The 922746-nt window shown below is 43.6% G+C and carries 823 protein-coding genes, 17 tRNA genes, 1 other RNA gene, 3 pseudogenes, 2 riboswitches and 1 other annotated feature (2 of these 847 only partly in view); of the genes and pseudogenes, 279 read left to right on the top strand and 565 right to left on the bottom strand.

What is annotated here, in order from left to right; translation table 11 throughout:
* The 3 genes from OV592_RS10895 to OV592_RS10885 all read right to left on the bottom strand — a co-directional run.
* On the bottom strand, positions 1 to 865 hold the 5' portion of the coding sequence (locus tag OV592_RS10895) for a cryptochrome/photolyase family protein (protein WP_406611396.1). Its footprint begins 719 nt before the window's first position; only the first 865 of its 1584 coding nucleotides appear in the window; the start codon lies at positions 863 to 865; its stop codon lies off the left edge, out of view.
* Positions 849 to 1016 (bottom strand): DUF2256 domain-containing protein, encoded by a 168-nt coding sequence (locus OV592_RS10890; RefSeq protein WP_406611395.1) that lies wholly within the window; start codon positions 1014 to 1016, stop codon positions 849 to 851. Before OV592_RS10890 ends, OV592_RS10895 begins: the two co-directional genes overlap by 17 nt.
* A 245-nt stretch (positions 1017 to 1261) precedes the next feature.
* Positions 1262 to 4600: an esterase gene (locus tag OV592_RS10885; protein ID WP_406611394.1), complete on the bottom strand. Its 3339-nt coding sequence runs from the start codon at positions 4598 to 4600 to the stop codon at positions 1262 to 1264.
* A 341-nt stretch (positions 4601 to 4941) separates the two neighbouring features.
* Between OV592_RS10885 and OV592_RS10880 the strand changes: the two genes are divergently transcribed.
* Positions 4942 to 7638 carry a hypothetical protein gene (locus OV592_RS10880; RefSeq protein ID WP_406611393.1) on the top strand — a complete coding sequence of 899 codons (2697 nt, stop codon included), beginning with the start codon at positions 4942 to 4944 and terminating at the stop codon, positions 7636 to 7638.
* 65 nt (positions 7639 to 7703) lie between these two features.
* On the opposite strand, the gene OV592_RS10875 is transcribed toward OV592_RS10880, so the two are convergent.
* Positions 7704 to 8537, bottom strand: a complete 834-nt coding sequence (locus tag OV592_RS10875) for a hypothetical protein (RefSeq protein ID WP_406611392.1) — start codon at positions 8535 to 8537, stop codon at positions 7704 to 7706.
* Between the two features lie 329 nt (positions 8538 to 8866).
* Here OV592_RS10875 and OV592_RS10870 point away from each other — a divergent pair, with 329 nt between their 5' ends.
* The 4 genes from OV592_RS10870 (at position 8867) to OV592_RS10855 (ending at position 12642) form a co-directional block, all read left to right on the top strand.
* Positions 8867 to 9754, top strand: coding sequence for a phosphate/phosphite/phosphonate ABC transporter substrate-binding protein (locus tag OV592_RS10870; RefSeq protein ID WP_406611391.1), 888 nt, complete (start codon positions 8867 to 8869; stop codon positions 9752 to 9754).
* Between the two features lie 5 nt (positions 9755 to 9759).
* Positions 9760 to 10560, top strand: a complete 801-nt coding sequence (locus OV592_RS10865; RefSeq protein WP_235836200.1) for a phosphonate ABC transporter ATP-binding protein — start codon at positions 9760 to 9762, stop codon at positions 10558 to 10560.
* Positions 10553 to 11401 (top strand): phosphonate ABC transporter, permease protein PhnE, encoded by an 849-nt coding sequence (gene phnE / locus OV592_RS10860; RefSeq protein WP_406611390.1) that lies wholly within the window; start codon positions 10553 to 10555, stop codon positions 11399 to 11401. The genes OV592_RS10865 and phnE overlap by 8 nt, the downstream gene beginning before the upstream one ends.
* A 65-nt stretch (positions 11402 to 11466) precedes the next feature.
* Positions 11467 to 12642, top strand: coding sequence for an alpha-D-ribose 1-methylphosphonate 5-triphosphate diphosphatase (locus OV592_RS10855; RefSeq protein WP_406611389.1), 1176 nt, complete (start codon positions 11467 to 11469; stop codon positions 12640 to 12642).
* A 166-nt stretch (positions 12643 to 12808) separates the two neighbouring features.
* Here OV592_RS10855 and OV592_RS10850 read toward each other — a convergent pair whose 3' ends face one another.
* Together OV592_RS10850 and OV592_RS10845 are read right to left on the bottom strand one after the other, a co-directional pair.
* A complete protein-coding gene (locus OV592_RS10850; RefSeq protein ID WP_406611388.1) occupies positions 12809 to 13381 on the bottom strand; it encodes a hypothetical protein in 573 nt (190 codons plus the stop codon).
* The gene (locus OV592_RS10845; RefSeq protein ID WP_406611387.1) at positions 13378 to 14331 is read right to left on the bottom strand and encodes a hypothetical protein; all 954 of its coding nucleotides are present in this window, start codon (positions 14329 to 14331) and stop codon (positions 13378 to 13380) included. The genes OV592_RS10850 and OV592_RS10845 overlap by 4 nt, the downstream gene beginning before the upstream one ends.
* A gap of 495 nt (positions 14332 to 14826) precedes the next feature.
* Here OV592_RS10845 and OV592_RS10840 point away from each other — a divergent pair, with 495 nt between their 5' ends.
* Both OV592_RS10840 and OV592_RS10835 read left to right on the top strand, forming a co-directional pair.
* Complete coding sequence (locus OV592_RS10840) at positions 14827 to 15606, top strand: PEP-CTERM sorting domain-containing protein (protein ID WP_406611386.1); 780 nt, start codon at positions 14827 to 14829, stop codon at positions 15604 to 15606.
* A 177-nt stretch (positions 15607 to 15783) separates the two neighbouring features.
* Complete coding sequence (locus OV592_RS10835; protein ID WP_406611385.1) at positions 15784 to 16260, top strand: N-acetyltransferase; 477 nt, start codon at positions 15784 to 15786, stop codon at positions 16258 to 16260.
* A 195-nt stretch (positions 16261 to 16455) separates the two neighbouring features.
* Here the strand turns inward: OV592_RS10835 and OV592_RS10830 are convergent, their stop codons facing one another.
* A complete protein-coding gene (locus tag OV592_RS10830) occupies positions 16456 to 17745 on the bottom strand; it encodes a tyrosine-type recombinase/integrase (protein ID WP_406611384.1) in 1290 nt (429 codons plus the stop codon).
* Between the two features lie 195 nt (positions 17746 to 17940).
* On the opposite strand from OV592_RS10830, the gene OV592_RS10825 reads away from it, so the two are divergent.
* Positions 17941 to 18297: a YibL family ribosome-associated protein gene (locus OV592_RS10825; protein ID WP_016401480.1), complete on the top strand. Its 357-nt coding sequence runs from the start codon at positions 17941 to 17943 to the stop codon at positions 18295 to 18297.
* Positions 18298 to 18338: 41 nt separating this feature from the next.
* On the opposite strand, the gene OV592_RS10820 is transcribed toward OV592_RS10825, so the two are convergent.
* The 4 genes from OV592_RS10820 to OV592_RS10805 are packed head-to-tail and all read right to left on the bottom strand — an operon-like array spanning position 18339 to position 23207.
* Complete coding sequence (locus OV592_RS10820) at positions 18339 to 19931, bottom strand: FG-GAP repeat domain-containing protein (protein ID WP_406611383.1); 1593 nt, start codon at positions 19929 to 19931, stop codon at positions 18339 to 18341.
* Between the two features lie 59 nt (positions 19932 to 19990).
* Positions 19991 to 20542: a YSC84-related protein gene (locus OV592_RS10815; protein WP_406611382.1), complete on the bottom strand. Its 552-nt coding sequence runs from the start codon at positions 20540 to 20542 to the stop codon at positions 19991 to 19993.
* A 26-nt stretch (positions 20543 to 20568) separates the two neighbouring features.
* Positions 20569 to 22143, bottom strand: a complete 1575-nt coding sequence (locus OV592_RS10810; protein WP_406611381.1) for a response regulator — start codon at positions 22141 to 22143, stop codon at positions 20569 to 20571.
* A 29-nt stretch (positions 22144 to 22172) separates the two neighbouring features.
* Complete coding sequence (locus tag OV592_RS10805; protein ID WP_406611380.1) at positions 22173 to 23207, bottom strand: HD-GYP domain-containing protein; 1035 nt, start codon at positions 23205 to 23207, stop codon at positions 22173 to 22175.
* Positions 23208 to 23539: 332 nt separating this feature from the next.
* Between OV592_RS10805 and OV592_RS10800 the strand changes: the two genes are divergently transcribed.
* From OV592_RS10800 to ttcA, 12 genes are all read left to right on the top strand, one after another.
* Entirely contained in the window at positions 23540 to 23662 is a 123-nt protein-coding gene (locus OV592_RS10800; protein ID WP_016401485.1) for a hypothetical protein, read from the top strand.
* Between the two features lie 25 nt (positions 23663 to 23687).
* Positions 23688 to 25121, top strand: a complete 1434-nt coding sequence (gene ccoN / locus OV592_RS10795; protein ID WP_016401486.1) for a cytochrome-c oxidase, cbb3-type subunit I — start codon at positions 23688 to 23690, stop codon at positions 25119 to 25121.
* A 1-nt stretch (position 25122) separates the two neighbouring features.
* Positions 25123 to 25725, top strand: coding sequence for a cytochrome-c oxidase, cbb3-type subunit II (gene ccoO / locus OV592_RS10790; RefSeq protein ID WP_016401487.1), 603 nt, complete (start codon positions 25123 to 25125; stop codon positions 25723 to 25725).
* Between the two features lie 10 nt (positions 25726 to 25735).
* A complete protein-coding gene (locus tag OV592_RS10785; RefSeq protein WP_016401488.1) occupies positions 25736 to 25918 on the top strand; it encodes a cbb3-type cytochrome c oxidase subunit 3 in 183 nt (60 codons plus the stop codon).
* On the top strand, positions 25915 to 26883 hold the full coding sequence (gene ccoP, locus OV592_RS10780; RefSeq protein ID WP_016401489.1) for a cytochrome-c oxidase, cbb3-type subunit III: 969 nt from the start codon (positions 25915 to 25917) through the stop codon (positions 26881 to 26883). The genes OV592_RS10785 and ccoP overlap by 4 nt, the downstream gene beginning before the upstream one ends.
* An 84-nt stretch (positions 26884 to 26967) precedes the next feature.
* Positions 26968 to 27450, top strand: a complete 483-nt coding sequence (locus OV592_RS10775) for a FixH family protein (protein WP_338626380.1) — start codon at positions 26968 to 26970, stop codon at positions 27448 to 27450.
* The gene (locus OV592_RS10770) at positions 27440 to 29827 is read left to right on the top strand and encodes a heavy metal translocating P-type ATPase (protein ID WP_406611379.1); all 2388 of its coding nucleotides are present in this window, start codon (positions 27440 to 27442) and stop codon (positions 29825 to 29827) included. Before OV592_RS10775 ends, OV592_RS10770 begins: the two co-directional genes overlap by 11 nt.
* Positions 29824 to 29997, top strand: a complete 174-nt coding sequence (ccoS, locus tag OV592_RS10765; RefSeq protein ID WP_016401492.1) for a cbb3-type cytochrome oxidase assembly protein CcoS — start codon at positions 29824 to 29826, stop codon at positions 29995 to 29997. Before OV592_RS10770 ends, ccoS begins: the two co-directional genes overlap by 4 nt.
* Complete coding sequence (locus OV592_RS10760) at positions 29981 to 30646, top strand: sulfite exporter TauE/SafE family protein (RefSeq protein ID WP_406611378.1); 666 nt, start codon at positions 29981 to 29983, stop codon at positions 30644 to 30646. Before ccoS ends, OV592_RS10760 begins: the two co-directional genes overlap by 17 nt.
* Positions 30647 to 30714: 68 nt before the next feature.
* On the top strand, positions 30715 to 31461 hold the full coding sequence (locus tag OV592_RS10755) for an FNR family transcription factor (RefSeq protein ID WP_016401494.1): 747 nt from the start codon (positions 30715 to 30717) through the stop codon (positions 31459 to 31461).
* 135 nt (positions 31462 to 31596) lie between these two features.
* Positions 31597 to 32529 carry a universal stress protein UspE gene (gene uspE, locus OV592_RS10750; RefSeq protein WP_406611377.1) on the top strand — a complete coding sequence of 311 codons (933 nt, stop codon included), beginning with the start codon at positions 31597 to 31599 and terminating at the stop codon, positions 32527 to 32529.
* Positions 32530 to 32609: 80 nt separating this feature from the next.
* On the top strand, positions 32610 to 33506 hold the full coding sequence (gene ttcA / locus OV592_RS10745) for a tRNA 2-thiocytidine(32) synthetase TtcA (protein WP_406611376.1): 897 nt from the start codon (positions 32610 to 32612) through the stop codon (positions 33504 to 33506).
* On the opposite strand, the gene OV592_RS10740 is transcribed toward ttcA, so the two are convergent.
* Together OV592_RS10740 and cobB are read right to left on the bottom strand one after the other, a co-directional pair.
* On the bottom strand, positions 33503 to 34261 hold the full coding sequence (locus OV592_RS10740; protein ID WP_406611375.1) for a glucosaminidase domain-containing protein: 759 nt from the start codon (positions 34259 to 34261) through the stop codon (positions 33503 to 33505). The two genes, ttcA and OV592_RS10740, sit on opposite strands and share 4 nt — an antisense overlap.
* Complete coding sequence (cobB, locus tag OV592_RS10735) at positions 34258 to 34977, bottom strand: Sir2 family NAD+-dependent deacetylase (protein WP_406611374.1); 720 nt, start codon at positions 34975 to 34977, stop codon at positions 34258 to 34260. Before cobB ends, OV592_RS10740 begins: the two co-directional genes overlap by 4 nt.
* 516 nt (positions 34978 to 35493) lie before the next feature.
* Here cobB and OV592_RS10730 point away from each other — a divergent pair.
* The 4 genes from OV592_RS10730 (at position 35494) to OV592_RS10715 (ending at position 39652) form a co-directional block, all read left to right on the top strand.
* Entirely contained in the window at positions 35494 to 36519 is a 1026-nt protein-coding gene (locus OV592_RS10730; RefSeq protein WP_016401499.1) for an amino acid ABC transporter substrate-binding protein, read from the top strand.
* A gap of 70 nt (positions 36520 to 36589) precedes the next feature.
* Positions 36590 to 37786 (top strand): amino acid ABC transporter permease, encoded by a 1197-nt coding sequence (locus OV592_RS10725; protein ID WP_406611373.1) that lies wholly within the window; start codon positions 36590 to 36592, stop codon positions 37784 to 37786.
* A gap of 1 nt (position 37787) precedes the next feature.
* Positions 37788 to 38879: an amino acid ABC transporter permease gene (locus OV592_RS10720; RefSeq protein ID WP_406611372.1), complete on the top strand. Its 1092-nt coding sequence runs from the start codon at positions 37788 to 37790 to the stop codon at positions 38877 to 38879.
* Between the two features lie 14 nt (positions 38880 to 38893).
* Positions 38894 to 39652, top strand: coding sequence for an amino acid ABC transporter ATP-binding protein (locus OV592_RS10715; protein WP_016401502.1), 759 nt, complete (start codon positions 38894 to 38896; stop codon positions 39650 to 39652).
* 74 nt (positions 39653 to 39726) lie between these two features.
* Here the strand turns inward: OV592_RS10715 and ihfA are convergent, their stop codons facing one another.
* The 7 genes from ihfA to thrS all read right to left on the bottom strand — a co-directional run bounded on the left by ihfA (position 39727) and on the right by thrS (position 46804).
* Positions 39727 to 40020, bottom strand: a complete 294-nt coding sequence (gene ihfA, locus OV592_RS10710) for an integration host factor subunit alpha (RefSeq protein ID WP_016401503.1) — start codon at positions 40018 to 40020, stop codon at positions 39727 to 39729.
* A gap of 2 nt (positions 40021 to 40022) precedes the next feature.
* Positions 40023 to 42410 (bottom strand): phenylalanine--tRNA ligase subunit beta, encoded by a 2388-nt coding sequence (gene pheT / locus OV592_RS10705; RefSeq protein WP_406611371.1) that lies wholly within the window; start codon positions 42408 to 42410, stop codon positions 40023 to 40025.
* A 12-nt stretch (positions 42411 to 42422) separates the two neighbouring features.
* Positions 42423 to 43403 (bottom strand): phenylalanine--tRNA ligase subunit alpha, encoded by a 981-nt coding sequence (gene pheS, locus OV592_RS10700; protein ID WP_016401505.1) that lies wholly within the window; start codon positions 43401 to 43403, stop codon positions 42423 to 42425.
* Positions 43404 to 43662: 259 nt separating this feature from the next.
* On the bottom strand, positions 43663 to 44016 hold the full coding sequence (gene rplT, locus OV592_RS10695) for a 50S ribosomal protein L20 (protein ID WP_016401506.1): 354 nt from the start codon (positions 44014 to 44016) through the stop codon (positions 43663 to 43665).
* 18 nt (positions 44017 to 44034) lie between these two features.
* Positions 44035 to 44232, bottom strand: coding sequence for a 50S ribosomal protein L35 (gene rpmI / locus OV592_RS10690; protein WP_016401507.1), 198 nt, complete (start codon positions 44230 to 44232; stop codon positions 44035 to 44037).
* 100 nt (positions 44233 to 44332) lie between these two features.
* On the bottom strand, positions 44333 to 44875 hold the full coding sequence (gene infC, locus OV592_RS10685; RefSeq protein WP_084681800.1) for a translation initiation factor IF-3: 543 nt from the start codon (positions 44873 to 44875) through the stop codon (positions 44333 to 44335).
* A 3-nt stretch (positions 44876 to 44878) separates the two neighbouring features.
* Positions 44879 to 46804: a threonine--tRNA ligase gene (gene thrS / locus OV592_RS10680; RefSeq protein ID WP_406611370.1), complete on the bottom strand. Its 1926-nt coding sequence runs from the start codon at positions 46802 to 46804 to the stop codon at positions 44879 to 44881.
* Between the two features lie 206 nt (positions 46805 to 47010).
* Between thrS and OV592_RS10675 the strand changes: the two genes are divergently transcribed.
* Entirely contained in the window at positions 47011 to 47214 is a 204-nt protein-coding gene (locus tag OV592_RS10675; protein ID WP_016401511.1) for a CPXCG motif-containing cysteine-rich protein, read from the top strand.
* Here OV592_RS10675 and OV592_RS10670 read toward each other — a convergent pair.
* The gene (locus OV592_RS10670) at positions 47211 to 47831 is read right to left on the bottom strand and encodes a riboflavin synthase subunit alpha (protein WP_406611369.1); all 621 of its coding nucleotides are present in this window, start codon (positions 47829 to 47831) and stop codon (positions 47211 to 47213) included. The genes OV592_RS10675 and OV592_RS10670 overlap by 4 nt on opposite strands.
* Here OV592_RS10670 and OV592_RS10665 point away from each other — a divergent pair.
* The 4 genes from OV592_RS10665 (at position 47830) to OV592_RS10650 (ending at position 50532) form a co-directional block, all read left to right on the top strand.
* A complete protein-coding gene (locus OV592_RS10665; protein ID WP_051147601.1) occupies positions 47830 to 49227 on the top strand; it encodes an MATE family efflux transporter in 1398 nt (465 codons plus the stop codon). The genes OV592_RS10670 and OV592_RS10665 overlap by 2 nt on opposite strands.
* Positions 49224 to 50216: a DUF3080 family protein gene (locus tag OV592_RS10660; protein WP_406611368.1), complete on the top strand. Its 993-nt coding sequence runs from the start codon at positions 49224 to 49226 to the stop codon at positions 50214 to 50216. The genes OV592_RS10665 and OV592_RS10660 overlap by 4 nt, the downstream gene beginning before the upstream one ends.
* A gap of 148 nt (positions 50217 to 50364) precedes the next feature.
* Positions 50365 to 50441 (top strand) — tRNA-Val (locus OV592_RS10655).
* A 14-nt stretch (positions 50442 to 50455) separates the two neighbouring features.
* A tRNA-Val gene (locus OV592_RS10650) sits at positions 50456 to 50532 on the top strand.
* Positions 50533 to 50561: 29 nt separating this feature from the next.
* On the opposite strand, the gene modC is transcribed toward OV592_RS10650, so the two are convergent.
* From modC to nifL, 10 genes are all read right to left on the bottom strand, one after another.
* Positions 50562 to 51275: a molybdenum ABC transporter ATP-binding protein gene (modC, locus tag OV592_RS10645; protein WP_406611367.1), complete on the bottom strand. Its 714-nt coding sequence runs from the start codon at positions 51273 to 51275 to the stop codon at positions 50562 to 50564.
* Positions 51266 to 51946 carry a molybdate ABC transporter permease subunit gene (gene modB / locus OV592_RS10640; RefSeq protein WP_406611366.1) on the bottom strand — a complete coding sequence of 227 codons (681 nt, stop codon included), beginning with the start codon at positions 51944 to 51946 and terminating at the stop codon, positions 51266 to 51268. Before modB (OV592_RS10640) ends, modC begins: the two co-directional genes overlap by 10 nt.
* A gap of 22 nt (positions 51947 to 51968) precedes the next feature.
* Entirely contained in the window at positions 51969 to 52736 is a 768-nt protein-coding gene (gene modA, locus OV592_RS10635; protein WP_406611365.1) for a molybdate ABC transporter substrate-binding protein, read from the bottom strand.
* 16 nt (positions 52737 to 52752) lie between these two features.
* The gene (locus OV592_RS10630) at positions 52753 to 53589 is read right to left on the bottom strand and encodes a TOBE domain-containing protein (protein WP_406611364.1); all 837 of its coding nucleotides are present in this window, start codon (positions 53587 to 53589) and stop codon (positions 52753 to 52755) included.
* A 259-nt stretch (positions 53590 to 53848) separates the two neighbouring features.
* Positions 53849 to 54475, bottom strand: coding sequence for a nitrogen fixation protein NifQ (locus OV592_RS10625; protein WP_406611363.1), 627 nt, complete (start codon positions 54473 to 54475; stop codon positions 53849 to 53851).
* Positions 54476 to 54483: 8 nt separating this feature from the next.
* Entirely contained in the window at positions 54484 to 54747 is a 264-nt protein-coding gene (locus tag OV592_RS10620; protein ID WP_406611362.1) for a 4Fe-4S dicluster domain-containing protein, read from the bottom strand.
* Positions 54747 to 56063: a nitrogenase cofactor biosynthesis protein NifB gene (gene nifB, locus OV592_RS10615; protein ID WP_406611361.1), complete on the bottom strand. Its 1317-nt coding sequence runs from the start codon at positions 56061 to 56063 to the stop codon at positions 54747 to 54749. The genes OV592_RS10620 and nifB overlap by 1 nt, the downstream gene beginning before the upstream one ends.
* 150 nt (positions 56064 to 56213) lie before the next feature.
* Positions 56214 to 56675: a hypothetical protein gene (locus OV592_RS10610; protein WP_406611360.1), complete on the bottom strand. Its 462-nt coding sequence runs from the start codon at positions 56673 to 56675 to the stop codon at positions 56214 to 56216.
* Positions 56675 to 58222 (bottom strand): nif-specific transcriptional activator NifA, encoded by a 1548-nt coding sequence (nifA, locus tag OV592_RS10605; RefSeq protein WP_406611359.1) that lies wholly within the window; start codon positions 58220 to 58222, stop codon positions 56675 to 56677. The genes OV592_RS10610 and nifA overlap by 1 nt, the downstream gene beginning before the upstream one ends.
* Positions 58222 to 59763, bottom strand: coding sequence for a nitrogen fixation negative regulator NifL (gene nifL / locus OV592_RS10600; protein WP_406611358.1), 1542 nt, complete (start codon positions 59761 to 59763; stop codon positions 58222 to 58224). Before nifL ends, nifA begins: the two co-directional genes overlap by 1 nt.
* A gap of 308 nt (positions 59764 to 60071) precedes the next feature.
* On the opposite strand from nifL, the gene rsxA reads away from it, so the two are divergent.
* The 8 genes from rsxA (at position 60072) to OV592_RS10560 (ending at position 66023) form a co-directional block, all read left to right on the top strand.
* Positions 60072 to 60650 carry an electron transport complex subunit RsxA gene (rsxA, locus tag OV592_RS10595; RefSeq protein ID WP_152784850.1) on the top strand — a complete coding sequence of 193 codons (579 nt, stop codon included), beginning with the start codon at positions 60072 to 60074 and terminating at the stop codon, positions 60648 to 60650.
* A gap of 12 nt (positions 60651 to 60662) precedes the next feature.
* Positions 60663 to 61187 carry an RnfABCDGE type electron transport complex subunit B gene (locus tag OV592_RS10590; RefSeq protein ID WP_338626361.1) on the top strand — a complete coding sequence of 175 codons (525 nt, stop codon included), beginning with the start codon at positions 60663 to 60665 and terminating at the stop codon, positions 61185 to 61187.
* Between the two features lie 9 nt (positions 61188 to 61196).
* Positions 61197 to 62666, top strand: coding sequence for an electron transport complex subunit RsxC (gene rsxC, locus OV592_RS10585; protein ID WP_406611357.1), 1470 nt, complete (start codon positions 61197 to 61199; stop codon positions 62664 to 62666).
* Entirely contained in the window at positions 62666 to 63670 is a 1005-nt protein-coding gene (locus tag OV592_RS10580) for an RnfABCDGE type electron transport complex subunit D (RefSeq protein ID WP_406611356.1), read from the top strand. The genes rsxC and OV592_RS10580 overlap by 1 nt, the downstream gene beginning before the upstream one ends.
* A 2-nt stretch (positions 63671 to 63672) precedes the next feature.
* Positions 63673 to 64287, top strand: a complete 615-nt coding sequence (gene rsxG, locus OV592_RS10575; RefSeq protein WP_338626358.1) for an electron transport complex subunit RsxG — start codon at positions 63673 to 63675, stop codon at positions 64285 to 64287.
* Complete coding sequence (locus OV592_RS10570) at positions 64284 to 64970, top strand: electron transport complex subunit E (RefSeq protein WP_016401531.1); 687 nt, start codon at positions 64284 to 64286, stop codon at positions 64968 to 64970. The genes rsxG and OV592_RS10570 overlap by 4 nt, the downstream gene beginning before the upstream one ends.
* 9 nt (positions 64971 to 64979) lie before the next feature.
* Complete coding sequence (locus tag OV592_RS10565) at positions 64980 to 65246, top strand: RnfH family protein (protein ID WP_406611355.1); 267 nt, start codon at positions 64980 to 64982, stop codon at positions 65244 to 65246.
* Between the two features lie 237 nt (positions 65247 to 65483).
* Positions 65484 to 66023, top strand: a complete 540-nt coding sequence (locus OV592_RS10560; RefSeq protein WP_016401533.1) for a flavodoxin — start codon at positions 65484 to 65486, stop codon at positions 66021 to 66023.
* 51 nt (positions 66024 to 66074) lie between these two features.
* On the opposite strand, the gene OV592_RS10555 is transcribed toward OV592_RS10560, so the two are convergent.
* From OV592_RS10555 to OV592_RS10525, 7 genes are all read right to left on the bottom strand, one after another.
* The gene (locus OV592_RS10555; protein WP_406611354.1) at positions 66075 to 66311 is read right to left on the bottom strand and encodes a hypothetical protein; all 237 of its coding nucleotides are present in this window, start codon (positions 66309 to 66311) and stop codon (positions 66075 to 66077) included.
* A gap of 46 nt (positions 66312 to 66357) precedes the next feature.
* Positions 66358 to 66765 carry a DUF3465 domain-containing protein gene (locus OV592_RS10550; RefSeq protein WP_406611353.1) on the bottom strand — a complete coding sequence of 136 codons (408 nt, stop codon included), beginning with the start codon at positions 66763 to 66765 and terminating at the stop codon, positions 66358 to 66360.
* Between the two features lie 131 nt (positions 66766 to 66896).
* Positions 66897 to 67781 (bottom strand): ethanolamine ammonia-lyase subunit EutC, encoded by an 885-nt coding sequence (eutC, locus tag OV592_RS10545; protein WP_406611352.1) that lies wholly within the window; start codon positions 67779 to 67781, stop codon positions 66897 to 66899.
* Entirely contained in the window at positions 67778 to 69181 is a 1404-nt protein-coding gene (locus OV592_RS10540) for an ethanolamine ammonia-lyase subunit EutB (RefSeq protein ID WP_406611351.1), read from the bottom strand. Before OV592_RS10540 ends, eutC begins: the two co-directional genes overlap by 4 nt.
* Positions 69182 to 69247: 66 nt before the next feature.
* Positions 69248 to 70288, bottom strand: a complete 1041-nt coding sequence (locus OV592_RS10535; RefSeq protein ID WP_152784836.1) for a TRAP transporter substrate-binding protein — start codon at positions 70286 to 70288, stop codon at positions 69248 to 69250.
* Between the two features lie 87 nt (positions 70289 to 70375).
* Complete coding sequence (locus tag OV592_RS10530; RefSeq protein ID WP_406611350.1) at positions 70376 to 71698, bottom strand: TRAP transporter large permease subunit; 1323 nt, start codon at positions 71696 to 71698, stop codon at positions 70376 to 70378.
* On the bottom strand, positions 71695 to 72204 hold the full coding sequence (locus OV592_RS10525) for a TRAP transporter small permease subunit (RefSeq protein ID WP_220721346.1): 510 nt from the start codon (positions 72202 to 72204) through the stop codon (positions 71695 to 71697). The genes OV592_RS10530 and OV592_RS10525 overlap by 4 nt, the downstream gene beginning before the upstream one ends.
* A gap of 405 nt (positions 72205 to 72609) precedes the next feature.
* On the opposite strand from OV592_RS10525, the gene OV592_RS10520 reads away from it, so the two are divergent.
* Positions 72610 to 73569, top strand: a complete 960-nt coding sequence (locus OV592_RS10520; RefSeq protein ID WP_406611349.1) for a helix-turn-helix domain-containing protein — start codon at positions 72610 to 72612, stop codon at positions 73567 to 73569.
* 69 nt (positions 73570 to 73638) lie between these two features.
* Here the strand turns inward: OV592_RS10520 and OV592_RS10515 are convergent, their stop codons facing one another.
* The 8 genes from OV592_RS10515 to OV592_RS10480 form a co-directional block, all read right to left on the bottom strand.
* A complete protein-coding gene (locus tag OV592_RS10515) occupies positions 73639 to 74556 on the bottom strand; it encodes a hypothetical protein (RefSeq protein WP_406611348.1) in 918 nt (305 codons plus the stop codon).
* 98 nt (positions 74557 to 74654) lie between these two features.
* Positions 74655 to 75050, bottom strand: coding sequence for a hypothetical protein (locus tag OV592_RS10510; protein ID WP_406611347.1), 396 nt, complete (start codon positions 75048 to 75050; stop codon positions 74655 to 74657).
* 32 nt (positions 75051 to 75082) lie between these two features.
* A complete protein-coding gene (locus OV592_RS10505) occupies positions 75083 to 75568 on the bottom strand; it encodes a hypothetical protein (protein ID WP_406611346.1) in 486 nt (161 codons plus the stop codon).
* Between the two features lie 643 nt (positions 75569 to 76211).
* Positions 76212 to 76703, bottom strand: coding sequence for a hypothetical protein (locus OV592_RS10500; protein WP_406611345.1), 492 nt, complete (start codon positions 76701 to 76703; stop codon positions 76212 to 76214).
* 92 nt (positions 76704 to 76795) lie between these two features.
* Positions 76796 to 77410 carry an SMI1/KNR4 family protein gene (locus tag OV592_RS10495; RefSeq protein ID WP_406611344.1) on the bottom strand — a complete coding sequence of 205 codons (615 nt, stop codon included), beginning with the start codon at positions 77408 to 77410 and terminating at the stop codon, positions 76796 to 76798.
* 147 nt (positions 77411 to 77557) lie between these two features.
* Entirely contained in the window at positions 77558 to 77824 is a 267-nt protein-coding gene (locus OV592_RS10490) for a hypothetical protein (protein WP_406611426.1), read from the bottom strand.
* 107 nt (positions 77825 to 77931) lie between these two features.
* Positions 77932 to 78408 carry a hypothetical protein gene (locus OV592_RS10485; protein ID WP_406611343.1) on the bottom strand — a complete coding sequence of 159 codons (477 nt, stop codon included), beginning with the start codon at positions 78406 to 78408 and terminating at the stop codon, positions 77932 to 77934.
* A gap of 108 nt (positions 78409 to 78516) precedes the next feature.
* Positions 78517 to 79260, bottom strand: coding sequence for a hypothetical protein (locus OV592_RS10480; protein WP_406611342.1), 744 nt, complete (start codon positions 79258 to 79260; stop codon positions 78517 to 78519).
* A 493-nt stretch (positions 79261 to 79753) separates the two neighbouring features.
* Here OV592_RS10480 and OV592_RS10475 point away from each other — a divergent pair.
* Positions 79754 to 80794 (top strand): annotated as a pseudogene (locus tag OV592_RS10475) (IS110 family transposase).
* 439 nt (positions 80795 to 81233) lie between these two features.
* On the opposite strand, the gene OV592_RS10470 reads toward OV592_RS10475, so the two are convergent.
* The 18 genes from OV592_RS10470 to OV592_RS10385 form a co-directional block, all read right to left on the bottom strand.
* Positions 81234 to 81629, bottom strand: a complete 396-nt coding sequence (locus OV592_RS10470) for a GFA family protein (RefSeq protein ID WP_406611341.1) — start codon at positions 81627 to 81629, stop codon at positions 81234 to 81236.
* Between the two features lie 56 nt (positions 81630 to 81685).
* Positions 81686 to 81901: a hypothetical protein gene (locus tag OV592_RS10465; RefSeq protein WP_152784823.1), complete on the bottom strand. Its 216-nt coding sequence runs from the start codon at positions 81899 to 81901 to the stop codon at positions 81686 to 81688.
* A 115-nt stretch (positions 81902 to 82016) separates the two neighbouring features.
* Positions 82017 to 82274, bottom strand: a complete 258-nt coding sequence (tatB, locus tag OV592_RS10460; RefSeq protein WP_406611340.1) for a Sec-independent protein translocase protein TatB — start codon at positions 82272 to 82274, stop codon at positions 82017 to 82019.
* Between the two features lie 2 nt (positions 82275 to 82276).
* Positions 82277 to 82486, bottom strand: coding sequence for a twin-arginine translocase TatA/TatE family subunit (tatA, locus tag OV592_RS10455; RefSeq protein ID WP_406611339.1), 210 nt, complete (start codon positions 82484 to 82486; stop codon positions 82277 to 82279).
* Positions 82487 to 82554: 68 nt separating this feature from the next.
* Positions 82555 to 84600 carry a PhoX family protein gene (locus OV592_RS10450; RefSeq protein ID WP_406611338.1) on the bottom strand — a complete coding sequence of 682 codons (2046 nt, stop codon included), beginning with the start codon at positions 84598 to 84600 and terminating at the stop codon, positions 82555 to 82557.
* Positions 84601 to 84904: 304 nt separating this feature from the next.
* Positions 84905 to 85747, bottom strand: a complete 843-nt coding sequence (gene nifM / locus OV592_RS10445; protein WP_406611337.1) for a nitrogen fixation protein NifM — start codon at positions 85745 to 85747, stop codon at positions 84905 to 84907.
* Entirely contained in the window at positions 85737 to 86201 is a 465-nt protein-coding gene (locus OV592_RS10440; protein WP_338626335.1) for a nitrogen fixation protein NifZ, read from the bottom strand. The genes nifM and OV592_RS10440 overlap by 11 nt, the downstream gene beginning before the upstream one ends.
* A gap of 16 nt (positions 86202 to 86217) precedes the next feature.
* Positions 86218 to 86502, bottom strand: coding sequence for a nitrogenase-stabilizing/protective protein NifW (locus OV592_RS10435; protein WP_406611336.1), 285 nt, complete (start codon positions 86500 to 86502; stop codon positions 86218 to 86220).
* A gap of 24 nt (positions 86503 to 86526) precedes the next feature.
* The gene (gene nifV / locus OV592_RS10430; protein ID WP_406611335.1) at positions 86527 to 87675 is read right to left on the bottom strand and encodes a homocitrate synthase; all 1149 of its coding nucleotides are present in this window, start codon (positions 87673 to 87675) and stop codon (positions 86527 to 86529) included.
* Positions 87676 to 87698: 23 nt separating this feature from the next.
* Positions 87699 to 88934 carry a cysteine desulfurase NifS gene (nifS, locus tag OV592_RS10425; RefSeq protein ID WP_406611334.1) on the bottom strand — a complete coding sequence of 412 codons (1236 nt, stop codon included), beginning with the start codon at positions 88932 to 88934 and terminating at the stop codon, positions 87699 to 87701.
* An 11-nt stretch (positions 88935 to 88945) separates the two neighbouring features.
* Positions 88946 to 89806 carry a Fe-S cluster assembly protein NifU gene (gene nifU, locus OV592_RS10420; protein ID WP_016401554.1) on the bottom strand — a complete coding sequence of 287 codons (861 nt, stop codon included), beginning with the start codon at positions 89804 to 89806 and terminating at the stop codon, positions 88946 to 88948.
* A 452-nt stretch (positions 89807 to 90258) separates the two neighbouring features.
* A complete protein-coding gene (locus tag OV592_RS10415) occupies positions 90259 to 92274 on the bottom strand; it encodes an RICIN domain-containing protein (RefSeq protein ID WP_406611333.1) in 2016 nt (671 codons plus the stop codon).
* A gap of 350 nt (positions 92275 to 92624) precedes the next feature.
* Entirely contained in the window at positions 92625 to 93062 is a 438-nt protein-coding gene (locus tag OV592_RS10410; protein WP_406611332.1) for a SoxR reducing system RseC family protein, read from the bottom strand.
* 13 nt (positions 93063 to 93075) lie between these two features.
* A complete protein-coding gene (gene fdxB, locus OV592_RS10405; RefSeq protein ID WP_152784799.1) occupies positions 93076 to 93381 on the bottom strand; it encodes a ferredoxin III, nif-specific in 306 nt (101 codons plus the stop codon).
* A gap of 33 nt (positions 93382 to 93414) precedes the next feature.
* On the bottom strand, positions 93415 to 93885 hold the full coding sequence (locus OV592_RS10400; protein WP_406611331.1) for a NifB/NifX family molybdenum-iron cluster-binding protein: 471 nt from the start codon (positions 93883 to 93885) through the stop codon (positions 93415 to 93417).
* 9 nt (positions 93886 to 93894) lie between these two features.
* Positions 93895 to 95280, bottom strand: a complete 1386-nt coding sequence (gene nifN, locus OV592_RS10395) for a nitrogenase iron-molybdenum cofactor biosynthesis protein NifN (RefSeq protein WP_406611330.1) — start codon at positions 95278 to 95280, stop codon at positions 93895 to 93897.
* Position 95281: 1 nt separating this feature from the next.
* Complete coding sequence (gene nifE / locus OV592_RS10390) at positions 95282 to 96679, bottom strand: nitrogenase iron-molybdenum cofactor biosynthesis protein NifE (RefSeq protein ID WP_406611329.1); 1398 nt, start codon at positions 96677 to 96679, stop codon at positions 95282 to 95284.
* Between the two features lie 264 nt (positions 96680 to 96943).
* Entirely contained in the window at positions 96944 to 98032 is a 1089-nt protein-coding gene (locus tag OV592_RS10385; RefSeq protein ID WP_406611328.1) for a diguanylate cyclase, read from the bottom strand.
* Positions 98033 to 98272: 240 nt separating this feature from the next.
* Between OV592_RS10385 and OV592_RS10380 the strand changes: the two genes are divergently transcribed.
* Entirely contained in the window at positions 98273 to 98809 is a 537-nt protein-coding gene (locus OV592_RS10380) for a GNAT family N-acetyltransferase (protein ID WP_406611327.1), read from the top strand.
* Between the two features lie 98 nt (positions 98810 to 98907).
* On the opposite strand, the gene OV592_RS10375 is transcribed toward OV592_RS10380, so the two are convergent.
* Positions 98908 to 99393 (bottom strand): MarR family winged helix-turn-helix transcriptional regulator, encoded by a 486-nt coding sequence (locus OV592_RS10375; RefSeq protein WP_406611326.1) that lies wholly within the window; start codon positions 99391 to 99393, stop codon positions 98908 to 98910.
* 96 nt (positions 99394 to 99489) lie between these two features.
* On the opposite strand from OV592_RS10375, the gene OV592_RS10370 reads away from it, so the two are divergent.
* Positions 99490 to 100689, top strand: a complete 1200-nt coding sequence (locus tag OV592_RS10370; RefSeq protein WP_406611325.1) for a multidrug effflux MFS transporter — start codon at positions 99490 to 99492, stop codon at positions 100687 to 100689.
* Between the two features lie 21 nt (positions 100690 to 100710).
* Here OV592_RS10370 and cowN read toward each other — a convergent pair whose 3' ends face one another.
* The 7 genes from cowN to nifH form a co-directional block, all read right to left on the bottom strand.
* The gene (gene cowN, locus OV592_RS10365) at positions 100711 to 100995 is read right to left on the bottom strand and encodes a N(2)-fixation sustaining protein CowN (RefSeq protein ID WP_406611324.1); all 285 of its coding nucleotides are present in this window, start codon (positions 100993 to 100995) and stop codon (positions 100711 to 100713) included.
* A 71-nt stretch (positions 100996 to 101066) separates the two neighbouring features.
* Positions 101067 to 101507: a hypothetical protein gene (locus tag OV592_RS10360; protein ID WP_406611323.1), complete on the bottom strand. Its 441-nt coding sequence runs from the start codon at positions 101505 to 101507 to the stop codon at positions 101067 to 101069.
* Positions 101495 to 102169 (bottom strand): NifB/NifX family molybdenum-iron cluster-binding protein, encoded by a 675-nt coding sequence (locus tag OV592_RS10355; protein ID WP_406611322.1) that lies wholly within the window; start codon positions 102167 to 102169, stop codon positions 101495 to 101497. The genes OV592_RS10360 and OV592_RS10355 overlap by 13 nt, the downstream gene beginning before the upstream one ends.
* Positions 102170 to 102214: 45 nt before the next feature.
* Positions 102215 to 102427: a putative nitrogen fixation protein NifT gene (gene nifT, locus OV592_RS10350; RefSeq protein WP_406611321.1), complete on the bottom strand. Its 213-nt coding sequence runs from the start codon at positions 102425 to 102427 to the stop codon at positions 102215 to 102217.
* Positions 102428 to 102484: 57 nt separating this feature from the next.
* Complete coding sequence (nifK, locus tag OV592_RS10345) at positions 102485 to 104056, bottom strand: nitrogenase molybdenum-iron protein subunit beta (protein ID WP_338626320.1); 1572 nt, start codon at positions 104054 to 104056, stop codon at positions 102485 to 102487.
* Positions 104057 to 104146: 90 nt separating this feature from the next.
* Positions 104147 to 105592, bottom strand: coding sequence for a nitrogenase molybdenum-iron protein alpha chain (gene nifD / locus OV592_RS10340; protein ID WP_016403297.1), 1446 nt, complete (start codon positions 105590 to 105592; stop codon positions 104147 to 104149).
* A 42-nt stretch (positions 105593 to 105634) separates the two neighbouring features.
* Positions 105635 to 106513 (bottom strand): nitrogenase iron protein, encoded by an 879-nt coding sequence (gene nifH, locus OV592_RS10335; RefSeq protein ID WP_406611320.1) that lies wholly within the window; start codon positions 106511 to 106513, stop codon positions 105635 to 105637.
* Positions 106514 to 106925: 412 nt separating this feature from the next.
* On the opposite strand from nifH, the gene OV592_RS10330 reads away from it, so the two are divergent.
* Genes OV592_RS10330 through OV592_RS10305 form a run of 6 tightly spaced genes read left to right on the top strand, consistent with a single transcriptional unit; the run spans position 106926 to position 122937 of the window.
* Positions 106926 to 116651 (top strand): hypothetical protein, encoded by a 9726-nt coding sequence (locus OV592_RS10330; protein WP_406611319.1) that lies wholly within the window; start codon positions 106926 to 106928, stop codon positions 116649 to 116651.
* Positions 116652 to 116658: 7 nt separating this feature from the next.
* A complete protein-coding gene (locus tag OV592_RS10325) occupies positions 116659 to 118782 on the top strand; it encodes a type I secretion system permease/ATPase (protein ID WP_406611318.1) in 2124 nt (707 codons plus the stop codon).
* Complete coding sequence (locus OV592_RS10320; protein WP_152784771.1) at positions 118775 to 120094, top strand: HlyD family type I secretion periplasmic adaptor subunit; 1320 nt, start codon at positions 118775 to 118777, stop codon at positions 120092 to 120094. The genes OV592_RS10325 and OV592_RS10320 overlap by 8 nt, the downstream gene beginning before the upstream one ends.
* Positions 120095 to 120110: 16 nt before the next feature.
* The gene (locus tag OV592_RS10315; RefSeq protein ID WP_406611317.1) at positions 120111 to 121427 is read left to right on the top strand and encodes a TolC family outer membrane protein; all 1317 of its coding nucleotides are present in this window, start codon (positions 120111 to 120113) and stop codon (positions 121425 to 121427) included.
* Complete coding sequence (locus OV592_RS10310) at positions 121424 to 122029, top strand: OmpA family protein (RefSeq protein WP_406611316.1); 606 nt, start codon at positions 121424 to 121426, stop codon at positions 122027 to 122029. The genes OV592_RS10315 and OV592_RS10310 overlap by 4 nt, the downstream gene beginning before the upstream one ends.
* Positions 122026 to 122937 (top strand): PstS family phosphate ABC transporter substrate-binding protein, encoded by a 912-nt coding sequence (locus tag OV592_RS10305; protein ID WP_406611315.1) that lies wholly within the window; start codon positions 122026 to 122028, stop codon positions 122935 to 122937. Before OV592_RS10310 ends, OV592_RS10305 begins: the two co-directional genes overlap by 4 nt.
* A gap of 88 nt (positions 122938 to 123025) precedes the next feature.
* Here OV592_RS10305 and pfkB read toward each other — a convergent pair whose 3' ends face one another.
* From pfkB to OV592_RS10280, 5 genes are all read right to left on the bottom strand, one after another.
* Positions 123026 to 123943, bottom strand: a complete 918-nt coding sequence (pfkB, locus tag OV592_RS10300; protein WP_338626313.1) for a 1-phosphofructokinase — start codon at positions 123941 to 123943, stop codon at positions 123026 to 123028.
* Positions 123944 to 123952: 9 nt separating this feature from the next.
* Positions 123953 to 125683, bottom strand: coding sequence for an alcohol dehydrogenase catalytic domain-containing protein (locus OV592_RS10295; RefSeq protein WP_406611314.1), 1731 nt, complete (start codon positions 125681 to 125683; stop codon positions 123953 to 123955).
* Positions 125684 to 125715: 32 nt separating this feature from the next.
* Positions 125716 to 128340 carry a phosphoenolpyruvate--protein phosphotransferase gene (gene ptsP, locus OV592_RS10290; protein ID WP_406611313.1) on the bottom strand — a complete coding sequence of 875 codons (2625 nt, stop codon included), beginning with the start codon at positions 128338 to 128340 and terminating at the stop codon, positions 125716 to 125718.
* 132 nt (positions 128341 to 128472) lie between these two features.
* Positions 128473 to 129873 carry a PTS mannitol transporter subunit IICBA gene (locus OV592_RS10285; protein ID WP_338626311.1) on the bottom strand — a complete coding sequence of 467 codons (1401 nt, stop codon included), beginning with the start codon at positions 129871 to 129873 and terminating at the stop codon, positions 128473 to 128475.
* 12 nt (positions 129874 to 129885) lie between these two features.
* Complete coding sequence (locus tag OV592_RS10280; RefSeq protein ID WP_016403309.1) at positions 129886 to 130386, bottom strand: PTS sugar transporter subunit IIA; 501 nt, start codon at positions 130384 to 130386, stop codon at positions 129886 to 129888.
* Between the two features lie 241 nt (positions 130387 to 130627).
* Here OV592_RS10280 and OV592_RS10275 point away from each other — a divergent pair, with 241 nt between their 5' ends.
* Positions 130628 to 131395 (top strand): DeoR family transcriptional regulator, encoded by a 768-nt coding sequence (locus OV592_RS10275; protein WP_406611312.1) that lies wholly within the window; start codon positions 130628 to 130630, stop codon positions 131393 to 131395.
* 45 nt (positions 131396 to 131440) lie between these two features.
* Here OV592_RS10275 and OV592_RS10270 read toward each other — a convergent pair whose 3' ends face one another.
* From OV592_RS10270 to OV592_RS10260, 3 genes are read right to left on the bottom strand one after another with little or no spacing between them, the layout of a single operon-like run.
* A complete protein-coding gene (locus tag OV592_RS10270; protein ID WP_406611311.1) occupies positions 131441 to 134500 on the bottom strand; it encodes an efflux RND transporter permease subunit in 3060 nt (1019 codons plus the stop codon).
* A 2-nt stretch (positions 134501 to 134502) separates the two neighbouring features.
* The gene (locus tag OV592_RS10265; RefSeq protein WP_406611310.1) at positions 134503 to 135567 is read right to left on the bottom strand and encodes an efflux RND transporter periplasmic adaptor subunit; all 1065 of its coding nucleotides are present in this window, start codon (positions 135565 to 135567) and stop codon (positions 134503 to 134505) included.
* A 1-nt stretch (position 135568) separates the two neighbouring features.
* Positions 135569 to 136648, bottom strand: coding sequence for an efflux RND transporter periplasmic adaptor subunit (locus tag OV592_RS10260; protein ID WP_406611309.1), 1080 nt, complete (start codon positions 136646 to 136648; stop codon positions 135569 to 135571).
* A 165-nt stretch (positions 136649 to 136813) separates the two neighbouring features.
* Here OV592_RS10260 and OV592_RS10255 point away from each other — a divergent pair, with 165 nt between their 5' ends.
* Positions 136814 to 137548, top strand: coding sequence for a TetR/AcrR family transcriptional regulator (locus OV592_RS10255; protein WP_221073748.1), 735 nt, complete (start codon positions 136814 to 136816; stop codon positions 137546 to 137548).
* Between the two features lie 11 nt (positions 137549 to 137559).
* Here OV592_RS10255 and OV592_RS10250 read toward each other — a convergent pair whose 3' ends face one another.
* From OV592_RS10250 to OV592_RS10235, 4 genes are all read right to left on the bottom strand, one after another.
* Positions 137560 to 137916 carry a hypothetical protein gene (locus OV592_RS10250; RefSeq protein ID WP_016403316.1) on the bottom strand — a complete coding sequence of 119 codons (357 nt, stop codon included), beginning with the start codon at positions 137914 to 137916 and terminating at the stop codon, positions 137560 to 137562.
* Entirely contained in the window at positions 137917 to 139275 is a 1359-nt protein-coding gene (locus OV592_RS10245) for a voltage-gated chloride channel family protein (RefSeq protein WP_406611308.1), read from the bottom strand.
* A gap of 188 nt (positions 139276 to 139463) precedes the next feature.
* A complete protein-coding gene (gabT, locus tag OV592_RS10240) occupies positions 139464 to 140744 on the bottom strand; it encodes a 4-aminobutyrate--2-oxoglutarate transaminase (RefSeq protein WP_406611307.1) in 1281 nt (426 codons plus the stop codon).
* Positions 140745 to 140759: 15 nt separating this feature from the next.
* Entirely contained in the window at positions 140760 to 142217 is a 1458-nt protein-coding gene (locus tag OV592_RS10235) for an NAD-dependent succinate-semialdehyde dehydrogenase (protein ID WP_406611306.1), read from the bottom strand.
* 102 nt (positions 142218 to 142319) lie between these two features.
* On the opposite strand from OV592_RS10235, the gene OV592_RS10230 reads away from it, so the two are divergent.
* Positions 142320 to 143243: a LysR family transcriptional regulator gene (locus OV592_RS10230; RefSeq protein ID WP_406611304.1), complete on the top strand. Its 924-nt coding sequence runs from the start codon at positions 142320 to 142322 to the stop codon at positions 143241 to 143243.
* 458 nt (positions 143244 to 143701) lie between these two features.
* On the opposite strand, the gene OV592_RS10225 is transcribed toward OV592_RS10230, so the two are convergent.
* Both OV592_RS10225 and cobO read right to left on the bottom strand, forming a co-directional pair.
* A complete protein-coding gene (locus tag OV592_RS10225) occupies positions 143702 to 144985 on the bottom strand; it encodes a serine dehydratase subunit alpha family protein (protein WP_406611303.1) in 1284 nt (427 codons plus the stop codon).
* Between the two features lie 181 nt (positions 144986 to 145166).
* Positions 145167 to 145763, bottom strand: a complete 597-nt coding sequence (gene cobO, locus OV592_RS10220; protein ID WP_406611302.1) for a cob(I)yrinic acid a,c-diamide adenosyltransferase — start codon at positions 145761 to 145763, stop codon at positions 145167 to 145169.
* A gap of 131 nt (positions 145764 to 145894) precedes the next feature.
* Between cobO and OV592_RS10215 the strand changes: the two genes are divergently transcribed.
* Entirely contained in the window at positions 145895 to 147820 is a 1926-nt protein-coding gene (locus OV592_RS10215) for an exoribonuclease II (protein WP_406611301.1), read from the top strand.
* A gap of 66 nt (positions 147821 to 147886) precedes the next feature.
* Here the strand turns inward: OV592_RS10215 and prc are convergent, their stop codons facing one another.
* The 4 genes from prc to OV592_RS10195 all read right to left on the bottom strand — a co-directional run bounded on the left by prc (position 147887) and on the right by OV592_RS10195 (position 151381).
* A complete protein-coding gene (gene prc, locus OV592_RS10210) occupies positions 147887 to 149899 on the bottom strand; it encodes a carboxy terminal-processing peptidase (protein WP_016403325.1) in 2013 nt (670 codons plus the stop codon).
* A gap of 26 nt (positions 149900 to 149925) precedes the next feature.
* Entirely contained in the window at positions 149926 to 150555 is a 630-nt protein-coding gene (proQ, locus tag OV592_RS10205) for an RNA chaperone ProQ (protein ID WP_016403326.1), read from the bottom strand.
* 81 nt (positions 150556 to 150636) lie between these two features.
* Positions 150637 to 151116: a GAF domain-containing protein gene (locus OV592_RS10200; RefSeq protein WP_406611300.1), complete on the bottom strand. Its 480-nt coding sequence runs from the start codon at positions 151114 to 151116 to the stop codon at positions 150637 to 150639.
* A 4-nt stretch (positions 151117 to 151120) separates the two neighbouring features.
* Positions 151121 to 151381, bottom strand: coding sequence for a YebG family protein (locus OV592_RS10195; RefSeq protein ID WP_016403328.1), 261 nt, complete (start codon positions 151379 to 151381; stop codon positions 151121 to 151123).
* Positions 151382 to 151674: 293 nt separating this feature from the next.
* Here OV592_RS10195 and OV592_RS10190 point away from each other — a divergent pair, with 293 nt between their 5' ends.
* Genes OV592_RS10190 through rsmF form a run of 4 tightly spaced genes read left to right on the top strand, consistent with a single transcriptional unit; the run spans position 151675 to position 156737 of the window.
* The gene (locus tag OV592_RS10190) at positions 151675 to 152115 is read left to right on the top strand and encodes a paraquat-inducible protein A (RefSeq protein WP_040307540.1); all 441 of its coding nucleotides are present in this window, start codon (positions 151675 to 151677) and stop codon (positions 152113 to 152115) included.
* 40 nt (positions 152116 to 152155) lie between these two features.
* A complete protein-coding gene (locus OV592_RS10185; protein ID WP_194164191.1) occupies positions 152156 to 152701 on the top strand; it encodes a paraquat-inducible protein A in 546 nt (181 codons plus the stop codon).
* A complete protein-coding gene (locus tag OV592_RS10180) occupies positions 152694 to 155297 on the top strand; it encodes an MlaD family protein (RefSeq protein ID WP_406611299.1) in 2604 nt (867 codons plus the stop codon). The genes OV592_RS10185 and OV592_RS10180 overlap by 8 nt, the downstream gene beginning before the upstream one ends.
* 12 nt (positions 155298 to 155309) lie before the next feature.
* Positions 155310 to 156737 carry a 16S rRNA (cytosine(1407)-C(5))-methyltransferase RsmF gene (rsmF, locus tag OV592_RS10175; protein ID WP_406611298.1) on the top strand — a complete coding sequence of 476 codons (1428 nt, stop codon included), beginning with the start codon at positions 155310 to 155312 and terminating at the stop codon, positions 156735 to 156737.
* A 110-nt stretch (positions 156738 to 156847) separates the two neighbouring features.
* Here the strand turns inward: rsmF and OV592_RS10170 are convergent, their stop codons facing one another.
* The 13 genes from OV592_RS10170 to yceD all read right to left on the bottom strand — a co-directional run bounded on the left by OV592_RS10170 (position 156848) and on the right by yceD (position 167191).
* Complete coding sequence (locus OV592_RS10170) at positions 156848 to 157627, bottom strand: TatD family hydrolase (RefSeq protein WP_338626279.1); 780 nt, start codon at positions 157625 to 157627, stop codon at positions 156848 to 156850.
* A 5-nt stretch (positions 157628 to 157632) separates the two neighbouring features.
* On the bottom strand, positions 157633 to 158556 hold the full coding sequence (locus OV592_RS10165) for a hypothetical protein (RefSeq protein ID WP_406611297.1): 924 nt from the start codon (positions 158554 to 158556) through the stop codon (positions 157633 to 157635).
* Between the two features lie 11 nt (positions 158557 to 158567).
* Positions 158568 to 159197 (bottom strand): dTMP kinase, encoded by a 630-nt coding sequence (gene tmk / locus OV592_RS10160; protein WP_406611296.1) that lies wholly within the window; start codon positions 159195 to 159197, stop codon positions 158568 to 158570.
* Positions 159198 to 159202: 5 nt separating this feature from the next.
* A complete protein-coding gene (gene mltG, locus OV592_RS10155) occupies positions 159203 to 160198 on the bottom strand; it encodes an endolytic transglycosylase MltG (protein WP_406611295.1) in 996 nt (331 codons plus the stop codon).
* Complete coding sequence (gene pabC, locus OV592_RS10150) at positions 160188 to 160979, bottom strand: aminodeoxychorismate lyase (RefSeq protein WP_406611294.1); 792 nt, start codon at positions 160977 to 160979, stop codon at positions 160188 to 160190. Before pabC ends, mltG begins: the two co-directional genes overlap by 11 nt.
* A gap of 73 nt (positions 160980 to 161052) precedes the next feature.
* Positions 161053 to 162297, bottom strand: a complete 1245-nt coding sequence (gene fabF, locus OV592_RS10145; protein ID WP_016403338.1) for a beta-ketoacyl-ACP synthase II — start codon at positions 162295 to 162297, stop codon at positions 161053 to 161055.
* Positions 162298 to 162372: 75 nt separating this feature from the next.
* On the bottom strand, positions 162373 to 162609 hold the full coding sequence (gene acpP, locus OV592_RS10140; RefSeq protein WP_016403339.1) for an acyl carrier protein: 237 nt from the start codon (positions 162607 to 162609) through the stop codon (positions 162373 to 162375).
* A 165-nt stretch (positions 162610 to 162774) separates the two neighbouring features.
* On the bottom strand, positions 162775 to 163509 hold the full coding sequence (gene fabG / locus OV592_RS10135) for a 3-oxoacyl-ACP reductase FabG (RefSeq protein ID WP_016403340.1): 735 nt from the start codon (positions 163507 to 163509) through the stop codon (positions 162775 to 162777).
* A gap of 13 nt (positions 163510 to 163522) precedes the next feature.
* Positions 163523 to 164455: an ACP S-malonyltransferase gene (gene fabD, locus OV592_RS10130; protein ID WP_016403341.1), complete on the bottom strand. Its 933-nt coding sequence runs from the start codon at positions 164453 to 164455 to the stop codon at positions 163523 to 163525.
* 15 nt (positions 164456 to 164470) lie between these two features.
* Positions 164471 to 165430, bottom strand: coding sequence for a beta-ketoacyl-ACP synthase III (locus OV592_RS10125; protein ID WP_016403342.1), 960 nt, complete (start codon positions 165428 to 165430; stop codon positions 164471 to 164473).
* Between the two features lie 7 nt (positions 165431 to 165437).
* Complete coding sequence (plsX, locus tag OV592_RS10120) at positions 165438 to 166463, bottom strand: phosphate acyltransferase PlsX (protein ID WP_406611293.1); 1026 nt, start codon at positions 166461 to 166463, stop codon at positions 165438 to 165440.
* Between the two features lie 11 nt (positions 166464 to 166474).
* Complete coding sequence (rpmF, locus tag OV592_RS10115; RefSeq protein ID WP_016403344.1) at positions 166475 to 166648, bottom strand: 50S ribosomal protein L32; 174 nt, start codon at positions 166646 to 166648, stop codon at positions 166475 to 166477.
* 12 nt (positions 166649 to 166660) lie between these two features.
* Positions 166661 to 167191 (bottom strand): 23S rRNA accumulation protein YceD, encoded by a 531-nt coding sequence (yceD, locus tag OV592_RS10110; protein ID WP_016403345.1) that lies wholly within the window; start codon positions 167189 to 167191, stop codon positions 166661 to 166663.
* Positions 167192 to 167321: 130 nt separating this feature from the next.
* Here yceD and OV592_RS10105 point away from each other — a divergent pair, with 130 nt between their 5' ends.
* The gene (locus OV592_RS10105; protein WP_406611292.1) at positions 167322 to 167906 is read left to right on the top strand and encodes a Maf family protein; all 585 of its coding nucleotides are present in this window, start codon (positions 167322 to 167324) and stop codon (positions 167904 to 167906) included.
* Positions 167907 to 167947: 41 nt separating this feature from the next.
* Here the strand turns inward: OV592_RS10105 and rluC are convergent, their stop codons facing one another.
* Positions 167948 to 168898: a 23S rRNA pseudouridine(955/2504/2580) synthase RluC gene (gene rluC, locus OV592_RS10100; RefSeq protein WP_406611291.1), complete on the bottom strand. Its 951-nt coding sequence runs from the start codon at positions 168896 to 168898 to the stop codon at positions 167948 to 167950.
* 413 nt (positions 168899 to 169311) lie between these two features.
* On the opposite strand from rluC, the gene rne reads away from it, so the two are divergent.
* Positions 169312 to 172257: a ribonuclease E gene (gene rne / locus OV592_RS10095; RefSeq protein WP_406611290.1), complete on the top strand. Its 2946-nt coding sequence runs from the start codon at positions 169312 to 169314 to the stop codon at positions 172255 to 172257.
* Positions 172258 to 172331: 74 nt separating this feature from the next.
* On the opposite strand, the gene OV592_RS10090 is transcribed toward rne, so the two are convergent.
* The 3 genes from OV592_RS10090 to udk all read right to left on the bottom strand — a co-directional run bounded on the left by OV592_RS10090 (position 172332) and on the right by udk (position 175480).
* Positions 172332 to 172805 (bottom strand): low molecular weight protein-tyrosine-phosphatase, encoded by a 474-nt coding sequence (locus OV592_RS10090; RefSeq protein ID WP_249483158.1) that lies wholly within the window; start codon positions 172803 to 172805, stop codon positions 172332 to 172334.
* Between the two features lie 43 nt (positions 172806 to 172848).
* Positions 172849 to 174717 (bottom strand): AsmA family protein, encoded by a 1869-nt coding sequence (locus OV592_RS10085; RefSeq protein ID WP_406611289.1) that lies wholly within the window; start codon positions 174715 to 174717, stop codon positions 172849 to 172851.
* 115 nt (positions 174718 to 174832) lie between these two features.
* Positions 174833 to 175480 carry a uridine kinase gene (udk, locus tag OV592_RS10080; protein WP_016401799.1) on the bottom strand — a complete coding sequence of 216 codons (648 nt, stop codon included), beginning with the start codon at positions 175478 to 175480 and terminating at the stop codon, positions 174833 to 174835.
* 203 nt (positions 175481 to 175683) lie between these two features.
* On the opposite strand from udk, the gene metG reads away from it, so the two are divergent.
* Entirely contained in the window at positions 175684 to 177732 is a 2049-nt protein-coding gene (gene metG, locus OV592_RS10075) for a methionine--tRNA ligase (protein WP_406611288.1), read from the top strand.
* A gap of 35 nt (positions 177733 to 177767) precedes the next feature.
* Here metG and OV592_RS10070 read toward each other — a convergent pair.
* Both OV592_RS10070 and OV592_RS10065 read right to left on the bottom strand, forming a co-directional pair.
* Positions 177768 to 177953: pseudogene (locus OV592_RS10070) on the bottom strand (acylphosphatase); the annotation flags it as partial.
* A gap of 91 nt (positions 177954 to 178044) precedes the next feature.
* Complete coding sequence (locus OV592_RS10065; protein ID WP_152784690.1) at positions 178045 to 178644, bottom strand: GNAT family N-acetyltransferase; 600 nt, start codon at positions 178642 to 178644, stop codon at positions 178045 to 178047.
* Positions 178645 to 178979: 335 nt separating this feature from the next.
* Here OV592_RS10065 and moeA point away from each other — a divergent pair, with 335 nt between their 5' ends.
* Positions 178980 to 180221 carry a molybdopterin molybdotransferase MoeA gene (moeA, locus tag OV592_RS10060; protein ID WP_406611287.1) on the top strand — a complete coding sequence of 414 codons (1242 nt, stop codon included), beginning with the start codon at positions 178980 to 178982 and terminating at the stop codon, positions 180219 to 180221.
* Here moeA and OV592_RS10055 read toward each other — a convergent pair whose 3' ends face one another.
* The 15 genes from OV592_RS10055 to moaA all read right to left on the bottom strand — a co-directional run bounded on the left by OV592_RS10055 (position 180222) and on the right by moaA (position 190671).
* Positions 180222 to 181259, bottom strand: a complete 1038-nt coding sequence (locus tag OV592_RS10055; RefSeq protein WP_406611286.1) for an ATP-binding cassette domain-containing protein — start codon at positions 181257 to 181259, stop codon at positions 180222 to 180224.
* Complete coding sequence (modB, locus tag OV592_RS10050; RefSeq protein WP_406611285.1) at positions 181246 to 181938, bottom strand: molybdate ABC transporter permease subunit; 693 nt, start codon at positions 181936 to 181938, stop codon at positions 181246 to 181248. Before modB (OV592_RS10050) ends, OV592_RS10055 begins: the two co-directional genes overlap by 14 nt.
* Positions 181935 to 182660: a molybdate ABC transporter substrate-binding protein gene (gene modA / locus OV592_RS10045; RefSeq protein WP_406611284.1), complete on the bottom strand. Its 726-nt coding sequence runs from the start codon at positions 182658 to 182660 to the stop codon at positions 181935 to 181937. Before modA (OV592_RS10045) ends, modB (OV592_RS10050) begins: the two co-directional genes overlap by 4 nt.
* On the bottom strand, positions 182654 to 183094 hold the full coding sequence (gene moaE, locus OV592_RS10040; protein WP_406611283.1) for a molybdopterin synthase catalytic subunit MoaE: 441 nt from the start codon (positions 183092 to 183094) through the stop codon (positions 182654 to 182656). Before moaE ends, modA (OV592_RS10045) begins: the two co-directional genes overlap by 7 nt.
* The gene (gene moaD / locus OV592_RS10035) at positions 183095 to 183343 is read right to left on the bottom strand and encodes a molybdopterin converting factor subunit 1 (protein ID WP_406611282.1); all 249 of its coding nucleotides are present in this window, start codon (positions 183341 to 183343) and stop codon (positions 183095 to 183097) included.
* Positions 183344 to 183356: 13 nt separating this feature from the next.
* Complete coding sequence (gene moaC / locus OV592_RS10030) at positions 183357 to 183836, bottom strand: cyclic pyranopterin monophosphate synthase MoaC (RefSeq protein ID WP_406611425.1); 480 nt, start codon at positions 183834 to 183836, stop codon at positions 183357 to 183359.
* Complete coding sequence (gene moaB / locus OV592_RS10025) at positions 183833 to 184351, bottom strand: molybdenum cofactor biosynthesis protein B (RefSeq protein WP_406611281.1); 519 nt, start codon at positions 184349 to 184351, stop codon at positions 183833 to 183835. The genes moaC and moaB overlap by 4 nt, the downstream gene beginning before the upstream one ends.
* Entirely contained in the window at positions 184351 to 184935 is a 585-nt protein-coding gene (locus OV592_RS10020) for a molybdenum cofactor guanylyltransferase (protein WP_406611280.1), read from the bottom strand. Before OV592_RS10020 ends, moaB begins: the two co-directional genes overlap by 1 nt.
* A gap of 77 nt (positions 184936 to 185012) precedes the next feature.
* Complete coding sequence (locus tag OV592_RS10015) at positions 185013 to 185144, bottom strand: TIGR02808 family protein (protein ID WP_016401813.1); 132 nt, start codon at positions 185142 to 185144, stop codon at positions 185013 to 185015.
* Positions 185145 to 185161: 17 nt separating this feature from the next.
* Complete coding sequence (locus OV592_RS10010; RefSeq protein WP_016401814.1) at positions 185162 to 185734, bottom strand: NapC/NirT family cytochrome c; 573 nt, start codon at positions 185732 to 185734, stop codon at positions 185162 to 185164.
* A gap of 26 nt (positions 185735 to 185760) precedes the next feature.
* Positions 185761 to 186210, bottom strand: a complete 450-nt coding sequence (locus OV592_RS10005) for a nitrate reductase cytochrome c-type subunit (RefSeq protein ID WP_406611424.1) — start codon at positions 186208 to 186210, stop codon at positions 185761 to 185763.
* Positions 186211 to 186294: 84 nt separating this feature from the next.
* Complete coding sequence (napA, locus tag OV592_RS10000; RefSeq protein WP_406611279.1) at positions 186295 to 188784, bottom strand: periplasmic nitrate reductase subunit alpha; 2490 nt, start codon at positions 188782 to 188784, stop codon at positions 186295 to 186297.
* Positions 188781 to 189041 carry a chaperone NapD gene (locus OV592_RS09995; protein WP_016401817.1) on the bottom strand — a complete coding sequence of 87 codons (261 nt, stop codon included), beginning with the start codon at positions 189039 to 189041 and terminating at the stop codon, positions 188781 to 188783. Before OV592_RS09995 ends, napA begins: the two co-directional genes overlap by 4 nt.
* Entirely contained in the window at positions 189038 to 189526 is a 489-nt protein-coding gene (gene napF / locus OV592_RS09990; RefSeq protein ID WP_016401818.1) for a ferredoxin-type protein NapF, read from the bottom strand. The genes OV592_RS09995 and napF overlap by 4 nt, the downstream gene beginning before the upstream one ends.
* A 170-nt stretch (positions 189527 to 189696) precedes the next feature.
* On the bottom strand, positions 189697 to 190671 hold the full coding sequence (gene moaA, locus OV592_RS09985) for a GTP 3',8-cyclase MoaA (protein ID WP_406611278.1): 975 nt from the start codon (positions 190669 to 190671) through the stop codon (positions 189697 to 189699).
* Positions 190661 to 190799: riboswitch (molybdenum cofactor riboswitch) on the bottom strand. Its footprint overlaps the gene before it by 11 nt.
* A 98-nt stretch (positions 190800 to 190897) precedes the next feature.
* On the opposite strand from moaA, the gene OV592_RS09980 reads away from it, so the two are divergent.
* The 3 genes from OV592_RS09980 to OV592_RS09970 are packed head-to-tail and all read left to right on the top strand — an operon-like array spanning position 190898 to position 193471.
* Entirely contained in the window at positions 190898 to 192586 is a 1689-nt protein-coding gene (locus OV592_RS09980) for a type IV pili methyl-accepting chemotaxis transducer N-terminal domain-containing protein (protein WP_406611277.1), read from the top strand.
* A 14-nt stretch (positions 192587 to 192600) separates the two neighbouring features.
* Positions 192601 to 193236, top strand: a complete 636-nt coding sequence (narL, locus tag OV592_RS09975; protein ID WP_016401821.1) for a two-component system response regulator NarL — start codon at positions 192601 to 192603, stop codon at positions 193234 to 193236.
* 4 nt (positions 193237 to 193240) lie between these two features.
* On the top strand, positions 193241 to 193471 hold the full coding sequence (locus OV592_RS09970; protein ID WP_040307174.1) for a hypothetical protein: 231 nt from the start codon (positions 193241 to 193243) through the stop codon (positions 193469 to 193471).
* A 26-nt stretch (positions 193472 to 193497) separates the two neighbouring features.
* Here the strand turns inward: OV592_RS09970 and OV592_RS09965 are convergent, their stop codons facing one another.
* A complete protein-coding gene (locus OV592_RS09965) occupies positions 193498 to 195636 on the bottom strand; it encodes a YgiQ family radical SAM protein (protein ID WP_406611276.1) in 2139 nt (712 codons plus the stop codon).
* Between the two features lie 165 nt (positions 195637 to 195801).
* On the opposite strand from OV592_RS09965, the gene OV592_RS09960 reads away from it, so the two are divergent.
* Positions 195802 to 197361: a phospholipase D family protein gene (locus OV592_RS09960; protein ID WP_406611275.1), complete on the top strand. Its 1560-nt coding sequence runs from the start codon at positions 195802 to 195804 to the stop codon at positions 197359 to 197361.
* 5 nt (positions 197362 to 197366) lie between these two features.
* Here OV592_RS09960 and OV592_RS09955 read toward each other — a convergent pair whose 3' ends face one another.
* Positions 197367 to 197849, bottom strand: a complete 483-nt coding sequence (locus OV592_RS09955; RefSeq protein WP_016401824.1) for a peptidylprolyl isomerase — start codon at positions 197847 to 197849, stop codon at positions 197367 to 197369.
* Positions 197850 to 198189: 340 nt separating this feature from the next.
* Positions 198190 to 199464 carry an OFA family MFS transporter gene (locus OV592_RS09950; protein WP_406611274.1) on the bottom strand — a complete coding sequence of 425 codons (1275 nt, stop codon included), beginning with the start codon at positions 199462 to 199464 and terminating at the stop codon, positions 198190 to 198192.
* Positions 199465 to 199996: 532 nt separating this feature from the next.
* On the opposite strand from OV592_RS09950, the gene OV592_RS09945 reads away from it, so the two are divergent.
* Positions 199997 to 200617 (top strand): LysE family translocator, encoded by a 621-nt coding sequence (locus OV592_RS09945; RefSeq protein ID WP_406611273.1) that lies wholly within the window; start codon positions 199997 to 199999, stop codon positions 200615 to 200617.
* A 3-nt stretch (positions 200618 to 200620) separates the two neighbouring features.
* Here the strand turns inward: OV592_RS09945 and OV592_RS09940 are convergent, their stop codons facing one another.
* Positions 200621 to 201811: a BamA/TamA family outer membrane protein gene (locus OV592_RS09940; RefSeq protein WP_406611272.1), complete on the bottom strand. Its 1191-nt coding sequence runs from the start codon at positions 201809 to 201811 to the stop codon at positions 200621 to 200623.
* 325 nt (positions 201812 to 202136) lie between these two features.
* On the opposite strand from OV592_RS09940, the gene OV592_RS09935 reads away from it, so the two are divergent.
* The gene (locus tag OV592_RS09935) at positions 202137 to 202610 is read left to right on the top strand and encodes an SRPBCC family protein (RefSeq protein ID WP_016401828.1); all 474 of its coding nucleotides are present in this window, start codon (positions 202137 to 202139) and stop codon (positions 202608 to 202610) included.
* Between the two features lies 1 nt (position 202611).
* Here OV592_RS09935 and OV592_RS09930 read toward each other — a convergent pair whose 3' ends face one another.
* The 6 genes from OV592_RS09930 to OV592_RS09905 form a co-directional block, all read right to left on the bottom strand.
* The gene (locus OV592_RS09930; RefSeq protein WP_406611271.1) at positions 202612 to 203997 is read right to left on the bottom strand and encodes a phospholipase D-like domain-containing protein; all 1386 of its coding nucleotides are present in this window, start codon (positions 203995 to 203997) and stop codon (positions 202612 to 202614) included.
* Between the two features lie 146 nt (positions 203998 to 204143).
* A complete protein-coding gene (locus OV592_RS09925) occupies positions 204144 to 205772 on the bottom strand; it encodes a hypothetical protein (RefSeq protein ID WP_406611269.1) in 1629 nt (542 codons plus the stop codon).
* Between the two features lie 486 nt (positions 205773 to 206258).
* Positions 206259 to 207266, bottom strand: coding sequence for an FUSC family protein (locus OV592_RS09920; RefSeq protein WP_406611268.1), 1008 nt, complete (start codon positions 207264 to 207266; stop codon positions 206259 to 206261).
* On the bottom strand, positions 207253 to 208134 hold the full coding sequence (locus OV592_RS09915; protein ID WP_406611267.1) for an HlyD family secretion protein: 882 nt from the start codon (positions 208132 to 208134) through the stop codon (positions 207253 to 207255). Before OV592_RS09915 ends, OV592_RS09920 begins: the two co-directional genes overlap by 14 nt.
* A gap of 17 nt (positions 208135 to 208151) precedes the next feature.
* A complete protein-coding gene (locus OV592_RS09910; RefSeq protein ID WP_406611266.1) occupies positions 208152 to 208370 on the bottom strand; it encodes a DUF1656 domain-containing protein in 219 nt (72 codons plus the stop codon).
* Between the two features lie 90 nt (positions 208371 to 208460).
* Positions 208461 to 209789 (bottom strand): serine hydrolase, encoded by a 1329-nt coding sequence (locus tag OV592_RS09905; RefSeq protein WP_406611265.1) that lies wholly within the window; start codon positions 209787 to 209789, stop codon positions 208461 to 208463.
* A gap of 96 nt (positions 209790 to 209885) precedes the next feature.
* Between OV592_RS09905 and OV592_RS09900 the strand changes: the two genes are divergently transcribed.
* Complete coding sequence (locus OV592_RS09900; protein ID WP_406611264.1) at positions 209886 to 210788, top strand: LysR family transcriptional regulator; 903 nt, start codon at positions 209886 to 209888, stop codon at positions 210786 to 210788.
* Positions 210789 to 210864: 76 nt separating this feature from the next.
* On the opposite strand, the gene OV592_RS09895 is transcribed toward OV592_RS09900, so the two are convergent.
* The 6 genes from OV592_RS09895 to OV592_RS09870 all read right to left on the bottom strand — a co-directional run bounded on the left by OV592_RS09895 (position 210865) and on the right by OV592_RS09870 (position 218319).
* A complete protein-coding gene (locus tag OV592_RS09895) occupies positions 210865 to 212037 on the bottom strand; it encodes a patatin-like phospholipase family protein (protein WP_406611263.1) in 1173 nt (390 codons plus the stop codon).
* Positions 212038 to 212047: 10 nt separating this feature from the next.
* The gene (gene pdxY / locus OV592_RS09890; protein WP_406611262.1) at positions 212048 to 212905 is read right to left on the bottom strand and encodes a pyridoxal kinase PdxY; all 858 of its coding nucleotides are present in this window, start codon (positions 212903 to 212905) and stop codon (positions 212048 to 212050) included.
* A 62-nt stretch (positions 212906 to 212967) separates the two neighbouring features.
* Entirely contained in the window at positions 212968 to 214554 is a 1587-nt protein-coding gene (locus tag OV592_RS09885; protein ID WP_406611261.1) for a bifunctional aspartate transaminase/aspartate 4-decarboxylase, read from the bottom strand.
* 492 nt (positions 214555 to 215046) lie between these two features.
* Positions 215047 to 216753, bottom strand: coding sequence for an aspartate-alanine antiporter (gene aspT, locus OV592_RS09880; RefSeq protein ID WP_406611260.1), 1707 nt, complete (start codon positions 216751 to 216753; stop codon positions 215047 to 215049).
* A 341-nt stretch (positions 216754 to 217094) separates the two neighbouring features.
* Positions 217095 to 217182: transfer RNA gene (locus OV592_RS09875), tRNA-Ser, on the bottom strand.
* A 171-nt stretch (positions 217183 to 217353) separates the two neighbouring features.
* Entirely contained in the window at positions 217354 to 218319 is a 966-nt protein-coding gene (locus OV592_RS09870; RefSeq protein WP_406611259.1) for a glucokinase, read from the bottom strand.
* Between the two features lie 328 nt (positions 218320 to 218647).
* Between OV592_RS09870 and OV592_RS09865 the strand changes: the two genes are divergently transcribed.
* Complete coding sequence (locus OV592_RS09865; RefSeq protein ID WP_016401844.1) at positions 218648 to 219496, top strand: MurR/RpiR family transcriptional regulator; 849 nt, start codon at positions 218648 to 218650, stop codon at positions 219494 to 219496.
* A gap of 315 nt (positions 219497 to 219811) precedes the next feature.
* On the opposite strand, the gene OV592_RS09860 is transcribed toward OV592_RS09865, so the two are convergent.
* From OV592_RS09860 to OV592_RS09850, 3 genes are all read right to left on the bottom strand, one after another.
* Complete coding sequence (locus tag OV592_RS09860) at positions 219812 to 222136, bottom strand: acyl-CoA dehydrogenase (RefSeq protein WP_406611258.1); 2325 nt, start codon at positions 222134 to 222136, stop codon at positions 219812 to 219814.
* Positions 222137 to 222176: 40 nt separating this feature from the next.
* A complete protein-coding gene (locus OV592_RS09855; RefSeq protein WP_220721244.1) occupies positions 222177 to 222803 on the bottom strand; it encodes a TetR/AcrR family transcriptional regulator in 627 nt (208 codons plus the stop codon).
* A 247-nt stretch (positions 222804 to 223050) separates the two neighbouring features.
* Positions 223051 to 223653: a hypothetical protein gene (locus OV592_RS09850; RefSeq protein ID WP_406611257.1), complete on the bottom strand. Its 603-nt coding sequence runs from the start codon at positions 223651 to 223653 to the stop codon at positions 223051 to 223053.
* A 496-nt stretch (positions 223654 to 224149) separates the two neighbouring features.
* Here OV592_RS09850 and OV592_RS09845 point away from each other — a divergent pair, with 496 nt between their 5' ends.
* The 4 genes from OV592_RS09845 (at position 224150) to OV592_RS09830 (ending at position 226528) form a co-directional block, all read left to right on the top strand.
* Positions 224150 to 224404, top strand: coding sequence for a DUF2282 domain-containing protein (locus OV592_RS09845; RefSeq protein WP_016401848.1), 255 nt, complete (start codon positions 224150 to 224152; stop codon positions 224402 to 224404).
* A gap of 70 nt (positions 224405 to 224474) precedes the next feature.
* Complete coding sequence (locus OV592_RS09840) at positions 224475 to 225317, top strand: DUF692 family multinuclear iron-containing protein (RefSeq protein ID WP_016401849.1); 843 nt, start codon at positions 224475 to 224477, stop codon at positions 225315 to 225317.
* Complete coding sequence (locus tag OV592_RS09835) at positions 225310 to 226089, top strand: putative DNA-binding domain-containing protein (RefSeq protein ID WP_406611256.1); 780 nt, start codon at positions 225310 to 225312, stop codon at positions 226087 to 226089. The genes OV592_RS09840 and OV592_RS09835 overlap by 8 nt, the downstream gene beginning before the upstream one ends.
* Positions 226073 to 226528, top strand: coding sequence for a DoxX family protein (locus tag OV592_RS09830; RefSeq protein ID WP_221077365.1), 456 nt, complete (start codon positions 226073 to 226075; stop codon positions 226526 to 226528). The genes OV592_RS09835 and OV592_RS09830 overlap by 17 nt, the downstream gene beginning before the upstream one ends.
* 82 nt (positions 226529 to 226610) lie before the next feature.
* Here OV592_RS09830 and OV592_RS09825 read toward each other — a convergent pair whose 3' ends face one another.
* A complete protein-coding gene (locus OV592_RS09825; protein ID WP_406611255.1) occupies positions 226611 to 228137 on the bottom strand; it encodes a fumarate hydratase in 1527 nt (508 codons plus the stop codon).
* Between the two features lie 206 nt (positions 228138 to 228343).
* On the opposite strand from OV592_RS09825, the gene pabB reads away from it, so the two are divergent.
* The 5 genes from pabB (at position 228344) to OV592_RS09800 (ending at position 235496) form a co-directional block, all read left to right on the top strand.
* Positions 228344 to 229714: an aminodeoxychorismate synthase component I gene (gene pabB / locus OV592_RS09820; protein WP_406611254.1), complete on the top strand. Its 1371-nt coding sequence runs from the start codon at positions 228344 to 228346 to the stop codon at positions 229712 to 229714.
* 19 nt (positions 229715 to 229733) lie between these two features.
* Positions 229734 to 230306: a CoA pyrophosphatase gene (locus OV592_RS09815; protein WP_406611253.1), complete on the top strand. Its 573-nt coding sequence runs from the start codon at positions 229734 to 229736 to the stop codon at positions 230304 to 230306.
* Between the two features lie 66 nt (positions 230307 to 230372).
* Positions 230373 to 231731, top strand: coding sequence for an L-serine ammonia-lyase (locus OV592_RS09810; protein ID WP_406611252.1), 1359 nt, complete (start codon positions 230373 to 230375; stop codon positions 231729 to 231731).
* A gap of 419 nt (positions 231732 to 232150) precedes the next feature.
* Complete coding sequence (locus tag OV592_RS09805; RefSeq protein WP_406611251.1) at positions 232151 to 234262, top strand: di-heme-cytochrome C peroxidase; 2112 nt, start codon at positions 232151 to 232153, stop codon at positions 234260 to 234262.
* A gap of 1 nt (position 234263) precedes the next feature.
* Positions 234264 to 235496 (top strand): catalase family protein, encoded by a 1233-nt coding sequence (locus OV592_RS09800; RefSeq protein ID WP_406611250.1) that lies wholly within the window; start codon positions 234264 to 234266, stop codon positions 235494 to 235496.
* Between the two features lie 52 nt (positions 235497 to 235548).
* On the opposite strand, the gene OV592_RS09795 is transcribed toward OV592_RS09800, so the two are convergent.
* The 5 genes from OV592_RS09795 to OV592_RS09775 all read right to left on the bottom strand — a co-directional run bounded on the left by OV592_RS09795 (position 235549) and on the right by OV592_RS09775 (position 243211).
* Positions 235549 to 236658: a DUF1835 domain-containing protein gene (locus tag OV592_RS09795; protein ID WP_406611249.1), complete on the bottom strand. Its 1110-nt coding sequence runs from the start codon at positions 236656 to 236658 to the stop codon at positions 235549 to 235551.
* A 61-nt stretch (positions 236659 to 236719) separates the two neighbouring features.
* A complete protein-coding gene (locus tag OV592_RS09790; protein WP_406611248.1) occupies positions 236720 to 239563 on the bottom strand; it encodes an ABC transporter substrate-binding protein in 2844 nt (947 codons plus the stop codon).
* Positions 239564 to 239583: 20 nt separating this feature from the next.
* Positions 239584 to 240621, bottom strand: a complete 1038-nt coding sequence (locus OV592_RS09785; protein ID WP_406611247.1) for an ABC transporter substrate-binding protein — start codon at positions 240619 to 240621, stop codon at positions 239584 to 239586.
* Entirely contained in the window at positions 240621 to 242468 is a 1848-nt protein-coding gene (locus tag OV592_RS09780; RefSeq protein ID WP_406611423.1) for an SLC13 family permease, read from the bottom strand. Before OV592_RS09780 ends, OV592_RS09785 begins: the two co-directional genes overlap by 1 nt.
* On the bottom strand, positions 242465 to 243211 hold the full coding sequence (locus OV592_RS09775; RefSeq protein ID WP_406611246.1) for a hypothetical protein: 747 nt from the start codon (positions 243209 to 243211) through the stop codon (positions 242465 to 242467). Before OV592_RS09775 ends, OV592_RS09780 begins: the two co-directional genes overlap by 4 nt.
* Positions 243212 to 243552: 341 nt before the next feature.
* Here OV592_RS09775 and OV592_RS09770 point away from each other — a divergent pair, with 341 nt between their 5' ends.
* Positions 243553 to 243957: a GFA family protein gene (locus OV592_RS09770; RefSeq protein WP_406611245.1), complete on the top strand. Its 405-nt coding sequence runs from the start codon at positions 243553 to 243555 to the stop codon at positions 243955 to 243957.
* Here OV592_RS09770 and OV592_RS09765 read toward each other — a convergent pair.
* The 4 genes from OV592_RS09765 to OV592_RS09750 all read right to left on the bottom strand — a co-directional run bounded on the left by OV592_RS09765 (position 243954) and on the right by OV592_RS09750 (position 250446).
* Positions 243954 to 245786, bottom strand: coding sequence for a diguanylate cyclase (locus OV592_RS09765; RefSeq protein WP_406611244.1), 1833 nt, complete (start codon positions 245784 to 245786; stop codon positions 243954 to 243956). The two genes, OV592_RS09770 and OV592_RS09765, sit on opposite strands and share 4 nt — an antisense overlap.
* 327 nt (positions 245787 to 246113) lie before the next feature.
* On the bottom strand, positions 246114 to 247100 hold the full coding sequence (gene cysB / locus OV592_RS09760) for an HTH-type transcriptional regulator CysB (RefSeq protein ID WP_016401866.1): 987 nt from the start codon (positions 247098 to 247100) through the stop codon (positions 246114 to 246116).
* Positions 247101 to 247238: 138 nt separating this feature from the next.
* Positions 247239 to 249737, bottom strand: coding sequence for an ABC transporter permease (locus tag OV592_RS09755; RefSeq protein ID WP_406611243.1), 2499 nt, complete (start codon positions 249735 to 249737; stop codon positions 247239 to 247241).
* A gap of 10 nt (positions 249738 to 249747) precedes the next feature.
* On the bottom strand, positions 249748 to 250446 hold the full coding sequence (locus tag OV592_RS09750; RefSeq protein ID WP_220721233.1) for an ABC transporter ATP-binding protein: 699 nt from the start codon (positions 250444 to 250446) through the stop codon (positions 249748 to 249750).
* A gap of 17 nt (positions 250447 to 250463) precedes the next feature.
* Between OV592_RS09750 and OV592_RS09745 the strand changes: the two genes are divergently transcribed.
* Positions 250464 to 251108 carry an arylesterase gene (locus OV592_RS09745; protein WP_227981203.1) on the top strand — a complete coding sequence of 215 codons (645 nt, stop codon included), beginning with the start codon at positions 250464 to 250466 and terminating at the stop codon, positions 251106 to 251108.
* On the opposite strand, the gene OV592_RS09740 is transcribed toward OV592_RS09745, so the two are convergent.
* The 9 genes from OV592_RS09740 to OV592_RS09700 all read right to left on the bottom strand — a co-directional run bounded on the left by OV592_RS09740 (position 251105) and on the right by OV592_RS09700 (position 266058).
* Complete coding sequence (locus tag OV592_RS09740; RefSeq protein ID WP_406611242.1) at positions 251105 to 251656, bottom strand: cell division protein ZapC domain-containing protein; 552 nt, start codon at positions 251654 to 251656, stop codon at positions 251105 to 251107. The genes OV592_RS09745 and OV592_RS09740 overlap by 4 nt on opposite strands.
* 90 nt (positions 251657 to 251746) lie before the next feature.
* Positions 251747 to 252757: a quinone-dependent dihydroorotate dehydrogenase gene (gene pyrD / locus OV592_RS09735; protein WP_406611241.1), complete on the bottom strand. Its 1011-nt coding sequence runs from the start codon at positions 252755 to 252757 to the stop codon at positions 251747 to 251749.
* Between the two features lie 57 nt (positions 252758 to 252814).
* Positions 252815 to 257647: an NAD-glutamate dehydrogenase gene (locus tag OV592_RS09730; RefSeq protein WP_406611240.1), complete on the bottom strand. Its 4833-nt coding sequence runs from the start codon at positions 257645 to 257647 to the stop codon at positions 252815 to 252817.
* Between the two features lie 159 nt (positions 257648 to 257806).
* On the bottom strand, positions 257807 to 258025 hold the full coding sequence (locus tag OV592_RS09725) for a DUF2835 domain-containing protein (protein WP_016401874.1): 219 nt from the start codon (positions 258023 to 258025) through the stop codon (positions 257807 to 257809).
* 13 nt (positions 258026 to 258038) lie between these two features.
* Entirely contained in the window at positions 258039 to 260663 is a 2625-nt protein-coding gene (pepN, locus tag OV592_RS09720) for an aminopeptidase N (RefSeq protein ID WP_406611239.1), read from the bottom strand.
* Between the two features lie 139 nt (positions 260664 to 260802).
* On the bottom strand, positions 260803 to 262182 hold the full coding sequence (locus OV592_RS09715; protein WP_152780864.1) for a sodium-dependent transporter: 1380 nt from the start codon (positions 262180 to 262182) through the stop codon (positions 260803 to 260805).
* 198 nt (positions 262183 to 262380) lie between these two features.
* Positions 262381 to 263670 (bottom strand): D-alanyl-D-alanine carboxypeptidase/D-alanyl-D-alanine-endopeptidase, encoded by a 1290-nt coding sequence (dacB, locus tag OV592_RS09710; protein WP_406611238.1) that lies wholly within the window; start codon positions 263668 to 263670, stop codon positions 262381 to 262383.
* A gap of 172 nt (positions 263671 to 263842) precedes the next feature.
* Positions 263843 to 265558 carry a DEAD/DEAH box helicase gene (locus tag OV592_RS09705; protein ID WP_040307184.1) on the bottom strand — a complete coding sequence of 572 codons (1716 nt, stop codon included), beginning with the start codon at positions 265556 to 265558 and terminating at the stop codon, positions 263843 to 263845.
* A gap of 161 nt (positions 265559 to 265719) precedes the next feature.
* Entirely contained in the window at positions 265720 to 266058 is a 339-nt protein-coding gene (locus tag OV592_RS09700; RefSeq protein ID WP_040307201.1) for a Grx4 family monothiol glutaredoxin, read from the bottom strand.
* Between the two features lie 212 nt (positions 266059 to 266270).
* On the opposite strand from OV592_RS09700, the gene sodB reads away from it, so the two are divergent.
* Positions 266271 to 266852 (top strand): superoxide dismutase [Fe], encoded by a 582-nt coding sequence (sodB, locus tag OV592_RS09695; RefSeq protein ID WP_016401880.1) that lies wholly within the window; start codon positions 266271 to 266273, stop codon positions 266850 to 266852.
* 325 nt (positions 266853 to 267177) lie between these two features.
* Here sodB and OV592_RS09690 read toward each other — a convergent pair whose 3' ends face one another.
* The 6 genes from OV592_RS09690 to OV592_RS09665 form a co-directional block, all read right to left on the bottom strand.
* Positions 267178 to 267471, bottom strand: coding sequence for a SelT/SelW/SelH family protein (locus OV592_RS09690; RefSeq protein ID WP_406611237.1), 294 nt, complete (start codon positions 267469 to 267471; stop codon positions 267178 to 267180).
* 5 nt (positions 267472 to 267476) lie between these two features.
* Entirely contained in the window at positions 267477 to 271337 is a 3861-nt protein-coding gene (gene hrpA, locus OV592_RS09685) for an ATP-dependent RNA helicase HrpA (RefSeq protein WP_406611236.1), read from the bottom strand.
* A 64-nt stretch (positions 271338 to 271401) separates the two neighbouring features.
* Complete coding sequence (locus tag OV592_RS09680) at positions 271402 to 271821, bottom strand: CBS domain-containing protein (RefSeq protein WP_152780876.1); 420 nt, start codon at positions 271819 to 271821, stop codon at positions 271402 to 271404.
* A 681-nt stretch (positions 271822 to 272502) separates the two neighbouring features.
* Positions 272503 to 273537 (bottom strand): dihydroorotase, encoded by a 1035-nt coding sequence (gene pyrC / locus OV592_RS09675; protein WP_406611235.1) that lies wholly within the window; start codon positions 273535 to 273537, stop codon positions 272503 to 272505.
* A 78-nt stretch (positions 273538 to 273615) separates the two neighbouring features.
* A complete protein-coding gene (locus tag OV592_RS09670) occupies positions 273616 to 278694 on the bottom strand; it encodes a PAS domain S-box protein (RefSeq protein ID WP_406611234.1) in 5079 nt (1692 codons plus the stop codon).
* A 234-nt stretch (positions 278695 to 278928) separates the two neighbouring features.
* Positions 278929 to 279699 carry a dienelactone hydrolase family protein gene (locus tag OV592_RS09665; protein WP_406611233.1) on the bottom strand — a complete coding sequence of 257 codons (771 nt, stop codon included), beginning with the start codon at positions 279697 to 279699 and terminating at the stop codon, positions 278929 to 278931.
* A gap of 255 nt (positions 279700 to 279954) precedes the next feature.
* Between OV592_RS09665 and sbcB the strand changes: the two genes are divergently transcribed.
* A complete protein-coding gene (gene sbcB, locus OV592_RS09660) occupies positions 279955 to 281367 on the top strand; it encodes an exodeoxyribonuclease I (RefSeq protein WP_406611232.1) in 1413 nt (470 codons plus the stop codon).
* 76 nt (positions 281368 to 281443) lie between these two features.
* Complete coding sequence (locus OV592_RS09655; RefSeq protein ID WP_016401889.1) at positions 281444 to 281986, top strand: hypothetical protein; 543 nt, start codon at positions 281444 to 281446, stop codon at positions 281984 to 281986.
* A gap of 14 nt (positions 281987 to 282000) precedes the next feature.
* Here the strand turns inward: OV592_RS09655 and OV592_RS09650 are convergent, their stop codons facing one another.
* A complete protein-coding gene (locus OV592_RS09650) occupies positions 282001 to 283731 on the bottom strand; it encodes a glycoside hydrolase family 36 protein (RefSeq protein ID WP_406611231.1) in 1731 nt (576 codons plus the stop codon).
* A 159-nt stretch (positions 283732 to 283890) separates the two neighbouring features.
* Here OV592_RS09650 and cdd point away from each other — a divergent pair, with 159 nt between their 5' ends.
* The 3 genes from cdd to OV592_RS09635 are packed head-to-tail and all read left to right on the top strand — an operon-like array spanning position 283891 to position 287277.
* On the top strand, positions 283891 to 284736 hold the full coding sequence (gene cdd / locus OV592_RS09645; protein ID WP_406611230.1) for a cytidine deaminase: 846 nt from the start codon (positions 283891 to 283893) through the stop codon (positions 284734 to 284736).
* Between the two features lie 10 nt (positions 284737 to 284746).
* Complete coding sequence (gene purT, locus OV592_RS09640; RefSeq protein WP_406611229.1) at positions 284747 to 285922, top strand: formate-dependent phosphoribosylglycinamide formyltransferase; 1176 nt, start codon at positions 284747 to 284749, stop codon at positions 285920 to 285922.
* 2 nt (positions 285923 to 285924) lie between these two features.
* Positions 285925 to 287277, top strand: a complete 1353-nt coding sequence (locus tag OV592_RS09635; protein WP_406611228.1) for a hypothetical protein — start codon at positions 285925 to 285927, stop codon at positions 287275 to 287277.
* A 28-nt stretch (positions 287278 to 287305) separates the two neighbouring features.
* Here OV592_RS09635 and OV592_RS09630 read toward each other — a convergent pair whose 3' ends face one another.
* The 3 genes from OV592_RS09630 to OV592_RS09620 all read right to left on the bottom strand — a co-directional run bounded on the left by OV592_RS09630 (position 287306) and on the right by OV592_RS09620 (position 288591).
* Positions 287306 to 287497: a bacterioferritin-associated ferredoxin gene (locus OV592_RS09630; protein ID WP_016401894.1), complete on the bottom strand. Its 192-nt coding sequence runs from the start codon at positions 287495 to 287497 to the stop codon at positions 287306 to 287308.
* 71 nt (positions 287498 to 287568) lie between these two features.
* Positions 287569 to 288321, bottom strand: a complete 753-nt coding sequence (locus OV592_RS09625; RefSeq protein ID WP_016401895.1) for a Nif3-like dinuclear metal center hexameric protein — start codon at positions 288319 to 288321, stop codon at positions 287569 to 287571.
* A 66-nt stretch (positions 288322 to 288387) separates the two neighbouring features.
* Positions 288388 to 288591 (bottom strand): DUF2517 family protein, encoded by a 204-nt coding sequence (locus OV592_RS09620; RefSeq protein ID WP_016401896.1) that lies wholly within the window; start codon positions 288589 to 288591, stop codon positions 288388 to 288390.
* 136 nt (positions 288592 to 288727) lie between these two features.
* Here OV592_RS09620 and OV592_RS09615 point away from each other — a divergent pair, with 136 nt between their 5' ends.
* A complete protein-coding gene (locus OV592_RS09615) occupies positions 288728 to 289537 on the top strand; it encodes a DUF1853 family protein (protein WP_406611227.1) in 810 nt (269 codons plus the stop codon).
* Positions 289538 to 289539: 2 nt separating this feature from the next.
* Here the strand turns inward: OV592_RS09615 and fbp are convergent, their stop codons facing one another.
* Complete coding sequence (gene fbp, locus OV592_RS09610) at positions 289540 to 290550, bottom strand: class 1 fructose-bisphosphatase (protein WP_016401898.1); 1011 nt, start codon at positions 290548 to 290550, stop codon at positions 289540 to 289542.
* Positions 290551 to 290771: 221 nt separating this feature from the next.
* Between fbp and imuA the strand changes: the two genes are divergently transcribed.
* The 4 genes from imuA to OV592_RS09590 are packed head-to-tail and all read left to right on the top strand — an operon-like array spanning position 290772 to position 296539.
* On the top strand, positions 290772 to 291398 hold the full coding sequence (gene imuA, locus OV592_RS09605; RefSeq protein ID WP_016401899.1) for a translesion DNA synthesis-associated protein ImuA: 627 nt from the start codon (positions 290772 to 290774) through the stop codon (positions 291396 to 291398).
* 27 nt (positions 291399 to 291425) lie between these two features.
* On the top strand, positions 291426 to 292808 hold the full coding sequence (locus OV592_RS09600) for a Y-family DNA polymerase (RefSeq protein ID WP_406611226.1): 1383 nt from the start codon (positions 291426 to 291428) through the stop codon (positions 292806 to 292808).
* Entirely contained in the window at positions 292808 to 295867 is a 3060-nt protein-coding gene (locus OV592_RS09595; protein WP_406611225.1) for an error-prone DNA polymerase, read from the top strand. Before OV592_RS09600 ends, OV592_RS09595 begins: the two co-directional genes overlap by 1 nt.
* A gap of 36 nt (positions 295868 to 295903) precedes the next feature.
* Positions 295904 to 296539 carry a CDP-alcohol phosphatidyltransferase family protein gene (locus tag OV592_RS09590; protein WP_406611224.1) on the top strand — a complete coding sequence of 212 codons (636 nt, stop codon included), beginning with the start codon at positions 295904 to 295906 and terminating at the stop codon, positions 296537 to 296539.
* Between the two features lie 164 nt (positions 296540 to 296703).
* On the opposite strand, the gene OV592_RS09585 is transcribed toward OV592_RS09590, so the two are convergent.
* The 3 genes from OV592_RS09585 to OV592_RS09575 form a co-directional block, all read right to left on the bottom strand.
* On the bottom strand, positions 296704 to 297474 hold the full coding sequence (locus OV592_RS09585; RefSeq protein WP_406611223.1) for an SDR family NAD(P)-dependent oxidoreductase: 771 nt from the start codon (positions 297472 to 297474) through the stop codon (positions 296704 to 296706).
* Positions 297475 to 297725: 251 nt separating this feature from the next.
* Positions 297726 to 299537, bottom strand: a complete 1812-nt coding sequence (locus tag OV592_RS09580; protein ID WP_406611222.1) for a polysaccharide lyase family 7 protein — start codon at positions 299535 to 299537, stop codon at positions 297726 to 297728.
* Between the two features lie 533 nt (positions 299538 to 300070).
* Complete coding sequence (locus OV592_RS09575) at positions 300071 to 300790, bottom strand: FadR/GntR family transcriptional regulator (RefSeq protein ID WP_221077367.1); 720 nt, start codon at positions 300788 to 300790, stop codon at positions 300071 to 300073.
* 476 nt (positions 300791 to 301266) lie between these two features.
* Between OV592_RS09575 and OV592_RS09570 the strand changes: the two genes are divergently transcribed.
* The 7 genes from OV592_RS09570 (at position 301267) to dmeF (ending at position 312510) form a co-directional block, all read left to right on the top strand.
* Complete coding sequence (locus OV592_RS09570; RefSeq protein WP_406611221.1) at positions 301267 to 303042, top strand: sodium:solute symporter family protein; 1776 nt, start codon at positions 301267 to 301269, stop codon at positions 303040 to 303042.
* A gap of 917 nt (positions 303043 to 303959) precedes the next feature.
* On the top strand, positions 303960 to 305225 hold the full coding sequence (locus tag OV592_RS09565) for a TolC family protein (RefSeq protein WP_406611220.1): 1266 nt from the start codon (positions 303960 to 303962) through the stop codon (positions 305223 to 305225).
* A 12-nt stretch (positions 305226 to 305237) separates the two neighbouring features.
* Positions 305238 to 307031 (top strand): efflux RND transporter periplasmic adaptor subunit, encoded by a 1794-nt coding sequence (locus tag OV592_RS09560; RefSeq protein ID WP_406611219.1) that lies wholly within the window; start codon positions 305238 to 305240, stop codon positions 307029 to 307031.
* Positions 307031 to 310153, top strand: coding sequence for an efflux RND transporter permease subunit (locus OV592_RS09555; protein ID WP_406611218.1), 3123 nt, complete (start codon positions 307031 to 307033; stop codon positions 310151 to 310153). Before OV592_RS09560 ends, OV592_RS09555 begins: the two co-directional genes overlap by 1 nt.
* A 19-nt stretch (positions 310154 to 310172) precedes the next feature.
* Positions 310173 to 310712, top strand: a complete 540-nt coding sequence (locus tag OV592_RS09550) for a copper resistance protein CopA (RefSeq protein WP_406611217.1) — start codon at positions 310173 to 310175, stop codon at positions 310710 to 310712.
* Between the two features lie 73 nt (positions 310713 to 310785).
* Positions 310786 to 311430 carry a cytochrome b/b6 domain-containing protein gene (locus tag OV592_RS09545; RefSeq protein WP_406611216.1) on the top strand — a complete coding sequence of 215 codons (645 nt, stop codon included), beginning with the start codon at positions 310786 to 310788 and terminating at the stop codon, positions 311428 to 311430.
* A 162-nt stretch (positions 311431 to 311592) separates the two neighbouring features.
* Positions 311593 to 312510 (top strand): CDF family Co(II)/Ni(II) efflux transporter DmeF, encoded by a 918-nt coding sequence (gene dmeF, locus OV592_RS09540; RefSeq protein WP_406611215.1) that lies wholly within the window; start codon positions 311593 to 311595, stop codon positions 312508 to 312510.
* A gap of 225 nt (positions 312511 to 312735) precedes the next feature.
* Here dmeF and OV592_RS09535 read toward each other — a convergent pair whose 3' ends face one another.
* The 5 genes from OV592_RS09535 to OV592_RS09515 form a co-directional block, all read right to left on the bottom strand.
* The gene (locus tag OV592_RS09535; RefSeq protein ID WP_406611214.1) at positions 312736 to 313437 is read right to left on the bottom strand and encodes an exonuclease domain-containing protein; all 702 of its coding nucleotides are present in this window, start codon (positions 313435 to 313437) and stop codon (positions 312736 to 312738) included.
* Positions 313438 to 313445: 8 nt separating this feature from the next.
* The gene (locus OV592_RS09530; protein ID WP_406611213.1) at positions 313446 to 315311 is read right to left on the bottom strand and encodes a putative nucleotidyltransferase substrate binding domain-containing protein; all 1866 of its coding nucleotides are present in this window, start codon (positions 315309 to 315311) and stop codon (positions 313446 to 313448) included.
* 114 nt (positions 315312 to 315425) lie between these two features.
* Positions 315426 to 315755 carry a luciferase family protein gene (locus OV592_RS09525; protein WP_406611422.1) on the bottom strand — a complete coding sequence of 110 codons (330 nt, stop codon included), beginning with the start codon at positions 315753 to 315755 and terminating at the stop codon, positions 315426 to 315428.
* A 36-nt stretch (positions 315756 to 315791) separates the two neighbouring features.
* Positions 315792 to 316832 (bottom strand): bifunctional transcriptional activator/DNA repair enzyme AdaA, encoded by a 1041-nt coding sequence (locus tag OV592_RS09520; protein WP_406611212.1) that lies wholly within the window; start codon positions 316830 to 316832, stop codon positions 315792 to 315794.
* A 408-nt stretch (positions 316833 to 317240) separates the two neighbouring features.
* Positions 317241 to 318155 carry a dienelactone hydrolase family protein gene (locus OV592_RS09515; protein WP_406611211.1) on the bottom strand — a complete coding sequence of 305 codons (915 nt, stop codon included), beginning with the start codon at positions 318153 to 318155 and terminating at the stop codon, positions 317241 to 317243.
* Between the two features lie 522 nt (positions 318156 to 318677).
* Here OV592_RS09515 and OV592_RS09510 point away from each other — a divergent pair.
* Positions 318678 to 319607 carry a polysaccharide lyase family 7 protein gene (locus OV592_RS09510; protein WP_406611210.1) on the top strand — a complete coding sequence of 310 codons (930 nt, stop codon included), beginning with the start codon at positions 318678 to 318680 and terminating at the stop codon, positions 319605 to 319607.
* An 83-nt stretch (positions 319608 to 319690) separates the two neighbouring features.
* Here OV592_RS09510 and OV592_RS09505 read toward each other — a convergent pair whose 3' ends face one another.
* Both OV592_RS09505 and OV592_RS09500 read right to left on the bottom strand, forming a co-directional pair.
* Positions 319691 to 320713: a hypothetical protein gene (locus OV592_RS09505; protein ID WP_406611209.1), complete on the bottom strand. Its 1023-nt coding sequence runs from the start codon at positions 320711 to 320713 to the stop codon at positions 319691 to 319693.
* Positions 320714 to 320869: 156 nt separating this feature from the next.
* Entirely contained in the window at positions 320870 to 321385 is a 516-nt protein-coding gene (locus OV592_RS09500; protein WP_406611208.1) for a GNAT family N-acetyltransferase, read from the bottom strand.
* A 150-nt stretch (positions 321386 to 321535) separates the two neighbouring features.
* Here OV592_RS09500 and mepA point away from each other — a divergent pair, with 150 nt between their 5' ends.
* Positions 321536 to 322375: a penicillin-insensitive murein endopeptidase gene (mepA, locus tag OV592_RS09495; protein WP_406611207.1), complete on the top strand. Its 840-nt coding sequence runs from the start codon at positions 321536 to 321538 to the stop codon at positions 322373 to 322375.
* Between the two features lie 73 nt (positions 322376 to 322448).
* On the opposite strand, the gene OV592_RS09490 is transcribed toward mepA, so the two are convergent.
* The 5 genes from OV592_RS09490 to OV592_RS09470 form a co-directional block, all read right to left on the bottom strand.
* Positions 322449 to 324197 (bottom strand): family 31 carbohydrate-binding protein, encoded by a 1749-nt coding sequence (locus OV592_RS09490; RefSeq protein WP_406611206.1) that lies wholly within the window; start codon positions 324195 to 324197, stop codon positions 322449 to 322451.
* A 323-nt stretch (positions 324198 to 324520) separates the two neighbouring features.
* On the bottom strand, positions 324521 to 327553 hold the full coding sequence (locus OV592_RS09485; protein WP_406611205.1) for a di-heme oxidoredictase family protein: 3033 nt from the start codon (positions 327551 to 327553) through the stop codon (positions 324521 to 324523).
* Between the two features lie 101 nt (positions 327554 to 327654).
* Positions 327655 to 331293 carry a di-heme oxidoredictase family protein gene (locus OV592_RS09480; RefSeq protein WP_406611204.1) on the bottom strand — a complete coding sequence of 1213 codons (3639 nt, stop codon included), beginning with the start codon at positions 331291 to 331293 and terminating at the stop codon, positions 327655 to 327657.
* A 653-nt stretch (positions 331294 to 331946) separates the two neighbouring features.
* Positions 331947 to 332744 carry an SDR family NAD(P)-dependent oxidoreductase gene (locus OV592_RS09475; RefSeq protein WP_406611203.1) on the bottom strand — a complete coding sequence of 266 codons (798 nt, stop codon included), beginning with the start codon at positions 332742 to 332744 and terminating at the stop codon, positions 331947 to 331949.
* Positions 332745 to 333137: 393 nt separating this feature from the next.
* Positions 333138 to 334295: an Ldh family oxidoreductase gene (locus OV592_RS09470; RefSeq protein ID WP_406611202.1), complete on the bottom strand. Its 1158-nt coding sequence runs from the start codon at positions 334293 to 334295 to the stop codon at positions 333138 to 333140.
* Positions 334296 to 334596: 301 nt separating this feature from the next.
* Between OV592_RS09470 and OV592_RS09465 the strand changes: the two genes are divergently transcribed.
* Together OV592_RS09465 and OV592_RS09460 are read left to right on the top strand one after the other, a co-directional pair.
* Complete coding sequence (locus OV592_RS09465) at positions 334597 to 336222, top strand: transmembrane adenylate cyclase (RefSeq protein ID WP_406611201.1); 1626 nt, start codon at positions 334597 to 334599, stop codon at positions 336220 to 336222.
* Positions 336223 to 336283: 61 nt separating this feature from the next.
* On the top strand, positions 336284 to 336976 hold the full coding sequence (locus OV592_RS09460) for a pseudouridine synthase (protein ID WP_406611200.1): 693 nt from the start codon (positions 336284 to 336286) through the stop codon (positions 336974 to 336976).
* A 103-nt stretch (positions 336977 to 337079) separates the two neighbouring features.
* Here OV592_RS09460 and OV592_RS09455 read toward each other — a convergent pair whose 3' ends face one another.
* Positions 337080 to 338327 (bottom strand): MFS transporter, encoded by a 1248-nt coding sequence (locus OV592_RS09455; protein ID WP_406611199.1) that lies wholly within the window; start codon positions 338325 to 338327, stop codon positions 337080 to 337082.
* A gap of 53 nt (positions 338328 to 338380) precedes the next feature.
* Positions 338381 to 339541 carry an arginase family protein gene (locus tag OV592_RS09450; RefSeq protein ID WP_016403683.1) on the bottom strand — a complete coding sequence of 387 codons (1161 nt, stop codon included), beginning with the start codon at positions 339539 to 339541 and terminating at the stop codon, positions 338381 to 338383.
* A gap of 423 nt (positions 339542 to 339964) precedes the next feature.
* On the opposite strand from OV592_RS09450, the gene OV592_RS09445 reads away from it, so the two are divergent.
* The 6 genes from OV592_RS09445 (at position 339965) to lepB (ending at position 345299) form a co-directional block, all read left to right on the top strand.
* The gene (locus OV592_RS09445) at positions 339965 to 340891 is read left to right on the top strand and encodes a hypothetical protein (protein ID WP_406611198.1); all 927 of its coding nucleotides are present in this window, start codon (positions 339965 to 339967) and stop codon (positions 340889 to 340891) included.
* 189 nt (positions 340892 to 341080) lie between these two features.
* Positions 341081 to 342409 carry a hypothetical protein gene (locus OV592_RS09440; RefSeq protein ID WP_406611197.1) on the top strand — a complete coding sequence of 443 codons (1329 nt, stop codon included), beginning with the start codon at positions 341081 to 341083 and terminating at the stop codon, positions 342407 to 342409.
* Between the two features lie 50 nt (positions 342410 to 342459).
* Positions 342460 to 342801, top strand: a complete 342-nt coding sequence (locus tag OV592_RS09435) for a hypothetical protein (protein ID WP_406611196.1) — start codon at positions 342460 to 342462, stop codon at positions 342799 to 342801.
* Positions 342802 to 342835: 34 nt separating this feature from the next.
* On the top strand, positions 342836 to 344164 hold the full coding sequence (locus OV592_RS09430) for a hypothetical protein (protein ID WP_406611195.1): 1329 nt from the start codon (positions 342836 to 342838) through the stop codon (positions 344162 to 344164).
* Between the two features lie 50 nt (positions 344165 to 344214).
* Positions 344215 to 344550 carry a hypothetical protein gene (locus tag OV592_RS09425; protein ID WP_406611194.1) on the top strand — a complete coding sequence of 112 codons (336 nt, stop codon included), beginning with the start codon at positions 344215 to 344217 and terminating at the stop codon, positions 344548 to 344550.
* Between the two features lie 86 nt (positions 344551 to 344636).
* Positions 344637 to 345299, top strand: coding sequence for a signal peptidase I (gene lepB, locus OV592_RS09420; protein ID WP_406611193.1), 663 nt, complete (start codon positions 344637 to 344639; stop codon positions 345297 to 345299).
* A 227-nt stretch (positions 345300 to 345526) separates the two neighbouring features.
* Here the strand turns inward: lepB and ffs are convergent.
* An RNA gene (gene ffs, locus OV592_RS09415) (signal recognition particle sRNA small type) lies at positions 345527 to 345623 on the bottom strand.
* A 98-nt stretch (positions 345624 to 345721) separates the two neighbouring features.
* Between ffs and OV592_RS09410 the strand changes: the two genes are divergently transcribed.
* Positions 345722 to 346474, top strand: coding sequence for a DUF547 domain-containing protein (locus OV592_RS09410; RefSeq protein ID WP_406611192.1), 753 nt, complete (start codon positions 345722 to 345724; stop codon positions 346472 to 346474).
* 109 nt (positions 346475 to 346583) lie between these two features.
* Here the strand turns inward: OV592_RS09410 and OV592_RS09405 are convergent, their stop codons facing one another.
* Both OV592_RS09405 and pfkA read right to left on the bottom strand, forming a co-directional pair.
* Positions 346584 to 347144, bottom strand: coding sequence for a hypothetical protein (locus OV592_RS09405; RefSeq protein ID WP_406611191.1), 561 nt, complete (start codon positions 347142 to 347144; stop codon positions 346584 to 346586).
* A 227-nt stretch (positions 347145 to 347371) separates the two neighbouring features.
* Entirely contained in the window at positions 347372 to 348334 is a 963-nt protein-coding gene (gene pfkA / locus OV592_RS09400) for a 6-phosphofructokinase (RefSeq protein WP_016403613.1), read from the bottom strand.
* A gap of 461 nt (positions 348335 to 348795) precedes the next feature.
* On the opposite strand from pfkA, the gene OV592_RS09395 reads away from it, so the two are divergent.
* Positions 348796 to 348948: a hypothetical protein gene (locus tag OV592_RS09395; RefSeq protein WP_016403614.1), complete on the top strand. Its 153-nt coding sequence runs from the start codon at positions 348796 to 348798 to the stop codon at positions 348946 to 348948.
* Positions 348949 to 348999: 51 nt separating this feature from the next.
* On the opposite strand, the gene OV592_RS09390 is transcribed toward OV592_RS09395, so the two are convergent.
* The 9 genes from OV592_RS09390 to sdhC all read right to left on the bottom strand — a co-directional run bounded on the left by OV592_RS09390 (position 349000) and on the right by sdhC (position 360784).
* Entirely contained in the window at positions 349000 to 351087 is a 2088-nt protein-coding gene (locus tag OV592_RS09390) for a hypothetical protein (RefSeq protein WP_406611190.1), read from the bottom strand.
* 216 nt (positions 351088 to 351303) lie between these two features.
* Entirely contained in the window at positions 351304 to 352176 is an 873-nt protein-coding gene (sucD, locus tag OV592_RS09385) for a succinate--CoA ligase subunit alpha (RefSeq protein WP_016403616.1), read from the bottom strand.
* Positions 352176 to 353342 carry an ADP-forming succinate--CoA ligase subunit beta gene (gene sucC / locus OV592_RS09380; protein ID WP_016403617.1) on the bottom strand — a complete coding sequence of 389 codons (1167 nt, stop codon included), beginning with the start codon at positions 353340 to 353342 and terminating at the stop codon, positions 352176 to 352178. Before sucC ends, sucD begins: the two co-directional genes overlap by 1 nt.
* Before the next feature lie 92 nt (positions 353343 to 353434).
* Positions 353435 to 354622, bottom strand: a complete 1188-nt coding sequence (gene odhB / locus OV592_RS09375) for a 2-oxoglutarate dehydrogenase complex dihydrolipoyllysine-residue succinyltransferase (protein ID WP_016403618.1) — start codon at positions 354620 to 354622, stop codon at positions 353435 to 353437.
* 21 nt (positions 354623 to 354643) lie between these two features.
* The gene (gene sucA, locus OV592_RS09370) at positions 354644 to 357445 is read right to left on the bottom strand and encodes a 2-oxoglutarate dehydrogenase E1 component (RefSeq protein WP_406611189.1); all 2802 of its coding nucleotides are present in this window, start codon (positions 357443 to 357445) and stop codon (positions 354644 to 354646) included.
* 124 nt (positions 357446 to 357569) lie between these two features.
* Positions 357570 to 358283, bottom strand: coding sequence for a succinate dehydrogenase iron-sulfur subunit (locus OV592_RS09365; protein ID WP_040307614.1), 714 nt, complete (start codon positions 358281 to 358283; stop codon positions 357570 to 357572).
* A gap of 10 nt (positions 358284 to 358293) precedes the next feature.
* Complete coding sequence (gene sdhA / locus OV592_RS09360) at positions 358294 to 360063, bottom strand: succinate dehydrogenase flavoprotein subunit (RefSeq protein WP_406611188.1); 1770 nt, start codon at positions 360061 to 360063, stop codon at positions 358294 to 358296.
* 5 nt (positions 360064 to 360068) lie between these two features.
* Positions 360069 to 360410: a succinate dehydrogenase, hydrophobic membrane anchor protein gene (sdhD, locus tag OV592_RS09355; RefSeq protein ID WP_016402543.1), complete on the bottom strand. Its 342-nt coding sequence runs from the start codon at positions 360408 to 360410 to the stop codon at positions 360069 to 360071.
* Positions 360404 to 360784, bottom strand: a complete 381-nt coding sequence (sdhC, locus tag OV592_RS09350; RefSeq protein ID WP_406611421.1) for a succinate dehydrogenase cytochrome b556 subunit — start codon at positions 360782 to 360784, stop codon at positions 360404 to 360406. Before sdhC ends, sdhD begins: the two co-directional genes overlap by 7 nt.
* 398 nt (positions 360785 to 361182) lie before the next feature.
* Between sdhC and gltA the strand changes: the two genes are divergently transcribed.
* Positions 361183 to 362454: a citrate synthase gene (gene gltA, locus OV592_RS09345; RefSeq protein ID WP_016402545.1), complete on the top strand. Its 1272-nt coding sequence runs from the start codon at positions 361183 to 361185 to the stop codon at positions 362452 to 362454.
* Positions 362455 to 362524: 70 nt separating this feature from the next.
* Here the strand turns inward: gltA and OV592_RS09340 are convergent, their stop codons facing one another.
* The 6 genes from OV592_RS09340 to OV592_RS09315 are packed head-to-tail and all read right to left on the bottom strand — an operon-like array spanning position 362525 to position 368906.
* Positions 362525 to 363001, bottom strand: coding sequence for a DUF2947 domain-containing protein (locus OV592_RS09340; RefSeq protein ID WP_406611187.1), 477 nt, complete (start codon positions 362999 to 363001; stop codon positions 362525 to 362527).
* A gap of 26 nt (positions 363002 to 363027) precedes the next feature.
* Positions 363028 to 363762, bottom strand: coding sequence for a 3-deoxy-manno-octulosonate cytidylyltransferase (gene kdsB / locus OV592_RS09335; RefSeq protein WP_406611186.1), 735 nt, complete (start codon positions 363760 to 363762; stop codon positions 363028 to 363030).
* Positions 363759 to 363947, bottom strand: a complete 189-nt coding sequence (locus OV592_RS09330; RefSeq protein WP_016402548.1) for a Trm112 family protein — start codon at positions 363945 to 363947, stop codon at positions 363759 to 363761. Before OV592_RS09330 ends, kdsB begins: the two co-directional genes overlap by 4 nt.
* Positions 363937 to 364917, bottom strand: coding sequence for a tetraacyldisaccharide 4'-kinase (lpxK, locus tag OV592_RS09325; protein ID WP_406611185.1), 981 nt, complete (start codon positions 364915 to 364917; stop codon positions 363937 to 363939). Before lpxK ends, OV592_RS09330 begins: the two co-directional genes overlap by 11 nt.
* A 3-nt stretch (positions 364918 to 364920) precedes the next feature.
* Entirely contained in the window at positions 364921 to 366669 is a 1749-nt protein-coding gene (msbA, locus tag OV592_RS09320; RefSeq protein WP_406611184.1) for a lipid A export permease/ATP-binding protein MsbA, read from the bottom strand.
* A gap of 56 nt (positions 366670 to 366725) precedes the next feature.
* The gene (locus OV592_RS09315; protein WP_406611183.1) at positions 366726 to 368906 is read right to left on the bottom strand and encodes a DNA internalization-related competence protein ComEC/Rec2; all 2181 of its coding nucleotides are present in this window, start codon (positions 368904 to 368906) and stop codon (positions 366726 to 366728) included.
* A 68-nt stretch (positions 368907 to 368974) separates the two neighbouring features.
* Between OV592_RS09315 and OV592_RS09310 the strand changes: the two genes are divergently transcribed.
* Positions 368975 to 369478: a DUF2062 domain-containing protein gene (locus tag OV592_RS09310; RefSeq protein WP_016402552.1), complete on the top strand. Its 504-nt coding sequence runs from the start codon at positions 368975 to 368977 to the stop codon at positions 369476 to 369478.
* A 52-nt stretch (positions 369479 to 369530) separates the two neighbouring features.
* Here OV592_RS09310 and lolE read toward each other — a convergent pair whose 3' ends face one another.
* From lolE to OV592_RS09295, 3 genes are read right to left on the bottom strand one after another with little or no spacing between them, the layout of a single operon-like run.
* A complete protein-coding gene (gene lolE, locus OV592_RS09305) occupies positions 369531 to 370769 on the bottom strand; it encodes a lipoprotein-releasing ABC transporter permease subunit LolE (RefSeq protein ID WP_406611182.1) in 1239 nt (412 codons plus the stop codon).
* A 1-nt stretch (position 370770) separates the two neighbouring features.
* Entirely contained in the window at positions 370771 to 371469 is a 699-nt protein-coding gene (lolD, locus tag OV592_RS09300) for a lipoprotein-releasing ABC transporter ATP-binding protein LolD (RefSeq protein WP_016402554.1), read from the bottom strand.
* Positions 371462 to 372646 carry a lipoprotein-releasing ABC transporter permease subunit gene (locus OV592_RS09295; protein WP_406611181.1) on the bottom strand — a complete coding sequence of 395 codons (1185 nt, stop codon included), beginning with the start codon at positions 372644 to 372646 and terminating at the stop codon, positions 371462 to 371464. Before OV592_RS09295 ends, lolD begins: the two co-directional genes overlap by 8 nt.
* A 212-nt stretch (positions 372647 to 372858) precedes the next feature.
* On the opposite strand from OV592_RS09295, the gene OV592_RS09290 reads away from it, so the two are divergent.
* The 4 genes from OV592_RS09290 to OV592_RS09275 are packed head-to-tail and all read left to right on the top strand — an operon-like array spanning position 372859 to position 378504.
* Positions 372859 to 373437 (top strand): hypothetical protein, encoded by a 579-nt coding sequence (locus OV592_RS09290; protein WP_406611180.1) that lies wholly within the window; start codon positions 372859 to 372861, stop codon positions 373435 to 373437.
* 9 nt (positions 373438 to 373446) lie between these two features.
* On the top strand, positions 373447 to 376902 hold the full coding sequence (gene mfd / locus OV592_RS09285; RefSeq protein ID WP_406611179.1) for a transcription-repair coupling factor: 3456 nt from the start codon (positions 373447 to 373449) through the stop codon (positions 376900 to 376902).
* Positions 376886 to 378103, top strand: a complete 1218-nt coding sequence (locus OV592_RS09280) for a CsiV family protein (RefSeq protein ID WP_406611178.1) — start codon at positions 376886 to 376888, stop codon at positions 378101 to 378103. The genes mfd and OV592_RS09280 overlap by 17 nt, the downstream gene beginning before the upstream one ends.
* Positions 378104 to 378111: 8 nt before the next feature.
* Positions 378112 to 378504, top strand: a complete 393-nt coding sequence (locus OV592_RS09275; protein ID WP_406611177.1) for a DUF2919 family protein — start codon at positions 378112 to 378114, stop codon at positions 378502 to 378504.
* Positions 378505 to 378631: 127 nt separating this feature from the next.
* Here OV592_RS09275 and OV592_RS09270 read toward each other — a convergent pair whose 3' ends face one another.
* The 6 genes from OV592_RS09270 to OV592_RS09245 all read right to left on the bottom strand — a co-directional run bounded on the left by OV592_RS09270 (position 378632) and on the right by OV592_RS09245 (position 384210).
* A complete protein-coding gene (locus OV592_RS09270; protein ID WP_406611176.1) occupies positions 378632 to 379927 on the bottom strand; it encodes an NAD(P)/FAD-dependent oxidoreductase in 1296 nt (431 codons plus the stop codon).
* Positions 379928 to 380110: 183 nt separating this feature from the next.
* Positions 380111 to 380659, bottom strand: coding sequence for an alpha/beta hydrolase YcfP (ycfP, locus tag OV592_RS09265; protein WP_338625961.1), 549 nt, complete (start codon positions 380657 to 380659; stop codon positions 380111 to 380113).
* A gap of 44 nt (positions 380660 to 380703) precedes the next feature.
* Entirely contained in the window at positions 380704 to 381735 is a 1032-nt protein-coding gene (gene nagZ, locus OV592_RS09260) for a beta-N-acetylhexosaminidase (RefSeq protein WP_406611175.1), read from the bottom strand.
* Between the two features lie 6 nt (positions 381736 to 381741).
* Entirely contained in the window at positions 381742 to 382332 is a 591-nt protein-coding gene (gene lpoB, locus OV592_RS09255; RefSeq protein WP_040307368.1) for a penicillin-binding protein activator LpoB, read from the bottom strand.
* A 14-nt stretch (positions 382333 to 382346) separates the two neighbouring features.
* Positions 382347 to 382736 carry a YcfL family protein gene (locus OV592_RS09250; protein WP_016402566.1) on the bottom strand — a complete coding sequence of 130 codons (390 nt, stop codon included), beginning with the start codon at positions 382734 to 382736 and terminating at the stop codon, positions 382347 to 382349.
* A 13-nt stretch (positions 382737 to 382749) separates the two neighbouring features.
* Positions 382750 to 384210, bottom strand: a complete 1461-nt coding sequence (locus OV592_RS09245) for a COG3014 family protein (RefSeq protein WP_406611174.1) — start codon at positions 384208 to 384210, stop codon at positions 382750 to 382752.
* Positions 384211 to 384524: 314 nt separating this feature from the next.
* Here OV592_RS09245 and OV592_RS09240 point away from each other — a divergent pair, with 314 nt between their 5' ends.
* Positions 384525 to 386561, top strand: coding sequence for a methyl-accepting chemotaxis protein (locus OV592_RS09240; RefSeq protein ID WP_040307369.1), 2037 nt, complete (start codon positions 384525 to 384527; stop codon positions 386559 to 386561).
* 42 nt (positions 386562 to 386603) lie between these two features.
* Here the strand turns inward: OV592_RS09240 and OV592_RS09235 are convergent, their stop codons facing one another.
* On the bottom strand, positions 386604 to 387476 hold the full coding sequence (locus tag OV592_RS09235) for a 6-carboxytetrahydropterin synthase (RefSeq protein WP_338625950.1): 873 nt from the start codon (positions 387474 to 387476) through the stop codon (positions 386604 to 386606).
* Between the two features lie 116 nt (positions 387477 to 387592).
* On the opposite strand from OV592_RS09235, the gene OV592_RS09230 reads away from it, so the two are divergent.
* Entirely contained in the window at positions 387593 to 388309 is a 717-nt protein-coding gene (locus tag OV592_RS09230) for a PilZ domain-containing protein (RefSeq protein WP_406611173.1), read from the top strand.
* Positions 388310 to 388379: 70 nt separating this feature from the next.
* On the opposite strand, the gene OV592_RS09225 is transcribed toward OV592_RS09230, so the two are convergent.
* The 5 genes from OV592_RS09225 to yejK form a co-directional block, all read right to left on the bottom strand.
* Positions 388380 to 389516 carry an ABC transporter ATP-binding protein gene (locus OV592_RS09225; RefSeq protein WP_016402571.1) on the bottom strand — a complete coding sequence of 379 codons (1137 nt, stop codon included), beginning with the start codon at positions 389514 to 389516 and terminating at the stop codon, positions 388380 to 388382.
* Positions 389517 to 389603: 87 nt separating this feature from the next.
* Positions 389604 to 390494 (bottom strand): maltose ABC transporter permease MalG, encoded by an 891-nt coding sequence (gene malG, locus OV592_RS09220; RefSeq protein WP_016402572.1) that lies wholly within the window; start codon positions 390492 to 390494, stop codon positions 389604 to 389606.
* Between the two features lie 12 nt (positions 390495 to 390506).
* Positions 390507 to 392138, bottom strand: coding sequence for a maltose ABC transporter permease MalF (malF, locus tag OV592_RS09215; RefSeq protein WP_338625945.1), 1632 nt, complete (start codon positions 392136 to 392138; stop codon positions 390507 to 390509).
* Positions 392139 to 392225: 87 nt separating this feature from the next.
* Positions 392226 to 393407, bottom strand: a complete 1182-nt coding sequence (malE, locus tag OV592_RS09210) for a maltose/maltodextrin ABC transporter substrate-binding protein MalE (RefSeq protein WP_220718167.1) — start codon at positions 393405 to 393407, stop codon at positions 392226 to 392228.
* A 285-nt stretch (positions 393408 to 393692) separates the two neighbouring features.
* Positions 393693 to 394697 (bottom strand): nucleoid-associated protein YejK, encoded by a 1005-nt coding sequence (gene yejK, locus OV592_RS09205; RefSeq protein ID WP_338625942.1) that lies wholly within the window; start codon positions 394695 to 394697, stop codon positions 393693 to 393695.
* Between the two features lie 75 nt (positions 394698 to 394772).
* Here yejK and OV592_RS09200 point away from each other — a divergent pair, with 75 nt between their 5' ends.
* The 4 genes from OV592_RS09200 to OV592_RS09185 all read left to right on the top strand — a co-directional run bounded on the left by OV592_RS09200 (position 394773) and on the right by OV592_RS09185 (position 397728).
* Positions 394773 to 394994 (top strand): DUF1414 domain-containing protein, encoded by a 222-nt coding sequence (locus OV592_RS09200; protein ID WP_040307371.1) that lies wholly within the window; start codon positions 394773 to 394775, stop codon positions 394992 to 394994.
* 27 nt (positions 394995 to 395021) lie between these two features.
* Complete coding sequence (locus OV592_RS09195) at positions 395022 to 396836, top strand: DUF3413 domain-containing protein (protein ID WP_406611172.1); 1815 nt, start codon at positions 395022 to 395024, stop codon at positions 396834 to 396836.
* Positions 396837 to 396923: 87 nt separating this feature from the next.
* A tRNA-Pro gene (locus OV592_RS09190) sits at positions 396924 to 397000 on the top strand.
* Between the two features lie 281 nt (positions 397001 to 397281).
* A complete protein-coding gene (locus OV592_RS09185) occupies positions 397282 to 397728 on the top strand; it encodes a copper resistance protein CopD (RefSeq protein ID WP_406611171.1) in 447 nt (148 codons plus the stop codon).
* Here OV592_RS09185 and OV592_RS09180 read toward each other — a convergent pair.
* From OV592_RS09180 to OV592_RS09125, 12 genes are all read right to left on the bottom strand, one after another.
* Positions 397725 to 398918: a hypothetical protein gene (locus OV592_RS09180; RefSeq protein WP_406611170.1), complete on the bottom strand. Its 1194-nt coding sequence runs from the start codon at positions 398916 to 398918 to the stop codon at positions 397725 to 397727. The two genes, OV592_RS09185 and OV592_RS09180, sit on opposite strands and share 4 nt — an antisense overlap.
* A complete protein-coding gene (locus OV592_RS09175) occupies positions 398911 to 399555 on the bottom strand; it encodes an energy transducer TonB (RefSeq protein ID WP_406611169.1) in 645 nt (214 codons plus the stop codon). Before OV592_RS09175 ends, OV592_RS09180 begins: the two co-directional genes overlap by 8 nt.
* Positions 399555 to 399959, bottom strand: a complete 405-nt coding sequence (locus OV592_RS09170; protein WP_220721177.1) for a biopolymer transporter ExbD — start codon at positions 399957 to 399959, stop codon at positions 399555 to 399557. The genes OV592_RS09175 and OV592_RS09170 overlap by 1 nt, the downstream gene beginning before the upstream one ends.
* On the bottom strand, positions 399956 to 400495 hold the full coding sequence (locus tag OV592_RS09165) for a MotA/TolQ/ExbB proton channel family protein (protein WP_152781006.1): 540 nt from the start codon (positions 400493 to 400495) through the stop codon (positions 399956 to 399958). The genes OV592_RS09170 and OV592_RS09165 overlap by 4 nt, the downstream gene beginning before the upstream one ends.
* On the bottom strand, positions 400485 to 401819 hold the full coding sequence (locus OV592_RS09160; protein WP_406611168.1) for a MotA/TolQ/ExbB proton channel family protein: 1335 nt from the start codon (positions 401817 to 401819) through the stop codon (positions 400485 to 400487). The genes OV592_RS09165 and OV592_RS09160 overlap by 11 nt, the downstream gene beginning before the upstream one ends.
* Positions 401816 to 402595 (bottom strand): DUF3450 domain-containing protein, encoded by a 780-nt coding sequence (locus tag OV592_RS09155; protein ID WP_406611167.1) that lies wholly within the window; start codon positions 402593 to 402595, stop codon positions 401816 to 401818. The genes OV592_RS09160 and OV592_RS09155 overlap by 4 nt, the downstream gene beginning before the upstream one ends.
* 99 nt (positions 402596 to 402694) lie before the next feature.
* Positions 402695 to 404665: a Fe(3+)-hydroxamate ABC transporter permease FhuB gene (gene fhuB, locus OV592_RS09150; RefSeq protein ID WP_406611166.1), complete on the bottom strand. Its 1971-nt coding sequence runs from the start codon at positions 404663 to 404665 to the stop codon at positions 402695 to 402697.
* Positions 404662 to 405573 (bottom strand): iron-siderophore ABC transporter substrate-binding protein, encoded by a 912-nt coding sequence (locus tag OV592_RS09145; RefSeq protein ID WP_406611165.1) that lies wholly within the window; start codon positions 405571 to 405573, stop codon positions 404662 to 404664. Before OV592_RS09145 ends, fhuB begins: the two co-directional genes overlap by 4 nt.
* Entirely contained in the window at positions 405564 to 406334 is a 771-nt protein-coding gene (locus tag OV592_RS09140) for an ABC transporter ATP-binding protein (RefSeq protein WP_016402590.1), read from the bottom strand. The genes OV592_RS09145 and OV592_RS09140 overlap by 10 nt, the downstream gene beginning before the upstream one ends.
* A 17-nt stretch (positions 406335 to 406351) precedes the next feature.
* Positions 406352 to 407068, bottom strand: a complete 717-nt coding sequence (locus OV592_RS09135; RefSeq protein ID WP_406611164.1) for a siderophore ferric iron reductase — start codon at positions 407066 to 407068, stop codon at positions 406352 to 406354.
* A gap of 45 nt (positions 407069 to 407113) precedes the next feature.
* Positions 407114 to 409255, bottom strand: coding sequence for a TonB-dependent siderophore receptor (locus OV592_RS09130; protein ID WP_406611163.1), 2142 nt, complete (start codon positions 409253 to 409255; stop codon positions 407114 to 407116).
* A gap of 153 nt (positions 409256 to 409408) precedes the next feature.
* Positions 409409 to 410272 (bottom strand): AraC family transcriptional regulator, encoded by an 864-nt coding sequence (locus OV592_RS09125; RefSeq protein ID WP_406611162.1) that lies wholly within the window; start codon positions 410270 to 410272, stop codon positions 409409 to 409411.
* 412 nt (positions 410273 to 410684) lie between these two features.
* Here OV592_RS09125 and OV592_RS09120 point away from each other — a divergent pair, with 412 nt between their 5' ends.
* The 3 genes from OV592_RS09120 (at position 410685) to OV592_RS09110 (ending at position 413787) form a co-directional block, all read left to right on the top strand.
* Positions 410685 to 411761 (top strand): DUF3179 domain-containing (seleno)protein, encoded by a 1077-nt coding sequence (locus tag OV592_RS09120; RefSeq protein ID WP_406611161.1) that lies wholly within the window; start codon positions 410685 to 410687, stop codon positions 411759 to 411761.
* A 176-nt stretch (positions 411762 to 411937) separates the two neighbouring features.
* A complete protein-coding gene (locus OV592_RS09115) occupies positions 411938 to 412729 on the top strand; it encodes an SDR family NAD(P)-dependent oxidoreductase (RefSeq protein WP_406611160.1) in 792 nt (263 codons plus the stop codon).
* A gap of 53 nt (positions 412730 to 412782) precedes the next feature.
* Complete coding sequence (locus OV592_RS09110) at positions 412783 to 413787, top strand: AraC family transcriptional regulator ligand-binding domain-containing protein (protein ID WP_406611159.1); 1005 nt, start codon at positions 412783 to 412785, stop codon at positions 413785 to 413787.
* 14 nt (positions 413788 to 413801) lie between these two features.
* Here the strand turns inward: OV592_RS09110 and OV592_RS09105 are convergent, their stop codons facing one another.
* The 3 genes from OV592_RS09105 to pdsO form a co-directional block, all read right to left on the bottom strand.
* A complete protein-coding gene (locus OV592_RS09105) occupies positions 413802 to 414422 on the bottom strand; it encodes a class GN sortase (protein WP_152781027.1) in 621 nt (206 codons plus the stop codon).
* 84 nt (positions 414423 to 414506) lie between these two features.
* Positions 414507 to 416690, bottom strand: a complete 2184-nt coding sequence (locus OV592_RS09100) for a marine proteobacterial sortase target protein (protein ID WP_406611158.1) — start codon at positions 416688 to 416690, stop codon at positions 414507 to 414509.
* A gap of 26 nt (positions 416691 to 416716) precedes the next feature.
* The gene (pdsO, locus tag OV592_RS09095; protein WP_406611157.1) at positions 416717 to 417457 is read right to left on the bottom strand and encodes a sortase-associated OmpA-like protein PdsO; all 741 of its coding nucleotides are present in this window, start codon (positions 417455 to 417457) and stop codon (positions 416717 to 416719) included.
* Positions 417458 to 417677: 220 nt separating this feature from the next.
* Between pdsO and pdsR the strand changes: the two genes are divergently transcribed.
* The 4 genes from pdsR to OV592_RS09075 all read left to right on the top strand — a co-directional run bounded on the left by pdsR (position 417678) and on the right by OV592_RS09075 (position 424514).
* A complete protein-coding gene (gene pdsR, locus OV592_RS09090) occupies positions 417678 to 418370 on the top strand; it encodes a proteobacterial dedicated sortase system response regulator (protein ID WP_016402601.1) in 693 nt (230 codons plus the stop codon).
* Complete coding sequence (pdsS, locus tag OV592_RS09085) at positions 418370 to 420532, top strand: proteobacterial dedicated sortase system histidine kinase (protein WP_406611156.1); 2163 nt, start codon at positions 418370 to 418372, stop codon at positions 420530 to 420532. The genes pdsR and pdsS overlap by 1 nt, the downstream gene beginning before the upstream one ends.
* Positions 420533 to 420631: 99 nt before the next feature.
* Complete coding sequence (locus OV592_RS09080) at positions 420632 to 421384, top strand: substrate-binding periplasmic protein (protein ID WP_406611155.1); 753 nt, start codon at positions 420632 to 420634, stop codon at positions 421382 to 421384.
* A gap of 352 nt (positions 421385 to 421736) precedes the next feature.
* Entirely contained in the window at positions 421737 to 424514 is a 2778-nt protein-coding gene (locus tag OV592_RS09075) for an EAL domain-containing protein (RefSeq protein ID WP_406611154.1), read from the top strand.
* 48 nt (positions 424515 to 424562) lie between these two features.
* Here the strand turns inward: OV592_RS09075 and OV592_RS09070 are convergent, their stop codons facing one another.
* From OV592_RS09070 to pspA, 7 genes are all read right to left on the bottom strand, one after another.
* Entirely contained in the window at positions 424563 to 425642 is a 1080-nt protein-coding gene (locus OV592_RS09070; RefSeq protein ID WP_406611153.1) for a DM13 domain-containing protein, read from the bottom strand.
* A gap of 146 nt (positions 425643 to 425788) precedes the next feature.
* Complete coding sequence (locus OV592_RS09065; protein ID WP_406611152.1) at positions 425789 to 426967, bottom strand: cystathionine beta-lyase; 1179 nt, start codon at positions 426965 to 426967, stop codon at positions 425789 to 425791.
* Between the two features lie 119 nt (positions 426968 to 427086).
* Positions 427087 to 428193, bottom strand: a complete 1107-nt coding sequence (gene leuB / locus OV592_RS09060; protein ID WP_016402607.1) for a 3-isopropylmalate dehydrogenase — start codon at positions 428191 to 428193, stop codon at positions 427087 to 427089.
* 260 nt (positions 428194 to 428453) lie between these two features.
* Positions 428454 to 429926: a TyrR/PhhR family helix-turn-helix DNA-binding protein gene (locus OV592_RS09055; RefSeq protein WP_016402608.1), complete on the bottom strand. Its 1473-nt coding sequence runs from the start codon at positions 429924 to 429926 to the stop codon at positions 428454 to 428456.
* A 260-nt stretch (positions 429927 to 430186) separates the two neighbouring features.
* Positions 430187 to 430561, bottom strand: coding sequence for an envelope stress response membrane protein PspC (gene pspC, locus OV592_RS09050; protein ID WP_016402610.1), 375 nt, complete (start codon positions 430559 to 430561; stop codon positions 430187 to 430189).
* Positions 430561 to 430785, bottom strand: a complete 225-nt coding sequence (pspB, locus tag OV592_RS09045) for an envelope stress response membrane protein PspB (RefSeq protein WP_016402611.1) — start codon at positions 430783 to 430785, stop codon at positions 430561 to 430563. Before pspB ends, pspC begins: the two co-directional genes overlap by 1 nt.
* An 8-nt stretch (positions 430786 to 430793) precedes the next feature.
* The gene (gene pspA, locus OV592_RS09040) at positions 430794 to 431462 is read right to left on the bottom strand and encodes a phage shock protein PspA (protein WP_406611151.1); all 669 of its coding nucleotides are present in this window, start codon (positions 431460 to 431462) and stop codon (positions 430794 to 430796) included.
* A gap of 172 nt (positions 431463 to 431634) precedes the next feature.
* On the opposite strand from pspA, the gene pspF reads away from it, so the two are divergent.
* The 6 genes from pspF to OV592_RS09010 all read left to right on the top strand — a co-directional run bounded on the left by pspF (position 431635) and on the right by OV592_RS09010 (position 437908).
* Entirely contained in the window at positions 431635 to 432615 is a 981-nt protein-coding gene (pspF, locus tag OV592_RS09035; protein WP_406611150.1) for a phage shock protein operon transcriptional activator, read from the top strand.
* A 72-nt stretch (positions 432616 to 432687) separates the two neighbouring features.
* A complete protein-coding gene (locus OV592_RS09030) occupies positions 432688 to 434286 on the top strand; it encodes an ABC transporter substrate-binding protein (RefSeq protein ID WP_406611149.1) in 1599 nt (532 codons plus the stop codon).
* Positions 434287 to 434289: 3 nt separating this feature from the next.
* On the top strand, positions 434290 to 435255 hold the full coding sequence (locus tag OV592_RS09025) for an ABC transporter permease subunit (RefSeq protein ID WP_016402615.1): 966 nt from the start codon (positions 434290 to 434292) through the stop codon (positions 435253 to 435255).
* Positions 435242 to 436129: an ABC transporter permease subunit gene (locus tag OV592_RS09020; protein WP_152781047.1), complete on the top strand. Its 888-nt coding sequence runs from the start codon at positions 435242 to 435244 to the stop codon at positions 436127 to 436129. Before OV592_RS09025 ends, OV592_RS09020 begins: the two co-directional genes overlap by 14 nt.
* Positions 436129 to 437136, top strand: a complete 1008-nt coding sequence (locus tag OV592_RS09015) for an oligopeptide/dipeptide ABC transporter ATP-binding protein (protein WP_016402617.1) — start codon at positions 436129 to 436131, stop codon at positions 437134 to 437136. Before OV592_RS09020 ends, OV592_RS09015 begins: the two co-directional genes overlap by 1 nt.
* Positions 437129 to 437908, top strand: a complete 780-nt coding sequence (locus OV592_RS09010) for an ATP-binding cassette domain-containing protein (protein ID WP_016402618.1) — start codon at positions 437129 to 437131, stop codon at positions 437906 to 437908. The genes OV592_RS09015 and OV592_RS09010 overlap by 8 nt, the downstream gene beginning before the upstream one ends.
* Positions 437909 to 437917: 9 nt before the next feature.
* Here the strand turns inward: OV592_RS09010 and OV592_RS09005 are convergent, their stop codons facing one another.
* Positions 437918 to 438781, bottom strand: a complete 864-nt coding sequence (locus tag OV592_RS09005) for a PEP-CTERM/exosortase system-associated acyltransferase (protein ID WP_227981214.1) — start codon at positions 438779 to 438781, stop codon at positions 437918 to 437920.
* 294 nt (positions 438782 to 439075) lie between these two features.
* Here OV592_RS09005 and fabV point away from each other — a divergent pair, with 294 nt between their 5' ends.
* Entirely contained in the window at positions 439076 to 440278 is a 1203-nt protein-coding gene (fabV, locus tag OV592_RS09000) for an enoyl-ACP reductase FabV (protein ID WP_406611148.1), read from the top strand.
* Between the two features lie 52 nt (positions 440279 to 440330).
* Here fabV and OV592_RS08995 read toward each other — a convergent pair whose 3' ends face one another.
* The 6 genes from OV592_RS08995 to OV592_RS08970 form a co-directional block, all read right to left on the bottom strand.
* Complete coding sequence (locus OV592_RS08995; protein WP_016402622.1) at positions 440331 to 440690, bottom strand: DUF2850 domain-containing protein; 360 nt, start codon at positions 440688 to 440690, stop codon at positions 440331 to 440333.
* Positions 440691 to 440758: 68 nt separating this feature from the next.
* A complete protein-coding gene (locus OV592_RS08990) occupies positions 440759 to 442627 on the bottom strand; it encodes a SurA N-terminal domain-containing protein (RefSeq protein WP_338625771.1) in 1869 nt (622 codons plus the stop codon).
* 84 nt (positions 442628 to 442711) lie between these two features.
* Complete coding sequence (gene hupB / locus OV592_RS08985) at positions 442712 to 442984, bottom strand: nucleoid-associated protein HU-beta (RefSeq protein WP_016402624.1); 273 nt, start codon at positions 442982 to 442984, stop codon at positions 442712 to 442714.
* A gap of 212 nt (positions 442985 to 443196) precedes the next feature.
* Positions 443197 to 445545 (bottom strand): endopeptidase La, encoded by a 2349-nt coding sequence (gene lon, locus OV592_RS08980; RefSeq protein WP_406611147.1) that lies wholly within the window; start codon positions 445543 to 445545, stop codon positions 443197 to 443199.
* Between the two features lie 125 nt (positions 445546 to 445670).
* On the bottom strand, positions 445671 to 446192 hold the full coding sequence (gene ruvC, locus OV592_RS08975) for a crossover junction endodeoxyribonuclease RuvC (RefSeq protein ID WP_016402626.1): 522 nt from the start codon (positions 446190 to 446192) through the stop codon (positions 445671 to 445673).
* A gap of 6 nt (positions 446193 to 446198) precedes the next feature.
* Positions 446199 to 446942 (bottom strand): YebC/PmpR family DNA-binding transcriptional regulator, encoded by a 744-nt coding sequence (locus OV592_RS08970; RefSeq protein WP_406611146.1) that lies wholly within the window; start codon positions 446940 to 446942, stop codon positions 446199 to 446201.
* A gap of 395 nt (positions 446943 to 447337) precedes the next feature.
* Between OV592_RS08970 and OV592_RS08965 the strand changes: the two genes are divergently transcribed.
* The 3 genes from OV592_RS08965 (at position 447338) to OV592_RS08955 (ending at position 451514) form a co-directional block, all read left to right on the top strand.
* Entirely contained in the window at positions 447338 to 447802 is a 465-nt protein-coding gene (locus tag OV592_RS08965; protein WP_406611144.1) for a hypothetical protein, read from the top strand.
* Positions 447771 to 448964, top strand: coding sequence for a hypothetical protein (locus tag OV592_RS08960; protein ID WP_406611143.1), 1194 nt, complete (start codon positions 447771 to 447773; stop codon positions 448962 to 448964). The genes OV592_RS08965 and OV592_RS08960 overlap by 32 nt, the downstream gene beginning before the upstream one ends.
* Positions 448965 to 449039: 75 nt before the next feature.
* Complete coding sequence (locus OV592_RS08955) at positions 449040 to 451514, top strand: putative bifunctional diguanylate cyclase/phosphodiesterase (protein ID WP_406611142.1); 2475 nt, start codon at positions 449040 to 449042, stop codon at positions 451512 to 451514.
* Positions 451515 to 451583: 69 nt separating this feature from the next.
* Here OV592_RS08955 and aspS read toward each other — a convergent pair whose 3' ends face one another.
* Positions 451584 to 453344 carry an aspartate--tRNA ligase gene (aspS, locus tag OV592_RS08950; RefSeq protein ID WP_406611141.1) on the bottom strand — a complete coding sequence of 587 codons (1761 nt, stop codon included), beginning with the start codon at positions 453342 to 453344 and terminating at the stop codon, positions 451584 to 451586.
* 247 nt (positions 453345 to 453591) lie between these two features.
* On the opposite strand from aspS, the gene cmoA reads away from it, so the two are divergent.
* A complete protein-coding gene (gene cmoA, locus OV592_RS08945; RefSeq protein WP_338625756.1) occupies positions 453592 to 454320 on the top strand; it encodes a carboxy-S-adenosyl-L-methionine synthase CmoA in 729 nt (242 codons plus the stop codon).
* Between the two features lie 59 nt (positions 454321 to 454379).
* Here cmoA and OV592_RS08940 read toward each other — a convergent pair whose 3' ends face one another.
* Positions 454380 to 454799, bottom strand: coding sequence for an HIT family protein (locus OV592_RS08940; protein ID WP_406611140.1), 420 nt, complete (start codon positions 454797 to 454799; stop codon positions 454380 to 454382).
* A 58-nt stretch (positions 454800 to 454857) separates the two neighbouring features.
* On the bottom strand, positions 454858 to 456297 hold the full coding sequence (locus tag OV592_RS08935; RefSeq protein WP_406611139.1) for a hypothetical protein: 1440 nt from the start codon (positions 456295 to 456297) through the stop codon (positions 454858 to 454860).
* Positions 456298 to 456443: 146 nt separating this feature from the next.
* On the opposite strand from OV592_RS08935, the gene chrA reads away from it, so the two are divergent.
* Positions 456444 to 457610 (top strand): chromate efflux transporter, encoded by a 1167-nt coding sequence (chrA, locus tag OV592_RS08930; RefSeq protein ID WP_406611138.1) that lies wholly within the window; start codon positions 456444 to 456446, stop codon positions 457608 to 457610.
* Between the two features lie 42 nt (positions 457611 to 457652).
* On the opposite strand, the gene OV592_RS08925 is transcribed toward chrA, so the two are convergent.
* Positions 457653 to 459518, bottom strand: a complete 1866-nt coding sequence (locus tag OV592_RS08925; RefSeq protein WP_406611137.1) for a methyl-accepting chemotaxis protein — start codon at positions 459516 to 459518, stop codon at positions 457653 to 457655.
* Between the two features lie 108 nt (positions 459519 to 459626).
* On the opposite strand from OV592_RS08925, the gene OV592_RS08920 reads away from it, so the two are divergent.
* The 5 genes from OV592_RS08920 (at position 459627) to OV592_RS08900 (ending at position 464709) form a co-directional block, all read left to right on the top strand.
* Entirely contained in the window at positions 459627 to 460343 is a 717-nt protein-coding gene (locus tag OV592_RS08920; RefSeq protein WP_406611136.1) for a hypothetical protein, read from the top strand.
* Positions 460344 to 460463: 120 nt separating this feature from the next.
* A complete protein-coding gene (gene cmoB / locus OV592_RS08915; protein WP_016403405.1) occupies positions 460464 to 461438 on the top strand; it encodes a tRNA 5-methoxyuridine(34)/uridine 5-oxyacetic acid(34) synthase CmoB in 975 nt (324 codons plus the stop codon).
* 72 nt (positions 461439 to 461510) lie between these two features.
* Positions 461511 to 462224: an ATP-dependent zinc protease gene (locus OV592_RS08910; protein WP_016403406.1), complete on the top strand. Its 714-nt coding sequence runs from the start codon at positions 461511 to 461513 to the stop codon at positions 462222 to 462224.
* 5 nt (positions 462225 to 462229) lie between these two features.
* Positions 462230 to 463753: an inactive transglutaminase family protein gene (locus OV592_RS08905; RefSeq protein WP_040307570.1), complete on the top strand. Its 1524-nt coding sequence runs from the start codon at positions 462230 to 462232 to the stop codon at positions 463751 to 463753.
* Entirely contained in the window at positions 463753 to 464709 is a 957-nt protein-coding gene (locus OV592_RS08900) for an alpha-L-glutamate ligase-like protein (RefSeq protein ID WP_016403408.1), read from the top strand. Before OV592_RS08905 ends, OV592_RS08900 begins: the two co-directional genes overlap by 1 nt.
* Before the next feature lie 75 nt (positions 464710 to 464784).
* Here the strand turns inward: OV592_RS08900 and purF are convergent, their stop codons facing one another.
* From purF to fabB, 10 genes are all read right to left on the bottom strand, one after another.
* On the bottom strand, positions 464785 to 466308 hold the full coding sequence (gene purF / locus OV592_RS08895; protein WP_016403409.1) for an amidophosphoribosyltransferase: 1524 nt from the start codon (positions 466306 to 466308) through the stop codon (positions 464785 to 464787).
* Between the two features lie 14 nt (positions 466309 to 466322).
* Complete coding sequence (locus tag OV592_RS08890; RefSeq protein WP_016403410.1) at positions 466323 to 466814, bottom strand: CvpA family protein; 492 nt, start codon at positions 466812 to 466814, stop codon at positions 466323 to 466325.
* Positions 466815 to 466891: 77 nt separating this feature from the next.
* Positions 466892 to 467464 (bottom strand): SPOR domain-containing protein, encoded by a 573-nt coding sequence (locus OV592_RS08885; protein ID WP_406611135.1) that lies wholly within the window; start codon positions 467462 to 467464, stop codon positions 466892 to 466894.
* A gap of 2 nt (positions 467465 to 467466) precedes the next feature.
* Positions 467467 to 468738 (bottom strand): bifunctional tetrahydrofolate synthase/dihydrofolate synthase, encoded by a 1272-nt coding sequence (folC, locus tag OV592_RS08880; protein ID WP_406611134.1) that lies wholly within the window; start codon positions 468736 to 468738, stop codon positions 467467 to 467469.
* Position 468739: 1 nt separating this feature from the next.
* Positions 468740 to 469672: an acetyl-CoA carboxylase, carboxyltransferase subunit beta gene (accD, locus tag OV592_RS08875; protein ID WP_152781081.1), complete on the bottom strand. Its 933-nt coding sequence runs from the start codon at positions 469670 to 469672 to the stop codon at positions 468740 to 468742.
* A 134-nt stretch (positions 469673 to 469806) separates the two neighbouring features.
* Positions 469807 to 470595, bottom strand: coding sequence for a tRNA pseudouridine(38-40) synthase TruA (truA, locus tag OV592_RS08870; RefSeq protein ID WP_152781083.1), 789 nt, complete (start codon positions 470593 to 470595; stop codon positions 469807 to 469809).
* Between the two features lie 141 nt (positions 470596 to 470736).
* Complete coding sequence (locus tag OV592_RS08865) at positions 470737 to 473067, bottom strand: FimV/HubP family polar landmark protein (RefSeq protein WP_406611133.1); 2331 nt, start codon at positions 473065 to 473067, stop codon at positions 470737 to 470739.
* Positions 473068 to 473251: 184 nt separating this feature from the next.
* Positions 473252 to 474277, bottom strand: coding sequence for an Asd/ArgC dimerization domain-containing protein (locus tag OV592_RS08860; protein ID WP_406611132.1), 1026 nt, complete (start codon positions 474275 to 474277; stop codon positions 473252 to 473254).
* Complete coding sequence (locus OV592_RS08855) at positions 474277 to 475401, bottom strand: 4-phosphoerythronate dehydrogenase (RefSeq protein WP_406611131.1); 1125 nt, start codon at positions 475399 to 475401, stop codon at positions 474277 to 474279. The genes OV592_RS08860 and OV592_RS08855 overlap by 1 nt, the downstream gene beginning before the upstream one ends.
* Before the next feature lie 112 nt (positions 475402 to 475513).
* Entirely contained in the window at positions 475514 to 476731 is a 1218-nt protein-coding gene (gene fabB, locus OV592_RS08850; RefSeq protein WP_406611130.1) for a beta-ketoacyl-ACP synthase I, read from the bottom strand.
* A gap of 114 nt (positions 476732 to 476845) precedes the next feature.
* On the opposite strand from fabB, the gene mnmC reads away from it, so the two are divergent.
* Positions 476846 to 478888, top strand: a complete 2043-nt coding sequence (gene mnmC / locus OV592_RS08845) for a bifunctional tRNA (5-methylaminomethyl-2-thiouridine)(34)-methyltransferase MnmD/FAD-dependent 5-carboxymethylaminomethyl-2-thiouridine(34) oxidoreductase MnmC (protein WP_406611129.1) — start codon at positions 476846 to 476848, stop codon at positions 478886 to 478888.
* A 66-nt stretch (positions 478889 to 478954) separates the two neighbouring features.
* Here mnmC and OV592_RS08840 read toward each other — a convergent pair whose 3' ends face one another.
* On the bottom strand, positions 478955 to 479527 hold the full coding sequence (locus tag OV592_RS08840; RefSeq protein ID WP_406611128.1) for a DUF922 domain-containing protein: 573 nt from the start codon (positions 479525 to 479527) through the stop codon (positions 478955 to 478957).
* Between the two features lie 289 nt (positions 479528 to 479816).
* On the opposite strand from OV592_RS08840, the gene OV592_RS08835 reads away from it, so the two are divergent.
* Together OV592_RS08835 and OV592_RS08830 are read left to right on the top strand one after the other, a co-directional pair.
* Positions 479817 to 480863, top strand: coding sequence for a response regulator (locus OV592_RS08835; RefSeq protein ID WP_040307574.1), 1047 nt, complete (start codon positions 479817 to 479819; stop codon positions 480861 to 480863).
* Positions 480860 to 481831, top strand: coding sequence for a GGDEF domain-containing protein (locus OV592_RS08830; protein WP_016403422.1), 972 nt, complete (start codon positions 480860 to 480862; stop codon positions 481829 to 481831). The genes OV592_RS08835 and OV592_RS08830 overlap by 4 nt, the downstream gene beginning before the upstream one ends.
* Before the next feature lie 66 nt (positions 481832 to 481897).
* Here OV592_RS08830 and OV592_RS08825 read toward each other — a convergent pair whose 3' ends face one another.
* From OV592_RS08825 to prmB, 5 genes are all read right to left on the bottom strand, one after another.
* A complete protein-coding gene (locus OV592_RS08825; RefSeq protein WP_152781096.1) occupies positions 481898 to 482200 on the bottom strand; it encodes a hypothetical protein in 303 nt (100 codons plus the stop codon).
* Complete coding sequence (locus OV592_RS08820) at positions 482145 to 483320, bottom strand: ATP-NAD kinase family protein (RefSeq protein WP_406611127.1); 1176 nt, start codon at positions 483318 to 483320, stop codon at positions 482145 to 482147. Before OV592_RS08820 ends, OV592_RS08825 begins: the two co-directional genes overlap by 56 nt.
* Positions 483313 to 483825, bottom strand: coding sequence for an elongation factor P hydroxylase (locus OV592_RS08815; protein WP_406611126.1), 513 nt, complete (start codon positions 483823 to 483825; stop codon positions 483313 to 483315). The genes OV592_RS08820 and OV592_RS08815 overlap by 8 nt, the downstream gene beginning before the upstream one ends.
* Positions 483826 to 483905: 80 nt before the next feature.
* Complete coding sequence (gene aroC / locus OV592_RS08810) at positions 483906 to 484994, bottom strand: chorismate synthase (protein WP_406611125.1); 1089 nt, start codon at positions 484992 to 484994, stop codon at positions 483906 to 483908.
* A gap of 11 nt (positions 484995 to 485005) precedes the next feature.
* A complete protein-coding gene (prmB, locus tag OV592_RS08805) occupies positions 485006 to 485929 on the bottom strand; it encodes a 50S ribosomal protein L3 N(5)-glutamine methyltransferase (protein ID WP_016403427.1) in 924 nt (307 codons plus the stop codon).
* 63 nt (positions 485930 to 485992) lie between these two features.
* On the opposite strand from prmB, the gene smrB reads away from it, so the two are divergent.
* A complete protein-coding gene (gene smrB, locus OV592_RS08800) occupies positions 485993 to 486517 on the top strand; it encodes an endonuclease SmrB (protein ID WP_016403428.1) in 525 nt (174 codons plus the stop codon).
* 47 nt (positions 486518 to 486564) lie between these two features.
* Here smrB and OV592_RS08795 read toward each other — a convergent pair whose 3' ends face one another.
* A complete protein-coding gene (locus OV592_RS08795) occupies positions 486565 to 486774 on the bottom strand; it encodes a DUF1107 family protein (protein WP_016403429.1) in 210 nt (69 codons plus the stop codon).
* A 185-nt stretch (positions 486775 to 486959) separates the two neighbouring features.
* Positions 486960 to 487424, bottom strand: a complete 465-nt coding sequence (gene sixA / locus OV592_RS08790) for a phosphohistidine phosphatase SixA (RefSeq protein WP_406611124.1) — start codon at positions 487422 to 487424, stop codon at positions 486960 to 486962.
* A gap of 159 nt (positions 487425 to 487583) precedes the next feature.
* On the opposite strand from sixA, the gene OV592_RS08785 reads away from it, so the two are divergent.
* Positions 487584 to 490370 carry an insulinase family protein gene (locus tag OV592_RS08785; RefSeq protein WP_406611123.1) on the top strand — a complete coding sequence of 929 codons (2787 nt, stop codon included), beginning with the start codon at positions 487584 to 487586 and terminating at the stop codon, positions 490368 to 490370.
* 341 nt (positions 490371 to 490711) lie between these two features.
* Here OV592_RS08785 and fadJ read toward each other — a convergent pair whose 3' ends face one another.
* Together fadJ and fadI are read right to left on the bottom strand one after the other, a co-directional pair.
* Positions 490712 to 492835 (bottom strand): fatty acid oxidation complex subunit alpha FadJ, encoded by a 2124-nt coding sequence (gene fadJ, locus OV592_RS08780; protein WP_406611122.1) that lies wholly within the window; start codon positions 492833 to 492835, stop codon positions 490712 to 490714.
* Positions 492835 to 494142, bottom strand: coding sequence for an acetyl-CoA C-acyltransferase FadI (gene fadI / locus OV592_RS08775; protein ID WP_406611121.1), 1308 nt, complete (start codon positions 494140 to 494142; stop codon positions 492835 to 492837). The genes fadJ and fadI overlap by 1 nt, the downstream gene beginning before the upstream one ends.
* 180 nt (positions 494143 to 494322) lie before the next feature.
* On the opposite strand from fadI, the gene OV592_RS08770 reads away from it, so the two are divergent.
* Genes OV592_RS08770 through OV592_RS08745 form a run of 6 tightly spaced genes read left to right on the top strand, consistent with a single transcriptional unit; the run spans position 494323 to position 501047 of the window.
* Positions 494323 to 495279 (top strand): MoxR family ATPase, encoded by a 957-nt coding sequence (locus OV592_RS08770; RefSeq protein WP_016403435.1) that lies wholly within the window; start codon positions 494323 to 494325, stop codon positions 495277 to 495279.
* Positions 495279 to 496193: a DUF58 domain-containing protein gene (locus tag OV592_RS08765; protein ID WP_406611120.1), complete on the top strand. Its 915-nt coding sequence runs from the start codon at positions 495279 to 495281 to the stop codon at positions 496191 to 496193. The genes OV592_RS08770 and OV592_RS08765 overlap by 1 nt, the downstream gene beginning before the upstream one ends.
* Entirely contained in the window at positions 496186 to 496731 is a 546-nt protein-coding gene (locus OV592_RS08760; protein ID WP_406611119.1) for a DUF4381 domain-containing protein, read from the top strand. Before OV592_RS08765 ends, OV592_RS08760 begins: the two co-directional genes overlap by 8 nt.
* The gene (locus OV592_RS08755; RefSeq protein WP_220721107.1) at positions 496724 to 497728 is read left to right on the top strand and encodes a VWA domain-containing protein; all 1005 of its coding nucleotides are present in this window, start codon (positions 496724 to 496726) and stop codon (positions 497726 to 497728) included. The genes OV592_RS08760 and OV592_RS08755 overlap by 8 nt, the downstream gene beginning before the upstream one ends.
* Positions 497721 to 499457: a VWA domain-containing protein gene (locus OV592_RS08750; protein ID WP_406611118.1), complete on the top strand. Its 1737-nt coding sequence runs from the start codon at positions 497721 to 497723 to the stop codon at positions 499455 to 499457. Before OV592_RS08755 ends, OV592_RS08750 begins: the two co-directional genes overlap by 8 nt.
* A complete protein-coding gene (locus OV592_RS08745) occupies positions 499458 to 501047 on the top strand; it encodes a BatD family protein (RefSeq protein ID WP_406611117.1) in 1590 nt (529 codons plus the stop codon). It begins immediately after the preceding gene.
* A 14-nt stretch (positions 501048 to 501061) separates the two neighbouring features.
* Here OV592_RS08745 and OV592_RS08740 read toward each other — a convergent pair whose 3' ends face one another.
* Positions 501062 to 501346 (bottom strand): DUF406 family protein, encoded by a 285-nt coding sequence (locus OV592_RS08740; protein WP_016403441.1) that lies wholly within the window; start codon positions 501344 to 501346, stop codon positions 501062 to 501064.
* A 153-nt stretch (positions 501347 to 501499) separates the two neighbouring features.
* Here OV592_RS08740 and OV592_RS08735 point away from each other — a divergent pair, with 153 nt between their 5' ends.
* The 4 genes from OV592_RS08735 to OV592_RS08720 all read left to right on the top strand — a co-directional run bounded on the left by OV592_RS08735 (position 501500) and on the right by OV592_RS08720 (position 504821).
* Positions 501500 to 502066 (top strand): sigma-70 family RNA polymerase sigma factor, encoded by a 567-nt coding sequence (locus tag OV592_RS08735; RefSeq protein WP_406611116.1) that lies wholly within the window; start codon positions 501500 to 501502, stop codon positions 502064 to 502066.
* On the top strand, positions 502035 to 502781 hold the full coding sequence (locus tag OV592_RS08730) for a DUF3379 family protein (protein WP_406611115.1): 747 nt from the start codon (positions 502035 to 502037) through the stop codon (positions 502779 to 502781). Before OV592_RS08735 ends, OV592_RS08730 begins: the two co-directional genes overlap by 32 nt.
* 298 nt (positions 502782 to 503079) lie before the next feature.
* Positions 503080 to 504333, top strand: a complete 1254-nt coding sequence (locus tag OV592_RS08725) for an outer membrane protein transport protein (RefSeq protein ID WP_406611114.1) — start codon at positions 503080 to 503082, stop codon at positions 504331 to 504333.
* Between the two features lie 95 nt (positions 504334 to 504428).
* Positions 504429 to 504821 (top strand): MerR family DNA-binding transcriptional regulator, encoded by a 393-nt coding sequence (locus OV592_RS08720; protein WP_016403445.1) that lies wholly within the window; start codon positions 504429 to 504431, stop codon positions 504819 to 504821.
* Here the strand turns inward: OV592_RS08720 and OV592_RS08715 are convergent.
* On the bottom strand, positions 504818 to 505402 hold the full coding sequence (locus OV592_RS08715) for a thymidine kinase (RefSeq protein WP_406611113.1): 585 nt from the start codon (positions 505400 to 505402) through the stop codon (positions 504818 to 504820). The genes OV592_RS08720 and OV592_RS08715 overlap by 4 nt on opposite strands.
* A 19-nt stretch (positions 505403 to 505421) precedes the next feature.
* A complete protein-coding gene (locus OV592_RS08710) occupies positions 505422 to 507002 on the bottom strand; it encodes a Na+/H+ antiporter NhaC family protein (protein WP_406611112.1) in 1581 nt (526 codons plus the stop codon).
* A 57-nt stretch (positions 507003 to 507059) separates the two neighbouring features.
* A riboswitch (Lysine riboswitch) is annotated at positions 507060 to 507230 on the bottom strand.
* A gap of 176 nt (positions 507231 to 507406) precedes the next feature.
* On the opposite strand from OV592_RS08710, the gene OV592_RS08705 reads away from it, so the two are divergent.
* Positions 507407 to 507814 carry an H-NS family nucleoid-associated regulatory protein gene (locus OV592_RS08705; protein WP_016403448.1) on the top strand — a complete coding sequence of 136 codons (408 nt, stop codon included), beginning with the start codon at positions 507407 to 507409 and terminating at the stop codon, positions 507812 to 507814.
* Between the two features lie 54 nt (positions 507815 to 507868).
* On the opposite strand, the gene galE (OV592_RS08700) is transcribed toward OV592_RS08705, so the two are convergent.
* Both galE (OV592_RS08700) and queE read right to left on the bottom strand, forming a co-directional pair.
* Positions 507869 to 508882 (bottom strand): UDP-glucose 4-epimerase GalE, encoded by a 1014-nt coding sequence (galE, locus tag OV592_RS08700; protein WP_406611111.1) that lies wholly within the window; start codon positions 508880 to 508882, stop codon positions 507869 to 507871.
* Between the two features lie 47 nt (positions 508883 to 508929).
* On the bottom strand, positions 508930 to 509607 hold the full coding sequence (gene queE, locus OV592_RS08695; RefSeq protein ID WP_406611110.1) for a 7-carboxy-7-deazaguanine synthase QueE: 678 nt from the start codon (positions 509605 to 509607) through the stop codon (positions 508930 to 508932).
* A gap of 66 nt (positions 509608 to 509673) precedes the next feature.
* Here queE and queC point away from each other — a divergent pair, with 66 nt between their 5' ends.
* Together queC and rrtA are read left to right on the top strand one after the other, a co-directional pair.
* Entirely contained in the window at positions 509674 to 510330 is a 657-nt protein-coding gene (gene queC / locus OV592_RS08690; protein ID WP_406611109.1) for a 7-cyano-7-deazaguanine synthase QueC, read from the top strand.
* 86 nt (positions 510331 to 510416) lie between these two features.
* A complete protein-coding gene (gene rrtA, locus OV592_RS08685) occupies positions 510417 to 510911 on the top strand; it encodes a rhombosortase (RefSeq protein WP_406611108.1) in 495 nt (164 codons plus the stop codon).
* On the opposite strand, the gene pyrF is transcribed toward rrtA, so the two are convergent.
* The 9 genes from pyrF to OV592_RS08640 all read right to left on the bottom strand — a co-directional run bounded on the left by pyrF (position 510900) and on the right by OV592_RS08640 (position 520192).
* A complete protein-coding gene (gene pyrF, locus OV592_RS08680; protein WP_406611107.1) occupies positions 510900 to 511598 on the bottom strand; it encodes an orotidine-5'-phosphate decarboxylase in 699 nt (232 codons plus the stop codon). The genes rrtA and pyrF overlap by 12 nt on opposite strands.
* Positions 511599 to 511603: 5 nt before the next feature.
* Complete coding sequence (gene lapB / locus OV592_RS08675; RefSeq protein WP_338625668.1) at positions 511604 to 512773, bottom strand: lipopolysaccharide assembly protein LapB; 1170 nt, start codon at positions 512771 to 512773, stop codon at positions 511604 to 511606.
* Positions 512773 to 513063, bottom strand: coding sequence for a LapA family protein (locus OV592_RS08670; protein ID WP_016403455.1), 291 nt, complete (start codon positions 513061 to 513063; stop codon positions 512773 to 512775). The genes lapB and OV592_RS08670 overlap by 1 nt, the downstream gene beginning before the upstream one ends.
* A gap of 94 nt (positions 513064 to 513157) precedes the next feature.
* Positions 513158 to 513442, bottom strand: a complete 285-nt coding sequence (locus OV592_RS08665; protein ID WP_016403456.1) for an integration host factor subunit beta — start codon at positions 513440 to 513442, stop codon at positions 513158 to 513160.
* A 112-nt stretch (positions 513443 to 513554) separates the two neighbouring features.
* Complete coding sequence (gene rpsA, locus OV592_RS08660) at positions 513555 to 515228, bottom strand: 30S ribosomal protein S1 (RefSeq protein ID WP_016403457.1); 1674 nt, start codon at positions 515226 to 515228, stop codon at positions 513555 to 513557.
* Positions 515229 to 515332: 104 nt separating this feature from the next.
* A complete protein-coding gene (gene cmk / locus OV592_RS08655) occupies positions 515333 to 516013 on the bottom strand; it encodes a (d)CMP kinase (RefSeq protein WP_406611106.1) in 681 nt (226 codons plus the stop codon).
* A gap of 214 nt (positions 516014 to 516227) precedes the next feature.
* Positions 516228 to 517559, bottom strand: a complete 1332-nt coding sequence (locus tag OV592_RS08650) for a sigma-54-dependent transcriptional regulator (RefSeq protein ID WP_406611105.1) — start codon at positions 517557 to 517559, stop codon at positions 516228 to 516230.
* Between the two features lie 2 nt (positions 517560 to 517561).
* Positions 517562 to 518605, bottom strand: a complete 1044-nt coding sequence (locus OV592_RS08645) for a sensor histidine kinase (protein ID WP_406611104.1) — start codon at positions 518603 to 518605, stop codon at positions 517562 to 517564.
* Between the two features lie 105 nt (positions 518606 to 518710).
* Positions 518711 to 520192, bottom strand: a complete 1482-nt coding sequence (locus tag OV592_RS08640; RefSeq protein ID WP_152781150.1) for a sigma-54 dependent transcriptional regulator — start codon at positions 520190 to 520192, stop codon at positions 518711 to 518713.
* A 326-nt stretch (positions 520193 to 520518) separates the two neighbouring features.
* Between OV592_RS08640 and pseB the strand changes: the two genes are divergently transcribed.
* Genes pseB through OV592_RS08590 form a run of 10 tightly spaced genes read left to right on the top strand, consistent with a single transcriptional unit; the run spans position 520519 to position 529362 of the window.
* Positions 520519 to 521520 (top strand): UDP-N-acetylglucosamine 4,6-dehydratase (inverting), encoded by a 1002-nt coding sequence (gene pseB / locus OV592_RS08635; RefSeq protein ID WP_406611103.1) that lies wholly within the window; start codon positions 520519 to 520521, stop codon positions 521518 to 521520.
* Positions 521517 to 522665, top strand: a complete 1149-nt coding sequence (gene pseC / locus OV592_RS08630; protein WP_406611102.1) for a UDP-4-amino-4,6-dideoxy-N-acetyl-beta-L-altrosamine transaminase — start codon at positions 521517 to 521519, stop codon at positions 522663 to 522665. Before pseB ends, pseC begins: the two co-directional genes overlap by 4 nt.
* Positions 522662 to 523357 carry a pseudaminic acid cytidylyltransferase gene (pseF, locus tag OV592_RS08625; RefSeq protein ID WP_406611101.1) on the top strand — a complete coding sequence of 232 codons (696 nt, stop codon included), beginning with the start codon at positions 522662 to 522664 and terminating at the stop codon, positions 523355 to 523357. Before pseC ends, pseF begins: the two co-directional genes overlap by 4 nt.
* Positions 523358 to 524875, top strand: a complete 1518-nt coding sequence (gene pseG, locus OV592_RS08620; protein ID WP_406611100.1) for a UDP-2,4-diacetamido-2,4,6-trideoxy-beta-L-altropyranose hydrolase — start codon at positions 523358 to 523360, stop codon at positions 524873 to 524875. It abuts the gene before it with no gap.
* Between the two features lie 3 nt (positions 524876 to 524878).
* Entirely contained in the window at positions 524879 to 525925 is a 1047-nt protein-coding gene (gene pseI, locus OV592_RS08615; RefSeq protein WP_406611099.1) for a pseudaminic acid synthase, read from the top strand.
* Between the two features lie 22 nt (positions 525926 to 525947).
* Positions 525948 to 526361 carry a hypothetical protein gene (locus OV592_RS08610; RefSeq protein ID WP_338625647.1) on the top strand — a complete coding sequence of 138 codons (414 nt, stop codon included), beginning with the start codon at positions 525948 to 525950 and terminating at the stop codon, positions 526359 to 526361.
* A 43-nt stretch (positions 526362 to 526404) separates the two neighbouring features.
* Positions 526405 to 527244 (top strand): class I SAM-dependent methyltransferase, encoded by an 840-nt coding sequence (locus OV592_RS08605; protein ID WP_406611098.1) that lies wholly within the window; start codon positions 526405 to 526407, stop codon positions 527242 to 527244.
* Positions 527244 to 528008 (top strand): phytanoyl-CoA dioxygenase family protein, encoded by a 765-nt coding sequence (locus OV592_RS08600; RefSeq protein ID WP_406611097.1) that lies wholly within the window; start codon positions 527244 to 527246, stop codon positions 528006 to 528008. The genes OV592_RS08605 and OV592_RS08600 overlap by 1 nt, the downstream gene beginning before the upstream one ends.
* A 5-nt stretch (positions 528009 to 528013) precedes the next feature.
* A complete protein-coding gene (locus OV592_RS08595; RefSeq protein ID WP_406611096.1) occupies positions 528014 to 528673 on the top strand; it encodes a hypothetical protein in 660 nt (219 codons plus the stop codon).
* Complete coding sequence (locus tag OV592_RS08590) at positions 528670 to 529362, top strand: WbqC family protein (protein ID WP_338625639.1); 693 nt, start codon at positions 528670 to 528672, stop codon at positions 529360 to 529362. Before OV592_RS08595 ends, OV592_RS08590 begins: the two co-directional genes overlap by 4 nt.
* Here the strand turns inward: OV592_RS08590 and rffA are convergent.
* From rffA to OV592_RS08480, 22 genes are all read right to left on the bottom strand, one after another.
* Positions 529319 to 530473: a dTDP-4-amino-4,6-dideoxygalactose transaminase gene (rffA, locus tag OV592_RS08585; protein ID WP_406611095.1), complete on the bottom strand. Its 1155-nt coding sequence runs from the start codon at positions 530471 to 530473 to the stop codon at positions 529319 to 529321. The genes OV592_RS08590 and rffA overlap by 44 nt on opposite strands.
* Complete coding sequence (locus OV592_RS08580) at positions 530470 to 532155, bottom strand: hypothetical protein (RefSeq protein ID WP_406611094.1); 1686 nt, start codon at positions 532153 to 532155, stop codon at positions 530470 to 530472. Before OV592_RS08580 ends, rffA begins: the two co-directional genes overlap by 4 nt.
* Before the next feature lie 60 nt (positions 532156 to 532215).
* Positions 532216 to 535089: a 6-hydroxymethylpterin diphosphokinase MptE-like protein gene (locus tag OV592_RS08575; protein WP_406611093.1), complete on the bottom strand. Its 2874-nt coding sequence runs from the start codon at positions 535087 to 535089 to the stop codon at positions 532216 to 532218.
* Between the two features lie 12 nt (positions 535090 to 535101).
* On the bottom strand, positions 535102 to 535431 hold the full coding sequence (locus OV592_RS08570) for a hypothetical protein (RefSeq protein WP_338625631.1): 330 nt from the start codon (positions 535429 to 535431) through the stop codon (positions 535102 to 535104).
* Positions 535428 to 535835, bottom strand: coding sequence for a flagellar export chaperone FliS (gene fliS / locus OV592_RS08565; RefSeq protein ID WP_406611092.1), 408 nt, complete (start codon positions 535833 to 535835; stop codon positions 535428 to 535430). The genes OV592_RS08570 and fliS overlap by 4 nt, the downstream gene beginning before the upstream one ends.
* A gap of 20 nt (positions 535836 to 535855) precedes the next feature.
* Entirely contained in the window at positions 535856 to 537283 is a 1428-nt protein-coding gene (fliD, locus tag OV592_RS08560) for a flagellar filament capping protein FliD (RefSeq protein WP_406611091.1), read from the bottom strand.
* Between the two features lie 12 nt (positions 537284 to 537295).
* Entirely contained in the window at positions 537296 to 537718 is a 423-nt protein-coding gene (locus OV592_RS08555) for a flagellar protein FlaG (protein WP_406611090.1), read from the bottom strand.
* Between the two features lie 79 nt (positions 537719 to 537797).
* Positions 537798 to 538613, bottom strand: coding sequence for a flagellin (locus tag OV592_RS08550; protein ID WP_338625623.1), 816 nt, complete (start codon positions 538611 to 538613; stop codon positions 537798 to 537800).
* Positions 538614 to 539171: 558 nt separating this feature from the next.
* Complete coding sequence (locus OV592_RS08545) at positions 539172 to 539990, bottom strand: flagellin (protein WP_338625621.1); 819 nt, start codon at positions 539988 to 539990, stop codon at positions 539172 to 539174.
* A gap of 213 nt (positions 539991 to 540203) precedes the next feature.
* Entirely contained in the window at positions 540204 to 541418 is a 1215-nt protein-coding gene (gene flgL / locus OV592_RS08540) for a flagellar hook-associated protein FlgL (RefSeq protein ID WP_406611089.1), read from the bottom strand.
* 6 nt (positions 541419 to 541424) lie between these two features.
* Complete coding sequence (flgK, locus tag OV592_RS08535; protein ID WP_406611088.1) at positions 541425 to 543398, bottom strand: flagellar hook-associated protein FlgK; 1974 nt, start codon at positions 543396 to 543398, stop codon at positions 541425 to 541427.
* Between the two features lie 7 nt (positions 543399 to 543405).
* Positions 543406 to 544410, bottom strand: coding sequence for a flagellar assembly peptidoglycan hydrolase FlgJ (gene flgJ / locus OV592_RS08530; RefSeq protein WP_406611087.1), 1005 nt, complete (start codon positions 544408 to 544410; stop codon positions 543406 to 543408).
* A 7-nt stretch (positions 544411 to 544417) separates the two neighbouring features.
* Positions 544418 to 545518: a flagellar basal body P-ring protein FlgI gene (locus OV592_RS08525; protein WP_406611086.1), complete on the bottom strand. Its 1101-nt coding sequence runs from the start codon at positions 545516 to 545518 to the stop codon at positions 544418 to 544420.
* A 24-nt stretch (positions 545519 to 545542) separates the two neighbouring features.
* Positions 545543 to 546217 (bottom strand): flagellar basal body L-ring protein FlgH, encoded by a 675-nt coding sequence (flgH, locus tag OV592_RS08520; RefSeq protein WP_406611085.1) that lies wholly within the window; start codon positions 546215 to 546217, stop codon positions 545543 to 545545.
* A 26-nt stretch (positions 546218 to 546243) separates the two neighbouring features.
* Positions 546244 to 547032 carry a flagellar basal-body rod protein FlgG gene (gene flgG / locus OV592_RS08515; RefSeq protein ID WP_016402473.1) on the bottom strand — a complete coding sequence of 263 codons (789 nt, stop codon included), beginning with the start codon at positions 547030 to 547032 and terminating at the stop codon, positions 546244 to 546246.
* Between the two features lie 16 nt (positions 547033 to 547048).
* Complete coding sequence (gene flgF / locus OV592_RS08510) at positions 547049 to 547795, bottom strand: flagellar basal-body rod protein FlgF (RefSeq protein WP_016402474.1); 747 nt, start codon at positions 547793 to 547795, stop codon at positions 547049 to 547051.
* A gap of 154 nt (positions 547796 to 547949) precedes the next feature.
* Positions 547950 to 549287, bottom strand: a complete 1338-nt coding sequence (gene flgE, locus OV592_RS08505) for a flagellar hook protein FlgE (RefSeq protein WP_406611084.1) — start codon at positions 549285 to 549287, stop codon at positions 547950 to 547952.
* A 32-nt stretch (positions 549288 to 549319) separates the two neighbouring features.
* Complete coding sequence (locus tag OV592_RS08500; RefSeq protein WP_016402476.1) at positions 549320 to 549991, bottom strand: flagellar hook assembly protein FlgD; 672 nt, start codon at positions 549989 to 549991, stop codon at positions 549320 to 549322.
* Positions 549992 to 550001: 10 nt separating this feature from the next.
* A complete protein-coding gene (gene flgC / locus OV592_RS08495) occupies positions 550002 to 550421 on the bottom strand; it encodes a flagellar basal body rod protein FlgC (protein WP_016402477.1) in 420 nt (139 codons plus the stop codon).
* The gene (flgB, locus tag OV592_RS08490) at positions 550421 to 550819 is read right to left on the bottom strand and encodes a flagellar basal body rod protein FlgB (protein ID WP_152781203.1); all 399 of its coding nucleotides are present in this window, start codon (positions 550817 to 550819) and stop codon (positions 550421 to 550423) included. The genes flgC and flgB overlap by 1 nt, the downstream gene beginning before the upstream one ends.
* A 183-nt stretch (positions 550820 to 551002) precedes the next feature.
* Positions 551003 to 551827, bottom strand: coding sequence for a protein-glutamate O-methyltransferase CheR (locus OV592_RS08485; RefSeq protein WP_016402480.1), 825 nt, complete (start codon positions 551825 to 551827; stop codon positions 551003 to 551005).
* Between the two features lie 12 nt (positions 551828 to 551839).
* Positions 551840 to 552751: a chemotaxis protein CheV gene (locus OV592_RS08480; RefSeq protein WP_016402481.1), complete on the bottom strand. Its 912-nt coding sequence runs from the start codon at positions 552749 to 552751 to the stop codon at positions 551840 to 551842.
* A 168-nt stretch (positions 552752 to 552919) separates the two neighbouring features.
* Between OV592_RS08480 and flgA the strand changes: the two genes are divergently transcribed.
* The 3 genes from flgA to flgN all read left to right on the top strand — a co-directional run bounded on the left by flgA (position 552920) and on the right by flgN (position 554428).
* Positions 552920 to 553600: a flagellar basal body P-ring formation chaperone FlgA gene (gene flgA / locus OV592_RS08475; protein ID WP_152781205.1), complete on the top strand. Its 681-nt coding sequence runs from the start codon at positions 552920 to 552922 to the stop codon at positions 553598 to 553600.
* A gap of 77 nt (positions 553601 to 553677) precedes the next feature.
* Entirely contained in the window at positions 553678 to 554001 is a 324-nt protein-coding gene (gene flgM / locus OV592_RS08470) for a flagellar biosynthesis anti-sigma factor FlgM (RefSeq protein ID WP_016402483.1), read from the top strand.
* A gap of 7 nt (positions 554002 to 554008) precedes the next feature.
* The gene (flgN, locus tag OV592_RS08465) at positions 554009 to 554428 is read left to right on the top strand and encodes a flagellar export chaperone FlgN (RefSeq protein WP_016402484.1); all 420 of its coding nucleotides are present in this window, start codon (positions 554009 to 554011) and stop codon (positions 554426 to 554428) included.
* 200 nt (positions 554429 to 554628) lie between these two features.
* Here the strand turns inward: flgN and OV592_RS08460 are convergent, their stop codons facing one another.
* From OV592_RS08460 to OV592_RS08450, 3 genes are read right to left on the bottom strand one after another with little or no spacing between them, the layout of a single operon-like run.
* Positions 554629 to 555375: a FlgO family outer membrane protein gene (locus tag OV592_RS08460; protein ID WP_016402485.1), complete on the bottom strand. Its 747-nt coding sequence runs from the start codon at positions 555373 to 555375 to the stop codon at positions 554629 to 554631.
* A 58-nt stretch (positions 555376 to 555433) separates the two neighbouring features.
* Positions 555434 to 555910 carry an LPP20 family lipoprotein gene (locus OV592_RS08455; protein WP_016402486.1) on the bottom strand — a complete coding sequence of 159 codons (477 nt, stop codon included), beginning with the start codon at positions 555908 to 555910 and terminating at the stop codon, positions 555434 to 555436.
* Entirely contained in the window at positions 555891 to 556475 is a 585-nt protein-coding gene (locus OV592_RS08450; protein ID WP_152781209.1) for a FlgO family outer membrane protein, read from the bottom strand. Before OV592_RS08450 ends, OV592_RS08455 begins: the two co-directional genes overlap by 20 nt.
* Positions 556476 to 556583: 108 nt before the next feature.
* Between OV592_RS08450 and OV592_RS08445 the strand changes: the two genes are divergently transcribed.
* Both OV592_RS08445 and OV592_RS08440 read left to right on the top strand, forming a co-directional pair.
* Complete coding sequence (locus OV592_RS08445) at positions 556584 to 557726, top strand: flagellar assembly protein T N-terminal domain-containing protein (RefSeq protein ID WP_406611083.1); 1143 nt, start codon at positions 556584 to 556586, stop codon at positions 557724 to 557726.
* A 75-nt stretch (positions 557727 to 557801) separates the two neighbouring features.
* A tRNA-Arg gene (locus tag OV592_RS08440) sits at positions 557802 to 557877 on the top strand.
* 232 nt (positions 557878 to 558109) lie between these two features.
* Here the strand turns inward: OV592_RS08440 and OV592_RS08435 are convergent.
* From OV592_RS08435 to galE (OV592_RS08395), 9 genes are all read right to left on the bottom strand, one after another.
* A complete protein-coding gene (locus tag OV592_RS08435; RefSeq protein ID WP_338625591.1) occupies positions 558110 to 558364 on the bottom strand; it encodes an Arm DNA-binding domain-containing protein in 255 nt (84 codons plus the stop codon).
* Positions 558365 to 558451: 87 nt separating this feature from the next.
* On the bottom strand, positions 558452 to 558739 hold the full coding sequence (locus OV592_RS08430; protein WP_338625589.1) for a hypothetical protein: 288 nt from the start codon (positions 558737 to 558739) through the stop codon (positions 558452 to 558454).
* Positions 558740 to 558759: 20 nt separating this feature from the next.
* Positions 558760 to 558939, bottom strand: a complete 180-nt coding sequence (locus OV592_RS08425; protein WP_406611082.1) for a hypothetical protein — start codon at positions 558937 to 558939, stop codon at positions 558760 to 558762.
* Between the two features lie 25 nt (positions 558940 to 558964).
* A complete protein-coding gene (locus tag OV592_RS08420) occupies positions 558965 to 559120 on the bottom strand; it encodes a hypothetical protein (RefSeq protein ID WP_338625585.1) in 156 nt (51 codons plus the stop codon).
* The gene (locus OV592_RS08415) at positions 559120 to 559494 is read right to left on the bottom strand and encodes a hypothetical protein (protein ID WP_406611081.1); all 375 of its coding nucleotides are present in this window, start codon (positions 559492 to 559494) and stop codon (positions 559120 to 559122) included. The genes OV592_RS08420 and OV592_RS08415 overlap by 1 nt, the downstream gene beginning before the upstream one ends.
* A 1-nt stretch (position 559495) precedes the next feature.
* Positions 559496 to 559891 carry a hypothetical protein gene (locus tag OV592_RS08410; protein ID WP_406611080.1) on the bottom strand — a complete coding sequence of 132 codons (396 nt, stop codon included), beginning with the start codon at positions 559889 to 559891 and terminating at the stop codon, positions 559496 to 559498.
* A gap of 1255 nt (positions 559892 to 561146) precedes the next feature.
* The gene (gene galK / locus OV592_RS08405; RefSeq protein WP_406611079.1) at positions 561147 to 562310 is read right to left on the bottom strand and encodes a galactokinase; all 1164 of its coding nucleotides are present in this window, start codon (positions 562308 to 562310) and stop codon (positions 561147 to 561149) included.
* Between the two features lie 11 nt (positions 562311 to 562321).
* On the bottom strand, positions 562322 to 563383 hold the full coding sequence (locus OV592_RS08400) for a UDP-glucose--hexose-1-phosphate uridylyltransferase (protein ID WP_406611078.1): 1062 nt from the start codon (positions 563381 to 563383) through the stop codon (positions 562322 to 562324).
* Positions 563384 to 563440: 57 nt separating this feature from the next.
* Positions 563441 to 564460 (bottom strand): UDP-glucose 4-epimerase GalE, encoded by a 1020-nt coding sequence (gene galE, locus OV592_RS08395; RefSeq protein WP_338625574.1) that lies wholly within the window; start codon positions 564458 to 564460, stop codon positions 563441 to 563443.
* 617 nt (positions 564461 to 565077) lie between these two features.
* Between galE (OV592_RS08395) and OV592_RS08390 the strand changes: the two genes are divergently transcribed.
* Positions 565078 to 566859: an AMP-dependent synthetase/ligase gene (locus OV592_RS08390; protein WP_406611077.1), complete on the top strand. Its 1782-nt coding sequence runs from the start codon at positions 565078 to 565080 to the stop codon at positions 566857 to 566859.
* A 42-nt stretch (positions 566860 to 566901) separates the two neighbouring features.
* Here OV592_RS08390 and OV592_RS08385 read toward each other — a convergent pair whose 3' ends face one another.
* The 11 genes from OV592_RS08385 to OV592_RS08335 all read right to left on the bottom strand — a co-directional run bounded on the left by OV592_RS08385 (position 566902) and on the right by OV592_RS08335 (position 578537).
* Positions 566902 to 567285 carry an AAA family ATPase gene (locus OV592_RS08385; protein ID WP_406611076.1) on the bottom strand — a complete coding sequence of 128 codons (384 nt, stop codon included), beginning with the start codon at positions 567283 to 567285 and terminating at the stop codon, positions 566902 to 566904.
* Complete coding sequence (locus tag OV592_RS08380; RefSeq protein WP_016402496.1) at positions 567286 to 569184, bottom strand: nucleoside-diphosphate sugar epimerase/dehydratase; 1899 nt, start codon at positions 569182 to 569184, stop codon at positions 567286 to 567288.
* 26 nt (positions 569185 to 569210) lie between these two features.
* Positions 569211 to 570386 (bottom strand): DegT/DnrJ/EryC1/StrS family aminotransferase, encoded by a 1176-nt coding sequence (locus tag OV592_RS08375; RefSeq protein WP_406611075.1) that lies wholly within the window; start codon positions 570384 to 570386, stop codon positions 569211 to 569213.
* Between the two features lie 79 nt (positions 570387 to 570465).
* Positions 570466 to 571086: an acetyltransferase gene (locus tag OV592_RS08370; protein ID WP_406611074.1), complete on the bottom strand. Its 621-nt coding sequence runs from the start codon at positions 571084 to 571086 to the stop codon at positions 570466 to 570468.
* On the bottom strand, positions 571083 to 571694 hold the full coding sequence (locus tag OV592_RS08365; protein WP_406611073.1) for a sugar transferase: 612 nt from the start codon (positions 571692 to 571694) through the stop codon (positions 571083 to 571085). Before OV592_RS08365 ends, OV592_RS08370 begins: the two co-directional genes overlap by 4 nt.
* Positions 571695 to 572831 (bottom strand): glycosyltransferase family 4 protein, encoded by a 1137-nt coding sequence (locus OV592_RS08360; RefSeq protein WP_406611072.1) that lies wholly within the window; start codon positions 572829 to 572831, stop codon positions 571695 to 571697.
* Positions 572828 to 573937 (bottom strand): glycosyltransferase, encoded by a 1110-nt coding sequence (locus OV592_RS08355; protein ID WP_406611071.1) that lies wholly within the window; start codon positions 573935 to 573937, stop codon positions 572828 to 572830. Before OV592_RS08355 ends, OV592_RS08360 begins: the two co-directional genes overlap by 4 nt.
* Positions 573934 to 575013 (bottom strand): glycosyltransferase, encoded by a 1080-nt coding sequence (locus tag OV592_RS08350; protein ID WP_406611070.1) that lies wholly within the window; start codon positions 575011 to 575013, stop codon positions 573934 to 573936. Before OV592_RS08350 ends, OV592_RS08355 begins: the two co-directional genes overlap by 4 nt.
* Positions 575010 to 576149 carry an O-antigen ligase family protein gene (locus OV592_RS08345; RefSeq protein WP_406611069.1) on the bottom strand — a complete coding sequence of 380 codons (1140 nt, stop codon included), beginning with the start codon at positions 576147 to 576149 and terminating at the stop codon, positions 575010 to 575012. Before OV592_RS08345 ends, OV592_RS08350 begins: the two co-directional genes overlap by 4 nt.
* Positions 576149 to 577243, bottom strand: coding sequence for a glycosyltransferase (locus OV592_RS08340; RefSeq protein WP_406611068.1), 1095 nt, complete (start codon positions 577241 to 577243; stop codon positions 576149 to 576151). Before OV592_RS08340 ends, OV592_RS08345 begins: the two co-directional genes overlap by 1 nt.
* The gene (locus OV592_RS08335; protein ID WP_406611067.1) at positions 577236 to 578537 is read right to left on the bottom strand and encodes a lipid II flippase MurJ; all 1302 of its coding nucleotides are present in this window, start codon (positions 578535 to 578537) and stop codon (positions 577236 to 577238) included. Before OV592_RS08335 ends, OV592_RS08340 begins: the two co-directional genes overlap by 8 nt.
* A gap of 281 nt (positions 578538 to 578818) precedes the next feature.
* Here OV592_RS08335 and OV592_RS08330 point away from each other — a divergent pair, with 281 nt between their 5' ends.
* Positions 578819 to 579460, top strand: coding sequence for a glycine zipper family protein (locus OV592_RS08330; protein WP_406611066.1), 642 nt, complete (start codon positions 578819 to 578821; stop codon positions 579458 to 579460).
* 107 nt (positions 579461 to 579567) lie between these two features.
* On the opposite strand, the gene ppiC is transcribed toward OV592_RS08330, so the two are convergent.
* The 4 genes from ppiC to OV592_RS08310 form a co-directional block, all read right to left on the bottom strand.
* Positions 579568 to 579846: a peptidylprolyl isomerase PpiC gene (gene ppiC, locus OV592_RS08325; RefSeq protein ID WP_406611065.1), complete on the bottom strand. Its 279-nt coding sequence runs from the start codon at positions 579844 to 579846 to the stop codon at positions 579568 to 579570.
* A 114-nt stretch (positions 579847 to 579960) separates the two neighbouring features.
* Positions 579961 to 581127, bottom strand: a complete 1167-nt coding sequence (locus OV592_RS08320) for a nucleotide sugar dehydrogenase (RefSeq protein ID WP_406611064.1) — start codon at positions 581125 to 581127, stop codon at positions 579961 to 579963.
* Between the two features lie 397 nt (positions 581128 to 581524).
* Positions 581525 to 581800 carry a sugar nucleotide-binding protein gene (locus OV592_RS08315; protein WP_406611063.1) on the bottom strand — a complete coding sequence of 92 codons (276 nt, stop codon included), beginning with the start codon at positions 581798 to 581800 and terminating at the stop codon, positions 581525 to 581527.
* 215 nt (positions 581801 to 582015) lie between these two features.
* Positions 582016 to 582084 carry a hypothetical protein gene (locus tag OV592_RS08310; protein ID WP_406611420.1) on the bottom strand — a complete coding sequence of 23 codons (69 nt, stop codon included), beginning with the start codon at positions 582082 to 582084 and terminating at the stop codon, positions 582016 to 582018.
* A gap of 403 nt (positions 582085 to 582487) precedes the next feature.
* Here OV592_RS08310 and OV592_RS08305 point away from each other — a divergent pair, with 403 nt between their 5' ends.
* A complete protein-coding gene (locus tag OV592_RS08305; RefSeq protein WP_406611062.1) occupies positions 582488 to 582769 on the top strand; it encodes a hypothetical protein in 282 nt (93 codons plus the stop codon).
* A 25-nt stretch (positions 582770 to 582794) separates the two neighbouring features.
* Positions 582795 to 583100 carry a tyrosine-type recombinase/integrase gene (locus OV592_RS08300; RefSeq protein ID WP_406611419.1) on the top strand — a complete coding sequence of 102 codons (306 nt, stop codon included), beginning with the start codon at positions 582795 to 582797 and terminating at the stop codon, positions 583098 to 583100.
* A gap of 707 nt (positions 583101 to 583807) precedes the next feature.
* On the opposite strand, the gene OV592_RS08295 is transcribed toward OV592_RS08300, so the two are convergent.
* The 82 genes and pseudogenes from OV592_RS08295 to gyrA form a co-directional block, all read right to left on the bottom strand.
* Positions 583808 to 584797, bottom strand: coding sequence for a glycosyltransferase (locus OV592_RS08295; protein ID WP_406611061.1), 990 nt, complete (start codon positions 584795 to 584797; stop codon positions 583808 to 583810).
* A 135-nt stretch (positions 584798 to 584932) separates the two neighbouring features.
* The gene (locus tag OV592_RS08290) at positions 584933 to 586138 is read right to left on the bottom strand and encodes a hypothetical protein (protein ID WP_406611060.1); all 1206 of its coding nucleotides are present in this window, start codon (positions 586136 to 586138) and stop codon (positions 584933 to 584935) included.
* Between the two features lie 13 nt (positions 586139 to 586151).
* Positions 586152 to 586952, bottom strand: a complete 801-nt coding sequence (locus tag OV592_RS08285) for a glycosyltransferase family 2 protein (RefSeq protein ID WP_406611059.1) — start codon at positions 586950 to 586952, stop codon at positions 586152 to 586154.
* A complete protein-coding gene (locus OV592_RS08280) occupies positions 586952 to 587878 on the bottom strand; it encodes an NAD-dependent epimerase/dehydratase family protein (protein ID WP_406611058.1) in 927 nt (308 codons plus the stop codon). Before OV592_RS08280 ends, OV592_RS08285 begins: the two co-directional genes overlap by 1 nt.
* Before the next feature lies 1 nt (position 587879).
* The gene (locus OV592_RS08275) at positions 587880 to 588311 is read right to left on the bottom strand and encodes a dTDP-4-dehydrorhamnose 3,5-epimerase (RefSeq protein ID WP_406611057.1); all 432 of its coding nucleotides are present in this window, start codon (positions 588309 to 588311) and stop codon (positions 587880 to 587882) included.
* Position 588312: 1 nt separating this feature from the next.
* Positions 588313 to 589446: a CDP-glucose 4,6-dehydratase gene (rfbG, locus tag OV592_RS08270; RefSeq protein ID WP_406611056.1), complete on the bottom strand. Its 1134-nt coding sequence runs from the start codon at positions 589444 to 589446 to the stop codon at positions 588313 to 588315.
* The gene (gene rfbF, locus OV592_RS08265) at positions 589418 to 590188 is read right to left on the bottom strand and encodes a glucose-1-phosphate cytidylyltransferase (RefSeq protein ID WP_406611055.1); all 771 of its coding nucleotides are present in this window, start codon (positions 590186 to 590188) and stop codon (positions 589418 to 589420) included. The genes rfbG and rfbF overlap by 29 nt, the downstream gene beginning before the upstream one ends.
* A 7-nt stretch (positions 590189 to 590195) precedes the next feature.
* Positions 590196 to 591305, bottom strand: a complete 1110-nt coding sequence (locus tag OV592_RS08260) for a glycosyltransferase family 4 protein (protein WP_406611054.1) — start codon at positions 591303 to 591305, stop codon at positions 590196 to 590198.
* Positions 591306 to 591364: 59 nt separating this feature from the next.
* A complete protein-coding gene (locus tag OV592_RS08255) occupies positions 591365 to 592555 on the bottom strand; it encodes a hypothetical protein (protein ID WP_406611053.1) in 1191 nt (396 codons plus the stop codon).
* 29 nt (positions 592556 to 592584) lie between these two features.
* Complete coding sequence (locus tag OV592_RS08250) at positions 592585 to 594033, bottom strand: lipopolysaccharide biosynthesis protein (protein WP_406611052.1); 1449 nt, start codon at positions 594031 to 594033, stop codon at positions 592585 to 592587.
* 92 nt (positions 594034 to 594125) lie between these two features.
* Positions 594126 to 594356, bottom strand: a pseudogene (locus OV592_RS08245) (IS5/IS1182 family transposase); the annotation flags it as partial.
* A gap of 110 nt (positions 594357 to 594466) precedes the next feature.
* Complete coding sequence (locus OV592_RS08240) at positions 594467 to 595015, bottom strand: acyltransferase (protein WP_406611051.1); 549 nt, start codon at positions 595013 to 595015, stop codon at positions 594467 to 594469.
* Positions 595016 to 595033: 18 nt separating this feature from the next.
* Positions 595034 to 596146, bottom strand: coding sequence for an N-acetyl sugar amidotransferase (locus OV592_RS08235; protein ID WP_406611050.1), 1113 nt, complete (start codon positions 596144 to 596146; stop codon positions 595034 to 595036).
* Between the two features lie 3 nt (positions 596147 to 596149).
* Positions 596150 to 597421, bottom strand: coding sequence for an N-acetyl sugar amidotransferase (locus OV592_RS08230; protein WP_406611049.1), 1272 nt, complete (start codon positions 597419 to 597421; stop codon positions 596150 to 596152).
* A gap of 12 nt (positions 597422 to 597433) precedes the next feature.
* Entirely contained in the window at positions 597434 to 598243 is an 810-nt protein-coding gene (locus tag OV592_RS08225) for a HisA/HisF-related TIM barrel protein (protein ID WP_406611048.1), read from the bottom strand.
* Positions 598236 to 598880, bottom strand: coding sequence for an imidazole glycerol phosphate synthase subunit HisH (gene hisH, locus OV592_RS08220; protein WP_406611418.1), 645 nt, complete (start codon positions 598878 to 598880; stop codon positions 598236 to 598238). The genes OV592_RS08225 and hisH overlap by 8 nt, the downstream gene beginning before the upstream one ends.
* Positions 598881 to 598902: 22 nt before the next feature.
* A complete protein-coding gene (locus tag OV592_RS08215; RefSeq protein ID WP_406611047.1) occupies positions 598903 to 599673 on the bottom strand; it encodes an oxidoreductase in 771 nt (256 codons plus the stop codon).
* Positions 599670 to 600362, bottom strand: a complete 693-nt coding sequence (locus OV592_RS08210; protein ID WP_406611046.1) for a cytidylyltransferase domain-containing protein — start codon at positions 600360 to 600362, stop codon at positions 599670 to 599672. Before OV592_RS08210 ends, OV592_RS08215 begins: the two co-directional genes overlap by 4 nt.
* Before the next feature lie 23 nt (positions 600363 to 600385).
* Positions 600386 to 601360, bottom strand: coding sequence for a Gfo/Idh/MocA family protein (locus OV592_RS08205; protein ID WP_406611045.1), 975 nt, complete (start codon positions 601358 to 601360; stop codon positions 600386 to 600388).
* Positions 601361 to 602404 carry a nucleotidyltransferase family protein gene (locus tag OV592_RS08200; RefSeq protein WP_406611044.1) on the bottom strand — a complete coding sequence of 348 codons (1044 nt, stop codon included), beginning with the start codon at positions 602402 to 602404 and terminating at the stop codon, positions 601361 to 601363.
* A complete protein-coding gene (locus OV592_RS08195; protein ID WP_406611043.1) occupies positions 602401 to 603057 on the bottom strand; it encodes an acetyltransferase in 657 nt (218 codons plus the stop codon). Before OV592_RS08195 ends, OV592_RS08200 begins: the two co-directional genes overlap by 4 nt.
* Positions 603050 to 604123 carry an N-acetylneuraminate synthase gene (gene neuB, locus OV592_RS08190; protein ID WP_406611042.1) on the bottom strand — a complete coding sequence of 358 codons (1074 nt, stop codon included), beginning with the start codon at positions 604121 to 604123 and terminating at the stop codon, positions 603050 to 603052. The genes OV592_RS08195 and neuB overlap by 8 nt, the downstream gene beginning before the upstream one ends.
* 10 nt (positions 604124 to 604133) lie before the next feature.
* On the bottom strand, positions 604134 to 605306 hold the full coding sequence (neuC, locus tag OV592_RS08185; protein WP_406611041.1) for a UDP-N-acetylglucosamine 2-epimerase: 1173 nt from the start codon (positions 605304 to 605306) through the stop codon (positions 604134 to 604136).
* The gene (locus OV592_RS08180) at positions 605299 to 606465 is read right to left on the bottom strand and encodes a LegC family aminotransferase (RefSeq protein WP_406611040.1); all 1167 of its coding nucleotides are present in this window, start codon (positions 606463 to 606465) and stop codon (positions 605299 to 605301) included. The genes neuC and OV592_RS08180 overlap by 8 nt, the downstream gene beginning before the upstream one ends.
* Positions 606466 to 606478: 13 nt before the next feature.
* On the bottom strand, positions 606479 to 607669 hold the full coding sequence (locus OV592_RS08175; protein WP_406611038.1) for a UDP-N-acetylglucosamine 4,6-dehydratase: 1191 nt from the start codon (positions 607667 to 607669) through the stop codon (positions 606479 to 606481).
* A gap of 183 nt (positions 607670 to 607852) precedes the next feature.
* Positions 607853 to 608974, bottom strand: a complete 1122-nt coding sequence (gene wecA, locus OV592_RS08170) for a UDP-N-acetylglucosamine--undecaprenyl-phosphate N-acetylglucosaminephosphotransferase (RefSeq protein WP_406611037.1) — start codon at positions 608972 to 608974, stop codon at positions 607853 to 607855.
* A 39-nt stretch (positions 608975 to 609013) separates the two neighbouring features.
* Positions 609014 to 609988 (bottom strand): Wzz/FepE/Etk N-terminal domain-containing protein, encoded by a 975-nt coding sequence (locus OV592_RS08165; protein ID WP_406611036.1) that lies wholly within the window; start codon positions 609986 to 609988, stop codon positions 609014 to 609016.
* 57 nt (positions 609989 to 610045) lie between these two features.
* Entirely contained in the window at positions 610046 to 612850 is a 2805-nt protein-coding gene (locus tag OV592_RS08160) for an SLBB domain-containing protein (protein WP_406611034.1), read from the bottom strand.
* Positions 612851 to 613047: 197 nt separating this feature from the next.
* The gene (locus OV592_RS08155) at positions 613048 to 613557 is read right to left on the bottom strand and encodes an outer membrane beta-barrel protein (protein ID WP_406611033.1); all 510 of its coding nucleotides are present in this window, start codon (positions 613555 to 613557) and stop codon (positions 613048 to 613050) included.
* A gap of 262 nt (positions 613558 to 613819) precedes the next feature.
* Complete coding sequence (locus OV592_RS08150; RefSeq protein WP_406611032.1) at positions 613820 to 614779, bottom strand: DHH family phosphoesterase; 960 nt, start codon at positions 614777 to 614779, stop codon at positions 613820 to 613822.
* A 14-nt stretch (positions 614780 to 614793) separates the two neighbouring features.
* Complete coding sequence (cysC, locus tag OV592_RS08145; RefSeq protein ID WP_406611031.1) at positions 614794 to 615402, bottom strand: adenylyl-sulfate kinase; 609 nt, start codon at positions 615400 to 615402, stop codon at positions 614794 to 614796.
* 32 nt (positions 615403 to 615434) lie between these two features.
* Entirely contained in the window at positions 615435 to 617162 is a 1728-nt protein-coding gene (locus tag OV592_RS08140) for an SLC13 family permease (protein ID WP_406611030.1), read from the bottom strand.
* Entirely contained in the window at positions 617162 to 618583 is a 1422-nt protein-coding gene (gene cysN, locus OV592_RS08135; RefSeq protein WP_406611029.1) for a sulfate adenylyltransferase subunit CysN, read from the bottom strand. Before cysN ends, OV592_RS08140 begins: the two co-directional genes overlap by 1 nt.
* Before the next feature lie 102 nt (positions 618584 to 618685).
* Positions 618686 to 619591, bottom strand: a complete 906-nt coding sequence (gene cysD / locus OV592_RS08130; RefSeq protein ID WP_406611028.1) for a sulfate adenylyltransferase subunit CysD — start codon at positions 619589 to 619591, stop codon at positions 618686 to 618688.
* Between the two features lie 249 nt (positions 619592 to 619840).
* The gene (rfbB, locus tag OV592_RS08125) at positions 619841 to 620914 is read right to left on the bottom strand and encodes a dTDP-glucose 4,6-dehydratase (RefSeq protein WP_338625485.1); all 1074 of its coding nucleotides are present in this window, start codon (positions 620912 to 620914) and stop codon (positions 619841 to 619843) included.
* 21 nt (positions 620915 to 620935) lie between these two features.
* Positions 620936 to 621805 carry a glucose-1-phosphate thymidylyltransferase RfbA gene (gene rfbA / locus OV592_RS08120; protein ID WP_406611027.1) on the bottom strand — a complete coding sequence of 290 codons (870 nt, stop codon included), beginning with the start codon at positions 621803 to 621805 and terminating at the stop codon, positions 620936 to 620938.
* Between the two features lie 34 nt (positions 621806 to 621839).
* Positions 621840 to 622841: a response regulator gene (locus OV592_RS08115; protein ID WP_406611026.1), complete on the bottom strand. Its 1002-nt coding sequence runs from the start codon at positions 622839 to 622841 to the stop codon at positions 621840 to 621842.
* Between the two features lie 220 nt (positions 622842 to 623061).
* On the bottom strand, positions 623062 to 623835 hold the full coding sequence (locus OV592_RS08110; protein ID WP_016401678.1) for a VacJ family lipoprotein: 774 nt from the start codon (positions 623833 to 623835) through the stop codon (positions 623062 to 623064).
* 161 nt (positions 623836 to 623996) lie between these two features.
* Positions 623997 to 625268 (bottom strand): c-type cytochrome biogenesis protein CcmI, encoded by a 1272-nt coding sequence (ccmI, locus tag OV592_RS08105; protein WP_406611025.1) that lies wholly within the window; start codon positions 625266 to 625268, stop codon positions 623997 to 623999.
* Entirely contained in the window at positions 625268 to 625738 is a 471-nt protein-coding gene (locus OV592_RS08100; RefSeq protein WP_406611024.1) for a cytochrome c-type biogenesis protein CcmH, read from the bottom strand. Before OV592_RS08100 ends, ccmI begins: the two co-directional genes overlap by 1 nt.
* Before the next feature lie 2 nt (positions 625739 to 625740).
* Entirely contained in the window at positions 625741 to 626271 is a 531-nt protein-coding gene (locus OV592_RS08095) for a DsbE family thiol:disulfide interchange protein (RefSeq protein WP_016401681.1), read from the bottom strand.
* A complete protein-coding gene (locus tag OV592_RS08090) occupies positions 626272 to 628281 on the bottom strand; it encodes a heme lyase CcmF/NrfE family subunit (protein WP_406611023.1) in 2010 nt (669 codons plus the stop codon).
* Positions 628282 to 628292: 11 nt separating this feature from the next.
* Positions 628293 to 628787: a cytochrome c maturation protein CcmE gene (gene ccmE, locus OV592_RS08085; RefSeq protein WP_016401683.1), complete on the bottom strand. Its 495-nt coding sequence runs from the start codon at positions 628785 to 628787 to the stop codon at positions 628293 to 628295.
* Complete coding sequence (gene ccmD / locus OV592_RS08080; RefSeq protein ID WP_016401684.1) at positions 628784 to 628990, bottom strand: heme exporter protein CcmD; 207 nt, start codon at positions 628988 to 628990, stop codon at positions 628784 to 628786. Before ccmD ends, ccmE begins: the two co-directional genes overlap by 4 nt.
* A 4-nt stretch (positions 628991 to 628994) precedes the next feature.
* Positions 628995 to 629747 (bottom strand): heme ABC transporter permease, encoded by a 753-nt coding sequence (locus tag OV592_RS08075; RefSeq protein ID WP_152781302.1) that lies wholly within the window; start codon positions 629745 to 629747, stop codon positions 628995 to 628997.
* Positions 629748 to 629780: 33 nt separating this feature from the next.
* Positions 629781 to 630446 carry a heme exporter protein CcmB gene (gene ccmB, locus OV592_RS08070; RefSeq protein ID WP_016401686.1) on the bottom strand — a complete coding sequence of 222 codons (666 nt, stop codon included), beginning with the start codon at positions 630444 to 630446 and terminating at the stop codon, positions 629781 to 629783.
* Positions 630446 to 631081 carry a cytochrome c biogenesis heme-transporting ATPase CcmA gene (ccmA, locus tag OV592_RS08065; protein WP_406611022.1) on the bottom strand — a complete coding sequence of 212 codons (636 nt, stop codon included), beginning with the start codon at positions 631079 to 631081 and terminating at the stop codon, positions 630446 to 630448. The genes ccmB and ccmA overlap by 1 nt, the downstream gene beginning before the upstream one ends.
* 315 nt (positions 631082 to 631396) lie before the next feature.
* Positions 631397 to 631822 carry a DUF2802 domain-containing protein gene (locus tag OV592_RS08060; RefSeq protein ID WP_016401688.1) on the bottom strand — a complete coding sequence of 142 codons (426 nt, stop codon included), beginning with the start codon at positions 631820 to 631822 and terminating at the stop codon, positions 631397 to 631399.
* On the bottom strand, positions 631823 to 632311 hold the full coding sequence (locus OV592_RS08055) for a chemotaxis protein CheW (protein ID WP_016401689.1): 489 nt from the start codon (positions 632309 to 632311) through the stop codon (positions 631823 to 631825).
* 138 nt (positions 632312 to 632449) lie between these two features.
* Entirely contained in the window at positions 632450 to 633262 is an 813-nt protein-coding gene (locus OV592_RS08050) for a chemotaxis protein CheW (protein WP_406611021.1), read from the bottom strand.
* Positions 633259 to 634044 carry a ParA family protein gene (locus OV592_RS08045; protein ID WP_406611020.1) on the bottom strand — a complete coding sequence of 262 codons (786 nt, stop codon included), beginning with the start codon at positions 634042 to 634044 and terminating at the stop codon, positions 633259 to 633261. The genes OV592_RS08050 and OV592_RS08045 overlap by 4 nt, the downstream gene beginning before the upstream one ends.
* Entirely contained in the window at positions 634044 to 634967 is a 924-nt protein-coding gene (locus OV592_RS08040) for a flagellar motor protein MotB (RefSeq protein WP_406611019.1), read from the bottom strand. Before OV592_RS08040 ends, OV592_RS08045 begins: the two co-directional genes overlap by 1 nt.
* A gap of 1 nt (position 634968) precedes the next feature.
* A complete protein-coding gene (locus tag OV592_RS08035; RefSeq protein ID WP_406611018.1) occupies positions 634969 to 635715 on the bottom strand; it encodes a flagellar motor protein in 747 nt (248 codons plus the stop codon).
* The gene (locus OV592_RS08030; RefSeq protein ID WP_406611017.1) at positions 635708 to 636832 is read right to left on the bottom strand and encodes a chemotaxis response regulator protein-glutamate methylesterase; all 1125 of its coding nucleotides are present in this window, start codon (positions 636830 to 636832) and stop codon (positions 635708 to 635710) included. The genes OV592_RS08035 and OV592_RS08030 overlap by 8 nt, the downstream gene beginning before the upstream one ends.
* 25 nt (positions 636833 to 636857) lie before the next feature.
* Complete coding sequence (locus OV592_RS08025) at positions 636858 to 639011, bottom strand: chemotaxis protein CheA (protein WP_406611016.1); 2154 nt, start codon at positions 639009 to 639011, stop codon at positions 636858 to 636860.
* Between the two features lie 11 nt (positions 639012 to 639022).
* On the bottom strand, positions 639023 to 639763 hold the full coding sequence (locus tag OV592_RS08020) for a protein phosphatase CheZ (protein WP_016401696.1): 741 nt from the start codon (positions 639761 to 639763) through the stop codon (positions 639023 to 639025).
* Positions 639764 to 639776: 13 nt separating this feature from the next.
* The gene (cheY, locus tag OV592_RS08015) at positions 639777 to 640160 is read right to left on the bottom strand and encodes a chemotaxis response regulator CheY (RefSeq protein ID WP_084681816.1); all 384 of its coding nucleotides are present in this window, start codon (positions 640158 to 640160) and stop codon (positions 639777 to 639779) included.
* Positions 640161 to 640287: 127 nt separating this feature from the next.
* The gene (locus OV592_RS08010; RefSeq protein WP_016401698.1) at positions 640288 to 641007 is read right to left on the bottom strand and encodes an RNA polymerase sigma factor FliA; all 720 of its coding nucleotides are present in this window, start codon (positions 641005 to 641007) and stop codon (positions 640288 to 640290) included.
* Positions 641000 to 641893, bottom strand: a complete 894-nt coding sequence (locus OV592_RS08005; protein WP_016401699.1) for a MinD/ParA family protein — start codon at positions 641891 to 641893, stop codon at positions 641000 to 641002. Before OV592_RS08005 ends, OV592_RS08010 begins: the two co-directional genes overlap by 8 nt.
* Positions 641883 to 643310, bottom strand: a complete 1428-nt coding sequence (flhF, locus tag OV592_RS08000; protein WP_406611015.1) for a flagellar biosynthesis protein FlhF — start codon at positions 643308 to 643310, stop codon at positions 641883 to 641885. Before flhF ends, OV592_RS08005 begins: the two co-directional genes overlap by 11 nt.
* Before the next feature lie 37 nt (positions 643311 to 643347).
* Positions 643348 to 645459, bottom strand: coding sequence for a flagellar biosynthesis protein FlhA (gene flhA, locus OV592_RS07995; protein WP_406611014.1), 2112 nt, complete (start codon positions 645457 to 645459; stop codon positions 643348 to 643350).
* 98 nt (positions 645460 to 645557) lie between these two features.
* Positions 645558 to 646685 (bottom strand): flagellar biosynthesis protein FlhB, encoded by a 1128-nt coding sequence (gene flhB / locus OV592_RS07990; RefSeq protein WP_406611013.1) that lies wholly within the window; start codon positions 646683 to 646685, stop codon positions 645558 to 645560.
* Between the two features lie 18 nt (positions 646686 to 646703).
* A complete protein-coding gene (fliR, locus tag OV592_RS07985) occupies positions 646704 to 647483 on the bottom strand; it encodes a flagellar biosynthetic protein FliR (RefSeq protein ID WP_338625446.1) in 780 nt (259 codons plus the stop codon).
* On the bottom strand, positions 647483 to 647752 hold the full coding sequence (locus OV592_RS07980; protein ID WP_338625444.1) for a flagellar biosynthetic protein FliQ: 270 nt from the start codon (positions 647750 to 647752) through the stop codon (positions 647483 to 647485). The genes fliR and OV592_RS07980 overlap by 1 nt, the downstream gene beginning before the upstream one ends.
* Positions 647753 to 647768: 16 nt before the next feature.
* Entirely contained in the window at positions 647769 to 648512 is a 744-nt protein-coding gene (gene fliP, locus OV592_RS07975; protein ID WP_406611012.1) for a flagellar type III secretion system pore protein FliP, read from the bottom strand.
* Positions 648502 to 648906, bottom strand: a complete 405-nt coding sequence (fliO, locus tag OV592_RS07970) for a flagellar biosynthetic protein FliO (protein WP_338625440.1) — start codon at positions 648904 to 648906, stop codon at positions 648502 to 648504. The genes fliP and fliO overlap by 11 nt, the downstream gene beginning before the upstream one ends.
* The gene (fliN, locus tag OV592_RS07965) at positions 648906 to 649277 is read right to left on the bottom strand and encodes a flagellar motor switch protein FliN (RefSeq protein ID WP_016401707.1); all 372 of its coding nucleotides are present in this window, start codon (positions 649275 to 649277) and stop codon (positions 648906 to 648908) included. The genes fliO and fliN overlap by 1 nt, the downstream gene beginning before the upstream one ends.
* 17 nt (positions 649278 to 649294) lie before the next feature.
* Positions 649295 to 650323, bottom strand: a complete 1029-nt coding sequence (fliM, locus tag OV592_RS07960) for a flagellar motor switch protein FliM (RefSeq protein ID WP_406611011.1) — start codon at positions 650321 to 650323, stop codon at positions 649295 to 649297.
* Positions 650324 to 650332: 9 nt separating this feature from the next.
* Entirely contained in the window at positions 650333 to 650842 is a 510-nt protein-coding gene (fliL, locus tag OV592_RS07955) for a flagellar basal body-associated protein FliL (RefSeq protein WP_338625437.1), read from the bottom strand.
* Positions 650843 to 650925: 83 nt separating this feature from the next.
* Entirely contained in the window at positions 650926 to 652998 is a 2073-nt protein-coding gene (locus OV592_RS07950; protein WP_406611010.1) for a flagellar hook-length control protein FliK, read from the bottom strand.
* A gap of 97 nt (positions 652999 to 653095) precedes the next feature.
* Positions 653096 to 653539 (bottom strand): flagellar export protein FliJ, encoded by a 444-nt coding sequence (gene fliJ, locus OV592_RS07945; protein WP_406611009.1) that lies wholly within the window; start codon positions 653537 to 653539, stop codon positions 653096 to 653098.
* A gap of 32 nt (positions 653540 to 653571) precedes the next feature.
* Positions 653572 to 654915 carry a flagellar protein export ATPase FliI gene (fliI, locus tag OV592_RS07940; protein ID WP_016401712.1) on the bottom strand — a complete coding sequence of 448 codons (1344 nt, stop codon included), beginning with the start codon at positions 654913 to 654915 and terminating at the stop codon, positions 653572 to 653574.
* On the bottom strand, positions 654893 to 655954 hold the full coding sequence (locus OV592_RS07935) for a flagellar assembly protein FliH (RefSeq protein WP_406611008.1): 1062 nt from the start codon (positions 655952 to 655954) through the stop codon (positions 654893 to 654895). Before OV592_RS07935 ends, fliI begins: the two co-directional genes overlap by 23 nt.
* Positions 655955 to 655956: 2 nt before the next feature.
* Positions 655957 to 656991 (bottom strand): flagellar motor switch protein FliG, encoded by a 1035-nt coding sequence (gene fliG, locus OV592_RS07930; RefSeq protein WP_040307146.1) that lies wholly within the window; start codon positions 656989 to 656991, stop codon positions 655957 to 655959.
* Positions 656981 to 658675: a flagellar basal-body MS-ring/collar protein FliF gene (gene fliF, locus OV592_RS07925; RefSeq protein WP_152781330.1), complete on the bottom strand. Its 1695-nt coding sequence runs from the start codon at positions 658673 to 658675 to the stop codon at positions 656981 to 656983. The genes fliG and fliF overlap by 11 nt, the downstream gene beginning before the upstream one ends.
* 42 nt (positions 658676 to 658717) lie before the next feature.
* Entirely contained in the window at positions 658718 to 659062 is a 345-nt protein-coding gene (fliE, locus tag OV592_RS07920) for a flagellar hook-basal body complex protein FliE (RefSeq protein ID WP_406611007.1), read from the bottom strand.
* A 72-nt stretch (positions 659063 to 659134) separates the two neighbouring features.
* Entirely contained in the window at positions 659135 to 661348 is a 2214-nt protein-coding gene (locus OV592_RS07915; protein ID WP_406611417.1) for an EAL domain-containing protein, read from the bottom strand.
* 223 nt (positions 661349 to 661571) lie between these two features.
* Positions 661572 to 662798, bottom strand: coding sequence for an EAL and HDOD domain-containing protein (locus OV592_RS07910; RefSeq protein ID WP_406611006.1), 1227 nt, complete (start codon positions 662796 to 662798; stop codon positions 661572 to 661574).
* Between the two features lie 158 nt (positions 662799 to 662956).
* A complete protein-coding gene (gene aroA, locus OV592_RS07905) occupies positions 662957 to 664237 on the bottom strand; it encodes a 3-phosphoshikimate 1-carboxyvinyltransferase (protein ID WP_406611005.1) in 1281 nt (426 codons plus the stop codon).
* Between the two features lie 16 nt (positions 664238 to 664253).
* Positions 664254 to 665363: a histidinol-phosphate transaminase gene (hisC, locus tag OV592_RS07900; protein WP_406611004.1), complete on the bottom strand. Its 1110-nt coding sequence runs from the start codon at positions 665361 to 665363 to the stop codon at positions 664254 to 664256.
* Between the two features lie 9 nt (positions 665364 to 665372).
* On the bottom strand, positions 665373 to 666461 hold the full coding sequence (gene serC, locus OV592_RS07895) for a 3-phosphoserine/phosphohydroxythreonine transaminase (RefSeq protein ID WP_016401722.1): 1089 nt from the start codon (positions 666459 to 666461) through the stop codon (positions 665373 to 665375).
* A 107-nt stretch (positions 666462 to 666568) separates the two neighbouring features.
* Complete coding sequence (gene gyrA, locus OV592_RS07890) at positions 666569 to 669274, bottom strand: DNA topoisomerase (ATP-hydrolyzing) subunit A (RefSeq protein WP_016401723.1); 2706 nt, start codon at positions 669272 to 669274, stop codon at positions 666569 to 666571.
* A 205-nt stretch (positions 669275 to 669479) separates the two neighbouring features.
* On the opposite strand from gyrA, the gene ubiG reads away from it, so the two are divergent.
* The 5 genes from ubiG to yfaE all read left to right on the top strand — a co-directional run bounded on the left by ubiG (position 669480) and on the right by yfaE (position 674920).
* On the top strand, positions 669480 to 670202 hold the full coding sequence (ubiG, locus tag OV592_RS07885) for a bifunctional 2-polyprenyl-6-hydroxyphenol methylase/3-demethylubiquinol 3-O-methyltransferase UbiG (RefSeq protein WP_016401724.1): 723 nt from the start codon (positions 669480 to 669482) through the stop codon (positions 670200 to 670202).
* On the top strand, positions 670202 to 670876 hold the full coding sequence (locus OV592_RS07880; protein WP_406611003.1) for an HAD family hydrolase: 675 nt from the start codon (positions 670202 to 670204) through the stop codon (positions 670874 to 670876). Before ubiG ends, OV592_RS07880 begins: the two co-directional genes overlap by 1 nt.
* A 290-nt stretch (positions 670877 to 671166) precedes the next feature.
* On the top strand, positions 671167 to 673452 hold the full coding sequence (nrdA, locus tag OV592_RS07875) for a class 1a ribonucleoside-diphosphate reductase subunit alpha (RefSeq protein WP_406611002.1): 2286 nt from the start codon (positions 671167 to 671169) through the stop codon (positions 673450 to 673452).
* Positions 673453 to 673502: 50 nt separating this feature from the next.
* Positions 673503 to 674633, top strand: a complete 1131-nt coding sequence (gene nrdB, locus OV592_RS07870; RefSeq protein ID WP_220720956.1) for a class Ia ribonucleoside-diphosphate reductase subunit beta — start codon at positions 673503 to 673505, stop codon at positions 674631 to 674633.
* Positions 674633 to 674920, top strand: coding sequence for a class I ribonucleotide reductase maintenance protein YfaE (gene yfaE, locus OV592_RS07865; protein WP_152781350.1), 288 nt, complete (start codon positions 674633 to 674635; stop codon positions 674918 to 674920). The genes nrdB and yfaE overlap by 1 nt, the downstream gene beginning before the upstream one ends.
* Positions 674921 to 674988: 68 nt before the next feature.
* Here the strand turns inward: yfaE and OV592_RS07860 are convergent, their stop codons facing one another.
* Positions 674989 to 675486, bottom strand: coding sequence for a hypothetical protein (locus OV592_RS07860; RefSeq protein WP_406611001.1), 498 nt, complete (start codon positions 675484 to 675486; stop codon positions 674989 to 674991).
* Between the two features lie 342 nt (positions 675487 to 675828).
* On the opposite strand from OV592_RS07860, the gene OV592_RS07855 reads away from it, so the two are divergent.
* Entirely contained in the window at positions 675829 to 676701 is an 873-nt protein-coding gene (locus OV592_RS07855) for a hypothetical protein (protein ID WP_406611000.1), read from the top strand.
* Between the two features lie 89 nt (positions 676702 to 676790).
* Positions 676791 to 677141 carry a DUF3802 family protein gene (locus OV592_RS07850; RefSeq protein WP_016401730.1) on the top strand — a complete coding sequence of 117 codons (351 nt, stop codon included), beginning with the start codon at positions 676791 to 676793 and terminating at the stop codon, positions 677139 to 677141.
* A gap of 7 nt (positions 677142 to 677148) precedes the next feature.
* Here the strand turns inward: OV592_RS07850 and OV592_RS07845 are convergent, their stop codons facing one another.
* On the bottom strand, positions 677149 to 678072 hold the full coding sequence (locus OV592_RS07845) for a LysR substrate-binding domain-containing protein (RefSeq protein ID WP_406610999.1): 924 nt from the start codon (positions 678070 to 678072) through the stop codon (positions 677149 to 677151).
* 169 nt (positions 678073 to 678241) lie between these two features.
* Here OV592_RS07845 and OV592_RS07840 point away from each other — a divergent pair, with 169 nt between their 5' ends.
* From OV592_RS07840 to OV592_RS07820, 5 genes are all read left to right on the top strand, one after another.
* A complete protein-coding gene (locus tag OV592_RS07840) occupies positions 678242 to 679462 on the top strand; it encodes a pyridoxal phosphate-dependent aminotransferase (protein WP_016401732.1) in 1221 nt (406 codons plus the stop codon).
* A gap of 309 nt (positions 679463 to 679771) precedes the next feature.
* The gene (locus OV592_RS07835) at positions 679772 to 681073 is read left to right on the top strand and encodes an anti-phage deoxyguanosine triphosphatase (RefSeq protein ID WP_406610998.1); all 1302 of its coding nucleotides are present in this window, start codon (positions 679772 to 679774) and stop codon (positions 681071 to 681073) included.
* Between the two features lie 243 nt (positions 681074 to 681316).
* The gene (locus tag OV592_RS07830; RefSeq protein WP_406610997.1) at positions 681317 to 681766 is read left to right on the top strand and encodes a CBS domain-containing protein; all 450 of its coding nucleotides are present in this window, start codon (positions 681317 to 681319) and stop codon (positions 681764 to 681766) included.
* A 422-nt stretch (positions 681767 to 682188) separates the two neighbouring features.
* Complete coding sequence (locus OV592_RS07825; protein WP_406610996.1) at positions 682189 to 683025, top strand: dienelactone hydrolase family protein; 837 nt, start codon at positions 682189 to 682191, stop codon at positions 683023 to 683025.
* Between the two features lie 42 nt (positions 683026 to 683067).
* On the top strand, positions 683068 to 683655 hold the full coding sequence (locus OV592_RS07820) for an ACP phosphodiesterase (RefSeq protein WP_406610995.1): 588 nt from the start codon (positions 683068 to 683070) through the stop codon (positions 683653 to 683655).
* Between the two features lie 165 nt (positions 683656 to 683820).
* On the opposite strand, the gene aceA is transcribed toward OV592_RS07820, so the two are convergent.
* The 5 genes from aceA to OV592_RS07795 all read right to left on the bottom strand — a co-directional run bounded on the left by aceA (position 683821) and on the right by OV592_RS07795 (position 691539).
* On the bottom strand, positions 683821 to 685131 hold the full coding sequence (aceA, locus tag OV592_RS07815; protein WP_016401737.1) for an isocitrate lyase: 1311 nt from the start codon (positions 685129 to 685131) through the stop codon (positions 683821 to 683823).
* A gap of 945 nt (positions 685132 to 686076) precedes the next feature.
* Positions 686077 to 686781 carry a phosphate signaling complex protein PhoU gene (gene phoU, locus OV592_RS07810; protein WP_016401739.1) on the bottom strand — a complete coding sequence of 235 codons (705 nt, stop codon included), beginning with the start codon at positions 686779 to 686781 and terminating at the stop codon, positions 686077 to 686079.
* Between the two features lie 24 nt (positions 686782 to 686805).
* A complete protein-coding gene (gene pstB / locus OV592_RS07805; RefSeq protein WP_016401740.1) occupies positions 686806 to 687624 on the bottom strand; it encodes a phosphate ABC transporter ATP-binding protein PstB in 819 nt (272 codons plus the stop codon).
* A gap of 26 nt (positions 687625 to 687650) precedes the next feature.
* Positions 687651 to 689306, bottom strand: coding sequence for a phosphate ABC transporter permease PstA (gene pstA, locus OV592_RS07800; RefSeq protein WP_406610994.1), 1656 nt, complete (start codon positions 689304 to 689306; stop codon positions 687651 to 687653).
* Between the two features lie 22 nt (positions 689307 to 689328).
* Complete coding sequence (locus tag OV592_RS07795) at positions 689329 to 691539, bottom strand: ABC transporter permease subunit (RefSeq protein ID WP_406610993.1); 2211 nt, start codon at positions 691537 to 691539, stop codon at positions 689329 to 689331.
* A 323-nt stretch (positions 691540 to 691862) separates the two neighbouring features.
* Between OV592_RS07795 and OV592_RS07790 the strand changes: the two genes are divergently transcribed.
* Positions 691863 to 692366 (top strand): glycine cleavage system protein R, encoded by a 504-nt coding sequence (locus OV592_RS07790; protein ID WP_406610992.1) that lies wholly within the window; start codon positions 691863 to 691865, stop codon positions 692364 to 692366.
* A 34-nt stretch (positions 692367 to 692400) separates the two neighbouring features.
* A complete protein-coding gene (gene ppk1 / locus OV592_RS07785) occupies positions 692401 to 694488 on the top strand; it encodes a polyphosphate kinase 1 (protein WP_406610991.1) in 2088 nt (695 codons plus the stop codon).
* A gap of 64 nt (positions 694489 to 694552) precedes the next feature.
* Here ppk1 and OV592_RS07780 read toward each other — a convergent pair whose 3' ends face one another.
* Entirely contained in the window at positions 694553 to 695191 is a 639-nt protein-coding gene (locus OV592_RS07780; protein ID WP_406610990.1) for an HD domain-containing protein, read from the bottom strand.
* A 243-nt stretch (positions 695192 to 695434) separates the two neighbouring features.
* Here OV592_RS07780 and OV592_RS07775 point away from each other — a divergent pair, with 243 nt between their 5' ends.
* The 5 genes from OV592_RS07775 to OV592_RS07755 all read left to right on the top strand — a co-directional run bounded on the left by OV592_RS07775 (position 695435) and on the right by OV592_RS07755 (position 699219).
* Positions 695435 to 696148: a DUF2975 domain-containing protein gene (locus OV592_RS07775; protein ID WP_016401746.1), complete on the top strand. Its 714-nt coding sequence runs from the start codon at positions 695435 to 695437 to the stop codon at positions 696146 to 696148.
* A 12-nt stretch (positions 696149 to 696160) separates the two neighbouring features.
* Positions 696161 to 696379, top strand: coding sequence for a helix-turn-helix transcriptional regulator (locus OV592_RS07770; RefSeq protein WP_016401747.1), 219 nt, complete (start codon positions 696161 to 696163; stop codon positions 696377 to 696379).
* Positions 696380 to 696428: 49 nt separating this feature from the next.
* Positions 696429 to 696929, top strand: a complete 501-nt coding sequence (locus OV592_RS07765; RefSeq protein WP_406610989.1) for a hypothetical protein — start codon at positions 696429 to 696431, stop codon at positions 696927 to 696929.
* 399 nt (positions 696930 to 697328) lie between these two features.
* Entirely contained in the window at positions 697329 to 698138 is an 810-nt protein-coding gene (locus OV592_RS07760; RefSeq protein ID WP_016401749.1) for a glycoside hydrolase family 11 protein, read from the top strand.
* 73 nt (positions 698139 to 698211) lie between these two features.
* Positions 698212 to 699219 (top strand): hypothetical protein, encoded by a 1008-nt coding sequence (locus tag OV592_RS07755; protein WP_406610988.1) that lies wholly within the window; start codon positions 698212 to 698214, stop codon positions 699217 to 699219.
* Positions 699220 to 699225: 6 nt separating this feature from the next.
* Here the strand turns inward: OV592_RS07755 and OV592_RS07750 are convergent, their stop codons facing one another.
* The 3 genes from OV592_RS07750 to OV592_RS07740 form a co-directional block, all read right to left on the bottom strand.
* Positions 699226 to 701340, bottom strand: a complete 2115-nt coding sequence (locus tag OV592_RS07750; protein ID WP_406610987.1) for an alpha-galactosidase — start codon at positions 701338 to 701340, stop codon at positions 699226 to 699228.
* Positions 701341 to 701345: 5 nt separating this feature from the next.
* The gene (locus tag OV592_RS07745; RefSeq protein ID WP_406610986.1) at positions 701346 to 704468 is read right to left on the bottom strand and encodes a beta-galactosidase; all 3123 of its coding nucleotides are present in this window, start codon (positions 704466 to 704468) and stop codon (positions 701346 to 701348) included.
* 239 nt (positions 704469 to 704707) lie between these two features.
* Positions 704708 to 705655 carry a hypothetical protein gene (locus tag OV592_RS07740; protein WP_406610985.1) on the bottom strand — a complete coding sequence of 316 codons (948 nt, stop codon included), beginning with the start codon at positions 705653 to 705655 and terminating at the stop codon, positions 704708 to 704710.
* Between the two features lie 298 nt (positions 705656 to 705953).
* On the opposite strand from OV592_RS07740, the gene OV592_RS07735 reads away from it, so the two are divergent.
* Positions 705954 to 706439, top strand: a complete 486-nt coding sequence (locus tag OV592_RS07735) for a GNAT family N-acetyltransferase (protein ID WP_406610984.1) — start codon at positions 705954 to 705956, stop codon at positions 706437 to 706439.
* Positions 706440 to 706490: 51 nt separating this feature from the next.
* Here OV592_RS07735 and OV592_RS07730 read toward each other — a convergent pair whose 3' ends face one another.
* From OV592_RS07730 to phoB, 7 genes are all read right to left on the bottom strand, one after another.
* Positions 706491 to 707366 carry a Dyp-type peroxidase gene (locus OV592_RS07730; protein ID WP_406610983.1) on the bottom strand — a complete coding sequence of 292 codons (876 nt, stop codon included), beginning with the start codon at positions 707364 to 707366 and terminating at the stop codon, positions 706491 to 706493.
* Positions 707367 to 708341: 975 nt separating this feature from the next.
* Complete coding sequence (locus tag OV592_RS07725; protein WP_406610982.1) at positions 708342 to 708788, bottom strand: tetratricopeptide repeat protein; 447 nt, start codon at positions 708786 to 708788, stop codon at positions 708342 to 708344.
* Between the two features lie 320 nt (positions 708789 to 709108).
* A complete protein-coding gene (locus OV592_RS07720) occupies positions 709109 to 710083 on the bottom strand; it encodes a PstS family phosphate ABC transporter substrate-binding protein (protein ID WP_016401758.1) in 975 nt (324 codons plus the stop codon).
* Positions 710084 to 710329: 246 nt separating this feature from the next.
* Positions 710330 to 711793, bottom strand: coding sequence for a polysaccharide lyase family 7 protein (locus OV592_RS07715; protein ID WP_406610981.1), 1464 nt, complete (start codon positions 711791 to 711793; stop codon positions 710330 to 710332).
* Between the two features lie 172 nt (positions 711794 to 711965).
* Positions 711966 to 713387: a transglycosylase SLT domain-containing protein gene (locus tag OV592_RS07710; protein WP_406610980.1), complete on the bottom strand. Its 1422-nt coding sequence runs from the start codon at positions 713385 to 713387 to the stop codon at positions 711966 to 711968.
* A 158-nt stretch (positions 713388 to 713545) separates the two neighbouring features.
* Positions 713546 to 714844, bottom strand: a complete 1299-nt coding sequence (gene phoR / locus OV592_RS07705; RefSeq protein WP_406610979.1) for a phosphate regulon sensor histidine kinase PhoR — start codon at positions 714842 to 714844, stop codon at positions 713546 to 713548.
* A 6-nt stretch (positions 714845 to 714850) separates the two neighbouring features.
* Entirely contained in the window at positions 714851 to 715543 is a 693-nt protein-coding gene (gene phoB / locus OV592_RS07700) for a phosphate regulon transcriptional regulator PhoB (protein WP_040307168.1), read from the bottom strand.
* A gap of 317 nt (positions 715544 to 715860) precedes the next feature.
* Between phoB and OV592_RS07695 the strand changes: the two genes are divergently transcribed.
* From OV592_RS07695 to OV592_RS07680, 4 genes are all read left to right on the top strand, one after another.
* Entirely contained in the window at positions 715861 to 716742 is an 882-nt protein-coding gene (locus OV592_RS07695) for a mannosyl-3-phosphoglycerate phosphatase (protein WP_016401763.1), read from the top strand.
* A 2-nt stretch (positions 716743 to 716744) separates the two neighbouring features.
* Positions 716745 to 717956: a glycosyl transferase gene (locus OV592_RS07690; RefSeq protein WP_016401764.1), complete on the top strand. Its 1212-nt coding sequence runs from the start codon at positions 716745 to 716747 to the stop codon at positions 717954 to 717956.
* Positions 717957 to 718090: 134 nt separating this feature from the next.
* Entirely contained in the window at positions 718091 to 718216 is a 126-nt protein-coding gene (locus OV592_RS07685) for a hypothetical protein (protein ID WP_406610978.1), read from the top strand.
* A 39-nt stretch (positions 718217 to 718255) separates the two neighbouring features.
* Complete coding sequence (locus OV592_RS07680; protein ID WP_406610977.1) at positions 718256 to 718966, top strand: flagellar brake protein; 711 nt, start codon at positions 718256 to 718258, stop codon at positions 718964 to 718966.
* A gap of 27 nt (positions 718967 to 718993) precedes the next feature.
* On the opposite strand, the gene OV592_RS07675 is transcribed toward OV592_RS07680, so the two are convergent.
* Entirely contained in the window at positions 718994 to 719395 is a 402-nt protein-coding gene (locus tag OV592_RS07675) for a hypothetical protein (protein WP_016401767.1), read from the bottom strand.
* Between the two features lie 118 nt (positions 719396 to 719513).
* On the opposite strand from OV592_RS07675, the gene OV592_RS07670 reads away from it, so the two are divergent.
* On the top strand, positions 719514 to 720296 hold the full coding sequence (locus OV592_RS07670; protein WP_406610976.1) for a hypothetical protein: 783 nt from the start codon (positions 719514 to 719516) through the stop codon (positions 720294 to 720296).
* Here OV592_RS07670 and OV592_RS07665 read toward each other — a convergent pair.
* Complete coding sequence (locus tag OV592_RS07665; RefSeq protein WP_406610975.1) at positions 720293 to 720469, bottom strand: hypothetical protein; 177 nt, start codon at positions 720467 to 720469, stop codon at positions 720293 to 720295. The genes OV592_RS07670 and OV592_RS07665 overlap by 4 nt on opposite strands.
* 50 nt (positions 720470 to 720519) lie before the next feature.
* Between OV592_RS07665 and OV592_RS07660 the strand changes: the two genes are divergently transcribed.
* Positions 720520 to 722643: a methyl-accepting chemotaxis protein gene (locus OV592_RS07660; RefSeq protein WP_406610974.1), complete on the top strand. Its 2124-nt coding sequence runs from the start codon at positions 720520 to 720522 to the stop codon at positions 722641 to 722643.
* Between the two features lie 81 nt (positions 722644 to 722724).
* Here the strand turns inward: OV592_RS07660 and OV592_RS07655 are convergent, their stop codons facing one another.
* Both OV592_RS07655 and OV592_RS07650 read right to left on the bottom strand, forming a co-directional pair.
* The gene (locus OV592_RS07655) at positions 722725 to 723285 is read right to left on the bottom strand and encodes an outer membrane beta-barrel protein (protein WP_016401771.1); all 561 of its coding nucleotides are present in this window, start codon (positions 723283 to 723285) and stop codon (positions 722725 to 722727) included.
* Between the two features lie 264 nt (positions 723286 to 723549).
* Entirely contained in the window at positions 723550 to 725271 is a 1722-nt protein-coding gene (locus tag OV592_RS07650; protein WP_406610973.1) for a sugar phosphorylase, read from the bottom strand.
* Between the two features lie 420 nt (positions 725272 to 725691).
* Between OV592_RS07650 and galU the strand changes: the two genes are divergently transcribed.
* Entirely contained in the window at positions 725692 to 726516 is an 825-nt protein-coding gene (gene galU / locus OV592_RS07645) for a UTP--glucose-1-phosphate uridylyltransferase GalU (protein ID WP_040307170.1), read from the top strand.
* A gap of 21 nt (positions 726517 to 726537) precedes the next feature.
* On the opposite strand, the gene OV592_RS07640 is transcribed toward galU, so the two are convergent.
* The 5 genes from OV592_RS07640 to OV592_RS07620 all read right to left on the bottom strand — a co-directional run bounded on the left by OV592_RS07640 (position 726538) and on the right by OV592_RS07620 (position 729981).
* A complete protein-coding gene (locus OV592_RS07640; RefSeq protein ID WP_016401775.1) occupies positions 726538 to 727029 on the bottom strand; it encodes a GNAT family N-acetyltransferase in 492 nt (163 codons plus the stop codon).
* Between the two features lie 347 nt (positions 727030 to 727376).
* Positions 727377 to 727895, bottom strand: coding sequence for a sigma-70 family RNA polymerase sigma factor (locus OV592_RS07635; protein ID WP_406610972.1), 519 nt, complete (start codon positions 727893 to 727895; stop codon positions 727377 to 727379).
* A gap of 64 nt (positions 727896 to 727959) precedes the next feature.
* Positions 727960 to 728193 carry a thioredoxin family protein gene (locus OV592_RS07630; RefSeq protein WP_406610971.1) on the bottom strand — a complete coding sequence of 78 codons (234 nt, stop codon included), beginning with the start codon at positions 728191 to 728193 and terminating at the stop codon, positions 727960 to 727962.
* Between the two features lie 19 nt (positions 728194 to 728212).
* Complete coding sequence (locus tag OV592_RS07625) at positions 728213 to 729196, bottom strand: permease (protein WP_406610970.1); 984 nt, start codon at positions 729194 to 729196, stop codon at positions 728213 to 728215.
* A gap of 242 nt (positions 729197 to 729438) precedes the next feature.
* Positions 729439 to 729981, bottom strand: coding sequence for a nuclear transport factor 2 family protein (locus OV592_RS07620; RefSeq protein ID WP_406610969.1), 543 nt, complete (start codon positions 729979 to 729981; stop codon positions 729439 to 729441).
* A 133-nt stretch (positions 729982 to 730114) separates the two neighbouring features.
* Here OV592_RS07620 and OV592_RS07615 point away from each other — a divergent pair, with 133 nt between their 5' ends.
* A complete protein-coding gene (locus tag OV592_RS07615; protein ID WP_406610968.1) occupies positions 730115 to 730513 on the top strand; it encodes a winged helix-turn-helix transcriptional regulator in 399 nt (132 codons plus the stop codon).
* A gap of 92 nt (positions 730514 to 730605) precedes the next feature.
* On the opposite strand, the gene OV592_RS07610 is transcribed toward OV592_RS07615, so the two are convergent.
* Positions 730606 to 731586, bottom strand: coding sequence for a hypothetical protein (locus OV592_RS07610; protein ID WP_406610967.1), 981 nt, complete (start codon positions 731584 to 731586; stop codon positions 730606 to 730608).
* Between the two features lie 268 nt (positions 731587 to 731854).
* Positions 731855 to 732181, bottom strand: coding sequence for a hypothetical protein (locus tag OV592_RS07605; protein ID WP_406610966.1), 327 nt, complete (start codon positions 732179 to 732181; stop codon positions 731855 to 731857).
* A 283-nt stretch (positions 732182 to 732464) separates the two neighbouring features.
* On the opposite strand from OV592_RS07605, the gene rdgC reads away from it, so the two are divergent.
* The 8 genes from rdgC (at position 732465) to OV592_RS07565 (ending at position 737973) form a co-directional block, all read left to right on the top strand.
* On the top strand, positions 732465 to 733373 hold the full coding sequence (rdgC, locus tag OV592_RS07600; RefSeq protein WP_016401780.1) for a recombination-associated protein RdgC: 909 nt from the start codon (positions 732465 to 732467) through the stop codon (positions 733371 to 733373).
* Positions 733374 to 733550: 177 nt separating this feature from the next.
* Entirely contained in the window at positions 733551 to 734918 is a 1368-nt protein-coding gene (yegQ, locus tag OV592_RS07595) for a tRNA 5-hydroxyuridine modification protein YegQ (protein ID WP_016401781.1), read from the top strand.
* Positions 734919 to 734920: 2 nt separating this feature from the next.
* Positions 734921 to 735193 (top strand): YfhL family 4Fe-4S dicluster ferredoxin, encoded by a 273-nt coding sequence (locus tag OV592_RS07590; protein ID WP_152781432.1) that lies wholly within the window; start codon positions 734921 to 734923, stop codon positions 735191 to 735193.
* A gap of 318 nt (positions 735194 to 735511) precedes the next feature.
* Positions 735512 to 735835, top strand: coding sequence for a hypothetical protein (locus OV592_RS07585; RefSeq protein WP_406610965.1), 324 nt, complete (start codon positions 735512 to 735514; stop codon positions 735833 to 735835).
* A gap of 140 nt (positions 735836 to 735975) precedes the next feature.
* Positions 735976 to 736440 carry an SseB family protein gene (locus OV592_RS07580; RefSeq protein ID WP_406610964.1) on the top strand — a complete coding sequence of 155 codons (465 nt, stop codon included), beginning with the start codon at positions 735976 to 735978 and terminating at the stop codon, positions 736438 to 736440.
* A 42-nt stretch (positions 736441 to 736482) separates the two neighbouring features.
* Positions 736483 to 736836, top strand: a complete 354-nt coding sequence (locus OV592_RS07575) for a hypothetical protein (protein WP_406610963.1) — start codon at positions 736483 to 736485, stop codon at positions 736834 to 736836.
* A gap of 106 nt (positions 736837 to 736942) precedes the next feature.
* The gene (locus OV592_RS07570; RefSeq protein WP_406610962.1) at positions 736943 to 737407 is read left to right on the top strand and encodes an N-acetyltransferase family protein; all 465 of its coding nucleotides are present in this window, start codon (positions 736943 to 736945) and stop codon (positions 737405 to 737407) included.
* A 104-nt stretch (positions 737408 to 737511) separates the two neighbouring features.
* On the top strand, positions 737512 to 737973 hold the full coding sequence (locus OV592_RS07565; protein WP_406610961.1) for an N-acetyltransferase family protein: 462 nt from the start codon (positions 737512 to 737514) through the stop codon (positions 737971 to 737973).
* Positions 737974 to 738035: 62 nt separating this feature from the next.
* Here OV592_RS07565 and katG read toward each other — a convergent pair whose 3' ends face one another.
* From katG to OV592_RS07550, 3 genes are all read right to left on the bottom strand, one after another.
* Positions 738036 to 740201: a catalase/peroxidase HPI gene (gene katG, locus OV592_RS07560; RefSeq protein WP_406610960.1), complete on the bottom strand. Its 2166-nt coding sequence runs from the start codon at positions 740199 to 740201 to the stop codon at positions 738036 to 738038.
* 530 nt (positions 740202 to 740731) lie between these two features.
* Complete coding sequence (locus OV592_RS07555; protein ID WP_406610959.1) at positions 740732 to 741409, bottom strand: LrgB family protein; 678 nt, start codon at positions 741407 to 741409, stop codon at positions 740732 to 740734.
* The gene (locus OV592_RS07550) at positions 741409 to 741825 is read right to left on the bottom strand and encodes a CidA/LrgA family protein (RefSeq protein ID WP_406610958.1); all 417 of its coding nucleotides are present in this window, start codon (positions 741823 to 741825) and stop codon (positions 741409 to 741411) included. Before OV592_RS07550 ends, OV592_RS07555 begins: the two co-directional genes overlap by 1 nt.
* Positions 741826 to 741917: 92 nt before the next feature.
* Here OV592_RS07550 and OV592_RS07545 point away from each other — a divergent pair, with 92 nt between their 5' ends.
* Complete coding sequence (locus OV592_RS07545; RefSeq protein WP_406610957.1) at positions 741918 to 742928, top strand: 2-hydroxyacid dehydrogenase; 1011 nt, start codon at positions 741918 to 741920, stop codon at positions 742926 to 742928.
* A gap of 91 nt (positions 742929 to 743019) precedes the next feature.
* Here OV592_RS07545 and OV592_RS07540 read toward each other — a convergent pair whose 3' ends face one another.
* Positions 743020 to 743286 carry a hypothetical protein gene (locus OV592_RS07540; RefSeq protein WP_406610956.1) on the bottom strand — a complete coding sequence of 89 codons (267 nt, stop codon included), beginning with the start codon at positions 743284 to 743286 and terminating at the stop codon, positions 743020 to 743022.
* Positions 743287 to 743400: 114 nt separating this feature from the next.
* Positions 743401 to 744297, bottom strand: coding sequence for a LysR family transcriptional regulator (locus OV592_RS07535; RefSeq protein ID WP_406610955.1), 897 nt, complete (start codon positions 744295 to 744297; stop codon positions 743401 to 743403).
* Between the two features lie 122 nt (positions 744298 to 744419).
* Here OV592_RS07535 and OV592_RS07530 point away from each other — a divergent pair, with 122 nt between their 5' ends.
* The 4 genes from OV592_RS07530 to OV592_RS07515 all read left to right on the top strand — a co-directional run bounded on the left by OV592_RS07530 (position 744420) and on the right by OV592_RS07515 (position 748365).
* Complete coding sequence (locus OV592_RS07530) at positions 744420 to 746327, top strand: alkyl/aryl-sulfatase (protein ID WP_406610954.1); 1908 nt, start codon at positions 744420 to 744422, stop codon at positions 746325 to 746327.
* 73 nt (positions 746328 to 746400) lie between these two features.
* Positions 746401 to 746655: a hypothetical protein gene (locus OV592_RS07525; RefSeq protein ID WP_406610953.1), complete on the top strand. Its 255-nt coding sequence runs from the start codon at positions 746401 to 746403 to the stop codon at positions 746653 to 746655.
* A 141-nt stretch (positions 746656 to 746796) separates the two neighbouring features.
* A complete protein-coding gene (locus OV592_RS07520) occupies positions 746797 to 747120 on the top strand; it encodes a DUF6153 family protein (protein WP_406611416.1) in 324 nt (107 codons plus the stop codon).
* 90 nt (positions 747121 to 747210) lie between these two features.
* Positions 747211 to 748365 (top strand): DUF1624 domain-containing protein, encoded by a 1155-nt coding sequence (locus OV592_RS07515; RefSeq protein WP_406610952.1) that lies wholly within the window; start codon positions 747211 to 747213, stop codon positions 748363 to 748365.
* Positions 748366 to 748434: 69 nt separating this feature from the next.
* On the opposite strand, the gene OV592_RS07510 is transcribed toward OV592_RS07515, so the two are convergent.
* The 3 genes from OV592_RS07510 to ushA form a co-directional block, all read right to left on the bottom strand.
* A complete protein-coding gene (locus OV592_RS07510; protein WP_406610951.1) occupies positions 748435 to 748818 on the bottom strand; it encodes an ester cyclase in 384 nt (127 codons plus the stop codon).
* A 57-nt stretch (positions 748819 to 748875) separates the two neighbouring features.
* Positions 748876 to 749241 (bottom strand): cupin domain-containing protein, encoded by a 366-nt coding sequence (locus OV592_RS07505; protein ID WP_338625286.1) that lies wholly within the window; start codon positions 749239 to 749241, stop codon positions 748876 to 748878.
* A 465-nt stretch (positions 749242 to 749706) separates the two neighbouring features.
* The gene (gene ushA / locus OV592_RS07500) at positions 749707 to 751365 is read right to left on the bottom strand and encodes a bifunctional UDP-sugar hydrolase/5'-nucleotidase UshA (protein ID WP_406610950.1); all 1659 of its coding nucleotides are present in this window, start codon (positions 751363 to 751365) and stop codon (positions 749707 to 749709) included.
* A gap of 227 nt (positions 751366 to 751592) precedes the next feature.
* Between ushA and hutW the strand changes: the two genes are divergently transcribed.
* The gene (gene hutW, locus OV592_RS07495; RefSeq protein WP_406610949.1) at positions 751593 to 752957 is read left to right on the top strand and encodes a heme anaerobic degradation radical SAM methyltransferase ChuW/HutW; all 1365 of its coding nucleotides are present in this window, start codon (positions 751593 to 751595) and stop codon (positions 752955 to 752957) included.
* Between the two features lie 78 nt (positions 752958 to 753035).
* Positions 753036 to 754106, top strand: coding sequence for an acyltransferase family protein (locus OV592_RS07490; RefSeq protein WP_406610948.1), 1071 nt, complete (start codon positions 753036 to 753038; stop codon positions 754104 to 754106).
* Here the strand turns inward: OV592_RS07490 and OV592_RS07485 are convergent.
* The 17 genes from OV592_RS07485 to OV592_RS07405 all read right to left on the bottom strand — a co-directional run bounded on the left by OV592_RS07485 (position 754103) and on the right by OV592_RS07405 (position 772376).
* The gene (locus tag OV592_RS07485; RefSeq protein WP_406610947.1) at positions 754103 to 755512 is read right to left on the bottom strand and encodes an O-antigen ligase family protein; all 1410 of its coding nucleotides are present in this window, start codon (positions 755510 to 755512) and stop codon (positions 754103 to 754105) included. The genes OV592_RS07490 and OV592_RS07485 overlap by 4 nt on opposite strands.
* 65 nt (positions 755513 to 755577) lie before the next feature.
* Positions 755578 to 756300: a tyrosine-protein phosphatase gene (locus tag OV592_RS07480; protein WP_406610946.1), complete on the bottom strand. Its 723-nt coding sequence runs from the start codon at positions 756298 to 756300 to the stop codon at positions 755578 to 755580.
* Complete coding sequence (locus OV592_RS07475; RefSeq protein ID WP_406610945.1) at positions 756290 to 756721, bottom strand: VanZ family protein; 432 nt, start codon at positions 756719 to 756721, stop codon at positions 756290 to 756292. Before OV592_RS07475 ends, OV592_RS07480 begins: the two co-directional genes overlap by 11 nt.
* Positions 756699 to 757406, bottom strand: a complete 708-nt coding sequence (locus OV592_RS07470) for a hypothetical protein (protein WP_338625270.1) — start codon at positions 757404 to 757406, stop codon at positions 756699 to 756701. The genes OV592_RS07475 and OV592_RS07470 overlap by 23 nt, the downstream gene beginning before the upstream one ends.
* A gap of 32 nt (positions 757407 to 757438) precedes the next feature.
* Positions 757439 to 758506: a glycosyltransferase family 4 protein gene (locus OV592_RS07465; RefSeq protein ID WP_016402151.1), complete on the bottom strand. Its 1068-nt coding sequence runs from the start codon at positions 758504 to 758506 to the stop codon at positions 757439 to 757441.
* Positions 758503 to 759717 carry a polysaccharide pyruvyl transferase family protein gene (locus tag OV592_RS07460; protein ID WP_406610944.1) on the bottom strand — a complete coding sequence of 405 codons (1215 nt, stop codon included), beginning with the start codon at positions 759715 to 759717 and terminating at the stop codon, positions 758503 to 758505. Before OV592_RS07460 ends, OV592_RS07465 begins: the two co-directional genes overlap by 4 nt.
* Positions 759710 to 760768: a hypothetical protein gene (locus OV592_RS07455; protein ID WP_016402153.1), complete on the bottom strand. Its 1059-nt coding sequence runs from the start codon at positions 760766 to 760768 to the stop codon at positions 759710 to 759712. Before OV592_RS07455 ends, OV592_RS07460 begins: the two co-directional genes overlap by 8 nt.
* Entirely contained in the window at positions 760755 to 761990 is a 1236-nt protein-coding gene (locus OV592_RS07450; RefSeq protein ID WP_406610943.1) for a hypothetical protein, read from the bottom strand. Before OV592_RS07450 ends, OV592_RS07455 begins: the two co-directional genes overlap by 14 nt.
* Positions 761987 to 764206, bottom strand: a complete 2220-nt coding sequence (locus OV592_RS07445) for a polysaccharide biosynthesis tyrosine autokinase (protein WP_338625261.1) — start codon at positions 764204 to 764206, stop codon at positions 761987 to 761989. Before OV592_RS07445 ends, OV592_RS07450 begins: the two co-directional genes overlap by 4 nt.
* A gap of 74 nt (positions 764207 to 764280) precedes the next feature.
* Entirely contained in the window at positions 764281 to 764856 is a 576-nt protein-coding gene (locus OV592_RS07440) for a polysaccharide biosynthesis/export family protein (protein ID WP_406610942.1), read from the bottom strand.
* 23 nt (positions 764857 to 764879) lie between these two features.
* Entirely contained in the window at positions 764880 to 766289 is a 1410-nt protein-coding gene (locus OV592_RS07435) for an undecaprenyl-phosphate glucose phosphotransferase (protein ID WP_016402157.1), read from the bottom strand.
* 496 nt (positions 766290 to 766785) lie between these two features.
* Positions 766786 to 766876, bottom strand: a tRNA-Ser gene (locus OV592_RS07430).
* A gap of 53 nt (positions 766877 to 766929) precedes the next feature.
* Positions 766930 to 767020 (bottom strand) — tRNA-Ser (locus tag OV592_RS07425).
* A gap of 183 nt (positions 767021 to 767203) precedes the next feature.
* Positions 767204 to 768193 carry a Gfo/Idh/MocA family protein gene (locus tag OV592_RS07420; RefSeq protein ID WP_406610941.1) on the bottom strand — a complete coding sequence of 330 codons (990 nt, stop codon included), beginning with the start codon at positions 768191 to 768193 and terminating at the stop codon, positions 767204 to 767206.
* A gap of 157 nt (positions 768194 to 768350) precedes the next feature.
* Complete coding sequence (locus OV592_RS07415; RefSeq protein ID WP_406610940.1) at positions 768351 to 770432, bottom strand: TRAP transporter permease; 2082 nt, start codon at positions 770430 to 770432, stop codon at positions 768351 to 768353.
* Between the two features lie 58 nt (positions 770433 to 770490).
* Positions 770491 to 771495 carry a TAXI family TRAP transporter solute-binding subunit gene (locus OV592_RS07410; protein ID WP_338625252.1) on the bottom strand — a complete coding sequence of 335 codons (1005 nt, stop codon included), beginning with the start codon at positions 771493 to 771495 and terminating at the stop codon, positions 770491 to 770493.
* Positions 771496 to 771656: 161 nt separating this feature from the next.
* Positions 771657 to 772376 carry a substrate-binding periplasmic protein gene (locus tag OV592_RS07405; RefSeq protein WP_406610939.1) on the bottom strand — a complete coding sequence of 240 codons (720 nt, stop codon included), beginning with the start codon at positions 772374 to 772376 and terminating at the stop codon, positions 771657 to 771659.
* A gap of 286 nt (positions 772377 to 772662) precedes the next feature.
* On the opposite strand from OV592_RS07405, the gene OV592_RS07400 reads away from it, so the two are divergent.
* Together OV592_RS07400 and OV592_RS07395 are read left to right on the top strand one after the other, a co-directional pair.
* The gene (locus tag OV592_RS07400) at positions 772663 to 773211 is read left to right on the top strand and encodes a murein L,D-transpeptidase family protein (RefSeq protein ID WP_406610938.1); all 549 of its coding nucleotides are present in this window, start codon (positions 772663 to 772665) and stop codon (positions 773209 to 773211) included.
* Positions 773212 to 773260: 49 nt separating this feature from the next.
* Positions 773261 to 773653, top strand: coding sequence for a hypothetical protein (locus OV592_RS07395; RefSeq protein ID WP_406610937.1), 393 nt, complete (start codon positions 773261 to 773263; stop codon positions 773651 to 773653).
* Here OV592_RS07395 and OV592_RS07390 read toward each other — a convergent pair.
* The 3 genes from OV592_RS07390 to OV592_RS07380 form a co-directional block, all read right to left on the bottom strand.
* Positions 773650 to 775506 carry an ATP-binding protein gene (locus OV592_RS07390; protein ID WP_406610936.1) on the bottom strand — a complete coding sequence of 619 codons (1857 nt, stop codon included), beginning with the start codon at positions 775504 to 775506 and terminating at the stop codon, positions 773650 to 773652. The genes OV592_RS07395 and OV592_RS07390 overlap by 4 nt on opposite strands.
* A gap of 59 nt (positions 775507 to 775565) precedes the next feature.
* On the bottom strand, positions 775566 to 776735 hold the full coding sequence (locus tag OV592_RS07385) for an extracellular solute-binding protein (protein ID WP_406610935.1): 1170 nt from the start codon (positions 776733 to 776735) through the stop codon (positions 775566 to 775568).
* Positions 776736 to 776858: 123 nt separating this feature from the next.
* Positions 776859 to 777347, bottom strand: coding sequence for an SCP2 domain-containing protein (locus tag OV592_RS07380; RefSeq protein WP_406610934.1), 489 nt, complete (start codon positions 777345 to 777347; stop codon positions 776859 to 776861).
* 140 nt (positions 777348 to 777487) lie between these two features.
* Here OV592_RS07380 and OV592_RS07375 point away from each other — a divergent pair, with 140 nt between their 5' ends.
* Together OV592_RS07375 and OV592_RS07370 are read left to right on the top strand one after the other, a co-directional pair.
* A complete protein-coding gene (locus OV592_RS07375) occupies positions 777488 to 778486 on the top strand; it encodes a peptidase U32 family protein (protein ID WP_152781495.1) in 999 nt (332 codons plus the stop codon).
* Between the two features lie 13 nt (positions 778487 to 778499).
* Positions 778500 to 779372, top strand: a complete 873-nt coding sequence (locus OV592_RS07370; RefSeq protein ID WP_016402172.1) for a U32 family peptidase — start codon at positions 778500 to 778502, stop codon at positions 779370 to 779372.
* 19 nt (positions 779373 to 779391) lie between these two features.
* Here the strand turns inward: OV592_RS07370 and nlpI are convergent, their stop codons facing one another.
* From nlpI to hemA, 6 genes are all read right to left on the bottom strand, one after another.
* Positions 779392 to 780261: a lipoprotein NlpI gene (gene nlpI, locus OV592_RS07365; protein ID WP_016402173.1), complete on the bottom strand. Its 870-nt coding sequence runs from the start codon at positions 780259 to 780261 to the stop codon at positions 779392 to 779394.
* Positions 780262 to 780383: 122 nt separating this feature from the next.
* Entirely contained in the window at positions 780384 to 781241 is an 858-nt protein-coding gene (kdsA, locus tag OV592_RS07360) for a 3-deoxy-8-phosphooctulonate synthase (RefSeq protein WP_406610933.1), read from the bottom strand.
* Between the two features lie 10 nt (positions 781242 to 781251).
* Positions 781252 to 782016, bottom strand: a complete 765-nt coding sequence (locus OV592_RS07355; RefSeq protein ID WP_016402175.1) for a SirB1 family protein — start codon at positions 782014 to 782016, stop codon at positions 781252 to 781254.
* A gap of 51 nt (positions 782017 to 782067) precedes the next feature.
* Positions 782068 to 782907 carry a peptide chain release factor N(5)-glutamine methyltransferase gene (gene prmC, locus OV592_RS07350; protein ID WP_406610932.1) on the bottom strand — a complete coding sequence of 280 codons (840 nt, stop codon included), beginning with the start codon at positions 782905 to 782907 and terminating at the stop codon, positions 782068 to 782070.
* A 1-nt stretch (position 782908) separates the two neighbouring features.
* Complete coding sequence (gene prfA / locus OV592_RS07345; RefSeq protein WP_016402177.1) at positions 782909 to 784000, bottom strand: peptide chain release factor 1; 1092 nt, start codon at positions 783998 to 784000, stop codon at positions 782909 to 782911.
* A gap of 68 nt (positions 784001 to 784068) precedes the next feature.
* The gene (gene hemA, locus OV592_RS07340; protein ID WP_152781501.1) at positions 784069 to 785319 is read right to left on the bottom strand and encodes a glutamyl-tRNA reductase; all 1251 of its coding nucleotides are present in this window, start codon (positions 785317 to 785319) and stop codon (positions 784069 to 784071) included.
* A 204-nt stretch (positions 785320 to 785523) separates the two neighbouring features.
* Between hemA and lolB the strand changes: the two genes are divergently transcribed.
* From lolB to OV592_RS07275, 13 genes are all read left to right on the top strand, one after another.
* Entirely contained in the window at positions 785524 to 786117 is a 594-nt protein-coding gene (gene lolB, locus OV592_RS07335) for a lipoprotein insertase outer membrane protein LolB (protein WP_152781503.1), read from the top strand.
* Entirely contained in the window at positions 786098 to 786976 is an 879-nt protein-coding gene (ispE, locus tag OV592_RS07330) for a 4-(cytidine 5'-diphospho)-2-C-methyl-D-erythritol kinase (RefSeq protein WP_406610931.1), read from the top strand. Before lolB ends, ispE begins: the two co-directional genes overlap by 20 nt.
* 68 nt (positions 786977 to 787044) lie before the next feature.
* A complete protein-coding gene (locus tag OV592_RS07325; RefSeq protein ID WP_016402182.1) occupies positions 787045 to 787986 on the top strand; it encodes a ribose-phosphate pyrophosphokinase in 942 nt (313 codons plus the stop codon).
* A 205-nt stretch (positions 787987 to 788191) separates the two neighbouring features.
* On the top strand, positions 788192 to 788815 hold the full coding sequence (locus tag OV592_RS07320) for a 50S ribosomal protein L25/general stress protein Ctc (protein WP_016402183.1): 624 nt from the start codon (positions 788192 to 788194) through the stop codon (positions 788813 to 788815).
* Positions 788815 to 789405, top strand: coding sequence for an aminoacyl-tRNA hydrolase (gene pth / locus OV592_RS07315; protein WP_016402184.1), 591 nt, complete (start codon positions 788815 to 788817; stop codon positions 789403 to 789405). Before OV592_RS07320 ends, pth begins: the two co-directional genes overlap by 1 nt.
* A 25-nt stretch (positions 789406 to 789430) precedes the next feature.
* The gene (gene ychF / locus OV592_RS07310) at positions 789431 to 790522 is read left to right on the top strand and encodes a redox-regulated ATPase YchF (protein WP_406610930.1); all 1092 of its coding nucleotides are present in this window, start codon (positions 789431 to 789433) and stop codon (positions 790520 to 790522) included.
* Positions 790523 to 790919: 397 nt separating this feature from the next.
* Positions 790920 to 790996, top strand: a tRNA-Met gene (locus OV592_RS07305).
* A 35-nt stretch (positions 790997 to 791031) separates the two neighbouring features.
* Positions 791032 to 791116: transfer RNA gene (locus OV592_RS07300), tRNA-Leu, on the top strand.
* Between the two features lie 37 nt (positions 791117 to 791153).
* Positions 791154 to 791228 (top strand) — tRNA-Gln (locus OV592_RS07295).
* Between the two features lie 122 nt (positions 791229 to 791350).
* Positions 791351 to 791425 (top strand) — tRNA-Gln (locus tag OV592_RS07290).
* A gap of 143 nt (positions 791426 to 791568) precedes the next feature.
* Positions 791569 to 791645, top strand: a tRNA-Met gene (locus tag OV592_RS07285).
* Between the two features lie 22 nt (positions 791646 to 791667).
* Positions 791668 to 791752: transfer RNA gene (locus tag OV592_RS07280), tRNA-Leu, on the top strand.
* 38 nt (positions 791753 to 791790) lie between these two features.
* Positions 791791 to 791865, top strand: a tRNA-Gln gene (locus OV592_RS07275).
* A 139-nt stretch (positions 791866 to 792004) separates the two neighbouring features.
* Here the strand turns inward: OV592_RS07275 and OV592_RS07270 are convergent.
* Positions 792005 to 793162 (bottom strand): FAD-dependent monooxygenase, encoded by a 1158-nt coding sequence (locus tag OV592_RS07270; protein ID WP_406610929.1) that lies wholly within the window; start codon positions 793160 to 793162, stop codon positions 792005 to 792007.
* The gene (locus tag OV592_RS07265) at positions 793149 to 793418 is read right to left on the bottom strand and encodes a hypothetical protein (RefSeq protein ID WP_215426421.1); all 270 of its coding nucleotides are present in this window, start codon (positions 793416 to 793418) and stop codon (positions 793149 to 793151) included. The genes OV592_RS07270 and OV592_RS07265 overlap by 14 nt, the downstream gene beginning before the upstream one ends.
* Between OV592_RS07265 and miaB the strand changes: the two genes are divergently transcribed.
* From miaB to lnt, 5 genes are read left to right on the top strand one after another with little or no spacing between them, the layout of a single operon-like run.
* Entirely contained in the window at positions 793380 to 794807 is a 1428-nt protein-coding gene (gene miaB, locus OV592_RS07260) for a tRNA (N6-isopentenyl adenosine(37)-C2)-methylthiotransferase MiaB (RefSeq protein WP_040307283.1), read from the top strand. The genes OV592_RS07265 and miaB overlap by 39 nt on opposite strands.
* 57 nt (positions 794808 to 794864) lie before the next feature.
* Positions 794865 to 795926: a PhoH family protein gene (locus tag OV592_RS07255; RefSeq protein WP_406610928.1), complete on the top strand. Its 1062-nt coding sequence runs from the start codon at positions 794865 to 794867 to the stop codon at positions 795924 to 795926.
* Between the two features lie 2 nt (positions 795927 to 795928).
* Positions 795929 to 796375 carry an rRNA maturation RNase YbeY gene (gene ybeY / locus OV592_RS07250; protein WP_016402190.1) on the top strand — a complete coding sequence of 149 codons (447 nt, stop codon included), beginning with the start codon at positions 795929 to 795931 and terminating at the stop codon, positions 796373 to 796375.
* Between the two features lie 37 nt (positions 796376 to 796412).
* A complete protein-coding gene (gene corC, locus OV592_RS07245) occupies positions 796413 to 797297 on the top strand; it encodes a CNNM family magnesium/cobalt transport protein CorC (protein ID WP_016402191.1) in 885 nt (294 codons plus the stop codon).
* Entirely contained in the window at positions 797298 to 798851 is a 1554-nt protein-coding gene (gene lnt, locus OV592_RS07240) for an apolipoprotein N-acyltransferase (RefSeq protein ID WP_406610927.1), read from the top strand.
* A gap of 206 nt (positions 798852 to 799057) precedes the next feature.
* Here the strand turns inward: lnt and OV592_RS07235 are convergent, their stop codons facing one another.
* On the bottom strand, positions 799058 to 799552 hold the full coding sequence (locus OV592_RS07235) for a hypothetical protein (protein ID WP_016402193.1): 495 nt from the start codon (positions 799550 to 799552) through the stop codon (positions 799058 to 799060).
* A gap of 173 nt (positions 799553 to 799725) precedes the next feature.
* Here OV592_RS07235 and leuS point away from each other — a divergent pair, with 173 nt between their 5' ends.
* From leuS to lipA, 14 genes are all read left to right on the top strand, one after another.
* A complete protein-coding gene (gene leuS / locus OV592_RS07230) occupies positions 799726 to 802305 on the top strand; it encodes a leucine--tRNA ligase (RefSeq protein ID WP_406610926.1) in 2580 nt (859 codons plus the stop codon).
* 45 nt (positions 802306 to 802350) lie between these two features.
* Positions 802351 to 802845 (top strand): LPS assembly lipoprotein LptE, encoded by a 495-nt coding sequence (gene lptE / locus OV592_RS07225; RefSeq protein ID WP_016402195.1) that lies wholly within the window; start codon positions 802351 to 802353, stop codon positions 802843 to 802845.
* Position 802846: 1 nt separating this feature from the next.
* Positions 802847 to 803857: a DNA polymerase III subunit delta gene (gene holA / locus OV592_RS07220; protein WP_406610925.1), complete on the top strand. Its 1011-nt coding sequence runs from the start codon at positions 802847 to 802849 to the stop codon at positions 803855 to 803857.
* The gene (gene nadD, locus OV592_RS07215; RefSeq protein WP_406610924.1) at positions 803850 to 804491 is read left to right on the top strand and encodes a nicotinate-nucleotide adenylyltransferase; all 642 of its coding nucleotides are present in this window, start codon (positions 803850 to 803852) and stop codon (positions 804489 to 804491) included. Before holA ends, nadD begins: the two co-directional genes overlap by 8 nt.
* A 57-nt stretch (positions 804492 to 804548) precedes the next feature.
* Positions 804549 to 804893: a ribosome silencing factor gene (gene rsfS / locus OV592_RS07210; RefSeq protein WP_016402198.1), complete on the top strand. Its 345-nt coding sequence runs from the start codon at positions 804549 to 804551 to the stop codon at positions 804891 to 804893.
* Positions 804890 to 805360, top strand: a complete 471-nt coding sequence (gene rlmH / locus OV592_RS07205) for a 23S rRNA (pseudouridine(1915)-N(3))-methyltransferase RlmH (RefSeq protein WP_016402199.1) — start codon at positions 804890 to 804892, stop codon at positions 805358 to 805360. The genes rsfS and rlmH overlap by 4 nt, the downstream gene beginning before the upstream one ends.
* A gap of 10 nt (positions 805361 to 805370) precedes the next feature.
* Complete coding sequence (gene mrdA / locus OV592_RS07200; RefSeq protein ID WP_040307274.1) at positions 805371 to 807233, top strand: penicillin-binding protein 2; 1863 nt, start codon at positions 805371 to 805373, stop codon at positions 807231 to 807233.
* Between the two features lie 2 nt (positions 807234 to 807235).
* Entirely contained in the window at positions 807236 to 808348 is a 1113-nt protein-coding gene (gene rodA, locus OV592_RS07195; protein WP_016402201.1) for a rod shape-determining protein RodA, read from the top strand.
* 8 nt (positions 808349 to 808356) lie between these two features.
* Positions 808357 to 809334, top strand: coding sequence for a lytic murein transglycosylase B (mltB, locus tag OV592_RS07190; protein WP_406610922.1), 978 nt, complete (start codon positions 808357 to 808359; stop codon positions 809332 to 809334).
* Positions 809324 to 810133: a septal ring lytic transglycosylase RlpA family protein gene (locus tag OV592_RS07185; RefSeq protein ID WP_406610921.1), complete on the top strand. Its 810-nt coding sequence runs from the start codon at positions 809324 to 809326 to the stop codon at positions 810131 to 810133. The genes mltB and OV592_RS07185 overlap by 11 nt, the downstream gene beginning before the upstream one ends.
* A gap of 93 nt (positions 810134 to 810226) precedes the next feature.
* Positions 810227 to 811405 (top strand): serine hydrolase, encoded by a 1179-nt coding sequence (locus tag OV592_RS07180; protein WP_016402204.1) that lies wholly within the window; start codon positions 810227 to 810229, stop codon positions 811403 to 811405.
* 124 nt (positions 811406 to 811529) lie between these two features.
* Positions 811530 to 811808: a DUF493 family protein YbeD gene (gene ybeD, locus OV592_RS07175; RefSeq protein WP_040307275.1), complete on the top strand. Its 279-nt coding sequence runs from the start codon at positions 811530 to 811532 to the stop codon at positions 811806 to 811808.
* A complete protein-coding gene (gene lipB, locus OV592_RS07170) occupies positions 811808 to 812464 on the top strand; it encodes a lipoyl(octanoyl) transferase LipB (RefSeq protein ID WP_406610920.1) in 657 nt (218 codons plus the stop codon). Before ybeD ends, lipB begins: the two co-directional genes overlap by 1 nt.
* A complete protein-coding gene (gene lipA / locus OV592_RS07165; protein WP_406610919.1) occupies positions 812461 to 813429 on the top strand; it encodes a lipoyl synthase in 969 nt (322 codons plus the stop codon). Before lipB ends, lipA begins: the two co-directional genes overlap by 4 nt.
* An 84-nt stretch (positions 813430 to 813513) precedes the next feature.
* Here the strand turns inward: lipA and OV592_RS07160 are convergent, their stop codons facing one another.
* From OV592_RS07160 to OV592_RS07140, 5 genes are all read right to left on the bottom strand, one after another.
* Positions 813514 to 814734 (bottom strand): OmpP1/FadL family transporter, encoded by a 1221-nt coding sequence (locus OV592_RS07160; RefSeq protein ID WP_406610918.1) that lies wholly within the window; start codon positions 814732 to 814734, stop codon positions 813514 to 813516.
* Positions 814735 to 814842: 108 nt separating this feature from the next.
* Complete coding sequence (locus OV592_RS07155) at positions 814843 to 815832, bottom strand: efflux RND transporter periplasmic adaptor subunit (RefSeq protein WP_406610917.1); 990 nt, start codon at positions 815830 to 815832, stop codon at positions 814843 to 814845.
* A gap of 3 nt (positions 815833 to 815835) precedes the next feature.
* Positions 815836 to 816333, bottom strand: a complete 498-nt coding sequence (locus OV592_RS07150) for a magnesium transporter (protein WP_152781536.1) — start codon at positions 816331 to 816333, stop codon at positions 815836 to 815838.
* Between the two features lie 68 nt (positions 816334 to 816401).
* Positions 816402 to 816896 carry a hypothetical protein gene (locus tag OV592_RS07145; RefSeq protein ID WP_152781538.1) on the bottom strand — a complete coding sequence of 165 codons (495 nt, stop codon included), beginning with the start codon at positions 816894 to 816896 and terminating at the stop codon, positions 816402 to 816404.
* A 48-nt stretch (positions 816897 to 816944) separates the two neighbouring features.
* Positions 816945 to 818921 carry an alkyl sulfatase dimerization domain-containing protein gene (locus tag OV592_RS07140; protein WP_406610916.1) on the bottom strand — a complete coding sequence of 659 codons (1977 nt, stop codon included), beginning with the start codon at positions 818919 to 818921 and terminating at the stop codon, positions 816945 to 816947.
* A 151-nt stretch (positions 818922 to 819072) separates the two neighbouring features.
* Here OV592_RS07140 and OV592_RS07135 point away from each other — a divergent pair, with 151 nt between their 5' ends.
* Complete coding sequence (locus tag OV592_RS07135) at positions 819073 to 820002, top strand: LysR family transcriptional regulator (protein ID WP_406610915.1); 930 nt, start codon at positions 819073 to 819075, stop codon at positions 820000 to 820002.
* 105 nt (positions 820003 to 820107) lie between these two features.
* Here the strand turns inward: OV592_RS07135 and OV592_RS07130 are convergent, their stop codons facing one another.
* From OV592_RS07130 to OV592_RS07120, 3 genes are all read right to left on the bottom strand, one after another.
* Positions 820108 to 820350, bottom strand: a complete 243-nt coding sequence (locus OV592_RS07130; protein ID WP_016402214.1) for a hypothetical protein — start codon at positions 820348 to 820350, stop codon at positions 820108 to 820110.
* Positions 820351 to 820459: 109 nt separating this feature from the next.
* The gene (locus OV592_RS07125; RefSeq protein WP_406610914.1) at positions 820460 to 821044 is read right to left on the bottom strand and encodes a PEP-CTERM sorting domain-containing protein; all 585 of its coding nucleotides are present in this window, start codon (positions 821042 to 821044) and stop codon (positions 820460 to 820462) included.
* A 694-nt stretch (positions 821045 to 821738) separates the two neighbouring features.
* Positions 821739 to 823199: a DUF3360 family protein gene (locus tag OV592_RS07120; RefSeq protein WP_406610913.1), complete on the bottom strand. Its 1461-nt coding sequence runs from the start codon at positions 823197 to 823199 to the stop codon at positions 821739 to 821741.
* A gap of 360 nt (positions 823200 to 823559) precedes the next feature.
* On the opposite strand from OV592_RS07120, the gene OV592_RS07115 reads away from it, so the two are divergent.
* Positions 823560 to 826136, top strand: coding sequence for a DUF294 nucleotidyltransferase-like domain-containing protein (locus tag OV592_RS07115; protein ID WP_406610912.1), 2577 nt, complete (start codon positions 823560 to 823562; stop codon positions 826134 to 826136).
* Positions 826137 to 826392: 256 nt separating this feature from the next.
* Positions 826393 to 827739 carry a glycosyl hydrolase family 8 gene (locus OV592_RS07110; RefSeq protein WP_406610911.1) on the top strand — a complete coding sequence of 449 codons (1347 nt, stop codon included), beginning with the start codon at positions 826393 to 826395 and terminating at the stop codon, positions 827737 to 827739.
* Between the two features lie 41 nt (positions 827740 to 827780).
* Here OV592_RS07110 and OV592_RS07105 read toward each other — a convergent pair whose 3' ends face one another.
* Entirely contained in the window at positions 827781 to 829544 is a 1764-nt protein-coding gene (locus tag OV592_RS07105) for a sigma-54-dependent Fis family transcriptional regulator (protein ID WP_406610910.1), read from the bottom strand.
* A gap of 243 nt (positions 829545 to 829787) precedes the next feature.
* On the opposite strand from OV592_RS07105, the gene OV592_RS07100 reads away from it, so the two are divergent.
* Positions 829788 to 831308: an aldehyde dehydrogenase family protein gene (locus tag OV592_RS07100; protein ID WP_221074242.1), complete on the top strand. Its 1521-nt coding sequence runs from the start codon at positions 829788 to 829790 to the stop codon at positions 831306 to 831308.
* Positions 831309 to 831381: 73 nt separating this feature from the next.
* Here OV592_RS07100 and OV592_RS07095 read toward each other — a convergent pair whose 3' ends face one another.
* A complete protein-coding gene (locus tag OV592_RS07095) occupies positions 831382 to 832104 on the bottom strand; it encodes an SDR family oxidoreductase (RefSeq protein ID WP_016402222.1) in 723 nt (240 codons plus the stop codon).
* A 133-nt stretch (positions 832105 to 832237) separates the two neighbouring features.
* Between OV592_RS07095 and OV592_RS07090 the strand changes: the two genes are divergently transcribed.
* Positions 832238 to 833083 (top strand): LysR family transcriptional regulator, encoded by an 846-nt coding sequence (locus OV592_RS07090; RefSeq protein ID WP_406610909.1) that lies wholly within the window; start codon positions 832238 to 832240, stop codon positions 833081 to 833083.
* A 5-nt stretch (positions 833084 to 833088) separates the two neighbouring features.
* On the opposite strand, the gene OV592_RS07085 is transcribed toward OV592_RS07090, so the two are convergent.
* Complete coding sequence (locus OV592_RS07085) at positions 833089 to 835503, bottom strand: glycosyl hydrolase 2 galactose-binding domain-containing protein (RefSeq protein ID WP_406610907.1); 2415 nt, start codon at positions 835501 to 835503, stop codon at positions 833089 to 833091.
* Positions 835504 to 835850: 347 nt separating this feature from the next.
* On the opposite strand from OV592_RS07085, the gene OV592_RS07080 reads away from it, so the two are divergent.
* Positions 835851 to 836384, top strand: coding sequence for a hypothetical protein (locus tag OV592_RS07080; protein ID WP_406610906.1), 534 nt, complete (start codon positions 835851 to 835853; stop codon positions 836382 to 836384).
* Positions 836385 to 836477: 93 nt separating this feature from the next.
* Here OV592_RS07080 and OV592_RS07075 read toward each other — a convergent pair whose 3' ends face one another.
* The 6 genes from OV592_RS07075 to OV592_RS07050 all read right to left on the bottom strand — a co-directional run bounded on the left by OV592_RS07075 (position 836478) and on the right by OV592_RS07050 (position 842640).
* Positions 836478 to 837005 (bottom strand): SixA phosphatase family protein, encoded by a 528-nt coding sequence (locus OV592_RS07075; RefSeq protein ID WP_406610905.1) that lies wholly within the window; start codon positions 837003 to 837005, stop codon positions 836478 to 836480.
* 69 nt (positions 837006 to 837074) lie between these two features.
* Positions 837075 to 838328: a glutamate-5-semialdehyde dehydrogenase gene (locus OV592_RS07070; protein ID WP_406610904.1), complete on the bottom strand. Its 1254-nt coding sequence runs from the start codon at positions 838326 to 838328 to the stop codon at positions 837075 to 837077.
* Between the two features lie 10 nt (positions 838329 to 838338).
* Positions 838339 to 839448 (bottom strand): glutamate 5-kinase, encoded by a 1110-nt coding sequence (gene proB, locus OV592_RS07065; RefSeq protein WP_406610903.1) that lies wholly within the window; start codon positions 839446 to 839448, stop codon positions 838339 to 838341.
* 105 nt (positions 839449 to 839553) lie between these two features.
* Positions 839554 to 839949 (bottom strand): sigma factor-binding protein Crl, encoded by a 396-nt coding sequence (crl, locus tag OV592_RS07060; RefSeq protein WP_016402229.1) that lies wholly within the window; start codon positions 839947 to 839949, stop codon positions 839554 to 839556.
* A 76-nt stretch (positions 839950 to 840025) separates the two neighbouring features.
* Positions 840026 to 841255, bottom strand: a complete 1230-nt coding sequence (locus OV592_RS07055) for an alpha/beta hydrolase (protein ID WP_406610902.1) — start codon at positions 841253 to 841255, stop codon at positions 840026 to 840028.
* A gap of 95 nt (positions 841256 to 841350) precedes the next feature.
* Positions 841351 to 842640 carry an NCS2 family permease gene (locus OV592_RS07050; protein WP_406610901.1) on the bottom strand — a complete coding sequence of 430 codons (1290 nt, stop codon included), beginning with the start codon at positions 842638 to 842640 and terminating at the stop codon, positions 841351 to 841353.
* Between the two features lie 405 nt (positions 842641 to 843045).
* Between OV592_RS07050 and OV592_RS07045 the strand changes: the two genes are divergently transcribed.
* Together OV592_RS07045 and OV592_RS07040 are read left to right on the top strand one after the other, a co-directional pair.
* On the top strand, positions 843046 to 844506 hold the full coding sequence (locus tag OV592_RS07045) for an aminoacyl-histidine dipeptidase (protein ID WP_406610900.1): 1461 nt from the start codon (positions 843046 to 843048) through the stop codon (positions 844504 to 844506).
* A 192-nt stretch (positions 844507 to 844698) separates the two neighbouring features.
* Positions 844699 to 846093, top strand: a complete 1395-nt coding sequence (locus OV592_RS07040; RefSeq protein ID WP_152781572.1) for an SPFH domain-containing protein — start codon at positions 844699 to 844701, stop codon at positions 846091 to 846093.
* Between the two features lie 192 nt (positions 846094 to 846285).
* On the opposite strand, the gene dinB is transcribed toward OV592_RS07040, so the two are convergent.
* The 3 genes from dinB to OV592_RS07025 all read right to left on the bottom strand — a co-directional run bounded on the left by dinB (position 846286) and on the right by OV592_RS07025 (position 849467).
* Positions 846286 to 847380 (bottom strand): DNA polymerase IV, encoded by a 1095-nt coding sequence (gene dinB / locus OV592_RS07035; RefSeq protein WP_406610899.1) that lies wholly within the window; start codon positions 847378 to 847380, stop codon positions 846286 to 846288.
* Between the two features lie 119 nt (positions 847381 to 847499).
* Positions 847500 to 848099, bottom strand: a complete 600-nt coding sequence (locus OV592_RS07030; protein WP_152781574.1) for a peptidoglycan-binding protein — start codon at positions 848097 to 848099, stop codon at positions 847500 to 847502.
* Between the two features lie 54 nt (positions 848100 to 848153).
* Positions 848154 to 849467, bottom strand: coding sequence for a choice-of-anchor L domain-containing protein (locus OV592_RS07025; protein WP_152781576.1), 1314 nt, complete (start codon positions 849465 to 849467; stop codon positions 848154 to 848156).
* A 308-nt stretch (positions 849468 to 849775) separates the two neighbouring features.
* On the opposite strand from OV592_RS07025, the gene OV592_RS07020 reads away from it, so the two are divergent.
* The 3 genes from OV592_RS07020 to OV592_RS07010 all read left to right on the top strand — a co-directional run bounded on the left by OV592_RS07020 (position 849776) and on the right by OV592_RS07010 (position 853268).
* Positions 849776 to 851650 (top strand): MOSC N-terminal beta barrel domain-containing protein, encoded by a 1875-nt coding sequence (locus OV592_RS07020; RefSeq protein ID WP_406610898.1) that lies wholly within the window; start codon positions 849776 to 849778, stop codon positions 851648 to 851650.
* Positions 851651 to 851688: 38 nt separating this feature from the next.
* Complete coding sequence (gloA, locus tag OV592_RS07015) at positions 851689 to 852144, top strand: lactoylglutathione lyase (RefSeq protein ID WP_406610897.1); 456 nt, start codon at positions 851689 to 851691, stop codon at positions 852142 to 852144.
* A 158-nt stretch (positions 852145 to 852302) separates the two neighbouring features.
* A complete protein-coding gene (locus OV592_RS07010) occupies positions 852303 to 853268 on the top strand; it encodes a GGDEF domain-containing protein (RefSeq protein WP_406610896.1) in 966 nt (321 codons plus the stop codon).
* 148 nt (positions 853269 to 853416) lie between these two features.
* Here the strand turns inward: OV592_RS07010 and OV592_RS07005 are convergent, their stop codons facing one another.
* The 16 genes from OV592_RS07005 to OV592_RS06930 form a co-directional block, all read right to left on the bottom strand.
* Positions 853417 to 854055, bottom strand: coding sequence for a sulfite oxidase heme-binding subunit YedZ (locus tag OV592_RS07005; RefSeq protein ID WP_406610895.1), 639 nt, complete (start codon positions 854053 to 854055; stop codon positions 853417 to 853419).
* Between the two features lie 10 nt (positions 854056 to 854065).
* Positions 854066 to 855073, bottom strand: coding sequence for a protein-methionine-sulfoxide reductase catalytic subunit MsrP (gene msrP, locus OV592_RS07000; protein ID WP_016402241.1), 1008 nt, complete (start codon positions 855071 to 855073; stop codon positions 854066 to 854068).
* A gap of 76 nt (positions 855074 to 855149) precedes the next feature.
* A complete protein-coding gene (locus tag OV592_RS06995) occupies positions 855150 to 856457 on the bottom strand; it encodes a CinA family nicotinamide mononucleotide deamidase-related protein (RefSeq protein ID WP_406610894.1) in 1308 nt (435 codons plus the stop codon).
* The gene (gene ltaE / locus OV592_RS06990; RefSeq protein WP_406610893.1) at positions 856444 to 857457 is read right to left on the bottom strand and encodes a low-specificity L-threonine aldolase; all 1014 of its coding nucleotides are present in this window, start codon (positions 857455 to 857457) and stop codon (positions 856444 to 856446) included. The genes OV592_RS06995 and ltaE overlap by 14 nt, the downstream gene beginning before the upstream one ends.
* Entirely contained in the window at positions 857457 to 858290 is an 834-nt protein-coding gene (locus OV592_RS06985; RefSeq protein WP_406610892.1) for an SDR family oxidoreductase, read from the bottom strand. Before OV592_RS06985 ends, ltaE begins: the two co-directional genes overlap by 1 nt.
* 448 nt (positions 858291 to 858738) lie before the next feature.
* Entirely contained in the window at positions 858739 to 859758 is a 1020-nt protein-coding gene (locus OV592_RS06980; protein ID WP_040307276.1) for a LacI family DNA-binding transcriptional regulator, read from the bottom strand.
* 57 nt (positions 859759 to 859815) lie between these two features.
* Positions 859816 to 860106: a hypothetical protein gene (locus tag OV592_RS06975; protein WP_406610891.1), complete on the bottom strand. Its 291-nt coding sequence runs from the start codon at positions 860104 to 860106 to the stop codon at positions 859816 to 859818.
* 140 nt (positions 860107 to 860246) lie between these two features.
* Positions 860247 to 860660: a hypothetical protein gene (locus OV592_RS06970; protein ID WP_406610890.1), complete on the bottom strand. Its 414-nt coding sequence runs from the start codon at positions 860658 to 860660 to the stop codon at positions 860247 to 860249.
* Positions 860661 to 860736: 76 nt separating this feature from the next.
* Positions 860737 to 861195, bottom strand: a complete 459-nt coding sequence (locus OV592_RS06965) for a hypothetical protein (RefSeq protein ID WP_406610889.1) — start codon at positions 861193 to 861195, stop codon at positions 860737 to 860739.
* Positions 861196 to 861241: 46 nt separating this feature from the next.
* The gene (locus OV592_RS06960) at positions 861242 to 861601 is read right to left on the bottom strand and encodes a hypothetical protein (protein ID WP_406610888.1); all 360 of its coding nucleotides are present in this window, start codon (positions 861599 to 861601) and stop codon (positions 861242 to 861244) included.
* Between the two features lie 49 nt (positions 861602 to 861650).
* Positions 861651 to 861956, bottom strand: a complete 306-nt coding sequence (locus OV592_RS06955) for a hypothetical protein (RefSeq protein ID WP_406610887.1) — start codon at positions 861954 to 861956, stop codon at positions 861651 to 861653.
* Positions 861957 to 861966: 10 nt separating this feature from the next.
* Positions 861967 to 862410, bottom strand: a complete 444-nt coding sequence (locus OV592_RS06950) for a hypothetical protein (RefSeq protein ID WP_406610886.1) — start codon at positions 862408 to 862410, stop codon at positions 861967 to 861969.
* Position 862411: 1 nt separating this feature from the next.
* Positions 862412 to 862768, bottom strand: a complete 357-nt coding sequence (locus OV592_RS06945) for a hypothetical protein (RefSeq protein ID WP_406610885.1) — start codon at positions 862766 to 862768, stop codon at positions 862412 to 862414.
* Positions 862769 to 862792: 24 nt separating this feature from the next.
* Positions 862793 to 863098 (bottom strand): hypothetical protein, encoded by a 306-nt coding sequence (locus OV592_RS06940; RefSeq protein WP_406610884.1) that lies wholly within the window; start codon positions 863096 to 863098, stop codon positions 862793 to 862795.
* A 321-nt stretch (positions 863099 to 863419) separates the two neighbouring features.
* Positions 863420 to 863797: a DUF4054 domain-containing protein gene (locus OV592_RS06935; protein WP_406610883.1), complete on the bottom strand. Its 378-nt coding sequence runs from the start codon at positions 863795 to 863797 to the stop codon at positions 863420 to 863422.
* Positions 863798 to 864925: 1128 nt separating this feature from the next.
* Positions 864926 to 866041 carry a tyrosine-type recombinase/integrase gene (locus OV592_RS06930; RefSeq protein WP_406610882.1) on the bottom strand — a complete coding sequence of 372 codons (1116 nt, stop codon included), beginning with the start codon at positions 866039 to 866041 and terminating at the stop codon, positions 864926 to 864928.
* 627 nt (positions 866042 to 866668) lie between these two features.
* On the opposite strand from OV592_RS06930, the gene pdxH reads away from it, so the two are divergent.
* Positions 866669 to 867322: a pyridoxamine 5'-phosphate oxidase gene (gene pdxH, locus OV592_RS06925; RefSeq protein ID WP_016402247.1), complete on the top strand. Its 654-nt coding sequence runs from the start codon at positions 866669 to 866671 to the stop codon at positions 867320 to 867322.
* Here pdxH and OV592_RS06920 read toward each other — a convergent pair.
* From OV592_RS06920 to OV592_RS06895, 6 genes are all read right to left on the bottom strand, one after another.
* Positions 867312 to 869252 carry a transglycosylase SLT domain-containing protein gene (locus OV592_RS06920; RefSeq protein ID WP_152781595.1) on the bottom strand — a complete coding sequence of 647 codons (1941 nt, stop codon included), beginning with the start codon at positions 869250 to 869252 and terminating at the stop codon, positions 867312 to 867314. The two genes, pdxH and OV592_RS06920, sit on opposite strands and share 11 nt — an antisense overlap.
* Positions 869253 to 869288: 36 nt before the next feature.
* Positions 869289 to 870860: an ABC transporter ATP-binding protein gene (locus OV592_RS06915; RefSeq protein WP_227981234.1), complete on the bottom strand. Its 1572-nt coding sequence runs from the start codon at positions 870858 to 870860 to the stop codon at positions 869289 to 869291.
* A 10-nt stretch (positions 870861 to 870870) separates the two neighbouring features.
* Positions 870871 to 871923, bottom strand: a complete 1053-nt coding sequence (locus OV592_RS06910; protein WP_016402250.1) for an ABC transporter permease — start codon at positions 871921 to 871923, stop codon at positions 870871 to 870873.
* A gap of 1 nt (position 871924) precedes the next feature.
* Entirely contained in the window at positions 871925 to 873016 is a 1092-nt protein-coding gene (locus OV592_RS06905; protein WP_406610881.1) for a microcin C ABC transporter permease YejB, read from the bottom strand.
* A 7-nt stretch (positions 873017 to 873023) separates the two neighbouring features.
* A complete protein-coding gene (locus OV592_RS06900; protein ID WP_406610880.1) occupies positions 873024 to 874796 on the bottom strand; it encodes an extracellular solute-binding protein in 1773 nt (590 codons plus the stop codon).
* Positions 874797 to 874890: 94 nt separating this feature from the next.
* Complete coding sequence (locus OV592_RS06895) at positions 874891 to 877110, bottom strand: putative bifunctional diguanylate cyclase/phosphodiesterase (RefSeq protein ID WP_406610879.1); 2220 nt, start codon at positions 877108 to 877110, stop codon at positions 874891 to 874893.
* Between the two features lie 259 nt (positions 877111 to 877369).
* Here OV592_RS06895 and hpf point away from each other — a divergent pair, with 259 nt between their 5' ends.
* Entirely contained in the window at positions 877370 to 877744 is a 375-nt protein-coding gene (gene hpf / locus OV592_RS06890; RefSeq protein WP_016403975.1) for a ribosome hibernation-promoting factor, HPF/YfiA family, read from the top strand.
* Positions 877745 to 877829: 85 nt separating this feature from the next.
* Positions 877830 to 877958: a sequence feature (Phe leader region), on the top strand.
* A gap of 17 nt (positions 877959 to 877975) precedes the next feature.
* Entirely contained in the window at positions 877976 to 879979 is a 2004-nt protein-coding gene (gene aroF / locus OV592_RS06885) for a 3-deoxy-7-phosphoheptulonate synthase (protein WP_016403974.1), read from the top strand.
* Between the two features lie 75 nt (positions 879980 to 880054).
* Here aroF and ffh read toward each other — a convergent pair whose 3' ends face one another.
* Positions 880055 to 881449: a signal recognition particle protein gene (ffh, locus tag OV592_RS06880; protein WP_152781605.1), complete on the bottom strand. Its 1395-nt coding sequence runs from the start codon at positions 881447 to 881449 to the stop codon at positions 880055 to 880057.
* 142 nt (positions 881450 to 881591) lie between these two features.
* Here ffh and OV592_RS06875 point away from each other — a divergent pair, with 142 nt between their 5' ends.
* Together OV592_RS06875 and OV592_RS06870 are read left to right on the top strand one after the other, a co-directional pair.
* Positions 881592 to 882383, top strand: coding sequence for an inner membrane protein YpjD (locus tag OV592_RS06875; RefSeq protein WP_152781607.1), 792 nt, complete (start codon positions 881592 to 881594; stop codon positions 882381 to 882383).
* A gap of 71 nt (positions 882384 to 882454) precedes the next feature.
* Positions 882455 to 883732 (top strand): HlyC/CorC family transporter, encoded by a 1278-nt coding sequence (locus OV592_RS06870; RefSeq protein WP_040307703.1) that lies wholly within the window; start codon positions 882455 to 882457, stop codon positions 883730 to 883732.
* A gap of 65 nt (positions 883733 to 883797) precedes the next feature.
* On the opposite strand, the gene luxS is transcribed toward OV592_RS06870, so the two are convergent.
* From luxS to OV592_RS06840, 6 genes are all read right to left on the bottom strand, one after another.
* Complete coding sequence (gene luxS, locus OV592_RS06865) at positions 883798 to 884307, bottom strand: S-ribosylhomocysteine lyase (protein WP_152781609.1); 510 nt, start codon at positions 884305 to 884307, stop codon at positions 883798 to 883800.
* Positions 884308 to 884359: 52 nt separating this feature from the next.
* The gene (locus OV592_RS06860; protein ID WP_016403968.1) at positions 884360 to 884956 is read right to left on the bottom strand and encodes a hypothetical protein; all 597 of its coding nucleotides are present in this window, start codon (positions 884954 to 884956) and stop codon (positions 884360 to 884362) included.
* Between the two features lie 34 nt (positions 884957 to 884990).
* A complete protein-coding gene (gshA, locus tag OV592_RS06855; protein ID WP_406610878.1) occupies positions 884991 to 886568 on the bottom strand; it encodes a glutamate--cysteine ligase in 1578 nt (525 codons plus the stop codon).
* An 86-nt stretch (positions 886569 to 886654) separates the two neighbouring features.
* Positions 886655 to 889501 carry a M16 family metallopeptidase gene (locus OV592_RS06850; RefSeq protein WP_406610877.1) on the bottom strand — a complete coding sequence of 949 codons (2847 nt, stop codon included), beginning with the start codon at positions 889499 to 889501 and terminating at the stop codon, positions 886655 to 886657.
* A gap of 24 nt (positions 889502 to 889525) precedes the next feature.
* Complete coding sequence (locus OV592_RS06845; protein ID WP_338625092.1) at positions 889526 to 889957, bottom strand: YqaA family protein; 432 nt, start codon at positions 889955 to 889957, stop codon at positions 889526 to 889528.
* Positions 889958 to 889966: 9 nt separating this feature from the next.
* A complete protein-coding gene (locus tag OV592_RS06840) occupies positions 889967 to 890572 on the bottom strand; it encodes a beta-phosphoglucomutase family hydrolase (RefSeq protein WP_406610876.1) in 606 nt (201 codons plus the stop codon).
* Between the two features lie 412 nt (positions 890573 to 890984).
* Here OV592_RS06840 and OV592_RS06835 point away from each other — a divergent pair, with 412 nt between their 5' ends.
* The gene (locus tag OV592_RS06835) at positions 890985 to 891152 is read left to right on the top strand and encodes a hypothetical protein (RefSeq protein WP_016403963.1); all 168 of its coding nucleotides are present in this window, start codon (positions 890985 to 890987) and stop codon (positions 891150 to 891152) included.
* A gap of 52 nt (positions 891153 to 891204) precedes the next feature.
* On the opposite strand, the gene OV592_RS06830 is transcribed toward OV592_RS06835, so the two are convergent.
* From OV592_RS06830 to recA, 11 genes are all read right to left on the bottom strand, one after another.
* On the bottom strand, positions 891205 to 892335 hold the full coding sequence (locus tag OV592_RS06830) for a sodium ion-translocating decarboxylase subunit beta (RefSeq protein ID WP_016403962.1): 1131 nt from the start codon (positions 892333 to 892335) through the stop codon (positions 891205 to 891207).
* Positions 892336 to 892347: 12 nt separating this feature from the next.
* Positions 892348 to 894129, bottom strand: a complete 1782-nt coding sequence (oadA, locus tag OV592_RS06825) for a sodium-extruding oxaloacetate decarboxylase subunit alpha (RefSeq protein ID WP_406610875.1) — start codon at positions 894127 to 894129, stop codon at positions 892348 to 892350.
* Between the two features lie 20 nt (positions 894130 to 894149).
* Complete coding sequence (locus OV592_RS06820) at positions 894150 to 894392, bottom strand: OadG family protein (RefSeq protein ID WP_040307700.1); 243 nt, start codon at positions 894390 to 894392, stop codon at positions 894150 to 894152.
* Between the two features lie 351 nt (positions 894393 to 894743).
* Positions 894744 to 894820, bottom strand: a tRNA-Arg gene (locus OV592_RS06815).
* Between the two features lie 59 nt (positions 894821 to 894879).
* Positions 894880 to 894956 (bottom strand) — tRNA-Arg (locus tag OV592_RS06810).
* Positions 894957 to 894967: 11 nt separating this feature from the next.
* A tRNA-Ser gene (locus OV592_RS06805) sits at positions 894968 to 895060 on the bottom strand.
* A gap of 243 nt (positions 895061 to 895303) precedes the next feature.
* Positions 895304 to 895483: a carbon storage regulator CsrA gene (gene csrA / locus OV592_RS06800; RefSeq protein WP_016402827.1), complete on the bottom strand. Its 180-nt coding sequence runs from the start codon at positions 895481 to 895483 to the stop codon at positions 895304 to 895306.
* A gap of 107 nt (positions 895484 to 895590) precedes the next feature.
* A complete protein-coding gene (locus OV592_RS06795) occupies positions 895591 to 896805 on the bottom strand; it encodes an aspartate kinase (protein ID WP_016402828.1) in 1215 nt (404 codons plus the stop codon).
* A gap of 38 nt (positions 896806 to 896843) precedes the next feature.
* Positions 896844 to 899468 (bottom strand): alanine--tRNA ligase, encoded by a 2625-nt coding sequence (alaS, locus tag OV592_RS06790; RefSeq protein ID WP_406610874.1) that lies wholly within the window; start codon positions 899466 to 899468, stop codon positions 896844 to 896846.
* 142 nt (positions 899469 to 899610) lie between these two features.
* Positions 899611 to 900060, bottom strand: a complete 450-nt coding sequence (locus OV592_RS06785; protein WP_406610873.1) for a regulatory protein RecX — start codon at positions 900058 to 900060, stop codon at positions 899611 to 899613.
* 34 nt (positions 900061 to 900094) lie between these two features.
* Entirely contained in the window at positions 900095 to 901138 is a 1044-nt protein-coding gene (gene recA / locus OV592_RS06780) for a recombinase RecA (protein WP_016402831.1), read from the bottom strand.
* 170 nt (positions 901139 to 901308) lie between these two features.
* On the opposite strand from recA, the gene mutS reads away from it, so the two are divergent.
* Positions 901309 to 903873, top strand: coding sequence for a DNA mismatch repair protein MutS (mutS, locus tag OV592_RS06775; protein ID WP_406610872.1), 2565 nt, complete (start codon positions 901309 to 901311; stop codon positions 903871 to 903873).
* A 69-nt stretch (positions 903874 to 903942) separates the two neighbouring features.
* Here mutS and rpoS read toward each other — a convergent pair whose 3' ends face one another.
* The 14 genes from rpoS to rlmD form a co-directional block, all read right to left on the bottom strand.
* Complete coding sequence (gene rpoS / locus OV592_RS06770; protein WP_016402833.1) at positions 903943 to 904893, bottom strand: RNA polymerase sigma factor RpoS; 951 nt, start codon at positions 904891 to 904893, stop codon at positions 903943 to 903945.
* A 55-nt stretch (positions 904894 to 904948) separates the two neighbouring features.
* Positions 904949 to 905752 (bottom strand): peptidoglycan DD-metalloendopeptidase family protein, encoded by an 804-nt coding sequence (locus tag OV592_RS06765; protein WP_152781628.1) that lies wholly within the window; start codon positions 905750 to 905752, stop codon positions 904949 to 904951.
* Positions 905753 to 905756: 4 nt separating this feature from the next.
* Positions 905757 to 906335 carry a YqaA family protein gene (locus OV592_RS06760; protein ID WP_406610871.1) on the bottom strand — a complete coding sequence of 193 codons (579 nt, stop codon included), beginning with the start codon at positions 906333 to 906335 and terminating at the stop codon, positions 905757 to 905759.
* Positions 906332 to 906973, bottom strand: coding sequence for a protein-L-isoaspartate(D-aspartate) O-methyltransferase (locus tag OV592_RS06755; protein ID WP_406610870.1), 642 nt, complete (start codon positions 906971 to 906973; stop codon positions 906332 to 906334). Before OV592_RS06755 ends, OV592_RS06760 begins: the two co-directional genes overlap by 4 nt.
* Positions 906973 to 907728, bottom strand: coding sequence for a 5'/3'-nucleotidase SurE (gene surE, locus OV592_RS06750; RefSeq protein ID WP_406610869.1), 756 nt, complete (start codon positions 907726 to 907728; stop codon positions 906973 to 906975). The genes OV592_RS06755 and surE overlap by 1 nt, the downstream gene beginning before the upstream one ends.
* A complete protein-coding gene (gene truD / locus OV592_RS06745) occupies positions 907709 to 908764 on the bottom strand; it encodes a tRNA pseudouridine(13) synthase TruD (RefSeq protein WP_406610868.1) in 1056 nt (351 codons plus the stop codon). The genes surE and truD overlap by 20 nt, the downstream gene beginning before the upstream one ends.
* Positions 908761 to 909237 carry a 2-C-methyl-D-erythritol 2,4-cyclodiphosphate synthase gene (gene ispF, locus OV592_RS06740; protein ID WP_256471419.1) on the bottom strand — a complete coding sequence of 159 codons (477 nt, stop codon included), beginning with the start codon at positions 909235 to 909237 and terminating at the stop codon, positions 908761 to 908763. The genes truD and ispF overlap by 4 nt, the downstream gene beginning before the upstream one ends.
* 6 nt (positions 909238 to 909243) lie before the next feature.
* Positions 909244 to 909948 (bottom strand): 2-C-methyl-D-erythritol 4-phosphate cytidylyltransferase, encoded by a 705-nt coding sequence (gene ispD / locus OV592_RS06735; RefSeq protein WP_406610866.1) that lies wholly within the window; start codon positions 909946 to 909948, stop codon positions 909244 to 909246.
* 23 nt (positions 909949 to 909971) lie between these two features.
* Positions 909972 to 910259 carry a cell division protein FtsB gene (gene ftsB / locus OV592_RS06730; RefSeq protein WP_016402841.1) on the bottom strand — a complete coding sequence of 96 codons (288 nt, stop codon included), beginning with the start codon at positions 910257 to 910259 and terminating at the stop codon, positions 909972 to 909974.
* A gap of 136 nt (positions 910260 to 910395) precedes the next feature.
* On the bottom strand, positions 910396 to 911694 hold the full coding sequence (gene eno, locus OV592_RS06725) for a phosphopyruvate hydratase (RefSeq protein WP_016402842.1): 1299 nt from the start codon (positions 911692 to 911694) through the stop codon (positions 910396 to 910398).
* Positions 911695 to 911757: 63 nt separating this feature from the next.
* Complete coding sequence (locus OV592_RS06720; RefSeq protein ID WP_040307427.1) at positions 911758 to 913389, bottom strand: CTP synthase; 1632 nt, start codon at positions 913387 to 913389, stop codon at positions 911758 to 911760.
* Positions 913390 to 913523: 134 nt separating this feature from the next.
* Positions 913524 to 914339: a nucleoside triphosphate pyrophosphohydrolase gene (gene mazG / locus OV592_RS06715; protein WP_406610865.1), complete on the bottom strand. Its 816-nt coding sequence runs from the start codon at positions 914337 to 914339 to the stop codon at positions 913524 to 913526.
* Positions 914340 to 914361: 22 nt separating this feature from the next.
* Positions 914362 to 916581 carry a GTP diphosphokinase gene (relA, locus tag OV592_RS06710; RefSeq protein ID WP_406610863.1) on the bottom strand — a complete coding sequence of 740 codons (2220 nt, stop codon included), beginning with the start codon at positions 916579 to 916581 and terminating at the stop codon, positions 914362 to 914364.
* A 51-nt stretch (positions 916582 to 916632) separates the two neighbouring features.
* Positions 916633 to 917943: a 23S rRNA (uracil(1939)-C(5))-methyltransferase RlmD gene (gene rlmD / locus OV592_RS06705; RefSeq protein WP_406610862.1), complete on the bottom strand. Its 1311-nt coding sequence runs from the start codon at positions 917941 to 917943 to the stop codon at positions 916633 to 916635.
* A gap of 94 nt (positions 917944 to 918037) precedes the next feature.
* On the opposite strand from rlmD, the gene barA reads away from it, so the two are divergent.
* Positions 918038 to 920815: a two-component sensor histidine kinase BarA gene (gene barA / locus OV592_RS06700; RefSeq protein WP_406610861.1), complete on the top strand. Its 2778-nt coding sequence runs from the start codon at positions 918038 to 918040 to the stop codon at positions 920813 to 920815.
* A gap of 77 nt (positions 920816 to 920892) precedes the next feature.
* On the opposite strand, the gene OV592_RS06695 is transcribed toward barA, so the two are convergent.
* The 4 genes in view from OV592_RS06695 to recO are tightly spaced (at most 24 nt apart) and all read right to left on the bottom strand, a layout consistent with a single transcriptional unit that may run on beyond the window.
* On the bottom strand, positions 920893 to 921192 hold the full coding sequence (locus tag OV592_RS06695; protein WP_016402849.1) for a hypothetical protein: 300 nt from the start codon (positions 921190 to 921192) through the stop codon (positions 920893 to 920895).
* Positions 921193 to 921206: 14 nt separating this feature from the next.
* Positions 921207 to 921581, bottom strand: coding sequence for a holo-ACP synthase (acpS, locus tag OV592_RS06690; protein WP_016402850.1), 375 nt, complete (start codon positions 921579 to 921581; stop codon positions 921207 to 921209).
* Positions 921582 to 921584: 3 nt separating this feature from the next.
* Positions 921585 to 922325 carry a pyridoxine 5'-phosphate synthase gene (gene pdxJ, locus OV592_RS06685; RefSeq protein WP_338625040.1) on the bottom strand — a complete coding sequence of 247 codons (741 nt, stop codon included), beginning with the start codon at positions 922323 to 922325 and terminating at the stop codon, positions 921585 to 921587.
* A 24-nt stretch (positions 922326 to 922349) separates the two neighbouring features.
* Positions 922350 to 922746 carry the 3' portion of a DNA repair protein RecO gene (recO, locus tag OV592_RS06680; protein WP_220718531.1) on the bottom strand. It continues 311 nt past the right edge of the window, so only the last 397 of its 708 coding nucleotides appear in the window; its start codon lies beyond the right edge, outside the window; its stop codon occupies positions 922350 to 922352.

The raw sequence follows: 922746 nt of genomic DNA, 5'->3' as shown, positions 1-922746 counted from the left end.
TTAAGGCAAAAGAAATCCGCGAATGGTACAAGCTCCATCCATTATCTTTTCCTAATAGAGACAACTTACCAGTCATTGAGTCTTGGAATTGTCCAAAACGGGGTAAACACTGCTCGCAGAAAAAACTTAGCAATTGTGTTGCTTGTTTTCGGTTAACTGGCCAAAGTAGTTGAGTATCGGAGTGTCCGATTGTATCTATCTTATGTTTATCAATTCTTTCAAGAATACTGGTAACGTCATTTGAAAACAGTAAAGGCGCAGGAACATTAGCTAAATCGTCGGCCTTGAGTTTATTTCGATTATTAGTGTCATAATTCCATTTACCACCAAGCGGTACATCCTTGTCCATCAGAACACCAAAACGAAGTCGCATCTTGCGATAAAAGTTTTCCAAACGATGACTTTTACTCGCTTGAAAATATTTGCCAATTTCCTCATCCGGCAAGTAAAAGTGTTCAGTCCTGTAAGCAGCGAAATTTAACGGTAGAGACTCACTAAAGTTTGCTAGCTGTTCTCTTAACCTATATTCGTCGGGCAGTTGATATTCAAAACGTTGAATACTGTAGCTTTCTATTAAGTGGTCTAGTAGTGCAGGCAAATCTTTAAAGGGCTTGGTATCGTCCAAAGTTAAATGAACGACTTGATGACCAGCGGTCTGCAAAGCAAAGGCAAACTGCTGCATAGCGGCAAAAAAGGCGGCTATCTTTTGTCTATGGTGCACTATATAGCAGGCTTCTTGGTGTAACTCTGCAATTAGGTAGAGCGTTTGCTCATGTTGCTGTTTAAACCAACTATGGCTGGCATTTAGTTGGTCTCCTAATATTAAACGTAAGGTTTTATAGCTTTTTTTAGCCTGTAAAGTCATGGATGTACTCGTTTTTAGTTTGATGTTTGTTGCCAGCACAGCGTTTAGAACAATACTTAACCTGAGCCCAATCGCGTTGCCATTTTTTTCGCCAGCTAAACGAACGCATACATACCGGGCAAACCTTTGGCGGAAGCTGTGACTTATTCATCTATTCGCCCCTATATTGTGCTGCAATTTTAAGCCACTCACCGTAAACACCTTGGTTGTTGAGTCTTAAACACGTGTAAGGTGTAACGAATAAGCCAATAGGAAAGTTCACTCAAACACGCTAAGTGCTTAATTAGGGGTAAGTTGCCTTCTAGTTGATATTAGGAGATGAAGCGCTTGCCCAGTGCATTTGCAAGTTTCATGGGGGAAAGAAAAGCCAGCAGTAGAGCTGCTGGCTAAGGTGGTTTAGTTAAAGGTAAGTTCTATCTTAATAGCAGCTATATCAACCAAATTAGTTGCACTGTCACGCGTATCGGTAAAGGTACTATTGGCATTTAAGTAGCTCATGTTGTAAAAATCGTGCACTGATAAGCTGTAAGTTCCAGCCTCAAGATCCGCAACTAGAGGTGTAGAGTAGACTAATGGTTTAGTGTTATTAACGGTGCGGGCATGTGGCATTTGTACAACGCCTTGCGCAACAATGTCTGCATCGCTATTTGTAATAACCATCCACTTCACCGCATTGGTCACACCTAAGTTAATTGCATTGTGGTCATTGTGATACTTAAGCTGAATATTGTAGTGGCCATTTACAGCAACTTGCAGGTTACTAAGGGCTAAGCTGTCGTTAGTCTTTCCCCATTGGCTTAAATAAGCCTGGGTAATTTCTGTATCAGCTGGGCTTACTTCAACGTTGCTAACCAGCCTAGCGTCATCTACGTTAATCTCTTGGCTTGCTGCGTAACATAGTGGCGCGCTGCGATGCGATACATTGCCAGAGCTGGTAAATATAGCCTCGGCACTATAACAGGCTGCCACACCCTGCTGCGGGGCAACACTATCTTTGTATTCTCCTAAGCCTTGGTTACTGGCTATCATTTCTCCATTTCGGTAAATACGGTAAGTGCTTGCAGCATTGTTTTGATTATCGCTGATCTCCACTGCCAACAAACCATTGTCCAAAAATACCCGATCAATCATTGGCTCTATAGGTGCGAATACTGCTGGGTTTACACTATCTAAAGGCTCAGCGCTAACCATTGTGATATCGCTACTCCCGGTATCAAGATCAGCTAGGTTGATCACGATGTTATTGGTGTCTGCCAATGCGCTCCAATCTATCGTTGTACCCGAGTTTACCCCGTTTAAGCTGACAGTTTGCACAGGGTAATAGCCGCTATCTTGGCTTGCTGTTGGCAAGTTGATTTGAAGATTAATGGTATGGCCACGAAGGGTTAGCCCTTCTAAATTAATGGTACTGCTGTCTGCAAACATATCTCTTCGTAGTTTACTGGTGATAAAGGGTTTAAGGGCTAAACCGTCTACATTAGTATGCACGCCAAATACACCGTCTATTACCATTCCAAGGTATGCCCCAACTGACCAAAGTTGACGGGTAGAGTTAATCACTGGCCCAGACAAACCTGGATTATCGATATCCAATAAGTTGGGTTTTAAGCTTAACCACTCAAGGTTTTCCATGTTCGAAATGTTGAGTGAGGCTGCTCGTATTAAGGTATCGTAAGCGGCGTCAGCAACCGCAACATTATTGGTACTAATTGCTGCCTTTAAGCCATAAGCCGTTACAAATGGCCAAACCGCTCTGTTATGGTAAATCGCGATATTTGGTTGCTGGGGGAAAATGACCGGTGCGCCTAAATCACCATGCGGATAATTGGCCACAACACTTGCAGCACGTGTTTCGTCGGCAATGCCGCTTTCTACAGCTAATGCTTGTCCTAACCAATCAAACTTATATAGCGGCGCAGTATCTTGATGTCCGGCAATAATACTGCTGTACAAGCCTTTATCTGCTAGCCAAAATTCTTGGTTGATAGCAATTTTTAACGCATTGGCCCAAGATTGATACTTTGCTGCTTCTGCGCTGTTTCCTAGCTCGTTCGCTAAAGATTCTGCCAATCGCACGGCTTTATAATGCAACACGTTGGTAGATAAAGCCTTGCTGCTACCCAAGCTAGCGATGTCGTTTATTATCCAACTAGCATAGCTTTGCTCACGCCAATCTAAGAATGATTGCTCGCCTCGGTACAAACCATCTTGCTCATCAAATGCAGCTACTCGGTCATTTTCTAAGGTATTTACTAAGGCCAAATAGGCTTTAGCTACAAAAGTGCTACGGGCATCTCCAGTTAAGTTGTGTAACAGTTTTTCGGCTCCTAAGGCCCAAGCTACTCTATCGGTACTAATAGGCCAACTGCCACCGGTGCCGGTATCTTGGACTATTTGTAATCCTTCATTAGTGCCTCTAGCAAAACTCGGTTTACTAAGTCCTTCACGATAAGGAGAAAGCTTAAACTCTAATGAGTGTTGAACTCGCTGCGGGTCAACTAAAGCTAAACCAAGGTTAGCTGCGTAGGATAAGTCTCGTGTCCAAACATAATGCCATTTAGCACCTGTTTCAAAGCAATCACAGTCAATGGCTTCGCCACCGTTATAGTTGTCGTCCACAATCTCACTAACACTATTTTGAGCTGTCTCGTTGATAGCCAAAGCAAACAGGGCATCAAAGGCAATATTACCTGTACGTGTTTTAGCTTGGTCAGCTAGTTCTTTATAAACAACGTAGTTGTTGCCTGGGTCTCGTAAGTCTTGAGTGGTAGATTGGGCGTATTCTCGTAGCTCATCACTGGCAGTTTTAACCGAGAACTTAGCTTTGCTTGTATCATCATCTAATACATTGTCATAAACCAATTCAGTGCTTAACTCATGGTCTAAATGAGGATCAATCGATACATCACCACTGCCATCGGTTTCGGTAACTGTAAATATCAAAGCAGAGGGTTGGCTTGCATCAATATTAAATTGATAAAAACCGGTTTCGGTTACAAAAAAGCTGCTGTTAGGCCCGCCATCACTAAGGGTATAACTCTCATCTAGCATCGCTACAACCGCGTTATCAGCGTCCAGCACCCATTCACTAGACCAGTCGGCATAGGCAATTTTGAATTCGTGATTACCCGGCGAAATTTGTTTAGTAAGCTGGTACTTATTATCGCCTAAGTACTTAAGTTCATCGTCGCTAGTCCAGCCATTAAAGCCGCCACGCACATAGATCTTTTGTGCTAAAGGTGGAGTATCTTCGCTATAACTAAATACCGGACTGTTTAAATCATCACCTACTTTTAGTACAAAATCGTATATGCCTGCGCTATTTAACACCAAAGCCATATTGGCAGCAGCTTCGCCGGTAACAAGGGGATATTCTGTATCAGCACTAAGTTGAGTAAGCTGATCAATGTCAGCGGTAAAGGTTGTTTCCAAGGTCCAGTTTTCGTCAGCCACTTTAAACTCGTGTACGCCAGCAGCAAACTCTGTGTTGTCTAAACGGTATATGTCGCTGTCATAAACAAGTTGAAATTGCTCTTCAGCTGACCAACCACTAAAACTCCCTTTTAGATACAAGGGCACGGAGTAGGGGGCTAGGCTTACGCAAGCTGTACCTTCCGCGTTTGGCGTTTGAGTATCAGGGCAATTTAACGTTTCGTCATCAGACAAGCAGCCATTCAATATTAATACAGACGCAAGACTTACTAAGCCTTTGCCCATAATTGGTAAAGTCTTCATTCAATTTTCCCACTTTAGCTATTGATTTAATGTCTTTTTTCTAATGAAAAAGTACATGTAAGGTATAAAACCTTAATGATAAGTATATCGATAGAGAGTATGAGGAAAGTGAAGAGCTTCACGATTCCTTGTTGACTCAAAACTCATTTATCTTTTTGTGAAGCTACGGATATCGAGCAACACCTATGGTTAAACTCGACGGATAAGCTGACGATTTAGCCGCACAAGCTCCCTAATCTTGCAAAATATTCAAATACTTAAACACATTAACTGGACTAAACTTATTATTGTTTTTATAAACAGCATTGGTCGAAATAGTCTATTTATCGAAGGGATTCAAAATGACAGATTTAGACATCAACAAAGCGCTTGGCAAGTTAGTAGAGAAAGTTGACCAAGTAGAAGGTATCGTTGTTGAGCAAGGCACCGCCAAAGCTTGGCAAGCATTAGACAAAGGCGCTAAAAAGCTTCTTAGTAAGATTGGTGTTGATGCAGCTGAGCTAAAAAACCTTTTTGCTTTTATCCATCAAGTTTCGGCGGATCCTTCACTAACCTTAGACCTAGAAGAATGGCAAGTCCCCCTTGGCTCTGCGCTATCCATAAAAGGCCGAGTAGGGGGGCACTTAATTATCGACATAGTGCTACCGAGCGATGCTGAACAATATGGCGATTTTAAGCAGCCCAATATGGCCACGGTTGCCATTGACCAGCAGCTGCAAATAGAAAGTGGTGTAAGCATAAACCTGCCAGTTAAATTTCTTAACATTTCTAGTAACGCAGAAGGCCACCTTAAATGGCAGGTAAAAGTAGTTTGTACAGTAGCCCACGATCAAAAACTAATCCGCTTTTTAGGTCGACTAACTAAAGAAGCGCTACCGCTGTTTTCTCTAGAGTCCTTATCTAATGTTATTAATGCGCAGTATTCTAGCCATGCAATTCAGGGCGTAGTTATTCAACAAAGTAGAGCGCTATCTGCCTCCGCCACAGCAACGTTGGGCCATGTTTGGAGTGTATCTGGTAACAACAAATTACTAGATGTAAAAGTTAACGCTAGTGCTGGTGCTTCATTCAAAGCCAGTTACGCGTTTAGCGGAGACTTTAAGTTGGTAATAAAACCGGCTGATATTGGCGTTCAAATAGCACTTTATCAACTAACCAACAGCACCAAACAAGCTGGGCTTAGCTTAGATGCATTAATAGAACTGCATGGCCTAGACAAAGTTGCAGAAACCTACTTAGCAGCGCCGCTAGAGAAACTAGAGGGCGAGGCTGCACAGCTACAAACTTTGTTAGAACGTTTTAAAGAACCTGGCACCTGGTTACTGCAAAATATTGATGAGCATTTTGCTCAAGCAATTAGCAACGAAGATTGGAAAGACATCGCGTTATTGTTGGCCGATGGTGACAGTGATGGATTAGCAAACCAGCTAGGAGCAAGGGTAAAAGATAAGCTGGGGCTAGCCCTAACCACCCAACCGTTAGAGTGGTTGAGCAAACCGGATGAAACCTCGCAAAAAATTAGTGACTACCTACAACAAAATACCTTTCTAACGCCTGCTTTATCAAAGCGCTTAAAACTAAATGATTTACTTACAAAAAACTGCATCAAAGCCAAACAAAAGCTGGTAGACGAAATAGCCGCTATTGCCAATAAATCTCAGGGTAAAGTCGCGCCCTTACTAACCCCGCTTAAACAACTAAAAGAGGCTAAAACAGAGTTAAAAGATCAGTTAAACAACCAACAGTTAGCTTCAACTTTAAATGACTGCGTAACTCGTTGGTTAGAACAATACAACAAAGCACGTACTACCTTTAGCCAAGCCATTAAAAAGGCAGGTGAATTACAATTAGGCTTATCGGTTTACGGCTCTAGTAGTAAAGATAGTGGCAAACAAGCCATGTTAAGTTTTAAGCTAGTAGAAGCCAGCGCTACAGAATGCCAAGATTTGTATCAAGACTTACTTTTAGGCAAACCTATAAATCTAGACTCACTGCTATTAATGGAGCGTAACCAGCAACTTAGTGATTTATCGGGCTGGTTAGTTAGCAGCAGCAAAATCAAAAAAGAAATTGGCCTTAAACTTAACCTAGGAGACAACTTCCAGTTTTCTCAGCAAAGCCTTATAGAGAAAGTTGCCAGTGCCAAAGTAGATCACACCGGTCAGCTACTGGAATTAACTGGCGAAAGCGTAATAAGACACCAATCAAAAACGCTTAAAGAAAGTAGAACTGCTGAGTTTGTAAGTGCATTTGATGTACTCGCAGCCTTAAAGTTTGGCGCCAGCCCCAACATCGGTATTGGTTTAAGCTTTGAAGACAAAGGCGTAATGACCCCAAAAGAAATGGAACAGTTTTTAGCGCCGTTAAGCAATACTGCATTTCCACTAATAGACCAAACAAGTTACTTATTAGCTTTACAGCAATTTAATCTGCTTTACCAAAGCCAGAGCTTGTCTCGTTCAGTCATCGAATGCCAGTTAAATTTAGATGCCAGCGATATCCATGCGCTGGCAGCAGCTAATGAAACTGACATTGAAGCCAGTGCCATCGAGCTACTTTGTAATATGACCTTGTCGGTTAACGAAAGAGGGCAAATAGCCCACGAAAGTAAAATTGCAGAGCAGAGCAAAGCCCAACTAAACGCTTTTCTCGATGCCAGCTTAACCAGTTCTGCGCCAAGCAGTGCGCAATCATCATTTAAACAACTGCAGCAACGTGTAAAAGACATACTGGCTAATGCTCATCGTTTATCAACATTTATTGGTATCTATCGGAAGCTAAGCCAGCAAATAGAAAACCTGCAGACTAACGACACAAAAGCCTATATTAAGCTTGTTAACCAAGCCAATGAGGAACTCATTGCTACCTTGAAGTCATTCATTAAAGTACAAGGTTGGTTTAGCGGTTTGTTTAGCGAAGCGATTCCTAAAACTACAATTATTTTGTTAATTGTAATTGCGAAGTACATAGGCAGGGATGACCCCCTATTAACCCCAGTTATTTCTTACGATAGCAATGGCAAAACCCAAGTGCTTTAGTCATTAAGCCGTGCAAATACGTAAAGAGTGCACGGCTGTTAAATGTAGCAGCCTTAAAACTATGTTCAAGCTCCAAGAAAGCCCTTAATTCGATCGCCAAAGGCGCGATAAACGTCTTTATCTGTCCAATACAAAGTATGGCTCCAAGGTGTATTACCGCTAATGGGGCCGCCGACACTCACGCACTGGTCAATAACAAATTGGTAGCTGGGGCCAAGCTCTTTTAGCGGCCAACCTAGCCAATCATCTCCATCAAAATAGTTTAACCAACTAAACTCGATGCTTGGCTTGGTAAAACACTCTCGTGTTTGTAAACCTCCTAAAAAAAGGGGAATATTGCATCCTGTTGTGAATAGCAGTTTTACTCGGTTCCCCTTTAGGTAGGCTAACTTATCGTCGTCGATGTTTTGTAAAAAGTCGTTGTGATTTTTGTCCCATACCTTGGCATCGTTTCTATTCAGGGCATCCCAAAAGTAGTTAGAAATAACTTGGGCCCCAAGGCTATGGCAAATAATCACTACAGGAACATTGGTGTTAAAACCACATTCGTTCATACCCTTAAAAAAGGCAGCTTGTACGGCTTTTATAATCTCCATGTAATCGTCGGTTTGCCTGCGTCCTGCTACTTCCAAACTTGTAGCATCTGAAAAAGAGTTCATAAAAAACCGTCGACCTAGGTTTGATAAGGTACTAAATCGATTGTGGTAGGTTTGCCAAATATTGTTAATCAATTGGTCTTGTGGCGCTTGTAATGCCGAGTAATATTTTACCCGTTGCAACGACACTTTATTCATTACATCGCTACCAAGATACTCAGTGAGTTTTTCTTCTAAGCCATCGGCAAAGTTAGGTTTTCGTTGTCCCATTCCATGTACGGCTATAACGATAAGCTCTTTCATAACAGTGTCCTTATTAGGTGTATAGAAAGACAAATACGACAAAAGGTTGCTGAAGAAACCATTCAGAAAAGCAGGCCCTTAAAATATTTTAGTTCATTAAACAGCTAATGACATTTTCAACGATAAAGCTATGGTTTTTATCAATATATACAAGCGACTACGCGCAGCCCTTACGTAGTCTACCTATGATGTATTTGCACATTAATTGAGCAATCTAAACGCAATGAATTGGTCATAAATCCATCACCTTACCATCACTAAAGGATAATAATTGTTGGTAACTATCTAATTTACATCCTTCTACTCTATAAAGGTTTTGGTGAACTAAAATGTTAAATTGGATTAAGAAAATAGGCATGGTAGCCGCTTTAGTTCTTGCGTGTGCCTCACAAGCAAATGCAGAAACAGTAAAGCTAGCGGTAACAGATTTAGTAGGTCTTGAAGAGCTTCAGCGTGAATTTGGCGCTTTTAAAGAAACGCTGTCTAAAGCCACAGGTTACAACATCGAGTTTTTACCTGTTACTAACCGTACGGCTGCGGTAGAAGCGTTACGTTTCAATAAAGTCGACTTTGTACTTACCGGCCCAGCCGAATACGTGGTTATGCAAAAACGCTCCAAGGCTAAAATTGTAGCCGGTTTCTCTCGCCCAGATTACTTTGCAGTAATCATTACCATGGCCGACAGCCCATACACTAACGCAGAGTCTCTAAAAGGAACCAAAATTGGTTTAGGTTCGGTGGGTTCTACCTCTAAACACCTTGGTCCTATTCAAGCACTTGCAGATGCCGGCCTAAACCCAGCAAACGACGTTGATGTGATTAATACCAAGGTTCCAGTTTTGTGGGAGTCATTGAAGAAGGGTGACGTAGCGGCAATTGGAATCAACCACTTAAAGTTTATCTCGCTACGTAACAAAGAGATTGAAAAAGGTGGCTTACAACCTGGAGAGTTTCGCGTTGTTGCACGTGGGCCAGATCTACCAAACGACGTATTAATGGCCGGCAGCCATGTAGACGACAAAATGTTAGAAACCATGAAAAAGGCATTTGTTGAACACTCAGAAGAACTAGTAGCCGCAATCTTAACCGGTGAAGACAACCAAAAGTACGCAGGCATGCGCTTTTTAACTGGCATTAAAGACAGTGATTACAACTACGTACGAGCAATGTACGCCACTGCTGGTTACCCAGAATACTCAGACTTTATTGGCGATTAGTCTATATGAGCAATTACGCCGCTGAGCCGACTACACTAGCCGATGCTAGTGTATCGGCAACTTCGCGCCTGCTCCAAGTGAGCGGGCTTACCAAAAGCTTTGATAATAGCAGTACTCCCATTTTTTCTGATGTTAGCTTTTCCATTTTTGCTTCACAGTCGGTTGCGCTTATCGGCTCCAATGGGGCAGGCAAAAGTACCTTATTGCGCTGTTGTTTAAGATTAATCGAACCCGATGCCGGTTCAATTGTGCTTGATGGCGAAACCATAGATAAAAAATCGGGTCGCCACCTAAGTAAAGCCAGAAACAAAGTGGGTTTTGTGTTTCAAAAACACTGTTTGGTGCCTCGCTTGTCTGCGTTAAGTAATGTGCTGCATGGCAACTTAGCCTATAGCCAAGGCCCCAGAAACTGGCTACAAGGCCTAGCTAAACAAGAAGCGCGAGAGCGTGCGATGGATTGCCTTAAGCAAGTTGGTTTAGCTCACCTTGCAAATAAACGCTGTGATCAACTGTCTGGCGGGCAATCTCAACGTGTAGCGGTTGCACGGGCGTTAATGCAGCAACCCTCTATTTTGTTTGCCGACGAACCCACCGCCAGCTTAGATCCACAATCGGCGCAAGAGATTATGGAGTTGTTTAACGGCTTGGTGAAAAACCAAGGCTTAACCTTGTTTTTTGTCTCCCACAATATCGAACACGCGCTTAAATACGCCGACCGAGTTCTTGGTTTGCAAGAGCGAAAGTTGTCATTAGACAGTGCAACCCACACGCAAAGTCTACAAAGTTTGCGAGCATTTTATGGATAAGCAAAAAGAAAATGGCTTAATGAATAACGCAATTAATGGCCAAACTACCTTAGACACGCCGATGCGGTTTGAACGGCCCAGCATAATAACCCAGGTGTTATTTGCTTTATTTGTGCTGTTCTTTCTATGGTCTACCTCCAATGCTGGCTTGTCATTAAGTGAGTTATTGTCCGGCTTACCTAACATGGCAACAATTGGTGGTGAAATGATCCCGCCAGCCACCGATCGCGCATGGCCAATGGCAAATGCCATTTTAGTTACCTTTCAAATGGCTCTTGTAGGTACGGTAATTGGTATCGCGCTTAGTATTCCAATTGCCATTTTGGCAGCGCGTAATGCTTCGCCGCATCCTATTGTGCGCCATGTTACTCGCTCGGTAGTCAGCTTTTTTCGAACAGTTCCAGATCTAGCATGGGCACTGTTTTTTGTCGCCTCGGTAGGCTTAGGCCCATTCGCTGGCACCTTAACCATTATTGTCGACACCATTGGTTTTTGCGCCCGCTTTTTTGCCGAGTCGATGGAAGAAGTAGACCCAGGTCCATCTGAAGCATTAGCGTCTATTGGCGCAAATCCCATCGACCGAATCGCCGTTGTTTTAATACCGGGTGCAATGCCTAGTTTTATAAACATTAGTCTGTTTTCTTTAGAAAAGGCGGTGCGCTCGTCGGTGGTTTTAGGCCTAGTTGGCGCAGGTGGAATAGGCGCCGAGTTAGCGGTATCCATGGAAATGTTTCGCTACGACCAAGCAGCAATGATCGTGTTAATGATTTTTGTACTGGTGTTTGCGGTAGAGCAGTTTTCCTCCTCAACCCGCAATCGACTATTACGCCAAAGTAAATAAATACCTAGCGCCAAGCAAGTAAGTCTTGGCGACCCCAAGTAAATGAATTGAGATAGCAAAAAGTAATGGATGATAAAAACGTAGTAATCGAAAACGTCATGTTGTTAAGTGAACAAGGGTGGAGCGATCCTACCTGTGTATCTATTCAAAATGGAAAGATTAGCGAAATAGGGCAAGTGGCCGCAAATACTCACACCACCCATATCGATGCGCATGGCCAATACATGCTACCCGGCATTATCGATTTACACGGTGACGCCTTTGAACGGCACATTGCGCCTAGAGCAGGAACCCATTTCCCCTTAGAGCTAGCCTTAGCCGCTAACGATGCAAGCCTTGTGGCAAGTGGAATAACCACCTTTTATTACAGCATTACCGATGGTTTTGAGCCAGGTCCACGCAGTCGCGATACGGTGCGCGAGTTACTACAAACACTCGAGACTTTAATGCCTCGCTTTAGCTGCCAAGCGCGCATCCACATTCGCCACGAGAAAGTAAACGTAGAAAAGCACGAAGAGTTAGTTGATTGGATCTTAAGTGGTCGTATTCATTTATTGTCGCTAAATGATCACTTACCGCCACTAAACAACGAACGCAAAATTCAACGTTACCTTGCTGGTATGCGCAGGCGTGTGTCTATGTCGGTAGAAGACATTAATCAGTTTTTGTTAAACCTTCAGCAACATCGAGAATTGGGCGAGCAACAGGCGCAAGCCTTGGCAGAAATGGCAGCCAAGCAAGGCATTTCGCTTGCCTCCCACGATGACGAAACCTTAGAAGAAGTGGCCAAGTCTATTTCTTTAGGCGTCTCTATTGCCGAGTTCCCAATGTCGGAACTAGCCGCTAGAGAGTGTCAAAAAGGGGGAGCGGCGGTGCTAATGGGTTCCCCCAACTTAGTTCGCGGTGGCTCTCACGTAGGGGCGATTAGCGTTAAAGAAGCAATCGAGCATGGCGTGGTAGATATACTGTGTAGCGACTACCACTATCCAAGCCTATTTAGTGCGCCTTTTACTGCAGTAAAAACCAATAACTTGTCCTTGTACAAGGCCTGGAAGTTAGTCAGCGAAAATCCAGCTAAAGCCGCAGGGCTAGGGGATACAAAAGGCAAAATAGAACTAGGCTACGATGCTGACTTTATTCTGCTTAGCGACTTAGATGGCTCACCGTTATCTATTTCCTCCACATGGGTTAAAGGCGCGCGAGTGTTTGCGAAAGCTAACAAACTAATGGGCGTTTGTTAGTAAGCTATTTTTTGATTAATAGAAACTAAAAAGCTCAAGGCCTAGCTTGAGCTTTTTATTATGTAAAGGCGAAAGCTAAGTTCAAAACCACCAATAAAAAGCGCACTACCAAACGGAAAACCAGCCGTAAGAAAGCGTTTAAGCTGTTTAAATAAAAGAGAAGCGGTTAGTTACCGCTTTTCTTCTCTTCCTTCTCTTCTTTCTCAATTTTAGTATCAAGAAATCCGAACCATGAGTCGAGGTTGCTCTTTATCAGTCTTAAAGACTCCAACAAAAGCACTGTAGCTAAAACGCATGTGAATATGCTAAACACCGCTGTATACCACCTATCGTAAAGGCCTATGGTCATTTGTGTTATAGCTGAAGTAATTGAAGCCAATATAGCGTAAAACAGCATGTCGCTTAGCTGCTTTAAAGGACCATAAAGTGATCCCTTGGTCTTATTGCCAGGTACCGTTTTTCTCCAAATTTGACGATACTCTTCACTGTCGTAAACATTCTCTTTCATGTTTACTACGATGAAAGTTTTAAGAGACAATAAGAAGCCGCCAAGCGCTAAAAAACCAGCAAAGATATGCCCTCTAATATTTGTAGCGTAAAACTCATGAAATTTATCAACCTTACAAGCGTATAAGCTTTCAAAAGATGTTGAGTCGCAAAGCATAAAGACTGCGGCAAGGTAACCTATTGCTACAATGGCAATTGATATAATTACACAGCTGAAAAACCTAGCTATCATTGTTGTAGTTCCATCCCAAATACATCTTCATGCTCTTCACTTTCAAACACAGCAATTAAATCGTCAAAAATTTCGTGAGAATAAAAATAGTCAACATCTAATCCATGCAGTTTAGCTGCCAATTTGTCAAAGTCTTCGACACCGAAGCAATCTGGCATATCAAATATTTTGATTGGAATAGATTCTCCGTCATAATCCTCGACAATAACTTTCCCTCGCTTTGGTGCGCCGCCTGCAGTGAATGCAGAAATAGCTTTAGCTATCGAATTCTTAAAGCTTGTGTCACCAAGAAAGGAAAGTTTTTCAATTTTCCGTGAGACAAAACCAGAGAGAGGGGTGGCAGCTCTTACTTCATGGTCTAAATAAGCATATTCGAACTCAAATGACTTAATTTTTCGATATTCTTTCAATATGGCTTCTAAATTTTCTTGCCTGACTAGCGGAGCAAATTTTAACTGACCAGAAAACTGCTTACGTATACGTTGCTTGCGCCCTTCTGTTAACGGGCTGCCTTCAAGAGTAGCTTGAGTTGATATCTCAGCATCACCAAGAGCCTTTTTAAGTTGATGATGATATCTTTTAAGGTACTTACCAAATACATTCATAGAGCAAGATTGGTAATAATGCTGATAAAGTCCAAGTCCGGTGACTTTGTGGATAATTAGGAAATTAAACTCTAATAGCTTGTCGTCGCCCTGAAGATTGTCTACTAGAATTTGAAATCCGCCATTTTCATTGGTGAGGCGGCAAAACTTCTTTTGGTCTTTTACCGTAACAACTAGACCTTTGAAGTAGTCATCATGAGAGTTTGTATCGAAATAGAAACGCCGTTGGTTGCTTTCATTGGCGTCAACAACGCAACCTTCATTTTCAAAAAATGTGAATAACTCCGAAAGGCTCACGCATCCACCATCAACTGAAACGCTAAAACCTAGGCATTTGACTTCCATTCATGATTCCTTACTAACTACTCTTTATCAATTAGTAACTAAATTATCATTCTTAAAGACAAATATCAGCGTTTCGTGAGTAATAACTGAAGTTATATTTGGCTTACTTGATAAAAACGACATTTTTAGTGGTTCGTATGTTGATCGTCCAATCGGGTACTTTTGCTGTTCTCCTGCTATTTAGCCATTTTTGAACGCGCTTATATTGAGGCAAATCAAAAGCTGTGCATATTGCTTTTAGCTGCTCTAGTTTCAAATGTTGGCCGTTAGTTTAAAAGACTTGTTAGAAATCCTCAAAGTTCCTCAACCAGCTTAGTAGAAAAGGGCACTTGCTTGGGTATTGTGTCAGCTTACTTTACAACTCTGCTTAAGGCGTTTTTTAAACAGGCGTGTTTTCATAGCCTTAACTTTTGGTCGTGGTATTGCATCCCGCTTAAAATTGACAATTGTGTCAACTGGTATGTGCCAGTCAATTTTGCATCAAAAGGGAATCGCATGAAATCTATTAAAATGCTGTCTGCATTGGTTTTAATAGCAAGCTCGTTTACTGCAAACGCCACCTTTATTAGTGGAGATTACACCCTGAACAATGGTAAGCAAGTAGCACTGCAAGGGCTAGAATGGATGCCGCTTACTTACTCGCAAAGTTATTCTCGTTTATACGTTGAGGCCGATGGCGGATGGATTGATCGCTTTGGCAATCAATGGCAACAAAATGATTGGCGCTACGCCACTCGTGCCGAAACGGCCACCTTACTTAACTCGTTGTGGGGTGGTAATTACCTTGGTTTTTCTAACGACAATTTTGCGGGTGCAACCTGGTTTATTGACCAACTAGGCGGCCTAGGCATAGATACTACACTTGGCCATAACCGAGTAGATCTTAAATTAACTAACGACGTTTGGCTTAACTATGATGTATCGCAGTTTTTGTTTGGTGAAGATCTAGAGTGTTCGGATGAACTTCGATTAAGCTGCATCGGAGAAGTAGGCATTGCAGATGGATTTTATGATTCTATGGTAACCCGCAATATTCACACAGGATATGGCGTTTACATGCAAGCTTGGACTCCCTTAGGTTATTTTGATGACCTCTCCGGGGTAGATGCAGGCTTAAATAGTAACAACCGGGTTCGCTCTAAAAGCAACAGCAGTTCAATGCTTGGTTCGTTACTGGTAAGGCAACCCCCGATAGCCCAAGTACCAGAGCCAACAACATTGGTATTGCTGGCTTTCGTTTTATTCGGTTTTTGGCTTAAACGCGCTAGTCATTAAGCAAAGGTTATTAGCTAACAGCTAGTTTTAGTCAATTGATTATTGCTGTGTTTTAACTAGCCGCTCATATAGAGCGGCTAGTGTTTCAACAAAGGCTAAACCGTTTTGTCTGCAGTATTTAAAACAACTGGTTTTTATTGGCCTTAAACAGATTACAAACGATAGAAGTGTGTAGAAATGGCTAAAATTAAATTTGTAAGTTTTAACCAGGTAGAACCGGCGGATCTTCTGGCTGTAGTTAATCAGACAGCGTTGAGAACACATCTGGTAGAGCATGATTATTTTGATTCAGCTAGCATCAACCAATGGATGATAGCTAAAGCTAAAACAGATTCGATAGCTGGGTGCCGTGTTCGAGTTGTTAATATAGATGGAGTTATCGCTGGCTGGTGTGGGGTTCAACCAGACGATAACGGCTTTGAAATAGCGATAGTTATTTCTAAAGAGTATTGGGGATTTGGCATATCAATATTCAATTCAATGATGGGTTGGGCCAAAGAGCTTGGGCATAAAGAAGTGGTGTTTCATTTACTAGAAACTCGACCTGAGTATAAGGCGCTGAAAAGAAGGGCCATTAAAGTTCAGAGAACAGAACTTTTAGATCGAAGCTTTACCACATATTTTATATCAGTAGATAAATGGTGTGCAAAGTAACTAGTCCAAGAAGTAATCAATAAACTCTAAATCTCGCAAGAACCGCCAATCTCAATTTGAATGACGTTTACCAATACCAATTTAAAAGGGTTCCTTTATACACGCCCTATTTAACATAATATACATTATGCGCCTTGTGGGTGGGTTTTTAGCAATCCACGAAAGTTTGCCTGTAATGCCGCGTAGAAATAGCAATTACTTTAAGTGATCCAAGGGCTTATGTTCAGCAGATTGATGGCGTTCTACGCGAGATGTGTGCAAATACTGAGACGTTGTATCAATGCTATCGTGGCCGGCATCGGCTTGTACATGTGATAGTGGCCGACCCACTAAATTTATGTCGTGTGATATTCCGGTGTGTCTAATGCTGTGTGGCGTAAGTTGGCGTATCTCGTTAGCGTCTTGCTTAAAGCCGTCTGCTTCGGCGAGCTTAGCGGCTTGTTCAATGAGAATGTAGATTTGCTCTCTTAATTGGCGAATACCGAGATTGGCATTAAGTAATCCGCTATCTCTACCGCGTCCAGCTGCTCGGTGCCTTACAAACAATGGCGTTTTTTCATTGGGTGTTGGCAGCGGCGTTAACTGTAAAAAGCGTCGATAACGTTGTAAGGCATCTAACAATTGCTTAGACACTGCAACGGTTCGCTTTTTCCCACCTTTGCTACGCGGTATATAAAAGCCCCATACGGAGGTTTTAGTATCACGTTTAAACTGTCCCATTATCGGCGAAAAGCCAGGCCTAGCTGCTACTTCAGAAATTCGTAAATAGCAGCTGTACATAAGGCTAACTAAAAACAAAACACGCTCATTATCCTCCGGTGATTGTTTAGCAAGTTGATTAGCGGCGCTCATTACATAAGACCACTGTAAATCACTAAAGGATTTAATGTCTTCTAGATCTTCGCCACTAATAGTGTGTTGGCTGCTAGCTTTAAATCTGCCGTTCTTCATTAAAGCCATGGCTGGGTTACGCTCTGTATATTCTTCATTGATCAGATAGGCATAAAATGAAGATAAAACCGCTAGTTTGGTTTTTAAGGCTTTATCACTTATTTGATATGGCTGCTCAATACCGTCTATTTTCTTGCCTAAAAACGGCCGCCATTGTGGATTTGGCACGCGTTCTTTCAGCTGTTTATCGACAACAAACTGGGCAACATTTCGATAAGCGATTAACTCTAGCGGCGGCTTGCTGCAATAGTCTAAATACTTACTTAGTACCCGTCGTGTCACCATTGATAAGGAGATTTGCTCAACAGTATAAGCCCAGTGTAAAAAACTGGTGAGTTCGCTTCGGTAGGTTTTGTAATTGTTTTCACTATGACGCTGTTCTAACAACCAATCTACTGCGTATTCGTAAACAAATCCGGCATCGCTAACGGCGCTTAAGGTAACTTCTGCCAGATGTTGGTTAACGATAGCATTGCCATCTTCAAGATATTGAATGGAATCGAACAGAGGAATGGCTGGAGGAAGTGTTAGCATGAACTTAGTTAAGCTACTGAATAGTATTGATATTATAACCCTAAATGCAATTGCCGATAAATAGCATTATCGGCATTAAGGCAGTAAATTGTTTACTCTATAAATGTAAAACCTAAGACAAACTTACTGCTATAATAAGCGATTGGCTAACAGGCCTTGAACGATGAATGCTCGATGTGAGCCTTAGGATTTACAATGAATTTAAAAAATGAACTTCAATCAATTCACAACAAATTAGACACGGCAAAACGTAAGTTAGATGCCGCCCACGAACGTGGTGACACTGTGATGATTAATCAGTTCAATACTACGATTACTGCACTTACTAAAAAGCTTAAAAGTGTAAAAGCCCAGCAAACTAAGAAATTAAGTCAACAAGGCGGCGACGTTAAGTCCCTTCCCTTTAGCCGCGTGCTTACAAAAACAGAACAAGCAGATATGGGCAAGTTGAAGAAATCGGTTAAAGGTTTGGTGGTAGTACATCCAATGACAGCCTTAGGCCGTGAAATGGGCATTAAAGAAGTTACTGGATTTGCCCCAAAAGAGTTTTAATTATTTGGGCAAAGTACTAGCTTTGCCCTACTCTTTTAACGCTAATACTTAGCCACTAAGTGTGCTGGAATATGGCCTATAAACTTACCACCTTTATAGATAAGCGTGTAATTGTGATTGGCCACTAAATCTTCATAACGCTCTGTTGTTCCATCACTAAAAGTTATTTCTGCGCTTACCTTGCTCAGCTTTCCTAAAGAAAAAACCAGAGGCAAACCGTCCCACCTTGCCCTTTGTTGATCAATGAGTTTTTCACCTTGGTATATCTTGACTATGGCATCAACCGCATAGGGGTTGGGTTGCTTATAGCGAGGGTAAATATACAGGCTGTTTTGTTGCTTTTGGCCGGTATTTAAGAACACTTGCAGCTGTTGGTTACTCGCCCCACCTATCACAATATCTTGGCGCAAATCGTTGTTTAAATCGGTGATAAATACTGGGTTAGAGTCCCAACCATTGAAGCTTAATACTTGTTTAAACTTGCCTTTCCCATCATTTTCCCACACCTTTCCATACTTTTTACGAGGATTAGAAAGTAGCAAATCTAAATCTCTGTCGTTGTCAAAATCCACTGCAAACACACGCACAAGATAAGGCGCACCGGCATTTAGCATCTTGCTTAGTGGCGAGCTTTGCTTAACAAAACCTTTGTCTGTTTGTAGGTAAACGTCGCCTTTACCTTTACCAGTTGTGATTAAGTCTTGACGCTGATCTCCGTTTAAATCTCCAACAAATATTGGCGTTGCGTATTCTGGTAGCTTGAGGCGTTTATTTGATAAAGAGTAACCTTCCTTAGTGGCTAAAAAATACCAGCCTAGGTGATCACCGCCATAGCCGCCGTGACCAGCGACGATAATGTCACTTTGCTGATCGTTATTGAGATCAATGGGTGTAAGCATAGGGCTTGGTATTGGCGAACGATTTATAAAGTGTTGGTACGTATTAGCTCGAAAAAAACGGTTCTTTTTGTTGTTGGCCTTAAAGTCTTGTTCAATTTGTTGGTATTTAGCGGGCAATAAATGATTGTCACTAGAGCTGTAGTTTTTATCGCGTTGAAATGTTTGTTGATCAGCTTGGTAGTAAAAAGCGCCCTTGCGCCCTGCATCTAAGTCTAAGTAGCCATCTTTATTTATGTCTAACACCGTTTTGGGATAAGACACTGGAGAAAAGGTTTCATTAGGTGAAGCGACTTCGAATTCACCTTGCTTATTCAAGACATAAGGATTCTTTTTCTCATCAGAAAAAGCGGCTATATCAAGCCAACCGTCTCCATCAAAATCAAAAAACCATGGTTTGTCGTCGGCTCCTGGTAGCTTTTGGCTAGTGCTAAGGCTTTTAAATTCGAGAACGCCACTCGGTATTAATTGGTTAACTAATAGCTTACCACCTGGAGTGCCGTGATGAGAGAGGTAGAGATCTACATCGCCATCGTTATCGTAGTCAAAGCCGCCTACTCCCCATGGCCACCAACCATGTGAGCCAAACTCGCCGCCTTGGGCTTTAAGTTCCTGTTTGTGCCATTGTTGGATGAGTACATTGGCGTTAGTAGAAACGGCTTTAAACTCCAAGGCACTGGCGGCCAAACTGGTTACAAATGAAGCTACAACTAAGATAAATGTTACAAGTTGCATCATGCTAAGCCCTTAATAAAAAAGCCAGCTTATCGCTGGCTATTAAAGTGTAGCTGTATTTCTTAGTTTAAATCGCTGTCTTGCCAAAACTTGGTGCCTTTAATAGTGGCTTCAAGTGACAGGCCCGCTTCTGTTAACTGATAGATTTCTACATCACCGATAGCACCTTCCACCTCGGCTGAACCGCCTTTATCTCCAGCTGTTGCGGCGGCATCTGCTTGGGCGCCAAATAGCCATCCGCTTTCTACAAACTTGTCGAAGGCTTCTCGTGTTTTGAAGATCATTAAAGCCCTAAAATCTTTTACACCTAAACCAAAACCTACGCCAGCTTCGCCCATTTTCATATAGGTTTTCTTACCTGATGCATTATCCACTGCGATACCAGTTCCACCGCCAGCTGAAATAACAAACAAATTAACGCCAACGTTACTAAATACAGCATAGCCAACACCGCTTGCCATTTTTGCTGATATATCAGGCTTTTCTTCCTTAAATTTAGCGATAGTCTCGTTAGCCGACTTATCGTATTCAGCACGGTCTTCGGCAACATCGGCAAAACTAACAGTACTAAAAAACAGCAGTGCTGCACTTAAGCTAACTAGTAGGTTTTTCATTGTAGTTCCTCGTTGTTCAAACAAAACTAAATAGAAAGTGGCAATGCCACTGTAATGGTGGTGGTATTGTCTTTATCGCTGGTGCGCATACTTACTTCGCCATTTTGCGCATCGCTAAGCAAACTTACCGAGTAAGTGCCTAAACCTGTGCCAGTATCTTTACCGGACGTGACGTATTTTTCCCAAAAGTTCTCTCTTATCGCCTCGGGCACAGCGCCTACATTCTCTGTAGTGATAAGCACCTGTTGTTGAATGACTTCGATGGATACCGATACTCGACTGCGATTTGGCGCAGCTTCACAGGCATTTTTAAGCAGATTAAAAAATAGAGAGTAACTTAAGGATTCGTCGCCTAAGGCTAATACTTCGTTACCTGGATCTTCTTCTTCAGGCTCTAAGTACATAAGTAGTTGTTTGCTACTAAAAGTTTTCCTGACTACGGTTAACATTTTTTTAAGCATTAAGTGAACAGAAAACGGTTTAGCTTTTAGCTCGAAGCGACCTTGTTCAATTTTATATAACTCGGTTGATAGGTTAATCATGTTGAGCAACTGCATAGACAATTCGTCTATCATCACTGAGCTTTCGTTAATACTAGCAGTTGCCTGACGATCGGTTTTGATTTGCTCCGCTAATGCAACAATACCCGCAATTGGCCCTTTTAAATCGTGCCTTAGCAATTGATCGACACTATTTTTTAGCTTCTCTTTCTCGATAAGATTATCTAAGTCACTTTGTAGATGTTTATGGAGATCGACCGAACGCAGGTGATTGCGTACTCTAAGTTTAAGTAACTCCGGTTGAATAGGCTTTGTGATGTAGTCTATTGCGCCACCTTCAAGCCCTTTTGTCTGGTCGCCTATCTCGGTTAAGGCGGTAACAAAAATAACCGGAATGTGTTGTGAGTTTGGATGTTGACGGAGCTTTTCTAGCACTTCATAGCCATCCATTTCGGGCATCATTACATCCAGTAATATCAGATCTGGTGGCGTCTCAGAGCAACAAATCTCCAAAGCCTTTTTACCGGTCTTAGTCAGTAGCACGCGGTAGTCATCGCGTAATAAGCCGCCTAACAATGTGAGATTTTCTGGCGTATCGTCAACGACTAATACGGTGTTTTGTTTTGATTGGGCTACAGGCGTTGCAGCTACAGGCTCTGGTATGGGTAGTTCTTCGAGTTCGGGCTCCTCGCTATTGGCTAAAGATTGGCGGTTTCTCACATCGCCTTTTGCTGCTTGTTGTAACCTAGACTGCAACAATGCAGTGGTAAAAGGCTTAATAATAAGATCGGTTACGCCTTCGCTTATGGCTTCTGAAACTCTATCGCGCTCAGCTTCTGCGGTAATCATAATAAACGGGATGTGTCGCCATGTTTCTGATTGCCTAACTGTCTTAAGAAACTCGATACCACTCATCACCGGCATATTCCAATCAGACAAAATTAGGTCGACATGCCGTTTTTTCAATACATTTAGCGCTTGCGCGCCGTTTTCTGCTTGTACTACTTGGCCAATGCCGAAGCGACGTAATTGCTCGTAGGTGATTTTTCTTATTGGTGCCATATCGTCTACGATTAGCACTGTGAGTTTGTTGAGTTGCATGTAAAAGCGTATCCTTCGCGGCCAGCCAACTATTCTTCTAAAGACTCTTTAAATCGTTCTTTTACTTCGAGTATTTCGGGAAGTGCTTCTATAAATAATGGAACTAACTTGGGGTCGAAATGAATTCCAGCTTCACTTTCCAAAAGCTCGATGGCCTTTTCTACTGGCCAGGCATTTTTGTATGGGCGTTCGCAAGTGAGTGCGTCAAATACATCAGCGATAGCAACAATTCGCCCTTCAATAGGAATATCTTCTCCAGCAAGCCCATTGGGGTAACCTTTGCCGTTCCATTTTTCGTGGTGGGTTAATGCTACTGTTCTAGCAAGCTCGAGTAATTCTGAACTATCACCCTCGCCGAGAATTTCACCACCAATTACTGCATGACTTTGCATAATTTCCCATTCTTCGGCGTCTAATTTTCCTGGTTTTTGTAATACACGATCGGGAATACCAATTTTGCCTATATCGTGCATGGGTGCAGCATTCATAAGTATGTCTGCATCTCTTTCGCTCATTCCTGCCGCTAAACCAAGAATACGCGAGTAGTAACTCATCCGAATAACGTGCATGCCGGTTTCATTGTCTTTGTACTCTGCGGCTCTACCTAAACGCTGAATGATTTGTAAACGGGTAGTATTAATAACGTCAGTTTGCTCTTTTACCTTTCGGTCTAACTCACGATTTTGATTGTACAAAGCAAGTTGCGTTTTCACCCTTACTTTTACAACCGGTGGGCTTACAGGCTTTGTGATGTAATCAACAGCACCTAGCTCTAGGCCTCTTAGTTCATCAGCGGGGCTTATTTTGGCGGTAACAAAAATAACCGGGATATGGCGAGTGCTTAAATCTTCTTTTAATCGACGGCAAACTTCGAAGCCGTCGATGCCTGGCATCATAATATCTAGCAGTATTAAATCGGGTTTATTGGCTTTAGCAACAATCTTTAATGCCATATCGCCATTGCGTGCCACTTGCAGCTTGTAATCATTTCGCAGAATGCCTGCCAATACGTCGATGTTCTCTGGTGTATCGTCCACAATGAGAACAGTGGCCCTGTTTTCCATAAAATATCCTTGTTTACCAATCCATCGATAAAAATAACTAGTAGTAACTATAGGCTTAAAATCAACAATTTAATAACAATGACGCTTAAAAAACATGCGTTTCATTAGATATACACGAATGTTTAGACTTAAGTCTAATTAGTGCCAACACTGAGCTAAAGCGCATCACAAAATTCTAATGTTACGTAAAGCAGATTTTTGGTTACGCGAATGTAAATTATTGGTTCATAATTGATCTAGATCAATGCGGTTTGTTGATTGGAAAAGATTTGTTAAATATTTAGCGAAGATATGCAAATAACTAGTTTTTCAAACTGTTATTTGATCAGTCGATGAAGTATGATCGCGCCGTTAAGCTACTGGTTGTAGGCTCTATTCGTGCTAAACGTGAAAGTAGTTTAACAATTCGTTTCATGTTGTTGATGCCATTGCATCAAACTCGCTTAAACAAATAATAAATAGCAACGGAAGCATGTATTTATGAACCAAGCAGCTAGCACAGAGACTGATTACAACTACACGGTTGTTCGACAGTTCACTGTAATGACCATTGTTTGGGGTATAGTTGGCATGGGTGTTGGTGTATTAATTGCTGCGCAATTAATTTGGCCTGCACTTAACTTCGATACTCCTTGGCTAACTTATAGCCGGTTACGTCCCCTTCACACAAACGCCGTTATTTTTGCATTTGGTACCAGTGCATTAATGGCTTGTTCTTTCTACGTGGTACAGCGTACTTGTCAAACCCGATTGTTTGGTGGCCCACTCGCCTCCTTCGTATTCTGGGGTTGGAATTTGATTATCGTCTCGGCTGCGATAACACTGCCTATGGGTTTCACTACTTCAAAAGAGTATGCGGAACTAGAATGGCCAATTGGCATAGCAATCGCGATTGTATGGGTGGCTTATGGAATAGTCTTCTTTGGCACCTTGGTCAAAAGAAAAACCTCGCATATCTATGTTGCTAACTGGTTCTTTGGTGCATTCATTATTACCGTTGCTGTATTGCACATTGTTAACAATGCGGCTATTCCGCTAACAATGACTAAGTCGTACTCGATTTACGCCGGTGCTGTAGATGCAATGGTGCAGTGGTGGTACGGCCATAACGCGGTTGGCTTCCTGCTTACTGCTGGCTTCTTGGGTATGATGTACTACTTCGTGCCAAAACAAGCTGGTCGCCCTGTATACAGTTACCGCTTGTCTATTGTTCACTTTTGGGCACTAGTATCTATTTACATTTGGGCCGGTCCTCACCACTTACACTACACTGCATTGCCTGATTGGGCACAGTCTTTAGGTATGGTGATGTCTCTTATCCTATTCGCTCCTTCTTGGGGTGGTATGATCAACGGTATTATGACCTTGTCTGGTGCTTGGCATAAACTTCGTTACGACCCAATTCTACGTTTCCTAATTGTTTCTCTGTCTTTCTATGGTATGTCTACCTTTGAAGGCCCAATGATGGCAATTAAAACGGTTAACGCCTTATCTCACTACACAGACTGGACTGTTGGTCACGTTCACTCTGGTGCTTTAGGTTGGGTTGCTATGGTATCAATCGGTAGTGTTTACCACCTAATACCTGTGCTATTTGGCCAAGGTCGCATGTACAGCACTAAATTAATTAACACCCACTTCTGGCTTGCGACTATTGGTGTAGTTCTTTACATCGTAGCGATGTGGATCTCTGGTGTTATGCAAGGTTTGATGTGGCGTGCGGTAAACGAAGATGGCACCTTAACATATTCATTTGTTGAGTCTCTGCAAGCTTCTTACCCGTTCTACTTTGTTCGCTTTATCGGTGGTGTGTTCTTCTTAACAGGTATGTTTGTTATGGCTTACAACGCATACAAAACCATTACTGCTGAGAAAGGCTCCCTAAAACCAATTGAACACGGACAGGAGGCATAACATGAAGCACGAGTTAATCGAAAAGAATGTTGGTTTACTGGCCATATTCATTGTTATCGCAATTAGTTTTGGTGGTTTAGTACAAATCACCCCACTAATTTTTCAACCTGAAACTACCGAACCGGTAGATGGTTTAGTGCCTTACACTGCTCTAGAAATGGAAGGTCGTGATATTTACATCCGCGAAGGCTGTAGCAACTGTCATAGCCAAATGATTCGTCCATTCCGCGCAGAAACTGAACGTTATGGTCACTACTCGGTAGCTGGCGAAAGTGTTTGGGAACACCCGTTCTTATGGGGTTCTAAGCGTACCGGACCTGATCTAGCACGTGTTGGTCAACGTTATTCTGATGAATGGCATCGAGTGCACCTAATTAATCCACGCGATGTAGTACCTGAGTCAAACATGCCTGGTTTCCCTTGGTTAGAGGAAAACTTAGTAGATAGCTCATTAACAGGTAAGAAACTCGCTCTATTTAAAAACCATTTTGGCGTGCCTTATACCGATGCAGACATCGAAGGTGCAGAAGAAGCCGTTAAAGGCAAAACTGAAATGGAAGCTTTAATAGCCTACTTACAAGTGTTGGGTACAGCATTAAAATAAGGAGTTAGTTATGGACTTTGGTACATTTAGCGGCCTATATACAGCTTTCTTAATGGCGATTTTTGTAGGTATTTTTGCCTGGGCCTACAGTAAAAAACGCAAAAAGGATTTTGCTGAAGCTGCAAACTTGGTTTTTGCCGACGAGCCTGAAACTAGCCCGACAAAGGAATTTGAAGGAGCACAGAAAAAATGAGCACATTTTGGAGCGTGTGGATTACTGTAATAACCTTAGGCAGCATCGCAGGATGTTTCTTGCTGCTAAGGGCATGTAATAAGAACAACACCGGCGTAAAAGAAGGTGAATCAATGGGCCACGAGTTCGACGGAATCGAGGAGTTAAACAACCCTCTTCCGAAGTGGTGGTCTTATATGTTTATTATTACCATTGTTTTCTCGTTGGTTTATTTAGCGGCCTACCCTGGCTTAGGTAACTGGCAAGGTTTCCTTGGTTGGAAGAGCTCAGAAATGGGTATTAAGAGCATTGCAGAAGGTCAAGAGCGTGTAGCTGCTTACGACGGCAATGTTGCCAACCAATACCAAGGTGAACTTGATAAAGCTGATGCTCGATTTGGTGAAGTTTTCCGTCAAGTTGCGTACAACGAGTCTGGCGAATACCGAAGTGTAGAGGAGCTTTCTGAAGATCCAGCGGCGGTTAAAATTGGCCAACGTTTGTATCTACAAAACTGTTCGCAATGTCATGGTTCTTCGGCTCGAGGTGGCAAAGGCTTCCCTAACTTAACTGATGGTGATTGGTTATATGGTGGAAGTGGCGAAGCGATTAAAGCTAGCCTTATGCACGGTCGTCAAGGCCAAATGCCTGGTTGGGAAGCAGTATTAGGTGATGACGGTATTAAAGAAGTTACCGCCTATGTTCTAAGCTTATCTGGCCGTAAGGTTAACGATGTTGATGCCGCCAATGGTAAAAATCGTTTTGCAGTATGTGCAGCTTGTCACGGCGCTGACGGTACCGGTAATCAAACGCTTGGCGCACCTAATTTAACCAATGGTATTTGGTTATACGGTGGTTCACGCCGTGCAGTTGAAGAAACCCTTCGCTACGGCCGTAATGGTGTAATGCCAGCTTGGAAGGATATTCTAGGAGAAGATAAGATCCAGCTTATTTCCGCCTACGTATATCAGCTTTCTAAGAGCGAATAGACTTAAAATTTATAAAAAGCGACGCCTATGCGTCGCTTTTTTTTGTTATATTTAAGCCCCCCTTGTGAATGGAAGTATGCTGTTATGCAACAAGTTTGGTATAAACAATTTTGGCCGTGGTTTTTAATCGCGCTACCGATGGCTGCGGTAGTTGCAAGCCTGTTTACTTTTTATATAGCTGCTACAACCAACAATGACATGGTGGTTGAGTCTTACTACAAAAAAGGTAAAGCAATTAACGCTGACTTGTCGTTAATCGAAAAAGCTGAACAAATGGGGATCAAAGCCGCTGTAGCACCTGCTAATAATGGTTTGGTATTGGATATGGTTCTGCCTGACTCTCTAAAGAACCAACCACTTAAAATTGAACTAGCACATAAAACCCTCGCTAAAAATGACCGCAGTTATGTCGTTACCGCTGATGCAAATGGTCGCTACCGCTTTGGCGATGATTTAAATGAGTCTGGCCGCTGGTTTATTCGAATTAGTCCAATGGATGATTCCTGGAGACTGCAGGAAGAACTACAACTACCGCTTTACAACGCAGAAGAAATCGATGGCAAGTAATCAAGGCCTGTGTTTCCACTGTAACGAAGTAATTCCCAAAGGCGTAAATTTACATGTTTCAATTCTTGGTAGCTCTCAAGCGATGTGTTGCCAAGGTTGTGCTGCCGTTGCGCAAACAATAATTGAAAGTGGCTTAGAAGATTATTATCAACATAGAACCGCTGCCGCCCCAAGTGCTCAAGGTCTTGTACCAGACGCCTTGGTCAAAATGTTGGAGTATGATGACGAAAGCGTTCAGCTAGAGTTTGTAGCACAAAATGAAAACAGCAAGGAAGTTTTACTCTCTATCGAAGGGATCGCCTGTGCCGCTTGTGCTTGGTTAATCGAAAAACAGTTATCGCATATTCCAGGTGTTCAAAAAATCCATGTTAATTCGACTACCCAGCGAGCGACGCTTGTGTGGGATGATAAGCAAGTTAAATTAAGTCAATTACTACAAAGTATTCATAAGCTTGGCTATAACGCCAATCCCTTTCAAACAGATAAACAAGAAGAGATAGATCGAAAGCTATACCGCAGTCATCTACTTAAATTAGGTGTAGCCGGCCTAGCCACCATGCAAGTAATGATGTTTGCTATCGCCCTATATGGTGACTTGTTTGAAGACATGGAGCTTATCTATCGAGATTACTTTCGTTGGGTGAGCCTTATTATGGCAACGCCAGTATTGCTGTTCTCTGCACAGCCGTTTTATTTTGGTGCTTACCGAAGCCTTAAAGCTAAAACGCTCAATATGGATGTACCCGTTTCCATTGCATTATTAGGCGCCTATAGTGCGTCGCTTTATGCCACGATAAACGGCACCGGTGAAGTTTATTTTGAATCGGTTTCCATGTTCACATTTTTGTTATTGCTGGGCCGGCTTCTTGAATTGCGAGCAAGACGCAAGGCCAGCGAAACCAGTTCAAATATGCTTAAGCTAGTGCCTAAGTTAGCCATGCGAATTGATGAGACCGGTCAGCAACAAAAGGTTGCGGCGAGCCAGCTTAAACAATCAGACATTATCGTGATTTTACCCGGCGAAGTAGTACCTGCCGATGGACAAGTTGTGTTTGGTGAGAGTGAATTTGATGAGTCTTCGCTTACCGGCGAATCATTGCCTATCACTAAGAAGCTAGGTGATACGGTTTTTGCCGGTACCATTAACCATGAACAAACCGTTCATTTAGAAGTTGAAGCGGTATCTCAAAACACCTTTATTGCCAATATCATGCGTTTGCAAGAGCAGGCTCAAAGCGAAAAACCTAAGATAGCAACAATAGCCGATAGCGTAGCTCGCTACTTTGTTTTTGGTTTACTGGTGATAGCTGCACTTACCTACACCTACTGGCATTTTCACTCACCCGAAGATGCGTTCTGGGTTACCTTGGCGGTTTTAGTTGCTACTTGTCCCTGCGCCTTATCTTTAGCAACCCCAGCAGCACTTACTGCAGCTACACACAAACTATCAAAAACAGGCTTATTGGTTAAACGTGGACACGTGTTAGAAAGTTTGGCCAAAGTTACGTCTGTTGTATCTGATAAAACGGGAACACTTACCGAGGGCAAGTTACAGATTAAGCAAGTAAACTGCCTTGGCGATGTTAATGAGTTAACAACTCTTAATCTGATTGGTGCTCTAGAAACACAAAGCTCCCATCCTATTGCTAATGCCTTCAGCGAATACCAAGGTTACGCTGCAACTAATATTGAGCACCATACTGGCTTAGGTTTGAGTGGAGAAGTAGACGGTAAAAAGTTGAAACTAGGTAAAGCTTCCTTTTGCGGTCAAGTTGCCGAACCAATAGCCGGAATGCTCGAGTTAGTGTTAATGGTCGAAGATAAGTTGGCTGCTAGAGTTTATCTTTCAGATACCATCAAAAAAGACGCTGTTAGTTTTTCACAGGGGTTAAAGGCGCGAGATATTTCACTTTCTATGTTAACTGGGGATGACTCAGCCCAAGTGGAATATGTTGCAAAACAGTTACATATCACTGACATCGCTAGCGGCGCTTTGCCTCAACAAAAACTCGAAGTAGTTAAAACTAAAACGCAAAACTCCCCCCACCTATTAATGCTTGGTGATGGAGTAAACGACGGTCCAGTTTTGGCCGCCGCACCGCTTTCGGTTGCTATGGGTTTGGGCACCGACATCGCTAAATCTAGTGCTGATGCCGTATTGTTAGGCAGCAAGCTTTCTACTTTGCTCACCGCCATGGATCTTGCCAAAAAGACTAAAAAGATTATTGCTCAAAACCTCGCATGGGCCTTAGGGTATAATGCCTTAATATTGCCCTTAGCAGTGGCTGGAATCGTTACTCCTTATATGGCTGCTATCGGTATGTCATTATCGTCTTTAGCGGTACTCACTAATTCCTTAAGGTTAAACAAGCAATGAGTATTATATTTGTCTTGATCCCCATCGCCCTGATCTTTGTATGTGTAGGAATTGGTATATTTTTTTGGGCTGTTAAAAGCGAACAATTTGAAGATTTAGACCGACAAGGTATCAACATTTTGTTTGATGATAAGAACAAAACCAAACAAGACAATGATCCTACAGACTGATTTTGTAGCAGCCTTTATCACCGGTTTATTAGGCGCCACACACTGCATCGCAATGTGTGGCGGCATCGCATGCATACTAGGTTCTCGTGCTAATAACTCTTCCAATAAACTTTTAGTAAGTATCGGATTTAACCTAGGTCGGATCCTAAGCTACTCTATTGCCGGCGCTATTGTTGCTGGTTCCATACAAGCAATTAGCCAAGTTCATCAATCATTTTATATGCTCGTAGCTTTACAATGGTTCGCAGCAATAATGCTCATTTTACTAGGCATCCACCTTACTCGATGGTGGTCAATTCTCACGCCAGTGGAACAACTTGGCAAAGGCTTGTGGTCAAAGGTGCAGCCTAAAGCAAGTAAGATGTTGTCACTGCAACACCCAGCAGCTAGTTTACCATTAGGCATGTTATGGGGTTGGCTACCTTGCGGTTTGGTTTATTCAACATTAGTACTAAGTGCTAGCCAAGCGCATTGGCTAAACGGAGCGGGCGTGATGTTTAGTTTTGGTTTAGGTACGTTTAGTGTGATGCTGTTAGCTGTATTACTGGGCCAGCAACTAACCAAACTAATGACAAATCGCGTATTACAGGTTTGTTCAGGACTGAGTGTTTTGAGTTTAGGGATCTACCAAGTTGTTACATTGTTGTAGCAATAGATCTAGAAAATTTATTACATAAAGAGTAGAATTGCCTCGAACTCCTATAGCATAGTTTGAGTATGAGCATTAACCCAAAAGCTAGTCAAAGAATCCAAACTGGTGGTTGTGAAATTCACTGCCAAGATTGCAGTATCGCCCAGTTATGTATCCCTTTCTCTCTTAATGAGACAGAGCTAGATCGCTTAGATAGTATTATCGAGCGTAAAAAGCCTATTCAGAAAGGCGAAGAAATATTTGCTGCAGGCGATAAGCTAAAAAGCTTATATGCCATTCGCTCAGGTACAATTAAGTCCTACACCATTACCGAACAAGGTGATGAACAAATTACTGGTTTTCATTTAGCTGGCGACTTAGTTGGCTTTGATGCCATTAATAGCCAAGAACACCCTAGTTTTGCCCAGGCACTTGAAACATCAATGGTATGTGAAATTCCTTTCGACACCATGGATGAATTGTCTGCCACAATGCCTAAGTTACGCCGTCAAATGATGCGCTTAATGAGTAATGAAATTGTTGCAGACCAAGAAATGATTTTGCTACTAAGCAAAAAGAATGCAGAAGAACGTTTAGCTGCCTTTATTTACGGTTTATCACAACGCTTTTCGGAGCGAGGTTTTTCTCCAAGAGAATTTCGTCTGACTATGACTCGTGGTGATATCGGTAATTATTTAGGGCTAACCGTAGAAACCATTTCCCGTTTACTTGGTCGTTTCCAAAAAGCAGATATGATTGCAGTAAAAGGTAAATACATTTCAATCACTGATCGTGATGCACTACGTCAACTAGCTGGTACTAAACAAAGCTAAGTACCTAATAACACTGACCTGATTTACATCAATCTATCGAAAGAAATCTAGGTCAGTGTTAACTATATCTAATTTATTCCTACCAAATTAAGCTAAAGTTAAGTAGCTATTCCAGAAGATTCTAGGAGCTGCTTTATGATTAAGTATCGTAATATTTTAGTGGTCATCGACCCTCTTCACGACACCCAGGCGGCCTTGTCTCGTGCTGTTTTTCTTGCGCAGAAAGAAGACAAAGCAAAAATCAAAGCTCTACTTACTATTTACGACTTTTCTTACGAGATGACATCCATGTTATCTGGAGAAGAGCGCGAAGCTATGCGTTCAGGAGTGATAGAAGAACGTAATGTTTGGCTAAATGAAGTAATAGCTGCAACAAACACTGCTGGGATAGAAATAGAAACCAAAGTAGTTTGGAACAATCGCTTATACGAAAGTGTCATTGAAGAAGTTCTCGACTTTGGTCACGACCTAGTCGTTAAAGCGACACACCCGCACCCTACTTTACAGTCGATTATTTTTACCCCAAACGATTGGCATATTTTGCGTAAGTGCCCCACTCCAGTGTTAATGGTAAAAGAACACGACTGGCCAACCGAAGGCAAAATTGTTGCTGCGATCCATGCAGGAGCAGAAGATGAAGAGCATCACAAATTAAACCAGCGAATTGCTAACGAAGTAAAAGACCTAAGTAAATTGCTAGACGCCAATTTACATGTGGTAACAGCCTATCCTGCAGCACCGGTAAACATAGCGATAGAGCTGCCAGACTTTGATCCACTTAAATACAATAAGAACGTCATGGAGTTTCATAAAACTGCTCTTAACAAATTTGTTGAAGAACAATTTAAGCAAGTGGTCACCACACACCTTGAGGAAGGTTTACCTGACGATGTAATTCCCGAAGTAGCTAACGAAATAGATGCAGAAATTGTTATTTTGGGTACCTCTGGTAGAAGCGGGTTTAGTGCTGCACTTATTGGCAATACAGCAGAACACGTTATTGACCAGCTTGACTGCGACTTACTGGCGCTTAAACCGCAAAATTTTGTCAGTCCTTTTCAAAAATAGATAAAGCTAAACTGACGTTAAACATTGCTTAAGCAAAGCGGGGTTATATAATAGCCCCGCTTTTTTATTGGGAACACACTATGTCAGTTACAGCAAAACAACAATACAACCACAACAAGCTACAAAAGCGAATTCGACGTCATGTTGGACAAGCAATTGCCGACTACAACATGATTGAAGAAGGCGACAAAGTAATGGTTTGTTTATCTGGTGGTAAAGATAGTTATGCAATGCTAGACATACTATTAAACCTACGCGCCCATGCTCCGATAAACTTTGATGTAGTAGCTGTCAATTTAGATCAAAAACAACCAGGTTTTCCCGAGCACATTTTGCCTGAATATCTAAAAGGCTTAGGTGTAGAGTACAAAATCGTAGAAGAAGACACCTATTCAATAGTTAAAGACAAAATACCAGAAGGCAAAACAACTTGCTCACTGTGTTCGCGTTTGCGTAGGGGCATTTTGTATCGAACGGCCTCTGAGCTAGGAGCGACCAAAATCGCCCTAGGCCATCACCGTGACGACATATTAGAAACTTTATTCTTGAATATGTTCCATGGAGGCAAACTTAAAACCATGCCACCGAAGTTGGTTAGCGATGATGGTAAACATGTAGTTATTCGCCCTATGGCTTATTGTAAAGAAAGCGATATGGAAAAATATGCAGAGCTGAAATCTTTTCCAATCATTCCTTGCAACCTTTGTGGCTCCCAAGAAAACCTACAACGCCAAGCGATTAAGCAAATGCTTAACGATTGGGAAAGGCGTTTTCCCGGCCGAATCGAATCGATGTTTAGATCGGTACAAAATGTAGTTCCCTCACACCTACTCGACCATCAACAATTCGACTTTAAATCGATAAATCGAGATAGTGGAATCATTGATGGTGGTGATATTGGCTTTGATGCGCCAGAGTTAGAAGACCAGCCAAGCCAACAAAGCCAAGCTGGTATAGTGCAGGTTGTTGAGCTTTAACCTGCGATAATTGGTGTTCGGGTTGGCCAAATGTTCTGGTTAACCCTCATCATTTGCTGTAACTCTTCTACGTAAGCTTCGCCTCTTTCAGAATAACTGCTCAGTTGAGTAGCTAGTTCCATTGCGTTTAATTCTCCGCTAGAGCGTGCCAGATTTCGTTGTTGCTGGAAGCCTCTGTATGCTGGGTGGCTGTTTAAGTTATTCATATAAACACTTACCGACTCATACACACTATCGAACTTTCTTACTTCGTGGTTAGCCCCATCGTTTCGATTTAAAGGAACTAATCCGCAGCCCTTCTTATAACACCATTGCCCAAATAAGTTATTACCTTCACGAGCAAATCGCGATGTTCCCCAAGCTGATTCATTTGCTGCCTGTGCAAGTACTAAAGCTGGTGGAATGAGATCTACTTTAACTAATAAGTGTTGAATTTGGGATTGTTCATCCAGCGATGGATCAACTCGATAGAGCTCTGTAAGTTGAGTTAGTGTCTGTTTTTGTTTCTTAGAAAGGCTTGAGCCCTTAGCTAATGAAGCAGCTATAGCTTCCACCTCCGAGCGTTGCTGTAATATTTTATTATTGCTTGCTTCAATTAGTGGAGTGATGAAGTCAGTAAAGCTTTGCTTTTTCTGTTGAACATTTTCAATTTCGTGCAGCGGAGGTAAACTTTGTGACTGTGCTTGCTGCTCTGGGGATTGTTCACAAGCAACTAAAAAAACTGCTACCAGTCCCGGTAAAATTATTCTTTTCAATTATTAACTCTTAGTTCTAAAGTGAGTTCACTAAGAAACTCAGGTACTAGTTCGCTGGCAGGGCCGTAATAACGTTCGCCAAATTCGCTTTGCATTTCCGAGGGTTCAAGGTTTAATTCTATAGTGCGCGCATCGTGACTTGCCGCTTCGTGAACAAAACCTCCTGCAGGAAAAACATGACCAGATGTTCCGATCGCCATAAATATATCACAGTGGTTCAGCTGGTGATAAATTCTATCTAAACCAATTGGCATTTCGCCAAACCAAACTACATGAGGTCTAAGTCGAGTCGGAAATTGACAGCAAGTGCACAGCACGTCGCTACCTAAGTCTTCCTTCCACACCGTTGTCTGGTTACTAACTGGGCAACGTGCTTTTAGTAGTTCACCGTGCATATGTAATACATTCTTACTGCCTGCACGTTCATGTAAATCATCGATATTTTGGGTGATAACCAACAGTTCGATGTCTTGGTGTTTTTCAAGTTCTGCTAAAGCAAAGTGGGCTGGATTAGGATGAACATTCCCGTCTTGTAGCTGCTTACGGCGTAGATTATAAAACTGGTCAACAAAATCAGGAGATCGTTGATAAGCTTCTGGTGTTGCTACGTCTTCTACTCGATGCTTTTCCCATAGCCCATCAGAATCTCGAAATGTTTGGATGCCTGACTCAGCAGAAACACCGGCGCCGGTTAAAACAATGACATTTTTTTTCATATTCATCTTCTTTTCTTCAATTTCAGGTAGAAGCTACTATAAATATATAATAAGTCAGCATAAGACCCCATCCTACTTAAGTTGTAACACAGTATTTTAAGCCAATTTGTAACTAAGTGTTAACATACTAGCCAGTAGGAATTTCGACATAAAGTAGAATATCTAGTTTCTCCTTCCATACTACGTTTCAAAATCTAACTTTTGCGACATATCTCGCTTTTAGCACTTTTAAGGTAACTAAATCAGGGAATTATCGCTAGCTGTGCTAATCTTGATCTAGCGCAACAAAAACTTGATAAGCCAAAAACTTAAGCGGCTTGATACTATATTCATTTATATTGAATAGATTTGCGCTAGTGGTCAGTTATTCGGCATTCTACCGCGATTGCGGTGTTACAATAATGTTGACACCCAATATTTGAATGTTTATGTTGTTATTGGCTCAAATTAGCACTCAAGCAAATTTTTCGAGTGATATACCCCACAATAGAAGACAAACTGTACAGGGAAGAAAACATGTTAAAAAACACGCATATTAAAGCCGCAGTTGCTGCTGTTGCTCTAGCATTTGCTGCTAACGCAAGCGCTGCTGAAGGAACGTTAGACAATGTGAAAAGTAAAGGTTTCTTACAATGTGGCGTTAGTACTGGCTTACCAGGTTTCTCAAACCCAGATGCCGACGGCAACTGGCAAGGCCTTGATGTTGACGTATGTCGCGCAGTAGCTGCAGCCGTTTTAGGTGATGCATCTAAAGTTAAATACACTCCCCTTACTGCGAAAGAGCGCTTTACTGCACTTCAATCAGGCGAAATTGATATTCTTTCTCGTAACACTACTTGGACGCTAACACGCGATAGTTCACTAGGTTTGAACTTTGCTGGTGTTAACTATTATGACGGCCAAGGCTTTATGGTAAGTAAAGAGTTGGGTGTTTCTTCAGCTAAAGAATTAGACGGCGCTGCTGTTTGTATTCAATCAGGTACTACTACTGAACTTAACCTAGCGGATTACTTCCGTGAGCACGGCATGAAATACACTCCTGTTGTATTTGATACTTCAGACCAAACCGTTAAAGGTTTTGAAGCAGGCCGTTGTGACGTTCTTACTTCAGACCAATCTCAGCTTTATGCACTACGCATTAAACTAGCTAAGCCAGATAGCGCGATGGTATTGCCAGAAATCATTTCTAAAGAGCCTCTTGGCCCAGTTGTTCGTCAAGGTGACGACCAGTGGCTAAACATTGTTAAGTGGTCTCTATTTGCGATGATCAATGCTGAAGAGTATGGCTTAACTTCGGCTAACGCAGACGACATGCTTAAATCTACTAACCCTAACGTTCGTCGTATCTTAGGTTTAGAAGGTCCTAAAGGTAAAGGCTTAGGTCTAGATGACAAATGGGGCTACAACATTGTTAAGCAAGTAGGTAGCTACGGCGAGTCTTTTGAGAAAAATGTTGGTGCAGGTTCTCCACTAGGTATTGCACGCGGTGTTAATGCCCTTTGGAACGACGGCGGCTTCCAATACGCTCCACCAATTCGTTAATTTCTACCTTATTAGAGCAGGGCTTGCCCTGCTCTCTTCGTTTTAATCCTACATTACTAGGTTACATTATATGGCTGCTCATCCTTCCTCAAAGGATAACTCAGCAAATAGTCTTCGTAAGATCTGGTTTGATCCCAACGTAAGAGCGCTAGTTTTCCAAATTATTGTCGTTATCGGTGTTATTGGCTTCTTCTACTACATCATCAGTAACGCGCTTTTCAACTTAGAACAACGTGGCATTACCACTGGTTTTGGTTTCATGAACCAAACCGCAGGCTTCGGCATTATTCAATCATTAGTCGAATACGATGAAAGCCACACTTTTGGTCGAACTTTCGTTGTTGGACTGTTAAATACAATTTTAATATCGATATTAGGTATCATTTTTGCCACCATCCTTGGGTTTATTATGGGTGTGGCTCGTTTATCTAGTAACTGGTTAATTTCTAAAGTTGCTACGGTTTACATTGAAACCATGCGCAACATTCCTTTGCTACTTCAAATATTTTTCTGGTACTTTGCAGTGCTTCGGGCTTTGCCAAGCCCTCGACAAAGTGCCCATATAGGCGAAGCGGTTTTCCTCAACGTACGTGGTTTATATATGCCAAGTCCGGTGATGGAAGCTGGGTCTAACATAGTGGTATTTGCTTTTATCGCTGCCATTATCGGTTCGATCATTATCGCTAAGTGGGCTAAAAGGCGCCAAATGGCTACTGGCCAACCCTTTCCAGTTTTCTCGGTATCAGTAGGTCTAATTGTATTACTGCCATTACTTACATTTTTTGTAATGGGTATGCCTATTTCTTTAGATTACCCTGCCTTAAAAGGTTTTAACTTCCAAGGTGGTATGGTTGTTATCCCGGAACTTGCAGCTTTGTTAGTTGCTTTAACGACCTATACAGCTGCGTTTATTGCAGAGATTGTTCGTTCAGGCATTTTAGCGGTTAGTAAAGGTCAAAGTGAAGCAGCTGAATCACTCGGTTTAACTCGAACGCAAGCCTTAAAATTGGTGATTATTCCGCAGGCTATGCGAGTAATTATTCCGCCACTCACCAGCCAATATTTAAACCTAACTAAGAACTCATCATTAGCTACTGCCATTGGTTACCCCGATTTGGTCTCAGTGTTCATGGGAACAACTCTTAACCAAACTGGACAAGCTATTGAAGTTATCGCCTTAACTATGGCGGTTTACTTAACTATCAGTATTACAACTTCAATCTTGATGAACATTTATAACAAGAAAATGGCTTTAGTGGAGCGTTAATATGTCAGAGCATCAATTTAAACCTGATTTAGCTCCACCTAACCTAAGCGTAGGCTTTGTGGGTTGGCTAAAGAAAAATTTGTTTTCCTCATGGATAAACAGCTTTTTTACTCTGTTTATTCTTTATCTAATTGTTCCACCACTAGTATCTGCCATTCAATGGGTGTTCTTAGAAGCAGATTGGATAGGAGATAGCCGAGAGGCTTGTACCAGCGATGGCGCATGTTGGGTGTTTGTAGCAGACCGTTTCTCTCAGCTAATTTACGGCTTCTACCCTTCCGCAGAACGCTGGAGAGTAAATATTGTCTTTGTTACTTTCCTGATTCTAATCGCGGCATTGGTATATGAGAAAACACCGCATAAACCCAAAATCGCAATTTTTAGCTTAGTTATCTACCCAGTAATTGTATTTTTCTTGTTACTCGGCGATTCATTTGGCTTACCTAAAGTAGAAACTCACCAATGGGGTGGTTTAATGCTTACTTTGGTATTAGCTATTGTAGGCATTGTAGCGGCCTTACCATTTGGTATTTTATTAGCGCTTGGGCGTCGTTCTCATATGCCGATAGTGCGAAGTTTTTGTACCATCTACATTGAGTTTTGGCGAGCGGTACCTTTAATCACCGTGTTGTTTATGGCCTCTGTAATGTTGCCGCTATTTGTAGGCTCTGAAGTTGATTTTAACAAGTTACTTCGTGCCATGATCGGTATCATCATGTTCCAGTCAGCCTACATGGCCGAAGTTATTCGTGGCGGTCTACAAGCTATACCAAAAGGTCAGTACGAAGCCGGCGAAGCATTAAATTTAACCTATTGGCAGTCGATGGGCTTAATCATCTTGCCTCAGGCTTTGAAGATTACCATTCCTTCGATTGTTAATACCTTTATTGCGCTTTTCAAAGATACTAGTCTGGTATTGGTTATTGGATTATTCGATTTATTGGCTATTGGCCAATCTGCATTAGCAGATCCAGAATGGCTTGGTTTCTCTACAGAAATGTACGTATTTATCGCTTTTGTATTTTGGGTGTTCTGTTTCGGTATGTCTCGCTATTCAATTCATCTTGAGAAGAAACTACACACAGGACATTAATAAGGAAATTTTACATGACATCTAATCAAACAAACCCTGAAGTAGTTATTCAGCTCAAGGGAATGAACAAGTGGTACGGTGAGTTTCACGTACTAAAGGACTTAGATCTTACCGTAGCCAAAGGCGAAAAAATTGTTATTTGCGGCCCTTCTGGTTCGGGCAAATCGACTATGATTCGCTGTATTAACCGCTTAGAAGAGCACCAAAAAGGCGACATTATTGTTAATGGTACTGAGCTACAAAGTGATCTTAAAAGTATTGAAACGGTGAGAAGTGATGTGGGGATGTGTTTCCAACACTTCAATCTATTCCCTCACCTAACCGTTTTGCAAAACTGCTGCTTAGCGCCAATTTGGGTGAAAAAGATCCCTAAGGCAGAAGCAGAAGCCACAGCAATGAAATACTTAGAGCGGGTTAAAATCCCAGAGCAAGCTGATAAGTACCCTGGGCAGCTTTCAGGTGGTCAGCAGCAACGTGTGGCTATCGCTCGAAGCTTATGTATGAATCCATCTATTATGTTGTTTGACGAACCGACTTCGGCACTCGATCCTGAAATGGTTCGTGAAGTACTAGATGTAATGGTTGAACTGGCGAACGAAGGTATGACCATGCTTTGTGTAACTCACGAAATGGGCTTTGCTAAACAAGTCGCAGACCGTGTGATATTCATGGATAGAGGTGAAATCATTGAAGAGAATGAGCCGGTAGAATTCTTTGAAAATCCGCAGTCAGACAGAACGAAACTGTTCTTGAGCCAGATTCTTAATCACTAGAATTTAGTAACTTAAAAAAGTTGAAGTAAAAGAAAAGGAAGCCAACTGGCTTCCTTTTTTATGTCCTAAATATTCTATTTAGGCTCGGCGTTCTCTACCCTACTCTTGAGCTTTTGCCCAGGACGGAAGGTGACTACTCGACGCGCAGAGATGGGGATATCTTCACCCGTTTTCGGATTACGACCAGGGCGTTGATTTTTCTCCCTTAGGTCAAAGTTACCGAAGCCGGAAATTTTGACTTGTTCCCCACTTTCCAAAGCCACCCGTATTTCTTCAAAAAAAGCTTCTACCACTTCTTTAGACTCTCTTTTGCTAAAGCCTAAGTTTTCAAATAAATTTTCTGCCAGGTCAGCTTTAGTTAATGCCATAACTAGTCCCTCAAGGATGCGTCAAACTCTGTACGTAACGCCTCTACAATGGTGTCAACTGTAGCGGCAATCTCTTTTTCTTCAAGGGTACGGCTTTGCTCTTGCAAGGTTAAACTGATAGCAATACTCTGCATATCGTCTGCAATGCCTTTCCCTTTGTATACATCGAATAAGTTTACGCCAACTAATTGATTTCCGCCAACTTTCTTAATGCAATTTAATAAATCGCTAGCTTTTACCTGTTGCGATACCAGTAAAGCAAGGTCGCGACGGTTTGCTGGGAACTTAGAAACTGGCTGGGCATCTGGCAATTTGCGTTGAGTAACGGCGTCTAACACCAATTCGAATACAAATATCTTACCGCTCAAGCCAAAGGCTTTAAGGTGCTGAGGATGCAAAGCACCAAGGTAACCAACCACTTCTCCGTTGCGTAAAATGTTAGCTGCTTGTCCAGGATGTAAGGCTGGGTTTTGAGTAGTTTCAAAGCTAAAAGAATCTGCATCAACAGTTTGCTGAATAAGCGCTTCTACATCACCTTTGATATCGAAGAAATCGAGTTCTCGTTCAGTGGTGTTCCAAGCTTCTTGATTAGCATTTCCACTAATTACACCTGCAAGCATTGGAGTTTGGCTAACACCATTTTCGGCATTTTGGTCAGGAACAAAACGTAAACCCGACTCAAATACTCGAACACGAGATTGCTGGCGCTTTTGGTTGTAAGAAACCGTGTCTAACAATCCAGTCAACAAACTTAAGCGCATTACCGACATTTCTACAGAAATTGGGTGTGGCAATACCATTGTTTCTTGCTGTGGGTGCAACAGTTGTTGACGTTTAGGGTCAACAAAGCTGTAAGTCACTGCTTCTTGGTAGCCGCGGGCACAAAGTAGCTGACGCAACTTAGTTGCTGGCAGTTCAACTTCTTGATGTTGACTCATTTTTAATGAAGCAACTGGAGAAACATTTGGAATGTTGTTGTAACCGTAAATACGAGCAACTTCTTCGATTAGGTCTTCTTCGATGTCCATATCAAAACGATAGCTAGGCGCTGTTGCATCCCAACCTTGTTCTGTTTCAGTTACCGACATACCTAAGCGAGTTAAGATTTCACTAACTTGCTGTTTAGCGAAGTTATAACCGACAACTTTTTCTAAACGCGCGTGGCGTAGAGTAATCGTCTTCGCTTTAGGTAACTTAGTTTGGTCACCTGACTCAACGACAGGGCCAACTTCGCCACCACAAATTTCAACAAGAAGTTGAGTTGCACGCTCAATAGCTTGGTTTTGTAGTTGGTAATCTACGCCTCGCTCATAACGGTGTGATGAGTCTGTATGCAAACCATACTGTCTCGCTCTACCGGTAATTGCCAATTTACTGAAGAAAGCACACTCTAAGAAAATGTCTTGGCTAGTTTCGGTTACGCCAGTTTTCTCGCCACCAAAAATCCCCGCCATTGCAATTGGACCAGTTTGGTCACAAATAGCTAAGGTGTTTTCTTTAAGCTCAACTTCATTACCGTCAAGTAAAACCAGTTTTTCACCATCGTTAGCTAAACGTACATCAATGGAGCCTGTTAGTTTCGCTAAATCAAAGGCATGCATAGGTTGCCCTTGCTCAATTAACACGTAATTGGTGATATCTACAACCGGATCGATTGAGCGAATACCACTGCGACGCAGGCGCTCTTGCATCCATAACGGTGTTGCTGCTTTTACATTTACGCCTTTAATCACACGACCTAAATAACGTGGGCACTGCTCGGTAGCTTCAACATTTACCGTAAACGTATCGTTAATTGTTACTTCAGCGTTTTGCCATTGTGGCTCTGCTACGTCTAACTGATTTAGTACACCAACTTCTCGTGCTAAACCACGTAGGCTTAAACAATCTGCGCGGTTAGGCGTTAAATCTACTTCAATGATTACATCATCTAGCTTTAAGTAGTCACGTAAGTCGGTACCAATAGGTGCATCACTAGGCAATTCCATAATACCGTCAGATTCGTCACTAATGCCCAGTTCGCTGTAAGCGCAAAGCATGCCATGAGAAGGTTGCCCACGTAACTTTGCTTTTTTGATTTTAAAGTCGCCCGGTAACACTGCACCAACAGTTGCAACGGCAACTTTTAGACCTTGTCGGCAGTTTGGAGCGCCACATACAATATCAAGTAACTCTTCAGCGCCAATATTGATTTTGGTAACACGAAGTTTATCTGCATCTGGATGTTGGCCACATTCAACCACTTCGCCAATAACTACACCGTTAAAATCAGCCGCTACTGGCTCTATGCCATCAACTTCCAGGCCGGCCATAGTAATTTGTTCTGCTAACTCGTCGCGAGAATTGCTAGGGTTAACCCACTCTCTTAGCCAGGATTCACTAAATTTCATCTCAATTAACCCTTAATTAAATTGTTTTAAGAAACGTAAATCGTTTTCGAAGAATGAACGTAAATCGTTAACGCCGTAGCGCAACATGGTTAAACGCTCTACACCCATGCCAAAGGCAAAGCCGGTATATTCTTCAGGGTCAATGTTTACTGCACGTAATACATTTGGGTGCACCATGCCGCAACCCAAAACTTCTAACCAACCATTTTTACCTAATACATCCACTTCGGCTGATGTTTCGGTAAACGGGAAATATGAAGGACGAAAACGTACTTGCATGTCTTCTTCAAAGAAGTTTTGCAAGAAGTCGTACAACACACCTTTTAACTCGGTGAAGTTAACGTTTTTATCAACCATCAAGCCTTCAACTTGATGGAACATAGGAGTGTGTGTTTGGTCGTAGTCGTTACGGTATACACGCCCAGGCGATATAATTCTAATTGGTGGTTTTTCCGTTTCCATGGTTCGGATTTGGACACCCGAGGTCTGAGTACGTAGTACCAGATTAGGATTAAAGTAGAACGTATCATGGTCAGCACGCGCTGGGTGGTGCTCAGGAATGTTTAAGGCATCAAAGTTATGGAAACCATCTTCGATCTCCGGGCCAGATTTAACCTGGAAACCCAACTCGCCAAAAAACGTTTGAATACGTTCAATTGTTCGAGTTACTGGGTGTAAACCACCAATTTCGTCGGTACGGCCTGGTAGGGTTACATCAACGGTTTCCGCTGCCAATTTAGCGTTTAATTCTTGCTGAACCAATAATTCGCGCTTTTGATTCAATGCTTCTTGGATAGCTTGTTTAGCTTGGTTAATAAGTTGACCAGCTTGAGGACGCTCTTCAGGCGATAATTTGCCAAGTCCCTGTAGCTGTTTAGTCATTAACCCTTTTTTACCTAGGTATTCTACGCGAACGGTATCGAGTTCGTTAATCGCAGAAGCTGCTTCTATGTGAGTCTTCGCCTGATTGATTAGCGCATCAAGATCTAGCATGATTTCCTCATATTCCACCAAGGGAACGGCTGATTTTTAGTATTTAATAAGACCGGAAATAGTACTTTAATGAGTCGCTGATGGCTAGCGCGGAAGCTTGTTTGCTAAGGATTTTTATAGGAGTTTGTTGGGTATTTGAGCAGACGCCAAAATGTAATGGAAGTTGATGCCATAACTTACAGAGATTAAGGCCAAATTTGTTGAAAGAATGGTAATAAAAAAGGGAGCCTAAGCTCCCTTTTCACAAACTTGATAAAACTTATAAAGCAGCTTTTGCTTTTTCTACCAATACTGTGAATGCTGCTTTATCAAAAACAGCAATATCAGCTAGGATCTTACGATCGATTTCGATAGATGCTTTTTTAAGTCCGTCAATGAAACGGCTGTAAGACAAACCATTTTGACGAGAAGCAGCATTGATACGTGCAATCCATAATTGACGGAATTGACGTTTACGCTGACGACGGTCACGGTAAGCGTATTGACCCGCTTTAATTACCGCTTGGAAGGCTACGCGATAAACACGTGAACGTGCTCCGTAGTAACCTTTGGCTTGTTTTAAGACTTTCTTATGACGTGCACGTGCTTGTACACCGCGTTTAACTCTGGCCATTCTTAATTTCCTCTAAACTTATGCGTACGGCAACATGCGAACAATTGATGCAACATCAGAAGCAGCAATCATACCCTTCGGACGAAGGTGACGTTTTACCTTAGTACGGCGCTTAGTCAGGATGTGACGAAGACCAGCTTGTTTGTATTTAAAACCACCAGAAGCAGTTTTCTTAAAGCGCTTAGCTGCGCCTTTGTTCGATTTCATTTTTGGCATTTACATGCACTCCGCATTGCGAGTTTAACAACATATAACTAAAGGCGAACAAAAACAGCTTACTCGTTAAAGTAAGCTGCTTGTTACTTGGATGCCTTAGTTACTTCTTTTTAGGGCCTAACACCATAACAGCTTGGCGACCTTCCATTTTTGGAAAAGCTTCCACAACTGCTAGTTCTTCTAAATCACCTTTAATGCGATTTAAAAGATCAAAGCCTAAGCTTTGGTGTGCCATTTCACGACCACGGAAACGTAGCGTTACTTTAGCTTTATTACCCTCTTCTAGAAAGCGAACCAGGTTGCGTAGTTTTACCTGATAGTCGCCTTCGTCAGTTCCAGGTCGGAATTTTATTTCCTTAACCTGAATCTGTTTTTGCTTCTTCTTCTGTTCTTTTACAGATTTACTCTTTTCGTAAATGAACTTACCGTAATCCATGACCCGACAAACAGGTGGTTCAGCATTCGGACTAATTTCAACTAAATCAACGCCAGATTCTTCGGCTATGTTTAGCGCTTCATTCAAACTTACAATGCCGATGGACTCGCCATCTAAGCCATTAAGGCGTACTTCTTGAGCTTGAATTTCTTCATTTATCTTATGTGCTCTTGCAGCTTGTTGCTGACCACGTCTTCCGGTTTTTATAATTTATACCTCAATACAATTATTGTCACGATTGGTGATTTCTTGCTTAACTTGCTCAACAAACTTGTCAACTGCAAATCTGCCTAAGTCATCACCCTTACGAGTTCTAACCGCAACCTCATTACTTTCGACTTCTTTATCGCCGACTACTAACAAATAAGGAATACGCTTTAGAGTATGTTCGCGGATTTTAAAGCCTATCTTCTCATTTCTCAAGTCCGCAATGGCTCTAATGCCCTGTTTATTTAATTTTTTTACTACTTGATGGACAAAATCAGCCTGTTTATCAGTAATATTCATAACAACAACCTGGCGAGGAGCTAACCAAGTTGGGAAGAAACCAGAATATTCTTCTGTCAAAATACCAATAAAGCGTTCAAGTGAACCTAAAATGGCGCGGTGAATCATTACCGGTACATGACGTTCATTGTCTTCTCCAACAAATGAAGCAGACAAACGACCTGGCATCGAGAAATCTAACTGAACAGTACCACATTGCCATGCTCTATCTAGGCAGTCGTGAAGAGTGAACTCAATTTTAGGGCCGTAAAACGCACCTTCACCCGGCAAGTAAGAAAACTCGATACCTTTTGATGTTAATGCATCAGCCAAGGCTTTTTCAGATTTATCCCAAGTTTCGTCGTCACCTACTCGCTGTTCTGGACGAGTAGAAAGTTTTACTTCAATTTCTTCAAAGCCGAAGGTTTTGTATGTTTCGTAAACCATGTCGATACACGAAGCTACTTCATCTTGAATTTGGTCTTCAGTACAGAAGATGTGTGCATCATCTTGGGTAAAGCCGCGCACTCGCATCAAACCATGTAAAGAACCAGATGGTTCGTTACGGTGACAAGAACCAAACTCAGCCATGCGCAATGGAAGATCACGGTAAGACTTCAAACCTTGGTTAAATATTTGAATATGACCCGGACAGTTCATTGGCTTAACAGCGTATTCACGGCTTTCTGACTGCGTAGTAAACATTGCATCTGAATACTTATCCCAGTGTCCAGATTGCTCCCACAAACTACGATCCATAATTTGCGGTGCTTTTACTTCTTGATAATCGTACTTAGTTAGCTGCTCACGTACATAAGTTTCTAACTGACGGAAAATCGTCCAACCAGAGTCATGCCAGAACACCATACCTGGTGCTTCTTCTTGCATGTGGTAAAGGTCTAGCTGCTTACCAATTTTACGGTGGTCGCGCTTAGCGGCTTCTTCAAGACGTTTTAAGTATGCAGCTAGTTGTTTTTTATCTGCCCATGCGGTGCCATATACACGTTGCAACATTTTATTTTTGCTATCGCCACGCCAATATGCCCCAGCTACTTTCATCAATTTAAAATGATGACAGAACTTCATATTAGGTACGTGTGGACCGCGACACATGTCTACGTATTCTTCGTGATGGTAAAGCCCAGGAGTGGCACTTGCCTCAATACCTTCGATAATCTCGAGCTTGTATGGTTCTTTGCGTTGTTCGAATACCGCTTTTGCTTCCGCTAGAGGCACTGTCTTTTTAACCACGTCGTAGTTAGTTTTAGCCAGTGCTTTCATGCGTTTTTCAAGGTTTTCAATATCTTCTTGAGTAAGCGAATGCTCTAAATCGATATCGTAGTAAAAGCCATTATCAATAGTAGGACCAATAGCCATTTTAGTTTCTGGCCACATTTGTTTAATGGCATGACCCAATAAGTGAGCACAAGAGTGACGAATGATTTCTAAACCATCTTCGTCTTTAGCGGTGATAATCGCTACTTGAGCATCTTCAGATATAAGTTCACAGGCATCTACACGTTCGCCGTTTACACGGCCAGCAATACACGCTTTAGCTAAGCCTGGGCCGATATCGGCTGCGATATCCATAGTTGAAACTGGGTTTTCGAATTGACGTTGACTACCGTCAGGAAGAGTAATAACTGGCATATTTATCCTTGCTCATACAGTGGTGATGCCTACCAAACATCACATGATTTAGTCGATAAAATTGAGTACTTAATGCACTTAAAAGATGGGCAATATTAAAGGTCTGAGCAGATAACTTCAATAGCTTATGGTTTATTGATCTTGATACTCGTTGTTCTCACCAATTTGAACCATAATTAGACAGTGGACATATTGGAGTAGTAGTTATGAAAAACTATGTCGAAAAAATGATTTCTTGCCCAACCTGCGGTCACCATACTCCCCTTATTATGGATGCGAGTAACGGTGACCAAGACTTTTATGAAGACTGTCGAGTATGTTGTAACCCAATACATTGCCGTTTACAGGTTGATGAAAGCAACGAGAAATTATTGGCCTTTGTAGACGCCGACGACGAGCAGTACTTTTAACTTAACCAACGTTTTAAGTCACCGCTTACTGCTAAGTTTTTGATGGTATCAATCGCTGTCTGAGTTGCGCTGTCTATTTCAATATTCACTAAATCACCTAGTTGCTTGTCACCTAAGGTAGTAACCCGCAAGGTTTCGGGAATAATGTGCAGCCAGAACCCCTGCTCACTTAGTTTTCCAACCGTTAAACTGGCGCCATCAACACACACAAAGCCCTTATAGATAACATAATCGCGCCAAGCCTTATCTAAGGCTAGATGAATAGCTAAATTATTTTCTGTTGGTAACAACTCAATTATTTTAGCAGTACTATGAATATGGCCAGAGACAAGGTGACCACCAATTTCGTCCCCTACCTTCGCTGCGCGTTCAATATTTACTAAATCCCCTTCTTTTATTGTGCCTAAGTTTGTTAGACTTAGCGTTTCTCGAATCAAGTCGAATTGAACACCTTGTTCGCTAATGTTTACCACCGTTAAACAGGTTCCGTTTACGGCCACACTAGCGCCTATTTTCAAGCCTTCGGTATCCGCTAAATCAACCCAGAGCTGCATGAATCCTGGTGATAACTCGACTTTGACTACTTTTCTTTTATTCTGAACAATTCCGGTGAACATGAAGCATTTTTTCCTGGGTTTTAAACAACGATTTTCCAAAGAGTGTTTTGCCATACTGCGGCTAGCAGGGCCAATTGTAGTTGCTCAACTTACCATAACCGGTATGAGTTTTGTTGATACGATTATGGCAGGCTCGGTAAGCCCTACCGATTTAGCCGCTGTGGCTGTTGCCGCTAGCTTTTTTAACCCAATTATTTTGTTACTACAAGGCATATTAATGGCTGTTACGCCTCTAGTTGCCTATCAAATTGGTGCGAAACAAGCTCATAAGGGCGGCAACATATTTCGACAAGCCTTAGTTATTTCCATGTTTCTTGCCGCTGCTGCTTGGGCTATTTTATGGTTTGCGCCTAATGTTTTTAACATTATGGATGTTGAAGAACAGTTAGTTGGTCTAACAAAGCAATATTTGTATTTTGTTAGCTTTGGGTTACCTGCTTTTGCTTTATACCAAGTATTGCGAGGGGTTAACGAGGCCTGCTCGAACATTAAAGCCATTATGATCATTGGCATAATGGGCTTGCTAATAAACATCCCGATTAACTACATCTTTATTAATGGTTTGTTTGGCATGCCAAAACTGGGTGGCGCTGGCTGTGGTGTTGCCACGGCAATGGTTAATTGGTTTATGGCTGTAGCCATGCTGATTTACGCCACCAGAAGTAAAACCTTATTACCGCTTAACTTGTTCGAACGATATCAGGGGATTGATTGGCCAATCGTATCGCGAATATTCAAATTAGGTTTGCCAATTGGCGGCGCTATATTCTTTGAAGTAACGCTGTTCTCTATGATTGCTTTGCTGTTATCGCCACTTGGCGCAGACATTGTGGCTGCTCACCAGATTGCGCTTAACTTCACCTCAATGGTATTTATGTTGCCATTAAGCATTGGCATCGCGCTTACTATTCGTGTTGGCAATTTTATGGGTGAAAAGTCGCTAGATAAAGCACAAGTGTGCGCCTATAGCGGAATTATTCTTTCCATTATCATTACCTTGTTTATAGCTACTGCGACTATCGTATTTCGTCACGACATTATCGCTTGGTACACGGAAAACACCACCGTAGCTGCCATTGCAGCCCCACTATTTTTGTTAGCAGCCACCTATCAGCTATCAGATTCAATGCAGGTATGTTGTGCCGGTGCGCTTAGGGGTTACCAAGATACTCGTTTCATTTTAATCGTTACCCTAATTAGTTTTTGGCCAATTGGTTTAGGTGTTGGATCTATACTTACATTTACCGATTATTTAACCGAAGAGCCAATGGGAGTGATCGGTTTTTGGATAGCCATAGTACTAGCACTAACCGCCTGCGCTATTGGTTTGTGCTGGCGACTAATTTGGGCGAGCAATAACCCAGACAAACTTCACTTAATAAACAAGGAAGCATGAGCAAAAAACAGCTTGTTGTTTACTCATTATTAGCACTTGGTATAGGTGCATTTTCTTATGGGCTAATTTATTGGCAAAAGCCGCTTAGTGAGCGGCTTTTTCAAGACTATAGCTCTAGGTTAAACAGAGTGCTTTCCATTTCAATAAAGGCTCCGAAACAAACCCCTTCACTTCCGCAACTTTATTGGCGGGACTACTTAAAAAAAGAGCCAGAGTTATCACTATCACTGCTAGATAGCATTACCCTTAAACACTGCGGATTAGACCAACTGGTTTTCGAGAGAAATTCGAGCTTAGGTAAACATGCTAGTGCCGACTACACGCTGGTTTGGCATATTGATTTGATAACCGGGCTACAAACTTGCTTAGCCAACAACCACCTAGATGCTCAGCTAAAAGCCTCGCTACAGCACATACTCGATACAAAACGTACAGCAATTAATGTTTACTGGCACAACTTTTTAGTTAACGAACTAAGCATTAGGCATTTGTGGTCTAGCCAACAAGCTATTGGCAAAAATCCGCTTCCTTCCTACCGAGCGCTTGCTACAAACTTAACAGAGTTAAGCCACATACATGGTGAGTTAGTCACCAGCCACAGCATAAACAGGAAACAACTTCTGCAGTTAAGTGAAAAGCTGCAAAAAGGCGCAAGTATTTTAGCTCTCCTTCAAGAGCTTAATTTGACAAAAGCCTGGTTAAAAAAGGTCGCCATGGCGCTAGATGCTCGTCAATTCTCCTGCCAAGAAAGCAAAGCCGATTACGATATCTTACGCAATATTCTAAATAAGGTTTATGCGGTAAAGGTGCAAGACTACCTTGCCGAGCTCGATCAAAGTGCCAATGCTGTTATAAATTCTTTGTCTCCACTAATGCAGCAGTCACACGCCGAACTGTTAGCACGCGCAAGCGCTATACATTTAGAATTTAAACAGGCTAACCGCAAACACGTAAAACAATGGAAGCAAATTCTTGATAGCTGTACGTGAGTTTAAGGCAACATCTTTTGAGTTTGTTTACGCTAATTACAGAAGCACTGTTTAATCATTGAACATTCAGTTCTCATAATCATTATCAGCAGTTGACGCATGCCTGCAGTTACAGTACCTTTCTCGCCGTAGGCTAAAACCTCACAATACAACCGTAGCTCAGTTGGTTAGAGCACCACCTTGACATGGTGGGGGTCGGTGGTTCGAATCCACTCGGTTGTACCAAAATCTAAAACGATATTCGCGTAGCTCAGTTGGTTAGAGCACTACCTTGACATGGTAGGGGTCGGTGGTTCAAATCCACTCGCGAATACCACCTCTTAATCGTCCCTACTCTTTTATTTATCATACAGCCTTTAAGTAATGTTGCTGAATTCGCGCTTGTGGTTCTAGGTTTAAATTGCTTAAGTAAGCTTGCTGGCTTACCCGCCCTTGTTCTAAAAACACCATATAATCGGCTAAACGTTTAACCTCTTCTAAGTCGTGGCTTACATATACAACCGGAATCGAAAGCTGCTGGTGTAGTCTTTCTAAATAAGGAATGATCTCTTGTTTTAGAGTGGCGTCTAATGCTGATAGCGGTTCGTCCATTAACAATAGCTTTGGTGAACTTAGCAAAGCTCTAGCAATCGCTACACGCTGGCGCTCTCCCCCCGATAAACAGCTGGGTCTGCGTGTTAATAAATGTGAAATACTCAATAATTCACAGGTATCGCTAATACTTACTTTTCGTTTTTCTGGACGTGTTAAGCGGTGACCAAACAACAAATTTTGCTCTACATTTAGATGTAGAAATAAGCTGGCTTCTTGGAATACATAGCCAATTTCTCTTTGATGAGTAGCAAGATAGATCCCTTGCTTATCATCTTGCCAAACCTCACCATTAACCGAAAAATAGCCACCACTAAAACGATCTAAACCAGCCATTGCGCGTAAACACGAGGTTTTACCTGAACCCGAAGGGCCAAACAAAGCAGATACACCGGTTTGTGGCAAAGTAAGCTCAATGTTCAACGTAAAGTCATCACGCTGGCTGTGCAATTGCAATTCTAAGCACATAGTTTAAGCCTCTGTTTAGTAAAATCGTTCAAGCTGTAGATGATTAACAAAGCAACAAATGAAAACACCAACATTCCGCCCGCTAACCAATGCGCTTGACCATATTCTAATGCCTCAACATGGTTATATATTTCTATCGACATCACTCGCGTTTCACCTGGAATATTGCCGCCGATCATAAGCACAACACCAAACTCTCCAATGGTGTGGCAAAAGCCCAAAATGGCAGCAGCAAAAAATCCTGGCCTAGCAAGCGGAAAAGCGACCTTCCAAAATACTCGCCAAGGACTTGCACGTAACGTCATAGCTACTTCTAAGGGTCGTTTACCTATTGCTTCAAAAGCGTTTTGCATGGGCTGTACAACAAACGGCAAGGTATGTACTACGCAGGCAATCACAATACCGGTGAAGGTGAATGGCAATCGCCCTACTCCTAGTTGCTCAGATAAGCTGCCTAAGGGGCCGTTTGGCCCAAGCAACAACAGTAGATAAAAACCCAATACAGTTGGCGGTAGCACTAGCGGCAAGGCGAACATTGCACCAATTAGTGACTTTAAGGACGATTGAGTTTGCGACATCCACCACGCCAAAGGCGTGGCAATAATCAATAACACCAAAGTAACAACACAGGCCAACTTAAGCGTTAGATAAACCACATTTATATCGGGCATTTAGCACTCCTTTGCCATTTGGCTACTTAACGTCGTATCCAAAATCTTTAATTAGCTGCTTAGATTTTTCTGTTTGCAAATAAGCTAAAAATTGTTTTGCGGCTGCATTGTTACTGCCTTGCTTAAGTAACACTGCGTCTTGTTTAATTGGTGAGTACAGCTCATTTGGCACTAACCATAGCGAGCCGCCGTTTAACTGCTTATCAACGAGTACTTGGGATAAAGCAACAAAACCGAGATCAACAGCGCCAGAACTAATTTGTTGGTAGGTTTGTCCAACAGATTGCCCCTCTACAAACTTAGGCTCAAGTTTGTTGTAAACGCCAAGATTTTTCATTGCGCTAACCGCGGCAGCCCCATAGGGAGCCGTTTTAGGGTTACAAATAGCGATATGCGTTAATTCTTCTTTTAGTATTTCACCTTTGTCGTCCACTAACTCGGGGTTGTTCGACCACAGCACCAAGGATCCTAGGGCATAGGTAAACTGGCTTTTTGGCTCAGCTAATCCCTCTTCTACTAATAAACTAGGTCGTTGTTGGTCTGCGGCTAAAAATACCTCGAATGGCGCACCATTTTTAATCTGTGCATATAACTTACCTGTTGAACCAGCAGACACTTGAACGTGATGCTCGGTTTCTTTTTGGTAGTGATCGACCAAGGCCAAAACAGGTTTATAAAAATTTGCAGCAACAGCTACTTTAATCTCTGCCGCTTGAAGGCTTGTTACCTTTAGTGTTGCTACAACCAGTAAAACCCAACTAACACATAACTTGCTTAATAGTTTTTTCATTACTACTTCCTAGAGTTTAATAACTACAAATAATGACTGCGGATGCACTAAAAGAGACGGCTACTTGGCTCTGCTCTTTTATGTCGAGTTGTTCCTCAAGTACGCTTGGAACAATAGCGGATAAGTTTTTTTGTTCAGCCAGCTGGACACTAATATCCAAGTTGTCTGGCCCTTTGTTTATGCGGCTAACCCGCCCTACAAATTGGTTAGTATTACTTTTGGCGGTGTCTGCACCCTTGCGTATGCTTACTTGAGAGGCTTTTATCAAGCACAATACTTCACTTCCCAACGTAAGATTTAGCTCATCTACAGATTCCATAGACAGTAAGGCGTTAACGGTTAGTTGGCGGCTTATTGCCACTTTAACCAAACAGTTGACTGATTTTTTATCAATCAATACAACTTGGCCGAGTAGTTGATTTCTTGCGCTGCAACGCAAACTCATACGGCGCATTAGTTGTCTAAATTCAACTACGTTTAGCTGCTCATCACAGGGTTCGTTAATTTTCGGCTTCAATTGTTCAAAAGCTTGTTGGTACTCAAGCTCTAAGGCTCGGTATAAACTTAACAGGCCGATTCCGTAATCGGTCAGCTGAGTTCCGCCTCCATGTTTACCACCACTTTTTTTAATGACCAAAGGATGTTCAGATAAGTTGTTAATTGCATCTAGCGCATCCCAAGCCGCTTTATAAGACATAGGAATAGACTTAGCCGCTGCACTTAGAGAACCGTATTCAGTAATGGCCTCTAAAAGCTTTATTCGTTTATCACTAAGAAATGGACCTAGCTCACTGCAAAGCTTAATTTTTCCCATCAGTGGTTGGTTGGTATGATTAAGTTCTCTTAAGGTCATATTCGCACCTATACAACGCCTTTAGGCGCTCAGTTAAATTGAACAAATGCGAATTAAACGCACCGTTACTTACCTTATTGCAAGCACGACGCCAACCAACAAATATCGTTAAAAAGCCCGTTAACATTAGGGTTAAGCAACAAAGATAAGGTGACAAATAGCTGTAGCGAAGCTAACAAACCACGCTGTATTGTTGGGTATATAACGAAGGTCTAAAACAAGAAAAAAGGGCTAACTTAATTAGCCCTTTGAAACAATGTTAATCCACAAAGCATTCGGAATAGGATGAACATTCCTGACAACTAGGTGCTCTGCACACGTAGTCTCCACCCTGTTGGCAAAGCTGACGGTAAAAAAAACGTTTCCAGCGCATGTTGTTAGTATTTTGCTGATGTAATAACGGAAAGTTATATTTAAGTAATTCACCAAGTTCACTACGATTGCGCAGCCCTAAGCTATGCCAAAGATGCGATTGAGATAAACAGGCAGTGGCCACAATAATTGCCATTTGAAAGGCAAAAGGCACTTTGTCGTTGCAATGAGCAAATAGCAGCGCACTTAGCTCGTTGCGTTCTTGCATGCGTAGTTCAAATACTTCTTCTAGTACTTGAACGCGTTTACGCAAACCCGCTTTAAAAGGCTGTTTCCACAAAAGCTCTTGTTTACTAATATCGTCACTAGCAATAGCCCGTTTTAAGTCCATATAACTGGCATTATCTAAGCCAAGACCATAAGGCAGTTCGGCTTGGCCATTTAATTGGCTATGAATGATCAACTTAAACCAATTTCTATTGTGCATAGACATTGGCGGGCAAACCCGAGATAAAGCTTGTTGCCACTCTGTACCTATAAAACTAGTGGTTTCTTGAAGAGTTTGTATTTCCATAAACGCTCCTAACTTAAGGCAATAACGTTGGCTTCTTGGGGCAATCCGGTTAACGAACCAGGAGGGTTTAACGCACAACCGTTTGCATCAACAATGGCGTTTTCAACGGGGCAAATTTGAGCACATTGAGCACCATTAACATTGTTTGCACACTCATCACAGCGGTGTGCAATAACCGCAAATTGTTTATCGCCACTGGTAATCGCTTTACTAGGGCAAACTTCTTTACAGGCGTAACACGCTATACATGATTGAGTAATTGATAAGGCCATTAGCTACACTCCCCCATGCTACAGCTAGATTTGCTTGTGGTTGCCAGTTGCGCAGCTAACTGCTGTTGAAGGTCTTCAAGAGCGCCCCGTATATCCCGCAGGGCATAATCGGTGTTTGCTTTTACGTTCATTGCAGACAATTCCTGCTGCGGAGCATGGCCAATTCGACTACACAAAATTGTGTCGACGTGTTTTAGTTGGCTCAAATCTTTGACTGCGGAGTCATCGCACTGCTCACTGCCTTGGCAATACTGCTGCCAAGAAATGTCATCTAACTGAGTAATCTCGTCTGCGCTTACTCGATACATAGAAAACTGCGTGGCGTGGCCAAAATGCTGATCAATCAAGCTCAAACTACTACTAGCAACAGCAACCTGTATCGACCTTGCTACCTGTGCTGGCTCACTATTCTCGAGCGCAGCCAAATCTATGTCTTGGCCTAACTTACCTACAGCGTCAGCGCGACATTGCTGGCAATGAGTCATTTGCTGCATACTCTGACCGGCTTGCTCTCTAGCAAGGTTTAGCTCTTGCTTGGTGGGTTCTCGCTGACCCATTAAACCAAAGTAAGTACCGTGTGCTGGATCAGAGATTAGCGGCATAATGTTATGAATAAAGGCACCATATCTACCCAATACTTTAGCCAGCGATTCAATATGGAAATCGTTGATCCCTGGGATCAATACCGTATTAACTTTTACTAGCATCCCCGCCTTAATAGCCGCTTCTAAACCCAGTAATTGGCGATCAATTAGGGTTTGCGCTGCTTCTCTGCCCCTCAAGCGACGTTGGTTGAAATACACCCAAGGGTATATACGTTGGCCAATATCAGCATCAATACAGTTAATGGTAATGGTTAAATGCCTAACACCTGCTTCCATCAGCGACTCAAGTTGATCTGCTAAGGCCAAACCATTAGTAGAAACACATAGGTGAACATCTGAATCTACTTTGTCTATGGCCTTTAAGCTCGCCAAAGTAGCCTTGGGATTAGCCAAAGGGTCTCCTGGCCCAGCAATACCTACCACTTGGGTTTCTGGAACATGCTGCTTAACTTTAACAAAACGCTTTACTGCTGCTGCTGGAGAAAGCAACTTAGAGACGACTCCGGGTCGGGTTTCATTACTGCAATCAAATTTTCGATTGCAGTAATTACATTGAATATTACAAGCAGGCGCTACAGGTAAATGTATTCGGGCATACTGATGGCCTTCTTTTGAAAAGCACGGATGTTTTGCTACTAAAGCAGCTTGTTTACTGGCTTGAGCGCTTAACGGATTCTCTCCATTGGGCTGCTTAAGTGGTTGTATTGTCATGAAAAGCTTCCTTGTACACTACTATATAGGTAGTTTTGCAAGTGCTGTTCCAAGTATCTTTTTCTTTAAATACAGTTACTTAAATCGAACAAACACCTTAAAAGTAAGCTTGTATGTCGTATTTGTTGTAAACGCGACAGAGTGGCGGTGTTAATCGCAGATAAATTTTGCCATCTCTTTATAACTAATGTGGTAGCTAATATCCCTCAATAACAGCCATTTATATACAATGACCTGATTACTCCGAGATGCTGATTGTAGTAGTGCCGAGAAGGTAAAAGGACCTTTAAGTCGCCCATTGCCGATGCTGTAAAAGGATTTTTGGATTTTAAAGGTACAAACAAAGTGGCCTGCATTTGATTGATTACCAAAGTCACCCCAAACAACCAACAGAAGCTTGGCTTGGGGTAACAAAGATGAAGGCAGATGATGCAAAGCGAAAGCGGCTAGGTCATAGCAAAAGCCATGACCATCGCGTAAAGTTTCAGACGGAGTTTTCCACCAGAAGCCATTTAAAGCGGCTTGCTTACGCTGTTGTTGATTTGTATAGCTAAGCCGCTGTTGCATAAACTGGCATAGGTCCGTTACATCGCTAAATGCCAGCTGTTCCATTAAAGCTGTCTAACGTTAATATTCATTACTTGAATACGATAAGCTATTTGCCTTGGTGTCATATTGAGTAGGCGAGCAGCTTTAGCTTGCACCCATCCAGCTTGCTCTAAGGCTGCAATAACTCGCTCCCTCTCGTCCATTTCCTGGCTTTCCAAGTTAACTTTTTCGATGCTTGGCCGTGGACTAATTTTAGGGCCATCTAAACCATCGATAACAATTAAATCTTGATCAATTACCCCACTTTCGCTCATCACCGATGCGCGTTCGAGCAGGTTCTCCAACTGACGAACATTACCGGGCCAGTCATAGGCCATCATCATACGAATGGCGCCATCGGTAAGCTGTAGCTTGCGCCGTTGTTGTTTAGCCAGTTTTTCAATCAAAAACTCAGCTAAGTCGGGTAAGTCTTCAATTCTGTCCCGCAGCGATGGCGGGAACATCGGCATAACATTTAGTCGGTAATACAAATCTTCGCGGAAACGATCTTGCTTAACCTCTTCTTCTAGGTTTCGATTTGTTGCCGCCAAAATACGCACATCTACGTTAATGGTTTGGGTACTGCCTACTCGCTCAAATTCCCCTTCCTGTAATACACGCAATAACTTGGCTTGAAAGGCTGAAGAAATTTCACCAATTTCATCTAAAAACAGGGTGCCACCGTCAGCCATTTCAAAACGACCTTTGCGCTGTTTTACCGCTCCGGTGAACGCGCCCTTTTCATGACCAAACAACTCCGACTCTAACAAGTTGTCGGGTAAGGCTGCGCAGTTTAATTTAATAAAAGGCCCAGTAGCTCTAGGCGAGTTGTAGTGAATAGCATTAGCAATAAGCTCTTTACCGGTGCCGGACTCACCGCGAATAAGTACCGTACTGTCCCATTTAGACACTAAGCGAATTTGCTCAAACACTCTGCGCATTACCCGAGAATGACCAACGATGTTGTCCATACTGTAGTTGCTTCTTACTTTGCGTCTTAACCTGTCGCGTTCAGCCTCCAATTGGTCAGTTTGCACAGCAACGTCTTTGGCAAGCAATACACTTTTTGCAATTAGGTTTGCGGTCATCTCCAAAAATCGGGTAAACAAAGCTAGTTTTTCTGGAGCATCTATTTGTGGTTGAGCCGCCAATACGCCTAATACTTCATTGGATTTCTTAATCGGTACAGCAATAAATGGTAAATCTAATGCATACAAATCAAGTTTATCTGCAAAGCGTAAATCATTAGACACTTTGCTTAAAACAATAGGCTGTTTCTGTGTTAACACCGTACCAACGATGCCCTCGCCTGGTCGATAACGGATGTTTTTAGCAACACTATCGTTGGCATGATTCGGCGTATGCACTGTATCAACGCTAAGCATTTGCTCGTTTTCGGCAATGAGCGCTAACATTGCGTGTTGTAACATGGCTTTGTCGTGCAACACTTGCAGCACTTTGTTTACGCTTTGTTTGTAATCCAAGCTATTGGTTAATACGCTGCTTACGTCGTACAAAGCTGCCAAGTGTTGCTCGGCGATATGTGATTCTCGTTTTGTTGAATAGTCCATTATTCACCTCGCTTACGGCTACGAAGAGGAAGAACGATGCGAGCTTTACAGCCGCCTAATGAAGTTGATAAGTACTGAACGGTACCGCTGTGTTCACTCACTACTTGCTGCACAATGCTCAAACCAACACCACGACATCCGCTGTTATTGTTTGGTTTGGTACTGTAGAAGGGTTCAAACACTTTTAGCTGCAACTCTTTTTTAATGCCTGGCCCACTGTCTTCGACAGTGACTTCTATTTCGTCATCAACTAACTGGGTGCTACAAACAATTTCACGGCGTGTTTTCTTGCCGTAATCGATAGCTTCTATCGCATTATCTATAAGCTGTTTTAAGGCCACTCGAATACGAGAAGGCTGTCCAGTTAACGAAGGCAATGTACCGTTTAAACTTAGTTGCATAGTAATGCTGCGATTTAGTAAACGGTCGCTGGATAACTCGGTCACTTCATGCACCAATTGATTAATGTTTACCGACTGGCTAGCCTCGTAGGGTTTACGCGGTAAGGCGCTTTCTAGTTGGGCAATTGCAGCGTGGCCTGCTTGTAAACCCGCTTGCATTGCAGCCGTTCTGGCACAACTATTTGATACACCACAGAACATCTGTAAGGCTGAATCAATCATGTTGATTGGCCCTTGGATCTGATGAATTGCCGCATGCAGCGCCTCTTGCATACTGTGTAAGGCTTCTGACTCTTCTGTGGAACGGCGCAACTCCGATAACTGTTGCTGGGCTTGGCGGCGTCGTTCTTTGGTCACTTCACTTAAGGTAATAACCAAGTAGCGGCTAACTTTGGGTACAAAATAATCATCAACCTCAGACCCACTGATATTCACCGTAGACACACAACAGCTAAACCAGCGTTTACGCTTGCCCTTACCTACTTCAACGTTAAAGGTCTGCCCTTCGTTAAACGAGCCATCAACTTCCTGTTTACCTTTTAACTGATTTAAAGCAATCGCTACCGGTTCATCGCTAAAATCACTGCGCAAGGTTTTGTAAGAAAGGTTATCTAGCACAACTTGATGACTTTGGTCGAGCAAGGCGATAGCAACCGGCGCTGTATTCAGCACTGCTTCAACCATTAACTTTTGATTAGCCGCTATAGTTTGTTGCTGATGGCGTTCACTAATATCTCGATGAACACTCATATAGTGGGTAATATTGCCTTGCTGGTTACGTAAGCCGGTTATCGATAACTCTGCAAGATAGCGTTGACCATTTTTCTTCTTGTTAACTAAACGCCCTTGCCAACTCCCTCCGCTACTTATGCAGCCCCATAGTCCTTGGTAAACCTCGTTTGGCGTTGTTTTATAACTAAGTAAAGAATGGTTTTTTCCTATCAAGTCCTTTTGCTCGTATCCGGTGATCTCGGCAAACCGCTTATTCACAAACATAAAGTTTGCGTTTAAATCACTCACCGACATAGCCATTGGCATTTGCTCTAACACACTAAAGCATTGCGATAGGATTTGGTTTTCACTTAATGGAGCAAGGTCTTCAAAGGCCTGCTCTAAGGTAGATTTAAGTTCATTCATCATTCAATCAATCCTTTGCATTGCTGAGTTAATCGCTGAACATACAACTACAATGCAAGCGGCATTCCTCCCTGCGACACTACGTGCCACAAGGGTCGGCTGAATAAACATTGTTTGATTTACAACAATTTTAACTAATCTATCAGTTAAAATTGTTGTATTTGTCACCCTAAAATTTCCCTTAGAAACTCTGCCCACAAGCGACTAAAGCCCCGTATTACTCGGGTTCTTTCCCCAATATGGTTCATTTCACCAACTTGGTACATGCAATGCAGTACTGCCATTAGTAGTACAACTGTGTGGAGTATTTGATGGCCGACTACCTTCTCATTTTTATTAGCACTGCCGTGGTAAATAACGTGGTGTTAGGCAAGTTTCTTGGTTTGTGTCCGTTTATGGGGGTATCGAACAAAATCGATAGCGCCTTGGGTATGGGTTTAGCAACCACCTTTGTATTGTGCTTAGCGGCTATCGCCGCTTGGCTAATAGAAGCACTGCTACTTGCTCCCTTAGGCATTCAGGTTATGCGAATTTTAGTGCTCATTTTGGTCATAGCTGCTGTGGTTCAACTTACCGAACTGATCATTCAAAAAAATAGCCCCGAGCTTTACCAAGCCTTAGGCATATTCCTGCCCCTTATTACCACCAACTGCGCTGTGTTAGGCGTTGCCTTACTGGTAGTTCAAAACAACATGAACTTTTTACAAACCCTTTGTTATGCCTTTGGTTCTGCAGCAGGTTTTAGCTTAGTGATCGTGTTATTTGCTGGCTTACGCCAACGCTTAAAACTAGCCAAAGTACCAGCAGCATTTGCAGGCTTACCGATAGCATTCATTACCGCAGGATTACTGTCGATGGCCTTTTTAGGTTTTAGCGGCTTAGTGAACTAATAGGAGAAAGCCATGATTTTAATATCAATCATTTTACTAATCCTACTAGGAGCAAGCCTTGGAGCATTGCTGGGTTGGGCCTCTAAAGCACTAAAAGTAGAAGGCGATCCACGAGTCGATGAACTCGAAGCCATGCTACCCGGTGGCCAATGTGGTCAATGTGGCGAACCGGGCTGTCGTCAAGCAGCAGAGGCCATGGTTAAAGGTAATTTGGCTCCTACCAGCTGCCCGCCAGGCGGAAATGGCCTTGCAGCCAGCATAGCCAACTTACTAGGCGTAGAAGTGAGTAATGATCCCGATGCAGTGCCTGTTGTGGCTTATATAGAAGAAAGCCAATGCAGCGGCTGCACTCGCTGTTTTAAAGCCTGTCCCTTTGATGCCATTGTTGGCGCCAGTAAACAGATGCACACGGTCATTAGTCAGGTTTGTACAGGTTGTCGTTTGTGTGAGAAAGCTTGCCCGCAGGGGTGTTTAAGCATGCAAGCCCAGCAAGTACAGCTTAATACTTGGCAATGGCCAAAACCTCAAACGGCTTAAGGAGTGACTATGTTTAATCTAAAACCTAAACCGTTTAGCGGTGGCGTTCACCCCAAGGGCTATAAAGAGCTTACCCAGCAACAAGACATTAGCAAAGGCTTTGTGCCTGGCCGGGTGTACTTAGGTATGCAACAGCGAAATGGCTCCATGCTTAACAGCCTCGTAGCGGTTGGTGACACAGTAGTTAAAGGCCAACTTATCGCCCGTGGCAGTAACGACATGACGGTGCCTTTACACTCACCAGTAAATGGCACTGTAGTAGACATAAAGCCCTACTTAAGTAGCCACCCATCTGGAATTAAAAGCCAGACCTTGGTCATTGCCAATAACGGTGACAAACACTGGGGTATTGATTACCCGCCAAGCGACTACCAAAAACTTAGCCACGAACAAATTATTGAACGAGTACTCGAAGCTGGCATTGTTGGCCTAGGCGGAGCAGGTTTTCCAACCGGGATAAAGCTTCGTTTAGCCCGTAAGTCTAAAGTTCATACCTTGCTCATTAATGGTGGTGAATGTGAACCTTACTTAACCTGTGATGATCGCCTTATGCGCGAACAAGCGGCTGAGATCATCGCGGGGATAAAGGTAATGGCAAAAGCCATTGGCGCGACTAACTCCATTATTGCGATTGAAGATAACAAACCAGAAGCGATTAATGCCATCAAACAAGCGAGTGATGGCTTTAGTGGGATCAGCCTTAAAATTGTGCCCAGCCTTTACCCCATGGGCTCTGAGCGTCATTTAATTAAAGCAGTCACCGGTATTGCTATTGGTCCTGGGCAGTTAAGTACTGCTCAAGGCATATTGGTGCACAACGTCGCTACAGCTAAAGCGGTTTACCAAGCAGTGCGTTATCAGCGCCCCCTGATCGAACGCGTGATCACCGTATCTGGAGATGCCATCGAGGCTCCCGCCAATATTACCGTGCCCATTGGCAGCTTAGTATCACAAGTTATTGCAGAATGTGGCGGCCTTAAAGCCGAAGCGAAAAGGATGATTGCTGGTGGCCCAATGATGGGACAAGTATTGCCATCGCCCTTTGTGCCAATAGATAAAAGTGTCGGCGGTCTTTTAGCCTTAAGCGAAGAGCAAATTAACCAGCGGCAAAGCCAAGACTGCGTGCGCTGTGGTAACTGCGTAAAAGTATGCCCAATGGGCTTAATGCCCTTTCAAATGGCAGCACACAGCAATAATGATGACTGGCAAGGCGCACAAGAATTTGGCTTAGACTCCTGCCTATTGTGTGGTGCTTGCAGTTACATTTGCCCTTCTAGTATTCCTCTCGTGCAGTATTTCCAGCACGCAAAATCTAACATCAACGCACAACGTAGCATGATGCAGAAATCAAACTTAGCTCGCCAACTTACCGAGGCACGTCAACAACGCTTAGCCCGCGAAGCAGCAGCTAAAAAAGCAGCCAAAGCAGCCAAACGTAAACGCCCTGCTCGTTCTCGCAGTACTCAAGGAGAAAGCTAATGGCTATAAACAACCCAATAGCAGCACCACATACCCACTCGGGTTTATCCACTACTAACATTATGTATTTGGTAGTACTCGCTCTTAGTCCAGCGGCTTTATATGGGGTATGGATTTTTGGCTTGCCTGCTGCATTAGTCATTGTTAGTTGCTGCATTAGTGCTTGGCTTAGCGAGGTAATGTGTCTGCAACTGCAAGGTAAAAACTGGTTAAGCAGTATAGATGGTTCATCACTGCTTACCGCGCTGCTGCTAGCGATGAGTTTACCTGCCAGTACCCCATGGTGGGTAGCTAGTTTTGGCTGCATATTTGCCATTGTGATTGGCAAACATGTATACGGCGGTCTTGGGCACAACCCTTTTAACCCCGCCATGTTAGGTCGGGTAATGCTGTTAATCTGTTTTCCTATAGAACTAACTAACTGGCAAGCCATCAGTATCCCAAGCGTTGGTTCTGAAGGCTTAATATTTAGTCAACAATGGTTAGGCATCGACGGCGTAAGCTCGGCAACCCCTCTCGCTGATTTAAATCAAATCGTTGAATGGAAGGGGCTATTACTTGGTGAACATGCCGGTAGCTTAGGAGAAACAAGCGCCTTGCTTATAGCCTTAGGCGGACTGTTTTTAATTTGGCGCGGCATCATTCGCCCTTATATACCCTGCGCGTTGCTGCTTGGCTTAACTATTCCTGCGAGTATTGCGCACTGGCTGCATCCTCAAGACTTTGCCTCAGGATTAGCACATTTGTTTTCTGGTGGAGCCATGTTAGCGGCCTTTTTCATTGCTACCGATTTAGTCACTTCGCCCACTAGCCCTCGAGGCCAAATACTGTTTGGTGCTGGTTGTGGCTTACTTATTTGGCTAATTCGTAGCTTTGGTAGCTATCCAGAAGGCGTTGCATTTGCGGTGCTAATCATGAATGCGGGTACACCAGTAATAGACCACTATTTAAGGCCAAAAATATTTGGCAGCCAATCATTATTTAAACGCAGCAAAGGAGCTTAATCATGACCTTACCTTGCGTTGAAAAACATATTAACAGCAGTATCTACCAATCTATTTCGTTAGCCGTTGCTGTGGGCCTCTCTAGCGCACTGTTGTTGGGTTTAAACACAATTACAGCGCCAGTAATCGCCCAACGTGTAAACGAAGACAAGCTGGCGGCTATTGATTTAGTCATGCCAAGTTCTTACTACCAAAATGCCTTGTTAGCTACCGAGCACCCTTTTGAAGTTGAGCAGCGAAACTACACCGTTTACAACGCGCTAGACCAACAAGGCCAAACCAGCGGCTACGTAGTGCAAGTTACAGCTAAAGGCTACGCTGGCCCAATTAACTTATTAGTTGGTGTAGACGCATCTCTCGCTATCTTAGGCGTTCGTGTATTAAGCCATAGCGAAACACCCGGTCTTGGCGACAAAATTGAAGTAGCCAAACATCCTTGGATTTTAAGTTTTAACCAAAAAAGCCTGAGTAATACTTCAAAAAAGGCATGGGCCGTAAAAAAAGACGGTGGAGAGTTTGATCAATTTACCGGCGCTACCATCACACCACGCGCAGTAGTAAACGCAGTGCATCAAGCTTTAAAGGATTTAGAGTTAAAACAGGGAGAGAAGGCATGAGTAAATACAAAAACATCATTGCCGACGGTTTATGGAATAACAATGTGGTACTTGGCCAGTGTTTAGCTCTTTGTCCGTTGTTGGCGGTAACGTCTAGCGCGACCAACGGTTTAGGCCTTGGCTTAGCGAGTTTGGTGGTGATGGTAATGGCAAACTTGATCAGCGCCCTAAGCAAAAACTATGTTAGCCGCGCGGTGCGCATCCCAATAAACATTTTGATGATAGCCACCTTGGTAACCATTACCGATATGTTATTGAATGCTTGGGTTCATCCGCTACATAAAGTATTAGGCCTTTTTATTCCGCTTATTGTCACCAACTGCGCCATTTTGGGCCGAGTAGAATCCTTCGCCAGCAAACAGGCTCCAGTACCCGCAATAATAGATGGTTTTGCAATGGGCATTGGTTTTACCTGGGTATTGGTGTTTTTAGGTGGTGTACGGGAGATTATTGGCTCAGGCACCTTGTTTGCCGACGCTCACATATTGTTGGGCCCTGCTTTCAAAGCCATAGAGTTCACCATAATCCCCGATTACCGAGGGCTGCTGTTAGTAATTTTACCGCCTGGTGGATTTTTAGTTCTTGGTGGATTGCTTAGCCTGCATAGACTCATCCAGCAAAAACTAGAAAACAGAGCGAAACCAGCAGCAGTTTGCTCAGCCAAAGTTAGCGTTCAGCAATAGGAGGTTACTATGTTAGTGAGCATTGCCTACGCAACTCCTCAGCAGCAACTTTGCATTAATGTAGAAGTGGTAGAAGAAAGCAGCGTGATTAACGCCTTGCATCAATCAGGCATCTTAGATTTATGCCCGGAAATACAACTGGATAAACAAAAAGTGGGAGTATTTGGAAAGTTTGTGACCTTAGAAAGTCAGTTGGTTGCAGGAGACCGAATAGAAGTTTATCGGCCTATCACATGGAAGCCCCCAATAGAAGAAGATGAAGACGATGATGATTAAGCAACAGACCAGAGTCTAGTTCTAAATCAAATAAGCAATAAGCTAACAACTTATTGCTTATTTGCTTCTATTCATCTGCTCGCTTCGTCTTAAAACAAACAATCTTCAACAATAGCTCTGTTGTATTTATAACAAAAACAATAAGCGATAATCATAAGTCATTGTAATTGCGAAATATATTTAGTGGATTACATCTTGCAATAAGTTATATAAGCCAGCTATTTAAGGAGTACTATCATGGCAGATGTAGGAATCTTTTTTGGGACAGACACCGGAACAACACGAAAAATTGCTAAGCAAATTCATCAGCAATTAGGCGCTGATCTTAGCGACAAACCGCTTAATATTAATCGCGTTGATATCGACACCCTAAGCAGTTACAAAATGTTAATCCTAGGCACCCCAACTTTAGGCGAAGGCCAACTACCCGGTCTAGCCGCAGATTGCCAAGCAGAAAGCTGGGACGAGTTTTTACCGCAATTAGAAGTTGCAGATTTCTCCGGCATAAAAGTCGCGTTGTTTGGTTTAGGCGACCAAGTAAACTACGCTAGCGAGTTTGTAGATGGATTAGGTGAGCTTTACGACGCCATCGCAGAAACCGGCGCAGATCTCGTTGGCGAATGGCCAGCAGAGGGCTACGAGTTTGATGATTCATCAGCCTTGTTAGACAACGGTAAATTTGCAGGGCTAGTGCTAGATAACGATAACCAAAGTGAGTTACATGCAGAACGAATGGCTGGTTGGCTAGAGCAGATAAAAGCAGAGTTTGGCGTTTAACCACTTACCTTCTTATAAAAAAGAGCGCTTAAGCGCTCTTTGTTTATTGCCTTATTGAAACTCGTCACCCTTATTATCTAAGGTTTTGCAGCCACATTGTTGGCATACTATGTAGCGGTCTAACAAATCTAAAGAGGCGCCAACCGCACTTGCAGTACCACCAAAAAAGCCTTCCATAAACGCTTTAAGCTGTTCAGTTTTGCTAGTGCCATATTTAGACGGTTTTTGTTTCATTAACTCTTTGTGATCGGTTTCTTCACCACACTTTTTACAATACCGCTTAAACATACACACTTCCTTGTTTAATAATAATCAGTTCTCAATGCCGGTAGTATCAATCGTATTGCACACCGCGATGCTTTAACCAACCGTCGACGTGGCGACCAGCGGGATCATGATGAGTCCAATGAATCACTCCACCCTTATTGTTCCATTCGTACTCACCGAAAAACTCTACCTTATCCCCTACTCTTAAGTTTTTGAGGCGCGGGGCTAAATCGATATTGTGAGCAATCAACAGGGTTTGGCCATTGTTTAACTTAAGAATAAATCGTTGATGGCGTGAGCCCTGCTCGTCATCCGCTAATACTCTTACAACGTAACCTGAGCTATTAACCTGCAAATCACTGACTTTGTTCTTAAAAGCCGAGGCGATTTGCTGCTCACCACTTGCTAGTGCAAATAAACTAAAACACGCTAAGCTCAGCAGCACAGCGAATTGATATAAAGTTTTAAAAGACATAGAGAATTTGTTCCTAAATAAGCCAAAACACTCAGTTAATAATTAATATTATCAATATAACTTATAAAGTTCATCAATTAACAATCACTAGTTGCGAGAAATTGGCTGACTAAGTCTTGGGATTAACGAGATTATTTATCTTTGGCAGCCGACACTAGAAATTGGCTTTTGGGGCTAGATTCGAGATTTGAACTGTCTTCAACCACCAATGAACGGTCTTTTAAACCTATGCCTGTACATTTAGTTTTCATTGACTCGGTTAATAAGTAAAAGGCCTTATGGCTGGCTTCTTCATAACAAAGGCCTTCTGGTCGTATGTTGGAAATGCAGTTTCTGCTTGAATCTTTAGCTCCGCGTTTAGGGTTCCAAGTAATATAAATACCCATGCTGTCAGGCGATGTAAGACCAGGACGTTCGCCAATTAAAATTAGGGTGATTTTAGCCTTTAAACACTCACCTACATCATCTCCCACCGCTACGCGCCCCTGTGTAACAATGGTTAAAGGCGCCAAAGACCAAGGGTATTTATCATCCTTAGTTAACTTGGTCACCAAACTTTCTATCACCGGCGCAGCATGGCGTTGAATAGCGGTTGAAGAAAGCCCATCAGCTACAACAATAGCTAAGTCATACTCTTGACTACTTTTCCCCCGATGCTTTAGCAAACTTTGCCACGAGGCTTCGCAGAGTTGGCGGCCAAGATCGGGGCGCTGTAGATAAGTCATTCGATCATTAGCTTTGCTGCTTACTACCATGGGAGTATGTTTTATATGCGTTTGAACAGTCGATGAAGCTTGTAGTTGCTCTATAAGACTTTCTACAGCTAAGGCCTTATGCACCGCGTCTATCGCACGAGCATGGTCCAGTTGAAAAGGTAGCAGCTGCTGTGTTGGTATACTGGTTCCAGCGCGTCCAAGCGCAATACGTGCCGACGTAAACTGCTTTAAAGCCTGCCAAGGATTTTCGGTGACTAAGCCAATAGCCTTGCCGCTTGATTTTGTAGAAGGCTTACTCATAATTCATTTTTCTCAACTAAAGAGATAGGCGAGCTAAATGTTTGGGCAAGATTTTGATTTAGTTGCACTTTATCTACATCACTAAATATATCCATATTACTTAACCATGTCTCAAACTCTGGCGCAGGTTTTAAGCCGAGCACTTTGCGAGCATAAAGCGCATCGTGAAAGGAGGTTGTTTGATAATTAAGCATGATATCGTCAGAACCAGGAATGCCCATAATAAACGAGCAACCAGCCACCCCCAGTAAGGTAAGCAAATTGTCCATGTCATTTTGATCGGCATAAGCATGGTTGGTGTAGCAAATGTCACAGCCCATCGGAAGGCCAAGCAACTTGCCACAAAAATGATCCTCTAAACCTGCACGAATTATTTGTTTACCATCAAACAGATATTCAGGGCCAATAAAACCTACAACCGTATTCACCAAAAACGGATCGAAGTGGCGTGCTACTGCATAAGCCCTGGCTTCGCAGGTTTGCTGATCAACCCCAAAATAAGCATCTGCCGATAACGACGTTCCCTGGCCGGTTTCAAAGTACATCACGTTATTGCCAACGGTGCCGCGTTTTAACGACAATGCGGCGTCTTGAGCTTCTTGCAGCACATTGAGATTTACACCAAAGGTGTCATTGGTGCCTTGTGTTCCGCCAATGGATTGAAAAACCAGATCAACAGGCGCACCTTTGTCTATGGTTTCTATGGTGTTTGTCACATGAGTCAATACACAAGACTGAGTTGGAATTTGATAGTGCTGAATGACTTCGTCTAAAAAGTTTAGGAGCTTGATAGTTTGCGGAACATTATCAGTGGCTGGGTTAATGCCTATTACGGCGTCACCATTGCCATACATCAAGCCATCAAAGATTGTCGCGGCAATGCCATCTAAAGAGTCTGTTGGGTGATTAGGCTGTAAACGAGTAGATAGTCGATTTTCTAATCCAACTGTGTTACGAAATGCCGTGATTACACGACACTTTTTCGCTACCAAGATTAAATCTTGATTACGCATTATCTTGCTTACTGCTGCAACCATTTCTGGGCTAAGCCCAGGCCGGAGTGCCGCTAACGCTTCAGCGTCGGCTTCGTCACTTAGTAACCAATTGCGAAGATCCCCAACGGTCATATGCGATATAGGCGCAAATGCCACGCTGTCGTGGCTATCAATAATTAGTCGGGTAATCTCGTCTGTTTCATAGGGAACCAGCACTTCGTTTAGAAAGGTTTTTATAGGCAAGTTAGCTAATGTCATTTGCGCAACAACACGCTGCTCGGCAGTTTCTGCACTTACACCCGCAAGAATATCGCCCGAGCGCTCTGGGGTAGCCTTTGCCATTAGCTCGGCTAGTGAGCCAAAATTGTATACGGTGTCCCCTTGTTGCCAGCGATACGCTGCCATAGCTATCCCTTTCGTTGTACTTCAAATAGCAGCAACAACGACTTACGCCGTTGCTGCTCTGGTTTGTTAGCTGTAGCGGTAAGGTCTACCTGCTTTTTCCATGTCAGCGTTGTATTTCTTAAAGATTTCTACAATCTTAGCCTTAGTTGGCGATTCTTTGGCGATTTCATCCCAGAATACGTGTGCCTCTGCTTCAACCGTAGCCCATTCTTCATCAGGAATGGAAGTTAGCTTCATATCACTACCCTCAACTCGCAGTTTAGCTTCGCCACCCCAGTACCACCATTGACGGTAATAATGTGACGTATCTAAACATAGTCCTAGAAGCTCTTTAAGGTGATCAGGTAATGCATTGTAGCGATCCATATTGGCAAAGAATGAACCAATCCAGGCACCAGAAATATTGTTTGTTAAGAAGTAATCGGTAACCTTAGACCAACCCACGGTGTAGTCTTCGGTAATGCCCGACCAAGCAATACCGTCTAGTTCGCCGGTTTGCAGAGCCACCTCAACATCTTCCCAAGGAATAGACACCGGCACCACACCAAACTTAGCCAAGAAGCGACCGGCAGTTGGGAAGGTAAATACTCTTAATCCTTTAAGATCTTTAAGGCTAGTAATAGGTTTTTTAGTGGCAAAATGACAAGGATCCCAAGCACCCGCAGAAATGTGCTTAACACCTACTTTGGCGTACTCTTCTTTCCAAATTTTGTCTAAACCATATTGATTAAACAATACAGGCACATCCAGTGAATAACGGCTACCAAATGGGAAGTAACCGCCAAAGGTGGTTACTTCTGTAGGCGAAGCCATAGAGTCATCATCAGATTGAACCGCATCAATGATGCCTTTTTGCATGGCGCGAAATAGCTCGCCTGTTGGCACCAGCTGATCGGCAAAATAGAGCTCAATTTGCATCTCTTCACCGGCAATGCGGTTAAAAGCTTCAATGGCCGGTTTAATTACATGCTCAGCTAAAGCTGGACCTGCATAGGTTTGCATACGCCATTTAATCTTCGGGCTAGCGGCAAAGGTTTTGGCCGGAGCCAACATGGTACCCGCGGTAAGTGCAACAGCACTTGTTAAAAACTTACGTCTTGAGTTCATTGTTATCCCTCCAGTGGATTATTGCTAGCAGACCCTTGCCCGCCTTAAGGTAAATATTGATTAATAAGCTTTTGAATAAATTCAGTTTTACTTGCCATACACATAATCAGGAAGCCATAAAGCTAGACTTGGAAAAACCATCACTAGGATTAACACAAAGACCATGATGCCAACAAATGGAACTACCGAACCGTAAATGTCACGCAGGCTAATTTGCGGCGGTGCCATAGCGCGCATCAAAAAGAGGTTGTAGCCAAAAGGCGGCGTCATATAGGCAATTTGGGAGGTCACGGTATAGAGAACGCCGTACCAAATAAGGTCAAAACCTAGTGCATTAACCAAAGGCACATATAACGGCGCAACAATCACCAACATGGCGGTGTCGTCTAAAAAGGTGCCCATTACCAAAAATGACAACTGCATTAAAATAAGAATCGCCCAAGGCCCAAGCCCTAGCTGCTCGGTAAACAAATGTTCGATAGATTTTACTGCGCCCAAACCATCAAATATGGCTCCAAAACCAAGGGCAGCAAGAATGATCCACATAAACATACAAGAGATGGCCAAGGTACTACGTACAGAGTTCTCAAATACCTGTTTGGTCATGCGCCGTTTGAGAATAGCGGCCAAGAATGCTGCCATTGCACCAATAGCCGAGCTTTCTACTAAGCTTGTCCAGCCGTTAACAAAAGGAATCATCATTGAGGCAAAGATGCCAAGGGGTAACAGCCCTGCCCTAAGTAGCCTTAGTTTTTCGGCCATAGGCACGTTACGTTCTTCCTCGCTTAACACCGGGCCTAAGCTGGGGTTAATCCGACAACGAACTGCAATATATATAATGAACAGTGTTGCCATCACCAAACCTGGAATAATACCGGCGAGCCATAGTTGACCAACTGGTTGGCGCGCAATCATCGCGTAAAGCACTAATACCACCGAGGGAGGCACCAATATGCCTAAAGACGAACCGGCCTGAATAACCCCAGTGACCATTTTTTTGTCGTAGTTACGCTTTAACAGTTCAGGTAGTGCAATGGTGGCACCTATCGCCATCCCTGCCACCGACAAGCCATTCATTGCCGATACCAGCACCATAAGCCCAATGGTACCAATGGCTAATCCACCGGGCATCGGCCCCATCCAAACATGAAACATCTTGTATAGGTCGTCGGCAATTTTTGATTCCGACAGAACATAGCCCATGAAAATAAACATTGGCAGCGTAAGCATCGGATACCAATTCATTAGCTTCATGCTGGCAGTAAATGGAATTTCTGCGCCGCCAGTACCCCAAAGTAATATGGCGGCAATTGAAGCTACCGCGCCTATTGCAGCAAATACACGTTGACCCGTTGCCATTAGCAACATCATCAACGAGAACATCATTGTTGCTATCATGCCGTAACTCATTTGATCTGAACTCCTCGAATAACTGCAATATCTTTAATAAATTGGGAAATGGCCTGCAAAATCATCATCACAAAACCGGTGCACATTAGTGCTTTAATAGGCCACAACAATGGGCGCCAAGCAGAGCGAGTTCGTTGGCTATATTCAAGGGAGTAAAGTGTGCTTTCTAAGCCACCGTATAGCAGTACGATTAAATAGAAAATCAAGAAGAAGATGGTGAATGCATCAACCCAAGCGCGTTTTTTAATTGACCAATTCCCGTAAAATAAGTCCATGCGCACATTGGCATTTAGCTGCATCGCATAAGCGCCACCAATAATGTAGTAAGCAACCATCATGAATTGCGCAGACTCTAAGGTCCAAAGAGACGGCATAAAGAAAGTTTTTGATACCGATGACCACATAAGCACGCCAACAATCAAAAATATCCCATACATCATCAAGCGACCAACTCTTCGATTGAACGCATCAACATATTTGACATAGGCAATAATAAAACTCGGCATTAACTTTCCTTTTTATACGAACACATGGGTAAAACCTTTTTCCCATTTACAGCTGTTAGTTCTTAAAGCAGTACAACTGGCTATTTTTTACTCACACCTAGGGTCCAAATATTCCAGCTATACATCGAAGAACACTTGCAAGAATTGGCCTCGTGATTCCCTGCTAGTCAAAGACTAAGTAGCCACATTGTTGCCCATTTTTATTAACAAATAAGGCAATATATTCTCAACAATTCAGCTGGATCAGTTTTTGCTGCTTCTGCATCAACAACTATAAGTAAGGTTCAGCAATAGCTATTCCGATTAACTATCAATAATTGGCAAGATTAAAAATATATATAAAACAACAAGATAATGGGCACATCGCCCTAAATTGGTTCAGAGCTTGAATCGAGGAAGATAAATATGGTGACAAATACGCAAACAAACGGTGACTCATTGTTGTGCACAATTCACTCTAATGATGCAAATCATCAAGCGGCAAACTTAGTTAACTGGCAGCAAGAGTTTGATCAACTAAGCCAAGGCCGCTTTGCTGGCCAAATAAATGAAATTAACTTCTCGAATATTCATGTATTTCGCGAAGACACAAACCAAGAGCTAAGACAGCAGTGCCGTGTTGAAGAAGGGGGATTATGGATAGGTTTTAGTAGCAATCAAAAAAGTTGTCGTATTAACAACCAAACTACCCGCCATAGTCAGTTTTTATGCCGACCAGGTAGCCTAGACTTCGAATTGCTCACGCCCGAACACTTTTCTATTTATGGCTTGGTATTGCACAAAAGTTTATTCAGCCAATTAGAAGAACATCAAGATGATCCAATTATTAGCCAAAGTTTTGATAGCCTATGGCTAGATAATATCCCCGCCAATACCTTACAAACCTTTCAGCAATACCTATCACAACTGCTACAAACAGAAGGCAGTCGCTGGAGCAGCAACACCCAAGCACTTATTCTAGAAGACGCAGTGCTCAATCTACTTAGCCAAGCACAAAAACCCGCTGTAGTTAGCCCCCCTGCGTTAGATCAACGCCAACGCATTATGCAACGGGTTAAAACCTACCTTACAGAATCTCGTCTTAAAAACCCTATTACCGTTAGCGAGCTATGTGCTGCAGTGCATGTTAGTCGCCGCACCCTGCAATATACCTTTAGACAGTGCTGTGATATGACACCAAAACAATACATACAGATAATTCGGCTAAACCAAGTTAGGCGAGCATTACTACATTGCCGGCATCAACAAACCATTGCTGAAGTGGCATTTGATTATGGCTTTTTTCATTTAGGACAATTTTGCCGGGATTACAAAAGACTGTTTTGCGAAACACCCAGTGAAACCAGACGCCGAGAGTTTGCTTAACGCTTGTGTTGTTCGAAATAACAAGCGCAGGCGTTATTCCCTGCTTCTAAATTCGAAGCAGCTTGCAAGCTACCAAAGTGGCATTTGGCTTATTGCATCACTTTGAACAAAGGTCCCCACAAATTGCTCTACGGTTTCTTCACCATTGGCATAGAGTACATACAGATTGTAAGTAAGCTCGCCTTCACCGTCGCCTTGGGTGGCATTACTTACTATCGGTTGAACTTGTAGCGTAGCTGTGGCACTTGGCTCGATTAAAACCGGTAAATCAAAAACTAGCTGAGAGACTGGATTTAAGTGATTTAAATTTATCGTTTGCTGGTTGTTGGCAGTATTTAATGGTGATCCTCCATCGCTTGCCTCGCCGCCTGTCGAATATAAGCTTTTAGCTCTAAAACCGTAAACAGTTACTAAGGCTTGCCCTTGGTTTTTAAACAGCATGTTGAGTTTAGGCGGTTCAATCAATCCCGATATATAACTAATCGCGGCGCTATGCCACAGATAGTCAGGCGTGGTGTCATCAAACTCAGCGTACTTCGAGATTATTGGATCTCGTAGCATTTTAGTTTTTATAGATTCTGGTATTTGACTAGCACGCCAAGGGGACTCAGCGTTTTGATTATTTGGGTATAACCACTCAAGGTTAGCGCTATTGCGTTGCCAGAAAACTTGATGAACGGCTAGGCCTTTCGCGTTCACAATATAAGGTGTGTTCGAGTAAACCCACATGGATGCATCTTCTTGGTAACCCAAGCTTCTGTTGTTGTATTCTCGTAAAGGCTCCCATAAATCGTCTACTGTTAAGCCTTTAAGCTTCCATGTCCCAAATTCTGAGCTAACTTGATCATCGGGTGAAATATAGACACTGTTTAGCACCAAATTGCTTGGTGCCTCTATTGAAGGAGTTACAGTGGAAGAACACCCCAAACTCAGCCAGAACACTGCCGCTAACATAGCAACTAGAAAACCTTTAACGGTTAGATTCATCCTATCCTCTCAAATTGTAAACCTAAGACCTAACTAGAAGTAAATAGTCTACTTAACTGGCAGTACATGAGTAAAAACCAGCAAGCAGTGGTTTTACATTATTGAATGTATTCAACTAACTGGCCATGGGATAATATGTAAAGCTCTGGGTATGATGCTAAACCATGATCTTTCAACAACCGATTCACATCTTTATAGGTGCGTACTATCTGTTTTGGATCTAACGTCGCCTCTTCAACAATGTTTTGTTTAAATACCGGGTCTGTTTTTTTGGGCAAATAGTCTAGATAGAAACGATCGCAAGCTTTTAAATTCTCAGAAAACAATCTCGCTGTAAGGCATTGTTCAAAATCCTCGATGGCTTGGCTATCTGCTTCTTGTTGAGCTGTTATAGGACCGAAGCTAGCAAAATAAAATAGTAAACCCGCAGCTAACAAAGCGGTACTACTTATAGCGAGCCAAGTCTTCTTACTGCTTAAAATACTCAATGCCACTTGCATGTCTCTATTGTTTTTGAATGCCTCGTTTAGAGGCAAGAGTCTTCAGAGCTTAAAATCTCTGCGTACCACTTTTCTTTATAGAGATTTTCAATTGCTCCACACTCGAGCTCATCATTTAAACTAAGAGGAAACGTCTCCCAGTAACTAATTCTAAGTCCTCCACCAGATACTCCAATACCTCTCCTGTTTATCAATATATTTGCAACAAAATTTCCATTATCGAATGTGTACGCAACGGCTAGGACAACACCAAGGTTGGTTAGCTTACTTTGTATTTCCTTTATTTTTGTTTCTTGAAGCGGACTGCTTTTACAGTTTTGACGGATATATTTCATTGAGCCGAGTTCAACTCTACGTAAGCATCTATCATTCTTAAATAACTCAACGATAGAGGTAATTTCAGATTCATTTACCTTAAACCAGCCATCTACATCACTGATTTCCATATCAACACCTTCTGTCCCACATCCTGATAGCAAAAATAGGGCTAGATAAATGGTTGCTAACTTCATAGTGCCTCTAACGCCTAAATAACGAGACAAAACCCAAAGTGTTTTTCGGTGATAGTATGTCGCTTGCAGTAGCGCCCAAAAACACACAGGAGTATGGGTCGCTTTTTAATTGGCTTGTTATAAGGCTATTCAAATGGGAGTTCTACTGTATACGTCTGAAGAAGCCCTTCTGATACCTTAACTTTTAATTGGTTACTCTCAATCGTACAGCAGCGATACTTAGGTTCTTTTTTCTGATTAAAAACCTCCCTCAGAGAGATATCGCATATTTCCAATATTTGAGCGTGTTTCTTAACTCCAGCAGCGTTTAAAATGTCACTATTTCCTAAATATCGCAATCCGATTGTTTTAGTAGAGTTGCCATCTGATTGCCTAATCGGAGCGAAAGACCGTTCAGGCAGGATACTCCCAAGCTCTTTAATGAACCTGTAGCTACTATCGAAACATAGCTCCTTTCCAAAGCATAATGCAGGAATAGTCAAAACAAATAGAACTGGAACTAACTTAATAATCTGATTCAACCGATACCTCAATTTCTTATAACGCTTCGCATAACTGGCGCAAAGTGAGCTTGGGTGGACTTAGCGAGGTACGAGCTGAACCAAGCTTTTTACGTCGACTTTGATGCGATTGTTAAGTGATTCTAGCTACACCAGTTTAACCACTCAGCTCTAGCAATAGGATGAGAATGAATACCTTGATTTAATCCGGCGGAGAACTCTTCAGAAGAATCAGGATATAAGCCAGCCTGCTGATAATTAAGCACTTTGACAGTACCTAATAGCTTAAATGGATGTGTACTGTAAGCCTGGTATGCTTCAAGCGGACACACCATACCATTAGCCCATACTTTGAAGACAAATACATCTTGTTTCTTACCGTCACTAGCGGAGATTACACCGTCACGGCTGAATGCCCAACCTTCGGTTGTCTTGGGTATATTCACCAAGGCAAATTCAGCTTTTTCTACAGCTTCAGCTTGAGAATCCGCTTCAAAAAAACGAAGGAGTTTTTCCCCCCCCTCTAATGACACTATATATGGAACCATCAGATCTTCAGACTCTAAAGCATCTCCAACACGAGCACTTTCAGCCATTGCGAATCCAAGGAGTTCTCCAACCAAAGTATGATTCATTTTTATTCCCATTCACATAACGGATTGAGCAGGCTAAGCTAAGGAGCGGAGCGACGAAAGCCTGCGAAAAGCCGTCCGCGTGGGTTGGTTTGTTAGCTTGTTTTGACGTATTTCCAAGTTGGCGAGTTATACCAGTTGCAAGGGTCGATAGCCCTTTCTGGCTCCAACCAATGTACGCCATCATCAAGTGCATCTTCTGCGAGGCCGTACTTACCAGCAATTAAGTCACTTTCGAAATTGATGATGTATTCACCTACAGAGCTTGCTAGCTTGAGGGCTACATGCATTTCGTAGTCAACTAAAATGACCTGCCCATAATCACCATTTTCATTTGGATTGAGGTCAACACTAATGACGCAGTTACCCCAATTATCCCCTATGTGGATGCGTGACTTACTAAGGGTATATTCCTTGCGGATCCCTTGTTCGGCGAAACGTAAGGCATTTGAGTCATCTTCAAAATCAAAGCCTCTCAATACATCGATAAGTTTCTGAATATTCAGAAAAGGAACACCATATGCAAAGTTACCCAAGGATTCCGGGTCATTGCCTGCTGTTTCCTTGTACAAGGTAATGAGATCCGAAGGTAGTGGGCTTTTGATCAAGGATTGAAGCTCTTCAATCTCCTCATGCGTAGCCGCTGGCAACAGAGAATCTATGATTTTGGGAGCAATTTGTTTTAGCGACTTTCTAACACTCTCTAACACACCATTTCCTTCTTCAATGATTTGGCCTTCTTTTGCAAGTTAACGCTCCGCTCAGCGGCCGCGGCTGGCGGAAATTTTGTTTACTAAATTTGTGCCAGCTACACTCGGTCCTTTTTGCAGCGGCTTGTTATGTTGCTATTTACACTGTTACATGACCATGCCTTTACCAACCGTTTTTCCCCCTTCTCGGATTTCAAAGTCAACGCCGGTTGTTAGTTCACTATAATCAACTGTATCAGCATAAAGTAAGGCAACTCGCTGCTCATACATCGAATTGGGCTTAACATTATCCGGTATATTTAAGAATCTAACACCTAGATAATCAGAAGTTCCATTCACAACAAAATGAGGAGAGTAGCCAGTTCCAATTGGCATACACGGCCTCCCACCTTCATCATAACTGTAAAATAACAATCTTGTTTTAATCAGTTCCAACCTAACTTTCTCTAGCTACATAACGCCTCAATAACCGGCGCAGCTTTGCTGCGTCCGGCGCCGAAGGCGCGTAGTTGATTGACTTGTTATGAGGCATTTAATGTGCGCCCGAAACTAATGCCACCACGTTCTGCTAATTCGAAGCTTTGACCTTGAATGAGTTTTGGCTTTTGGCGAATGTACATTTTAAAACCAGTTGCTTTAACGGTAATTTCACCTTCTTGGCATTCAAAGCGATAGGTATGAGATGTGAACTTGCCGTTCGGTGTCAATTCAGGATTTTCCATGTATAGATCTGCAACTTCAATGAGTCCCTGCTGTGACTCAATATCAATTTTCACATCAAATGCGTTAACAAAAACCATTGTTACCGGTGCAACCCAAAATTTGAAATATGTTTCACTTTCTTTCGGGTGAACCCATTTGAATATGTAGTCTAAGTCAAGTAAGTACTCGAATTGCGCTGCATTAGAAACCATTGACCATATTGATGCGTCATGCCACCCCATAACTTTGAAGTCAGCTTCGGTCCAGACTTCCTTTTCTAAATCGTATGCACTCACTCGATTGATGCCTTATAACGCCCGCATAACGGGCTAATAACGCTTGGCTAAAATTGGTGAGGCACGAACCAAGCCAAGCGTTACTAGTCCAATGTGTTGATGCGTTTGTTATAACTTCTGCACCTGAAATCCCATATATTTTATGCTTTTATCCACCAAGTTATTAGTTAGTGTAAATACATCACTTTTATAGTTTTCAACTATTTCATTTAGTTGCTCAAGGTTTGATATGTCTTTTGAAATAGTAATATTCTTGTGAGTAATCCAAACAGAGTCACCGCTATTATGACCAGTATCTCCATTAGATGCTAAAAACTTTCCTGTATTTACATCAAATAATGTGAAACTGATTTGTGAGTAAACAATTTTATTGTCTGAACCAAAGAAACTACGATTATAAATACCATAGCCTTCTACATACTGGTTTGTTTGATAATATGCATCTTGAAAATCAATAGGTGTAATGAATAAAACGTAGTCAAAACCTTGGTCTTTAAGAACATTTAAACCATTTTCACTTGTCATTGCATTGGAGTAACCAGTTAGATAATTGTCCGAAGGGATAGTTAGCTGGTCGTTTATTTGGTTATCAGTTTGAGGACTGTAAACACCTTTTAATTGATTTATAACTCTGTTTTCAACGTGAGAGTTTAATTTCCAGTGCTCAACATTGGCTGCGAACTTTTTATTTTGAAATGCAGTTGTTCCTGTTACTTGGAAATTGAATTCATTATTTAGTTGGCTTGCTATAAATATCTTACTTTTTGCAGCCACTTCTTTTGAAGCAATTCCCTGTGTTGAGGCGCACCCCTGAATTAACATGACAAATGCGCAAAAAACTAAAATTCTCATACGATACTCCCTGAAGTTGTAACGCCTCAATCAGAGGCAAAAAATAGTTGGTTAGAATTAGCGACGCAGGAGCAAAACCAACAGTTTTTTGTCCTGATGAATTGACTTGTTATATGCCAACTTCCTTAAGACGTTCTTCCATTACAAGCAGGTACTCCTCAACCATTTTGTAATACGTACTCCATTGCTCAGATGCAGGGAAGTCTTCCATATGCGTTCGCGCCCTGCTGATGAACAATTCGACTGGTAGGTAATTTTGAGAAATGTAGCAACCAGTGATGTTGTTTACATAAGAGACCAAAGCGTAAACAGTCACATTCCTGCGGTATCCACGAGCAGGCGCACAATCAACTGAGTTCAGCTGCTTCTGAAGTTCTCTTATGCGAGTGTCCGAATCTTCCATTTGTGCCCTTTTGGCATATAACAGATAATTAGACTCCCTCCGCTCTCTGCTACGCTTTAGAGTCAACATTAATATGTTAGGAGTCAATATATGCTTCATACTACCGTTATTGGTGTCGATTTGGCAAAAGAGGCCATTCAAGTTTGTGTTGTTGCTCGCCAACAGGTGCTTTCTAACAAAGAAATGACACCGTCTCAATTTGCTACTTGGTTAGTCAAAACGAAGCCATCTACGGTTGTGTTTGAAGCATGTTCCACTTCTAATTATTGGAAACAAAAGGCGGAATCTCTAGGTCATGATGCTCGCTTGATTAGCCCACGCCTGGTATCCGCGGTTCGGCAAAGCCACAAAACTGATAAGAATGATGCCTTGGCCATTGTGCATGCAGCCATGCTACCTAACGTAAAATTTGTACATGGTAAAACTCCTGAACAACAGTAGTTGCAAACCGTTTTACGTTTGCGTGAGCAAACGATTAAGCAAAAAACAGCCATGAATAACCAACTTCTTGGCTTATTGCTTGAATTCAATATCCGGCCTTCTCCTAGAATGGGCGGCTTAAAATCTGCTGTAGCCAGTGCGCTCGAAGATGCCGACAATACGTTTACAGCACCTTTACGCGATGCTCTGCATAGTGCTTGGCTACTTTATCAAGCCGTCATTAGAACAATTGAACACTACGATGACGCTCTCACCGCCTTAGTCGAGCACATACCTGAATGTAAAAAACTCATGAGGCTTGAGGGTGTAGGGATAATTAATGCCATCAATTTATATAGCGCTATTGATTTAGCCGATGACCACATATTTAAGTCAGGAAAAGATGTCGCTGCTTGTATCGGGTTAACCCCTGTTCAGCACTCCTCTGGAGGGAAAACTAAGCTTGGGGCAATTAATAAACATGTAAGAAAAAGTACGCTACGTAGCCAACTCGTTACTGGTGCATTCACGTATATAAATAATGTTTGTAGAAGAACACCACGCACAGAAAAAGACGCTTGGATACAAGCTCTCGTCGCTCGTAGAGGAAAGAAATGCGCTGCAGTAGCGCTCGCCAATAAAACAGTTAGAACTGCCTATTCAATACTCACCAAAGGAACTGATTATCGAGTTAAAGCACTCGTTGCCTAGTAAATTCAACAACACATTGCTTAATCAGAGTCGAGATAGTCAGTAATAAGCTGAGAGATTTAATCTCGCCTAACAGATTTGAAACTCGATACGCGTAATTATCTTTGAGCCATTTATAGAGCTCGTACATAAGTCAGCAATGATCTAGCCATGTGGGGTTGACAGGAGGGAGTCTACATAAGCTTATTAATATGAAAAATTCCTTGTTTAAACTAGGAAACTTTCCTCTTATCATACATTTGATAAAATCAAGATTATCACCTTTCCTATGCTACATCAGCCACCTAGCTCGAAAAATAACAAAAACATCAGCATGAAAGTATGCAATCACTTGTAGAAAGTAGGAATCGCAACAACACTGTGTATAAAAACAGTGATGTGAATTTTTTTGGGGTTACGCACCACACAGTTAAAAAGCTAAAGCTACAGGGGATTAGGACTAAGGAGCTTGTTCCTTGAACTGTAGAACACCGTCGGGTATCAGTTCCCAACTGGCTTTTGAATCTACGTAAATATGGCGGCTTAGTTTTATATTAGGGTCGCCGTTTATGCAGCCTAAGGTTACACCATGTACTTCTTCTTGATATACACCTACTAAGGTAGAACCACATTTGCTACAAAACTGTAAACCAAAGCCCTGTTCTCCAATGTATGAAGTAAGCAAGTTTTCGCCTCTTAGCCAAGAAAACTCGCCAGCTTTAACTAAGGCATAAGCTGAGGCTTGGGCACTAAAAGCTTTGCGGCATCGGGAACAGTGGCAAGAGCGAGCATCGTGTAACTCGCCCTCTATTTGGTATTTAATTGCACCACAAAAGCATTCTCCGGTAATGGCCATGGGGCGCTCCTAAATTATCGTAAAGTCTTGGTTAACGGCATGTGCTTACTGCTCGTTTAGGCAAACAGCTCAATTAGTTTAGCGACTTGCGTTATTGCCAACAAACCACCACACACAATAAGTGTAGTGCCGGTAGACGTGTCGTTACTAGATGCTGAATTACCCGCAGAACTTTTGCGATCTCTTAATACCTTGCCCCACACGACTAAGGCAACAGCACACAAGATAATAGTAAGATGTATGGCTAAGCTAGACAAAACCTCAGTTTCCACTCGGTATCCTTAAACAGCAGTTATTGGCTAAAAATTTAAAGCCGCTTTGCTTTGATGAAAACGGCAGCGCCTTAGCTTAATGCCTTAGTGGGATATAGTAAAAGCTTAGCTGGACTTACTTGCTTGTGTCTTTGTTGACCAAAGGCGCAGAGGATATTTTGGTAGGTACTTTAACTTGTTGATTAAGCGCGTCTTTTACCTCGCCTAACTCAAGTTCTTTCTCAATTTTGGTGGATACCTCTGCCATGGTGTTTTTAGCTTTGTTGTACCATGTAAATCCAGTGCGCAAGGCATTAGGTAGACGTTGAGGGCCCAATATAACGAGGCCCAAAACAGCAATAAGCAAAATTTCTAAGGAGCCAACATCAAACATGTTTAGCTACCAAGTTGCTTGTTGTTGTCGCCCTGCTCTGCGCTTATTGGGCCACCTGCATTTTGTTGCGTATTATCTTCGCTCATCGCTTGTTTAAAACCTTTAATGGTAGAGCCTAAATCCCCACCCAAGCCTCTTAAGCGTTTGGTTCCAAACAACAAGGCAACGATTACGGCAATAATTGCCAGTTGCCACACACTAATTCCAGCCATTTTTTGTTCCTTAAACTGTTAACTAAAACAGGCCCGTTTGGGCCTGTTTATTTTGCTTCTAGAGTGAATTACACACCTAGCTCGCCACCGTCGGCTTTACGAATAGCCACAACCGATGCGCGAGGACGAAGATCCATGCCTACTGGCGTTTCTTCTGCTGCATTGTTGCTGTAAGGCCAGTTACCAGGATGCTGGATAGACACAAACATGGTGGTGTAATCTGGGCTTATGGTAAAACCAGTAACTTCACAGCCATTAGGGCCAACAAAGAAACGACGTAATTCGCCTTGGTTCTCGCTGTTAATGGTGTCTGCGTTTCCGTCTGCATCTTTAATCGCTGAAGGTACAACCGCTAGCATTTGATCGTTAGTGTAGCTGGTTACTTCATCGGCGCCGTTATCTGTTTGAATCCACAAAATACCGCGATTATCAAAGGCTAAGCCATCTGGGCTAGCAAACTGGTTAAATTCACTTAGGCCAGATAAGTTTGTGGCTTCGTCGCCGTCAGCTGGAGAGCCAAATACAAAGATGTCCCAAGTAAACTCGGTAGCAGCTTCGCCTTCGTCCCAACGAATAACATGACCAAACTTGTTGTTTAGGCGTGGGTTTGCAGGGTTGGTACCAGTGGTTTCATCGCGGCGCGTATTATTGGTTAGGGTTAAGTAAACAGAACCAGTAATTGGGTCTACCGCACACCATTCTGGGCGGTCCATTTGAGTGGCACCAACCAAGTCCGCTGCACCGGCAGTGTTTAAAATAATAGCCGCTAAAGAATCAAAGTGATCACCCAGCGTGCCGCCATCTGTGGTAGCGCCATCTAAGGTTAACGGCAACCAATGGCCAACACCGTCGGCATCAAATTTAGCCACGTATAAGGTGCCTTCGTCCATGTACTTATCGCCCATGGCTAAACGGTCGCTAGCTTCTGCGTCTGCTGCATCCCAAACTGCGGTAGACACGAATTTGTACATGTATTCAAAACGCGAATCGTGACCAGAATAAAACACAATCGGCTTGCCAACTTCAAGGGTACCAAAGGTACAACCTTCGTGGCGGAAACGTCCTAAAGCGGTACGTTTAACTGCGCGCGAATTAGCTGTGTAAGGGTCAATTTCTACAATGTAACCGTGGCCGTTGGCTTCGTTACGGTAGTCATCCATGGCACTTGCACCACTTGGTGTTACGTTAAAACGAGAGAACTCGTCGACACGCTCATCGGCGTGACCGGCTAGGGTTTCCCAACCATAACGCGCTGTGCCAGAGGTATCTAAGCCAATTCGGTCTTGCTCTGCAGTGGTGGTACCTAAGTTAATGAAGTAACCAGGCCAGTTCTCTTCACACGTTAAGTAAGTGCCCCAAGGCGTGTAACCATTACCGCAGTTGTTTAAGGTACCGCGTGCTTGGCTGCCATCTGGCGAGAACGGTGTAACTAACAAGCTTGAGTTAGCTAATGGACCTGAAATATCCATAACCGTTGCACCAGTGTAACGGCGGTTTAATGGATCGCTTTCTACCATCATCCATTGACCGTCTTCCTGCAACTGAATACGAATAACACTTACACCGTGAGCGGCAATTTCTTTACGTACTTGGTCAACGCTGCTGCGAATACCCGCGTCATCTCTGTCGCTGCCATTTTGATGCAAAGCATTTTGGTCGATGTACTCATGGTTTACTGCTAGTAAGCCATCGGTACCAGCGTCGTTTAATGGGAAGAAATGTAAGCCATCGTGATGCATTCCCATAGCGTTGTTTTGATCAACGGCATCGTTAGTGCCGTCATCTTTCCAGGCTTCTGCCATAGCATTGATTGGCTGGCCCCATGGCGCAAGTACTTGAGCGGTATAACCTTCTGGAACACTTACCGCGTCAATTTTTGAACCAGCAATAGAGTTGAAGTTTAAGCTAGCACTTGGGGCGGCAGCACCACCGCCATTAGTAGAGCTAGAAGAATTGCAGCCAGCTAAACCAAAAGCGCCAAAGGTAGCCATAGCGCTTAGGCCAAGACCACCTTTAAGAATTTTACGACGAGACATGCGAACATCTAATACTTCATCAAAGGTAGGGTTGTTACTTTTATTGAAGCGAGTTGGGTTAAATATTTCCTTGCTCATTTTCTTATATCCTAGTTGAGTACTCTCTTTTGTTGTGCGGATTAAGCTAAATGGCAATTGTTACATTTGAGTTAAGTTTAGATTTCAGTTTTAGTGAATTATGTAAGCATTAGGTGACCAACAAGTAGACAAAAAATGTGTGAACGGGAGACTTATACTACCTCTTAACGAGTAGGCCAAGTTAAACAACACAATAGCCAATTACGCGACTGCACAATTAGCATGATTAACTATTGCTGAGTAAATGCCTAAATTTTAATATTATTTTGATTAATAACTACGTGAGCATGTTGTCTACACAGGATTAGTTTAAATTTTCACCTTTACAAGCACGGCTTAACCAAACTCTCTGCTGCTGTTTTTGCGCATGTTCATACAGGGATTGCTTAATTTTGGCTTTTGCATCATCAAAACTCACCCGATGCTCTGGGTAATGCTGTTTACACCATAATAAGTGGTAGCCCATGCCTGTGTAGATTGGTTGACTAAAGCTCTCGCTTGGCATGTTGAACAACACTTCATCTAGTTCGGGTAACAGTTGTTGCCTAGATACTAGCCCTAAGTAACCGCCGTTCACTGCAGTTGGGCATTCGGAGTAGCGCTCTGCTAGTTTCTCAAAGTTGTCGCTAGTGACTTTATTGGCCAAGCTTTGAATACGGGCTCTAGCCTGCTTTGGCTTATTCTCTTCAAACTGTTCGTTAATGGTAAGCAAAATGTGGTGAGCAGCCCGGCGCTCTACTTGTAAAAACTTGTCGGGATGGCGCTGATAAAAGGCTAAGGCCTGCTGCTCGGTAACCTCGGGAATATCTTTGCTTATATAGGCAAGCACCGCTTCACTGCTAAGCTCGCTGCGTAGCGCCTCGCGCAAGCCCGGTTCAGAAAGCTGATTGGCTAGCAACGCTTGCTCAAAAGCTGCCTCAGATTCAAAATTTTGTTTAATCAAGGCAATAGCTTTATCTAGTTGAGGTTCATCAACATACACCTTTTCTGCCTCTTTTGCCGCTAGCACCTTTTGTTGAATGCCAATAGTTTTGCTCACTACCCGGTTTAACTCTACTTGCTGCTCTTCACTAAGTTGATCGGTATTTAGATCAAACAAGGCGATGCTGGTTTTCATCGTTATATAAGCGTGGCTGCTATCCAACATAGGCTGGTTCCTCTTCTGTTAAAGCTGCGAGAGCTCGCTCGGGTACTTCTACATCTAGCTCACCGTATTGAATCCGATAACAAGGGTCAGTTTTTGGTTTACGGCGTACTGCTAACACATCTACCACGCTGCCTTTTTTGGCAACAACTTCTCCCTGTTGAGACAAACTAAGTGTTAACGCTGCTTTGTCGCCATACTCAAACTGATTAGGTTGCCAAACTAACTCGGCATCTATTAGCTCATGTTCTTTACAACCAATGGTTAAGCCTCGATTAATAAACTGCACTTGATAAACAATTTGGTCTTGTAAGTAATATCCCGATTGGCGTACATAGCCAGTAGCGCCACGGCGCACTAACAAAGCACCTTTTTTACAGCCTGGGAAACTACCGTCGTTACGAATATTTTCAACCACTCTTACTTTGCAGCCATATCCAAATTTTGCTGAATTCATCTGCTATACCTCTTTATTAACAGCCTTCACAAGCGTCGCAACCAGGCACTTGATGTGCCAACACAACGCCCTTTTCCAATAAACAATAGGCTTTGCTCACAGCAGCTTGGTATTCGCTATAACTGCTTGAAGCCTGTTTCGCCAATACTTGCCCGAGTAGGCGCATAAACAAAACCCGTTTTACCCGAACTAATCCTGCTTGATAGTTAACGCCAAAGTAATTGAGAAAGTCTTCGGCACTGGCAAGCTCGTTAATGCCCGCAAGATCTGTAACTTGACTCTGGGCTGGATTCTCTAGCATCTACGCTCTCCTTAGCCTTAACGCTTAAATACACACGGCGTCTAAGTGCTGATTAATGCTCTGCCGATAAAAGCTCAATAGCTCTTTGGCATTAGGGCTACGTTTGTTAACTTCTGCCCATGCACTTAAAACCGAACGTAATGCCTGACATTGAGCAAAATTGAGGGCAATGCCTAAATCTTGATAAACCGATTTAATGGCAGCCACACCAGAGTGTTTACCTAATACAACGCTGTGTTTACGGCCGATAATCTCTGGCGCAAAAGCTTGGTAGTTATTGGGATCTTTAAGCAAGCCATCTACATGGATGCCAGACTCATGAGTAAATACCTGTTTGCCCACTATGCTCTTACTAAGCCCAAGCTTACGGCCAGAGGCCTTGGCAACTAACTCACAAATAGGGTTTAGCAATTTTAGTTCTACTGCAGGTATCGCCTTATTGCCGGCTAGTTGGGTAACATTTAGCGCCATAAGCACTTCTTCTAACGCGGCATTACCGGCCCTTTCTCCCAAACCAATTACCGTGGTATTCACCGAATCGGCGCCGGCTTTAACTGCAGCTAAGGTATTCGCTGTTGCCATGCCTAAATCGTTATGCGCATGCATTTCAATTTGTAGGTCGCTTCGTTGCTTAAGGCTGCCAATAAACACTTCTGTAGCAAAAGGGTCTAACAAGCCCAGAGTGTCGGCAAAACGTAAGCGCTGTGCACCAAAACCTTGGGCTTTCTCGGCAATAATATATAACTCTTCTAAACTGGCGCGTGACGCGTCTTCCATGCCAACACAAACATCCAAGCCAAGCGCTAAAGCCTGTTTAATGCCCCGCTCCAATTGGACAAAAAGCTGAGCAGTAGAAAGCTGCAGCTTAGATTCGCGTTGCTGCTTAGACGCAGGAATAGAGATGTCGATCAAATCTAAACCTAGGCCTTTTGCCAGCGAGATATCATGCTGGTGTAAACGGCTCCAACCCATGGTTTTTGCATGCGTTAGTTCATCGCAAAGGGCTTTAATAACATCCCGTTCAGAGTCGCCCATTGCTGGCACGCCAACTTCAAGCTCAGTTATCCCTGCTTGCTCCAAACTGGTGGCAATGGCGAGTTTTTCTTCGCCATTAAAAGCCACCCCAGCGGTTTGCTCGCCATCACGTAAGGTGGTGTCATTGATGATCAACATAATGAGTCCTTCTGAGTTAACACCTAGGCATAAACCGGACTAAAGCTTTCGCTCGCTGGCTGATTGCTAGTCACATCCCAATACGGCGATAACATGCGAAGCTTTTCAACAATCCCTGGCAGTACTGCAAGCACTTGGTCAACCATGGCCTCGGTAGTAAAGCGAGAAAGAGAGAAGCGAATCGCGCCATGCGCTGCGGTATAAGGAATTTCCATTGCCCGCATTACGTGAGATGGCTCTAACGAACCTGAAGTACACGCCGAACCAGAGGATGCGGCAATACCGTGTTGATCTAACATCAACAATATCGACTCGCCCTCGACAAATTCAAAAGCAATATTGCTGGTATTGGGTACGCGATGTTTTGGGTCGCCGGTAACAAAGCAATTAGGCACTCGCGCTAACAAGCCCATTTCTAGCCGGTCACGCATTAGCTTTATGCGCGCAGAATCTTGCTCGATAGATTGCATTGCTAGTTCGGCAGCTTTACCTAGACCTACAATTCCGCTGCTGTTTTCAGTACCCGCTCGACGCCCTCGTTCTTGGTGACCACCACGCAATAGCGGTCTAAACTTAGCGCCGCGGCGTAAATACAAAGCACCAATGCCTTTTGGTGCATGAAACTTGTGACCAGAAATAGACAATAAATCTATGCCACTATCGGCAACTTGAATTGGCAGCTTGCCAGCCACTTGCACTGCATCGGTATGAAAAACGATACCGTGCTGCTTAGCTAACTCCGCCATACCGCGAATAGGAAACAAACTACCGGTTTCATTGTTTGCCCACATAAAACTTGCAACGGCTACGTTTTCACTTAGCGCGGCTTTGTAGGCTTCCATATCTAAACGGCCACGTTGATCCACGCCAATCCAATGAATGGTGTAGCCTTTGCGCTCAAGCATTTGACACAACTGTAAGGTAGCGGGATGCTCGATAACTGACGTAACAATTTCTTTGCGCTTTGGGTAAGCCTCAACCGCTGAAAGGATAGCGGTTGCGCTGGCCTCTGTTGCACAAGAGGTAAAGATCACCTCACTAGCATGGCTTGCGCCAATAAGCTTTTGAACCTGCTCCCTAGCCTGTTCAATCGCTTGACCGACTTGGCTGCCGAAGCGATGTATAGAAGAAGGGTTGCCATAAAACTCGCTAAGAAAAGGTAGCATTTCTTGTAACACTGCTTGGTCCACTTGCGTGGTGGCGTTGTTATCTAAATACGCTAACTCGGATTCGGTTGTTAAAGTGGTTAAGTTACTCATACTAGTGCTCCTTACGCTAAGCTAGCTGCGCCAACGGGATAAACGGTGATGGTTTCGCCAAGGGCTTGGCTGATCTTTTGCTCGATCATCGCAAGTGTTCCCGCAGACAAACCGCAGCCAGAACAGGCACCGGTTAACGATACAAACACCATGTCATCATCTACATCAGACAGCTGAACATCTCCACCATCAGCTTGTAACTGCGGACGAACTTGCTCCAGTGCTTGTTCAATAATTCTTATCCGCGCCACAATGCTAGTGGCAGCCACTGGGCTTGCTTTTGCTACTTCAGGCTCCGCCAAGGGCGCTCCTAGGCATTCTTCTAATACCCACTCAATTTTTTCATGGCAGGCAGCACAGGCCCCGCCAGCTTTGGTGTAATTGATAACCTCGTCTAAGGTCTCTAGTTTGTTTTGCGCAACCACCCGCTTGATAAGCGCATCGTCGATGGCAAAACACTTACAAATCAATTCACCTTCTTCGTGTTCTTCCGCTACTTCTTCGCCACGATATTGCGCAACTGCAGCATGCAAGGCTTCCATTCCCATCACTGAACAATGCATTTTTTCTGGCGGCAAACCATCTAGGTAATCGGCAATGTCTTGATTAGAAATACTCATTGCTTGGTCGATGGTTCGGCCGATGATCATTTCAGTTAAAGCAGATGAAGAAGCAATAGCGCTTCCACAACCAAAGGTTTGAAAACCGGCATCTTCTATCACGTCACTATCGGGATTCACTTTAAGGCTTAAGCGTAAAGCGTCACCGCAGGAGATTGAACCCACATCGCCAATAGCGTTTGCATGGTCGACAGCTTTAGCATTTTTAGGTGTGAAGAAATGCTGTTTAACTTTTTCTGAATAATTCCACATACGCTACCCCACAATGTTATATAAATTGGTAGTGGCGATAACCCGTTGCTAAAGACACATGCTGCCTAAAACTGAGTGTTGATAAGCCATTGGGAACCTAGAACACAGCGTTTCTTGCTCATTGGCAGCAAACTCATCAACAACGGGTTATCTCCCAACTAAACTATTGCAAGTGAAGTACCGGATAAGAAAAGTAAGATAAATTACTGTATTTATTAGTTTATTTACTTTTTTAACAGCCAAAACCAGTGTGAGTTACATCACATTTAGGTAGCCTTGTAAGATTTGCGACATCACATTGTTGGGTTAAACGACAATTTGTAAACCAACAATCCGGTTTCAGGATACAAACAACTCTGGATTCGCTTTGCTTAATGCTAATTTAGAAAGAAAAAGAGCTTACCGTTGCCGATAAGCTCTTTTTATTAACGCGTAATAATTACGCCTATAGTTTATTCGTCAACGAGTTTCCAAGTACGGATCCAATCAACCTTCATGGTGTTGTTGTTATCGTTAAGCAAGTCTGTTTTTTGCGGCAAACCACCTACCCAACTTGAGTCTTGGCTCCATAAGTCCCAAATAACAAACTGCTCTAGTGTAAACGGCTGTTGTGTAGTGACTTTATTAACCGGTTCACCGTTTAGATAAAACTGCACAGTGTGTTCATCTTTCCACCATGCACCAAATACATGGTAATCATCTGTCCACAACACACCTTGCAAGGTGTTTTCATCTGACAAATCGGTACGGTTGTCTGAGTTGCCATGATTTCTTTCGGTTGAACCATTCTTAGCAATAAAGTACTGAGAGTTCATCTTCCACGGGAAGTCTGGCTGACAATTACAGGTAGGAACCGGGTTAATTTCGATAATATCGATTTCGTCTCGATTATTTATATCGCCATTGTTTAACCAAAAAGTACTGTAGGCGGAAATATTAGCCACCTTAATGCGGCTCTCTGTGTACATAGGAAACTTAATTTTTGCTACTGAACGTACACGAGAAGTTTCGAACCACTGATTAGGACTATCAGCATTTAAGGTTGCTTGTATCCAAAGCTTACCATCCGACACACCTGAGTTTTTGTTCAACATGTTTACCGGAGTATTGCCATAGTTCCAGTTGGTTTTTATCCATTTAGCACCATTCCAAAACTCAAACTCGTCGGACAAACTTTCTACTTTTTCCCAGCGCTTGCCTAAGGGGGTAGTATTGTTAAACGATACAAAGCTTGGCAAGTTAGCATCAGCGGTATTTACATCTATTACTCCAGGAGAGTTTGGCTCGCATCCGGTGTTATCAACGGTAACGCCAGGAGGTGTGTTAGGACATTGATCAACATCATTGCTGACACCATCATTGTCATCATCAAGTTGCGATTGCGCACAGCCATCTTGATTTACAGGCTGGTTGGCTGGAGTGTTAGGGCATAAATCATTTACGTCGAGTACCCCATCGCCATCGCTATCTAGCAAAGGTGGATCAACCGGGTCTGTAGGCTCACCTTGCCATTCCAATGTAAACGACGCTAAGTTCCACTGCCAGTCATTGCTACCCAGCGCGTGAATACGTAACTTTTGCGTGCCGGCCGCTAAAGACACTTCGTTAGCTGGGCTAAGTTCAGTAAAATTGTCCCAGCCATAAGCAGGAACCGACGCTTGAGCGTAAGACACCCAGCTGCCATTTTCTAATACTAAAAGCTCAATCATTACGTTTGACGTAATCGCTGTTCCCACATTAAAAGTAACCTGGTACTTTCCTGCGCGGTCAATATCTACGTTGTAATCTACAAAGTCGCCGCTATTAATATAATTAATCGCCGACTGCCCCGCTACGCTATAGATGCTTACTGGGCTTTGCTGATTATCATCAAAACTGCCACCTTGACTTACAAAGTCGGCGGCTTGAACTGTAATGGTGCCACTAGGTTCGCTAGCAACATTTTCATCAAAGATAAAACGAAACTCTTGGTTAGGATGGTCGGCTAAGCAGGCCCATTGGTGGAACTCTGAGCCTTTTTCGGTATATGCACCCGCTACGTCGAGGCATTTTCCGGTGGCACGGTTTTTAAGTTTAAACCAACCATTATTCATATCTTGCAGTGACCATTGCTGATTAACACTAGCATCTGCACACGTTAGTTGCTGAATACGCGCGCCGTTTGCAGAGTCACTATTCGCAACCTCTAAACACTTTTGGCTTGTTTTGGTTTTAATACTGTAAAAACCCTCGCCGCGCTCAACAAACTCAAGCCGTTGGTTGCTGTTGCTTTCTCCGCAAGTCCATTGGCTAAAACCAGAAAAATTAGCAGTGTTTCCCCCGGTCAAATCAATACACATTCCGCTATGTCGAATCTCAACATTGCGAAAATCTGCATTACTTACTGTAACGGCATGCACAGCATTGCTCGCCGAAAAAGCAAACGCCAAGGCAATGCCTAGCGAAAGATTATTTTTACGAATCATCATATATTCCATTATGTTTTGGCTAATCACATTTAGTTCAAAAACCGAACAGTAGCCTAGAAATAAAACAAATAGAAACAAAAAATTAGCCAATAAAAACAATCAATTAAATTACAAAAGCACAATAATTACTAAGCAATAAATAGTACTTAATAAAGCCATTTATAAAGTGAGGAGTAGATCATTTAAGTAAACATTTTCAAAAATATTTAGACCTAATTTAGCGTGAATAAAGAGGAAGTTTTTAAGTATTACATTAGTAATTATCTAAAAAATAATTTTTCATAGTAGCTGATTGACAGCAAAGACCTAGCAGCGACAAGCATGCGCAAACAATAAACGGCCTGGCAGTATTACGGTGTGGGCTTAAGCGATAGTTTGTTGCGTAGCTCAGAGGCTAAACCACGCGATAAGCGTCGACTTACCAGCAAGCCCAATACAAAACCCAAACAAGCAAAACCGGCACAGGCAATATCAAGTACAGATGGTGTAAGAAAAAACAGTAGCTGATTGGCTAGCAGTGCAAAGCTAATTAAGCCAAGCAATGCAGGCATTAAGGCTGCCAAAATAGCTTTGAGTAGAAAGCTATCTTGGCAATTAAGGGTAATGTTTTGACCAAGTTCTAAACCTTGAGTAGCAGAGAACTCCGCATTAAGTAGGTTTGGTGACTCTGGATTAACGGTTAAGCAACTACTCTTACTGGCGCACGAAGTACAAGCACTGGCGCGCTGCCCTTGCAACACAACCTTGCCTTTGTCGACACTAATTACCTGCATGCTTATCTGCGCCATAGATACTACCTCTTTACACCAACGCACTGGCAGGCGTATGGGTATGACAATTTTTGGCGCAAACGGTAGAACAAGCTGCGCAACCAATACAATCGCCAGCGTTGGCTAATTCCATCACCATTACTACGTCGTCTTCATAATCGTCAAACGCTTCATCGTCTTCGTCAATTTCACGCTCAACTAGATCAAATACGTCACGAGGACATACTTTGTAGCAACGCCCACAGCCTATACAAGCATCTTGATCTAGCGCTGTTACAAATTGTGGCTCCCAGGGCGTTCCGTCGCGAGTTAAGCCCATGTATGTTTTATCACTCATTATTATTTCCTTATTTTGAAAGTTAATCTTGCCCTACCAAGGCTCGTCTAATAATTCGTTGAGACGTTGCTCTTGTTGTTGTGGGTCGAGGTTTTGGGAGTACATCCAAGGGAGGGGTTGATGTACAAACTGCAAGTGAATGTCGCCTAACAACACGCTTAGCTCGGTGTCGCTATCAACCATTAAACTGCAAATCCCTTGCTGTTTAAGCAACTCATTTGCGCTATGACCACAAGCATTGCTAAAAACAGCCGCGCAGCCAGCTAAGACATCAATTCGTTGTTTTAAACGGCCTTTGTCGTGACCTGGTTTTGCTTGGTCAAACTGTAGAGCCTCTAACAGTTGAATGTGGTGTTCGCCAAAGCCATACACCAAGAAGGTATGAGCACTGCCAAAATGCTGATCGACACAATGTTTACTTTCGCTGGCAAACGCTACTTTAAAAACATGTTCACGCTGCTGGCCATCTTCAATCACTCTTAGCTGTCTTTGCATCGCATTCATAGTTAACCCCTAGCAGCTTAAGGCTGGCTGAGTGCAGCTAGATGGTTCAAAGCGATAGCTACTTTTATGGGCTGGTACTTCATCTTTATGGTTCGCTTTAAGTAAGTTAGCCATCGCAAACAAGCGCTGCCGCGCTCCTTCATAGCCCACTTGCAAAATATCACTGTTACCAAACCGGTCGTGACAAGGAAATCCCGCGCGTAAAACAGGCGTAAGCGGTTCGCACATGTTGGCGCAGTGGGTATTACCTACAATCAGCTCACATTCATCAACGCACGGTTCTAGATCGGACAAATCCCCTACCACCACACTGTTCGTTTTTAGCTGCGGTAAACTTGTCACATTAAGCGTGGTAACCACTCGCTCAACACTTGCTCCTACCTCAGAAAAAATCTCGCAATAACCTGCAGCAAGGTCTGGCTCAAGGGCAATGGCCACTTTGGCGTCACTTAACAAAAAGTGACTATCAAGCAAGGCATCTTGTAGCCGTTTACGCTGCCGAGTAATCCATTGTGGAACGGGTTTGTTAGACAGATCGGCAAGTTTCATTACCAATTGGTCGGTCTGCTGCATGCCCATTCCTGTTCCCATGAATAGACTGGGTACTTGGTAATGCTTTTCTAGCACACTTGCAGCTGGCAGCACCGACTCACCAAACACCAAACTTGCTTTACTGTGAATACAACTAGCTAGCTGACTTAAACCAGTGCCACCTGTGGAAGTGACCGAAAAGTCATCATCGGCTAAGTGCCCGTCTAAAGAATCGCTAAGATTGGGGACTAACACCGGGTTAAAGCCAAAGGCATCACAATAGCGGGCTATTAACTCCAAATCGGCACTGGTTAAAGCACAGGACACAAAAACATTTAGTTGCTGAATGGTTGAATCGAGTTTTGGCACACTTAGTTGCTTCTCAACTAATAACTGCTGCATGCAGGCTTCAATAGTACTGGCAAACCCACTTTGCATAGACCCGCTAAAATCTGGAGTATTTACGCTTACAATCCGCTTTTTAGAAAACTGAGGATGTTGCGTTTTAAACTCTCGCACAACCCTGGTTACATCGCAGCCCTGCATCTCGGTTAAACCCGTTGTCATCACTACAATAAGTGCAGCTTGGTGCTTTTCGCACAGCAATTTAAGTGCACTTGATAAGTTGTCGTCACCGCCCATAACAGCTGCGATATGATCAATGGCGGTGTTTTGCAGCGGAATGGGCTCTCGGTAATGTTGTATCAAATACACTTTTGCGAACGCCCCACAACCCTGAGAGCCGTGCATTAAAGGAATTGAATTATCTAAACCCATACATGCCAATGTAGCGCCAGTGGCGGCACTGGTTTTTAAAGGTTGCTCAACCAATGCGCTACGTTTAACTGATACTTTATTTGTCATGTTACTTCTCCCCTACTGGCGCACTGCTGGTCCACGGCGGGTTACTGGTTACTAACGGCCAAATGGCACTGTCTAAGGTACGGCAAAGCTCTTTAGCAAAAGTAAGCATGCCTTGATAACCCGCGTAGGCATGTTCACGTTCTTGATTAATATCTAGAAACGGCAGACGCGCTTTTAAGGCGGTATACATGTTACGCCCGCCGGCAATCATTAAATCGGCGTTATGTTGTTGAGCTACATTGAGCAGATTTCGGGCGCCACCTTCATCTAGCATCAGCGCATCTTCACCCATGATTTGCTTAATTCTTGCTTTGTCTTCTGCTGTCGATTTCTTGGTTCCGGTAGCTACAACGCTAATACCTAGCTCTTGTAGGGCGGAAACGATAGACCAAGACTTAACACCACCGGTATACAGCAAAGCCTTCTTGCCTTTGAGACGTTCTATGTAAGGTTGTAGTTGTAGCCGGATTAACGCTTCTTGTTGAGCAATAAGCACTTCGGTTTCTCGGCTAACTTGAGGGTCATCCAACAACTCGGCGAAACTACGCAACGAAGCAGAGGTATCCTCAATGCCGTAAAAACTGCCTTCGAACCACGGAATGTTCCAGCGTTCTTGCAACATGCGCGCAACATTAATTTGCGCTCTGGAACACACCACCATGGCGACATCTGCCTGGTGCATGGTTTGTATTTCGTGAAAGCGAGTATCCCCCGACATACAACTTAATACTCGATAACCCAAACGTTCCAATAGCGGAGATACATGCCAAAATTCACCTGCAATATTGTATTCACCAATCAACACAATATCGTTCACCCGCCTTGTTGGATCGTGACGCATAAAAGGTTTCTCTGGCGGGTCTATGGTGCCCACCACCTGCTTAACCATCACTTCACCAGCTATCCGGTTACCTAGGTTTTTGCTGCCATAAAAGCCTGCAGCATCTACCGCTACAACTGGAATACTCCAACGGCTTTGAGCCAATTTACAAATAGCCTCTACATCGTTTCCTTCAAGTGCTGGTACACAAGTGACATATACAAAAACTGCTGGAGGGGAGTGTTTTTCAATGACCGTTTTTATCGCGTGTAACAAACGCTTTTCGGCCCGACCCATAATCACGTCTTGCTCGTTTAAATCGGTAGTAAAACCCAAGCGAAATAAATTGCGGCCCGATGCGCGAGTGCCTCGGTTGTTCCAGCTATTGCCCGCACAAGCTATAGGCCCATGAACAATATGGGCAACATCGGCAATCGGTAACAAGGTAATTTGCGCGCCATCAAAACTACAACCGCCTGCGGTTGCCCCAGGTACTGGTCTAGCACAGCCAGATTTTTCTCCAGTGTTATGCTCGCAAGCAGGTTCATCTAATAACTCGGCTATGTCGCTTCGCTTCATGCTTACACCTCACAACAACTATTTGGCTCAATGATTAATTGTTGTATTGCAAAGCGTATTCCATAGGAGAATAGCGGTATTAGCGGCTTTGAACGGCAGATTCTTTGTCGTAATTGCTACAAACCATAACGACTAGAACAATATGTGGGAAATAGTGCGACTTTATCGAACTGAGTAAAATTGAAGGAGTGAGTCGCCCGTAGTATTGGGCGACTATCGTAAGAAGATGTGGCTACCAGCTAGTTTGAGTTACCCAAAAGAGGATTAAAGAGAAAAGTCTTCAATAGAACCACTGCGCGTTACTACCTTATTACGTCCAGTTTCTTTGGCTTCATATAGGGCTTGATCAGCAATCGCGATCATTTTGTCCGCTAGCATTTCAAAATCACTGGGTAAACTGCTCTCGTTAAAGCCGAGATAATAAGCACCAATAGATACAGTAATTGGATCTTCTGTTAGCTCAATACTACCGATCGCCTTCATCACCCGACTAAATACCTTTGCACAACCGTTTAAATTACTATTGGGCAACCAAATTAGGAATTCTTCTCCACCCAAACGAGCAACAAAATCATAGTCTCTTAAGGAATTGCTAATTTGCTTCGCGGTCTCGACTAATGCTTTGTCACCAAGCTGATGACCGTAGGTATCATTGAGTTTTTTGAAGTGATCAATATCAACAATCGCTAAGGTGCCCTCGCCGCCAGTTCGGCTTAACAAGTTCATACTTTTCTTTAGCTTTTTGTACATCCCACGGCGATTTGGTATCTCGGTTAAACTGTCGTAATTCGCTAATCGTTTTAGCTTTTGATTAAGTTTGTTTAGCTGTTCTTCTTGTTGCCTGCGAATCAGCTCTACTTCTATCCATGAAGCCATTAATTGCACCGCATCAATATCAATCTCCTGGAAGTGACGAGGATAAGGAGCAGGACTAGAAAAATTTAAGGTTCCGTAGAGTTCACCATTTAATCGAATAGGCATACCAATGTAAGACTCTAAACCAAATGCTTTATAGGCCGGGTGCCTAGCGTACATATCATGTTCACCAATGTATTCTAGCGCTACCGGTGCTTGGGCTTCACAGGTGATTCCACAGTATGTGGTATCCAAGGTAAAACGATCGCCAGCTTTGAGCTCAACAGCCTCTGGAGTGACGCAATATTGAACAACATAGTCGTTTCCCTGAATCTTGGACAAAATTGCGATATCTAAGTTAAAACGCTCTAAGCCCATTTGAAGCAGCGCCAGGATCTGCGCTTCGAAGCCTTCGTTATGTGCATTTGTCACTTGATACAAACGACGAATAACTTGTTCGCTGCTAGTGTTAGCCTGATTAAGACAGGTTGTCGACATGCATTAAGTCCTTTAAATATTGGATTAAAACAGTATTTACTAACAATAGTATAACTAGCTTATTTTCACATGAATAGCGTTAAAACTCGTTAAAAATTAGCCAACTAGCAGTTCTCAATTAATGTTAGACCTACCTCACTCAATTTGGCCACTTAACCAATGAGGCTTAATTTGGTTTAGAGCAAATTTTTACTATTTTGCTTGTTATAAACTACTGCAAACTTTAGAAAGGATCCGGTGATGAAACTATCGCTTTTTAACGTTAGTTTAGCGAGCCCCGTAACACAGTTATTTGAACAAGTATTTGCTGACTCTGAAGGCGCAGAAGAAGGCCAGTTAATTAAAGCTTTAGTCGCTGAAATGATTGAGACTACGCCAGAGCAAGATTTAATCGGCTTTGTAGCAAGCACAAACGAAGAGCTGGTGGGTTGTATCTTTTTTAGTCGCATGTTGCTCGCATCCGACAACGTGGCGTTTATATTGTCTCCAGTGGCTATAGCTACCAAGCAGCAAGGCCAAGGTGTGGGCCAAAAGCTGATAAATTACGGTGTGGAGCAATTACGCAAGCTAGATGTAGATTTGTTAATCACTTATGGCGACCCAAACTTTTATGGCAAAGTTGGCTTTAAGCAAATTACTGAGAAACAAATCAAAGCACCATGTAAGTTAAGCCACCCTGAAGGATGGTTAGCGCAAAGCCTGTCCAATCAAGAAATCCCCAATATTAAAGGGGCAAGCCAATGTGTTGCCGCACTTAATAAACAAAAGTACTGGTAAGCCAAAACCCAAGTTGCCAACTTGGGGTTGCATTGCTATTTAGCCAATTGACAACAAATAGTAAGCCCTTAAGTGCTTACTTTAGCTATTTAGCTCAACTAACTACCGGCAAGCTTTGCCAGTAAATGGTTTAGCTGTTTTTGTTCATCGCTACTTAATACCGACATAAACTGTTGTTCTTGATTATGTAGCTCAAGTGTTACCCGCTCAATAAGCTGCTTACCTTTGTTGCTCAACTTAACCAGCTTACTGCGTTTGTCTTCAGGATTGTCCACCCTTTCAACCAAACCTGCCTCGGTAACTCGATTCAATACTTTAGTAAGCCCGCCAGAACTAAACAACATAGCACTGTATAACTCGGTAGGTGTTAAACAGTAAGGTGCTGGGTGTCGCCTTAATGTGACCAAAATACCAAAATCAGCAGCTTGTAGCTGATATTGACCTATCAGCTGTTCCATTGCTTGGCTAAGCGCATGCTGGGTGCGAACCATTCGTAGTATCGCAGGAGTGATAGTGCTGTAGGCTTCTGGCCAATTTTTTTGGGTGGAGCTTAAAATGCTAGCGATGCTTTCTTGATGCTTCAATATCGGTTCTCGGTTAGTAAGCTACACTTTCAATATATCTTGCCAGAAAGATAAACTCCAGATAATATCTTTCTAGAAAGATAAATAGGTAAGCTTATGCAACAGAGAATATCCAAGAAGCTCATTATTTTATTGGCATCAGTGTTTGCTATGACGCCGTACGCCATTGATAGTTATCTACCAGCTATCCCGATTATTGCTACAGACTTTGGGGTTAGTACCTCATTAGTGGCGATAACCGTAAGCATTTACGTATTTGGAATGGCTTTAGGGCAACTTATCGGCGGCCCTTTATCTGATAAATATGGTCGCAAACCAATAATGGTGATCGGTCTACTTATCTTTGCTGTGTGCAGTGTGTTTCTGGCCTTAGCAAACAATTTAGCCTTGTTTTGGTTATGGCGAATATTGCAATCAATAGGCGGTGGTATTGCTGTTGTAGGAGTACCAGCAGTAATTAGAGACAATGCCGAGGGCAAAGAGGCTGCCAAACTGTTTTCGTTAGTTATGCTAATTATGATGATAGCCCCATCTATCGCCCCGTCTGTTGGAACTTTTATTCTGCAAGTCTCTAATTGGCATTGGATATTTATTAGTTCGGGGATATTTGCTTGTGTGGTTGCCATATGGGCAATTGCTGTTATGCCTATACAAGCCAACACACAACATGGCCCAAGCAATAAGGTAAGTTTTATTGATGTATTGAAGCACAAACATGCTCTTGGATATTTGATTTCCCAAGCGTTTGCCTACGGTGTATTGATGACCTTTATTACAAATGCGCCGTTTGCATATATCGTAAAGTTTGGGATCTCAGAACAGCTGTTTTCAATGTTGTTTATTGCAAACGTGGTGGGCGTTGTAATTGTTAACCGTTATAACTCTTATCGTTTAAATCACTCTGAGCCCGAACACATGTTAGTGAGCTTTTTGGCCATGCAATTTGTCGGAGCAGCAGTGTTAGTTGCCTCAATCGTGTTCGCGCCCAACAACCTTTGGTTTGCGGCAAGTGGTTTTATTATCTGCATGGCTGCAACTGGCGGCACGATGTCTAATGCCAACGTATGTTTTTTGAAACACTTTGGTAAAGGCGCTGGCACCGCCCAGGCAGTATTAGGCGCTATTCAGTTCTTTGCCGGCGCAGCGATTAGCGCTGTAGCCGCTATGCTTTCGCACACTAGTCTGTGGCCAATGGTACTTACTATGCTTGCATCAACTACCATAGCCTTGCTTAGCGCCCATAAAGCTAACATCCTGAATCAAAAAGAGAAGGCTGAGCTTTGTTGTGCTAAATAGGTGAGACTGCAGCGATTTCGCTTAACAGCACTCTTGTTCAATTTTATAAAGTAACTCTAAAGCCTGAGTGTCTTCACAAACTTCGAAGTACTCATACAAAGGATTAGTTTGATTACCGATAAAATTAAGGTTATCTCGCTGCATTTTTGCTTGTTCTGCGCGTTTATCATGAAAGTAAGTCAGCCATAGATCGCCCCCCCTTTTTGCGTTTAAATGCTGTTCAAGCATGCTGATTAGGCGGTCTGCATTTTCATCACAATTGATGTTGCAAAAAGAAACATAGCGATCGGTAATATTACTGCTCATATTTACTAACCTGTTTAAACAAACTGCCTAATGCTGGCACTAGGCAGTACATAAGAATCTATTTGAATAACTCACTCTTCGTGTAAAGCAATTACGACTCCAATAGCTAGATCAACGCTATTGGTTAATCTGGCGCAGGTAGTGCCTTTAGCCATTAAGAATAAATCAAAATAACTGGCACTCATAAACGCTTCACGTTCAGCCATATCATCTTCACTACACTCGATAATACGGATGCTTGGATGATGCTTTTTAAAACAGCTAAGCTTTGCTTGGTAATCGTTTTTATCGGCCAAGCTTGCCACTAACTTATCAATTAGGCTTTGGCTTAGCTCTTCGGTGGCAGCGTGATCTTCATGCCTACACCCGCAGCTATGCTCAGGTTTTGAGTCTTCTGACTGGTGGCTGTTACACTGACAACTAGATGAGTGTTTTGGGTTATGTAGCTGCTCTTCACCTTTGCAAGAACATTGCTTCGTCTCTGCTGTAACACCCGGCTCTATAGTAGACATGCTTCTGCCTCCTGCTTTTCTAGCAACTTAGCTAACCAACGTGGCGGACAATCCATCACTGTTTGCAAGCGTTCTAAGATAGATCTTGCGGCCTGAGGCGTAAGTTGTTTCAAGGGCAAAATATCTGCGCGGCTCACCCGAGCAGCAGCAGGCCCGCCTATCGACAAGGTGGCGAGCAATTGGCAGTCACCGATCAACTCGATTAAGTAGCTAGTGCGCGCATCGCCACTTAAATTTTCAATTACCGGCCGAACATCTACTAACTGAAAACCTTGAGCACTCACTTGATAAATAAGAAAACGCAAACAAGAGCCAAAGTGTCCGTCGATGCGCTCCAAATTATTAGAACTTACCGCAAGTTGCACAATCGGTCCTTTTAGCAAGGTCTGCTCCGGTACTACCGGCGCTTCCATAGGACTGATTTGTTCTGAGCTTAATATTGCGTGTAATTGATTTACTTGGCTGCGCTCTACACTGTAACGAGAGCTTTGAAATACTTCGCGTAATATTTTAGGGCTTAACGCTCTTAACTTTTTCTCGGTTAATGGTTCGCCGCAGTGACCCACCAGCAATGCTACAAACTGCTTTAGTTCAATATCTGGAATCGCTTTAGACGCCACAGCCAATCGCAGCGCTAAGTTATCGTTAATGTTTGATTTCATCGGTACTCCTTAGCGTATCAATCTCATCACCAGGACTAACGCATACTAAGCGCGTCTTGCACGAAAGGTTTTAGGTAAACTTGGCGCCGGGTTTACTGGCTCAATATAAAATTTGCTGCCGTCACTAAGTTCTATTTCCCCACCCCATTGATCTTGTTGATCAAACTGCAATGAGTAAATTGGCAACTCCAAATCTTTTTTTGCAATATAGGCTTGAAGCGCGCCAGAACTTTCTCGGCTAATAATTAGGTTTGGCATATATCTTCCTTAAGTGGCCGGGGCTACAGCCCCGGCCGGTCTTGTGGTGGGCAGTGATTAACGTACTAGGTCGAAGCCGTAGTCTGTTTTACCCATTTCACTGGTATCTTGATCAAGTTTTGCCAGCACTTCATTCACTAAGGTGGTAAGCATGTACATGCTGCCTTCGTAGCCTAGTGTGGTGTTGCGGTGTAAATGGTGGCGATCAAAGATAGGGAAGCCTAAGCGAATTAGTGGTACTTCAAACTCTTCACCTTTTGCTTTGGTATCACGCTGAATAAACTTGGCGTAAGAGTTACCAATCATAAAGTCAGGTTTATTGGTAAACACCAACGAGCGGAAGTGCCACAAGTCCTTGCCTACATGGATCTCGGCATTTGCAGTGCTTGGTGACTCAGCAATAAGCGCTTCCATTTTCTTACGCCAACGTTTAGCACCGTTGTTACATAAGATGTGTTTAACTTCACAACCCAATTCTTGTAAGAATTTAGTTAAACCCATTAGGTAATCTGGATCACCATAGATAGAGAAACTCACGCCGTGTAACCAAGTGTGTGAATCGGTCATCATGTCGACTAAACGACCACGCTCTGTGGCTAAGCTTTCTGGAATTTCTTTGCCAGTTAACTCGGCAATTTTAATAAGAAATTCGTCGGTCCAATCTAAGCCCATTGGAATTTGCAATGCAGGAACTTCATGTTTCCAAGTACCTTCCACAAACTTTTTGGTTTTAGTTAGCTGATCAGGCTGCAATAACACTGTTGTAATTGCGTTAGGTGCGTCTTCAAGCTCACTTAGCGGCGTACCACCAGCATACATGCGGTACTCACCATCAGCAGGTGTATCCAACACTTCTGATGGGTCACTAAGTAGGCTGTAATCCACACCCATTTGTTGCATCATTTTGTGAATAACACGGTAGTTGCCTAAGTAGGTTTCAAAACCTGGTATTAGGTTAATTTTGCCGTTACTGCCTACCGTTTTATCGTCCATTTTGTTTAGGGTGAAATAGCGAGCAAAGCCCTCAAACATCCCGTCCCAACCGGTTACATGGCTGCCTACAAAGCTCGGTGTATGAGCAAAAGGTGTAGGTAGTTCTTTAGGAATGTAACCTTCTTCTTTGGCATTGCCGATAAAGGCGTTTAAGTCATCACCAATTACTTCTGCCATACAAGTTGTAGACACAGCAATAACTTCAGGCTTATACAACGCTAAAGAGTTTTGCAGGCCATCAAACATGTTTTTCTGGCCGCCAAATACCGCTGCGTCTTCAGTCATTGAGTCTGATACACAGGCAACAGGCTCTTTGAAGTGGCGGTTAAAATAGGTTCGGAAATAGGCTACACAACCCTGAGAACCATGCACATAAGGCAGAGTTTTCTCGAAACCTAGCGCACACAATACCGAACCTAATGGTTGGCAGGCTTTGGCTGGGTCTACGGTTAGGGTTTTGCGAGAAAAGTTAAGATCTTGGTATTCTTGAGTGGTGGTCCACTCAAATACTTCCTTGATCTTCTCGTCGCTGACACCTTCTTCATGATCGCTACGCTTCCGCGCCATCATGTCTTTATACTCTGGCTGTTCAAACAAGGGGTAGCCAGGTTTTATATCATCTACTTGTTGACTCATTGTATCTCTCCTTTCGCGCCACTCATCTGTGAACTACGAATTGAGTTAATTTTTTAAGCGCTATTGCACTCTTCCTGATCTTGCTAGTACTTAAGCGGCTGCTTTGGCACTCTTCCATGGTGGCGTTAACTTGTCCCAACAAGGGTTGTTTAAGGTCATGTCCATGTCGCGGGCAAAAATAGCGAAGCCATCAAAACCGTGGTACGGACCTGAGTAATCCCAGCTGTGCATTTGACGGAAAGGAATACCCATTTTTTGGAATATGTATTTCTCTTTAACACCCGCACCTATCAAATCAGGCTTGAGTTTGTCGGCAAAAGCTTCTAGCTCGTAACCCGTTACGTCATCGTAAATTAGCGTGGCGTCTTTAACTTCTGGTACAGTTTTGCTGTAGTCATCGTTATGACCAAACTCATAACCAGCACCAACAATTTCCATACCTAAGTCTTCATAGGCACCAATTACATGGCGAGGGCGCAAACCACCTACATAAAGCATCACTTTCTTGCCTTCTAAACGAGGGCGATACTTATCCACCACTGCTTGCCACTGCTCTTTGTATTTGGCGATAACTTCTTCAGCCTTAGCTTGAATTTTCTCGTCAAATTTAGCGGCGATAGCGCGCAATGACTCTTCACACTTGGTAGGACCGAACAAGTTGTACTCCATCCAAGGGATGCCATATTTCTCTTCCATATGACGACAGATGTAGTTCATTGAACGGTAACAGTGCACTAGGTTCATTTTCACTTTTGGCGTGTTTTCTAGCTCTGGTAAAGTACCGTCACCAGACCACTGCGCCACCACTCGAAGACCAATTTCTTCTAACAAAATACGCGAAGACCAAGCGTCACCACCGATGTTGTAATCACCAATAATGGCTACATCGTAGTCGCTAGTAGCAACTTCTTTGTCTTCCGATTTATCTAATACGTAATCACGTAGAGTATCGTTAGCAATGTGGTGACCAAGCGACTGACTCACGCCGCGGAAACCTTCACAACGAACTGGAACAATGGTTTTGCCAATCTCGGCGCCTTTGGTTTTAGCCACGGCTTCGATGTCATCACCAATTAGGCCAACCGGACATTCAGATTGAATCGAGATCCCTTTGGCTAAAGGGAATAACATCTCAATTTCGTCTACCATGGTTGCTAGCTTTTTATCGCCACCAAACACAATGTCACGCTCTTGGAAATCGGAGGTGAAGTTCATGGTGCCAAAGCTATTTACTCCGGTATAACCGGTGTAATAGTTGCGACGGCCAGCACGAGAGTATTGACCACAACCCACTGGACCATGAGAGATATGCACCATATCTTTAATTGGCCCCCACACTACCCCTTTTGAACCTGCATAGGCACAACCGCGGGCAGTCATAACACCAGGAAGTGACTTACGGTTAGCAGTAATACAACTACCACCTTCACTGTCGTTTGCTCCTAGGTGTTTTTGGCGATCTTTTTTGGCTTTTTCTGGATAGACTTCTAACACTTCATCAATCAGTGCTTGAGTCTCTGCTTTTTTATCTGACATTGCTGCCTCCTATAGCATCAATTTACTCACTGAGATAAGTGATTAAGCCGTTGCTTCTTCAGCTACTTGACCAATGATTGATTCGTCTTCTTCATCCATGATGCCGAATTCCATCAACAACTCTTCGAGCTCATCCATAGTTACCGGCGTAGGTACTACAAACATTTTGTTGTCGATGATTTTCTTGGCTAGGGTGCGGTATTCATCTGCTTGATTACATTTAGGGTTGTATTCAATTACTGTCATACGACGAATTTCAGCTTGCTGTACAACGTTGTCACGCGGTACAAAATGAATCATTTGAGTGCCAATTTTTGCTGCTAGCGCTTCAATTAATTCATCTTCACGGTCACATTTACGTGAGTTACAAATAAGACCGGCTAAACGAACACCACCAGTAGCAGCATACTTACAGATACCTTTAGAAATGTTATTCGCTGCGTACATCGCCATCATTTCACCAGATACAACAATGTAGATTTCTTGGGCTTTGTTTTCACGAATAGGCATGGCGAAACCACCACACACCACGTCGCCCAGTACGTCATAAAATACAAAATCTAGCTCGTCTTCATAAGCGCCTTCTTCTTCTAAGAAGTTAATCGCTGTGATTACACCACGACCAGCACAACCAACACCTGGCTCTGGACCACCAGACTCAACACAACGCACACCGCCGTAACCCACTTTAAGTACATCTTCTAATTCGATGTCTTCAACCGAACCCGCTTCCGCTGCCATTTCCATAATGGTGTTTTGCGCTTTTGCATGTAAAATTAGACGTGTTGAATCGGCTTTTGGGTCACAACCAATAATCATCACCTTTTTGCCCGCTTCCGCTAAAGCACCAACTAAGTTTTGAGTAGTGGTAGATTTACCAATACCGCCTTTTCCGTAAATTGCACATTGACGAATAGCCATAACATTTCTTCCTATTAGCTTGATAAACGGTTCCCACTGTAGCTATTGCCAGAACCGTTCCAAACTCCAAAAAATAATATAAGTCATTGTATTTATTAATCATATAACTAATTGATGGCAAGTTTTTGAGTACACAAGACAAACAATTTAGGCCGCAAATGTAGGCTTTGTCGTAAACGGTACGCACAACCTCACTGCGTTTGTTAGTTGCTTAGACACTATTTAGAGGTATAGGAGGGTCAAGAATCTGTGCTAGCAAACAGTAGATTTTTGAAATAAACATCAATCAACAGACAACAAGATGAAGCCTTCAAAGGCTTTCTTAAGTAATTAGTTTACAAATTGCTCAATGTTGAAAAATATGTGCTAAACATAATGTTAGACATATTTTGTTTACTGTAAGGGCTAAAGGATGAAGCCAGTTGTCTACGTTGACATCGAAGGTCAAATTTGGAAAGTCATGGGTGATGGACGTTGGCTCAAGGTAGAGCCAACTGAAATAATCGATAGCAGCATCCCCCTAGTTAAAAATCTAGTGAGTGATGCTGAACAAACCATCGCAGACAGTGAGCTCGACTCCACTGAAACTAATAACAGCCAACTAGATAATCCACCCTTGTACTCTGGGAATACTTCCCCCCTCAGCGGCGAGCAAGTTAGCCAAGGCGCGTCCTTTATCGTTCGTGTACAGCCCACATTAGATGAAACCCTCCCAGAAGCAGGCTTTAATACACAAGCGACAGAGCAAGCTGTAACAAATACCAATCAACAGGGGGCTCAAGCTGACCAAATTCCCCCTTTAAGTAACCAAGCGCAATTAACAGTGAATATTGTTGATGGCGGCGATGGCTACGAAAACCAGTTTGAAGTTCCGGCTGTGCTAATTACCGGCGAGACACCAGATGTAGAAGATGGTCGCATCGTAGTGATTACGCTTACCGATTCTGCTGGGCAAACGCTAACTGTAGAGGCTGTAGTAAGTAACAATAGCTACAGCTACCAAGATCTCGATATTCAATCGCTAAATGAAGGACCGATTGATGTTTACGCTAGCGTGACTGATTACTTTGGGCAGTTTGTCGATGCCAACGACTCTACTATTAAAGATGTAACAGCTATTATTGAAGCGGAAATAGATGGCCAAGGCGACAGTTACGTAAACCAGTATGAACAAGCGATTACTCCCTTATATGGAAATATAATCGGGATAGAGGACAATCAAGTGGTACTGGTGCAAGTTGTTGATGAGTCAGGTCAACAACTCAATTTTACCAGCCAAGTGCTTAACAACAGCTGGAACATCGCCAGCGCCGATTTGACGGCCTTACAAGATGACGTGTTAACCATTAACGTTAGCGCGGTAGACATAGCTGGAAATCCTGCTTCAGCTAGCTCTACAATCATTAAAGATACTCTCGCAAGCTTAACTGCCGATATAGATGGAGTTAACGACAACTATATAAATGCTATAGAGTCCCCTTCTACTTTACTATACGGCCAAGTTGCAGCCGTTGAAGATGGCCAAATAGTTAGTGTTACGGTTACAGACAATAAAGGTGAGCAGCTAAGCTTTCAAACCACGGTTAGTAATAATAGCTGGCAAATCAGTAATGCTGATTTAACACCTTTGGCGGAAGGTAGCTTAACCATTACCGCCAACACCTCTGATATAGCGGGCAATCTAGCGAGTGCTAGCTCATCCATTGTTAAGGACACCTTAGCTAACATCAGCGCAAACATCGATGGCCAAGGCGACAACTACGTAAATGCCGTAGAAGTACCAGCGACACGGTTGTTTGGTGAAATAACTGATGTTGAAGATGGCCAGTTAGTTAATATTCAAATTACCGATATAAATGGTGCAAGCCTTAACCTACAAACTACCATCGCCAACGGACAGTGGTTAATACCTAGCAGCAATCTGAGTAACCTAGCCGATGGGGAACTTAACTTAACTGCATCTACAAGTGATATTGCTGGAAACTCTGTTTTCGCAACCACCAGCATCATCAAAGACACCCAAGCTTCAATTAGCGCTCGTTTTGAAGGAAATGGTGATAACTCGCTCAACCAAGCCGAAGTGGGACAAAGCCTTTTAGAAGGAGAATTGGTTGATGTAGAAGATGGCCAGCCAGTAAACATTACCGTTACCGATAGCTTAGGCACAAGTTTACAATTTACCACTACCTCTCTAAATAACCATTGGCAAGTTGTAGAAAACTTAAGTGGCTTGGCCGACGGTGAATTGCAGTTAACAGTTACAAGTAACGACATTGCCGGCAACCTGGCATCGGCTACTAACGTAATCACCCTAGACACCAGTATCCCCACCATCGATATAGATACTCTAGATGGATTTAGTATCTCTCAATTTAAAGCTGGCGTCCTCACCAGCCTTCAAGGAACTACAAGCGGCGTTGAACCAGGCCAACAAGTAAGCATAACTATTACAGATGGCCCCCGTACTGTTGTTGCCCTAGCCACCGTTGATCAAAACGGTAATTGGCTAACTAACAATATAGATACCAGTGAACTAAATAAGTTGGCTAATTGGATACTGACAACCGAGGTGAGTGATGTAGCTGGAAACAGTACGCAAGATGCCCTACCGCTACTTGCTGAGCCCGACCCTCATAACCTACTAGAAACCGACTTGTATCAAGCTGGTGTATTAGTCACAAACTCCAACGTTAATATTTTCGATGCTCAAGAGATCACTTTTTCCGAACTACAACCTGAGCTGGTAAGTATCCAATCTGGCGGAAGTAACTTAACCATCTTTAATTCAGCCGACAATAAAGTACTCGAAGGCAGAACCACAGATACCAATGAGTTGGTATTTAGATTTAGTGTCTTGGCTGACAATTCCATTCAAACTCTAATTTACAAAGCCTTAGACAATACCCTTGATACCGATGAAACCTTCTTAACACCGGTTATTTCAGCCACTCAATATGATGCAGATGGCACAAGCGAAACCGTACTTACCCCACTCGTAATTTTGGTTAAAGACTCGGTGCCGCAGCTTTTTAACGACTATGCCCAAGTTACCGAGGGTGATAGCGTTTTTGGTAATGTTATTGCCAACGACTATAGCTTGGATGGCGAGCTCAAGGTTAACCAAGTCACTGTTGATGGTGTGACTAAAGATGTTGGAATTGTGCCTGCGGTATTCATTACTGAGCAAGGGTATCTATTGGTTGATAACTCAGGTTATTGGTTATTTGTTGCTAACCGAAATTTAGATCATCAACAAGCACAAGAATTGCGCTTTGATTATCAAGCTATCGACAGCTCCGGTGACACAGCCTCCGCGCACAATAACATTGTGATAAGCGATGGTTCACAAGGCAGCTTTGTTAATGATTTTAAATACAATACCGAAGGTAGTCTTAGTGACTCGCCCAACGTGTTCACAGAAAGCTTTACTATTAAACCAGGTAGCGACAGCCCAGATCCTGATAGCGTTAAGTTTAGTGAAGCGACACTGGTTGATTTAGAATCATTAGCGCTGACTAGTGGTAATAGTTTAATAGACCTTAGCTACAGCCTGAGTGATGACGGCAAAACCATAAGCGCAGAAGTACCGTTTATTGGCTTGGTTTTTACTCTTAGTTTAAGCGCAAACGCGAATGGCGATGAGGTAAATGGCACTACAACGCTAACCATGTTTGATAGCATCAATCAGTTTAGTAGCAGTGATTTAAGCTTTATTAAGCTCACTATTTTGTCTAGCGACTTAGACGGCACCGCAAACGAACCTGGCTTAATTGACTGGGTACTAGCCGACGGGACTGACCCGCAATTAACCAATAATGAAAGCCTAAACTTAAGTGAAGCGGAGTTAAACTTAGGCACAGTTACAGCCAGTGGCAGTATAGATTTAACTATTGGTAGTGATGCGATTGACGAGTTGTTTTTCGATAATCAGCAAACGGCAATGACCAGTGGTGGAGAAAGCCTCTCATTTGCAGTGAGCCCTAGTGGCAATACCCTAACAGCCTATACTGATGACGTTAATGATCCAGTATTCACTATAGTCATTGACGATCTAACCGATGCTCATCAGAGTCAAACACTAGGCTATGAATTTTCTCTGTATAAAGGGCTAGACCAAAACAACGGTAGCCATTTCCCTATTAAGATAAATGTACGGGATAGCGATAATGACACCCAATCACTAGCGCTTGATATAACTGTAACTGACAGTGATGACATTGCGGTCACCGTAGGAGACTTACAAGTAAGCGAAACACCGCGTGATCCAGACACAACGCTCACTATCAATTCAACCGCCACAACCACCGTTTCGGTAACCGCTAATCAAGACCCAATAGAAAAGCTGTTCCTTGATATCACCAACTGTAGCCCAGTTTTAGATAGCTTAGGCAATACCATCAGTCAAAATGGCCAAGCCTTAAGCTGGCAAGATAATGCTAATGGCACTTACGATGCTGTTTATGGCAATACAGTAGTATTCAGCCTTAGCTTACCCGACGACTTTGAGTTAGCCGCCAATAGTTCTATTGACGTAGAGTTAACACTTAACCTGTACAGCGCTATTGATCATTTAGATTCATCGCAAGATCATGCTCTGTCACTTAGCCTACCAATAAGTGCCACCGATACCGATGGCACTTGCATTGCTGCTAGTTCAATAGTCACAATTTATGATGGTAGAGACCCCAAAATTGAAACCGCGGGGCAAATTGATGTAAATGAATCCAATTTAGCCAATGGCAACATTGCAAGTGGCATTTCTACAGTTAGCCCAACCATTAAAGTAAGCGCTGGTAGCGATGAGATCACAGACATTCTTTTAGATACAGCAGCATTTAATGCCTTAGGTATTCAATCTGGAGGAAGACCTGTCAATCTAGCGGCTGCAAATAACGACGGTTGGTACATAGCAACAAACGATCTAGCAGAGCCAATATTTCAAATAAAAATAAATACTGATGGCAGCACCGAATTTGAGCTTTACGCAGCCTTAGATCATCCCGATGGTAACGGCGAAAACTTACTAGCGCTAGATTTTGTCGCTACTGCTATAGACGCAGATAATGATGTTAGTGCAAGTACAAACTTTAGTGTCTCTGTTACCGACGATACGCCCCAAAGTGAAAACCGCAGCTTAGATTTAGTTGAAGGCGAAAGTTTTAGCACCCAGTTACTTAATGAAACAGTTAGCGGCAGCGACGGGGCTAGTATTGTTAGCTTCAATTATATGGGCACTAACTACGCTATAGCAGCGAACAGCTCTGTGACCATAGACTTACTAAATCCAAATTTGTTGAGCGAAGTTTACGGTGAACTAACCCTACACGCCAATGGCGAACTGGTTCTAACAACAGAATCCAATGTCACTGAATCTCCAGCATTGCTTGATTCCATTTCCTACGTAGTAGAAGACAATGACGGCGACCAAGTAACTAGCACAGCCACCTTAAATCTAGGCGATTCTCCAGGGGTAATTAGAACCGAAAACGCAGAAACAACAGAAGATAACAGCGTTACTTTATCTATTGAAGTTCGCCCCGGCGATACCGACCAAAATGAAGCCGTTACCAATATTATAATCGACGAAACGTCGTTAAATGGCGGTAGCCTATTTCTTGGAAATACCTTATTGGTTGCTAGTGGTGGCTTGATTACCATCACCGACTTGCAGTTTAACGGCAATGTCGCTAAACCCAATGGAGTATTAAGCTATCAACCAGCCGAAAACGAGTCCAACACCACCAGCTCAGTATCCTTAGCGATTAGTTCTACCATTTCTACCCTTTCCGGTGACCGCGTGATCAGCAGCAATCTGGAGGTATCTGTTTTACCTGTAGCAGACACGCCAACTTGGAGTGGGTCATCACAATATACATACAACATGGTTGAAGACGACGATAGCAACCAAACCCTCGACATTACAGCTAACTTAGTCGATTCAATAGATGGTTCAGAAACACTTAGCTATCAATTTGCAGATTTACCCGACGGGCTTCAACTTAGTTTAAATGGCAACCCGGTAACCGAAAACAAAAGTTATAACCAAAACCAACTAGACCAAATAGCAGTAAAAGCCGATAACAACTTGGCAGGCCAATTCACCTTCACTTTAATTGCCATAGCAACCGAAGCTGGCAATGCATTTGCCGCTGCAAGCGATCAAACAGCTCAAACAAGCCAAACAGTAACGATTAATGTTCAACCAGAAGCTGATTTACCTAGCCTTTCAGTGAGAAACATTAAAGGTTTAGAAGATCAAGCCATTAACCTAAGTGACGTGATAGCAGGCCAACTAAATGATACTGATGGTTCAGAGACCTTAAGCTACAAAATTGTAGTACAAGACGGCTGGCAAGTATCTGGTGGTTCTACAGTATTGAGTAGCCCAAACACCTACCTTGTGCAAGCTAATGAACTTGATGCTGGCATAGTGAGTTTAATACCCAAGCCAGATATAAGCTCCTTTACAGAGAGCTTAACGCTGAGTGTAACCGCAATTGCTAGCGAATCTAGCATCGACGGTCTCGTTCCCTCTCCTGTCACTGCGGAAAGCTCTGCTCAAATCATCACAGTATCACTGACAGGTGTCGTTGATACCCCAACAGTAGCCGACGCAGGTGCCGGTAACTGGGCTATCGACCAAGCAAATAATGTAATAAGCAATCAAGCTAGCTTTAATGAAGATCAGTTATTCGCCTTAGACTTTGAGTTCTCAACTTCAGACGATGACGCCTCAGAGAACATCAACTTACTCATAACCAATCTGCCCGACAACATACGCTTAGTTGATAGCCTAGGTAATCCCTACTCATTAGAAGTGGTGGGGAAAGACCCAATAACAGGTGCAATATATCAAGTAAACAATAGTATTCTGTCACAGCTATTTGTAAAAACCGATGATGACTTTAGTGGTGAATTAAGCTTCGATATTAAAGCTATTTCTACTGAGCCCGATGGCGACAGCGGTGAATTTGAATACACCGTAAACATAGAAGTATCTCCGGTGGTAGATGAAAACGATGGCGCTAGTTTATTCACCCAAGCAGTAGAAGACCGAAATGTTTCATTAAATCTGATGCCTCCGTTAAGCGCAGATAGTGATGGTAGTGAAACTATCACTGCATACACCATCACTAGTTTACCCAGTGACTTACATTTATTTATCGATGGCGTCCCAGCATTGGTTCCGCCAGGAGGATTAGACTTAAGCACTTTGTTTGATCCTAACACCACTAACTTAGCCAACTTTTTGTCTAGCGGACAATTAACTATTCGAGCTGACGCTGATCTTAGTGGCGACTTTACTATTCCAATTAGTTACCAAATAGTTGATACCTCGCCAACTGGCGCTACCGATACTAAGAATCTCACTGCAAATCTGCAGATAGACGTGGCAGGCAGAGTTGAACTGGATACGCGTTTAGAGGCAATCACAAGCCCCTTAGAAAGCAACGACGGAAGCGCTATCTCACTAGATGGTAGCGTGCTTTTTGTTGATTCAGATTTAGATGGTTCTGAATACTTAGACTACATAGAAATCGTAATCCCAGAAGGTGAGTTTTTTCAGGTAGAACACCCTAACGGGGCAATAATGGGAGCCAACAACAATTGGATTATTCCGGCAAACGGATTAACCAGTGATTCTGTGGCAGAAACCGCGGCAGACATTTTGGCTGGAGCAAGCTTATACAGTGCGCTGAATACTGATCAAGTCACTATTACAATTAGAGCAAGGGTGATAGATGATGAAGATGCACGCTACATTTCAGCCCCACTGCAAGTTCAAGTAAGCGGTCATTCTGGTGGAGACACAGTACCTTGTACTCCTTCAGCTCCCGGAGATTTATCCAATTCAATCGTTGATGCTAACGAAGGGCAAGACATAGACGTAAGCGGCCATTTAAATGGCGATATCGCCAATGACCCTAGCGACGTGATTTCATTTTACATATCTGTAGACGATTTACCCGAAGGCGTGGAGCTAGAAGGTGCAGAAATATATCCCGAATACAACGCATTAGGAAACGTTACCGGCTATACAATTTCGGCTAGTGCCATCGAAACGATGACAATAACTGGCTTAGATGAAGATTACGCTGGCCAATTAGACATTCCTGTTACGGTGATCGTAACTGATACCTGTACTGGGGATAGCATCTCCGAGCAGCAAGCAATCAGTATTTTAGTACAGCCCATCGTCGACGACATATCCCTCACCATTAGTAACAACGTCATCCAAGAAGATACAAGTACAAACCTCAATATGGCTTTTGTTTTGGGCGACTCGAATATACCAGGTGAAGGTATAGAAACCGTGAATAGCCTAATCTTTACTGTTCCAGCTAATAGCAGTTTTATTGGTGACTCAGCAATCATAACTAATAACGGAGACGACACTTGGACAGTCATAGATCCATCTAGGTTAAATGAAATTGAGTTTAGACCACCCAACAATTTTAGTGGCCAACTTACCATAGACATATCAGCCAACATCACTGATTCAGCCGATGGCCTGCTGGATACCCAAACCAAAAACACCAGCTTAACGATAGAAGTTCAACCAGTTGCCGATCAAGTTCTGCTAGCAGCCATTAACAGCAGCGGAGATGAAGACAGCTATATTCAATTAGATGGTTTAGCCGCCCACCAAATTGACTTAGACGGCTCAGAAACTGCGTCGTTAAGTATTCACGGCGTGCCAGAAGGAGCTGTACTCAGCTATTTTGATGGCAGTAACTATCATCTACTACAAAACAACGGTGCTGATGGCGGAAGCTTCAATGGCGCTCCAACGCATGCCTGGGGTGTAGACAGTAGCCAATTATCTGAAATCTACATACTGCCACCTCTCGATTTTAGCGGCGACATTCCGCTGATATTCGAAGCCATAAGCCTAGAAACTGCAAACAATGATTTTAAAGTAAGTACTCAAGACTTTGTGGTGGGTGTTAATCCGGTCGGTGATGATAGTCAATTCTTCGAAGTGCCAGAAAGCTTAAGCTCTGACGAGGGCATAGCCATCGACATCCCACTTAATATAAGCAGTTTTGAAACTGATAGTAATGAACAGATATTGGTTGGCCTAGAGGTTAATAACAGTTCTGATGCTTCAGCTCTAACGGGGTTAGATCGCATTGTTATTAATGGCCAACAAGCGCATTTTGTTTATAACGGTTCAGGCTACATTGCTTCACTGCTGATTAATGCGGCTTCAGTGACAAGTTTACAACTGTATGCCGGAGACGCATTTGGCCAATTAGATGTAACACTTTTCTCCCAAACCAAAGATAGTGCATTTGTACTAGGTAGCGAAGTGAGTGATTTAGGCAATGTAACCACAGAAAACCTAACGATTAACATCAGCCCCCTGCCCGATCCTCCCATTGTAGAACTGCAGTATTCCCATATTTATGCTGAGCAAAGTGGCGATATTCCTCTAGGAATAAGTATGGATTTAATTAATCCAGCCGTTGGAGAGGAAGGCAAAATAACTATTTCCGGGATCCCCGATGGCATAGAAATAGCTGGCCAAGCGGGCAATAACGGCCAGCTAGAATTTATGATGAATGAAGTTGCAGATCTAGCCATTACAGGCGGTCAAAACTCAGCAACCAATTTCACATTACTAATCGACAGTTCGGCTACGCTAGAAGACAACAAAGCTGAGGGTATTAGCCAAGAACTCAAAATATCACTAAGCCCTGTTGGCGATAATACTTTAGATGGCGGAATTCAACAGGATCTAATTATTGGCGGTGCCGGTAACGACCTACTATCAGGCGGATTAAATAACGATGTTTTTGCTTTTAGAACAGAAGATCTTGGCAGCACTGGCAATCCAAATCTCGATACCATTAGCGATTTTAACGCGGCAGAAAAAGCAGATGCCATAGACCTGAGCAGTATTTTGCATGGCTTAGGCGTTAACAACGGAAGTAGCGCCGAAACATACATTCAGCTTAGCGAACAATCAGGCTCGACCCTGTTAGAAGTAAAACCTGACACCACAAACGTCACCCAAAGTATCCAGTTATCGGGCGTGAGTTTGGATGAACTTTACAAAGGCGACGCTAGCCTTGCAGACCAATCAGATTTACTTCAAAAAATGATTGATGACCAAAACCTAATAGTGAGTTAAAAACTACATGGATAAGCAGGATGCTTGGCTAGAAAGCATAGAGTGGCTATGCAAATATTTCAGTCTCCATTTCAATAAGTCGGTGACTGTTAGAGGCTTACCGCTTGCAAACGGCAAGCTAGAAGCTGACTACTATGCACGAGCTTGTATACAGGCGGGGCTTTCAGCCACACCGATTAAACTTATTCAACTTAAGCAATTTACCGGACTTTTGTTGGTGGTTGATAAACAGCAACAGTTACGCATTGTCTCTTCGATCACCAAAGAAGTAGTTATCTATCAAAACACCAACCAGCCTAATAGCCAGCAACAAGCTATCGCAGACTTTATGGCAGAAGCTACCGAACAAGCATGGTTGATAACCCCGCTACAAAACACCGATCAAAGAGTTGAACAATTACACCAAGGTAAAAAAACGCATTGGATCTATAAGGCTCTTGACCAAGCAAAACCGTGGTTTAGAGATTTACTGGTCGCGTCTATCTTCATCAATCTATTAGCCATGGTAGTTCCGTTGTTTACCATGAATGTTTACGACCGCGTGGTGCCAAACCAAGCCCTTAATACCCTATGGACACTTGCTATAGGCGTAACTATTGCACTGATATTTGATTGGTTGCTACGTAAAGCGCGTAGCAACATCACCGACATGGCGGGTAAGCAAATAGATAACACCATCTCAGCTAGCATTATGGAGAAGGTATTAGGCATGCGTTTAGAAAACAAACCACAATCAGTGGGTGCGTTTTCTAGGCAAATACAAGACTTTGATAGTGTTCGAGATTTTTTTACCTCGGTAACTTTAGTCACCTTGGTTGACCTTCCTTTTACGCTCTTTTTCTTAGCCTTGATTGCATGGCTCGGTGGGCCAATGGTGTTTGTTCCATTAGCTGTGTTAAGCGGTTTAATTATCTTTAGTTTGATAATGAAAGCTAGAATCGCTGCCAGTATGGAACAAAGTGCAAAGCTCTCTACCCAACGACAGGCAGAGCTTTTTGAAAGCCTCACTACCCTTACCGAGCTAAAGCAATTTAACGCTGAAGGCGTCAATCAGCGAAAATGGGAGCAAACAACAAGCCAATTGGGCGATTGGCAAATTCGCTCTCGCCATCTAAGCAATCTAATTAGCCACTCAATAGTTACTAGCCAACAAGTTGTCACCATTGGGCTGGTGGTTATTGGTGTTTACCGTATCTCAGAGGGATTACTGAGTATGGGCGGATTAATCGCAATTGTAATGTTAAGCGGACGAGCAGCTGGTTCAATTAATCAGTTATCTATGCTTATTTTACGTTACCAACAATGCCGAGCAGCAATACAAGGGCTCGAGCAAGTGATGGCATTACCGCAAGAACATCAAGCAGAGCATAAAGTCCAAGCAAACAACTTTGAAGGTAAAATCAGTTTTGAAAACGTGAGCTTTTGCTATCCAGAGCAAAATTTTAATGCCTTAAGTGACATTAACCTACAATTAATGCCTGGTGAGCGCTTAGGGCTAATTGGCAACGCGGGCTCTGGCAAGTCTAGCCTTATTTCATTAATGGCTAATCAATATGCACCTAGCTCTGGTCAAATCAGCTACCAAGACATCGATGCCTCATTGTGGGCACCAACAGTATTACGCCAACACATAGGCTGGTTAGGACAAGACCCGGTATTGGTGTTTGGCACGGTAATACAAAACATTTTGCTAGGTACCACATCGCTAGATGAAGAAAAACTAACCTGGGCGATTCAACATTCTGGCTTACAGGCCCATTTAAGCAGAATGAGTAACGGACTCGAAAGCCAAGTGGGCGAACGCGGTATGTTGTTATCAGGAGGCCAGAGGCAAGCAGTTGCTCTAGCTAGAGCTTTATACCGTAAACCCAAACTACTGCTGCTAGACGAACCTGTCAGCGCCTTAGATAACAACAGCCAAAGTTTAGTGAAACACAGCTTAGCTAAACTCCCCCGCGACATGAGCATAGTCATAAGTTCGCACCAACAAAGTTTACTTAGTATTTGTGATCGGATCATCGTATTGGAAAGGGGCCATATCGTCGCCAATGATAAAGCCGATGTAATCCTAGGGCTTCAAAGTAAAAAACGTCACTCTGTTAGTGTGGTAAGGGAGGCCAAACATGACTAATCAACTTGCTTGGCAACAACAACGCTTAGCGCAACAATCTAGGCACATAATATGGCTTTGCGGATGCCTTATCATCTGCTTAGTTGTATGGGCTGCATTGGCTACTTTAGATGAAGTTATTGTGGGTAATGGCAAAGTAGTACCCTCATCTGCCATTAGCAAAATTCAAAGTTTAGAAGGCGGCATTGTTAAACAGCTATATGTAGAAGTGGGGGATCAAGTTAGCCAAGGCCAACATCTATTGTCTTTAGAAGACACCCGTTTTAGAGCGGCTTTTCAAGAGAGCGAACAACAACGTAGCACCCTGCTCGCTCAAGAAACTCGCCTCATAGCCGAGTTAGCCAGCGTTAATATAAACAATGCTAGCAACAATTGGACGAGCCAAGTGTTAGTCAAACCTCTTGAGTTAAGCTTTATTAACCAAAACCAACGGGCTCAAACTAATGCTACCGCCAACTACCAACAACGGATCCGCCAACTTAACGCGCAACTAGAAGAAGCAACTTTAGCAATAGAACAACAAACCCAAGCGCTTAACGAGGCGCTTGGCAATCAGCAAACTCTACAACACAGCTTAGCCGTAGTAGCGCAAGAAATATCAATGTTAGAAGACGTAGTTGCTAGCGGTGCTGTTGCAAAAGTCGAATTACTAAAACTACAACGCGACAAAATTCAGCTGGATGGGGATATCGCAAGCGCACAACTGATGGCCAGCAAACTAAAGGCTGCTATTAACGAAGCAATCTTAGAGCGTCGTAACATAGCCGTTGAATTCAGAACCAAAGCACAAGCACAGCTTAACGAAGTATCAGCAAAACTCGCTCAGTTAGATGAAAGTCAACACGCTGTTGCTGATCAACTAAATAGAACCAAGCTGGTTGCTCCCATAGACGGGACCGTTAAGGATATTCTTGTTAGGTCTGTCGGTGGGGTGATTCGTCCAGGTGAAGCAATAATGGAAATTGTCCCTAAAGATAGTCAATTGATAATTGAAACTAAAATTGCCCCTAAAGATATTGGCTTCATCCGGACAGGCTTGCCCGCCATGGTGAAGTTTACCGCCTTTGACTTTGTAGTGTACGGCGGCCAACAAGGAGTTGTGAGCTACGTTAGCCCAGATGCCCTTCAAGACGAAGATGGCAGCACCTATTACCAAGCCCATATTCAATTAGACCAAACAAACAACACTAACTTGCAAGTAATCCCCGGTATGCAAGCTATGGTGGACATACTAACCGGGGAAAAATCTGTATTGAGCTACTGGCTGAAACCTTTATTGCGGGCTAAAGCTAACGCTCTTCGTGAACCCTAACGGATGAGGAAAAGGAATGCGATCATCTGTAATAACCGCTGTGGCTTGCCTATTTAGCGCAAATGCCGCAGCGTTGTCACTTGAACAGTCGGTAGCTTACGCTATTGATTACAGCCCAGACATTGCTGGGCAATACGCACGCTTTCAATCTGTGTTGCGCGATGTAGACGGTGCTCAAGCAGACTATTTGCCACAGCTTAATGTTTACGCCGCAGCTGGTTACGAAGACACCTACTATAACAGTGGTGTACAAATACCCAGCGACGAGCGAAACATGAACCGAACAGAGGTAGGCATTAAAGCGTCCCAATTACTATTTGACGGCTTAAAAACCAACGCCAATATATCTCGATTAAGCTTTGAGGCTGAATCTGAACGTTTATTGCTGTTATCAGACGCCGAAAACGTTGCATTAGATGTAATACGCGTTTATCTGAATACTTTAAAAGCTCAAACGGTATTAGAGTTAAGCCAGCGAAATGTTGTTGAGCATGAAGAAATTTATGATGATATTTTGGAGCGCACTCAAAAAGGCTTAAGTAGTAATTCAGACCTTGCACAAATATCCGCTCGTGTGGCCACTTCAAAAAGCTCGATGATTGCGGCAACCAACAACCTCTACGATTTGCGCACTCAATACACCCGCTTAGTCGGTAAAATTCCCGATAATCTGGTTAAACCACAATTCGATTATCAGCTTATTCCACCCAATAAAGAAATTGCCATTCAGCAAGGTATTGACGCGCACCCAGAAATCCAGTCAGCAATGGCTGACATAGAAGCCGCTCACCAAGAAACTCGCCGAGAAAAAGGTAATTACTACCCAGAGTTTAATATCGAAGCAGTGGCCAACCGCAATGAAAACGTAGGTGGATTGAGAGGCCCTGATCGTGATGCTCGAATAATGCTCACCATGAGTTACGACATTTTTAGCGGTGGCAGAACCATAGCCAATACCGAAGCAGCAGCATGGCGTAGTGAACAAGCCAGAAATACCAGAATTCGCGCCCAACGCGAGGTTGTAGAAGGCACTACATTAGCTTGGCACGCCTACGAGCTTCTGGCTCAACAAAAACAGCTATTACAGGTAAATGTAGACGCAGCAAAAGCTGCAGAGCTGGGGTACATCGAGCAGTTTAATGTTGGAAGGCGCAGCTTGTTAGACGTATTAGATGCCAAGGTAGAAGTGTTTCTAGCCCGTAAAAATTATATAGAAACCGATTACGAACACACCCTAGCAGCTTATAGGATCTTAAATGCAATGGGACGATTAACATACGCGTTACGTGTTGAGTATCCCGAACAATGGCAAACAGGATCGAACAATAAATGATTAAACTTATCGCAACTGTGTTTAGTGCCAGCTTACTAATAGCTTGCTCCCACCAACCAGACACTCGGCTAAGTCGCCACCAAATTGATGATCTACGAGATCACGACAACGACGGAGTCATCAACCAACGAGACAAGTGCCGAAACACTCAAGCTGGAACGATTGTCGACAACAATGGCTGTGCTGTTTGGCTTAGTCACCAAAGCTATCTGGTTCAAAGTATTCTATTTGATCTGGATAGTGCGACTCTCAGGAGTGATCAAACAGAGACATTACACAAAATTGCTCTTCAGCTTAAACAACAACCCACACTGCAAGTTACCTTAATTGGTGATACCAGTAGTGAAGGTAGCGAAGATTACAATCATCAACTAGCCGTAAAGCGCACCAATGCCATTAGCCAAGCGCTATTTGATAAAGGCATAAGCCCAGACCAAATACTGGTGCAAGAGTACTACCAAGAAACTGAATACACCGCAAAACTAGAACAGCGAAAGCGGCGAGTGATAGCGGTGTTTAAAGAGCAACAAATGCAAGCCCAACAACAGTGGACCATATACAGCTCAGAACAAGGTACGAACCAACAAGGAGTTAAACAATGATTCTATCTCGTAGCGTACTTGTATCTGTTTGTTTTCTGTTTAGCTTTAATGCTCAGGCTAATAATCATCATCGCGTAATTGTAGAAAACGAGCTAGTAGAGCCTGTAATAGAGCTAGTTAAACATGCACAACTAAGCAAGCAACTTGGCATCATCAAAACTAATAATGTTGCGCACAGTTTTATTGAAGGTAAAGGCTACGTTGGCATTAGCTCTCAACGTTGGCTAGACAGCGACATGGCCAAGTTTGTTAGGCGTTATGGTTACCAACCCACCGAACTGTTTTTCAGTTCTGATGCAGCAGCAATATTAGTTCACCCAGAGAATCCGGTTAACGCCATAGATATGCCCTCTCTAGCAAAACTATTTGCATGTAACGCCACAAACACCTCACCAAGCTGGAATGCACTAAAACTGAGCTCCAGTGAGGATCAGATACAAACTTACGCAGGCTTAAACGAACTCAAGCAACACAAGAAGTTTACCGATCTCGTTACCTGCAAAGGCGAACAACAAAGCCCTGTAAAACAGCTTGAAGCAGCTCAACTTTTAGCTACCCTTAACCAACAGCCAAATGCTATTGCCTATACCTTATATCAAAGCAATTTCGACCAAGCCAAAGCCCTGCAGCTTATTGATTCAAGCGGCGACTATTTTGACCTAAACCACGAAACTATTTTGTCGGGTCGTTACCCCCTCGCCAACGTCTACTATATGTACGTAAATTTGGCACCTAGCGGCAATTACCCTGCCCCTGCATTTAAACAGTTTGTTCAATATGTTCAGACACAAGAAGCGCAACAAAGAATGCGCAAATACGGTTTTATTCCGCTGCCAGAAGAAGCCATACAACGCAATTTAGTTACCCTAAAACAAGTAGAACCAGAAATAGCCGGGGGATACAAATAGATGCAGCGTTTAGCTTGAAGTAAGTTTCAATTAACCCAATAAAAAAGGCTTATCTTTCGATAAGCCTTTTTGCAGTAGCTTCTAAAACTTAGTTTATTTCTTTTCTAAGTTGCTCTACTTGATCAAGTGAACCTAAATCAGTGCCCTGTCGACTAGCGGATGCAGCGCCACAAGCCAAGCCATAAGGTAAAGCCTGAGCTAATGATTCGCCTAAACTTAGGCGCCAAACCAACCCGGCCACCATAGAATCTCCGGCCCCAATAGGGTTAGCTTCAACAATGCTCGGGCTGGTAAACTCGGCGCATTGCTGTTCATTTGCCATTAGCGCGCCTTTTTTACCCAGAGACACTACTAAGTTCTTAGGTCCCATGGCGAGTAAAGCTTGGGTCCAGCCTTGAGTTTGTTTTAACTCCTCGCTACTTAAACCCAATAGCTCTTGAGCTTCATCAAGGTTAGGTTTAACTAAGCTTGGCTGAGCCAAAATCCCTTCTCGCAGAGCCTCTCCACTGGTGTCTAATACCGCATGTGCGCCAGCATTTTCAATCAGTGTAATAAGCTCTGCATAAAAGTTAGCTCTTACGCCCTTAGGTAAACTGCCACCTAATACCCACCAGTCACCTGCGTGGAGGTTTTGCTTAACTTGGTCGACTAAGCTTTTTAGCTCTTCTGGGCTAACTTCTGGGCCCGCTTCATTCACTTTAATATGTCGCTTGTTCCCCGCTTCCACAACGGTAACGTTGGTGCGGGTTTCGCCTGCTATTTGAGTAAATTGGCTTTTAATGTCCATTTTACTCAATTCGCTTGCTAGGCGTTGACCAGTAAAGCCACCAATAAAACCCATTGCGGTGCTTGTTACACCAAGGTTTTTAAGCATCCGAGATACATTAAAACCCTTTCCACCGCAATCTAGGCGTGAGTGATTGGCACGACTTACACTATCAAAAGCAAACTCATCTATTTGCAGCTCTAAATCAGCAGCTGGATTTAGTGTTAATGTGTAAATCATTGTCATTCCTTATAAGTAAGCTTCGAACAAGGCTTTTTCTGCTGCAATGTTCCAGGTGTTACCTTTACCTAAGGCATTTGCCACAGTAGGTAACTGTTCAGCTAGTTCATCTAACCCTAATAGCGGTAAATCTTCTAGCTGTGGGAAGATCAGGATCTTGCCTGGGTATTTAGCATCAATCATCGCTTCAATACCATCTTTAGCCACATTCATACCGCCAATAGCTGCTACACAAATGGCAGGAGCAATGTTACCCGCTACAGTGTTATCCATCACCACTGTTTGGTCTTCAATTGTTAAGCCTGACGTACCTGTGTATTGGGCATTACTAAGGTAAACAGAACTAAAGTCTACCGGTGCCAAGGTGCCATTAGGAACACCAGCAAACAATACCAACATGCCGTCATCTTTCATAAAGGTAGCTGACTCGGCCATGATATCGGCATTTGGTACACACACCACTACGTCGTCAGCTAACTTGCCTTTACTATGAGACTCTACAAATTCTGACAGGCTCACTGGGTTGTTAATTGGGTTGTAAGTCACCAACTCACAGTTGTTGCTTTCGGTTAAGCTAGCAAAACGCGCTTCAATTTCGGCTAAACGCTGGTCGTTAATGTCGGTCACAATCACTTGACGTGGACCGTCTTTAAGCTCAATTGCGCGCTGAACATGCATTTGACCCATTGGGCCACCGGCACCAACAAAAACTGCAAAGCCATCTTTTCTTAAATCACAGCGGTTGCGCTGCTCACCGTAGGAGTCGGCAACATCTACACCACTATTACCAATAAAGGCTACGTAGTCGTAATGTAAACGGCCAACATCGGCATTTACTAAACCATCTACTGGCTTCTTACCTACCATATTCATGGTGCCGCGACGGGCAACATGTTTAGCAATACTGGTTAGTTCGTCGGCTGATTGTGGCGCTAGTACCACAATGTCATCAAAGCCTACGCCATCGGTAAACTCAGCAACTGCTTGCTCTAAGTTGCCAGCGTTAATGTCGTTGCGAATCAACACATTTTTAGCTTTGCTTTCTACCAAAAGACGAAAAGCTTCTGGTACGTTGCTAAGAATTACAGTGGCAGGTGCTTCTAAGCCTTTAGAAAAACCATAAGCTAATTGGTCATCGGCTTGGCCAGTAATCCACATTACACCGCCTTGCTTTGGCTCTAAGCGACGACGCTGGGTATAAGACGCCCAAACACATCCCCAAGGCTCAAGTAAGGCTGCTTCAGCAAAACCTAGTTCATCAGACACTTTGAGCAAACATGAACCTGTATCAGTTTCTAATACTTCTGGGCCAATTAAGTGATACTGAGTTAAGCCGCCAGGAACCGTATAACCGTAGGCGGTACTCTTACCATTTTGGTAAATATCTGGCTGCATCGCGTAACGTTCACCCACTTTATATTCATCACTAAGACCTTCACCTACTTTAACTACCGTGAGAGTGGCTTCGTGTCCCAAACGCGTTGGTTCTTTGCGTAAATCTCGGTTGTACAGTTTAGGGTGCGAACTACCTTGGTTAATTAACTTAACGTCAGAAAAGCACAGGCCTACTGCGTCAACTCGCACTAACAGTTGGTTATCTGCTGGTTCAGGTACATTGAATAGTTCTGGCTGATTATCTTTACCAATGTTTTCTACACCGGCGCCGTACATGTTCCAAGTGCTGGTGGTATTTGGTGTTGCTTGGTCTAGTTGTTGATATTTTTCGTATTGACTAGTCATCTTGATACCTACTCTTTATATTCTGTTTTCTACTAAATAAGATCATCATGGTTTTTGTACATCGCCATGACGGCTTCGGAGCTACACATTTGCAGGGCTTTTTCTGCTTTAGCCTGCAACTTGCTGTAAGACACCGAACGAATGATGTTTTTTACTGCTGGAACATTAGCTGGACTTACTGACAGCTCTTGAACCCCCATTCCCACTAATAAACAAGCAATGTTAGGGTCGGCTGCCATGTTGCCGCACACCCCTACCCACTTACCGTTGGCAGTGGCTGCTTTAACGGTCATTGAAATTAACCTCAACAAACCTGGATGGTAGCTATCAGCTTCACAGCACAACTCCGGGTTTAGTCTGTCCATCGCTAAGGTGTATTGGGTTAAATCGTTAGAACCGATAGAGAAGAAATCGACATGTTTAGCTAAGGTGTCGGCCACTAAAGCGGCAGATGGCACTTCAACCATAATGCCTAAGGGCAGTTCAGGTGCATTAAGTGACACACGAATTTTATCGGCCATTTCTTTGGCTTTGGTCCATTCAGACATTTTGGCGATCATTGGGAACATAATGTGGATCCCTGATTTACCAAATTGTTTTACTTGCCAAATTGCTGTGCGATAGATGGCTTCTAGTTGACGTTCAAACATGTCTTGGTGTTTAAACGATAAACGTACGCCACGAACCCCTAAAAACGGGTTATCTTCGTGCGGCATATCCATCCACGACACCGGTTTGTCACCACCAATATCCGCTGTTCTTACAACAAGTTGGCGATCGCCAAGCTCCTTCGCGATGCTTTTAAGTGCGTCTATCTGTTGCTCAATAGAAGGTTCTTCGCTTGAAGCTTCAAACAAAAACTCGGTTCTAAGTAAGCCTGCGCCTTCTCCGCCATTTTCCAAGATACTTGGTGCATCTTTAGGTTTAGCGATGTTACAAACTACCTCAATATGGCGGCCATCTTTAGTTACAGCAGGTTCATGTTGATGCTCTGCTTCGGCCAAACGCATTTGTAACCAAGTGTCGATGTTTTGGCTTGCTTGCTCTAGTGTTTCACTACTAGGGTTAATCACTACGCTAGCACTTTGCGGATCGACCACTGCCATTTGTTGGTCTGCCACTTCGCACAACTTGCCAGCGCCAACGCCAACCACTGCAGGAATACCCAAGCCGCGCGCTAAAATCGCCATATGACTGTTAGGTCCACCTAACTCGGTAGCAATGGCTTTTATCGCTTTGCCTTCTAAGCCGGCAGTTTGCGAAGGTGAAAGATCTTTTGCCAACAAAATGAACTCTTCATCAGGGAAACTTAGTGTTTCAGCTGAGGTAAGAATGGCGATAACACGCTGGCTTACATCATTTAGATCGGCTATGCGTGCCTTTAGTCGCTCGTCTTCTACTTTAGATAAAGCATCAATTTGAGACGTTAGGGCTTGTTGCCAAGACCAAGCAGCGCTGTTGCCTTGCTTTATATATTGCAAGCATTCTTGATTTATCGCTTCGTCGCTTAGTAGCTGTTTTTGCGCTTTTAGAATAGCGGCTTCTTGTGGGGCTTTTTCTAACAGCTTGTTATGTAACTCGTCGCTTTGTTCAGCGGCTTTACTTAGCGCTTCTTGTAGTGCTTGCTTTTCATTACTTTCGCCACTGCCTTGCTGCTCGACATTAATGTTTGAAGCACGCAATACAAATATAGGCGCAGCAGCAATGCCTGGTGAGGCTGCCATGCCCTGCAACACCGCATCACCAGTGGCATTAGCTAAAGCCGGCAAGCCCGCTAAAGGATTAAACTCCGCGTTAGCGTTATCTTCTTCACTGTCTAGGCCCGCTTTGATCATGTCTGCCAATAGCTGAACCGCTTGTTCGGCTTGCTCACCTTCGGCAGAAACAACGACTGAATCTCCCAATTTTGCGCCCATGGCCAATAATGCAGCCATAGATTTTGCATTGGCAGATTGCTCACCGTTTCGAATGCGAATCTGAGTATTGGCAAAACTGGACGCTTGTTCGCTAAGCAAACTTGCTGGGCGAGCATGCATACCCGCTTCATCCACAATGAGAGCACTTTGGTTAATAGCAAAATCATCTTCAACCACAGCCTCTGCCGAAGCACCAGCTCCTAATGCGTTAATAATGTCGAACTTTTCTTCTGTAGATGCTAGTTGAGCTGACAAAGTCTCATCCATTACAACCGTAGTTAGGGTTTGTAAAAGACTAAGATGGTCTTCGCCCTTAGCTGCAATGCCGACAACCAGCTTCACGCTATCGCCGTTGTCATTCCAACTAATGCCCTGGGGAATTTGCACAATAACCACACCACTTTGCGCAACTAGGGGCTTTGCTTCGTTAACGCCATGGGGAATAGCCACGCCGTTAATTAAATAGGTACTTACTTTGTTTTCTCTTGCTTGCAAAGCCTCAAAGTAATCGGCGTTTACTAAACCTAGTGCCAACATTTGTTCAGACACAAAACGCAATACTTGTTCTTTGCTATTAAAATTTTGATTTAGAAAGATTTGCTTAGTTTCCACCTGTAGCGAATCTGGCTCTTTTTTAGCAGCAACTGGCTGCTCAATAGTGGCTGACTGCACCAATTCTGGTTGAGAGGCAACCTCTGTCTCTTTCTCACTGGAAGCGAATAAACTTTTAAAAAAGGACATGCTTATCTCGTTTTGTTGATTTAGCAAAACACCTTGCCGCGTAGGCTGGGCAATTTGACGTAAATGGTTAATAAAGATGCGGCCTACAGCGGTACTGCTGTGCTGTAGGCGCTACCTAAAGAATGACTAAGCTCAGGCTTTAAGGCTTGCGACTAATTTGTCGTAGAAGCTTGCATCCATGAAGTTTCCGATACTCACGTGACGGGCACTAGGTAACTTCTCTTTGGCTCTGGCAGACAACTCTTGTTGAGTAATTACAATGTCGGCATCATGCAAATCGTTGATGGCTGAATTGGTGACATTGATATCTAAGCCTGCATCTTTAATCTTGCCTCTTAGCACTGTGGCGCCCATGGCTGATGAGCCCATACCTGCATCACAAGCAACAACAATAGATTTCACTTCGCCGCCGGCAGCGATTGAAGCGCTAGCACCTGCAGGAATTTGACCTTTTGATTCTGCTTTGTTGGCATCAACCGCTGCTTGCGCTGCTTCTAAGTCATCAGTCTCTGATGCGTCTCGACGAATAATCACCGATGCAACTAGGAATGAAGTTGTTGCTGCAACAGCAATAGAACCTAGGGTTAGCATGATACCCATACCACCAGTAGACATAAGCACTAAGGCAAATACCGAACCAGGGGATGGTGGACCTACTAAGGCATTACCAGTAATCATATTGAAAGCAACACCTGCCATACCACCAGCAATTACCGCGATGATTAGGCGTGGTTTCATTAAGATGTATGGGAAGTAAATTTCGTGGATACCACCAAAGAAGTGGATAATAGATGCACCATACGCTGATTTTTGAGCAGTACCTTTACCTACAACCATGTAGGCAAGCAAAATGCCTAAACCAGGACCAGGGTTAGTTTCGATAAGATAGAAAATAGACGCGCCAACTTCAGCAGATTGCTCAGCACCAAGTGGAGTAAATACGCCGTGGTTAATTGCATTATTCAAGAACAAGATCTTAGCTGGCTCAACAATAATCGATACTAGCGGCAATAAAGAACGGTCTACAATCCAGCCCACACCATCGCCTAACGCGGTAGTTAGCACCGAAACCACAGGGCCAATAATCACATAAGCAACCATTGCCATGATCATGCCGATGATCCCAAGCGAGAAGTTGTTTACCAACATCTCAAAGCCCGGTTTAATTTTACCATGCACCCAAGTATCAAACTTTGAGATTGCAAGACCACCCAGCGGACCTACTATCATCGCGCCCATAAACATGGGGATGTCGGTTCCCACAATAACACCCATGGTGGTCACGGCACCAGCAACGGCTCCGCGATCTCCGCCGACAATTTTACCGCCGGTGTAACCAATCAGTAGAGGTAGTAAATACAAGATCATTGGTCCAACTAAGGCGGCCAAACTCTCGTTAGGTAGCCACCCTGTTGGGATGAATAAAGCTGTAATTAAACCCCACGCGATAAATGCCCCGATATTTGGCATAACCATCGCACTCAAAAAACGTCCGATTGACTGAACGCCAACCTTTAAATTGTTAGCAGACATTAGTCTAACTCCTTATTCCTTTATGCTCGTAGTTGCTTTGAAATTTGACTCAAAGGCCAAGTTCAAGCTGTCGAGTATCACTCGCTCTTCATTTGTTGTTAGCCATAGTTCTATCATCGAAGGATCTGTCATTAATTGAGCAATCGACGAAAATACATATGACTGAGACTCTCTAAGCTTTTTTAAATTTTCTTTTAGAGGTACAGCAAGCAAGAAGATGATGCGAACATCCTCATCCTCTTCATTCCAGTAAAACTCATCACTCTTTACTCGAACGAAACACAACACCGGTTCATTGATGTGTTGGGTAATTACGTGGGGAATAGCAGTATGTTGCCCGGCAAATGTACTAACAATGTTCTCGCGTTTAATAATGTCGTTATATAAGCCGGTTGGGTCTGTGGTTTTGCGTAACAAGAACAATTGAGCACATATGCTGTATAAAGCTTCATCTTTAGACTCAGCTTCAAAGTCGAGCAATATGCTTTGTTTTGTTATCAGATCCTGATTCATTGTTATCCCTCGCATCACGTTAAACCGAGTATAGAAATTGAAATTTATGTGTCAAAGAAGGTGATTAGATTTGACGTCATATAACGATTGGCTTTAACAAAACAGCAACACTCGCATTTTTATAGTCAGTTCTAATCATAGGCAATCATTTGTAATCAAAAACTCTGTGATCGGGGTAAAAGTTTTCAATTCGTAATCAACTACAATCTTTTTTAATCAAGAAGATTTCAAGAGTTTTCAAATGCCAGCCAAGCTTCGTCATAATAGAATTTTAGAACACCTCCAAGAGAATACTGTGGCCAGTGTTCAACAATTAGTAGAGCTTCTAGATTGCTCTCCTGCGACAGTTCGCCGCGACATTATCGACCTAGATACCCAAGGAAAATTAAAAAAGATACGTAACGGCGCCGAGAAGATACTCTCGCCCAATGTTGTTAGTTCACCCGGTATGGTGGGGTTTTACCCAAACATATCTGACTATGAAAACTATGAAGAGTCAGACTGCATTGCGCGTAAAGCAGTCGACTTGTGTGAAGTAAGAGACAACATTTTTGTTGGAGAAGGGCAGATCCCATTCTTAATGGGGAAATATTTAACTGATACTCATGTGCATGTTTACTCTAACTACCTGCCTTTGCTTACTTATTTGATTTCTCAGAGCTACCCTCACCTAGTTGTTTTGGGTGGGCAGTACATTAAAAGCCAAAGCTTATTAGTGTCCCCAGATAACCATACTTCGTATCAGGGGCGCTATTTAATAGTAAGCGGCGACGGCCTTACCGAAGCCGGTTTAACTAAGTCTGCCTTACTTACCTTTATGGAAGAAAAGAAGATGCTGCAATACGCCGACAAAGTTGTCGCGATGGTATCAGCGGATAAAGTAGGCGTATTTGGAGGGCTATCGCTGTTTAGTTTAGATGAGATCGATATTGTGATTACCGGCGAAAATGCCGATAAGGCGATGATTGAACTGCTGCGCGAGAACAACATTCAAGTGTATTTGGTCTAAATATTACAGGTGGTAAAAAGGGCGCTAATTGCGCCCTTTTTTCATTTATGGTTGGCTAGGTTTTATTCGATAAAACAAGGCATACAATACCGGAACAATCACTAGAGTTAACACGGTAGCAAAACCAAGTCCGAACATAATGGTTACCGCCATCGAGCCAAAGAAGGCATCAAATACTAAAGGCATCATACCCAAAATAGTGGTTAACGCTGCCATACTCACTGGCCTTACCCGGCTAATTGCGCTATCAACAACCGCTTGGTAAGGGTCTTTGCCTGAGTGAGTTTCAATGTTGATTTGATCCATCAGTACAATGCCATTTTTCAAAACCATACCACTTAAACTCAACACGCCTAATAAAGCGGTAAAGCTAAATGCCGAGTTGGTTGCAAGTAGGCCAATCGCCACACCAATTACCGCTAACGGCACCGTGAGCCAAATAACAATAGGCTGGCGAATAGAGTTAAACAAAAACACCGTAATGATGAACATAAACAGATAACCCATTGGCAATGAGCTAAATAGTGCTTCCTGTGCATCGTTTGATGACTCGTACTCACCACCCCACTCTATCGAATAACCAACAGGCAAAGCGATAGCTTCAACTTGAGGACGTAAGCGACCAAACAAACTAGCCGCAGTTTCATCCCCAAGGATGTCATGGTCTGCTAATACCGTTAACGTACGCTTGCGGTCCTGGCGTTGAATAAGCGGTTCAACCCAATCTAAGCTAATGTCATCCACTACTTGCTGAATAGGCACATAAGTTTGCAGCGCCGGGCTCCAAAGCTTTAGGTTTTGCACCGTTGAAAAATCAACCCGCTCTTCTTCTGGTAAACGAACAACAATTGGCAGCATTTCGGTGCCGTCTCTAAACAAGCCGATAGCACTACCACCAAAGGCCATTTGTAAGGTGTCAGCTAAATCTTGTTTGGAAATACCTAAGCGACGTGCTTGAGACTCATTAAACTGAGGCAACAAGTCTTTAGTCCGTTCGCGCCAATCATGACGAATGTTTCGCGCTCCAGCGTCAGCATTAAAAATGTCCTCAACTTGAGTGGCTATATCTCTAAGTACTTGCGGATCAGAACCAATAATTCTCGCTTCGATCTTAGAGGCGGGAGATGGACCAATTTCCATTAATCGGAACTGAAAGCTCACTTGCCTATAAGAATCACGCAAGCTGGTATCAAGCTCGCGCATCAGATCTAGCATTTGTTCACGGTCAACCACTCGAACTTGCAGCTGGGCAAACGCTTCGTAGCTTTTCTCTGGGCTGTAAGTAAGGCTAAAACGTTGCAAGCCTTGACCTGTAGTAGAAGTAACAAACTCTACTTGCTCTTTGTCTAACAAAAAGTCTTCTACTTTTTGAACTTGCTTGTAGGTATCACGAATATCGGTGCCTTCTGGCATCCACATATCAACGTAAAACATTGGCGTATTTGATGGCGGAAAGAATGAGTTCTTTACTAGACTAAAACCGTAAAATGCTCCAGCCAACATCATTATCATCACAGCTACCGTTAGCATTCTAAAGCGCAAACAGAACTTCAATAAACGGCCAAACACAACAAATAGAACACCTTTGTAGGGATCATCATCGTTTTGTTGTTTCTCGCTGGTTTTAGACGACAACAATAAGTCAGCGAGAAAAGGCGTTAAGGTAATCGCGGTAATCCAGCTCAAAAAGAGTGAGAAACAAAGTACCCAAAACAGTGAGCCCATAAACTCACCCGTAGCATCAGGCGATAAGCCAATTGGTGCAAAGGCTACAATGGCAATCACCGTGGCGCCTAATAGCGGCCACTTAGTTTGTTCTACGATGTCTTTAGCAGCTTGGACTTTGGTTCTGCCTCGTTGCATGCCAACCAAAATACCTTCAACAACTACAATGGCATTGTCGACCAACATACCTAGCGCAATAATTAATGCGCCAAGCGAGATCCGCTGCAATTCAATGTCATAGATACTCATTAATATGAAAGTACCCATCACCGTTAATAGCAACACGGCGCCAATGATCACTCCGCTGCGCAAACCCATGGTAAACAACAGCACCACAATCACGATACCCACCGCTTCAGCCAAACTAAGCACAAAACCGTTAACCGACTGCTCAACTTCTTTGGCTTGATTGTAAAGCGTGTGAATCTTAATCCCAGCAGGTTTAATGTTTTCAAGCTCGGCTAAACGCGCGTCTACGGCCTCTCCCACCTTAACAACGTTAACCCCAGAGGAAAACGAAATACCTAGGTTTAGTGCAGGTTCACCATTGTAATTAAGCAAGTTACTGGGTACTTCCTGCACATCACGGGTAACGGTAGCTACGTCTTTTAAGCGAATTAGATTACCGGTGTCGCGACCATGAATAATTAGGTTTTCAAAGGTTTCGATGGAATTTAGTTCACCGGTTGGGCGCAATGTAAGCGTTTGAGAGTTAACAGTAACCTCACCTGCACTAATCACTGCATTTTGCTGAGCTAATAATCCAGCTACCGTGTTCATATCTAGGTTTAGCGCTGCCACTCGTTTAAGCGACATTTCTACAAACAATTGCTCTTGTTGGTCACCCGCTAAGCTAATTTTCCCAACGCCATCAACTACTTCTAGCTCACGTGTTAAGTAATCAACATAGCGCTTTAACTCAACGTAAGAATAGTTCTCACCGGTAACCATCAACATTACGCCATAAACATCACCAAAGTCGTCCATAACCTGAACAGGGTTTACACCTGGCGGTAACGAGGGCTCCAGATCATTTACTTTACGTCTTAACTCGTCCCATATTTGCGGCAGTTCATCAGGACCATAGTCCATCTTCATGCTCACCATAATTTGCGACAAACCAGCCGATGATGTAGAAGTAACCTTATCTAAATAAGGCAACTGGCGAATCGCCTTTTCTAGAGGATAGGTCAGCTCTTCTTCTACTTCTGTAGATGTAGCGCCAGGGTAAGAGGTAATAACCATGGCGTCTTTAACCGTAAAGGCAGGATCTTCCAATCGCCCAAGGTCTGCAAAAGACACTACGCCACCAACCGCCAGAATGACCAAAAACATCCAGCTTATAACTTTATTTTTTATAGAATATTCAGCAATAGTCACGCTTATTGCTCCTGAGATTTAGTGGTTACAGAAAGTCCATTTCTAAGCTTGGCTAAGCTTGAAACAATGATTTGATCGCCTTGGCTTAAGCCTTCACTTACTAACACGCCTTTGGTATGTATTTGTGCTACTTGAACTTCAACCTTTTGGGCACGCCCTTCGGTTACTTTCCATACATAAAATTGTTGATCGTTATTGCCAGGATCTAATGCTGTCATAGGTAACAAGTATCCACTGCGCCCGACCAGGCCAGCCGCATCTAAATCAACATACATAGTGACAGAGGTTCCTGGCAAAATAGCTGGCTCGACTTGTGGCATGCTCATCCATACCTCAAACGCTTGGGTCTCGGGATTAGGCTCCGAGGTATGTTCTAAAAAGGTAATTGGGTAAAGCGTATCGTTACCTGCGTATTTAGCTTTAGGTTGGTAATTATAGTTACGTTCCGTTGGGTCTATTTGAGCAAGCAAGTTATCGGGCAACTGCAAGCGAACATAAACTAAATCATCTTGGTAAATAGATACTGCCGTCTCGCCAGGCGTTACTGTTTCAAAAGACTGCTTTGGCACTTCTGCAACTAGGCCTTCAAATGGTGCGCGCAACTGGCTGTATTTAAGCTGCGCTTTAGCCAACTGATAATCAACACCTGCCAACTCATAGTTAGCTTTAAGCACATCGTATTCTTCTTGAGACAATAAGCTTTTACCTACCAAGCCTTGGGCGCGGTTTAACTGGCGCTCGGCTAGGCTAAACGTAGCTTGAGCATCGTCTACTTGTTGTTTTAGCTTTCTATCATCAAGCTGAGCTAATAGTTGACCCTTTTTAACGTGTTGACCAGGCTTGATAGACATTTGGGTCAATTCACCAGCAATACGAAATGATAAAGGCGTCAATTCTGCCGGCTCAACGCGGGCATTAAACTCTCGTTCCGGCTGAGCTGCTGACTCATTAATACTAATAGTTAATACTGATAAGGCATTATCGGTGACAGTTTCTACCGGCTCACTACAAGCTGAAAGCAATGTGGTAACGGTTAGCGCAGCCAATGTATGGATTCTTAACAACATTCTAAATACCTCCTTCACGTTGCCAAGGCCGTATTATCTGGCCAGCATTTAACGATTTAGCGCCTGCAACTACAATGCTATCTCCAGCATCCAAACCTTTAATAACCAAACCTTGTTGATTTAGTTGTACGTCCACTGCTTCTATTCGCATTGTTTCAGGCACCACTCGCCACACTTGTGCTTGCTGCTCATCAATTTGGATGAAAGCACCTTTAGGTAAGGCTAAACCATTATCGGCTTCGGACTCATTACGCACATAAACCGCACCAGACATGCCAGGTAAGATGTTTAGGTGCTCTGGTCTTATGATGGTTAAGGTCACCGTATAACTATTGGTATCGGGATCTGGTTGGGTAGATATCTCTTTAAAACGAGCGGGTAACTCGACACCTTTAAAGTTTCCTAAGGTCACCCATAGTTTTGCTTCACGTAGTTCAGCTAAATTCAGGCGTTCGGTAATGGTTACCGGTAAGTTAAAGACTAAATCTAATTGCTCATCGCCCAACAAACTCAACACTGGCTGTTTTGCACCGGCAAACTGGAATTGCTTTGCGTAAGTCAGTGATACAACCCCGGAGAACGGCGCATGAAGCTTGGTGTAGGCTAAATCAGTGGCCGCTTGGTCCAAATTAGCTTGTGCTTCTGTGTAGGCAGTAAGAACTTGATCGTAGTTATCCTCAGAAATCAACTTCTTAGCAAATAGCTGCTCCGATCTTGTACGGCGGGCTTTCTCTAAATCAAATTGAGCTTTACGCGCATCAACAGCCAACTGAAAATCATGAGGATCAAGAGCGGCAAGTAAATCCCCTTTATTTACAAACTGCCCCATTCTCACATTCAATTGCTGTATTTCACCTGATACTTGAAAGGCCAACTGAGCTCGGCTTGTTGCTTGAACTTGCGCCACAAAGTTGTAGTCAACAGCGTTAAACGTTTCTGGCACTTCCAATAACTTCACGGGTTTTACAATTTCAGTAACTGGCTCTGAATGAGCGGGTTCACAAGCTTGCAATACCAGCATCATCAGGCCTACAAAACTAAGCCGCTGCCAAACGGCCTTGTTTGTTAAATTTGTTCTCATTAGTTGCTCCAGTTGAACAAACAGTCATATATACTTTCCAGGCGGAAAGTATATTGATCACTTGCTTGCCGATCAAGCTTTACTTTCCACATGGAAAGTAAATTTTATGATAGACTACGCTTAGTTTAAAAAGCACTGTGAATTCGAGTTAAGTAATTATAGAAGATGACTGAGAAACGCACCGGACGACAAAGCGCCAAAGTAGCAGAAGAAACCCGCACTAAGATTTTAATCGCTGCCGCAGATCTTTTTGCCAGTAAAGGCTATGCCGTTGTATCACTGCGCGCGATTAGTGAACAAGCAGGTGTGTCTCATACCCTCATCCGCCATCATTTCGGCTCTAAGCTACAGATTTGGCAGCATATATGTGACTGCATGCACCAGCAATTTTTAGCCTACGTAAACTTATTGGTTGCTGAGCAAGAACATGGCCTTTCTTGTCGTCATCAGTTGTTTGATTTGCTAATTAAGATCTTAGCTGCACTACAAGTCGACCCTCAGCCGGTTAGGCTGCTTAATGATGCAGTAAATAACGAACAAGAATTGTTTGAGTATTTCTTAGAAGAAGATGATCAAGTACGAAAGATTCTTGAAGACCTTGTGATTGAATGCCACAAGCAAGGATATGTAAAACACTTCAACATTGGCGAACTAAAATGGTTACTAACCATTTTTGCCACCTCCTCTTCAACCTTAGCGCCATTACTAGCTAAACCCTATCCTGGCGAAACCGAAGAGTTTTGCCAATTAAAAAGCTGGCAAATGTTTAGCCGCTTACTGGCTAGCCAACTCGATATTGATGAAAAAGATATACCAAAACCGGAGAGACTAAGTGATTTAGTCATTGATGGTTCGCCCTGCCCATTTAAAGCTCAGCGACAAGCCATGGAAATGGCTTAAGATTGCCAAGGCTAATCTGGAAAGATGACCTTATTCCACTCAGGAATGGGTGTGTTATAAGGGTTTAATCGCCAAGGCCTAGCTTTGGTTTTCTGCTCGATAATCTTGCAATACAAGCTAAGGTGATGAGTTTTATAGCCTTTGGCAAATTTAAAATTCTCTTGTTTGTCTTGAATCTCCATCCACACAATATCTGGGCCTGCAGAAAGTTGACAACGGATTGGCCGATCAGTGTTTGAGGTGACGGTTGCTTTTAACTCTTCACCTTCAAAATGGGTGGTCAAGTTGCCAGGGTAAGCAAACGCTATACTTGGCCATAACAATATGGCCAATACTAATAAAGATGAGTGACGCGTTTTAGCCTGCATTTATTTGCTTCGTTTTTTTAACCAAGACACCAAACGGTTATTGGCCGCCCTAATTTCACCCAAGGTTTTCTCGTGCGCCGCAAAATTTGTAGACTTTGGTACTGCCACCCGTTGCGCAGAATAAATACCAGTGTGACCACTAAAGTAATAGGCAACAAAACAAGCTACCGCAAAATACAGTAAATGATCGGAGCCAAACAACTCTACACCCATAATTGTACAGGCTAAAGGCGTATTAGTAGCTGCGGCAAACACTGCAATAAAGCCAATTGCTGCAAATAAATCCACTGGTGCGCCCATTATCCACGCCAAGGTGTTACCTAAGGTAGCCCCGATGAAAAACAATGGTGTTACTTCACCGCCTTTAAACCCAGCAGCAAGCGTGATTGCCGTTAGCAACAACTTAAGCATCCAGCTGTACCACTCTGCTCCTCCTTCGTTAAAGGCACTAATGATACTTACCCCGCCTTCTCGATAACTGTTAACTCCCAGACCTATGTAGTCTTGATTACCAATTAAACTCACAATGCCAATGACTATCAGTCCACCAATTACTGCTATCAAATAGGGGTTCTTAAATACGAGTTTAAAGATATCTTTAAGTACAAACACCGTTTCGCCAAACAGGTAACCAGTTATACCAAACGCTACCGCTGCGATAAGCACCTTACCTAACATGATCAAATCAACATGAACCACATGCTCAAACAGCATCACGTGTTCCAAAAAATCAATTTTGTATTGGGTATGAGGCGTGCCCCAAGCGGAACACACTAAGTCAGCTAATATCGCTGCAAATAAAGCAGGGATAACTGAATCGAAGCGGATCCTACCTACCGCCAAGACTTCAATCGCGAAAATAGTGGCAGCAAGAGGCGTGCTAAATAAGGCGGAGAATCCGGCTGCTACCCCAGCGCTAAGCAAAATCTGATAGTCTCGACCACTAAGTTTGAATAGCTTTCCGTATGCGGCACTGCATGCTCCGCCAATTTGAACAGCGGTTCCTTCGCGACCAGCAGAACCACCAAACAGATGCGTAACTACTGTGGAAATAAGTACCAAAGGCGCCATACGAGCAGGAATACCTGCACCAGGTTGATGGATCTCATCAATGATGAGATTGTTGCCTGATTCGGAGTTTTTTCCAAAGCGGCGATAGATAAAAACCACCACTACGCCCGCTAAAGGCAAGAAGTACAACAAGTAAGGGTTATCGGCTCGGGTATGGCTAGCATAATCGAGCAAATACAAAAACAAGGCGTTTAACGAACCCACCACAAAGGCCAAGGGGATTAGCAATAACAGCCACCTTAGTAAAACAAGTAAAGTGCTCGGGCTATTTGGCAAAGGGTGCGGCATTTTATTTCCTATAAAACGTTAATTACTTAAGCAATTTGGAAAGCGAGGCTATCACAAAACATTGCTTTTAATCATGACCTTAGATAACAACATAGCTAAGCAGCAAGCGCTTGTATAGCTTTAAAACAACAAAAAAACAGCGCTTAGTGAGCGCTGCTTTAAGTTAACTTGTTTGAATTTGCTTTGAATTAACCGGCTAAAGATTTAAACAAGCGACAAAACTGCTGCATACCTTCATCAACTATCTCATCCTCAATAGTTAGTGCTGGTAGAAAGCGAATCACATTCCCATAAAAACCACAGGCTAATAGTACAAGACCATAATTTGCGGCATTGGCAATGAGCGCTTGAGTTAATGCGGTATTGGCGCGAGTTACATCGCCATCTTCGATGAGCTCCATGGCAATCATCGCCCCTGAGATCCGAATGTCGCCAATCAGGTCGGGAAATTGCTGCTGCAAGGAATGCAAGTATTCGCCAAACTGTTGGCCAATTTGATTAGCACGCACCACCAAATCTTGCTCTTCAATCACATCAAGAACCGCTAAAGCCGCGCTACACGCTACCGGTGAGCCACCGTAGGTACCACCCAATCCGCCAGGTAAAGGAGCATCCATGATTGATGATTTCCCAACTACCGCCGACAATGGAAAGCCGCCAGCAATGCCTTTTGCCATGGTAATCAAATCAGGCTCAACTTCGGCATACTCGCAATTAAACATTTTGCCGGTTCTTCCAAAACCTGTTTGGATTTCATCCATGATTAAAACGATACCGTGTTGGTCACAAAGCGCTCTAAGTGACTGTAAGAATTCTTTAGGAGCAGGATAAAAACCTCCCTCACCTTGGATCGGCTCAACGATTAATGCGGCTACATCTTCTGCAGCGATATCGACCTTAAAGATGTTGTTGAGAGCTTGCAGGCTTTGCTCACTGCTTATACCGTGCATTTGCATAGGGTACGGGGCGTGATAAATATCTCCGGCAAAGGGGCCAAATTGATGTTTGTAAGGCGTAATTTTTCCGGTTAACGCCATAGTAAGATTAGTTCTACCATGGAAACCACCATTAAATGCAATAACCCCGCGACGCCCAGTAGCAGCGCGTGCGATTTTAACCGCATTTTCGACCGCTTCTGCCCCGGTGGTTACAAACATGGCCTTTTTATCGCTATCACCTGGCGCAATAGCTACAAGCTTTTCTGCTAACTCTACTGCGCTCTCGTAGGGATTAATCATTACACAAGTATGGCTAAACTTATCCAGTTGCTGTTTTGCTGCAGCCACAACTTTTGGGTGGCTATGGCCGGTATTACATACAGCAATACCAGTGGCAAAATCGATATAACGTTTACCTTCTACGTCCCACAGCTCTGCATTTAATGCTCGCTCAGCATAAACTGGATAAACATTGCCTTGGCCGCGTGCAATAACGCTTTGTTTTCTTTCTTGTAGTTGTTGGTTATTCATCCCTGTCTCCTATTGTTAGTTGTTTACGCCGCCCATACACAAATATTTGATCTCTGTGTAGTCATCTAAACCATAGTGCGAGCCTTCTCGCCCGTTACCCGATTGTTTAACGCCGCCAAAGGGTGCAGCAGCATTTGAGATAATCCCTTCGTTTATGCCAACCATGCCATATTCCAACGCTTCACCAACACGCCATACTCGACCAATATCGCGAGTGTAAAAATAAGCTGCTAAGCCATATTCAGTATCATTGGCCAAAGCTATGGCTTGCTCTTCTGTATCAAACATAATTAGTGGTGCTACAGGGCCAAATATTTCATTTTTGGCAATCGGCATATCGTTGCTTACCTGAGTCATAATGGTGGGTTGATAAAACTGTTTACCCGCCTGATGAGCTTGCCCACCATAAATAACTTTTGCACCAGCTTTCTGTGAATCAACCACCAATTCATGCACAGCTTCTTTCGCTTGCTCACTTATCATTGGGCCTATATCGACATCTGTTTGCATCCCGTCACCCACTTTGAGTTTTGCTAGTGCCTCTGCCAGCTTTTCGCTAAATTGTTGATAAACACCCTTTTGAACCAGAAAACGGTTAGCACACACACATGTTTGACCAGCATTTCGGTATTTTGAAGCTATTGCTCCTTGCACCGCTGCATCGATATCGGCGTCATCAAATACAATAAATGGCGCGTTTCCTCCTAACTCCATAGATACTTTTTTAACCGTACTCGCACATTGAGCTATCAACTGTTTGCCAACCGCCGTGGAGCCAGTAAAGGTAAACTTGGCCACATCTGGGCTTTCGGTTAGTAACTTGCCCATGCCCCTGGCATCTTCACCTACAACTACATTAAACACACCTGGTGGAATGCCGGCTTCTTCGGCCAATTGCGCCAACGCTAGCGCCGAGATTGGGGTAAGCTGAGCTGGGCGAACCACAAAAGTACACCCTGCCGCTAAGGCAGCTGCAGCTTTTCGTGCAATCATGGCGTTAGGAAAATTCCAAGGCGTTACTGCAGCCACCACACCCACAGCTTGCTTAAGCACAACAATACGTTTGTCACCAGCTGGGGCTGGTATTACATCGCCGTAACAGCGTTTACCTTCTTCAGCAAACCAGTCTAAGAAAGCGGCACCATAAGCTATTTCTCCCTTTGCTTCAGCTAAGGGCTTACCTTGCTCTTGGGTGAGAATGCTCGCTAAATCGTCTTGATGCTGCATAATCAGTTGATACCATTTTCTCAGCAAACTGCCCCGCTCATTGGCTGATTTAGCAGCCCACGCTTTTTGTGCAGCCTTAGCCGCTTGAATTGCCAATTCAACACCTTGCAAGCCGCAGTCGTCTACCTCAAGCAAGCATTGCTGATTAGCCGGATTGTTTACTGGAAAACGCTGCTGAGAAGCATGCCAACAGCCATTGATGTAAGACTGTGTTTTTATCAAACTTGAGTATTGAATCGCTTCCATTTGTGCTCACTTCCCTTGTAACTTGTTTTAGTCCATTGAATACCAATCTAAAACGATGTTAAATATCAAACAATAAAACTTTAGTTTGGTATATATAAAACTATGTTAGATCCGTTATCCGGCAAACAGCTTAGTGAATATGATTTGCGCTTGTTAAGAGTATTTAAGGCAGTAGTTGAACATGGCGGCTTCGCAGCTGCTGAACATAGTTTGGGGATCACTCGTTCAACCATTAGTGTCCATATGTCTAGCCTTGAAAGCAGAATGAACATTAAGTTGTGTGTTAGAGGCAGAGCCGGTTTTGCCCTTACCGAACGAGGCCAAACTGTTTATCAGGCTTGCCTGCAGCTGTTTTCATCTATTCAAGAGTTTGCATCGCTGGTAGATAACTTGGGTAAACCTCTTACTGGCGAGCTTGTTATCCTTTATTCCGATCTGCTTGATCACAGGAGTATTGAAAACATAGCCAAGGCAGTGACTGCAATTAAACAGCAAGCGCCAAGACTTTGTATATCACTTAACATGGAATCGGTAGCAAACATTGAGTCAGCCTTGATCAACAACCAAGCTCATGTAGGGTTTTACCCCGCTTACCGAAGCATTGACGGACTTTTGAGTGAAGTAGTGTTTAGTGAATCTATATATTTGTGTGCCAGCAAGCAATCTCCGTTATTCGGCACTCTCGATGCTGATATCGATCGCGAGCTGTTAGCTAAACATGCCGCGATTCACCCTAGTATTGAACTAAACCCTAAAGGACGAGCTCAACTTCAGCAACTTAACTTTGGCGCCAAGGGATACCAATTCGACAGCCGGTTAGCCCTAATACTATCTGGTGCTTACGTTGGCTATTTACCCTTAAGTGAAGCGCAGCCCTATATAGACCAACAAACCATTCGCTTAATAAAACCCAATGAATACAGTTATCCCTTTGAGCTTAGTTTGGTACATAAAGTTAACCCCAACGAAAAGCAGAAAGTTCAACTAGCCATGGATGCCCTGCAAACACAATTTGTCACTCATTAAGCGTTGGCCATAGCGACAAACCAAAGTGCCCAACTAAGGCTATGCACCAGCCCGGCTATAATAGCGATAAACCAAAGCAATTTGGCGCTAACATCTGGCAGTCGAAATGACCGAATGAACCGATAAACTGGAAACAATACCACCGCTATTAGCATCAAAGGCGGTACAATTTTTCCCATATTCGGACCAAAGCTGAAGACCATCAACGCACTAGTCAATCCGGAGAGCAACAGAAAAACGATTAAAGGCCTACGAAAGTTTGCCTTAGCAACTGCCACGAAAATTAAATAACCATAGACAGGAATAAGCAAATACGGCATTAGCAGTATTTGCTCAATTGCTAATAATTGTGTTGGGAATAAGTGCCATAAATTCATCGTTTAAGACTAGCAAATCTTGTTAGCGAAAGCGCCATCTCAAAGCAAAGCTTGGGTTCCATTAGACTTTAACTTACAAGCTTAGTTAGCCTGCTTGTTCTGCATGGTGGCGATAATGGCTTCATCCGTAGAAAGCATGGCAGTTTTAGACATAATTCCGAGCTGAGCAATACTATCATCGGCAGATTCAAACACAATTCCTTGCTGAGCCGATACGCTACTACCAGCAACAGCGAGAATGGCAGACTTAACCGCACTACTGGCTCCAGTTGATACCTTCATTGCACAACCAGCTTTGGCGCCATCGCAAAACACCCCTGAAACATCTCCAACCATGGAGTTAATTGCACGATGAATTGCAGCCAACTTACCTCCCATCAACCAAGTGAGTGCTGCACTAGCCCCCATAGCTGCGGTGGTGGCAGCACACAAGGCTGACAATTTGTTTTGCTTCGACTTAACGTAAATAGCAACCAAGTGGCTTAGCATTAAAGCACGAACAAAAGCATCATCATCTAGCTGCTTTATTTCTGCATAAGCCACAACCGGCATGGTTGCAGCTATGCCTTGATTCCCGCTACCCGAGTTACTCATTGCCGCTTGTTGCGCTCCGCCCATTCGAGCATCTGATGCCGCCGCGCCCAAACGCATTGCACGATTTATTAAATCATCGGCAAGTAGCCCCTGCTCTGCTTGCGCTTGTAAACTAGCGCCTAGCGCTAAGCCATAGTTCCCCGACAACCCAGTCTCAGCTAACGCTCGGTTTAAGCTAGCAGCACGTTTAATAAAGGCAATCTGTGTAAGCGGCACGTTTTCTACAAAGTCTACGATCTGCTCTATTGAAAGTTTAAGGTGATTCGTTTCAGTGGTTTGAACACATTGCACAGCGTTGGCTTGCTGCACTACTGCTCCGTTCTTTACGATATATTCAAAGCGGGTATGTGACTTTGCTATGCAAACCTCAACCTTATCTTGATTGCGGCTGGCATTTACCACCGTATACAACACGTCATCATTGCTTACCATTGATACACTAACTTGGCGTTTACTCAGCATTTGATTTGCTTTGTGAAGCGCTTCTTCCGAGATTGTCGCCAGTACTTCCAAACCTCTACTCGCATCTCCAGCTGTTGCACCTACAGCAGCAGCGATAGGTAAACCAGCCTTACCAGTGCCTGGTACAAATACTCCCATGCCATTCTTGTAAAGATTTGGAGTTACCTTAACTTGAATAGAGTCTGGTAAACCGCCAAGTAATTCTGCAGCTTTAGCGCTAGCAAGCGCAACAGTAACGGGTTCGGTGCAACCTAATGCAGGTACCACTTCGGATTGAACTAAGTCTATGTATTGTTGCCGCTGTTTCATGGATTATCTCAGCTAAGTGCGTTTGATACAGTGTACAAATATGTTTGTAGAAAAAGTTGGCGCAGTTTTAATAAACAACACGAAAATTAAATTAATCTTCCAAGAAAAAGAAAGATATCAGAAAATATTTTCGTATATTTAAATACAGGTGAGAAAGTGGCCCTAAAGCCACTTTAGATATTTACCAATCAATGCCCTGGCGAGCTTTAATTCCTGAATCAAAAGCATGCTTAACGTTTTTTACTTCAGAAATGGTGTCTGCAATATCAAGCACTTTGCGATGACATGCACGGCCAGTTACCACTACAGTTTGCTCTGCAGGTCGCTGCTTAATTACTTCAACAACCTCTTCAACATCTAGGTAGTCATAACTTAACATGTAAGTAATTTCGTCCAACAATACCAAGTAGATTGATGGATCAGCTAGCCACTGCTTACAGCGTTGCCATACTTCTTGCGCAGCTTGGGTATCAAGTTCTCGGTTTTGAGTCTCCCAGGTAAATCCTGTTGCCATAGTGGCAAACTCTACCCCGTTGTTTTGCAGAAGATTGCGTTCACCGCATTCCCAGCCACCTTTAATAAATTGCGCCACCGTTGCTTTGTAACCATGCCCAGTAGCACGCGCAACATTGCCAAAACCAGCCGTCGATTTACCCTTACCATTACCGGTAATAACCAGCACTAAGCCCTTTTCAATTTGTGCATCTTCAACTTTAGCATCCACACTTGCTTTCAACTTTTCCTGTCGTTGCTGATGCTTTTCTTGATCTTTACTCATCCTTGCTCTTTAGTCGTTACTGATTTGTTTTTAGTTTAGCTCGAGCCAAACCCAATAAACCAGTACTGTTTCGCTAGAATAGCGATAAACCTTTGGGTATAGTGCTTTCACGATAAAAAATGGAAGCCTTTATGCTTAAAGATAACCCTCTATTGGCTCAACTAAAGCAGCAAATTAGAGAGACCATTCCCACTGTTGAAGGTGTAGTAAAAGCTACTGAGAAGAACTTCGGTTTCCTTCAAACAGACAACAAAAAAAGCTATTTCATCTCACCTCCAATGATGAAAAAGCTCATTCACGGCGACCGAATTAGCGCAGCTATTCGCGAAAATAATGGTAAAGAAGCAGCAGAACCTGAAACATTAGTAGAAGCCGCTTTAGATACCTTTGTGGCCCGTGTAAAGTTTGTTGATAAACGCACTAAGCTGCAGGTTGACCATCCATTGATCAACCAGTTATTAAGTGCAAAAGTGATAAAAGATAGTGGATTCTCAATCAAACAAGGTGATTGGGTATTGGCTAGACTGGTTAAACACGCACTTAAAGAACAACACTTCCAAGCCGAGATCTTCGAGTTTATCGCAGAAAGTGACGATAACTTTGCCCGATGGAAAGCTACTACTAAAAAGCACCAATTAGCTTGGGACCAGCCTGAACTCACTGAAGATCTTGTGATTATTGATCAAGAAGTTGAGCGCCATGATCTAACCAACGAGTTGTTTTTCACTATCGACGGTGAAAATACCAAAGATATGGATGATGCAGTCTCAATCACGCGCGAAGCAGAACATTGGAAGCTAAAGGTCGCGATAGCGGATCCGAGTGCTTACATTAACAGTGAAAGCGAACTTGAAAAAGCTGCCAAACAACGAGCATTCACTCTGTACTTACCAGCACGCACTGTACCGATGATGCCAAGTAAGTTAGCTAACGAACATTGTTCGCTAGTAGCAGACCAAGTTCGTCCAGCCTTAGTATGTGAAATGCTGATTGGACTGGATGGTGAGTTACAAGAAAATGCTGAGTTTTACTTAGCCTCTGTTCAGTCCAAACATCGCCTAAACTACAATCAGGTGTCTGACTTTATAGAACAAAAGACCACTGAACTCGAATCAAACGCAGAGTTAGCTGAAGCATTACAACAACTTAATTTGTTTAGTGAGCAGCGTAATCAATGGCGCGCAGAGAACACCTCGGTGTTTGGCGATCAAGCTGACTACGAGTTTGTCTTAGATAATAAAGGTCAGGTTATTGATATTCTTCGCCAATCTCGTCGTAGTGCAAACCGCATGATTGAAGAAGCAATGGTGGCAGCCAACATTTGTGGCGGACGCTTCCTGGATGAAAAGCTCGGTTTTGGGGTGTTTGCATGTCATTCTGGTTTTAAAGAAGAGAAGCTAGACGGACTAGTAGAGCTACTGACCAAGTTTGAGTTACCGGTTGAGCGAGAAAAGCTCAATGACCTCGACTACTTCTGCCAACTAAGAAGAACCATCGCAGCGACTGGCGATAAATGTTTGGATCAGTTGGTAAAACGCCACTTTAATTTTGGTGTTTACAATGAAAAGTGTTTGCCTCACTTTGGTTTAGGCGAAGCTAAATATGCCACTTGGACCTCTCCGATAAGAAAATACAGCGACCTGTTGAATCATCGCCTTATTAAATCGGTAATTAATGGCGAAACACCTTCTTCACCATTATCTGAAGAACTTTCCGAGCATCTAAGTGATAATCGCAAGAAGCAAAAGTTTGCTGAACGAGAAATGGCCAACTACTTGTATTGCGAGTATTTTGCAGAACAAGATCCAAATACATGTTTGTTGGCAGAAATTAGCAATATAAACCGTGGTGGCCTTAATATTCGTCTAGTTGACAGTGGTGCCTCGGCTTTTGTGCCAAAAACCAAGCTTGCGGGTAAAGATGAAGAACTCACCATCGAAAGTGAGTTGGGCCGTTTATCCACTAAAGACAAGCAATATAGCGTGGGTGATACCATCTCTGTAAAGATTGTAGAAGTGAAAAAGCTACAACAATCGATCGTTGCGACTCCCTGTTAGTAACGCTTCAAACCAATACAAAAAAGCCAGCGATTAGCTGGCTTTTTTATTGATAACTAAATCTGTTTAGCTTGGATTACGAAGTTCTAAGTAATCAACCGCAATCTCTGCAGCTTCTGTTAAAAAAGCATCATCCAAATCAATATCTTTTGGCGCGTCTTCTAAGTCTTTAACAGGTTCCAGTTCAAGGCGAACTAAACGCTCATTTAAGCGAGCAAGTTGTTTCTGCTCTTTTTCATCGCGCTGAGAGATCCTCGCTTTTTCATTAAGACTTACCGACTTCATATCTTTGTCTTTACGATAATCAGCTATATCACTAATGATGTATTGAAACTCTGGATCATTTGCAATGCGAGCCTGATGCTTTTTATCTAAAGCTTCAATATAAGGGCTAACATCGCCAAGCAACTTATAGTTAGCCGCTTTAATTTTATCCCAAGGCAAAGCATTATCTTCAACGCTCTCTCCCGTTTCTTCCGGCAACAAAGCAGAAGGATAAGAGATATCAGGAATTACGCCGCGATGTTGAGTACTGCCACCGTTTATTCGGTAAAACTTAGCAATGGTGTACTGCACATGGCCAAGTTCATTTTCGTACAAGTCGTAAATTCGACCTAAACCGCGGTGCTGCTGCACAGTGCCTTTGCCGTAACTTTGCTCACCAATAACAATGGCTCTGCCATAATCTTGCAAGGCAGCGGCAAAAATTTCAGAAGCTGAAGCGCTGTAACGGTCGATTAAAATAACCATTGGGCCACTATAAGTGACTGAATTACTAGTATCGTTGTTTACCGTAATTCGACCAAGCTGATCGCGTACTTGCACAACCGGACCTTGTGGAATGAATAAACCGGTTAATGCGGTTGCTTCAGTTAATGCTCCACCGCCGTTGCCACGTAAATCAACAATCAAAGAACTGATATTCTCTTCGTCTAATTTACGTAACTCTTTGCTGGCATCTTCACTCAAATTCACATAGAAACTAGGAACATTAAGCACCCCTACTTTCTTGCCTTCAATTTCAATTACTTCGCTTTTAGCAGCGCGGTCTTCTAGGCGAACCTTGTCGCGAACGATATCTACGATTTTGGTTTTACCATCGACTTTGCCACCAGATGCAAGTATCTCAAGACGAACAGTAGTGCCTTTAGGACCTTTAATCAGATCAACTACGTCATCCAATCGCCAACCAATAATATCAACGATTTCATCTTCACCTTGAGCAACGCCAACAATTTTGTCTTCTGGACCAAGTTGGTTGCTCAGCGCTGCTGGTCCACCAGGAACCAAACTTCGAATCACGGTGTACTCATCTTCACCTTGCAGCACTGCACCAATGCCTTCTAATGAAAGATTCATTTCCATTTTGAAGCGTTCTGCAGTACGTGGAGATAAGTAACTAGTATGTGGTTCGATGGCGCGAGAATAAGCGTTCATTGCAGTTTGGAACACATCTTCACTGCCGGTTTGCACTAAACGCTTAATCGCGCTGTTATAGCGCTTGGCTAATACTTCGACAATTTTGTCGTGTTCGCGGCCTGCTAACTTTAAGTTTAGCGCATCGTATTTTACTTTTAAGCGCCACAGTTCTTTAATCTCAGCTTGGGTTTTAGGCCAATCTGCTTCGCTGCGATTAAATTGAAACTGTTCGTCTTTAGTAAAATCCATTGGCTCGTCGAGCACTTGTAAAGAGTATACTAATTGTTGGTAGCGACGCTTAAGCGACAGGTCGAACATGGAATAAAGCGGTTCCAATCTGCCAGCTGGTATGTCTTGATCTAGGCTGTAGCGATAACGCTCAAAGCGTAAGAAATCTTCTTCCAAAAACAAGCTACGGTTGTAGTCAAGTTGCTGAATAAACTTGTCGAAGATTTCGCTTGATAATTCATCGTCGAAAGGAACACTGCGGTAGTGAGAGCGGGTATATAAAGCGCTAATTCTTTTTGCCGCTGTAGCATGTTGGCTTTGCTGGCTTAAAGTGGGTAGCGCATCTTGTCCTAATGTAGGCGTTTGAGCCAACAACAGAGTTGAGTAACTAAGCGTTAAAAAAAATAGCCACAGACGGCTCAAATATTTCATAGGCACCTATCTCACTACTAAATCAATTATGCAACGATATGTTCTGCTTTAACTTTAACTAACATACCGCTTTTAAGTGTAACAGCAATGCCATCTTTTGTTACTTCTGAGATCTGACCCGGCATTGGCGTTTTTCCAACCAATACACGAACTTCCTTCCCTGCAACTAAATCTTTACTGTCGATTTTTTCAATCGGCTTCTTCTCTGCTGCTGGTTTGCTGTCGCTAGTTTTAGGTTTACTAGTACGCTTGAAATCAGCTTTTGGTTTACGTGCAGCAGCTTTGTTTTTGTCAGCTTTTTCAGCTTGAGCCTTTTTGTTGGCAAAGGCTTTATCTTTGCTTTCTTTTAAGGTCTTTTGTGCATGTTCTACATGTTCTTGTTCAATTTCTGCGCCCTCTACACCGTCTAAGTCAACGCGTTTAGAGCCAACTTTTACGCCATGCAAGTAACGCCAGCTAGACGTATATTGACGCAGAGCAGAACGTAATACGGTATTACTTACTTTCTCGTCTTCTTTTAGACGTTCAGCTAAGTCCTGAAAAATACCAATTTTAAGCGGCTTGGCTTCACCTTCTGTAGAAAAACAGTTTGGGAATTGTGTCGCCAAATATTGAATGACTTCTTTGCTATTTTTCAGTTTGTTAGTTTGTTCCATGATGACCTTTCTTATACATCTTTACTGGTACAGCGACAGGGCTGATTTCGGCTATTATAGTGAGCGTATATTGAAAAGCCATTAAAAATGCACATCACTTAGTTTATTTTCCAACACCTTAACTAAATACTCGATGCCAATTTGGTCACTTAGCTCGAATCGATTAAGACGTGGACTATCAATATCTACTACGCCAAACAGTTCACCATTAAGATATAAAGGCACTACGATTTCTGATTCGCTAGCACTATCGCAAGCGATATGTCCTGGAAACTCATGCACATTTTCAACACGGAAGGTTTGCTGCTGCGCAAAGGCCGAACCACATACGCCTTTACCAACTTGAATTGAAGTACAGGCAGGTTTACCTTGAAACGGCCCTAAGAACAGCTGTTTTTTAGCTTTATCGGCCAAATAACACCCCACCCAGTTAATCTCTTCTAACTCGAGCCATAATAAGGCAGAAAAATTAGCTAGATTAGAAATATAAGGTAAGTCTTTATCTAACAAAGCGTCTAATTGTTTACCTAGTGTTAAATAACGCGAAGATACGTCTGCCACTGCATTATTCCTCGTCTTCTATCATCGATGCATCAAACTCCTGGCCTTTGAGCACTTGTTGCAGCGCATTTCGCTGGGAAGAAAGGTAGAAGCCTAAATTCTCGGCTTGTTGCTCGTTCATCTTAGGTTCTGCATGCTTTATCATTAATGTAAGCTGATCAGCTACGTCTAACATTTTGTCGTAATTGTCGGCTTCTTTTTTTGAACTAAAAGTCATTTTCTCTACACCGTTACGTTCGACGACATATTTAATAATTACAGCCACCGCTGCCTCCATTTACTGTTTTTATATACAGGGTAGTATGCACCATTCACTTTTAAACTACTAGTGACAAATTTTTACAGCATAGTTAGCCTGACTTAGCTAATATGTACTGTATGAAATCTTCTGAGTTATCAAAGCTATCCATCTGCCCAAGTTGTGATTTGTTGGTCGACACCCAAGCACATTGTAGGGCTGGAAACGTATTAATATGCCCACGCTGCAAACACACACTTGCGCGGGGGCGTAGAGCTCGTTTCTCTAGCCAATTTGCTTTAGCGTTAACGTGCTTGATTATGGTTACGCTTGCTAACACTTATCCGCTGTTAAGCTTTACATTTCTTGGGATCCCCAGTTCAGCCAATATTTTGCGCGGCACCGTGTTGTTACTCGAAAACGGCTATTATTTGGTGGGGTTCAGCGTGGTGCTCGCTAGTTTCATCGCACCAATTCTGCTATTCAGCTTAATCTGTTATACCTCTTTGTCTTTAAGCAAAGGCTGGAAAGCTCCCTTTTTGGCAACAGCGCTGCATTTTCAAGACGATCTTATTCACTGGAGTATGATTGAAGTCTACATCGTTAGTTTTTTGGTGGCCTTGGTGAAACTAGTAGAATACGCCGATATCGATTTAGGCTATGGGCTTTGGTGTATCTGCATAACCTTGCTACTGTCTACCCGCCTAATTCAACGTATAGAGCCAGCGGAATACTGGGAGCGTTATGTACACATCCGCTAAACAGTTAGGCTTAAAACAATGCAGGCACTGCAAACTGTCAATGCCCGAAGAACAAAGCCACTGTCAGCGCTGCCATATGCGAGTGCATTCACGAACCCCTCAAAGCATGCAAAAATGTTGGGCTTTTATCATTGCCGCTACTGTTGGACTTTTCCCTGCGAACTTAATGCCAATAACCGTTTTAAGTACTCGCGGTGCTCCCCAATACGAAACTATTATGTCTGGCGTGATCAGCTTAATTAAAGACGATATGGTAGGGATTGCCATTGTGGTATTTGTCGCCAGCATTGTGGTGCCTGTAATGAAACTTGTCGGCTTGGTTGTTATTTTATTAAGCCTGCAATTTAATTTGAATCTGAACAATCGACAACGGATTGTTATCTATAGAATAATTGACATTATTGGTAAGTGGTCAATGCTCGATCTTTTTGTTCTGTCTATCATGATTGCAGTATTTGAACGAAATAATTTAGTAGGCGTGGAAGCAGGACCCGGCGCCACCGCATTTGGCGCAGTAGTATTGTTAACACTGTTCGCAGCAAAATCTTTTGATACAAGACTAATTTGGGATAAACAACTTGAATAACGCTAGTAAACCGGAACTTAAAAAAGAGAAGGTAATCTCCCCTATTTGGCTGTTGCCCATTTTGGCTGTGCTGTTAGGCGCTTGGCTACTATTCAAAGCTTGGTCTGAAGCAGGTGTGAAAATCAACATTGTGTTTGATAGCGCAAAAGGTATTACCGCTGGGCAAACTCAGTTGTTTTACCAAGGTCTAGATATTGGCGTAGTGAAAACGGTAGAACTTGCACCTAATTTAGAAGGCGTAATTGTAGTTGCAGAAGTTAAACGAGAAGCAGAGCAGTTACTAAAAGAAGATAGCCAATTCTGGCTAGTAACGCCCAAAGCGTCGATTACAGAGATTAGCGGTTTAGACGCGCTAGTATCTGGTAACTACATTGAACTAAACCCCGGCAAAGGTAAATTTAGCGACGACTTTGTTGCACTTAATGAACCTCCTAATATTATTAGGGGTAACGGTTTAAATGTACGCCTTACGTCAAACGATTTAAGCTCTCTAAATATTGGCTCCCCTGTTTACTTCAAAAAAATTAAAGTAGGCGAAGTACAGCGTTACCAATTAAATGATCAACACCATGTAGAATTTGATATTCAAATCAAACCGCAATTCTCTCATTTAGTGAAAATTGATACTCGGTTTTGGAATGTAAGTGGCTTTGAGGCTGATATCTCTCTCGATGGGATGCAAATCTCTAGTGAAAGCCTAGCCAGCGTGATTTCCGGTGGCGTCAGTTTTGATAGCCCCGTTCAATCTGCTATTGCAGATAAAGGACAAAACTTTACCCTCTACGACAATCTTAAAGATTCTCAACGTGGTAAAGCGATTCAAATCACCATGCAGCAGCAACATGGTCTTGCAGCAAACCGCAGCAAGCTAGTTTATCGCGGCGCGGTAATAGGGTTTATCAATGATATTCAAAATACCGGAAGCCACGACCATTTTTTAGCAAAAGCCTTGGTCGAGCCTAAGTATGAAGATCTGTTTAACGATACAACCCAATTAGTCCTGATAAAGCCTGAAATAGGACTAAACGGAGTTAAAAACCTTGGTGCGCTAGTTGGTGCAAAACAAATCGAAGTGATTGCAGAGCAAGGTGAGCTTCAAACTGAGTTTACCCTTACTACATCACCAAAGCCTCCCGTTGGAAGTAAGTCCATTAGCTTTACCACTAGCAATGTTAAGGGTTTAGCAGTTAACAGCCCGATCGTTTACAACGGGCTAACCATAGGTAAAGTGACTGAAATCAACTTAATAGATCGCAGCTTTGAGCTAAAAGCTTTTATTCAGCCTCAATATACCAATCTACTTACCCAAGGCAGCCGATTTTATAACCAAAGCCCGCTAGCTGTGGAAGCAGATCTAAATGGAATAAGTGTTGAAAGCAGCGGTCTTAGTGGCTTTATAAACTCCCCAATCATATTGATGCCCGGACATAGCAATACTCTCAGTAAGCAAAGTCAATATGCCCTGCATCACAACAAACAAGCTGCTCAATTGTCTAAAGCAAAAATAGAAAAACCTTTATCACTGCGCCTAAATACTGATTATTTAGGGTCATTAGGAGAAGGGGTGCCAGTTCTGTTTAGACGAGTACCGGTAGGAGAAGTTGAGCACTACAGCTTGTTAAAAGATGGCAGCATTGACCTAAAAATTAAAATTTTTGGCAACTATCGACACTTAGTAACGGATAACAGTCGATTCTGGCACGCATCAGGATTGGAAATTAAAGCCAGTTTAGAGGGTTTGTCGGTAAACAGTGAATCACTTAAATCACTGGTTATGGGTGGTATCAGTTTTGATCACTTCGAAGAACTGTCTAAGGAAAGCATCCGAACTGTTCATAAAACTAAACAGGATGCAACTAAGCGTCATTTAGCGATTAGCCTAACAACTAACGATAGCCATGGCCTCTACAACAACATGCCGATTAAATACCAAGGACAGCAAATTGGTAAAGTCACCAACTTGCATTTCAATGATAGCCTTTCCGAACTACAAGCAGATGCTGAGTTGGACTTCCCCTTCTATAGAAATTTCGCCCGCAGTGGCGCCTTATACTGGCAAGAAACGGCCTCTATCAGTCTATCTGAAGTAAAAAACTTAGATACCTTGGTAAAAGGCGACTTTATTAATGCCCTTCCAGGAAAAGGCAAACCCTCACAACAGTTTGTTTTACAAAAACAAGCTCCAAATACTGATACAAATGCCTTACATATTTGGCTTAGCAGTAGTCACTTTGGCTCCTTAAAAGTTGGCAGCCCAGTACTTTATAAGCAATATCAAGTAGGTTTTGTTGATGATGCAAAACTTGCTATGGATGGCTCAAAAATCTTAGCTCGCCTGAACATAAACTCAGCATATCGCCACTTAGTGCGAGAAAATAGTGTCTTTTGGAATGCCTCGGGCGTAGATGTAAAACTTGGCCTAGGTGGCGCGAACATTCGTCTTGATTCAATGGAAACACTATTAACTGGCGGCATTGCATTTGCGACGCCCGATGAAGAACCTACTGCTAAACCAGCAAAGGATCAGGATAAGTACGAACTACAGCCCATTTATGATGAAAAATGGTTACAATGGAGCCCTTCCATTGAGCCATAGAAAATCTGCATTTTGACCAAACCAATAAATTTTCCAGCTAAATTCATAGAGCGCATTGAGAAAGATCTTCCAAGCGACTTGAGTTTAGCTGGCTTCAAAGCTATTTGTCAGCAGCCGATGCGCAGAAGCATTAGAGTAAATACGCTTAAAATAAGCCTCGAGGCATTTTTAAGCTTAGCCAAAACCAATCAATGGCAGCTTGAGCCCATACCTTGGTGCGAGACTGGCTTTTGGATTACCCGCGAAGATGAAAGCTTATCGCTTGGTAATACCGCGGAACACCAAGCAGGTTTGTTCTACATTCAAGAAGCCAGTTCTATGCTGCCGGTAAGCGCCCTATTTCACTGCTTTCAAGTCGAAGAAGACTGTTTGTTACTAGACGCAGCTTCCGCCCCGGGGTCTAAAACTACACAAATGGCAGCCATGCTTCAAGGTAAAGGTGCGATTGTTGCCAATGAGTTCTCTGCTAGCCGAGTTAAAGTGCTTAGTGCCAATTTATTACGTTGTGGTGTAACTAATGCGGCTGTAACACACTTCAGTGCCGAGGTTTTTGGTACTTGGATGAGCGAGCAGTTTGACGCTATTTTGCTAGATGCCCCCTGCTCTGGTGAAGGTACCTTACGCAAAGATCCTCAAGCTCTAGATAATTGGAGTGAACAGCATGTCGATGAAATTTCTCAGCTGCAAAGCACGTTACTTGAAAGCGCGCTACAAGCCCTAAAGCCTAATGGAGTATTGATTTACTCAACTTGCACCTTAAATCAGCAAGAAAACCAGCAAGTGATTAGTCGTATTGCTACCCAATACCCCGATAGCTTTTCTACCATTAATCTCGAGCAACTTTTTGAGCACAGCCACAAAGCAATAACTAAAGAAGGCTATTTACACGTTTGGCCACAATACTATGATAGCGAGGGTTTCTTCGTAGCTGCACTGCGCAAAAACGCTGCAACCATCGATACACCAGCAATCAACAAACGAATAAAACCGTTTGCTTATCAAACTGCGACGAAAAAGCAGCAAGCATCAATTGCGCAGCATTTTAAATCTCAGTTTGGAATGACGCTCCCTAGCGACTACAGCATATTTACTAAAGCTAATGATTACTGGTTACTTCCAAACAGCTTTTTGCGTGTAAAAGATGAAATGCGATTTGAACGAGTTGGCCTCAAGTTAGCCGAAGAGTTTAAACATGGCTTCAGAACAAGCCACGATGCAATTACTGCTCTTGGACACTTAGTTGCAAAAAACTGTATTGAACTAGAGCCCGAACAAGCTCATCACTTTTATCAAGGTAAAGATATTGTCTATCCAAATAACAACAAAGGCGAAGTGGCTCTAAGCTACCAAGGTTATGTTATTGGTTTAGGCAAATGGGTAAGAAACAAAATTAAGAACTCCTACCCTAGAGAGTTAGTTAAAGACAAGGGGCTTGGCTAAGCTTGCAAAGCACGCAAGTCGGTCTACACTTAACAGACTATTAGCGCAAGGCTCTAACACAGAGCCATTCCCCTACGCTCCGCTCAGGGACTAGAGTGGAGCCGTTTTTTTCAAGGCTTTGCCAAACTAAACAAATCAAAAAAGTTCTGGGTAGTTTGTTCTGCAACTTCCTCTAAACTAATGCCTTTTATTTTTGCTAAACACTCAGCTACCTGCCGAGTATAAGCAGGTTGGTTTTCTTCTCCCCTAAACGGGATCGGCGCTAAGTATGGGCTATCTGTTTCAACCAAGATCCTATCTAAAGGAATTTGTTTGAAGGTTTGCTGCAACTCTTTAGCCGAATTAAAACTAATGATCCCTGAAGCAGATATATAAAAGCCCATTTCAATGGCTGCCTCTGCCATCTCTAAACTTTCAGTAAAGCAATGAAGTACCCCTTTACATTGCTCCGCCTTATGCTCCGACAGTAAACGCAAAGTATCTTCTCGTGCATCTCGGGTATGAATAATCAATGGTTTGTTATGCTTAACAGCTAACTTTATCTGCTCAATAAAGACTCTCTGCTGTAACTCTTTATGTTCTTTCGCATAAAAATAATCCAAACCTGTTTCACCAACGGCAACAACTTTTGGGTGAGCCAGATAAGATTCCATTTTTTCAAGGTCAAACTCTTGGTCTTGAACATAAAGTGGATGCATACCACAAGAGGCGAACACTTGATCAAAGTGTTGCACTTTCTCCATCATGCTCGGAAACTTCTCAGGAGATATAGCCACAGCAAGGCAATAATCTACGCCAGCATCTTTAGCTTTAGCTAAAGCATCCGCTACGTTTACATGCTTACCTTGATAATCAAGTCTGTCTAAATGGCAATGTGAATCTACTAACACGCGCGTTAATCCTTAAATCGTGTAAACAGCGGGTAAAGCTGTTGGCCAACATTTAGGCCCGGATATTCTTCTATCTGTTTGAGCAAATCGAGCCAGTCTTGATAGGCCAATTCAATAGTTTTGTCTTTAGTACTAACAACAGCAAACTGGGGAAAGTCATCTCTATTAGCCAGCCCTTTAGCTAAACTAAAGGATAAGGTTAAGCAATGACCTAGCCATTGTAAGTACAATGGCTGCTTGTGAACTAAATCAGCCAGTTTATTAGTTTTAGCTTGCACCATTAATTGATATTGATGAATAAACTGTTCTAGCTGAGTAAACTGCTGCTCGCGATAAAACTCTTTGATTTGCAAGGGAGAACCATTACAGAAACGATAAATTAGAGCAAAGTTTTCGTCTACCCTAAGCTTTTGTTTTACCAACCATTGTTTCACCCAGCTTTGCTCTGGTGTGGCGATATTTAAAACTTGGCATCGACTCATTATTGTTGGCATCGCTTTAAACGGCAAATGGTTAACCAAGATAAAGTGTGTATCTGCCACGGGTTCTTCTAAGGTTTTCAATAAAGCATTGTTTGATGCCGTATTTAGCAGGCCGATATCGCTTATAATCGCCACTTTTGAAGAACCAAAACTACTAGTCTGGTTTGCCCACAAACTTAAAGCACGAATATCATCTACTTTAGGCTTTTCTTGTTCTAGCAAAAACAAACTGCCATGGGCGCCAGAGTCTACTAGCTGACAACTATGGCAATGATTACAGGCTTGATGTTTTTGCTCGCTACATAAAATAGTTTTAGCAACAAACTTTGCTAGCTGGAGCTTACCTAAACCTTTTTCTCCACGAAGCAGCAGGCTTTGCGGAAAGTTATCTTCACTTAATTGATGTGATAATTGTTTCCATGCCTTACTTAACCAAGGAGAACTCATAGTAAATACCGTTACAGTGTATTTAGGTAATTATTTAATGCAGCCTGAATATCACAAGCTACTTTGTCTATGCTTTGGCTTGCATCGATTTTCACGATATTTTCATTAGCCTCTGCTTGCGCAAGATAAACCGATCTAATTCTTTCAAAAAAGCTCAAAGCTTGCTGCTCAATTCTGTCTAACTCGCCGCGATCACGTGCTCGGCTTAGCCCTAATCCAGGTTCAATATCCAAGTATAAGGTTAAATCAGGTTCAAAACTGCCAATAGCAATCTGTTTAATCGCTTGTAGTTTATCTACGCCTAACTCTCTGCCACCACCTTGATAAGCTTGTGAGCTTAAATCGTGGCGGTCACCTACCACCCATTTACCTTCACTTAAAGCGGGTTTAATACGTGTTTCCACCAATTGAGCGCGCGCCGCATACATGAGTAACAACTCAGTGCTATCGCAAACCTGCTCGCCATCAACACCTTGTTTTACTATCGTTCGTAAAGACTCGGCAATTGGCGTACCGCCTGGCTCACGAGTATTTATGTACTCTATACCTTGTTCCTCTAACAAAGTTTGGATCGCGGCAACTGCGGTACTTTTTCCTGCACCCTCTAAGCCTTCAATAACTACAAATTTTCCACGCGTCATAATAACTATTTCTTAAGTATGTATTTTCTAACTGCGCGATTATGCTCAGCTAAGTTTTTAGAAAAATAATGTTCACCACCACCCTTAGCGACAAAATAATAATAATTAGATTGCTCGGGGTTTAACGCAGCGATAATGGCATCTTCACTAGCCATAGCGATGGGTGTTGGCGGAAGAGCTCGAATAACATAGGTATTGTAAGGCGTAGCCTCGCGTAAATCTTTACGGCGAATATTTCCATCATACCGCTCTCCCATACCGTAAATTACAGTAGGGTCAGTTTGCAGACGCATCCCCTTATTAAGGCGATTTACAAATACCGAAGCGATCCGAGGCCGTTCAAACTTAGCACCGGTTTCTTTTTCGATAATTGATGCGAGAATTAGCGCTTCATAAGGTGTTTTGAGTGGAACAGCTTGATTACGTTTATCCCATTGCTCGGCAACTACTTTATCTAATGCTAGCTTGGCGCGCTTGATAATGCTTTCTGCAGGCGTATTGTGAACAAAAAAGTAAGTTTCTGGTAACAACAGCCCTTCTAGCTTACTTTGCTCAATTTCAAGCCACTCAATTAACTCTTGTTCATTCTTACTGCTCGACTTAATCCCTTCAGTTTGGTTAAGCTTTTGCCAAAACTGGGCAAAGGTCTCACCTTCAATTAAGCTAACTTTAAACTGAACGACTTTTCCGCTCGCTAATATCTGGCTTAGCTGGGCGTAACTAAGCTGCTCATCTAACTGATATAAGCCCTTTTTAATTTGACTGTGGTGAGGATGAAGTTTGAACCAAACTCGCAACCACCATGCATCTTGGTCTGCGTTAGCAAATACCTGGTTGGCAACACGATAAATGTTAGTTCCTGAGCCTACCGACACTTGTTGAACTTCGGTTGCACGTGGCAACTCCCATTGTTCAACTAAGTAATTATCAAACCACTTATATGAAAGGAAACCAGCAATTAAAGAAAAACCAATAAAACCAAGTATTACTTTACGAAGCATTTTTCACCAAATTTTGGAACCAACGACAAACAGGAAAGCGCTCGTAATTGCGCTCATTAAAAGTATTAACTGGGGCAAACTGCAATACCGAGTTACTGACAAATATTTCATCAGCAGCGACTACATCTTCAATTTTAAACTTACCTAATTGGATCTGATAAGGAGAATGCTTCACGTTGTCTAGCAAAAACTGGCGTTGCACACCGGCAACCCCTGCACCATCTAGATCACTTGTATAAATCACTTTACCCCTAACCCAGAACAAGTTAGACGCAACCCCCTCAACCACCTGATCAAAAATATCACAACAAACCAAGTCAGCAACCCCGCTTGAGTCTGCTTCTCTTTTTAGTAGCACTTGCTCTAAGCGATTTAAGGTTTTAATTGATGAAAATATACTACCACTTGCCAAACGTTGCTTAGCAATTCCAAGTGTTATTCCACTGTCTCTAAAGTTTACGTAGCTTTGCGGGAACTCAGAAATAGACATAAATACACTTGGTTTAACACATTCTGGCAAGCCGTAACCTCGACCACCTTCTCCGCGAGTAATAGTGACTTTTAGTACGGCATTGTTCGCTTTAGAAGCGTGCTTATCGGCATCTCTTTTGATAGTAACGAAATCAAGAGAAGGAAAGCCAAGCTGTTGTTGAGCGCGTTGTAAACGTTTTAGGTGGTAATCCCAAAGCGTCAACTCTCCAGACCGCACCAGCATTGTTGTGAAAAAACCATCGCCGTAGTTTAAGCCTCGATCAAGCGTTGATAAATTAGCGTCTAGCAAACTCAACAATCCTAGATATAAAAAAGCCTGATGATAACATCAGGCTTCAATTAGCTATAGCGCAATACGCAGATTAGGCATCAATTTTCTTGAATACCAGAGATCCGTTAGTACCACCAAAACCAAATGAATTCGACAATGCGTAATCAATTTTAGTTTCACGTGCTTTGCCAACTACATAATCCAAATCACAACCTTCACTTGGGTTTTCCAAGTTAATGGTTGGAGGAGCAATTTGGTCGCGAATAGCCAAAATAGACACAATCGCTTCAACGGCGCCAGCTGCACCTAAAAGGTGACCAGTCATAGATTTTGTTGAGCTAACCAATACTTCTTTAGCATGTTCGCCAAATACAGACTTAACCGCTTGCGTCTCGGCAACGTCACCTGCTGGTGTTGAAGTGCCGTGAGCATTAATGTAGTCAATTTCTGAGGCATCGATACCTGCATCTTTAATAGCAGCAGCCATAGAACGAGCAGCACCATCACCATCGGCTGGAGGCGACGTCATGTGGTAAGCATCACCACTCATACCAAATCCAACCAGCTCGGCGTAAATTTTAGCACCACGCGCCTTAGCGGCTTCATATTCTTCTAGTACAACAACACCTGCACCATCGCCTAACACAAAACCATCACGGTCTTGGTCCCAAGGTCGGCTAGCTTTTGTTGGGTCATCGTTACGAGTAGATAGTGCTTTTGCTGCGCCAAAACCACCCATACCTAAATGCGTAGAGGCTTTTTCAGCACCGCCAGCTAACATTACACTTGCGTCACCATAGGCAATCATACGTGCTGCAAGGCCAATAGCATGAGCACCAGTAGTACAAGCAGTAGTAACAGCGATGTTAGGGCCTTTTAAACCTTTCATTATTGAAAGGTGGCCAGCAACCATGTTGATAATGGTTGATGGCACAAAAAACGGACTGATTTTACGTGGTCCATTCTTTAAATAATTTTCGTGATTCTGTTCAATTAAGCCAAGACCACCAATGCCTGAGCCAATTGACACCCCAATGCTATCTGCATTTTCCTCGGTAACTTCAATACCAGCATCATCAAAAGCCATTAGGCCAGCTGCAATTCCGTATTGAATAAACGCATCCATTTTGCGCGCGTCTTTTTTACTCATGAACTCTTCTACATTGAAGTCTTTAACCAAGCCGGCAAAACGGGTTGGGAAAGCTTCGGTATCAAAGTGTTCGATAGGGCCAATGCCACTTTGACCAGCTTTAAGGGCTTGCCAAGTTAATTCAGCGGTATTACCTACTGGTGATAGTGCACCAATACCAGTAACAACGACTCTACGCTTAGTCACTGAAATGCCTCCAAGGGGGGATTTACTTATCTTAGGGGGATGCAAAATGGGCGACTGATGCCGCCCACTTTTTTATTAATCTTGATTATTTAGAACGTAATCAATTGCAGCTTGAACAGTAGTGATTTTCTCAGCTTCTTCATCAGGGATTTCAGTATCGAATTCTTCTTCTAAAGCCATAACCAATTCAACTGTATCCAAAGAGTCAGCACCTAAATCGTCAACGAATGAAGCTTCGTTTTTAACTTCGTCTTCGCTTACACCTAGTTGCTCGATGATGATTTTTTTAACACGTTCTTCAATTGCACTCATGACAATATTTTTCCTTAGTAAATACGCTTCTGCGTTGTTGCGATAGTGTATTCAAACCGAATTACTTTGCAAGTCTAACCGTAGTGGTCTAACCACGTTTTTCGTAGTTATTTTTATAAAAAACTTGCGATCTATCAATTTTTTGCACATTTTTTAAGCCGCTGCTTAAACCATGTACATCCCGCCATTAACGTGAATAGTTTCACCAGTAATATAGGCAGCATCGTCGCTTGCTAAAAAAGCAACCGTTTTGGCGATTTCTTCAGCATCACCTAAACGCGCCATAGGCACCTGCGACAAGATAGCACCACGCTGATTATCGTCAAGTGCTCGCGTCATATCTGTTTCAATAAAACCAGGAGCAATCGCATTAACTGTGATCCCACGAGAAGCCACTTCGCGCGCCAATGAACGAGTAAAACCTAATACGCCTGCTTTGGCAGCAGAATAGTTAGCTTGGCCTGCGTTGCCCATGGTGCCAACAACAGAACCAATACTAATAATGCGACCATTGCGTTTTTTCATCATTGCACGCAATACCGCTTTGCTTAAACGGAAAATAGACGTTAAGTTGGTATTGATAATATCTTCCCACTCGTCGTCTTTCATACGCATTAATAAGTTGTCACGGGTAATACCGGCATTGTTCACAAGAATATCGATATCGCCGTATTTAGCTTTGATATCAGCAAACAGCTGAGCAATAGAATCGCTAGACGTTACGTCTAAGGCTAAACCAGTACCATTTTCTCCTAAATAGGCAGCAATGGCTTCGGCGCCCTTCTCTGAAGTAGCAGTTCCAATAACAGTGGCGCCGCGAGCAACTAAAGTTTCAGCCGTTGCACGGCCAATACCACGGCTTGCGCCAGTTACTAAGGCAACCTTACCTTGTAGAGACATTGAAAATTCCTCGTTACTTATTATCTAAAGCAGTTTTTATAGAAGTTGTATCATTAATTGCTGCTGCAACTAATGGCTTGTGGATCCGCTTAACTAAGCCACTAAGTACTTTACCCGGGCCGCACTCATAAACGGTTTCGATACCGCGAGTAGCCATTGCTTCAACGGTTTCAGTCCAACGTACTGGGCTATATAGTTGCTTAATTAGTGCAAGCTTAATTGCTTTAGCATCTCGTTCTATTGCTACGTCTACGTTATTAATAACATCGAATTTTGGCTCAGAAAAAGAGATACCCTCAATGTAACCCGCTAATTCGTCAGCCGCAGGCTGCATCAAAGCACAGTGAGAAGGCACACTTACCGGCAATGGCAATGCTCGCTTAGCACCAGCTTCTTTACATAATACGTTAGCTCGGTCTACGGCTTCTTTATGGCCCGCGATAACCACTTGACCAGGTGAGTTAAAGTTAACCGCTGTTACTACTTGGTCTTGGGCAGCTTTCTCACAAGCGTCAATGATTTCTTGATTGCCTAAGCCAATGATTGCAGACATTGCACCCACTCCGGCTGGTACGGCTTTTTGCATTAACTGACCGCGATATTCCACTAACTTAAGTGCATCAGCAAACTCTAACACTCCAGCACAAGTTAATGCCGAGTATTCGCCTAAACTGTGTCCTGCTAATACTGCGGGTGCGCTGCCCCCTAGCTCGTTCCATAAACGCCATAAAGCCACAGAGGCGGTTAATAACGCGGGTTGAGTACGGCTGGTTTCGTTTAACTCTTCAGCTGGGCCGTTGGCAACTAAACCTGCCAAATCATAACCTAGCACCTCAGAGGCTTGTTTAAAGGTATCAGCAACTACCGGATACTCACTAATAAGCTCGGCTAACATGCCAACGCTTTGTGAGCCTTGTCCTGGAAAAACAAATGCTAATTTACTCATCATCTATCCTAATAATTAAAATCTAACTAGGGCACTGCCCCACGCAAAACCACCACCAAATGCTTCTAGTAATACTAGCTGGCCTCGTTGAATACGCCCATCTGTTACTGCTTCGTCTAAAGCAATGGGGACGGAGGCAGCCGAAGTATTGCCATGCCTGTCTAAAGTAAGCACTACTTTATCAAGTGGCATAGCGAGTTTTTTGGCTGTAGCTTTAATAATTCTGAAATTAGCTTGGTGTGGCACTAACCAATCTAATTCTGTTTTTTCAATACCGTTTGCTGCTAAGGTTTCTGTGACAATTTCACTTAAACGGGTTACCGCTACTTTAAATACCTCATTTCCACTCATCGTCATGTAAGACTCCATTTCGGTGCCCGACATTCCACGTTGAGGATGAGGTAGTTTTAACAAATCGCCATAACGGCCATCTGCATGAATATGAGTAGACAATATGCCTGGTTCTTCGCTAGCACCTAAAAGCACTGCACCTGCACCATCACCAAATAAAATAATGGTTGAGCGATCGTCTGGGTCGCACATATGTGAAAGCTTATCAGCGCCAATGACTAGTGCTTTTTTAACCAAGCCACTCTTTATATACTGGTCGGCAACACTTAAAGCATAGGTAAAGCCAGCGCAGGCCGCTGCAATATCAAAAGCAGGCACACCCGGAAGCTCTAACTTTGCTTGAACCTCACACGCAGCGGCAGGAAATGCATTCTCGCTTGAGGTGGTTGCTAGAATAATTAGGCCAATATCGTTTTTGTCGATATCTGCTCTTTTAATCGCTAACTCAGCCGCAAATGCGCCCATATCAGCAACAGACTCGTTATTACCTGCAATACGGCGTTCTTTAATACCGGTACGATCAGTAATCCATTGATCACTGGTTTCTACCATTTGCTCAAGATCTGAGTTAGTTCTTACATTTGTTGGCAGATAACTACCTGTAGATAATATTTTTGAGTACATAAAAGACTTAATGCTTATCAATTAATAAAGATTCAAGTTTGTCGGTAATACGACCTGGCACTTGCTGTTGTATCTCTGCGACGGCTTGGTGAATAGCTTGCAAAAATGCCTTTTCATCGGCATGTCCATGACTCTTAATTACAATGCCGCGCAATCCTAACAGACTCGCGCCATTATACTGGTCGGGGTTCAGTTGTTTTAGTTGAGATTTAAGACTCGGCAAAAACAGTTTGAGAATAAATCTAGCAAACCAGTTTACATCAAACTGTTTCTTTAGTTTTGCAAGTATTAGCTGGGAAACCCCTTCAGCAGTTTTGAGAGCAATATTGCCTACAAAACCATCACATACTATTACGTCAGCTTTACCACTAAATATCTGATTCCCCTCAACAAAGCCAATGTAATTAATCGCGCTTGAGTTTTCAAGAAGTTGCGCTGTTTGTTTTACAACGTCATTGCCCTTTATTTGTTCTTCACCAATATTCAACAATGCAACACGTGGTTTAGTTAAGCCCCATACGCTTTCGGCTAAAGACGCTCCCATTACCGCAAACTGCATTAATACCTCTGAATCACAACTAGAGTTAGCGCCTAAATCTAGCAGTAAACTACCCTGGCCGTTTTCTTCAGGTAAATGAGTCACTAACGCAGGGCGTTCTATACCGGGCAAAAGTTTTAGCACAACTTTGGCCATAGCCATTAAGGCACCGGTATTTCCTGCACTAACACAGGCATCAGCTTGCTGTTGGTGAACAAGATCTAGGACTAAACGCATTGATGATTGTTTACGAGAACGTAAAGCGGTAATCGGTTTGTCGTTGGCAGAGACAACTTGGCTGGAATGAACAAACTCTAAGCGCGGATGCTGAGAAATTTGATGCTCTATTAACAGGGAGTTAATAAAGTGCTTGTCGCCAATTAAGGTAACATGCAAATGAGGGTAATAGTTAAGTGCCTGCGCAACGGCAGGCACTGTAACATAGGGGCCAACATCGCCCCCCATTGCATCAACTGCAATAGTAAGTTTTTGCAAAATGCAAAAATTTACTTGTTGATTACCTTGTTACCGCGGTAGTAACCGTCAGCAGTAACATGGTGACGACGGTGAAGCTCACCTGAAGTAGCGTCAGTTGTTAATGCAACATTGTTTTCGATAGCATCGTGTGAACGACGCATGCCACGTCTTGAACGTGTAACTTTACTTTTCTGAACAGCCATTGACCCAGTCTCCTAGTCTTTCTTTTTTAAACTTTGTAACACTGCAAACGGATTTGGTTTAGATTCTTCCTCTACAACGTCGATTTCACCAAATACTTGTTCGTTTTGCTGAACCTTACAATCCTCTAAAGAATGTTTAGGTATGATTGGCAACGCTAATAACAATTCGTCTTCAATCAATTCAGCTACTAAAAAGTAGTTGTCTTCATTTAGTTGCAGTGGTTCGTAATCTTCTGGTAACTCTTCCACTTGCGATTCATCGCAGACTGGCGAGTAAGTAAACTCAACATTAATAGCATAACTAAAAGTTTCACTACAACGTTGGCACTCTAACTCCACCTCAGTTAACGCTTTGCCTTGAACGACAACTAAACCTTGCGGATCAGTTCCAAAGCGCAACCAGACGTCTACATCACTATTCACTTTCAAGGTTGCATCGCTAAAACGAGGCAATCGTTTGATCTCGAGGAAGCCCTCATAATCTAACTTTCGCTTAGCCGTCTTAAACGGGTCAATCTCTACTGGTAATTTCACTTTTTGCATAAGGCGCGCATAATATAGTTACACTCAGTGATAGTCAAAACAATTTGTGCTTTTTTCCTGCCTTTAAAGCATCGCTATCGCTAAAGATTGCGTTTAAAATCAGCAGACTGTTAATTTTGGTTAAAAAACGATGAAAAATCGACTAATTCTTGCCTCAAGCTCTGCCTACAGAAAACAACTATTAGAAAAAGTTTGCCCAACATTTGATTGCTTCAATCCAGATATCGATGAATCACCAAAACCTAAAGAAACGCCAGAGTTGTTGGTATTACGTTTAGCCGAACAAAAAGCACTTGCAGGAAAAACAGAGTTTCCTAAAAATCTGATTATAGGTTCTGATCAGGTTTGCTGCATTAACGGAGAAATAGTTGGGAAACCCGGCAACCATCAAAATGCTGTTAAGCAACTTAAAGCAGCAAGCGGACAAGCAATTACCTTTTATACAGGGCTCGCGCTATATAATAGTGAAACAAAACAGATGCAGAGTTTAATAGACACCTTCGAAGTGGGCTTTAGAGAGCTCTCCGACAGCCTCATTGAACGTTACTTGCAAATCGAACAACCCTACAACTGTGCTGGAAGCTTTAAAAGTGAAGGTTCTGGCATTGTGTTATTCAAGCACTTAAAAGGTGACGACCCGAACAGTTTGATTGGCCTTCCATTAATAAAACTATGTGGCTTATTAGAAAGCCAAGATTTTGAGCTATTAAGTTAGTAAACATAAAAGGAGCTAAGCTCCTTTTATCTCAAACCCTACTAAAGAGGATCAAGCTGATCACAAAAGCGTTGAAGACTTTCTTCTAACGGCGCGGTTAAATGCATCTCTTTTTGCGTAGCCGGATGTTCAAAACGAATTTGCCATGCATGCAAAAACAAACGATTCAAACCTTTCGCTTCGGTAGCGGCCAATAGTTCTTTATCTGTGTATTTGTCGTCACCAGCAATGCTATGGCCTTCGTAAAGGCTGTGCACACGAATCTGATGCGTTCTACCAGTCACCGGACTGGCTTTCATCAGAGTCATGTCAGCGTATCTTCGCTCTATTCGATAACGAGTAAGCGAAGGTTTACCTTCTGTTTGATCAACAATCACCATTCTTTCACCTGACGACACAGCATTTTTACGTAATGGCGCGTCAACCGACCTAACCGATTTTGGCCATTGGCCATGCACTAAAGTTAGATAGTCTTTTTGAACAACCTTTTCTCTCAGCTGCCGATGCATGTCACGCAATGCACTGCGCTTTTTAGCGACAACCAATAATCCGGAGGTATCTCGGTCTATTCGGTGAACTAGTTCTAGATAACGACAATCTTGACGTAGCGAGCGCAGAGCTTCAATAACTCCAAAACTTAAACCACTGCCACCATGCACCGCCATACCAGAAGGTTTATTCAGAACTAACAAGCAGTCGTCTTCATAAACTATTTGCTGTTCTAGCTGAACAACCTGATTGAGCTTGTTAGACGGCAAACCGGTTTCTTCCGAAACTCTAATCGGCGGAATTCTTACTACATCATCAGCCTGAACTTTGTATTCTGGTTTAACTCGCTTTTTGTTAACCCTAACCTCCCCTTTGCGCAAAATGCGATAAATACGACTTTTAGGTACCCCTTTTAGCCGTTTTAGTAGGAAGTTATCTATTCTTTGTCCAGCCTCGTCGTCACTAACCGTGACCATCTGAACTGCTTTATTTTCGGTATTCATAGCAAAAATTGTAACATGCTCATAAATAATTTGATGGAAAAATATAGCTTTGCTATATTTGTAAGGCTTAAAGTGCCCGTTTTTAAAGGTTTTCCTTATTTGGCACCGTATTCGAAGCCCATTAATTTGTAAATTTTGGCGCTATCGAAACTAAGAATTTTCATAGCAACCTGATAGGCAATCACAATTATTTGCCTTAAATCAAAGCTATATAGAATAGATTGTAAAGTTCGGCAAGCACAGTTTGCGGGACTCATATTTATACAAGCGCCAAAATGCGCCCTAAGGACTAGAGAAGCTAACCGCGAGGTTACCTAGACGCTCTGACAATAAACACAGGGTCTGGCCATTTAAGGCAGGTTAATTGCTGCCCATGAGGTTGTTTAAATCAAACAAACCCCAAGGCAACATAAATGAAAAGAATGTTAATTAATGCAATGCAGCTAGAAGAAATGCGCGTTGCATTGGTCGATGGCCAAAGGCTATACGATCTAGACATAGAAAGTCCTGGTCACGAACAGAAAAAAGCAAATATATACAAAGGCAAAATTACTCGCGTAGAGCCTAGTTTAGAAGCTGCATTTGTTGACTACGGCGCAGAGCGTCATGGCTTCCTTCCAATGAAGGAAATCGCTCGCGAATACTTCCCAGAAGGCTACGTCTATCAAGGACGTCCAAGCATCAAAGAAGTGGTTAAAGAAGGCCAAGAAGTCATTGTTCAGATCGATAAAGAAGAACGTGGCAACAAAGGCGCTGCACTAACGACTTTCATCAGCTTAGCCGGTAGTTATTTAGTATTAATGCCAAACAACCCTCGTGCAGGCGGTATTTCTCGTCGTATCGAAGGCGATGAACGCACTCAGCTTAAAGAAGCAATGAACGGCCTAGAATTGCCTAACGGCATGGGGCTAATCGTTCGTACAGCTGGCGTGGGTAAATCGGCTGAAGAGCTTCAGTGGGACTTAAAAGTACTGCTTAATCACTGGGGTGCAATTACCGATGCCGCAGAGTCTAAGCCAGCACCTTTCCTTATCCACCAAGAAAGCAACGTAATTGTTCGAGCAATTCGTGACTATTTACGTCGCGATGTTGGCGAGATCCTCATCGATAATAAAACTATCTATGAGCAAGCTAAAAAGCACATCGAGCTGGTTCGTCCTGACTTCGTAAACCGTGTAAAACGTTACGAAGGCGAAGTGCCGATGTTCAACCACTACCAAATTGAATCGCAAATTGAATCTGCTTTCCAACGCGAAGTTCGTCTTCCATCGGGTGGTTCAATTGTTATCGATCCAACCGAAGCCTTAACTTCAATTGATATTAACTCGGCTCGCGCAACCAAGGGCGGAGACATTGAAGAAACCGCGCTTCAAACCAACCTAGAAGCATCAGACGAGATTGCTCGTCAACTTCGCTTACGCGACTTAGGTGGTCTAGTAGTTATCGACTTCATCGATATGACGCCAGTTAAAAACCAGCGCGAAGTAGAAAACCGCTTCCGTGAAGCTGTTCGTCAAGATCGCGCTCGCGTTCAAGTTGGTCGCATTTCTCGCTTCGGCCTACTAGAAATGTCTCGTCAACGTTTACGTCCGTCATTAGGTGAGTCGAGCACTCATATTTGTCCACGTTGTAACGGACAAGGTACTATTCGCGATAACGAGTCTCTAGCATTGTCTATCCTTCGTTTATTCGAAGAAGAAGCGCTAAAAGAAAATACCTCTGAAGTTCATGCTCAAGTTCCTGTGCCAGTAGCAGCTTACTTGCTTAACGAAAAGCGTGTAGCAATCAACAAGCTTGAAAAGCGCCATAACGTTCGATTAGTGATCATTCCTAACCAACATATGGAAACACCTCACTACGACGTTACTCGTATTCGAAATGGTGAAGAAACTCAAGAGACTAGCTACCAGCTTACTGCTGAAAACCCATCTCCGGTTTATCAACCTAACCAAGTGGCTAAAGAAAAAATTGAAGCTGAGCAGCCAGTTTTGCAGGGCTTTAGTGCTCCTGCTGCGCCTAGCGCCCCAGCCAAAGCAGCCAAGCCTGTTAAGAGTGCTGCAGAGCCTTCTTTAATCGCACGTATTGTTGCATTCTTTAGTGCCATGTTTGCTAGCGAAGAAAAGCCAGCGCCAAAGAAACAAACACGCAGCAAGAACAATCAGCGTGATAAGCGTAATAATCGTCGCAATAATCAACGTAATGACAAACGCAACGACAAGCGCCAAGAACGCCCAGAGCGAAAAGAACGCAGCGATCGCAACGAAGGTTCTAATAGCAACCGCCGCCGCAAGGATCAGCGTAACAAACCTGCTAGAGAAAAAGTTGAAAATGAGACTACTCAAGAAACTAAGTCTCAAACCAAGCAACATGCTCCAAAAGAACAGCAAGTTAAAGAGCGTAGAGAACGTCGTAACTTGCGTAAAAAAGTAAGAGTAAAAGCTGAGAAAACCAACGAAGCAGCTGCTGAACATACTGCTGAACAGCCAGTTGCTGAAAAACCAGTATCTAAAAAAGCAGAAGTAGCTTCTCCAAAAACTGAAACTCCAGTGGCTAAAACCGGCGATAACTCGGAAGCACCAAAGCCTAAACGTCGTCGTCGCTCATCAAGCAGCGCAGGCCGTAAACGCTTTAATGACTTGCCAAAAGCAGAGACCAACGCTCAAGAAGCAGCTATCGATTCTCGCTATCCAGAAGCAGAAGCAGAAGTGAAAGCTGAAGCACCTGCCGTTGAAACTAAAGCTGAAGCGCCTGCCGTTGAAACTAAAGCTGAAGCACCTGTTGTAGAAACTAAAGCTGAAGCACCTGCCGTTGAAACTAAAACTGAAGCGCCTGAAGTTGAAACTAAAGCTGAAGCACCTGCAGTTGAAACTAAAGCTGAAGCACCAGCAGTTGAAACTAAAGCTGAAGCACCTGTTGCTGAAACTAAAGTAGAAGCACCAGCAGTTGAAACTAAAGCTGAAGCACCAGCAGTTGAAACTAAAGCTGAAGCACCAGCAGTTGAAACTAAAGCTGAAGCACCAGCAGTTGAAACTAAAGCTGAAGCACCAGCAGTTGAAACTAAAGCTGAAGCACCGGTAGTTGAAGCTAAAGCCGAAGACTTTAAGCTTGATGCGGTTAAAGCCGAAGTGAAACCTAAACGCAGCAATCGCGGTAAGCTAAAACCTAGCAAAGTTGAAGGTAAAGGTAACGCTTCAGCTGCTATGGCAAAACCAGCACCTGTTGCTGCAACGCCTAGCCAGCCAGAAGAAGTAGTTAAAAAACCTTACGTACGTAAGCCCGTAACAGTTGGGTCACGACGTGTTCAATCTACTAGTTCTAGTACATCTGCGCAGAGCCCTATGAGCAAGCCAGAATTGTAGGCTGCAAATAAGTTGTACAAAAAAGGCCAGCAAATTGCTGGCCTTTTTATTTACTTAGGAATGACTAAACAAACCTAAGCTTTCACCCTTTCCACAATGCCATCACTTGCTTGCTCTATCATTGCTAAAACTTGCTTAAAGCCCTGCACACTGCCGTAATAGGGATCAGGCACTTCTTCCAGCTCTACCCCGCCAAAAGGTAAAATCAAGGCCAATTTATGCGCATATTGCTCAGGACAATGCTTATGTAAATAGCTTAGGTTTTTCTTATCGGATGCCAAAATCAAATCAAACTTAGCAAAGTCTTTATCTAATACTTTGCGTGAGCGAATACCTTTAAAACTGTAGCCCTTTTCTTCAGCAATTCTTACTGCACGAGGGTCAGGTTTATCACCTTTGTGATAATCCGTTGTGCCTGCTGAATCAACTTTGATTTTCAGTTTTTGTTGTTTAAATTTAGCTCGCAGTACGGCTTCTGCAGTGGTTGAACGACAAATATTCCCCATACAAATAACCAGCACCGATTTAACACCGACAAGTTTTTTCACATATATCCCTTATAAAAAAGGCACCTAAAGTGCCTTTTACCATCTAGTTGAAGAAGCCGCCTAGGCTATCCAGTAACTTCTTACTATCTTCATTGTCGCCCAAGGCTTTTTTAAGTTCCTTGTTAACCGCTTCTTTAGCTTGACCTTCAAACAATTTTTTCATGTCTAAATTAACTTTTGGCTCAGTCCAGCTACCCTTTACGTTAATCGGAATATCCAAGCCAGCTAAGTCATTTTTAGAACCTTGCCCTTCTAGGCTAGCAACCACTTTGGTAATAAAAGTGAAATCCAAGCTTTCATTAATCAAGTGAGTTTGACCAGTACCGTCAATGCGTAACAAAGGCGAAGACATTTGCATCTTATTTACCTTAGCTAAGGATTTACCTAAGGTGGAGATTATCACCAACTCACTAAAATCTGTTTTTTGCTCTTGCTGCGCTTGCTGCTTATCACCGCCTTTAATAGTAGCCTTAGCAGAGCGGATCATTTGCGGAATGTTAACCCCATAGATAGCGCCATCGGTAAACGTAGCGTTTATTGGACCAGATATCTTCTTTTTAATGGCGGTAGGCGTTAAACCAGTGCCTTTAACATCAAGATCTACGTTTAGCCCGCCTGCAACAAAATCAAAGTCAGCAGCATCACTTAACAAGGGCCTTGCTTGAACCCCATTTAATTTAGCAGTCATTGAGTAACTAGCCACTGGCTTTTGGCCGTTAATCACCGCGTTACTCTCTAAGCGTCCATCGTACAAGTTTGCGCTTAACTCTTTTAAACGTAGAATTCCGTCTTTAATCTGAACTTGTTGTTTGATGTCCTCTATGTGGAGCTTCTGATGTTGTAATTTATCTATTGTAAGAGTGCCGTCTAAATTGAGCGTTTTCAAAACGGTTAAATCAGGCTCTTGTTCTTGGCCAGGCGCCTCGCTTGAAGCGTTTGCATCATCAGTTGTATTGCTACTTGCAGACGACTCACTAATAAAGTTGGAGGTATCGAGTAATGGAATATTTAAATCGAACTTTATACTAGGTATGCTATTTAGCACTACGCTGCTGGTACCAACTAATTGCGTTTTGCCATCAATATCTACTGCCAGCTTAGAAAGCTCTGCTGTTTTGCTTGCTACTGTGTAAGACAGCGCTAAATCAGTTTGAACATTCATTGCACCATTTGGAATAGCGCTGCCTTGTAAGTTCAAGCCATTACTAACATCGCTTAAGGCAATTCGGCTAAAGTCTTCGGCTATGAATAACAAACCTGTTGCCTGTTGCTCTACCAACATTTCGCCATCATCAAACTTTAATGAAAGGCTAAAACCGTTATCTTCACCTAGTTCTAAACCGTCTAAAGTAAAGTTAACAGGACCTAACTTTTGAGTTTTGTTTAGCGTTAAATCGATGAGTTCAACATTAGCATCAACAATTTCGATACCAGCTAATCGAACGCTCCACCCGGCAGCCGATGCGCCAGAGGACTCTTCAGTACTTTTAGGTTCGCTTGAAGCAGGTTCGGCTTCTTTAGACTGGGTTAAGTCGTCAAGACTGGTTGTTCCATCTGCTTTAGTTTGGTAGCGTAAGGCCAAACCTCGAACTGAGATATCCCCCACTTCAATGCTTTTACTAAACAAAGGCATCAAGGCCACTGACATTTCAGCTCCTGTGATACTAACAGTATCACCGTCACCAAATTCAGGGTTGTCACGCAGGCGCAAGCTACCAAGTTCAAAGCCAATACTAGGGAAGAAGCGCCAAGCTAAATCCCCATCAATCACTAGTTCTCTTCCGGTTGATTCTTTGGTTTTCTCTACCAAAAGCGCTTTAATATCGTCGGTATTTACCATTGATACCGCGACGACAACACCGACAACCAATAAAACAATCAGGGCTGCGACAACATAGAGCAACTTTTTCATAATCTTCCCTATTTACAAAGCTGTTGAGTAAGTATGTGCTTAATTATTGATGATAATTTAAAACTTATATTTTTATTACTTATCTAGTCTGTTTTGGCAGTGTTTAGTTAACCCGCTAATTAGAGGCCAACAAGTCACGAATTTTGGCGTTAATAATATCGATAGCGATTCGATTTTTACCACCTCTTGGAACAATCACATCAGCATATTGCTTAGAGGGTTCTACAAATTGAAGAAACATAGGCCGAACAGTATTGTGATATTGAGACAACACAGAATCCAAAGTTCTGCCTCGTTCTTTTACATCCCGTTGGATTCTTCTTGCTAAACAAATATCTAAAGGTGTGTCTACAAAAATGCTGATATCCAACTGCTCACGAATTGCAGGATCCGTGAATAACAAAATACCCTCTAATACGATGATTTTTGTAGGTGCTACCGTCTTGGTTTCTGCCATACGGTTATTAACTTTATAACTGTATTGGGGCTGTTCGATGGACTCACCGCTTTTAAGCTGCTTTAAATGGGCAACCAATAAATCATGATCCATAGACTTAGGATGGTCATAGTTAGTTTGCTTACGCTGTTCAGGCGTTATGTGGCTTTGGTCCTTGTAGTAACTATCTTCGTTAATTACTGCAATGCAGCTATCACCTAGCTCGGTGCGAATATCGTTTACAATGGTTTGAGAAAATAAACTTTTACCAGAAGCCGACGCCCCAGAGATCCCAATTACTACGATATTATGATCTTGATTTTGCATAGAAATAACCTAGTTCTTTTGCCGCAATTATAGGTGCAATATACCCATTAGTCATTATGCGAATGGCGCCTAACAATATTTTTCAACTTAATTACCTATAAGTTATTCAGGCAAGCGTTAGGATACTAGGCATCACTTGCCGCTTAAGGTAATATTGGCACCCTTGAATTACCCGTTAATTGACTGAGCTAACAGTAGATCACATGACAAACGAACAACGTAAAATTCTGGTTACCAGTGCCTTACCTTATGCAAATGGTCCTATTCATTTAGGCCACTTACTCGAATACATACAAACAGATATTTGGGTTCGTTTCCAAAAGCTACGTGGTAACACGTGTACCTATGTATGTGCAGACGACGCGCACGGTACACCGATCATGCTGAAAGCTCAGCAGATGGGCATTACACCTGAAGAAATGATTAACCAGGTTCACGTTGAACACAGTGCAGATTTTAACGAGTTCCACATCGAGTTTGATAACTATCATTCTACTCATAGCCCAGAAAACCAAGCGCTATCGGAAGAGATTTACAACAAGCTTAATCAAGCGGGTCACATAAAAACTCGAACAATTTCTCAATTGTTTGACCCAGAGAAAAACATGTTTTTGCCAGATCGCTTCGTAAAAGGCACTTGCCCTAAATGTAAAAGCGAAGATCAAAACGGTGATAACTGTGATAACTGTGGCGCTACTTACAGCCCAACAGATCTACTGTCACCTAAGTCTGTAATCTCTGGTGCCGAGCCAGTTCTTAAAGACTCAGAGCACTACTTCTTTGATCTACCAGCATTTCAAGACATGCTAAAAGACTGGACAATCTCTGGTTCGTTACAAGAAGAAATGTCTAACAAGCTTAACGAGTGGTTTGAGCAAGGCCTTCAGCAGTGGGATATTAGCCGTGACGCGCCCTACTTTGGCTTTAAAATTCCAAATACAGAAGATAAATACTTTTACGTTTGGCTAGATGCTCCGATTGGCTACATGGGCAGCTTTAAAAACCTGTGTGACAAGCGCGATGATTTAAACTTTGACGATTATTGGAACAAAGACTCTGACGCAGAGGTTTATCACTTTATCGGCAAAGACATTATCTATTTCCACAGCCTATTTTGGCCAGCCATGCTAGAAGGTGCCGGATTCCGCAAACCAAGCAGCGTGTATGCCCACGGTTATGTAACCGTAAATGGCGCAAAAATGTCTAAGTCACGCGGCACATTTATTAAGGCCCGCACTTATCTTGACCATTTAGACCCAGAGTACTTGCGTTACTACTATGCTGCTAAGTTAAACAATAGAATTGACGACTTAGATCTAAATTTAGAAGATTTTGCGCAACGTGTTAATTCAGACTTAGTAGGCAAAGTAATTAACATTGCTAGCCGTACCGCTGGATTTATTAGTAAACGCTTTAACGCCACGCTGTCTCCAGTGGTAAGCAACCAAGCTTTATTAGACGAATTTGTCGAAGCTGAAGCAAACATCGCAGCTTTATACGAAGGCCGAGAGTTTGGTAAAGCAATGCGAGAAATTATGGCGTTAGCCGATAAAGCAAACCAATACATCGCAGAAGAAGCACCATGGCAGTTAGCCAAAAATGAAGAAACCTTAGAACGTGCTCACCAAGTATGTTCAATGGGGATTCATTTATTCCGTGTGTTAATCACTTACTTGAAGCCAGTGCTGCCAAAGCTAGCAGACAAAGTTGAGCAATTCTTAAATGTAGAACTCAAGTGGGCTGACATAAATAACACCCTAGTTAATCATGAAATCCAAAGCTTTAAAGCATTAATGCAGCGCATTGATATGAAACATGTAGAGGCAATGGTTGATGCTTCTAAAGATAACTTGGTTAGCGCTACCGCAGCGCCAAAAGAAGAGAAGCCAGCAAGCAAAACTAACAGCGAGATTGAACCCATAGCTGATACCATCAGTTTCGATGAGTTCGCAAAAATAGATCTACGTATCGCTCGCATTGTTAAAGCTGAACATGTAGAAAAAGCGGAAAAGCTACTTCGCCTTGAATTGGATATTGGTAGCGAAACTCGCCAAGTATTTGCAGGTATTAAGTCAGCTTACGCACCAGAAGATCTCGAAGGTAAGCTAACCGTTATGGTCGCTAACCTAGCACCTCGTAAGATGCGCTTTGGAGAGTCTCAGGGAATGGTTCTTGCTGCAGGCCCTGGTGGAAAAGACCTCTGGATTTTGAGCCCTGGAGAAGGTGCTCAACCAGGTATGCGAGTAATGTAATACATAAAAAGGCGCTAATAAGCGCCTTTTTAGTTCTAGTAAGTATTAAAACCTGAGTAGCTAAGCTGTTCTATTGGTAACATCTTTAGCGTTTTAACTTCTTGCACCGCCGCATACGGAGATGCTTGATGAAGATGGGACAACAACTCAAGAAGTTTAGCTTCTTCTCCTTCTGCGACGACTTCAACATCTCCAGAGTCTAAATTTTTTGCATAACCAACAAGAGCTAATTTAAGGGCTTTAAGTTGAGTGTGATAACGGTAACCAACGCCCTGTACCTTTAGCTAAAGCCTTTAAACAAAACACCAGCAGTTAGCCCAGCACTGGTTTTACTTCGTTTAGACCAGTAAATTCGAAGCCAATGCTCTCAACTGGCATGTTCTCTAAGGGAACGCTACAGCGATCAAGGTCTAAACAAAAATAGCGTTGCAATTGATATTGCGCGTTAAGCTGCTCTACTTCATCAAAACCAAATTGACTAAGCGTCCAGCGTAGACGTTCATCTCTACAATTACATATAAGGCTAAGTAGCGTGAACCCTTGGTTTAAAGCATAACAGCGGGCCCAATCAACCATTAGTTTAGCCAGCCCTTTTCCTGCAAAATCCCGGTTAACCGTAAGTTTGTGCATAAACAAGCTTTCACGTCTTACTTCGGCTTCTACCTCAATTGCACCACTACGATTATTTAGAATCATGGCTGCTACAGGTTTGCCTGCAATATACCCCATGTACATTTCATCTAAACGATGATTAGCAAGTAAAGAATGTGGTGTAATTTGATGAAATTTCCAAAGCGGTTCGCCTCTTGATTCGAACCAACTTGCTGCTTCCATCAGTAATTCGCAAAACTGATAAAGCTCAATACTTGATATAGAACGAACCACCAAATTAGGTGTCGCTTCGCTTGACATATCAACTCCCTTGATAAGTGTCTAAACGGTGACCGATGACCAGTTGTGAACAACATGTTACACAGATTACCTTTAAGTTAAAAGCATTGTTGGTGAAAACAAGCTCCTTATTTCAGCCTTACAAAGCAAGGCTTGCAGCACAAAAACTAAAATTAAACCAGTGATACAAACTTAATCACCAACATTGTGCCAACTTGCTGACAAAACTATACAAACTTCAACGAGATTAAAGAAAGTTTTGCTGCTTTATAAATTGCCAAGAATCACTGATAAACACCCATATAAATGCGATAATCTTCAACTATATTCAAACTCATTACCCTATAGGAAGATACATGGATTGCTGTAGCCAACCAGGTCTAATGCCCATTAAACAAGCAAGGTCTTTATTAAGCGATAGCGCTAGCCTAAAAACCCAAATACAGACCGTGAGTTTAGAAGATGCGCTAGGTAGAGTATTAGCAGAAGACATTGTGTCGCCTATTAACATTCCTCCCTTCGATAATAGCGCGATGGATGGTTACGCTATTTGTGCAGAACAACTACCTAACAATAAAACTCTTCCACTTAGTCACAAAGTGTTTGCTGGAGATACGCAGCAACTAGCCTTAGAACCTGGTCATTGCGTAAGAATTATGACCGGCGCACCACTGCCTCCCGGCTGTGATGCTGTAGAAATGCAAGAAAACACTGAAATTAACGTAGACGATGAACAACAGATCATATTTAAGCAGCCAATCAACAAAGGCAAAAATGTTCGCCTAAAAGGTGAAGATGTTAAACAAGGACAAGTTGTTATCCCAGCGAAGACCCGTTTAAATTCAAGCCACATAGGTTTACTCGCCACCCTGGGCATTAACGAAATATCAGTTCAAAGCTTACTAAAAGTGGCATTGTTTTCTAGCGGTGACGAACTAATTCAACCTGGCAACCCACTAAAGCATGGTCAAATATACGATAGTAATCGTTTTGCTATTCGCGCCCTACTCGCAAAGTTACCTGTTGAAGTAATAGATTTAGGCGTTATTGCTGACGATAAACAGCTTGTTACTGAAGCCTTTATAAAAGCAGACCAAGTTGCTGACATAGTAATTTGCAGCGGTGGGGTATCAGTAGGCGAAGCCGATTATACTAAAATGGTTTTAGATGAAATTGGCGACATAAATTTTTGGAAACTAGCGATTAAGCCCGGTAAACCGTTTGCCTACGGTAATCTGCCAAATTCATACTTTATTGGCCTGCCTGGCAACCCAGTTTCGGCTTATGTAACGTTCTACAAACTGGCAATGCTAGTAATAGCAAAAGCGTGTGGATGGGACTACAAAGAGCCGCTAGCAATACCGGCAAAGTCTTTACAAGATTTCAAAAAGTCACCAGGTAGAACAGACTATCAACGTGGATTTGCAAGTATCAGTGCCAGCGGCCAACTAGAAGTAAAATCGACCGGTGCTCAAGGTAGCGCCATTTTCACCAGCTTAACTGAGGCTAACTGTTTCGTAGTACTTGAACAAGATAGAGGCCGTGTAAGCGCCGGTGAAATGGTGACTATAGAAATGTTTGCGGAGCCAATTCTTTAGTTAGAATTGATTATGTAGCTTAACCGCTTTGTGCATTAAAAATATCTGCTCTCCCATTTTTAATGCCAAAGCCTGTTGCGCTTGCGGAGAGATAGGCACTTTAAAAGCCACGCCTTCTAAACTCACTTCAACATAATAGGTACCTTCCAAAGAATTAACCGATAATACTTCGGCTTGCCACTGATTTTGAGCACTACAGCTTTCTACAAATTGTTTCGACAACACAATGTTACTTGGTGAAATACTCACTAAGTGAACACCTTCATCTAGCACCTCTGGGCTCTCAGCTAAGATGTATTGCTCGCCCAGCTTAAACCAACGCCAACCCTCATCTGCCAAACGCTCACTACGTTCTACACTTAACACTATGGCTTGTTTAGCCTTACCGTTATATTGGTTAATCAACTCAAGACTATTTCCAAGCGTAAGTGTTTGGCTGTCTTCCATTAACAGCACCTTATCACTAAAAAACACTAAATCTTCTGGATTATGAGAAATAAGCAAGCTGCAGATGCGATGTTGCTTTAGCCACTTCTTTAATATTTTCAGCAAATTGGTAGCAGTTTTTCGATCTAAAGCTGAGAACGCTTCATCTAACAGTAATACTTTGGGTTTGGTTGCTAGCGCTCTTACCAGCGCGACTCGCTGGGCTTGACCACCCGAAAGCTGCTGGGCATTTTTATTAAGAAGGTTTTTAACACCAAAACTCTCAACTAGATATGCTAAATCACTGGCACTCACCCTTTGTGACAATTTGATGTTTTTAGCCACCGTTAAGTGAGGAAAAAGAAAACTTCCTTGAGTTACAAAGGCTAAGGGTCGTTGATATGAGGCTAAACAGCTATTGCTATCAAACCATACTTGCTCTAAGTATTTAATATCACCAGTTTGAGGGTGCTCTAATCCAGCGAGTAAGCGCAACAAGCTGGTTTTACCAATTCCGGACGGTCCAAACACACCGGTAAGCAAAGGTAGAGAGCAGCCCTTTACACTTAACTCAAAATCGTCTCTTTGATAATGTAGATTAAAACTTAACACCCACACTCCCTGCCCGTTTCTTAGCTCCGGTCACGCCATAAGTAAGCAATAAAGCGAAAAATGAAATACCCAATAACACCAACGCTAAACGGTGGGCAGCGGCAAAATTAAGACTCTCTACGTGGTCGAATAACGCAATCGCAATCACTTGGGTTTCTCCAGGAATATTGCCCCCGATCATCAACACCACCCCAAACTCTCCTAAGGTGTGCGCAAACCCCAATACCATTGCAACAATAAAGCCACTTTTTGCCAGTGGTAACTCCACAGACAACAACTGTTTCCACCTAGGCATTCTGAGCACTTTTGCGGCATCTAATACGCCAGGTTCAATTTGTTTAAAAGCACTTTGAATGGGTTGAACGACAAAAGGTAAGGAATACAAACATGAGGCAAATACCAGCCCCGAAAAGCTAAAGGCCAATTGGCTACCAGTTATAGCCTGCCACCATTGCCCCAAAAAACTATTAGGTGCAAAACCAATCAGCAAATAGAAACCCAACACTGTAGGAGGTAGAACAATGGGTAATGCGACCACAGCTTCAACAATGTGCTTTAACTTAGAGTGACTGCGCGCTAACCACCAAGCTAAAGGAGTGCCTAGTAGCAATAAGATTAAGCAACTAATCGTTGCAAGTTTTACAGAAAGGATAATGGCTTGGTATTCAGCATCGCTCATATTTTGGGTAACAAATATCCATTTTCAGTGATAATAGTTTGTGCGTTCTCGCTTAACAAGTAGTTATAAAATTCAATAGCTTGAGATTCATCGCTAAGCAACGCAACATGCTGAGCAACGCCCTTATGTAAATCTTGCGGTACCAACCAATAAGACCCATTAAAATCAGTTTGAATTGAGCGAGCTACAAAGCCTGCAGCGACATTACCAGTAGAGATAAACTGAAACACTTGAGATACATTATTCGCTAACACTATTTTGGCATCATTATTTTTCTGTTTAGCTAACTGCTCGGCTGCCAAACCATATGGTGCTAGTTTTGGGTTTGCGTAGGCGTACATCTGTTCCCAGTTTTCCCATAAACTGCTATCTGTTACCTTATCGCCATTTTTATCCAAAAAGTTTGGAGCCCAAAATACCAGCTGGCCATACGCATAGGCCATTTGCCGGCGTGCTTTTCCTTCTTCTACCAGCTGTTTTGGCCGAATGTCATCAGCCGAGAAGAATAAATCGAAGGGGGCACCGTGACTTATTTGGTTATACAAAATCCCGGTAGAAGCGCTAGATATTCGGTAGTTGAATTCAGTATGTTGGGATTTAAAGTCTTCCGCCAATAGATCTAAGGTTTGTTTAAAATTTGCAGCCACGGCAATGGTAACGGGCTTGGCGAGAGCAATTGAGCTAACAAAAACAGCAACTATACAAGCTAAACGGGCTACCATTTATCTTTCGCTTTAAGATCTGACTCGCGAGCATCAAGCCATATTTCACCGCCTAAAGTGCGCTCTTTTTTCCAAAAGGTAGCCTTAGTTTTAAGGTAATCCATTATGAAATGGCAGGCTTCAAAGGATGCTTCCCTATGAGCGCTATTTACCCCAACAAAAACGATTTGATCACTGACATCTAAATTCCCAACCCTATGAACAATACTTGCGTCTTGGATTGGCCAGCGCGTTTTTGCTTCAGCGACAATTTCCTCCAGCTGCAACTCGGTCATACCTGGATAATGCTCCAGCTGAAGCCCCTTAACCTGTTGATCTAGGTTCATATCTCTAACTAGACCGACAAAAAATACGATAGCGCCAGCACTGGCTCGCTCTCGCAAACGTTGGTATTCCTCTCCAACATCAAAATCTTCTAGCTGTACTTTAATCATCTAACCACCTGTAACAGGGGGGAAAAATGCAACTTCGTCACCATTGTTTAGGATTGCGACTTGGCTAAGATGGTTTTGGTTAACTGCCATCAAAATCGCCTCATCATTTAAGGCCAACCATTGCTCACCTCTAGCAAGCAGCGTTTCCTTTAAGGTATTAGTATCGCTACCTTCTACTAGCTCGACACTTATCGAGCTTTCGCCTAACTGCTCTTTTAAACGAGCGAAAAATAGTACTTTAATTTTCATTAAAACATCCTGATTATTCGGCGCTAAACGAACCTGATTTTCCGCCATGCTTTTCTAGTAGCTTTACATCTTTAATTATGATGTCTTTTTGAATCGCTTTACACATATCATAAATGGTTAGCGCAGCTACGCTAGCAGCGGTTAACGCTTCCATCTCTACACCGGTTTGGCCTTTTAGTTTAGCGGTGCTTACTACCGTAATAATGCCTGTTTTTTCATCTAAGCTTAAATCAACGGTGACCTTACTTAACATTAAGGGATGGCATAGAGGAATCAACTCGGATGTTTTTTTAGCCGCTTGAATTCCAGCTATACGAGCACATGCAAACACGTCGCCCTTGTGCTGTTCTCCATTTAACAAGCTATCTACGGTTTGCTGATTAACTTGCACCAAAGCCTGCGCTTTAGCGACACGACTAGTCTCGGTCTTTTCTGAGACGTCCACCATAATAGCTTCACCAGAAGCATTAATATGAGTAAATTCACTCATTATTTTTGGCCTATATGAGGCACAAAATTACAGGGTTTGTGGGTGCTATTTAGTTGCTCCAACAAAATTTTCTGCCATGCAGTTTTACAGGCGTTGGTTGAGCCAGGAACACAAAAGATCACTGTTTTATTGGCAAACCCGCCTAATGCGCGACTTTGCACCGTAGACGTTCCAATTTCGGTATAAGAAATATGGCGGAACAATTCTCCAAAACCTTCAATGTCTTTATCAAATAATACACTTACCGCTTCTGGAGTATTATCTCGTGCGGTAAAACCGGTGCCTCCGGTAGAAATAACACAGTCTATTGACGAGTCAGCAATCCAATTACTTAATGTGGCTCTAATTTGATAAACATCGTCAATAACAATTTGTTTATCAGCCAGTTTGTGGCCGGCTTCTGTAAGAGCTTCGGCCAAATAACGTCCTGAAGTATCAGTATCTTCATTACGTGTATCGGAAACGGTTAATACCGCGATGTTTAAGAAGGTTTGCGTATCGTTGGCCAGATGGCTCATTATGATTCTCCAACTTTATCTTGTATATTTTGCCACTGCTCGGGAGTATTGGTATTTACCATTGCAGGTGCTAATTCTTTTGGTATTTTAATTTCAGTGGCTTGAATAAGGTTTAAAAAAGCTTTTATTGACCTTTGCTTAGCCACTGGCAAAGACAGAACATCAGTTAAACGGGACAGGTTCTTGGCATTAGCTTCAACAATTATAGGGAAAACACTATTTGAGAAATAGTAATTACCAGGTTCAGTTTGGTGTTGATTTATAATCACATCAAGAACTTGCATATTGAGTAGGGGCATATCAACAGGGATGAACAGGCAAAACTGTTGGTTAAGGGTTTGAAGGCATGAAAGTATGCCGGACAATGGTCCTTTCGATTCACTAGAATCTTCGATATGACGAAACTCAGGATAGTTGCCGCTCACATAACATTCGTTTTTTAATGTCTCTTCAAGCAAGCTAAGCCTAGATTTAAGTAAACTACTCCCCTGCCACTCTAGCGCTGCTTTATCGCTTCCCATTCTCTGAGATTTACCGCCAGCGAGAACAACTCCTGTTAACTTTATGAGGGGATTTGATTGCATTTGATTACAAGCTTGAACGACTTAGTAGGCTAATAATGCCTACTAAGCGTTTAGATGAAAAGATTTATCGTGCTAACTTATTGGTCTTTATCCCATTTGGACAAAACCGCTAAAGAAACCACTGCTACACCAATGAATCCCATTACAAAAATGGTTGGCATGGCTGCATAGCCCAAAACATGCCAAAAAACTGATTCCAAAGTACTCATGTGTTTTCCTTATTTTACTACCAGCCTTCAACACCACTCATATCCGGTAACCGGTGAGCAATGCCTTTGTGACAATCAACACAGGTCTTTTCCCCGCTAGCTAACGCATCTGAGTGTTGTGCAACACTGCGAGGACGCTGCTCTGAGAAATCCATAAATTCAAACTCGTGACAATTTCTACACTCTTGAGAATCATTTTGGCTCATACGATGCCATTCGCGCTCTGCTAAATATTTACGGCGCTCTTCAAATTTTTCTTGAGTGTTAATGGTACCCATAGCAAAGGCTACCAGCTCTTTACTTGCCTGAACCTTGCGTACAATTTTGTCGGTCCAGTTATGTGGAACGTGGCAATCTGAACAAATAGCACGCACACCTGAACGGTTTGAATAGTGAATAGTTTCTTGTATCTCTGCTACGATTGGCGCGTGACAACCAGAACAGAACGCTTCGGTATTAGTTGCTTCCATACCGGTGTTAAACGCACCCCAGAATAAAATACCGCCGGTAAAACCAAGCGCCAATACAACACCCACAGCAGCTTTGCTGGGAGTACTGAGTTTGCGCCAAAATGCCTTCAATAACTTCATAATTTAGCCTCTGGTTAAACTAATGCTTAGCGTAACGACTCTACGCGTTCGTATTCGTTTTCAATCAACGGGGCCGCTTCATTTTGAGGCACGTGGCATTGCAAACAGAAGTAACGGCGAGGAGACACATCCGCCAATACTTGCCCGTCGCGTGCTTCATAGTGAGTTACACTAATTTTGGTAGCACCACTTTCACGGGCATTTTTCCAGCTATGACAAGATAAACACTTATTAGCGTTTAGGCTCATCTCGTAATGACGAATCTGGTGTGGGATCAACGGTGGTTGAAACACATAATCGGCATCATAGGGTTTGTCTTGTTCAACCACTGACTTTAAGCCAGCTGCTGAGTTTTGGGTATTTAGCTCGGTGTCGCCCCGCAGTGAAGTTACACCACCATTACTTACGTAGTCATTTGCGACTACTACTCCGCAAAGCAGTAAACTGCTTAATAGACCAGATAATAAAACTCGCATTTTCATAATACTCTCTCCGCCACCTTGGCAAATATTTTTTAGCGAAGCATTGAAAGCGAGGGGCTTTCAATGCTTTTAATAGAGTTAAACCTTAGCTAACTTAACAGCACACTTCTTAAAGTCGGTTTCTTTAGAAAGCGGGTCTGTTGCGTCTAGGGTCAATTTGTTGGTGAGCTGCTTGGCATCAAACCAAGGCATGTACACTAAACCCTTAGGTGGACGGTTACGGCCACGAGTTTCAATTCGTGATTTAACTTCACCGCGGCGTGATTGAATCATCACTTCATCACCACGTTTAAAACCACGTTGTTTTGCATCTTCTGGATGAATAAACAATACCGCATCAGGGAACGCTCGATATAGCTCTGGAACTCGACGCGTCATAGAACCAGAGTGCCAATGTTCTAATACGCGACCAGTGCTTAACCACAGATCGTATTCTTCATCTGGAAACTCAGCCGCAGGCTCGTAAGGCGTAGCAATAATTAGTGCCTTACCATCTGGTTTACCGTAAAAGTTAACCTCTTCGCCAGCTTTTACATAAGGGTCAGAGCCTTCGCGGAAGCGCCAACGTGTTTCTTCGCCATTAACCACAGGCCAGCGTAAACCACGTACTTCATGGTAAGTATCAAATGGTGCTAGATCGTGTCCGTGATCGCGACCAAACTCAGCGTATTCTTCAAATAAGCCTTTTTGAACGTAGAAACCAAAATCTTTTGCTTCGTCATTAAGCTCTGCGTTTACTTGTTCAACAGGGAATTGATCAACTACGCCGTTACGGAACAAAATGTCGTATAAGGTTTTGCCTTTATATTCAGGTTTCTTAGCTAGTAACTCTGCAGGCCATACTTCTTCAACCTTAAAGCGCTTAGAAAATTCAACCAATTGCCATAAGTCTGATCTCGCTTCACCCGGCGCAGACACTTGCTGATGCCAGAACTGCGTGCGACGTTCAGCGTTACCATAGGCACCTTCTTTCTCAACCCACATTGCTGTTGGTAAAATAAGATCGGCTGCTTGGGCAGTAACTGTTGGGTAAGGGTCCGATACCACGATAAAGTTTTCAGGATTGCGGTAACCAGGCAAACCCTCTTCATTTATATTTGGCGCGGCTTGCATGTTGTTATTACACATAACCCAGTAAGCGTTCAACTTGCCGTCTTTAAGCATACGGTTCTGCAATACAGCGTGGTAACCAGGCTTAGGCGGAATGGTTCCTTCTGGTAGCTTCCAAATGTCTTCTGCTATTTTGCGGTGTTTAGGATTGGCTACGACCATATCTGCTGGCAAGCGATGCGAGAAAGTACCCACTTCACGGGCTGTACCACATGCAGATGGCTGACCCGTTAGCGAGAATGGGCTGTTGCCAGGCTCTGAGATTTTGCCGGTTAACAAGTGAATGTTGTACACCGAGTTATTTGCCCATACCCCACGGGTATGTTGGTTAAAGCCCATGGTCCAGTACGAAGTGACTTTAACATTTGGGTCGGCATAATCTTTCGCTAGCGCTTCCAATTTCTCAGCAGGTACACCAGAAAGCTTCGCCACTGCTTCTACATTGTAGTCTTTCAAAAATTCGCGATATTCGTCGAAACTCATATCGGTCATTTTGCCTGAATCAGGGTTAGCCGCTGCTTTTTGTAATGGATGCTCTGGACGTAGTCCGTAGCCAATATCTGTTTCACCGCGTTTGAAGTGAGTATGTTTGTTTACAAAGTCCCAATTAACTTTGTCATTCTCGATTATGTAATGCGCGATGTAGTTAAGAATTGCCAAATCGGTTTGTGGCGTAAACACCATGCCGTTATCGGCTAATTCAAAACTGCGATGTTCAAAGGTAGACAGTACGTGAACTTTAACGTGGGGCGCAGACAAGCGGCGATCAGTTAAGCGAGACCACAAAATTGGGTGCATTTCTGCCATGTTAGAGCCCCAAAGCACAAACGAATCTGCAGCTTCAAGATCATCGTAACAGCCCATAGGCTCATCAATACCAAAGGTGCGCATAAAACCACCAACAGCCGAAGCCATACAGTGACGCGCATTAGGGTCGATGTTGTTAGTTAAAAAGCCGGCTTTATGTAGTTTAGCTGCAGCGTAACCTTCCCAAACGGTCCATTGGCCAGAGCCAAACATACCTACTGAAGTAGGGCCTTTATCGGCAAGTGCTTTTTTCCACTTCTCCGCCATAATGTCGAAGGCTTGATCCCAAGAAACCGGAGCAAACTCGCCATTTTTATCAAACTTGCCATCTTTCATACGCAATAAAGGCGTGGTTAAACGATCTTTACCGTACATGATTTTTGAAAGGAAGTAGCCTTTAATACAGTTAAGGCCTTTGTTTACTGGAGACTCGGGGTCGCCTTGTGTGGCAACAACTTTGCCGTTCTGAGAGCCAACTAAAACACTACAGCCAGTGCCACAAAAACGACAAGGAGCTTTATCCCATTTCACTTTTGTTTCTTCTGACGAAGTAATTAAGTTGGTGGCACTTGCAGGTAAACTAATACCAGCAACGGTGGCTGCGGCACTTACCGCATTCGCTTTAACAAACTGTCGGCGAGTCCATTTCATGATACTTCCTCATTAGCTGATTCAAATTGGTGAAATACTAGGTTGCTGCTTAGTACCGCTTCCAATTTTCCGATGTCTTCTAGGGTGGTTACTATGTTATTGCGCGTCTGGCTTTCTATAGAAACAACAATTTTCCCCTCGGGGTTAAAACCGTGTACTTCTAGTCCTTCCAGATCGCTAATTTGGTCGATGACTTCTTTAATACGGTCTGGTTGGCACAACACCACCGCACTACTAATATGGTACTCTTCGTTCATCCAACTTCCTTTATCTCAATGGCTTGGCTTGGACATACTGAAATACAAGCGCCGCAACTGTTGCAGTGCTCAGAATTAATTTGTACCTCTGCTTTTCCCGCTAGTAATGGCTTAATGCTAATGGCCCTTTGCTCACAGGTATCGCTACACGTTCGGCAATAAACACCGTTTTGTGCCAGACACTTAGAGGCATTAACGTCAACAGAATTAGACCAAGCAGGTTGCTGCTTCGGGTGAAACAAAGACTCGGGGCAAGACGTTGCACAGTCGTAACAAAATGTGCACTCACCTTTGGTGAAATCAACTGCTGGAAAACCGCCATTACCTTTAACAATAATCTGTTCAGGGCATGCTTTGACGCATTCTCCACATTGAGTACAGCCAGCTTCAATAGACTGTTGTAACCAAGGTAGAGAGTGATGTTGTTTACTGCGAAGCGCTTTGTTAGTACTAAACATACGACGTTTAGACAGGTCTACAGACATCAATTTTCCTTACGAAATCAGGCTTTAACATTACTGGTAAAACCACCCTAAATTTCTTGGGGTTAAGCGTAAATTTTATTAACAATCAAAAACATACCCCTTAAGGGGTGTTTGCTCAAATGATTGATTTAGATCAAGTATAGTGCGTGATTTCTATCACGCACTAAAACTTATCCGCCTATTGATGCGAGATGTGGAGTAGCGCCGGTATTACCGTCGTGGAGGAAATGACTAACTTTTTTGGTTTGTAATGCGTCTTCAATACGCTTACTTAATACATCTATTTGAGAAGGGTTTTGCAGCAAATCGCGGAGCTCTACCCCCTCTTCACCAAACAAACATAAATGTAATTTGCCTTGTGATGAAACCCGTAGGCGATTACAGGTAGCACAAAAATCTTTAGAATACGGCATGATAAGGCCGATTTTGCCTGCGTAATCAGGGTGCTGAAAGACTTGAGCAGGCCCAGCGTCATGAGCTCGAATTTGCTGCTCCCAACCCTCGTTGAGTAGCAGTTGTTTAAATCCGGAGCCAGCAACATGATGTTTGTGGAAATAATCGGGCTGATCACCCATTTGCATTAACTCAATGAAACGGACTTCAACCGGGCGGTCTTTAATCCACTCCAAATACTTTCGAAAGTTTTGCTGAGCCATCTGCTTTATGAGCACAGCATTGAGTTTTACCGCAGTAAAGTCTTGCTCTAGTGCCGCATCAATTCCGGCCATTACTTTAGTGAAAGTTTTGGTACCGGTGATCAACTCAAACTGGCGTGAATCTAAGCTATCAACACTCACATTTACATGAGTAAGCCCGGCATCACGCCAGCGCTTAGCGTTATTCGCCAGTTTAAAGCCGTTGGTAGTCATCGCAAGTTGCTGAATGCCCGTAGTATTTGCGCATACTTCCATAATCTCAACTAAATCTTTTCTAAGGCTTGGTTCTCCGCCAGTAAGACGAATTTTGTTTGTGCCTAATTTAGCGAAGCATTTAGCAAGCTGGGCTATCTCAGATAAATTGAGATTACTATGGGGCGTTTCGCAATGATAACCATCAGGTAAGCAATAGTTACATTTGAAGTTACATTCGTCGGTAAGCGACAAACGCAAATAGAAAAATTTTCGGGAAAATGAATCCGATAACATAAATCAACCTTTCCAAATACGGGAGGCAAAGCCATTTCTGCACTCTACCCTGCTTAGTCGATGCTAAGGGTCTAAACGCCATATCATTGTGACTTAGGTCGATTTAGACTTCGGTGATACTTTAATGCTAAGCAATAAATCTTAATTTGTTAAGTGCTTTCTTAAACGGTTACACTGGCTTTGTGATATTTGTCGGTTAACTTTATTGAATTAAAAGGACTTATTTTTGAAACGTTTTTTTGGCAAACGCTCCATAGGCACAGCGGTAATCCGCTTGTTAAGTGTGATGATGTTTCTTTTTGCCTTGGTAGCAATTGGTTCGTTGACCACCTTGGTAAACAGCCTAAATGATGCTGAAGCAATCAATATAGCCGGCTCTTTGCGTATGCAAAGTTACCGAATGGCACATGCTTTAAATGTTTACGACAAAGAAGTAGAACGTAAAATTCAACAATTTGAAACCTCGTTAAACAGTGATGCTTTAACTAAAGCCGCCGAGCAAGATGATGCAATCAACCAGCGCTACCAAAAAGTTAAACAACGCTGGGTACAACTAAAACCCTTTGTGATAGAAAAGAACATTGAAGAATTTGACCGCCAAATTGTAGGATTTGTCGACCTAATCGACGAATTTGTAGCAGAAACCCAATATAACTCCGAAGCCAAAGTATTCTCACTAACCCTGCTTCAATTAATTGCCTTCGCCATCATCACTTTTATCGCCGTTTACACGCTTTGGTACATTCAAAAGAATATTTCCAAGCCCATTTATCGATTAGTAGAAGCAGCCAAGCAGGTGCAACAAGGTGACTTTAAAATCTCTGTGCCAACCCGTTATGCCAGCATCGAAATGGAAACCTTGGCAAAAGGCATTATGTCTATGTCACAAGACTTGGAGCACTCTTACCAAACACTTGAAAATCAAGTTAAAGCCAAAACCAAAGAGCTTCGCCGCGCTAACCGCGATTTAAACTTCTTGTACAACCTAGAGCAAACACTATTTAACAGCACCTTAAATGAGGAACACCTTGAGCAATCACTTAAGCTCCTCTGCGAAACCTTAGGTATTAAGGGCGCCAAGCTGTACATCGATAAATTGGACATTGAGGTTGAATTACACCAACAAAATGTACAGTTTGAAGAGCCAATATCCTTGCAGCTCAATCAAGAGCAATATGGCTCTCTGCAGCTGCCTATGGTGCCGGAAGATAGAGCTGCCATTGTTACCAGTTACTGCCGCACTATCACTAAAGTGCTGCGTTTCGAACAGAGCCTATTACAAAAGCAAAAACTGTTGTTGATGGAAGAGCGCGCTACAATTGCTCGCGAGTTACACGACTCTTTAGCACAGTCTTTATCTTACTTAAAAATTCAAACTAGCCTGTTGCAAAGGCAACTTAAACAAAGCCCTTGTGATTGCCAACAAAGCTTTGAAATTAGCGAAGAAATACAATCAGTATTAAGCGCCGCCTACATCCAGTTACGAGAGTTGCTATCCACCTTCAGATTAACCATTAAAAACGCCCTACTGGTTGAATCACTACAAGTACTGGTAGACGAATTAAATACCCAGCACTCTCAAGTCATAGAGCTTGAGACCAATATATCCAACGATATGGTGGAAGCAGATAAGCAAATTCACATAATACAAATTGTTCGAGAAGCGATCATAAACGCTCTAAAACATGCTGACTGTGATAAAATTTGGGTTAAATGTATTGGTGACTCTGAGCTTATTTCTGTTGAAATAGCGGATAATGGCTTACAGGGTGGCAAACTAAAACAAGTTAATGACCATTACGGACTGCAGATAATGCAAGAACGAGCTCAGCGACTAGATGGAGATATTCGCTTTGAGCAATCGTTGTCCGGTGGTGTTTCGGTAAAACTAACCTTTCCTAGAAAGAGTAATTAAGGATCCTGCAAGCTATGAGCGACCCAATCAACATTCTTGTTGTAGATGACCACCCTTTAATGCGTAAAGGCATTGTGCAGTTTTTAAGCATTGAACCTGAGTTTAACGTAGTTGCTGAAGCTGGCAGTGGTGCTCAAGCTGTGGAGCTTTGTAGTGAGCTAGAACCCGATGTAGTGCTATTAGATTTAAACATGAAAGGATTATCAGGTTTAGATACATTAAAACTACTTCGCGAGAAACAAGTAAGCTCTACCATCATTATCCTCACCGTATCAGATTCGAAACAAGACGTTATTAAGCTTATTAACGCAGGTGCAGACGGTTACTTGCTTAAAGACATGGAACCAGAGCAGCTGCACGAGCAATTAAAACAGGCAGCCGCAGGCAAACAGGTATTAAGTGAAGAGCTTGTCCCCTTCCTTAGCTGCTTGCACGAAACCGACGAATTTGCTGAAAAACTAGGAACAGTCACCAAGCGTGAATTACAAACGCTTAACGAAATAGCCAAAGGTGCCAGCAACCGCGAAGTAGCGTCTACTTTAAAAATTACCGAAGGTACGGTTAAAGTTCACGTGAAAAGTCTACTTCGTAAATTGAATGCTAAATCGCGAGTTGAATTAACCGTGATGTATCTTGAACATATAGCGTAAACGCATGAATAACACGCTACTGATGGGCGAAGCCAGTTGCCTTATTCTGGCAATGAGCTTCGCGATAAGAGCGATGTTTTTACATGCTAAACGCCATCAAGATTGGTTCAATCCTCTGCGGATCTTCTTCAAGCCCGTCAACAATCTAAATGCCGATGAGTACTCATTAATTAGATGGGCAGTTTACGCACTAGTAGCGTGTGTAAGCTTAGATGTTGTTAGACACATGATATAAACAAGCGGCTTTACGCCGCTTTTTTATTAACGCTTTTGCTTAAATTGCTTGTTAGTGAATCGAGTGGCTGCAAAATTACTGTTTTTCGCCCCTTTATAACCGCGGTTTCCTGCCCCACGACTTCCCCGCTTACTGTCTGCCGGCACCAAATGGTGTAAGCCACCACCAATTAACTTGGTAAGGCCCATATTGGTTAAGCCTTCGCGGATGATTGGCCAATTCTTCTCATCATGGTAACGAAGCAAGGCCTTATGTAAGCGGCGTTGACGCCCTTTCTTGGCTACCGATACTCGTTCACTGGTATGGCTAACCTTATGCAGCGGATTTCGCTCGGTGTGATACATAGTCGTTGCGTTGGCTAAAGGCGATGGATAGAAGTTCTGCACTTGGTCCAATCGAAACTTATTCTTCTTCAACCACAATGCCAGTGTCACCATGTCTTCATCTTTAGTGCCTGGATGCGCCGAGATAAAATAAGGGATCAAGTATTGCTTTTTACCGGCCTCTTTTGAGTATTTATCAAACAGCTCTTTAAACTTATGATAAGTGCCCATACCCGGTTTCATCATCTTAGATAACGGGCCTTCCTCAGTATGCTCTGGAGCAATTTTTAGGTAACCACCAACGTGGTGTAAGGCGAGTTCCTTAACGTAACGAGGGTCTTCAATGGCAAGGTCGTAACGCACACCAGAAGCAATAAGAATCTTTTTGATCCCTTCCACCTTTCGCGCCCTACGATACAAGTCAATGGTTGGTGTATGGTCAGTATCCATGTGGTGACAAATAGTCGGATAAACACAAGATAAGCGGCGACAAGTTTCTTCGGCTTTAGGGCTTTTACAATTTAGTCGATACATATTGGCCGTTGGGCCACCTAAATCAGAAATAACGCCTGTAAATCCAGGAACTTGATCTCTGATCTGCTCGATCTCGTTGATGATGGAATCTTCTGAGCGGCTTTGAATAATTCGCCCTTCGTGCTCGGTAATTGAACAGAAAGTACAACCACCATAACAACCACGCATGATGTTAATTGAAAACTTAATCATGTCGTAGGCAGGGATCTTAGCTTTGCCATAACTTGGGTGCGGCACACGCTGGTAAGGCAAACCAAACACGCCATCCATATCTTCAGTGCTTAACGGCAACGCAGGTGGGTTTAGCCAAACAATTCTATCACCATGGCGCTGAGCTAATGCTCGGGCACAGCCTGGGTTAGTTTCTAAGTGGAAAATCCGAGAAGCATGGGCGTAAAGCACTTGGTTAACTTTAACTTGCTCAAACGCTGGCAAATTAATATATACGTTTTCCCAAGGGCGTTTCTTTTCCAATTGCACAACAATCGGTTTAGCTTGCTCGGCTTCTTTGGGGTCAACTGTCTCGGTCTCTTTAGTCGAACAGCTTTCTTCTATTTCGGCATATGGGCTAGGAATAGGGTCAATCTTTCCAGGCTTATCAAGATGGCTTGAATCTAAGCCACTCCAGCCGGGCAACGCTTCTTTACGAATAATCGCCGTTCCGCGAACATCATTTAGTTCGCTAATAGCCTCACCTTGGCTAAGGCGGTGTGCGACTTCTACCAAAGGACGCTCAGCATTCCCGTAGATAAGCAGCTCTGCTTTTGCATCAAACAGTACCGAACGACGCACTTTATCAGACCAGTAATCATAGTGGGCAATACGGCGTAAGCTTGCTTCTATTCCGCCAAGTACCACAGGCACATCTTTGTAGGCTTCTTTACAGCGTTGTGAGTATACAATTACGGCGCGGTCGGGGCGTTTGCCCCCTTCATTATTTGGCGTATAAGCATCGTCATGACGTAGCTTTCTGTCTGCCGTGTAGCGGTTGATCATCGAATCCATGTTGCCAGCAGTTACCCCAAAAAATAAATTGGGCTTGCCTAGTTTCATAAAGGCATCTTTGCTGGTCCACTCTGGCTGAGCAATAATCCCAACCCTAAAGCCTTTGGCCTCTAACATACGGCCAATAACTGCCATGCCAAAGCTGGGGTGATCAACGTAAGCGTCACCAGTTACCAAAATAATGTCACAGCTATCCCAACCTAAGGTTTTCATTTCCTTACGTGACATAGGTAAGAATGGCGCAGCAGCACGCTGACGATTCACGCAAGTTTCAGGTTTAAATAGAGTTGGCGCAGTTTGCATAAAAATTGGTCTCGTAAAATCAAGCGCGACATTATATACGTTATTTTAGTTGCTAGGAAACGGATTAACAGCAAGTTAACAATTACACGCTCTAGCTCTGTAAACTCGCTAGCTAAATGACCACAAATAACCTAAAATTTCTTTTAATATTTAGCGAGTTACTTATTGAAGAAGCATATGGAATTGCAGCGGCCTAGCGCTCACCTACTTTTAATATTTTTTGTAAGCCAACTGCTTTTTGCCTGTGCCCAGCGCCCATCTGACGAGCTAATTCAACAATATAAGCAGCCGAGCTACACCATTAAGCCCGGTGTCGAGTCCGAAAATCAATTCAAAGTAAATCAAATTACCCAATATCAACCAGGTAAAAATGGCATTGCGGTTCTGTCTGATGGCATAAGTGCCTTTGCCGCTAGAATTGCGTTAATTGAAGAAGCGCAACTAAGCATTGATGCTCAGTATTACATGATTAAAGAAGACATGACGGGAGCCATTTTCCTCGGCAACTTAATTGGGGCTGCTGACCGAGGAGTAAGGGTTCGCCTGCTAATTGACGACATAAATACCTCCAATTACGACGATGTTCTCAAAGCCATGGCCTTGCACGACAATATCGAAGTAAGGGTCTTCAACCCATTTTATGACCGCACCTTTAGAGCAACCAACATGGTGGGTGACTTTGAGCGTTTAAATAGCCGCATGCACAATAAATCGCTAACTATCGATGGCCTAATTACCGTAGTAGGCGGACGCAATATTGGCGATGAATACTTTAGCGCTAAAGATGATCTAGAGTTCTCTGATATCGATGCAATTGCATTAGGGCCGATAGTCGATGAAGTAAATCAAGCCTTTGATCTCTATTGGAATAACATTCGAAGCTACCCCATTGAATCCTTAAATACCAAGCAAATAGATATACAAGCTCAATATCGCCGTTTAGAACAACAGATTTTTAAAAACAGTGTTAAGTCCTTTGTAGTTGCTCATTTGCGTTACGCAAAATTAATCGAAGATAAAACCTTTCGCGATTATCTATATTGGTGTGACGGCAGGCTACTAGTTGATCATCCCAATAAAGATGGCGACTTTGCTAGTGACGTATCTACAAATTTAGCCAGTGTACTTGAGCAGTCAGAGCAAAGTATTTTACTTAGCTCTCCGTATTTTGTGCCCGGCGAAGAAGGTACCTCAGGCTTAATAGAACTTGCCCACAAAGGCATAGACGTAAGTGTGATTACCAATTCGCTTGCAGCAACCGATGTCGCAGCCGTTCACTCTGGTTACAAAAAGTATCGCAAACGCTTGGTAGAAGGGAATGTATTTCTTTATGAAGTAAAACCAGATGCAAAGCAAAAACAACGCTTAGCCTTTTTTGGTAAAGGTGCATCTAGAGCAAGTTTACATAGCAAAGTCTTTGTAATTGATGAAGAAAAGCTCTTTATTGGCTCTTTTAATTGGGATCCTCGCTCTATCAATCTAAATACAGAAATGGGTTTGTTACTCACCTGCCCCAATTTGGCATACCTAGTGTTTAACGCAGTGCATGACGAACTGCCATTTAAAAGCTATTTGCTAGAGCTAGATGACAAGCAGCAATTAGAGTGGGTAGAAACATTTAGGGAGCAAGCTGAAATACGCTACGATAGTGAGCCTAAAGCCAGCAGATGGCGCAAGTTTCAAGCTTGGATAGTTGGTCTTCTACCAATAGAAGACCAACTCTAGCAGGCTTAGTGGTGGTGACCACAACCACCAGCAGCGTGAACATGGCCGTGAGCTAACTCTTCTTCAGTCGCTTTACGAACTTCGGTCACTTCAATTGAGAAAGCCAAATCGATTCCGGCTAATGGGTGGTTGCCATCAACAATGACTTCGTCTTCTTCCATGCCGATAATAATTACTGATTGCTCACCTTCGTCGGTAGTAGCACGAAACTGCATGCCTACTTCCACTTCAACATCACCAAACATACTCTTTGGCACAGCTTGAACAAGGTTATCGTTACGCTCGCCATAAGCATCTTCGGCAGCAATATCTGCATCAAACTTGTCGCCAACCTGCTTGCCAACTAGCGCTTGCTCTAAGCCAGGTACTAACTGACCATGGCCAACAATAATTGCCAAAGGCTCTTTGCCTTCGGAAGTATCAAGTTGTTCGCCATTAGCGGTTACAGTGTATTCAAAAACGGCAACGTCGTCTTTTGCAATGATCATTCAAGATTCCTTGGTTAAAAATAATGCAGAACTCTGCTAACAGGCCAATTCTAAAGCTTCAGAAACAAAATTACTATCTAGGATTCATTTAACAAAATAGTGCTAACTGGCAATTTTCGGCTCTTTGAAACCTTGTAAGTGTGTTCATTTTGATAAGAAACAAGCTATGGGAAATTCCCACTAAAAATATAAATCCATGCCGCTTACCAAACACAGCCATGAAGTTATAGACTCAAGATCACCCAATCAGAATAAGCTCTTTTGTCTAATGGCGACCACACTCTTTAGTGACTAAAAAAGGGGCTCACAGCCCCTTTTTTATAGTTACCGCAACATTTGCTTATGCGTGAGCCGTTTGCGCTGCCACATCCATTTCAGCACGCGCGCGTGTCATGTAAGACTTCATCAGCAAAGACGCAATTAAGGCGATAACAAATACACCAGCAAAAATGTAGAGCGTCATCTCATAACTGCCAGTTGTTGTTTTAACGTAAGCTGCGATCTGTGGGCCAGCCAAACCAGCCAGTGCCCACGCGGTAAGCACATAGCCGTGAATGGCACTCAGCTCCTTAGTACCGAATAGATCTCCAATAAAGGCAGGCAGCGTTGCAAAACCACCTCCGTAGCAAGTTAGAATAGTGTATAGAACAACTTGGAACAAAATGATGCTGGTAATGTTTGGCAGCAAACAAAAGGCAACAATTTGAATTAAGAAGAAAATCATGTAGGTATTTGGGCGACCAAGTACATCGGATAGCGAAGCCCAAGCAATTCGGCCCAGTCCGTTAAACAACGACATTAGACCAACCACACCAGCAGCTTCCGCCGGGCTTAATCCAATGCTCTCTTGAGCCAAGGGTGAGGCCGCGTAAATAACCGCAATGCCACAGGAAATGTTAATAAACATCATCACCCACAAGCCATAAAAAGGACCAGTTTTAACCGCTTCGTTGGCCGTTAGTTGGGTTAAATCCTCTACAACTTTCTTTTCGCCGGACTCAACCGCAGCCTTCATTGCATCTGGCATCCAACCCTGTGGTGGCCGCTCTAAATAAGACGCAGAAGCAAACATTATAACAAGATATACAACTCCGGTGATCCACCATGTGTAAGCAATACCATTGCCCTCAACCGTAAAGGTTTCAATAATAAAATTAAACACCGGGCCTGCTACCATAGCGCCAAAGCCAAAGCCCATAATCGCTAAGCCAGTGGCAAGACCACGACGATCTGGAAACCACTTAACGAGGGTAGATACGGGAGTAATATATCCAATCCCTAAACCTATACCGCCTAACACACCATAGCCGAGCCAAATTAGATAAAGGTTTTGAATATAGGCGCCAAAACCCGCAATTAACAAGCCACCACCGAAAAACGTAGCTGCGAGCATACCGGCTTTGCGCGGACCATTCTTCTCTACGAAGTGCCCCATAATCGCTGCGGATAAGCCGAGGAAGAAAATCGCAAAGCTGAAGGTCCAAGCAATTTCATTGTTGGTCGCTGACTCCAACAGCTGACCTAGGGGTTTCTTAAATACGCTGAACGCGTATACCGAACCGATAGAAGCATGTAGCCCAACGGCAGATGCAGCAATAAGCCAACGGTTTTTCATTACCTACTCCTTGTAAGAACATTAAATCCATTTATTGTCCTTATACTGTAGAACGCTAGATCTGAAGAATTTTTGACCTAAATCAGTTCAATTTACAGTCAAGAGCTTATTCAAGTCAGCTTAGTGACACAGTTCAAAAAACAGACTGCAGCAAATGAAAATATCACCAACAAGATCAACCAAACCCCACAGCAAGAGTAAAAACCTTTATTCCACCAAAACCACAAAATAAACACGCACCACAGTTAGTGAGTAATCATGCGCGCAAATGGCGTAGTTTTCTCTCCTTAATCTTGGCTAGCTATTTGTTCTTTTGTTAATTCTATCTAGTCTTCCACTGGGGAGAAAAAGCAGAGTTAGAACTAGTTTTATGGTCTCTAGACCAAAGCAAACCGAATTTAACTGGCATTTATCAGCGTCGCCAAATTTTGTAGCTATACAACTAACCAAAGACAACGAATAGTTCTGGCAACTTTTATCTAAAAATAAAAAGAGTACACTGTAGCCTTTGAAAAATGCTGTTGGTTACTCCATGGATCTGTCTACTCTACTCATCTTTATCCCTACCTTCTTCTTCGTTTCTATTACACCTGGCATGTGTATGACGCTAGCGATGACCTTAGGCATGACCATTGGGCTGCGCCGTACCTTTTGGATGATGCTAGGTGAAATGATAGGAGTAGGCATAGTAGCGGTGCTTGCAGTACTTGGTGTTGCTGCAATTATGCTGCGTTACCCGGATGTGTTTACCTTGTTAAAATGGCTTGGCGGCAGCTATCTTGGATACTTAGGGATCCAAATGTGGCGCTCTCGCGGAAAGATGGCCATACCCGAAAAAATTGAACAGCAAGCGCAAGTTAGCCCTTGGCAATTAGCCACTCAGGGGCTGGTAACAGCAATAGCAAACCCTAAAGGTTGGGCCTTTATGATTTCACTGTTACCGCCTTTTATCCAAGCGGACAAAGCCCTTCCCCTGCAACTGAGTATATTGGTGGGCATAATTCTAATTTCTGAGTTTGTATGTATGACTCTTTATGCAACCGGTGGAAAAACCTTACGGTTATTCTTAAACAAAAGCGGCAATGTACGCTTGTTAAATCGCATCTCCGGAACGCTCATGATTGGAGTGGGAATTTGGCTAATATCCACCTAGGGTTTAAAAACCACTCCCTACTTGGAAATACACAGCGCTTTCCTCGCCGCTGTAGGCAAAATCCATCCCTAGGCGAAGACCATATCTTCGGGCGATTTGATAACGAAAGCCTGCGCCCACAGACTGTACGCTTTCATCTGTAGCTAACTCACTTTCCTGTAGTGCTTGTCCAGCACCATAGAAAGCCGAGATAGTCCAACGGTGATCAATCGAGTAAGTAAGTTGTGATTGTAGAGTATGAATCTCGTCACCTTGATACCGATAGGCGGATACCCCTCGCAAGCCTACATAGGGTCGCGCTGTGGGTGATAAAAACAATTCATCAGAGCTAAAGAGTTGATAATTGCCAGCAAAAGCTAGGTTCCATTTTCTACCTAATGGAATATACACCTCTCCATCCACATTCAAATTTTGGTAGTCCCAATCGCTGCCCAATTTTTTATCGTAAATCATGTAATCTGCGTTTAGTTTATACCCCCTAGTTGGGTAAAAAATATTGTCTCTGGTGTCGTATTCGGCAATAAAACCTAGACCAGAAGTGATCGACTCATCCCCCCACACCTTGCCTAACAAGCCATTTAGCAGCTTATCCGCATTAGAGTTACCAGTATCAAACGTTACTTTGCTTACTCCTACAATTTGCTTAGCACCCAACATCAGAGGAGTATTAGCGATACGAAACTGAAGCTTTTGCAGGGCTAGAGCGCCCTCGGTTTTAGTACCAATCTGCATGCTTTTAGTAAAATCACCTAAAGACAGATCTTTATAAATATTCAGATTAGCTTTCCCCAAGCCCATTCCACCGGTATACCGGATTGCATCCTTCATCCATGAATGTCGATGTCCGGCAAAAGCCAACCAAGTTCCATTCTCGGTGCCTGCTGCTCCCACTAAGGTAATTGCCGAGGGTATCAACTGCGCACCACCATCTAGTGATGACATCGCTAGCTTCTTACGGGCTAATTTTTCTTCTTCAGTCTCATGAAGAAATAGCCCCATAGCACCGCCACCAACGCCAACAGCAGGTTCAGTTATTAGAATAGGAATAGGCAAAAAGCCATAGGCATTCTCTGCAAGGTGATGGCCCAAATCAAACTGTCCATCAAATTCATCAAAATATGAGGCAGTGCTATCGGTTGAATAAACGCTAATAGACAAAGCCGACAGCGCTATCGCCGCCCAAGTAGTTTTCATTAGTAACCTTTGTTTAATTACTTAGCTGTTTGTTTAACTCTAAAACTGACAAATTTAGCTCTGGAAGGAATTACGCTACTTTAAGCTTACTTTGACGTAGTGCTAAATCTTGTTTGTAGGACTAAATCCGTCAAAGTAGTATCGATATAACTTATTGGATAGGCGCACTTTTTATACTTAGTTAGAGAAAGTTGCTTCACTCGTTAACATAGGTAAAACGCAATATATCCGAACCAAACAAAAGAGAGTTACACCCTGCGCTACAATATATAAATGTAAGCTCTTTTATATCGATATTGCTTGTTTACTCATTATGGTGAAGCGAATGTTCAAGGAAACAAAGATTAACTGGCCAGATTACTATCATCCTCGAAACGCGCAAATTCATGTTAAAAATGCTGTGCCCAGCAAAGTCCCTGCAGAGCGAGTTTGGGCATGTTTGATTAAGGCGCCGTGTTGGCCAACCTGGAAGAATAAAGCGACCTCTGTGCAGTTGTTAAACGGTAACGGCTTAGAGTTAGAAAAAGGCACGGTCTTTCTTTGGAAAACTAAAAAGCTTCAATTCGAATGCACAGTAGTCGAATTTGTGCCTAACAAAAAAATCGCTTGGAAAGGCAAATCTGGCAGTATAGATATGTATCACGCTTGGAAGTTAGACTGCCAAGCAGACGGCTGTTCAATTATTACTGAGACAACCCAACGTAATGGAATAAGCTGGCTCACTAAGTTTTTTCTTCCCAAGCAAATTAATAGCTATCATCAACATTGGCTTGAAGAACTGCAACAACAAGCCCGTTAACTTAGAGGTCGTAAACTAAACCCAGCGAGCGATATATCGCATCGCTTATTTTGCTCCCTGACGCCTTAATGCGCTGTTGTTTCCCTTGCTGCCAAATAGTCTCTCCTTTCTCGGTCAATCCAAGTTGCCACAAATGGGTATCGCGATCTTGGAACAGATAGTCTTCTAACTGTTCAGCAAAGCCTTCTCCGCATAGGTACAAACCAAACTCGAGATTAAGATGATCGGAGCGCGGATCAAAATTAGAGGACCCAACATAACTGCACTGCTTATTCACAACCAACGCTTTTACGTGGTAATAATGCTTAGCGTGTCCTTTCTCTTTATCTGGAGCAAACTCATAGAGTTTAACGTCTTGTTGTAATAACTGTTTTCGATAGGGTGAATAATACGCTCCAACAAATGCTGAATCACTACCCGTTTTACCAGCTGTAATAGCCGTTACCTCTGCACCAGCTTGCTTGAATCTTTGTATATCACTTTCTCCAACGGCCTTAGGCAATAAGTACGGTGTAGATATAACTAGCTGGCCAATCTGCTTATGCTTCTGCTGCATAGTTTTAGACAAACGCTCTCGATGATAGGGTTGTTTGTCTTCAAGTTTATTAAGTGAATCAAACAAAGCGGTCGCTTCAACAGAAGTGTATTCTGGTTCAGCAATAGCTAATACACTGGCCGCAATCGCAGCTAGCTGCAATGGGTATTTGTTGGCAAGTTTGGTAAAACCCGCTAAAAAATAGTCGCGCTCTTCTGCCCTTGGTGTCCCCACTAAGGTCTGAACATCAACCGCACTCTCACTCTGAAACAACTGATTAAAGTTTTTCTCAAAGGCCGCTAACACAGCTCCTTTTACCAACAAGTCCAAATCGAAAAAGTTTGCTTTTTTACTGTATTCAAAATAACTATCACCGATATTACGTCCACCAGTAATCATTAAATCACCATCCACTAGCAGTAGCTTTTCATGTAAGCGATGATTACGTTTATTTTTATGGATCTGAAAATCAAACATACGGCTAAACCAGCCCAGCTGACGCGCTTCAAAAGGATTAAAAATGCGTATTTCAATGTTTTGGTGAGCGGCCAATGTTCTTAACCACATATCATTAAATTCAAGTAAGTCATCAAGAACTAACTTTACTTTTACACCTCTGTCGGCAGCCATTCTCAGTTCTCTGTATAAGTAGGCACCACTTAGGTCGTGGTCCCATGTAAAATACTCCAGCAATACGTAAGACTTAGCGTTTCGAACTGCCGCAATGCGCTGAGCTAACGCCTCTTTCCCATTTGGTATTAAATAGACTTGAGCAGGCACAGTCTCAGGCTGCCAGTTGCTGGTTAAGTCTTCAGCTATTGGCGGTGGTGCACTTGAGCACCCCGCTAACATACAAAACAATCCTAGTACCACCAACGGCCTACTTCGCCAAAAGTTGGAAACTAGAATGGCTACACATTGATTAATAAAGCGCATAAGGAACCTAAATTTAAACGTGAAGATAGAGAACTTAGTCGAGCATCCTTGCTCAACAATACTTAGAAACGGTAACCAACATTTAAGGTGGCAGCTGTGCGGTCTTTACCTATGTTAACAATGCCAGTGATATTGAAGTTTTTGTCTAGCTCCTTATTAAAGCCAACGAGGCCAGCCCAACGTTGGCTGCGAATACCTACGTTATAATCCATTTCAATGCCTTGGAAACGTACAGTACCAGTCATGTAGTCATCGTAACCTTGATATTCAGCACCAATAAACACTTGAGCTCGCTGTTGCTGAAATTGGTAACCAAGCATTGGTTGTGCGGTGAAAATACTGCCACCCCAATCATCTGCACCATTCATTTTGGTTTTCGTTACAGTGCCAGTTAACGAGGCAAACAAGTTCTTATAACCGATAGACAAGGTGGTGCCTGCGCCAAGTAAGTCATACTCAAGATGAATTGGAACATTAAAATCACCAGATGGTACGTAAATGTATTCACCTAAACACTTTTCTCCAACCACCAAACCAAAACATTGGTCGATCCCTTTAAAATGGGCTTGCACATCGGCATCTACGTTTAGCTTTCCTACCAAGCCAAATACATTCCAAAATGGCAAGATGTAGGCGTCTCCACGAAGTGTAAAGCTCTCGGTATTTACTACCGCATGAGTTTTTTCTGGGTCAAAGAAAGTTTCTAAAAGTGCTGGGCTTAAACCAAAAACACTAAAGCTGGTAAAATCGAAGTTAGTTTCTTGGCCACGGTAAGCCATAGAAAACCCATAGGGTTTTGGCAAGTCGATGCCCTTTCTACGTAACGTATCGCCAAAAAATGGAAGAACATTCTTCAATTTTACGTTTTCTTCACGAACACGGGGATCAGACATCTCTGAAAGCAACTGCTGATCCTTAATAATGGCGCCTGCAGCATTGTCATAAAACGCGACCGGTTTGATTTCCATGTCTAATTCGCAGGCATGGCCTTTACATGTACCTGTTGCGTTTACCTCTTTGTGTTTAATAACGTACTCACCAGTATCTAGCACTTCAAGTTTAAGTACCTGGCGATACTTATTTACTCTTCCTAGATCGTGTTTGAACGGTTGATTATTGGTAATAACCATTTCTTTCACTAAACCGTTTCTTACCGTCATTTTCACTTGCATAAATCGGAAGAATGCTAAGTCTTGGGGCAACGCAAACTTTGAATAGTTAAAACTCACCGTCGCACTACCATCGTTATTCTGGTCAACCTGCAAAGAGCTTTTGTCGTAGGTACTCGCGTATTGGCGCAACTTGTATTCTGTCATCGCTAGCTTCTCGATTTCTTTTAATAAGCCCTTTCTGTGTTTTAGGCTTTCTTCTTTGTAACGAATGTTCAGATTCATGCGGCCTTTAAGGTCGGTACTATGGACCAAAAAGTACTCTGTTGTTTCGGTACCATGCTTTCCTGTAAATCTTTTAGTTACGTGCTCAACAAAGTGCTCAGTTTGTCCTAAATCACTTAAGGCCAGGCCTGGAAGATGTTCAGGAATATTTAAATCTCGCAACTCGCTAAATTCATTTGCATTCTCTAAGTTAGAGGTGTCTTCGTGTTCCGCAAATGCGGTTGCAGAAAACATGAAACTAGATAGTAATGCTGCTTTAATCCAAGAGCGTGGTGTTGTGTTGTAAAGTGTTGTCATTACAGTTCCAAATTGAAAAACTCAAAAGGTTTATCAACGAAACGTATAAGCAAACGTCCCTATCTAACTATTACGTTAGGTCAACGAATTAATAGAGCTGGCAACGACTCCCCGCTCTGCTGATGGGCGTAGAATAAAAGAGGCAAGATTAAGGCGTTAATCAGTGATGATGGATCGAATCCTCAGTTTAATTATTAGCCTTATCCAATACCTGGCTAACTGAAAAACTTGTAGGCTTTAAACAATAGAGATAACGCAGGATAGGTAACAAGATAAAGACCAGATCACCCAACATCCTTGTTCGGATTAGATACTCAGAAGAGCTTCGATGAAGGCTGCAAAGACAGCACCACAAAAACGCAACCTAATAAGATTAATGCTAGCTATGGGCCCTTTGTAGAATAGTGGTAATGAATAGAAGGTTATTGCAATACAGCGCGTATACCAGAGCAGAAAAGTGCAAGCCAATTAACAATTGTTGTCGGCTCACTTGGCCTCAGGCAACATGTTTGTGCTAAAAAATGTATCTACAAAGTGAATAACAAAACGAACGATAATTAAGATTAGGCTCAGGAATAACAGCATCTGCAATGAGGCATTTATATCAAATACCGGCCTTAAGTGCTGAGCGTTCATCGTTAGCAATACCAAAAACTGGCCGCCAAGGATCCTCATGGGTACTTGATTATCCTTTGGAAACAAACGCCAAACTGCAAATGTATTCACAAAGTAAAATGCCCCAAGCTGCCATGCATTGTCTAAAAGTGGTAACACAAACACATACTGAGTAAGCACAACGCAAGCCCAAACATAGACTAATCCTAATATCTTGTTGAGGTAGTGGTAAGGAAATTCGATAATGCTAAGGCCCATAGTTGCAGCAATGAGTGGAAACATAAATCCTCCAGGCATAGGCAGATATATCCATAACATCCAACTGACTAGGGTAACGACAACAAACTTAAGTGCACGTAAACGCCCCTCTGCTTGGCTAAGAAGAACTTGCTTCGGCAGTGTTTTAGGATCTTTTACCTCTGGCCACAACAAGCTAAAAACTAGCGAATAAACAACTACCCCTAATATCGTTTCTTGCACCCTAAGCACCGCAAGGCTGAAACTTAGCGATTGGCTTAAACCGCTCGCTAACGAGACGATCACTGCCACTATAAACGCCATCTTATAAACATAAGCGTATTTCGAGCGGGCAGACATGTAAGCGGCAGTGCCCCCCAATAAAAGCTCGCTTAGCAAAAACAGTTCCCGCTGCTGGCCGAATAACGCCAATAGTGCAAACCCCAGCACTACACCACTAGCAGTGCCAATCACTCGCTGTCTTGCTTTATGTAATGCGTGGCTAAAGCTTTCGGTGGTTGCCATTACTACCACCGCAATAGCTGCCCAATAGGGTTTCTCCCAGCCAAAGCTTAGCGCTAGTACAATGGTTAAACTTAGGCTAATGGCAACTTTAATCGCTTTTATGCTAGCTACGCTCATTAGCGGATACCTGCTTGTTAATCATAACTGAAGCTGTAGTCCCTACTCTTAACTGAACATTAGCTGGGAGCTCGGTCACGGTAATTTTAACCGGGAGCCGCTGTGCCAAGCGTATCCATTCAAAGTTAGGGTTAACACTTGGCAGCATATGAGTACTCGTGCTGCCGTCTACTTGCGCTATGCCATAACCAATACTGCTTACTTGGCCTTTTAGTGGCGTATCGGGGTAACTCATCAAAGTGATTTTAGCCATGTTACCTTGCTGCATAGCTTCTATATCCGTTTCTTTAAAGAAGCCTTCGATCCAAAAGCTAGATTCATCAATTAACGCAACAACTGGTTGATTAGCGACTACATGTGCACCTTCAGCTAAATTGAAGTTGGTAATGTAACCATCCTTGCTGGCATACACTTTTGTAAAACTTAAATTAAGCTCAGCCCCCTTTAGCGCAGCAGACGCAGCTTTAACATTTGCCTGCGCGGATAGAACATCATTTTGCAAATTGTTTAATGTAATTACTGGTACCGAACCTGGAGTACGTTTTTCTAGAGCGCTCATTCTCTGTTGTTCGTTATTAGCCCTGGCTAAAACTGCTTTTGCTTGGGCTAAATTTGCATTTGCTTGCTGGCTTGCGGTTTGATAGACGCTATCATCAATTTCAAACAACAACTCACCGCTTTTTACTCGCTGATTATCCGAAATATAAATGGCGACAACCGGCCCAGTAACACGAGGAGTGATCTCTACAATGTTGGCTCTCACCAACGCATCACGAGTCCAAGGATTGGCAAGATAATGCTGGTACTTTAATCCTGCCAACGTAGCGGCAACAACCACTAGCAATACAGTTAATATTTTGGTTTTCATTTAAATTCCCTAGTGTTTTATGCAGGAAAAACGTAACGGCTTAGCGCAACCGCGTATATCACCAACAGTGATAATTCAACTAACACAGGCGCATATAAATATTTCATCGCGCCTAAACGGCCAATTAGCACCATGGTCAAATTTGCCGCTACATAAGCAGCACCAAACGCAATAAGTAGCGGCGGGAAATAAATCTCCCCAACTGCAATTTCTTTAGGTAAGTATTCTTGGAACATGGTTTTGCCTTGGTGTTAGTCGATATACGCTGAGATTAAAACGTAAAAACGGAAAGAGTTAATCGCGAATGAAGGATCACATCCTCAAAACTAATAAAGCTGATTTGCAACTGCTCGTAAATACTCCATCATTTTTGAAGGGCAGCTCAAAGGTTCAAAAGCTTGTGACGAAAAATACACCGCAACATAATCGCGCTTAGTATCGATATACATGCCTTGCCCAAAATAGCCTTGTAAGCAACGCGCCCCATCGTCATAAACCTTGTCAAAATTAAATGCATGCGACGCACTGTTTCGCGCTAATCCAGTTCGTTTTCTCATGTCCTGCGTAAGCTTGGCAGGCAATACCGGAGTATCGGTAATAATTGGCCAACTAGGACAAAGTAACATTGCTACGCGAGCTGCATCTTCTATCGAAGACAATATAAAGTCATGACTTAAAGCGGTACCATCTGGCGCTAAGGTCACCACCATCGGCGCCTCTGCTTTAATATTTCCCCAAATTCTGTTTTCAAAAATTTGTGTCCAAGGCAGCTGTTCAATTTCTTCCGCAATATAAGCTAAAACGGCTCGTGTTATTGGGCCAACCCCTTGTTCAGTGGCAGCTGCCTCCCCTCTTTCTCTTTTAATTTGTTTTACAATGTCGAGCCAGTTTTCTTGGTAACCGGTGTATGCATTTGGCCGGCCAAATTGAGCCGCTAAGAAGCGAGACATATAGGAATTGGGGTCAAACATTGTCTGTTGAGTAGGAGTAATGTTTAAACCACTAGTACCATTAATCGCTTGACGAATGCTCACCCTGTCCCACTCGGTATTGCGAAACTCTGGTAGGTATACGCTTATAGATCTATCTATATCAATCTTACCTTCATCAATAAACTGAGCAAACACCATACTAATTGCTAAACTCGACAGCCCCATCCATACATGGTTTTGCTCGGCTTTCATTCCAGGATAGAGCTCGAATACCACCTTACCAGCCTGAACAATAATTAAGCCTTGCACTCGGCTTTCCGGTAAAGAAACATAGTCGTTTAAACTACAAGTTTGGTTTTTACCTATTACCTCGCCTATTAATGGGTTAATTGACCGAGCAAGTCGATGATTAGATTCCGCTGGATTCACTAACGAGGACGGCAAAAAACGATTTAAATACGAGTTATAAATAAGTGCGTCGTTGCCCCCCATAACAAATTGATTAGGGCTAAAGTTTTTGTGGGCGTGACGAATTTGCTCAAGTGAAAATCCCTGCAAGCTAGCTGATACAGGCAACAAAGGTTCTGCACCTTGATTAAGTATTTGCGCATACTTCTGTTCAATGTACCGAGCATCCGGTTGTTCTGCGATACGGATCGCCGTTGCCACTGCGCCAACGTTTGCCATTAAGGTGCCACGGGCAAGGCTCTGTTTAGTTTTCATGGGATAGCTCTTTTAAAACGGTCGGTGTTTATATTGCCACCTAGAATAGTGCTATGCTTTGCTCAGTGATAATCGGACTTGAAGGATCAAATCCACATGCATTTTAGTCTGGAACAACTTGCAGCATTTGTAGCGGTTTATGAAAAGGGCTCATTTAGTGAGGCAGCGGTTAAACTAAACAAACACAGAACCACCATTGGCCAAGTGATAACCAATCTAGAAGACCAACTGGCCGTTGAGCTGTTTGAGCGAATTGGCAGAAGCGCTAAACCCACCAGTGAAGGGCAACTTTTATATAGCTACGCCAAGGTAACAATAGAGCAAGCTAAATCCTTTAACAAAATGGCACTTAGCCTGTCTTACGGGCAACTAGAGTGCCTAAACATTGCCTATACAAGTCTAATTCCCAGTGATGTATTAGTGAGCATTCGTCAGCTTTTATTAGAAAAATACCCGGCAATGAAAGTTAACTTTCTAATTAAAACCAAAGAAGAGGTTAAAGCAGGGATCGAAGATGATTCAATACAACTGGGCTTTGTAAATGTAGATCAACGCACCCCTATCACGAGTTTCGATATTACTTTCCTTTGTTACCTTACTTTTGGTCTTTACACAGCTAAAAGTAGCCCTCTGGCAGAGTTACCAAACGACCAAATATTTGGTGCTTTAAAGACCAGCAAACAGCTGATACTAAAAGCTTATTTAGATGATGAGATCTCTCAAAAAATTCTATTGTCATCTAATTATGAAGTTATTGAAGACTTCTCGCTATTACTTAGCTTAGTTCAGCAAGGTGTGGGATGGTCATTATTGCCAAGGGTCACAATTGAAGACCTGGGCGATTTGTTACAACTACAAAAGCTTAACTTGAACGAAGTGAGAGATGATTTTCAGTTTCCTATTGCGCTTTGGGCGCCGCGCTCTAAAGCGATAATGGAAATAAAGAAAGATGTAGAGTCACTGGTTGTTGCGTACATTAACGAACGAAGAGCTAGATAACGAGAACAAGCTATCTGGTGGTAAGGGCGAAGCAAGGTGAACTTGTCTTCGCCTCATATTAACCAAGCGAGCACGATTAGGGTAACTCTGTGTGCCACTGTTGCTGGTTAATTGCTTTCGTATAACCGTAATGATAAAGCGCCAACATATAGTCTTCATCAAACATTTTTTTACTCTTTTTCTTCTCAGTAAAGTTTGCAGTAACGTAGGTGAATTTGGTGTCAAAGTTATGCTTTTCACTAAAATATAAAATTCGATACAAATCACCACGATTTTGATTAAGGGTTAAGCTTTGAACGCTGCGCCCAAGTAACTCTACACCTCTGTCCTTCAAATGTTGATAAGGTAGATCTAGTCGACCATTACGCACCACATATATATTTGGTGAGCTATTAATGCCTAAAGCCTGGGCTATGTTGTTGTAATCAAAACCTGCAGGGTCGGCAAACATTTGCGCACTAAGGCCGCCATCTACATGCATCTCTTCTAAACTTTCGCCACTAGCGTTTACTTCAATAAACTGCGGAGGAAAAATGCCGGGTATAGATGAGCTAGCACTTAGCACTTGATGAATCAGCTGATCCTTATTGGGATGTTCACTTGCCGCAATTTGCCCAAGATTCCAAACAACTTGTCTACCAGAATCAAAATGAGTTGTGCCTATAAACAAGCGCTTACCACTGTTATGTGTAGCAGCAATTTTTGCGATCATTTGCTCATCAAACGTTGCAGCAATAAATTCGTTTAAACCTTGCCCATTACTAACCCCATCTTTAAATACCGCATTTAAATAATTGCGCTTTGCCAAAATGCGCTTATCGCTAATACCTAACATGATGTTTTTCATAGTGACAATGTCGTCGCCACCTACAAAGACAAATGGCGCAATAAGAGCGCCAGCACTTACCCCTGTTACCACAGCAAAATCAGGTAAGTTGCCGCTTTCATACATCCCATTAATAATGCCAGCACCATAGGCACCGTTTGCTCCCCCGCCAGATAAGGCAAGAATATTTAGCGAATTGGATGAGGTACGTAATACTGTAGTATTTGCGTCTTTGTCATATAGGAAATTCGGTGCTTCATTGCCCCAAAAGCGCAAGGGTTCACTTAATGATTGCTCAGCGATTAACGCTACTTGTTGATAGTTCCTTTCGGTTACGCGTTTGTCTAGCTCATGATGCGAGCTACAAGCACTTAACACTAAAGTAGCTAAAACAATTTGCATTAAGGTTTTTGTATTAAACATCGTCTTTACCTCATGCCACTTTAGAAGCAGCAAAGCTATGGCGAGGCTCGCTTAGCTGATCTTGTGCAAAAACAGTTTGCAGTTCCCACTCACCACATTGCCGAGTAGCCTCTAACACACCAAAACTCGCGTTGTTGGCATGTTCTAAGGCCATAATAGGTGGCCAACCTTTCAATAAGCCTCCGGTAAATAGCGCCGAAATTAGATCGCCCACGCCCACAGGGGCTTTATCAAACTCTAGATTAGGACGTTTAACCAAATAGCAGCCACTTGAATCAGCCATCATCATGCAAAACTGCTGCTTTGATAAACTATGTAGGTGTTTAACTAACACCACTTTGGGTCCTTTTGTTAAAGCCTTCTGACATGCCTTGATAGCTTCATTTAAGGTGGTTAATTCCATCCCAACAAAGCGGCTTAATTCAAATTGATTAGGCACTATCACATCTGCTTTTGGCATTACATGTTCAACCAAATACTCGCTAATACCTTCTGCCAAAATACAGCCTTTATCAGGATCACCCATGACAGGGTCGCAAACGTATATCGCCTTTGGATTAACCTGTTTAACCATGTCTATGGCGGCAATTAATGAGGTTGCCTGAGCCGCATCGCCCAAATAACCAGATACAATAGCTTGGCATTGTTGTAACTGCCCTATTGCATCAATTCCCTTCACTAAATCAGAAATGGCATCTGCCGGAAAGCATTGGCCAGTCCACCCTTGAGCATATTGCGTATGATTAGAAAACTGTACGGTATGAACGGGCCAAACTTCAAAACCCATACGTTGCAGTGGAAACACCGCCGAGCTGTTTCCAGCATGGCCATAAACAACATGTGATTGAACAGAAATAATGCCTTTCATGATGCGACTTCTCTACTTGGTTAAATAAGTAGAGGCGCGATATCGCGCCTCGTTAGCAGGGCTTATTGCGCTTTAAATTCAGCGTAATGCTCGTCTAGTACTTTGCGAGTTTCACGACCAATTAACTCGTACTCATGATGAGTTAGGTTAGCCAATGAAACACGTACAGAAGCGTGCACAGTGTCGAAGCCTTTACCTGGAAGTAAAATTACTCCGGTAGACTGGGCTAAACGGAAAAGGAAGTATTGGCCTTTACCACTTTCTTTAAACCAGCGAACAAATTCGTCGCCATAGAGCTTGCCACCAATAGTGTCTAGCTCTAGCAATGTGTAGTAATCAACACGGTCTTTATCTTCTTCAACAGCTACACCCATTGCGCCGTATAAAGTTTGGTAACGCTCACGGATAATGCGCTTACAAGCCGCTTTGTAGTTGTCTTCCATATCCATTAAACAAGTTAATGAAAATAGCGCCATCTGTACTTGTTGAGGCAAGGCTAAACCTGCAGTGTGGTTAAGAGCTACTGCACGGCTGTCAGCTACGATACGGTCAATAAATTTAATATCACGTGGAGTGGGCGTTAGCGTTTTGTAACGTTCATCTAGAGCGAGTTGGTGTTGCTCTGGTAGTGCGCGCATCGCATCGTCAAATACATTTGATTCGTGAATACCAATAGTGCCTAAGCGCCAGCCAGTTGCACCAAAGTATTTAGAGAATGAGTATACACACAAGGTGTTGTAAGGCAGTGTTGCGAATAACGACACAAAGTCATCAGCAAATGTGCCGTATACGTCATCTGTAATTATAAACAGATCTTTACGTTGGCTATTAACAAAGTTAGATAGCAAGGTTAGCGTTTCATCAGACATTTTAACTGATGCAGGGTTAGCTGGGTTAACTACACAAAGCAATTTAATGTCGGTATCGGCTAACTTGTTAATCTCAGATTCAGGAAGCTGCCAGGTAGTTTCATCTAGGCGTAGCTCAACAATTTCAAGTTCGTATTCAGCAAGCTCTGGAATCTCTAAGTAAGGGGTGAAAATAGGTGTGATAAGCGCAACTTTGTCACCTTTTTTCAATAAACCATTATTAAACATTGTGGCGAAGGTGTAAGTCATTGATGCAGTACCACCTTCTGTGGCAAACAAATCAAAGTTGGTGGTCATTGGCATCGCGCCGTACATTTCTTCGCCAATGTATTGCTTAACTACTTTTTCAATGTTTCTTAGCATGCGAGAAGGTACTGGGTAGTTACAACCCAAGAACGCCAATACTAGCTCGTTAAGAAAATCGTGTTTTTCAATGCCTAAGCGATCTTTAGCATAGCTTAGTGCTTTTTGAATAAACTGAACGCCCTCTTTATCACCATATTGTTTTGCAAAGGTATCAAAACGCTCAACAATGCCTTCTCCATTTGGAATGCCACCGAAACCGCCATCTAGGTAAGCGTAGTTACGCTCTGCTTCTTCTACAGAGAAGTCACCTAAACGCAAAAATGCTTTACGTGGAAGAGTTGCTAAAAAGTTTGGGTTACCGCGGCCTGCATCTAGCAATGCACGATCTGGAACGGTGTTAGCAAGATCGATCAATTTGTCTTTTAATTCAAATGGGCTTAAGTCTGCAAATTGAGAGAAGTCGATGTTTAACATGTTTTATATACCTTCTGATTAAGTGTTTATTTTTCGTCCGCTAGGCAACTGCCTTGGCGATGGAGGTATATTAAGTAACAGAGAAAAATCGAGTTAATCGCCAATGAAGGATCTGGTCCATCAACACCACAAAACCAGGTTTATTCTAGTCTTTAAGCTCTAAATAAGCTTAAACATTAGATAGCTAAAGCATTGATTAAATAAGTATTTAAAAAAAGGGGAAAGACGAACGCCTTCTGGATAAGTGCTTGACTATTAGGCGCTAAACCGAACCTGGTTAGTCGCTGGTAACTTTATATTAGAATCACACAAGCATTGTTTTCAGCCCAAAAAACTAACCGCCAATGCAAGCAATGCATAATGATTAGCGGCTAAAACGCAAAAGCAGCAAGCTCCGTGAGAAACTTGCTGCTGGGTTATTTATTAAGGGCAGTCTACTTGCCGCATCAAAGAGGCAAACATGAGTGAGCCCCTTTAATTGGCGTTAGCTTATTAGCCAACGTTAGTGGTAATTATCCCGATGATGATAGGGCCCCACAATGTAAGCAATACGTTTGCAATTGCGTAGGTAACCGTGAACGAGAATACTGGAGTCGCGTTGCCTGCTTTTTCTAACAAAGCTGCGAACGCAGGGTTAGCACTTCTACCACCGGCTATAGCACCTAGCGCCTCAATAGGGTTTCTTACTCGCAATACATAATAAGAGAAGAAGAAAGCCACAATTTGCGGAATTAAGGTAACACCTACACCTAGCATAAGTAAGGTTAAGCCGTGCTCACGGATGGCGTCAATTGCTTGAGGACCAGCCTGTAGGCCAACAATGCCCACGAACACTGCCAAACCAAAGTCGCGAATAAAGTTTGATGCACCCATTGGGAAGGAAGCAACTTTAGGGTTTTTACTGCGTAACCAGCCAACCATTAGACCCGAAATCAAACAGCCTGCGCCAGAACCAATAGTTACGGGAATCCCAGCAATTTTGAAGTTGATTAAACCAATAAGTAAACCAACAACCATACCAAGACCAAACAATACAAAGTCTGTCACATAAGCTGAACCTAAACGTTGGCCAATATTATTTGCAACACGGTTTAAGTCTGCCGCTTTACCGGTAATTTGCACAATATCGTGTTTTTTAATGACTAGATCAGCATTAACCGCTAAGCTAGTTCCGCCACGATTTACATCAGTGATGTATACGCCACGAGTTAACGACTTTTGTGCTAGCTGTTTTATTTGTCCTAGGGTTTTACCGATTAGCTTAGAGTTAGTAGCAATAAGTTGGCGATTTTCTTCAACTAATTCTACCGAACTAGGAATATCAATTTCTTCACCTAACAAGCTTGCCTGTTGCTTAACTGCAGAGCGTCGACCTGTCACTACTACTACATCATTCTCTCTGAAAGTGACTTCATTTGAAGCTAGCGCCTCACCTTCGCGTTGCACTAACTCGATTGCTGTATCAATCAAGCTATCGTTAGCTTGGGCGATGGTTTTATGTAAAAGCGCGCTATTACTATCGATACGATAAGCACGTGAGTCTAAGGCTGTAATTGCGTTAAATTCACCATCAGATAACTCTGTTTTACCATCGTTTTGTCCCTCGGCAAGTTCAATAGCTTCTTTACGAATGTCCCACTTCATCAGTGTTGGAATAATCCAAGTCACCATCAAAATTGGACCAAGCGAACCAAAGATATAAGTTACCGCATAACCTACAGCCACGTTAGTTTGCATTAAGGCTTTGGCTTCTTCAGTAATACCGCCTAATTTGCCAATGGCATCGCCAGCGGTACCAATAATGGCAGATTGGGTTAAACCACCAGCTGCTAAACCAGCTGCAGTTCCGCGGTCAAGATCAAACATCCAAGCAGCACCTAACACCACAAATAAACCAACGCTTGTCATAACAACGGCTGACAAAATAACGTTAACGGTTTTGCGGTTTAACGCGCCAAAGAACTGAGGACCACCTTGAAAACCTACAGCATAAATAAACAATGCAAAGAAAATGCTTTTAACACCAGGGTCAATATCAACACCAAGTTGACCAACGACTACACCCATTAATAAGGTACCGGCGACGCCGCCTAGTACAAACCGACCAATGGTGATCTTACCTATTAAATAGCCAAGCGCCAAAGTGATGAACAAAGCAATATACGGAGAGCTTTGGATTAATTGTTGGGCGATGCTCATAGCGCACCTCCCGTGTTTTTACTTAAACAAGCAAGTGTTGCAGATACGCAAACTTGCTGTCCAAATTGAATTAATAATTGAAACATATCTACCTCTAGTTGATATCGCCCTGTTGCGATGCAGGCATATTAATCAAGAGGATTTGACAGCGTTACTCACCATTGATGGATCGGATCCATCATGAACTTTCTAAGGCACTGTCTGCTTACTCCGCGGCCTTAAGTTAAGCGGGCAGCAAAGGGTTTACAGATTGAAATAACCAATATAAGCAAGGCAAGTAATGTTGGTAATTTATTTCAGAAAAGAAAAAAGACGCCCTTGGACGTCTTTAAACTTGAAGATGGCGGTGACGGAGAGATTCGAACTCTCGAAGGGTTGCCCCTTACACACTTTCCAGGCGTGCTCCTTCAGCCACTCGGACACGTCACCTTATTTGATTTATTGCGCTTAGCAATAATGAGGCGCTAGATTACGGATCACTTATGTTTGGGTCAATAACTTTTTGGCCAAATACTGGCAACTGCCGAGTTCTTAAACAATTTTTGCTGACTCAAACAAAAAAGAAGCCGAAGCTTCTTTTTCATTAAACAGCTATTAGACCTAGATACGGTAGCCGTTACTTTGACGTAAGTAAGCAGCTGCACCCTGCAAGCCTGGTTGTTCTTCAGTAATGATGTAAACAGGCACTTTTGCCACAAAATCTACAAAACGGCCTTTATCTTCAAAACGCTTGCGGAACTCGCTGTTATTAAAGAAATCCATAAAGCGTGTAATGATACCTCCAGCAATGTATACACCGCCAAAGGTAGACATGTTAAGCGCCAAGTTACCGCCAAACGAGCCTAAAGCACGACAGAACACTTCCATTGATTCTACACACACCGGGCAGCTGCCGTCTAAACCGCGAGACGTTACATCTGAAGGCTCAAAGTTTTCTGCAGTTTTACCATGCATATCCATGAGACCCTCGTAAATGTTTACTAGACCAGGGCCGGAAAGTAGGCGCTCTGCCGAAACATGGCCCAGACGTTTTTGCAAAAAGGCTAAAACATGTGCTTCTTTTTCATCATTTGCGGCAAACTCTACATGGCCGCCCTCACCCGGAATACATACATATTCGCTGTCGTGGTGAATTAAGTGGGCCACACCTAGACCTGTACCAGGACCGTATACTGCGATTGGTGCGCCTGTTTTAGCTTCGCCACCACCCACTTGGATTTTTTGCTCATCAGTCAATGTTGGGATCGACATAGCAATGCCAGTGTAATCATTAATTACATGGAAACCTTCAAAGCCTAATTGTTCTTGTACTTCTTTCTTAGAGAAGGCCCAGCTGTGATTGGTCATCGCGATCCAATCTTTGTCGGTAGGACAAGCAATGGCAACACAAGCTTGAGTTACAGTCTCTTGCTGCTCTTTAAGGTACAGGGAAATCACATCAGCGATGCTTGGGTAGTCAGCACATAAATACTTTTTTAAACGCCCTATTTCACCTGTTTTAAGTTCAACAAGTGCTAAACGAATATTTGTACCACCTACGTCGGCAATTAAACCAAAACCGGCCATTTTGTTTTCCTTCATACCAAGTTCAAAAAATAGAAAAATATTATTACGCATCCTAACAAACTCAGATTAAGATGGCTGTACTATATTTATGTTGTCGAATTTTACCGCTTTTGTTCTGAAATTTCGTTAGTAAATTACTAATTGCATACTCATTTTCAAAGATATTAGACCTAGCTCAAACTATAAAATCCTTCCCTAGTCTATGATTGCTCATAATTCAGCTTGTTTTACTAAAGTGTCTGTGTAATTGTATGACATATAATTTTGTTGAAAAATTATTACATTTGACAACGTCGACATAACAAATGCGCTAAAAATAACGGATATTATGAATACGCTTGAAAAAATTACTAAAAATTTAGAAAACTTCAGCAAATCAGAACGTAAGGTTGCTGAGGTAATTATCGCCTCCCCTCAAACGGCGATTCATTCAAGTATTGCTGCATTAGCAAAACTCGCTGACGTAAGTGAACCGACAGTAAACCGCTTTTGTCGGCGCTTAGACACTAAAGGTTTCCCAGACTTTAAATTGCACTTAGCTCAAAGCTTAGCTAACGGCACGCCTTACGTTAACCGCCATGTTGACGAAGAAGATGGCCCAGAAGCGTATACCTCTAAGATTTTCGAATCGTCTATGGCGAGCCTCGAAGCAGCAAAAAACAGTTTAGACCCTAATGCAGTAAATCGCGCTGTAGATTTATTGACCCAAGCCAAGAAAATCTCTTTCTTTGGTCTAGGCGCTTCTGCATCAGTTGCTCAAGACGCATTAAACAAGTTCTTCCGTTTTAATGTGCCGGTTAGTTACTTTGACGATGTAGTGATGATGCGCATGAGCTGCATTGTGGCTACCGAAGAAGATGTGATTATTCTGATTTCGCATACTGGCCGCACTAAAGCAATGATTGATATAGCGGTACTTGCTCAACAAAACGACTCAACAGTGATTGGCATTACCAGTAAAGACTCACCGCTGGCCAAAGAATGTAACCTTGTATTGTCTATGGATGTACCAGAAGACACAGACGTTTACATGCCTATGGCATCACGCATTGCGCAAATGGCACTGATTGACGTATTGGCTACCGGCTTTACCCTACGCCGAGGCGAAAAATTCCGAGAGAATCTACGCAAAGTTAAGCAAAGCCTTAAAGACTCGCGCACTGATAAATCACTGTAAAATATCTACTAAGAGCCAGCGAACGCTGGCTTTTTTGTGCCTGTTTGTCAGCATTTTCGCTTAACGCTCTCCAGCACCATTAGCGTTAAACAGCTTCGTACTAAGTATTCTATTACCCTCTCGATACGTTAACTGCAGCATCGCTTATTAGTTGTGTTCAAACCACTAAACCTAGCGCGTAAAATACACAAGATAACTCTGATAACCACCTAAGTCTTACATCTAGGCTATTGAACTTTTTAAAAGATTAACTGTTAGATATCAGGCAATAAAAAAGGATGCTTTCGCATCCTTTTTCTACAAACTGCTGTAACGCTAAGCTACGTTAACTTCTGACTCTATAGGTGCATTTTTCGCTTCTAATACACCAGGTTCGAAGTGATCAACTTGAATAGCTTGGTAACGCAACCTATCTGCTTCTAGCAAGTTACTTGCTTCTTCTTTAGAAAGGATGTCTTGCGCTAGAGCTTTTTCAACAATCTCTGCTAGGGCGACTTTACGCGGTAACTGGCCAGCTTTTTGTGCCTTAGAAATTTTGCGCTCTAAAGGACGAACCTTATACATAGCTAAGAATGCTTGCTCAATAATCGCTACTGCGTCACCTTCACCGCCAGTGGTTACACACAAGTGGCTTAAGCGTTCGCGAGCTGCTCCTGGCGTCATCATGGTTTCACAAATTTGATGACTTATTTGATCGTCGGCCAACTTAAAGCGATTGCCATAAGGGAAAACAACGGTTTTAAGCACACGAGCTACAACTCGGTTTGAGAAGTTTTGGAAGAAGCCTTCAAAAGCAACGCCAATCTCATGCAAGTTACGCTCAACTGCCCACTTAACAAAAGGTAGATCTTCTGCCGGACGGCCTTGATCTTCATAATGCTTTAAGGTGGCAGAAGCTAGATAAAGATTACTTAACACATCACCTAAACGGGCAGAGATACGCTCTTTACGTTTAAGATCGCCACCTAGAATTAGCATAGACATATCGGCACATAGCGCTAATCCGCGGCTCATTCTTGTTAACTGGCGATAATAAACCGCAGTGTCGCCCGATACTGGGCTTGAGTTAAACGCAGCACCTGTTAAACCTTGGAATAAACTACCCGCAAAGTTGCCAACACCAAAACCAATGTGTTTTAGAAGCAAGCTATCAAACTCTGCCAAACCAGCTTCTTCATCAGGATTTGCCGCAGCCTGTAGCTCTTTAAGTACATATGGATGACAGCGGGTTGCACCTTGACCAAAGATCATCAAGTTACGGGTTAGAATATTTGCTCCTTCAACGGTAATTGCCACTGGTACACCGTTATAGGCGTGGCCAAGATAGTTCATGGCACCTAACTGAATTGCACGCCCAGAGTGAATGTCCATGGCGTCGTCTAATACCGTACGCGCCATTTCGGTCATGTGATATTTAGCAATAGCGGTAACAATGGCTGGGCTTTGATCTAAATCTAGAGCGCCTGCAGTTAAACGACGAGCCGCTTCTAGTTGGTAAGTCATGCCACCTATTCGAGCAAGCGCTTCTTCTACCCCTTCAAAACGACCAATCGATAAGCCAAATTGCTTACGAACGTAAGCGTATGCACTGGTTGTACGCGAGCTCATATGGCCCACAGCGGTGCCAAGGGCTGGCAAAGAAATACCGCGACCAGCAGATAAACATTCAACCAACATACGCCAGCCTTTACCCGCGTAATCAGCGCCGCCGATAATCCAATCTAGCGGGATAAATACATCTTCACCAAAAGTTGGGCCGTTCATAAACGCTAAGCCTAGTGGGAAATGGCGATCACCAGTACGAACACCAGGGTGGTCGGCAGGAATAAGCGCACAAGTAATACCTAACTCTTCTTGATCACCTAGCAGTCCTTCTGGGTCATAAAGCTTAAACGCTAAACCCACTACGGTAGCAACCGGAGCTAAAGTAATGTAACGCTTGTTCCAATTTAAACGAATACCAACCACTTCTTCGCCGTTAAACTCACCTTTACAAATTATGCCTTTATCGGGAATAGCACCGGCGTCAGAGCCAGCTTCAGGACCAGTTAACGCGAAACAAGGAACATGAGTACCGTCAGCTAATCCTGGGAGCCAATGATCTTTTTGCTCTTGGGTACCATAGTGAAGCAACAGCTCACCAGGGCCCAAGGAGTTCGGAACCATAACAGTTACCGCCGCAGACAAACTGCGAGTAGCGATGGTACTTACGATGGTTGAGTTGGCGATGGCCGAGAACTCTCTGCCACCGTAAGATTTAGGAATAATAAGTGCGAAGAAACCTTCGGCTTTTAAATAGTCCCATACTTGCTGTGGTAGATCACGTTGATTTTGCACAATATCAAAGTCATCCAGCATGTCTAAAAGCGTGGCCACTTGAACATCCATAAAGGCTTGTTCGTCTTCACTTAAAGTAGCTTTTGGGTAATTGTGCAGTTTGTTCCAATCTGGCTTGCCGCCAAACAATTCGCCATCCCACCACACAGAACCGGCTTCCATCGCTTCTTTCTCGGTTTGAGATAAGGGAGGAAGAATTTTCTTGAACACTTTAAAAGCAGGTCGAGTTACCAGCTTTTTACGCGTATCGGGTATGCACAACAGCACCACCGCAGCGGTTATTAACATTAACAAAATAGTCATGGTCAAATCCTTATTTCACGTACTTTATAGTTTTTATTGTTTAGGTTGGCGCACCCACACCGGCTGCCAAATAGGGGATTACTTTTCTGATTAATCCTTCGGTATTTAAATCTTCATTAAAGTCGGCGCTGGCAATATCTTTTAGGGCAGTGCTCGACGCCATGGTGAACACCACTGTTCCTAATGTGAAATGCAAACGCCAAAATATATCGCTATCAGATAACTCTGGATAAGCTAACCTCACCGCTTCTTGGAAACGGCTGAGCACTTCTCCAAAGTGATGAGTAATAAATTTACGTAGGTGCCCTTGGCTGTCGGTATACCCTCGTCCTAATAATAGTAGGAACATTGCGGTACCGTGTTTCTTCACTTGGTTCATTTCAAGCAAGGGGTCAATAAACGAAGAGAACACTTGGTCAAGATTAGGCGGTGTATCACCTTCTATATGTTCTAACATGGCTTTGTCTACCAAGGGCATAAATTGCTCTAGGTAGCGCATAAGAACGGCTTGGATAAGTTCTTTTTTAGAACCAAAATGGTAGTTTACCGAGGCAAGATTAACCTCAGCATGAGAAGTAATTAACCTCAACGAGGTATCGGCAAATCCTCGTTCAGCGAATAAACGTTCAGCTGCATCGAGGATCTTACTTTTAGTTCCTTGTCTCACTATGACACCTTAAAAATAAAACACCTGTTTAAAATCTACGTTTAAGGCCTTCAGATGTCAATCATTCGCTAGGCATAATTTGCGGGTGAAACTAAAAACGAGAACTGAGCTCGGATTTTTTTAAGAAAAAAATGAAGATTTTTGAAACTTTATCGAAAACGCTGGGTCTTAATCTATGCCACTGCAATTAAATACTTAAATTGAACGCCCAGCGCCCCCTGTAGCTGGGCTTTTTTTTGCCTACTATTTACAGCGCGTCTTTAACATTTAAATAAGCAAATACACGATTTACCGCGTAATCCACACCTTCTGGTTTAATGGCTATTTGGCGGCGTCCCATTTCGTCGGTCTCGACTTGAGCGAAGGCTTGCAGACTTACTTGCCACATTTTGTAATTAGACTGGGCGGTATACAAACTCATCATTAAGGTAGCACGTTGAAAGTCTTGGTTGCCGTCATCCGCCAATCCTGGCGATACCCCAAACAAAGTCATCAATTGTTCATCACTTAATTTTTGACTAGTAGGCAATGCAAACGCCATCCAGTAATCGCAGCTATCATCAGCTTGAGATAAATAGTGAATACCTAAGTCTTCAAATTTTTGAGCAAAGGCTTCATGAAACGCATCATAAGCATGCACATCAGAGCGTTGGGGATTTCGCAAGGCTTCTTCTAGCAATGGATGACCGCATACTGTTTGTTGCTTAAACACAGTAAAACCGGGCTCTGCACTAACAATAATGGTATCGCGATATTGTTGTTCTTTGCGCTGAGTTTGATCTTCTTCAACTACCGTTGTGCAGGCGCTAGCCAATAGTGTCAAGGCGCTAGCCAAGATAAGCTGTTTCATAAATTCAACCTGTTAAAACAATGTATTGATATAATTAACTAATTTGTAGAAAAAAGCACGTAACTGTTACAAGCGCTGTTGTAGACAAGCCACATACCAAGAAGTTTCCTTAAGCTAATAACAATATGCAGCCTAGAGTTCGTTTAAAACGCAGCAGCATAATTTTCGACAGTAACTTAAGGGCAAATCTTAGTTAGTTTTGGTAGGTATCTCGCTAGTGACTAGCGAGCTAATTTTACATAGCTGCAACCTAATCTTTCACTAAAAAAATCAAAAAAATAAATAACTTTTTTAAAGCTAACAAAATCAAGACCTAAGCCGCGCCATGCCTAGCACTAACAAAAAGCCACTTAATATAAAATTGTAAAAACCTTTGCTCTATTGTTGATATTTTTTCACAACTCACGAAATTTTTTCTTTAGTAATGCGGTTTCCTTAGCTACAACTAAGTGAACAAGTTGTACTTAACACGACACAATTTGATAAAGGAAATATTATGAAAGGTTCAAACATTGCAATCGCTACAGCAGTAACTGGTTTAATCGCATTGGGTACTCTTACCGCTACTCCAGCTGTTGCTGCAGGTAAAGAGAAATGTTACGGCGTAGCCAAAGCTGGCAAAAATGACTGTGCTACCAAAAATAGCTCATGTGCCGGCACAGCGACAGCCGACAACCAATCAGACGCTTTTGTTGTATTACCAAAAGGCTTATGTGACAAACTAGCTGGTGGTAGCAAACAATCTAGCTAATTTGTAACTGCCGAACCAGCTAAACTTGGTTCGGCAGCCTCCCTACTCCCTCGCTTAAACGAACACCACTATGACAAAAAAACAATACGGGCTTGGTTTGCGCTCAGCTTATGCAGAACAGTTGCTAAACAAACACCAGCAATTGGATTGGCTAGAGATACACGCTGAGAACTACTTCAACCCTCACTCATACGATTATCATTTACTTAAGCAAATCGCTGAGCACAGCCCTATTAGTGTGCACGGGGTTGGTTTGTCGCTAGGGTCCTTCGATGCATTAAGCAAAACACATTTAGAGAAACTAAAAGCATTAATTGATGATGTTAATCCTTTTATCGTCTCTGAGCATTTAAGCTGGAGCAGCATTAACGGGCGCTTTTATAACGACCTACTGCCCCTACCTTACACGGAAGAGTGCTTACAGGTTTTTATAGAACACGTTAACCAAGCACAAGACTTTTTAGGCCGACAACTGCTTATCGAAAATCCTTCGGCGTATTTGGCCTATCATGAAAGCCACATTCATGAGCCGGAGTTTTTGAACCGGTTGGTTGAAGCTACTGGCTGCGGTTTGCTGTTAGACATTAACAATGTTTATGTCAGTGGCCATAACCTAGGTTGGGATAACCAAGAATACTTAGAGACACTAAACCTAGCTGCAGTTAAAGAGATCCACTTAGCGGGTTATACCGAAAAACAACTCGACAACAAAACAGTACTTATTGACAGCCACAACCAAAAAGTTAGTGAGCCAGTATGGCAACTGTATCGCCAATTTCAGCAATACTATGCCAATAGCATCCCCACCCTTATTGAATGGGACAGCGATTTTCCATCCTTAGAGGTGCTCATTGAAGAAGTGGCGCAAGCTAAACATATTGATCTTGCTATAAGCGAGGTGAACTGTGCTTAAACAACTACAACAAGAGTTTTCTCGCTCACTAAATCAAACAGATACCAGCCTTGAATCTCGCTTAGCCAATATCGCGTTAAGCGCTGAAGAGTCGATACAAATCTACCAAAATAACTATGTGCTAAGCCTTAGCGAAGCTTTGAGTGCCAGTTACCCAACAGTGCAAAAGCTAGTGGGTGAAGAATATTTTAAGTTTGTCGCTAAAAACTTCATTTTACAGCATGGTCATAATCAAGGTGACCTCAACCTCTTTGGCTTGGGTTTTAATCAGTTCTTACTACAACAAGACGCACTATCTACTCTACCCTATTTAGCAGATATCGCGCTGCTAGATTGGCAAATTGAACAGACGGCTGGCCAACCATTAACAAACCAGCTTTTCACTGTAGAAGTTCTCCAATCGATACCAGCAGAGCAACTAGGTGATGCTGTGCTGCACTTAGCGCCTCATCAGTCTTTACTAGCCAGCCAATACCCTGTTTTTTCTATCTACCAAATGGTTCAAGCAAACCAAGTTGAAGCCATCGAATTAGATGAACAAGATTTTGTACTATTTACTAAGCAAGCTGATTTTGAAGTTCAGCTAGAGCAAATATCCCCGCTTAGTTATGCGTTTCTTAGCCATTGCCAGCAATTACGTCCATTAGGTGAGCTGCCTCAACACTGTTTGGCAGAACTAGAAACCCTCCTTGGCGAATCTATTCAATTACAACGTTTATCCCATTTTAGTTTTGCATCAGAAATAGGAGAGTCAAATGATGCCACTTTATAATATCTACCTAAAAGCCGTAGAGATGATGCAGTTTCTGCTTATCCCTCTATTACTCACGTTTACTCGAATATGGGTAGCCATTGTATTTTTCCGCTCAGGTTATTTAAAACTTACCAGCTGGGATTCAACGCTTTATCTATTTGAACTTGAGTACCAAGTGCCAATTTTACCTTGGGAGCTAGCAGCCTACCTAGGAACTGCAGCCGAGCTAATTTTGCCGGTATTTCTGGTACTTGGCTTGTTTACCCGTATTTTTGCTTTGAAGTTGTTCTTCTTTAATATCATCGCTGTCGTGTCTTACCCAGTGCTTTGGCCCGGTGGTTTTTACGACCACCAGCTATGGGGTTTAATGATACTAATTAATGTTATTTGGGGAGCAGGTCCATTTTCTGCCGATTACCTGTTAAACAAAAAAATGGCACAAAAAAAAGCGGCTTAAGCCGCTTTCATTAGGGTCTGTTGATCTTCCGAGCTGATTATTGCAGCGAAAAATCAACAGACCCTAAGCAAAACTAAATATATTACTTGCTTAGTTTTGCATCTAGTTCTTCAATTTTAGCCTTCCAAATTGCTGGTCCCTGCTGGTGAGCAGAGTTACCGTCGGCATCAACTGCTACAGTAACTGGCATATCTTCTACTTCAAACTCATAGATGGCTTCCATGCCTAAATCTTCGAAAGCCACTACCTTGGCATTCTTAATCGCTTTAGATACTAAGTAAGCAGCACCGCCTACCGCCATTAAATAAACCGACTGATGTTTAGCAATAGAATCCACCGTTGCAGGGCCACGTTCCGCTTTACCAATCATGCCCATTAAACCCGTTTCTTCAAGCATCATGTCTGTGAATTTGTCCATACGAGTAGACGTTGTAGGACCCGCTGGACCAACTGCTTCATCTCGTACCGCGTCTACCGGACCTACGTAGTAAATAAATCGGCCATTAAAATCTACGCCATTAGGGAATGGTTTACCCTGCTCTAGATACTCTTTAATACGCTTATGGGCTGCATCGCGACCAGTAAGAATTTTGCCGTTAAGCAATACTGTTTCACCCATTTTCCAGGTGGCAACTTCTTCTTTGGTCACTTTGTTTACATCTACTCGGCGAACATTATCACCAACATCCCAAGTGATCTCTGGCCAGTCTTCAAGCTTAGGTGGCGTTAGTACCGCTGGGCCGCTACCGTCTAAATGAAAATGTGCATGACGTGTTGCTGCACAATTGGGGATCATTACAACCGGTTTAGAAGCCGCGTGCGTTGGGCAAGATTTTACTTTTACATCAAGCACCGTGGTTAATCCGCCAAGGCCTTGAGCACCTATACCCAGTTTGTTAATGCCGTCCATCAACTCTAAACGTAGTTCTTCGTCGGCATTTTCTGCGCCTTTAGCGATGAGGTCTTGAATATCAACCGGATCCATTAGCGATTCTTTGGCCATTACTGCAGCTTTTTCTGCAGTGCCGCCAATACCAATGCCTACCATGCCCGGTGGACACCAACCAGCACCCATTGTTGGTAAGGTTTTTAGAACCCACTCTGCAACAGAATCAGATGGATTTAGCATTACCATCTTAGATTTGTTTTCACTGCCGCCACCTTTGGCCGCAACCATAATCTCAACTTTGTCACCTGCAACTAAGTCTATGTGAACTACCGCTGGAGTATTGTCTTTGGTGTTTTTACGTGCGCCGTTAGGGTCAGCAACAATAGAAGCACGTAAAGGGTTATCTGGGTTGGTATAAGCGCGACGAACCCCTTCATCAACCATTTCTTGAACCGTGAGATCACTATCCCATTGAACATTCATCCCTACTTTTACAAACGTAGTGATAATGCCGGTATCCTGACAGATAGGACGCAAACCTTGAGCACACATGCGTGAGTTAATTAAGATTTGGGCGATGGCATCTTTGGCTGCAATACTCTGTTCTTTTTCGTACGCTTCCGCCATTGCGGTGACAAAATCGAGGGGGTGGTAGTAAGAAATGAATTGCAGCGATTCTGCGACACTGTCAATAAAGTCCTGTTTACGGATGATGGTCATAAAGTCTCCACGTTTCCTTATTATTGCCTTTTATTATCAACAGCTTTTATCAAGGCTGTTGCTACGGCTGTTAGGGTTGTTGTCGTTATCCTTCAGCGCCTATGATACCCTTGCGTCACAAAGCCTGCTATAACCTAAAGCTAAGTTTTTACAATTTATCTACATCTTCAATTCTGAATAGTGAATGGTCACGCAAAACTACCTATATGATTGTTAGTAAAACTTTTTCTATTTCTCCAGTACAACTCTTCGAGCAACTAGCACAGCAAGACTGGTGTTGTTTTTTACAATCGGCTGCCGACTCTCACGAGAATAACCAGTTTGATATTTTAGTCGCCGATCCTATCGCCACTATTTCCTATAGCGATGGCACATCCAAAGTTAGGGTTGGCGAGCAGCACTACCAAAGCGAACAAGCACCCTTTGAGTTACTTGAGTGTTTGCGCAAGCAACTGTTCCCCGAAGAGCAAGCCAGCACTCCAGTATTTCCCTTTGAAGGTGGTGCCTTAGGCTTGTGGTCCTATGATTTAGGAAGAAGCTTAGAAGTTTTACCAGAGCGCTTAGCCAAAGATTTAAGCACTCCAGATATGGCAGTAGGCTTTTATGATTGGGCACTTATTTTTGATCATCACACAAAAAGCACAACACTAATTCAATGGCATGAGATTGGCGACGAAGAAACTGCCCTTGAACGTTTAAAGCAGCGTGAGCTTTGGCTAAGCATTCAAACAAGCCAAGAGTTGCCTAAATTTGAACTAACTAGCGCCTGGCAAAGTAATATGGACCAAGCGGCCTACCATGACAAATTTGAACAAGTACAAGAGTATTTGTTGAGTGGTGATTGCTACCAAATTAACCTGGCGCAGCGTTTTAGTGCAAGCTATCAAGGAACAGAAGCAGAAGCTTACCAGCGCCTTATTGCAGCTAACCAAGCGCCTTTCTCCGCGTTTATACGATTACCCGGCAGCTGTATTCTTAGCGTTTCTCCAGAGCGCTTTATTAGCTTAAAGGATGGTGAAATAGAAACTAAACCAATTAAAGGTACACGCCCTAGAAGTACGGATAAGCAGCGTGATCAACAACTGGCCGACGAGTTACTCACTGCCGAAAAAGACCAAGCCGAAAACCTCATGATTGTTGATTTGCTGCGTAATGATATTGGCCGAGTCGCGAGCCCTGGCTCCGTAGAAGTCCCCAAACTATTTGCCATAGAATCTTTCCCCGCGGTGCATCACTTGGTGAGCACAATCCGCGCAACACTTGCCCCAGACTATTCTGCAGAGCAACTATTAGCAGCTTGCTTTCCGGGAGGTTCGATCACCGGAGCCCCTAAAATTCGGGCGATGCAAATTATTGAGGAGCTTGAAGAGAGCCGCCGCAGCGCTTATTGTGGTGCTATTGGTTATATTTCTAGTAGTGGTGATATGGATACCAATATCACCATTCGCACCTTAGTGTGCGAAAATCAAAAAATATACAGTTGGGCTGGTGGCGGTGTTGTCACAGATTCCAAAGTTGACGCCGAATATCAAGAGACCTTCGATAAATTAAGTCGAATTCTTCCGGTACTCGAATAACCTAAGTTGGAGAAAACCGTTGTCCCAAAAAGAAACCACACATTTTTTACAACGCTTTCTCCTACAACTCGCTAAACAAGATTCGCCTCGCAGCGCTAAACATGCCGCGGCGGTGCTATTACCAATTATCGCTCAACCAGGGCAAGCAGAACAAATAGTGCTCACTCAACGCAGCGCTCATCTGCGCCACCACCCTTCACAAATAAGTTTACCTGGTGGCAAACACGATCCCGAAGACATTAACCTTAGCCACACTGCGCTTAGGGAAACCTACGAAGAAATTGGCATTCATCCCACTGCGTTTACTATTCATGGTCAATTGCCAAAACAAACCACAGTAAGTAATTTTTCGGTACGCCCTTTTATAGCCACCACCAACCAAGCGTTGTCGTTTAAACTTAACTACGACGAAGTGGCTCAGGTAATGGTATTGCCACTACAGCCCTTTTTGCGACTAGATAATTACCACGGCTATTCCTTCAAACGCAGAGGAAAGCTCGAGGAAGTGTACTTTATAGAAGTAGAAAAACATGTGATATGGGGAGCCACCGCTAAAATATTGCGTGATTTCGCTTCTCATTGTTGCAGATAACTAAATATACTTATAATCTCAGAATTAACAACTTAGTGGCTTAAGCAGCTTTAGCTAGGATTAAACATGGTAAGCATATTTGACCTATTCTCAATAGGTATTGGGCCTTCCAGCTCTCACACTGTTGGACCAATGAAAGCAGCTAAGCTGTTTGCAGAGCGTTTAGACAGCAACGCTGAGCTAAATCGAGTTGATCACATTAAAGTAGAACTGTTTGGTTCATTGGGTGCAACAGGCAAAGGCCATGGCACAGGCAAGGCCGTTATCTTGGGCTTGTTGGGTGAGTCGCCCGAGTTAGTGGATGTTGATACCGTTGATCAGATGCTGCTAAAGGTTGAGCAAACCGAAGAGTTATCGTTGTTAGCTAAGAAGACCATTAACTTCGCTAAAACAGGTGCCATTGTATTTCATCGTCGTAAGCAGCTACCAGCCCACAGTAATGCCTTAAGTTTTCATGCCTACCTAGACAATGGCAAAAGCATCTCGGCCACCTATTACTCTATAGGCGGCGGTTACATTGTCGAAGAAGGCCAAGAAAACGATACGTCGAGTCACCATTACCCCTATCCCTTCGAGAACGCCGAGAGCTTATTACAACGTTGCAAAGAAAGTGGCAAAAGCATTGCGGCCGTGGTCTCGGCCAACGAGCAAGTTCACTGTTCTACCCGAACCATTAGCCATTACACCCAACAAATTTGGCTTACAATGCAAGCATGTGTAAAACGCGGCATTAGTGAAGAAGGCATATTACCGGGCGGCTTAAAACTGGCTAGACGGGCACCAACTTTAAATCGGCAGTTGGCTTCGCAGCGAAACTTGAGCTCTGACCCACTAAATGTGATGGATTGGGTTAACCTATATGCATTAGCGGTTAGTGAAGAAAATGCTGGCGGTGGCCGCGTAGTTACCGCACCAACCAACGGCGCCGCAGGTATTATCCCTGCGGTATTGCACTACTACCACAATCACGTTCAAGAGCTCGATCAAGATTCAATCAATCAGTTTTTTCTAACCGCTACAGCCATTGGTTCTTTATACAAAACCAACGCATCTATATCTGGTGCAGAGGTTGGCTGCCAAGGCGAAGTGGGCGTAGCCTGCTCGATGGCTGCAGCAGGCTTGGTGGCAATATTTGGTGGTAACCCCGAACAAATTGAAAACGCCGCCGAAATTGGCATAGAGCACAACCTTGGCTTAACCTGCGATCCCATCGGCGGTTTGGTGCAAGTTCCTTGCATTGAGCGTAATGCCATGGGCGCACTTAAAGCCATAAATGCCGCTCGATTAGCATTAAGAGGCAGTGGCGAGCACAAAGTTTCTTTAGATAAAGCCATCAAAACCATGTGGGAAACTGGCTGTGATATGAAGAGCAAATATAAAGAAACTGCTCGTGGTGGCTTAGCAGTAAACATTATCGAATGTTAATTCGCAGCTAAGTGTAAATATGCTGTTATTAGGGGCTGTTTATCTTTCGCGGTTAAATTTTGTTCGCGATAAAATCGCTTTAGGCGCGGCAAAGAGTGTGTAGCCTAGCATTCTAGGTAAACACACCTTAACAAAGCATAAAGCGATTTTAGCCGAACCCTTTGGGCAGCCTCTGTGGCTTATTTCTACTGCGTTATCAGCTTCTCATGTAAGCTCGCTACACGTCAAAGCTTCTGCCTTGTATAAATCAGCCACAAACTGCTGCAAAAATCAGCTCGAAAGATATACAGCCCCTAGATCTATCTCTTTGTTTTAGTAATAGTTAAGTGCAATCCACTTAAAATACCTATAACATTTAACCAACATTTACGGCCTGCACGACGCAGGCCGCTTGCATTCTTACAAATGGATTTGAAACTATGCTAAAACAGCTCCTGTCTGGGCTACTTTTGCTCGTCTTAAAAATCGTCTTACTGCCTTTTAAGCTAATTATTAAGGCCACCACCCGTTTGTTAAATTGGGTTTGGGGTTTAGTAAAAGCAATTTGGCAGGTTTGGCTAGCATTAGGACCACGTTGGTTACGCTATTCTTTTCTCGGCATTGCCTTGATCACAGCTGGATATTTAGGGCTAAAAGCTTTCCTCAAACCTAACCTAACGATAGAGACAGTGAATCAAGTTCACTACCTCAACAAAGGTTGGACAGATGAGCAACGTGAGCGTTTTTACTTTACCCCGCAAGGTACCGAGCTATTAGGGCTAGAATATGATTGGTTCATTAACCTAGAGCTACCGCTTTCCAAAGATTTATTAACCAGCCCCGACAATATGCGCGGCTGGGGCTTTATTGTAACCCCTGGCCAGCAGCCTACCACTTTAAACCCTGGCAACCTTCCAGTAGGTTTAGGTCGGCACATTGACCCTAAATCCGGTAAAGAGCGCTTAGATCTTACCTGTGCCATGTGTCATACCGGTGAGCTTCACTACCAAGGTAACGCGCTGCGCATCGATGGTGGTCAAGCAGTGCAAAGCATTTCTAACGCCAAACGTGGCGAGTTTATTACTACCCTCGCCGCCTCTGTAGTCGCAACCCTCATTAATCCAAGTAAATGGAGCCGTTTTGCTGACCGCGTTGCAGGACAAGATCCTGCACAGCGTAAGCAACTACGCAAACAAATTTGGGGCTTCTTGGGTAATATTAAGCAATTTGTATCGGGCGCTGGTGCTCCTAAGCTCTACCCTGTTGAAGAAGGCCGCGGCCGAACAGACGCAGTAGGCCGAATAGCTAATGTAGTATTTGGCTACGACCTCGACGAACCTGCTAACTACCGTGTCGCTAATGCACCGGTTAGCTATCCCTTCCTTTGGGATATATGGCGTTTCGATTGGGTGCAATACACTGGCTTTACCAACCAAGCAATGGCAAGGAACGTGGGCGAAAGCCTAGGCGTATTGGCGCCAATCAAACTAGTGAATGATGAAGGTGAATTATTAACTAGCGAAGAATTTGGTGAATCAGTCATCGATTTAGCCGGCATGCACTGCGTTGAAGGCACCTTACGCTCACTAGAGCCACCGCGCTGGCCGGAAGCTATTCTAGGAAACATTGATACCCAGCTGGCCACCCAAGGTAAAGACTTATTCCTAGACAAATGTCAGGCTTGTCATGGACCGCATAAAGTCCAACCCTACCAATGGAAAGTAGCCAGCAAACCTGGCGAAAATCCAGACAAGCAAATAGATGTAAACTGGCAATGGGATATGGACGGAGACATTACTTTTGTTGGCCAACAAGCGGTACGCGAAGATTGGCGCGAGGTAATTTGGGCAATGCCTTGGGTTAAAACCTCGGTGATCGGCACTGACTCTACTGCTGCAGATAACTACATGGATCACCGCTACGATGGTAGCAAAATTATTCCAGGCTCGGCCCCGGTAAATGCAGGCGATGGCTTACAAATACTGCTTAATCGTTTAGTGCCAAAGCTTTATCAAGACAACAACATCGATAAAGCCTTGATTGCTGACTACGATGGTTTAAATGTACCTTTTAGAATCGCCAATATGCGAGCCTATAAACCGCGCCCATTACATGGTGTGTGGGCTACCCCACCATTCTTACATAATGGTTCAGTGCCTACTTTATACCACCTGTTATCGCCACTTCGTGAGCGACCAAAGCAATTTTATATTGGTAATCGTGAGTACAACCCAGACCATCTAGGTTTTATTACCGAACAACGCCCAGGTAGTTTTAAACACGATACCAGTATTAAGGGCAACGGTAACCAAGGGCATCTATTCACTGATGTTGATATGCCAGGCCGAATCGGTCGTTTGCTTAGCATCCAGGAGCGTGCCGCTTTGTTAGAATACTTGAAAGTAATGGGCAACCCAGAGTTTAGCGACAAGCTTGGTGGAGACCCACTTGATTGGTCTAAATACACTCAAGCGCCACAGTTTGGCTCTGAACAGCAAGCTTGTTTAGACAGCTTTAACGCCGCGAAAAACAATCCAGCAAAGGTGCACTAAGATGAAAAAACTATTTACTAAATCACCTTTAGCCCTTTGTTTGCTTGGTTTAAGTTTTAATGCTGCTAATGCTAACGACTTATATAAAGAAATGGGCATTACCAAGCCAGAGCAAGAAGCCATTATGTCGGCGATTAACTCGGCGCGCGAAATATCTAAACGTGCAGAGCAATATAACGGGTTGCCTTACCGAAGGGACGCGCATGCCAAAGCAACCGGTTGTGCCCGTGCTACTTTCTCGGTAAACCCAGACATTCCAGAGCGTTTTAAAGCTGGGCTGTTTGCGCAAGAAAATCAGCAATATAAAGCTTGGATCCGTTTCTCCAATGGTGACATGCTAGTACAAGCTGATAGTAAAGGCGACGCGCGGGGAATGGCGGTAAAAGTAATGAACGTACCTGGTAAAGCCATTGCCCCGGAACTAGGCGAGAGTCATAACCAAGATTTCATTATGACCAATACGCCGGCATTTTTTAACCGTAACATTTTTGATTACGCAGACGACATGACTTACTTGGCTAAATTTCAACGCACCAAGTGGTTTATTAGCTTGTTTCCACCACGTTTGCACCCCAAGCAGTTTTATCGGGCGATTCAAACCGTGTCGTCGGTTATCAATACGCCCCTTGAAGCACAGTATTTTTCTATGCTGCCCTACCGTTTAGGCAACAGCACCATTAAGTTTTCTACTAAACCTTGTGCCGGAATGACCTTCCCTAGCAAGGTAGATAAATCAGATCCTGATTATTTAAGCAATCAATTAGAAACTCAATTAGCAAACGGCGGAGCATGTTTTGAGTTTATGGTACAAGAAAAACTGCCGGGCTATTACATGCCGGTAGACGATGCTACCGCTATTTGGTCTGAGCAAGCCTCGCCATTCATTAGCATTGCAACGATTAACATTCCTCCGCAGCATTTATATAGCGAGCAGCAACAGCAGTTTTGTGAAAATATATCGATGAATCCGTGGCGAGCAGTAGAAGGCTGGGAACCCTTAAGCAGCTTAAACAAAGCCCGACGTGTTGTTTATCAAGCGGTATCTAAATATCGTCATCAGCAAAACAAAGCAGCAACGCCAGAACCCAACTCATGGTGCTTAGCTAGCGAAGGAGAAGTTTGCGACCCTAACCAGGGTTTAGTTGTGAGCAAACCCTCTTGGCCATTGCCCCGCTGTTTTGATGGTTACGCTAAACCGATTGATGGTGAAAGCTTAAACAGCAACTGTAAATAAAACTAAAAACCACGCTAAGCGTGGTTTTTTATTGCCGCTCTTTGCCTCGCTATTACTGCATCACTATCTGGCCTTGCTTGTGGTCCCAGCACCAGTAATTATCTTGGCTGATGTTAACTCCACCTCGCCAAAAACTTAGCTGAGAAGAAAGCTCTTTAAGCATTGCGCCCTCAAGCGCCTTAAGCCCTGTATCGGTGATAGTATAACTAGCATCCATACTCCATTGTTTGTCATCCTTGTTGTCAATTTTTACACAAGGTGGAGTTAAATGAGACAAACAGTAAAGCTCTTTGCTTAACCAAGCATCCCCAAGAAAAGGCGCATCTTCTAAGGTTTGCAAGTTCACAAATAGTCGCCCAAGTTTTATCTCAGAGTCTTCCATAATTTGTTGATAACGCTGATCCGCAACGAACTCTTCTTCACCCTGATATTGAGCTTGCTGACGAAGATTACTCTGCAAAATGGGTAACTCTTGCATTGGTTTAGCCAAAGACTCAAGAATGTGCAATTGCGTAAGACTTAACCCCTTATCTAGCCAAGGATACTCTTGGGCAAAACGCAGCAAAGCATTCGCCATAAATGGTAGTGGTGATAATGGTTCTAGGAGTAGATGATTGAGTTGTTCAGGCGTGTTGGCTACAAGTGCCTGCCATACCCTTTTGCCTAATTCTAATTGCTCAACACTAAGCGTTTGTCTGTTTGGATAAAGCGCTTCAAGCTGGCTAATCGAAAGGTTTCCTAGGCCATGGAAATAATCAAGCTCGGGATGCTCACCAATACAAATAATTCGAAATTGCTCGGTAAGTTCGGGATGTTTGGCTAAATGAAATAAACATTCAGCTAACTGTAGTTGATCGTAGAGATCGTGTTCAAACCACAACACAATCTCTTTATATTGGCTTAGCTTATCTAAAACAGCTTGGCGCTGAACAAAATCATCTAAGATCTGCTGTTCGGTAATCTCCATTACAGGCAAAGGGCTGGGCAAACTTATTGTTTCATGAATGAAACTAGCTCGAGCTTTTAGATAAGCTTGCCCTTCTGCAGCCACAATTGGCCCATCATGCAATACGTCTCGCCAACACAGTATCTCACCTTGGACAATAGTTGATTGCTTAAGCATGTCTCCCACGCTATCGCCGTTGGTAATGTGTAATTGCATCAGCTGTTCCCTCGTTGAGTTTGCCCCAGCTTAACAAACTTCTATAAAGGAACAAACGCCACTAAGCATCATTAAGTAACGGGATTTCCAGCTCTGGTTCTTTTACCTCAAGTTCCTGCTTAATTTCAGCATCCAAGCGCCAAATAGCCTGCCAAACTAAATCGGTAGTTGTGGCGGTATCATCTACCCCATGCACCAGCTTAATTTGATAATCTACATTGTCAGAACCTATGCTAGCTACATCAATATAAACCCGATTAACGGCATCAATAGCCATAAGGGCGGCTTCTATCCGGGGGATCACCTGCAAGGGTTCTAACTGTTTATTTACTGAGGCAGAAAAACCACCTGTCACAATCTGCCCACTGCTACTCACATTGTTTAAATTGGCATTTGCCAAAGTATTGTTAGGGATAGAATAGAGTGTATTGTCAGCCGTTTTTACCTTAGTTGTACGCCAGTTCATGTCTATAACTTCGCCTACAATTGGCCCGCCATAGCCACCTAGACTAATCCAATCTCCAAGCTTAAACGGCTTCTCCAAGCTAATAGCAATGCCCGAGAAAATATTCACAAGGTTTGATTGCAAAGCTAAGCCCAGGATCATTGCCACTAAGCCAGACGTTGCTAACAGGCTGGTTAGCTCTCGTTGGTATACAAAAGAGAGAATCGCAAATATCGCTCCTATGTATGCTAAGCCACGAGTTAAGTGGCGCATAATTCGTGGAACTTGGCGGCCACTGCGCTTTTCTATGGGGTCCCAAAGCAACACATCAATTAACAAAGCTAAGGTCGAGGCCAACAGTAGCCACCACAATACGTCGAAACAATTGCTAGCAAACAGCTGATTAGTATTAGGATAAGCTTGCGCTAACCAATCTAAAAACAAGGGCTCAGCGGAAGCTATAAACAAGGCGTATAAAAGCTTGTTCCCTAAGCCATAAGCTCTAGATAGCTGACCCAGTATCTTAAAGTCTAAAACCAATGCGTAAAGTAACCACGCCAATACACTGCTATAAAAGATTATCTGCTGCCACTGTGCAGGAATACGCCCTCTTAGGCTTAATACATTTTCTTGTACCGGCGTTAGAGAGTTAAACCGAGAGAACTCCACGGCTTGTCTGTCTGAATGTAAATACTTGGGATCACCTAAACTGCGTTTACGTAAGGTATCTTGAAAAGACAAAGTGCTGCCTTGGCGCCACTGGCTGGTGTCAAATTGAACCTTATGCTGATTAGCTTGGTTTTTATGTAGGCTGGTTTGGCCGAGCCCAACAATATCTGATACATAAATAAGCTCACTTCTTGGCAGCGTAGTATGCCTAAAACTTACGCCCAGTTGGTATTCTCCAAAGGCTGCTCTACCGGGTTTGGCATCTGCTAGAAAAGTGCCTTCAACCTGATAAAGCTGGTAAGTACTTTGGCTTGTAAAATTAGACTCTATTGGTTCTTGCAAGGCCAAATCGCCTACCGAGTTCAAAAACACGATGTCTTCGGCTTTTACCCCAGGTGTGCTTCTAAACCAAAGTTTAAATTTAGCTTTGAAAGTCATATCTATGGTGGAAAACTCGCTAATGTTTTGCATTTCAATGCCGGTATACACTACATCAGTTCGGCGCACCGCAAGGTTTTCGTCATTAACATCTTGCAGTTGGATCGGCGCGGAAACAAAAGCCCCGCCACTAAACAAGCCCACTTGCATAGGGCGTAATACGTTGCCTTGTGAATCAAAATACAAAGAGTGGGTTAAACCCTGAACAGCATTATTGGGTGAATCAAAACCAGTTAAGTGGTTTTTTATCGCCGCTCTTTGGCTAGCTATATTAAGCTGGCTAAAGTCATCGGCCCCGCCAGCTTCACCGCTTGCTGCATCTATAGCGGCCGATACGATAGTTGCCGCATCATAGTATGCAGCCGAAACACCACTAGGCTCATAACCAAAACCTTTATGAAAGCTTTGATAAAACAGTTGAGTTGATTCACTAGCTACATCAAACAAGATAGGACTAACGGCGAACACCCCATTAGTATAATAACCAGACACTTCTCTCTCTTGGCTTCGATGTTTAAAACGCTCCGGAAAACTTTGCTTACCAATAGAAGAACTGCCAATAAACAGCCAATTTGGATGTTGCTGCTTTAAATGGCTAACTAGCGTTTCACCTTCTACATCATGCACCGCTAAGAACACTGCGCCAGTGTGGCCAAACTCACTAATTTTTTGGCTTATTAGCTCGGCTTGTTTAGCGATGTCTCTTTTTAAATCCACCCCTAAACTCAGCGTTTGAATCGCTAGCAGTTCAGCTCTATTAAGAAAAGAATCCGCTAACGACTCGCCAAATTTATCTTGGCTATAGATTAATACCGCTTTGCCTTTAGCTAAGCTTGCAACATAGTCGGCAACAAACTTACCTTGTAAATGGTTGTCTGGAATAACCCTAAAAGCCCAGTCATTATTCTGGGTGATCTCTGTTGCGGTGGCTGAGCCCCCTACCATGGGCAAACCAGCACGTTGGTAAATACTGGCGGCCTTGATCGAGGTAGAGGATGCTCGGTGTCCTAATACGGCAACTACATTGTTGGTTGCAGCTAACTGCTTCGCAATTAGTTGTGCTTTGCTTTTGTCATTAGCATCATCGTATTGCTGAACAACAATGGCTACTTGGTTATCTTGCCGCTGGCTATTATGGAGATCAGCATAAAGTTGAGCACCGTGAACCATTGATAGGCCTTTGTCGGCTTCATTACCCGACATTGGCCCAACCACCGCCAGTATTACACTATTTGTTCCACTGTCGCTTATCCACCGCTGCAGGTGCTCATAACTAGTAACTAAGGCGCTTGCGACAACACATAAACAAGCAAGCGCAAGTATGCGTCTACGTAAATTCCATCTAATAGCCAAAACAGTCTTCCTTAACGGTTTTATTCAAAGTAGTTATTGGTGGCGCGGGCAAAAGCTTCTAATACTTTTGGCACTTTGATATCGCGAGCTTCAAGTGCTTGATGACGCAGAGCTACCACGTATTGTTTTGATATAGCCACCGACATTTGTGACAAACTAGCGGGATCTTCCACTAAGCGAATAGCCCGCTCGAATGCTATCTCTCCCTGCTCAAAGGGGGAAGCTCCAATCGAGAGCATGACCCCGTCTTCAGAGTTAAAAGCATTGATACCAACAATCGGCAGCGTTGAATTTGCTTCGGTCCATTGCGCCACTTCTTCAGCAGAGACAAAGCTTTCGCTACCGTCACTAAACAGTTTACGGTAGCCGCCTACTAGCAAAAATTGGTACTTGCCGTTAAGTGATAGAACAGCTTGCTTCCACTGCTCGAAGGTTTTAACCCCAAGGTGCCCTTGGTATTCAAGTGGCGCCCACTCTTGCTTTGCTAGGTAACCCGCATCAAGCTTGGCCGAAGTTGAACTATCGGAGAGGTAAACAACACTCCCTTTCAAGCTGCCAAGTCTAGGCTGGCTTTCTACCAATAATCTTAATACTTCTTTAATTGCTGACACCGATTTACGTTCGAGTATGCCGGTTACATTGTTAGCGTCCTGATAACCATAGGCTTCAAGCTCAGCATTTACCCCGGCAAACACAATCTGAATCGCTTCGTTGCCAATATAGTCGGTAGCAACTAAGCGCTGAGCATCGTCATCAATAACCAGTAATACATTGGGTTGGTAGTTATCGACTACCCGTTTAGCAACCGTTGCAGCGCGTTTTTTAGCGGCTTCGCTAGACTGATTTTTGGTATTCATGTAGTGATAGCGAATATCAACATTCATGTGCGCGCGCTTGGCTCTGTCGATGCCCTGGTTAACTGTACGGGTCCAGGCATAGTCGGTTTCATAGCTATGAAGAATGAGGATTCTTGGCCTTGAAGCTCCCTCCACGACTATCACGCCGATAGTGGCAACGAGAAAGCTCAGCATAATGACGCTTAACAATAACTTTTTCATTATATAAGCCCCATGCTCTGCCAATAGGGAATGCTGAGATAAACAGCTACAAGTTTAAACAGGTATATCAGTACATTCATTTTCATCAACTTGGCTTCATCATTACTCACAATACCGGTGGTTAAGCTTAAAAATTGCATGTAATAAGAAGCCTGGAACGGCCAAAAGAAGCTTTCTGAAAGGAATAATATAAGGAAACCAATGACCCAAGGGTTCACACCCACTTCTATGGAAGCTGGAATAAGTAAAGTAGCTAGAATAATCACCGTTGCATTGATAGGCAGTATTAAACGAATAAGACTCACGATAACAGCTAACAACACCACAAACAGTGCCAGGCTTTCTTGCATGTAGGCTGCCAACCAATAGATTTTCCCAGTAAGCCAAGTATCTAGCTCTACTTGATGAATGATGTCGACCACACCAATTAGAGAGCCCAAGAATACAAGAAAGCTCCAATCAATTTTGGTTCTAAACTGGTTGGGATCTAAAAAGCCAAACATCATCAAATAGAACAGAATGGCTAAGGCAACCCAAGCAACTTCGATACGGTGAATATTGGCAAATAGCAGAGCCGATATAAGCACGATTAAGCCAAGAATTGACGACCACTCGGCAGGGTTTAGCGAACCAAGGGTTTTAAGCTGTTGCAGGCTTGTAGTTTTTGGCAGCTTTAGACTTTGTTTATTGCGATAAACCCAGCACAAAGAAACAGCGTAAAGCGCTAACAACACCATGCCACAAACCAATGCTGCGAGTAGCCAATCTAGCCATTGAAAATACTGCTGAACTTGCTGTGGCAACATGCCTAATACGATGAAGTTTACCGACTTACTACTAACAAAAATTGGCGACAGTAAGCTTGCGCCAAATAGCAGGCTGGCCTTTAACCTAGGTCCCTCTTGCTCACGCGCTTCTTTACTCGCCCCACTCAACAAATCTTTTAAGAACGGCGCAACAATGGTTACCCTACCATTAACGGTAGGTACAACCGGTGTAAGCAATGCGCCAACACTAAAAAAGCTGATGTTGTACCAAATTTTGGAAGCAGGACCGATTAACAGTAGATGCAACAACATGCGATAACTTAAACCCGATGAGCGGATTACCGCGCTTAGGCCAAGTATGCTCAAAGCCATAAAAAAGCTGTTGCTCGAGAAGCCGGAAAACGCCGATTCACTGGTGGTAATTCCCAGCAATACGGCACTTAAAACTGCAAATAACCCGGGCACATAATCTGGCAGCAAACGAAAGATCCACATTACCGAACAAATTCCAAGAATTGACGCAAAGTAGATTGCATCTTGGTGCAATGGTTGCTGGCTAAGTATTAAGCCCCAATAAATCATCAAAGGCGTGATTATCGCAAACAACCAACCAATGATCTGGCGATAGCCTACTTCAATGTCATGTTTAGGGCTTAAGTCGACTTCAATATGCGTTTGTCCGGCAAGGCGAGAGTGGAAGCTGTCGAGCAATGACTGCTTAAAACTACTGTAGGCTTCTAGAGTAAGTATCGCCGCCAAGGGTAAAACCACCAGCTCGGCACTCTCTACTACCTCTATATCGTAGATATAACTGCGCATACCTAATGCCGACTCTTCACCGAAGAATCCGCTAATCGGCCCTTTTACCTGATCTTTATTGGTGGTTTGTAGCTCACCTTCTAGTAAGTAATATAGGTTGTTCGCGTTTTCTCCCGAGCGGCAAACAACCTCACCAGGCGCTAACTTCACAACGGTAATGTTTGCTAACAACCGAGCTAGATCTTCTTTCTGGCAGCCAGAAAAAGCGGGGTTACTTTTTAAAAACTGACTTAAAACTTGTAGCTTTTCCGGCATAATCATCGGCAATACTGCTCCGTTGGGATAACAGCATGTACCTGATACTCTGCACCCGGCGCAATAATGTATTCACTAGCACCTTGTTTGGATTGAAGGTTTCCCCAATCGTAGGTGTAACCTAAGCCTGTCCATGGAACACCTGCAGACTCTCGAAAGCTCTTGAAGTATAAAGCTTGATAGAAGCCTGGATAATCGTTAATCCCCTTCACCTCATCGGCTATGTGGCTGGCATCCAACTTACAACTCTGGTCGTCAATTTCAGGGTCAACACAAGGCCTAAACAGATCTTCTGGCGCAACATACAGTTCTACAAAAGAATCGTAATTCCAGCTTGGGTCTAAACCTAGGTATTGCTTTAAACGCAGCTCAAGCTCGCTTTGCGAAACGGTTTCATTATCAGACAGGTACTGACTGCAGAACTGCTGAAGTTGCGGAGCGAGGCTCACCCATATGGGATAATTTGGATTGGTAGAACTGTGGGTATTTGGCAAAATAAATTTGTCGATGGCACCCTGGCTTTTCCAAGTGAGTACCAGCAGTTTGTCGCCTTGTTCATTCCATTGCAGTAGTTCGTTGTTAGCATTTACAGCAAACAAATTAGTGCTAACATCTTCAGGTTGAGGAAATGCAGCCTGCTTAACGGCTAAATCGTAGGCGGAGTTAGGTTGCTCGAGTGATTGGCTACAACCTGCCATAAGGCATACAGATAAGGTGCAAGCGAGTGCAGGAAAAGTGAATTGATTCAAAATATGTCCTTGTTTGAAAGCGGCAAATCCTTTGCCTTATAACCAAAAGCGAGATAACGCTTAAGGCTTAGCTCTTAACCAGCAATAGTTGCTAATTACTTGTTAATAACAATAAATTAGCTTTGGTAAGATTATATTGCTAATAGGAATATCACAAACATCAATAAAATACTGCTTTAAGGCTGTTTTTTGTAAAGGCAAGCTGTATCGCCACATGAACACCCTGCTAGACAGTTTAGCATTTTCATAACAAGGCCTTGTTTAAAGATTAAACTGGTTATACCAATATGATATAAAAGTATGGATGTTTGATAGAAATAAAACCTAGGAGGACTTGAAAAATGAGTAACATCAACGGAAGTTGCCTATGTGAAGCTGTGCAGTTTGAAGCCGAAGACAAGTTTCAGCAATTTCACCTCTGTCATTGTGATCAGTGTAAGAAAATGTCCGGTAGCGCACATGTCTCAAATTTATTTATTAGGCCGGAATTTTTTAAGTGGCTGGCTGGTGAAAACCTGGTCGCTAGATACGATGTTCCTAAGCGCAGTATAACTAACGCTTTTTGTAAGCAGTGTGGTAGTGCAGTGCCCTATTTATCGAGTACTAAGCAGTGGGTAATTGTGCCGGCTGGCGGCCTAAACAATTGCCCTAGTTTAAAACCGCAAGACCATATTTTTACCAACGAGAAAGCTGAATGGTACAAAGATATTGATGAAATAGCTCAGTATCCTCATTTTCCAGATTAAGCTACGTTTGCCACGACGGCTTTATTACGTCCGCTGTCTTTAGCTTCGTATAAAGCGTGGTCGGCTAAACTCATCAGCTGCTCTATATTTTCTTCTGATTGCATTAACGCAATACCAATGCTGGTGGTAAAACGTATTTGTACCACACCGGTATTCACATAAATCCGTTCAACTGCAGAACGTAAACGCTCTGCGGTATGTTTTGCAGTATCTAAATCAGCATATAAGGCTAAGCCAAATTCTTCCCCGCCTAAACGCCCTAATACATCACCATCACGAATTTCACTTTCTAAGGTACTGGCAAACTTCTTCAAAGCCTTATCACCAGCAGCATGGCCATGGTTATCGTTAATTTTCTTAAAGTGGTCAATATCGAACATCAACATGGTCATAGGATGTGAACGGTTACGGCAACTATCAAACATCGCCTCGGCCTTCGCCATAAAGCTACGTCGATTGTTTATGCCTGTTAGTGGATCGGTGCGAGCTTCACGCTCTGCCTCAGACTTAGCAACTTCAAGTGCATGAGTACGCTCAGACACCAATATTTCTAATTCTTGTTTAGCGCGCTCAAGTTGGCTGCGATAGCGCAGTTCGGCCTGCTCTTTTAGACGGCGCAATCTAAACAGGTGAATCCCCATAGCAATCATGATCACCATCATTTCACTGTATGAGGCTACAACCGGCCAGTAGTAAGTAACAAAGGTATGTTCAACAAGGCCTAAATCACGCAAAGCTTGGCTAAATAGCCCGACTATTAATACTGTCCAACCTAAGGTGTAAACAGCGGATTCTCTAGAGCCTTGGTACCAACGTATCAAACTGGCTATCGCTAACATCGGGTATAGCAATAAAGCAATGGTAATAAGCACCACCGAGAATACGGTTTCTCTGGTTAGAGCTGCTACAGCGAGTAAAGCCGCGTTTAAGATCATAAAGCGTAAAACATAATCTAAACGAGGCGTATTCACTTTTGTTTGCAGGAATATGCGGGCAAAAATAACACCAGTCATTATCGACATTGCCCCAGTTAAGGACATGTAACTCCAATGGAAGTCTTCACGAATGAAGAACATATGCGTAAAGCCCAATATGGTTGGCCATGTCGCCAATTTGGTCGCCGCATAGACAAAGTACGCGTAATAGGTTTTATCATTGGTGGCGATTCCGGTCACCAAGGAAATAATCGACATTAAGGCCAGACCGCCTACCAGAAAGGCGATACTGCCTAGCTCGATACTCTGCACATAGTGCATTTTGTCTGGCTGCCAAATCCTTAAATCTGGGAATACAAAACCCTTTTCGTCAGAGCCAAAGCGAAAGTAAAACTGATGGGTTTCTCCTGCTGCTAACTCTACTGGCACTACAAATCTTTGGTGACTGACTAAGCGCTCTGAAAAAGAATTATTTAAAGCGAGATCGGCAATTTCTAGAAAACTGGGATCATTGGTATTACGTTGATAAGCATTTAAGTAGATGAGTTGGTGGTCAACGTATTCTAAATTTAGAGTAATCGGCTTATCGCTATCATTGTGCAGATAGAAAACACTCCAAAAAGCTCCTGGCTGTAAACCTGTGGAACCTTTACTCGGTAATCTAGAGAACTTATCTAAACGATAAGCAGCGATAGCATCAGCCAGATCAGCCTTGCCTTCTAAATCGTGCCATACCTGAAAATGCTCACCCAGCCTTACACCATCTTCTAGACCATTTACGTGCAACGCACTTAAGCTCTCAGCTTGAGCAACAGAGAGAGTACAAACAGAAAACAAAACCAAGGCCAAAGCGAGTTGAGTTTTGCCTAAACAGCGCAAAAAATAATTAATCATGTTGGTTTTACGTAGGCCGCCTTTCCTTGCGATATCGGAGTAGTTGTTAAATCTAATGTTCGTACAGCCCTGTAACAAAACATTAACCACTTATTAGAAGCTTAAAGATAAACACTAAGGAAGTCTACGAATCTACCTCTAATTAGTGAATTATCATCAAGTTGGGTACCAATTGTTACAATTTATCTGGCATTGCTAACCAAGAGCACTACTAACTGCACTCGTGCCAGAAGGGCTTATAAATCACAATTATAGTTAATTTTATTATCAATGGCTGGGGATACGGCAAACAAAAAAGCAGCCATCTGGCTGCTTTAGGAGGAACAACTACATAACGGGTAAATCAATATTTTTGAACAGCTCTTCCACTTCATCGAGAGACTTGGCTTGCACCGCTCTATCGACAATGTCTCGGGTTAAGTGTGGCGCAAATCGTTCAATAAAATCGTACATGTAAGTACGCAAGAAAGTACCTTTTCTAAAGCAAATCTTAGTGGTACTTGCTCTAAATAAATGGCTAGCATCAATCGCTACCAAATCCTGATCTTGTTGCTTATCGATAGCCATACTCGCCAACACACCAACGCCAATTCCCATTCGAACATAGGTTTTAATCACATCGGCATCAGTTGCAGTGAAGACAATCTTTGGCACTTTACCAGCACGGCCAAAGGCATCATCTAAATCGGAGCGACCAGTAAAACCAAAAATGTAAGTAACAATGGAGTGCTTAGCTAAATCGTTAATGGTAACGACTTCACCGTTTAAGTGTTTTTTCGCCAACTCATGTTCTTTGGGCACCAATATGCTGCGATTCCAATGATAACAAGGCAACATCACTAAATCGGAGAAAATATGCAGTGCCTCAGTGGCAATGGCAAAGTCTGCACTGCCCTTAGCCACTGCTTCATTTATCTGGTTAGGCGTGCCCTGATGCATGTTTAAAGAAACATTTGGGTAACGATGGATAAAACCTTGAATAACTTCAGGCAACGCATAACGCGCTTGAGTATGAGTGGTTGAGATATTAAGCGAGCCTTGGTCTGGGTGAGTATGCTGATTAGCTACCGCTTTAATGCTTTCGACCTTGGCCATAATCTCATTGCTGATGCGAATGATTTCTTTGCCAGCAGGAGTTACTTGGCTAAGGTGCTTGCCGCTACGCTTGAATATCTGAACCCCTAGCTCATCCTCCAACAAACGAATTTGTTTACTAATACCGGGCTGCGAAGTATATAAACTCTCCGCAGTAGCCGACACATTGAGGTTGTTGTTTACTACTTCGACGATATAACGTAACTGCTGCAATTTCATGTAGTTGAGTTCTCTGGCGCGAAAAAACTATAGCGCTAACTATCCGGTTAGCGAGTTCTTATTACATTTTTTCATAAGTATATAATCAATTACAGAGATATTGAAACGTCTTTATAACAGATATTTACTAAGCGCTAATCAGTTCAAATTTCTCACCAATTGTGCAGAGTTTTGTTTCAACAAACGTAAGGTTGCTCCAGCGCCCATTAAGGCGACTAAAAAGGTGCCTAACAACGGCCCAAGTACCCACAACCCTAGGTTAATGGAAGCGCCGATATCAAACACAAACACTTGCAGTAGCACCAAAATAGTTTGGGCGGCACTGGCTGCAATAAATCCGGCTAAGAAGCCGAGTATTACGAACTCATAAATTACCGCATTACGCAGTAGCTTTGCACTGGCGCCTAAAGTTCTCAATATCACCGTTTGCCGTCTACGTTCTTCCAAAGAGCTTTGTACTTGCGCATACAACACTAAGCTGCTGGCAAGTAGCACTACCACTAACACTAATCTTAGCGCTAACGCGACCTGATCAACCACCTGAGACAGTTGTTCAATCAAGGCTTTAACATTAATCAATACTAAGGTAGGAAAACGCGCCATGGTTTGCGCCATCCAAGCCGCTTTATCTTCGGGTAAATTAAACGACGTTAAATAGCCAGTCGGAAAGTCTTGCAGAATATCGGGACTCAGCAATACGTAAAAATTAGGCTGCATGGTATTCCAATCGATACTGCGCAAACTTGTTACGGTAACCGTAAAACGACTGGCACCAATCATAAATTCAAGAGTGTCGTTAAGCTTAATATCTAAGCGTTCGGCAAACTCTTCATCTACCGAAGCCTCACCAGTACTACCAGCTGTAAGCCATTCACCTGCTACCAGCTCATTACGATAAGGCAGCTCCAATACACTGCTTAAATTAAGTTCGCGACCAGCTCCTCGGCGTCGTGAAGAAGTCTTCTCTGAGTACTCCCCCTCTCGTTCTTGACTAACTGCTTCTTCGTTGATGGCAACCAGCCGACCTCGTAACATTGGGAACATGGTGGTGAGTTCAACGCTTTCATCGGCAAAACGAGAGGCTAGCTCAGGCTTCTGCTGCTCGGAAATATTGTACATGAAGTGATTAGGCGCGCCTTCTGGAAGCTGTTGCTGCCACTCACTAATCAAATCTTGTTGGATAACCCAAACTACCAGAGCTAACTTGATGGCCACAGTAAAGCCAATAAGCTGAACCCTATTTTGCTTAGCTCTTTTATAAAGAGACGAAATCGCAATCTTCAAACTAAGGCTTTTCAGTTTCTCTGCCTGCTTCTTACTGCCCCAGAGCAGTAATTGGCTTACAACCAGTAACAGCGCTACTGCAATCAAGCCTACTCCGAGCAAAATAGCACTCAAGGTAAATGAACCGCTATAAAGTAACAGTAGCGCAAATACACTCACTAGCATCCACAAGGCAATCCATATTGGATTCACCACTGCATCATCACTATTGCGGCGAATTACTCGCATAGGTGCAATGTTAAATAGCTGAGACAGTGTTGGCAGCGTAAACGCAACCCCACAAATCAAACCACTACCTGCAGCCATTAAGTAGGGCGCAGCACCAGCACTCGGTAGATCAATATTGAGTAACTTTTCAACATAATGGGTCACCGGCCATTGCACCAACGTGGCCAAAGCAATGCCCAGTACAATAGACACCAATACCACGGTAAACAGGTGTCCTAAATAAATGGTTCTGATCTGTGGCTTATTGGCACCAAGCACTTTAAACATTGCAACAGTGTCGTAGTGACGCTGGCAATATAAGCGACTAGCTACCGCAATGGCTGCACTGGCAAGTAAAATTCCGATAAGACCAGCTAATAGCAAAAATTGCTGGGCCCTTTGCAAGGCTCCCGCTAAAGGAGAGTTGCCACTACGTACCGTTACCATGCGTTGATTATCGGCAAGCTGCGGTGTTACCCAATTTTCGAATGCATCTAGCTGGCTTTTATCTCCAGCAAACATATAGCGATAACCTAAATGACTGCCAGGCTGTACAACTTCTGTTTGTGCAACATCGTTAATATTAATGATCACTCGAGGTGCGGTCATAAATACACTGAAGGGGGCATCAGGTTCGGTAACGATACGGCCAGTCACTCGAAATTCTGCTTCGCCAATTTCGATTAAGTCGCCGATGTCTATATCAAGTTGATAAAACAAACGTTCTGCAATCCAAGCCTCACCTTGAGGAATGCCTTTGGCGGACTCATTTGTTAAGCCATTTTTATCTCGGCTTATTCTTAAACGCCCTTTAAGGGGATAGTCTTGAGATACAGATTTAACACTGGCGAGTACTAAGTTTTCGTTGCCATAAACCATGGAGGGAAATAACAACTGTTCAGCATAATCAAGCTGTAAAGACTCTGCTTGAACAGCCAAAGGTAAGTCAACGGGATGAGCACTGCGAACCACACGGTCAGCCGCAATAAAGTCACCACTTTTGTTAAAGATGGCCTGCTCCATTCGGTCTGTTATGCTGGTAAACAACCACACTGAACTCACCGCCAGCACAATGGCGGCAGAAATAATGGTTAACTCACCGCGCTTTAGCTCAGCCTTAAATAAACGCCAAATTAAACTCTTCATCCTTGGCTCCTTAAGACTGAATAATACGACCAGCTTGTAATGTGATTTGTCTTAAGCAACGTGCCGCCAGTTTTTGCTCGTGAGTTACCAGTACCAAAGTGGTGCCTGCCTGTTGGTTTAGCTCAAACAGCAGATCTTCAATGATTTGGCCGTTGTTATTGTCTAAGTTTGCGGAAGGCTCATCGGCAAACAACACTTTAGGCTGACAAATAAACGCCCTTGCAATAGCTACTCTTTGCTGTTCGCCACCGGATAGCTGATTTGGATAATGATCGTGACGTTCAGCTAAACCCACTTTAGCCAGCCACTGCTCGGCGAGTTCTTTAGCATTGGGTAAACCCTTAAGCTCCGCTGGTAACATCACATTTTCTAGCGCAGTTAGTGCCGGCACCAACAAAAATTGCTGAAAAATAAAGCCTACATTGTCACGACGTAAGCTAGCGCGTTGTTCTTCATCAAGCGCAGCTAGGTTCTTTGAACAAAGCTCCACACTACCCTCACTGGCACTGTCTAAGCCAGCCAAAATACTCAACAAAGTGGTTTTACCTGAGCCAGAGGCTCCAACAATCGCTAGAGATTCGCCCTGTTGCACAGTTAACTCAATATCATTCAGCAGATTTAAATTTCCACCCGGAGTTGCAACATGATGATTGAGTCCGCTGGCGTTTATGATTATGTTAGACGCTGAATCTGAATTAGCTGTAGGCATATAGTAGGTGCTCAAAAATGATGGTTAGACACAAAAATAAAGTTTTAACGCTAGTTACACTATCTGTTTTACTCTTTTTTACATTGAGTTCAAAGGCTTTTGCCAATACCAAGTCGATTCTTATTCTAGGTGACAGTTTAAGTGCTGGATATGGCATGCCAATAGAACAGGCTTGGGTTTCATTAACCCAGCAATACTACAACGAAACAGACCAAGCTATCGATCTCATCAATGCCAGTATAAGTGGCGAAACTACAGCAGGTGGTTTAAGACGATTACCTTCGTTGATTCAACAGCATAAGATCGACTGGTTATTGATTGAACTAGGCGGTAACGATGGTTTACAAGGCCACCCTACTTCCAACATTGAAAACAATCTAAACGCAATTATTGCCTTGGCTAAACAAAACGACATCAAGATTGCGTTGATGCAAATTCGCATCCCGCCTAATTACGGCAAACGCTATCGCCAAGCTTTTGAGGGTTTGTACCCCAAAATTGCAGAGCAACAACAGATTAACTATCTACCGTTTTTTATTGAAGAAATAGCCACAAACTCGTCACTGATGCAAAACGATGGAATACATCCAAACCAACAAGCTCAACCGCTTATCAGTCAGAAAATGAGGGAACAACTAAAGGAGTTAGTTAACGCCGGTTAGCCGGTTTGGGCAAAGCCGTTAGCGTTTTGCAATAGCTGAGAAAGCGGAACAACCCGATCTTGCATAACTTTTATGGCTTCGAATTGGCTTAGCGATTTTCGCTCATCCAGAACTAAACCACCTTCAATCGTCATCAAGGTGTAAGTTTGCTCACTCACCTCTACCACCACGCAACGCGCTTGAGCGTTTTCGGTTTGTAATACCGCTAGCTCGCCGACTTGTAAGAGGTTTTGATGAGTGCTTGCAGTACTAGTAAAAAACCAGCTTTGCGGCATTAACGGTTTTAAGAACTGAGCTGAAGCAACAGCATTTAGACAAATCTGCACTTTAATGGGATCAGACCAATTAAAGGGTTCTAACTGCTCGAGAAATTGATAATAGAGCTGAGTATGCTCGGTAGTAAACGGACCATCTTCTTGAGCATGTTGAACACAACGCTTTTTACACAACTTAGACACAAACAGCATATTTTCACCTAACTCAAGAGTCATTACTCCCTTGTTAGTATCAAATACCCAGTGCCATTGTTTATTAGGTTGAATTAACATTGCTAAAAAGAAAAACTGTCCATGTTGAGTTCACTTAATAAACAAATGTACTACGAGAACTCAACAAAGACAAATTAAATTAATTAAAATTTATACAGCCTTGGCTATCTGTTTAATTAATTCTGGGCCTTTATAAATGAAGCCACTATATATTTGAACTAATTTTGCGCCGGCATCCATTTTTTCTTTAGCGGCCATCGCTGAATCAATTCCGCCAACCCCAATAATTGGGATCTCAGATTTTAAGTAATGATCTAATTTTCTAATAACTTCAGTGGACTTTAGTTGCAACGGACGTCCACTTAAACCACCAGCTTCACTAGCGTGGTTCATCCCTTCTACCATTGAACGCTCTAGCGTTGTATTAGTAGCAATTACACCATCGAGCTTATATTTTAATAAAGAGTCACTAATTTGTTCTATTTCAGCTTCTGATAAATCTGGCGCTATTTTGATCAATAAAGGAACATGTTTATTATATTGCTGAGAAAGTTGATCTTTACGTTCAGTTAGATCCTTCAATAGATCTTCTAAAGCTTCACCATATTGAAGTGTACGTAAACCAGGAGTATTTGGGCTAGAAATATTAACAGCAATATAAGAAGCATGCGGGAACGCTTTATTCATGCCTATTAAATAATCATCTTTACCCCTCTCTACCGGAGTATCAAAGTTTTTACCAATGTTGATCCCAAGGATCCCTTTATATTGGCTTTGCTCAACATTATTAATTAAATTGTCGATCCCTAAGTTATTAAAACCCATTCGGTTAATAATACCTTCGGCATCTAATACTCGGAAAATTCTTGGTTTATCGTTACCAGATTGCGGACGCGGTGTAACAGTACCTACTTCTACAAAACCAAAACCCATAGCATCAAAGGCTTGAATACACTCACCATTTTTATCCAACCCTGCCGCTAAACCAACTGGATTAGGGAAAGTTAAGCCCATCAACTCTACCGGATTAGGCGCGATATTCTGACGGTAAACACGATCTAATAAAGTTCCACCAGTGCGTTTGAACATCTCAATAGTAAGATCGTGTGCGCGTTCTGGATCAAGTTGAAAGATAAGTTTTCGAGCAAGTGGGTAATACATTTGAACTCCTAGTATAAGACCCCCGAAGATGCAGGGCTTCGGGGGCAGTATTTTATACTAATTTACGGAGCAGTTTAAATTTAATAGGTTCAATTCCCTCAATAAAACCGAAAATTTTGCAAACTCGTGGGTATTTCCGGTCTTAAAGTCAGCTAACATGTGATTCCAGCGGTCTAACAAAGGCTCGTGGGCTGCTAACCAATCATCTAAGGGATCATTGCTTTCCATTTTACTGGCCCATTTCAAGGCACTTACCGTTAACTGACGCTGTTGCCAATCAAGATCCTCTCTAAAAGAAGATCGAGCTAGTGCCTGCCAATGATTATCAACACTTTGTAGGTTGATTTGATCCAAGAACCAATGCAAACCAATGTTAGTCCCTAAGTTAAAGTACAACTTAGCTACCGCTACAATGTCTTGTTCAGCTTGCTCTGCTACTTCAGTTAAGTCTAACACTGAGTAAAGCGAGTTCATTTTAGCCATTGCACAAGCAATTTCTGCAGGTACTTGCTGGTCTTGCAGCTGTTTAGACTCATCGTTAACCAGCTTAACTTCTTCAGCGGCTAATACATCCATAAGGTTCTTTTGCAGCTGTAAATAGCTAGGCTGATAGCGTTCTATTTGTTGAGCAATGCCCAGCGAGCGGTCACGCAAGGTTAAGAAACGACGAGTTGCACGGCGAATAATGCGGCGCAAGTTATCCATCATTTTCAACTGTAGCTGAGCACTTATTTTGTTATCTAAGCCTTCAATTTTTTCGTACAGTTCCCACACACCAAACACTTCGCAGGCAGTGACATAGCAGTTACAAATCTCAGCTGGAGTCGCTCCTGTTTCTTCAACTAAACGGGTAACAAAGTTAAAACCTACATCGTCAACCACTTTGTTCGCTAAACGAGTTGCCACAATTTCTTGTTTTAGAGGGTGTTGATGCATCTCGGCTACGTAACGTTGCTGTAACAGCAAAGGGAAAGACGTGATGAGTGTTTGACTCAAATAGGGATCTTCAGTCACCTCTTCAACGTTAAACCACTCTTTAAGTACCATCTTACCGTAGGCCACTAATACCGCTAACTCGGGACGCGTTAAGCCTTGGCCATTAGATTGGCGCTCTATTAGCTCTTCGTCGCTAGGCAAAAACTCTAGGTTTCTATCAAGCAGAGTGTCGCGCTCTAGAGCATGCATAAAGCGGATAACTTCTTTAACGGTAGCGGCGCCTAATTGCTCTGAAATACTAATAGACTGGCCCTGACGATAAGCGTTATCTAATACAATCTCGCTGACGTTCTCGGTCATATCCACCAGTAGTTTGTTACGTTGCTTCTCGGTTAAGTCACCATTGCTGACTAAGCCATTTAGTAATATTTTGATGTTAACTTCGTTATCTGAACAATCTACGCCACCCACATTGTCAGTAAAGTCAGTATTTATTCGACCACCGTTAGATGCGATTTCAATTCGCCCTAATTGGGTGATACCCAAGTTACCTCCTTCACCAACAATCTTGGCTCCAAGCTGCTTACCGTTAACTCGCACCGCGTCGTTAGCTCTATCACCAACCTCTGAGTCAGACTCCGAGCTTGCTTTAACATATGTGCCAATCCCGCCGTTCCAGAATAAATCTACAGACGAGCACAAGATGAGTTTGATAAGCGCGTTAGGTGTAACACTCTTCTCTTTTGTATTTAACAATTTTTGGATTTGAGGTGTAAGCGAAATTGACTTAGCACTACGAAGGAAAATACCACCACCTTCACTAATTAAGCTCTTATCGTAATCTGCCCACGAAGAGCGCGGTAACTCAAACAAACGCTTACGTTCTTTGTAAGAGGAGGCTGAATCGGGAGTTGGGTCAATAATAATGTGCATGTGGTTAAATGCTGCCACTAGGCAGGTATGTTCGGATAACAACATACCATTACCAAATACATCGCCAGCCATGTCGCCCACAGCCATACAGGTAAAGTCTGTGGTTTGGCAATCGATACCAATTTCACGGAAATGACGCTTAACCGACTCCCAGGCACCACGTGCGGTAATGCCCATGCCTTTATGGTCGTATCCATTGCTGCCGCCTGAAGCAAAAGCATCCCCCATCCAAAATTGGTATTCTTCACTCAACTTATTGGCAATATCTGAGAATGTAGCAGTACCCTTATCTGCCGCTACAACCAAATAAGGGTCATCTTCATCACGACGAACCACTTGCTTAGGCGGAACAATCTCACCTTTTACGTTGTTGTCGGTAATATCGAGTAAACCGCGAATAAAGGTGCGGTAACACTCTTTACCCTCTTCCAACCACGCATCTCGATCACTTGGGCTTGGCAGTCGTTTACATACAAACCCACCTTTTGCTCCAACTGGCACGATTACCGTATTTTTAACTTGCTGAGCTTTTACTAAACCTAGTACCTCGGTTCTAAAATCTTCTCGTCGATCTGACCAACGCAAACCTCCGCGTGCCACTTTGCCGCCTCTTAAATGCACCCCTTCTACCCGTGGAGAGTAAACAAAAATTTCAAACATTGGCACCGGTTGTGGCATGTCTGATATTGCACTCGGATTCATTTTGAAAGAGATATAATCTTTTACCTGCTTATCTTGATTTAGCTGGTAGAAGTTAGTTCTTAAGGTGGCCTTAATCATCTCTAAATAGCGACGAATGATTCGGTCGTCATCGAGGTTTTCTACTGCGTCTAACAGCGAAATTAACTTAGCTTCAATCTTCTCTTCAGTTTTATCTGAACGTTTGAGGCTGGGATTAAAACGACGGCGGAATAGTTCTAGCAGCAGAACCGATATATCTGGGTAGCTAGCAAAAGTTTCTTCAATGTAACTTTGGCTAAAGTTGCTACCAATTTGCCGCATGTATTTTGCGTAAGCACGCAACAACGCCACATCTCTACCAGACGCCTGAGCAGCCAAGACTAAACGGTTAAAGCCATCATCCTCCAAACTACCAGACCAAATTTGTGCTAAAGCTTGCTGGAAGTTATCGCGATTTTTTTCAATATCCAGCTCTTTAGAGGCGACAAAGGTCATGGCAAAATCGAGCAGCCAATATACTTTTCCGTCGCTAGTGGTAAGTCGATAAGGCGTTTCACCTATTACTCGCAACCCCATGTTCTCTAACATGGGTAAAATATCAGACAGGTGCAAAGGCTCATTTAGGTGAAACAGCTTTAAGCGAACATGGTTGCTATCGATGTTTTCTTCCTGAGGTCGATAGAACAGCATGCCTAACTGATTTTCATCATCAAGATCTTCAAACTGAATAATATCGGCTACCGCAGAGCCCGGTAATACATTCTCTTTATAAGAACGAGGAAAAGCAGTTTGATATTTATTACTAAGCTGAATGGCTCGCTCTTCGCCAAAATTAGAAATAAGTGAATCTACTAAGCGATCTTCCCAGGTTCTTGCGGCTTCAATAAGATTGGTTTGTAGGTCGCTCAAGTCAAACTCCTGATCGTTATTTTCTACACGCACTAAGTAATGGGTTCGCGCCATTGAACCTTCGGTGAAGTAAGTTGAGAACTCCACTTCTTCCTTAGACTTAAAATGCTCCTTAAGAATTTGCTGGCTATGAATCCGCAAAGCGGTGTTGTAGCGCTCTTTTGTGGTATACACCAAGCAAGAATAAAAGCGTCCGTATATATCCTTACGTACAAACAACTTCACCAAATCACGTTCTTGGATTTGCTCTACGCCTAAACCAATGTTGAGTAACTCTTCTTCGGTGGCTTGAATAAGTTCATCACGGGGATAAGTTTCCATGATGTTTAGTAAAGATTTATAAGCATGAGAGCCGGCAGGAAGATCTGAATTAACCATTATCTTCGCTAGCTTTTGGTTAATCAGTGGAATTTCTAGAGCACTACGGTTGTAGATAGAAGAGGCATACAAACCAATGAAACGGTGCTCGCCAACCACTTTGCCATTTTTATCAAAAACTTTAACCCCAACATGGTCAATATAAGCTGGTCTATGTACCCGTGACTTGTGGTTGCTCTTATTTAACACCAAGGGGACTTGGTTGGTGGCTAAATCTCGCCCTGCGGTGGTGTAAGAAGACAATGAGACAACTTGGCTAGTTACGTATTCTCGATACAAACCTAAACTGCCAGTTTCATCAGGTATTAGCTGCAAATCGCCTTTTACTTGCTTAAGTGAATAGTGTCGATAGCCCATTAAGGTAAAGTTGTTATCCGACATCCAAGATAAAAAAGCGGTGCTTTGGGCCAAAGATTGATCATCTTTGGCGCCACTGCTATTAGCTAATTCATCCGCCACCGACTTTAACTTGTTGAGCATCGGTTGCCAGTCATTCACCACTACATTAACTTCATCCAATACCGTGTTAAGTTCTTTATTTAGGCGTCGTAAGGCTTTTTCATCGCTCTGGCGGTCAATCTCAATCATGAATACTGTTTGATTGCCAAGCTGGGCATGCTCTACATCATGAACGGCCGTCACTTTGTTATTATCATCTCGATCTAAGCGCATCGGTTGATGCATTAACAAGTGAGTATTAATGCCACTACGTCCTAAAGCCATGCGGATGGAGTCAACCAGAAACGGTGAATCTGGCACCACTATCTCGATAATAGTATGGCTAGATTGCCAACCATGGCGGCTCAGTTCGGGGTTATACACCTTTATGTGGCGTTCGCAGGTTGAAGTATGATTAAGGGCATTCCAAAGCCCTACTCCTACCCCATATAAATCACTGTCGCTGCGATTGGCTAAATCGTCACTGCCCATGCCTGAAAACAGTCGCGAGAGAAATTCTTCGGCCAAGGGAGCAGCCGTTTTATCCAGTTTTTGATTGACGATTTGATAGACTTTTTTAAGCAGTACGGAGGCATGTTGCTGCGCTCTTGTCATAACGCATTCCTTATCCTAGTAGAGTAATATTATTATTGTGTAAAACAATGGCTTATTGTTTATTTCAGTGTAGTTGGCTTTAGAAAATAATCGACAAAACAACCACTTTCACCTTACAAACAATTAAACCACGTTTTTACATATTTACAACATAGATGACTAGACTTTTTGAAGTGACAGAAATTTATTGTTGCTGTCAGTAGACAGGACAAAACGACCATTTATTCCGCTTCGGTCTAAAAAAGGCAAAAAGCGCAAAGCAGGGATCTGAATGCGCATGCCATTGCTGTCGGTAGCAATAATAGAGCGGGCTGTTCCTCGGTATACCCGCTCAAACTCCTGATAAGAAATGTGAATATTAAAAAAGTACTGCTTCATTGCTCGATTGCACTTAGGCCTTAAGTTGTTGCAAGCCGTTTGTTACCTTTTCAAATAGATCTTTACTAAGGTCTTCCAGCTCAGCTAAGCGCTGCAACTGCTCAATAATGAGCGCTTTACGCTCATCATCCAGTTTAACTGTTTGGATCAGCGGGGTAATCAAACGCGATGCAACTTGCGGGTTTTGAGTATTTAGTACACACAAGATATCGGTTAAGTAGCGATAACCAGAACCATCTTTTGCGTGAAAGTGACGCGCATTGTTGTTAGCGAAGCTACCAATTAAAGAGCGTACTCGGTTAGGGTTTTCCATACTAAAACTTGGGTGTTCCGCCAAAGCTTTAACCCTGGCTAAACTGCCCTCTTTGGCATAACTGGCTTCTAAAGCAAACCACTTATCCATCACTAAGCCATCATGTTGCCAGTTTTGCTCGTAGTCTTTAAACATTGCATCACGCTTCTGAATACCGGCATTGTTAGCAGCCGACATAGCAGCCAATTTATTAGTCATAGTTGGGCTATCGAAATAGGCCGCTGAAACTAACTCTGGCTGAGTATGCGCCACATACTGTAAACATGCGGCACGTAGCGAGCGCAAATTAATATCATCATGGGCCAAGCTCTGTTTATCGGCTTTTGCACAAGCTTGCTCTAAGGCTGCAAATTGCTCAGGCAATGCGACAGCTAAACTATAAATGAAAAAGTCTCGAGCTTGAGCAATTGCATCAATATCTACTTGGGCAAAACCATCAGCAATTTCATTCTCACCACTAATGGTAAGCAGCTCTGCCAATAAACCTTTATCCATTGAGGTATCTTCTAATAGCAGCTTAAAGGTATTTACAATCGCCTCTTCTAGCTGCAGATTGTTACCTGCTTGAACTTGCGCTACGGCTTGTTTCATCCAAGCGCTAACTAGCTTTTGCATACCGTCCCAGCGCGCAAAAGTATTGCTGGCATGGTTGATAATTAACAACAGTTGGTCAGTGCTGTATTCCATATCTAGTTTTACTGGGGCTGAGAACTCTTGCAGCATTACCAATGTAGGTTGCTCACTAATGCCTTCAAAGTGCCAGGTTTGTTGCTGCTGAGTAAGCTCTAATACTGGAGAAACAGCTTGCCCATTCGAGTTAAGCGCTAAAGCTTCGCCATTGCTGCTTAACAACTCTACAGACACTGGAATATGCAATGCTTGTTTCTCGCGTTGTTCAGCGGTGGCTGGTGTATGCTGGTGAATGGTTAAGCTGTACTGTTGTTTAGCTTCATTGTATTCACTTTGAACTTTAAGCACTGGTGTGCCTGACTGACTGTACCAGCGCTTGAACAGGCTTAAATCTTTGCCGCTAGCATCTTGCATCGCATTCACAAAATCATCGCAAGTTACCGCTTGGCCGTCGTGGCGCTCAACGTAGGTTTTCATTCCCGCTTGAAAACCCTCTTCGCCTAGCAAGGTATGCAGCATACGAATAACTTCCGAGCCTTTTTCATACACTGTTAAGGTGTAAAAGTTATTCATCTCAATCACCTTATCCGGGCGAATGGGATGCGCCATAGGCCCAGCATCTTCAGCAAATTGATGACTGCGTAATATCCGAACATTCTTAATTCGATTTACTGCTCGCGAGCCTAAATCAGAACTAAACTCTTGATCGCGAAAAACCGTTAAACCTTCTTTTAGCGATAACTGAAACCAATCTCGACAAGTAATACGGTTGCCGGTCCAGTTATGGAAGTATTCATGACCAATTACCGCTTCAATACCTAAAAAGTCGTTGTCTGTGGCACTCAGTTTATTAGCCAGAACATATTTAGAGTTAAATACGTTTAGGCCTTTGTTTTCCATTGCGCCCATATTGAAGAAATCAACAGCGACTATCATATAGATATCAAGGTCGTACTCTAAGCCAAAGCGCTCTTCATCCCAACGCATTGCCGCTTTTAGGGATGCCATAGCGTGTTCGGTACGGTCTAAATTGCCTTTATCAACAAATAACTCTAACGCAATAGTTCTGCCCGATTGGGTAACAAAACTATCTGCTAACAAGTCAAAATCACCAGCAACCAAAGCAAATAAATAGCTTGGTTTAGGGAATGGGTCTTGCCAGCTAACCCAGTGTTTGCCACCGGCTAACTCGCCTTGATCAACCTTGTTACCATTCGATAGCAAAAACGGATATTGGGCTTTATCGGCAATAATTTTAGTGCAGTAAGTGGCCAACACGTCCGGTCGGTCTAAAAAGTAAGTGATTCGGCGAAAGCCCTCAGCTTCACACTGAGTACAAAAAGCATCACCCGATTGATACAAACCTTCAAAGGCTTTATTTTCTTTAGGGTTAACTTGAGTCACTACCTCTAACTCAAAACGCGCTGGCAATTCACTAATAACTAGCTGCCCTTCACTCACTTGATAAGCATCATGAGTTTGCTGATTAACTTTAATACTCAGCAGCTCTAGTTTTTCACCATCAAGCACTAGGTTGGTAATGTCATTTGTCTGCCTAACCACCGTTGATACAGCGATAACTTTGGTAGCATTAGGATCTAAATCGAACTCTAAGGCAACATTTTCGATAGTGTAATCAGGCGCTTGATAATCTGAACGGTACTTGGCTGTAGGTTGAGCTGATGAGTCGGCCATGACACTTCCTTATTTGAGAAAAGAGAAATTCTTGTAAGCAGATTTTATTGTAAAAGATAATAGTATGCGCAGCTAACGCTTTGTTGCTGCATTAAAAACAAAAAAGCCGGCCTAAGCCGGCTTTTTAGATACGTTCAGCTTAAAAAGACAATAAGCCAATCGCATTTAAGAAAACTACCGCAATGGCAATTGGTGAGATAAAGCGAACGCTCTTCGAGAACATTTGGAAGGCTTGGCTCTCTAAGCCCATGCCTTGCTTCACTTTGTCAGCTTGAACAATCCAGCCAACAAATACAGCAATAAACAAGCCGCCTAAAGGCAGTAGAATATTAGCAGTAATGTAATCTAAAACTTCGAAGAAGTTTTTACCCATTGGGCTTTCTTCAAACTGGAAGATTTCCCAGCCAGCAAATGAGCCAATAGTACCTAAGCTTAATAACCAAACCGCACTACCAGAAACAACTGCAGCAACGTTACGGCGGAAACCTTTACGCTCTACTAAGTAAGCAGAAGTTGATTCAAGCAACGCCAAGGCTGAAGTAAAGGCAGCAACGGTTACCATTACGAAGAATACCGTAGAAATTACGCCACCTAGCGGCATGGTACCAAAAGCAATTGGCAATGACACAAACAGTAAACCTGGGCCTGCGCTTGGCTCAATACCGTTGGCAAATACAATTGGGTAAATAGCTAAACCAGCCATTAGCGCCACAACGGTATCGGCAATTGCGATGTAAATAGAGGTTTTAGCAATTGAAGCACCTTCCGGAAGGTAAGCGCCGTAAACCATCATAATGCCCGATGACAAACTCAAGGTGAAGAATGCATGACCCAGTGCCATAAGCACACCATTAATCGTCAACTTCGAGAAGTCAGGGCTGAACATAAAGCTAACTGCAGCGCCAAAATCACCGGTTACTGCTGCATAAATCATAATGATGGTTAGCAATACAAACAGTGCAGGCATTAGTAAAGTAACAATGCGCTCTAAACCTTTGGTTACGCCTTTAGCTAAAACAACTACAGTGCCCACAATTACCAAAGTAGCCCATAAAACAAGCTGCTTAGGATCAGAGGTTAATGCGTCGAATAAAGCGCCAATTTGTTTTGCGTCACCCGCTGCAGCGCTAATATCGCCACCCGCAGATTTGAATACATACGCAACTGCCCAACCAGCAATAACGATGTAAAAGCTTAATACCAAAAAGCCAGCTAATACGCCCATGCCACCAATAAATGCCCAGTTCTTAGAACGACCATTTTCTATAGCAACTTTAGCGACCGCGTTGGCAGGAGTAGAACGACCTTGTTTACCTAAGTAAACCTCGGCCATCATCACTGGGATACCAATGAATAAAATACAAAGAAGATAGACAAGAACAAAGGCACCACCGCCGTTCTCACCCATAATATAAGGGAATTTCCAAATGTTACCGAGGCCTACAGCTGCGCCGGTGGCAGCCAAAATGTAAGCAAAGTTACTTGACCAGCGATTACTCACCGAAGTGTTATTACTCATGATTTTCTCTTTTATATTGTGTTTGCTAATTGCGTCCATGATTTTAGGGCGCCAATATAAGCATAAACAAAAGGAAAATCACAGCCTAAATGAATCTTTATGCTGAAATTATGCGGTCTGTCGGCACAAGCAATCTACAAATAGCTCAACAACAAGTTAATCCACCTGAATAGTCATTCTGAACTATTGCATTAAACATCAATTAAACGCTTGCCACTGTTGCTCTAACCATTCCTTTTCATAGCGTAGTATGGGATGTAAGGTTTGTCTTTTCTTTACTGCTGTTGCTTCTTGTTCGTTTAAAGAAACCCCATTGGCCATCAATACAAATGGCCTTAACTGATCACCTTTTTCGATAAAGCCAACTAAGTTGACTACCCCATTTACATAACCACTTTTAGCCAGCACCTGCGCCTTTAAAGGCGCACGAGTCAAACTACGACGATACTTTAGGGTGCCGGTTTGTCCAGCAATAGGTAGGCGTCTAATTAAAGCTTGTAACTGTGGATCTGATTGCCAAAGCTGCATAATCTGATAAAGCAGGTTTGCACTAATCAGATTCTCTCTAGATAAACCTGAACCATCGCGAATTTGTGCACGGCTTAAATCAAGCCCCAAAGCGCTTAATTGCTCAACTACAACTTTACTGGCTTGCTGATAGGTACCAGCTCGCTGCTGCTCTCTGGCTAAAGTTTTAAATACGCTATCTGCTGTTAGGTTGTCAGATTCAACCAGCATATACTCTAATAACTCAAGTAACGGCGCAGAGAGGTGATTAACGCTCTCAGAATAAGGACTAAGTTGCTGCTGGTACGAAATGTTGCCTTTAAAGCTTAAGCCTGCTCTCGCCAAGCTTCGCTTTAACTTCGTTGAAAAATAGCGCTGTTCATCGTTAATCGAAAAACGTAATGGCATCATGCTGCTATCCGCCTTAATACAGCCTTGCAGCGAATACTGGTTATGATCACCCACACGCAGATTTTGCTCACAATCGGGATGATTTTGGCTCACAGTAATAATTTGATTGTCGATGTTGAGTAAACTTGAATCACTAATATGTAGGCGGCTTAACTGCCCTACCTTGCCCGGCTTTAAATTACCGTTAATACAGTTGTTATCAATATTTAGAGAGCTAGCTGGCGCAGCAAAACAAATACCGATGTCATTCCATACCTGCCCTTGGCTTCGGTTATGGCCTGTAAACTCGCTGTCATCAACTTGAATAGACGCTACTTTAGAACCAAAACGTGTTTTAGCTTTATTCAGCAGTGTAACTAAATCTTCGCTGGTAAAACTCGGATCGCCGCGCATGTGTAAGCGAAGATGCATGCCTTTATCACTAGGCTTAATGCTCAACTTAGTGGTATAGCGGTAATCTTTACCTAGTTGCTTAAGGGCAACGGTTGCGGTTACTACTTTAAGTGTGCTGGCAGGAGTTAACAGTAAATCTGCATGTTGTGAGCTATCAGGGCTAACAAAACTGATCAAGGCACCAGGTGGCTCAACGATCGCATGGACAAAAAAGGGTGTAAGAAAAATAGAAAGGAAAGCTGAAAATCTAACAATAGCCCGCATAGTTGCCAAACTCTAATAAACAATATGCCGAGTATATAAAAAAAGGTGAACCTAAGTTCACCTTTTCTTTTGCTAAGTTAATCGCTTATTGAGCAATTAACTCTAAGCGCATCGCACGTTGGCGAACAAAGCTGCGTTTTAAGTGATTAAATGTCTTTTCAGGCATTCCACTTGGTAGCTCAACCGTTGAGTAGCTATCAAACAACTTAACACTACCAATGTAATCACTGCTAATGTTTGCTTCGTTAGCAATAGCACCAACAATATGCTTGGTTTGCACACCGTGTTCTTTACCTGCATCAACACGGTAAGTATTCATTTCCACGTCTGCAGTACGGCGTTTACGTTTAGCACCGCCTTCACCACGTTCGTTGCGCTCGCCACGTTGACCGCGATGGTTACGTTCGCCACGCTCACCGCGTTGGCCTCGGTGACCACGCTCTTTATCTTTGCTAAAGCGCGCAGAGCGAGGCTCTGGATCAGCAGGCAATTTGAACGGACGCGCTGTTTGCGCTTGGAACAACAACGCAGTAGCGAGTTCAAGTTCGCTCATGCCTAGGTTGGTCGCAAGTTCAGATGCAATGCTTTGGTAATCTTCAAGCTTGGCATTTTCTACCGCTGCAGCTAGCTTGTCTTGGAAGCTAGAAACACGCTTCTTCTCGATTTCTTCACGAGTAGGTAGCTGCATTTGCTCAATTTTATGACGAGTTACACGTTCAATATTGCGTAACAAACGTTGCTCGCGGTAACCAACAAACATGACTGCTTTGCCACTACGTCCAGCACGACCAGTACGGCCAATACGGTGAACATAGGCTTCTGCATCGTAAGGAATGTCAAAGTTAACCACTAAACCAATACGTTCCACATCTAAGCCACGTGCAGCTACATCAGTGGCAACAACAATGTCTAACTTGCCAGATTTTAAGCGTGTAATGGTACGCTCACGCATGCTTTGGTTCATATCACCGTTTAATGCGGCAACACTAAAGCCTTTTGCTTCTAGGCGTTCTGCAATATCGGTGGTAGACGTTTTAGTTCGAGCAAAAATAATTGAAGCGCTATCACAGTTAACTTCTAGAATGCGGGCCAACGCTTCTATCTTGTTTAAACCGGCAACATGCCAGTAGAACTGATCAATATTTGATACTGTTTGAGTCTTAGCCGCAATTTTTACTTCTTTTGGCTCAGACATGTAATTTTTGGTGATGTTTTTGATTGCCGGCGGCATAGTTGCCGAGAACAACGCTGTTTGGCGCTGCTTAGGCATATCACGCATAATGCGTTCTACATCGTCAATAAAGCCCATACGAAGCATTTCGTCAGCTTCGTCTAATACTAAGGCTTTAAGTTGGTCTAGTTTCAACTTACCGCGATCTAGGTGGTCGATAGTACGACCAGGCGTACCTACAACAATTTGCGGGCCACGACGTAGCTCTTTAATTTGCTGGCCGTAATCTGCACCGCCATAAATAGCCAATACACGTAAGCCAGGAATATTGCGGCTAAAATCTTTAATTGCATCAGCAACTTGGTTAGCTAGCTCGCGCGTTGGTGCAAGAACCAACATTTGCGGAGCATTAAGCTTTGGATCAAGTTTGGCAATTAAAGGAAGAGAAAACGCGGCCGTTTTACCGGTACCAGTTTGTGCCAAGCCAAGTACATCATGTCCTTCCAGCAGTAACGGAATGGTCTTTTCCTGAATCGGAGACGGCGTCTCAAATCCAATCTCGGAAATAGCGTTTAAAATCGTTTCAGGTAGAGCGAATTGCTCAAAACTTGAACTGCTGGATTCTGTCATATTTGGCCCACAATTATTTAAAGGATGCGCACTATACGCTTTTGATCACAAAAAGTCTCATTGATTTTAGCTTTTTATAGAAAAACATTGACCATCTTGATATGGACCAATAAAAAACCGCTCTAGTGAGCGGTTTGTTTTCTTTAGTATAGAAGAAATTTCTATTCTGCTTCAGGTGCTGGGTGCTTAGCTGCAGTTTCTTTAATTAAAGGTTGTAGTTCACCGCTGCGGAACATTTCCATTACGATGTCACAGCCACCGATTAACTCTCCTTCAACCCATAGTTGTGGGAAGGTTGGCCAATCTGCGTAGTTTGGTAGCTCAGCGCGAATGTCTGGATTTTGTAGAATATCTACATAAGCAAAGCGCTCACCACACTGCATTACAGCTTCTACTGTTTGGGCAGAGAAACCACAGCTTGGGAATTTAGGCGAACCTTTCATGTAAAGTAGAATTGGGTTTTCAGCGATTTGCTGTTTGATTTTTTCAATCGTTTCCATTTTAAACTTCTCTAATTTTTGCACTAAGTCTATTCTAGGTGTTGGGCGTATCCTAGCAACAATAGTTGCCAATTTCACCACTTTGCTCTAGATCAATTTTTTTTAGTATTTTTGCTTTGCGTGATAAAGCACTAGTGCTAAACTCTTTTGTAAAGTTTTTACTATATAAAAGATTGCGCTAATAAAGCCAATTATTACAAGGAGAGAAACACATGGCATTTACATTACCTGAATTACCATACGCACAAGACGCACTTGAGCCACACATCTCAGCTGAGACTTTGTCTTTCCACTACAGTAAGCACCACAATACCTACGTAGTAAAACTAAACGGTTTAATTGAAGGCACAGACCTAGCAGAGAAAAGTTTAGAAGAGATTGTTAAGTCTTCTACTGGTGGCGTATTTAACAACGCAGCCCAAGTTTGGAACCACACCTTCTACTGGAACTGTTTAGCGCCAAATGCTGGTGGCCAACCAACTGGTGCTCTAGCAGCCGCTATCGATGCAAGCTTTGGTTCTTTTGAAGAGTTCAAAGCTAAATTCACCGACAGCGCGATTAACAACTTTGGTTCTAGCTGGACTTGGTTAGTTAAAAACGCTGACGGCAGCCTAGCCATTGTTAACACTAGTAACGCCGCTACCCCACTTACAGATGAAGGTGTAACTCCGCTTCTTACCTGTGACTTATGGGAACACGCTTACTACATTGATTACCGCAATGTTCGCCCTGATTACCTAAATGCTTTCTGGGCATTAGTAAACTGGGAATTTGCTTCAGCAAACTTTGCGTAAAAGCTAGCGATGTAAAAAGGGCGCATAATGCGCCCTTTTTTAATGCTTAATGTTTAGGGCCTGTTGATCTTTGCTGATGGTTTTTACAGCAATTTATTAGCCATTTAGGCAAGGCAGTGAGTGTGAAGTTAAGTGGGCTTAATAATCACTCGCTAACGCTGAATAAATGGCTAAGAAATGCTGCCCGAAGGGTTCAGATAAGCGAACTTTACTCTTCGTTGAACACTTTTCACTTAGCCCACTAGGTTTCAAAGTGCTCGCCGCGATTAAAGCCTGCTTATCTTGAATAAAATTTCAACACCAAAGATCAACAGGCCCTAGCAACTTACTTGCTATCGCTATGCCCCAAGTCCATATCAGGTGCGATAATGTTGCGCACACGCTGTTTTAGTATTTTAGCTTCCGGGAAACCGTTATCGGCCTTTCGACACCAAATTAATTCACCATCCAGATAAATCTGAAAACGCCCACTTGAAGCAGGTTTAAGTGCGACTTCCGATAACTCTTGCGAGAAGGTTGTTAATAGCTCTTGGCTAAGCCAGGAAGCCCTTAGTAACCACCCACATAAACTGCAGTAATATATTTCAACTTTGGGTAACACTGGGTCTTGCTGTTCCACTACCGTTACTTCCTTTTTTGCAATTCACTAATATGATTAAGTACCCGCTTTAATGATACTGGATATTTAGTACCTAATTGCTGGGCAAACAAAGACACCCTTAGCTCTTCAATCATCCAGCGAAGTTCCTGCCCTTCTTGGCTATAAACTGGCAACGCCAACTCTTGGTAACGCTCTGTAGCGGTTTCGATTTGTTGTAGAGCTAACCTATCTTTATGAGAATCGATGGCTAGTTTTTCTAAGCGTCGCTCAATGGCTTTTAGGTAACGTTGCAAATCACTTAAACGCTGCAGGCCCACCTCACGAACAAAACCTTTATGCACCAACGCATTTAGCTGCGCTTTAATATCGGCATGAGCCAATACTCTGTCGAAACCTACTTTACCTTTTAGCTGTTTGTTTATTTGGTAATGCAAACTCAATATTTGCTCCACTAACACTACCGCTTCTAAGGTTTCTGTAGCCAGCTCTGCGCGAACTTTGTCACACAAGGCTTGAAATGCTTCAGCAGTGTTAACACTTTCAAGCTGAGAGTACTTGTCGATCACCGCTAAACAACAGTCATCGAGCAATACATCTACTCGGCCAAAGGGGTTAAAGTACAAGCCCAATTTGGCTTTATTTGGTAAATGTTGCTGCAAGTAACTTAAAGGTGAAGGAATATTTAGCTGCAACAATTTGCTTAAGCCCCGAGTTTGGCTCCAACCCGCTTCTTCATGCTTATCAAACAGCTTAAGTGCGACTGTTTTACCTTCATCCACCAATGCTGGATAAGCGGTAATTTGATACCCCTGGCGCTGCTCTTCAATAAGCTCAGGCAACTCACCAAAACTCCACTCGGTAACTTTCGCCTGCTCAGCAAATGAGCTTGGGGCAATTTCTGCAATGCTCTGCTCTACCTGATCTTGTAATTTTTCTTGCAAACTTTGATAAGAGCGGCCTTGCGCAACCACTTTGCCTTGGTCATTAATCACTTTGAAATTAACTTTAAGGTGATCGGCCACCGAATCTAGATTCCAAGCATCTTCAGGTATCTTTACTCCGGTCATTCTTAGCAGTTGTTTAGTCAGAACCTCTAACAAATTGCCCTCTGCATGCGGCACTGCTTGAACAAAGGCCTGCACATAGTTGGGAACCGGCACAAAATTGCGGCGAAAAGGTTTAGGCAAGGATTTAATCAAGGCACTAATGAGTTCTTCGCGAAACGCTAGAATTTGCCATTCAAAACGAGTGAAATCTAATTGATTCAACAAAGCTAAAGGAATATGAGCACTTACGCCGTCGTCGCTTTGGCCCGGTTCAAACACATAACTTAAGGCTACAGAAACCTGTTCAAACTGCCACTGATCAGGATACTGCTTTTCGGTGATATGGCTTGCGTCATGCTGATAAAGCATTTGCTTAGTAAAGCTAAGTAAATCGGCCTGCTTGTTACTGGCCTCTTTCCACCAGCGATTAAAATGACTAGCCGAAACAATATCAGCGGGCAAACGCTCAGCATAAAAGTCATAGAGTACTTGGTCATCAACTCGCACATCTCGGCGACGTTGCTTTTGCTCTAAGGCTTCAGCATCATCAAGCAATAGCTGGTTTTGTTTGAAAAAAGCATGTTTTGCTGGCCACTGCCCCTCTACTAAGGCAGAGCGAATAAATACCTCGCGGGCAACCACGGGATCAATTTTCCCATAGTTAACCAAGCGTTTGTTTACTAGCGCTACGCCGTATAAACGAACACTTTCGTAAGCCATTACAGCTTGCTGCTTAGTAGACCAATGAGGTTCGCTGTAAGACTTTTTAATTAAATGCCCTGCTTGATTTTCTAACCAAGCAGGCTGAATTTTAGCTACGCCTCTAGCAAATAGACGGGATGTTTCAACGAGTTCGGCCGCAACCACCCATTTAGGTGGCTTTTTAGCCTGACTTGAGCCTGGGAACACCACAAAGCGTGCATTCCGCGCGCCTAAAAACTCTCGCTCTTTGTCTTTAAAACCCAAGTGGCTCAGCAAGCCAGCGGTTATTGCTTGGTGAATAGCATCGTAGTTAGCTTCATTTTGATTAACTGTGTAATCCAACTCTTTAACTACCGTAGATAACTGAAAAACTAAATCCTGCCATTCGCGAATGCGCATATAAGCCAAAAACTCTTGCTTACATTGTTTTCTAAACTGATTGCCTGATAAGGCTTTTTGTTGCTCTTGCAAATAACGCCAAAGCAACAAATAGCTGGAGAAGTCTGAGTCTTTATCGACAAAGCGAGCATGCTTTTGGTCAGCCGCTTGCTTACGATCATTGGGCCGCTCACGCGGATCTTGAATAGATAGCGCGGCACATATCACCATCATTTCTTGCACACAATCAAACTGCTTAGCGGCGACCATCATCCTGGCTAAACGCGGGTCGATAGGAAACTTAATCACCTCGCGACCTAAATTGCTTAGGCTTGGTTTGCCATGTTGCTGCTTTAGTGCACCAATTTCTTCTAGCAGGTTTAAGCCGTCTTTAATATTGCGCTGATCGGGCATATCAATAAACGGGAAGTCTTCTAACTTACCTAGCCTTAATCCCAACATCTGCAAAATAACTGAGGCCAAGTTAGTACGCAAAATTTCAGGATCGGTAAACTCTGCGCGCCCTGCAAAGTCTTCTTCACTATACAAGCGAATACAAATACCTTCGGCAACACGCCCACAACGGCCTTTACGTTGATTAGCACTGGCTTGAGAAATCGCCTCAATCGGTAAACGCTGTACCTTAGAGCGATAGCTGTAACGGCTAATCCGTGCTGTACCTGGGTCGATAACATAGCGAATACCAGGTACGGTTAAGCTGGTTTCGGCAACGTTAGTAGCTAGAACAATACGCCGGCCGCGATGAGATGAAAAAATCTTATTTTGCTCGGAATTAGATAAACGCGAGTATAGTGGCAACACCTCGGTATCGCGCAGTTGGCGCTTTTGCAGATAGTCGGTAGCGTCACGAATCTCTCGCTCACCGTTCATAAAAATAAGAATGTCGCCAGGCTTTTCTCGATACAGCTCATCTACAGCATCGGCTAAGCCTTCCAGTATATCTTTGGTTTGCTCGCCTTCGTTTAGCGGCCTGTAACGTGTTTCTACCGGATAAGTACGTCCAGAAACTTCGATAACAGGTGCATCATTAAAGTGTTTAGAAAAACGTTGAGGATCAATGGTAGCGGAAGTAATGATGACCTTTAAATCGGGTCGCTTTGGCAATAGCTGCTTAAGTACACCTAAAATAAAATCAATGTTTAAGCTGCGCTCGTGGGCCTCATCAATAATCAATACTTCATACTGCGATAAAAACCGATCTTGCTGCATCTCTGCCAACAGCATGCCATCGGTCATCAGTTTGATTAGGCTGTCATTCTTAATTTGATCGTTAAAGCGGATTTTGTAACCCACTAATTCACCAACCGGAGTGTTGAGTTCTTCAGCAATTCTCGCTGCCACACTACGCGCAGCCAAGCGTCGAGGCTGGGTATGGCCAATGAAACCGCGGCTTCCTAAACCTAGCTCTAAACAGATTTTAGGTATTTGGGTGGTTTTACCCGAGCCAGTTTCGCCCGCAATGATAACCACTTGATTATCGCGAACAGCTTCGTAAATAGTTTGCTTTTGTTCCGCAACCGGTAGGTGTTGAGGATATTCGATGCTTGGGATTGAGGCTCGTCGGCGGCCGCTAAGCTCACTTGAGCGCTCAAGCGCTTGAGTGAACTTGAGTAACTGTGAGCTGTTGTTTTTTACATCATCTGCATTTAGCTTGCTAAGCTGGCGCTGAAGCCTAAAGCGGTCTTTAGCCAATGCCTGTGATATTTGTTGTTTGTAATTTGAGAGAGCCGACTGCAAGAAAAAAGCCTCGTAGGTTGCGTACGAGGCGCAAATGCTATCAACAATCCTTAAGAAAACAAGTCTAACTCACCTGCTTATAGCAACTATGTAGATGTTTATCGATGCCAGCTAAGACCTCTTCACGAGTAATTAGGCCCAGTAGCTTGCCCTGCTCAATGACCGGATACATTTTAGGTTTTTGCATTAACATGCTTTGGGCAAGTTCTAAAATACTGGTTTCGGGGCCAACGCTTAGCACATCACTGCGCATTAAATCTTCTACTAACGAGACCGTTTCACAATGATATGTAGCTTCAAGCAAACTCTTTAAGCAGTCTTGCTCGGAGATCCAACCAATAACGTGCTTTTGTTCATCAATCACTGGAGCACCTAGCTGTTTATGCTCTAGCAAGCTATGTACAACTTCTGCGATGGGTTGTTTTGCGGTAAAGCAAACCGGGCGCATTAACATGTAATCGCGCACTTTGAGGTTCTCGGGCATAACCTTTACTCCTGCTAGTTGCCTTACTGTTAGCTTAGTTGGCGTAATCGAATTACTCCAGCGAACACATACAAGCTGGCATTTAAGCTATCAATGGCAAATTTCACCCATTTGGGTAATGGTGAGAACAATGGCCGAGGAGTAGTATTTATATCGACTGAGCTGCTAACTCAGTCATCGCGTTTAGTTACCTATTGCTGTGTACATCTTTACACAAATTTATGCAGGCCCTTTGTTATCCAATGCAACGGGTCTTTTTTTTGTCTTTAATTTCATAAGCTTGAGTGAAAGAAGTAGCTAATTCACCCATTTGGGGAATGGTGAGGTGGCTAGTTCAAAGATAGTATTTAACACGACTGAGTTGCTAACTTAGTCACGCGTTTAGTTACCTATTGCTGTGTACAACCTTTACACAAATTTTACGCAGGCCCTTTTACTTATGTAAAAGGGCTTTTTTTTGCTTTGTTAAACAGTGAGAAGTATGCAAGGCATTAAAATATATGGGAAATTTATTAACTTTTAAATTTCACCCATTTGGGTAATAGCCTGATTGGTCCTGCGTGGTTATTATTTATCTCGACTGAGTCGCTAACTTAGTCACGCGTTTAGTTACCTATTGCTGTGTAAACATTACACGATTATGCAAGCCCTTTGCTCGAGAGCAAAGGGCTCTTTTTTTGCCTATTTAACTTGCCAGTTTAAAGTTTCGTTAGCAAAGAATGGCACTAAGTTCTCGCCGCCAACTTTTACCGAACCAGGCACCTGCCAAGCTTCTTTCGTCAAGGTAATGGTATCTGTGTTTCTTGGTAGGCCATAAAAATCTGGGCCATTAAAGCTAGCAAAGGCTTCAAGTTTATCCAATATACCTAGTTGCTCAAAAATTTCGGCATACAATTCAATGGCAGCAGGTGCACTGTAACAACCCGCACATCCACAGGCACTTTCTTTAGCCCCTTGAACATGAGGAGCCGAATCCGTTCCTAAGAATATCTTTTTGGTGCCACTAGCCACTGCTTGCTGTAAAGTTTTTTGGTGAGTTTGACGCTTAAGCACCGGCAGACAATAGTTATGAGGGCGTAAACCACCCGCTAGCAGATGATTACGGTTGTACATCAAATGCTGTGGCGTAATGGTTGCAGCTACATTGTCTGGCGCATTCATTACAAATTCAGCCGCTTCGGCGGTAGTGATGTGTTCAAAGACAATTTTGAGGTTAGGCAGTGAATCCACCAAACCACGCATGTGAGCGTCAATAAATGCTGCTTCTCTATCAAAGATATCGATATCAGCGTGAGTCACCTCGCCATGAACTAACAGTAACAAACCATGTTCTGCCATTGCTTCAAATACTGGGCGAAGAGCGGCAACGTCAGTTACGCCATGGGCAGAGTTAGTTGTGGCATTGGCCGGATACAATTTACATGCTTTAACAATTCCGCTTGCCGCTGCTTCTGCGATTATTTCAGGGGTCGTGGCATCGGTTAAGTAAAGCGTCATCAATGGTTCAAACTGGCTTTGCTCAGGAAGAGCCTGTTTAATGCGCTGATAATAAGCTTGAGCATCAGCAACTTGAGTAACTGGGGGGGTTAGGTTAGGCATGATGATGGCACGAGAAAAGTGCTTAGCGGTAGCATTTGCAGCTACCTCTAACATAGCGCCATCGCGCAAGTGAAGGTGCCAATCATCCGGTCTGGTAATGGTAAGTGTTTGAGTCACAACTATCCCCTAGGTATAAATAATTGGCGCAAAGTCTACCCGAACTTGGCGAGCAAGTCTTGCCACCCCAGATAATTACTAGGCTTTTTTAGTCACTTGTTGCTGCATCTCTTGCACAATTTCTCCAGCGGCTTCGTAATCGTATTCCTCAATAAGCATTTGTAGTTTTTTCGCCTGTGCCGGGAAGGTTTGCAAAATACAGTCGTGGCTATCGAGATAATCGTTACTCTCACCATCAAAGTCATCAAGTAGTTGAGCCAACTGCTGCAAGTAACTCAATAACTCTTCTTCACTTACACTTTGTGAAGCGCCCTCTTCTGCTATTTCAGTTGTTTCAACTTGGGAGACAAACTCTTGTAAGCTTTGTTGAAGTGGTATTAGTTGCTTACCTAACGCCTCAATACTGCTTGGCTGAACTGTATTTTCTTCGGCTTGTTGCTCTACAACCGCAGCTAAATCGGACACCGCTTGCCCACCCAGCGTAGCCGTAACACCTTTTATGGTATGAGCAATTCGCTGCAATTCATCAATACGCTCTTCAGTATAAGCAGTATTTAGATCATCCATAGGGGTGTTTTCTTCATTGGCAAACTTACCAATTAACTTCAAATATAAAGCTTTATTGTCAGCAGCATTCGCCAAGCCTGCTTCGGTATCTAAGCCATCAATCTCTGGTAACATTAGGTCTTGCTCATTGGCTACCTTAGCTGATTGTCCACTTTGATTAACCACGGTTGGAGAGGCGGGCGTAATCCATTTAGCCATCGTGCTAAACAAGCTGTTCACATTAATTGGCTTAGGAATATGGTCATTCATTCCTGCTTCAATTGCTTTCTCCCTATCCCCCGCCAAGGCATTTGCAGTAAGCGCAATAACCGGCAGCTCTTTTAGGCCTAGCTGATAACGAATTACTTTGGTTGCGGTATACCCGTCCATCACCGGCATTTGGCAGTCCATTAGAACTCCATCAACCTTGTTTTCTTTTAGGTATTCAACTGCCTGCGAGCCATCATCACACACTGTGCAATTTAATCCGTTGGATCCGAGTAACTCGGTAATCAGCTCTTGGTTAACATCGTTATCTTCTGCGACCAAAATATTTGCTCCCTGTAACTGAGCAATATCTAAGTTGGCCCCCTGCTGCTGAGCTTCTCTACGTGTTTGTTCTAGCACCTCTATCTTACGTACTTGCACAATGGTATCGAATAAATGAGACGGCGTAACAGGCTTAGTTAACACCGCATCAATGTTAACTGCTTCTGCTTCTTTAGTGAGTTCGTCACGTCCAAATGCGGTCACCATTATTACGTCTAGATCAAAACCCTGATCCTGAATATGCTGGACAGTTTGTACGCCATCCATATCTGGCATTTTCCAATCCATGAATACCATATCAAAGGGCGATGTTTCTGCATGTTCCTGAATCAGGGCTATGGCTTCGCTACCGCTAGAGGCCGATTCAACTTCTAAGCCAAAACTCTCTAGCACTTGTTGATTAATATCTCGAGCATTAGCATTGTCATCCACCACCAAAGCTTTGAGGCTACTCAGTTGTGCTGAATTAGTATCGCGAAGTGTTTGCGCGTTTTCTTGGATCTGCATCGGCAATTCAAAGTAGAAGCAACTGCCTTGCCCTAACTCACTGCTTAAGGCTATTTTCCCACCCATTAATTCAGTCAGTTTTAAACAAATCGCTAAGCCTAAACCGGTACCACCATGTTTACGCGTGGTTGAACTATCAGCTTGTGAAAAAGGCTTAAACAACTTAGCTTGCTGCTCTGGCGTCATTCCAATACCGGTATCTCTAACCGAGAAGTACAACTGAACTTGTTTGTTGTCTTGTTGTTTGGCTTCTATTTTTACTACCACTACGCCTTGTTCAGTAAATTTAACCGCGTTATTACACAAATTAACTAGGATCTGGGTTAAACGTAAAGGGTCACCAATTAATGCTGTTGGGATGCTTGGGTCTATATCAAACAACAACTCCAAACTTTTTTGCTCTGCACGTAATCCTACTAAATTAGCTAGGTTGTCGAGGATATCCTCTAAACGAAAATCGATCTTTTCTATGTCCAGCTTACCCGCTTCAATCTTAGAGAAATCGAGAATGTCGTTGATAATGCCAAGCAAGGCTTCTGCTGAGCGGTGGACTTTATCTATGTAATTACGTTGCTTATTGTCTAACTCTGTTTCTAGAGCCAAATAAGACATACCAATAATGGCATTCATTGGAGTGCGGATCTCATGCGACATATTCGCTAAGAAATCACTTTTAGCTTGGTTAGCGCTATCAGCTAAGGCTCGCGCTTCGTTAAGGGCTGCTTCTAACTTTTTGGTTTCTTCAATATCAACATGGATACCGTTAATCCGCAGCGGCTTACCGTGCTCGTCCAACTCAGACACTCGACCAATGGTTAAAATCCAACGATACTGGCCGTTTTTACAACGCAGACGAATTTCATTTCGCAACACATCATTCTCACCCGCCAAGTGCTGCTCAAGTTTCTCATTGTTAGTAATAACATCGCTAGGATGAATCAACTTCATCCAAGTTGCGGTATCACCTTTTAGACGAGCCCAAAGGCCATCGCCGTCTCGCAACTCACCTTTCGCGTAACCTAACATGCTTTCGTAAATGGCATTAACTTCAATGCGATCTTCTTGTGGGTAGTAATCCCACATGCCTAAACCCGCACCAGATGCTGCAGAATCTAGTCGTTCCTCACTTTCCCGTAACTGCGCTTCAACCTGCTTTATTTCACTGATGTCAAAAATTGCACCATCAGAATAAGCAGGTCGTCCTTCCTCATCCATTGATACAAAGGCTTTTTGCAGCATATGTTTAACTTTTCCAGACGCATCAATAATGCGGAACTCTTGTGAAATAGCCCCACCTTTTTGATTAAGCTCTCTAGAGCGCGCGAGGCTCTCTTCTGCGTCATCAGGATGCACCAGTTCCTTGTAACGACGAACTGGATTTAAACCAACAAAATCGCTAATCGGGTAGCCCGTTTGCTCTTCAATTTGCTCGCTAATGTACAGCCATTCTGGATACTCACCTTCTTTAAGGCGAATACGATAAACCACACACTGCAAGTTGTTGGTAAGGGTCCTAAATTGACGTTCACTATCGGCAATTTTTTGTTGAGCTTTTCGCCGGGCGGTAATGTCTCGCACAACGCCGGTAAAGTGGCGTTGCCCTTTCAAGAATACTTCTTTAACAGCCAGCTCCATGGGGAACTGCTCACCATTTTTACGTAGGCCAAATACCTCTCGCTCATTACCAATGACCGAAGATTCTTTCTTGGGTTTATAGTCAGCCAGTATCCGGTCGTGCTGATCACCGATGTCGCTTGGCATTAACATTTTTACGTTTTTGCCAATGACTTCTGCTTCGCTGTAGCCAAAAATTTGCTCTGCTGCGGGACTAAAACTGCGAACAATGCCTGATTGTTCAATCAAAATAATGCCATCGGCGATAGTATCTACAATGGTGCGGATCCGCTCTTCGTTGTCAGCCAAGGCTAAGCGCGCTTGATAACGTTCGGTCATGTCGATTAAAGAAACTTTAACCACATGAATATGCCCTTCTTCATCGAGGCTAGGCACAATGTTTATACTCACCGTTTTTTTCTGGCCACTGGACGTAAAAATACTGAGCACTTCATCGTTAAAGCTATGGCCAACAAAGGCGGCTGCTAATAGCTCTTTAGATTTCTGACGTTGCTCTTGGTTCTCTGCAAAGTCATGGAAAAACAAGGCCTCAAAGCCATCACGTTCTACCTCAACGAGTTCAGAAAAGCTTAAATTGTGTTGCAGAAAACGCCCCTCTTTATCCACCGAGGCGTAAGCAATTGGGGCAAACTCGTAAAGATCCCAAAGGGTTTTTTCACGCTCTTGCAGTTCATAGGTGCGTTGCTCAACTTGACGCTCTAACTCTTGCTTAGATTCACTAAGTCGCAAGTTGATTTTGCGCACTAAGGCAAATACCAACACAAACAAAATAATGCAGAAAGCTAGCGCTGACCCCAAAACCAACAACACCACATCACGAAACTGCAAATAGCCTTGCATCACTTCTTCATGATCGATCTCAGACACCAAACCAACTTCCAGATCCTTATCCCAGTGCCACGCTCCTACTACCGATACACCTCGATAATCTAGATATCCTTGAAAGTTTGAGCCGCTAGATTTGGCAATTATGGCGTAACCGCTTTCTGTCCAATCGGGTCGTTCACGGGTATAACTAGGGACTTGTAATCGAATATTCAACACCGATGATTGGTCTGGCTCTAGCAAGCCCAAACGAACTAATTCGTCTTCAAACTTACTCGGTGAAATCATGTAACCCGAGCGGCTAACAAGGTAGGTTTCACCCGTCTTACCAATTCGAGCTCCCTTGAGTAATTGAGCAAATTCGCGCTCTGGATCCATACGCAAAGTAAGAATGGCAACAACTAGTCCATCCCCATTTTTAATTGGAGCTGCAATAAACATGGTTGAATGGGCACTTTTAACACTGTTTTGCAGCATGCCATCTAAGACAATTTCTGGGCGAATCGGCGGAATAACCACCGTTTCGCCATCAAATACCCGGTTAAGTAAATGTGGATAGTGGCGTGTAATTACATTGATTTCGCCTAGGTTTTCGTCGCGCATAGAGGCAATATTAATGCGATCGCGTGAGATGATAAAAAAGCCTAGGTCATCAAACACAGTGCGATAGTTATCTACCGATTGACGCAGACTCTCTAAAGCAGGGTTAGCAAGAAGTCCTTCTTTACTATGCTCAGATTCAATAAGCACATAAGAAAAATGCTGGAATGCTGGGTCTAAGGCAATAGCATCAACTTTTGATTGCCAGCCTTGTTTCCATTCATCAAGCCCGGCATCTGCAGTATCAAGCACTGAGCCAATAACTTCTTCTAATTGATTGAACTGATGATGCTTAAGTTGCTTTAATCCAATACTAGTGATTGCTGCAACAACGGCAACCGCAGCGCTACAAATGGCTAATATGACAAGAATGCTTTTCTTAGAACTGAGCAGCAAACTCACGCTCTCGAGATTGGTTTTGCGGAGTCGATTTAACAGCAGCAAAATTAAGCCTAACAAGGCAAATAGTACCCACAATAACTGCTCAACCGACATAATCCATCCTTGATAAGCCTATTAGCACGAGGCTATTTAACTGAATAAATTAACTATAATGCTCAATGCAAACTAAATACAGAACTTCACTGTAAAAGCCAAAATTCGATTAGATTCAACCCAATAACAAATATTCTCTAAACAAAAACGTCTCCACTAATGTGAAGACGTATTTAGATTAATGCTAGTCGTTTTGTTTAAGAAAGCAGATTTGCCTTACTCAAATAGCGAGTGTTAATTAAATGTCTCGCTAAAAAAGCTATCCATTGCTACAAAAGAACGGGCCGCCACTTTAGGGTGGTACTCTGCTTGTCCGGCTCTTTTTGCTGCAGGATTCGTAAATGAATGTACCGCACCGCCATAAGCAATCAGTTGCCAATCAACATTTGCGGCGTTCATTTCTTTTTCAAAATTACTTACTTGCTCGGCTGGAACAAAGGGGTCAACGGCGCCATGCAATACTAAGATGGGTGCTTGGATATTTTTAGCATCCTCAGTATTTGGGGTATCTAAATTGCCATGAAATGACACTACTCCACCAAGCTCTTCACCAGCTCGCGCCAGTTCTAACACTGCACCACCGCCAAAACAAAATCCAATGGCCGCTACCTTTGAGGCATCTGCCGATTTAGGTAGGCTACTTTTCATTGCTTCTAAAGCAGCTTTGGTTCTCTCGCGCAGCAATTGGCGATCACTACGCAAAGCAGTGGCAGCTACCTTTGCTTCCTCGCCATTAGTTGGCCTAACATCGCTTCCGTACACATCAGCCATCATTACCGCATAACCCATCTCGGCAATTTTTTTCGCTTTAGTCAATGAACCTTCGGTTGGGCCCATCCAGTTAGGGACCATTAATACTGCTGGTAATCCTTGCTTGGCATCATCAAAGACCAAGGTGGACTCAAAGCTTTTGTCACCAATCGTATGAGTAACAGTTTGGCTTACCATTGCCGCATGAACATTAAAAGAAAGCGCCAAGCCAGCCAGTAAAGTAAAAGTTTTCATTGTATGTCCTTATATCGTGGTTACCTCAAGCATTACGCTCAGTGTAGTAGAAAAGTTTTCGAACACTGAAAATATGTATCTATAGAGAAGCTCTGCTAATTTATTCGCTGCTTCAAAATTAAACTAGCAACTTACTCTGGTAATAACAACTGGCTGTAAACTAAACGTTTAAGCCTTCAACTACCAAGAAGTTCACGCATTATGTGGTATGGTTATACGGGATAACGAACAAGCTATAAAAGACTAACTATTGCGATGAGCGACAACACTTTTTTATTTCACGACTACGAAACATTTGGCGTACACCCTGGGCGAGACCGCCCTTGTCAGTTTGCTGCAATACGTACCGATTGGGATTTAAACCCAATAGGAAAGCCTATTGAGCTGTTTTGTCAGCCGCCTAATGATTACGTACCTCACCCGCAAGCTTGTTTGGTTACAGGTATTACCCCGCGATTAGCCATGAAAAAAGGCCTGATTGAAAGTGACTTCATAGAACGAATCAATAATGAGTTTAGTCAACCCGGTACCTGTGGTGTTGGCTATAACAGCATACGTTTTGATGATGAAGTTACCCGCTATACCCTGTACCGTAACTTTCTCGACCCTTATGAACGTGAATGGAAGAATGGTAATTCTCGTTGGGATTTAATCGACATGGTTCGCGCGTGTTATGCGCTAAGACCAGAAGGTATTGAATGGCCAACTAATGACGATGGCTTAGTCAGCTTTAGGCTTGAATTGCTCACCGCCGCCAACGGTTTAAGCCATGCTAATGCCCACGACGCGGTATCGGATGTTTATGCCACCATCGCTATGGCTAAGTTGATTAAAGATAAGCAGCCTAAGCTATTTAATTACTTGCTTAATCTTCGAAACAAAAAGTCCGTCGCTCAACAATTTGATCTACTCAACAACAAACCTTTGGTACACATATCGGGAATGTTTGGCGCAGCTCAAGGCTGTGCCTCTTGGGTGTTGCCTATTGCTTGGCATCCAATCAACAAAAACGCCATGATAGTGATCGACTTAAACAAAGACGCCAGCGTTTTACTGTCACTAAGTGCAGAGGAAATCCACCAACGGCTGTATACCGCACGTAGTGAGCTGGCTGCCGATGAACTGCCGATTCCGGTAAAACTTATTCACACCAATAAATGCCCAGTTCTCGCCCCAGCTAGCACCCTAACACCGGAACGAGCGGAAGAATTAGGCTTAAACCGAGCACAATGTCGTCAAAGCTTAGATTTAATAGCAACAAACAAAGCTGAGGTTGAACAGAAGCTGTCGCAAGTATTTGCCATAGAGCGTGAGTTTGACCAAGACAGTAACCCTGATACTGCCTTATACAACGGATTTATTAGCAATGCCGATAAAAACCTCATGCAAGTTTTACGCTCTAGCGATCCTAACTTAATTAGCAAACAGCAGTTTCAATTTGCTGATCCAAGGCTTAACCAATTAATCCTGCGTTACAAGGCACGCAATTACCCCGAGTGTTTAAATGAAAGCGAATTGCAGCAATGGCAAGCGCATCGACAAGCCTCAATTACCGAGCAAGTTGCGCTGGTGTTTCCAGAGTTAGAAATGCTGATGAGTGAGTATCAAAATGATACTAATAAAATAAATATACTAAAAAGCCTATATAACTACATAGAAAACCTTTAAAACGTGAGCAAAAGACTATTTTATTTGGCTGCCTAAGTTATAATCAACACTGTTCAGGGAAGGTAAAGTAATACAAATGAAAATGCGTCAACACATCAAATGGTCGATAGCTACTACAGCAAGTCTTGCTGTTGCTGCGACATTGTGTTTTTCGCCAAAGTGTTACGCCACCTATGAGTTGCAAAACCTCCGCCCTTCTTCGCTGCTGCGACTTAGTGCCGAGCAATTCGCCGTGTTAGGCGAAATCTTCGAAAAAACCTATCAAGATACCGACTTCTCGCCCACCCTAACAAATAGTTACTTTTCCGATTCAGAGCTTTACGACATGGTAGCTGTGCCAGTGGTGCAAACACCATTTAACAGCTTTAGACTAGAGTTGTTTAGCCACATCTACGATCCAAAATATTCGGTGTACAACCAGTTACATGAAGACTCTGTCTACCATAACCTTGGTCAACGTCAAATGTCCTACTTGGTTGATAAAACTGATATTGCAGTTGGCTTAGGGTTTGTGGCACCACTAAACGAACAAATGTCGATGCGAACTATTATTTCTAGCCACGATATCCCTGGCTATGGCGACAGTAATTTTTCAGTGGGCTTAGAATTTAAATACTAAACCCACTACTTCATTTACCCTTTCTTTTCGAATACCACTGCGCTATTTGGTGCTAAGCAAATGGTTAAACCCTTATCAGTTTGTTTACTAACAAAGCGCTTGTCAGCCCATAAAACCTGCCACTGCTGATCTAAACTTAGCTCTATATTCAAACTATTGTGCTCGTCCCAGTTAAACCAATATTGGCGAACTAGCTGCTGGTTTTGATATTGCTTAGCATGCTGCAAGCTAAAGTCAGCAAAACGGGCTGCGTCTGCTTGGTTTTTCTCTAGCACACTTAATACGCTAGCCTGCGCATCGTCTAGCTCTGTTAGGCGATCGCCAGAGAACACTAAACCGCTGCTCGCCAATAAGCTCACTCGGTGCCAGTTGTAAGCGTCGTCATCGGTATGTTGGGTAGAAATATTATTTAAGGTCACACAATCAGGATCGTTATGCCATAAGCGCATATCTTGCCAATTGCGAAAGAAAGTCTCTTTAGCGATTTGCTTAAATCGCCCAATATTTCGCTCAACATCATCGGCAATACGCATCCCGTGCACAAGACCTAATGACGGCCACATTGGGGCATTACAGCCAAGAATATAGGCCTGCCCATCACAGGCTTTATTGATGGTTTCCATACCCATTCGGTAAGCTTCAATCCGAGTTTTATTGGGATCAGCACGATAACCTTTAGCCAATGTTCCCCAATAAATAGCGTCTAATTTAAAGTACTTCACTCCCCAGTGGTGGTACATATGGCTAAACACCTGGTGCAGATACTGGTTTACTTGCACTTGGGTAGTATCTAATACGTACCAAGGCGTACAGCGCCACCCGCCATAAGTTACTTCTTCTGCTGCCAAAGGCTGACCGTCTTGATCTTTCACAAACCACTCAGGATGTTGCTTAAACAACCGAGACTCAGCTTGCGCAATAAAAGGTGCTACCCAAATGGCGGGCTCTTTCCCTTGCTCTCTAATTCGTTTGCATAAGCCTTCTACGCCACCACTAAAACGATCAGACGGATACAGCCAATCCCCCATAAACTCTTGGTAGCCATCATCAATCAACAAGTAATCTAAGTGATCATGTGGGCTAATAAGCTGTTGAAGATTTTCCTCAATATCCTCTGCGGATACATCAGCATAATAGTGATACCACGAGCACCAACCGTTCGGCTTACTCGGCCAGCTAAGCCGAGGATGATGCTGCTGTATTGCATCGGCAAATTGTTCTAATACGGCTTCGCGGCTCTCTCCGCTAGCCACAAATAAGCTTTCACTATTGATGTAATGGTGGGCAGGGATAGCAAGGGTATCGCTATCAATACCAATGACTAAACGGCCACTAGGGTATACCTTAAAATAACCACTAAAGCGGTGGCATGAACTAAACCCCAGTAAGGTGTAATATCCGTCACTTTCAATAAGTAGCTGATTATATGCAGTAAAGTGATCAGCATCTTCACTAAGCCGATACTCTCCTGCATCGGGGCAGCGACCAATCGCAGTGATGTTATTCGCAGTACCGTAGTTCTGCGCTAACATTTGAAAACCCTCACCATGAAACTTGGCATTGTCAGGTAATTGGCCGTCGAACAAATCAATTTGCCCTAAGCTCATGCTATGAGCAGACAAATTATCTACTCTTATCACACATTCCGCCCCACTCCATTGTGGCGTGTATAAAACTTGCTCATGTGGCGAGCTTAACTGCCACTGACGAACCAACCGAAGAACAGAATCAAGCTTTGAAAACACTTATCAACACCTTTAGTTACAATAAATTACGCGCTACACAGAAACAGCTAAAACAAAGATATATTTTAACTAAACACGAATTAGGCGGATTATAATCGAAGTCTTAGCAAAGTAATCAACATTTGTTGCTAGGTTCGACAAATTAAAGGGAACGATGAAATGTCAGAAAATACCCACGCAGACCTATCGCTAACTAACGCCCTCCAAACCGTATTGGCCAGCAAGCAACTGCCAAATATGCTCAATAGCCAACAAACCAAGACACTATGCAACATCCTAAGCTGTAACGTTATTGAGCTTGCAGAACGCATGCTACCTTTAGCAGCCAGTTTTTCATTTGCTCCCAAGTCTAATTTCCATGTAGGGGCTATTGCGGTTGATAAGCAACAACAGCTATTTTTGGGTGCTAACTATGAGTTGGAATATGGGCCACTAACCGGCAGTTTGCATGCGGAACAAAGTGCTATATTTAACGCACTTAGCCACCAAGCAGACGAACTCACCGATTTAGTGATTAATGCAGCACCATGTGGCTATTGTCGTCAATTTATCAATGAGTTAGCTAACGCTGCGCAGTTAAAGGTGCGCTTTAATAAACAAAGCTATGACTTCCCTCAATTGCTTCCTCAATCTTTTGGACCAAACGACCTAGGCGTGCAAGCTCCACTGGCTAAACTTAAGCTTGATAAGGCCAGCCAAGCTCCCGATTTTGCTAAAGCCAGCTATGCCCCTTATACCCAAGTACAAAGCGCCATGTTTGCTTATCAAGGCGACAAAGTAATCGCTTGGAGCTGTTATCTAGAAAACGTAGCGTTTAATCCTTCTCTCTCGCCGCTTCTCACTTTATTATCTCAATTAACCCTTAATCACCTGAGCTTAAACAATGTTGAACGCTTCGAATTATGGGAACATAAAGACAATCGATTCAGCTTTAAGCAAGAATTACAAAATTTCGCGGAACATTCTCAAAAACCAATGGTCCATCATTACTATCCTTCAACTTAGGAGTATTTAAATGTTAGGAACTGCGCTAAGCGTTTCTGGAACTAAAGTGTTATTGCTCGGAGCAGGCGAACTTGGCAAAGAGGTTGCCATTGAATTACAACGTTATGGCGTTGAAATTATTGCGGTAGACCGTTACCCCAACGCTCCAGCGATGCACGTTGCGCATCGCAGTTATGTTATAGATATGCTAGATGGAGAGGCGCTAAAAGCCCTAATTCTTAAAGAACAACCACAGCATATTGTTCCCGAGATAGAAGCCATTGCCACCGACGCTTTGGTTGAATTAGAGCAACAAGGGTATGCGGTCACGCCAACTGCGCGTGCTACCCAACTCACCATGAATCGCGAAGGCATTCGTCGCTTAGCTGCCGAAACACTAGGTTTGCCTACTTCTGCTTATCAATTTGCCGATAGCTTAGAAGAGTGCCAACAAGCCGTAGCAAACGTAGGTTTACCATGTGTACTCAAACCAGTGATGAGTTCTTCTGGTAAAGGACAATCAACCTTACGTAATAGCAACCAAGTTACCGCTGCGTGGGATTACTCGCAAGAAGGTGGCCGTGCTGGTGCGGGTCGCATTATTGTAGAAGGCTTTGTGGATTTTGATTACGAGATCACCTTGCTTACAGTAAGTGCCGTAGACGGTATTCATTTTTGTGCGCCAATTGGTCACCGCCAACAAGATGGCGATTACCGCGAATCATGGCAGCCACAAGCGATGTCAGAGCTTGCATTAGCGAAATCACAAGAGGTAGCTCGTAAGATTGTTAGCGAACTGGGTGGTTATGGTTTGTTCGGCGTTGAGCTATTTATTAAAGGCGACGAGGTGTTCTTTAGCGAAGTGTCGCCACGCCCGCATGATACCGGCATGGTAACCCTAATTTCACAAGACTTATCTGAGTTCGCCTTACATGCTAAAGCCATTCTTGGTTTGCCTATCAAACAAATCCACCAATTTGGTGCTAGCGCTTCAGCAGTGATCATGGGCGATGGCAAATCTCAAGACATTCGTTTTAGTGGCTTAGCCGAGGCTTTAGATACCACCGATAGCCAACTGCGTTTGTTCTCTAAACCAGACATTAATGGTCAGCGCCGTTTAGGGGTAGCCTTAAACCGTAGCGACAGCATTGAGCAAGCCGTAGATAACGCCAAGCAAGTAGCGACAAATGTTAAGGTGACTTACTAGTAATGACGGCAGGGTCATTTGCTTTAAATGACGAAGAATTGGCGCTTCTATTAGCGCCAAGCTCAGCCCCTGCCTCTTCAAAATTACTTCGAGTATTGTGGTTTCAACAAACGCCTATTTGTAACACCTCCCCCATTGAACACATTTCTGTCCAACAAGTTGATGAATTACAGCTGCAGCTTCAGCAATCCAATGAATTTGACGCGATTGTTTTAAACTGTGCCAAATTGAATAGTGAGCAGCTAGCTTTACTCGCTGATTTACTTGAAGAGCAATCGCAGATTTCGGTATTTTTGATCGGTGAAATGCCCGCGATGTCTTTTGACTTACCCGATTTTATCTACTGCTATAGTCAGCAGGAGTTAGATGAACAGTTTGCTCATTGGGGCGACAGCATTAACCAACAGTACCAACAATGGGCTAACAATAAGTTCGTTTACTTATATAACCCTCGACCTACAGAACCATTGCGGCAACAAGTGCAAGAATTAGGTTTTAGCTTTTGTGAGTATTGGCAGCCGCAGCAGCAAGGTATTGCTCAGCAACTCCAGCAGGCTAACTTAGTGATGCTGGCAGTCTACGATGATGATCCACATATCATTGATACCATAGAGCGTCTTGCGGCTATCTTGCACCGCCCTGGCTTAATACTGGTTTTTCAAGAGCAATCTAAACTGAAAAACAGCATAATTTTGCTGGCAAAGCATTATGGTTTAAACCTATATACGTCGATCACAGTTGGGCAATTCAAAACCCAAATAGGCTACTTGAGCCGTCAGTTTTTCCGCTTATATCGCCACAAGTTAAATCAACTTAGTCATGCCACTAAACATAGCCAGTATCTGATTCATGCAACGACAGACAACAGCTTAGTTGGCTACTGGGATTGGCCAACAAGCATTGAACAAGATGAACAGTTTAATACCCCGGTTAATGCAGTATATTGGCACCACTTTAAGCAAGAGCTGAATCACCGTAATTTGGCGCTAACGCAAATAGCCGATCATTACTCAGAAATGATGTTGGTGTTTAGCCCTGAGCTGCCCATGGAAAATCTAACTAGCTTAGTGCGCATTAAACAACAAAACGTGCAACTAGCTTGGCAACCCAACTTAGTGGCTCAACTAATAAACAATCCCACAGTGTTGGATTTAATTGATGTGCTAGTGATTTCTTTGGATATGTGGATTTTGCTCAACGTAAACAATGACAATCGTGGATATTGGCAAACCATAAAACAGCGCTGCTTAGAGAAACAGGTGTCATTAGCGATATTAGGCGTGCAGCCTGAGCTTATTCAATATTGGCGGGATAAAGGATTTGATTTGTTAATTCACCGCGATGAAGCGGATTAAGTAGCTAAGTAGCCTAAGCAAATGCTTACTAGGCTACTTCGTAGTACTTAGGTGTAATAGATAATTCTTTATCAATGATGGTTTTTGCCATTCTGGCACATTTTCCACACTCAGAAGCAACGCCATTCTTTTTGCGTACATCAGCTAAGTTTTCACAGCCCTGTTGTACTGCTTCTTTAATTTGCTTATCAGTAATGCCGTGGCATAAACATACAAACATTGCTTCACCTCATCAATCACAATAAAGCAATTATATTGCGAACTATTATCATTCGCAATATCTTTTTAGACTTATACCGGATTATCTACATCAATAAAGGTAACATCTAGGTCGTGGGTTTCTGCCAACCACTCCCCTAGTGCCTGCGCGCCATAACGTTCGGTAGCGTGGTGGCCAGCGGCAAAGTAATCAATGCCCATCTCACGCGCAGTATGTACGGTGTTTTCAGAGATTTCGCCACTAATAAATGCATCTAAGCCCTGCTCAGCAGCCAAACCAAGGTAGGATTGACCACCACCAGTGCAAATACCTACTTTTTGAATGCTATGGCCATTAGCGATATGCAAAGGTTTACGCTGCAGCACCTGCTCGATACGTTTGGCGAACTCTTCACCGGAAAGTGGCTCTTCTAATTTACCCACCATGGCTACGCTACGCGGATCCCACGCTTCTAGACCGCGCTTTAAAGTAATGCCAAGGCGCTTAGCGAGCTGTGCATTATTGCCAAGCTCAGGATGTACATCTAAGGGTAAGTGGTAGCCATAAAGGTTAATATCGTGGTTTAACAACGCTTGCAGGCGACGACGCTTCATACCGGTAACCACTGCAGCTTCGTTTTTCCAAAAGAAGCCGTGATGAACCAAGATGGCGTCGGCTTTATGCTCAATGGCTTGGTCAATTAAAGCTTGGCAAGCTGTAACACCAGTAACAACTCGCTTAACCTCTGCACGACCTTCTACTTGTAAGCCATTGGGACAGTAGTCTTTAAACTTAAAGCTTTCTAAGTGCTGGTTTAATATGTTTTCTAATCGGGTATTTTTCATTACATTAACTCACAATAGTTTGGCACATTGTAAGTAGCAGACCCAGCTTTAAACAAGCCTTATAGATTAGAACAAAACAAACTGGTTAATTTTGTCAGCTTGCTGCATCCAACTTGGACGATCATTGCGTTTAATCCACTGGCGGTGTAATGCGCTATAGAAAGGCGCTCTTAGGCCGGCAAGGGCAACAAAAGGGAAAGAAACCAAACCCACTAAAAATAGTGCGATACGACGAACGATGATAATGCTGGTAGAAAATTGCTTACTCATTTCGAACACCTCAACTGGTTAGACCACTAAATAGTAGCTAACATTCGGTAATAAAACTACAAAAACCGGTAAAACAGTCGAGATAAAAAGCAAAATCTTTAAATAAGTGTAAATTAATAACAAAAGGGCAACATTTGTGAATAAAAAAGCATGGGAAAATGATCTGCACTGGTGTTTAAACGCACCTGCTTTGCTGCCTCATGCCCTGCCTTTTATGGTTGACTCTACCTGGCAACAACAGTGGCAATGGACGCTTAAGGAGCATTTACCCCATATAGCTGAGCCACAGGCTAACTCTCGCTTAGGTTTATATTTTGAGCAATTGTGGCGGAGCTTAATTGAAGCACACCCAGAATGGCAGCTACTCGCCGATAATGTCGCTGTGCAACAACATGGGCGAACCCAAGGCGCTATCGACTTTTTGCTGGTAAACCATCAGCAGCAACAAATAGAGCACTGGGAGCTAGCGGTGAAGTTTTACCTAGCACGCAATGCTTCACCTTGCGCTTCTGATTACTTGGGGCCCAATCAACAAGACAGACTAAGCAATAAGCTCAGTAAATTACTGCTCAAGCAAATCCCTTTAGGTAAACACCCACAGATCCAAGCATTAGCCCAAAACTATGCCAACTACTCTTTTAAACAGCGCATTGTGTTGCCCGGGTATTTGTTTAAATTGGGCAATGATAGCCACCCCACTCCACAAAATTTGCATTGGTATAGCCTAACTCAATGGCAGGCAATGCAAGCTCAGGGGTGGTATATATTAGCTAAGCAGCAATGGCTTAGCCCTAACGCTTATCCACTAAGCAAAGCAGGTAATGTAGTAGATGTTTCACGAGGCCCTGTACAACTCTACTTACCAGAGCAAGCAAAGCAGCAGGAAAAGCGTATCTTTGTTTGCCCTGATGATTGGCTCACCAGGGCAAACAATATTAAGAGCTAGTTTTACTGTTCTTCAGATGAATACTCTCGCATCATCTCTTCAACGGTTTCAACCATATGTTTACTGCCACAAAAGAAGGGAACCCGCTGATGCAGCTCTTCTGGTTCAATATCCATAATACGAGTAAAGCCATCACTGGCCTTGCCCCCTGCTTGCTCAATCAAAAAGGCCATCGGATTACATTCATACAATAAACGTAACTTCCCTTTAGGTGCAGAGGCCGTTGAGGGGTAGATGTAAATTCCGCCTTTTAGCAAGTTGCGGTGAAAATCAGACACTAAAGATCCAATGTAACGCGAGGTATAAGGTCGATTGGTTTCTGGTTCAATTTCTTGGCAGTACTTTAAGTACTTCTTAACCCCAGTTGGAAACTTAAGATAATTACCTTCATTGATTGAGTAAATTACCCCGTCATCAGGAATGGTCATATTCTCATGAGACAGGTAAAACACCCCTAACGATGGATCACAGGTAAAACCATGTACCCCATGACCTGTGGTATACACCAGCATCGTCGATGAACCATATACCACATATCCTGCAGCAACTTGGCGATGACCCGGTTGCAAAAAGTCCTCTAATACTGCTGGCGCACCACAAGGGCTGATACGCTTATAAATTGAGAAAATGGTCCCAACCGACACATTTACGTCAATATTTGAGGAACCGTCTAAAGGATCCATTAGCACAACGTATTTACTGTCGATAGAACGAGCACTGTCAAAACTAACAAACTCATCCTCTTCTTCTGAGGCTACGCCACATACCTCACCACGCGCCTCAAGCGCAGCTTTAAATTTCTCGTTCGCATATAAATCTAATTTTTGTTGCACTTCTCCTTGCACATTTTCTACGCCAGTAGCGCCGATAATATCAACTAACCCTGCTTTGTTGATCTCACGGTTAACTACTTTAGCGGCTAAACGAATAGCCCCTAATAGCTGAGTAAGCTCCCCTGTGGCATCGGGAAACTGGTGTTGTTTTTCTATTATGTATTCACCAAGAGTTATCATTTTAATCCCTATTTATTAGCACGCTTCCTATGAAAACCTTTTCAGCCTTCAATGTTATTTTGCAAGTATTTACGAAAAATTACTAGCACATCAGTTTAATTGTCATACATATAAAGCAAAAAAAATATTTGCAAAATCTCCAAACAAAGAATACTGTATATACATACACTGTATAAAAACACAGTTAAACTTCGACATTGACTTAGAGCATGGAGCGAACAATGGCACAACAAATTGAACAACTGCTACAAAGCAACAAGGTATGGCAAGGCAGCCAATGGCAACACAGTCATCTTGATGTTCATTCAAGTGGCTTTGCACAACTCGACCAACAACTACCTAACCATGGTTGGCCACAGGGCGGCATCACCGAAGTGTTGTACGAAAAACATGGCATTGGCGAGTTACAATTATTGCTTCCTGCTCTAGCTAAGCTTAGTCAACAATCGCGCTGGATTATTTGGGTTGCACCGCCATTTATGCCTAATGCCCCTGCACTACAACAGCACGGCGTAGATATTAGTAAAGTCATTGTTATTCGACCTGAGCAGTGTAGCGATGCCCTGTGGACCATTGAGCAAGCATTAAAAAGTGGCTCTTGTAGCGCAGTATTAGGCTGGTTAGACGGCTTAGATTTAAAAGCCAGCCGCCGCTTGCAGTTAGCAGCAGAACAAGGAGATTGCTTAAGTTATTTATTTAGACCGCTACAGCAACAACAGCAAAGCTCTAGCGCCAGCGTAAGAATGGCCTTGCACCCTAGCAAGTCACCAGAACACATTAACTACCATCTGCTAAAACGTCGTGGCGGCGCCCCGCTCTATGAGCAACATATTCCACGACTTAATTAATGCCGATGCCTTTTATGCAAGTGCAACATGTATTGGATTTACCTTGATTTTCCCCAGCTCGCGTTGGACCTACTACAACGCGAGCACCCCAGCCAACAAGCCTTGGCAATACACCACAACAAGCAAATTATTCAGTTAAACCAAGTCGCACATAATTTGGGGGTGTATTTAGGCTGCTCACTCAATACGGCTTATCAGCTAGCACCTCAGCTCTGCTTATACCAACAAAGCGATTTATCTTGCGATGCTTACTTTATGGATTTAGCTCAACAGGCTTTGCACTATTGCGCTCAAGTCGCCACTCATCCCGATAATGGCTTATATATAAGTGGTGCCGGTATGCATACCATTTACCCTAAACCAGAGCAGCATGTGTCTAAGTTGGTACAACACTATCAGCAACAACAGCTTAGCTTTCGTATTGCCCATGCCCATAGCGCGATAGCTGCCCGCTGGTTAGCTCGCTCAAAAGATATTAAGCAAGCAGGACCGGGAATTACTCAGCTAGCAGATTTACCACTGAACTTTAGCGACTTACCCTCTCACCAAATCACGGCTTTACAAGCGATGGGCTTATATACCATTAAACAGCTTAATGGTTTACCTCGGCCAGAGCTGCGTAAACGTTTAGGCGAAGATAGCCTAGCGTTACTCGATCAAGCCTATGGACGATTAACGACTCCACTGCGCTTCATCACATCACAAGCCCATTACCAGCAACGTTTTCCGTTGTTGGCCGAAACCCACACAATTCAAGGTTTAATGTTTTCACTAAAACAAGCTTGCCAGCATTTTCAGCAGTGGTTAAGACAACACCAGCTTTGTAGCAATATATTAGTACTGCACTTAAATTTTAGAGATAAACCCAGCGAACAAATTATCTTAAAAAGTGCTCGTTTATTACAAACCAGCCAAGATTGGCTAGCACTATTTCGCTTAAAGTTAGAATCTACTCGCCTAGCAGCTGCGGTGATTGAGTTTAGCTTAGATTGCCAAGCCCTTTATCCTCTTGGCCACCAAATCACCGGTTTGTTTGAACAACAGCAACCCATTAGTGATAGCTTGCTGTTTGACCAATTAAGTGTGCGTTTGGGCGAGCAAGCAATTAGCCGCTTAAGCTGCCAAGCAGATTTTCGCCCCGAATTCGCCAGCCAATACCAGCCTTTGTCTCGGCATGAGACACTTAATTACCCTAAACAGTTTGCTCGCCCTTGCTGGTTACTGCCGCAGCTAAAACCAATCAATATTGAACATTACATCCTACTCTCTGAGCCCGAACGCATCGCTAGCGGGTGGTGGGATGAACAAAGCATTAACCGAGATTACTACATGGCGCAAAGTCCCAATCAAGGCCTGGCTTGGGTATGCCAAGAAAAACAACAGTGGTACCTGCACGGCTGGTTTGCCTAATGAATCACTCACTTTTCGCCGAGCTTAATGCCCAGAGTAACTTTAGTTTTTTATACGGCGCTTCACACCCAGAAGAAATGGTAGAACAAGCCCAGCGCTACGGCTATCAAGCCATTGCCATTACTGATGAATGCTCATTAAGTGGAGTTGTTCGAGCCCACCAAGCCGCCGAACCATTAGCCATTAAGCTTATTGTGGGTAGCCAATTTACCACCGATGAACAATGCCAATTGGTGGTTCTGGCTAAAAATCTTAAAGGTTATCAGCAACTTTGTCGCTTTATTACCCAAGCAAGAAAGCACAGTAAAAAAGGCAGTTATCAAGTCACACTACAACAATTTGATCAACGACTTAACCAATGCTTACTCTTGGTTAAAGCCACTCCTGCGCTACAAGCAATACACCTTAAGCAACTGCAGCAACAATTATCTCAAAGCCTCTATTTACTGTTACATAACGACTTATCTCAACCCACTAAAGTGCTAAACAGTTACAGGCAATTAGCCAAACAACACGCAATACCCTGCCTTGCATCGATTAACCCACGCATGCACTTGGCTAATAGAAAGCGTTTAGCCGACATTCTTGATGCTATTCGCCAACACAGCACTGTGCAGCAAGCGGGATTTTTATTAAGCAGTAATGCCGAACGCCGCCTATTACAGTGGCCTCATTTAAAACAGCGCTACTCTAGTGACGAATTAGCCCTTAGCACTCAACTTGCTGCGCAATGTTGTTTCAGTCTTAATGAGATCCGCTACCAATATCCTAAAGACAATGTACCGGCGGGTTGCAGCGCCCAGCAATATCTGCGAGAACTTGTTGAAACAGGCATACAACAGCGTTTTGGTGAGCAGCTTTCTGCTGAACTACGAGCGCAAATCGAACATGAGTTAAACTTAATTAGCGAGCTAAATTACGAACACTACTTTCTCACTATTTACGATATTGTGGCCTACGCACGGCAGCAAAACATTCTCTGCCAAGGGCGAGGCTCTGCCGCCAACTCAGTGGTGTGTTATTGCTTGCATATTACCGAAGTTAACCCTAGCCAAGTGGGCTTACTGTTTGAGCGCTTTATTTCTAAAGAACGTAATGAACCACCAGATATCGATGTCGATTTTGAGCACCAGCGCCGTGAAGAAGTCATTCAATACATTTATCAAAAATATGGCCGTGACCGCGCTGCTTTAGCTGCCAGTATTGTCACCTACCGCACCCGCAGTGCAATTAACGAAATAGGTAAAGCCCTAGCTATTCCTGCGCATATATTACATGGCCTTAACCATAATATTGATTGGCGTGATGGCAGTAACTCAACCAGCCAAAAAATTGTTCAAGCTGGCCTATTACCAGAAGCTAATGCACGCAATTTTGCTGAACTAGTGGAACAACTACGCGGCTTTCCTCGTCACTTGTCACAACATGTGGGCGGTTTTGTTATTGCCCAAGACAAGCTGTGTGACTTAGTCCCCATAGAAAATGCCGCCATGGCCGATCGCACTATCATCCAGTGGGATAAAGATGACTTAGAAGCACTACATTTAATGAAAGTAGATGTACTGGCTTTGGGAATGTTAAGCGCCATTCGCCGCTGCCTTGCCAGCTTAAGCCAACGAGAACAACGCACCATTAGCCTTAGCGATATTCCACAAGATGATAGCGCCACTTACGACATGTTATGCAAAGGCGACAGTGTGGGCATTTTCCAGGTTGAGTCACGCGCACAAATGAGCATGTTGCCACGGCTAAAACCTCGCAACTATTATGATCTAGTGATAGAAGTGGCGATTGTTCGCCCCGGCCCAATTCAAGGCGATATGGTGCATCCTTACTTGCGCCGACGTAATGGCGAAGAGCCGGTAGATTACCCTAGCCCAGAAGTAGAAGCCGTATTAGCGCGCACCCTTGGTGTGCCAATTTTTCAAGAACAAGTGATTAAATTGGCCATGGTAGCAGCAGGATTTAGTGGCGGCGAAGCAGACCAACTGCGTCGCGCTATGGCCACTTGGAAGCGCAACGGCAAGCTAGCCTACTTTCGCGATAAACTCATCAACGGCATGCAACAGCGCGGTTACCCTGTCGCATTTGCTGAGCGTTTATTTTCGCAAATTCAGGGGTTTGGTGAATACGGTTTTCCCGAGTCTCATTCAGCCAGTTTCGCCTTACTGGTTTATATTTCGTCTTGGCTAAAATGCCATGAGCCAGCGGCATTTTGCTGTTCACTACTTAATAGCCAACCCATGGGCTTTTATAGCCCCAGCCAATTGATTCAAGATATACAACGCCACGGAGTGAGTATTCTGCCCATCGACATTAACCAAAGCGATTGGGAACATAGCCTCGACTACAGCCAAGATCCTAAAGGCGCAATTAGATTAGGATTAAAACAAGTAAAAGGACTAAACAAACAAAAGTTTGCTCGCTTATTAGCAAATCGACCGAGCCAAGGTTTTAGCCAACTCAGTGAATTAACCCAGCAACTCGACAAAACCAGCTTAGAGTCTTTAGCCACTGCCGACGCTTTTGCCTGTTTAGCAGGGCATCGCCACCAAACCCGCTGGCAAATGAGCGGTACCGAGGCCCCCTTACCACTATTTGCTATGCCCAAAGAAGCACCGGTAAACTTAACTGCACCTAGCGAAATAGAAGATATTCGCCAAGACTACCGCGCAACTAGGATTAGTTTGCGCCGTCATCCACTGCATTTATTACGTGAACACCAAGCATTAAAAAATTGTTACTCACAAGCGCAATTGCATCACTGTAAACACGGTCAGTTAGTTAAGGTGGCAGGTTTAGTGGTGGGTCGGCAACGGCCAGGTTCTTCAGCCGACGTCACCTTCGTCACCTTAGAAGATGAAACGGGCAACAGCAATGTGATAGTCTGGTCAGCAACGGCTAAAGCGCAGCGCCAAGCTCTTATTTCTTCTCGTCTTCTAAAAGTACACGGACGATTAGAACGCTGCGATGAAGTGATACATATTATTGCAGGGAAGCTTGAAGACTGTTCGTGGTTACTCGCCGATTTATCGGTACGCTCGCGAGACTTTCGCTAAGCATGCGATAGATAAATAACAGCAAATAGGACAACAATGTTAGACCGTTACGCCATAAAAATTATAAAAGCACCATTAGATTACAGCGCTAAACAACTCGATAATGCCGGTTTAAGTGCCAATCAAATTACCCTTATTGGTTTTTTTATTGGTTTAAGCGCCATCCCTTTTCTCGCTTTTCAGCAATACCATGTTGCCTTGGCGCTTATTTTACTCAACCGGACTTTTGATGGCTTAGATGGCGCATTAGCGCGCCGACAAGGTTGCAGTGATTTTGGCGGCTACCTCGACATTGTTTGCGACTTTATTTTTTACTCCGGCATTGTGTTGGGTTTTGCGCTAGCAGCTCCCGAGCAAAATGCCGTTGCGGCCAATGTACTTATTTGGACCTTTATGGGCACCGGTTCAAGCTTCTTAACCTTTGCAATTATGGCCGCTAAACGCAACATTGATAACACCGTGTATCCGCATAAGTCTTTGTATTATTTAGGTGGCTTAACGGAAGGAACAGAAACTATCGCCACCTTTGTACTATTTTGTTTGTTCCCACAGCACTTCGCTAAATTGGCATTTATATTTGCCGCTTTATGCAGCATTACAACGGTAACTCGAATACTGGCAGCTAAAGCCACATTTACCGACAATCGCGGCACTAACAACACCGCTGCGTAAACAAAAAAACCGGTAATACTCTGTATTACCGGTGGCAACTTGCCAAACTAAGCGTCAAAACAATAACAGGCAGAAATTATCGTTCACCAAACACTTAGCGGTTTATGTAACTTAATAACGCAATCACTGTGCAGAGCCTAGCTCTGCACAACTTGGCCAAGTAACTACTCTGCAGCTAGGTTGTTATAGGCATTAATACTCATACCTGCGGTAAAGCCACCATCTACCCCTATCGTTTGTCCATTAACAAAGGCACAGTCGGGAGCGGCCAAAAAGTGAATAATGGCAGCAACCTCTTCCGGCTCGGCGATGCGACCCAACGGCACTGCTTTATGCTCCATGCGTAGTTGAGGCTCACCACCTTCGGCTCGCGCCATTGGTGTATCCACCGAAGTTGGGCAGATGGCATTCACCCGAATATTTTGCTCACCTAATTCCAAGGCTGCGGTTTTAGTAATCCCCAGTACCGCCCACTTAGAACTTACATAAGGGGCTAAGTAAGGCACGCCTTGCACACCCGCTGCAGACGCAACATTCACAATGCTGCCGCCCTGGCTCATGTACTGTGTGGCGTGTTTAATGCCATATACCACACCCATGGTGTTCACATTAAAATTGAAATCAAAGTCTTCTTTTTCAGACTCAAGCAAAGTGTTGTAGCCGCGATTAACCCCAGCGCAATTAACAACGATGTCGATTTTCCCGCATAAATCATTGGCGACAGCCATTAAGTTGCGAATGGAGTTCTCATCAGATACATCAGTTTTTACAAAAATGCCGCCAATACTTTCAGCAAATTCAATCGCATTTTTTCGCCCAGCAATCACCACTGTTGCTCCAGCCTCAGCCATGCGTTTTGCGGCAGCGGCACCAATACCAGACGTGCCACCGGTAATTACGGCAACCTTACCGCTTAAATTAAATAGTTGATTCATTTTATAGCCTCTTGTCGTTGGTGCAGCCCTATGCCGCCTTGAGTAGAAACAAGTTACCTAAATTAAGCAAAGCAATAGAGTTACACACTGGAACGCTAGGTAAGTTACCTAAGTAAATAGCTGAGCATTGAAGATAAGTTTTTACCACTAGCTAAACACATAGGAAGCCGAGTTACAGCAAGGAAGTTGGGGAAGGAATCGTAATAACAATAACGGCAGCCGAAGCTGCCGCTATCTACAACTATTTAATATCAGTAGTTGTAGCCGTCATGGGTGTTACTTAAAGAATAGAATGTAGCTTGAACATAATCGTCTCCATCACCACTCTTATTCTGGTTATAAACCCCTGCTTTAAAGTACATGTATTGGCTAGAGCTATCATAGCCGCTATTACTCATATCTACTGTTTGTACAACATCTGCTTTATTAGGGCGAGAAATAGTCACTGTTAAAGTATTAGCTACTACTTTAATTTGATAAGAAAACTTCTCGTTTAATGCGATACCATCAGTAGGGTTAGATGCGCTATTAGAGCGACTTCCTATCATTTCGTAGTATTTCTCACTGCCTGAGCGTGGCTCATGCGCAATATAGATAGAACCCCGGTCATTGTTTTTTAGCTTACGGTAGTAAATACGCACTGGCTCATCATCATTGGCATGAATTTGCCCAATAATCACTCTGCCGACTTGCCCACTATCACCGCTAGTTGTTACATGGTTTACCGCCAATGTTGCATCTAAAACACCATTTACACCACCTGCTTTAGTTTGCGCTGAAGATGGAGCACTAGAGAATACCCAGTTGTTTTTGCCCACTCCTTTAGTGCTATAACTAGTATTTCCTCGGCGCAGCATTTCTCGTAGCTCTGAACGGGTATAACTGGTGCTAGAAGATGTTTTAGGTCCAGAGATTGGCGCTTTGAAAACCATACCGCCGTCGCTAGCAGTATAGAAAAACTCATTGCTGGTGTAACCATTAGACAAAGCCTGCTCTTTTATCGTGTCGGCTTTACCATCACCATTTTCATCTTCTGGAACACTTAGCGTCCAATCCAATAAGTCAAAATTGCCTGATGGTGGTAATGATGGATTAAGGCTGGGATCTACAGGTTCAATCGGATCAACAGGATCGACCGGGTCAACAGGAGCGGCACCATCACTGCAGCCAAAGGCTTTTGCCTCAATAATACTATTCCAGTTATTGGCCGAATTTCCCTGCCCAGTAATACGAATATAACGCGCTTGGCTTTCGGTTAAGGCGTAACTCTCGTATGCACTTTGTGCACCACTAGAATTTGCACCGCTAAGCACCGATGTCCAAGAAGCATTATCACTAGAAGTTGCTACATCAAAATAGCTGGAGCGCTGGTCACCTTTTAACCAAATCACATCTAAGCTGGTGACAGTTGCATTGGCTTGCAGATCAAACACTATTTGCTTACCAATGCCTTGAGAAGACCAACGCGACTCAGTTGTTAGGTTATTGTCGATGGCATTCTCGGGTCCATGCCCATCATGAGTACCATCATCTTTAGCAGAAGCAATGGTTAACTGAGTAGGCGAATCACAACTTCCAGTTTCTGCAGGAGGCACACTTGGGGAGCTTGCACTGCTGTTTAAAGTAAAATTATCAAAGCGCCCCTCCACACCATTGTACTCTGCAAACACTGTTGCTTGGGTGTGGGAGCCACTATTCGCACTCACTGTTAACTCGGCCCAATCAGTGTTTCCACTCACCTTTTGGCTATATACTTGTCCGCCAATGCGCAAGCCTATCGTGCCCGCCCCTTTAATAAACGCACTTAAGGTATAGGTGGTATTGGTTTGCAAATTCACCGTTTGCTCTACTGAGCCACCACTTCCACTAATTTTTACCGCTTTCGTGCCTTCATAGGCAACCCCCGACAAAGAAGAAGGGTCAACATCTACCCAACCTTCAAACTGGTTAGAACTTTCAAAGCTTGGATTAGTGATAGAAACACTTTCAGCTAAAAGTGTTGATGAGTGGAACAAAGCAATGGCGCCTATTGCCACAGAAATGCGATTACGCGTTAATCTCATTGTTACATCCTATTTAATTTACCCTAGTGGGTAGTCCGTTCAGGCCAACAACCAGTATCTTGGGTTGGCGAGCTACACATCCTTTGCTCAAATAGGCCAACCGCTATCAACCACCTGCGAATACCCCTATTAACCACGGCATAAAAAATGCTAAATAAAACATTAACAATAAATCATACAATACCACCTTTAAGTGGATCACAATTTCATTTTTAGCCTTACTTTGTTAATAGAATTTTGACGCAACTCACTGTTGAAAATAAGACCAAAGCATTAAATATTTCATTAATTCAAAAGCTTACAGATAAAAATGGTGGGATAACAAAAACAGCCAAAGATGAAGTCTAATTTGCGGCGTACCTGACCAAAAATGTTGTCGCAGTGAATGTTAGTATCGAAGGAAGTTCTCGTAACTAGAATTAGGTTTTTAACTCTACTTTCTAATAAAAATAGAACTATTTTGTAATACATGAAATTTATCGATAGGCACAAAAAAACCTCGCACTGCGAGGCTTTTTTTATATTTTTAGACCTTAAGCTACATTTTCTTCTGGCAATCGGTGGTTGCTGTTATTAAGCAATGCCAAGTTTGCTTCGCGGGCCTTTTCCGGGTCGCCAGCCATAATTGCTTGGTAAATAGCAGTATGCTCTGACATACAAGTTCCGCCTTCTTTAGAAGAATGCTGGAAAAACCCAATGAACATTACCTGCAATACATTAGCAAAAGGAATATAAAAGCTGTTGCCAGTGGCTAAGTATACTGTGCGGTGAAACTGCAGATCTGTTTCTACCCATTCACTTTGGTCTTCACTCTTGGCGATTTCAACCATACGCTGATAATACTCAGACAATTTCATCCGCTGTTCAGCACTGGCATTAATAGCAGCTAACGCAGCAGCTTCTGGCTCTATAGCACGACGCAAGGCTAAAAACTCAGTGAGTGTATCGCTTGTTTCGCCCACACCAGACATCCAACTTAACAGTTGAGAATCTAACATATTCCAATGTTCACGACTTTTAACTCGTGTACCAATTTTGGGGCGAGATTCCAGCAAGCCTTTAGAGCTTAAGTGCTTAATTGCTTCACGCAAAGCAGTTCTGCTTACGCCGAATTGTTCACACAATTCCATCTCCGAAGGAATAATACTGTCTTGAGGAAGCGCGCCAGACAAAATACTTTTGGCAATCTCCCTTGCTACTTGTAAGTGTAAACTGCGCGAAGCGCCTTCAATCATTGCAAATTCGTTAGCCATAGGTGTCCTTTTTACTATCCTATGAATTCATCCATTCATATTAATTTAGTGCAGCAATTTCGATGCTGCCCGACTAATGTATGCCTACGTTAACAGATTTAAAAATTTACACTACCCGAATAACGATAGTGTTTTGATATTACTGTACTTTTTTCAATACACCCTAGGCTAAAAACAGCCAAAAACTGTCGCCAATTACCGACACTTGACTATTTATCGAACAATAAATGTATTACAAATTGTGAGGTGGCTTGCAGCCACCAAATTAGTATTTTGTTACATTTCGTTTATTCGAAATCCCCTCCCCTAATATTCGAATTATCATTTGAGAGTAATTTGATGGGATCCAGATAACGTTTTCAACTGGATTACATATAAAAGTGAGATCGGAATCGCAGTTAGACCTATATGTCATACAATAATGCCATAGTGCTTGTTAAGGTAAGCGCATCTACTATGGAAGAGGAATAACAGAAATGGATTTAAACGTCCTGATTGTACTCATTTACTTTTGCTTTTTGATCGCCATTGGCTGGATGTTCAGAACATTTACCAATAATACCAGCGACTACTTTCGTGGGGGCGGTAAAATGCTCTGGTGGATGGTAGGTGCAACCGCCTTTATGACCCAATTTAGCGCTTGGACTTTTACCGGCGCAGCAGGTAAAGCCTATAACGACGGTCTTGCCGTTGCCATTATCTTCGTAGCCAATGCCTTTGGTTACTTCATGAACTACGCCTACTTCGCGCCTAAGTTCCGCCAACTGCGCGTAGTAACGGTAATCCAAGCTATTCGCATGCGTTTTGGTAAATATAACGAGCAAGTATTTACTTGGTCGGGTATGCCTAACAGTGTGGTATCTGCGGGTATCTGGTTAAACGGCTTAGCCATTATAGCTTCTGGTATTTTTGGTTTTGATATGACCTGGACCATTATATTAACCGGTCTTGTCGTTCTAATTATGTCTGTTACCGGTGGCTCTTGGGCTGTTATTGCATCCGACTTTATGCAAATGGTTGTGATTATGGCAGTAACCGTAACCTGTTGTATTGTTGCCATTATTCACTCTGGTGGCGTTGGTAATATTCTAGATGAGTTCCCTCGTGACTTTGTTATCGGTGACAACCTTAACTACGTAAGCATCTTAACTATTTGGGCATTCTTCATCTTTGTTAAGCAGTTTAGCATTACCAATAACATGCTTAACTCTTACCGCTACCTTGCGGCTAAAGATTCAAAGAACGCTAAAAAAGCTGCATTGCTAGCTTGTTGTTTAATGACCTTAGGTCCTGTTATTTGGTTTATTCCACCATGGTTCTTAGCCGGTCAAGGCGTTGACTTAGCCGCTATGCACCCAGAAATGGGCAGTAAAGCCGCTGATGCCGCTTACCTAGCCTTTGTTGAACTATACATGCCAGCCGGTATGGTGGGTCTACTTATTGCCGCAATGTTTGCTGCCACCATGAGCTCTATGGACTCAGGCCTAAACCGTAACTCTGGTATCTTTGTTAAAAACTTCTATGAACCAGTACTACGCCCACATGCTTCAGAAAAAGAACTAGTAGCAGTATCTAAAATCACCTCTACGGTATTTGGTATTCTTATTATTCTCTTCGCCCTATTCATTAACTCATTAAAAGGTTTGAGTTTATTTGATGCGATGATGTTTGCTGGTGCGATGCTAGGTTTCCCAATGACGATTCCTGCTTTCCTAGGCTTCTTTATCAAGAAAACGCCTGACTGGGCTGGCTGGGGTACCTTACTGGTTGGTGCTGGTGTGTCTTACATCGTAGGTTTTGTAATCGGACCGCAGCATATTCAAGACATCTTCGGTTTAGAACAAGAGCTTACTAACCGCGAATGGAAAGATCTTAAAGTAGCAATTGCCCTAATCGGTCACATTACTTTAACTGGCGGCTTCTTTGTAATGTCTCAACTGTTCTACAAAGGTTTGAGTGAAGAGCGTTCAAAAGACGTAGATAAATTCTTCAACAACTTGCACACGCCATTAGTTAACGAATCTGCCGAACAAGAAGTGTTAGATAACAAACAACGTAGTATGTTAGGCAAATTAATCGCAGCAGCGGGTGCCTTTGTAATGTTGTTAGTTGTTCTTCCAAACAGCCTTGGTGACCGTTTAGTGTTCATCCTTTGTGGTGCCATTATTCTTGCGGTGGGTGTACTGCTTATTAAAGCAAACACCAGCAATAAGAAGCCACCTCTTAGCCAAGCTGTAGAAACCGAGTCTTAGTAAGACCTGTAGCAACAAGGAACTGACCATTCCTTCTTTTGCAGTGTTTAGGGTGTTGGCCTAAACACTGCCTTTTTGCTTTTAGCCTCCAACAAAAACAACAGGCTTTAAGCCCTCCTCTTTTAGGTAGATAAACAAAAAAGCTAAGCACAAAGTGCTTAGCTTTTTATTTGTAACAATTACCTTTACTCGAAACTAAATTACCTGCTGCACGCCAACACTATTGTCGATAGACAAAGGAGTTTGGTCATTTTGGCTTAAATGAACCATTCTAAGTTTGTAACCCAACTTATTGATGCCCCATAGTGAGTTAGTGTTGTTCACCAGAAATTTGGGTTTTGGCTATTTCTAGTAGAATCTAGTATGAGACTCCATCAGCAATTAAACCGGCTGCCCTTATCAAGTTTGACTCGTTAGAACGCATGTTCTCTGAAGTAGATTATTAAGACTTGTTTTTAAACTAATTTCTCGATGATGCTAAAAATGCTTGCGGTAATCTTCGGTTTTGACTTACCATCGCGATGATATGAAAGCTTTATTTTTGATCTTTGTGTTTTGCTTACAAATGGTATCCGGCGTTTCTAGCGCTTCGGAGCATTCTTCGCATGCGCAAAAACATAGTGCTGATCAAGAAATAATGCACATGACTATGGATTGCCATAATGATGGCAATATTCCTGACAATGAGAATAAATTTAAGCTGGATGACTTATGTAAGTTAGATTGTCAGTTGTCATTGTGTGCTGCAACGCCTGCATTCATATCTTCCAGCCTACACTTCATACCGCAGCCACAAAGTGCAGCGACCAGTTTTTACACTTTTAATCTCCACCCGTCTTTACAGGAACTACCCTTCAGACCCCCTCTTACTGTTTGATTTAGTTAACTATTTTTTAAATCAACAGTAAGGAAGAAACATGTTTATTCCCTCTTGCAAAGAGGTTGTGCTTGTCGTTGCGCTATCGACAAGTGCCACGGCGATAGCCGACCCTTTAAATATTGAACGTGCAGTAGAGCTAGCGCTTAGTAGCGATCCCTCTGAGAATTTATATGCTCAGCGACAACAACAAATTTCTGCCATGGGTGTGCAGAGTGGTCAGCTAAAGGACCCTATGATCAGGTTAGGTCTCGCGAACCTACCCACTGATAGCTTCAAATTTGACCAAGACCCTATGACTCAGCTGAGTGTTGGGCTTGCCCAAGAGTTTAGCCGAGGCAATACCCGTGAGCTAAGCGGCCAGCGTTACCAAATATTGGAGCAGCAAACTGGCTATCAAGCTGCTGAGCGTCGCTTGGAACTTAGCCAGCAAATCCGACAAATGTGGTTAAGTGTGCGTTTCGCTAATACGGCACAACATCTTTTAGCCGAAAACAAGCAATTGTTCGCTCGCAATGTTGAGCACGTGCGTGGCCAGTTTGAATTGGGCTACAAGCAAAGCCAAGACCTGTTCCAAGCAGAGCTACAACTAAGTAAGTTTGATGAGCAGATTGCTGCCTTTTCCCAGCAAGAACAAGCCTATCGAGGACAGTTAGCAACGTGGCTTGGCGCTCAGGCTTACCAACCATTTGATAGCGCACTTCCGCAATGGGATGCCACCGCTAATTATGCAGAGCAAGCCAATACCGAACACTACACACTGCTGTCGCAGCACCCTCTGGTGTTGGTGAAACAAGCCGCCATTGACGAGGCTGAAAAACAAATCGAAATCGCCAATGAGGCTTACAAGCCCGCCTTTAAAGTTGAAGTTGGATATGGCCATCGAAACAGTCGTGATATGGATGGTAGTGCTCGTCCAGATTTGGTTTCTGGTTTTTTGTCTATGGACGTCCCATTGTTCACCGATAAACGTCAAGACCAGGCGGTTATTTCAGCTACACGTGGCAAGGGGGTGAAGCAAGCGGAACGCGACCTAGTGCTAAAAAACATGAATGGTAGGCTCAATGGTCAGGTTGCACAGGTACAAAATCTTAAACTGCGCTTAGCTCGCTATCAGCAAACTTTGTTGCCACAAGCCCAAGCTAATACCCAAGCCGCTATCCAAGGTTATCAATCTAATACAGTGAGCTTTGATCTGGTGGTCAAGGCTTTCATGGATGAAACCGCCTTACAGCTGGAATTTGAACAGCTGCAAACCCAGCAATACCAATCCCTTGCTCAAGTTCGTTATTTTCAGGCCCTGTAGGAGTAGAACCGAATGAATAAATTTGTATTAAGCAGTCTATTTCTAGCCCTTGGCTTGGGCGGAGGTTACTTCGCAAATAGTTTGATACAGCACCAGTATAGTGCGGGTAGCCACGCTGACCTCAATACCTCGGGAGAAGCTGAGCCACTTTACTGGGTAGCACCAATGGACCCTAACTATCGCCGTGACAAGCCGGGTAAATCACCAATGGGGATGGACCTCATTCCCGTTTTTGAGGAGAGTCAATCTGCTAGCCAACCCGGCTTAGTCACTATCGACCCGAGTGTTGAGAATAACCTAGGAGTGAGAACTGCCAAGGTTGAGCTGAACAGTTTCGCCACGGCCATTGAAACCGTGGGCACACTAAACCTGAACGAAAATACCCAGTGGCAACTTAATAGCAGGGTTGCTGGTTGGGTTGAAAAGCTGGCGGTAAAAGCAGAGGGCGAGCGTGTTGATGCAGGCCAATACCTTATGTCTATTTACTCTCCGGAGTTGGTTAAGGCCCAAGATGACTTACTCAATGCCCTGAACATGGGTAATAAGCGTTTGATTGAGTCAGCTAAGACTCGACTCAATGTACTGGGCATGTCAGCTCAGCAAGTTAAGCGCGTGACCAATAAGCGTCGTAGCGAGCAGCTAATTGAACTATATGCCCCTAGCTCAGCTTACATCACTAAGCTTGGTGTTAGGGAAGGCGCTTACATTACCCCCACTACCACGCTAGTTGATGCCGGAGCCTTGGACAGCATTTGGTTAATCGGTGAATTATTCGAGTCGCAAGCAGGCTTAGTGGCGCAGGGTGACCGAGTAGAAATGCGTGTGGATAGCTACCCCGGACAAACCTGGCAAGGTCAAATTGACTACATCTATCCCAACCTTGACCCGCAAACTCGCACCCTGCGTGTTCGCATGGAGTTTGCCAATGACAACGAGCGGCTCAAACCAAATATGTATGCTCGAGTCAGTGTCTCCTCGGCACAAGCGAGCCAAGTATTAACCATTCCTAGCGAAGCGGTGATTAGAGGCGGCCGCTTTGATCGCGTAGTAATGAAACGAGGCGCAGGAAAGTATCAAAGCGTACGAGTTGAAGTAGGTCGCGAAAGCCAGGGGCAAGTGGAAATACTTGAAGGCTTGATGAGTGGTGACACTATCGTGACCAGTGCCCAATTTATGTTGGATTCTGAATCTAGCTTGAGCGCTGATTTCAGTCGCATTGGCCCCCCAGATCGGCTTACCGAGTCGGTAGTGGCAAGTGGTGTGGTAATGGCGGTAAAAGACGGAACCCTCACTATTGCCCATGAACCCGTACCTGAGTGGGAATGGCCAGGTATGGTGATGGACTTTCCATTGGAACAGGCTGAAATTACCGAGCAGATCGTGCCGGGAAGAGAACTCAAATTTACCATTAACAAACAAGACAATCAGTTTCCCATTTCCAAGCTTGTTCCAGGTGACTTGAATCCTGATGCATTGAAGCAATCAGCGATGGGTCATGACCACAGCAGTATGGATCACAGCTCCATGGACCACTCTCAAATGGACCACGGCAGTATGGATCACAGCACCATGGACCACTCTCAAATGGACCATAGCAGTATGGATCACAGCACGATGGACCATTCTCAAATGGACCACGGCAATATGGAACACAGCACGATGGACCATTCTCAAATGGATCACAGCAACATGGACCATTCACAGATGGGGCATCGTCCACAGCAAAATGCGGATATCGATACAAGCACCTTAGTGGATGAAGATTTGGATTGGCTGGATTTTGATGATGAAGAGGGAGAGCAGTAATGATCCCTAGTATTATTCGTTGGTCGATACACAATCGTTTTTTAGTCTTGGTCTCGACGCTCGCTATTTTGGTCTACGGCGGTTTCGCCATCAAAAATACGCCCGTCGACGCCATCCCGGACTTGTCAGATGTGCAGGTCATCATTAAGACCTCGTATCCAGGCCAAGCTCCACAGGTGGTTGAAGATCAGGTTACCTATCCCTTGACCACCGCCATGTTATCAGTACCGGGTGCGCAGACCGTGCGTGGCTACTCCTTCTTTGGTGATTCCTATGTCTACATCATTTTTGAAGATGGTACCGATATTTACTGGGCACGTTCGCGGGTACTAGAGTACTTATCGCAAGTCGCACCTAATTTGCCGGCAGCAGCAAAGCCCGCGCTAGGGCCTGATGCTACTGGGGTTGGCTGGGTATTTAGCTATGCCTTGGTCGATCGCACCGGTCAGCATGACCTTAGTCAGTTACGAAGTATTCAGGATTGGTTCTTGAAATACGAGCTGCAAACGGTTGCTGGTGTCAGTGAGGTAGCAACGGTCGGTGGAATGGTGAAGCAGTATCAGATAAGCATCGATCCCGATCGCTTGCGTGCCTACCAACTGAGCCTGCCGCAGCTAAAGAATGCGATTTCCCAAGGGAACCAAGAGACCGGCGCTAGCGTGATTGAAATGGGTGAAGCCGAGTACATGGTACGCAGTAGTGGCTACATCAGCTCAGTCGAAGACTTGCAACAATTACCATTAAAGCTCAACCCACAAGGTACCCCCTTGCTACTGGGTGATGTTGCCGATATTCAAATAGGGCCACAGATGCGCCGAGGGCTCTCAGAGCTTGATGGCGAGGGCGAAGTGGTCGGTGGCGTAGTGGTGATGCGCTACGGGGAAAATGCCCAACAGGTCATTGCAGCTGTTAAAGACAAGCTAGACAGTTTGAGCACTTCACTGCCCGATGGCGTAGAAATTGTCACCACCTATGACCGCTCTGGCTTGATTGAACGTGCTGTAGAAAACCTCAAAGACAAATTGATTGAAGAGTTTGTTGTAGTGGTCTTAGTGTGTGCGGCCTTCCTGTTCCATATCCGCAGCTCACTGGTGGTATTGGTTAGTTTGCCCGTGGGGATCATTATCGCCTTCATCGTGATGAGTTGGCAGGGCATCAACGCCAACATCATGTCGTTGGGAGGCATCGCCATCGCCATTGGCGCGATGGTTGATGGAGCCATCGTAATGATTGAAAACGTGCACAAGCACATGGAGAAAACCGAGCTTACGGATGCCAACAGGTGGGAAGTGATTGGCAAAGCGGCTTCAGAGGTGGGACCAGCTTTGTTCTTCTCCTTGCTAATCATTACCTTCAGCTTCGTGCCAGTCTTTGCCTTGCATGGCCAAGAAGGCAAGATGTTCTCGCCCTTGGCCTACACCAAGACCTACGCCATGGCTGCGGCCGCTGGCTTGGCTATTACGCTAGTGCCGGTACTAATGGGTTACTTCATACGCGGTAAGGTGATAGCCGAGCATAAGAACCCTTTGAATCGGCTTCTGATTGCCAGCTATAAGCCACTCCTCAACCTCGGCTTGAAAGCGCCAGTACTGGTGCTGCTTATCGCTGTCGGCCTTATCGGTGTGGGCTTATACCCTGTCAACAAGATTGGCAGTGAGTTTATCCCGCCATTGGACGAGGGTGACTTGATGTATATGCCAACCACCTATCCTGGGGTAAGCATTGGTAAAGCGCGAGAGGTCTTGCAGCAAACCAATAAGCTGATTAAGACAGTGCCAGAAGTAGAACGAGTATGGGGCAAAGTAGGCCGTGCTGAAACGGCCACCGACCCAGCTCCTCTCACCATGATTGAAACCTTTATTACGCTTAAGCCCCGTGAGCAATGGCGTGAGGGCATGACCACCGACAAGCTACGCCAAGAGCTTGATAAACTGGTGAACTTTCCAGGCTTGACCAATGCCTGGGTTATGCCGATTAAAACCCGTATCGATATGCTTGCGACTGGGATCAAAACGCCTATTGGCATCAAAATATCAGGGGAAGACCTCAGTGTAATAGAAACCATTGGTAAAGACATTGAAGATATCCTTGGCCAAGTTCCTGGCACCGCCTCTGCATACGCTGAGCGTGTTGCAGGTGGACGCTATGTGAAAGTAGATATCGACCGAATTGCAACTGCTCGCTATGGCCTCAACATCGCCGATGTGCAAGCCGTTGTTTCTACAGCCATTGGCGGGATGAATGTGTCTGAGACAGTGGAAGGCTTAGAGCGTTACCCAATCAACTTACGCTATCCCCAGCGTTACCGCGACAGCGTAGAGCAACTAAAACTATTACCAGTGGTCACGCCAAGTGGACTGCGATTGACCCTTGGTGATGTGGCAGCGGTTTACGTTGAAGACGGGCCTCCGATGATTAAGACCGAAAACGCACGCCCTAATGGCTGGATCTTCGTTGATATTGAAGGCCGTGACTTAGGCAGTTACGTACAAGATGCTAAGCAGTACGTGCAAGAGCATCTAACTCTGCCAGCGGGCTATTCAGTCAGTTGGTCAGGGCAATATGAATACATGGAACGCGCAGAAGCCACCTTGAAAGTGGTGGTACCGGCAACACTCGCCATCATCATGTTGCTGTTGTACATGGCCTTTAGGCGAGTGGGTGAAGTGCTACTAATCCTAGGCACCTTGCCCTTAGCGATGATTGGCGGCGTTTGGCTCATGTACCTATTGGGTTACAACTTCTCCATCGCCGTTGGCGTGGGTTTCATCGCTCTAGCGGGGGTAGCTGTAGAAATTGGCGTCATCATGCTGATTTACCTTAATCAATCACTTGAAGAGACCTTGTCCAAAAACAGCATTATTACCAAGCAACAATTACGCATAGCCATTGTTGAAGGCGCTGGTTTGCGCGTACGACCGGTGATGATGACCGTAGCCACGGTGATCATAGGCCTGATTCCGATTATGTATGGTGAAGGCACCGGCTCCGAAGTTATGCAAAGAATTGCTGCACCGATGATCGGCGGTATGGCCTCAGCGGTGGTATTAACCCTGCTAGTGCTGCCCTCAGTTTATTACTTATGGAAGCGCGTATCTCTGCGCAAACTAATTAACGAATAACAATTAAGGAATATTTATTATGAAAAAACTAGCTTCAATATTTGTCGCATCCATCCTTACGCTTGTGAGCGTTACAGCCAATGCCCACAGTGAACACTGTAAAGACACCAAGCTTGGCTCGGTTATGGAGGACATGAAATCTGAGCTTAAAGCCTACGTTGATGCATTCAAAGGTGATGATAAGACAGCTATGCAGCAACATGCAGCACAACTGATTATTAATGCTAAAGAAGCCAAGCAACTGATCCCACTGAAATTGCAAGATAACGAACATCACATGGCTGAGCATGATGATCATATGGCAGAGATGGCTAACGTAGACCACTCGGATATGAACCATTCAAGTATGGATCACGGTAACATGCCAGATATGGAAGGTATGGACCACAATACCCATATGGCACATATGAGCTATATGAAAGGTATGGATGAACTGTTGGTGTTATTTGGCCAACTACAACAAATTGATGACAAGAAACTCGTCAAAAACACCCTAATCGCAGTGAAGAAGCACAGCAAACGAAGTCATAAAGAATTTCGATTGAGTTGTGATAAATAGCTATTTATTGGCCGTCATAAATTAGCGGCCTCGCGAGACTCCTAATGCGCCTAAAACAAAGAGTGAGAGGGTGATGATGAATGCTAAACAAAAAGTTTTGGTGTGGGACAGGTTTATTCGTTTTTATCACTGGCTGCAATTAGCTCTGCTAGTCGGCTTGTGGTTAAGTATGAAGTACGATGAAGTTGATTTGCACATGCAGCTAGGTTTGGCACTCTTGGCTTTGCTTCTGGTTCGTTTCATCTGGGGCTACTTTGGTAGTGAAACCGCGCTGTTTAAGTCACTACAACTTCATCCTAAAGGTGCACTCGATGAACTTAAACAAGAATTGGGCGGCTCAGAAAGAATACATATTGGCCACTCTTACCTCGGTTCTTATATGGTGCTAGCTTTATGGATACTGCTGTTAATACAACTTCTATCAGGCTTGTTTAATTCTGATGACATTCTCTCTGATGGACCCTTATATGCCTATGTGGGCGAAGAATACTACGAATGGTTTAAAGCCCTCCATTCAAGTAACGTCGATTACTTATTTGCGCTTATCGCAATTCACATACTGGCGATTGGATACTTTTGCTTAAGGAAGCGTGGTTACTTGAGAGCTATGTTCAGTGGTTATAAGAATAAAGATATTGCAAGCAAACCTAACATCAAGCCTGGGCTTTGGCCGATATTGGCAGCTAGTCTGCTGATAGCATTGACCTTAGTTTTCTAAATCGTAAACAACTACTGAATGAAAAGACCTTGAGCGTGACTCAAATTAGCTGTTTTTTTGATCTAACTTATCATATAGATAAATTGGGTTTGCGAGAATAAGAGTGAGAACAGTTACTATTTTTTATTAGAATTCTTACTTACAGGGATGGTAAATAAGTTTATGGATCACCAACATCAAGCCGCTTTTGATATTAGCAGCCAAGCTCACCAACACGATTTTTCTCACCACACCAATCAAGGTGAACAGCGCACATTAATTGTATTAACGCTTACTGCCATTACCATGATAGTTGAAATTGTTGCTGGAACTTGGTTTGGCTCCATGGCTTTGCTTGCTGATGGATGGCACATGGGGACTCACCTTGCTGCATTCGCGATAACTATCTTCGTTTATCGATATGCTCGCAAGCACGTAAATAACCCCAAGTTCAGCTTTGGTACCGGAAAAGTCAGCTCGCTTGGAGGTTTTGCCAGTGCAATTGCTTTAGCGGTAGTTTCTCTTCTCATGATAATTGAGTCGATTACTCGCTTCTTCGAACCACAAGCGATTGCCTTTAATCAAGCGATTTTAGTTGCTGTTATTGGCTTGTTAGTTAACTTAGTAAGTGCTTGGATTCTCAAAGATGATCACCATCATCACCATGACGAAGAACACAGCCACTCTCACCAAGATCACAATCTACGCGCAGCATATATGCACGTACTAGCCGACGCACTAACATCATTACTCGCTATATTCGCTCTGCTCGCTGGCAAATACGCAGGGCTTAATTGGTTAGACCCAGTAATGGGTATTGTGGGAGCTCTAGTTATAAGTAAATGGGCTTGGGGCTTAATATCATTAACAAGTAGCCACTTACTCGACCAACAGTGTCAAACCACCGAGAACCGTGTGCGTGAAGCTTTGAAAGACGAAGAGATAGAAATCACAGATTTGCATGTTTGGCACCTCGGAGAGAAGTCACTTAGCGCTGTAATCTCAATAAGTAGCGAAGCACCTCGTTCGTTGATAGCCTATAAGCAGCTGTTACAACATATTCCCAAGCTGAGACATGTAAGTATCGAAGTTCATAAGTAGTACTCAAAGTTTTACTTTAAAAAAAGCCATAGAGTCGCTTATTTTAACCGAGTGCTAACTCGTTATTGTCCCAAAAACGCGTCAAATACTGTTCAAAGCTTATTGTCGCTTCCTTACTTTTAAGAGAGTGACAACATCAAGAATGATCAAGCTTTAGCTTTGTAATGCAGATGAGGTGACCAATGGGGCAGCCATTTACTGTGAAACCGTATTCCGGCAGCTAACTTAGTTCTTAACCAAAGCACTTATCACTTGCGGGGTTTGCGCATAAACACGTTTGCTTTGAGCAAGTAATAATTCCGCGGTGGCTACTGCGTCTGCCAGTGCATTATGCCCAGGGTATTCTGGTAGCCCATAGCGTTTACGTACTGCTGCTAAACGGTAATCTCCGGTTTTTTGACGATTTACATTCGCGAGTAAAGACTTTTCGATGCTTAAGGTATCAATCCATAACACTGGGAAGTGGTTATCTTGATAACGCTGCTGCAGATACGCTTCTATAAATTGTTGCTCCACGCAGCGACCATGAACCAATAAAACTTTGTTGTGCATAGCTTTGAATAGCTTATCCATTGCCGCATCTAGGCTAATGCCCTGCTCTAACATCTCTGGCACTATTTGATTAATAACGGCGGTTTCGGCTTTTACCTGGGTGCCGCTATTTACGAAATAATGCTCTGCATCCTGCACGTTGATCCGCAGGTTTTTCATTGGCACAAAACCAATGCTTAAGATTTGATCTGTGCTGGGGTCTAAACCAGTGGTTTCTATATCAAAGGCTAAAAACTCTAGGTCTTTTATTAGCTCATTTTCTTTAGGTAGTTCAGACTTTAGAAGCTCAACGAGCTGCTTTGGTAACTGTGTAGAAGCTAAAGCCTTACTGCGCTGTTTAGTCAGTTTTTCAATGGGTTTAAAACGCTTAAACATAGCTAAAATTACTTCTCACTAAAACGCAGCTTGGCTGCATCTTGCAGATTACCAATAATTCTAAAGGCATCTTTTAAGTGTTCTCGCTCAAAGTTACCAAAACTTTTAGGTGCGATGTAGTTGTCGGGCTGTTGCCCTTCTTTTAAGGCTTTTAGTTGATGGCGAAAACGTAACTGGGTAATAAAGCGGTAAGCACCTAATACATCTTTAAGGGCATCATCACTCAAAATATGTTGCTTGGCTGCTTGGTTAAAGCGTTGCTCGGTGCCAGTGTCATCGCAGTTTACTGCCAAGCCATAAATTCGGCCTAAATCGACAATAAGTAACAAAGCGTACTTTTTAATATCGAGCATTTCGCTGTGTTCACCACCTTTTTCTAGAACCAAATTATTAAAGATACCCAGCGGTGGGTTAACCGAAACCGAGTCTGTCACTAAGGAATTTAAAAAGGTTTTATTGTTATTTAGCAAACTGTACAAATACTGCTGCAATTGCTCAGACAAGCTGCCATCACCATGAATACAACGCACTTCCATAAATACCGTAGCGTTAAGTAGCATGCTGTATTCTGGGTTAGAAACCCACTTACGGTAATACTCTTTCCACACATTAATTGGCTGACACCACTTAGGCGTAGCTGCCATAAATTTGCCGTTACACAATGGGTAACCACAGCTATCCATCGCATTGCACACGTACATGGCTAAGTGAGTAAAGTAGATTTTGTCTGATTTACTCACGCCTTCTGGCAAAATAATTGCGCTGTCTTGATCAGAGAGCATGTGCACTTCGTTTCGGGCATGCGAGCCAGCAACCACCCAACTATACGCACAAGGCGGCTTACCAAGCTTTTGCTCAGCCATTTGAATAAGCCGGCGATTGTAAGCATCCATAATCATCGCCATTACGCGGCCGATTACTTCCACCCTTACTTTGCCTTCCACTAAAGCTTCAAAAATAGCTTGTCGCTCGGGAGTGAGCTTAGCTAGACCTTCTATGCTTTCGGTGTATTTGATCTTTTCAATAAGGAAAATGGCTTGTACCCGATGCTTTTGCACTAGGTGCGAGGTAGTAAGCAAGCCAAGTACCTGGTTGTTTTCAACTACCGGTAAACTGCGAATATTGTGCTCCATCATTAACGAAGCAGCAGTAAGAATAAGATCGTTAGGTTTGGTGGTAATGGCTGGTGTTGTCATCACCTCGCTGATAGGACAGCTTATGTCGTAGCCCTCTGCAATTACTCGCTTGGTCATATCTCGGTCGGTAATTAAGCCACTAATCACCCCATTTTGTTTGATTACAGCAGTTGATGAACGGCATTGCTCGCGCATTTCTTTAGCCACCGCTTGAATAGACATGTCACCAGTAACAACTGCCACGGTACCGCTAGCAACTTCAGAGACTTTTTTGAAAAACAAACCTTTTTCATTGTCTGACCACACCACATTAAGCGCCGACTGCAAGCGCACTCGCGCTTTTGAAGCAAAGCTATCCGCATATTCTGGATGCTCTTCTAGTAACTGAGTGAGTTGGTTGTGTGGCACCATGTATAACAAGGTGTTTTCTATCGCCGTAGCACTGTAACCGTCTAATGCATCTTTAAGTGGCGCTAAAAAAGTAAAACCAAATAAATCTTCCTCACCTAACTTTGAGCGTAAAACACCATTGGGTTTACGCTGCTCCATTGCGCCAGTGCGAATAATGTACAAAAAACACTCTTGCTTATCACTACCAAAGCTGATTTTTTCGCCACGCGCCAAATAGGTAATTTGCACCGACTCCCCTATTTGACGCTGCAATTTAGGTGGCAACAAATTAAAGGGATAAATTTGCGAGAGGAACTCAATAATATTTGGCAGTAGGGTTTGCGGCATGGTGACAACCTATAATCAGCAATAGTAGTATTATATTGCTATTTTGCGGGAATACTATGAGCTAACTTCAATATGTCGAGATATTAACCGCTTATAACTCACGGCCTAGAGCAACTATAGCTGAGATATTGCCAGCTTCACCAAGTCCTTTATCTTTTCTAGATCTTGCGAATCACTTAATGCTAGCTCTATCCATGCAGATCCTGCACTGCGTTTGGGATGGACAAGCGAGCGAACCGGCCGTACCAAACCCAACTTAGCAATAGTGTTTTTGCCTAGCTTTAGATCAAGTTCACCAGATTGATGAAAATGAGCAAACTCACATTCTTTATAGCGAAAGCCATAAAAGCCGCCTTTATCATTTGGCCAAAACACGCTGTTCACGCCTTGTTGAGCTTCTAACCAAAGGTGTAACTGTTGTTTTAAGCTCGATTGTTCCGTGATAAAGCGCCCCTCCTTCTACCGGTAAAACAACAAGATTTAGCGATTCGCCTGCTCATGTTTTAACAGCCAATCTTTGCGGTGAATTCCCCCACCATAACCGGTTAATTGACCATTCGCGCCAACTACCCGATGACAGGGAATAATGATACTAATGCGATTTTGCCCATTTGCCGATGCCACTGCTCGCACGGCATTGGGAATTTGAAGATATTCGGCTTGCTGGCCGTAACTGCGCGTTTCGGCGTAAGGAATATCCATTAAGCCTTGCCAAACTTTTTGTCTAAACTCGGTGCTTGGGGTGTCTAGCGCCACGTCAAACTGTTTGCGGCTTCCCGCAAAATACTCTGCAATTTCCTGTTGAACTTGGTCTAAGTGCGGATTATCTCCTGGCAAAATCACCGCTTTTAATCGCTTGGTAAGATCGGCAAACTCGGTTTCTAGCATGCGTCTATCGGTAAACTCCAATAAACAAAGCCCTTTATCAGTGGCGCAGGCATACATTGGCCCAATGGGCGTGGTGAAACGAACAATGTTGATAACTGCTTTGTTTTGTTCACTAGGCGCTCCGCCAAATACTTTTTTATAGCTGTCGTTAAAGCCACTCAAAGATTCATAACCGCTATCAAAGGCGCTATTGCTTACACTATCGCCTTGCTGAATTTGGCTAAAAGCTGAGTTAATCCGCAACATCCGCTGGTACGCGTGAAAGGTAATGCCATGATGTTTCTTAAACCAACGGCGCACTTGCGCGGGATCTAAGCCTCGCTCACGCAAGTCACCATCTTGAATTCGCGTGAAATTGTCTTGTTGAAGGTTGTCCAATAACTGCTTAATACCTAAAGGTGCAGCATCCAGCGGCTGCATCGGTTTACACACCTTGCATGCGCGATAACCGTGCTGTAATGCTTCTTGCACGGTGTCGTAGAAAACCACATTTTCAATTTTAGGTTTACGGGCCCTGCAGCTAGGCCGACAAAAAATGCCGGTGGTTTTAACCGCGGTATAAAAGACGCCTTCATACTGAGCATCTTTGCGACTCATAGCTTGATACTTTTGCTGAAAACTTAGTGCTTTCATAAACTTTTCACTACATAGAACAGACTTGGAACTACATTAGCAAGTTTGCTGAGCAGCGCTACCGAAAACTGAACAAGTATTTTTAGCTAAAGAATAGGGCTAGCTTCACTTGGTGAAAACTAACCCTAAACACTGGCAAGATTACTAGGGCCTGTTGAACTTTGCTGATGGTTTTTGCAGCAATTTATTAGCCATTTAGGCAAGGCAGTGAGTGTGCAGTTAAGTGGGCTTAATAATCACTCGCTAACGCTGAATAAATGGCTAAGAAATGCTGCCCAAAGGGTTCGGATAAGCGAACTTTACTCTTTGTTAAGCACTTCTTGCTTAGCCCACTAGGCTTCTAAGTGCTCGTCGCGATTAAAGCCCGCTTATCTCGAACAAAATTTCAACACCAAAGATCAACAGACCCTAGACTAAATGCTGCTCAAAAAATGCAATAGTTCTGTTCCACGCCAGTTCTGCATTCTCTTCATCATAGCGGCCAGTAGAGTCATTATGGAAACCATGGTTAGCTTTTGAGTACATGTGCATTTCAAAATCAACCTTGTTGGCCAATAGGTCTTGCTCATACTCTGGCCACGTTGCGTTAACCCGCTTATCAAGTTCTGCTAATTGAATTTGTAATGGTGCTTTGATGTTGGCTCTAAGCTCCTTGGCCGCCGGCGTCCCATAAAATGGCACTCCAGCGTCAAGCTCGCTACCCATTCGTGCTGCGAGCATATTTACTACATAACCTCCAAAGCAAAAGCCCACCGCGCCAAGTTTACCGTTGCTTGCATCATGTTTTTTTAGAAACTGAGCAGCAGCTAAAAAGTCCTGTTCAATTTTGCTGCGGTCTAATGACTTCTGCATGCTGCGCCCTTCATCATCATTCCCTGGGTATCCACCTAAGCTGTATAACGCGTCCGGGGCAAAGGCTATAAAACCTTGTTTAGCTAAACGCCTTGCTACGTCTTTCACATAAGGATTAAGCCCTCGGTTTTCGTGAATAACCAATACTACGGGTGCTTTGTCCTCTAAATTTGCGGGCATAACAAGATACCCTCTACCCTCACCGTAACCTTGGGGAGAAGCAAAAGTTGCGAAGCTTGCTTTAATATCAGGATCGTTAAACGACACTTGTTCAGCCAGCGCGTAATTAGGAAGTAAAGCCGACGATAACACCGCCATTGAAAAGCCAACTGCCGCCAACTTAGACAAACGAGCTAAAAAAGTTCGGCGGTCAATAAGTCCGTGTGCATATTCGTCATACCAATCAAATGCTTCTTGAGGAATAGAATAGGTTTGTTGAGTTGGTAGCGCTTCCGTTTTCGATGAATCCATATCTAGCTCCTTACCTTTACCTTAATGAATGACTTTAGACCAAATAAATTGTCTTGAACTCACTTGGCTGAGTTTTTCAGCCCTTAATTAGCCGCATGAGCATAATCAGTAAACTTCATGGTCTAAACCCATGACAATACTGAAAATGTCTTAATTGCTATATAGTTAGTAACCCACCTAGCCACTCCACACAAGTAATATTCCTCACTTGCATAGCTCTCTTAGTTCACCTCTGTTCGTTCACCATTGGCTCTCTCATTGCGGTATACAACAGTGAACTTCAAGGGGACTTACAGGCTCAGCTTATAAAAACGGCATAGTGCCAATTTAAGATCAGCGCTATTTTTATCGCCTATCTACAAGCTTATTACTTTGTAGCCGCCCACATTTAAGAACTTAAAATCGGGGCTAATCCAGTTTGATGTCTCAAATAATTAACGCGCTAATTGACCTTCTTTTTTTGAGAAGCATCATGAACATATTGTAGTACAATAACTCAAAATGTAAGCTATAGGTAAGCGAATGAAAATAAAAACTCTTGTTGTTATGATGCTTGGCGCGCTAAGCACCAGCCTATCTGCGGCCACGACTACGCCAGCAGAAGTATTAGATCTATCTTGTTGGAAAGTAACCTTACCAGTGTCTTTGGACAATGGTGACCGCCCTACAGAGTTTAGCGAGAAAGAGATTGCTAAAGGCGCAATGCATGAAGATTACTTTTACGTAAACGAAGCCAAAGATGGTTTGGTTTTTCGCTCACCGATTCAAGGTATTAAAACCTCTAAAAATACCAAGTATGTTCGCTCAGAACTTCGTGAAATGATGCGCTGTGGTGATACTAGCCATAAAACAAAAGGCGTTAATGGCAACAACTGGGTATTTAGTCATAACGAGTCGGCTGAGTCATTAAAAAATGCGGCGGGTGTAGACGGTAACTTAAAAGCGACCTTATCTGTCGATCACGTCACCTCTACCGGTGAAATTTGGCAACAAGGTCGAGTAATTATTGGCCAAATTCATGCCCCAGATGATGAGCCAGTTAAAATCTACTACCGCAAACTGCCTAACCATGAAACGGGTTCGGTATGGATTAGTCATGAGCCAAACGGTGGAGACGACATAATTTTTCCAATGATTGGTCCAACTAAGCCAAATTACTGGAAGCAAAAAGATAAAGATATTCCAAAGTCATACAATGATGGTATCGCCTTAGGTGAAAAATTCTCCTACGAGATTGATATTAATGGCTCTGACATGACGGTAACGATTAGCCGCGAAGGAAAAGCTGACGTTGTACAAAAGGTTGATATGCAGAACTCAGGCTACGGCTTGAAAGATCAGTGGATGTATTTTAAAGCTGGTGTTTATAACCAAAACCGTTCTGGCAACCCAGAAGACTATGTTCAAGCAACCTTCTACAGCTTAGATGTAAGCCACGGCTCTGCTAAGTAGTGACGAACTAACCAAAACTAAAAACGCGTTGAAACAAGCTTCAACGCGTTTTTTGTACCACCTAAACAGCCCACCTTTTGTCACTAAAAGCGTTTACCAACGCTAAAGCGGAATAGATCAGCATCATCTTGGTGACCCTTTCGATCAATCACTCGGCTAATGCTTACACCCAAATAGCCATCTTCAAAAAATGACCAGCTAGGATAATAGTTAGCCCCAAAGCTAATAATTCCTTTTAAGTCGTAGGCACTAGTATGCTCAACTTTATCAAGCACAAAATACCCTCCACCGCCCATTCGTCCTTCGAAACGCTTGCCTAAAGGAATCACCTTCCATAGCTGGGTTGAAATACCGCTGCGGTCGGTGGCGCCGTTGTAGCCCCCTTCGTCGATGTATCCTAGCGATAAAGCTAAATTATTATGAAAGCGTTTTGCCAAATCAAAGCTGTATCCAACCTTTGTTTCTGGGCCACCATGATTAATTTTAGTATTGATAATCGACACCCAAGCATCATCAAACCATTGGTAACGTGTTTCCTTACGCTGATAATCAGAGTTATCAATATCCCAGCCCACTCCAATCAACAGCGAGTTGCCATTAGGTCGTGCAGCCATAAGGTAGCTATTTAATTGCAAACGTAAGTGAGCGCTTTCACTAAAGCGTTTTAAAGGATAGATAAACGCTAGAGTGCTCATCGCACCTAGGCGTTTTTCGTTTAACTCCAATCCCGTTTCATCAATAGTGGTGTCAAATGACATGTACGGCCCAGCGCCAAGCTCTAAACGAAACCAGTCCGTTGGAAAGTATACATAAGTGGCATGTACGGAAAAACCATCTCGATGATGATTATAAGGATGCCCTTCGTTGGCATGAATTAAGTCTACACGCCAATTTTTATGAAAGTGCTGAGCAAAACGAATATCAAATGAGCGGAATTGTTGCTTCTTTTGCTCATCGCTTGCGCCATCATCTAAGTGCGTAATACCACTACCGCCAGTAATCGAGAAGTAGCTGTCAGCCTCTGGTTTAAGCAAAGTTTTAGCATGCAGTGTTGGAGAGACAAACACCGCAAGAGCGAATAGAACAGCAATAGAAAGTTTAAACATGAAGACGACCAATAGCAGCTAAAGATTTAAAATACAGCAACTTAGCCTACACTAAAGCTCATTGTTATTGTCGCTAGAATACTGCATATATTAAACTTTGAAGCTTTTTGCTGATTTCGGTAGGTATAAGGGAAAACCGCCAGATCTTAGGCTAAATCAAGATGGAAAATTGTAATGATATATTTGTGTATTGGCATCGCTAGTTGCCTGCAAGCTAAAATCTAATTTAAGCAATAAGCGCTTTGAAGCTTGATTGTCGCCATCCAAACCTGCGACTAAACAGTGGTAAGATGTAAGCTGTTTTGCCCAATCAATAAATCCACTTAACAATTCACTGGCAATGCCTTGTCGCCAGTAAGCCTCTCCCAATAAGTAGCCAATATGAACAGTGCTTTTGCTTTGTTCATGAACAAACAAAAAGCCTATGGGTAGCGCTTGGTCTTTAAACGAAACAGCAAACAGCTGGCTTTCTGAACACACCGTGTTTAACCAGCGCAAAGCGTCCTTTTCATTGTTTATCTGCTGAAAATATGGCGGCAATGCCTCTACAACGGCTGGCCTTAGCAGTTCAACAATACGCGGTAACAAGCCAGCTTCTTGCTTGATAGCATGCTTATAGTAAACCTTGCTCACCTTCAATCGTTCAGTAGTAAAGCTCGATTCAGAACTCACATTCACCGCCCTCATTTTACTATCTATAAATGCTGCCACGCCTTTTGTTATGCATAACGCTTAAGCAGCATACTGTGATTAAATGTAACTGAAACCACTGGCAAAGGCGACTACACTAGCAGGTGGACGCTAAAGGGAGACCCGAAGGGAATGAAGAGTTTATCTGCCACACTGGTGTTACTAGCTTCTTGCTGCACCGCACAAGCCCAATACAATCCGTGGGAACAAGCCACCAGCACCTATCAAGCCCCAGCTGCTGCAATTGGTAGCTACGCCAACGGCTGCCTTGCCGGAGCAAAAGCGCTTCCCTTAGCTGGCGAAGGCTATCAAGTTATTCGCGCCCAACGTCATCGCTTTTATGGCCACCCAAGCCTTATCGCATTCATTAGTGATTACGCCAAACAACTGCGCAGCCAAGGCATTAACAATATTTTGATAGCAGATATGTCGATGCCAAGAGGAGGCCAATTTAACTATGGGCATAGTAGCCACCAAATTGGCTTGGACGTGGACATTTGGTTACGACTAGAAGACGACTTACTGGTAACCAAACAACTAGCCAGCCCTTATGCGGTAAGTGTGGTAGACAAGAAAAATTTGGTCATCAATACAAACACTTGGAAAGACGAGCATAAAACCATGCTAAAAGTCGCTGCTCAAGACGAGCGGGTTGCGCGTATTTTTATTAACCCAATCATTAAACAACAACTGTGTGATGAACGCGAAACTGGTGATGACTGGCTACAAAAAATACGTCCTTGGTGGGGGCATAGCTCTCATATGCACGTGCGTCTAGTTTGCCCAACGGGCGATACACAGTGTAACAATCAAAAGCCAATAGCAAAGGGCCACGGTTGCGATGAACTAAGCTGGTGGAAAGAGCAGCTCGCCAAAACACCTACTTTTAGTAAACCTCGCAAGCCTAAGCCGCTTAAAGAAACGCCCCTATCCTGTGAACCTTTAATCGAAAACCTACAAACCAAGCAATAGATACCAGCCCTCTAATAAAGGTAACACAGCTTATTGCTGTGTTACCTAATCTTACAAAGTGGCCTTAAAACAACTAATTAAAGCTTGCTGTTGCGTCTTCAATAAGTTGCCCAATACTATTGTCTTGTACTTTAAATGTAAGATTGTATTGGGTTCCACGGCTGCCGCTCCATTGATACTCGTAGTAGCCATTCACTAAGCTTGGCACTCTACAATCACCATTTACACACATATAAACAAAGCCTGCAGTCCAACCCTCGTCTTTTCTTACCACTTTAAAACTATTGTCCGTTAAACCAACAATACCAAAGTTTGGTAAGGTACTTGGTACTTCCGGCTCACTAGGCTCCTCTGGTTCAGAAGGTACTTCGGGTTCAACAGGTACTTCCGGTTCAATTGGCTCTTCAGGGTTTGCAGGTTCTTCTGGAAGGTCTGGCGTTTGACTGCCCTTGCTAAACCTTACAGCCGTTTCTGTACTAATAAACTGTCCGCTGGAGTTGTCTTGAACTTTAAATTGTATGTTATAGCTTTGTCCTAGACTCACGTTATCGAACTGCACCTGATAAAAACCATCAACTAAAGTGCCAGGAATACAGTAAGCATCTAAACACAAATAGTTCCATGCTGCCGACCACCCCATGTCTTTGTGATAAACCACTAAACTGTCATCGTCAACGTAACTGATGCCTTGGTCGCCAATTGGTTCTTGCGGATCGGTGGGCTCTTCTGGGTCTGTCGGTTCTTCTGGATCAGTTGGCTCCTCTGGCTCTGTAGGTGTTTCACCATATGCAAGCTTTTCGAATAGTTCGCTAGACTGCAATAACCACGAGCCATCGTTTATCTGTTGAGTGAAGCTTTGCTCTATCTCATTGTTGGCTTGTACTCGGCTATCTCCCCAGTAACCTTCTCCGTAGCCATCACCAAAATCACCCCAACGGGTTTGGTTGTCCCAATCAGCATTAATATAGGTAATCGCTTTAACGTCATATTGTTCGATAAAGTTAAAGAACGGTGTGAACCACTCTTGCCAAATTTGTTGGGCAGTCTTATTTTGGCGATTAGTTCCTTGTGCTGGATCACTCGAGTAGTTTAAGTCTGCTATTTGATAGCGTTGTGGGCTAGATTCATTGATAAACAAAGGCTTCCCTTTAGCTTTAGCAAAGTTAGCCGCTTCATTTACTGCATCCCAGTTACAATCTTGAGGAGCAAAATACGATAAGCCGATCCAGTCAACGTATTGGTTACCCGGATACCAGCTCTCCAACTGACCTCGTGGGTTAGGACAATAAGAAGCCACCTGCCAAACCATGGCTATTTTGTTCGCAATGCCCATCTCTTGAATACGTCCATGTACATATTGCCAAGAGCGGATTAAGTCTGCTTGGTTATGACCGTTCCATGGACCATCAACCTCATAGGCCCAACGTAAATAAACGGGCCGGTCGTAAGATGCCAAGGTTTCTAGCAAATTAGTAATATTGTCGTTGTAAGTGCCATTTGCCACCGCGCTTACTTGGCCATTCATAGATATGCCCACAACCATAGCGCGATCAGGGTACAAACTGGCTAACTCATCTAAGTTGTTGCGTCCTGCGCCAGCGTCGGCATTTCCATGCAAACCATCTAAGGAAGCTATGCCTACATAACCGGTAACACCGCCCGCATTAATACTGGTGTCATTATGCATTTGATTAATGCTATCTACGTCTTGACCAACAGTGAATAAACGCCCATCACTAGGCTCGAAGACTGCGGAATGCCCAAGCATAGGCATGCTTAAGCCGATTGCTAAAGCGAGTGTATTTAATTGTGGTTTAGTCATTTCTATTTCCCTATGTTTACCGTTTAATCACGGATTGTGTATATCGCAGATACTAAAAAGCCCATCGAACAATCAATGTCTAATGCCTTAGTGATAGCGATGAAGCGGTGAGCAGCAAAGCAGCCCACCTGCGTTAAATTAAAGAGATCGTAAGAACTGCATAACATGCTGTTGCTCGGCCACAGCGCCTGCCGAATACCCCATCCCCACCAGTACACGAGTTACCAGCAGCATATGCCGAGATTTATGAGGTAATAATTTACTTATATCCTTACTTTATTGTTGAAAAACGGCGCTTCAGAACGAAGCGCCGTTTTTTGCCACTACAGTGTATTAATGAACTTAACGATGGCTTCTTGATCGGTACTGCTTAAAGCATTAAATGCCGACTTAGCAGCACTGCCATCAAGATCATGTTTTTCAATGGCTTGCTCAATAGATGTCGCAGAACCATCGTGCATAAACAGCACATCACGCCCATTTCGCTCTAGTAATTTGATGTTTTGACCAAGCCCCCAAAGCGGCTGAGTACGAAAATCACCTTCACCTAAATCCCACAACTTCATATCGGTATAAGGACGAATGGTAAGATTGCGTAAATGGCTTGGTGCATCACTTCGAGTGGTTTGCACAGGAGTATGACAACTAGCACAACCCACTTCGGTGAATAACTGGTCACCACGTACCACTGCTGGATCATCATAGGCACCTGGGTCACGGTTAGGCACGGTTAGGAGCTCCGTGTAGGTTGTGATTAACTCAACAACCGGATGGTTAGTCCCCTCTTCTATTTGAGTAAAATCTACTCCGTGGTCATTCTCCATTGCGCTTACAACTTGCTCAGCAACAGTGTCTGCAGAACCATCCCAAGAAAATCCAGTTTCTCGGCCTTCTATAACTTCAAGTAACTTGACACCAAAAGCAGGCATTGGGAGACGCGGACCTTTTGCAGTATCAATAATCTCGGAGCCACGGCCATCTCTAAAGTGACAATTACCACAGGTGCGATCACCAATTTGCACATCTGGATCATCAAATTCAGAAGAACGCTGCTTACGAGGGTCAACACCATGGAATAAGTGGTGACCTACGATGAAGTCATCAATCATTTGCTCTTTATGAACAGTGGTAAAGGGTTGCGTAAAGGTAGCGTTCTTTTCTAAGTCTATGTAAGCACCAGCATCGGACAACCACATTGTCGTACCCGCTTTACCGGCAGAATTTAAGCGCACATCGCCATAAGAACCCCAGCCCTGACCAACAGTGTAGTAAGAGAAGTCGTTGTAGGTTTGTGCGCCGCTATTGCCAGCTATCGCCGAAATTTCAAATTGAATCACTTGCCCATAACTAAAAGCATCGCCCCAACCTAAATCTGCTACCGTAAGTGCAAAAAACTGCTGACTATTAGGTGAGCCAGCTCGGCGCATCGCCTCGTTACGAATAACGTTTCCGGTAATATCTCCTTGCATGTTTACATTGCCTGGTGAGTCTTCCACCCAGATGGTGTAGCGATCAAGATAACGAAGAGAGTCGTTATTATGCTGAGCATCCAAAACTGCTGCTGTTGTACCGTCTTGAGTCACTGGGTGACGAAAGCGCATCCAGTTAGCTGAGCCATCAACAAATGCTTGATATTGTGGACGACCATCTACCACCGGTAAGCGGCCACCTTCAGTGGTGAAACTGCCGGTGTATATGTAAGCCGAGGCTGGATTATTGTTTAAAGCACTTGGGTGTACGTATCGGAAAAAGTAAATATAAGGAGCACTACAAGCTACTGTTGCTGCTCCATTACTGAATGCTGAACCAGTGTATGTTTCACCACCATTTTCTGAACAATATACTTCTAGCCCCGAGTCGCCTGGTTGCTTAGATATTCCTGGCCCCCAAGACCAACTAAAGGTGTCACCGTTTAGTTCAAAAGCAAAACCATATTCAGTAGGAGTGGAACCATTAGCAGGCGTACGTAAAAAGGCATTCCCATGATAAGGTGCTGGCCCAATAGAATTATCATTGTGAGGCGTTTGCCGCTCTGTAGAGTTGTGGGAATTAAACTCCCAGTCTAAATGGCTGAATACGTTTGCTGGGTCTGGCTCTCCACCATTACCACCATCACCGCCATCACCGCCATTGCCACCGTCGCCCCTATTGCCACCTCCCCATACAAAGGACCATGTCGGGTAGTCGCTAGCGCCTAATCCTGGCACTTTAAATACTGGTGTATAAGACTGACCAGTGACCATGTTGTCTTGCTGACGCTGCCAACGGCCATCAACTAACTCAGCAGGATAACAATCTGCATCGCCAGATTTACACATGTAGTAATCACCGCCACCCCAGCTTGGATCATTATTCACCCAGTAAAGCGCCGTGGTATTGTTAATCACTTCTACACCATAGTTTTCACTTGGTGCAGTATTTTCATCACTCACTGAGAAACCGCTACTGTCTTGGTTAGTGGCTCCCTCATCATCAACTGCCACAACCCGAAGCTGATAACTACCAAGCACTAGATCATCGATAATCCAATCATAAGGTGCATCAGTTAAAACGCCTAAAGAGCTTTCTGGCTGGCCTGGCGCAGTAATAAATAGCTCAAGCTGGGCAATGACACCATCACTATCACTAGCTTGTGCACTAACAGTAATGCTTTGTCCAACAAGTGCATCACTAGGGGTTTGCAACCCAACAACTGGTGGCTGATTGCCTGTCACTGGTGCTTGTACATTTAGGCTTTGTTGCGCTTCGCTTTGCGCCCCCTCATTATCGGTAGCCAATACACGAATGCGATGTTCACCCGCTTCTGGGTTGGTGAGTTGAACGCTATAAGGTGCAGCATCTAATGTTGCTACTAACTGCTCAACTTGATTTGGTCTAGCAACATATACAGCAACCGATGCAACACTGCCGTCGGCGTCACTTGCTTGCACATTAATAGTATAGTTTTCACCTGCAATTACATTGTCGGGCAAAGCTATCGACACTTGCGGAGCTTGATTGACTGGTGGCGTTTCACCTCCCGCTGTCACTTCCACTAGGTAACTGGGTGAAATGTATTGCCCCAGAGCATTATCTTGGATCTTCAATTGAATGTTGTAGCTGGAACCCAAGCTAACCAAATTGCTTACATCTCGCTCCCAGCGGCCATTATTTAACTGTCCACCGACACAGTTATCGGCTAAACATAAGTATTGCCAACCTCCCGTCCAGTTTTCGTTATCGAAGTACAACGTTGCTTTATCGTTATTTAGCTCGATACCCTGCCCAGCAATAGCAGCAGGTACAACGCCGAGTCCAAGCAGCACACTGCCAAATAAGATATTTTGTTTAAGGTATTGGCGTTTGTTTGTCGTCATGACTTTCATTCCTTATTGGAGCGAAAAATAGTATTTAATAGCCCTAAAAAAGCGGCCAAACATAGGCCCAGTAAACTGAGCTTATGCTGGCCAAAGTGGAGCTATAGGGTTTTCAGGAACTTGATAATGCTGGCCTGCTGTTCTGCTGATAAACCATTAAAGGCAGCAGTGGTAGCGCTAGCATCACCATCGTGTAATTGAATTGCTTGTTCTAAGCTGGTGGCTGAACCATCGTGCATAAACAAGGTGTTTTTGCCATTTCGCTCTAACATCTCGATGTTCTGGCCAATTGCCCATAACGGTGCGGTTCTAAACTCACCGCCGTTTACATTCCACAGTTTCATGTCGGTGTATGGGCGAATATACATATCACGCAGACCTACCGGTGCATCACTGCGGGTCTTTTGAGTAGCTTGATGACAACTTGCACAACCCACTTCGTGGAACGCAACTTCACCATCAGCCACAGCAGGATCTACGTATGCATCGTATTTACGTACCGGTACATGAAGAGTTTCTGTATACACAACCAAGCGATCAAAATTGGTTTGCCCTATATCTGCAGGTGTTAACCCTAAGTCGTTAAGTAGAGCGGCTCTTGCTTGTGACTCAATGCTTGCTTGCGAGCCATCCCATGTAAGGCCAACTTCGGCACCTTCGATGTAAGCCAGCAAGCCGGTACCGTAAGTGGGTGGCGCAAGTAGCGGCCCTTTCGGGGTATTTACAACAAAGTCCGAACGCCCATCGCGGAAGTGACAATCACCACATGAACCCTCATTCTCTGCTTTTCTCTGCACGCCATTTACATCCACAATGGCTTTACTACCCGCAAAACCAGTACTGCCAGGTTTAGCCTGACTCACTTGGGCCATACCGTGAAATTGGTCGTGCCCTAATAAAAAGTCATTCACTTGTACATCACTTTCTACTGAGGTGAGCTGCTGAGCAAAACGTGCATTACGCTCATCTTGTTCAACCGGGTTACAACCATCAGAGTGAACGATACGCACCGAGCCGCGACCTGCAGGGTTTAAGCGAGGATCACCTGTAGCCGTTTCAAAACCAGCACCAATAGTGATGTGCTGCATGGTGTTGTAGACCTGCGAGCTAATAGTGGTACCACCAAACTTGCTATTATTTGCGGTAGGGAATGACGCTTCCCAGCTCAAAATTTGCCCATAGTTGTATTCAGAACGAATTGGGTAAGGCGCATTCTCAGCACCAATTACGTATTGTGGTCCCTGACAGTTACCTTGGCCATATTCAAATATTTCCAATCGAATAGGCGCAACTGAGGCTTCGGTTTGGATCTGAGTATTCCCCGGGCCATCAATAAAGGTGGTGTTGTAACGCTCTAAGCCACTCATTAATGAGGTGTTATAAGGCATCGCGTCAAAAGTGATGAACTCCTGAGTGCGGTCCCTAGAGTGTGGGTGACCATGGCGCATCCAGTTGGCACTGCGGTAGGTTACCGTCTCTCGTTTACTTGGGTCGATACGATCTTCAGGCTTAGTTTCGTCATAAACGAACAGCGCTGAATACACCCAGTTGGATTCTGGGTCTAAGTTAAAGGTGCCACGCATCCGATAACGGAAGAAGTAGAAGTACTCTCCGTAACAGCTACCAGGAACTTGAGCGGTATATGGACCAGCTAGGGTTCCGGGCATATCTGCCTTGTGAAACTGAATCTGGTTATTTGAACAATAAAACTCTAGGTTAGGATCTTTAGCTCCAATAGAGCCATCTCCCCCTACTTGCGAGAACTGCGCAATTAGGCCTGCTGCATGACCATTTTGTGATGGGCTGTAACCAGGGCGCCAAGTCACGGTGCGGCCATCAATATCCACTGCAAAACCGTAACGGCGTGGAGTGATACCATTGATTGCTGTTTTTAAGGCTGGTGCAGGATACTTAACTAAAGGCAATTGAGGCAATAACTCAACATCAGCTACCCACCAAACATCAAATACGCCATGTCCGGCGGTATCTTCAGCGGTTTGATCACCTATATAGAAATACAGAGGTTCTCCATTATAAGTAACTTGATACTCTACAATTTCAACCGGGTTACCACAGTCATCAACATCACTACGGATGCGCTCTATTGTCGAAAACGCACCATTCACACCACCAGCCGGAGTAAAACTTTCTGGTGAACTTACCAATAAGGCAGGCCAATTTACTAAGCATTCACCCTCGCAATTACTTTGGTTTGCGCTGTCATTATCAAAGGTATACAGGGTAAAGCCTGGCTGACTAGTGTTAGCACCAGCATTCAAATATGCGCCAAGGTCTGCATCAAAAACGACACTTGCAATGGTTGCTTTTACAGGCTCAACAGGCGTATCACCGCCACCAGTATCATTAGCAATGTAACAGGGAGAACTGGCAACCCCTTCACCTGGCTTAACTTGGATGCTATGGATACATTGTCCAGTGTTAAACTGGCTACCTTGTAAACGGATCTCTAAGTCGTAAGTGGTATTGGCATCTACACCTTGGATTTGTGTTTCATAGCGTTGATAGCTAGCACCATTACTTTCTGTAAAGCTAAATGGTCCAGTGGCTGGTAAGTTAGGCGCATTGTTTTGTAAACCAACAATGGCAAAGCCTGGAGTGTGACCCGCGATTGCACGGTGGTAAACCAAGCCATCTGATGTCATACCAAACTGATATCCATCACCAGCATCAGCGGCAGGATCATCTGATCCACCCGGCGCTTCACAGGTTCCGGGTGGGAGCTCGTCGCTACTTACCGCAAAGTTACGCTGGGCGCTGGCACTTAAGCCTTGATCGTCCTCAGCGACAGCGCGTAGGCTATAACTTCCCTCCAATAAATTACCAATTTGCCACTGATATGGCGCACTGCTGAGTAAGCCAGCAGACACTTCAATAGCATTTGGCTCAGTGTAAAAAAGCTCTACGCTAGCAATGCTTCCATCAGCATCGCTGGCATTAACCGATACGTTTACCGATTCGCCCGCTTTTAAGTTGTTTGCTATCGCAGCAATGCTCACTTGAGGAGCTTGGTTTACACCGCTGCTAGCTTCAGCCACATACACCGATTCGGCTGCTTGGCTGCTAGCTTGTTGATTATCGTTTGCCACTGCACGTAATTGGTATGTACCCACCTGCAAAGGCTCAATGGTCCATTGATAGGGTTCTGAGTTTAGTGTCGAATATAACTGCTCTACACTGCTAGGCTCACTAAGGTAAAGTGAAACAGACTCTACCTCACCATCGCTATCACTCGCTGATACTGTTACCGACAAACTGTCTTCATTAGTTAAATCGGCGGGTAAGGCTTCAAAGCTAACTTCAGGTGCAATATTTTCAGGTGGCGGCGGAGGTGTATCTCCGCCCGCGGCTGTCACGGTATATGCCGGTGAGATATATTGCCCAGTGGCGTTATCTTGGACTTTAATTTGAATGGTATAGTTTTGCCCAGAAACTGGCGTTATCTCGGCGACGTTTCGTTGCCAACGCCCCTCAACTAAGTCACCACTGGCGCAGTAATCATTGACGCAAAGATAGTTCCAGCCACCAGACCATTCTTGATCGTCAAAGTAAACGACAGCTCCGCCATCATTTATCTCGACTCCCTGGTCTGCTGTTGCCATTCCACTGGCTAAAGTAAGGCTTACAACTAGCCATAAACGCTTTGAGAAATGCGCCCTTTGGACCACTCCCTGGGTTGGCTTTTTACCGCCTTTATCAGCGGTTGGTTTGGTAATTGTCATTACAATTTCCCTATTTTAAGTTTCCCTTCCGAAAATGAAACCGGTTTCATTTTCGCTTAAAAAAACAGTGTTGCGACTCAGCGCTTATAGCGCTCAAACAACACCCAACAATTCACACATTCATAACATTTATTTACTAGCCCGCTAAGCCGAGAAATTATGCTTTTTAGTTCGCGGGAATAAAGCGAAAATCCCTCGCTAAAGTTTATTTGGCATACATAATTATCTAATCAACATTTAATGAGATAATTATCAAACATCGAAAACAGTGTAATAAACCGACCAAAACAGATCAATATGTCGCAAAAGTGCGACATGAAACCTCATTCATCCAGCAAAGCGAAAAATGAATAGCGCTAACACCCCTTGGTTTTATTTAATAATTTCACAATGGATAACTAAAAAGAATGCTTAAAAAACACCCACCCTCAGCTATCTTTATCAAAATTAATATTTCCACCTTTGTGATAAACATCAATAAATCGTTAAAAAACACCACGCAAATTAACAAGAAAACAACATTTGTGGCGCATAGATTAAGTAGTACCTAAATCAGATAGCGATGTCAGTAAGCAACCATTTGGCGCTTGGAAGGGATATTAGAAAGTTGGAACCAAATATCCAATATTCGATTCCAATGGATACTGAAATGATTATAAGCCAGGTAGCATTCCGCCACCTACAGGCATCGCAACACCAGTCACATAGCTGGCTGCCGGGCTGGCAAGATAACAAACAGTATCGGCAATTTCACTGGGCTCGGCTGGGCGCCCCATGGCAATAGTCGAATTCTCTAACTTTGCAGCTTCTTCGATGCTAATGCCTTCCGCTTCAGCAATGCCTTGATAAGCTTGCTGCAACATATCGGTTGCAATAGCGCCCGGGCACACCACGTTAACTCGCACACCTTTGTTGGCATATTCTAAAGCCAACTCTTTAGTCACCCCAACTAAAGCAAACTTGGTGGCAGTATAAGGATAAGGCATGCCCTGCAAGGCGCCTAAGCCCGCTAAAGAAGCAATGTTTACAATAGCACCCGAACCTTGACGCTCCATTTGTGGTAATACCGCTGCGCACATAGCCATAGTGCCTTTTACGTTTACCGCGTAGTTGGCATCCCAATCGCGGTTACTATTTTCTAGAAATACTGGTGAGCCAGCACCTATGCCGGCATTATTTACTAATATGTCTACGCTGCCGTAATGGTCAATGACCCGCTGTACTGCAGTATTAACTTCGGCTTGGTTGGCTACGTCTACTATTACCCCCATAGCCTCGGCGCCTTGCGCCTTAAGGTCGTCCACTACCTGCTGTAAACCTTCTGCTGAACTTGTTCGTCCAGTTAAGGCAATTTTAGCGCCTTGTTTAGCGAGTTTAAGTGCAATAGCACGGCCTAAACCTTTCATCTTTGTCGCGCCAGTAATAATGGCGACTTTACCCTTAAGTGTCATAGTAATCCTCTGATATCAATGTTGGTTTTGAGATAATCAATATTAGGGTCTGTTGATCTTTGCTGATGGTTTTTGCCGCAACTTATTAGCCATTTAGGCAAGGCAGTGAGTGTGCAGTTAAGTGGGCTTAATAATCACTCGCTAACGCTGAATAAATGGCTAAGAAATGCTGCCCGAAGGGTTCGGATAAGAGAACTTTACTCTTTGTTGAGCACTTCTTGCTTAGCCCACTAGGCTTCCAAGTGCTCGCCGCGATTAAAGCCCGCTTATCTCGAACAAAAATTCAACACCAAAGAACAACAGCCCCTAAGGACTTAAAACGAAGCGCTCCCTGCGCTCCTCAATCTATCCCTCGACTGTGCTTAAGTACTCGTACGAGATTTTGTGATTTGCTTATGCGATAACTTCTTGCTGAGTTAACTGCGCATACTCTTCACGTAATTTCGCTTCATTTAGCCCATATTTAGCCGCGGTTTTCTCGAAGAATGGAGCCCAGTGACTAGCCAAAACTTCCACTTCTTCTGTTTGAGCCTTTAAGCTGTAATAACCTTTTTGACCTGGCATACGTGGCGCACCTTTACCTGGCAATGGCTTAGCCTGTTGTACTGCCTGAGTAAAGCGATCTGCTTTAGCTAATACCTCGCCTATTGGCCCGAAATGACTAGGATCGATAGCAATGTAGTAAGAGCCACCTACCGATGGTTTATCGGCATCACCGCTTAGGTAATCGGTTAGCGTTGGCATCTCTGGCGCTATAACCCCCAACGGATTAATAATGGCGCTAAGAGCTTCGTTCCAAAGGTTTAATGAATACAAACGCGGGTCTGTAAGATTTTGATAACATGACTGATCAAACACTCGGCCATAGCCTTCTACAGGGCGCGCAAATGGCGCAAGGTCATTGCCTAATTCACCCGTTTGCGGGTCAATTACTGAGTCTTTCTTAACCTTAGTGCCCTGTAATACCGACTGTGCAGTGTCTGCGTCATACCATTCGCATAGTTTTACACTGGTCCAAACCGGAGCTTCGTTACCAGATGGTGCAATAGCATCGAAAGGAGGTACTGATAACACGTTAGCCATGCCACCATATGGCGAAGCCATCGGTACCGAGTTATTTGAGGTTTGAGCAAACATATTTTGCTCGTGCGCCATCCAAGCATAAGAGCCGTAGCTACCTGCATCGTTATGGTTACCACCAAATACGATAGCGATACCGTGTTTTTTAGCCTTAGCAATAGCAAGCTCGGCCATTTTAGTCACTGTCCAATAACCGCTAGAGCGCTTACCATCGACCACCGCCCAAGCTTCTCCCTCACCAACCACTTCTGGCTCAGCCTTAATGTCTAATTCACCAGCTTGAAAGGTAAGGTCGATGGCTTCATAAACACCTAAACCTTGGTTTAGTTTGCCTTGGCGAATGCCGGTCATTAGTGCGCGAGATACCGCGTTTGCGTGTTCTTCGCTGGCGCCGGTGGCTTGCCAAACTCGCTTCAAAGAAAACTCAATGAAGCCTGCATCTACTTTTTTGGTTTGAACTTGTGTGCTCATAATCTGTCTCTCTTATTGGCAATTAACAATGTGTATCTAGTTGACGAGAGCAAGTTTACTTAAAGCCCAAAAATCTCGAAGTTACACACTGGATCATCGGCAAAAAGGATAAATACCCAAATAAAAACAGAAACTTATAGACGAGTAGCAATGAGAGTAAATGAGTAACAATAGGTAACAAGCCGCAATATGTTAAGCAGAAACAACTAAACTACTGTTAGTGAAAGACTTTGCCAAATTAGGCGCTACTTTTGAGGCACCATTAATGGCAGAATAAACCCAGCGTAAATAGAAATAGGTGATGAAAGTGGCCAACGGTAAAAACTTAGACCTAAATAATCAGCAGCACCAAATACTGATCCGCGAACAACTGGAGCGCATAGTCGAGAGCAGTGTTTTCGAACAAAGCCCAAAAATGAAAGAACTGCTGAGCTACTTGGTTGACCAAACCTTGCAAGGCAACGGCGACCGCTTAAAGCAGTTCACTATTGCGATTGAGATTTTTGACCGTGACGCAGACTTTGACCACCAATCCGATCCCATTGTACGCATTCAAGCAGGCCGAGTGCGTCGCTCTCTCGACACCTATTATTTTACCGAAGGTGCCAACGACGCGCTTTATATCTCGGTGCCTAAAGGGCGTTATGTTCCTAGTTTTAAGTTACGCAGTGAACAAGATCTTAATCCTCAAGCTATTGCTCCTGTTGCAGAACCCGCAGAGATTGAAAGCCTAGGCCTAAACCCAAGCATTACCGTACTGCCATTTTTATCTTTAGCCGACGACAACCAACAGCAATTTTTTGCCGATGGTTTTGGCGAAGAGCTTGCCACCGAATTATCACGCTTTGATACGCTTAATGTGGTGTCGATGTATGCCATGGGTGATACCAGTTTTGATATAAACACTGCCGCCGACATCAACCAAATAGGCAAGCAGCTCAAGGTTTCCTTTATCACTAGCGGCACCATGCGCGCGTTAAACAATCAAATGCGGATTCATGCTCGCCTATATCGCGCCGATACAGGTCAACAAGTGTGGGCCGAGAAATACACCTGTGATATGTCAACCGATGACTTATTCGAAGCACAAGATCAAATCATCGCCGAGATAGTGGCAGAATTGGCGTCAAGTTTTGGCATTATTCACCGCGAAATATACCAAAGCTGCAACCATAAAAAAGTTGAGCAATTATCCACCTACGAAGCCACCCTACGCTACCGCCACTATTTAATGACCTTAGGCAAAGAGCAATACCAACCGGCTTTGCAAGCACTGCAAAAAGCAACCCAACAAGAGCCAGAATATGCACTTGCTTGGGCAATGTTAGCCATTCTTTATTTTGATGCCGATAAGCTAGCCATGGCAGACATTGCTAAAGCCAGTGAACTAGGCTTTGAATGTGCCCGTAAAGCGGTAGAGCTAGATACCAATAATCAAGAATGCCAAATGGCCTTGGCCATGGGCTACTTAAGCCGCGGCGATCAAGCGGGCCTTATTGAAGCAGTAAATAAAGTTATTGCACTTAACCCTAATGCCGCTTACCAAGTAGGCTTAGCCGGTTGGGCACTGTGTTTAGCTGGTGAGTTTAAACAAGGTAGAGAGTTGTTAGCTAATTCTAAGGCCTTAAATCCCTTTCGCCCACCTTGGTTTGCTTTGGCAGATATTCTTTACTTTTATGCAGAGCAAGACTTTGAACAGGCCTTTAAAGCCTTAGATCAATTCTCATTAAGTACCCTCTATTGGCAACCTCTACTGCGCTGTGTATTACATCTAGAAAAAGGTGAATTTGCTCAGGCTAAAGCCGCCTACCTAAAAGTACTTGAACTGTGCCCTGATTTTAAGCAACGACGCGAGCATTACTTAAGTGCTTATTTAGTTTGTCCAAATTTAAAGCAACAAGTTATTTCAGCATTAGATAAACTTTAAGAATACTCGAGCGGGGATTTGGTTATACTCCGCTCAATTTCTCCCAACACTGTAAGCATCAATGCGACTAGACAAGTTTATTTGCAAAAGCACTACGCTTGAACTTGCCCAGGCAAGATTGGCAATTAGCCAACATCAGGTACAAGTTAATCAGCAAACTGCAACAGATGCAGCAATGCAAGTACACGAGAACAACCACATAGAACTATTGGGTGAGCGCTTATTTGCTCGCCCCTCTCAGTATTTTATGATCCACAAACCTGCTGGGTGTATTTGCTCCAATAAAGACGAAGCCTATCCGTCGGTATTTAATGCAGTTGGGCTAAACCAAAATGAGCAGCTGCATATTGCCGGACGTTTAGATGCCGATACTACCGGTTTGGTATTAGCTACTGACGATGGTAGGTGGTCATTTTCTATTACTCGGCCAGAGCAACGTTGCCCTAAGATTTATAAAGTTACACTAGCTAAACCCATTACTCACAATGCCATTGAGCAGCTCGAACGAGGCTTAGTTCTTCAAGGAGAAGCTAAAGCCACCCTACCCGCTATGGTTAATACCTTAAGCACCACCGAAGTTGAATTAAGTATTTATGAAGGTAAATTTCATCAAGTAAAGCGAATGTTTGCAGCAACGGGCAACCGTGTTAAAGCCCTGCACCGACAACAAATTGCCGATATTGTATTGGACATTGCACCGGGAGAATGGCGAACACTAAACCAATCAGAAATAGACTGTTTTTCTTCAACTTAACCAATCTAGTTTCAGCTATTCAAATTAGCATAGTAATTTTGCCAATAAAAAAGGCACTTAAGCTAATAAGTGCCTTTGGAGAATTAAGATGAAGCGCTAAATCTTAAAGCTTGCTGGTTGACTCCGAGTCATTAAAAGTAGCCCGTTGAATAGCCACTTTGGGTTTGCTTACTAAGCAAGTTAAACCAACCACTAAGGCAATAGCGCTAACCGCTGCCACTAAGCTAGCTAAAGAGCTCCAACCAAAGCTATCGGCACTAATGCCACTGAGTACATTGCCGCCAGCATAAGCACCGGCAATGGCAAACATTAACAGGCCTTGAGTCATCCCCGCACCGGCTCGAGAAGCTTTGGCTGCAATGGCTGGCTGCACCATATCTACCGTTGTCACTCCTTGTAGATAAACCAGATACAAACCTAAAGGTAGGTATGCCTCAAGTTGGCCAGCATATAAGGCAAGCCCAGCGAGACCTAGCATCACCACGACTTTAGCCACTACCGCCAACAACCATACTTTTTCGCCACCTACTTTAGCCATGGCTTTGCCCACTAAAGATAGCAGCACCAAACTAACTACCGCCGATACCGACAAGGCCATGGATGAAAGCGCGGCGTCAACCTTAAATACCTCAGCCATATAGTTAGGAAACTGCCCGGTGATAACACCTTGGCCAATCGATACAAAAAAGATAGCTAGCAAAATCAAACCAAAGCGAGAAAACACCACCTGCATGATTCCACCGGCTTCGCTTCCCTCATTGACTTGTTCTACTTTAATCCGAGCAGCGGCTTGTTTGTTGGTAGCAGCGGTTACTAGCAGCGCCAACAAAGGGATGAAGAACATTACAGCAAAGCGTAGCTCAAACGACACGCCAGCTTCCGTTAATGCCGCTAAACCAATGCCAGCAAGCAACGAACCCACAATAGCAACCTGATTAAGCAAAGTAAGCTTGGAGGCTTCCTCTTCTGCTTCATAACCCCCGGAGACGATAAACGCCGGGTTAATCATCAGAAGGGAAGCGGAACCCAAACCTAAAAACACAGCCGCCAACAAATGCAGCATGAAATTCGCACCTGACAGTGCAAAAACTAAGGCTGAAATAGCAATAGCCGCTAAACCAATTAACTGCGCAGAACGGTGCGCGCGATATCTATCTGCAAGCCCGCCCAGTATAGGTGCCAGCAAACCCGACAAACCCAAAATACCCATAGCAATACCCACTTGAGTTGGGCTGCCAGTTTTATCAAGAATAAAAGTGGGAATTAGAATAGGGATAAATACCAACTGAATAATGCCGTAGCATAAATGCGCGGTATACCAAGCCTCTAAACCCCAACGTGGCTTATTCATAACATACTCCTAAAACACAAAAGCAAAAGGCGACATTGCTGTCGCCCCATTTATTACAGGCTGGCTTTGCCAAAAGCTTGTGGCCATTGTGTTTTACGTTTTTCGCCATTACGTTTAGCGGTGCAGTCTGCTAACCAGCAAAGCAGTTTCCAGCTAATGCCTGCAGCAATGTAACCATCACGTTTTGACATATCGTGTTGCGGGGTGTATTCCACCACATCAGCACCGACTAAGTTAATGTTACCGTGTTTACGCAAGTAACGAATAATGTCCCACACTTGGCGCGATTTAAGACCAAAAGGCTCAATGGCTGAGTTAGACGCATTGTCGGTTGCATCTAGTGCATCTAAATCAAAGCTAAAGTAACAAGGGCCATTGCCTACTCGCTTCAGAATACGCTCGGCTATCTCGGTAGTGCCTAAATCAAACACATCGTCAGAGCTGTAAGTTTCTACGCCAAAGTTTTTAGCATGACCACCCACCAAGGCTGTCATTCGGCCACGAATACCCATGGTAATCATGCGCTCAGGATCTAAGTTCCCCTCGGCAAAGTTACGTGTGAACTGGTTGCCCGAGTGATAGGGGTATTCAAAATCTGCAAAAGTAACTAAGTCATAATGCGCATCAAAGTGAATCAAACTTAATGGGCCAAACTTTTTGCCCAGAGCCGCGATAGGTGCATAGCTAGTTGTATGGTCGCCACCCCATGTAAAAGTAACGCAATCGTCTTCTAGTACAATTTTCTCGTATTCATCAACAATTTTTTGCACTTCGTCTTTCATATCGAACTGGCCGTAGGTATCAATATTGCCGTAATCGATAATACGCGCATTATCGAAAGGAATATCCCAGCCGCCGGTAGGGCTTGGCTCAATAGTTCCCATGGCATTTTTTGACAGTTCACGTAAGGCTTTTGGCCCATATTTATGCGAACTATTCATTGGAGCGGCTTTTTCTAAAGGTTGCCCAACCACTGCAATATCGGCATTTTTGGTGTCTCTAGAGAACGGGGCCATAAATGCACCCAAATATTCTTTGTTTAGGTTACCTACCACCTCAAGGCCTACACCGCCCATCTCACTAATGCGCACCAAGTGCTCCATTACTTCTTGGTCAATGCCATCAATGCTTTGCGAGTTAAGCCACAAATCTTGGTACTTTGCTAAACGCTCTGCAGGAATTGGCGGATGTTTTTTAAAAGTAGATGTAGTCATTGTTTTAGTCTCCGGTTTTAATCAGCGGCTAAGCCTTTAGCTAAGCGCTGTTTGTTTTGACGGAGCCATTTTGGATTTTTGAACAAACACAAAGAAGTAAGTTACTGGAGTAACTCGGTGACAGGAGGTAACACGCGGCGCTCAAACAATAGAAACTGTAAAACACGACCACCAATCATTGCTCTTTAAATCTGGGATTTAATCGCTAACAAGACCTAGTTCTTAAAATGAACCATTTACAGCTTAAAGCATTGTTATTATTTACATTTAATAAAGTTTCATTTTGACAAATTAGATAATTAAACAGATGATGGGCACAATCACACAGAAGAAACAGCCAACGTTAAGTAAAACGCCTACTCACTCTCTCATCCAATGATTGCTAAAAGCGACTTAAAGTACTTAACAGCAAGGAAGCTGCTAATGAGATTGACTAAACGCCTAACACTAATCCTGCTGTTGGTTAACCTCAGCGCGTGCATTGGAGACTTAACCCAAATAAAGCTTAAAGTTATCGACCAAGATGGCCAGCCAGTTAAAGGGGCAGAAGTAAGCATGAGTTTTATGCTCAGCAAAGGTAGTAATAAATTTAAAGGGACAACTGATGAAAAAGGAGAGGTAACAGCATTACGTTTTAGTCAATTTGGTGCAATTGTACGAGTAAACAAAAAAGGCTATTACCAGTCAAAAATAAAAAGAACCAGTAAAGGCCATCAAAAACTCACGATAGAACTGCGTAAAAAGAAAAACCCCACCGCCATGTATGTCAAAAAGCTAACTCTTCCCGTCCCCAAGAAACGAGAAGCAATCGGCTTTGACTTTGAGCAAAGTGATTGGGTTGCACCTTATGGAAAGGGAAATACAGCTCATATTTTCTTTTATTTAGATGGTGAGTATACTGATATATACAAAAACAACAACGAACTGCAAGTCTCTTTTATTAATGCAAATGATGGATTTATTAAACTAAATAAAGTTTGGACTAACTCCGAGTACCCCTTCCCCTACCTAGCTCCTCAGGCTGGCTACACTAACAACCTTGTTCTTAAAAAGAATCGCGCCCCAAACTCTAAAACCATTAACACTTACGAAAAATTAGCTTTAGGTTATATTTTCCGAGTCAACACTAAGCTAAACAGTGAAGGTGAGGTAATACATGCCAATTATGGAAAAATAGCAGGTGAGTTCCTCGGCTCAGCTTACGTCAATACAGCTAAAGGAAAAAATGAAGGTTTTGTAAAGTTCACCTACTACTACAACCCTACCCCCAACGACCGTAGCTTAGAATTTGATTGGCGACAAAACCTTTTTCGCGACTTAGAACATGAAGAAAAAGTCTATGAGCCATAAAAACGCCTAAGCATTACTCGCAGAGATAGCAGCCGGGTATTCGCTTCGCTGCGATAACAACCCCAAACCGCCAGCCCTAATTAAACAGCAATAAGGCTTTGTTATTATTTGCATTTATCAACTTAACATTTTGACAAAAACAATAATTAGATAGATGATTGGCGCGGAATAAAGCTGAAGGAACAGCACATGCCCGCACCTAGTTTTACCCCATTACCAGAGCCGCTCGCCAGCGAGCTGGCGCAAACTATTAGTAACCCGCAATGGCAGGCCGAGCGTCAGCGCCTGTGGGATATTCACTTAGAGAGCTACTACGCAGGTTTTAAACGCAGCGAAGCCAAGGCCGTTAAACACTATTATTTTACTGGTGAGCTAGCCCCTAAGCATTTTGGTCAAGTGGCAGTCGAGAACTTACTAGCTCTTTATCCGTTAATAAACCCACAAAGCATCAGTTATTTATTAATGGTACTGCCTACCTTGGGCATAAAAGATTTAGTTAAACGACCACTAGAGATATGCAGTGATGATATTCAGCGCTTTGCTGATAGCTTAATGCTCGATTATTCTCCCTTTGCTCCAAAACCCCACCAAAGCCAAAGTATAGAACAGCGTTTAGCGGTGGTGGATTGGCTATTGGGTGATGAATTTGCCCCACAACGCCGCGTAGAAAATGTTATCGACCCTAAGCACCCCGGCTGGCAGTTAAGCATAGAGCCCTTAAACATGTGCCGTGATATCTTAGGCAATATTGTTTCATGGATGCACTGCGCAAAGTTCAACCATTGCCCGCCCTTATGGTTAAAACGCCTCGATTATTTAGTGTCGGCCTTTAAACTGCTGCCCTTAGAAGCGCATAGCCGTAACATCCCTCACCGTAGGCAAGCAGAACACCAGTTTAAACGTTATTTATGGAGCCTAATCGACGCAGGGCTGTTTAGTGATGCGGTAACGCTTAGCCCGCGCTTGCAGGACTATAACCAAGCACGGCAGCAAGTATTAAACTGCTTATTACCCCTAACCGAGTACATCCCTGCCTTTAAGCAAGTGTGCCTCGACATTAAACACCAAGACAGCTTCTTTGTTGAAAAATTGCGCAGCAGCCGCTACCAAAAAATACGCTTTAAAATTAGCCCTGAGTTATTCAAACAATGGCAGCAACACTTTGTGCATGAAAAACTCGACAGTGAGGATGAATGGCCAACTTGGTGGTCATTTGGCCATGGAATGTATGAAGACAAGTTTCCCGACTTAATGCTGGCATGGTTAGAACAGCATGCGCCTGAGCAAGCCAAGCTATGGACGCAACTGTGGCCCCTTAAGGTTATTATATCCTTACACAACTTGGCCGCCCCCTACGCCGAAGGCTTGCACTTTGTCATTGATTACTCGATAGATTCGTACCGAGGCGGCGACCAAAGCCAATCTGATAAGGTAGAGCACTTACTATATGAAATTGTGAGTCAACTACCACTAACAGAGTTAGAAAGCTGGCAACATTTTGCCCCTAAGTTAAAGTAAAGTGGCAGTTAGCAAACACAATCATTCAATAACGTTGTTTAGGATAAACCATGAGCGAAACCGTACAATTACTGTTAACGCCACCCGACGCCACAAGCAAATTGTGGCAGCAAGTCACGCTCTTGCTGCAAGGCAATAGCACCGGCGCCAAGTTACAAGACTTGTTTGATGAGATTCACGCCGATGCAGGCGATACCTTTGAAGAAATACTCGAACAATTTCCCGACTTATGGGTAGAACAAGCCGAATTTGAGCAAGGTAAACTAAGTGTAGAATTCCTAGCAGGGCCAGAGGCTGAAGAGCTGGCCGAAGCCCTAGAGAGCTTTTTTAAGCCCTTCCCGTTAGTCAGTTTATCGATAAACCAAAGCTGTGATGACGCTGAATTTGAGTAAACAGCCCAAACCGTTAACGCTGAAGGAACAGCACATGCCCGCACCTAGTTTTACTCCCCTACCAGAGCCGCTCGCTAGCGAGCTGGCGCAAACCATTAATAACCCGGCATGGCAGGCTGAGCGTCAGCGCCTATGGGATATTCACTTAGAAAAATCTTACAGCCAATTTAAACGCAGCGATGCCAAGGCGATTAAACACTATTATTTTACTGGAGAGCTTGCCCCCAAGCACTTTGGTGAAGTATCGGTCGAAAGGCTGCTTACTCTTTATCCAATCATTAGCCCGCAAAGCATCAGTTATTTATTAATGGTACTGCCTACCTTGGGCATAAGGCGACCATCTAAAGAGCCTTTAGAAATTCGCAGTGATGATATACCGCGCTTTGCTGATAGCTTAATGCGCCAATTTTCTTCCCATGCTCCAGAGCCCCACCAAAGCCAGAGTATTGAACAGCGTTTAGCAGTGGTGGATTGGCTATTGGGCGATGAATTTACCCCGCAACGCCGCGTAGAAAATGTTCTCGACCCCAATCACCCCGGGTGGCAGTTAAGCATAGAGCCCTTAAACATGTGTCGTGATATCTTAGGCAGTGTTGTCTCTTGGATGCACGGCGCAGATCTCAACCCTTGCCCGCCCTTATGGCTAAAACGCCTCGATTATTTAGTGTCGGCCTTTAAACAGCTGCCCCTAGAAGCGCATAGCCGTAACATCCCCCATCGTATGCAAGTAGAACACCAGTTTAAACGTTATCTTTGGAGCCTGATTGACGAAGGCTTGTTTAGTGATGCCGTAACGCTTAGCCCACGTTTACAAAGCTATAATCAAGTGCGCGAACAAGTATTAAACTGCTTATTACCCCTAGCCGAACACATCCCTGCCTTTAAGCAAGTGTGCCTCGACATTAAACACCAAGACAGCTTTTTTGTTGAAAAATTGCGTAGTAGTCGCTACCAAAAAATGCGCTTTAAAATTAGCCCGGAATTATTTAAGCAATGGCAACAACACTTTGTACATGAAAAACTCGACAGTGAAGAAGATGCGCCTCGTTGGTGGACATATGGCCCTGAAGAGTATGAATTTAAACTGCCCGACTTAATGTTAGCCTGGTTAGAGCGACATGCGCCCGAGCAAGCTAAGCGGTGGCCGCAACTGTGGCCTTTTAAAGTTAATGTTTCTTTAAACAATCTAGCAGCCCCATATCACCAAGGCTTGCACTTTGTTATTAATTACTCGATAGATTCGTATCGAGGCGGCGATCAAAGTCAAGCTGATAAGGCAGAGCAATTGCTATATGAAATTGTCAGCCAACTACCGCTAACAGAGTTAGAAAGCTGGCAACATTTAAACCCTAGATTAAAGTAAAGCGGCACTTAGCAAACACAATCATTCAATAACGTTGTTTAGGATAAACCATGAGCGAAACCGTACAATTACTGTTAACGCCACCCGACGCCACAAGCAAATTGTGGCAGCAAGTCACGCTCTTGCTGCAAGACAATAGCACCGGCGCCAAGTTACAAGACTTGTTTGATGAGATTCACGCCGATGCAGGCGATACCTTCGAGGAAATACTCGAACAATTTCCCGACTTATGGGTAGAACAAGCCGAATTTGAGCAAGGTAAACTAAGTGTAGAATTCCTAGCAGGGCCAGAGGCTGAAGAGCTGGCCGAAGCCCTAGAGAGCTTTTTTGAACCACTGCCAATTAAAGCCTTAACTATTGAGTTAGGCTGTGATGACGCCGATTAAACCTTTAGCCTAAAGTGAGTCCCCACCCCAGAACAACTCTTTATTGCGGCCTTGCGGCCACAATAATACTGAGTATTGTTGGCGTAATGCGATGGATAAGTGTATTTGGTAACAGCTTACAAATACTTTTTGGCATATCAGAAAGCTTTCCTGCCCTATCTTGGCCTATATTGCTAACAGCTTTTTTGGGCCTAAACCTTGGCATATTACTGTTACTGCTGGCGATTATTGGTCAGCAGCAACGTCGAAGAAAGTATTTAGGTAGGCAGCCAAAACACAACATAAAAACTGGGCTACTATGGTTGCTATTACTGCCTGTCAGTACCTTATTAAGCCTAGTGTTGGCTTTTGCTTCAGGCTTATCTTTATACCAAGTACCTTCTGGCTCTATGCTGCCGACCCTACCCTTGGGCTCTATTATTTTGGTAGATCGCTACACTAAGCCACAGCGTTGCGACATGGTAGTATTTACACACCAACAAATAAACTACGTAAAACGCTTAGTCGCCCCGCCTAATAGCCAGTTTACCCTACAAGGCCATTTACTCACTCAACAGCAAAAGCCGTGGGATTGCCCACAGTTGCGATGGCAACCACCACTAGCCAAAGGCCAACAAACCATACATTTAGATGAGCAACAGTGGTTTGCCATGGGCGATAATCGCGCCTGCAGCTTTGATAGCCGAAACTTTGGCGCTATTGCCAGTAAAGATATTGTAGGAGTGGTAACGTTAGTGTGGGTTAACTAAGGCCTAAGCGCTTACTAAGCTAAAATCTGTATTAAGGTGGGTATTCACATTAGCTCACTAAATAGCTGAAAGAAATGGCTTACTTGTCCTGTCTCATTAATAACAATAAGCAGCGCCATTTACACCAATACTAAATGTGTTTCTGCAATAAAATATATGCTGAGTATTAGAGAGGAAGAAACGTGAGAAATCTTATTAAATTAGTAGCTTATAAGATTGGGTGGCAACCCTACCAGCCACATCCCGGCACTCGAGTCGTCTGCTGCGGTTGCTCCCTTCCGGGCCTGGCCGAGTTCACAGAGTATCAATGCGGGAGGACCAATAGGGCCACCATAGATGAGCTTCCGAAGAAGCGAGGCTATTCTCGCTTAAGCCTTGCGGTTTTGCAAACGCTAAAAACGCTTTTTAACCCTGTAAAGCGTTTGTTTGCTCAAGTTTTAATCCTTATTAGTTTAATTGCATCACCATTGGCCTTGGCGGAATCTTTTGATCACTCGCAATGGGATGGTTTGCTTAAAGAATATGTTCATTGGCCGGTGGCCAATCAAGAAAGTCGAGTAGACTACGCAAACTTTGATCGACAAGAATTGCAGGCTTATTTAGACAAATTGGCAAGCATCACGCAAAGTGAATTTGATACATGGTCTGATAACGAACAACTGGCATTTCTAATTAATGCATACAACGCTTATACCGTGCAGTATATTCTTAGCGCCTATCCTAACATTACTTCTATTCGCGATTTGGGTAACTTGTTTCAGTCCCCTTGGAAGAAAAAACGCTTTATGCTGTTTGGCGAGAAAGTCAGCCTTGACCATATCGAACACGATTTAATTCGACCCGGTTACAATAATCCACACATTCATGCCGCGGTAGTGTGTGCGGCTATTAGCTGCCCTCCTCTGCAGAGCGTAGCCTTTACTGGAAAAGCCGTTGAGCAACAACTCACCCAAGCGTTTAGAGAGTTTTTACATAGCAACAAAAACTATTATGACGACGAAAATGAACGGCTTTACCTCTCTTCAATCTTCAAATGGTACAAAGGTGACTTTGAAGGTGGCCTTAATAACTACTTAAGCCAGTATGCTGCAGATTTACGCGTAAGCCCTGAGCAAGTTAAAAAGGCTAAAATATCTTACCTAGATTACGATTGGTCGTTAAACGACTATCGCTAATGAACTAGATAGCCCAAGAGCCAAATTAAATAATTGAAGAGAACCTTATCATTGGGTATTTAGCTTAAACGCAGAGCTTTAAACAATAGTTAAATACCCACTTACCTTACTACGGTCCATAGAATGGGAAGTGCCAATGAGAAACTCCAGAAAAAACGAAATTCATTTCTTTAGTTTGCTTTTCTGGTGTTAGAACACTAGCGACCATCTTTACCTTGAGCTCACTATCTCTTTCGACATTAATGTCCAACTTAGGCTTAAGAAAAAGATATTTACAGTCTTGATTGAAGCTAGTAAAACCCCAGTCAAAATCAGTGAACACACGTCCTGAGTTAGTTGTCACAACAACCTCCTCCACTATGAAATTAGTTTGTATATCATAGCTCGAACCTCGTTCAATTGTGCACACTACGCTAGGTAGCTTATAAGGACTTGTTTCTGGATCTTGGTAGTAACGCTTTGAGCCGCGAGGCGCCATATCAACAAAAAGATTGCCTACTCGGAAGTTTTCACATTTCTCTTCATCTATCACCACGCTATACCCATTTAGACAGCCAGCTTTATTTGGACCCACCACTTCGCTGTAAGTCCCTGTTTTTGTGGGCACTCCAAAACAAGCACTTAGCAAGATGCTAACGAGCCCCAAAAAGGCTGCATGCATATATTTCATTTTACTTTCCTTAGTACAGTACCTTCATACCTAAGAATGTATGGTCTACCTACCATGTCTTTGACTAATCAATTCTACATAAGCCATATAACTTTATAATTTGTCTACTGTATTGTGTTTAGCTGAGTATTTGAAGCCTACCTTCACATATGAAAAAGCCCCTAATAGTTGTTTGCCAACTATTAGGGGCCAGTATTTTTAGATGATTTTACAGTGGTTCTAGTTTCTTAGAACAAGCACTTAGATAAGTCGTACAACTCTTCGTTGAATGGGCGTTTCATGTTTTCAATACAATCGATGATGTCGTGATGAACCATCTTGTTGTTTTGAATACCGATACAACGTCCACCTTCACCTTCTAGTAGAAGGTCTACGGCGTATGCACCCATACGGCTAGCCATTACGCGGTCACGACCAGTTGGTGTACCACCACGTTGAATGTGGCCAAGAATGGTTGCACGAGTTTCGCGACCAGTGGCCATCTCGATACCAGCAGCTAGCTCATTCACGTTAGTAATGTGCTCGGTAATCGCAACAATAGCGTGTTTCTTACCTTTTTTCTGACCATCTTTAAGGCTGTTTAATAGCTCTTCACGATCAAAACCCTTTTCAGGAATAATCACGTATTCTGCACCACCGGCGATGCTAGCTTGCATGGCTAAGTCGCCACAGTAGCGACCCATGATTTCGATCACAGAAATACGGTTGTGGGAAGAAGAGGTATCACGAATACGGTCAATCGCGTCAATCACTACGTTTAGCGCAGTATCGAAACCGATGGTGTAATCAGTACCTGCAATATCGTTGTCGATAGTGCCTGGCAAACCAATACATGGGAAACCCATTTCAGTTAGCTTTTTAGCACCCATGTAAGAACCGTCACCGCCCACTACTACAAGCGCTTCGATGCCGTGTTTCTTCATGTTTTCTACTGCTACTTCACGGGTAGCAAGTTCTTTAAATTCTGGGAATCGAGCTGAGCCCAAGAACGTACCACCACGGTTGATAACATCAGAAACGCTGTAACGATCCAACTTCTTAATGTTGTCTTCGTATAAGCCCATGTAACCGTCGTATACGCCGTATACTTCAATATCTTTAGATAACGCACTACGCACAACTGCACGTACCGCAGCATTCATACCAGGGGCGTCGCCGCCACTTGTTAAAACACCAATTTTCTTAACCATCATTCCCTCACAAAGCTGAACTGACCAAAACTTACGTAATAATTCAACAATTCCTTCGTGCCTGCCTTTTAATGCTTTTTTGCTTTTATTGGCTTAACTTGGCTGCACGAAACAACAAATATTCTTTTAACAGCACTAGAATCGGCGACTTAACAATTCCAACCCACTGTTTTTATGAGCGCGCATTTTGCCACGCAAAGGGTAAAAGTTTTATGACCCTAATCAGATAACGCCCACATTTTGAAACAAATTTTCATCCTTGTCCAAGTATAATGACAAGGCTTGCCCCCGATTATAGAAGGAATTTGGCTTTCTGCTTATTTTGAGCAATTTAGCGGCAAACGGGCTCAAAACACAAAGTAAACACTTCACCTTTCCTTCACATTTGTGTAACATTGCGCCCTCAAACTTGTGCCGACCATAAGGTCATAAGTTTGATCATCGTATATATAGGGAATCCCATGAAGACTGATCTTCAATATGCTATCGAACGAAACGTAGCGACCAATCGCCGCGCTGTAGAGAACTACAACTTACTACGCCAACAAGAGCAAAACCTTGCAGCCGAAGCACTAGAGTTAGTATTAGACAGCGAAAGCTTAGCCAATAACTAATTTGCTTGCTGCACACATAAAAAAAAGGGGCTAAAGCCCCTTTTTTAGTGTTTATTTAGATTCGGCCACAGGCTCTATTGAGTGTAGCCCAGGCGATAAGTGAATAACTCCGCCGGCATCATTATCCAAAGATAGAATGTTGGTTTTACTGATGCGGTGTCGATAGATTTCACGCAGATATTTAATCGCATTTTCCACGTTCTTAAAGTCCAAACGAATATCGTTAATCGATACAAACTTATCAGCTTCGCCAATCAACTCTCGATATTTCTTCTCATACATTGGCTTAATAGCATACCAATTGGTATCTAAGATTTTGGCTGGGTTTTCAAACTCCCATAAGAACTCTTGTAACTCTTCTGGCTTAAACTCATCTTGGGTAATAAAGCGCAGTATTGCTTGGTCAATATCATCGTTATAACGATACTCTTCTTTAGCAAAACAACGTTTAATATAAGCAACCACCAAGGTCAAAAAGTCATCACTCAAACATGGGCTTTTGGCTACCAAAGTCGTTAAAGACAAGTTTGCTGAAGCGCCAATTACCAAGGCATAACGCTTTAAGGTCGTGTTAGGGAACAGCTTGTTAATATGCACTTTCAGCTTGTTAAGGTCCATAAACGACAGTTTGTAGTCTTTTGGCAAAGAGATAATAGAAATTACCGACGAACAATGCTTGAAGAAGTGTAAGTCGTTTAGCTCTTCTGCATTGTATTGGCTGTCTTGATACTTCTTCAATGACTGCTTATAACGCTGCGATTCAATAGGCAAAATACTAATGCCTTCAATGGCTTGGGTATCTCGGTTAAAGTGCGGTAAATCGATAGAGCGGAAAAACAGCTCATCAATATCCACGTCATCATTCACCGATTTATTTACTACGCTCTCCGCGTAAGCGACCGCTACAGGGCCTGCCATACTCATGAATAAATCGTTTGCATCTAAACGTACGGTTTCTGAAATATCAATGCCTGCACGACGGAAGTAGTTTTCGTCGTAATCAGTGGTTACCGCTTGCGCGGTTAAGATATTGAATATTTGTTGAGAGATATACTGATTGGCATATTTCTCCATGGTGTTTACGTCAATATCTTTGCCGTTTTCGCTTTCTTCTTGCTCTACATAACGCATGATATCGTTAGAAATCAACATCATAGAGTTCCAAGGGCGAATCCGCTTCATCACATCTTCGGGCGTATCGTTGCTTTCACGCTCTACGTTATACGAGAAATCCCACTCTTCAGAAAGGTACTTACATAACAAACGGCCGGCGTTGATATGCAGCGCTTCAGACACCTCGATACTGCTACCCGAGATATTAGGCAGGATACAAATGCCTGAAGTGAAAATAGGTTCAAAAACAAAAGAATCACGCTTATCGGGTTGATTAGATGGCGAAACTTGATAATCAAAGGTTTTACTTAGGTAAGAAAACTGCTGAGCAAGGCCAAACTCGGATGCCATGCCAGAACCAGTACCACCACCGGCACTAAATATATAGAAGTAAAGGCGCGATTGGTTAGCTTTAATGCCGCAAGAGTCAACCAAGTAAGAGTGAATGTGACGCCAATCTTCATTTCTAAAGCTGGCAGTTTCCTTATTTAAAATAATCTTAGCTAAGTACTGGCCTAAAATTGGCGCGTTACCTGCGCCTCCGGCGTGTACTTCAGATAAGTCCATCAACTGGAGCTTCTTGTATTCATCGAGAAACTTTTGGCGACCGGCTTGAGAGGAGTACTTAATGCGCCCGGCAATGTCTTTATCTAAATCGCCTACCAGCACCACGGGTTCAATTAAAAATACTGGGTTGTCACCGTTACCGTTATCCAGTGGCAAATGATTTTTAATCCAACGCATCGGTTTAAATTCACGCTCCTGAGCAAGTTGGTCTTGATACTCTAACTCGTTAAGGTAGTGATTACGGGAGTTGTATACCAAAGTGGCTACATCAAGTGCTATGTTTGATCCGCAGCGACCAAGGCCAATTAAGCAAACAGAGGGGAAACTTTGTTCTAATAAGTCTTTTTCTTCAGACAAATTAGGAAAGATATTCTGTCTAACTTTGTCGAGGTTACCTAGAATTTTCTCTAGGCTACTCTCTGTGTAATACAAATGTTCTATAGGAAGAGAATCCTTCATAGTTCATCCTTGTCGTTAGTCTAGTAATTATTTTATTTTTATCCCTTCATCCTTGTTCATTCCCCGCTTAAAAGCAAGTTATTCAGCCCCTTAACAATGGTTATTGTGATAATAGTAAGTCGCTTACAAATCTATGCGTTCATACCACCAAAGAGCTAACAAATTTTAGCCAATAAAAAAGGCGCCCAAAGGCGCCTTATTGCATTAAGTTGAAAATTACCAACCGGTAACTTCACGCAATGCTTTACCAATATCGGCAAGACTACGTACAGTTTTAACACCTGCATCTTCAAGAGCAGCAAACTTGTCTGCGGCAGTACCTTTACCGCCAGCGATAATGGCACCGGCGTGGCCCATACGCTTACCCGGAGGAGCAGTAACACCAGCAATGTAAGAAACTACAGGCTTGGTTACATTTTCTTTAATGTAAGCTGCTGCTTCTTCTTCTGCGCTACCACCAATTTCACCAATCATTACAATTGCTTCAGTTTTTGGATCGTTTTGGAACATTTCCAAAATGTCGATGAAGTTAGAGCCTGGAATTGGGTCACCGCCAATACCTACACAGCTAGACTGACCGAAACCTTCGTCGGTAGTTTGCTTAACTGCTTCGTACGTTAGTGTGCCTGAACGAGACACAATACCAACTTTACCAGCTTTATGAATGTGGCCTGGCATAATACCAATTTTACATTCATCAGGCGTAATAACACCCGGGCAGTTAGGACCAATCATACGTGCGCCAGCTTCATCTAATTTCACTTTAACTTCTAGCATATCCAAAGTTGGAATGCCTTCGGTAATAGTGATGATGATTTTAATGCCAGCTGAGATAGCTTCTAAAATAGCGTCTTTACAGAAAGGAGCTGGCACGTAAATTACTGTAGCATCTGCGCCAGTAGCTTGTACCGCTTCACTTACTGTATTGAACACTGGAAGACCTAAGTGAGTTTGACCGCCTTTACCAGGTGATACACCACCTACCATTTGCGTACCGTACTCAATAGCTTGCTCAGAGTGGAAAGTACCTTGACCACCAGTGAAGCCTTGACAGATCACTTTAGTGTTTTTGTCGATTAGAATGCTCATTACTTGGCCTCCGCTGCTTTAACTACTTGCTCTGCAGCATCAGTTAAGCTGGTAGCTGCAATAATGTTAAGGCCTGACTCAGCCAAACGTTGGGTACCTAACTCAGCATTGTTACCTTCAAGGCGAACAACAACTGGTACACTCACACCAACTTCTTCTACAGCGCCAATAATACCGTCGGCGATTAGGTCACAACGTACAATACCGCCAAAAATGTTTACCAATACGGCTTTTACTTTGTCGTCTGACAAAATAATCTTAAATGCTTCGGTAACACGTTCTTTGGTTGCGCCGCCACCAACATCTAGGAAGTTAGCCGGAGAACCGCCGTGTAGTTGAACGATATCCATAGTACCCATCGCTAGACCAGCACCGTTAACCATACAACCAATGCTGCCATCGAGCGCTACGTAGTTTAGCTCCCATTGTGCGGCATGTGCTTCACGCTCATCTTCCTGCGAAGGATCGTGCATTTCGCGTAGCTTAGGCTGACGGTACATCGCATTTGAATCGATGTTAATTTTACCGTCTAGGCACACTAAATCACCACTACCGGTAACCACTAGCGGGTTAATTTCTAAAAGCGCCAAATCGTGGTCAGTAAACATTTCTGCAAGACCAACAAAGATCTTAGTAAATTGGCGAATTTGAGCGCCTTCAAGGCCTAATTTAAACGCTAACTCACGCGCTTGATAAGCTTGAGGACCTACTAAGGGATCGATAGCCATTTGGTGAATCAACTCTGGCGTTTCTTCGGCAACCTTTTCGATTTCCATGCCGCCTTCAGTTGATGCCATAAATACAACGCGACGCGTTGCACGGTCGACAACCGCGCCTAAGTAAAGCTCGTTAGCGATGTCAGAGGCTTCTTCTACCAAGATTTTTGATACAGGTTGGCCATTAGCATCAGTTTGATAAGTGACTAAGTTTTTGCCTAACCATTGTTGAGCAAATGCCTTAATTTCTTCTTTATCAGACGTTACTTTTACGCCGCCAGCTTTACCGCGTCCACCTGCGTGAACTTGAGTTTTTACTACCCATGTAGAGCCAGGGATTTTGCCCGCAGCTTCAGCTGCTTCTTGTGGGGTATCACAGGCGTAACCTTCTGGCACTGGCAAGCCATAGTCGGCAAATAATTGCTTGGCCTGATATTCATGCAAATTCATGATGTTCTATCCATAGTGTTAGGGGATACATTAGAGGTGCTGAACACCTTTCCGAATAAGGGCCTGAAAACCAGGCCCAATACAAACTTTTATTACACGTCGAGCAATAAGCGTGTTGGGTCTTCGAGTAACTCTTTAATGGTTACTAAGAAACCAACTGACTCTTTTCCATCTACCAAGCGGTGGTCGTAAGACAACGCTAAGTACATCATTGGTAAAATTTCTACCTGGCCGTTCACTGCCATTGGGCGGTCTTGAATTTTGTGCATGCCCAAAATAGCGCTTTGTGGTGGGTTAATAATTGGCGTAGACATTAACGAGCCAAATACACCACCGTTAGTAATTGTAAAGTTACCACCGGTTAATTCATCAACGGTTAACTTACCATCACGACCTTTAATAGCCAGCTCACGGATGCCTTTTTCGATATCTGCAACGCTTAGCAAATCACAGTCACGCAGTACCGGCGTTACCAAGCCACGAGGTGTTGATACAGCGATACTTACGTCGAAGTAATTGTGGTAAACAATTTCATCACCGTCGATAGACGCGTTAACTTCTGGGAAGCGTTTTAACGCTTCAACAACTGCTTTTACGTAAAAAGACATAAAGCCTAAACGAATATCATGACGCTTTTCGAATACGTCTTGATATTGCTTACGCAAAGTCATAATTGGCTTCATGTTAACTTCATTGAAGGTCGTTAACATTGCAGTGGTATTTTTAGCTTCCAACAAACGTTCAGCAACACGCTTGCGTAAACGTGTCATAGCTACACGCTTTTCGCTACGCGAAGATAGCGGCGCTTGTGGCGCAGCGGCCTCGGCTTTAGCTTCTTTGGCAGCTGCTGCAGGTTTAGCAATATGTGCTTCTACATCTTCTTTGGTTATACGACCATTTGGGCCAGAGCCTTTAATTGCAGAGGCATCAATACCCTTCTCTGCCACTAAACGACGTACAGAAGGCGATAATTCTTCGCCGCTATCAGCTTTATCGTTGCCGGCATCTGCAGCTTTAGTGCTAACTTCTTCGCCAGCAACTGCGCCTGCTTTCATCTTACCGATAACTTGCTGAGCAAGTACCGTTTCACCTTCAGCTTCAACAATCTCTTCAAGCACGCCAGCTTCCAATGCGGGCACTTCAAGCACAACTTTATCTGTCTCAATATCAACAATTACTTCATCACGCTCTACTGCGTCACCAGGCTGCTTGTGCCAAGTGGCAATTGTTGCATCAGCTACTGATTCAGGTAGGTCTGGCACTTTAATTTCAATGCTCATTAAGGCTTCCTTTATTCTTTTTTATTCAACTGTCAACGCATCAGTAACTAGAGCGCGTTGTTGTTTTAAGTGAAGGGACATATACCCAACCGCAGGTGACGCAGATGCTGGTCGACCAGCATAACGCAATTCTGCTCCGGCAGGGATTACAGATTTAAAGTGATGCTGGCTACTATACCAGGCACCTTGGTTAAGCGGTTCTTCCTGACACCAAACAAATCTTTCTACATGTTGATATTGTTCAAAAATTTGTTTCACGTCTTGGTCGGGGAACGGATACAACTGCTCAATACGTACCAAAGCAACATCAGTTTGTTCATTTTTACGGCGTTGCTCAAGCAAGTCGTAATAAACTTTACCTGAACACATTACTACTTGGCGAACCTGAGCTGGGTCGATATCGTCTAATTCACCGATAGCATTTTGGAACTGGCCTTCCGCTAACTCTTCTAAACTAGACACCGCTAGAGGATGACGAAGTAACGACTTAGGCGACATTACCACTAACGGGCGACGCATAGGGCGAACCTGTTGGCGTCGCAACATATGGTAAACCTGGGCAGGTGTAGATGGCACACATACTTGCATGTTGTGTTCTGCACACAATTGCAAGTAACGTTCTAAACGCGCCGATGAGTGCTCTGGACCTTGACCTTCATAACCATGTGGAAGCAGCATCACAAGGCCACACATACGACCCCATTTTTGCTCGCCAGATGATAAGAATTGGTCGATTACCACTTGGGCACCGTTAGCAAAATCACCAAACTGTGCTTCCCAAATAACTAAAGTAGAAGGCTCTGCAGTTGTGTAACCATATTCAAAAGCCAGAACTGCTTCTTCAGATAATACTGAGTCAAATAAAGCTAAGTGCCCTTGCTCTTCAGCAAGGTTTTTCAATGGAACATAGGTTGATGCATCTGTTTGGTTATGCAACACAGCATGACGGTGGAAGAAAGTACCACGGCCGGAGTCTTGACCAGTAATACGGATATTTTGCTTCTCATCAAGCAAGCTTGCATAAGCTAAATTTTCTGCAAAACCCCAATCAAGTGGTTTTTCACCTAAGGCCATTAAGCGGCGATCATCGTTAATTTTCTTAACTCGAGGGTGCAGCTTATGTTCTTCTGGTAACTTGGTTAGCCTTTCACCAAGATCTTGAATAGCTTCAACGGGTAACGAAGAATCGTAATCCATATCCCATTCATGACCGAGGTATGGACGCCAATCAACACTGTGCTCAGTCATTGGGCGCCATTCTTCAACAACGCAATCCCCATTATCTAGTTGATCACGGTAGCCGTTAACCAACGCAGTAGCCTCTGCGCTATCTAATTGACCGCGCTCAACTAACACATCTGCGTAAAATTTACGTGGCGTTGGGTGCTTCTTAATTTTTTGGTACATCAAAGGCTGAGTTGCATTTGGCTCATCAGCTTCGTTGTGACCATGGCGGCGGTAACATACCAAATCAATAACTACATCACGCTTAAAGGTATTGCGGTAGTCCAGCGCCATTCGGCTAACAAAAGCAACCGCTTCTGGATCGTCGCCATTTACGTGGAATATTGGCGCCTGCACCATTTTTGCAATATCAGTACAGTATTGGGTTGAGCGAGTGTCACGCGGATTGGAGGTAGTGAAACCAACTTGGTTATTCACCACAATTCGCACTGTGCCGCCAACTTTAAAGCCACGCGCTTGTGACATATTAAAGGTTTCTTGCACAACACCTTGGCCAGCAATGGCTGAATCACCATGGATGGTAATTGGTAAACAGTTCTCTCCCGCGCGACGATCTTGTCGAGCACGAACTGAGCCCATCACTACCGGATTTACAATTTCTAAATGCGATGGGTTAAAGGCTAACGACATATGCACGTTGCCACCAGGAGTAGCAAAGTCTGAACTAAAGCCTTGGTGGTATTTAACGTCACCAGTGCCCCAAGTGTCGTCGTGTTTGCCGGCAAACTCATCAAACAATTCTGATGGGTTTTTACCCAGTACATTTACCAGTACGTTTAAGCGACCGCGGTGAGCCATGCCCACAACAACCTCTTTAGTGCCTTGAATACCCGCAGAACGAACGATCTCTTTAAGCATTACCAGCAAGCTATCGCCACCTTCCAACGAGAAGCGTTTTGCCCCTGGGAATTTAGCGCCTAGGTATTTTTCTAAACCCTCTGCTGCTGTTAAGCTTTTAAGAAAGCGAATTCGGTCTTCTTGTGTAAAGTCGCCCTGCCCTTCAACAGACTCTAAGCGGCTTTGAATCCAACGCTTTTCGTCAGTATCGGTAATGTGCATGTATTCAGCACCGATAGAGCCACAGTAGGTTTTTAATAAAGACTTATGTAAATCTTTAAGTGCCATGGTTTCTTTACCAATGGCATACGAACCTACGTTAAACGTTTCTTCAAAGTCTGCACTATCTAAGGCATGAAACTCTGGAGATAGGTCGGCTACGCGTTCTTGTTGCCATAAACCTAAAGGATCCAGTTGCGCATGCTGATGTCCGCGAAAGCGGTAAGCATTAATTAACTGCAATACTTTAACTTGTTTGGCACCGTGTTGAGGGTCTTCAACCGGAGAACTAAAACGAGAGGTATCTTTCGCTAAACGGCGAAAGTAGTCACGAATAGGAGCGTGAGGGGTATCTTCAGATGTACCTTCCACAGCTGGAAGCTCAGCGAACACTTCCTGCCATTGTTCAGATACAGAAGAAGGATCTTCTAAATATGCCTCATAGAGGTCTTCCACATAGGTCGAATTAGCACCAGCTAAATGCGAGGACTCTAGCCAGGCCTTCATTACGCCATTTTGCATTTAAACGCTATCCCTTTATTTTCTACGTCACTGTATGACTTTATAGGGTTTTATAAAAAAATAGCCATCCTACCGAAGTAAAATGGCTATTTAGAACCAGCTAATTATAAAAATTAACTTTTTGCTAAACAGCCCGTTTTATCAGCATCGACTTAATATGGCCGATAGCTTTTGTCGGGTTTAATCCTTTAGGACAAACACTTACACAGTTCATAATGCCATGGCAGCGGAATACGCTAAAGGCATCGTCTAATTCTGCAAGACGTTCATCTGTAGCCGTATCTCGGCTATCTGCTAACCAACGATATGCTGCCAATAGGCCAGCAGGGCCAACAAATTTCTCTGGGTTCCACCAGAAAGAAGGACAAGACGTAGAACAACATGCACAAAGGATACACTCGTACATTCCGTCTAACTTTTCGCGTTCTTCTGGGCTCTGCAAGTTTTCACGAGCAGGTGGAATTTGTTCATCATTGATTAAGAATGGCTTAATACGCGCATAATTATCGTAAAACTGCCCCATATCAACCACGAGGTCGCGTACTACAGGCAAGCCTGGCAGCGGGCGAATAACAATATCGCCTTTACCTAACAAGTCTGACAAAGGAGTCACACAGGCTAGGCCGTTTTTGCCATTCATATTAATGCCGTCGGAACCACAAACGCCTTCACGACATGAGCGTCGAAAAGCAATGCTAGGGTCTTGTTCTTTAAGCAAAATCAATGCATCTAGTACCATCATATCAGAGCCCTCTGGGACCTCAAGCTGATATGACTTCATATTTGGTTTTGTGTCCGTATCCGGGTTGTAGCGGTACAGAGAAAAATTAACGTTCATTACCGCCTCCTTAATATGTGCGAACTTTAGGTTCGAAAGCTTCACGTAGGTTTGGTGACATATTCACCTCACGACGCCCCATGGTCTCGCTAGCTGGATCAAACAGTGAATGGCACAGCCATTGTGCGTCATCACGATCTGGGTAATCGAAGCGACTATGCGCGCCACGACTTTCAGTGCGGAAGTTTGCAGCATGGGCTGTAGCAATTGCTGTTGCCATTAAGTTGTCTAACTCTAAGCACTCTACACGCTGAGTATTAAAGTCTTTCGACTTGTCATCCAAACGAGCGTTAGCTAAACGTTTGCGAATAACTTGTAACTCTTCCAAGCCTTTAGCCATAGACTCGCCTTCGCGGAACACCGAGAAGTTAAGCTGCATACATTGTTGGAGGTCTTTACGAATTTGAACTGGGTCTTCACCGTCTGAAGTCGAGTTTTCCCAACGATTATAACGAGACATGGCAGCATCCAATTCTGCTTCTGTAGCATCTGCCATATCGATATCTTCGTTTAGGTATTCACCTAAGAATTTACCTGCAGCTCGACCAAACACAACCAAATCAAGTAATGAGTTACCACCTAAGCGGTTGGCGCCGTGTACCGATACACAAGCAATTTCACCAACAGCAAACAAGCCGTTAATGATTTCGTCTTCGCCTTTCTCATTTTGAGTAATAGCTTGGCCGTTTACATTACAAGGCACACCACCCATTTGGTAATGACAAGTTGGAATAACTGGGATTGGCTCTTTAACAGGATCAACATGCGCAAACGTACGCGACAGTTCACAAATACCTGGTAAACGGCTCTCTAGAACTTCTTCGCCTAGATGGTCCATTTTAAGTTTGATGTGTGGGCCCCATGGTCCATCACATCCACGGCCTTCGCGGATTTCAGTCATCATTGAACGCGCAACAACATCACGGCCCGCCAAGTCTTTAGCATTTGGAGCATAGCGCTCCATGAAGCGCTCGCCGTCCTTATTTAATAAGTAACCACCTTCGCCACGACAGCCTTCGGTCACCAGAACACCGGCACCAGCAATGCCGGTTGGGTGGAACTGCCACATTTCCATATCTTGGATTGGTACGCCAGCACGCAATGCCATGCCCACGCCATCACCGGTATTAATGTGTGCGTTGGTGGTTGAGGCAAAAATACGCCCTGCTCCGCCAGTAGCTAATACGGTTGCTTTAGCTTTAAAGTAAACCACTTCGCCACTGTCGATATCCATTGCAGTACAACCTACAACATCACCATCAGCATTTTTTACTAAATCTAAGGCATACCACTCAGAGAATATGGTGGTCTTCTTTTTAACGTTTTGCTGATACAGCGTATGTAACAAAGCGTGGCCAGTACGGTCTGCAGCTGCAGCAGTACGAGCAGCCTGCTCACCGCCAAACTCTTTAGATTGACCACCAAATGGGCGCTGGTAGATTGAGCCATTATCAAAACGAGAAAACGGTAAACCCATCTTTTCAAGTTCAATAATAACTTCAGGACCTACATTACACATGTATTCAATGGCATCTTGGTCACCAATGTAGTCCGACCCTTTAACGGTATCGTACATGTGCCACTGCCAGTTATCTTTGTGCGAATTACCTAACGCAACCGTAATACCACCCTGAGCAGATACAGTGTGAGAACGGGTTGGAAATACTTTTGAAATTAGAGCGCAAGATTTGCCCTCTTCAGAAATCTGTAAAGCAGCACGCATTCCCGCGCCGCCAGCACCGATTACAACGGCGTCAAACTCTCGAATAGAAATTGCCACTCGACTTACCCCCAAATAACAAACAGACCGGTCGCTACGTAAATTAGCGCCAGAACTGTTAAAGAAAACTGTAAACCAACACGCAATGCCGTGCATTTCACGTAGTCAGTTAACACTTGCCATAAACCAATCCAGGCATGGATCAGCATCGATAAAAGTGCAAGTAAGGTGAATACTTTGGTTGGAAGCCAAGCAAAAAATCCACTCCAAGACTGATATGTCACATCGTTAAATGCGAAGAAGCCAAGTAAGTAGATTGTATATAGGGTTAAAATAATGGCGGTTGCGCGGATGAGCAAAAAGTCATGTACACCGCTACGGCCAAAAGTTGCAGCATTAGTTACCATACGATTACTCCCATTAGTACTGCCAGTACAGCAGTGATAACGAATGAGATTTTAGCGCTAGATGATGCACTATCTAGCTCTTCCCAATAGCCCATGTCCATGATCAAGTGACGTATTCCGCCAACAATGTGATACATCAACGCGGTAAGGCTTGCCCATATGATTAACTTCACCAAGAAGTTATCCATAATAGATTGCACATTCGCAAAACCTTCTGCTGATTGAAGGGATTCAGCAAGTAGGCCTAACAAAATAGCCAAAGCGAAAAAGGTAATCACACCGGAAACACGATGCAAGATGGACGCAATTGCGGTAATGGGAAATCTGATGGTTTGTAGGTCGAGGTTTACTGGTCTTTGTTTTGTTTTCACGATTCTCTGCCCACTCAGGTCCTTGAGTATTATTATGGTTATAAAGTGAGGCTCTGGACAGAGCAGCGAGTTGCGATAATGTTAATTTTGTGAACTTAAGGCCTAAATTAAGACTAAAGTATAAAAACTCACATTTATATTGCGCAAAAAATGCTCGGACTAGCGCCATACTTCGAGGAAAGTATAACGCCCACATTATACAAATACAATTAACATTTCCTTCATTTAGCTAATTTAGCGCAACGAAACAGCCAACTTAATTCGAAAATTTAACATAAACGCTATAAGTCACCATATTTCACAACCAGAGCCAATTGACATTTGACCTTGTTCTAGGTGAGAATGTGCTGCGCTTTGTATCCAAAAAACAATACAATTAGAACAAGCAAGGGAGACGTGCTATGGCTGACAATAAAGCCACCCTAACGCTGCCAGGCCAAGAGGCATACGAGATGCCGATTATGTCTGGTACAGCAGGACATGACGTAATTGATGTTCGTACACTAGGAAAAAAAGGATATTTCACTTTTGATCCAGGTTTCTTAGCGACAGCTTCATGTGAATCAAAAATCACTTACATCGATGGTGAGCAAGGTATTTTGTTACACCGAGGTTACTCAATCGAGGACCTAGCAAAACACGCTGATTACCTTGAAGTTTGTTACATTCTTTTGTTCGGCGAACGACCAAACGTTGAACAATACGAAAACTTCAAAACCACTGTTACACGCCATACAATGGTGCACGAACAGCTAATCCACTTTTTCCAAGGTTTCCGTCGTGATTCACACCCTATGGCGATCATGGTAGGTGTAGTGGGTGCATTATCAGCCTTCTACCACGACTCGATGGATATCTCTAATGAGCGCCATCGCGAAATTGCAGCTTATCGCTTAATTTCTAAGATGCCTACTTTAGCCGCAATGAGCTACAAGTATTCTGCAGGCCAACCGTTTGTATACCCTCGCAACGATTTGAGCTACGCAGCAAACTTCTTAAATATGATGTTCTCAGTGCCAACCGAAGAATATAAGGTTAGCCCTGTGGTTGAACGCGCAATGGACCGTATCTTTACGTTGCATGCTGATCACGAACAAAATGCCTCTACTTCAACAGTGCGTTTGGCAGGCTCTTCTGGTGCTAACCCGTTTGCATGTATTGCTGCTGGTATTGCTTGTTTGTGGGGGCCAGCTCATGGTGGTGCCAACGAAGCATGTCTAACAATGTTAGAAGAAATAGGCTCAGTAGACCGTATTCCAGAGTTTATTGAACGTGCTAAAGACAAAAATGACCCATTCCGCTTAATGGGCTTTGGCCACCGCGTTTACAAAAACTACGATCCACGCGCAACAGTAATGCGTGAGAGCTGTCATGAAGTGCTCAACGAATTAAACATCGATGATCCACTACTAGACGTAGCAATGGAACTAGAACGCATCGCGCTTTCTGACCCTTATTTCAAAGAGAAAAAACTATTCCCGAATGTAGATTTCTACTCAGGTATTGTTCTTAAAGCAATTGGTATTCCAGTAAGCATGTTTACTGTAATCTTTGCGTTATCTCGTACAGTTGGCTGGATAGCTCACTGGAAAGAAATGATGGAAGAAGAGACCCAACGCATCGGTCGACCACGTCAGTTATACACCGGCGAACCACACCGTCCGTTCAAGTAATACTTCTTACTTAGCGCCATAAAAAAACCGAAGCACTTGCTTCGGTTTTTTATTAACGCTTCAGCTACCGCTAAGCAGGCTTATTGCCAAATTGATAACTACCGTTGGCAAGGAATTGGGCAACTTCGGTGCGCTTTTTAGCGACTAACAACGCTCCATCATCCATGAACAAAAAGTTTTTCCAGCAACGCTTAAATACAGACCAAGTGGTTTCAATAACGTTTCGTTGATCATTGCAATAATAAACCACTGTATTATCTTGCCAGTTTAAGTGGGTCAATAGCTCCTCAGGTAAAGCAAGTTGCTCGCTATCCCATACAGCTTCCCAGTTACCCTGCCCAGTCCAGGTTTCTAGATTGAAGGCCCAATCACCCTTACGAAAAAAATCTGGGTGATCAACTTGTTTACTCACAAGGTCTTTCCATAACAAATTCGCTCGAGACTCGGTCATAGGTTTAATTGCAGCGCAGTCTTCACTGCTAATGGGTAGATCAGCCCGTCTAAAGATCCAAGCTTTTTTGTGCTCACTTAAGGGAATGTAATTCATATCTTCTCTATAACGATTTGGCGTACTCACGCAAATAAAGCGCGAACTTTTTCTAAGTCTTCTGGAGTATCTACACCATGAGCGGGTGTTTCTATTGCTCTTGCCATCTTGATTTTATAACCATGCCAGAGAACGCGTAACTGCTCTAGTTTTTCCATCTTCTCAATGGGAGACGGACTAAGTTGCAAATACTCACCGACAAAATGCGCGCGATAGGCGTATATACCTATATGCCTTGAATACAGCTCACATTGCCAATCTCCATCTCGCTCGTGCGGAACTGCTGAGCGGCTGAAATACAAAGCGTGGTCTTCTTTATCACACACAACCTTAACAACGTTAGGATCATGAATGTCTGTATCCTCATGTATAGGCACAGACAAACTTGCCATTTTTACTTCGGGTGCAGCTTCGAGTAAGCCCGCTACTTGAGAAATTACCGCAGGTGGGATCAACGGCTCATCACCTTGAACATTAACCACAATGGTATCGTTAGAGAATGCCAACTTTTTACACACTTCAGCTAAGCGTTCGGTGCCTGATTCGTGAGAAGCGGCGGTGAGCACAACCTCGGCACCAAAATCATCTGCAACATCGACAATACGCTGATCATCAGTTGCAATAACCACACGTTCGGCGCCTGATTTACAGGCCTGCCGATAGACTCTTTCAATCATCGTTTTACCCGCAATATCTTGCAGTGGCTTAGCCGGTAAACGGGTAGACTGATAACGAGCTGGAATAACCACTACAAATTTCATTGCGGTAACTCGTTGGCTGACATTTCTCTGGCTTCATTGACTAAAAGAACCGGAATGGCATCTTTAATGGGATAAGCTAAACGGTCAAACTTACACACTAATTCATTATTAGGTTTGTCGTAATGCAGCTTGCCTTTACATAAGGGGCAAGCAACAATTTCTAATAAATTATGTTCAACTGACATGAATTTTTTCCTGTAACAATGAGAAAAATTGCTGATAAAACGCATCAGGCAGCACACTATCCACGGGTAAATAATACCACTCATCACCGGCTGTATGACGATATTTAATCGCATCCTTTTCTGTCATGATTATACGTTTCTCAAACAGCTCTTTATGCTGTTCTTCACTAAGATGCTTATGATCATCTAAGCTGACTTGCTTCTTACAAGCAAAGCCTAAATCAGCAAGTGACTCAAAAAAGCGCGGTGGATTGCCAATTCCAGCAATAGCCGCGTCAAACTGTGTAACATCCGTCACTTGTTGCTGATCACTTACGCGGCGCAAACCGCTGGCTCGTAACTGCAATAAATGACTATTGGCATTAAACAGCGGCTCACCATTGCTCACAATCAAATCGACCACTGATAACCTAGAGGCTGTTTCTCGCAAAGGACCCGCCGGTAAACACAAACCATTACCTAAACCTCGCTGAGCATCAACGACCGCAATTTCTATATCGCGTTGCAAGGCATAGTGCTGCATTCCGTCATCGCAAATAATCAGATCACTCCCCTGCTCAACTGCAGCTTTGCACGCTGCACTGCGATTTGGGTCTACGACCACTAGGCACTTAGTTCGCTGAAAAATAAGCAGAGGTTCATCGCCACACTCTGCAGACTGGCTACTGGAGCTAACAACAAAAGGATAGTAAGGCGCCTTACTGCCATAACCACGGCTAACAACCGCGGGCTTAAAACCGCGCTGCTTTGCCGCTTCAACCAGCGCTAATACAACTGGAGTTTTGCCGTTTCCACCCACACTGATGTTACCCACAATGGCAACTGGGATCGGTGGGCGAAAACTGCTAAACCAAGACAGCTTAAAGGCTAAACGGCGGGCACTAGCAACTAAGTAAAATAAGCCGCTTAGCGGCAGCAATAAACCAATTTTTATCCAATGTCGCTGCTTAGCTTGATACCAAAACTTCACTGCTTACTTTTCACCAAATTGAATTTGATGTAGCTGGTAGTAGTCACCCTGGTTAGCCATTAACTCAGCATGACTGCCCTGCTCAACCACAACACCTTCATCAAGAACAACAATCATGTCTGCGTTTTCAATGGTTGATAAGCGGTGAGCAATCACAATGGCGGTTCTATCAGAACAAACTCTGTCAATGGCCTGCTGAATTTTACGCTCAGATTCTGTATCAAGTGCCGAGGTAGCCTCATCTAAAATCAGAACTGGTGCATCTTTTAGTAAGGCACGAGCAATTGCAATGCGCTGACGTTGCCCGCCAGAAAGCATCACACCTTTCTCACCAATAACAGTATCAAAGCCATCTTCAAACTTTTCTACGAAGCTAGTTACATTTGCCATTTCAGCCACTCGCTCAATCTCTTCTCGACTGGCGTTTTCATTGGCATAACCAATATTTTCGGCAATGGTACCGCTAAACAGGTGAACGGTTTGCGATACTTGAGCAAACTGCTCACGTAAGTTCTTGAGTTGGTAATCTTGAACAGGAATATCATCTAGCAATACTTGCCCAGATTGCACTTCGTAAAACTTAGGCAACAAGCCTGCGATAGTTGACTTACCACTACCAGAGCGCCCTACTAAAGCAACGGTTTGTCCTGCTTCGATATTTAGATTAATACCCTTAAGTACAATCTCATTTTTGGTGGGATACTTGAATTCAACATTCTCTAAGTTGATTTTACCTTTAGCACGTTTAGTAACGTGGCTACCAGTATCAGTTTCAGTGTCCATATCCATTACGGTAAATAAGCTTGTACAAGCAGCCATCGCTTTTTGCACATCGTTATTTAACTGGGTAATTACTCTCAATGGCTTTAGTAGCATCATCATAGAGGTGACAATAATGGTAAAGGTGCCTGGGCTAAGTTCAGCTACCAGCTCAGGAGATGATGCAGCAAACAATACAATCGACAAACCAATAGAAGCGATGAACTGTACCGCGGGGTTGGCAATAGCACTTACAGTAGCCATTTTCATTTGCTGGCGACGAATCATGTTGCTTGCATCATTAAATCTTGCTTCTTCTTTAGGTTGTCCACCGAATGAAAGAATTTCTTTATGACCATTGAGCATTTGTTCGCTGGTAGTGGTCACATTTCCAACCGCATGCTGCAAATTTGTGCTGATTTTTCGGAAACGACGACTCACATTACTAATAGCAAAACCTACGGGTGGGCCTATCAAAAAGAAAATCAATGACAGTTGCCAGCTGTTGTAAAACATAAGGATCAACAAACCAATGATGGTGGCACTTTCTCTCACTAAATTAACTAAACTTGCAGTGGCGGCTGTGCTCACTTGGTTAGAGTCATAGGTGATTTTTGAAATAAGCGTGCCCGTTGGGTTTTTATCAAAAAACGATACTGGCATTAACATCAAATGATTAAATATCTGGCGTTGAATTTTCATCACTAGATGGCCACCAACCCAAGACATACCGTAGCTACTGGCGAAACCACAAATACCACGCAAAAATACAATGCCTAATACAAAGATTGGCATGTAAGTTAACACTGCTGGGTTTTTACCGGACAAACCTTCATCGATCAGCGGCTTGATAGAGTAAACAAAAAGCGTATCTACGGCGCCGTAACCTATCATGCCAATAATGGCGACAATCAAACCAATCTTACGGTCTTTCACGTAGCTTAATAAACGGAGAAAGTTAGCTTTTGTATTCGTAGCTGTATCTGGAATCATAAGAACAGAGTTATTCCATCGGAAAAATTGCCTTAGTTTAGCGGTTTATAGCCAAATCACCAACTGATGATTTGCTGGTACCACGGACTCGTTTTTAAATGCCTATACGGATAAACTTGGTATGAACGGTCATCAATTTCAAGTTTTATTGCTCCATCTCGCCCCGTTATATACTGCTTGCTCTCGGCGTAACGCTCTTGAACCGATTGATGCGGGAAACCAAATCGATTAAACGCCCCACTACTATGAATTACCACTTCTGGATTTAGCGCATGAATAAAGCTAGCCGAAGAAGAACTATTGCTACCATGATGGGGACTTAACATGATATTCACCTGCTTTAAGCCAGCATTTAGTAATTGTTGTTCAGCCAATTGTTCAATATCACCAGTCAGCAACACGCTCGTTTGGCCGTCACCGAGCTTTAATACGCAAGACCCATTGTTTCCATAACCAAGGTCGGCTAAGTAGAAATCTAGTTTTAGCTTTCCCCAGATCCGCTTACCTTGGCAAAATGTTTCTGGCAAGCGCTGGTCTCGGCCATAATATTGCCTGGCTTGGGGGTAAGTCAGCTCTAACACTTCTCTCCCACCTGCGTGGTCATTGTCTCCGTGACTAATTATTATGCTATCAACATGCTGAACTCTTAGCTCCGCAATAAGAGGAACTATCACACTCTCTGCGTAACTAAAACCGCTGCGAAACCTCGGCCCTGTGTCATAGATTATCGCTTCACCTCGATGGGTAACCACCACGGCAAGCCCCTGCCCAACATCTAGTACATATACATGCCAATTATCTGTAACTTGGCTTAATTGATAGCTATTAGGTAACAATAAAAGTAATAACAAAACCCAATACAAACGTTTACGGTAAAATCTCAGTAACAGTGCACATAGCGGGAGAATTAGCAGTAATCCAATAACAATCGACGACGAACTTAAACTCACCGACAAATTGCTATTCAGCCACTCGAGCGAGCTATAAAGGTATGAAAATAGCCTATCAACAAACTGCGCCAAATAAGGTGCTAAATGACTGTCAGCTGCAAATAACAAAATAAGTAATAACAAGGCTGGCACGATCACCATACTAAACAACGGCACGGCAACAAGGTTAAGCAACAACGCTGAACTAGGCACTAATCCAAACAACAACACCTGCAGTGGCGTCATTAATAAACCAATAGCCAACTGAATAAATACAAGCATTGCCAGCTTATTTCTTGGTCCTAACCACAAGCAGAGTAATACAATAGCGACAGCAAAATAGGACAGCCAAAAACCACTGTTATAAACACTAAACGGCCAAGTAAGCAGGATGAGTAATGCACTAAACATTAAGCCAAAAACAACTGTTCTGCGGCTACCTAATAATATAAATAGCATCGAACTGCTATACATTAGCAATGCTCGCATCATTGATAACTGCCAATTGGCCAGCCAACAAAATGCGATACAACATGCCAAGCTAATCAAAATTGGCATCGCTTGTTGATTAACCCTAAATGCTATACTCACAAGCCTTGCTAACAACCACGACCAAAAAGCCACAATCCCTAAATGCAATCCAGACAACACAAACAAATGACCTAAGCCAGATTGCTGATATAGCTGCTTATGCTGCTGCGAGAGAAGCCGTTTATCGCCCGTCATTAGCGCCAACATCTCACCAGAATACTGATAGTTTTGCAGTAATTTGGCTAACTTTGTTAACCAAACTTCTCGATATGAAGGTTCGCTTTCTAGTAGCTCATAACTAATCAGTTTGCCGCGCCCAATAATTGATTTAGCAACTAACCACCTTGCATAATTAAATCCTGCCGGGTTGATACTGGCAAAAGCAGGTTTTAGCTTCACCTTCGCAGCAATTTCCTGACCGACCTGAAGTGGCACAAAATCCTTTGTTGAACGAGAATGATAGAGGGTAAGTTTTGGCTGCCACCACGCTATACTGGTATGGCTATCTAATTGATGTAGTTCTACAGTAATTTTTTGCCAGTATTGATTATTATCAACTGCCAAGATCTCGCCAATTATGCTAAAGTTGGCCGTTTTTTGTTGGATGCTAACAATCCATGACTGATAATACAGCGCATGGCTCGTCATCCAACACACGCCAAATATGAAGCCAGCAGCCCAGAGCTTTCTTTTCCAAAGCGAAGCCACAAGTGCAACGAAGCTAACATATAGGAGTGGTAAGCTAAGTAGGTTCGGCCAGAATAGCGATGAAGTCATTGCTAGCAAACTTGCTAGTAAAAAGGCATTCATATGTCATAAGAAGTTTATTATCAATAACAAACTATATGCCAAAAAAAACGATACAACGATTTATTCCTAAAACTGAAGATCTAAAAGCAAGCAAACATCTAAAATTTTTTGGTGATTGGCTACACAACCCTAATTTGTGGCACCTTAACCGGCGCTCAGCTGCGGGCGCATTTGCCATAGGTTTGTTTGTGGCTTTTATTCCGCTGCCATCTCAAATGATTATTGCAGCAGCTTTAGCCATTATGTTTAAGGTAAACCTGCCTTTATCGGTTGCCTTAGTTTGGATATCCAACCCGTTTACTATCCCGGCTATCTTTTATTTTTGTTATTTAGTTGGAACGGGGATCTTAGGTCAACCGGTAGCCGACTACCATTTAGAGCTAACTTGGCATGGCCTAGAACATCTCATCGCCACCATTGGCCCAGCCTTTTTACTAGGCAGCCTTGTTAACGGTATTGTTTTTTCTGTGTGTGGTTATTTTGCGATTAACGCATTATGGCGTTACTCAGTTAGGCGTCGCTACCGCAAACGCAGATAGATGTCCAAAACAAAAAAAGGAGCCTTACAGCTCCTTTTTTGTTGATGTGGCATTAACCTAATTCTTGAGCAGGCTTAACTCGAGTCGCCTGCCAAGCTGGCCATATAGTGGCTAACATACTTAATACTAGCGCCGCCACAACGACTGCTATAACGTCTGTCCAAATAAGCTCAACGGGAAGAAAGTCGATAAAGTAAATATCGGCAGAGAGCAAACTATGCCCTATTAGGGCTTCAATCAACGCAACTAATTTAGGCAAACCAAAACTACCTAACACGCCTAACAATGCCCCCCACGCACAACCTAAAACCCCGTTATATGAGCCGTATACGATAAAGCTCTTCAATAAGGTTTGGTCGCTCGCGCCCATGGTTTTTAAAATAGCAATGTCACCACGTTTTTCGCTTACAGCCAAAATCAAGGTGGATACGATATTGAAACTAGCCACAGCCACTATCAATAACATTATCGCGTACATAATGGTGCGAACTAACTGAATGTCTTGGTAGAGGTAGCCATGTTGGCGGATCCAACTCTTAATATAAACCAGTTGGGGAAAGTTCTTAGCCACAGAACGCACCACTTGATCTGCTTGTAAGGGATCTGCAACCTTCAAGCTAATTCCAGAAACGCCGTCTTGCCAGGTCATCAGTTGCTGGGCAAATGCCAAATTAATAAAGGCCAACTGATTATCCAATTGTCCCCCAGCCTTCATCAAGCCGACAACCTTAACCCGAACCCGCTGTGGTGAACTTAAACGGTTTTGTTGATTAGCTTTAGGCAACAACAAAGTAACCTGCTCGCCTTCGGTTACATCAAGCAGTTTAGCGATACCCGAACCCAAAACAATTTGCGGCTGGTTACTTGCCAAGGCTTGCCAAGCGCTATCCCCAACATATTGATGAAGGTTAGTTACATTCTTTTCCAAGTTTGGATCGATACCCTTTAGCGACAAAGCTTTCATTTGTTTGCCTTTTTGCACCAGTGCGCTAAAGCTAACATACGGAGCTGCGCCCTGTACCTTAGTATGGTCCATAGCAGTAGTTAACAGCTGCTGATGATCGCTCAAGGGAGAGTTTACTGCCTCTAGCTCACCATGGCTTACAATCGCTAAAAAGCGGTCGCGCAACTCTCGCTCAAAGCCATTCATGACCGAAAGGCCAATGATTAAAACGGCTACACCCAACACAATGCCTAAAGTAGAAGAGGCTGAGATAAACGAGATAAATCCATTACTATTTTTGGCTCGGTGATAACGCAAGCCTATAAAAAATGACAAAGGCAAACGCATGCTATTCGCCCTTGCTCACAAAGTTTCCGTCTTGCATATATGCTTGGCGGGCAAACTTAGCTGCTAAAGCTAAATCATGGGTAACCACAACAAACGCTGTATTTAAATCTCGGTTCAATTCCAAAATAAGCTGATAAATGGATTCTGTGCTTTGACTATCTAAATTTCCGGTGGGCTCATCGGCTAGCACCAAGCTTGGCTCATTAACCAAGGCGCGAGCGATAGCCGTGCGCTGGCGTTCGCCTCCCGATAACTCAGATGGTCGGTGCTTTAAGCGATGGCCTAAACCAACTCTCTCCAATAAAGCTTGCGCTTTTTGCATAGCGGTCTTTTTTGCCATTCCCGCAATTAACAGGGGCATTGCAACATTCTCTATGGCCGAGAACTCACCTAGCAAGTGATGAAACTGGTAGATAAAACCAAGTTTTTGGTTACGTAACCCAGCTAATTGCTTGCTACTTAAACCGTCGATAGCTTGTCCATCGATACTCACCGTGCCCTTGTTGGCTTCATCTAATCCACCAAGGATATGCAACAAGGTACTTTTACCAGAGCCCGAGCTACCTACAATAGCCACTGCTTCACCAGCATTCACTTCAAAATCAACGCCATGAAGCACTTCAGTAGATTGATTGCCGTCTTGGTAAGTTTTATATATTTCTTTCGCCACTAAAACGGGCTGAGCATTAATCTCATTCATAACGAAGTGCCTCTGCAGGATGGATTTTGCTGGCGCGCCAAGCAGGATAAATCGTCGCGACAATGCTTAATAACATGGCAGCAACGGTGATGAAGATAATTTGCTCACTGCGTTGCAATACAGGTAAACCTGCACCACCAAAGTTGGCCGCAAAGTTAAGGCCAATAGCAGACATAACACTATTAATGTTGGAACTAAGCCACCAGCCACTTAAGGCTCCAACGGCTGCGCCAATGCAACCGCTCCAGGCGCCTTGCATAACAAATACCATTACTACCTTATCGCGCGATAAACCTAGGGTTTGCAAAATGGCCACATCGCTGCGCTTTTCGCCTACCATCATCACCAAACTCGACAGTATGTTAAACGCGGCTACCGCGATAATTAGGCAAAACAGCATGCCCATCATGTTTTTTTCCATTTTAACTGCGGCAAATAATTCGCCATAAAAGCGCCGCCAATCTTGAAACTCTACATTGTGCTGATTAAGGCTAGCGGCGATGTTTTCTATTTGGAACGGATCATCAAGGAATACTCGCTGTTGGCTCACAGCGGAAAGTGGAGAACGTAGTAGGCGCGCGCTATCTTCTATATTGAGTAAAATAAATTGTTTGTCGACTTCAGCGGCAAACTCAAATATTCCTGAAACAACAAAATTGCGTTGTGAAGGCATTTCTCCTAATGGGGTATATACCAGTCTGTCGGTAGCCAGCAGCCTTATGGTGTCACCTAAGCGCACACCCAGAGCATTAGCCGTACCAATACCTATCACTACGTTGTAACTGCCTGCTTGCAGGCTATCTAGATCACCAATCAGCATCTTTTCACGCAGCAGCGCTGCATCTTTTTGTTGCTCGATATCGATGCCCTGCATCATCGCTGCATGCAAGTTACTGCTACTTTGCAGTACAACTTCACTCAGTACTAATGGTGCGGTAGCTAACGAGGACAAGTTACTAGGCAAGGTTTGCTGGTTAGCAATAATAAGATGAGGAACTAAATTGAGGATGCGTTGCTTTAACTGGTTTTCAAAACCGTTCATTACCGAAATAACCGTAATAAGCGCAGCTACCCCTAATGTAATGCCTAAAGTAGAAAACCAACTCACAAACGACGCAAAACGTTGCTGTTTGGCTCCTCGCGAGAACCGCCATGCTATAAAGCCAATTAATTTCATTGAAGCAACGAACATCCCTAGGCACAAAAAAACGCGCTAATCATACCGCGCGGCACTAAGGCCAACAAGTCACAACTCTTGCTTAATCACATAAAAAACAAAGATATTCAGATTATTTGCAATCCGCTACGCAACTTGTTGTAATTTCGCCTTCAACTACGCTTTAAGCATGGTCTATTTGACAACTCGCCGCACGGCGCTTCTGGGAATGTATGCAGGAACAACAATATTTTAGCGTTACTCATCAACTTAATGTAAACCTTGAGTTAATTGAGCCAAATGACTTACCTCAGACAAAAGCAGCATTTGAAGCCAGCATTCCTGAGCCCTTTACCTTGGCCAACCCAGGACAGCATCATTCTCTGCTCGGTTTGCGCGCAATTAAACAACTGGGCGAAGCAGGCGAACAGCTTTTATCTTATTTGCACGCTCAAGAACAAAAGCTAAACCGAGTGTTAAGTTACGTGCTAGTACAACAAGACAGCCCTGAACACCGTACGCTCAGTCATCAATTTGGCGGCTCAGAAATCCATTGTTTCTGGCCACAAGCCTTACAACCAGGGCAAGCAGTAAAACTTAAGATTTTTCTGCCAGAAGAGTCCACTGCCGTGTATTGCTATGGTGAAGTACAGCAAAGCAAAGCCATTGCTCATCGCAGTGAACACTTGGTAGAAATAAACTATACCTTGATTCGAGATGAAGATGTTGAAGCACTGGTTAGAGCCAGCTTACACATTCAAAGCCAGCAGCTAAAAGCCCGAGCAGATGCTCGCCAACAAGCCGAAAAATAAGAGTTCTCAGTGTTACTAAATTTACCCTGCCCAGTTGATGCTGGCGACCAAAAGCAAGTAAGCAACTTACCCGGTAGCGCGCTTGCTTTTGTTATTCAAGAATACATCGCGCAACTTGATGCGCCCATCGTGATTTTAACTGAAGATACTCGTAGCGCGCTGCAAATAGAGCGAGAAGTAAACGGCTTAAAACCTCAGCGTGCCTTGCATTTGCTACCCGACTGGGAAACCTTGCCTTACGACACTTTTTCGCCGCACCAAGATATTGTATCGCAACGTATTTTAAGCCTTAATCAACTAAGTCACGACAAAAACAGTGTGCTTATTGCGCCCATAGCTACCTGGCTGCAACGTTGTGCTCCCGCAGAATTTTTAGCCAAGCACAGCTTGCAGCTTAAAGTGGGTCAAAGCTTAAACCTCAATGCCTTTAAAGAGCGTTTAGTTAGCGCCGGCTATCAGCATGTTGACCAAGTAATGGAGCATGGCGAGTTTGCTCTTCGAGGAAGCTTACTAGACCTCTTCCCAATGGGTAGCAACCTGCCTTTTCGCTTAGACTTTTTTGATGATGAACTAGACAGCATTCGCGAGTTCGATCCCGATACGCAGCGTAGTGCAGAGCAACGCAAAAGCATTACCTTGTTACCAGCACACGAGTTCCCGACCGATGCAGGCGGTATAGAAACCTTCCGCCAACAATGGCGCGACCGTTTTGAGCCAAGCCGAGACGCGGGCTCCATCTATCAACAAGTCACCAAAGGTATAATGCCAGCGGGCATTGAGTATTATCTACCGTTATTTCATGCTCACACCGAAAGCTTAACCGACCAATTAGCCACCAACACGGTGATTCTTAAAGTTGGTGATTTGGATCATGCCGGTAAGCAATTTTGGAGTGAGTTGACGGACCGTTATGAAAATCGACGCTACGACAAAGCGCGGCCGATCTTACCGCCAGACGAGTTATATCAAAGCACCGAGCAATGCTTTAAAGAACTAAAACAGTTCGCAGGAGTTAAACTACATAAAGGCCCGGCCCGTAATAGCCAAGGTAAACTGAATCTAGATGCTCACGCGCTGCCAGACTTAAGCGTAAATCACCGTTTGAACTTGCCTTTGCAAGCGCTAAGTCATTACCTAGAGCATCACCCAAAACCTAAAACCTGCTTTATTGCCGAGACAGAAGGCCGTCGAGAAGCCCTTAAAAACTTACTTAGCCCGCTTAAACTGCGCATCAAAGATGTTGCCAGTATTAGTGAGTTTTTGGCAAGTAAAGACAGCTTAGCCATGGTGGTTGCACCTTTAGATAAGGGCTTTGAGCTAAAAGATCCCAATATTCAGCTAATTAGTGAAGTTGATTTACTTGGCGATAAAGTACGAGCTAAACAACGTAAGGCCTCAAGTAAAACACTTAATCCTGATGTACTTATTCGCAATTTAGCTGAGCTAAGTATTGGTCAGCCAGTGGTACACATTGAACACGGGGTTGGCCGCTATCATGGTTTAAGCAGCTTTGAAAATGGCGGTATTAAAACCGAGTTTTTAACCCTAGAGTATGCCAACGAAGCCAAGCTTTACGTGCCGGTAAATGCCCTGCATTTAATTAGTCGCTACTCTGGTGCTAACGACGAAACAGCGCCTCTGCACAAACTAGGTAATGATCAGTGGCAAAAAGCCAAAGCCAAAGCTGCTGAGAAAATTCGCGATGTTGCCGCCGAGTTACTAGAAGTTTACGCAAAACGCGCCGCCAAACCCGGCTTTGGTTATGAGTTAGATGACGCAGCCTACCAACAGTTTGCTGCTGATTTCCCGTTTGAAGAAACCGATGACCAACAACAGGCCATTGGTGCAACCTTGCAAGACATGCAAACACCTAACGCCATGGACCGCTTAGTATGTGGTGACGTAGGTTTTGGTAAAACAGAAGTTGCCATGCGCGCAGCATTTGTTGCCGTAAATGCTGGCAAACAAGTCGCCGTATTAGTGCCAACCACCCTATTGGCCCAGCAACACTTCGACAACTTTAGCGATCGTTTTGCCAATTGGCCGATAGAAGTCGCTTCGTTATCTCGCTTTAAAACCACCAAAGAACAAAATGCGGTCTTAAAGGATCTTGCTGCTGGCAAAGTGGATGTAATTATTGGTACCCATAAACTGCTTAGCAAAGACGTTAAATTTGCTGATTTAGGTTTGTTGGTCATCGATGAAGAACACCGCTTTGGGGTGCGCCAAAAAGAGCAGATTAAAGCAATGCGTGCCAATGTCGATATTCTTACCCTTACCGCTACGCCAATTCCTCGAACCTTAAATATGGCAATGAGCGGCATGCGTGATTTATCAATTATTGCTACCCCACCGGCGAAGCGCTTGGCTGTAAAAACCTTTGTTCGCCAGCACGACGCCGCGCTAATTAAAGAAGCAATTAGTCGTGAAGTGATGCGTGGCGGTCAAGTTTACTTCTTGCATAACAAAGTTGAAACCATCGAACGTGTAGCTCAAGAGCTTAAAGAATGGTTACCACAAGCGCGAATTACCGTGGCGCATGGTCAAATGCGTGAGCGCGAACTTGAACGAATCATGGGTGACTTCCACCACCAACGCTTTAATGTACTGGTGTGTACCACTATCATTGAAACTGGCATCGACATACCTAGTGCCAACACCATCATTATTAACCGCGCCGATAATTTTGGTTTAGCTCAGTTGCACCAGTTACGTGGTCGTGTTGGCCGCTCGCACCACCAAGCCTATGCGTATTTGCTAACGCCACCACCTAAGTTGATCACCAAAGATGCAAAAAAACGTTTAGATGCCATATCGCAGCTAGAAGATTTAGGTGCCGGCTTTACCCTTGCTACTCACGATTTAGAAATTCGTGGTGCGGGTGAATTATTAGGTGATGACCAAAGCGGACAAATTGAAGCAGTAGGCTTCACGCTTTACATGGAAATGTTAGATAGAGCTGTCACCGCACTAAAAAATGGTCAAGACCTAAATTGGGACTTAAGCCAGAACGACCAATGTGAAGTTGAACTGCGCTTACCCGCTCTACTGCCCGATGATTACATTTTTGACGTAACCACGCGCTTAACCATGTACAAACGCATCGCTAACTGTGCCAATCAAGCAGAAATGCGAGAACTACAAGTGGAGTTAATTGACCGATTTGGCTTATTACCTGAGCAGGCAAAAAACCTATTTGAAGTTCAAAATCTCAAAATTGAAGCCGAACAGCTAGGCATTAAACGTATTGAAGCCGGGCCTAAAGGTGGCCAAGTTGAGTTTGCCGAAACCACAAAAGTTAATGCCGCTTTTCTAGTAAGCCTGTTACAATCACAGCCAGCTATTTATCGCCTAGAAGGTGCCAACAAACTTAAGTTTGCGGTACCTAGCGATAGCCCAGAACAGCGATTAAGCTTAATCGAATCATTATTGGAGCAATTTACTGCCAATGCGACTAACTCTTAAACATGCCCTGCAGCTAGGTAGCTTAGCTGCAGTAAGCTTTACCAGCCTATCTAGTTTTGCTCAAGAGCCTCGCTGGTTTGACATTGAAGTTATCTTTTTCAAACGTAACGTAAGTGTAGAAAGTAGCCAAGAGTATTGGCCGCAACCACAAAGCCTTAATGCCAACACAAGTGAGCCTTTACTGGCACCACTATTTGGTTGCAGCGAAGAACAAGAGCCTTGTATTGCGCCACGTTTTGATAAGCTACCAGTAAGTATTGATGGTAGAGGCTGGCCGATAAGCGGCGCCACTAAACGCCAAATGCTAAGTAAAGAGCAGCTTGAGCTAAACGATGAGTTTGCTAAACTCACCCAGCACGCAGCGTTCACGCCTTTATTACACCTAGGCTGGCGAGAAATTGTTGCTCCTCGCAATCGCGCTAAGCATTACCAAGTACAAGCCGGTGAAGACTTCTCTACCCGTTTTAATGATGAAGGACGTTTACTTGGCTCTTTAACTTTCTCTGATGAGCAATATGCGCAAGAAAGCCAAAGTTTCGATTTAGCCGCTGAAAATATTTCCTTGTTTGATGAACCCGACTCAGCAGTTGGCGCTTTTGATATTGAACCAGAGCCAGCGCAGGCTATTTGGGAACTGGAAGGCGGAATTCGTGTATACCTGCAGCACTACCTGTATATCGAAAGCGAGTTACTGCTAAAACGCCCTGTTGAAGTAGAGCTGTTGCTGAACGAACCAGAACCTCTGCTTGAACAACCTGCTGAATTACCACAGCAAGAAACTGTTATCGCTGAAGAAAGTACTGTAGAAGTTCCTGCCAATGTTGCTGTTGCTGAGGTTGTTGTACCTAGTGAAGAGCAACAAGTGGTCGTGCTGAGTGCAGACGCAGAGACAACAGAGCAAAGTAGCTTAATTAGTGAATACCACACAGAAGAACAGCTACACAGCTTTAAGTTTGATCAAAAACGTCGTGTACGTTCGGGCGAGATTCACTATTTTGACCACCCGTTAATGGGCATGCTGATTCAAATTCGTCGTAGCCCGGAAGAGCAAACTAACGCTTCTGTCGATGCCGAGCAAGCACCTATAACCGATGCTCAAGCGGAATCAGATCCTATCGTTGAGGCTGAGCAAGCTAATGTAAATGAAGCATCAGAGCTTAGTAGCGACCAGCAAAACAGCTCTGTTACACCCGCTTCTTAAGTACATTTGTGTTACTTGCTAATCAACCCAGCGTGCTATTTGCTTGCGCGCTGTTAAGCAGAACCTGGTTATTGCTGGCCATTGCCGCCAGCTCTCGACAAACTGGCGACAAAATACTCGGTCTACTCTACCCTGACCATTTTTGGTTTTACGTTGGCTTGGCTATGGGCGCTTTGCCGCTCACTCGATTGATCTTTCCGAAACTTTGGCAAAAGCTCTCCATTAGGAGTCAACTTTGGGGAATTTTAGTTCTATTATTCAGCGACATAGCCATTCAGATCCACTCTATTAATTTAAACTATTGGCGTTTTGAAACGCTTAATGCCGTTACGTTGTGGATAAGCTTAATGATGAGCTTTATTGTGTTCAAATCCGCTTTAGACAAAAATCCTTCGCATTAAACCGAGTAAAAAAACAGTTAATAAAACCAAGTGCCTAACTCGCTACCTTTGGATTAAAGGTGCCATTAAACAAAATAAAAAAGCAGCCCTGAGGCTGCTTTTTTATTTATTCATCAATCCTACACGCTTAGTGCAACTTAAGCTTAGGCCTTAATACTTGGTTTATACGCCCAACTAACATCATCAAGCCGGTTTTCATATAACCATGTAAAGCGATTTGGTGCATGCGATATAAGGAAATATACATTATCCGAGCGATGCGCCCTTCAATCATCATCGAGCCCTGCATCAAGTTCCCCATTAACGAGCCAACGGTTGAATAGCGGCTAAGTGATACTAATGAGCCGTGATCTTTATATTCAAACTCTAACAGTGGCTTTTCTTCTATTTGACGCACAATGTTTTTAAACACCAATGTTGCCATTTGATGAGCCGATTGAGCACGTGGCGGTACAAAGCCATTTTCGCCCATCGCGCAACTAGCACAATCGCCAATTGCATAAACATTACTATCGCGTGAGGTTTGCAAAGTTGGCCTAACCACTAACTGATTAATGCGGTTAGTTTCTAATCCACCTAAGTCCTTCATAAACTCTGGGCATTTAATGCCAGCCGCCCAAACCATAATATCGGCTTTAATTAGCTCACCATCTTTGGTGGTTAAACCCTCAGGTGTTGCTTCTGTCACCATGGTTTTGGTGCGAACATCCACTCCCATTTTTTGCAGCTCTGAATGGGCTGAACTAGAAATGCGCACTGGTAATGCAGGTAGAATTTTTTCCCCAGCTTCGACCAAAGTAACCGCCAAACTAGAGTGGCTTAAATTAGGTACACCGTAAGCTCGAAGCTGATCTAAGGCGTTATGGAGCTCAGCAGAAAGTTCTACACCGGTTGCCCCTGCACCTACAATGGCAACACGTACTTTTTCGCCACTTTGCGCTTCGTCATTTTGCGAGTACTGTAAGAAACGATTAAGCATGCGGCGGTGGAATAAATCGGCGCGACTTGGGTTATCGAGGAAAATACAGTTGTCTTTAACACCTTTAGTATTAAAGTCATTGGAAACCGAGCCAATCGCCATTATCAAGTAGTCGTAGTTAAGTTGGCGAGCGGGCAATACTTCTTTACCTTCCTCAACCATTGGCTTTAGGGTCACTAATTGATCTTCACGATTTACGTCGTCAACTTCACCGAGTTGAAACTCAAAACCATGATTAGCAGCATGAGAGCGATAACTTAGCGCATCAATACCGGCATCTAATGAACCAGTGGCTACTTCGTGCAACAGGGGTTTCCAAAGGTGAGTACGGTTTTTATCTACCAGCACTACACTCGCTTGGCCTTTTTTCCCTAGTTTACGCCCTAAACGTGTCGCTAGCTCTAAGCCACCGGCACCACCACCAACTACAACGATTCTAGTCATGCTTGCTTGTTTCCTTGTAACAACTTGAAGTGTTTTTGCTTTACCCAAAAGGCATTTAGTTGATTTTTTGTGCCTTGAACTGCTGGTGAAGCAGCGCTCATTATACGTAACTTGATAGAGATCACAAAAAGAGCGCAATAAAAAAGAGGGATTAAATCCCTCTTTTGACAAAAATATAAGCTTCTACAGGCTTGGTAAACGTTTTAAAGACTTAATCAACTGTAAGTGATGACTAATATCTTTAAACTTGTGGCTTTGCTCTTTATCCCACACTACTTGGTAGTAATCTTTAAGCTCTTGTTCCGATACTTTGTTATCCAGTACCTCGTCGTTTTCCGACAGCACTACCGTACAATTGCCTTTATTCTTGGTTCTAAACTCGGTTACACATTTAGAAGCAATATCAATGTACTCTTCTGGTCGCTCAATTCGGCCCTGCATGTTCACTTCTGGGTGTAAATTCGGGTTGAAAATCACCGAAGGTATACCACATAAAAAACCAATGCGTTCGCTCCAATAGCCGCCTAGTCCCACACCACAAATCACCACTTCTTCATCAGCACTTAACATGAGCTGTTTGTGCACTTCTTTTAGAAGATGGCTCATGTCATGCCTTGGGTGAATGGTACTGTAGCTAATTGGTCGCACGTCTGGGTCGACAAATTGCAGCTGCAGCACTTTTTCGTGGTTACCCGGACTTGTCGAGTCAAAGCCGTGTAGATAAATAATCATCTCGCTTTACCTTCCTTAGAATCACACACTAAAAACAAGTGTATTTATAAACTGTTTGTTTCACTACTCATTTGCGCTATTTTCGCAGCGCGAGCGGCAATTTCTTTATACTGAGCTTGCGCTTCTAACTCAGACCAACTAAGTGGATATGCTTTGCCTACTAATCGCTCACCGGCGGGCACTTGAGTATGCTCTAGACCATCTAGCAAACTGATGCTTGCTTCTCGATCATTACAGGCGAGCAACAAATCACAGCCAGCAGTTAATGCTTGTTTAGCGCGAGCAACATGATCGCCCACCACTGCTGCCCCCTTCATGCTTAAATCATCACTAAATATTAGACCTTTAAATGCCAAACTTTTGCGGAGAATTTGCTGCAACCAAATCTTAGAAAAACCTGCTGGCTTTTCGTCAACTTGCGAGTAAATAACATGCGCAGGCATCACCGCGTCCAGCTTATTCTGGACTATTAGCGAGGCAAACACTTGCATATCTTGCTGTTGAATGTCGGCAAAAGAGCGGTTATCACGCGCCTCTAAATGATGAGTATCGGCTTTTACATTACCATGACCAGGAAAGTGCTTACCGGTAGCTTTCATTCCTGCTACCGACATACCATCGATAAATGCGCTGGCAAGCTGAGTAATCTGTTCAGGCTTGTCACCAAATGCCCGTTGGCCAATCACGTCACTCACGCCATTAATATCTAACACGGGAGCAAAACTAATATCAATGTCGCAGGCTCGCAGCTCAACCGCCATTAACCAACCTAATTGCTTTGACCATTCAATGCTAGACAAACCTAGCTGATTGGCGGTGTTGGCAATTTGCCCCATTGCAGGTATGGCAGAAAACTGCTCTCTAAATCGTTGGACACGCCCACCTTCATGGTCAACAGCAATCAGTAAACGCTGCTTGCTAGCCATTCTTATGGTTCGTACTAGCTCTATTAAATGAGCTCGGTCTTGATAATTACGGCTAAATAAAATAACCCCAGCAACCAGAGGGTGCTGAAGCATTTCAGCTTCTTCAGCACTCAGCTCTGTGCCAAGTAAATCGATAAAAAGTGGGCCCATTAATCACTACCAACCAAAAGTAGATTTAGTTTCGGCCTTACGGATCTCAGTCTCATCAGCCCATTCTACTAGGCCGGTTTTTAAATCCATTAATCGCATGGTCATTTTGTAATAAACGTCTTTAGTCTTTTTGTTGGTTTTTACGATACTCGCTAGGTTACCGTAGAGCATGTATTCGGCGCCGACCTGCTGACCAAATGCAATCGCTTTTGAGGGGTCAACTAAGCCACCATCATTTTGAAAGTCGAGCTGCTCTCGCACTTCATTCACGCGGCTCATATCAACAAAGCGAAATTTTCCAGATTGCAATAACTTAGTGCTGATCGAATCAGTTACCGATTCGGTATCGATGTGTTCAGTAGTTTTATTTTTGATCCGTTCAACAAACACAATCGGACGATTATTGGCGGTGATTTCTGCTAACAAAGGAGATGAGATCATGGAGTCAGTCATTTCGCCAGCAATCTTTTGCAAATCAGTCGAACCAAAAGCAACATCTACAGTTTCAACTTCTTGAGGGTCGCCATAGCTCACCTGAGTTGAACACCCAGTCAAGGTAAATGCCAATACGGATGCTGCTAATACAAGTTTTTTCATGGGATATCTCTCTGTTATTCAACTTCTCTAACATAAATTTTGAAATGGTTAGCGTTGTGAACTAACGCCACCGATTGGACCTGAATTTGTTGCTTGCCGTGCAAGCTTAGCGGCGTCCATGCTGTTGTTGCGTTGTTCAATTGTACATTGTTACTGTCGTACCAATAAAAACGATACTGTAAATCTAAGTCACCTTTGTATAAAGATTGTATTGTGGCGACACCACGTAGGCGATCCATACCTTGGTGGGTTGCTGCATCAATAATGGTGAGCTTACGACCTAGATTAAGGTTATCTACTATTAACCATTGTTTACCATCAGGTTTGTCTGAGTCGGCTGCTATTCCGGAGGTATCAGTGGTGCACCCAACCAACAATGCACTTAGTAACAGCAAATATTTCATAGCTTTACCCTCTTCATAAATTAAATACTTGAGCAGGAGCACCCAAATCATTGGTTAACACCAAGGTAACCCTTCTGGGCCTTAAAGTAATGCTTGTAGATGGTTCAATTAACCCCTCAAATTCTAGAGTATGTTCACCAACAGGCAAAGCTTTAACGGCAATCTGTGCTAAAGCCGGTAAGGTTTGCCAACTACGAGTATCCGCTCTCTCTGAAGCAACATTGTAAATATTAACTAAGGCGTTCGCCCAATTTTCTTCGTCATCTGCTTTGTCTTTGTTCACTTCTCGCCTAAATTGGTCTTTGGTGATAACCCGCAAGATTTGCCGCAGTAATATGCCTGGTAAGTCTTGTTGCAACTGCTTTGCCGCTAAGTCATCAAACTGCACTAAACGCTCGGTAGCAAACCGCTCACCATTAACGGCTAGCTTTTGCGGAATGCTTACTTGGGCATTTCCCCTCATAATGGGCAGCGCTACCGTGTAGGTTTCCCAGCGATTATGGTTATAAAGTGGCAGTGTAAAACGGGCTTCTTGGCGAGCGGCAACAATTGATTGTTCATGAAGAACAATCAGCAAACCTTGTTGTTTACTTAAGGGAACTGCTTCTGCAGGGGTATACTTTTTATAGTCACTCATCGAGAGTTTCTTGCCAAGGCGGGCTACTTCGGCTTGTAAGTAGCTATTGTTAGGCGCCAGTGCTAAGGCCTTTCGGTAATCGATATAAGCATCATCCTCTTTCCCCGCCGCCAAGTACAATGCAGCAGATAGAGCAAACGTTAAACCATTTTGAAAAGCATTATCCAGGGCTTTATTCTTGGAGTTTAGTTGCGGGTATTCTTGCATTAAATCGTCGTATTGTGCTGTGTAATCCCGTAATTGCTCTTCTATGCTAATTGGTGCTTCTTGCATAGCTTGTTGTTGAATCATTGCCGCACGGCGTACCTCAATCAAAGCCGACTCTAGGCCATTGCTATGCAAGTAATTTATCGCCTGATAATGATGCAACATAACCTGTTCATAAACAGGAATATGGTACTCAATAAAGTTATCGTTGGTCGCCAGGGCTGAAACATTCTGTAAACCCGTTGATAAACGGTACTCCGCTTGCCGAGATAACCACTGAAGTTGCTCGTCGACGGTAGTGAAATGTGCTTGGCTTTGTTCAAAATCGCCCGCTAAGTAACTCATCCGCCCCTTTTCTAGTTGCTTAAGGTAGTAGCTATTATCGCCTTGTTTACCTTCGGCCAATAAGTCCGAGGCTAGCTCAAATTTTCCTGAACCTAGTTGGTAACGGCTCGCGCGCAATTGCTCGTCATAACTCACAAAAAGATCACTGAAAACTGCACTACTGCAACCTAGTAATACTATGCTAGAAAAAAAAGCAGCCAAAAACACTCGCGGTTTATACGAAAGAAAGTGATGAAACTGACGGTTTACTAACATGCACTTAAACATGCGAGGTACAAAGGCCATTTGTCTAAGCTAAAACTCATGTGGATGAAGAATCTTCTTTATAAACTATTTTGCTATACAGGCCCAACCTAGCGGTAGATTATTTAGCAAAAAAGCGCCCTAGTTGTGTTTTATTTGAACGATTAGCTTTAGATAAAAGTTTAAAAGGTAAAGTCTTAGTTAAATCAGCCGCTAATATCAGTATAAAAGCGGCCTGCGCGAGTAGAGTTGTGATCTCTTACATAGTAAGAACAGCCAACACAGGGCATACTTTTAACAAAATAAAACAATATAAAAACTATAAATAGCTAACAAGATCGGTTGGTCGAGGAATTATGAAAAAAAAGTCACTGAACGTAGCCTCATCGCTCCAATTTTTTAAAAATATTTCTATTGTTCATCGAGTAAACATTGGTTTTGGCTTTCTGGTTTTAATGATGGTACTCACCAATGTATTGTCGTTACAAACTGGCAGTCGCTTTAACCAACAGCTTGATACCGTAACAGAAGAAGCCACTCCATTAGTGTTACAAAGTAGCCAATTTGCGGTAGATTTGCTCACTGCAGATAAATACTTTAAAGATGCTCTAACCTCTAGCGAAGCAGATGTTATTAAAGCTAGTAGCGAGGCTTTTGAACAAAGTGAACTCGTTTTTATTTCTTCACTTGGCACTTTACGTTCAATGTCGGAAGGCAATAACGAGTTAGAATCTCGCCTAGATGCGCTTAATGCTCTGGATCAAAATTACTTCCAAGTAGCTAAGCAGGTAATGAACGACAACATTAATTACTTGGAAGACTTACAATCGGTTAAACGCAGTACCAACCAATTGTCGGTAATGCTACCGCAACTTAAGAAAAACCTATCAGATAAAGTAGCTGCATTGAACGATGATTACATCCGTTGGGCGGCTGAGAGCTTCTTAAACGCTATGGCCGTTATCGAGCTAAATACCTTAGAAGGCTTAAATACTAGCCAGTCTAAAAAGGTATCTGTAATCCTTAAGCGCAACAACAAGCTAATCAAAAACTTCTTGAGCGCCACCTCTGATCTAGAAGAAGAAATTCCTGAACTACGTAACGATATGGGCCATCAGATTGACCAGTTCGTTAAGGACTCGACCAAGTCTGATGGTGTGTTAGCTGCCCACCTAAAGGTGACACAAGACAACGAAGCCATTGCTCAACGTGTTAGTGAGACCTCTGTTCAAATTACTGAAGCCATTAGCCAGCTTTCTAGCATTAACGACATTGCAAACGCTCAAGTAGACAATGCCTCCGAAAACGCCAACAAGATGTTGGAGTCTAGCCGGATTCAGCTAATTACCGCCATGGTAATAGTAATTCCATTAGCCTTATTGGTTGCCTGGAACGTTGCAAGTTCTATTAAACAACCACTTAACTTATTACTTAAGACCCTTAAAGCGGCAGCCGCCGGTGATATGACCGAAACCGTTAAGTACCAAAGTACCAACGAATTTGGTCAATTAGCTGATTCTGCCAACAGCATGATGGAGCAAATGCGCTCGGTTCTTAATGATATTAGCCAGGCCGCAGAAAGTCTCTCTAATGTATCTAACGGTAATTCCACTACCCTTAATACCGCCAAAGTTGAATTGGATAATCAACGCCAAGAAACTGCGTCTGTTGCAGCAGCGATGACGGAAATGGAGCAATCGGTTAGAGAAGTAGCCAAGAGCGCTAACATTACTTTAGAAAAAGTAATGGAAGTTGAAGAAGCTGCAAACTCTGGTCGACAAGTAATGAGCAACAACATTACTACTACTCACCAATTGTCAGAAAAACTAGAACACAGTAGTTCGGTTATTGGTGAAGTTGACAGCATGAGTAACAGTATTGGTTCAATCTTAGATGTAATTAGAGGCATTGCCGATCAAACCAACTTGTTAGCCTTAAACGCCGCTATTGAAGCCGCTCGCGCCGGTGAGCAAGGTCGTGGATTTGCAGTAGTTGCTGACGAAGTGCGGGTATTGGCACAGAAAACCACCAACTCAACAACTGAAATTCAATCTATGATTGAAAACCTACAGAAAAGTGCTCAACGCGCTGTATCGGTTATGTCGGAGTGTTCTTCAGAAATGCAAGCCAGTATTTCTCAAAGCTCTGACGCTAACGGTGCAATGGAAGAAATCCAAGGTATTATTACTCAAATCTCTGATATGAGTAGCCAAATTGCTGCGGCGGCAGAACAACAGCAAGCCACCGGCGCTGAGATATCCAACAACCTTAACCGTATCTCAGATATTAGTGATGAGAACTACCAAAGCATTGAAATAGTGACCAGCACAAGTGAAGAGCTTGGTGAATTAGCAGGACAACAAGATTCGCTAGTTAAACGCTTTACCCTGTAAATTTCGCTGCAATAAAAAAGGCTCCTAAAGGAGCCTTTTTTATTAGCGATAAACCTCGGATATGGCACCCTTTCCTACCCCTTCGTAAGCAATAACCTTCAAGCTATGTCCTTCCATCACCTTAGCGAGGGTAGACGCAATATATGCAGCTAAATTCTCGACAGTTGTCTCACAGGGCAAAATGTCTGTTTCTTGTTTAGGGAGCACCAGTTCAAAGAAACCTTGCGGCGATTGGTAGGCAAACGCGTAATGATCTTGCCAGGCTTGCTGCTGGTAAAAACTAATATCTTGCTGGCTAATTTCATCACTTTCGCTACCAAGGTAAATATTACGCCACTTCATCGCCCAACTGGTGGCTAAGTCAATGTTATACTCCCCATCTACTTGAATTTCGATAGTGGAACGATGCCCATGAGCAATACGCTGACAGTTGCCATCGTGCTTTTTCAAGCCGTGGCTATAGTGATAATAAGGGCCATCGATAGATTCGTGTCTTAAGGTAATAGCCAGATCTTGAATATTCGCCGGCAGCTGCTCTAAAACTACATTTTTTACGTACGCAGTTAAGGCTTCGTTACTCACCTCTACCGAGTCAATAAAGGTATACGCTTCATCAGGGCAACGTAAATGAATGCTCTTTCCATGCGGTCGCATGAAGTCCAATTGGGTATAGCCTTCGCCTGTTTTTACCTTACATAGAGGAGAACGAATAGGCACCAACAGTTTATGATCGACCTTTTCATCGATTAAACGTTTAATCAGCTTTTTAACTTGGCCAAAATCTAACAACATATCCATATCATTAAGTGAACCACCTAACTCTATGTCTACTAACCAACTCTCTCCCACTAAGCCACGATCAGGGCAAAGGTAAGTAGAGTCAATTACGGTTAAATCTTTTACAAATAATTTCATAGTGCTGCTCATAAACGCGAATGCGGCTCATTATAACGGCAAGCGCATAGAATAGTCATCGCCTCAATGCTCTCTAATCCAAACAGCGTAGATCTATGATATGGTTAAACTATGTCATGGAAACGATAGAAATTGATGTGGACCCTATAGCTCCGGAACTTCTCAAGCAGTTTAATGCCCTTCCTTGTCAAACCGAAGTGCATTTACAAATACCTACTCCTACAAAGCCGTTGCGCTTAAGAAGTCGCTTAATTGGTATTGAGCCAGGAATGTGTGTGATTTTATCTCGCGGAATAGACCAAAATTGGGAAGCAGCTAGAGATTTAATTCGAGAAGGTCAGTCAATTGTTGTTCGTATTGTTAACGAAGGTGACCCAAACGCTACAATTTTTGCCTATCGTGGCTCTATTTCTAAGCTAATGAGCAGTGTTGGCCGCTGGGTAGTACTGGATTATCCGCGCAACGTGCAAAAAATCAGTTTACGCCAACATAGTCGCTTACCTATTTCCTTGTCTTGCAATATGCGCAGTAGCGCTGATAGCCAAGAATCCTTTAGCGGTTTGCTTAAAGACTTGTCCTTAAATGGCGGTGGCTTTGTGTCTAGCCCTATTCCGCTGCCGTTAACCAAACAAGTATTTACCTTAGAATTACCAATAGAAGGCCAAGATCCTTTGGCGATAACCGCGAGTATCTGCAATCAGCATTTAGAACAACGTTCACCAGAAAAAGTGCATTACGGTTTAAGTTTTGATGCTGACGACAAACTTAAACAAAAATTTATTGAGAGTGCGCTTTTAGAAATTGTGCAACGAGAAAACAAAACCCCCGGTTAAGCCAGAGTAAGCACTATTCAAGGCACAAAAAAAGCGACCCGAAGGTCGCTTTTGAATTAACGGTCAACTTCTAGTCTTTGTTGTACTTGGCAGTACGCGGGAACGCAATGCCATTGCTATCAAACAAGTAACAAGCTTTAGTTGGCAGACCTACACGTAGTTCATCGCCATTTTTACTTGGGAATTCGCTGCGTGCTTTAAAGGTGAAATCGAAGCCTTTAACGTCCATATAAACGTAAGACTCTGAACCTAGGTGTTCAGCAACTACTACTGTACCTGTAATGAAGTTCTCTGCATGAGCATGGGTATCTTCTACCAAGTGCTCAGGACGGCAACCAAGCTCAATTAAATCACCTACGCTTGCACGGCTAGTATCAACCGCAGCAGTGATAACATCACCAGTCACCAATTTAACTTTACTTTCGTGCTCACCAGTTTCTACGATTTCGCCTTCGATGAAGTTCATTTTTGGCGAACCAATAAAGCCAGCAACAAACTTGTTAGCTGGGTTATGGTAAAGCTCTAACGGAGAACCATATTGCTCCAAGTTAGTCGCAGCATTAGGGTCTAGTGGGCTAAGTACCACAATCTTATCAGCTAAAGTCATCGCTTCCACTTGGTCGTGGGTAACGTAGATGATAGTTGATTGCAGTTCTTTGTGCAGTTTAGCAATCTCGATACGCATCTTCACACGAAGTGCTGCATCAAGGTTAGATAGTGGTTCATCAAATAGGAATACGCCAGGTTGCTGTACAATACAACGACCAATAGCAACACGTTGACGCTGACCACCACTTAACTCTTTTGGCTTACGGTCTAGAAGAGGATCTAGACCTAGAATGTCAGAAGCATTATCTACTCGAGTTTTAATAGTGTCTTTATCAACCTTTTTCAATTTAAGGCCGAAAGACATGTTTTCGCGTAAATCCATGTGTGGGTATAGTGCGTAAGACTGGAACACCATACCTACGTTACGTTCTACTGGCGGTACGTCATTCATGAACTTACTACCAATGTTAAGCTCACCACTAGTAATATCTTCTAAGCCAGCAATCATACGTAGCAACGTTGACTTACCACAACCTGATGGACCAACAAATACAACAAACTCGCCATCTTTAATATCTAGGTTAATATCACGCAAGGTATCTTGGTGAATTGCCGGATCGTAGTTTTTACGTACATTTTTTAGAATTACATCAGCCATTATTAGCTCCAAACTGAATAAAGCCTTCGCTTTATTCGCAATCAATCTTGTTTTGCGTAGCTACACCAGTAGCTACGCCCAAATAATTTAACCTTTAACACCACCAGCTGTTAACCCGCCGACCAACCAACGTTGAGCCATTAGGAACACTAGCGTGATAGGGAATCCTGACAATACAGCTGCAGCGGCGAAATCGCCCCACAAGTAGTTTTGCGGATAGAGATATTGTTGAGCACCTACGGCGAGCGTGAGCTTATCAACATCTTGCATCAATACAGACGCCATTGGTACTTCGGTAATTACACCAATGAATGCAAGAATGAACACTACTGCCAAAATAGGAACAGAAAGCGGTAACAATACCAATCTAAACGCTTGCCAAGGAGTTGCGCCATCAATAGCAGCAGACTCTTCTAAGGCCGGGTCAATAGTTTCGAAGTACCCTTTAATGGTCCACACGTGAAGTGCAATACCACCTAGGTAAGCGAAAATTAACCCGCCGTGAGTGTTTAGACCCAACCAAGGAATGTATTCACCAATCTTGTTGAACAAGGCGTAAATTGCTACCAAGGCCAATACAGATGGGAACATTTGGAAAATCAACATACCGTTAAGAATGGTTGCTTTACCTCTAAAGCGCATACGAGCAAACGCATAAGCACTAGTAGTAGATAGAGCCACGATTAGTAAGGCTGAGATACCAGCTACTTTAATCGAGTTCCATAACCAAGTTAGTACTGGGAATGGAGGCGGTGTTAATGAACCATCTGGGTTTACAACGGTAATCCCTAAGGCCAAGCGCCAGTGATCTAAAGTAGGGTTAGATGGAATCAATTCACCTACCGCAAAGTTACCCGTACGGAATGAAATTGTGATTACCATTAATAATGGGAAAATAATTAAACATAGAAACAAACATAGCACTACGTGAGTAGCTAGTTTTCTATATTTCAATGATTTAGGTTGAACCATTGCCATAGTAGCTTCTCCTTATGCCGTTTTATCAGCTTTAGTTAGTTTCAAGTTAATCAATGCTAGTGCACCAACCACTAAGAAAATTAGGGTTGCAATGGCACTTGCAAGACCATAATCCTGACCACCGTCACCTTGGAAGGCAATTCGGTAGGTGTAACTTACGAGTAAGTCGGTTGTACCAGCTGGAGTCGAAGCACCAATGATATCAGGACCACCGTTGGTCAATAACTGAATCAAAACAAAGTTGTTAAAGTTAAAGGCAAAAGAAGCCACCAATAATGGTGTTAGAGGTTTCATTAACAACGGAACAGTAATGTTGAAGAAGTTGTTAATTGGACCCGCACCGTCCATTGCAGAAGCTTCGTATAAGTCTTCTGGAATAGACTTAAGCATACCCAAACATAAGATCATCATGTAGGGGTAACCCAACCAAGTGTTAACGATCAAAATCATCGACTTGGCCATTACAGGATCAGTAAACCAATCTGGTTTGATGCCAAATAAGCCATTTAAGATTTCGTTAATCTCACCAAAGTTTTGGTTGAATAAACCTTTAAATACTAGGATTGAGATAAAGGCGGGAATTGCATAGGGGAGGATGAGTACTACGCGATAAATAGCGCGACCTTTTAGCTCTTCCCACTGAATTAGACAGGCTAAAACCATACCAATTGCTAAGGTAAATGCTACAGATGCAGCAGCAAAAATAACTGTCCAAATGAAGATTTCGATGAACGGTTCTTTAATACCTTTATCGGTAGCAACACGTTCAAAGTTTTTCCAACCTACGCCAACAGTAAAGCCAGGCGCTAAACGGTTACCAACAAACTCGCCATCACCATCAATGTACTGGTAGTAACCTGTTTCCATGTTTGGCAGCATAAGCTCGCCAGTCTGGTTGTTACGCAGAATAGAAGGGCCTGGTAAAATAGCGCCACTCTCTTTTAGCACTACGCCATCTTCAAGGCGTGTATATAAAGGCTTCATCGCAGAGAATTTGCGAAGGCCATTCATAACCAGTTCATCTTGATTAGGCGTAACTAATACGATGCTATTGAAGAACTGACGATGAGAGATAATTTCTTTAATTGGCGCTTTTTCACTAGAAGGTAAAGCGTCAACTTCTTGTAATTTAATTCGCTTAGTTGCCAGCGTTAATTTGCGTGCGCGAACATCGGCGTTAGACACTACTTCAACAGGACGAGTAACAAAATATTTGTCGTCTTGTGACAGTGCTAGAACATACTTACCTTCAGATTCTTGATGTAGCTGAAAGTCAAATGAACCGCCTTTCGCCATATAAGTCTTCTGGATATGTAACTGCTCTACCCGCTCAAGCGACAATAAGTTGGTGCCACTATAGTTGGTGAAAGCAATTCCAATGGTGTATGCCAGAGGGAAGATGATAAATACGACCATCCCCGCAATGCCGGGGAAGATATATCTGTGCGCATACATTTTTTTGCTTAAAAAAACGTAAACACCGGTAGAAACAACAACAAGGGTGAGCAATGCAAATGCATATTCACCACCTGCATACATCAAAACAATTGCATAGCCGTTAAGCAATACAATCGCCGTGATCAGCAGAAGTTTTAGCCAAGCATACTTGCCCTGCATAAAACCTGGAGACGCAGAAAGACCCATCTTATGTACAACCTTTGTATTTGACCGAAATTAATAAAGAGGAGGATAGACCAATATCCTCCTCCTGACCGAAATAATATGACCGTATTATTTCGCTATGCGACGCGCAGCGGCGTCTAGTGCTTTCTCTAGAGGTTGACGACCACTAGTGATGTTGGTTAGAGATGTTGCCATCGCAGACCAGAATTTACCCATTGCAGCTACGTTAGGCATTGGCTCACCATCTTGAGCGTTTGCGAAAGTTGCAGCGATGCGAGGGTCGCTTGAAAGCTCTTCCATGTACGACTTAAGTGCTACAGCACCTAGTGGTACATCGTCATTCACAGATTTCAAGCCTTCATTAGTAACAAGGTAGTTTTCTAGGAACTCTACCGCTAAGTCAGCGTTAGGTGACGCAGAGTTAACCGCACCTGCTAATACACCAACCATTGGCTTAGCTTTGTTACCGTTGATAGTTGGAATGTAAGTTACACCGTAGTTGATGCCACTTTTTTCCATGTTATCCCAAGCCCAAGGACCGTTGATAACCATTGCTACTTCACCTTTGTTAAAGGCAGAGTCCATTACACCGTAGTCAGCGCCTTTTGGCATGTGACCATTTTCGATAAGATCTTTAATTACTTTAGCGCCCATTTTAGCGCCGTCAGTTGCTACACCAGTGTCTTTAACGTCGTAAGAACCGTTTTCGTATTTGAAGATGTAACCACCGTTCGCAGCCAGTAGAGGCCATGAGAAGTAAGTATTGTTGTAATCCCATAGGATAGCGTGCTTGCCAGACTTCTGAAGCTCTGTATCTAGAGCTGGGATTTCTTCCCAAGTCTTAGGAGGGTTTGGCACTAAGTCTTTGTTGTAGATAAGACCTACCGCTTCAATAGCGATTGGGTAGCCGTATACTTTGCCGTCGATAGTAACCGCGTTCCAAGCAAAGTCTTCTACTGCTGCTTTTTTCTCAGCGCTTGGCTTAAGTTCAGTTAATAGACCTGCATCAACCCAGTCACCGAAACGGTCGTGAGCCCATAAGAAAATATCAGGACCTGAACCAGTTGAAGCCGCTTGTTGGAACTTACCAGGGGCATCGTCTGGGTGTGCAACACTTACTTTAACACCAGTATCAGCTTCAAAGCGTTTACCTACTTCAGCCAAGCCGTTGTAGCCTTTATCACCATTTACCCAAATGGTTAATTGGCCTTCTTCAATTGCAGCAAAAGCATTAGATGCCATGCCTAAAGAAGCAACCGCAATAGCAGATGCAAGAATTGTCTTTTTCATTAGCCTTTCCTTAACTGTCGTTATGATTATTTTTGGGTCGCAAGAGTAACTTGCTGCGCTAGATTCTAGCTCATAAGGCTGGCTTAACACATGACTTAGCTCGCACTTTTGAAATTATACTACAAACCCCCAAACCGAGGTGCAGCCTGCCTCAAGAGGTGATTTAATCACCTAACGGTGGTAATAAAACAACATAATTACCAACATATACACTTGAAAACCTTTCCATGTAGTAATTAAACTACAAAAATGAAACTGATAACCTTTTCAAGCAATCCAATTAACTTATTTGTTATTTTTCAACTGTTCTCTTAAGTTAGGTGGGATTCCAACGATCGTCAATGTATCTGTTGCTTCGTCGTAAAAAACGCGATCTCCTAACAATTTTTGTTCGAAACTTACCGACACCCCTTTCCCTTGACCAAAACATTTAGCCAGTTTTTTCAGTGCTGTTCGATCTGCTGGAAATTGTTCTTCAAGGGGGTAATTCTCAGCAGCAAACTGGTAGAAATCAACGTTCTCTTCGGCAGTAGGTAAAGCCTTAGCCAACTCCCCTACTACAATTTCTTCGCCATCCTTTAGCTGTTGTTCACAGTAAGACTTAACTTCATCTTTATAGGCAAGCTTTTCTTCTTTATCTAACTGAGTCGCTTGGCAGTAATCGTCAACAGCTTGCATAAGTACGGCATTTTGCATTTTGACATCCAAGCCATCGTCACACCCCAAGAACTCCACAAAGAAATCTGAAATTTTGCGCCCAGCTCTTCCTTTTACATAAGAAACATAACGCTGTGATTCAGGATTACGTTGCATATCAGTAATATCGATGCGTGCAGCAAGTTGCACAGAACTGGTTTCTAAATAGCGGCTAGCAGTAAGTTCTAAGCTATCGTCTACTGCAGGCGAGGTTTTATTTTCTAGCAGCATGATAAGCAGATACTCGCCAGCAACATGCTCGTAGTTAGCCAGAAGCAATACACCTTGCTCTACAAAATCATATTTCTTTAGTTCTTCAATCAATACCGTGCCAGCATCAACACTGTATTTATGAAAATCAACGTCTTGGCTTAATAAGGCATCCAATTGTTGTTTGAAGGGGCTGTCATTTTCTTGGTTATAAAAGCCAAAGCCTTTAGCTGCTCTTCCACTATAGTTAAGATGTAAGCTCTCTATTAAGCTAAGCGCCTCTTCGCTATGAGCCATTTCTTCGGCTCGTGCTTGCAGCCCAATGGTGCCATCTTCAACTAGCTCTAGTGAATGTAAAATAAGGTGTTTTAAGGAAATGCTCATAGTCTCTTACTGTTAGTGTTTGCTGACAAGGTGGGGTATTATACGCGTCTTTATCAGCAAATTTGCAGAGAAGTAATGGCAATAGTTTCAAAATATTCCACAGAGCAGGTGGAACAATTACTTAATGATGTACTCAAAGTAGTCGACAATCACAATGTAACCACTGATTTGGCGCTAATGGTACTAGGCAATGCAGCTACCTGTATGATCAATCAGCGTGTTGCGCCAGAGCAAAGAAAAAAGCTCACCGAGGGCTTTGCCAAAGCATTAAAAAATTCGATTAACGACGAAAAATAAGCACACAAAAGGATTTCCTGTCTCGCAATGGTAAATAGCTCAAAACAGTACCGCGACAAAGTGTCTCAGCTTATAAGCTGGGGCCACTGGTTTTGTTTATCAAATATAATTTTGGCCTTAATAGTTGGCCTACGTTATCTGGTTCTGGCTACCCCACCGGAAACATTTTTAGGTCAAAGCTATTTAATTGTGAGTTGGTTAGGGCAATTTTCCTTTATTGCCTTTGTTATTTTCTTGCTTACCCTATTTCCACTCAGTTTTGTTATTCCTAGTAATCGCTCATTGCGCTTTGTTGGGGCGTTGTTCGCCACCATCGGAATAAGCTTACTGATTGTTGATACAGAGGTCTTTGCCACTTTTAATTTACACCTAAATCCAGCTTTGCTGGAACTACTAGTAGATGAAGAGCAAAACAGCCAAGCCAATACACTTAATTTATTGTTTGTATCTGTACCCTTTATCTTCCTGTTAGAGCTTTGGCTTGCAAAACTGTGTTGGAAGTATTTACGCCGTTTAGAGCACAAACGCCTTGGTGGTCCAATTGCTGGTGTCTTATTCATCTGCTTTTTGTTAACCCACTTTGTGCACGCTTGGGCCGATGCAACAAACTACACCACCATTACTCGACAAAAGAATAACTACCCCTTGTTCTACCCGCTTACCGCGCGAAGCTTCTTACAAGAGCAAGGCATTTTTGATGTAGATGCCTACTACAAACAAATCAAAGCACAAGAACAAGAGCAGCAAGGGCAACTTCGCTACCCTATCTCACCACTAAAATATGACCAAGTTGAACAGCGCTACAACTTAATGCTCGTGGTAGTAGAAGGCTTACGCTGGGATATGCTTAACCAACAAGCAATGCCAAACAGCTGGAAGCAAGCTAAACGCTCTAGCCAGTTTTTTAGTCACCACAGTGGCAGCAATAAACCGCAAGAAGGTTTATTTAGTTTGTTTTACGGAATCCCAACCAGCTATTGGCCGAGCTTTAAAACGGAAAGCCAAGGCTCTGTATTGGTGTCTGCACTACAAGACAGCAACTATCAGATTGAATTGTTTAGCAGCCGTGGCTTAAACCTGCCGGAATTAGCAGGAACCAGCTTTAGCGAGCTTTCAAACCTCGATATGACCAAGTGGCCTGGCGGAGCTGCGGGTGACGAGAAAGCCATACAGGAATGGCTAATCTGGCAGCAAAGCCAATATGCGCAACTTCCTTGGTTTAACTTTTTATATCTAAATGGCGTTGCTGCTTATGACAATGGCAGCGGTGAGACCATGAGCGAAGTGACACCTGAGTCCTTAAGCCAACATTACTCAGATGCCGCCACAGTTGTGGACTCGCAACTGAACAAGGTGTACCAGCAACTAGCTCAAAGCGGCCAATTAGAGCGCACCATTTTAGTGGTAACATCCGACTACGGAAACGAACTAAACGATGGTAATAGCAACTACTGGGGTAACAATAGCAACTTTAGCCGCTATCAAACTCAAGTGCCGTTATTTATATCTTGGCCAGATAAAAACCCATCACTATTGCACAGTGATACTAGCCATAACGATATAGTGCCAACCTTGCTTGAAGAAATGCTTGCAGTGGCATCTAACAGCGCAAACTATAGCACCGGACAAAACTTATTTAAGAAGCGTAAGCGAGATTGGATATTAATAGGTAACCAAGAACAACAAGCTGTTGTTCAACGCAACCAGATTACTCTCTTTAATCAATCAGGTAGCTATCGGGTGTTAGATCGCGATCTAAAATCCAGCAACGCTCGTGTATCTGTGCCTATGTTGGTACAAGTATTAAACGACTTAAAGCGTTTTTATCAACCACAACAGTAATTTGTACATTGAATGAACACTTAAGCACAAAAACCAAAGTGGTGTATTGACAGCACTCTGATAGCTAAGTAAATTCATTGCTCAATTCGGAACGTAGCGCAGCCTGGTAGCGCACCGTCATGGGGTGTCGGGGGTCGGAGGTTCAAATCCTCTCGTTCCGACCAAATAGCAGCCCGTAGCTCAATGAGCTACGGGCTTTTTGTTACCTGCAAAACATCTGCTTTTGCTTGGGCCAATAAACGCTGTACAAGCTCAAACTATCCGAAGCAAAGCACTTTAGTTACCACCTTTCAAAACCAACCTGCCCTCAAAAAACGTGCAACCTGATATCTCTTCAAACCTAGTAACAAAAACAATTAACATTCGTATTTGAATGATAATTATCAAGGTTACAAGCTAGCCATTCGCTTATAGTGCAAACAACTACCCAAGGTAAGGAAACCTAATGACATACAGCCTTTTGCTACTCGCCCACCTCATCGCAGCAACTATTTGGACCGGCGGACATATCGTGCTTTGCTTGGTGATATTACCCAAAGTTTTAAGAGCCAAATCACCGGAAATGCTACTAGATTTTGAGCAAGCTTTTGAAAAGGTGGGAATGCCAGCGTTAATAATTCAAGTGATTACCGGGCTTTTGCTGGCTTATCATTGGCTCCCCGATGTGAGCCTTTGGTTTAGCATGAGTAACCCTATAAGCCACGGCATCGCCGGTAAACTAATATTGTTGGCTTTAACCTTTGGTTTAGCCTTAGACGCCAAGTTACGCGTTTTACCTAAACTATCCAGCAATAACTTGTGGGATATGGCCTTGCATATCATCGCAGTTACTTTGCTCAGTGTTGGCTTTGTTGCCCTTGGCCTTTCTTTCCGATTAGCTTGGTTTGCTTAAGCTTTTGTATCAGCAACTAAGGCTTCTAAATAGTTTAACCAGCGCTCGCTTTGCGAGCTTTGTTCAAGGATATGCGCACGTTGAGCAGCGGCATAAGCCAGTGAGTAATCTTTTGTCTCTAAGTAAATCTCGGCCAACAATAGCTGCGATTTAGCTTGTTGTTCTTGCGGATCAGCTAATTTTAAAGCCTCAATAGCTTGAGTATATTGATTGCTCAATAACAACACCTGAGCATACTGCAGATTGTACTCAGGCTTATACTCAGCAAGCAGTTGCCAATACTTCGCTGACTTTTGCCATTCTCTTGCTTGCTGCCAAAGTTGTGCTTGGCGAAGTAATAATGCCGCATCAGAATCGGCATCAGCCAATTGGGCATAACTCAAAGCTGCTTTTTCTGGCACTCTTAAATACGCATATAACTGGGCTTTATGGCGTAACAAGCTCTCTCCCAAGGCTAATCCCGAACGCTCAGCAGAAACTAAGGTAGCTAAGGCTTTTTGATGTTGCTGGGTTTGGCTGTACAAAGCACTTAGTTGTTGCCACCAACGCAGCGTTTCTGGCTCTAACACCAGTAAAGCTTGATTGGTGACGATCGCCGCTTTTAACTGCTTTAGCTGCACTTGAGCGATAAAACGCATACTTAGATTGTTTTTATCTAACGCTTGCAGCTGTTCCAGCGCGGCTAAATGATCTAACACCGCTTGCCAGTTTTGTTGTTGATAATTAGCGTAAGCCAAATTAGCGCGTAAATTAAGCTTTTGTGAAGGACTAATATTAAGCTCTAATTCCGGCTGCTGAACTTGAGTCAGCAATATCTCAAAATGGCTTAATGCCTCATCAATCTGTTGCTCACTAAGTAGTATTTCGGCCAGCATGTTTCGCGTTTCCCAAGCCTGTTGTGGGGGAAACGCTTGCAAGTTCACAGCCTCTGCCAGTTTTGCTTTAGTTAACGCTACCTGCTCGTCTTGCCAATAATAAATTCCCAACATTCGAGCTATGTAAGCTTGGTCATATTTAGCGCTGGGCTTGAGTTGTTCTAACTGAGAAATGGCTTTAGCGAGTTCGCCATCTTGTTGTAATTGAAATACTCGTTGCACCCGTTCTGCTGTATTCCGACTTAATTCTTGAGCAAACAGTGGCCCAGAACTTAGCCCGAAATACATTAAAGTAGCCAATAAGATCCTAATCATCTGCAGCTGGAACCTCAAAATCAATAATAACAGTATGATCTGTAATTTTTGTGGCTTTACCATTTACCATTTGTGGCTGGTACTTCCATCGAGACAGCGCTTTGTATGCTTCGCGTTCAAACACACCTTTGGGTTTGGCATCTAAGACCTTAATATCTGTTACTCGCCCAGCCTCATTGATAGTGATACTGAACTTCACATAGCCTTCAATATTACGTCGTTTAGCTCGCTCTGGATATTTAGGCTCTATCCGATGCAATGGCAAAATGTCTTGCTGTTGAACGTTGGCAACCATAGGTAAATTGGGTGCTGATAAGCTTAGCGCACTAACATTACTTTCAAAGTTAATGCTTGGCATCGCTAAAGTATTAAGTTGTTGGTCGTTACTAGACGCTTGCTCAGGTGCACTGGTAGCGCTTGAACTTGGCGCTTCCGGCATCGGTTCTGGCGGCTCAGGTAAGCGGCGCTGTCTACGCTGGGCAATGCTTTCAGGCTGTTGCAGCTGAATAAACAAATTCGGCTTCGATGAATTATCTTCCGGCAAACTGCGTTGAAAATGCACCATAGAGTTCATCGCTACAAACAGACTAATAGCTAACAACACCGCTAAGGGGCTGATTAACAACAAACGCAGCATTATGGCGCCTCGGTGGCCAAAGCGATGTCTTGAATACCGGCAGCTTTAGCGCCATCCATCACTTTTACTACTGTGCCATTATAGGCATGTTTATCGGCCTGAATAACCAGCTTGGCGCTAGGTTGTTCTAACAGTAAATGCTCCAAATTAGCTTGAACTCGCTCTACGTCAATCATGCGTTGATCGATAAAGATCCGGTTTTGCGCATCCACTGCTACAAAAATTCCAGCGTTAGCTTGAGCAACCGCATTACTCGCCTGCGGCCTTTGCACTTCCATGCCCGACTCTCTAACAAATGAGCTAGTCACAATGAAGAAAATCAACATAATGAATACAATATCCAGCATCGACGTAAGGTCGACTTGCGCTTCTTCGTGCTGTTGCCTGCGATGACCTAACCTCATCGACGACTCCTTAAAAGCTTTTCTAAATGTAGCTGTTTACGCTGGCTTAACCGCGATAAACGTGAATAGATAAACATACTGGTAAGGGCTGCAACCATGCCAGCCATGGTAGGTAGCGTTGCTCTAGCAATGCCTGCCGCCATCAACCGCGGATCGGCATTTCCTTGGCTAGCCATGGTATCAAATACCACGATCATCCCAGTAACCGTGCCCAGTAAACCTAACATTGGGCAAAGTGCCACCAACAACTTCAAGAGATTAAAATTTCTTTTCAAAGCGTTTTCTGCTTCGCTCAACCAAGCGTTACGCTGCCACAAGGCCAGCCAAGAATGCTGCTCTTCACGGGCATCCCAGCGGGACTTCCAGACATTTTGCAAGCGAGGAAAATCCCACACTATAAACAGCAAACGCTCTAAGCTAAGTAACCAAAAACCAGCCACCACGGCTACTAAGGCCCAAAGTACCGGCCCGCCACGCAGCATAAACTCGTTAATATTGGCCCAGTCAGGTAGCTGGTTAATTAGCTCAAGCAGCATTGTTACTTACAGCCTTTAAGCTATGGTTTGCCTCTGCCCGCTGTGCAACCAATCCCAAACTTTGTTTCTCGAGTATGTTGCGAATAGCCTCTGCTTGTGCATGCAATACATTGTGCGAGAACAACAAAGGCATAGCAGAAATAAGCCCAAGAACGGTCGTCACCAAGGCCATCGAGATGCCACTTGCCATTACTTTAGGATCGGCATTACCAAACTGAGTAATCACTTGGAACGTTTCAATCATTCCAGTTACCGTCCCCAATAAACCCAACATTGGTGCTAGCGCTGCAAGCAATTTAATCATGCTTAAGCCACGCTCTAAATGCTGCTGTTCATCTACAATTTGCTCAAGTAAACGCAACTCTATTGCTTCTACAGCTTGGTCTTGGTCGGCTTTGTAAGCCTGTAATATTCGGCCTAAAGGATTATCTTTTGGATTAGCGGGTTGTTTTAGCTGAGCCTGAATTTGACTGCGAATGATGAGTAAACGAATACCTCGATATAAGGCAATCAGCATTCCTAATGCAAATAACAGTGCGATAACTTTACCTACTACACCACCGTGGGCAAAACGCTGAGCTAAAGTAGGTTGCTCGGCCAATTGTTGCAACAAACCTCCATGGCTTGGATCCATGCTTACAAATCTTCCCGACGTTTGCTGTAACTCTGTGGCCGTAGGCGCAAGTTCAGGCTGCACATTAAACGACTTAGCTTGCTTACCATCCCAGCGGGCATAACCTTGTTCGTTAACCAAACCAAAGCCGCCTAAACGCCAAAAACTTTGCTGCTGTAACTTCCCTTGGTTGTCAAAATAAGGCAATTGCAGGTGTTCGATACGGCCACTAGCTTGAATGGTGCGATCAAATGCTTGCCACAAACCTTCTAGTTCAACCATTGAAGGTAGCGCGCGCGCTTGCTCTATTTGATCTAAGGTGAGTATCACTTCTGGCTGATTTGCCACCAAAGCGCTAGTTTGTAACTCTAGTTTGAGCTCTTTAGCGGCTTGCCTCACTACACCAAATAACTCACCTAAACTACCCGACGCTAAATGTAGCTCGGTTTCTAATTCTGCTAAGGTTTTTTCATTGTCAGTGAAACTATCACTTAAACTATCTGTATCCTTTTGTAAGGCATCACGCTCGGCCAATAAAGCTTGCTGGCGCGCTTTAAGCTGCGCTAAATCTTGCTCAAAACCTTGCTCTCTTGCTTGGTTATGCTGTAACTCTTGCTGCTTAGCTTGTTGCGTGGTGCTTAGTAAAGTTTCTTCTGCCAAAGCGGCGCTGTTACTTAAAGCGAGCAGTGTTATCAATACAAATGGTTTCATTGATTAGCCTCCGCACTTAGCGCCAGTGGCAGCACTAATAAACTCGGTGCTGCGACTTTATTCGCTACATCAAAGGCTAAGCCTACATTGCTATGTTGCTTACTTTCGATAACTTGCCATTGCTGGCTATTTTGATGCCATGCCCAATACTGTTGATGATCTAAACTACGCGCGACCAAGCTCACTCTGCCTAGATTTAACAGCTCTACTTGTCGCAGGCCATCGAGCTCAATTTGCGCTTCGTAGCTGCCTAATTTCAAGCCATAATCCAATTCAATTTGATAGGCTTCTAATATCCGACGATACTTTTCTGAGTCGCTAACATCCGCTTGGCTCATAAGCGTATTTAACTTTGCTAGGCGCTGCTGGCGAACCTCACTGCGGATCGGTAAATCTTGCTCGTGTAATTGGGCTAGCCCTTCGAGCATTTGATACATAAGTGGCACTACTCCCAAGCGAGTTGAACCAATTTCATTGAGTTGTTCTTGTATACTATGCTGCTCACTTTGCTGGCTTTCAACTAAGCGACTAAGGTGATTTTTGTATACCTTTAGTTGGCTCACTTCTCGCTCAAGCGCTTGAATCTCTGACGCTAAGGCCAAAGCCTGATCACTTGATTGGTCGATACGTTGTTGACTGTGTTTTGCTTGGTCAACAATCTCGCCTTCAATCTTGCGTGCTTGATCTAACTGCTCGGCTTGCGAGCCAAAGGAAATGCTTGTCATCAAACTGGCTGTTAACAACAACCATTTGACTCGAAGTAGATAACTAAACATGAATACTTCCAATCGTTTAATAGAACCAGCACTGATTAAGCGCTGGCAGCAATAGTAATACGCGCCGAGTGTAGCGTAATTAATTCTCATTTTCATTGATTAAGCTCTGGCCTGTCGCTGACCACGCACCAATAAGGCGATAAAATAAATACCACCAATAATTGATACCAAGGTTCCAGCAGCCACTTGGCTAGGATAAAAAATCCATTGGCTTATCAAATCTGCAAAAGACAACAATAAAGCCCCTACCAAGGCAGACACAATAATCTGTTGTTTAGCTAAACGCGCCCCTAGCATTACCGCAACATGTGGCGCTAGCAAACCCACAAATGCTACCGGCCCCATGGTAGCAGTTACCATGGCACACAGTAAGGCTACTCCCAGTAACATCAACACATAAGCTTTGGGCACAGCTAGGCCTCTTGCTTGTGCAAACGAGCGACCAGCTGAAATCAAACTTAGCCAAGGGTGTAACACATACAAACCTAAAATTACCACAAAACATACTGCAGCTAAGCGTAATGCGGCTTCTGGGCTAACCCGATAGGTAGAACCTGCCAACCAAGCCAAAATTTCGTATATCTCTTGCTGGCCGCTGGCTAACGCAAAGTGCACTAAACCTTCAATCAATGCCGCTAACGCAATACCACACAGAACCAGTTTGGCCGGAGAAAACTGCCGATAAGTACTAAACAAAAACAATAGGGCTAATACAATGGTACTGCCTAATATAGCCACCCAGGGAGATGCGCTAAAAATGCTGGCACCAGTGATAACGGTTAAACCTACCAAGCTCATGGTGGCCCCAGCAGAAACCCCTAAAATGTCCGGGCTAGCTAGAGGGTTAAAAATTAAACGTTGTAATACACACCCAGCCACCGCGAGCGCTGCACCAGCCGATACTGCAGTTAACCAGCGAGGCCAGCGTAATAACCAGTTGAATGCATCTGGGATCGCTAAGCTCCAACTTCCTGCATTATGCTGTCCCAGTAAAGAAAGCAAAGCAATTAAAGCAATAATAAAAGCAGCTAAGCCATAATAACGATTACGCCAACGCAATCTTGATTGAGGTAAGCTTAAAGAAAGCTGATCTTGCGCGCGTAACTGCCGCTGGCATAGCACTATAAGTATTGGCGCACCAACCAGTGCTGCTGCAATACCACTATGCACAACATCACCAATTTGCTCACTTAAGGCATTGGCTAATAAATCGGTGAATACTAATAGCAATGCACCAATAATGCAGCTCAACCATAGTTCATTAGTGGTTGTTCTTGCGCCTACGCGCCGCGCGATATTAGGACTAATTAACCCAACAAAACTAATCACCCCTACAGCAGTAATACTGGCCGCCACTAACCACACACCCACTACCGATAGCAGCAAAAACATTGGCACTACATTTAAACCACGTGCCGCTGCGCCTTGCTGGCCAAGTTTAAGTAAACTCAGGACCCGCGGGGCTAATAGAAAAATCAAAATTGCTGGCAACAAACGAGGTGCCAACCAAAGCGGCCAAAACCAATCATTTTGCTCTAAATCGCCAGCCCCCCAAATAAACAAGTTGCTAGCAAATTGCTCATTCAGCAAAATGATTGCGGTGGCCACCGCTCCTAAAACAATGTTTACCGCCATACCGGCCAGCACGACTGGCAAGCCACTAAGGTTGCGTATACCGACAATGGCGATGACCAAAAACATGGCGAACATTGCACCAATCATCGCGGCCGCCGCACTTAAATCTGCAATATCAAGCGGCACCCATAAGTTAAGCATCACCAAGGCTAGCCAAGCCCCTGAAGAGGTTCCCATTGTTAGCGGAGACAACAGAGGGTTTTGAGTGAGCTGCTGCATTAAGCTGCCCACTAAGCCTAAACTTGCCCCAACCATTAAGGCCATGGTCATACGTGGCAACAGTGAGTAAAGGTAAGCAAAATCTATAAATTGTTCAGGCTCGACACCGCCAATCAATTGCCATTGCCGCTGAAACGCTAAATCGCTACCAAACACTAGGCTTAATACCAAACCAAGCAGCAGCGCGCCAAGCGAGATGGAATACGCTTTAATCATTGAGGTGATAGTTCCAGTAAGCTTTTAGTTAAGGCTCGTGCGTTGTACAACACCGACATAGCGCCGCCATAACTCCAAGTTGCAGCAACACTGCTTACTCGTTGATGTTTCACAAAAGGCATTGCTTGCCATAGCCTAGAATTATCTAAGGCTTGATGATGCGCAAAAGGTTCAAAATACAACACCATGCCCTGCTCTACTTGGGCAAGTTCGGTAATGCGTTTTTTGGCCACGCCCCATTGGCTGCCTCGCTCTGGCATGGCAGAGCGAATACCTAAACGATTGAGAGCATGCACTGGAATAGAGTTTTCATCATAAAGATAAACAGAGCTGGTGCTGGCAAAACGAATAGCAGCAACTTCTGGCAGCTCTCCACCATAAGCCTTAAGCAGCTGCTGGGAGAGTGAATCTAATTCTTGTTGAGTATCTGCCAAGCGTTGCTGGGCAAACTCTGTTTTATTCAGTAACTGAGCGATTCGAAGGTAGTTCTCTACCACCGCTTCAGCGTTTTTGTGTTTAGCGCTGTAGTTTTGATAGAACAGTACTGGTGCAATGGCCGATAAACGCGCCATAAGGTCTTTTTGTGGAGAAGCAATAAGAATAACGTCGGGCTTTAGTTCAGCCAGTAACGACAGATTTGGCTCGGTGCGTGTGCCAATATCCACCACCCCTTGCGGTACCTCGGGTTGTACTACCCATTCTTGATAGCCGCCAATGTCAGACATAGCAATAGGTGTAACGCCCAACTCCAGCACTTGCTCGGCAACATCCCAGTTAAGTGCGGCAACTCTTTGCGGGTGCGCACTCAATTTATGGGTTCCGAGGCTATCTTCAACCATGATGTCTGCCTTAGCAGCAGCCGTAAATAAGCAAAAAATTAAACTAATGCGAGTGAGTGCTACAAACATACTGTTGCCACCTTGGTGTGATCTTGAGGGTGCTCAAGCAACTTAATATTGCTGGCAAATAAATCGGATAACGTCGCTTCATTCTCCAACAAACTTTTAGGGCCAGAAAACACCACTTTGCCGTGTTTTAAGGCAATAACATTGGTGGCGTAGCGCAAAGCCAAATTAAGTTCGTGAATAATTACCACCATGCCCTTTTGAGTTTGTTTGTTGAGCGATTGAAGCAACTCCATAAGCTGGTATTGATGGCTAATGTCTAAGGCTGAAGTCGGCTCATCAAGTACCAACAATGGCGACTGCTGCGCCAATAACATCGCAATAAATGCACGCTGGCGCTCGCCGCCACTTAGCTCATCGACAAAACTGTCCCGATATTCAACTAAATCAGTTTGAACAATGGCCTGCTCAATCGCCTGATAATCTTGAGGCTGCCAGCGGCCAAAACTTCCACGCCATGGAAAACGCCCCAGCTTGCACAGCTCATGTACTGTCATACCTGCAACTTGCGGTAGTTGCTGAGGAAGATAAGCCACCAATTGCGCTAACTCGCGCGCTTTATAGCTAGCTAAGGTTTTGTTGTTAAGGCTTATCTCACCGCTATCTGGCGAAAACTGCTGGGTTAACAGATTGACCAAGGTAGATTTACCAGAGCCATTATGCCCAAGCACTACGGTAAAAGCAGTGGGATCTATGCTTAGTTCATCAATAGACAATATGCTTCTATTATCACGCTCAACGTTTATCTTGCTTAATTGATACATCTTTATTGTTCTGCCTTTTATTTCGGCTCGCATGGGCAGCCAACACAATAACTCCCCTGCTGTTTTTTATAGTCCATACAACAACTCACCCTCGCAACTTGCAGGCTACCTTGTGGGTCTTCAAATAATGTTGCTCGGGGTTCAAGAGGCAGTGCTAAATCTTGCAACCAATGTTGAAATTCATGCTCGACAAGTTCGGGCTTAATCACTTGCTGGCTAGCTTTTACTCCACGTAACATCATATCTAATACCCCGTCGGCGATATTTCGATAAGCGGTACTAGGGCTGATCCGAGCCACTTGGCTAAAATCTTTTAGCAGCTGATCCAGCAAAACACGTAGAGATTGTGCAATTGATTTACGTAGTAAAGCAGCAGACTCAAATTGCTGCCAAAGCGCTAACTCGTTAGCTTCAAAACGATAACCAAATACATTGCCTAAATGATAACGCTGACTTAAACGAGATAAATCGGGGCTGGCTTGCACTTGGTAACAAGCAATCAAAGCAAGGCTGATAGGTTGCCAAGCCAACATGCTCCAACTGCGACTTTGCCAGTAGATTTTGCCCGCTTCTGGATGCTGTAACTGCCAAAACTGATACAGTTCACCCATGCTATCTACAGAGCCTTCACGCACCCATTGTTCGGCCGAATCTACAGGACTCAGAAACTCAAAAGCTGCAACAGCAAATTGTTGCAGCATTTGGTTATAGTGTTTATCGCTATTTACCGTCATTACTACTCGGAGCTAGCAATAATTTGCTAGCTCCGTAACCCTTATTTAGAAGCCCATTTTTAGTCGAGCAACCACACGGCGCTCGTCATTTGCCCAACAATTTAAGGTGTCGTAACAACTGTAAGACTCTTTATCAAACAAGTTGGTTACTGCTAACGATACCGCAGATCTCTCTAACCCGCTGCCTAAGCGGCCAAGGCCATAGTTAACTGAAACGTCTGCCACTGTGTAGCCGTCTACCGTGCTACTATTGGCTGCATCAATTTGAGTTTCGCCAATGTAGCGCACACCACCACCTAAGGTTAAGCCATCTAAGCTGCCACCAAAGAAGTGATAGTTTGCCCATAAGTTGGCTAATTGATCAGGAACCCATACCGGCGTTTTACCTTCTAAGCCTGAGTTATCTTTAGTGATCTCAACATTTTGATAGGTATAACTTGCGGTAAGATCCAGATTAGGCGTTGCCCACCAGCGACCTTCCGCTTCAAAACCTTTCGATACCGATTCACCAACCTGAATCTGATGATGCGGAGCACCATCTGGGTCTTGAGTTAAGGCACCTTCTTTAGTGATATGGAATGCTGCTAAGTTAAGCATTTGGCTCATATCTGCTGAGTTGTACTTAATACCACCTTCCCATTGGCTGCCAGTTGAAGGCTCAAAGGCATTACCGTCTTTGTCTGTTCCCGGCGTTGGCTCAAAGCTGTCGGCGTAGTTAATGTATGGCGAAATACCATTATCAAACTCGTACAAGCCACCTAAACGGTAAGAGGTGTTGTTTTGATCCACACTGTCGGTGTAGTCACCAGCTAGGTGGTAAACACTGTCACTTTTGTATTGGTCAAAGCGAGCACCAGCCATAACAATTAGGCGGTCGATACGCATTTGGTCTTGAATATACACACCAGTTTGAGTGGTTTTGTAACTGTTAACTTGGTTATAACCGTCTGGATTACCTTTGATGTAATCGTAAACTTCATTCGGGTTTAGTTGATTATTGTCTGGCGCATAAATATCAATGGATGTTGTTGCTCCATCGTAGTATGTCACCTCAGACTTTAACTGCTGCCAATCAAAGCCAATCAATAAGCTATGCTCAACCATACCCGTGGTGAAGTTACCGTTTAGTTGCGTATCGGTAGTCCAACCTTTAGAGCTTTCATCCGTTAGGTATGCGCGGCGGTATACGGTTCGCCCATCAGTTGGCTCTAGGCCTACATTGTAAGTATTGTGCTGCAGTGCTTTTGCATCTAAGTAACGGGTAGCGTGCAACAGGGTCCAATTACTGTTGAACTCATGGTTAATTTTAAAGCCATACAAGCCAAACTCGCGTTCAAACTTGTTCCAGTTTTCGTCACCGGTGAATAAGTTTTTCGATAGCTTACCGTTCGGATTGTCTAACACCGTGCCATAAGCTGGCATGGTGGTGTAAATACCCGCATGAGGATCGTTTTGATAATAAGCATTTAGGTTAACCAGCGTTTTATCGCTCACATGCCAATCAATCGACGGAGCGATAAGGTAACGCTCTTGCTGAGAAGTATCGGCCATTCCATCTTGTTTAGTTGCTTTACCTAAGAAACGGTAAGCAACATTGCTGTCACCTATTTGACCGCGCGAATCAACTGTCGCTTCTAGTAGGTTATGACTACCTGATGCTACGCTTACATCGGTAGCACGCTCCATAGTTGGGCGCTTAGCAATAAGGTTAACCATACCACCTGGCGGCATTGCGCCGTAAAGCACCGAAGTTGGTCCTTTAAATACTTCTACCTGTTCTACCGCAAAGGCGTCAATTTGTGGTTGTAGATTCCAAGCATTGTATTGCAGCTGTAAACCATCGTAGTAGTTTTGATAGTTAGTAAAACCACGAATATTGAATAGATCTAGGCGATTAACTGCCCCACCGCGCAATTGAGTGTGCACGCCAGGGGTGTAGCGTAGTGCCTCTGAAACCGAGTTTACTCCGCGTAAATCTAAGGTTTCGCGATCAATGGTTGAAATTGACTGCGGTGTTTCTTCTGGCAACAGTGCTGTTTTAGTTGCCGTATTACGGTAAGTTTTTCCTAGTACTGTTAGCTTTTCGTCTGCTTGTTTTTCGCTAATGGCGGCTTCTTCAGCCAAAGCTGGTGCACTCAATACAGAGGCCACCAGCATCGCAATGGGAGTGATTTTAGTATTAAACATGATCCGTTTGTTATCTCTTGTTAACGCAAAGTTAAATGCTACTGATAATGATTCTCATTTATAATTCTATACAGATCACATTTTAAAAACTTAACAATTTGGTGCAAATAACAAGATTTTTTGCATTATTTACAGCGAGATTGACTTAAATCATCATTTTTGAATAGGTAGGAAGTATTCCATCGTCGCGCTTGGCGACTGCGGTTGGTAGTTCTCGGGATAACATTCTAGCTCGTAGCCATCTACCCCTTGGTATTCAGATTCTGGCAACCATTGATGAATAAACCAATCGATGGTGGCAGCCAAGTCTTGAATAAGCCCGGTGTGGCTAACAATGGCATACAGTTGTTGTGGCACGTTCCAGCACTGTAGCTGTTCAGAGGCTTCGCTTAATTGCTGGCTACCCGCTAAGTAATTAAGTTTACCGCTAGCGTGAATATTTAGGGTGTCCACCACTCCAGTTAATCCTTCACTTTGCATCGGATACAGCTGATGGAAACTGCGCCATAAAGAAGGAACTTTTAGCTTAAAATCTGCTTGGGGGGTATACAAATTATCTATTTGCCCCGCCACACCGTAGACCTTAAATGCAGGCCGGCTCTCTATGCGAACCTCTATCATTCGTTGAGTTTGGCTACGCGGGTTATCCATTAGCACCATTGGAGCACTAATGCCTTGGCGGTCACCGCGGCGTTTATACGCGCCGGGAGCGAGCCCAAAATGCTGTTTAAAGGCGCGGCTAAAGCTTACTTCAGAGTTAAAGCCATATTGCAGTGCGATGTCGGTTACTCGCATTTTTCCATCAAGTAATTGCTCTGCCGCTCGGCTCAACTTTTGTTCACGCACATACTTGGCTAAGTTTTTATTGGTGAGTTCCTGAAAAATACGTTGCAGCTGCCAGCGCGACCAACAGCTTTGCGCGGCTAAATCATGCACACTCATGCTTTGCTCAATATTCTGATGAATAAAAGCAAGCAAGCTTTTTATGCGATTAAGCTGCGGGGACAGGCGCGACAATATAGTTCCTTATACATTACCGGATAACTGACTGTTGGTTGCTTAAAGGTAATACGATTCGCCTAAGCGTTTCAACAGCTGCCTACTTTTAACTTATTTAATTATAATGGCACAAGATTTTTATCTACCCTTCTATGGCCAAGGCATCATTCATTAGTGGCCAACAACCAACACTTAGCCACAGCCTCTATAAATAGTTAGCTTAAGTTTCTATTCGTTCACTATTTGCAACAATGCTTCCCATTAACAGGCATTACTCCCAACTCATCGCTATGTAAAACTTTAACCAAGTTTTGAATCGATACGGCAGTTAACTGCCACTCATTAAGTGAAGTGAGCGAGAGCAAAAGTGCAGCGTTATTGTTGAAGCAGACCTAAGCGCTAACAGCAATTTGCTCACAGGGGAGGAATAATGAAAATACTCTTTAATTTGTATGCATTAACATTGGCACTAATTGCTATTTTTTGTGCAGTGTTAATGACCGAGCCAGGCCAAACCATTGGTGTACCCAGAGATTGGGTTTTACACTATTTCCGCTATATGCCTTACTTTTGGGCTGCGCAAGCCATTGCACTAGGCATTTTATGGTTGGCAAACAGCAAAGGAAAATATTGGAAGCCGATGTGGATGGTGCTGTCTACTGCAGGAGTCGCCGTTACCTTTTGGGCGCAATCTTATGCCATGCCAACGGCTTTTCCAACAGAGCAGTTTTCCGCGCAATACTACTCGGTAGAGCAAGCTGACAAACTGATTCCTGAAGAAGACTCACGGGTATACGTTGTTGAGCTGGGTAAGCAAAGTTATATCTTCCCACGCTATCACTTACAAGTACCGCACGTGGCTGGCTTTGAACAAGATGGCACCGAGTATGCTGTTACCTACTGCGGTTTATCAAACCTGCCAATGGTGGTGGAAACTGATTATGGCTTGGGTGAGTCAAACCTACAGGTATTAGGCCAAGTACATAACAACCTTGTATTTAAAGACATCAATAATGGTACCGCTATTCAGCAAATCACCATGCAGTCTGAGTTTACCGAGCACCAAACATCTGTGCTTCCTAATACCCAAATGGAGTGGGAAACTGCCAAAGCCTTGTACCCAGATGCTCAGGTCTACATTTATGGAATGGAACGCTTAATTGACGAAGTGTTGTTGGGTTTATTTGAACAACCACTTAAGAACCAACGTAACATTGAAAACCCAGATTTCATCTTTGATACCTTGAACTTGGACGATACTCGCTTAAATCCAAAACTAGAAGTATTTGGTTATGACAATGGCAGCGAGCAAATTGCCATCGACCCAGACTTTGCTAGAAATAACAATGGCTTTACTTTTGAGTTTGGCGGAGAAACCTTACAAATAGAAACCGATGGCGAAATTGTAAAGCTGCTTAATAGTGAAGGTAAACAAGTGGCTACTCATAACGGTGTTCACTACGGTATTTGGACGCAGTTCTTCCCCAACACCCTAGTACTTAGCTAAAAGCTTATCGCTGATTAACAACTAAAGGCCGCACTAGCGGTCTTTTTCGCATTAAGCATTTTGTTTTTTGTGTTTTGGCACGAATGGCTAGTAAAGTGTCACCATCGGAAAAGATTTTGTCCTTTTCTGCTAATAAACTGGCTACATAAAATAACTACAGCAGCTAGGAACACAACATGACTTTGCAAACAAATAACGTCGCTTTAATCACTGGTGCTTCAGGTGGCATAGGCAAACAATTTGCTTACTTACATGCCGCAAAAGGCGGCGATTTAGTTCTTGTAGCGAGAAGTAAACAAAGCCTAGAAACACTAAAAGTAGAGCTTGAGAATCAATATAAAGTATCAGTGACAGTTATTGCCCAAGACCTAGCCAAGACTGATGCAGCCAAAACATTGTTCGAGCACACCGAAAGTTTAGGTATTCAGGTCGATATGTTAATCAATAACGCAGGTTTTGGTGGTCATGGTAAGTTTCACGAGCGCGACCTCGCTGCCGAACAAGCAATGATGCAACTAAACATGGTGACCTTAACCGAGCTTAGCCATCTTTACTTACAAGGCATGGTAGCAAGAAACAGAGGCAAAATTCTTAACGTTTCTTCAACAGCATCAATGTTACCGGGGCCTTTACAAGCGGTGTATTACGCCAGTAAAGCGTATGTCACCTCATTTTCTCAAGCACTTGCAGAAGAAGTTTCAGATACAAACGTTACCGTTACTGTGCTGTGTCCCGGAACAGTAAACACTGGTTTTGTTGAAGCAGGCAACCTACAAGGCGTAGATGCTTGGAAAAATGCAGCGAGTGCTGAATCAGTAGCAAAATGTGGCTATCAAGCCATGGAAAAGGGTCAACTATTAGTAATTAACGAGGCTAGCTTACATTTTATGCTCAACTGGATTATTCCCTTATTGCCACGTAAATTAGTATTAAAGCTATCTCGCCAAGCAATGGAAAAGACCGCATAAGATAAATGCTTAGGCTTAGTAAATTTAACTAAGCCTTCCATTATGGAGAAACAATGAAACCTGCTTCAAAATTTCCGCTTCACCAAGGTTGGCAAGTAATGCTCGCCGACTTTGGTATTTCACCCAGTGAACTACTTCGAATTGCTAAACTGCCTGCAGATTTATTCACTCGAGAAGGCGCAATGCTTACCAGTAGCGAATACTTTCGGTTTTGGAATAGTTTGGACCAACTGGTTGGCGACAGGGACATAGCGCTATGTTTTGCTGATAGTTTTTGTGTTGAAGCCTTTGATCCGCCTATCTTTGCCAGCTTATGCAGCCCCAACTTTAAAGTAGCCTTAATGCGCCTGCAGCAGTTTAAACCGCTAATCGCGCCGTTAAAGCTTGAAATAAAAACCGACCAAGAGCTTACTCGCTTAAGCTTACAGCCCTTAGATAAACAACAAAGTCTGTGTCGAAGTTTAGTATTAATGGAAGCGGTGTTTTTTACTCAACTACTCCGTACCGCAACAAGAAAACATATTCAGCCTCTAACCGTTACTTGCCCTAAAGGCATTACCGCCGGCCAACAATACCAAGCATATTTTGGTGTTGCAGTGAGCTCTGGAGAAACGCTCAGTTTAGCTTTTCGCACCAGTGATACAGAGCAAGCATTTCTCACCGAAAACAATGGTATGTGGAACATCTTTGAGCCTGAACTAAAAAAACGCTTATCTCAGATAGAAAGCAATGTAGCTACCGAACAAAGGGTTAAAAGTGCCCTGCTGGAGCTCATTCCCAGTGGTCAGGTATCAATAGAAAACGTTGCCAGCGAGTTAGCAATGAGTAAACGTACCCTACAACGAAAACTCAGTGCCGAACAGGTTAATTACCAAGGGGTGTTAAATCAAACAAGGCAAGAGTTAGCCGAGTTTTATTTAAGTCGAACGGTCATTTCAAGTTCCGAAGTATCCTTCTTGCTCGGGTTTCATGAAGCAACATCTTTTTATCGCGCCTTTGCCGCATGGACAGGCAGAACGCCCGAGCAATACCGCGAACAACACAGTCAGCGGCATTAGTCGTCATTGTTGGCTTATATAGCCGCAGGTTTATTCACATGCAGCGCTTCAACAATATAGCGCTGCTCTGCTCCGCCACTCAGTTGGTTGAAGGGATAACAGGTGATCAGGGTTAAGCGGTTATCATCACTGGGCGCCATAAACTGGGTATCACTTTGATGAGCAATTTGTGTATTCACCACTTGGTAAAGCAGTATTTCACCGTTCTTGGCTTCTACTTGTAATAAATCACCTTTGTTTACTGCTGCTAAGTTAGCAAAATGGGTATCACGGTGCCCAGCAATAACAGTATTACCTACTTCGCCAATAGGAGCTCCGCTTAATACTAAACCAGGACCAAAAGCCAAGGTTCTGCCCGAAGCGCCAGCTAATACATAAACCGATTCAACCTGATGCTTAAAACCAATACTTTCTTGTTTGGTTACAAAGCTAAGTTTTGCAACTGGATAGGTATCGGCCCAGTGCCAAGGTTTATGTATTTGTTGGTCATCTAAGGTTTGCTGCCAAGCTTGAGCAATAAGAAACTGCGCCAAATATGCCTTTGCTTGAATATAAGCGCCGTGGCCCAGTACCAAAATCCCCAACAAAAATAGACTACATGGCACTGGATGTTTAGCTAAAAAACTAATGCTCATAATGTTCCCTAAAAGCAGTGAATTGTGAAAAGTAGAGGTTTGAGTAGCCACCAGCTTGGTTAGCTGGTGGCTCTCTAGCTGCGTTTATGGTTTGAACTTAACGAGCCCTGCTAAAGGCTTTTCTCTAAGCATTAACATGGCAGCAATTAGCAGAACTAAACCGAACAAAATGTGCAATCGGCTTGCTGTTGAGGTTTGAGGCAAAGCGGCAGGAGGTTGCCAACCATGCGGCATTCCGCCATCTATCTGCTTATCTAAAACAGGTAGGTTTGCCGGCCTAGCAGGCGTTACATCTACGGCAACCAAACTGGTTTGCGAGCTCACTAGGTGATACTTAAGCGCCAAGGCAAGGACTTGTTTTTCTACCCTCTCTTCATACAGGTAGCGATTGCTAAGCTCTAAGGCTGCGATATAGTGGCGCGCCCACAGTAAATCTAGGCCTGCTGCCGGCTGCTTGGTTTGTAAGTTAAGGCTGCGTTGCCAAAATTGCCCATCAATATTGCCACTTACCACTAATTGCGGTTGCGTCCCGCTGGGTAACTTAAGACTAAGCATCAATGGTTGGCCTAGGTACAAATCGGGAATGCTGCTTGGCCAATACTCTGGCACGGTGCCATCACTAAAGGCGAGCTGAACATCACTCACTACGGGGTGTGCAATCTGTTTAAATAAGCGGGTGACCTGCTGTTTAACCTCGCTCTGCTTGCCAATATAGGTGAATGTACCCTTGCCTATCTCAGCAGCCCTCTGCATGAAATGAGAATTTGGCGCTGAGCCAATCCCTATGGTAAATAAGCGATTATCTGCCAGGCGATTATCGATTAGCTCGAACAATGACTGTTCATCACTCACTGCACCATCAGTAATAAAAATCACTTGGCGTAAGGCGTTCGAGGCTGCTTGTTTGGGGTCACTGAGCGCAACGTTTAAAGCAGAAAACATTTCGGTTCCGCCATTAGCGCTTAGACCATTGATAAAGCGGCGCGCTTTGGCTTTATTGCTAGCATTGGCGCTAACTGCATTGGGCTTAAAACGACGATAGTTTGAATTAAACTCAATAATATTAAAGTAATCCCCTTCTGCTAATCCAGACAGGGCTTCATGCAAGGCCTCACGCGCTTGAATCATCGACTCTCCCGACATTGAACCCGAGGTATCAATCACTAAAATCAATTCTCTGGGAATATCGATAATATCGGCAGGCTTGCCTTGAGGTGGCATCAGCATTAACAAGGCGTAATCGTCTTTGGCAGGCAATTGAGTACTTGAGTGAGTTAAACCAGTTTGACTGTACAAGGCTGCCTCAGGTCGACTGCCCACTATGGGTCGCCACTTTAAAACAAAGTCACGATTGGCTTTGCTATCGAGCAAGCTTATGTCGATGGTGCCGTCACTACGAATGCTCTTATCTATTGGGTGATAAAGGCTCTCTAAGGTTTCGAGCTCAAAGCCACTATTTAGGGCTATATGCAAATCTGCCTTGAGTGAGGGTTGGCTTCCGGCCTGCGCATATTGGCGAGCGCTATGGCGCAATAGCTGATAAGCCTGGTTAAATTCACTACTGTTATTTTCTTGTTGATATGGCTCTTGCAACAAACTGGCTAAAGACAAAGGCATTTCGCTTTCATCTGCCAGCGTTCTTCTAACTTGGTCTTTAAATATTTGTGGGGTATAACGTGGATTCACCACCATAGGAAAACGTAAGCTAAATTCGCCATCTTCATAGCTGAGTTGCTGCTGATACGATATCTTCACCACCAAGCTTTGGTTTGGCCCTAAATTAGCCACTGCAGTGGTAAAAATATTTGGTCGCAACTGCTCAAGCAAACTAGCGCGCTTGCCCTGCTTTTTGGCTGTTTCGAAAGTACGTTTGGCTTGTTTCTTTTCTTGAATCTGGCCTTCAATAACGCGCTCTCCTACCACCAGCTGCATCTGATCGACCGCGGCATTATTGGGTAAAGGAAACATATAAGTGCCGTTTACCCACTGCTCACTATCATTGACAAAAGTTTGGCTCAAAGTAACCCTATTGGTCATGCCAGAGATTTGCATGTTTACCTCTGTAGATAAAGGCAAACTGTACTGGCGCTGCCCGTTGCTATTGAAATACACCAAGCTGGCTTGCTCAGATTGTTCAACAACATCTCGCTCGGTGTGCAGTGCCGCTTGGCTGGGCGACACAAAGGCCGCCCATAATATGATGAATGCGCCGCCAAAAGAGACGCTATAGCAAAAGCGGGTACTGATTTTCAGTAGATCTATTTTCATAACGCTATCTCCTTTAGCTGCCATTACTACTGTGCGGCCAACATGCCTCGGTCAGACATCAGCTTTAAGGTGACTCGACGGTCAAAGAAGTTGTTTTCTAAATTAGCTTCAGCGTTTAAGGGAGCCGTGTCGCCAAAGGCTTGCGAATGTAGGCGCGACTCAGCAATACCGTTATTAATTAAGTAGCGACGAACTTCAGCTAAGCGTTGTTCCGATAAGGCTTGGTTATAACTAGAATCACCTTGGCGATCGGCATAGCCGGTAAGGTCGAGCTTTAAATCAGGCGCTAAACTCATGGCATATACCACATCGTCAAGCTGTTGTTTAAAGTGAGGCTCAATCACCGATGAGCCGGTTTTAAACTGCACATTCAAACCAATGGCTAACTCTTCGAGTTTTTGCTGTTGCGCCATTTTTAGCTGAGAAAGCTGAGCATTTACGCGGGCATGTTGCTGAGTAAGTGACTCTAACTGCTCGCTGCGTTTTGCCAGTACTTCAATTTCTTGTTGCTGCTCGCCCAGTTGTTGCTGTTGGGCGGCTAACTCTTCTTCATCGGCGACCGACTTGCCTATCCAAACCCCAGTAAAGCCGCCAATAAATGCCCCAATTGGGCCACCAACTAAAGCGCCAACTGCCGCGCCAGAGCCAAAACCAATCATTTCGGTTTTGCCATTTCGCTCGTTTGCATGACTCTCGTTGTTGGCCATTGTTTGAGTAGATAGGCTTAAAGTGCTGATTACGGTTAATGCAATTAGGTGCTTTTTCATGAGTATGTCCTTCTCAGTGTGTTTAATTTAATAGGCTTGCTTGTGCTTGCCCTTTCGATGAATCAATTAAACACCGCTGAAATGGCATTATCAGGCGGTAAAAATGGCAGTTCGCTTATCAATTGTGGCAACAAAATGGCAATTGCCCCTAAGCCCCCAAAGGCGCTTAAAAATAATGTATAGTCTATGCAAGTCAGCAGCTTAGAACTTAAGTATCAATATGAAACGAATTGCCATCGTAGAAGATGAAGCGGCGATCCGCGAAAACTACAAAGACGTATTGCAACAACAAGGCTACAGTGTGCAAGCCTATGCCAACCGGCCTACGGCACTAGCCGCTTTTAACACCCGCTTGCCCGATTTGGCGATTATTGATATTGGTCTAGAAGATGAAATAGACGGTGGTTTTTCCTTATGCCAATCACTGCGTGCTATGTCTAGCACCTTGCCAATTATTTTCTTAACCGCTCGCGATAGTGACTTTGATACGGTATGTGGTTTACGTTTAGGTGCCGACGATTACCTCACCAAAGATATTAGCTTCCCACACCTGGTTGCCCGCATAGCTGCGTTATTTCGCCGCTCGGAATTAGTCGGCGCAGCCCCGGAAGAGAACAACTTGTTAGAACGAGGTCCCTTAGCCATTGACGGCAATCGCATGCAAGTAACCTGGGATCAGCGAACCATCGAGCTCACTGTAACCGAATTTTGGATGGTGCATGCTTTAGCCAAACGTCCAGGACATGTGCGCAGCCGACAAGAGCTAATGACCGAAGCAAAAATCTTTGTAGATGACAGCACTATTACGTCACATGTAAAACGGATCCGTAAAAAGTTTTTAGCCGCAGACCCAAATTTTGAGTGCATCGACACGGTGTATGGCATGGGTTACCGCTGGGATAGCCTCGCCTAATGCTACCTGTATTACCTATTGGCCTACGCGCCAAAGTCACCATCTTGTCACTGTTTTTATTGTGCCTGCCTTGGTTGGGCTATCAATATGTCTGGGAGATGGAGAAATACCTACGCTTAGGTCAAGAAAAAACCTTAGAAGGCACCACCCAAGCCCTTGCTACTGCACTGCATGAGCGGCCAAAACTGTTTAACAGCCAAGCCAGCTTTTTAAGCCAAGTGCAAAAGGGCCGTGATTTATATGCTTACCCTTTGTCTGGCCCAATTCAACTCGATGGCAAGCTCAACGATTGGCAAGAGTATCAGCATCGCATGCTGCGCTATGGTGAAGAACATGTTATTTATCAAGCAGATCCCAATACCCCTTTAACTAGCGAATTTACTCACATGGTGGGTAAATTTGGCCGTTACCTGTACGCCTATTTTGAAGTGACCGATAGCGATGTGGTTTACCGAGGTAAAAACACCTTACGAGTAGATAATAACGACCATTTAGCGATTGCAACTTTAGCTCCTGACGGTCAGTTCCGCCGCTATATTGTTGCCACCACGGAAGATGGTTGGATCAACGCTTTTGAGCTACCGCTCGACCCCAGCCAAACTACTCCCGTAACACCAGAAGTAAAAATTCAAGGACAATGGTTAAAGACCGCTAAAGGCTACAATATTGAGCTACGGATCCCTCTTAGCATGGTGGGCAGCAAGTTAGGCTTTTCTATCTATGATGTAAACCGCACGCCTAAGCGAGAATTGGTTTCCATTGTTGGTACCTCGGCCATTGATACAGTGGATAAACTTGGCACAGTACTGGTCCCTTCTCCGGAAATAGAAAGCATTATTAAAGGTATGAGCCACAACAGCTCACGCATTTGGGTAGTTGATAAACATGGCCGCGTATTAGCTAAATCTGGCGACATCCGAAGCACCCAAAGCATTTGGGCTCGAAGCTTAAGCCCAATAAACAAAGAAAGCTGGTGGAATAAATTTACTAGCGAATACCTTCACCCTCTTTACTACAAGGTATTAACCAAACCACCTCAGGATTTTGTTGACTCATTACAAGACTCTACCCAATTAGAAGGCAGCCACATTAAGCAAGCATTAAGCGGAAAACCGGGTTCTACTTGGCGTTTAACCCCCGATGGGAGAGCTGTTGTATTGGCCGCTGCCAGCCCAATTTGGATAGACGATCAAGTAATGGGAGTGGTGATAGCAGAAGAAACCACCAACGGCATTCGTACCTTGCGTAATCGCGCTTTAGAGCGCTTGTTTAACATTATTTTGCTAGTGATGGGAGTGGGCACATTATCGCTATTTTTGTTTGCTTCGAGCATTTCTAGCCGCATTCGCAAACTACGAGACCAAGCAGAAAAAGCCATTGATAGCCAAGGAAGGGTTAAAGCTTCGCTGCAAGGCTCTAAAGACCGTGACGAGATTGGTGACCTTTCTCGTAGCTTCGCCAATATTGTTGGTCGTTTAGCGCAATATACCCATTATTTAGAAAATATGTCTTCGCGCCTGTCTCACGAACTACGAACACCGGTTGCAGTAGTGCGTTCATCGCTAGAGCACTTAAGTTTGAAAACGCATGATCAGGATACGCAAAAGTACCTAGACCGAGCCCAAGAAGGGGTAAATCGCCTAAACATGATCCTCAACAACATGAGCGAAGCCACCCGTTTAGAGCAAAGTCTATCTCAAGCGGAAACCAGCGAATTTCCACTTAACAAGGTAGTCTCTGGTTGCATGCAAGGCTACCAGTACACTTACCCTGAACAGGCCTTCGACTGCGATATTAGCCCAAATACCATGCTGATAACCGGTGTGCCCGAATACATTGCTCAGTTAATGGATAAATTAGTGGCCAATGCGATGGAGTTTAGCCTTCCCGATAAGGCCATTAAAGTCAGTTTTCAGCAAGACAACAAAGATGCCGTATTGCTGATAAGCAACCATGGGCCCACCCTCCCCGACAACATGGTGGAGCAAATTTTTGAATCAATGGTGTCTATTCGCAGCCAACAAGCTCAACAAAAACCGCATTTAGGTTTGGGCTTGTATATTGCTAGGCTAATTACAGAATTTCATGGCGGCACCATTAGTGCTCGCAATTTTACCGACAACAGCGGCGTGGAGTTTTGTGTGCGATTGCCTATTGAGTAATTACTTTAAGTTCTACTTAGCGCACACTTAGCAGAAATCTAGCAAGCTTAGTAACTCACTTTCTATACTTAAACGAATTGTTATTCGTAGAGTAGAACTATGCAGCGCTTGTTTACCCTTTTCTGTCTATATTGCTTTAGTTTATCTAGCTATGCTGCGCTAGATAAACTGAGCTATTTAACAGAAGATGCCTACCCTATTAATTATCTTGACCAGCAAGGACAAGCTCAGGGCTTTGCGGTTGAACTATTAAAACTGATGTGGCAACAGATGGGGCATCCCGAGCAAGCAATTAAAGTGATGCCTTGGGAGCGCGCTTATTATTTATTAGAGCAGAAGCCAAACACAGTATTGTTTGCAACGGTTCTCACTGCCAAACGTAAACAATATTTTAAGTGGGTTTGCCCAATTGATACCGTTAGTGTTGTGCTGCTAGGCAAAGCAGATAGCACACCAAATATTGAGTCACTTGAGCAACTCAATGAGTTAAAGGTTGGCGTTCTAAGAGCCGATGTTGGCGAGCAACTGCTGCTGAACAATGAAGTAGACGATGCCAGTTTAATGCTCACCGACAGCTACCACCACCTAATAAAACTGCTAGTGGCCAATCGTGTTGACTTCATTGCAGGAACCGAGCAAACCATTAGGCACGCCGCCAAACAAAATAGCTATTCTCTAAGCAACTACGAAGTAAAATGGCTGCTTAACCAAGAACAGCTTTGTTATGCCTTTAATCAAGCCGTAGACGATACGGTGATTGAGCAATTTAAGCAGGCTTTAAAACAAGTAAAAGAAACCGATGCTTATCAAGAACTACTCGCCAACTATCAACAACAAAAGCTAAAGCCTTGAGAGCCTCATAACTACAAATGCATCTTGCAGAGCTTTGCCATGATAACGCTGGGCAGCTTAGAGAGTTAGCGCAATTTAAATCTAGGTAACTGGCTCACAAACCACTAAATTTCTAGGCGGTAATTACAGTAATCATTGTGATTAGTAGGCCTGTTGTTTAGGCCGCTAAGCAAAGCTGTAATTAAGTTCACGCTTTATTAATAAGCACTTACGCAAATAACGATATATCATAAACATTGTGCGATTATTTAAATCGGTGAGCAAGTATCAAACAATGGCTTAGGCTTAATAGACGTTCATGTTGATACTGTATCTAGGGATAGCTAATACAATGCTAAGGCAGGGAGCCAATTTGCAAAACTCGAGTATCCTAAAATATCTGTTTAAAAGTATATTGCCTTTATTTGCACTACTTGCAGCCTTAAGTTTTGCCGCTCAGGCTAGCAACAATGTATTAGTTATCCACTCTTACCATGCAGAGCACTTTTGGACGGGGTATCTCAAAAAGGGCTTAGACAGCTCGTTCAAAGAAGATCAAGATACTCGATTATTCCACGAATACTTAGATGCTAAACGCTATCCACAAGGTGAGTTCAATCTAAGCTTTTTGAAGTATCTCAAGACCAAATATGCCAGCACTGAACTAGATGTTATTGTTATTTCCGATGACCCCGCTTTCAACTTAATCCGCCATCATCGAAACGATTTTTTTACTAGCACGCCCATCGTTTATTTAGGCATTAATCGAGTAACAGAAGACGTTCTCGATGCTCCAAATATGACCGGAGTATTTGAAAACCGAGATATTGCCAGCACCATAACCAGCATCAAAAGCCAAAGCGGAGTTGATGAGTTGGTGCTAATTGTTGACAAAAGTGCCACAGGCTTAGCCAACTTAGCCAAAGCGCGCACGGTGTTTGGTAAACCTGGTGCACCAAGTAATATTCATGTCATTGAAGAATTATCCTTAGATGATATCAGCGAAGTATTCAGCCGATTCTCCAGCAATGTGCCGGTGTTGTTACTAGGGCAACTCACCAACCCAAATCAAAACAATGCGCTACTAAGTTGGAACCAAGGCACCGAGCAGTTGGTTACTTGGACCAACAACCCGATTTACACCATAGCCATAACCACACTCAAGTATGGCGCAGTGGGGGCTGATGAGCTTGATGGCCGACAACATGCGATGCGAGCGGCCGAGCTAGTAAAACGCATTCTAAGCAACGAACCGCTAGAAAGCATAGAACCCATCACTTTAGCGCGTAGCCAGTGGGTATTTAACTGGGAACAACTAAACGAACACAATTTTAAACTCAATTCCCTTCCCGAAGACGCTTTAATCATCAACAAAGAAGAAACCTTTTACGAGAAATACAAGTTGATGGTTCGCCTAGTAGTGTCGGCATTTATTGTGAGCATTCTCATCATCATCTTACTCGCCGAGGTTATTAGGCGCGGCAGTATCACTCGCCATATCTTAGCGGAGAATGAAACCCGCTACCGAGATTTAGCCAATGCTGGCGCGAATGTTTTCTGGGAAACCGATACCGAGCAACGCCTTAGTTATATATCTGGCGAAACCCAAGCCCTGTATGGACAAGAGCCCAATCAACTTATTGGTAAAACCCTAGCAGAGCTGTGCAAACATGATCCCAATATAAGCTTCCCGTGGCTTGAATATGAAGCCGCCCTCGCCTACCAGCAGCCCATCAACAACTTAACTTTTAAGCTAAAGCTAACCAGTAAAGACATAAAAATATTCCTGCTTAATGGTAAGCCGGTATTTGATAAACACGGCTTATATATTGGTTATCGTGGCATTAGCAAAGAAATTACTGAAGAACACCTGTTGAGTAAAAAGCTTGCTTATCAGGCCGCTTACGATGAATTAACAGGTTTAATCAACCGTTCTAGTTTTAATGAAAAGCTTAAAACTTATGTGCAACAATCTCAGCAGCAAGCTGTTAGTGGCTTTTTGTGCTTTTTAGATTTAGACCGCTTTAAGCTGGTTAACGATACTGCAGGCCATCTTATCGGTGACGCAATGTTGGCAGAAGTTGCCACCGTAATTAAACGCTGCACCACTCACCAAGATATTGTAGGCCGCTTAGGCGGTGATGAGTTTGGCCTAATATTGCCAAACAAAAGCCTCAGCGATGCCCAGCAATTATGCGAAACAGTTATTGCACAAGTTGATAGCTACCGCTTTCACTGGAATCAACGACTATTTAACGTAGGTGTGAGCATTGGCATGGTGCCGATTACTGGTGCATTAAACGACACCGAGTTACTTAGTAAAGCCGACCTATCTTGCTACAAAGCCAAAGAAGCTGGCCGTGGTCGAGTTTATGTTGCCAATTTAAACGATGATGAGTTGTTTAATGAAGAACAACAAATGGGCTACATCGCCAATGTTGCCCAAGCAATAGAGCAAAACCAATTCTACTTAGCCAAGCAAGTTATTGCGCCAATAGGCCAACAAGATAGCCACAAACATTATGAGATTTTAATCCGCTACCGCGATGAACAAGGTAAAACCATTCCTCCTAATTTGTTTATCCCTGCTGCAGAAAAACACAGCGTGATAACCATTATTGACCAGTGGGTTTTAAAAACGGTATTCGAGCGCTATCAGCAGTACTTTCCCGAAGGTGATACAGTGGTATCGATAAATCTGTCGGGTCTTAGCTTAAGTAATGACGAATTTGTAAATCGGGTTAAAGAGCTATTACTAAGCTCGCAAGTTAACCCTAGAAACATCTGCTTTGAGATAACCGAAACCGCAGCAATATCACAGCTCTCACGTGCACTTGAGTTCATTAGAGAAATGAAAGCAATTGGGGTTCGCTTTGCCTTAGACGATTTTGGCAGCGGTGCTTCGTCATTTGGTTATTTGAAGAACCTACCAGTTGATTATCTAAAAATTGACGGCAGTTTGGTGGTCAATATTGTTAAACAACCTACCGACCGCGCCATAGTTGAGTCAATTAATGCCATTGCACATTTAATGAATATGAAAACCGTGGCTGAGTTTGTAGAAGATGCGGAAATTCACGCAGTGTTAGAAGAAATAGGCGTAGATTTTGTGCAAGGTTATGGCATTGGGAAACCTCAGCCTTGTGAGTAACAGGCAGATTTTAAAGGCGAACAATGCTCGCCTTTAACTAGGGGCTGTTTAATTAAATAAACCGTCGCCAAAACTTACGCTGAAATCTCGACACCATACACTAATGCCGGCTAGCTGATCTAACTGTTGGGCGTTGGCTAAGCTTAGCCTTAAGGTATCGTTGTTATACATCGGGCCATTAATAATATCGCCGATAGCAAAACCACCTTGGGTATAATCGCTGCTTGGAGCACCATAAAATAGTACGTCTGGACCACCACCATCGTAATTGAACCCGGTGACTTCGATTGTACAATTATCGATGATCTCTACCCGCCCGCTCACGTTGTGAGAAAGTGTGCTTAACATGGCTACTTGGCCAACCTTAGGATGGTCGCTGGCATTACAACTAAAGCTTTGCGGCCCATTAATGCTTTCAACATAACTTGCAATGTCTACTAGCTCTTGGTCGCTGAGCCGCTGCTCACTCCAAAACGGCATGTTACCACCAGAGAGATTGGTGAAATAGCTGCTAGTACTTGGCCCCGAATTTCGTACCTTATTAGCCACCTGTTGAGCACTTAAGCCGCTGCCCACAAGGGTTCTTGCTAGCCCGGTCCCTGCGGCATTTTGTCCGTGGCAAGTAGCACAAGTTTGATTAAATAGATCATGCCCAGCGCTTATATCCGCTGCACTAAAATCACTAACGGCAGCGACCTGATTAAAGGCAATTTCTGTTGCATCACCACTATCGCTCAAGCCTGCTAAGTATTCTTCTAATGCCAACCAATCATTACTGTCGCTAACATAAGGGCTTGCATCCATCCAATCGACTCGACAATTGTTTACCGCATCAATCACTTCGCTAAACGTACCATTATAAAAGGCATTTCGGCGGGTAGCGTTTAACAGAGAATGCGCTGGCCGATGAAGTTGCTGCGCATCTAAGCCTTGCGCATTTTCACTGGTAGCATGACAAGTACTACAAGAAAATTGATTACCAGCGGGATCTGCTTGGCTAAATAGTTGCGAGCCGGTTAAGGGCTGTGAAGGCGTTCCACCATCACTTCCTCCTCCACCTCCACAGGCAGCAAGTAAACACGCTAATAACAGCGTGGTGGACCATTTTAAAGTTGCTTGAAGTAGCATGTGCATTCCTTTGCTTTAATTATGCATTAACGCTAACAAAGCAAATTTCAAGCAACAAGCCGATTGGGCAAATGTTATCAAATTGTGATAATTAGCCACAAAAAAGTCGCCCTAGAGCGACTTATAAACAGCGACAAAATAAACCACTACAAGGCAGCGTTAAATCGCGCAAGGCCAGCGTCTAAATCGCCGATTAAATCGCTGGTGTCTTCAAGGCCAATATGAACACGAATCAAGGTACCTTCAGCCTTCCATTGAGTAGCAGTGCGTAGCTTCTCTACCCCATTCACTCCCATGATCAAGCTTTCGTAACCGCCCCAAGAATAGCCCATCTTAAAATGTTCCATTCCATCTAATAGCGCGGTTAATGCCGCTTGATTGCCGCCTTTCATGACAAAGGAAAACAAGCCACAAGAACCTTGAAAGTCACGTTCAAAAAACGCATTGCCAGGGCAGCTTGCCAAAGCGGGATGGCGAACATGGTCAACATCATCACGCTGTGCTAACCAATTAGCCACTTCTAAGGCATTTTTTTGATGCTGTGCCAAACGCACACCCAAGGTACGCATTCCACGCATTGCTAAATAAATATCGTCTGGTGAAGTGCACTGACCCAGTAAATAAGAGTTTTCGCGCAGTTGATCCCAACAACGTTGATTAGCCACCGCGGTGCCTAACATTACGTCTGAATGCCCCACAATGTACTTAGTGGCCGCTTGAATAGAAATATCGATGTCGAAATCAAAAGGACTAAAGTTAACTGGCGATGCCCAAGTATTATCTAACATCACCACGATATCTTGGTTTGCCGCTCGCGCTGCAGCCACAATCGCTGGAGAGTCTTGCACTTCCATGGTTAAAGAGCCTGGAGACTCCAAGAAAATCACTTTGGTATTGGTTTGAATTAACTCGCTGATAGCACCGCCAATCATTGGATCATAATAGGTGGTTTCTATGCCATAGCGGCTAAGCAATTTGTCGCAAAGGTCGCGAGTTGGTTCGTAGGCAGTATCCACCATGAGCAGATGGTCACCATGCTTCAAAAAAGACAACAACGCGCCACTAATTGCAGCCGTACCACAAGGATACAACGCACAGCCTGCACCGCCTTCTATTTCCACCATAGCCTCTTGAAAGGCAAAATGGGTTTGGGTGCCCCTACGTCCATAAAACAAGGTTTTGTCATGACGTTTAGCCGTGGCTTGTTTCATCTCTTTAACGCTGTTAAATACAACGGTAGACCCACGAGATACCGGAGGGTTTACTAAGCCTTGGGTCCACTTTTTATCGCGACCAGCACTCACTATTTTGGTTGATTTTTTCATGGTAGTTAAATCCAGCTTGTTTTTTACAATACACTTAAGCATGCATTGCGCACTGACTGATTGATTGAAGCGCTATAACAAAAAACCAGCCCGTAGGCTGGTTTTTGGCATTCTACGAATTAGACGCGAGGTGCTTTGTTTAGCTCATCAACTACCATGTCGCCAAAGGCGTCGGTATCGATAAGTTTTGCATCTTCACCTTTGGCTAGGTCTGGCGTACCGTAACCATTAGCAAACACCGACTTCATTGCGTGCCATAGGTTCTTAGCTTCTTGCTCCATACCAAAGCTCATTTCTAACATTAATGCTACAGAGCCAATCATTGAATATGGGTTAGCAATGTTTTTGCCCGCGATATCTGGAGCACTGCCGTGAGAAGGTTCGTAGTAAGACTTCTCTGGACCAACACACGCTGAAGGCATAAGGCCTAACGAACCTAAAATACCGCCGCCCTGGTCACTTAAAATATCACCAAACATGTTTTCCATAACCATTACGTCAAATTGGCCTGGGTTTAAACATAAGTAAGTAGCCGCCGCATCAACCAAAATGTGCTTAACTTCTACATCTGGGTAGTCTACTGCTACTTCTTCTAGGATTTCATTCCACAACACGCTTGATTTAAGTACGTTACTTTTGTGGATGTTATGCAGCACTTTTTTACGACGCTGAGCAGTTTCAAAACCCACTTTTAAAATGTCACGAATTTGGTCTTCGTCGTACTCAAGTACTTCACGAACATAACGCTTACCGTTGTCGTCTTTGCCTACTTCTTTCTCACCAAAGTACAAACCACCCACTAGCTCGCGGATAATCATCAGGTCAATACCTTCACCGATAACTTCAGGCTTAAGTGGCGAGAAGTGAGCTAATTCTTGAGGTAGGTACACTGGACGAAAGTTAGCATAGGTATTGTAACGACGACGTAAAGGCAGTAGCGCGCCGCGTTCTGGCTGCTCGTCTACTGGAATTTTTTTAGAATCTTCGTGGTTAAGGCCAATGGTGCCTTTTAAGATTGCGTCTGCTTCATCACAAATAGCGATGGTTTCAGCAGGAAAAGATTTACCCGTTTCGAAGTAGGCTACCGCACCAAATAGTGCTTCGTTTAACTCAAATGCTACTTCAGGGTTACGCGCTTCAACTGCTTTTAATACTTTGACCGCTTGTTTCATTACTTCTGGGCCGATGCCGTCGCCGGCCAATAAGGCGATCTTATAAGTGTTCATTGTGTTTGCGTCTCCGTTGCATTAGTTTATTTTTTTGCTTGCCGCATCATAGCAAAACCAGCGCACGGGTAAACCACCGATCGCGTATTCAAGGGCTATTTCGGGGCTGTTTTTACTAAAAGCTTTAATTTTGCAAAGGGATTGCTTAACACTCGAAACAAAGCAGTAAGCTGAAGACGAATTTAACAGTTTGCAGATATAGCTAGGTAGCCACCGAAAGCCTTAGCTTCGGTGGCTAACGCTAACATACTAAAGTATGCTTAATTATCTAAGTCGGTTTTATTACGAATATTGTGTTCACGTAATTTATTGGCGATGGCGGTATGAGACAAACCTAACTTTTTCGCCAATAGTCGCGAGCTAGGGTGCTGAGGGTAATGATAACTTAACAGCAAGTGTTCGAACTCCCCCATGGCAGAGTGATAATCTTGCTGCAACAGGCTCTCGATACTAACATTATCTACCACTTTTTCATGATGATATTTAATATCACTCACTTGCCACTTTTTCATGCTGCCAATATCTAAGGAGTCTTGCAGCACTTGATAAAGCTGAGGAATGTTACCCGGCCAACTTAAAGAACCTAAGTAGCGCTTTACTTCTCTGCTTAGAGGTGGCGGAACTTCTTGGTGTTTAGCGTACTGAAAATCTAACCAAGATTGCGCCAATGGCACAATGTCTTCTTTTCGCTGACGAAGTGGCGGAACATTAATGCTATTTTTAATTAGCGAGTAATAACAGTCGCCTCCCCATAGCGCGGCCAATTGCTCAGGCGTATAGCGGCTAGAAAACAGCAGGTGTTTAATCCCAAGCTGAGGCGCGCTTAAAGAACTAACCGCATCTTCAACTTCGCTGCTCTTTAGCTTTTCAATATTGCTTAACAACACCGTATTAGGTTGTTCAGCTGCAATTTCTGCTAATTGCTCAGACAAACTATATTCTTGGTTATGGCAGCTTACCGCATGAAAGCGCTCATCACTGCCCATAGAAAGCTCGTTTAACAAACGTGCTAAAAAGCGCTTACCAACCCCCGCTTCTCCAAATAATAGTGTTGGCATTGGGTGTTCAACTAAACGTTTTAAGCTATTAAGAACATTGCTGGTCTCATCGCTAGTTGCAACTAAACGCCCTTCACTAATCCCAAGTTCAATTTGCGATAAATCGAAGCTAGCCTCTAGCCAATGGGCAGACTTAAACAGCATGATCGCGCCGGGTAGATGCGAAAACAGTGCAGTTTCTGACAGCGGAATAATATCAGCCATGTAGACTCGGCCGCTCAGCTGAATTTCTACTAGCTCTCGCTTACCGGAACCACTACCAAACCAACGTTGGACACTAAATCCACGCAAGAATTTACTTATATCGCTGTTGGTAAGAGGATGAGGTGTATCACCACAGGATTGCTCAAAAGCCTGATTAAACTGGCGAATTTCTCCAGATTTATCAATCAGCACCACTGGGTAAGGTACGTTGTCTAATAAAATTTGAACTTCTTTGTGTTCAACTTCAGAAGGCAAGGCCGACACAATACGCGCATCAGAAACACCATTGAGGCAACGAAATTCACTAAGCAATTGCTGTGTTAGAGGAAGCTCTAATTCGGTAAGGTGAAGAAACAAGTGCCCAGTGTCGACACTCTGCATGGCTTGTAGCGCTAAACCATGTTTAACTAAAACGCCGAGAACCGCGCTAAAAACTTCGGTGTTTTGTTGGCAGTTTAACTCTATGCGCATGTTGTTGCCGCTTGCTCTTTTAGTGATGCAGACAGCAGCTGTAGGGCCTGTAAAAACTCACAGCAACACCACATACCGCCTTCTCCAACTATCCATACTAAACGCAAAAAGCACTCCTATTTCCCTATCGGACCAGTGAGTTAGACTGTCCAATTGTGTATATACTTCTTTAGTCTAACCAAAAAAGTAAGCTTAACCCAAGCGTCATTTAACATTCACTTGAGTTAATTTGAACTAGGTATTTGCAAGATGCGCTTGAATTAGAGGTTTTTAAACTGACTATGAAGCTCGAAATCTCGAGCTGTGACCACTTTTTCTACTTTGCGTAAACGCTGTTCAAAATCATCAAACTGGTGCTCTAGCTCGCTAACTGCTTGACTAGGCGTTTCGCCGCGTTGCCACACTTTTGACTTAATGGTTACTCCCTCATCCCCTCTTAAGTTACTGGGACGTTTATCCATAAACAACCACGCAGCACCGTAGATAATAAAAAATAGTCCGAGGTTAGTAATTGCCAAAGTCACAGCAATGATTCGAATTAACCATGTTTCGGCGCCAAGGCTGTGTGCTAAACCAGCACACACCCCTGCAATTTTGCCTTTTTGTGGGTCGCGATATAGCGGTTTATCAAACATTAGCGCTCCCTCCAATGCGGCACGCTTTCATCTAAAATATTCTCTAAAGCATGAATGCGCGCTGACATATCTTTGGCTCGAGTAGCTAAAGCATTTAGCTGCTCGCGCTCTTGTTCACTAATTCCATGTTCTACCTGACGCTTACTCTTGTAATGTAAAATAAGCCACAGTGGGGCCACTATGGCCATAAACAAAATTAACGGCGTCACCAATACGGTAAGCATAAATTCTCCTATTTTTGCTCTAACTTGGCTTTAAGCTTGTCTAGCTCGTCGGCAATTTCAGCGTCAGCACTTAACTCAGCAAATTGCTTGTTTAAGTCAGGGTTGTTATCGCCTTCCTTACCAAATACTTCTGCGCGCGCTTCTAGTTGATCGATCTTAGCTTGAAACTGCTCAAATTTTTCTCGTGTTTTTAGCGCGCGTTCGTTATCTAGCTGCTGTCTTACTGCATGACGGTTTTTGGCTGTGGTTTGACGGGCTAATAAACCAGCTTGACGATTTCTTGATTCGCTTAATTTGAGCTCTAGCTGCTCTATCTCTTGCTGCAACTGCAACAAACTATCGTCCACTAAGCCTAGTTCTTTTTGCTGCAGCTTAATCGATTCTTGTAAGTGTTTTTTCTCAACTAAAGCCAAGCGCGCTAAATCTTCTCGCTCTCGGCTTAAGGCAAGTTCAGCTTTAGCCTGCCAATCTTCGGCTTGCTCTTCCAAATGTTCAATTTTACGTATCAGCTGTTTTTTATCGGCCAATACTTTTGCTGTACTAGCACGCACTTCCACCAAGGTGTCTTCCATTTCTTGAATGATAAGGCGTAACATCTTTTGCGGATCTTCAGCTTTATCCAACATGGTGCTGATGTTGGAGTTAATAATATCTGTTAAGCGGCTAAACATTCCCATGGGGGACTCCTAATAAGGTCGAATAAAGATCAATGTATGTTTTCGAGATAATTGTTTACAAGTCGCATGCCAAGTTATCAAGCTACTGATATTTAGGGATTTTATAGATAAATGACAAAATTCAATAATGACTATATAGTTATATTAACCAACTTTTAGTCAGAGAGACCAAATGGATTCCCCTAGCCTATTAGGTAAGGCACCTAGTTTTTTAGAGGTGTTAGACAAGGTATCACTCTTAGCGCCGCTAAACCGACCAGTACTGGTTATTGGTGAAAGGGGCACCGGTAAAGAGCTGATTGCTGAACGCTTACATTTTTTGTCAGAGCGCTGGGACAAACACTATTTAAGCTTAAACTGCGCAAGCTTGAACCCAAACTTGATTGAGTCTGAGCTATTTGGACATCAAGCCGGCGCATATACCGGGGCATCTCAGCAACGTATTGGCCGATTTGAACAAGCTGATAAAGGCACCTTGTTCTTAGATGAACTGGCCAACATGCCAAATGAAGTGCAAGAAAAGCTATTGCGCACTATCGAATACAACAAAATTGAACGCCTTGGCAGTAATAAACCGATTGAGGTAGATGTTCGATTAGTGTGTGCCACTAACCAAGATCTGCCAGAGTTAGTAGAGCAAGGGGATTTTAGAGCAGATCTGCTAGACCGATTATCTTTCGCGGTGATTACCTTGCCACCATTACGCCACCGCGTTGAAGATATTCAACTATTAGCCGAGCATTTTGCTCACAAAATGGCTAGAGAGCTCAACTTCTCCCAGGTCCCTAGTTTTAGCCAAACGGTGCTAACACAACTAAATGATTATTCTTGGCCCGGCAATATTCGTGAACTTAAAAACGTTGTAGAGCGAGCGGTGGTAGAGAACAGTGATAACCAAGGTTTAGTTGATGCAATAAACCTAGACCCTTTTGCTTCGCCGTGGCGACCACTAAAGCAAGCTCCACAAGATTCGCAGATTAGGTCTAAGCAACTCGATTTTAATCAACAAGTCGCCGACTTTGAGAAGCAATTAATTAGTGAAACCTTAGCAAACCATCATTACAAACAAACAGCCAGCGCTAAAGCCTTACAGATCAGCTACCATCAACTAAGGGGTTTGATCAAAAAACATCACATTAATACTCAAGGCTAAGCCTTTCATTGGTTGAGATAAGCAGATGGTTAATGGTAAATTATCAAGCAGTTATCAGGATATCAGCTTCTCATGAATGCATTCTCAATTGGCACAGTGATGTGTCTGGCTTTTTTGCTACTTGGCTGTGACCAGCAAAAAGACGTAAAAAAGCTTGGTTTAGTCTATTGTACCGAAACCGCACCGCATACTTTTAATCCACAACTTGAAAGCTCAATCAATGCGATTGCGGTGACATCGCGACACCTTTATGACCGCTTAGTTGAAGTTGATCCAATTACTCAGCAACTGGTTGGCGGTGTTGCTAATAACTGGCAGGTAAGCGAAGACGGGCTGCGTTATCGTTTCTATTTACGCCAAGGTATTCATTTTCATAAAACCGATTACTTTAGCCCATCGCGCAACTTAAATGCCGATGATGTGATGCTAAGCTTTGAACGCATTCTAGATCCCGAACATCCACTTTACATCTTGGCTAACGGCGATTATCCCTTTTTCAATAATATCGGCTTTGGCAGCAACATTCGTAAACTCACTAAATTGTCTGATAGCAGTGTCGAATTTGAGTTAAAGCGACCAGATGCGGCATTTTTAGCAAACCTAGCCAGCGACTATGCAGTAATTCTTTCAGCTGAGTATGCCGATAAACTCAGCCAATCAAACCAACTTGGGCTGCTCGATCAACTGCCCATTGGCAGCGGGCCGTTTTATTACGTTAACCAGCGTAAAGACCACTTTATTCGATACTACCGCCATTGGTTACACTGGCGTGGTGCGCCTCCGATGCAGCAGTTGGTATTTGATATAACACCAACCTCTTCTATTCGCTTAGCCAAGTTGCTAACTGGTCAATGCGATATTATGGCGCAGCCCGCAGCAAACCAACTTGAAGTGCTTAAAGCCCGCGAAGAACTGTTAGTCTCCGTGCAGGCTGGACTCAATGTTTCTTACTTAGCATTCAATACTCAAAAGCCTCCTTTTGCCGATGTACGAATTCGCCGAAATGTAGCTGGGCTGGTAAATAAGCAGCGGATTCTAGACTCGGTCTATTTATCAACGGCAGACATTGCCAACGGCGTTCTTTCTCCTTCTTCTTGGGCTTACCGCCATCAATCTCGCTCACCAGAGCAAGACCACTTGGTTTACCCCTACATTGAAAAAGCCAAGCAACAACCCATAGAGTTGTGGGTATTAAATGAGGCTAAAAGCTATAACCCACAACCACGAAAAACGGCTGAATTAATCCGAAACGATTTAGTGAATGATGGCTATCAAGTCAACGTGCGCTTGTTAGATTGGCAAGTATTACGCCGTTATTTGCGCGCGCCAGAAGTAAACTACGATTTATTATTGGTTGGCTGGTCTACCGATAACAGTGACCCCGACGACTTTTTCAGACAGCAATTTTCATGTGATGCGGTAGAACAAGGGTATAATTTTAGCCGTTGGTGTAATGGCCACTTTGAACAGCTACTCAATGCTGCAACCGCTTCTCCGCGCCTTGCCGACCGAGTAAGAAACTATTACAAAATCCAAAAAATAATCGAACAAGATGTGCCTATTTTACCTTTAACCCATGCATTAAAAATGTATTCCTATAATGACAGCGTTCACGGTATTACTTGGAACCCATTTGGAGGCGTTTCGTTCAACAACGCCTATAGGAAGTAAGCCATGCTCCGATATTTGATTCGACGCATTAACCTACTGGTGATTACTTTTTTAATCATCAACTTGATTGCTTTTATTTTTCAGCAGAATCAAAACCTGTTAGTTGAGTCCGATGATTTTTGGTTTAAACAATACGCATTGTTTGTTTTGCAAAATATCAATGGTGACTTGGGTGTATCCAGCATTAGCGGCAAGCCGGTATTTGATGAACTGGTGAGTTTTCTCCCTGCCACCTTAGAGCTTTGTTTTTCTGCTTTTTTGCTGTCGTTTATTATTGGGATACCGCTAGGTACCTTAGCAGGAATTTACCATCAACACTGGATTAGAAACCTAATTCTAAGTGTGACAATGGTGGGTTACAGCATTCCGGTTTTTTGGCTTGCGCTACTCTTAGTTATGAACTCCTCCTTAATGCTGGGCTGGTTCCCCGTATCAGGACGTTATGACTTGCTATTAGAAATCCCACAAGTGACAGGCTTTGGCATTATTGACGTGATGTGGTTAGAGCCTCAAGCCCGCTGGCCAGCGCTTATGAGCATATTAAGCCACTTAGCTTTGCCAACCCTAGTACTGGCTGTGGTGCCCACTACAGAGGTTATTCGCCAGCTATCCAACTCTATGGCTAAAGTAATGAGTGAAAACTACATTAAAGCCGCCGCTACAAAGGGCTTGTCAAAATGGCAAATAGTCACTCGCCATGCCTTACACAACGCGCTCCCCCCTATTCTTCCTAGCTTAGGTTTGCAATTTGGCAACGTGCTAACTATGGCAATGGTGCTAGAAGTGGTATTTGCTTGGCCGGGCATTGGGCGTTGGTTAATTTCAAGCATCTATCAGCAAGACTACATTGCCATTCAAGGTGGCATGTTAGCTGTAGCAACCTTAGTGATTATCACCTTTGTTTTAACCGATTTGTTTACCGCACTCATCCACCCACTGCGTCGAAGAGAAGTTTATGCTCAGCACTAATGTATTTTCTGAAACGACTATTTCCAGTGCCTTGCAGCAGGTACTGATCCGTTTTAGAGACAACTCTGTTGCTATGGTTGGTTTTTGGGTGTTACTTGGCTTTTTAGTGCTGGCCTTGTTCGGGCCGCTGATTGCGCCCTACCCACTGGATTATCAAGGTGACAACTTATTACAGCCTCCATCTTGGAATCAGCAGGGCCATGTAGACAACTTTTTAGGCACTGATGACCTAGGCAGAGATTTACTCAGCCGCTTAATCTATGGGTGCCAATTAACCTTTGGTGGCGGCTTTATTGTAGTAACGCTTGCCGCTTTAATTGGTATTCCCGTTGGCATTCTTTCTGGCATGAGCCGTGGGATTAAATCGAGCGTGCTACACCACGTGATGGATACCGCGTTATCGATTCCTTCACTGCTAATTGCAATTATGGTGGTGTCTTTTCTCGGAACCGGCTTAGAGAATACATTGATAGCGATTGCCCTAGCGCAGATACCGCAGTTTATTCGTTTTACCTATATTGCCGTTTCAAGCGAAATTCAAAAGGAGTACATTACGGCGATTCGCCTAGATGGTGCTACCAACTACCGTATTTTGAAAAATGGCGTGCTCCCTAATATTGCTGACTCAATTGTATTTCAAATTAGTCGCAGCTTTTCTTCATCACTTATCGATATTACCGCCCTTGGATTTATTGGCATTGGAGCTCAGGCGCCATTGCCAGAATGGGGCGCCATGTTAGGTGGAAGTAAAGATTTACTCTTTTCTGCACCTTGGACAGTGACCCTACCCGGCTTCGTCATCATGACCAGTATTCTTAGTGTGAATATGGTAGGTGAAGGTTTACGCCAAGCGATGATTCAAGGAGTCGACTAATGGCTTTACTAGATATTCGCAACCTAACTATTGAAATCAACACACCAGCAGGAATAGTTAAAGCGGTAGACCGAGTGAGCCTTACCATGGCAGAGGGGGAAATCAAGGCCTTAGTCGGTGAGTCTGGTTCAGGCAAAAGCTTGATTGCCAAAGCATTGTTAGGGGTAACGAAACCCAGCTGGACTATCAAAGCCGACCGCATGCGCTTGGGTGACGTTGACCTAATGTCCTTAACTACCCGCCAGCGGCGCAAAGTGCTAGGTCATGAAATTGCGATGATATTTCAAGAGCCTAGCTCTTGTTTAGACCCCTCAGAAGAGGTTGGTAAACAAATTGAGGAAGCCATTCCCTGCCACAATATTAAAGGCGGATTTTGGCGACGTTTCCAGTGGCGAAAAAAGCAAGCGCAAGCCTTACTACATAAAGTAGGTGTTAAAGATCACCACAAGGTAATGCGCAGCTACCCTTATGAGCTATCGGATGGGCTTTGCCAAAAAGTTATGATTGCCATGGCCATTGCAGGGCAGCCTAAGCTATTAGTTGCCGATGAGCCAACTACAGCCATGGAAGTGACCACAGCCAGCCAAATATTACGCTTATTACACAAACTGAATAAACTAAACAACACCGCCATTTTGTTAATTAGTCATGACTTAAACACACTGTCCGACTTAGCAGATACCATCAGCGTAATTTATTGCGGCCAAATGGTAGAAGTGGGTCGTTCTGACCAAGTGGTAGGAAGTTCAAGGCACCCTTATACCTCAGCTTTACTTAGCTCAGCACCACAATTTAATAAACCTTTTGAACGCAAAGCGTTTTTGCCTGGCCTACCCGGCTCAATTCCCGCTTTACAACACTTGCCGATTGGCTGTCGACTTGGCCCGCGTTGCCCGAAAGCGCAGCGAAAATGTGTTACTCAACCCAAACTTAAAAAGGTGAAAGGTCATCAATATGCTTGCCACTACCCTTTAAACTTAGAGAAAAAGGTAAGCAACAATGGCTAATTTGCTGCACGTAAAAAACTTATCTCAACACGTTTATGTTCACAAAGGTTGGTTGAGCAGACAACGTTTTGCAGCCATCGATGACATAAGTTTCGAGCTAAACATGGGTGAAAGCTTAGCGATAATTGGTGAATCAGGTTCAGGTAAATCTAGCTTGGCAAAAGTATTGGCGGGCATCAACAAACCGAGTAACGGGGATATTTTTGTTAACGGCGAGGCTTTAAAGTTTGGCGACTACACCCGCAGGTGCCGCTTAATCAGAATGATATTTCAAGACCCAAATAGCTCGCTCAACCCGCGTTCTAACATCGGTCGAATTTTGTCTGCGCCACTTATTCTAAATACTGCGCTGTCACAACAAGAGCAGCAGCAAAAGGTAATTGCTACCTTAAAATTAGTGGGTTTATTAGAAGAGCATGCCGAGTTTTTTCCCAGTATGCTATCTAGTGGTCAGAAACAGCGTATTGCGGTTGCTAGAGCTTTAATTTTAAGCCCCAAAATCATTGTTATTGATGAAAGCATTGCAGCCCTTGATGTCTCGGTGAGAGCCCAAATCATTAACCTATTACTAGAGCTTCAGCAACGATTTGCAATCAGCTATATCTTTGTATCCAATGACTTGGGGTTAGTTCGACACTTTTCAGACAAAGTACTAGTGATGCAGCAAGGCAAAGCCGTAGAGTTTAAGCATACCGAAGAGTTCTTCACTCAGCCCGAACACGAGCTGAGTCAACGACTGATAAATGCCTATCAAAATGCCTTTCGTAAGTAGCGGAAGGTATTAAGAATTACCACGATACAGAATACTTTCTTGCGCACCCACCACTTGTGACATAGAAAGAGAAGCGTTAACTTCGCGCTCGATCATATCCATTAATGGTCTTAAGGTAATGGGTAAATCACTGCGGATCTTTTCAGCAGTAATATAATATGGCGCGCGTTGTCCATGGTACTCAACAACAGGGCCAATTTGTTGAAATTTAATGCCCAACAGCGCGGTGCTTCGAGCTAAGCGAGGCTCCATCATCACATAAGCATGTTTAATATTATGGCGCTCTACCAACACTGTAGCGGCTAGATACATACTGGCAGTGATAAAAGGAAAGCAGCGCAGCTCTTCTTCATAGAGCTCGTTGATGTTAATCCCGCCCACCGCTGAGTCTTTAAACTTGTCGGCTTTACGTCGTCTAAATGTTGCTCTTAATGCTAAACGGGATATTTCACAAACGTCTTCTCGAGCAAAATTTTGCGGATGTAATTCCTCATCGGTAATAGCACCTTCGCAATATTTTTCCAGAGGTAGTAATTGCTCGCCTGACGGGGCCACAACTCGTACGGTACTAGCATAGGTATTTGAAGACTTGTGTCGCACTAAGCAATAGTCGGAGTAATCGTCAAATTCATCGCGTTCTACTTTTTGCGGGTTAACCGGCTCAAAGCCTAACTCTTCACAATAAACATCGTGACGAAGGTGATAGACACTTTCTACATCTTCGTCGCTGAGCGCAACAAGTGGATGAAAATAGGTTTCATAGTGCTTGGCAATCTCTGCAGCTTTCTTTTTAGCAGCATGCTGGGTGGTTTTACTGGTGGGTAATCCAACCACCTTTCCTTTAATGCTGGTCGGCAATATTTTACTTTTCAAAAGCTTAACCCTTATTCCCTTAAGTGTCTTGAGTCTTATTTTTTTATCGCGTTATGTTATTGATACTACCTAAATAAGATAATGTATAGTTCTTTTGATAATAAATTTACATCACCTAAGCTAGGGTCTATAAACTAACGACACAATAAAACTCAATTCCTCCCTATTTAACTGCTCTGATCAGCTAGGCTAAATGCAACTTTAACGGTAAACATGCTAGAATCACTGCATTTTTTAGCGCTATAACAATCATGTATTCAGCGCCTCATTATCGGACACCTTAAAGGAATTAGTATGATCATCAAACCCAAGATCCGAGGCTTTATCTGTACTACCACTCACCCAGTAGGCTGTGCGGCTAATGTACAAGAGCAAATCGATTACACCAAACAGCAAGGCAAAGTAAGTAATGGCCCTAAGCGAGTATTGGTGGTTGGTTCTTCAAGCGGATATGGTTTGTCATCGCGCATCGCGGCAGCTTTTGGTAGCGATGCCGCAACTATTGGCGTGTTTTTCGAAAAGCCTGCCACTGAAAAGAAACCTGGTACTGCAGGTTGGTACAATGCTGCTGCATTTGACCAAAAAGCGCATGAAGCCGGCCTTTATGCTAAAAGTATCAATGGTGACGCATTCTCACATCAAGCAAAACAAGCCGCTGTTGACTTAATTAAACAAGATCTTGGACAGATTGACCTTGTGGTTTATTCGCTCGCCTCTCCAGTTCGTAAATTACCGGATAGTGGGGAACTGATTCGCTCTAGCTTAAAACCTATCGGTGAAACTTACACAGCAACAGCTGTTGATACCAATAAAGATACCATTATCGAAGCGAGCGTGGAGCCTGCAACCGAGCAAGAAATCGCTGATACGGTAACGGTAATGGGCGGTGAGGACTGGGAACTTTGGATTAAAGCCTTAGATGAAGCCGGCGTGCTAGCTGAAGGTTGTAAAACTGTTGCCTATAGTTACATCGGCACCGCGCTAACTTGGCCAATCTATTGGGATGGCGCTTTAGGTAAAGCGAAAATGGATCTAGATCGTGCAGCGACAGCACTGAATGAAAAACTAAGCAGTAAGCAAGGCTCAGCCAACGTTGCAGTGCTTAAGAGTGTTGTCACTCAAGCTAGTTCTGCGATTCCCGTAATGCCTTTATACATCTCGATGGTTTTCAAAATCATGAAAGAACAAGGTTTGCACGAAGGCTGTATGGAGCAAATCTATCGTTTATTCAATGAACGTTTGTACCTAGAAGGTGAACAAGCGCCTGTAGATGAGCAGAATCGTCTACGTTTAGATGATTGGGAATTACGTGAAGATATTCAACAAGCTTGTGTTGATCTATGGCCACAAATTACCACCGAGAACCTGAAAGAACATACTGACTACGAATATTATAAAGCGGAGTTTTTGAAGCTATTTGGCTTCGGCGTTGATGGTGTTGATTACGAAGAAGATGTTGCAACAGCAGTGCCGTTTGAAGTGGTAACCTTAGACTAAATACTAGCTTAACAACCACATAAGCCCTTAATAGTTGCTGTTAAGGGCTTTTTTAATTAATTCTTTGATAACGAATACGCCCTGCTCTTGGCAAGTATGCATCCAATGTTTGACCATCTTTTGAAATGCGGTATTCAATCACTTTATCCGCTGAGGTCACTACCACGCGATTGCCATTTATCTTGTATTTGGTCGCTACCCGACTGCCAGATTTAACTTGGCCATCTTCTGAGAATACAAGGCGTTCTTTCTTGCCATAAAAATCATGCTCTGCTTCCCAAGTACCTACAATAGGATTTACTTTAAGCTCAGGCTCTATGCCAACCAACTCTGGATAAGCAAAGTAAACAAAAGATGTTACGCCTAAACCGATACCAAGAAGTGCTATAAGCAGCACAATGGATTTTTTCACATTGTTTCTCCAAAACTAAAAAAGGACGTAAAACGTCCTTTTTTCAGTATCTTACGTAAGCACTAAGCTTACAACAAGTTTTGGATTTCTGCTTTGCTTTTTAAGACATCAATCAATACTTGATAACTAGCTTCAGTTTTAACATTGCTAAGTTGTTGTAACCATTGATTAGTTTCACTGGCATCAACGGTTTCTGCTTCGTTAACTGCTGTTAATTGAATAACCAGTTGGTCACCGCTCATGGTAGTAATGCGACTCGCTACTTTTTGCTCTGAAGGTTTTGCCATCATAAATAAATGGCGCACCACTTGAGGCTCAAAATCTTGGCTATCGCGAGCTACCTTAAACTTAGAATCCAGTTTAAGTTGCTGCTCATACAACAAAGCATCTATGCCTTCACCACTCTCAAGCGCAGCAATTAGGCTATCTGCATAATCTTGTGCGGCCTTTGTTGAACGAGACTGAGTAAGTGCAGTGTTAATTTGTGCTTTAACCTCTTCATAAGGTTTCACTTCTGAAGCTTGGTGAGCCATAACACGAACAACAATTGAACTGTTGTCCGACAACTGGATTGCATCACTATTTAAGCCTTCAGCGATGAAGTCTAAGTTAAATAGTTGATTAATGACCTGAGGCTCGCCTAAGGCACCATTGGCACTAGCGCGAGTTAATCCTTTAACAGTTTCGACTTCTAAGCCCGTTTCGCTAGCAACATCAACTAATGAATCAGGAATTTCGAAAGATACTTCAGCAAGTCGCTGAGCTTGCTCATAGAACGCATCTTGTGCTTGTTCTTGTTGCAGACGCTGACTAATTTGCTCTTTCACTTCTTCTAAAGGCTGTGCTTGAGATTCTTGAACATCTAGCAATTTAATCAGGTGATAACCAAACTCAGTTTTAACAACTTCACTTACGTCACCGTTATTAACAAGTGCGAATGAAGCAGCATCGAACTCAGGAGCCATTACGCCACTTTCAAACCAATCTAGTTCACCACCTTCCTGACCACTAAAAGTATCTTCAGATTCAGCAGCGGCTAGCGTCGCAAATTCTTCACCTTGATTGATTTTAGCTAACAGCTCTTCAGCTTTAGCTTCATCAGCAACCAAAATGTGGGCAACTTTACGCTTCTCTGGTTGTGAATAAGTTAACTGATTTGCATCGTAAAATTGTTGAATATCTTCTTCGCTAACTTCTATGCTTGCAGCAATTTTCTCTGCGTCAACTACGATGTACTCAACATCTACCGACTCTTCAGTACGGAAAGTGTTTTTACGTTCTTCGTAGTAAGCCAGTAAGTCTTCTTCGCTTGGCGCTTCTTGGTTAGCAAACTTAGCAACAGGAACCGTAACGTAGCGCACGTCACGAGTTTGTTGATTTAGCTTAACCAGCAACTCAGCTTCACTTGGTAGCGCAAACTCACTACCTAACAAAGCTTGCTGCAATTGACGACGGGTTAAGTCGTTGCGAATCATATCGCGAAATTGAGCAGGTTGGAGGTTAGCGCGGTAAAGAACAGCTAAGTAACGCTCGTTATCAAAACGACCATCAACTTGGAATTCTTGCATGCCTAAAATTTGTGATTTAACTTGCGCGTCGCTTACGCGTAAACCGTAGCTTTCTGCAGCTTGGTCTAACAAGCGCTCGCCAATCATTCGGTCTAATACGTTGCTTCTAAACTGGGCCATGTAGCTTGGGTCGGCGGCTAGTTGATTAAACGCAGCACCAAACTGGCTTTCTAAGCGGGCACGCTCGTTTTGATAAGCTTGATCAAACTCTGCACGGCTAATGGACTCACCATTAACTTCAGCGGCTAATTGCTCACTAGGGCTTGCGATGTAGCTACCTACACCAGCCAGAGCGAAAGATAATATGACCAAACCTAGGATGATTTTGGCTACCGGACCTTGGCTTCCTTCACGGAGCTTTTCCAACATGCTTAATTACTCTTTACCACATTAAATAATGAAAAAGCGCATCGAATGGATGCGCCTTTGACAGATCGCAATTGCGTCTGACAGTTAGTTTACAGCGTCTTTTAACGCTTTACCTGCTTTAAACGACGGTACGTTAGCAGCGGCAATTTGGATCTCTGCACCAGTCTGAGGGTTACGACCAGTACGGGCTGAACGTTCTTTAACTTGGAAAGTACCGAAACCTACCAAAGCAACGTTGTCGCCTTCTTTAAGTGTGTCTGAAATCGCGTCAATGAAAGAATCCAGCGCACGACCTGCAGCGGCCTTAGAAATGTCAGCGCCTTCAGCGATTTTGTCTACGAGTTGAGCTTTATTCACAATTGGTTCCCCTTGTTGTTATTCCTTTTCTTCTCACCGCAGGGAAGCTTCCCTAATAATCGCGGCTCAGAATGAGGTTCGTCAGTCTACATTTAGTTAAAATATACCATCAATATTGTTATCAACGGCTTCCTTGCCAGCCTTAGGCTATAGCCCTTGAACAAGGCTGGCAAGTACTATTTCACGATTGAATATCGTTTATTTGCATTGACTCAAGCTTTTACTTCAAAGCCTTCAGGATTTTGCTCTAAAGCCGCTTCCAGAACCTGCTCAATCCAGCGAACTGGAATGATTTTAAGGTCGCCAATAACATTTTCTGGTATCTCTTCTAAATCACGTTCATTTTCTTGTGGAATAAGAACGGTTTTAATTCCACCACGATGCGCAGCCAATAGCTTCTCTTTCAAGCCACCAATCGGCAATACTTCACCACGTAAGGTAATTTCACCGGTCATCGCGACTTCAGCTTTTACCGGATTACCGGTTAGGCTAGAAACTAAAGCAGTACACATTGCAATACCGGCACTTGGACCATCTTTTGGTGTTGCACCTTCCGGTACGTGTACGTGAATATCACGTTTCTCATAGAAGTCGCTGTTAATGCGCCACTTATCCGCGCGAGCTCTAACCACAGTCATGGCTGCTTGAATAGATTCTTGCATCACATCACCAAGAGAACCGGTATAGCTAAGTTTACCTTTACCTGGCACCGATGCTGTTTCGATAGTTAACAAGTCACCGCCCACTTCAGTCCAAGCAAGGCCTGTTACCATACCAACACGGTTGTTCTCATCGGCTTTGCCATAATCACAACGCTGCACACCAAGGTACTCACTGAGGTTATCTTGGCGTATTTCTACTTTCTTGGTGTCTTTGTTTAGCAAAATTTCTTTCACTGCTTTGCGACACAACTTTGAGATTTCACGCTCTAAGCTACGCACACCAGCTTCACGGGTGTAGTAACGAATAATGCCAATGATAGCGCTGTCTTCGATAACTATTTCGTGCTCTTTCAAGCCATTGCGCTTGATCTGTTTGCTAATTAAGTGCTGTTTAGCAATATTGAGTTTTTCGTCTTCGGTATAGCCCGACAAACGAATCACTTCCATACGGTCAAGCAATGGACCAGGAATATTCATTGAGTTTGAGGTAGCAACAAACATTACATCTGATAAGTCGTAATCGACTTCAAGGTAATGATCGTTAAAGCTATTGTTTTGCTCTGGGTCTAATACTTCTAACAATGCAGAGGCAGGGTCGCCGCGCATATCAGACGCCATCTTGTCAATTTCATCAAGCAAGAACAGCGGGTTTTTCACCGCCACTTTAGACATTTTTTGAATCAGCTTACCCGGCATTGAACCAATATACGTTCTACGGTGCCCGCGAATCTCAGCTTCATCACGCACGCCACCTAAGGCCATACGTACGTACTTACGTCCGGTTGATTTGGCGATAGATTGGCCCAGTGAAGTTTTACCTACACCTGGAGGACCTACCAAACAAAGGATAGGACCTTTAAGTTTGTTGACTCGGCTTTGCACTGCCAAGTATTCCAAAATACGTTCTTTTACTTTCTCTAAACCGTAGTGGTCTTGATTAAGCACCTGCTCAGCTTTGGCTAAATCACGCTTCACTTTCGAGCGTTTAACCCAAGGAACACTAAGCATCCAATCAACATAGCCGCGCACCACTGTAGCTTCTGCCGACATCGGCGACATCATTTTAAGCTTGTTGAGTTCGGCAAGCGTTTTCTCTTTTGCCTCTTCAGGCATTTTGGCTTCATCGATGCGTTGAGAGAGCTGCTCAAATTCGTCTTGACCATCTTCCGACTCACCCAATTCTTTTTGGATGGCCTTCATTTGCTCGTTTAAGTAATACTCACGCTGGCTTTTTTCCATTTGCTTTTTCACACGTCCGCGGATCTTTTTCTCAACGTGTAGCAAATCGATTTCGGACTCCATCATTGCCATTAGGTATTCAAGACGTTCTGGAATACTGGCAATTTCAAGCACCGACTGTTTGTCTTCTAACTTGAGCGGCATGTGAGCAGCCATGGTGTCGGCTAAACGCGCTGCATCATCAATGCCAGAAACAGAAGTAAGCACTTCAGGCGGAATCTTCTTGTTTAGCTTGATGTAGCCTTCAAACTGGCTAATGGCAGAGCGCACCATTACTTCTTGCTCTTTTTCATCGGGCTGTGCTGATACTACATACTCAGCGGCAGCTACATAGTACTCTTCTTCTTGAACAATTTGCTCGAGCTTAGCGCGCTGACTACCTTCTACCAGTACTTTAACGGTACCATCAGGCAGCTTAAGTAATTGAAGAATATTAGCAACGGTACCTACTGTGTATAGGTCATCAACCTGTGGGTCGTCATTGCTTGCGTCCTTTTGAGCCACCAGCAATACTTGCTTGTCTTGGGTCATCGCACTTTCTAAGCAACGGATAGATTTTTCACGACCAACAAACAATGGAATAACCATGTGCGGATACACCACCACGTCGCGCAGCGGTAATACGGGAATTTCGAAACGTTCTGAACGCTCTAAGGTCATGTCGTCCTCTTTACCTTAGCTAATAATCTCTATCAGCAATATATTGGGTCAAACTTGGTGGTTTCAATTAGTTACGCAGAATAATTCAAAAAAAACTTCTGACTGTTGTTTTTTCATACAATAAATTAACGTAGTCGACGCCTCACAGTACCTCGGACTTTGCCCGCCATACCAATTAAGCTTTGTCTGGTATGGCAATGACATAAAGCGACAGCAAGGGCATCAGCAGCGTCTGCTTGTGGGCTTGCCGACAAGTTTAGAAGTTGGGTCACCATGTGTTGAACTTGTGATTTATCTGCAGCTCCGGTTCCTACCACTGCTTGTTTTATTTGCCGTGCCGAGTACTCTGCCACAGGCAAGTCTTGGCTTACCGCGGATACAATCGCCGCACCACGAGCTTGACCAAGTTTTAACGCTGAATCAGCATTCTTGGCCATAAAAACTTGTTCTATGGCAAACTCGTCGGGCGAGAATTGGGTGATAATTTCACTCACTCCAGCGTGGATTTGTTTTAACCTGAGCGGTAAGGCTTTTTCATTGGTTCGAATACAACCACTACCCAAATACTCTATTCGCCCATGGGCTTGCTTAACAAGTCCGTATCCGGTGATCCGCGAGCCGGGATCAATGCCTAAAATAATGCTCACGGTTAATTAAAGCTGCGCTGCAACATCATCGGATATCCCGCCGTTGTGATAGACTTCTTGAACATCGTCATCGTCTTCTAGCATGTCTATTAGCCGCAGCAGCTTAGGTGCAGTGTTTTCGTCTAGCTCGGCCTGTGTTGATGCGACCATGGTAACCTCAGAGTTAATAGCCACGATACCAGAGGCATCTAGCGCATCCTTAACTCCTCCAAACTCCTCTGGGCTCGTATACACATCAACGCTTCCATCATCGTGGCTGAGTACATCATCGGCACCAGCTTCCAAAGCCACCTCCATAATTGCGTCTTCGTCACTGCCTGCTGGGTAGGATATCACCCCTTTCTTTTCAAAAAGATATGAAACGCTACCATCGGTGCCAAGGTTGCCACCGCTTTTGGAAAAAGCATGTCGAACACTTGATACGGTGCGATTGCGATTATCAGTCATTGTTTCTACTAAAACCGCTGTCCCTCCAGGTCCATAGCCTTCGTAGATTACAGTTTCCAACTGTTGCCCGTCGAGTTCACCAGCACCTCGTTGTACTGCACGATTAATGGTGTCGCGCGTCATATTGTTCGACAAAGACTTATCAATAGCGGCACGAAGTCTAGGGTTAGCATCGGGATCAGAGCCTCCCTCTCTAGCAGCTACTGTTAGCTCTCGAATAAACTTAGTAAACACTTTACCGCGTTTAGCATCTTGAGCAGCTTTACGGTGTTTTATATTGGCCCATTTACTGTGACCCGCCATCGAATTCCCCTAAGTTTGGTTTAGCCAAGATGATAAACGCTAAGAATATGACAAGCCTAGGATTAATTAATTGAACAATGATCTAGCTCGATAAAGAGCTTTAAGACTGAAGGCATAGACATGAAACAAACTAAACGGCAGTTTTAGCTGAAAGCACTAACCACATAAAATGTAATGTCATTCAAATATATTACATAATTATGAGATAACATTTAACTTAAGAAACACCCTTTCTATTGATAATTCTAATAAAAACATTAACAAGCCAAGACTTCCTGTTGGATATTTAAACAATGCTAAACAAAAAATCATTTAGCTTAACTTATTGAAAAAATTAGCCTATATTTAAAGACATAATCTTTAACACAATAGTTATGAGCTAACCACGGAAGGCTATGATTGTAATTTATTGGCGCAAATTATCTCAGTTTTTAAAACGGCAGGCGATTGCTGTTAAAATTGTTGCGTTATTCTCTTTAGTCAGTATTAGCATACCCATTCATGCCGAGGTGTGGCTACTTACTCACTCAAGCCAACTGGCTGAGCTAAGTGCTAAGCAGATCCGTGCCATTTTCTCACTAAGACAAAAAAACTGGCCTGATGGTCAAATCATCGAACTGGTCGTTATGGATGACAACAACGAGTTACATAAACAGTTTTGTTTAGACGCGCTCAAATTGTTTCCCTATCAGCTAACCCGAATTTGGGAACGCCAAATTTACACGGGTACCGCTATTGCTCCAACCATCGTGAACTCTGAACAAGAAATGTTAGACACCATAAAAAATAATCCCAACGCTATAGGATACACCAGCCAAGAGGTGAGCAATGAAGAACTTCATTCTACTATTGTTGACTAGCTTAAGCGTTGTCATTCTTCCCGCTCAGGCTAAAGGTAAACTCTCTTGGGGCGGCTTTGTGTCTGCCAGCTATATCGACGTAAACGCAAACAATTATTACGGTTATAACTCCGGTGATAGTGGCCCATTGTTCGAAGCAGGTCTTCGAGGCTTTTGGTATATCAACCCAAATTGGTCTGTTTCAGGATTAGTGATTGCCCAAGAGAGCGGCGATTGGTTCGAATCTGGTTTAGATGTAGATTATTTAAGCCTTAACTACAAAGTTCCTACAAACGAAGACTGGGAAGTTGGCTTTAAGTTTGGCCGTTTCAAAATTTCCAACGGGATTTATGGTGAAACCCGAGACGTGCCTTTTACTCGCCCCAGTATTGTACTGCCGCTATCGGTTTACCCGCATATCCTTAAAGAACAAAGTTTAAGGGCCGATGGCGTAAGACTAGATTTAGACTATTTCACCCTAAGTGGCCAACAATACACATTCGCGGCATCCATTGGTAAAGAAGCCTTTGATGAAAGCTTTAGTCGGCGCTTTTTTGGACAAGACCAAGGTGGCACTTTTGAAAGTGAGTGGAATAGTTCAATACACTTTTCAGCTCGCCCCAACGCCAATTGGTACATGGGCCTAGAGTATCGTCGTTTAAAAATGCACTTAAAAGACTCGATAGATTTGGCACCACCGGCAAGTCCGGTGCGTTTACCTTTCGATTTCACTATTGATACCGATCAGTACATTGCCTCGCTACAGTATTCGCAACAGCGCTACGAGCTAACGGGTGAATTTACCATGCGACGTGGCGGTACTTATGCTGAAGGAAAAAACGATGCTGCTAAACCCTTAGCGCCAATATTTGATGGCAGCATCGATATGAATGCCTATTATCTGCAAGGTATTTTCATTGTAAATCAGCAGTGGAATTTGCTCGCTCGCTACGATAACAGCCATTTTATTGATGATGACATTGAAACCAACTTACGCGATCTCGAAGATTTTACCATTGGAGCAACGTGGAATTTCCATCGCAATTTTCAGCTAAAACTGGAACATCATTGGTTTGTAGGAACCTCAATGCTTCCCCCTGTTCGAGACCTAAACCCCACTCGAACCAACAATCCTGAACGGTATTGGCGCTTGTTTGCAATGCAACTAAGTTACCGCTTTTGATATTTCACTCTATGCTTAGTAAGTAAGCAATTAATTAGTCACTTATTGCCTTATGCTAAATCAATGGAATAGCCAATGAAGTTAAGCAAGTTCCCCTTGGTGGATCTAAAAAATCGCTACGTTAGCGTGCGACTAAAACTCACTTTGGTGCTCATTCTCGCGGCGGGCATTGTTGTCTCTATTTTTGGTTTAACCGCAATGGAGCACTATCAAAAACAACAAGCCCAATTAAAATTAAGCTATTTAGATAACTACGCTTTAGAATTCAACGACCAAATAGAACGCTTAAGCGATAGCATCACATACATTTTTGAAGCTCAAACCCTTCTGAGCCAAGCAGAAAGCATGCAAGACCTGGAACGTTACCTAAATAGGCAGTTACCAGATTTACAATGGTTAATGCCAATAGCTAACGGTTGTACGGTATTTGCCATAGATAATTATGCCTGCAGCGTACTTGACTCTCCCCCACCCAAAGAGCTACTTGAACAAGTCACCTTGCGCTCTAAACCGATGCGCCTCATCGAATGTTTCGAAGTTTGTCATTTGTGGATTTCCCTGCCAATTAGAACCCGCAACGCAGAGCAAGGGGTTTTAGCCTTTCAACTTGAATTGGCAGATGCCTTAATTAACGTAACCCAACGCGATGATATTGAACTGGCGATAGTCGATTTAGACCGCCCTTTATACAAAAGCATATTGTTAGCCACCAATACTCAGGTACTAAGCCAGCAATGGTTCGACAGCGCCATCGAGTATCGGCATCACGACAATATGGAGTTTAAAGTAGAAGATAAAACCATTGTTGGTAAGCTCTACCCCATCAAAGACAGTTCAAACAGCACCCTTAAGTTGGTGATTCTTAAGGATTGGAGCGAACAAGTTTTCTTACAAACTCGCTTCGAAAACCAGCTAACTATGCTGCTATTGTTTACCATGGCCCTGGCCATTGCGATTGGCCTTTTGCTGATGCGCCGCCCACTGAGTAACCTGCGCTACCACACCGCCAGCTTACCGACTATTTTAGAGAACGAAAGCTACAAGCCACAAAACAAGTTACACCTATTTAATGATGAATTTGATTCCTTAGACCACATATCCATTGAGCTTGCCAACAGCTTTTCAGAAATGCGCTCAAGCATCGCGGCTAATACCAAAGTTCTTGAGAAAATGGCCATGGAAGATCCACTCACAGAGTTGCCTAATCGAACGGCTTTTTTGAAGCAACTTAGTGAAGCATTAGAAGAAGCAGCTAAGCAAGGCGAAGAGCTCAGCCTGATTTACATTGATCTCGACAACTTCAAAACCATTAACGATACCTTAGGCCATGACTTTGGTGATTTACTATTAGTACAAGTGGCCAAGCGCATTATGCGACTCAGTCAATTCGCTTCAAGTACGTTCCGACTTGGCGGCGATGAGTTCACTCTACTTATCAATCAAAAAGACAAAGACAGTGTATTGGGCTTTGCTTATAGCCTGGCTCAAGAGATATCTCGCGACATTACTATTTCCGGTATTTCGATGAAAGTGACTCTAAGTATTGGTATTGCCACCGCCAAGCAAGCCGAATACGAGCCGCAACTGTTAGTAAAATATGCTGACTTAGCCATGTATTCTTCAAAACGTAAAGGTAGGAACTGCTGCACCCATTTTGATATTGAATTAGCCCGTCAGAACGACATGGTGTTCACCATTGAGAATCAATTCCAAAATGCCATGAGCAACAATGAACTAGAGCTTTACTTGCAACCGCAAGTGTCTATGCAACACCAGCGAGTCACCGGCTTTGAATTACTACTCCGTTGGAATCATCCTACTCAAGGTCTTATGAATCCCGGCCAGTTCCTCGATACCGTTGAATCAGGTAGGCACATACTGCCGTTGGGTTACTGGGTAATCGACAAATCTTTAGCCTTGCTTGAAGAGCTTACCAGCAAAGGCTATGAAGAATTAACCATTGCCTTCAATATCAGCGGGCGACAATTTGAAGATAAACACTTCGCTCAAAAACTCATCAGCAAATTTAAAACTGTAAACGTAGGCAGTAATTACCTAGAACTTGAAATTACCGAAAGTGTTGCAGTACAAAGCTATCAGCAAGTTAAATCCCAACTCAATGAAATTAGAGCCGCGGGTATTCGCGTAGCCTTTGATGACTTTGGTAAAGGCTTTACTTCACTCAGCTACTTAAGCAACCTAGCCTGTGACAAAATTAAATTTGACCGTGAGTTTGGTCATAACGCCATTACCTCTGTGTCTACCCAAAATATTGTATTAAGTATGCGTACGCTTATGGATACTCTCGATTACGAGATATTGGTAGAGGGAGTAGAGACTCTAGAGCATGCCAATTGGCTAAAGAAAAATGGCTTTGACAAAGTACAAGGTTACTTCTTTGGTCGACCGCAAACTAAGCAAGAAGCCTTGGCCTTTTATCAACAATGTAACGAGAAAGGCGCATTATTAGATAAAGATGGCAATGTTTTGCACTTGCACCCCTTGTTCAAAATCCCTCAAGCGCCGAGTCATTCTAGTCACAGTAGTTAACTGGTTTGTAAGAATTAATCGATACAAAAAAGGCGAGCTAGATGCTCGCCTTTTTTACTTTGCTTAAAACTACTCAGGCAGTTTTACATTTAATGCTAACTCTTCGAGAGCTACCGGGTTAGCTGCACTAGGTGCACTAGTTAGCGGACAAGCCGCAGTGGCAGTTTTAGGGAAAGCCATCACGTCGCGAATTGAGCTTGCACCAGTCATTAACATCACTAAGCGGTCTAAACCAAAAGCTAAACCTGCGTGTGGTGGAGCACCGTATTGTAGAGCTTCTAACAAGAAACCAAACTTCTCTTGTGCTTCCTCATCACTAATACCTAGCACTTTAAAGGCCGCAGCTTGCATATCTTGTTTGTGAATACGCACACTACCACCACCAAGCTCACAGCCATTTAGCACCATATCATAGGCATTAGATAATACACCTGCTGGAGACGCGGCCAATTGCTCGGCCGATACACCAGCTACTGGAGCGGTGAATGGGTGGTGAATCGCGTGGAATTGACCATCCACCTCTTCAAACATTGGGAAATCTACAACCCAAAGCGGTTTCCACTCATCAGATACTAAGCCTAAGTCTTCACCCACTTTCAAACGAAGTGCGCCCATCGCTTCACATACAACGTTAGCTTTATCTGCGCCAAATAAAATCAAGTCACCATCTTGCGCACCACTGCGCTCAACAATGCCTTTGGCAACTTCTTCGTTTAAGAACTTAAGAATAGGAGATTGTAAGCCCTCAAAACCTGCAGCTAAGTCATTCACCTTCATCCAGGCAAGACCTTTAGCCCCATAAATCCCAACATATTTGCCGTAATCATCAATTTGCTTACGAGAAAGTGTTGCGCCACCCGGTACACGTAATACCGCTACACGGCCTTTTTCGTCATTTGCAGGGCCTGAGAATACTTTAAACTCAACATCTTTAAGCAAGTCAGCAACATCTACCAACTGCATAGGGTTTCGTAAATCGGGCTTGTCTGAACCGTACAAACGCATTGCTTCTGCGTAAGTCATTTGCGGGAACTCGCCAAGATCTACGTCTAACATCGAAACAAACAACTCACGAACCATTTGCTCGGTAACAGCCATTACTTCGTCTGAGCTCATGAATGAAGTTTCAATATCAATCTGCGTAAATTCCGGTTGGCGATCAGCACGTAAATCTTCATCACGGAAACATTTTACGATTTGGTAGTAACGGTCCATGCCCGACATCATTAGCAATTGCTTAAAGATTTGCGGCGATTGAGGCAAGGCAAAAAACTGGCCTTTGTGAGTGCGGCTTGGTACCAAGTAATCACGCGCGCCTTCTGGCGTAGCTTTGGTAAGAATTGGCGTCTCAATATCTAAGAAGCCATTGTCTTCCATAAAACGACGAACAAAGCCGGTTACTTTGGCGCGGAACACCATACGCTCGCTCATTTCAGGGCGACGTAAATCTAAGTAGCGGTATTTTAAGCGCTGCTCTTCCGAGTTGTCTTGATTGCTATCTAATGGCAATGGTGCTGAACGGTTTAAAATCTCAAGCTCTAAACCTAACAACTCAACTTCACCAGTACGCATATCGCTATTTATCTGGCTATCTGGACGAGCACGCACACGACCTTTTAGTCGAACACAAAACTCATTACGCAAGCTATTTGCTGTGCTAAATACGTCTTCACGATCCGGATCAAACACCACTTGCACAATGCCTTCTCGGTCACGTAAATCGATAAAGATTACACCGCCCAAATCACGGCGTCGATTTACCCAACCCACTAAATTTATTTCTTGATCAACTAGCTCTTTGGTTACTTGTCCACAGTAAACAGTGCGCATTTGGCCTTTCCCGTTTTACGTTTTAAAATTTCAGCGAATAATCATCTTGAACAAAGCTCTTGTTAGCTTTGTTCAGTGAAAGGGCGATAGTATAAAGGAAAGCGACTACAAATAAGAATAGTGATAGAGCAATAAATCTAGCGAAGGACTTAAATTTGCCAAAGACAAGCAGGAAATTGCTGGTTACAATAGCCCGCTTTACGATTATTAGCACTTAATTCACACACGTTTTCTACGAGACTCCGCCATGCAAGGCAAAGATAAACTTTTCTCTCAACCCATTACTCAGCTGGGCGAATTTAAATTTGATGATCAAGTTGCGGAAGTATTCCCCGACATGATTCAACGTTCTGTGCCTGGTTACAGCAACATCATTTCCACCATTGGACACTTAACTGAACAGTTCCACCAGCCTAATAGCAAGCTGTATGATTTAGGCTGTTCTTTAGGCGCAGCCACACTTGCGATGCGCCGAGCGGTAAAACAAGAAAACGTAGAGATTATTGCCGTAGATAACTCACCTGCCATGGTTGAGCGCTGCCAAAAACATTTAGATGCTTTTCGTGGCTCTGTGCCAGTTGCCGTTATCTGCGAGGATATTTGCGATATTGAAATAAGTGAGGCGTCTGTAGTAGTACTTAACTTCACTCTGCAGTTTGTTGCCCAAGAACAACGTTTAACGTTGCTGAAAAAAATTCACAAAGGCATGAAGGCTGGCGGAATATTAATAGTGAGTGAAAAATTTCATTTTAGCCAAGCAAGTATTCAAGGCTTAATTAGCGAACTTCATCTAGATTTCAAACGAGCTAATGGCTATAGCGAACTAGAAATCAGCCAAAAACGCAGTTCTTTAGACAATGTACTGGTACCAGATACCATAGAGCAACATAAACAACGTTTTGCTGACGCAGGTTTTTCGGCCAGTGAACTTTGGTTTCAGTGTTTTAATTTTGGCTCATTGGTGGCCATTAAGTAACTCTGAGCCAGTTAGCCGAGCCTGCTCTTAAATAAAAGCAGGCTCTAGCTATTATGTCGTTAACTCGCCAATAAGGCTGAGATTTTATCTGCAAAAGGTTGCAGGCTTTCATTGTCCACCATGTTTCTAGCATGGCTACGCGCTTCGGCTAAAGAGCCAGGAATAATATGGAAATGAATATGAGGAACCGTTTGCCCAGCAGCTGCGCCATTAAATTGCACTAAACTCACGCCTTCAGCATCCATGGCCTGCTTAACCGCTTTTGCCACTTTTTTCACCGTTTTAATGGTGGCAGCAGCGGCGTCATCAGACAGGTCCAGTAAGGTCTCAGCAGCTTCTTTAGGAATAACTAAGGTGTGGCCATCTGCTTGCGGCATAATATCCATAAACGCCAAGGTGTGTTCATCTTCATAAACTTTTAAGCAACTCATTTCACCACGTAAGATTTTAGCGAAGATATTGTTGGTATCGTAACTCATAGTCTTTATTCCTAAATATTTTATATAGTTAGCAAGATACTAAAGGAAGTGTAAGGCATTATTGCACACCTAAATCTTCTAACAAGTAAGCTTGGTCAAAATACCGTTCGCCAACAAAGCTTATTGCATGGTCACCAAAGCGACGCAAACTACCCGGTTGCTTTACTCCCATTGGCCAAAAAAACCAACGCTCCAAGCGCTGCGAGCCATGAACATAGCCCTGTCTATCAAATACGCTTTGTGTCAGATCAGCTTTAGCCAATAAATTTAATTGCTGCCAAGCTAAAGACTGGTACTCAATGGTTTTTAGCTCAGTATTTTCTTCGGCCGGAGCTAATCCCACAATTTGATGCGTATCGGCACTAATGCTAATACGCATTTTAGTTTGAGCATCCACCCTATACATCAATACTGGCTCTTGGGCACTATCTTGCAAAGCTTGATAGGGTTGGCCTTTTGGCAGCATGAGGGTATACCAGCAGCCACAGAGATGAATACTATCGTAAGCCAGTATCTCTAACTGAGGAGTTAAGTGAATACGAAAAATAACTGCATCGTGCTGCCCAGCTACCCAATCAACAGCGCTAAGTTTAGGGCGTTGTTTAAACCACATAACATAATTGAGTTGAATGGTGGTTTGCTGCTGGTATCTGCCATAGCTAATAAGTGAGAAGCTAGTGGCTGTATCGATATCTACTTGCAACTGTTGGCCCTGCCAAACCGGCTTACCTGGCAGGTTATCTTGACTCGAATTTTCTATTAACCACTGTGGCGCAAACTTATTCAGCAAGCGCTGAGCTTGCTGCTCATTACTTAACTGCCCTAAGTGATTAAGGCTTAATGGCGTTGCCAAGCCATGTTTAAGCGGTTTAGGGATATATAGGACAGCTTGTTCTTGCTTAAACCCAGAATAGGCTTTTAGTGACGCTTGCTGCCAATGCGCTTTTAAGCTCTGCTGTTCTTTTTTAACGGCGCTAGCAAATACTTTGGAGCTAATAGGATATATGCCAAAAAATTTTGCGGTATCTGAGTAATCATCATCTGGTAATAAGCTATCTAGCAGCTCTGCGCTTTGTGTTGCTTGAGCTAAATATTGTTGTTTAGCTTGCGCCACACAGCTATCAATAAAAGTACTTTGTGAATACTCTGGATAACGTTGCTTCCATTCACTCATTTGTTGACTAGTTAGGTTCTGCCACTCTAGCAATAAACCCGTTTTAGCAGCATCGCTCATATAGCTGATAAGATCTTGCTGACCAATATCTGAGCCACTATCTCGCTCACTAATAAAGCTGTAAATAAACCGATCGTAGCGCAAGCCAGGATGCTTGGGTATACGCTTGGCATTGAGCGTTCCAACCTCGCTGCTAAGCAAATGGTCTAAGTCAGTTAACGCCCCTTCGCAAGAATACCTCTCAGGCTTAGTACTACAAGCTTGCATCAGCAAGATACCGAAGATTAATAGCCAACGCTTTAAGGCATTATTATGAGCACTCATGAAAAACGACCTATTCCTTTAATTCGTTCAATGCCAATTAAGCTTATTTCACTGCAGTAACTAAGTACATGCTAAACAATTTGCTAGAGGAAATATTTCTGTAACAAAAGCTTCATAAAATCTGATTTTTGCTTATTACATTAAGAATGATGACAGCAATAATAGAAGTATTTATCACCTTTCTTCGCTTGGGTTTGGTCAGTTTTGGTGGCCCAGCTGCGCATATTGGCTTTTTTAAACAAGAGTTTGTTGATAACCGAAACTGGATGAGTCAGCAAGAATATGCAAACTTGGTTGCTTTAAGCCAGTTCCTACCCGGCCCAGGCTCTTCGCAAGTGGGTTTTGCTATAGGTTTGCGCCGCGCAGGAAAGCTAGGTGCAATAGCGGCTTTTATTGGCTTTACCCTGCCCTCAGCAGTCCTCATGACAGCCTTGGCTCTAGCGGCAAGCTATAGCAATAATAATCCTTTAGTGTTGGGGCTAATCGCTGGTTTAAAGATTGCTGCTTTGGTTGTTGTAGTGGATGCTGTTCGCCAAATGTACGGTCAGTTTTGTAGTAATTTATATTTAAGCAGTGCTTGTTTTATCACTGCGTCCGCTTTGTTATTGCTTCCAAATTTAAGTACTCAACTACTGTGTTTAGCTATTGCGGCAATTGCAGGATTTTCCTTGCACAAAAAACTACTCGCGCTCAAGCCCTTAGAACCCAAACAAAATAAACCATCCGGCTCCATTAAACTGCCTTATTTAGTGGTATTTGGTGCGTTGCTTTTACTGGCCTTTTTAGACCTGCCACAGCTAGCGGCAAGCTTTAGTCAATTTTATCAAGCAGGCAGTTGGGTATTTGGTGGTGGTCATGTTGTTCTGCCACTGCTACAACAAACCTTGGTTAACGAAGTAAACCAAGAACAGTTTTTAACCGCCTACGCTGCAGCGCAAGCGGTGCCAGGCCCAATGTTCACCATTGCGAGTTACCTTGGGGCAATAGTTGGCGAACAAAATCCTATTGTTTATGCCTTAGTTGCCACAATAGCAATTTTTCTACCGGGTTTTCTGTTAGTTTTGGCCTTTGTTGATGCCTGGCAAGCCCTAGCCAATCAGGCTAAGTTCTCTGCTGCAATGCAAATGGTAAACGCGGCAGTGGTTGGATTACTTGTTGCGGCGCTATATCAACCTATTTTCACCAGCGCTATCCACTCTAACTTAGAGGTAGTATTAGCCTTGTTAGGTTTTTGCTTGTTGCGGGTGTTTAAGTTGCCGCTTTATGTAATGTTAATTTGCCTTGGCGGTGCAGGGTTAGTATTTTTGAGTTAAAACAAAAAGGCCTGCTTTCGCAGGCCTTTTATATTGAAACACCTATATTTTAAACGCGCCAACTTCTTTATGTAACTTGTCAGCGATTTCATCTAGTTCGGTCGCCCGCTGCGAGCTACCAGCAGCTTGTTCAGCGAGCTCTAAAGACGCATCTTGAATGCCTTGAGTATTACGCCCAACCTCTTCGGTGACCGCTCTTTGCTCTTCTGCAGCACTAGATATCTGCGTGGCCATATCACTAATGTGAGTAATTGAGTTAGTAATATTTTCCAGCATTTCTGCAGCTTTAGTTGCTTCTTCAACACTTATTTTTACTAACTGCTGACTTTCGTCCATGGTTTGAACAGTGCTATGGGTATTGCCCTGTAAACGCTCTAACATCGCTTTAATTTCTTCAGTTGAACTTTGTGTACGTTGCGACAAATTACGAACCTCATCGGCAACAACGGCAAACCCGCGCCCTTGCTCGCCGGCTCGTGCGGCCTCAATAGCAGCATTTAACGCCAATAAGTTGGTTTGTTCGGCAATACCCTGAATAGTCGATAAAATATCGCTAATTTCCTGGGTGTTTCTCTCTAACTCTTGCACGGTTTCTGCCGCGCCGTCTAATTGACCAGCCAAACTATTCACTTGCTGTTGGTTTCGCCCAATCAATACTTTACCTTGCTCACAAGAATCGGCTGATTCACGCGCAGCTTCGGCCGTTTGTTCAGCATTGTTAGCCACTTCATTGGCAGTGGCAGCCATCTCATTAACAGCGGTTGCTACTTGGGTCACTTCAGCTTGCTGGCGTTCAATCTGCAGGTTAGATTCACTGGTTGAATTATTGGTAAGCGCTGCCGCTTGCTGTAATCGGTCTGCGTCTTGGGCGATGTCTTTCATCAGCTCATGTAATTGGTCGATAAAACGGTCTACGCCGTCTGCTAGCGCGCCTATCTCATCATTGCGCTGCATGTTAATTCGCTTGGTTAAATCGCCGTCACCCGAAGATAGCTCACTAATCGCCTCGCCTAAAACTTCAATTGGCTTCAACATCGCAGAAATCACTTTAAGCATTACCACAGCAATGATGACAAAAAGAATGACCGCAAAAATCACTGAACTTTGCACCATGGCTTGAACTGGCGCCAATGCCAATTTCTTGTCATAAACAAACATCAAGTACCATTCGGTACCTTCAATTGGGCTTATACTTACAAAACTGTCTTTGCCGCTAACTTGTAATTCACTCAATTCGGCTGTGCGGGCAACTTGCTCAATAAAACTCGCACTAAGTTCAGGAGACAACTCCGTGGCTTGCTTAAGCACCATGTTGTTATCACCATGGATCACCACCAAACCTTGCTGGTCAACAATCACCGGATAAACTTGTTCGCTGGCTAGGTTTAACACGCGTTGAGTCACCACATCTAAACCTAAATCACCAGCGTAAACGCCACCACTGACTCTTTGTGCCACCGATATAACCATTTGCCCAGAAGTGGCATCGACATAAGGGTCTGAGACAAACGAACCATTAGCCTGCGCCCCCTTATACCAAGGCCGGGTTCTTGGGTCGTATCCGTCTGGCAGGGTTTCGTTCGGGTCATGCATGGTCATTTCACCTTGGCTACTACCAAAGTAAAAATAAATGAAATCGCCACTTTGCTTGGCTTGCACTAAATCAGACACAAAGCTTGATGAATTAGGATCCGACGACATCCCTCTTGCAATCGCAAGTTTAGAGTCGAACCACAGGCTTACTTGGTCGGTAGCTGCTTGAGCTAACTGCTTTGCATCTCCCGCAATATCTAAACGTGTTTCTTGGGATAAGGTTCTTGCTTGGAACCAAGCTTGCACACCACTTAACACCGCTAACAGGATTAAGATTGTTAAGATTAAACGTTGTTTAATCGATAAATTACCCATCAATTACCCCTTGCCAGCTTCCTGCTGTATTTATTGTTGACCATTTGTCTTGTTACTTAGATTTTGTGCTAGCATCATTGTGTTCACACTAACCCTATGTATTTAATTATGATTTTTATAGAAAGAGTTTTAGCCTCAGTTGCGTTACTTAGCTTTAGCGTTCAAGCCACTGTGCAAGTGGAGCAACTGGATTATGACTCACTGCTCATCAATGATTGTTCTCAGTCTGCTGTCACCATCAGCGCTACTCAGTCATCTGTGATGACTCAGCTTGAGACGCTTTCAGCTGAAGCGCGCTCTACAATTAATGATAGTATCTTGGTGGCTACTCTTCCCTCTTTAAATATCGACGCACAGCAACAAAACTATAGAACTTATTCACCTAACAACAAAAAGATAAACTTCAACTCAAGTAAAAGTGCTCACTTCCCCTTATCTTATGCTTGGCAAGAGCAAAGTTTTGAGTGGTTTAGCGCTTATAATTCTAACCAAAGCCAGCTAAAACCGGCCCCCTACTTAGCACTTGCTCGATACCAGGGACAAACACTGGCACTAGCAAGTATCAGTAGCCATGATAACCAACAGCTACTTAGCGCTTTACGTGATGATTTCATCGCTCAACGCAGCCCTTTAGTTTTATTTGTTAGAACGCACGAGCCGCTAAACAACTCCACTATCAACGCATTTCACCAGCTGGGCATGCGCCTTCACTTTAAAGATCAACTCATCATCGCAAGCAAAGCTATAGATGCCTGTGATAGCGGCAACTGGAGAGATGAAAACGGGCATAGTATAAATTGGATAAAAATCGACAAGGTTAATTAGAACAATTAGTGAACAAATGCCCATTTTAGCCAAGTATCTTTAGCGCTTTATCACCAATAAGCGCTAAAGCTTGCTACAATTAGCCGCATATACCTACGTAATATCAAGCTCTTGTAACCAATGATAGACTTCTCTGACTTTTACCAAATAATTGCCAAAAACCGCCTTAAGCATTGGCTTTATACACTTCCAGCACAATTAGGTGACTGGCAAAAAGAACATGCTCATGGTGACTTCCCACGCTGGCAGCGCGTACTTAATAAATTTCCTCAACAAACAACTGCTCATATAGAACTTAAAGATAAAGTCAGTATTGGTAAAGCTGAAGAAATGCCTGAAGGTGAGCGAAAAAAAATTGAGAGTTTGCTGCGCCACTTACACCCTTGGCGTAAAGGCCCATTTGATGTTTATGGGATTAATATCGACACAGAATGGCGTTCCGATTGGAAGTGGGAGCGCATCCGTAATCATATCTCTCCACTTAAACATCGCTATGTATTAGACGTAGGTTGTGGCAGCGGTTATCACATGTGGCGAATGCTAGGAGATGATGCAGAGTTTGTAGTAGGCATCGACCCTTCAACCCTATTCCTCATGCAATTTGAAGCCATTCGCAATTTTGCCAACAATGACCAACGCGTTCACTTATTGCCTTTAGGTATTCAAGAGCTCCCTAAATTGCGCGCCTTTGATACGGTATTTTCTATGGGAGTGCTATATCATCGTCGCTCACCCATGGACCACCTTATTCAGTTAAAAGAACAATTGCATAAAGGTGGAGAATTAGTACTTGAAACTTTGGTTGTAGATGGCGACGAAAACCAAGTGCTCGTGCCTGCTGGCCGGTACGGCAAAATGCCCAATGTTTGGTTTTTGCCCAGTACCGCAGCCTTAAAATTATGGCTAGAAAAAGTCGGCTTTGTTGATGTACGAATTGTCGATATTGACGTTACCTCAACCAAAGAACAAAGAAGTACCTCATGGATGACTCACGAGTCACTCGAAGACTACTTAGACCCAAATGATAATTCGAAAACTGTAGAAGGGCTACCGGCTCCCAAACGTGCTGTTTTAATTGCAATTAATCCAGACTAAACAGTTTTCATACGCTATGCTAAAACAAACACTTAAACCGCAGTTTTTACTTTTGCCTAATGGATTTGAACTATGAAAAAGCTTTCGATAATTTCATTGTCTCTTGCACTTACCGCTTGTGCGAGCCAACAAGCCTCTCAATCTAACGACCAAACTCTAGAACAATTATCAGCGCTTTCGGCTCAGCAGGCTTCAGTGTTAAGCCAATGCGAGTCGATTTCTGAGCAACTAGAAGCTCAACAGCAACGTTTTGATCAGCTTGAAGATAAAGTGGTAGCCATAGCCCCAGTGCCAGTTGCGACTTCCAAATCAACCCCACAGAGCTGCAGCAAGCAAACAAGCTACAAGCTTGGCAACAAAACCGTGTTAGGTGAATCTGAATGGGTAAGTTTAGAAGGGCAAAAAAATGCCTTCCAAGCACGAATTGATACTGGTGCGGCAACATCATCACTTAATGCCACAGACATTGTGAAATTTGAACGTGATGGTAAGAACTGGGTACGCTTTAACATGCGCCACAATACGCTTGATAGCGATATTATTGTAGAACGCCCAGTAGTGCGGACTGCAGAAGTTACTCAATCATCAACCAACAAAGTGGATAAACGCCCAGTTGTTTCGATGTTAGTTAAGTTAGGTCCAATTTCAGAAAAGACCCAATTTACCCTAACCGACCGCAACCATCTTAGTTACCCAGTGCTGCTAGGACGTAGCTTTCTAAAAGATATAAGTGTGGTAGATATAAGCCAAAAGTTTACCCAAGCGAAGCCGACATTTAAGGATTAATGCCCATGAGTTCTCGCAACATATTTTACTTTATTGTCACCCTGTGCATGCTGATAGGAATAAGCATGACACTCTACCGCCATGTTCAATTTGAAGTACCTTGGTTTCCTGGCGAAAAGCGCCAGATTTGGTCAATTGAAGCCAAGGTAGAATTTGACGCCAAAGGCGAAAGCGTTGAAGCAGTGCTTGCTTTACCATTAACCCAACGTGGTTATACACGTATTCATGAATCAACAGCGTCATTAGCTTATGGCTTATCTTTTGTAAACGACCAAGATAACCCTCGCGCCATCTGGACTAAGCGCACAGCCGACGGCCACCAAGAAATGTACTATAAAGTAGACTTCTTGGTAGACCCTAAAGCGGCAGATATTTATCAGCCGAAAATGCCTGATACACCGTTTACCGAATATCCAGAACCCTACTTCACCGCTGCTAATCACTTAGCTAAGCAAGCCGAAGAAGTTTCAGCTGATGCCTATAGCTTTACTCGCGAGTTAATTAAAGCTCTGACCGGTGAAACTGCCAGTAAAAGCCAAAATACCGGTTTAATTTTAGATTACAAACCTAAAAACCGTTTAGTGGTAGACCTACTAAATAATGCCGATGTGCCTGCACGTATTGTTCGAGGCTTACAGCTAGAAGATGGCCGCCGCCGTCAAGGCATTACTGAATACATTCAGGTTTTTAAAGACGAAAATGACTGGCAGATTTTTGATTTAGCAACCGGAACTCAAGGCCGGCCAGACAACACCCTATTGTGGGAATACAATGGCAATAGCTTGCTAGAAGTTGTTGGCGGTAAAGACTCACAAGTGACTTTCTCAATGTTACTGGTTGAGCAAAGTGCCCAGTCAGCCGTTGCCCCTAAAATCAGCGAAGCTGATTTTCTTAACTTCTCTATCGATAGCTTACCTTTAGAAGAGCAAGCGCTATTTAAAGGCATTTTGCTTATTCCAATTGGCGTATTAATGGTGGTTTTGCTACGTGTACTTGTTGGCCTTAAAACCTCGGGTACCTTTATGCCAGTGCTAATCGCCATGGCATTTATGCAAACCTCACTAATGACTGGTTTAATCGGATTCCTACTGGTAGTTGGAACAGGCCTAGTGATTCGTGGCTACCTCTCCCATCTGAATTTGCTGCTGGTATCGCGAATATCCGCGGTGATTATTACGGTGATCGGTATTATCTCTATCTTCAGCGTAATGAGTTTTAAAGTAGGCTTAACGGAAGGTTTGAAAATCACCTTCTTCCCAATGATTATTCTTTCGTGGACCATCGAACGGATGTCGGTACTGTGGGAAGAAGAAGGCCCTAAAGAAGTAGTTATGCAGGGTGGCGGTAGTTTACTAGTAGCCGTTCTCGCTTTCTTAGCCATGAACAACGAATACGTTCGCCACTTAACCTTTAACTTCATGGGCATTCAATTCATTGTACTAGGTATCATTTTAATTCTTGGTAACTACACTGGATACCGCCTATTAGAACTACGTCGCTTTAAGCCTCTCGCGGATAAGGAGGGCTAATGCTTAGTCAATTCACTAGCCCTTTTAAACTTGCCCGCAAGGGCATTATGGGGATGAACCAACGCAATACTGGCTATATCGCCCGGTACAACCCGCGTAAACTTTATCCACTAGTCGACAATAAACTTAAAACCAAGATCATTGCTCAGCGAGATGATGTCACCATACCAGCACTTATTGGCGTAGTGCGCACTCAACATGATATTCAATCAATCATTCCCTTACTGCACAAACACCCTGGCTTTGTGATAAAGCCTGCTAAAGGTTCTGGTGGCAAAGGTATATTGGTTATTACTAAGCAAGAGTCTGGGGTGTTTTTTAAACCCAGTGGAGCACCCGCGCATGAAGAAGATGTGAAGCGTCATTGCTCAAACATCTTAGCCGGTTTGTTCTCACTTGGCGGCAGCCCCGATGTTGCAGTAATTGAAGCGCTAATTGAGTTTGACTCTTGTTTTGATGGGTTTAGCTTTGAAGGTGTGCCAGATGTTCGGGTAATCGTTTTTCAGGGTTACCCGGTGATGGCAATGATGCGCCTGTCTACAGCAGCTTCAGACGGTAAGGCTAACCTACACCAAGGCGCTGTAGGTGTTGGTATCGATATCGGTTCAGGGCGAGCTTTACATGCAGTTCAATTTGATAGGCCGATAGAAAAACACCCTGATACAGACCGACCGCTTAAAGAATTAGTGGTTCCTCATTGGCAGCGCTTGCTTGAACTAGCATCTAGTTGTTATGAGATGTCGGGGATGGGTTATTTGGGTACCGACATGGTATTGGATAAATCGAATGGCCCAATGCTGTTAGAACTTAATGCCCGACCAGGCCTGGCTATTCAAATAGCCAATGGCGAAGGTATTTTGCCTCGTCTTAAACTTGTAGAAAAGATCATTGCCGAAGGCATTGAACGCAATCCGCTCGAGCGAGTTGAGTTCAGTAAAACTGAATTTTCTAGGTAGATTTGCACTTAAGAGCAGAACAAAAAAGCACCCATAATGGGTGCTTTTTTTTATTCTAGAGCAATATCAAAAGGATTAGCTACCTTCGTTATGCAACTCTAGGTTTGCTACTTCTTCGTGAGCCTGAACAGCCTTTGCATCATTGTTACGTAGCTGATCCAAATAGTTCAAGTAGTCTTGGTCAATATCGTTAGTTACATATTTCCCGTTGAATACTGAAGTTTCAAAAGTTTGGATCTCAGGGTTACTTTCACGACAAGCCACAATTAGGTCTTCTAAGTCTTGGAAAATAAGACCGTCAGCGCCAATCAACTGGCAAATTTCGTCAACTTCGCGGCCATGAGCAACCAACTCGTTAGCCGAAGGCATATCAATACCATATACGTTCGGGAAACGGATTTCAGGAGACGCTGAAGCAAAGTAAACTTTGTTTGCACCTGCTTCACGAGCCATTTCAATAATCTGCTCAGAAGTAGTACCACGAACAATCGAGTCGTCAACTAACAGTACGTTTTTGCCTTTAAACTCTACATCAATCGCGTTCAATTTACGGCGAACCGATTTACGACGCTGAGTTTGACCCGGCATAATAAAGGTACGGCCAATGTAGCGGTTTTTAACGAAACCTTGGCGATACGGTAAATCAAGATGCATGGCAATTTGTAAAGCCGTGTCACAGGATGTCTCAGGAATTGGGATCACTACATCAATATCTAAATCATCCCATTCGCGAGCAATTTTCTCGCCTAACTTGGTGCCCATGTTAACGCGTGCACCGTATACCGAGATTTTATCGATAATTGAATCAGGACGAGCAAAGTATACATACTCAAAAATACACGGATTGTGAGCCGCATTTTCGGCACATTGCTGAGTGAATAACTGACCATCTTCAGTTACATACACCGCTTCACCTGGCGCAACGCTGCGCACAAACTCAAAACCAACTGCATCAAGTGCAACACTTTCTGATGCCACCATGTATTCCATTTTCTCTGGATTTTCATCGCTGGTTTTCTTACCCAGTACCAAAGGACGAATACCGTTAGGGTCACGGAATGCCACCATACCTTGGCCAATGATTAACGCAGCTACGGCGTAAGCACCACGAATTTTCTTGTGTACACGGCTAACCGCAGTGAACACTTGTTTTTCGCATAACTCATCTTCCACAATGCTATCTAGCTCATGGGCTAGTACATTAAGCAGCACTTCTGAATCAGAAGTAGTGTTGATGTGACGTCGAGCGCGCTTAGCCATCTCTTCGCGTAACTCTTTAGCATTGGTTAAGTTGCCATTGTGTGCCAAGGCTAAACCAAAAGGAGAGTTAACATAAAAAGGCTGAGCTTCTGCTGCGCTAGAGCTACCTGCGGTTGGATAACGCACGTGACCAATACCCAAATTACCACGTAAACGCTGCATGTGTTTAACTTCAAACACATCTCTTACCAATCCGTTGGCTTTGCGTTGTTTAAACATACCTTCGGTAATAGTAACGATACCCGCAGCATCCTGACCACGATGCTGTAAAACTGTTAGCGCATCATAAATCGCTTGGTTAACGGGACTAGCACCGACAATGCCGACAATACCACACATGAAGCTTTTCCTTATTAAGATTGGTAGTTATGTAAAAAACTAGAAGAATCTTTTAAAAACTCAAAAAACCATTGAACAATCACGGTGAATTCGGGAATCAATAACGACCCTTTCCACCATGAGGATTCTGGAAAACCGGTAAACGACAATACAAACAGCAAAGCGCTTACCACTAATGCCCCTCGGATAGCCCCAAAACAGATCCCCAGTACCCTATCGGTACCGGTTAAACCCGTTGAGTTGACCAAGTGACTAAATAAGTAATTAACCAGCGCACCAAGTACAAGGGTGGCTATAAACAGCAAAACAATGGCTACGCCACTGCGATAATAGGGATTTTCAATGAGAGTGAAGTAACTGGATAGATCGTGATAAAACTGCGATGCGATGAAAAAAGCCGCTACCCAAGAGACCAGCGACAGGGCCTCTTTAACGAAGCCGCGAACCAAGCTAATTAATGCCGACAATACTATTACGCCGATGATGACGTAGTCTACCCAAGCCATAAATTTTCTACTTGTTGAAAAACGCTGCGAATTCTACCAGAAACAAAAATAAAATGCGTGCTTGTATTTTTTCATACTTACTTAAACAAAGGATCAAACTCGCGAATTTTTCCGCTTAAGCCTGTGAGTTCCTTCAATTTACTTTGTTGCAGTTCTAATGTTTTTTTAGATACATTTGGCCCCACAAACACCCTATTTAACTCCCCTTCTACAGCGGGCTCTGGGTATGAGTGAGCTTGAAAACCGGCTTCTCTTAGCTTTGCAACCAAACGCGTAACATTTTGAGAGTTTTTAAATGTGCCCAGTTGAACAATATAGGCCGGCTTAGCAAATTCAAGCTGTGGAGCATCCACTGGCTCAGTGGCTGGCTTTGTTTCACTAACTGTCGAAGTGCTCGTTGCCTGTTCTGAACTAGCTGCTTGCTCGGTGCTACTTTCATCATCAGCAAATTCAGTAGCGACCAACTCTTGCTCATTGGGCAAATCGATAAGCAGAGGGGGGAGTGAGTCAACTTTTGGAGCAAAAGGGATCGCATTGAACTCTTCTTCAACTCGCGTTTTTTTTCCATCAAGAATATCAGGAATAATGATTACTCCCAACGCGACCAAGAAGATGGTGCCCACTAAGCGGTTTTTAAACTGTGCAGTCAATGTTAACTCTCTGCTGTTGCTGAAGAAGACAATTCTAATATCTCGGCCACGGTAAAAAAAGAACCAAACACAATTAACATGGTGTTATCGTCTAATAGTTTGAGGGCAGCAGAATAAGCCTGAGCCAACTGCGGGTAACGAGTTAAGCTTGCTTGAGAGGCTAAGCAACTCGCCAATGCACTACCATCGTCACCGCGAGGTCCAGCTAAACCGCTAATATGCCACTGCTCTACCATACCAACTAAAGGTTGTACCGACTGTTGCATATCTTTATCACCCAGCATCGCGCACAGCGCAATAATTTTACGGCCATTAGCTAGCGAGGGTAATTGAGAGGCTAAGTAATTAGCAGACTGCGGATTATGCGCCACATCTACCACGACCAATGGCTTGTCAGAAATGACTTGCAAGCGACCAGCCAGTTGCCACTCTTTGATTGCTTTCGACAAATCGGCGCTAGGTATTTCAAGCCCAAGGTGTTCTAAGGTAGCAATAGCGGCGCCTGCATTCACTACAGGCAAACGAGGATAAGGCAGACCTTGGTAAGTCAGCTTTACGCCACGATAAGCCCAGCTATCCGCCTCTTTTTCCAGCTGATATTCTCTCCCAGCAACTAGTTGATTACAGTTGAGTTGTGCCGAACATTCCAAGACGCTGGCAACTATATTACTGTCCCCTACTACCACTTTACCGTTTTCACGAAAAATACCGGCTTTCTCGCGACCAATTTGCTGTATGTCGTCACCCAACCAATCTACATGGTCAACTGCAACGGTTGTAACCACACTCACATCAGGCTCAACAATATTGGTAGCATCTAAACGTCCGCCTAAGCCGACTTCTAAAATGACATAATCCAAAGGCTGCTGGGCAAACATCCAAACGGCAGCAAGAGTACCAAACTCAAAATAACTTAAACTGGTTTCTTGGCGAAGCTCTTCAATGGCAGAAAATGACTGGCAAAATGCATCGGCTTCGGGCAGTTGACCGTTAATTCTGACTCGCTCTCGATAATCCAGGATATGTGGTGAGCTATAAACACCGACTTGATAACCTTGCGCAACTAAAATCTGTTCAAGTAGCGCGCAGGTAGACCCTTTACCATTGGTGCCGGCCACCGTAATAACCGTAGCATCTAAATGGCGTAGTTTTGCGTGCTCAGCCACTTTGGCAACCCGCTCTAAACCTAAATCAATCGCGCTATGATGCTGGGCTTCTAAATAACAAAGCCAGTCTGCAAGAGACCGGCTTTGAGTTTCTTTCTTAGACGACATATTATTCTTTTTCGTTGGCAGAAATAGTCGGTCCTAAATCTTCATCAGCATCGATAGGCTCAACCAACACCTCGGTATCCGTGCTTACAATGCCCATCATTTTTGAAGCCATTCCAGCAATGCGGTCACGCATATTACGGCGGTCAATAATGATGTCGATAGCGCCTTTCTCGAGCAAAAACTCACTGCGCTGGAATCCTTCAGGTAGTTTCTCGCGAACGGTTTGTTCAATAACGCGAGGACCAGCAAAACCAATTAAGGCTTTTGGCTCGGCAATATTAATATCACCCAGCATTGCAAAGCTGGCAGATACACCGCCCATGGTCGGATCCGTAAGCACTGAGAAATAAGGTAAACCTTTTTCACGCATTTTAGCCAACGCCGCCGAGGTTTTCGCCATTTGCATTAACGAGAACAAGGCTTCTTGCATGCGCGCACCACCGCTGGCAGAAAAACAAATCAAGGCACGATTTTCTGCTAAGCATTTATCTACTGCGGCTACAAAGCGTGCACCCACTACCGAGCCCATAGAGCCACCCATATAGGCAAACTCAAAGGCACAAGCCACTACAGGCAAACCCTTCAGCTCACCTTTCATAACTACTAATGCGTCTTTTTCACCGGTATTGCGCTGAGCGCTGGCAATACGGTCTTTATATTTTTTGCTGTCTTTAAACTTAAGCTTATCGCGAGGCTCTAGCTCTGCCGCTAATTCTTCACGACCATCTTGGTCTAAGAAGGCTTCTAAGCGGTCACGAGCACCAATCCGCATATGGTGGTCACACTTGGGACAAACATTGTGGTTACGTTCTACCTCTGCACGGTATAAAGTTTGCTCACAGGAAGCACACTTGGTCCATACACCTTCTGGAATATTGCGTCGCTTACCAGAAGCACTTTTACTTTTCGGAAGAATTTTCTCTAACCAACTCATCGGGAACCTTACTTCTCAATAGGCGATAAAATCGCCGTGATAACAGAATGCATTGAATGGCGGCAATTAAACCACAATTGGCCAAAATATTTTACATAAAACTGGTCTAACCCTTCATTATCGTACAGTTTTTTTTAACTTGCTGGCAAAAACAACGGTCCGATGGGCAAATTCGGTAAGTCAAATTCTTCGGGATAATCAACTTGCACCAAATACAAACCAGCCGCTTTGGCAGTGGCTGCAGCTTGAGCGCGATCTTTTACCGCCAATAATTCAGCAATCCATTCTACAGGTCGCTCTTGCTGGCCCACTTTCAATAAACTACCAACAATATTTCTAACCATGTGATGCACAAAAGCATTGGCTTTAATGTCCACCACTACATAATCGTTGTAGCGGCTCACTTTTAGATGTTCAACTCGGCGGAATGGACTGCGGCTTTGACACTGCACAGCACGAAAAGAGGTGAAGTCTTGTTCCCCAAGCAGCGCTTGCCCTGCTTGTTCCATCAACTCTATATCTAGCGGCTGATGATAAAAGCTCAAGCCTTGATTAAGGATTGCTGGGCGAAATCGGCTGTTATAAATAACGTAGCGATAGCGACGGGCAGTAGCGCTAAAACGCGCATGAAATTGGTCGCTAACCGGTTTAGCCCAGCGCACGGCAACATTTTTTGGCATGTTAGCATTTACGCCTAATGTCCAAGCCGCCATTTTGCGCTCAACGGGCGAATCAAAATGCACTACTTGTCCGGTTGCATGGACGCCGGCATCGGTTCTACCTGCACATTGCACTTCTATCGGGCTATTAGCCACGATAGATAGGCTAGATTCTAATTCTTGCTGGATTGATTGAACGTCTCGTTGGCGTTGCCAACCAAAATAACCGGCACCATCATATTCGATGCCTAAAGCGATGCGCATAAATTACCACTGATTGTATCTTTGGCGGCTATGATAAAAAAATGACAGCACAAAGTCACCGCTTTATCAGCACCCTCTGTTGAATAGCAGATACAAAAAAGGCAGTGATAAGATCACTGCCTTTTTCCATATAACTAAGTTTTAGCTAAAGCGAGAAAGTAACTCCTCGGCTTCTTTCTTCAAACTTTTGTCTTCGCTAATTAGCACTTCTTGAAGAATTTTCTTAGCGCCGTCTTGATCGTCGATCTCCAAATAGGCTCTCGCTAAATCAAGCTTGGAAGCCATTTCGGCATTTGCGTCAACATCAACGGCAGGTTGCTCTTGTGGCAATACATCTGGGAACGAATCAAGCTCTACGTCCAAACTAGGGCTGTCGTATGGATCGGCTTCGTCAGTGCTGTCTTCGTCTGCATCATTTAAAAGCATATCGATGTCGACAAATTCTCGTTCTTCGATGTCGCTACGAGAAGGAAGTTCATCTTGCTCAGTTGCTTCAGCATTTTCATTGAAAGCATCTGAACCAAAACTGGCAAACATGCTATCAATGTCATCATCAGAAACTTCATCTTCCTTATCGTCACTAAGTGAATCTGTGGATAGCTCAGGCGTCTCTTCCTCAGCCAGTGGCTCGAGCGCTAGGTCTTCAAGCTCGCTTTCAAAATCACCAATATCGGTAACGTTATCGGCAACTGCTTCAGCAGCTTCCTCCGCAGCCTCAATAGATGGGTCTTCAAGTTCCAGTTCGGTTAAATCAACAAAGTCATCATCTAAGTCAAAAGCTTCTGGCTCTTCGCCAGCAGAACTCTCAGACTCCGCAGCGTCACTTACTTCTTCGGAAGCACTTAATGCTGCTAAGTCAGCGGCGGCATCTTCAAGCGTTCCTGATTCACCCTCTAAATTCTCAAACTCATCTTCTAGGCTAGCAGTGGGATCATCAAGCGTAGTTATTTCGTCTTCATCTAGTTCTGCTGATAGATCAATGTTGTCTAAATCGACTTTTTCTTGCTCACTAACTTCCGATAACTCAGCTTCCATTTCTTGCTGCTGTTTTAGCGCATCTTCAAATGAAAGTTCATCGTCATCAACCGGGCCTTCTTCGCTCACTTCAAACAAGTCTTCCTCGTCGTCCATGGCTAAGGCAGCTGCAAGGTCATCGGCGCTAATTACGGCATCAGGATCTTCTTCCGCTGGGCTTTCTTCCTCTAGAGCATCATCTAGAGAGGGAACAAGGTCGCCAGATTCAAAGGCATCTAAAGCCGCCATTTCACTGTCGTCTAAAGAAATCTCACTAATCGGGTCAGCTTCTTCTTGCGCAGCAGCAAAGTCTTCAAAGCTAGCTTCTTCAATTTCGGGCTCTAAATCATCGGTATCATCTTCAAACGATTCAGGCTCTGGGATCGTTTCATCAACACTTAGATCTGGCTCATCTTCTTCAAACTGACTATTTAAGTCTTCGGTTTGTTCATCTTCAGGCTCTAAGTTGTCGCTAAATAGCTGTGAAAACTCATCATTTTCATCATCCATCATATTGATGGTTGATTCAGCCATTTCCTTATCTTGCTCTTCTAGCTCTTTTTTGGCCTTACGTCTAAACAGCAAGGTAATCACTAGTGCAATAAGCAGAATTGGAATAAAAATCACTAAGCCAATATTTAATGGTGAAGAAAAGAAGCCCGAGCTGCTTTCTTTGTCCATCTCACTGGCGTCAATTTTCGGTTTTTCTAGCAGTTGCAATATTTGAGTTTGATTGCGACGGTTTTCGTTTAACTCTTCACGAATACTGGCCAGCTCATCACTTAGCTCTTGAATGCGCATTTTCATGCGATGGTTTACTTCAGCCAAACCTACCATCTGCTGGCTAGATTCATCCATTTGCTGTTTTAGTACATCAAATTCTTGACGTTTTAACTGCTCTAGCTCGTCAATTCTGGTTTCTAGGCGATCACGTAAGGAGTCTAAATCTTTTTGGGTTTTTTCTAAGGCTCCTGCATCTGCCATTGGGCGAGCGGGAGTAACCGCCTTAGGCGTAGCAACTGGCGTAGACGTTGTAGTAGTTGTTTGTGCCGCCGGTTTATTAACCACCACTTTAGTGGTTTTCTTCGGTGCTAAGGCTCTTACCGCAGCTTGATGATTAACCGCTTGCGCTTCTTCAAGCGTAGGAAGCGAAAGGTAACTACCGTTGATAATGGAATTAATGTTGCCATTATTAAAGGCTTGAGGGTTTTTATTCAATATTGCGAACATCATTTGATACACGCTGATTGAACGGGAAGGACGATTTAAACTCGCAATAGCCCATAAAGTGTCATTGCTGCGCACCGGCCCATATGTTTGTTGTTCAGGTTCACCAACAACTTCGTCTGGCCCCACTAACTCAACATAAAAGGTACCCGTTTCTTGTGCGATGGCTGTACTGAGAGTTGAAAATGATAAAACAGCCGACAATGCAACGAGGGAAATCTTCCGCCCCATAGTTTTTCCTTGTTTTCTTCCTGGAGACTGAATCGCTTCAATCCTTTGTTATTGCTTTAATATAACCAGCTAACAATCAGCGATCTAGCGAAACAACTAACAGTTTACGCCTAGATCGCATTTTACTACGCTTTTCCTCAACTAGAGTTATCGGCGCATTGACAATTATCTAAACATAAATCGCTTAAATATATTGTTTTATTAAAGTTTCTGCGATTAAAGCGGCGTTCGCTACCACACCTGATTGCGGGTTATTGGCCATTAAAGTTAAGTTAACACCATTTTCTGTATTTGGATTTTGGCGTAAACGGCTTAGAACTATTGATTCGCTGTTTGCTATGTTACTTACCGGCGTAACCAGTTCATCTTCTACCAGTTCAAAGGCTTGGTGGTTCGTTAACCATTCTTTAATGCTTAGCAAATCTAAGGAATAGGTTCCGTACAAATGCAGTGACAAAGTATCACCGTAGAATACCGGAACATGTTGCGCGCTTACATTGATGCTAAGCTCAGGAGACTGCAACATGGCTCGACACTGTTCACTTAACTCAGCCTCAAATTGGCTAGCACCCAGCAATGCTTCCTCGCCCTGCTCTGGCAATAGGTTAAACGCGAGTTGTTGAGCAAACAGTTTAGGCTCAACCGGCAAACCGTTTAGCAAACGCGCTGTTTGCCCTGCTAGCTCATCGACACCCGGCTTGCCTTTATTTGCCGCGCTCAGCATGGCATTTACTTCTACTCGCTCTAACTCAACATCTTGTTGGATTATGTGCAGTAGCAAGGCTAGTTGCCCAGCTAAACTACTTGGGCAATTTAACCAACGCTCAGACAAACCTTCAGCCACTTGTTCAGGATTAACCGCGGCATGCACCCATGAATAAGCTTCTTGGTTGGCATGCGCCATGTCGATAATCACACAACCAAGTTGGCGGGCTTGTTCAGCCATATCAACGGCTGCTTCTTCGCCAGAGAGCAACCAAGCTACACTCACTTCCGACCAATTAACTAACTGTGCTTCAGCAATTTCAAGGCTTTGACCTTGCCACTTTAAGCGACTTTCCTGCTCTTCTTCGTCGAGCTCTTCTGCTACGTCGATGTTTAAAGGAAAAATCTGCGCAGCAGGAAACTCTCGTTGCTCTAGTAGGCTTAGCAACTGCTGACTTTGCTCACTTTCTGCACCGATAATTGCGACATTATGAAACTGTTGCATTACTTGTTCTCTTGAATGTTAAAGCCAAGCGCACCTAAGTTTGCTTGCTTGTGTTGATTAACCACCTGCAGCGCAGAAAACTCTCTGCGTTGCGGATAAAATTTGCGGAGCTTATCAAACCCTGAAGGGCTTGCTCCATGCTGGCGAAAACGGCGATCGTCAGCAAAAATGTTATAAACCAGTTGGGTCAACTTTGTTAGCTGAGAATCACTTAACTCTCCTTTGAGGGTGATCTGCGAAAACTCAGGCACAGGTAACAACTGCTCACTTAAATCGTTAGCTTCAATCTTTAATGCTTGGCACATGGCTTGGTACACCATACTGGTACCACGCATTTTCCCCTCTAAGCTATAACCAGCAATATGCGGAGTGGCAATAAAGGCATACTTCACTAGTGGCTCAAGTATAGTGGGTTCACCTTCCCATACGTCCAATACCAATAGCGGTGATTTCCCTTGCGCTGCAAATTCTAGCAAGGCTTGGTTATCTATGACCTCCCCACGACAAGCATTAACCAAAATCTGCTCTGGGGTGAGTTTGCTAAGTACCTGTTGATTAAACAGGTGGTATGTAGGGTGCTTACCAGTTTTAGTTGATGGTACATGTAAACTAATAACGTCGGCCCCAAGCACCTGCTCAAAGCTTACCGAATTATCGAGAGTTCCTTGCTCAGCAAGTGGTGGATCATAAAGCATTACTTGCATACCTAAAGCTGCAGCACGCTTTGCCACTTGTGAACCGGTATTTCCGGCACCAACAATCGCAATGGTTTTTCCAACTAATGATTGATAACGATACTCAGTGGCTGCTAACAAAGCAGTTGCTACATACTCTCCTACGGCAATCGCATTGCAGCCTGGGGCGCTGGCAAAAGCAATGCCTCGCTCAGCTAAATAGTTTTGCTCTACGTGTTCGGTACCAATGGTGGCGGTACCAACAAACTTTAGTTTGTTGGCTTGAGAAAGTAGCTGCTGATTTACCTTGGTCACTGAGCGAACTAATAAGGCGTCAGCATCAACTAACTGCTGCGGCTGCATAGTTCGGCCATCTACAGCCACAACTTCACCGTGTTGACTTAAAATTTGTTGAGCAAAGGGGATATTTTCGTCGACAACTATCTTCATTGCGTATGCTATTGGAGGCTACCTAATTTTTGAGGTGGGCAATCTTACCACGCGTTATAAATTCCATAAAAAAAAAGCTGCCTAAAGGCAGCTTTTTTCAAACAAATTTGATTTAGTCTTGGAAACGTTCGATTACAAGCGTGGCGTTAGTGCCACCAAAACCAAAGCTGTTAGACATTACGCGATTTAACTTCGCGCTCTTGGCTTCATTAGCCACAATGTTCAAACCTTCGGCTTTTTCATCCAATGTATTGATATTAATGCTTGGTGCAACGAAGTCATTTTCCATCATCAGCAAAGAGTAAATTGCTTCGTGAACACCTGCCGCGCCTAATGCGTGACCAGTCATCGCTTTAGTTGCGCTAATTAATGGGCTGTTGCCACCAAACACTTCTTGAATTGCACCCAACTCTTTCACATCGCCTACTGGCGTTGAAGTACCGTGGGTATTTACGTAATCAATGTCACCTTCTAGCCCTTGCATAGCTTGGCGCATACAGCGCACTGCGCCCTCACCAGATGGCGCAACCATATCGTAACCATCAGACGTTGCACCATAACCCACTACTTCACCGTAGATTTTGGCGCCACGAGCAAGTGCATGCTCAAGCTCTTCAACCACAACCATACCGCCGCCGCCAGAGATAACAAAGCCATCTCGGTCTGCATCATAAGTACGAGAGGCAAGCTCTGGGTTGTCGTTGTATTTAGTCGACAATGCGCCCATAGCATCAAATTCCATGGCTAGGGTCCAGTGAAGTTCTTCACCGCCACCAGCAAAAACAACGTCTTGCTTGCCTAATTGAATCAGCTCTAAAGCGTGACCAATACAGTGAGCACTGGTTGCACAAGCACTGCTAATTGAATAGTTTACACCTTTGATTTTGAACGGTGTCGCTAAGCAAGCAGAGGTGGTGCTCGACATGGTTCTAGGTACCATGTAAGGACCAACACGACGTACGCCTTTGGCACGTAAAATATCGGCCGCTTCTACTTGGTTTTTAGACGACGCACCGCCAGAGCCAACAACTAAACCTGTGCGCTCGTTTGATACTAAGTCTTCGCCTAGCTTGGCATCTTCAATAGCTTGTTGCATTGAAAGGTAAGAAAATGCTGCAGCGTCGCCCATGAAACGCATGGTTTTGCGATCAACATGCTCAGCAGGGTTAATTTTTAAATCACCCCATACTTGGCTACGTAAGTTTTGCTCGGCAAACTCAGGTGAATGGGTAATTCCCGATTTACCTGCTTGTAAGGATGCTAATACTTCTTCTTTATTGTTACCGATACTAGATATAATGCCTAGCCCGGTGATAACTGCTCTTTTCATCAGATGGTCTCACGGGTTGTATTTGCTGCTATGTTACCGATTTTGCAGCCTAATCTGGTCGGATGAGAGTACACGTGTACGCTTAAATTTTCTAGTAAAACTCGAGGTAAAGTTTTGTCTTCATCGGATAATGTGAATAACACCACAACAGCCACGATTCATTGGAATCCAGAAGGTACCCCTGTGGCTACCGATTACGACGATGTCTATTTTTCTGTAGACAATGGTTTGGCCGAAAGCCGTTACGTTTTTATTGAACAAAATCAACTCACTGAGCGCTGGCAAAACCATCAAAGTCCTAGCTACGTTATCGCCGAGACGGGTTTCGGCACTGGCTTAAACTTTTTGGCGGCATGGCAGCATTACCAGCAATTTCTCGAAACAAACCCCGATACGGCGTTAACTCGACTACATTTTATTAGCTTTGAAAAGCACCCTTTATCACTAAACGATCTAAGCCAAGCCCTAAAACAATGGCCTGAACTTAAGGAGTTCAGTGACCAGCTAATTGCATACTACCCTCAAATTATGACGCCTGGATGTCATCGAATTGCCTTTCACCACCCGGCCCCCATTACCTTAGACATTTGGATCGGCGATGTGCACCACAACCTGCCAGAAGTTCCGAACATTAGCGGAGGCTTGGTTAACTCTTGGTTTTTAGATGGCTTCGCTCCCAGCAAAAATCCTGATATGTGGACACAAAAATTATTCGAGGGCATGGCTGTGCTTTCGGCTAAAGATGCTTCCTTAGCCACCTTTACCGCAGCAGGCTTTGTGAGAAGAGGTTTGATTGAAGTAGGCTTTGATACGCAAAAAGCAAAAGGTTTTGGCCGAAAACGTGACATGTTAGTGGGCCGTTTCAAACAGCAAACAGCGCCTCAAAGCCTAAACTCCCGACTATACAGCCGCAATGGGATCAAAGCGGGAGAAGACGTCGCTATTATTGGCGCGGGCATTGCTGGTGTTAGCCTCGCCTATGCGTTAGTTAAACGAGGAATAAAAGTTAGTTTATATGAAAAAAACAGCGCTGCTGCTTTAGAGGCCTCCGGCAACCGACAAGGCGCAGTGTATCCTTTGCTTAGCCCTAACCAACCTCACGTTAGTGAGTTTTTTCAGCATGCCTTTAATTATCATCATCAAGTGTTGGCACAATTGGCACAACAGCAGTTAGAAGTTGAACACGATTACTGCGGCCTATTGCAATTGGCATATAACGAAAAGTCTCAAGCAAAAAATCTCAATATTGCTCAAGCTGGCTACCCTAAAAACTTGGTTTACCCGGTAGATAAGGCTACCGCCAGCAAGCTGGCTGGCCTGAGTTTAGATGACGAAGCCTTATTTTACCCTCACGCAGGATGGGTGAATGCAAAACAATGTGTGCAAACCATTCTAAAAGCAGCGGAGCAATCTGGGCTATTAAGTGTGTACTACGGGCATGAGTTAAGCGAGTTTGAACTGGAGAACCAAGGCTGTAGACTACATTTTGGCTCACAGGTAAAACAACACAACAATATAGTTTTCTGTCAGTCTCACCATCTATTGAGTTTGCCCCAAGCTGAGCAGCTTCCCATCACCCCTGTGCGTGGGCAAGTCAGCCATATCGAAACCACGCCACAACTAAGTAAGCTCAGTAAGGTATTGTGTTACGAAGGATACTTAACACCTGCCAACCAACAGCAGCATTGCATTGGTGCAAGTTACATTCGCAATGATTTAAGCCTTGAACTAAAAGCCAACGAAGCAGAGAGCAACTTAAAGGCAATTAGAAAGTGTCAGCCCCAACCGTGGAATGAGCAACTAAAGCTGGCAAATATACCAGGCCGAGCAGCAACCCGCTGCGCAGTGCGCGACCACTTCCCATTGATAGGCCAATTGCCAAATTTGGAACAATTGTTTAGTGAGCAATACCAACAGCAATGGCAAGAGGTGAACCCTCCAAGTTATGGTGGAGTATTTGTTGCTATTGGTTTTGGTTCAAGAGGAATATGCAGCGCACCATTTGCTACGGAGTTGTTAGCCGCCCAACTATCTAACGAACCGATACCACTTAAGCAAAGTACTTTAAATTGCGTTCATCCACATCGTTTTTGGAACCGACGTTTAGTAAAAAAGCGCCCTTTAGCCTTAAATTATCGTGAGTTCAAAAATAGATAAGCGTGTTGAATCAACGTTCTAATTGGCCAAGCTAACAAAATAGTCTTGGCCCAAATTGCTGATAACTTAAGGTATTGTTAAACCTAAAGACTCGCCATGGCGCGTTTGGCGCTGATAGGTACGAACCTTTTGTTGTGCGCTAGCTAAAGCCGCTCTGCCTTTGGCATTAATTAGTGCTTCAAGTTTGTCGCACTCTGTTGCACTTAAGCCTTGAGTTTGCTGAATAAAGCGGTCAACACTTTGTTCTATTAAACGGGTGATTTTTTGGTGGTACTGCTGAGCAGCTGCAATATAACCAATCCAAGATTGTTGGGCTGCAAAATCTGCATTACTCTGGCTTATCCAACGAGGCATCACTAAATCAGCACTTAGCTGTAATTCCGGTTGAAGAGCCTCGCAACGGTCGTTACGAATTTGCACCTTAGGTGTCCAATTCATTCGATATTGCGCAGCAATACTGTAACGATTTCCTTGTTTTTGGGGACCTTGCGCTTTCAGCTGATTACGTAATTGGTTTAAATCATGAGCGCTAACATCATAATACTCTATACTACTTTGCACCGAGGCAGACTGTGCGCATACAGAAAACAGTACACAAACGGCCACTACTCCTTGCCTGATCCATCTTGCTGGTTTCACTTTAGTTCCTCTAAAAGTCCACTTCCGTTTACTAGCTTTAACGCTAATTAATAGATTTATTTTTATATTTTGACCCTGCAGCATAACAGACAGTCAGCACAAGTTTGAAACTTTAACTAATAATCAATAACTTCTCGACTAAACTTATCTTTACACCGAACTACAGAACAGTTTTTGTGAATCACCTCAAAGCGCGGCATACAAATCTCTGTTTTTTATCAATTGAGACTTAGCAAGGTTGGCATTTAGCTTCATACTGTCAGCATACAAGGAGAGTTAATAGTAAATTATGTCGTTACCAATTCTCATATGCGATGACTCCAACCTCGCAAGAAAGCAAATGGCCCGCAGCCTTCCACCCGGCTGGGATGTAGAGATAAGCTTCGCCAAGCATGGCCAAGAAGGAGTTGACTTGATCCGTCAAGGTAAAGGAGACGTGGTTTTCCTCGATCTCAACATGCCAGTAATGGACGGATATGAAGTACTAGAAGAAGTGCAGAAGAACGATTTACCGGCACTGATTATTGTGGTGTCTGGCGATGTTCAACCCGAAGCCTATACCCGAGTTAAACAACTTGGTGCCCTCGATTTCATTAAGAAGCCTACGAACAAAGCTAAAATTGGTGAAATCTTGGTTGCCTACGGCATTGTTGAATCGCAGCAACTGCTTGAGCTTGAAAACGACTTAGCCGCTTTAGATAAAATGCCCGCACCGGTCAACGATACACTTTCACCAAAAATTGTCGACTTTAGGGACCACTACCAAGAGATTGCCAACGTAGCGATGGGACGAGCAGCTGACTTACTAGCGCGCTTACTCGATGCATTTATCGTTTTACCTATCCCTAACGTTAATATTCTTGAAACTAGTGAATTGCATATGGCGCTGACTTCGGTTGAAGAAAACGAAGCGATGTCGGCGGTTTGCCAAGGCTTTATTGGCTCTGGTATTGCCGGAGAAGCGCTGCTTTTGTTCCACGATTCTAGTTTCGCTGATATGTCTAAGCTTATGAATTATCAAGGCGAATTAGATGACAATGGGCAACTAGAAGTGCTAATGGACATTGCCAACATTCTTATCGGTGCTTGCCTGAAGGGAGTATCCGACCAACTAGATGTTGGCTTTTCACAAGGCCACCCCGTGGTATTGGGACAACATTGTAATATCGGCGACTTAATAAACAGTAATACCCAACGCTGGCAAAAAACTTTGGCAATTGAAATAAACTACACTATTGAAAAGCACAACATTCAATGTGACTTATTATTGCTGATTACTGAAGATTCACTGCCAACTCTAAATAACAAAATTTCTTACTTATTTGAGCACCAATGAGCCAACATCAAAATGAAATGAACGAGTTCCACTGGATGCTGGACATGATACAAACTATCGATGTCGGACTAGTGGTGCTCGATAAAGACTACCAAGTACAAGTGTGGAACAACTTCATGGAAACCCACAGTGGCTTGCGTCCCGACCAAGCCCAAGGTAAAAAGCTGTTCTCGCTATTTCCTCAGCTTCCAGAAGATTGGCTGCGCCACAAAATTGATTCGGTGTTTTTTCTAAAAAACCGCGCATTTACCACCTGGGAACAGCGGCCGCACGTATTCCCCTTTAAAAACTATCGCCCAATCACCGGTACGGTAGATTTTATGTACCAAAACATCACCATCATTCCGCTTACGTCATTAACCGGTATTGTTACTCATATTAGTTTAATTATTTATGATGTTACCGATAACGCAGTGAATAAACTTGAAGCGCAGAAGGTCAATGAAGAGCTAAAAATACTAAGCCGTACCGACAAGCTTACTCAGTTATACAACCGAGGGTACTGGCAAGATAGATTAGAACAAGAGTTTAATCGCTTTGTACGAAACACCGCACCTAGCTCTCTAGTGATGTTTGATATTGACCACTTTAAACAAGTGAACGATACCTACGGTCATCCGGCTGGCGATAAAATCATTACTTTAGTGGGTGATACATTACGCAAGGTTATGCGTAAAACCGATATTGCAGGGCGTTATGGCGGCGAAGAATTTGGCGTTATTTTAACCGATACAGATTCAGAACATGCCAAAATCTTTTGTGAACGCTTACGAACCGCGATTGAGGCCTTAAAACCAGTAGTAGATGGAGTGGAAATTCCATTTACTGTGAGTTTGGGAGTGGCAGAGCTAGATGATCAAACTGCCAGTGCTAAAGACTGGTTAGCTAATACCGACCAAGCCTTATATCAAAGTAAACACAACGGTCGAAACCAAACCAGTCTGTTTGCTCATAAAACACCTGATTAATACTCAGGGAAACAAACTAAAAAAGCAAAGCCGAAGCTTTGCTTTTTTGATTCTTTACTTAATCACTTAGGCTACAGCAGAAACAACTTGCTGTTGACTATCAGCAAACGAAATAGCATCGCGCCATAAAGCCTCTACCTGCGATTGCATAGTTTCGTCTGTTTCACCGTCAAAGTGAGCATCCAACAAGGCAATATGCATTTGTGATTTTAAGCAATGCACCATTGGGCGACCACTTAATTCAGTTAGTGTTGCAACAACCCCAAGATGATCACTTAGGTATTGAATAACATTTTTTGGTGGAGCATTTAGATTAGTGTCGTGGCTGTTCAGGTAAGTCTGCAGCAGGGTGACATAATTCTTGAGCATCGGTAACCTCATTTTCAGGGTTCGATACTCGATACATAATATAATCTCGGTAACCAGTAATTACCTTGATGCTTCCAGATAAGTTCTTATCTAGTTCTGTATCGCCAGTATCAACAATCAACGGGCGTCCATGCAAAGATTTAAGTTTAGTTTTTGTTGCTACAACTACAATATTTTCCCGGCCAAGCTTGCGAATAACCGCAGGACTTAGTTGTTGATTGCCACGGCCAAATAAATGTCCCTGACCACCAATGGGTGTAATCAATAGCTTAGTTTGTACGTTGCTTATTCTATTAATCAGCTCAGCTTCGGTCAAATCCTCTTGGACAATTTGGTGATCTTTAACCAAATCTACTCCCAGAAGAGTATTAGGCAGTGATAACTCCTGCATAATAGCGGCTACAGTGGAGCCTGATCCTGCGATAAACTGCTCATCTTCTAACAACTCTATCACTTCGGCGGCAATATCCTGTAAAACCAGCTCTTCAGATTCAATACCACCTTGCTTAACCGACTGAACATAACGCAATTCATCAGGCACGATCATCTCGCCAAAACACTTAGCACGCACTCTTCCTTGGCGAAAAGCTTGCTCGTCGATATCCATTACATCGGCGCTTTTAAGGCTTAGCATTTCGCCTTTAATTAGCTTCTCGATAACAATGCCACTAGCGGCAGGCGTAACGCCATAAACGCCAGAATGAATCTTACAACCAGCAGGAATACCTAAACACTTAGTCCCCTCACCCACAGCACTAAGCACGTCTCGAGCGGTACCATCTCCGCCCGCAAACACCAGTAGCTCTACACCAAGCTTAGCCAGCTGCTGCGCAGCTTGTTGAGTATCAAGCGCATCTGAGGGTTGATTAGCTTGATAAATCACTTCATGAGGCAAGGATAGCTTTTGACACAAGTCTTCACCCATTTCGCCTGAGGCGGTATAAACAATAAATGCTTGCTGAACTTGGCTTAGCGCCTGCAAAGCTTGTTCGGCGCGCAAGTTGGCTTTTTTTGTTGCACCCTTAGCAAGTGCCTGTTCACTCACCCCATCAGAGCCTTTTAGCGCAACGCTACCACCAACACCAGCAATGGGATTTACAATCAAACCAAGTTTAATCATTTGCAACCTCAACCAATGCTTGGTTTGCCTTGTTTAACACCGTCATGAATTTTTGAGCCCTTGCCGGGAAGCCTTGCTGCAAATATAGCTGATACTGCTCTTCAACCGCAGCAGCAAACGCATGGCGGTCACTTTGAAAGCCAGATAAGTTATCAACACTCACTTGAAAAGTACGTCCTGCAGCGCGCGCTAAGCCACACTCCACGGCTTGCGGTTTATATTCCACTTTTTCAAAGTCCAATTGCTGCTGCTGGTTTCGCCCATCGGCCTTATACCAATAACCATAATCTTCTAACTGTCGGCGCTGCTCACCGGCAATGCACCAATGAGCAATCTCGTGTAAGGCACTGGCATAAAAACCATGAGCAAACACTATTTGGTGCTTAACCCTGTCTTCACCTGCTGGTAGATAAATCGGCTCATCTTCTCCAGCAACTAGTTCAGTATTAAAATCAGCAAAGGTTTCATTAAACAGTAAAATAAGCTGCTTTACGTCATCCAGCATCGCTATTCTCTAGTTCTCGCTATGCTATAAAAAAAGCCCCTAAATGCAACATTTAAGGGCTTACTGTTAAAGGCTATATCTTAACGCAGGATCGGCGTTTCTGTCGCTACAGCGCCGTTTTGGCCACGCTGGCGTAAACAATGATCCATTAACACTATTGCTAACATTGCTTCAGCAATCGGTACTGCGCGAATACCAACACATGGGTCGTGGCGCCCTTTGGTCACAACTTCTACCGGCTTGCCATATTTATCAATAGTTTGCCCAGGCACAGTAATACTTGAAGTGGGTTTTAAGGCAATGTGTGCAACCACATCTTGACCTGACGAAATGCCCCCCAACACACCACCGGCATGGTTAGAACTAAAGCCTTCAGGTGTCATTTCATCGCGATGTTCACTGCCACGTTGGTTAACGACCGCAAAGCCGTCACCAATTTCTACCGCTTTAACTGCGTTAATGCCCATTAATGCATGCGCAATGTCAGCATCTAAACGATCAAATACTGGCTCACCTAAGCCAACTGGAACTTGCTTAGCAACAATACTTAAACGCGCGCCAATTGAATCACCTTCTTTTTTCAGCGCTCGCATAAACTCATCAAGCTCTTCCAACTTGCTTTCGTCTGGAAAGAAAAACGGGTTCTGCTCAATTTGAGAAAAGTCGATATTCTCAGCTTTTACTGGGCCGAGTTCACTTAAGTAACCGTGGATCTCTACACCATGGTGTTGCTTCAAATATTCTTTAGCGATTACACCCGCCGCTACCCGCATTGCGGTTTCACGAGCAGAAGAGCGACCACCACCACGGTAATCTCGGGTACCGTACTTTTGATGATAGGTGTAGTCTGCATGGCCAGGGCGGAACATATCTTTAATATTGGAGTAATCTTTAGAACGCTGATCGGTGTTCTCAACCATTAAGCCAATCGAGGTACCGGTAGTCTTTCCTTCAAATACACCTGCAAGAATTTTAACTTGGTCAGGTTCACGACGTTGGGTGGTATAGCGTGATGTACCCGGTCTACGACGATCCAAATCTTTTTGAATCATTGCTTCGTTAATTTCTAGTCCCGGTGGACACCCATCAATAATACAACCCAGTGCAACACCGTGGCTTTCACCAAAGGTTGTTACGCGAAAGAGCTGGCCAATGCTGTTTCCTGCCATTAATTCTATCCTTACTGTTCAAATTGCGAGCGGCAAGCAAGCAATTGCTCGCGGCTAATAATAAATACTCCGTGCCCGCCGTTGGTAAACTCTATCCATGTAAACGGAACATCGGGAAACTGTTGCTGCATATGCACTTGGCTATTGCCAATTTCTACAATTAACAAACCATTTGGAGTTAAGTGATCTGCGGCATCAGCCAAAATCTTTTTAGTTAACTCTAAGCCATCAAAACCCGATGCCAAGCCTAACTCAGGCTCATGCATAAACTCATCTGGCAAGTTACTCATGTCTTCAGCATCAACATAAGGCGGATTGCTGACAATTAGATCATAAGTATGCCCTTTCAACTCGTTTAAGCCATCAGACAAAATAGGCGTAACTTGTTGCTCTAAGCCATGCCCTTGAATATTAATCTCGGCTACTGCTAGGGCATCTTCCGAAATATCAACCGCATCTACTTCTGCTTCGGGGAAAGCATAAGCGCAACCAATAGCTATACAAGCGCTGCCCGTGCATAAATCTAGTATCCGCTTGGGCTCTTCTAGCAACCACGGCGAGAATTGGGTTTCAATAAGTTCAGCAAAAGGAGAACGAGGCACAAGCACTCTTTCGTCCACGTAAAACTCTAAACCAGCAAACCATGCTTTATTGGTTAAGTAAGCCACAGGTAAGCGCTCTTGAACACGCTTAACCACCAGCTCAACCAATAAACTACGTTCTTGACGAGTTAAACGCGCATGCCTTACCTCTGGATCAACGTCCAATGGTAAATGAAGACTAGGCAAAATTAGTTGCACCGCTTCGTCCCAAGCGTTGTCAGTTCCATGACCATAGAAAACGCCAGAAGCATTAAATCGACTCACCGCCCAGCGGATCATATCTTGAATAGTATGTAACTCATCGATTGCTTCTTCGATAAATATCTTTTCCAATTTGGCCTCCAGATTAAGTACAATCACCCACTATATGGCTTCAGGCACAACTGATAATAAAAGATGAAAAAACCAACTGACGAAGATTTCGCTGCTTTCAAAGAAGCGCTCAAAGGCGTTCGCCAGATAAAACAAGATAAAATAAGTCTTGAGCCCACTCGAATCAAGCAAAAAAGCCAACAAAGGGAAAAACAGCAACGAGCGGCCTTAAATAATAGCCAATTCTTCTTTTCTGATGAGTATCACCCTTTACTACCAGACGAAGGGCCAATGCGTTGGCAAAGTGATGAATGCGATCCCTATGAGCTAAAAAAGCTCCGTCGTGGAGATTATTCCCCGGAGATTCTACTCGACTTACACGGCCTTACTCAGCTACAAGCAAAACAAGAAATCGCCGCGTTAATCATTGAGTGCAAGCAACAGCACTACCACGTTGCTTCTATAATGCATGGCCATGGTCAACAAATCCTCAAAACTAAAGTACCTCAGTGGCTGGCTCAACATCCAGAAGTACTCGCCTTTCATCAGGCTCCCAAAATACACGGCGGCTCTAGTGCGTTGTTAGTGTTAATTAGTTCTCCAAACTAAAAAACCACTCCGAAGAGTGGTTTCTACTTTCTAAACAAAGCCTATTGTTAAGCGGCTTTATTCTTAAATTCGTCGATGTGTTGGTTCACTTCTGCCACTGTTTGCCGGTGTTTAGTGGTTTTGTGATTTGCCAAAGTTTCTAATTTACCATTTTTAAACTCGTATGCCCCTCGTCCTTGAATATACAAGCGTCCTTTAAAAAACGCTTTAACGTAACGGGCAATTTTAACTGGAGAATAACGGGAAAATATTTTCATTCATTATGTCCACTGCTGTTTTGACAAAACGAATACTACTAGGAGATATTGACGAATTCTAAGGAAATCGGTAGCAATTCACTGTTCCGCGAAGAAGATCTCAAAAGCACAAAAAACTGGGAACCTTTGAGATTTAGAGCAATACACCAACAGTAAACAGCTAACCGGTTGATAAGTTTGTTTTACTACAAGCTTATTGGGTGTTGCAGTGAGATAAAGCTGTTTTCTTGGCCTACTTGCAACTCAGCAACAGCCGCAGTACTAAATAATGGAGCACCAGCTTCAGCCACTAAGCCTTCAACAATAAAGCCCACTAGCGGCAAATGTGATACCACTAGTAAATTACCATGAGGTTGCTCTATGGCAAGTTCGTTAATTAAGCTCACCACGGCGACTTCGTCACCAGAGGGCGTTAGCTCGTTTAACTCGATCACTTTAACCGCTTCCGGTAAGCTTTGAGCCAAGCGTTGCCATGTTTGCTGGGCACGCAAATATGGGCTCACTAATACATAATCTAATTGTGCTAGTTTATCCGCTAGATACGCCCCCATTTTACCTACTTCATTTAAGCCAGATTGGTTTAGTGCTCGCTCGCTATCGCTAGCAGCGAACATTTCGGCTTCACCATGACGCATGATAAATACTTGCATAAAAGGGCTCTTCTTAATTAATTGAGACGTGTTAAACGTCTAAGCTTACTAATTTTGGCTGCTAATTTAATTGATATGCCACAAAACATCCATCAGAGTTTGCAAGACCAAGTTAAGCGACTGATAATCATACTATCGCCATAAACAAGGAATGTTGCCTTGCGCACTAGCCCTAACGATCCAAAACAATATCGTTACATAACTTTAGACAATGGTCTTAAGGTCTTGTTAGTACAAGATGAAACAGCGCAAAAGTCTGCTGCTTCTCTCGCAGTAAATATTGGCCACTTTAACGATCCCAAAAATCGTGAAGGTTTAGCTCACTTTTTAGAGCATATGCTTTTTTTGGGAACAGATTCTTATCCTAAAGCCGGCGAATACCAAAGTTTCATAAACCGCCATGGCGGTAGCAATAACGCGTGGACAGGCACCGAACACACCAATTACTATTTTGATATTGATAACGAGTGGTTTGACGAAGCGCTTGACCGCTTTAGCCAGTTTTTCATCTGCCCGTGTTTCAACCCAGAGCTGGTTGAGCGTGAACGACAAGCGGTTAACTCTGAATACCAACTAAAAATAAAAGATGATGTACGCCGCATTTACCAAGTACATAAAGAAACGGTAAACCCCGATCATCCCTTCAGTCAGTTTTCTGTAGGTAGCTTAGATACTCTTAGTGATGGTGAAACATCGATTAGAGACGACCTAATCGCCTTTTATCAACAGCATTACTCGGCCGATTTAATGTCGCTAGCAGTGCTTAGTCCCCATGAGCTTGACCAAAACGAAGCGCATGTGCGGCAACTCTTTTCCGCAGTTCCAAAAGTTGCAGTAAATAAGCCTAAAATAGCCCCCTTTTATTTGCCGGAAAACCTAGCATTAGAAACCCATATTCAGCCGGTTAAAGATCTTAAAAAGCTCACTTTGTCTTTTGGCTTTGGCGACATGGATTCACTTTATCGACAAAAGCCTCTCACTTATATTGCGCATATTCTAGGTTATGAAGGGCCCGGCAGCTTAGTGGCTCTATTGCGCCATGCCGGTTTAATTAACTCTATGGCTGCGGGTGGCGGAGTCAGTGGCAGCAATTTTAAGGATTTTTGCATTAGCTACTCCTTAACCGATGAAGGCTTAAACTGTATTGACTCAATCATCGACGCGAGCTTCAGTTACTTGGAGATGATTCGCCAACATGGTTTACAAGCTTGGCGCTACAGCGAAAAACAGCAAGTATTTGAACGGGCCTTCCTTTATCAGGAAAAATCACGGGCTATCGACTTAGTCTCTCACTTAGCCATTAACTTACAGCATTATCCCGCAGACGATGTTATCTATGGCGATTACGCCATGGAGAACTACGACCAAGCTCTTATCTCGCAATGCTTAAAACAAATTGTCCCTGAGAGAATGCGTATTACTTTGGTATCACCCAATGTTAAGGGAGATAAAATAGCTAAGTGGTACCACACCCCCTATTCGGTAAAACGCATTGAACCAGAGCGCATTAAACGCTGGCAATCACCAAGTGAGTTAGAAAGTTTGCAACTACCGGCCAGTAATCCATTTTTGTCTTTTAACCAATCGCCTTTGGTTGAGCCACAAGAACAAGAAGCTGAACCTAGATTGCTGTTTGATAAACCTGGCTTTCGCTTATGGTTTAGCAACGAACCGGAATTTAGAGTCCCTAAAGGGCATTTGTATGTGTCTGTAGATTCAAAACATGCGGTAGCTTCGGTGCGCAACATAGTTTGCACGCGCTTAATGGTAGAGTTGATGCTAGATCATCTCAGCGAGATGACTTACCAAGCCGAGATTGCTGGCATGTCTTACCAGCTCTATGCCCATCAAGGCGGCTACACCTTGCATCTATCCGGATTTAGTGACAAACAAATCTTGCTACTCAAGATGATCATGAATAACCGTTTATTTGGTCATTTTGAGCGTAAGCGCTTTGGAATAATTAAGCAGCAGTTAGCAAAACACTGGCAAAACCAGATGCAAGTTAAGCCTATTTCTCAACTGTTTAGCGAGTTAACTTCGTTGTTGCAACCTAACAACCCACCACCCAGCGCCTTACTCGAAGAGCTCGAAGGTGTTCAATTAGAAGAGCTGCCCGACTTTGTGGCCAAACTTTATCAAAACATTCATATAGAAATGTTGGCTTACGGCAATTGGTCAGAACCAACAATTGAAGAGCTGGGAGAGTTTATTCAGCAAGAAATATCTCCAGATACCAGCCCTTCAAAGGAAACACCAAGAAAGCTTATTAGCATTAAAGATCAGGGAAGCTTGTTATACGAAATTAATTGTCAGCAAAATGACTCGGCGCTAATGATTTATTACCAAAGCCGAGACTTAAGCCCTGAGAGCATTGCCTTGTTTACCCTAAGTAACCACATTATGACCTCAACCTTCTTTAATGAGTTACGCACCAAGCAGCAGCTAGGTTACATTGTGGGAACGGGCAACTTGCCGCTTAATCGCCACCCCGGCATTATTTTCTATGTGCAATCACCACATGGGCAACCGCAAACACTGCTCGATGCCATTAACGACTTTTTGGATGAGTTCCCGGTGCTGATGTTTGAGCTAAGTGACGCGCAATGGCAACAAAGCAAACAAGGGCTAATTGCCCAAATACTAGAGCGCGAAAGTAATATGCGAACCCGTGCTCAGCGTTTTTGGGTAAGCATCGGCAACAAAGATTTGACCTTTAACCAGCGCCAACGCGCAGCGGAATGCATTGAACGGCTTGAGCGGGTTGACCTCGTCCGATTTATGATGAGCTTAAAAAGCAAGCAGCGAGACCGGGTTATTGTATACAACCATGGAGCAAGTGAGCAGCAAGCAGAGCCTTTAAATACCCACCATTTAGAGACAGTGCGAGTAGTTAAAAGCCGTAGTGAGTTTCAGAGTGATTCAGCAATTTATTGCTATAACTAGAAGAGATAAGAAACTATAAACAGTGAAGGCTAGATTAAGCCTTCATTCGGCTATCGTTAAAACCTTGGCTGCGCTTTACGTTAAGTTTTTGATGCGTCCAGAGCAATGGCATGCAAAGTGGCCCAAACAATAAGCCCACCAATGCCCAACGCCATCGCGGCAAAGAAAACTTAATAGCTTCCACGTAGAAAAATAGCCCAAAACAGACTGACAACAACAAAACGAAAAACATACTACTCGCTCTAATACAGACAGGGTGAAGATGTTAACAGAAATGTCTTAATTACACTAAAGCCAAGGCGAATTATTCACCTTGGCTTTTGTTATGCTTACTTTACAATTTAAGGGTAATAGCTTTGGCCTTTATCAGCCATTACAACCAAGGCTTCGCAAGGTTTAAAACGCTCACCGTAGCTTGATTCCATCACCTGAAGCTCTTTCACCAAGTTAGCAATACCAATACTATCCATAGCGCGGAATGGTCCACCTAAGAAAGGTGGGAAGCCAATACCGAAAATAGCACCTAAATCACCATCTCGCGCACTGCGTATAACCCCTTCATCTAAACAGCGCGCTGCTTCATTAAGCATCATATAAACACAACGCTTAGACAGGGTAGCTGCATCGAGTGAGGTTTTAGGTGTAACACCCAGTACTGAGTACACCTTCTCGTCAACTTGCTTAGCTTTGGCTTTTTTACCTTTGCCGTAGAGATAGAAACCTCGACCGTTTTTCTTACCTAAGCGCTTATCATCGATAAGTTTGGCAAATGCATCCGGCGCTTTAAAACGCTCACCTAGCTCAGCTTCAAGAATCGGCGCAATTTTAGAACCTACATCAATGCCTACTTCGTCAAGCAAGGTCATTGGGCCAACCGGGAAGCCATAATCTAGTAGCGTTTTATCTAAATGTTCAATGCTCTGCCCTTCTAGCAACAACATGGCGGCTTCATTCATGTAAGGCGCAAGAATACGGTTTACGTAAAACCCTGCGCCATCTTTTACCACAATTGCAGTTTTACCTTGCTTACGAGCAAACTCTACCGTATCGGCAATGGTTTGCTCATTAGTGCCAGCATGCGGAATAATCTCAGCCAAAGGCATTTTTTCTACTGGACTAAAGTAATGCAGACCAATCACTTGCTCTGGGCGCTCAGCTTTAGCCGCTATTTGCCCAATAGGCAATGAAGAGGTATTGCTGGCAAAAATCGTTTTTTGATTACAATTGGCTTCAATATCAGCCACCATTTGTTGCTTAAGCGCTAAATCTTCAAATACTGCTTCCACCACAATTTGGCTATTTTGCATGCCAACAAAATCTGTTCCGCCAGTAATATTGTTCATTTGCTGCTGCAACTGGGCATTAGTGATAAACCGGCGTTTACGCTTTTTATCTAACAACTTATAGGCGTAATTTAGGCCGCCTAACACACCCTTTTCGCTAATATCTTTAATACGAACTTGTGCTTTAGCTTTGGTCGCCGACACAAAAGCAATGCCCGCTCCCATTAAACCACCACCTAAAACAGCAACTTGATTAATTTTTTGTGGCGACACGCCTTCAAACAAGCTTTCTTTTTTCAGTTCATTCGACGCAAAAAACAAGCCGCGCAACGCTGCTGACTCAGGGCTTTTCACTAAGTCGGCAAAACGCTTGGCTTCTTCTTGATATGCGGCCTCGGTGTTTTTCTCAATCCCGGCTTTAACACAGGCAATAATCTCGTTAGGCGCTGGGTAATTGCCACGCGTTTTGCTCATGGTTTGCTTAGTTACCTGAGAAAACAACACATTACGACCAACCGGGTTACCTTCCAATAACTTTGAAATGGTACTTAGTTTAGGTTTTGGTTTACGTTTAGCTTTGCCTGCATATTTCTTGGCAACATCTAGCAGTACGCTGTTTGGTACCATTTCATCCACTAAGCCACTTTTTAGGGCTTGCTTGGGGCGTAACTGTTTGCCAGTAAGCATCATCTCTAAGGCTTTTTGAATACCAACCAGCTTTGGTAAGCGTTGAGTACCACCGCCACCAGGTAACAGACCAAGCTGCACTTCAGGCAAGCCTAGGCTGGTTTTATCGTCGTTACTACATACTCGATAATCACAGGCCAAGGCGACTTCTAAACCACCGCCTAAGCATGGGCCATGAATAGCAGCGATAACCGGAAACGGTAGTTTGGCTAAGCGGGCGAAAACTTTATGTCCGTCTTGTGAAAGCTTTTGCGCATCGGCGGCAGTATCACAACTGTCCAACATGCCAATATCAGCGCCGGCGATAAACGAATCAGCCTTTCCGCTGTACACCACCATACCAGTAAGTTGAGACTGAGAAGCTAAGTCATCCAATATGGCATCCAGCTCGGGGCCAAATTCGGCTTTTAAGGTGTTCATGGTTTCACCATGCACATCAATTTTTAGCAGCGCAATATTCTCTTCAATCGTTAAGGTGAAAGTTTGCTGTTCCATTATTCAACCTCCAAAACCATTGCTGCGCCCAAACCACCTGCCGCACAGGCAGTGGTTAACCCTAAACCACCACCGCGACGACGAAGTTCGTTAAGCATTTGCGTAATCATTCGCGCACCAGTGGCGGCAAACGGGTGACCATAAGCAATTGAGCTACCCATTACGTTAAACTTCTCCATGTCAATTTCGCCCAAGGCTTTATCTCGGCCAATAGACTTAGCAAATTCGTCACTGGCAAACATTTTAACGTTCGCTAGCGTTTGAGCGGCAAAGGCTTCGTGCATTTCAATTAAGTCTAAATCTTGCAAACCAATACCTGCGCGGTCTAAAGCAATTGGGGTTGCATAAGAAGGCCCCATTAACATGTCTTCCCACACATCGATGCCAGCAAAAGCATAACTCTTTATGTAACCAAGAATAGGTAAACCTTGCTCTTTGGCTTTGTCTTCTCGCATAAGTAACACTGCGGCGGCACCATCGGTAAGCGGCGTAGCGTTAGCTGCAGTTACCGAACCATGTTTGCGGTCAAATACGGGGTTTAGTTTGGCCAGTTTCTCTTCACTTGAGTCACCGCGCACATTGTTATCACGGCTAATAGAGGTTTTAAAAGGCTCGGGGTAAGCGGTCATTACTTCGTCGTCCAACTTACCTTCTTCCCAAGCCTGATGCGCTAAGCGGTGTGAACGTGCAGCTAACTTGTCTTGGTCGGCGCGTTTAATACCATGCGTTTTAGCCATTTGCTCTGCAGTTTGCCCCATGGAAATACCGGTTGAATACTCAGCAACTGCTGGAGGAACTGGCGCTAAGTCTTTAATTCTTAGCTTTTTAATAATATTCCAACGCTGCCCTGCGCTGCGAGCTTTAGACAGCTCAAGTAAACTGCGAGCTAGCTTTTTGCTCACTCCAATAGGTAACACTGAAGATGAATCTGCACCACCAGCAATACCACAATCAATTGTGCCAGCCATAATGGACTCAACTACGTTAACCGTTGCCTGAAAACTAGTAGCACAAGCCCTAGAAACACTATATGCGTCAGTAGACACATCTAAAGGAGTCCCCAAAACAATTTCACGGGCAATGTTTGGCGCCGCAGGCATTTGTACCACTTGACCAAATACCAGTTGTTGAATTTCTTTCACGTCTAGATCTACACGCTTAATTAATTCATTAACCACCATTTTCCCAAGATCTACGGCTGGTACATCATGATAGGCTGTGGCTTGACGCGCAAATGGAGTACGCAAACCCGCAACTACTGCTATGCGTGCGCCATTCGCCGTTTGTAAAGATTGTTGTTGGTGCATTCAATTTATCCTTAACGAGTTAAGAGGTCAGACCTCATAAGCTTTATATTAACCATTTCTTCACATAATTCAAACAAGCGATTAAAACTAGTAGTAAGCCGTCAAATTTAAAGGAAATTTTTTGAGCCTAACTGAAGAGTGTTTTATCATCCGCATGCGATGAACAATTCAGAGGATCAAATGAGTAACAACACACTATCGGCCATTAGAGATTACCTTAACCAAAGCATAGTTGGCCAAACTGAATTTATTAATCAATTACTTATCGCTTTATTGGCCGACGGGCACATATTAGTAGAGGGTCCTCCAGGGCTTGCTAAGACCCGAGCGGTAAAAGCACTATCGGAATGTATAGAAGGTGATTTTCATCGAGTCCAGTTCACCCCAGACTTATTGCCTGCAGATTTAACCGGTACCGATGTGTTTCACCCAGAGACTGCCAGCTTTAGCTTTCAGAAAGGGCCTATTTTTCACAACTTAGTATTGGCGGACGAAATTAACCGTGCCCCAGCTAAAGTGCAATCGGCCTTACTTGAAGCCATGGCCGAGCAGCAAATCACGGTAGGTAGCAACAGCTATAAACTACCCAAACTGTTTATGGTAATGGCTACTCAAAACCCGATAGAGCAAGAAGGTACTTACCCACTTCCAGAAGCGCAACTAGACCGCTTTATGTTCAAGCTGTGTTTGAACTACCCTGATGCAGAAAACGAACTCAAAATTCTGCAGCTTACCGAACGTGAAGCTAAGCAAGTGCACTTACGTCAGCCAGAACCGCTCACTCAACAAAAACTATTTGCCCTGCGCCGAGCGATTATGGAAGTTCACATCGCACCTCAGCTTAACCAATATATTGTTGATTTAGTGGTGGCTACTCGCCAACCAGAACGCTACACCGACGAATTTAGTCAGTGGTTAGAGTTTGGTGCAAGCCCACGCGCCAGCATTTCATTAGCCCGCGCCGCTCGCGCTAAAGCTTGGCTCGACGGTCGAGATTTTGTTAGCCCGGAAGATATTCAACAATTAGCTTATCCAGTATTACGCCATCGCTTATTGCTTAGCTACCAAGCACAAGCCAAAGGGATTCAAGCCGATGCGGTTATCCAACGTTTACTTGAATTGGTGGCCTTTGCCTAATGGATACCATTAGTCGCCAATCGCCGGTAAGTTTACAGATTGAACAGTTGATTGAAGCGCGTGCTATTCACTTAAATATGCCTCCCTGGCGCCAAGTGAGTAGTAGCCGTCATGGGAATCGCTTAAGCAAAGTTCGTGGACGAGGCATGGAGTTTGACGAAGTGCGTCATTATCAACCAGGAGATGACATTCGTTGCATCGACTGGCGAGTAACGGCGCGTACCGGTAAAACCCATACTAAGTTGTTTAGAGAAGACCGCGAGCATCCGGTGTTTATCTTTCTTGATTTATCACACTCCATGTATTTTGGCAGCGGTGACAAACTTAAGTCGGTTTTCGCGAGTGAGCTGGCGGCCTGTTTAGGCTGGAATGCCCAACAACTGGGTGAGCGCGTGGCCTTAACTCTGCACTTAGGTGAGCAGGCACACAACCAAAAACCAGCAGCCAGTAAAACCCATTGGTTAGCTCAGCTACAAAGCATTGTTGATGTGCACAATCAACAGTTTTCGGCCTTAAGTGAGCAGCAACTGCAGGACTCGTCGCCAACTCACAATCTTGAGACTTTATGTCAGTTAGTAAAAACCGGCTACCAAGTGCATTTAATTAGCGACTTTTATCATTTTGACAAAGCAGCCTCCTTGCATTTACAGCGCTTAGCTAGCCATAACCAAGTTTTTGCTTGGCAAATTAGCGATCCTTTGGAGCAACAATTGCCCAAAGCGCATACCGCAATGCAACTGCAAGTAAGCGATGGCAACAGCGAGGGATATTTGCAGCCAGATAACAAAGCATTTAGGCAACAATTTAAGCGTTTGGCCAATCAGCGCCAACAACAAATTGAGCAAATGCTGCAACAAGCTCGCATTCCTCATCAGCATTTTTCAACAGCCTTAGAGTGGCAGGACTATGCCTGAGCAAACTAATCCTCTAGTTGATTTAAAAGACATCATTTTACCCACAACTTACGAAACCGCCCTACCCGCCATTGGTTGGTGGCTACTTGGTGTACTGGTCATACTTTCACTTAGCTTGCTGCTATTTGCATCTTGGCGTTTTTGGTACTTAGATAAACCTCGACGTGAAGCATTACTTAAGCTCAAGCAGCAACCAGCCACCTTGGCAGAGCTCAACGTATTAATGAAGCGCTTGGCCTTGAGTTATTACCCGCGCCAACAAGTCGCTTCGCTATACGGTCAAGCGTGGTTAGCCTTTTTAGACAGTACTTCACGGAGAAACCAAGCTGTATTCTCAGAGCTCCAAGATGCTTGGCAGCAAGCCTTGTACTCAGCTACCCCATCGGATTCTGCCCAGCAATGTATTCAACTTGGCGAACAGTGGATTAAACAGCTAAGACCGCCGCTAAGTATGGTCAGTATATTTGGCTTTGGTAGGCATCAGCAAAACACCAAACAACACTTGAACGGCAAAAATAAGGGAGGCAGCGATGTTTGAGTTTGTCTGGCCTTACGTATTTGTGCTTATTCCTGTGCTTTGGTTGGTAGAAAAATTCAGCCAAGCCAAGCAACAACAAAGCGAAGTATTATTAAACAGCAGTTTGCCTTTTACCCAACAGCAAGCTGCTTTGGAAAAAACCAATAGCCCACTAAAAATTGGCCTTAAATGGTTAGTTTGGATTTTGTGCATTACTGCATTAGCGCGTCCAGTATGGCTAGACGATGAAGTCCAAGGCTTAAATGAGCAAGGCCGCGATTTATTATTATCGGTTGATATGTCAGGCAGTATGCAAATCAAAGATATGCAACTTGATGGTGAAGCCGTTGACCGGCTAACAGCCCTTAAGTTTTTGCTCAGCGAATTTATTGAACAACGCCGCGGCGACCGTTTAGGCATGATTTTATTTGCCGACCATGCCTATTTAGCCAGCCCACTAAGCTTTGATTTAGACAGCTTACTAATTCAAGTAAAAGAGCTAGTACATGGTTTAGTGGGTGACAGAACCGCGATTGGTGAAGGCATCGGTCTAGGTATTAAACAATTAATGAACCACCCAGCAGAGCAGCGGATCCTTATTCTACTTACCGATGGCCAAAATACTTCAGGCTCGGTTGATCCAATGCAAGCGGCAGAAATGGCAGCCAAGAATCAAGTGGTGATTTACACCATTGGAGTAGGTGCCGACGAGCTTTATCAACAAACTTTATTTGGCGCACGTAAGATAAACCCGTCGCAAGATCTCGACGAAGGCGCGTTGATAAAAATAGCTGAAATGACTGGTGGTCAATATTACCGAGCACGCAGTACCGAAGATCTTTCGAAAATCTACCAAGAGATAAATGCCTTAAACCCAATCTCAGAAGCTCAGCAGTTCTACCGTCCGCAATACGAGCTGTATTATTGGCCCTTGGCTTTAGCAACTTTGTTGTTAGTGGCAAGTTTAGCCAGCCCGATGCTAATGCGCCGTTTTAATCAGGAGGCAAGCAATGTTTGATATAAGCTTATTGCGTCCAGAATGGCTATTGCTTAGCCCACTTTTATTACTGCTGTTGTTTAAAAAGCAGCAGCGCGAACAATCTGCTTGGAGCAAACTGCTTAGCCCAGGCATTGCTAAGTATTTGGTAGATTCTCCAAAACAAAGTAAACGCTCCCAATGGTCTTTAGCCGGCTTACTGGCTCTGATTCTAATCGCCTTAAGTGGCCCAAGCATTATTAGTGACAACGTACCACTCTACCGCGAAGGTTCTGCCCGCGTGTTAATCATGGACATGTCTTATTCGATGCGAGCGCGAGATGTAAAACCTGATAGAGTTGAACTGGCAAAGTACAAAGCATTAGATTTACTCGAGCAATGGAAAGATGGTGAAACCGCGCTTATTGCTTATGCGGGCGACGCATTTGTACTTAGCCCCTTGAGTAGCGATACCAATACGCTCGCCAACCTGGTTCCCCACCTAAAACCAGAGTTAATGCCCGCTCACGGTTCAGCCCTTAACCTTGCCATTGAGCAAGCTGCCGAGCTAATTAAACAAGCAGGCTACGCGCAAGGCGATGTAGTAGTGATTGGAGACGGGCTTACAGAACAGCAAATGCAGTTAAGCTTAAGTAGCTTGCAACAACATAATTTACGTTTTTCTATGTTGGCCTTGGGCACCGAAGAAGGAGCGCCCATCCCTCTAGAAGATGGCAGCATGTTAAAAGACCAATATGGCAGCATTGTTATTGCTAAGTTAGAAGCAGATAACTTCCTGCCACTTTGCCAAAACACTGACGGTATTTGCCAACTAATTAGTGCTGATAATAGCGATATTGAGAAACTGAGTTCCTTACGTAGCCGCAGTTTTGATAGCGAACAACAAAGCAATCAACAAGCGCAGGTTAGAAAAGATATTGGCTTTTATCTGCTGCCTTTTATTTTGTTGATGCTACTAAATAGCGTGCGCCGCGCAGAGCTATTGCTAGTTAGTTTATGTGTTAGCATTTTTGCCCTACCAAAGCCCGCTCTGGCTAACTCGGTGTGGACAAATCAAGCTCAACAAGCACAACAAGCTTTCGAAGAAGAACGTTACGGCGAAGCTGCTGAGCTGTTTACCCACCCAAGTTGGAAAGCCTCAGCTTTATACAAAGCTGGTAACTATCAAGAGGCGCAAGCGCTGTTTGCTCAAGATGGCAGCGCCAATGGGTGGTTTAACCAAGGAAATGCTCATGCTCAACTTGGTGATTATCAACAAGCTATAGAAGCCTATGAGCAAGCCTTAGAATTACAAAATGACTTTCCTGCCGCTCAACATAATAAGAAATTAGTTGAAGAGCTGTTAGAACAACAGCAACAAAACCAGCAACAGTCAGAGCAACAAGATTCTAGCGATTCTGATGAGCAATCAGAGTCGGATTCGTCTCAACAACAAGGTGACCAACAGCAGGACGATTCCCAAGCAGAAAAGAATCAAGACCAACAATCGCCTTCTGAGCAACAATCCGAGCAAGAGCAAGAGTCTGAACAGCAACAACAGGCGCAAGCCGGCGAAGAACAGTCAAATGAAGAACAAGAACCTGAGCAAAGCGCTCAAGCCAATAACTCGCAAGGTGAACCGAGTGACCAAGAAGAGTTACAGAAATGGCTCGAGGATTTACCTAATGACCCAAGTTTGTTGCTTCGCAATAAAATGTACCTTGAATATCAAAAACGACGTCGTCAGCCTAGTAATCAGGAGAACTGGTAAGTGAAAGCGCTTAGTGTATTTTTTATTCTTTTACTTAGCTTTAATGCTTATGCCACGACTAAAGTTACCGCTTCGGTTAGTCAAAACCCTGTGGCAGTTGGCCAAGCCTTCACGCTAGAAATTGTGGCCGACGATACCTTGGCGGCCAGTGAATTTGACTCATCGGTGTTGTTAAGGCAAAAGTTTGTAGTAGGCAGTACTTCAACTAGCCGCCAACACACCAGCATTAATGGTGAATCATCTACCCAAACTCGCTGGACCACTACCCTATTGGTGCGCGAAGAAGGTAATTACCTTATCCCTAGTTTTAATATTGGTGGGCAAAATACAACGCCAATTCAACTTAAAGCCAAAACCATTGCAGCCATAGAGCCAAGTAAAGACCAGGTACGTATGGAAGTAAGCTTGGATAATGCTCAGGTTTACATTGGCCAGCCTGTAACCTATACCGCCAAGATTTGGGTAGCAAATAGCCTAGACCAAGCCAATATTATCGCGCCCAGCATGCTCGGCGCCAAAATAGAAAAGCTAGGTGACGACAAGCAAGATTTAGAGATAATTGATGGCAAACGTTATCGCACCCTTACCCGTCACTGGCTAGTCACCCCTGAAAAGGCCGGTGAATTTGAAGTAAAAGGGCCACGTTTAAGCGGCCTAGCCAACGACATCAACCGCCGAGCCAGGCCGGTAGACATTGCCGCGCAAACCTTGTCTTTAGAAGTAAAAGCGCCACCAGCAAGTTTTCCTGGTACGTGGCTGCCCTCTAATGACTTATTGCTATATGAAGAAATTCAACCACTGCAAAGTGACTACCAGCAAGGCCAAGCTTTTACCCGTATTATCAACTTAACCATTGCTGGAATAACCGAGGATCAACTGCCGGAAATTGATATTGATTACGGAGAAGATTTTCGAGTTTACCCAGAAGCATACCAAGACCGCACCATAGTTAAAGATGGAATAGTGTTTGCGCAGCGCAGTTTAAATGTTGCACTGATACCAGTAAACGAAGGCGAACTTACTCTTCCTGGCTGGTCACTACCTTGGTGGGATTTAAGCAAAGATCAACAAGCCAGCGCCGATATAGCACCGCGAACCATTACCGTAGTGGCAGCTCCAGTAAATCAGCAGCTGCAATCGTTACCGAGCAATCAACAAGTTCTCCCTGAAGTACAAGAAAAACCTAGCACCTCATTGTGGACTTGGTTTTTCGCCTTTGCATGGATAATTACCCTTGGGTTGTTGGTATGGGTGATAAGACGTAAAAGCAGCAATGCTAAGCAAGAGGCTCAACTAGCGCCAGATGCTAGCGCAGTAGATTTAGATGATGACTATTGGGCACAGTTTGCTGCGGCCTGTAAAGCGGACCAAAAGCTGCAAGCTGAGCAAGCATTAGCTAAGTGGATAAATAAACAGCAGCTAACTAGTAGCTTTGCCGCACTGCATAAAGAAATTAGCGCCGCGAACTGGGCGAGCGATGATAAAACAGACTTTGATTTACTCGCGTTTTTCCAGCAATGCCAAGCCTTAAAGAAGCAAGGCCAAGGCAAAAAAGAGCGAGAAGAAGGGCTCTCCCCGCTCAATCCTTAATATAAAAATACCGCTTAGCGATTTAAGCCTAATTGAAAGATTAGGCTTTCTGCTTGGCAGCAAAAAGTAAACGAAGCAGCCAGTTTAAACCCGCCTTCAACAGCGGTAACTTCGCTGCTAATCTCACAAGGATCAGACTCTGCCTTACGCGCTTTGTCTACTAAAGCGTTTAATCGGGCTTCGGCTTGTTGTTGCTCGGCAAACACTTCTTCAACTTGTGCTGTACATTCTTCGCCGTCGATAACTGCACCAACATCAACACAACAACAAGTTTTAGATTCTTCTAACTTAGTTTTCATCTATTTTCCTTTCATTTACAACAGGCCTTAGTTATAACTCTTCAATCTAAACCAAAGCGAAATCAGGTGTATAGTGTGTACCATAGACCAAATAAGGTCTCTTTGATGCGTATCATAACAGATTAGCCTTCGACGTTTTATCTAGGAAATTACATGGTTGTTGATTTTTTTCGAAAGAAAAACCAAACCGACTCGGTCATGTCGGATATGGAAGCAAAACAAAAACGTTATGAAGCCTTAGTGCAGGCTTACAATAAGGATGTTTACCGTTACGCCTACTGGCTAGTAAAGGATAAGCATATCGCCGAAGACATAGTTCAAGAGACCTTTCTTAGAGCTTGGCGTTCACTCGACAGCCTTAAAGATGAAAAGGCAGCCAAAGCATGGTTAATTACCATTCTTCGCCGAGAAAACGCCCGTCGCTTCGAGCGAAAACAGTTTAACTTGGTGGATATCGAGGATAATTCAGTTGCCGATGTAAACGCTACATCTACCGAACAACAAATTGAAAATGAATGGTTACGCCGCCAAATAGATAAGCTGGCACCTGAATATAAAGAACCGCTGCTACTCCAAGTGATAGGTGGATTTAGCGGTGATGAGATTGCCGATATGTTAGAGCTAAATAAAAATACCGTAATGACACGGCTTTTTAGAGCAAGAAATCAGCTCAAAGAAGCCCTAGATAATGACCAAGAACGAGGACAAAGCAATGGATGAGCTAGAATTTCGCCGTCAGTTGTATACCAATCCTCGAGAGCGTAGCGATACGCTTATACAGGAAGCAACACGCACACCTAAAAATAAAAAACTGTATGACGAGATGCAGCAGTTTGAGTGCAAATTAGAGCAAGCACTAAACGTAGGTGTGCCAGACGCGCTTGCAGAGCGACTGATACTAAGCCAAAGCTTCGACGATTCACAACTGGAATACCGCCGCAAAACCCGAGTACATATTGCAATGGCTGCATCAATTGCCTTTGTAGTGGGTTTAAGTTTTAGTTTAGTTAATTGGCAACTGCCTACCGGGCAAGTAAATATGGGCCAAGTGGCTTTAGAACATGTTTATCACGAAATGCCTTATACCAGCGGTGTTGATGAACAGCCAAGCCTGCAAACTATTAATGCTAAACTAGCCCGTTATGGCGCAAGCTTTGACCAGCTACCCGGCGATGTGGTTTATGTTAACCACTGTGCTTATGCAGGTGCGCCAGCTTTTCATATGATTATGAAAGGAAAAATGGGCTCAAACATAAATGTGTTTGTAGTGCCTAAATCCACCGAGTTGCAAGCGGTTGAAAGCTTTGCCGATAAAAAGATGCACGGGATGGTTTCTAAACTATCTAATGCCAACCTTGTCGTGGTGGGTGAACGTAACGAACCTATTGAAAAAGCACTTGATACGCTCACCGCAGATTTAAATCAATCTATCTGATTTAATTAAAATAAAGTCAACTCCTATTGTCTTATCAATGGGGGTTGATTTTTTTGTTTGTGAACTGGCAATAAAGCTCAACAATCCCGCTTGATGTTTCGAAACAATCATTTATATTTCTTAGCTCACCAAGATTAAACAAGTGTTTAACTTTTGTGCAGCAGCTCCAACTTTTGACACAAAGCAATAACAATAACTTAACAATTATTTTATTTACTCTTAATCTGGTCAGAGGTCAGCGCTCTTACTAAGACCCATACATAACTAAACGTTTAACCCCGTAATTAGAGAGGGAACGATGAAAATAAGGAAATTACCACTCGCGCTTCTTGCCGCGTCAGCTACATTTACTGCCGCCCATGTAAACGCAGCCGGGTTTCAACTAGTGGAACACTCTGCTTCGGGGCTAGGCCGCTCGTTTGCGGGTGAAGCTGCTATTGCCGATAACGCTGCTGTAATGGCACGCAACCCTGCTGCAATGTCGATGTTCGACACTATTGCGGTATCGGGTGCTTTAAGTTATATCGCGCCTGACGTTTACGTTAGAGGTAATACAGGCGTAGATTCAATAGACCAAGCCTTAACCAATAACGATGTAGTGCCTGGTGCAGCAGTACCGGCTGGCTATTTCATCCAACCGCTTAATGACAAGTGGGCCTGGGGTGTAGGCATGTTCTCAAACTTTGGTTTATCTACAGATTATCCAGAAGATTACGCTGCTGGAGCCCTTGCTGGCCAAACAGAGTTAATTACCTTAAACCTAAATCCAAACGTGTCGTACCGCATCAATGACCAATTTAGCGTTGGTGCTGGTGTAAACGCCGTTTACGGTACTGCTAAGCTAGTACGTAACTTTGGTACTGGCGGTCCATTTCCACCAAGCGGCACAGCCGCCTCTTTAGAAGGTGACGGCTGGGGTTTTGGTTGGAACATCGGCGGTATGTGGGAAGTAAATGAAGATCACCGCTTCGGTATTAGCTACCGCTCAAAAGTGGACCTTAAGTTTAAAGGTGACTACCACTCAGACATTCCTGAAGGGCTAAGTGATAACCCTTACGGAACCGGCGGACAAACCATTGGTGGCGAGCTGACCCTTAACCTGCCAGACATTTTTGAAGTATCTGGTTACAACCGCTTAAATGATGCCTTTGCCGTTCACTACAGCTATGTTTGGACTGGCTGGAGTACCTTCCAAGAAATTGACGCCACCTCAGAAGGCATTGGCAGCGTACTAAACAAACAAGAGCAGTTTAGTAACTCTTACCGCGTTTCTTTTGGTGGAACTTGGTACCTAAACCCTGCCTGGGAATTACGTGCAGGTATGGCCTTTGACCAAAGTCCTTCTCGCACCCATAAAACCATCAGTATTCCCGACAACGACCGCTACAACTACGGCATTGGCTTTACTTACCATTTAAGTGAGAAAGGCAGTATCGATACCGGCTTTACTTACATTCAAGGTAAAGAAGGGGCGTTTAACGAGGAAGGGGTTGAGTTTGTATCGAAAGGTGATGCGTACATTGCCGCTATTCAATACAACCACAGCTTTTAAGTCTTGAAGAGCAACCGGCAACACGCCGGTTGCTTGACCTAAGCTTAAGTTTCACCCACGCTTCAGTTATTCAACCACACGTACTGAGGGCAGCCATGGTAAATACCCCTACCCCCTATTCAATTAGCGAACTAGCCCAAGAATTTACCATAAGCACTCGCAGCATTCGCTTCTACGAAGACCAAGGCCTATTACAGCCTGTTCGCGATGGCACTAAGCGGCTTTATTCCAAACACGACAAACTTCGACTCAAACTCATTTTACGCGGCAAACGATTAGGCTTTTCTTTAAAAGAGATAAAAGAGCTGTTCGATTTATATGACGCCAAGCTAAGCAGTAGCAAAGAGGTAACAGGATTAATTGACAGTATTAAACTAAGAAAGTTGAGTTTATTGCAGCAGTTAGAAGATATTCAAGTGGTGTTAATGGAGTTAAAATCCGCAGAGCGCCGCTGTAACGACGCTCTCAATAAACTAACTAAAGATTAATGCTCGCCTGCATTACCTTGAATAAAGTGCTTACGGCATAACGAAACATAACGCTCGTTGCCACCAATTTCAATTTGCTGCCCTTCACTCACTACCTGACCATGTTGGTCAATACGAGCATTAAAGTGGCCTTTATTGCCACACCAACAAATGGTTTTAAGCTCTTCGAGCTTATCGGCTAAACACAGTAAATGGTAAGCACCTTCAAATAGCTCACCCATAAAATCTGTTTTTAAACCATAAACCATTACCGGTATGTGCAAGTCGTCAACTACTCTAGCCAGTTGATACACTTGGTCTTTACGCAAAAACTGCCCTTCATCCACAATAACGACATCTTGCTTGTTTTGCAGATTTTTAGTGCTTACCAATTCAAACAGGTCCTGCTCTGCACAAAAGGTTTCAGCCTCTAAGGACAAACCTACTCGAGCTTTAATGGTACCCACACCATCGCGGGTATCCATTGCAGGGATCAGCGCCAAAGGATTCATACCGCGCTCTTGATAGTTAAAATGAGCTTGAATAAGTTGGGTTGATTTTCCCGAATTCATAGCGGCATATTTAAAATGTAGTGAAGCCATTTACAGCGCAGTTCCTTGTTTATTTACTGTTTAGTGCCAAAGCCGAATTTTGCTGGCGATGGTACAAAGTTGCGATTGTAATGGCAAACAATAACAAACCAACTGCTAGTGAAGCGATCACACTTCCGGTCATTCCCATTACCAAGTAACAGCTAATGCTTATTTTGGCGACTAACAAAGCGTAAGGCAGCTGCGTGGCTACGTGGTCAATGTGGTGACAAGCTGCACCGGTGGATGACAAAATGGTGGTATCGGAGATAGGCGAACAATGATCACCAAATACCGCACCCGCTAATACTGCAGACAACATAGGCAGTATTAAGCTCACATCACTGGCTACTGACATATCGGCTGCAATTGGCAACATAATGCCAAACGTGCCCCAGCTAGTACCAGTAGAGAAGGCCATTAAGCCCGCTAATACAAATACTAACACTGGCAAAATAGCTGGGCTAATCGCACCATCTAATTTAGAGGCTAGGTACTTGCCGGTTTCCATATCGCCGATTACGCCACTAATAGACCAAGCAAACACCAGAATAAGAATGGCTGGGCTCATAGCCTTAATACCCACCCAGATGGCATGAGCAAGTTGAGACAAGCTAAGCTGTTGCTTAAACGCAAAACCCACGCTCACCAATAAGCCTATTACGCCACCGGTGACCAAAGACAGGGTCACATCGGTGTTCTCTAATGCGGCTAACAAGCTAAAGGCTTGTCCTTCTTCTAATGCCGTAGCGCCTGTAACCACAAAGCTAGCAAAAGTCACCAAGGTTAAAATAGCGATAGGCAATACTAAACCAAGCGGTGAGCCGTTATCGGCTTCAAAGTCATGATTCACACTACCTGCGGGGATACCCTTGCTCTCATCAAACAATTGCCCCTTCTCAGCATTTCTCTCATGCTGCTTCATTGGACCAATATTAATATTGAAATAAGCAACCACTAAAGCCATTAACAAGGCAAACACAGCGTAAAAGTTTAGTGGGATCATGGTGGCAAACGCAGCCAGCGGTGTGATGTCAGTGATATTGTGAGTGACCAACAAACCACCTACTAAGGCAATAATATAAGCCCCCCAACTCGATAAAGGCATAAGTACACACATTGGTGCAGCGGTTGAGTCAAGCAAGTAAGCGAGCTTGGCGCGCGATACCCCTACTTGGTCAGTAAGCGGACGCGCAACGCTACCCACCGCTAAACTGTGGAAATAGTCATCGACAAACACCACAAAGCTTAGCAAGGCAGTGGTAACTGTAGCATGACGCTTGGTCTTAATCCGTTTCTTAGCCCATTCTGCAAAGGCTGTGGTTGCGCCAGTAGCAGTCATTAAGCTAGTCATGGCGCCTAGCAGCAACAAGAAGATTATGATTTGCAGATTCCACCAGTTTGGCGCACCGTCATCCCACGCTAAGCCTGCTGCAAGCTGTGATAAATAAATGCCAGAATCTACAAAAGAAAAGTTACTGAGTAACAAAGCACCCGTGATGATGCCGCAGCTAAGTGCAATAATTACACGTCTTGTTGCTAAGGCAACCAACAGCGCAATCACCGGTGGAAGAATAGATAAAAATGAATCGGTATAAGAAATGGTTTGCATGTTTTCTCTGTTTTTAAATTCAGAGAGCAAATTGAGTGACTAGAAGCCGATAGGCTTTCACTCTGTAGCTCTCCATAGTTGGACTATGACAGTGTCGTATCTATTAAATCCGACACCAGTAATTAGCCTTGATAATGCTAGTTACTTCGGCGCGGGCCCCTTTCATACAGAATCATTGGAATCACCCCACTCTGCACTACTTTTGACCAGCGCTCCTCTACAATATAGCGTTAAGCGCTGCATTATACCCAACAGACTGGCATATTCAACCAAAACCATTGAGCAACTAAAACTAAAAGTAGCAACTAATACTGTTTATTTAAGTTTAGTTTATTGACAAGTTTTATTTAGTAATTAATATTTTGTAATAGATTAACCAATACTAATAAATAGATAGGATTAACATGAGCGATTTCGTTAAGGTATTTTTAAACGCAAGAAGTCTTAAAGCTGCTACAAAAGAATTATCAATTGAGCAATTAGAAGATAGCTACAATAAACTTAAAGTCATTTTAGATGAACGTTTCGCACAACAAGCTGAAGAAGAGAAACAACAGCAAGAAAAACGCGAGAAGCTAGAGAAATATAAAGCATTACTCGAACAAGATGGTATCGACCCAAGTGAATTACTATCGATGATTGGTGACGCGCCAGTAAAAGAACGAAAAAAACGTCAACCACTGCCAGCTAAATACAAATTTGTTGATGAAAATGGTGAAGAAAAGACCTGGACAGGCCAAGGAAGAACACCTTCTCCGATCCAACGTGCAATTAAAAATGAAGGCAAAACTAAAGAAGATTTTCTTATCTAGTTATCATCTAAATTAAAAAAGGAGCCTTAAGGCTCCTTTTTTATTCCAGCAATATTAAGAGGCAAAACCATTTGGATTGCCTTGTTGCCAACGCCAAGAGTCTTCGGCCATATCATCCAAACTTAACTCAGCCTGCCAAGATAATTCCTGTTTAGCTAAGCTAGGATCTGAATAACATGCTGCAATATCACCTGGGCGACGAGGTGCTATTTTATAAGCAATTGATTGTCCCGATACCTTTTCAAACGCAGCAACCATTTCTAGTACACTATAACCTTGGCCTGTTCCTAGGTTATAAGTAACCAACCCAGCCTTAGCTTCAAGCTTGTTTAGCGCTTTTAAGTGGCCTTTTGCCAAATCTACTACGTGAATATAGTCACGTACTCCCGTACCATCAGTGGTATCGTAGTCGTCGCCAAATACACTTAATTGAGCTAAGCGCCCTACAGCCACCTGGGTAATATAAGGTACTAGATTATTTGGGATACCATTTGGATCTTCACCAATTAAGCCTGACTTATGCGCCCCAACAGGGTTGAAATAACGTAATAAAGCTATATTCCAGCTATCATCAGATTTATATAGGTCAGTCAGCATCTCTTCTACAATTAACTTAGAGCGCCCATAAGGATTGGTAGCACCAGTAGGAAAGTTCTCCAAAATAGGGACTGTGTGCGGGTCACCATATACGGTCGCAGAAGAGCTAAAGACTAAGTTTTTAACCTTATGCTTAGCCATTACTTCACATAAGGTTAAAGTTCCAGAGACATTATTTTGATAATAATGTAGAGGAATAGTAGTTGATTCGCCAACTGCTTTTAAACCCGCAAAATGAATAACAGATTTAAACTTATGCTTAGAAAATACCGTGTTTAACTCTGACTTATCCCGAATATCTACCTGATAAAATGTAGGGCGTTTTTGGCAAATTGTCTCAATTCTTTCGATTGATGCAGCATGAGAATTACAAAGGTTATCTACAATAACCACTTCTTCGCCTTGGTTTAATAATTCAACCACTGTGTGGCTACCTATATAACCTGCTCCACCCGTAACTAAAATAGTCATAATAATCCTTTATAAGATAATATATTTGGCTAGCTCTATCGGAGCTGCTATTCAATTCCAATAAACTTATGCGTTTGTAAAGACAAGCGCCAATTATTTTCAATACAAGCTTGAATACATAACTCGGTAGCTCTTTGCTGTTGACTAATGGGTTGCAAACACACCAATACATCTAAGTTACTAGTCATACCAGTTAATAAACTTTTTAAATTAGTTAAGTCTCGCTCACGAGCTACCGGGTGTTTAATTTCGTTCGCTCGGTGTAAGGCTTGTTCAATAACCACCTTACCGCCTTTCATATCAACCTTTGGAGAAACCGTTACCCATGCTTTGGCTGCGGCCTTTACTGGATAGGTGCCACTGGTTTCAATTTGTACTGAATAACCTGCTGTAATTAAGACATTGGTAAGTTCATGTAAATCGTAGATACATGGCTCACCACCGGTAATAACAATATGTTTCGCCTGATAGCGAGTTTTAAACTGCTCTAAGAGTTGATTAGGCCTGAGCATTGCCCAACGAGCAGTGTCTCCGCTGGTGCCAATAATTAGCTCGGGTTGCACACGGTCAGACTCTAAAACTTGCCAGGTATGTTTGGTATCGCACCAAGAACAACCAACATCACAGCCCTGTAAACGAACAAATATTGAGGGAACACCAGTATGAAACCCCTCCCCTTGGATGGTTTCAAACACTTCATTAACAGGTAAAGCAAGAGATGCCATTTGTATCCCAGATCATAATAAGCGAAAATCTAAGGCAGTATTAAAACATATTTTAAAGAGCAAATAATGAAAGAAAAAGCGGTAGTGATTTATTCAGGTGGAATGGACTCGTTCACTGTTCTCCATAAAACCTTGCAATTGGGCCTACAACCTTATGCTCTTAGCTTCAACTACGGTCAACGCCATGTTAAAGAACTGGAATATGCTCAAAAGGTAACTGAAGAATTTGGTATCGAACATAAAATCGTAGATATCACAGCAATCAATCAACTGCTTGCGGGCTCCTCACTCACTTCTGACATTGATATCCCGGAAGGTGATTATCAAGAAGAATCGATGAAATCAACGGTTGTACCAAACCGCAATATGATTTTGCTGTCTCTAGCTATTGGCTATGCCGTATCTATAGGTGCTAAAAAAGTATTCTATGGCGCACATTCTGGCGACCATGCAATCTACCCCGATTGTCGCCCAGAGTTTGTGAAGAAGATGAATGACGTAAGCCTAATAGCTAACTACGAGGCCGTAGAAGTCATTAGTCCCTATCTAGAGCAATCGAAGATAGACATATTAAGCGATGGTTTAGCCATGGGTTTAGATTACGGTAAAACATGGACCTGTTATAACGGACGCGAGCAAGCCTGCGGAAAATGCGGAGCCTGCCAAGAACGTCTAGAAGCCTTTAAACTAAACGCTGTTACAGACCCTCTAAGCTACGAATAAACATGCTCAAGTATTTTGTGAGCCGATTTTGGTTCCTGCTTATTGTAATAAGCTGCTCGTGGCTTTTTCTCGCACATACCGAACTAATGAGTTGGAACAAACAGCTAATTAGTCAGGGAGAGTATTGGCGCATTGTGTCGGGTAACTTAAGCCACAATAACCTTATTCATTGGCTAATGAATGTTGCAACCTTGGTGCTGGTGTATTTTGTTTTTGATGACCGATTATCTAATCAGCACTTCATGTTGATTAGCGTTAGCTTATGTCTAGTAGGGGGCGGGCTATTATGGTTTGCTAAATATGATGAGTATGTAGGGCTCTCGGGCTTAATCCATGGCTTAATTGCCTACGCAGCTATGGCTGATTTATTCACCGACAAGAAACGCGTCGGTGCCTTCATATTGACAGGCTTAAGTGCGAAGCTACTAATGGAGCAATTATACGGTGGTGACCCGTGGGTAACGGATTTGATAGGCATCGATGTTGCTATCGATGCCCATCTATTATTTGCGGTACTTGGGATTAGCTTTGCTTTGTTGCTTTGGTGGCCGTTATGGCGAAGCTATAAGCTAAGCACTTAGCTCTGCGTTAATACTGCTTAGTACCTCTGCAGGTGAGTCGGCTTGAGTAATCGGCCGGCCTATAACCAAATAGTCAGAGCCTGCAGTAACTGCCTCAACCGGCGTCATAATCCTGCGTTGATCGCCTTGCGCACTACCTGTAGGTCGAATTCCTGGGGTTACCAGCGAAAATTCTTCACCAAGTAGCGATTTTAGCATTTTGGCTTCATGAGCTGAGCACACCACTCCATCCAAGCCAGATTGCTTAGTAAGTGTTGCCAAACGCTCTACTTGCTGCATGGGGCTAAGCTCAATACCCAGCTCTAATAAATCAGATTGGTCCATACTGGTTAACACAGTTACCGCAATCAACTTAGGGCGTTTATCACCGTAAGGTTCTAACGCAGCTTTTGCCGCTTCCATCATTCTACGGCCGCCACTGGCATGCACGTTAACCATCCATACACCTAACTCCGCAGCTGCGGCTACTGCTTTAGCAACTGTGTTAGGAATATCATGAAATTTTAGATCTAAGAATACTTCAAAGCCTTTGTTATGAAGTTCCTTTACTAGCTGAGGGCCGAACAAAGTGAACATTTCTTTACCCACTTTAAGACGACATGAGCCCGGCTCTAATTGCTCTACAAATGCCATACATTGATCGATATCTGCATAATCGAGGGCAACTAATACCTTTGGGTCTTGCATTGTTTCTACTCTCCGTCTAATCCCACTATTGGTTTAACTGTGCCCCAACTCTTACATGATGGACAATGCCAATATATAGAATGAGATGAAAAGCCACAGCGTCGACACTGATAGTGAGGTTTAATCTTTAATTGTTGGGTAACTAAGCCACGCAAAACTTGCAGGCTTTGTTTAGCTTGACCTTCTTCAGCAGAAGCGAGATGAAGGCCCATTAGGTGATGAAATCCTTTCATGGTAGGATTGCGTTTCAGCTCGTCTACCAACAAATCCTGAGCTTGCTCTGCGCCGTGCGCCTCCCGATAAATAATCGAAAGCTCTACCACCACGCTAGCAATACTTTTTATTGATAAGCAGTACTCTAAAAACTGCTGATAGTACTCGGGCTTTGCCAAATTATCACTACAGGTTTTGTATAGAGATAAAGCATCGGAGGCAAAGTCGATATCTTGTTCTGGGATCTTGTTTAAATTTTTAAGTGCTGCTTTATAATCGCCTTCTGCATTTTGAATTTGGGCTAAATGCAAACTAGCTCGAACACACTTCTTGTCTGCGCTAAGCGCTTTTTTGAGTAAGGCTTGGCTTTTTGAAAGCTTCCCAGCAGTTTCTAACTCTTGCGCTTGCTCGCAATAAAAATGCGCAATTTGACGATTAACATCACTCAGTTCTTTTGGGTCTATTTTTTTGGCCACAGCAATCGCTTGCGGCCACTCTCGAGTTTGTTGATAGATGCTGAGTAATTGTTTTAAGGCTAGCTGGCGGTAATCTGGCTCTTCTTGCAATTCAATGAGCAAAGCTTCAGCTCTATCAAATAAGCCTGCGGCTAAATAATCTTTTGCTAATTGTTGTAGAGCGAGGTTTTTTTGGTCGATGTCGATGCCTTCACGGGCAATCAAGTTTTGGTGAATTCGAATAGCTCGGTCAACTTCGCCACGCTGTCTAAATAAATTTCCGAGTGCGAGATGGGTATCAATGGTTTCTGAGTCTACTTGTAGCAGCTCTACAAACAGGTCTACTGCTTTATCAGATTGATTAGATAAAAGGAGGTTTAAGCCTTCTACGTATTGCTTAGATACATGATTTGCTTGCTGTTGCTGATTTTGCCTAACGCTGCGCTGCCCCATGTACCATCCATAAGCGGCAGCTACTGGTAACAACAAAAACAACAAGCCTAGCATTAACTATCCTTGACCGTCTCGTCTTGCAACTTATTTAGTTGTTTTTGCTGCTTAGCCAATCGACGCTTCAAGCCAGCGCTTTCTAAACGAATACGAGTATAAAAAGCCAACAAAAATAAAAGACAAGTAATAAAGCCAGCTATGAACAAACCAGCCATAAGCCATGACAAGCGCATATCCGATTCGGCAATAAGGTAATTGACACTTACTACTTCATCATTTTGCGCGCCCACAGCAAGTGCAGTAACGAACAGTACAACTAATAACAGCGTTGAGAAAATTGCTTTCACATAACCTCCCAGAGCCAAACAAAAGCTAGGGAAATTATGCAGCAATCACGTTAATTTAACCAGCCAAGATCACCTAATTGTAAAAGAAACAATACTATAGGCCAGCGTTTACGCGCTCTCGCAACTCTTTACCAGGTTTAAAGTGGGGAACATGCTTCCCAGACAACTCTACCTTTTCACCTGTTTTAGGATTTCGGCCCACTCGGGGTGCACGGAAGTGCAGTGAAAAACTACCAAAACCACGAATTTCAATTCTATCGCCTTCCTGTAATGAACAGGTCATTTGCTCAAGAATTTCTTTAATTGCCGACTCAATTTCTTTACTGGTAAATTGAATATGTTTACTAGCGAGTATTTCAATCAAATCAGATTTAGTCATGGATTCTCCAAGCCATTGATAAAGGGAACTAATACCAGTGTAGATAAAGAAATGGGGGGGAACAAGTCCCCCCCAATATTCAATCACATAAATCTAAAAAAAGATTTAAAGATTATTCGCCTTTAAGTGCAGATTTGAATGCATCAGCCATAGCGTTACCAATCTGAGCGTCTTCTTTCTTGTTCAGAGTAGCCATTGCTTCTTTCTCGTCCGCTTCATCTTTAGCACGGATAGAAAGGCTGATTACACGGTTCTTACGGTCAACACCAACGAACTTAGCTTCAAGTTGGTCGCCAACAGAAAGAACAAGTGATGCATCTTCAACACGGTCACGGCTAACATCGCCAGCACGTAAGTAACCTTCAACGCCACTTGCTAGTTCAACAGTTGCACCTTTAGCATCAACTTCAGTAACAGTACCGTTAACTAAAGCACCTTTCTTAAGGTCAGCTAGGTAGTTGTTGAACGGATCTTCAGCAAGCTGTTTAACACCTAGGCTAATGCGCTCACGTTCTGCGTCAACTTGTAGTACAACAGCTTCGATTTCGTCGCCTTTCTTAAAGTCGCGAACCGCTTCTTCACCTTGAGCATCCCAAGAGATGTCAGATAGGTGAACAAGACCGTCAATACCGCCGTCTAGGCCGATGAAGATACCGAAGTCAGTGATAGACTTGATCTTACCTGAAACTTTGTCGTTCTTATCATGAGTGCTAGCGAATAGTTCCCATGGGTTAACTTTACACTGTTTCAAACCAAGTGAGATACGACGACGTTCTTCGTCGATATCCAAAACCATAACTTCAACAAGGTCACCCACGTTAACAACTTTAGATGGGTGGATGTTTTTGTTAGTCCAATCCATTTCAGAAACGTGAACTAGACCTTCAACACCGTCTTCGATTTCAACAAAGCAACCGTAGTCAGTTAGGTTAGTTACGCGACCTTCAAGACGTGCACCTTCTGGGTAACGGTTAGCAATTGCTACCCATGGATCTTCACCCAGCTGCTTAAGACCTAGAGATACACGAGTGCGCTCACGGTCAAACTTAAGTACTTTAACGTTGATTTCGTCGCCAACATTAACAATTTCGCTTGGGTGCTTAACGCGTTTCCAAGCCATGTCAGTGATGTGTAGAAGACCGTCAACACCGCCAAGATCAACGAATGCACCGTAGTCAGTAAGGTTCTTAACGATACCTTTAACTTCTTGACCTTCTTGAAGGTTCTCAAGAAGTTGATCACGTTCAACACTGTTTTCAGTTTCGATAACAGCACGACGAGAAACAACTACGTTGTTACGTTTTTGATCTAGTTTGATAACTTTAAATTCAAGCTCTTTACCTTCTAGGTGAGCAGTATCGCGCACAGGGCGAACGTCAACTAGTGAACCAGGCAAGAATGCACGGATGGTGTTAACTTCAACTGTAAAGCCACCTTTAACTTTACCGTTAATGATACCAACAACCGTTGCTTGCTCTTCGTAAGCACTTTCAAGTTGGATCCACGCTTCGTGACGTTTCGCTTTTTCGCGAGAAAGAACAGTTTCACCGAAACCATCTTCTACAGCGTCTAACGCTACGTCTACTTGCGCGCCTACTTCAATTTCTAGTTCGCCAGCAGAGTTTTTGAACTGTTCTGCAGGGATAGCAGATTCTGACTTAAGGCCAGCGTCTACTAGAACCATACCGTTTTCGATACCTACTACAGTACCTTTAACAATCGAACCAGAACGGAATTCTAGGTCTTGAAGTGACTCTTCAAAGAGTTGAGCAAAAGATTCAGTCATTATTTAATTACACATATAAGAACGTCCACTTAGCAATCCGGCTAAATGGGGTTAATAATAAACACCTAATTCATCCTTGGTATAGGTGCGCCAAATCCCAGAGATTACTGGGTTAATTTACTGTCGATATAATCTATCGACATATTCACCACTTCTTCAATAGAAAGTGATGTAGAATCAATAACTAACGCATCTTGAGCAGGAACTAAAGGCGCTACACTACGATTTCTATCACGGTGGTCACGTTCTTCAATTTCGCTCAAAAGGTGGTCAAAACTAACACTAAAGCCTTTTTCTTGCAACTGATTATAGCGCCGCTGCGCCCGTTCTGCTGCACTTGCATCTAAAAAGATCTTCACCGGAGCGTCAACAAAAACAACCGTTCCCATATCTCGCCCATCGGCAATCAAACCAGGCTCTTCTCGAAATGCACGCTGGCGTCGTAATAAAGCTTCGCGCACTCGCGGAAATGCAGCAACTTTAGAGGCGGCATTGCCAGCTGTTTCTTTACGAATTTCGAGGGAAACATCTTCCCCTTCCAAAATGACTAAAGTATTGCCTTCTTTAGCTTCAAATCGCACATCAAGGTGAGCAGCTAAAAGACTTAACGCTTCTTCATTGTCTAAAGCTACTTCATGATGCAAAGCAGCTAAAGCCAAGACTCGATAAATGGCTCCGCTATCCAGAAGTTGCCATTGATAATGCTGAGCTAGCTTTTGGCATAAAGTGCCCTTACCAGAACCACTAGGCCCGTCAATTGTCACCACTGGAACGTTTTGAGTCATGAGTCCTCCATAATGTCCAAAGCAAAATGCGAGTTCTTATCGGGGGATAGATAAGAACTAAAAAATTCGGCGGCATTATACGTGAAAAGCCGACAATAAGCCTCACTAATTTATTAACAAAAAACAAAATAAACCGAACGCTTATCCCACTTTTAAACAAAAAGCAGTATATCATCTGGATATACTGCTTTTTGTTAATAGTGTCTGCTATTTTTTAGGCAGGGAGCTCTACACCAGAATCTTTGATGCGTGCCAACTTATAGCGGAGTGTTCTAGGACTAATACCCAATTTTTCCGCGACATCTTTACGCTTGCCATGACACGCTTTAAGTGTATCTAAAATGATTTGTTGTTCTTGTTGGCGTAACTCATTACCTAAAGGTTCATTTACCAGTGAAGACTCAACTACGGGTTCAACCTGTAATGGCTCTAACTGATTTTCTATGACTAAGCAGTCACTATCAATCACGTTACCATTAGCTAGAATTAGCGCCCTTTGCATAACATTGTCTAGCTCGCGCACATTACCAGGCCAGGAGTGATTGAGTAATTTATGCTGCGCACTTAAGCTCAGCTCATAGCTTTGTGCATTGTGGCGATTGAGCAAATGCGTAGCTAAAGGCAATACATCACCTTTACGCTGCTCGAGTGGTAGCCAGTTTAAAGGAAATACATTTAGTCGATAATACAAATCTTCTCTAAACTGTCCTAGCCTAACAATTTCTCGCATATCTCGGTTGCTGGTAGCAATCACGCGAACATCTAGCTTTATCATTTTACGGCTGCCCAAGCGCTCAACTTCGCGCTCTTGCAACACCCGCAGTAACTTCGCTTGTAAGCCAAGATCCATTTCACTGATTTCGTCTAGCAAAATAGTTCCGCCTTGCGCCTGCTCAAACTTACCTGGACAAGCTTTAATGGCACCAGTAAAGGCACCTTTCTCGTAACCAAACAACGTTGCTTCGAGCATATTTTCCGGGATGGCTGCACAGTTTATAGCAACAAACTCATGTTCTTTACGTGGTGAACAGTCGTGAATATAACGTGACAATACTTCTTTACCCGCGCCACTTGGCCCGCTAATCAATACCGATGCCTCAGAAGCTGCTACTTTCTGGCTCAGCTTTAATAACGCTTCGGTAGAAGCATCGCCATAAACAGGTTCGCGTTTTTCTACCTTAATAGAAGGTGCGTAGCGGCCAACCTGGTTTAATAATACTTCTGGTGAAAAAGGTTTTGATAGGTAGTCAATGGCACCATCGCGCATTGCCGAAACGGCATCGTCAATTTTGGCGTAAGCGGTCATTAACAAAACTGGCGTTTGAGGCCATTTTTGTTTGATATTTTTAAGTAGGCTTAAACCATCCATGCCACTCATTTGCACGTCACTCACCACTAGATCAACGGGTTCTTCCGCTAAGGCAATGAGTGCAGACTCTGCACTATCCGCTTGTTCACAGTGATATCCCGCTAATTGCAAGGTATCTACCAATGCTTCTCGCAGACCAGCATCATCTTCAACAATAAGGATCGTAGATTGACTCATGGTTATTGCCCTCCTACAGCAAGATCATGATGGTGTGCCTCAGGAAGTGGTAAACGCACTGTAAAACATGAGCCTTTTGAATTTGATTCAAGCTCAATGCTTCCGTGATGCGCCTTCACGACAGAGTTCACTACCGCTAAGCCTAAACCTGTTCCGTTTTGCTTAGTGGTATAAAAAGGTTCAAATATCTTATGTTTGCTCGCTTCATCTATCCCACCAGCGTGGTCTTCTACACTAATGAGAAGCTCCTCACCAGAACAGCTAATGTGTACTTTTAGTTCACTTCCCTTAGCACTTAACTGCGCGGCATTTTCGACCAAATTAGATAAAGCAGACACCAAGGCATTAGCATTCACTAGAACTTCTGCATGTGGTGCACTTACTACGCAGGACAATTTAACCTGATGTTGACGCACGCAAGCCTCGGTAGCAGCTTGCAATTGTTCTATGATTTGCTGAGCACTGACCTGATTAACCACCATTTTTTCGCCACTTTTAGCAAACAACAACATATCGTTCACTTGTGTTTCTAAGTCATTAAGGCGGTCCATCATTTTATTCTGAAAGTTATCGCGGGCATTATCCGACAAGGTTTTATTCGATAAATTAGAGCCATACAACATGGCGGCGGAAAGTGGCGTTCTAATTTGATGAGCTAGTGAGGCCACCATGTTTCCTAACGCAGACATACGCTGCAACTTGGCAACATTGGCTTGAAGTTGGCGGGTATGTGTCATATCGGTCAAAACAATGAGCTGACCTTGAGTATCTTGTAAAGGCGAGAGACTTAGCTTTACCCGCCTGCCATCAACCAAGGAGAGTTCGTGTCCATCGTCGGCCTTTGGCGAGAACAGTCTTGGGACCGCCTCTAACCAACGTTGTTGCTCTATATCATCTCCCAGCAATTGCTTAGCCACCGGATTTGCCCTAGAGACAAAACCTTTGTTATCAAGCAATACTAAGCCCGATGGCATAACGTCGAAAATCTGCGACAAGTTATGCTCAGATAAGCTGGTTGGCTGTTGTTGAAGTTGCACTGAGGGCATGAAATAAGCTCCGCGTCATAAAACCGTTAACAGTGCTTATCAATCAATATTCGTGCCATATAAAAAAGGCTCTGAATTCAGAGCCTTAATATAAGATTAATGCGTTTAGCTATCTTTGTTCAAACCGTACTTACGCATTTTTTCAACCAAGGTTGTTCGCCGCATCCCCAGTTGTTCTGCCGCTCTAGCAACCACACCATCTTGTTGCTCAAGCGCTTGGCGAATTAAATCTACCTCAAGGTCTGCCAATAACTCTTTTAAGTTAACTCCTTCATCTGGGAGCTGCTGTACCGCTCCCCAGCCTTCTTCATCGAGCTCCTGATCTTGCTCCCCATCAGGAAATAGCGCTTCGGGGCTTGGATCAGAAAATACCGAGGCATCTTCATCACTAAAAATAGCTAACAGCGCATCGCGTTCAGCCAGCTCAGGGCTGTAATTAGGCTCAAAGGTTTCGGCATCAATATGACGATACTTCGGCGGCAAATCGTTTACGTCGACAATTTGGTCAGGATGCAAAATTAGTAAACGTTCGACCAAATTGGATAACTCACGTACGTTACCTGGCCATTGATGCTGCATTAAGGACTCAACTGCGCGTTGGGTAAACCTAACCACTGCCGAATGTTCGTCTTCATGGCGATTTACCAATTCTTGAAGCAGTAGAGGAATATCATCTTGGCGCTCTCGCAACGAAGGCATTTCAATGGGGAATACGTTCAAGCGATAGTATAAATCTTCTCGAAACTTCTCTTGCTCAATCATCCGCTCTAGCTGGCGGTGCGTTGCCGCTACCACTCGCACATTTGCGGTAATCGCTTTACTTCCACCCACTCTCTCAAACTGACGCTCTTGCAGTACACGTAGTAATTTAACCTGCATAGGCATTGGCATGTCACCAATTTCGTCTAAGAACAGCGTGCCACCTTCAGCTAATTCAAAGCGGCCTTTGCGCATAGCAAAGGCGCCAGTAAATGCGCCTTTTTCATGGCCAAACAATTCACTTTCAAGTAAATCGGGCGGAATAGCACCACAGTTAATTGGCACAAATGGCCCTTCGCTGCGTACTGAATGGTCGTGAATAGCTTTGGCTACCACTTCTTTACCCGTACCCGATTCACCGAGAATAAGTACATTAGCCTCTTTAGTTGCGACCTGTTCTATCAAGTGACGCACTTCTTGAATAGCAATACCTTTACCAATCAAGTTCTGGCGTAAGCGCTCACTTTTAGCAGGGCTCGCTTTACCGGGTAGATGAGTTAAGTAAGCGTCACAGTGATGTAGCAACTGAGTAAGCTGCTCATAATTAAAAGGCAGATCTAAATGGCCAATGAGGTTAGGTAACACCTCAACCGTGCTGCCCTCACCTACTGTTAAAAATGGACAATGAGGATGTTTAGCAATAATGCTTTGTACATCTTCTAATTGTTTACTGATTAGAACAACTTTATCTGCATTACTCGCCAAAGCACTTAGCTCGTCGGTATTGCATACGTTAAATTGTTGGCCAATAAAACCAAGTACCGTTTCTAGTTGCTTAGCTCTCTCTTGGTCACTTTCACAAACTAAAACGCTATTGGATGCTTGCATCCCTATCCCCTGCAAAAAATAAGCTACCTTGCGACAAACTTATGGCTAGTTACCCTATTAAATGATTGTAAACAGGCGTCAAAAATACGCAAGGCATAAGCCGTAAAAGCGACAAAAATATGACGCAACTTTGATTTATGAATAAACCCAAGCTTACTAAACCCTGAGATCTTAGATGTTGTGTAGAATTAATAGGCTACTACTAAAAAAGTACGGTGATTTTTATAGCCAAGTTCATAAATGGAGCATTTATTGCTTATCGTAACAGTAACGGAAGCTTATGATTTGTATAAGTGTTCTATTACTAACGAATATATGGAATCGTTATGTTTGATAATAAGTCTATTTTAATTACTGGCGGCACAGGTTCATTTGGTAAAAAGTACACAAAGACCATTCTTGAACGCTATAAGCCTAAACGCCTCATTATCTATTCTCGTGATGAGTTAAAGCAATATGAGATGCAGCAGCAGTTTAACGATCCATGTATGCGATATTTCATTGGTGATGTGCGGGATAGAGAACGCTTAATACAGGCCATGAACGATGTGGATTATGTTATTCATGCGGCAGCGCTAAAGCAGGTACCCGCCGCTGAATACAACCCTATGGAGTGCATCAAAACAAACATTCATGGTGCCGAAAACGTAATTAAAGCCGCTATCGAAAATAACGTTAGCAAAGTGATTGCGCTTTCAACAGATAAAGCAGCATCACCAATTAATTTATATGGCGCAACCAAGCTTGCTTCAGACAAGCTTTTTGTTGCAGCGAATAACATGGTGGGTCAAGGACAAACTCGGTTTGCGGTTGTTCGCTATGGCAATGTTGTTGGTTCCAGAGGCTCAGTTGTTCCATTCTTCAAACAGCTCATTGCTAATGGTAGTGACCACTTACCAATCACTCATGAGGATATGACCCGTTTTTGGATTACTCTCCAGCAAGGCGTTGATTTTGTGCTTAAAAATTTCAGTCGCATGTACGGAGGAGAGATATTCATTCCCAAAATACCATCGGTGCGAATTGTTGACTTGGCGAAAACCTATGCGCCGGACCTACCGATTAAAATTATCGGTATAAGACCCGGAGAAAAGCTACACGAAATCATGTGCCCTGGTGATGACTCCCATCTCACCATTGAATTTGATGATCATTACGTCATTTGTCCTAGTATCAAGTTTTACAACGATGAGCACAACTACTCGAGAAACCTCATCGATGAAGTGGGTAAACAAGTAGAAGCTGGATTTGAGTACCACTCAGAAACCAATCCAGACTATTTAAGCCCTGAACAAATTTTAGCTTTTGATAAATTGGCAGAGATATGATTCCTTACGGAAAACAGAATATCTCTGAGCAGGATATTGAAGCTGTTGTTGAGGTTCTGCGCTCAGATTACTTAACCCAAGGACCTTGCGTTCCTGAGTTTGAGCAGGCACTGTGTGATTTAAGCGGAGCTAAATACTCTCTTGCCACAAATTCTGCAACCAGCGCTTTACATATAGCATGTAAAGTACTTGAGGTGGGAAATGGCGATATTGTTTGGACCAGCCCAATTACTTTTGTGGCCTCAGCTAACTGCGCGCTGTATTGCGGTGCTCAAGTTGATTTTGTTGATATTGATCCCGATACCTATAACTTGTGCCCTAATGCTTTAGAACAAAAACTAGAACAAGCGAAACAGCAAGGGAAACTACCAAAGGTCATAATCGCAGTGCACATGTGTGGTCAGGCTTGTGATATGCAAGCTATTGCAGCACTTGGCAAACAATATAACTTCAACATTATCGAAGACGCTTCTCATGCTATTGGCGGACGCTATTTAAACGAGCAAATTGGCAATTGTAAATATAGTGATATCACCGTATTTAGCTTTCACCCTGTAAAGATAATCACTACCGGCGAAGGAGGCGCAGCGTTAACTAATGCCCCCGAATTACACAAAAAAATGCATTTGCTACGTAGCCATGGAGTGACCCGCGACCCGCAATTGATGGATCAAGCCCCCGATGGAGATTGGTATTACCAACAAGTCGAACTAGGCTTCAATTACCGAATGACCGACCTTCAAGCTGCGCTAGGTAGTTCACAATTAAAGAATGTCTTTCCTTGGATTGCACAGCGCCAACAGTTAGCAAAACGCTATACAAAGGGCCTGAGTGGGCTTCCATTAGATTTACCTTTAGAAATAGAAAAAGCGAGTTCGGCTTGGCACCTCTACGTTATCCGCTTACATGACGCCAGCAAACGAAAGCAGCTTTTTGCTCATTTAAGAAAAAATAAAATCAACGTCAATGTTCATTATATTCCCGTTCATCTACAACCCTATTATCAGGCGCTTGGCTTCCAAGCGGGAGACTTTCCAGAAGCGGAAAGCTATTACCAGCGAGCAATAAGTCTGCCACTGTACCCAGGCTTATCGGACTCACAACAAGATTATATTATGCAATGCTTGGCCGAGGGGCTGCTATGAAACGTATTGCGATTATTCCTGCTCGTGGTGGCAGTAAGCGGATACCGAAAAAAAACATTCGACAGTTTCACGGTAAACCCATAATCGCCTATAGCATTCAGAGCGCTTTAGAATCTAAATGCTTTGATCAAGTCGTTGTATCCACTGATTCAACAGAGATAGCGACCATCGCCCAAAGTTATGGCGCTTCAGTTCCTTTTCTGAGGCCAGCAGATCTAAGCAATGACTTTGCTGGTACGGTTGAAGTCATTCAGCATGCGCTCAAGCAACCTTCTATTGAACAAGAGCCAGCTTTCGTTTGTTGTATATACGCAACGGCTCCATTTGTGCAAGCTTCTCATCTACGTAAAGGCCTTGAACTGCTAATCCAGCAAGATAGCGATTATTGCTATCCTGTATGTGAATACCCAAGTCCAATCCAACGCGCCTTAGCCGTGGATAACAATGGCCACATCGCGATGGCTAAACCAGAGGCGGTCGCCACTCGGTCGCAAGATTTACAAGCGCATTACTACGATACCGGGCAGTTTTATTGGGGTACCTACAATGCCTTTATCGAAGCTAAACCCATTTTAAGCTCTTTGGCCAGTCCGTTAGTCTTACCAAAAGGTTCCGTGGTGGATATTGATGACCCGGATGATTGGCGACTGGCCGAGTTGATCTATCAGCATCGGATATTAGAGGAAAGCTAAGTGCTCGTGCTTATTCGCGCTGACGCATCAACCATAATAGGCACCGGCCACGTTACGCGCTGCCTAAGCCTTGCCGAGCTTTATAAGTCTCTAGGTGCAGAAGTAAGGTTTATTTGTAAAAACTTTGCAGGAAGCCTCATAACTCAACTAGAAACACTTGGCTATCCAGTTGAGCGCCTTTCCATTTCTGAACAGTCCCCCTCGCAAACGGGGTATGCCCAATGGCTCGGCGGTACTCAAGAAGATGACCTAGAACAAACTAGGCAGTTTATTCACTCTCTAAACTGCCGACCTGATTTACTGATTGTCGACCACTATAGTTTAAATAAAGTCTGGGAAACCCCATTAAGCGACTATGTCGAAAAAATCATGGTTGTAGACGACCTAGCCAATCGCTATCACGACTGTGACATCCTCGTTGACCAGTCTCCACAACGTAGTGAGGCTGACTACCAAGACTTAGTAATGCCACACTGCCAACTGTTATTGGGTAGTGATTTCAGCATACTAAATCCCTCTTACTTAACGTACCGACAACAAGCATCATTCAAGCGCCGTTCATACTCTTCGATAAATCGGCTACTACTGAATTTCGGTGGAAGTGACCTAGATAACTTAACCCTGAGAAGCTTGCAGCTATTAGAAAAATCTCAACTAGCCGATGACGTGGTTTTGGATGTGGTCGTCGGAGCTGCTTACCAACAGATCGCCAGTCTAAATTTAGCAGCCCAATCAAGTCGATTCCATGTAGAGGTAAATCAAGCGGTAAAAGATATGCCACAGCGCCAACTAGCGGCCGATATTGCTATTGGTGCAGCTGGTGGCTCGGCGTGGGAACGCTGCTACCTCGGTTTACCGACTATTTGCTTTTGCATGGCAGAGAACCAGCGGGATAACACTGCAGCTATGGATGCTCAAGCGGTTGCAGTTGTAATTCCTGAGCTTACTCAACAACAACTCGACCAAGCCTTAGTCACAGTAGACAAACACTACCAAAATTTATCTGCTGCAGCGCAGGCTTTAATCGATGGACATGGAACAGAGCGCATCGTGTTTGCAGCCCTAACTACCTCAAATAGTATGGGGCGAGCAGTCAAACTCCAGCGAGCAGTTCACGGCGATGCAGAACAATTGTATCAATGGCAATCACTGCCTCAAACCAGACAATATGCAAACTCACCTGAAGCGCCACTTTGGCCAGAGCACCTTAGTTGGTTTGAGCAAGCATTAGACAACTCAGACGAATACATTTTCCTAGCCAAGTCGGGTAAAACTGCTTTGGGCAGTGTGCGGCTCACTCGACAATCTAATCAAAGCATGTTGATTTCCATATACTGTGCCCCCGCATACTATCGCCAAGGCAACGCCTATGCGATGCTAAGGCTAATACGGAAGTGTTTCCCAACGGTAAAGCTTGAGGCTCAGGTCAAAGAGAACAACTACGCCTCACAAAATCTATTCAAAAAGTCAGGGTTTCAACAAGTTAAACCAGATTACTGGATCCAGGAGCAAGGATAATCAATGAACGAATTTTCAATTGCAGACCGTCAACTAGGTCAGGCTTTTCCGCCCTATATCATCGCGGAGCTGTCAGCAAACCATAATGGTTCTTTGGAAAAAGCCTTGGACACTATGGTCGCGATAAAAAACGCCGGCGCGGATGCAATCAAAATCCAAAGCTACACGCCTGACACAATGACGATAGATAGCGAGATGCCAGGTTTCCTTATTGAAGACGGTTTATGGAAAGGCCAAAGCCTCTATCAATTGTATTCCAAGGCCTACACCCCTTTTGATTGGCATCAAGCATTATTTGATAAAGCAAAAGAACTTGGCATTACCTTGTTTTCCTCTCCCTTTGATGAAAGTGCGGTGGACTTGCTCGAATCACTATCATGCCCAGCTTATAAGATTGCTTCCTTCGAACTGGTTGACCTACCGCTGATTAGCTACGTCGCAAAAACCGGCAAACCGATGATTATGTCAACCGGCATGGCAAGCTTAGAAGAAATATCCGAAGCCGTCGCTTGTGCACGCGACAACGGCTGCGATGAATTAGTATTGCTACATTGTATCAGCGCCTACCCCTCGCCCATTGAGCAAGCAAACCTAAGCAGCTTACAAGGACTTTCCAAGAGATTCGATTGCTTAGTTGGCTTATCGGACCACAGCATTGGTCATACTGCGGCTGTTTGTGCAACGGCGTTAGGTGCCAGTGTAATTGAAAAGCATGTAACACTAGATCGTAACGATGGAGGTCCAGACTCATCATTCTCTTTGGAGCCTGTAGAATTAAGCCAACTGGTTCAACTAAGCAAACAAGCCCACGCCTCATTAGGTGAAACCAGATTAGAAATACAAAAAAGCGAACAAGAAAACCTGCGTTTTAGACGTTCAGTCTATTTTGTTGAAGATCTAGATGCTGGCACAGTAATTGAATCTAAACATTTACGTAGAATCAGACCTGGTTTTGGTCTTCCCCCCAAGGCATTTGATCAATTGATTGGCAAGACGGTAACCCAAGATGTAGTGAAGGGAACCCCGACCTCTTGGGATTTGGTTAATTAAAATTTATATAAAAGGAATGGATATGTCAGAACAAATCAATATACAGCAGATAATGCAAGACTCATCCCAAGACGCAGTTAGCTTTGCAAAAGAACGCTACAACTACGATTTAGATTTTTCTGATTCTAGCGTCACGCTGGTGAATAACATCATAAGTGGCATAGACGCAATCTCAATTGATGACAAAGAACTTTTCACGCTATCCTACATATTTGGCGCTTACGTGGGCGAAGTCTTTATCAAACAGGTCGGTGGTGCGTGGCTATTTCAGGAGGAAACAGAGGACGAACCGCCACAAACCTTTGTCAAAATTAATGAAAACACCATCGCCTTTCCTAGCAAGGTTTACCACTTGCTGATAGGCACGGAAGATCAAGCTTTAGATGAATACTTTGCTGAGCTTGTCGTGAGCCATAAAGAAATTAGCACTCAATAGCCACCCCAGCAGGCTTATCACACAAAGCGTATAGGGTCATAGCATGAAATCAATCACTCGAGACAAAATCTTAGAATCAAACCAAAAGGTACATTCACTGCTGGTTAAGAGCGGAGACTACCAGCAGAGCCCCCACTTCAAAGAGGAAAACCAGGCAAAGGTCCGCTCCATCTTACAAAAGCTAGCCGGTAGTTTGCCCAGCACCACTAGAATGGTTGACTTTGGTTGTGGTACTGGCTTCATCATTAACTTGAGTAAAGACCTGTTTGATGAAGTACATGGCGTTGATATAACGCCGGAAATGATGGCGCTAATTGACACTTCAAGCAATAACATAATCTTGACCGAGTCCACGGCTGAGCAGACCCCCTACCCAAGCGAGCATTTTGAATTTGCTACCGCCTATTCTTTCATGGACCACCTTGAAGACCTAGAGAACTTCTTAGTCGAGGTTTATCGAGTGCTGCAAAAAGGAGGAGTGTTCTATTCAGACCTAAACCCCAATCGTGAGTTCATACAGGCCATGAGCCAGCTCGAAGCCAATGAAGAAGCCACATCTCCGTTGATGCGACGAGAGCTCAAAGCGGCTTTGCATAATGGAGAACACTATGCCCAAGAGTATGGAATCGACCCGGAAACCTTAGAATGTGCTGAGCCAATTAAAACAGTGGAAAAGGGTTTTTTAGCTAAAGACATTACTAGAGTGGCTAAAAAAGTTGGCTTTAGCGATTGTCGCATTGAACTAGACTGGTACGTCGACCAAGGTACCATCATTCATCAACACTCTAATCAAGCGGCTGAAGAAATCGATAGCTACCTGCGCTCAATTCTTCCCATGTCGGCACATTTATTCAAATACATCCGAATTGTGTTAACTAAGTAATGATCGATAAAAACTTACAAGAGCGCTTCAACCAAGAAGGATTGGTGCTAATTCCATCTGTCTTTTCCGATACTGAAGTGGCAGCGCTCAAAACAGAACTGCTCGCGGCCACTCTCGAAGATTACGCCGATCCAGTCAAGCATTTCGATAAAGGAATGGTGCATAATTGCATGCTGAGAGGTAAGCATATGTTGGCACTACTGGATAATCCCAAGATCTACAACTGTGTCACCACACTGCTTGATCCTTGCGCCATTATCTATGCTTACCAGGCTTCCACACTGATGGCGAAGAGTAGTAACTACGGAACTCGAGTGCATGTTGATTGTCCACGATTCATACCGAACTATATGACTAACCTCGGACTTATACTGCCGCTCGATGATTTTACTCTAGATAATGGCGCGACATACTATCTACCAGGCTCCCACTTAAGCGAAAACATTCCAAGTGAAGACAATTTTTACCAGCAAGCACGAAGAGCAGTATGCCGTAAAGGAGACTTGATACTGTTCAATGCCCGCTTAGTACATGCGGCAGGTGCCAATGATACCGAGCAGGAGCGCTGTGCGCTAACAATCAATTTCTGCCGTTCCTATATGCGTCAACGCTTTGACTTTCCTCGGCTTATGCCAACTGAGCTGATAGAGACTCTAGGCGACAGGGGCAAGCAATTAATCGGTATGAATGTAAGAATGCCCAGCTCTTTGGAAGAGTTTTACCTCCCCGAAGAACAACGACTCTACCGAGCAAATCAGGGTTAATGGTAATGGTAAAGCTAGTAATTTTTGGTACAGGTGATTTGGCTAGACTACTAAGTCATTACGTTCAGCAAGAGCAAGCCTACGATTTAATCGGCTATACTGCAGACCAGCAGTACTGCTTAAGCGATAATTTTGCCAATAAACCAGTGATCGCATATCAAAATTTACGAGCCCACTTTCCAGATAACGATTTCAAAGTACTGGTTGCTATCGGATATCAAAGCTTACGCGCCAAAGCTTGTGTATTTGAGAAAGTTAAGGGCGATGGCTACTCACTGGCAAACTTTATCAGCAACAAAGCAATAGTTGACCCTACGACTACTATAGGAAGCAACAACATTGTTTTTCCAGGTGCGCACGTTGAGCCATTTGTAAGTATTGGCGACAACAACATCCTGTGGAATCAATCTCATATTTGCCATGACAGCCACATAGGTAGCCATAACTTTTTTGCTGCTAAAGCGCTTATTGGTGGAAAAACAACAGTGGGTAACGGCTGCTTTCTGGGCTTCAACTCAAGCGTGCTCCAGGAACTAGACGTCGCTGATGAAACCCTACTTGGTGCGGGAGGCATACTAGTAAACTCCAGCCAAAAACACACTCAGTATCTTGGCCTCCCCGCAAAAGCCATAAAGAGTCACAAACCGACAGGCATAACTGTATGAAAACGGTAGCGATCCTCCAGTCCAACTACATCCCGTGGCTGGGCTACTTCTACATTATCTCCCAAGCAGATGTTTTTGTTCTCTATGACATCGTCCAATACACAAAAAATGATTGGCGGAACAGAAACCGTATTCTAAGCAGTAGTGGCCCACAATGGCTGACCGTGCCTGTAGCACATTCAAACTTAGAACAAGCTATTGATTCGGTGACCATAGCTAAGCCCCAGTGGGCAAAAAAACATTGGAGAAGCATTGAACAAAATTACCGAAAATCGCCCCTCTTCGAACAGTGTCACGCCGGCTTTAAGCAAATATACAACCAGCATTGGGAGCGCTTAACGGACCTAAATCAGGCGCTTATCAGGGAAGCTTGCGACTGCTTGGGCATCTCAACCACGATTATCAATGCGAGAGAGTTACAGCCCAACGGGGATCGGAACGAAAAACTGGTAGATATTTGCCTTAAGCTAGAAGCAAGCAATTACCTTTCAGGGCCAGCGGCGAAGAACTATATTGAGCCGCAGCTGTTTCACGAGCAGCAAGTGCAACTAGATTGGGTAGATTACTCTCCCTTGGCACCGCTTTGCCCAGCTAACAGCGAAAACTTTTCTATTCTTCACACCATATTCAACAATTTGGGACAAGCTAGACAGCTACTCGCTGAGCACTCGTCTCAAAAAATGCGCTAACCTGAGCAATAACCTGTTCTATCTGCTGCTGATCCATATTGTAAAACAATGGCAACCTAACCAAGGTATCACTAACCTGACTAGTGTGCTGGTCAATTCCGAAAAACTCGCCGTATTTAAGTCCAGCTGGAGAGCTATGCAGCGGAACATAGTGAAATACGGCTGTAATTCCCCGCTGTTTTAGATAACCAATCAACTCATCTCGTAAAGGCTTTGATTGCACCCTCAAGTGGTAAATATGAGCGTTATGCTGGCATTGTTCGGGAATACTTGGCAGAGTAACTTGCCAACGCTGACTGAAGGGGCGAAATGCCTGGTCATAAGCCTGCCAGATAGCTAGTCTACGAGCCCGCACTTGCTCAAAGAATTGCAATTGTCCCCAAAGATAGGCAGCTTGCAACTCGCAAGGCAAATAACTGCTCCCCAAATCAACCCAAGTGTACTTCGCTACGTCACCACGAAGAAAGCGGCTTCTATTAGTCCCCTTCTCTCTTAAGATCTCAGCACGTTCGGACAGTGACGGGTCATTGACCAATAACAAACCGCCTTCCCCTCCACTTGTGTAGTTTTTAGTTTCATGAAAGCTGAAAGCTGCGAGATGACCGATTGTTCCACTTGGGCGGCCTTGGTAACTACTCCCCAATGATTGCGCTGCATCTTCAATTAAGTAGAGTTGATGTTTTGACGCTAACTCAAGCAATCGCTCCATGCAACAACAAACCCCTGCATAATGAACTGCTACAATGGCACGCGTCTTTGGAGTGATGGCTTGCTCAACTTTCGCTTCATCGAGGTTTAAAGTATCTGGTCGAATATCAACAAACACCACTTTGGCACCGCGTAATACAAACGCATTTGCCGTGGATACAAAAGTGAATGATGGCATGATCACCTCATCGCCCGGGCGAATGTCCAATAATAAAGCAGCCATTTCCAAGGCGTGGGTGCAGCTTGGAGTTAGCAAGGCTCTTTGACAGTCAAGCTTCTGTTCAAACCATTCTTCACACCTCTTGGAAAACGGTCCGTCGCCGGACATTTTCTCTCCATTGAAGACCTGTTCAACAAACTCTAGCTCACTCCCAACACGTGCTGGTTGATTAAAAGGAATCATTCACATACCTCGCGCTGGCTCGCTTCTAATAGCTCGCAGTCGATAAGGATTTGCTTAAAAGAGCACTCTCGCGTAGTGATTTGCTGGTACTCTTCCCGTGCTAGTTGCTGTTGACTAGCATAGAACTCGCTGTCCAAGGCACATATTTTGGTGTACTCAAACAACTCCTCAATAGAAGCAAAAGAAAACTTATCCTGCACCCACCATGCCACATCGCTATAGGCTCTTGCCAAAGCCGCAACGGGAACGCCGGCTCCCATAGCCATGACGGCGCCAGTTCCCCCCCCCATGCGATCGGGGTTAAGAAACAAGTCAGTACTAGCAATTAAAGACGCTAAATCTGATGTAAACGAGACAAAATGAAAGCGTTCTGGCATGCCAATTTGATACTCAGCAAATTGCTCGGCGTCAGCACCTATCACCACCACATCTATCTGAGAATTGCTACTCAGCAAATTGTGCAGCAAATCAAGGAAACTCTGATCTACTTCCTCACTTATCCTCAAGCCAACCAAGCTGATTAAGAATTTAGCTTCAGGAAAGCCCACACTAATTCGTTCTAATGCTTTATAGGAAAAAGGCTTAGGGTAAGATCTCGAAAGCTCCAGTGCATTTTCCCCGCGCGAATCCACGTAGCCATCCACCGGGTGGTTTAGAAACAATGGCTGGGTAAATAAAGTAAGCGGACTTCCTGAAGAGGTGGGGTGGGTAATTATCGGAAAACTTTCTCCTGCCATTCTTGCCACAGCATCAGCGAAAAGATTGCTATCAGAGACTGACATCAAAAGCTTAGGCGGGGTTTCCACCAGCTTGCTAGCTAGGGTGAACTGCTGTTGCTCTTCGATCAATTGATAGAATGGAATCTCAACACCGGAATAAATAATTCGGTTTAAGGGCAAGCCATTCCTGGTGACGACTCTTTTTTCTGGTAAAAGAGTCACGTCGATCCCCGCCCCATTGTATTCTTCAAGCTGGTTAAAGCCCACCGCTCCTAGAAACATTACGTCAGTTTGCTCTGATGGTAGAGCTGCTAAATTAATGATACTGACCTCAAAACCCAGCTGAATATAAGTTTTGGCCATATTCAGAGCCAACAAAGTCGGCGCGTGCTTCAAACCAAGGAATTGATTAGTAACTAAGACAATTCGCTGGTTTGAACTTTGAGTCTCACAGGGCTGGCTTGCTGGCTGATTAATCGCCCCCATTAACGCATCATTGCGCTTACGGTGTCGTTCAAGCTCTGCGTAATACTTGGAAAAAACTTTCTTATATACGCGATTTAGGCAGTAATACTTGAACTCTTCTGAAAACATAACTCGGTTTACAAAAAAGAATCTGCATAGCTGCCAATACAGAAACCAATGTTTCTGAACAGATAGCTCTGCTCTACTGAGGTACTCTACTATCCCCTCTACTGCTTGTTTTCGGTCACCATAAAGTAAGTGGATGGATAGTAAACAAAGATAGAAATCCTCAGACTGATTAGATAAACGTTCAACCTCGGACAGTACAAGGCCAAAAATCCGATTCGACTCATCATTTTCTTGGCTTGACTGCTCATCTAGCTGAGCCAAAAAGGCCTGTAAGGTTTTAGCCACTCGATTCGCCGTCACTGGCCCCGATACACTAGCCATTACTTGCTTTAGAACTTCACTCTGCTCAATCAAAGTGCTCAAATTCATGTAGGGCTCATCTCCGTAGGTTTTAAGAGGGCTCACACCCAAATTGACTCACACTAACAACTAATCACTAAAGCTAGCACCAGCCAATGGTGCTGCCGTTTGATCAAATTCACCGTAATGCTCAAGATAAAAATCTTTCGCATCGTCTAAGTAATTCTTCCAAACTTCAATCGCTTCAGCCAAACGAGACATACACAGCGCTTCATCTTCATCAGAAAACGCCAAGCGAGTCATATATGTGAGACAAAACGCTCCGCTACCTCGAAGTAAAAAATAAAGCAAAGAATGGGGGTCTTCGGACGCTTTCTTAAACAATCTTCCTTGCTCTGCCATCATTTCGAGTGTTTGCTCCCAGCTAATGCATGGCTCATCCCACAAGGCCCGTATCGGTTCAAAACTATCAATGAAGTTATCTTTACGATAAAAACCTTCAAAATCTTCAACACAAGAACCAAGCTCTCTTCGATAAGCTTTACTGGCAAGTCGATGCTTAAATCCCGTCTTATCCAATGCATTATTTAATAACAGCACTGAGTCAGGTTGTAGCGGCATGGTTCCTTCTATATACGCTCCATCACTAGTGTTATAGCACTCAACTCTAGGGAACTCCGCCAGCGAGGTTGCAATAATCTCCGCAGAAAATTTAAATTCATGCTTGGTATAAACCTCGCTTTCAAAATTTCCTTTCACTCTAAACCCAATACCATGACGACCATAATCATATAGTTGCTCTCCATCCTTCTTATAGTATGCAGAGTGAACACTGTGGTGCTTCGCCAAGTCCTTAAAGCCTAAGTCAACACCAAACAGATAAAGTTGTTTAAACCCTAGTTTAAGCAGGGAAGAAATAGCGCAATTAGACACTGTTGGATAGGAATATAGTATACCTTGGTATTCCGCAAAGCTTTCGTCCATACGGCCGTATGCCACAGTGGAAGCCTCCCCCAACTTCATACCCAAGAAGCAATCTTTAAACATGGCAGCAACATTAGGATGGACACCACAAACCGATAATAAAGAGATCTGCTTTAACCATTGCTTATCAGGGACTTGAGAAATCCACAGTGTTGTTGCATTAGTTTGCTCAACTTCCGCATGGAAATCGGGTTGGATACCCAACTCATACAGCGCCTTTAAGCTTGTTCCACAAGACACAAGGATCGCTTTATCACGGTTTTCTTTGATCACCTCTACGCAAGAGTCCAGAGACGGCCCATTACCTATGACAAAAACCGGCGTTTCAGCTAACTCTTCAGTAATATCCTCTGGCTTATCTTTGAGTAAAACGTGCGTAGAACTTTGCTTTAACAGATGGTTAGTATGAGTAATATTGAACAGTGAATGATCATAATACTCCATGATATTGGTGAGGATCTGAAATTGCTCACGAGTGGCTCGAATACTCTTATCTAGCTCCTCATCAAAATAGCTCGTGAAGAAAAAAGTATATGAGAGAATATTAATGCCTTGAACATGCATCCGCAGATGGATGTCATTAAACATATTACTGCCATCATCACCAATATTAAGGTAAATGTGGCGCTCTTCTTCATCCGCAACTCGGAGTATTTCGGCCCAGTCTATCGTAAATAAAGACGCATAGAAGAAGTCCCAGCTAGGTTCATAAAGAATGAAGTTATCAACTTTATGCTGAAGCAGTAGTTGTGAGACTTGGTAGCCCAAACCACAGCCATACATAATGAAAGAAGGTATCTTTTCTGGCAACTGTCGGCTATCACTGGGAAGCTTCTGAACTAGAGCGCGAAGTTCATCGGAATATTTGTAATGTAAAAATGGACTTGGCTTTCGCAGAATATAACGAGCATCGAGTGTTTCGATTCTTGGTGATTTCAGGTAATGCTCAAAGAACTGCTCAGACTCTCCTTTAGGCGAACGTTGGAACAAAACATCACCACTCACTGCATGGAATAAATTGAGCTCACCATCTGGCATGCTAAACAGTTTCCACTGGCTCAACTCATAATTTTTAAATGCTTCAGCAATATCAGGAAAACGCTTTTCTAATGCGGCAAAATTTCGTTGAAAACGACTAGAGACTAAGGCCTCTTCAATAACACTCTGACTAGATGTTTCAGATTTCGAGTACCAATTAATCAACGGTAAAGTGCACTCATACTGACGATCACGACTGATTGCTTTAGGCGCAAAGCTAGAAAAACTAGCTAAGCCTACTTCACCTTTAGCAACAGCTAGTTCAAGTTGGTTAAACTCGCTATAGCTATAGTGGCGTTGCAGGCAACACTCCACAAGCTGGTGCTGCTGAACCCACTCATCAATGTGAGAGAAGCTCTCTCTACCTTCAACCCCGCCAACCATGGCAACTTCGCAGCCATTCTGGCTGGCATAACGTAACACCGACATCCAGTTAGCACTGTACAAAGAAATATGCAAAAGTTCGAGTGATGGCTCAACTATAAGCAAACGCTTCCATGGCTTTAGTGATAACAGCTTATCAATGTGCAGCCCCAAGCCACAACCTAATACAATAAGGCTGTCACAAGTCTCTGACAAAGGCTGATAATTATCTGACAAACCAGGAAAATAACTGTCAAGTTTGGCTCCTGGAGCGGGATCAAATGTCGGATTAGGAGTCTGACTAAGCTGACGTTGAGCTTGCAAAGCTTGTTTAGAAAAACTAGTGACTTGCTGCTCTACATGAAGAGAAGGATTAACGTGATACAGCGCCCTCCCTTTGTAATTGTTACTTACATTTAGGTGCTTGGTTCGGGTCACAAAAGGAGCGTATTGCTTAAGAATATAAGCGCCGACTAGCTCAGATAATGAAGGGAAAAGCGTAGAAAAAGCTTTGAAGTTTTGAGCAAAACGACGCTTAGTATAAGCGCCCATATTGGCTTCTAGCTTAGATTGAGTCTCTTCGTCAGTATGAATCTGAAAATTGACGTTAAATAGCATGCAGACCTCAGATTAGGTATTTTGATTGTACGCCGAGCTAACTTTCCTCCCTCTACGCATTTTTCCAAGCTTTTCACTTGTCTGTTGTTTTTCAAGCGCTAAGGCTTCAAATACTTGTTTCATTTGAGCCACATAATCAACAATCAGCTGCTTATGCTCGCTAGGCATGTCTTCTGTGCCAGTGCTAAAAAACGATTCGACTTGTTGTGCGTGCGATTCTAACCTTGCTAAGATTTCTTCTTGATCAATGAGGCCTTCGACAAGATCTTCTTTTAACTTAACCAACAACACACTTGCTTGTTCAATTTGAGCTTGCAGTAGATTGAGAGAGCGGTCACTCATCGTTGGTTATAAGCTTCAGTTTTTGCTGACTCTGGAATTTGATCCCATGCCGATTTAATTGGTAGGAATATTTCCATCACCTCAGCAATAATCGTTGCATCATTGTTGATGCTAGCTTCAGACAAACGTTCGAGCATAAAGTTATACAAATCTTGTAAATTGGTAGCTATTTCACCACCTTTCTCATGGTCCAATGTATCTCTAAGAGAAGTAATGATGGAAGTTGCCTTAGCAATTGGTTTAGCTTTGCTAGAGATATCATTACGCTCTATACAACCTTTGGCTACCGAGAGATTTTCTAATGCAGTTTGCATTAAGAGCTGAGTAATCTGATGCGGATCGGCAGTAGCTATTTGATCTTTAATACCTACTTGTCGATATTGATTAATTCCATGTTTGTACATGCATTACATCCTATAAATTATTAGCCGAGCTGGCCCATTATGTAGGACATCTGGCTATTAAGCGCACCCATGGTTTGGTCGAATGCGGTGTATTTGGCTCTCAACGTTGACTCATACTCAGCCATTCGCTCTTTCAAAGCAAGGTCAGCGTAGTCAAGATCTTTAAGTTGTGAGCGAGTTGTATCTTCACGCGAGGCTAACACCCCGCCAGTTTGCTCATAACTTTTGGTAAAGTCGTAAAATGTATCGACTATGCCATTCTCTCCTGCAAAAATCTCGCCAAGTTTATCTAAATCACCATCTACCCACTCTTTCAATTGACCTTCATCAAGCGTTAATTGACCACTGTCATCCATCTCAATACCAAGAGCATAAAGGGTAGTTACACGTCCTGGCTGACTTGGGTCCTCAAAGCCAGTAGTGCTCATTTTACCTAAACTGTACTTCATTGAGCGGAACATGGCATCACCACTAAGCTCTTTACGACTACTGTCTTCGCCTTCTAGTACCTTATCCGGCTTACTGTACTTGTCGATTTCTGAGATTATTTTGTTGTATGCGTCAATAAAACTACGAACACTTTCAACTGCCGCGTCATCGTCAGGTTTTATTTCGAGTGTAGTAGAGGAGCCAGTCAAAGTATTGACGTCTAAAGTCACGCCAGAAATAACATCACTGAAAGTATTAGTATTGCTAGTAGCCTCAATACCGTTTACTGATATGCGCGCTTCCGAAGCGCTTTTAGTTACTTGAGTATTACCAATTAAAGCATCCAAGTCACCATTAGCGGTACCACTTGAGATTATCCGCAAGTCATTTGGGTTACCATTAGCTGGATCAGCATCATCGTCAGCACCCGATTTTGAGGAGTCGAACACCAGTTGAGTACCAGTTCCAGTGTTGATTAAGTTCGCGCTTACACCAAAGTTTTCGCCTGCTTCATTTACCGCCTCCCGTAATTGTGACAAGGTCATGCCTGCGGTAACTTGAACAGTGAACGTTTCTTCATCGGTGCCAGAACCTGCTGCAAAAGTTAATTCACCCTCGGTATTAGCAATAACTGTAGAACTAGACGCGTATTCAGTTTGAGTGGCTACTCTTGAACCAGATGCAAGAGATAGCACTTCAACGTCATAACTGCCATTTGTAGCATCATCCCCAACCGTTACTCCGAATGGTCCACTATAACTCTCTCCACTAACATTACTCCCACCGACAAAAGCGGAGCGAGGGAAAAATGTGGTGGGCTCCTTGGCTTTGTCTAAAATACCAAGAAACGAACTCATAGCTGACTTAATTGATCCAACTGCTGAAAGGGTTACATCGAGCGATTCACGCCGCTCCTGAAGTCGTGCTTCTTGAGGTACTTTAATTGCATCAATAGAAACTTCAATTAAGGCCTCTAAATCCAAGCCACTACCAATACCTGCTGCTGTAATACCCGTCATAGCACAACCCTTCTATACAATTTGATCTACAAACAAACCCGTGGTTTGTCCGATAGCATCTTGGAACTTTCTTAAACGCTCTTCAAGTTGACGGTACTCTTCTGTCGGGATTTCTCTAATTAACTCATCAGTACTTCTATTAAGCACTGAAGTGAAAAATTGACCATCTCGCTCATCAACTACAAATTTTACGTCACGGTCTTGCACCTCGAGTAGTTGATTCAACGAACTAACTACATCTTCTACTTGAGTTCTGTCTTCTGTTTGACGTTCTTTTTGCTCAGCTTCTTGCTCAGCCTTAATCTTTTGCTGCTCTTTCTGAAGCGATAACTGTGCCACTTCCATTTTTTCAGCAGCAGTTACTTTCTGCTCTTTGCCAACGGCCAAACCAGTAGTGAGGTTTGAAGCAGAAATGGTACTTACATTGCTATCCATAAACCAGACTCCTTAAAACAAAGCAAGCCACACTTATTAGTATAAGTGCGGCCGCGTGTTTCTTCTATTATTTTGTCTATTATACGAGGGCTAACGCAGCCTGTGGACGTTGATTTGCCTGTGCCAAAATAGAGGTACTGGTCTGCTGAAGAATCTGAGATTTCGTTAACTCAGCAGTTTCTTTAGCAAAGTCAGTATCTTTAATTCGTGAACGTGCGCCGCTAACATTCTCTGAAATGTTCGACAAATTACGAATCGTAGATTGGAAACGGTTTTGCAACGCACCTAAGTTAGCACGTTCCGAATCCACCGACTTCAAAGCAGAATCAATTGCCGCCATTGCTGCAGAAGCGCCACCAGCAGAAGATACGCTGATACCACTTACGCCTAGTCCACCGGCAGTGATGGTGGTATTGATCGCTACATTGATTTTCTCACCAGCATTAGCACCAACCAAGAAGTCTGCGCTGTAGGCACCGTCTAAAAGCTTAGTTCCCCCAAAGTTGGTAGTATCACCAACACGAGTGATTTCTGCTTTTAATTGACTCACTTCAGCTTGAAGTGCTGCACGGTCATCACTGTTGTTTACACCATCTTGTGATTGAACAGCGAGAACTCGCATACGTTGAAGCATATTGGTTACTTCATCCATTGCGCCTTCAGCTGTTTGTGAAACAGAGATACCATCTTGTGCATTCATCACTGCACGATCCAAACCTTGGATTTGCGATGTCATGCGATTAGAAATTTGTAGACCTGCTGCATCATCTTTTGCACTGTTAATTCTGAAACCAGAACTTAAACGCTGATAGGCAGTATCTAAAGAATTACCAGAATTGTATAACTGGCGCTGTGCGTTCAATGACGACACATTGGTGTTGACAACTAATGCCATAATTTGAGCCTCCTAAGAAATCGCTCATCCTGATTGAACTATGTCAGGACGACCTAAACCATTTGTTAGTTGTTGAACCCCTGATTTATGAACTGTAAATCAAGACAACTTAAAAATGGACCAAAGTTTTATTAACTTCATATTTGTTAGCGGCAATGGAGGAAAAAGCTTTAGAAAAAAAGAGGAAATAAGCGGAATTTTTTTGCCGCATTTACGGCAAGCCTTGTAAACACTGGCTTTAGGGACCAGAAAAAACTTCTAAACTCAGCTAAAAAACGATACATTTATAATCATTGAGCAATAATTGAACGTCAAATTATTGCTGTTAATTATTGGCACGCACATTGCTTTATTATACTCGCAGTCTGAACCGCTGCGAAAAAAAGGCCAAGTGAGTATGCATCACTTGACCGTATCGCTCGAAACGATAGGAGATTGAGAGCGAAACCTAAGCGCAACTTATTATTGGTATGGAATTGAGCCTCCTAAGAGTATTAATTGCGCTACTGCAGTCTGAGGACGGTGGATTGAACCCCCACCGTCCTTTCTTTTTTTATATTATCCCAGTAGTGATAGTGCAGCCTGAGGACGCTGGTTGGCTTGAGCCAAAATAGTTGTCGATGTCTGCTGTAGAATCTGGTTACGTGTCAATTCAGCAGTTTCTTTGGCAAAGTCCGTATCTTTAATACGCGAACGTGCTGCGGTTACATTTTCAGAAATATTAGACAAGTTGCGAATGGTAGATTGGAAACGGTTTTGCACCGCACCAAGGTTTGCCCGCTCTTCATCAATGACTTTAAGAGCTGAGTCAATAGCTGCCATGGAACCACTTGCTCCGGCAGCGGAGCTAACCGAAATCGTTCCAATACCCAAACCGGCTTGCGTGACCGAAGTGGCAATCGACACTTGAATATTCTCACCAGCATTCGCACCCACTAAAAAGTTTGCACTGTAAGAACCGTCAAGCAGCTGAATTCCACCAAACTTAGTAGTTGTACCAACCCGACTGATCTCAGCTTTAAGCTGGCTTACTTCCGCTTGCAATGCTAGTCGGTCGTCTGTGTTATTAACACCATCTTGAGACTGAATGGCGAGAACACGCATGCGTTGTAGCATGTTGGTTACTTCATCCATCGCACCTTCAGCAGTTTGCGCTACTGAAATACCATCTTGGGCGTTCATTACCGCACGATCCAGACCCTGAATTTGGGTGGTAAAGCGGTTTGATATTTGTAGGCCTGCAGCATCATCCTTGGCGCTATTAATACGAAAACCTGATGATAAACGCTGAAACGATGTATCTAGACCATTACCTGAGTTGTAAAGTTGACGCTGTGCGTTAATTGATGACACATTAGTATTTACGTATAAAGCCATGATATTTCTCCTATCTATATATTAACCATTTATAGGTTTTATTAGTTGTCAGTTATTTTTTTTGTTTCTGACTTACCCTATATAACGGCAGCGCTTCAATATTCTTTAGCATTTATTTTTATTTTATTTATACACCCTAAGCGTCTAAATAAAAAAGGTTGCTTCAATATTGAAGCAACCTTTATAACGGCTGATAGAATATAAACTTTAGTGTTATAGGTAATTAAATAAAGATAATTGGCTAATTCTGCTATACGACGAGTAAGAAGTGTTTAGAGCAAGCTCAGCTTTTTGTAGGTTGCTTACAGCCTCAGCGAAATCAACCTCGCTGAGGCTTGCTCTTGATTGCTGATTAATCACATCCATAGAAGCAGCAGCAGAGCGCACTGAATCCAAAGAGTTCCCCCTCGCACCAAGGGAGCCTAAAGTAAGGTTCACACTTTCTAACGAATTATCTAAACCGACCAAGAAATCAGATTGCGCCTCCAAAAAGTCACTTTCCAGGAAATTGGGGTCTTCCAAGGCAATAATAAAATCAGATAGCATATTCAATATATTATCTTTCTCAGGCGGAGCTAATTCAAATGACTCGTTGGCACTACCTGCAACAGTCGATACTATAACTTCAAGCCCATTAAAGTTAATAGGTTCATTAGGTACATAGTTACCAGTTACGGGAGGAACTAAAGATGCACCAACACTATCCAAAATCTCATAAGTATCTGGCACACCAGCGGTAGTTTGCACTTGGTATGTATTATTTGCTGGTGTAACAGGATCGTAATTTAATTTATGAAAACTATCATAAGCGCGCTGATCGTTAACTACCGATGTAACATTAGGTGTTAGGTCATTAGTTCCAAAACGTTTAAATACATTATCAAAAACCTCCTGCCCAGTATCATTACTTTGAATATATACCGAAGAAGATACTTTTAATTCATTAACTCCCGCATCACCCTGATAATTATAATTAGTTCCATCATACACATATGGTTGTTTTTGGGTTTGAAAGCCCGAAAATACATAACTACCATCAGCGTTTTGACTGTTCATAAAATCTAGCATTTGGTTTTGTATCTGACGCAACTCCTGTGCGAGCGAAGCACGTTCAGTACTACCATTAATACCATCGCCTGACTGAACCCCCAATACTCTTGCTCGCTGCATGGCATTGATCATCCCGTCCAAGGTTGACTCTTCAAAGTTAAGCGCGTTTTCCAACAAGGTGCCATTCTTTAAATGCTGCTCTGTTAAGGTTATTTCCGTGGTCAAAAACATGGTTTTACTCATGTCCGAAGGACCGTCAGCAGCGGTTAGCAACTTCTTATTAGTGATAAGATGTTGGTTCATCTTCTCAACTTGTTGCTGAGAGTTAAGCACACCATTTAGTGAGTTTTGATACAAGTTAATACTGGAAACTCGCATAGTTTATTACCTCACTGAGCTTAGTAGAGTTTGAAAGGTTTCTTGCGCGGCACTAATCACTTGAGCTGAGGCAGCGTAAGCTTGCTGGAAGCGAATCAAATTTGATGCTTCTTCATCCAAATTAACGCCAGAAATTGAATTGTGCCGTTGGGTACTTTGTTCCAGTAAGGAGTTAGCTGCCGATGCCGCCACCCTTGCCTCACTAGTCTTACCACCAACAAAACTTACCACGCTGGCATAAGCATCGTTCATCGTCATTTTGTTGTCGCCACTAGTGGCTAAACTTTTACGTACCAAATCTTGCTGCTGCAAATCAACGAGACGCAACGCATTGTAGTTATCGTTAAAACCATCGGTATTGTAACCCATGGTGAATACATCACCTTCTTGTACATCACCATCTATGTTTATTTCGTAACCTGGCGTTAACGCAGGCACTGCGTTCGAAAACAGCTGTTGACCGGCACTGGCAGCTGGTGCGGTGGCCATTAATACGCCCAAACCGTCATAAACTTCGTAATCGCCTACGGCATTGATGCGCACTTCGGCTGGGCCATTTACATCATATCCACCAGGTGAGGTAAAATCTGACGTTGCAGGGTCAGTGTCATAAACAGAATCAATTGAAACCGTTGCATTTCCGCGGTTATTAAGTTCCCGCTCAACACGTATTGGTGAAGCCAAAGCAAGTTTCTCTGGTTGGCTCATACTCACTGTCATTGAAGCAGCAGCATCTCGCACCGGTTGAATAAGGTGTCGGTCTCCAGCAGCAAAGGGGCCAGAAGAGAAATCCCAGTCCATACCATCAAGCTGAAAATTAGTTGGAGGGATGGTCCCTGCAATCACCGCGTCAATGGGTTGGTCTCCATCATAGCGCTGAACTTCAAAGGTTGTCGCTGAAGTAAAGGTAACTCGGTAATCGTAAGGAGTAACTTCGCTACCACTACCAGCAATAAAGCTTCCACTTATGGTTCCAGCAGTGGTATTAGTTGAAAACTCCTTACCATTAAAAGTTGGTAAGGTAAAAATGTCTCCACCAATATCGCCATTTAAGTCCATACCCAATCTATTTTGAGTATTAAACGCATCTGTCATTGCTATCGATAACTGACCTAGTTGGTTACGACTAGTATCTAAAGTGGTTTTACGGTATTCCATTAAACCACCAATGGTACCGCCAATATCCTCTCGACCAATGATGCGTGTAGAGCCAGCCAAAGATAGCGTCATTTCTTTCTGAGTACTATCGGGGTCGCCATCAACAATCGACAGCTTAGTATGGTCATCCTGCAATACTAAGGCTTGGCCTGAGCGCATAAACACCAATGTTGAGCCATCATCTTGAACAATGGTATTGATATCTATCAGTTCAGCTAATTCTTTAATCGCTTGGTCGCGTTTATCGGATAGAATCGCATTGTTACCGTCGAGAGGGCTACCACCAGCTGCGATAATTTCTTTATTTATCTCGGCAATATTTGTAATTAAAGTATTTGCTTCTTCGGCTTTTTCAGTTATGTCTTGACTTAGGTTCTTCTCTTGAATTTGATATTGTTCATTTAAGGTTCTGTAGCGATCTGTTAAGGCGTTAAACTGAGACAATGCTAGCTCTCGAGTCGAAAGCGCGGTGGGATTATCAGTTGTTGCATGCAGCTGAGTAAAGGTATCGTCAAACTTGCTACTTAAGGATAGTGAGTCATCACTAAGGATGGCATCAATATGGCTGACCGACTCAAGGTAGGCATTACGGTTAGCGTAGGTAGAGGTATCACGAAACATTTGTGCTTGCGCAAACCCGTTTAACACTCGCTCAGTATAACCTTCGCGAACGCCGCCTAAGGTATCGGCAGTGTAAAAGGTGCGCTGTAAGCTGTAACCGGGTGTATTAACATTAGCAATGTTGTTACCTGTGGTCATCAATAAACGTTGATGCGCGGCAACCCCAGAAGAACCAATTGTAAGTAGGTCGTTCATTGCCATAGCTTAATTACTCCCCTTCAACCGCTTGTTGACTAAATTCCGCAAAATGTTTGCCGTCTAAAATCTGACCAATCTTATTGGCATATTGAGGATCGGTGGCATAACCAGCAGCTTGTAATTCCTTAGCGTACTGTTTTGCGTCCATGCCGTTGGCTAAAGCTTGTTGGTAACGCGGCCCTTCCACAAACGATAAGTAGTCTTTAACACTATCTTCAAATGAGTCATATGAGCGAAAGGCTGCTCGTTCTTGATTGGCTTGACCATTTCTATACTCTAAAGTGTTCACAACTGCCTTATCTCCCTGCCAGCGATTATCCGCTTTTATCCCAAATAGGTTGTGGCTACTTGAACCGTCACTATTTGCGATAACCTTTTTACCCCAACCCGACTCAAGCGCAGCCTGTGCAACAATTGCCATCGGTTCAATGCCTTTGTCAGCGGCCAACTTTTTGGCTACAGGCAAGATTGCTTGAATAAACTCTCCAGGAGAGGCAAAACTTTGCCGATTTATTGCCGCTGCTTCCTCAGTTTTTTCACTAACGGCAGCGCTGGCATTATCTTTTTCTAAAGTTTTGCTACTTGCGGCCGTTACACTAGACGATTGAGCAATATTCTTGCCAGTTGTATCTGAGGCATTTAAAGAACGCTGTTGAAGATCAATATTTTGGCCACCACGCAATACAGATGCTGGCGTAACATTGGCTGCAGCGGGATCGAGCTGGGCCACTATTAAATCGGCAAGTCCTAAAGCACCAGAAGAAGATAATTCCAACGCCATTTGGTTATCATGCATGTCTCGGTAAGTTTGCGTGTGGCGATTATTTAATGGCGTATCACTTTCAAACAATTCATTACTCTTACGCATCTGTTTCATCAACATCTGCATAAACAATGACTCAAACTGACTGGCAACTTGCTTTAGTGCCTTGTTCGGATCTTTTTGAGCAGCACTTCTTAGCTCATCTAAACTGGCTAAGTCGTGGTAGTTTGCTGATTGTTTGACTGCGTCCATTGCCATGTTAAATCACCAACAACTCGCCTTGAATAGCACCAGCTTGTTTTAGCGCTTCTAATATAGAGACTAAGTCACCAGGCGCAACCCCTACCCGATTAACAGCACGCACTAAGTCGTCAAGCGATGCGCCGGGGTCAAAGTTGAACATTCTTGAGTCTTCTTCCGTTACTTCAATTGTGCTCACGGTAGTTTCTACCGTCTCTCCATTGGAGAATGCATTAGGCTGAGAAATTAACGGGGTTTCGGCAATTTTAACGGTTAAACCACCGTGAGTAATTGCAGCAGGTAACAAGCGAACGTCTTTACCGATTACAATGGTACCAGTGCGCGAGTTAACAATAATTTTGGCTGACTCTGAGGCAGGTTCAAAGGTTAAGTTTTCTAAAGTAGATAAGTACGCTACGCGCTGACCGGGGTCGCGCGGGGCAAATACTTGTACCGACGCAGCATCCATTGGCGTAGCAGTATTGGGGCCTACTAAGCCATTGATAGTATCAGCTAAACGTTTTGCAGTAGTGAAGTCGGAACGCTTAAGGTTAAAGGTGATCGTATCGCCGCTCATAAACGGCGAAGGAACCGAGCGCTCTACAATTGCGCCGTTTGGAATGCGGCCAACAGTAGGTGTATTAGAAATCACCTTAGAGCCATCAGCTCCCTCTGCGCCGAAACCACCTACAATTAAACTCCCCTGAGCCAAGGCATATACTTCGCCGTCGGCACCTTTTAGAAAGGTTTGAATTAAACTTCCGCCACGTAAACTTTTCGCTTCACCAATGGCAGACACGGTAATATCGATAGTTTGCCCAGGCTTAACAAAAGCGGGTAATTCAGCATGCACAGCCACAGGCGCAACGTTCTTAATTTTTAAGTTAGTCCCCGGAGGAACCGTAATCCCAAAGTTACGTAACATTGTTGCAAAAGACTGCTTGGCAAAGTCACTATTTTTTTCACCAGTACCAGGCAAACCTACCACTAAGCCATAACCGGTTAATTGGTTAGAACGCACACCGGCAATGTTTGCTACGTCTTTAACACGTGCTGCATTTACCGAATTTGCAACTAAGCATAAACCCAAGCTCAGTATTACAATGCTTCGTTTAAACATAAGATTACTCCTAAAACTCAGGGCTTAGAATGGCCAAACAGGACCATTAAAGAATTTAGATAACCATCCCTGATTAGTGGTATTAGCAAAATCGCCGGTACCACCGTATTGAATGCGTGCATTGGCAATGCGTAACGATGTAATAGAGTTATCTGGTGCTACATCTTCAGGGCGTATAATGCCCGTTAAGCGAATATACTCATTGCCGTTATTCAACATTAGCCATTTTTCACCGCTAATGATTAGATTACCGTTGGCCAAAACTTGAACAACATTAACCGAAATATTGCCATTTAAGCTGTTACTTTGAGCAGCGTCGGCTTCACCAGTAAAATCGCTACTTTGGCTTAAACCAAGTTCTATTGGATTACCATTAATTGTAGCTACACCACCAGGTACTGTGATTTGGTTTAGATTTAAGTTCTTGTCTTTAGCCAGCTCGTTACTGGCTGACTTGCTGGCCTGAGTACGCTCAGCTAGGGTCACCACAATAATGTCACCAATTCGATGGGCTTTTTTATCTGAATACAGATTATTAGAGCCACTTTCGGTGAATAGTGAACCAGTAATTCTTGCTTCTACGGCCACATCTTCTGGATATACCGGCGCAAACTCAGGATCATCTGGCACTACGGCGGTGTTTACGCTGGCACAGCCAGCCAACGCCATACAGGTTGCTACTACCATTAGTTTATTCATGAGCAATCCCTCTCTCTAAACTTTGATTACAGTTGTTGCGTTGCGAAGGTCAACATTTGGTCTACGGTTGAAATCACTTTTGAATTCATCTCGTAAACACGTTGCGCTTCAATTAAGTTAACCAGCTCCTCGGTCACATTCACGTTGGATGTTTCTAAAGAACCTTGGCGGATAGCGCCTAAACCATTCTCCGATGCAATACCATTTTGAGGAGCACCACTAGCACCTGTTTCTAAATACAAGTTTTGACCACGAGGCTCTAATCCAGAAGGATTAACAAAATCTGTAATGGTGATTTGGCCAATAACTTGGCTGTCTGTTTGCCCAGGTAAGCGAACACTTACCTCGCCGTCTTCACCTACGGTAAAGCTCTGTGCATCTTCTGGTACTTGAATTTCTGGCTGTAAGGGGTAGCCAGAGCCAGGCGTCACAATTGTGCCTTCATCATTAAGACCAAATTGGCCATTACGGGTGTAAGCTGTTGTACCGTCGGGCATCAAAATTTCGAAGAAACCACGCCCATCAATCATCAAATCAAAAGCGTTATCGGTAGTTTGCACATTACCTTGATCATGGTTTTTTTGAGTGGCAATAACTTTAGCACCAGCACCAATCATTAAGCCCGATGGCATTGTCGTGTTCTGAGACGAACGACCACCCGGTTGGTTAATCGTTTGGTAAAGCAAGTCTTCAAATACAGCGCGACTTTTCTTGTAACCGACAGTACTGGCATTGGCTAAGTTATTAGAAATAACCGATACGTTGGTTTGTTGGGCATCTAAGCCAGTTTTACTGATCCATAATGCGGGATGCATAATACGCTCCTTATACCTAGCTTAATCGCAACAAGTTGTTGGTTGCTTTTTCGTTTTCTTCAGCGGTTTTCATCATTTTTATTTGCATTTCAAATTGACGTTGCATGCTGATCATATGTGTCATTTCTTGCACTGGGTTCACGTTACTGCCCTCCAGCGCTCCCTTAACCAACTCAACGGTGGCATCGGGCTGATAAGGTTGACCATTAGTGGCACGAAATAAACCGTCATCGCCTTTAGTTAACTCGCCAGCAAAAGGATTGCTTAGCTTAATTCGGTTAACTTCTTCCAGGGCATCGGCAGGTGCGCCTTCTGGCCTAATTTCAATGGTGCCATCTTCGTTAATTTCTAGCTTTTCAACAGGTAGGGGAATAATAATTGGCGCGTCTTGATTACCTAATACGGGCTGCCCTTGCATGGTTTGTAAAACACCAGCTGCTGAAATGGTAAAGTTACCATTTCGAGACAACGCTTCATTACCATCCTTGTCTTGGACCGAAATCCAACCTTCACCTTTAATCGCCACATCTAGATCCCTACCAGTGGTTTTTAACAGACCATCGGTAAAGTTTTGAGTTGGGCGCTCGGTCATAGCAAATACCCGAGATGGCATGCCTGGGCCGAAAGCCTGCATAGAGCGTGCATTCTCTAAATCAGCTTTAAAGCCTGTGGTATTTGCATTTGCAAGGTTGTTACCACGTACCGCGAGCGAGTGCATGTTTTGTTTTGCACCGGTCATCGATATATAAAGTAGTTGGTCCATATCTATTTCCTACGTCAATTAGCTGACTCAAAGGAAACAAAGCAATTAGAATGCCAGAAGATAAAGAATGAGAAACAACAAGGAAAAACGCAATTAAATCAATAAAATAAAAAGGCAGCCAAGGCTGCCTTTTTGATCAGATGCTAGTTGGCTATTAACGTATCTGAATAATAGTTTGCTGTAGCGTTGAGTTAACTTCTAAAGCACGAGAGTTAGCCTGGAAGTTACGCTGAGCACTAATCAAATTAACCAACTGCTCCGTTAAGTTAACGTTAGCTTGCTCTAAAGAAGCAGAGTTGATTTTACCAAATGTGCCCGAGTTACCTTCACCGGCAATCGCTTCACCACTTAACTGGGTTTGCTGCCATGAAGTATCACCGATTTGCGCTAAACCTTGGTTATTAGCAAATTTAGCGACCGATACTTTAGCAATATTGGTTGTTTGACCATTACTGTATGAGGCAACAACCAAACCATCTGGGCCAATATCAATACCTGTCAATTTACCAACGGTAGAACCATCTTGCGACAAACTAGATACTTCAAAGGCTGAGTTATACTGAGTTGGGCCATTTAAGTTAAAGGTAATAGTTTGCGTTGGATCTACAGAACCCGTTACTGGGTCCCATACGCCACCAGGGCCGTTTGGTGGAGCCGTTCCCAAAGCAACGGTTTCAATAATAGCAGGAGCAGTTGACGCTAAGGCACCAGTATTATCAAAAGTTAAGGTTGCAGATGCTGGAATGGTGGGGTTAGCGTTACCAGCATTAGGGGTATTAGCAGTACCACCAGCTACATCTACTGGTTGGCCGTCAATGTATATCAACTTGTGCCAAGTATTTGCCGTGGTGTCATCTTTAATAAAGAAGGTCTCAGCGACATGAGAGCCACCTTGCGAATCATACACCGTCACCGACGTGGCAGACGTGTAGGTATTGCTGTCGGTTGGGTCGAAATCGCCTATATCATGAGTAGTACCGCTCGACGGCAAGTTAAAACTCATATCAACTTGGCTAGTCATGGTAGGGTTACCTACTTCAGCACTAATTTGAATTGCGCTGGTTGCAGCCATACTCACCGCTGAAGGCGTGCCGCTGTTGTTCACGGTATAACCTTGTAGGTATTGACCTTGCGAGTTAACAATAAAGTTATCAGCGTTTAACTTAAACGCACCCGCACGAGTAAACTCTCGTGTTTGAGTGGTTAAGTCTGATGCGGTAACAAAGAAGCCTTCGCCACTAATCGCCATATCTAAAGCGTTTTGGGTAAAGTTAAGACTACCTTGGTGGAATTGCTGAGCTACATCTACAGTTTTAACACCATTACCTACTGCGGTACGAGCATTTGAGAAAATCGATGTTGCATACACATCGGCAAACTCAGCACGCGACTCTTTAAAACCAATGGTGTTGACGTTAGCAATATTGTTCGCCGTTACGTCAAGATCCTTTTGCGAGGCATTGATGCCGCTTAGAGCGATATTAAATGACATCTCTCAATCTCCTATCGTTTTACTATTCTTTGTTAGGCCTTGGCTACTTCGAGAACATCGCTCATTGCAATGCCACCTAAGCCTTCTAAATTGACGACTACGCCAGATGTGCCACCCGCTAAGCTCACGCTACCTACGCTTGCATATGTTGCGGTGGGTAAACTGATCTCTTTACCGCCCTGAACACCATTAACTTTAATGTTGTACTTACCTTCTGGCATTGGATTCCCATTGGAATCGGTGCCGTCCCAAGAGAATGGCATGTTGCCGCTTCCCTCACCTAAGTCGATAACTTTGACGACTTCACCCGCCGCGTTCTCGACCGAAACTTTTACATTGGTTGTTGCTGCACCAGTTACCGCTACACCGTCAAAACCAGTACCACCGTTATGTCCGTAATCTAGCGGGACTAACACTTTCTGGCCCACTAAAGTTGACGCCTGCAAGGCAGCCGATGAATTCATGATCGAGTTCATGGTGTCAAACTTAGTACCAAGCTCAGCAATCCCCTCGGAAGTCTGAAAGCTCGCCATTTGCGCAATCATCTCGGCGTTATCAACAGGTTTACTGGGATCTTGATACTGCAACTGAGTAGTAAGCAGTGAGAAGAAATCCTCTTGCCCTAGTGACTGATTATTATTGCTCTCTGGAACAACCGACTCTGGTTGCCAATAATTATTTTGTAACGGATCAATAGTAGACACTGGCTACTCCTTAACTTTTACCCAGATTGAGCGTGCTATTTAGCATTTGCTTCGCAGCTTCAGTTACTTGAACATTGGCCTGATAGGAGCGAGAAGCACTCATCATGTCGGCCATTTCTTCAATAACGTTGACGTTTGGCTTGAAGATATACCCTTCTTCATTAGCCATAGGGTGTTCTGGGTAATACTCTTTACGTAACGGAGCATCTGATTCAACTATGCCCGCTACTTTAACTTGTGCAGATTCAACTTGTGCTTGAGATGCTTTATTTAACTCAGCCTCAAACACTGGTTTTCTTGCTCGATACGTTTGATCGATACTTGAACTAATACTGTCGGCATTGGCTAGGTTACTGGCAGTGGTATTTAAACGTACCGACTGCGCTTTCATGGCCGAAGCTGAAATATCAAAAACATTAAAAAAGCTCATTATTGACCTCCCTTAATTGCATTACGTAAGCCACTAAACTTGCTTGAAAGAAAGTTAATACCTGCTTGATATTCCAGGCCATTTTGCATAAATGCAGCTTTCTCTTTTTGTACATCAACGGTATTACCGTCACCGGTGTCTGGTTGATCTGGCACTTGAAAACCTAGTTCGGCAAACTGGCTGTTACCGCCGCTGATGTGGCGCTCATTAGTGATGTGCATTCCACCCCCCTGCTTACTTTTAGCGGCAGCAAATGCTTTATTAAAATCTATATCTCGTGCTTTATAGTTAGGTGTATCAGCATTAGCAATGTTACTTGCAATTACCTCAGAACGGCGGGCTCTTACACCTACAGTATGCTGATGAACGCCTAATGCTTTATCAAATGTTATTGCCATATACACCTCGTTACACTTCTACGAAGAATATTTAGCAAGAGCTGTGCCAGAGTTTTTTTGACGCTTTTTGTTCAGCTAACTAAGGAACTTAGTTGTATTGGTATGCTAGATAACAGTGGCAGGGTGATGCTAGCGGCAAGTAAAGCGGCAACTATTGCCATTTACTGCCGCTTCGGGTTTAGCTTATTTTAGTTGATAAACAATGCCGGGATGGCAACGCAACATATTAAAACGATCGGTCAAGCCGGTAATAGACTCTGAGGCTCCCAACATTAAATAACCATTAGGGTTTAATGCTTGAGCAAACTGATTAAGGATCTTCGATTTCACATCAGCGTTAAAGTAAATCAAAACATTACGACAAAAAATGATATCGAATTTACCCATTAAAGCGTAACTATCTAAGAGATTAAGTGGTCTGAAGCTTACATTTTTCCGGACTTTATCATTAACTCTAAATCTGCCGTCGGTAGTCGCTTCAAAAAACTGACGCTTACGCTCTGGCGATAAACCACGCGCCAAGGCTAAAGTGTCATACTCACCACGCTTACAATGCTCGAGCATTGACGGTGAAATATCAGTTCCCACTACCTGCACCCCCATGGGTAAGGTTCCTGGGCGTTTAGCTTGGTACTCCAGTGAGGTCATCATAATAGAGTAAGGCTCTTGGCCAGAGGAGCTTGCGGCTGACCAAATCTTCACTGGCCGAGATAACTTTGTGAACTCCGGCAAGAGTTTGTCACCGAGCAACTGAAAAGGATAAGTATCCCTAAACCACAGAGTCTCATTAGTGGTCATGGCATCCACCACAGCCGCACGTAAATCACGCTCACGTAGGCTCATGGCTTTTTGAACTAGCTCGGTAAGGCTTGCTACAGAGTACTGAGCCATTAATGGCGATAAACGGCTCTTTACTAAGTATTGCTTGTTGTCACCTAATACAATTCCGCACTGCTTCTCTAGAAAGCCACAAAACTGTTTATACACATCATCTGTTATGGTTCTCAATGCATCCACACTCTATAAAGATTGACGAACAGCGGCAGCTAATTCATCTGGATTAAATTTAGCAATAAAGGCGTTAGCGCCAACTTTATTTACCATAGCTTGGTTGAATACACCACTTAGAGAGGTGTGTAATATTATGTGCAGACCTTTTAAATCTGGATGAGAACGTACTTCCGCGGTTAAGGTGTAGCCATCCATTTCTGGCATTTCAATATCAGAAATCACCAGCGCTATTTGATCAGTAATCGGACCATCTTTAGCCATAGTGGTTAACAGCTCGAGAGCTTCTCGTCCATCTTGGCAAAGTAAGGCTTCTACTCCTAAGGAGGTTACCGCGCGCTTAACTTGATTTCGCGCCACCGAAGAATCGTCAACCACCAATACTTTTTTGTCTATTTGAACGTTTGCGGCTGCTTCTTCAACAATCTCTTTACTTACAGTGGTATCAACCGGAGAAATTTCATCGAGAATCTTTTCAACGTCTAAAATAGAAACTAGCTCTTTTTCAACCTCTGTTACCGCTGTAAGGTAGTTGAACTTACCTGCACCTTTGGGCGGCGGCAAAATGTCTTCCCAATTCATATTTACAATACGCTCGACCGAGCCTACCAAAAAGCCCTGCACTGAGCGGTTGTACTCTGAAATGATGATGAAACACTTGGTCACATCTTCTATTGGGCGCCCGCCTGTAGCTGAACTTAAATCAATGACCGAAATAGTTTGGCCACGAATATGTGCCACACCTCGGATAACAGGATTTAGTTTAGGCAGCGCGGTAAGTGGCGGACACTGTAAGACTTCTTTTACTTTAAATACATTAATGCCATAGCGCTGAGACCCATTTAACCTGAATAACAACAACTCTAAGCGATTCTGTCCTACTAGCTGCGTACGCTGGTTTACCGAATCTAAAATACCCGCCATATACTTATCACTCCTTAGAAAGGGGCATCAACCTTGCTTAACCCCTGTATACTATCGCTTAATCTAACTTAATTGTCGTTTTTTTGACACCAAGAGGCTTAACATCGACTTGTTAAGCATAGACAAAAAAGCCAATTGTTACTTTGCTTTATCGGTATCATATCGGAAATGTTGATAAAAATTGCTGCTTCACTCGTATTATTTTGTTTTAGTCTTACTGCTCACACTAGTGAGCTGCACTCGCAGCTTGAAAAAGCAGCAGTAGATTTTGTTTATTCGCAGATAACTCACGACAATAGTCAAAAAATTGAGCTAACCGCTAATCAATTAGATGAGCGAATCGCGATCCCTGACTGTTCGACGCCTTATCGTTACAGTTTAGCCAATGGTGAGGTACGTAGAAACACCAGTGTATTAGTTACTTGTGATGAACACGCAAACTGGCGCCTCTATATTCCAGTACGCAAACAAGTATTGCTTGCCGTGGTAGTAGCAGCCTCTCCCATCCAGGAAGGTGCCGCCTTAACTAACGCGCAACTTACCACTAATTTTTTACCCGAGAATCGCTTACGCGGCAGTTACTTCACAGAGCTAGAGCTGTTAGTTGGTGCTAAACTTAGACGAGCAATGCGTAAAGACCAAATTATAACTGGGCGCGATATTTGCATAGTTTGCAAAGGTGATGCTGTTACCATCTCCGCCAATGCAGGTGGGCTGAATGTAACAACCCAAGGTACCGCTTTGTCTAGTGGCACTATCGGTGATACCATTCGGGTTAGAAATAATCAGTCTCAGCGTCTGGTCACCGGCCGAGTAAAAGCGATTGGAATAGTTGAGGTAAAACTTTAATTTTTTTCTAAAGTTTTACCAAAGCAAGCCGATAGCTTTATTGAATACGAAAAATTGATTAACTGTGGGGCGCCATTATGGCTTTAAATATTAACAACTTAGGTGGAAACCGTCCTAGTCAACTAGACTCAAATCGAGTTGCTGACAAAGGCACAAAAGAAAGCGCTGAACAACGTTCAACCGCTGGTTCTGCTGCAGCCCAGGATTCAGTTATGCTTACAAACGAAGCACAACAACTAAACCGTATTCAGCAGAATTTGCTCAGTGATTCAGATAGCAGAAGCTCGAAGCTCGAATCAATCAAGCAAGCGGTGGCCGATGGTACTTATCAAGTAGATGCCAATAAAGTTGCACAGAAAATGGGTGACTTTGAAAGTGAGTTTAATAAAGCGCTTGGATAATTAGCCTATGATCGCCCCACTACTGAATACTCAAGAGCAGCAACTCACCTTGCTGCTTTCTCTTTTGGAGCAAGAAAAAGTTGCTCTTGAACAAGACGATACTATTGCTCTTTATGCTGTTGCTGAGCAAAAAGAACAAGCACTGGCGCTAATAGCGAGTGCCGATGAAGAGATCGCAGCGTCTTCTAATAAAGAACAGCTGAATTCAGATCCTCAATTTGTTCAACAAGTAGATACCATCAAAAGTTTGCTGGCCCAATGCCAAGAACGCAATCAGCTAAATGGCGAAATAATTAAAGCCAGCAATGAAAAAGTCAAACAGCTAAGTGCCGTAATTGACCAACTGCAAAACCAAAATGCGTCTACCTATGACAAACTAGGTAAAAAGCACAGTTCACAACGAATGGGTAAAGGCTTTAAAGCTTAAGTTACCCCTCGCTTCCAGAAACTACATAATCCAAATTAACTGGGCATTAAGCTGTTCACCTTAGCTAATTGAATTTGAACTTCTGAATGCTCTACTGTTGTTAATGGAAAAAATGTTGCTTGTAGTAGTTACATATTCAAAAACAACAAAACCCCAGCCAAGGCTAGGGTTTTGCGTATAACAGTAATAGACGAAATTAACTAACCACGCTCCCCCATCGGCATCTTAGTTTTACTGGCCTGCTTACGCGACTCGATAATCATTACCCCATCTCGCTTAACTGGCGCAGGTACTTTGCTTTGATACACCTCATTCGGAATAAGCTCTTGAGCAGAAGCAACCACGACTTTTGATTGAGCGCCAACGATCCGAGCGTTAACCAAAATACCTTTATTTGATTTGCTAAAAGTACCTACGAGCAAGTATTCAATGGGTAAACGCTTAGATAACTCTTTTACGTTGCGGCTATATACAAAGTCCCCTTCTGGGGTAATGCGAATAAAACCAGTGGTTTTATAATCAATTACCGAAAAGCCACTTTGTTGCATTTCGTAAACAAAGCTTTCGGCTAGCTGCATGCCAAATAAATCAGTGGTGCGAAGGTTATCTAAAGGAACAAACGAAGCCACGCCAATAGGCGTATCGGCATTCACATAGTGAGAGCTTGAGACTAGGCGTTGCGACATTAGATTTACATAATCGGTCAGTGAGTGCTGAACATCAGGGTCACTCATATCTGGGCTGGCAGGGTTAAGCGAACGGCTTTGCATTCCACTTAAAAACAACTGGCCGTTCTCATCTACAACACCTTCCATGTAGTGAGCATTGTGAGTATGTGCGGCGTGATGCTTTGAGCCATCATACACCACCACTTTTTGCATTGATGGGGAACTCGAGCACCCCACCAGCATTGAAGTAGCCAAGGCTACTAAAGATATACCTTTCATGTCGCTTCCTTAATCGTCTATTACGCTTTAAGTATCGGCCAGAAAGGTAAAATCTTTACTAAAAATGAACGGTTTTTTGACTCTCAAGATGGCGAGTTGGTGCCATTGACATAGTAACGCGGTACACCTCTCTGAAATCAAGTTGCAACTCAGTAACATATACATCGTCAACCGCGTAGGCATTAATCACCTTAGCACCACGAATTACCCCGGCAACCGAGGCAGCTAAACGCTCGTTACCAAGCACCATATCGCTGACAGTTGCGGTACTATCGATATGTTGGCCATACACTTGCTCAGAAAGCTCTCGATAAGCATCTAACTTGGAGGCTTTCATTGCGCGTAATTGTTTAGCGCTCATGTCTGCGCCACGTTGCTGACTAATAGGCGCATAGCCAACGGCATTAACCACGGTAAAGTCACCCGGCGGCTCATAAGTCCATTCAACTTGTTTAACTTGGGTTGTTGGCGTACAAGCTAGCAACAACAAAACCGCTAAACTAATAAACCACGATCTAAAGTACAGATTGTTCATGACGCTGCAAGCTCCCATTTACACTAGTCACACGCGGTGAAGTTGCCCCCGCCATATTGGGGATAAATTGATAAGCAGCCGACACAACCGCTTGGCTAGATAGCTCAACTAAACGAAGATTCACATGCCTACCGGAAGTTGTTCGCTGAAAACTGCCAACCACCACATAGGTAATTTCCATTTCAGTTCTCAGTAAATCTGCATCTCTCGATAACGAAAATTCGCCGAACCCAGGGTCCATTTGCAAACGTCCAGTAAGGCGTGGCTCTACCATATTGACGCCTTCACGCGATAAAGCGGCAAACATTGCCTCTGCCACTTGCCGCCCAAATCCATCGCTCGATTGCAAGTTGTCTAAATCCACCACCGTACTTATGGCCACAGAGTCAGTCTCGGTTAAATCCACGTCATCAGTTAACTGTTGAGACAGGTTGTCGACATGCACATACAAAGCAGCATCTTGCTGCTCTCGCGGCTCCACATAAGGATAATTAGAAACATGATGTAAACTGGTATTGCATCCTTGTAGCGTTACCAGCAAAATAAATAGTGTCGTATATCGCATATCAATCTCCTCCGACTTCCTTGTTCCAAGCAATAACCGTTCCAGTCAAAAAAATAGCGTTTTATTTTGGGTATAGTTATTGCTTACTCCGAAACATAGGAGGGCCTTATGAAACAGATAATTCTTTTAGTTGGGATGCTTATTAGCATGTCGACACAGGCAATATGGTACGAGGCTAAGGGCCAAGCCACCATCGTAAACAACGACTTTGAACAAGCCAAAAGCTTAGCCACCCAAGATGCGGTTAAGCAGCTTCTGTTGTATTCGGGAGCGTCTGTTACCAGCATTAGCAAAGTCTCTGGCGGGCAACTCACGCTTGATCAAATTGAAGTGGTTTCTAAAGGCTCCTTGCATAACCTAACCGTATTAGACGAAGGTAATCACGGCCAACAATACTATATAATTTTACAAGCCGACGTATTCCCTGCTACCAGCCAATGTAAAGCCAGTGGTTATAGCAAAAACATGTTGCTGCTCCCTCCCTTCTTAAAGCAGCAACATCAAGCGCGTGTGGGCCAACTCCAAGAGCTATCACCAGCAGTTGAACAACGCACCTACGACATTGCTCGCCAGGTGGGTAATCAGTTCAACGTAAAGCCCCCACCAAAGTTACCTTTAAATTATTACAAGCCAGGAGAACATAACTACAAGGGCATTAAAGATGTTGCCGATCGTTATGGCGCACAATATTTGCTTGGCTTAGAAATCGAGAACATTTCTCTAGACAAAGTGCACAAGCCTAAATTTATTAACCTTAGTTATCCGCAACGTTACTTTGTGGTGAATGCCAGGGTATACAACGCCATTGATTTAGAAGAAATATACAACAAGCGCTTTTCAGTAAACGCGCCATGGGAGTTTGACGCCAGAGAAGTGATATCCCCCCACTCTGCCGAGTTTTGGTTATCAGCCTATGGAGAAACGGTAAACGCGACCTTGCAACAAGTGGTTACCGAAGTAGATGCTCTACTGGCTTGCCAACCCTTACAAGGCAGCGTGGTAAAAGTACTTGGGCCAGACCGCTGGCAAATAAACCTAGGGAAAGCAAATCAGCTTAACCGCGGCATGTTGTTAAACTTGATTCATCAAAACTATCACTGGGGAAACTGGGACATTCCACGCCAAGAGCAAATAATGGCTGACAGCATGGTAAGAATTGAGCAAGTGTATCAAGAGAGTGCAATCGTGGTAGCGGTTGACCCAAGCATGACGGCAAATATTCAACTTGGTGACTTAGTAAGCAAACAGTAAGGCTTTGCTTTTCATAAAGTTAAAGCTGAGTATAATGTACCCGCACACTAAACTAGGTGTGCGCCTTACTTTAGTGTCCCCTTAGTTCAGCTGGATAGAACAAGGACCTCCTAAGTCTTAGACACAGGTTCGAATCCTGTAGGGGACGCCAGTATCTGCCGCGAATCAGCGCGTCGGACGGTATCGAAAATCGTAGTGGTTCGAATCGTGCTCTAGCTAGGAACCGCAAACGCGAATGCCGCTTTTAGATAGGTAATCTTTTTGTTGAGCGCCCCCAGCGACTTTGCAGATTCGGATTCGCTCAATGCCTTCACAGCGTCGTCTACGGTTGCTTCCTTGGTTTTGGCTTCAAACTTATCCGCCCCCAATCCAAGAAGTTCATCTCACATGGAGCGAGCGGCCTTGCGCGCAGCTTCGAGCGACACAGTACCGAACTTGCCGATAGTTTCCGACTTGTAGTAAGGCTTTAACCGCGACGGTGTTTGCTTGTGCTTGCCAGTGTTGTACTTAAATATGAATGATTTGGTGTCTGCTGGCGTGATACGAACAAATAAACCCTTAACTGAACCGCGCCCGTTGTCGGCTAGCATATACGGCGATTTCTTAGGTTCTAATTTTGCAATATCTGATTCAGTCATTATTACTAGCTCCTCTCGAACAAAAAAGGCAGCTAATTGCTGCCTCTCGGTCGGTGGTCTCGACGTCGACACATATGTAGCTGTGCGTTAGCAACTCTCGCACAGTGCGTTATATGCTAGGCATATGCTTTTCATTAATATCTTCGTTTGAGTCGCATTGATTTCGAAATATTTGGCGCTAAACTCATTTTCCAGAGCAACCCAAGGACACGTATATGTTGTGCCGCTAATTTGGGTCATTTGATATAGCTCATTAGCTGCCTCACCATCCCCATCGCCGTCATTCAGTATCAACAACGTAATTTTGCTCTTGGCTTTGTCCTTGTTTCCGTAGACAATTTCGTCATAAATTGCTTTGCTTGTGCTAGTTTCCATCGATTGAGCTCTTGGTGTTGTTATGCGTCTGGGTTGCAAAGGAAGCACACACCGCCCTTGTAACCGCGATATTCAGGTACGAAGTTTGTTCCGCCGCAGCGTTTGCAATTTTTATTAACATGGAAAGGTACGAATGCTTTCGGCTTATTCACATCACGCCTTGCAATAGCGTCTTGAATCATTTTTTGGGTTGGGTCCATGCTATGCTCCAGTTGATTTCATCGATTAAGCTTCTTTGGCTTTACGTTTAATTACCGCCTGCGTGATAAATGCTGTTACCACTACCGCTAACGCTGCTGCACCTAACTGATGCTTGGTGAATAGCCACGGAGCTGCAAATACGGCGATCAATCCTAAGGCTTTGATTAGTTTATTTTTCATTATGCAGCCCCTGTGATGCTTTTGAATTTACGGTCAACTTCGATTAATTCAGCGCGGGGAAATCTCTCTAGCGTGGCTTTGTTGCCTAGGAGTAATTCGTGGAATACGATTGAGAAAGGTTCGATACCGTCTTCGTCTGCAATCTTCTTGGCGTATTGCAGAACCCAGAGAGTAGAATAGCTACCAGCAAGTGCATCTGATGCGCCTTTAGTAGCCGCATGTAGCTGTTGCCACATTTTATCGGTCACAGTATTAAGCGTCATTTTACGACTATCAGCGTTTTCAAAACCAAGGATAATCATGTTCGCTTCGGTGAATGCTTTTAGCTGGTCGATATTGCGTGTTTTGCCAAACAATTTCTTTAGTAATCTCATGTTATGCTCCCATTTCGAAAATTGAATCGAGGTCATGTATGCGAAGGTTGGCTTCTATTTGAATCCAAGCAGGCTCGGATATTGCGTCCAGCGATTTCTCGTTAATCCCCATCATCTGATCGAAGAATGAGTAGGCATCCCAGTTACCCACATCACGAGCTATTTTCTTTTGGGTTGCGAGAGCCAGCTGTAGGCTTATTGCGCCTTTGCCCTCATTGATGTTGGAGGTTGCCAGATTCACGGCTCTTAGTGATTCATAGCTCAGCATTGCTAACCATCTTTGAGCTTCTTCGCGGTGCATCATTCCGATGAACGTTGCGTGATTCACGATTGCTCTCTTGGTCATGAAGTTTCTATCAAACGTATTAGCTACAGAACCCAGAATTTTGTCTAGCATGTTATTCTTCTCTTTTTGGTTTTCATTAAACTCCTTGTAATTCAATGCCCTAGACCTGCCTAACTTTCTAGTAGACCACGCCTCATGGGGACGCCACAAGTATCATTGCATCATCTAGGGACGCCAGCATGATGAAATTGTCATACGATATTTTGAATTATTTTTGGTATCGTCGCTATCCGAAATTCGCATAACAGACGCATATCAGATATTCGACAATCGTATAACTCATATTGATACCAGAACCCAAGGGAGAGGATATGTGGTGTATAAAGAGAGTAGATGTCTGGTAATAGTTGGATGATGCTCAGGTCAAGCCGCACTACGTGTTCCCCTCATCGGTCGGCGTAGTACGCTAGATAGGTCTCTAATGAGCTAGGCTAGAGCCAGTGTCGACGGCTTGGTATGGCGTCCTACGGTGCACTACGCCCCTAGCCGCTTAAGTCGACGCGGTGTCGACGGCCTATCTTCTCCATCCTGTAGGGGACGCCAGTATCTGCGTAACAAAGTATGCTCTAACCCTCATTTATGTACATTACACCTTAGTGCGACATAATTGATTTACAGCACACTTGGCTTTTTTCTAACGATATCGCTACGCAGCCTGCTTCGCACTCACTTTCCGCAGCTTTGCGGGCGGCGATAGCCTCTTCCTGTTTCTTAAAACACCCTAAATGCTTGCATTTCCCTTCGACAATTATATGAGCCATCCATAGTGCATCTCGTTTGTGAAAACTTACACCCTTCATGTTCTTACCTCGTCAATCTACATTATTCGTGCCTTGAAAGTGAAACTAGCTCACCAAGTTAATTACAGCGTCTTACAAGCTATTCGTAACGGGCAAATACTTAGATAGCCGCACACTTGTTAGCAATGCATTTCACTAATTTGACGCTAAAGTCACCCACATAAAATAATTTAAAACTGTTACCGTAGTTCTTTCCCTGTTGGCTGCTAGTTACAATTTTCTTTTGGACACAAAAAAGCCGCCCTTGGGCGACTTCCTATCTAGCTATTTTCATCAGACTATCCTTCTGACAACACAGATATTACCACGCAGCCCTTTGCTCAACTATGCATAGTTCATATACGCTAGGTGAATCACATAATGCAATGATATCAACCACCTAGCCTGAGTCGTTATACCTAACCTACTATCGACTCACCCGCTGATTATTACCTTGCCCACCTTTTCACTTCCAGGAAACAAAAAAGCCTCGCACAAGTCGAGGCTTTTGCATGAACACTTAGAGGTTAAATAGCACCAGCTCCAGGCATTGCCTTACACACATAAATGCTTTCTTTTAGCCCTGTTAATGCCTGGTATTTCTGCTCAACCGCTTGGCACACATCATCCACTAAAGCAGGTGGCATCAAGGCCACAATACAACCACCAAAACCACCGCCGGTCATACGAACGCCGCCTTCTGCGCCAATCACTTGCTTAACAATGTCAACAAGACCGTCTACTTCCGGCACGGTGATTTCAAAATCGTCACGCATAGAAGCATGAGACTGTTCCATCAGCACACTCAGCTTCGCCATATCGTTGGCTTTTAACGCTTCCGAAGCAGCCAATGTACGGGCATTTTCAGTAATTACATGACGCGCACGTTTCGCCACTATAGGATCGAGACTCGCCGAGTTCTCTGCAAACATCGCTTCACTAACATCACGTAAAGAACTTACCCCTAAACCTTTAGCAGCAGCTTCACATTGCTCACGACGAGTATTGTATTCACTATCTACCAAGCCACGTTTTTTGTTGCTATTAATAATAACAACCGCCATCTCTTCTGGCATAGCAACCGCTTTGGTTTCTAATGAACGACAATCGATAAGCAAGGCGTGGTTTGCTTCACCTTCGGCTGAAATAAGTTGGTCCATAATGCCGCAGTTACAACCAACAAAGTTGTTTTCAGCTTCTTGTCCAATTAAGGCAAGTTGCTGTTGCGACACATTCAGTTCATATAGCGTTTTAAACGTTTGGCCAATAACCACTTCTAACGCGGCCGAAGAACTTAAGCCTGCACCTTGTGGCACATTACCACTCACCGCAATATCAGCACCTGAAAAAGTGAAACCTTTGTTCAGCAATACTGAAATAACTCCACGAATGTAGTTAACCCACATTAGGTCTTGGTCAAATTCTAAAGGTTGGCTTATATCAAACTCGTTAACTTGATTGCCGTAATCTACTGATACCACCCGCACAATACTGTCTGTACGTGGAGACGCAGCCACTACTGCTTGGTAATCAATAGCGCAAGGTAATACAAAACCATCGTTATAATCGGTATGTTCACCGATGAGGTTTACCCGCCCAGGTGCTTGTATCAGCTTTGCAGGTGCTTGCCCGGTCATTTCAGTAAAGGCACTAGCAACCTTATCAATGAGTTGTTGTTGGCGATCTGTCATTATCGGCTCCTTTACTGATCTTGTTCTTTATAATGTACATCACTTAGGTCTCGAAGCTTTGCAGCCGCTTGTTCGGCGGTTAAGTCTCGCTGGCTTTCTGCTAGCATTTCGTAGCCCACCATAAACTTGCGCACACTGGCGCTACGTAATAGCGGTGGGTAGAACAAGGCATGTAATTGCCAATGCTCTGTAGATGTGTCCCCTTCCTTAAAGAAAGGCGCATAATGCCAACCCATTGAGTAAGGGAATGAACACTTAAACAGATTGTCATAGCGACTAGTCAACTTTTTAATGGCAAGAGACAAGTCGTCACGTTGCTCATCAGACAGTTCGCTCATTCGACGAATATGCGCTTTAGGCAATAGCATCGTTTCAAACGGCCATGCAGCCCAATAAGGTACTACAGCCAGCCAATGCTCGGTTTCAACAACCGTTCGTACACCATCAGCTTGTTCTTTTGCTGCATAGTCAACCAAAAGGTTACTGCCGTGTTGCTGGTAATACTCTCGTAAATGCTTGTCTTTACGCTCAATCTCATTAGGTAAAAAGCTGTTGGCCCAAATTTGGCCATGAGGATGAGGCTGAGAACAGCCCATGGTTTCACCTTTGTTCTCAAAAGCCTGAACCCAAAGGTAGTCTTTACCAAGTTCTTCGATTTGCTCATTCCAAGTGTCGATAACACCTCGAATCGCGGGTACCGCAAGCTCGGGTAAGGTTTTGCTATGGTCGGGAGAAAAACAAATCACTCGACTTAAACCACGAGCTTCCATACTGGTAAACAAGGGATCGGCTGACTTAGGCACGTCGGGTGAATCCGTCATCAATGCCGCGAAGTCATTTCCAAATACGTAAGTCCCCTTATAATCTGGATTTACATCGCCAGAAATTCGGGTATTACCTGCACACAAAAAACAGCCTTCGTCGTAGCTAGGAAGCTCAGCTGTAGACGGGGTTTCATCTTGGCCGCTCCACGGGCGCTTAGCACGATGCGGAGAAACTAAGATCCACTGTCCAGTTAACGGGTTGTACCGACGGTGCGGATGCTCTGTTGGGTCGAATTGAGTGTCTAACATGAGATTTTCTTACTCCATAAAAAGCACTCACAAAAGTGCTTTCTGTTTTCTAAACTTTTACTGGTCGTAACCTTTAGGGTTATTTGACTGCCAATTCCAGGTATCAGCGGTCATGTCATCAATGCTACGAGTGGCTTTCCAGCCTAAAACTTTTTCCGCTTTATCGGTGGCGGCCCAGCATTCAGCAATGTCGCCATTACGGCGCGGGCAAATTTGGTAAGCGATATCTTTACCGCAAGCTGCGCTAAATGCTTTTACCATTTCAAGCACAGAGCTACCTTTACCGGTTCCGAGGTTGAAGATATGTAAACCGGCTTGCTCACCAATTTTGGTTAAGGCTGCAACGTGGCCATCAGCTAAATCCATAACGTGAATGTAGTCGCGAACGCCAGTGCCGTCGGGGGTTGGATAATCATCACCAAATACTGACAAACTCTCTCGGCGCCCTACCGCAACTTGCGCAATAAACGGCATTAAGTTATTTGGAATACCTTGAGGGTCTTCACCCATTAAGCCACTAGGATGAGCGCCAACAGGGTTAAAGTAGCGCAGTAAGGTAACGCTTAAATCTGGCGCCGCGAGTTGAATATCGCGGAAGCACTCTTCCACCATAAACTTACTTCGACCGTAAGGGTTAGTCACATCACCGGTTGGAGTATCTTCGTTGATTGGCATAACACTTGGCTCGCCGTACACAGTAGCCGAAGAGCTAAATACAATGCTTTTTACGCCAGCTTTACGCATCACATCAATGAGTACTAACGAACCTGTTACGTTATTGTCGTAGTACTCATAAGGCTTCTCAACCGACTCACCTACTGCTTTTAAGCCCGCAAAATGGATGACAGAATCGATATTATGTTCGCTAAAGATCTTTTCTAGTACCGTGCGGTCTCGCACGTCACCTTGGTAGAAAGCAGGTTGTTGTTTGGTTAAGGTTTCGATTCGTGCAAGTACTTCACGCTTACTGTTACATAGGTTATCTAGAATAATGGGGGTTAAACCAGCATTAATCAGTTGTACACAAGTATGGCTGCCAATGTAGCCCATACCGCCTGTAACCAAGACCTTATTCATCACGTTCTCCAAAATCTGTACAGCTTATGCTGCACCCAGTTCTACAAAAAACTGCTTAAACAGCTTCGAATAAGTATATTGAAGCACGAAAGGGTAAACGTTTCCACTTTTAAATATAAAGTAATTTAATTATTGGCAATTTTTGCGATTTAGTACAAAATAAACAGCCTCACATCATCTTACAAGCACCAACAAACATAGCCTTGGGTAAACAACAGCAGCTGCGCCATAAAAGCTTATCAGCTCTGTCATTTAGCCACTTCAGCAATCTTTTAGTATGTTTCTTTGTGGGTAATAGCCCTCACCAAGGGAAACTATTACCCTCAATAACTTATTGCAACACACTAAAGACAACGTTTACCTAACTATTAGGATAGCAGTAAATGACATAATTCGATTATGTTCCCTTTATATATGAGCAGCACCTAGCTTTTGTATAAAACTTGGCCATATAGCCAATTTGTCATATTGATATGCGGTAATTGCCCACAATTTCACTATAAAACCCAAATAATATTTCGGTTCTGTTTAGCTTACACTTGTTCGCTCAAATAAAACTACCTAGAATAGCCCCCCTAATTATGGCTATTCGCCCTCATCCTCATAAAGGTAATTACATGCAGCACATCGTTAACTTGCTTAGCCAACAAGCTGAGCAACAGTTAGATCAGGTTGCGCTAAAAATTTGGCGCAACCAAGCTTGGCAGTGTTTTACATGGAAGGATTTCTCGCAGCAATGGACGCAAGTAGCAAAAGGCTTAATTAAACTAGGTCATGAAGAACAGCAAGGCGTGGCAATTATGTCACCCAACATGCCTGAATGGACTATCACCGATTTAGGCATTTTAGCGGCGCGCGGTTGTGTAGTGCCCATTTACCCAACCAACACGCTAGAGCAAAGCCAATACATTTTAGAGGATGCGGGCTGCAAAATATTATTTGTGGGCCAGCAAGAGCAAATAGAGATAGGCTTAAAGCTGTTAGATGCAGGACAAATTGAAACACTTATTTGTTTTGAAGAAAGTCCGCTCACTCAACTAGAAAACGTATTGAGCTGGCAACAGCTACTTTGTTTAGGTGAAGCAGACGAAGCGCAAACGCTGTTATTGCGTCAACAAAATCAACAAATGAGTGACCTTGCAACACTTATATACACCTCTGGCACTACTGGTGAACCCAAAGGTGTAATGCTTGACCACGCTAACTTTGCAGCAGCTTTTGCCATGCATGACCAGCGCCTAGATGTTAGAGCTAGCGATGTATCACTAAGCTTTTTACCGCTAAGTCACGTATTTGAGCGAGCTTGGACTTATTACATCTTGTATCGTGGTGCGAGCAATATTTACCTAGAGGATCCAGCTCAAATTCAAGAAGCATTGCCACGTAGCCAAGCAACCCTAATGTGCAGTGTGCCGCGCCTCTATGAAAAAATTCATGCTGCCGTTTTGCAGAAAGTTGCCGCGGCCCCAAAAACTAAACAAGTGCTATTTAATTGGGCCTTAAGCGTGGCTCAACAGCGGTTGGCTGCAAAGCAAAGTAATCTAACACCTAGCCTGCTGCTAAAGGTACGCTATGCGCTTGCCAACAAACTTGTGCTTAAGAAACTTCGCGCAATATTTGGCCCAGCTAGGTTACTGCCCTGCTCGGGGGCTAAATTGGCAGACGACATTAACAGCTTTTTTCAAAGCCTTGATATCCCTATTAACTATGGCTATGGCATGACTGAGTCCACCGCTACGGTATCTTGTTACAGCCAAACTAAAAAGACCATCGGCAGCATTGGTCAGCCTTTAGAAGCGCTACAGGTAAAAATCTCTGAGCAAGGAGAGATTTTAATTAAAGGTGACACCGTAATGCGTGGTTACTTTAATAAGCCACAAGCCACTGCCGACACCATTGTAGATGGTTGGCTACATACCGGCGATGCAGGAAAACTAGATGCGGAAGGTAACCTAGTGTTAACCGAACGAATTAAAGAGCTTATGAAAACCTCTGGAGGGAAATACATTGCCCCCCAGCGAGTAGAAGGCGCATTGATTCGCGAACCTTTATTTGAGCAGGTGGCCATTATTGCCGACGCACGCCATTTTGTTTCAGCCTTGATTGTTCCAGCTTTTGAAGCCCTAGAGCTACACGCTAAACAACTAGGTATTAAATGGCAGCATCGAAACGAACTGCTTGAGAATGCAGAAATCAAAAACCTTATTCAAGCCAGACTAAAGCAAGTACAAACCAACCTGGCTAGGTTTGAGCAAGTAAAGCAGTTTACCCTACTGCCACGTGAGTTTTGTATGAAACAAGGTGAACTGACACCTACTTTAAAACTGCGTCGAGCAGTGATTGAGAGCCGCTTTGCTGAGCAAATAAGCGCAATGTACGCAGAGCCCAAAACAGCATAATGCTTCAAATAAAAAAGGCGCTACTAGCGCCTTTTTTATTTCCTAATCTTCCCAGCTATTCCGCATTTTTTCTATCACTAAGTCACTTACCCCATGAATATTGGGAAAACGGCCGTTACAACACTTTACTTCTAATACAGCTTTATACTTAAGCGCTAAGTCGCGATAAGCTTGCATCTCCCACTGTTTTACAAAAGTATTCGCCACCACCACATTATTGCCCAAGGCTAATTGCTGCTCGGTTTGTTGCTGGCACCATTGATGGGCCAGCCCAATATCTTCGGCGCGATAATTATATGTGCCTTGTTTATCAACAAAGTACATATCGGCTTCTAGATGAACTGCATCTAAAGTGGCGGCTAAGGTAGACTTGCCGCTACCCGGCAAACCTCGGATTAAGGTAAGCGTTAGCGGCGAGCGGCTCAATTACGACACAGCCTTAAGCTGTGGCTTATCTTGCTCTTGGCAATAGGCTAAAGGTGCTTGTTTTAATAATGCGATTACCGCTTGCTCGTCCATGGCTTCACATGCTTGGTTTAGCTCATCAAACAAAGCCATCAACTCTGCCCAAGGCATAAAGCTCTCGTTAGCCGTAAGAATACGTGGGTGATCGGTTGGCCGCTCATCATCGCCCACCAGTAACTCTTCATACAACTTCTCGCCAGGGCGCAATCCGGTATATTTAAGCTCAATATCACCATCAGGATTGGCTTCATCCCTTACCTCTAAACCAGAAAGGTGAACCATGCGTTTAGCAAGCTCAGCAATTTTAACTGGTTCGCCCATATCCAATACGAAAACCTCGCCGCCCTTAGCCATTGATCCCGCCTGAATAACCAACTGAGCAGCTTCTGGAATTGTCATAAAGTAGCGAATAATGTCTGGGTGCGTAATGGTTAAGTCTTCGCCTTTACGAATTTGTTCTTTAAACAAAGGAATAACCGAGCCAGACGAGCCCAATACATTGCCAAAACGCACCATGCTAATGGTAGTTTCTGACTGGTGTTCAGCTAAGCTCTGCATCACTAGCTCTGCCAAACGTTTGGTTGCTCCCATTACATTGGTTGGTCTAACCGCTTTGTCGGTTGATACCAATACAAAGGTGCTTACCTTTGCTTTAATTGCGGCTTGGGCGATATTGTAAGAACCAAACACATTGTTACATACACCTTCAACCACGTTTTGTTCAACTAAGGGCACATGTTTATAAGCAGCAGCGTGATACACCGTATCTACATTATTGGCCTGCATCATGGCACTTAATCGTGGTAAATGCTGAACTGAAATCATCAATGGCACCAGTTCAACGTTAAGTGCTAAGGCTTCACAACGTTTTATTAGTTCACGTTCAATTTCATATAAAGCCACTTCTGAGCGCTCAACAAGCAACAAACGCTTGGGCCTATACTGGATGATTTGACGACAAAGCTCAGAACCAATAGAGCCACCAGCACCACTTACCAGCACGGTTTTATGGCGAATAGAACTGTCCATTAAATGAGAATCAGGGCTTACTGCTTCGCGCCCCAATAAATCTTCAATTTCTACCTCTTTGATTTGGTCAACTTTAGCTTCACCGGTCACCAAATCATTTAAACGAGGAACCGTGAGAACTTCGGTATTTAAATCAGCAAGGGAAGTAAGAATTTCGGAACGACGCTTTTTACCGGCGTTTGGAATAGCCAATAGAACCTTGCTGACATGGAAGCGATGAATCAACATTGGTAATTGTTGAGGAGGATAAACGGTTAAACCGTGAATCAAGGAATGACGCAATTCTTTCTTATCATCAATAAATGCTACCGCCTGAAAATCATCACCTTGACCAATAGCTTGTAATAACTGGCGACCACTGTCTCCAGCACCAAAAATAATTACATTTTGTTTAGTACTGTTTTCTATCCACACAAATAAGTAACGAATAGCAAAGCGCACTCCGCCACACATAATTATGCCAAAAGCTAAATAAATGAACGGGGCTGTACGAGGAATCACCGCTTGTAAGTAAAATGAGGTGACAATCATTAAAAGGGTGGCACTGGCAAAACTAAACAAGATTGCTTGTAAGTTCTTCTCATTGATATAACGAAGCACCGCCCGATAAAGGCCAAAATACCAAAAGCCCACCAGCGTTGTGACAATTACCGAGCCAAAAGTTATCCAGGTTGGCGTGTCAAAAAAGTAATGGTGGCTCTCAAAGCGTACCCAAAGTGCGCCCCAAAAAGCTAAACTTAAAAAGACTATGTCGAGCGAAAAAATCAGCGCAACTTTTTGTCGACGACTTGGCCGCTCGAATAAACTCATCAAATTAAATTGCGGTAACATCTAAATTCCTTTTTAGACAAATCCAGTCAAACAGCTATCTCTGAAGATATACGGCTTAAGCAATCTTCAACAAGGTCGCATAAATGCTGCATATCCTGCGTAGTAATGGTTGGGTGAACCATGAACATAATGGCTGTATCACTTAAGTGTTTAGCATTAGTTAATGGTCGTTGCGGCCTCACATCTAAGCCGTCAAACGCCTTCTCTAAATACACTTCTCCGCAGCTACCTTGCATACAAGGCACTCCTGCTGCATTTAGTGCGTCAATAATTTGATCGCGACTTACTGTTTGTTGATTGCTATCAACAAACACATAAAACTTATAGAACGCATGTTGAATATGCTTGGGGGGCTTAGGGATTGTAATAAAAGGATATTCAGCTAAGCATTTAGCTAGCTGCATCGCATTAGCTTGACGCTGCTTTTGCCAATCGGCCATGCGAGTCAATTGAATACGACCAATAGCAGCTTGCATCTCAGTCATCCGCCAATTGCTACCAATACTCTCGTGTAGCCAACGAAATCCAGGTGGGTGCGCTTTATTAAACACGGTGTCGTAAGACTTACCATGGTCTTTATACGACCACATTTTTTCCCACAAAGCCTTATCATTGGTGGTGACCATGCCACCTTCACCACCCGTGGTCATAATTTTATCTTGGCAAAATGACCACGCAGCTACATCACCTAACCCACCCACTGGTTTACCGCGATAAAGAGCACCGTGGGCTTGCGCGCAATCTTCAATCACATACAAATTATGCTGTTTGGCAAGCTGGTTGATTGTATCCATCTCACAGGGCCAACCCGCAAGGTGCACACAAATAATGGCTTTAGTTGTTTTGCTAAGAACTGCGTTTATGCTTTCTGCGGTGATATTTTGGCTGGCTAAATCAACATCGGCAAAAACAGGTTTAGCGCCAACATTTACGATGGCACTGGCCGAGGCAATAAAGGTTCGCGAGGTAACTATCACCTCATCGCCTGAGGTAACGCCTAAAGCACGCAGGGCTAGCTCTAAAGCTAAGGTGCCATTTGCAACAGCGACTGCGTGGTTGGTTGCTGCCCAAGTAGCAAACTCTTTCTCAAAGGTTTTGCCTTGGGTACCTGTCCAATAGTTAACTTTATTTGATAGCAGTACATCACTTACAGCTTGAGCTTCCTGCTCTGTAAAGCTTGGCCAAGAAGGTAAATCTCGCATTTTTACTTTTTTTAGTCCTTTAAAACACCTTCCCTATATTGCTGTAAAACTACTCAATCTACAACTTTAGTAGTGTGAATTAAGGCGTTTTAGCTGGGTTACCGAACACTTTTTCAGCAGACTTCACATCTTTTACCACTACCGCGCCAGCCCCTACCAATACTCGCTCCTTAATGACAATTCCCTGAATAACACAAGAGCCAATTCCTAACATACTTTCGTCTCCCACACTCACCTCTCCGGCGAGATGAACACCTGGGCAAATATGTACACAATCACCTAACTGAACATCGTGATCAACTGAGCTATTATGATTTATAATATTACCGATACCTAAACTAACCCCTACACTTATTGTTGAATTAGCCATTACCACACTGCCCTCACCAAGTCGCGCCGAGGCACACACATAGGCTTTAGGGTGAATCAGTATCGGTAGTTTAAGGCCTAACCGTTGAAGCTGCTGTAAACGGCTCAAGCGTGTGGAATTATTGCCAATAGCAACGTGCACGGCGTAATCGGTATTGGTGGTAACAAAGGTGAGCATCTCAGCCCAACCACCAATCACTTGGCAACCTTCGGTTTCGCCAAGCTCTTGCCAGCACTCATCAAACAAACAAATAGTTTGATAACCCAACTGCTTAGCTAACTCAACCACAACTTTGGCGTGTCCTCCGGCTCCATAAATAGCTAATTTCATGATTCACTGTTCCCAGTAAATCTGCTCATGGTTGCCTCGCCCTCTGCGCTCACACCATCTCTCACAAACACCTTTTTCACGGTAAGTATCAGTATTTTGATATCTAAGATAAGGGAGCGATTATTAACGTACCAAACGTCCAGCTCAAATTTTTCCTGCCAGCTTAATGCATTACGACCATTAATTTGCGCCCAACCAGTTATCCCCGGTTTAACATCATGTCGCTTTGCCTGTTCAGGCGAGTACAGGGGTAAATATTCCATAAGCAATGGACGAGGCCCTACAAAGCTCATTTCACCTTTTACAATATTCCACAACTCTGGCAGTTCATCGGCGCTACTTGCTCGAAGTGCGCGGCCAAATGAGCCTAGTCGTTCTGCGTCGGAGAGTAAGTTACCTTGAGCATCTTTATCATCGCGCATGCTGCGAAACTTAATCATATTAAACGCTTTACCGTGTAATCCTGGGCGCAGCTGAGTGAAAAAAATCGGCTTACCGAGCTTTGAGGCTACCTGCCAGCAGAGCAACAAAAATAACGGAGACAATAACACCAACAAAATTGCCGCAGCGATCCGTTCAAAAAAGTAAAACACCTTGTCCTTAAACAACTAGCTCTCTCCATCCATGTATTGCAAGATTTGTTGATTAACCAAACGAACGTCGTAACGCTGCTCTGCAAGTTGACGGCTTTTAGCGGCTTGTTGAGTAAGCAGCTCAGGTTGCTCGAAATAACGTTTTAGTGCCTCGACTAATGAATCGATACTTTGCGGCTGCACGAGATAACCATTCAACCCTTCCGTCACGGTTTCTCTGCAGCCTGGCGCATCGGTGGTAACAATTGCTCGGCCACAACTCATTGCTTCCAAAACCGTTCGAGGCGTACCCTCACGGTAAGATGGCAGAACATAAACATGGCATTGAGCAATTAATCCAGCCACATCCTCTATTCGGCCGTGATACTTAACAGTACCTTCTTCAATCCAAGTATCTAAATCGGCTTGAGCTATCGCGCTCGGGTTATCATCAATCCAACCAGCCAAATGAAAAACACATTGGTAACCTTGCTGTTTAAGCTTTTGTGCAGCGCCAGCGTATTCTTCAACACCTTTATCTTTAAGCAGCCGAGCAATTAACAAAAAGTGTATTTGGGGCTGCTGGCGATCTATAGCGGGTAAACTTAGCAGTGGGAAACGCGCCAAATTAATCCCAGAGCCGTTAATTAGCTTGGTTTTTTGCTCTGGTACTAAGCCCTTATCAACAAACAGCTTACGGTCATCTGGGTTTTGAAAAAACACCCCGTTTGAGCAGGCTAAGCCTGATTTATACAAAAGACTAACCAGGGAATGCAGCACTTTTTGTTTAATTGTATTCTGCTGAGTAAATACGTAACCCAAGCCGGTAATCATCGAGTAAATACTTTTTACACCAGCGAAGCGAGCAGCAAGCGCTCCATAGATGACCGGCTTAATGGTATAAGCAAGCGTTTGCTGAGGTTTTAGTCTGCGAATTAAACGAAATAGCGACCACACACTGGCAGCATCTTTTATTGGATTTAAACCAGTACGCTGCAAGGTATAAACATGCGGGGTAATGCCCAATTCAACTAGGGCTTTTTTTTGCTCTAGAGAAAAGTCTGGCGCTGCAATATGTACTTCTTTCCCCTGCTGCTGCATCGCTTTAAGCAAATCACCACGAAAGCTTAAAATGGAATCAGCAAAGCTGGCGATTACAAGTACTCGGCTCATCTCTGTTGCTCCGCCCGTTGGTATGCTCCTAGGTAACGCTGACTAATATCACTTATAGAAAACTCAGCTAAAACCCTGGCCTGATTATCATAGGCCATTCTTTGTCGCTCAACGTGATTAAGGGCGATAATACTCTCAATTGCGATTTGCAAGTCTTTAGGAGTCTGCGGGGCCACTACCCACTCAGGTTTACTTAATATGAATGCCGCATCACCTACATCAGTAGTAATGCAAGGCAATGCATGGCTCATGGCTTCAACCAGTACATTAGGAAAACCTTCAGTTTTGGAAGGCAATACAAAAACATCTATATCTTGATAGAAGCTTGCCATATCACTTACTTCATCAAGCAACATGCATTGCTCTTTAGGAAATTCATAGCGTGTAAGCATTGCCTTTAGCTCGTCATTTTGATCATTAACGTCTCGGCCAGCAATTTTCAGATAAAGCGTAGCGTTTGCCCGACAAACAGGCGCAAGTGCTGCAATTAGGTTGGCGTAATCTTTAGCGGGGTGCCAACGCCCAGCCGCACCAATTACGCTGACAAATTGGGCTTGCACTCTTAATGAGTCAACTTGTTCAAACTGATAGCCATTTGCAATGAATTGCATCTTATCGGCAGGGTAACCATAAGCAATATGCTGCTGAACGCTGCGCTGACTACAGCAAATTATCTGCTGAGTTTTACGGGCAACTTGCCTACCTAACCACAGTGCGATACGGGTACTCACTTTTTCATCTTGGTATTTATCTAGCGAGTGATGAATCCCCATAAACAGAGGGAGTTTAGAGGAAAATAGTTGTTTATATAAGCCAGATATCGCATTAGCGTGATACATCCAACTTTGAATTAAAGATACATCATACTGTTTAACCAAGCGATGCAACTTAAACACAGCAAGTAACATACTCACTGGCCCCTTGGCGTTCAAGCTAACAAACTCTACCCTACTATCTTGTTTAATTAGCGAACGGTTCTTAATTGAAGCTTGCATCAATGCAACAATAACATGCTTATGCTGCGGCTGGTTATTAACCAAATTCGCTAACATTTTTTCAGCGCCACCGGTAAGGGCAAAGTTGGTAATAAAATGAAGTATTGTCACAATATATTCTCAAAAAATGGTACAAAGCCTTGGTTTTCTAATAACTTACTCTGGCTATTGCTTGGCGGATTAAGGATGAGCTTGGCTAATGCTTTAGCATCTCCTACCGGAAAATAGTTTTGTTCTGGTAATAACTCAATAGCACCTCCAGGACAGTCACTCGATATACAGCGAGCTCCTAAAAACTGTGCCTGAACTAAAGCATTTGGCATCCCCTCAACTAATGAACTCAAAACAAATGCCTGACAATGCTTCATATAATAAAATGGATTTTTTTCGAATCCCGCTAGGGATATCACATCGCTTAACCCTAGCTCTTGGACCAGCGCTTCAAGCTTTTCGCGCAAAGGGCCTTCCCCCAATATGATCAAGCGGGTTACTTGCTGCTTTTGACACAAAGCAATGGCTTTGATTAAGGTCTCGTAGTCTTTCTCTGGAACTAAGCGCCCCACTGCTAAAACATAAGGCTGTTCATCTGCCACCCATGGGTGTTCGCAGGGCGCTAGGGATTGATTATTCACCATATCTTTATCTAATGGGTTGGCCAATACTTGAATAACCCTATCCAGGTCGAAGTAATTGCTAACATCGCAAGCAACATACTTTGCCGGTGCAATCAAATAATCAGCTCTCCGATAAGCGTACTTGGCGCTATTTTTTACCCAAGCGCGTTTTAACCATGAAGATATACTTAGTAGGTTTGTAGAAGGACAAGATGCCTCTCTGGCAACCAACTTACACTTTACCCCACTCAAACGAATTGCCCACAACATCGAAAAAGCCAAATGGCTTTGCGAGCAAAACACCACTTTAGGTTTTATTTTTTTCAGTTGATTAGCCAACAAAGGAATGGCTTTTAAAGACGATGGTTGGCCCACAATGTGACAACTTAGCCTATCATCTAACTCTTGCCTAAAAGGACCTTGACCATTTAATGAAAGAAACTCAACAGACCAATACGAAGCCAATAAATTCGCTAAAGTAACAGCTAAGCGCTCCGCTCCTCCTTGGTGGAAGCTGGAGCTAAAGATAAGGATGTCGCAACCGTTACCTGGTAACTTAGCCAATGGGCTCATTGTTGTTCATTCCTTTGGTATTGATACATAGCGGCGGCGACCATTACTGCGATAAACATTAACCAGCTTCGGCTGTACCATACGTTTGAAGTAGAGAAAACCACACCTATATGCACTAGCATTAAACAGCCCCAAAGGCTGAAAGGATAAATACGAGTAAGATTAGCAAGACTGAACAATACAAGCAGAAGACCCAAGGCTGCTAATAAACCGGCTTCAGCACCTATATTAAGTAAGGTATTGTGAGCATTCACTTCACGTTGCGCATTGCCCTCTCGGCCAATTCCTAAAGGATTGGTCGCAATTATCTCTAAATATTCAAACACTACATCTAAACGAGAGGAATCTTTACTAACTAGCTCTTGCTGACTAGAAGGGGATAGTCGATCTAGTGCTCTTGAGTTGATGCTATCACCTAGGTTTGCTTGGAAAGCAACCAATACAAACAATAAACCAGAAATAACAAAGCCTAATTTAGCTCGAAAAGAGATCATTGAATAGAACCCCAAAATAACGAGGGTATATAGTAATAAGCCACTTCGAGAAGCAGTAGCCAATACGGTAAACAACGTAAATAAAACAACTAAAGACTCTTGCCAAGTAAAACCACTACGACTATTTCGACACAATAGTACTCCAGCCAATGAAAACACCAAGGCTCTTGCGCCATCATTAGCGTCCCCAGCAAACCCGGCTGCGCGATAATCCAAATTAGAAAAGGTGCCTGGATTAACAACATCTCCCCAAATTGAAGCGCAAGCAAGTATTAACGATATCCAACAAGCACGCTGTACCGTTGCCAAAGAAACTGTACTAAACCAATTGAATAGCACCATCAACCAGATTAAATGAAACCAAGGAAAAGCAGCATTAGACAAATTAACCGGTGGGCTAGCGATAAATGACAGACCGTAGCATGAGTTAACTAACAACATGCTAAGTAGCAACCATTGTGTTTTAGGGAATACGAGAAAGCGCTTATCAAATAATGCAAATAAAACCGATACACCGAGCATGCCAAGCAATGCCACATAAGAAAAACCGGGAATTAAACGGGTTAGATATAAATCCAACGCGGACAAGTGCATGGCAAACACTATCATTGAGAGCCAATTAAGTACCTGCCTAAAACTCACTATGCGTTACCCTTAAACAACAGGCCTTCCCATTTATCATAAATAATATCTGGGTGATAACGTTTATTAGATAAATAAGCAGCCTGCTCTCCCCACGCCAGCAACTCATTGTCAGGCAATTCGAAAATGCGCAGCAGCGCTTCACTTAGGGCTTTAACATCCTTAAGTGAAACCAATAAACCAGTAACTTCATGCTCAATGATATCTTCTGGGCCAAATAAGGTTTTATAACTCACTACCGGCAGACCCATTGCCTGCGCCTCAAGCAACGCCACAGGAAATCCCTCCCTATAAGAGCTCATAACAAATACGCTAGCTTGTTGCAGCTTTTCTTTTACTTTATTAGTTGGACCATGCATGGTTACACAGGACTCTAAACCTAATTTTACGATGAGCTCTGACAGCTGCTGCTGATATTCACCAGAACCGTAAATATCTAATGGCCATCGTTTGTCTTTAGGGGTGAGTGCCAGCGCGTGTAAAGTATCTTGTAAGCCTTTTTCCGGTGTTAGGCGGCCAATAAACACTAACTTCTTAGAGTTAACTTGCGCCTTAATTGGGGCTCCTAAAGTAGCAATAGCGGTGCTATTACCAATAACTTGGTAACCCTGTGGCCGCCAGTCTGCTAAGGCTTTTCTAATGGTGTCTGTTTGTAGTACTACTTCATCAAAACGAGCGTAGCAATAACGAGTGAGCCTTTGCCACAATGGGCCATGCCTTTCAATTAGAGGATTGCTCACTTCACCACAGTAAATCTCAACCCTTGTCCCTCTAGTAGCAAAAAAAGCTAAACACGCTAAACGATGAGTAAATACCATTAAACGCTCTACGCCATGGGACAATACATACCGCCTAATAGCTTTTATCGTAAGTATGTTCTCAATCAAGCCCGCACCTTTAAAGTGGAAGTGTTGCTGATGACGAAGTGGGTGAATAGCTAACTTAGGGCTTACCTCAAAAACAGGTGAACTAGTAAATAAAGTCGCTAAAGCAATATCATGATTGTTATCGGCAAATTGAGAGGCAAGTTCGCAAGCGACTCTCTCCGCACCGCCTTGAGCGAGACCAGGAACCAAAATAGTAAGTTTAGCCAAGGTGCTGGGTCCTTAATTTCCTATTAGAAGATGGAAGCAATATATCTCGCAGCAAATAGGCCAGTAGGCAGACAGAGACCAAATAAATAATGGATGTGGTTAAGGCAATGCCACTAAGCCCAAACCAACGGCTCATCAAGTAATCCAGAACAATGTTTAACAAAAATGCCATAAGATTTATCAGCAACATCATTTGAGCTTTACCTAAACTCACTACACATCGAGATAAGACCATGCCAAGCAAATATAGAGGCACAAGCAATGTATAAAGCTGAGCAATTCTCACCAATTCGTCAGCCTGTATGCGCTCAACTTCACTGCCTTTAAACATAAAAGGAATAACAAGAGGTAGGATGATATAAAGGGCCCCAGCAACACAAGTTCCTAGTACTGCCGCCAACCCAATAGCCTTAGTAAGCCGAGCCTTGAGTAAATCTTTACTTTCGATCCATTCAGCCATGTGTGGTATCAACATGCTACCGATGCTCATTGCCAATACGCTTTGAGCAACAGCGACAAATTTGTAGGCATTACCTAATACACTCACACTCCCCTCACTAAGTTGGCTAGCAAAGCCCAAATCGATCAAGGGTAAGGTTGCGAGAAGGCTTGAGCTTAAAACCAACCACAAAAACTCTTTAAATAATGGTTTAGTGCTATGTTTTGCACCTGTTGAGTAGAGTTCTCGACCTAATTGACTCAAATGCCAATGCTTAAATACTAAGATGAAGAAATGCAGCAGGTAAGCGAGTAAGAGAGCCAAGGCAATGTAAGAAATAGTGAGAGTTTTACCTGCTAGCATAACTACGATAACTACCGTTAGGCCGAAAGCCGGCATTATCAGTTGAGATGCCCCCAAAAAAGCTAACTGTTTTTTAGCGGTAAGTGATGCGATTAAAGGTGCCTGCAGTAAGCCAGCCGCGACGACCCCCACAAAGCTAAAGTAAACCAAAGGTTCAACTTGAGAAGGGCTATAAATAAACCGAGGTAAAATATATCCTGACAAAAACGCAAACAATATGGTTAGCACGACGGACAAGAGTGAAAACTGGCGGTAAAAATGGTTGAAATTGAATTGATGACGTTTTAGAAAAGAAGCCAGTAAACTATTCAAAGCTCCGGTTACAATACTGATAACAAACATCGCGATAGCAAATAACAATAAATAGCTATCTAACTGAGCATTAAAGCCTACTTCCCTAGCAAATAGAATATCTCGAAAAAAAGCTAAAGCTTTACCTAACACCGACAACATCGATAAAAGTAAACCCGTTAGCAGTAACTTCTTAAACACTTAGCTCTTCCATTACAGCAGCACTAACCTATATAGCTAGCTCAACTAAAATCCTTTTAGTTAATAGCGCCTTAGTACATTAATACTGCTACACTAACACTGATTGTTTTCACGCCCAAAGCAAAAAGTTGTTAAATACAGGTTAAAACGTCAAGTCGTGAAGCAACTACCAAAACTATGTATTTGGTACCAGGGCTAGGCATTAATATCAGCATTAGAAACTAAGATATTCAGCAATTTTCATGTAAAGCGATGAGAGACTCAATAATCAAGGAAGATTAATGACTAATTATTTTATGTTTATCAATCAACTCAAGCGGACTGTAATCGCTAGTGTGATTTTTGTCGGCTCACTTAATCTCATTAGCTGCGCTAATACTGCAGAAGGCGCTGGGACAGGTGCTTTGGCAGGCGCTGCTGGCGGGTTGGTCTCAGGCTTAATTTGGGGCGGCGATCCTTTGGAATCAGCCGCGAGAGGCGCAGCGGTAGGTGCAGCATCAGGCGCTGCAGTAGGGGCAGTGCAAGATGCTAAACAAAGCTCTGCAAAAGAAGCACCACAACAAACGACTGAAAACAGCTCCGGTCAACTACCAAGTAAAGAACAGCTTATTGCCGCTATTGGCGAACCAGCTGTTGATGGCATAGTTGCATTGGCTAAATGTGATTACTCTAGCGCGTTAAGTAAAGCTAAGTTATCCAAAGCCGCCAGCGAGCCACATTACCAAGAAGCAGGGGTGTGGCTAGAAGCGCTTAGCTATGCCGAAACAGGAGATGTTGATAAGTTAAATGCCAGTTATGCAGAGATTATCAAGCTGGACAAACAAGTGAGCAATGTACTAGAAGCCCAAACAGAGTTGTCAGAAAGCTTAAGTAAACTGAAACAGATTAGACTCGAGCACAATCTTCCAGAAAGCTGCTCGTAGTTTCAACTGGTACTTTAACAAGCTGAAATGAATAGCTCTAAGAGGGATAACTATGTAGCTAGCGCTTCAAGCCTAAAGCTAACTATAAACAAGAAAGCTGTCGAAGATTAAGTTCGATAAAGCACTTTAACAACATGCCAGCCGTGCTTAGTTTTAACTAAGTGCGGCACAAGTATTTCGCCACTAAAGCATACCTTGTCAAACTGCGGCACCATTTGTCCGCGCCGAAACTCACCTAAATCACCGCCCCGTTTTCCAGAGGGGCACTTAGAATGCTTTTTGGCTAAGGTTTGAAACTTGGCGCCTTTTTTAAGCTGAACCATAATGTCCTCAGCTTGTTCCTTGTGCTTAACCAAAATATGTAAAGCTGCTGCGGTTCTAGCCATAATTACTCCAAAGAAAAGGCGGATTATACTCTACCTCGCCGGCTGTTGAGCATAGCTCGAACAAAAAAGCCAAGGCGCATACCTTGGCTCTAGCTTCAGTACAAATCTGTAGACTTAATCACTACCAAACAGATCACGAGTATACACTTTGTCAGCGATATCTTTGATCTCGTCAACCATTCGATTTGCGATTACAACATCACAATCTTGTTTAAACGTTTCAAGATCACGATAAACCTTAGAATGGAAAAAGTCTTCTTCTTCCATCACCGGCTCGTAAATCACCACCTCAATACCTTTAGCTTTTATCCGCTTCATTATTCCCTGAATACTCGAAGCTCTGAAGTTATCCGAGCCCGACTTCATGATTAAGCGATACACCCCTACTCGTTTAGGGTTACGCTTTACTATTGATTCGGCAATAAAGTCTTTACGAGTAGTATTAGCATCAACAATCGCGCCAATAATGTTATTAGGTACATCTTTATAGTTGGCCAGTAACTGTTTAGTATCTTTTGGAAGACAGTAGCCACCATAACCAAAAGAAGGGTTGTTATAGTGATTACCAATGCGTGGGTCTAGGCCGACCCCTTCGATAATCTGGCGACTATCTAATCCATGGGTTTCTGCGTAAGTATCTAATTCATTAAAGTAAGCAACGCGCAGCGCTAAATAAGTATTAGCAAAAAGCTTAATGGCTTCTGCTTCAGTAGAGTCAGTTAGCAGTACATCAATGTTTTCTTTTACTGCCCCCTCGACCAATAAATCAGCAAACACTTGCGCACGTTCTGACTCTTCCCCCACCACTATACGTGAAGGGTGTAAGTTATCGTGCAGCGCCCTGCCCTCTCGCAAAAACTCAGGAGAGAAGATGATATTATCTACACCAAATTTTTCCCGAACCGATTTGGTGTATCCCACTGGCACGGTAGATTTAATTACCATCACCGCTTGCGGGTTAATCTCTAATACATCGGCAATCACCGCTTCCACCGATTTGGTATTAAAATAGTTAGTTTCAGGATCATAGTCTGTAGGCGTGGAAATGACCACGTAATCTGCACCTACATAAGCCTGCTTTTTATCGAGCGTAGCGGTAAAATTGAGAGTTCTATTTGTGAGAAAATCTTCGATTTCAGCATCAACTATAGGTGATCTTTTGTTGTTAAGTAAGGCAACTTTATCAGCAACGATATCTACAGCAACCACTTCGTGGTGCTGTGCTATCAACATAGAGTTGGACAGACCTACATAACCTGTACCAGCTACTGTTATTTTCATTAATTCTTCTCTGTAAGACTGGGCATAATAATGCTAATTAACTACTGTGACACTTTACAGCTTAAACATTTGCCCTACCATTAAAACATGATAACAACACGAGATAATGCGCTACGTAACTCACTCCCCCCTAAACCTCGAACTTACTAGCACAATCCATCACCGAGTATGCGGGGCACGGCACAGGTAGTGGATAATCTTCGGTTTTAATCACATTTAGCTTCACCGCGTTGGTCTACTTGTCTTGGGCTAAGCCTTCGGTCAAATTTGCTTGGGTAACCCCATGCCATTAGTGCCCCCACAATCGCGGTAACTGCTCCAAGCAGTTTGCCGCCCTTGGTTTGCTAACAACACCCCAAAATAAGAGCGACTTCCCCCTGCATAAGTGGGTCAGCAATCACATCTGGCTCGTATTACTCGCCATTTTTGCTAAGTATTTAAGTTCCTTTGCGTTAATTGTGCCGGCTAGCTCAAGCTTAATTTGCGCTTTATCTACTGATGTATGTGCTGCGGCATTCACAATAAAAGATCGTGCTATTTGGCTAAACCTTGTAAGTATGCGACTAACTGATCGTTTGCACCGGTAAGCAATACTATCATTGCGCGAATAGTTCCTGCATACTCCTATGCTTTTCTTTATTGGAGAGCTGAACGCCTTTAAGTGGCCATTCAATGCCTACCTCACTGTCACCCTAGGCTGAGTTGCGCTCATTACTCTAGTCTTAATAATCAGTCCACTTGCATTCAAAATCCGCCACGCCTCTAGTCTCCACAAAACCATGGACTAAGTCTAGCGACACCTAAAGCTAGCGCTTGCAGTCTTTAATCAGAATTGCTCTGGCCCAATTACCGAGGTTGGAAGAGTCAGGCCGAATAACTAAAACAGAATCAAACGCGGCTGCACACAACTTGCGTTGTGGCTTTGCTTTTATTTTGAAAATGTAAGCCGCGCAACACCCCAAGCCTAGAGCGAGAATGGTCTTGCACAAAGTCTAAGTCAATATTTAACAGCGTTTTATAACTCTAAGCTTGAAAGGTCTCTAAAAAAACCGCGCTCATCGCCAAACGCTTTAGGCTCGATGATTTTTACATCACTGATACAAGTATCTATAACATTCACTATGCGCGCTTTAATTCAATAACTGACTTAGCGTTTGAGCGCGCTTCTCGTCTAACAAGCGTTGTAAGTATTGTCCATAATCTGTCTTTATCAGGGCATCAGCCTGAGCTTGCAGCCCCTACTGACTCAGCCAACCTTGATTAAAAGCAATTTCTTCTATGCAGGCGACTTTTAAACCTTGGCGATGCTCAATAGTTTGAACGCCAGCAAGCCAAATGGAAAACCAGTTATCAAAAGACCGTGCGTAATACGCTCGACCGACACCTGATCCCAGAGTTTGGCAATGTGCTGGTGAGTGACATCAGCTTGTCTCAACTGGATTATTTTCGTAACCGCCTAACACAGCAAAAGGCGCGAGGTGGGCGCTCTACGCTGACCCGAAAACGCATTAATCACATTATTTGGCCGCTGGTTGCCATCATAAGCTTGGCCGCAGAAGAGTATCAGTTTGATTATCCATTTCGCCGCTACAAAGCCTTTAAGGAAGAGCCGGCCGAATCATCCATCACCGCTCACCCTTAAAGAAGTGCAGCAATTTTTGGCGCACGTGCCAGCGCTGTGGCGAGATTACTTTTTGGTGCGATTTTGGACTGGTATGCGAAGCTGTGAAGTACATGCCCTGCAGTGGCACCATATCGATTTTGAGCATCGGCTGATCAAAATCCGGCAAAACCTGGTGGCCGGAGAACTCGGCGACGTTAAAACCCCGAAATCACGCCGCGATCTCATCCTGTGTGATGCACTATATGATGCGTTTAAACGCCGACAAATGCGCAACAACGCTGATTCATCGTTTGTCTTTTGCCAAGCCAATGGCAACGGATTGGGTACCAAATTTGTCTCCCAACAATAATAGTACCCCACCCTCGCCAAAGCTAGCTTAAAACGTCGCCGCCCTTATGAGACAAGGCATACCGCCGCGGTATTGCACATCGCTGCGCAAGAAAACCCAGCCTACATTTCTCATATGCTCGGCCACAGTAATATGCTGCTACTGTTCGATGTATACGCTCCTTATGTAGCCAACGCATCGCGCATCGATGGCCAGGCATTCAATACATTGATGCAAGGAGAACTATTATGAGGTAAGCCTAACAGCTGAGGCGATAACTTCCTTGAAAAACGCCGGATCGGATAATCCCAAAATGACTGATCGGAATGCTCCGAAATATGCAGGGATGATCATAAGCTTCATCTCGACCAAAAAATTCTGGTTTTTGACCCGTCTCCTTATAGTGTCTAAAGTCTTTAGTCAAAGATTGAAGCTCACTTTCAGTAAGCGAATATCACTTTTACTGACAGCACTAACCATTGGCTGATATGAACGGTAAGCCCTTCACCGCAGTGGTCCGCCATTTGCTGGAGATTACGCTGAATATGTCCAAATCGAGAAGCGAAGAAGAACAATCTATGTGAATATGGCGACCAATGACGGGCGTCTCGTTATTTATCAATCAGTTGCTGGCGAACGGTTAAGATATGACTATCTAACCACTTACCTTACCCTTCAAACACGCCACGAAGTCACATCTGTGTAAATCCTATGAAAAACTCGTGAAACTATAAATCATTGACAAGAGTAACCAACCTTTGTGTTTTAGGTTCAATGTCGAAATGCTCTACTGCATAATTCCGAGATGTACATCGGTATCTATTTAGCTCGCCAACATTTAATAGAGACTGTGTAATTTTAGACAACTGGCTTGTATCACCATACTCCGCCAATAGACCATTAACGTTGTTTACAATGGCGTCACTCACACCCGGGACATTATACCCAACACATGGCAGACCAACTGAGTTAGCCTCCATAACACAAACGGGAAAACCTTCCCGTTTAGAAGGTAACAGCAGTACATGGCATCTAGTGTACCAACTCAGTACATCTTCCGTAAAACCGACAAAATTAATAGATTCACCAAACTCAACATTAAGTGCCTGAATTTGCGCTTCCGTTAACGACGACGGATTTCCTGGGTAAATATCACCAACTAAATTTAATTTTACCTTAATATCAACATTGAGAAGAAATCTAAGAACATCAATAGCATCGTTCACACCCTTATCTTTAATCAGCCTTCCAATATATAGCAATTCATAATGTACAACATCACAAACTTGTGGTTTTGGCGGAAAAACACTCACATCGACACCAATACCACCGGTAACCTCATCGCCTTCCAATCCGATAAGATGCCGCTCGGATTTATTACAAAACAAACGCGTTAATTGATTTTTAGTAAGAAGTAGCTTTACAATCGATTGCAAGAGCTTGCTGTTTGAGAACATACTACCTAGACCCTCAGTGTATACCACAGCTCTACTGTTAAAAGGTGTCAAAGAGAAAAAAACCGATAAAAAAGTGACCAGAAAATGACAAACAAAAATAGAACCGTTCAGCCTTTCACGTAAAACAAGAGAATTCATTTTAGCTATGCACCAAACTCTACTGCGAAGTCCTAGCATGTTTGGTAAACCATATACGAAAACCCCCAACCTTTCTAATTTTTGCTTTGAATAAGAATCGTCGTTTGGCGCAATTACAACCACCTCGCCATACTTTAGTAACTCTAAAATATAGTTACTCCTAAAAAGAAGAACCGTCTTAACTGAATTCTGAACAATTACGAATCGTTTGACTACATTACCCATATAAAACTAAAAACCCGAAGTTATGCCGTAAAGCTATTTTTTACAATTAAAAGCAATAATCAAACCGATCGCCGTCATAGGATAATAAACCGGATTAAAGGTAACCAAATAGAATGAAAAGTAGGCAAACAAATCAAACTTACCACGTAACAGAGAAAAAACTACAACCATAGTGAAAAAAAAGACTATCAAGCCTTGCTCTACTATTAGAGACAATAATCCAGAGGACAATCCTGAGCCGTAAATCTCTACCGAACTTCCCAACCCATTCCCAAACAATAAGCTATAAATATCAGAGCGCGACAACATCTCCACGCCGTTACCAATCCTAACACTTCTATCCCCAAAGGAACTGGCTTCCAAAAAACCACTACTAATAACGAACGCAACGAAAGAAACAACTATACCAACACCGGATAACAACAAAAAGCCCTTAACCAGGACAGATTTACTTTTCACGAAAAACATATAGGAGAGATAGAAAAGTAAAAACAAAATAAATGTTGAGGAAAATGTAAATAATCCACCTAATAAGTTTGAATATTTGAAAAAACCAACTCCATTTCTAGCATTTCCAGGTTCATCTAGATATGTAGAAAGCAGTACATTAAATCCGAAAAAATAAGCAATCATTCCTGGTTCAAATGCGTACCAAGACGATTTTGGAACCTTAATACCAAGGAAAGAATAATTGACAAAGTTCCCAATCAATGGGATGTGGCTATAATAATAATCAGCATCTCCAGGATTCTCTGATAATGGCGTTGGGTTGAAACTGAATATATCTAAATGAAAGATAAGAAACGAAATTGGTATGCATGCACCAATATAACTCCATAACCAAAGCCACGTAACTAAAAACTTACGATTCATCAAGTGTTGACGAGAGTACAAAAACAATGACAACAAAAATGCAAACTGAGCTGTGTTTTTTACTATAGTTCCAGAAACGTCCAGATTTTTAAAGCAATAAGCGAGTACAATACCAAAGTATGCAAAAATCAGAACCTTATAATCCCACCTTCCTTTAATAACATAAGAATAAAAAACAAAGAACAAAGGAACCACCAAAACCAATATTCTAAGACCGAAAGGAAGAAAAAATAGAAAAATAAATGGGTCTGATAACAATGCGTAAAGATAAGCAGAAAAAACCAAAATGGTTGCGCTGTAGTATTTAGACTTACTACTATTTAAAGCATTCATACTCGAAAACACATGATTTAATACTCCTAACAATAAGATCAGTACTTCAAGCTTTAAACCTGAGAAAAATCATGCGCAGAAAATGAGAACTGAGACTAAAAAAAACATACCTGAAGTCTTTTTTTTCGACAAATAGCAAAAAAGATGCCAATAACGACTTGGATAATAACATATAACGACTATCCTGCATACTTAGAGAATCTCCAAAACACCTATAGCTAACACATTTATCCTTCAAATGGAAAAAGACGCATTTATCATCACTGATAAGAGACAACCAAAGATAATAATCCTCGACACACTTCAAAAAACTCAACTCACTAAAACTAAAATCTTTGACCAATTCACGGCTGACAACCACCGACGAAGTTGTTATATCATTACGCACTAACAACTGCTTCAAGCCGTATTGACCATATTTAGATGGAAACAGTTTATCAATAAACCTATTCTTACGTTTAGAATCCTTATCAATTAGAAACCTAGATGTACAAGTGAAGTTGGAGGCATTTCTCTCCATGAAACCAATCTGGTTATCTAGCTTATCGCTTGACCAAACGTCATCAGAATCTAAGAATGCTATATATTTTCCATTAGAATTCTCCATACCAACATTTCGAGGCCTTGCCGGCCCACCCGAATTAGTTTCCAGAGTAACAATCTTCATATTAATCTGGTTGGAAAAGCCCTTCGCAACACTGACACTATTATCCGTAGAACCATTATCAACTAAAATCAGTTCATAATTACTATAACTTTGATTTAAAACACTCTCAATTGTCTCTTTGAGGTAGCCACCTGCATTGTACACAGGCATAACAATTGAAACTAAAGGTTCTAAATTCATTATTCACCACCTAACATCTTCAATATATTAATTGCTTCATAATATATTCGATCACTAAACTCCAAGTTTATTGTGTTTTTTAGTCTTTCGTTAGACACGACTAAATCTTTATAAACTGCCAGATCATTTTCATTTACTTGAATAGGGATAAAAACATCATGTAAATCTAAAAAAGCTTTTTGCACATACTCTGCAACGCTCATGACGCTGAAGCTCATACCGGAACTCAAATTGAATACCTTATCCTTTCTGGCACAGTCAGCCGATATCAGTTCGATAGCATTGCAAACATCTTGCATCCAAATAAAGTCTCTGCGAGCACGCCCGCTGCTAGAAAGAACTAATTTATTACTAGTTATTGCTTGACGACACAAATCATTTAAGAGCAAGTACCACTTATCAGTATGGCGGTCTACTGGGCAACCGTAACCATTTGTAAGACGTAAGATTGAATAGTCTAATTTAGATGTTGTACCATGCTTTTGGATGTACTTTTCTGCAAAATAGTGCGTTAAACCATAGTCATTAATAGGATTGACGGGTGTATTCTCTAAAATAACGCCATCATTGACACCGTAAACGTGAAAAGTACTAAGGTAAATTAACTTACCCACACCATTGACATTCAGTGCTTGGCAAAGATACTCCGTTCCTAGGCTATTAACTAATAGAGCTTTCTCTGCATACGCCTCATGGAAATGCTCGTTATAACTCGCAGCGTGTATACAAACATCAAAATAAATTGAGATAGCAGACTTCAATGAATCCAAATTCGTGATATCAGCAGAGGTAAAAGTGAAGTTTTCGTGATCAACCTGGATTTTTTGCTTGCGAGAAACAACAACAACATCGTGACCTTTCTCTAGAAAATATCTTGTCAGCCAAAGGCCAAGGTTACCTTGGCCTCCTGTAATCAATACCCTCATATTACTCCCAAATATAACCTATCTCGGATAATTCTTTATTTGTACTTTCATTAGGATCATGCTCAATATTAGCAATATTTAGCAGAATATTATCGCCACTTTCAACGCCTTGAAAAGCCACCCATAAATCCTTTGCAATTGTTAATCGATAATAATTATTGGGACCAAGAACAATCTCAAAAAACTCTCCGCAGGAGTCTGAAGTAGGCCTATCATCGAACACAACAAACTTTATCTTACCAACAGGAACGATTAAGTTCAGAACCATCTCTGAGTGTTTCTTCCAACCCTTAATTTCATTTGGTAACACATGAGAAAAATAAGCCTCTCCAAAACCATGAAACTGACCATCTGAATATTTCAAGGCATGGTATACATCCCCTTTTTCATTTCCGATTTGTTTCAACTTGGTAACTGCGACACCTTTGATCATATCAACAGCACCATTTAAGTTTTTTTAGGGCAGCTTCTTGCTGGTACTCTCTGATTTGTTTTGTTGTATAATCCAGCATATCCTCTTTCTCTTTATAAAATGTATAATACCATTCGCTAACAAATTTGATGCATTGATGATAATTTAAATTAGCTTCCCATTTTAGATTGAACAACGCCTTATCACAGTTAAGCTTGAGCAAACCAGCCTCATGAAAAGGTATGTTATCTGTGACATCATAGGCATCGCTTGTCTTTTCAAAATTCCAAAAGTTGCTTAAGTCATACAGCAGCTCTTTTACTGTATGATTTTGCTCTGCACGAGGCCCAAAATTGAACTGTTGCCCATGTATATTTGCGTTCTCTACGAGTCCTTGACCTAATGAAAGGTACCCACTGAGTGGCTCTAGAACGTGCTGCCATGGACGCGTCGCTTCGGGGCAACGAATTTCAACTTTATCCCCAACACTCCAAGCGCGCATGCAGTCCGCAACTATTCGGTCTGCAGCCCAATCACCACCACCAATTACATTTCCAGCGCGGCCTGTTGCTAGTTTGATATTACAATTTGAATCAGAGAAGAACGACTCTTGGTAAGAATGAAAAATCACCTCCGCAGCACCTTTTGAACCACTATAAATATCCTTGCCACCTAAATGATCAGTTTCTTTATAACCCCAAATCCATTCAACATTTTCGTAACACTTATCGCTTGTGATAATAATTGCATGACAAGTATGCTTATAATTCCTAAGTATCTCTAGAATGTTAGCAGTACCCATCACGTTAGTAGAAATTGTTTCAATAGGATTTTTATAAGACTCTGAAACAATAGGTTGGGCCGCTAAATGAAATATAAAATCAGGTTCATAATCATTAATAATTGCGGACACCTCCTCCAATTCTCTTATATCAAGAATACAGTGTTGGATTTTGTGTTCTAGTCCCAACTCTTCAAACATTGCCGGTTTTGTTGGTATATCCTTAGATACACCACAAACGTGAGCACCAAGTTCGAGCAACCATGTAGTTAACCAAGTCCCTTTGAAGCCAGTATGCCCTGTGACCAGTACTTTCTTATCTTTATAAACATTATTGAACATCATATCACCATGTCTTCCATTTTGCTTCGCCACTATCGAACATTTCATTCAGCTGTTTTTTATCGTTGAGCGAATCCATACACTTCCAGAAACCATTATGCTTATATGTCATCAATTCACTATTTAATGCAAGCTTCTGTAGCGGTTCTTGCTCAAATACAGTTTCATCTCCATCCCTGATGTATTCAAACACACTTGGTTCGCACACAAAAAAACCACCGTTGACCCATGCACCATCACCTTTAGGTTTCTCAAGGAAGTTAATAACCTTATCTTGAGATAGTTCAAGTGCACCAAAGCGTCCCTCAGGTTGTACAGAAGTCATAGTGATGGCATGGCCATGATTGTTATGAAATTTAACCAAGTCACTAATGTTTACATCCGATACGCCATCACCATAAGTAAGCATGAACGGCTTGTCACCAACAAGGGCTTCTGCGCGTTTGATCCTTCCACCAGTCATCGTATTCAACCCGGTATCTAACAGCGTGACACTCCAAGGTTCAGAAGAATTTTTATGGATATTCATTTCGTTAGTTGACAGGTCGATTGTCACGTCACTTTGATGTAGAAAATAATTGGCGAAGTACTCCTTGATGAAATACCCCTTATAACCCAGCAACACGACAAAATCATTAAACCCGTGCTGTGAGTACATCTTCATAATGTGCCACAAAATAGGCTTCCCACCGATCTCAACCATTGGTTTTGGCCTTAAGCCTGTTTCTTCACTTAGTCTTGTACCAAAACCACCCGCTAAAATTAGCACCTTCATAACTACCTCACCATCCAATTATGTTTTTATAATTCTGAGCCATTACACTAGCTGTGTACTTACGTTGAAAGCTAATGTAAGCGTTATTCGTCAATAACTTACGATATGATTCGTTTTCCAAAATTTTTGAAATAGAATCAACTAATTCATCTACGTTTCCATAAGAAACCAACAGTCCATCTTTTTCATGTTCAATAACTTCTTTCATACCACCGACACGAGTAGCGATAACTGGTGTATCTAAAGACATCGCCTCGATAATTGTAAGCCCAAACGATTCATTTTCTTTTGACGGAACAACTAACAAGTCACACGCTTGAATAATAGAATGGCTGTCATCTCTAAACCCCAAAAAGAAAATATTTTCAATCCCAGAAGACAACTCCCGTAGCCTTCTTTGTTCCTCTTGGGTACCGGAACCACAAACTAGTAAACAATATTGTGGTAGTTTGGCCATTGCCGAAAACAAAAACTCATGGCCTTTCCGTTCTTCAAAAGTTCCCAACATCACAATGCTTTGACAAGACCCAGGTCTAAATCTGTTTTCAGCCAAGCCACCAAATTTAAAACTAGAGTCAACGCGAGGAGCTTGAATCCCATTATACACAACCTTAACAATAGAATTCGAAACACCTTTTCTTACCAGCATTGATTTAGCGCAGTCATTTGATACGGTTATAAAACCCTCTACACAAAAGTCGATCAGCCAATCGAAAAAGCGCTGAAACAGTCCAATGCCGTATCTATAAGGTCGCGCATTATTATGAAAGTTGTACCAACACTTTTTGCGCTTAACAATAAACCAAGCAAGAATCGCCACATTACAACTATCGCCGCCAGGAAAGCCTCCATTTACAATCATTAACTCGGAAAACTTTGAATTCCTTATAAATAAAAGTAATAGTTGAAAGAAAATTATCGGATATGCGACTAAAAGCAAACAGCCTTTAACAGCCATTTTCAACTTTGGGTTACGAAATAAATCTAAAGACCGCCACTTATGCCTAGAGAAAATATTTATCAACTCAACCCTATCACCAAACTTGTCTTTTAAATCCGGTGCACCCTCATGAGATTCATTGATAACCAAAAAACAATTACCATCAAGCTCGTTCATCAGATTTGTTAAAAAAGTGTCTAATCCACCCTTTCGATAATTTTCACAATATATGACTTTCAACCCCTACCCCCATTTTCACTAATATATTTAGATGTGTTTATTGCATTTATCGGGTACGGAGAATCACCATTATAAACATACTTTCTCACATAGCTTTCATATCTAGCCAGGTCAATAGGTGGAACCCCTTGAGGGAACGAAGAGGTAGAAGAGCTATCAATTAATATACAGCCCAGTTCTTCCTTAAATGAATCTGTAATCCCTGCATCATAACCATTATCAGTTAATAAAACGTCCTTAATCAAAAATAGAGGGACCTTAAAGTATGCAACCGAATGAATAGCCGTACTATTATGTGTTACACATAATGAAGCTCCGCGAATACCATTCACTGTATCCTCAGATAAAACATCCCAACCTTCCCAAACACGTTGATATATCACGCTGTCATACATTCTAGGATGTAAAGATATTTTAATAGTGCACCCATAAAGTTCAGACAATCTCAATAACAGAGATTTTATTCGTTGATAGTAACCTGTTGCGAAAATACTGATATCGCCATTACACTTCAAAGTATCAGTATGATAAGGGATTGCTTGATCAATCCAGAGAATATACCCAGAAGAATTTCTACACAAAGTTTTACTTAGTTCTTTCGTCTTTGAAGTTTTCTTGAGCAAATGCATATAAATATCATATGATTGACACTCGATTATATCGTGCTCATGACCAAGCCCTGGATAATTACTAGTTGACAAATACCCCGACCTTTGAACAAATTTGAATGGGTACCTTTTATAGACCACAAACCCTATAAGCTTGGAAAGAACTTTCTGAAACAACCCCTTCCTGTTTAATATTGCTGCATACTGGCTAAATCTATCTCTCAAGCTTTCTCTACTATACATTGGTTTCACAGCCGGCATCGCACCCAACGTTTGCAAGCCGAACTTTCTTGTTTTTCTAGACAAATATAAATGATAAAGAGGTGGTAACACTCCACCACATATAATAGCATCTTGTTCAGAAATACCATCTATTATAGAAAAAAAACATCGTTTCGAATTACAATATTCCAAACTAAATTTAATTTCGTTTTCTAAAACAGCATCCTTGGTACCCCAGATTAAGTCAGATATATCGATAACCTTAATGCTGAAACCCAACGCAACTAACTCCTCCAAACCGTACCGAGCAAAATCCCTATCCGAAACACGATTCACACTAAAAAACCAAACGTTCATACTAACACTCTTTTGGGTAACACTAGGTATCATCTAAACTTTTTCATCGCAAACAGGACTGTAAAGAATACCAATGACGAATAGATCAAACCAGAAATGAATAAATTTAAAAACTGACTTTCAACAATGTAAATTTTAGATATGTAGCTATATAAAACTAATACGGGTAGTAAACCAACTTGTTGCACTATCAATTTCGAGAAGCTTAGATTTAAATACTTAGAGTTATAGTACAATTGAATGTTCACACCAATAAATTGAACTATAACCATTTTCAGTGCCAACCCAATCGCACCTAATTCCAACCAACCAACACTTAGCCAGGTAAATAAAAAACCTAACAATGCTACTGCCAAACCAATATTTCGATATAAAACTACTTTTTCCGATGAAAAAAACAGTGCAGAACTAATTTGCCCATATGTTTGATGAAGTGGATAAAAAGCCAAAATAAACAACACAGCATTGGCATCCACATATCTTTCATCTGAAAAAATCAAAATAAAATCACTCGCGTTAAATGCAATAAAAACGCAGAAAAAAGCAGATATAAAATATAACTTAGGTGAGTAAGTTAAAAAAAGCTCTTTAACCTTTGCAACCTGCCCCAACTCAATTGCTTTTGAAAACTCTCTCATTATTATTGGAGTCATGGCACTGGTAAATATAATGCACATACTAGATATAGAAAAAGCCAGACCATAAAACCCAACTTCAACTGACCCAGAAACATCTTGCAACAACCATACATCAAACATCCCCCCCGAAATGGCAACTATATTAAACACAACCAATGGTGAGCAAAACCTGTAAAATTCTTTGGTAGTTAATCTCCAGTCAATCTTTCTTTGTAGTGTGACCCTATTCATTAGTTTAACATTAAAGAAAATTAGAGTTAGAGCAACAACAAATAGCGATAGCATGAACAATTGATATTGAAAATACGAATCTAAGTTAAGTCCGAGATAGTTGATAACCAGGAGCAAAATGACTAAAGCCACAACACGATGAATAACTTTTACTATTTCTACTGATACCGTCAACGCATATGCGTCAGAAATTTTTACTAGTACCTGAGTAATCCAGGTTAGAAAACCGAAAGCTAACCCATAATAAATGTAACAAACATCAACATCAGAAAAAATAGCTGATGAAAAATCAAAACGAACACTTAATTCAACAAACAGCGCAGCAACCAAAAGAATAAAAATAGACAAAAAGCTGTAGAACAGGATTAACTCTTTTCTAGAGTTATTCGCCGACAGTTTTGTAAATAGAGCTGTGGATGAACTAAAATCTAAGAAGGAAAAAAGCTGATTAAACATTTGTTGAAGAAAATTAAATTGTCCATAGGCGACTGGCCCCAACGCCTTGGGTACTAAAGCAATCAAAAGAACATTCACGCCTCCTGAAACAGCACTGGACATCAGCTTGAAAAAATATCGCTTCTTCAGACTATCATTTTGTTCTTTTGTCATATTATTTTTCATCAAACATAAAAATCAAGTGGACCTCACGAGCCCACTACGAAAAGAAAGCTTAAACTTCATAACTCAAGGGGCTTTGTTAATCAATTTGATAAGTAAGATCCAAGGATACCCAGCTCTTCAGAGTTGTATTCAGTTTCTTGACGAGTAGCCATACCTAGCCTGCTCATTTTGTTAAACGCCTTCACGTTTGCCAAGACTCCACCAACCTGACCGTTGTAGCCACACAAGATCAACTTTCCGAATATCAGTTGTTTGTAACGGTAAGGTACCGTTTCCGATAATGAGCGTCGGTGATAGTCATTGTTGTTTTTCCTGGAAGGATGCTTATTTATTATTTCAATGACCAAGACGCTGTTGCCCTGTAGTCTTAACCAATCTATTAAGACCTCTGGAGAGCAAGCATACCTAGTAACTAAAACAATTATTCGTCTAAAACCCTAATGACTCGTGCTGGGTTTCCAACCGCTACGACGTAATCAGGTACATCTTGTGTTACCACGGAGCCTGCCCCAACGACAGCATTACGACCTATTGTTACGCCTGGAAGTATAATTGTATTTGCGCCAATCCAAGCGCCTGTTTGAATCCTCACAGATTTTGCGGTGTAAAAGCCTTGGTAATATATGGCTCTATTTATATCATCAAAAGCATGCGTATCTAAATATATATGTACACCCGATCCGATTAAAACATCATCCTCTACAATGATTTCAGCACCTACTTGCTCAGGGTCTGAATGAAGCATACTACCAGGCCTAATGACAACATTTTTACCCAATGAAATATTATCCGTGGCCACACAATATGAACCTGGCCTAACTGAAGCACCGTCTCCAAATTCTTTAAATTTTTTGGTGCACAAGAACCTACCCAAGCGTTTGGAGTAAAGCATCCAATGAGTTAATGGTATATCCGGGCCAACTCGATGCGAGCAAAGCCAAAAGCGAATCTTATTAAAAATCCCAAACATCAAGTTAACCCTTTAGTCTTACAGCTTTTCTAGTTTATATTTAAGTTGCCATTCACCGTTTACCTGCTCCCAAATATCATGGTTCCTAAACTTATCAACAGTTTCCCAAAACTGCTCTTCCGTTATGTCGTGGAATCGAAGAAAATGTTCAAAGTCATTTCCGGGAAAATCACCTTGCAATTTGTTTACGATATCTACGGCTTCATCTCGTGTCATGCGATCATTCCAAATGTCGTAACACGTTTGATCAGTTGCACGCCAAAAACCAAATTTGAGATATTTAAACCAAATATTTATCTCACATAATTTTTCGTCGATATTATCATAGGTCAAAAAGTTTCCAGGTAGTGGCCCTGCTCGCCTTTCAGTAAAGCCACGTTCCTTTACAAACTCATAGTTCTGTCTGCCATACCAACGTAAGAAGTGCCCCAAATAGATACACTTAACACCTGCTTCTTTAAGTTTTTCATAATCTGGATACTTGTAGAAAAATATATCTCGCTCTGAGATATCATCATCTAACCAGTCATGAATCGTCTTTTCCTTTATTAGATCGCTCTTGTCGATAGCTATTGCTGATGGCTTGCTTTCCGCGCGTTGGATACCACCAAACTCAAAAGCAATATCTTCGCCCCAAACAACTAATGGTACATCGTAAATTAGAGCTGTATTTACAACACTAGAAAACATTGCACAATGTTCTGCCCAGTTTGGCTCACCTTGGCGCAGGAAACATTTTTTGCGTATTTTTCTGAACACACTCGGTTTAATGGTAATCTTCATGTGGTCTACATTGAGATCTTTAATCATCTCGTTGAGGTTGTCTATACCCTCCGTAGTAGGCACGTGCGCTGCTAATGTTACGCACAACACTTTCAATCCGAATTGTTCTGCCAATACAGCAGCTTGATACCAACTGTCCTTACCTCCACTTACTGCGACAATACAGTCATAGAATGGATTATCTTGTGCGCGGATTTCATCAACGATTGACACAAGATCTTGGTATCTCGAGTCCCAATCAATATTTGCTTTAACTTCTTTTGTACGACATGCATTACAAAACCCACGTTCATCTAATACAATACCTGGCTTAGTATCAGGCATCACGCAATTAGAACAAAATTTCATAGATTACCCTTCTTTGGCCTTAAAGTTAGCTTCATCAATATATGTTCGACCCAGTAAAATATAATCTTCATCAAAAGATTGCTCTTCTAATACTTCAGTCAATTTATACTCACGGGGATCATTGACTTGTAGCTCCTGATCATTAGGAGACAAGATGATATCTAGTGCTGAATCTTTAAGTTCCCATTCATTAAACTCTTTACGTTCCCAAACAGTAGGGTCCCGAAATTTGTCTACTGCTGTATAAAACTCTTGTTCGCTGATACCTAGCCATTCTAAAAATTGAGAAAGTGCCTTTGGTTTTATTGTCAAGTATTGACGAATCAGCTCTAAACCCTGCTCTCTACTAATCCGTTTTAGCCGGATATCTCGTGCAACATGATCGTTTACTTTAGCGTAGCCAAACTTCAAGAACTTAATGTAGTCGTGAACGCTAGCATTATTTGCACATGCAATAGATTCATAAGTATTGTAGGTTCGCTCCTGAGCAAAGGTTTCGTATCCGAAACGGTCAATCATTTCTTCAATTTGCTTTTGTGAATCCCAGAACACATAATTACCAATATACAAACCGCGTACACGTGACTTCTCAAGTTGCGCATCTGAAGGGTAGGTAAAGGCTTGCAAATCTTTAGCTGAAACTTTATCGCTTGTTCCAATCAAAGATTCAGCATCACGACAACGTAAAGCATGTTCCTTTCTGACCTTTTTCGTCATTTCAACACGATCGTGATGGCTAAACATTCCAACTTGATCTAGCCAGCCATTTACACCCCATATAATCAATGGAATATCAAGTTTAGTTGCAACTTGAACTGGGAATGTTTGAGTGCCCGCTAGAACATGCCAATACATGTCACCAAGTTCTTTAAGTGTAATGCGAGTGATCTCTTTGACAGTATCGGGGCCGACTGTTGAAGCCATATGATCGCAGTCTAGTTCCGTTATCAACCTTGCCAAATTTCGTATTCCAACCTTAGTTGAAAAATGAGTATTGTAGGTCACCAACAAGGGATTCAGTCCATATTTGTTTTTGACCAAATCTACAACGAAAAAATCGTCTCCAACCCCAGTAACAGGAATAACACAATCGTAATGAGTACCAGGTCTGTCTTTGTAATGAGACAAGATTTTATCCAATTCGGATTCTTTTTCACTCCAGTTAATCTCGTACTTTTCTTCATGTACACGACAACCGCTACAGACTCCATCCTTATCCAATATGATATTTAAAGCATGGTTTTCTGGGTATAAACAACGTTTACAATAATTCATAAATGACTACACTCAATAAGGTCGACCAAGGAAATCGAGGTTGAAATCTTCATATTTAACTTCTGAGCTCAAACGTATATTTAGTTTTGCTTCTTTCATTTGAGCTTTAGCAGCAATAGTACTGTGCTCCATGTGTTGAAATATGTTCGCAGCAGCTAAAGCTTGACAGCCTCCTTTGGCTGCTCCTTCGGCTAATTGATCGAAACGCCCAATTCCGCCTAGGGCTATCACAGGAATTGACACGTTTTCAGAAACTACTCTCAACAGTTCTGCATCATAGCCAAGCCTACTCCCGTCTCTATCGACAGAATTTAATAGAATTTCACCAGCACCTGCGGCCTCAATTTCCTTTGCAAATGACATAACATCTAAATCCAGACCTGTACCCTTTCGATAATCATATACCTTGAAATAATCATCATTTTTAACAGCATCAATTGAAACTGTTATGCATTGGCTTCCAAATATAGAAGCAGCTTCTGTAACGAAATTCGGGTCATCAATAGCAATGGAGTTGATAGAAACTTTATCCGCTCCGGCTTTTAAAAGATTGCGTATATGTTCTATGTTTTTAATTCCACCACCAACAGTTAAAGGAACGAAACACTCTTTAGCAGCCCACCTTACGAGTTCTACGTTAGGTTCGCGATTTTCACTGGTCGCATCTATATCATTTACAATGATCTCATCGACATCCCAATTTACAAAAAATTCGATTGCTGTTTTTACATTTCCAATTGGTAGATAGCGCTCAAATCCAAAACTTTGAACAACAAGTTCGTTCTTAGTAACGATGCATGGTATTAATCTCGTTTTAAGCATTACATTTACCTACTTTATTATTTTCCGCCCACGTAAGAAAACTCTTCATTGCAGCCAGTCCATTCTTCTGACTTTTTTCAGGGTGAAATTGCATGCCCATTATATTGTCTTTTTTAACAGCTGCGGTCATTTCAACACCATAGTTGAAGGTAGCCAACTTATATTCATCTGGGCAGTTTACCCATAGACTATGTACAAAGTAGAAGTCTTTATCGTCATGTAGATAATCAAAAACACTCGCATTATCAGCAAGATTTAATGAGTTCCAACCAACGTGGGGTACCCTCAGTCCGCTTCCAGGTTGCATATACTCGACTTGTCCGGGTATCCAACCTAACCCTTTAGTAAAAGTGATTTCTTCCGATGACTCAAATAAAATCTGCATTCCGAGGCAAATTCCAAGAACTGGTTTACCTTTAACCGTAACTTCTTTATTCAAGACATCGAACAGTCCTTTTTCCTTTAACTTTTTCATTGCGTCAGGAAATGCGCCGACACCTGGCAGGATCAAACATTCTGCCGCCTTAATGAGTTCAGGATCGCTCGTAATATCAATCTCGAAATCACCTACGTGATTGATAGCATTTTCGATAGATCGAACATTGCCCATATCATAATCTATTATCGCAATTTTCATTTTTTTCACTGTAAATCCCAAGTTATAGGCTAAATCCGTCGTCAACAATTAAATTTTGACCGGTTACAAAGTTAGATTGGTTTGACAATAGGAACATAACAGAACCAACGACCTCTTCTACATTCAACATTCCATTACCATTTGTTTTTAGTTTGTAAGCGGCAATGAAATCAGTCGGTTGGTTATCGAAGATACCACCAGGGCTTACACAGTTAACTCGAAAACGACTATCTCCGATATAAGCTGCAATGTATTTACTTAAATGTTGAATAGCAGATTTTATAGCTGCGTATTCCACTGGCATAGTCATCGAAGTGTTGTCATAAACATCAAACTGAGGAGCTACCACACCATAAATGGAGGATATATTTACTAAAGAAAATGGTTTTTTCTTTGTTTTAAAGTAAGCTGCACATTGTTGAGCAAACAAAAAAGCACTGCCCAAGTGAAGTGAAACATTTTCATTAAAACTCGCATATGAAACATCGAAAAAATGTTTACCATAAGACGATGACCTTGGGTATGTAGCGTTTACAGCCCCATGCAAATCACCAAAGTTTTTGAATGCCTCCACTACACTACCTTGGTCGGTAATGTCTAAGAACCGTAGGTTCAATAGCTCACTGTTTGTATCAATGCCAAGCTTTTCAAGTCTTTCTGACATAGATTCCAAATTAGTATCCACAGCTATTATATGAGCTTTTTGCTCCATAGCACCTTTAACTATGTGACTCCCAAGCAACCCCCCAGCACCGGCAACCATAAATGTCTTACCAGCTAATAATTCCTTCATTTATCACCCACTCTCAAAACTGCTTCAGCTAATTTAAAGTCGTAGATATCATCAATATCAACGGCTCTATTTTTCGGTACTTCAATACTTGTAACAGTGCCAGAAAACAATCCGTATTTGTCTAATACAAATTCAGGATCGGCAGCGTAAACGACAGTGGTGATATCAAAAACCTCGGGAGCGTCTTGACGCCGAGTAACGTCAAAGTCTGGAGTATTAACCAGTTCTACTAAGCCGCCCTCTTTAATTTTCACCATATTAAAATACGGACTTCTACTCGCAGGGGTTACCGATACACATACATCTGCGTTGACGGCCGTTCTTTGAGCGATAGCTTTTTCAACATCTTCGACAGAGCGCAATGGGCTAGTTGCCGGCATACTCACAAACCCATCAAACTCTCCATAGTTGGTTTTCACCCATTCGATTGCGTGACGCCAAGACAGCCATTCAGGGCTAGTATCGGTAGCTAAGCCATTTGGTCTTTCAATTACAATTGCGCCCCCTTGTTTCGCAACGTTAGCGATCTTCTCACAATCTGTTGATACAAAAACGCGTTCAATTGAAGGACATAACTCTGCCGTTTCTATTGAATATTGAATTAGGGGTTTACCTTCTAAAGGGAGAATATTTTTACCAGGTAGTCCTTTTGAGCCTCCCCTAGCAAAAATGAATGCGAAGTTTTTCATTTTAAATATCTCTTATAGATAAACTAAAGAATAGGGAATCGATCTTTAACTTGTTGCACTAACGCAACACTTTGCATAGCCTCGATGACAGAAACCGTTTGGTGCTCGCGTCCTTGGATCTGAGCTTCAAAGTCTCGTAACATATTAAGATACATTTGGTTTTTATCCCAGCTAGGTTCACTGAAGAGAACTTGGCTACCATTTTCAGTGGTCATAACAAGCTCATTTTTTATGAGATCTAGAAGTAAGGCACCACGACTACCAACAATTCGACAACGACGATAAGCAGACCGCTGAAGAAAATCTAAGTGTATATTTATTAGTGCACTATCCTCGTTACTAGCAACGATATCTACACAATCCTCTACTGCTAAACCGAGTTCTTGTGAAGACCGTAAGACCGCATGATTCACTGAAAGCGCGCCGAATAGCAGCTGCGCGTAATCTAGCTCATGGCTTAACTCATTCAGTGCCCCCCCCCCTAACTCAGAATTAGCTGAAACAGATTCTTTGTAACACTTGTTAGGTCGCCAATCTGGCAAATACTGGCCAATTTCTACGTGCGCATTATAAATAGTACCAATAGTTTTTCTATCGAGGATATCCCTAAGAGTCATCAATGATGGCAAATAACGTAGACAATAGCCCACTGCAACAGGAGTGTGACTGTTATTAATTGCCGAGTGAATCAATTCGCAATCGCTTAAAGAGACAGTAAGAGGCTTTTCAATGAGTATTGGTATTCCAGAATTGATAAGTTCTATGGAATGCTCTGCATGAAATGGTGCTGGCGAAGCAACAATAGCCAACTCCACTCCAATTTGGATTAGCTCACTAACTGAACTAACAATTTCATCGCAATCACTGACTTCTTCAGAAGGAATTCTACCACTTGCCGACATTCCATATAGATAGGCGTCTGGATAGAGAAATTTTAAGTTTCTACGGTGACGTACGGCAATGTTGCCCAGACCAATAACTGCAACTTTTTCAAACATCTATAAATCCAGCGTTTCTATATCACGTTGCGCTTTCTTGAAATCATCCATCCGACCAATATCTAGCCAGTATTCATAGAAAGTATACATGTTGACCTTTTTGTTAAACTGGCTTTCCAGTAGGGTTGGCATATCTATGTACTGGTTGCTCTCAAGTTTATCAAGAAGCCCTCTCTCTACCACGTAAATGCCTGCATTAACATGATAACTGTAAGTCGGCTTTTCAGATAAGGCTGTTATTTCAATGCCTTCTGATTCCACAACACCAAAAGGAATTTGATAATCGAACTCTCTAACGCACATAGTCGCAATACCTTTGTGTTGAGTGTGGAAAGCTAGTAGTTTCTCAAAATCAAGTGTGGTCAGAACGTCACCATTACACATGATTATCGGTAGTTCTGACAGAGATTTTGGTAATAAACCGAGAGCTCCACCAGTGCCTAGAGGTTCTTCTTCATGTACATAGGTTATGTCTACATTCCAGCTGCTTCCATCTCCAAAATGATCATGAAGCATTTCAGGGAGATAATGTGTAGATATATAGAAATTATGAAAACCAGCTTTAATGAAGCGTTCTAGTACGATCTCCAGAATTGGTTTATCACCGACCTTCAGCAAAGGTTTCGGGCAATTGTCGGTTAAGGGCTTTAGTCTAGTACCGAACCCACCAGCCATGAGAAACACGGGATGATCGTACCTGCCTCTGCGCTGAAGAGACTCAAGAGTGTGAACACCGACAACTTTTCCTTCTCTGATAACAGGCGTTGCCAAGTAGGAGTTCTCTTGCAGTTTGGTGAGAACCTCTTTGTGACACATTTCTTCTGGAACACTAAATGGTGCAATGTTCATAACGCCAGCCACCTCGTCTGCTAGCACTTTACCTGCAATCAATCCTCTTCGAATGTCGCCATCCGTAACCGTACCTAAGAGAGTTCTCTCATCGTCAACTACGACCGCAAATCTCAATGAACTTTCATCGATCTTTAGCATTGCATTTCTGATAGAGTCTTCTAGATGTAATAATATTATTTCCCAGTTTTTCATACTAATTCCGGTTTCACTATACTCTTGGCGCTGTAGACTTTATGGCCAAACGGGATGTTTTTTGTAACAACAGCACCAGCTCCAATCAAACAGTTTTCACTCACGGTCACTTGTTGAATCAATGTGGCTCCAACACCAACATGTGTGCCATTAGCCACTTTTACACCGCCACATAACACTGCGCGAGGAGCGATATGGCACGAAGCTCCGATGTGGCAATCATGCTCAATTATCGCAGAGGTATTCACAATACTGTGCTCACCAATCCTCGCTTCCCCATGAACAACAGCGCCATCGAGAATTTGAATTCCCGGAGCCAATCGAGCGGATGGAGACACTATAGCTGTGGGAGATATGACTGAAGTGAACTGGTAGCCCAGCTTTTCATAAAACTTGGACACTTTATTTCTAATTAAGTTACCAGGCATTTGGCCTATGCCGTTCACCAATTCAATTTCATCTGGAGCATATGCTTTAACCAACAGTTCGTCGTTTCCTATATGATCTAATCCCTTAAAAGCTGCAGCTTCGGGTTTACTATCAGATACTACGGCGATCAATGGTAATTGAAGAGCGTATAGAATTTCAGCAAGAACTAGCGCGTGCCCGCCGCCACCAAGAATTACAATTGGCTTTCCTTTCGCGTTACTCATCTAAAAGGTCACCCATAGAGTAGTCTCTGGAAGCGTGAGAATTCTGAACGCTCCAGAACTTATAGGGGCTCATTCCCGTTCCGGGTCTTTTTATGGTCAAGTGATACGCTTTAATTGTCTCGCCTTTCTGAATCGACTCTGCAAGCACCAAACTTTTTCGCGCTACCGCTTTATTTTTAACTTCGGATACAGTCGGTGTTTTTACAGAACTGCCTAAAGCCACTTCTACCTGGCGGATCGCTGAAACCATAGCAGCGAGCTCTGACGGTTCTAACGATGCCTTGTGGTCTGGCCCTTCCATCATTTTGTCTAGAGTAAAATGCTTTTCAATTACGGTTGCACCACGCGCAACAGCAGCAATTGGAATGGTTATTCCTTCACTGTGATCTGAGTAACCGGCTCGAAGGGCGAAACTATTACCCAAAGTATCCATCGCCTTAAGATTAATCTCTTCTATTGGTGCTGGATACTCCGTCGTGCAATGCAGAATGGTAACTTTGGCTTGAAGCGCTGATTGCCCCTGTTTAGAAGCATACGCCTCCTGAAAGGCCTGAATAGAAGGCTCTGCATTTTCCGGAGTCGTGTAGCCAAACGCTATTACTCCCAATGCCATCTCTATCTCTGAAAGAGTCGCCATACCAGTGGAAACAATCAACTCACAACCAGTTCGAGCATGCTCCAAAACTAGAGGCGCATTCGTCAATTCACCAGAGGGAAGTTTTAGCCGCGTCAACCCAAGATCATTTACCAGAAAGTCTAGGCTTTCTGAATCAAACGCTGTAGACAGAAACTCAATTCCCAAATCCTCACAGTGTTTTACCAGAGCATGATGAGCTTCATAAGATAATTCCAACCGACTTAGCATAGCCAGTTGTGACTCTTGCTTTTTGGTATTTGCTACCTGGTACTCAGCTTGCTCAGCTGTTTCTGTGACTAAGTTTCTAGCTTTGAAGGTCTGAAACTTGACAATGTCTGCACCGGACTTGTGGGCAGCATCTACCAATTCAAATGCCAAAGATTCTTCGCCATTATGATTAACCCCAGCCTCTGCAATTATCAAAGTCATTACGTTCTCGTTATATTTGGTTGAATTGAATGTCGAAAAAAGCTTTGCAGGTTTTGAAGCTTGTACTTTTTATCATCTCTACAACTTGGGCACTAGTGTTCCCTTGCCCATATGGGTTGACGATGACTTCGCCATCTTTTTTGTAACTTCTTGAGATTGCAATATTGATTGCGCTCTCTATCGCACCTGACTCAGGAAGTGAATTGATCACACTCTTCGCTGCAAGCCTTCCCTTTTGACGCCTACCGATATTGACTGTGGGCACGCCAAAAGCTGGCACCTCAATAATGCCACTCGACGAGTTTCCAATCACTGCCACCGCATGCTTAACAGCACTCAAATAACGGTGCTGTCCTAAAGAAGGAATGGCAATCACCCGCTCCTGATTTTGCTTTGCGTATGACTCCAAAAGTGGAATTATGCGGCGACCACCATCATCAGCATTGGGGTAAGTGACGACCACTTGATAGTTAGGATACTTGTCAAGGGCGTCCGTCAATGCACAGAAACTAGCCTCTGGTTCCTCACTCCCCAAAGTGACAGGATGATAGGTAACGAGGAAAAACGGCTTGTTGAGTGAAAAGCTAAGAGATTCGCTTAATTCCTCAACCGACATGAAGTCTGCGCGTTTAAGGTGTTCCAAGCCAATCGCACCTACATTTCGGACACGTTCTGGGGTCTCTCCTAATTGGATGACGCGCTGCCTATACTCCTCTGTTGAAGTACCATGCAAGTAACTTAGCTTAGTAATCGCATGGCGAATCGCATCGTCATAAGCCCCTTCAGTGATTTCTCCACCATGAAGGTGTAGCACAGGTATACGAAGAATCATTGCAGTTTGAGCAGCAGCTAACGCTTCGAACCGGTCACCCAAGATTACTAACACATCTGGTGATAAACGGCTCAACGAATCTGCGAACCCTAAAACCCCAAGCCCCATGCTCTTGGCAGTGCCAACAGCTGTATCCGAAGATAATAATATTTCGACTTTCTCATCGATATGAAAACCATCATTCTCGATCTGGCGATAGGTTTCTCCAAACTCCGGCGAAAGGTGCATTCCTGAAACAAGCAATTGCAAAGTTAGTTCGGAGTCATCTTGGATATCTTTGAGCAGCCAATACAGAAGACCATACTCAGCTCGAGTGCCAGTGAACACCGCTACTTTTAGTGATTTAGTCATGACGTTTTACGCTTTTATTCCAGACTGGGGTACTAGGCAAATTAACCAAGCGCGCTTCAATCGTTTCAGAGTGAGGCAAGTCGCCCCGCATTGCATTGGCAAACATTGGCAACCGATGCATTAACTTCCATATAGGGCGCGTCATCACACCAGCAGCATTGGTTTCTTTAATCAGTTGCTCTCTCTCATCAGAACTCGGGCAAATCACAGCGTTAAGCCAATAGTTAGACTTTGCATAGGAAGGTTCAGCAACAAACTCAAACTCACTGCCACTAAATAAACTCTGGTAAGAAGCAGCGAGAATACGTTTATTCACTAGGTAGTCCTCAAGAACTTCCATCTGGGCGCACCCCAGAGCCGCATTAACGTTAGGCATGCGATAGTTAAAGCCAGGCTTATCGTGAAAAAACTCGTACGGGTGAGGAACCTTGGCGGTTGTAGTTACATGCTTGGTGTGTTTGCCCGAGTCCTCTGTCGCACACAATACCATGCCCCCGCCCCCAGTAGTAATGACCTTGTTTCCATTGAAACTCATCGCACCGAAATCACCGATCGTGCCGGTATGCTTGTCTTTATAAAATGAACCTAAACTTTCGGCAGCGTCTTCAACTAGCGCAAGCTTCCACTTGGCACACACCGCAATCAATTCATCCATTTCCACTGGGTGACCGAAAGTGTGCATCGGCACTACTGCACGAATACGCTGTTTTGTCCCCGTGTGAAAACATCCATTTTCCGTAAGGTCAGCGTTCTCTGACAAATATGCTTCTAGTGCTTTAGGGCATAACCCCAGACTGACAGGAGAAACGTCGACAAAAACAGGCTCTGCCCCCATATGGTAGAGCGCGTTACAGGTTGCTACGAAAGTAAGAGCTTGGGTAATAACCAGATCTCCTCGCTCTACACCGACCATATAGAGCGCAGCATGCAATGCTGCTGTACCATTTACTGTTGCGACAGCTTTAGGGCTACCTGTGAAGGCTTCAATTTTCTGTTCAAATTGATCAACAAATTTTCCCACGCTGGACACAAAGGTGCTGTCAATGGTCTCTAGGACGTATTCCTTTTCGTTTCCTGAGAATGTTGGCGCATGTAGTGGGATAAACTCACTCGTTTGATAGATGTCACGAACAAACTCGACAATGTTTGATGGGGTCATGCTGTTATGCCTCTTACATCTTGCTATCGAGATACTTGCCCGTTTCTTTGTGGCCAAAGTCCGGGATCATTGTAAAGAACAGCTTTACGATCTGCGCTTTATTCCATTCGCGACTATTTTTCATTTCTGCAATACTTTTCTCAAACAGGCTCAATAGCTCTTGATCGTATTCAGGATTGTTTTTGATAATACCCAAGTTCTCGAAACGAACCATGTCGAGTTCTTCCATATCAGTAAAAAACTCTTCAAAGCCTTTCTCACCCGTGGTGTCACTCGCGGTAAATAGGCACGGCCATTTGCCTTGTTTTGGCAAAGTATGTACTAATTGACGAGCTTCCTCTTCTGACTCGCATAAGTGAGGCTCAAAACCTAGTGGCTTTAGGTACTTGACTGCAATATCAGCAAATGAAATCAAGTGAAGTGCCTCACTTAATTTAGGAAAGAAAATGTCTCGATTTTCACCAAAGATACAAGACATCAAACAGAGTTCGCCGGACTCTTGTGGGGTCACGAAATATCGCTTGATGTCATTTGGTGCAACAATCGGTTGACGTTTTTGAATACGTTGATTGAAGCCATGCAGCAAAGAACCATCAGAGAATGCTACATTAGCGAAACGCGCTGTTGAAATGGCTATTTGCTCACTTTTACGCATTAGGAACATTTCCATAATACGCTTTGAAGCGCCCATCATATTGACTGGATTTGCCGCTTTATCTGTCGACACACAGAAGTACTTTTTAGCGCCAGCATCGATAGATTGCTGAATGGTTTTATCTGTGTTGAACACATTCACATCGATCATACGCATTAATGTGTACGGATCTTTTTCACTTCGTACATGCTTAAGTGCTGACAAGTTCAAGACATAATCAAACTTGCCATCTGCTTTGATGAACGCATCGTATTCCAAAGAACCTATATCTAAAGCGAATGTCTGAAAGTCACCATCGATGTAACCAAATGAACTGCGGATGTCTCGTACTAACTCAACCATGTTGTTTTCGCTAATATCAACAACATGTAATTTTTTTGGGTTACGCTTAAAAATTTCTTTTGTAACTGCTTGACCAATTGACCCCGCACCACCTAAAACTAAGAAAGTCGATTCCGATACGATGCGCTTCAACTCTGCCTCATGGCTAGTAATATCAGCGATGAATAGCTCTTTATCTCGGCCGATAAGAGGCAAGATATTGCTCATACTAACGATTCCTGATTGATTTTCACTCATTCGTTCTCAGGGTTCAAATACACGCTGAGACACTATTTATTAGTTTTGAGACAGCTAGCTTTCGCTATCTCATTGTAATTACTTGGTTACCTTACTTTTGTAAACCCGCCCCAATAGGCTCTTTTTTACAACCAACTCTTTAACAGACTATTTCTAGGCATTTTTTTGCTTAGTTCTAGACAACTTTACTTGGTTAACCCGTCGCATGCGCCTAAATGCTTTTACTTTTCTGAATGCTATTAGCAAACGCCATACATGCTTTAGGGCCAGTAAGTAACCTGCAAACACCATCAAAAACAAACCGAAAGACAACCAATCAGGTGCACTTAAACAGTTAAGCAATACCCCTACCATAGATATGCTAAAGCTTAGTAAGGTAATGCATATAAGAGTCTGTCTAGAGGTGAAGCCTGCACGCATAAATATGTGGTGTAAATGATCTCTATCTGGCTTAAAGGGAGATTGACCTTTGCGCTTACGGCGAATCATTACCCCTGCCATGTCCATAAGCGGTATAGCAATAACCCATAAAGCAGTTACGGGTTTGAAGGCTGGGGCTTCACCTTGTGAGCCTATTGCCAGCAGCCACACCACGCTTAAGCCAACAAACATTGAACCAGCGTCACCCATAAAAATCTTACTACGCTTCGGGTTGTCAGCTCTAGTCAGATTAAAAATAAGATAGGGAATTAGCGCTACTACTAGGCAAAGTGCTATCCAGGATTCCAGCACGAAACCTTCCAGTATGAAAAGTAAAGATAGAGACAGCATGCTGGTAAAAGTTACACCGCCCACTAAACCATCGATACCGTCTACCATGTTATAGGCATTAATGGCACCCATGATGGCCAAGTATGTAAAGGGTACAGCAGCCCAACCAAGGTGGATGTCACCCATTACCAATAGATTGCCCAAGTTTTCTATACGATCGCCGCTCGCAAACATCATCACACTTGCAGCTACAATTTGGCAAAACATCCTTAAGCGAACACTAAGATCGTATTTATCATCTAGCATTCCTACGAGAAGAATCCCGCCAGAAGCTAACAGAAAGTACTTAAATGAAATGTCGTAGCCTTGAGCAATGACTAGTAGCGATAATACAAAACCTACATAGACAGCAATTCCACCAATAAGAGGAATAGCACCAACATGAAGTTTTCTCTCATTTGGTTTGTCTACCAGTTCATGCTTAATCGCGATTGGTTTTAATACTTTAATCGCACTGTAGGTGCCTAAAAAAGCGACTAACAAGGACAATATAAAGGTGCTCATAAAAACTCACCAAGAGCTATTAAGCAAATAAAATAACTACTAAGCATCGGCACTTCCTTTAGCAAAGTGTCGAACCAATACCAACATCACACCTAAAATGCCGCCTAATAAGGTACCTAACACACATATAAGTGCACGTTTAGGTTTAACTTTTTGTTCAGCAACTACGGCAGGGTCGACCACCTTAAACACAAAATCACCATTGGCTTCGGCCAACATTAATGTTTTAGTTTGTTCTTCTATAAGTTGATAAAAAACAGTTTGCATTTGGGCTACAGAGGTATTTTCTAACTGCTCTTTTAAATAGTTAATATTAGTTAAAGTTTCCTGCTGAGAACGTTCGCGCATCACTTGGTTAATGTCTTTAACCAACCAGTTTACCCACTGTTGTGCCACAATAGGTGAGATGTGTTCTGCAGCTACGGTAATTAAGCCTGTTTCTTTATCGGTCGATATACTTAATACTTCTTTAATGAACACTTCATGGCTTTCTTGCATTGAGGGTTCAGCCCGTTTAGGAGCTTTAACGTCACGCGTCCAACGATTGGCTTGAGCATCGTAAACCTCAGGATCATAGCTCAACTCTCCGCTTACCTGATTCCAATCTTTCGCAGCCATTAAGTCGGCTTTAATCTGATACTTATCTAAAAACTCTTTGAAGAACTGTCGAGACTTTAGCACTTCGATCGCCAAAGTGGTTTGGTCGGTGCCCCCTCCACTTCCTAGGTTAATTCCAGCGAGAGACGCCAAACCTCCAAACTGAGAAGCCATACCACTTAGCTTATTACTCTCTTGATTAGAGGCTGCCAATAAGGCATTGGCTCGGTAGATATTTGGTTGGTTTATCGCGTAAATCACTGCAGCAACAGCAAACAAAGCAGTACACGCAATAATTATCCATTTGCCGCGCCAAATCACTGAAAACAACTCTCTAAGATCTATCTCGTCTTCAGCAACACTTTCAAAATAGGCTGGCGGGTAATTAGGTTGTTGCTGTTGTACTGATTGAGTCATTGTTCACTAGTCTACTTATTAGATAAATAAGCACCCTGTATAAGGGTGCATTAATTGCTATTTTTGGATCGCGTTATAGGCTACACCAATTTGATACAAGATTTGAGTTGCCGCTGTCCAAGTACTCAGGGCGTCACGATAATCGGTATCAATTGGCACTACAATGGTGTCACCTGGCTGTAGAGGTTGTTTATTATTCTTAAACCAAAATCCAGACTCTGGTTTATAAACTGAGCCGTTAGCTCTTACGACAAAGATCCTATCTTCATCAGCTTGTTTTTTAGCACCACCTGCAAAGTTAATATAGTCTTTAAAGCTGTATGCTTCATCCAATAGGTAAGAAGTTGAAATTTGAACTTCGCCCATAATTGTAACGGTGTTTCTATACTGAGGCACATAAAGCATGTCTTCATCTTCTAACATGAAGTCTTTAGCGCTGTCGTCGAGCAGAATAGCGGGTAAATCAACCACCATCCTACCAAGCGCTTTTGTGCCACTCATTTCCTGGATCAGCTCAAGCTGCTCAGTTGGGCTTGAAGATGACGTAAAACTACCTGGACCAGTTTGGCGAAGGCTCTTTTTAGCGACTTCCTGACGAATGCTTTCTGCGTAAGCATCTATTTGACTTTGTTCGCGTACTCGTAACGCTTCGCGAGTGAACACGGCACCATCTTGATGAGCATACTCAGTCAATCCACCCGCTCTAGCAATTACATCACCGAGTGTCTCTCCACGCTTGATAACGTAGGTGCCAGGAAAGCGTACTTCGCCTTGCAGGCTTACCGTGCGTTGCTTACGCAAATTAGGCACTGCCAATACATTTAGCCTATCGCGAGCTTGCAAAACTAGATTTTGTTCAGGAACTCGCGCGATTACATCATTAAGATCAAGACGTAGCAAAGTAACATCGGCATCAGCATCTTGCACAATAGTTCTTGTTAACTCGCTGTGAAGTGCGTAGGCGCCATTTTTCAAGCCGCCCGCAGCATCAATTAAATCCTTTACCGTGTTTTTATTAGTTATTGGGTAAATGCCAGGAAACTTTACTTCTCCAAAAATCTCAACAACCTTTAACTCACGATTTATGCTCGATTGTTCCTGTAACATTATCAGTATCGGAGCCAATAGCTTTTCACGAGTCGATTTAAGCACTTTTTCAACTTCGTTAACCGACATATTAGTAATACGCGCTATTCGCTCTATGTCAGTTTCAGTTTTAGAATCTTCAACTCTTCCTGAGGTGCTTCCCTGACTCCCAGCTAAGCTTGCTTCATTTTGATTTAAAGTACCCGCCGGTCTGTTTGGTAAAGTGGTGGTTTGAGTTTGCTGACTGTATTGACTAAATTGAGCATCTTGTTGGGCTTGCTCACCAACAGTTTGGTTAGCCAACTGCTCGGCGGTTTCCATCTTAGCATTAAGACTTGCGGCATCAGCACTTAATAGGTCTTTCTCTTTAGCACCAATTTGAAAAGCTTCACTGAACAGTTCTAAGTCATATTTAGTAAAAACTAGAATTTCGTCTTCTGGCTTTAGAAGAATGTTGTCTGCTGAGTGCTTTTGGTTAATTGCATTCTCTAGATCTACTTGTAAAATCGTTATTGAACGATCTTTCTCTTTGCGCACAACCAAGCTGTAATTGAGGTCGCTGCTTGTATTTAAACTTCTTTGTACACTAGGAAGCAGATCAGAAATGCGCAGACCTTTTCGCCATTGGTAGCGACCGTCTCGTGCTACATTACCTTTAAGCGATACATAGTTTGGTGTTCTTTTATCCACTTGCTCGATAGTTAAAAAATCACCGTTTTGAAGATTCCTTTTGAGGTCTGAGCTATCGTTTAAATCAAGGGTCAATAGGTCGATTAAACCTTCACCGGTGATACGCTCAAACCTAGCCGACTTTTTAAATGCTTTAGTTGTATAACCGCCAGCTAATGAAATCAGCCCTTTTACCGTTTCTTTGCCACTAATTTCGTAAATAGCAGGGCGAACAACTTCACCTTCCACGCTTACAGTATCACTGAGAGGGCCAACAAAAATCACATCGCCACTACGTAACTGGAGGTCATTACTAGTATCACCTTTTATCAGCAAGTCGTATAAGTCAAACTTACTCACCAGTTGACCATCACGCAATAAGCGAATATCTCGCAGACTACCTTGTTGATTAATACCGCCACTCGCATATAGCGCGTGTGTTATACTAGAAAGAGAGCTCACCAAATATTTACCAGGTTGGTAAGCATCACCCAATACAAACACTTCAACAGTACGCAACTCCCCCATAGTCACATTACTACGTACACCGATTTTCTTTTCATTAATTTGTTGTGTAATCAGCTCTCTAACTTCGATAAATGTTAAACCAGAGACATTTACGGGGCCGAGTTCAGGAAAACTAATACTTCCGTGGCGATTTACTCTAAATTCAAAGCTACTGTTTTCTTTACCGAATAATTGCACATTTAATGTATCACCAGGCCCTAAGCGATAGTTATCAGTAACGGGGATGTTGTTAAGTGGGGCAAACGTCGTTGGTTGCGTAGCAAAAACATCTAGGCCAAAACGTTGCAGTTCTGCGGTTTCGCCAGCACTATTTTTGCCTGCAAGCGCTTGTTGCTCAGCTTGTAAGTCGCGCTTTTGCGGTAACTGAGGGGTAATGTTTTGCGGTGATTGAGATTGAGTTACCGAAGAATGAGAAAACTGTGATATATCAACACCGTATTGTCTGGCTAACGCTGCTTGTTGATCAGCTGGTAGGCTCTTGAGCATTTGAACTTGATCAGGGCTAAGGTTCATAGCAAGAGAAAAATGAGATACCCCTAACAAACAAACTACAATGAGACTCTTAAGTCCAAATTTCATTATTTAATCTTCTCTTTCTCAATCAACAAATTTATTCAACAGCAACACAATTAATAACGCGCTCGATAATACTTCAATTCAGTTCTTTACGTAAACTTACAATTGCGATTTGTTCTAAGTTTTCAGTGCAAGTTAGTTTATTGCGCGAAATCCGCACGTTCACCTCTTACAGCCTTGAGACTGTAACCGGCTAAAAATCAGAACCGATATTGAAATGCTAAGTTGATTCCACCAATTTTTGCTTTGCTTGAATTTAAGCTACTTAAATACTCTATAGTTACTGCACTATTTCGGCTAAACGCGTAGTGAGCGCCCAATCCGAAACTCGTTCCACTTTCTGTACTACTCGCTACATTTTGTTGATCTAATTTTGCTAATGAGCCACCTAACAATGCGTACATTGCGGTTTGCTCAGTGATAGGTAGATTACCTTTAACTAATAATGAGCCCAAGCTATCAATAGATATCCCCCCAGAACGGCCAGTAGAGACGCCATACCTTCCTTCCAGAGCTAGATAATCATTAAAGAAGTGCCCTACTTGAGCTTGTAGTACCCATGGTTTGCCTTCACTGCTTGAGGCACCATCAGAGTTATATTCAGTAGAAGTATAAGAAAAGATAGCCCCTGCGTAGGTATTGGCATGGGAGGCGGCGGAAGTTAGTAAAAATATAAGAAAACAGAAACAAATTTTTAAGCGTTTCGACACTATCACGGAGCGATTCCCTGCACTATACAATAATGGGGAAAAAGTATAACACAGCAATTTCATGGATAAATACCATCGGTAGTCCAACAGTTTGATATTCAAGCGCTTTACAAAAGTTAAAATACTATTAATTGTTTTAAAAACAGCACCCTAGATTACTGAAAGGCCTTTCTGGAAAAGATGGATATTTTATCTATTTTTGATACAGCACAAATGTAACAACCAATAACTGCTTAAATAACCAACAGAAAAACTAATTTAGCTAAGAATAATACCTTTCTATGTCGCAAATAAGCTGCTTTAGTAGCTCAATGTCAAAATGATTAACTCCAGCGGCAGCTTCTCGCCCTCCGCCAGATTTATAGTTACTACAAATGCTCCCTGCTCCATGTTTTTTAGCAAGAGGAGCGCGCAAGCTAACTACTGCTGCTTGACTATCAATTTCGGTTAAAACCAAATGCGCCAGTGCGGGGTGTTGGTTTGCTTGCTGATTGCCAAAAACGCCGCTTATCCGTCTGGCCCAAGCAGCGTTAGGTAAGATAGTTACTTTTACAATAGAGCTTTGGTAGTGAGCTTTTACGCTGTTGGCAAGATTCATATCTTCTTGATAAGCAGTTTTTAGCTGATGATAGGTAGATTGGCTATCGGCAATAGCTTCAAATGGGGAAGTATATTCAAGCAACTGTTTAAATAGCGTAGCAGGCTCATAATGAAGATCGGCTAGCGCAGCACCATACCCGTTGTAATTAACTAAAGTACCTAGCTCTTTTAACTGTTCGCTTTGCAATTCGCTTAATTGAGCTTGCTGACACAACACATCTGCTTTCGCGATTAGGTTATCACCATAAGCAGCAGCAATTGCCCAATGGTGATATTTTCCCTTAAGCTTTTCATCTACCAACAGTGCAGTACAAACATCCGCATCGGTATTAATATCGGCTAGCAGATTTGGGTGCGTTGGTATTTCACCAGGACGATGATGGTCAACATAATGCACATTAGCGCCAACATCTAAGGCTTGCAGTAATCCTTCTCGGTTTTTTTCCATAGAAATATCGAGCACGGTGACTTGATCATTTGGCTGAAAATCAAAATCATTCATCAACTGATTTTCACGCTTAACCCCTGTAAGCAAAATACTGTTTCGGGGCTCGTTTAAACGAAGCTGAATCAGAGAAATGATACCATCTGCATCACCGTTGAAAATATCTATGTGTCGCAAAGAAAACCTCGTTACTAAGCCTTAACAATACCCGCATCAATTAGCGCATTAACCACAAACTCTGCACATTGCTCAACCGACTTACCATCGGTTTGCACGTGTACATCCGCTTTTTCCGGCGCTTCATAAGCTGAGCTTATACCGGTAAAGTTTTTAATCTCGCCACTGCGAGCCTTTTTGTACAAGCCTTTTGGATCACGTTGCTCACACACTTCTAGAGGAGTATCAATAAACACTTCAAAAAATTCGCCATCGCTTAGTTGATTGCGAACCAGCGAGCGGTCTGCTTTAAATGGAGATATAAAAGCAGTAGAAACTACTAAACCTGCGTCTACAAACAGCTTGGCTACTTCACCAATACGACGAATATTTTCTACACGGTCAATGTCTGAGAAACCTAGATCACCATTTAGCCCATGGCGAACATTGTCACCATCCAGAACATAAGTATGAACGCCGCGTTGATACAATAAGTAATCAACTGCGTTAGCAATAGTAGACTTCCCTGAGCCGCTTAAACCAGTAAACCAAAGTACGCAGGGTTTGTGGCCTTTTTTCATCGTGCGTAACTCTCGATTAACACTGTGATTATGCCAAACCACATTCTCGCTCTTTTTTTCCATAACTCGCCTACTCTGCTATTTAAATAAAATCACTATAAAGGAAAAACTATTGGAACCAATACCAAAACCACCAAGCCATAAACCAAGGCTACCGGTAAACCTAATTTAACAAAGTCTCGTAAACTGTAGCGACCGGCGTTATACACCATTAAGTTGGTTTGATATCCATATGGGCTTACAAAGCTAGCACTCGCTGCAAAAGCTACCGTCATTACAAAGGTCATCGGATTAGCTCCTAATGCGTTAGCCAAGCCATAAGCTAAAGGAAACATTAAGGCCGCCGCCGCGTTGTTGGTAACCAACTCGGTAAATATCCAAGTTAGTAGGTACACTGCCACTAAACTCAGCATAAACCATTGGCCACTTAAGCCGCCGTTAAACAAGGCCTCTAGTAACTCCACTAAACCTGCATTATGCATGGCCTGAGACAACGCCAAAGCCGAGGCAACAATTAACCATATTTCTTTAGGAAAACGGCGTACTAATTCACTGGGAGTTAAGCACCTGAAAAAGATTAAACCACCTAACAACACAACCATCGCTTTAAATAGACTAACCAAGCCAATCGCTGCAGCCCCCACGGCTAGCACAAAACCACCAATTGCAATAAGCTCTGAAGCACCATTTAGACGGGTATCGGGCTCAACACCACTTACCACGATAAAGTTTTTGCTTAGGTTAGTACGCGACTTAAAGTCTGCGCCAACCGCCAACACCAAAAAGTCTCCGGCCTGCAGGGTTATTTCGCCTAGCTTCCCTGATACTCTTTCGCCATCTCGCTTAATGGCCACAACCGCCGCGTCGAAGCGGGCACGAAATCCGGCGCCTTTTAAGCTTTTCCCCACCAACATGCTTTCTGGGCGAATAACTACTTCGGTAAGATTAGAGCCCAATAAGCCATTTGAATCTGCAAATGTTTGCAGCCCGGAGAACTGATTAAGTTGCATAACTTTTGTAACGTCGCCGCTAAAAATAAGCCGATCGGCTTGTTGCATCACTTCGGTGGGAGCTACCGGGCTAATCAGTTTTCCATCTCTAACAATTTCCACAAGGAACAGTGACTCTAAGTGACGTAGCCCATTTTCTTCAACACTCTTACCAATTAAGGCCGAATCCGCTTGAATCTTTGCATCAATAAAGTAGCGATGATAATGATTTTCTTCACGCTTGTGATCAGGTAAATAGCGTGAAAAAAACGCCAAAGTAAAACCGCAAGCCACCACTGCAACCAAGCCTATTAAGGTGAAATCAAAAAAGCCCAAACTTTCACCAGTGCTCTCAAGCAGCAAGCTATTTACGATAAGGTTGGTAGAGGTGCCTATTAAGGTAAGCGTTCCACCTAAAATAGCCGCGTAAGATAAGGGCAACAATAAGCGGCTAGCGCTGTGATAAGGATTATTACGAATTGGTGCCAATAAAGTGGCAACTACTGCGGTATTATTTAAGGCAGCAGAAGACAGCACCGTGGTGGAATATAATCGAAGCCAAGTAGAACGAAGCGATGGTTTAATGATGGAGGCCGCCAGCACTCGCAATAGTCGTGTTTTTTCCAAAGCAATCGAGCATAGCATTAACAGAACCAAGGTCATTAAACCTTGGTTCGATACACTAGCCAACAGCTGATCGCTACTAACTAGATCAAGCACGAACAGCAGTAGCATTACCCCACCAAAGATTTTGGCAGGATACTGCTGATAACGAATTAGAGACGCAATGGTGCCAATAAAAATCACTAGCACCAATATGGCCTGTATGCTCATTACTTAAGTAGTTCGCTTAAGTCTTTAGCATCCCAATGCGGGAAGTGTTTACGAACAAGCGCATTAAGTTCTAACTCAAATGCAGAGAACTCTTTCTGCAGCCCTGCTTCTTCTAAACTACCCTTTGCCGTAATAATACCGGCACCTACAGTTACATTGGAGATACGGTCAATAATAATAAATGAACCAGTGCCTTTGGCTTTGTTATAGGCATCAAAAGCAACTTGCTGGCTAAACTGAACTTGGCAAGAACCAATCTCGTTTAAGCCTAGGCGAACAGCTTCTTGCTCTTCTAAGGTATTCACATCTATTTGGTGCTCGATCTTAGCGATAGAGCCTGAAGTAGTTTTAGACGCTAGTTTAAAATCGTATTGTTTGTTAGCAATCATTGGCTCTTCGGCCATCCAAACAATGGTCGCTTCTGCGCTGCTGGCTACCCAAGGTTTATTGTTGCTATGTACCAGCATGTTTCCACGACTTGCATCAATTTCATCTTCTAAAGTAAGAGTTACCGCCATAGGCGCGTAAGCTTCATCAATTTCGCCATCAAAGGTGACGATGCTTTTCACTTTCGAGGTTTTGCCTGAAGGTAACGACGTTACTTCATCGCCTTTGCGCACAACACCAGAGCTGATCGTGCCGCAGAAACCACGGAAGTCTAGGTTTGGACGATTAACGTATTGAACAGGGAAACGGAAGTCATCAAAGTTTTGTCCGGCACTAATTGGCGCACTTTCTAGCATGCCCATCAAGGTTTCACCGTGATACCAAGCGCTTTGTTCACTGCGCTCTACCACGTTGTCACCATTTAATGCAGAAATTGGCACAAACTTGATGCTATCGATATTCAAATTCTCAGCAAACTTTTGATACTCTGCTTTAATCTCTTCAAAGCGAGCTTCGGAAAACTCGACTAAATCCATTTTGTTAATGGCTACAATTACTTGCTTAATGCCCAGTGTTGATACAATAAAGCTGTGGCGGCGAGTTTGTACTTGCACGCCATAGCGGGCATCAATCATTACAATAGCTAAATCACAGTTCGATGCGCCAGTTGCCATGTTACGGGTGTATTGTTCATGACCTGGCGTGTCGGCAATAATAAACTTACGCTTTTCTGTAGAGAAATAACGGTAAGCAACATCAATGGTAATACCTTGCTCACGTTCCGACTGTAAACCGTCAACCAATAGCGCTAAGTCAAACTCACCATCTGTGGTATTAAAACGTTTCGAGTCATTTTTGATGGTTGCTAACTGATCTTCAAAAATCATTTTTGAATCATGCAATAAGCGACCAATTAAGGTGCTTTTACCATCATCAACGCTACCACAGGTTAGTAAACGTAGTAGCTGTTTCTGTTCATGTTGTTGTAAGTACTCTTCGATATCTGAAGCAATCAATGTTGATTGATGAGACATGGTATCCTCGCTTTCCTAGCTTTCGCCAGCGTCAAAATTCTTGTTCTGTTCCAACCCAATAACTTGAGCAGGTAAATACTGTTTAGAAGCCTGCTATTTCCTTTAGAAATAACCTTCCATTTTCTTCTTCTCCATTGACCCTGCGCTATCGTGGTCAATCACTCGACCTTGTCGTTCAGAGGTTTTAGTCAACAGCATTTCTTGAATAACTTCAGGTAGAGTTGTGGCTTCCGACTCTACGGCTCCGGTAAGTGGGTAACAACCTAAAGTACGAAAACGTACCATTTTGTGTTGAATTTCCCCTTCTTCAACTGGCATACGCTCATCATCTACCATGATTAGAGTGCCGTCACGCTCAACTACTGGGCGCTCTTGAGACAAGTAAAGAGGAACAATTTCTATGTTTTCTAGGTAGATATACTGCCAAATATCTAACTCGGTCCAGTTAGATAGCGGGAATACACGAATACTTTCGCCTTTGTTTACTTTAGAGTTATAAGTATTCCAAAGTTCAGGGCGTTGTGATTTTGGATCCCAACGGTGGTTTTTATCACGGAATGAATAAACTCGCTCTTTAGCTCGTGATTTCTCTTCATCACGACGCGCGCCACCAAAGGCAGCATCAAACTGATATTTGTTTAATGCTTGCTTTAAGCCTTGAGTTTTCATCACATCAGTGTGCACTGCACTACCGTGAGAGAAAGGGCCAATACCCATTTCAAGACCTTCAGGGTTTTTATGCACTAGCAATTCGAAGTCGTACTTTTCTGCCATGCGGTCACGGAACTGGATCATTTCTTTAAATTTCCAGTCGGTATCTACGTGCAGTAATGGGAAAGGAATTTTTCCGGGGTAGAAAGCTTTACGCGCTAAATGAAGCATTACCGCGGAGTCTTTACCCACAGAGTACAGCATTACCGGGTTGTCGAACTCAGCCGCTACTTCACGGATGATATGGATACTCTCGGCTTCTAATGCTTTAAGATGAGTTAAGTTATAATTTTCCATTTAGTCTTCAGCTCTTAATTCGTTATATCGTTATAGAATATAAAACAAGCTCAGACTAACTGATAAAGCTGACTACTACTAGTAACCGCGCTATAACATTATGCTACTTTTAATAATCTGAGGTTCTAAGAAGATATAAGTCTATAAGTATAGAGAGAATGCAACTGGAGCTGAACTCTTCGTTTCTATTTTAAATAACCTGTATAGACATTAAGAAAGCACATTGTTACGAAATTAAACCTACTCTTTCTAGAGTGCTTTTAACCAATCTTGAGCCTTTAGATACCAATCAATGGTAAGCTCAATGCCTTGTTCAAAAGATACTGCTGGCTCATAACCCAATTCTTGTTGAGTTTTTCTGGCGTCAATAGCATATCTGCGATCATGCCCGACTCTATCTTCAACAAAACTTATTAACGATTCAGCATTACCTGCAATAGCAGCTTTAGCCAAAGGATACTGCATCGCCAATCTAGATGATTTTCTGAAACGTTGGTTTAATAATCGACAAACCAACTTTACGATTTCGATGTTGGCCCATTCATTATTGCCGCCGATATTATAGTTTTCCCCTATACGCCCCTTATCTAGGACCAACTCGATACCTCGAGCATGGTCTTCTACAAAGAGCCAATCTCGAACTTGCATACCATCACCATAAATAGGTAACGCTTTGTTACTTAGTACATTAGTGATAACTAATGGGATAAGTTTTTCTGGGAAATGAAACGGACCGTAGTTATTTGAACAATTAGAGGTTGTTACTTCCAAACCGTAGGTATGGTGATATGCTCGGACTAAGTGATCGCTAGCGGCCTTGCTTGCAGAGTAAGGTGAGTTGGGGGCGTATTGAGCATCTTCTGCGAAAGCTGGGGCATTGGGCTCAAGAGATCCGTATACTTCATCTGTACTAACGTGATGAAAGCGATGTGGTAACGGCGGTATACCTTGGGCAATTGGGTGGTCAATCCATACTGCTTTAGCCGCTTTAAGTAAACTATAGGTTCCGATAATATTGGTTTCAATAAATGCATCAGGTTCAGTAATTGAGCGGTCAACATGAGACTCTGCAGCAAAATGTACAATGGTATTAAGCTCTTCTTCAACTAACAAACTCTGCACCAAGTTGGTATTACAAATATCTCCCTGCACAAATTTAAAATTATCGTGGGTCTCTACATCAGAAAGACTTGCTTTATTTCCTGCGTAAGTCAGAGCATCCAAAACAACAAGTTGATCATTGGGGTGATGCTGTAACCAATAGCGTACAAAATTGGCACCAATGAACCCGGCACCACCGGTTACCAATATTCGTTTACTCATATCTCTTTTCACTATCAAAACTTATGACACAAGTGCATTTAGGTACTTGCCATAAGCATTATTTAGCATTGGTGCTGCTAAGGCTTTTAACTGTTGTACGTTAATTAAACCCAGCCGGTATGCAATCTCTTCTGGACAACACACTTTCAAACCTTGTCGTTTTTCCAAAACAGCAATAAACTGAGCGGCTTCTAGCAGTGAATCATGAGTCCCCGTGTCTAACCAAGCACTACCACGACCAAGCAGCTGAACTTGCAATAAACCTTTGTCCAAATATAAGTTTATAAGATCTGTAATTTCTAGTTCACCGCGCTTAGAAGGTTTAAGTTGTTTAGCTAAGTCAACGACTTGATTGTCAAAAAAATAACAGCCCGTAACTGCAAAGCTAGACTTAGGTACTTCTGGCTTTTCCTCAATAGACAACACCTTTCCATCTTTATCAAATTCCACAACTCCATAGCGCTCAGCATCGGTGACATGGTAACCAAACACACATGCTCCGGTACATTGTTTGGCCGCAGAACTTAAAGCTAAAGGCAAGCCCTGTCCGTAAAACAAGTTATCCCCCAACACTAAACATGCGGCACAGTTATCAAGAAAGGTCTCAGCAATCAATAGTGCTTGAGCAATACCATCGGGCGTATTTTGCTCAGCATATTCAAATCTTAGTCCCCACTGAGTTCCATTACCTAAAAGCTTTTTGAAACGAGGGAGATCCTCGGGAGTAGAGATAATTAGGATGTCTGTAATTCCAGCTAGCATTAATGTAGCTATTGGGTAATAGATCATAGGTTTGTCATAAACAGGCATTAACTGCTTACTAATCACTTGCGTAATCGGGTATAAACGAGTCCCGGACCCTCCAGCCAAAACTATTCCTTTACGTCGCAAAACAACCTCTAACAAAAATCATAAAGCATTAATTTTAGCTTACCGGAAACAGTTTTAAGTTAATACGATCGTCGGCCAAGTTTTTAAAGCGCAAGCTAAAGCCTATGTCGGAGAGTTTTCCGATACTTTCTAAGTAATGAGCATCGGCGTTGAGACCTAAAGGCATTCCGGGATGAGCCGCATCAAAAGGAGTTGGTGCATCTAACAAACCCGCATTGGCAAACAATACTTGATCGTGCTCTATCACACCATACAAGCAGGCAACTGGTGCCCGTAGATCGGCCGCTTTAATAATACGGTTAAGCGTACTAAGCGCTTCGCTCGGTTGAAGCGCTGTAGGGTCATTAACCAAAAAACGATTCCACATGTCTTGAAAAAAGCCATTTATAATGACTGCAGCAACCACACCTTCATCACCTAATAAGCAAATATCAACCACCAAAAAACCTACATGATGCTCGTCAATTTGCTTAATAATCGGAAACAGAGATTGTCCTTTCAATCGATAATGACAAAAGAACCCGATGATTTCTTGGGTATTCTCTGGAAGAATTTCATTCAATACCATGCTCGCTTGAGCATCATTGGCCTTAAAGTGGGCTTTATGTTCATCAAACTCGGCAAATTCCATTTGCAGGCTGTGCTCGTTAGCCATTGAAAGGTTAGCAAGAATGGTGTCGGTTAACTCATTAAAATCGGTAAGCGGTTTAACTAAAAAGTCACTAGCACCGAGCTGCAATACCTTACGTAAATCGGCCATGGTGCTTTTACCGGAAATAACCACAACACTGCCGGGGAAGTTGTCTAAGCGTTGCAGCAGTTCTACCCCATTCATGCGCGGCATGATGAGGTCCATTAAAATAATATCGTAATGTTGTTGATTGATAGCATTAAGGGCTTCTTGTCCATCTCCTACAGCCCCAACCATTGCGCCTTGTTGAGTTAGAAATGCGAGCAACTGCTGACGAAACACCACTTCATCTTCTACAACTAAAATTGAGATCCCGTATAAAGGGTTATCGTCGCGCTCCAGCACTCTCTCCAAATATCCTTATTAATTAATACGTTAATAGCATTTAGGTGGTCTAATGTGTTGATAATATAAGCAAAGTAATAGCAACGCCAGCAAGCATGTATAAAATTTATACCACACAAAGGTATGTAAAAAGCCAAATCTGGGTTGGCAGCGCTAACACTAGCAGCAGAGGCTGTTAGGTGCGCCGAACGATACTACTTACAAGCATAGTTCAGCTTAATTAATAATCTTCCAACTCGTCTAAATAATCTTCTAAAGCTGAATCGATATCTTGTTTTGAGGATGTTGGCGGCTTACCGTTGTAGAAGCGATATAAGCGATACTGTAAGTAAGCATCTTTAACAAAGGTATAGCTGTCTAGCGAGTTATCCAATAGAGGTTCTTGCTCAATAACTGACGCACGTTTGTACAATCCGTCTAAGCCCCACTTAATCACCTGCTCAGCAAACGTTAAGTTGGTTAATGGCGATGCAAATGCGTCTACCCAGTCGCCAACTTCCTTACGTACTGTGGTTGGCCCAAGTACAGGTAACATTACATAAGGCCCTTCTGGCACCCCGTAAAACCCCATTACATCGCCGAATTCTTCAATGTCTCGCTGTACACCGGAGCGCCCCATTAAATCGAAAATGCCAAAGATACCAAAGCTGGAATTAAACAAAAATCGAACTAGATTATTAGAAGCACGTTCTACCTTACCTTGCAGGAGGTGGTTAGCAAAACTAGCGGGCTCTTCCAAGTTACGAATAACGTTGTTCATGGCTTCGCGAATACCAAAGGGTAAGTACTCGGCATATACATGTGTTACAGGACGATAAAGAGGCTTATCCAAATAGTTATAGTTGAAGTTCCACATGCTTCGATTGAAGCCCTCGAAAGGATCGGAGAAGTCTTGATAAGGCTCATCAAAAGCCTCTACTTCATTAGCCATTGTGGTAGATGCAGTAGACAACATAACAGCAAACATCAAAAAAGCTGTAACTACTTTACGCACTCAGACCCCCTTCCTTGGTCGGATACCTATCGCAAATCAACTCACCAAATAATTTGCGAATACAAATAAAAAAAGGTTGCTAAGCAACCTCTTTTTATTATGGCATCTATGTTAAGAGCTGAATAGTAAAAACTATTAACACTTACAATATTAATACATAATTACAGGGGAGTATCGATAAGCAAACTTATTGCTTGTTCTTCGCCCTGAGAGATAGCAGAAGATTGCCCTTCCCAATCGCCTTCAATGGTTTGTACATTGTTATCGTAAGATAAGCGTGCGGTAATATAAAAATCGCCTTGCTGAGAAAGCTTAAGACCTTCCATCATGCTATCACTGTCTGACAAATTCACCGTGACAGGAAAACGCGGATGCGCTACTTTTTTGGCCGCCAAAGGCATTGGCGGCCCATTCACAGACTTAGCGAACACAAACAAGAAGCTTGAGCCTGGCACTTCCAACCCTTCTTTCACGTCTACAGTGATACTGTAGCTAGGACCACTTGCTGGATTGTTTTCAACCACCGCTTGCTCAACAGCCGGGATTTGTTCCGCAACTGGCTCTTGCTGTTGAGCAATTTGCGCTTCGGCAAACTCAATACTTTGTTGCAGCATTTGATAACGCTCAGAATCAGCATCAACCAAACTTAGCATTCTCTGCCAGCGATCAATAGCCAACTGAAACTGCTGTTGCTCAAGTGCCATAAAAGCATACAAGGACCAAAGCTCTAATTGACTAGAGTCTTGCTGTAGGGCTAATACTAATAGTCGCTCAGCTCGCGCTTGTTCACTGGGTTCGCCACTGTAGAATAAGGATTGAGCATAAACAGCTATAATATTGGCACTTTTTGAATCGCGCATATAAGCCTGCTCTGCGGCATCGGTCATGATGTCTAAACGATTTAGAGCCTGGCCAACTTTAGCCAATAAAAACCAACCGCGTGTATCACTAGGGTCATTATGTAACTTGGTACGCAAGCCTAAAGCGAACTCATTTAAGTCTTGTTCACTTACTTCACCACCTTGGCCAAGCAGCACCTTGTTACTCAGCTCTGGCATTTTTTGCACAATCGCCTGCCAGTCTTGAACCTTTTCAGCACTGCCTAGTTTGATATACATGCCAATGGAAATAGCCACCACAAAAACCACACCGGGAAGCGCAACCCAAGGGGAAATGGCACTACGTTTGGCATCTGCTTCTTCGGGAATATCATCCAACAAATTATGCTGAAGTTCGCTCACTAACACTGAGCTATCTTCCGCTAAGCCTTGCGCATTTTCTTGTTCAATTTCAATTAATCTATCTTTGTAGAGAGTTTTATTTAGTTCTGTTTGAGTCACCGAGCGACTGTCTCGTTGTCGCCACAAAGGCAAAACAACAACCGCCACAGCCAACAGGGTTAAAACGGCAGCAGCCAACCAAAATATTGTCATTATTTTTCTTGCTCCGTTTGTTTAATTAGCTGCTCAAGGCGTTCTTGTTCGGCCACATCTAGCGCAGGTTTTGCGTCTTTTCTTCTTCGGGCTAATCGCCACACAGTAAATCCACCAATCAATATAATTAAAACCGGCGCTATCCACAGGGTAAGTACGGCTGGAGTAAGTGGCGGGTCGTAGCGCACAAAGTTGCCATAGCGCGCTACCATATAATCCAATACTTCTTGTTTATCACTGCCCGACTTCACCATTTGGTAGGTTTTCTCGCGTAAGTCTTGAGCAAGCCCAGCGTTAGAATCAGAGATGTTGTTGTTTTGACATTTAGGGCAACGTAACTCACGTGTTAACTCTCGAAACAGCTCTTCCTGTTCTGGGTTATCAAACTCCTGAGCTGAAATCGCAGCGTTCGCCAATATAGGAAGGCCAAGTAACAGCACCGCAAAAAAGCTTTGAAAAGTTTTCATCATGATTAATCCAAACCAGCAAATATTGGCGCAAGCTCTGCTTGCCAATTACGCGCGTTTACATCACCCACATGGCGATAACGAATTACGCCTTGGCTATCGATAAAATAGGTTTCTGGAGCACCATACACACCAAGGTCTAATGCCAACAGGCCCTTGCCATCGTACAAATTCACTTGATAGGGGTTACCGAGTTGCTCCAACCACTTTATCGCTTTAATTCGATCGTCTTTGTAATTTAAGCCAACAATCTTAACGCCTTGTTCAGCCAAGGAGTTCAGAAAGGTATGTTCTGCGCGACAGGTAGGACACCAGGTAGCCCAAACATTTAGCAGCAAGGGTTCACCCTTAAATATCGCAGCATCGTGTTGCTTATCTTGCTGATAAATATCTTGCAAAGTGAATTGCGGAACCGGCTTGCCTATTAATACCGACTCAAGCTCGGTAGCGTCACTGTACAAACCGCGATACAAAAACACTGCCATAAACAAGAACGCGATAAGAGGCAGTAAAAAATAAAATATACGCTTATTCATTTAAGCCTCCTCTGCTAAATCAGTGCTTTTACTACTCGCACCTTTTACAGGTGGCTTGCCACTTAACTGCTCTTGCTTAACTTTGAAACGATAGCGTTTATCCGACATGGCAAATACACCGCCAATTGCCATAATAATTGAGCCTAGCCAAATCCAGCGGATAAAGGGCTTGTAATATAGGCGCACTGCCCATGCTCCACCGGGGAGCTGTTCACCCATTGCCGCATATAAGTCACGCCATAAGCCTGCATCAATGGCGGCTTCTGTCATCATATTTCGTTGTACCCGATAGAAGCGTTTTTCTGCACGTAAGGTTGTTGCTAAGTGCTCATCTTTATATACGTCTATCACCCCAACATGGCCTTCATAGTTTGGACCAACTAGAGGCTCAACCTGTTTGAAGTGGAAAGAGTAAGCAGCAAAGGTAACCGAATCACCAGGCTCTAAACGCAAGTCACGTTCAATACTGTAATGGCTAGTTAATGCCACGCCTATTACCGTTACCGCAAGACCTAAATGGCCAAGTACCATTGCCCAATGAGAACGACTGAGTACTTTCAAACCTTTGGTGAAAGTGTGGCGATGAGTAGCACGCAAATATACTTCTAAGGCTGTACAGCTAATCACCCAAAATGATAAGGCAAGCGCCATGTAAGCCAAGGCATAGAACTTCGGCGCGAGCATTACTAATAATGCAGCTGGCACCAATAAACTAAATGCTGCTAAAGCCAGCAGCCAACCTTTAAGGGGGCGAATATCTTGGCGCTTCCACCGCAGCAAAGGACCAATACCCAAAGCAATCGCAAAAGGCACAATCATCCAGCTGAACATTCGGTTAAAGAAGGCCTCACCAATTGAGATGCTGCCAAGGCCGATTTCCTTGTGAATAAGCGGCAATAAAGTACCCAACAATACCACCACTAAGGCAGCTACTAGTAAGATGTTGTTGATTAACAAAAAGGTCTCGCGAGAAAACAAACTATAGGTTCCGCGACTTTTCACCTGTGAGCCACGAATAGCAAACAGCAATAAGGAGCCACCAATCACCACCAACAAGAAGCCTAGAATAAACAAGCCTCGAGCGGGATCGCTCGCGAAGGCATGCACCGAGACCAATACGCCGGAGCGAACTAAAAAGGTTCCTAATAAACTAAGAGAAAACGCGGATATAGCCAGCAACACAGTCCAGGATTTAAACACCCCTCGCTTTTCGGTTACCGCTAAAGAATGCAGCAGCGCAGTACCCACTAACCACGGCATAAATGAGGCATTTTCTACTGGATCCCAGAACCACCAACCGCCCCAGCCTAATTCGTAGTAGGCCCACCAACTTCCTAGTGAGATACCTAAAGTAAGGAAAATCCAAGCCGCCATTGTCCAAGGGCGAGACCAACGAGCCCAAGTGGAATCTAAACGTCCAGCCATTAGAGCAGCGATAGCAAAAGCAAAAGCCACCGAAAAGCCTACATACCCCATATACAAAAGAGGTGGGTGGAAAATTAACCCAACATCTTGCAATAAAGGATTCAAATCTTGTCCATCAACTGGGAAAAATGGCAAAGTTCTGTCGAAGGGGTTTGAAGTAAGCAAGATGAACAGGTAAAAACCTACACATATCATCCCCATTACTGCTACTACCCGCGCAACAGCGTCGAGCGGTAAGCCACGGCTGAACATTGCTACTGCAGCGCCCCACCCCGACAAAATCATTGCCCACAGCAATAATGAACCTTCGTGCGCACCCCAAACAGCTGATAAACGGTAGTAAACCGGTAACTGGCTGTTCGAGTTATTAGCTACATAAGCTACCGAGAAATCATTTATAGCAAATGAGTAGCTTAAGACTACAAAAGACAATGTAACGAAGGCAAACTGCGCTAGCGCTAAAGGTCGAGCAAGTTTCATTAATGAAACACTATTTTTACTCGCGCCCCATAGCGGGTACACACTTTGTAAAATAGCTAACGCACAAGAAAGAATTAATGCGTAATGTCCAAGTTCCGGGATCATAGTTACCGTCTCTAGTGTCCAGAGCCTTTAAGCTGGGCTTCTGTATATTCTGGTTTAAAGTGTTCCATACCTTCTAGTGCTTCAGCCACTTCCTGTGGCATGTATTCTTCGTCGTGTTTAGCGAGTACTTCGAAAGCATTTACGGTTGTAGCATTGGCTAATTCACCTTGCGCTACAATGCCTTGTCCTTCTCTAAATAAGTCTGGCAGAATGCCTTCATAGTTAATGGTTACAATACCACCACCAGCATCGCTCAGCTTAAAACTAACTTGCAAGCTAGTTTGCGAGCGCTCAACCGTACCAGGTAATACCAAGCCACCAATTCTTAACCGTTGGCCTACTTCGGGTTTAATCTCGTCTTTTCCCTTGCCATTTACCAGCTCGGAGGGAGTGTAAAATAGATCGATATTCTGTTGTAACGCAAACAGCAACAAGCCGATAGAAGCCCCCAAACCAATTACAATTGCTAGAACAATCGTTAAGCGTTTTTTACGTCTTGGGTTCATAAGCGTTCAGTTACCTCTTTTGCTGCTTCAACTCGTTGCTGTCGCGCAGATTGGCGCGCAACAGATTTAAAAATGGCATTTCGTTTAACAATACTGTCTATCACTATACCTACCATGGCTAGAGCGCTTACCCCAAACGCAAGCCACACATAAAAACCATAACCACCCATAGCAAAAAAATCTGCGACTGATTCAAATTGCATCGTGCTACCCCTTTGCTTGAATATGGCGTTGAATAAGTTGTTGTACCCATGGTCTACGTTGCTCGCGGCGCAACAGTTCAGTTCTAAAGCGAACCAAGCTCACCGCGCCAAGGAAAAATCCAAAGGCTAGAATATTAAGCAGTAAGGGCCATAGCATTCGAGAATCGATAGAGGGTTTATCAAACTTGGTAATGGTTGCGCCCTGATGCAGGGTGTTCCACCACTCTACTGAGTAATGAATAATAGGTAAATTAATTACACCAACAATGCTGAGAATGCCTGCAGCGCGACCAGCCATGGTTTTATCAGAAAAAGCGTTATACAGTGCAATAACCCCCAAATATAAAAACAGCAGTATTAACTCTGAAGTAAGGCGCGCATCCCATACCCACCAGGCTCCCCACATTGGTTTGCCCCAAGCAGCGCCGGTAAATAAGGCAACAAAAGTAAATACAGCGCCAACTGGCGCAACAGCTGCTACATACATATCAGCTTGTTTAATTTGCCAAACTAAACCAATAAAAGCTGCTATGGCCATTGATGAGTATGCGCCCATCGACATAATTGCTGAAGGCACATGAATATAGATAATCCTAAAACTGTCGCCTTGTTGGTAATCGGCAGGTGCAAATAAAAGGCCCCACACTAAACCTACAGAAAAACACACAATGGCAAAAACACTAAACCAAGGCACAAATTTTCCCGCTAGGGTGTAACTCGCCTCAGGTTTTGCATATGGATGTAACCATTTCCACATAATGGTATTTACTCTCTCGGTCTTATTCTAAATTTAGTTAATGCTTACTCTTAGCGCTGCAGCCGTGGCAAAAGGAGCCAAGGTGAGTGCAAGTAAGCTTATGGCACCCATGATCGCTAAATGCCCGGCATAGGGCAAGCTTAATGACGCAGCTTCAATCGCAGATGTCGCAAAAATCAACACCGGAATATACAAAGGCAAAACTAACAAGCTAAGTAAAACGCCCCCTTTGCGTAAACCAACGGTTAAGGCGACCCCTACAGAACCAATCAAACTCAATACTGGGGTTCCTAGCACTAAGGTGTAAAAGGTAGCTTGGAAACTTTGCCATTCTAAAGACAGAAGCACTGCCAAAAGAGGCGAAAGCAATAAGATAGGCACACCTGTTATCAGCCAATGGGCCACGATTTTAGCCAAGGCTATCAATGCTAGCGATGAGCCACTCATCAGCATCTGCTCTAAAGACCCATCTGCAAAATCATCTCGAAATAAACGCTCTAAAGACAATAACGAAGATAACAGCGCAGCCACCCACAAAATACCCGGCGCTATTTTAGCCAATAACAAGGGCTCTGGCCCTACTGCAATGGGGAATAAGGTAATAACGATGAGAATAAACCACAGCGGGTTAAGCACATCTGACTTTTGCCGAAAAGCGGCTAGAAGCTCACGCTTAACAACAGTAGTAAACGCATGCATTACAGCACTTCCTCAAAGGCCGGCTTAATCTCCAAGATTCGATAATCAGAAGTAGGAATATTTAACTCTTGATGAGTTGTTAACAACACCATTCCTCTTTTTTGAGCATGAGACAAAATAACCTGTTCCAAATACGCGACGCCTTGTTTATCTATCGCGGTAAATGGTTCATCAAGGATCCACAATTTGCGCGCAACCAGCCACAACCTAGCCAGCCCTACTCGGCGCTGTTGTCCTGCAGAAAGATGAGCAACAGCTTCTTCTTCTAAGCCTGCTAAACCTACACGGGTTAACAAAGCGTAAAGCTGTTCTTGCTCCATGCTTTCGCCAGCCAATCCTAGATAAAAACGTAAGTTTTCTACTGCACTAAGTTCGGCCTTTACCCCAGCATGATGGCCTAGATAAAGACACTGTTGATGGTATTGCTCAGCCTGCTGGGAAATGGCTTCATCTTGCCAAAAAATTTCACCACTTTCGGGGCGTGACAAGCCGGAAATCAATCGCAATAAACTGGTTTTACCGGCGCCATTTGGCCCGGCAACTTGCAAAATTTCACCCGGTGATAATGTGAAAGACAAGTCGTCGAACAATACTCGTTCCTCACGTACACAACTCAGTCCATTAACCTTTAACATTCAACTATTTTCTTGCCCAACACACAGGCTAGGATGTTAACACAGCTAAGCCTAAAAACTAGATTGAGCATAAGGATTAACGCCATGTTTACAGCGCTTTGCAATACAAGTAACAAAAACATAGCCTGTTTGTATATTGCGGCATTTCAGTTGAGCGCTAACATGCTCTCGCAGTTTATTTGAATTGATGAAGCCATAAATAGAAATGTAAAAGAAGCGAGGAAAAAACCAAGAATTTGAATCGGGCTAATGAGGTTAAATCATTGAGTGTAAACACGGAAGGCTAAACAAAAGCATTCTCTAGCTATAACCAGCTTAACTAACTTGCCCTTTCATTTTATTGCGTAAACTTAGTAGCAATTCAGCTTCAGCTTTTGGCAGCTCACACTCGCGCATAACTTCATCTAAATCTGCACCTAATTCAACCAGCTTTACCGCTCGAGTATACAATTTGCTGTCGGGATCTTGCGATTGGATTTGAGAGGTACGAAGGAAAGCTTGCTCTACTTGTTCACTTTGCCGTTCTAACTCACCCACCAAAGAGGCATTGGCTTGATGAATTTCTTGCAGTTGCTTTTCAACCACTCGATGTGACTGAAGAAGATTTTTGGTGACTACCTCTAAGCTTTGCATTTTTTGCTCATTGGCTTTCAATTGCTGTTGCGCCTTGTTGCTGAACCAAATAGCACCAACAAGGCAAACAACGGTTGCCACTAGGGCAATCAGATTAATCCAATCCATTTATAGTGAGCTTACTTCGTCCCACTCTTCATCAGAAAGCAGTTTATTTAGATCAACTAAGATGAGCAATTGTCCGTCGCGATTACTCACACCTTGGATAAACTTAGCGCTTTCTTCAGTACCCACATTAGGCGCGATATCAATCTCAGACGAGCGCAAGTAAACCACTTCTGCAACACTATCAACCAAGATGCCAATCACTTGAGATTCTGCTTCGATAATAACAATTCGAGAATTTTCTGTGATATCAGAAGAAGGCAACCCAAAACGTGAACGGGTATCAATAACCGTAACTACATTGCCGCGCAAGTTAATAATACCTAGTACATAATTTGGCGCACCTGGTACTGGGGCAATTTCGGTATAACGCAATACTTCTTGTACCTGCATTACGTTGATGCCATAGGTTTCACTTTCTAGCTGAAAAGTCACCCATTGTAATACTTCATCTTCGGCAATATTTTCTGCGATGTTACGCTGCTCGCTCATCTGCGTGTCCTTTTTAGTATTCGTGAGTCCTATCGGATCTCGCAACTCATATTATTCAGTATATATCATATGTTATAAAACTAAATGGCAGATTTTCCTACCTTTTCAACTTGAGAAGCCTATCAGGCTCTCAGATTTTTAATGTCCTTCGATATCTACGCCATCTGCGAGCATTTGTTGTAGCTCTTCAACATGCAACAAGGCACACATTTTTTGCTTTACCATTCCGGCTAACCAAGGTCTTTGACCAGGTGTTGAGCGCCATTTAACGTCATCTCGGTTAAGCCTCTCTGTGCCAAATAGTTTTTCACAGCTTAAGCCCCAAGCACTTTCACCTAACATCACTAAATACTTATAGTCTGGCTCAAATGGCTGGTTTGGCATCACCCATTTAGCGGTATCAACCACACTGAGCTTTTCTTCGCGTTCGATCATAATGCCGGAAAACCAAGGAGGCTTACCAAACAACGGGCTCACTTCGGAGATTCGGTGAATACCTCCAAGCTGAGTAAGCGGTACACCAAAAGTTACCCCTGCCACTTCAAAAAACAGCACCTGAAAGTCGTTATCAGTGTCGATATTTTGCCATTCGGCGGCAGTTGGCTCTTCTTGCGGAGCATGGGAGGTTTCGGTTTCAACCTCAACTTCTTGATCTTCTACCGGCTGCTCTAACTCTTCAACCTTTACCTCAACTTCAACCTCAGGCGCTTGTTCCGGCAACTCTTTAATGGGCAGCAATACCGGTTGCGCTTCTGCGACTGCAGCCACGCGCTGCTCGGCTTCAGCAAACAATTCTTCCAATGGCTTGGTTTGCGGCTCCAGGTGTTGTGCTGCTTTTTCTTGAATTGCTGGTTTTACTTCGGGACGTTTTTCTGGCTCGGGCTCAGATTCAGTAAGTAATGAATCAAAGTAGTCGCCTAGTGCTTCTTCCATCAACTTGTCACTGTTCATAATAGCCCCTGCTCATCTGTCATTTGCAGTAAATGCGCTAATAATGTTTGATAAGCAAAAACGCCGCGACAGTTCTTAATATGATAAGAAGGCGGAGTGTGACGAAGGCTGGCGTCGCGAAACTTAGTGTCGATGGGGATAACCGAATTCCAAATATTTTGGGGGTAAGTTTCTTGTAGCTCTTTAAGCGCTGCCAATGACGCTCTGGTGCGCTTATCATACATAGTTGGAACCACAGTGTAGCGCAAGGGACCGGGGCAAGAGCGCTGCATAATCGCTAAGGTTTTAACCATTCGTTCTAAGCCTTTAATTGCTAAGAACTCGGTTTGTACTGGCACTAACACCCTGTTACTAGCAGCTAAAGCGTTCACCATCATTACCCCTAATACTGGCGGGCAATCAATTAACACATGGTCATATTTATCTTCGACGCGAGATAAGATGCGTTTGAGAATTAGCCCCATACCTTCACGTTGACCTAGCACTTTATCTAACGTTGCTAAAGCCATACTTGCCGGGATAAGGTCGAGATTATCAAATGCAGTGGCCTGAATACTATGAGTAACCATCGCATCATCAATTTGGCTGTTTTGATAAAGCTCGTATAGGGTGCCTTGCACACTATCAACATCAAAACCCAAATAACTGGTTAACGAAGCATGCGGATCGGTATCTAACAACAGAACGCGTTTACCCTGCTGCGCCAACAAACCGGCAAGCGAAATTACCGTAGTGGTTTTACCTACGCCACCTTTTTGATTGGCTACTGTCCAAACTTTCACTATTCTTCCTGCCTTGTTGTAAAACGTACCCCGCCGCCTTCTAAGGGCACAGCTAACATGGTTTCACTGTCTGGTTGTTTTTTCGGTTCTGCTTCCCCTTTTTCCGGTTCTTCAGGACTTACTTCAGCCTTTGGCTGCCATAAAGTTTTCGCTAAGGCGATGACTACTCGTCGGTTTTTGCGATGACTCGTACTCGTCTCATCGGGAGCAAACTCAGCGTAAGCTTCTAATGCCATTCTAGCAGGCGCTACTCCCCTAACTTGCAACTCTCTTAAGACCCGTGTTGCTCGCGCTGCAGATAACTCCCAGTTGCTAGGGTAAAGTTCGCTATCAATGCTGTCTTCATCAGTGTAACCACGAACTCGAATATAGTTATCAACTTGACGTAGCTTTTCTGCCAACACATCAATAACCTGAGCAGCAGGTTTGAGTAAGTACGCACTGCCACTAGCAAAAAACAGTCGACTATCCAGCTCTATAGTGAGCCACTGTTCATCATAACTTATTACTATATCGTCGGTTTTTAGAAAATCTTTAAACTCTGTTGCCAGTTGTTCAGCCAGCTGAATAAATCCTTCATCGTCAGCATTGCTTTTATAATCACTAGTTGCTGGAGTTGCTTCGACACGTTTAAAGACTTCTCCATCTAATATAGATTGTCCGCCAGATAAAATGCCGGCCTCTGAGGAACCTTCTAACTCGATAGCAACAATTTCTTGGTTTGAGACTTTATCGGATTCGAAAAGCGAAATAGCTTGCTGCAATCGGGTTTGTAATTCGGGATATTCATTTTCATTAGCAATGGCCATGGCATACAAAACAACAAACAAGGCAAACATTAGCGTCATATAATCAGCGTAAGACACCAGCCAACGTTCGGTACTTGCGTTCCGCTTTGCCTGCGTGGCGTAGCGATGACGCATATTAGCTAAGTTCCGTATTAAAGCTATGCAAGCGTCGTTGCACTTCCATACTATTGGCACCCTCTGCAATAGAGACTAAGCCGGCCAGAGTCATCTCTTGGTATATTGCTCGCTCTCCTGCTAAAGCACGAAGTTTGTTGGCAATGGGCAAAAACACAAAGTTGGCGAACCCTACCCCATAAATGGTGGCAACAAATGCCACGGCAATTCCTTGACCCAATTGCTCAGGACTAGTTAAAAAGTCCATGGCTTGAATTAGCCCCAATACCGCCCCAAGAATGCCAACGGTTGGGCAATACCCACCCATCGCTTCAAACACTCCTGCTTGTTTTTCCAAGCGATTTTGCTCAAGATCGATTACATCTTCTAGCGACTGCTTTAACTGCTCGGTTTCAGCGCCATCTATCAACATTTCTAAACCTAATACACTAAAGGCATCGGCTTGTTGTCGATGTTTTTCTAATACCAGATAACCATCTTTACGAACTGTGTGAGACCAGCTTAAAATTAGTTGAGTTTGCTTTTTAACGTCAAGTTGTTGATTTTGCCAAACTCGCGGAATGGATTTTATAGCTTGAACAAATTGAGAAGCAGGCGTTTGCAGCATGACCGCGCCAACCGTACCACCTACAACGATAATAAAGGCATGCAAATTAACCAGATCTGAAAAGCTACCACCCGCTAAAGAATGACCTAAACCAACAGCAGAGAAGGCGATAAACACGCCAGCAATGCTAAGTTTATCCATTCCCTATTTCCGCTACAATCGCTTCACAAAAGCGATCAAGAGGTAGTTGTTCAGACGCTAAACCAGCACTAGCAACTGCTTGAGGCATACCATACACCACGCAACTGGCTTCATCTTGCGCCCAAATGGTAGAGCCCTGCTCTTTGAGTAAGCGCGAGCCATCTCTGCCATCGGCCCCCATACCAGTAAGTATCATCGCTAATACATTAGACTGGTGACTCTTTGCTAGAGAGGCAAAAGTAATATCAACACACGGTTTGTAATTTACTTTATCGTTACCATCAATGACCCGTAAACGACCGTAAGATCCTCGACCTTCCACCAACATTTGCTTACCACCTGGTGCTAAATAAGCCCAACCAGGGCGTAACTCGTCACCGTCCTCTGCTTGTTTAACATTGATTCTCGACAAGCTATTGAGTCGCTGAGCAAAAGCCGCAGTAAAAGTAGCCGGCATATGTTGAACCAATAGAATCGGTTTAGAAAAGCCAGCAGGTATTTGAGTAAGAATGGTTTGTAGCGCAACGGGGCCACCAGTGGAAGTGCCGATAGCCACTAACTTATAGCGTTTGCCTGAAGGCTTAAAACGGGCGGTAGCACGCTCTTTTGGTTGTGGGGCTGAAGTAGTTGGCGAAGCTTTTACTGCAGGCCTTGTAGCTGTGCTAGGCCGAACAGGAGTGCTTGGAGCCGGTGCGCTAACACTTCGACGAGCACTAACGCGACGGCGAGCAATAGCTTTAACCCGCTGCTGAAGAAGGCTAACCGCTTCTTCTCTATCACGAGCTATGTCTTCAAACTTTTTAGGAATAAAATCGAGAGCGCCAGCTTCTAGGGCATCAAGAGTGGCCTTTGCGCCTTCGTGAGTTAGTGAAGAAAACATAAGCACCGGGGTGGGATTCTTCGCCATAATTTCACGAACGGCAGTGATACCATCCATTACCGGCATTTCGATATCCATGGTCACTACATCGGGTTTTAGACGAGCGACCATGTCGATGGCTTCACGGCCATTTTTTGCGGTATCGACCACTTCTAAAGAAGGGTCCGCGTTGATGATCTCGCTTACCCGGCGTCGGAAAAAGCTCGAATCATCAACTACAAGTACTTTTATTGCCATGTTAGATTCTTCTTAAAGGCTAGGCTTACATCTTACGAGCGTAGCGTTTCAACAGGCTTGGAATATCAAGAATTAAAGCAATACGGCCATCACTAGTGATTGTTGCACCAGCCATACCTGGAGTACCTTGCAATAATTGATCTAGTGCTTTGATCACCACTTCTTCTTGGCCTATCAGATTATCAACAACAAAACCGACTTGTTGTGGGCCAATTTGTACGATAACCACGTGCCCTTGAGAACTACGCTCTCCAGATTGACCATTTCTAATTAACCAGTCTTGTAAGTAAAACAATGGAATTGCCTTGTCACGAACAATCACGGTTTCTTGACCATCAACTACGTTAGTTTTGGTCAGGTCTAGGTGGAAGATTTCATTCACGCTCGTCAGTGGTAAAGCAAAAGTCTGTTTGCCAACGTCTACCATCAGGGTTGGCAAAATAGCCAAGGTTAGCGGTACTTTAATCTGTAGTGTAGTGCCTTGCCCCAACTGTGAATCAATATCAACTGAACCATTAAGTTGGGTAATGCTGGTTTTCACCACGTCCATGCCCACACCGCGACCTGAGATGTCTGAAATCTCAGTCTTAGTAGAGAACCCTGGCGCAAAAATTAGACTATAAGCATCTTTATCTGGCATGCGAGCAGCGGCATCGGCATCAAGCACGCCGCGCTCAATCGCAATAGATTTTAGCTTATCGGCATTCATACCAGCGCCATCATCCTCGATTTTGAGCAAGATATGATCGCCCTCTTGTGAGGCTGATAAGCGAATAACACCAGTACGAGGTTTACCTGAAGCAACTCGATCGTCTGGCATCTCAATACCATGGTCAACAGAGTTTCGAACTAAGTGAACCAATGGATCGGCCAGCGCTTCAACTAAGTTTTTATCTAAGTCGGTATCTTCACCCACCAACTCTAGGTTAATGTCTTTTTTCAAGCTTCGCGCTAAATCTCGAACTACTCGAGGGAAACGGCCAAACACTTTTTTGATTGGCTGCATGCGGGTTTTCATTACCGCACCTTGAAGATCAGCTGTCACCACATCCAAGTTAGCGGTGGCTTTAGACATATCCTCATCATTACTATTAAGGCCCAAACTCACTAAGCGGTTACGTACCAATACCAACTCGCCAACCATATTCATAATATCGTCTAGAGTGCGGGTATCTACGCGAACTGTGGTTTCGCCTTGAGGTACAGCTTGCTTGGCCGGCGCTTTTGCAGGCTCTTGTTTAGCTGGAGCGGCCTTAGCAGCAGGTTTGGCCGGTGCTGCTGGTTTAGCAGGCGCTTTAGGACTAGCTTCAATTTTTGCAGCAGGCTTAGGCGCAGCTTTAGCTGCGGGCTTAGCTGGAGCGGCCTTAGTGTCTGGTGCTTTGCCTGCACCATGTAGCTGGTCTAGCAGTTTCTCAAATTCATCATCACCAATTTCATCAGCATTTGAACTAGGCTTCGCTACTTCTGGCGCTTTAGGTGCAACCGCTTGTCCAGCACCTGGCGCCTTAGAACCATGCAGTTCATCCAACAGTTTTTCAAATTCATCATCTGAAATATCACCATCGCTGGAAGCTTTTTCAGCTGGAGCGGCGGGAGCAGGTTTTGGTGTTGCGGCCGCAGCAGGTGCGGCTGAGCCATGCAGCTCATCAAGCAAACGCTCAAACTCGTCGTCGGTAATTTCGTCAATATTGCCGGCATCGGCACTTGGAGCCGCAGCTACGGGCTCTGGCTCTGGCTCTGGCTCTGGCTCTGGCTCTGGCTCTGGCTCTGCAGCCACTTCGTCAGCAGACTCTGGGCGAGACAACTGATGTAAGCTTTCGATTAATTCAGGAGACGCAGGTGTTAAAGGCTCGCGTGCTTGAACTTGAGCGAACATATCATTAACTGAATCTAGCGCTTCAAGAATCACATCCATTAGCTCCGGCGATACACTTCTTCCACCATTGCGCAAGGTATCAAAAATGTTCTCAGCTCCGTGACAAACATCAACCAGTTCGGTTAATGACAAAAAGCCTGCCCCACCTTTAACCGTATGGAAGCCACGAAATATGGCATTTAACAAGTCACTGTCATCTGGACGTTTTTCTAAATCAACCAGCTGTTCAGACAGCTGCTCAAGGATCTCCGCCGCTTCTACGAGAAAGTCTTGTAAGATGTCTTCATCTACATCAAACGACATGCGCTACTCCCTTAAAATCCTAAACTAGACAACAAGTCATCAACATCATCTTGGTCGTTAACAACGTCGTCCCTTTGCTCTTTATTTAATATTGGCCCTTCGGCTTCAATAGCAGATTTAGTCACTTTTTTATTTTCTACTACTTCGGCGTTCTCATTTCCAAACAAGGTAAGCATTTCAACCAGACTTTCTTCCACCTCTTGCACCAAGGTGATTACCTTACGAATCATCTGACCGGTTAAATCTTGGAAATCTTGAGCCATCAATATTTCGGTTAACATGCTACGTAGTTTATCGGCATTTGCTGAAGAACTATTAAGGAAAATATCGATTTGGTGACATAGCGCCTTAAATTGGCCGATTTCAATTCTTCGTTCCATCAAACTTTGCCATATAGGCATGATACTGTTGATTTCGTTAGTTAATTGATCGGCAATTGGAAGGCCAGACTCTACTGCGTCCATGGTTTTATTGGCCGCTTGATCGGTCATCTCTATCACATAGTTCAACCGCTCTTTAGCGTCTGGTATTTCTTGATTAGCTAACTCGTTAATTCGAATATCGAGTTTAAATTCATTTAAAGAGTCATGAAGCTGACGAGTGAGCTGCCCAACCTTATCAAATAGCAGGTTAGCTTTTGGAGCACAAAGCTCACTAACAAGTTGATTCGCCTCGGCGACATTTCCTTCTTCAAGTAGCGCAACCAAAGATTTGGCGTCGGCTAATGAAATAATCGGAGTATCTGTGCTCACGCATCTTCCTTTCTTATTGTAGTCTTTCGAAAATCTTATCTAGCTTCTCTTTTAGCGTGGCTGCAGTGAAAGGTTTAACAATATATCCATTTACGCCGGCTTGAGCAGCTTCGATGATCTGTTCACGTTTTGCTTCGGCAGTTACCATTAAAACAGGTAAGTGAGACAAACTTTCGTCGGCACGAATATTTTTCAATAGGTCGATGCCTTCCATTCCAGGCATGTTCCAATCAGTTACTACAAATTCGAAATCGCCGCCTTTAAGCATAGGTAATGCGGTATTTCCGTCATCGGCTTCATGAGTATTGTTGAAGCCAAGATCTCTAAGTAGGTTTTTAATAATCCTTCTCATCGTTGAAAAATCATCAACAACCAGAATTTTCATATTTTTATCCAAGGTACGTCCCCCAACAGGATGTTTTACAAGCCACTAAATAGGCCAAAAATTTATGTAATATAGATATTATGCCTTAATAAACACAATTTTAGTCCATCTTTTACAAGAAATGTAAGGATGAATTTCTCTATTGTGTCCAATCTCGCATTCGAGTTTTAACTCGAGCAAGCGCTTGACTATGAATTTGACTGACTCGGGACTCGCTTACGCTCAATACTTCACCAATTTCTTTTAGGTTAAGTTCTTCATCATAATAGAGGGACAAAACCAGTGCTTCTCTCTCTGGCAGACCTTTAATACATTCGGCAAGAGATTGTTGAAAGCGTTGATTGGCAAAACCTTCAAAAGGTCGGTTTAGTTCTCGACTTTCTTCACTTGATATGACGTCTTCACTCACACCTAAGTCATCGATACCTAAAATGCGTCCGCAATTTACATCAGACAACATTGAGTGGTACTCACTTAAGCTTACGCCAAGCTTTGCTGCAACCTCAGCGTCTTTTGCGTCACCGTTTTTTTCTTTCTCAACTTCTGCAATTGCATCACTGATGGCGCGGCTGTTTTTATGTACCGAACGAGGGACCCAGTCGCCACGACGAATTTCGTCAAGCATAGAGCCACGAATGCGGATGCCGGCGTAGGTTTCGAAGCTAGCGCCTTTTGAACCATCAAAGTTACGTGCGGCTTCGATTAAGCCAATCATTCCTGATTGGATCAAGTCATCAACAATCACGCTAGCCGGAAGCCTAGCCATTAGGTGATGGGCTATCCGTTTGACCAAGTTTGCATGGCGCTCCACCAAAACATTAGTGTCATTAGCGCTGGCATAAGCGGCAACTTTATTCACTAAGCTGTTCTCTATTTTTACGTTGTCCAAACTCGAGAAGGTTCTCGATGAAAAATTCTAAATGTCCACCTGCTTGTTCAGGAATTGGCCAAGTAGAAGCTTTACTTGCTAATGAGCGAAATGCCAAAGATGCAGGAGACTTAGGATAGGCTTCTACCACTACTCGTTGCTTTCTTACGGCTAAGCGCACGTTATTGTCATAAGGAATACAAGATACCAATTCGAGTGTAGCATCCAAGAAGCGATCGGTAACTCGAGTAAGCTTAGCAAACAATTCTTGGCCTTCGCGTAAGCTACGCACCATATTTGCTACTACTTTAAATTTGTAGACACCGTGCTGGTTTGAAAGCAGCTTTATTAGCGCATAAGCATCGGTAATAGAGGTTGGTTCATCACACACCACCACTAATATGTCTTGTGACGCTTTAGCAAAGCTTAGCACCATGTCGGAGATGCCCGCTGCGGTATCAACTAGCAACACATCAATGGGTGTTTTCATGCTGCTAAAAGCACGAATAAGTCCGGCGTGTTCCGCAGGACTGAGTTCTACCATTGATTGAGTACCAGAAGTAGCTGGTGCAATTAAGATCCCATTGGGCCCTTTAACTAATACTTCATCTAAGGTGCATTCACCGGATAAAACGTGAGAGAGGTTTTTAGTTACACGTAAACCGAGCAGCACATCTACGTTTGCTAGGCCTAAGTCGGCATCCAGAACCATTACGCGCTTACCTTGCGCAGCCATGGCTATGCCCATGTTAAGAGTAACGTTAGTTTTACCTACGCCCCCTTTGCCGCCAGTTACAGCGATGACTTTCACATTGTTTTTTTGTTGCATCATTCTTAAGCCGCTAGCTTGGTCAAATTCATTGTCTTTAGAATACATCTGAAACCTTTTGTTGTTCGGTTTCACTAAACCAGAAATGTTGCTGGCTTTGCTTATCGATAACCGATAATGCTTGTTCTATTAATTGGGTAGGCGCAGCTACCGCAATATCTTCAGGCACTTGTTGGCCGTGAGTAACGTAACTTATTGGTAAGGCATGGCGCAAGGTTACATTTAACACTTCACCTAATGCCAAACTTTCATCTAATTTGGTAAGTATGGTACCAGCTAAAGGAATTCGCTGAAATTGGTTCACAGTTTCTTCAATTACCCGACGCTGCGCATTGGCGGACATCACCAAATAGTTGCGAATATTAACGCGGCTGTTTTTTACTAGCTTGTCTAATTGTTCGTGTAAGCGAAGATCTCGTTGGCTCATGCCTGCGGTATCAATAAGCACTAATTTTTTGTCTTTAAACTGATAAAGCAACTGTGAAAGCTCTTCTTCATCATTGGCGACGCGTACGGCGCAGCCCATAATTTTTCCGTAAGTAGCTAGTTGTTCATGAGCACCAATACGGTAGGTATCAGTAGTAATCATCGCCACACTTTCGGCGCCATGGCGCATTGCAAACTGTGCTGCTAACTTGGCGATGGTGGTTGTTTTTCCAACGCCAGTTGGGCCAAGCAACGCAATAGCCCCACCCTTTAACAAAATCTCATCTTGGCCAACCGGTAGTTGATTGACTAATAATTCGCGTAAATGCTGCCAGCCTTCTTGAACGCCGAGCTCTTCGGGAATGTATCCAGCTATTTGGTCGGCCATGTCTTCATCAAAACCAACTTGCTGCAACTGCTTAATTAACATCGCGCGCACCGGCTCTTGGCGCTCTACTTCCTGCCACATTAATCCAGATACTTGATGCTCAAGTAACTTGCGCATGGCGGCCATTTCTTTTTTAAGTTCGCCGACTTCGTTGCTAGCAGCTGCTGATGCTGAATTAGCTGGTTGTCCACCAAGAGACGCATTAGTTGGTTTATTTGATAATGAGCCTTGCTGCGCCCAACCTTGTTGTTGAGCTAAAGAGCGTGGCGCTTGAACAGTGCGAGGGCGCTGCTGTTGCTGTTTTTGCTGAGACTGTTGCAAGTTTTCTTGCTGACGCTTTTGATGGCGCTGCATAAAGTTGGTTAGGTTATCTTTCAAACTGGCATTTTCGTCAAAATCATGACTTGGATGCTGTTTTGTTGGCGCTTTTTTGGCAGCACCAGCATTCATAGACGACAAATTGACGCTATCTTCAGGCAATTCTCTATCGTTTTTAGGCGCAGCTTGTTTAGCGCTAGAAGGTTCAACCGCAGCAACAATTTCAATGCCACCGGTTACCTTTTTGTTAGACATGATAACCGCATCGCTGCCAAGTGTTTCCTTCACTTCGGCTAGTGCGGTTCGCATATCTTTTGCAAAAAAGCGTTTCATTTTCACTGTTCACCTTCCTTTTGCTAATTCTCTGAAGCTACTGCCCCACTGAACTCACAATTCGTATTTGTTTATCTTCTGGCACTTCTTGATAAGACAGAACCCTTAATGCAGGCATTGCTGTTTTAACAAATCGAGACATGCTTGAACGTAGTATGCCCGAGGTTAACAAGATAGCGGGTTGACCGGCCATTTCTTGGTTTTGACACGCCTCCGTTAATGATACTTGGAGTTTCTCTGCCAAACCTGGCTCCATACCTGCGCCATCGTTTCCTGCCGCTTGCATAGACTGATGCAATATCTGCTCCAAGTCTGGAGACAAAGTAATTACAGGAAGTTCGGCCTCGCTGCCAATCAACTCTTGAACGATTAAACGTTTTAACGAAATACGACAGGCGGCGGTAAGAATATCGGGGTCTTGGCTCTTAGGCCCATATTCAACCAAGGTTTGAACAATGCTGCGAACATCACGAATAGGCACACCTTCATTCAGTAGGTTTTGCAGTACCTTAACCACCGTAGACAAAGTCATAGTGTCTGGCACTAGGCCTTCAACCAATTTAGGCAAGCTGCCGCCTAGCATATCAAGTAGGTTTTGAACTTCTTCGTGGCCAAGTAGGCTGGCTGCGTTGTTAGTAAGAAGCTGACTTAAGTGGGTCGCAACAACCGTGGCAGAATCAACTACCGTGTAACCCAATGTTTGCGCATGTTCGCGCTGCTCGGTAGCTACCCAAGCAGCTTCTAAACCAAAGGCTGGATCTGTGGTGGCTTGGCCTTCAATTTTACCAAATACCTGACCTGGGTTGATCGCCATTTCGCGGTCGTGGAACACTTCCGACTCACCGTAAGTCACGCCCATTAAGGTTATTCGATACTGATTAGGGCCTAAATCTAGGTTATCTCGAATATGTACAGCAGGCACCAGAAAGCCTAAATCTTGAGATAACTTCTTACGCACACCTTTAATACGCGCCAATAATTCGCCGCCTTGAGATTTATCCACCAATGGAATTAAGCGATAGCCTACTTCAAGACCAATCACATCAACCGGTTGAACATCATCCCAACCTAGCTCTTTTGGCTCACTGCTCACATTAGAACTGGAAGAAGCAGGTTGTAATGCAGTCTCGGCGGCTTTCTTAGCATCGCCTTTATGTCGCATCCACGCAGCACCTAAACACACCGCTGCACAGCTCAAAAAAGCTAAGTGAGGCATGCCAGGCACAATGCCCATAATGAAAAGAATCGAGCCACAAATAATCATTACTCGTGGATCTTTGAACATTTGTAAGCTTACCTGCTCACCCATATCCGCTTCGGTATTTTGGCGAGTAACCACTAAGGCAGCAGCGATAGATAACAGTAAAGACGGGATTTGCGCAACTAAGCCATCACCAATAGTCAGTAAAGTGTATACCTCCGCAGCTTGAGAAAAGGTTAGGTCATGCTGGGCCACACCAATAATAAACCCACCTAAGATATTGATGAATAGAATCAATATGCCGGCTATGGCATCACCTTTAACAAACTTACTAGCACCATCCATTGAACCGTAAAAATCGGCCTCATTGGTTACATCAGCGCGGCGTTCACGGGCTTGTTCTTGGTCGATAATGCCAGCATTTAAGTCAGCATCAATCGCCATTTGCTTACCGGGCATGGCATCCAAGGTAAAGCGGGCACTTACTTCTGCTATACGGCCAGCACCTTTTGTTACTACTACAAAGTTGATAATCATCAAGATCAGGAATACCACCAAACCAACAGCGTAGTTCCCGCCAATAACCACTGAACCAAAAGCTTCAATTACATTACCAGCAGCATTTCCACCATTATGCCCTTCTAACAAAACAACTCGAGTAGAGGCAACGTTTAGGGCCAAACGTAATAAAGTAGCAATTAGCAACACGGTGGGAAACACCGCAAAATCTAGTGGGCGCTTAGTATAAACAGCAACCAATAACACCACTAAGGCAAGAGAGATATTGAAAGCAAACAGAATATCCAATAGCCATGCGGCCATTGGTAAAACCACCATGCCTAAAGTAGCTAGCACTACCATAGGCGTGCCAAAGCCCTTTATAACATTGACATCAACTTTTTTTAGATCTTGAAGCTTAAAGCTGGTGAGGCGATTGATGATTTCCATAAATGACGAAATACTGACTTCCTAACAACTGATGTAACGAGAAAAGCAATAACTGAGCCAACCACATAAAACACTCCAAGGAAGTGCCGAAACTGATGTTAATATCTCAAATCATCTGGAATAGGTAGATCATCAACAACCGGTTTAGGACGCTTGCCTTTACCTTTGCGGTATTGCTCAAGCTGGAAAACAAAAGCAAGTACTTGCGCCACAGCAACGTACAAACCTTCAGGAATATCGTGGCCAAGTTTAGTTGTATGATACAAAGAACGAGTTAAAGCAGGCGCTTGCATCACAGGTACATCATAGTGACGCGCAATTTCGCGAATTTTCATGGCTACTTCATCTACCCCTTTAGCCACTACTTTTGGCGCTCCATTGCCATTACTGTCATATTTTAGCGCTACAGAGAAATGTGTTGGGTTGGTAACAACAACGTCCGCCTGAGGTACGTCGGCCATCATTCGGCGAGCTGCCATTTCCATTTGTAAGCGGCGAATGCGCCCTTTTACTTCAGGGCTACCCTCCATGTTTTTATGCTCATCTTTTACTTCCTGCTTAGACATTTTAAGCTGCTTATTGTGATTCCAAATTTGATAAGGCACATCAATAATCACAATAATAATTAAGCTACAGACTAAAGCTAACAGCATCCATTGCAGCATATCTAAAGCATTAACAATTGAACCGGGGATAGACTGCATGCTAAGCGTAAGAATCTCAGCAAACTTCCATTGGAGGACAAACCAGACCACCCCGGCAATGACTAACACTTTAGCGACGCTTTTGATGAATTCAACAAAAGCTTGAATGCCCAACATCCGTTTAAAACCTTGAATGGGCGACATTTTACTGGCTTTTGGCCTAGCAGCCTCCCAGCTAAAAGGCATGCCTCCTAATAAGGTATTGCCAATAAGCGCGGCTAAAGTAATAAAGCCCATGATCCATATAAGTGGTTTAAACAATAACCAACCCATAATACCTATGTTTTTTAGCATAAAGTTTACGTCAAAAACTTCTTCCCGACTCATAACAAAAGCGGTTTGGAAAACCTTGACCATAGATTCAGCCAGCATACCGCCAAATGCCATGATGACTAAAGCTGCACTAATAAGTACTGCAGCGGTGCCTAACTCTTTAGAACGGGCTACCTGCCCTTTGTTACGGGCTTCTTCGAGTTTTTTCCCTGTGGGGTCTTCGGTTTTTTCTTGTTCATCGTCTGCCATAGTAACTAGACCATTGGTTTAACAACCAATCAGCAGCATGTCACATGCCAAGCTGCGGCCAACCTCCCACTGACGTTCAAAGTGCGCCAAAAACCCACCAATAGTGAGCCAAAGAATGAATAAACCAAACAACATACTTACCGCAAAACCAATACTAAAAATATTCAGTTGTGGTGCTGCTCGCGTCATAATGCCGAAAGAAAAGTTAACCAGCAACATTGCAACTACAGAGGATATAGATAGCGCTAAAGCAGCCAAAAATAATTGTGAATACCAGCCAGCCAGCAATTGATAATCTAAACTACTTAAGCCACTCATGCCCACCGGTAGCGTTTCAAAACTCATAGCGATTAAAGTAATTAACTGCAAATGGCCGTCGATGGCCAGAAACAACAGGGTTGCTAAGAGCAAATAGAATTGACCAACAACCGGTGTACTTTGGCCGTTATTCGGGTCGACCATGGAGGCAAAACCCAAACTGGTTTGCATCGCAATAATTTGCCCACCAACCACAAAGGTTTGCATCAATAATTGTGAAATAAATCCAATGGCGGCGCCAATCAGTACCTGCTGCAAAATAACGATAACAGCTTGAAAAGAGAAAACTTCTATTCCAGTCACTTCCGGCAAAATAGGCACTAAAGCAAAAGTGATGGCTAAAGCTAGTAACAATCGCACCCGAGTTGGAACTGATTTACCACCAAAACTTGCTAATACCATCAGCATCGCGGCTACTCGAGTAAGCGCCCATAGATACTGGCCAATCCAGGCCATCACTACACTGGCTGGAAACTCCATTAGCCAACAACCTGAGGAATCATATCCACCATGGTAAAAAACAACTCCATTAGTTTCTCGGTAAACCAATGACCAGCGACAATAAGCGCTCCTAGGGTAACCAATAGACGAGGTAAAAAACTTAAGGTTTGTTCGTTAATTGAGGTGGCGGCTTGGAAAATAGCGACTATTAAACCCACCAACAGACTAGGAATAATTGCAGCTGAAACCAATAGCATCACTTGGCCTAAGGCAAGGCGAAATACATCCACAAAGACTTCCGGTTCCATCTATAGGCTCCTACGTCTATACGCCAAAACTATTTGCAAGTGTGCCCATCACCAAGCTCCAACCATCTACCAACACAAACAGCATTAGCTTAAATGGCAAAGATACAATCATTGGCGACAGCATCATCATACCCATTGCCATTAAGATACTGGCCACCACTAAGTCGATAACCAAGAAGGGAATAAACAACATGAAGCCAATTTGGAAAGCGGTTTTAAGCTCTGAGGTGATAAAGGCAGGAATAAGTACATTGAAAGGTACCTCTTCCGGCGATCCCACTTCCACTTTGGCAATTTTAACAAAGGTTTCCAAATCCGTTAGTCGGGTTTGCGCCAACATAAACTCTTTGAGCGGCTGTTTGGCTTTTTCGAAAGCCTGCATCGAAGTAAGGTCTTCACTTAAATATGGCTGAACAGCCTGAGTATTCACTTCATCGATTACCGGCGACATAATGAAAAAGGTCAAAAATAAAGCGATGCCAATAATTACTTGATTTGACGGGCTTTGTTGCAAACCCATGGCTTGCCTTAAAATAGACATCACCACCACGATGCGGGTGAAGGATGTCATCATAATCACTAATGCAGGCAAAAATGACAGCGCAGTCATCAAAGCCAAGACTTGCAAGGTCACCGAATACTCTTGTCCACCATCTGGATTAGTGGTCATAGTGATAGCCGGCAAAATACCTTCTTGAGCAAAGCTGGGTGCAACAACACCAAGCAACAAACTTAGGCAAATAAACAGCTTACTTTTCATTTTTAGCCAACAATCCTTGTAACTGTTTAGTGAATGAGCCACTCATCTTATTCGGCTTGGCAACAATGGGTTTATCTAACTTATCTAAAAGGTTTATAGATTGAGCCGTAACACCAATTAAATACTGCTGTTCACCAATTTCTACCACCATCACCCGCTCTCGCGTACCTAAAGCTAAGTTGGTGACCACTTTAGACTGACCACCAGCAAACTGGCTAAGCCGAGTCTTCTTTAGTACCCATGCACAAACAAAAATAGTGACTAAGACTAAAGCCAAAGACATTACCCACGAAAGCAGTTCAACTTGGCTATTGGGAGGAGTAGTGGTTTCTTGTTCAGCTAAAGCTGGCAAACTAATGCCAGCTGCAATGATGAATGCGAGGACTTGTTGCATTACTTGAGCTTTTTAATACGTTCGGTTTGGCTAATAACGTCGGTAAGGCGAATACCAAACTTATCATTTACAACTACCACTTCACCGTGCGCAATCAATGTTCCGTTTACCAAAACATCCAACGGTTCGCCGGCAACCCTATCTAGTTCTACCACTGAGCCTTGGTTAAGTTGTAACAGGTTACGTATGCTAATATTGCTGCGGCCTACTTCCATGGAAATAGTTACAGGAATGTCCATAATCGAATCAAGCTTACGTTGCTCTTCTTCGGTTATGGGTTTTGATTCATCGACAAAGTCTTCAAGCGGGGCAGGCTCAGCTTCGGCCATCGCAGCTGCCCACTCATCAGCCATATCATCTTGATCACTCATATTTTATCCTTATTACTTTACTCGTCGCCCGGTGATGAACGGCGGCTACTTACCACCATTTCAAGGTCACTCTTCACAGTGTCGGGACGTTTTAACTGAGTATCAATTTTCAGTGCCATTTTTTCTTTTTGTCTACCAAGTTTAACTCGGTAACTAGGTAAATCTTCAACATATAACATAGCAGTTTCAGGCATCTCAACCGGTATAATATCACCCGCTTTAAGTTCCATTAACTGACGCAACGTTACGTCAGTTTCTAGCAGCTTAGTATGTAAACCCACTGGCACATCCATGATTTCATCACTTAGTGCTGAGCTCCAACGCTGGTCGGTGTCTTGTTTATCACTTTGCACACCCGCATCTAAGAGCTCTCGAATCGGCTCCAACATTGAATACGGCATAGATATATGGAAGTCGCCACCGCCACCATCCAGTTCAATATGAAATGAGCTAACAACAATCACTTCGGTAGGGCTCACGATATTGGCCATTGCGGGGTTTACTTCTGAGTCCAAATAATCGAAGCCAACGTCCATTACTGGCGCCCAAGCTTCTACATAGTCTTCAAAAATAATTTTAAGCAGCATTTGAATAATGCGGCGCTCGGTAGGTGTGAACTCGCGGCCTTCAATTTTGGCATGATAACGCCCATCTCCACCGAAGAAGTTCTCTACCAAAATGAACACCAAACGCGCTTCCATGGTTACTAAAGCAGTACCTTTTAAAGGTCGAAAACGAACCATGTTTAAACTGGTAGGAACAAATAGCGTGTGAACGTATTCGCCAAACTTAATCATTTGCACGCCATTAATAGATACTTCCGCTGTGCGGCGCATCATATTAAATAGGCTAATTCGCATATGCCTAGCAAATCGTTCATTAACCAACTCAAGAGTTGGCATTCGTCCACGAACGATTCGATCTTGAGAAGAGAAGTCAAACTCCACCACACTGCCAGACATTTCTGGCTCTATGATGTCCTCTTCTATGTCATCAACACCGTGTAATAGCGCATCGATCTCGTCTTGGCTTAATAAATCGCTCACGTTGGTCCTTTATTGCATTACAAAGCCGGTGAATAGGATTTTTTCTACCACTACTTTACCGGTTATCTCTTTTAATGCTTTTTGTGTCTCAGTTAACGAATTCTCGCGAATTTTGTCTTTGCCTTCTTGAGTGGATAAGTCTTCTACGGTTGCAGAGCTAAATACACTCAATAAGGTCCCTTCAATCAATGGAATATGTAGCTTGGCGGCTTCTTCATTGGCAGTACCACGAACCAATAATTGTACTTTAATTTGTACTAAACGATCTCGGTGGTCGCCCACAATATTAAACACGAATGGTCTTGGCATACCTACATACAAGGCTGTATGAGTAACTGAAGACGTTGCTTCCTCTGCTGGTTCTGCTGCAGCCGGGGCTTCATCTGAGTCGCCGCCCATTAACAAAAAGCCAACCACACCACCAATCACCAATACGGCGACAATAGCGATGATGATAATTAGCTTCTTTTTACTGCCACCTTCACCATCTTCTACTTTTAATTCTGATTCTTCAGCCATCTACGCTTCCATGAAATTATCGCTAAACTGCTTTTATTATTACATAGTTAAGAGGCGCTTCAACAGCATCTCATAGAAATAAACTAGGCATAAAAGTCAATGCCATCACTGTTTGCTTGATTCGCCAGCAATGCGCTCATGTCTTGCTCAGTAGTATCATCAACGAGTTCGCCGTTGGTCGATTGTCCACCAGCCATTGTTTGCCCTCCACCTTGTTGAGAAGCGCTGCCTTGATTTTGTTGGCTAACCTGATTTTGCCCCAGTTCGATTCCCTGTTGCTGCAGCATTTCTCGTAAACGTGGCATTGTTTGTTCCAAAGCTTCACGCGCTTGCGGATTTTGTACTTGAATTTGTACCGAGACTTGTTGGTCTTGGTTCATTTGCAAGCGAATTTGCATGCTTCCTAGCTCCGCAGGGTCTAAACGAATCTCAGCCTTTTGCATGCCCTGGCTCAACATGTATTGTACCCGTTGGTTTAACTCAGCTGGCGCTTGGTATTGCGCAGGGTTTAAACGTTCATTGAACTGCGTTGCTTTATCATTAACTTGATTAGCTTGCTGAGCTTGTTTTAGTACAGCTTCATTACTTCCCTGCTCTGCCCGAGCCACCACGTCGGCGCCCGAAGCAGCTCTAAAAATGCTGTGGTGCTCTTGTGGTCGAGTAGCTTCAGCTTGGTTAGGTAATCCCTGTTGTTGGGTCTGTGATGACTGCTGTTCCTTATTCTCGGAACCATTTTCACCGCTCGATTGCTTACTACTCGCAGCAGCAATACTTGCGCTGGCAAGTTTATCGCTTTGCTGGGCAACATCTGCAGCGCCAACTTTGCTGTTAACGGTAGTATTAGTGCCCTGCTGAACAACGACGCCAACTTTAGGCTCGTCGCTTACTTTACTAGTTTGCTGAGCAGCCAAAGATTCGCCGCTTAATTTGGCATTCAGCTCTTTCGCCTTTGTTTCCTCTTGGTCTACATGAGGTTTAGCCATTGAATGATTAGCTTGAGCCTCGCCCTGTTGTTTTAATCGGTTTTGCTCTGCTAAAGATAAAGGCTTTTCAGAAGCTTTGTCTTGGGCAGCACTTAGGGATTTATCCGCGAGAGCTTTTTCTGTAGTGCTAGAAGCTAAGGCTTCGGACTCTTTAGCCTTAAGCGTTTTTTGCTCATCACTTTGACTAACAGTAGCAACAACTTTGTCTAATGGCGCTTTTTCATTAGCGCTTGAAGTCAAACGCTCACCCTCTTTAGCACTTAAGGTTTTGTTATGCTCACCCGCTAAAGTTGGTGCATTTTCTTTGCTAATTCGCTCATTGCTTGAGTCAAGCTTTTGGTCATTATCAGCAACTTTTTTGGGGTCCACAGTTTCACCAGCTCGCTGTTGTTTATTGCTGCTTTGTTCCTGGCCAGCGGTGGTTTTATCAAAGGTTTCTGACTTAGTAGAGTTCAGGCTTTCTACTGCGGCTTCTTTTGAGTTAGCTGTTTGAGCATTTTGTGAACCAGCAGTTGCTGCGATATCTACTTTAACGGGTTTAGCTGTAGCACCTTTCCCATCGCTCACTTCGCTACTGTCTTTAGCATCGCTCGAAAGTGTTTTACTTGCTTCTGTTTGAGTAGGCGGCAACTCTCTGCCGCTTTGTGTTGTTTGATTAACTAACGTTTGCTTGTCGGCGGCTAGTTTTTCATCCCCAACGGCTGTGTTCTCTTGTTTTAAGGAAGAGTCACTATCAACAAGCGACTGTTTTTGTTGATTTTTACTAGAAGCTTCAGTGTCAACAGATTCTTCCTTACTAGACTCTTCAGCGATAGTAATGTCTTTACTATCAGAAGATTTACTACTGTTAGCTAGCTCTGTCTCAGCAGTTTTTTTAGATTCACCTTGGTTTTTATCTATACCATCGGCCGCTTGCTTGGCATTATCCAACTGTTTTAACAAATCACTAGGACTTTGAGCTTTACCAGCTTCAGCATCGTCACTTGCGTTATTTTTCGAGCCGGAAAGCTGCTTTTCAATCGCTTTCTTTACTGGGCTATCAGCTTTTGGGAGGTTCTCTAACTCTTTGACTAGTTTAGCAAAGTCTTCACTTTTTTCAGAGGGACTAAGCGCTGCACTTCCTAGTGAAGAAAACTGTTTGGCATTGGCTGTGTCGGTTAACAGTAATTCCATATATTTGCTTACCCTTGCGATAAAAATATTTGTTTCGCGACCCACATATTGAAGGCGCGCTAGCATTATCTAAAATTCAAAGCATTAAACGTGCCGATTAGCTCGCTTGACCTCGAAGATGTGCATATAGCGCATATTCATCTAATAGTTTTTGCTCTTCTCGTGCTTGTTTATGCTGTATTTGTTTTACTTGTTTATCAATCAGCAGTTCCATTGCTTTGCGCTTTGCTTGTACATCTAGCCATTGCTTGCGCTTCAACAACACGTTCTTTTTCACCTGTTCAATGCTTTTCCCCTGCTGAACGCTGGCTTGTTCAAGCTTTTGAATAAACAATTGATATTGATGAAAGCTGTCCGCATAAAAACCGTCAACTCCCTTGGCTAAGGCTTGCTCGAGATAAGAACGTCGGTAGTCTTCGAGATGCGCAAGTTGTGCTTCAAATTCGCTAAGTTGCTGTTGTGCTTCGGCCATGTCTCGGGCGGCGTCTTGCTCTTGTTCTTGCAAGCGTTCCACCATTAAATATAAAGCTCGCCTTGCCATGCCCATCTCCTACTAAGCTAAATCTTAGTTGCTTATAATGGGCCTTGCGCATTGATGTTAGCCATTTGCATGGTGCGTTCCATCCGCGTCAGACTTTCGTCATAAGCTACTACTTCTTTCATCTCTTGCTGCAAGAACTGGTCCATGTGCGGCTTCATGGCGATGGCTAAATCAATGCGTTTATCTGCGCCGCGTTGGTAGGCGCCAATAGCGATAAGATCTTGGTTTTGCTGGTAAGAAGCATTGAGCGATTTTAGCTGGCGAGCCAGTTGCTGATGCCCTTCACTCGTTACCGCAGGCATTACTCGACTGATTGACTTTTCGATATCAACCGCGGGGTAATGGCCAGAGTCGGCTAACTCGCGCGACAATACAATATGTCCGTCAAGAATAGCTCGCGCGGCATCGGCAATCGGATCCTGTAAATCATCTCCTTCGGTAAGCACGGTAAAAAAGGCGGTGATAGAACCTTGCCCTTCTCCGCCATTGCCAGCGCGCTCCACCAAACGAGGTAGTTTGGCAAAAACCGATGGTGGATAACCTTTGGTCGCTGGCGGCTCACCAATGGCTAAGGCTATTTCACGCTGGGCTTGGGCGTAGCGGGTTAAAGAGTCCATTAGCAGTAATACATTTAAGCCTTGATCGCGGAAGTACTCGGCAATGGTTAAAGTAGTGTCACAGCCCTTCAAACGCATAAGCGGTGAAGCATCGGCAGGCGCAGCCACCACAACCGCCCGTTGGCGGCCTTCTTCACCTAAAATGTCGTCAATAAACTCTTTTACTTCTCGGCCACGTTCACCAATCAACCCCACGACGACTACATCAGCAGTGGTTCCACGCGTCATCATGCCCATGAGTACACTTTTACCCACACCAGAGCCGGCAAATAGGCCCATTCGCTGACCCTGACCTACGGTAAGTACCGAATTAATCGAACGAACTCCAACATCCAATGGTTGTTTAATTGGCTTTCTTGCCATGGGGTTTAAACGCGCGGAGCTAAGGTTAGTGGTTTGCTTGCAATTAATATCCCCCAAACCATCAAGTGGTTTGCCTACGCCGTCAATTACTCGGCCAAGTAACTCCATACCTACTGGTATACCGTGGTGTTCATGCATTGGAATAACTCGAGCACCAGGCAGCACTCCAGTAAGCTGTTCACTGGGCATGAGGAAAAGCTTATCGCCAGAAAAACCCACCACTTCAGCTTCTAAAAAACCATCAAGCGTTTCTACTGAACAAAGCGAGCCTACTGGCGCGCGACATCCAACGGCTTCTAAGGTTAAGCCAACCACCCGAGTCAATTTACCCGCAACCGTTGGTGCGTTGCGAACATGCTCAGTGTTATAAGCTTTAAGTCGTTGGCTCAGCGTCATCGTCTTGACCATTTTGGCGAATAAAAGACTGTAGGCTTTGTTTAATCACTTCATTCATATCTACAGATACTGAAGAAAGGTCGTTTTCAATTAAACAGTCACCTTGCGTTAAGCTACCATCTGCTAATAATTGCCAGTTTTTCTTTGCTTGGGTTTCTGGAGGAAACACAGCTTGAATCACCGCCATGTCTTCTGGGTGTAGATGAATGCGAATATGTTGTTTTTGCAAAGGCAGCGCAGCTACTGCTTGCTTAACGGTTTTGGCTATTATGCTCGGGTTAGTCACCAGCTCTACTTGGACAATTTCTGCCGCAAGTTTAGTGGCTAGCTCTACCACTTGTAGCTCAACCTCTTCATCAATCTGTTTATTGGGCTGATGAAGCTGGTCGATAAGCCCTTGCCAACGGCTGCTTAACTGATCAATTTGTTGCTGTCCTTCACTTAAACCTTGGCTTAAGCCCTCTTGATGGCCTAGTGCCTTACCTTGTTCCAAGCCTTCTTCGTGGCCGGTTAGCAAACCTTCTTTGTGACCTTCCGCTTTACCTTCAGCTTTGCCCTCTTCATAAGCAGACTGTCGAAGCGCTTCTAGCTCTTCAATTGTCATCGGCTCAAATTGGATTTCAGGCTCTTCTTCAACGGGCTCTTCGTTGAACCACGCTGGCTTCATATTAAATACGTTGCTAGTAGGCTCTTCTTCAACATGGTGGGGATCGGTGAAGTCTGGGAGAGGCCAAGCTATATCGCCTTCTGGCTCAGAGTCCGCCTGTTCATTACTTGGCAGTTCATTATTTGGCTGTTCAGCCGCTATATTTTGCTGTTCTGCTGCATCGGCTAACATCGCGTCAATCGCCGCTTGTTCGTCACTTACATCGCTACTTTGTTCTTCTGCTACTGGCGCTTCACCGGCTGGTGAAGCATCATTTTGCTCTAAAAGCGCAGCTATCTCATCTTCATCCATCATCTCGCTGGACGCTTCAATTGGAGCGTCTTGCGCGAGATCTTCGCTCTCTTGTTCTGGCGTTTTATCTTGGTCGCTCATGTTTATAAGAACTCATCTCCACCGCCGCCGCCAATCATAATTTCACCGGCTTCAGAGAGGCGTCGAGCAATCGACAGAATTTCTTTCTGGGCAGTTTCAACTTCACTAACCTTGATTGGTCCCATGGCTTCAAGGTCATCTTTAAGCATTTCTGCCGCACGTTTAGACATGTTATTGAAGATCTTGTCTTTCAGTGAATCGTCGGCACCTTTAAGTGCTTTTTGCAGTAACTCGCCCGGAACATCACGCAACAAGGTTTGAATACCACGGTCGTCGATATCCACCAAGTTTTCGAATACAAACATGAGATCTTGAATTTGTTGCGCCATCTCTTCGTCGCTTTCGCGAATAGAGTCCATCAACATGCCTTCCATGTTGGTATCTAAGAAGTTCATGATGTTTGCAGCAGCTTTCAGGCCGCCCATCTTGGCAGCTTGCGCACCAGCTTGACCAGCAAACTGTTTCTCCATAATTTCGTTCAATTCGGTTAGTGCCGCAGGCTGAACTTCTTCAAGGTTGGCAATACGCATCATTAAGTCTAAACGCACTTTATCTTGGAATTGCGACATAATCTCAGCAGATTGCTCAGCTTCTAAATAAGACAAAACAATTGTTTGGATTTGCGGGTGTTCGTTTTGGATGATGTTAGCCACCTGGCGCGCATCCATCCATTTCAAGGAGTCAAGGCCTTTAGCGCCACTACCCATGATGATTTGGTCAACCAGGCTAGACGCACGGTCTTCACCCAATGCTGCGGTTAAGGCATTACGTACGAAGTCCTGACTACCAATACCAATATTGGTGTATTTTTGGATGTCATCAATAAACAAGCGATGAACCGCAACCACTCGATCGTGAGAAAAGTCTTCTAATGATGCCATTGCCATACCTAAACGCTGAACCTGCTTTGGCTCAAGGTGGCGGAAAATGGTAGCGGCATCGTCTTCATTGAGGCTCAGCATCAAAATCGCTGCGCGCTCAATACCACTCATATCACCGAGGACTTCCTCTGGATTTACTTCATCTTCATTTGGCATCGTTAATTACCCAATCTTTAATCACCATCGCCGCTAGGTCTGGCTCATTTGCTACTAGCGCACGAACCGCTTTTAGCATGTCTTCATCTTTATGTAAGTCTGGCAGTTTAAGCTGACCATCGCGAATACCAAAGTCTACTTCAGTATTATCTGCCGAGATAAGCTGTAAATCATCGTCATTTTCGTAAGCGGCTAATGCTGCATCTAAATCAGTTTCGGCCTGCTCATCTTCTTCACCAGACGATAGAATGCGATTCAGCATTGGGCGAACCACAGCAACAATCAACACAATTAATACCAGTACGCTGCCTGCTATCCGCATCGCTCGCCAGAACCACGCTTGCTCCCAAACGGGTAAATCAGCTTCGGTGAAAATTTCTGGGCGAGAAAACGGTACACTTACCACCTCTAAGGTATCGCCGCGGCTTAGGTTAAAACCGACACCACCTTGCAATAAGCGGCGAATGCTGGCTATTTGTTCAGCAGAGCGCGGCTCGCGGGTTGTTTCACCACTGTCAGAAACTTGACTGTTGTAATCCAAAGCCACCGATACACTCAAGCGTCTCAGGGTTCCCACTTGAGAGCGAGTATGGCTAATGGTGGTATCTAGCTCATAGTTACGGGTAGATTCTTTATGACTGCTGCCTGATTGAACTTGGTTGTTAGCAGCTCCTGCTTGCTCTGGAATTTCTGCTGGCAGTGGAGGTTGATTAGTTAACGCTCCAGGGATACCAATAGCGCCGGCACCAACGTTGTTATCTTCAATAGTATATTCACTGCGCACAGCTGGTAAATCTGGATTAAAGCGTTTTTGAGTTTGTTCAACGGCGGTAAAATCAAGAGTAACATCTACTTCAGCCGTGTAATTGCCCACGCCCACGATTGGAATCATGATGGCGTCAATTTTGTCTTTATATTCTTCTTCGCGCTTACGCTCCATCTCAAATTCTTTGCGAGTGCGTGAAGATAGCGGGTCTTGGCTACCAGAGTTTAATAAGCGGCCGTTTTGGTCGGTCACCGTAACGCGAGTAGGCACTAAGCCTTGAACTGCAGAGGCCACAATATCAACGATCGAGTCAATTTCTTCCTGCTTAAGGCCATTTCCGCCACGTAGATTAACTACCACGGTAGCTGATGGCTTTTGCTCTCGGCGGGCAAATACATTGCTTTTAGGAATAGCGAGCAGCACTTGCGCTTTATTCACTGATTTCATTTGCTCGATGGCGGTAGCTAACTGGCGTTCACGACTAAGTTTTAGTCGCTCTCCTTCTAAGCGTTGGCTCACTCCAAAGCCCATATCGTTTAGCAGAATTTGTTCACCGGCAGGCGCTGCTTCGGTTAGTCCAGAGCGGCGCAGTTTAAGCTTAATATCTTGATATTGCTCGGCATTTACTAATACAGTGTTGCCTTCAATAGTGTAAGGAATTTTCTGGGCGTCTAAGAAGTCGAGTGTCTCAACCAACTCGCTAGTATTCATGTTACCCAGCGGACGCATCTCGGGCTCTTTAGCCCACATCAATAGGAAGACAGCCATTGCCAAACAAATAGCCAAAGCCAAAATCATGATGATTTGACGCAGCACGTCACCATTGCTTAAAAATGATAAGGCAGAGCTTTGCTGCTCGGTAGCCTCTAAGCTATCACCTTCGCTATCTGAACCTAGTAGTGCCGGTTCTTGACTCATTGCGTTACTTCCTTCGCTAGCCACAATATTCTCCTAGCCACACTAAACCGGCATGGACATGATTTGTTTATAAGCATCAACTAGCTTATTTCTTACTTGAACCGTTGCATCAAAGGCGATGCTAGATTTTTGAGCGGCAATCATTACATCACCAATGCCTACACTGCGGTCACCTAAATCAAAGCGGGTTCGCAAGTCATTGGCATTAGATTGCAAGCCATTCACATTATTTATCGCGTCTTTTAGCAGGTTACCAAAATCGCTATTTACCGAAGAGGTCGTTAACTGGCTGCTTGGCGTAGCAATGTCGTTGGCGATGCCGCCTGTTTTCATTTCACCAGCCATTGATTGCAGTTCGCTAAATAGGTTTGCCGAATCTACTCTCATGATTTCCCTCTACCGCCAGATAAATGGCATTATTCTTAAGATATACAGGGAAAAGCAAAAGCCGCGCCAAGATTAATTAACAACTAATCGAAGGTTCTCTTTTGTAGATGTTTTAGGCAGATAGTTCTTCACAAAGTCAGCTTCTGGCTGAGGTCTCGCAAAGAAATAGCCTTGCGCTTGCTCACAACCCATTACCGAAGCAAGGTTGGCTTGAACTTGAGTTTCAATACCCTCGATGAGAACTTGATACTTCATACTGCGGGCGATCATCACCATCGCTTTAACAATGTGTTGATCCGATAAATTATCTTCTAAGCCGCTAACAAAGGCGCGGTCGATTTTAAGTACTGTTACTGGCAAATGCTTAAGGTAAGCCATTGAAGAATAACCGGTACCAAAGTCGTCAATGGCAATACCAAAGCCTGCATCACGCATTCGCTGAATACTGGCTTTAGCTTCTGTTGGTTGTTCCATCATCGCAGACTCGGTGATCTCGATACAGATACGCTGTGGATTAACCTGCCACTGCTTGGCATAGTTAATCGCAATTTTCTCTGCATGACCCAGCGACACAGTGGCAGCAGAAAAGTTTACCGATAGCTTAAAGCCTTCAGGTAGTTGGCTAGAGAAGCGCGCCATAAAGCGCATAGCATTTTGGAACACCCACTTATCTAGCTGCAGTACCAAACCGGTTTCTTCGGCAACGGGTACAAACTCATCGGGTGAGATAGCGCCATCTTCGGTAAACCAACGCAACAATACTTCGGCGCCAATCACTTTATTGGTTTTTAAACAGTATTGCGGCTGAAAGAATAAATCTAACTCGTTATTGCCAATAGCGCGACGCAATTTAGATTCTAAGGTGAGCTTTACTAAACCCGCTTGGCTTAAATCCGGTCGGTAACGGCAAACACTTACACCCGTTTTAACCGCGTGATTTAGCGCGGTAAAGGTATTAGCCAACAAAGTATCGCTATGCAAGGCTTCACGCCTTGGATGATAGCTGCAGTAACCCACATGACAGCGAGTCAGCAATTGCAGTTGTTCTAAACGCAACCAACCGCGACAGCTTTGCACAATTTGCTTAGCGATTTCGATGACTTCTTTGTCTTTATTCACATTTGGCACAACCACAACAAAGTAATGGTGATACCAGTAGGCTAATTGTGCTTCAGGGTAATGCTTACGTAAGCTTTTTTGAACGCGCTTGGCATAAGCTTCTTTAGTGACTTCGCCTAAGCGCTGACCGAAGTTTTCGAATACTTCATTTTGCCTTGGGAAATCAAACATTAATACCGATAACGGGGTCGCATCGTCTAACCAGTTGGTCAGTAAGCGAGTGATGTGGCGACGATTAGGCAAGCTGGTTACTTCATCATGGTTTTTCCAGTAATCAAGTTGCTCGCGCAGTTGTAAGGTTTTGTTGTTGGCTTTTTTAAGATGCTGGCTGACTAAAACAAAGGCTGAGGCCACTATCGAAAGCAATAACAATACACCGAGAAGCCACCAGTAAGAAAACTGCCCTGTTTGGCCGCTAATGGCCGCGTAAGCCTGCCAGCGTCGATAAGTCTGTTCGCTATAATCTGCCTCAAAAGACAAAATGCCGCGGTTCATTAAATCCACTAAAGGCTGCCAATCTTCACGAATAGCAAAGCGGTGCAGCATGCCATGTTCAAGCTGAAATGCTTGCTGTAAGCGCCATTGAGGATGGGCACGTAAGTTAGCGGCCACTTCATCGCTGCCCGCTAGCAAAGCAACACTTTGTTGCTCCACTACCGATTGCAAGGCTTCAACCAGGCTTGCATAGACGATGATGTTTACGTCGGGGTATTTGCTTAATAAGGCTTCGTGAGCACTACTCCCGGCAACCGTTGCTACGTTTTTCCCAGCTAATTGTTTCATATTCGCGAAGCGCGCTTGCTCTAGCGGATGAAATAACGCCAGTGGTTGAACCCAAGTGGTTAAGGTGTAATGAACAAAAGGGCTAAGACGGCGGTGGGAACTGGCGCTGCTAAGCATATCCACTTGGCCATGTTGTAAGGCCATTATCGCATCGGTGATATTTGGATAAGCGGTGTATTTGAGTTTTAAACGGGTTTGAAAAGCCAGCTGATTTAGCGCTTCTACCGCGTAGCCTTGAGGAGTACCAGCCTGATCAATAGTCTCCAGCGGCAAACGGTCTGCCACTACAGCAACCCTGATTTCTGGATTATCTTCGAGCCATTGATATTCACTCGCATTGACTATATAGGCGTTCGCGCCTAACGACCAACAACAACCTACCACTAGCAACGTTAAGAATCTAACGAGGCACAACCGCAAACTATTTAGCTCCTAAAAAAACGCTCTGACCTGGCATTCGTTGCACCAAGTTCATAGTCGTGACAGCATACCAAAAAGCTAAGAAAAATAGTTGACCTGAGTGCAACTTAATTCACTAAAACTTAGTTTATTAAGCTCTTGAGTCACAATTTTCAAGAAAGTAAGCAAAATCATATATTGAGCTAGCTCAATTTTGCCCAATCAACGACTGATATTGCTCACTCCAAAGCAGCGCTTGAAGATTTAACTGCTCTACTTGGGTGTAGTCCATGCGCAGTTGTTCAGCTAAACGCTCAGTTTTATACCAGTGCCCTTCCTCATAAGATTTTATAGTTAGTAACATAGCTCTCAGCATCGACGGCTGCTCAGAACACAAGGCGTCACGAATGTCTTGATCGAGCGGTAAGCTATACAGAACATCTGTTAGAGGTTTATCTAAAATGGCATCAAGCAAGGAAAACAATCCACATAGAAATGCCGTTTCTTGCATGCTCGGCGATTTGCGCATCGCCACTAGTTCACAGAACCTAGCCCGATGCACCGACATACGCACCAGCTCACGCGGCTTGTGGCTTACGGTCATGGCATTGGCTAACAATGCCACCAACTTTCGCAACTGATTATTGCCGATATACACCACGGCTTGCTTAATTGACGCGATGTCTTCGACAATTGGCAAACTTCCAGAATTAACAAAACGCAGTAGCTTGTAGGTTAATCCCGTATCACGTTCAAAATAGCGCACTACTTCATTAATGTTTACGTCTTCACGAGTCGCGGCATAGAACAAGCGGGATATCATCAAATAGCTAGCATCAATGTCTTTAGACACTTGCATTTCAGGCTGACAAAAGTAGTAACCTTGAAAGAAGTTAAAGCCCATTTCTTTCGCTTGTTGATATTCCGCTTGCGTTTCTACCTTTTCGGCCAATAATTTGATGTTTTTACGCGATTTTACGGCCCTAAATAGCGGTTCTAGTTGATCAAACGGCGTACGCTGTATATCAACCTTTATAAGCCGAACAAACTTTAAGTAAGGCTCCCATTCAGGCCGATAAACGAAGTCGTCAAAAGCCAATCTATAACCACGATGAAACAAGGACTGACAACGCTTATATAGCTTCTCGCTGGGTTTGACATCTTCTAAAATTTCTATCACTACCTGCTTATTGGGTAGCAACTTTATCATTTCAGAATGAAGGCTTTCTTCAGGGAAATTGATTAAGGCTGGTTTGCCTTGAGTAATCGCATTCAAGCCGTCATTTAGCTGAGTACGGATAATCAGCTTGGAGGTTGCTTCATGTGGATCAATGTCGGGAAAGACATTGTCTGGTCCATCCCTAAAAAGTAGCTCATAGGCTACTACCCGCTGCCGGCGATCGAGGATCGCCTGCCGCGCAGTATAAACATTCATAGTCCAGTTACCGTTTCTGCCGTACTTTATGATGTGGCTTTTTGCCTTTATATTAATAAGCTCAAACTTTTTGCTTGAGCCAAAGTACGGACGTAAAAAAAGAGTCACAAAAGTGACTCTTTTAAGACTAACTAAGTTACCAACACATTTCGATAGTTTTATTCGCTAAGTTGCTGCAAGCGCTCAAAATAATCAGGAAATGTTTTAGAAGTACACTTTGGATCGTTAATTGTTACTGGTGTATCGCTTAAGGCAACCAAAGAAAAACACATTGCCATACGGTGGTCGTCGTAGGTATCAATCGCCGCGTGATTTAAGCTCGCAGGAGGAGTAACTTCGATAAAGTCGTGCCCTTCAGTTACTGTTGCTCCCACTTTTTTAAGCTCGGTGGCCATAGCAGCTAATCGGTCGGTTTCTTTTACTCGCCAGTTATATACATTGCGAATGGCGGTAGTGCCTTTGGCAAACAATGCAGTGGTAGCAATAGTCATCGCAGCATCAGGGATGTGGTTCATGTCCATATCTACTGCGCTTAGCTCACCGCTACGAGCGATAATGTAATCGTCGCCCCACTCTATATCGGCACCCATTGCAGCCAATACATCAGCAAATAATACATCGCCCTGCATAGACTTTTTGCCTACGCCAGTCACTTTTACTTCACCGCCTTTAATTGCACCAGCGGCAAGGAAGTAAGAAGCCGAAGACGCATCACCTTCAACCAAAAACTCGCCAGCTCCTTGATAGGTTTGCTGACCTTTAACGATAAAGCGTTGGTAGTTATCGTTTTCAACTTCAACACCGAAGGCAGCCATCATCTTAAGGGTGATATCAATATAAGGCTTTGATACTAGCTCACCAACAATACTAATTTCAGTGTCTTGCTGGGCATACGGTGCAGCCATTAAAAAGGCCGTTAAGAACTGACTAGATACAGAACCGTCGATGTCGACCTTGCCACCAGCTAAGCCAGTGCCTTTAATACTTAAAGGAGGGTAGTTTTCATTCTTTAAGTAAGTTACGTCGGCTCCCACTTGGCGTAAGGCATCAACTAAGGCACCAATTGGGCGCTCTTCCATGCGCGGTTCACCGGTTAAGGTAAACTCACCTTGGCTCAAACATAGTGCGGCACACAAAGGACGCATTGCCGTTCCAGCATTGCCTAAGAATAATTCTTCGGCTTGAGCGACCTTAAAAGCTCTGCCTAAACCAGTCACTGTGCAGCGGCTGCGATCTTCAGAAAGCTGATAATCTACACCAAGCTTTTTAAGTGCATTTAGCATGTGACGAATGTCGTCGCTGTCGAGCAGGTTACTTAATACGGTCTCGCCTTCAGCCAGTGCTGCTAATAACAATGCACGATTTGATACGCTTTTTGAGCCAGGTAAATTAATTTCACCGTTAATACGAGAAATAGGCTGTAAAGTTAATTGTTCCATGAATCGAAATCTCTACTTAATTTGAGCCAATTAGCTGGCTTAAAGCTTTAATAAAAGTTTGGTTTTCTTGTTCGGTACCGATGCTTACACGCAGATAACCAGGCATCTGATATGGGCCCACCGGCCTAACTATCACGCCTTTATGGAGTAACTGCTGATAAAGCTCTTGAGCATCGCCACTTGGCGCTAAAAAGCTAATAAAATTCCCTTTTGAAGGAATATAGCTAATAGTATTTTGCTTAAAGAACTGGCTTAACAGCAGCAAACCTTGCTGATTCAACGCGATACTTTGCTGTAAATATTGCTGATCTTTTAGCGCCGCCACTGCCGCCACCAAGCTAAGGCTATTCACGTTAAACGGCTGACGTAAACGGTTTAGTAAATCTGCAATCTCTGGGCTAGAAATAGCGTAACCAACGCGCAAGCCAGCTAAACCATAAGCCTTAGAAAAGGTGCGAGTAATCACTAGGTTGCTAAACTGCGCTAACCAGCTTGTTGAAGGAGCCTGCTCGTCTTCAGACAAGTACTCGTAATAAGCCTCGTCTAAAACCACCACTACATTTTCTGGCACCTTCTGCATAAAGCCATATAGTGCGTCACTGCTAAGAAAAGTACCTGTTGGGTTATTAGGATTAGCGATAAACACCAAACGGGTCTTATCAGTAATCGCTTCAGCCATGGCTTCTAAATCGTGACCCCAGTCTTTGGCTGGAACAACTACTGCTTTTGCGCCTATTGCTTGCGTCACAATTGGGTAAACAACAAAAGCATGTTGTGAGAACACCACTTCGTGCTCGCTGCTCACAAATACTCTAGCAATTAAGTCCAGTACATCATTTGAGCCATTGCCTAAGGTAAATTGCTCAGCAGCCAAACTGTATTTATCAGCCAGCGCTTGTTTTAAATAAAAGCCATTTGAATCTGGATAACGAGTTAGTTCACTGGTGGCTTTTTCAATTGCAGCCAAGGCCAGTGGGCTCATGCCCAGAGGGTTTTCGTTAGAGGCAAGCTTAACAATGTTACTAATGCCCAACTCACGTTCTAGCTCGTCGGTCGGTTTACCTGCTTGATAAGGGTGTAAACCTTGTATGCCTTGATTGGCTAAAGCATGAAAATCACACGTCATGAAAATTCCTTAGCGATTACGCTGGGCAAAGTCAGCCATAAAGTCTACTAAGGCTTGCACGCCTTCAATTGGCATTGCATTGTAAATACTTGCACGCATCCCACCAACAATTCGGTGACCTTTTAAAGTCACCAATCCAGCGGCTGCAGACTCGGCTAGAAAGGCGGCATCCAGCTCGCTATTCGCTAACTGAAAAGGCACATTCATTTTAGAACGGTTTTCAGGAGCAACGTTATTCTGGTAGAAATCACTACTATCAATGTATGAGTAAAGTAACTCGGCTTTAGCTGCATTTTTCTCAGCCATTGCAGTTAATCCACCCTGTTGCTTTAACCATTTAAACACCAAGCCAGCTAAATACCATGAATAGGTAGGCGGGGTATTAAACATGGAATCACTGCCCGCTAATAAGCTGTAGTTAAAGATATTTGGTGTTAATGGGTGAGCGTTATCGAGTAAATCGTCACGCACAATAGCAATCGCTAAACCCGAAGGGCCAATATTCTTTTGCGCACCAGCGTAAATTAAACCGAACTTACTCACATCAATAGGTTGCGACAAAATCGTTGAAGAGAAGTCGCCGACTAATACCATGTCTCCCACATCGGGGATGTCATCAATGGCAATGCCCTCGATGGTTTCATTTGGGCAGTAATGAACATAAGCAGCGTCTTTATCTAATTGCCACTCAGCGCTTGGCTTTACGCTGATTTGTCCTTGTTCATTGCTACTTAGCGCGTCAAATACACTCGCTTGGGCGTGCTTTTCACCCTCAGCTACTGCACCTTTAGACCACTGGCCAGTAGTAATAAAGCTGATTGACTTTTTATCACCCAACAGGTTTAGCGGCGCCGCAGCAAATTGACCACGTCCACCACCTTGGCAAAACAGCACTTTGTAGTTATCTGGAATATTTAATAAATCGCGGAGATCTTGCTCGGCCTCGGCGGCCATAGCGATATATTCTTTACCACGGTGACTAACTTCCATCACCGATACACCTAGACCTTGCCAGTTACAAAACTCGGCTTGCGCCTGCTTCATTACCGCTTCAGGTAACATCGCAGGACCAGCACAAAAGTTATAGATTTTGTCCATGCTACATCTCTTACTCTATGTTGTGTGCGACCACTTAAGTGGTTCATATAATCTTTTTAAACTAAAACGAGCGGCTAAAAGCCGCCCGTTGTTTTTATATTTTTAGCTTACTGCTGATCGGGCTCTGCCTCACCAGCATCGTCTGCACTTGGTGCATCCTCGCTTGGTGCTGCATCACTTACCTCAGCCGCCTGCTCGCCTTCGGCTAGCTCTTCTAACTCGTCTTCTTCAATTTCATCGATACGCTGAAGGCCTACCACTTTCTCATCTTCAGAAGTACGGATTAAAGTAACACCTTGAGTATTACGACCCACTAGAGATACTTCATTTACTCGAGTACGCACCAAGGTGCCACCGTTAGTAATTAGCATCATTTCTTGCGCTTCGGTTACCTGAACCGCACCAACCACTAGGCCGTTACGCTCACTCACCTTAATAGAAACAACACCTTTAGTTGCACGGCTCTTAGCTGGGTACTCATCAAGCTTGGTACGCTTACCGTAACCATTTTCTGTAGCGGTAAGAATATCACCGTCACCGGTTGGCACAATCAACGATACCACTTTCTGGCCAGCATCAAGTGAAATACCTCGAACACCAGCAGCGGTACGACCCATTGGACGCAATGCTAATAGCTCTTCGCCAGTTTCTGGGTCTAGCTTCACTGCGCCCGTTTCACTATCACGTTGCTTCTCGTTAAAGCGAACCACTTTACCTGCATCAGAGAACAGCATGATTTCGTTATTACCGTTGGTAATATCTACGCCAATTAGTTTGTCATCATCATTAAGGTTAATAGCACGAATACCACTTGATAGCGGACGTTTAAATGCTGTTAGCGGTGTTTTCTTAACCGTACCGTTAGCGGTAGCAAACAAGATGAACTTGTCTTCTTCGTACTCACGTACCGGCAAGATAGCAGTGATGCGCTCATCTTCGGTTAACGGAAGTAAGTTAACAATTGGCTTACCACGTGCTTGGCGACTCGCCAGCGGCAGCTGGTAAACCTTCATCCAGTAAACTTTACCCACCGTTGAGAAACACAGTACGGTGTCGTGAGTATTGGCAACCAGCAATTTCTCGATGAAATCTTCATTCTTCATCTTAGTTGCTGCTTTACCTTTACCACCACGGCGCTGAGATTCGTACTCTGTCAACGGCTGGTACTTAACGTAGCCTTCGTGAGATAGGGTTACTACCACGTCTTCTTCGTTAATTAAGTCTTCTAGAGAAATATCAGCACTGTTGGCAGAAATCTCGGTGCGACGCTCATCACCAAACTGCTCACGCACTTCGATAAGTTCGTCACGAATTACTTCCATCAAACGCTCAGGGCTATTTAAAATGTGCAGTAATTCGGCGATAAGTTCCAACAGGTCTTTGTATTCGCCAATGATTTTTTCATGTTCTAGACCGGTTAACTTGTGTAAACGTAAGTCTAGAATTGCTTGAGCTTGAATTGGTGTGATGAAGTATTGGCCATCACGAATACCAAATTCAGCTTCTAACCAATCTGGGCGAGCCGCGTCATCACCAGCACGCTCTAACATTGCTGATACTGCGCCTAAATCCCAACCTTTAGCCACTAATGCAGCTTTTGCTTCAGCAGGCGTTGGTGAGGTTTTGATTAGCTCAATAATCTCATCGATATTAGCTAACGCAATGGCTAAGCCTTCAAGGATGTGGGCGCGATCGCGCGCTTTGCGCAATTCAAATACGGTACGACGTGTAACCACTTCGCGGCGGTGGCGAATGAAACACTCGATCATTTCTTGCAGGTTGAATATCTTAGGCTGGCCGTTATCCAAGGCCACCATATTCATACCAAAAGATACCTGCATTTGCGTTTGTGAGTACAAGTTGTTTAGTACAACTTCACCCACTGCATCACGCTTAAGCTCGACCACAATACGCATACCGTCTTTATCAGACTCATCACGTAGAGCAGAAATACCTTCTAGTTTTTTATCTTTAACCAGCTCGGCCATCTTCTCGATTAAACGAGCTTTGTTCACCTGGTAAGGGATCTCGTGAACAATAATGGTTTCTTTACCGTTTTTCTCGGTAACCACTTCGGCTTTAGCACGAATAGAAACTTTGCCACGACCGGTTCGGTAAGCTTGAATAACACCAGCGCGGCCGTTAATGATACCGGCGGTTGGAAAATCTGGCGCTGGAATAAATTCCATCAGCTCATCAATAGTGATGTCTGGGTTTTCAATCATTGCCAAACAACCGTTAACCACTTCGGTTAAGTTGTGTGGTGGAATGTTGGTCGCCATACCTACCGCAATACCAGAAGAACCATTAACCAATAGGTTAGGAACTCGAGTTGGCAGTACTTCAGGGATTTGCTCTGTACCATCGTAGTTAGGTACGAAGTCTACGGTTTCTTTTTCTAAGTCGGCCAGTAAAGAGTGGGCTAACTTATCCATACGGATTTCGGTATAACGCATGGCCGCCGCAGAATCGCCGTCCACCGAACCAAAGTTACCTTGACCGTCTACCAACATGTAACGCAGCGAAAATGGCTGCGCCATGCGAACAATCGTATCGTAAACAGCACTATCACCATGCGGGTGATATTTACCAATTACGTCACCTACCACACGGGCAGATTTTTTATAGGGTTTATTCCAGTCGTTACCCAAAACATTCATTGCGTAAAGCACCCGGCGATGTACTGGTTTTAAACCATCACGTACATCTGGCAAGGCGCGCCCCACAATAACGCTCATGGCGTAATCAAGATATGAGCTCTTTAGCTCATCCTCAATATTGACCGGCGTAATCTCTTTTGCAAGATCGCTCATAGACGACAAAATCCTTCGTTTTTATTGCTTTTTACAATTACTCAGCGTAATCGCAAACTTTACCATAAAATAACGGCCTTAACAGGCTTGATGTCGCTCTTTTCAGTTAGAAAAATGAAAAAACTCAAGAATTGAACAAAAGCTAGTGACTGCAATGAACAAGTTCTTATAATGCCTACAAATACTGACGTGGATTGACAAGTTTATGGAACACCCTCAAAGCAACGAAAATGTTGACCATCAAGAAATTGCACATTTTGCAGGCTTAGCCTCACGTTGGTGGGATAAACAAGGGGAATTCAAAACCCTTCACCAAATCAATCCACTGCGTTTAGATTATATTGAGCGCGGCGCGGCAGGCTTATTTGGCAAAAAAGTACTTGATGTAGGCTGCGGTGGCGGCATTTTAGCCGAAAGCATGGCAGTACGCGGTGCCGACGTTACTGCTATTGATATGGGCAAAGAACAAATTGAAGTCGCCAAACTACATGCTTTAGAAACCGGTAGCCAACTTAACTACTTGCAAACCACCGCAGAAGCGCATGCCGAAGCCCATCAGGCGCACTACGATGTAGTAACCTGCATGGAGATGATAGAACACGTACCGGACCCAGGCTCAGTGATTGCCGCTTGTGCCAGCATGGTTAAACCCGGCGGTAAAGTATTTGTCTCTACCATTAACCGAACGCCAAAAGCCTACCTTTATATGATTCTGGCTGCCGAGAAGTTACTAAAAATTGTTCCCGATGGCACTCACCAACATGACAAATTCATCCGCCCTTCGGAGCTACTAGCATGGGCCGACCAAAGCAACTTACGTAGCGAAGCCATTAGTGGTGTGCAATTTACCCCTATTATTGAAAGCTTTCGCTTAAGTCGAAACGTAGATGTTAACTACATGGTGCAATTAGCTAAACCGGAGCAATAATGAATAAGCAAGCGGCGGTACTGTTCGACCTTGATGGTACCTTACTTGACACTGCACCAGACTTAGGCGCTGCTGCTAACTATGTGCTAGAGCAACACCAACAGGCGCCACTCAGCTTAGCCCAAGCGCGTCAGCTTAGCTCTCACGGCGCTATCGGTTTGCTAAAAGCTGGCTTTGGCAGCCTTTGGGAGCAACAGCCCCAAGCTGAATTACGCCAACAATTACTTGACTACTACGAGCAAAACATCTGCCAAGGCACCGATTTTTTCCCCGGAATTAAACAAGCTTTACAATGGCTTAACCAACACCAGATTCCTTGGGGTGTAATTACTAATAAACCCGAGGGTTTAAGTAAGCAGTTACTTCGCTTCTTCCCCGAGTTTGAACAGTCTGGCGTATTGGTTGGCGGTGATACTCTGCCACTACGTAAGCCCGACCCTACACCCATGCTTTTGGCTTGCCAAATCATAAAGGTTAAGCCTGAGAACTGCTTATATGTGGGCGATGCTGAGCGCGATATTCAGGCGGGCAATAATACCAATATGACTACTCTATTGGCCCTTTGGGGTTATCTCTCTGAAGAAGACGAAGTTGAGCAATGGGCTGCAAATATTCACTGCCAAAAAAGTGAACAGCTCGAACAAACAATAATCGACTGGCTGGGCGATTTGTAAGCAAGTTCAAGTTTTATAAAAATAAATTTTTTGAGTAAAATTTTACGAAAAAAAACTTGCATTAATGCAAGCTTAGTCAGCTTATATAGATAGCTAGTTAGTAACTACTAACATAGCCGAGTTATTTGCAAGTTATACACAATATCTTCAACTTTGCCAAGACTTGCGAAAAAGCCAAAACCTCATTATCTTGTATCCATAAAATTTGAAAACACTATATCTAGTGGCTAAGGAAAAATAGCAGTACTAGATCAGCAGTAGCGAAATTAGGATAACAGGGCCTCCCCTTCATGAATAAAGATCTTCTGATAACCAAACGCAGCGGTAAACAAGAAGCGATCAACTTAGACAAGATTCACCGAGTGATAACTTGGGCCGCTAAAGGCCTTAAAAATGTCTCGGTATCGCAGGTAGAACTTAAGTCTCATATCCAGTTCTACGATGGCATGGCCACTAAAGATATTCATGAAACCATTATTAAGGCTGCGGCAGATTTAATTTCTCAAGAAACGCCAGATTACCAATTTTTGGCCGCTCGCTTAGCAGTATTCCATTTACGCAAAAAAGCCTATGGTCAATTTGAACCACCTAAGCTTTACGACCACGTAGTAAAACAGTGTGAAGCTGGCCGCTACGACATGCATTTGCTTAAAGACTACAGCCCTGAAGAATTTGCCCAAATGGACGACTTTATCGACCATTGGCGCGACATGGACTTCTCATACGGCGCAGTTAAGCAACTTGAAGGAAAATACCTAGTACAAAACCGCGTTACAGGTGAGATTTTCGAGAGTGCCCAGTTCTTGTATATTTTGGTAGCAGCATGTTTATTTGCTCACTACGACAAATCGGTTCGTCTTGATTACATTCGTCGCTTTTATGATGCGACGTCTAAATTTAAGATCTCTTTACCTACGCCAATCATGTCGGGTGTGCGTACCCCAACTCGCCAGTTTAGCTCTTGTGTATTGATTGAGTGTGGCGACAGCTTAGAATCAATTAATGCCACTGCTTCTTCAATTGTAACTTACGTTTCTCAACGTGCGGGCATTGGTATTAACGCAGGTCGTATTCGCGCCTTAGGCAGTGAAATTCGCGGTGGTGAAGCCTTCCACACGGGTTGTATTCCGTTTTATAAGTATTTCCAAACAGCGGTTAAATGTTGCTCGCAAGGCGGCGTTCGCGGAGGTGCAGCCACTATTTTCTATCCGTTTTGGCACTTAGAAGTAGAATCACTTTTAGTTCTTAAAAACAACCGTGGTGTAGACGATAACCGAGTTCGTCACATGGACTACGGTGTGCAGCTTAACAAACTGATGTACCAACGCTTGGTAAAAGGTGAAAACATCACCCTATTCTCGCCAAGTGATGCTCCTGGGCTTTACGATGCCTTCTTTGAAGACCAAGACAAGTTTGAAAGCTTGTATGTAAAATACGAGCAAGACCCAAGCATCCGTAAAGAGCAAATTAAGGCTGTAGACTTGTTCTCGTTGCTAATGCAAGAGCGCGCCTCAACGGGTCGGATCTACATTCAAAACGTAGACCACTGTAATACTCACAGCCCATTTGACCCAGCACAAGCACCGGTTCGCCAATCTAACCTTTGCTTAGAAATTGCCTTACCAACTAAGCCGCTACAACACGTACATGATGAAAATGGCGAAATTGCCCTTTGTACGCTTTCGGCCTTTAACTTAGGCGCTATTGAAGACTTAAATGAATTAGAAGAGCTGTCTGACCTTGCTGTTCGTGCTCTAGATAGCCTGCTAGATTATCAAGACTATCCAATCAAAGCCGCTAAGAAGGGCTCTGATGGCCGTCGTACCTTAGGAATAGGTGTTATCAACTACGCCTACTACCTTGCTAAAAATGGCACTAAGTACAGCGATGGCAGTGCCAACAACCTGACTCACCGCACCTTTGAAGCAATTCAATACTGGTTGCTTAAGGCCTCTATGCGCTTAGCCAAAGAGCAAGGCGCTTGCCCAATGTTTAACGAGACGACCTACTCGAAAGGTATATTGCCTATCGATACTTACAAACAGTCGTTAGACAAGCTTAGCGATGAGCCTTTGCATTACGACTGGGAAGAGCTTCGCGAAGAGATTACTACCCACGGTTTACGTAACTCAACGCTGTCTGCCTTAATGCCGTCAGAGACTTCTAGTCAAATTTCAAATGCCACTAACGGTATTGAGCCACCTCGCGGTTTTATTAGCGTTAAGGCCAGTAAAGACGGTATTTTGAAACAAGTAGTGCCAGAGTTTGAAGCACTTAAAGACAACTACGAATTGCTGTGGGACATTCCTAGCAACGAAGGTTACTTACAGCTAGTTGGCCTAATGCAGAAGTTTGTTGACCAAAGTATCTCGGCCAACACTAACTACGACCCAAGCCGTTATGAAGGTAACCGCGTACCAATGAAAGCATTAATTGCCGACTTGCTAACCGCCTACAAATATGGGGTTAAAACGCTGTACTACCATAATACCCGTGACGGTGCTAGCGACCAACAAGATGACCTGAAGCCAGAGCCAGAAGATGATGATTGCGCTGGCGGAGCATGTAAGATTTAAGCCAAGTTTACGCGCTAAAGCGCATTAAGAAATTTTTAGGAAAAATGTAGATGAGCTACTCAATTTTTACTCAAAATGCCAACGATGCTACCAAAGAACCCATGTTCTTTGGTCAGCCTGTAAACGTGGCCCGTTATGACCAACAGCGTCATGAGATTTTTGAAAAACTAATCGAAAAACAACTGTCTTTCTTCTGGCGACCAGAAGAAGTAGACGTAAGCCGTGACCGCATTGACTACAACAAGCTGCCGGCTCACGAACAGCATATTTTTATTAGTAACCTTAAATACCAAACACTGCTTGATAGCATTCAAGGCCGCTCGCCTAACGTAGCTTTATTGCCACTAGTTAGTTTGCCAGAGTTAGAAACCTGGATTGAAACTTGGGCCTTTAGTGAAACCATTCACTCTCGCTCATACACCCACATTATTCGTAATGTAATGGGCAATCCTGGTGAAGTATTTGATGACATCATGGAAAATGAAGAGATCATCAAACGCGCTAACGACATTGCCGGTTACTACGACGATCTGATTCAAGCCACCTCTATTTACCACCTGCATGGTGAAGGAGAGCATGAGGTTGATGGTGTTGTTCATAACATCACCGTGCGAGAGCTTAAGAAAAAGCTATATCTTTGCTTAATGTCGGTGAACGTACTTGAAGCGATTCGTTTCTACGTAAGCTTTGCCTGTTCATTTGCCTTTGCAGAGCGCGAGTTAATGGAAGGTAACGCCAAAATCATTAAGCTAATTGCCCGTGACGAAGCACTGCATTTAACCGGTACTCAGCACATGATTAACCTAATGCGCGAAGGCAAAGACGATCCAGAAATGGCCGAAATTGCTGCCGAGTGTGAAGTAGACGCATGGCGCATGTTTACCGATGCCGCAGAGCAAGAAAAAGAATGGGCAAAATACCTATTCAAAGATGGCTCGATGATTGGGTTAAATGAAGACATTCTTTGCCAATACGTTGAATACATTACCAATACACGCATGCAAGCGGTGGGCTTGTTACCTTGCTTTGAAGATCGCAGCAACCCTATCCCTTGGATTAACTCTTGGTTGGTATCAGACAACGTGCAGGTGGCACCACAAGAAGCAGAGATTAGCTCTTACTTAGTAGGGCAAATTGACTCTAGTATTGATATCGACGACTTCGAGGACTTTGAGCTGTAATGTCTCAGAAAGAAGGCCGCGTTATTGCAGGCGGAATAGAAGTGGTGGTTGATAGCCACCACAAAAGCATCTTAGAAGCGTATGAACAAGCAGGTTTTACGCCGGAGTATCATTGCCGCGAAGGTGTGTGCGGCGCTTGCAGAACTACCCTAGTAAAAGGCGAAGTGGAATATAGCCACACGCCTTTAGCTAACATTCCTAAAGGGCAAATCCTTAGCTGTTGCAGCAAACCCAAAGGCACTGTTGAGCTGGCCGAACAACCTCCGTTCAAGCGCCAAATCGCCTAACACCTTTTTATTAAACCATTAGTGCTAATTCTGCAGCCACTCATCTTAAGGCCGCTAGCCACACATGGCTAATCGTCAAACCGTACCGTTAAAACGAGAATCAACACAAACACAACAAAAAGATAAAACGGATACAGAGGACTTATCGGCGTAAAATAATATTCTTTGACTAAGGATTTGTTTAGTAACTCTTTACCATCAAAAAGAATATTAACAACAAATTTGTTACTTCGAGAGCTATATTGAATCGGTATATATTCAATACATATCGGCGAATCAATGTGCTCTCTAAAGTCAGGGATATATGGCAATATAAAAGGACGGTCAACATTAAATTGAAATCTACCTTCATCGTTATCAACAATCAGATACCAAGCTGAGAATGTTTTCCCAGAACCAGTATAAAAATATGACTCCACCGTTCCACAAATTTCACTAGTATTCTCAAACGAATCATCACTTCTAAAAAAACCATTATACTCCGGTAGCATTCCCACAATAAGCATACAAACCAGTACCAAAAGAGTCTTTCTCTGCCAACTTTTATGAGGCAATTCCAAACGCATAATAAATCCAATAGCTATAAGCTGCTTTAGACAAGAGATTTTAAATGGAATGCTATACTAGAGCACCGAACAAAGCGTTCAATAACCCAATTGAGTGAAACTCCACTTTATTGATAAGTAACTAAGATTCCGTCTGTTTTCAAACCCCGTCAGTAAATGCGTTTACATTCCCCCAGGCATGACTAATTGTCCGAGGTGTACTCAAAAAAACATTATCGCTTTCGTTAATACTGCCCCTGCGGTCCGCTTTTGGTGGACTATACTTTCAATAATCTCTTTAGTTTTTCGGCAAGTAACAGATAACTTAACTATCTGTGTTTTTCTTTGTCTTGTGAGGCCAACATGATCATTCGGCGTCAACCCTTAATAGCAATTAGTAGCAGCTTGTTGCTGCTTACCGTTGTGCTGATTGGCTGGAAGGTATTGAATCCGCCTGCGATTGGTGAAAACGCGATATGTCGCGCAGCTATCGCAACTCACTTTATGCAGCGCCAACTAGGACAAATTCAAGCACTACCCGACTACCCGCATCAATACGTAAGTGCCAGCCATTTAGGTGATGTTCCTAAATCAGTGGGCTGCCAAATTAGCGGCCAGCTCATCAGCATTAGTGAGCAACAACATGCAATAGCCAATTTGTACTTTGAGCAAAAACGAAATCAAATTGCGATTATTGTGCCGCGACCAGCAGCACCTAGCCGAGTTAGGTTATTTACCCGCGAGCAACTCACCTTTCACAAAGTACGTTTAGCTAAGCACGATTTAGCCACTGGCATTCATGAGATGTATGGCGAAGGTTTTGATACCAACCAAATTATTCAGCAAACTGTGGCGCTGCTTAAAGCCAACCATATTTGCGGCCAGCTGGAGCGCCAACAAAACTTAAGGTTATCACCGATACCAGTGAACGATAGCTACATGAAGCAAGCGAGTATACTTACGCCTTATCTAATAAATATGGTGCAACGCTCGCGGCTTAATGTTGAAGAAATGCTTAAAACCAAGCAACAAATTGCTGGCTTAGAACAGGGCTTCCAACAAAATACTCAAAGCTTGGTACAGTGGTTACAACAAACCGAAAGCAATACACCAATAGATAAACGCCTATTAGATTATCATTTGCGCGACTTACGCCGTGCCAATCCACGCTTATATTTGCCAAGTAACTGCTTGCAGGCTTACATTCACTCAGCGGAGCTAACCCAAACCTTATAAGTGTTAACAAATGTGTCTTAGCGCATGTTGTATTCGAGCATATTCGTTATACACTAGGGCTAATACTTTTGAGAGAGGATACATGCACGATGGTAACTGATAGTGAAGGTTACATTCAGTTAATTGGATTTTTAACAGATAACTTAGCGCTGTTTGAGCATACGCAAGCTCAGCAAAATCCCTTAACTATTTGCGACTATGTCTCTGAGCAACTATCAGAAAGCGTGATGCTAGTTTGTCGTCAACATGAGCATTTAGACAGTGAACATCGCTTTACCGTGATTCGCGAGATAGACGCAATAGTTAACGACTTAGAACAAGTTCTCTCTGGCGTGTGGATGTCTAGTCCCACCCAACAGCAACAGCAATTCATTGATGAGTTTGTTGGCTTAATCAAAAACATGTTTGATAACCAACTAATTGCAGTCGATCCTATTTAGCCCTTGGTTATTTATCACCGATAGCTTTAATACCATCAAGATGACTAAAACAATGCTCCCGGGCGATATCTAAAAACGCTTCGATATAGGCGCTGTCTTGATGACTTTCATGACGCGCCGCATATAAGTTTTGCCACAGTTTCCCGTCTCCTAGCTCACGCGTCACAATGTAGCCTTTATTTACATATTCAGTTAATGCCCAATTTGGCAATACAGCTACCCCGCGGCCACTGGCTACCAGCTGCATCATCATAATCGTCATATCCACTTTACGTACTGCTAAGGGTTCAACGCCGGCTGGGTCTAAAAACAGATTAAACAGATCTAAACGATGAGTATCTACTGGGTAAGAAATGAGCACTTGATTGGCAAAATCTTCTGCTTCTATTACCGGCTTGTCTACCAAAGGATGACTAGGGCTTAAAGCTAGGGTCGGCTGATAAGAGAACAGTGGCGAAAATACAATGCCTTCAAAGGGCTGAGGGTCTGAAGTAATAACTAAATCTAACTGACCTTGGGCAAGTTCAGGTAAAGGTTCAAAACTAAAGCCGCTGCTAAAATCTAACTCAACATCTGGCCACAAACCTCGGTAATTATCGATAGCAGGCATCAACCAGTTAAAGCAACTATGACACTCAATGGCTAGGTGCAAACGTCCCGCTTGCCCACCAACTAAACGGGCCAGTTCGCGCTCGGTATGTTGAACTTGCTCTAGCACATTATCTGCTAACTCTAACACCCGTAAGCCTGCCATAGTAAAACGCAAAGGCTTGGTTTTACGCACAAACAGCTTCGCCCCAATGCGCGACTCTAACTCTTTAAGCTGATGCGAAAGAGCCGATTGGGTTAAGCATAAACGCTGCGCAGCTACCACCAAAGAGCCGGTTTCTCTTAAGGCTTGTAGGGTTTTTAAGTGTTTGAGTTCTAACATAGTCTCGCAGTAGTCAATTATGTTGCGCCGTCAGTTTATCACCATCTAACGCGGTTCTGCGCTTTCATAATAAAAAATCCTGAAAAAGCGCAATTAGCTTGCCTAAACACTTGCATGCTACCGCAAAAAATAAGTTAATACGTTTATTGTAAAGGGACCCATTATCATCATGTATCAAATAGAGAAGTCACATAAGCTAGACAACGTATGTTACGACATTCGTGGTCCAGTGCTGAAACAAGCAAAACGCCTCGAAGAAGACGGCCACCGTGTTATCAAATTAAATATTGGCAACACTGCCGAATTTAATTTTGAAGCCCCTGAAGAAATTCTGGTAGATGTTATTCATAACCTACCTACCGCCCAAGGCTACTGTGACTCAAAAGGTTTATTCTCTGCCCGCAAAGCGGTGATGCATCATTATCAATTGCAAGGCTTACGCACTACTACCCTAGAAGATATCTATTTAGGGAACGGTGTGAGTGAGCTAATCGTAATGGCCATGCAAGCGCTACTTAATAATGGCGATGAAATGTTAGTGCCAGCTCCCGACTACCCATTGTGGACAGCCGCTGTAACGCTATCTGGCGGTAACCCAGTACATTACGAATGTGATGAACAAGCAGGTTGGTTCCCAGACATTGAAGATATTCGCAGCAAAATTACTCCTCGTACCAAAGGCTTAGTGGTAATTAACCCTAACAACCCTACTGGTGCAGTATATAGTAAAGAGTTGCTTCTAGAGTTAGTGGAATTAGCGCGTCAGCATAATCTGATTTTATTTGCCGACGAGATCTATTCGAAAGTCATTTATGATGAAGCCCTGCACGTACCTTTATCTACTTTATCAGACGACGTATTAACCCTCACTTTTAACGGTTTATCTAAGGCTTATCGAGTCTGTGGTTTCCGCTCGGGCTGGATGCTGGTAAGCGGACCTAAACATCGCGCTAAAGATTACATAGATGGTTTAGACATGTTGGCCTCAATGCGCTTGTGTGCCAATGTGCCAGTTCAGCATGCCATTCAAACCGCCTTAGGTGGTTACCAAAGTATTAATGAGTTAATCGTACCAGGGGGTCGCTTGTATGAGCAGCGCAATCTAGCCTGGCAATTACTCAATGATATTCCCGGTGTAAGTTGTGTAAAACCGCAGGGAGCAATGTACTTGTTCCCTAAACTTGATGTGAAGAAATTCAACATTAAAGACGACCAACAATTCGCCTTAGATTTACTGCAACAAGAGAAAATTTTGGTAGTTCAAGGTACTGGCTTCAACTGGACCAAACCAGATCACTTCCGCATTGTATTTTTGCCTCGCGAAGAAGAATTACGTGAAGCGATTGGCCGCATCGCCACTTTCTTAGATGGTTATCGCCAAGCCGACTAATCGCAGCTCACATGCAAAAACTAAACAAGGGTGCGTTAAGCACCCTTTTTTATTGTGTTTAATTCAGCCAGATGCATTAGCTTAAGGTCATGTTATTTTTAGAAAATCTGTTGTAGTGTAGAGCTTGTACCAATCACATTAAGTAAGTGATCAGAAATAACGCAGGAAAAATACTCGTGAATAAGGCAGAGTTTTTCGATAAGTAGTTATTCTACAATCAAAAATTCTAACGCAGTTATCGAACATTTTAACCAGATAGAATGAACAGTTACTTAGTACGATTGGTATTAAGCAATGTGGGAGCGTGCAATGAGTGAACTAAGCAAACAAGCTGGAACAGCAAGATACGCCGAAGAGCAAAACCAACGACGTAACGATCATCGCAGCGTTTGGCAGCGAGACAGAGCGCGAATTTTACATTCAGCAGCCTTTCGTCGCCTGCAAAACAAAACCCAAGTCCTCAGCATAGGCAACAATGATTTCTACCGTACTCGCCTCACCCACTCCTTAGAAGTGGCACAAATTGGTACTGGTATTGTTGGCCACATTAGCGCTAACAATCAGCCACAAAATTGCGTATTGCCCGAGCTTAATCTTATCGAGAGCCTTTGCTTAGCTCATGACATAGGCCATCCGCCCTTTGGCCACGGCGGCGAGGTGGCGCTCAACTACATGATGCGTGACGACGGCGGTTTTGAGGGCAACGCACAAACTTTTCGAATTCTCACCAAGCTTGAACCGTATACTCGCGCAAATGGTATGAACCTTACTCGGCGAACCCTGTTAGGCATAATGAAGTACCCCTGCCTGCTCAGCCAATTGCAAAGAAACCCGCTACCACCAGTAGCTAAAAGCTTTCGTCAGTTAAAAGTAGCGGATTGGGCGCCAGCTAAAGGTATTTATGATGATGACAAGCACCTTTACAACTGGGTGCTTGAAAGCTTAAGCGAAGCTGATAGAACCACCTTTGTTGGTAGCCGCAGCCTAGGCGACGTACATCACCGTAAAAGTAACTACAAATCCCTAGATTGCTCGATAATGGAGCTAGCTGATGACATTGCTTATGGCGTCCATGATTTAGAAGACGCCATTGTGATGGGCATAGTTAGCCGACACGACTGGCAAGAACAGGTAGCGTCGGCCATTGCCGACATAAAGGATTGCTGGCTAGCAGATGAAATAGGCGGGCTGTCGGTGAAGTTATTTAGCCGACATCACTACGATCAAAAAGATGCTATTGGCAGCCTTGTAAACGGTTTTATCACCGCTATAAGCTTACAAGCGCAAACAAAATTTGAGGAACTTCAGCTAGACTATCAGGCTAAAATGGATCCTCCCATGGCGCAAGCCTTAGATGTATTAAAACGTTTTGTATTGCACTATGTGATTCAAACACCTGAGATAGAAATGGTTCGCTTTAAAGGCCAGCAAGTGGTTATGGAGTTATTTCAAGCTTTTGCCAGCGATCCAGAGCGTTTACTGCCCATCAATACTCGCAGCCGTTGGTTGCAAGCAGGTGAAGACAACAAAAGCCAAGCTAGGGTGATTGCAGACTACATCGCGGGCATGACAGACGACTATGCAAACCGTTTATTCCAAACACTTTTTTAGCAATAACCTAGACAAATTGAAATAGCGCCATCACGCCCAGTATATCTAGCATGTCATTAGTAACACTTGCAGCAGAAGATCGCTTATTTTGCAAAAAATACAGCGATTTTTTGTTAGTTTTTCTAGCTAGACAACAACTTTAATAAACCGTTTACGAAGCCGTTGATTAGCTTGATTTCCATCAAGCTCTTTTTTGGCTAACACACTAAATTTAAAGGAGAGAAAACAACAAGAGGTATCGTTATGATTAAAGTAGCCGACATCATGACCACTAACCCGCATACTGCTTTTGAGCAGACCACGCTTGAAGAAGCTATTAGCCTGTGTAATGAACACAAAATTCGCCATCTCCCTATAGTGGATAGTCAGCAACACCTTATTGGTTTAGTGAGCGAGCGAACCCTACTAGCCGCACAAGAATCCAACCTTAGCAAAACTTCCGAAGCTCAGCGCCGCGCACATGAACAGCAAATTATGCTCAAACACATTATGTTGACCAAGTTGCATACCGTAGATGCAGCGGCAGGGGTTGGACAAGCCGCTAAGCACATCGAACGGCATCGCATTGGCTGCCTGCCAGTGGTAGAAGGTAAGAAGCTGATCGGAATAATTACCGATACTGACTTTGTAGGTGTTGCAATATCATTGCTAGAAATGCTGGCAGAACAAGAGCCTTTAAGCCCTGACGTATAAGGTAATATTACAACAGTATTTCAGTATTAGCGTGACACACTGCTAAGTAAATTAGAAAAAACCTGTATATTTTAGTAAAAAAATTACAAAAACAGGTTGTTTTGTGAGCTTTGTCACGCTAAGATTAATCCATAAATTGCTTGGCGCTCTCATCCTATGGCGTCGCATTCAGCCGATACTGAATTTGTCGATTTATGGGGCCACTAATCGCCCCTGCTATTGTGCTCTTAGCGATAGCACGTATTAGTCATTCCTTATGTTTTTTTGTCCAGCCTTGAGCTGGATTTTTTTTGTCTATAATTCTTCCCACAGTCAATTTCACTTCACTTTTTAACAAAAGCCAAACTAAGCCCACCGCAGCAGTGGTAAGCTATTGATTGCTACTACTCTCTCCAATCAAGCTTGTTAAGGATTTTAAAGCTATGATGTTTCGCCTCGCACCGCTGTTACTCACCTTGCTAGCAACTACCGCCCAAGCTTTCGAACAGGGAGAAACCATAAACATACCAATGACCGAGCAAGGTCTGCTGTGGGATAAGCAAATACAGTTAGAAGCAACCTTATATAAACCCGCAGGCGAAGGCCCTTTTCCACTGGTCATCTTTAACCATGGTTCTACTGGACCCGGCGTAATAGCCAACACGCTAACCATTAAGCCATGGGGATTTGGCGCTTACTTAAACAAGCACAACATTGCTTTGCTAATACCAATGCGACGAGGCAGAGGCGCATCACAAGGCCGTTATAAAGAATCTTACAATTGCAGTGTAAACAGCGTTGAGTCGGGCATTAACTACGCTTCGCAAAGCCTAGATGCCACCATGCAATACCTGCAGCAACAAACTTGGCTAGACCAAGAAAAGATTGTCATTAGTGGTCATTCCCGAGGAGGATTATTATCGGTAGTTTACGCTGCGAAACACCCTCAAAAGTTTAAAGGCGTAGTTAATTTTTCCGGCGGTTGGATGGGTGGCCAATGCCAAATCAAAACCCCACTTGCGAGTAACCAAGGCTTGTTTAGCCAGGCAGCTAACAACAACCCACTCCCCCACTTATTTTTGTATGGCCGCAACGATCCTTATTACTCAGATAGTGAAATAGAAAGCTACGCTCAAGCTTTTGAGGAAGCCGGCGGGCAGATAGATTTTCAGTTTTACTCTTTAGGCTCATCAGCAAACGGCCACGCACTTTTTTATGAACATAGTGATTTCTGGATTGAAGGTTTTAAGCAATACATGCAACAACTGAATTTAATGTAGCTAAAGCTGCCTAAGTGCCGCTGCCTATTATATGCTTAGTGAATGAACTATTTAGCTCACTTTCAGATTGCACAGCATACTAACACGTCTATTGTGGGCGCTTTTCTGGGCGACTTTGTAAAAGGACAAAACTGGCAGAGTTACCACAGCGAGGTACAACTCGGCGTAAAGCTACACCGTAAAATAGATAGCTTTACCGATCAGCAAGTCAATCAACTGGGTTTAGCTCACTGTTTTCAAGCCAGTTTAAGGCGCTACTCTGGTATAGCCCTAGACGTGTATTTCGACTACTTGCTGAGTTTGCACTGGCAGCGGTTTTCTACCACCTCGCGTTCTGAGTTTATAAGCCAGTGTTATGCAGAACTCCAACATTTCCCATTAACAGATAAAGCCAAACATACCGCCAGCCATATGCGTGAATATGATTGGTTAGAACAATACCAGCATCAAGATAGTGTTGCCGGCACCTTACGCGCTATTAGCCGACGACTGCGCCGCCCGGCAAAGCTAGAGCTGCTGTACGAGGATATTCTTTGTCACACTGCAGAACTTGATGCAGCATTTTTAGCGCTTTACCCCAAGGTACTTCTACACGCTCAAGAATTTGTGAGCAACTATCAGCCGAACTAAGTAAAACTATCTCGCCAGAAACATGAAGCTAGATTAAGTACTGGCTAGCAGAGTTATCGTCACCTCCTTATCCCGAGTTCAGGTTAAGTAGAAAAAGAGCAGCCCTTAGGCTGCTCAAATCGGTGTTACATAGCGTTTTTATTATTAGTGTCTAAATAGTAAACCTTAGCTAAATTGCTCTTCTTCGGTAGAACCGGTTAACGCGGTTACTGAAGATTGACCACCTTGAATCACGTTGGTTACTTGATCAAAGTAGCCCGTACCCACTTCTTGTTGGTGAGCTACGAAAGTGTAGCCTCGGTCAGCAGCTTGGAACTCTTTCTCTTGAACCATGTTCACGTAGTGCTTCATGCCCTCGCCCTGCGCATAGTTGTGGGCAAGATCAAACATGTTGTACCACATGTTATGAATACCAGCTAAGGTGATGAACTGGTACTTATAACCCATGTCGCTAAGCTCTTGCTGGAACTTAGCAATGGTTTCATCATCTAGATTCTTACGCCAGTTAAATGATGGTGAACAGTTGTACGCTAACAGCTGACCTGGGTGCTTAGCATGAATAGCTTCGGCAAATTTGCGAGCTTCTTCCAAGCAAGGTGTTGCAGTTTCACACCAAATTAAATCGGCGTACTCAGCATAAGCTAGGCCTCGGCTAATCGCTTGGTCGATACCCGCACGTACTTTGTAGAAGCCTTCAGCAGTGCGTTCGCCTTCTACGAATTCGGCATCGTAAGGGTCTACATCTGAGGTAAGCAAGTCCGCGGCATTAGCATCGGTACGAGCAATCACCAAAGTAGGAACACCGGCAACGTCAGCTGCAAAGCGTGCTGCAACCAGTTTTTGAACCGCTTCTTGGGTTGGAACCAATACTTTTCCGCCCATGTGACCACATTTTTTAACTGAAGCAAGTTGATCTTCAAAGTGAACACCAGCAGCACCCGCTTTAATCATGTTCTTCATTAATTCAAAGGCGTTTAGCACCCCGCCAAAACCCGCTTCTGCGTCGGCAACAATTGGTAAGAAGTAATCTAAGCCACCATTTGCAGGAGACAGACCATTGGCCCATTGAATTTGGTCGGCACGTTGGAAAGAGTTGTTAATGCGCTCAACCACTTTAGGCACGGAATCTACTGGGTATAGCGATTGATCAGGGTACATACTAGAGGCAGAGTTATTATCGGCGGCAACCTGCCAACCCGACAAGTAGATAGCTTCGATGCCCGCTTTAGCTTGCTGAACGGCTTGGCCACCGGTTAAAGCGCCTAAACAGTTAACATAACCTTTTTTAGCTTGGCCGTTTACTAAGGTCCATAGCTTCTCGGCGCCACGTCGAGCAATGGTATTTTCAGGGATAATAGAACCACGCAGTTTCACTACTTCTTCAGCAGTATAAGGACGCTTAACGCCTTTCCAGCGAGGGTTCTCTGCCCAGTCTTTTTCTAATGCTTGAATTTGCTGTTCTCTTGTTAATGTCATGTTCAATCCCTCTTAGACTCTATTCCTCGATACAAGTAGCTTGTATCACTCATTCACGTAGTTTTTTGGTACCGCTATTTGTGCGGTTACTCTTTAATTAATGCCAAGCAACACAGGCTTGGAAAATACAACTCGATACTTTTAACTTTTGCTTTTTTTGTCTAAAAGTACCGAGCTAAGTTTGGAGCGCCGTATCAGCATTATTGTTGCTTTTGACTGTGGCTTTTGCTCCTTGTCTAGCCTTGTTATTAAGACAGTTGGCCACTGCTTATTAACCTGGTCGGCTTTATTTAGCTAAGTGCTCACCTGTTTGTAAATTGCCACTGTATCTCACGTAAATTGCGACCCAAACATGTAGCTTTTACGTAGTTGTAATTACAGTTACAAAAATAAAACAGCCTCAATGATAAGCACCTAACCTTGTCTTAAATCGAGAAATAAATTAAACAACTGTTTAAAAACCTCCCCAAGACCCTGTTTTTTATAACACCCAAGAAAACAAAAGCAAAGCTTTATTTAAAGTATTAACTCTATTTTATTAACAAATAGTCAACCTTTCATTTACTACCTTTGTCGAAAAAAGAAATTTAATTACGTAATATAAAAACAAGTTGACGAACAAGTAACCCAAAACCCCGAACCTAATTGACGCTTACGTAAAGGTAAATAACTTGACTAGCTCTCATAGAAGGACAATTAGACGAAAGTTACATTATATTTAATAAGCACTTACAAGCTGTTTTAAACAACAGTTTAAAATTATATTAACGGTGTTGTTTTCGCCAACTAAGCAACTAATGATACATAAGCGGGAAAAGTTGTTATTAAACAGAAATGGATTTTTGAAGAGATCAGACCAGAGAAACGAAAAAAAATTAAATATTTTTCTCTAAAAACTAAAAAAGCTGGCCAATCGCCAGCTTTTTTATCACTTAAACCTTAGCCTTAAAGCAGCTTTTCCACTTCATCTCCGGCTAAATGGCGAATATCTTTACCTCTTACGAAGTAGATAATGTACTCAGCAATGTTTTGACAACGGTCGCCTACTCGCTCAATAGCACGTGCAGCGTTTAAGGCATCTAGCACTTGAGGAATAGAACGAGGGTCTTCCATCATATAAGTCATCAACTCACGAATAAGGCGCTCGTATTCTTTATCCACCTTTTTATCTTCTTGGTGAACACTCCACGCCATTTCTACATCCATACGTGCGAAACCATCTAACACGTCATGCAGCATTTTGGCGGTGTGCTGGCCCAAGTGCTCTAAGCTACTTAGAGACGCCTTAAGCGGTTTATCCATGTTTCGCTCAACCATACGGGCAATGCTTTCTGCTGCATCACCAATACGCTCTAAATCAGCAATGGTTTTAATAATCGCCATTACAATACGTAAGTCACTAGCTGCAGGTTGGCGCTTAGCAATAATGCGAGTGCACTCTTCATCAATAGCAACTTCAAAAGAGTTTACTTTGCTGTCGGTACTAATCACCTTGCTCACTAACTCTGCGTCAGGTCGGCTTAACAGGCTAAGGGCGTCAATCAGTTGCTGTTCAACTAAGCCACCCATTGCCATAATTTGGTTGCGCACATGATCCAGTTCAGCATTAAACTGACCAGATATGTGTTTGTTCATGTTTAACTTATCCATATCTTTTCCTCAGCGACGGTTGGGTTAACCGTAACGGCCTGTAATGTAATCTTCGGTTTGCTTCTTCGCTGGTGTTGTAAACAAGGTATTGGTATCAGCATATTCCACCATGTCGCCCATATACATAAAGGCTGTTTGGTCTGATACTCGCGCAGCTTGTTGCATGTTGTGAGTTACAATCACCACGGTGTAACGACTCTTAAGGTCGTTAATCAACTCTTCAATCGTCAATGTAGAAATTGGGTCAAGTGCTGATGTAGGTTCATCCAATAATAGCACTTCAGGCTCAATTGCAATGGCGCGGGCAATCACCAAACGCTGTTGCTGACCACCAGATAAACCAAAAGCATTCTCGTGTAAGCGGTCTTTTACCTCTTCCCACAAGGCTGCACCACGTAGTGAGCGTTCTACGGCTTCATCTAATACGCGGCGATCTTTAATACCTTGCAGGCGTAAACCATATACTACATTCTCGTAAATAGACTTTGGGAATGGGTTTGGACGCTGAAACACCATACCAACGTTACGACGTAGCGCAGCTACGTCTACGCTTTTATCGTAAATGTTTTGTCCGTGTAGCAAGATCTCTCCGCTAATTTTACAAATATCAACCAAGTCATTCATACGGTTAATACAGCGCAATAAGGTTGATTTACCGCAGCCCGATGGGCCAATAAAGGCGGTAACTTGCCCTTTAGGGATCTTCATCGACACATCGAACAAAGCTTGTTTGTTGCCGTAGTAAAGATCCAGGTTCTTTACTTCCAATGCAGTTTGCTCTGCAGTTAAGTTAGCCAAATCTAATTTAGTATCTCGACTATTTTCTGTATTCAAAGAAATCATTTTTTTTCCTACAAATTGCCGTTAGCTTATTGGTCTAACGTTTTAAACTTTTCGCGTAAACGGTTACGGATTTGGATGGCTGCTAAGTTTAAGCCAATAATAACCGTTACCAATAAAAATGCCGTGGCGTACACCAAAGGTCGAGCTGCTTCTACGTTCGGGCTTTGGAAACCCACATCATAAATGTGGAAGCCTAAGTGCATGAACTTGCGCTCAAGGTGAATGAACGGGAAGTTGCCATCAAGCGGTAATGTTGGTGCTAGTTTCACTACACCTACTAACATCAATGGTGCTACTTCACCGGCTGCACGGGCTACCGCCAAAATAAGGCCAGTCATAATCGCCGGGCTCGCCATAGGAATAACAATACGCCACAGCGTTTCTGCTTTGGTAGCACCTAAAGCTAGTGAGCCTTGACGCACCGCACTAGGAATACGCGACAAACCTTCTTCGGTAGATACAATCACCACTGGCAAGGTAAGAATAGCTAAGGTTAGGGCTGCCCAAATTACACCAGGTGAGCCAAAAGTTGGCGTAGGTAGTGACTCTTGATAGAACAAGGAGTCAATACTGCCACCTAGCATATAAACAAAGAAACCTAAGCCAAATACACCGTAAACAATAGAAGGTACACCAGCTAAGTTAATTACCGCGATTCGTATTAAGCGAGTAAAGCTGTTATTGCCGGCATATTCGTGCAAGTAAATGGCGGCTACAACCCCTAAAGGCGTAACAATAACGGCCATCAACATCACCATGAATACCGTACCAAAGATAGCTGGGAATACCCCGCCCTCGGTATTAGCTTCACGTGGCTCAGACACAATAAATTTAACCGCTTGATGCCCCCAATGTGCTAGTTTTTGGAACCAGTTCATCTCATTTGGGAAGAACACATCCAATACATTATCCATTGGAATTGTCACCAACTCACCGCGCATATCACGGATAATTAATTGGTCACGGCGTGCTTCATCACGGTAAGCAAATAGTTGCTTCTCGAGTACCAAGTAGTCTTGATGCAATTGCTCGGCGTCGGCTTCAATACCGGCTAAGCGTTCAGGCGTTAGCTCATCTGCCAGTTCATACTTGCGCTGCTTTAAACGTAAACGCTCTAGGCTGTAGTTAATGCCACCAATATCATGACGCTGCAGCGAGTCGGCTTGACCAATAATGCCATTAGAGCGTTCTAACAACTTAAACAGCTTTTCGTGGTCAGCATCATCAGCAGCATTAATGGTGGTGTCACCTTTAACAATACCTTCAACGTAACCGTAAAAGTTACCGTTAGTGCGACGCTCAACTACCGCAATGCCTTCAGGCTGCTTTTTCGATAAGATTTCATTCTCGGTTAACCAACGAAAATCTAAGTTTACGTATTCACGGTTACCAGTCTTAATCAAAAAGCGTTCTACAAAGTCGCCATCTAAGCCTTCTAAATTTGCACCAGAGGCTTTTAAGCGCTCAATAGGCACAAGCTCGGTGTCATACAACTCGCCAATCACAGTTTGAGTTTCACCAAACTGTTTGACTTCCATTTCAAGTACAGGACTTGGCCAGAAATAGACCAGACCGCGTGCGGCAATTAATAGCAGCAATCCAATCACTGCCACTAAACTTATGCTTACCGCACCCGCTGTCATCCATATCCACGGGTTACCTGATTTAAACCACTTATTCATCGGTTAGTTCCCATATCCCTATTTACAGCGAGCTGTATTTGTCGCGCAGACGTTGGCGCACAAATTCAGCAATGGTGTTAAATGCAAAGGTAAATACAAACAATACAAAGGCTGCTAAGAACAGCACTCGGTAGTGAGAGCTTCCCACTTCTGACTCTGGCATCTCTACCGCAATGTTTGCCGACAAAGTACGCATGCCTTGGAAGATACTCCAATCCATTACTGGTGTATTACCGGTAGCCATAAGTACAATCATGGTTTCACCCACTGCGCGACCAAGGCCCATCATTACTGCCGAGAAAATACCCGGGCTAGCAGTTAAAATCACCACTTTAGTAAGGGTTTGCCAAGGTGTGGCACCCAATGCTAAAGAGCCATTACTCAAATGCTTTGGCACCGAGAAAATCGCGTCTTCTGCAATAGAGAAAATCGTAGGAATAACCGCAAAGCCCATGGCTAAACCCACCACCATAGAGTTACGTTGGTCGAAGTTAATGCCTAGCTCGTTGGTTAGGTATAAACGAGCATCGCCGTCGAACATCCATTGCTCAAGCGCTGGGCTAATTTGGATACAGCCCCAGCCAATAAACAAAACAACTGGAATAAGTACGATTGCATCCCAACCTTCTGGTAGCAACTGGCGTACTTTCTTCGGCATTTTTGACCAAGCAAAAGCAGTGAGCAAAAAACCTACCGGTAGCAGCAACATAATGGCAATTACGCCAGGCAAGTTGTCTTCAATTAATGGCGCTAACCATAAACCCGCCAAAAAGCCCAAAATTACCGTAGGTAAAGCTTCCATAATTTCTACGGTAGGCTTAACCACTTTGCGCAGTGGCGCTGACATAAAGTAAGCAGTGTAGATAGCCCCAGCTAAAGCAATAGGCGCTGCAAACAACATCGCGTAAAAAGCGGCTTTAATGGTACCAAAAGAAATTGGCACTAAGCTGAGCTTAGGCTCAAAGTCATCACTGGCTGAAGTTGATTGCCATACATATTGCGGCTCAGGGTAACCTTCGTACCAAATTTTGCTCCACAAGGCGCGCCACGTTACTTCTGGGTGCTCGTTATCTACGTGATAAAACTCAAGACCGTTTTCGGTCTCAGTAAGTAGACCACTGGCTCGCGGAGAGAAAGCTAAACTAAAGGCTTTAGCATCGGTCATTTCACGAACTAAACGGCCACCGCCGGTTGTGTGGAATAAGGTAATAGAACCATCTTCCCCACTTACCGCAAAGCCCTTACGGAAGTACTCAACGCCAATTTCGTTTACTTTAGCGCCTGCATCAAACTCACGAATTTGTGTAAGCTTACGTACTCCATCTTTTGCAACATCAAACCACTGGCTTACTTTGCCATTGTCGTTTGCAACAATTAATGAACTTGCACCGGTTAGTAAGGCAATATCAGTGACATTGCTGTCTGTGCTATTAATAAAGTCCACTGAATTTAAGCGCACGTTATCAATATCTGAGATATTGTAGTTAGCCAACTGATTGCCGTTACGAATGTATAAACGGCGTAAGTCTGGCGTTACCAAAATTTGATCGATGTTACTTGGCAAGCTAGGAATATCGGCCTTTTCGGGCAGCCATTCCAAAGACTCACTAAACATGTCTTCTTCGGCTTCGTAACGAACCAACAAGCCTCGGCCATCGGCGGTAACTGCTGCCACCACTGCCGACTCTTCTTGACGCTCAAAAGCCAACTGCTCAATGGCTTGGCCTTGTGGGTCAATAACTAGCGCTTGCTCGCCCATCGGGTAAGCTATGCTTGGCGTAATTAAACGCTTGTCGTTAGGGTAACTAATACCAAATTTAGGTGAAACTATATAAGCCAAGCCATCACTGGTACCGTAAGCCACCAAACCTTGGTTTGGCACTGTGCGGTCTGACGCAGTAATGTCTGCTTCAACTTGATAGTCTTGAAACTCGCGCTGGCTATCGATTAGGTTAAAAAAGCTTAACTGCCCGTCTTCATTAAAGCGGTAGGCAATTTCGTTTTGCTCCTCAACACCAATAGCCACTGTGGCACTGCTATCTTGTAACGGAATCGTTTTAGATTTTTCTAAACTCGCGCCGTAGAAGATAGGTGCAACTACATATAATAAATAGAAGAAAATTAAGATCAGTGCTAATAGAACAACAATCCCGCCAGCACTTACGCTGTAGCGGGTTAGTCGGTCCTTAATTAGCCGCTGAGCACTACTATTAAATGACACTGACTGCGTCATATATCCCTCACAATTTAATAGGTCTGGCGAAAGTATATGGCAGTTTTATGACAGTATTGTTACAGGGTGAAATACTAAAAAAAAAGTCACAATTGGGTGGGATAAAAAACGTTCACCAACTATGATTAACAAGTGTATGTTACATTTGTATGTACCTAATATTACAAAGAAATTATATTGCATGCTTGGCTGGCTTTTTACCCAAGCGCAGCTTTTAGTAGCTTCCTAATTACTTAAAAGCTATGCATACTTTAAACCCTCGGAAACATCGCTAATAGTTTGCAGTTATAAAACTATTGTGCGCTAGGCTATGGAGTAACAAGATGAAACAACTCGTGGTAAGTGTAATTGGCAAAGACCGACCTGGTATCGTTGATCAATTATCCTCATTAGTCGTTGAGCACAAAGGTAACTGGCTAGCCAGCAGCCTAACCGAACTTGCTGGTCAATTTGCCGGAATATTGCACTTAGAAGTTGATGAACAGCACCTCGACGCACTTAGCCATGATCTACTTAACCAAGAAAACCTTTTGGTAAATATTGCAGAGGGCGATAGCAGTAATAGTGAAGAGCAACAGCAAGTAGCAATAACCGTTACCGCGAATGACCGTGTGGGCATTGTGCAAGAGGTGACTCAAGCCCTAAATACACTGGGCGTAAGCTTAAGCGAGATTAATACTCACGTTGCCAGTGCTCCCAACTGGGGAGGCCTAATATTTACCGCTAATCTCACAGTGCCATGCGCCGACGATGAACAACTGGGAGTAATTCAAGAGTCTTTAGAGTCACTAGCCGATGACCTGATGGTAGATATTGAACAAGACTAATCCCTTTTTAAGAAGTAAGTACTAAAGGTGAACAATGAGCGACAGTCTATATATAGAAAAAGAGTTAAGTTGGCTTTCGTTTAACCAACGGGTCTTGCAAGAAGCCCAAGACCATTCAGTACCGATTATCGAACGCGTTCGATTCTTAGGTATTTTTTCCAACAACCAAGATGAGTTTTATAAAGTAAGGGTTGCCGCCTTAAAGCGCCGTATCATCCTTAACGAACTTAAATCTAAAGATGATGGTTCAATCCAACTACTCAGTGATGTACAAGCCAAGCTGGCAGAATTACAGCAAGATTTTGACGATACCTATCGCGAAATCATTCTCACTCTTGCTCGTCGAAACATCTTCTTAATTAATGAAGACCAGCTTAGCGACAACCACCAAAACTGGGTAAGAAAATACTTTAAAGACAAGGTACTGCGTCATATTACACCGATCGTATTAACTAAACGTACCGACTTGGTTCGCTTTTTAAAAGACGAATATACCTACCTTGCGGTAGAAGTAAAAAAGGCAGATAAAGAAAGCCACCTATTGATTGAGATCCCAACCGACAGCTTACCGCGTTTTGTGGTACTGCCGCCCGATGGCTCAAAAACACGTAAAACCTTAATCATTTTGGATAACATCATCCGCTTCTGTTTAGATGATTTGTTACGAGGGTTTTACGAATATGATTCCGTTGCGGCCTACTCAATCAAAATGACTCGAGATGCCGAGTACGATCTTACAGACGAAGTAGACCAAGGCCTGCTAGAAAAAATGTCTGAGGGTATTAAGCAGCGTTTAACCGCCGAACCGGTGCGCTTTGTTTACGATAGAGAAATGCCCAACAGCATGGTGAAACGTTTAAGTAAAATGCTGCACATTTCTAAACTTGACCACAGCGTAAGTGGTAGCCGTTACCATAACTTTAAAGACTTCATTGGTTTCCCAAATGTGGGCAGAAAGTACTTAGAAAATCCTAAGCTGCCTGCTCTGAACTGCCGTGACTTCGACAGCTTTGATACGGTATTTAACGCCATTAGCGCGCGAGATATTCTACTCTACTACCCGTATCATAAATTCCGTTATATTTCGGAGTTTGTGCGCCAAGCGTCTTTTGATCCCAAAGTCACCAGCATCAAAATCAATATCTACCGTGTGGCGAAAAAGTCTCACTTAATGAACTCGCTGATTGATGCCGCTAACAACGGCAAACGAGTTACTGTGGTTATTGAACTACGCGCTCGTTTTGATGAGGGAGCCAACATTGGCTGGGCACAAATGCTCACCGATGCTGGTGTAAAAGTTGTCTTTGGTGTTCCTTCGCTAAAAGTACATTCAAAGTTATTATTGGTAACCCGCAAAGAAGACGACCAACGGGTGTATTACAGCCATATTGGTACCGGAAACTTCCACGAAAAAACGGCCAAAATTTACACCGACTTTGCGCTGTTCACCAAAAACCAAGAAATTGGCCAAGAGGTGGAAAACGTATTTCGCTTTATTCAACAGCCCTATCGTCGTTTTAAATTCCAGCACCTTATTGTATCGCCCAACGATACACGCCGACGCTTGTTTAGCTTAATAGATTACGAAATCAATCAAGCTAACGCCGGAAACCCTGCGGCAATCACGATTAAAGTGAACAACTTAGTCGACAAAGGCGTGGTCACTCGCTTGTATGCGGCCAGTAAAGCTGGGGTTAAAATTCGTATGATTATTCGGGGCATGTGTTCATTAGTGCCGGGGCTTGAAGGCAACAATGACAACATAAAAATCATCAGTATTGTTGACCGCTTCCTTGAACATCCGCGAGTATTCCACTTCCATCATAGCGGCGAAGATCAGGTTTATATTGCCTCTTTTGACTGGATGACCCGTAACATTGAAGAGCGTGTTGAAGTTGGCGTGCCAATCTACAACGATGAGCTAAAACAGCGGGTGATTGACCTGTTAGACCTACAGTTTGCTGACACCACCAAAGCGCGCATAATCGATGCCAAGCAGCAAAACCAGTATGTACAACGTGGTAACCGCCGTAAGATCCGCTCCCAAGTTTGGACTCACGATTACCTAAAGGCGATTGAATCTAAACCTCGCCGTAAAGTTGTAGAAGAAGATAATCCCTAAGCTTCTCACTAAGCAAAAGGCCGCTAATTAGCGGCCTTTTTTATTTAGGGCGGATCAGGCAAGCTTAGCGAGTTGGCTCTAATTCGTGGCTCAATTGGGCTAAATACGCCTTCATAAACTGGCTGCGTTGCTCCGCTTCACGTTTAGCCGCGTCGGTATGCACAGTATCCGCAATATTTAGCAACTTAGTAAAAAAGTGGTCAATGGTATATTGGCTGTCATCCGGCTGCCGTGCCTCACACATTGGGTCTACATCACAATAAAGTGTACGTTGAAGGCTAGCACCTACTTGAATACAGCGACTAATACCTATGGCACCTAGTGCGTCTATACGGTCTGCATCTTGGACAATCTTTGCTTCAAGGCTTGTTGGCTTAATATCTGCGCTGTAACTATGGGCTTCTATTGCATGATGAATTTCACTTAAGTAATGAGTTGGGTAAGCAATTGACTTAAGAAAATCAACTGCCTTATTTGCCGCTAAACTAGAAGCCTGCCTGCGCTGAGGGTGGTTTTTAGGCAGTGATACACAATCGTGTAACCAAGCTGCTGGAACCACTACTTCAAGATTGCCCTCTTCTTGTTTACACAGGTAGGTAGCCAATTTAACGACTCGCTCAATATGGTCGATATCGTGGGCAGTATCACTGGTCTGCAGCCCCTGTAAAAACTGTCTGCAATGAGTCTCTAATTGCTTAATCATAAAGCTCAGAATAAGAGGTTAGTTAATGGGCGTAAACTACCCAAAAGCCCATTTCGAGTCAAAGCTACTAGATCAATTCTTCTCGGTTTCATCATAACTAAAGCAAGTAAAAGCCCGCTCAACTTTACGCGATTAAAGCTAGAAAAAGTGTTTACACAAATAATTTTATCATTCATTATTTAATGATAATCGATAAATAAATATCTTTTATCAGGAAAACTGCCTATATGGAGAAGCAAGGGTATGCAATCACTAGAAGCAATTAGTATCGTTGGTAAACGGATGCGACTAATGCTATGGGGCTTAGTTGCCTTAATTTTAATTTGTTTGGTAGGCTTCCCTAGTGAACTGGGCTTAGATATTGAACCAATGAAACACAGCCCTTGGGTATTTAGTTTTCACACGGTTATGGAAATGCTGTTTGGTTATCCCGAACTTATCTTAGAGAACGGTCAAATCATCGACAATGACCTGCATTTTGCTCCCGCTGAACCACTGTCACTCACTATGCGCCTTGTTGCAGTGGCTATATTTTTCACCACTAGCCTCATTATGGCTTGTTTGATTTGGCAAATTGACCGTTTGTTCTTAGCCTACAGTAAAGGCAAGGTTTTCACTCAAGAAACCACTCGCAGTTTTCAATATATTGGCTGGGCATTGGTTGCGCTGTTTACAGTAAACAGTATTGCGAGCTATCTCATCGAGCAATTAGTGTTTCCTATGGAAATGCCGATTGGCTTGCCTTTCCCACCACCTCCAGAAGATGTATTTGGCTTTATGCCACCGCCGCCTCCAGAACACCTATTTGGCCTTATTCCACCGCCTCATGAATGGGTAAGCTTGGAGTATATACAGTTAGACTTCCCATTACTTCTAGCAGGCTTGTTTATGATTATGGTCGCCCACGTGATGAAGTTGGGCATGCAAATTCAAGCCGATGTTGACGCAACCATTTAGCAGGAGCGAGCAATGACGATAGTAATTAATCTAGACGTAATGCTAGCCAAAAGAAAAATGCGTTTGAACGATCTGTCAGACGCTGTGGGCATATCCGTTCAAAACTTATCGATTTTGAAAACAGGCCGCGCCAAAGCCATTAGGTTTTCAACACTAAGCGCAATTTGTCAGGTTTTAGAATGCCAACCTGGCGATTTACTCGAGTATCAGCCGGAGCAAGATGCTCGCTAATTCGATAAGACCAAACAGCAGAATTCAATAAAGTCACAAGGAACTAAACATGAACTACCGACTTAAACAAAACCTAAGACTGTTCGCACCTGTTCTTGCTTTTGCATTCTATTTTTCGGGTTTGCACGCAGAAGAAGTTCGCAATCTAGAAAGCTTAAGCGACCCGTTTGTAGTAGTAGATTATGATGCTTCGATCGCTAACCTACCGAGCGATAAACAAGCTCTTGCAAGAGACTGGCGAAAGCAAATGCTCGCGTTAGAACAGCAATTAGAAAGTGCTGAAAACAGCGATAAACTCAAAGTAAACGTCACCTTCAATACACTTTATCAGCAGTTAGATCAGCTATTCGCTGATAACCAAACTGATTTGATAAAGGTAAATGTCCTAGCAAACTTAAGTAACGAAGAACAATTACAAGCTTTGGAGCTATGGCGAGATATCCAACTTAAAGAGATAGATCTGCTAAGTCACAATTATAGTGAAACCGAAGAACAAGAATTGTACAAAAAATACGCGAAGCTAGACGCAATTTTAGCTTCTATTGATTAGTTAAACTATGATATTGCAATAGAAGGAATGTTCGATTACACATCTTCTATTAGCCTCTAGCCAGCGTGAAATATAGCGATTGCTAAGATACCCAAGCAATCGCTTATAAAGCTGCATGTCATTGTCCAAGCCCTCTTTTCACAAAGCCTTTACACTTTCTCACAAGTCAATTTCGTTATCTCACAAGACGTTGAATTTCTTCGCTTAGTTTGACCAGTTCTTGAGTTTTTACTATTCGATTTGACCTTAAAATTATATCAATCCAATACTAAGGCGTAACAAAAAATACACATTAGAATCACGTTGATAAACGTGCTCTTTAACGAGTGGTATGGTCACGCTACAGGAAATCATGTGTGGCTAGTTCGTTGGTAACTTTAACGGAATAGGGACACCTAAATGAAAACTCCAATGTTAGCGCTAACATTAACCCTTAGCTCTTTACTCTTAACCGCTCCAAGCACGGTAAGTGCGGCAAGCATAGGCAAAACCATCTGCGATCCAGCAGCGGATTCCGGCAACGGGTATGGCTCTGGTTACTACGGCGGCCACTTTTATTCATGGTTTGAATTAAGCCAAAACAACATTAAAACCTGTGATGTAAAAATTGGTTTTTATAACGATGCCGGCCGCCACTATCGCGCTGAATGGAATATGGCAAAATCTTGGGGTGAAGATGCCATTGGCGGACTTGGCTGGGATAAAGGGGCGAGATATCGCAAGATTGGTTACAACGTTGGCGAGCTAACCAGTAACTCCAATATTCAAAAAGCCTTAGTAGCCCTATATGGTTGGTCATGTAGTGGCAGTACCTCGCAAGAATACTATGTTGTAGATACTTGGAAGGGGCCTGGGCAATTTGTACCTTGGGATGAAAATGCTGGCGCGCCGGCAAAAAGCAAAGGCACTGTTTACGCCAATAATGCCACTTACGATGTATACCTTGTAGACCGCAACGGCGCACAATATTGTGGCAGCGGAGAAAACCGAAGCTTCAAACAGTTTTGGAGCGTACGCCGTTCACCCACTGCCCACGGAAACAACCAAGAGCTAAATTTTGGCCCACATGCCAACCGCTGGGATAATTCTGATCTAGGCTTTAAAACAGATGGATTAGCCAACGGTTACCAAATCTTAGCCATTGAGGTGTTTGGCGATGCAAACATCAATCACAAGGGTGCTGTAGACCTATCGCTTTGGTTGCGATAGTGCCTAACTAAACCTAATACGAAGCTAAGTGTTGTGTAACGCTTAGCTTCGAAACGCATGGCAGGAAGCAATTATGAAGACTTATGGATGGATACTCTCTTTAGCTGGCACCTTTATCGCGGGCTACCTCGTTGCTGTTATCTACCATCCAAAGCCGAGCGCTGGGGCTTTCTCTCATGAAAACTCACAAACTGATTTAGCAACACTGGAAAATCCTGTAAATAGCAGTGCTAAAAATACAGATTTATTATTTAGAAATAGTAACTTAGAAGATAATTTCGCCAATCAGCCTGTTAGCAAACCAGCGCAGGTTCACGTTAAACACACTCCAGATAACATAGCGCTAAGCAACAAAGCACAGAATGAAGCTAAACCAAATAAAGCAACCCAGTTTGATGCACTAAAGCACGCTATACAAAATAACCCTGCAAGCTTAGCGAGCTCAATTGAGCAACTAGCCGTGCTTAACGTAGATAACCCTGACTTTGATTTACTACTCTCTGCTATTCAAAGCAGCGCTATCCCAAACAGTAAGCAAGCCTTGCAGGGCTTAGCAGAGCAGTACGCCATGCTAAATGATGCCCAGTCTCAGCAGAAGTTTCTTTCGCTGCTAAGCAGCGCTTCGGAAATTAAGTCTCCGCTGCTGGTAAAAGGCTTGGTAGACCTAGCAACACTAGAGCAAACCGATACCAATACACGAGTAGAAGCCTTAAGTTTGTTAAAGCCTTATCAAATCTCAGATCCAGAACGACAAGTAATTACGAGTGAATTGGCACAGCAAGTGTTAACAGCCAATGCTGATGAAGCAGAAATGTTGCTATCTCAGCTCATGCGCTTTAGCCACAATCAACAGCGCACTGTTATTGCCAGTGACATGCTTTATAACAGTTCACAAGCAATCCAACTAGCAGTACTAAACAACATTAATAGCGGCAGCATTCCTGCAGCGGAAGACTTGAAAACCAAGCTATTAGATATGGCCAGCGCTCAACAAGATTCCTTGTGGTTTGAAGCACAACAAACCCTACTCACCTCTTTTGATTTAAGCCAACAAGAATACGCACGCCTTAGCGCTAACTAACTTAGCTTAAGCTTGGCGCGTTACTTTAATCAACATCGCGGTTTCTGGATCCATAATGGGTAACTGTAAGCCTAAGTTCATTAAACTCTCACCGCTAAGCAAACATGTTTTCTCAAGCCAGTTAGGAAATTTTTTCATAATGTGTTTAAAGTCTGGTTTATCCAATACTTCAACTTTATAAAGGGCTTGAGGCTGTAAGTTGATTAGCTTTAGTCTGCCCGGCAAAGTGTAAGCTGGCATAGACAACTGCACCGCCCAGTAAACGCCTTCGCCTTTATCTTGGTCTAACACGCCATAAGCTTGCCAGCTATCATCACTAGCATTTAACTGATGAAAAGTGCCGGAATGCAGCAAGGGCCTCAGTGATTTATGTAAGGCAATATAGTGCGCAAACTGCTCTCGCTCTTTGGCATCAACTGCTACTGGATCTAACTCTACGCCCATATGGCCAACCAATGCGGTTACCCCCCTAAACCCAATGCTATGTTGTCGATAGGTGGTGTGGCTATGGGCAGGGCCAATATGTGAGCCCATCACTTCTGGTGGGAAAAAGTACAACATCGCTGGCTGCATAATTTGTCGCTCTAGCGCGTCATTGCTATCCGAAAGCCAGAATCGATGGCTGCGTTTCAGTACTTCGTAGTCAATGCGACCGCCGCCCGAGGAGCAGCTTTCGATTTCCAGCTCGGGGTGGCGTTTAGCCAATTCGTCCACCAAGGCATAAAAGGCTTGTGTTTGACCATGCACCGCCGCTTCTCCTAAGTGGCTTGGTTGAACTAGCTCGCGGTTCATGTCCCACTTAATATAGGCAATAGCATACTCACTTAACAGGCTATCTAAGCGCTCAAGCAAATAGGCAAACACCTGAGGATTTTGCAAATCGAGTACATATTGGTAACGACCCGTTTTTTGTTGATAACCGGCCTGCCCCAATACCCATTCAGGGTGTTTACGGTACAAATTTGAGTCAGGGTTAACCATCTCTGGCTCAAACCATAAACCAAACTCCATGCCCAATGCATGCACATGGTTTATCACTTCGTCTAAGCCTTGCGGATATTTTTGGCTATCTAAAAACCAATCCCCCAAGCCTGCTTTATCGTGCTCTCGACCAATAAACCAGCCATCATCAATAATAAAGCGCTCTACACCAATATCTGCTGCTAAGCTGGCCATTTGCTTAATGTAAGCGGGATCGTGGTCAAAATAGATCCCTTCCCAGGTGTTAAGGTGCACCGGTCTTGCTTTATCTGCTTCAGGAAAGCGAAGGATGTGACTACGCACATAATGGTGAAAGTTAGCGCTCATTGCGTTTAAGCCAGTGCTGGCGTAAGTCGCCATCAACTCTGGGGTTTGGTAACTTTCGCCTTTAGCCAAACGAACTTCACCACTAAGCAATAACTCTTCGGCTTGTAACCAACGTCGCCCATCGGTTTTAACACCACTTTGTATACGGTGATTACCACTCCAAGCGAAATGAAAGCCAAACACTTCTCCCACTTGGTGAGAAAAACCTTTGCTGCCAATAATCGCTCCCGGAAAATACTGGTGTGAAGTACGCCCACGACGGTTTTCTTGACTAATTATTCCCCGCTCCAAGGGCTGACGGTGTTGCTGAAACTCTTTAGTCCAGCGGCCATGTAATGATAACAGTTCATCACAATAGGCTGGCAAAGGCAGGGTAAGCGCCAAACGCTGTAAGTTATAAGCTTGTTCGCCATGGTTAGTTACCTTACTTTGCAAGGTAAGCACATCACTCGCCTCATCAAGGCTTACACTCAAACTAAGCGCTAATTCTGCACGGCTATCTACGGCTTCTACAATTAACTTGCTATGACCTTCAAGGGTAGCGTTAGCGGTAAAGCTTGGGCACCAATCTTTACCGGCGCGGTTTCCCTCTAAGCCTGGGCTAGAGAACCACCCTTCACTGGCCTCTGGGCAAAGGGTTAACGGCACGTCTTCGTCTAGGCTTGCTTCAGGCACCGGCCGGCTAATGGCATCCAGCAAGGCTTCATCGATTGGGCCATTAAGCTTTGCGCCCCAATAAATGACTTCTGGTAGGCTGTTGGTCTGCTTTAACAGCAAGCTACTGCTTCGCCCGAATAAATGAAACAAGCTCATAGCAACTATCCTTGTGCGGTAAAATCAATGTGGTAGCTAAAGTAGTTCTCTAGTACCTGATGTTTAGGGTGTACCGAAGGACTCCAAGAGTCATCTCCCCCCACTCCTTGATGGGCAACATCTAAATGTACAAACACACTACCACTGTCTTTAAGCTGATAATTATGTGTTGCGTCGCTTAAGTCTTGCTGGCTAAAACGACTCGCTGTCATTTGCAAATTTGGTTGGCAGTGCAGCTCTACATTCAACTGCTGTTCATCCTTAAGAGACAACTGCCTGACCTCTCCCCTTCCGCCATTTTCGCTGGGGAAAATATAGGGGGTATGCAAGTTATCGATAGTTTCACTATAGCGGCTGACAGTAGCTGCGGCTAAACGGTCTCGATAATTTTCATGTGGACCCAAACCAAACCACGACAACTCACTAAATTGTTTGTCTAGGCTTAAGCTAAGCCCTACCCTTGGCAGAGGCGGCAAGTAAGCTGCAGCGTTCACCTCACAATCAAAAGCCACCTTATCGGCGCTAATCACATAACGGTGTAACACCTTAAAAGCGGTTTTCTGCTGATGGCGATACTCGCTGCTGCATTCCACAAGCCAGCATCCGTTGCTAAGTTGAGAGAAATTAAAATCTAAAGCTTCACGTTTTAATTGATGAAGACCAGCGCTTTGCCAACGGGCAATCCACGAGTTGGGATCCATTTGGCTGGCTTCGCTTACTCCAATATCATTATCGAGCGGAGCACGGTAAAAATTATCAACCGGTGCGGCGGTAAACAACTGCTTTTCATTTACCGTCCAAGCTAGCCATTGCGCGCTAACACAATCAAATTCAAGCAGCTGCTTTGAGCTCTCAAAGCGTATTCTGCGATCTTGCTGAGTGCATTTAACTTCAGCTTTATTTAATGGTTTAGGGCTATTTAAACCGCCAAAGGCTAACTTAAATTGTTGTTTTGCCAAACTATGGCCAGCCGGTGCCCAAGCAGTAGCCTGTTTCAGTTTAATGTTTATAGTTAGCCAGAACTCACCACTAGTTTGGGTAGTTAAATCTTGCATGGCTGCCTTTGGCAAACACATTATTTGCTGCTCACCAGCTTGTAAGCTTAAGCTAAACTCGCCTTGACTAAATAGCTCGCCATTGCGCTCTATTCGCCACTCCCCTGCGGTGTTACTACTATCATTTACTAAATGTTCATTGCTGATTAACACCTCGCCCTTGGCTAGGTTTTCTGCATTTATCTGCCAGTATTGCTGTAAATACTTAATTTCATACAAACTAGGATGTGGGCTGCGATCTGGGAAAATCAGCCCGTTAATACAAAACTGGCGATCATTAGGTTGGTCGCCAAAATCGCCCCCGTAGGCCCAGTAAGTTTCTCCAGAATCAGTTTGCTTGGTTATACCTTGGTCAACCCAGTCCCAAATAAAACCGCCCTGCAAGCGAGGATGCAAACGAAATGCTCGCCAGTACTCTTCAATACTTCCCAGGCTGTTGCCCATTGCATGGGCATACTCACACAAAATAAGCGGACGCTGTTCGTTAGGATCGGCAATATGTGCGGTAATCGCTCGCTTGGGGATCCCCTCTCCTGCGGTATCCCAATCTACCCGGGCATACATTGGGCACAAAATATCAGTAGCGGGAGTATCGGCCCCACCCCCTTCGTATTGAATCGGGCGACTTGGATCTGCTTGTTTCAACCAGCCATACATAGCATCGTGATTACAACCATAGCCAGACTCATTGCCTAAAGACCAAATAATGATCGACGGATGGTTTTTATCACGCGCTACCATGCGGGTTACTCGCTGCATGTAAGCATGCATCCACTGCGGATCGTCCGACAAACGTTTCATCGGAAACATGCCATGGGTTTCTAGGTTGGTTTCATCAACTAACAATAATCCGTATTCATCACAGAGCTCATACCAACGTGGGTGATTAGGGTAATGCGCGGTGCGCACAGCATTAAAGTTGTTCTGCTTTAGCAACTTTATGTCTTGCAACATGCTGGCTTCGGTCATTACGTGGCCAAGCTCTGGGTCATGTTCGTGGCGGTTTACCCCTCGAATTAGCACCGGCTTGCCGTTGAGTTTTAATAAACCATCGCTAATTTCTACGCAGCGAAAGCCCACCGAGCTTTGTTCCACTTCCAGTAAGTTTCCTTTAGCATCCAATAAACTCAAGACCGCTCGGTACAAATTAGGTTGTTCGTCACTCCACAGCTTAGGTTCAATAACATCGCTGCTTAAAAAAATGCGATCGGCAAAGCCGCCTTTTTCATCTACAGACAAATTGTTGGTGGATTCTCGCACTGGGGTAGCGAATACCGCGCCATCACCGTCATAAAGCTGCAACTCAATTTGGTAGCCGTCTAACTGCGCTAAACTAGCCCCAGCCAGTTGAACCTCTACTTGCAACTGCGCATCTCGATAACAAGCGTCTAGTTGGGTATTGATGCTAAAGTCTGCAATATGAACTTGCGGCTTAGCGTAAATGCTCACGTCACGAAAAATGCCGCTTAACCACCACATATCTTGATCTTCTAGGTAGCTTCCGTCACTCCAGCGATAAACAATCACACACAGTTGGTTGGTCCCTTCTTGTAAAAAAGGCCCTATATCAAATTCGCTGGCTAAACGGCTATCTTGTCCGTAACCCACTTGTTGGCCATTTATAACTACGTGAAAGGCAGAGTTAACCCCTTCAAAACGCAAACGCACTTGTTTATTAGCCCAAGCAGCTTGGTAGTTAAATTCTGTACGATAAACCCCCGTAGGGTTATCACTAGGCACATAGGGAGGATTTACTTCGAAGGGGTAAATGACATTGGTATAAATGGCTTTATCAAAGCCCTGTAACTGCCAATTACCAGGCACAGCTATACTTTTCCAACTACCCTTGCTGCCAGCAATTAGCGCATCACTCAATTGCTCAGGCTGTTTGAGCAAACAAAAATTCCACTGCCCATTTAAACTGAGCTGATGCTCTGCCTGTTGCAGATTTAAGGCTGTATCTAAGCCACTATATGAAGCTAAAGGTACATGTGAGGGTAAGCGATTACGCTCAGTAACAGAGGGATTTTCCCAATCTTTTTGGGCTAACAGTGTGGCGCTTACTCGCGTCATTCTTATCTCCATAAACCAAGTAGTACAATGTAGGCGCTTGTTATCTAACTGCTAAGCCCTAACGGGCGGATATACCAATTACAGTGATAACAGTTTATTGGCTGATTTTAGTTGGCCTATCTCCGCAAAAATGAGAGCGTACTCACGAAAGCAGGAAAACGTTTACACAAAAGTAAATGAAATGTAACTACTAGCGAGTAGTTACATTTGGTTTAGTAGAAAAACAAAGCGTAAAGCGCTTAGGAAATCTGGGGATTTTTGCGTGCTAGTCGCGCACTCATCACCCCAAGAACAGCAAGTATGAATATGCCAAAGGTACTTGGCTCATTGATACGCGTGATAGAAGGATCGGAAGGGTCTCGCGCCCAAACATTTAAGTGCGATATAGCCTGGGCACTATTCCCATTCGGATTAAGAAAATCCCCAGTATTTAAACTACCAGATAGCTTATACGGGGTATTAAAGTTTAAACTTGAAGCGGGGTAGTCACTTAGCTCCTGAGCAAAAATATCGATAAAGTCAAAGTCGTAAAGTATAAAACCATTACCCGCTTTTATAGAGAACACAAGGTGGTCGAAAGTCGCCTCACCTAACAACTGAGATACTTGGTCGATAATATTTGGATCGGTTTCTATAACCCAATCTACTGCCTTGCACTCGCCGTTATCATCATCCACACAAGTAAACGTCATGTTTAGTAGAGCGTCGATATCAAGGAATAGTCCACCACTGGTAATAGGCCCTGCCTGATCATAGTTCACCGCTAATTGGTCATTCTGCCCTATCGCGCCACCTACACTAGCCAAGTGAATCCAGCCGGGGTCATCGGCAATGCCTGCAGGAAAGTCATCCAAATTTTGCAGCTCTTCTGGTTCAATAAAAAACAAAGAATCATCAGGCCCATACTTAGTATTGAGCAAGCCATCGTCTTTTTGACCAATATTCACCTGGGGATCGTTGGCGTTGCCGTCATCATTTCCATCAAACACCAAACAAGCACTGGCAGAATAAGATGGATTGACGCCTCCTAACAATTCACTTGCCTCTCCTGATTCCATAATAGAATTTAAGGTAGCACGAGAGGGGTCACACACTCCGCCCACCACGAAGCTTGTTACTGGTGTAGCCCAAAGGTTGAAGGAAGATAGAATGACAAAGAAGCCGGCCACAATAGGCAAAGTTTTCATAAAACTAACGCTCTTTTTGGTATAGCCGATACTGATAACGATACCAATAAAGTCCCATTATTAGTGATATCAAAGTAAAAGCATAAACTAAGCCACCAGTTATAAGTAACCTCATTTCAATAACTTGAATTGTCCAATAAAAAATCAAATTATCAGCATGTAAAAAACTTGGACAGTTGTAACAACTATTTTACACTGATAATTTTATCTAATAATCAGTTACTTACTAATAAGATTTAGATAGAGCGAACACACTGCAATTGCTACACTGCGGCAAAGAATTGCAATAGGAAAAACAATGACCACCGTATACTACCTACAACAAACTCAGCTTGAGCAACTCAACGCTAAGCCCCTTCCAGAACATGTAAGAATTGAAGAAATAAAAACCAATCAGGCTGAGCTTAGTCGCCAGTTTTATAGCGAAGTAGGAAAACACTGGCAATGGAACGATAAGCTTGTGTGGACAGAGCAACAGTGGGTCGACTATACCCAGCCAGCAAACCTACGAACCTTTGGCGCCTATTCAGATGAGCAATTTGTTGGTTACTTTGAACTAAATAAACACCAAGATAACAGCGTAGAAATCATCTACTTTGGTCTAGATAAAGCATTCTTTGGCCAAGGCCTAGGCGGCGGTTTACTCAGCCAGTGCATTAAAACAGCATGGCAATGGCAAGCAACACGTGTATGGGTACACACCTGTGATTTAGACCACCCGGCAGCACTTGCCAACTATAAAGCTCGAGGTATGGCGCTTTATAAAACCGAGCTTGAAGAATAAAATTGGCGTTCATCTTAAATCGATGAACGCCAACTAATAAGCTTTGTTAAACTAAAGCTGTAGGTAGCTTAAATCTAGCTGTTCACCATCTACTGGTGGGCACCAGTAATAAGCGGTGCTTAATGGGCGGCTAAATTCAAACAAGCCATCTTCAATACCATCTTCACAACCCAGCATACGTTTTAGCTGCGCCTCAAAAGGGTAAAAGCTGTTAGCAAAACACACAAAGTTTAAACCACAATCTTGCTGCTCTATCCAAGGTAAACTGCGGCGTAACATAAAGGCTTCTGGAGTAAAGCTCTCTTGAGCCGTGCGACGTACGTGAGCTGAAGGTGGCGACTCAGGAAACTCCACATTATCACTTTTGCGGCGACCGATAATATCATCTTGATGTTTGCTAGGTAGGCTATTGAAATGTTTGAGTTGATGTTGCCACTTTTGCACCGCTAGCATGCTTGAACCAGCAATGCCCTTCTCGCCAGTTAAGGCTACCACTTGCTCAGCGTTGTCTTCTGGATTTTCTGTGCCATCTACGTAACCCGATAGATCTCGCCCTTCTCGGTGACAAAAGCCATCTACTTGTTCGTTTAAACTAAAGCTTGGCAATAAAACATCTAACCACTCTTGCACACGCAGCATCACTTCACCAGGATCGCTGCCACTTACTCGCAGCCATAAATCATCTTGGTTAGCTGGACTGGTGCGTTTTGGCCCTTGAATACTCTCGGCACTCTTTACACCTTCTACTACAGTGTTATTCATAGCGAGCAATGGCTGGCCAAAACCAATCACCGAATCTTCTGCTCGGTAAAGCGCTTGAATTTGACTTAAACAATCAGCTAGGGCCTCACGGTCAACGAGACTAAAGCGTAAAAAACTAGCATGATGCTGTTGAGACTTAAGAATAAGAGGTTGAACTAACGACATAAAAATTTCTCATTTAACAATCACTGGCTAGCAGTATAAGTAATTTTGTCGGGAAGTAATTTGATACGGGGTAAAAAAGTTTTTAAAACGAAAAATGCCTGATGCTTTTAAGCTATCAGGCATTTTAGAACATTTGACTCATAGTGTATTCTCGCTCAGTTGACTGTCACTCTCTCGGCATTGCGAAAGGCTAAGTGCTAAGCCCACATGTTCAAATGTGAGGATTAACGGTGTAGGTTGTTAGAATCTGTTGCTTTGTAATCCGCAGCTTTAGTGAAATAGTAAGTTGTATATAAAGAACCAAAGTAATCAAACATAGTGTTTCTCCTAGAAATCAAAAAGTGTGAACCAGCTCACGGAAAGAATAATAATGTGACACGCATCACATTGCAAGCTTGTTTTAGAGTTTTTGCTGAAATAATTTGTTCAGGAAACGAACAAGACGGTAAGCGCGGGGAAAAGAATAAAAAATGCCTGAAGGAGCGAGCTCGTTTCAGGCACTGGGGTTAACTTGATTCATTACAATTATCTCTGCTGTCGTTTATCTTGCTCTAAGCACCCGAAACGAACATAAGTTGATAATGCTGAACCAATGATCGGATGAAGAACCATATATCCACCTTTAACGAGTCTTAACGGTGAATATCTTTGCGAGTTTCGCAATAAAAGTTGTAATCATCAGCTTTAGTAAAATAATACGACGAGTAAAGTGCGCCAAAGTAATCAAACATAATCTTTCTCCTAAGTATTTAATATCATTAGTGTCTCAAATCAAACGTGATCCAAGTCACATCTATAATTTAGTGTGACACGAATCACATTTCAAGTGACAATTTCATTAAAACCTAAGTTCACCTAGATATGTTGCTGAAAGGATTTTCACCGCTACCCAATCACTATAAATCACTAAATAAACTCTATTCTCAAAATTTACCACCAAAGCTAAAACGTCGCCGATTAGCGACAAAATCTATATTATTCAGCAAGATAGCGATAAATTGCCGATTCTAGCTGTTGCTGTTCTTGGCAATTACCACAATATTGTTCCAATCGTGCTAAATTTTGCTCTGCTCGCGCTAACTCTTGCAGACTCAAGTACAGCTCTCCCGAATACTCTAAAGCGCCAAGATGAGAAGGTTTGATAGACAAGGCTTGCTGATAAGCATACAAAGCTTGCTGGTAGTGGCCTTGCTTACGCAAGCTAAAGCCTAGTAGGTTCCAAGCGTCGGCTGAACGGCGACCCTTTTTACTTTGCAGGTAGTCACTGAGCCATTCGCTAGCTTGAAGATAGTTTTGTTCACTAAGCATGGCCTCAGCAGCACTAAGCGGCTTACTGCTCTTTTGAGATTCATATCGACCACTTCCTGCAGCGTTCACTTGTGAAGCCAAAAACAGACCAAGCAGCAAAGTAACAAGTTTCATGGTTATTTCCTTATTTGTAGCAATCGAACTAAATAACTGGTCATTCAATCTGCTTAGAAAACTCGATAACTGCGTTAGAATTTTTGATTGTAGAATAACTACTTATCGAAAAATCCTGTCTTATTCTCGAGTATTTTTCCTGCGCTATTTCTGATCACTTACTTAGTGTGATTGGTATTAGAGATGTATCTAGAGTACGGCGGCAAGGCCTGAGAAGTTCAACAGGGTTGCTTGAAGGTAGCGCTGATGGCGAGTTTTGGTGGAGACTTAAAAGCAAAAAACCCCGCCGCAGCGAGGTTTTATTATTAGCTACTCTCAGATTATAGAGAGATACCTAATTTTTCTAGGTCAGCCATAACTACTTTTGAAGGTAGTGGTACGTAACCGTCTTTAGCAACAATTGTTTGACCTGTTTTAGACAGAATCATTTTTAGGAACTCACGCTCCATTGGTGCTAATGGCTTGTTAGGGTGCTTGTTAACGTAAACGTATAAGAAGCGAGATAGTGGGTACTTACCAGTAGCGGCGTTGTCTAAAGTAGCTTCAATGTAGTCGTTACCTTTCTTGGCAAGAGCAACAGCTTTAACACCAGACGTTTTGTAACCGATACCTGAGTAACCGATAGCGTTCAAAGAAGAAGATACAGACTGAACAACTGAAGCAGAACCAGGCTGTTCGTTTACAGTGTTCTTGAAGTCACCCTTACAAAGTGCTTTTTTCTTGAAGTAACCGTAAGTACCAGATACTGAGTTACGGCCGAACAATTGAATGTCTTTATCAGCCCAAGAACCTTCTAGGCCAACTTGGCTCCAACGGTCAGCAACAGCGTTCTCACCACACTTAAGAGTAGAAGAGAAGATAGCGTCAACTTGAGCAAGGTTTAAACCTTCGATTGGGTTGTCTTTATGAACAAATACAGCCAATGCGTCGATAGCTACGCGAACTGGAGTTGGCTTGTAACCGAAGCGCTTTTCGAAAGCTTCTACTTCTTTGCTCTTCATTTGACGGCTCATTGGGCCGAACTGAGAAGTACCTTCAGTTAGAGCTGGAGGAGCAGTAGAAGAACCAGCAGCTTGAATTTGTACGTTTACGTTAGGGTATTCACGCTTAAACTCTTCAGCCCACAAAGTCATCATGTTGGCTAAAGTATCAGAACCTACAGATGAAAGGTTACCTGAAACACCAGTTGTTTTCTTGTATTCAGGAAGAGTGGCATCCAGGCCAGCTGCAAGTACGGTAGTTGTTACCAATGAGGCAGAAATAGCTACTGCACTAAGCAATTTTTTAAATGTCATCTTTATCTCCATAAATGACGCGTTGAGTTATTTTCGTCATGTAGTATTGGTGAATTCGATGACAATTATATTTCTGCAGTGTGACAGTTATATGTCAGTCTATTATTTTCGTAAAAAAACTGTCTTTTTTGCCAAGCAATGAAAATAACTAATTGAATTAGCAGACAATTAACCACAGAAAATAATAGTGTTTTTTTGATAAAGCAGCTGGAAAAGCTCGGTAGATAGTCTACCGAGCTTTTAATTTTAAGGATTATAACCTTGGTGAGTATTACTCAAAGCATAAAAAGTGGCTTGCACGTAGTCGTCAACATCGCCAGATTTATTTTGATTGTATACCCCAGCTTTAAAGTACATATATTGGTCTGGGTCGTCGTAAGCGCTGTCGCTCATATCGTAGCTTGCAGAAACGTCAGCTTTACCCTCACGAATAATGGTAACGCTTAGGGTATTAGCGACAACTTTAATCCGATAGCTAAATTTCTCATCTAGCGCGATACCATCGGAGGGATTGCTCGCAGTATTACTTCTGCTACCTATCATCTCCACCCAATCATCATCAGATTGATTTCGCGACTCGTGAGCAAAATAGATAGCCCCTTTATCGTTGTTAGGCAACTTACGGTAATAAAGGCGGATCGGCTCATCATCATTGGCATGAATTTGACCAATAATTACTCGACCAATTTGATAATCTTCCCCGGTAGTTGTGACATGGTTTACCGCCAATGTGGCAAACAGTTCACCGTTCACTCCACCCGCATTATTTTGCGCGCTGCTAGGCGCACTAGAAAATACCCAGTTGTTTTTATTTACACCTTGGGTACTTATGCTGGTATCACCACGTCGTAGCATTTCTCGTAACTCGGTACGAACATAAGTAGTATTTGCGGAGGTTTTATAACCATAGATAGGGGTTTTGAATACCATGCCACCATCGGCTCCGGTATAAAAATACTCGCTGTTCTCATACCCATCGTTTAGCTCAGACTCTTTAATCGAGTCTGCAGTACCGGAACTATCTGTATCAGTAGGAATGCTTAAATACCAGTCTTGTAAATCAAAATTGCCTGATGGTGGTAAAGAGGGGTTAAGATCTTCAACCGGTTCGGTAACCACTTCGTCGTTACAACCTTCTGCAGTCACTTCAATGACACTGTTCCAATTACTTTCTGAGTTGCCGTTGCCGGTTAAGCGCAGGTATTGAACGTTTTCAATTAACTCATCTGTTAGCGTAATCACTTCTGCACTGCCGGTAGCTTTGTCTGACATTCCGCCAGTCACTACATCCTGCCACTGCAGATTATCGGTAGAAATCGCTAAATCATAATAGGCAAACCGACTAGTATTGTTCAGCCAATAAAGGTTAATACTCGTAACAATTGAAGGACTACTTAGGCTGTAGGTTATTTGCTTGCCAATCCCTTCCGACGACCAACGCGATTCGCTGTCATAGCTACCGTCGATAGAATTCTCTGGCCCATAGCCCACTTTATGGTTTCCATCATCACTGGCTTGGCTAATACTCAGCACTTTAGGGCTAAGGCAACTTGGATCTATTGGGTCTGTAGGTGGCTCAGGAGTCGTTGGCTCTTCCGGCGTACTTGGCTCGTTGCCAGGATCAGCCACTCCTGCGGTTTCAGAAGAACCGCCACACCCCGCCAAAGATAACAGCAACACCAAGCCAAGGGGCTTTCCAATCAACTTCATATTAAGTATTGTCCATAACAACTTTAAATGTATTACAATACTATATTTATGAAATGGGATTGGCAATCTACTCGCTAAAGCAATTATCCAGCTTGTGAACCAGCTAAAAAAAGCGAGCAGAAATGCTCGCTTTTCGATTAACTCTCTCACCCATATCAGGCAAAAGCAGGCGCTAATCCTCTTCTCTGTCGCCCTCTAAATCTAAGGCTAAGGTATAGGCGATGTAATACTTGTAAACGTTAGAGACATAACGCACTGTTTCTCTACCAATAATACGCCCTGCTGCTATTTCCACATTGCCAAACCACAAGTTGGGATCTAAATTCATTTCTTTAGTGAGTCTGCGCATTTTGTTCATTTTAGTGGGCCCAGCATTGTAGGCCGCCCAAATGAGAGCCATGCGTTCACTGTCTTCAATGCCTTCTTCATTAATATAATGTGTACGCAACCAGGCCAAGTATTTAATTCCAGCCGCGATATTTTGTTCAGGATCGCTTAAATCGCTGTAGCCCATTTGTTTAGCCGTTGAAGGCAATAACTGCATAATACCGCGCGCACCGCGATGGCTAACTTTGGTATTATCTAAGCCCGACTCCTGATAACCCTGGGCAACAATCGCTAGGTAATCAAAGTCGTATTCATTGGCATACTTTTTAAAGAAAGGCACATAACGGTTAAAACGCATTCGGTCTTCAGAGTTGGCTAAACGATTAATCCACGCGGTATGGTCGAAATAGCGATTAAGCAAAGTATTGCCTAGTAGACTTCCTTGTTTAACTTGCTTATTTACAAACTCTTGTAAGTTTTCTTGTAGCTTAGGATTAGTTTTACGCACCGCCCAGCCTAGGCTTTGATTGCGACTGGTAGTTAGTTGCTCATTGATCCGAATATCTTTAAACACTTTTTCCCACAAGTGGGCTTTGTAATCATCAATAATGGTATAAGGCATCACTCCCGCGTTCACCAGCTCCAAAATATCTTCAGACAACAAGTTACCATCGGCTTCTATTACTTTAATCGGTTTAACGCCGCGCATTTTTAAGGTGAAATTTAGGGCTTTTAAGTGCTCGGCATAACTGCTGCCATCCATCACGTAGACCTTTTTACCCGACAGCTCTTCCCAGCTGTTTACCTTAGGTGCATCTTTATTGCTCACTAATACTTCACTCACCCCTTCTGCATTGCCTAAGGCGAAACGCAGTTGTTTCTTCCGCTCGGGCGTTGCGGTTAAAAAGGCGGCTACCACATCTCCTCTGCCCGCTTCTAAAGCGGGAATAAGCTGATCAAAATGCACCGGCACGATTTTCACTTTGGTTTTTTCTACGTCACGCCTAATGCCTTGATTGAGAAACTTCTCGTACAAATGAAGCAACTCGATTTGAATGCCAAGCGGCCGCCCATCTGCCAAATGGAAATCTGATTTTCCGTAAGTCACCAAGGCACGAATAATTTTGCGCTCTTTAATTTCAGGTAGGTCACCAACAAAAGGTTCGCGGATATAAAAAGGAAATTGCAGTAAATCGCTACTCTCTGGAAGCTCCACCTCGTCTTCCACCGCTGCACTAGGCAAGGCGAATAATACAAGCCAAGCCATGCTCAGCATTAAGATAAAATTGCGTAAAAGACCCTGTAATTTCAAAGGAATACCATTACAAATCAAACTTATACTTCAGTATAAGCTCAATTGTTCAAAAAGTATCAGCAGAATTGAAAGCTGTGAAGCCAAACGTTTTGCTGGCTTCACCAAGTAAATTATTGCTGGATAAACAGTTTACGAGGAATGATAAAACTAAAGGTACTGCCCTTGCTCACGCTGCTCTTAATTTTAAGCTGGCTATCATGATGTTGCAGCGCATGTTTAACAATAGATAAACCAAGGCCAGCACCACCAGTGTCACGAGAACGCGCTTTATCTACGCGATAGAAACGCTCGGTAAGACGTTGTAGGTGTTTACGTTCAATACCCGGGCCAGAGTCCTTAACCAAAAACAGCGCGCCCTGCGGATTCAGCGATAAACTCACATGGATCTCGCCGGGTTGCCCGCAGTACTTAATGGCATTACTCACTAGGTTGCCGCAAGCACTACGCAACTGTTCACGATCACCTTTTATTTCTATATCTGGGGCGATGTCAAAACTAAAACTTAACTGTTTACCTTTTGCTAAGCCGGCTACTTCGGCCTCTAGATTACCCACCATGCTCGAGAAGTTGATGGTCTCTTGATTATCTTCCACTGAGGCTGATTCAATTTTGGCCAGAGTAAGTAGCTGATTAACCAAGTTCTCCATGCGGCTACTTTGGTCCAACATGGTATTACGCGCTTTGCCCCAAATCATTGGGTCAACTTCATCTTGGTCGAGCATTTCTAAATAACCGCGCATTACCGTTAAAGGTGTGCGCAGTTCATGGCTAACGTTAGATACAAAGCGTTTGCGCATCTTTTCCAGTTTACGTAGCTGGCTCACATCACGAATCACTAATAGCAACTGTTGTTGGCTATATGGCATGGCACGAAATTCTAACCACACATTACTTTGCACAGGGCTAACTATTTCAAGAGGTTGATCGAAACGGGCTTTACGCAGGTAATTTACAAACTTGGGGGTACGAACAAGATTGGTTAGGTGCTGCCCAGCATCGGCTGGCCACTTTAAACCAAGCATGCCTTGCGCCAACTGATTACACCACAAAATGGCGCCATCTTGGTTAATCACTACAATAGCATCGGGTAAAGCTTCGGCGCCCAAACGAAAGTACTTCATCAATTGGGCTAGCTCTCGCTCACGGCCTAAACGGCGTTTAAGCATGTTATAAATGCCGTGGAAAACCGGCTCCCAGCTGCCAGAACCATGCGGAGGGGACAACTTTCGTTGGTTATATAACCAATCAAGCAATTTATGTTGTTGGGTGTACATCCATACAATATGTATGACCGCTGCCAACAAACACATTTCTAGGGTATAACCGGTAAACATACCCAGAACAAATAAAGGCGAGTACACCAAGGCCACTCGCCACAATACTCGTTGCCAAGAGAAAGGCACAAACATCCGTATTTACTTCACCCTAGTTGAAAAACGGTAACCGGAGCCTCGTACAGTTTGAATTAAACGGTCATATCCTTGAAGGCCAATCGCTTTACGTAAGCGACGAATATGCACATCCACTGTTCGGTCTTCCACATACACGTTAGTACCCCAAACGTTGTTGAGCAACTGCTCACGACTATAAACACGCTCAGGGTGAGTCATAAAGAAGTGCAGTAGCTTAAACTCTGTTGGCCCCATATCCAAGGGTTCATTTTCAACGCTAACACGGTGAGAAACCGGATCAAGGCGTAAGCCTTGTACTTCAATGGTTTCTTCTAATGAAGTAGGTGATATACGGCGAATTACCGCTTTAACACGTGCCATTAACTCTTTAGGTGAGAAAGGCTTAGTTAAGTAATCATCTGCACCGGCTTCTAAACCTTGAACCTTGTCTTCTTCTTCGCCTTTCGCGGTCAACATAATAACCGGAATCTGACGAGTAAGATCGTGGCGACGCATGTGCTTAATAATTGAAATCCCACTGCCACCAGGCAACATCCAATCTAACAGAGCTAACTCTGGGTAAGGTTCTGTTAGTTTAGCTAAAGCTTGGTCATAGTCGGCGGCTTCAATCGGCTCATAACCATGCTGCTCTAATACAAAACATAGCATTTCGCGGATTGGAGCTTCATCTTCTACAACGAGTATCTTCCTGGGCATCTCATTCATCTCAATCTAAGAAACTGTGGCAATTATGCGACGTATTAATGACAGATTTATGACAAGCCCCAGTGTAAATCAAAGGCTTAAGTAAATATAGCACTTGCCATTTTGGTGCAAAGCAAGAGTATATCGTTCAGCCTGCACCACTTAGGTTCAAAGCTTCCGTCTCTAGAAGCTAAACCAATGAATATTAAACCCTTAACAAACTATTGATAAATATGAGATTTACTAAGTCTTGATAAAAGTTTTTTGCCTTTGTGGCATTGCTCGTGCTTCGTCTTGTAGAAACTCATTCAGTTAAATTTAGGGGCAGCATGCAGTATTTCGCTAAGCAACTATCATCAACAGAGCTATACACCACCGCCAGTAGCTTACTGGTATTTACGGATTTAGATGGCACCTTGTTAGATCATGATAGTTATAGTTTTGAGGCTGCCGTACCCAGTTTAAACCAGTTAAAGCTTCTGAAAGTGCCGGTTATCTTTAATACCAGTAAAACCTTTATGGAAGTATTAGAGCTTCAGAAAAAGATGGCCTTACAACAGCCTTTTGCCATCGAAAACGGCTCAGCCGTTTGTATTCCAGCCGACAGCCCTATTCAACATGAGCAGCTCAGCCCTATTAATGTTGGCAAACAGCATTGGAAAATTAAGACTTTTGGTCCTAGCTACCCCGACATTTGCCAATACCTTAGTGTTTTGCGCCAACAGCACCATTTTCGCTTCCAAGGGTTTAACGACATGAACCTAAGCGAAGTACAGCTTAATACCGGTTTAGCAAAATACGATGCGCAATTGGCCAAGCAAAGAATGGCCTCAGAGCCACTACTTTGGAATGACAGCGATGCGCAACTAAAGGTGTTTACCGAGAAGCTTGCCGAACACAACTTAGCGGTAATAAAAGGGGGTCGCTTTTATCACGTAAAAGCCAAGTTTGATAAAGCTGACGCCATGCACTGGTTTAACAAAATATATAAAGACCATTTTCAGCGCAATTTTACCAACATAGCCCTAGGTGATAGCGATAACGATCTAAGTATGCTGGAACAAGCCGACATTCCAGTAGTGATTCCTCGCAAACACTCGCAAGCACTGGTAATTAACCACCCTAATTCTTGCCAAGCACCCCACCCCGGGCCGCATGGCTGGCATCAATCGATGCAACAAATTTTACATTCCTTACTTAATGGAGCATAACCATGGCTGATTTTTATCAAAACGGTATTGTGACTACCTTACATAACTTAACTGATCGTCCACTAGAAGAGTTAGAACAGGAGCTCATAGCGTTTTCAAAAGTTAGACCTATGAGTTTGGTTCTACCTTCGCTATTTTCGGAGCTAGAGCGCCCGGCATTGGCAACCATTGTTGAAGAGTTAGCTAAGGTGCCTTACCTAAGCGAAATCATCATTGGTTTAGATTGTGCCACCGAAGAACAATTTGCTTACGCAAAAGAATACTTCTCGGGCTTACCGCAGCACGTACGTATTTTGTGGAACGACGGCCCTCGCCTGCGCGCCTTAGATGCCCAACTCGCCGAGCACAACTTAGCCCCTAAAGAACCCGGTAAAGGCAGAAACGTTTGGTATTGTTTTGGTTACGCGCTTGCGTCTGGAAAAAGCAAAGCAGTGGGTCTGCACGACTGTGACATTATTACCTACGACCGAAGCATGTTAGCTCGCCTAATGTACCCGGTAGCCAACCCTCTATTTAACTACGAGTTCTGTAAAGGTTTTTACGCCCGCCATGCCGACGGAAAACTAAATGGCCGTGTGGCTCGCTTACTAGTAACGCCACTATTAAAAGCCTTGAAGAAAATTGAAGGTTATGACGATTACTTAGAATACCTAGATAGCTTCCGTTACTCTTTAGCGGGTGAGTTTTCAATGCAGTCAGACGTACTAAATGACTTGCGCATTCCCTCAGACTGGGGTTTAGAGATAGGCGTATTATCTGAAATTTACCGCAATCACTCCACCAACCGAATTTGTCAGGTAGACATTGCGGATGTTTACGACCATAAACACCAAGACTTAAGCCTAGACAACTTAGACGCTGGTTTAGCTAAAATGGCCACCGATATTAGTAAGGCGGTCATTCGTAAGTTAGCAACCCAAGGACATACATTCAGCCCCGGCAAACTACGTACACTAAAAGCAACTTACTACCGTATGGCCTTAGATTTCATTGAAAACTACCATGCAGACGCATTAATCAATGGTTTAACCCTAGATCGCCACTCTGAAGAAGATGCTGTAGAGCTGTTTTCTAAAGCAGTAATGCAAGCAGGTGAAACCTTCTTAGAAAATCCTTCAGCTACACCATTCATTCCAAGTTGGAACCGGGTACAAAGTGCAGCGCCAGACTTTTTAGAGCGTTTGTACGAAGCTGTTGAAGCTGATAACTGCTAGATTTTCAGATTAACTCTCACTAAAAGCTTGTTCTTTGAACAAGCTTTTTTATTGCCCCGCATTCGTAAAAAGTCAATTTAACATCCTATCCCTTCTTACAATCGCCACAGATAAGCACAACGGAAGTAATGAACATGAATCGTAAACGAATGGCAGCAATGATCTTTTTTTTAGCCACCGTATTAGCGCTAGATTTTGAGATTATGGCTGAAGAATTATTAGACTCGCGCAGTAGCCAAAGCTCGCAATTTGATCAGTAAAGTATAACGCCGCAGGGCAATAACAAGAGGGTTCGCAACTTGAGTAAACATCAAATCACCAGTGATAGAACAACCATTGTAAATACCCTAACTAAGTTAAGCCCTGGCGCAATGGTAGACATGCAGTTTTCGGCGAGTAAGCAACAACGTATCAAAGCAAAGTTGGTGGGTTATCAAGAAGGGGCTTACTTTGCCTTTTCTTTGCCTCAACACATTTATGCGCAACAGCAAGACCATATGTTTGAAGGTAAAAGCTGTGTGATAAGAATGATCGTTGAGGGTGATGCAGGCTTATGTGTGGCCTTTAAAACCAAGCTCATCACCATAAACAAAAAGCCACAAATTATGCTATTTGTTGAATACCCAGAGCAGATCGAGTTTATTCAGCTTCGCCATAAAAGCCGTATTAATACTCACCTACCAGTAGCAATTAGTGAGCAGCAAGCAGCCAGCGTTTCGGCTGAGCAAGCATCCAGCAATATGTTGAAAGGCGTAGTACTAGATTTGTCGGAGGGTGGCTGTCGCATAGAATTAGCAGCGCCATCTCAAAGCTTAAGTATGGTGTTTGTACAAATAATCTTACGTTTCCCACTCAACCCAGAAAAGCCAATAGTGTTAAACGGCACCATTAAAAGCCAGCAGCAAACCAGCGACAAATTGAGAGTGGGCATTCAATTTGATGCCAACAAACAGCTCAAAGCAGTATTCAACAAGCTTAATATGTTTAACCATCCTAGTTTGGCGGCCTAAAAAGCAGCATTGAACAGAGCTGCTAACTTAGCCTTTTTTATCGTGAAGCAATTTATCTATTTGATAGATAACTTCTAATTGCTCTGCATTTCTCGACAATAGAGCATCCCACATTTTTAACATAGAAGCTTTTGCCGGAGGCTTAACGCCAGCCTCTCTCTCTGCCGCAGTAAGCGGCAATAGTTGCACCACACTAATATCCATGGCTTTTGCAATAGCACACATGTCTAACATGGTTAGTTGGCTGGTGCCTTCGCGATCTAATTTTGCATAAACCGAGCTGGTAGGTAAATTCGCTTTATTTGCTAAGGTTTTTTTAGACCAAGCCAAGTTGGCCATTAAAAACTCTAAACGCTCTATTTGCATCCCACGTATTTGCGCATCCTTAAGCCCAAAAAACTCATACCCTTCGCTGTCTAAATCTGGCATTCCAAAATCCGTAATTTAGTTCTCTCAGCCTTCCAATATATAGAAAGTCCCTTTGTTAAGCTAACACCAAGCTACAACACCAAAGCGCAGTAATGCTATCAATTATGAGGATAACAAAATGAGTGGACCAACAAAGTGTGGATTCAAACAAGGTTATTTATTCGCTTTTCATCCAGAACTAAAAGCTTCACTAATCATTAAACTACTATTTGCAGTAAGTGCATTACTATTGCTTAGCGCCTGTGAACCTAAAGGAGGCGTAGATTTGCGCAGTAAATGCAGCAGCAATTGCGATAGAAACGGCAATAACGGCCACATTCCCGCTCCACCAAAGGGAGCCACGTTAACCACTGCTGGAATCTATCGTGACCAAGCGAATGACCATGTAGCCACCATCGACCAAAATGGCAGAGTGTTGTTTTGGGATGACTACTCCCAAGACCGAGAACTCGAACAACGAGCGTTAGTACAACGAGTGGTGAGTCTTGAAACAGCTTACCTAGAAAACAAATCCTGCATGCTAGCTTATAACGGCAGCTTATCAGATCATCACTATAGCTTTAGCCAAGTAGACAACAGCTTGCAATTTTCAAGTTCTTGCGGAGATGCAAGGTTCTACCGAAAAGCACTGTCACCGAGCCCTAAAACTAGCACTCAAATGTTCTCTGACTCACCACAAATGCTGTTTCACATTTCCGGTGAAAGCCTAGAGTTAAGCCAAACATTTGTTAGCAATATAGAAGATGAAAAAGCCGAGTTATCAGCCAATGGTTTCCTAAGCCTCCCTGCTCCCAATAACCATTGTGTTCAAGAGTTCTTAATAGATCATCTAGCACTTATTTTGCTGAGTAGCCCAAATTGCCAAGATACAGGTTTCGAATCAGGTATTTATAGCTATTAGTCGCTCATTTCTTCATAAGGCCAAGCCATAAAAACGCGCTTTAACAAGGCAAAGGCGCACCACATTGAGACATGAGCACCACTAAAGGCCACAAAGCAAGTACACAAAACAACCAAAGCGAACAACAAATAAACAAAAGCATCAAAAATAAGCCCCATTTTAATGCAAGGCATTAATTTTGCTTAAAAAAGGCAAAAAAATAATATAAATGGACTTAGACTCTATGCAATTAACACAACAAGAAAAACACTGGTTACCTATTTTTGGTAACAGCGGAAAGCTAGCTATGCGTAAAGCGAGCTGGTTAAACCGAAAACGAAAGCCACAACTAAAACAAACCTTTGAAAGCATCTCGAGTACACGAGTAAAACTATTACAAGGCTGGGCTAATACCCAATGGGATTTTCTTCAAGATGCTATGTTTTATCTCGCCACCAAACCCTTAGAACAACAACCGGAAGTTCTGTCTCAGTTGCTTAGTCGCAATAGTGACTTCTCTGAACTGTTCATTGTTGATTCTCAAGGCAAGGTTAGCGCCAGTAGCTATAAACCACATACCGGACAAATAGCCGCTAGCAAACAAGCCCTAGAGCAAGGCCTTAGCCAGCAATTTTTGCACGGCCCTTATCAAGATCCCCGCACCATGGCCCCTGGCCCGTCTAGCTCAAAATTTCATGACCAAGTTACCTTAATGTTCTACCAGCCTTTGGAGGTTAACGGTGACGTGGTGGGCTGCTTGTGTGGCCGAGTGCCTAACGACGTATTAGGTGACTTAATTCAGCGTGAAGCAGGTCACATATATAGTGAGTCGGGTGACAATTACATCTTCATGGTGGATGCCAATTTTGACCCGAGCATTAAGCCAGGTACCGCATTGTCTCGTTCACGCTTTGAAGACAATACCTTTTCTCATGGAGAAAACTTAAAATCTGGAGTGAGCACCGATTGGGGCACAGTAAAAGTAGCCAAACATACCGAGTTTGAAATTAGATTTACTGATCCAGCCACAAATGAGCTACACCCGGGCGTGAGAGAAACCATAAAAAATGGCAGTAATCTGTTTATCGATTACCCCGGTTATTCGGATTACCGACACATTCCGGTGATTGGTAAAGGCATTACCTTTCAGCTGCGCGGTTCGCTTGATCGTTGGGGAATGATGTGTGAAGCCGACCTTGAAGAAGTATATCGCCACCGTTCACTAAGCCATAAGTTAAGCAACAAATACTTAATAAGCTCACTGTTTAGCCTTGTACCTCCTCTATTGATTGCTCAACAATTCGCCCTTAGCATTAATCAACTAGCTGGGCTACTGGTGTTATTTTCTGCCCTTAGCTTCTTTGGTTTTAAACAAATCGTAGCCAAACCCTTGGCTAGACGTTTAGAAAACATGAGTGGGGTGATTCAAACCATTGCCGAAGGTGATGGCGACTTAAAACGTCGCTTAGATGCTAGTAAGTTTAAGCCCGACGAAACCGGTGATTTAGGCCGTTGGATTAACAGCTTTATTGATAACCTTGAAGGCGTTGTCGGCGGAATTATTTACGCCTCTAATGAGGTTAAACAAGTAAGCAGCTCTATGCTGCGTCGCTGTGGAGTGGTTGATAATTGTACTCAACAAACCTCTAATTCCATCGATTCGCTGCTTAACTTAGCGCAACACCAACAAACCGACATTGTTAAAGCCACTCAGTCAGCAGAAAACCTACAGCAAGTAATGACCGACATGGTTGAAAATGCCGAAACCGAATACCAACATGCCGTAGAAAATACTCAAGAAATCAAACGCATTGTTGAGGCTTCAGCCAAAAGCGTTAACCAAGTTAACGATGAAATGAAGCAAATCGAAGACATTGTGAAGCTAATTACCGAGATCACCGAGCAAACCAACTTACTGGCGCTAAATGCCGCCATTGAAGCTGCACGCGCGGGTGAACATGGTCGTGGCTTTTCGGTCGTGGCCGACGAGGTAAGAAACCTCGCCACGCGAACCTCTGAAGCTGCCAAGCACATTGGCAACACCATGGGTAAACTGCGTGTTAAAACCGAAACGGCTGTCGATTACATGGAGCAAGGTGTTAAAAATGTAGACCAAAGCTCTGCCCTGCTGGACTCTGGCAGCCGTAGCGACGAACTACAACAAGCGGTCGAAAGTATGTTCACCACCATTAATATGATTGCTGGCAACAGTGAACGTCATAGCGAAACTGCCGAGCAGGCTCAAGTGACGACCTCTTCCTTAGAGCTATCATCTCAGCAACTAACTCGCCGAACCACGCTAGTGAAAAACTCAATTATTCGCCTGCATCAACTGGTTGAGCGCTTTGAAGTAACCAAAGCCGCATAAGCAACCATCATCCCTAAACTAAAAAACCAGCGCTTGGCGCTGGTTTTTTATTTAGCTAAATATTTTAAACTAAGCCCAAGCCTAGAACTTGTATTTAGCGCCAAAATAAAAGCTAGAGTAATCAACTGATAGACTATCTATATCTGCAGCAACATTTTTATAGCCTAGCGCTAAACCGAATCTGTTTGCATCGTAACCCGCTTCAAGACCGTAGGTAAAACCTAATCCATCATCTTCAGCTTTAATAGAGCCTTGATCGTCTCTAACTTCAAGTTCTACGCTATATGAGCCTACACCGACCAATCCAGCTAGGTACAAGCCACTATCTGAAAACTTGTAAGTAGGTTTTACATTTAACGACAAGCCTGAACCAGTTGTTTCCATGCTAAGACCATTATTACTCATCGTGTTGCTTCCCATATATAGGTATTCGATTTCGCCGTCGATAAGCCAACCGCCATCCAAATCGAAGCGCTTACCGAAAGCGAACGACGCCCCTAAATCAAGATCTTGACTCAGAGCGTCAATGTCAATTGTACCAGTAGGAAGTAAGTTTAGACCTACGTAAAAATCTCGAGGAGCATCAGATGCATTGGCGCCAAATGCCAACAAACTTAGGCCAATTAATGCTGCTTTTTTCATTGCATATCCTTATACATAAATTGCAGAAATCGTTTTGCGAAGTCTTAGGCCTTTCATACTTTAAAAGTAAAATAAGGCAAAAGAACAACGGCGGATTAAACAGCAAATTGGTGAACCAATCAAGAGTGAGATTTATCTTTTTGTAGACAAACCTCTCATCTTTGATAAAAGATTCAATAAAGTATAAAAACCATACAAAACAAACAAAAGGACTGAAAACATTAAGCAACACAATAGTAAAGAAACAACTATTGGTATACCAATTTACAAATCTGGAACTAACCACAGCACCTGATAAGGTTTGAGCTTATACTCAGCCAGTATCACTTTTTCATCACTCAGTAAGTCTTCACATTCAGCTTGATAAGCCTGCGGCAGCTGGGCGTAGTGCTCTACTTGTTGTGGGTATTTGGTCAAGTTAAACACGGCCAACAAGCCATTGCGCTTGGCGCCGTCGTCTGCAGTTCTTGGGGCATCGCCTCGCTGTAATACAAACAGGGCGTCACCACAGTCGTAAATCCGCTGGGCAGCTTCAGGATGAAAAGCAGCAATGGTTTTGCGTAAAGCCAGTAAATCGCGGTAGCGCTGAAAAACCAGCGCTTGCGAGCTATGCTCTTGTGCCAATAGTTTCTCAAAATCTTGGCGATCCCAGCGATGACGGTTGATTGAACGAGTGCGGCCTGTTTGCTCAACCAACGATTGGTCATTTTCAGTGGCGGTTAAGCTATGAATGTAAATGCCGGGAATGCCTTGCAAGCTCAATAGCAATTTTTGGCTACATAAAAAGCGCTCGACTTGCCATTGATCAGACCCGGTACGTGTTCCTTGTAAAGCGTCAAATAAGGAGATGTTTAGCTCGTAAGGGTTTTGAGTACCATCTCCGTTAGACTTCATGCTTACAAAGCCACCAAAATTGTGTACCGACTCAGCTAAATCTGCAATTTCGTGTTTGGGAATAATCTGTTCAACCGCCCTCACCCCTATACCATCGTGCGACGCAACAAAGTTGAAGTAGTTACAGCCTTTTGGCAAAGCCACTAAATCCCTCGCCCATGCTGTTAAGTAATGGCCGTTACCGCGGTTTAAAGCATGCAGCAGCAAAGGCGGTAGTGCAAACTGGTAGACCATGTGGGCTTCGTCACCTTCACCAAAATAGCTAATGTTTTCTTGGTGAGGCACGTTCGTTTCGGTGATTAACACCATATTAGGGTCCAGCTGCTCCATCACCCAGCGCAGCAATTTAACAATGGCGTGGGTTTGTGGCAGGTGAATACAGTTAGTGCCGAGAATCTTCCATACAAAGGCCACAGCATCTAAACGAATAAAACGGGCACCATGCTTTAAATAGAACAAGAAAATATCCACAAAGGCTAACAGCACTTTAGGATTAGCAAAATTTAAATCTATTTGATCATCACTAAAGGTGGCCCAAACATGTTTTAAGCCTTGGCGGGTATAAACATCAACAATTAGCGGGCTAGTTCGTGGGCGGGTTACAGCACTGTAATCAAGCGTTGGATCCGATTCAACAAAGTAGTCCTGCCCCTCACCTGAGCCATTTACAAAATCATTAAACCATAAGCTTTGGCGGGAGCAGTGGTTCATTACCAAATCAAACATCAACTCAAAATCTTGATTTAACTTGGCTACATCGTTCCAATCACCAAGGCTGTAGTTAACTTGATAGTAGTCGATCACCGAAAAGCCATCATCGGAGCTAAAGGGGAAAAAAGGTAGAATATGCACCGAACTCACTAAGCCCGATAAGTACTCGCGTAAAAACTGATGCAAGCTTTGTATAGGCATTAACTCATTGCTTAATACACTGTCACCATAGGTTATTAATATCACGTCTTGTTCAGACCAAGCTTGATAGCGAGGAAAGCCGGCTTTGCTTTGTTCAATCTTTTGGATGATGTCTTGGCTTAAATTGGGGTCTAAGGATGTTCCATATACTTGCTTAAGTAATAACTCGAGTTCTTCCATAAAGGCTCCCACCATGGCTTGCTTAGCGTTCTATTAATAAAGTATTTCCAATAACTATGCCAAGGCTAGCTAACTGGGTCGCTCGAGCACATTTAAAATTAAGCAATTGTTTTATATGAATAAATTGTGAAATAAATACCACCTACTTTTTCTAGCTAGGAATAGACAGCCTAAATAGCGCAATAGCAATGTGCCATTTTAACGCAGCATTTAGCTTGGCCCTCTTGATTTGCACCACCAAGGTGCATGGCCAATCATGCTCAAACTCAGTTAAATCAAAAATAAACCGATTATTTATAAACAAAACAATAATTTAGCTACTTTGTATCTATTCACGGCATCGCTCTTGCTCTAGTAATTACAGATACTAACCAACCAACATTCAACAAGATTGTACGGTTACAAGGAGTTCCAATGACCATGATTAAGAAATGTTTATTTCCCGTTGCAGGCTATGGCACCCGCTTTTTACCCGCTACCAAGTCTATGCCTAAAGAAATGTTGCCCATAGTAAACAAGCCTTTGGTTCAATACGGTGTAGAAGAAGCGGTAGCTGCAGACATGAGCGACATGGCCTTTATTACTGGCCGGGGTAAGCGCGCAATTGCCGACCACTTTGATATTAGTTATGAACTGGAAAACGAAATTGCTGGCACCAGCAAAGAAGAATACTTAAAAGAAATTCGTCACTTGGTCGATCACGTAGACTGTACCTTTACTCGCCAGAAGAAAATGATGGGCCTTGGCCACGCAGTATTGTGTGGTGAAACCTTAATTGGCCAAGAACCCTTTGGCGTTGTGCTAGCTGATGACTTGTGTTTTGGTGATGATGGCGGCGTACTGGCGCAAATGACCAAACTTTACGAGCAATTCCGCTGCTCGATTATTGCAGTGATGGAAGTACCACGAGAAGAAGCGCACAAATACGGGGTTATTGAAGGCGAAGCACTGCGTGATGACTTATTCCGAGTCACCTCAATGGTAGAAAAACCAGCTAAAGGTGAAGAGCCATCAAACCTCGCGGTAATTGGCCGTTACATTCTAACGCCGGATATTTTCAGCCTAATTCGTGATACTAAACCAGGTAAAAATGGCGAAATTCAACTTACCGACGCACTCCTTACTCAGGCCCAAAATGGCTGCGTAATGGCTTACAAATTTAAAGGTAAGCGATTTGACTGCGGTAGTGTTGAAGGTTTTGTTGAAGCTACCAATTACTGCTTCGAGAACCTTTACGGCAAGTAAGTGACTCACTCACTGCGTCAGTTAAGCGACTGGCGCAGTATTTTCTACAAACATCGGCTGCGGGTTAAAACCCATATGTACTAAAGGGTAACCGGTGTAACGCTCTGGCCGCTTCCACAATACTTCAAAACGATGCCTTAAATAAAAGCTAAAGGCTTCAGCATTATCGGCAAATAAATGTAACTCTAATCGCGAACGTAAGCTCTTGGCCAACTCTAATAACTGCGAGCCAATTCCCCTGCGCTGCCAGCACGGCGCAACAAACAGAGCAATAAGTTTGCTTTCTACCAAGGCTAAAAATCCACATACTTGGCCTTCTACTTCAGCCACCCACACTTCCGCTTTATATTGATACAAGCGCTGCAAAGCATCTTGGCGCTCCCACCAATACTTGCTAGGTAGAAAATCGTGGGCACGTAAACTGGCAGACAGCCAAATCTCGCCTATATCTTCGTAATCGTTCTGCTCTGCTGTTCGCAGGGTTAAACCTGCAGCATTAGTAAAAGAGTTCAACGAGTAAAACCATTACTGTTCATCCAGACCAACAGTATGGTAACTAACAAAAGATCTCGGTGTGAATTAGATCGAATTTTGTACGCTTGAAAACGATGAAGATCACAGCCTACTAACAAAAATGGCGCATTAACTAATCAAAAATTCTTAGCAAGACAATTACAGCAGACTAAAGCTCTAGCGACACAATATTCGTAGAATCTCTGTTCAACTAGGATGATAATCAATAAATATCAATCACTTATTAAAAAGCTAACCATTAAACCTTAAATGTTTTTGTTTAAGAACCGAGGTTTTCTGGTATCGACTTCGATGAATAATGAGAGCCAAAAATCAGCAACTCAGAGTTATTGCGCTCGTTTAAAACTGCACACGCCTGTCGCACTTTGCGAGACTTGGCACTCGGTCACTAAGATCTGTTTTAGCTCGACACGAGCTCTTCGGAGCCGCGCTTTGGTCGCCGCTAAACTCAAGCCATTCTCTTTGGAGTATTGAGCTTGCGTCATGCCATTTAAATCGCAGAACTCAATAACATGCCGATGATGGCTGGAGAGTTTAGGTAAAACTCGAGGCAAGCAGCTTTGCAGCTGTTCCATTACCGGCAAGATCTTATCTACCGTTTCTAAGTCATCAATGTCTTCAATTTCAATCTTGCGGCGCCAATGATCGATAAACTGATTTTTGGTCACTTTAAACAGCCAAGATTTGCCATCTTTTAGTGAGCAAAAGCGCTCACTATTACGCATTGCTTTAAGAAAAACCTCTTGCATTATATCTTCTGTTTCATGCTGACTTTGTGTCTGCTTTAACAGCCAGTTATAAAGCAGAGATTCAGATTGTTGCCACGCTTTCATTAAGCATTTCATTATCAAACCTTAGAGGAAAATTACGCAAGCAAACGCTTAAAGCAAAGTTCTTTAGAGCTGAGTGCTAGCCCAGCATCTGTTGAACCTGCTCAATTGTAGGAACAGAGCCTGCGTGTTGTATAATACCATCCACTGCCACCGCCGGAGTAGTCATTACTCCTGCCTTCATGATATCTTCAAATCCCGTCACCTTCTCAACCTCAATTAGTAAGCCAAACTCTTGAGCGACTTGAGTAATTCGTTCCGCAGTAACTACACAGTTTTTACAACCTGAACCATACACTTGAACTGTTTTCATTTATTTCACCATTTTGTTGTTAGTAATATGCATTGAATAGCCATCCCACTATTGAGATAGCAACAAATAGATAGCCGGTTATCCAAGCCAATAAGCGGTATTGCATCACTTGTTTGAGCATCATGTATTCAGGCAAACTCACCGCGACAGCCCCCATGCAAAATGCCAAAGTCGTTCCTAATGGCATGCCTTTGTCTATCAACGAGGCCATTATGGGCACTACTCCAGAAGCATTGGTATAAATAGGAATTGCACTGAGTGTTGCCAACGGCACTGTCCACCACTGCCCATCGGACAGGTTTAGCTCAAACCACTGAGCGGGTATAAAGCCGTGAATAAATGCGCCAATGCCCACACCTATAATTACCCACTTCCAAATGCGTTTTACAATTGTGCTTGTTTCATTCACTGCATATTGATGGCGCTGCTGATAGCTCGATGCAACATAACTATTTTGGGTATTGGCTGAACAACCGCTTTCATCTTGTAAATAAGCTTTAGCCAGAAACGGCTGAAGCCAACGATGGGCTTTCAATATGTCTAACAATAGGCCAGCCAAAACCCCCAAACTTAATCCTATAACGATATACATGACCGTAAATCTTAGCCCAAGAATGCTTCCTAGCATGATGACTACAACCTCATTGATTAAAGGAGAAGTGATCAAAAAAGCTAAGGTGATGCCAATAGGAATTCGCGCAGACACAAATCCCATAAAAAGCGGAATAGAACTACAAGAACAAAAAGGCGTAATAGCGCCAAACACGGCTCCGAGAACGTAACCAACTCCCCGATTTTTGCCCTGTAGGTAATCTCGAACTTTCTCGGTACTCAGTGCTGCGCGGATAAAGGAGATGAAATAAATTAACACCACTAGTAGGCTCAGAATTTTTGTGGTGTCTTCAATGAAGAAATGCAAACCGATAGCTAGCGAAGAGTCAGCTTCCAAGCCCATAAGTGAAAATACTAAGTAATCCGCCAATCGTGTGAAAACGTCAAACATTCCTCTCCCCTAACAAAAATAAAGTACCTCTATTAACGACACGAGTGAGTCAGCAAAAGGATACTTATTAATGTTAAGGAAGGGCTGTAACATCCCATTGGAGGGCAAAAGCTTATATCTCAAACGGGCAAGCAACTGGACTTGTATTTAGACTATATCTATCGGTTTACCGGGATATAGCGGCCAAATATAGTTGGCCACTAACAACAAAGAATAAAGCTCTCTATACCTCTAATATCTAATTAAAAAACACCATTTGAGTTAGCGATATCGCCGCCGCTAATAAGGGAGTATACCCGCATGGAAAAATCGAGTGCTTGAATTGAATCCCAATGTTCAACGATTCGGCCCTCTTCGATGCGCCAAGTGTCGATTATATTCATTCCTTTTTGGTCATTTCCCCTGTCTTCCTTCTCTAAGGTGGCATGAGAGTGAAAAATCACATAATCACCATCAACGTAAATATGTTTAACATCGTATGTGTAGTCTGGGTAATCTTCGACAAACTCTTCTAAGAAGCTGACCAGACCGGTTACTTTGTCAGGTAAATTTCTGTTGTGCTGCACATAGGCACTATCGTTGTAGTGCTGCATAACGTAGTCAAAATTATGGTTATTCATAAGGTTTTGCACAAAATCGCTTATTAACTCTGCATTGGCTAACTCTTGTTCTGTCCAACTGGCTTTCTTAAGTGAAGGTAAATCGATAATCAAAGTGTCTTTTGACTGGGCAAGTGCCATTGTGCTCACGAACAAAAGAATAAACGAACTAAGTACTTTAAACATGGCTGACTCCATTAGTTGCTGCGCTAAATAAGTATACATTGATAACCATGGTAATTATTAGTAACCTACAAAACAAGAAGGCACTAAATGCTTAGTTAGGCAGTTTTTGGTAACCAGTACCTAGGTTGTGTAAATGGAAGGAGTGATTAAAGTGGTAGAAAAAGCAAAATCAACAAGACGCACTTTTTACAACGATGCGAGCTGCCCGGTGCGTAATGTTGTGGCACAAATCGGTGATAAATGGTCTCTGCTTATTCTCTTTGCCTTAGTAGATGGAGCAGATCGATTCAATGCGCTTAAATCTAGAGTAGAAGGTATTTCTCAACGAATGTTAACCCAAACTCTGCGAGATCTAGAGCGAGAAGGTTACGTGAATAGAACGGTATACCCTGAAGTACCAGTAAGAGTTGAATATGCACTAACAACAATGGGTAAGGATCTGGTTAAGCCCTTATACAAGTTGGTATCTTGGGCTGACGAGCATCAAGAAGAAATTAATCGCGCCAGAAAAGAATATGATGAAAACCGATAGCGATTCACACCGCTGTTAGCAGCTAAACCTAGCTGCTAAACCGGCCAGCGCTAAGCACGCTGGCAAGTTTAAACTCTACTGATGAATAAGGGCTAGTTAACTTGGTATCTCAATAAAACTTGATTATCGAGAACCACGTTTGTTGACCAAATAAAGCTCGCTCCCGCGCCACTAAACTTGTCGATAAAGTTCATATACGCTTTTTTGTTGTTTACCCCAATTTCATCTTCTGAATACAAACTCGCCTGTGGCCACGCACTCGCGTCAAACTCTTTAGCCATCCAGTTACTTGGCGCTTCCCAATGCACGGCAAAAGCATCTTGCCCATCATCAGTGCCTTGCGTTGTGCAACTATCAGACAAGCGCTTGCCTGCAACTTCATTTAAGCAGCTAAGGTCATATATTGGCGATGTGTAATAAGTTTGAGCTTGCCAGTCTGCATTGGTGACAGTTCCATCGCTAAAGCTAGCAATAAAGCCACCATCGCCAGGATGGAACGCTTTACCTCGATTATTCTCGGAGCCTAGCCCTAGGTTCTCTTCCCAATCAATCACTTTAACGGCAATAGTGTAGGGTTTACTGACCTTAAATTTCACGATACTGGAGTTAAATGGTGTGAAAGGCACTGTATCAACGGCGATCAGCGTGCCATTAATATAAAGTTCAAAGTAGTTGTCAGCAAAGATATAACCGGTTACTTCTTCTCCTTCTGGATCAACCACTACCACTGGAACAGAGTCTTGATCTATTTCAGCGATGCTATTAGGAGTAATATTCGCGCACTCTTCATATAAATCAACGGCCTTCGTTGCAGTAGCATAGTTATTGCTCGCCGGGACCGTCCAAGATTTACCCGTCGAATCAGTCACTTCACCTATACCAGCAACTCGACTGCGACCGTTTTTGCACGCAAAAATATTAGCTTCTACGGTTTTTGCAAAGCCTTGAGTAATGCTACCCGAGCCTCTGTAGTTGCTAGTGTCTTTAGCAATGGCGAAGGATGATATTAAAAGCAGCGTGATGAGCAGTGTTGCTGATGAAAACCTTGTATCTCGTTGAGCTCTATTGTTCATATTTCCTGCCACGGTAGTGCATTGTGTTCATAAGCTTAGCCGCGAAATGATTACTACACAAAGGGATAAAAACTAAAGGTAGAATATGAATAGAGAAACAACTTAATCTGTAAGTAACCAATGCAATCCAAAGTAACAGCTTGTTTGTTGGTGTAGAACCAAAGCCTCAAATAGATTGGATACAGTCGATACCTCGCCTATTAACAAGGTATCGACATGGAAAACTTGCTTTAAAGAAGCAACCAGCGAATAAGTTTGCGATTAAAACTTAAGGTAAGACGGTTATTGATGTGATATCGCAAAAGCTTTCATATTGGCGAGTTTGTGCTTTTATTTTCACCTTATCATCACTACCCGTTAACTGTTCTAGCAATGCAGCGTACTCATTATATTTAGGGTGTTCACTCAATAGATAAAGACCACCTTGACTTGCAGGGCAACTATTAATGCTTGGGGCTGGTAATACCGCCACCAGCAAACCTTGCTTTACTTCTTCTACACCAGCTATTCGCATTTGAGAGGGCAAATTAGCCAGCTCAGCCTGCGCCAGCGATGCCCATAATAGTGAGGCAACCACCATAACTTTTTTTATCATTTCACTCTCTCACAGTAAGGGGCTTGAATAATCTTGTTGAACCTTAGTTTACGCTTCGTTAGCCGAGAAAAGCTAAGTATTAACTGCGATTTTGCTAATAACTTCACAGCAAGCTCATTAAATGACAAATTTGTTCGTGAACTTCATTCAACACAAACACACTCAATCATTCTTTAACTATGTGGTTAGCATCAAAGCCCTCAAAAAAAACCGAAATCCCCACTGACAAGATAAGCAGTTTTGGTAGAATAGCGCCCCAAATTTATTAAAGAGCTATTCCGTTATGTGGTTTAAAAATCTAATGTTGTTTCGCATTACCAAAGAGCTAGAGCTCGAGCCAGAGAAGCTAGACGCTACTTTAGGCGAGCTAAGCTTTACCCCTTGCGGAAGCCAAGACTTAAGCAAATTTGGCTGGGTGACCCCCATGGGTAAATTTGGCCAAAGCTTAACTCACGTTATCGGTAACGAATATCTAGTCTGCGCTAAAAAAGAAGAAAAGATGCTACCTGCATCGGTTATTCGCGACACCTTAGCCGACAAAATTGAGCTTATCGAACAAGAGCAACAGCGCCCGTTAAAGAAAGCCGAGAAAGATGCCCTTAAAGAAGAAATCGTGATGACTCTTCTACCTCGCGCATTCTCACGTACCAGCCTAACCTACGCTTGGGTAAGCCCAGACAACAACTTAATTGCGGTTGATGCCGGCAGTGCTAAAAAGGCTGAAGAAGTGATTTCTTTATTACGTAAATCTTTAGGCAGCCTGCCTGTTACACCCATTAAATTGGCTAATCAGGCTGACGTAACCATGACCGACTGGTTAAACGAAAAAGCCATTCCAGCCAACTTTGAACTAGGTGAAGAAGCCGAGCTACGCAGCGCCTTAGAAGGTGGCGGTATTATTCGTTGTAAAGAACAAGATTTGTTTAGCGACGAAATCAAAGTGCACTTAGATGCCGATAAGTTTGTGACCAAGCTAGAGCTTACCTGGGCTGACTCAATTCGCTTTTTAATTAGCGAAGACATGAGCATTAAAGGGGTTAAGTTCACCGATACCATCACCGAACAAAATGAAGACATCGATAAAAGTGATGTAGCGGCACGCTTTGATGCTGACTTTGCCCTAGCCAGTGGCGAGCTCACTAAGATGATCCCTGATTTAATCGCAGCCTTAGGCGGCGAATTAACCAGCTAAGTCCTCACAGTTACTTACCTATTTCACCAACCATTAACATAGTTTCAGATACTTGCTAAAGGTTGGTGATTTTTTAAGCAAAACCATTGCAAGCCCCGCTCGCTAAGCGTAAAATGCGCGCCCTTATTGTGCTGCTCGCAGCCTTCCTCAATGATTCGACTAAGACCCGGAGCTTTGATGTTTACACCTGAACTACTGTCACCTGCTGGCACCCTAAAAAACATGCGTTATGCCTTTGCCTATGGCGCCGACGCGGTATACGCGGGCCAACCTCGTTACTCGTTACGTGTACGTAATAACGAGTTTAACCACGAGAATCTTGCCCTAGCGATTAACGAAGCGCATGCGCAAGACAAAAAACTCTACGTGGTAAGCAATATTGCCCCGCATAACGCTAAGTTAAAAACTTACCTGCGCGATATTGAGCCAGTAATCGCCATGAAGCCAGACGCCTTGATTATGTCTGATCCAGGCATGATTATGATGGTGCGCGAAGCCTTCCCCGATCAAACTATTCACTTATCGGTTCAAGCCAACGCAATTAACTGGGCTACGGTTAAATTTTGGCAGCAACAAGGTGTAGAGCGAGTGATTTTGTCACGCGAACTATCGCTAGACGAAATCGAAGAAATTCGTATGCAAGTGCCAGAAATGGAACTTGAAGTATTTGTACATGGCGCATTATGCATGGCCTACTCTGGCCGCTGTTTGCTGTCGGGTTACATTAATAAGCGCGATCCAAACCAAGGGACTTGCACTAACTCGTGCCGCTGGAAGTACAACGCCCACGAAGCCAAAGAAAACGAAGTAGGCGATATTATCGCTGCCCAACCGCAAGTGGTTGAACCTACCTTGGGTGCAGGCGCGCCAAGCGACCAAGTATTCTTACTGCAAGAGCAAGGCCGCCCTAACGAGTACATGCCAGCCTTTGAAGATGAGCACGGCACTTACATCATGAACTCAAAAGACTTACGTGCTATTCAACACGTAGAGCGCTTAACTAAAATGGGTGTGCACTCACTTAAGATTGAAGGCCGTACTAAGTCTTTCTACTACTGTGCGCGTACAGCCCAAGTGTATCGCCAAGCGATTAACGATGCTGTAGCTGGCAAGCCCTTCGACCCAAGCCTAATGGGCACGCTAGAAAACCTAGCCCACCGCGGTTATACTGAAGGCTTCTTACGCCGCCATACGCATGATGAGTACCAAAACTACGACTATGGTTATTCGGTAAGCGATACCCAACAATTTGTGGGTGAAGTGGCAGGTCGCAACCAAGCAGGCCTTGCCGAAATCACCGTTAAAAACAAATTTGTACTGGGTGATACGCTGGAGCTAATGACCCCGCAAGGTAACCTTAACTTCAAACTAGAGCACCTAGAGAACAAAAAAGGTGAGCTAATTGACGATGCTAAAGGCAGCGGCCATACGGTATTTTTACCGGTGCCAGAAAATGTAGATTTAGAGCACGCACTTATAATGCGCAACCTTCAATCTGGCCAAGATACCCGCAACCCGCATCAAGCTGCAGAAGTTAAGGCTTAAACATGGCCTTGCTAATCAGCAAAAAATGCATCAACTGTGATATGTGCGAGCCAGAGTGCCCCAACCAGGCTATCTCTTACGACGGCATTATCACAGTGATTGATCCAGAGCGCTGCACCGAATGCAAAGGCCATTACGATCGCCCTACTTGCATAGATGTCTGCCCTATTGACTGCATTGCCGTAGACCCAGCGCATAAAGAAAGCGAAGAGCAACTTTACGATAAGTTTGTAGCCTTGCATGGCGACATGCTAATTGCCAAAGGCTCTGCTTAGCGCTTTAAAGCTCGATGCTCAAACTAACAAGCCGCAGCCACAAACTGCGGCTTTTATTTATCAACTACACATGGCAGACAATAGACTCACTTCCACGTTTCTAACCCTTTACGTATTAAAAAGCTGAACTAACCCACCTATCTGCCCATGATTTTTCTATCTTTGGCTGGGCAAAAAACACTGTAATGATATACAGGAACCTGTGATTGCATACTTTCATGCTGATGTTTTTGTTATTTTTCGAGCTAGGTGGCTGATGTAGCCTAGGAAAGGTGATAGCCTTGGTTTTATCAAATGTATGATAAGAGGAAAAATTCCGTGTTTAAACAAGGAAATTTTCCTATTAATAAGCAGTTATGTGTCAAAGGGGATTTAGTGCCACGGAAAGAAGAATCTCTAGCTTCCAGAATCAAGGAGCATCAAAAGTTCAGGAAGCAAAGTGAAGCCCGGGTTACTTCTGGCAAGAAGCTGCTAATGGTGATCCTGGTTCTCTCCTGTTTACTTACTTGGTACGCCTACGAGTTCTGGAAACTTGGGTTGGGTCTAGCTGTGATAAGTAGTGGCAGTACCTTGATTGAATACTGGAGCTATAAAAAGCATGACAGGGCTCTCTCTGAACTCTCCAAGCATCAAGACACATAACAAGCCGCACAACAAAAACGCCCACGAACAGCGTGGGCTCGGACTCGCTGCCGCTCGCCTGTTTGCGGAGCGTTAGGGTAATTATGAACCGAAGCACTATATACATTATCACCGTACTTATATTTGGAGTTGGCAAAGGAATGGCTCAAGAAGAATCAAGGATCGATGTAAATCAGGCAGTTGAAAATCCGGCGTTGGTTGCGGCATTGGATCGTGTTGCTCGAGAAAGTTCAGATGCTGCCAAAGATGAGTTACTAAAACAGCTTTTGAAGGCAAATTATCTAGCTGCAGTGTTTACTGATGGTCTCAAGTTATCATCTGATGGCGGCAATTATCAATCAGTAGAAAAAGGCAGTACCTTAGGGTTTTTATCTACTGAAAGTGAGGGCAAGAATTACTTGGTTTTATTCACAGACTGGAAGGCTCTAAGTCAATATACAGATAAGAAGGTCTCTGGGTGGGCATTACATAGCAACAATGTATGGTTATTTGCTCTTCAGGGCAGTACATATGATGGCGTGGTAATTAACCCTGCACATAATGCACTTCCTCTAGAGCGCCCCATGCTCGAATATTTGTCACAACATGCGAATCAATTACCCTAACAAAGCGTTTAAGAGCGACTCCGTAACGCAGCGTTATTTGAAATGAAACGTACAGAAGCTATAAAAAAGATAAAGCATTCTTTAGCTACTTGTGAACCGCAGATAGTCACTCCAGCGGGTACAACATATGAAGAGCATGTTGAACGCCTATCAAAAAAATTACTCACCGAGGTCATTGATCCTGTGCGCGTAAAAGTGGCTTCCACAATCATCCGGGGCGGTGATTTCGAAAGGTATCGCGACTCTGAGGTGTGGGCAATTTCTAAAGGTGCTGGTGGCTGGTTATTAACCATTGCAGGCTCAGATGATTTTGCTCTTGGCTTTGGTGAAGATATTCAATCAATTAAGATGCACGGTTGCTCCTCAAATGATGCGTTAGGAGAGTGGTGTGCTTAGAACTGCACATATCAAGCGTGTGTTGTCGCCCTTCGGACTGGGAATGCTTCCGCTTCGCTTCAGCATCCCCAAACACGGGCGTTAACTGTATTACGGAGAAAGTACGATGATTACAATTAGAGAGTATGTTGAGTCGGATGCTCAAGTACTCTGGGATATTCACTTTTACACGATCCGCAATGTTAATCTTCGTGATTACTCCCAAGAGCAAGTAGAGGCTTGGGCTCCAAAGCGTCTTGATTTATCAGTTTGGAAAAAGCGGATGACGGGATTAGCCCCATTTGTTGCTGAGATAGATAACGTTATTGTTGGTTATACTGATTTACAACCAAATGGGTTAATTGACCACTTCTTTTGTCATCATGAATATCAAGGACAGGGTGTGGGTAAAGCTTTAATGTCTCATGTATTTAGCGTGGCAGAGCAACGTGGTATTCAGCGTCTATATTCTGAAGTGAGTATTACAGCCAGACCGTTTTATGAATACTTTGGTTTTAAAGTTGTTCAAGCTCAAGAAATGGAAGTTCGTGGTCAAAAACTAAGAAATTTCATTATGGAAAAATACCGTTAACAAAACATTTTAGAGTGAATCGCAACGCTTGCCGTTTTCGCTTCGCTCAAAGTATAGACAAGCGCCACTCACACCTTATTGGGGCGTGACTACCAGGTAAAATCATGTCGAAACCAATAGAAGTTCGTACAGCCAAATCAGGCGATGCCAATGACACGGCTACTATTTATCTTGAGTCTCGTAAAGAACGGGTTGCTTTTGCGCCAGTGGTCCACTCTGACGAAGAAGTACATTCTTGGATTAAGGAACACCTGATACCCAGTGGTAGAGTGCTTGTGGCTGAATTAGAGGGTAAATTAGTTGGTATGTGTTCCCTATCAGAAGCAGAGGAAGTTGACTGGATTGACAACTTGTACCTCAAGCCATCTGAGGTTAGAAAAGGGATCGGCACGGCTCTTTTACGAGAAGCATTAGCTCGAGTTGGTAGACCATGCAGACTATATACTTTTCAGGAAAATCGAGCAGCGAGACAATTTTATGAAAAGCAAGGGTTTGAAGCGATTGAATTTAGTGATGGCTCGGCGAACGAAGAGAGCGTTCCCGATGTTTTATATGAACTTGTTTAAGACGGTACACATCAAATAAAAAGGGCTCCACAAGGAGCCCTTTGGTTAGTTATAGCTTGCGCTTATACATCGAAGCGATCGGCATTCATTACTTTAGTCCAAGCGGCAATAAAGTCTTTGGCGAACCTTTCTTTATTGTCGTCTTGAGCATAGAACTCTGCATAAGAACGCAGTACTGAGTTAGAACCGAACACCAAATCAACTCGTGTTGCTGTCCATTTAACTTCTCCACTAACACGCTCACAAATGTCGTAAGAGTTTCTACCCGTTGGCTTCCAAGTGTTAGCCATATCGGTAAGGTTTACGAAGAAATCATTGCTTAGTGTGCCAACTTTGTCGGTAAACACTCCCGCTTCAGAACCCGCATAATTGGTGCCTAATACTCGCAAACCACCAATTAGCACGGTCATTTCTGGCGCAGTTAAGCCCATTAACTGAGCGCGGTCGAGCAGTAACTCTTCTGCGGTAACCACATAGTGCTTCGGCAAGTAGTTACGAAAACCGTCAGCTTGTGGCTCCAATACTTCAAAAGACTCCACATCGGTCATCTCTTGGCTTGCGTCGCCTCGGCCAGCCGTAAACGGTACAGTCAAATTTAAACTCGCTGCTTTAACAGCTTGTTCAACACCCACATTACCAGCAAGTACAATTACATCGGCAAGGCTTGCACCAGTATCTGCAGCAATTGCTTCCAATACAGTTAATACTTTAGCCAATTTTTCTGGCTCGTTAGCTTGCCAATCCTTTTGCGGAGCTAGGCGGATCCGCGCCCCATTGGCTCCACCACGTTTATCAGAGCCACGATAAGTACGGGCGCTATCCCATGCTGTAGCCACCAATTCAGCTACGCTTAGGCCGCTATCAGCAATGCGTTGTTTTACTGCATCTACATCATAAGATGTTGAACCTGCAGGAATAGGATCTTGCCAAATAAGGTCTTCGGCTGGAATATCTGGCCCTACATAAACAGACTTAGGCCCCATGTCACGATGGGTTAATTTGAACCAAGCTCGCGCAAAGGTTTTAGAGAAGTACTCTGGGTCATTCTTAAAGCGCTCAGAAATCTTGCGATACTCTGGGTCTACTTTAAGCGCCATATCCGCGTCGGTCATTACCGGGTTATAGCGAACACTTGGGTCTTCAACATCGGTAGGTTTGTCTTGCTCTTTTATATCTACAGGCTCCCATTGAACAGCTCCTGCAGGGCTTTTTGATAACTGCCATTCATAACCAAACAGCAACTCAAAATAGCCATTATCCCATTGGGTTGGATGGGTAGTCCATGCTCCTTCGATACCACTAGTAACGGTATCTCTGCCGATGCCACGCTTGCTATGGTTATTCCAGCCTAAGCCTTGTTCTTCAATGCCCGCGCCTTCTGGCTCTGCACCCAATAAAGAAGCGTCGCCATTACCATGACACTTACCTACGGTATGACCACCAGCAGTTAAGGCAACAGTTTCTTCGTCGTTCATCGCCATACGTGCAAAAGTAGTACGCATATCTTGAGCTGTTTTAAGTGGGTCTGGCTTGCCATCTACGCCTTCTGGGTTTACATAGATCAAACCCATCATTACTGCAGCCAATGGGTTTTCCAAATCACGTTCACCAGAGTAACGCGACCCTTCTCCGCCACTTTCTGCTAGCCATTCTTTTTCAGCCCCCCAATAAATGTCTTTTTCTGGGTGCCAAACATCTTCGCGTCCGAAAGCAAAACCAAAGGTTTCTAAGCCCATTGATTCATAAGCCATATTACCCGCTAGCAGCATTAAATCGGCCCAGCTAAGCTTGTTGCCGTATTTCTTCTTAATTGGCCATAATAGGCGACGTGCCTTATCTAAGTTGGCATTATCTGGCCAAGAATTTAACGGTGCAAAACGCTGGCTACCACTAGCACCGCCCCCGCGGCCATCTGCAACACGATAGGTACCAGCCGAGTGCCAAGCCATACGAATCATCAAACCACCATAATGCCCCCAATCTGCTGGCCACCAGTCTTGGCTGTCGGTCATTAAGGCTTTTAAGTCTTTTTTTAAGGCTTCTACATCAAGGGTTTTGAGCGCTTCGCGATAACTAAACGCCTCACCAAAAGGGTTGGTTTTAGTATCATGCTGATGAAGAATATCTAGGTTTAGTGACTTGGGCCACCAACTCATATTTGCCGCTTGTGGTGTGGTTGCCCCACCATGCATTACTGGGCACTTTCCAGCAGAACTATCGTTGCTCATATTCATTCCTTAATTATCGCGTTTACACTGTTTTTGTATCGGCTTTACCAAAAGCCGTGGACTAATTTTCGACTCAAGATAAAGCGTATAACCTTATCGTTGAGCTAGCCAATTTGTATAAACTATCGCAGCAATAAGCGACAGTAACCTTACAATAAACATGGTTATTAATTGTTTTAACTCAAAACAATTATGGAGAACTAAGAACTTTACAAAACTTTACTTTGTGATGAGCAATTAGAGCGCAGAAACAACAATTGTTAGACCAAAACTTGTGCAACTGAGGTAGTTTAGAATATGCCTAAACTTGCTACCACGCTGGGTAAACTTAGCGCTAATAAATTAACGCTAGAAACTAGGCGAGTGACTGGAAGTTAGGCTGAAACAACAGGGCTATCAGGCTTCAACTTATGGCTAATAGTAGATCAAGCAACGTAGCTATGTTGCTTAATAGAGAAGAAAGGTATTCATTGAGCTAGTGTACTCTTCAAGTTAATACATCAAGCTTTAAGGGTTGAGAAAGATTGAACTCAGGCAAACAACGGCACAATTAGTGGACAAAGCATCGCACTAAAAGTAGCACTGAGCACTAAAGCTAAGGCGCCATAAGCTCCTTGTTGATGCCCCTCTTCAGCAATACGGGCAGTCCCTAAAGCGTGACAGGCCGTGCCCATGGCAATGCCTTGTGCTTTGCTCGAGTGCACACCACATAATTTAAGTACCGGTATCCCAACCACCGCTCCCACTAAGCCAGTTATCAGTACAGCAATAGCCGTCAATGCAGGCTCACCAGCCACTTGTTCGCTAATTAGCACCGCAATAGGCGTAGTGACTGATTTGGGTGCTAAAGACGCCGCGATTTCTGGCGGTGCCCCAACCACCAGCGCCAAGCCAACTGTAGTAGCAATAGCCACAACTGCCGCTACAACAATGGTAATAGCAATACGTGGTAGTTCTGCTTTTATATCGTATAACTGCTTATATAAGGGAACACCTAAGGCAACCACTGCCGGCTCTAGTAGCTTACTTAGCCACCCACTATATTGATTGTAATCGTCAAAAGAGATGTCTAATGCCAACAAACTAACCACCAATATGCTCAAGGTAATTAGAACGGGATTAAGCCAGGTAACCGAAAAACGTTGCTGTAGATGTTTTGCAGCAATGAACAATCCAATGGTTAGCGGCAGGTAAAGAAAATTCACCATTATTTTGCCTCCCCGTCTACAGCTTGTGGCTGGGTAGCCTTAAGCTCATGCTTGTGCTCCCAGTGTTGGTAAGCTTTACCAACCACTACCAGTAAAATCAGCGTCGCCAAAGCACAAGTAAGCAACATTGCAGGTAAAGCCTGTAATAAAGTTTCAATATGCTCTACTAAGCCAATACTAATAGGTACAAACAAAAGTGACATCCAGCGGACAAATTGATTAGCAGTTCGCTCTACCCAAGCCAGTTTAATCCAGCGAAACTGTAAGGCTATAGTTAACAGCAGCATACCCACAATGCTTGCAGGGAGAAGGTTTCCGCTAAGATCGCTTAACCAACGACCAGCCCACAACGCAGCGTAAATCACCGCTAATCCAGAGGCCATTTCTAGAACAACTGATTTCTGAAACTTTCTCATAACTCTTGTCGACTTTTGTTATTCAATGACGCTATTATGTAATAAAATTACAAAACAAGCTATCATTAGCTAACATTGTTTTAGGAGACGCTATGAAGATTAGTTTTTTCAGCGCTAAGCGCTACGACCGCGAACATTTTGATGCCCAAAATACATCTTCAGCTTTTAGCATCGAGTATTTCGATACCGCCCTCTCGGCAAAAACTGCCCGCTTAGCCCATGGCGCTGATGCGGTATGCGCCTTTGTAAATGACGACTTGTCTGCTGCAACTTTGGAAGCCTTAGCCGAACACGGGATCCAACTTATACTGTTGCGCTGTGCTGGCTTTAACAATGTTGATCTCGCCAAAGCAGAGCAACTAGGCATTACCGTTTCACGCGTACCGGCTTACTCGCCGGAAGCGGTGGCCGAACATGCCATCGCGTTGATGATGACCTTAAACCGTCGTATTCACAAAGCCTACCAACGTACCCGCGATGCCAACTTCTCTTTAGAAGGTTTAACCGGCATGAACATTTTTGGTAAAACTGCTGGAGTAATAGGCACCGGGAAAATCGGCTTAGCTACCGCGCGCATACTCAAGGGTTTTGGTTGCCGAGTCATTGCTTTTGACCCTTACCCAAATGACGCAGCTAAAGAGCTAGGCATAGAGTACGTAAGCATGGCAGAGCTACTGGCGCAATCAAACATTATTACCTTGCACTGCCCGCTTACCCCTGAGAATACTTACTTAATTGGTAAATCGGCCTTTAGCCAGATGAAAAAAGGCACGTTGCTGATCAACACGAGTCGCGGCAAACTGGTAGATTCCACGGCCTGTATTGAAGCACTAAAAGATGGGACATTAGGCGGCTTAGCTTTGGATGTGTATGAACATGAGAAAGAATTGTTCTTTGAAGATTTATCCGCCGAAGTCATTTTAGATGACGTATTCCGCCGCTTGTCAGCTTGTCACAACGTTATCTTTACTGGTCACCAAGCCTTTTTAACCCAAGAAGCCTTGCAAAGCATTGCCGACACCACCTTGCTAAACGCCAACGCATTTAGCCAAGGGCAACGTAACGGCAATGAAGTAACCGCTGAAGTGATAGATAACAGCTAATCTAGATTTTGGTGAAATACCAAAACAAACCATAAACTAAAGGCAGCATAAAGATGCTGCCTTTTTAGACTTTGAGTGGAATAGCTAGATCTTAACCTGCCGTGCGCTCACTTTTACGTTTTCCGCTATATATACACATGGCCGAGTTGTAGTCGTTGTAAGCCACTGCATAGTTAAAATCGCAATAGTAAGCCGGCTCTTTAGTAGCAATAGCGTCACCCGCCTTACATTGCCCGTCTAAACCTTCTACAAGGGAGCTACCACGTGCTCCCATGCAAGCCTGCCTGGTAGGCGTAGCTTGAGAATTGCATCCGCTCATTGCCAAAATACTAATGATTAATAGTACTGCTTGTTTCATTAAAATCCCTATTTATCAAATAAAAGCAAAGCTACTTTAGCAACAAAAAAGAGCTACAAATAGGAGCTAAATCAATAAGTTAATTTAGTGATTAAAGGGTGTTCAATTCTCTTATTAATGTCCTGACAACAAACACTGCTCCCTTAGCCAACTATGAGCAGGATCATTTGTACGCGAGGGGTGCCAATACATTTTCACCACGATTTGCTTAGGTAAAAAATCAGCGTCAAGAGATTTCAGGCCAAAGTGGCGGCAATGCTGCGAGGCTAAACGTTCGGGTAAAATCCCCATGCAATCACTTTGGGCAATTAGCGGCAGCATATCCATAATACCACTAGCCTGCCAAGCTACTCTCCTTTCAGATAGGCCCACTATCCCCATATCTCCCAAGTAACCAAGTTTTTGTTCTGGTTGGGAGTGAATCACATGTTGTTCACGCAAGTATTTTTCAAGATTAATCTCGTTAGCCCCAACCCTTGGGTGTTGGGCTCGACATACCACAACCAGCTTGTCTTGCATCACAATTTGCGAGCGCAAATTGGGGTAGCGATTTGATTCAGCTTCAATCAGCAGATCACATTGATGAGTGCGTAACAGGCTGACCATATCTTGCCCAAACAAAGGTTCGGTCTTTACCGAGGCCAAAGGAGCTTGCTCAAATAACCGTTTTGATAACTGCGGAAATAGGGTAAAGCTAAATACACTTAAAGCAGCAATAGTAAACTGACGTTGGCAATTCGCCGGATTAAAATGGCGTTGCTCTGGCAACATGTGAGCAATGCTTTCTACCGAATTAGCTAAAGCAGGGTATATATCCATGGCATAGGGTGTGGGCTCTACTCCGTGGCTACCGCGAGTAAATAAATTGTCTTTAAAAATATCACGCAAGCGAATCACACTTTGACTTACCGCCGATTGGCTAATGCCCAAACGTTTTGCAGCTTTACTGTAATTTCGCTCTTCCACTATTGCCACAAAAGTAGGAATTAAGCTGTAATCTGAATGCTTCATAAATTAATAAACTTAGTTTTTAACTGCCAGATATTAGATAGCTTATATCACATATCAGCAAAGCGATAATGCTTTGGCGTAGCCTAGTTGCAATTTTAATGTAATCAAGGCCTCGCTTCGATATGAAAAAAACAAGTATTGCTTTATCTGTACTTCTTGCCTCAGGCTTAGCTAATCTAGCGCTAGCTGGCGACAACCATAGCCACCGTTTTGAAGGCATAGACCTTACCATCCCTACTCTTTCTCACGATTACTACCTCGGTGAGAACTCGGGTGCTACCCACTATTGGCATGGTGAAAACCAAGACATGAAGTGGACTCCTACCGGTGGCAACGACGCTTATGATGCGAAGTCAGACAAAGTTCACCCACAGCTAACTGCTCACTCGCAGAAAATGAACAAGGGTGTATTTGCTTATAAAGAAAAATACTTCCAAGTTTACGGTTACGGCTTAACCTCTCCAATGATCGTTGATGGCAATAATGGCCTAATTATTCTTGATCCCGTTGAGTCAGTAGACAAAATGCGAGATGTAATGGCTGATTTTCGCAAAGTAACCGGTAATAACAAGCCTGTTGCAGCGGTAATGTACTCGCATTGGCACCCTGACCACTACGCTGGCGTGCGCGGCATTGAGGGCGCTGAAGATGCCTTAATTATTGCTCACGATACGTTTATGACAAACGTTGTTAAAGGCTCTATGGGCGGCACTGGACCAGCACTTGGTTTTCGAGTTGATTACTCTTTAGGTACCCTGCTTAGTGTTGAAGAAGATGGCCGTATTAATGGTGGTTTAGGCCCAGATTTTGAAATTCGCGAGCACAGTTTAATTGCCCCAAATACGCTGGTTGAAGGCCTCAACGGTGTATTAGAAATGGACATTGCAGGAGTTAAAGTTGAGTTCAAACACGTTCCTTCTGAAGCGTCTGATGAAATCACCGCCTACTTCCCGGAGGCTAACTTATTATTTGGTTCTGAAGTTATCCAAGGTGAAAGCTTCCCTAACTTGCATACCATTCGTGGCACTAAGTACCGCGACCCTAGTATTTGGTTCCCTGGTGTAGACGTTCTTCGTGAGTACCAAGCAGAAGCGATGATGCTATCTCATGGTCGCCCTGTGGTAGGTGCTAAACATGTAGATAACACCCTAACTGCATACCGTGACGCGATCCAGTTTACCTACGACCAATCGATTAAAGCGATTAACAATGGCTCTACCCAAGAAGATCTTATTCGCGAAATTAAGTTACCTAAGCACCTAGAAAGCCACCCATGGCTGGGTGATTTCTATGGCTCTATTCGCCACGCGGCTAAGCAGATTTTTGTTGGTGAAATGGGCTGGTTTGATGGAGACCCAACAACACTAAACGCGACTTATTCCGTAGAAGCTTCAAAACGCTACGTAGAAATGGTGGGCGGTAAGGGCAAAATGATGACTTATGCCACAATGGCCTGCGATACAGGTGATTACCAATGGTGTGCAGAGCTTACTACTCACATTATTCGTGTTGATTTTAACGATATGCAGCCACGCTTACTTAAAGCGAAAGCTTTACGTGAATTAGGCTTCCGCGAAACCAACAACAACTGGCGAAACTGGTACTTAACCTCAGCAAAAGAGCTTGATGGCACCATTGATTACTCTAAAAAAATCAATCTACAAGCACCTGACTTAATGGCTGAGTTTGAACCTTCTCAATTGGTTAACGCCCTACGCTTTAGCCTAAATGCTGAGCGCAGTGCAAACCAGCACTTTACTATTGCATTTAACTTTACGGATACCAATGAAGCACATGCCTTAGAGGTTCGCCGCTCGGTTGCACAATTCCACAAAAACTTTAGTGGTGAAGCTAAAGCAACGGTTAACCTAACTAAACCGGTATTCCTTGGTTTGCTGGTCAACAAGATTGACTTTGCAACAGCTGTAAAAGAAGGATTCATCACTCTAGATGGAGACGCTGCAACAGTTCCAGCGTTCTTTGCTTTGCTAGACAAGCCAGCAGAAAATCCAAAAATCACTTTGCGTTAGTCGCTAAGCTGAACATATAAAGAGCGTTTTTGACGCTCTTTATTCCTTTAAGTTGAACCTATAAGGGCTGAATATGAAAAAGCATTTGCTAACTGTATTACTGGCTTGTCTCCCAACAACTAGCTACGCGTGCAGCCACGATATGTTGTTTTCAGCACCTCATCTTCATAATCACGATGAAGTTGTAAAAGCTTTAAATGCATCCAAGGGGAAAAAGCCCAAGCCATTTGATTTAAACGCTCTATCTGCTAAATCCAAACGCTCTGCGTTTCAAGCCGGTAAGCTGCGCACACTTCCCGGTTATAAGGTGCCAAAAACCAAGATTTAGCGCCATACCAAGAGTTTATTCCCTTAGAGGGAAATAGCGCACCACATTGCTTAAACTCACCCATTCTGGTACAAAGCTCCACCAAAATAAAACTTGCAACTTTTTAATCTAAAAACAATGTCTTAGCTTCGTTTATTCTCTATATCGCTTGTTATTTGGACTATATTATTAGGCCAAGCAACAAGCTTTATCTCGCTCGCAGAAGCGCTACACGAAGCTGGTCATCATTCGCATTATTCCAGCACCGATACAGAGCAACACCAAAATGGTGAATGCCAATCACAATCGCTGCTGCATCAATGTGCGGTAGCCGCTGTAACAACACTTTTTACTACTAGCTTTGTTCCCGCTGCAACTACCTATGTAGCGCCGCCATTTAGTGCTTTTCATTCTTTGTTTAAGCAACAGCAAACCATTCGCGCCCCGCCCAAATTATTAAACAAAACAACCATCTCTTTAACCTAGAGCCTCAATCAAATACTTAAATAAACCAAACTGCCAACTACACTTCACTATATGTAGCTTTGGCTGTTTGCTAGTGAACAGAAAAGATAAATGAACAAATCTGAAACATTAAGCCCTAAGCTGACTAAAACAAATAGACTGGCATCTATCGACATACTGCGTGGCTTAGTCATGCTGCTGATGCTGCTCGACCATGTGCGCGAGCGTTTTTACTATCAGCATCGCATTACCGATCCCATCACCATTGAAGATACCGACACAGAGTTGTTTTTCACCCGTATTTTGGCCCATTTTTGCGCTCCCATATTTGTATTTTTAACCGGAGTTTCGGCCTGGCTTTACGCTAACCCAAATAACAAAGCACCACGCTCTGCTGCAGAATTTCTGCTAAAGCGTGGGTTATTTTTGGTGCTACTTGAAGTAACGCTGGTTAACTTCTCTTGGTTTGGCAATTACAACGCACTCTACCTTCAAGTTATTTGGGCGATAGGCATTAGCATGATTGCTTTAGCGCTGTTATCTGCACTTCCGCAATTTTGGATTGCGGCACTCGGTTTAACCATTGTCTTTGGACACAATGCCCTAACCGCAATTGAATTTTCACCTAATGAGTGGGGCTACAGTTTATGGACCATTTTGCATGACCGAGGCCCGCTTTACAGCAGCGATGCATTCAGTGTTTTTGCTTCATACCCAGTATTGCCTTGGATTGGCGTTATTTTGCTAGGGTTTGCCTTAGGCCCAATATTCAGCGCTAAGGTCGAATCGAAAAAACGCAAACAAGTGCTATTTGGCTTTTCTGCCGCTGCGTTATCACTACTTGTTCTGCTACGAGGGTTTAACATTTATGGGGAAACCTTACCTTGGCAAGTAGGTACCAACGGTATTGAAACCATAATGTCGTTTTTAAACTTCACCAAATACCCGCCGTCTTTGCACTTTATTCTGCTTACTGTAGGTATTGCTTTGGCCTTGCTAGCTTTGTTTGATACCTGGCAAAACAAGCTTAGCGATTACCTCAAAACTTATGGCTCGGCACCGATGTTCTTTTACCTATTGCACTTATACCTGCTACTCATTGGTTATAAGTTGGTTATGTGGACCATTGGTCCCAATGTAGACGGTTTGTTTGGCTTCGCCGCGCTTTGGCAAGTATGGTTATTAACTGCTGTGTTATACCTGCCTACTCGCGCGTTCTCGCGCTATAAGCACAGTAGCAACAAAGCTTGGATAAAGTACTTTTAATTCTTCTGCTCCCATAAACAATAAAGCCGACTTTTAGTCGGCTTTATCCCCAATGCAGCTCCTTTTTGATTAAAACATACTATTGCCATTAGCACTGCCTTCTGGCACTTCTTGTATGCTGTCCCAATGCTCTACAATTTTACCATTCTCATCAAAACGGAAAAAATCCATGGTGACATATTGATCATTTCCCGGCCAAATTTGGTGAGTATGTAACGCCACCATGTCACCTTCGGCGATACAGCGTAGAAACTTAATTTGTTTGTTGGGATAGTCGCGCTGCATTTCGTCGAAATAATTAATAAAACCTTGTTTGCCATTTGCGACCACGGGGTTATGTTGAATGTATTCGTCACCAACAAACATCTCTACGGCTTTGGCTGGCTCACCCAAATAAGCCATTTGATAAAATGCCACGGCGTTAGCTTTATTCTGCTTTAACTGGCTGCCCATATTTTCTCCCAAGCAATCAAGTGATGTTATCTCAATAGTAGAACAAACCAGACAGCATTAGCTTAACGCTTGGCTTGGATAAGACACTTCTAACACCAAACACTCTTGCTCACACTTAAATGGGCCATGCATCTCGCCCGGGGGACGGCTAGCGTAGTGCCCTGCTTCTAACCACAGGTCAAAAGCCGCGTCATACAAACGGCCAGAGATAATGTAGATCTCCTCTGGATAGGTATGCGATTTAGCGCCAAAGGCGTCGGTATTTGCTCCAGCTTTAAACCGAGTTAAGCGTGTATAATCACCGGTGCTATTATCTATGGCTAGGGTAAGCTGATGTAACTGCCCATCACTGCCCTCTATCTCTTCCCATTGGTTAGCACTGTTTGTAGCTAATACATTCCAGTATTGCGCGGTGGTTTTCATTAGCATCCTTAACAACTAAGTACTTAATGTACATAAGCTAAAAGATAGCGAGCTAATGCAATTTCGCAATCAACATTTAGTGAATAACCGCCACCAAAACCAAATATTTAATTGAGGGTATATCAAGGATGTAGCTAGGGTCTGTAGATCTTTGCTGATGGTTTTTGCAGCAATTTATTAGCCATTTAGGCAAGGCAGTGAGTGTGCAGTTAAGTGGGCTTAATAATCACTCGCTAACGCTGAATAAATGGCTAAGAAATGCTGCCCGAACGGTTCGGATAAGCGAACTTTACTCTTTGTTAAGCCCTTCTTGCTTAGCCCACTAGGCTTCTAAGTGCTCGCCGCGATTAAAGCCCGCTTATCTCGAACAAAATTTCAACACCAAAAATCAACAGACCCTAACTACTAATCCTCAAATACAGCCAATAAAAAAGCCTCTTTAAGAGGCTTTTTTATATCGTGCAACTACTGATAGCTAATCTCACCTTTATCATCATAATCGGCGGCATTAACTGGGCTTTGCTGCTCTAAGTAAGCCTTAAGCACTTCGGCATCTACAAAGCCAGTGTCCACAAAGCCACTATGGTCTGTGATTTTAGGATAACCATCACCGCCAGTAGCATTAAAGTTTGGAACAGTGAAACGGTAGATGCTGGCTTCATCTAAAGGTTTGCCTGCAATCACTACATCGCTCACCTCGCCATTAATTACTTTCATGCTAATGCCAGCAAATTGCGCGTAAGCACCGGTATCCACAGGCATAGCCGCAACTACCGATAAGTACTCCATCACTTCTGCACCATTCATATCTACATAGGTAATGGTGTTAGAAAAAGGCTGTACGGTAAGCACGTCTTTATAGCTGATATCACCTGCCTCAATCGAGGCTCGAACACCACCAGAGTTCATTACTGCAAAATCAGCATTTACACGTTCTTTATGGGCAGAGGCAATTAATCGGCCTAGATTGGTTTGGCCAAAGCGTACTTTGTCTCGGTCACCCACTAAGCGGCCGCTTAGTTCAGCAATCTTAACATTAAGCTGCGCTTGGCCTTGTTCTTGGTAAGGAGTTAACAAAGCCAGTACTTCGGGATTGTGGGCAATTTCCTCTTGCACAAACACCCGCTGCTTTTTACCGTCTACTTTGATTTTTTTCTTTAAGTTAACTGGGATGAGTTTGTAGCTGTCTAAAGTAAACTCGCCGTTTTTAAACGTGTAATCGGCGCGCCCTACATATTTACCCCATTCATAGGCTTGGACAATCCAAGTGCCATTTTGTTGATCGGGTTTACATTCATCACCTGGCTTAAAGGTTTGGGTGTACATGTTAGGGCCTTCCATACACACCGGTTCTTGCGAGTGGCCACCTACAATTAAATCTAACTCACCTTCGTTAAGTGACCGCGCTAAACTTACATCTCCCGGCGCATTAACGCCATGTTTAGCATTGGCATAGTGGCCCATATGAGTAACCGCAAACACTAAGTCGGGTTGGTGTTGCTGGTTAATCTCGGCTATCACTTTTTTAGCTTCTACTTTAGGATCTTCAAAGGCTAAATCCGCAACAGTATCTGGCAGTACCAGTTTATAGGTATCTTCGGTGGTGAAACCGATCACCGCCACTTTCACGCCTTGCAAGTCAAACATTTGATAGGCTTGAAACTTACGTTCTCCAGTGGATTTTGAATAAATGTTGGCGGATAAGAATGGAAAGTTAGCCCACTGTTGCTGTTTAGCTAACACTTCTAGGCTGTTATCAAACTCGTGATTACCTATCGCCATGGCATCGTAACCCAACAAATTCATGCCTTTGAAGTCTGGCTCGGCGTCTAATAAGTCTGACTCAGGCACGCCGGTGTTAATGTCACCACCCGATAACAACAACACACTGCCCCCTTGGGCGGCCACTTCCTCTCGAATACTATCAATTAAGGTCTTCCGCGCTGCTAAGCCATACTCACCATATTTGTTGTGCCAAAAGCGGCCATGATGATCGTTAGTATGTAATACGGTGATTTTATAGCTTTGATCGACTTGCCAAGTTTGCTCAGGGCTAGAGCTACAGGCTGCGAGTAGGCCAGCCAACACAGAGGGAATAAATACGCGATAAATGAAAGGCTTCATCTTTCTTCCTTGATTCGATGGTTAGTAGGCTAATCATAGTTCAATAACAATCACTTACAAGCATAACAACCAGCATAAAAAGGCCTAATTAGTGGCCTTGTTTTGCATCTTAGCCAAAGGTGTTGATAACAAACATTTAAAAGATGATAAACGCAAACTTGGCTTAGATCAAACAAACGCAAATGATAATGATTTACATTAAGGTTAAATAGTTATTTGAGTACAGCATGTCTACCATTGATCTCGCACCACCACAGCAATTGCCCGAAGCATTAACCGGCCAAGCCAGCCCTTCTCCATTACAATTTGCCTTCACCAAAAAAACTAGCGCTCATGCAAACCATGGCAAGCGTGAGTCTTTAAATGGCGAGCAAGCACACCAGATGCTAAGCAAGCAACTAAGCCAAAGCAAAGCGAGTCAGTTACCTCGCGCAATTTACATTCACATCCCGTTTTGTCGAGTTCGTTGCACCTTTTGTAACTTCTTCCAATACGCCAGCAATCAACAAATGATAGATGATTATTTTACGCTGTTGGAACAAGAGCTGATTGCTAAATCTCGCTATCCTTGGACACAAGCGAGAAGCTTTGATGCGGTCTATGTAGGTGGTGGAACACCCACTGATTTAAGCCCAGATCAACTTAACCAGCTTGGGCAGCTTATTCATCGTTATTTTCCCTTAAGCGACAGCTGTGAAGTAACCCTAGAGGGCAGATTAAATCGCTTTGACGATAACAAGTTTGAGGCAGCACTTGCCGGTGGTTTCAATCGTTTTTCTTTTGGTGTACAAAGCTTTAACTCCAAAGTTCGCCGTGCTGCTAAACGCCTTGATAAGCGAGACTACATCGTAGAGCGCTTAAGCCAACTAACAGCCAGTAATCGCGCAACCATTGCGATAGACCTTATCTATGGCCTCCCCCACCAAACACCAGAGAACTGGCAACAAGACTTACAAGATGTATTAGATACAGGCGTGCACGGAGTAGATTTATATCAATTGCTTACCTTTGGTGGCAGCGGCTTACAACGTAATATTGATGCGGGCCGTGAAGCCGTTCCATTGAGCACCAGCGAGAAAGCGTTAATGTACCAACAAGGGCATCAGTTCTTCGCCCAAAACGCTTTCCGACAGCTTAGTTATTGCCATTGGGCAAATGGAGAACAAGAGCAGAGCCGCTATAACTCCTTAGCCAAACAGGGAGCCGAAATTTTGCCGATTGGCGCAGGAGCCGGTGGCAATATCAACGGTTACGCCTTAATGCAAACTCGAGATATAGATACTTGGCGCGCAGGCATAACAGAAAATAACTGGGCTTTTGAGCAGCTAAGTTTGCCGGCTAACAATGCTCAGCTAAAAGCAGCAATCACCAGTGCTTGTGATCAGGGGCTGATTGATGCAGATAAACTTCCCCATGGAAGAACGCTTTTTGAACATTGCCAACCCTTGTTTAAAGCTTGGCAAACAAATGGTTTAGTCAGTTTAACTGGCCAACAAGCCGCATTAACCATGGCGGGGCAATTTTGGTCGGTGAATTTAGCCAATGCCATGACCCAGTATTTGCAGATGTACCCTTTATCTAACAGCCAGTAAACTATTAATTTGTTACTAGCTTGTTATTACCCAATTAGGCTGCCAAGCTGATTATTCTAGTTTTCTACGAGTAACAATATGTTTGGCACGGTAAGGACACTGTGGGCGTTAATGGTAGTATTTGGACACTTGTTTTGGCTTAGCGACTTCGGTCGCTTTGCAGTGTTTGGCTTCTACATTCTTAGTGGATATTTGATGACCTATGTAATGCAGCAGCGTTACGGTTATCAAGCTTCAGGAAAAAAGCGATTTGCCCTTAATCGATTTTTACGCCTTTATCCGGGGTATTGGTTTGCTTGCCTGTTAAGTTTGCTTTTGCTGCTGGCCTTTAATCGCTACTTTCCTCTAGCGGGCTTTTCAACCATTGCGATACCGAGCAATGCCGCTAGTTTGTTGGGTAACTTCACCATGGTTTACCCAAGTTGGCTACCCCACTCTATAACGCCACGTTTATCTCCAGCGGCATGGGCACTTACTGTAGAAATATTCTTCTATTGCGCCATTTGCTTGGGCATATCTAAAACCTTGCAACGCAGCCTTGTTTGGTTAGCCTTATCTGTGCTTTATGTTGTTGCTAGCTACATCGGCGACCTATACTGGCATGCCCGTTACTTTTCCATTCCTGCAGGCTCACTGCCATTTTCCATTGGGGCCGTTATCTATTTTGTCGTACAGCAAAATAAAGTGCCGATTAGCTGGCAAGTTATACTAAAAAAACCAGCATTAATACTGCTGGTTATGGTCACTATTTCTGGTTTTACCGCATGGCAAATTAATCAAGGTTTGCACTTAATTACCGCGGAGATACTGTTTTATACAAATATGCTAATTAGTGCGATGCTAGTATTGAGTTTAGCCTTGGGGCATAGCCTACATAACAAAATATCTGCTGGCTTCGATAAGTTTGTTGGCGACTTTTCCTACCCAATTTACCTACTTCATTACCAAGCGAGCATCATCGCAAGTGTGCTGCTGTTAGGCGAAGTAAGTAAATTTAAACAACACTTCAGTTCAGCGGCCTTGCTGCTGGTAGGCCTAATACTGGTAGTGCTTTCGCTATTGGTTATCAAATGTATCGACCTACCCGTTGAGCGCTTACGCAAGTCAATTCGCGATAAAGCCAGCGGTCAATATAAAGCCGCTAGCTAAACCACTTGATAGCCTTGTTTAGGCATTTTGCTGGCAATTAGAGCGAGGCTTAACACCACCACAAACGTGGCTGCGTTAGCGGGCGCTTGCAAGTTAAAATCAACACTAATGTGTATTAGCATGGCGGTAATGGCCATAAAGCAGCCTAAGGCAGTGCCTTTCATTAAGGGGTCGTTACGTTTTCGCAAGGTACGTAAGCAGCGATAGGCTACCCATAAAACCGCTGCTCCTAAAAGCAAAGTAACAGGCAAGCCAGACTCAATTGCGAACTGCAAATAGTCGTTATGGGTATGGTCGAAAAAAGCACTGATAGGCTGAGGTAAATAGGCTTGAAACACCGAATAAAAACTGCCAGCACCACTGCCCCAAATCGGGAAATCTTTGAGCATATTCAGCGCCCAATCAAAGATATAAATACGCCCTTCGTCTACCAATACCGTAGAGCTCAAACGCTCTCTTACCTTACTTAAGCCAAACAGTGAACTCACAATCAACATGTCGATAATAAGAATACTCACCATTAATATGGTAAGGCTTTTTGGTCGCTGCTTATAAAGCAACAACGCCAATATGCCGCCAATAACAGTAGTTGCAAAAAACGCACTATTGCCCATGCGTGAACGCGACATAACCAAGCCAATAACCATAATAATCATGCACATGCGCACTAGCATTTTGGGGCTTAGGGCAGCTTCTAGCAAGCCGGAGAGACGTGCTTGCCAAGTCTCTGCACCGGTTAGTTTTAAGTCGGCGACAATCAGTGCTAAGCCCATCATCAAGCTGAGTAACAAGTAATTAGCAAAGTGGTTTTTATAGATGTAAGAGCCTGTCGCCACTGGGCCAATATCGGTGCCAAACACAGGGCTTTGCTCAACATTAGTCAATAACAGCATCGCCCCATAAAAGGCCTGAAAAGTACCACTTACCACAATAGCAATTAACACTGCACGAATACGTTCTGGGCGGTTCACCAGCAGCAAGGTATTCACTGCCAGCAACAAATAACTCACACCTTTCAATAAGCTAATTTTACTTTGCTCCGGATCTAACGAAAGCGGAGCGAAGCCTTTGACGGCTTCACCAGATAAACTGGCAACGGCGCGCAACTCAGCATTTTGCGGTGCAAGCCAAGCCAGTAAACCGGCAGGTAACGGCACTAACTGCAGCAAAGTAAAAAATTGAAATATTGCCAACGCTGCTAATAACCACCAGCCAGGACGCAGATACTGCCAAGGGATTTTTGCTCTAAAACAGTACACCAAGCCAATACTTTGTAAGGCAATGATCAATTCCATTATTGACCATGCCCAAGGGCGATTACTGCCTAAAGGGATGGGTAACCAAACTAGTAAAAAGATAAAGCTGGCAAAGATTATCGCTTCTAATCTTCCCGTCGATACTCGCATAGTCGGCGCTTCCTTGTCATCTCTGGGCAAAGCCCGGAAAAATCTAGTGATTAAATTGCTGCTTGTTAGTGTTTGCCTAGCATTTGCGCTGGGTTATCCCATAGCAAACGTTTTGCGTGCTGCTCGCTGCTTAGTAGGCTTATCTGTTCAAAGGCTTCACGTAAATCGGGGGGACGTTTTTCCAAGTCATGGGCATCACTAGCCACAATATGAATCGAATCTGCCTTAAGTAAACTCTCTGCTATGTTCTGTGCTTGTTGGCGAAAGTGCCCTAAAAAAGAACCAGCGGTCACTTGAAACAAACACCCTAATTTGAGTAACTGAGAGAGCTGGTAAGGATTCTTCCAAATACCATGGTTACGCTCTGGATGAGCAATCATGACTTGAATATTGTTGTTGTGTAGCCAGCGCACTAAACTGGTTGTTCCCTGAGGGACACTGCCATGTGGTAACTCAAGTAACAACAAAGACTTATGTTTATACTCACCGATAAAAGGCAGCAAACCTTTTTGAGCCCACAGCATCACCTCTGGGCATAAATGCACCTCAGCTGCACTGCGAAGCTCGATGTCTAGTTCGCGCTGAGTGATAGCATGTTTAAGCGTGTTATACGCGGCTTCAATGGTGGCTGGATTATTGTTGTAAATTCCTGGGTGCATATGTGGCGTAGCCACCATCACTTTGGTTCCGCTGGCTATGGCCATCTCTACCATTGCAATAGCTTGCTTTAGGTTCTGTGCGCCATCATCAATCCCCGGCAATATATGACAATGCAAATCAATGAACATTTTCTTCTCCTGCTACTTGCCATACATGTGGTCGCCGCAAGCGCCAAACTAGAACGCCTGCGCAGATTAACCCTGCATAGTTAAAGCCTAAGTCGCCCCAGGAAAACTGTCGATGGGCAGAAAACAGTTGTAGCCCTTCATCAACCGCAAACACTACGCACAACATTACAAATACCAATGGCAACTTAACTAGCTTTAAGCGGTACAACTTGTCACTCACCGCCATCATTACCAAGGTGCTAACAATAAATGCAGCACTAAAGTGCACCACGCTATCGCCACCTAACAAAATTTCTAACTCAACAAAAAACACACGATTGTTGCCTAGGCTCTTTAAGCTACTCGCCAGCAATAGCAACAGCGCAACGATGCAGCAAGCAATACGCCAATATCGCTGTTTAGGTATTGGCACAAGCGACATAATCTATCCCGGCTAACAAATACAAAGCACAGGCGCGTTGTTTAAACTGCGGTTGCTTCATTGCTTGGCTTAAACCTTTATGCATAAAGGTGTGCTGTTCAATTTTAAGTAAGGCTTTAGCCACCGTTGTACGCTGCTCGATACTTAGCTCGGGCCACAAGCTTAAACCAATCTCTACATAGGCAAATAAAGTAACGGGCGCGTTCTCGCCCACCTTTGCGGCAAGCTCCAAATATGCCATCGCCTCTTGGCTACTGGCTTGGCGATAAAGGGCATTTTTAGCTAAATCAACATAGGTGTTTGGCCAAGTTGGCCTAAGTTCAGCAGAGCGTAAATAGAACTGCTGAGCTTTAAGCAAGTTCTGCTTTTTTAACAGGGACTTATTCGCAGTATCGGGGCTAATAACTAAGCTGTAAAAGTTACTCCACTCTACTTGTTTGGCAGCCAATACCTGATAATGAGGGTGATTGGCCTGCCAAGCGAGCATGTCACGAGTGACGTGTTCGGCTACCTCTAAATTAGTTTGTGTGAGTTGCTGATTAAGATCTTTCTGCCAACGTTGATGCCAAGCGCCAACCGCATAGCTGTTTGCATTGGCTAAACCATATTGCACTGCAACAACAGCCACCCATAGAGCGGTGCCTAATAGCCCAAATAAAAACAACTTATGCTTAACTTGGCTCATCAATGATGCCCTCCCGCACATTTATACATGGGCTAATCGGCCGCTGCATATAGATCGGTTAATTGGGTATTTAAACGTTTAGCCTCAAAGCGGCTTACAAATACTTCACGACATTGTTGAGACATTGCGCTAAGCGTTGTTCTATCGAGTTGGCCAATAACTTTGGCAAGTGCATTGCTGTTACTGTTTTCAAACACGTAACCGGTGCTTCCCTCGGCAACTAGACTTGGCAAAGCACCTGCATCACTAACAACAACCGGCAAACCTTGGCGGAACGCTTCTATCACCACCAAGCCAAAACCTTCCCAGCGCGAAGGCACAACTAGCGCATCAACACTGGCATACAGCTCACGAAGTTGCTCTTGGCTACACCAACCATGTTGAATCACTCGACAATCGGAAACATTAAGCTGTTGTTTCGACACAACACTCGCGCCAGCAATATGCAGCTCTACTTCGCTATCTACTTGGCGAATGGCTTCTATTAGCAGATCTACGCCTTTTTGTTTGTCTAAACGCCCGACAAACAATAGCTTTAACATGCCTTGGTTTTCGCTTCGCTGTATGTCTTGTTCCAAATCATCTAAAGCATTCTCAAACACCACCATTTTATGCTCAGGAATCTTTTGCTGGCGGGCACTTTCAAAATCATGATGAGAAATATTAATCACCGAGCTAACTCGGTAGGCCAATACCTTTTCGATTTGTGAGAACACCTTAGCTTTAATGCCGCTGTAACCATCAAAGCACCAACCATGGGAACAATACACCACCTTCCGCTGACTACGTTTAGTTATTAGACCCGGTATGCGACAAACCACACCAGCAAAAGTACTGTGGATATGAATCACATCGGGGTCAAAATCGATAACCGCTTGCTTAAACAACTTAGCTAAACTTGCACACGAACCTAGGCTGCGGCTTGGCCGGTCAAAGCAGCGATAATAGGCCTTTAAGGGCGCGTCTTCCGCTACGTGTTGCTGCGGCGCTAACACCAAAATATTGTCTGTGCCATAGCACTCTGCTTGGTAAGGGATAATGGTGTTTAAGTAAGTTTCTACGCCGCCTACCAAGGTTTCGGTTACATGTAATATCTTCATGATAACTGGCTCTCCGCTTGATACTGCTCTAAGCGTTGCAGCATATCTCTAAACTCTACATCCCAAGCGTTTACTACCTTGTGACGAGCTTGAACAACTTGTTGCTGCAGCTCGGACATGTCGGCTAATTGAATGGTTTCGCTGTGTTGTTGCATGCCTTCGCGGCTAAAATCAAACAACATTGAAGTGGGTAGCTTGACCGCTTCAACAAAGGCGCTCACTTTGCTGTCCCAGCTCATTACGGTAAACGGTACTGAAAAAGAAAAGGCACTAATTGCCGAATGAAGCCTAGTAGCAAATACACATTGCGCTTGGCTAACTACTTTAACCAAATCATCGACTTGCTCTACGCTTACTACCTTTGCATCGGGCAAGCTGCTGGCAATGTCTTGCATATATTGCTGGTCTTCTTGGGCACCATTGGTATACAGCACCGGTAACAAACCAGCAGCCTTAACCTTAGCCACACACTGGCTGATCCATTGCTGGTAGTCTTGCTCGTTAAAACTCACATCGTTGTCAGAATTAACCATTAATACCACCGGATTCACAATGTTAATGGCGGCGTATGCTTGTTTACTAAGATCTGAGTGTGGCGCTTCACTGTAACTAAGGTTCAAGTTCACAGCGGGGTCTATGCTCACCACCACCTTGTCGGCAATCTGCGCGCCAAACAAGTAAGCGATATTGTCTTTACTGGCAGCATCGCGTACCGAAATATACAAACACTGCTTAGCCGCAAACAGTCGCTTGAACAGCCAGCGCCCTGGCCCAGACATCCGCTTAGCCACCCCAACATACACTACCGCGTAGTTGGTATTAGCGAAGTAGCAAAACAGTGATAGAAAATAAAGCTTAAGCGGGAAGTTAAGATAAACATCGCTAATTAGGTTACCGCCGCCCATCAACACCACATCAGCGGCCTTCACTTTACTCATCCAATTACGGTAGTTTTTAACCGCCACCAGCATACTATTGAGAGGGATAAATAGCTGGCGTACCCATTCGAAACGGCTCTTCAAGATCTTGTCTTTAATTGCATTTTGCTGAGCACTGCGTTCAAAGTTATGCCTTCCGGCAATATCTAAGGCCTCACTGGAGATATCATAATTTTCTAGCTTCCATGCCAGCGAATTATGAATTAATGCATCACCAAAATTATCACTATAAGGAACTGCAGCAATAAGGTAATGGGTGTCCTTTTTAGTCATCTAAGACTCCTTGTCGAGAACTACCAAAAATAAGTGAATAAGCGGGGAGTAAATAAATAGCTGCCGATAAAATATGCCTAAAATAACTTCCCTGATCGGGCTCAAATAGCAGCAGTACAAACATGTGAGAACAAAACAAGGTAAGTAACAAGTCTCCCTGTTTACGCTTAATCATTTTTCCACAAATCATCAACACGCCCACGCTAAACAACAGCAATAACAGTTGATTGAGTCCTTGGGCAAAAATCAGCGGCAAGCTCAGCTGCAACAAGGCCCAGCCAAAATTAATAATAAAGGGCAAGCCACGTGCTACATCCACTAAATTGTCGAAAGCAGTTACGTTAAAACTCCCCTCTAACTTGGCGTAGTTATTGGAAATATCTCGCTGGCCTTGAGACATTTGATAAAAGGCATCAGGTAACAAAAAGGCTAAGCAAACAAAAAAGGCAAGAAAATACCAAGCAGGTTTAAAGCTTGCGAGCTTAAATGCTGTTCGATTAAGGCTATTGCGCATAGGAAAGCCTTTATCACTAAAATACTGCATGACATAGCCAGCGAGAAATACCCCTAGAATAAGAAAATAGTAGGAGCGAACTTGCAGGGCGTAACTCACATAAAGCACCACAACGCTAAAAATAAAGGCTTTACGGCTAAAATAAGTGGAGTAAAACACCAGCAGACAAAGCGCCATTACTATGGTTTCTTTGGCTGGCCAAATAACATTGAGCAGCATACTAGGCAGGGTAAATAAGCTCACTACCAGTAAATCTTTAAGTGTTACTACATACTTTGAAATAACCAGAAGCCACAAAAAACCTATGGTAGCGGTGCTCAGCACTGCGCTTTCACGTCCTAAAAAATAGAGTAATTCACGGGTAGCTAGGAAGGAGCCGTCTAGTTCAAAAAAAACAAAGCGGCCTTCTATCTTCATTGCATCGTAGCCCCATTTCCAGGGCAAAAAATCTTTACCAACGGTCATCAGCAATAACAGCATCAGCGACCAAAACAGTAGGTAGCAAACACCGAGTTTAGTGCGTTTAAACTCGACCATAGTGTCCACCTAAAGACTGACTATCGGCATAAACTAGAGAGACTAGCCAAGTAACTAGGTAACACGCTGCTAAACCAAGAGCACCAGTAGATAAGGACAAAGCAAGGCCGGAACAAAGCACACAAACCAACACCGTTAGCACACAGTTGGTATATACCTGCTTGTCGGCCGAGAATTTTACAAAGATGTGGTAAACCGGACCAAAATACAAACGAACGCAGGCCGCTAAAGCAAACAGCGACCAAATTACCAAGGTGTTGGAATCTAAATCTGCAACAACATACACCCCAACAACGGCCAGTGAAGAAACAATCAAGCCAGCCACGCTTAAGGGCACGCCGTCTTTACGGACTTTGAGATAGCTTTGTTTGATATCGTCTGAGGCTAAAATCTCCGGTACTTGCACGCTGTTGCGAATCGCCAAGATAAATACAAACAACTGGAAGATCCGCCCCCCCCATGCAATAACGCCGGTATCGTATTCGCTAAGGGTATAACCACTGATTAAGATAATGCCCCAAAACAACACGTATTCACTCAAAGTAAAAGCTAAAAACTTAGAGTCTTGCTTTAAACTTTGGCTAAGTTTTATGCCTTCGCTTTCATCTGATAGCTTAAAACCCTGCAGCAGCTTTTTATTACCGAACAGGCTAAATAAACAAAAGTAAGCGAGTAAACATGCGCTTAAAACCACAAATACATCGTTAGTATTGCCCGACAAGGCCAACAAAAAGAAAATCAGCGAGCTGAAGACAAAAAACACCCCCGCTTCAAACAAATAAGACCGGTAAAACTCTTTGATCACTCGGTGAGACAAAGACACCATTTGAATAATCGCAAAGCCAACAATATACAAAAAACAAAATACGATTATCTCGATGCGACTAAAGCTTAAGGGCACTACCACAATGGCTAGGCTTAAACTTAAAATAAGTGACAAGCGACATTTTTCAAACAACACTCGCGCCGCTTTATCAGTTTCGCCTTGACTTGATAAGTCGAAATAGCGGCCAAAAAATGAATACTCAGATCCGTAACGGCCAATCACCAAAATTAAGTTAGCAATTGAAATAGCAAAGGAAACCTGACCAAAGCTGTCCATGCCATAAAGCCAAGTGATTACCGACGAAAACAAAATTAAGCCGGTCGCACTAAAAGCTCGCAGCAGGGTAATACTGCCAAAGCGCTTAACTAAAGACTCTATGCGCTTTAGCCCACTCATGCGCTTACTCCGTATTCACGGTAGTAACCATAACGTGTTTCGTTTTTGGCGTTTACTCGGTTCAAGATAACCCCATCTACCACTACTTTGTGATTGATCATCTGCTGCAAGGTATGTTCAATTTGATTCACCTTGGTGCGCCCAGCATTTACCACCACAATGCTTGATTTGGTGATTTGACCAATAATCAAGGCATCACTTACCGCCGCAATTGGCGGGGTATCGATAATAATCTTGTCGTAATGCTCGCTGAGTTCTTCGATAAGCGCTTTAAATTTCGAACCCGCCAATAGCTCTTGAGGATTAGCGGTTTGCATTCCCGCGGGCAATAAATCAAGGCCAGAGCGCTCGTGATGAACAACACAATCATCTAACTCTGCATCCATCACTAACAAGTTACTTAAGCCCGGGTGAGCGCGGTTAAGATTAAAGCGTTCACCCATCGAGGGTTTACGTAAGTCACCATCAATCAACAGGGTTTTTTCCATACCAGCCATCGCGATAGCTAAGTTTAAGGCGGTGGTGGTTTTGCCTTCATTAGGTACCGATGATGTCACCGACAAAAGCTTACGCTGTTGGCTCATCATGTTCAGCATTACTGAAGTGCGAATACTGCGTACCGCTTCACTAAAGTTGAGCTGTTTCTCATCAAAGAACTGCTCTAGCGGCAAATTATCTTTGTTAAAGCGAGAGCGTTTAACCAAAGGAATAACCCCAAGCGGAGTAAGACGTAGCTTGTCTTCAATGCCGCTGGCGCTTTCAATAGTATTGTTAAGTGATTGACTAAGCAGCGCCAGCACTATGGCAACAGCCAAACCAAAAGCCGCAGCCAGCACTATGATGATGCCTTTCTTTGGTTTAGCGGGAAATAATGGCGTAACAGCCCTGTCGGCAAAGCGCGCTACTGCAGCTTGAAAATCACTAGTAGCATTGGTTTCTTTTTGGCGCGTAACAAACAAATCATAGAGGTTTTGGTTGCTGTCAACTTCACGCTTCAAGGCATCATAAGTTGCCCGCTTAAGCGCAATATCTTGAAACTCGGCTTTTTTGTTTTCCATCTCGGTGCGGATCGCATTTTCTTGAGCACGAGCACTACGCAACTCCTTTTCAACACCGGAAGCGAGCACTCTAAGCAGCACTTCGGAGCGTTCTTTCACCGAAGCCAACTGAGCTTGAGCACGAATCATCTTGTCGTGTTTAGGGCCATAGCGTTTGCTAAGCTCAGAAACCAATCGCTCTGCTTCAATTTGCGCTAACCGTACATCACGTAGCTGCGGGTGGTTAGAGATTGCCGTTACCGAAGAGAGCTCTGAGATAGCGGTATTTTTATTATCTTGCAGTAAGTAGTAAATAGACTCCGAAGCGGTGCGGCGATCTTGCGCATCGGCTAAACGGCGGCTTAAGTTGCCCAGCTCTGAGCTAGCTAAACTGTCAATACCGCTTACATCTACTAGTTGCTCACGCTGCAAAAAATCACTCAAACGGCTCTGTGATTCTATCACCGCAGCTTGTAACACACCGATTCGGTCAGCCAACCAGTTGGTGGCTTCTTGATTAGCAATAATGCGACTTTCACGGTTAGAGTTGATGTAAGTCTCCCCTACCGCGTTGGCAATTTTGGCGGCTAGTTTAGGATCCCTAGAGTCAAAACTAATATTTACTAACTGGGTCTTTTTAACCGGATTAATGTGTAGATTGCGCTGGAAGGTTTTCATTACTTTCTGGCGCGCAATTTCTTGCTGCTGTTCTAAATCTGGAAGCTCTTCTTCAGGCATAAAGCTTTGTATAAGTGGCACCGAGCGCAACAAACTTTTAAGGCCAGCGGCATTAAAGCCCTTACCATCGTTTGCGCCGTTAAACTCAGGGTTGTCATAGAGCTGAAATTCATCAATCACTCGTTGAGCAATGCTTCGTGATTTAAGTAATTCGAACTGCGTGAGGTAATACTCTTGCTTGGAGGTGTCGATGCCAATCACATCATCAATCGACACCGCTTTACGCTGCTCAGCTTCAATCAGTAATACTGCGGTTGCCTGATAGGTTGGCTTAATCGCAAAAACCAACAATATGGCCAGCAAAACACTGATAAATGTAAAACCCAAAATCATCAGCCAACGCGACTTCAAAATCGACAAATATTGCATGATATTAATGAACTCATCATCTGCATTATTGCCGTTGCGCATTAGAGCTGCATTATTCACTGTTGTTGTCATTAACTAAACACTTCCCTGTTAGCAAACTTACGGAGTATTACTGTTGGCACCCTTGCCGTAAAAGAAGCTAGGCCTTAAAAGAAACTGGCCTTAACCACAATAATGTCTCCCGGAGCGATGCGGTGCTTTAACGCTGCTTTCACTAAGTCATTAGTGCCATTTCCGGGAGTAATATTGATATTTGTTTTCGACGCTCGCTCTGTAAAACCACCCGCTAAGGCTATCGCTTTTTCAACCGTGAGACCGGGTTGGTAAGCGTAACCACCAGGGTGTTCTACCTCACCGTTAATAAAGATTTGTCGGTAGCCAATAATGTTTACCGCTACCTTAGGGTTAATCAGGTAATCACCGCGCAAACCCTGCTCAATGTTATCTCTAAGTTGCTGGGCAGTAAGCTTATTAACTGGAATTCGCCCCAAGTAGGGATAGTCGATTTTGCCACTATTGGTCACTAGCAACTCCATCGACAAATCACTCTCGCCGTATACCACTATTTGGATGCGGTCACCTGCGCCTAAGCGGTAGCTTTGCTCTAGATCATTGGCCAGAGAAGCAGCACTAAATCCGCCCCACATCAACACCGTTATTAGCAAATACCAGGCGTGTTTGGTGTTACACAATCTAGCCAAGAGAGAACTATCCCTATTCATCACAACTCCTTGAACAGCTTTACTTAGTAGGCAGTTTTACCTACAAATCCTTTAAAGATAGTGAGGAATACAATTTTGATATCCATCCAAAGCGTCCACACACGAATGTACTCAAGATCGTATTGCACCCGCTTTTCCATTTTTTCTAAGGTGTCAGTTTCACCACGGTAACCGTTGATCTGCGCCCAGCCGGTAATACCAGGCTTCACTTTATGACGCAGCATGTAACGGTTAACAATTTGACGATATTCTTCATTGTGAGATACCGCATGAGGACGCGGCCCAACAATAGACATGCTGCCCATCAACACATTGAAGAATTGAGGTAACTCGTCTAAAGAAGTACGGCGAATAAAAGCACCAAACTTAGTGACTCGGGGATCGTTTTTAGTTGCTTGCTTCACAACAGCACCATTATCTTGGGTGCTCATTGAGCGAAACTTCCAAACACGGATTTTCTTACCGTCTAAGCCATAGCGATCTTGCTTAAACAAGATGGGACCTGGAGAAGAACGCTTAACGCCAATAGCCACCGCCAATAAAATCGGGCTAATCAACATGATGATGATCGACGCCAATACAATATCTTGAATGCGTTTCACCAACATACTGCCGCCACGGAATGGGCTATCAAATACACTTACGGTTTGAATATCACCCAGCGAACTCCATCGTGAATGCAGTAAGTTGTAGGTAAAGAAATCTGGCACGATAAAGGTGGTTGTAGTGGTATCTGATAGTTGTTGTAAATAACCAGTAATGCGGTCTTTGGCATGCATAGGCAACGCAATATACACGTGGTCGACTTCACCACGTTTAGCCATTTCCAGCGCGGTATCAACCTTAGCTACAGGCCCTGTATAGCCACTGCTTTCTAAACGAGAAACATCCCTATCATCAAAAAAGCCAACAAATTGAATACCTAGCTCTTCTGAGTTTTCGAAGGTTTCCTTGAGTTGCACACCGTTTTGCGACACCCCGATAATGGCAGCGCGGCGAGTGTTATAACCAAAGCGACGCATTACCGCTAAACTCTCACGAAATACTAGGCGCCAAGCTATCAGCAACATTGGCGTGGCCACTACCCATGAACCCACCACCACTCGCGAATAGGTAGCCGAGATTTTTAGGAAGTAATTAACCGCGAACAACAAGGCAATACTGATAATCCAAACCCATAGGTTAACCATGGCTTGTTCCTTAAGAGAAGAAACCCGCCACGAACGGTATAAGTTGAAGGATTCCGCTACGACCAAGTAGATGGCTGAGAGGCCAACACCCATTAGCTGAAAGGCCAAATCGAAGGAACCATTTTTAAGCCAAGACAAGCCAGCTAAAACGGCAATAATGATAAAAACATCTGAAATTCGGTAAACAACAGCGAGTTCAAATTCGTTAGAACGAACTACGCCATTTTGTTTCTGCATATCCATTGCACACCCCTAGTATCAAGCTTAAAAATTCCATGTATTGCTTGTATATCTCTGTATCTTACGGGTGGTTACTAAACCAAAATTTGGCGTTTACCGCTCTTAATTTTGATTCTTCATAAACAAAAAACTAACCTGACAAATATCACAAAATTTAATTGGTAATATAAATTAAAGGTGATACAAGCCTCAAAACAAGAAAAAACATTACTCATTTATAAGTAGCTGAATAGTGTTTGTCAACACAAAACAATGAACAAACTCAACTATTTTTCAGCTGAAAAGTTGACAGATTTTTTAGCAAAAACTGAGCTTAAGTAGAACCAATTTCATTTGTATTACGCTGGCGTTTCAATAAAAAGATCTAAGATCAGAAACAGAAGAATAACGTGGAGAGCTTAAGAAATTGACATTTTAGTTATTAATATCAGTAACTTAAGTTTTGAATATTGACTAGGATATAAAACGAAAAAAGCCACGCTAAGCGTGGCTTTAAAAATGGCGGAGGAGGAGAGATTTGAACTCTCGAAGGGCTATTAACCCTTGCCGGTTTTCAAGACCGGTGCATTCGACCACTCTGCCACCCCTCCGCAGGGGTGTTGCTGCGATTAAAAAAACCATGCAGTGCATGGCTAAGTTAATATGGCGGAGGAGGAGAGATTTGAACTCTCGAAGGGCTATTAACCCTTGCCGGTTTTCAAGACCGGTGCATTCGACCACTCTGCCACCCCTCCGCAGCGGTGTGAATATTACGTTTATGATTTTCGAATGTAAAGACCCATTAAGTTTAACCGCTCGCAAATCAGACAATTATCCACAACTTTTTTAAGGCAAGATGATAAATTGTCCAAATCTATAAGATTTGAGGAAAGTGATTACGCACTAGTAGCCCTTTTTACAGCAAAAAAACAATAACTTTACTCACCTAAGAAAGGATATCTCACACCTATTTGAGAGCGAATCTCATCCATAATCTGCATGGTTTCAATACTCTCTTGCCAGCTCATCACTTCACTTTGTAATTTACCAGCAGCAACACAACTCATTACTTCTTCTATTTGATACTCAAAGCCCGATGCTCGAAATGGAAAGTCTTCAACTATATCTGGCTCACCATGCACACTCAGACAAGCTTGAGTCCCAACCCAGAACATACTCGGCACGCGGATATGCCCATTTGAACCAAAAATGGTGAAGCTGTTTTCTGTATTAGCCAAAAAGTTACAGGTAAATTGGCTGGCACAACGGCCATAACTCATAATCACACTGCTGCGCTCGTCTACACCGGTGCTACCAACAAGGCCATCAGCTACAATTTTATTAGGTTGGCATTGGGTAACAAACTGAGACATAGATACGTTATACACTCCCATGTCTAATAGGCTACCACCGGCTAACTCGCGGTTAAGCAAACGATCATCTTCATCACGTGGGATGTTAAAACCAAAACTGGAACTGATAAGTTTAATCTCACCAATTTTTTGCTGCTCAAGCCAAGACTTAACCTGTTGCCATGCAGGCTGAAAGCGAGTCCATAATGCTTCCATTAGGAACACATTATTGGCCTTTGCTAAGACAACTAGCTCTTTAGTTTGCGCCGCATTTACAGTGAGTGGTTTTTCACACAATACTGGCTTGCCTGCTTCTAGACACATTTTAATACTGTCGAAATGAAACCGATGGGGGTTGGCAATATAGATGGCATCAACCTTGGGATCGTTTGCTAACTGTTGATAATCATCTAGCGCTAATTGGCCATCAAACTCATCAACAAAGTCCTGCGCACGTTGAAGATTAGAACTAGCAACAGCATATAAAGTAGCTTGAGGAATAACCGCTAAGGCTTCAGCAAAGTTGCGCGCAATGCGACCAGGAGCAATGACTCCCCAATTAAACTGTTCTGTCATTATATTTCTCTAAGGCGTTATCAATTGATTCATAGTAACCAGATTGAAAGGACATTCTAGTGAGATATTCAGAGACAATTCACTTCCAATTCAAACTGTGACCTGGCTCTAAACCTCGTTGATAACAATGAAATTATTCATAATGCACGACTAAAAATCACAAAGCTAACTCACTGGTTTGCTTACTGCTATGTCCAATATAAAACACTGCTGCCAACAAGCTAACTAAGGCCACTACCTGCCAAGCCATGGGCACGGGGCTTAACAATACAAGTGCTATTGCCGCTAGAGCTGCCCGCTCCCAATGCTTAAGCTGGCGTTTTTGCCAACCCTGCATAACCAAAGTAAAGGCATATAAACCCGGTAAAGCAAAAATAAACACCTGAAAAGCAGCTAGCCAGTCTCCTTGAGCAAGCGGCGTATAAGCAAACAATATCGGGATGATGTACAGGCCTTTGGCAATCTTCCATGAGGTAAATCCCGTTGCCATTGGAGGAGATTTAGCAATAGCTGCAGCGGTAAAGGTACACAAACAAACTGGCGGGGTAACGTTACTGTCTTGAGAGAGCCAGAAAATGACTAAATGTGCCGCTAATAGCAACATAGATAACTGATTCTCATCAAGTAGCATTGGCCGCAGTAAGGCCATCATTTCATCAGGCATATCATTTATTAATGCTTGGGCTTGTGCAACACTCATCACACCTTGCTCTGGACTAACCCCAACCAACATTAGAATAGCTTGCACATCTGCACTCAGAGCACCAGAGCTTAAAGCATTCACTAGCTCAACATTCGCCATTAATTGTAATAGCGCCGGAGCAGACAAAGTAGCCAACACAATATAAGAAGCGGTTACTGGCAGCCCCATGCCTAGCACTAAAGATGCGACAGCAACCAGCAGCAGCGCCACGAGCAAACTCCCACCAGACCATTCGGTAATCATCAAAGAAAAAGTATTGCCGATACCAGCAGTGGCAATCACATTAACAATCAAACCTACGGAACATAACAGTACTGCGGTTACCACCATATTGCGCGAACCGAGCGCGAAGGCATCAGTAATTGCCGTTAGCCCCATTTTGTTTGGGGTAAACCATGAGCTCACAATCACCGCGATAATTGCGATAACAGCTGCGTAAGTGGGTGTGTAGCCCATTACCAGTAATACAATCAACAATGTCACCGGCACAATAAACGACAAGCCCTCACGTATCACCATCGGTAGTAAAGGAGGAGCTTGTTCCATAGTTCGGGTTAACCCCGCTTTATAAGATTCTGTTCTCACATAAAAAACCAGCGATGCAAAATACAAAATAGCCGGAAGAATACTCACCATCACAATGGTGCTATAAGGAATTTGCGTATAACTAGCCATGACAAAAGCCCCTGCCCCCATTATTGGCGGCACAATTTGCCCACCAGTAGAAGCCGACGCTTCTACCGCAGCGGCAAATCGCGGGCTAAAGCCTGCGTTTTTCATCAAGGGAATAGTCACTACGCCAGTAGACGCAGTGTTGGCAACAGCGCTGCCAGAAATAGTGCCAGTAAGCCCAGATGCAATAATGGCCACTATTCCTGGGCCACCAACCAAGCGGCTAGCAATGCTTTTAGACAAATGAATAACAAAATCACCCGCGCCAGAGCGCAGCAAAAAAGCGCCGAACAGGATAAACATGAAGACAAAACTTGCAGAAATTCGTGCGATATTGCCAAAAATAGCATCATCGCCATAAATGCTTCTAAACAGCAGTGTCTCTAAGCTCAGCCCCTTGAACTGAAAGACCCCCGGCACAAAATTCCCCCACCAGGCGAGATAGGAGATGGCCGTTACAATCAAAATAGGAATCACCCAGCCAGTGGCGCGGCGAGTCATATCAATTGCCCCCAAAATCACCAACGAGCCACATAACCAGTCTAAAGGGGCTAAGCGCACACCTCGTTCATAAATGAGGTCTTCCGCGAACAGTAGATATATCGCCGAGAAGGCAATAGCCAGCACCCACAATTTGTCCAGAATGGCCAAATGGCGTTGCGAACTTAATGGTTTTAATAAGCCACACAACAAAATAAAACCAGCAAAATGAAGAATGTTTTGCTGTAGCACGGCAATATCCGCAAAAACATTGAAGTAGACATGCGCCAAACTAATAACAATGCCTAAAACGTATATAAGAGGTATAGCACGAGTGTCTTCAATTTCTTGGCGAATACTGTCAGGTACGGCATTCCATTGCATAGTGATGAATCCTGAGGAGAATAAAGGAGACCTAGACCCGAAGGCCTAGGTAAAAAAACTATTGTGCAACTAAGTTATCGGGAATGTTTAAACCTGCTTCACGGTAGTAACGTGCAGCACCGGGATGCAATGGAGCAGGTAAACCCGCTAATGCCTTATCTAAGGCCATTGCATTGGTCGCTTTATGAATAGCTTGTAAAAAGCCTAAGTTTTCATAAATGGTTTTAGTAAGTAAATAGACAAACTCCTCGTCTACATCTGCATGCACAGCCAAAAAGTTAGGCTGAGCCATGGTGTTCCAATCTTTATCAAGATTTGGATAAGTACCCGCAGGGATAACATAACGCGTCCACAGACCTAAGCCACCATTAGCTTTTTCCATTTGCTCATCGGTTACATCTAATGGGCTCACATCCTTTGCCGCTGCGGCAAACAGTTTGGTTACAGCCCCTGTTGGTGCGCCGGCAGGCGTATTAATAGCTTCTACTTGCCCATTTTGTAGCGCTTCTGCAGATGGTCCATAACCAGCAGAAAACAACTCCATTTGCTTATCAATGTCTACGCCTAAGTTACCCAACAAAAAGCGGTTAGAGCCAATGGTGCCAGAGTTCTTTTTACCTAAAGCGACTTTTTTACCCGCTAAGGCCATTAAGTCACTTAGGTCACCATTTTTAGCATGCTCATTTTTAACCACAAACTGCTCTACGTTTTGCCACAACATGGTGATTGAACGTAAATGAGTTTGCTTGCCTTCTTTCTCTAAGGGGCCACTGCCATTCACCGCATAAGAACCATATAAACCTTGAAGAATGGCAAATTGAGCTTCTTTATCACGTAGCAATTTAATATTTTCGCCCGAACCAGCTGAGTTTATAGCAGACACACTCACCTTGTGTTTTGGCTGAATTTTCACCTTAGTTAATGTTGCCAGCGCAACACCAACCGGATAGTAAGTACCGCCAGTACTGGCGGTAGCCAAAAGGTAGTTTGTCCCCGTGTCGGCCTGTACTGAAAAAGATAAAGCACTAGTGATTAGCGCAACCTTGCATAACCAATGACGCATGATGTTACTCTCCTTAGTAAACAGCCCTGCTAGCGCTAGAGCCAAACAAATAGCTAATTAGTCAATCATAATGATTTTATTGAATTTTCATCCTAGACACAGTTGCAAGCATTAACAAGTTATTAACAAGCCTAGTAAGACTAAAGTTGCAGCCTTAAGGCTTAATAGAAGTATTTTTGATAGAGCTGTTGAAAAGCTTCGGTTTCTCTTACCTGGGTAAGTGCTTGTTGAAACCGGGTTAATTGTTGCTGGCTAATTGAGCGATTGAAAGCAAAGCAGTAATCATTTTCAAACAGAGTGTATAAAGGTTTAAAGCTAGACTGATGCCCTTCCAAGCTTTGTTCAGTTAACGCCATCAAATCCACTCTTCGCAGCGCTAACAATTTAAAAGCTTGCTCAACACTCTTCACCGGCACCAGCTCGGCGGCAAAATCAGATTTAGTTAAAAATCCGTCAATAGCTTGTCCCTTCATAATCGCAATTTTTAAGTTTTCAGCATCCTTTAAAGACCTGATCTCAAGCTTGCTATCACTTAAACCATAAAACTTTCCTCGGCTCACGTTGATCGGGCACGCCCATTCAAACTTATTTTTGCGCGGCTCAGTTTTAATTGTTGAAAATAAAACGGTATAGGCTTGTTGTTGCAAGGTGGCGTAACCTCGCGTCCAAGGTACAATTTTCACCTTTGGTGCAGGACTATTTAGCTGGGCAAATATAAGTGCCAGTAATTCAACAGAAAAGCCAGCCGCTTGTTCGTCTTCAACATAGTTATAAGGGAAAAATTCTTCACTGTAATAGTCTAATTGCTCAAGCGTGCGAGCGCTCAGTTGGCTACAACAAAGCAGGCTAACGGTGAATACAACAAGTTTAAAACCTAGCAAATAAGGTCCTCCTCTTGAGATAAAGATTGAGTAAGTATCACGGCTTTCATTCACATTAAAGCGTCAACTATGGCGCTCACCAGCAACTACAAGTACACTTCTCTCTCACTTAATCGATAGAGTATTAACTTTGCGTTTTTATCGACTGTGCTGCGCGGCGCTTATGGCTTGCTGCAGCTTTTCACTGTTTGCCAGCAATTGGTCTGAGTCGTCTTCACTACCAGCGAGTAAACGGTCGATTAAACAAGTAATTAACACTTACCATAACGATAGTCTAAAGCGACTATTGCCGCTATTTGTAGCTGCAAAAGTGGATTACCCACCACAAAAAATCACCTTATTGGCCAGCAAGCGCTCACGCAGATTAGAGTTATGGGCCGATTCTGGGGAGGGATATAAGTACATTCATACCTATTGGATACGCCATGCAAGCGGAACCGCGGGCCCCAAATTACGTGAAGGTGATTTACAGGTTCCAGAAGGTATCTATAAAATTGAAGGCTTAAACCCTAACAGCAAATTCCATTTGTCAATGAAGCTGAACTATCCCAATAGCTTTGATTTAGCCATGGCCAAAAAAGAGCAACGTCATCAACCCGGTTCCAATATATTTATTCACGGTAAAACATCCTCGGTTGGCTGTTTAGCTATGGGGGATCAAGCTATAGAAGATTTGTTTGTATTGGTTGAACGCATTGGACCGGGCAACAGCCAGGTTGTTATTGCCCCGCATGACCCAAGACTATTACCGCTCTTCCCGGTACCAGATCATCTTCCAGAGTGGACCGCCGAGCTATATCAACAAATTCAACAACAATTTGAACAATTTAAGTAATGCGTTAGGCTAGAGGAAAGTAATAACAACCAAGTGGGAGAAGCTGTAAATGCCAATCGTGCATATTCGCTCCTTAGCCTTACCCAACGCCATTGATATGCCTAGCCTACTAGATAAGCTGGCCAATGCTTTTGCTCAACAAGCCAAGATTCAACTAGAGCATATAAGCATAGAATGGAATTACATTCAGCCGGGCCACTACTTTGTAAACCAACAAGTTCACCACCAGCAACAAGCTAATCAGCCGCCACTCATGGTTGAGCTGTTTATCCCCGATGTACATAGCGATAAGCGCCAACAACAACTTGTTAGTGTTTTAGCTAAGGTAATCCATCAACATAGCCATGTTGCCTTAGATAACATTTTTGTCTCTCTGAGGGTGGCTCAATCTGGCAGCATTTTTGATAATGGACGCATTGTTACTTGGCCTAAGAAAGGCTAAGCAGCGTGATGTTGGCCATACTCGCGCGGTAAGCGAATAGTAAAACCCAAACCTTGAGGTTCAGCATTAAAGGTTTCTACGCTACCTAGCAAGTGTTGATGAACCAAGTTGTATACTTGGTTTAGGCCTAAACCCACATTTCCAGAACTGCGGCCGGTGGTATAAAAAGGATTGAAAATAAGGTTTATATCTTCGTTAGATACTCCGCTGCCATTATCTTGATAGTTAATTTCTACCATTTCTTGGTTAGCATCAATATCCACCTTCACATGTGGATAAGCATGACTAGCAAAACCATGTTGAATGGAGTTATCAATAAGACAAGACAACACCAGCTCTAGCGCCCGTTGATTCACCAGCATACTTGGATTACTGCCAGAAACACTTAGTTGAACATGTAAATCGGTAAAGGGCTGCAAGAACATCTGCAACTGCTGCTCAAGCCAGGTTTTCAAGTTAAGTCGTTGCAGGCTTGAATCTATATCACTGCCCGCTAAGGCTTTAAAGGTGTTCACTAGGGCCGCTGAGCGCTGTAAGCTACTCTCAAGTAACTGCCCTCCTTCAATACCTTGATCCAGCATAGCTTCCAGCTCTGAACGTGCTAAGGAACCATCTTTAAGTTGCTGCCCTATGCTCTGATAGTTGCTGATTAACTGAGATGCTGCTGTAATGCCCACACCTAAAGGCGTATTAAGTTCATGAGCCATGCCCGCAACTAAGCCACCTAATGCGGCCATTTTTTCTTTTTCAACAAGCTCTAGCTGGGTATCGTTCAATTTCGCTAAAGTATGTTGCAAAGTATGATTAGCCTGCTCCAACTCTTGGGTTCGCTCTGCTACCCGTTGCTCTAACTGCTCCTGATCGCTAATAACTTTTGCCGCCATGCTTTTAAGCAAGCCCCCAACCTGATTAAACTCATCATAGGCCAACGAGGGAACCTTAGTATCATAGCGCCCTTTTGAGTAATTGCTTACCAAGCGGCTTAAATGCTCTAAGGGCTCAATAATTCTGCGCGTCATCGCTAAAGCAATAACGGCCACCAATACAAACACAACCAACAACACAATTACCACATTTGACTGGCGCTCCACCAACAGCCCCCAAAGTGAGCGACTTTGTGCACTCAACGATAGTGAGAGGGGTTCTGCCATTTGGCTTAAATCCAAATCGACATCTATGTAAAATCGTCTTTTAGGTGGCTCTCCCTTAGAGCCTTTAAACAGTAAGCGCTGTGAATGAAATAACTCTAAGGAGCCTTGCTGAGAAATTCGTGAAGCCGCTTCGCGCCAAATCGACTGCATAGGTACAAACACAACTAAAGCACCAACTTGCTGGCTATCTTGAATGGCGTTTAGGTTTTTCTGCAGCAGTGGCTGCATAAATAGCAGACCCGAATCGCTATCGATATCATCAATACCAGTCACTAGCTGAGCGAACTCGGAATCTTGATAAACTTCAATTAATGCTTCTTTGCTGCCTGCTTTTACTTGTTGATTTAAACGTTGAATCGCTGCGTAATGCACCTGTAAGTCCAGTATCTCAGCCTGCAAAGGCGCGCCTTCAATAATTTGTCCTTCTAAATCGACAATATAAATCGCGGAAGCCCAGCTATTTTGCTGAAGCACCTCACTAATAAGTTGGTTAGAGTGGAAGCCAAAAATGGCAGAGGTTGGTGTGAGCACTACATCGTTAACTTGGGCTAGGCTTTGTAAATCCAGTAGCAACTGCCTTACTTGATACTGAATATTTTGCGCGATATTGTTGGCTTTTAGATACAAAGTTTGCGTAACAGCTTGTTGATCTTGTTCTGAGATTTGCTTAAGAAGAAAAGAACCAATGAGTATACTGGGCAATAGAGCCCCTAACAGAATACTAAGCGCTAATGTTGTTCTCAGCTGATTGGCTTTTATCATCATTGCTTTTGAGTCTGCCTATAATCTCTTTCAGCAAATTGCTGCATATACTCTCTAGCTTTAGCGGCATCCAGCACCCCTTTACTAAATAACTCAAAGCCTTTACGCAGGCCAAGCCAAGCACTAGCTTGCGCTGCCTCTGCCGACATAGGAACCGCTTGCTCTAACTGCGCTAACATCGCTGCCTGATTGGGGTTTGATTGCTGTTTTATTTGATTAATTAATTCGGCGTTTACTGGCAGGAATCGAGCCTCTTGGTATAAACGCTTTTGCACTTTTTCACTTTGTAAAAACTCACTCAGTTCTTTCAGCGCAGCGGCTTTGTTAGAGCTCAAGCTTTTATCAGGAAAAACCAATACCAGACTAGAAGAAAGTGGCTTAAAGGCGCTATTGCCAATGTTCGGAATTAAAGCAATACCTAAATCATCTCCTAAGTGGTGCTCAAAGTCGGCCACTGCCCACTCGCCATTAATGGCGTACGCAACCTTACCTTCAATAAAATCTTTGTAACCACAGTCGTAGGTACATTCAGCACTCACTAAACTGCGTTTAGCCAAGCTCTTATAAAAATTAAGCGCGTCTTCCATAGGGGGCTCATCAAGCGTTACTTGCTTTCCACGCGTCATTCGGCCACCAAAAGTATTGTAGAACCCAGCGAACCAATACATCTCCGAGTAATTCCAACCGATGGTGGCAATGCCTTGTTCATCTAGATGTTTTTTCTGCTCTAACAACTCTTGCCAAGAATTGGCGGGCTTCTCAACCAAACTGCGATTATAAAAAAGCATCAGGTGGTTGCCCTGCAAAATCGGGATCCCATGCAGTTGCTCATCGATAGTGGCTGTAAGTAATAGGGTGTCGGGTGTATTGGCTTCGATAAATTCGCGAGGAACAGCCGACAATTTAGCTTGCTCTGCAATGCCAATAATATCGGAAGGAGCAAAAGCAACATCGGCAGCAGTACCCTGCAAGACCGATTTAATCAGTGCCGGTTTTAAGCTTTCAGAAGTGATCTGATAAAGACTAACTTGATGCTGGCTTTGCGCTGAAAACTCATCCAGCAGCTCTTGAAAAATAGCTTTGCCTTGCTCTCTGTAATAAAGAAAGCTTAATTGCTCGGCGCTAGCGCTTCCCCACACTATTGCTAGCAACAGCAGCACAACTCGCATGCAACCCCCTTCTTCATCCACCCTGTTTTCAGTGTAGTTCAAAAGAACTAAGTTGCGCTGAAAACGCGTTTAGTATTCGGGAGATAGCATGCATTTAAGCCATTGAATTTTTAAAAATAAGGTCTACGCTACACGATATTCAGATACCATCGCTGCACCGTGCTTTAGTGGCTCGCTCATCCAGCTTGGTAAATCATCAATATCAAGGTTATCCAAGAGGTTTTTTAACTCTAAACCCAGCTCGGTGTCACCTTCAATTTTTAAGCGGCGCTGAAAAAACAGCGTATCGGGATCTTCTTGACGCCCCATCATCAGCACAAAGTCATTGAGCTCGCCAGAGAAACTTACATCAACTTGCGGAGCATTGGCTTGCACTTTTAATCGCTCTTCATCAAAAGTGATATACCAGCTTGCGGCTAAATCACTCACGTTAAGTTTTAACCAACGCTGTTCTAAAAAATCTAAATCACCCTCTTCAATCGCTTCAGCAAAACTTAATGCCAGTGCTTTTTCCATGGCTTTACCTTGCAGCGAAAAAGGACACATTTTAACTGGCAAACTTAACAAACGTGGCATGTCTTTGACTAAAGATTGTTTTAAGCGAGTAAGCACTAAAGACCTCATAAAATTAACAAACAAAGCTGATAAGTGGCTCAGTTTACGCAGTTTTCCCTAGTGCAAAGCTGCGCTGAGTCAATATCCCATCTAACTAAGCCCAGTAGAATGACAAAAAATCTCGCGTTGAGGGAAATATGGAATTACTTTGCCCTGCTGGCTCCTTGCCTGCAGTTAAGGCGGCGGTGGATCATGGTGCCGATGCTATCTATATTGGCTTTAAAGATGCCACTAATGCCCGTCATTTTGCTGGTCTCAATTTTGATGGGAAAAAGCTCGATAAAGCAGTAGATTATTTAAAGCAACACCAACGTCAGCTACACATTGCAATTAATACCTTTGCTCACCCAGAGCAGCATCAATTGTGGTACTCGGCTATTGATAGGGCGGTAGAAATTGGTGCTGATGTGGTTATTTTGGCGGATATTGCTTTGTTAGAGTACGCCAAAAATACCTACCCCAATTTAACCGTTCATTTATCGGTTCAGGCTTCTGCCACCAATGCTTCGGCAATCGCATTTTATCAGCGAAACTTTAATGTTAAGCGAGTGGTATTACCGCGCGTTCTCTCTATTCATCAAGTTAAACAATTATCACGCGCTTGCCCAGATATGGAACTAGAAGTATTTGCCTTTGGTAGCCTATGTGTAATGGCTGAGGGGCGCTGCTACTTATCTTCCTATCTCACCGGCGAATCCCCCAACACTGTAGGTGCTTGTTCGCCCGCCTCATTTGTTCGCTGGCAAGAAACCGAACAAGGCTTGGAATCTCGTTTAAACGATATACTTATCGACCGCTATGGGCCAAATGAAACAGCCGGTTACCCGACCCTATGTAAAGGCCGTTTTGATGTTGATGGGCAGCGCTATCACGCGCTCGAAGAACCTACTAGTTTAAATACCCTTGAATTACTGCCCGAGTTATTTGCCGCCAATATTTCTGCGGTAAAAATTGAAGGTCGCCAACGCAGTCCAGCCTACGTAGCTCAAGTCACCCAAGTATGGCGCGAAGCAATCGATAGCTACCAAGCGCAACCCGAACAGTACGCCGCCAAACAACAATGGATGAGCCAACTCGCTAAATTGTCAGAAGGTAGCCAAACTACATTGGGTGCTTATCACAAAGCTTGGCAATAACTATAGGTAGATTATGAAGTACTCACTTGGGCCAATCTTATATTATTGGCCAAACCAACAAATTGAAGAGTTTTACCATTTAGCCAAAGCCAGCAGTGCCGACATTGTCTATTTGGGCGAAACAGTGTGCAGTAAGCGCCGCAATATGAAAGCGCAAGATTGGATAGACCTAGGGCAACAACTGTCTCAAGCAGGCAAGCAAGTGGTTATTTCCACTATGGCTTTGCTAGAGGCACCCTCAGAGATCCGCAACTTAAAGAAACTCATCGACAATGGTGACTTTACCATTGAAGCCAACGACTTTAGTGCAGTAGAAGAAGCCCATAAAGCGAAGCTGCCTTTTGTGTGCGGCCCAGCAATTAACATATATAACGCTTATGCCCTTAAAGTATTGCTCGACCAAGGCATGCAACGCTGGGTAATGCCAGTAGAGCTGTCTCGCGATTGGCTGCAAAAGTTGAGTAATGAATGTTTAGAGATGGGCATAAGAGAGCGCTTTGAAATAGAAGTATTTGCTTACGGCCACCTACCACTCGCCTACTCTGCTCGCTGCTTTACTGCGCAATCAGAAGGTAAGAGTAAGGACAACTGCGAAACCTGTTGTATTAACTATCCAACAGGGCGAGTGGTAAATAGCCAAGAAGGACAGCCATTATTTGTACTAAATGGTATTCAAACGCTTTCTGGTGAATGCTACGACTTAATTAATGACCAACAAAGCATGAAAGGGCTGGTAGATATTGTAAGAATAAGCCCTTTAGGTGAAGAGAGTATTGAACACTTAGAAGCATTTCGCTTGAGAAGTAACACTAACGAGCATTTTCCAACGCCCGATAGCGTGAATGGATATTGGCATCAAATTGCTGGCATTCGCCAGCAAGATTAACTCAACTTGCGAGAGCTAATTAAATTTGGCTCTCGTAACGATTTAGTTCAAACAAAGCCAAACGGTGCTCAACAAAGTCATACACGTTATTGGCCAATGAAAGCTTAAAGTAACTGCTGGCTAATTGTGGGTCGCCAGCACGCTGCGCTAACTTCGCCATATAGAAATACGCTTCACATAGTCGCTCGGCCAAGGCGCGGTTATCCCCTTGCACATCCATAGTGGTACCTAGGAAAGTTTGCTGGTCAATCTCGCCAGCGTATAAACGCACAATTTGCCAACCCCAATCTTCATTGCGGTAGGTTTTTAAAGCTTCAACCAGTTCATTCTGGGCTTCAGGCTCACCCGCCTCTAGCTGAATAAGGTAGCGCCACAGTACTCGGTATGGGTCGTTAGGCGCTTGGTCGGCATAATGATTTACATCGGCCATAGCAAGCTGAGGTTTGTTGGCGTAATTAAGCGCTATACCGCGGTAGAAATAAGCAAAGCTATAATCAGGCGCCAGTTCTACGGCGGAGTCAAAGGCTTCAAAAGCGCTATCGAATTCTTCCGCTAGGGTAAAATACACACCCAAAAAGTTGTAGGCTTCAACAAAATCTGGCTTTAACTGAATTGCTCGATTAAAGTCAAAACGCGCTAAGGCGCGCAGGCCTACTCGGTCAAAAACAATACCGCGCTCATAATACAATTGGGCCATTTGCTCTTGATTGTACTCACCAGAGTTAAGCATTTGCCCAAGGCGAGCCAAAGCGACTTCGGATTGATAATTAACTTGCAAAGGTTTTGCCAACACCACGGTTTGCGGAGCTTGACTCGAAGTGCTAGCACAAGCGCTAAGGTAACCAAACGTTACTAACATGCACCCTGTGCGCAAGGCTTTTATTAACATATCACTTCCATTTTTCTTCTAGCTTGAGCCAAAGCAAGGCTCACTTTGGCTCATCATTGTTATTAACCCTAACAAGAGTGCTGGCTTAGGGAAACCTAAACTTAGCATTATCGATAAAATTCTTATTTTGAGTGGGTATCTAGCTCAGCAAAGGACTTAACCAAATCATCCAAGGCTTTAATTTGGGTTAGGAATGGTTCTAACTTAGATAAAGGCAAGGCACTTGGACCATCACACTGCGCGTTTTCTGGATCTGGATGAGCTTCCAAGAACAGACCAGCAAGGCCAGTTGCCATGCCAGCTTTTGCTAACTCACCAACTTGCTCACGGCGGCCACCCGATGCAGCACCCAATGGATCACGGCATTGCAGAGCATGAGTAACATCAAAAATAACCGGTGAACCCTTGCTGACTTTTTTCATGGTGCCAAAACCTAAGGTATCTACCACAAGGTTATCGTAACCAAAGTTACTACCACGCTCACATAAGATGATTTTTTCGTTGCCACATTCAGCAAACTTATCAACGATATTGCCCATTTGCGAAGGGCTTAAAAACTGAGGTTTCTTAACGTTAACTACCGCACCGGTTTTTGCCATTGCTTCCACTAAGTCAGTTTGGCGCGCCAAAAATGCAGGTAGTTGAATAACATCGGCAACTTCAGCCACGGGTGCAGCTTGCGCAACTTCATGCACATCGGTGATAACAGGAATAGAGAATTGTTGTTTAATCTCTTCTAATAAACGCAGGCCTTGCTCCAAGCCTGGACCACGATAAGAATGAATAGAAGAGCGATTGGCTTTATCAAAAGACGCTTTAAAAACGTAGGGAATGCCTAGCTTGTTGGTCACTTCTACAAAGTGCTCGGCAATGCGCATTGCCAAGTCACGAGATTCCAATACATTCATACCAGCGAACAAGGTAAATGGCGCATCGTTAGCCACATTTATTTTGCCGATATTAACGATTTTTTGCTGCATGCTATTCCTCTTAATGCAAAATTGCGGGTTGCGAATCCATCGAGTGGATCTGCACCTTTAGTATCTTCGATAAGGGGTCATCGGGACACTGTTCAATAAAATATTCAAAGTCGTTAATTGCAACGTTGTTGCAATCCAACTGTTGATAAATAAAACCACGGTCGCGCATTTCATGCGGGTCGCCAGGCTTTAAGCGTAGTAATACTTGAGAAACCCGCAACGCTATTTCAAAGTCATCTTCACGTAAACAAGCACTTTTAAGCTCTGCTAACCAACGCTCGGTCATTTGTGCTGAAGAAATAGGTTCTAAGTCATCTTGCGATAAACGAGCCAGATTACCTTTGTGACCTCGATGAATAACTTCTAGCTGCGCTAAGCTGCACTCTTCACCATTACAGGCATCAAAATAAACAAAGCGCTGCGACATTTTAAAAGCGAGAATAGTTTGGGCGGGAAACTCAATAGCGTGGCATTCAATATCCAATTTACGGGCAAAGTAATGCAATAACATCGCAAGGCTAGTTGCATTGCCGCAGCGTCGACTAAGCGACTCACCAATCAACAAATTCTGACTGTGATAGTAAGCTTGCCAATCACTGGTAAAGCCTAAGTCGACATAAAACAGCTTTTTAAGCTGTTCAAAGCGCAGCTCAACCTTCTCTTCGAGAGGATTAAGTTTGAGCCAATCTAACCATAGTCGATGCAAGGTTTTACGCACCAGCACCATAGGCTGCCCAGAGATTTCTTCTTCAATACCTAAAATTCGAAAAATCACTCAAGCTTTTCCTTTACAATCTTGTACTAACAACACACCACGTGTATTGCCTTATTCTTTAATACGACCACCGGTAACGCGATCCATACCGCCATAGTCTTGCTCGGTAAACACCTCTACAAATCCCTTGGCAGTGAGCAGCTGTTGTACCGCTTCCTTTTGATCGAAACCGTGCTCTAGCAATAACCAACCACCAGCTTTTAAATAGCTTGGCGCATGACTCGCAATATGGTCGATATCAGCTAAGCCATGCTGCTCTGCCGTTAATGCTGAGCTTGGCTCAAAGCGCACATCGCCCTGCGACAAATGTGGATCAGCCGGGTCAATATAAGGCGGATTACTCACCACTAAATCAAACTTCTGCCCAGCAAAAGGACTAAACCAAGATCCTTGTTTAACCTGAACCCTCGATAAACCTAACTCACTAGCATTGTACTTAGCCAAGTTTACTGCATCTTCATGCAGGTCGCTGGCAAATACTTCCGCTTTTGGTAGTTCGCTAGCTAAGGCCAGCGCTATTGCTCCAGTGCCGGTTCCTAGGTCAACTATATGGGTATCGGCGTGGTTAAGCACTTTCTTTAGTGCTTGCTCAACTAAAACTTCGGTATCTGGGCGCGGGATCAAAGTTGCAGGTGACACTTTTAATGATAAAGACCAAAACTCTCGCTCACCAATAATGTAAGCCACAGGTTCCCCAGCCACGCGTTTAGTCACTAGCGTTTGGTAAAGCTGCCATTGCTCTGCACTTAAGGCCCTTTCGGGCCAAGTGAGCAAATAGGTTTGGTTGCATTGCAATACATGTTGCAGAATAACCTTGGCATCAACCTTAGGGGATTCACCACCTGCAAGTTGCTGCTTGGCCCATTGCTGAGCCTCAATAATGCTGGGCAACTTAGCCTTCACCTTCTGCTAAGGCAGCAAGTTGGTCGGCTTGGTATTCTTGCAAAATTGGGTCAAGCAAGGCCAATAGCTCACCTTCAAGAATGTCGTTTAAGCGGTACAACGTTAAGTTGATGCGGTGGTCGCTCACGCGCCCTTGCGGGTAGTTATAGGTACGAATACGCTCACTACGGTCACCACTGGCTACTAACTCGCGGCGCATACCGGTTTCTTCTGCGCGGCGTTTTTCGTCTTCTGCAGCTTGTAAACGAGATGATAATACCGACATCGCTTTAGCGCGGTTTTTATGCTGTGAACGTTCTTCCTGACATTCCACAACTACGCCACTTGGAATGTGGGTAATACGAATTGCAGAGTCAGTTTTGTTTACGTGCTGACCACCCGCGCCCGATGCACGGAAAGTATCAACCCGCAGATCACCGGGGTTAATCTCAATTTGTTCAGCTTCTGGAATTTCTGGCATGATTACCACGGTACAAGCCGAGGTATGAATACGCCCTTGCGATTCAGTTTCAGGTACGCGTTGTACGCGGTGACCACCTGACTCAAACTTCATCAAACGGTATACGTCTTCACCGTCAATCTTAGCAATAAGCTCTTTGTAGCCGCCCTGTTCGCTTTCGTTACACGACATAATAGTCATGCGCCAGCCTTGGCTCTCAGAGAACTTGCTGTACATTCTAAATAGGTTACCAGCAAAAATGGCAGCTTCATCGCCACCGGCACCGGCACGAATTTCTAAGAAAACACTGCGAGAATCGTTAGGGTCACGAGGTAACAACAATAGCTGAAGCTCTTCCGATAAGGTCTCCATGCTTTGTTTAGCTTCGTCAATTTCCATCTCAGCCATTTCACGCATTTCAGGATCGTCGTCCTGTAGCATTTCATTTGCTGACTCTAAATTCTCTTGAGCTTGTTGGTAGGCAGTAAAACAATTTACCACTTCTTCAAGCTGAGAGTATTCCTTGGTTAATCCGCGAAACTTGTCTTGGTCAGAAATAATGTCTGGCTCGCCCAGCAAAACCTGAACTTCTTGATAACGCTCTTGCAAGGTTTCAAGTTTGGATAAAATTGACGCTTTCATGCTTTCTCTCTGTTAAACGCAATACCTCGCTTGCTAATGTTAGCAACGAAGTATCGACCACAATCGGGTTATTTTCTTAGGCCAATGGCCTCTCGTATTACCGCAAGCTCTTCAAGTCGGCCATCACGGCCTGCTTTATTAATGGCTTCGGTAGGAGCGTGAATAAGTTTGTTGGTTAGCTGAAACGCAGTTTCGCGGATCACCGTTGTGGGATCTTTACCATTTGCCAAAGACTCAAGGGCCTTTTCAACAGCAGCGTCGCGAACGCGTTCGCTATGGCTACGATAATCTCGAATGGTGGTAACCGACTCTAACGAGCGCAACCAGCCCATAAAGTCTTCACTTTGCGTTTCTACTATAAACTCAGCTTGCTCAGCTGCTTCTCGGCGTGACGCAATGTTTTGTTCAACAATACCTTGCAAGTCATCCACCGTATAAAGGTAAGCATCGCGCAGCTCACCCACTTGTTCTTCTATATCTCTTGGTACCGCTATATCCACCAAAAACATCGGTTGAAAGCGACGTTTCTTAAGTGCTGTTTCAACCATGCCTTTACCAATAATCGGTAACGGGCTAGCGGTGGAGCTAATCACAATATCGGATTCGGCTAAGTGATTAGGTATTTCATTTAAGGTTATCACTTCGGCGCCAAACCGGTCGGCCAAAGTTTTTGCCCGCGAGACCGTGCGGTTAGCCACCATTAGTTTGTTTACGCCTTGGTCTACAAGGTGTTTAGCAACCAGTTCTATGGTTTCACCCGCTCCCACTAACAATACTTTTGAGTCACTTAAATCATCAAAAATCTGTTTGGCTAAACTTACCGCGGCAAAAGCAACCGATACCGCATTTACCCCAATATCGGTATCTGTTCTCACTTGCTTAGCAACCGAAAAAGCGCGTTGGAAAAAACGCTCCAATACGCTCCCTACGGAGCCGGCCTCGCGTGATTCGGTATAGGCTTGTTTTATTTGCCCCAGAATTTGCGGCTCGCCTAAAATCAACGAATCCAAACCACTTGCCACCCTCATTAAATGAGCCACAGCTTGCTGCTGTTGGTATTTATAAAGGCAAGGTAATACTTCTTGCTGATTTAAGCCCTTATAGCTAATCAACCATTGCACAACATCATCGCAACTTACTTCACCTAAGTTGCAATAAAGCTCGGTACGATTACAGGTTGATACGATCACCATCTCCACACCAAGCTGAGTACCAGCATGGCTTAAAGCTTGGTTAACCTGTTCTGGACTAAACGCGACTTTTTCACGCAGGCCAACGGGAGCCGATTTGTGATTGATTCCTAAGACTTGCAGAGTCATCGTAGTGGGGCTTTGTTGCGCCTTTTCCTAATGGGGTAAAAAAGCAAATTGTACGGGAATATAGGGCTAAATAAAAGAAACTCGCACGTTAAGCCGCGCCTGATTAGCTAAAATTTATCGCCTAAAGCGACACATCTTTGCTTTTAAGCAATTTACAGCCGCTACCTTGAACTTTTATACTGCAAAAAAACAATCGGAATTGCTGTGCGTCATCTAGCTGCTCTATTCATTTTGGTACTTGGCCTTAGCGCATGTACTTCTCCCCCGCCCATTACTACGCAAAACAGTGAATGGGGCCAGCACCTAAGCGAACTTCAACAGATAAAAAATTGGCAACTTAGCGGCAAAATAGCCTTTATTAATGACAATGAAAGACAAGCCGCCAACCTATTCTGGCAACAAAACAACAATAAAAGTGTACTGCGTATTAATGGGCCACTTGGCATGCAAGGTATCGAGTTGCACTACCAGCCAGGCAAAGTATGGGTAAAAACCAAAGATGAAGAGTACCAAGGCAGCGATGCGCAATTGTTAGTTTACCGTTTAACCGGTTGGCAAGTACCGGTAGAACAACTGCCCTCTTGGTTGCTTGGCATTCCAACTCAAAATGATTACCAGCTTAATGCTCAAAACCGTTTAGCCGAATTCACCACCAAAGAGCAATGGCAGATTGATTACTTAAACTATGGGCAATATAACCAACATACCCTGCCCCGTCAGTTAACACTTCGCTCGGCCGACAACCTACTAAAATTGAATATTCACAAATGGCAAATTAATGACTCAACACCCCATTAGCGGTCCGTGGCTCTCTCCGGCCAAGTTAAACCTGTTTCTATACATCACAGGTCAGCGCGACAATGGCTACCATGACTTGCAAACCCTGTTTCAGTTTATCGACTGTTGTGACCAGCTTTATTTTCAGCTAACAGACGACGGCGTAATTAATTTAGAAAGCCAACTAGATTTCCCAGCCGAAGATAACTTAATTGTAAAAGCTGCGCGTTTGCTACAGCAACACTGCGCTGTTAGCCGAGGCGCCAATATTAAACTAGACAAACAACTGCCCATGGGCGGTGGTATTGGTGGTGGCTCTTCAAATGCTGCAACGGCTCTATTGGTGCTAAACCGCTTATGGCAATGCGAATTGAGCTTAACCGAGTTAGCCCAGCTAGGTTTGCAACTTGGCGCCGATGTGCCTATTTTTATTCATGGCCATAGTGCATTTGCCGAAGGTATAGGAGAGCAAGTTCAAGCAGTAGACATTGATGAGCCTTGGTACGTTGTTTTGCATCCCGAAGTACATGTTTCTACGCAAAGTGTTTTTGGCCACCCAGAGTTGCCAAGAAACACGCCTAAAAGAACATGGCAGCAGCTTTTGAACGATAATTGGCAAAATGATTGCCAAGAAATTGTGGCTAAAGTTTATCCGGAGGTTGCACAAGCTCTTAGCTGGTTGGTAGAATACGCGCCGTCGAGGATGACAGGAACAGGTTCATGTGTTTTTGCCGCCTTTGCAACAGAGCGTGAAGCCTTGTCAGTGCTGAATAAACGCCCTAAAAACATTTCTGGTTTTGTGTGTAAAGCCTGTAACCAATCGCCGCTTCATCGGCAGTTGGCTAACGAAAAAACACTCTTAAACACAGCAGGTTTTTAAGAAATTTCATTCTTTCAAACTTAAAAAACGTAACGCTCTTTTGACCCGATAAATCTGAGGTTTCCATCGTGCCAGACATGAAACTCTTCGCCGGTAACGCCACGCCCGAACTTGCCCAGCGTATTGCTGACCGCCTCTATACCACCCTAGGTGATATTTCAGTAGGTAGATTCAGTGATGGCGAGATTAGTGTACAAATCAATGAAAACGTTCGTGGTGGAGACATCTTTGTTGTCCAATCCACTTGCGCTCCAACAAACGACAACGTGATGGAGCTGATTGTTATCGTTGATGCTCTACGTCGTGCCTCTGCGGGTCGTATTACTGCAGTAATTCCTTACTTTGGCTACGCTCGTCAAGACCGTCGCCCACGCAGCGCGCGTGTGCCAATTACCGCAAAAGTAGTGGCAGATTTCCTATCAAGTGTAGGTGTTGACCGCGTACTAACTGTTGACCTTCATGCTGAGCAAATTCAAGGCTTTTTCGACGTACCAGTTGATAACGCTTTTGGTAGCCCAGTATTACTACAAGACATGCTAGACAAGAACCTAGAGTCTCCAGTAGTTGTATCACCAGACATCGGTGGTGTTGTACGTGCGCGTGCAGTAGCTAAAATGCTAAACGACAGCGACTTAGCGATTATCGACAAACGTCGTCCTCGCGCTAACGTGGCTCAAGTTATGAACATTATTGGCGATGTTGATGGCCGTGACTGCATCATGGTTGATGACATGATCGATACTGGTGGCACACTTTGTCAGGCAGCAGCAGCACTTAAAGCAAAAGGCGCTAAGCGCGTATTTGCTTATGCTACTCACCCAGTATTTTCTGGTAATGCTGCAAACAATATTACCGAATCAGCACTAGATGAAGTGATTATCACTGACTCTATTCCGCTAACTGAAGAAATGCGTAATGTTGAGAAAGTTCGTCAATTGTCGCTTGCACCAATGCTAGCAGAAGCTATTCGTCGCGTAAGTAACGAAGAGTCTATCTCTGCAATGTTCTAAGTAGCATTAGACAAAGAATCTTAAAAAGCGCGGTAATGTGAATTACCGCGCTTTTTTATTGGCTTTCAAAAACGCCAATGGTAGAATGCCGCGCCTTTTGAATTGAAGTGGCCAAGTGTTACTCACTTTAACGCTGATTCAACGAGGTACTGGTTAGAGTTTGGTCGCGAAACTTTAGCCTCATTTTATTATTTGGAGAAACACAATGTCTAACATTAAACTTGACGCTGAACTGCGTACAGACCTAGGGAAAGGTGCGAGCCGCCGCCTACGTCACGAAGAAAAAGTTCCTGCTATCGTTTACGGTGCTGGTCAACAACCTGTATCAATCACTCTTGAGCAACGTCACGTGATGAAAGCTCAAGAAGCTGAAGCATTTTACTCAAGCATCATTACTTTAAGTGTTGCTGGTGAAGCAGTAGACGTATTAGTAAAAGACATGCAGCGTCATGCATACAAGCCACGTGTTCAACACATCGATTTCCAACGTGTTGATAACACTAAAGCTATCCACAAAGCTGTACCTCTGCACTTCCTAAACGAAGATTCTGCAGAAGCAGTTAAAAACGGTGGTAAAGTACATCACTTAGCTACTGAGATCGAAGTTAGCTGTCTAGCTAAAGATCTACCTGAGTACATTGAAGTGGACGTAGCTAACCTAGAACTGGGTAGCTCACTACACATTTCAGATATCGCTCTACCTGAAGGCGTTACCTCTGTTGAGTTAGCTAAAGGTGAAGATCACGACCAAGCAGTAGTATCTATTACTACTCCTAAGGGTACATCTGAAGAAGCTTCTGATTCTGAAGAAGAAGCTACTGAAGAATAGTGATAAACGATATTCGTTTACTCGTGGGCCTGGGTAATCCAGGCCCCGAATATGCAGCCACCCGCCATAACGCTGGCGCATGGTTAGTCACTCAGCTAGCCAACAATCATCACGTCCAACTAAAACCAGATAGCAAACATTTCGGATTAACCGGCCGCATTCAAATGGCGGGTCAAGAAATGCGTTTGTTAATTCCTACAACGTTTATGAATCTTAGTGGCAAATCTGTCGCTTCTTTAGCCAAATTTTATCGCATTGAACTTGAGCAGATTATGGTTGCTCATGATGAACTCGATTTACCACCTGGCGTAGCTCGCTTTAAAAAAGGTGGTGGGCATGGCGGCCACAATGGCCTGCGCGATATCATCAGCAAATTTGGCAACAATAAAGATTTTCATCGTTTACGGATAGGTATTGGGCACCCCGGTCATAAAGACCGTGTTTCTGGGTTTGTTCTAGGTAAAGCGCCTAAAAACGAACAACTACTGATTGATGATGCAATTGATGAGGCGGTACGCAGTACCGATGTTTTGCTTAAAGATGGTTTAAGCAAAGCAATGAATCGATTACACAGTTACAAAGCGGGCTAAGCCCCTTACACAAATAGGTATTATTATGGGATTTAAATGTGGCATCGTTGGTTTGCCAAACGTAGGCAAGTCGACCCTTTTTAACGCTCTGACGCAAGCCGGCATTGAAGCTGCTAACTTTCCATTTTGTACTATTGAGCCAAACACCGGCGTAGTACCGGTTCCTGATGAGCGCCTAGACGCCCTAGCAGCCATTGTTAACCCACAGCGTATTCTTCCAACCACCATGGAATTTGTGGACATTGCAGGTTTGGTTGCCGGCGCTTCTAAAGGTGAAGGCTTAGGTAATAAATTCTTAGCTAATATTCGTGAAACCGACGCGATTGGCCATGTTGTTCGTTGTTTTGAAAACGACAACATCGTTCACGTATCTGGCAAGGTTGATCCTGCAGAAGACATCGACACCATTAACACCGAGTTAGCGCTATCTGATTTAGATACCTGTGAAAAAGCGCAAGTCCGCGTTGCTAAGAAAGCCAAAGGTGGCGATAAAGATGCCAAATTTGAAGCAGAAGTATTAGTAAAAGTACAAGCGCATTTAGAAGCAGACTTAATGCTACGTAGCTTAGAGTTAAGCAAAGAAGAAAAAGCGGCCATTGCTTACATGAACTTCTTAACTGCTAAGCCAACCATGTACATTGCAAACGTAAATGACGATGGTTTCGAGAACAATCCTTACTTAGACAAAGTAAAAGAGATTGCAGCAAGCGAGAACGCAGTAGTAGTAGCCGTTTGTGCTGAAATTGAAGGCGAAATTGCCGAGCTAGACGCCGAAGAAAAAGCCGAATTCATGGAAGAAATGGGCCTAGAAGAACCAGGTCTAAACCGGGTAATTCGCGCAGGTTACGAACTACTAGACTTACAAACCTACTTTACTGCGGGTGTAAAAGAAGTTCGCGCTTGGACCGTACCCGTTGGTGCTACAGGCCCGCAAGCAGCCGGTAAAATCCATACCGATTTTGAGAAAGGTTATATTCGTGCAGAAGTGGTTGGTTACGACGACTACATTGAGCACCAAGGTGAAGCTGGCGCTAAAACAGCCGGTAAATGGCGCCAAGAAGGTAAAACTTACGTAGTAAAAGACGGTGATGTGATTCACTTCTTATTTAACGTATAAACCTTATCTGTAAACCCCAAAAGCCAACGTTAAGTTGGCTTTTTTGTATCTGCAATTCAGGTTTAGCAAAAACGCTTTTAACAGTTTAACCGCCACTCGCACCAAATTAAGTTCTAAACAACAGCGTTAAAGCATCTCCAAAAGATACTTTTAAGGCTTATTCACTCTATTGTTAGCAACAGCTTATTAGCGCGCCCTAAAAACCCATTAGGCCAAAGCGAGCAAGTAACAGTCAATTGCGCACAAAGCAAACAGCAGAAATGAGCAAACTAAGTGCATCGCGTACACAAACTGCGCAAACAAACTTTTTTGCCGTTTTTTGGCAAAAAAACGGTTGACGCTGTTGGGTCTCATCAGCATAATACGCCCCGTTCTCAACGCAAAGCGTAGAAAACAAGGCTATGTAGCTCAGCTGGTTAGAGCACAGCACTCATAATGCTGGGGTCGCAGGTTCAAGTCCCGCCATAGCCACCATTACTGTATACTGCTAAAGTTACAGTAATAAATTTGCGGAAGTGGCGGAATTGGTAGACGCGCTAGATTTAGGTTCTAGTATCGCAAGGTGTGAGAGTTCAAGTCTCTCCTTCCGCACCATTCTTCTTTTAAGAAGAAACCAATAGTAAGACCCTGCAGGGATATCGCCAAGCGGTAAGGCAGCGGCTTTTGATGCCGCCATTCGTTGGTTCAAATCCAGCTATCCCTGCCACATTTTAAGGCTTGAGTTTAGTAACTTGAGTTAAGCAGCAAGAACCATGATTCTTGATTGCAGTCTAAACCTTAGGTTTAGACAATCGAAACATCGGTAAGCTTGTTTCGAAAAGTTTCTGCAGGGATATCGCCAAGCGGTAAGGCAGCGGCTTTTGATGCCGCCATTCGTTGGTTCAAATCCAGCTATCCCTGCCACTTTTATTGTGCTCAGGTTTACCTGAGAATGCAGTAACTGAATAGGGCAATGTGCCCAGGTAAGACAGTAAAAGCTATGTTGTTGACTAGTATTTGCTTGCCCTGCCGATAAGTTTGTAAGTTCACATTGTGAAATTGCAGATGGCTATGTAGCTCAGCTGGTTAGAGCACAGCACTCATAATGCTGGGGTCGCAGGTTCAAGTCCCGCCATAGCCACCATTAGTTTTAAGAAGTATTTCGTGCGGAAGTGGCGGAATTGGTAGACGCGCTAGATTTAGGTTCTAGTATCGCAAGGTGTGAGAGTTCAAGTCTCTCCTTCCGCACCATTCTTCTCTAATGAAGAATCCAGTTCAAAGAGTTTTGTAGGGATATCGCCAAGCGGTAAGGCAGCGGCTTTTGATGCCGCCATTCGTTGGTTCAAATCCAGCTATCCCTGCCACCTTAAAAGGCCTGCTTTTTAGCAGGCCTTTTTTCTTTCTGCCTTTCAAACAATAAAAAAACCTGCTTATACCAATTACACTAAGTAAGTGATCAGAAATAACGCAGGCTCATTAAATGTTAGCGAATAAACAGTAGCGCTACTGCAAATCTCCTAAAGCATATTTAAGTGCCCAGTCTTTTACTGGGCCCGCCTGTTGTACGCTTTTAATCGCAAGCTTTCGAATAGCCTGTAGCGGCGGCAAACTGTTTGAGAACATTAAGTAAAACAAATCCATGCCGCTTTGCATAAGGTGATTATCGGGCTTACGGCGTACTTCAAAGCGACGTAATGCCTTTTGTTTATCCGCCATACCATAGCGCTCGAATTGTTCCAACAAGCACTTCACGTCGCGGTAACCAAGGTTTACCCCCTGCCCTGCTAATGGGTTAATAGTATGAGCGGCATCGCCAATCACCACTGCGCTATGTTTTACATAACGATCTACGTGGCGTCGAGTTAACGGAAAACTGGCGCTATCTAATATTTCAATATCACCCGGTAAAGCAGGAAACTCTGATTCTATGCGTTGCTTTAGCTGCGATTTGTTTAGCTGCTTGAGGCCTTGAATAGTGACTTTAGCGTCATACCAAATAAGGGCAGCATGTTGGTCTGCCAGTGGTAACAACGCTCGAGGGCCAGTAGGATAAAACTGTTGCCAAGTAGCCGTTTGCTGAGGCGCATCTAACTTAACGTTAATGGCAAAGCAATCATGGCGATAATCCCAAGCGCTAATGCCTAAACCTAGCTGCTGGCGCATTTGAGAATTTGCACCGTCTGCGACTACCATCAAGCCAGCACTCACCGCTTTCCCATCAACATTAAGCTCTACACCTTGCGCGGTATTACTAACAAGTTGTACTTGCTTAACGATATTAGGTGTTACGCCGACCTGCTCGTTGGCTTGCCATAAACCTAACTGGATAATGCGATTTTCTAGCATAAAACCTAATTCGGGCAAATCGAGTTGGGCTGAATCAAAAATCAGCTTATCTTTGGGGTCTTCCCACACTTGCAGTTGTTGGTAGGGGCACAAGCGCATAGCGCTAATGTGCGGCCAAGCTTGCAAGTGCTTAAGTAAATTAACGCTGGCTTGGCTAATTGCGCTTACGCGCAAGTCTATCGGCTGATTGGTGTCAAAAGCGTTAGGCTCAAAAGACTCTAACATCAATACCGATAAGCCCTGCAAGGCAAAACCTTGCGCACTAGCCGCGCCAATCATACCGCCGCCAATTACCACAACATCAAATTTTTCCATGGTATTTCAATTTGTTCTCACTATTTTCTGCAGTGTAACCTGAAGCGATAAATGGATGCGAATCTTGAAATAAAAATTTGAGCGACAAAGCCCACACAACAGCACGCGGATGTTTTTTGACCTTTTTCCGGCAAACACCGTTATTGTTACTAGCAAGGCTTGCTATAAACCAGTAAAATACGCCTCCTTTTTTAACGATGTAATGATGAGTAAAACGATGGGAAATAAGCTGCATATAAAAACTTGGGGCTGCCAAATGAACGAGTACGATTCCTCGAAAATGGCCGACCTACTCGATGCAACCCATGGTTTTCAGCTTACTGAAGAAGCTGACGATGCCGACGTACTGTTGCTAAACACTTGTTCTATTCGCGAAAAAGCGCAGGAAAAAGTATTTCACCAGTTAGGTCGCTGGAAAACTCTCAAGAATAAGAAACCAAACTTAGTGATTGGTGTAGGCGGCTGTGTAGCCTCACAAGAAGGCAAAGCCATTCGTGAGCGCGCACCTTACGTAGATATAGTGTTTGGCCCGCAAACCCTGCACCGCTTGCCGGAAATGATCAAACAAGTGAAAGGCGGCGAGAAATCGGTAGTAGACGTAAGCTTCCCAGAAATCGAAAAGTTTGACCGTTTACCAGAACCTAGAGCCGAAGGCGCAACCGCTTTTGTATCAATTATGGAAGGCTGTAGTAAATATTGTACCTTCTGTGTTGTGCCGTATACCCGTGGCGAAGAAGTAAGCCGCCCGCTTGACGATGTTCTATACGAAATTGCCTCGTTAGCCGAACAAGGGGTACGTGAAGTAAACCTGCTTGGGCAAAACGTAAATGCCTACCGCGGCCTTACTCACGACGACAATATTTGTACTTTTGCCGAACTACTACGTTACGTTGCTAGCATCAATGGCATCGACCGTATTCGCTTTACCACAAGCCACCCTATCGAATTTACCGACGATATTGTTGAGGTATATGCTGATACTCCTGAGCTAGTGAGCTTTTTACACCTACCTGTACAAAGTGGTGCCGACCGCATTCTTAACTTAATGAAGCGCGGCCACACTGCCATTGAGTACAAATCGATTATTCGCAAGCTACGTAAAGCGCGCCCAGACATCGAAATTAGCTCTGACTTCATTGTTGGCTACCCTGGCGAAACCCAAGATGATTTTGCCGATACCATGAAGCTTATCGAGCAAGTTAACTTTGATATGAGCTTTAGTTTTGTTTACAGCGCACGCCCAGGTACGCCAGCGGCAGACTTACCAGACGATGTAAGTGAAGAAGAAAAGAAACAACGCTTATATATTTTGCAAGAGCGCATTAACCAACAAGCGATGCAAGTTAGCCGCCGTATGCTAGATACCGAGCAACGCATTTTAGTTGAAGGCCCTTCGAAGAAAAACCCAATGGAATTGCGTGGTCGCACTGAAAATAACCGCGTAGTGAACTTTGAAGGCAGCCATGACGTTATAGGTCAATTCGTTGATGTGAAAATTGTTGATGTGTTTGCTCACTCTTTACGTGGTGAATTGCTAAGAACAGAACAACAAATGGAGTTGCGTAATGACGTTGCCCCTGCCACTATTATCGACAAAACCGATGGGCAAGCTGACCACCTAGGTGTGGCGAGCTTTACGCCTTAGTCGCCGATACGCTTTTAAGGAGTTGAGGCTGGCTACCATAGCCAGCCCGAAAACAATTTGAGTAATAAAATCAATTCTATTGAAATACATCTAGAGCCAGCCTCTAGCCCTCGCCTTGCCCAACTTTGCGGCCCACTTGATGACAACTTAAAGCAACTTGAACGCCGTTTAGGTGTAGAAATTAGTTACCGCAGTAACAACTTTCAAATTACTGGCCGCCATGGCATGTGTTTGATTGCCGGTAGCATTTTGCGTTCGCTATATGTAGAAACGGCACCGCTAAAAGGTGGCGATATTCCAGAGCTAAGCCCAGAAAAAGTCCACTTAGCTATTCAAGAGAGCCACGCTCTCGAGCAAGACGAAGAAAATACTCAGCACTACGGTAAAGAATTAAACATTAAAACCAAACGGGGTGTAATTAAGCCGCGAACGCCAAACCAAGCAAGCTATATCGGTAACATGCTTGGCCACGACGTAACCTTTGGTATTGGCCCTGCAGGTACCGGTAAAACCTATTTAGCTGTAGCTTGTGCAGTTGACGCCTTAGAGCGCCAAGAAGTACGCCGTATTTTGCTTACTCGCCCAGCGGTAGAAGCCGGTGAAAAACTGGGTTTTTTACCCGGTGACTTAAGCCAAAAAGTCGACCCTTACCTACGCCCACTTTACGACGCCCTATTTGAAATGCTCGGCTTTGAAAAAGTAGAGCGCTTAATAGAACGCAATGTTATTGAAGTTGCTCCTTTAGCTTACATGCGTGGCCGTACTCTAAATGATGCCTACATCATTCTCGATGAAAGCCAGAATACCACGGTAGAACAAATGAAAATGTTCTTAACCCGTATTGGCTTTAACTCGCGTGCGGTGATTACCGGTGATATCACCCAAATTGACTTACCACGCCATCAAAAGTCTGGCCTACGCCATGCCATTGAAGTACTGAGTGAGGTGCCAGCACTAAGCTTTAATTTCTTCCAAGCCGCTGACGTGGTTCGCCACCCCATTGTCGCCGCCATTGTAGAAGCTTACGAAGATCAAGATGAGCGCGACCGCATTGCCGAAGAAAAACAAAAGCAACGCCGCGAAGCTGCGCAAAAACTTAGCCAAAGTGGCGGAGAATAAACATGGCGGTTGTTGATTTACAAATCGCCACTGGTGATGAAGAAAACCTGCCAAGCATCAGCGCATTTGAAGCGTGGTTGCATGCAACTTTGGTAGAACAAGACCATGATAGCGAAATTACCGTTCGCATTGTTGACGAAGCCGAAAGCCAAGCGTTAAATTCTCAATACCGTCATAAAGATAAACCAACCAACGTGTTATCTTTCCCATTTGAAGCGCCTCCGGGCGTAAGTTTGCCACTATTAGGTGACTTAGTGATATGCCGCCAAGTGGTAGAACGTGAAGCCGAAGAACAGGGAAAACCGGTGTTTGATCACTGGGCACACATGGTTGTACATGGAAGCCTTCATCTGCTAGGTTATGATCATATCGAGGATCAAGAAGCAGAAGAAATGGAAGCACTAGAAATCGCAGTGCTTACCAAATTAGGTATTAGTAACCCTTACTAATACCTGTTGAATAACTAACTAGGTAAAAAAGAAAGATATGAGCGACGACAACCCTCACTCTAGCAACGGTTCTGCTAAGAAAGGCTGGATAGATAAAATTGTTCAGCTGGTACAAGGAGAGCCGAAAAGCAAAGAGGAATTGGTAGAAGTAATACAAGACGCCAATCAACGAGAACTGATCGACCAAAATACCCGAGAGATGATTGAAGGTGTGCTTGATGTATCAAGCCAACGTGTAAGAGACATCATGATCCCTCGCTCGCAAATGGTAACCTTAGATGTTAGCCAAACCATTGCACAGATTTTACCCACGCTAACCGAAGCGCGTCACTCTCGCTTTCCGGTTATCAACGAAGACAAAGACCACATTGAAGGCGTACTTCTCGCCAAAGATCTGCTCAAATTCGCTTTTACCGAAGAAGCATCAACCACGCCCCTTAGCGAAGTGATTCGCCCAGCAGTTGTAGTGCCAGAAAGTAAACGCATCGACAAACTGCTAAAAGAGTTTCGCAGCGAACGCTACCACATGGCTATTGTAGTTGATGAGTTTGGTGGTGTATCCGGTCTGGTGACCATTGAAGACATACTCGAAATTATTGTGGGTGATATCGAAGACGAGTTTGCTAACGAAGAAGCCCTACAAGATGATATTCGCCGCATCAATGATAAAACCTTTGCGGTAAATGCCCTCACCGACATCGAAGATTTTAACCAATACTTTGGTTGCGAATTTAGCGACGAAGAAGTGGATACGATTGGTGGAATGGTGACTCATGCCTTTGGCCATTTACCTGGTCGGGGGGAATCAATTGAAATTGAAGGCTACCGCTTTAAGGTTCGCACCGCCGACCGCCGCCGCTTAGTGCAGCTACAGGTGAGCATACCGGAAGAGAAAGCCTTGCAATTAAGCATTCAAGAATAAATGAAACAAGTATTAACACCGCGGCTACGTTTGTTAGTCGCTTTTGTTTGTGGCCTTATCGCCCCCTTCGCCTTTGCTCCTTATGGCCTCTGGCCACTGATGCCTCTCTCACTATTAGGTTTATTGCTACTGTTAAAGCCAGAGCAGTCAGGCTTTAAACTGGGCTTTTGCTATGGCTTAGGCTGGTTTGGCTATGGCATTCACTGGGTGCACGTAAGCATGGCCGAGTTTGGCGGCATGCCTTTGATAGTTAGCCTTGCACTTATGGCGCTATTGGTTGCCTACCTTGCCCTGTACCCTGCCTTTTCCTGTTGGCTTGCAAACAAATGGCAAGGGCCGCGCCGGCTTGCATTTTTCTTGCTGTGGTTTCCTGCCTGCTGGTTACTAGGTGAATGGTTGCGCAGCTGGGTGTTAACTGGCTTTCCTTGGTTACAACCTGGTTACAGTCAAATAGATTCGCCATTATCAACTATTGCACCAGTGTTTGGTCTTTATGGTGTTACTTGGCTAGTGTTGTTAATTGCAGCATCAGCTGCACTTATCTTGGTTAACAAGGAAAAGGTTCGCTGGGTCGCTTGCCTAACAATTGCCTTACCGCTGGTACTGGGATTAACCTTTAAAGGTGTAAGCTGGACCCAAGCTCAGGACTCACTAAAAGTCGCATTGGTACAAGGCAATGTGCCTCTAGATATAAAATGGTTACCACAACATCGTGCAGCAAGCCTTGTTATGTACCAACAAGAAACCGCCGCGATAGAAGATGCCGATGTAATAGTCTGGCCCGAGTCCGCTATCGCAGCCTTAGAATATGAAGTCATTGATTTCTTACATGACTTAGACGGCCAATTACTTAATAAACAACAAGCCTTAATTACTGGTGTTATTGCTCACAACTTACAAAACAACCAGTATTACAACGCACTAATAACACTGGGTCAGCAAACGGAAGAAGCGGGTGCAAGCTCTGCCTATTACTACGAAAACCCTAATCGCTACTATAAAAATCACTTATTACCGATAGGTGAGTTTGTGCCTTTTGAACAATTGCTGCGCCCCTTAGCGCCGTTTTTCAATTTGCCAATGTCTTCGTTTAATCGCGGGGATACTATGCAGCAGAACTTGGAAGTAAAAGGACACCAATGGCTAGCAGCAATTTGCTATGAAATCGCCTTTGGTGAATTACTAAGACCGCAATTTACGCCAGAAACCGACGCGATTATAACGGTCAGCAACGATGCTTGGTTTGGCACCTCTATAGGGCCACAGCAGCATTTAGAGATTGCCCAAATGCGCGCCTTAGAATTTGGCCGGCCAGTAGTGCGCTCTACCAATACTGGGGTAACCGCAATAATCGACCGCTTTGGCAATATTCAGCAGCGTGCGCCTGAGTATCAACAGCTAACACTCACCGATGATGTTACCCCTGCTACGGGGATAACACCTTATCAACGCTTTGGCCTATGGCCTGTCGCGTTAATCGTGTTACTAGGTTTAGCCTCTGGCTTGGTACAACGGATCCGCCAGCGAAAGCTGCAACCTGCTGCCAACGATTAAACTAAGAATCAAAGCGCTGGCGTGATACCAATCACACTAAGTAAGTGAACATAAATAACGCAGGAAAAATACTCGAGAATAAGGCAGAATTTTTCGATAAGTAGTTATTCTACAATCAAAAATTCTAACGCAGTTATCGAGTATTTTAACCAGATAGAATGAACCGTTACTTAGTACGATTGGTATAACAAGCGCTTTGAGTTATCTCAAGCCTGCTGCTCACTAATAGGATGACGATAAAATCGCTTACCTTGGCAATGTTCGCAGCTACTAATAATGGTTGGGTGCCACAGTGCGGTTTTATCACCACATTCAGCGCATTCTATCACCCCCAAACCAATTAGCTCGCCGCTTTGATACACGCCTTGATGTTGCAGATCACCAATCAACTCATGCCACTCAACTTGGCTCTGGTCACTTAACTTGGCCAGCCAATACCATATGCTTTCTTTAAGCAGTGCCATTCCAGGGCTTTCGTCATAAGCGCGCTGGTAATCGGTTTTCCAGTCGCTTAAATCTCGACGAACGTAGTTAGCAATAAGCTGCCATTCATCTTGGCTTAAATCACTAGCAGCTTGTAAATACTCTTGCGTAGTATCAATTAGCTTAGACAGCTCTTCTTGACCCACTTCCCCACTTTCTTGAATGCGTTTTTCAAGGTCTTCCACAAAGGCTTGATAGGCTTTTACTCGCTTTGGCATAACTCACCCACAGTCTAAAGTGCATTTACATTATTAAGCATAGACCTTTTGTTTCACTGCAAATGTGCGCTAGCTATTGTTGTCGGCAGGCGGACTCGGTATCCTATGCGGATCGAGTATGGTAGCAATAGGCTGCCTAATCCAAATTTGGTTCATTCTGGAAGATTCCATCAATGCAAGAGCAATACAATCCGCGTGATATTGAAACCAAAGTGCAACAGCACTGGGAGCAAGCGCAAACCTTTAAAGTTGTTGAACAGCCGGGTAAAGAGAAGTTTTACTGTCTGTCTATGTTCCCATACCCAAGCGGCCGCCTGCATATGGGTCACGTGCGCAACTACACCATTGGTGATGTAGTCTCTCGCTACCAGCGCATGCAAGGTAAAAACGTCATGCAACCAATGGGTTGGGATGCATTTGGTCTTCCAGCAGAAAACGCAGCAATTAACAACAATACTGCGCCAGCTAAATGGACCTACGAGAATATCGAATATATGAAAACTCAGCTAAAGCAGTTGGGTTTTGGCTACGACTGGGACCGTGAACTGGCAACCTGTAAGCCAGATTACTACCGTTGGGAGCAGTGGTTCTTCACTAAGCTTTACGAAAAAGGCTTAGTTTACAAAAAAATGGCCACGGTAAACTGGGATCCAGTAGACCAAACAGTATTAGCCAACGAACAAGTTATTGATGGCCGAGGCTGGCGCTCTGGTGCTTTAGTAGAGCAAAAAGAAATCCCTCAGTGGTTTATTAAAATCACCGATTACGCACAAGAGTTACTTGATGATCTCGACCAACTAGATGATTGGCCTGAGCAAGTAAAAACTATGCAGCGTAACTGGATTGGCCGTTCTGAAGGCGTAGAAATGCAGTTTGGTTTAGAGAACAGCAACGAGCAGTTCTCTATTTACACCACCCGCCCAGACACCGTAATGGGTGTAACCTACGTTGGCGTAGCTGCGCAACATCCACTTGCTTTAGAAGCCGCTAAAACTAACCCAGAATTAGCCGCCTTCATCGAAGAGTGCAAAAACAACAAAGTGGCCGAAGCCGACATGGCAACCATGGAGAAGAAAGGCATGGCCACTGGCCTAAATGCCGTTCATCCTCTAACGGGTAAACTAGTACCAATTTGGGTCGCTAACTTTGTATTAATGGGTTACGGCTCTGGTGCTGTAATGGCCGTTCCAGCACACGACCAACGTGATTTCGAATTTGCTCAAGCTTACGGTTTAGACATTGTAGGTGTGATTAAGCCAAGCGATGCTGAGCTAGACTTATCAGAGCAGGCATTCACCGAGAAAGGCGTATTGTTTAACTCGGGTGAATTTGACGGCTTAGAATTTAAAGCCGCCTTTGATGCCGTAGCAGCCAAACTTGAATCCATTGGCAAAGGTAACAAACAAGTTAACTTCCGCCTACGCGATTGGGGCGTAAGCCGCCAGCGTTACTGGGGTACGCCAATCCCAATGCTAAACCTAGCTAACGGTGATGTTGTGCCAGTGCCAGAAGACCAACTACCGGTTGTTCTTCCAGAAGATGTGGTAATGAATGGCGTAACCTCGCCAATTAAAGCCGATCCGGAGTGGGCAAAAACTGAATATGAAGGTCAAGAAGCCTTCCACGAAACCGATACTTTCGACACCTTCATGGAATCTAGCTGGTACTACGCGCGTTACTGTAGTGCTAACAACGAAGACATGATGCTAGACCCAGAGCAAGCTAACTACTGGTTGCCGGTTGATCAATACATTGGTGGTATCGAGCACGCGATTTTGCACCTACTTTACGCACGTTTCTTCCACAAACTGTTGCGCGATACAGGCTTAGTGGATTCAGACGAACCGTTTAAACGCTTGCTTACTCAAGGCATGGTATTAGCCGACGCCTTCTACTACGAAGACGAGAAAGGCGGTAAGGTTTGGGTCTCTCCAGTAGATGCTATCACCGAGAAAGACGAAAAAGGCCGTATTACCAGTGCTAAAACTGCCGATGGCAAAGCACTTGTTTACGCTGGCATGAGTAAAATGTCGAAGTCGAAAAACAACGGTATCGACCCACAGGTAATGGTAGACAAATACGGTGCCGACACTGTGCGCTTGTTTATGATGTTTGCCGCTCCAGCCGAGCAAACACTTGAGTGGCAAGACAGCGCAGTAGAAGGCTCATTACGCTTCTTACGTCGTGTTTGGAAACTCGCCTACGACCACGTTAATGCTGGCGAAACACCAGAGCTTGATGTTGCAAGCTTGAGCGAAGCACAAAAAGATCTACGTCGTGAAGTGCATAAAACCATCGCTAAAGTGAGTGATGATGTTGGTCGTCGTCAAACCTTTAACACTGCTATTGCAGCGATTATGGAGTTGATGAACAAACTGACTAAAGCTGATCAAAGTGATGCCAATAACCGCGCAGTAACCCGTGAAGCGATTAATGCAGTAGTACTAATGCTATCGCCTATTACGCCGCACATCTGTGACCAGTTATGGACACTACTTGGCAACAAAGGTGACATTGATACAGCGGCTTGGCCAAGTGCAGATGAAAAAGCCATGGTAGAAGACAGCAAACTCATTGTTGTGCAAGTAAACGGCAAGCTACGCGCTAAACTTACTGTGGCTGCAGATGCAGACCAAGAGGCAGTTCAAGCGCTGGCAATGGGCGACGAAAATGTCGCTAAGTTTGTTGACGGAAAAACCGTACGCAAAGTGATTTATGTTGCAGGTAAACTGCTTAACATTGTTGCTAACTAAGTTATACGGCGGGCTAACACCCGCCGTTTTTTACTGCGAGAAAGCATGACTTTAACAACCATTCGTTTCGCCGTTATTGCCTTAGCCATTAGCCTAATTTCGGCCTGTGGTTTTGCACCACGTGGCAGCTATTTGTTAGATGAGAAACTCACTCAAATCTACGTATCTTCAAGTGATGAATTTAGCCCTCTAGTTCGTGAGCTAAAACGTCAACTAGCGCAAAACAATGTGGCAGTATTTGAATTTCCTGAAAGTGGCATTCCAACCCTGCACCTAAGAGGCGAAGATATTAGCAAGCGCACGCTATCGTTATTCGAAAACGGTCAGGTCGCAGAATACGAGTTAAGTTATCAAGTGGGCGGTTACTTGCAAATTGCCGACCAAGGCAACTTCCCGATTAATGTGCAACTCCACCGAGACTTCCAAGATAACCCCTTAGCAGCACTAGCAAAACAACGAGAGCGGGAGCTATTGTACGACGAGTTACGGGTAATGGCTGCCGACCAAATTATGCGTCAATTGGCTACGGTTAGTTGGTAATATGCGCATCTACGCTGACCGCTTGTCACAGCAAAGTGCCGCAAACTACAGCTGCTATTTAATAGCAGGTGAAGAACCGCTGATTAAGATTGAAACTATCGACAGCATTCGCCAACAATTACAACAACAAGGTTTGGCTGAAGAACGCTTAAAGTTCACCTTTGATGCAGACTTTCAATGGCCAGATATTTTTGATGCAATGTCTGAGCTGTCGCTGTTTAGCCAATATCGTTTAATTGAACTGCAACTTGATCGGGTACCCGACAAAGCCATTCAAAATCAGCTTGATGAACTACTACAGTTGCTCAACCCTGAGACTCGATTTTTACTCAGCGTGCCTAAGTTAACCAAAGCCAATGAAAAGCAAAATTGGTACAAGCTTTTTGACCAACAAGGCTTAGTGGTAATGATTTATCCACCAGAAGGTGGACAATTGCACGCTTGGGTAAGGCAACGTTTAAGCCAACAACACCTGCCCGCCGATAACGACCTAATAGCCTTATTACTGCATTATTATGAAGGGAACTTACTCGCGCTTAGCCAGGCAATATCAACCATTGCATTACGCTGGGGGCAGCAACTTCCTTCGTTAAAAGAAATTGAAGCGGGCTTGTCACATGCCAATCATTTCTCGAGTTTTCAATTGGTCGATGCCCTATTAGGTGGTGACTTTCAGCGCAGCTTATTAATCATTAAGCAGCTGCAACTTGAGGGCGAAGAGCCAACCTTAATCAACTGGGGGCTAGACAAAGAGTTTAAGTTGCTACAGCTTTTGCAAGAGCAGCCCTCTAGCCACCATTCCAGCTTATTTAAGCAACATGGCGTTTGGAATAAGCGCCAAGGCTTAGTCAGTAGCGCAGCAAAACGCTATAGCCCTCAACAAGTTAACGCTGTGCGTATGCAAGTTGCTGAAATAGACAAAGCCATTAAGCAATTTACCGGTGACCATGCTTGGCACCAATTAGAACGCTTAGTATTTGAATTGGCATCACCTACGGTTAAACATGCTTAAGCTGTTTTTTGGCGGTTCATTTGACCCTATTCATCTTGGACACGTTATCAGTGCCCAGCAATTGCTAGCTGCCACCAAAGCTACCGACATAACACTGCTGCCTAATGCCTTATCACCGCTTAAAGAAAAGCAATTTAGCACCGCACAACATCGCCAACAATTGCTAGAGCTAGCACTCAGTGATTATCCTCAGCTTAAGCTAGACTGGCGTGAAGTTGCTAGAGGCGGCCACTCTTATACCTGCGATACCCTTAAACAACTCGCTAATGAATACCCAAATCAGCCGCTTGGCTTTGTGATGGGTTTAGATTCATTCAATCATTTAGATAAATGGCGTGAATGGCAAACGCTTTGCGACTACGCTCATCTGATCGTGATTGCGCGCCCCGGTTACCACTTACAAGTCTCAGAGCAGCTAAGTCAATGGCTTGAAACTAAATTATGCAAAGATGTTAGTGAGCTAAGCGCTCACAACAATGGCAAAGTATACTTTTGTCAGCTGCAAAAAATGGATATGTCTTCGAGCGAGATCCGCCAGCACTTGCAAAACCAAGCAAACCCAGACTTGCTGAAAAATCAGTTATCTGAAAAAGTCCTTAGCTATATTCTTCAACATAAGCTTTACGGCTCTTAACCTAGCCAGACAGAGCGTGATATACTTATCTTTTAATCCAAATTTGGGGTTCTTTTGTTGCAAAACCAACAACTGATCGATTTTGTAGTAGACAAAATTGAAGATATGAAAGGTCGAGATATTCAAAATCTAGACGTAAGCCAACTCTCTAACGTGACCGATACCATGATAATTTGTAGTGGTAATTCTAAGCGTCATGTTAAATCCATCGCCGACAATGTCGTTAAAGAAGCCAAGCAAGTTGAACTTGAAGTTATTGGCATCGAAGGCATGGACGAATCAGAGTGGGTATTGGTTGATCTAGGTGATGTGGTATTGCACGTAATGCAAGACAGCGCTCGCGACTTTTACCAACTTGAAAAACTATGGGCACCCGCTGTTTCTGAGTCTAAAGCCGGATGAAAATACAGTTAGTGGCTGTAGGCACTAAAATGCCTGCTTGGGTTGAGACGGCCTATCAAGAGTATGCGCGTCGCTTTCCTAAAGATATGCCACTAGAGCTGGTTGAAGTAAAAGCCGGGAACCGCGGTAAAAATGCCGACATAAAGCGCATTCTTGATAAAGAAGGTGAGGCCACCTTAGCGGTTATTCCTAAAGGCAACCGTGTTGTAACTCTAGAGGTTACCGGTAAAGCTTGGACCACCCCGCAGCTCGCGAAGCAACTAGACAACTGGAAAATGGACGGCCGCGATGTAAGCCTGTTAATTGGTGGCCCGGAAGGTTTAGCCCCAAGTTGCACCAACATTGCCGAACAACGCTGGTCGCTATCGGCACTCACTTTGCCCCACCCAATGGTGAGAGTTATCGTTGCCGAGACTCTCTATCGCGCGTGGAGTGTTACGGCTAACCACCCTTATCACAGAGAATAAACGCTAAAGTATGGCAAGACAGCGCGTCGCAATGCGAGACCACTCGGCTGAATCACGGTTGTTTAACCGTCGTTCATTGGTGGCTATTTTAGGTACCTTCGCGCTTATTTGTGTATTGCTGGGCAACCTTTATTACCTGCAATTTGAACAGCACGAAACCTACACTACTCGCTCTAACGACAACCGCATTAAAGTTTTACCTATCGCCCCTCCCCGCGGCTTGGTTTACGATAGGAATGGGGTATTACTGGCAGAAAACCGCCCCAACTTTAGTTTAGAGATCATCCCAGAGAATGTAGATGACCTCGACCAAATGATCGCCGAGTTAAGTGAATTATTAGCGCTCAGCGAAAACGATGTTGAGCGATTCCAGCAAAACCGCAAACACACCCGTCGCTTTAAACCAGTAGTGCTTAAGTCGCAACTTACTGAACAACAAGTGGCCATGTTTAGCGTGCAACAGCACAAATTTCATGGCGCCAGCATCGATGCCAGCTTAATTCGCTTTTATCCCTATGGCGACAGCCTCACCCACTTATTGGGCTATGTAGCGCGCATTAACGCAAAAGACTTAGAGCGGTTAGAAAAAGAGAACAAACTGGCCGAGTACGATGCAACGCGCACTATCGGCAAACAAGGTATCGAGCGCTACTACGAAGAGATTCTGCACGGCAGTGTCGGCTATCAAGAAGTTGAAGTGAATAACCGTGGCCGAATTATTCGTACCATGAAGATTGTTCCACCTATTCCAGGTAAAGATCTCTACCTCAACGTAGACATTCGCTTGCAACTAGAAGCTCAAAGGTTGCTGGCAGGGCGCCGTGGTTCAGCGGTTCTTCTTGATGCCAAAACCAGTGGCGTACTAGCCATGGTATCTAGCCCAAGTTATGACCCTAACCTGTTTGTAAATGGCATTAGCAGCAAAAATTACAACAAGCTGCTTAACTCTACCGATCGCCCGCTGATTAATCGAGCCACCAAAGGCGTTTACCCTCCAGCTTCTACGGTTAAACCACAGTTAGCTGTAATGGGTTTAGAGCTGGGTAAAATCACTGTTGAGCAACGCATGTGGGATCCTGGTTGGTTCCAAATTCCTAATACCAAACGCCGCTTCCGAGACTGGAAACGCTGGGGACATGGTTGGGTTGATGTTTATAAAGCTATTGAACAAAGTGTAGATACTTACTTTTACAAACTGGCTTACGAAACCGGCATCGATGAAATGCATGCCTACATGAGCAAGTTTGGTTTTGGTAAATACACTGGCATAGATATTCATGAAGAAAGCCGGGCCAATATGCCTAGCCGAGAATGGAAACGTGCTCGCTACCGCCAACCGTGGTGGCAAGGTGACACCATTTCTGTTGGCATTGGACAAGGCTATTGGACCACCACCCCTATACAGCTCGCTCAGGCCACCAATATTTTGGTAAACAAAGGTAAAATTATTACCCCACGTATTTTAAAAAGCGTCGGCGATGCCAACTCACACATTGGCTTGCCGCCGCAAATTCAAGCTCCTATTGCCTTAAACAGTGATAAAAACTGGCAGGTCGCTTTAGATGGCATGTACGGCGTAATCAACAAAAGTAACGGTACCGCGCGTAAAGCTTTTGAAGACACTACTTATGTCGCTGCTGGTAAATCGGGCACTGCGCAAGTTGTAGGCATCGCTGAAGATGCAGAATACGATGCCGAAAGCCTTAAAGAACAACACCGCGATAACGCGATGTTTGTCGCCTATGCACCCTTCGAAAAACCCGAGATTGTTGCCTCAGTGGTTGTAGAAAATGCCGGTGGTGGTAGCTCCAATGCAGCGCCAGTAATTCGCGAGTTATTTGATAGTTATTTTGAAACCAAGGAAACCTTTTAAGCATGGGCAACTATAGCCAAGAGCAGAAAAACTCTTTGTGGTGGCGACTGCACCTAGATTGGCCTTTATTGCTTGGTTTAGTGTTATTAATGGGCTTGGGCATGTTTGTTTTATACAGCGCCAGCGGCGAGAGCATGGCGATGCTAAATCGCCAACTGGTGCGCATTGCCTTAGCGACTGTAGTGATGTTTGTACTGGCGCAAGTTCCCCCCGACGTATATTTGCGCTGGGCGCCCTTCTTCTTTTTCTCCGGTTTGTTGATGCTATTGGCGGTGCTGATAGTGGGCGATGTGGGTAAAGGTGCCCAGCGCTGGTTAGATCTCGGTTTTATTCGTTTCCAACCATCTGAAATTATGAAGCTCGCAGTGCCACTCATGGTTGCGCGTTATATTAGCCAGCACCCTCTCCCACCCAGCTTCAAACACTTACTGATTGGTGCCACCATTGCAATTGCGCCAACCTTGCTTATCGCTAAGCAGCCCGATTTAGGGACATCTTTACTGGTCGCGGCCTCTGGGATTTTTGCCTTGTTCTTAGCCGGAATGAGTTGGCGATTAGTGGGCGCTGCAGGTGCTGCTATTGCCGCCTTTATCCCTTTGCTATGGTTCTTCTTAATGCGCGACTATCAGCGCCAGCGAGTACTCACTTTACTTAATCCAGAAAGTGATCCCCTAGGCGCGGGATACCACATTATTCAATCTAAAATTGCTATTGGCTCTGGTGGCTTCGCCGGTAAAGGCTGGCTGCAAGGCACTCAATCTCAATTAGACTTTTTGCCGGAGCGGCATACCGATTTTATTTTTGCCGTATTTGCCGAAGAGTTTGGCTTTTTAGGCGTAGTGCTGCTGATGTGTTTGTATTTCTACATCATTGGTCGTGGCTTGTTTATTGCCACTCAAGCGCAAACAGCCTTTGGCCGCTTGTTAGCTGGTTGCATTATTTTAACCTTCTTCGTTTATATCTTTGTAAACATTGGCATGGTGAGCGGTTTACTACCTGTGGTAGGTGTTCCGCTTCCTTTAGTGAGCTATGGCGGCACATCGATAGTGACACTGATGGCAGGTTTTGGCATTCTGATGTCTGTTCATACTCACAAACGGCTTTATGCCCAATAAGGATTGCTATGCGCTTATGTTGTTGCTTATTACTTGCTCTGTCTCAAATCTGGTCATTTTCTGCCTTGGCCAACACCGAACAGCAGCAACGTATTGAAGCATTAAGCCAAGAACTTGATATTCCGCTCGAGAGCTTAGAAAAAGCCGCCGAGCAAGCCACCTATCAGCAAGCGGTAATCGATGCGATTACTCGCCCATGGGAAGCCAAACCTTGGCACCTTTACCGCGATTTATTCCTTACCGAAGAACGTTTAGCAGCTGGCTTAGCCTTTTGGCAAGAGCACCAAGAAACCATAGAGCGCGCTGAAAAAGAGTTTAAGGTTCCAGCACAAATAATAGTTGCCATTATTGGCGTAGAGACCTACTACGGGCGACACAAGGGAACTTACCCAGTCATTGATGCCTTGTATACTTTAGGTTTCCATTACCCTAAACGCGGCCAGTTTTTTAGCAAAGAGTTCGCGTATTACATTCGTTTAGCAGAACAACAAGGCTGGGCCTTAGACGAAGTTAAAGGTTCGTACGCTGGCGCAATGGGCTTTGGCCAATTCATCCCTTCTAGCTATATTCATTACGGCGTAGATTTTGATAACGATGGCAAAGTAGATATGCTAACCAATCCCGTTGATGCCATAGGCAGCGTAGCTAACTACTTTGCTAAACACCGTTGGCAATTAGGCAAACCCGTAGTGCATGCCGCAGAGTCAAACACTACACAGGCCAAACCATGGTTAAGCAAAAAGTTAGAAATTAACAATACTTGGCAAGAGCTGTCTCAAGCGGGAATAAAAACCGAAGCAAGCTTAACAGATAACACCTCCGTTAAACTGCTAGAGCTGGAAGAAGCTGAAGGCCACAGTTATTGGTTAGCGGAACATAACTTCTATGTGATTACTCGCTATAACCGCAGCCCGCTTTATGCCATGGCCGTGTATCAATTTAGTGAGCAACTACGAAAGGCTCAGGCGCAAACTAATGCCAATTAAGTTTAAACGCCTTGTCACCGTTTACTTGAGCAGTGCTGCCTTAGCGGCACTGCTTAGTGCTTGTAGCTCTTCACCAAGCGATCAGCGCTATGGGATGAGTAATGACAAGGCACCCGATTCAGCTCCAGAGCTAGATCATATTGAAAACCCCATCCCTCGTTTTGAACCATACAGCCGCCAAGGTAATCGTGACTACACAGTACGTGGGAAAAGCTATCAAGTATGGCGCGATATAGAGCAGCACGAAGTTGAAGGGGAAGCGTCTTGGTACGGCAAAAAGTTTCATGGTCACCTCACGTCCAACGGTGAGATTTACGACATGTATAGTATGTCGGCTGCCCACAAAAACTTGCCACTGCCTAGCTATGTAGAAGTTACCAACTTAAGCAATAACAAAACCGTTATTGTGCGAGTGAACGACCGCGGTCCATTTCACCAAAAACGCATCATCGATTTATCCTACGCGGCGGCTTACAAGCTCGATATGCTGAAATCAGGTACTGCCAAAGTAAAAATCAAGCTGTTGCGTTTTGATAACGATAATGCCGCCACAAAGCCTCAGCCGGGTGCTCAACAATACTATGTTCAACTGCTCGCCAGTAAAAATCAGCAAGTATTAGAGCAACACCAGCAACAGTTACAAGCTGAAGGCTTAAGCACTCAATTAGTTACCGAGAATGGCTGGCAGAAACTGCGATTGGGCCCCTATTACGATGTATTAAGCGCCGAGAAGTACCTGGCAAACATGCGTAAAGGTCCCTATAAAGACGCTTATATCATTAATCTAAAAGCAAACTAGTGGATTTAGAGCAGGATACTAACAAACTGCCGAAAAGTTTTGTTATAGTGTTTGCCGTCCGTGTTTATTGACTAACAAGCCAAAGAGCCAACCATGATAAAAAATGTATTTCAGCGTGTTAGCTGCGCCTCTGCGCTTCTGATTGCAAGTAGCATGAGCGTAGCTTATGCCGCTCCTCAAGTTATCCCTAATGCTCCTATTGTTTCAGCCAAAGCCTACTACTTAGTAGATTTTGACTCAGGCCGAGTGCTCGCTGCCGAAAATGAAGAAGACAGCCTAGCGCCAGCCAGCTTAACCAAAATCATGACCAGCTACATCATTGGTAAAGAAATCAAATCGGGCAAGCTTGACCCTAATGGCATGGTAACCATTAGCGAAAAAGCTTGGTCGAAGAACTTCCCAGATTCTTCAAAAATGTTTATCGAAGTAGGCAAACAAGTCAAAGTTGCTGACTTAAACCGCGGCATCATTATTCAATCAGGTAACGACGCCTGCGTAGCCATGGCAGAACATATCGCCGGCAGCGAAGACTCATTCACCAGCTTAATGAATTCTTGGGCTGGCCACTTAGGCATGGTAAATACTCACTTCGCTAACAGCCACGGTCTAGATAGCACCGAGCAATATACCACTGCTAAAGATATGGCAATTTTGGCCACAGCGATGATCCGCGATGTGCCAGATGAGTACGCCATTTACAAAGAGAAATCATTCACTTTTAACGGCATTACTCAGCACAACCGCAACACACTACTATGGGATAAAAGCCTAAATGTAGATGGCATGAAAACTGGCCATACTAGCAAGGCCGGTTATAGCTTAGTTTCTTCAGCTACCAACCAAGACATGCGTCTAGTAGCAGTGGTTATGGGAACTAACTCTGCTAAAGCCCGTGCAGCCGAGAGTAAAAAGCTACTTAATTGGGGCTTTAGATTTTTCGAAACCGTTAAACCTTATAAAGCTGGCGACAGCTTTGTAGAACAAACGGTATGGATGGCCGACCAAGACACAGTATCTTTAGGTGTTAACCAAGATATCGCCCTTACCCTACCACGCGGCCAAGCCAGTCAGCTTCAAGCGAGCTTTGAGCTAAAAGAAGAGCTAAAAGCGCCATTGAGCCAAGGTCAAACTGTAGGCTCAGTGTATTTCCAAGTAGGTGAAGAAGATGTTGCCGAGTACCCATTAGTTGTTCTGCAAGAAGTAGAACAAGGTGGGATCTTCAAACGTTTACTGGATTACATTAAGTTGTTCTTTGCGTCTTTATTTAGTTAAGCAATAAGACCAATGCATAAACTCTAAGCCAATTGGCGGAAATTTTAGGCAAAGCTCACAAAAACGCGTTAGAATAACGCGTTTTTTATTTCTAGCTCGACCAAAAATCGCGGCTTAAATCAGTATTCTTAGGTCAGAAATGCAAACTAAATTTGATGAATATTTAGAGTTCCCATGTGATTTTACTTTTAAAATCATGGGCGTAAACAACAACACTTTAGAAGATGAAGTATTAAGTGTTATTCAAGGTTTAGCGCCGGGTGATTACAGCCCTAAAACGCGTCCAAGCAGTAAAGGCAATTACAAATCAATTACCTTGGTGGTTAAAGTTACCAGCAAACAACACATTGAGAGCCTTTACACCCAAATTGGTGCCATTGAAGACGTACGCCACGTACTATAATGCCTGAGCAAAACCGCTTAATCATTCGCCAACTAGGTCTTCAAGACTATTCAAGCATCTTGCAAGCTATGCGTGATTTTACTGATCAACGCAGCGCTGAGCAGGATGACGAGTTGTGGCTGGTAGAACACCAGCCAGTGTTTACTCAAGGTCAGGCGGGTAAAGCGGAACACCTACTAGCCAGTAGCGACATTCCGGTGGTGCAAGCAGATAGAGGCGGTCAGGTCACTTACCATGGTCCTGGCCAACTAGTGGCTTACCCCTTGCTCAACTTGCGTCGCCGTAAACTTGGTGTTCGCGACTTAGTCACCATTATCGAACAAAGCATCATCGAAACCCTTAATCATTATAAGATTGAGGCTTTTGCCAAAAAAGACGCACCTGGAGTGTATGTAGACCAAAAGAAAATAGCCTCTTTAGGTTTACGTATTCGCAAAGGCTGCTCTTTCCACGGTTTAGCATTAAACGTAGACATGGACCTAAGTCCGTTTTTGCAAATTAACCCTTGTGGTTATGCCGGTTTAGAAATGGCACAAATTAGCGACTATGTTGCTAGCCCAAACATTAGTCAGGTTGCCGAACTCCTTAGCAAGGTGTTAGTGAAGCAGCTGGCTTATAGCAGTACAGAACATCAACAAGGACTACCCACACTATGAGTGCAAAAAAAGTGCGTATGGAGCCCGGAGTAAAACTTCGCGATGCCGACAAAATGGCATTTATTCCAGTGAAGGTAATACCCTCGGAAAAGGAAACCATGTTACGTAAGCCCGATTGGATGCGTATTAAACTTCCTTCTGATAGCACTCGAATCAATGAAATTAAAAGTGCTATGCGCAAGCATAATTTGCACTCGGTATGTGAAGAAGCATCTTGCCCTAACTTGGCAGAGTGTTTTAACCACGGTACTGCTACCTTTATGATTATGGGTGACATTTGTACTCGTCGTTGCCCATTCTGCGATGTTGGCCACGGTAAGCCCTTAGCACTAGATGCCGAAGAACCCGCCAAGTTAGCCGCCACCATTGCCGACATGAAGCTAAAATATGTGGTAATTACCTCGGTAGACCGCGACGACTTACGTGATGGCGGTGCCGCCCACTTTGCTGAGTGTGTAAGTGAAATTCGCCAACGCAGCCCACATATTCAAATAGAAACCTTGGTACCTGATTTTAAAGGCCGTATGGATCGCGCTTTAGAAATCTTAGACAAAAACCCGCCAGATGTTTTTAACCATAACTTAGAAACAGCTCCAGGTTTATATAAGCAAGTTCGCCCTGGTTCAGATTACCAATGGTCATTAACGCTGCTAAAGCGTTTCAAAGAACTACACCCCAATGTACCGACTAAATCTGGCTTAATGATGGGGCTTGGAGAAACCAATGAAGAGATCCTGCAGGTTATGCAAGATTTACGCGAACACGGCGTAACCATGCTAACGCTTGGCCAATACTTGCAACCTAGCCGTCATCACCTACCGGTAGCGCGTTACGTGCCGCCAGAAGAGTTTGATGAACTAAAAGAAAAAGCAGAGGCCATGGGCTTTACTCACGCAGCTTGTGGTCCTTTAGTACGCTCAAGCTACCACGCTGACTTACAAGCCAAAGGCGAAGAAGTGAAGTAAGCTTAGTTAAACCAGTTCCCTCTTCACTAAAAAACCAGCAATTACATGCTGGTTTTTTTATTGCCTTGCGCTTAATACAACAAACTAGAACTGGTAGTTAAACAATACACCAAAGAAATGAACTGCCGCCTCATAATCACCTTTTAACGAGCTTTCCGCAGCTGAGCCTTCGAATAAGGTGTAATCAATACTTGGGGTGCCGCCGTAGTAGTACTCGTAATACATTTGCATTCGCCAGTTTTGGTTAATCTCGTAGCTAGCACCAAGCCCAAGTTTCCATAACTCTCCGGTGGGTACATCTGGGTATTGTAAGCTTGGATCATCTTGCGGTGAGGTTTCGTAGTAAACACCACTTTCTAAACGCCACTGCTGGTTTAAGGGGTAATGCATACCAACGCTGGCAGAAAAGGTGTCTTGCCATTCTCGCGCGATGCCCGCTTCACGATTAGCCAGCGAAATAGCTGTTTCAGACACTTTGCTAAAATCACTCCAGCCTAAACTCCATAATAAAGCGGGTTTGCTTTCAAGTTGATGATAACCACTAACAATGGCCACTGCTGGCATAATAATGTTAATTGATGAAGAACCGCTGCGATTGTCAGAGCTAATATCGCCATCCATATCGTGGTTTAACTCAGAGCGATAAGTAAAGCCGATACGATTGTCGTCATTGAATTTATAAAGGCTGCTAAGGGTGTAACCAAACTCGATACTGCTACCTTCTGCCGAAACTGAGGGTAACAAGGAATCGGAGTGACCTGCAAAGTTTTGTTCTAATAGGCCATATTCAGCGACTAAGCCTAAACCTATCGACCAGTCATCTTTCACTTGGTAAGCAATGCTAGGATTAAACTGTACAGTAGTTAACTGTGCATCTTGTAGCAATAGTGAACCAGCGAAATTCGGCCCATAATCAATAATGGAACCGCCGGCAGATGCTATAGCTAAACCAACAGACCAACTATCGTTAAGCGGAGTAACGGCATATATAGATCCCACTGGCATCGCAGTACCAGCTTTCGAAGATGATTCCCCACCCGCAAACACGCCAGTTGAACCATTGTCGGTATAGTTAATGTTAGACACCATACCCTGCACATTAAATGCAAGCGTGGTGGTGTTAAGTTCAGTCATTGCAGCAGGGTTAGCAAAAGCAGTTTCAGCGCCTTCGGCAACGGCTTGAGCCCCTGCACCAGCGGTGCTAATGCTCATCATGCCAAGTTCAGGGAACATGTAGGCGCCGGCATAAGCTTTTCCAAATAAGAAGGAAGCACTTACTAGCAGTAGCATTTTGATTGTATTCATGAATAACCTAAGTTCAGCACTAAACAAAATTAGTGCTGTAAAAAATAATAAGTGGGGAATGGAACGTGTGTTGTACGCCCTCACAATGGGCGTACTTTTAAACAGCTATTACATCGCGTTTAAGTAAGACTTGTAAGAATGCAGGCGCACCGTAGCGGCACCAATAACATCAATAAAGCCAAAGAATGGATGCGGTTTATTAGCCGAAATCCACGCCGAACCCGTAGCGCCAATAGGAATGACTTTACCTTCGGGTTCAACAATTTCTAATATCACCGTTCGGCCATGCGAGCTGGCGTTTGCTCCCACATGTTGGCGAACACTTTGCGGGCCCTGCATTGGAGAGACCGCTGACTCACCAGTACCTGCAGTAAGGCTGTGAACTCTAGCTCGGAAAATCTCGCCTGGATAAGCATCCACATAAAACTCGGCAAACTGCCCTACCTCAACGTAACGATAGGTCTGATCCGGAATACGCATTTCCATAAACTTACGTCCAGTATCGTATATATGCATGTTGCCCACGCGGCTTCCGTCGGCCACATTAACCACTGCAACTTGGCCATCAAATGGCGCACGAATTGTTTTCCTTTCCTGTTCAAACTCAGTTTTTTTAGCGTCTGCATGTAGCGAAGCGAGGGCCGAATTAGCAATACGTAATTGCGAATGGTAGTACTCAACCTCACGCTGTTTGAAAATTTCTGGTGATTTATTAGCCCTAGCCACATCACGCTTTAACTGGGCAATAGCCTCTTCTTGTTTAACAATAGACGCCTTAATCTTCTCTAACTCGGCACTCGAGGTTGTGTCGATAAGGGTGTAAATCACCTCACCTTGTTTAACGTATTGATTATGCTCTACATGGATCTTATCGATTTGTTCGCGCAATAGCGGCGACAATACCGAATGCGGAGCTTTAACCGTTGATGAGTAACTTAAATCTACCGGCGCCCATAGGCGAGAAAGCACGCCTAGCAATACCAAGATCATCAGTCCACCAGATACAATCCAAAACGCGCTTTTTAATGTCCATTTAATCGCCCCAGTAGAAACTAAAATCCACATAATTAGGATGTAAGGAATCATTACCTCTTTCATTGCTTAGGCCTCTGAATGTTCGGATGGACGACGAGGAGAATGCGCTTTTTGTCTGCCATTACTAATAATCTTGCTAATCGACGCGCCAATATGTGCCCAGTTAGCAAAAGCGATAATAATAGCCAATACCCACCAAGCCTTATGCAGAAATAGGCCACATAACGACAAAGCAAAAACTAATTGAATATGTGCACTTTTTTTCTCATGCGCTTTATGCACTGCTACTTCGTGTAATTCCCATAGCAAATAAGCAACAAAACCCACTAAGGCGATAGTGACTGCAAACAGGTACCCACTAAAATACTCAGAGTTAAATAACACCATCATGGTTTGATTAGGTGTGTTGCTGTAGATGCTCATGTCGATGTCTTTAGAATTGATCGTTCCCATTGGGGCTAACAAATAAGCACCACCCAGCATCACCAACATGAAACAGGTAAATTTAACTAACACCATGAAGATGATGCGGATCTTAGAAATAATCGTGCGAAGTAGGCGCATAAAGCCCTCCTCAAAATAAAGTTGAAAGCCGCTAGCAATGTTCAAAAATCTTGCCTGCGCCTTAATGTTTAAGCCCTAGCTAAAAACAGCGATGCAAACCAACGCTCTAGTTGCGCCACATCCTCGGCGTTGCCATTTATGGCAATCAAACCTTGAGCGTGCGCCTGCTGCCAACTTAGCGCTCCTGATGCAAGTGCGTCTAATACATCCAGCTCGGTGATCACCAGCAACTCTTGTTGACTAGGCCGGGTATCACGCCCTACTATTTTCAGCTTTGGCTCAAGCAAAATTTGTCGATAGTGCCCTTTAATTGCTTCAAATAAGCTAAAACTAATTTTGTCTGGATTAGCTTTAGCTAAGCGACGCATAAACAAATAAAGCCGAAATTGCTCAGGCTTATTCGCATTACCTAAAGCGTCACGCATTCTCGCGTTTACTACACTTTCAACGACCGCTAAAGAGCCAGGTTCGGTCTGTAAATACAAACCGGTACTCTGGTGAAGGCCACATGCAGATACTGCGATTGGAATAATGACCAAAAGATAACTAAACAATCTAAACATCTGAGTCCCCTCAAAAGAGGGGCCGCAAAGGCCCCTTACCAGCTTTGCTTAGCGTACAATTAGCATTAAGTCTTGTGGGCGAGTTGCTTGGTCAAAGTAGCTCATGAATAAACCGAAGTCTTTAATGCTGCCTTCTGCAAAACTAAAGCTGCCTGTTTCCATATTGCGGGCGATAACTTGCAGTGCATTTGGTCCAGCCATGAGTATTTGGTTAAGCACTGCACGAGATGTATTGATCTGCACATTGGCACCTGTTAACACTTCTTCATGTAACTGAGCAATACCATTGCGGATCTCAATAGTGAAAGACTCACCAGTATCAGCAAAGCTGTAGCTCATAGACATATTCACATCTATGGTTTTTTCAGCAATTAAGGTAGCGGTCATCATGTCGAAGATTTGCTTGCTTGGTAGCGCCGTTAATACGTCAACCGAGGCAAAACTAATTAGGTTAGAGAAATCACGCTCTCCCTCTAGCTCAGCTGCAGCATTAAGAGCCCAGTTACGCCAATTAATGTTTACTTGCTCAGCAGACCAGGCTTTATAAGCATCAGCCTTAAGCTGGCGAGCCTGCATATCATCTTTATTCACGGTAATTGGGTACGATAGGATCTCTGCGGCAAAAGTGTAGTTTTTGGCTTCAATTGCCGCTTTTGCTGTGTTGATAATGTTGTCACGTCCGCCCATTAGCTCAACAAAAGCCTTAGCGCGTTGCTGATAAGCCATCGGTTCTAGTTGCCATGGATCAGCTTCAAAGAAGCCCACATAGCCAACGTAAATCTGACGAACAGCATGCGCAACGGTGCCGTAGTGTTCGCCTAACCAAGGATGCTCTGCTAGATGCTTAGGTAATTTCACCACTTCAACTAATTCGTCAGGTGTTAAACCTTTATTCATATAACGAATAGTTTGGTCATGGGTATATTGAATTGCATCTCGGTAAGCCGTTAAAACGTTAGCTACTGCTGCTTTACCTTCAACTGGGCGCCCATGTGAGTTGATCATGATTTCAGTATCAAACTGACGCATCACATCAATACCTTTAAACCACATTGCTGGGTCGCGGAACTTAGTGCCACGAATAGTGTGTAAGTTAGGGAAGTTCTCGCCTTGTAGTACTTCTGCAGCATGGAGGATTTTTTGCTCGGGTAGGTAAACAACCACTTCGTCTTTAGTCTCAGAAGGTACGTTTACAATTTGCATGTGCACGCCAGCAATAGTGATATCTAAGGTAGCGTTGGCCGCAATTAGTGTATTAGGCTCAATAAAAGAAATAGCGCCCTGCATAAAGCGCGGACCAAGACCATCGTTTACGGTACCGTGTTCGCCCTCTTCAACATGCTTTGCGCCAGTGTATGAAGTACGGTGACCAAACAAGGTACCAAGGTTAGATGACCAGTTTGCTACCGCATCGGTTAGGCCGTCTTGAGCAATAATTTTAACTGAACCAGAGCTTACCTCTTCATCGCTAACCCAAGCTCGCACACCAGAGATGTGGTCAATATGATTGTGCGAGTAAATTATTGCTTTCACAGGCTTAGTGGTGATTTTTCTAAATTGCTGTTTAACCGACTCAGCCATCTCTACAGACTCACCTGGATCAACAATGATGATGCCATCATCACCTTCAATCATAACTGGTGTATCAATACCAAATCCGTAGCCTAGGTAAACATTGTGATCTACCTGAATGATAGCTTGATCCATTTTGCGGCTATGTTTGGTTAACGTTGGGTGAACATGCTCAGATTCTGCCGTGTAAGCTAAAGTTTCACCGGTTTTAGACAATACCTTGATTCGCTCACCTTTGCCCCAGAACAGGTTTGATGAATGCTCAATCAACACGCCGTCGTTATAGCGAGCATCTAAATCAATATTTTGGTATTGGTTTGCTGCACTCGTTTGCAGTTCTTGTCCTACGCTAGAGCTAGCTTCGATTACGGGTGTTGCTTGGGTATATCCCGCTACAAACAAAGTACTAGAAATGGCTAGTGGCAATAACACCTGCTTACATCGATTTGTCATAGTTCAACCTTAAAGCCTTACAATTATGAAATTGCAGCCACTTTATTTATATCTAGAGCATTAAAAAATAGGCTGATATGATTTAAAACTATCGTAAATACGATAATTACTTATAAGAGCTTTAGCACTAGCGTTAAATACGGTGAGCAAAATGCAAAACGATATCCCTAAATACAATTTGCTGGCAGCATTTGCAGCGGTAATGGAGCATGGCAGTTTGAGCAAGGCCGCAGAGCACCTAAATACAAATCAGTCGACCATTTCTACGATGCTAGGGCGCCTAAAAAATGAGGTACAGCAGGAACTGTTTATTCGCAGTGGTCGCGGCGTAGCCCCCACCAATTATTCGGTAAACCTTTACGCGCAAATTCAAGAGCCGCTGCAGCAACTTAATTCGGTGTTCCACTCCTTTGGACAGTTTGACGCTGCTCACTCAAAACGAAATTTTGTGATAACCGCTCCCGAGCACTTACAGTGGGTATTACTCGATCAGTTTGCCAAGCTGCCCAATAAAAACATCAGCCTCGAAGTGTTCGACCAACCGGTATACGAAGAAAACATATACGACGCTTTAATCACGCAAGAATACGACCTAATGATTGATATTCTGCCGCCCAAAGAGCCAAGCTTGAATAGCCAAAAACTCTATGACGGCGACTTTGTGGTGGTATGTAGCCAAGACCATCCTAGGATTCAAGGCAGCTTATCTGAAGCGCAGTATATGCAAGAAGAGCACGCAGTATTAGAAAGAAAAAGACAACACCTTTACACCATGAGCCACTATACCAATATTGATTTAAGCAAACGGCGAGTGGCTTACCACGGTGGTTCGCTGTTTAGCAATATTATGATGTGTAGCCAATCACACTACCTGTCTGCTGTGCCTCTATCCATGGCGTTACAGTTTGAAGAACGGCTACAGCTGCAGGTTTTTAGACCACCATTCGAATTTAAACCTGTGTCCAATTACCTTATTTGGCCGAAAAAGGTTACTCAAGATCCCGCAAATACTTGGCTAAGAAATGAGTTGATTAACATAGCTAATAAAATTGAAGAATATATGCAGGAAAATTTTCAATAAGTGCCCAAGACGTAGTTTATGAACTGACGCTTGGCAAAAGATAAATCTATTAGCAGCACAATAAAAAAGAGAGCCTTAAGGCTCTCTTTTTAAATACTTATTCAACTAGTTTGGTGAAGCCGTTAAACCACCACCACCAGCACCGCCGCCGTTACCCGGCAAGCTAGGCACAAAGTCTGGCAAACCAGCACTAGCTAACAAGTTAGCTGTAGTAATAGGCGTTCCAGCACTAATCGCTGCAAACAAATCGTTTGGAGACAGCGTTGGTGCTGCAGGCGCATCGGCCGCAACGGCATAGGTACTAGAAAGCAACAAAGCTGCTGTCAAAGTCCGTTTTACGTAAACCATAATTGGCTCCTTCTGTTACAACGTCGAACAAAATATAAACTACATATAAAAACAGCTATTAACAAGATTAATTAAATGAAAATTCAATGACCTTGTAAGCCGCTATAGTTTATTTAGCGAATAATGAACCGCGCATTCTTCTGCCCACAATGGCAAGTAAACCAAATAGCACTAAGGCATAACTTGCTGGTTCTGGAACTGAAAATTGCTTACCGCCAATTACACTTCCTTCAACTGCAGCAACCACTGTCCAAGCGCCACTTTCTACTAAGCCGTCGTCAAACAAACTGCTATCACTCCATACTGCAAGCACATCAAAGGTAGGCTGCCAAGCTTCGATTTGATCCCAAGAGTAAGGATTATAGTTTTGCCACACTAAATTAGCGCCATTAAACCAGTAAAACTCAAGGTCCAATAGGCCATTTAAGTAGCCGCCAGTGCCTTCATCGGTAGTTTCATCTAACATATCAAGATCAAGCATAAATGCCGCTCGAATGTCAGAACCTGCGTCAAACACGCTTTGAGCAACAGGAACGTTAGGAAAAGCAGTCGGATCACTAAAAGGTGTTGGAAAATCACCTAAATAGGTTTCCACTCCCGGTGCTTGCGCTGGGTTGTCGCTAGTTAACATTACCGTTGCATTTGCCGACATAGCCATAAACAATGTCGTTAAGGTTAATAGTAGTGCTTTCATTGCTCAGATCCTTTGCTGTTATTAAAAGGTATTCCTTTAACGCACTAGATTCTTCGCAAGTACTAAGCCAAATCTATAGAAAGACTTATAAAATAATTAAGACTATGTTTTATAAAGATTTTATTTTTAGTACCCCAAAACCACAAGGTGATACAGATCACACAAAGTGTAAGCTATATCGACAAAGCAAACCTTTATCAAAGCGCTTCCAGCCTAGGTTTATATGACAATTTGTGGTGGTAGCAGCTAGGCGAGGCGCTATATGTCTATACATCCGCTGTTTCTAAAAGTTCTGGTATTTGTCTTTAAGCAAGTAAAAAACACCAGCATTTAAAATGATGAAATTTTTCTACAGAATAATACGTCGAAAATTTAATCAACCGCAAAATACCACTCAATAAATGATGTTTTTATGATGTTTTGATGAAAGCGCTATTCATCATAAATATGGTCATTACAGCGCTAGATCCTAACCAAAGAATAAAGTGTAAAGAAATCCGACACCGAAAAACATCAGCAAAAACAAACGGAATTAGTGCTCATCGGCATTTAAAGCGAGCGGCTTTAATCAGAAAACAAAAGGTAAAAGCCGAATTAATGTAGTTAAGGTACTTTGGTAGTAGTGTTTCTTGAGGAAATAAAAAGGCAGCCAACGAGGCTGCCTTGTAGCTAAACCAGATTGCATTTATCTCGTTTAATTACCAATTAAAGCTGGAATGCCAGGAAGCTGCCCCACCATCGCTAGCGAACCCACACAAATCACAAAGGCTACGCCCGGAATAAGGTACTTGTCTTTAGCCGATAGTTCTTTAGCGCGCTCATGGTCGCCAATTAACCCCATGTTATCCAGCAGCATGGTAGTGGCCCAGCCAAACACAGGATTAACAAAGGCACAGGCAAAAATACAAATACCGGCACTTAAAGAATCTTTGTGCTTGTGAATCATTTGCATGCCAGCTTCAAGCAAAGGTAAGAATACCCCTACAATTAAAGCAACACGTAGCACTGGTTCCCACATGGCCAAGTCCATTGGATAACCAAGTACCGAAGCCAATACACATAAGATACCGGTTAGCAAAGCGCCACCCGGAATCGGACGCTTAGCAATAGCAGCAGGGATCATGTAGGTTCCCCACGATGAGGCTAAATTACCTCCGCCCAATAATGCACCAACACCTTGACGCACAGATGCACCCACCATGGTGTCATCCACATCCATTAACACGCCTTTAGCTTCTTTCGGGTAGTTAAGCTCTTGGAATACACGGTGCCCTAAATAATCTGGTGACCACATAGCGACCGCAAGCAAGGCAAAAGGAATAACCGCAATGAAGTGCTGAAGATTCGGCCAACCTAATTGCCAACCAGTATCTTCACCCCACCAGTAAAACGGACTGAAATGCGGTAGGCCAGGTGCGGTAGTAAAGGCAAAATCTGCTCCACATACATAGGCAACAATGCCCGCTAAAGCCGAACATAAAGGAATAGCCAACCAACGTTTACCTACTTTTGCTAAATAGGCATACACTAAAACCGTAACGCCAATCACCGCAAATGATATATAGCCTTGGTCACCGGCAGATGCCCAGGCTTCTGTTTTGTTAATTTGACCAATTAAACCCACAGCCCCCAGGTAAATCAGCAAGCCCCCTCTTACCCCTACCCCGGTTAGCGTCATTAACTTTGAGCCCCCCTTGGTATAAGCCAAAATCAAACCAAATACACACACCATTAAACCCAGCGCTAGCGGGTGTCCTCCTGCAGCAGCAATCAAGGGAATTAAGGGGATCATTGGCCCATGGGTGCCGGCCAAATTAGCATTAGGGTTTAAAATAGCAGAGAACAGAATTACAAATAACGCACCTGCAATAAGCAGCTCGTAACGTACGTTTTCGGCAACAAACTCTGGTGATAAACCAAACTGTGCGGCAAACGCGGCAACCATTGCGGTTACCATTACAACTTTACCAATGGTGGCGGCTAGCGCTGGTACCCAATCTTCAATTTCAATACTGTAATCTCGAAGCGGTAAATGGATCCCCCAACGGCGAAAACTCATAATTTTGAGATCGTGATTCAAAAATTCTTCACGGTTGTCGAATTCCTGCGCTTTTCGGCGCATATCTCTATAGAATGTCTTGTTCTTACTAGACATGTTTTTACTTCCTATGTAATTGCGGGGGCCATTGCGCATTAACTTCCATTTATGCTCTGTATGTTAACCTTCGGCTAACACGAGACGACATCCCAGACGCTACAGAACACCTAGTAAGCAGGTGCCTAAAAGCTGGGAGCTAAAGCCACATATTTTCCCGCAGGCTGAAAAAAGGGTACGATACGCGCCCTTAGTAACTGGTACTGGAAAATTTGTCTTAGTATAAGACAATAAAGTTTGATGACTTTTTGATTTAGATTACTTTTCATGCAAGTTAACTGCTTTTTATTTTACCCTTTCATCGATATGCTAATTCTCTACTAATTGTTATGCTGAACTTAGTTCAACCAACTGATTACGATGAAAATTTCCGAGCACGCCCAGCGCACAGAACAGCTATTTGGCATACGAGCAGAAGACATCCATAAATGGATTGACGGCTTTTTCGACCACGACGGATTTGATCACTACTTGCGTGAAGGCAAGCTAGACCAATACGACCCCTACGACCATCGCCGGTTTAGGCACTGCAAAGAAGCACTTCAAGAAGCCTACCAAGAGTTCGATGGCAAATACTCTCGCCAACAAATTAAGAACGTTGTCGAAACTCATATTAAAGATGATTACGACGGCTACCTGCCTTCTCGAGCTGATTTTGAGAACGGTACGTTTACCGCCAAATACCACGACGCCACCCACAATGAGGAACTGAGCGCAGTATTAGACGCCAAAGAGCTAGCCGAATATTTTGATGGCCTACGTGATAACGAAGCTAATCAACAAGGTTTTATTGGCAGCTTTGCTTTTCGCATTGTACTGCCCACCATTTTGGCCATTATATTATTTGTAAGTGCGGTTGCTTTGGTGATTATCCCGCTGGTAGAAAACTCGATGATGGGTCAAAAGCAGCAAATGATAAAAGAGCTCACTTCCTCTGCCATTAGCATTGTCGATAGTTACGTAGCGCGAGAACAAAGCGGAGAACTAAGCCTAAGCCAAGCCCAAGCTAAAGCGGCTAACGAACTAAAAGCGATGCGCTATGGTGATGAAAACAAAGATTACTTTTTCATCACCGACATGCATCCACGAATGATCATGCACCCCTACCGTAAAGACTTAACAGGCCTAGATCTCACGCACTACTCAGACAATGAAAACAAAAGCGGCAAACACATTTTTGTTGAGTTCACCAAGCTGGTTAAAGCCAACCATGAAGGCTACTTAGAATACCTCTGGCAATGGAAGGATGATGCCAACAAAACAGCGCCCAAACTTAGCTACGTACAAGCAGTAGAAGAGTGGCAATGGATAGTGGGAACCGGTGTCTATTTTGACGATGTGCAAAAAGAAATCGATAAGCTAGAACAAACGCTGTTTACCACCTTCTTCCTCATTACCTTGGGGCTTAGCGCCATAATGAGCTACATCATTGGCCAAAGCCGAACCATCGAGAACCGGAAAAAGCGCGCCGAAGTTGCTCTGCACGAAGCCAAAGATCGTTACCGCGCCTTGGTTGAATCATCCAACGAAGGTTACATTCTAGAAGCCGACGGCGATATTCTTTACTCAAACAACCGGCTACATCGCATGTTAGGTTACAGCGACTCCGAGCTTCAAAGCCCCACTATTTGGCAGCAGTTATTTCCTGCCAACGCGAAAAACACACCTTTGCTGCAACATTTGGCTTACCTGTTTAAACACAGCGCAGAGCCTGCAGAATTTGAAGCTTGTTTAAGCACCAAAAGCGGCAAACAGCTGGACATTATTGTTAGCTCCTCAAAAATATTCTTTTCCGAAAAGCATGGCCATATAATTTCATTTCGCCCAATAACCCGAAAGATTTATGGCGGCGCCTATGGCCTTGTAAAACAAGTCAACGATTACCAAGTGCTAAGCAGTCGCGTGGTCGAAGATATTGCACTTAGCGATAGCCAAGGTGGCGTGGTAGAAACCCTTAATCAACTGCCAGACTTAGTGCGCGAGATGATTGATGCAGGCTCTCGCCCTGATAATCTTCGCCGAGCTATTGGCAGTGCCTACGATGCGGCCATCTGCCGATTTATAGAGCTAAGTATTCAAGAGTTGGGAAAGCCGCCGGTCTCCTTTTCCTTTATTTCCTTTGGCAGCAATGCTCGTCACGACATGACGCTGTTTTCAGACCAAGACAATGCCATTGTATTTGAGACACCCAAAGATCCAAGCAAACTTAAACAAACCAGACGTTACTTTTTGCATCTAGCCGAGCGGGTTTGTGGCCTGCTCAACCAAGCCGGTTACCCCTATTGCGATGGTTTGATTATGGCCACCAACCACCAATGGTGCCTAAGCCTAGATGAGTGGACCGCAAACTTTAGCGCTTGGATTAATCACGCCAAGCCCGATTCGATATTAGAACTAAATGTATTTTTTGATATACGCGCGACTTATGGAAAAAAACAGCTGGTCGATAGTATCCAACAGCATATTCAAACAACGGTGCAAAACCAGCCGCAATTTCTAGCCACCTACGCGAAAAATTGCCTGTCTTACAAAGTGCCACTCACTAGCTTTAAACAAATCAAAACCGAGAATATCGACGGCGTAGAGTCAGTTAATCTAAAAGCCTGTTTACGCCCCATGGAAATTTTTTGCCGAATTTACGCACTTAAGCACGATATTCGCGAAGCGAACACCATGACAAGGCTTAAGCAGCTAGCCGCCAAACAGGAAATCGACGCCATGAGCTTTCGCGAAATGGTCTACATTTTCGACCATATTTGGCAGCTGCGCTTTATGAATCAAATAGTGGAATACACCGATTTGCGTAAGGTAAATGATGTGCTGGCCTTGGCAGATTTAACCGAGCTAGAGCAACAAAATCTACGCAACGTATTGAAAAGAATTAGCTTATTTCACGACAAAATTAGCCATGATTTCCTCAATGCTAAATCTAGCTAAAGGAAAATTTATAAATGAACAATAATACCCCTCCGGTAATTATTAAATTTACACAGCTGCTTTTACCATATTTGTTTGCCTTGGCCAGACTAAGCCGATGCAACGCAAACTATCCAGATTTCACAGTCTTTTGCGGAAAATCACAGTATAAGCCCCCAGCCCTTTGCACTAGCCTGAATACATCGTTTGGCTTAGCACGTATTTAAAAGCCCTATGAACATTGATTACAATTAGAACAAAGGTAACAAAGCATATTATGACTATGAATATTTTTACCACCCACCGTAACACCATAATGAAAACGGTGAAAACCTTGGCGTTTTGCGCCTTGCCTTTAGGTTTAGCCTCTTGCGCGGCTCCCGTTGAGCAATCATCTGCTCCAGCAACTAAGCAAAGCAACACTAGCACCAGCAATATTAGTGCTCCTGGGGCTTTTTATTCTGGTGAATACCGCAATGCCTTTGTTGAGCTAGGTATCGCTTCACCAGAACAAGTGAATAAGAAAGTACAAGATACTTACCAGCAGCTGTTTTACTCTGATTCTCGCAGTGAAAGCGGCGAAGCGGTGTTTTTCCCGGTTGGTGACGACATGGGCTTCATTAAAGATATTGGTAGCAACGATATTCGCTCGGAAGGTATGTCTTACGGCATGATGATCGCCGTGCAAATGGACGACCAAGAGATGTTCAATAAGCTTTGGAAGTTCTCTAAAACTTATATGCAACACCATGAAGGCTGGTACAAAGATTACTTTGCTTGGCATCTAAGACCAGAAGCACCGTTTGCCAAAATGGATAACAACCCTGCGCCAGATGGCGAGCTATACTTTGCTATGGCCTTATTCTTTGCAGAAAACCGCTGGGGGGCCGGCGAAGGTATTTTCCAATATAGCGATGAAGCAAACGTAATTCTGCAAGCCATGGTTAATAAAGAAGAGACTGACTCGCAGGTTCCGATGTTTAGCCGCGACGAGAAGCAAATCTTATTTGTTACTGAAAAAAGCTTAGGTTTATACACCGACCCGTCTTACCACGTTGCTGCTTTTTATGAGCTACTGGGCCGTTGGGCAGATGAAGACCAACAACTATGGCTTGATGCCGCACAAGTAAGCCGCGATTACTTGTACAACGCAGCCCACCCAGAAACAGGCTTGTATTCTGAATACGCAGCTTTTGATGGAACTCCACAAAAGACCTCGTTTAACGATATTAGCCATAAATCTGGTTACGATGCGTTCCGCGTAATTGGTAACATTGCCATGGACTACCACTGGTTTAACGATGACCCTCGCCAAACTGAGTTAGCTGACCGTTTAATTTCGTTCTATGCCGACGAATACAAACGTAAAGGTCAAAACTTTGCGGTACATGAAATGGGCGGAAAGATTGCATCTGAATGGGGCAGCTCTGGCCAAAATGCCATGAACGGCACCGCTGCTTTAATTACCGATAGCCAAGAAGCCAAAGAGTTCACCGAACGTTTGTGGAAGCAAGCTACGCCAACCGGAAAATGGCGTTACTACGACGGCTTATTGCACATGTTTGCAGTACTGCAAATGTCGGGTGAATATAAGATTTACGGCCCAACAGACGCGAATCAGTAAAAAACTATCTTAATAACAAAAGAGAGCCTAGGCTCTCTTTTTTAATGTTTAAGTTTTAGTTGGCGTAACTTGCGATACAAGGTGTTGCGGCTAATGCCTAGCAGTTTGGCACTTTTAGTCACGTTACCTTGGCAATGCTGATAAACCTGCGCGATGTTTTGCTCAATGGTTTGCTGCAGCTCTGTTTGTTCACAGTTTTGCTCTAGCGGGCTAGTTAAGGCCAGTTGTTGTTGCAAGGATTCGGGTAAATCAGTACTGCGTAGCATGGCTTGCTGCTCGGTCATTAAACAAGCCACTTGCATAAAATTGTCCAACTCACGCAAGTTACCCGGCCAAGTATAAGCCAGCATTTTGCTAAACAGACGCTGCTCTATATCTTGTTTATGCTCGCAATAACGTTGGTGAAGCTTATTGATGAGCAAACCAATGTCGCTGCGCTCTCGCAGGGCTGGCAGGCTTATCTGCAAACCTTTTAAGCGATAGTAAAGATCTTCTCTAAACAAGCCTTCACTCACCCTTTGCTGCAAATTAACATGCGTTGCTGCAACCACTTGAATGTCTACCTTATAGGCCTGATTGCCACCCACCGGCACCACTTCTCGCTCTTGCAGCACCCGTAGTAAACGTGCTTGGGCAGCCAAAGGCATTTCACCAATTTCATCTAAAAACAAAAAGCCACCATCGGCTTGACGAATTTTCCCCACAAAACCCTTAGGGTTAGCCCCAGTAAATGCGCCTGCTTGATACCCAAACAGCTCTGCTTCCACCAGCTCGTTTGGCAAGGCTGCACAATTTACGGCTTGTAAGGCCTTGCTCGCTCGTTGGCTTTGTTGGTGCAGCTGTTTTACAAAACGCTCTTTACCTACACCAGTTTCACCTAAGATAAGCAGCGGAATAGATTTACTCACCACCTTGCAAGCTTGCCACCAAGCGGTATTAACCCGAGGGTCACGGGATTCACTCTTGCTAGAAATGCTTTTGCTAACGATTGGCCTTGCTTTTAAAGCCTTAGTTTGCAGATGAAGCTTTGCCTTATCTGCCAAGTGAGCTTGCTGCCAATCCTCACCAAAGTGACTAGCCAAGGCTTCACCTACATGTAACTTATCCACCAACTGACGCGCCATTGGGTTTAAGCCTAATACTTTGCCTTCGCTGTCGGCCACCACAATGCCTTGCCAACCAGAGTTGAGCAAATGCGGCTGCGCGGCAAGATCAACCCGATAATGGCTCTCGGGCAACTGGCATAACAAGGCTGTTTCAACTTGCTGGGCCAGGCTAGCAGCAAGCAACATGGTTTGTTGAGTATGCCGCTGCTGCTCACTGGTGATGTCTAATATGGCAAGCATTTCGCCCTTCGGACTAAAGATTGGGCAAGCGCTGCAACTCATAAAGCGATGCTGTTGAATAAAGTGCTGCTCACCAATTACCGATACTGCTTGCCCAGTGGCAATAGCGGTACCAATCGCATTAGTGCCTTTATATTGCTCTAACCAATTCACTCCAGTCTCTAGCGCAATAGTTGCCAACTTATCGTTGTAGCGTTTCACTCCCCAATGGTGAATAAGGTAACCGTCTACATCCGACAAAATGAGCCTGCTAGAACTAAGGGCCATTACCTGCTCAAACAAGGGATAGGCGTAGCGCTCTACCAATGCAATCAACGATTGTTGTCGATGGTGACGCTCTGCCAACTCGGTTTTTGCCAAGCGTAAAACCTGAGGAGCGACTTGCTCTTGCAGGCCGGCATCTTGGCTGCGCAACCAAGATGCATTAATAGAGCTAGGAAGTTGTAGCTTGTTGGTCATTGCAGTGTTCCATAGTGAGACAATGTAACTGTGCCAAAAAGTAACAGTGTGACAAGCCTATTAAGCTGGCTAGTTTTCGCTACTCACACTGTGCAAAATTGTTTGTGTGAATAATCATAGTTTTACATTTTGTTAACAACAAGTTTCTGTGCAATGGCTTAGCACTTGCTATGTAAAGCGCAGGCGTGTCACGAAACGCGCTCACAAGAAACATATTGATAACAAAACAAAAAGGAATTGACTATGGTTTACGCACAGCCAGGTACCGAAGGTTCGTTAATCACTTTTAAAGAGCAATACAACAACTTTATTGGCGGCGAATGGGTAGCGCCAGTAAACGGCCAGTACTTTGATAACCCTTCTCCGGTTAATGGTGAGGTTTATTGCCAAGTGGCCCGCTCAGACGCTGACGATATCGGTCTTGCTTTAGACGCTGCCCATGCAGCCAAAGAAAGCTGGGGAAGTACTTCAGTTACCGAGCGTTCAAATATGTTGCTGCGCATTGCCGATAGAATTGAACAGAACCTTGAGTATTTGGCCGTGGCCGAAGCTTGGGAAAATGGCAAAGCGATCCGCGAAACGCTCAATGCCGATCTACCTCTTGTGGTTGATCACTTCCGCTATTTTGCTGGCTGTATTCGAGCTCAAGAAGGCGGTGCAGCCGACTTAGATGCCAGCACTGTAAGTTATCACTTCCCCGAGCCACTAGGCGTTGTGGGTCAAATTATTCCTTGGAATTTCCCAATGCTAATGGCAGCCTGGAAACTCGGCCCAGCCTTAGCAGCGGGTAATTGTGTGGTGCTTAAACCCGCCGAACAAACTCCTGCCTCCATTATGGTACTAATGGAGTTAATCGAAGACCTTATTCCAAAAGGTGTGGTGAATATAGTAAACGGATTTGGTGAAGAGGCTGGCCAAGCCTTAGCCATTAGCCCTCGCATTGCCAAACTAGCGTTTACTGGCTCTACCGAAATTGGCCAACACATTCTTAAATGCGCGGCAGATTCACTGATTCCTTCCACCGTAGAGCTAGGCGGTAAATCGCCCAATGTAATATTTGCCGATGTCATGGACCACGAAGATGAGTATTTGGATAAAGTGATTGAAGGCCTACTTCTAGCCTTTTTCAACCAAGGCGAAGTATGTACTTGCCCATCACGCGCACTAATTCAGGAATCTATTTACGATAAGTTTATGCAGCGGGTATTAGAGCGAGTGAAAACCATTAAGCAAGGTGACCCCTTAGATGTTAATACCCAAGTTGGCGCTCAGGTTTCTAAAGGGCAGTTAGACAGAATTATGAGTTATTTAGAGATAGGCAAAAACGAAGGCGCCGAGGTATTAACTGGTGGCGTCACCGCAGCCTTACCGGGTGAGCACAATAACGGATATTACGTAAGCCCGACTATCTTAAAAGGCACTAATGACATGCGAGTATTTCAGGAAGAAATATTCGGCCCGGTCATCTCTGTTACCACCTTTAAAGATGAAGCAGAAGCACTGGCCATTGCTAACGATAGCGAATATGGCCTAGGCGCAGGAGTATGGACACGCGACATGAACTTAGCACAGCGTATGGGGCGTAAAATCGAAGCAGGTCGAGTATGGATAAACTGTTACCATGCCTACCCTGCCCACGCTGCATTTGGCGGCTACAAGCGCTCGGGCATTGGCAGAGAAACCCACCAAGTGGCGATTTCTCATTATCAAAACACCAAAAACCTACTGGTGAGTTACGACGTTAACCCACTCGGCTTCTTTTAAGCTTTAACGGTCAGTCATAAAAAAGAGAGCTTAGGCTCTCTTTTTTATTTGCTATCTTAATGACTAACAATACCTAAGCTGGCTGGCCAGTGGCGGCTAGTACCACTTCACGAATACACACATTTTGCGGCTGGCCATAAGCGTAAGCGACAGCATCTGCAATGTTTTGGGTATTAAGCACACCGCCCATTTCTTCTTTCCATACTTCATAACCATCTTTAATCTCTTGGCTGGTTGTATGGCTAAGTAATTCGGTTTCTACTGCGCCAGGGGCAATTACGGTTACCCGTACATTATCTCCTGCCACTTCTTCGCGAATGTTCTCACTTACCGCATGAACCGCAAATTTGGTACCGCAATACGCAGCATGACTAGGAAAGGTTTTACGCCCAGCAATTGAGCTAACATTAATGATAGTGCCTTGCTGGCGCTGCTTCATACCTGCTAATACCAAGTGAATACCATTAAGTAAGCCCATAACGTTTACGTCCAACATGGTTTTCCACTCGCTAGGTGCTTGCTCGTGAGCCGCTCCTAATAACATGACTCCGGCATTGTTTAACAACATATCTACTGGGCCATACAAGGCTTCGGCATCTTTAATTGCTTGTTCAAAGTCGGCAAGCTCGGTCACATCAACTTTACGACAAAGGGTATTTGGCAAGTTTAGCGCTTCCAATCGCTCAATACGACGCGCTACCAATAACAACGGATGACCCGCAGCCGATAAGGTTTTTGCACATGCTTCGCCAATTCCAGAACTGGCACCAGTAATAACAACTAAAGGCTTAGACATAAGATTCTCCAATACATAAATAACCCACCACAAGGCGCTACATTTGCGCTTGCTGCTTTATTGGCGCTAACTATAGTTCTGCTATATATAGGTGTAAAATATCGATTTCCTTTGGTTGTTATAGGCAATAATTATGGATGCGCGTTTACTAAGATCCTTTGTGGCAGTTTTTGAAGAGCGTTCGATGACAGCCGCCGCCGAGCGTTGTTATGTTTCTCAGCCATCGCTATCTTCGGCCATTAAACAACTTGAGTCAGAGTTAGGGGTTCAGCTGTTTATTCGCCACAAGCGCGGGGTTGATTTAACCGACCAAGCTCATCACCTTTACCCGATGGCCGTTCAAACGCTAGGTCAACTCAAGCGCATGTCTAATCTGTTTGCTGAACAACCGGCCAGCCTGCCGATTAAACTGGCCAATTTTGACGACCTAAGCCCTAGCTTGCTGGCGGAGTTTATTCAGCACTGTAAAAGCCAACAGCCATTGTTTAACTTTGAGCTACTCGATCACCAAGATAAAAGCGCTCAGGCCAGGCTAACTCTTGATGTGTTTAAACAAGAAGACGAGCTATTCATTCCACTTTGGCAAGAAGATTACGTACTGTGCGTACCTCGCCAACACCCGCTGGCGCAGCAAAACCAGGTAGAGATTGCGGCTTTAAACAATTACAACTTTATTGAATGTGTAGTGTGTGAAGCCCACCAACAAACCTTGAGTTTGCTGGCTTCACAAGGCTTTGCTGTTAACTTGGTCGCCAAAGCGCAACACAAAACCCAAGTTAAACACTTGGTAAATGCAGGCATCGGCATCTCTTTTTTACCTACTGGCGTGCTCGAAACAGCGCCGCAACTACAGCAAGTAAAGCTGCTAGCACCTCGTATGTACCGCAGCATTGGTTTATGCATAAAAGCCAGTGCCAGTGCTAAACCTGCGCTAGCCGCATTAATTGATGCGGCAAACTCATGGCCAAACAACAACTAAACGAGCTAATAGCTATCCGCCAACTGGTAAACCCGCAAACTACTCACCATGGATGTAAAGTCATCACCCAAATATTTGATAGTTTGCGGCTGATTAGCCAACAAAGTAATGCTTGAATCGGAAAAGCGTCCCGGAGCATCACTTTCTAAATGAACAAAAAATGCCGGTTTATCTGCTAATAAAATAATGGTTCTAGTACTTTCATCCACCGCGCAAGAGACCTTAGCCTTGGCTAAAGGTAAGTTTTTGTAGCTATCCCCTACCCAAGTATTTTGAACGCGAGAACCTTCACATGTGAGTGAAACAATCAAAAAGCCTTGCGTACGCCACTCATCAAGTTGCGCTTTAGCACATTGCCACGCTGATACATTGGCATCTGGCTCAAGGCTTAAGGCCAACTGCTCGCTAAATTCCACCTTGCCTTGCCAGTTCACTCGCTGTAGGTACACCTTAATAGATTTGGTTTTGGGGCTGTCGTTCATTATCCGCAGTTCTAAACCCTGCTCATCCTCAATAAAACTCGGGTATTGCGGAGCAAAAAAGCGCTTGGCGTGATAGTGCAACTGCTTCCAGCGGCCGCTATATTCGATGCTCGACCACGAGCTTACCGGCCAATTATCATTAAGCTGCCAATACAGCATTCCTCTACATTGGGGGCTATTAGCTCGCCAGAAATCACAAGCCGTTTTTATCGCAAGAGCTTGTTGCACTTGGCTCAAATAAAGCATTTGTTCAAAGCTTGCCGGAAAGCGGAACATCCGCGTAAACATCTCGGTAATAATGCTATTACCACTAGGGTTCTTTTGATGCGCTTCAAAAGTGGGTGAGCAAATATTCCAGTCATCTTCCGGTACAAAGCTTTTCACCTCCGCTAATGACGGCCAAGACTGATAACCAAACTCAGAGCAAAAACGTGGCTTAATTTGTTGGTAAGCAGAGAAGGATTTACCCGAATGCCAAACATCCCAAAAGTGCATATCGCCTTTACTATCATCATGCCATGCATCGCCATAATCTAATGCGCCATTACAGGGCGAACTGGGCCAGAATACCCGGCTAGCATCGTGCTGCTCCACCGTCTGTTGAATAGCACAATTAAGCCTGTCGTAATTCACCACATAACGTTCTCGATTAGCTTTGGATTCTGGGTACCAGTTAATTGCACCAATCACTTCGTTGTCGCCGCACCACAGCACAATACAGCTATGGTCACGTAAACGTTGAATTTGGTCGCTTAATTCAAGCTGCACGTTTGCCACAAACTCATCGGTACTGGGATACAATGAACAGGCAAACATCATGTCTTGCCACACCATTAAGCCTAACTCATCACACAGTTGATAAAACTCATCAGCCTCGTACTGGCCGCCGCCCCAAACCCGCAGCATGTTCATGTTGGCGGTTTTAGCATCAGTTAATAGCTGGCGATAACGCTCGGCTGTTTGCCTCGATGGCATCGCATCAAGCGGGATCCAGTTAGCGCCTTTGGCGGTAATGGGGCAATCGTTAATCACAAAGGTCATCGCAGAACCATGGCTATCGGCTCGCGTATCTAGTTCTAGCTTTCGCAAGCCAATCTTCTTCTCAATAAGCTGCTCAGCCAATTTAACTTGCAGCAAATACAAAGGCTGTTCACCATAACCTGCTGGCCACCAAAGCTGTGGCTCCGCAATGTGGAATCGAGCCTCAGTAATGGATGATTCAGTTGCGGGCTGTATTTGCAAGGCATGCTCTGCAAATTGAATATCAATTGGTGAGCGGCAAGATGAGTCATGACTAACCTTAACCAACACATCCACACTGTTGCCATGCCACTGCTGCTCAACTTGCACAGCTAACAATCGAGCTTGGTTGGTGAACTTAATTTCCACTGGGTCGTAGATACCATTCACCATCAAGCAAATTCCCCAATCCCAGCCAGCGTGGCACTGCGACTTGCGTAAACTGTTCATATAAGGAATTTGGTTGTTGCCAATGGAAGATGGGACGGCAAAGGGTAAAGTACTAGCTCGTTGCTTTGCGGCTAAATCAGAACGGGAAAACCGCACTTGCAGCTGATTACTGCCAGCCTTTAAATAAGGCTTAATATTGAAAGACCACAAACGAAACATATTGTCGCATTGCGCGACTAAATGCTGATTAATATAGATATCAGCAATGGTATCGACACGACCTAAATGTAAATCGATAAAGTCACTGTCGAGCTGCTCAGCATTTACCTCAAAGCGGCTAGTTAGCACCCAGTTAACCTGGCCCACCCACTGAACATCTGCTTCATTGCTGGCTTGATAAGGATCGGCGATTAACCCCGCCTCAAGCAAGGCCGAATGGTTATCTCCGGGAATCTGGCAAGCCACCTTAATCTCTGGGTATTCTGGAGAACTTAACAGCCAAGCTTGGTTTAGGAATATCTGCGTCATTTAAGCACTCACTAAGCATTACAACATAAGATTTATAAGCAGCCTACGTAGTGCAGATATCAGGAACAAGAGATAGAGAAATGCTTTGTGGTAGGTATCAAAAATTACCGGTGTTGGCTGATAGAGTTTCAAGAGCGCTAGCACGGATTTCTAGCTTGCTTCTCGCTCTTTACATGTTTCAGCACTCATAAAAACACCGAGCTTATACAACAGCTTGCAGCTACTGCTTTCTAAAGGTACTTGCACCCTTTAATATTGACTATTTTGTTATTTTATCGCTAAGAAGCTGATATAGATAATAAAAAATGATAGCCTAATTAACATAAAGTTTATAAACAGAAGAAATAATGGAAAACGAAACAAACTGTAAGGCCTGTTATGGGCTTGTAAATACTAAAGCCAAGTACTGCCCTCATTGTAGAACACCACAAAACAGGCTTTCTGCATTCAAACAATACTTACCATTAATTATTATACTTTTAATAATCTTTTTCAGTGTAACGTTTGTTAAATCAACAAATAATAATGAGTATCAACCACCAGTCTCCTTTGTAGACCATAAAGATGAAATTATAGTTAAATCATCAGAGTTAAGTTTCAGTGATTGTGGAGACTGCAAAAAGAAAATAAATACTGTGACAATAGGCATGATTGAAAATTCATCGCAATACGGATGGGAAAACTTTCAAATTGAAGTTCGCTTTTTCAATACTGAAGGAAAATTAATAGATTCTGTCTCTGATTCAATTTATGGGCTAGCTGTTCAACCCAATAGTGAAGTGAGTTTTCGTGTATTTGAGCGAGCAGCAAAGCCTCAAGAAGAGTATTCATCACATAAAGTGTATATCAATGATGCCAGCAATATTTCAGATTACTACTAATGCATCCAACAAAGCCAAGCAGCCGCTGTTGGCGGCATTAATGCTTTATTCCAAACAGAGAGAAATCCAAAGCGCTTATTGATGAGTGATAAACTACAACTTCGCCGCCAACTTCTTGGGTGTATCAAACAAACTTAAATAAGCGCTCTGCTCACTCCAATCTTGCCACTCTATATCCGCCTCAATCACCGCTAGGCTTGCGGTAGGAAACTTGATTAAGTCTTCACCCGTTAAGTAGTTAACGAGATCTTCAAAGGCTGGGTTATGCCCTACTAGCGCAATTTTGTTTATTTGCTTGGGCAAGCTTTGAATATGTACCAATAAATCTGCCCAGCGAAATGTATATAGGCTGTTTTCACAAGTGATTTGAAGGTCGACTTCTACCTCACTGCCTTTAAGGTATTGGCTGCGCTGTGCTAACCAATATTCGCAGGTTTGCTGGGCACGCAGAGCTGGTGAGTAATGTACTAATTCAAGCTGAGAAAACTGGCTAGCGTAGTGACTTGCCATAAGCTGTGCAGCTTTGTGGCCGCGCTCTGCTAAAGGGCGTTGTCTATCACCTAAACTTGGATCGTCCCAACTGGATTTAGCATGGCGAATTAACCAAAGTTGGCGAGACATACGCATACTCCTGCATCCCAAAAACAAAAAAGCCTGCAAAGCAGGCTTTTAGCATAAGTGAATTAAAACTTAAGGGCGAGCTAACATGTCGCCAATACCTATCCACTTGTAAGAGGTTAACTCCTCTAAGCCCATTGGGCCGCGAGCATGCAGCTTTTGGGTAGATACTGCCACTTCGGCACCTAAGCCAAATTGCGCGCCATCGGTGAAACGGGTTGAAGCATTTACATAAACGGCGGCAGATCCAGCAGCATTCACAAAACGCTCTACAGCATTTAAGTTATTCGACAAAATTGCGTCAGAATGGCTCGCGTTGTGCGTACGCATGTGAGCGATTGCTTCTTCTACATCGGCAACCACTTTTACACCCAAGGTATAGCTTAGCCATTCTGTATCAAAATCACCTTCGCCTGCAGCTTGTAAGTCTTGCGCATTTGCCAAGCCAGCCATGGCGTTTTCGGTAGCGACTAACTTAACCGAGGCTTTGTTCATGCGTTCCGCTAACATTGGCAGTAACTCGGCTGCTACGTTTTGGTCAACTAACAGGCTGTCTAAGGCATTACATGCCGATGGACGTTGCACTTTAGAGTTTTCAATTACATCTAATGCTGCTGCTAAATCTACCGAGTTATCAACGTAAATATGGCTAATGCCAAAGCCGCCGATAATCACCGGAATAGTGCTATTCTCCTGACACATCTTGTGCAGGCCAGCGCCGCCACGAGGAATAATCATATCCACGTATTCGTCTAAACGAAGCAGCTCTGCCACCAGTTCACGATCAGGCTTTTCGATGTATTGAACCGCAGCCGCTGGTAATCCACTTTGCTCCAAAGCAGATTGAATAACTGCTACCAAGGCCATGTTTGAATGAAAGGTCTCTTTACCGCCACGCAAAATACTGGCATTGCCGGTTTTTAAACATAGCGCTGCGATATCAATAGTTACGTTAGGGCGAGCTTCATAAATAACCCCTACTACCCCAAGCGGCACACGGCGGCGAGATAGGCGCAGGCCATTTTCTAATACGCGGCAATCCATTTCGCTACCTATAGGATCGTTAAGCGAAATAACGTTGCGAACATCGCTAGCAATACCTGCTAGTCGCTCACTGTTTAGCATTAAGCGATCGAGTAAAGCTTCAGATAAACCCGATTGGCGAGCTGCATCCAAATCAATTTTATTAGCCGCTAAAATGCTTTCTTGCTGAGCTTCAAGCTGATCAGCAATTGCCGCCAAGGCTGCGTTTTTTTGGCTAGTACTTAAGGTGGCCAAATCAAAGCTGGCTTGTTTAGCCTGTTGACCAAGTGTTTGTAAGCTCATCTAACAATTCCTATTTTAAAACTAAATCGTCACGGTGCACCGCAACTGATCCGTAGCCATAACCCAGAGTCTTATCAATTTGCTCTGAATGTAGCCCTTTAATTAAATTCATATCTTTGGCCGGATAACGGCATATACCACGGGCAATTTCAACACCTTGCGGATTTACAATGCGTACTACATCGCCGCGGTTAAACTCGCCGTTAATAGCGGTAATCCCTTTGGGCAGCAAACTAGAACCACGCTCTACTACTGCTTTACATGCGCCGTCATCCAATACTAACTCGCCATGTGGAGGAGGCCCAGCCAAAATCCATTGTTTGCGATTTTCCAGTGGGCTATTGGTTGGCGGGAAACGAGTGCCAACACTTTTTCCTTCACTTAAGCGGGTAATTACGTTCTCACTGTGGCCTGCGGCTATTACTACTTCAATGCCTGCTCTACCGGCTATTTCGGCGGCTTGCAGTTTAGTTGCCATGCCACCAGTCCCCAAACCGCTTACACTATCGCCCGCTAAAGAGCGAATAGAGGCATCAATCTCGGCCACTTCTTCAATGAGTTTTGCATCCGGGTTATTACGCGGATCGGCAGTAAACAGACCTGGTTGGTCGGTTAGCAATAATAGTTTGTCTGCTTCGCCTAAAATAGCCGCTAGCGCCGACAAATTATCGTTATCACCAACTTTAATTTCTGCAGTGGCTACTGCGTCATTTTCGTTGATGATAGGCACAATACCGTGATTAAGTAGCGCTTTAAGCATGTCTTTAGCGTTAAGAAAACGCTCGCGGTCCTCTAAATCGGCGCGAGTTAACAGCATTTGGCCTACATGAATATCGTAGATGCTAAATAGGCTTTCCCATACTTGAATGAGCCGGCTTTGCCCCACTGCAGCAAGCATTTGCTTATTAGCAATGGTAGGCGCGATATTGCCATGGGTTAGCGATAAGTGCTCGCGACCAGCGGCAATGGCTCCAGAAGTAACCACAATAAATTGATGACCCGCCTTTCGGAGCAGCGCGCATTGGCGTACCAGCTCTATCATATGAGCGCGATCAAGTTTAGACGTGCCGCTGGTTAACACACTGGTGCCTAACTTAACGACGATGGTTTGCTTCGACATGCTATTTTACTATTCCAACTCGGCTAAAATGCAAAGCGAGTATTCTACCTGATATTAAACCGACGCACAGAGCCTGTGCGCCATTTTTTTGCGGAACTCTTCGGCTTACGCTGCCGGGAGAGCTAAATTGGGGGACAAAGAGGGGGCAGCGCTTAGGTCTAACTCCAACTTTTGCAGTGTATCCAGCAGCTTTTGATAAAACACCTCTAGTGACTGTTGCACTTCTGTTTGGTGTTTACTCGGAATGGTACCTTCTTGCCATTCGCCTTGCTTGTCGTATAAACCAAACCAGTAGTGGTATTCAAAACTGTCTTCGTTTACCCGTAATTCAAACCACCAGCCATAAAACTCGCGTTCATCAGCTGCAGGTTTAGAGCTTACACAAGAGGCAAGGCAATCAAAAAAGTACATTTCTTTGCTGCTGTGTTCTTTACGAAAATACGGACCCATGGCCGTAAATCTCGATGTTAACTTTCCATGGCTTGGCCAAGTCACTTCCATGCGCTTAATCTCTCCACAGTAGGACAATAGTTTGTATAACGTACCGTATGTCCATAATGACCACAATTAAGCTAAATCACAATTGCTTTTGTAGCCAATGCGTGACCTTAGTGAAGATCTGATTGTAATTTTGTAGTGAATCAAGCTCTTTCAGCACTTCAACCTTGCAATTTGGCGAAGCCATACTAAGCAAAGAAACATCGGTTTCTGGACATATTGCGTCATTTTTACGGCCAACCACAAACATTGGCAACTTTGTTCTTGGCCCACCAAGTATACCTTGAGTTTTCAAGGACAAAGGCATACAGCGATAATAGAGTCCTTCAGTATTTGAGGCATTCACGCCACTGCGATTAGCTAAACAATCTTGATACATTTGCGGTAAGTTATTAAATCGCTGGATATCACTAAATAACCTATCTACTGGCGCACCGATGGTGACTACTGCGCGCAAGCGCTCGGCGGCAACAAAAGCTAAGCGAGCAGCTACGTTACCTGCAAAGCGATAACCCAGCATGGCAACACGCGCATCATCGACCCAGGGCACCTTTGGCAAGTGATCTAATATAGCCAAATGAATTCGGCTGCTATCTTGTTGCAGCTTCCAGTTAAGGCAATGCCCCGCTCCTGGCATGTCTACGGTTAACATGGCAATACCTGCAGGCGCTAAGAAACGTTCAAAAAACGGGTAAAGCTCAGTTTGAATAGTATCTAAGCCGCCACTCACCATCACCACTGGTTTTACAGAGTCGGTATCTGGAAGGTGCAAGTAACAAGCAACTTGTTTACCGTCTATCGGTACGTTTATGGTTTTACACTCATATTTACTTTGCTCTGTAGCGGCCATTAAATTGCTGTGAGCTAAAGCATGAGCAGAAGCAACTAAATCATCGCCCTTAAAATGTGGGTAGGCAGCAATAGTGGCGCTATAACTGGCCAGCAAAAACTCTTGGTAGGCTTTATCTCGCTGACCACTTTGCTCGGCATCTTTAGCAGTAATTTGGTGTTTTACAGCACGTTGCATCCATTCGTAGTTCCAGTTGCCCGGCTGGTAACCGCCAATGGTATCGAGCAACTCGCTAGTGCGCGGCTTATCGCACATTGCGATATCTGCAAACAGGCTTTCGGTTTCGATAGGGTCCAATCCTAGCCAAGCCCAGTATTCTCTGCGCAAGATACGGTACCAGTTGCGACCTTCTTCTTGGCCTACAGCACTTAATTGAGCCGCGTTCGAGTTAGACACGGTGGATGTTTCCACCACATTAATACGAGGTTTAAACAATACTTCCGACAGATTTTCTTTCAAAACAACCTACTCACTTGCTTATCAACTTATAAAATATATCACAAAAAAAGCCGCCACTATGTGACGGCTTAGGATGCTTTCTAAATGACTAAGCTTTAAAAGAACGCAAACTTTAGTAAAAATACAGCAGCCAGTACCCAAACACTCAGCGGTACTTCTTTGTAACGGCCAGCTAGTAACTTAATAACCGCGTAAGAGATAAAGCCTAATGCAATACCGTCTGCGATAGAGAACGACAATGGCATTAAGATAGCCACAATCGCTGCTGGAGCAGCTTCTGTAAGGTCGGTCCAATCTACATTAATTAAGCCCGACAGCATTAAAGTACACACATAGAACAGTGCACCAGCTGTAGCGTAAGCTGGGATCATGCCCGCCAGCGGCGAGAACAATAGAGCAAGAATAAACAAAATGCCCACAACCACAGCAGTTAAGCCAGTACGGCCACCAGCTTCCACACCTGCGCCACTTTCGATGTAAGAAGTCGTGCTAGAAGTACCTAATAGCGAACCGGCGATAGTGGCACTAGAGTCAGCCATCAAGGCTTTTTTAAGGTTAGGTAAACGGCCTTTTTCATCAAGCAAGTTTCCGCGCTGTGCTACAGCAGTTAAGGTACCTGCAGTATCGAACAAATCGACAAACAAGAAGGCAAAAATAACGCTAATCATGGTGACATCTAAGGCCCCCATAATATCTAACTGCAAGAAGGTAGGCGCTGGGTTTGGTGGCATAGAAATAATGCCGCCATATTGGGTATAACCCAATACAATAGACAGTACCGTAATTGCCAAAATAGAAATTAATACACCGCCTTTTACTTTGCGGTATTCAAGACCAATGATTAAAAAGAAACCTAAAGCAGCCAGAATCATCTGGTGCGGGTTTTCGCTGCCTAAACTTACTAAGGTAGCTGGGTTATCAACTACAATACCTGCGTTCTTAAGCGCAATAAAACCAAGGAATAAACCAATACCTGCAGCAATACCTACACGTAACGTTTGTGGAATCGAGTTAATAATCCACTCACGCACTTTAAATAGGCTTAGCAAAATGAAGATAACACCCGACAAGAACACCGCACCTAAAGCAACCTGCCATGTATGGCCCATGCCTAGTACAACACCATAGGTGAAAAAGGCATTTAAGCCCATGCCTGGCGCTTGAGCAATTGGGTAGTTAGCGTACAAGCCCATAATGAAACAGCCAATGGCCGCAGCCAAACAGGTTGCAACAAATACTGCACCTTGATCCATCTCGGTGGCAGCAAGCATGCTAGGGTTAACAAAGATAATGTAGGCCATGGTTAAGAAGGTGGTTAAACCTGCAATGACCTCTGTGCGCACATTGGTTCCGTGCTCTTTTAGCTTAAATAGTTTCTCTAACATAACGGCGTATGTTCCTTGGACAGACAGTTGGTTATTTTGGGCCACTAACAGGCATTCCATTATGCTGCTAGCAGAAATCGCGAGGCATTATATTCATCCCAAATCTAAGAAGCTACCTGATGATGCAACCAACCTGCGCTAGATCAGCAAAAAAAGCTAAAATCACCAACTCATAACGTTAATATGCTTTGAAATGCGGTAATTATTTAGTTTATATGGGAATTTTGATGCTTTCTTGATAGTGATTATCATGCTAGCCACTAGTAACAACACTATTAGTTAAAAAGATGATTTATTGCGCCCAAACAATTATTCCACCAAAAAGCACATTAACAGGCTTATATTCACAGTTTTGAGCTGCTAGAGTTCTATTAATTCTAGTAATACAGTTTAAAAGGTGGCTTTGTGTCTACACTATCTTCTCTACATCCCCAGGGTTTATGGCAACACTTCGAAACAATGTGTTCTATCCCTCACCCCTCTAAGCACGAACAAGCAATGATTGACTGGGTAATGGGTTTAGCTGCCGAACACCAACTTGAACATTTTCAAGATGAAGTGGGCAACGTAATTATTAAAAAACCTGCCACTGCAGGCATGGAAGACCGCCAAGGCGTAATACTACAAGCTCACCTAGACATGGTGCCGCAAGCCAATAATGATACCCAACACGACTTCACCAAAGATCCTATTCGCCCTTATATCGATGGCGAATGGGTTACCGCTGAAGGCACAACGCTGGGCGCAGATAACGGCATTGGCGGCTCATCTATATTGGCCATTTTAACCAGTAACGACATCCCTCACGGCCCTATTGAAGCCTTATTTACCATTGATGAAGAAGCAGGCATGACTGGCGCCTTTGGTCTGCAAGCTGGTGTGCTTGAAGGTAAACTGCTAATCAACACCGACTCAGAACAAGAAGGTGAAGTTTACATGGGCTGTGCCGGTGGCGGCGATACCAACGTGAGCTTCCCTCTTGAGTACCAAGCAACTCAAAGCAATCAATTAGCCATTGAATTAAGCGTTAAAGGCCTAAAGGGCGGTCACTCGGGCTGCGACATTGATACTGGCCGCGCCAATGCCAACAAATTATTAGTGCGTTTACTGGCAGCCATGCAACAGCAAGGTATTGAGCCAATCATTTGCGAAATACAAGGCGGAAGCCTACGCAATGCAATTCCTCGCGAAGCCAGCTGTAAATTGGTGTTTAACGCAGCAAAACACCCAGAGCTTGAGCAAGTTATCGAAGCGCAAACCCTTGAGATAGTTGACGAGTTTGGCCTAGTAGAAACAGCTTTAAGCATTACCAGCCAGCAGGTTGCTACTCCAGAGACAAGCTTGAACACCAGCTTATCTCAACAAATTATCGCCAGCTTAAATGCCTGCACCAACGGTGTGGTAAGCATGAGTCAAACGGTAACCGGTGTAGTAGAAACCTCACTTAACCTTGGCGTAATTAGCCAAACAGAATCAACCATTGATGCAAAAATATTAGTGCGTTCGCTCATCGATTCAAGCCGTTTACAAGTTGAAGCGAGCTTGGCGTCATTGTTCAGCTTAACCAACGCTGAGATTAGCCACACTGGCGCCTACCCAGGCTGGAAACCAGAAGCTAACTCTGTAATGAAAAACGTCGTTCAGCAAAGTTACCAAGAGCTATTTGGCAAGTGCCCAAATGTGATGGTTATTCATGCGGGCTTAGAGTGTGGTTTATTTAAAAGTGCTTACCCAGAATGGGACATGGCTTCTTTTGGCCCTACCATTAAGTTCCCACATAGCCCTGATGAGAAAGTAGAAATTGCCGCTGTAGAAAAATACTGGCAACTATTACTCAGTGTGCTGAAAAACATCCCAACTAAATAGTAAATCCTGTTTAAGAAGGCAAACTGGTTTCTGTGCCAGTTTGCCTTATATATCAAAGCTCTCCGCCAGCTAGTTATAGTTCCAAAACTCTGTTTATTAAATTATTAATATTGCCCTCAACAAGACGGCGAGCTGTGCTAATATCGCAGCCTTTAATTTTTAGTATAAACATTGATTTAGAAGGAACTAACAATGGCTGAAACCAATGCCAGTGCAGAAAAAGCCCTAGATAGCCTAAACAAGCTTAAAAAAGGTGGATTTCAATTTAACTTTAAGTTTGTTTTCATTTTGCTAGCCCTCGCGGGATTAGGCTACACCTTAAGCAACTCATTTTTCTATGCAGAACCGGGTTACATATACCACGTTAGAACTGTTACCGGTAATGAAGCGGTAGTCACTGAAGTTGGTTATAAGTTTTATCCTTTTGGCCGTTACAACTCATGGAAGAGAGCAATGACCGTGCAGTCTTTATCGGGTGCTGCTACAAACTCTATCCGCGCAGAAAAAGACTCTGACAACTCCTCAGCTAGCCTACCGCCAATGAGCATTATGTTCTTAGACCAAGTAGACGCTCATGCCGAAGCCACCGTGCGTTTTTCGATTCCTGCCGACCATGAATCTTTCTTAAAACTGGCCCATGAGTTTAGATCGCCGGAAAACTTATTACGTACCGCACTGATACCAGCCTTTAAAGAAACCTTGCAAGCAAATGCTTCATTAATGGCAGCCGAAGAATACTATGCAGGCGGAAGAACTGAATTCAACTCAGAGTTTGAAAACCAAATGAGTAGCGGTATTTTCTTAGTTAAACGTGAAGAAATCACCATACACTCAAAACAGTCTACAGGCACTGCCAACGCAGCTTTGGGCACCGACCAAGAAGAATATGGTGACGATAGCAAAACAGTATTTGTAGTGAACAAAGTACTAGATACAAACGGCTTACCGATGCGTAAGTCCCAGCGCTTCACCGATTTTGGCGTAACGGTAGTATCAGCATTAGTGACCGATATGCGCCCGAATGCCAAGTTTATTGAGCGTATGCAGCTCAAACAAAAAGCCTCAGCAGACCGAGCCATTGCTCGCGAGCAGCGAGTTCAAGAGGAAGAGCAACGACTACTCGCCATTGCTCGTGGTGAACGTGAAGTCGCAGAGCGTCAAGCTCAAGCAAAGGTTGAGCAGATTCAAAAAACCACCGAAGCGCAAACCGACAAACAGCTTGCTATCACCAATGCAGAGAAGTTAAAGGCTCAGGCAGAGATCTCTAAAGAAACGGCTGAAATCGACCTAGAAAAAGCCCGTATCGAAGCTGAAACCAAACGCACCTTGGCAGAAGCAGAAGCCTATCAAAAACGGGTAATTCTTGAAGCGGATAACGCCTTAGCTCAGAAACTAGAAGCGGAAGTAAAGATTCAAGCGCTTTGGGCAGAAGCCTTTGCTAAACGTAACGTACCCACAAACGTTTTTGGTGCAGGTAGTCAATCAGGAACGCCCTCAGGCAGCGACGCTGAAACGCGAGCGTTTATGCAAATGCTAACTTTAGATGCAGCTAAACGACTTAGTTATGACCGAGACCTTACTAAATAACCTAAGCTCGGGATAATAAACTGGTTTCTAGCGGCTATTTTTACTTATTTCGGTGTTGAAGATGCTTCCAATAGGCTAGCTATTGACGCTCAGCTTCGCCTTGAACTAAGCAAAACTATCTCGACAGAAACATGACACTAGATTAAGTACTTGGTTGAAAAACTATCGTTACTTCCTTATCCCGAGTTCAGGTTAAGTAGTTAACGATTCAAACGGCAAAACCAGTTGTGGTGACTGGTTTTGCTGCTCATAAGCCAAACCAATATGCAAACCAATTAGCCGCACCGCCTTTCCCTTCCCTCTAGCAAGAGCCTCTTCAAACAACTCCAATAATGCCGACTCATCAATATGCTGACACTGTTGCTCTTTAGTAGTTTGTTGAAAATCTGCAAATTTTACTTTCACCCCAAGCTTATTCATCTTGGCTTGCTTTAAGTGCTTTTCACTCCGACGCCTAAGCTCAGGCAGCAAGGCTAACAAGCGCTCTACCAAAATAGCTTGGTTACCTTCGTCTTTAGCAAAGGTGCGCTCTACTGCCACCGATTTTCGCTTACGGTCGTTGCTTACAGCGCGCTCGTCTACCCCCTGACAACGCAGCCACAACATCTCGCCAAACTTACCAAATAGCTGCTTTAACTTGTCTTTATCTGCACGGCGTACATCACCGCCAGTATACAAACCTTGATGATGCAGCTTCTCAATACTCACCTTGCCAACACCTGAGATTTTTTCGAGCGCTAGGGTCTCGATAAACTCACTGACTTGCTGCGGTTTAATAACATATACACCATTGGGTTTATTTAAATCTGAAGCGATTTTGGCTAAAAACTTCACAGGCGCCACACCAGCAGAAGCTGTTAGACCTGTTTTAGCAAAAATATCTTGGCGGATTTGTTCAGCGATGAGTGTGGCCGAGCCTCTGCAGGCCTCACTATTACTTACATCTAGGTAAGCTTCATCCAAAGACAGCGGCTCTATAGCATCGGCGTATTCATGAAAAATGCCTTGTACTTGTTTACTCACTTCTTGGTAAACCTGCATGCGTGGAGGCACCAATACTAAATGCGGACAAAGCTGCAAGGCTTTATGGGTTGGCATAGCTGAGCGAACACCATATTCACGCGCAAGGTAGTTACAAGTAGTCAACACCCCGCGACCGCTGCGCATGCCACCTACAGCCAAAGGAACATTGGCTAGCTCTGGTTGGTCTCGCATTTCAACAGCCGCATAAAAACAGTCCATATCAACATGGATTATTTTACGTTGTATTGGCTGTAAATCTGCCACAGCTATCGCCTCAAAACTGTATATAAACACAGTATGCGATATTTTACTAAAAATTCAAAGTAACAGAGCCACTTTGCTTTAAAGCAAAGTGGCTCTGTTTGGTAAACAATTGAGTTGTGTTATTGCGGCTTTTTAAGGAATAAATTAGACAAGGTAAACTGATCGGGAATACCCGTTTGCGGAATGCCGATGTCTTTTTGATACTTAACAAATACTTCCACATCCAATGGGGTAAATACTGAGCCATCAACCGCAGTATTGTAATACCCTAAAAACTTTAAACGCTGCTTAGCTCGCTGCAAAATCTCTACATAATAATAAGAGTTTGCATCGGCCACAGAGACCTGCACTAACGGGCTCTCTTTTTCTAAGCGAATTGGAAACACCGTTTTAATTAAGCTATTTACTGCATCTAAGTACTTAATATCGGGGTTAGCTTTACAATGACGCTGCAGTAATGCCAACAACAACTCGGTAGTTTGCCAAGGCACAACATCATAGTTTGAGGGCTGAAATTGATTGTAAGAAGTCACGTAACCTTCTAACCAACCACCATAAAGTAAGTAATCAGAATTTTTCTGTTGAGCGCTTTGAGTAAAATCACTACAGCTTTTTCTTGCGGCGCCTTTTGCCGCAAATTTACCAGAATCGTCAGCAGCCAATGCACTGCCACTAATAAACACCGCAATCGACCAAACAACTATCAGTATATGTTTCATGACACCCCAAAAAGATTAAAGCCTAAGTTTTCACTTAGGCTTTTAAAAACAATACTATTTATAATAAGCACTGAGCTTTTTTCGTCCAGCCCAAAATGCCATAACTAGACCAAACATAAATAAAGTTGGCGACTCTGGCACGCTGTTGTTATCTGGCACAAATACCGTAACGGGTAACTGCGACACTTGGAAGCTGCCCGTTTCGACAAAAGACAAACCGGTAACAAATGCCAGCGGACTGGTAGGATCCAAGCCAAGATCTAAGTTAATGCCGCTTAAGGTGAAGGTACTTACAGGGTCAAAGTTGATACCAAACTCAAACGTTTCTCCTGCTGCTAATGCAATTTGCTGCAATACTCCTTCAAACAAAAACTCAATCACGTAACCGTCCGGGTCATTCACCGAAGCTAATGAAGGCGCGGTAACTGAAGCAAACATACCATCAGTAGAGTAGACATAACCAGCCGCTACATCAGGGTCGATCCAAATCGTTTCACCACTTTGTACCTCGGGTAGGTCAAATACAAAGGCACCATTTTCATCAGTAGGGTTACTCGGATCCGGCAAAATCGGCACAAATTCAGATTCGCCTAATTCACCAAAGCTACTTAAGAAGATAGTCGTGTCTAACACGCTATCGCCGGCATCAGCCAAAATGAAAGTAAAGGTGTTTACCCCTGGTTGAACTGGCGCATCAAAACGCAACTGCGGATTGCCGTTTGGTGCGAGTACGCCATCAAGTTCAGTACCTCGAATGTCACTCATATCTGGATGGTCAATATTGATAGGTAACAAAGGGTCACCTGCGCTAGAACCGGTAGGTAAGGCTCCTGCGATATTCTCACCATTTAGAAATAAGCCAAAGCCATCGGTGACAGTACCACCAACATACTCCGGCCACTCTTCAGAGCCAAATACCCCGAAAAAAGTCAATGTGGTAGGATCGACTGAATTTACAGTGAAGCTAATATCTAACTGCACCGGATCAAAATGGCCTTGAATACCCGTTAAAGGGGTTAACATTGCGTTTTGCTCAGCAGTTGCTGCAGTGTCAAAACTTCCGGTAAACCCACTGTCAGTATTTGGCCCATCCTCATACGATTTAACTAAACCAGAGCTAAGAACCACTCCGCCTTCCGAGGGAATACCATATACGCCAGACTCATTGGTGAAAGTACCAGCTTGCCCAAGACCAGATTGAGACAAAGTCGCCGAATTGATAACAATACTTGAATCAGGAACTAACAAAGATTCAGCTAGCTCCATTGCATCAAAACTTTCGGTAATAACGATAGCAGAGGCCATAGGCGCGTAGAGCGTTCCAATCGCTAACGAAACCAGCGAGGCCTGCAAAACTTTTTTGTTCATGACAGCTTCCCTTCCTTAAATAACGAGTGAACTTAAAAGTCTATTTAGTGAGCAAAAAGCACGCCAGCTGAAAACATAAAGATAAGGCAATGATAAATATATAAATAGTTTTTATAGCAGCTAAGTTTTTGGGTTGATTGTAAATAAAACTGACAGATTCATTTATAATATAATTACACTTTAACTCATGACTCGGTGGTTAAGGTCAGGTAGCGAAAACCTAGCCCGTTTTTTGCTGAACACCCTAGCTACCAAGCCTTTGCTTGAGTACTATTGCTAGATTAAATAGGCAAAAGGAAGCTCAAGCAGTGAATGATGCTCGTGTTAGTCAATTAAGTGTTTATCCGATTAAATCAACCGCAGGTATTCATCTAAATCATGCCTTTGTTGAAGAGCATGGCTTAGCCTTTGACCGGCGCTTTGTGGTTTGCCAACCGGATGGCAAACAAATTACCGCACGTACTCACCCAAAATTGGCTCAAGTTCATGCTGCGCTTACCCAAACCGGTTTGCAGCTAAGAGCCAAAAACATGCCAAACTTGGCGATACAATATGCCGAGTTCTCTAGTCACTACCAAGAGATAATGATTTGGAAAGATACAGTGCAAGCCCAGCATTGCAGTGAATCTTACGACCAATGGTTTAGTCGCTATTTGGGGGAAAAATGCCATTTAGTATTTTTTGGTGAACATTCATCTCGTTTGGTAAAACAGCGTGAAAGCCAAGTCGCCTTTGCCGATGGTTACCCACTGTTACTGATCTCAGAAGCATCACTCGAAGACTTGAACCTGCGCTCTACCACCAAGCACAGCATGGAACAATTTCGCCCTAACTTAGTGGTTAAAAATACTGAAGCCTTTGCCGAAGACGGCTGGAAGCGCTTTAAGATTGGTGAAGTAGAATTTGAAGTGCAAAACCCTTGCTCACGTTGTGTATTTACCACTCTTGACCAGCGCACAGGTGAGTTTGATGCCAACAAAGAACCACTTAGTACTCTAGCTAAGTATCGCCAAGGTGAAGACGGCAATCTTTATTTTGGGCAGAATGTCATCGCGCTTAACAGCGGAAATATTAGCTTATACGACCCAGTAGAAGTGCTTGAAACTCGCACACCAGAGCGTTACCCGGAAAACGTAAATAAACGAAGCCAAACTTCCCCAGACAAACAGCAGTGGCAACAAGGAGAGGCACTTGAATTACGTTGTTTAGCTGTAAAACAAGAAACTCACGATGTAAAAACCTTTATCTTTGAGGCCCCCGAGCTAACCTTGAGTGAATACTTGCCAGGCCAATATTTAGGCTTCGAGTTTGAAGTTGACGGAAAGCCACTGCGTCGCAACTACACGCTTTCTAGCTCTCCTACTCGCCCACAACGCTTAGCCATTACCGTTAAACGGGTGCTTAATGGCAAAGTGTCTAACTGGCTTCATGATACCCTCAAGCCAAATATGAGCTTAAAAGCCCATGCTCCCGATGGCGATTTTCATGTTAAGCAAAGCAGCAACGCCAAATTACTTTTACTCTCCGCCGGTAGCGGTATTACCCCGATGTTGTCGATGCTACGCTATTTAAGTGATTTGAATATCGATCGCGACATCGTGTTTTTGCATAGTGCTCATAGTGAAAATGACCTCATTGCTGAGCAAGAACTAGCGCTACTTAGCCAAAGCTTTAGTCACTGTAGTATCCGCTATACACTCACCCAACAAGCCCCTGAAAACTGGCAAGGCTATCAAGGTCGTCTAAACCGAGGCATGTTGATGGATGTAGCTGATTTAGAACAACGCGCTGTTTATGTATGTGGCCCACAAACCTTTATGCAAAGCGCTAAAGAACAACTGTTAGCCTTAGGTTTACATGAAGACGATTATTACGAAGAGAGCTTTGGTCATCACCCTACCACGAGTTCAGAGACTAAAGCGCTGAATATTTTATTCGACTCTTGGGATACCTACCTTCAAGGCAACAATCAGCAAAACTTATTAGAGCAAGCGGAACAAGCAGGCCTAAACTTACCTTACTCTTGTCGTGGCGGCTTTTGTGGCAGCTGCAAGGTTAAGCTGCAAAGTGGTGAAGTTGAAGTATTAGAAGATAGCGGATTAACCGACGATGAAAAACAACAAGGCTATATCTTGAGTTGTAGCTGCATTCCCAAAGAAGATGTATGCATTACTCAGGATTAGCAAAAATCTAATCATTATTAAACTAACAGGAAGACAATATGAAGTTTCTTCACACCATGGTTCGAGTTAAAGATCTCGACGAGTCCATGCGATTTTACTGCGATTTACTTGGCATGAGCGAAGTGCGTCGTTACGAAAGCGAACAAGGGCGATTTTCTCTCATCTATTTGGCTGCCGATGAAGACATTGAGCGAGTAAAAGCCGAAAACGCACCTTGCTTAGAGTTAACTTACAACTGGCCAGATGAAGATGGCCAACAGGAAAGCTACACCGGCGGTCGTAACTTTGGTCACATTGCGGTGTCGGTAGAAGACATTTACGGCTTGTGCCAAAAACTGCAAGATGCCGGTGTAACCATTAACCGCCCACCAAGAGACGGCCACATGGCATTTATCGTTTCTCCAGATGGGATCTCTGTAGAACTCTTGCAACAAGGTGAATCTCTACCGCCACAAGAGCCTTGGGCATCTATGCCAAGCACTGGTTCTTGGTAAGAATTAAGGCCTTAAATAACAACTTGTAAACTTGGCGATACGGAATAAAAAACTGTATCGCCCTTTAGATTTGACCAGAGAGTCAAATAATTATAGGAAAGCGAGAGTAAAATTTGATAAACTGCTTACAATTGTAAACACATTGTGAAGCCGCATTAATGGATGAAAGCGACAAGATAATCGCCGAACTGCGCGAGCAAAATCGGCATCTACAATCCCAACTCGATGACACTAAAAACCTTCTTAATATTGCCCTAAACGACAGCGGACTTGTGCTTTGGGAGCAGGATATTCCTAGTGGTAGGCTTAGTCTTTACAATTGTGAATACGGAAAAATTTGTGGCATTTCAGCTTCTGAGCAAGAAGCACTCTACGAAAATTGGAAATCTAACCTTCACCCCGAAGACAAAGAGCTAGCTATTAATGCTTTTGAGTCAATGATCCACGGGCATAGCAATGAATACAATATTGAATATCGCATGGTGCATCAAGATGGCAGTACTCGCTGGATTAAAGACCGCGGCACCATACAAGAGTATGATCACGACAATAACCCACTTCGAGTGATTGGCACGCATATCGATGTCACGCAACTACGCGTAGATCAACACCGCTTATCTAAGTTGGCCCACCATGACACCTTAACGGGTTTACTAAACCGCCATGCATTTGAAACGGAGTTCAACCGATTTTGCCAAACCATAGATGCCAACGGCGGCACCTTAATGTTTGTCGATTTAGATCAATTCAAGCCAATTAACGACCAGTATGGCCATACTGCGGGCGATCACATACTAAAAGCTTGTGCTAAACGTATCCAAGATAGCTGTCCTGAAAAGGCAAAGGCAGGGCGCATTGGCGGTGATGAGTTTGCCATATTGCTGCCCTTTAGTGATACCGAGCAGCTAGAGCAACAGGCTAAAACATTACTCGATAGTTTCAACCAAACTCATAGTTTTAATCATATTGAAGTTTCGGTGAGCCTAAGCATTGGCATGTGCAGTTTTCATCGTCACAACGAAGAATTTAACCAAATTCTCCATCGTGCAGACCAAGCCATGTACCAAGTTAAACATAATGGCAAAAACAACTACGCACTGTGGAAGGCCCCCACTCCGAAGTAGCTATTTATACCAATCGTACTAAGTAACTGTTCATTCTATCTGGTCAAAATACTCGATAACTGCGTTAGAACTTTTGATTGTAGAATAACTACTTATAGAAAAATCCTGCCTTATTCTCGAGCATTTTTCCTGCGTTATTTCTGATCACTTACTTAGTGTGATTGGTATTATTAAAACTACCGAACCAACGCTGAATTTGCAGCTTTCGCAGTGAAAACAAGCCAGCAACCACTACTAAGTAAAGCACCGGTTCTAACCACCCCGACTTTAATGACCACCAAAAGTGAACCAGAACAAGCAAGGTTATAGGATAAACTAAGCCATGCAATTGCAACCAACGACGCCCTAGTTTTTGTTGTAAGGCTTTAAGCGAAGTAATGCTCATTGCTAGCAATACCACAAAGGCAACCATGCCCAACCAAATGTAAGGTCGTTGGATATTCTCCTGCCAAAATAGCTGCCAATCTAAACCTAAATCAATCACCAAGTAAGCCGCTAAATGCAACAGTGCATAAACGAACACATAAAGGCCAATTAAGCGCCGATAGCCTAGTAAGCTAGGCAATTTAAACTTGCGTGACACAGGCGCTAAACACAGCGTAATGACTAAAATGTTTAATGCACTGTTCGCTAGGTAATGAATAATAGCCTGAACGGGGTCTCCTCCCCACCAGCCATTAACGACCGCTAAAACACAATAAAACAACGGGCATAATAACAGCAGATGCAACAGGCCTTTTAGTTGCCAACGATAGCTAGCAAGCGTTTTGTTTATAGCTTTACTCACCTAAGCACCATTAGAAGTAGCGGGTTAAATCCATATTTTTGTATAAGTGGGCGACCTGCTCACCATAACCATTGAACATTTCGGTATCGATACGCTTGCGTCCCAATAAACCCGCGTCATCAATTCTACGTTCAGAAGCTTGGCTCCATCGAGGATGGTCGACCTTGGGATTAACATTGGCATAAAAGCCATACTCATGGGGTGAAAGGATATTCCAAGTGGTGGGCGGCTCTACATCAGTAAAGCGAATTCGTACTATCGATTTAATGCTCTTAAACCCGTACTTCCAAGGCAGAACTAAGCGCAATGGCGCACCGTTTTGCGCAGGTAAGGTTTTGCCATACATGCCCACTGCCATAAAGCTTAAAGGGTTCATCGCTTCATCTAAGCGCAAGCCTTCTACATAGGGATAATTAATGCCGCCACCTACAAACCGGCTTTTCTGCCCTGGCATTTGTTCTGGATCGTACAGCGTTTCAAAAGCAACATAACGCGCCGATGACAAAGGTTTTACTTGTTTGAGCAAATCACTCAAAGAAAAGCCTACCCAAGGAATAACCATCGACCAAGCTTCTACACAACGTAAACGGTAAATACGTTGCTCTAAAGCCATTTTAGCCATTACGTCATCTAAATCTAAGGTCAGTGGTTTTTCCACCAAACCATCGATGGTGAAAGACCAAGGGTTAGGATTAAACTGGCGACTGTTCTTAACGGGGTCATCTTTTGCGGTGCCAAACTCATAAAAGTTATTATGGCTAATGGCTTTTGCCTCTGGTGTTAAGGCATCGTTATGCAAAGGGGGAATATCGGTTTTATTGAGAGCGCGCCGCACTATTGCTGCTGGCTCTTCGTCGTCACCACCAAACCAAGACGCAGCCTGCCCCGTAGCTGGAAGCAAACTAGCAGCTCCTGCAACGCCAAAGCCTTTGATAATATTGCGGCGCTGCTTAAACAGCGCTTCTGGGGTAACAGCCGACTCGGGCTCTTCCCAATCACGTTTAAATTTCAACCACATAGCATCTCCTTTTTATAACAGACCACACTAGTGCCAAATAAATTTCGTGAAACTAGCTGCAGTTAAACGAATTCAGCTACAGGATTCTATCGGCGCTATGAATGCGTTTTAAGTGCTGATACTCACCTAATACTGGCGAGCCGGTTAAGTACCGACGCAACATATCCATAGCAACGGCGGTAGACATAATACGTACTACCGAGCGACTTCGATTACTGAGTAATAGCTGCTGACTAATACATTTATCGCCTTCTGCTAAAGTAAAACAAACAGTACCTACCGGTTTATCCTCACTACCGCCACTTGGCCCTGCGATGCCAGTGACCGACAAAGCAATATCTGCCTCGCTATGTTTAAGCGCGCCTAGAGCCATTGCTTGGCTAGTTTCAATTGATACTGCGCCGTATTTCTCAATTGTGGCTAAGGGTACCCCTATGCTTTGCTGCTTTGCCTGATTACTGTAAGTAACAAAGCCGCGATCCAAGTAGGCAGAGCTGCCCGCAACCGCAATCAGTTCTGCAGCTAACATCCCGCCAGTGCAAGATTCAGCTAAGGCCAGCTTTTTGCCCTGCGCTATCATCAACTGTTGCAGGTGCAAGGCCCAATTACCTTGGTCTTCGGTAAATACATGGTCAGCTAACTCGTTGCGAACAACTTGGCTTAATTGGTCATATTGAGGAGCTTCTCGCGGATAAAACAGCTTAACTTCAATACTTGGACGCGCCGAGCGATACCCTAGATGAACACCTTCTGGTAGCGCTAAATCGTTAAAGCGATCACTAAGTGAGGACTCAGACAAGCCAAAGGTGTAAAAGCGCTTAACTTTGGCTTGCGCATTGGGTGCAGCGGCGATTAGCTGTGGAAACCACTGTTCTTTGAGCATTCGCTTAAACTCGCTAGGCACGCCCGGGGTAAAGATAAGTTTTGCCCCAGCGTGTTCCACTATAAAACCGCATGCAGTTCCTATAGGGTTATCCACTACCACGGCGCCCTTGGGTAACATAGCTTGCTTGATATTACTCTCAGGCATTTTAGTGTTTTGTGCCACATACCAAGCTTTAAGCTGCTTTAGCCAACCTTGGTTAAGCTCTAGCTCACAAGCGGTTAACCGCGCTGCGGCTTCAGCACTCAAGTCGTCGCTGGTAGGGCCCAAGCCACCATTAACTAATACCCAATCACTGCGCTCAGCCGCTTGCTGCAGCGCATCAACAATATCATCCATATTATCTGCCACCGTTTGGCGACGACTAAAGCTTAAACCCAGCTCATTTAACTCTTGGCCACACCAAGCAGCATTGGTATCGGCGATATCACCTTGTAACACTTCATCACCGGTACTCAGCATTTCAATTTTCATAGCATTGGGGCCCTTATTGTCCTGCATAAAACTGCTTAATTGCGGCTATCAGAGTATCTATATCTTGTTTGTTCACGTTTAAATGGGTAACAAATCGCATTGGCGTGCCAGCGGTCATCAAAATCCCTTGCTCAGCTAGTGCAGCGGCCAATGCGCTAGACTGCTGCTTTAAACACGTGGCATACACAATATTGGTTTGCACAAGGCTTGGCTCACAACTTAGCTCCTCAATAGTTGCAAGCTGCTCGGCTAGATAAAGCGCGTTGCTATGATCATCGGCCAAACGCTGTACATTGTTTTCCAATACATATTGGCCAGCAGCTGCAATAATGCCCGCTTGACGCATTCCGCCACCCAACATTTTTCTTATTCGAGTTGCACGAGCAATAAGCTCTTCGCTCCCCAACAATAATGAGCCAATAGGTGCACCAAGTCCTTTGGATAAACAAATAGTAAAGCTGTCGAAAGGGTCAACAAGTTTTCGTTCATCTTCGCCGCTTTTAACTATCGCATTAAAGATGCGTGCGCCATCCAAATGCAAAGCCAAGTTATTTTGCTCAACAAAAGGACGTAGCGTAGCTAAATAGTCCATTGGCAATACTTTTCCACCAATGGTGTTTTCCAGAGATAACAAACGACTTTTAGCAAAGTGGAAATCATCGGATTTAATAGCGGCTTTTACTTTATCTAAATTAAGGCTGCCATCGACTTCATTTTCAATAGGCTGAGGCTGAACACTGCCAAGTACCGCCGCACCGCCACCTTCGTATTTATAATTGTGAGCATTTTGCCCACAAATATACTCATCTCCGCGTTGGCAATGGGCCATTATGGCCAGTAAATTGGCCTGAGTACCAGAACTACAAAATAACGCAGCCTGCTTGCCCATGCGCTCAGCAGCGTAGCTTTGCAGGCGATTTACTGTTGGGTCATCCCCATAAACATCGTCACCTACCGGAGCACTACTCATTAATTGGCGCATCGCTTGGTTAGGCTGGGTTACAGTATCACTTCTAAAATCGCTCATTATTCTGCCTCTTCGATATTGTCCTGCAACCATGCCATAGGGTCAGGATAGGTAAATTGAAAATTTAGGCTGGCTTTAAGTTTGTTATTGGCAATAACCTTGTTACTTGCAGTTCCTTCAACAAAGTTGGGAGCCGCTAAGCCTAACTGCTCTGCTGCAAGTTGGTAAAAGGTTTGCTTAGTGGGATGAAGATCTGCGCTGGCATTAAAGGTCTCTCCCCAACAATCGCGCTTAATGATTTGACAGATGATCTCAATACAATCACTGCGATGGATAATATTAATCGGGCTACTAGGGCCACTTACCGTTTTACCTGAGAGAAAGCGTCCTGGTTTACGTTGCCCGCCCACTAAACCTGAAAACCGCAATATCGAAGCATCAAAATCAGCATCATTGATTAGCTCATCTTCAATCTGCTTTAAAGCCTTACCGGAGCTAGTTTCTGGTAGCCGCGGGCTGGATTCATCCACCACGCCCTGCATCGGGCCATATACAGAAGTAGACGAAACAAACAGCACCTTTTTCAGCCCTTGGCGTTTGGCGGCTGCGAGCAAATTAGTTATTTGCGCAATATGAAATTCAGCAGTATTGGTTTTACGCCCAGGTGGAATATTGATGATCAGCAAATCGCTATTCAGTAAAGCGTCAATGTTGTTTGAATCAAGCTGTGGGTTTAGTTCTAAGCGGTAAGCTTCTATGCCTGCGGCACTAAGCTCTGCCAGCTCTTCATTGTGTCGCTTAGAGCCAAGCACATAATAGCCTTGCTCTAACAATGACTTTGCCAACGGCATCCCTAACCAACCACAACCTACAATACTTATTCGCTTAATCACTGGGCTTCCTTCTATGCCTTAGGTTTGCATAGTATACCTATCTAGCTATGTGGCTGTTCACTATTAAAAATAAAAATATGGCGGTAAGCCAATTGGCTATAAAAACGGGAGAGTTCAGCATTAATTGTTTGCATCTTCGAATAGAGGGAGCATTAACTGGCGGCTGTTATGGAAGGCTTGAAAATCAGCTTCGTCACAACGCAGACAAAAAAAACGACCTAATAAATTAGGTCGTAACAGCAAGTTTTTAGAATTGTTGATACCTAGAAAAGGCTAAGTAATTCAAACAACCCTATACAGCGGGAAAGTTTCAATTAAGTCATCTCAAACTCAATCTTCAAATGCGGCTAACAGTTGCACTCGATGTGAAAACGATACCAGAAAACCTTTTCAAGACAAGTCATAAAAAAGGCTGCAAGCAGCCTTAATTATTATTTTTTGAATTGGATCACGATTTATCGCTAGCGGAGTCGCGAACGATCAATTCTGGATGGAATTTTAGATCCATAACATTTGGTCCCATTTCGTCGTCTTTCGACTCCAAAATGTCAATCGCTAACTGAGCAGCACGTTTGCCCATGTCTTCAATTGGGTAACGAACCGTGGTTAGTTTAGGGTGAACAAAACGCGCGTAGTGGTTATCGTCGTAACCCACTACAGAGATTTGCCCTGGAATATCATACCCCTTGTCACGCAGTGCTGATAAGGCACCTGCCACCATAGAGTCGTTGTAACCCACAATGGCGCTAAACTCTACGCCGCGCTCTAGCAACTTATCAACAGCTTGACTGCCACCCACTTCGTCGGGATAAGCACGCGCAATTAATTGCTCGTTAAGCGGACCAGAGCTCTCTTCCATTGCTTGACGATAGCCAGATAAACGCTCTACACCATCAGCAAATGACAAGTCATCGGTGGTGATAAACGCAATATCTTTATGGCCTTTTTCTAACAAGAATGACGTCGCTTTGTAACAGCCTTCATGGTTGTCTAAATACACACAACGGTTTTCAAAACCAGGCACTAAACGGTTAATGAAAATAAATGGCGTATCACAATCCGCTACTTCGCGTAGCTCTTCATCACTTAATGCCATTGAGTGAACAATTACTGCATCACATTGGCGTTGCAATAAAATATCGATGGCATGGCGTTCTTTTTCTGCACTATGGTGACCAGACATCACAATAGTGTATTTATCAGACTCATCAACAACTTCTTCAATGCCTTTCATCATTTGCACGAAGAATGGACCACCACCTAAATCACCAACAATCAAGCCAATGCAATCTGAGCGTTTGCTCACTAAAGCCTGGGCAAAGCTGTTAGGGCGATAATGCAGTTCTTCCATCGCTCTGAGTACGGCCTCTCGTTTCTCCGGGGCAACCTGGGCAGTATTGTTAATAACACGGGATACTGTCGAAATAGATACATTCGCCAACTGAGAAACGTCTTTAATTGTGGCCATATTGCCTACCTTGTTTTAAAGCCTTACGTGGCGCGGCTTCGCGCCCATGAATTTTTACTAAGAGCTTAATTTGTTGCTTTCCGCTCGGTGTGGGTAATTCTTTGAGTTTTTGCGACCGTCCGAGGGGTTAGCTATGCACTCATGCGGCTTCAAAACTTTAGCCTCGTTGCGCGCAAATTCCTCAAAATTCACAACCCGCGGTGCGCCACCTTTGCTATCAAAGATTGTCACATCCTCGTAAGCTTCGGCGGGGTGCAAACTCTTTGTAGGGTGGTTCACCTCAAGCCAATACTTGCAGCGCCGCATGACGTTATAACGTGATTTTGGTAAACGGTGATCGTCGTTCATGTTAGTCCTATATATCTGGTCGGTTTGTTGTTCTGTTACCTTCGACCGTTCAGCTAAAGGTAACATTTTAAGTTTATGGCTATCAAGCAAATTTAAGCTTGTGAGCGCCCAAAAAAACCACCTGAGTGGGCTTTGTATTTTTACTGCTCAGCTTGGCCTTGGCTTAGCTTCTCAATAGCCACATTTAGCATAGCTTTAGTATGTTCGGCCGCTTCCATTAGCTTGGCGTGGTCACCATAACTCTCAGTGAAAGCGTTAATCGAAACTTTATCAGCGGCCTTAGCTGCGTTTTTTCCAGCTTTGTTGCGCTGCAGTAGGAGGCACAATTGACGCTGCTTCCACATGCAAGCGCTAAAGGCTGCTAGCTCATCGATAAGGTTAAGCTCGGTTTCCAGCGGCCCTCCTTTCCGATCGGCGCTTTCGGCCTCGTGTTCCTTCTTGCTTGAGATCAGATCATCGTAGGTTGCGCCAGCTAGTTCAATTAACGCCTGAATATCTGTCGGGGCTGGTTGTGTCGCGTCAAGCTCAGCAAGTTTTAGGCTAAAGTCTTTCATGTTCGTTACTCCAAATCGCCGCAGTATCGCGGCACTGAGAAAGCCCACCAGTGCGGGCTATTTTTATGGCCTCGCCCTACCACTTTATGCTTTCAATTTCGCTCACAACAACACCGCAGCTTTTGCCGTAGCTAGTAGCCCCGTGATCGTCAAACCACCAGCCACCAATATCGCTCTGAATCTCCGACCAAGTATACAAGCCGTCTTTCACGTCGCGTTCGTTTAGCTGCATTTGATAATCGGTAGACTCCTGCATACCTCGCGCCATTTCGCGCGCTTTTTCAGCGGGCACCATCTTATTTATTGCACTGGTAAGCGTCGCTATATTGGCCTGCGTCAATTCGCTGACCGGGCTACGCATGCGCTCGTCAACTGCCTGCATAAAGTAGGCATCGCGCAAGCAGTAAACCGCGCTCTCGCCGAGGGCGGCAGCGGTGCCGGGTTCAAACTTACTGCTTTCAGGATAGCCTTGCGCGGCCTGTGTGGCGCTGGTGGTTAGGATCGCTGTTAGCGCCAATAGTTTAAATACTTTCATGATCTCGCCTTTTTCAAGAGCCCGCCAGTGCGGGTCGTGGTGGTTACTAGCGCCAAGCTTGGTTTATCTCATACATGGCTAAATCTTCGCTTTCGTAGTAGTACCATTCTCGGCCGTCCACCGCGTATACTTCAAAGTCTGCGCGCATTTCCTCGCCGCCATATTTAAATTCAACGCCGCATTGCATGGCATCATAATATCCACCGCGGTGCTCGATTGTGGTGATTCCACGTTCTTTGAATCCAGAGATCGAAAACTCGCCTTTTAGATTTGCCTTATAAAGCATTTGCTCTAGCCCGTTAGTAAAATAGCCGCTATCGCTTGCCTCTTGGCAGTTCGGTGGCGTGTTATCTTCGCACCCGGCAAGAGCCACCAGCAACGCGGCTAATAGTGTTAATTTTTTCATTGTTCTTTTCTCTAGTTAACGGCCGCGCACTAGCGCGGGCCGGGTTAAATTAAAGGTATCGCTTAAGCTTCCATAGGAACTCAAATAATACGATCCGGCCGCCTCCATTGGCTTGCACTGTTATTGAGTCGTTGCTTGTGCCTTGGGTTAGTCGTAGCTTTGCGTTGCTGGCAATTTCGGGAACGTAAACCGCGCAAGTTATAACGCCGTCGCCCTGCTCGCATTCTTCTATCATATAAGTTGCAGTGTTCGTCCCTGCCGCTCTTACTGCATCAAGCACGCGCTGTGCTTCATCTTGTGGGCTTAGGTCGCTAGCTTGTATTGTGAAGGCCGCCAATAAGACTGTTTTTTTCATGGTGTTGCCCTTATTTGCAATCGTGATCGATTTTGAACGATCGGCCATTTACGTCAATATAAGTGAACTTAAGCGCCGTGCGTTTTACTTCGTTAGGTATTAGCGTTTTAAACCCGCTAATGGTGCCGCACATGCCGTTAATAGTGCCCTTCATCATCGGGTCGGACATTTGCAACCTTACTAAATCGGCGTTTGTGTACTCGTCGTGAAACTCCATCGCGTTCATTGCGTACATGGCCGAGAATATAAACGTGCCAGAAGCGATAAACCCGTTGCCAGCTATTTGAACGTCGTCAGTGCTCATTTGTTCAAGCGCACGGCCCATTTCTAGGTTGAAGGCCTGCACCGCTTCTTTAGCCTCTTGTGAAACCGGGGCTGCTTGCGCTGCCGCGGTTACTAATAAGCACGCCGCAATACAGATCGAAAATAGCAATTTTGCTGATTTGTTTTTCATCTTATAAACCCGCCAATACGAACGCTAACACCGTGATCACTGCGACCCAAAAAACAACCATTGCAGGCTCAATTCTTGCGGGTGTTGCGCGGTGCGCTTTGTTCCAAATCCAGCGGCAAATAAAAAAGCTTAAGGCGTAAAACACCGCGTTGATAAATGCCAATACACCGATCGCAATGTCGCCGCTTAAGTCCTCGCCAGCTAGCTCGCGCATTAGCGCAAAGTTAACCCCTATTTTAATAACCATCCAAACCAGCGCTTGAAGCGCTAAAACCGCGGGTGTTTTGGCCCAGTGTTTATTCGGTGTGTTTTTTAGTTGTGTTGCGCCATAACATAGCGCCGCTATTTCAATTAACATTTTGTTGCCCTTGAGTGCTGGTGGTTATGCTTCATCAATGGTCACGCCGATGATCTCGACAATTTTTTCTAGCGCTTCCGACCCTTCCGTTGTACTGCTTGAAATAGCCAGCAAAACCTCGCCCGGTTGGGTTTCAAAGTTGTCAGCGTGGGTTATTAAAAAAGGGTAATCGCTAATTAAATTAGTTAGCGCAAGCTTGCCCGCGTCAGCATCGTTAAGAGTGGTTAATATTTCCAGCTCGCCCGATTCTAGGCGCGTGACCCCGTAGTCGCCCGATGCGTGAAGTGCGGCGGCTAAAGCAAGTGTTAAGTTTCGTACTGATGTGTCCATGTTGTTGCCCTTCGTTTGTTTGTTGTTTCGTTGGCTTGTTACGTTGTCAGCACAGTAACTCTGGCCAATTCACGATGCAAGCGTATTTTTGCACTATTCTTGGGTGAGGCTATGTGAGGGGGTATTAGTTGAACTGTTAGGTCGGGTGTTTGTCGGGGTGTTGAGTTGCCGCAAACTCTAAAGGGCTTTAATTGAGGACTTTAGGGTGCGACTGACGCCCAATCCAATAAGCGCCAGTCGCGTGCTTCAATACTCTATGGACTTCGAATTAAACAACGACGGATTTGTTGTTAAAAGTTAAGTAATTTAAAAGCGATTCAATTAAACCACGTAAACGGGCGCACCACAAAACTTGCGTAGCAGTCGCCAGTATTCTTGGCCGTATGATGATTTGGCCCAATAGGCCGCAGCGTTAGACGACGGCGCAGCGTCGCTTTGAAAGCTTACCGATACATCACCAACCGACCGAGAGGATAAAGCGCCGCTAGGCGCTGCACCTTTGGTCTTGATGGCATCGTTCGATCGCTTAAGTAAATGAGCGACCATATATGCCACCAGCAGTTTTCGCTTGTTTTCATCGGTAGGGCAAGCGCCAAGCTGTAACTCGGCATCGTCGATAAATACTTGAACGCGTGGATCGGTTACTTCGTTAAATTCTGGAAAGCGCGCCTTTATATCGGCGACGGTAATTAAAGCCATGGTTTACCTTGTTAATTAATTGAGCCAGCCACCTTACTAGCTCTTTGTTGTTATTCATCCACCAGCGTCGCGACCTACTTAATCAGTCGCTAATTAAACTGGAATCACGCAACGTTCGATATATGCCTTAATCTCGCTTAGCTTGTAGCGCACCTGTCGATTTCCGAGTTTTACGTATGGGATCCGAGGTTGCGATTTTTGCGTGGCGTCATTTCGCGCTAAATTTAATTGCTCCACTCTGACCCCAAGTAGGGCGGCAGTGTCCTTCGGGGTTAATAGGCGCAATTCTTCTAAATCTTGATTTTTGTTCATTTGGGGCTGTCTCCACCTGTTTAAGTGTCGCACAGCATAGCTCGGTATAATTCTTTGTAAACTTGTTTACTTTTTTCTGAAAAAAGCCACCAGCTTTGGTTTTTTTGAGAAAAACAATAACTTAAACAAAGACTCAACCAAGAACCCGACCCAATAGTAAACGAACAAAAAAAGCCCGGCACTTGCTATAATGGCGGGCGTAAGCAACTAGAAGTTAAATTTAAACTCTAGCTGTTTTGTGGGTTTGCCGCTTGTGGCGCTCCAACGCCGCGGCTTGATAATAACGGGCACCTTATCCGGTGCCTTTCGTTTTTCACCTCCTATACTTAGCGCCTTTTACGTTGTTGCTCCGGTCGCTTATATAAAGGGGTGTTAAACGATTAAAAAAAGTCCCGCGCTTGTTAAAGTGGCCGGGCACAAACAAATTAGAAGCTTAATTTAAATTCTAGCTGTTTGTTGATAATGGTTGTGCCGCGTTTGGCGCTGTAACGCCCCGGCTGTAATTTAAAAAGGAACGTTGTCGCGTTCCTTTTTTTTGCCTAAGCCTCGAAGCTGATCCAGTTCGCCAGCCTTTCTATTGCCGCCTTGCTCACCGACTTACTAAAACCGCATTGTATTAGCTTATCAAACGCCCCGGCTTTGGTTGTTGGCTTGGTGTTGCTTAAAAATATGTAGGCACGCCGCTCTAAGTGCAAAGGCAGCTCGGCTGGTAGCGTTGTGAAAAAAGGGTGTAAATCTGTGTTTAACATTATTTTGCCCGGTTGAATGGTTGTGAGTTGGCGCTAGTTTAGCAATTTCGCAAACTAGCGCTAGCGCTTACTGAAGCTCAGCCACCAGCGCTGCTCGCTCCTCACTGGTCAATTCCATTAATGCCCGCTTAGCGTTCTCGATAACCCGCGCTCGATCGTTGTTGTCGTACATTGCTGCAACAGCCTCGCTCAAGTGACTTTGTGTTAAATGGCCGTAATGCTTGTGGGTTAGCGATACATTGGCATGACCCAAGATCCGGGAGGCGGTTTCGAGGGACGAGCTCATTGTTAACACCGAACCCGCAGTCCTGCGTAGGTCATGTGCGTTTATGCGCTTTTCACGCGGGATTTCAGGATCAGATTTTCGCCCGGCGTTACCCGCCTCAACTTTAACCAGCGCCCTTTGCCATGCGCAATTGGTGCCATAGCCATCGAGAGTAACCTTGCCGAAAATAAGCCCGTCAGGCGCATTCATGGCTTTTGGTAGCGCCCGCGATCGACGTTCGAGCATTTGCACCACCGCAGGCGACAACGGCACTGTGTGGGCCTTGCTTGCTTTCATTTCGCTACTGGGTATCGTGATAGTCAACGCTTTTCGATCAACCCACGACCAGCGCGCTTTTAAGGCATTTGATTTCCGCAGGCCCGTCCAAAGGATCATTAATACCACATCGTGCAAATCCCGCGACTCGCTTTTGCAGGCCACCAGCAAGCTTCGGATCTCGTCCTCGTCCAATATCCTAGTGCGCACATGATCGCGGCTGACCGTTTTGGCATGCTCCCATGCGTTTTTTAAGACCTCCATTTCGTCGGCTATAAGCCCGTCCGTCGCCGCCACGTTAAACGCCGCTCGAAGCTTCATGCGTATACTCGCTGCAACGCTAGGGGCGGCTGTCGCTTCTAGGTGGTTCAGGTAAGCCTTTGCTTGGCCCACGGTTACGTCGCGCGCTATGGCTTCGCTAATAGGGTGTGAAGCAACGTGCTTGTGAACTTGCGCCACTAGGTTGTTAATGTAGCCCTCTTTTTTGCTTCCCTGCTTTTCAAGTTCGCTCTGGTAATATCCCAAAACCTCGCTAATTGTTTTATTAAACTTCGTGGCCTCTTCCTTTTCAGCCTTTTCGACGCTGGGTTTTGTAAACGGTTCAAGCCCGCGGCCTATATTCTGATTAAACCCGCTAACCACGTGGCCCGCTTCTAATAGTGAAATGTCGCCAATTCTACCAAGACTCTTTTTATAGACTTTGCTTTTGTCGCTTCCGGTTTTTTTCCAACGGCGCTCGTACTAGTAGGCCTGCTGCTTCTCGCTTACGACCAAAACAAGGTTTTTATAGTTTCCTGCGCTGTCGCGATATTGGCCGTGGGGTCGCGGTTTGGCTATAGCCGCTGGTGTGAATTTGAATTTACTCATTGTTAGCTGCCCGCTATATAACTATGTGCTTTCTTTGTAGCTCTTGTCGCGATATTTAGCAATATCTAGATAAACCTAAAAATACAAGAGCAAGCATTAAAAATGCTTGGTTAAGTTATTGTATTTAAAAGCAAAAATTAGCTTGAAGGTAGGCAGAAAGGGGGGTAAAAAAGAGTTTAAAAAAACCACTCCTTAATCGTGGCCAAATTACTTACCCTCTTTTCGTCTGCTAAGCAGAATTAAACCTGAAACTCGAACAAGGCAAAACTATATCAAGCCAAAGCAAAACTTGATAGTGAAACCGTGCTACAGAGTGTAAACTATGATCTTTAGTCAGTTATGCTATTTTCACCCTTTTATGCAAATTTTGTTTGTTGCATCAATTAATTAAGCAAATCAATTATGTCACTCTTAAGTAAAATACGCTGCGCGCTAACCTTAGGCCAAGGGGTGCTGCTTTCCCCACCAGAACCAAAAGGAAATGAAGATCCTTTTGAGCTATTTGGCGATTGGTTTAAACAAGCTGAGAAGTCGGGCATTGTATTGCCTGAATCTATGACCATTTCTTCGGTAGGTCCCGATGGCCGCCCTTCAGCCAGAGTAGTGTTACTCAAAGATTTTAACGAGCAGGGCTTTGTTTTTTATACAAATTATGGCAGTAGAAAAGGCCAAGAGTTAGAAAACCACCCACTTGCTTGCCTTACTTTTCATTGGAATATCTTACAGCGCCAAGTACGAATAGAAGGCCGCGTGGAACGCGTTAGCCCTAAAGAGTCAGAAGAATACTTTCATAGTCGTGGCCGAGGTAGTCAAATTGGCGCTTGGGCAAGTCATCAAAGCCAAGTTATCGCAAACCGCGAAGTGCTAGAGCAACAAGTAACGCAATACAAACAGCAGTTTGCTGACAAAACGGTGCCATTGCCCGAGTTTTGGGGTGGTTATCGAGTCATCCCCGACACTATCGAGTTCTGGCAAGGAAAAGCCGACCGTCTACACGATCGCTTTCGCTATACCAGTGATGCCAAAGGCTGGAAGATAGACCGCCTTAGCCCTTAGATTTTCCATATTGGTAGCCCAGTTCATTTGGCGTAAGAAACGGCGTAAGTTGCTGCTTACGCCGATACTGGTATACCACCTGATAAGCCAGCACACTTTGTACGTAGTGGCGGGTTTCTTTAAATGGAATAGACTCTACCCATACGTCGGCAGGCACATCGCCGCGCTCCTTCAACCAGCGATTTACCCGGTGTGGCCCTGCGTTGTAGGCTGCTGCAGCAAGTATTCGATTACCTTGATAGCGGTTAAGTAATCCATCAAAGTAAGCACTGCCTAAGCGTATATTATCTTCGGGTTCGAACAATTGGCTTCGCGAGCGATAACGGAATCCTATTTTTCGTGCGGTTTCTTTGGCTGTGGCTGGCATTAGCTGCATTAAACCGCGCGCGCCTACCGAGCTTTGTGCCAAGGGATACATAGCACTCTCTTGACGAGCGACTGCATAAAGCAGGCTTGCCTCAACCTGTCGTTTATTAGCAAAGTACTCAAACTCTTTAGCAAAGCTTAGCGGAAAACGCATTTCCAACTGATCCCATTGCTTCGCAACAATAGAGGCTTGAACCGCTAGGTCTTGCCAATCGTTATTAAGGGCTAATACGCCTAAATCAAGCTGGCGCAATAAACTTGAACGGCGCAACAAGGTATCCCACTCGGTTCGGGCAGAGTAATACTCGCCTAAGGCAAGTAGCTCGGTGACTTTAAGCACCACGGGATGTTGGTTGAGCTGCTTCAGAGTATCGTCGCTAGTGATATGACGCTGCTCTCCCAGTTGATAGGGTTGCTGTAAAAACTGCGCAGATAAAAAGCCATGATAGCTTCTTTCTTTAGCCAGCAGCTCTAAGGTAGGTTGCGCGCGTTCTTTCTGCCCTAAAGCCACCAATGAACGAGCTTGCCAGTAGGTCCATCGTTCTTGTTTTTGCTTTGCTTCAGGAAGACGGGCAATCCACAAGCCAATTTGGTCCCATTGCTGCTCTGCTATAGCTAGGCGAATTCGACGCTCAATTGTCGCCGTATCAGGATTAAGGCGTAACTGCCGATCTGACCATTTCAATAACTCTGGGCTTTTGTCACTAATCACTTTGCGGATCAGATAGCGTTCAACATTAAGGTACAAGGCGTCTGATTTGGCCAGTACTTTCGACCAACGCTCAATATGCTCAACGGCTGACTCTAAGTCTGAGCGAGCTAAACGCTTAATTGCTAGTAAAGCGACTTCTTGATGTCGGCTAGATTGGTTTAATTTTAACTTACCGGAACTTAGTACCGCCATAGGCTTAACATAAGCATCCGCTAATAACTTGGCATCAGCTTTTTTAGAATCAGATAAGGACTTAGCAACATATTTCATTAAACCAGGCTTACTGGCTTGAAAACTCAACAGCATTCGTTGCCAACGTAATTGGTCGCTAATATTTCCAGCTTTCTGCCAACTGTCAAATAAGGGGTCGCAGGCTTTGGGGCGAGAACGCCCATGTACCCATAGTTTCTCGGCGCCTTGCCAAGCTTGACTAGCATCGCCCACTTTAAGTTGAGCGAAATAGTGGTGGCACTGCAAATCAATACTATTGGGTAGCTTTGGATAAAACTCCAGGTAACTTTGCCACTGTTTACGCCTCGCTAATTCCAACAAAAAGCGGCGCTGCAAAGCATTGCTTAAGTAAGATTGAGGATTGTCTAAAATAAACTGTTCTACTTGCTGACGTGAAGCCTTACGCAATTGACCACGCAACTGGTAGTACTGCAAATGATCCACCAAGGGGTAAGCGCCAAGCTTTTCAATAGACTTTTCTGCCTGCGCCCATTTATCGGCACGTTGCAGTTTTCTTATATCTTTATAAGACTGCTGTTGGGGGCTTAACTCTGCAGCATGAGCCATGCCCAAGCTGCCACACACCAAACAAACCAGTACTCGCCAAAACCGCTTGAGCATTACTAGTGGCGCCCTATTAAAAGAAACTACTGATATTTAGATTAACGCAGCATTGATTAATCGGCGAGTATAATCTTGCTTTGCATCAGAAAAAATTTGCTCGGTTTCGCCCTGCTCCACCAACTGGCCGTGTTGCATCACCATCACCCGATGACACAAGGCGCGGATAACCGCTAAATCGTGGCTAATGAACAGGTAGCTAAGGTTATATTTTACTTGAAGTTTTTTAAGCAACTCCAGTAACTGCTTTTGTACCGTACTGTCTAAAGCTGAAGTAGGCTCGTCTAAAATGAGCACTTCAGGCTTCAATACCAATGCTCGCGCCAATGAGATCCGCTGACGTTGCCCGCCAGAGAATTCGTGTGGATAACGATGCATAGTTTCGGGCTCTAGGCCAACATCTTGCAAAGCTTCAGAAACGCGTTGCTTAAGCTGCTGCTCGTTAAGCGAAAAGTGCAAACTTAAACCTTCGCCGATAATTTGTAACACCGACATACGAGGACTTAAACTGGAGAAGGGATCTTGAAATACAATTTGCATAAAACGACGCAACGGCCGCATCTGTTTTACCCCATAGTCATGAATAAACTCACGCTTAAAAGCAATTTCACCTTCGCTATCAATTAGCCTTAGTACCGCTTGGGCCAAGGTACTTTTACCTGAGCCACTTTCACCTACAATCCCCAGTGTTTCACCGCGTTTTAGATGAAAATCGATACTGTTAACTGCTTTTATATGATCAACCGTACGCTGCAAAAAGCCGCGCTTAATCGGAAACCATACTTTTAGCTTACTGGCTTCAAGTAACAGCTCTTGTTTAGCGGCTGGAAGCTGCTCACGTACGGGTTCAGAATCTAACAATACCTTTGTATACGCATGTTGCGGAGCGGCAAAGAGTTGCTGGCAAGCGTTTAGCTCTACCAACTCACCAGCCTTCATGACCGCGACTCGGTCGGCATAGTTTCGCACAACATTTAAATCGTGAGTAATAAGCAAAATTGCCATGCCTAGTTTTTGCTGTAACTCTTTAAGCAACTCCAAAATTTGTAATTGAATTGTGACATCTAAGGCAGTGGTGGGCTCGTCGGCAATGAGTAGCTTTGGCTCAGTGGCTAAGGCCATAGCAATCATCACCCGTTGCCTTTGCCCACCAGAAAGCTCATGAGGAAAGCTGTTTAATCGTTTTTCTGGCTCAACAATGCCCACCAAGTTTAACAACTCTAACACCCGTTCGCGTGCCTGCTGTTTATGCATGCCTCGGTGTACACACAATACTTCGCTTATTTGTTTTTCAACACTATGAAGAGGATTAAGCGAGGTAAGAGGCTCTTGGAATATCATTGCGATTTGGTCGCCACGTAAGGCCTGCAGCAGTTTTTTTGGTTGATTTAGCACCGACTTCTGCTGCAGTAAAATCTCGCCCTTAACCTCGGCTTTATCGCCCAGCAAAGACAATACCGACAGCGCAGTCACCGATTTCCCGGAACCACTCTCCCCCACCAAGGCCAAGATCTCACCAGCATAGACATCAAAACTAACTTGCTTTACTACCGGCTCTGGCAAACCAAAACAAACAGATAGCTGTTTTACTTCTAATAACTTGTTCATTGTCAGCTACCTACACTCGTTTTCTAGGGTCGAAAGCATCACGGGCTGCTTCACCAATAAAGACCAACAACACTAAGATAATCGACATGGAAAAGAATGCAGTTATGCCTAACCAAGGCGCTTGCAGATTATTCTTTCCTTGCGCCACCATTTCACCTAACGAAGGCGAGCCCGGCGGCAAACCAAAGCCTAGATAATCCAAACCGGTTAGCGCAGTAAGCCCGCCAATAAAGATAAATGGCATAAAGGTTAACGTAGCAATCATCGCATTGGGCAGTATGTGCCGGGCCATTATCGCTCGGTCGCCTACCCCTAAGGCACGAGCCGCTTTTACATACTCTAAATTACGGCCTCGTAAAAACTCTGCACGCACTACATCAACCAAACTCATCCAACTAAATAGCAGTAGAATGCCGAGTAGCCACCAAAAGTTTGGCTGTACCAAACTGGACAATATAATTAGCAAAAACATTTGCGGCATGCCCGACCAAATCTCAATGAAGCGCTGACCAAACAGATCGACACGTCCGCCAAAGTAGCCTTGCATAGCACCTACCGCTACACCAATCACCGAGCTACTAATCGCCAGAACTAAAGCAAACAATACCGACAAACGAAAACCATATAATAAACGCGAAAAAACATCTCGGCCTTGGTCATCGGTACCTAACCAGTTAACACCAGTAGGCGGAGAAGGTGATGGCACATTAAGGTTGTAATTTATGGTTCCGTAAGAAAAACGCACCGGTGGCCACAACATCCACCCACCTTGTTCTGTAATCAGGTCTTGAATGTAAGGGTCCGAATAATCAGCCGCTAAATCAAAGTCTCCCCCAAAATCTAGCTCAGTGTATTCACTCACTACCGGCATCATCCATTGCTGCTGATAGCGAATTAACACGGGTTTGTCATTAGCAATAAATTCAGCAAATAAGCTAGTGAAAAACAGCAAAATAAATAGCCAAAAACTCCAGTAACCACGACGGTTAGCTTTAAACTGCAACCAACGACGCTGGTTAAGCGGGCTGGCTTTGGCGCGTTTCCATTGAGCGACAACTCCCATGCTATTGCCTCCCCTCAAAGTTAATCCGAGGATCAATCATGGTATAGGTGATGTCACTTATCAGCTTTAGAACTAAACCAATTAACGTAGACATATACAAGGTACCAAACACCACAGGGTAATCACGATTAACCACCGCCTCAAAACCCAGCAACCCCAAGCCATCGAGAGAGAAAATAACTTCAATCATAAATGAGCCAGTTAAGAAGATACTGATTAAGGTTGCAGGTAAACTCGAGATAACCAGTAACATCGCATTACGAAAAACATGGCCGTAAAGTACCCGATTTTCGGTTAAGCCCTTAGCCCTAGCGGTAAGCACATATTGCTTATTAATCTCGTCCAAGAAAGAGTTTTTAGTCAGCATCGTTAAGGTAGCAAAACTACTAATTACCATGGCTGTTACAGGTAGCGTGAGGTGCCAAAAGTAATCACCCACTTTGCCTAGCAAGCTTAGTTCGTCCCAGTTGCTGGACGTTAAACCACGCAACGGGAACCAATCCCAATAACTGCCACCAGCAAAAAGCACAATCAGCATAATCGCGAATAAGAAATTGGGAATAGCAAAACCAATGGTAACCGCTGTTGAACTCCAAATATCAAAGCGGCTGCCGTGTTGCACCGCTTTGCGGATGCCTAATGGAATGGAGATACCGTAGACTAATAGAGTGGTCCATAAGCCCAAGGAAATAGACACCGGCATCTTTTCTAGAATTAAATCAACGACAGAGCTGTCACGATAAAAACTGTCACCAAAATCGAAACGAAGGTAGTTGCCTACCATCTCAAAATAGCGCTCGTGTAAGGGTTTATCAAAACCATACAGTTGCTCTAGCTCCTCAACCAGCTCTGGTGGTAAACCCTGTGCTCCGCGATACTGGCTAGAGTTCCCGCCATTGTTAGATTGAATAATTTCGGTATCTACACCGGAATCAACGCGGCGGGTAGCTGAGGTATCAATGCCCTGTATCTTAGCAATGGCTTGCTCAACCGGCCCACCCGGCGCAGATTGAATAATAATGAAATTAAGAGTCATGATCCCCAGCAAAGTGGGGATCATCAATAATAAACGTCGAAGAATGTAGCTAGTCATTGGGTAACTATTCAACCCACCAGCTATCTAAACCCAGCGCATATTTAGGGTTACGCTCAGGTCGTTTAAGTTTATCCCAATAGGCCACTCGCCAAGCATTTAAGTGCCATTGCGGCACTACGTAATACGACCACAACAATACTCGGTCTAAAGCACGGGTTGCATCAATCAGGGCCTGACGATCCTCGGCAGCAATTACCGCTTCAATCAAGGAGTCGATAACCGGGCTATTTACACCGATTATATTGCGAGACCCAGTATGCTCAGCCGCTTTACTTCCCCAAAAATCACGTTGTTCATTACCCGGAGATGACGACTGACCAAAACTGCCAACCACCATATCAAAATCAAAATTCTGCACCCGATTCACATACTGAGATACATCAACTACGCGCACTTCGGTGCTAATGCCAATTTTTTGTAAGTTGCGCGTGTAAGGTAATACGATGCGCTCAAAACTCTTTTGGTATAGCAAAAATTCAATGTGCATTTGCTTGCCGTTGGCATCTACTAGCTTTCCTTTGTTTAAGCTCCACCCTGCTCCTTTTAGCAGCGCTAAAGCTTCACGCATTTGCGGCCTAATATTACCGTCGCCACGGGTTTTCTCTAAAGTAAATTCTTTAGTGAACACCTCTTGCGGTAGCTGCTTTTTGAAAGGCTCCAACAACTCCAACTCACCACCCTCTGGTAAGCCAGTTGATGCCAGCTCGGAAGCAGCAAAATAGCTATTCGTGCGTTTGTACGCCCCGTAAAAAAGTTGCTCGTTAGTCCATTCAAAATCAAACAATAAACCAATCGCTTTACGCACTTCGGTTTGCTTGAACAAATCGCGACGGGTATTAAATACAAAGCCCTGCATGCCTTGTGGATTTTCGTTGCTTAAGGTGTCGGTATGTACTTTGCCGCTATCAAACATTGGGCCGGTATATGCGGTAGCCCAGTCTTTAGCACTGGTTTCGATGCGGTAATCAATTCGGCCCGATTTAAAAGCTTCTAGCGCCACTGACGAATCTCGGTAGTACTCATATTTAATCTCAGCAAAATTATGGCGCCCTCGATTAATCGGTAAATCCTTAGCCCAATAATCTTTAACCAACTGATAACTCACCGAACGGCCAGTATCAAACTCACCCAATTTATATGGGCCAGAGCCCAGCGGGATGGTTAAATCGGCTTTAGAAAAGTCATGATTTTGCCAAAAGTGCTTAGGCAAAATTGGCAGTTGCCCCAAGATAAGTGGCAACTCGCGATTGGTGCCATCGGCAAAGGTAAAACGCACACTCGATGCTGACTCGGCTTTTACCTCTTTAATGCTGCCATAATAAGCGCGGTAAAATGGCGCACCTTTTTCTATCAATAAATTAAAGGTGAATACAACATCTTCTGCAGTGACAGGTTTGCCATCATGAAAACGCGCTTCTGGGCGAAGGTTAAAGCGAACCCAAGAGCGATCTTCTGGTAAATCAATACTCTCGGCCAGCAAACCGTATTGAGCGAATGCTTCGTCATCATTGCTGGTTAACAAAGTGTCGTATATTTGGCCAACGCCTGCAGCAGAATTGCCTTTAACGATGAAGGGGTTAAACGTATCGAAGGTGCCTTGTGCTTCATGGGTCACACTGCCCTGCTTGGGCGCATTAACATTCACATAAGGAAGGTGACTAAAATCTGCGGCTAAGGCAGGTTCACCGTGCATCACTAGGGCGTGGGAGCGAACAAAATCTTCGGCATGAGCTACGTTTAAAACCAAAAGTGCAAAAGCCGATAACAGCCATTTCATGATACGCGGTTCCTTATTGAGTGAGTCGAATCATCGACTTAACTAATATCTAGCTCTAGTTATAACCGACTCGAAAGCAAAAGATAAAGGGCTATTAGCCAAATTTGCTCTGAAAACGCTGAATATATCTCTCTAAGGCTTCTGCAGTAATCGCTTTGCTGGATAAATAACCTTGATAGAAGGTACACCCTTGCTGTTTAAGAAAGGCTAATTGCTGACGCGTTTCAACGCCTTCAGCGGTAACAGTAAAGCCTAAATGGTTGGCCATCGCCAATACTGCATCAACAATGGCCATGTCTCGGCTATCACGTGGAATATCGCGAATAAATGAGCGATCAATTTTTAGTTCATCCACTGGCAAGCGCTTCAAATAACTTAAAGACGAGTACCCGGCACCAAAGTCATCAATGGAAAAACGCAGCCCCATTTCCTTTAGCTGCTCCATTTTTCGAATGGTGTCCTCTGCATGCCCTAGCACCACTGACTCAGTAATTTCTAAATTAAGCATCGCGCCATCAATGCTGTAGCGCGTCATGAGCTCTTCTACTCGGTCGACAAATTCAGGATGATGAAACTGCTTAGCACTAACATTCACTGATAATTCTGGCAACAGTAAACCATTTTGCTGCCACTGCGCCATGTGTTTACAGCTTTGCTCTAGTACCCACATACCAATATCAATGATCAAATCGGACTCTTCGGCAATGGGGATAAACTCAGTGGGTGAAACCAAACCTTTACCTTCAGGTTTCCAGCGCACTAAGGCCTCTGCGCCGACTAACTCACCAGTAGACACCATATGCTGCGGCTGGTAATAAAGCAGCAACTCGTCGTTGGCCAAGGCTCCACGTAAGGCGTTATGTAGCTTTAAACGTTTATCGGCCTGTTTTTGCATACCATCATCAAAAAAGATAACGGTACGTCGACCGGCTGACTTTGCTTGATACATCGCTGTATCAGCCTGTTTCAATAAGTCTTCAGCAGTTTGCCCCTTACCAGGAAACAAGGTAATGCCCACGCTGGCACCAATATGCAGCGACTGGCCATCAAAGGGATAAGGAGAGGAAATAGTTTGAATTAAGCGTTTACCCACAATATTGGCTTGTTGCTCGGCGTGAGGAGGGCTTTCTCCTAAATCTGCCAGCAGCAAAACAAATTCATCACCACCTAAGCGAGCCAGCACGTCTCCCTCACGAATAAGCTCTTGCAAACGCTTGGCTACCTGCTGCAATACCCAGTCGCCTGCAGCATGCCCTAATGAGTCGTTAATGTTTTTAAAATGATCTAAGTCGATAAACAGCAAAGCGCCAATGGCATGTTGCTTTTTAGCACGTGAAAAACAAAGGCTAAGTTCTTCACGCAGCTTTCGACGATTAGGCAAACCAGTAAGTTCATCAAAATAAGCCAAATGTTGAATTTGCTGCTCTGTGGCTTTGTTTGCCGATATGTCTTGAAGACACACTACATAATGGGTTAACGAATCTAAATCATTGTGAACAGCAGTGATGGTTTCTTGCTGGGTGTAACGTTGGCCATTTTTACGCTGGCGCTCTACCTCGCCTTTACGCCTAACCGTGCCATCTACTTCTTCAATAAATACCGGGCTTGGATTGCCCAGTACTTCTGTGAGTTCCTGTCCCAATACTTCATGTTGTTGATAACCGGTAATTTGGCTAAACGCCTTATTAACTTTAACGATGCGATAATTTACATCGGTAATAATAAGCCCTTCATTACTCTCAAAGGCTATCGCCGACAGGCTCAAGGCTTCTCGTTGTTGTTGAACCTCAAATTCGCTACTTAAACGTTCAAAGAAAGGGGCTAACAGTTGTTCGAGCAAAGCATGATCAAACGTTGCCTGGCTAAAACTAAACGCAATATAGCCAATAACCCGCTGCTGCTGAACTATTTGCTGTGCCCAAAAACCTTGTAACGGTTGCTGGATCTCAGGTTGGGTGCTCGCATAATCAGGATGAGCTTGTTGTAGGTTATCAATATTTACAACCCGCCTAGCGCGTATTTCAGCCAGCAGGTTAGCTGAGGCAGGGCTTAGCTTTCCACCAATAAACTGGCCTTCTCGCCAATAGCGAATACAAGGAAGGCTGGGGGTTCGAGAATCGAAGTGAGCAATATAGCCTTCGCAAGCACCAACTTGCTGCGCCAATCTGCTAATGATCTCGTCAAAAAAGCCTTCGCTAGGCTTAGCTGCTAAGGCAAGCGCGAGCTCGGTAAGTGCAGTGGAGGTTTCAGAAGACGACGCGGGGGAATTCACAACGCTGATTGTAGGTTGAATATTGTCCATAGTGGTCAACAATGAAGCAAGGCATCCTTTGGCTTATGACTAATTAAAAACTAATTGCTAACACCAAGCGCTTGTTATTCACTCCAATGTGCCCAAGTTCGCCATAACATTCAAGCGATTTTCGGTAATTTATAGTACTTTTCGCTAAGCAATCACATTCACAAGCTCAGCCAATTTAACCCTTAAGAAATAGTGATCTAGATCTGGTTTTTTATTTATGAAAGTCGTATTCTGGAGTTGAAATAATTACTAGATAGTCTTTGGGAGGCTTATGATTATTGATATTACCAGCAAGACAATTTCTATTACCCCAACCATTCGCGAGCACATTGCCGCGCGCTTTAAGAAACTGGAAAAAAATCAAATTCCGCTCATATCACCAAAAGTGATTATCACCACCGACAATAAAAAGGTAAAAGTAGAAGCGAAGATCAATCTGCCAAACGGACAACTGTTTGCCAGCGATGAACATCAAGATCTGAGCGTTGCCATTAACAATTTAGGGCAAAAACTTGAACGCCAGTTACACCGCTTCCAAGATAAGCCTAATGCGCACCGCGCTAGCCGCTCTGGAAAAGATTTCTTACGTTCGCCGAGTGAAGTAGACGACGGCGAGCCTAGCTCCGAGGATGAACAAGCCGCATAAAGGCTAAATAAAGAGTAATACCAAGCAACTAATCGCTTGGTATTACTTGACTTTCCCCTGATTGCTTTTTAGTCTGACGTCATGAAAATATTCAACACCCGATTTTTGTTTGGTTTCTTTTTTACTCCACCCTTTTAGGGAGGCGGACGGAATTGGTGTAAAAACGAAAACACACAGAATCCATAAAGCCTCCTTCTTAGGAGGCTTTTTTGTTAACAGGGAATACAACAGATGGCAGACTTAGAGCAGATCCGAACAAAAATAACAGCGCTCGACCAATCATTATTAACACTGCTGACTGAGCGTCGCCAACTCAGTGTTGAAGTCGCAAAAAGTAAAATAGAAAACCCCAAAGCGATTCGCGACCAAGAACGTGAACAGTTGCTGCTGGTTAAGCTAATAAATAAAGGCAGAGAGTTAGGCTTAGACGCCCACTATGTAACTCAGCTTTATCACACCATCATCGAAGACTCGGTGTTATCGCAACAAGCATTTCTGCAAGGCATTACTAATCCAGATATTCATGCGCAAGCGGTAAGAGTGGCATTTTTAGGTAACAAAGGCTCTTACAGCAACATTGCAACTCATCAATACTTCTCGCGTTATAAAAAGCAAATTGTTGAATTTGGCTGCAGTGCTTTCCAAGACATTGTTGATACCGTGGAATCTGGTCAAGCTGACTACGGCATGTTGCCTATAGAAAACACCAGTTCTGGCAGTATTAATGAAGTATACGATGTATTGCAGCACACCAGTTTGTCGATTGTTGGTGAACTATCAATACCTATTGATCACTGTATTTTGGCTCATCCAAAAGCCAAACTAGAGCAAATAACTACCTTGTATGCTCACCCTCAACCTTATGCTCAGTGCAGCCTTTATTTGCGCACCCTAGCCAATACCCGGGTAGATTTTGTAGATAGCTCTTCCAAAGCAATGGAAGTAGTTGCCGGAGGCGACGATTTAACCGTTGGTGCCATTGGCAGCAAAGTGGGCGGTGAAATGTATGGTTTGCAAGCCTTGAAAACCGATATTGCCAATCAGCAACAAAACTACACTCGCTTCATTGTTGTTTCTCGCAAACCAGTGGAGGTTGCTGAGCAGGTGCCAGCGAGAACAACTTTTATTATGTCAACGGCACAGCAAGCAGGTTCGTTGGTAGAAGCACTGTTGGTATTGCGCGAGCACGATATAAACATGAGCAAACTGGAATCTCGCCCAGTACAAGGCAATCCTTGGGAAGAAATGTTTTATGTGGATGTTTCCGCCAATGTTAAGTCTAGTCAAATGCAATCGGCACTGGCAGAGCTAACGCGCCTTACTCGCTACATTAAAGTGCTTGGCTGCTATCCTAGTGAAAATGTTGACCCTACGCTTATTCCACTAGAAGCCTTAGCCAACAAAGACAAAAATAAAGGTGGCGAACCAAGCTTAATTAGCACCGTACAAGAAGATGGTGCGCTCTCTAGCCGTTCGCACAAGGCCAGTGCCACGGTAGTGCGCGTTGGCGATGTTAAAATTGGTGATGGTGGCTTTGTTACCTTTGCCGGCCCTAGTGCGGTAGAGTCTGAACAACAAATCATAAACTGTGCAGGTGCGGCCAAAGAAAGTGGTGCTGCAGTACTTGCCGCAGGTTGCTTTAAACCACGCAGTTCGCCTTATAGCTTCCAAGGTTTAGGTGAAGAAGGCCTAAGTTATTTAAACGCTGCGGGTAAAAAGTACAAGCTTCCAACTATGACTGAAGTAAGCTCGGTTGATCAGGTTGTCACTTTAGCGGCTAAAGCAGACATACTGCATGTTCGCTCGCGTCACATGAAAAACTTTAACCTGTTAAAAGAACTGGGTAAGTCTACTCGCCCTATTCTTTTAGAGCGCAACAACATGGCCTCTATTGATGAGTGGTTGCATGCCGCAGACTACATTTTGGCACAAGGCAACCAACAGGTGATTTTATGTGAAGCAGGCGTTAGAACGCTTGAAGGCAAGAATAAAATCACCTTGGACTTAGGCGCGATTAGCTTGTTGCGCCAACGAACCCACCTACCGATTGTAGTAAACCCAGGTGAAGCAGTAGACGAGCTAAGCGCAGTGGCTCCCATGGCCAAAGCAGCCAAGTTATTAGGTGCCGACGGTATTGTACTTTGTGCTCATCCATCACCAAGTGATGCCAGTGTAGATGCTGATAAATCTTTAGACTTTAAACAACTACAACACTTGATGAGCGAACTATACTAATAGCTAGTCATTAAAGATTTTACCCAACAAAAAAGCCCAGCAAATCGCTGGGCTTTTTTTACATTAAATAAGTGTTTAGAAACGTCCTGGTCCGCGACCGCCGCCAAATCCGCCCATACCACCTGGAGGCATCATGCCTTTCATTTGGCTCATCATTTTACGCATGCCGCCTTTACCCGACATTTTCTTCATCATTTTTTGCATCTGAGTGAACTGCTTCAGCAACTTGTTCACATCTTGGATCTGGGTACCAGAACCAGCAGCAATACGACGCTTACGTGAGCCTTTAATAATATCGGGGCGTTGGCGCTCACCCGGCGTCATAGAGTTGATAATCGCTTCCATTTGGTTAGTAAGCTTATCATTCATTTGGTCTTTAACACTGTCGGGAACTTGCCCCATGCCAGGCAACTTGTCCATCATGCCCATCATGCCGCCCATGCTTTTCATCTGCACTAATTGCTCACGGAAGTCTTCTAAATCGAAGCCTTTACCTTTTTGAACTTTCTTAGCCAGCTTCTGCGCTTGGTCTTTATCAACTTTTCGCTCTACCTCTTCGATAAGAGAAAGCACGTCGCCCATACCTAAGATACGTGAAGCTATGCGGTCTGGGTGGAAAGGTTCTAGAGCATCGGTTTTCTCACCAACACCCATAAACTTAATTGGCTTACCAGTAATGTGACGAATCGATAAAGCGGCACCGCCACGCGCGTCACCATCGGTTTTAGTTAAAATCACGCCAGTAAGTGGCAGAGCTTCGTTAAAGGCCTGAGCGGTATTTGCCGCATCTTGACCAGTCATCGCATCTACGACAAACAAGGTTTCTACTGGCTCAACCGCCTGATGAAGCGCTTTAATTTCGTCCATCATGTCTTCATCAACATGTAAACGACCCGCGGTATCTACAAGTAGTACGTCCGCAAATTGAGTTCTGGCTTCGGCGATAGCACCGTTAACGATATCAACCGGATTTTGCTTTTCGTTACTTGGGAAGAAAATAGCGTCAACTTCTGTTGCTAGAGTCTCTAGCTGTTTAATCGCAGCGGGACGATAAATATCGGCGCTCACTACCATTACTTTTTTCTTTTCGCGCTCTTTAAGGTATTTAGCTAACTTAGCAACAGAGGTGGTTTTACCTGCACCTTGCAAACCAGCCATCATCACTACTGCTGGAGGCTGAGCTGCCAAATTTAGACTTTCGTTAGATTCGCCCATGGCTGATTCCAGCTCTTGCTGAACAATCTTAACGAATACTTGACCAGGGCTAAGGCTCTTATTTACTTCTTGGCCTAGGGCACGTTCTTTTACTTTTTTAACAAACTCGCGAACTACGGGTAAGGCAACATCCGCTTCCAACAAGGCCATACGCACTTCGCGCAAGGTATCTTTAATGTTGTCATCGGTCAGTCGGCCGCGGCCGCTGATATTTTTTAACGTTTTCGAGAGTCGATCAGATAAGTTTTCAAACATGCTTTTTCCTGTTGATCATATAGCGAGCACTGTTTAGCCGCCACATTATACCGAAGCGCCGATATTCTAAAAGCTAATTCTAGCCCTGACTGTTTAGGGCGAGTATACTGAACCCAAACAATCATATAGTTAGCTTCAAATCATGAATGTATTGGTACTTCCTACCACCGTTTTTTATCTGTTAGCCGCTTACGTATGTATAAGTGGTTTGCTGAATAAACAAAGCGGAGCCAACAAATGGCTATGGCTCAGCGCTGGCTGCGCAATGCTACTGCATGGCATTTGGGAAGTAGAGCATTTATTTTTGGCGCAAGGCCAAGATTTAAGCATCTTTAATGTAGCGGGTTTAGTCAGCTTGCTGATTGCTCTCACCGTTACCGCTTTAGTTAAACCATTCAAACTATGGTTTATTTTGCCAGTGGTATACCTATTTTCCATTGTGAGCATGTTATTAGCGGTAATGATCCCAAGTGACTACATCATTCATCTGGAGTTAAAACCGCAAGTGCTGATCCACATCAGCGTTGCCTTAGCCGCCTTTACCGTTCTCATGATTGCAAGCTTGTATGCCTTGCAGATGGCTTACTTAGACTGGACCTTAAAACGCCACAAGCCTGGGGCAATTCACCCTGCAATGCCCTCTTTAATGAGCATTGAAAAACAGTTATTCACCTTGATTCGGGTTGGGCTCATCCTGCTTAGCGTATCGTTATTAAGCGGCTTTGTATTTTTAACCGACTTTTTTGCCAATGGCCGTGGCCATAAAGCAATATTTAGCTTAATTGCTTGGTTTATCTACTCAAGCCTTCTTTGGGGACACCACTACCGAGGCTGGCGTGGGAAAATGGTCGTGATCATGACGGTAATTGGTTCAATCTTGCTTAGTTTGGCCTATTTTGGCTCACGCTTTGTTAAGGAAATCATCCTCAACTAAAATGAGACCTTGACAGCCCTTTGGGGCTGCATATAAATTAGCCCTGTTATATTAATCAAGGACTCTCCTGTTTGGACGACATATCTACGAGTAGCTTACTGCTACTTCTCGTGTTCCTCATAATTTGCTCTGCTTTCTTTTCTAGCTCCGAAACTGGCATGATGTCGCTTAACCGCTACCGCCTGCGGCATTTAGTTAATACTAAACATAAAGCAGCTAGCCGAGTAGACAAACTGCTGGATCGCCCTGACCGATTAATTGGATTAATCTTAATTGGCAATAATCTCGTTAATATTTTTGCCTCGGCCATCGCCACCATTATTGGTTTGCGACTGTTCGGCGATGTAGGGGTAGCTATAGCTACACTTGCACTTACTTTTGTCATCTTGATTTTTGCTGAAGTAACGCCCAAAACCATGGCTGCACTTTATCCGGAAAAGATTGCCTTCCCCGCTTCAATATTGCTACGCCCATTAATGAAATTATTGTTCCCATTTATTTGGGCCACCAATGGCGTCACTAATGGTCTGTTGCGTTTATTAGGGGTAAACCCCACAAACAAAGATGATGAAGCGCTAAATCCTGAAGAACTGCGTACCGTAGTTGACCAAGCTGGCACACTTATCCCTAAGCGTCACCAAGACATGCTGCTAAGCATTTTGGACCTAGAGAAAGTGACGGTTGACGACATCATGATCCCGCGTAACGAAATTGCCGCTATCGATATCAACGATGATTGGGACAGTATTCTTCGCCAGCTCACTCAAAGCACTCACACCAAAATTTTGTTATTTCGCGACACCATTGATGATTCGGTAGGCTTTGTCCACTCTCGTGATTCGCTGCGACTATTATCTCGAGAGCAGTTTGATAAAACCTCGATGCTGCGTGCCGCCAAAGAAATTTACTTCATCCCCGAGGGCACCCCGTTAAATGTGCAGCTATTGAAGTTTCAGCGCCGTAAAGAGCGTATTGGACTTATCGTGGATGAATATGGCGACATTCAAGGCTTGGTGACGTTAGAGGATATTCTTGAGGAAATTGTTGGTGACTTTACCACTAGCATTGCCCCCGACCCTAGTGATGAAATCCATCCACAAATTGATGGCAGCTATTTGATCGATGGTGCTGTAAATATTCGAGACTTGAATAAAGAAATGAGCTGGAGTTTACCCATCGATGGCCCTAAAACGCTAAATGGCTTGATTGTGGAACACTTAGAAGACATTCCCGAAGCTAACTTATGTTTACGTTTAGCGGGTTACCCCATCGAAATAGTCGAGATAGAAAACAACACTGTAAGCTTGGCCCGAGTCATTCCAGCGTTTTACAGCAAGCCTAAAAAATAAATTCATCCTATTAGAGATACAAAAAAGCCAGCTTAATGCTGGCTTTTTTAGCGACCAAATACGACTTAAAGCTTACCAAGAATCTCGTCAGACAATCCCAGTTCATCATTTTTGTTTACGCTAATACCACGTTCAATGATGCTAGTAGCAATGCTCTTAGCTTCGTCTAAAGAGTGCATAGCATAAGTACCACATTGGTATTCATTGAGCTCTGGAATGTCATTTTGATTAGCTACAGCGAGTACATCATGCATAGAGGCTAACCAAGCGTCGGCAACTTGTTGCTCGCTAGGGCTGCCAATTAAGCTCATGTAAAAACCAGTGCGGCAACCCATTGGCGAAATATCGATGATTTCAACGTCGGCAGAATTTAAGTGCTCACGCATAAAGCCGGCATAAAGGTGCTCTAAGGTATGAATACCTTTCTCAGACAAAATCTCTTCGTTAGGCACGCAGTAACGTAAATCAAATACAGTAATAGTGTCTTTGCTAGGCGTAGACATGGTTTTGGCTACGCGAACCGCTGGCGCATGCATGCGGGTGTGGTCTACGGTAAAACTATCTAATAAAGGCATGATTTTCTCTCTTCATATCTCAGCGTAGCTGAGACTCATTATTTGGGTGTATTTAAGCAAAGAATAGTCGCCATAGCCAGCTACTATCTAGATCGTCTTTACACTTATTATACTGAGCAGCATAGCGTTTCGATCGCTGGTCTACTGTACCCGCTACCTTCACCAACCATTGTTTCTGGTGATAAGTACCACGTTTATAACCGCCCCAGCCTTCGTGATAGTTTAAGTACTGATTGCGCGCATCCCACTTCGATACCCCGTTTATTTTATGGGTTTTGTTGGTAAACCAGCCCATAAAGTCGATAGCATCGTCGAAGTTAGTTCGTGACGACCAAGAGTTGCCAGTTTCACGCACGTAGTCATCCCAGGTCATGGTTTTAGCTTGGCTATAGCCATAAGCGCTACTAGCACGGCCTACAGGAATAAACCCAAACCAATATTGCATTGGGGGACGAGCATTATGCTTGAAGCTGGATTCTTGATACATCATCGCCATAGGAACATGCACTGGCGTGCCCCATTTCTTGTTCATCTTCTTCGCTGATTTATACCAATCGCGTTTTTCTTCAAAAATGCTACACAGGTTCTCAGGATCTTTGGGCGGCGCACTGCTGCATCCCGCCAATACACCTAAACCCAAAACTACCATGGCTACTTTAGCCCACTGAACAAGCGATACATCCCTACTTATTGGCATTCTCAAAATACTTCGTTAAAAAGTGATCAAAATCGAGGTCATCACTAGCTTCTATTGCTTGTTGCTCAGCAAAGCTTTGTTCAGCCATCGCGCTAAAGTCTTGATCTTGCCAGTTATTAGGCTTATGACCAAGCATCTCTTCGCGATATTGTGCAGCCCATTGCAAGCCCAAGCTGCTGTTGTCTACCGATTGTGATTTTAACAAACGCAAAAAACGTGAAGAGTATGTATTGTCATTAGCAACATCGGCTATAGCCTGCTCTAGCGATACACTAAAGTCTGGCTCAGCGCGCTGAGTATCAAGCAGTTGTGCGGCCTGTTGCATCTTAGCTAGCAAACTTTCGATATGTGCTGGCAAGCTTTGTTCTTCACCGGCAATGGTGAGTGACAGTTCAGGGTTACGCCCTTCAATAGCTACAGCATTAAAGTTGTCACGACACGCTTGCAACTCCTCCTTGCACATTTCAGGTGAGTCCATCAAAACGCAAGCCAGCAACAAACTATCTATCACTCGCACCTGTGCCTCGGTTACACCTACAGCATCAAAAGGGTTAACATCTAGGGCTCTAATTTCGATGTATTCAATACCATCTTCAGCTAGAGCTTGAGAAGGAGTTTGACCAGACTTAGCAACACGCTTAGCCCGAATAGGCGCATACAACTCATTTTCTATCTGCAATATGTTGGCGTTTAGCTGACGATATTCACCATCAACTTTAACCCCAATCTTGGCAAACTCTTCAGAATGAGAACTCACCGCTTTGCGAACGCTTTGTACGTACTCACTAACGCTGTTGTAGTTAATATCTAGCTCATGTTGGGCCGAACTGGTGTAACCCAAGTCACTCAAACGCAATGAAGTGGCGTAAGGTAAATAAAGTGTACCTTTAGCCATTTTCTCAAAAGCGAGTTGGCTCTCGCCGGCATTCATGAATGAACCACATAGCGCCGGTGAGGCTCCATAAAGATAAGCCACCATCCAACCATAGCGATAAAAGTTACGAATCAAAGCCATGTAACGTTGCGAGATGTACTCAGAAAGCGGCTGTTGGTCGCCATCAACTTTTTGTAGTTGCTGCCAAAAGCTTTGCGGCAAAGAGAAGTTATAGTGCACACCAGAGATCACCTGCATAGCGCTGCCATAACGATGACGTAGCCCCTGGCGATAAGCATGTTTCATCTTACCAATGTTTGATTGGCCGTAATCCGCTAACACAATGTCTTGCTCGTCACCAATGTAACAAGGCATGCTTAAAGGCCACAAGCGTTGCCCTTCAAGCTGCTTTAGTGTTTCATGGTGAATATCGGTGAGTCGAGACAACACCTGTTCAACGCTGTCTGAAACCGGAGTGATAAACTCCAACAAGGTTTCTGCGTAATCGGTGGTAATTAGAGGATGAGTAAGCGCTGAGCCTAATGCTTTAGGATGGCCATTAGGTGCTAACTTTCCCTGTTCGCAAATGCGTAAAGCTTCACGTTCAATACCGCGTTTAATGCCGAGCACACCGGTATCTGCCATTGCTGCGCTCAATTGCGTCAGCCGAGTAGTAAACTGTTGAGTCAAGTTGAACTCACTATCATGTTAAAACGCGTAATGTGGCAAAGCATAGCGAGATCGCCCATGTTTTGCCACCACTGTGCGTTGCTACGTTACAATGCAAGTTCTTGAACTGGCATACCTATTTTCTTTAGCTCTGGTAGTAGCTGCTGTTTATCACCCACTACCACCACTATCATTTCTTCTGGTGAGAAGTACTTTGCCGCCAATTGCTGTAATTCAGCTTGGCTTATATTGGCGGTAATTTGATTCTGAGTGGCTACAAATTCTGGCCCCAAATCAAAGGCCAACATTTGCATCAAAAATGAGGCTTTCTGCGATGGTGTTGCGTAGGCTAAGGCCTCTTGCTGAGAGACTGCGCTGCGCATGTATGAGAGTTCTTCATCGCTTGGGCCACTTTTTGAGTAAGCTTCTAGCTCGGCCAACAACTCTTGAATGGCCGATGCTGTGGCATCTTGTCGCACATCGGTTGAGATAACAAAACTACCGCTATCTTTAAAACCGCCAAATCCACTACTTACGCCATAGGTATAACCTTTGTCTTCACGTAAGTTCATGTTAATTCGACTATTAAAGTTGCCGCCAAAATTAAAGTTCATCAAGTTAGCTTTAAAGTACTCACCGGTAGCATCGTAAGGCATCGCTAAACGGCCAATCCGAATCACCGACTGCACCGCACCCGGCTTATCGAGCAGGTAAATGGTGTTGTTGTCTGCAGAAGGTTTCGCTGTTAATTGAGCAGCCTTGCTCGCCTCGCCTTGCCATTTTTGTTGTAAAGGCTGCAATGCCTGTTCAATCTGTGCTTGCTTGAGGTTGCTCACAGCAACCAGCTGGCTGCCGTTTGGTTGGTAATGCTGTTGCCAAAACTGCTTCACATCTTCTAAAGTGAGCGCAGCAACGCTATCGCGGCTTCCCCAGCTAGAGGTTGCGAGACGACTTCCTTCACCAAAAAACAAACTTTGACTGGCAATACTGGCTAGCCAATTTGGCTGATTAAATTTCTGCTCAATACTTTGCAGGTGGCGTGCTTTTTCACGCTCGAACTCGGCACTATTAAACGCGGGGGTTAATAAGCGCTGCTGTAAAATATCCAGCACCTGAGGCAAGTTCTCGGTTAACGAAGACAGACTAATATTTTGGCTGTATAACCCGCCACTAAAGCTAACTGACGCCCCCAGCTCTGTAAGTTGATCTGATATCTCAGCGGCAGTGGTTTGCTGGGTGCTTTGCATTAACATTTGCGCAGTGAGCTTAGCCAAACCTTCTTTGCCTTTGGGCTCTGAAATACTGCCGCCGGGTAATCTGAACTGCAAGGTAACCGTAGGTGTTGGTTGCTCTGAGGTACCTAATACCTGCAAGCCATTGGTTAACTCTGCATGCCATAATTCCGGTAACTTAACGGCCACAGCTGGGCCAGAAGGCGGCTCTATACTGCGGTCAAAATTATCTTTTACTTCGCGCAGTGCTAGCTCACTGTCATCAATGTGCTGCTGCTCGGGCAGAGTGTGCGGAGCGGGTGTAAAGTTGTCTTTGCCAGCAATTAATTGAGTTTGCCCTCGTGGTACCACACTCATCACCACCCTAGGTTTACCTATGATGTAATGCTGATAAGCCTCTTGAACCTGTTGATCGTTTACATTTTGAAACTGTTGCAGTACTTCACTGATATATAAAGGCTGTTCAAAGAAGGTTTCACCAAAGGCAAGCTGAGTGACCACATCGGAGACACTTTCTAAGCTGTAAATAGTTGACGCTTTAAGCGATGAGCGAACGCGTTGTAAATCTTCTGCGCTTACTCCGCGCTCTGCAAAATCGTTAATGGCTTGGTCAACATCTTGCTCCAGCTGGGCCAAAGTTAAGCCAGCTTGCGGATTAGCACGCACATAAATCGACAATGTACAGGCCATTTCGCGGCAATAATGCGAGCTGCCCGCAGACAAGGCTTTACCTGATTCAACCAATGATTGATGCAGCAGTGAGCTTTTGCCCCCACCTAAAATCTCAGAAAACATGTCTAAGGCGACTTCGTCTTCAGCACCGGCATACACCGTGGGATAGCTGATATAGAGCAAAGGGATATGGATACGATCTTCTAAAGAAATATAGCGAGTTTCACTAAGCTTGGCTGGGCTTGGAGTAATTTGGGGAATTTCGGGGCCACTGGGGATACCACCAAAATACTTGTTTATCCACTCTAAGGTTTGCAACTCATCAATATCACCACCTATGCTTAACACGGCATTATTTGGCCCGTACCAGCGAAGGAAGAATGCCTTTAAGTCATTTACATCTACCCGATTTAAATCTTCTATATAACCGATGGGTTGCCATGAGTATGGGTGTTCTCGAGGATAAAGCGCTTCGTCTACCCGCTCTGATAGTAAACCGTAGGGAGCATTGTCGACGCGCTGTGCACGTTCATTTTTAACTGTATCGCGCTGGATTTCGAATTTTTTCTGGCTTACCGCTTCGAGCAAAAAACCCATTCGATCGGCCTCTAACCACAGTACTTTTTCAAGCTGATTAGCTGGAACAGTTTGGTAGTAATTGGTGCGATCTTTTGTAGTAGAACCATTCATGGTTCCGCCCGCTTCGTTAATAATGCGAAAGTGCTCTTGGTCTCCAACATGCTTGGAGCCCTGGAACATCATGTGTTCAAAGAAGTGGGCAAAGCCCGATTTACCCGGTTCTTCGCGATTAGAGCCAACATGATAAGTAATATCTACATGGGCTAAAGGCGCATTATCATCTTGGTAGAGCAATACCGTTAGGCCATTAGCTAAGCGATACTTTTTGTAAGCTATCTGGATATCGCTATTATTGGCCTGTGAGGTTTCGACTAACTCCACCCCTTTGGGTAGCTCAACTGAAGAGTTAGGGTCTATCTGAGTACAAGCAGCTAACCACAGAATGCTAAGCACACTTAACCATCTAAGCACTATATTGACCTCTCTAATCATTTATTAAATATTCACAACTGCGTTGCCTAATGCCAACAGCAAAGCGTAACGAATCGCTTTGCCAATAAGCATGGCAATAGTGCTTTGCCAAACCGGAAGCTTAGCCGCGCCCGCAATAAAACAAAGCGCATCGCCAATTACTGGAGCCCAGCTCATGAGTAAACTCCAGGCTCCATATTTGACCAACCAAGGCTTAGCCTTGGCTTGTTCGTTCAAGTTAGGTAACCAACTAAAATGCCTATTACCAAAGTAAAAAGCGCCCCAGCCCATCGCAAAGGTGACCAAGCCACCTAGGGTATTGCCTAAGGTAGCTACCACTAACAAGCTGAGCCACTGTTCAGGAATTTGGCTAGCTAAACCCAACAACACAACTTCTGAGCTACCGGGTAACAAGGTAGCCGATACAAAGGCGCTAAAAAATAAAACAACTAACAATAGAACCGCCTAATCAACAAAATAATTCGCTGGCCACAAGTTTCTTACGTCAACCACCGCCATCCCGGCGGCTTTTGCAGCCTCTATGCCAGCATCAGCGTCTTCAAATACCAAGCATGCTTGCGGTTCTACCTGCATCAATTCTGCACACTTTAAGAAGGTGTCAGGAGCAGGTTTATGGGCGGCTACGAGATCAGCACCAACAATCGCCTGCAACTTATCAGCTATACCTAATTTACTGAGTATCATCTCGGCTTGCTGCTGGCTTGCTCCTGTCCCCACAGCCATCAGTTTTTCACCTAAAAAATGCTCATACACTTTAATTAAAGGTGTTGGCAGTATTTCACTATTCACTAGTTGGTGATAACACTGCTCTTTAGCATCCACCACTTGGTGAACATCTATCCCCTCTATATGGGCATCCGCAAGCAAGTTTTCAACTGTTTGTAAGGTTGGCATACCGCTCATCGCCAGCATTTGCTCAGAGGTAAAAGGAATGGAAAACTGATCGAGAGCAGACTGCCACGCGTTTTGATGATGTTGCATGGAGTCAATTAAGGTTCCATCCATGTCAAAAATGAAAGCGGCATAGTTTTGGTAATCTTGGAAGTTCATAATCTACTCTGTATGCGGTCGGACTGAACAGCAGCCGATGTAGCCTGCATCATACCAATTAGCGGCGATTTAACTAGAATAATTTGTTAAGCGTGGTAACACAGGAAACCTGCAATGAAAGTTAGTTGAGAGAAAACAAGTAATCTGTGAGAAGCGTAGCGAAGTTAATGATTTGCTTATAGCAATCGTACTAAGTAGCTGTTCATTCTATCTGGTTAAAATGCTCGATAACTACGTTAGGATTTTTGATTGTAGAATAACTACTTATCAAAAAATCCTGCCTTATTCTCGAGTATTTTTCCTGCGTTATTTCTGATCACTTACTTAGTGTGATTGGTATTACTTCAATTTGTAAGTAATGAAGGTAAACTAAAAGTTCTTCAATTACTTAAGTGACCCAGTAGGTACAATTATGGTGCGATTTTTCTTGTTGCCCTTGTTATTAACCATTTTATGGACACTGTTTCTATTCCACTACGGCTTAAGCTTTAAACAAGGTTTAAAAGGCTACTATTGGATTATTGGAATTAGCAGCGCATTGATCGGTTTTTTCTCATTAATGATTTGGCTAACCCATTAGCTAGACATAAAAAAAGCTTGCCGAGGCAAGCTTTTTATTTAACTGTTGAGTATTAACCAACTAAAGACAGCAATACACCCGCAGCTACAGCACTACCTAGTACCCCAGCAACGTTTGGCCCCATTGCATGCATCAACAAGAAGTTATGAGGGTTTGACTCTAAACCAACCTTGTTTACTACACGTGCAGCCATTGGCACCGCAGATACACCTGCAGCACCAATTAGTGGGTTAATTTTACCGCCACTTAAACGGCTCATTAGCTTAGCCATTAATACGCCTGAAGCAGTACCAATACCAAATGCCACAGCTCCTAAACCAAGAATACCTAAGGTTTCTACGGTTAAGAACTTATCTGCAGATAACTTAGAACCTACCGCTAAACCTAAGAAAATAGTTACTACATTGATTAGCTCGTTTTGCGCAGTTTTGCTTAAACGGTCAACTACCCCACTTTCACGCATTAGGTTACCTAAACAGAACATACCTACTAAAGGTGTTGCTGCTGGCAAGAACAAAATGGTTAAGCCAAGTACTGCGATAGGGAAAACGATCTTTTCTCGCACACTTACTGGACGCAATTGCTCCATTTGAATTTCGCGTTCTTCTTTAGAGGTTAAGGCCTTCATAATCGGCGGCTGAATAATTGGAACCAGCGCCATGTATGAATAAGCAGCTACCGCAATCGCACCTAATAAATCGGGTGCAAGTTTAGAGGCAAGGAAGATAGCCGTCGGACCATCTGCACCACCAATAATGGCAATCGCAGAAGCATCAGCCAGCGTGAAATCAAAACCTGGGATCATGTTTAATAAAATTGCGCCAAATAGCGTTGCAAAAATACCAAACTGAGCCGCAGCGCCTAGCAACAACATCCTTGGGTTTGCGATAAGCGCACCAAAGTCAGTTAATGCCCCTACTCCCATAAAGATAAGTAGCGGGAACACGCCAGTTTCAATTCCTACATGGTAAACGTAGTAAAGCAAACCACCTTCATCGTTAAACCCGGCATTTGGAATATTGGCCAGCACCGCACCAAAACCAATGGGTAACAATAATAAAGGCTCAAATTTACGCACAATTGCCAAATACAGCAGTAGTAAACCTACTGCCATCATTACTAATTGTGCAGGTTCGAAGTTAGCTAGGCCGGTTTCCAGCCATAGCTTAGTAATTCCTTCCACGTTCTCGCTCCCTTACGCGATGCTAAGCAGGACTTCACCCACTGCAACCGCATCACCTTCTCTAACTAATACCTCGTCAACAACCCCGGTTTTAGCGGAACGGATTTCGGTTTCCATTTTCATTGCTTCCATAATCAGCAATACATCGCCCTCTTGCACATTGGCACCAGGCTTAGCGAGAACTTTAAAAATGTTACCCGCTAAAGGAGCTGGTAGCGCTTCGCCTTTGCCACTGGCAGCGGGTGCTACTGGAGTGGCCGCAGCTGGCGCTGAGCTTGCTACTGGTGTTACGCCATCAATAGAACCCTCTGGGCCAACATCTACGGTGTACAGCTGACCGTCTACTCGCACCGAGTAAGTTTCTACTGCGCCAGGTTTAGCAGGAGCCGCTACTTTAACGTCATCCGCGCTTGGTACCGGCTCGAAGGCATCAGGATTGCCACGATTTTCTAGGAACTTAAGGCCAATTTGTGGGAACAATGCGTAGGTTAAGGCATCGTCAATTTTGTCTTCAGCTAGAGCAAAGCCTTTTTCTTTGGCTAGTTGCTCAACTTCTGTTTCAAGACGCTCCATCTCCGCTTGCAGCAAATCAGCAGGACGACAGGTAATGGCTTCGGCGCCATCAAGAACACGCGCTTGTAACTCTGCATTCAGCTCGCCAGGCGCTTTACCATATTGACCACTTAAGATACCTGCGGTCTCTTTAGTAATCGTTTTGTAACGCTCACCAGTTAAAACGTTGAGCACTGCCTGGCTGCCTACAATTTGCGAAGTAGGTGTTACTAGTGGAATGTAACCTAAGTCTTTACGTACTTTAGGTATCTCTAACAATACTTCATCAAGTTTATCTGCAGCGCCTTGCTCTTTAAGCTGACCTTCCATGTTGGTTAACATGCCACCAGGTACTTGCGCGATAAGAATGCGTGAATCAACACCTTTAAGGCTGCCTTCGAACTTAGCGTACTTTTTACGTACTTCACGGAAGTAAGCGGCAATAGATTCCAGTTTAGTTAGGTCTAAGCCAGTATCGCGCTCGGTGCCTTCTAGCATTGCTACAATGGTCTCTGTTGGGCTGTGACCATAAGTACAGCTCATTGAAGAGATGGCGGTATCAATAATGTCTACGCCTGCTTCAATGGCCTTTATGTGGGTTGGTAAGCTTAAACCGGTAGTTGCATGACAGTGCAGCGCAATTTCCACATCTGTTTCAGCTTTAAGACGCTTAATCAAGGTTTCAGCTTCATAGGGCTTTAATAAGCCTGACATATCCTTAATTGCAATTGAGTGACAACCAATGTCTTCTAAACGTTTAGCTAAGTCTACCCAGTTATCCGTGGTGTGAATTGGGCTAGTAGTATAAGAAATAGTACCTTGAGCGTGCGCGCCGCAATCTAGGGCAGCTTTTACCGCCGTTTGGAAGTTTCGTGGATCGTTCATCGCATCGAAGATACGGAATACGTCCATACCGTTTTTAACCGCTCGCTCAACAAAGCGTTCAACTACGTCATCGGCGTAGTGACGGTAGCCTAGCAGATTTTGGCCACGCAAAAGCATTTGCTGTTTAGTATTAGGCATGGCTTTTTTCAGCTCACGCAAACGCTCCCATGGATCCTCACCAAGGTAACGAATACAAGCGTCAAAGGTAGCGCCGCCCCATGTTTCTAAAGACCAATAACCAATTTGGTCGAGTTGCTCAGCAATAGGCAACATATCTTCAATGCGAAGACGGGTTGCTAATAATGATTGATGCGCGTCGCGCAATACAACATCGGTTAATGCAAGTGGTTTAGACATTGCGTTAAATCCTCTTTTAGTTATTGGGCCTTCCGGTACTGTTGAACAGCAGCTGATATAGCGGCTACTACAGTGGCGTTATTGGCAGGTTGGGGAGTTGGAGACGAGGTTTGCGTTGGTTCCGCTACTTCAGCTAGCGGTGGCGCGAGCTTAGCTAAGCCATTTACCGCAACAATAAGTAGCGATAAAAAAGCGAATACGGCGATCATCCCGACCCCCATTAACGTTGCTGCTTCCACTAACAGCTCAGTCAAATCCATCATATTATTAATCCACATCCTTTGAGATTGGCGTAAGAATTACATGCTAAACAACAAAAATCAAACTTGATTTTTGAATAATTATTCAAAACCTTGGTATTGTTAACTTTATTTTGCCAATGACAAAATTCGCAATTATACGCCACATCGCTCATTACACAGCTTAAACCGCCAAACGATAACATTTGGTTAACAACTGATTTACAGCTGTACGACAGCATAATTCATTAACTAATCTAGCAGCTTAGCTACCTCAAAAGTAGTAATGCCGATCACAAGAGATGCAATTTTAAGATGAATAAGAGGTGAATAGTGATCTAGGGCGTGAAAGAGAATAAATAGAAAGAGAGAAAATGGCGCGCGTGGAAGGATTCGAACCTCCGACCGCCTGGTTCGTAGCCAGGTACTCTATCCAGCTGAGCTACACGCGCGTGGGTTATGAAACAAAGCCTAGAAGAGAATGGGCAATGCATCAAATAAAAACAGAAAATGGCGCGCGTGGAAGGATTCGAACCTCCGACCGCCTGGTTCGTAGCCAGGTACTCTATCCAGCTGAGCTACACGCGCGTTGAAATCGATGGCGGTGAGGGAGGGATTCGAACCCTCGATAGGGCTACAAACCCTATACTCCCTTAGCAGGGGAGCGCCTTCGGCCACTCGGCCACCTCACCGCGATTTCGGATGCAGATATTACTGCTTCCAAAAATATAGTCAAACCTTTTTTGTCACTTTTCTTTTGTTCGTTCAGCTTTCGAACAGTTGGCTATGTATTTGTTTAGCAACTGACTACAAAGCAAACGTTCTGGCTATTGAGAGGTGAAATTGTGGCCGCAGCTCATCAACATCAAAAGCCTAAAAAAACAAAAGGAAGCCAGAGGCTTCCTAAAGATAAATCTTGGCAATGTAAGGCTTGCTTAGGCGCCGGCACTTTTCTCTGCTTGAATGCGCATGTAGATTTCTTCACGGTGCACAGATACTTCTTTTGGTGCGTTTACGCCGATACGTACTTGGTTACCTTTAACACCTAATACAGTTACGGTTACTTCATCCCCAATCATTAACGTTTCGCCTACACGGCGCGTCAAAATTAGCATTCATTATCTCCTTAAATTCATATTCTTGTTCTTTAGCGACTTATCTAAGCTGTTATTTTTCTGCTATTAAGCGTATAGACTAGCTTGTTTAAGCCAAAGAGTCATTATTATTGCTCTAGGTTATATGCACTATGCAAAGCACGTACAGCCAACTCTAAATACTTTTCGTCTACTACAACCGACACTTTGATTTCAGAAGTCGAGATAAGTTGCATATTAATGCCCTCGTCTCCTAAGGTTTCAAACATGGTTTTAGCAACACCAGGGTGGTTCATCATACCCACCCCAACGATAGAAATTTTTGCCAAGGAATCTTTACCTTGAACTTCGCGAGCGCCTAGCTTGCTAGAGGTTTCTTCTAGTAACTCTTTTGCTCGCTTGTAATCATTACGGTGAACCGTAAAGGTAAAATCTGCCGTATTATCGCCCATCGAGTTCTGAATGATCATATCAACATCAATATTAGCATCACCAATGGGTGCCAAAATTGATGCGGCAACGGAAGGTTTATCTGGTACACCCAAAATAGTTAAACTTGCTTCATCACGATTAAATGCGATGCCTGATATTACGGGTGACTCCATTTTATTTCCCTCATAACTAATTAAGGTGCCATTACCTTCAGTAAAACTCGATAGAACACGCAACGGCACATTATATTTGCCGGCAAACTCAACAGCGCGGATCTGTAAAACTTTTGCGCCTAAACTGGCCATTTCCAGCATTTCTTCAAAAGTAATGCTCTCTAAACGGCGGGCTTTAGGCTCTACCCGTGGGTCAGTGGTGTAAACACCATCTACATCGGTGTATATCTGACACTCATCGGCTTTAAGCGCCGCGGCAATAGCCACTGCGGTAGTGTCTGAACCACCACGACCCAAAGTAGTAATGTAGTTGTCTGGGCTCCTACCTTGGAAGCCAGCAATCACCACTACTTTATTGTCTTTCAAGTGTGCGTGAATATTGTGATCGTCAATATCAGTAATACGCGCTTTACCATGCGCATTATCTGTATGCATGCGGATCTGGTCGCCAGTCATAGAAATCGCATCACAACCTTTCTTCTGCAGTGCGATACTCAGCAAGGCAATAGTGACTTGCTCGCCGGTAGATACCAATACGTCTTTTTCACGCTCACTGGCGTTTTCATCAATCTCTTGAGCCAAGCCTAATAAACGGTTGGTTTCACCAGACATTGCTGAAAGGACAACCACGATGTCATCGCCCGCTTCTTTACAGCGAATAACGCGATCAGCGACGGCTTGGATACGCTCTAAAGTACCCACCGAAGTGCCGCCATATTTTTGAACAATTAGTGCCACTTGCTTTCCTTTTTCTCTAACACTTAATGCATAACTATTTAAAGCTTCTCAACAAGCCACTCTTTCACTTCAGCTAATGCTTTAGGTAAACCATCAGGATTTGAACCGCCAGCTTGTGCCATATCTGGACGGCCGCCACCCTTACCACCAACACATTGTGCAGCGATATTCACCATCTCACCCGCTTTCACGCGACCAGTAAGATCTTTAGTTACACCAGCAACCAAGCTAACTTTTCCGTCGTTTACAGTGCCTAGTAAAATTACGCCGCTTTCAAGCTTAACTTTGAGCTCATCAACGCTACTACGCAGTGCTTTACCTTCTGCGCCATCGATTAAAGCAATCAATACTTTCACACCATTAATGGTTTGTATTTGATCTGCAGCATCATTACTGGCGGCACTAGCTAACTTAGCTTTTAGCTGAGTCACTTCTTTCTCGAGCATTTTGTTGCGATCAACTAACTGAATCACTTTCTCACCAATATTAAATTGGTCGCCTTTAACTAAATTAGCAGCTTTTTCTGTTTCTTCGGCTAGGCGGTGAATCAAGTCGATAGCAAATTGACCGGTTACCGCTTCAATACGACGAACCCCAGCAGCAATACCTGCTTCACTGGTGATTTTAAAGAAACCTATATCACCAGTGTGGTTTACGTGAGTTCCCCCACATAGCTCAGTTGAGAAATCTCCCATGCTAACAACACGCACGTCGTCATCATATTTCTCACCAAACAAGGCCATCGCACCAGCCTGCTTAGCTTCATCAAGGTTCATTACCTTGGTTTCAACTGGCAGGTTGCGACGAATTTGTTGGTTTACTAGGTGCTCAACTTGGCGTAACGAGCGCATAGACACACCTTCAAAGTGTGAAAAATCGAAACGTAAACGCGCCGCTTCTACCAAAGAACCTTTCTGGGTAACGTGCTCACCTAAGGTTTGGCGCAATGCAGCGTGCAATAGGTGTGTTACCGAGTGGTTTAACGCAGTATTCCAGCGACGACGAGAATCAACTTTAGCTTGCACCTGCTGCTGAACATTTAAGTCACCACCTTGTAGGTAACCTTTATGTACAAAAGCCTTGCCCACTTTTAAAGTGTCTTGCACAACAAAACTTCCGCCTTCATACATTAACTCGCCAGCATCGCCAGCTTGTCCACCTGACTCGGCGTAAAACGGTGTTTTATCTAACACGATAATAGCTTGGTCACCGCCGGTGAGAGACGATTGAGGCTCGCCATCTTTATACATTTCAACAATCTTAACGTCTGCTTCTAAGTGTTGGTAACCAAGGAACTCAGTTGCGCTGTCAATAATTAGATTGTCGTTATAGTCGGTACCAAAATTACTGGCTTGCTTCGCTCGCTCACGTTGAGCTTGCATGGCCGCTTCAAACTCGGCCTCATCTACACTTAACTCTCGCTCACGGGCGATATCAGCGGTTAAATCTGCGGGAAAGCCATAAGTGTCATAAAGCTTAAACACCAAGTCACCTGGAATAACCGAACCTTCCAATTCGCTAAGAGCTTCGTCCAAAATTAGCAAACCACGGTCAAGGGTTTTGGCAAACTGTTCTTCTTCTAGCTTAAGAACACGCTCAATAACTGGTAATTGAGTTTGCAACTCAGGGTAGGCTTCACCCATTTCAGCGATTAGTGCTGGTAATAATTTATAAAAGAATGCATCAGTAGCACCCAGCTTATTACCATGTCGAACCGCCCGACGAATAATACGGCGAAGTACGTAACCGCGACCTTCATTAGCAGGCATAACGCCATCAGCGATTAAGAAACCACATGAACGAATATGGTCGGCAATTACTCGCAATGATTTGTTTTCCAAATCATTGGTGCCAATAATTTTCGCAGCTGCTGCAATCAGGTTCTGGAAAATATCAATTTCATAGTTAGAGTGTACGCCTTGCAAGATGGCAGCGATTCGCTCTAAGCCCATACCGGTATCAACCGATGGGTTTGGTAAGGGATCCATTGTTCCGTCGGCTTGACGGTTGAACTGCATGAATACTACGTTCCAAATCTCAATGAAACGGTCGCCGTCTTCTTCAGGACTTCCCGGAGGACCGCCCCAGATATGTTCACCGTGGTCATAAAAGATTTCGGTACAAGGACCACAAGGCCCAGTGTCACCCATTTGCCAAAAGTTATCTGACTCAAACTTTTTCTCTGGAGACTTATCGCCGATACGAATGATGCGATCTTTAGGCACACCAATTTTGTTAGCCCACAAATCAAAGGCTTCATCATCGGTTTGGTAAACGGTGACTAAAAGCTTCTCTTTAGGTAACTTAACAACTTCAGTTAAGAACTCCCATGCATAGCCAATGGCTTCTTCTTTGAAGTAATCACCAAAGCTGAAGTTGCCTAGCATTTCAAAGAAAGTATGGTGACGCGCCGTATAGCCTACGTTTTCTAAATCATTGTGCTTACCGCCTGCTCGCACACAACGTTGTGAGCTAGTGGCTCGGCTGTAATTACGCTTATCAATGCCAAGAAATACGTCTTTGAACTGATTCATACCCGCATTGGTAAATAGTAAGGTAGGATCGTCGTGAGGGACTAATGAACTACTGGCAACTACTTGGTGATTTTTGCTGTTAAAGAAGCTTAAAAATGCATTTCTTACTTCAGCTGAAGTCATCTTCATGAAACTCTTTCCTGGGGGTTTGTAGCAACTCGACATAGCGGTGAAACCTAAAGTTTCCCGTCGATAAGCGCTAAAAAAGGTGAAACCGTTATTAATCGCGACAATATATCACGCAGACCTTTGCAGGCAAAGTGTTCGAGGCTTATTGCTGTTGTAGTTCGCTATACAAGATATTGATTAGTTCGAAATCGAAGCCTCGTCGAAACAAGTAGGCTGTACATTTTTGCTTTTGCATTCGGTCGCTGGGTAAACCTTGCTTAAATCTCTTGTTAAAACAAAGTTCGATGGCTTGGTACCAATCCCAGTCATCCTGTTCCAAAACTTCAATCGCTAAATCACCGCTAATACCCTTGGTTTGCAAATACTGCTTAATATAGTTTTTGCCGTAGCCTCTGCTAACCCTAGCGCGGGTTAACGATGCAGCATAACTTCTATCATCTAACCAAGCATTTTGTTGCGCGTACTCTAGAGCATCACTAACTTCGTCATCTTGGTAGCCTTTTTGCCGCAGTTTTTGCAACAGCTGCTGTTGGCTATAAGAGCGTCTTGATAGCAAATCGATGGTGGTATGTAAGGCACTACGATTAGTCATAACAAAAAGGAGCCCTTAGGCTCCTTTATCTCGCTTATGCTTCTTGATCTACTGGAGCTTCAGCGGCAGGCTCTTGCTCTTCGAGCTCAACCTTATTTAACAGGTTGTTACGAATCGTCATCTCAATTTCTTGAGCAACTTCTGGATGCTCTTTTAAGTAGGTAGAAGCGTTTGCTTTACCTTGACCAATTTTATTACCTTTGTAAGAGAACCAAGCACCGGCTTTATCAACCAGCTTCTCTTTAACACCTAGGTCAACCAGCTCACCGTAGCGGTTAAAGCCTTCACCATACATAATCTGGAATTCAGCCTGCTTAAACGGTGGTGCAATTTTGTTTTTAACCACTTTAACGCGAGTTTCGTTACCAACAACTTCATCACCAGCTTTTACTGCGCCAATGCGGCGAATGTCTAAGCGAACCGAGGCGTAGAATTTAAGTGCGTTACCACCAGTAGTAGTTTCAGGGTTACCAAACATTACACCAATCTTCATACGAATTTGGTTAATGAAGATACACATACAGTTAGTTTGCTTAAGGGTACCAGTTAGCTTACGTAATGCTTGAGACATCAAACGTGCTTGCAGGCCAACGTGGCTATCGCCCATGTCACCTTCAATTTCTGCTTTTGGTGTTAAGGCTGCCACCGAGTCAATAACAATCATGTCTACAGCGCCTGAGCGGGCTAACATATCGGTAATTTCTAGAGCTTGCTCACCAGTATCAGGTTGAGATACCAATAAGTTGTCTACGTCTACACCTAGTTTTTTTGCATAGATAGGGTCTAAAGCATGCTCCGCGTCAACAAAGGCACATACCTTACCCACTTTTTGGGCTTGCGCGATGGCTTCTAAAGTCAGTGTGGTTTTACCAGAACTTTCAGGACCATAGATTTCAATCACTCGGCCCATTGGCAAGCCACCCGCACCCAAAGCAATATCAATTGATAAAGAACCGGTAGAAATGGTTTCAATATCCATGGTACGGTTATCACCGAGCTTCATGATTGAGCCTTTACCAAATTGCTTCTCAATTTGGCCTAGGGCCGCAGCTAATGCCTTTTGTTTGTTCTGATCCATATCGCCCTCGTTAGGTGCTTTTAACTATCTTGTTGAACAGTAGTATACTGGGTATTCATACAGTATCAAGTTTATTCCATAAAATTCCTAAAAGAGTTTTGCCTAATTAGCTGGCAGCTTTTATCCTTGCAGCTTCGTTCAACTAAATAGCCAATAATTCGATTACGCTGATGACTGAAACAAACCTAGAAAAACATACGCCAATGATGCGCCAGTACCTTAATCTAAAGGCGCAACACCCTGATATTCTTCTGTTCTATCGGATGGGCGATTTCTATGAGTTGTTTTATGAGGATGCAAAACGCGCATCTGAACTAATGGATATTTCTCTAACCAAACGTGGACAATCTGCCGGTACGCCGATTCCCATGGCAGGCATTCCCTATCACGCGGCCGAGAACTATCTTTCACGACTTGTACAACTAGGCGAGTCAGTCGCAATTTGTGAACAGATTGGCGACCCAGCTACCAGTAAGGGGCCGGTCGAACGAAAAGTAGTTAGAATCATCACCCCTGGTACAGTAAGTGATGAAGCGCTACTAGAGGAAAAGCAAGACAACTTATTGGTTAGCGTAGTAAATCAACAGGAACAAATTGGTCTTGCTTATCTGGATATTGCCAGTGGTCGCTTCGTTATCAATCAGTTTAATGGCGAGGATCAGCTACAAGCCGAACTACAGAGACTAAGCCCAGCCGAGTTGCTCTACCCCGACGATTTTGAATTTTACCCAAGTTTGCAAAGCTACAAGGGTTTGCGCCGACGCGGTGAGTGGGAATTTGATTTAGCCACTGCAGAAAAAGTACTGAACCAACAATTTGGTACTCGTCACCTAGATGGTTTTGGCGTGAGTGAATATCCCCTCGCCCTGTCGGCAGCGGGCTGCTTGTTGCAATACGTGCAAGATACCCAGCGCACTGCATTGCCACATATCAACGCAATTATTATCGAAAGCCAAAGCCAGTTTATTCAGTTAGATGCAGCTAGTCGAAAGAACTTAGAGCTTACTCGAAACTTGGCCGGCACTTATGACAATACTCTCAGCGCCATTTTAGATCGCAGCGCCACCGCCATGGGTAGCCGTTTGCTCAACCGCTGGATCCATCAACCGTTGAGCAATCAGCAAGAAGTTGTCGCTCGCCAAGATTGTATTGCCGAGATCTTAAGTGCTGACCTCTATCCACAACTTCAAAGCATTCTTAAATCCATAGGTGACATTGAGCGTATTTTAGCGCGTTTAGCATTGCGCTCTGCTCGTCCTCGGGATCTTGCTCGCTTACGCAATGCTTTTGACCAACTGCCCGAGCTGCAAAGTTATTTACTTAACTGCCAGGCTTTAGCCCCTTTAGCTAAAAACATCGGTGAGTTCCCAGATACCCTCACACTGCTACAAAATGCAATTATTGATAATCCTCCAGTACTCATTCGAGATGGTGGGGTTATTGCGCCAGACTACAATCAAGAACTGGATGAGTGGCGTAACTTAAGTGACGGGGCTACTCAGTTCTTAAGTGATATAGAGCAGCGTGAGCGCGAGCAAACAGGCATCGCTAATCTAAAAATTGGCTATAACAAAGTGCATGGTTTTTATATCGAAGTTAGCAGAGCCCATGCAGAACAAGTTCCTGAGCACTATATTCGCCGTCAAACTTTAAAGAATATGGAGCGCTACATCATCCCTGAGCTTAAAGAGCACGAAGAAAAAGTGCTTTCTAGTCAAGGTAAAGCGCTAGCCCTTGAAAAACAGTTATACGAGCAACTACTCGACCTGTTAATGCCAGAGCTAAGCAAAATGCAACAAAGTGCTCAAGCCATTGCTCAACTAGATGTTCTAGCTTGTTTGGCAGAAAGAGCGGAAAGCCTAAACTATTCTCGCCCAAGCTTTGTGAAAAACTCAGGTATTAGTATCCAAGGCGGCCGTCACCCGGTTGTAGAGCATGTAAATGAAACACCATTTATTGCCAACCCAGTTCAGCTAAACAAACAGCGCCAGCTATTAATAGTTACAGGCCCTAACATGGGTGGTAAATCGACTTATATGCGCCAAACAGCACTTATCTGTTTGATGGCTTACATGGGAAGTTATGTTCCGGCTGATAGCGCAGAGCTTGGACCAATAGATAAGATTTTCACTCGTATTGGTGCGTCCGATGATCTGGCAAGTGGTCGTTCTACCTTTATGGTTGAGATGACTGAAACTGCAAATATATTGCATAACGCCACTGCCAATAGCCTAGTACTGATGGACGAAATTGGCCGAGGAACAAGCACTTATGATGGTATGTCATTGGCTTGGGCTGTCGCGCAGGCATTAGCTAAAATTAAATCGCAAACTCTTTTTGCTACTCACTATTTTGAGTTAACGCAGCTTCCAGAATTGTTGGAAGGGGTAGCTAATGTGCATTTAGACGCGGTTGAACATCAAGACACCATCGCATTCATGCATCAAGTACAAGATGGCGCGGCGAGTAAAAGCTATGGCTTGCAAGTTGCTGCTCTTGCCGGCATTCCAAAAGCAGTCATCAACCAAGCGAAACGAAAGCTCAAACAACTTGAGGCGATTGAGCCTGTTGGCTCAAATGCATTAAATGGAGACTTAGCTGCTCAGTTAAACATGGACTTAGGCGAACCAGAACCTCACCCGGTTGTTGAGCAGCTTAAACAGCTCGACCCCAACGAACTAACTCCTAAAGCAGCTTTAGATTTATTGTATAAACTAAAACAGCAAAGTCATTAAATTACCTGTTCAGTCAGCAACTAAAAAAGGAAGCCTAAGCTTCCTTTTTATTATCTAATATTTCTTTAACTACACTTTAAACAGCGAATCTATAGATAAATTCTGTAGAGAAAGTATATCACGTAAGCGACGTAGCGCTTCAACCTGAATTTGTCTAACACGCTCGCGTGTTAAGCCTATCTCACGGCCCACATCTTCCAGCGTAGATGCTTCATAACCTAGTAAACCAAAGCGACGTGCTAATACTTCGCGTTGTTTGCTATTTAGCTCGCCTAACCAACCAACGATACTATTTTTCATATCGTCGTCTTGGGTGCGGTGTTCCGGTCCGTGGTCATTCTCATCTGAAATGATATCAAGCAAGGCTTTGTCATTATCCCCACCGATAGGTGTATCAACTGAGCTGATGCGTTCGTTTAGACGTAACATCTTAGTGACATCTTCAACCGGACGATCTAGCGTTTCAGCAATCTCCTCGGCGGTTGGTTCATGGTCCAAACGGTGGGCTAATTCACGTGCTGTACGTAAATATACATTTAGTTCTTTCACCACATGAATCGGTAATCGAATAGTTCGAGTTTGATTCATGATTGCTCGTTCAATGGTTTGGCGAATCCACCATGTAGCATAGGTAGAAAACCGGAAACCACGCTCGGGGTCAAATTTTTCCACTGCTCGAATCAAACCAAGGTTCCCTTCCTCGATTAAATCTAGCAGTGCTAAACCACGATTATTATAGCGGCGAGCAATTTTTACTACCAAGCGAAGATTACTTTCAATCATTCTTTTACGCGCGGCTTCGTCACCTCTAAGGGCGCGGCGGGCATATAGGACTTCTTCTTCGGCGGTAAGTAATGGAGAGAAACCAATTTCGCCAAGATAGAGCTGAGTAGCATCTAAACTCTTGGAAACATCGGCTTGCATGATGTCATCTTTATCAGATTTTTTATCAACAGTTTGATTCTTTGAATTTTCTGTTGAAACGCTTTTAAGTTTTACAGCAGTTTTTACTTGGGTCATAGCATAACCTCCCTGAACAAGACCTGATTGCTGTTATTGTTATATGCAATCTAGGCTAGAGTGCCGGTAGATACTTAGCTGGATCTACTGACTTTCCTTTGAAACGGATCTCAAAATGTAATCGCGTATCTGTTGTTCCTGTATCGCCCATATCGGCGATATGTTGCCCTACTACTACTTGCTGTTTTTCTTTGACACGTAAACGACTGTTATGAGCGTAAGCACTTAAATAATCATCATTGTGTTTTATTATTATTAGTTTTCCGTAACCCCGTAATGCACTACCTGCATACACCACTCGACCCGGTGCTGAAGCTACGATTTTTTGGCCTTGCTTACCGCGAATATCTAGGCCTTTATTACCATTCTCTTTGTTAGAGAAACCCTTGATAATCTTGCCTTTTGTTGGCCAAACCCAGCCTTTGACGGGACCGGTTTGAGCCTTCACGGTAACTTTCGGCGAGTTTTTAGCGTATGCCTTTGTTGACGTTGATTCAAGTTCTTTTGACGATTTATTAACATCTTTAACTTGCGGCTTCACAGTTTTATGCTTATTGGTTTTAGCTTTACTGGTTTTAACACTGCTAGCTTTCAGATTTATAGTTTGACCAACATATATTGTGTAGGGAGGCGGAATATTATTTCTTTTTGCTAATTGTTCGGGGTCGATCCCAGCCCGCCAAGCAATCGAGTACAGTGTTTCGCCCTTTTTTACTTTATAACTGGAGCTATTTAGGACACCTCGAGTCTCTTCGTTATAAGTTCCAGCATTAGTAACTGGCGCGGGGCCGCCTTCTCGACTACACCCTTGTAGCAAGCAAACGAGAAACACTAAGCCCAAATAACGCCAGTAATTCATAGTGTTAACGAAGCAATAAGTACGCTACCACAGCTAAAGCCACAACTAACCAACCTAAAATTTCTACATATTTACGAAGTTGAGCTTCCATTTTTTCGCCGCCCCACATCATCAAGCCAGCCACTAGGTAAAAGCGCATACCGCGACCAACTAAAGAGATAAGCAAAAACGGAATAAATGCCATATTCAGAATACCGGCAGTTAAGGTGAAGACCTTGTATGGAACTGGGGTGAAGCTAGCCACAAAAATTACTAATACACCCCACTTTTCAAACCATTCAAAGGCCACATCCATTTTATGTTGGTAGCCCACCGATTTTATCAGCGGCTCCACAAGAGGCTCGTAGAAAAACTGACCTAAGGCATAACCCAAAGCCGCCCCTAATACTGAAAAAATAGTCGCCAACATAGCAAAGCGTAATGCTTTATTAGGGCGAGAAAGCGCCATAGGCGCCAGCATGACATCGACAGGAATAGGCCAAAAGATAGATTCTATAAAACTCATCCCTGAAAGATAACGTACCGCATGGCGGTGCTCAGACCACGTCATCACTCTATCGTATAAGGCACTAAAAATTTTCACGCTAATTCACCATTAATTAAAGGAACAAAACGAACGGGTTCAAGATTACGTTGGGTAAAACCTTGGGTTTGTTTTTCTACTAAGATAAGCGACTGTTGCTGCTGTTGCTCACCTACTGGAATAATCATTTGGCCACCTACACTCAGTTGCTCAACTAACGCTTGAGGAATAGCTACTGCAGCGGCAGTTACAATAATTGCGTCGAATGGCCCTTTGCTTGCCCAGCCTTGCCAACCATCGCCGTGTTTTGTTGCAACATTATGTAAATCGAGCATTTTTAAGCGGCGTTTGGCTTGAAACTGCAAGGTTTTAATCCGTTCAACTGAGTAAACCTGGTCGACTAAAGAAGCTAAAACCGCAGTTTGATAACCCGAGCCGGTGCCAATTTCGAGCACTTTTTTTGGCTGTGTTTGCAGCAATATTTCAGTCATTTTGGCCACAATATAAGGTTGAGATAAGGTTTGCCCTTGACCAATTGGCAGGGCGGTATTATCCCAAGCTTGATGTGCAAGCGCTTCATCAATGAAATACTGTCGGGGTAGTTTAGCGATAGCGTTCAAAACGGCTTGATTTTGTATACCGTGCTGACGTAGTTGATTCACCAATTTCACACTATTTGGGCTTTCGCCAAATTGCATTACCTTGCCTCCCAATCCTTGATCCATGTGTCTAGTTTGCCAATAAAGCTGTGGGCTGTCATATCTATTGTTAAAGGTGTTATTGATACATAGCCCTGAGCAACAGCGTGAAAGTCGGTGCCTTCACCTGCATCTTGCTTTTCTCCAGGTGGACCAAGCCAATAAATGTCGTGGCCACGTGGATCTTGTTGTTTAACCATCACTTCTGCACGATGCCGGCTGCCAGCCCGAGTTACCTTTACGCCCTTAATCTGCTCCATTGGCAAATCAGGAACGTTCACATTAAGAATTTGATTACTCGGTAAGGCATGCTCGCGCAGTTGCTTAATCAACTTTAAAGTTACTTCTGCAGCGGTTTGATAGTGCTTCCCTTCACTGCCTACTAACGATACAGCAATTGCTGGTAAACCCAAGTTTCTTCCTTCCATTGCTGCAGCAACGGTACCAGAATATAGTACGTCATCACCAAGGTTGGCTCCTGCGTTAATACCCGCCACCACGAGTTCTGGTAGCTCATCCACTAACTCGTTAATCGCCAGATGCACGCAATCTGTGGGCGTCCCCTTAACAGAGATAGTTTGTTCATCTAAGTGCACAATGCGTAAGGGATTTTCTAGAGTTAAAGAGTTACTGGCACCGCTACAATTGCGGTCTGGGGCAACCGTTAACACCGGCGCTAGTTGCTTTAAGCACTGCGCTAAGCATTGAATGCCAGGTGCATTAATACCATCATCATTACTCACTAATATGGTCATGACCTTCACCTTGGCAATTTACTATTTCACGCAATATGCTTGTTGCGTAGTTTCCTGCACTTAGGTAGAAGCTCAGTACTAAGTCATTACCATCAAGCTTCGCGCTAAACTGTTGTGGTTTAAGAGCCAAAGCCCTGCGCTCCATCTTCAAACCTGCTTCATTTAAGCCTGCAATAATTTGAGGGTAGAGACTCAGTACGCTTTGCTCAAAACGCAAAGCATCCTCTAAGCAAGCTAACTCCCCCTTCCCAACCATAGGTGCAGAAAGCTCAATTTCGCCTTGCTGGAAACGCTCAACAATATCTGCATCAACTTGCTCAGCGACAAAATAAGCATTGCTGCTAGCAAATTTCATCACATCACCAGTTAGTACTTCAGAAAAATGCTGCTGGGCGATTCGTTCACTCACAGCTCGGTTGAACACTAAGCTACGCGCAGCTGAGAGGTAAATACTGCGTTTATCGCGGTTTTTAATGCGCTTACCGGCAAACATAGCTAAAGCACTGTCTATATTGCTGGCGCTTCGTCCAAAACGCTGCGCGCCGAAGTAATTTGGCACTCCCGCTTTTGCAACTAAATCTGCGCGGATTAACGCATCGTTCGCATCTGATACATCACGCAAACGGATCTTAAAATTGTTTCCAGACAAGGCCCCGCGTTTTAGCTTTCGGTTATGCCGTTCAACGGCAACAACTTTTACCCCATCGCCCAACAGCTCGGGTAACTCAACATTAGGCTTTCCCGGCAACTGAATACTAAACCATTGAGTTGTTACCGCGTGGCGATCCTTTAAACCCGCGTAGCTAACCACTTTAGGGCTGACTTGGCAGGCTTCGGCCAGCATTTTTACCACCCATGAAGTATTTTCACCGGTTTTTTCCACCTTCACCATCATGTGTTCGCCATCGCCACTAAATTCAAAGGGCAATACTTCATCCACACAAAAATCAGCGGCTTGTTGTTTTAAAATACCGCTACTCTGGGGCTGGCCATGGAGATAACTGAGCTGGTTAATTTGCTTTAAATAATCACTCACTTAGTTTTCTCCAGTAATACAACGGCATGACTAGAAATACCCTCTTTACGCCCTTCAAAACCAAGTTTTTCTGTTGTTGTGGCTTTTACATTAATTTGGCTTATATCGGCCTGCAAGTCTTCTGCGATATTTAGCCGCATGGCTTCTATGTGCGGCGCCATCTTAGGTGCTTGGGCCACAATGGTTAAATCAAGATTTGCCAGTTTAAAGCCGCGCTCAAATATTTGCGCGACCACTTGGCGTAATAAAATTCGCGAGTCGATGCCGGCATATGCCTGATCATTGTCGGGGAAATGGTGACCGATATCGCCCAAGGCTAGTGCGCCTAACAAAGCATCACATAAAGCATGAAGAGCAACATCGCCATCAGAGTGAGCAACAAATCCTTGCTCGTAAGGAATGGCGACACCAGCAACCATTAATGGGCCTTCTCCACCAAACTTGTGAACGTCAAAACCGTGGCCAATGCGAATACTCACTTATACTTCCTCTTCATTCTGTTGCTGGCTGATAAACCATTTTGCTAAGGCCAAATCTTCTGGGCAAGTCACTTTAATGTTATCGCTACGCCCTGTCACTAAGCTCACCGGGCAGTTCGCCCACTCCATAGCAGACGCTTCATCGGTAATCACTACGCCAGTTAACAAGGCATTTAGTATATTGTCTTTAAGCTGCTTAACCTTAAACATTTGCGGGGTTAATGCATGCCAAAGCTGTTCTCTCGACACCGTTTGGGCAATTTTGCCATCGGCACCGCGTTTCATCGTATCGCGAACTTGAGTGGCTAAAATACCACCACATTGCTGTTGTTCTACGGCGCTAATTAATTTGCTAATGTCACTTTGGGTAATGCAAGGCCTAGCCGCATCATGCACTAAAACCCATTCATCTTGCTTAGCCGCCTTGAGCCCAGCTAATACAGAGTCTGCCCGTTCATCGCCACCAATCACTGTATTAATGCGTACGTCTTTGGCTAAGGGTAATTGGTTAAACCAAGTGTCCTTGGGGTGCAATACAATGATTAAGTTTTTAATAGCAGGGTGTGATAAAAAGACCTTGGCGGTAGTTTCTAAAATGGTCTGCTCACCTAAACGCAAATACTGTTTAGGAAGAGAGGCTTGCATACGACTACCAATACCTGCGGCAGGTAACAGCGCAGTATATTGCTTGCATTCAGATTTCATGAAATGTTGATACTCGGAGCCACTTATTGTTCTATTTCGGAGGACGGAATTATGCGATAAAAAGTTTCACCCTGCTTAATCATGCCAAGTTCATTACGCGCATGCTCTTCTACCGCATCTAAACCGCTGCGTAGATCAGCAATTTCGGCAACTAACACCGAGTTTCTCTGCGCTAATTCTTGATTTGCTAAGTCATGCTTGGTGACCTCTTCACGTAGCGCGAAGTAGTCATTAAGCGAGTTTTTGCCAAACCACAGTTGATACTGCAACAGCAAAACAATCAATATCAGTAAAATCTTAAACGAACGCATGGTTCCTCCCTAAAAGAGATAATCCCATAAAGCCGTTTGTTACTCCATAAGCAGCGTGTTATTTATCTAAATCCTAGGCAAAAAAAATCCCCGCTAGTGCGAGGATTTTTAAAGCTATCGGCTTAATTCAAAAGAATTACTGGCCTTTAACTTCTTTAAGACCGTTGTAAGGTGCTTTTGAACCTAGAGCTTCTTCGATACGTAGAAGTTGGTTGTACTTAGCAACACGGTCAGAACGGCTTAGTGAACCAGTTTTGATTTGGCCAGCTGCAGTACCAACAGCTAGGTCAGCGATAGTTGCATCTTCAGTCTCGCCTGAACGGTGAGAGATAACAGCAGTGAAGCCAGCGTCTTTAGCCATTTTAATTGCAGCCAAAGTTTCAGTTAAAGAACCGATTTGGTTGAATTTAATTAGGATAGAGTTAGCGATGCCGTTGTCGATACCACGCTTAAGGATCTTAGTGTTAGTTACGAACAAATCGTCACCAACTAATTGGATTTTGTCACCTAGAAGTTTAGTTTGGTGAGCAAAACCGTCCCAATCAGACTCGTCTAAGCCGTCTTCAATAGAAACGATTGGGTACTGTTCAGTAAGATCTTTAAGGAAGAAGTTGAACTCTTCTGAAGTGAATTTCTTACCTTCGCCTTTAAGGTCGTAGATGTTAGCTTCTTTGTCGTAGAATTCAGAAGCAGCACAATCCATAGCAAGAGTGATGTCTTTACCTAGCTCGTAACCCGCGCCAGCAACAGCTTCTTTAATTGCAGCAAGTGCAGCTTCGTTTGACTCTAGGTTTGGAGCGAAACCACCTTCGTCACCAACAGCAGTAGAGTGACCACCAGCTTTAAGAACTTTAGCTAGGCTGTGGAATACTTCAGCGCCCATACGTAGGCCTTCACGGAAGTTAGCAGCGCCAACTGGCTGAATCATAAATTCTTGGATGTCTACGCTGTTATCTGCGTGCTCACCACCGTTGATGATGTTCATCATTGGAAGAGGCATAGAGTAAACACCTGAAGTACCGTTTAGGTCAGCGATGTGAGCGTATAGTGGTACTTTCTTAGAAGCAGCAGCAGCTTTAGCAGCAGCTAGAGATACAGCTAGGATAGCGTTAGCACCAAAGTTAGCTTTGTTGTCAGTGCCGTCTAGGTCGATCATGATTTGGTCAAGCTCAGCTTGAGCCAATGCGTCTTTACCAGCAAGTGCTTCTGCGATTGGGCCGTTTACAGCTTCAACTGCTTTTAATACACCTTTGCCTAAGTAACGAGCTTTATCGCCGTCACGTAATTCTAGGGCTTCACGTGAACCAGTTGATGCGCCAGATGGAGCAGCAGCCATACCGATAGAACCGTCAGCTAGGTGTACTTCAGCTTCTACAGTTGGGTTACCGCGTGAATCCATGATTTCGCGACCAAGTACTTTTACGATATTAGACATTACTAATTTCCTCTATATAAATGAACTTCTAACTCTCTAAAAAACATTACTCGCTAATTGAGTCTAGCGAGCTTTATTAAATTCACCAGCTGCCTTTACAAAACCTGCAAACAACGGATGTCCATCGCGAGGCGTAGACGTGAATTCAGGGTGGAATTGTGCTGCCACAAACCAAGGGTGAGCTGGGTTTTCAATGATTTCTACTAACTTTTTATCCGAAGAAAGACCCGTTACCTGTAAGCCTTTCGCGGTAATTTTTGGCAATAAAGTATTGTTAACTTCATAACGATGGCGATGGCGCTCATAAATCTCTACGCTGCCATACAACTCTGCCACCTTAGACCCTTTGGTTAGATGACAAAGCTGCGAGCCAAGACGCATTGTACCGCCTAGGTCAGAATCTACATCGCGAGTTTCTACTTTACCGTCTTCATCAATCCACTCGGTAATTAAACCAACTACAGGGTGTTTTGATTTAGGGTCAAACTCACTTGAGTGGGCACCTTTTAGGCCAGCTACGTTACGTGCGTATTCAATTAACGCTACTTGCATGCCTAAACAAATACCCAAGTAAGGAACATTATTCTCACGAGCATATTGTGCGGCTAAAATCTTGCCTTCTACGCCACGCTCGCCAAAACCGCCAGGTACTAAAATCGCATCTAAGTCTTTTAGTACATCGGTGCCTTTTACTTCAAGATCTTGAGAATCTACATATTGAATCTTCACACTTAAACGGTTTTTAAGCCCGCCGTGTTTTAGCGCTTCATTAACTGATTTATAAGCGTCAGGTAATTCAACATACTTACCCACCATACCAATAACAATCTCATTGGTTGGGTTAGCTTCTTCGTAAATAACTTGTTCCCATTCGCTCAAATCAGCTTCTTCGCACTCTATACCGAAACGTTCGGTCACTAGAGCATCTAAGCCTTGAGACTTAAGCAATGCTGGAATTTTGTAGATGCTATCAACATCTTTTAAGGAGATTACCGCGCGATCTGGTACGTTAGTGAACAAGGCGATCTTAGCGCGCTCGTTAGCAGGAATTGCACGGTCACTACGACAAATAAGAATATCAGGCTGAATACCAATTGAGCGCAACTCTTTAACCGAGTGCTGAGTAGGCTTAGTTTTCACTTCGCCAGCCGCCCCCAAATATGGAACTAAGGTGAGGTGCATGTACATGGCGCGTTCGCGGCCAATCTCGGTACCTAATTGACGAATAGCTTCTAAGAAAGGTTGCGATTCGATGTCACCCACGGTGCCACCAATTTCAACAATGGCTACATCTACACCTTCGCCGCCCGCCACAACACGCTCTTTAATTGCGTTAGTGATATGAGGGATCACCTGGATAGTCGCGCCTAAGTAATCACCACGACGTTCTTTAGCCAGTACATCAGAATAAACACGACCCGTAGTGAAGTTATTGCGCTTAGTCATTTTGTTACGAATGAAACGCTCGTAGTGACCCAAATCTAAGTCAGTTTCAGCGCCATCTTCGGTTACAAATACTTCGCCGTGTTGGATCGGGCTCATTGTGCCGGGATCAACGTTAATGTAAGGGTCAAGCTTCATAATGGTCACTTTAAGACCGCGAGCTTCGAGGATCGCAGCTAATGATGCAGCGGCAATACCTTTACCCAAGGAGGATACTACGCCTCCAGTGACGAAAATGTACTTTGTTGTCATGTCTAACCTGAGAAGTTGGATGTGTTAAGGGCGTATCTGCGATACTTGGACGGGGGCATAGTATAGCAAAGCCTCTTTAACACCACAATCAATGTCACTCTATCAAGACTAAGATTTAGTGGTTTTGTTGTAAATCAATTTTTGTAATTTTCTTTCACTTTATCCCACAGCGCATCCATCTCTGAAAGGCTCATACTTGCTAAGTTTTTCCCCGAATCCCTTGCCAGCGCTTCAACGCCTTGGAATCTACGGGTAAACTTTTGGTTAGCAGAACGTAGTAAGTCTTCTGCATCAAAATCACAAGCTCGGGCTAAATTTACGCAAGAAAACAACAAATCACCGATTTCTTCAGCAATATCTTGCTGGTTCTTCTCGGCAATGGCTTGCTTAACTTCCACTAACTCTTCTTCTACCTTATCGATAACAGGAGCCACATCTGGCCAATCAAAACCCACACTAGCACAACGCTTTTGTAGTTTTTGCGCTCGGCTTAAAGCCGGAAGCGCCAAGGGCACATCGTCTAATACACTCACGCTGCTAGATTGCGCTTTACTGGCGCGCTCTTTGGCTTTTTCTGCTTCCCAATTAGCTTTAATGGCCGCTTCATTCTTAAAAGCTTGTTCAGTGAAAACATGGGGATGACGGCGAATAAGCTTTTCACAAATACCATCCACCACATCGGCAAAATCAAAATCGCCTTGCTCTTTAGCAAACTGTGCGTAGAACACCACTTGGAACAACACATCACCCAGTTCCAGCTTCACTTCTGAAAAGTCTGCTTGCTCTAAAGCTTGGTTAATTGCATCTGCCAGCTCGTAGGTTTCCTCTATGGTATAAGGAACTATACTTTGCCAATCTTGCTTTTGGTCCCAAGGGCAACCCGTTTCTGGGTCGCGTAGCTGCGTCATAATGCTTAACAGCGTCTCTATGCTATAAGGGCGTTGTGACATTGAAATGAAAATTCCTGACTAGTTAGCGTAAACGGCGCGCTTCGATAATATGGTTAAGCTGATTTATTTTGGCTAATACCCGCGATAAGGTTTCCAAGTTATAAATCTCTATTTCCATATCAATGGTAGCGGTTTGGCTTTTTACATCTGAGTGGCTCTGCATGCCCATCACATTCACTTTGTCGTTAGCCAACACAGTGGTGACATCACGTAACAAACCGCTTCTATCATTAGCAATAATGCGAATGGTTAAACTATAACTGCTGGCAGTATTGTCGCCCCATACCGCATCAATCACTCGCTCTGGCGTACGACTCACTAACTCAGCAAGCTGTTCACAGTCGTGACTATGAATAGAAATGCCACGCCCTTGGGTAATAAAGCCTTTAATACTGTCACCCGGTATAGGCTGACAACATTTAGCGATATGGGTCATCAGGTTGCCAACGCCATCTACCACGATGGAATCTTTAGCCCGTTTTTTCTTTTGACCGTGATGCTCTGCCTTTTTGGCAATGGTTTCTAATGCTTGGCGATCTTCTTCTTCTGCGGTTGGTTTATTGAGCGTGGCCTGCAAATGATGAATTAATTGGCTCAGCTTTACATCGCCCGCGCCAACAGCGGCCAGCAAATCATCGAGGTTTTTAACATTGAAACGCTCTACACACAGCTCAGCATCACTCAGTTTAAAACCATGTTTATGTAGCTCTGCTTCAAGCAGCTCTTTACCGGCAACTTGGTTCTTGTCTTTGTCTTGTTTTTTAAACCAGGTAGCTATTTTATTTCGGGCACGCGAGGACTTCACATAGCCCAAATTAGGATTGAGCCAATCGCGGCTGGGGCTAGATTCTTTTTGAGTAATAATCTCAACTTGCTCACCAGTGTGTAACTGGTATGTAAAGGGCACAATTCTGCCGCCAATTTTGGCGCCGATACAGCGGTGCCCCACTTGGCTATGCACATAGTAGGCAAAGTCTAAAGGCGTAGAGCCCGCGGGCAAATCAATCACTTCACCGCTTGGGGTGAATACATATACCCGGTCGTCAAATACTTGAGAGCGCAGCTCCTCAAGCATGGCACCATTTTCGGCAATATCGTCTTGCCATGCTAATAGCTTACGCAACCACGCAATTTTGTCTTCGAAGTCATTTCGACCACCGCTGCCACCCTCTTTATACTTCCAGTGAGCGGCCACGCCAAGCTCAGACTCTTCATGCATTTGCTTGGTTCTGATTTGAACCTCTATCGACTTGCCTTCTGGTCCAATTACCACGGTGTGAATAGATTGATAACCGTTCGGTTTTGGATTGGCAACATAGTCGTCAAATTCGCTAGGGATATGGTGCCACGAGGTATGTACTATGCCTAATATGGCGTAACAATCTTGCAGTTTTTCAGCCACAATCCTAATTGCACGCACGTCAAACAACTTATCGAAAGATAAGTCTTTTTTCTGCATTTTTCGCCAAATGCTGTAGATATGTTTTGGGCGACCATAAACTTGCGCATCAATGCCTGCAGCTTCAATATCCTGCTGCAACTTAGCCACAAAATCATCGATATACTGGGTTCTTGCGAGGCGTTTTTCATCTAGCTGCTTAGCAATTTGTTTGTAGGTGACCGGATGCAAGTAGCGAAAGGTAAAATCTTCCAACTCCCACTTTAATTGGCCTATCCCCAAACGGTTCGCTAGCGGAGCATAAATATCTTGGCTTTCTTTGGCTGCTAATACGCGGATCTCTTCCTCTTCATTTTTTACTTCTCGCAAAAAGCAAATACGCTCGGCCAGCTTGATCACAATAGCGCGAACATCCCCCACCATGGCCAGTAGCATCCGTCGCACATTATCTATTTGTCCAGATGACAGGCTTTTGTTTTGACCGGTTCTTAGCGCCTTCATTGCGTCCATTTGCGCTGCATCGTGACGCAACTTGATCACTTCATCACTAAATTGTGGGCTAAGTTTTTCTTCTGCGAGCAAACCAGCATCAACAAAAGGAAATAACAACGCAGCTTCTAGGGTCGGCAAATCCATGTTAAGGGTAACTAAGATTTCCACCATTTCCTTACCCTTGGTTAAACAACGATGGACTTGGTCTTTATCTGCTTCTAAAGCACGAAAGTAGTTGCTGGCGGCAAACAAGTGCTGTTGATCTTCTACCGCAATATCAAGGCTAGCAACCCACTGATTCTCATCAAATAAAAGTCGTTCATTTAGATGTGTTTCTCGTACCGAAACCATACAACAAAAATTCCTATATCAATGCTACCAACACTGGTTGCTCATCAACCATTAACGTTCAAATAAAGCCATTGTTTCTACGTGTTCAGTGTGTGCGAACATGTCTACTAACGCCAAATTACTTAAGCGATAACCCGCCTGTTTAAGCACTTTGGCATCTCTGGCTAAGGTAGCAGGATTACATGAGACATATACTACGGTGCTTGGACTAAGCTTGGCAACCTGTGAAATAGCTAGTTTTGCTCCTGCTCGAGCAGGGTCGAGTAATACTTTATTAACCTTGGTTTTCTGCCAGGCATTAGCGGTTTCAACTTGCTCTAAATCACCGCTAAATGCACTAACGTTGCTTAAACCATTTGCCTCAGCATTAGCTAGCACTTGCTTAGTCATTGCTGTAACCCCTTCAACCGCAATCACTTGCTGCGCTTTTTGCCCCAGGGCTAAGCTAAAATTACCAATGCCGGCATACAAATCCAATATTTGGTCCTCTGCGCAAGGCTGTAACCACTCTAAAGCTTTAGAAACCAGAGCTTGATTCATGGCTTCATTCACTTGAATGAAATCACCGGGCGTGAAAGCTAAGCGCAAATCCTGTTCAGCCAAATCGTAGTAAGCCTGCTCCCCCATCAAATAGCTCGATTGCTCATCGGTAGCGATGACTAGTGCTATGGAATGTTGCTGAGCAAAGCTGCGTAATTGCGCTGCAATTTTATCGGAAGGCTGGTTACGAACACGGATCCGGCAAACAATTTGTGGCTGGCAGTCAATAAGCTCGACATGACCTAAATTGATAGACTTTGGCCATGTTTTTAATAATTGCTGAAGGGGCACCAGTAGAGCCGACAGTTGCGGTTTAAGCACAATGCACTCTGATATAGCCACAATGTCTTTACTGGATTTTTGACGAAAACCAAGCTGCCAACCACGCTGCTTATCAAACCAAGTGCTCAAACGTGTAGCGCGTCGGTAATGCCAATCATCTCCACTTAATATTTCAAACTCAGGTAAGTCTTGATAACCAGACTGGCGGCTGATGAGCTCAGCTACCGCTTTTAGTTTGTAATCTCGCTGAGCCTGCGCCGACAAATACTGGGCACTACATCCGCCACACTCTTGGTAGAACTGACAAGCTGGCTCGATGCGCTGGGGCGCATCATTTAAACGTTTAAGTAACTTAGCAGGGCCCGATTTAGCACTAGGCAATACATCAACCCGCTCTCCAGGCAACACCCCGTCAACAAAATAGGTTTTGCCTTGGTGTTTTACCACTCCGTTTAAATGGTGATCAAGCGCTAGAACCTGAGCGTCTCTAATTGCCTTTATCGAAGTAGATTTTGCTTTTGCTTTAAAAAATTGGGCCATAGAAGAGACTTATTTACTCGGTGAATACAAAAAGGGACGGGCTTATGTCATCATAAGCGATTGGAACCATGTCATTTTCCCATAAGAAACGTTTATGACCAAGTATGGCTTACGCGCCCGCGTATATATTCTCACTATTATACCTACACTTTTTGTCGGTATCTTGTTGGCGAGCTACTTCACCTTTAATCGAAATCAGCAATTGGATAACTTTGTTATCGAGCAAGGTGTTAATGTTATTGAGCCTCTCGCCATCGCCAGTGAAGTTGGTCTAAGCCGCTATAATCGGGAAAAAGTAAAATCGCTGATTAGCGTTACTCATCGAAAAATGTCACCGTTAATTAAAAGTATTGCGGTGTACGATAAACACAACCAACTTTTTGTAACCAGTAACTACCACCGCAATATTCGCTTGCTACAAAGCGATCCAGAATTACCGCTGCCACAATCAACTCAGGTAGAAATTTACCCCAATCGAATTATTTTGCGTGCGCCAATCTGGGCCGAAGCCGAAGGTAGTTTTGCCGCCTTTAGTAACGGAAAACCAGAGCTGCTGGGTTATATCTCAATGCAGTACAACAAAGACCGCGCCTTACTGCTCCAGTTTAGAGATACCACGGTAGCGCTGTTTATTGTGTTATTTGGCGTACTCATTAGTGTGCTATTCGCCTTCCAATTAAGTAAACAAGTGACCCAACCCATTACCAACATGGTGAACATTGTTGACCGGATCCGCCAAGGTCGCTTAGATGCCCGTGTTGATGGCAGTTACACCGGCGAGTTGGGGTTGCTGAAACACGGTATTAACTCCATGGCTAAATCGCTAGCCGAATATCATGAGGAAATGCACCAAAGCATTGACCAAGCAACGAGTGATTTGCGCGAAACGCTTGAACAGATTGAAATTCAAAACATTGAGTTAGATATTGCCAAAAAAGAGGCGCAACAAGGCGCTAAGGCGAAATCGGAATTCTTAGCCAACATGAGCCACGAGTTACGAACTCCGTTAAATGGTGTCATTGGCTTTGCTCGTCAACTGCTTAAAACTCAGCTAAACAGTAATCAAGCCGACTACCTACTCACCATTGAAAAATCAGCCAACAATCTACTTGCCATCATTAATGACATTCTTGATTTCTCTAAATTAGAAGCAGGAAAACTCAAGCTCGAGCGCATTGATTTTAACTTCCGAGATACCATCAACGACGTGGTGACACTGCTAGCACCAAGTGCTCAAGATAAAAACTTAGAACTTAACTTGCTGATAGAACCTAATGTGCCAGAAGGTTTGCGTGGCGACCCGCTGCGTTTACAGCAAGTTTTCACTAACCTACTAGGCAATGCCATTAAGTTCACCCACCAGGGTGAAATTACCGTTGCGATTAGTTTAATCAAGCAACAAGGCCAGCAAGTAGTGCTAAATGCTGCGGTGAAAGATACCGGCATTGGCATTTCTAAAGAGCAACAATCGCAATTGTTCCAGGCCTTTAAACAAGCAGATACCAGTATTAACCGCGAGTACGGCGGCACCGGTTTAGGCTTAGTCATTACTCAGAAGCTGGTTCAACATATGGGTGGCGACATCAAACTAAGCTCCGAGCCAGAAAAAGGTGCAGTGTTTAGTTTCGATATTCACCTAGAACAAGCCAACATGGTACTGGGAGCCCCGCTGCCATTAACCGCGCTAAGTCAGCTATCTGTGTTGCTATATGAACCGCACCAAGTCAGCCAGTCTGTGATTAGCGGTTTAGCCCAACAGTGGCAATTGCCACTGCAAACCGCAACTGACGATGCTCAGTGGCAAAGCGCGATTAAAGACTTCTCGGGCACGGTAATCATTGGTCATAGTGACTGGCAAACACTCGAGCCCTTACAAAAGAAAATAGCCGAAGCACTAGAGCGTAGCTCGGAAGTGATTGTATTAATCAACTCCAGCGATCCTGATATTCACCAACGGGTTATAGAAGCAGGCGCTAAACACTGCATGAGTAAGCCAATTAACCATCGCAAACTGGCGCAAGCATTAGTTGATGAGAAGATTGCCGTAAATGATGTTGTTACGCCAATGGCAAAAGTTTCCCGCTCGAAACTGGTGTTAAAGGTGCTAGCGGTAGATGACAACGCGGCAAACTTAAAACTTATATCAGCAATGCTGCATGAACTGGTTACCCAAGTTGATACCTGTACTAATGGCTTAGAAGCCATCACTAAAGCTGAAGAAGAAAGTTACGATCTCATCTTAATGGATATCCAAATGCCGATTTTAGATGGCATTAGCGCTACCCAAAAAATTCGCCAGAACAGTAAAAATGAACAAACCCCAATTATCGCGGTTACTGCGCATGCTCTAGCCGGCGAAAAAGAGCAGCTATTGGGGCAAGGCGTTGATGATTACCTAGCAAAACCCATAGATGAATCGTCACTAGAGAAGCTTATCCACCGCTGGCAACCCAATGCTAAATTGCTTAGCCGAGAAGACTTTGCCGCCACCTTGGATCAACCTAAAACTATTGAATTTGAAAATGCTAGCCTGTCTTGGCAACTCGCCATGCAACGCGCTAACAACAACCAAGCCTTAGCCGTAGATATGTTTGTTATGTTGCAAGACAGCTTTGTAGAGATAGAAGAAGCGATTGAGCAGATACTCAATCAGCAAATAAATGCGGACGAGTTTGTGCTACTCGTTCATCGCTTCCGCGGAGGTTGTGCATATAGTGGCTGTAAGCGCTTAGAGTCACTTACAACCACCATCGAAGATAGCCTACGTCAGCACAGTGATGTCGCTCAAGTTGAGCCAGAGTTGCTGGAACTAAGTGATGAAATTGAAAAGGTCAAACAGGCTGCCAAGCAGTTAAATCAGCAGCTAAGCTAAACTTCCAAGGTATTTGGAGCAAAATAAAAGCCGCTATTATGCGGCTTTTTCTTTAGCAATCGATGTAAGCAAGCTAACTAAATATCTTGATTAGCTTCTTGCTCTTTAAGGAAGCGACCGGTTAATACTTGACCGCGATTACGATTGCAGTACCAGTTATAAAATGGGTAGCTAACTAAACCAAATAAGGCTGTTACTAACGCATTACTAAACGGCGAAATAATCATAGGCAATATCGCCTGAATAATGTTGCCACCGTTCATTACCGTATAAATAAGTAATGCTAAACCAGCAATCACACCCACACCAAAACCTACCAAGGCCAATAATTTCATTAGACCAAATAGGTCTAACTGAACGCGATATCGTTCAACCAATGTTCTTCTCCTAATTAGCGCTCTAGTACTACGGTAGCTACCGCGTAGTCACGCTCATCACTAATACTAATAAACTGGCTGCTTACCTCAAGCTTCTCGCACAAGGCCATTGCAGCGCCGCTAAATACCAACTCAGGTTTTCCAAATTGGTTATTGGACACTTCTATTTGTTGAAAACCAACACCTTTGGCAATTCCTGTTCCCAGCGCTTTTGCAGCTGCTTCTTTAGCAGCAAATCGTTTTGCTAAAAAACGCGCTGGGGCAGCATGTTGCTCAAACCGCGCAAATTCAGCTTCGGTTAATACCCGCTTAGCCAATGCATGCATTTGCTTGCTATTGGCTATTCGTTCTACTTGAACGATATCGGTACCTAAGCCTACTATCGCCACAGTTTATGCTTCACCTTGGCGAGCTTGAACCATCAAGGTTTTCATTTCACGCACCGCTGCATCCATGCCAACCATTACTGCACGCGCAATAATCGCATGGCCAATGTTAAGCTCAATAATTTCTGGCATAGCTGCAATTGGCAATACATTATGGTAATGCAAACCATGGCCAGCATTTACTTTTAAGCCTTTATCTGCAGCATAACTGGCCGCAGCGGCAATTTTTTTCAGCTCAGCTTGCTGCTCGGCTTCATCTTCTGCATCAGCATAATGACCAGTATGCAGCTCAATGAATGGCGCGCCAGATGCAATAGAAGCATCAATCTGCTCATCATCGGCATCGATAAATAGCGAAACTAAAATGCCCGCGTCAGTCAGCTTAGTAACAGCTTCAGTGATCTTCTCAAGATTGCCAACAACATCCAGACCACCTTCGGTCGTTAACTCTTCACGCTTTTCTGGCACCAAACACACAAAGTGAGGTTTGTGCTCGCAAGCAATGGCTACCATCTCGTCGGTAACAGCCATTTCTAGGTTTAAGCGGGTTTGCACCGTTTGACTCATGATAGCAACATCACGGTCAACAATATGACGACGGTCTTCTCTTAAATGAATGGTAATACCATCAGCGCCTGCCATCTCGGCAATACCAGCAGCAAGCACAGGATCTGGGTATGTCGTGCCGCGTGCTTGGCGAAGTGTGGCGATATGATCAACATTTACGCCTAATAAAATCTCACTCACAAATATTCCTTTTTCAACAAGGCCTTAATTGAAGGCTCTATTGGTAGTTTTAATTTGACTGAACAATTTGCGACTGGTCAACTCTCTGCCATTGAGCAGTTGAGCAATCACAATTCGACAAAATCTTTTGGCACATAATAAGTGTTGTGCTTGCTGTGGGTCAAAAGCTAATAACATAAGTATTTCCTGATAGCTAAATTCCACCTGCGAAAAGCGGCTGTTGCTAACCACAAAACCCTCATGTAATCGGTATTGATAGCTAAGACCTTGAGCGAATTCTTGCGGCTCGGCTAGGGCAAAACCCAATTCAGCCACCAACAACAGCTCAAACTCGCGCAAACATCCCTCTAAAGGTTGCTGTTTGGCTAAGGCCATTAAGCTGTCTTGATAATGATGATACAAGCTTGGATAAGCGGTATTT

Source organism: Agarivorans sp. JK6 (genome assembly GCF_045277145.1).
Taxonomy (GTDB): Bacteria; Pseudomonadota; Gammaproteobacteria; order Enterobacterales; family Celerinatantimonadaceae; genus Agarivorans; species Agarivorans albus.
This window is presented reverse-complemented; position numbering and strand designations above follow the sequence as displayed.

Excerpts from the sequence above, each read along its gene's own strand:
- cobO (WP_406611302.1), bottom strand. The coding sequence starts at position 145,763 with ATGAGTAAAGATCAAGAAAAGCATCAGCAACGACAGGAAAAGTTGAAA.
- OV592_RS08555 (WP_406611090.1), bottom strand. The coding sequence starts at position 537,718 with ATGGATAGCAATGTAAGTACCATTTCTGCTTCAAACCTCACTACTGGT.
- OV592_RS09805 (WP_406611251.1), top strand. The coding sequence starts at position 232,151 with ATGCTAAAACAGCTCCTGTCTGGGCTACTTTTGCTCGTCTTAAAAATC.
- nifA (WP_406611359.1), bottom strand. The coding sequence starts at position 58,222 with ATGGACTATTCAACAAAACGAGAATCACATATCGCCGAGCAACACTTG.
- OV592_RS09830 (WP_221077365.1), top strand. The coding sequence starts at position 226,073 with ATGATGCCACTTTATAATATCTACCTAAAAGCCGTAGAGATGATGCAG.
- OV592_RS07695 (WP_016401763.1), top strand. The coding sequence starts at position 715,861 with ATGCAGTATTTCGCTAAGCAACTATCATCAACAGAGCTATACACCACC.
- OV592_RS10530 (WP_406611350.1), bottom strand. The coding sequence starts at position 71,698 with ATGAGTTACGGCATGATAGCAACAATGATGTTCTCGTTGATGATGTTG.
- OV592_RS07115 (WP_406610912.1), top strand. The coding sequence starts at position 823,560 with ATGAAAATTTCCGAGCACGCCCAGCGCACAGAACAGCTATTTGGCATA.
- gabT (WP_406611307.1), bottom strand. The coding sequence starts at position 140,744 with ATGAATAACCAACAACTACAAGAAAGAAAACAAAGCGTTATTGCACGC.
- OV592_RS09515 (WP_406611211.1), bottom strand. The coding sequence starts at position 318,155 with ATGGATTCATCGAAAACGGAAGCGCTACCAACTCAACAAACCTATTCT.
- modB (WP_406611285.1), bottom strand. The coding sequence starts at position 181,938 with ATGAGCGATGCTGAATACCAAGCCATTATCCTTTCTGTAAAACTTGCA.
- fliD (WP_406611091.1), bottom strand. The coding sequence starts at position 537,283 with ATGACGGGTATTACAGCAGCAGGTATTGGTAGTGGCTTGGATTTAGAG.
- pdxY (WP_406611262.1), bottom strand. The coding sequence starts at position 212,905 with ATGAAAGGCATTATTTCTGTTCAATCACATGTTGTTTATGGCCATGCT.
- sdhD (WP_016402543.1), bottom strand. The coding sequence starts at position 360,410 with ATGGTAACTAATGCTGCAACTTTTGGCCGTAGCGGTGTACATGACTTT.
- OV592_RS09630 (WP_016401894.1), bottom strand. The coding sequence starts at position 287,497 with ATGTTTGTATGTTTATGCCACGGCATTACTGATAAGCAAATTAAAGAA.
- tatB (WP_406611340.1), bottom strand. The coding sequence starts at position 82,274 with ATGTTTGATGTTGGCTCCTTAGAAATTTTGCTTATTGCTGTTTTGGGC.
- OV592_RS10715 (WP_016401502.1), top strand. The coding sequence starts at position 38,894 with ATGACATCTAATCAAACAAACCCTGAAGTAGTTATTCAGCTCAAGGGA.
- OV592_RS08750 (WP_406611118.1), top strand. The coding sequence starts at position 497,721 with ATGTTTGATATAAGCTTATTGCGTCCAGAATGGCTATTGCTTAGCCCA.
- OV592_RS09290 (WP_406611180.1), top strand. The coding sequence starts at position 372,859 with ATGCAGGAACAACAATATTTTAGCGTTACTCATCAACTTAATGTAAAC.
- fliP (WP_406611012.1), bottom strand. The coding sequence starts at position 648,512 with ATGAAAAGTAAGCTGTTTATTTGCCTAAGTTTGTTGCTTGGTGTTGTT.
- OV592_RS10525 (WP_220721346.1), bottom strand. The coding sequence starts at position 72,204 with ATGCCGAGTTTTATTATTGCCTATGTCAAATATGTTGATGCGTTCAAT.
- OV592_RS07740 (WP_406610985.1), bottom strand. The coding sequence starts at position 705,655 with ATGAAAACTTTGCCTATTGTGGCCGGCTTCTTTGTCATTCTATCTTCC.
- OV592_RS08350 (WP_406611070.1), bottom strand. The coding sequence starts at position 575,013 with ATGAGCCCATTGGCTAAGTTACCAGGTAACGGTTGCGACATCCTTATC.
- OV592_RS07135 (WP_406610915.1), top strand. The coding sequence starts at position 819,073 with ATGCAAAACGATATCCCTAAATACAATTTGCTGGCAGCATTTGCAGCG.
- luxS (WP_152781609.1), bottom strand. The coding sequence starts at position 884,307 with ATGCCTTTATTAGATAGTTTTACCGTAGACCACACCCGCATGCATGCG.
- OV592_RS10565 (WP_406611355.1), top strand. The coding sequence starts at position 64,980 with ATGTTAGTGAGCATTGCCTACGCAACTCCTCAGCAGCAACTTTGCATT.
- OV592_RS07445 (WP_338625261.1), bottom strand. The coding sequence starts at position 764,206 with ATGACAACAACAGTGAATAATGCAGCTCTAATGCGCAACGGCAATAAT.
- fliJ (WP_406611009.1), bottom strand. The coding sequence starts at position 653,539 with ATGGCAAGGCGAGCTTTATATTTAATGGTGGAACGCTTGCAAGAACAA.
- tatA (WP_406611339.1), bottom strand. The coding sequence starts at position 82,486 with ATGGCTGGAATTAGTGTGTGGCAACTGGCAATTATTGCCGTAATCGTT.
- OV592_RS07835 (WP_406610998.1), top strand. The coding sequence starts at position 679,772 with ATGAGTGAACTAAGCAAACAAGCTGGAACAGCAAGATACGCCGAAGAG.
- flhF (WP_406611015.1), bottom strand. The coding sequence starts at position 643,310 with ATGAAACGCTTTTTTGCAAAAGATATGCGAACCGCACTAGCCGAAGTG.
- prfA (WP_016402177.1), bottom strand. The coding sequence starts at position 784,000 with ATGAAAGCGTCAATTTTATCCAAACTTGAAACCTTGCAAGAGCGTTAT.
- OV592_RS10785 (WP_016401488.1), top strand. The coding sequence starts at position 25,736 with ATGGACTTTGGTACATTTAGCGGCCTATATACAGCTTTCTTAATGGCG.
- OV592_RS07125 (WP_406610914.1), bottom strand. The coding sequence starts at position 821,044 with ATGAAAGCACTACTATTAACCTTAACGACATTGTTTATGGCTATGTCG.
- OV592_RS08330 (WP_406611066.1), top strand. The coding sequence starts at position 578,819 with ATGACTAATTATTTTATGTTTATCAATCAACTCAAGCGGACTGTAATC.
- rsxC (WP_406611357.1), top strand. The coding sequence starts at position 61,197 with ATGTTTAATCTAAAACCTAAACCGTTTAGCGGTGGCGTTCACCCCAAG.
- OV592_RS08205 (WP_406611045.1), bottom strand. The coding sequence starts at position 601,360 with ATGTTTGAAAAAGTTGCAGTTATTGGTCTGGGCAACATTGCCGTACGT.
- ccmB (WP_016401686.1), bottom strand. The coding sequence starts at position 630,446 with ATGCATGCGTTTACTACTGTTGTTAAGCGTGAGCTTCTAGCCGCTTTT.
- sucA (WP_406611189.1), bottom strand. The coding sequence starts at position 357,445 with ATGCAAAATGGCGTAATGAAGGCCTGGCTAGAGTCCTCGCATTTAGCT.
- OV592_RS07435 (WP_016402157.1), bottom strand. The coding sequence starts at position 766,289 with ATGGATATGCAGAAACAAAATGGCGTAGTTCGTTCTAACGAATTTGAA.
- ptsP (WP_406611313.1), bottom strand. The coding sequence starts at position 128,340 with ATGTCCTTTTTTAAAAGTTTATTCGCTTCCAGTGAGAAAGAGACAGAG.
- lolE (WP_406611182.1), bottom strand. The coding sequence starts at position 370,769 with ATGCGTTTGCCTTTGTCATTTTTTATAGGCTTGCGTTATCACCGAGCC.
- OV592_RS10500 (WP_406611345.1), bottom strand. The coding sequence starts at position 76,703 with ATGAATCATACTTTGGTTGGAGAACTCCTTGGATTCGCAATGGCTGAA.
- OV592_RS07150 (WP_152781536.1), bottom strand. The coding sequence starts at position 816,333 with ATGCGCCTACTTCGCACGATTATTTCTAAGATCCGCATCATCTTCATG.
- pspF (WP_406611150.1), top strand. The coding sequence starts at position 431,635 with ATGGATTCCCCTAGCCTATTAGGTAAGGCACCTAGTTTTTTAGAGGTG.
- OV592_RS07375 (WP_152781495.1), top strand. The coding sequence starts at position 777,488 with ATGGAATTACTTTGCCCTGCTGGCTCCTTGCCTGCAGTTAAGGCGGCG.
- OV592_RS09475 (WP_406611203.1), bottom strand. The coding sequence starts at position 332,744 with ATGACACTTAAGGGTAAAGTCGCCATTATTACTGGCGCGACAAAGATG.
- rfbF (WP_406611055.1), bottom strand. The coding sequence starts at position 590,188 with ATGAAGGTGCTAATTTTAGCGGGTGGTTTTGGTACAAGACTAAGTGAA.
- OV592_RS09100 (WP_406611158.1), bottom strand. The coding sequence starts at position 416,690 with ATGAAAATAGATCTACTGAAAATCAGTACCCGCTTTTGCTATAGCGTC.
- OV592_RS09905 (WP_406611265.1), bottom strand. The coding sequence starts at position 209,789 with ATGAAAACTAAACAGAGCCTTGCCCGTGGCACCTTAATGGCAAACGTT.
- OV592_RS07080 (WP_406610906.1), top strand. The coding sequence starts at position 835,851 with ATGGAAAACGAAACAAACTGTAAGGCCTGTTATGGGCTTGTAAATACT.
- OV592_RS10190 (WP_040307540.1), top strand. The coding sequence starts at position 151,675 with ATGGTTACGCTTGCTAACACTTATCCGCTGTTAAGCTTTACATTTCTT.
- OV592_RS08460 (WP_016402485.1), bottom strand. The coding sequence starts at position 555,375 with ATGAAAGGTATATCTTTAGTAGCCTTGGCTACTTCAATGCTGGTGGGG.
- rsxG (WP_338626358.1), top strand. The coding sequence starts at position 63,673 with ATGACCTTACCTTGCGTTGAAAAACATATTAACAGCAGTATCTACCAA.
- OV592_RS08920 (WP_406611136.1), top strand. The coding sequence starts at position 459,627 with ATGATTTTTATAGAAAGAGTTTTAGCCTCAGTTGCGTTACTTAGCTTT.
- OV592_RS09020 (WP_152781047.1), top strand. The coding sequence starts at position 435,242 with ATGCTCAGCACTAATGTATTTTCTGAAACGACTATTTCCAGTGCCTTG.
- OV592_RS09825 (WP_406611255.1), bottom strand. The coding sequence starts at position 228,137 with ATGACCATCATCCGTAAACAGGACTTTATTGACAGTGTCGCAGAATCG.
- OV592_RS08100 (WP_406611024.1), bottom strand. The coding sequence starts at position 625,738 with ATGATGAAAACTTTTCAAAGCTTTTTTGCGGTGCTGTTACTTGGCCTT.
- pfkB (WP_338626313.1), bottom strand. The coding sequence starts at position 123,943 with ATGATTTACACATTAACACTAAATCCAGCTGCTGATTTAGAGCTGCAA.
- OV592_RS08415 (WP_406611081.1), bottom strand. The coding sequence starts at position 559,494 with ATGAGATTACTAAAGAAATTGTTTGGCAAAACACGCAATATCGACCAG.
- OV592_RS07040 (WP_152781572.1), top strand. The coding sequence starts at position 844,699 with ATGGCTGAAACCAATGCCAGTGCAGAAAAAGCCCTAGATAGCCTAAAC.
- ccoP (WP_016401489.1), top strand. The coding sequence starts at position 25,915 with ATGAGCACATTTTGGAGCGTGTGGATTACTGTAATAACCTTAGGCAGC.
- OV592_RS06765 (WP_152781628.1), bottom strand. The coding sequence starts at position 905,752 with ATGAATTACTGGCGTTATTTGGGCTTAGTGTTTCTCGTTTGCTTGCTA.
- OV592_RS10520 (WP_406611349.1), top strand. The coding sequence starts at position 72,610 with ATGGTGACAAATACGCAAACAAACGGTGACTCATTGTTGTGCACAATT.
- OV592_RS06910 (WP_016402250.1), bottom strand. The coding sequence starts at position 871,923 with ATGGGAGTTGTCGCTCAATGGAAACGCGCCAAAGCCAGCCCGCTTAAC.
- pseF (WP_406611101.1), top strand. The coding sequence starts at position 522,662 with ATGAAACGTATTGCGATTATTCCTGCTCGTGGTGGCAGTAAGCGGATA.
- OV592_RS10410 (WP_406611332.1), bottom strand. The coding sequence starts at position 93,062 with ATGGCGCAGATAAGCATGCAGGTAATTAGTGTCGACAAAGGCAAGGTT.
- OV592_RS07475 (WP_406610945.1), bottom strand. The coding sequence starts at position 756,721 with ATGTCGCTTGTGCCAATACCTAAACAGCGATATTGGCGTATTGCTTGC.
- OV592_RS08830 (WP_016403422.1), top strand. The coding sequence starts at position 480,860 with ATGAGCCAACATCAAAATGAAATGAACGAGTTCCACTGGATGCTGGAC.
- OV592_RS08570 (WP_338625631.1), bottom strand. The coding sequence starts at position 535,431 with ATGAGTGACCGCTCTCTCAATCTACTGCAAGCTCAAATTGAACAAGCA.
- ycfP (WP_338625961.1), bottom strand. The coding sequence starts at position 380,659 with ATGATTATTTATCTACACGGCTTTGACTCGACAAGTCCGGGTAACCAC.
- moaD (WP_406611282.1), bottom strand. The coding sequence starts at position 183,343 with ATGAAAATTAAAGTACTATTTTTCGCTCGTTTAAAAGAGCAGTTAGGC.
- OV592_RS09575 (WP_221077367.1), bottom strand. The coding sequence starts at position 300,790 with ATGGCTAACGAATTTGCAATGATTGAAGGCGCTTCGCGCAGTTTACAC.
- OV592_RS07185 (WP_406610921.1), top strand. The coding sequence starts at position 809,324 with ATGCCAATTAAGTTTAAACGCCTTGTCACCGTTTACTTGAGCAGTGCT.
- flgF (WP_016402474.1), bottom strand. The coding sequence starts at position 547,795 with ATGGACCAACTACTTTATATATCGATGACCGGTGCAAAACAAAACATG.
- OV592_RS09535 (WP_406611214.1), bottom strand. The coding sequence starts at position 313,437 with ATGTTTAAGCGTTTTAAACCCATTGAAAAACTGACTAAACAGCGCAGT.
- nagZ (WP_406611175.1), bottom strand. The coding sequence starts at position 381,735 with ATGGGCCCACTTTTTATCGATTTACTTGGCACAGAGCTGAGTGCTGAA.
- nrdB (WP_220720956.1), top strand. The coding sequence starts at position 673,503 with ATGAGCTACTCAATTTTTACTCAAAATGCCAACGATGCTACCAAAGAA.
- OV592_RS09670 (WP_406611234.1), bottom strand. The coding sequence starts at position 278,694 with ATGTCGGTTGAGCAGTTATTGTGGGTACTATTTGCCTTGTTAGGCTTA.
- flgG (WP_016402473.1), bottom strand. The coding sequence starts at position 547,032 with ATGCATCCCGCATTATGGATCAGTAAAACTGGCTTAGATGCCCAACAA.
- OV592_RS09915 (WP_406611267.1), bottom strand. The coding sequence starts at position 208,134 with ATGAAAACCAAAATATTAACTGTATTGCTAGTGGTTGTTGCCGCTACG.
- OV592_RS08835 (WP_040307574.1), top strand. The coding sequence starts at position 479,817 with ATGTCGTTACCAATTCTCATATGCGATGACTCCAACCTCGCAAGAAAG.
- OV592_RS10385 (WP_406611328.1), bottom strand. The coding sequence starts at position 98,032 with ATGTCGACAACCTGTCTTAATCAGGCTAACACTAGCAGCGAACAAGTT.
- OV592_RS07110 (WP_406610911.1), top strand. The coding sequence starts at position 826,393 with ATGACTATGAATATTTTTACCACCCACCGTAACACCATAATGAAAACG.
- OV592_RS08890 (WP_016403410.1), bottom strand. The coding sequence starts at position 466,814 with ATGGCTTGGGTAGACTACGTCATCATCGGCGTAATAGTATTGTCGGCA.
- OV592_RS08965 (WP_406611144.1), top strand. The coding sequence starts at position 447,338 with ATGATTGTAATTTATTGGCGCAAATTATCTCAGTTTTTAAAACGGCAG.
- rffA (WP_406611095.1), bottom strand. The coding sequence starts at position 530,473 with ATGATTCCTTTTAATCAACCAGCACGTGTTGGGAGTGAGCTAGAGTTT.
- OV592_RS08770 (WP_016403435.1), top strand. The coding sequence starts at position 494,323 with ATGAGTAACAACACACTATCGGCCATTAGAGATTACCTTAACCAAAGC.
- OV592_RS10295 (WP_406611314.1), bottom strand. The coding sequence starts at position 125,683 with ATGACTAGTCAATACGAAAAATATCAACAACTAGACCAAGCAACACCA.
- OV592_RS06840 (WP_406610876.1), bottom strand. The coding sequence starts at position 890,572 with ATGAACTTCCAAGATTACCAAAACTATGCCGCTTTCATTTTTGACATG.
- aceA (WP_016401737.1), bottom strand. The coding sequence starts at position 685,131 with ATGACATTAACAAGAGAACAGCAAATTCAAGCATTAGAAAAAGACTGG.
- napA (WP_406611279.1), bottom strand. The coding sequence starts at position 188,784 with ATGAAATGGACTCGCCGACAGTTTGTTAAAGCGAATGCGGTAAGTGCC.
- OV592_RS09965 (WP_406611276.1), bottom strand. The coding sequence starts at position 195,636 with ATGCAAACTGCGCCAACTCTATTTAAACCTGAAACTTGCGTGAATCGT.
- lepB (WP_406611193.1), top strand. The coding sequence starts at position 344,637 with ATGCGATGGATAAGTGTATTTGGTAACAGCTTACAAATACTTTTTGGC.
- OV592_RS10480 (WP_406611342.1), bottom strand. The coding sequence starts at position 79,260 with ATGAGAATTTTAGTTTTTTGCGCATTTGTCATGTTAATTCAGGGGTGC.
- OV592_RS07370 (WP_016402172.1), top strand. The coding sequence starts at position 778,500 with ATGAAGTACTCACTTGGGCCAATCTTATATTATTGGCCAAACCAACAA.
- OV592_RS08380 (WP_016402496.1), bottom strand. The coding sequence starts at position 569,184 with ATGTTACCGCAATTTAATTTGATGAGTTTATTCGAGCGGCCAAGTCGT.
- cmk (WP_406611106.1), bottom strand. The coding sequence starts at position 516,013 with ATGACTCAAAACGTTCCAGTGGTGACAATTGACGGGCCTAGTGGTTCT.
- modC (WP_406611367.1), bottom strand. The coding sequence starts at position 51,275 with ATGTGCTTAGAATTGCAATTGCACAGCCAGCGTGATGACTTTACGTTG.
- OV592_RS08755 (WP_220721107.1), top strand. The coding sequence starts at position 496,724 with ATGTTTGAGTTTGTCTGGCCTTACGTATTTGTGCTTATTCCTGTGCTT.
- OV592_RS08390 (WP_406611077.1), top strand. The coding sequence starts at position 565,078 with ATGCAGCACATCGTTAACTTGCTTAGCCAACAAGCTGAGCAACAGTTA.
- OV592_RS10845 (WP_406611387.1), bottom strand. The coding sequence starts at position 14,331 with ATGGAAGTCAAATGCCTAGGTTTTAGCGTTTCAGTTGATGGTGGATGC.
- OV592_RS06920 (WP_152781595.1), bottom strand. The coding sequence starts at position 869,252 with ATGCTCAAGCGGTTTTGGCGAGTACTGGTTTGTTTGGTGTGTGGCAGC.
- OV592_RS07030 (WP_152781574.1), bottom strand. The coding sequence starts at position 848,099 with ATGAAACATATACTGATAGTTGTTTGGTCGATTGCGGTGTTTATTAGT.
- flgK (WP_406611088.1), bottom strand. The coding sequence starts at position 543,398 with ATGGCAATGAACGACCTACTTACAATTGGTTCTTCTGGGGTTGCCGCG.
- OV592_RS07120 (WP_406610913.1), bottom strand. The coding sequence starts at position 823,199 with ATGTCTAGTAAGAACAAGACATTCTATAGAGATATGCGCCGAAAAGCG.
- OV592_RS09680 (WP_152780876.1), bottom strand. The coding sequence starts at position 271,821 with ATGCCCGAGAACCTCAAAGTGCGCGATTACATGTTAATGCGCCCGGTT.
- OV592_RS08250 (WP_406611052.1), bottom strand. The coding sequence starts at position 594,033 with ATGACAAAAGAACAAAATGATAGTCTGAAGAAGCGATATTTTTTCAAG.
- OV592_RS10235 (WP_406611306.1), bottom strand. The coding sequence starts at position 142,217 with ATGGAAGCGATTCAATACTCAAGTTTGATAAAAACACAGTCTTACATC.
- OV592_RS07160 (WP_406610918.1), bottom strand. The coding sequence starts at position 814,734 with ATGAATACAATCAAAATGCTACTGCTAGTAAGTGCTTCCTTCTTATTT.
- OV592_RS08720 (WP_016403445.1), top strand. The coding sequence starts at position 504,429 with ATGGTAAATACCCCTACCCCCTATTCAATTAGCGAACTAGCCCAAGAA.
- oadA (WP_406610875.1), bottom strand. The coding sequence starts at position 894,129 with ATGTCTAAACCACTTGCATTAACCGATGTTGTATTGCGCGACGCGCAT.
- OV592_RS07770 (WP_016401747.1), top strand. The coding sequence starts at position 696,161 with ATGACGATAGTAATTAATCTAGACGTAATGCTAGCCAAAAGAAAAATG.
- OV592_RS06820 (WP_040307700.1), bottom strand. The coding sequence starts at position 894,392 with ATGATGGATTTGACTGAGCTGTTAGTGGAAGCAGCAACGTTAATGGGG.
- OV592_RS08200 (WP_406611044.1), bottom strand. The coding sequence starts at position 602,404 with ATGAAAAACTGGGAAATAATATTATTACATCTAGAAGACTCTATCAGA.
- OV592_RS07795 (WP_406610993.1), bottom strand. The coding sequence starts at position 691,539 with ATGACGCAGTCAGTGTCATTTAATAGTAGTGCTCAGCGGCTAATTAAG.
- OV592_RS08925 (WP_406611137.1), bottom strand. The coding sequence starts at position 459,518 with ATGGGTAATTTATCGATTAAACAACGTTTAATCTTAACAATCTTAATC.
- OV592_RS07450 (WP_406610943.1), bottom strand. The coding sequence starts at position 761,990 with ATGAGTGGGCTAAAGCGCATAGAGTCTTTAGTTAAGCGCTTTGGCAGT.
- OV592_RS09160 (WP_406611168.1), bottom strand. The coding sequence starts at position 401,819 with ATGAAACCATTTGTATTGATAACACTGCTCGCTTTAAGTAACAGCGCC.
- OV592_RS09185 (WP_406611171.1), top strand. The coding sequence starts at position 397,282 with ATGACATACAGCCTTTTGCTACTCGCCCACCTCATCGCAGCAACTATT.
- metG (WP_406611288.1), top strand. The coding sequence starts at position 175,684 with ATGACAAACGAACAACGTAAAATTCTGGTTACCAGTGCCTTACCTTAT.
- OV592_RS09530 (WP_406611213.1), bottom strand. The coding sequence starts at position 315,311 with ATGCCGCAAACCCTACTGCCAAATATTATTGAGTTCCTCTCGCAAATT.
- nifD (WP_016403297.1), bottom strand. The coding sequence starts at position 105,592 with ATGTCAGATAAAAAAGCAGAGACTCAAGCACTGATTGATGAAGTGTTA.
- OV592_RS07095 (WP_016402222.1), bottom strand. The coding sequence starts at position 832,104 with ATGTCTAAGCCTTTAGTTGTTATTACTGGTGCCAGTTCTGGAATTGGC.
- OV592_RS10885 (WP_406611394.1), bottom strand. The coding sequence starts at position 4,600 with ATGAAGACTTTACCAATTATGGGCAAAGGCTTAGTAAGTCTTGCGTCT.
- moaA (WP_406611278.1), bottom strand. The coding sequence starts at position 190,671 with ATGTTATCGGATTCATTTTCCCGAAAATTTTTCTATTTGCGTTTGTCG.
- fliF (WP_152781330.1), bottom strand. The coding sequence starts at position 658,675 with ATGAGTCAAGAACCGGCACTACTAGGTTCAGATAGCGAAGGTGATAGC.
- msrP (WP_016402241.1), bottom strand. The coding sequence starts at position 855,073 with ATGTGGTTGAAATTTAAACGTGATTGGGAAGAGCCCGAGTCGGCTGTT.
- sixA (WP_406611124.1), bottom strand. The coding sequence starts at position 487,424 with ATGCAAGTATTTATCATGCGTCATGGTGAAGCCGAAATGTTCGCTGCT.
- OV592_RS09700 (WP_040307201.1), bottom strand. The coding sequence starts at position 266,058 with ATGGAAACGATTGAAAAAATCAAACAGCAAATCGCTGAAAACCCAATT.
- dmeF (WP_406611215.1), top strand. The coding sequence starts at position 311,593 with ATGGATCACCAACATCAAGCCGCTTTTGATATTAGCAGCCAAGCTCAC.
- rpoS (WP_016402833.1), bottom strand. The coding sequence starts at position 904,893 with ATGACCCAAGTAAAAACTGCTGTAAAACTTAAAAGCGTTTCAACAGAA.
- flgC (WP_016402477.1), bottom strand. The coding sequence starts at position 550,421 with ATGAGCTTTTTTAATGTTTTTGATATTTCAGCTTCGGCCATGAAAGCG.
- galK (WP_406611079.1), bottom strand. The coding sequence starts at position 562,310 with ATGACAGATCGCCAACAACAACTCATTGATAAGGTTGCTAGTGCCTTT.
- OV592_RS06785 (WP_406610873.1), bottom strand. The coding sequence starts at position 900,060 with ATGACTAATCGTAGTGCCTTACATACCACCATCGATTTGCTATCAAGA.
- pdsR (WP_016402601.1), top strand. The coding sequence starts at position 417,678 with ATGAAACGAATTGCCATCGTAGAAGATGAAGCGGCGATCCGCGAAAAC.
- OV592_RS09510 (WP_406611210.1), top strand. The coding sequence starts at position 318,678 with ATGAAAATAAAAACTCTTGTTGTTATGATGCTTGGCGCGCTAAGCACC.
- OV592_RS09405 (WP_406611191.1), bottom strand. The coding sequence starts at position 347,144 with ATGAAATATATGCATGCAGCCTTTTTGGGGCTCGTTAGCATCTTGCTA.
- OV592_RS06860 (WP_016403968.1), bottom strand. The coding sequence starts at position 884,956 with ATGGTAGTTTTGGGTTTAGGTGTATTGGCGGGATGCAGCAGTGCGCCG.
- lon (WP_406611147.1), bottom strand. The coding sequence starts at position 445,545 with ATGACCTTAGAGCGTTCAGAACGTTTCGAAATTCCCGTATTACCGCTG.
- fliR (WP_338625446.1), bottom strand. The coding sequence starts at position 647,483 with ATGGAGTTTCCAGCCAGTGTAGTGATGGCCTGGATTGGCCAGTATCTA.
- OV592_RS07745 (WP_406610986.1), bottom strand. The coding sequence starts at position 704,468 with ATGACGCGAGTAAGCGCCACACTGTTAGCCCAAAAAGATTGGGAAAAT.
- nifL (WP_406611358.1), bottom strand. The coding sequence starts at position 59,763 with ATGATGAATGAACTTAAATCTACCTTAGAGCAGGCCTTTGAAGACCTT.
- OV592_RS10435 (WP_406611336.1), bottom strand. The coding sequence starts at position 86,502 with ATGCTAGAGAATCCAGCCCAGAGTCAAGTTACAGATCTTGCGGGCATT.
- OV592_RS10880 (WP_406611393.1), top strand. The coding sequence starts at position 4,942 with ATGACAGATTTAGACATCAACAAAGCGCTTGGCAAGTTAGTAGAGAAA.
- OV592_RS09165 (WP_152781006.1), bottom strand. The coding sequence starts at position 400,495 with ATGCTGCTTGAGCTAATTAACCAGCTACCTGACTGGGCCAATATTAAC.
- OV592_RS10630 (WP_406611364.1), bottom strand. The coding sequence starts at position 53,589 with ATGACCTTAAGAGAACTTAATCATACCAACCAACCACTGATGGGAAAA.
- mltG (WP_406611295.1), bottom strand. The coding sequence starts at position 160,198 with ATGCTTCGTAAAGTAATACTTGGTTTTATTGGTTTTTCTTTAATTGCT.
- OV592_RS10620 (WP_406611362.1), bottom strand. The coding sequence starts at position 54,747 with ATGGCCTTATCAATTACTCAATCATGTATAGCGTGTTACGCCTGTAAA.
- OV592_RS08375 (WP_406611075.1), bottom strand. The coding sequence starts at position 570,386 with ATGCGAGATTTACCTTCTTGGCCAAGCTTTACAGAGCAGGAAGCTCAA.
- OV592_RS09860 (WP_406611258.1), bottom strand. The coding sequence starts at position 222,136 with ATGACTATTTTGTTAATGTTAATAACCGCTGCGGTGGTGCTGTTGTGC.
- OV592_RS10540 (WP_406611351.1), bottom strand. The coding sequence starts at position 69,181 with ATGGCAGCGTATCGCTGGCAACAAGGGGACACCGTATACAATTTTGGC.
- nifU (WP_016401554.1), bottom strand. The coding sequence starts at position 89,806 with ATGTGGAATTATTCAGAAAAAGTTAAACAGCATTTCTTCACACCTAAA.
- flgB (WP_152781203.1), bottom strand. The coding sequence starts at position 550,819 with ATGGCAATAACATTTGATAAAGCATTAGGCGTTCATCAGCATACTGTA.
- truA (WP_152781083.1), bottom strand. The coding sequence starts at position 470,595 with ATGCGCATCGCTTTAGGCATCGAATATGATGGTGCCGGTTATTTTGGT.
- OV592_RS07615 (WP_406610968.1), top strand. The coding sequence starts at position 730,115 with ATGGAAGGAGTGATTAAAGTGGTAGAAAAAGCAAAATCAACAAGACGC.
- ccoO (WP_016401487.1), top strand. The coding sequence starts at position 25,123 with ATGAAGCACGAGTTAATCGAAAAGAATGTTGGTTTACTGGCCATATTC.
- OV592_RS09175 (WP_406611169.1), bottom strand. The coding sequence starts at position 399,555 with ATGCTGCGTTTGTTGTTAATCAGCCCCTTAGCGGTGTTGTTAGCTATT.
- OV592_RS09395 (WP_016403614.1), top strand. The coding sequence starts at position 348,796 with ATGAAGACTGATCTTCAATATGCTATCGAACGAAACGTAGCGACCAAT.
- sodB (WP_016401880.1), top strand. The coding sequence starts at position 266,271 with ATGGCATTTACATTACCTGAATTACCATACGCACAAGACGCACTTGAG.
- OV592_RS09200 (WP_040307371.1), top strand. The coding sequence starts at position 394,773 with ATGGCAATAGTTTCAAAATATTCCACAGAGCAGGTGGAACAATTACTT.
- fabB (WP_406611130.1), bottom strand. The coding sequence starts at position 476,731 with ATGAAAAGAGCAGTTATCACCGGGCTAGGCATTATATCTAGTATCGGT.
- OV592_RS08025 (WP_406611016.1), bottom strand. The coding sequence starts at position 639,011 with ATGTCGTTTGATGTAGATGAAGACATCTTACAAGACTTTCTCGTAGAA.
- OV592_RS10515 (WP_406611348.1), bottom strand. The coding sequence starts at position 74,556 with ATGAATCTAACCGTTAAAGGTTTTCTAGTTGCTATGTTAGCGGCAGTG.
- holA (WP_406610925.1), top strand. The coding sequence starts at position 802,847 with ATGCGCATCTACGCTGACCGCTTGTCACAGCAAAGTGCCGCAAACTAC.
- OV592_RS10185 (WP_194164191.1), top strand. The coding sequence starts at position 152,156 with ATGCCCGAAGAACAAAGCCACTGTCAGCGCTGCCATATGCGAGTGCAT.
- OV592_RS07610 (WP_406610967.1), bottom strand. The coding sequence starts at position 731,586 with ATGAACAATAGAGCTCAACGAGATACAAGGTTTTCATCAGCAACACTG.
- OV592_RS08855 (WP_406611131.1), bottom strand. The coding sequence starts at position 475,401 with ATGAAGATAGTTGTCGACGAAAATATCCCCTTTGCTCAACAAATTTTA.
- OV592_RS09620 (WP_016401896.1), bottom strand. The coding sequence starts at position 288,591 with ATGAGTAAGCAATTTTCTACCAGCATTATCATCGTTCGTCGTATCGCA.
- cysB (WP_016401866.1), bottom strand. The coding sequence starts at position 247,100 with ATGAAATTGCAGCAGTTACGTTATATCGTCGAAGTAGTAAACAACAAC.
- pstA (WP_406610994.1), bottom strand. The coding sequence starts at position 689,306 with ATGAATAAGTGGTTTAAATCAGGTAACCCGTGGATATGGATGACAGCG.
- OV592_RS07675 (WP_016401767.1), bottom strand. The coding sequence starts at position 719,395 with ATGCCAGATTTAGACAGCGAAGGGTATGAGTTTTTTGGGCTTAAGGAT.
- yegQ (WP_016401781.1), top strand. The coding sequence starts at position 733,551 with ATGTTTACACCTGAACTACTGTCACCTGCTGGCACCCTAAAAAACATG.
- OV592_RS06905 (WP_406610881.1), bottom strand. The coding sequence starts at position 873,016 with ATGACTAGCTACATTCTTCGACGTTTATTATTGATGATCCCCACTTTG.
- OV592_RS08255 (WP_406611053.1), bottom strand. The coding sequence starts at position 592,555 with ATGAACGTTTGGTTTTTTAGTGTGAATCGTGTTTCGGATAGGGATTTT.
- OV592_RS10730 (WP_016401499.1), top strand. The coding sequence starts at position 35,494 with ATGTTAAAAAACACGCATATTAAAGCCGCAGTTGCTGCTGTTGCTCTA.
- OV592_RS09365 (WP_040307614.1), bottom strand. The coding sequence starts at position 358,283 with ATGAACGTTAATTTTTCTCTGTACCGCTACAACCCGGATACGGACACA.
- fbp (WP_016401898.1), bottom strand. The coding sequence starts at position 290,550 with ATGATAACTCTTGGTGAATACATAATAGAAAAACAACACCAGTTTCCC.
- OV592_RS09635 (WP_406611228.1), top strand. The coding sequence starts at position 285,925 with ATGACGGCAGGGTCATTTGCTTTAAATGACGAAGAATTGGCGCTTCTA.
- OV592_RS07470 (WP_338625270.1), bottom strand. The coding sequence starts at position 757,406 with ATGAGCCAAGTTAAGCATAAGTTGTTTTTATTTGGGCTATTAGGCACC.
- lipA (WP_406610919.1), top strand. The coding sequence starts at position 812,461 with ATGAGTGCAAAAAAAGTGCGTATGGAGCCCGGAGTAAAACTTCGCGAT.
- OV592_RS07630 (WP_406610971.1), bottom strand. The coding sequence starts at position 728,193 with ATGAAAACAGTTCAAGTGTATGGTTCAGGTTGTAAAAACTGTGTAGTT.
- OV592_RS06965 (WP_406610889.1), bottom strand. The coding sequence starts at position 861,195 with ATGAAAGTATTTAAACTATTGGCGCTAACAGCGATCCTAACCACCAGC.
- OV592_RS08725 (WP_406611114.1), top strand. The coding sequence starts at position 503,080 with ATGAAAATAAGGAAATTACCACTCGCGCTTCTTGCCGCGTCAGCTACA.
- kdsB (WP_406611186.1), bottom strand. The coding sequence starts at position 363,762 with ATGAAATTTGTAGTGGTTATTCCAGCTCGTTATCAGTCTACCCGTTTA.
- OV592_RS10875 (WP_406611392.1), bottom strand. The coding sequence starts at position 8,537 with ATGAAAGAGCTTATCGTTATAGCCGTACATGGAATGGGACAACGAAAA.
- nifH (WP_406611320.1), bottom strand. The coding sequence starts at position 106,513 with ATGGCTATTCGTCAATGTGCAATTTACGGAAAAGGCGGTATTGGTAAA.
- OV592_RS06995 (WP_406610894.1), bottom strand. The coding sequence starts at position 856,457 with ATGCAGGACAATAAGGGCCCCAATGCTATGAAAATTGAAATGCTGAGT.
- OV592_RS09550 (WP_406611217.1), top strand. The coding sequence starts at position 310,173 with ATGAAAAAACTAGCTTCAATATTTGTCGCATCCATCCTTACGCTTGTG.
- OV592_RS07395 (WP_406610937.1), top strand. The coding sequence starts at position 773,261 with ATGCCAATCGTGCATATTCGCTCCTTAGCCTTACCCAACGCCATTGAT.
- OV592_RS07420 (WP_406610941.1), bottom strand. The coding sequence starts at position 768,193 with ATGACAGAACAGTTTAATTGGGGAGTCATTGCTCCTGGTCGCATTGCG.
- nifN (WP_406611330.1), bottom strand. The coding sequence starts at position 95,280 with ATGACAAATAAAGTATCAGTTAAACGTAGCGCATTGGTTGAGCAACCT.
- OV592_RS07490 (WP_406610948.1), top strand. The coding sequence starts at position 753,036 with ATGTTTGGCACGGTAAGGACACTGTGGGCGTTAATGGTAGTATTTGGA.
- rdgC (WP_016401780.1), top strand. The coding sequence starts at position 732,465 with ATGTGGTTTAAAAATCTAATGTTGTTTCGCATTACCAAAGAGCTAGAG.
- OV592_RS08260 (WP_406611054.1), bottom strand. The coding sequence starts at position 591,305 with ATGAACGAGCTTGATGGTAATTGTTTTTTGGTTATCAATGAATCTCAT.
- narL (WP_016401821.1), top strand. The coding sequence starts at position 192,601 with ATGAGCGACCCAATCAACATTCTTGTTGTAGATGACCACCCTTTAATG.
- uspE (WP_406611377.1), top strand. The coding sequence starts at position 31,597 with ATGATTAAGTATCGTAATATTTTAGTGGTCATCGACCCTCTTCACGAC.
- OV592_RS07100 (WP_221074242.1), top strand. The coding sequence starts at position 829,788 with ATGGTTTACGCACAGCCAGGTACCGAAGGTTCGTTAATCACTTTTAAA.
- OV592_RS09270 (WP_406611176.1), bottom strand. The coding sequence starts at position 379,927 with ATGACTAGAATCGTTGTAGTTGGTGGTGGTGCCGGTGGCTTAGAGCTA.
- pstB (WP_016401740.1), bottom strand. The coding sequence starts at position 687,624 with ATGATTTCTTTGAATACAGAAAATAGTCGAGATACTAAATTAGATTTG.
- cysC (WP_406611031.1), bottom strand. The coding sequence starts at position 615,402 with ATGGAAAAAAAGAGCGAGAATGTGGTTTGGCATAATCACAGTGTTAAT.
- OV592_RS07760 (WP_016401749.1), top strand. The coding sequence starts at position 697,329 with ATGAAAACTCCAATGTTAGCGCTAACATTAACCCTTAGCTCTTTACTC.
- nifK (WP_338626320.1), bottom strand. The coding sequence starts at position 104,056 with ATGAGTCAACAAGTAGATGATATAAAACCTGGCTACCCCTTGTTTGAA.
- OV592_RS08765 (WP_406611120.1), top strand. The coding sequence starts at position 495,279 with ATGGATACCATTAGTCGCCAATCGCCGGTAAGTTTACAGATTGAACAG.
- rpsA (WP_016403457.1), bottom strand. The coding sequence starts at position 515,228 with ATGACTGAATCTTTTGCTCAACTCTTTGAAGAGTCACTTCAAGACCTA.
- OV592_RS10245 (WP_406611308.1), bottom strand. The coding sequence starts at position 139,275 with ATGCCGCACCCTTTGCCAAATAGCCCGAGCACTTTACTTGTTTTACTA.
- ppk1 (WP_406610991.1), top strand. The coding sequence starts at position 692,401 with ATGAGCGACAGTCTATATATAGAAAAAGAGTTAAGTTGGCTTTCGTTT.
- OV592_RS09840 (WP_016401849.1), top strand. The coding sequence starts at position 224,475 with ATGACAAAAAAACAATACGGGCTTGGTTTGCGCTCAGCTTATGCAGAA.
- OV592_RS08900 (WP_016403408.1), top strand. The coding sequence starts at position 463,753 with ATGCTTAGTCAATTCACTAGCCCTTTTAAACTTGCCCGCAAGGGCATT.
- OV592_RS08320 (WP_406611064.1), bottom strand. The coding sequence starts at position 581,127 with ATGAAAATAACAGTAGCTGGTACAGGTTATGTAGGTCTGTCCAACTCT.
- OV592_RS08990 (WP_338625771.1), bottom strand. The coding sequence starts at position 442,627 with ATGTTGGAAAAGCTCCGTGAAGGAAGCCAAGGTCCGGTAGCCAAAATC.
- OV592_RS10550 (WP_406611353.1), bottom strand. The coding sequence starts at position 66,765 with ATGTCTTTTAAAACTTTATATCAATTCGCTGTGCTGCTGAGCTTAGCG.
- OV592_RS07485 (WP_406610947.1), bottom strand. The coding sequence starts at position 755,512 with ATGCGAGTATCGACGGGAAGATTAGAAGCGATAATCTTTGCCAGCTTT.
- mltB (WP_406610922.1), top strand. The coding sequence starts at position 808,357 with ATGCGCTTATGTTGTTGCTTATTACTTGCTCTGTCTCAAATCTGGTCA.
- OV592_RS08610 (WP_338625647.1), top strand. The coding sequence starts at position 525,948 with ATGTCAGAACAAATCAATATACAGCAGATAATGCAAGACTCATCCCAA.
- ispE (WP_406610931.1), top strand. The coding sequence starts at position 786,098 with ATGACTCAACACCCCATTAGCGGTCCGTGGCTCTCTCCGGCCAAGTTA.
- OV592_RS09520 (WP_406611212.1), bottom strand. The coding sequence starts at position 316,832 with ATGAAAGCACTAAGTTTTCAGCAAAAGTATCAAGCTATGAGTCGCAAA.
- OV592_RS08430 (WP_338625589.1), bottom strand. The coding sequence starts at position 558,739 with ATGGAAACTAGCACAAGCAAAGCAATTTATGACGAAATTGTCTACGGA.
- barA (WP_406610861.1), top strand. The coding sequence starts at position 918,038 with ATGACCAAGTATGGCTTACGCGCCCGCGTATATATTCTCACTATTATA.
- OV592_RS07235 (WP_016402193.1), bottom strand. The coding sequence starts at position 799,552 with ATGCCAAAGCGAGTAAAAGCCTATCAAGCCTTTGTGGAAGACCTTGAA.
- ybeY (WP_016402190.1), top strand. The coding sequence starts at position 795,929 with ATGGCGGTTGTTGATTTACAAATCGCCACTGGTGATGAAGAAAACCTG.
- OV592_RS08815 (WP_406611126.1), bottom strand. The coding sequence starts at position 483,825 with ATGCTGGATGACGTAAAGCAGCTTATTTTACTGTTTAATGAAACCTTT.
- pseB (WP_406611103.1), top strand. The coding sequence starts at position 520,519 with ATGTTTGATAATAAGTCTATTTTAATTACTGGCGGCACAGGTTCATTT.
- rodA (WP_016402201.1), top strand. The coding sequence starts at position 807,236 with ATGGGCAACTATAGCCAAGAGCAGAAAAACTCTTTGTGGTGGCGACTG.
- phoB (WP_040307168.1), bottom strand. The coding sequence starts at position 715,543 with ATGCCCAGGAAGATACTCGTTGTAGAAGATGAAGCTCCAATCCGCGAA.
- leuB (WP_016402607.1), bottom strand. The coding sequence starts at position 428,193 with ATGAACACTTATAAGATCGCCTTATTGGCCGGCGACGGCATCGGCCCA.
- OV592_RS09110 (WP_406611159.1), top strand. The coding sequence starts at position 412,783 with ATGAAACCTGCTTCAAAATTTCCGCTTCACCAAGGTTGGCAAGTAATG.
- OV592_RS07690 (WP_016401764.1), top strand. The coding sequence starts at position 716,745 with ATGGCTGATTTTTATCAAAACGGTATTGTGACTACCTTACATAACTTA.
- lipB (WP_406610920.1), top strand. The coding sequence starts at position 811,808 with ATGCCTGAGCAAAACCGCTTAATCATTCGCCAACTAGGTCTTCAAGAC.
- OV592_RS07415 (WP_406610940.1), bottom strand. The coding sequence starts at position 770,432 with ATGCAATGGAATGCCGTACCTGACAGTATTCGCCAAGAAATTGAAGAC.
- gltA (WP_016402545.1), top strand. The coding sequence starts at position 361,183 with ATGGCTGACAATAAAGCCACCCTAACGCTGCCAGGCCAAGAGGCATAC.
- ychF (WP_406610930.1), top strand. The coding sequence starts at position 789,431 with ATGGGATTTAAATGTGGCATCGTTGGTTTGCCAAACGTAGGCAAGTCG.
- OV592_RS06755 (WP_406610870.1), bottom strand. The coding sequence starts at position 906,973 with ATGCAATTTGGCGAAAGCCCAAATAGTGTGAAATTGGTGAATCAACTA.
- OV592_RS09055 (WP_016402608.1), bottom strand. The coding sequence starts at position 429,926 with ATGCGCATAGAGTTAAACTGCCAACAAAACACCGAAGTTTTTAGCGCG.
- OV592_RS09505 (WP_406611209.1), bottom strand. The coding sequence starts at position 320,713 with ATGTTTAAACTTTCTATTGCTGTTCTATTCGCTCTTGCGGTGTTTGTC.
- OV592_RS08865 (WP_406611133.1), bottom strand. The coding sequence starts at position 473,067 with ATGGGGCGGAAGATTTCCCTCGTTGCATTGTCGGCTGTTTTATCATTT.
- OV592_RS09565 (WP_406611220.1), top strand. The coding sequence starts at position 303,960 with ATGTTTATTCCCTCTTGCAAAGAGGTTGTGCTTGTCGTTGCGCTATCG.
- gloA (WP_406610897.1), top strand. The coding sequence starts at position 851,689 with ATGAAGTTTCTTCACACCATGGTTCGAGTTAAAGATCTCGACGAGTCC.
- OV592_RS09865 (WP_016401844.1), top strand. The coding sequence starts at position 218,648 with ATGAATACGCTTGAAAAAATTACTAAAAATTTAGAAAACTTCAGCAAA.
- OV592_RS09950 (WP_406611274.1), bottom strand. The coding sequence starts at position 199,464 with ATGAAAAACCGTTGGCTTATTGCTGCATCTGCCGTTGGGCTACATGCT.
- OV592_RS08400 (WP_406611078.1), bottom strand. The coding sequence starts at position 563,383 with ATGTTAGACACTCAATTCGACCCAACAGAGCATCCGCACCGTCGGTAC.
- OV592_RS09545 (WP_406611216.1), top strand. The coding sequence starts at position 310,786 with ATGATGAATGCTAAACAAAAAGTTTTGGTGTGGGACAGGTTTATTCGT.
- OV592_RS08275 (WP_406611057.1), bottom strand. The coding sequence starts at position 588,311 with ATGATCAAAGGTGTCGCAGTTACCAAGTTGAAACAAATCGGAAATGAA.
- OV592_RS08605 (WP_406611098.1), top strand. The coding sequence starts at position 526,405 with ATGAAATCAATCACTCGAGACAAAATCTTAGAATCAAACCAAAAGGTA.
- nifV (WP_406611335.1), bottom strand. The coding sequence starts at position 87,675 with ATGTTGATCATCAATGACACCACCTTACGTGATGGCGAGCAAACCGCT.
- ccoN (WP_016401486.1), top strand. The coding sequence starts at position 23,688 with ATGAACCAAGCAGCTAGCACAGAGACTGATTACAACTACACGGTTGTT.
- OV592_RS07950 (WP_406611010.1), bottom strand. The coding sequence starts at position 652,998 with ATGGAATTACTGTTAACCGACACAGCCAATGCCAAACAGTTTTCTTCA.
- OV592_RS08575 (WP_406611093.1), bottom strand. The coding sequence starts at position 535,089 with ATGCTATTTAACGTCAATTTTCAGATTCATACTGACGAAGAGACTCAA.
- modA (WP_406611284.1), bottom strand. The coding sequence starts at position 182,660 with ATGGTAGCCCGTTTAGCTTGTATAGTTGCTGTTTTTGTTAGCTCAATT.
- OV592_RS08715 (WP_406611113.1), bottom strand. The coding sequence starts at position 505,402 with ATGGCTTCACTACATTTTAAATATGCCGCTATGAATTCGGGAAAATCA.
- msbA (WP_406611184.1), bottom strand. The coding sequence starts at position 366,669 with ATGATTCCAGATACAGCTACGAATACAAAAGCTAACTTTCTCCGTTTA.
- OV592_RS07010 (WP_406610896.1), top strand. The coding sequence starts at position 852,303 with ATGGATGAAAGCGACAAGATAATCGCCGAACTGCGCGAGCAAAATCGG.
- OV592_RS09390 (WP_406611190.1), bottom strand. The coding sequence starts at position 351,087 with ATGAAGGATTCTCTTCCTATAGAACATTTGTATTACACAGAGAGTAGC.
- OV592_RS10165 (WP_406611297.1), bottom strand. The coding sequence starts at position 158,556 with ATGAGTTCTCCTTGGTTAAGTAAGGCATGGAAACAATTATCACATCAA.
- OV592_RS10590 (WP_338626361.1), top strand. The coding sequence starts at position 60,663 with ATGATTTTAATATCAATCATTTTACTAATCCTACTAGGAGCAAGCCTT.
- yfaE (WP_152781350.1), top strand. The coding sequence starts at position 674,633 with ATGTCTCAGAAAGAAGGCCGCGTTATTGCAGGCGGAATAGAAGTGGTG.
- OV592_RS10320 (WP_152784771.1), top strand. The coding sequence starts at position 118,775 with ATGACTAATCAACTTGCTTGGCAACAACAACGCTTAGCGCAACAATCT.
- OV592_RS07825 (WP_406610996.1), top strand. The coding sequence starts at position 682,189 with ATGATGTTTCGCCTCGCACCGCTGTTACTCACCTTGCTAGCAACTACC.
- OV592_RS08710 (WP_406611112.1), bottom strand. The coding sequence starts at position 507,002 with ATGCAAACCATTTCTTATACCGATTCATTTTTATCTATTCTTCCACCG.
- OV592_RS09430 (WP_406611195.1), top strand. The coding sequence starts at position 342,836 with ATGCCCGCACCTAGTTTTACTCCCCTACCAGAGCCGCTCGCTAGCGAG.
- mrdA (WP_040307274.1), top strand. The coding sequence starts at position 805,371 with ATGGCAAGACAGCGCGTCGCAATGCGAGACCACTCGGCTGAATCACGG.
- OV592_RS09940 (WP_406611272.1), bottom strand. The coding sequence starts at position 201,811 with ATGAAAACTACTTGGGCGGCGATAGCGCTGTCGGCTTTGTCTATTAGC.
- OV592_RS08550 (WP_338625623.1), bottom strand. The coding sequence starts at position 538,613 with ATGGCATTAGTTGTCAACACCAATGTGTCGTCATTGAACGCACAGCGC.
- lolD (WP_016402554.1), bottom strand. The coding sequence starts at position 371,469 with ATGAATGAGATTAATGCTCAGCCCGTTTTAGTGGCGAAAGAAATATAT.
- flhB (WP_406611013.1), bottom strand. The coding sequence starts at position 646,685 with ATGGCAGACGATGAACAAGAAAAAACCGAAGACCCCACAGGGAAAAAA.
- lpoB (WP_040307368.1), bottom strand. The coding sequence starts at position 382,332 with ATGAAAAAACTTGTATTAGCAGCATCCGTATTGGCATTTACCTTGACT.
- OV592_RS08370 (WP_406611074.1), bottom strand. The coding sequence starts at position 571,086 with ATGAAATTAGCTATTTATGGAGCCGGAGGACACGCCAAAGTTGTGGTT.
- OV592_RS10760 (WP_406611378.1), top strand. The coding sequence starts at position 29,981 with ATGATCCTACAGACTGATTTTGTAGCAGCCTTTATCACCGGTTTATTA.
- rpmI (WP_016401507.1), bottom strand. The coding sequence starts at position 44,232 with ATGCCAAAAATGAAATCGAACAAAGGCGCAGCTAAGCGCTTTAAGAAA.
- OV592_RS08425 (WP_406611082.1), bottom strand. The coding sequence starts at position 558,939 with ATGGACCCAACCCAAAAAATGATTCAAGACGCTATTGCAAGGCGTGAT.
- queE (WP_406611110.1), bottom strand. The coding sequence starts at position 509,607 with ATGGCATCTCTTGCTTTACCTGTTAATGAAGTGTTTGAAACCATCCAA.
- katG (WP_406610960.1), bottom strand. The coding sequence starts at position 740,201 with ATGAGCAACGATAGTTCTGCTGGAAAGTGCCCAGTAATGCATGGTGGG.
- OV592_RS10370 (WP_406611325.1), top strand. The coding sequence starts at position 99,490 with ATGCAACAGAGAATATCCAAGAAGCTCATTATTTTATTGGCATCAGTG.
- OV592_RS10560 (WP_016401533.1), top strand. The coding sequence starts at position 65,484 with ATGGCAGATGTAGGAATCTTTTTTGGGACAGACACCGGAACAACACGA.
- hpf (WP_016403975.1), top strand. The coding sequence starts at position 877,370 with ATGATTATTGATATTACCAGCAAGACAATTTCTATTACCCCAACCATT.
- OV592_RS07735 (WP_406610984.1), top strand. The coding sequence starts at position 705,954 with ATGACCACCGTATACTACCTACAACAAACTCAGCTTGAGCAACTCAAC.
- rne (WP_406611290.1), top strand. The coding sequence starts at position 169,312 with ATGAAAAGAATGTTAATTAATGCAATGCAGCTAGAAGAAATGCGCGTT.
- OV592_RS09315 (WP_406611183.1), bottom strand. The coding sequence starts at position 368,906 with ATGACTTCATCGCTATTCTGGCCGAACCTACTTAGCTTACCACTCCTA.
- pheT (WP_406611371.1), bottom strand. The coding sequence starts at position 42,410 with ATGAAATTTAGTGAATCCTGGCTAAGAGAGTGGGTTAACCCTAGCAAT.
- OV592_RS08820 (WP_406611127.1), bottom strand. The coding sequence starts at position 483,320 with ATGATTAAACTTGGTTTGATTGTAAATCCCATTGCTGGTGTTGGTGGT.
- OV592_RS10725 (WP_406611373.1), top strand. The coding sequence starts at position 36,590 with ATGGCTGCTCATCCTTCCTCAAAGGATAACTCAGCAAATAGTCTTCGT.
- OV592_RS10275 (WP_406611312.1), top strand. The coding sequence starts at position 130,628 with ATGCCAGCCAAGCTTCGTCATAATAGAATTTTAGAACACCTCCAAGAG.
- OV592_RS07455 (WP_016402153.1), bottom strand. The coding sequence starts at position 760,768 with ATGGTCGAGTTTAAACGCACTAAACTCGGTGTTTGCTACCTACTGTTT.
- OV592_RS10825 (WP_016401480.1), top strand. The coding sequence starts at position 17,941 with ATGAATTTAAAAAATGAACTTCAATCAATTCACAACAAATTAGACACG.
- OV592_RS10450 (WP_406611338.1), bottom strand. The coding sequence starts at position 84,600 with ATGAGCAAGGAAATATTTAACCCAACTCGCTTCAATAAAAGTAACAAC.
- OV592_RS10285 (WP_338626311.1), bottom strand. The coding sequence starts at position 129,873 with ATGTCTGCTAACAATTTAAAGGTTGGCGTTCAGTCAATCGGACGTTTT.
- OV592_RS07790 (WP_406610992.1), top strand. The coding sequence starts at position 691,863 with ATGAAACAACTCGTGGTAAGTGTAATTGGCAAAGACCGACCTGGTATC.
- OV592_RS09995 (WP_016401817.1), bottom strand. The coding sequence starts at position 189,041 with ATGAACGAAGAGTACCATATTAGTAGTGCGGTGGTGTTGTGCCAACCA.
- OV592_RS09195 (WP_406611172.1), top strand. The coding sequence starts at position 395,022 with ATGGTAAATAGCTCAAAACAGTACCGCGACAAAGTGTCTCAGCTTATA.
- OV592_RS08410 (WP_406611080.1), bottom strand. The coding sequence starts at position 559,891 with ATGCTAGACAAAATTCTGGGTTCTGTAGCTAATACGTTTGATAGAAAC.
- OV592_RS10625 (WP_406611363.1), bottom strand. The coding sequence starts at position 54,475 with ATGGAAATACAAACTCTTCAAGAAACCACTAGTTTTATAGGTACAGAG.
- OV592_RS09970 (WP_040307174.1), top strand. The coding sequence starts at position 193,241 with ATGAATAACACGCTACTGATGGGCGAAGCCAGTTGCCTTATTCTGGCA.
- OV592_RS06900 (WP_406610880.1), bottom strand. The coding sequence starts at position 874,796 with ATGAAATGGCTGTTATCGGCTTTTGCACTTTTGGTTTTAAACGTAGCT.
- neuC (WP_406611041.1), bottom strand. The coding sequence starts at position 605,306 with ATGACTAAATCACTAAAAGTAGCGGTGTTCACTGGCACTCGAGCTGAG.
- OV592_RS10015 (WP_016401813.1), bottom strand. The coding sequence starts at position 185,144 with ATGAGTACTTTGGAATCAGTTTTTTGGCATGTTTTGGGCTATGCAGCC.
- rlmH (WP_016402199.1), top strand. The coding sequence starts at position 804,890 with ATGAAAATACAGTTAGTGGCTGTAGGCACTAAAATGCCTGCTTGGGTT.
- surE (WP_406610869.1), bottom strand. The coding sequence starts at position 907,728 with ATGACCATATTAGTGAGTAATGATGATGGTATTAATGCACCTGGCATT.
- OV592_RS09740 (WP_406611242.1), bottom strand. The coding sequence starts at position 251,656 with ATGTTAATTCAACCTAATAAACAATGGCACTGGGTATTTGATACTAAC.
- pepN (WP_406611239.1), bottom strand. The coding sequence starts at position 260,663 with ATGGCCGACTCATCAGCTCAACCTACAGCCAAGTACCGTTCAGATTAT.
- pyrF (WP_406611107.1), bottom strand. The coding sequence starts at position 511,598 with ATGCAAGACCCAAAGGTATTAGTTGCCCTCGATTATGCAGATATCGAT.
- OV592_RS08225 (WP_406611048.1), bottom strand. The coding sequence starts at position 598,243 with ATGCTTAAAACGAGATTAATACCATGCATCGTTACTAAGAACGAACTT.
- OV592_RS09910 (WP_406611266.1), bottom strand. The coding sequence starts at position 208,370 with ATGTTCCAAGAATACTTACCTAAAGAAATTGCAGTTGGGGAGATTTAT.
- OV592_RS09135 (WP_406611164.1), bottom strand. The coding sequence starts at position 407,068 with ATGACGGTAAATAGCGATAAACACTATAACCAAATGCTGCAACAATTT.
- phnE (WP_406611390.1), top strand. The coding sequence starts at position 10,553 with ATGGATAAGCAAAAAGAAAATGGCTTAATGAATAACGCAATTAATGGC.
- OV592_RS09935 (WP_016401828.1), top strand. The coding sequence starts at position 202,137 with ATGTTCAAGGAAACAAAGATTAACTGGCCAGATTACTATCATCCTCGA.
- OV592_RS10265 (WP_406611310.1), bottom strand. The coding sequence starts at position 135,567 with ATGTTGTTAAGAATCCATACATTGGCTGCGCTAACCGTTACCACATTG.
- OV592_RS09065 (WP_406611152.1), bottom strand. The coding sequence starts at position 426,967 with ATGAAAAAATCAACCAAAATAGTGAGTGCTGGTCGCGATAAAAAGTGG.
- smrB (WP_016403428.1), top strand. The coding sequence starts at position 485,993 with ATGAAAAAACCAACTGACGAAGATTTCGCTGCTTTCAAAGAAGCGCTC.
- OV592_RS07090 (WP_406610909.1), top strand. The coding sequence starts at position 832,238 with ATGGATGCGCGTTTACTAAGATCCTTTGTGGCAGTTTTTGAAGAGCGT.
- miaB (WP_040307283.1), top strand. The coding sequence starts at position 793,380 with ATGGGAAATAAGCTGCATATAAAAACTTGGGGCTGCCAAATGAACGAG.
- OV592_RS10215 (WP_406611301.1), top strand. The coding sequence starts at position 145,895 with ATGCTTAAAGATAACCCTCTATTGGCTCAACTAAAGCAGCAAATTAGA.
- rluC (WP_406611291.1), bottom strand. The coding sequence starts at position 168,898 with ATGAATACCGAAAATAAAGCAGTTCAGATGGTCACGGTTAGTGACGAC.
- OV592_RS08050 (WP_406611021.1), bottom strand. The coding sequence starts at position 633,262 with ATGAACAGTGACAAGTTGATGGAAGAAGCACTAGGCGACTACTTTGAT.
- OV592_RS06940 (WP_406610884.1), bottom strand. The coding sequence starts at position 863,098 with ATGGACACATCAGTACGAAACTTAACACTTGCTTTAGCCGCCGCACTT.
- OV592_RS09765 (WP_406611244.1), bottom strand. The coding sequence starts at position 245,786 with ATGATTAATTATTTTTTGCGCTGTTTAGGCAAAACTCAACTCGCTTTG.
- OV592_RS10250 (WP_016403316.1), bottom strand. The coding sequence starts at position 137,916 with ATGCAGGCTAAAACGCGTCACTCATCTTTATTAGTATTGGCCATATTG.
- OV592_RS09225 (WP_016402571.1), bottom strand. The coding sequence starts at position 389,516 with ATGGCTGATGTAATTCTAAAAAATGTACGTAAAAACTACGATCCGGCA.
- OV592_RS09770 (WP_406611245.1), top strand. The coding sequence starts at position 243,553 with ATGAGTAACATCAACGGAAGTTGCCTATGTGAAGCTGTGCAGTTTGAA.
- OV592_RS08640 (WP_152781150.1), bottom strand. The coding sequence starts at position 520,192 with ATGCAAGCATCCAATAGCGTTTTAGTTTGTGAAAGTGACCAAGAGAGA.
- OV592_RS07530 (WP_406610954.1), top strand. The coding sequence starts at position 744,420 with ATGAAAAAAACAAGTATTGCTTTATCTGTACTTCTTGCCTCAGGCTTA.
- OV592_RS07075 (WP_406610905.1), bottom strand. The coding sequence starts at position 837,005 with ATGTCTCGCCAACTTTGGTTAATTCGCCATGCTAAATCCAGTTGGGAC.
- fliG (WP_040307146.1), bottom strand. The coding sequence starts at position 656,991 with ATGCCAAATGAAGATGAAGTAAATCCAGAGGAAGTCCTCGGTGATATG.
- OV592_RS10865 (WP_235836200.1), top strand. The coding sequence starts at position 9,760 with ATGAGCAATTACGCCGCTGAGCCGACTACACTAGCCGATGCTAGTGTA.
- OV592_RS08650 (WP_406611105.1), bottom strand. The coding sequence starts at position 517,559 with ATGAGTCAATCTACGATCCTTATTGTTGAAGATGATGCTGGTCTGCGA.
- queC (WP_406611109.1), top strand. The coding sequence starts at position 509,674 with ATGAAAGAAAAAGCGGTAGTGATTTATTCAGGTGGAATGGACTCGTTC.
- ccmE (WP_016401683.1), bottom strand. The coding sequence starts at position 628,787 with ATGAACCCAAGACGTAAAAAACGCTTAACGATTGTTCTAGCAATTGTA.
- thrS (WP_406611370.1), bottom strand. The coding sequence starts at position 46,804 with ATGCCAGTTATTACTCTTCCTGACGGTAGTCAACGTCAATTCGAAAAC.
- OV592_RS10225 (WP_406611303.1), bottom strand. The coding sequence starts at position 144,985 with ATGAAACAGCGGCAACAATACATAGACTTAGTTCAATCCGAAGTGGTA.
- OV592_RS08445 (WP_406611083.1), top strand. The coding sequence starts at position 556,584 with ATGAAACAGATAATTCTTTTAGTTGGGATGCTTATTAGCATGTCGACA.
- OV592_RS09280 (WP_406611178.1), top strand. The coding sequence starts at position 376,886 with ATGCGACTAACTCTTAAACATGCCCTGCAGCTAGGTAGCTTAGCTGCA.
- OV592_RS06935 (WP_406610883.1), bottom strand. The coding sequence starts at position 863,797 with ATGGCTTTAATTACCGTCGCCGATATAAAGGCGCGCTTTCCAGAATTT.
- nrdA (WP_406611002.1), top strand. The coding sequence starts at position 671,167 with ATGAATAAAGATCTTCTGATAACCAAACGCAGCGGTAAACAAGAAGCG.
- malF (WP_338625945.1), bottom strand. The coding sequence starts at position 392,138 with ATGGGTCTTTCTGCGTCTCCAGGTTTTATGCAGGGCAAGTATGCTTGG.
- OV592_RS07650 (WP_406610973.1), bottom strand. The coding sequence starts at position 725,271 with ATGGAAGAACTCGAGTTATTACTTAAGCAAGTATATGGAACATCCTTA.
- accD (WP_152781081.1), bottom strand. The coding sequence starts at position 469,672 with ATGAGTTGGTTAGAGAAAATTCTTCCGAAAAGTAAAAGTGCTTCTGGT.
- eutC (WP_406611352.1), bottom strand. The coding sequence starts at position 67,781 with ATGAGTAAGCCTTCTACAAAATCAAGCGGCAAGGCTATTGGCTTAGTC.
- OV592_RS07850 (WP_016401730.1), top strand. The coding sequence starts at position 676,791 with ATGGTAACTGATAGTGAAGGTTACATTCAGTTAATTGGATTTTTAACA.
- OV592_RS07765 (WP_406610989.1), top strand. The coding sequence starts at position 696,429 with ATGAACTACCGACTTAAACAAAACCTAAGACTGTTCGCACCTGTTCTT.
- OV592_RS08860 (WP_406611132.1), bottom strand. The coding sequence starts at position 474,277 with ATGCAACAGTTTCATAATGTCGCAATTATCGGTGCAGAAAGTGAGCAA.
- fliI (WP_016401712.1), bottom strand. The coding sequence starts at position 654,915 with ATGACGCTGAGCCAACGACTTAAAGCTTATAACACTGAGCATGTTCGC.
- pabB (WP_406611254.1), top strand. The coding sequence starts at position 228,344 with ATGATTGTTAGTAAAACTTTTTCTATTTCTCCAGTACAACTCTTCGAG.
- OV592_RS10325 (WP_406611318.1), top strand. The coding sequence starts at position 116,659 with ATGGATAAGCAGGATGCTTGGCTAGAAAGCATAGAGTGGCTATGCAAA.
- OV592_RS09570 (WP_406611221.1), top strand. The coding sequence starts at position 301,267 with ATGGATTTAAACGTCCTGATTGTACTCATTTACTTTTGCTTTTTGATC.
- OV592_RS09600 (WP_406611226.1), top strand. The coding sequence starts at position 291,426 with ATGTATTGGATTTACCTTGATTTTCCCCAGCTCGCGTTGGACCTACTA.
- OV592_RS07565 (WP_406610961.1), top strand. The coding sequence starts at position 737,512 with ATGTCGAAACCAATAGAAGTTCGTACAGCCAAATCAGGCGATGCCAAT.
- OV592_RS08970 (WP_406611146.1), bottom strand. The coding sequence starts at position 446,942 with ATGGCGGGTCACAGTAAATGGGCCAATATAAAACACCGTAAAGCTGCT.
- cdd (WP_406611230.1), top strand. The coding sequence starts at position 283,891 with ATGTCAGAAAATACCCACGCAGACCTATCGCTAACTAACGCCCTCCAA.
- OV592_RS08090 (WP_406611023.1), bottom strand. The coding sequence starts at position 628,281 with ATGATCCCGGAACTTGGACATTACGCATTAATTCTTTCTTGTGCGTTA.
- OV592_RS08940 (WP_406611140.1), bottom strand. The coding sequence starts at position 454,799 with ATGAGTTACGATACCAACAATATCTTCGCTAAAATCTTACGTGGTGAA.
- OV592_RS08140 (WP_406611030.1), bottom strand. The coding sequence starts at position 617,162 with ATGAGCATACAGGCCATATTGGTGCTAGTGATTTTTATTGGCACCATT.
- OV592_RS09925 (WP_406611269.1), bottom strand. The coding sequence starts at position 205,772 with ATGACAACACTTTACAACACAACACCACGCTCTTGGATTAAAGCAGCA.
- OV592_RS07755 (WP_406610988.1), top strand. The coding sequence starts at position 698,212 with ATGAAGACTTATGGATGGATACTCTCTTTAGCTGGCACCTTTATCGCG.
- OV592_RS07180 (WP_016402204.1), top strand. The coding sequence starts at position 810,227 with ATGATAAAAAATGTATTTCAGCGTGTTAGCTGCGCCTCTGCGCTTCTG.
- OV592_RS09885 (WP_406611261.1), bottom strand. The coding sequence starts at position 214,554 with ATGTTAAACATCGACTTCTCTCAATTTGCAGACTTAAGCCCATTTGAA.
- OV592_RS07505 (WP_338625286.1), bottom strand. The coding sequence starts at position 749,241 with ATGAAAACCACCGCGCAATACTGGAATGTATTAGCTACAAACAGTGCT.
- crl (WP_016402229.1), bottom strand. The coding sequence starts at position 839,949 with ATGGAAGTGACTTGGCCAAGCCATGGAAAGTTAACATCGAGATTTACG.
- galE (WP_338625574.1), bottom strand. The coding sequence starts at position 564,460 with ATGAATAAGGTCTTGGTTACAGGCGGTATGGGCTACATTGGCAGCCAT.
- sucD (WP_016403616.1), bottom strand. The coding sequence starts at position 352,176 with ATGAGCATTCTAATCGACAAAAACACTAAAGTGATCTGTCAAGGCTTC.
- aspT (WP_406611260.1), bottom strand. The coding sequence starts at position 216,753 with ATGAGCATCGCCCAACAATTAATCCAAAGCTCTCCGTATATTGCTTTG.
- OV592_RS08795 (WP_016403429.1), bottom strand. The coding sequence starts at position 486,774 with ATGAAAATATTTTCCCGTTATTCTCCAGTTAAAATTGCCCGTTACGTT.
- OV592_RS09445 (WP_406611198.1), top strand. The coding sequence starts at position 339,965 with ATGAGATTGACTAAACGCCTAACACTAATCCTGCTGTTGGTTAACCTC.
- OV592_RS08030 (WP_406611017.1), bottom strand. The coding sequence starts at position 636,832 with ATGGCAATAAAAGTACTTGTAGTTGATGATTCGAGCTTTTTCCGACGC.
- OV592_RS09460 (WP_406611200.1), top strand. The coding sequence starts at position 336,284 with ATGCGACTAGACAAGTTTATTTGCAAAAGCACTACGCTTGAACTTGCC.
- nifM (WP_406611337.1), bottom strand. The coding sequence starts at position 85,747 with ATGTTGGATAGCAGCCACGCTTATATAACGATGAAAACCAGCATCGCC.
- OV592_RS07625 (WP_406610970.1), bottom strand. The coding sequence starts at position 729,196 with ATGTTTGACGTTTTCACACGATTGGCGGATTACTTAGTATTTTCACTT.
- serC (WP_016401722.1), bottom strand. The coding sequence starts at position 666,461 with ATGGACAAAATCTATAACTTTTGTGCTGGTCCTGCGATGTTACCTGAA.
- aroC (WP_406611125.1), bottom strand. The coding sequence starts at position 484,994 with ATGGCAGGAAACAGCATTGGCCAGCTCTTTCGCGTAACAACCTTTGGT.
- malG (WP_016402572.1), bottom strand. The coding sequence starts at position 390,494 with ATGGCAATGGTTCAACCTAAATCATTGAAATATAGAAAACTAGCTACT.
- OV592_RS09455 (WP_406611199.1), bottom strand. The coding sequence starts at position 338,327 with ATGAATAAGCCACGTTGGGGTTTAGAGGCTTGGTATACCGCGCATTTA.
- hisC (WP_406611004.1), bottom strand. The coding sequence starts at position 665,363 with ATGACGTGTGATTTTCATGCTTTAGCCAATCAAGGCATACAAGGTTTA.
- OV592_RS07130 (WP_016402214.1), bottom strand. The coding sequence starts at position 820,350 with ATGGTTTACGTAAAACGGACTTTGACAGCAGCTTTGTTGCTTTCTAGT.
- nifT (WP_406611321.1), bottom strand. The coding sequence starts at position 102,427 with ATGCCAAACCTAATTATTAGCCGAGAAAGTTCTGGCGCGCTTCAAGCC.
- aroF (WP_016403974.1), top strand. The coding sequence starts at position 877,976 with ATGGCAGACTTAGAGCAGATCCGAACAAAAATAACAGCGCTCGACCAA.
- OV592_RS09870 (WP_406611259.1), bottom strand. The coding sequence starts at position 218,319 with ATGGCCGGTTTTGGTTTAATTGCCGACGTAGGTGGTACAAATATTCGT.
- leuS (WP_406610926.1), top strand. The coding sequence starts at position 799,726 with ATGCAAGAGCAATACAATCCGCGTGATATTGAAACCAAAGTGCAACAG.
- OV592_RS10580 (WP_406611356.1), top strand. The coding sequence starts at position 62,666 with ATGGCTATAAACAACCCAATAGCAGCACCACATACCCACTCGGGTTTA.
- OV592_RS08075 (WP_152781302.1), bottom strand. The coding sequence starts at position 629,747 with ATGTGGAAATGGTTACATCCATATGCAAAACCTGAGGCGAGTTACACC.
- OV592_RS07145 (WP_152781538.1), bottom strand. The coding sequence starts at position 816,896 with ATGTTTAGATTGTTTAGTTATCTTTTGGTCATTATTCCAATCGCAGTA.
- pyrD (WP_406611241.1), bottom strand. The coding sequence starts at position 252,757 with ATGTATTACCCACTTGCTCGAAAACTTATCTTTCAACTTGATCCAGAA.
- OV592_RS08955 (WP_406611142.1), top strand. The coding sequence starts at position 449,040 with ATGAAGTTAAGCAAGTTCCCCTTGGTGGATCTAAAAAATCGCTACGTT.
- pheS (WP_016401505.1), bottom strand. The coding sequence starts at position 43,403 with ATGCTAGATCTTGATGCGCTAATCAATCAGGCGAAGACTCACATAGAA.
- OV592_RS07535 (WP_406610955.1), bottom strand. The coding sequence starts at position 744,297 with ATGAAGCATTCAGATTACAGCTTAATTCCTACTTTTGTGGCAATAGTG.
- OV592_RS08740 (WP_016403441.1), bottom strand. The coding sequence starts at position 501,346 with ATGAAAACTAAGTTAGAAGAATCTAAAACTTGTTGTTGTGTTGATGTT.
- OV592_RS09295 (WP_406611181.1), bottom strand. The coding sequence starts at position 372,646 with ATGAAATTAATTGGCTTTATAGCATGGCGGTTCTCGCGAGGAGCCAAA.
- moaE (WP_406611283.1), bottom strand. The coding sequence starts at position 183,094 with ATGATTAAAGTACAGCTAGAAGATTTTGATGTTGGAGAGGAATACCAA.
- nifS (WP_406611334.1), bottom strand. The coding sequence starts at position 88,934 with ATGAGTAACTTAACCACTTTAACAACCGAATCCGAGTTAGCGTATTTA.
- OV592_RS09250 (WP_016402566.1), bottom strand. The coding sequence starts at position 382,736 with ATGAAATATTTGCTGTTACTAAGTGCATTGTTGGTTGGGTGCACCACT.
- OV592_RS06955 (WP_406610887.1), bottom strand. The coding sequence starts at position 861,956 with ATGAAAAAAACAGTCTTATTGGCGGCCTTCACAATACAAGCTAGCGAC.
- OV592_RS09780 (WP_406611423.1), bottom strand. The coding sequence starts at position 242,468 with ATGATTATGCCGGAAAAGCTACAAGTTTTAAGTCAGTTTTTAAAAAGT.
- OV592_RS09930 (WP_406611271.1), bottom strand. The coding sequence starts at position 203,997 with ATGTTAGCGGGGTGCTCAAGTGCACCACCGCCAATAGCTGAAGACTTA.
- OV592_RS07620 (WP_406610969.1), bottom strand. The coding sequence starts at position 729,981 with ATGTTTAAAGTACTTAGTTCGTTTATTCTTTTGTTCGTGAGCACAATG.
- hisH (WP_406611418.1), bottom strand. The coding sequence starts at position 598,880 with ATGAAAATTGCGATAATAGATTATGATATGGGCAATGTTCGATCTATC.
- flgL (WP_406611089.1), bottom strand. The coding sequence starts at position 541,418 with ATGCGAGTTTCCAGTATTAACTTGTATCAAAACTCACTAAATGGTGTG.
- galE (WP_406611111.1), bottom strand. The coding sequence starts at position 508,882 with ATGACTATTTTAGTTACGGGTGGAGCAGGTTATATAGGTAGCCACACA.
- OV592_RS09900 (WP_406611264.1), top strand. The coding sequence starts at position 209,886 with ATGCATTTTAGTCTGGAACAACTTGCAGCATTTGTAGCGGTTTATGAA.
- eno (WP_016402842.1), bottom strand. The coding sequence starts at position 911,694 with ATGTCTAATATCGTAAAAGTACTTGGTCGCGAAATCATGGATTCACGC.
- OV592_RS09070 (WP_406611153.1), bottom strand. The coding sequence starts at position 425,642 with ATGCTACTTCAAGCAACTTTAAAATGGTCCACCACGCTGTTATTAGCG.
- cowN (WP_406611324.1), bottom strand. The coding sequence starts at position 100,995 with ATGAGCAGTAATATTACCGATCGCTATGTTTCTTTTTGCAACATCAAT.
- OV592_RS10415 (WP_406611333.1), bottom strand. The coding sequence starts at position 92,274 with ATGATGATTCGTAAAAATAATCTTTCGCTAGGCATTGCCTTGGCGTTT.
- OV592_RS09850 (WP_406611257.1), bottom strand. The coding sequence starts at position 223,653 with ATGAAACAGCTTATCTTGGCTAGCGCCTTGACACTATTGGCTAGCGCC.
- OV592_RS09490 (WP_406611206.1), bottom strand. The coding sequence starts at position 324,197 with ATGACTAAACCACAATTAAATACACTCGCTTTAGCAATCGGCTTAAGC.
- modA (WP_406611365.1), bottom strand. The coding sequence starts at position 52,736 with ATGAAAAAACTATTAAGCAAGTTATGTGTTAGTTGGGTTTTACTGGTT.
- hemA (WP_152781501.1), bottom strand. The coding sequence starts at position 785,319 with ATGACTCTGCAAGTCTTAGGAATCAATCACAAATCGGCTCCCGTTGGC.
- OV592_RS10855 (WP_406611389.1), top strand. The coding sequence starts at position 11,467 with ATGGATGATAAAAACGTAGTAATCGAAAACGTCATGTTGTTAAGTGAA.
- rrtA (WP_406611108.1), top strand. The coding sequence starts at position 510,417 with ATGAGTTGGAACAAACAGCTAATTAGTCAGGGAGAGTATTGGCGCATT.
- pfkA (WP_016403613.1), bottom strand. The coding sequence starts at position 348,334 with ATGGTTAAGAAAATTGGTGTTTTAACAAGTGGCGGCGACGCCCCTGGT.
- OV592_RS10355 (WP_406611322.1), bottom strand. The coding sequence starts at position 102,169 with ATGAAATCAAACATTAACGATAACTTAGCGCTGCGATTGGCTGTGGCG.
- alaS (WP_406610874.1), bottom strand. The coding sequence starts at position 899,468 with ATGAAGATGACTTCAGCTGAAGTAAGAAATGCATTTTTAAGCTTCTTT.
- OV592_RS10065 (WP_152784690.1), bottom strand. The coding sequence starts at position 178,644 with ATGTCAAGCGAAGCGACACCTAATTTGGTGGTTCGTTCTATATCAAGT.
- OV592_RS08580 (WP_406611094.1), bottom strand. The coding sequence starts at position 532,155 with ATGAATTTGAGCACTTTGATTGAGCAGAGTGAAGTTCTAAAGCAAGTA.
- OV592_RS09240 (WP_040307369.1), top strand. The coding sequence starts at position 384,525 with ATGAAAAAAAAGTCACTGAACGTAGCCTCATCGCTCCAATTTTTTAAA.
- OV592_RS08235 (WP_406611050.1), bottom strand. The coding sequence starts at position 596,146 with ATGAAATTTTGTTCTAATTGCGTGATGCCTGATACTAAGCCAGGTATT.
- OV592_RS09665 (WP_406611233.1), bottom strand. The coding sequence starts at position 279,699 with ATGAAAACTTTTACTTTACTGGCTGGCTTGGCGCTTTCTTTTAATGTT.
- OV592_RS08095 (WP_016401681.1), bottom strand. The coding sequence starts at position 626,271 with ATGAATAAGCGTATATTTTATTTTTTACTGCCTCTTATCGCGTTCTTG.
- OV592_RS07545 (WP_406610957.1), top strand. The coding sequence starts at position 741,918 with ATGAAGATTAGTTTTTTCAGCGCTAAGCGCTACGACCGCGAACATTTT.
- OV592_RS07575 (WP_406610963.1), top strand. The coding sequence starts at position 736,483 with ATGAAACGTACAGAAGCTATAAAAAAGATAAAGCATTCTTTAGCTACT.
- OV592_RS10890 (WP_406611395.1), bottom strand. The coding sequence starts at position 1,016 with ATGAATAAGTCACAGCTTCCGCCAAAGGTTTGCCCGGTATGTATGCGT.
- OV592_RS06960 (WP_406610888.1), bottom strand. The coding sequence starts at position 861,601 with ATGAAAAAATTAACACTATTAGCCGCGTTGCTGGTGGCTCTTGCCGGG.
- OV592_RS10830 (WP_406611384.1), bottom strand. The coding sequence starts at position 17,745 with ATGCTAACACTTCCTCCAGCCATTCCTCTGTTCGATTCCATTCAATAT.
- OV592_RS09440 (WP_406611197.1), top strand. The coding sequence starts at position 341,081 with ATGCCCGCACCTAGTTTTACCCCATTACCAGAGCCGCTCGCCAGCGAG.
- pspA (WP_406611151.1), bottom strand. The coding sequence starts at position 431,462 with ATGGGAATGTTTAGCCGCTTAACAGATATTATTAACTCCAACATCAGC.
- nlpI (WP_016402173.1), bottom strand. The coding sequence starts at position 780,261 with ATGTTAATAAAAGCCTTGCGCACAGGGTGCATGTTAGTAACGTTTGGT.
- hutW (WP_406610949.1), top strand. The coding sequence starts at position 751,593 with ATGTCTACCATTGATCTCGCACCACCACAGCAATTGCCCGAAGCATTA.
- fabG (WP_016403340.1), bottom strand. The coding sequence starts at position 163,509 with ATGTCTCTACAAGGTAAGGTTGCCTTAGTAACTGGCGCAAGCCGTGGT.
- OV592_RS09895 (WP_406611263.1), bottom strand. The coding sequence starts at position 212,037 with ATGTTTAATACAAAAACCTTAATGCAAATTGTTTTAGCTACTTTAGTG.
- OV592_RS08060 (WP_016401688.1), bottom strand. The coding sequence starts at position 631,822 with ATGGATTGGATTAATCTGATTGCCCTAGTGGCAACCGTTGTTTGCCTT.
- OV592_RS08005 (WP_016401699.1), bottom strand. The coding sequence starts at position 641,893 with ATGTATTCTAAAGACAATGAATTTGACCAAGCTAGCGGCTTAAGAATG.
- OV592_RS10670 (WP_406611369.1), bottom strand. The coding sequence starts at position 47,831 with ATGTTCACCGGAATTGTTCAGAATAAAAGAAAAGTAGTCAAAGTCGAG.
- relA (WP_406610863.1), bottom strand. The coding sequence starts at position 916,581 with ATGGTTTCGGTACGAGAAACACATCTAAATGAACGACTTTTATTTGAT.
- tmk (WP_406611296.1), bottom strand. The coding sequence starts at position 159,197 with ATGACGCGTGGAAAATTTGTAGTTATTGAAGGCTTAGAGGGTGCAGGA.
- OV592_RS08420 (WP_338625585.1), bottom strand. The coding sequence starts at position 559,120 with ATGAAAAATAAACTAATCAAAGCCTTAGGATTGATCGCCGTATTTGCA.
- OV592_RS07105 (WP_406610910.1), bottom strand. The coding sequence starts at position 829,544 with ATGACCAACAAGCTACAACTTCCTAGCTCTATTAATGCATCTTGGTTG.
- flgE (WP_406611084.1), bottom strand. The coding sequence starts at position 549,287 with ATGTCATTTAATATCGCTCTAAGCGGCATCAATGCCTCGCAAAAGGAT.
- proB (WP_406610903.1), bottom strand. The coding sequence starts at position 839,448 with ATGTCGAAGCAAACCATCGTCGTTAAGTTAGGCACCAGTGTGTTAACC.
- OV592_RS08035 (WP_406611018.1), bottom strand. The coding sequence starts at position 635,715 with ATGGATAAACTTAGCATTGCTGGCGTGTTTATCGCCTTCTCTGCTGTT.
- ccoS (WP_016401492.1), top strand. The coding sequence starts at position 29,824 with ATGAGTATTATATTTGTCTTGATCCCCATCGCCCTGATCTTTGTATGT.
- acpP (WP_016403339.1), bottom strand. The coding sequence starts at position 162,609 with ATGAGTGCAATTGAAGAACGTGTTAAAAAAATCATCATCGAGCAACTA.
- mazG (WP_406610865.1), bottom strand. The coding sequence starts at position 914,339 with ATGTCACAACGCCCTTATAGCATAGAGACGCTGTTAAGCATTATGACG.
- prc (WP_016403325.1), bottom strand. The coding sequence starts at position 149,899 with ATGAAATATTTGAGCCGTCTGTGGCTATTTTTTTTAACGCTTAGTTAC.
- OV592_RS09080 (WP_406611155.1), top strand. The coding sequence starts at position 420,632 with ATGCAGCGCTTGTTTACCCTTTTCTGTCTATATTGCTTTAGTTTATCT.
- OV592_RS07780 (WP_406610990.1), bottom strand. The coding sequence starts at position 695,191 with ATGATTAAGCAATTAGAGACTCATTGCAGACAGTTTTTACAGGGGCTG.
- OV592_RS10675 (WP_016401511.1), top strand. The coding sequence starts at position 47,011 with ATGAAAAACTATGTCGAAAAAATGATTTCTTGCCCAACCTGCGGTCAC.
- cobB (WP_406611374.1), bottom strand. The coding sequence starts at position 34,977 with ATGAAAAAAAATGTCATTGTTTTAACCGGCGCCGGTGTTTCTGCTGAG.
- OV592_RS08645 (WP_406611104.1), bottom strand. The coding sequence starts at position 518,605 with ATGCCCTCAGTGCAACTTCAACAACAGCCAACCAGCTTATCTGAGCAT.
- OV592_RS07510 (WP_406610951.1), bottom strand. The coding sequence starts at position 748,818 with ATGGGCAGCCAGTTAAAGCAGAATAAAGCTAACGCCGTGGCATTTTAT.
- OV592_RS09330 (WP_016402548.1), bottom strand. The coding sequence starts at position 363,947 with ATGTCAGTTGAACATAATTTATTAGAAATTGTTGCTTGCCCCTTATGT.
- OV592_RS07155 (WP_406610917.1), bottom strand. The coding sequence starts at position 815,832 with ATGAAAGAGGTAATGATTCCTTACATCCTAATTATGTGGATTTTAGTT.
- OV592_RS08240 (WP_406611051.1), bottom strand. The coding sequence starts at position 595,015 with ATGTTTGGGATTTTTAATAAGATTCGCTTTTGGCTTTGCTCGCATCGA.
- OV592_RS07845 (WP_406610999.1), bottom strand. The coding sequence starts at position 678,072 with ATGTTAGAACTCAAACACTTAAAAACCCTACAAGCCTTAAGAGAAACC.
- OV592_RS10660 (WP_406611368.1), top strand. The coding sequence starts at position 49,224 with ATGAGCAAAAAACAGCTTGTTGTTTACTCATTATTAGCACTTGGTATA.
- OV592_RS08735 (WP_406611116.1), top strand. The coding sequence starts at position 501,500 with ATGGTTGTTGATTTTTTTCGAAAGAAAAACCAAACCGACTCGGTCATG.
- OV592_RS10400 (WP_406611331.1), bottom strand. The coding sequence starts at position 93,885 with ATGAATGCGATGCAAAGACAGCTAAGAGTGATTGAAGATGGCCAGCAG.
- OV592_RS08215 (WP_406611047.1), bottom strand. The coding sequence starts at position 599,673 with ATGAAGGAATTATTAGCTGGTAAGACATTTATGGTTGCCGGTGCTGGG.
- OV592_RS10105 (WP_406611292.1), top strand. The coding sequence starts at position 167,322 with ATGAAAAATCGACTAATTCTTGCCTCAAGCTCTGCCTACAGAAAACAA.
- OV592_RS07590 (WP_152781432.1), top strand. The coding sequence starts at position 734,921 with ATGGCCTTGCTAATCAGCAAAAAATGCATCAACTGTGATATGTGCGAG.
- OV592_RS09310 (WP_016402552.1), top strand. The coding sequence starts at position 368,975 with ATGCCAAAAAAAACGATACAACGATTTATTCCTAAAACTGAAGATCTA.
- OV592_RS09730 (WP_406611240.1), bottom strand. The coding sequence starts at position 257,647 with ATGACAAGAGCGCAGCAACATGCCTCCGTACTGCTTAAAAAAGTCTAT.
- OV592_RS07830 (WP_406610997.1), top strand. The coding sequence starts at position 681,317 with ATGATTAAAGTAGCCGACATCATGACCACTAACCCGCATACTGCTTTT.
- OV592_RS09800 (WP_406611250.1), top strand. The coding sequence starts at position 234,264 with ATGAAAAAACTATTTACTAAATCACCTTTAGCCCTTTGTTTGCTTGGT.
- OV592_RS10840 (WP_406611386.1), top strand. The coding sequence starts at position 14,827 with ATGAAATCTATTAAAATGCTGTCTGCATTGGTTTTAATAGCAAGCTCG.
- OV592_RS06875 (WP_152781607.1), top strand. The coding sequence starts at position 881,592 with ATGAATGTATTGGTACTTCCTACCACCGTTTTTTATCTGTTAGCCGCT.
- OV592_RS09560 (WP_406611219.1), top strand. The coding sequence starts at position 305,238 with ATGAATAAATTTGTATTAAGCAGTCTATTTCTAGCCCTTGGCTTGGGC.
- OV592_RS10125 (WP_016403342.1), bottom strand. The coding sequence starts at position 165,430 with ATGTACTCAAAAATATTATCTACAGGTAGTTATCTGCCAACAAATGTA.
- OV592_RS10020 (WP_406611280.1), bottom strand. The coding sequence starts at position 184,935 with ATGCAATCAAATCCCCTCATAAAGTTAACAGGAGTTGTTCTCGCTGGC.
- OV592_RS07775 (WP_016401746.1), top strand. The coding sequence starts at position 695,435 with ATGCAATCACTAGAAGCAATTAGTATCGTTGGTAAACGGATGCGACTA.
- OV592_RS06980 (WP_040307276.1), bottom strand. The coding sequence starts at position 859,758 with ATGGCCACAATTAAAGACGTTTCTCAGTTGGCGAATGTATCTATTTCG.
- nifB (WP_406611361.1), bottom strand. The coding sequence starts at position 56,063 with ATGACAATACAACCACTTAAGCAGCCCAATGGAGAGAATCCGTTAAGC.
- OV592_RS09755 (WP_406611243.1), bottom strand. The coding sequence starts at position 249,737 with ATGAAGAGTTTAATTTGGCGTTTATTTAAGGCTGAGCTAAAGCGCGGT.
- OV592_RS09115 (WP_406611160.1), top strand. The coding sequence starts at position 411,938 with ATGACTTTGCAAACAAATAACGTCGCTTTAATCACTGGTGCTTCAGGT.
- OV592_RS09435 (WP_406611196.1), top strand. The coding sequence starts at position 342,460 with ATGAGCGAAACCGTACAATTACTGTTAACGCCACCCGACGCCACAAGC.
- OV592_RS07070 (WP_406610904.1), bottom strand. The coding sequence starts at position 838,328 with ATGAGCTTACAAACACTTGGTCAACAGGCTAAACAAGCCAGCTTTGAT.
- OV592_RS10570 (WP_016401531.1), top strand. The coding sequence starts at position 64,284 with ATGAGTAAATACAAAAACATCATTGCCGACGGTTTATGGAATAACAAT.
- OV592_RS09470 (WP_406611202.1), bottom strand. The coding sequence starts at position 334,295 with ATGAGCACACAAGTTCAAACCAAAAAAGTAGATGCAGGCTTCATTGAG.
- OV592_RS08285 (WP_406611059.1), bottom strand. The coding sequence starts at position 586,952 with ATGAATTTAGAACCTTTAGTTTCAATTGTTATGCCTGTGTACAATGCA.
- fliN (WP_016401707.1), bottom strand. The coding sequence starts at position 649,277 with ATGAGTGATCAAGATGATATGGCTGATGAGTGGGCAGCTGCGATGGCC.
- flgH (WP_406611085.1), bottom strand. The coding sequence starts at position 546,217 with ATGAATAAACTAATGGTAGTAGCAACCTGTATGGCGTTGGCTGGCTGT.
- OV592_RS07730 (WP_406610983.1), bottom strand. The coding sequence starts at position 707,366 with ATGTCGTTAGTTCAACCTCTTATTCTTAAGTCTCAACAGCATCATGCT.
- OV592_RS09810 (WP_406611252.1), top strand. The coding sequence starts at position 230,373 with ATGGTAAGCATATTTGACCTATTCTCAATAGGTATTGGGCCTTCCAGC.
- OV592_RS10280 (WP_016403309.1), bottom strand. The coding sequence starts at position 130,386 with ATGAATCAGGATCTGATAACAAAACAAAGCATATTGCTCGACTTTGAA.
- flhA (WP_406611014.1), bottom strand. The coding sequence starts at position 645,459 with ATGGAAATCATCAATCGCCTCACCAGCTTTAAGCTTCAAGATCTAAAA.
- OV592_RS09030 (WP_406611149.1), top strand. The coding sequence starts at position 432,688 with ATGAATGCATTCTCAATTGGCACAGTGATGTGTCTGGCTTTTTTGCTA.
- OV592_RS08450 (WP_152781209.1), bottom strand. The coding sequence starts at position 556,475 with ATGCGATATACGACACTATTTATTTTGCTGGTAACGCTACAAGGATGC.
- fabV (WP_406611148.1), top strand. The coding sequence starts at position 439,076 with ATGATCATCAAACCCAAGATCCGAGGCTTTATCTGTACTACCACTCAC.
- OV592_RS10380 (WP_406611327.1), top strand. The coding sequence starts at position 98,273 with ATGAAACTATCGCTTTTTAACGTTAGTTTAGCGAGCCCCGTAACACAG.
- OV592_RS08825 (WP_152781096.1), bottom strand. The coding sequence starts at position 482,200 with ATGCTCAAGAATTATGTCACCCTGCTGCAGACTTACCTGAACAGCCAC.
- OV592_RS07670 (WP_406610976.1), top strand. The coding sequence starts at position 719,514 with ATGAGTGGACCAACAAAGTGTGGATTCAAACAAGGTTATTTATTCGCT.
- OV592_RS07605 (WP_406610966.1), bottom strand. The coding sequence starts at position 732,181 with ATGATAAAAAAAGTTATGGTGGTTGCCTCACTATTATGGGCATCGCTG.
- nadD (WP_406610924.1), top strand. The coding sequence starts at position 803,850 with ATGCTTAAGCTGTTTTTTGGCGGTTCATTTGACCCTATTCATCTTGGA.
- OV592_RS07525 (WP_406610953.1), top strand. The coding sequence starts at position 746,401 with ATGAAAAAGCATTTGCTAACTGTATTACTGGCTTGTCTCCCAACAACT.
- OV592_RS07410 (WP_338625252.1), bottom strand. The coding sequence starts at position 771,495 with ATGCGTCATTGGTTATGCAAGGTTGCGCTAATCACTAGTGCTTTATCT.
- folC (WP_406611134.1), bottom strand. The coding sequence starts at position 468,738 with ATGTCGTCTAAGAAAGAAACTCAAAGCCGGTCTCTTGCAGACTGGCTT.
- OV592_RS09010 (WP_016402618.1), top strand. The coding sequence starts at position 437,129 with ATGGCTAATTTGCTGCACGTAAAAAACTTATCTCAACACGTTTATGTT.
- ihfA (WP_016401503.1), bottom strand. The coding sequence starts at position 40,020 with ATGGCATTAACTAAAGCTGACCTGGCAGAAAATTTATTTGAAAACTTA.
- OV592_RS09585 (WP_406611223.1), bottom strand. The coding sequence starts at position 297,474 with ATGAATCAACTATTTAATTTAAGCGGTAAGGTTGCCGTAATTACCGGT.
- csrA (WP_016402827.1), bottom strand. The coding sequence starts at position 895,483 with ATGCTAATTTTGACGCGCCGTGTAGGCGAAACGTTAATGATTGGGGAT.
- OV592_RS07320 (WP_016402183.1), top strand. The coding sequence starts at position 788,192 with ATGTCTAACATTAAACTTGACGCTGAACTGCGTACAGACCTAGGGAAA.
- moeA (WP_406611287.1), top strand. The coding sequence starts at position 178,980 with ATGGATTGCTGTAGCCAACCAGGTCTAATGCCCATTAAACAAGCAAGG.
- OV592_RS10805 (WP_406611380.1), bottom strand. The coding sequence starts at position 23,207 with ATGGAAAACAGGGCCACTGTTCTCATTGTGGACGATACACCAGAGAAC.
- OV592_RS09715 (WP_152780864.1), bottom strand. The coding sequence starts at position 262,182 with ATGAGTAATAACACTTCGGTGAGTAATCGCTGGTCAAGTAACTTTGCT.
- OV592_RS07540 (WP_406610956.1), bottom strand. The coding sequence starts at position 743,286 with ATGAAACAAGCAGTACTATTAATCATTAGTATTTTGGCAATGAGCGGA.
- OV592_RS07440 (WP_406610942.1), bottom strand. The coding sequence starts at position 764,856 with ATGAATAGGGATAGTTCTCTCTTGGCTAGATTGTGTAACACCAAACAC.
- OV592_RS07570 (WP_406610962.1), top strand. The coding sequence starts at position 736,943 with ATGATTACAATTAGAGAGTATGTTGAGTCGGATGCTCAAGTACTCTGG.
- OV592_RS09235 (WP_338625950.1), bottom strand. The coding sequence starts at position 387,476 with ATGAAATTATTTGTAAAAGATTTAACCGTAATTGACTCTACTTACCTT.
- OV592_RS09745 (WP_227981203.1), top strand. The coding sequence starts at position 250,464 with ATGATGGTTAGACACAAAAATAAAGTTTTAACGCTAGTTACACTATCT.
- OV592_RS07465 (WP_016402151.1), bottom strand. The coding sequence starts at position 758,506 with ATGAAGATATTACATGTAACCGAAACCTTGGTAGGCGGCGTAGAAACT.
- OV592_RS09015 (WP_016402617.1), top strand. The coding sequence starts at position 436,129 with ATGGCTTTACTAGATATTCGCAACCTAACTATTGAAATCAACACACCA.
- OV592_RS10815 (WP_406611382.1), bottom strand. The coding sequence starts at position 20,542 with ATGAAAAACCTACTAGTTAGCTTAAGTGCAGCACTGCTGTTTTTTAGT.
- OV592_RS09425 (WP_406611194.1), top strand. The coding sequence starts at position 344,215 with ATGAGCGAAACCGTACAATTACTGTTAACGCCACCCGACGCCACAAGC.
- OV592_RS09465 (WP_406611201.1), top strand. The coding sequence starts at position 334,597 with ATGAAAGTGGCCAACGGTAAAAACTTAGACCTAAATAATCAGCAGCAC.
- OV592_RS09170 (WP_220721177.1), bottom strand. The coding sequence starts at position 399,959 with ATGAGGTTAGGTCATCGCAGGCAACAGCACGAAGAAGCGCAAGTCGAC.
- OV592_RS09450 (WP_016403683.1), bottom strand. The coding sequence starts at position 339,541 with ATGACTACATCTACTTTTAAAAAACATCCGCCAATTCCTGCAGAGCGT.
- OV592_RS10505 (WP_406611346.1), bottom strand. The coding sequence starts at position 75,568 with ATGAAGTTAGCAACCATTTATCTAGCCCTATTTTTGCTATCAGGATGT.
- OV592_RS07140 (WP_406610916.1), bottom strand. The coding sequence starts at position 818,921 with ATGACAAATCGATGTAAGCAGGTGTTATTGCCACTAGCCATTTCTAGT.
- OV592_RS07840 (WP_016401732.1), top strand. The coding sequence starts at position 678,242 with ATGTATCAAATAGAGAAGTCACATAAGCTAGACAACGTATGTTACGAC.
- OV592_RS09140 (WP_016402590.1), bottom strand. The coding sequence starts at position 406,334 with ATGTATCAATTAAGCAAGATAAACGTTGAGCGTGATAATAGAAGCATA.
- modB (WP_406611366.1), bottom strand. The coding sequence starts at position 51,946 with ATGCCCGATATAAATGTGGTTTATCTAACGCTTAAGTTGGCCTGTGTT.
- ispD (WP_406610866.1), bottom strand. The coding sequence starts at position 909,948 with ATGAAATCTGAATGCAAGCAATATACTGCGCTGTTACCTGCCGCAGGT.
- OV592_RS07660 (WP_406610974.1), top strand. The coding sequence starts at position 720,520 with ATGCAATTAACACAACAAGAAAAACACTGGTTACCTATTTTTGGTAAC.
- OV592_RS07910 (WP_406611006.1), bottom strand. The coding sequence starts at position 662,798 with ATGAATGTTTATACTGCGCGGCAGGCGATCCTCGATCGCCGGCAGCGG.
- fabD (WP_016403341.1), bottom strand. The coding sequence starts at position 164,455 with ATGAGTAAATTAGCATTTGTTTTTCCAGGACAAGGCTCACAAAGCGTT.
- ltaE (WP_406610893.1), bottom strand. The coding sequence starts at position 857,457 with ATGAGCGATTTTAGAAGTGATACTGTAACCCAGCCTAACCAAGCGATG.
- OV592_RS10440 (WP_338626335.1), bottom strand. The coding sequence starts at position 86,201 with ATGAATTCAGCAAAATTTGGATATGGCTGCAAAGTAAGAGTGGTTGAA.
- OV592_RS10010 (WP_016401814.1), bottom strand. The coding sequence starts at position 185,734 with ATGAAGTTATTGAAGGCATTTTGGCGCAAACTCAGTACTCCCAGCAAA.
- gyrA (WP_016401723.1), bottom strand. The coding sequence starts at position 669,274 with ATGAGCGATCTTGCAAAAGAGATTACGCCGGTCAATATTGAGGATGAG.
- OV592_RS10330 (WP_406611319.1), top strand. The coding sequence starts at position 106,926 with ATGAAGCCAGTTGTCTACGTTGACATCGAAGGTCAAATTTGGAAAGTC.
- malE (WP_220718167.1), bottom strand. The coding sequence starts at position 393,407 with ATGAAAAAGACAATTCTTGCATCTGCTATTGCGGTTGCTTCTTTAGGC.
- flgM (WP_016402483.1), top strand. The coding sequence starts at position 553,678 with ATGGCTTTAAATATTAACAACTTAGGTGGAAACCGTCCTAGTCAACTA.
- recA (WP_016402831.1), bottom strand. The coding sequence starts at position 901,138 with ATGGATCAGAACAAACAAAAGGCATTAGCTGCGGCCCTAGGCCAAATT.
- rlmD (WP_406610862.1), bottom strand. The coding sequence starts at position 917,943 with ATGGCCCAATTTTTTAAAGCAAAAGCAAAATCTACTTCGATAAAGGCA.
- OV592_RS08910 (WP_016403406.1), top strand. The coding sequence starts at position 461,511 with ATGAAAAAGCTTTCGATAATTTCATTGTCTCTTGCACTTACCGCTTGT.
- OV592_RS10755 (WP_016401494.1), top strand. The coding sequence starts at position 30,715 with ATGAGCATTAACCCAAAAGCTAGTCAAAGAATCCAAACTGGTGGTTGT.
- OV592_RS07050 (WP_406610901.1), bottom strand. The coding sequence starts at position 842,640 with ATGTTAGAGAAACTATTTAAGCTAAAAGAGCACGGAACCAATGTGCGC.
- odhB (WP_016403618.1), bottom strand. The coding sequence starts at position 354,622 with ATGAGCATTGAAATTAAAGTGCCAGACCTACCTGAATCAGTAGCTGAT.
- OV592_RS08730 (WP_406611115.1), top strand. The coding sequence starts at position 502,035 with ATGACCAAGAACGAGGACAAAGCAATGGATGAGCTAGAATTTCGCCGT.
- OV592_RS09920 (WP_406611268.1), bottom strand. The coding sequence starts at position 207,266 with ATGAGCGTAGCTAGCATAAAAGCGATTAAAGTTGCCATTAGCCTAAGT.
- OV592_RS08705 (WP_016403448.1), top strand. The coding sequence starts at position 507,407 with ATGAGCGATTTCGTTAAGGTATTTTTAAACGCAAGAAGTCTTAAAGCT.
- OV592_RS08210 (WP_406611046.1), bottom strand. The coding sequence starts at position 600,362 with ATGAAAAACTTCGCATTCATTTTTGCTAGGGGAGGCTCAAAAGGACTA.
- lnt (WP_406610927.1), top strand. The coding sequence starts at position 797,298 with ATGAAACAAGTATTAACACCGCGGCTACGTTTGTTAGTCGCTTTTGTT.
- fliE (WP_406611007.1), bottom strand. The coding sequence starts at position 659,062 with ATGAGAGTAGATTCGGCAAACCTATTTAGCGAACTGCAATCAATGGCT.
- OV592_RS06835 (WP_016403963.1), top strand. The coding sequence starts at position 890,985 with ATGGTGCGATTTTTCTTGTTGCCCTTGTTATTAACCATTTTATGGACA.
- napF (WP_016401818.1), bottom strand. The coding sequence starts at position 189,526 with ATGTCTGTAGACCTGTCTAAACGTCGTATGTTTAGTACTAACAAAGCG.
- OV592_RS07860 (WP_406611001.1), bottom strand. The coding sequence starts at position 675,486 with ATGCGTTTGGAATTGCCTCATAAAAGTTGGCAGAGAAAGACTCTTTTG.
- fadI (WP_406611121.1), bottom strand. The coding sequence starts at position 494,142 with ATGCACCAACAACAATCTTTACAAACGGCGAATGGCGCACGCATAGCA.
- udk (WP_016401799.1), bottom strand. The coding sequence starts at position 175,480 with ATGCAAAATCAAGATCATAATATCGTAGTAATTGGGATCTCTGGGGCG.
- pseI (WP_406611099.1), top strand. The coding sequence starts at position 524,879 with ATGAACGAATTTTCAATTGCAGACCGTCAACTAGGTCAGGCTTTTCCG.
- wecA (WP_406611037.1), bottom strand. The coding sequence starts at position 608,974 with ATGAGCACCTTTATATTGTCCTTGTTAGTCGCTTTTTTAGGCACCTAC.
- purT (WP_406611229.1), top strand. The coding sequence starts at position 284,747 with ATGTTAGGAACTGCGCTAAGCGTTTCTGGAACTAAAGTGTTATTGCTC.
- OV592_RS08280 (WP_406611058.1), bottom strand. The coding sequence starts at position 587,878 with ATGAGGGTATTGATTACAGGAGGCCAAGGTAACCTTGGCCTTTGGCTG.
- pseC (WP_406611102.1), top strand. The coding sequence starts at position 521,517 with ATGATTCCTTACGGAAAACAGAATATCTCTGAGCAGGATATTGAAGCT.
- OV592_RS09485 (WP_406611205.1), bottom strand. The coding sequence starts at position 327,553 with ATGACGACAAACAAACGCCAATACCTTAAACAAAATATCTTATTTGGC.
- fhuB (WP_406611166.1), bottom strand. The coding sequence starts at position 404,665 with ATGATTAAAGCGTATTCCATCTCGCTTGGCGCGCTGCTGCTTGGTTTG.
- fliS (WP_406611092.1), bottom strand. The coding sequence starts at position 535,835 with ATGTACAAACATGGAATTAATCAATATCGACAAGTAGGTATTAAAGAT.
- OV592_RS09750 (WP_220721233.1), bottom strand. The coding sequence starts at position 250,446 with ATGCCTACAGCTAATTCAGATTCAGCGTCTAACATAATCATAAACGCC.
- OV592_RS09785 (WP_406611247.1), bottom strand. The coding sequence starts at position 240,621 with ATGAAAAAGTTATTGTTAAGCGTCATTATGCTGAGCTTTCTCGTTGCC.
- yceD (WP_016403345.1), bottom strand. The coding sequence starts at position 167,191 with ATGCAAAAAGTGAAATTACCAGTAGAGATTGACCCGTTTAAGACGGCT.
- OV592_RS10800 (WP_016401485.1), top strand. The coding sequence starts at position 23,540 with ATGAAGTATGATCGCGCCGTTAAGCTACTGGTTGTAGGCTCTATTCGT.
- OV592_RS10770 (WP_406611379.1), top strand. The coding sequence starts at position 27,440 with ATGGCAAGTAATCAAGGCCTGTGTTTCCACTGTAACGAAGTAATTCCC.
- OV592_RS07555 (WP_406610959.1), bottom strand. The coding sequence starts at position 741,409 with ATGGTGAATTTTCTTTACCTGCCGCTAACCATTGGATTGTTCATTGCT.
- mutS (WP_406610872.1), top strand. The coding sequence starts at position 901,309 with ATGACTGAAACAAACCTAGAAAAACATACGCCAATGATGCGCCAGTAC.
- moaB (WP_406611281.1), bottom strand. The coding sequence starts at position 184,351 with ATGAGCCATCTGGCCAACGATACGCAAACCTTCTTAAACATCGCGGTA.
- OV592_RS09795 (WP_406611249.1), bottom strand. The coding sequence starts at position 236,658 with ATGCAATTACACATTACCAACGGCGATAGCGTGGGAGACATGCTTAAG.
- OV592_RS09105 (WP_152781027.1), bottom strand. The coding sequence starts at position 414,422 with ATGAGCATTAGTTTTTTAGCTAAACATCCAGTGCCATGTAGTCTATTT.
- OV592_RS07715 (WP_406610981.1), bottom strand. The coding sequence starts at position 711,793 with ATGAAGTTGATTGGAAAGCCCCTTGGCTTGGTGTTGCTGTTATCTTTG.
- OV592_RS09025 (WP_016402615.1), top strand. The coding sequence starts at position 434,290 with ATGCTCCGATATTTGATTCGACGCATTAACCTACTGGTGATTACTTTT.
- OV592_RS09955 (WP_016401824.1), bottom strand. The coding sequence starts at position 197,849 with ATGATCATTGCAAAAGACGACGTTGCCGTTTTTGAATACACTGTAACC.
- mepA (WP_406611207.1), top strand. The coding sequence starts at position 321,536 with ATGAAGAGTTTATCTGCCACACTGGTGTTACTAGCTTCTTGCTGCACC.
- OV592_RS10665 (WP_051147601.1), top strand. The coding sequence starts at position 47,830 with ATGAAGCATTTTTTCCTGGGTTTTAAACAACGATTTTCCAAAGAGTGT.
- OV592_RS07665 (WP_406610975.1), bottom strand. The coding sequence starts at position 720,469 with ATGCCTTGCATTAAAATGGGGCTTATTTTTGATGCTTTTGTTTATTTG.
- ffh (WP_152781605.1), bottom strand. The coding sequence starts at position 881,449 with ATGTTTGAAAACTTATCTGATCGACTCTCGAAAACGTTAAAAAATATC.
- fliO (WP_338625440.1), bottom strand. The coding sequence starts at position 648,906 with ATGCAACAAGTCCTCGCATTCATCATTGCAGCTGGCATTAGTTTGCCA.
- OV592_RS07480 (WP_406610946.1), bottom strand. The coding sequence starts at position 756,300 with ATGTTCATTGATTTGCATTGTCATATATTGCCGGGGATTGATGATGGC.
- pdxH (WP_016402247.1), top strand. The coding sequence starts at position 866,669 with ATGTCACTCTTAAGTAAAATACGCTGCGCGCTAACCTTAGGCCAAGGG.
- OV592_RS09230 (WP_406611173.1), top strand. The coding sequence starts at position 387,593 with ATGGAAACGATAGAAATTGATGTGGACCCTATAGCTCCGGAACTTCTC.
- OV592_RS07725 (WP_406610982.1), bottom strand. The coding sequence starts at position 708,788 with ATGAAACTTGTTACTTTGCTGCTTGGTCTGTTTTTGGCTTCACAAGTG.
- OV592_RS10810 (WP_406611381.1), bottom strand. The coding sequence starts at position 22,143 with ATGCAACTCAACAAACTCACAGTGCTAATCGTAGACGATATGGCACCA.
- OV592_RS07515 (WP_406610952.1), top strand. The coding sequence starts at position 747,211 with ATGAACAAATCTGAAACATTAAGCCCTAAGCTGACTAAAACAAATAGA.
- OV592_RS10610 (WP_406611360.1), bottom strand. The coding sequence starts at position 56,675 with ATGGAACAGCTGGCATTTAGCGATGTAACGGACCTATGCCAGTTTATG.
- ushA (WP_406610950.1), bottom strand. The coding sequence starts at position 751,365 with ATGAAGCCTTTCATTTATCGCGTATTTATTCCCTCTGTGTTGGCTGGC.
- ccmI (WP_406611025.1), bottom strand. The coding sequence starts at position 625,268 with ATGACAATATTTTGGTTGGCTGCTGCCGTTTTAACCCTGTTGGCTGTG.
- nifE (WP_406611329.1), bottom strand. The coding sequence starts at position 96,679 with ATGAAGCGAAGCGACATAGCCGAGTTATTAGATGAACCTGCTTGCGAG.
- OV592_RS07750 (WP_406610987.1), bottom strand. The coding sequence starts at position 701,340 with ATGAGCTTGTTTCATTTATTCGGGCGAAGCAGTAGCTTGCTGTTAAAG.
- OV592_RS07270 (WP_406610929.1), bottom strand. The coding sequence starts at position 793,162 with ATGGAAAAATTTGATGTTGTGGTAATTGGCGGCGGTATGATTGGCGCG.
- OV592_RS08195 (WP_406611043.1), bottom strand. The coding sequence starts at position 603,057 with ATGAGTAACGCGAAAGGAAAGCCAATTGTAATTCTTGGTGGCGGCGGG.
- OV592_RS08480 (WP_016402481.1), bottom strand. The coding sequence starts at position 552,751 with ATGGCGGGTATTTTAGATTCGGTAAACCAGCGTACGCAGCTAGTAGGA.
- pspB (WP_016402611.1), bottom strand. The coding sequence starts at position 430,785 with ATGCTTACCGTATTGGTGACGCCGTTAATTTTGTTTATGGCCATAGTG.
- aspS (WP_406611141.1), bottom strand. The coding sequence starts at position 453,344 with ATGCGCACTGTTTACTGTGGACAAGTAACCAAAGAGCTAGTTGATCAA.
- galU (WP_040307170.1), top strand. The coding sequence starts at position 725,692 with ATGATTAAGAAATGTTTATTTCCCGTTGCAGGCTATGGCACCCGCTTT.
- cysN (WP_406611029.1), bottom strand. The coding sequence starts at position 618,583 with ATGTCTCATCAATCAACATTGATTGCTTCAGATATCGAAGAGTACTTA.
- OV592_RS07580 (WP_406610964.1), top strand. The coding sequence starts at position 735,976 with ATGGCTCAAGAAGAATCAAGGATCGATGTAAATCAGGCAGTTGAAAAT.
- OV592_RS08595 (WP_406611096.1), top strand. The coding sequence starts at position 528,014 with ATGGTAAAGCTAGTAATTTTTGGTACAGGTGATTTGGCTAGACTACTA.
- OV592_RS07720 (WP_016401758.1), bottom strand. The coding sequence starts at position 710,083 with ATGACATTTAAAAAATTGCTTAGTGCAGTAGCTATTTCTGCCTCATTG.
- pdsO (WP_406611157.1), bottom strand. The coding sequence starts at position 417,457 with ATGAAAAAGCACCTAATTGCATTAACCGTAATCAGCACTTTAAGCCTA.
- OV592_RS10360 (WP_406611323.1), bottom strand. The coding sequence starts at position 101,507 with ATGTCTACTATAGAGCCGGGTGTTACAGCAGAGACGAAGCAATGTTCT.
- OV592_RS06945 (WP_406610885.1), bottom strand. The coding sequence starts at position 862,768 with ATGTTAATTGAAATAGCGGCGCTATGTTATGGCGCAACACAACTAAAA.
- cmoA (WP_338625756.1), top strand. The coding sequence starts at position 453,592 with ATGCAAGGCAAAGATAAACTTTTCTCTCAACCCATTACTCAGCTGGGC.
- OV592_RS08175 (WP_406611038.1), bottom strand. The coding sequence starts at position 607,669 with ATGAGCAATATCTTGCCTCTTATCGGCCGAGATAAAGAGCTATTCATC.
- OV592_RS09155 (WP_406611167.1), bottom strand. The coding sequence starts at position 402,595 with ATGTTTAGTTATCTACTTCGAGTCAAATGGTTGTTGTTAACAGCCAGT.
- aroA (WP_406611005.1), bottom strand. The coding sequence starts at position 664,237 with ATGGAACAATTAACTTTACAGCCTATTTCTCGTATTAACGGTGAAATT.
- OV592_RS07550 (WP_406610958.1), bottom strand. The coding sequence starts at position 741,825 with ATGAGAAAGTTTCAGAAATCAGTTGTTCTAGAAATGGCCTCTGGATTA.
- OV592_RS09945 (WP_406611273.1), top strand. The coding sequence starts at position 199,997 with ATGGATCTGTCTACTCTACTCATCTTTATCCCTACCTTCTTCTTCGTT.
- pspC (WP_016402610.1), bottom strand. The coding sequence starts at position 430,561 with ATGTTTGATAAACCGCTATATCGCGACCCACAAAAAGGCAAAATTGCA.
- sbcB (WP_406611232.1), top strand. The coding sequence starts at position 279,955 with ATGAGCGACAACACTTTTTTATTTCACGACTACGAAACATTTGGCGTA.
- cmoB (WP_016403405.1), top strand. The coding sequence starts at position 460,464 with ATGATAGACTTCTCTGACTTTTACCAAATAATTGCCAAAAACCGCCTT.
- fdxB (WP_152784799.1), bottom strand. The coding sequence starts at position 93,381 with ATGAGTGATAAAACATACATGGGCTTAACTCGCGACGGAACGCCCTGG.
- proQ (WP_016403326.1), bottom strand. The coding sequence starts at position 150,555 with ATGGAACAAACTAACAAACTGAAAAATAGCAAAGAAGTCATTCAATAT.
- OV592_RS06970 (WP_406610890.1), bottom strand. The coding sequence starts at position 860,660 with ATGAAAGACTTTAGCCTAAAACTTGCTGAGCTTGACGCGACACAACCA.
- imuA (WP_016401899.1), top strand. The coding sequence starts at position 290,772 with ATGGCACAACAAATTGAACAACTGCTACAAAGCAACAAGGTATGGCAA.
- OV592_RS07025 (WP_152781576.1), bottom strand. The coding sequence starts at position 849,467 with ATGAACAAAAAAGTTTTGCAGGCCTCGCTGGTTTCGTTAGCGATTGGA.
- OV592_RS10315 (WP_406611317.1), top strand. The coding sequence starts at position 120,111 with ATGCGATCATCTGTAATAACCGCTGTGGCTTGCCTATTTAGCGCAAAT.
- OV592_RS09705 (WP_040307184.1), bottom strand. The coding sequence starts at position 265,558 with ATGACAGAATCCAGCAGTTCAAGTTTTGAGCAATTCGCTCTACCTGAA.
- rsxA (WP_152784850.1), top strand. The coding sequence starts at position 60,072 with ATGGCCGACTACCTTCTCATTTTTATTAGCACTGCCGTGGTAAATAAC.
- neuB (WP_406611042.1), bottom strand. The coding sequence starts at position 604,123 with ATGACTTTGATAATTGCAGAGGCTGGGGTTAATCATAATGGCGAAGAA.
- OV592_RS09130 (WP_406611163.1), bottom strand. The coding sequence starts at position 409,255 with ATGTTTAATACTAAAATCACTCCCATTGCGATGCTGGTGGCCTCTGTA.
- flgN (WP_016402484.1), top strand. The coding sequence starts at position 554,009 with ATGATCGCCCCACTACTGAATACTCAAGAGCAGCAACTCACCTTGCTG.
- OV592_RS07880 (WP_406611003.1), top strand. The coding sequence starts at position 670,202 with ATGAATAAGCAAGCGGCGGTACTGTTCGACCTTGATGGTACCTTACTT.
- OV592_RS07820 (WP_406610995.1), top strand. The coding sequence starts at position 683,068 with ATGAACTATTTAGCTCACTTTCAGATTGCACAGCATACTAACACGTCT.
- flgJ (WP_406611087.1), bottom strand. The coding sequence starts at position 544,410 with ATGGACGCAGTCAAACAATCAGCAAACTACCACGACTTAGCCAGTTTA.
- OV592_RS10260 (WP_406611309.1), bottom strand. The coding sequence starts at position 136,648 with ATGAGAACAAATTTAACAAACAAGGCCGTTTGGCAGCGGCTTAGTTTT.
- OV592_RS08160 (WP_406611034.1), bottom strand. The coding sequence starts at position 612,850 with ATGAAATTTGGACTTAAGAGTCTCATTGTAGTTTGTTTGTTAGGGGTA.
- OV592_RS10305 (WP_406611315.1), top strand. The coding sequence starts at position 122,026 with ATGATTCTATCTCGTAGCGTACTTGTATCTGTTTGTTTTCTGTTTAGC.
- flgA (WP_152781205.1), top strand. The coding sequence starts at position 552,920 with ATGTTGATAAAAATTGCTGCTTCACTCGTATTATTTTGTTTTAGTCTT.
- pdsS (WP_406611156.1), top strand. The coding sequence starts at position 418,370 with ATGCTACCTGTATTACCTATTGGCCTACGCGCCAAAGTCACCATCTTG.
- OV592_RS10230 (WP_406611304.1), top strand. The coding sequence starts at position 142,320 with ATGTTAGATCCGTTATCCGGCAAACAGCTTAGTGAATATGATTTGCGC.
- OV592_RS10835 (WP_406611385.1), top strand. The coding sequence starts at position 15,784 with ATGGCTAAAATTAAATTTGTAAGTTTTAACCAGGTAGAACCGGCGGAT.
- OV592_RS07710 (WP_406610980.1), bottom strand. The coding sequence starts at position 713,387 with ATGGCTTGGCTTGTATTATTCGCCTTGCCTAGTGCAGCGGTGGAAGAC.
- rfbB (WP_338625485.1), bottom strand. The coding sequence starts at position 620,914 with ATGAGTAAACGAATATTGGTAACCGGTGGTGCCGGGTTCATTGGTGCC.
- OV592_RS07685 (WP_406610978.1), top strand. The coding sequence starts at position 718,091 with ATGAATCGTAAACGAATGGCAGCAATGATCTTTTTTTTAGCCACCGTA.
- chrA (WP_406611138.1), top strand. The coding sequence starts at position 456,444 with ATGATGACAGCAATAATAGAAGTATTTATCACCTTTCTTCGCTTGGGT.
- lptE (WP_016402195.1), top strand. The coding sequence starts at position 802,351 with ATGACTTTAACAACCATTCGTTTCGCCGTTATTGCCTTAGCCATTAGC.
- OV592_RS08960 (WP_406611143.1), top strand. The coding sequence starts at position 447,771 with ATGAAGAACTTCATTCTACTATTGTTGACTAGCTTAAGCGTTGTCATT.
- OV592_RS09625 (WP_016401895.1), bottom strand. The coding sequence starts at position 288,321 with ATGAAAAATACCCGATTAGAAAACATATTAAACCAGCACTTAGAAAGC.
- corC (WP_016402191.1), top strand. The coding sequence starts at position 796,413 with ATGAGCGACGACAACCCTCACTCTAGCAACGGTTCTGCTAAGAAAGGC.
- OV592_RS09480 (WP_406611204.1), bottom strand. The coding sequence starts at position 331,293 with ATGACAATTACCAAACCAACCGCTGATAAAGGCGGTAAAAAGCCAACC.
- OV592_RS09145 (WP_406611165.1), bottom strand. The coding sequence starts at position 405,573 with ATGTTTGTAGCACTCACTCGCATTAGTTTAATTTTTTGCTTATTTACG.
- OV592_RS10310 (WP_406611316.1), top strand. The coding sequence starts at position 121,424 with ATGATTAAACTTATCGCAACTGTGTTTAGTGCCAGCTTACTAATAGCT.
- OV592_RS10820 (WP_406611383.1), bottom strand. The coding sequence starts at position 19,931 with ATGATGCAACTTGTAACATTTATCTTAGTTGTAGCTTCATTTGTAACC.
- OV592_RS07980 (WP_338625444.1), bottom strand. The coding sequence starts at position 647,752 with ATGGAACCGGAAGTCTTTGTGGATGTATTTCGCCTTGCCTTAGGCCAA.
- OV592_RS08665 (WP_016403456.1), bottom strand. The coding sequence starts at position 513,442 with ATGACTAAATCTGATTTGATTGAAATACTCGCTAGTAAACATATTCAA.
- OV592_RS10850 (WP_406611388.1), bottom strand. The coding sequence starts at position 13,381 with ATGATAGCTAGGTTTTTCAGCTGTGTAATTATATCAATTGCCATTGTA.
- ccmA (WP_406611022.1), bottom strand. The coding sequence starts at position 631,081 with ATGTTAAAGGTTAATGGACTGAGTTGTGTACGTGAGGAACGAGTATTG.
- OV592_RS08360 (WP_406611072.1), bottom strand. The coding sequence starts at position 572,831 with ATGAGCCGAGTACTTGTAATCGCCAGCTTTGCTGATTCCATTTTAAGC.
- OV592_RS08230 (WP_406611049.1), bottom strand. The coding sequence starts at position 597,421 with ATGAATTATTGTAAACGTTGTTTATACCCAGAAAACCATGCTTTAAAT.
- kdsA (WP_406610933.1), bottom strand. The coding sequence starts at position 781,241 with ATGCAGCAAAAAATCGTTAATATCGGCAAAATAAATGTGGCTAACGAT.
- ppiC (WP_406611065.1), bottom strand. The coding sequence starts at position 579,846 with ATGGCTAGAACCGCAGCAGCTTTACATATTTTGGTTAAGCACAAGGAA.
- OV592_RS08600 (WP_406611097.1), top strand. The coding sequence starts at position 527,244 with ATGATCGATAAAAACTTACAAGAGCGCTTCAACCAAGAAGGATTGGTG.
- OV592_RS10255 (WP_221073748.1), top strand. The coding sequence starts at position 136,814 with ATGACTGAGAAACGCACCGGACGACAAAGCGCCAAAGTAGCAGAAGAA.
- ubiG (WP_016401724.1), top strand. The coding sequence starts at position 669,480 with ATGGAACACCCTCAAAGCAACGAAAATGTTGACCATCAAGAAATTGCA.
- fadJ (WP_406611122.1), bottom strand. The coding sequence starts at position 492,835 with ATGGAACAGCAAACTTTCACCTTAACGATTGAAGAGAATATTGCGCTG.
- OV592_RS09180 (WP_406611170.1), bottom strand. The coding sequence starts at position 398,918 with ATGATTAGGATCTTATTGGCTACTTTAATGTATTTCGGGCTAAGTTCT.
- OV592_RS07935 (WP_406611008.1), bottom strand. The coding sequence starts at position 655,954 with ATGAGCGACCAAGATAAAACGCCAGAACAAGAGAGCGAAGATCTCGCG.
- OV592_RS09595 (WP_406611225.1), top strand. The coding sequence starts at position 292,808 with ATGAATCACTCACTTTTCGCCGAGCTTAATGCCCAGAGTAACTTTAGT.
- OV592_RS07855 (WP_406611000.1), top strand. The coding sequence starts at position 675,829 with ATGATCATTCGGCGTCAACCCTTAATAGCAATTAGTAGCAGCTTGTTG.
- OV592_RS08055 (WP_016401689.1), bottom strand. The coding sequence starts at position 632,311 with ATGAGCGAGCAGCGTAACATCGCAGAAAATATTGCCGAAGATGAAGTA.
- OV592_RS08435 (WP_338625591.1), bottom strand. The coding sequence starts at position 558,364 with ATGACTGAATCAGATATTGCAAAATTAGAACCTAAGAAATCGCCGTAT.
- OV592_RS10775 (WP_338626380.1), top strand. The coding sequence starts at position 26,968 with ATGCAACAAGTTTGGTATAAACAATTTTGGCCGTGGTTTTTAATCGCG.
- OV592_RS09845 (WP_016401848.1), top strand. The coding sequence starts at position 224,150 with ATGAAAGGTTCAAACATTGCAATCGCTACAGCAGTAACTGGTTTAATC.
- OV592_RS10720 (WP_406611372.1), top strand. The coding sequence starts at position 37,788 with ATGTCAGAGCATCAATTTAAACCTGATTTAGCTCCACCTAACCTAAGC.
- ccmD (WP_016401684.1), bottom strand. The coding sequence starts at position 628,990 with ATGCAATTTGAATCAGTCGCAGATTTTTTTGCTATGGGTGGTTATGGT.
- OV592_RS08455 (WP_016402486.1), bottom strand. The coding sequence starts at position 555,910 with ATGAACAATCTGTACTTTAGATCGTGGTTTATTAGTTTAGCGGTTTTG.
- OV592_RS08935 (WP_406611139.1), bottom strand. The coding sequence starts at position 456,297 with ATGAGTGCTCATAATAATGCCTTAAAGCGTTGGCTATTAATCTTCGGT.
- OV592_RS06950 (WP_406610886.1), bottom strand. The coding sequence starts at position 862,410 with ATGAAAAACAAATCAGCAAAATTGCTATTTTCGATCTGTATTGCGGCG.
- OV592_RS08180 (WP_406611040.1), bottom strand. The coding sequence starts at position 606,465 with ATGACCCCATCAAACATTGTCGAGTTTGTTCGTGACATCTATCAAACG.
- rplT (WP_016401506.1), bottom strand. The coding sequence starts at position 44,016 with ATGGCCAGAGTTAAACGCGGTGTACAAGCACGTGCACGTCATAAGAAA.
- OV592_RS09590 (WP_406611224.1), top strand. The coding sequence starts at position 295,904 with ATGTTAGACCGTTACGCCATAAAAATTATAAAAGCACCATTAGATTAC.
- fliL (WP_338625437.1), bottom strand. The coding sequence starts at position 650,842 with ATGGCTGAAGAATCAGAATTAAAAGTAGAAGATGGTGAAGGTGGCAGT.
- OV592_RS09725 (WP_016401874.1), bottom strand. The coding sequence starts at position 258,025 with ATGAAGCAGTACTTTTTTAATATTCACATTTCTTATCAGGAGTTTGAG.
- OV592_RS09655 (WP_016401889.1), top strand. The coding sequence starts at position 281,444 with ATGAAAATGCGTCAACACATCAAATGGTCGATAGCTACTACAGCAAGT.
- OV592_RS09555 (WP_406611218.1), top strand. The coding sequence starts at position 307,031 with ATGATCCCTAGTATTATTCGTTGGTCGATACACAATCGTTTTTTAGTC.
- phoU (WP_016401739.1), bottom strand. The coding sequence starts at position 686,781 with ATGGATAAGTTAAACATGAACAAACACATATCTGGTCAGTTTAATGCT.
- ftsB (WP_016402841.1), bottom strand. The coding sequence starts at position 910,259 with ATGCGTTCGTTTAAGATTTTACTGATATTGATTGTTTTGCTGTTGCAG.
- OV592_RS06975 (WP_406610891.1), bottom strand. The coding sequence starts at position 860,106 with ATGAACGACGATCACCGTTTACCAAAATCACGTTATAACGTCATGCGG.
- OV592_RS10005 (WP_406611424.1), bottom strand. The coding sequence starts at position 186,210 with ATGCGAGTTTTATTATCTGGTCTATTAAGCAGTTTACTGCTTTGCGGA.
- lapB (WP_338625668.1), bottom strand. The coding sequence starts at position 512,773 with ATGCTAGGCTTGTTGTTTTTGTTGTTACCAGTAGCTGCCGCTTATGGA.
- OV592_RS08590 (WP_338625639.1), top strand. The coding sequence starts at position 528,670 with ATGAAAACGGTAGCGATCCTCCAGTCCAACTACATCCCGTGGCTGGGC.
- OV592_RS10870 (WP_406611391.1), top strand. The coding sequence starts at position 8,867 with ATGTTAAATTGGATTAAGAAAATAGGCATGGTAGCCGCTTTAGTTCTT.
- phoR (WP_406610979.1), bottom strand. The coding sequence starts at position 714,844 with ATGTTTGTGCCTTTCTCTTGGCAACGAGTATTGTGGCGAGTGGCCTTG.
- OV592_RS08905 (WP_040307570.1), top strand. The coding sequence starts at position 462,230 with ATGAGTTCTCGCAACATATTTTACTTTATTGTCACCCTGTGCATGCTG.
- OV592_RS08545 (WP_338625621.1), bottom strand. The coding sequence starts at position 539,990 with ATGGCTTTATACGTAAATACTAATGTGTCATCAATTAACGCACAGCGT.
- ttcA (WP_406611376.1), top strand. The coding sequence starts at position 32,610 with ATGTCAGTTACAGCAAAACAACAATACAACCACAACAAGCTACAAAAG.
- sucC (WP_016403617.1), bottom strand. The coding sequence starts at position 353,342 with ATGAATTTGCATGAATATCAGGCCAAGCAATTATTTGCCGACTATGGC.
- OV592_RS10555 (WP_406611354.1), bottom strand. The coding sequence starts at position 66,311 with ATGTTTAAGCGGTATTGTAAAAAGTGTGGTGAAGAAACCGATCACAAA.
- OV592_RS07385 (WP_406610935.1), bottom strand. The coding sequence starts at position 776,735 with ATGCGAGTTGTGCTGCTGTTGCTAGCAATAGTGTGGGGAAGCGCTAGC.
- OV592_RS07635 (WP_406610972.1), bottom strand. The coding sequence starts at position 727,895 with ATGAAATGCTTAATGAAAGCGTGGCAACAATCTGAATCTCTGCTTTAT.
- cysD (WP_406611028.1), bottom strand. The coding sequence starts at position 619,591 with ATGGAAAATTATAACTTAACTCATCTTAAAGCATTAGAAGCCGAGAGT.
- purF (WP_016403409.1), bottom strand. The coding sequence starts at position 466,308 with ATGTGTGGTATTGTCGGCATTGTCGGTGCTAGTCCCGTTAACCAAGCG.
- OV592_RS08165 (WP_406611036.1), bottom strand. The coding sequence starts at position 609,988 with ATGACTCAATCAGTACAACAGCAACAACCTAATTACCCGCCAGCCTAT.
- OV592_RS09340 (WP_406611187.1), bottom strand. The coding sequence starts at position 363,001 with ATGAATTACATTCCCTTAAGTGAGCACAAAAAAGCTTGGATCTTTAGA.
- OV592_RS07655 (WP_016401771.1), bottom strand. The coding sequence starts at position 723,285 with ATGAAAAAAGCAGCATTAATTGGCCTAAGTTTGTTGGCATTTGGCGCC.
- OV592_RS09580 (WP_406611222.1), bottom strand. The coding sequence starts at position 299,537 with ATGAGATTAACGCGTAATCGCATTTCTGTGGCAATAGGCGCCATTGCT.
- OV592_RS07085 (WP_406610907.1), bottom strand. The coding sequence starts at position 835,503 with ATGACGCAGATATTCCTAAACCAAGCTTGGCTGTTAAGTTCTCCAGAA.
- OV592_RS06720 (WP_040307427.1), bottom strand. The coding sequence starts at position 913,389 with ATGACAACAAAGTACATTTTCGTCACTGGAGGCGTAGTATCCTCCTTG.
- OV592_RS10470 (WP_406611341.1), bottom strand. The coding sequence starts at position 81,629 with ATGGCCATTACCGGAGAATGCTTTTGTGGTGCAATTAAATACCAAATA.
- rpmF (WP_016403344.1), bottom strand. The coding sequence starts at position 166,648 with ATGGCTGTTCAGAAAAGTAAAGTTACACGTTCAAGACGTGGCATGCGT.
- OV592_RS08525 (WP_406611086.1), bottom strand. The coding sequence starts at position 545,518 with ATGTTTAAACGAAGCATTGTAATACTGAGCTTGGGTTTATGCTTAGTT.
- OV592_RS08040 (WP_406611019.1), bottom strand. The coding sequence starts at position 634,967 with ATGCGTCATCGCTACGCCACGCAGGCAAAGCGGAACGCAAGTACCGAA.
- OV592_RS08760 (WP_406611119.1), top strand. The coding sequence starts at position 496,186 with ATGCCTGAGCAAACTAATCCTCTAGTTGATTTAAAAGACATCATTTTA.
- OV592_RS10085 (WP_406611289.1), bottom strand. The coding sequence starts at position 174,717 with ATGAAAAAGTTGCTCTATGTTGTCGCAGCCCTGATTGTTTTATTGGTT.
- OV592_RS09120 (WP_406611161.1), top strand. The coding sequence starts at position 410,685 with ATGAAAATACTCTTTAATTTGTATGCATTAACATTGGCACTAATTGCT.
- OV592_RS07460 (WP_406610944.1), bottom strand. The coding sequence starts at position 759,717 with ATGACTAAAAAGGACACCCATTACCTTATTGCTGCAGTTCCTTATAGT.
- OV592_RS09245 (WP_406611174.1), bottom strand. The coding sequence starts at position 384,210 with ATGGCCTTTGTACCTCGCATGTTTAAGTGCATGTTAGTAAACCGTCAG.
- OV592_RS10535 (WP_152784836.1), bottom strand. The coding sequence starts at position 70,288 with ATGAACTCAAGACGTAAGTTTTTAACAAGTGCTGTTGCACTTACCGCG.
- yejK (WP_338625942.1), bottom strand. The coding sequence starts at position 394,697 with ATGAGCATTTCCTTAAAACACCTTATTTTACATTCACTAGAGCTAGTT.
- OV592_RS06915 (WP_227981234.1), bottom strand. The coding sequence starts at position 870,860 with ATGAACAAGTTATTAGAAGTAAAACAGCTATCTGTTTGTTTTGGTTTG.